Source organism: Pseudomonas sp. Arb-4-2C (assembly GCF_055755015.1).
This window is the reverse complement of sequence record NZ_CM146899.1, coordinates 2,306,775-3,229,520: the sequence shown is the minus strand read 5'-3', so window position 1 is coordinate 3,229,520 and position 922,746 is coordinate 2,306,775. Positions and strand designations below refer to the sequence as shown.

Annotated in this window: 788 protein-coding genes, 8 tRNA genes, 3 rRNA genes, 9 pseudogenes and 2 riboswitches (2 of these 810 running past the window's edge); of the genes and pseudogenes, 435 read left to right on the top strand and 373 right to left on the bottom strand. The window is 60.2% G+C overall.

Translation table 11 applies throughout. From position 1 onward, the window contains the following. Positions 1-711 carry the 3' portion of an aldose 1-epimerase family protein gene (locus tag AC0J41_RS14330; protein WP_025113477.1) on the top strand. 504 nt of this gene lie to the left of the window's left edge, so only the last 711 of its 1,215 coding nucleotides appear in the window; its start codon lies beyond the left edge, outside the window; it ends in the stop codon at positions 709-711. A gap of 181 nt (positions 712-892) precedes the next feature. Here AC0J41_RS14330 and AC0J41_RS14325 read toward each other — a convergent pair whose 3' ends face one another. The 3 genes from AC0J41_RS14325 to AC0J41_RS14315 form a co-directional block, all read right to left on the bottom strand. Then, positions 893-1,162, bottom strand: coding sequence for a hypothetical protein (locus tag AC0J41_RS14325; RefSeq protein WP_473012780.1), 270 nt, complete (start codon positions 1,160-1,162; stop codon positions 893-895). Positions 1,163-1,408: 246 nt separating this feature from the next. Continuing rightward, complete coding sequence (locus AC0J41_RS14320; protein ID WP_473012779.1) at positions 1,409-2,134, bottom strand: alpha/beta fold hydrolase; 726 nt, start codon at positions 2,132-2,134, stop codon at positions 1,409-1,411. A gap of 104 nt (positions 2,135-2,238) precedes the next feature. Continuing rightward, positions 2,239-3,162, bottom strand: coding sequence for a LysR family transcriptional regulator (locus AC0J41_RS14315; RefSeq protein WP_473012778.1), 924 nt, complete (start codon positions 3,160-3,162; stop codon positions 2,239-2,241). Between the two features lie 219 nt (positions 3,163-3,381). Between AC0J41_RS14315 and AC0J41_RS14310 the strand changes: the two genes are divergently transcribed. Next, complete coding sequence (locus tag AC0J41_RS14310) at positions 3,382-3,978, top strand: DJ-1/PfpI family protein (protein WP_025113475.1); 597 nt, start codon at positions 3,382-3,384, stop codon at positions 3,976-3,978. Between the two features lie 15 nt (positions 3,979-3,993). On the opposite strand, the gene AC0J41_RS14305 is transcribed toward AC0J41_RS14310, so the two are convergent. After that, positions 3,994-4,152, bottom strand: coding sequence for a DUF2986 domain-containing protein (locus AC0J41_RS14305; RefSeq protein ID WP_320328403.1), 159 nt, complete (start codon positions 4,150-4,152; stop codon positions 3,994-3,996). A 288-nt stretch (positions 4,153-4,440) separates the two neighbouring features. Here AC0J41_RS14305 and AC0J41_RS14300 point away from each other — a divergent pair, with 288 nt between their 5' ends. The 5 genes from AC0J41_RS14300 (at position 4,441) to AC0J41_RS14280 (ending at position 10,883) form a co-directional block, all read left to right on the top strand. Next, on the top strand, positions 4,441-4,782 hold the full coding sequence (locus AC0J41_RS14300) for a hypothetical protein (RefSeq protein ID WP_473012777.1): 342 nt from the start codon (positions 4,441-4,443) through the stop codon (positions 4,780-4,782). A gap of 98 nt (positions 4,783-4,880) precedes the next feature. After that, complete coding sequence (locus tag AC0J41_RS14295) at positions 4,881-6,137, top strand: TolC family protein (RefSeq protein ID WP_473012776.1); 1,257 nt, start codon at positions 4,881-4,883, stop codon at positions 6,135-6,137. Next, entirely contained in the window at positions 6,134-7,381 is a 1,248-nt protein-coding gene (locus AC0J41_RS14290) for an efflux RND transporter periplasmic adaptor subunit (protein WP_473012775.1), read from the top strand. Before AC0J41_RS14295 ends, AC0J41_RS14290 begins: the two co-directional genes overlap by 4 nt. Beyond that, a complete protein-coding gene (locus tag AC0J41_RS14285; RefSeq protein WP_473012774.1) occupies positions 7,378-10,536 on the top strand; it encodes an efflux RND transporter permease subunit in 3,159 nt (1,052 codons plus the stop codon). Before AC0J41_RS14290 ends, AC0J41_RS14285 begins: the two co-directional genes overlap by 4 nt. Further along, positions 10,533-10,883 carry a copper-binding protein gene (locus AC0J41_RS14280; protein ID WP_473012773.1) on the top strand — a complete coding sequence of 117 codons (351 nt, stop codon included), beginning with the start codon at positions 10,533-10,535 and terminating at the stop codon, positions 10,881-10,883. Before AC0J41_RS14285 ends, AC0J41_RS14280 begins: the two co-directional genes overlap by 4 nt. Before the next feature lie 73 nt (positions 10,884-10,956). Here the strand turns inward: AC0J41_RS14280 and AC0J41_RS14275 are convergent, their stop codons facing one another. Further along, the gene (locus AC0J41_RS14275) at positions 10,957-11,637 is read right to left on the bottom strand and encodes a phytanoyl-CoA dioxygenase family protein (protein ID WP_025113470.1); all 681 of its coding nucleotides are present in this window, start codon (positions 11,635-11,637) and stop codon (positions 10,957-10,959) included. Next, positions 11,634-12,665: an alpha/beta hydrolase family protein gene (locus tag AC0J41_RS14270; RefSeq protein ID WP_473012772.1), complete on the bottom strand. Its 1,032-nt coding sequence runs from the start codon at positions 12,663-12,665 to the stop codon at positions 11,634-11,636. The genes AC0J41_RS14275 and AC0J41_RS14270 overlap by 4 nt, the downstream gene beginning before the upstream one ends. A gap of 242 nt (positions 12,666-12,907) precedes the next feature. Between AC0J41_RS14270 and AC0J41_RS14265 the strand changes: the two genes are divergently transcribed. Next, a complete protein-coding gene (locus AC0J41_RS14265) occupies positions 12,908-13,603 on the top strand; it encodes a tRNA (adenine(22)-N(1))-methyltransferase (protein ID WP_473012771.1) in 696 nt (231 codons plus the stop codon). Here AC0J41_RS14265 and AC0J41_RS14260 read toward each other — a convergent pair. After that, positions 13,584-14,588 carry an alpha/beta hydrolase gene (locus AC0J41_RS14260; protein ID WP_473012770.1) on the bottom strand — a complete coding sequence of 335 codons (1,005 nt, stop codon included), beginning with the start codon at positions 14,586-14,588 and terminating at the stop codon, positions 13,584-13,586. The two genes, AC0J41_RS14265 and AC0J41_RS14260, sit on opposite strands and share 20 nt — an antisense overlap. A 124-nt stretch (positions 14,589-14,712) precedes the next feature. On the opposite strand from AC0J41_RS14260, the gene AC0J41_RS14255 reads away from it, so the two are divergent. Continuing rightward, positions 14,713-15,156 (top strand): MerR family transcriptional regulator, encoded by a 444-nt coding sequence (locus AC0J41_RS14255; RefSeq protein ID WP_473012769.1) that lies wholly within the window; start codon positions 14,713-14,715, stop codon positions 15,154-15,156. 84 nt (positions 15,157-15,240) lie between these two features. Then, positions 15,241-16,473 carry an NADH:flavin oxidoreductase/NADH oxidase family protein gene (locus AC0J41_RS14250; RefSeq protein WP_473012768.1) on the top strand — a complete coding sequence of 411 codons (1,233 nt, stop codon included), beginning with the start codon at positions 15,241-15,243 and terminating at the stop codon, positions 16,471-16,473. A gap of 73 nt (positions 16,474-16,546) precedes the next feature. Here AC0J41_RS14250 and AC0J41_RS14245 read toward each other — a convergent pair whose 3' ends face one another. Beyond that, complete coding sequence (locus AC0J41_RS14245) at positions 16,547-17,107, bottom strand: fasciclin domain-containing protein (RefSeq protein ID WP_025113463.1); 561 nt, start codon at positions 17,105-17,107, stop codon at positions 16,547-16,549. A gap of 608 nt (positions 17,108-17,715) precedes the next feature. Here AC0J41_RS14245 and AC0J41_RS14240 point away from each other — a divergent pair. Then, positions 17,716-18,150 (top strand): GFA family protein, encoded by a 435-nt coding sequence (locus AC0J41_RS14240; protein ID WP_473012767.1) that lies wholly within the window; start codon positions 17,716-17,718, stop codon positions 18,148-18,150. Positions 18,151-18,171: 21 nt separating this feature from the next. On the opposite strand, the gene AC0J41_RS14235 is transcribed toward AC0J41_RS14240, so the two are convergent. After that, positions 18,172-18,690, bottom strand: a complete 519-nt coding sequence (locus AC0J41_RS14235) for a DUF1993 domain-containing protein (protein ID WP_025113461.1) — start codon at positions 18,688-18,690, stop codon at positions 18,172-18,174. A gap of 85 nt (positions 18,691-18,775) precedes the next feature. Then, positions 18,776-19,693, bottom strand: coding sequence for a LysR family transcriptional regulator (locus AC0J41_RS14230; protein ID WP_025113460.1), 918 nt, complete (start codon positions 19,691-19,693; stop codon positions 18,776-18,778). A 140-nt stretch (positions 19,694-19,833) separates the two neighbouring features. Here AC0J41_RS14230 and AC0J41_RS14225 point away from each other — a divergent pair, with 140 nt between their 5' ends. The 6 genes from AC0J41_RS14225 to AC0J41_RS14200 all read left to right on the top strand — a co-directional run bounded on the left by AC0J41_RS14225 (position 19,834) and on the right by AC0J41_RS14200 (position 25,589). Further along, positions 19,834-20,592, top strand: coding sequence for a 5-oxoprolinase subunit PxpA (locus AC0J41_RS14225; RefSeq protein WP_025113459.1), 759 nt, complete (start codon positions 19,834-19,836; stop codon positions 20,590-20,592). A gap of 93 nt (positions 20,593-20,685) precedes the next feature. After that, positions 20,686-20,931, top strand: coding sequence for an acetyl-CoA carboxylase (locus AC0J41_RS14220; RefSeq protein ID WP_473012766.1), 246 nt, complete (start codon positions 20,686-20,688; stop codon positions 20,929-20,931). 10 nt (positions 20,932-20,941) lie between these two features. Next, positions 20,942-22,315 carry an acetyl-CoA carboxylase biotin carboxylase subunit gene (locus AC0J41_RS14215; RefSeq protein WP_473012765.1) on the top strand — a complete coding sequence of 458 codons (1,374 nt, stop codon included), beginning with the start codon at positions 20,942-20,944 and terminating at the stop codon, positions 22,313-22,315. Beyond that, a complete protein-coding gene (locus AC0J41_RS14210) occupies positions 22,312-23,184 on the top strand; it encodes a 5-oxoprolinase subunit B family protein (protein WP_473012764.1) in 873 nt (290 codons plus the stop codon). Before AC0J41_RS14215 ends, AC0J41_RS14210 begins: the two co-directional genes overlap by 4 nt. Further along, positions 23,181-24,155 carry a 5-oxoprolinase subunit C family protein gene (locus tag AC0J41_RS14205; RefSeq protein ID WP_473012763.1) on the top strand — a complete coding sequence of 325 codons (975 nt, stop codon included), beginning with the start codon at positions 23,181-23,183 and terminating at the stop codon, positions 24,153-24,155. Before AC0J41_RS14210 ends, AC0J41_RS14205 begins: the two co-directional genes overlap by 4 nt. Before the next feature lie 111 nt (positions 24,156-24,266). Then, positions 24,267-25,589: a purine-cytosine permease family protein gene (locus AC0J41_RS14200; protein ID WP_473012762.1), complete on the top strand. Its 1,323-nt coding sequence runs from the start codon at positions 24,267-24,269 to the stop codon at positions 25,587-25,589. A gap of 16 nt (positions 25,590-25,605) precedes the next feature. On the opposite strand, the pseudogene AC0J41_RS14195 reads toward AC0J41_RS14200, so the two are convergent. Next, positions 25,606-26,637: pseudogene (locus tag AC0J41_RS14195) on the bottom strand (NAD(P)/FAD-dependent oxidoreductase); the annotation flags it as partial. A 123-nt stretch (positions 26,638-26,760) separates the two neighbouring features. On the opposite strand from AC0J41_RS14195, the gene AC0J41_RS14190 reads away from it, so the two are divergent. The 7 genes from AC0J41_RS14190 to rrf all read left to right on the top strand — a co-directional run bounded on the left by AC0J41_RS14190 (position 26,761) and on the right by rrf (position 34,195). Continuing rightward, complete coding sequence (locus AC0J41_RS14190) at positions 26,761-27,876, top strand: saccharopine dehydrogenase family protein (protein ID WP_473012761.1); 1,116 nt, start codon at positions 26,761-26,763, stop codon at positions 27,874-27,876. Positions 27,877-27,878: 2 nt separating this feature from the next. After that, positions 27,879-28,370 carry a DUF2269 family protein gene (locus AC0J41_RS14185; protein ID WP_473012760.1) on the top strand — a complete coding sequence of 164 codons (492 nt, stop codon included), beginning with the start codon at positions 27,879-27,881 and terminating at the stop codon, positions 28,368-28,370. A 608-nt stretch (positions 28,371-28,978) separates the two neighbouring features. Continuing rightward, a 16S ribosomal RNA gene (locus AC0J41_RS14180) occupies positions 28,979-30,515 on the top strand. A 124-nt stretch (positions 30,516-30,639) separates the two neighbouring features. Continuing rightward, a tRNA-Ile gene (locus AC0J41_RS14175) sits at positions 30,640-30,716 on the top strand. Between the two features lie 9 nt (positions 30,717-30,725). After that, a tRNA-Ala gene (locus AC0J41_RS14170) sits at positions 30,726-30,801 on the top strand. A gap of 227 nt (positions 30,802-31,028) precedes the next feature. Further along, positions 31,029-33,920: ribosomal RNA gene (locus AC0J41_RS14165) — 23S ribosomal RNA — on the top strand. A 159-nt stretch (positions 33,921-34,079) separates the two neighbouring features. Next, positions 34,080-34,195 (top strand): 5S ribosomal RNA (rrf, locus tag AC0J41_RS14160). Together the 16S, 23S and 5S rRNA genes with 2 tRNA genes alongside form the textbook arrangement of a ribosomal RNA operon. A gap of 117 nt (positions 34,196-34,312) precedes the next feature. On the opposite strand, the gene AC0J41_RS14155 is transcribed toward rrf, so the two are convergent. Continuing rightward, on the bottom strand, positions 34,313-35,548 hold the full coding sequence (locus tag AC0J41_RS14155) for an MFS transporter (RefSeq protein WP_025109816.1): 1,236 nt from the start codon (positions 35,546-35,548) through the stop codon (positions 34,313-34,315). A gap of 137 nt (positions 35,549-35,685) precedes the next feature. Further along, a complete protein-coding gene (gene proP, locus AC0J41_RS14150) occupies positions 35,686-37,188 on the bottom strand; it encodes a glycine betaine/L-proline transporter ProP (protein ID WP_025109817.1) in 1,503 nt (500 codons plus the stop codon). A 237-nt stretch (positions 37,189-37,425) separates the two neighbouring features. Between proP and AC0J41_RS14145 the strand changes: the two genes are divergently transcribed. Then, positions 37,426-39,630: an OsmC domain/YcaO domain-containing protein gene (locus AC0J41_RS14145; RefSeq protein ID WP_473012759.1), complete on the top strand. Its 2,205-nt coding sequence runs from the start codon at positions 37,426-37,428 to the stop codon at positions 39,628-39,630. A 77-nt stretch (positions 39,631-39,707) separates the two neighbouring features. Further along, positions 39,708-39,878 (top strand): hypothetical protein, encoded by a 171-nt coding sequence (locus tag AC0J41_RS14140; RefSeq protein ID WP_473012758.1) that lies wholly within the window; start codon positions 39,708-39,710, stop codon positions 39,876-39,878. A 107-nt stretch (positions 39,879-39,985) separates the two neighbouring features. On the opposite strand, the gene AC0J41_RS14135 is transcribed toward AC0J41_RS14140, so the two are convergent. Both AC0J41_RS14135 and AC0J41_RS14130 read right to left on the bottom strand, forming a co-directional pair. Then, positions 39,986-40,267 carry a hypothetical protein gene (locus tag AC0J41_RS14135; RefSeq protein ID WP_473012757.1) on the bottom strand — a complete coding sequence of 94 codons (282 nt, stop codon included), beginning with the start codon at positions 40,265-40,267 and terminating at the stop codon, positions 39,986-39,988. A gap of 380 nt (positions 40,268-40,647) precedes the next feature. Further along, positions 40,648-41,559, bottom strand: a complete 912-nt coding sequence (locus AC0J41_RS14130) for a LysR family transcriptional regulator (protein WP_025109820.1) — start codon at positions 41,557-41,559, stop codon at positions 40,648-40,650. A 178-nt stretch (positions 41,560-41,737) separates the two neighbouring features. Here AC0J41_RS14130 and AC0J41_RS14125 point away from each other — a divergent pair, with 178 nt between their 5' ends. Both AC0J41_RS14125 and AC0J41_RS14120 read left to right on the top strand, forming a co-directional pair. Next, entirely contained in the window at positions 41,738-42,175 is a 438-nt protein-coding gene (locus tag AC0J41_RS14125) for a DoxX family protein (RefSeq protein ID WP_473012756.1), read from the top strand. A gap of 36 nt (positions 42,176-42,211) precedes the next feature. Then, positions 42,212-43,138, top strand: a complete 927-nt coding sequence (locus AC0J41_RS14120; protein WP_473012755.1) for an NADP-dependent oxidoreductase — start codon at positions 42,212-42,214, stop codon at positions 43,136-43,138. Between the two features lie 300 nt (positions 43,139-43,438). Here the strand turns inward: AC0J41_RS14120 and AC0J41_RS14115 are convergent, their stop codons facing one another. Beyond that, a complete protein-coding gene (locus tag AC0J41_RS14115) occupies positions 43,439-43,753 on the bottom strand; it encodes a hypothetical protein (protein WP_273539868.1) in 315 nt (104 codons plus the stop codon). Positions 43,754-43,876: 123 nt separating this feature from the next. On the opposite strand from AC0J41_RS14115, the gene AC0J41_RS14110 reads away from it, so the two are divergent. Genes AC0J41_RS14110 through AC0J41_RS14100 form a run of 3 tightly spaced genes read left to right on the top strand, consistent with a single transcriptional unit; the run spans position 43,877 to position 46,155 of the window. Then, a complete protein-coding gene (locus AC0J41_RS14110; protein ID WP_473012754.1) occupies positions 43,877-44,623 on the top strand; it encodes an STN domain-containing protein in 747 nt (248 codons plus the stop codon). Next, positions 44,620-45,171, top strand: a complete 552-nt coding sequence (locus AC0J41_RS14105) for an RNA polymerase sigma factor (RefSeq protein WP_011334580.1) — start codon at positions 44,620-44,622, stop codon at positions 45,169-45,171. Before AC0J41_RS14110 ends, AC0J41_RS14105 begins: the two co-directional genes overlap by 4 nt. A gap of 45 nt (positions 45,172-45,216) precedes the next feature. Then, positions 45,217-46,155, top strand: coding sequence for a FecR family protein (locus AC0J41_RS14100; RefSeq protein ID WP_473016004.1), 939 nt, complete (start codon positions 45,217-45,219; stop codon positions 46,153-46,155). 157 nt (positions 46,156-46,312) lie between these two features. On the opposite strand, the gene AC0J41_RS14095 is transcribed toward AC0J41_RS14100, so the two are convergent. Together AC0J41_RS14095 and gspH are read right to left on the bottom strand one after the other, a co-directional pair. Beyond that, complete coding sequence (locus AC0J41_RS14095) at positions 46,313-46,921, bottom strand: prepilin-type N-terminal cleavage/methylation domain-containing protein (protein ID WP_473012753.1); 609 nt, start codon at positions 46,919-46,921, stop codon at positions 46,313-46,315. Continuing rightward, positions 46,918-47,370, bottom strand: a complete 453-nt coding sequence (gene gspH / locus AC0J41_RS14090) for a type II secretion system minor pseudopilin GspH (RefSeq protein WP_473012752.1) — start codon at positions 47,368-47,370, stop codon at positions 46,918-46,920. The genes AC0J41_RS14095 and gspH overlap by 4 nt, the downstream gene beginning before the upstream one ends. A gap of 133 nt (positions 47,371-47,503) precedes the next feature. Between gspH and AC0J41_RS14085 the strand changes: the two genes are divergently transcribed. The 6 genes from AC0J41_RS14085 (at position 47,504) to AC0J41_RS14060 (ending at position 53,185) form a co-directional block, all read left to right on the top strand. Then, positions 47,504-47,935 carry a type II secretion system protein N gene (locus AC0J41_RS14085; protein WP_210710836.1) on the top strand — a complete coding sequence of 144 codons (432 nt, stop codon included), beginning with the start codon at positions 47,504-47,506 and terminating at the stop codon, positions 47,933-47,935. A 170-nt stretch (positions 47,936-48,105) separates the two neighbouring features. After that, complete coding sequence (locus tag AC0J41_RS14080; protein ID WP_473012751.1) at positions 48,106-50,529, top strand: AAA family ATPase; 2,424 nt, start codon at positions 48,106-48,108, stop codon at positions 50,527-50,529. 187 nt (positions 50,530-50,716) lie between these two features. Next, positions 50,717-50,962, top strand: coding sequence for a hypothetical protein (locus tag AC0J41_RS14075; RefSeq protein ID WP_473012750.1), 246 nt, complete (start codon positions 50,717-50,719; stop codon positions 50,960-50,962). A gap of 77 nt (positions 50,963-51,039) precedes the next feature. Beyond that, entirely contained in the window at positions 51,040-51,270 is a 231-nt protein-coding gene (locus AC0J41_RS14070; protein WP_473012749.1) for a DUF7706 family protein, read from the top strand. A 205-nt stretch (positions 51,271-51,475) separates the two neighbouring features. Further along, positions 51,476-52,300, top strand: coding sequence for a hypothetical protein (locus AC0J41_RS14065; RefSeq protein WP_473012748.1), 825 nt, complete (start codon positions 51,476-51,478; stop codon positions 52,298-52,300). A 597-nt stretch (positions 52,301-52,897) separates the two neighbouring features. Further along, entirely contained in the window at positions 52,898-53,185 is a 288-nt protein-coding gene (locus tag AC0J41_RS14060; RefSeq protein ID WP_473012747.1) for a hypothetical protein, read from the top strand. 86 nt (positions 53,186-53,271) lie between these two features. On the opposite strand, the gene AC0J41_RS14055 is transcribed toward AC0J41_RS14060, so the two are convergent. The 3 genes from AC0J41_RS14055 to AC0J41_RS14045 all read right to left on the bottom strand — a co-directional run bounded on the left by AC0J41_RS14055 (position 53,272) and on the right by AC0J41_RS14045 (position 55,009). Further along, positions 53,272-53,634, bottom strand: a complete 363-nt coding sequence (locus AC0J41_RS14055) for a DUF6124 family protein (protein ID WP_473012746.1) — start codon at positions 53,632-53,634, stop codon at positions 53,272-53,274. Between the two features lie 496 nt (positions 53,635-54,130). Next, the gene (locus AC0J41_RS14050) at positions 54,131-54,472 is read right to left on the bottom strand and encodes a hypothetical protein (RefSeq protein WP_473012745.1); all 342 of its coding nucleotides are present in this window, start codon (positions 54,470-54,472) and stop codon (positions 54,131-54,133) included. 123 nt (positions 54,473-54,595) lie between these two features. Continuing rightward, on the bottom strand, positions 54,596-55,009 hold the full coding sequence (locus AC0J41_RS14045; protein WP_473012744.1) for a hypothetical protein: 414 nt from the start codon (positions 55,007-55,009) through the stop codon (positions 54,596-54,598). 231 nt (positions 55,010-55,240) lie between these two features. On the opposite strand from AC0J41_RS14045, the gene AC0J41_RS14040 reads away from it, so the two are divergent. The 3 genes and pseudogenes from AC0J41_RS14040 to AC0J41_RS14030 all read left to right on the top strand — a co-directional run. Then, a complete protein-coding gene (locus AC0J41_RS14040; protein ID WP_473012743.1) occupies positions 55,241-56,566 on the top strand; it encodes a hypothetical protein in 1,326 nt (441 codons plus the stop codon). Beyond that, on the top strand, positions 56,566-56,946 hold the full coding sequence (locus AC0J41_RS14035) for a hypothetical protein (protein WP_473012742.1): 381 nt from the start codon (positions 56,566-56,568) through the stop codon (positions 56,944-56,946). Before AC0J41_RS14040 ends, AC0J41_RS14035 begins: the two co-directional genes overlap by 1 nt. Before the next feature lie 50 nt (positions 56,947-56,996). After that, a pseudogene (locus AC0J41_RS14030) lies at positions 56,997-57,209 on the top strand (DUF6124 family protein); the annotation flags it as partial. A 144-nt stretch (positions 57,210-57,353) separates the two neighbouring features. On the opposite strand, the gene AC0J41_RS14025 reads toward AC0J41_RS14030, so the two are convergent. The 3 genes from AC0J41_RS14025 to gspI all read right to left on the bottom strand — a co-directional run bounded on the left by AC0J41_RS14025 (position 57,354) and on the right by gspI (position 60,058). Next, positions 57,354-57,632 (bottom strand): hypothetical protein, encoded by a 279-nt coding sequence (locus tag AC0J41_RS14025; protein ID WP_473012741.1) that lies wholly within the window; start codon positions 57,630-57,632, stop codon positions 57,354-57,356. Between the two features lie 652 nt (positions 57,633-58,284). Then, positions 58,285-59,568 carry a hypothetical protein gene (locus AC0J41_RS14020; protein WP_473012740.1) on the bottom strand — a complete coding sequence of 428 codons (1,284 nt, stop codon included), beginning with the start codon at positions 59,566-59,568 and terminating at the stop codon, positions 58,285-58,287. A gap of 112 nt (positions 59,569-59,680) precedes the next feature. After that, complete coding sequence (gene gspI / locus AC0J41_RS14015) at positions 59,681-60,058, bottom strand: type II secretion system minor pseudopilin GspI (protein ID WP_473012739.1); 378 nt, start codon at positions 60,056-60,058, stop codon at positions 59,681-59,683. 146 nt (positions 60,059-60,204) lie between these two features. On the opposite strand from gspI, the gene gspG reads away from it, so the two are divergent. The 9 genes from gspG (at position 60,205) to AC0J41_RS13970 (ending at position 82,549) form a co-directional block, all read left to right on the top strand. Then, complete coding sequence (gspG, locus tag AC0J41_RS14010; RefSeq protein WP_085610505.1) at positions 60,205-60,663, top strand: type II secretion system major pseudopilin GspG; 459 nt, start codon at positions 60,205-60,207, stop codon at positions 60,661-60,663. An 8-nt stretch (positions 60,664-60,671) separates the two neighbouring features. After that, on the top strand, positions 60,672-61,625 hold the full coding sequence (gene gspK / locus AC0J41_RS14005) for a type II secretion system minor pseudopilin GspK (protein ID WP_473012738.1): 954 nt from the start codon (positions 60,672-60,674) through the stop codon (positions 61,623-61,625). Continuing rightward, positions 61,622-62,767, top strand: a complete 1,146-nt coding sequence (gene gspL / locus AC0J41_RS14000; RefSeq protein ID WP_473012737.1) for a type II secretion system protein GspL — start codon at positions 61,622-61,624, stop codon at positions 62,765-62,767. The genes gspK and gspL overlap by 4 nt, the downstream gene beginning before the upstream one ends. Continuing rightward, positions 62,760-63,305, top strand: a complete 546-nt coding sequence (gene gspM, locus AC0J41_RS13995) for a type II secretion system protein GspM (RefSeq protein ID WP_163975531.1) — start codon at positions 62,760-62,762, stop codon at positions 63,303-63,305. Before gspL ends, gspM begins: the two co-directional genes overlap by 8 nt. Further along, a complete protein-coding gene (gene gspD / locus AC0J41_RS13990; RefSeq protein ID WP_473012736.1) occupies positions 63,302-65,659 on the top strand; it encodes a type II secretion system secretin GspD in 2,358 nt (785 codons plus the stop codon). Before gspM ends, gspD begins: the two co-directional genes overlap by 4 nt. After that, complete coding sequence (gspE, locus tag AC0J41_RS13985) at positions 65,656-67,062, top strand: type II secretion system ATPase GspE (RefSeq protein ID WP_085646839.1); 1,407 nt, start codon at positions 65,656-65,658, stop codon at positions 67,060-67,062. Before gspD ends, gspE begins: the two co-directional genes overlap by 4 nt. After that, positions 67,062-68,273 (top strand): type II secretion system inner membrane protein GspF, encoded by a 1,212-nt coding sequence (gene gspF / locus AC0J41_RS13980; RefSeq protein WP_473015959.1) that lies wholly within the window; start codon positions 67,062-67,064, stop codon positions 68,271-68,273. Before gspE ends, gspF begins: the two co-directional genes overlap by 1 nt. Positions 68,274-68,752: 479 nt before the next feature. Next, positions 68,753-69,862 (top strand): substrate-binding domain-containing protein, encoded by a 1,110-nt coding sequence (locus AC0J41_RS13975; RefSeq protein ID WP_025109845.1) that lies wholly within the window; start codon positions 68,753-68,755, stop codon positions 69,860-69,862. 189 nt (positions 69,863-70,051) lie between these two features. Beyond that, a complete protein-coding gene (locus AC0J41_RS13970; protein ID WP_473015958.1) occupies positions 70,052-82,549 on the top strand; it encodes a filamentous haemagglutinin family protein in 12,498 nt (4,165 codons plus the stop codon). A gap of 274 nt (positions 82,550-82,823) precedes the next feature. Here AC0J41_RS13970 and AC0J41_RS13965 read toward each other — a convergent pair whose 3' ends face one another. Continuing rightward, the gene (locus AC0J41_RS13965; RefSeq protein WP_473015957.1) at positions 82,824-83,771 is read right to left on the bottom strand and encodes a SphA family protein; all 948 of its coding nucleotides are present in this window, start codon (positions 83,769-83,771) and stop codon (positions 82,824-82,826) included. Positions 83,772-83,980: 209 nt separating this feature from the next. Here AC0J41_RS13965 and AC0J41_RS13960 point away from each other — a divergent pair, with 209 nt between their 5' ends. The 11 genes from AC0J41_RS13960 to AC0J41_RS13910 all read left to right on the top strand — a co-directional run bounded on the left by AC0J41_RS13960 (position 83,981) and on the right by AC0J41_RS13910 (position 94,898). Continuing rightward, positions 83,981-85,021 (top strand): AraC family transcriptional regulator, encoded by a 1,041-nt coding sequence (locus AC0J41_RS13960; RefSeq protein WP_473015956.1) that lies wholly within the window; start codon positions 83,981-83,983, stop codon positions 85,019-85,021. Positions 85,022-85,105: 84 nt separating this feature from the next. Continuing rightward, positions 85,106-85,993, top strand: coding sequence for a Dyp-type peroxidase (locus AC0J41_RS13955; RefSeq protein ID WP_473015955.1), 888 nt, complete (start codon positions 85,106-85,108; stop codon positions 85,991-85,993). Between the two features lie 29 nt (positions 85,994-86,022). Next, a complete protein-coding gene (locus tag AC0J41_RS13950) occupies positions 86,023-86,991 on the top strand; it encodes a Gfo/Idh/MocA family protein (protein ID WP_473015954.1) in 969 nt (322 codons plus the stop codon). A gap of 573 nt (positions 86,992-87,564) precedes the next feature. Next, a complete protein-coding gene (locus AC0J41_RS13945) occupies positions 87,565-88,311 on the top strand; it encodes a GntR family transcriptional regulator (protein WP_025109851.1) in 747 nt (248 codons plus the stop codon). A gap of 2 nt (positions 88,312-88,313) precedes the next feature. Continuing rightward, positions 88,314-90,044 (top strand): fumarate reductase/succinate dehydrogenase flavoprotein subunit, encoded by a 1,731-nt coding sequence (locus AC0J41_RS13940; protein ID WP_473015953.1) that lies wholly within the window; start codon positions 88,314-88,316, stop codon positions 90,042-90,044. A gap of 27 nt (positions 90,045-90,071) precedes the next feature. After that, positions 90,072-90,317 carry a 4Fe-4S dicluster domain-containing protein gene (locus tag AC0J41_RS13935; protein ID WP_473015952.1) on the top strand — a complete coding sequence of 82 codons (246 nt, stop codon included), beginning with the start codon at positions 90,072-90,074 and terminating at the stop codon, positions 90,315-90,317. 237 nt (positions 90,318-90,554) lie between these two features. Then, a complete protein-coding gene (locus AC0J41_RS13930; protein WP_473015951.1) occupies positions 90,555-91,958 on the top strand; it encodes an ABC transporter substrate-binding protein in 1,404 nt (467 codons plus the stop codon). 75 nt (positions 91,959-92,033) lie between these two features. Continuing rightward, positions 92,034-92,816: an ABC transporter permease gene (locus tag AC0J41_RS13925; RefSeq protein ID WP_473015950.1), complete on the top strand. Its 783-nt coding sequence runs from the start codon at positions 92,034-92,036 to the stop codon at positions 92,814-92,816. Further along, positions 92,816-93,664, top strand: coding sequence for an ABC transporter ATP-binding protein (locus AC0J41_RS13920; protein WP_025109855.1), 849 nt, complete (start codon positions 92,816-92,818; stop codon positions 93,662-93,664). Before AC0J41_RS13925 ends, AC0J41_RS13920 begins: the two co-directional genes overlap by 1 nt. After that, positions 93,661-94,623 (top strand): HEAT repeat domain-containing protein, encoded by a 963-nt coding sequence (locus AC0J41_RS13915; RefSeq protein ID WP_473015949.1) that lies wholly within the window; start codon positions 93,661-93,663, stop codon positions 94,621-94,623. The genes AC0J41_RS13920 and AC0J41_RS13915 overlap by 4 nt, the downstream gene beginning before the upstream one ends. Next, positions 94,620-94,898: a DUF971 domain-containing protein gene (locus tag AC0J41_RS13910; protein ID WP_473015948.1), complete on the top strand. Its 279-nt coding sequence runs from the start codon at positions 94,620-94,622 to the stop codon at positions 94,896-94,898. The genes AC0J41_RS13915 and AC0J41_RS13910 overlap by 4 nt, the downstream gene beginning before the upstream one ends. A 129-nt stretch (positions 94,899-95,027) precedes the next feature. Here AC0J41_RS13910 and AC0J41_RS13905 read toward each other — a convergent pair whose 3' ends face one another. The 3 genes from AC0J41_RS13905 to AC0J41_RS13895 form a co-directional block, all read right to left on the bottom strand. Next, positions 95,028-96,686 (bottom strand): phosphoethanolamine transferase, encoded by a 1,659-nt coding sequence (locus AC0J41_RS13905; RefSeq protein ID WP_473015947.1) that lies wholly within the window; start codon positions 96,684-96,686, stop codon positions 95,028-95,030. Between the two features lie 215 nt (positions 96,687-96,901). Beyond that, entirely contained in the window at positions 96,902-97,639 is a 738-nt protein-coding gene (locus AC0J41_RS13900) for a TorF family putative porin (protein WP_025109859.1), read from the bottom strand. 92 nt (positions 97,640-97,731) lie between these two features. Further along, positions 97,732-99,474, bottom strand: a complete 1,743-nt coding sequence (locus AC0J41_RS13895; protein ID WP_473015946.1) for an amidohydrolase — start codon at positions 99,472-99,474, stop codon at positions 97,732-97,734. 103 nt (positions 99,475-99,577) lie between these two features. Between AC0J41_RS13895 and AC0J41_RS13890 the strand changes: the two genes are divergently transcribed. The 8 genes from AC0J41_RS13890 (at position 99,578) to AC0J41_RS13855 (ending at position 108,267) form a co-directional block, all read left to right on the top strand. Continuing rightward, positions 99,578-100,495: a LysR family transcriptional regulator gene (locus tag AC0J41_RS13890; protein ID WP_473015945.1), complete on the top strand. Its 918-nt coding sequence runs from the start codon at positions 99,578-99,580 to the stop codon at positions 100,493-100,495. Positions 100,496-100,533: 38 nt separating this feature from the next. Continuing rightward, a complete protein-coding gene (gene lexA / locus AC0J41_RS13885; protein WP_473015944.1) occupies positions 100,534-101,151 on the top strand; it encodes a transcriptional repressor LexA in 618 nt (205 codons plus the stop codon). Further along, positions 101,151-101,768, top strand: coding sequence for a translesion DNA synthesis-associated protein ImuA (gene imuA, locus AC0J41_RS13880; protein WP_025109863.1), 618 nt, complete (start codon positions 101,151-101,153; stop codon positions 101,766-101,768). The genes lexA and imuA overlap by 1 nt, the downstream gene beginning before the upstream one ends. Positions 101,769-101,775: 7 nt before the next feature. Beyond that, the gene (locus AC0J41_RS13875; RefSeq protein ID WP_473015943.1) at positions 101,776-103,191 is read left to right on the top strand and encodes a Y-family DNA polymerase; all 1,416 of its coding nucleotides are present in this window, start codon (positions 101,776-101,778) and stop codon (positions 103,189-103,191) included. Beyond that, positions 103,188-106,265, top strand: coding sequence for an error-prone DNA polymerase (locus tag AC0J41_RS13870; RefSeq protein WP_473015942.1), 3,078 nt, complete (start codon positions 103,188-103,190; stop codon positions 106,263-106,265). The genes AC0J41_RS13875 and AC0J41_RS13870 overlap by 4 nt, the downstream gene beginning before the upstream one ends. A 259-nt stretch (positions 106,266-106,524) precedes the next feature. Further along, a complete protein-coding gene (locus AC0J41_RS13865) occupies positions 106,525-107,211 on the top strand; it encodes a CsgG/HfaB family protein (protein ID WP_177327321.1) in 687 nt (228 codons plus the stop codon). 31 nt (positions 107,212-107,242) lie between these two features. Further along, entirely contained in the window at positions 107,243-107,611 is a 369-nt protein-coding gene (locus AC0J41_RS13860) for a DUF4810 domain-containing protein (protein WP_003225593.1), read from the top strand. Continuing rightward, on the top strand, positions 107,608-108,267 hold the full coding sequence (locus AC0J41_RS13855; RefSeq protein ID WP_473015941.1) for a DUF799 domain-containing protein: 660 nt from the start codon (positions 107,608-107,610) through the stop codon (positions 108,265-108,267). Before AC0J41_RS13860 ends, AC0J41_RS13855 begins: the two co-directional genes overlap by 4 nt. A gap of 131 nt (positions 108,268-108,398) precedes the next feature. On the opposite strand, the gene AC0J41_RS13850 is transcribed toward AC0J41_RS13855, so the two are convergent. The 9 genes and pseudogenes from AC0J41_RS13850 to AC0J41_RS13810 form a co-directional block, all read right to left on the bottom strand. Beyond that, entirely contained in the window at positions 108,399-109,061 is a 663-nt protein-coding gene (locus AC0J41_RS13850) for a flavin reductase family protein (RefSeq protein ID WP_025109869.1), read from the bottom strand. Between the two features lie 11 nt (positions 109,062-109,072). After that, complete coding sequence (locus tag AC0J41_RS13845) at positions 109,073-110,560, bottom strand: amidohydrolase family protein (protein ID WP_473015940.1); 1,488 nt, start codon at positions 110,558-110,560, stop codon at positions 109,073-109,075. Next, a complete protein-coding gene (locus tag AC0J41_RS13840) occupies positions 110,557-111,753 on the bottom strand; it encodes an amidohydrolase family protein (protein ID WP_473015939.1) in 1,197 nt (398 codons plus the stop codon). The genes AC0J41_RS13845 and AC0J41_RS13840 overlap by 4 nt, the downstream gene beginning before the upstream one ends. Positions 111,754-111,883: 130 nt before the next feature. After that, positions 111,884-112,015: pseudogene (locus tag AC0J41_RS13835) on the bottom strand (extracellular solute-binding protein); the annotation flags it as partial. A gap of 258 nt (positions 112,016-112,273) precedes the next feature. After that, positions 112,274-112,400: pseudogene (locus tag AC0J41_RS13830) on the bottom strand (extracellular solute-binding protein); the annotation flags it as partial. A gap of 256 nt (positions 112,401-112,656) precedes the next feature. Beyond that, complete coding sequence (locus AC0J41_RS13825) at positions 112,657-113,709, bottom strand: extracellular solute-binding protein (RefSeq protein WP_473015938.1); 1,053 nt, start codon at positions 113,707-113,709, stop codon at positions 112,657-112,659. A 15-nt stretch (positions 113,710-113,724) separates the two neighbouring features. Beyond that, on the bottom strand, positions 113,725-114,513 hold the full coding sequence (locus AC0J41_RS13820) for an ABC transporter permease (protein ID WP_025112576.1): 789 nt from the start codon (positions 114,511-114,513) through the stop codon (positions 113,725-113,727). After that, positions 114,510-115,427, bottom strand: a complete 918-nt coding sequence (locus AC0J41_RS13815) for an ABC transporter permease (RefSeq protein ID WP_025112575.1) — start codon at positions 115,425-115,427, stop codon at positions 114,510-114,512. The genes AC0J41_RS13820 and AC0J41_RS13815 overlap by 4 nt, the downstream gene beginning before the upstream one ends. 1 nt (position 115,428) lies before the next feature. After that, complete coding sequence (locus tag AC0J41_RS13810) at positions 115,429-116,514, bottom strand: ABC transporter ATP-binding protein (RefSeq protein ID WP_473015937.1); 1,086 nt, start codon at positions 116,512-116,514, stop codon at positions 115,429-115,431. A gap of 140 nt (positions 116,515-116,654) precedes the next feature. Between AC0J41_RS13810 and AC0J41_RS13805 the strand changes: the two genes are divergently transcribed. The 3 genes from AC0J41_RS13805 to AC0J41_RS13795 all read left to right on the top strand — a co-directional run bounded on the left by AC0J41_RS13805 (position 116,655) and on the right by AC0J41_RS13795 (position 122,291). Beyond that, complete coding sequence (locus tag AC0J41_RS13805; RefSeq protein ID WP_007969663.1) at positions 116,655-117,344, top strand: GntR family transcriptional regulator; 690 nt, start codon at positions 116,655-116,657, stop codon at positions 117,342-117,344. Positions 117,345-117,478: 134 nt separating this feature from the next. Next, entirely contained in the window at positions 117,479-119,590 is a 2,112-nt protein-coding gene (locus tag AC0J41_RS13800) for a hybrid sensor histidine kinase/response regulator (RefSeq protein ID WP_473015936.1), read from the top strand. Positions 119,591-119,657: 67 nt separating this feature from the next. After that, on the top strand, positions 119,658-122,291 hold the full coding sequence (locus AC0J41_RS13795; protein WP_473015935.1) for an excinuclease ABC subunit UvrA: 2,634 nt from the start codon (positions 119,658-119,660) through the stop codon (positions 122,289-122,291). A gap of 94 nt (positions 122,292-122,385) precedes the next feature. Here AC0J41_RS13795 and AC0J41_RS13790 read toward each other — a convergent pair whose 3' ends face one another. The 7 genes from AC0J41_RS13790 to AC0J41_RS13760 form a co-directional block, all read right to left on the bottom strand. Next, positions 122,386-124,329, bottom strand: coding sequence for a response regulator (locus tag AC0J41_RS13790; protein ID WP_473015934.1), 1,944 nt, complete (start codon positions 124,327-124,329; stop codon positions 122,386-122,388). Continuing rightward, the gene (locus tag AC0J41_RS13785) at positions 124,319-125,194 is read right to left on the bottom strand and encodes a sensor histidine kinase (RefSeq protein WP_025112570.1); all 876 of its coding nucleotides are present in this window, start codon (positions 125,192-125,194) and stop codon (positions 124,319-124,321) included. Before AC0J41_RS13785 ends, AC0J41_RS13790 begins: the two co-directional genes overlap by 11 nt. Continuing rightward, the gene (locus AC0J41_RS13780; protein WP_473016003.1) at positions 125,187-126,197 is read right to left on the bottom strand and encodes an ATP-binding protein; all 1,011 of its coding nucleotides are present in this window, start codon (positions 126,195-126,197) and stop codon (positions 125,187-125,189) included. Before AC0J41_RS13780 ends, AC0J41_RS13785 begins: the two co-directional genes overlap by 8 nt. After that, a complete protein-coding gene (locus AC0J41_RS13775; RefSeq protein WP_025112568.1) occupies positions 126,194-126,598 on the bottom strand; it encodes an anti-sigma regulatory factor in 405 nt (134 codons plus the stop codon). Before AC0J41_RS13775 ends, AC0J41_RS13780 begins: the two co-directional genes overlap by 4 nt. Beyond that, positions 126,595-126,957, bottom strand: coding sequence for an STAS domain-containing protein (locus AC0J41_RS13770; RefSeq protein WP_025112567.1), 363 nt, complete (start codon positions 126,955-126,957; stop codon positions 126,595-126,597). The genes AC0J41_RS13775 and AC0J41_RS13770 overlap by 4 nt, the downstream gene beginning before the upstream one ends. Positions 126,958-126,961: 4 nt before the next feature. Then, positions 126,962-127,813, bottom strand: coding sequence for an STAS domain-containing protein (locus AC0J41_RS13765; RefSeq protein WP_473015933.1), 852 nt, complete (start codon positions 127,811-127,813; stop codon positions 126,962-126,964). A 246-nt stretch (positions 127,814-128,059) separates the two neighbouring features. Next, positions 128,060-128,581, bottom strand: a complete 522-nt coding sequence (locus AC0J41_RS13760; RefSeq protein WP_025112565.1) for a DUF4142 domain-containing protein — start codon at positions 128,579-128,581, stop codon at positions 128,060-128,062. A gap of 204 nt (positions 128,582-128,785) precedes the next feature. Here AC0J41_RS13760 and AC0J41_RS13755 point away from each other — a divergent pair, with 204 nt between their 5' ends. Together AC0J41_RS13755 and AC0J41_RS13750 are read left to right on the top strand one after the other, a co-directional pair. Continuing rightward, a complete protein-coding gene (locus AC0J41_RS13755) occupies positions 128,786-129,028 on the top strand; it encodes an HP1242/YdcH family protein (RefSeq protein ID WP_003225561.1) in 243 nt (80 codons plus the stop codon). 108 nt (positions 129,029-129,136) lie between these two features. Beyond that, the gene (locus AC0J41_RS13750; protein ID WP_473015932.1) at positions 129,137-129,301 is read left to right on the top strand and encodes a hypothetical protein; all 165 of its coding nucleotides are present in this window, start codon (positions 129,137-129,139) and stop codon (positions 129,299-129,301) included. A 152-nt stretch (positions 129,302-129,453) separates the two neighbouring features. Here the strand turns inward: AC0J41_RS13750 and AC0J41_RS13745 are convergent, their stop codons facing one another. The 4 genes from AC0J41_RS13745 to AC0J41_RS13730 form a co-directional block, all read right to left on the bottom strand. Then, entirely contained in the window at positions 129,454-130,524 is a 1,071-nt protein-coding gene (locus AC0J41_RS13745; RefSeq protein ID WP_473015931.1) for an SMP-30/gluconolactonase/LRE family protein, read from the bottom strand. Next, positions 130,521-131,666, bottom strand: a complete 1,146-nt coding sequence (locus tag AC0J41_RS13740) for a sterol desaturase/SRPBCC family protein (RefSeq protein ID WP_025112563.1) — start codon at positions 131,664-131,666, stop codon at positions 130,521-130,523. The genes AC0J41_RS13745 and AC0J41_RS13740 overlap by 4 nt, the downstream gene beginning before the upstream one ends. Positions 131,667-131,778: 112 nt before the next feature. Then, positions 131,779-132,642 carry a LysR family transcriptional regulator gene (locus tag AC0J41_RS13735; RefSeq protein WP_473015930.1) on the bottom strand — a complete coding sequence of 288 codons (864 nt, stop codon included), beginning with the start codon at positions 132,640-132,642 and terminating at the stop codon, positions 131,779-131,781. Between the two features lie 577 nt (positions 132,643-133,219). Continuing rightward, complete coding sequence (locus AC0J41_RS13730; protein WP_473015929.1) at positions 133,220-134,938, bottom strand: hydrogenase maturation protein; 1,719 nt, start codon at positions 134,936-134,938, stop codon at positions 133,220-133,222. Positions 134,939-135,233: 295 nt separating this feature from the next. Between AC0J41_RS13730 and AC0J41_RS13725 the strand changes: the two genes are divergently transcribed. The 8 genes from AC0J41_RS13725 (at position 135,234) to AC0J41_RS13690 (ending at position 148,334) form a co-directional block, all read left to right on the top strand. Continuing rightward, complete coding sequence (locus AC0J41_RS13725) at positions 135,234-135,743, top strand: sigma-70 family RNA polymerase sigma factor (protein WP_473015928.1); 510 nt, start codon at positions 135,234-135,236, stop codon at positions 135,741-135,743. Beyond that, entirely contained in the window at positions 135,740-136,687 is a 948-nt protein-coding gene (locus AC0J41_RS13720) for a FecR domain-containing protein (RefSeq protein WP_473015927.1), read from the top strand. Before AC0J41_RS13725 ends, AC0J41_RS13720 begins: the two co-directional genes overlap by 4 nt. A gap of 91 nt (positions 136,688-136,778) precedes the next feature. Continuing rightward, the gene (locus AC0J41_RS13715) at positions 136,779-139,700 is read left to right on the top strand and encodes a TonB-dependent receptor (RefSeq protein WP_025112559.1); all 2,922 of its coding nucleotides are present in this window, start codon (positions 136,779-136,781) and stop codon (positions 139,698-139,700) included. Positions 139,701-140,020: 320 nt separating this feature from the next. Next, positions 140,021-142,663 carry a TonB-dependent receptor gene (locus AC0J41_RS13710; protein ID WP_473015926.1) on the top strand — a complete coding sequence of 881 codons (2,643 nt, stop codon included), beginning with the start codon at positions 140,021-140,023 and terminating at the stop codon, positions 142,661-142,663. Between the two features lie 171 nt (positions 142,664-142,834). Next, a complete protein-coding gene (locus tag AC0J41_RS13705; RefSeq protein ID WP_473015925.1) occupies positions 142,835-144,685 on the top strand; it encodes an extracellular solute-binding protein in 1,851 nt (616 codons plus the stop codon). Next, a complete protein-coding gene (locus AC0J41_RS13700; RefSeq protein WP_473015924.1) occupies positions 144,672-145,736 on the top strand; it encodes a microcin C ABC transporter permease YejB in 1,065 nt (354 codons plus the stop codon). Before AC0J41_RS13705 ends, AC0J41_RS13700 begins: the two co-directional genes overlap by 14 nt. Then, positions 145,736-146,758 carry an ABC transporter permease gene (locus AC0J41_RS13695; protein ID WP_473015923.1) on the top strand — a complete coding sequence of 341 codons (1,023 nt, stop codon included), beginning with the start codon at positions 145,736-145,738 and terminating at the stop codon, positions 146,756-146,758. Before AC0J41_RS13700 ends, AC0J41_RS13695 begins: the two co-directional genes overlap by 1 nt. Position 146,759: 1 nt before the next feature. Next, positions 146,760-148,334 carry an ABC transporter ATP-binding protein gene (locus AC0J41_RS13690; RefSeq protein WP_473015922.1) on the top strand — a complete coding sequence of 525 codons (1,575 nt, stop codon included), beginning with the start codon at positions 146,760-146,762 and terminating at the stop codon, positions 148,332-148,334. Positions 148,335-148,501: 167 nt separating this feature from the next. On the opposite strand, the gene AC0J41_RS13685 is transcribed toward AC0J41_RS13690, so the two are convergent. Next, positions 148,502-148,819 (bottom strand): SCP2 sterol-binding domain-containing protein, encoded by a 318-nt coding sequence (locus AC0J41_RS13685; RefSeq protein WP_007967870.1) that lies wholly within the window; start codon positions 148,817-148,819, stop codon positions 148,502-148,504. 64 nt (positions 148,820-148,883) lie between these two features. After that, positions 148,884-149,594, bottom strand: a complete 711-nt coding sequence (locus AC0J41_RS13680) for a histidine phosphatase family protein (RefSeq protein WP_473015921.1) — start codon at positions 149,592-149,594, stop codon at positions 148,884-148,886. 205 nt (positions 149,595-149,799) lie between these two features. On the opposite strand from AC0J41_RS13680, the gene sohB reads away from it, so the two are divergent. Further along, on the top strand, positions 149,800-150,831 hold the full coding sequence (gene sohB, locus AC0J41_RS13675) for a protease SohB (protein WP_025112551.1): 1,032 nt from the start codon (positions 149,800-149,802) through the stop codon (positions 150,829-150,831). Positions 150,832-150,896: 65 nt separating this feature from the next. Here the strand turns inward: sohB and AC0J41_RS13670 are convergent, their stop codons facing one another. Continuing rightward, positions 150,897-151,391 carry a DUF934 domain-containing protein gene (locus tag AC0J41_RS13670; RefSeq protein ID WP_025112550.1) on the bottom strand — a complete coding sequence of 165 codons (495 nt, stop codon included), beginning with the start codon at positions 151,389-151,391 and terminating at the stop codon, positions 150,897-150,899. Then, a complete protein-coding gene (locus tag AC0J41_RS13665) occupies positions 151,375-153,033 on the bottom strand; it encodes a nitrite/sulfite reductase (RefSeq protein WP_473015920.1) in 1,659 nt (552 codons plus the stop codon). The genes AC0J41_RS13670 and AC0J41_RS13665 overlap by 17 nt, the downstream gene beginning before the upstream one ends. A gap of 524 nt (positions 153,034-153,557) precedes the next feature. On the opposite strand from AC0J41_RS13665, the gene AC0J41_RS13660 reads away from it, so the two are divergent. Continuing rightward, positions 153,558-154,631, top strand: coding sequence for an ABC transporter substrate-binding protein (locus AC0J41_RS13660; protein WP_473015919.1), 1,074 nt, complete (start codon positions 153,558-153,560; stop codon positions 154,629-154,631). Positions 154,632-154,637: 6 nt separating this feature from the next. Here the strand turns inward: AC0J41_RS13660 and AC0J41_RS13655 are convergent, their stop codons facing one another. Then, positions 154,638-154,856 (bottom strand): DUF2970 domain-containing protein, encoded by a 219-nt coding sequence (locus AC0J41_RS13655; protein ID WP_025112547.1) that lies wholly within the window; start codon positions 154,854-154,856, stop codon positions 154,638-154,640. Positions 154,857-155,034: 178 nt separating this feature from the next. Here AC0J41_RS13655 and AC0J41_RS13650 point away from each other — a divergent pair, with 178 nt between their 5' ends. Further along, positions 155,035-162,093 carry an NEL-type E3 ubiquitin ligase domain-containing protein gene (locus AC0J41_RS13650; RefSeq protein ID WP_473016002.1) on the top strand — a complete coding sequence of 2,353 codons (7,059 nt, stop codon included), beginning with the start codon at positions 155,035-155,037 and terminating at the stop codon, positions 162,091-162,093. Between the two features lie 57 nt (positions 162,094-162,150). Here AC0J41_RS13650 and metH read toward each other — a convergent pair whose 3' ends face one another. Next, a complete protein-coding gene (gene metH / locus AC0J41_RS13645) occupies positions 162,151-165,861 on the bottom strand; it encodes a methionine synthase (protein ID WP_473015918.1) in 3,711 nt (1,236 codons plus the stop codon). Between the two features lie 155 nt (positions 165,862-166,016). On the opposite strand from metH, the gene AC0J41_RS13640 reads away from it, so the two are divergent. From AC0J41_RS13640 to nfuA, 3 genes are all read left to right on the top strand, one after another. Further along, positions 166,017-168,311 carry a fatty acid cis/trans isomerase gene (locus AC0J41_RS13640; protein WP_473015917.1) on the top strand — a complete coding sequence of 765 codons (2,295 nt, stop codon included), beginning with the start codon at positions 166,017-166,019 and terminating at the stop codon, positions 168,309-168,311. Positions 168,312-168,494: 183 nt separating this feature from the next. After that, positions 168,495-169,520 carry an acyltransferase family protein gene (locus AC0J41_RS13635; protein WP_025112544.1) on the top strand — a complete coding sequence of 342 codons (1,026 nt, stop codon included), beginning with the start codon at positions 168,495-168,497 and terminating at the stop codon, positions 169,518-169,520. A 57-nt stretch (positions 169,521-169,577) separates the two neighbouring features. Next, on the top strand, positions 169,578-170,162 hold the full coding sequence (nfuA, locus tag AC0J41_RS13630) for a Fe-S biogenesis protein NfuA (protein ID WP_003225494.1): 585 nt from the start codon (positions 169,578-169,580) through the stop codon (positions 170,160-170,162). A 144-nt stretch (positions 170,163-170,306) separates the two neighbouring features. Here the strand turns inward: nfuA and cobM are convergent, their stop codons facing one another. From cobM to AC0J41_RS13610, 4 genes are all read right to left on the bottom strand, one after another. After that, positions 170,307-171,053, bottom strand: a complete 747-nt coding sequence (gene cobM, locus AC0J41_RS13625; protein ID WP_473015916.1) for a precorrin-4 C(11)-methyltransferase — start codon at positions 171,051-171,053, stop codon at positions 170,307-170,309. Positions 171,054-171,134: 81 nt separating this feature from the next. After that, positions 171,135-171,548: a cobalamin biosynthesis protein gene (locus tag AC0J41_RS13620; RefSeq protein ID WP_473015915.1), complete on the bottom strand. Its 414-nt coding sequence runs from the start codon at positions 171,546-171,548 to the stop codon at positions 171,135-171,137. Next, a complete protein-coding gene (locus tag AC0J41_RS13615; RefSeq protein WP_473015914.1) occupies positions 171,545-172,246 on the bottom strand; it encodes a CbtA family protein in 702 nt (233 codons plus the stop codon). Before AC0J41_RS13615 ends, AC0J41_RS13620 begins: the two co-directional genes overlap by 4 nt. Positions 172,247-172,257: 11 nt before the next feature. Then, positions 172,258-172,455: a CbtB domain-containing protein gene (locus tag AC0J41_RS13610; RefSeq protein WP_003225486.1), complete on the bottom strand. Its 198-nt coding sequence runs from the start codon at positions 172,453-172,455 to the stop codon at positions 172,258-172,260. Positions 172,456-172,577: 122 nt separating this feature from the next. Beyond that, a riboswitch (cobalamin riboswitch) is annotated at positions 172,578-172,799 on the bottom strand. Positions 172,800-173,708: 909 nt separating this feature from the next. After that, a riboswitch (cobalamin riboswitch) is annotated at positions 173,709-173,919 on the top strand. Positions 173,920-174,017: 98 nt separating this feature from the next. Between AC0J41_RS13610 and cobW the strand changes: the two genes are divergently transcribed. From cobW to AC0J41_RS13580, 6 genes are all read left to right on the top strand, one after another. Next, positions 174,018-175,088, top strand: coding sequence for a cobalamin biosynthesis protein CobW (cobW, locus tag AC0J41_RS13605; RefSeq protein WP_025112539.1), 1,071 nt, complete (start codon positions 174,018-174,020; stop codon positions 175,086-175,088). A gap of 3 nt (positions 175,089-175,091) precedes the next feature. Next, positions 175,092-178,940, top strand: coding sequence for a cobaltochelatase subunit CobN (gene cobN / locus AC0J41_RS13600; RefSeq protein WP_473015913.1), 3,849 nt, complete (start codon positions 175,092-175,094; stop codon positions 178,938-178,940). Between the two features lie 166 nt (positions 178,941-179,106). Then, on the top strand, positions 179,107-180,105 hold the full coding sequence (locus tag AC0J41_RS13595; protein ID WP_473015912.1) for a magnesium chelatase ATPase subunit I: 999 nt from the start codon (positions 179,107-179,109) through the stop codon (positions 180,103-180,105). 23 nt (positions 180,106-180,128) lie between these two features. Continuing rightward, positions 180,129-180,764, top strand: a complete 636-nt coding sequence (locus AC0J41_RS13590) for a vWA domain-containing protein (protein ID WP_473015911.1) — start codon at positions 180,129-180,131, stop codon at positions 180,762-180,764. 172 nt (positions 180,765-180,936) lie between these two features. Continuing rightward, positions 180,937-182,583 (top strand): phospholipase D-like domain-containing protein, encoded by a 1,647-nt coding sequence (locus tag AC0J41_RS13585; RefSeq protein ID WP_473015910.1) that lies wholly within the window; start codon positions 180,937-180,939, stop codon positions 182,581-182,583. A 412-nt stretch (positions 182,584-182,995) separates the two neighbouring features. Continuing rightward, the gene (locus AC0J41_RS13580) at positions 182,996-184,555 is read left to right on the top strand and encodes a TerC family protein (RefSeq protein ID WP_473015909.1); all 1,560 of its coding nucleotides are present in this window, start codon (positions 182,996-182,998) and stop codon (positions 184,553-184,555) included. Between the two features lie 105 nt (positions 184,556-184,660). On the opposite strand, the gene AC0J41_RS13575 is transcribed toward AC0J41_RS13580, so the two are convergent. From AC0J41_RS13575 to AC0J41_RS13550, 6 genes are all read right to left on the bottom strand, one after another. After that, entirely contained in the window at positions 184,661-185,737 is a 1,077-nt protein-coding gene (locus AC0J41_RS13575) for a GGDEF domain-containing protein (RefSeq protein ID WP_473015908.1), read from the bottom strand. Continuing rightward, positions 185,721-186,599, bottom strand: coding sequence for a DUF4434 family protein (locus AC0J41_RS13570; protein ID WP_473015907.1), 879 nt, complete (start codon positions 186,597-186,599; stop codon positions 185,721-185,723). Before AC0J41_RS13570 ends, AC0J41_RS13575 begins: the two co-directional genes overlap by 17 nt. Next, the gene (locus AC0J41_RS13565) at positions 186,599-189,760 is read right to left on the bottom strand and encodes an NfrA family protein (protein ID WP_473015906.1); all 3,162 of its coding nucleotides are present in this window, start codon (positions 189,758-189,760) and stop codon (positions 186,599-186,601) included. Before AC0J41_RS13565 ends, AC0J41_RS13570 begins: the two co-directional genes overlap by 1 nt. After that, entirely contained in the window at positions 189,757-191,931 is a 2,175-nt protein-coding gene (gene nfrB, locus AC0J41_RS13560) for a cyclic di-3',5'-guanylate-activated glycosyltransferase NfrB (protein WP_473015905.1), read from the bottom strand. The genes AC0J41_RS13565 and nfrB overlap by 4 nt, the downstream gene beginning before the upstream one ends. Continuing rightward, on the bottom strand, positions 191,928-193,082 hold the full coding sequence (gene wecB / locus AC0J41_RS13555; protein ID WP_473015904.1) for a non-hydrolyzing UDP-N-acetylglucosamine 2-epimerase: 1,155 nt from the start codon (positions 193,080-193,082) through the stop codon (positions 191,928-191,930). Before wecB ends, nfrB begins: the two co-directional genes overlap by 4 nt. Before the next feature lie 176 nt (positions 193,083-193,258). Continuing rightward, on the bottom strand, positions 193,259-193,690 hold the full coding sequence (locus AC0J41_RS13550) for a thioredoxin family protein (RefSeq protein WP_473015903.1): 432 nt from the start codon (positions 193,688-193,690) through the stop codon (positions 193,259-193,261). A gap of 337 nt (positions 193,691-194,027) precedes the next feature. On the opposite strand from AC0J41_RS13550, the gene AC0J41_RS13545 reads away from it, so the two are divergent. The 8 genes from AC0J41_RS13545 to AC0J41_RS13510 all read left to right on the top strand — a co-directional run bounded on the left by AC0J41_RS13545 (position 194,028) and on the right by AC0J41_RS13510 (position 200,704). Then, complete coding sequence (locus tag AC0J41_RS13545; protein WP_329698218.1) at positions 194,028-194,876, top strand: transporter substrate-binding domain-containing protein; 849 nt, start codon at positions 194,028-194,030, stop codon at positions 194,874-194,876. Positions 194,877-194,927: 51 nt separating this feature from the next. Continuing rightward, entirely contained in the window at positions 194,928-195,590 is a 663-nt protein-coding gene (locus tag AC0J41_RS13540) for an amino acid ABC transporter permease (protein WP_003225455.1), read from the top strand. A 9-nt stretch (positions 195,591-195,599) separates the two neighbouring features. Then, on the top strand, positions 195,600-196,262 hold the full coding sequence (locus AC0J41_RS13535) for an amino acid ABC transporter permease (RefSeq protein ID WP_025112526.1): 663 nt from the start codon (positions 195,600-195,602) through the stop codon (positions 196,260-196,262). Next, the gene (locus AC0J41_RS13530; protein ID WP_025112525.1) at positions 196,259-197,056 is read left to right on the top strand and encodes an amino acid ABC transporter ATP-binding protein; all 798 of its coding nucleotides are present in this window, start codon (positions 196,259-196,261) and stop codon (positions 197,054-197,056) included. The genes AC0J41_RS13535 and AC0J41_RS13530 overlap by 4 nt, the downstream gene beginning before the upstream one ends. A 29-nt stretch (positions 197,057-197,085) precedes the next feature. Continuing rightward, positions 197,086-197,475: a RidA family protein gene (locus AC0J41_RS13525; protein ID WP_025112524.1), complete on the top strand. Its 390-nt coding sequence runs from the start codon at positions 197,086-197,088 to the stop codon at positions 197,473-197,475. Between the two features lie 146 nt (positions 197,476-197,621). Then, a complete protein-coding gene (locus AC0J41_RS13520) occupies positions 197,622-198,386 on the top strand; it encodes an IclR family transcriptional regulator (protein ID WP_025112523.1) in 765 nt (254 codons plus the stop codon). Between the two features lie 40 nt (positions 198,387-198,426). Beyond that, positions 198,427-199,641 (top strand): amino acid deaminase, encoded by a 1,215-nt coding sequence (locus tag AC0J41_RS13515; protein ID WP_473015902.1) that lies wholly within the window; start codon positions 198,427-198,429, stop codon positions 199,639-199,641. Between the two features lie 130 nt (positions 199,642-199,771). Beyond that, on the top strand, positions 199,772-200,704 hold the full coding sequence (locus AC0J41_RS13510) for a sugar kinase (RefSeq protein ID WP_473015901.1): 933 nt from the start codon (positions 199,772-199,774) through the stop codon (positions 200,702-200,704). A gap of 224 nt (positions 200,705-200,928) precedes the next feature. On the opposite strand, the gene AC0J41_RS13505 is transcribed toward AC0J41_RS13510, so the two are convergent. Continuing rightward, complete coding sequence (locus AC0J41_RS13505; RefSeq protein ID WP_003225447.1) at positions 200,929-201,204, bottom strand: peptidylprolyl isomerase; 276 nt, start codon at positions 201,202-201,204, stop codon at positions 200,929-200,931. Between the two features lie 39 nt (positions 201,205-201,243). Then, positions 201,244-203,793 carry a PAS domain-containing hybrid sensor histidine kinase/response regulator gene (locus AC0J41_RS13500; protein ID WP_473015900.1) on the bottom strand — a complete coding sequence of 850 codons (2,550 nt, stop codon included), beginning with the start codon at positions 203,791-203,793 and terminating at the stop codon, positions 201,244-201,246. A 133-nt stretch (positions 203,794-203,926) separates the two neighbouring features. Between AC0J41_RS13500 and AC0J41_RS13495 the strand changes: the two genes are divergently transcribed. Beyond that, on the top strand, positions 203,927-205,039 hold the full coding sequence (locus AC0J41_RS13495; protein ID WP_473016001.1) for a PilT/PilU family type 4a pilus ATPase: 1,113 nt from the start codon (positions 203,927-203,929) through the stop codon (positions 205,037-205,039). A 925-nt stretch (positions 205,040-205,964) separates the two neighbouring features. Here AC0J41_RS13495 and AC0J41_RS13490 read toward each other — a convergent pair. The 10 genes from AC0J41_RS13490 to AC0J41_RS13445 all read right to left on the bottom strand — a co-directional run bounded on the left by AC0J41_RS13490 (position 205,965) and on the right by AC0J41_RS13445 (position 219,037). Continuing rightward, positions 205,965-207,920, bottom strand: coding sequence for an acetoacetate--CoA ligase (locus AC0J41_RS13490; RefSeq protein WP_473015899.1), 1,956 nt, complete (start codon positions 207,918-207,920; stop codon positions 205,965-205,967). Positions 207,921-207,998: 78 nt separating this feature from the next. Then, positions 207,999-208,772 (bottom strand): 3-hydroxybutyrate dehydrogenase, encoded by a 774-nt coding sequence (gene hbdH, locus AC0J41_RS13485; protein WP_025112516.1) that lies wholly within the window; start codon positions 208,770-208,772, stop codon positions 207,999-208,001. Between the two features lie 7 nt (positions 208,773-208,779). After that, positions 208,780-210,171 (bottom strand): GntP family permease, encoded by a 1,392-nt coding sequence (locus tag AC0J41_RS13480; RefSeq protein WP_473015898.1) that lies wholly within the window; start codon positions 210,169-210,171, stop codon positions 208,780-208,782. Between the two features lie 283 nt (positions 210,172-210,454). After that, positions 210,455-211,861 (bottom strand): sigma-54 interaction domain-containing protein, encoded by a 1,407-nt coding sequence (locus tag AC0J41_RS13475; RefSeq protein WP_473015897.1) that lies wholly within the window; start codon positions 211,859-211,861, stop codon positions 210,455-210,457. A gap of 258 nt (positions 211,862-212,119) precedes the next feature. Next, the gene (locus tag AC0J41_RS13470) at positions 212,120-213,694 is read right to left on the bottom strand and encodes an ABC transporter ATP-binding protein (RefSeq protein ID WP_473015896.1); all 1,575 of its coding nucleotides are present in this window, start codon (positions 213,692-213,694) and stop codon (positions 212,120-212,122) included. Between the two features lie 9 nt (positions 213,695-213,703). Continuing rightward, complete coding sequence (locus tag AC0J41_RS13465) at positions 213,704-214,726, bottom strand: ABC transporter permease (RefSeq protein WP_473015895.1); 1,023 nt, start codon at positions 214,724-214,726, stop codon at positions 213,704-213,706. Next, positions 214,726-215,787 carry a microcin C ABC transporter permease YejB gene (locus AC0J41_RS13460; RefSeq protein WP_473015894.1) on the bottom strand — a complete coding sequence of 354 codons (1,062 nt, stop codon included), beginning with the start codon at positions 215,785-215,787 and terminating at the stop codon, positions 214,726-214,728. Before AC0J41_RS13460 ends, AC0J41_RS13465 begins: the two co-directional genes overlap by 1 nt. After that, positions 215,787-217,655: an extracellular solute-binding protein gene (locus AC0J41_RS13455; protein ID WP_473015893.1), complete on the bottom strand. Its 1,869-nt coding sequence runs from the start codon at positions 217,653-217,655 to the stop codon at positions 215,787-215,789. Before AC0J41_RS13455 ends, AC0J41_RS13460 begins: the two co-directional genes overlap by 1 nt. A 134-nt stretch (positions 217,656-217,789) precedes the next feature. Then, positions 217,790-218,071 carry a peptidylprolyl isomerase gene (locus tag AC0J41_RS13450; protein ID WP_007912303.1) on the bottom strand — a complete coding sequence of 94 codons (282 nt, stop codon included), beginning with the start codon at positions 218,069-218,071 and terminating at the stop codon, positions 217,790-217,792. Between the two features lie 96 nt (positions 218,072-218,167). Beyond that, positions 218,168-219,037 (bottom strand): esterase/lipase family protein, encoded by an 870-nt coding sequence (locus AC0J41_RS13445; protein WP_473015892.1) that lies wholly within the window; start codon positions 219,035-219,037, stop codon positions 218,168-218,170. Positions 219,038-219,374: 337 nt separating this feature from the next. Here AC0J41_RS13445 and AC0J41_RS13440 point away from each other — a divergent pair, with 337 nt between their 5' ends. After that, on the top strand, positions 219,375-220,553 hold the full coding sequence (locus AC0J41_RS13440) for a hypothetical protein (RefSeq protein ID WP_473015891.1): 1,179 nt from the start codon (positions 219,375-219,377) through the stop codon (positions 220,551-220,553). 74 nt (positions 220,554-220,627) lie between these two features. Here the strand turns inward: AC0J41_RS13440 and AC0J41_RS13435 are convergent, their stop codons facing one another. Beyond that, on the bottom strand, positions 220,628-221,704 hold the full coding sequence (locus tag AC0J41_RS13435; RefSeq protein ID WP_473015890.1) for a 3-deoxy-7-phosphoheptulonate synthase: 1,077 nt from the start codon (positions 221,702-221,704) through the stop codon (positions 220,628-220,630). 617 nt (positions 221,705-222,321) lie between these two features. Here AC0J41_RS13435 and AC0J41_RS13430 point away from each other — a divergent pair. From AC0J41_RS13430 to AC0J41_RS13395, 8 genes are all read left to right on the top strand, one after another. Next, positions 222,322-223,083, top strand: a complete 762-nt coding sequence (locus AC0J41_RS13430) for a carbon-nitrogen hydrolase family protein (protein WP_473015889.1) — start codon at positions 222,322-222,324, stop codon at positions 223,081-223,083. Continuing rightward, positions 223,080-223,523 (top strand): GNAT family N-acetyltransferase, encoded by a 444-nt coding sequence (locus AC0J41_RS13425; RefSeq protein WP_473015888.1) that lies wholly within the window; start codon positions 223,080-223,082, stop codon positions 223,521-223,523. Before AC0J41_RS13430 ends, AC0J41_RS13425 begins: the two co-directional genes overlap by 4 nt. A gap of 127 nt (positions 223,524-223,650) precedes the next feature. Further along, on the top strand, positions 223,651-224,292 hold the full coding sequence (gene gacA / locus AC0J41_RS13420; protein ID WP_024012761.1) for a response regulator transcription factor GacA: 642 nt from the start codon (positions 223,651-223,653) through the stop codon (positions 224,290-224,292). Between the two features lie 2 nt (positions 224,293-224,294). Then, positions 224,295-226,118, top strand: a complete 1,824-nt coding sequence (gene uvrC / locus AC0J41_RS13415; RefSeq protein ID WP_473015887.1) for an excinuclease ABC subunit UvrC — start codon at positions 224,295-224,297, stop codon at positions 226,116-226,118. A gap of 32 nt (positions 226,119-226,150) precedes the next feature. After that, positions 226,151-226,711 carry a CDP-diacylglycerol--glycerol-3-phosphate 3-phosphatidyltransferase gene (gene pgsA, locus AC0J41_RS13410; protein ID WP_025112503.1) on the top strand — a complete coding sequence of 187 codons (561 nt, stop codon included), beginning with the start codon at positions 226,151-226,153 and terminating at the stop codon, positions 226,709-226,711. A 60-nt stretch (positions 226,712-226,771) separates the two neighbouring features. Continuing rightward, positions 226,772-226,847 (top strand) — tRNA-Gly (locus AC0J41_RS13405). A 46-nt stretch (positions 226,848-226,893) separates the two neighbouring features. Next, a tRNA-Cys gene (locus AC0J41_RS13400) sits at positions 226,894-226,967 on the top strand. A gap of 22 nt (positions 226,968-226,989) precedes the next feature. After that, entirely contained in the window at positions 226,990-227,400 is a 411-nt protein-coding gene (locus AC0J41_RS13395) for a hypothetical protein (RefSeq protein ID WP_049828038.1), read from the top strand. A 364-nt stretch (positions 227,401-227,764) separates the two neighbouring features. Here AC0J41_RS13395 and AC0J41_RS13390 read toward each other — a convergent pair whose 3' ends face one another. Next, positions 227,765-228,856, bottom strand: coding sequence for an acyltransferase family protein (locus AC0J41_RS13390; protein ID WP_473015886.1), 1,092 nt, complete (start codon positions 228,854-228,856; stop codon positions 227,765-227,767). A gap of 587 nt (positions 228,857-229,443) precedes the next feature. On the opposite strand from AC0J41_RS13390, the gene AC0J41_RS13385 reads away from it, so the two are divergent. Further along, positions 229,444-229,530, top strand: a tRNA-Leu gene (locus AC0J41_RS13385). Between the two features lie 577 nt (positions 229,531-230,107). Next, entirely contained in the window at positions 230,108-230,548 is a 441-nt protein-coding gene (locus AC0J41_RS13380; protein ID WP_025112460.1) for a hypothetical protein, read from the top strand. 235 nt (positions 230,549-230,783) lie between these two features. On the opposite strand, the gene AC0J41_RS13375 is transcribed toward AC0J41_RS13380, so the two are convergent. Both AC0J41_RS13375 and AC0J41_RS13370 read right to left on the bottom strand, forming a co-directional pair. Further along, positions 230,784-230,945, bottom strand: coding sequence for a hypothetical protein (locus tag AC0J41_RS13375; protein WP_473015885.1), 162 nt, complete (start codon positions 230,943-230,945; stop codon positions 230,784-230,786). 145 nt (positions 230,946-231,090) lie between these two features. Continuing rightward, a complete protein-coding gene (locus AC0J41_RS13370) occupies positions 231,091-231,993 on the bottom strand; it encodes a LysR family transcriptional regulator (RefSeq protein ID WP_473015884.1) in 903 nt (300 codons plus the stop codon). 124 nt (positions 231,994-232,117) lie between these two features. Between AC0J41_RS13370 and AC0J41_RS13365 the strand changes: the two genes are divergently transcribed. After that, a complete protein-coding gene (locus AC0J41_RS13365; protein ID WP_473015883.1) occupies positions 232,118-233,548 on the top strand; it encodes an aldehyde dehydrogenase family protein in 1,431 nt (476 codons plus the stop codon). A gap of 33 nt (positions 233,549-233,581) precedes the next feature. Here the strand turns inward: AC0J41_RS13365 and msrA are convergent, their stop codons facing one another. The 12 genes from msrA to AC0J41_RS13305 form a co-directional block, all read right to left on the bottom strand. Further along, positions 233,582-234,088: a peptide-methionine (S)-S-oxide reductase MsrA gene (gene msrA / locus AC0J41_RS13360; RefSeq protein ID WP_025112457.1), complete on the bottom strand. Its 507-nt coding sequence runs from the start codon at positions 234,086-234,088 to the stop codon at positions 233,582-233,584. 340 nt (positions 234,089-234,428) lie between these two features. Beyond that, the gene (locus AC0J41_RS13355) at positions 234,429-234,995 is read right to left on the bottom strand and encodes a hypothetical protein (RefSeq protein WP_025112456.1); all 567 of its coding nucleotides are present in this window, start codon (positions 234,993-234,995) and stop codon (positions 234,429-234,431) included. A gap of 259 nt (positions 234,996-235,254) precedes the next feature. After that, positions 235,255-235,539: a hypothetical protein gene (locus AC0J41_RS13350; RefSeq protein WP_025112455.1), complete on the bottom strand. Its 285-nt coding sequence runs from the start codon at positions 235,537-235,539 to the stop codon at positions 235,255-235,257. Between the two features lie 106 nt (positions 235,540-235,645). After that, a complete protein-coding gene (locus tag AC0J41_RS13345; protein ID WP_007964939.1) occupies positions 235,646-235,876 on the bottom strand; it encodes a hypothetical protein in 231 nt (76 codons plus the stop codon). Positions 235,877-235,998: 122 nt separating this feature from the next. Next, the gene (locus AC0J41_RS13340; RefSeq protein WP_473015882.1) at positions 235,999-236,229 is read right to left on the bottom strand and encodes a hypothetical protein; all 231 of its coding nucleotides are present in this window, start codon (positions 236,227-236,229) and stop codon (positions 235,999-236,001) included. Between the two features lie 70 nt (positions 236,230-236,299). Then, entirely contained in the window at positions 236,300-237,925 is a 1,626-nt protein-coding gene (locus AC0J41_RS13335; RefSeq protein WP_473015881.1) for an ABC-F family ATP-binding cassette domain-containing protein, read from the bottom strand. Positions 237,926-238,071: 146 nt separating this feature from the next. Then, positions 238,072-239,100, bottom strand: coding sequence for a DNA topoisomerase IB (locus tag AC0J41_RS13330; RefSeq protein WP_473015880.1), 1,029 nt, complete (start codon positions 239,098-239,100; stop codon positions 238,072-238,074). Positions 239,101-239,173: 73 nt separating this feature from the next. Continuing rightward, entirely contained in the window at positions 239,174-240,253 is a 1,080-nt protein-coding gene (modC, locus tag AC0J41_RS13325) for a molybdenum ABC transporter ATP-binding protein (RefSeq protein ID WP_473015879.1), read from the bottom strand. A gap of 3 nt (positions 240,254-240,256) precedes the next feature. Beyond that, positions 240,257-240,937, bottom strand: a complete 681-nt coding sequence (modB, locus tag AC0J41_RS13320; protein WP_025112450.1) for a molybdate ABC transporter permease subunit — start codon at positions 240,935-240,937, stop codon at positions 240,257-240,259. Further along, complete coding sequence (modA, locus tag AC0J41_RS13315) at positions 240,938-241,705, bottom strand: molybdate ABC transporter substrate-binding protein (protein WP_473015878.1); 768 nt, start codon at positions 241,703-241,705, stop codon at positions 240,938-240,940. It lies immediately after the preceding gene. A gap of 169 nt (positions 241,706-241,874) precedes the next feature. Beyond that, complete coding sequence (locus AC0J41_RS13310; protein WP_473015877.1) at positions 241,875-242,939, bottom strand: NAD(P)H-dependent flavin oxidoreductase; 1,065 nt, start codon at positions 242,937-242,939, stop codon at positions 241,875-241,877. A 114-nt stretch (positions 242,940-243,053) separates the two neighbouring features. Next, positions 243,054-245,516 (bottom strand): autotransporter, encoded by a 2,463-nt coding sequence (locus AC0J41_RS13305; protein WP_473015876.1) that lies wholly within the window; start codon positions 245,514-245,516, stop codon positions 243,054-243,056. A 189-nt stretch (positions 245,517-245,705) separates the two neighbouring features. On the opposite strand from AC0J41_RS13305, the gene acuI reads away from it, so the two are divergent. Next, the gene (gene acuI / locus AC0J41_RS13300) at positions 245,706-246,689 is read left to right on the top strand and encodes an acrylyl-CoA reductase (NADPH) (RefSeq protein WP_473015875.1); all 984 of its coding nucleotides are present in this window, start codon (positions 245,706-245,708) and stop codon (positions 246,687-246,689) included. A gap of 62 nt (positions 246,690-246,751) precedes the next feature. After that, the gene (locus tag AC0J41_RS13295) at positions 246,752-247,210 is read left to right on the top strand and encodes a GyrI-like domain-containing protein (RefSeq protein ID WP_473015874.1); all 459 of its coding nucleotides are present in this window, start codon (positions 246,752-246,754) and stop codon (positions 247,208-247,210) included. On the opposite strand, the gene ada is transcribed toward AC0J41_RS13295, so the two are convergent. The 5 genes from ada to AC0J41_RS13270 form a co-directional block, all read right to left on the bottom strand. Beyond that, positions 247,207-248,274: a bifunctional DNA-binding transcriptional regulator/O6-methylguanine-DNA methyltransferase Ada gene (gene ada, locus AC0J41_RS13290; RefSeq protein ID WP_473015873.1), complete on the bottom strand. Its 1,068-nt coding sequence runs from the start codon at positions 248,272-248,274 to the stop codon at positions 247,207-247,209. The two genes, AC0J41_RS13295 and ada, sit on opposite strands and share 4 nt — an antisense overlap. An 87-nt stretch (positions 248,275-248,361) precedes the next feature. Further along, positions 248,362-249,027: a DNA oxidative demethylase AlkB gene (gene alkB / locus AC0J41_RS13285; protein ID WP_473016000.1), complete on the bottom strand. Its 666-nt coding sequence runs from the start codon at positions 249,025-249,027 to the stop codon at positions 248,362-248,364. A 5-nt stretch (positions 249,028-249,032) separates the two neighbouring features. Beyond that, on the bottom strand, positions 249,033-249,743 hold the full coding sequence (locus tag AC0J41_RS13280) for a 2OG-Fe(II) oxygenase (RefSeq protein ID WP_473015872.1): 711 nt from the start codon (positions 249,741-249,743) through the stop codon (positions 249,033-249,035). A gap of 93 nt (positions 249,744-249,836) precedes the next feature. Further along, a complete protein-coding gene (locus tag AC0J41_RS13275; protein WP_177327363.1) occupies positions 249,837-250,007 on the bottom strand; it encodes a hypothetical protein in 171 nt (56 codons plus the stop codon). 29 nt (positions 250,008-250,036) lie between these two features. Then, positions 250,037-250,339, bottom strand: a complete 303-nt coding sequence (locus AC0J41_RS13270) for a DUF1883 domain-containing protein (RefSeq protein WP_025112441.1) — start codon at positions 250,337-250,339, stop codon at positions 250,037-250,039. 212 nt (positions 250,340-250,551) lie between these two features. Between AC0J41_RS13270 and AC0J41_RS13265 the strand changes: the two genes are divergently transcribed. Continuing rightward, positions 250,552-250,908, top strand: a complete 357-nt coding sequence (locus AC0J41_RS13265; protein WP_025112440.1) for a hypothetical protein — start codon at positions 250,552-250,554, stop codon at positions 250,906-250,908. Positions 250,909-250,980: 72 nt separating this feature from the next. Further along, positions 250,981-251,211: a hypothetical protein gene (locus AC0J41_RS13260; RefSeq protein WP_003225391.1), complete on the top strand. Its 231-nt coding sequence runs from the start codon at positions 250,981-250,983 to the stop codon at positions 251,209-251,211. A 3-nt stretch (positions 251,212-251,214) separates the two neighbouring features. Here the strand turns inward: AC0J41_RS13260 and AC0J41_RS13255 are convergent, their stop codons facing one another. Then, complete coding sequence (locus tag AC0J41_RS13255; protein ID WP_081794906.1) at positions 251,215-251,502, bottom strand: hypothetical protein; 288 nt, start codon at positions 251,500-251,502, stop codon at positions 251,215-251,217. 154 nt (positions 251,503-251,656) lie between these two features. After that, entirely contained in the window at positions 251,657-251,842 is a 186-nt protein-coding gene (locus tag AC0J41_RS13250) for a hypothetical protein (RefSeq protein ID WP_016774922.1), read from the bottom strand. A 258-nt stretch (positions 251,843-252,100) separates the two neighbouring features. Between AC0J41_RS13250 and galU the strand changes: the two genes are divergently transcribed. After that, positions 252,101-252,940 (top strand): UTP--glucose-1-phosphate uridylyltransferase GalU, encoded by an 840-nt coding sequence (gene galU / locus AC0J41_RS13245; protein ID WP_007912230.1) that lies wholly within the window; start codon positions 252,101-252,103, stop codon positions 252,938-252,940. Between the two features lie 341 nt (positions 252,941-253,281). On the opposite strand, the gene AC0J41_RS13240 is transcribed toward galU, so the two are convergent. Continuing rightward, entirely contained in the window at positions 253,282-255,030 is a 1,749-nt protein-coding gene (locus tag AC0J41_RS13240) for a phosphoethanolamine transferase CptA (RefSeq protein WP_025112438.1), read from the bottom strand. A gap of 199 nt (positions 255,031-255,229) precedes the next feature. Continuing rightward, positions 255,230-255,412, bottom strand: a complete 183-nt coding sequence (locus AC0J41_RS13235; protein ID WP_003225385.1) for a DUF6026 family protein — start codon at positions 255,410-255,412, stop codon at positions 255,230-255,232. A gap of 249 nt (positions 255,413-255,661) precedes the next feature. Between AC0J41_RS13235 and gnd the strand changes: the two genes are divergently transcribed. The 3 genes from gnd to AC0J41_RS13220 are packed head-to-tail and all read left to right on the top strand — an operon-like array spanning position 255,662 to position 258,992. Next, positions 255,662-256,666 carry a phosphogluconate dehydrogenase (NAD(+)-dependent, decarboxylating) gene (gene gnd / locus AC0J41_RS13230; protein WP_473015999.1) on the top strand — a complete coding sequence of 335 codons (1,005 nt, stop codon included), beginning with the start codon at positions 255,662-255,664 and terminating at the stop codon, positions 256,664-256,666. Next, entirely contained in the window at positions 256,663-258,186 is a 1,524-nt protein-coding gene (zwf, locus tag AC0J41_RS13225) for a glucose-6-phosphate dehydrogenase (protein WP_473015871.1), read from the top strand. Before gnd ends, zwf begins: the two co-directional genes overlap by 4 nt. After that, positions 258,183-258,992, top strand: coding sequence for a Cof-type HAD-IIB family hydrolase (locus tag AC0J41_RS13220; protein WP_025112435.1), 810 nt, complete (start codon positions 258,183-258,185; stop codon positions 258,990-258,992). Before zwf ends, AC0J41_RS13220 begins: the two co-directional genes overlap by 4 nt. Before the next feature lie 1,248 nt (positions 258,993-260,240). On the opposite strand, the gene nhaB is transcribed toward AC0J41_RS13220, so the two are convergent. The 3 genes from nhaB to AC0J41_RS13205 all read right to left on the bottom strand — a co-directional run bounded on the left by nhaB (position 260,241) and on the right by AC0J41_RS13205 (position 263,646). Next, on the bottom strand, positions 260,241-261,743 hold the full coding sequence (gene nhaB / locus AC0J41_RS13215) for a sodium/proton antiporter NhaB (protein ID WP_473015870.1): 1,503 nt from the start codon (positions 261,741-261,743) through the stop codon (positions 260,241-260,243). A 67-nt stretch (positions 261,744-261,810) separates the two neighbouring features. Beyond that, a complete protein-coding gene (locus AC0J41_RS13210) occupies positions 261,811-263,100 on the bottom strand; it encodes an NHL repeat-containing protein (RefSeq protein WP_025109543.1) in 1,290 nt (429 codons plus the stop codon). Positions 263,101-263,379: 279 nt separating this feature from the next. After that, positions 263,380-263,646, bottom strand: coding sequence for a hypothetical protein (locus AC0J41_RS13205; protein ID WP_025109544.1), 267 nt, complete (start codon positions 263,644-263,646; stop codon positions 263,380-263,382). Between the two features lie 344 nt (positions 263,647-263,990). Between AC0J41_RS13205 and AC0J41_RS13200 the strand changes: the two genes are divergently transcribed. Then, positions 263,991-265,316 (top strand): sigma-54 dependent transcriptional regulator, encoded by a 1,326-nt coding sequence (locus AC0J41_RS13200; protein ID WP_473015869.1) that lies wholly within the window; start codon positions 263,991-263,993, stop codon positions 265,314-265,316. Positions 265,317-265,418: 102 nt separating this feature from the next. On the opposite strand, the gene AC0J41_RS13195 is transcribed toward AC0J41_RS13200, so the two are convergent. The 9 genes from AC0J41_RS13195 to AC0J41_RS13155 all read right to left on the bottom strand — a co-directional run bounded on the left by AC0J41_RS13195 (position 265,419) and on the right by AC0J41_RS13155 (position 273,667). Further along, complete coding sequence (locus AC0J41_RS13195) at positions 265,419-266,738, bottom strand: hypothetical protein (RefSeq protein ID WP_473015868.1); 1,320 nt, start codon at positions 266,736-266,738, stop codon at positions 265,419-265,421. A gap of 45 nt (positions 266,739-266,783) precedes the next feature. Next, positions 266,784-267,530: a hypothetical protein gene (locus AC0J41_RS13190; protein ID WP_473015867.1), complete on the bottom strand. Its 747-nt coding sequence runs from the start codon at positions 267,528-267,530 to the stop codon at positions 266,784-266,786. Positions 267,531-267,574: 44 nt separating this feature from the next. Beyond that, complete coding sequence (locus AC0J41_RS13185; RefSeq protein WP_025109548.1) at positions 267,575-268,255, bottom strand: C39 family peptidase; 681 nt, start codon at positions 268,253-268,255, stop codon at positions 267,575-267,577. A gap of 63 nt (positions 268,256-268,318) precedes the next feature. Further along, on the bottom strand, positions 268,319-269,323 hold the full coding sequence (locus AC0J41_RS13180) for a heme utilization protein (RefSeq protein ID WP_473015866.1): 1,005 nt from the start codon (positions 269,321-269,323) through the stop codon (positions 268,319-268,321). 71 nt (positions 269,324-269,394) lie between these two features. Further along, positions 269,395-269,967 (bottom strand): hypothetical protein, encoded by a 573-nt coding sequence (locus AC0J41_RS13175; RefSeq protein ID WP_025109550.1) that lies wholly within the window; start codon positions 269,965-269,967, stop codon positions 269,395-269,397. A gap of 1 nt (position 269,968) precedes the next feature. Further along, a complete protein-coding gene (locus AC0J41_RS13170; protein ID WP_025109551.1) occupies positions 269,969-270,418 on the bottom strand; it encodes a hypothetical protein in 450 nt (149 codons plus the stop codon). A 335-nt stretch (positions 270,419-270,753) separates the two neighbouring features. Beyond that, on the bottom strand, positions 270,754-271,278 hold the full coding sequence (locus tag AC0J41_RS13165; protein WP_025109552.1) for an AAA family ATPase: 525 nt from the start codon (positions 271,276-271,278) through the stop codon (positions 270,754-270,756). Beyond that, complete coding sequence (gene pnuC, locus AC0J41_RS13160) at positions 271,275-271,838, bottom strand: nicotinamide riboside transporter PnuC (protein ID WP_473015865.1); 564 nt, start codon at positions 271,836-271,838, stop codon at positions 271,275-271,277. The genes AC0J41_RS13165 and pnuC overlap by 4 nt, the downstream gene beginning before the upstream one ends. A 194-nt stretch (positions 271,839-272,032) precedes the next feature. After that, complete coding sequence (locus AC0J41_RS13155; RefSeq protein WP_473015864.1) at positions 272,033-273,667, bottom strand: methyl-accepting chemotaxis protein; 1,635 nt, start codon at positions 273,665-273,667, stop codon at positions 272,033-272,035. A gap of 305 nt (positions 273,668-273,972) precedes the next feature. Between AC0J41_RS13155 and AC0J41_RS13150 the strand changes: the two genes are divergently transcribed. Together AC0J41_RS13150 and AC0J41_RS13145 are read left to right on the top strand one after the other, a co-directional pair. Next, a complete protein-coding gene (locus AC0J41_RS13150; RefSeq protein WP_025109555.1) occupies positions 273,973-274,803 on the top strand; it encodes an undecaprenyl-diphosphate phosphatase in 831 nt (276 codons plus the stop codon). After that, on the top strand, positions 274,800-275,228 hold the full coding sequence (locus AC0J41_RS13145) for a DUF1294 domain-containing protein (protein WP_473015863.1): 429 nt from the start codon (positions 274,800-274,802) through the stop codon (positions 275,226-275,228). Before AC0J41_RS13150 ends, AC0J41_RS13145 begins: the two co-directional genes overlap by 4 nt. A gap of 114 nt (positions 275,229-275,342) precedes the next feature. On the opposite strand, the gene AC0J41_RS13140 is transcribed toward AC0J41_RS13145, so the two are convergent. Then, entirely contained in the window at positions 275,343-275,702 is a 360-nt protein-coding gene (locus AC0J41_RS13140) for an MmcQ/YjbR family DNA-binding protein (protein ID WP_473015862.1), read from the bottom strand. Then, a complete protein-coding gene (locus AC0J41_RS13135; RefSeq protein ID WP_473015861.1) occupies positions 275,699-276,607 on the bottom strand; it encodes a LysR substrate-binding domain-containing protein in 909 nt (302 codons plus the stop codon). Before AC0J41_RS13135 ends, AC0J41_RS13140 begins: the two co-directional genes overlap by 4 nt. 125 nt (positions 276,608-276,732) lie before the next feature. On the opposite strand from AC0J41_RS13135, the gene AC0J41_RS13130 reads away from it, so the two are divergent. Continuing rightward, positions 276,733-277,344: an FMN-dependent NADH-azoreductase gene (locus AC0J41_RS13130; RefSeq protein WP_025109559.1), complete on the top strand. Its 612-nt coding sequence runs from the start codon at positions 276,733-276,735 to the stop codon at positions 277,342-277,344. Positions 277,345-277,580: 236 nt separating this feature from the next. Further along, positions 277,581-278,618: an alpha/beta hydrolase family protein gene (locus tag AC0J41_RS13125; protein WP_025109560.1), complete on the top strand. Its 1,038-nt coding sequence runs from the start codon at positions 277,581-277,583 to the stop codon at positions 278,616-278,618. Between the two features lie 121 nt (positions 278,619-278,739). Here the strand turns inward: AC0J41_RS13125 and AC0J41_RS13120 are convergent, their stop codons facing one another. Next, complete coding sequence (locus AC0J41_RS13120; RefSeq protein WP_473015860.1) at positions 278,740-279,933, bottom strand: MFS transporter; 1,194 nt, start codon at positions 279,931-279,933, stop codon at positions 278,740-278,742. A 280-nt stretch (positions 279,934-280,213) separates the two neighbouring features. After that, the gene (locus tag AC0J41_RS13115; protein ID WP_025109562.1) at positions 280,214-281,800 is read right to left on the bottom strand and encodes an ABC-F family ATPase; all 1,587 of its coding nucleotides are present in this window, start codon (positions 281,798-281,800) and stop codon (positions 280,214-280,216) included. 391 nt (positions 281,801-282,191) lie between these two features. Between AC0J41_RS13115 and lpxO the strand changes: the two genes are divergently transcribed. Further along, positions 282,192-283,091, top strand: a complete 900-nt coding sequence (gene lpxO / locus AC0J41_RS13110; protein WP_473015859.1) for a lipid A hydroxylase LpxO — start codon at positions 282,192-282,194, stop codon at positions 283,089-283,091. A 154-nt stretch (positions 283,092-283,245) separates the two neighbouring features. Here the strand turns inward: lpxO and ku are convergent, their stop codons facing one another. Further along, positions 283,246-284,118: a non-homologous end joining protein Ku gene (ku, locus tag AC0J41_RS13105; protein ID WP_473015858.1), complete on the bottom strand. Its 873-nt coding sequence runs from the start codon at positions 284,116-284,118 to the stop codon at positions 283,246-283,248. A 189-nt stretch (positions 284,119-284,307) separates the two neighbouring features. On the opposite strand from ku, the gene AC0J41_RS13100 reads away from it, so the two are divergent. Then, complete coding sequence (locus AC0J41_RS13100; protein ID WP_025109565.1) at positions 284,308-284,649, top strand: hypothetical protein; 342 nt, start codon at positions 284,308-284,310, stop codon at positions 284,647-284,649. Positions 284,650-284,701: 52 nt separating this feature from the next. Then, positions 284,702-285,847: a PQQ-dependent sugar dehydrogenase gene (locus AC0J41_RS13095; protein ID WP_473015857.1), complete on the top strand. Its 1,146-nt coding sequence runs from the start codon at positions 284,702-284,704 to the stop codon at positions 285,845-285,847. Positions 285,848-285,987: 140 nt separating this feature from the next. Here the strand turns inward: AC0J41_RS13095 and rimI are convergent, their stop codons facing one another. Next, entirely contained in the window at positions 285,988-287,082 is a 1,095-nt protein-coding gene (gene rimI / locus AC0J41_RS13090; protein ID WP_473015856.1) for a ribosomal protein S18-alanine N-acetyltransferase, read from the bottom strand. Between the two features lie 92 nt (positions 287,083-287,174). Here rimI and AC0J41_RS13085 point away from each other — a divergent pair, with 92 nt between their 5' ends. Together AC0J41_RS13085 and AC0J41_RS13080 are read left to right on the top strand one after the other, a co-directional pair. Next, positions 287,175-288,749, top strand: coding sequence for a RimK family protein (locus tag AC0J41_RS13085; RefSeq protein WP_473015855.1), 1,575 nt, complete (start codon positions 287,175-287,177; stop codon positions 288,747-288,749). Between the two features lie 7 nt (positions 288,750-288,756). Then, positions 288,757-289,680 (top strand): magnesium transporter CorA family protein, encoded by a 924-nt coding sequence (locus tag AC0J41_RS13080; RefSeq protein ID WP_473015854.1) that lies wholly within the window; start codon positions 288,757-288,759, stop codon positions 289,678-289,680. Positions 289,681-289,808: 128 nt separating this feature from the next. On the opposite strand, the gene AC0J41_RS13075 is transcribed toward AC0J41_RS13080, so the two are convergent. After that, on the bottom strand, positions 289,809-290,144 hold the full coding sequence (locus tag AC0J41_RS13075; RefSeq protein WP_473015853.1) for a DUF2834 domain-containing protein: 336 nt from the start codon (positions 290,142-290,144) through the stop codon (positions 289,809-289,811). Between the two features lie 283 nt (positions 290,145-290,427). Here AC0J41_RS13075 and ilvA point away from each other — a divergent pair. Next, a pseudogene (ilvA, locus tag AC0J41_RS13070) lies at positions 290,428-291,386 on the top strand (threonine ammonia-lyase, biosynthetic); the annotation flags it as partial. A gap of 30 nt (positions 291,387-291,416) precedes the next feature. Here ilvA and AC0J41_RS13065 read toward each other — a convergent pair. Next, complete coding sequence (locus tag AC0J41_RS13065; RefSeq protein ID WP_025109572.1) at positions 291,417-291,722, bottom strand: NIPSNAP family protein; 306 nt, start codon at positions 291,720-291,722, stop codon at positions 291,417-291,419. Between the two features lie 21 nt (positions 291,723-291,743). Beyond that, positions 291,744-292,229, bottom strand: a complete 486-nt coding sequence (gene eco / locus AC0J41_RS13060) for a serine protease inhibitor ecotin (protein WP_473015852.1) — start codon at positions 292,227-292,229, stop codon at positions 291,744-291,746. Between the two features lie 370 nt (positions 292,230-292,599). Here eco and AC0J41_RS13055 point away from each other — a divergent pair, with 370 nt between their 5' ends. Beyond that, entirely contained in the window at positions 292,600-292,869 is a 270-nt protein-coding gene (locus AC0J41_RS13055) for a DUF1652 domain-containing protein (RefSeq protein WP_025109574.1), read from the top strand. On the opposite strand, the gene AC0J41_RS13050 is transcribed toward AC0J41_RS13055, so the two are convergent. Both AC0J41_RS13050 and AC0J41_RS13045 read right to left on the bottom strand, forming a co-directional pair. Further along, positions 292,866-293,264 (bottom strand): hypothetical protein, encoded by a 399-nt coding sequence (locus tag AC0J41_RS13050; RefSeq protein ID WP_025109575.1) that lies wholly within the window; start codon positions 293,262-293,264, stop codon positions 292,866-292,868. The two genes, AC0J41_RS13055 and AC0J41_RS13050, sit on opposite strands and share 4 nt — an antisense overlap. 89 nt (positions 293,265-293,353) lie before the next feature. Continuing rightward, positions 293,354-293,623, bottom strand: a complete 270-nt coding sequence (locus AC0J41_RS13045; protein WP_473015851.1) for a DUF2790 domain-containing protein — start codon at positions 293,621-293,623, stop codon at positions 293,354-293,356. A gap of 481 nt (positions 293,624-294,104) precedes the next feature. Here AC0J41_RS13045 and AC0J41_RS13040 point away from each other — a divergent pair, with 481 nt between their 5' ends. Continuing rightward, positions 294,105-294,371, top strand: coding sequence for a hypothetical protein (locus tag AC0J41_RS13040; RefSeq protein ID WP_473015850.1), 267 nt, complete (start codon positions 294,105-294,107; stop codon positions 294,369-294,371). Positions 294,372-294,473: 102 nt separating this feature from the next. Here the strand turns inward: AC0J41_RS13040 and AC0J41_RS13035 are convergent, their stop codons facing one another. Genes AC0J41_RS13035 through AC0J41_RS13020 form a run of 4 tightly spaced genes read right to left on the bottom strand, consistent with a single transcriptional unit; the run spans position 294,474 to position 300,767 of the window. Further along, a complete protein-coding gene (locus tag AC0J41_RS13035; protein WP_473015849.1) occupies positions 294,474-295,430 on the bottom strand; it encodes a hypothetical protein in 957 nt (318 codons plus the stop codon). Beyond that, positions 295,421-298,144 (bottom strand): toxin VasX, encoded by a 2,724-nt coding sequence (locus AC0J41_RS13030; protein ID WP_473015848.1) that lies wholly within the window; start codon positions 298,142-298,144, stop codon positions 295,421-295,423. The genes AC0J41_RS13035 and AC0J41_RS13030 overlap by 10 nt, the downstream gene beginning before the upstream one ends. Then, on the bottom strand, positions 298,144-298,716 hold the full coding sequence (locus tag AC0J41_RS13025) for a DUF4123 domain-containing protein (protein WP_424800296.1): 573 nt from the start codon (positions 298,714-298,716) through the stop codon (positions 298,144-298,146). Before AC0J41_RS13025 ends, AC0J41_RS13030 begins: the two co-directional genes overlap by 1 nt. Beyond that, on the bottom strand, positions 298,713-300,767 hold the full coding sequence (locus tag AC0J41_RS13020; protein ID WP_473015847.1) for a type VI secretion system Vgr family protein: 2,055 nt from the start codon (positions 300,765-300,767) through the stop codon (positions 298,713-298,715). Before AC0J41_RS13020 ends, AC0J41_RS13025 begins: the two co-directional genes overlap by 4 nt. A gap of 375 nt (positions 300,768-301,142) precedes the next feature. Between AC0J41_RS13020 and AC0J41_RS13015 the strand changes: the two genes are divergently transcribed. Beyond that, positions 301,143-302,444 carry an OprD family porin gene (locus AC0J41_RS13015; RefSeq protein ID WP_473015846.1) on the top strand — a complete coding sequence of 434 codons (1,302 nt, stop codon included), beginning with the start codon at positions 301,143-301,145 and terminating at the stop codon, positions 302,442-302,444. 145 nt (positions 302,445-302,589) lie between these two features. Here the strand turns inward: AC0J41_RS13015 and AC0J41_RS13010 are convergent, their stop codons facing one another. The 13 genes from AC0J41_RS13010 to AC0J41_RS12950 form a co-directional block, all read right to left on the bottom strand. Next, positions 302,590-303,210, bottom strand: a complete 621-nt coding sequence (locus tag AC0J41_RS13010; RefSeq protein WP_025109584.1) for a transglycosylase SLT domain-containing protein — start codon at positions 303,208-303,210, stop codon at positions 302,590-302,592. A 43-nt stretch (positions 303,211-303,253) separates the two neighbouring features. Further along, positions 303,254-304,192, bottom strand: a complete 939-nt coding sequence (locus AC0J41_RS13005) for a carbohydrate kinase family protein (RefSeq protein WP_473015845.1) — start codon at positions 304,190-304,192, stop codon at positions 303,254-303,256. Between the two features lie 13 nt (positions 304,193-304,205). After that, a complete protein-coding gene (xylB, locus tag AC0J41_RS13000) occupies positions 304,206-305,702 on the bottom strand; it encodes a xylulokinase (protein ID WP_473015844.1) in 1,497 nt (498 codons plus the stop codon). 136 nt (positions 305,703-305,838) lie between these two features. Next, positions 305,839-307,311, bottom strand: a complete 1,473-nt coding sequence (locus tag AC0J41_RS12995; RefSeq protein ID WP_473015843.1) for a mannitol dehydrogenase family protein — start codon at positions 307,309-307,311, stop codon at positions 305,839-305,841. A 17-nt stretch (positions 307,312-307,328) separates the two neighbouring features. Beyond that, positions 307,329-308,432, bottom strand: coding sequence for an ABC transporter ATP-binding protein (locus tag AC0J41_RS12990; protein WP_025109588.1), 1,104 nt, complete (start codon positions 308,430-308,432; stop codon positions 307,329-307,331). 161 nt (positions 308,433-308,593) lie between these two features. After that, entirely contained in the window at positions 308,594-309,424 is an 831-nt protein-coding gene (locus AC0J41_RS12985; protein WP_025109589.1) for a carbohydrate ABC transporter permease, read from the bottom strand. 8 nt (positions 309,425-309,432) lie between these two features. Then, on the bottom strand, positions 309,433-310,359 hold the full coding sequence (locus AC0J41_RS12980) for a carbohydrate ABC transporter permease (RefSeq protein ID WP_025109590.1): 927 nt from the start codon (positions 310,357-310,359) through the stop codon (positions 309,433-309,435). A 153-nt stretch (positions 310,360-310,512) separates the two neighbouring features. Next, positions 310,513-311,823 (bottom strand): ABC transporter substrate-binding protein, encoded by a 1,311-nt coding sequence (locus AC0J41_RS12975; RefSeq protein WP_473015842.1) that lies wholly within the window; start codon positions 311,821-311,823, stop codon positions 310,513-310,515. A gap of 332 nt (positions 311,824-312,155) precedes the next feature. After that, positions 312,156-313,061, bottom strand: a complete 906-nt coding sequence (locus AC0J41_RS12970) for an AraC family transcriptional regulator (RefSeq protein WP_473015841.1) — start codon at positions 313,059-313,061, stop codon at positions 312,156-312,158. 67 nt (positions 313,062-313,128) lie between these two features. After that, positions 313,129-313,998 carry a PI-PLC domain-containing protein gene (locus AC0J41_RS12965; RefSeq protein WP_473015840.1) on the bottom strand — a complete coding sequence of 290 codons (870 nt, stop codon included), beginning with the start codon at positions 313,996-313,998 and terminating at the stop codon, positions 313,129-313,131. 147 nt (positions 313,999-314,145) lie between these two features. Beyond that, positions 314,146-315,438: a glycosyltransferase gene (locus AC0J41_RS12960; RefSeq protein ID WP_473015839.1), complete on the bottom strand. Its 1,293-nt coding sequence runs from the start codon at positions 315,436-315,438 to the stop codon at positions 314,146-314,148. 100 nt (positions 315,439-315,538) lie between these two features. Continuing rightward, positions 315,539-319,297 (bottom strand): hypothetical protein, encoded by a 3,759-nt coding sequence (locus tag AC0J41_RS12955; RefSeq protein WP_473015838.1) that lies wholly within the window; start codon positions 319,295-319,297, stop codon positions 315,539-315,541. 165 nt (positions 319,298-319,462) lie between these two features. Beyond that, positions 319,463-319,825: a response regulator gene (locus AC0J41_RS12950; protein WP_473015837.1), complete on the bottom strand. Its 363-nt coding sequence runs from the start codon at positions 319,823-319,825 to the stop codon at positions 319,463-319,465. Positions 319,826-320,087: 262 nt separating this feature from the next. On the opposite strand from AC0J41_RS12950, the gene AC0J41_RS12945 reads away from it, so the two are divergent. From AC0J41_RS12945 to AC0J41_RS12925, 5 genes are read left to right on the top strand one after another with little or no spacing between them, the layout of a single operon-like run. After that, the gene (locus AC0J41_RS12945) at positions 320,088-323,585 is read left to right on the top strand and encodes a response regulator (RefSeq protein ID WP_473015836.1); all 3,498 of its coding nucleotides are present in this window, start codon (positions 320,088-320,090) and stop codon (positions 323,583-323,585) included. Next, complete coding sequence (locus AC0J41_RS12940; protein ID WP_473015835.1) at positions 323,585-324,418, top strand: CheR family methyltransferase; 834 nt, start codon at positions 323,585-323,587, stop codon at positions 324,416-324,418. The genes AC0J41_RS12945 and AC0J41_RS12940 overlap by 1 nt, the downstream gene beginning before the upstream one ends. Beyond that, a complete protein-coding gene (locus tag AC0J41_RS12935; RefSeq protein ID WP_025109599.1) occupies positions 324,415-325,008 on the top strand; it encodes a chemotaxis protein CheB in 594 nt (197 codons plus the stop codon). Before AC0J41_RS12940 ends, AC0J41_RS12935 begins: the two co-directional genes overlap by 4 nt. Further along, the gene (locus tag AC0J41_RS12930; RefSeq protein WP_025109600.1) at positions 325,002-326,216 is read left to right on the top strand and encodes a hybrid sensor histidine kinase/response regulator; all 1,215 of its coding nucleotides are present in this window, start codon (positions 325,002-325,004) and stop codon (positions 326,214-326,216) included. Before AC0J41_RS12935 ends, AC0J41_RS12930 begins: the two co-directional genes overlap by 7 nt. Before the next feature lie 44 nt (positions 326,217-326,260). Continuing rightward, complete coding sequence (locus tag AC0J41_RS12925) at positions 326,261-326,638, top strand: response regulator (RefSeq protein ID WP_473015998.1); 378 nt, start codon at positions 326,261-326,263, stop codon at positions 326,636-326,638. A gap of 200 nt (positions 326,639-326,838) precedes the next feature. Here AC0J41_RS12925 and AC0J41_RS12920 read toward each other — a convergent pair whose 3' ends face one another. The 9 genes from AC0J41_RS12920 to AC0J41_RS12880 form a co-directional block, all read right to left on the bottom strand. Then, on the bottom strand, positions 326,839-328,509 hold the full coding sequence (locus tag AC0J41_RS12920) for an ATP-binding protein (protein ID WP_473015834.1): 1,671 nt from the start codon (positions 328,507-328,509) through the stop codon (positions 326,839-326,841). Further along, positions 328,506-330,008, bottom strand: coding sequence for an ATPase domain-containing protein (locus AC0J41_RS12915; protein WP_473015833.1), 1,503 nt, complete (start codon positions 330,006-330,008; stop codon positions 328,506-328,508). Before AC0J41_RS12915 ends, AC0J41_RS12920 begins: the two co-directional genes overlap by 4 nt. 132 nt (positions 330,009-330,140) lie before the next feature. Further along, the gene (locus tag AC0J41_RS12910; RefSeq protein ID WP_025109604.1) at positions 330,141-331,196 is read right to left on the bottom strand and encodes a tetratricopeptide repeat protein; all 1,056 of its coding nucleotides are present in this window, start codon (positions 331,194-331,196) and stop codon (positions 330,141-330,143) included. Between the two features lie 269 nt (positions 331,197-331,465). Beyond that, the gene (locus AC0J41_RS12905; RefSeq protein WP_473015832.1) at positions 331,466-332,887 is read right to left on the bottom strand and encodes an efflux transporter outer membrane subunit; all 1,422 of its coding nucleotides are present in this window, start codon (positions 332,885-332,887) and stop codon (positions 331,466-331,468) included. Further along, the gene (locus tag AC0J41_RS12900) at positions 332,884-336,075 is read right to left on the bottom strand and encodes an efflux RND transporter permease subunit (RefSeq protein WP_473015831.1); all 3,192 of its coding nucleotides are present in this window, start codon (positions 336,073-336,075) and stop codon (positions 332,884-332,886) included. The genes AC0J41_RS12905 and AC0J41_RS12900 overlap by 4 nt, the downstream gene beginning before the upstream one ends. A 15-nt stretch (positions 336,076-336,090) precedes the next feature. Next, positions 336,091-337,344 carry a multidrug efflux RND transporter periplasmic adaptor subunit MexE gene (gene mexE, locus AC0J41_RS12895; RefSeq protein WP_025109607.1) on the bottom strand — a complete coding sequence of 418 codons (1,254 nt, stop codon included), beginning with the start codon at positions 337,342-337,344 and terminating at the stop codon, positions 336,091-336,093. 272 nt (positions 337,345-337,616) lie between these two features. Further along, positions 337,617-338,078, bottom strand: coding sequence for a DUF805 domain-containing protein (locus AC0J41_RS12890; RefSeq protein WP_473015830.1), 462 nt, complete (start codon positions 338,076-338,078; stop codon positions 337,617-337,619). A gap of 19 nt (positions 338,079-338,097) precedes the next feature. Next, entirely contained in the window at positions 338,098-338,442 is a 345-nt protein-coding gene (locus tag AC0J41_RS12885; RefSeq protein ID WP_025109609.1) for a hypothetical protein, read from the bottom strand. A gap of 178 nt (positions 338,443-338,620) precedes the next feature. Beyond that, complete coding sequence (locus AC0J41_RS12880; RefSeq protein WP_473015829.1) at positions 338,621-339,547, bottom strand: HTH-type transcriptional regulator ArgP; 927 nt, start codon at positions 339,545-339,547, stop codon at positions 338,621-338,623. Between the two features lie 242 nt (positions 339,548-339,789). On the opposite strand from AC0J41_RS12880, the gene AC0J41_RS12875 reads away from it, so the two are divergent. From AC0J41_RS12875 to AC0J41_RS12865, 3 genes are all read left to right on the top strand, one after another. Continuing rightward, positions 339,790-340,056 (top strand): hypothetical protein, encoded by a 267-nt coding sequence (locus tag AC0J41_RS12875; RefSeq protein ID WP_473015828.1) that lies wholly within the window; start codon positions 339,790-339,792, stop codon positions 340,054-340,056. 66 nt (positions 340,057-340,122) lie between these two features. Then, complete coding sequence (locus AC0J41_RS12870) at positions 340,123-340,407, top strand: hypothetical protein (RefSeq protein WP_025109612.1); 285 nt, start codon at positions 340,123-340,125, stop codon at positions 340,405-340,407. Positions 340,408-340,550: 143 nt separating this feature from the next. Further along, positions 340,551-341,729, top strand: a complete 1,179-nt coding sequence (locus AC0J41_RS12865; protein ID WP_473015827.1) for a sugar transporter — start codon at positions 340,551-340,553, stop codon at positions 341,727-341,729. Positions 341,730-341,802: 73 nt separating this feature from the next. Here the strand turns inward: AC0J41_RS12865 and AC0J41_RS12860 are convergent, their stop codons facing one another. Further along, positions 341,803-342,732 carry a LysR family transcriptional regulator gene (locus AC0J41_RS12860; protein WP_025109614.1) on the bottom strand — a complete coding sequence of 310 codons (930 nt, stop codon included), beginning with the start codon at positions 342,730-342,732 and terminating at the stop codon, positions 341,803-341,805. Between the two features lie 270 nt (positions 342,733-343,002). On the opposite strand from AC0J41_RS12860, the gene AC0J41_RS12855 reads away from it, so the two are divergent. The 4 genes from AC0J41_RS12855 (at position 343,003) to pgm (ending at position 349,239) form a co-directional block, all read left to right on the top strand. Beyond that, positions 343,003-344,025, top strand: a complete 1,023-nt coding sequence (locus AC0J41_RS12855) for a zinc-dependent alcohol dehydrogenase family protein (protein ID WP_025109615.1) — start codon at positions 343,003-343,005, stop codon at positions 344,023-344,025. A gap of 546 nt (positions 344,026-344,571) precedes the next feature. Continuing rightward, positions 344,572-346,047 carry a hypothetical protein gene (locus AC0J41_RS12850; protein WP_473015826.1) on the top strand — a complete coding sequence of 492 codons (1,476 nt, stop codon included), beginning with the start codon at positions 344,572-344,574 and terminating at the stop codon, positions 346,045-346,047. Positions 346,048-346,095: 48 nt separating this feature from the next. Beyond that, positions 346,096-347,496, top strand: a complete 1,401-nt coding sequence (locus tag AC0J41_RS12845; RefSeq protein WP_473015825.1) for an aminotransferase-like domain-containing protein — start codon at positions 346,096-346,098, stop codon at positions 347,494-347,496. 96 nt (positions 347,497-347,592) lie between these two features. Further along, positions 347,593-349,239 (top strand): phosphoglucomutase (alpha-D-glucose-1,6-bisphosphate-dependent), encoded by a 1,647-nt coding sequence (gene pgm / locus AC0J41_RS12840; RefSeq protein WP_473015824.1) that lies wholly within the window; start codon positions 347,593-347,595, stop codon positions 349,237-349,239. A gap of 85 nt (positions 349,240-349,324) precedes the next feature. Here the strand turns inward: pgm and AC0J41_RS12835 are convergent, their stop codons facing one another. Continuing rightward, complete coding sequence (locus tag AC0J41_RS12835; protein WP_473015823.1) at positions 349,325-350,020, bottom strand: pirin family protein; 696 nt, start codon at positions 350,018-350,020, stop codon at positions 349,325-349,327. A gap of 278 nt (positions 350,021-350,298) precedes the next feature. Between AC0J41_RS12835 and AC0J41_RS12830 the strand changes: the two genes are divergently transcribed. Further along, entirely contained in the window at positions 350,299-352,773 is a 2,475-nt protein-coding gene (locus AC0J41_RS12830; RefSeq protein ID WP_473015822.1) for a UvrD-helicase domain-containing protein, read from the top strand. Positions 352,774-352,831: 58 nt separating this feature from the next. Here the strand turns inward: AC0J41_RS12830 and AC0J41_RS12825 are convergent, their stop codons facing one another. Next, on the bottom strand, positions 352,832-353,104 hold the full coding sequence (locus tag AC0J41_RS12825) for a DUF1652 domain-containing protein (protein WP_025109621.1): 273 nt from the start codon (positions 353,102-353,104) through the stop codon (positions 352,832-352,834). A gap of 263 nt (positions 353,105-353,367) precedes the next feature. Here AC0J41_RS12825 and AC0J41_RS12820 point away from each other — a divergent pair, with 263 nt between their 5' ends. From AC0J41_RS12820 to AC0J41_RS12755, 14 genes are all read left to right on the top strand, one after another. Then, positions 353,368-354,183 (top strand): helix-turn-helix domain-containing protein, encoded by an 816-nt coding sequence (locus tag AC0J41_RS12820; protein WP_025109622.1) that lies wholly within the window; start codon positions 353,368-353,370, stop codon positions 354,181-354,183. A 51-nt stretch (positions 354,184-354,234) separates the two neighbouring features. Next, positions 354,235-355,641, top strand: a complete 1,407-nt coding sequence (locus AC0J41_RS12815; protein WP_473015821.1) for an NAD(P)/FAD-dependent oxidoreductase — start codon at positions 354,235-354,237, stop codon at positions 355,639-355,641. Positions 355,642-355,672: 31 nt separating this feature from the next. Further along, positions 355,673-356,017, top strand: coding sequence for a cupin domain-containing protein (locus tag AC0J41_RS12810; protein ID WP_473015820.1), 345 nt, complete (start codon positions 355,673-355,675; stop codon positions 356,015-356,017). Positions 356,018-356,091: 74 nt separating this feature from the next. Continuing rightward, the gene (locus AC0J41_RS12805) at positions 356,092-357,177 is read left to right on the top strand and encodes a polyamine ABC transporter substrate-binding protein (RefSeq protein ID WP_473015819.1); all 1,086 of its coding nucleotides are present in this window, start codon (positions 356,092-356,094) and stop codon (positions 357,175-357,177) included. 477 nt (positions 357,178-357,654) lie between these two features. Next, positions 357,655-359,118: a serralysin family metalloprotease gene (locus AC0J41_RS12800; RefSeq protein WP_025109626.1), complete on the top strand. Its 1,464-nt coding sequence runs from the start codon at positions 357,655-357,657 to the stop codon at positions 359,116-359,118. 92 nt (positions 359,119-359,210) lie between these two features. Continuing rightward, the gene (locus AC0J41_RS12795; protein WP_473015997.1) at positions 359,211-359,639 is read left to right on the top strand and encodes an AprI/Inh family metalloprotease inhibitor; all 429 of its coding nucleotides are present in this window, start codon (positions 359,211-359,213) and stop codon (positions 359,637-359,639) included. Between the two features lie 205 nt (positions 359,640-359,844). Next, positions 359,845-361,620 (top strand): type I secretion system permease/ATPase, encoded by a 1,776-nt coding sequence (locus AC0J41_RS12790; RefSeq protein ID WP_025109628.1) that lies wholly within the window; start codon positions 359,845-359,847, stop codon positions 361,618-361,620. Next, positions 361,617-362,966 (top strand): HlyD family type I secretion periplasmic adaptor subunit, encoded by a 1,350-nt coding sequence (locus AC0J41_RS12785; RefSeq protein WP_473015818.1) that lies wholly within the window; start codon positions 361,617-361,619, stop codon positions 362,964-362,966. The genes AC0J41_RS12790 and AC0J41_RS12785 overlap by 4 nt, the downstream gene beginning before the upstream one ends. 2 nt (positions 362,967-362,968) lie before the next feature. Further along, positions 362,969-364,339 (top strand): TolC family outer membrane protein, encoded by a 1,371-nt coding sequence (locus AC0J41_RS12780; protein WP_473015817.1) that lies wholly within the window; start codon positions 362,969-362,971, stop codon positions 364,337-364,339. 78 nt (positions 364,340-364,417) lie between these two features. Then, on the top strand, positions 364,418-367,369 hold the full coding sequence (gene eprS, locus AC0J41_RS12775; protein WP_473015816.1) for an autotransporter serine peptidase EprS: 2,952 nt from the start codon (positions 364,418-364,420) through the stop codon (positions 367,367-367,369). A 140-nt stretch (positions 367,370-367,509) separates the two neighbouring features. Further along, positions 367,510-370,596: an autotransporter domain-containing protein gene (locus AC0J41_RS12770; RefSeq protein ID WP_473015815.1), complete on the top strand. Its 3,087-nt coding sequence runs from the start codon at positions 367,510-367,512 to the stop codon at positions 370,594-370,596. Positions 370,597-370,653: 57 nt separating this feature from the next. Next, positions 370,654-372,342 carry a polyurethane esterase gene (locus tag AC0J41_RS12765; RefSeq protein ID WP_473015814.1) on the top strand — a complete coding sequence of 563 codons (1,689 nt, stop codon included), beginning with the start codon at positions 370,654-370,656 and terminating at the stop codon, positions 372,340-372,342. Positions 372,343-372,542: 200 nt separating this feature from the next. Beyond that, positions 372,543-374,396, top strand: coding sequence for a polyurethane esterase (locus tag AC0J41_RS12760; protein ID WP_473015813.1), 1,854 nt, complete (start codon positions 372,543-372,545; stop codon positions 374,394-374,396). Between the two features lie 239 nt (positions 374,397-374,635). After that, positions 374,636-375,010 carry a hypothetical protein gene (locus tag AC0J41_RS12755; RefSeq protein ID WP_025109635.1) on the top strand — a complete coding sequence of 125 codons (375 nt, stop codon included), beginning with the start codon at positions 374,636-374,638 and terminating at the stop codon, positions 375,008-375,010. Between the two features lie 71 nt (positions 375,011-375,081). Here AC0J41_RS12755 and AC0J41_RS12750 read toward each other — a convergent pair whose 3' ends face one another. Continuing rightward, complete coding sequence (locus tag AC0J41_RS12750; protein WP_025109636.1) at positions 375,082-375,306, bottom strand: YgdI/YgdR family lipoprotein; 225 nt, start codon at positions 375,304-375,306, stop codon at positions 375,082-375,084. A 205-nt stretch (positions 375,307-375,511) separates the two neighbouring features. Here AC0J41_RS12750 and AC0J41_RS12745 point away from each other — a divergent pair, with 205 nt between their 5' ends. The 4 genes from AC0J41_RS12745 to AC0J41_RS12730 all read left to right on the top strand — a co-directional run bounded on the left by AC0J41_RS12745 (position 375,512) and on the right by AC0J41_RS12730 (position 382,055). Then, positions 375,512-377,164, top strand: a complete 1,653-nt coding sequence (locus AC0J41_RS12745) for a VRR-NUC domain-containing protein (protein ID WP_473015812.1) — start codon at positions 375,512-375,514, stop codon at positions 377,162-377,164. Then, positions 377,161-379,446: an ATP-dependent DNA helicase gene (locus AC0J41_RS12740; RefSeq protein ID WP_473015811.1), complete on the top strand. Its 2,286-nt coding sequence runs from the start codon at positions 377,161-377,163 to the stop codon at positions 379,444-379,446. The genes AC0J41_RS12745 and AC0J41_RS12740 overlap by 4 nt, the downstream gene beginning before the upstream one ends. Before the next feature lie 72 nt (positions 379,447-379,518). Next, a complete protein-coding gene (locus AC0J41_RS12735) occupies positions 379,519-381,441 on the top strand; it encodes a hybrid sensor histidine kinase/response regulator (protein ID WP_473015810.1) in 1,923 nt (640 codons plus the stop codon). Between the two features lie 77 nt (positions 381,442-381,518). Next, a complete protein-coding gene (locus tag AC0J41_RS12730; RefSeq protein ID WP_473015809.1) occupies positions 381,519-382,055 on the top strand; it encodes a hypothetical protein in 537 nt (178 codons plus the stop codon). A 54-nt stretch (positions 382,056-382,109) separates the two neighbouring features. Here the strand turns inward: AC0J41_RS12730 and AC0J41_RS12725 are convergent, their stop codons facing one another. The 4 genes from AC0J41_RS12725 to AC0J41_RS12710 all read right to left on the bottom strand — a co-directional run bounded on the left by AC0J41_RS12725 (position 382,110) and on the right by AC0J41_RS12710 (position 386,157). Beyond that, positions 382,110-382,406 carry a hypothetical protein gene (locus tag AC0J41_RS12725; RefSeq protein WP_025109641.1) on the bottom strand — a complete coding sequence of 99 codons (297 nt, stop codon included), beginning with the start codon at positions 382,404-382,406 and terminating at the stop codon, positions 382,110-382,112. Between the two features lie 189 nt (positions 382,407-382,595). Continuing rightward, positions 382,596-383,939 carry a cation:proton antiporter gene (locus tag AC0J41_RS12720; protein ID WP_473015808.1) on the bottom strand — a complete coding sequence of 448 codons (1,344 nt, stop codon included), beginning with the start codon at positions 383,937-383,939 and terminating at the stop codon, positions 382,596-382,598. A gap of 6 nt (positions 383,940-383,945) precedes the next feature. After that, complete coding sequence (locus AC0J41_RS12715; RefSeq protein ID WP_473015807.1) at positions 383,946-384,803, bottom strand: glucose 1-dehydrogenase; 858 nt, start codon at positions 384,801-384,803, stop codon at positions 383,946-383,948. Positions 384,804-385,002: 199 nt separating this feature from the next. Beyond that, on the bottom strand, positions 385,003-386,157 hold the full coding sequence (locus AC0J41_RS12710; RefSeq protein ID WP_473015806.1) for a MalY/PatB family protein: 1,155 nt from the start codon (positions 386,155-386,157) through the stop codon (positions 385,003-385,005). Between the two features lie 310 nt (positions 386,158-386,467). Between AC0J41_RS12710 and fdnG the strand changes: the two genes are divergently transcribed. The 7 genes from fdnG to AC0J41_RS12675 all read left to right on the top strand — a co-directional run bounded on the left by fdnG (position 386,468) and on the right by AC0J41_RS12675 (position 395,695). Beyond that, positions 386,468-389,533 (top strand): formate dehydrogenase-N subunit alpha, encoded by a 3,066-nt coding sequence (gene fdnG, locus AC0J41_RS12705; protein ID WP_473015805.1) that lies wholly within the window; start codon positions 386,468-386,470, stop codon positions 389,531-389,533. Between the two features lie 14 nt (positions 389,534-389,547). After that, entirely contained in the window at positions 389,548-390,483 is a 936-nt protein-coding gene (fdxH, locus tag AC0J41_RS12700) for a formate dehydrogenase subunit beta (protein WP_473015804.1), read from the top strand. After that, a complete protein-coding gene (locus AC0J41_RS12695) occupies positions 390,480-391,145 on the top strand; it encodes a formate dehydrogenase subunit gamma (RefSeq protein WP_473015803.1) in 666 nt (221 codons plus the stop codon). The genes fdxH and AC0J41_RS12695 overlap by 4 nt, the downstream gene beginning before the upstream one ends. Before the next feature lie 3 nt (positions 391,146-391,148). Beyond that, positions 391,149-392,075, top strand: coding sequence for a formate dehydrogenase accessory protein FdhE (gene fdhE, locus AC0J41_RS12690; RefSeq protein ID WP_473015802.1), 927 nt, complete (start codon positions 391,149-391,151; stop codon positions 392,073-392,075). 191 nt (positions 392,076-392,266) lie between these two features. Then, positions 392,267-393,679 carry an L-seryl-tRNA(Sec) selenium transferase gene (gene selA / locus AC0J41_RS12685; protein WP_473015801.1) on the top strand — a complete coding sequence of 471 codons (1,413 nt, stop codon included), beginning with the start codon at positions 392,267-392,269 and terminating at the stop codon, positions 393,677-393,679. Beyond that, entirely contained in the window at positions 393,676-395,592 is a 1,917-nt protein-coding gene (gene selB, locus AC0J41_RS12680) for a selenocysteine-specific translation elongation factor (protein WP_473015996.1), read from the top strand. The genes selA and selB overlap by 4 nt, the downstream gene beginning before the upstream one ends. Before the next feature lie 7 nt (positions 395,593-395,599). Then, a tRNA-Sec gene (locus tag AC0J41_RS12675) sits at positions 395,600-395,695 on the top strand. A 126-nt stretch (positions 395,696-395,821) separates the two neighbouring features. On the opposite strand, the gene AC0J41_RS12670 is transcribed toward AC0J41_RS12675, so the two are convergent. Next, positions 395,822-397,204: an aspartate aminotransferase family protein gene (locus tag AC0J41_RS12670; RefSeq protein ID WP_473015800.1), complete on the bottom strand. Its 1,383-nt coding sequence runs from the start codon at positions 397,202-397,204 to the stop codon at positions 395,822-395,824. 156 nt (positions 397,205-397,360) lie between these two features. Here AC0J41_RS12670 and AC0J41_RS12665 point away from each other — a divergent pair, with 156 nt between their 5' ends. Next, positions 397,361-397,966 carry a TetR/AcrR family transcriptional regulator gene (locus AC0J41_RS12665; RefSeq protein ID WP_473015799.1) on the top strand — a complete coding sequence of 202 codons (606 nt, stop codon included), beginning with the start codon at positions 397,361-397,363 and terminating at the stop codon, positions 397,964-397,966. Between the two features lie 138 nt (positions 397,967-398,104). After that, positions 398,105-398,941, top strand: coding sequence for a hypothetical protein (locus tag AC0J41_RS12660; protein WP_473015798.1), 837 nt, complete (start codon positions 398,105-398,107; stop codon positions 398,939-398,941). A 57-nt stretch (positions 398,942-398,998) separates the two neighbouring features. On the opposite strand, the gene AC0J41_RS12655 is transcribed toward AC0J41_RS12660, so the two are convergent. After that, the gene (locus AC0J41_RS12655; RefSeq protein ID WP_473015797.1) at positions 398,999-399,652 is read right to left on the bottom strand and encodes an NADPH-dependent F420 reductase; all 654 of its coding nucleotides are present in this window, start codon (positions 399,650-399,652) and stop codon (positions 398,999-399,001) included. A gap of 99 nt (positions 399,653-399,751) precedes the next feature. On the opposite strand from AC0J41_RS12655, the gene AC0J41_RS12650 reads away from it, so the two are divergent. Then, entirely contained in the window at positions 399,752-400,642 is an 891-nt protein-coding gene (locus AC0J41_RS12650; RefSeq protein WP_473015796.1) for a LysR family transcriptional regulator, read from the top strand. Positions 400,643-400,656: 14 nt separating this feature from the next. Here AC0J41_RS12650 and AC0J41_RS12645 read toward each other — a convergent pair whose 3' ends face one another. Next, the gene (locus AC0J41_RS12645) at positions 400,657-401,325 is read right to left on the bottom strand and encodes a DUF3313 domain-containing protein (RefSeq protein WP_473015795.1); all 669 of its coding nucleotides are present in this window, start codon (positions 401,323-401,325) and stop codon (positions 400,657-400,659) included. A gap of 38 nt (positions 401,326-401,363) precedes the next feature. After that, a complete protein-coding gene (locus AC0J41_RS12640; protein WP_025109658.1) occupies positions 401,364-401,687 on the bottom strand; it encodes a hypothetical protein in 324 nt (107 codons plus the stop codon). A 165-nt stretch (positions 401,688-401,852) separates the two neighbouring features. On the opposite strand from AC0J41_RS12640, the gene AC0J41_RS12635 reads away from it, so the two are divergent. From AC0J41_RS12635 to AC0J41_RS12610, 6 genes are all read left to right on the top strand, one after another. Further along, positions 401,853-402,563, top strand: coding sequence for a response regulator (locus AC0J41_RS12635; protein ID WP_025109659.1), 711 nt, complete (start codon positions 401,853-401,855; stop codon positions 402,561-402,563). Then, the gene (locus AC0J41_RS12630; protein WP_473015794.1) at positions 402,560-403,888 is read left to right on the top strand and encodes an ATP-binding protein; all 1,329 of its coding nucleotides are present in this window, start codon (positions 402,560-402,562) and stop codon (positions 403,886-403,888) included. The genes AC0J41_RS12635 and AC0J41_RS12630 overlap by 4 nt, the downstream gene beginning before the upstream one ends. A gap of 62 nt (positions 403,889-403,950) precedes the next feature. Beyond that, positions 403,951-405,135 carry a DUF2252 family protein gene (locus AC0J41_RS12625; RefSeq protein ID WP_473015793.1) on the top strand — a complete coding sequence of 395 codons (1,185 nt, stop codon included), beginning with the start codon at positions 403,951-403,953 and terminating at the stop codon, positions 405,133-405,135. 93 nt (positions 405,136-405,228) lie between these two features. Continuing rightward, positions 405,229-406,518: an NAD(P)/FAD-dependent oxidoreductase gene (locus AC0J41_RS12620; protein WP_473015792.1), complete on the top strand. Its 1,290-nt coding sequence runs from the start codon at positions 405,229-405,231 to the stop codon at positions 406,516-406,518. A 25-nt stretch (positions 406,519-406,543) separates the two neighbouring features. Then, on the top strand, positions 406,544-407,101 hold the full coding sequence (locus tag AC0J41_RS12615) for a helix-turn-helix domain-containing protein (protein WP_025109663.1): 558 nt from the start codon (positions 406,544-406,546) through the stop codon (positions 407,099-407,101). Between the two features lie 23 nt (positions 407,102-407,124). Then, complete coding sequence (locus tag AC0J41_RS12610; RefSeq protein WP_473015791.1) at positions 407,125-408,471, top strand: glutamine synthetase family protein; 1,347 nt, start codon at positions 407,125-407,127, stop codon at positions 408,469-408,471. Positions 408,472-408,480: 9 nt separating this feature from the next. Here the strand turns inward: AC0J41_RS12610 and AC0J41_RS12605 are convergent, their stop codons facing one another. From AC0J41_RS12605 to AC0J41_RS12580, 6 genes are all read right to left on the bottom strand, one after another. Then, positions 408,481-410,457: a pYEATS domain-containing protein gene (locus AC0J41_RS12605; protein WP_473015790.1), complete on the bottom strand. Its 1,977-nt coding sequence runs from the start codon at positions 410,455-410,457 to the stop codon at positions 408,481-408,483. Further along, positions 410,447-411,580 (bottom strand): hypothetical protein, encoded by a 1,134-nt coding sequence (locus AC0J41_RS12600; protein ID WP_473015789.1) that lies wholly within the window; start codon positions 411,578-411,580, stop codon positions 410,447-410,449. Before AC0J41_RS12600 ends, AC0J41_RS12605 begins: the two co-directional genes overlap by 11 nt. 10 nt (positions 411,581-411,590) lie before the next feature. Then, on the bottom strand, positions 411,591-413,093 hold the full coding sequence (locus AC0J41_RS12595; protein ID WP_473015788.1) for an alpha/beta hydrolase: 1,503 nt from the start codon (positions 413,091-413,093) through the stop codon (positions 411,591-411,593). A 92-nt stretch (positions 413,094-413,185) separates the two neighbouring features. After that, positions 413,186-415,807, bottom strand: a complete 2,622-nt coding sequence (locus AC0J41_RS12590) for a bifunctional diguanylate cyclase/phosphodiesterase (RefSeq protein WP_473015787.1) — start codon at positions 415,805-415,807, stop codon at positions 413,186-413,188. 136 nt (positions 415,808-415,943) lie between these two features. Then, a complete protein-coding gene (locus AC0J41_RS12585; RefSeq protein ID WP_473015786.1) occupies positions 415,944-416,684 on the bottom strand; it encodes an anti-sigma factor family protein in 741 nt (246 codons plus the stop codon). Next, positions 416,677-417,189: a sigma-70 family RNA polymerase sigma factor gene (locus tag AC0J41_RS12580; RefSeq protein ID WP_025109667.1), complete on the bottom strand. Its 513-nt coding sequence runs from the start codon at positions 417,187-417,189 to the stop codon at positions 416,677-416,679. Before AC0J41_RS12580 ends, AC0J41_RS12585 begins: the two co-directional genes overlap by 8 nt. A 153-nt stretch (positions 417,190-417,342) precedes the next feature. Here AC0J41_RS12580 and AC0J41_RS12575 point away from each other — a divergent pair, with 153 nt between their 5' ends. From AC0J41_RS12575 to AC0J41_RS12540, 8 genes are all read left to right on the top strand, one after another. Next, positions 417,343-418,311 carry a metallophosphoesterase family protein gene (locus AC0J41_RS12575; protein ID WP_025109668.1) on the top strand — a complete coding sequence of 323 codons (969 nt, stop codon included), beginning with the start codon at positions 417,343-417,345 and terminating at the stop codon, positions 418,309-418,311. A gap of 14 nt (positions 418,312-418,325) precedes the next feature. After that, positions 418,326-418,634, top strand: a complete 309-nt coding sequence (locus AC0J41_RS12570) for a cupredoxin domain-containing protein (protein ID WP_473015785.1) — start codon at positions 418,326-418,328, stop codon at positions 418,632-418,634. Between the two features lie 249 nt (positions 418,635-418,883). Further along, on the top strand, positions 418,884-419,552 hold the full coding sequence (locus tag AC0J41_RS12565) for a GntR family transcriptional regulator (RefSeq protein ID WP_473015784.1): 669 nt from the start codon (positions 418,884-418,886) through the stop codon (positions 419,550-419,552). Between the two features lie 79 nt (positions 419,553-419,631). Beyond that, entirely contained in the window at positions 419,632-420,438 is an 807-nt protein-coding gene (locus tag AC0J41_RS12560; protein ID WP_473015783.1) for an ABC transporter substrate-binding protein, read from the top strand. A gap of 11 nt (positions 420,439-420,449) precedes the next feature. Beyond that, positions 420,450-421,226 carry an amino acid ABC transporter permease gene (locus AC0J41_RS12555; RefSeq protein ID WP_473015782.1) on the top strand — a complete coding sequence of 259 codons (777 nt, stop codon included), beginning with the start codon at positions 420,450-420,452 and terminating at the stop codon, positions 421,224-421,226. Positions 421,227-421,228: 2 nt separating this feature from the next. After that, the gene (locus tag AC0J41_RS12550; RefSeq protein ID WP_473015781.1) at positions 421,229-422,008 is read left to right on the top strand and encodes an amino acid ABC transporter ATP-binding protein; all 780 of its coding nucleotides are present in this window, start codon (positions 421,229-421,231) and stop codon (positions 422,006-422,008) included. A 20-nt stretch (positions 422,009-422,028) separates the two neighbouring features. Further along, the gene (locus AC0J41_RS12545) at positions 422,029-423,120 is read left to right on the top strand and encodes a polyamine ABC transporter substrate-binding protein (RefSeq protein WP_473015780.1); all 1,092 of its coding nucleotides are present in this window, start codon (positions 422,029-422,031) and stop codon (positions 423,118-423,120) included. Between the two features lie 25 nt (positions 423,121-423,145). After that, positions 423,146-424,756, top strand: a complete 1,611-nt coding sequence (locus AC0J41_RS12540) for a gamma-glutamyltransferase family protein (RefSeq protein ID WP_473015779.1) — start codon at positions 423,146-423,148, stop codon at positions 424,754-424,756. Positions 424,757-424,815: 59 nt separating this feature from the next. Here the strand turns inward: AC0J41_RS12540 and AC0J41_RS12535 are convergent, their stop codons facing one another. The 12 genes from AC0J41_RS12535 to AC0J41_RS12480 form a co-directional block, all read right to left on the bottom strand. After that, positions 424,816-425,571 carry an ABC transporter ATP-binding protein gene (locus AC0J41_RS12535; RefSeq protein ID WP_473015778.1) on the bottom strand — a complete coding sequence of 252 codons (756 nt, stop codon included), beginning with the start codon at positions 425,569-425,571 and terminating at the stop codon, positions 424,816-424,818. Then, positions 425,565-426,626 (bottom strand): FecCD family ABC transporter permease, encoded by a 1,062-nt coding sequence (locus tag AC0J41_RS12530; RefSeq protein ID WP_473015776.1) that lies wholly within the window; start codon positions 426,624-426,626, stop codon positions 425,565-425,567. Before AC0J41_RS12530 ends, AC0J41_RS12535 begins: the two co-directional genes overlap by 7 nt. Beyond that, a complete protein-coding gene (locus AC0J41_RS12525; protein WP_473015775.1) occupies positions 426,623-427,804 on the bottom strand; it encodes an ABC transporter substrate-binding protein in 1,182 nt (393 codons plus the stop codon). Before AC0J41_RS12525 ends, AC0J41_RS12530 begins: the two co-directional genes overlap by 4 nt. A gap of 61 nt (positions 427,805-427,865) precedes the next feature. Further along, on the bottom strand, positions 427,866-430,280 hold the full coding sequence (locus tag AC0J41_RS12520; RefSeq protein ID WP_473015774.1) for a TonB-dependent siderophore receptor: 2,415 nt from the start codon (positions 430,278-430,280) through the stop codon (positions 427,866-427,868). A 98-nt stretch (positions 430,281-430,378) separates the two neighbouring features. Continuing rightward, entirely contained in the window at positions 430,379-431,356 is a 978-nt protein-coding gene (locus AC0J41_RS12515) for a FecR domain-containing protein (RefSeq protein ID WP_473015773.1), read from the bottom strand. Next, the gene (locus tag AC0J41_RS12510; RefSeq protein ID WP_473015772.1) at positions 431,357-431,872 is read right to left on the bottom strand and encodes a sigma-70 family RNA polymerase sigma factor; all 516 of its coding nucleotides are present in this window, start codon (positions 431,870-431,872) and stop codon (positions 431,357-431,359) included. An 85-nt stretch (positions 431,873-431,957) separates the two neighbouring features. Next, positions 431,958-433,142: an aminotransferase class V-fold PLP-dependent enzyme gene (locus tag AC0J41_RS12505; protein WP_473015771.1), complete on the bottom strand. Its 1,185-nt coding sequence runs from the start codon at positions 433,140-433,142 to the stop codon at positions 431,958-431,960. Positions 433,143-433,157: 15 nt separating this feature from the next. Beyond that, entirely contained in the window at positions 433,158-434,402 is a 1,245-nt protein-coding gene (locus AC0J41_RS12500) for an MFS transporter (RefSeq protein ID WP_473015770.1), read from the bottom strand. A 13-nt stretch (positions 434,403-434,415) separates the two neighbouring features. Further along, on the bottom strand, positions 434,416-436,266 hold the full coding sequence (locus AC0J41_RS12495) for an IucA/IucC family protein (protein ID WP_473015769.1): 1,851 nt from the start codon (positions 436,264-436,266) through the stop codon (positions 434,416-434,418). 36 nt (positions 436,267-436,302) lie between these two features. Continuing rightward, positions 436,303-437,463, bottom strand: coding sequence for an NAD/NADP octopine/nopaline dehydrogenase family protein (locus AC0J41_RS12490; RefSeq protein ID WP_473015768.1), 1,161 nt, complete (start codon positions 437,461-437,463; stop codon positions 436,303-436,305). 28 nt (positions 437,464-437,491) lie between these two features. Continuing rightward, complete coding sequence (locus AC0J41_RS12485) at positions 437,492-438,535, bottom strand: PLP-dependent cysteine synthase family protein (protein ID WP_473015766.1); 1,044 nt, start codon at positions 438,533-438,535, stop codon at positions 437,492-437,494. Between the two features lie 14 nt (positions 438,536-438,549). Beyond that, positions 438,550-439,944, bottom strand: a complete 1,395-nt coding sequence (locus AC0J41_RS12480) for a Y4yA family PLP-dependent enzyme (protein ID WP_473015765.1) — start codon at positions 439,942-439,944, stop codon at positions 438,550-438,552. A gap of 613 nt (positions 439,945-440,557) precedes the next feature. Here AC0J41_RS12480 and AC0J41_RS12475 point away from each other — a divergent pair. From AC0J41_RS12475 to AC0J41_RS12460, 4 genes are all read left to right on the top strand, one after another. Continuing rightward, a complete protein-coding gene (locus AC0J41_RS12475; RefSeq protein WP_473015764.1) occupies positions 440,558-441,448 on the top strand; it encodes an HpcH/HpaI aldolase/citrate lyase family protein in 891 nt (296 codons plus the stop codon). A 25-nt stretch (positions 441,449-441,473) separates the two neighbouring features. After that, on the top strand, positions 441,474-441,875 hold the full coding sequence (locus AC0J41_RS12470; protein WP_473015763.1) for a ParB N-terminal domain-containing protein: 402 nt from the start codon (positions 441,474-441,476) through the stop codon (positions 441,873-441,875). A 110-nt stretch (positions 441,876-441,985) separates the two neighbouring features. Further along, positions 441,986-444,223, top strand: coding sequence for a TonB-dependent receptor (locus AC0J41_RS12465; protein WP_473015761.1), 2,238 nt, complete (start codon positions 441,986-441,988; stop codon positions 444,221-444,223). A 68-nt stretch (positions 444,224-444,291) separates the two neighbouring features. Continuing rightward, entirely contained in the window at positions 444,292-444,666 is a 375-nt protein-coding gene (locus AC0J41_RS12460; RefSeq protein WP_473015760.1) for a fe2+ zn2+ uptake regulation protein, read from the top strand. Between the two features lie 45 nt (positions 444,667-444,711). Here AC0J41_RS12460 and AC0J41_RS12455 read toward each other — a convergent pair whose 3' ends face one another. The 3 genes from AC0J41_RS12455 to AC0J41_RS12445 all read right to left on the bottom strand — a co-directional run bounded on the left by AC0J41_RS12455 (position 444,712) and on the right by AC0J41_RS12445 (position 447,899). After that, positions 444,712-445,776 (bottom strand): YncE family protein, encoded by a 1,065-nt coding sequence (locus AC0J41_RS12455; protein WP_473015759.1) that lies wholly within the window; start codon positions 445,774-445,776, stop codon positions 444,712-444,714. A gap of 76 nt (positions 445,777-445,852) precedes the next feature. Continuing rightward, positions 445,853-447,229, bottom strand: a complete 1,377-nt coding sequence (locus AC0J41_RS12450) for a sensor histidine kinase (RefSeq protein ID WP_025109689.1) — start codon at positions 447,227-447,229, stop codon at positions 445,853-445,855. Then, positions 447,207-447,899 carry a response regulator transcription factor gene (locus AC0J41_RS12445; RefSeq protein WP_473015758.1) on the bottom strand — a complete coding sequence of 231 codons (693 nt, stop codon included), beginning with the start codon at positions 447,897-447,899 and terminating at the stop codon, positions 447,207-447,209. Before AC0J41_RS12445 ends, AC0J41_RS12450 begins: the two co-directional genes overlap by 23 nt. 117 nt (positions 447,900-448,016) lie before the next feature. Here AC0J41_RS12445 and AC0J41_RS12440 point away from each other — a divergent pair, with 117 nt between their 5' ends. The 5 genes from AC0J41_RS12440 (at position 448,017) to AC0J41_RS12420 (ending at position 456,488) form a co-directional block, all read left to right on the top strand. Then, a complete protein-coding gene (locus AC0J41_RS12440) occupies positions 448,017-448,706 on the top strand; it encodes a response regulator transcription factor (protein WP_025109691.1) in 690 nt (229 codons plus the stop codon). Between the two features lie 125 nt (positions 448,707-448,831). Continuing rightward, positions 448,832-450,250 (top strand): efflux transporter outer membrane subunit, encoded by a 1,419-nt coding sequence (locus AC0J41_RS12435; protein WP_473015756.1) that lies wholly within the window; start codon positions 448,832-448,834, stop codon positions 450,248-450,250. Continuing rightward, positions 450,247-451,413 carry an efflux RND transporter periplasmic adaptor subunit gene (locus AC0J41_RS12430; RefSeq protein ID WP_473015755.1) on the top strand — a complete coding sequence of 389 codons (1,167 nt, stop codon included), beginning with the start codon at positions 450,247-450,249 and terminating at the stop codon, positions 451,411-451,413. Before AC0J41_RS12435 ends, AC0J41_RS12430 begins: the two co-directional genes overlap by 4 nt. Continuing rightward, positions 451,410-454,487, top strand: coding sequence for an efflux RND transporter permease subunit (locus tag AC0J41_RS12425; RefSeq protein ID WP_473015754.1), 3,078 nt, complete (start codon positions 451,410-451,412; stop codon positions 454,485-454,487). Before AC0J41_RS12430 ends, AC0J41_RS12425 begins: the two co-directional genes overlap by 4 nt. Positions 454,488-454,628: 141 nt before the next feature. Then, a complete protein-coding gene (locus AC0J41_RS12420) occupies positions 454,629-456,488 on the top strand; it encodes an ABC transporter ATP-binding protein (RefSeq protein WP_473015753.1) in 1,860 nt (619 codons plus the stop codon). 233 nt (positions 456,489-456,721) lie between these two features. On the opposite strand, the gene AC0J41_RS12415 is transcribed toward AC0J41_RS12420, so the two are convergent. The 9 genes and pseudogenes from AC0J41_RS12415 to AC0J41_RS12375 all read right to left on the bottom strand — a co-directional run bounded on the left by AC0J41_RS12415 (position 456,722) and on the right by AC0J41_RS12375 (position 468,216). Beyond that, complete coding sequence (locus AC0J41_RS12415) at positions 456,722-458,011, bottom strand: carbohydrate porin (protein ID WP_473015752.1); 1,290 nt, start codon at positions 458,009-458,011, stop codon at positions 456,722-456,724. 103 nt (positions 458,012-458,114) lie between these two features. Next, positions 458,115-460,520, bottom strand: a complete 2,406-nt coding sequence (locus tag AC0J41_RS12410; protein WP_473015751.1) for a glucose/quinate/shikimate family membrane-bound PQQ-dependent dehydrogenase — start codon at positions 460,518-460,520, stop codon at positions 458,115-458,117. A 189-nt stretch (positions 460,521-460,709) separates the two neighbouring features. Next, a complete protein-coding gene (gene tspO, locus AC0J41_RS12405) occupies positions 460,710-461,171 on the bottom strand; it encodes a tryptophan-rich sensory protein TspO (RefSeq protein WP_473015995.1) in 462 nt (153 codons plus the stop codon). A 58-nt stretch (positions 461,172-461,229) separates the two neighbouring features. Then, positions 461,230-463,419, bottom strand: coding sequence for an ATP-binding protein (locus AC0J41_RS12400; RefSeq protein WP_025109699.1), 2,190 nt, complete (start codon positions 463,417-463,419; stop codon positions 461,230-461,232). Positions 463,420-463,560: 141 nt separating this feature from the next. Continuing rightward, complete coding sequence (locus AC0J41_RS12395; RefSeq protein ID WP_473015750.1) at positions 463,561-465,099, bottom strand: cryptochrome/photolyase family protein; 1,539 nt, start codon at positions 465,097-465,099, stop codon at positions 463,561-463,563. 135 nt (positions 465,100-465,234) lie between these two features. Next, entirely contained in the window at positions 465,235-465,786 is a 552-nt protein-coding gene (locus AC0J41_RS12390) for a DUF3833 domain-containing protein (RefSeq protein WP_473015749.1), read from the bottom strand. A gap of 81 nt (positions 465,787-465,867) precedes the next feature. Then, positions 465,868-465,978, bottom strand: a pseudogene (locus AC0J41_RS12385) (GTP cyclohydrolase I FolE); the annotation flags it as partial. A gap of 333 nt (positions 465,979-466,311) precedes the next feature. Then, positions 466,312-467,436 carry an alkene reductase gene (locus AC0J41_RS12380; RefSeq protein WP_473015747.1) on the bottom strand — a complete coding sequence of 375 codons (1,125 nt, stop codon included), beginning with the start codon at positions 467,434-467,436 and terminating at the stop codon, positions 466,312-466,314. Positions 467,437-467,538: 102 nt separating this feature from the next. Beyond that, complete coding sequence (locus tag AC0J41_RS12375; RefSeq protein ID WP_473015746.1) at positions 467,539-468,216, bottom strand: type 1 glutamine amidotransferase domain-containing protein; 678 nt, start codon at positions 468,214-468,216, stop codon at positions 467,539-467,541. 198 nt (positions 468,217-468,414) lie between these two features. On the opposite strand from AC0J41_RS12375, the gene AC0J41_RS12370 reads away from it, so the two are divergent. Beyond that, positions 468,415-468,999, top strand: coding sequence for a TetR/AcrR family transcriptional regulator (locus AC0J41_RS12370; protein ID WP_473015745.1), 585 nt, complete (start codon positions 468,415-468,417; stop codon positions 468,997-468,999). A 77-nt stretch (positions 469,000-469,076) separates the two neighbouring features. Here the strand turns inward: AC0J41_RS12370 and AC0J41_RS12365 are convergent, their stop codons facing one another. Together AC0J41_RS12365 and AC0J41_RS12360 are read right to left on the bottom strand one after the other, a co-directional pair. Continuing rightward, positions 469,077-469,853 (bottom strand): molybdopterin-dependent oxidoreductase, encoded by a 777-nt coding sequence (locus tag AC0J41_RS12365; RefSeq protein WP_473015744.1) that lies wholly within the window; start codon positions 469,851-469,853, stop codon positions 469,077-469,079. Then, positions 469,850-470,479 (bottom strand): cytochrome b/b6 domain-containing protein, encoded by a 630-nt coding sequence (locus AC0J41_RS12360; protein ID WP_473015743.1) that lies wholly within the window; start codon positions 470,477-470,479, stop codon positions 469,850-469,852. Before AC0J41_RS12360 ends, AC0J41_RS12365 begins: the two co-directional genes overlap by 4 nt. Positions 470,480-470,612: 133 nt before the next feature. Between AC0J41_RS12360 and AC0J41_RS12355 the strand changes: the two genes are divergently transcribed. After that, entirely contained in the window at positions 470,613-471,485 is an 873-nt protein-coding gene (locus AC0J41_RS12355) for a patatin-like phospholipase family protein (protein ID WP_473015742.1), read from the top strand. A 118-nt stretch (positions 471,486-471,603) separates the two neighbouring features. Here the strand turns inward: AC0J41_RS12355 and AC0J41_RS12350 are convergent, their stop codons facing one another. Further along, positions 471,604-472,737: an aminotransferase class V-fold PLP-dependent enzyme gene (locus tag AC0J41_RS12350; RefSeq protein ID WP_473015741.1), complete on the bottom strand. Its 1,134-nt coding sequence runs from the start codon at positions 472,735-472,737 to the stop codon at positions 471,604-471,606. A 218-nt stretch (positions 472,738-472,955) separates the two neighbouring features. On the opposite strand from AC0J41_RS12350, the gene AC0J41_RS12345 reads away from it, so the two are divergent. Next, positions 472,956-473,567 (top strand): dTMP kinase, encoded by a 612-nt coding sequence (locus AC0J41_RS12345; protein ID WP_473015740.1) that lies wholly within the window; start codon positions 472,956-472,958, stop codon positions 473,565-473,567. On the opposite strand, the gene AC0J41_RS12340 is transcribed toward AC0J41_RS12345, so the two are convergent. Beyond that, positions 473,524-474,300, bottom strand: coding sequence for a KAP family P-loop NTPase fold protein (locus AC0J41_RS12340; protein WP_473015739.1), 777 nt, complete (start codon positions 474,298-474,300; stop codon positions 473,524-473,526). The two genes, AC0J41_RS12345 and AC0J41_RS12340, sit on opposite strands and share 44 nt — an antisense overlap. 124 nt (positions 474,301-474,424) lie before the next feature. On the opposite strand from AC0J41_RS12340, the gene AC0J41_RS12335 reads away from it, so the two are divergent. Continuing rightward, complete coding sequence (locus AC0J41_RS12335; protein ID WP_473015738.1) at positions 474,425-474,754, top strand: hypothetical protein; 330 nt, start codon at positions 474,425-474,427, stop codon at positions 474,752-474,754. A 511-nt stretch (positions 474,755-475,265) separates the two neighbouring features. Here the strand turns inward: AC0J41_RS12335 and AC0J41_RS12330 are convergent. Next, positions 475,266-475,781, bottom strand: coding sequence for a cupin domain-containing protein (locus tag AC0J41_RS12330; protein WP_473015737.1), 516 nt, complete (start codon positions 475,779-475,781; stop codon positions 475,266-475,268). Positions 475,782-475,907: 126 nt separating this feature from the next. After that, on the bottom strand, positions 475,908-476,807 hold the full coding sequence (locus AC0J41_RS12325) for a helix-turn-helix domain-containing protein (RefSeq protein ID WP_473015736.1): 900 nt from the start codon (positions 476,805-476,807) through the stop codon (positions 475,908-475,910). Between the two features lie 161 nt (positions 476,808-476,968). Between AC0J41_RS12325 and AC0J41_RS12320 the strand changes: the two genes are divergently transcribed. From AC0J41_RS12320 to AC0J41_RS12300, 5 genes are all read left to right on the top strand, one after another. Next, positions 476,969-478,327 (top strand): glutamine synthetase family protein, encoded by a 1,359-nt coding sequence (locus AC0J41_RS12320; protein ID WP_473015735.1) that lies wholly within the window; start codon positions 476,969-476,971, stop codon positions 478,325-478,327. A gap of 200 nt (positions 478,328-478,527) precedes the next feature. Continuing rightward, positions 478,528-479,616, top strand: coding sequence for a polyamine ABC transporter substrate-binding protein (locus tag AC0J41_RS12315; RefSeq protein ID WP_025109789.1), 1,089 nt, complete (start codon positions 478,528-478,530; stop codon positions 479,614-479,616). After that, entirely contained in the window at positions 479,613-480,914 is a 1,302-nt protein-coding gene (locus AC0J41_RS12310; RefSeq protein ID WP_025109790.1) for an NAD(P)/FAD-dependent oxidoreductase, read from the top strand. Before AC0J41_RS12315 ends, AC0J41_RS12310 begins: the two co-directional genes overlap by 4 nt. A 113-nt stretch (positions 480,915-481,027) precedes the next feature. Then, positions 481,028-482,683, top strand: coding sequence for a PqiB family protein (locus AC0J41_RS12305; RefSeq protein WP_025109791.1), 1,656 nt, complete (start codon positions 481,028-481,030; stop codon positions 482,681-482,683). A gap of 16 nt (positions 482,684-482,699) precedes the next feature. Further along, positions 482,700-483,251, top strand: a complete 552-nt coding sequence (locus AC0J41_RS12300) for a PqiC family protein (protein WP_473015734.1) — start codon at positions 482,700-482,702, stop codon at positions 483,249-483,251. A gap of 8 nt (positions 483,252-483,259) precedes the next feature. On the opposite strand, the gene AC0J41_RS12295 is transcribed toward AC0J41_RS12300, so the two are convergent. Further along, positions 483,260-484,522, bottom strand: coding sequence for a sensor histidine kinase (locus AC0J41_RS12295; RefSeq protein WP_473015733.1), 1,263 nt, complete (start codon positions 484,520-484,522; stop codon positions 483,260-483,262). 456 nt (positions 484,523-484,978) lie between these two features. Here AC0J41_RS12295 and pmrG point away from each other — a divergent pair, with 456 nt between their 5' ends. The 6 genes from pmrG (at position 484,979) to AC0J41_RS12265 (ending at position 492,935) form a co-directional block, all read left to right on the top strand. Further along, positions 484,979-485,521 (top strand): lipopolysaccharide core heptose(II)-phosphate phosphatase PmrG, encoded by a 543-nt coding sequence (gene pmrG / locus AC0J41_RS12290; RefSeq protein ID WP_371262558.1) that lies wholly within the window; start codon positions 484,979-484,981, stop codon positions 485,519-485,521. Positions 485,522-485,819: 298 nt separating this feature from the next. Next, positions 485,820-487,541 (top strand): lipid IV(A) 4-amino-4-deoxy-L-arabinosyltransferase, encoded by a 1,722-nt coding sequence (gene arnT / locus AC0J41_RS12285; protein WP_473015732.1) that lies wholly within the window; start codon positions 485,820-485,822, stop codon positions 487,539-487,541. Next, complete coding sequence (locus AC0J41_RS12280; RefSeq protein ID WP_473015731.1) at positions 487,538-489,055, top strand: ArnT family glycosyltransferase; 1,518 nt, start codon at positions 487,538-487,540, stop codon at positions 489,053-489,055. The genes arnT (AC0J41_RS12285) and AC0J41_RS12280 overlap by 4 nt, the downstream gene beginning before the upstream one ends. 212 nt (positions 489,056-489,267) lie before the next feature. After that, positions 489,268-490,281, top strand: coding sequence for an iron ABC transporter substrate-binding protein (locus AC0J41_RS12275; protein WP_473015730.1), 1,014 nt, complete (start codon positions 489,268-489,270; stop codon positions 490,279-490,281). A 3-nt stretch (positions 490,282-490,284) separates the two neighbouring features. Then, positions 490,285-491,880 carry an ABC transporter permease gene (locus tag AC0J41_RS12270; RefSeq protein WP_473015728.1) on the top strand — a complete coding sequence of 532 codons (1,596 nt, stop codon included), beginning with the start codon at positions 490,285-490,287 and terminating at the stop codon, positions 491,878-491,880. Further along, a complete protein-coding gene (locus AC0J41_RS12265) occupies positions 491,877-492,935 on the top strand; it encodes an ABC transporter ATP-binding protein (protein ID WP_473015727.1) in 1,059 nt (352 codons plus the stop codon). Before AC0J41_RS12270 ends, AC0J41_RS12265 begins: the two co-directional genes overlap by 4 nt. On the opposite strand, the gene AC0J41_RS12260 is transcribed toward AC0J41_RS12265, so the two are convergent. Next, on the bottom strand, positions 492,936-493,826 hold the full coding sequence (locus AC0J41_RS12260) for a site-specific integrase (protein ID WP_029977511.1): 891 nt from the start codon (positions 493,824-493,826) through the stop codon (positions 492,936-492,938). A 436-nt stretch (positions 493,827-494,262) separates the two neighbouring features. Between AC0J41_RS12260 and arnB the strand changes: the two genes are divergently transcribed. From arnB to AC0J41_RS12190, 14 genes are all read left to right on the top strand, one after another. Beyond that, on the top strand, positions 494,263-495,411 hold the full coding sequence (arnB, locus tag AC0J41_RS12255) for a UDP-4-amino-4-deoxy-L-arabinose aminotransferase (RefSeq protein WP_473015726.1): 1,149 nt from the start codon (positions 494,263-494,265) through the stop codon (positions 495,409-495,411). Continuing rightward, positions 495,408-496,439 carry an undecaprenyl-phosphate 4-deoxy-4-formamido-L-arabinose transferase gene (gene arnC / locus AC0J41_RS12250; protein WP_025109801.1) on the top strand — a complete coding sequence of 344 codons (1,032 nt, stop codon included), beginning with the start codon at positions 495,408-495,410 and terminating at the stop codon, positions 496,437-496,439. The genes arnB and arnC overlap by 4 nt, the downstream gene beginning before the upstream one ends. Beyond that, positions 496,436-498,427 (top strand): bifunctional UDP-4-amino-4-deoxy-L-arabinose formyltransferase/UDP-glucuronic acid oxidase ArnA, encoded by a 1,992-nt coding sequence (arnA, locus tag AC0J41_RS12245; RefSeq protein WP_473015725.1) that lies wholly within the window; start codon positions 496,436-496,438, stop codon positions 498,425-498,427. The genes arnC and arnA overlap by 4 nt, the downstream gene beginning before the upstream one ends. Beyond that, entirely contained in the window at positions 498,427-499,311 is an 885-nt protein-coding gene (gene arnD, locus AC0J41_RS12240) for a 4-deoxy-4-formamido-L-arabinose-phosphoundecaprenol deformylase (protein WP_025109803.1), read from the top strand. Before arnA ends, arnD begins: the two co-directional genes overlap by 1 nt. Continuing rightward, positions 499,308-500,957 carry a lipid IV(A) 4-amino-4-deoxy-L-arabinosyltransferase gene (gene arnT, locus AC0J41_RS12235; protein WP_025109804.1) on the top strand — a complete coding sequence of 550 codons (1,650 nt, stop codon included), beginning with the start codon at positions 499,308-499,310 and terminating at the stop codon, positions 500,955-500,957. Before arnD ends, arnT (AC0J41_RS12235) begins: the two co-directional genes overlap by 4 nt. Next, positions 500,954-501,298 carry a 4-amino-4-deoxy-L-arabinose-phosphoundecaprenol flippase subunit ArnE gene (gene arnE, locus AC0J41_RS12230; protein WP_025109805.1) on the top strand — a complete coding sequence of 115 codons (345 nt, stop codon included), beginning with the start codon at positions 500,954-500,956 and terminating at the stop codon, positions 501,296-501,298. The genes arnT (AC0J41_RS12235) and arnE overlap by 4 nt, the downstream gene beginning before the upstream one ends. Further along, on the top strand, positions 501,295-501,708 hold the full coding sequence (gene arnF, locus AC0J41_RS12225; protein WP_025109806.1) for a 4-amino-4-deoxy-L-arabinose-phosphoundecaprenol flippase subunit ArnF: 414 nt from the start codon (positions 501,295-501,297) through the stop codon (positions 501,706-501,708). Before arnE ends, arnF begins: the two co-directional genes overlap by 4 nt. Continuing rightward, positions 501,705-503,084, top strand: a complete 1,380-nt coding sequence (locus AC0J41_RS12220) for a UDP-glucose dehydrogenase family protein (protein ID WP_025109807.1) — start codon at positions 501,705-501,707, stop codon at positions 503,082-503,084. Before arnF ends, AC0J41_RS12220 begins: the two co-directional genes overlap by 4 nt. Further along, positions 503,081-504,679 (top strand): ArnT family glycosyltransferase, encoded by a 1,599-nt coding sequence (locus tag AC0J41_RS12215; RefSeq protein WP_473015724.1) that lies wholly within the window; start codon positions 503,081-503,083, stop codon positions 504,677-504,679. Before AC0J41_RS12220 ends, AC0J41_RS12215 begins: the two co-directional genes overlap by 4 nt. A 70-nt stretch (positions 504,680-504,749) precedes the next feature. Continuing rightward, positions 504,750-505,268, top strand: coding sequence for a GNAT family N-acetyltransferase (locus tag AC0J41_RS12210; RefSeq protein ID WP_473015723.1), 519 nt, complete (start codon positions 504,750-504,752; stop codon positions 505,266-505,268). A gap of 125 nt (positions 505,269-505,393) precedes the next feature. Beyond that, the gene (locus tag AC0J41_RS12205; RefSeq protein ID WP_025109810.1) at positions 505,394-506,572 is read left to right on the top strand and encodes an MFS transporter; all 1,179 of its coding nucleotides are present in this window, start codon (positions 505,394-505,396) and stop codon (positions 506,570-506,572) included. Positions 506,573-506,726: 154 nt separating this feature from the next. Then, positions 506,727-507,416 carry an HPP family protein gene (locus AC0J41_RS12200; RefSeq protein ID WP_473015721.1) on the top strand — a complete coding sequence of 230 codons (690 nt, stop codon included), beginning with the start codon at positions 506,727-506,729 and terminating at the stop codon, positions 507,414-507,416. Positions 507,417-507,601: 185 nt separating this feature from the next. Then, the gene (locus tag AC0J41_RS12195; protein WP_473015720.1) at positions 507,602-508,708 is read left to right on the top strand and encodes an enoyl-CoA hydratase/isomerase family protein; all 1,107 of its coding nucleotides are present in this window, start codon (positions 507,602-507,604) and stop codon (positions 508,706-508,708) included. Between the two features lie 3 nt (positions 508,709-508,711). Next, positions 508,712-509,863, top strand: coding sequence for an acyl-CoA dehydrogenase family protein (locus AC0J41_RS12190; RefSeq protein ID WP_473015719.1), 1,152 nt, complete (start codon positions 508,712-508,714; stop codon positions 509,861-509,863). A 100-nt stretch (positions 509,864-509,963) separates the two neighbouring features. Here the strand turns inward: AC0J41_RS12190 and AC0J41_RS12185 are convergent, their stop codons facing one another. The 6 genes from AC0J41_RS12185 to AC0J41_RS12160 form a co-directional block, all read right to left on the bottom strand. Next, positions 509,964-510,737 carry an enoyl-CoA hydratase gene (locus AC0J41_RS12185; RefSeq protein WP_473015718.1) on the bottom strand — a complete coding sequence of 258 codons (774 nt, stop codon included), beginning with the start codon at positions 510,735-510,737 and terminating at the stop codon, positions 509,964-509,966. Positions 510,738-510,752: 15 nt separating this feature from the next. Beyond that, entirely contained in the window at positions 510,753-511,880 is a 1,128-nt protein-coding gene (locus AC0J41_RS12180) for an acyl-CoA dehydrogenase (RefSeq protein WP_025109815.1), read from the bottom strand. Between the two features lie 144 nt (positions 511,881-512,024). Further along, entirely contained in the window at positions 512,025-513,218 is a 1,194-nt protein-coding gene (locus AC0J41_RS12175; RefSeq protein WP_473015717.1) for an acetyl-CoA C-acyltransferase, read from the bottom strand. A gap of 12 nt (positions 513,219-513,230) precedes the next feature. Beyond that, entirely contained in the window at positions 513,231-513,992 is a 762-nt protein-coding gene (locus tag AC0J41_RS12170; protein WP_473015716.1) for an SDR family NAD(P)-dependent oxidoreductase, read from the bottom strand. Positions 513,993-514,007: 15 nt separating this feature from the next. Then, positions 514,008-515,672, bottom strand: coding sequence for an AMP-binding protein (locus tag AC0J41_RS12165; protein ID WP_473015715.1), 1,665 nt, complete (start codon positions 515,670-515,672; stop codon positions 514,008-514,010). A 767-nt stretch (positions 515,673-516,439) separates the two neighbouring features. Further along, on the bottom strand, positions 516,440-517,456 hold the full coding sequence (locus tag AC0J41_RS12160; RefSeq protein ID WP_473015714.1) for an AraC family transcriptional regulator: 1,017 nt from the start codon (positions 517,454-517,456) through the stop codon (positions 516,440-516,442). A gap of 296 nt (positions 517,457-517,752) precedes the next feature. Between AC0J41_RS12160 and efeU the strand changes: the two genes are divergently transcribed. From efeU to efeO (AC0J41_RS12140), 4 genes are read left to right on the top strand one after another with little or no spacing between them, the layout of a single operon-like run. Next, a complete protein-coding gene (efeU, locus tag AC0J41_RS12155; protein WP_473015713.1) occupies positions 517,753-518,601 on the top strand; it encodes an iron uptake transporter permease EfeU in 849 nt (282 codons plus the stop codon). Between the two features lie 8 nt (positions 518,602-518,609). Beyond that, complete coding sequence (efeO, locus tag AC0J41_RS12150; protein ID WP_473015712.1) at positions 518,610-519,809, top strand: iron uptake system protein EfeO; 1,200 nt, start codon at positions 518,610-518,612, stop codon at positions 519,807-519,809. Between the two features lie 17 nt (positions 519,810-519,826). Further along, positions 519,827-521,125: an iron uptake transporter deferrochelatase/peroxidase subunit gene (efeB, locus tag AC0J41_RS12145; protein WP_025109911.1), complete on the top strand. Its 1,299-nt coding sequence runs from the start codon at positions 519,827-519,829 to the stop codon at positions 521,123-521,125. Between the two features lie 25 nt (positions 521,126-521,150). Next, complete coding sequence (gene efeO, locus AC0J41_RS12140) at positions 521,151-521,975, top strand: iron uptake system protein EfeO (protein ID WP_473015711.1); 825 nt, start codon at positions 521,151-521,153, stop codon at positions 521,973-521,975. Between the two features lie 153 nt (positions 521,976-522,128). Here the strand turns inward: efeO (AC0J41_RS12140) and pssA are convergent, their stop codons facing one another. Beyond that, on the bottom strand, positions 522,129-523,472 hold the full coding sequence (gene pssA / locus AC0J41_RS12135; protein WP_473015709.1) for a CDP-diacylglycerol--serine O-phosphatidyltransferase: 1,344 nt from the start codon (positions 523,470-523,472) through the stop codon (positions 522,129-522,131). A 214-nt stretch (positions 523,473-523,686) separates the two neighbouring features. On the opposite strand from pssA, the gene AC0J41_RS12130 reads away from it, so the two are divergent. Continuing rightward, positions 523,687-524,250 carry a TetR/AcrR family transcriptional regulator gene (locus AC0J41_RS12130; RefSeq protein WP_473015707.1) on the top strand — a complete coding sequence of 188 codons (564 nt, stop codon included), beginning with the start codon at positions 523,687-523,689 and terminating at the stop codon, positions 524,248-524,250. Positions 524,251-524,305: 55 nt separating this feature from the next. Further along, on the top strand, positions 524,306-524,785 hold the full coding sequence (locus AC0J41_RS12125; protein WP_473015706.1) for a nuclear transport factor 2 family protein: 480 nt from the start codon (positions 524,306-524,308) through the stop codon (positions 524,783-524,785). A 122-nt stretch (positions 524,786-524,907) separates the two neighbouring features. Here the strand turns inward: AC0J41_RS12125 and sfnG are convergent, their stop codons facing one another. Then, complete coding sequence (gene sfnG / locus AC0J41_RS12120; RefSeq protein ID WP_025109916.1) at positions 524,908-525,990, bottom strand: dimethylsulfone monooxygenase SfnG; 1,083 nt, start codon at positions 525,988-525,990, stop codon at positions 524,908-524,910. 322 nt (positions 525,991-526,312) lie between these two features. On the opposite strand from sfnG, the gene AC0J41_RS12115 reads away from it, so the two are divergent. Further along, the gene (locus tag AC0J41_RS12115) at positions 526,313-527,092 is read left to right on the top strand and encodes a TSUP family transporter (RefSeq protein WP_025109917.1); all 780 of its coding nucleotides are present in this window, start codon (positions 526,313-526,315) and stop codon (positions 527,090-527,092) included. Here AC0J41_RS12115 and nudC read toward each other — a convergent pair. The 3 genes from nudC to AC0J41_RS12100 all read right to left on the bottom strand — a co-directional run bounded on the left by nudC (position 527,060) and on the right by AC0J41_RS12100 (position 529,683). After that, a complete protein-coding gene (gene nudC / locus AC0J41_RS12110) occupies positions 527,060-527,890 on the bottom strand; it encodes an NAD(+) diphosphatase (RefSeq protein ID WP_473015704.1) in 831 nt (276 codons plus the stop codon). The genes AC0J41_RS12115 and nudC overlap by 33 nt on opposite strands. Positions 527,891-527,896: 6 nt before the next feature. Beyond that, positions 527,897-528,709: a crotonase/enoyl-CoA hydratase family protein gene (locus AC0J41_RS12105; RefSeq protein WP_473015702.1), complete on the bottom strand. Its 813-nt coding sequence runs from the start codon at positions 528,707-528,709 to the stop codon at positions 527,897-527,899. A 200-nt stretch (positions 528,710-528,909) separates the two neighbouring features. Next, positions 528,910-529,683: a class I SAM-dependent methyltransferase gene (locus AC0J41_RS12100; protein ID WP_473015701.1), complete on the bottom strand. Its 774-nt coding sequence runs from the start codon at positions 529,681-529,683 to the stop codon at positions 528,910-528,912. A 173-nt stretch (positions 529,684-529,856) separates the two neighbouring features. On the opposite strand from AC0J41_RS12100, the gene AC0J41_RS12095 reads away from it, so the two are divergent. The 4 genes from AC0J41_RS12095 (at position 529,857) to pncA (ending at position 532,371) form a co-directional block, all read left to right on the top strand. Beyond that, positions 529,857-530,390, top strand: a complete 534-nt coding sequence (locus tag AC0J41_RS12095; protein ID WP_473015700.1) for a tetratricopeptide repeat protein — start codon at positions 529,857-529,859, stop codon at positions 530,388-530,390. 63 nt (positions 530,391-530,453) lie between these two features. Continuing rightward, entirely contained in the window at positions 530,454-530,939 is a 486-nt protein-coding gene (locus AC0J41_RS12090) for an RNA polymerase sigma factor (RefSeq protein ID WP_371262565.1), read from the top strand. After that, a complete protein-coding gene (locus tag AC0J41_RS12085; protein ID WP_473015699.1) occupies positions 530,936-531,694 on the top strand; it encodes an anti-sigma factor family protein in 759 nt (252 codons plus the stop codon). Before AC0J41_RS12090 ends, AC0J41_RS12085 begins: the two co-directional genes overlap by 4 nt. A 50-nt stretch (positions 531,695-531,744) precedes the next feature. Then, positions 531,745-532,371, top strand: coding sequence for a bifunctional nicotinamidase/pyrazinamidase (gene pncA / locus AC0J41_RS12080; protein ID WP_473015698.1), 627 nt, complete (start codon positions 531,745-531,747; stop codon positions 532,369-532,371). Positions 532,372-532,484: 113 nt separating this feature from the next. Here pncA and AC0J41_RS12075 read toward each other — a convergent pair whose 3' ends face one another. Together AC0J41_RS12075 and AC0J41_RS12070 are read right to left on the bottom strand one after the other, a co-directional pair. Further along, positions 532,485-533,786, bottom strand: a complete 1,302-nt coding sequence (locus AC0J41_RS12075) for an ATP-binding protein (RefSeq protein WP_025109925.1) — start codon at positions 533,784-533,786, stop codon at positions 532,485-532,487. A gap of 4 nt (positions 533,787-533,790) precedes the next feature. Beyond that, the gene (locus AC0J41_RS12070; RefSeq protein ID WP_003224662.1) at positions 533,791-534,492 is read right to left on the bottom strand and encodes a response regulator; all 702 of its coding nucleotides are present in this window, start codon (positions 534,490-534,492) and stop codon (positions 533,791-533,793) included. A gap of 277 nt (positions 534,493-534,769) precedes the next feature. Between AC0J41_RS12070 and AC0J41_RS12065 the strand changes: the two genes are divergently transcribed. From AC0J41_RS12065 to AC0J41_RS12050, 4 genes are all read left to right on the top strand, one after another. After that, complete coding sequence (locus AC0J41_RS12065) at positions 534,770-535,927, top strand: efflux RND transporter periplasmic adaptor subunit (RefSeq protein ID WP_473015697.1); 1,158 nt, start codon at positions 534,770-534,772, stop codon at positions 535,925-535,927. A gap of 15 nt (positions 535,928-535,942) precedes the next feature. Continuing rightward, complete coding sequence (locus AC0J41_RS12060; protein WP_473015696.1) at positions 535,943-539,041, top strand: multidrug efflux RND transporter permease subunit; 3,099 nt, start codon at positions 535,943-535,945, stop codon at positions 539,039-539,041. Between the two features lie 177 nt (positions 539,042-539,218). Beyond that, positions 539,219-539,860, top strand: coding sequence for a DUF1345 domain-containing protein (locus AC0J41_RS12055; RefSeq protein WP_473015695.1), 642 nt, complete (start codon positions 539,219-539,221; stop codon positions 539,858-539,860). 196 nt (positions 539,861-540,056) lie between these two features. Further along, positions 540,057-540,512, top strand: a complete 456-nt coding sequence (locus AC0J41_RS12050) for a hypothetical protein (protein WP_473015694.1) — start codon at positions 540,057-540,059, stop codon at positions 540,510-540,512. Between the two features lie 64 nt (positions 540,513-540,576). Here AC0J41_RS12050 and AC0J41_RS12045 read toward each other — a convergent pair whose 3' ends face one another. The 3 genes from AC0J41_RS12045 to AC0J41_RS12035 all read right to left on the bottom strand — a co-directional run bounded on the left by AC0J41_RS12045 (position 540,577) and on the right by AC0J41_RS12035 (position 546,032). After that, a complete protein-coding gene (locus tag AC0J41_RS12045; protein ID WP_473015693.1) occupies positions 540,577-543,099 on the bottom strand; it encodes an autotransporter outer membrane beta-barrel domain-containing protein in 2,523 nt (840 codons plus the stop codon). Positions 543,100-543,108: 9 nt separating this feature from the next. Further along, a complete protein-coding gene (locus AC0J41_RS12040; protein ID WP_473015692.1) occupies positions 543,109-545,118 on the bottom strand; it encodes a hypothetical protein in 2,010 nt (669 codons plus the stop codon). A gap of 101 nt (positions 545,119-545,219) precedes the next feature. Next, positions 545,220-546,032 carry a hypothetical protein gene (locus tag AC0J41_RS12035; protein ID WP_473015691.1) on the bottom strand — a complete coding sequence of 271 codons (813 nt, stop codon included), beginning with the start codon at positions 546,030-546,032 and terminating at the stop codon, positions 545,220-545,222. Between the two features lie 241 nt (positions 546,033-546,273). Here AC0J41_RS12035 and AC0J41_RS12030 point away from each other — a divergent pair, with 241 nt between their 5' ends. The 5 genes from AC0J41_RS12030 (at position 546,274) to AC0J41_RS12010 (ending at position 551,582) form a co-directional block, all read left to right on the top strand. Then, positions 546,274-547,302: a LacI family DNA-binding transcriptional regulator gene (locus tag AC0J41_RS12030; RefSeq protein ID WP_473015690.1), complete on the top strand. Its 1,029-nt coding sequence runs from the start codon at positions 546,274-546,276 to the stop codon at positions 547,300-547,302. Between the two features lie 140 nt (positions 547,303-547,442). Further along, entirely contained in the window at positions 547,443-548,225 is a 783-nt protein-coding gene (locus AC0J41_RS12025; RefSeq protein WP_473015688.1) for a sugar phosphate isomerase/epimerase family protein, read from the top strand. After that, positions 548,218-549,249, top strand: a complete 1,032-nt coding sequence (locus AC0J41_RS12020; RefSeq protein ID WP_473015687.1) for a sugar kinase — start codon at positions 548,218-548,220, stop codon at positions 549,247-549,249. Before AC0J41_RS12025 ends, AC0J41_RS12020 begins: the two co-directional genes overlap by 8 nt. 43 nt (positions 549,250-549,292) lie before the next feature. After that, positions 549,293-550,591 carry an MFS transporter gene (locus AC0J41_RS12015; RefSeq protein WP_473015686.1) on the top strand — a complete coding sequence of 433 codons (1,299 nt, stop codon included), beginning with the start codon at positions 549,293-549,295 and terminating at the stop codon, positions 550,589-550,591. 13 nt (positions 550,592-550,604) lie between these two features. After that, on the top strand, positions 550,605-551,582 hold the full coding sequence (locus AC0J41_RS12010) for a 2-hydroxyacid dehydrogenase (RefSeq protein ID WP_473015685.1): 978 nt from the start codon (positions 550,605-550,607) through the stop codon (positions 551,580-551,582). 143 nt (positions 551,583-551,725) lie between these two features. On the opposite strand, the gene AC0J41_RS12005 is transcribed toward AC0J41_RS12010, so the two are convergent. The 4 genes from AC0J41_RS12005 to AC0J41_RS11990 all read right to left on the bottom strand — a co-directional run bounded on the left by AC0J41_RS12005 (position 551,726) and on the right by AC0J41_RS11990 (position 557,544). Further along, positions 551,726-552,913 (bottom strand): pyridoxal phosphate-dependent aminotransferase, encoded by a 1,188-nt coding sequence (locus AC0J41_RS12005; RefSeq protein ID WP_473015684.1) that lies wholly within the window; start codon positions 552,911-552,913, stop codon positions 551,726-551,728. Positions 552,914-552,954: 41 nt separating this feature from the next. Further along, a complete protein-coding gene (locus tag AC0J41_RS12000) occupies positions 552,955-554,580 on the bottom strand; it encodes a methyl-accepting chemotaxis protein (protein ID WP_473015683.1) in 1,626 nt (541 codons plus the stop codon). 246 nt (positions 554,581-554,826) lie between these two features. Further along, positions 554,827-555,969 (bottom strand): glycerate kinase, encoded by a 1,143-nt coding sequence (locus AC0J41_RS11995; protein ID WP_473015682.1) that lies wholly within the window; start codon positions 555,967-555,969, stop codon positions 554,827-554,829. Between the two features lie 456 nt (positions 555,970-556,425). Next, a complete protein-coding gene (locus AC0J41_RS11990; protein WP_025109941.1) occupies positions 556,426-557,544 on the bottom strand; it encodes a sugar diacid recognition domain-containing protein in 1,119 nt (372 codons plus the stop codon). Between the two features lie 172 nt (positions 557,545-557,716). On the opposite strand from AC0J41_RS11990, the gene AC0J41_RS11985 reads away from it, so the two are divergent. The 4 genes from AC0J41_RS11985 (at position 557,717) to rarD (ending at position 562,512) form a co-directional block, all read left to right on the top strand. Next, positions 557,717-559,027, top strand: coding sequence for an MFS transporter (locus AC0J41_RS11985; protein WP_025109942.1), 1,311 nt, complete (start codon positions 557,717-557,719; stop codon positions 559,025-559,027). 194 nt (positions 559,028-559,221) lie between these two features. Next, on the top strand, positions 559,222-560,121 hold the full coding sequence (locus AC0J41_RS11980) for a LysR family transcriptional regulator (RefSeq protein ID WP_473015681.1): 900 nt from the start codon (positions 559,222-559,224) through the stop codon (positions 560,119-560,121). 68 nt (positions 560,122-560,189) lie between these two features. Beyond that, complete coding sequence (locus AC0J41_RS11975) at positions 560,190-561,203, top strand: aldo/keto reductase (RefSeq protein WP_473015680.1); 1,014 nt, start codon at positions 560,190-560,192, stop codon at positions 561,201-561,203. 427 nt (positions 561,204-561,630) lie between these two features. Then, the gene (gene rarD, locus AC0J41_RS11970) at positions 561,631-562,512 is read left to right on the top strand and encodes an EamA family transporter RarD (RefSeq protein ID WP_025109945.1); all 882 of its coding nucleotides are present in this window, start codon (positions 561,631-561,633) and stop codon (positions 562,510-562,512) included. A gap of 127 nt (positions 562,513-562,639) precedes the next feature. Here the strand turns inward: rarD and hppD are convergent, their stop codons facing one another. Next, positions 562,640-563,716 carry a 4-hydroxyphenylpyruvate dioxygenase gene (hppD, locus tag AC0J41_RS11965; protein ID WP_025109946.1) on the bottom strand — a complete coding sequence of 359 codons (1,077 nt, stop codon included), beginning with the start codon at positions 563,714-563,716 and terminating at the stop codon, positions 562,640-562,642. Between the two features lie 245 nt (positions 563,717-563,961). Further along, positions 563,962-564,909 carry a DMT family transporter gene (locus AC0J41_RS11960; RefSeq protein WP_025109947.1) on the bottom strand — a complete coding sequence of 316 codons (948 nt, stop codon included), beginning with the start codon at positions 564,907-564,909 and terminating at the stop codon, positions 563,962-563,964. A gap of 78 nt (positions 564,910-564,987) precedes the next feature. On the opposite strand from AC0J41_RS11960, the gene AC0J41_RS11955 reads away from it, so the two are divergent. The 3 genes from AC0J41_RS11955 to AC0J41_RS11945 all read left to right on the top strand — a co-directional run bounded on the left by AC0J41_RS11955 (position 564,988) and on the right by AC0J41_RS11945 (position 568,112). Beyond that, positions 564,988-565,860: a LysR family transcriptional regulator gene (locus AC0J41_RS11955; protein WP_473015679.1), complete on the top strand. Its 873-nt coding sequence runs from the start codon at positions 564,988-564,990 to the stop codon at positions 565,858-565,860. Between the two features lie 115 nt (positions 565,861-565,975). After that, positions 565,976-567,511: an EAL domain-containing protein gene (locus tag AC0J41_RS11950; RefSeq protein ID WP_473015678.1), complete on the top strand. Its 1,536-nt coding sequence runs from the start codon at positions 565,976-565,978 to the stop codon at positions 567,509-567,511. Between the two features lie 235 nt (positions 567,512-567,746). Then, positions 567,747-568,112, top strand: a complete 366-nt coding sequence (locus tag AC0J41_RS11945; protein WP_025109950.1) for a histone-like nucleoid-structuring protein, MvaT/MvaU family — start codon at positions 567,747-567,749, stop codon at positions 568,110-568,112. Between the two features lie 218 nt (positions 568,113-568,330). On the opposite strand, the gene AC0J41_RS11940 is transcribed toward AC0J41_RS11945, so the two are convergent. Beyond that, positions 568,331-568,849, bottom strand: a complete 519-nt coding sequence (locus AC0J41_RS11940; RefSeq protein WP_025109951.1) for a DUF4946 domain-containing protein — start codon at positions 568,847-568,849, stop codon at positions 568,331-568,333. Positions 568,850-568,988: 139 nt separating this feature from the next. Here AC0J41_RS11940 and gloA point away from each other — a divergent pair, with 139 nt between their 5' ends. Further along, positions 568,989-569,510 (top strand): lactoylglutathione lyase, encoded by a 522-nt coding sequence (gene gloA, locus AC0J41_RS11935; protein ID WP_025109952.1) that lies wholly within the window; start codon positions 568,989-568,991, stop codon positions 569,508-569,510. A 105-nt stretch (positions 569,511-569,615) separates the two neighbouring features. Here gloA and ahpF read toward each other — a convergent pair whose 3' ends face one another. The 3 genes from ahpF to AC0J41_RS11920 all read right to left on the bottom strand — a co-directional run bounded on the left by ahpF (position 569,616) and on the right by AC0J41_RS11920 (position 572,941). After that, positions 569,616-571,178 carry an alkyl hydroperoxide reductase subunit F gene (gene ahpF / locus AC0J41_RS11930; RefSeq protein WP_473015677.1) on the bottom strand — a complete coding sequence of 521 codons (1,563 nt, stop codon included), beginning with the start codon at positions 571,176-571,178 and terminating at the stop codon, positions 569,616-569,618. Between the two features lie 124 nt (positions 571,179-571,302). Then, positions 571,303-571,866, bottom strand: coding sequence for an alkyl hydroperoxide reductase subunit C (gene ahpC, locus AC0J41_RS11925; RefSeq protein ID WP_003224621.1), 564 nt, complete (start codon positions 571,864-571,866; stop codon positions 571,303-571,305). Positions 571,867-572,002: 136 nt separating this feature from the next. Then, complete coding sequence (locus AC0J41_RS11920; protein ID WP_025109954.1) at positions 572,003-572,941, bottom strand: site-specific integrase; 939 nt, start codon at positions 572,939-572,941, stop codon at positions 572,003-572,005. A 177-nt stretch (positions 572,942-573,118) separates the two neighbouring features. Here AC0J41_RS11920 and AC0J41_RS11915 point away from each other — a divergent pair, with 177 nt between their 5' ends. Then, positions 573,119-574,135 (top strand): DNA-binding protein, encoded by a 1,017-nt coding sequence (locus tag AC0J41_RS11915; RefSeq protein ID WP_473015676.1) that lies wholly within the window; start codon positions 573,119-573,121, stop codon positions 574,133-574,135. On the opposite strand, the gene gorA is transcribed toward AC0J41_RS11915, so the two are convergent. Next, on the bottom strand, positions 574,132-575,490 hold the full coding sequence (gene gorA / locus AC0J41_RS11910; protein ID WP_473015675.1) for a glutathione-disulfide reductase: 1,359 nt from the start codon (positions 575,488-575,490) through the stop codon (positions 574,132-574,134). The two genes, AC0J41_RS11915 and gorA, sit on opposite strands and share 4 nt — an antisense overlap. Positions 575,491-575,687: 197 nt before the next feature. Between gorA and AC0J41_RS11905 the strand changes: the two genes are divergently transcribed. Next, entirely contained in the window at positions 575,688-577,934 is a 2,247-nt protein-coding gene (locus tag AC0J41_RS11905) for a TonB-dependent siderophore receptor (RefSeq protein WP_473015674.1), read from the top strand. A gap of 132 nt (positions 577,935-578,066) precedes the next feature. Continuing rightward, positions 578,067-578,276, top strand: a complete 210-nt coding sequence (locus AC0J41_RS11900; protein WP_025109959.1) for a hypothetical protein — start codon at positions 578,067-578,069, stop codon at positions 578,274-578,276. Between the two features lie 84 nt (positions 578,277-578,360). Here AC0J41_RS11900 and AC0J41_RS11895 read toward each other — a convergent pair whose 3' ends face one another. The 4 genes from AC0J41_RS11895 to AC0J41_RS11880 all read right to left on the bottom strand — a co-directional run bounded on the left by AC0J41_RS11895 (position 578,361) and on the right by AC0J41_RS11880 (position 582,948). Further along, entirely contained in the window at positions 578,361-578,858 is a 498-nt protein-coding gene (locus AC0J41_RS11895; RefSeq protein ID WP_473015994.1) for a GNAT family N-acetyltransferase, read from the bottom strand. A 209-nt stretch (positions 578,859-579,067) separates the two neighbouring features. Further along, complete coding sequence (gene zapE, locus AC0J41_RS11890; protein WP_473015672.1) at positions 579,068-580,183, bottom strand: cell division protein ZapE; 1,116 nt, start codon at positions 580,181-580,183, stop codon at positions 579,068-579,070. A gap of 697 nt (positions 580,184-580,880) precedes the next feature. After that, complete coding sequence (gene speB / locus AC0J41_RS11885; protein WP_473015671.1) at positions 580,881-581,840, bottom strand: agmatinase; 960 nt, start codon at positions 581,838-581,840, stop codon at positions 580,881-580,883. Positions 581,841-581,856: 16 nt separating this feature from the next. Further along, on the bottom strand, positions 581,857-582,948 hold the full coding sequence (locus AC0J41_RS11880) for a polyamine ABC transporter substrate-binding protein (RefSeq protein WP_473015670.1): 1,092 nt from the start codon (positions 582,946-582,948) through the stop codon (positions 581,857-581,859). Positions 582,949-583,047: 99 nt separating this feature from the next. On the opposite strand from AC0J41_RS11880, the gene AC0J41_RS11875 reads away from it, so the two are divergent. From AC0J41_RS11875 to AC0J41_RS11865, 3 genes are all read left to right on the top strand, one after another. Continuing rightward, positions 583,048-583,944: a LysR family transcriptional regulator gene (locus tag AC0J41_RS11875; RefSeq protein WP_473015669.1), complete on the top strand. Its 897-nt coding sequence runs from the start codon at positions 583,048-583,050 to the stop codon at positions 583,942-583,944. A gap of 200 nt (positions 583,945-584,144) precedes the next feature. Further along, positions 584,145-585,611 carry a nucleobase:cation symporter-2 family protein gene (locus AC0J41_RS11870; RefSeq protein ID WP_025109965.1) on the top strand — a complete coding sequence of 489 codons (1,467 nt, stop codon included), beginning with the start codon at positions 584,145-584,147 and terminating at the stop codon, positions 585,609-585,611. A gap of 63 nt (positions 585,612-585,674) precedes the next feature. Further along, positions 585,675-586,148: an LEA/WHy family protein gene (locus AC0J41_RS11865; protein WP_473015668.1), complete on the top strand. Its 474-nt coding sequence runs from the start codon at positions 585,675-585,677 to the stop codon at positions 586,146-586,148. Positions 586,149-586,181: 33 nt separating this feature from the next. On the opposite strand, the gene AC0J41_RS11860 is transcribed toward AC0J41_RS11865, so the two are convergent. After that, positions 586,182-587,105 carry a carbon-nitrogen hydrolase family protein gene (locus AC0J41_RS11860; protein ID WP_473015667.1) on the bottom strand — a complete coding sequence of 308 codons (924 nt, stop codon included), beginning with the start codon at positions 587,103-587,105 and terminating at the stop codon, positions 586,182-586,184. Positions 587,106-587,189: 84 nt separating this feature from the next. On the opposite strand from AC0J41_RS11860, the gene AC0J41_RS11855 reads away from it, so the two are divergent. Then, complete coding sequence (locus AC0J41_RS11855; protein ID WP_473015666.1) at positions 587,190-588,104, top strand: LysR family transcriptional regulator; 915 nt, start codon at positions 587,190-587,192, stop codon at positions 588,102-588,104. A gap of 6 nt (positions 588,105-588,110) precedes the next feature. Here AC0J41_RS11855 and AC0J41_RS11850 read toward each other — a convergent pair whose 3' ends face one another. Continuing rightward, the gene (locus tag AC0J41_RS11850; protein ID WP_008088647.1) at positions 588,111-588,365 is read right to left on the bottom strand and encodes a hypothetical protein; all 255 of its coding nucleotides are present in this window, start codon (positions 588,363-588,365) and stop codon (positions 588,111-588,113) included. Between the two features lie 153 nt (positions 588,366-588,518). Here AC0J41_RS11850 and AC0J41_RS11845 point away from each other — a divergent pair, with 153 nt between their 5' ends. Next, on the top strand, positions 588,519-588,836 hold the full coding sequence (locus AC0J41_RS11845; RefSeq protein ID WP_025109969.1) for an ElaB/YgaM/YqjD family protein: 318 nt from the start codon (positions 588,519-588,521) through the stop codon (positions 588,834-588,836). Between the two features lie 60 nt (positions 588,837-588,896). On the opposite strand, the gene AC0J41_RS11840 is transcribed toward AC0J41_RS11845, so the two are convergent. Further along, positions 588,897-589,937 (bottom strand): Ldh family oxidoreductase, encoded by a 1,041-nt coding sequence (locus AC0J41_RS11840; RefSeq protein WP_473015664.1) that lies wholly within the window; start codon positions 589,935-589,937, stop codon positions 588,897-588,899. A 235-nt stretch (positions 589,938-590,172) separates the two neighbouring features. Between AC0J41_RS11840 and AC0J41_RS11835 the strand changes: the two genes are divergently transcribed. Next, complete coding sequence (locus AC0J41_RS11835) at positions 590,173-594,996, top strand: dermonecrotic toxin domain-containing protein (protein ID WP_473015663.1); 4,824 nt, start codon at positions 590,173-590,175, stop codon at positions 594,994-594,996. Positions 594,997-595,048: 52 nt separating this feature from the next. Here the strand turns inward: AC0J41_RS11835 and AC0J41_RS11830 are convergent, their stop codons facing one another. After that, the gene (locus AC0J41_RS11830; protein ID WP_025109971.1) at positions 595,049-595,318 is read right to left on the bottom strand and encodes a PepSY domain-containing protein; all 270 of its coding nucleotides are present in this window, start codon (positions 595,316-595,318) and stop codon (positions 595,049-595,051) included. Between the two features lie 152 nt (positions 595,319-595,470). Here AC0J41_RS11830 and AC0J41_RS11825 point away from each other — a divergent pair, with 152 nt between their 5' ends. Further along, positions 595,471-596,478, top strand: a complete 1,008-nt coding sequence (locus AC0J41_RS11825; RefSeq protein ID WP_473015662.1) for a FecR family protein — start codon at positions 595,471-595,473, stop codon at positions 596,476-596,478. A gap of 73 nt (positions 596,479-596,551) precedes the next feature. Here the strand turns inward: AC0J41_RS11825 and pvdQ are convergent, their stop codons facing one another. Next, positions 596,552-598,912, bottom strand: a complete 2,361-nt coding sequence (gene pvdQ / locus AC0J41_RS11820) for a bifunctional acylase PvdQ (protein ID WP_473015660.1) — start codon at positions 598,910-598,912, stop codon at positions 596,552-596,554. A gap of 277 nt (positions 598,913-599,189) precedes the next feature. Here pvdQ and AC0J41_RS11815 point away from each other — a divergent pair, with 277 nt between their 5' ends. After that, positions 599,190-599,567, top strand: a complete 378-nt coding sequence (locus AC0J41_RS11815; protein WP_025109974.1) for a fe2+ zn2+ uptake regulation protein — start codon at positions 599,190-599,192, stop codon at positions 599,565-599,567. Positions 599,568-599,585: 18 nt separating this feature from the next. On the opposite strand, the gene AC0J41_RS11810 is transcribed toward AC0J41_RS11815, so the two are convergent. Further along, positions 599,586-599,774 carry a hypothetical protein gene (locus tag AC0J41_RS11810; protein WP_025109975.1) on the bottom strand — a complete coding sequence of 63 codons (189 nt, stop codon included), beginning with the start codon at positions 599,772-599,774 and terminating at the stop codon, positions 599,586-599,588. A gap of 157 nt (positions 599,775-599,931) precedes the next feature. On the opposite strand from AC0J41_RS11810, the gene AC0J41_RS11805 reads away from it, so the two are divergent. The 6 genes from AC0J41_RS11805 (at position 599,932) to AC0J41_RS11780 (ending at position 607,392) form a co-directional block, all read left to right on the top strand. Continuing rightward, positions 599,932-600,066 carry a hypothetical protein gene (locus AC0J41_RS11805; protein ID WP_007961861.1) on the top strand — a complete coding sequence of 45 codons (135 nt, stop codon included), beginning with the start codon at positions 599,932-599,934 and terminating at the stop codon, positions 600,064-600,066. Between the two features lie 262 nt (positions 600,067-600,328). Then, a complete protein-coding gene (locus tag AC0J41_RS11800; protein WP_473015658.1) occupies positions 600,329-601,585 on the top strand; it encodes an MFS transporter in 1,257 nt (418 codons plus the stop codon). A 9-nt stretch (positions 601,586-601,594) separates the two neighbouring features. Next, positions 601,595-602,725: a LuxE/PaaK family acyltransferase gene (locus AC0J41_RS11795; protein ID WP_473015657.1), complete on the top strand. Its 1,131-nt coding sequence runs from the start codon at positions 601,595-601,597 to the stop codon at positions 602,723-602,725. A gap of 1 nt (position 602,726) precedes the next feature. Then, on the top strand, positions 602,727-605,129 hold the full coding sequence (locus AC0J41_RS11790) for an aldehyde dehydrogenase family protein (protein ID WP_473015656.1): 2,403 nt from the start codon (positions 602,727-602,729) through the stop codon (positions 605,127-605,129). A 47-nt stretch (positions 605,130-605,176) separates the two neighbouring features. Then, complete coding sequence (locus AC0J41_RS11785; protein ID WP_473015655.1) at positions 605,177-606,466, top strand: phenylacetate--CoA ligase family protein; 1,290 nt, start codon at positions 605,177-605,179, stop codon at positions 606,464-606,466. Continuing rightward, positions 606,466-607,392, top strand: a complete 927-nt coding sequence (locus tag AC0J41_RS11780) for a GNAT family N-acetyltransferase (protein ID WP_473015993.1) — start codon at positions 606,466-606,468, stop codon at positions 607,390-607,392. The genes AC0J41_RS11785 and AC0J41_RS11780 overlap by 1 nt, the downstream gene beginning before the upstream one ends. A gap of 48 nt (positions 607,393-607,440) precedes the next feature. Here AC0J41_RS11780 and AC0J41_RS11775 read toward each other — a convergent pair whose 3' ends face one another. Further along, on the bottom strand, positions 607,441-607,968 hold the full coding sequence (locus AC0J41_RS11775; protein WP_025109981.1) for a hypothetical protein: 528 nt from the start codon (positions 607,966-607,968) through the stop codon (positions 607,441-607,443). A 381-nt stretch (positions 607,969-608,349) separates the two neighbouring features. Between AC0J41_RS11775 and AC0J41_RS11770 the strand changes: the two are divergent. From AC0J41_RS11770 to AC0J41_RS11680, 19 genes and pseudogenes are all read left to right on the top strand, one after another. Beyond that, positions 608,350-609,480: pseudogene (locus tag AC0J41_RS11770) on the top strand (HAMP domain-containing protein); the annotation flags it as partial. 333 nt (positions 609,481-609,813) lie between these two features. After that, a pseudogene (locus AC0J41_RS11765) lies at positions 609,814-610,341 on the top strand (methyl-accepting chemotaxis protein); the annotation flags it as partial. A gap of 234 nt (positions 610,342-610,575) precedes the next feature. Next, the gene (locus AC0J41_RS11760) at positions 610,576-611,022 is read left to right on the top strand and encodes a DUF411 domain-containing protein (protein ID WP_473015653.1); all 447 of its coding nucleotides are present in this window, start codon (positions 610,576-610,578) and stop codon (positions 611,020-611,022) included. Then, complete coding sequence (locus AC0J41_RS11755; protein ID WP_473015652.1) at positions 611,022-611,456, top strand: YqaA family protein; 435 nt, start codon at positions 611,022-611,024, stop codon at positions 611,454-611,456. Before AC0J41_RS11760 ends, AC0J41_RS11755 begins: the two co-directional genes overlap by 1 nt. Positions 611,457-611,542: 86 nt before the next feature. Beyond that, entirely contained in the window at positions 611,543-612,607 is a 1,065-nt protein-coding gene (locus tag AC0J41_RS11750) for an alpha/beta fold hydrolase (protein ID WP_473015651.1), read from the top strand. Positions 612,608-612,620: 13 nt separating this feature from the next. Beyond that, complete coding sequence (locus tag AC0J41_RS11745; protein WP_473015650.1) at positions 612,621-613,574, top strand: D-2-hydroxyacid dehydrogenase family protein; 954 nt, start codon at positions 612,621-612,623, stop codon at positions 613,572-613,574. A gap of 714 nt (positions 613,575-614,288) precedes the next feature. Then, on the top strand, positions 614,289-615,875 hold the full coding sequence (gene glgA, locus AC0J41_RS11740; protein WP_025109987.1) for a glycogen synthase GlgA: 1,587 nt from the start codon (positions 614,289-614,291) through the stop codon (positions 615,873-615,875). Positions 615,876-615,893: 18 nt separating this feature from the next. Continuing rightward, on the top strand, positions 615,894-617,696 hold the full coding sequence (treZ, locus tag AC0J41_RS11735; protein ID WP_473015649.1) for a malto-oligosyltrehalose trehalohydrolase: 1,803 nt from the start codon (positions 615,894-615,896) through the stop codon (positions 617,694-617,696). Continuing rightward, positions 617,693-619,771, top strand: a complete 2,079-nt coding sequence (malQ, locus tag AC0J41_RS11730; RefSeq protein WP_473015648.1) for a 4-alpha-glucanotransferase — start codon at positions 617,693-617,695, stop codon at positions 619,769-619,771. Before treZ ends, malQ begins: the two co-directional genes overlap by 4 nt. After that, positions 619,768-622,536, top strand: a complete 2,769-nt coding sequence (locus tag AC0J41_RS11725; RefSeq protein ID WP_473015647.1) for a malto-oligosyltrehalose synthase — start codon at positions 619,768-619,770, stop codon at positions 622,534-622,536. Before malQ ends, AC0J41_RS11725 begins: the two co-directional genes overlap by 4 nt. A gap of 27 nt (positions 622,537-622,563) precedes the next feature. Continuing rightward, positions 622,564-622,884 carry a DUF2934 domain-containing protein gene (locus AC0J41_RS11720; RefSeq protein WP_473015646.1) on the top strand — a complete coding sequence of 107 codons (321 nt, stop codon included), beginning with the start codon at positions 622,564-622,566 and terminating at the stop codon, positions 622,882-622,884. A 226-nt stretch (positions 622,885-623,110) separates the two neighbouring features. Next, on the top strand, positions 623,111-625,270 hold the full coding sequence (gene glgX, locus AC0J41_RS11715) for a glycogen debranching protein GlgX (RefSeq protein ID WP_473015645.1): 2,160 nt from the start codon (positions 623,111-623,113) through the stop codon (positions 625,268-625,270). Position 625,271: 1 nt separating this feature from the next. Continuing rightward, complete coding sequence (locus AC0J41_RS11710; protein ID WP_473015644.1) at positions 625,272-626,270, top strand: acyl-CoA dehydrogenase; 999 nt, start codon at positions 625,272-625,274, stop codon at positions 626,268-626,270. Further along, positions 626,267-627,037, top strand: coding sequence for a PIG-L deacetylase family protein (locus AC0J41_RS11705; RefSeq protein WP_025109994.1), 771 nt, complete (start codon positions 626,267-626,269; stop codon positions 627,035-627,037). The genes AC0J41_RS11710 and AC0J41_RS11705 overlap by 4 nt, the downstream gene beginning before the upstream one ends. Beyond that, the gene (locus tag AC0J41_RS11700) at positions 627,034-627,633 is read left to right on the top strand and encodes an SAM-dependent methyltransferase (protein ID WP_025109995.1); all 600 of its coding nucleotides are present in this window, start codon (positions 627,034-627,036) and stop codon (positions 627,631-627,633) included. Before AC0J41_RS11705 ends, AC0J41_RS11700 begins: the two co-directional genes overlap by 4 nt. Then, a complete protein-coding gene (locus tag AC0J41_RS11695) occupies positions 627,630-628,316 on the top strand; it encodes a glycosyltransferase family 2 protein (protein WP_025109996.1) in 687 nt (228 codons plus the stop codon). The genes AC0J41_RS11700 and AC0J41_RS11695 overlap by 4 nt, the downstream gene beginning before the upstream one ends. A 157-nt stretch (positions 628,317-628,473) precedes the next feature. Continuing rightward, on the top strand, positions 628,474-629,232 hold the full coding sequence (locus tag AC0J41_RS11690) for a PIG-L deacetylase family protein (protein ID WP_025109997.1): 759 nt from the start codon (positions 628,474-628,476) through the stop codon (positions 629,230-629,232). Positions 629,233-629,426: 194 nt separating this feature from the next. After that, the gene (locus tag AC0J41_RS11685; protein ID WP_025109998.1) at positions 629,427-630,209 is read left to right on the top strand and encodes an endonuclease/exonuclease/phosphatase family protein; all 783 of its coding nucleotides are present in this window, start codon (positions 629,427-629,429) and stop codon (positions 630,207-630,209) included. 194 nt (positions 630,210-630,403) lie between these two features. Continuing rightward, positions 630,404-632,992 carry an autotransporter family protein gene (locus tag AC0J41_RS11680; protein ID WP_473015643.1) on the top strand — a complete coding sequence of 863 codons (2,589 nt, stop codon included), beginning with the start codon at positions 630,404-630,406 and terminating at the stop codon, positions 632,990-632,992. A 159-nt stretch (positions 632,993-633,151) separates the two neighbouring features. Here AC0J41_RS11680 and glgB read toward each other — a convergent pair whose 3' ends face one another. The 3 genes from glgB to AC0J41_RS11665 all read right to left on the bottom strand — a co-directional run bounded on the left by glgB (position 633,152) and on the right by AC0J41_RS11665 (position 640,891). Then, positions 633,152-635,383, bottom strand: a complete 2,232-nt coding sequence (gene glgB, locus AC0J41_RS11675) for a 1,4-alpha-glucan branching protein GlgB (RefSeq protein ID WP_473015642.1) — start codon at positions 635,381-635,383, stop codon at positions 633,152-633,154. A 2-nt stretch (positions 635,384-635,385) separates the two neighbouring features. After that, positions 635,386-638,727, bottom strand: coding sequence for a maltose alpha-D-glucosyltransferase (gene treS / locus AC0J41_RS11670; protein WP_473015641.1), 3,342 nt, complete (start codon positions 638,725-638,727; stop codon positions 635,386-635,388). 169 nt (positions 638,728-638,896) lie between these two features. Then, a complete protein-coding gene (locus AC0J41_RS11665; protein ID WP_473015640.1) occupies positions 638,897-640,891 on the bottom strand; it encodes an alpha-1,4-glucan--maltose-1-phosphate maltosyltransferase in 1,995 nt (664 codons plus the stop codon). A gap of 217 nt (positions 640,892-641,108) precedes the next feature. Here AC0J41_RS11665 and AC0J41_RS11660 point away from each other — a divergent pair, with 217 nt between their 5' ends. Beyond that, on the top strand, positions 641,109-641,267 hold the full coding sequence (locus tag AC0J41_RS11660; protein ID WP_177327322.1) for a hypothetical protein: 159 nt from the start codon (positions 641,109-641,111) through the stop codon (positions 641,265-641,267). A gap of 43 nt (positions 641,268-641,310) precedes the next feature. Here the strand turns inward: AC0J41_RS11660 and AC0J41_RS11655 are convergent, their stop codons facing one another. Next, complete coding sequence (locus tag AC0J41_RS11655) at positions 641,311-641,823, bottom strand: MgtC/SapB family protein (protein ID WP_473015639.1); 513 nt, start codon at positions 641,821-641,823, stop codon at positions 641,311-641,313. A 123-nt stretch (positions 641,824-641,946) separates the two neighbouring features. On the opposite strand from AC0J41_RS11655, the gene AC0J41_RS11650 reads away from it, so the two are divergent. The 3 genes from AC0J41_RS11650 (at position 641,947) to mapR (ending at position 645,363) form a co-directional block, all read left to right on the top strand. Further along, positions 641,947-642,195, top strand: a complete 249-nt coding sequence (locus AC0J41_RS11650; RefSeq protein WP_025110004.1) for a DUF3203 family protein — start codon at positions 641,947-641,949, stop codon at positions 642,193-642,195. A 195-nt stretch (positions 642,196-642,390) separates the two neighbouring features. Beyond that, positions 642,391-643,821 carry a cytochrome c oxidase accessory protein CcoG gene (ccoG, locus tag AC0J41_RS11645; protein WP_025110005.1) on the top strand — a complete coding sequence of 477 codons (1,431 nt, stop codon included), beginning with the start codon at positions 642,391-642,393 and terminating at the stop codon, positions 643,819-643,821. A 132-nt stretch (positions 643,822-643,953) separates the two neighbouring features. Then, positions 643,954-645,363 (top strand): GntR family transcriptional regulator MpaR, encoded by a 1,410-nt coding sequence (gene mapR / locus AC0J41_RS11640; protein ID WP_008087199.1) that lies wholly within the window; start codon positions 643,954-643,956, stop codon positions 645,361-645,363. Positions 645,364-645,505: 142 nt separating this feature from the next. Here the strand turns inward: mapR and AC0J41_RS11635 are convergent, their stop codons facing one another. From AC0J41_RS11635 to AC0J41_RS11600, 8 genes are all read right to left on the bottom strand, one after another. Continuing rightward, positions 645,506-646,252: an SDR family oxidoreductase gene (locus AC0J41_RS11635; RefSeq protein ID WP_025110006.1), complete on the bottom strand. Its 747-nt coding sequence runs from the start codon at positions 646,250-646,252 to the stop codon at positions 645,506-645,508. Between the two features lie 96 nt (positions 646,253-646,348). Then, positions 646,349-648,427, bottom strand: a complete 2,079-nt coding sequence (locus AC0J41_RS11630; protein ID WP_473015638.1) for a putative bifunctional diguanylate cyclase/phosphodiesterase — start codon at positions 648,425-648,427, stop codon at positions 646,349-646,351. Positions 648,428-648,732: 305 nt separating this feature from the next. Next, positions 648,733-650,202 carry an efflux transporter outer membrane subunit gene (locus AC0J41_RS11625; RefSeq protein ID WP_025110008.1) on the bottom strand — a complete coding sequence of 490 codons (1,470 nt, stop codon included), beginning with the start codon at positions 650,200-650,202 and terminating at the stop codon, positions 648,733-648,735. After that, positions 650,199-653,306 carry an efflux RND transporter permease subunit gene (locus AC0J41_RS11620; protein ID WP_025110009.1) on the bottom strand — a complete coding sequence of 1,036 codons (3,108 nt, stop codon included), beginning with the start codon at positions 653,304-653,306 and terminating at the stop codon, positions 650,199-650,201. Before AC0J41_RS11620 ends, AC0J41_RS11625 begins: the two co-directional genes overlap by 4 nt. A gap of 142 nt (positions 653,307-653,448) precedes the next feature. Continuing rightward, on the bottom strand, positions 653,449-656,550 hold the full coding sequence (locus AC0J41_RS11615; RefSeq protein WP_473015637.1) for an MdtB/MuxB family multidrug efflux RND transporter permease subunit: 3,102 nt from the start codon (positions 656,548-656,550) through the stop codon (positions 653,449-653,451). Next, positions 656,547-657,854, bottom strand: a complete 1,308-nt coding sequence (locus tag AC0J41_RS11610) for an MdtA/MuxA family multidrug efflux RND transporter periplasmic adaptor subunit (RefSeq protein WP_473015636.1) — start codon at positions 657,852-657,854, stop codon at positions 656,547-656,549. Before AC0J41_RS11610 ends, AC0J41_RS11615 begins: the two co-directional genes overlap by 4 nt. 175 nt (positions 657,855-658,029) lie before the next feature. Beyond that, entirely contained in the window at positions 658,030-658,530 is a 501-nt protein-coding gene (gene tpx, locus AC0J41_RS11605; protein WP_025110012.1) for a thiol peroxidase, read from the bottom strand. A 241-nt stretch (positions 658,531-658,771) separates the two neighbouring features. Continuing rightward, entirely contained in the window at positions 658,772-659,215 is a 444-nt protein-coding gene (locus AC0J41_RS11600; RefSeq protein ID WP_025110013.1) for an SRPBCC family protein, read from the bottom strand. A 133-nt stretch (positions 659,216-659,348) separates the two neighbouring features. Between AC0J41_RS11600 and AC0J41_RS11595 the strand changes: the two genes are divergently transcribed. From AC0J41_RS11595 to AC0J41_RS11515, 17 genes are all read left to right on the top strand, one after another. Further along, on the top strand, positions 659,349-659,774 hold the full coding sequence (locus AC0J41_RS11595; RefSeq protein ID WP_473015634.1) for a YciI family protein: 426 nt from the start codon (positions 659,349-659,351) through the stop codon (positions 659,772-659,774). Positions 659,775-659,951: 177 nt separating this feature from the next. Beyond that, positions 659,952-660,194, top strand: coding sequence for a hypothetical protein (locus AC0J41_RS11590; RefSeq protein ID WP_473015632.1), 243 nt, complete (start codon positions 659,952-659,954; stop codon positions 660,192-660,194). Further along, the gene (locus AC0J41_RS11585; RefSeq protein ID WP_473015632.1) at positions 660,158-660,400 is read left to right on the top strand and encodes a hypothetical protein; all 243 of its coding nucleotides are present in this window, start codon (positions 660,158-660,160) and stop codon (positions 660,398-660,400) included. The genes AC0J41_RS11590 and AC0J41_RS11585 overlap by 37 nt, the downstream gene beginning before the upstream one ends. A gap of 169 nt (positions 660,401-660,569) precedes the next feature. Next, positions 660,570-660,812 (top strand): hypothetical protein, encoded by a 243-nt coding sequence (locus AC0J41_RS11580; protein WP_473015631.1) that lies wholly within the window; start codon positions 660,570-660,572, stop codon positions 660,810-660,812. Positions 660,813-661,329: 517 nt separating this feature from the next. After that, on the top strand, positions 661,330-662,118 hold the full coding sequence (locus tag AC0J41_RS11575; RefSeq protein WP_473015629.1) for a hypothetical protein: 789 nt from the start codon (positions 661,330-661,332) through the stop codon (positions 662,116-662,118). Between the two features lie 10 nt (positions 662,119-662,128). Next, positions 662,129-663,580, top strand: a complete 1,452-nt coding sequence (locus AC0J41_RS11570) for a DUF1254 domain-containing protein (RefSeq protein WP_473015628.1) — start codon at positions 662,129-662,131, stop codon at positions 663,578-663,580. 13 nt (positions 663,581-663,593) lie between these two features. Beyond that, a complete protein-coding gene (locus AC0J41_RS11565; RefSeq protein WP_473015627.1) occupies positions 663,594-664,997 on the top strand; it encodes a DUF1254 domain-containing protein in 1,404 nt (467 codons plus the stop codon). A gap of 12 nt (positions 664,998-665,009) precedes the next feature. Continuing rightward, the gene (locus AC0J41_RS11560) at positions 665,010-665,960 is read left to right on the top strand and encodes a SphA family protein (protein ID WP_473015626.1); all 951 of its coding nucleotides are present in this window, start codon (positions 665,010-665,012) and stop codon (positions 665,958-665,960) included. Between the two features lie 19 nt (positions 665,961-665,979). After that, positions 665,980-666,960, top strand: a complete 981-nt coding sequence (locus AC0J41_RS11555) for an AAA family ATPase (protein ID WP_025110020.1) — start codon at positions 665,980-665,982, stop codon at positions 666,958-666,960. A gap of 8 nt (positions 666,961-666,968) precedes the next feature. Continuing rightward, positions 666,969-667,907 carry a DUF58 domain-containing protein gene (locus AC0J41_RS11550; protein ID WP_473015624.1) on the top strand — a complete coding sequence of 313 codons (939 nt, stop codon included), beginning with the start codon at positions 666,969-666,971 and terminating at the stop codon, positions 667,905-667,907. After that, the gene (locus tag AC0J41_RS11545) at positions 667,904-668,503 is read left to right on the top strand and encodes a DUF4381 domain-containing protein (protein WP_473015623.1); all 600 of its coding nucleotides are present in this window, start codon (positions 667,904-667,906) and stop codon (positions 668,501-668,503) included. The genes AC0J41_RS11550 and AC0J41_RS11545 overlap by 4 nt, the downstream gene beginning before the upstream one ends. Continuing rightward, positions 668,490-669,482 carry a vWA domain-containing protein gene (locus tag AC0J41_RS11540; RefSeq protein ID WP_473015622.1) on the top strand — a complete coding sequence of 331 codons (993 nt, stop codon included), beginning with the start codon at positions 668,490-668,492 and terminating at the stop codon, positions 669,480-669,482. Before AC0J41_RS11545 ends, AC0J41_RS11540 begins: the two co-directional genes overlap by 14 nt. Position 669,483: 1 nt before the next feature. Beyond that, positions 669,484-671,064, top strand: coding sequence for a VWA domain-containing protein (locus tag AC0J41_RS11535; RefSeq protein WP_025110024.1), 1,581 nt, complete (start codon positions 669,484-669,486; stop codon positions 671,062-671,064). Further along, positions 671,061-672,422, top strand: coding sequence for a BatD family protein (locus tag AC0J41_RS11530; RefSeq protein ID WP_473015621.1), 1,362 nt, complete (start codon positions 671,061-671,063; stop codon positions 672,420-672,422). The genes AC0J41_RS11535 and AC0J41_RS11530 overlap by 4 nt, the downstream gene beginning before the upstream one ends. Then, entirely contained in the window at positions 672,419-673,441 is a 1,023-nt protein-coding gene (locus AC0J41_RS11525; RefSeq protein WP_473015620.1) for an HAD family hydrolase, read from the top strand. The genes AC0J41_RS11530 and AC0J41_RS11525 overlap by 4 nt, the downstream gene beginning before the upstream one ends. A gap of 72 nt (positions 673,442-673,513) precedes the next feature. Next, positions 673,514-675,103, top strand: a complete 1,590-nt coding sequence (locus tag AC0J41_RS11520; RefSeq protein ID WP_025110027.1) for an arylsulfatase — start codon at positions 673,514-673,516, stop codon at positions 675,101-675,103. A gap of 192 nt (positions 675,104-675,295) precedes the next feature. Then, entirely contained in the window at positions 675,296-677,800 is a 2,505-nt protein-coding gene (locus AC0J41_RS11515; protein ID WP_473015619.1) for a spermidine synthase, read from the top strand. A 106-nt stretch (positions 677,801-677,906) separates the two neighbouring features. Here the strand turns inward: AC0J41_RS11515 and AC0J41_RS11510 are convergent, their stop codons facing one another. Beyond that, complete coding sequence (locus AC0J41_RS11510; RefSeq protein ID WP_473015618.1) at positions 677,907-678,584, bottom strand: DUF3313 domain-containing protein; 678 nt, start codon at positions 678,582-678,584, stop codon at positions 677,907-677,909. Between the two features lie 217 nt (positions 678,585-678,801). Between AC0J41_RS11510 and AC0J41_RS11505 the strand changes: the two genes are divergently transcribed. After that, on the top strand, positions 678,802-681,159 hold the full coding sequence (locus tag AC0J41_RS11505; protein WP_473015617.1) for a tetratricopeptide repeat protein: 2,358 nt from the start codon (positions 678,802-678,804) through the stop codon (positions 681,157-681,159). A gap of 144 nt (positions 681,160-681,303) precedes the next feature. On the opposite strand, the gene AC0J41_RS11500 is transcribed toward AC0J41_RS11505, so the two are convergent. The 3 genes from AC0J41_RS11500 to AC0J41_RS11490 form a co-directional block, all read right to left on the bottom strand. Further along, the gene (locus tag AC0J41_RS11500) at positions 681,304-682,278 is read right to left on the bottom strand and encodes a hypothetical protein (protein WP_025110031.1); all 975 of its coding nucleotides are present in this window, start codon (positions 682,276-682,278) and stop codon (positions 681,304-681,306) included. Positions 682,279-682,461: 183 nt separating this feature from the next. After that, complete coding sequence (locus tag AC0J41_RS11495) at positions 682,462-682,941, bottom strand: DUF934 domain-containing protein (protein ID WP_025110032.1); 480 nt, start codon at positions 682,939-682,941, stop codon at positions 682,462-682,464. Next, a complete protein-coding gene (locus tag AC0J41_RS11490; RefSeq protein ID WP_473015616.1) occupies positions 682,938-684,611 on the bottom strand; it encodes a nitrite/sulfite reductase in 1,674 nt (557 codons plus the stop codon). The genes AC0J41_RS11495 and AC0J41_RS11490 overlap by 4 nt, the downstream gene beginning before the upstream one ends. Before the next feature lie 352 nt (positions 684,612-684,963). Between AC0J41_RS11490 and ccoN the strand changes: the two genes are divergently transcribed. Next, positions 684,964-686,391, top strand: a complete 1,428-nt coding sequence (gene ccoN / locus AC0J41_RS11485; protein ID WP_473015615.1) for a cytochrome-c oxidase, cbb3-type subunit I — start codon at positions 684,964-684,966, stop codon at positions 686,389-686,391. Positions 686,392-686,406: 15 nt separating this feature from the next. Continuing rightward, complete coding sequence (locus AC0J41_RS11480; protein WP_025110035.1) at positions 686,407-686,628, top strand: hypothetical protein; 222 nt, start codon at positions 686,407-686,409, stop codon at positions 686,626-686,628. A gap of 130 nt (positions 686,629-686,758) precedes the next feature. Here the strand turns inward: AC0J41_RS11480 and AC0J41_RS11475 are convergent, their stop codons facing one another. Continuing rightward, positions 686,759-687,250 (bottom strand): hypothetical protein, encoded by a 492-nt coding sequence (locus AC0J41_RS11475; RefSeq protein ID WP_473015614.1) that lies wholly within the window; start codon positions 687,248-687,250, stop codon positions 686,759-686,761. A 212-nt stretch (positions 687,251-687,462) separates the two neighbouring features. Between AC0J41_RS11475 and AC0J41_RS11470 the strand changes: the two genes are divergently transcribed. The 4 genes from AC0J41_RS11470 (at position 687,463) to AC0J41_RS11455 (ending at position 691,834) form a co-directional block, all read left to right on the top strand. Next, positions 687,463-688,851, top strand: a complete 1,389-nt coding sequence (locus tag AC0J41_RS11470) for a hypothetical protein (protein WP_473015613.1) — start codon at positions 687,463-687,465, stop codon at positions 688,849-688,851. Positions 688,852-688,917: 66 nt separating this feature from the next. Further along, positions 688,918-689,847: a halovibrin HvnC gene (locus tag AC0J41_RS11465; RefSeq protein ID WP_473015612.1), complete on the top strand. Its 930-nt coding sequence runs from the start codon at positions 688,918-688,920 to the stop codon at positions 689,845-689,847. A 178-nt stretch (positions 689,848-690,025) separates the two neighbouring features. Next, positions 690,026-690,994, top strand: coding sequence for a halovibrin HvnC (locus AC0J41_RS11460; protein WP_473015611.1), 969 nt, complete (start codon positions 690,026-690,028; stop codon positions 690,992-690,994). Between the two features lie 147 nt (positions 690,995-691,141). Continuing rightward, positions 691,142-691,834, top strand: coding sequence for an aspartate/glutamate racemase family protein (locus AC0J41_RS11455; protein ID WP_473015610.1), 693 nt, complete (start codon positions 691,142-691,144; stop codon positions 691,832-691,834). Between the two features lies 1 nt (position 691,835). On the opposite strand, the gene AC0J41_RS11450 is transcribed toward AC0J41_RS11455, so the two are convergent. From AC0J41_RS11450 to AC0J41_RS11380, 15 genes are all read right to left on the bottom strand, one after another. After that, complete coding sequence (locus AC0J41_RS11450) at positions 691,836-692,354, bottom strand: GNAT family N-acetyltransferase (protein ID WP_473015609.1); 519 nt, start codon at positions 692,352-692,354, stop codon at positions 691,836-691,838. 175 nt (positions 692,355-692,529) lie between these two features. Then, a complete protein-coding gene (locus AC0J41_RS11445) occupies positions 692,530-693,510 on the bottom strand; it encodes a LysR family transcriptional regulator (protein ID WP_473015608.1) in 981 nt (326 codons plus the stop codon). Between the two features lie 161 nt (positions 693,511-693,671). After that, positions 693,672-694,619, bottom strand: a complete 948-nt coding sequence (locus AC0J41_RS11440) for a peptidylprolyl isomerase (RefSeq protein WP_473015607.1) — start codon at positions 694,617-694,619, stop codon at positions 693,672-693,674. Further along, a complete protein-coding gene (locus tag AC0J41_RS11435) occupies positions 694,616-695,086 on the bottom strand; it encodes a YbjN domain-containing protein (RefSeq protein ID WP_473015606.1) in 471 nt (156 codons plus the stop codon). The genes AC0J41_RS11440 and AC0J41_RS11435 overlap by 4 nt, the downstream gene beginning before the upstream one ends. Positions 695,087-695,116: 30 nt before the next feature. Further along, positions 695,117-695,746, bottom strand: coding sequence for a DNA repair protein (locus AC0J41_RS11430; RefSeq protein ID WP_473015605.1), 630 nt, complete (start codon positions 695,744-695,746; stop codon positions 695,117-695,119). 18 nt (positions 695,747-695,764) lie between these two features. Next, complete coding sequence (locus tag AC0J41_RS11425) at positions 695,765-697,462, bottom strand: putative porin (protein WP_473015604.1); 1,698 nt, start codon at positions 697,460-697,462, stop codon at positions 695,765-695,767. Positions 697,463-697,516: 54 nt separating this feature from the next. After that, positions 697,517-698,221, bottom strand: a complete 705-nt coding sequence (locus AC0J41_RS11420; RefSeq protein WP_473015603.1) for an energy transducer TonB family protein — start codon at positions 698,219-698,221, stop codon at positions 697,517-697,519. Between the two features lie 3 nt (positions 698,222-698,224). Further along, a complete protein-coding gene (locus tag AC0J41_RS11415; protein WP_025110048.1) occupies positions 698,225-698,650 on the bottom strand; it encodes an ExbD/TolR family protein in 426 nt (141 codons plus the stop codon). Positions 698,651-698,661: 11 nt separating this feature from the next. After that, complete coding sequence (locus tag AC0J41_RS11410; RefSeq protein ID WP_473015602.1) at positions 698,662-700,461, bottom strand: DUF2341 domain-containing protein; 1,800 nt, start codon at positions 700,459-700,461, stop codon at positions 698,662-698,664. 12 nt (positions 700,462-700,473) lie between these two features. Further along, positions 700,474-702,072 carry a ShlB/FhaC/HecB family hemolysin secretion/activation protein gene (locus AC0J41_RS11405; protein WP_473015600.1) on the bottom strand — a complete coding sequence of 533 codons (1,599 nt, stop codon included), beginning with the start codon at positions 702,070-702,072 and terminating at the stop codon, positions 700,474-700,476. A gap of 73 nt (positions 702,073-702,145) precedes the next feature. Further along, entirely contained in the window at positions 702,146-702,757 is a 612-nt protein-coding gene (locus tag AC0J41_RS11400) for a transposase (protein ID WP_473015599.1), read from the bottom strand. A 290-nt stretch (positions 702,758-703,047) separates the two neighbouring features. Further along, positions 703,048-703,446, bottom strand: coding sequence for a hypothetical protein (locus AC0J41_RS11395; RefSeq protein ID WP_473015598.1), 399 nt, complete (start codon positions 703,444-703,446; stop codon positions 703,048-703,050). A gap of 177 nt (positions 703,447-703,623) precedes the next feature. Then, the gene (locus tag AC0J41_RS11390; RefSeq protein WP_473015992.1) at positions 703,624-704,832 is read right to left on the bottom strand and encodes a DSD1 family PLP-dependent enzyme; all 1,209 of its coding nucleotides are present in this window, start codon (positions 704,830-704,832) and stop codon (positions 703,624-703,626) included. 74 nt (positions 704,833-704,906) lie between these two features. Continuing rightward, on the bottom strand, positions 704,907-706,235 hold the full coding sequence (locus AC0J41_RS11385; protein ID WP_473015991.1) for a D-arabinono-1,4-lactone oxidase: 1,329 nt from the start codon (positions 706,233-706,235) through the stop codon (positions 704,907-704,909). Between the two features lie 76 nt (positions 706,236-706,311). Continuing rightward, a complete protein-coding gene (locus tag AC0J41_RS11380) occupies positions 706,312-706,665 on the bottom strand; it encodes a c-type cytochrome (RefSeq protein WP_025110055.1) in 354 nt (117 codons plus the stop codon). Between the two features lie 399 nt (positions 706,666-707,064). On the opposite strand from AC0J41_RS11380, the gene AC0J41_RS11375 reads away from it, so the two are divergent. Beyond that, positions 707,065-708,690: an NADP-dependent glyceraldehyde-3-phosphate dehydrogenase gene (locus AC0J41_RS11375; RefSeq protein ID WP_025110056.1), complete on the top strand. Its 1,626-nt coding sequence runs from the start codon at positions 707,065-707,067 to the stop codon at positions 708,688-708,690. A 46-nt stretch (positions 708,691-708,736) separates the two neighbouring features. After that, positions 708,737-709,777: an FUSC family protein gene (locus tag AC0J41_RS11370; RefSeq protein WP_473015990.1), complete on the top strand. Its 1,041-nt coding sequence runs from the start codon at positions 708,737-708,739 to the stop codon at positions 709,775-709,777. Positions 709,778-709,780: 3 nt separating this feature from the next. Here the strand turns inward: AC0J41_RS11370 and AC0J41_RS11365 are convergent, their stop codons facing one another. After that, positions 709,781-710,674, bottom strand: a complete 894-nt coding sequence (locus AC0J41_RS11365; protein ID WP_473015597.1) for a DMT family transporter — start codon at positions 710,672-710,674, stop codon at positions 709,781-709,783. 150 nt (positions 710,675-710,824) lie between these two features. On the opposite strand from AC0J41_RS11365, the gene AC0J41_RS11360 reads away from it, so the two are divergent. Next, positions 710,825-711,262: an Lrp/AsnC family transcriptional regulator gene (locus AC0J41_RS11360; protein ID WP_007915449.1), complete on the top strand. Its 438-nt coding sequence runs from the start codon at positions 710,825-710,827 to the stop codon at positions 711,260-711,262. Positions 711,263-711,320: 58 nt separating this feature from the next. Next, a complete protein-coding gene (locus AC0J41_RS11355; protein ID WP_025110059.1) occupies positions 711,321-711,647 on the top strand; it encodes a YceK/YidQ family lipoprotein in 327 nt (108 codons plus the stop codon). A 72-nt stretch (positions 711,648-711,719) separates the two neighbouring features. On the opposite strand, the gene AC0J41_RS11350 is transcribed toward AC0J41_RS11355, so the two are convergent. After that, complete coding sequence (locus tag AC0J41_RS11350) at positions 711,720-712,391, bottom strand: Bax inhibitor-1/YccA family protein (RefSeq protein WP_025110060.1); 672 nt, start codon at positions 712,389-712,391, stop codon at positions 711,720-711,722. Between the two features lie 122 nt (positions 712,392-712,513). Here AC0J41_RS11350 and AC0J41_RS11345 point away from each other — a divergent pair. The 4 genes from AC0J41_RS11345 to AC0J41_RS11330 all read left to right on the top strand — a co-directional run bounded on the left by AC0J41_RS11345 (position 712,514) and on the right by AC0J41_RS11330 (position 714,156). Then, positions 712,514-712,601, top strand: a tRNA-Ser gene (locus AC0J41_RS11345). 208 nt (positions 712,602-712,809) lie between these two features. Further along, entirely contained in the window at positions 712,810-713,019 is a 210-nt protein-coding gene (locus AC0J41_RS11340) for a hypothetical protein (protein WP_025110061.1), read from the top strand. A gap of 78 nt (positions 713,020-713,097) precedes the next feature. Beyond that, positions 713,098-713,340 (top strand): hypothetical protein, encoded by a 243-nt coding sequence (locus tag AC0J41_RS11335; protein WP_473015595.1) that lies wholly within the window; start codon positions 713,098-713,100, stop codon positions 713,338-713,340. Positions 713,341-713,475: 135 nt separating this feature from the next. Next, the gene (locus AC0J41_RS11330; RefSeq protein WP_473015594.1) at positions 713,476-714,156 is read left to right on the top strand and encodes an SOS response-associated peptidase family protein; all 681 of its coding nucleotides are present in this window, start codon (positions 713,476-713,478) and stop codon (positions 714,154-714,156) included. Here the strand turns inward: AC0J41_RS11330 and AC0J41_RS11325 are convergent, their stop codons facing one another. The 12 genes and pseudogenes from AC0J41_RS11325 to AC0J41_RS11270 all read right to left on the bottom strand — a co-directional run bounded on the left by AC0J41_RS11325 (position 714,157) and on the right by AC0J41_RS11270 (position 723,287). Further along, the gene (locus AC0J41_RS11325; protein WP_025112107.1) at positions 714,157-714,387 is read right to left on the bottom strand and encodes a hypothetical protein; all 231 of its coding nucleotides are present in this window, start codon (positions 714,385-714,387) and stop codon (positions 714,157-714,159) included. Positions 714,388-714,566: 179 nt separating this feature from the next. Further along, on the bottom strand, positions 714,567-715,073 hold the full coding sequence (locus AC0J41_RS11320) for a lysis system i-spanin subunit Rz (protein ID WP_473015989.1): 507 nt from the start codon (positions 715,071-715,073) through the stop codon (positions 714,567-714,569). Next, positions 715,073-715,495, bottom strand: coding sequence for a cell wall hydrolase (locus tag AC0J41_RS11315; protein ID WP_473015988.1), 423 nt, complete (start codon positions 715,493-715,495; stop codon positions 715,073-715,075). The genes AC0J41_RS11320 and AC0J41_RS11315 overlap by 1 nt, the downstream gene beginning before the upstream one ends. A 56-nt stretch (positions 715,496-715,551) precedes the next feature. After that, positions 715,552-716,040 (bottom strand): tail fiber assembly protein, encoded by a 489-nt coding sequence (locus AC0J41_RS11310; RefSeq protein WP_473015593.1) that lies wholly within the window; start codon positions 716,038-716,040, stop codon positions 715,552-715,554. A gap of 533 nt (positions 716,041-716,573) precedes the next feature. Further along, positions 716,574-716,873: pseudogene (locus tag AC0J41_RS11305) on the bottom strand (tail fiber domain-containing protein); the annotation flags it as partial. 21 nt (positions 716,874-716,894) lie between these two features. Further along, on the bottom strand, positions 716,895-717,581 hold the full coding sequence (locus AC0J41_RS11300; protein WP_473015592.1) for a hypothetical protein: 687 nt from the start codon (positions 717,579-717,581) through the stop codon (positions 716,895-716,897). Continuing rightward, complete coding sequence (locus tag AC0J41_RS11295) at positions 717,581-717,886, bottom strand: hypothetical protein (RefSeq protein ID WP_473015987.1); 306 nt, start codon at positions 717,884-717,886, stop codon at positions 717,581-717,583. The genes AC0J41_RS11300 and AC0J41_RS11295 overlap by 1 nt, the downstream gene beginning before the upstream one ends. Positions 717,887-717,901: 15 nt before the next feature. Beyond that, positions 717,902-721,462, bottom strand: coding sequence for a TipJ family phage tail tip protein (locus tag AC0J41_RS11290; protein ID WP_473015591.1), 3,561 nt, complete (start codon positions 721,460-721,462; stop codon positions 717,902-717,904). 58 nt (positions 721,463-721,520) lie between these two features. Next, complete coding sequence (locus AC0J41_RS11285) at positions 721,521-722,129, bottom strand: tail assembly protein (RefSeq protein ID WP_473015590.1); 609 nt, start codon at positions 722,127-722,129, stop codon at positions 721,521-721,523. 42 nt (positions 722,130-722,171) lie between these two features. Continuing rightward, entirely contained in the window at positions 722,172-722,408 is a 237-nt protein-coding gene (locus tag AC0J41_RS11280; protein ID WP_457295902.1) for a hypothetical protein, read from the bottom strand. 244 nt (positions 722,409-722,652) lie between these two features. Then, on the bottom strand, positions 722,653-722,994 hold the full coding sequence (locus AC0J41_RS11275) for a hypothetical protein (protein ID WP_262142710.1): 342 nt from the start codon (positions 722,992-722,994) through the stop codon (positions 722,653-722,655). An 11-nt stretch (positions 722,995-723,005) separates the two neighbouring features. Next, entirely contained in the window at positions 723,006-723,287 is a 282-nt protein-coding gene (locus tag AC0J41_RS11270; protein WP_473015589.1) for a hypothetical protein, read from the bottom strand. 134 nt (positions 723,288-723,421) lie between these two features. Here AC0J41_RS11270 and AC0J41_RS11265 point away from each other — a divergent pair, with 134 nt between their 5' ends. Continuing rightward, positions 723,422-723,958: a hypothetical protein gene (locus AC0J41_RS11265; protein WP_473015588.1), complete on the top strand. Its 537-nt coding sequence runs from the start codon at positions 723,422-723,424 to the stop codon at positions 723,956-723,958. Positions 723,959-724,049: 91 nt separating this feature from the next. After that, a complete protein-coding gene (locus tag AC0J41_RS11260) occupies positions 724,050-724,628 on the top strand; it encodes a hypothetical protein (protein WP_473015587.1) in 579 nt (192 codons plus the stop codon). Positions 724,629-724,634: 6 nt separating this feature from the next. Here the strand turns inward: AC0J41_RS11260 and AC0J41_RS11255 are convergent, their stop codons facing one another. The 21 genes from AC0J41_RS11255 to AC0J41_RS11155 all read right to left on the bottom strand — a co-directional run bounded on the left by AC0J41_RS11255 (position 724,635) and on the right by AC0J41_RS11155 (position 740,942). Continuing rightward, positions 724,635-725,399, bottom strand: coding sequence for a C40 family peptidase (locus AC0J41_RS11255; RefSeq protein ID WP_473015586.1), 765 nt, complete (start codon positions 725,397-725,399; stop codon positions 724,635-724,637). Position 725,400: 1 nt separating this feature from the next. Further along, complete coding sequence (locus AC0J41_RS11250; protein ID WP_473015585.1) at positions 725,401-726,150, bottom strand: phage minor tail protein L; 750 nt, start codon at positions 726,148-726,150, stop codon at positions 725,401-725,403. A 9-nt stretch (positions 726,151-726,159) separates the two neighbouring features. Beyond that, complete coding sequence (locus AC0J41_RS11245; protein WP_473015584.1) at positions 726,160-726,498, bottom strand: phage tail protein; 339 nt, start codon at positions 726,496-726,498, stop codon at positions 726,160-726,162. Beyond that, positions 726,498-729,548: a phage tail tape measure protein gene (locus AC0J41_RS11240; protein ID WP_473015583.1), complete on the bottom strand. Its 3,051-nt coding sequence runs from the start codon at positions 729,546-729,548 to the stop codon at positions 726,498-726,500. Before AC0J41_RS11240 ends, AC0J41_RS11245 begins: the two co-directional genes overlap by 1 nt. A 27-nt stretch (positions 729,549-729,575) precedes the next feature. Beyond that, positions 729,576-729,821, bottom strand: coding sequence for a DUF1799 domain-containing protein (locus AC0J41_RS11235; RefSeq protein WP_049827997.1), 246 nt, complete (start codon positions 729,819-729,821; stop codon positions 729,576-729,578). Between the two features lie 77 nt (positions 729,822-729,898). Next, positions 729,899-730,279, bottom strand: a complete 381-nt coding sequence (locus AC0J41_RS11230; protein ID WP_119428285.1) for a phage tail assembly chaperone — start codon at positions 730,277-730,279, stop codon at positions 729,899-729,901. Between the two features lie 9 nt (positions 730,280-730,288). After that, positions 730,289-730,948, bottom strand: a complete 660-nt coding sequence (locus AC0J41_RS11225; RefSeq protein ID WP_150729345.1) for a phage tail protein — start codon at positions 730,946-730,948, stop codon at positions 730,289-730,291. A 39-nt stretch (positions 730,949-730,987) separates the two neighbouring features. Further along, positions 730,988-731,416 carry a phage tail terminator-like protein gene (locus AC0J41_RS11220; protein WP_150729346.1) on the bottom strand — a complete coding sequence of 143 codons (429 nt, stop codon included), beginning with the start codon at positions 731,414-731,416 and terminating at the stop codon, positions 730,988-730,990. Continuing rightward, complete coding sequence (locus tag AC0J41_RS11215) at positions 731,413-732,009, bottom strand: hypothetical protein (protein ID WP_150729347.1); 597 nt, start codon at positions 732,007-732,009, stop codon at positions 731,413-731,415. Before AC0J41_RS11215 ends, AC0J41_RS11220 begins: the two co-directional genes overlap by 4 nt. Further along, positions 732,006-732,374, bottom strand: coding sequence for a hypothetical protein (locus AC0J41_RS11210; RefSeq protein WP_447807371.1), 369 nt, complete (start codon positions 732,372-732,374; stop codon positions 732,006-732,008). The genes AC0J41_RS11215 and AC0J41_RS11210 overlap by 4 nt, the downstream gene beginning before the upstream one ends. Before the next feature lie 25 nt (positions 732,375-732,399). Beyond that, a complete protein-coding gene (locus AC0J41_RS11205) occupies positions 732,400-732,711 on the bottom strand; it encodes a hypothetical protein (protein WP_473015582.1) in 312 nt (103 codons plus the stop codon). Between the two features lie 56 nt (positions 732,712-732,767). Continuing rightward, complete coding sequence (locus tag AC0J41_RS11200) at positions 732,768-733,271, bottom strand: DnaT-like ssDNA-binding protein (RefSeq protein WP_473015580.1); 504 nt, start codon at positions 733,269-733,271, stop codon at positions 732,768-732,770. Positions 733,272-733,328: 57 nt separating this feature from the next. After that, positions 733,329-733,919 (bottom strand): hypothetical protein, encoded by a 591-nt coding sequence (locus AC0J41_RS11195; protein WP_473015579.1) that lies wholly within the window; start codon positions 733,917-733,919, stop codon positions 733,329-733,331. A 45-nt stretch (positions 733,920-733,964) separates the two neighbouring features. Then, positions 733,965-734,927, bottom strand: coding sequence for a major capsid protein (locus tag AC0J41_RS11190; protein ID WP_473015578.1), 963 nt, complete (start codon positions 734,925-734,927; stop codon positions 733,965-733,967). 12 nt (positions 734,928-734,939) lie between these two features. Continuing rightward, positions 734,940-735,668 (bottom strand): hypothetical protein, encoded by a 729-nt coding sequence (locus AC0J41_RS11185; protein ID WP_473015577.1) that lies wholly within the window; start codon positions 735,666-735,668, stop codon positions 734,940-734,942. Positions 735,669-735,755: 87 nt separating this feature from the next. After that, positions 735,756-735,998 (bottom strand): RidA family protein, encoded by a 243-nt coding sequence (locus tag AC0J41_RS11180; protein ID WP_473015576.1) that lies wholly within the window; start codon positions 735,996-735,998, stop codon positions 735,756-735,758. Positions 735,999-736,074: 76 nt separating this feature from the next. Continuing rightward, entirely contained in the window at positions 736,075-737,160 is a 1,086-nt protein-coding gene (locus AC0J41_RS11175; RefSeq protein ID WP_473015575.1) for a minor capsid protein, read from the bottom strand. After that, positions 737,135-738,553 (bottom strand): DUF4055 domain-containing protein, encoded by a 1,419-nt coding sequence (locus tag AC0J41_RS11170; RefSeq protein ID WP_473015574.1) that lies wholly within the window; start codon positions 738,551-738,553, stop codon positions 737,135-737,137. Before AC0J41_RS11170 ends, AC0J41_RS11175 begins: the two co-directional genes overlap by 26 nt. Further along, a complete protein-coding gene (locus AC0J41_RS11165; RefSeq protein ID WP_473015573.1) occupies positions 738,550-739,851 on the bottom strand; it encodes a terminase large subunit domain-containing protein in 1,302 nt (433 codons plus the stop codon). Before AC0J41_RS11165 ends, AC0J41_RS11170 begins: the two co-directional genes overlap by 4 nt. Further along, positions 739,838-740,299, bottom strand: coding sequence for a DUF2280 domain-containing protein (locus AC0J41_RS11160; RefSeq protein ID WP_473015572.1), 462 nt, complete (start codon positions 740,297-740,299; stop codon positions 739,838-739,840). The genes AC0J41_RS11165 and AC0J41_RS11160 overlap by 14 nt, the downstream gene beginning before the upstream one ends. Before the next feature lie 31 nt (positions 740,300-740,330). Then, positions 740,331-740,942 (bottom strand): putative metallopeptidase, encoded by a 612-nt coding sequence (locus tag AC0J41_RS11155; protein WP_473015571.1) that lies wholly within the window; start codon positions 740,940-740,942, stop codon positions 740,331-740,333. Between the two features lie 392 nt (positions 740,943-741,334). Between AC0J41_RS11155 and AC0J41_RS11150 the strand changes: the two genes are divergently transcribed. Beyond that, the gene (locus tag AC0J41_RS11150) at positions 741,335-741,772 is read left to right on the top strand and encodes a hypothetical protein (protein WP_473015570.1); all 438 of its coding nucleotides are present in this window, start codon (positions 741,335-741,337) and stop codon (positions 741,770-741,772) included. Between the two features lie 43 nt (positions 741,773-741,815). Here the strand turns inward: AC0J41_RS11150 and AC0J41_RS11145 are convergent, their stop codons facing one another. The 13 genes from AC0J41_RS11145 to AC0J41_RS11085 all read right to left on the bottom strand — a co-directional run bounded on the left by AC0J41_RS11145 (position 741,816) and on the right by AC0J41_RS11085 (position 749,612). Further along, entirely contained in the window at positions 741,816-742,148 is a 333-nt protein-coding gene (locus tag AC0J41_RS11145; protein WP_085747314.1) for a phage holin, lambda family, read from the bottom strand. Between the two features lie 171 nt (positions 742,149-742,319). Continuing rightward, a complete protein-coding gene (locus AC0J41_RS11140; RefSeq protein WP_473015569.1) occupies positions 742,320-742,637 on the bottom strand; it encodes a hypothetical protein in 318 nt (105 codons plus the stop codon). 134 nt (positions 742,638-742,771) lie between these two features. Next, positions 742,772-743,602, bottom strand: coding sequence for a lipid II-degrading bacteriocin (locus tag AC0J41_RS11135; protein WP_473015567.1), 831 nt, complete (start codon positions 743,600-743,602; stop codon positions 742,772-742,774). An 8-nt stretch (positions 743,603-743,610) separates the two neighbouring features. After that, on the bottom strand, positions 743,611-743,793 hold the full coding sequence (locus tag AC0J41_RS11130) for a Com family DNA-binding transcriptional regulator (RefSeq protein WP_473015566.1): 183 nt from the start codon (positions 743,791-743,793) through the stop codon (positions 743,611-743,613). A 288-nt stretch (positions 743,794-744,081) separates the two neighbouring features. After that, the gene (locus AC0J41_RS11125) at positions 744,082-744,663 is read right to left on the bottom strand and encodes a hypothetical protein (protein WP_473015565.1); all 582 of its coding nucleotides are present in this window, start codon (positions 744,661-744,663) and stop codon (positions 744,082-744,084) included. Beyond that, positions 744,660-745,274 carry a recombination protein NinG gene (locus tag AC0J41_RS11120; RefSeq protein ID WP_473015564.1) on the bottom strand — a complete coding sequence of 205 codons (615 nt, stop codon included), beginning with the start codon at positions 745,272-745,274 and terminating at the stop codon, positions 744,660-744,662. Before AC0J41_RS11120 ends, AC0J41_RS11125 begins: the two co-directional genes overlap by 4 nt. Continuing rightward, positions 745,271-745,858: a DUF1367 family protein gene (locus AC0J41_RS11115; protein WP_473015563.1), complete on the bottom strand. Its 588-nt coding sequence runs from the start codon at positions 745,856-745,858 to the stop codon at positions 745,271-745,273. The genes AC0J41_RS11120 and AC0J41_RS11115 overlap by 4 nt, the downstream gene beginning before the upstream one ends. After that, entirely contained in the window at positions 745,851-746,330 is a 480-nt protein-coding gene (locus AC0J41_RS11110; RefSeq protein ID WP_473015562.1) for a hypothetical protein, read from the bottom strand. Before AC0J41_RS11110 ends, AC0J41_RS11115 begins: the two co-directional genes overlap by 8 nt. After that, positions 746,327-747,124: a hypothetical protein gene (locus tag AC0J41_RS11105; protein ID WP_473015560.1), complete on the bottom strand. Its 798-nt coding sequence runs from the start codon at positions 747,122-747,124 to the stop codon at positions 746,327-746,329. The genes AC0J41_RS11110 and AC0J41_RS11105 overlap by 4 nt, the downstream gene beginning before the upstream one ends. Then, positions 747,111-748,040 (bottom strand): helix-turn-helix domain-containing protein, encoded by a 930-nt coding sequence (locus AC0J41_RS11100; protein ID WP_473015559.1) that lies wholly within the window; start codon positions 748,038-748,040, stop codon positions 747,111-747,113. The genes AC0J41_RS11105 and AC0J41_RS11100 overlap by 14 nt, the downstream gene beginning before the upstream one ends. Next, positions 748,037-748,840: a Rha family transcriptional regulator gene (locus AC0J41_RS11095; RefSeq protein WP_473015558.1), complete on the bottom strand. Its 804-nt coding sequence runs from the start codon at positions 748,838-748,840 to the stop codon at positions 748,037-748,039. The genes AC0J41_RS11100 and AC0J41_RS11095 overlap by 4 nt, the downstream gene beginning before the upstream one ends. Before the next feature lie 65 nt (positions 748,841-748,905). After that, on the bottom strand, positions 748,906-749,328 hold the full coding sequence (locus AC0J41_RS11090; RefSeq protein ID WP_025110112.1) for a phage regulatory CII family protein: 423 nt from the start codon (positions 749,326-749,328) through the stop codon (positions 748,906-748,908). 80 nt (positions 749,329-749,408) lie between these two features. Beyond that, positions 749,409-749,612 carry a Cro/CI family transcriptional regulator gene (locus AC0J41_RS11085; RefSeq protein ID WP_025110113.1) on the bottom strand — a complete coding sequence of 68 codons (204 nt, stop codon included), beginning with the start codon at positions 749,610-749,612 and terminating at the stop codon, positions 749,409-749,411. Positions 749,613-749,728: 116 nt separating this feature from the next. On the opposite strand from AC0J41_RS11085, the gene AC0J41_RS11080 reads away from it, so the two are divergent. The 16 genes from AC0J41_RS11080 to AC0J41_RS11005 all read left to right on the top strand — a co-directional run bounded on the left by AC0J41_RS11080 (position 749,729) and on the right by AC0J41_RS11005 (position 761,192). Continuing rightward, positions 749,729-750,517 carry a LexA family transcriptional regulator gene (locus AC0J41_RS11080; RefSeq protein WP_025110114.1) on the top strand — a complete coding sequence of 263 codons (789 nt, stop codon included), beginning with the start codon at positions 749,729-749,731 and terminating at the stop codon, positions 750,515-750,517. A gap of 72 nt (positions 750,518-750,589) precedes the next feature. Then, a complete protein-coding gene (locus AC0J41_RS11075; RefSeq protein WP_025110115.1) occupies positions 750,590-750,931 on the top strand; it encodes a hypothetical protein in 342 nt (113 codons plus the stop codon). Positions 750,932-751,548: 617 nt separating this feature from the next. Next, positions 751,549-752,025 (top strand): hemerythrin domain-containing protein, encoded by a 477-nt coding sequence (locus AC0J41_RS11070; protein ID WP_025110116.1) that lies wholly within the window; start codon positions 751,549-751,551, stop codon positions 752,023-752,025. 275 nt (positions 752,026-752,300) lie between these two features. Further along, positions 752,301-752,720, top strand: coding sequence for a low affinity iron permease family protein (locus AC0J41_RS11065; protein WP_025110117.1), 420 nt, complete (start codon positions 752,301-752,303; stop codon positions 752,718-752,720). 244 nt (positions 752,721-752,964) lie between these two features. Continuing rightward, positions 752,965-753,234 (top strand): hypothetical protein, encoded by a 270-nt coding sequence (locus tag AC0J41_RS11060; RefSeq protein WP_025110118.1) that lies wholly within the window; start codon positions 752,965-752,967, stop codon positions 753,232-753,234. A 906-nt stretch (positions 753,235-754,140) separates the two neighbouring features. Further along, positions 754,141-754,944, top strand: coding sequence for a hypothetical protein (locus AC0J41_RS11055; RefSeq protein WP_473015556.1), 804 nt, complete (start codon positions 754,141-754,143; stop codon positions 754,942-754,944). A 36-nt stretch (positions 754,945-754,980) separates the two neighbouring features. Beyond that, positions 754,981-755,472: an HNH endonuclease gene (locus tag AC0J41_RS11050; RefSeq protein WP_473015554.1), complete on the top strand. Its 492-nt coding sequence runs from the start codon at positions 754,981-754,983 to the stop codon at positions 755,470-755,472. Between the two features lie 577 nt (positions 755,473-756,049). Next, a complete protein-coding gene (locus tag AC0J41_RS11045) occupies positions 756,050-756,241 on the top strand; it encodes a hypothetical protein (protein WP_473015553.1) in 192 nt (63 codons plus the stop codon). Between the two features lie 27 nt (positions 756,242-756,268). Next, positions 756,269-756,565 (top strand): hypothetical protein, encoded by a 297-nt coding sequence (locus AC0J41_RS11040; RefSeq protein ID WP_473015552.1) that lies wholly within the window; start codon positions 756,269-756,271, stop codon positions 756,563-756,565. A 21-nt stretch (positions 756,566-756,586) separates the two neighbouring features. Continuing rightward, positions 756,587-756,835, top strand: a complete 249-nt coding sequence (locus AC0J41_RS11035; RefSeq protein WP_473015551.1) for a hypothetical protein — start codon at positions 756,587-756,589, stop codon at positions 756,833-756,835. A gap of 3 nt (positions 756,836-756,838) precedes the next feature. Further along, positions 756,839-757,285, top strand: a complete 447-nt coding sequence (locus AC0J41_RS11030) for a hypothetical protein (protein WP_473015549.1) — start codon at positions 756,839-756,841, stop codon at positions 757,283-757,285. 256 nt (positions 757,286-757,541) lie between these two features. Continuing rightward, positions 757,542-758,429, top strand: a complete 888-nt coding sequence (recT, locus tag AC0J41_RS11025) for a recombinase RecT (protein ID WP_473015548.1) — start codon at positions 757,542-757,544, stop codon at positions 758,427-758,429. Then, the gene (locus AC0J41_RS11020) at positions 758,426-760,054 is read left to right on the top strand and encodes a YqaJ viral recombinase family protein (protein WP_473015547.1); all 1,629 of its coding nucleotides are present in this window, start codon (positions 758,426-758,428) and stop codon (positions 760,052-760,054) included. The genes recT and AC0J41_RS11020 overlap by 4 nt, the downstream gene beginning before the upstream one ends. Further along, on the top strand, positions 760,051-760,293 hold the full coding sequence (locus AC0J41_RS11015) for a hypothetical protein (RefSeq protein ID WP_473015545.1): 243 nt from the start codon (positions 760,051-760,053) through the stop codon (positions 760,291-760,293). Before AC0J41_RS11020 ends, AC0J41_RS11015 begins: the two co-directional genes overlap by 4 nt. Next, entirely contained in the window at positions 760,290-760,754 is a 465-nt protein-coding gene (locus AC0J41_RS11010) for a hypothetical protein (protein ID WP_460410401.1), read from the top strand. The genes AC0J41_RS11015 and AC0J41_RS11010 overlap by 4 nt, the downstream gene beginning before the upstream one ends. A 75-nt stretch (positions 760,755-760,829) precedes the next feature. Next, positions 760,830-761,192: a hypothetical protein gene (locus AC0J41_RS11005; protein WP_473015544.1), complete on the top strand. Its 363-nt coding sequence runs from the start codon at positions 760,830-760,832 to the stop codon at positions 761,190-761,192. Between the two features lie 3 nt (positions 761,193-761,195). Here AC0J41_RS11005 and AC0J41_RS11000 read toward each other — a convergent pair whose 3' ends face one another. Then, complete coding sequence (locus tag AC0J41_RS11000) at positions 761,196-761,930, bottom strand: DUF4145 domain-containing protein (RefSeq protein WP_473015543.1); 735 nt, start codon at positions 761,928-761,930, stop codon at positions 761,196-761,198. A 75-nt stretch (positions 761,931-762,005) separates the two neighbouring features. Between AC0J41_RS11000 and AC0J41_RS10995 the strand changes: the two genes are divergently transcribed. Continuing rightward, positions 762,006-763,301 carry a DNA-methyltransferase gene (locus AC0J41_RS10995; protein WP_473015542.1) on the top strand — a complete coding sequence of 432 codons (1,296 nt, stop codon included), beginning with the start codon at positions 762,006-762,008 and terminating at the stop codon, positions 763,299-763,301. Between the two features lie 408 nt (positions 763,302-763,709). Here AC0J41_RS10995 and AC0J41_RS10990 read toward each other — a convergent pair whose 3' ends face one another. Beyond that, complete coding sequence (locus AC0J41_RS10990; protein WP_473015541.1) at positions 763,710-764,132, bottom strand: hypothetical protein; 423 nt, start codon at positions 764,130-764,132, stop codon at positions 763,710-763,712. Between the two features lie 106 nt (positions 764,133-764,238). Here AC0J41_RS10990 and AC0J41_RS10985 point away from each other — a divergent pair, with 106 nt between their 5' ends. Then, entirely contained in the window at positions 764,239-764,787 is a 549-nt protein-coding gene (locus AC0J41_RS10985; RefSeq protein WP_473015540.1) for a hypothetical protein, read from the top strand. 18 nt (positions 764,788-764,805) lie between these two features. On the opposite strand, the gene AC0J41_RS10980 is transcribed toward AC0J41_RS10985, so the two are convergent. Then, positions 764,806-765,081 (bottom strand): hypothetical protein, encoded by a 276-nt coding sequence (locus tag AC0J41_RS10980; protein WP_226501447.1) that lies wholly within the window; start codon positions 765,079-765,081, stop codon positions 764,806-764,808. A 104-nt stretch (positions 765,082-765,185) separates the two neighbouring features. Here AC0J41_RS10980 and AC0J41_RS10975 point away from each other — a divergent pair, with 104 nt between their 5' ends. Further along, positions 765,186-765,554 (top strand): hypothetical protein, encoded by a 369-nt coding sequence (locus AC0J41_RS10975; protein WP_473015539.1) that lies wholly within the window; start codon positions 765,186-765,188, stop codon positions 765,552-765,554. 58 nt (positions 765,555-765,612) lie between these two features. Further along, the gene (locus AC0J41_RS10970) at positions 765,613-765,876 is read left to right on the top strand and encodes a hypothetical protein (protein WP_473015538.1); all 264 of its coding nucleotides are present in this window, start codon (positions 765,613-765,615) and stop codon (positions 765,874-765,876) included. On the opposite strand, the gene AC0J41_RS10965 is transcribed toward AC0J41_RS10970, so the two are convergent. Then, a complete protein-coding gene (locus tag AC0J41_RS10965) occupies positions 765,867-766,202 on the bottom strand; it encodes a hypothetical protein (protein ID WP_473015537.1) in 336 nt (111 codons plus the stop codon). The two genes, AC0J41_RS10970 and AC0J41_RS10965, sit on opposite strands and share 10 nt — an antisense overlap. A 39-nt stretch (positions 766,203-766,241) precedes the next feature. Between AC0J41_RS10965 and AC0J41_RS10960 the strand changes: the two genes are divergently transcribed. The 12 genes from AC0J41_RS10960 (at position 766,242) to AC0J41_RS10905 (ending at position 782,501) form a co-directional block, all read left to right on the top strand. Then, a complete protein-coding gene (locus AC0J41_RS10960; protein WP_473015536.1) occupies positions 766,242-766,676 on the top strand; it encodes a hypothetical protein in 435 nt (144 codons plus the stop codon). A 46-nt stretch (positions 766,677-766,722) separates the two neighbouring features. Further along, positions 766,723-766,965 carry a DUF4224 domain-containing protein gene (locus AC0J41_RS10955; protein ID WP_095135434.1) on the top strand — a complete coding sequence of 81 codons (243 nt, stop codon included), beginning with the start codon at positions 766,723-766,725 and terminating at the stop codon, positions 766,963-766,965. A gap of 1 nt (position 766,966) precedes the next feature. After that, positions 766,967-768,016 (top strand): tyrosine-type recombinase/integrase, encoded by a 1,050-nt coding sequence (locus AC0J41_RS10950; protein ID WP_103367564.1) that lies wholly within the window; start codon positions 766,967-766,969, stop codon positions 768,014-768,016. 624 nt (positions 768,017-768,640) lie between these two features. Beyond that, positions 768,641-769,456 carry an alpha/beta fold hydrolase gene (locus AC0J41_RS10945; RefSeq protein WP_473015535.1) on the top strand — a complete coding sequence of 272 codons (816 nt, stop codon included), beginning with the start codon at positions 768,641-768,643 and terminating at the stop codon, positions 769,454-769,456. Further along, positions 769,446-770,615 (top strand): PAS domain-containing sensor histidine kinase, encoded by a 1,170-nt coding sequence (locus tag AC0J41_RS10940; protein ID WP_473015534.1) that lies wholly within the window; start codon positions 769,446-769,448, stop codon positions 770,613-770,615. The genes AC0J41_RS10945 and AC0J41_RS10940 overlap by 11 nt, the downstream gene beginning before the upstream one ends. A 197-nt stretch (positions 770,616-770,812) precedes the next feature. Further along, positions 770,813-772,186, top strand: a complete 1,374-nt coding sequence (locus AC0J41_RS10935; RefSeq protein ID WP_473013512.1) for a transposase — start codon at positions 770,813-770,815, stop codon at positions 772,184-772,186. Between the two features lie 527 nt (positions 772,187-772,713). After that, on the top strand, positions 772,714-773,229 hold the full coding sequence (locus tag AC0J41_RS10930; protein ID WP_003226246.1) for an Hcp family type VI secretion system effector: 516 nt from the start codon (positions 772,714-772,716) through the stop codon (positions 773,227-773,229). Positions 773,230-773,360: 131 nt separating this feature from the next. Next, a complete protein-coding gene (locus tag AC0J41_RS10925) occupies positions 773,361-775,403 on the top strand; it encodes a type VI secretion system Vgr family protein (protein ID WP_473012965.1) in 2,043 nt (680 codons plus the stop codon). Further along, positions 775,393-776,130, top strand: coding sequence for a DUF4123 domain-containing protein (locus tag AC0J41_RS10920; protein ID WP_473012966.1), 738 nt, complete (start codon positions 775,393-775,395; stop codon positions 776,128-776,130). Before AC0J41_RS10925 ends, AC0J41_RS10920 begins: the two co-directional genes overlap by 11 nt. Next, positions 776,130-781,004 carry an RHS repeat-associated core domain-containing protein gene (locus AC0J41_RS10915; protein WP_473015532.1) on the top strand — a complete coding sequence of 1,625 codons (4,875 nt, stop codon included), beginning with the start codon at positions 776,130-776,132 and terminating at the stop codon, positions 781,002-781,004. The genes AC0J41_RS10920 and AC0J41_RS10915 overlap by 1 nt, the downstream gene beginning before the upstream one ends. A 2-nt stretch (positions 781,005-781,006) precedes the next feature. After that, positions 781,007-781,228, top strand: coding sequence for a hypothetical protein (locus AC0J41_RS10910; RefSeq protein WP_025112114.1), 222 nt, complete (start codon positions 781,007-781,009; stop codon positions 781,226-781,228). Positions 781,229-781,338: 110 nt separating this feature from the next. Next, a protein-coding gene (locus AC0J41_RS10905; protein WP_115675185.1) for an IS3 family transposase occupies positions 781,339-782,501 on the top strand; the annotation gives its coding sequence in 2 pieces (ribosomal slippage) (positions 781,339-781,594 and positions 781,594-782,501; 1,164 coding nt in all). Between the two features lie 19 nt (positions 782,502-782,520). On the opposite strand, the gene AC0J41_RS10900 is transcribed toward AC0J41_RS10905, so the two are convergent. Next, positions 782,521-783,405, bottom strand: a complete 885-nt coding sequence (locus AC0J41_RS10900; protein WP_025112111.1) for a serine hydrolase domain-containing protein — start codon at positions 783,403-783,405, stop codon at positions 782,521-782,523. Between the two features lie 189 nt (positions 783,406-783,594). Between AC0J41_RS10900 and AC0J41_RS10895 the strand changes: the two genes are divergently transcribed. After that, positions 783,595-784,968, top strand: coding sequence for a transposase (locus AC0J41_RS10895; protein WP_473013512.1), 1,374 nt, complete (start codon positions 783,595-783,597; stop codon positions 784,966-784,968). Between the two features lie 236 nt (positions 784,969-785,204). Here AC0J41_RS10895 and AC0J41_RS10890 read toward each other — a convergent pair whose 3' ends face one another. Further along, positions 785,205-785,654 carry a hypothetical protein gene (locus tag AC0J41_RS10890; protein WP_473015530.1) on the bottom strand — a complete coding sequence of 150 codons (450 nt, stop codon included), beginning with the start codon at positions 785,652-785,654 and terminating at the stop codon, positions 785,205-785,207. 243 nt (positions 785,655-785,897) lie between these two features. Here AC0J41_RS10890 and AC0J41_RS10885 point away from each other — a divergent pair, with 243 nt between their 5' ends. The 3 genes from AC0J41_RS10885 (at position 785,898) to AC0J41_RS10875 (ending at position 787,502) form a co-directional block, all read left to right on the top strand. Continuing rightward, entirely contained in the window at positions 785,898-786,326 is a 429-nt protein-coding gene (locus AC0J41_RS10885) for a hypothetical protein (protein ID WP_025112109.1), read from the top strand. A 117-nt stretch (positions 786,327-786,443) separates the two neighbouring features. Further along, the gene (locus tag AC0J41_RS10880) at positions 786,444-786,686 is read left to right on the top strand and encodes a hypothetical protein (protein WP_473015529.1); all 243 of its coding nucleotides are present in this window, start codon (positions 786,444-786,446) and stop codon (positions 786,684-786,686) included. A gap of 135 nt (positions 786,687-786,821) precedes the next feature. Further along, complete coding sequence (locus AC0J41_RS10875; protein WP_473015528.1) at positions 786,822-787,502, top strand: SOS response-associated peptidase family protein; 681 nt, start codon at positions 786,822-786,824, stop codon at positions 787,500-787,502. Here AC0J41_RS10875 and AC0J41_RS10870 read toward each other — a convergent pair whose 3' ends face one another. Next, positions 787,503-787,733: a hypothetical protein gene (locus AC0J41_RS10870; protein WP_473015986.1), complete on the bottom strand. Its 231-nt coding sequence runs from the start codon at positions 787,731-787,733 to the stop codon at positions 787,503-787,505. It abuts the gene before it with no gap. Positions 787,734-788,101: 368 nt separating this feature from the next. Between AC0J41_RS10870 and AC0J41_RS10865 the strand changes: the two genes are divergently transcribed. Then, on the top strand, positions 788,102-788,641 hold the full coding sequence (locus AC0J41_RS10865; protein WP_473015527.1) for a GAF domain-containing protein: 540 nt from the start codon (positions 788,102-788,104) through the stop codon (positions 788,639-788,641). A gap of 227 nt (positions 788,642-788,868) precedes the next feature. Here the strand turns inward: AC0J41_RS10865 and AC0J41_RS10860 are convergent, their stop codons facing one another. Further along, positions 788,869-789,090, bottom strand: a complete 222-nt coding sequence (locus AC0J41_RS10860; RefSeq protein ID WP_025112104.1) for a hypothetical protein — start codon at positions 789,088-789,090, stop codon at positions 788,869-788,871. A gap of 129 nt (positions 789,091-789,219) precedes the next feature. On the opposite strand from AC0J41_RS10860, the gene AC0J41_RS10855 reads away from it, so the two are divergent. Further along, entirely contained in the window at positions 789,220-789,798 is a 579-nt protein-coding gene (locus AC0J41_RS10855) for a DUF4337 domain-containing protein (protein ID WP_473015526.1), read from the top strand. Here the strand turns inward: AC0J41_RS10855 and AC0J41_RS10850 are convergent. Both AC0J41_RS10850 and AC0J41_RS10845 read right to left on the bottom strand, forming a co-directional pair. Continuing rightward, entirely contained in the window at positions 789,775-791,016 is a 1,242-nt protein-coding gene (locus tag AC0J41_RS10850) for an MFS transporter (RefSeq protein ID WP_473015525.1), read from the bottom strand. The genes AC0J41_RS10855 and AC0J41_RS10850 overlap by 24 nt on opposite strands. Before the next feature lie 55 nt (positions 791,017-791,071). Beyond that, positions 791,072-792,121 (bottom strand): NAD(P)-dependent alcohol dehydrogenase, encoded by a 1,050-nt coding sequence (locus AC0J41_RS10845; RefSeq protein ID WP_473015523.1) that lies wholly within the window; start codon positions 792,119-792,121, stop codon positions 791,072-791,074. Positions 792,122-792,296: 175 nt separating this feature from the next. Between AC0J41_RS10845 and AC0J41_RS10840 the strand changes: the two genes are divergently transcribed. Beyond that, entirely contained in the window at positions 792,297-793,229 is a 933-nt protein-coding gene (locus tag AC0J41_RS10840; RefSeq protein WP_473015522.1) for an AraC family transcriptional regulator, read from the top strand. Positions 793,230-793,241: 12 nt separating this feature from the next. Here AC0J41_RS10840 and AC0J41_RS10835 read toward each other — a convergent pair whose 3' ends face one another. After that, entirely contained in the window at positions 793,242-794,648 is a 1,407-nt protein-coding gene (locus tag AC0J41_RS10835) for an amino acid permease (protein WP_473015521.1), read from the bottom strand. A 205-nt stretch (positions 794,649-794,853) separates the two neighbouring features. Further along, positions 794,854-796,359 carry a sensor domain-containing diguanylate cyclase gene (locus tag AC0J41_RS10830; protein WP_473015520.1) on the bottom strand — a complete coding sequence of 502 codons (1,506 nt, stop codon included), beginning with the start codon at positions 796,357-796,359 and terminating at the stop codon, positions 794,854-794,856. A gap of 477 nt (positions 796,360-796,836) precedes the next feature. Here AC0J41_RS10830 and AC0J41_RS10825 point away from each other — a divergent pair, with 477 nt between their 5' ends. Then, positions 796,837-797,532: an SDR family NAD(P)-dependent oxidoreductase gene (locus AC0J41_RS10825; protein ID WP_025112097.1), complete on the top strand. Its 696-nt coding sequence runs from the start codon at positions 796,837-796,839 to the stop codon at positions 797,530-797,532. A gap of 90 nt (positions 797,533-797,622) precedes the next feature. Then, positions 797,623-798,642 carry an AraC family transcriptional regulator gene (locus AC0J41_RS10820; RefSeq protein ID WP_025112096.1) on the top strand — a complete coding sequence of 340 codons (1,020 nt, stop codon included), beginning with the start codon at positions 797,623-797,625 and terminating at the stop codon, positions 798,640-798,642. Between the two features lie 22 nt (positions 798,643-798,664). Here the strand turns inward: AC0J41_RS10820 and AC0J41_RS10815 are convergent, their stop codons facing one another. The 6 genes from AC0J41_RS10815 to AC0J41_RS10790 all read right to left on the bottom strand — a co-directional run bounded on the left by AC0J41_RS10815 (position 798,665) and on the right by AC0J41_RS10790 (position 804,983). After that, entirely contained in the window at positions 798,665-799,363 is a 699-nt protein-coding gene (locus AC0J41_RS10815) for an alpha/beta hydrolase (protein WP_473015519.1), read from the bottom strand. 310 nt (positions 799,364-799,673) lie between these two features. Further along, complete coding sequence (locus tag AC0J41_RS10810; protein ID WP_473015518.1) at positions 799,674-800,696, bottom strand: GlxA family transcriptional regulator; 1,023 nt, start codon at positions 800,694-800,696, stop codon at positions 799,674-799,676. Positions 800,697-800,746: 50 nt separating this feature from the next. Continuing rightward, positions 800,747-801,868: an agmatine deiminase family protein gene (locus tag AC0J41_RS10805; RefSeq protein ID WP_473015516.1), complete on the bottom strand. Its 1,122-nt coding sequence runs from the start codon at positions 801,866-801,868 to the stop codon at positions 800,747-800,749. 47 nt (positions 801,869-801,915) lie between these two features. After that, a complete protein-coding gene (locus tag AC0J41_RS10800; protein WP_473015515.1) occupies positions 801,916-803,016 on the bottom strand; it encodes an extracellular solute-binding protein in 1,101 nt (366 codons plus the stop codon). 2 nt (positions 803,017-803,018) lie between these two features. After that, the gene (gene aguB / locus AC0J41_RS10795) at positions 803,019-803,927 is read right to left on the bottom strand and encodes an N-carbamoylputrescine amidase (RefSeq protein ID WP_473015514.1); all 909 of its coding nucleotides are present in this window, start codon (positions 803,925-803,927) and stop codon (positions 803,019-803,021) included. 3 nt (positions 803,928-803,930) lie between these two features. Then, positions 803,931-804,983 carry an agmatine deiminase family protein gene (locus AC0J41_RS10790; protein ID WP_473015513.1) on the bottom strand — a complete coding sequence of 351 codons (1,053 nt, stop codon included), beginning with the start codon at positions 804,981-804,983 and terminating at the stop codon, positions 803,931-803,933. A 111-nt stretch (positions 804,984-805,094) separates the two neighbouring features. Between AC0J41_RS10790 and AC0J41_RS10785 the strand changes: the two genes are divergently transcribed. The 8 genes from AC0J41_RS10785 to AC0J41_RS10750 all read left to right on the top strand — a co-directional run bounded on the left by AC0J41_RS10785 (position 805,095) and on the right by AC0J41_RS10750 (position 813,008). Beyond that, positions 805,095-805,961, top strand: a complete 867-nt coding sequence (locus AC0J41_RS10785; protein ID WP_473015512.1) for a LysR substrate-binding domain-containing protein — start codon at positions 805,095-805,097, stop codon at positions 805,959-805,961. Positions 805,962-806,065: 104 nt separating this feature from the next. Next, complete coding sequence (locus tag AC0J41_RS10780) at positions 806,066-807,244, top strand: hypothetical protein (protein ID WP_473015511.1); 1,179 nt, start codon at positions 806,066-806,068, stop codon at positions 807,242-807,244. A gap of 233 nt (positions 807,245-807,477) precedes the next feature. Further along, on the top strand, positions 807,478-808,341 hold the full coding sequence (locus AC0J41_RS10775; protein ID WP_025113493.1) for a putative selenate ABC transporter substrate-binding protein: 864 nt from the start codon (positions 807,478-807,480) through the stop codon (positions 808,339-808,341). Beyond that, positions 808,338-809,135, top strand: coding sequence for a phosphonate ABC transporter ATP-binding protein (locus AC0J41_RS10770; protein WP_473015510.1), 798 nt, complete (start codon positions 808,338-808,340; stop codon positions 809,133-809,135). The genes AC0J41_RS10775 and AC0J41_RS10770 overlap by 4 nt, the downstream gene beginning before the upstream one ends. Then, the gene (locus tag AC0J41_RS10765) at positions 809,129-809,956 is read left to right on the top strand and encodes a PhnE/PtxC family ABC transporter permease (RefSeq protein WP_473015509.1); all 828 of its coding nucleotides are present in this window, start codon (positions 809,129-809,131) and stop codon (positions 809,954-809,956) included. Before AC0J41_RS10770 ends, AC0J41_RS10765 begins: the two co-directional genes overlap by 7 nt. Continuing rightward, on the top strand, positions 809,953-810,720 hold the full coding sequence (phnE, locus tag AC0J41_RS10760; RefSeq protein ID WP_473015508.1) for a phosphonate ABC transporter, permease protein PhnE: 768 nt from the start codon (positions 809,953-809,955) through the stop codon (positions 810,718-810,720). Before AC0J41_RS10765 ends, phnE begins: the two co-directional genes overlap by 4 nt. Before the next feature lie 192 nt (positions 810,721-810,912). Further along, entirely contained in the window at positions 810,913-812,292 is a 1,380-nt protein-coding gene (locus AC0J41_RS10755) for an AAA family ATPase (RefSeq protein WP_473015506.1), read from the top strand. Next, the gene (locus AC0J41_RS10750; RefSeq protein ID WP_424800214.1) at positions 812,289-813,008 is read left to right on the top strand and encodes a retron system putative HNH endonuclease; all 720 of its coding nucleotides are present in this window, start codon (positions 812,289-812,291) and stop codon (positions 813,006-813,008) included. Before AC0J41_RS10755 ends, AC0J41_RS10750 begins: the two co-directional genes overlap by 4 nt. 24 nt (positions 813,009-813,032) lie before the next feature. On the opposite strand, the gene AC0J41_RS10745 is transcribed toward AC0J41_RS10750, so the two are convergent. After that, positions 813,033-813,806 carry a PAS domain-containing protein gene (locus AC0J41_RS10745; protein ID WP_473015505.1) on the bottom strand — a complete coding sequence of 258 codons (774 nt, stop codon included), beginning with the start codon at positions 813,804-813,806 and terminating at the stop codon, positions 813,033-813,035. A gap of 200 nt (positions 813,807-814,006) precedes the next feature. Between AC0J41_RS10745 and AC0J41_RS10740 the strand changes: the two genes are divergently transcribed. From AC0J41_RS10740 to AC0J41_RS10715, 6 genes are all read left to right on the top strand, one after another. Then, on the top strand, positions 814,007-815,635 hold the full coding sequence (locus tag AC0J41_RS10740) for an APC family permease (protein WP_025113498.1): 1,629 nt from the start codon (positions 814,007-814,009) through the stop codon (positions 815,633-815,635). A 22-nt stretch (positions 815,636-815,657) separates the two neighbouring features. Then, positions 815,658-816,584 carry a 4-hydroxyproline epimerase gene (locus AC0J41_RS10735; protein ID WP_473015504.1) on the top strand — a complete coding sequence of 309 codons (927 nt, stop codon included), beginning with the start codon at positions 815,658-815,660 and terminating at the stop codon, positions 816,582-816,584. Between the two features lie 52 nt (positions 816,585-816,636). Continuing rightward, complete coding sequence (locus AC0J41_RS10730; protein ID WP_025113500.1) at positions 816,637-817,584, top strand: dihydrodipicolinate synthase family protein; 948 nt, start codon at positions 816,637-816,639, stop codon at positions 817,582-817,584. Positions 817,585-817,643: 59 nt separating this feature from the next. Continuing rightward, positions 817,644-819,221 (top strand): aldehyde dehydrogenase (NADP(+)), encoded by a 1,578-nt coding sequence (locus AC0J41_RS10725; protein ID WP_473015503.1) that lies wholly within the window; start codon positions 817,644-817,646, stop codon positions 819,219-819,221. Positions 819,222-819,224: 3 nt separating this feature from the next. Continuing rightward, complete coding sequence (locus AC0J41_RS10720; protein WP_473015502.1) at positions 819,225-820,490, top strand: NAD(P)/FAD-dependent oxidoreductase; 1,266 nt, start codon at positions 819,225-819,227, stop codon at positions 820,488-820,490. A gap of 68 nt (positions 820,491-820,558) precedes the next feature. Next, positions 820,559-821,527, top strand: a complete 969-nt coding sequence (locus AC0J41_RS10715; RefSeq protein WP_473015501.1) for a Dyp-type peroxidase — start codon at positions 820,559-820,561, stop codon at positions 821,525-821,527. 27 nt (positions 821,528-821,554) lie between these two features. Here AC0J41_RS10715 and AC0J41_RS10710 read toward each other — a convergent pair whose 3' ends face one another. The 11 genes from AC0J41_RS10710 to mug all read right to left on the bottom strand — a co-directional run bounded on the left by AC0J41_RS10710 (position 821,555) and on the right by mug (position 835,561). Then, positions 821,555-823,543, bottom strand: a complete 1,989-nt coding sequence (locus AC0J41_RS10710) for a peptidase U32 family protein (protein ID WP_473015500.1) — start codon at positions 823,541-823,543, stop codon at positions 821,555-821,557. 290 nt (positions 823,544-823,833) lie between these two features. Continuing rightward, a complete protein-coding gene (locus tag AC0J41_RS10705; RefSeq protein WP_025113298.1) occupies positions 823,834-824,214 on the bottom strand; it encodes a RidA family protein in 381 nt (126 codons plus the stop codon). A 171-nt stretch (positions 824,215-824,385) separates the two neighbouring features. Beyond that, positions 824,386-824,460, bottom strand: a tRNA-Gln gene (locus tag AC0J41_RS10700). A 137-nt stretch (positions 824,461-824,597) separates the two neighbouring features. Continuing rightward, the gene (locus tag AC0J41_RS10695; RefSeq protein ID WP_473015499.1) at positions 824,598-824,981 is read right to left on the bottom strand and encodes a DUF1801 domain-containing protein; all 384 of its coding nucleotides are present in this window, start codon (positions 824,979-824,981) and stop codon (positions 824,598-824,600) included. Between the two features lie 37 nt (positions 824,982-825,018). Further along, positions 825,019-825,414 carry a hypothetical protein gene (locus AC0J41_RS10690; protein ID WP_025113300.1) on the bottom strand — a complete coding sequence of 132 codons (396 nt, stop codon included), beginning with the start codon at positions 825,412-825,414 and terminating at the stop codon, positions 825,019-825,021. Between the two features lie 227 nt (positions 825,415-825,641). After that, positions 825,642-825,905: a PAAR domain-containing protein gene (locus AC0J41_RS10685; RefSeq protein WP_473015497.1), complete on the bottom strand. Its 264-nt coding sequence runs from the start codon at positions 825,903-825,905 to the stop codon at positions 825,642-825,644. Between the two features lie 136 nt (positions 825,906-826,041). Then, on the bottom strand, positions 826,042-826,470 hold the full coding sequence (locus AC0J41_RS10680) for an SMI1/KNR4 family protein (protein WP_025113302.1): 429 nt from the start codon (positions 826,468-826,470) through the stop codon (positions 826,042-826,044). 10 nt (positions 826,471-826,480) lie between these two features. Further along, the gene (locus AC0J41_RS10675) at positions 826,481-831,172 is read right to left on the bottom strand and encodes an RHS repeat-associated core domain-containing protein (protein WP_473015496.1); all 4,692 of its coding nucleotides are present in this window, start codon (positions 831,170-831,172) and stop codon (positions 826,481-826,483) included. Then, positions 831,169-834,093 (bottom strand): type VI secretion system Vgr family protein, encoded by a 2,925-nt coding sequence (locus AC0J41_RS10670; protein ID WP_473015495.1) that lies wholly within the window; start codon positions 834,091-834,093, stop codon positions 831,169-831,171. The genes AC0J41_RS10675 and AC0J41_RS10670 overlap by 4 nt, the downstream gene beginning before the upstream one ends. Before the next feature lie 127 nt (positions 834,094-834,220). Then, positions 834,221-834,736, bottom strand: a complete 516-nt coding sequence (locus AC0J41_RS10665; protein WP_008084998.1) for an Hcp family type VI secretion system effector — start codon at positions 834,734-834,736, stop codon at positions 834,221-834,223. 303 nt (positions 834,737-835,039) lie between these two features. Then, a complete protein-coding gene (mug, locus tag AC0J41_RS10660; RefSeq protein ID WP_473015494.1) occupies positions 835,040-835,561 on the bottom strand; it encodes a G/U mismatch-specific DNA glycosylase in 522 nt (173 codons plus the stop codon). A gap of 86 nt (positions 835,562-835,647) precedes the next feature. Here mug and AC0J41_RS10655 point away from each other — a divergent pair, with 86 nt between their 5' ends. Further along, the gene (locus tag AC0J41_RS10655) at positions 835,648-836,592 is read left to right on the top strand and encodes a LysR family transcriptional regulator (RefSeq protein WP_025113307.1); all 945 of its coding nucleotides are present in this window, start codon (positions 835,648-835,650) and stop codon (positions 836,590-836,592) included. Between the two features lie 44 nt (positions 836,593-836,636). Here the strand turns inward: AC0J41_RS10655 and AC0J41_RS10650 are convergent, their stop codons facing one another. Both AC0J41_RS10650 and AC0J41_RS10645 read right to left on the bottom strand, forming a co-directional pair. Continuing rightward, the gene (locus tag AC0J41_RS10650; RefSeq protein ID WP_025113308.1) at positions 836,637-836,888 is read right to left on the bottom strand and encodes a DUF2790 domain-containing protein; all 252 of its coding nucleotides are present in this window, start codon (positions 836,886-836,888) and stop codon (positions 836,637-836,639) included. A 329-nt stretch (positions 836,889-837,217) separates the two neighbouring features. Next, complete coding sequence (locus tag AC0J41_RS10645; RefSeq protein WP_025113309.1) at positions 837,218-837,670, bottom strand: Lrp/AsnC family transcriptional regulator; 453 nt, start codon at positions 837,668-837,670, stop codon at positions 837,218-837,220. 180 nt (positions 837,671-837,850) lie between these two features. Between AC0J41_RS10645 and AC0J41_RS10640 the strand changes: the two genes are divergently transcribed. Together AC0J41_RS10640 and AC0J41_RS10635 are read left to right on the top strand one after the other, a co-directional pair. Continuing rightward, a complete protein-coding gene (locus AC0J41_RS10640) occupies positions 837,851-838,468 on the top strand; it encodes a LysE family translocator (protein WP_473015493.1) in 618 nt (205 codons plus the stop codon). Positions 838,469-838,841: 373 nt separating this feature from the next. Further along, the gene (locus AC0J41_RS10635) at positions 838,842-839,813 is read left to right on the top strand and encodes an AraC family transcriptional regulator (RefSeq protein ID WP_473015492.1); all 972 of its coding nucleotides are present in this window, start codon (positions 838,842-838,844) and stop codon (positions 839,811-839,813) included. Positions 839,814-840,085: 272 nt separating this feature from the next. Here AC0J41_RS10635 and AC0J41_RS10630 read toward each other — a convergent pair whose 3' ends face one another. Together AC0J41_RS10630 and AC0J41_RS10625 are read right to left on the bottom strand one after the other, a co-directional pair. Further along, positions 840,086-842,005: a tyrosine-protein phosphatase gene (locus AC0J41_RS10630; protein ID WP_473015491.1), complete on the bottom strand. Its 1,920-nt coding sequence runs from the start codon at positions 842,003-842,005 to the stop codon at positions 840,086-840,088. A gap of 377 nt (positions 842,006-842,382) precedes the next feature. Next, positions 842,383-842,826 carry a carboxymuconolactone decarboxylase family protein gene (locus tag AC0J41_RS10625; RefSeq protein WP_473015490.1) on the bottom strand — a complete coding sequence of 148 codons (444 nt, stop codon included), beginning with the start codon at positions 842,824-842,826 and terminating at the stop codon, positions 842,383-842,385. Positions 842,827-843,137: 311 nt separating this feature from the next. On the opposite strand from AC0J41_RS10625, the gene pdxR reads away from it, so the two are divergent. Next, positions 843,138-844,571, top strand: coding sequence for a MocR-like pyridoxine biosynthesis transcription factor PdxR (gene pdxR, locus AC0J41_RS10620; protein WP_473015489.1), 1,434 nt, complete (start codon positions 843,138-843,140; stop codon positions 844,569-844,571). Positions 844,572-844,694: 123 nt separating this feature from the next. After that, complete coding sequence (locus AC0J41_RS10615) at positions 844,695-844,988, top strand: putative quinol monooxygenase (protein WP_025113315.1); 294 nt, start codon at positions 844,695-844,697, stop codon at positions 844,986-844,988. 50 nt (positions 844,989-845,038) lie between these two features. On the opposite strand, the gene AC0J41_RS10610 is transcribed toward AC0J41_RS10615, so the two are convergent. Further along, complete coding sequence (locus AC0J41_RS10610) at positions 845,039-846,001, bottom strand: IS110 family transposase (RefSeq protein ID WP_473013377.1); 963 nt, start codon at positions 845,999-846,001, stop codon at positions 845,039-845,041. Between the two features lie 345 nt (positions 846,002-846,346). Between AC0J41_RS10610 and AC0J41_RS10605 the strand changes: the two genes are divergently transcribed. Together AC0J41_RS10605 and AC0J41_RS10600 are read left to right on the top strand one after the other, a co-directional pair. Further along, positions 846,347-846,748 (top strand): cupin domain-containing protein, encoded by a 402-nt coding sequence (locus AC0J41_RS10605; protein WP_025113316.1) that lies wholly within the window; start codon positions 846,347-846,349, stop codon positions 846,746-846,748. A 241-nt stretch (positions 846,749-846,989) separates the two neighbouring features. Further along, positions 846,990-847,703: an ATPase gene (locus tag AC0J41_RS10600; protein ID WP_473015488.1), complete on the top strand. Its 714-nt coding sequence runs from the start codon at positions 846,990-846,992 to the stop codon at positions 847,701-847,703. A 149-nt stretch (positions 847,704-847,852) separates the two neighbouring features. On the opposite strand, the gene AC0J41_RS10595 is transcribed toward AC0J41_RS10600, so the two are convergent. Next, positions 847,853-852,748 carry an NAD-glutamate dehydrogenase gene (locus AC0J41_RS10595; RefSeq protein ID WP_473015487.1) on the bottom strand — a complete coding sequence of 1,632 codons (4,896 nt, stop codon included), beginning with the start codon at positions 852,746-852,748 and terminating at the stop codon, positions 847,853-847,855. 480 nt (positions 852,749-853,228) lie between these two features. Next, positions 853,229-853,747, bottom strand: a complete 519-nt coding sequence (locus AC0J41_RS10590) for a hypothetical protein (protein ID WP_473015485.1) — start codon at positions 853,745-853,747, stop codon at positions 853,229-853,231. 326 nt (positions 853,748-854,073) lie between these two features. Between AC0J41_RS10590 and AC0J41_RS10585 the strand changes: the two genes are divergently transcribed. The 15 genes from AC0J41_RS10585 (at position 854,074) to AC0J41_RS10515 (ending at position 876,062) form a co-directional block, all read left to right on the top strand. Next, complete coding sequence (locus AC0J41_RS10585) at positions 854,074-854,427, top strand: hypothetical protein (RefSeq protein ID WP_007968580.1); 354 nt, start codon at positions 854,074-854,076, stop codon at positions 854,425-854,427. Between the two features lie 271 nt (positions 854,428-854,698). Next, positions 854,699-855,658: an AAA family ATPase gene (locus tag AC0J41_RS10580; RefSeq protein WP_003218556.1), complete on the top strand. Its 960-nt coding sequence runs from the start codon at positions 854,699-854,701 to the stop codon at positions 855,656-855,658. A 5-nt stretch (positions 855,659-855,663) separates the two neighbouring features. Next, positions 855,664-856,608 carry a DUF58 domain-containing protein gene (locus tag AC0J41_RS10575; RefSeq protein WP_473015483.1) on the top strand — a complete coding sequence of 315 codons (945 nt, stop codon included), beginning with the start codon at positions 855,664-855,666 and terminating at the stop codon, positions 856,606-856,608. After that, on the top strand, positions 856,605-857,102 hold the full coding sequence (locus AC0J41_RS10570) for a DUF4381 domain-containing protein (RefSeq protein WP_473015482.1): 498 nt from the start codon (positions 856,605-856,607) through the stop codon (positions 857,100-857,102). The genes AC0J41_RS10575 and AC0J41_RS10570 overlap by 4 nt, the downstream gene beginning before the upstream one ends. After that, positions 857,095-858,174: a vWA domain-containing protein gene (locus AC0J41_RS10565; protein WP_025113321.1), complete on the top strand. Its 1,080-nt coding sequence runs from the start codon at positions 857,095-857,097 to the stop codon at positions 858,172-858,174. The genes AC0J41_RS10570 and AC0J41_RS10565 overlap by 8 nt, the downstream gene beginning before the upstream one ends. Continuing rightward, on the top strand, positions 858,171-859,907 hold the full coding sequence (locus AC0J41_RS10560) for a tetratricopeptide repeat protein (protein ID WP_473015481.1): 1,737 nt from the start codon (positions 858,171-858,173) through the stop codon (positions 859,905-859,907). Before AC0J41_RS10565 ends, AC0J41_RS10560 begins: the two co-directional genes overlap by 4 nt. Further along, entirely contained in the window at positions 859,904-861,541 is a 1,638-nt protein-coding gene (locus tag AC0J41_RS10555; RefSeq protein ID WP_473015480.1) for a BatD family protein, read from the top strand. Before AC0J41_RS10560 ends, AC0J41_RS10555 begins: the two co-directional genes overlap by 4 nt. 142 nt (positions 861,542-861,683) lie before the next feature. After that, complete coding sequence (locus AC0J41_RS10550; RefSeq protein WP_473015478.1) at positions 861,684-863,687, top strand: type VI secretion system Vgr family protein; 2,004 nt, start codon at positions 861,684-861,686, stop codon at positions 863,685-863,687. A gap of 56 nt (positions 863,688-863,743) precedes the next feature. Next, entirely contained in the window at positions 863,744-864,550 is an 807-nt protein-coding gene (locus tag AC0J41_RS10545) for a DUF4123 domain-containing protein (protein ID WP_473015476.1), read from the top strand. Next, the gene (locus AC0J41_RS10540) at positions 864,547-868,173 is read left to right on the top strand and encodes a toxin VasX (RefSeq protein WP_473015475.1); all 3,627 of its coding nucleotides are present in this window, start codon (positions 864,547-864,549) and stop codon (positions 868,171-868,173) included. The genes AC0J41_RS10545 and AC0J41_RS10540 overlap by 4 nt, the downstream gene beginning before the upstream one ends. Further along, positions 868,157-869,284, top strand: coding sequence for a hypothetical protein (locus AC0J41_RS10535; protein WP_473015474.1), 1,128 nt, complete (start codon positions 868,157-868,159; stop codon positions 869,282-869,284). The genes AC0J41_RS10540 and AC0J41_RS10535 overlap by 17 nt, the downstream gene beginning before the upstream one ends. Before the next feature lie 65 nt (positions 869,285-869,349). Continuing rightward, positions 869,350-870,477: a hypothetical protein gene (locus AC0J41_RS10530; RefSeq protein ID WP_473015473.1), complete on the top strand. Its 1,128-nt coding sequence runs from the start codon at positions 869,350-869,352 to the stop codon at positions 870,475-870,477. A gap of 121 nt (positions 870,478-870,598) precedes the next feature. Continuing rightward, positions 870,599-871,843, top strand: a complete 1,245-nt coding sequence (locus AC0J41_RS10525; RefSeq protein WP_025111655.1) for an exonuclease SbcCD subunit D C-terminal domain-containing protein — start codon at positions 870,599-870,601, stop codon at positions 871,841-871,843. Next, positions 871,840-875,481, top strand: coding sequence for an AAA family ATPase (locus tag AC0J41_RS10520; protein ID WP_473015471.1), 3,642 nt, complete (start codon positions 871,840-871,842; stop codon positions 875,479-875,481). The genes AC0J41_RS10525 and AC0J41_RS10520 overlap by 4 nt, the downstream gene beginning before the upstream one ends. Continuing rightward, positions 875,478-876,062, top strand: coding sequence for a glutathione S-transferase (locus AC0J41_RS10515; RefSeq protein WP_473015470.1), 585 nt, complete (start codon positions 875,478-875,480; stop codon positions 876,060-876,062). Before AC0J41_RS10520 ends, AC0J41_RS10515 begins: the two co-directional genes overlap by 4 nt. 71 nt (positions 876,063-876,133) lie before the next feature. Here the strand turns inward: AC0J41_RS10515 and AC0J41_RS10510 are convergent, their stop codons facing one another. The 8 genes from AC0J41_RS10510 to AC0J41_RS10475 form a co-directional block, all read right to left on the bottom strand. Further along, positions 876,134-876,391, bottom strand: coding sequence for a hypothetical protein (locus AC0J41_RS10510; RefSeq protein WP_025111652.1), 258 nt, complete (start codon positions 876,389-876,391; stop codon positions 876,134-876,136). Beyond that, positions 876,388-876,600 carry a hypothetical protein gene (locus AC0J41_RS10505; RefSeq protein ID WP_473015469.1) on the bottom strand — a complete coding sequence of 71 codons (213 nt, stop codon included), beginning with the start codon at positions 876,598-876,600 and terminating at the stop codon, positions 876,388-876,390. Before AC0J41_RS10505 ends, AC0J41_RS10510 begins: the two co-directional genes overlap by 4 nt. Before the next feature lie 250 nt (positions 876,601-876,850). Then, entirely contained in the window at positions 876,851-877,030 is a 180-nt protein-coding gene (locus AC0J41_RS10500) for a hypothetical protein (RefSeq protein ID WP_473015468.1), read from the bottom strand. Positions 877,031-877,186: 156 nt separating this feature from the next. Further along, positions 877,187-878,362, bottom strand: a complete 1,176-nt coding sequence (locus AC0J41_RS10495; protein WP_473015467.1) for a lactonase family protein — start codon at positions 878,360-878,362, stop codon at positions 877,187-877,189. Then, positions 878,349-878,639, bottom strand: coding sequence for a DUF5629 family protein (locus tag AC0J41_RS10490; RefSeq protein ID WP_473015466.1), 291 nt, complete (start codon positions 878,637-878,639; stop codon positions 878,349-878,351). Before AC0J41_RS10490 ends, AC0J41_RS10495 begins: the two co-directional genes overlap by 14 nt. Before the next feature lie 179 nt (positions 878,640-878,818). Then, positions 878,819-880,399 (bottom strand): aldehyde dehydrogenase (NADP(+)), encoded by a 1,581-nt coding sequence (locus AC0J41_RS10485; RefSeq protein WP_473015465.1) that lies wholly within the window; start codon positions 880,397-880,399, stop codon positions 878,819-878,821. Between the two features lie 9 nt (positions 880,400-880,408). Further along, positions 880,409-881,401 carry an AraD1 family protein gene (gene araD1 / locus AC0J41_RS10480; protein WP_473015464.1) on the bottom strand — a complete coding sequence of 331 codons (993 nt, stop codon included), beginning with the start codon at positions 881,399-881,401 and terminating at the stop codon, positions 880,409-880,411. A 132-nt stretch (positions 881,402-881,533) separates the two neighbouring features. After that, positions 881,534-882,841: an MFS transporter gene (locus AC0J41_RS10475; RefSeq protein WP_025111645.1), complete on the bottom strand. Its 1,308-nt coding sequence runs from the start codon at positions 882,839-882,841 to the stop codon at positions 881,534-881,536. 193 nt (positions 882,842-883,034) lie between these two features. Here AC0J41_RS10475 and AC0J41_RS10470 point away from each other — a divergent pair, with 193 nt between their 5' ends. Together AC0J41_RS10470 and AC0J41_RS10465 are read left to right on the top strand one after the other, a co-directional pair. Further along, positions 883,035-884,771 carry an IlvD/Edd family dehydratase gene (locus AC0J41_RS10470; protein ID WP_473015463.1) on the top strand — a complete coding sequence of 579 codons (1,737 nt, stop codon included), beginning with the start codon at positions 883,035-883,037 and terminating at the stop codon, positions 884,769-884,771. A 187-nt stretch (positions 884,772-884,958) separates the two neighbouring features. Next, positions 884,959-885,678 (top strand): FadR/GntR family transcriptional regulator, encoded by a 720-nt coding sequence (locus AC0J41_RS10465; protein WP_473015462.1) that lies wholly within the window; start codon positions 884,959-884,961, stop codon positions 885,676-885,678. 182 nt (positions 885,679-885,860) lie between these two features. Here AC0J41_RS10465 and AC0J41_RS10460 read toward each other — a convergent pair whose 3' ends face one another. After that, positions 885,861-888,245, bottom strand: a complete 2,385-nt coding sequence (locus AC0J41_RS10460) for an efflux RND transporter permease subunit (protein WP_029977709.1) — start codon at positions 888,243-888,245, stop codon at positions 885,861-885,863. Beyond that, positions 888,242-889,285, bottom strand: coding sequence for a WD40/YVTN/BNR-like repeat-containing protein (locus AC0J41_RS10455; protein WP_025111641.1), 1,044 nt, complete (start codon positions 889,283-889,285; stop codon positions 888,242-888,244). The genes AC0J41_RS10460 and AC0J41_RS10455 overlap by 4 nt, the downstream gene beginning before the upstream one ends. 591 nt (positions 889,286-889,876) lie before the next feature. Here AC0J41_RS10455 and AC0J41_RS10450 point away from each other — a divergent pair. The 7 genes from AC0J41_RS10450 (at position 889,877) to AC0J41_RS10420 (ending at position 895,210) form a co-directional block, all read left to right on the top strand. Further along, positions 889,877-890,467, top strand: coding sequence for an amino acid synthesis family protein (locus AC0J41_RS10450; protein WP_025111640.1), 591 nt, complete (start codon positions 889,877-889,879; stop codon positions 890,465-890,467). Between the two features lie 31 nt (positions 890,468-890,498). Further along, entirely contained in the window at positions 890,499-891,332 is an 834-nt protein-coding gene (locus tag AC0J41_RS10445; protein ID WP_025111639.1) for an alpha/beta fold hydrolase, read from the top strand. Further along, positions 891,329-892,810 carry an aldehyde dehydrogenase gene (locus AC0J41_RS10440; RefSeq protein WP_473015460.1) on the top strand — a complete coding sequence of 494 codons (1,482 nt, stop codon included), beginning with the start codon at positions 891,329-891,331 and terminating at the stop codon, positions 892,808-892,810. Before AC0J41_RS10445 ends, AC0J41_RS10440 begins: the two co-directional genes overlap by 4 nt. A gap of 12 nt (positions 892,811-892,822) precedes the next feature. Continuing rightward, positions 892,823-893,308 carry a flavin reductase family protein gene (locus tag AC0J41_RS10435; RefSeq protein ID WP_025111637.1) on the top strand — a complete coding sequence of 162 codons (486 nt, stop codon included), beginning with the start codon at positions 892,823-892,825 and terminating at the stop codon, positions 893,306-893,308. A 136-nt stretch (positions 893,309-893,444) separates the two neighbouring features. Then, the gene (locus tag AC0J41_RS10430; RefSeq protein ID WP_007968634.1) at positions 893,445-893,834 is read left to right on the top strand and encodes a carboxymuconolactone decarboxylase family protein; all 390 of its coding nucleotides are present in this window, start codon (positions 893,445-893,447) and stop codon (positions 893,832-893,834) included. 58 nt (positions 893,835-893,892) lie between these two features. Beyond that, complete coding sequence (locus AC0J41_RS10425) at positions 893,893-894,645, top strand: GntR family transcriptional regulator (RefSeq protein ID WP_011334614.1); 753 nt, start codon at positions 893,893-893,895, stop codon at positions 894,643-894,645. A 1-nt stretch (position 894,646) separates the two neighbouring features. Next, complete coding sequence (locus tag AC0J41_RS10420) at positions 894,647-895,210, top strand: NUDIX hydrolase (RefSeq protein WP_473015458.1); 564 nt, start codon at positions 894,647-894,649, stop codon at positions 895,208-895,210. A gap of 124 nt (positions 895,211-895,334) precedes the next feature. Here the strand turns inward: AC0J41_RS10420 and AC0J41_RS10415 are convergent, their stop codons facing one another. After that, on the bottom strand, positions 895,335-895,631 hold the full coding sequence (locus AC0J41_RS10415; protein ID WP_473015457.1) for a DUF1330 domain-containing protein: 297 nt from the start codon (positions 895,629-895,631) through the stop codon (positions 895,335-895,337). Positions 895,632-895,696: 65 nt separating this feature from the next. On the opposite strand from AC0J41_RS10415, the gene ribBA reads away from it, so the two are divergent. The 5 genes from ribBA (at position 895,697) to AC0J41_RS10390 (ending at position 901,084) form a co-directional block, all read left to right on the top strand. Continuing rightward, a complete protein-coding gene (gene ribBA / locus AC0J41_RS10410; RefSeq protein WP_473015456.1) occupies positions 895,697-896,806 on the top strand; it encodes a bifunctional 3,4-dihydroxy-2-butanone-4-phosphate synthase/GTP cyclohydrolase II in 1,110 nt (369 codons plus the stop codon). Between the two features lie 321 nt (positions 896,807-897,127). Next, positions 897,128-898,153 (top strand): ABC transporter substrate-binding protein, encoded by a 1,026-nt coding sequence (locus tag AC0J41_RS10405; RefSeq protein WP_473015455.1) that lies wholly within the window; start codon positions 897,128-897,130, stop codon positions 898,151-898,153. Further along, on the top strand, positions 898,150-899,097 hold the full coding sequence (locus tag AC0J41_RS10400) for an ABC transporter permease (RefSeq protein WP_473015985.1): 948 nt from the start codon (positions 898,150-898,152) through the stop codon (positions 899,095-899,097). The genes AC0J41_RS10405 and AC0J41_RS10400 overlap by 4 nt, the downstream gene beginning before the upstream one ends. 6 nt (positions 899,098-899,103) lie before the next feature. Further along, on the top strand, positions 899,104-899,913 hold the full coding sequence (locus tag AC0J41_RS10395) for an ABC transporter permease (RefSeq protein WP_473015454.1): 810 nt from the start codon (positions 899,104-899,106) through the stop codon (positions 899,911-899,913). A gap of 16 nt (positions 899,914-899,929) precedes the next feature. Further along, on the top strand, positions 899,930-901,084 hold the full coding sequence (locus AC0J41_RS10390; protein WP_473015453.1) for an ABC transporter ATP-binding protein: 1,155 nt from the start codon (positions 899,930-899,932) through the stop codon (positions 901,082-901,084). 130 nt (positions 901,085-901,214) lie between these two features. On the opposite strand, the gene map is transcribed toward AC0J41_RS10390, so the two are convergent. Together map and AC0J41_RS10380 are read right to left on the bottom strand one after the other, a co-directional pair. Continuing rightward, positions 901,215-902,006: a type I methionyl aminopeptidase gene (gene map, locus AC0J41_RS10385; protein ID WP_025111625.1), complete on the bottom strand. Its 792-nt coding sequence runs from the start codon at positions 902,004-902,006 to the stop codon at positions 901,215-901,217. Next, a complete protein-coding gene (locus AC0J41_RS10380) occupies positions 902,003-902,230 on the bottom strand; it encodes a ParD-like family protein (protein WP_025111624.1) in 228 nt (75 codons plus the stop codon). The genes map and AC0J41_RS10380 overlap by 4 nt, the downstream gene beginning before the upstream one ends. 296 nt (positions 902,231-902,526) lie before the next feature. Between AC0J41_RS10380 and AC0J41_RS10375 the strand changes: the two genes are divergently transcribed. Then, entirely contained in the window at positions 902,527-903,462 is a 936-nt protein-coding gene (locus AC0J41_RS10375) for a Ppx/GppA phosphatase family protein (protein WP_473015452.1), read from the top strand. Positions 903,463-904,290: 828 nt separating this feature from the next. Here the strand turns inward: AC0J41_RS10375 and metE are convergent. Beyond that, positions 904,291-906,579: a 5-methyltetrahydropteroyltriglutamate--homocysteine S-methyltransferase gene (gene metE, locus AC0J41_RS10370; protein WP_473015451.1), complete on the bottom strand. Its 2,289-nt coding sequence runs from the start codon at positions 906,577-906,579 to the stop codon at positions 904,291-904,293. Positions 906,580-906,991: 412 nt separating this feature from the next. Between metE and AC0J41_RS10365 the strand changes: the two genes are divergently transcribed. The 5 genes from AC0J41_RS10365 (at position 906,992) to yecR (ending at position 911,517) form a co-directional block, all read left to right on the top strand. Continuing rightward, positions 906,992-908,368: a pyridoxal-phosphate dependent enzyme gene (locus AC0J41_RS10365; RefSeq protein WP_473015449.1), complete on the top strand. Its 1,377-nt coding sequence runs from the start codon at positions 906,992-906,994 to the stop codon at positions 908,366-908,368. After that, positions 908,365-909,537, top strand: coding sequence for a cystathionine gamma-synthase (locus AC0J41_RS10360; protein WP_473015448.1), 1,173 nt, complete (start codon positions 908,365-908,367; stop codon positions 909,535-909,537). Before AC0J41_RS10365 ends, AC0J41_RS10360 begins: the two co-directional genes overlap by 4 nt. A 530-nt stretch (positions 909,538-910,067) precedes the next feature. Beyond that, entirely contained in the window at positions 910,068-910,676 is a 609-nt protein-coding gene (locus tag AC0J41_RS10355; RefSeq protein WP_473015447.1) for a phage infection protein, read from the top strand. 185 nt (positions 910,677-910,861) lie between these two features. Further along, a complete protein-coding gene (locus AC0J41_RS10350) occupies positions 910,862-911,176 on the top strand; it encodes a hypothetical protein (RefSeq protein WP_473015446.1) in 315 nt (104 codons plus the stop codon). A 32-nt stretch (positions 911,177-911,208) separates the two neighbouring features. Next, positions 911,209-911,517 carry a YecR family lipoprotein gene (gene yecR, locus AC0J41_RS10345; protein ID WP_025111617.1) on the top strand — a complete coding sequence of 103 codons (309 nt, stop codon included), beginning with the start codon at positions 911,209-911,211 and terminating at the stop codon, positions 911,515-911,517. A gap of 1 nt (position 911,518) precedes the next feature. Here the strand turns inward: yecR and AC0J41_RS10340 are convergent, their stop codons facing one another. After that, positions 911,519-913,141 (bottom strand): ATP-binding response regulator, encoded by a 1,623-nt coding sequence (locus AC0J41_RS10340; RefSeq protein WP_473015445.1) that lies wholly within the window; start codon positions 913,139-913,141, stop codon positions 911,519-911,521. Between the two features lie 114 nt (positions 913,142-913,255). Between AC0J41_RS10340 and AC0J41_RS10335 the strand changes: the two genes are divergently transcribed. Together AC0J41_RS10335 and AC0J41_RS10330 are read left to right on the top strand one after the other, a co-directional pair. Next, positions 913,256-913,870, top strand: coding sequence for a LuxR C-terminal-related transcriptional regulator (locus tag AC0J41_RS10335; RefSeq protein WP_473015443.1), 615 nt, complete (start codon positions 913,256-913,258; stop codon positions 913,868-913,870). 54 nt (positions 913,871-913,924) lie between these two features. Beyond that, positions 913,925-914,119 carry a PLDc N-terminal domain-containing protein gene (locus AC0J41_RS10330; protein ID WP_025111614.1) on the top strand — a complete coding sequence of 65 codons (195 nt, stop codon included), beginning with the start codon at positions 913,925-913,927 and terminating at the stop codon, positions 914,117-914,119. Between the two features lie 83 nt (positions 914,120-914,202). On the opposite strand, the gene AC0J41_RS10325 is transcribed toward AC0J41_RS10330, so the two are convergent. Then, positions 914,203-915,201, bottom strand: a complete 999-nt coding sequence (locus AC0J41_RS10325; protein WP_473015442.1) for a bile acid:sodium symporter family protein — start codon at positions 915,199-915,201, stop codon at positions 914,203-914,205. Positions 915,202-915,286: 85 nt separating this feature from the next. On the opposite strand from AC0J41_RS10325, the gene AC0J41_RS10320 reads away from it, so the two are divergent. The 4 genes from AC0J41_RS10320 to AC0J41_RS10305 all read left to right on the top strand — a co-directional run bounded on the left by AC0J41_RS10320 (position 915,287) and on the right by AC0J41_RS10305 (position 920,461). Continuing rightward, entirely contained in the window at positions 915,287-916,075 is a 789-nt protein-coding gene (locus AC0J41_RS10320) for an AraC family transcriptional regulator (RefSeq protein WP_025111612.1), read from the top strand. Positions 916,076-916,214: 139 nt separating this feature from the next. Continuing rightward, the gene (locus AC0J41_RS10315) at positions 916,215-917,927 is read left to right on the top strand and encodes an amidase (protein WP_473015984.1); all 1,713 of its coding nucleotides are present in this window, start codon (positions 916,215-916,217) and stop codon (positions 917,925-917,927) included. Positions 917,928-918,116: 189 nt separating this feature from the next. Next, positions 918,117-919,082 (top strand): TerC family protein, encoded by a 966-nt coding sequence (locus AC0J41_RS10310; protein WP_473015441.1) that lies wholly within the window; start codon positions 918,117-918,119, stop codon positions 919,080-919,082. 416 nt (positions 919,083-919,498) lie between these two features. Beyond that, positions 919,499-920,461: an IS110 family transposase gene (locus AC0J41_RS10305; RefSeq protein ID WP_473013377.1), complete on the top strand. Its 963-nt coding sequence runs from the start codon at positions 919,499-919,501 to the stop codon at positions 920,459-920,461. A 291-nt stretch (positions 920,462-920,752) separates the two neighbouring features. On the opposite strand, the gene AC0J41_RS10300 is transcribed toward AC0J41_RS10305, so the two are convergent. Further along, positions 920,753-921,853 (bottom strand): polyamine ABC transporter substrate-binding protein, encoded by a 1,101-nt coding sequence (locus tag AC0J41_RS10300; protein ID WP_025111609.1) that lies wholly within the window; start codon positions 921,851-921,853, stop codon positions 920,753-920,755. Between the two features lie 249 nt (positions 921,854-922,102). After that, positions 922,103-922,746, bottom strand: the end of a protein-coding gene (locus AC0J41_RS10295) for a purine-cytosine permease family protein (protein ID WP_473015439.1). 763 nt of this gene lie beyond the right edge of the window; the window shows 644 of its 1,407 coding nt (coding positions 764-1,407); its start codon lies beyond the right edge, outside the window — the gene reads right to left on this strand; its stop codon occupies positions 922,103-922,105.

Sequence of the window (922,746 nt, the reverse complement as noted above, 5' to 3'; positions counted from 1 at the left end):
GACGAACTACCACCGTACGCCATCACCCTGCGCGGCGAACTGAAAGAGCAGGCGTTCAAGAAGGTCGACTTCTCCGTCGCGACCGAACTGGTCACCGAGCCCGGCAGCGTCGTGTTCGCCCTGAATGACACCCTGACCAACAACGGTGACTATCCGAAGGAATACCAGGCGCTGTATCACAGTAACTTCAGCACCCCGTTCCTGGAGCAGGGTGCTCGTTTCGTTGCGCCGGTAAAACAGGTGTCGCCGTTCAACGACAAGGCCAAGGGCGATCTGCCCGAATGGCAAACCTACCGCGCACCGACCAAGGACTACGACGAAACGGTTTACAACATCGTGCCGTATGCCGATGCCAAGGGCGATACGTTGGCCGTGTTGCATAACAAGGCCGGCAGCCTGGGCGTTTCGGTCGGTTTCAATACGCAGACATTGCCGGTGTTTTCTCTTTGGAAAAACACCGATACCCAAGGCCAGGGTTATGTCACGGGGCTTGAGCCGGGAACAAGTTTTTCCTACAACCGCCATTATCAGCGGCCACTGAACCTGGTACCCACAATCGGGCCGAAGGAACACAAACAGTTCCGCATCAGTTACAGCTTGTTGGCGGATAAGGCGGCTGTGGCTAAGGCCTTGAAGCAGGTGAGCGAGATTCAGGCTGGGCGCGAGACTGAGGTGCGGCAGACGCCGCTGGTTGATCTGACCAAGGGTTGACAGGCCCTTGTAGTGTCCTTGCTCATCGAATGCCTGGGTTCTGGTTTACTCAGCTCTGGATACCCGGGCTTCGTGCTTTGACCTCATGTACACCCGCGAAGCGCCACAGCGCTTATGCATCGAGCAACAGGCGCTGGTGCGTGCTCACCCCACACGTCACGCACCAGGCTCGGCTGAATAGTTACCACTGGCCGCTTCCGAGACAAGCGACGATTTCCCAACCGCTGTATTCCCACCAGGAATATCGATCATCGGAGCAACTTCTGGCCAGGCTGGCCATTTGGATTGTGCCCGCTGTTTTATGGGTTCCGAATGGAGTGCCAATCGAAGCGGTCAGCTGATTGACGGTCTGGGGACTCTTGAGGGTGGTCGGATGCACGGAGGCGTTCGCGACAGTTGCGGTGAAAGCGAGCGTTGCGGATACGGCCAGAGCAGTAATGGACTTTTTCATGTTCGAATCCTTTCAGTTAGCTGACATGCGGCTTATACATTGGCCTGACCTGCCTTCATCAATGATCTGAACAGATCGGGCATTCGCGTAGTGTGACGCCATGAAAGCCTACTACCGCGTTGCCGGTCGCACAGTCGCTCACCTGTACTATTGACAAACTATTGAAATCGAGAGAACTGCCCAAGTTCGAGGTTGACCAGTCCCCGGCAGACGAGCACAGATAAGCAAGCACCCGTAGAAACTCGCTTAAAGCGCAACCCGCTCCAGAAACTTCCTGACCTCCAGCGAATACGCCCCCGGATGCGAGAACCTGAACATGTGGCCGGTGCGCGGCAGGATGACTTCCTGCGAACCCTTGATGCCCTTCAGCAGGATCCCCGCAGCCGCTTTGCCGATCAGCTTGTCTTCTTCCGGGGTCAGGATCAGTGTGGGTACGTCGATCTTCTTCAGCAGGGGCGTGTAGTCGATTTTCTCGATTGAGCGCACGCGGTTGACGTAGGCAGAGTGCGGCGTTTGCGCGATGAAGAAGGCGCGGCTCTTGGCCGTTGACCAAGAGACTTCTCCTTCCTGGTCGAACGATGAAGCCAGTTGCGCGGCGTGGAAGCGCAGGGTTGTCTGGCGGTAAAACGGCCCCGGGAAGAACGGCGCCAGCGCGGCAAGGGTCTTGAGGAGGGGCGAGGTGATCGGGTTTTTGGCAAAGCCGCCGGACAGCACCAGACCCTTGAGGCCTTTGGGCTGTCGCGTTGCAACCGCGATCGAGGCGACTGCGCCGTAGGAGTCGCCTACCAGCACGTAGCTCTGCAGGTCCTGCACCTGATCGAGGATGACGTTGGCCAGTGTTTCCAGGTCGCGCACGTCGTCGGGCAGGCGAAGGGTGCGCAGGGTGCGGCCCTGCAAGTGGGTCATTTGTTCGAGCTGCCAGGGTGCGCCTGCGAAGCAAGGGATCATGACCAGGGTGGGTTGGGTTTGCATGCGGTACTCCGGGCGGGCGGGATGAACGACATCCGCACTCTAGGAGGAGCGAGGCGTGCGATCCAATGGCATTGGCGCAGCAACTCGATGCACGAGATTGATCGTCAGTCGGCGATCAACATTTGGGTGAGCCACTCGACAGCGGGCTCGTTGGCGCGCCCCCGCGCGCGGATCACGAATACCTCCCAGGTGGGCAGCGCCAGCGGCAATTCGAAGAGGCTCAGTTGCGCGGTGTCCTGCATCTGCAAGGCGACCCGTTCGGCCAACACGGCGATCGATTGCGAAGCGCCGACCAGGAACGGCACCGCCAGAAAACCGGGGCAGGTGACGCTAATCTGGCGGCTGCGACCGAGCAGTTCCAGCGCATCGTCGACAGCGCCCCGACGGTCGCCGCGAGGCGAAACCAGAATATGCGGCAGACGGGTAAAGTCATCCAGTTCCATGTGCAGCTTCTTGCCACGTTTGACCAGTGCCGAGTGACCCTTGCGCGCGATGCCGACGAAGCGCTCCTGGTGCGCCAATTGGCAATCGAAGCGCTGCGGGACCTGGGCAAACGAGCCGGAGCCAAGCACGATGTCGATCTCGCCGGCGTCCAGCTGACGCATCGCCGATTCGCCATCCGCCGGCCCGAGCTTGAGCACCATATCCGGCGCAGCGGCCTGAATATTCGCCAGCGCCGGAGCGATGACGGTCAACACCGCGTGATCGGTGGCCGCCACCGAGAGTGTCGCTTGCAAACGCGCCGGATCAAATGGTCCCCGTGGACTGGCAACCAGCCGCACCGACTCGAGCACCGCCGCGACTCTGGGCATCAACTCGACCGCCAGCGGCGTCGGCGCCATCCCACGCGGGTTGCGAATGAACAGTTGATCGTCAAAAGCCGCCCGCAATCGGGACAGGGCGTGACTGGTGGCCGACTGGGACAAGTGCAGCCGTTGCGCGGCGCGCCCGACGTGCCTTTCCGCCCAGAGTGCCTCAAGCACTACCAACAGATTGAGGTCGAAGCGTGTCAGATCCAGGGGCTTCATGCGGTATTGCCTTTTCATTCACCGGTCGATGCCGCCACTGTCCTATAGCCATCGGCTGAAAGCTACGGATTTGGCGTGGCTACGCGTTTTTTCAGCAGCCTTTTCTTGGGCCTGGCTGGCCTGTCGATAGCGGTCAGGAATGTAGTCATGACAATTTTTTGATTGTATTGATCGGCCGATTTTACGATGCGTCACCGGCAATCTGACCCGAGGCTCATCATGCACATCGCCATCCTGACTTTTGAAGGTTTCAACGAACTGGATTCGTTCATCGCCTACAGCATCCTCAACCGGGTCAAGCAGCCCGATTGGCGGGTGTCGATCGCCGGCCCGACGCAAAAGGTGCGTTCAATGAACGGCCTGGTGGTCGAGGCACAGGTGTCATTGGAGGAGGCCTGCGAGGCGGATGCAGTTCTGGTCGGCAGCGGGAGCCTGACCCGCGACATCGTGGCCAATGCCCAACTGATGTCGCGTCTGCGGCTCGATCCGGCGCGGCAACTGCTGGGGGCGCAGTGCTCGGGCACGCTGATTCTGGAAAAGCTCGGGTTGTTGAACGGGGTTCCGGCGTGTACGGATCTGATCACCAAACCGTGGGTGGAGGAGGCTGGCGTGGCGGTGCTCAATCAACCGTTCGTGGCCAAGGGCAATGTCGCCACTGCCGGCGGGTGCCTGGCCTCACAGTATCTGGCGACCTGGTTTATCACCCGTCTTGCCGGTGAGGAGGCCGCCCGCAATGCGCTGCACTACGTGGTACCGGTTGGCGAGAAAGACCTCTACATCACGCGGGCGCTGGCAAATATTTCGCCGTTTTTATAAGGCGCGTGGAGGGGATCAGGCTTCTGTGGTTTCGACCGGCTCCAACGCCGCTTCGGCAGCGATTTTCAAACGATCAGCCTTGCTGATGTACTTGGGCTTTTTCGGCGCCAGTTTGGCGCTGGCCTTCTTGGCCTTTTCCTTGAACAACTGCTGCAGTTTCTTTTGACGGTTCATGTTTTCTACTCGGCGTGAGCGTTCTTGAGAAGGAGTCGGGGCGTGGGGAATTAAAGCCAGGTCGGCGGCGCCACCGGGTGCGGCTGCAGACGAACTGGAGACTGGTCATGATTGATCCAGCAAGAGGCGGTCATACGAGCAGTGAGTATGGTAAGCGTGAACGTCACTCGAGGCCAGTTTGTCATCGTCGTGCAACGGGCTACCCAGTAACGTTGCCTTAATCCTGACCCGTTCATATCTCGCGCACCTCATAGGCAGTCGACGATCCGCGGACTACACTCCAACACCATGAAACGCCCATTGCGGTTATTGCTCATATTCGTCATCAGCCTGGCGCTTCCCCTCAGTGGGATGGCGGGTACTCAGGTGCCGAGCGAACCGTGCCCGATGCAAGCCATGGGCATGGCGATGATGGATGGCATGGGCATGGACTGCTGCAATGATATGAAAAGCCCGGTCGAGCACGGTAAACCCTGCAAGCCCGGGCAGGAGTGCAAGACTGGGGGCATGCTTGAGGTCTCGATCATCAAGCCCGCCGTGACGCTGTTCAGCCCCGTCGTACTGATGCTTTCGGGCGATTCTTTCCCTGTCTCGACCCCGTCCGGGGTATGGCGACCGCCACGCGTTTGATTCCTGTCGCAATTTGAACCTCATCCCGGTCCATCGGGATGGCTTGGCTGTGCGCGTGTCGTTCACGCGGGCAGTGGCTCATTACAGGAATCGTAAACATGAACTCCAAGTGCTTTTGCACCGGGCGGCCGCTTGTGGCAGGCCTTGTGGCAAGCGTGTTGGCGTGGCCGGGTTTCGCCAGTGCGTTGACACTCGACGAAGCCTTGCGGCTGGCAGAAAACACGGCGCCTTCGCTGATCGCGCAAGACGCAAAAATCCACGCTGCCAGCAGCGCGGCCATTCCCGCCGGGGAATTACCTGATCCGAAACTGCTGTTAGGGGTGCAGAACTACCCCGTCAGCGGCCCGAATCGCGGCAGTCTCGACGCTGATTTCATGACCATGCAAATGGTCGGAATCCGTCAGGAAATGCCCAACGAAGCCAAACGCAAGGCGCGTGTCGAAGTGGCCAGTGCTGCTGTTGACCGCGCGGCAGCCGAACGCCGGATCGAGCGTCTGAATGTGCGCCAGTCCACGGCATTGGCGTGGATCAGCAGCTATGCGGTGGAGCGCAAAAATGCATTGTTCCAGGACTTCTACAAAGAAAACCGCCTGCTCGCCGAAACCGTCAATGCGCAGATTGCCGGTGGTCGTGCGCAACCGGCGGATGCGGTAACGCCTCGGCAAGAGGCGGCACAACTGGCGGAGCAGCAGGACGATTTGATTCGCCAGCGTGCTCAGGCACAGGCAGCGCTCAAGCGCTGGATTGGTCCGGTGGCGGATGCCACACCTCAGGGCCGACTGCCCGAATGGCCGGTGGACACCTCGGGCATCGCCCACAACCTGCAGCACCACCCAGAGTTGGCGGTATTTGCGCCAATGACTCGCGAGGCGCAGGCCAGGGTCAACGAGGCCCAGGCGCAGAAAAAGTCCGACTGGAGCTGGGAGCTGGACTATCAGCATCGTGACCGCCAGTTCGGCGACATGGTCAGCGTGCAGTTGTCCTGGGACTTGCCGTTGTTCCCCGAGACTCGACAGAACCCGGTGATCGCCGCCAGGCAAGCGCAACTCGACCAGCTGGAGGCTGAGCGCGATGCCTTGTCGCGCGAGCACACCCAGCAACTGGAAAGTGAACTGGCCGACTATGAACAGCTCGATCGGGCGATGCACCGCAGCGAGGACAGCCTCTTGCCGCTGGCCCGGGAGAAGGTCGAGTTGAGCATGGCGAGCTATCGCGCCGGCAAGGGCGATTTGAATGCGGTGGTGGCGGCCCGGCGCGAGCTGATCCAGGCGCGCCTGAAACAGGTCGATGTGCAAGCGCAACGAGCGCTGAGCAATGCGCGGCTTTATTTTGCTTACGGGGAGAGCGGCCAATGAACCTCAAGGGAAACAGGTGGGTGTTGGCGGGCATTTCGCTGTTGCTGGGCGGCGTCGGTGGTTACCGGGCGGCGCACTTGCAGATGGACGAATCAACTGAAATGGCAGCAGCGCAGAGTGCCAATGCCCCGGCCGAACGCAAGGCGCTGTATTGGTACGACCCGATGTACCCGCAGCAAAAGTTCGATAAACCGGGCAAGTCACCCTTCATGGACATGCAGTTGGTGCCGCAGTACACCAGCGGGGCGGATGACCGCGCGACGGTGAATATCGATCCGGCAGTGGCGCAAAATCTCGGCATGCGTTCGGCACCGGTCAGGCGCGGGGTCTTCAGTTCCAGCCTTGATGTCAGTGCGATTGTGGGGTTCAACGAGCGTGACGTTGCAGTGCTTCAGGCGCGCACGCCGGGTTTTGTCGAGCGCGTCTATGACCATGCGCCCGGCGATGTGCTCAAGGCCAACGCGGCGCTGGCGGACATTCTTGTGCCTGAGTGGGCGGCGGCCCAGACCGAGTTTCTGGCCATGAAACGCAGCGGTGATGCCGGTTTGTTGCGGGCTGCCCGTCAGCGACTGCGCCTCACAGGAATGCCCGATACGCTGATTGCCCGGGTTGAGCGGCAGGGCAAGGTTGCGCCTTACCTGACGCTCACTAGCCCACTGGCGGGTGTGTTGCAGGAGCTGAATGTTCGTGTGGGCATGACCGTCGCTCCAGGCGAAACACTGGCGCGGGTCAACGGCTTGAGCCGTGTCTGGCTGGCGGTGGCCGTCCCCGAATCCGCAGGCGCAGCACTCTCCGTTGGGCAAGCCGTCGAGGCCCGTCTGCCGGCGTTCCCGGGCGCCACGCTCAAGGGCCGCATCGACGCCATCTTGCCGCAGGCCAATGCAGACAGTCGGACCCTGCGTGTGCGGGTTGAGCTGCCCAATCCAGATGAACGCCTGCGGCCAGGCATGACCGCGCAGGTCAGCCTGCAGCAGACAGGCACCGCCAGCGTCTTGTGGGTGCCAAGCGAAGCGGTGATTCGCACGGGGCGCCGGGACCTGGTGATGCTGGCCGAAGCCGCCGGGCATTACCGGCCGGTGCACGTGCAAATCGGCGAGGAAAGCGCGGGCAAAACGGTGATCTTGAAGGGCCTGGAGGAAGGCCAGCAAGTGGTGACGTCGGGCCAGTTCCTGCTCGATTCGCAGGCCAGCCTCAAGGGCATCGTTGCAGGTGATGGCACGGACAGCATGGAGGCCAGGCCATGATCGCCGCGCTTATTCGCTGGTCCGTGGCCAATCGCTTGCTCGTCCTGCTGGCGACACTGTTTGTCAGTGCATGGGGCGTGTGGTCGGTACAGAATACGTCGATTGATGCACTGCCGGATCTGTCCGACGTGCAAGTGATCATTCGCACGCCTTTTGCGGGGCAGGCGCCGCAGATTGTCGAGAATCAAGTCACTTACCCGCTGGCCACGACCATGCTCTCGGTGCCGGGGGCGAAGACCGTGCGCGGTTATTCGTTCTTTGGTGACAGCTTCGTTTACGTGCTGTTCGAAGATGGCACCGACCCGTACTGGGCACGCTCGCGAGTGCTGGAATACCTGAGCCAGATCCAGAGCCGCTTGCCGGCCGCTGCCAGACCGGCGCTGGGCCCTGACGCGACAGGCGTCGGCTGGATCTTCCAGTACGCCTTGGTGGACCGCACCGCAGGACATGATCTGGCACAGCTGCGCGCACTGCAGGACTGGTTCCTCAAGTTCGAACTCAAGACCCTGCCCAACGTCGCCGAAGTGGCCACGGTGGGCGGCATGGTCAAGCAGTATCAGGTGCAGCTCGATCCGCTCAAACTGGCCGCTTCCGGCATCACCCAGGCACAGGTCGGCGAGGCGATCGGCAAGGCCAATCAGGAGACGGGCGGTGCGGTGCTGGAGATGGCGGAGACCGAGTTCATTGTGCGCGCATCAGGCTACCTGAAGACGCTGGATGACTTCCGGGCGATCCCGCTCAAACTGGGTGCCGGCGGTGCCCCGGTGACCCTGGGTGATGTGGCGACGATTCAACTGGGCCCGGAAATGCGCCGTGGTATCAGTGAACTCGATGGCGAGGGCGAGACGGTTGGCGGCGTGGTGGTGTTGCGCAGCGGCAAGAACGCTCGCCAGACCATTGCGGCGGTCAAGCGCAAACTCGATGAACTGAAAAGCAGTCTGCCGCCCGGCGTGGAAATCGTCACGACCTACGATCGCAGCACGTTGATTGATCATGCCGTGGAAAACCTCAGCCACAAACTGCTCGAGGAATTCATCGTCGTCGCGTTGGTCTGCGGGATTTTCCTGTGGCATGTACGCTCATCGCTGGTGGCGATCATCTCCCTGCCGGTGGGTGTGCTGATGGCCTTCATCGTCATGCATTATCAGGGGATCAACGCCAACATCATGTCGCTCGGTGGCATCGCCATCGCTATTGGTGCCATGGTCGATGCCGCCGTGGTGATGATCGAAAATGCCCACAAAAAGATCGAAGCGTGGCATGCGGCCAATCCCGGGCAGGCGTTGGAAGGTGAGCCGCGTTGGCGGGTCATTACGGACGCGGCGCAGGAAGTCGGGCCGGCGCTGTTTTTCTGTCTGCTGATCATCACGCTGTCGTTCATTCCGGTGTTCACCTTACAAGCTCAGGAGGGGCGACTGTTCGCTCCTCTGGCCTTTACCAAAACCTGGGCCATGGCGGCAGCGGCCGGATTGTCGGTGACGCTGGTTCCGGTGTTGATGGGGTACTGGATTCGCGGGCGCATCCCCGGTGAGCGGCAGAATCCGTTGAATCGTTGGCTGATCGGGCTGTACCAGCCCGCGCTGGATGCGGTATTGCGGTGGCCGAAGCTGACCCTGCTGGTGGCGTTGCTGGTGTTGGCCAGTGCGTTATGGCCACTCTCGCGTTTGGGGGGGGAATTTCTTCCGCCGCTGGACGAGGGCGACCTGCTCTATATGCCGTCAGCGTTGCCGGGGTTGTCGGCGCAGAAAGCCGCGCAACTGCTGCAACTCACGGACCGCCTGATCAAGACCGTTCCGGAGGTCGAACACGTCTTTGGCAAGGCGGGCCGTGCTGAAACGGCGACGGATCCGGCGCCCCTGGAAATGTTCGAGACCACCATTGCATTCAAGCCTCACGACCAGTGGCGCCCGGGAATGACCCAGGAAAAACTGGTGGAGGAGCTTGATCGCGTGGTGCGTGTACCTGGCTTGATCAACATCTGGATTCCGCCGATTCGCAATCGCATCGATATGCTCGCCACCGGTATCAAAAGCCCGGTCGGTGTAAAAGTCGCCGGCAGTCGCCTCGCGGACATCGACGCGGTGACCCAGGCGGTCGAACGGGTTGCCAGGGACGTGCCCGGCGTCAGTTCGGCGCTGGCGGAGCGGCTGACCGGAGGCCGCTACGTCGATGTCGATATCGACCGTCAGGCCGCTGCCCGTTATGGCTTGAACATCGCCGATGTGCAGTCGATCGTCAGTGGCGCCATTGGTGGCGAAAATGTCGGGGAGACCGTCGAAGGGCTGGCGCGCTTTCCGATCAATCTGCGTTATCCCCGTGAGTGGCGCGATTCGCCGCAGGCCTTGGCGCAGTTGCCGATCTACACCGCGAACGGCAGCCAGATCACCCTCGGCACCGTGGCGAAAATCAGCATCACGCAGGGACCGCCGATGCTCAAGAGCGAGAATGCGCGGTTGTCAGGCTGGGTGTACATCGATGTGCGCGGCAGGGACATTGCGGCGGTGGTCGCTGACCTGCGCGAGGCAGTCAATGCGCAGGTCAAGCTGCAGCCGGGTATGAGCCTGAGTTACTCGGGGCAGTTCGAGTTTCTCGAACGGGCCAATGCGCGACTCAAAATAGTCGTGCCGGCGACGCTGGCGATCATTTTTGTGCTGCTGTACCTGACCTTCAAGCGTTTCGATGAGGCGGCACTGATCATGACCACGTTGCCGTTCGCGTTGACGGGGGCCGCATGGTTTCTCTATTGGCTGGGGTACAACCTGTCGGTGGCCACGGGCGTCGGTTTTATCGCACTGGCCGGCGTTTCTGCCGAGTTTGGAGTCATCATGTTGCTGTACCTGAAGCAGGCATGGGCTGCCCGCAATGACCTTGGCGAGCACTCTGATCGAAGTTTGCTTGCGGCGATTGGTGAAGGCGCTGTGCAACGGGTTCGCCCAAAAGCCATGACCGTGGCCGTCATCATCGCGGGCCTGTTGCCGATTCTGCTGGGCAGCGGCGCCGGTAGCGAAGTCATGAGCCGGATCGCTGCCCCCATGGTTGGCGGCATGCTCACGGCGCCGTTGCTTTCGCTGTTTGTCATCCCGGCGGCGTATCGCCTGATGCGCCGTCGTACCCTCGATGTTGAACCCTCCACCCTTGAAGGAAAAACCCGATGAAACTGACACTCGTTGCAGTGGCCGGCAGTCTCTTCCTGTTCGCGTCTGCGAGCCACGCAGAAGATCGATCCGCAATGAAAATGGACGATATGCCAGGCATGGACATGCAGCAGCAAACGCAGCAAACCCCTGTGGCCAGTGCCGAGGGAACGATCAAGGCGATTGATCCGGCAAGCCACACGGTGACCCTCGCGCATGGCGCTGTTGCGGCGTTGCAATGGCCGCCGATGACGATGGCGTTTGCCGTGACGCCCGCTCAGTTGAACGGCCTGGTGGTGGGGGATCGTGTGACGTTTTCCTTCCGGATGGAGGGGACCAGAGCGACGATCGTGTCGATCAGCAAATAACGGCTGAGGTCATCAGCAACCGGCGCGCAGGGTTGCGTTCCGGTTGCTGCCGACCTTTGCGCACGGCGCCGGACTATGGCCTGACCTGGCGAAACTGCGCAGGATCAAATTGCTCGCGGGTGTCCATGCGAACACCTCGCAGATCTGCAGTTTCCAGATGCGTCGCCTGCAACGACTGTGCGCAGTAGCTGATCAGAATCGAACGCCGGCGGGCGCCACTTGCGTTGCGACTGCCCGCGTGCACCAGGTCGACATCAAACACCAGAATGTCGCCCGCAGCGCCTGCCAGTTGCACCGCAGCGCTCTCGTCAGTGAACTCCAGTGACGACTGTTGCGGCAAAGGCCGATGGCTGCCCGGGACGAGGCGGGTGGCACCGTTGTCGGGACCATAGTCGTCGAAGAAGGCGATGGCGTTGACCATGTCACCGGGTCTTTTGCTCGACAAATCGCGGTGCAGTTGCTGATGGCCGCCACCAGCCAGCGGCTCGCGACCTTCAACCTGGGCCAGAAAGAAGCGTTCACCAATCAACTCGCCGGCCACCGCCAGAACGGCCGGCAATCGACACACCGCTTGAACCAATGAATCCAGATCCAGCTGCGCATGTCGCCAGTCCATGCCGCGCGGAACCGGCCATTGCTGCGACGGTTTCAGATTCGCATCGAACACCGCGCGAAGCTCGGCGAGCCACTCCAAAGGGATCGCCTGGCGCAGCAGCGCGTAGCCCTCTCGATGAAGCTGCTCGCTGTCGATCATGGCTTCGGCGTCGCCAGGAAATCGCTGATCAGTGCGACCACTTGCTGCTGGATGACCTCACGCGGGCGCGCCTTGTCGCCATCGCGGCAAATGATGCCATCGCCCGGAGCATCTTCCTCAAGCATCCCGATCGCGCCCGGTTTGCAGATCGACATGAAACTGAAGTGGGTGGCGTCGCTGATCTCGACATAACGCGTGGTGGCCTGTGGCAGACGCTCAACCAGATTGGCGGACTCCAGTTGCGCGGGCAGATCTTCGGACGGGGCGCCGGCGGCGATCACCAGCGTCGGTACGTCCAGCGCCGCGAGGCTTGCGTCGGTCATGCCGCGTGACAGGCCCAGGTCCAGCGAGACGATGGCCGTGACCGCGTTGTAGCGCATGTCGGCAGCCAGTTGGGCTTTGGCTTGCGAGGTGCTGGCCGGATTCATTGTCTGGTAGACCCTGCAACTGGACAGCTTCGAATGGACCTTGCAGTCCTCGGCAAAGCGCTCGGGGTCGAAGCGTGCGCCGGCGATTTCCAGAGCCGTCCAGCCACCGAGCGAGTGGCCGACGACGGCAATGTGTTGCGGCGCAACCGCGCCAAATTGCCCCGGCTGCGCTATCACCGCATCGATCGCCCGACGCAGGTCGACCGGCCGCTGCCACAACTGCGCCGCGGCTTGCGGGCTGCGGTCGTGGGTGGTGCTGCCGGGGTGGTTGACCGCCGCGACGATGTAACCCTGATCGGCCAGGGCAGCCGCCAGCCACATCTGATTGCTCCAGTTACCCCGGTAACCGTGCGACAGCACCACCAGCGGATGCTCGCCGGCCGTCGGTGGTGCATCGCGCACCGCCGACGCACTGAGGAATACCGGACTGTCGTCGATCAATTGTGCGGGCGCGGTGGTGGTCGCCGGGTACCAGACGACCATTTCCAGCGGACGCTGCGAGTCCGCCAAGGTTGTGGTGTGGAAGCCGATGGGGTGGGTGTCAGCGAGCGCGGAGGTGGACAGGCCGATCAAAAGCAGGGCGCCGAAAGCTGTTTTCAATGTTGATTCTTCCTTGATTGCATAGGTTGTTTTCAGGCGGGCGCCGAGCAAGTCAGGGCGGCTGAGCGCAGGTTAGTAGAGCGGCTGCCAAGAAGCTAGCCGAAGCCTCTTTCCTTGCATCGACAGGTTGCATTGGCGCGACGGCCCGCTCTCGCGGATTTGAAATGCCAGCCACAGCCCGCTAGAGTCGCGCCCCTTGTCCGGCCCGCAGCGCCGGCTAATGCTGGGAAAGGGGGGGGCGGTTGAACGAACACACTTTGTCCATGCGCCTGGAGCGCGTGGCGGCGCAGGTGCCGGCAGGCGCACGGCTGGCCGATATCGGCTCGGATCACGGCTATCTGCCGGTGGCCCTGATGCGCCGTGGTGCCATCGCGGCGGCGGTGGCCGGTGAAGTGGCGTTGACGCCGTTTCAGGCGGCCGTGCGCACGGTACGCGAGAACGATCTGCAGCCGCACATTACCGTGCGCCTGGCCAGTGGCCTGGCGGCGATCGAGCCGGGTGACGGGATTACCGCAATCAGCCTGTGCGGCATGGGTGGCGAGACCATTCGCGATATCCTCGACAGTGGCAAGGCGCGCCTGAGCGGGCACGAGCGGCTGATCCTGCAACCCAACGGTGGCGAGCAACCGCTGCGCCAATGGCTGATGGAAAACCACTACCGCATCCTCGTCGAGGACGTGCTGCAGGAAAACCGCTTCTTCTACGAAATCATCGTCGCCGAGCGTTCCGGTCCGGTCGACTACAGCGCCGAACAACTGTACTTCGGCCCGCTGCTGATGCAGGCGCGCAGTCCGGCATTTATCGCCAAATGGCAGCGCCTGTTGCGCCAGAAACAGAAAACCCTGAACAGCTTCACCCAGGCGCGTCAGACCGTTCCGCAGGAAAAGCTGCAAGAGACGGCGCAGCAGATTCAGTGGATCACCGAGTTGCTGGCGTGAGCTGAGCGCAACGTTCCCCTGTTGATTCCCGAGCGCCAAGCCGAAGATTGATCCATGTCCGGCTGTGAGCCAGCACCTTGTCAGCCATGGCCATCGGGAAATGGATAAATCCATGGGCGCAAGCGGGCAGCAGGTGCACCTCAACCGCTGCCGACGCTTTCCAGCGTGCAGCCAGTTCCAGAGTGTCGTCGCGCAACGGGTCCAGTTCACCGACAAACATCAGTGCCGGGGGCATGCCGGCAAAGTCGCCGTAGAGCGGTGACAGCGGCGGCTGTTGACGTTGTGCGTCGTTCAGGTCCGGGGTCAACTGGCGCAGCGCCTCGACCATGCCGGGGCCGTCCAGCAGCAGGGTGTCGGCAGTCGCAGCGCGTACGCTGGCCGTTCCGGTCAGATCGTAGACGCCGTAATACAGCAGCGCTCCGTGGATACGCTGGAAAAATTCGGGCGATGCCTGCAGCCCCAACAACGTCGCCGCTGCCAGATGCCCGCCCGCCGATTCCCCCACAACGATCACCGGCAGGTCAGCGAATTCGTTGCAGCCGAGCAACCAGCGAGTGGCCCCCAGACAATCCTGCAACAACCCCTCCACCGGCGTGTTGACCGCCAGCCGATAATCCACCGAAACCACCGCCACGTTGCACGCAATGACCATGCCGGCGTTGAGTTCGTCGTTCATCTGCGGGTTGCCGATGACCCAGCCACCACCATGAAAATCCAGCACCACGCCTCGGGCTTTGCCTTTGGGCCTGATAATCCGTAGCGGCACCCGGACGCCGTGGGAATCAATCTCGATGTTTTCAGCTTCAAGGCCGTGTTTGCGCAGTTTGTCTGTGCCGGCCTTCTGACTGACGCGCAGCAGCGCCTGGATCAGCCGCGGCGTGACGCGATTGCGGATGCGAAACCGTGGCAGCCAGGCCAGGGTCTTGTTGAAACGCTGCATCTGCGCGATTTCGTGTTCGCCAAACTCAAGTTTTTCGGTGTCCATGCTGAGCCTTTTTTGCACATGGCCGGAAATTCGCCGGCCTCTACATGTGTATTTGTACCGATGGCCGGCGAATCAGTTCAGGTTTAAAGTCAGCTTCAAGGTTAATGCGTTTGCGGAGTGGAACATGAGAATCGGTGAACTGGCAAAAATCAGCGGGTTGGCGCCGTCTCGCATCCGCTTCTACGAAGCGAGTGGCCTGATCACCTCGGTCGGGCGCAACGCCAACGGTTATCGTGATTACGCCCCCGACACGCAGTGGATTCTGGAGCTCATTACCGGGGCGCAGGCGGCGGGATTCTCATTGGAGGAAATCCGCCAGTTGATGCCGATGAATGCGCAGGGCTGGCAACATGAACAGCTGCTCAGTGGCCTCAAGCAAAAGGTCGAGGAAATCGAAGTCCTGCAGCAAAGGCTGGCCCGGAACAAGGCGCAACTGTTGCTGGCCATCAAGGGTATCGAAGGCAAACCGGAGGGCATGGCCTGTGCGGACAATGCGCAAATGCTGATGAGCCGCTTGCGTGAAGAGGGCGTGGTGGGTTCTTCAGACCGCCGCGATGTGGCGCGCTGAACATCGAATAGCCTTAAAAAAGCTATTGACCTTAAAGTTGGCTTTAATCTTATGGTGGCCTCATCTCAGTTGAGGACTGCCCGCATGAATGTGTTCGACCCCCTGATACTTCCCAACGGTTCGACCATCAAGAACCGTATCGCCAAAGCCGCCATGGAAGAGAACATGGCCGATGCCGACCAGGCGCCCTCCGACGAGCTGATGCGGCTCTACCAGGCGTGGGCCGACGGTGGCGCCGGGCTGATCATCACCGGCAATGTCATGGTCGACGGCCGCGCCATGACCGGCCCGGGCGGCGTGGTGCTACAGGACGATCAGCAACTCGCCAGGTTCCAGCGCTGGGCGCGTATTGGGCGCTCCGGTGGCGCGCAGTTCTGGTTGCAGATCAATCACCCGGGCCGGCAGATGCAGGCCAACCTCGGGCAAAAAACCTGGGCGCCGTCAGCCGTGCCGCTGGAGCTGGGCAGCATGTCCAAGCGCTTTGCCACACCCCACGCCATGACTCCAGATGTGATTGAGGAGGTCATTCAGCGCTTTGCACGCACTGCGCGCCTTGGCGAACAGGCTGGGTTCACTGGCGTGGAAATCCACGCCGCGCATGGCTATCTGTTGAGCCAGTTCCTTTCGCCGCTGACCAACCAGCGGACGGACGAGTGGGGCGGCTGCGTGGAAAACCGCGCGCGCCTGTTGCTCGATATCGTCAGCGCGGTGAGGGCCGTGGTTTCGGCGGATTTTGCGGTGGCGGTCAAACTCAACTCCGCCGACTTCCAGCGCGGAGGCTTCACCGCCGACGAGGCGAAAAAGGTGGTTGAGCTGCTCAACGATCGGGGTGTGGATCTGGTGGAATTGTCCGGTGGCAGTTACGAAGTTCCCGCCATGCAGGGCGAGGCGCGCGATGGCCGCACTCTGGCTCGCGAGGCTTACTTCGTCGAATTTGCCCGCGACATTCAGACCGTCGCGAAAATGCCGGTGATGGTCACCGGCGGGATTCGCCGCCGCCCGGTGGCCGAACAAGTCGTTCAGAGTGGCGTGGACATGGTGGGCATCGGAACGGCAATGGCCATCGATCCACACCTGCCGCGTGACTGGCTGCAGGGCAAGGACAACGCCCCGCAGTTGCCGCCGATCACCTGGAAAAACAAAACCATCGCAGCGTTGGCGAACATGGCGGTGGTCAAGTTTCAGTTGGGTAAACTCAGTCGGGCAAAAAAGCCCGATCCAGCTGTGTCACCGCTGCGTGCGCTGATTGTGCAGCAGATCGCCATGGCGTTTCGTACACGCCAGTACCGGCGTTGGGTAGAGAAACGTTCGACGTGAGGCGCCAGGCGTTTCAACCTTGAGCTGTCAAGTCTGGCGGGCGCTCTGACGAGGGCCCGCCAGCGTCAGGCGATCAATTGGGCATCAGCACCGTATCGATCACATGAATCACACCATTGGATTGCATGACGTCTGCGATGGTAATGGCCGCCTTGCCACCTTTGGCGTCCTCCACCCACAACTTGCCATCGTGCAGCATCACGGTCAGCGATTCGCCCTGAACGGTTTTCAGCATGACTTTGCCGCCGTGCATTTTCGCTTGGTCCATCAACTGTTTGCCCGTGTGTGTGCCGGCCACCACGTGGTAAGTGAGGATCTTCGTCAGGTCAGCCTTGTGTTCGGGTTTGACCAACGTATCGACCGTGCCGGCGGGCAGTTTGGCGAAGGCTTCGTTGGTCGGGGCGAAGACGGTGAACGGCCCCTTGCTGTTGAGCGTGTCCACCAGCCCGGCAGCTTTGACCGCGGCGACGAGTGTCGTGTGATCTTTGGAGTTGACTGCGTTTTCAACGATGGTTTTGCTCGGATACATGGCCGCGCCGCCGACCATCACGGTATCGGCGGCGAAGCTGAATCCAGCTCCAAGGGCGAGCAGTGTGAAGCAAGCGACAGCGAGGCGTTTGATGAGCGAGTGCATGGTGTGTCTCCTTGATTCTTCGACCCTTCGAATGAGGGTATTGAATGTACGGAGCCGCGACTGAAACGGATGCAGCGCAGGGCGAAATAAAAGGTGTGCTGCAGTGAACTGGACCGAATGTGCTCTCAGGTATGAGTATCGTTTGAGGGAAAAATCAGTCGCAGTCGTTCGCTCACAGGATTTCCTTGTGCACGAATGCCGAGCCAGAAATGATTGTCTGCCGATGGGCGTTTTTACATCGTTGGCGCGACAGGAAATGATAGCCACGCAACACCTGACAACGATTGAAACGGTCAAGGGTGAACTACGCAAGAGCGGTTTTTCAACTCACCATAACCCGACAGAAAGCATGCAGATTCATTGCGATTTCACAGGCTAGCCTGGCCGTCTGGTTGAGACGTGTTCGAGAGGGACAAAATCATGTCAGATAGCGCTGACTCAATTGCCTTGGCCTCGGCTGTTATCGCCATGTGCGCGCCAGGATTGACGGTCTGGCAGGGCCTCGTACAACGCCGCCATGCACGATTGTCAATACAACCCCATTTTGTATTTGTCCGGAACCAGCGCCGAGGCCAAAGCCGGTGTTACTTTTTTTCAGGGAGCTCGCCATGACAACAGGGCAGTGTCTATGCACCGCTGTACGCTTCAGCCTCTCGGTTGCGCCTGGTTTTTTCTATCGCTGCCACTGCACCCTGTGCCGCAAGCAAACCGGGGTCGGCCACAACCTCGCCACGCTGGTCAGCGCTCGTGACTTTTGCTGGGAAGCAGGGCAGGAGTCGATCAGCAGTTGGGTCAAACCCAGCGGTTACCGGAACGACTTCTGTGCGCAATGCGGCTCGACCGTGCCCAACCCGCTTCGCGGATCGCCTTACGTGTGGGTTCCGCTCGGCCTGCTCGATGACGATCTGAGCATGGAGTGCGCGGGCGATTTCTGCGTTGACGATGCCATGTCGTGGGATGTGCAGCGTTCGGCCAATAACCATCACGGTTCTGTGGAGTCAGTGGCGCTTCTCGTGCAGCAACTCCGGGTCAACGGTGGTTGACGCCGGAGCCTGACCTGCTGGTTATTTCCGCAGATACGCAAACATATGCTGCACATAATCGGCCTTGCCCAGCGGTACGCCGTTGTGCCGCAGGATGTTGTACGCCGTGATCAGGTGGAAGTAGAACTGTGGCATGGCCCAGTCCATGGCGTATTCGCTGCCGGTCATGTCGAAGGCGATGCCGTTGGGCAGTTCGATGGCGATTTTCCTGTGTGCGCTGGCGTCGATCTGCGCCGGGTCCGCTGCTGCCAGTCTCTGCAAGGTGCTTTCGATCAATGCCTTGGCCGCCGCCATGTTTTCTGGCGGTGCGAGTGCGCTCAGCGGTTGTTGCGTCAATCGCAGCACGGCGTCCTGCGCCTGAGTGCAGGTGTATTGAACTTGGCGGGCGAGGTTGTGCATGTCAGGCGCAAGGCGTGCTTCGAGCAGAACCTGCGGGTCGTAGCCGCGCTCAACGGCGCAGGCTTCGCCCTTGGACAAAAGCGCTGACAATGAACGCAGCATCTGGGCGAAACGAGGAATAGTCACTGCATGGATCGACATGGTTGTTCCTTGTTTAGTGTCTCAGGGAAGTGGCAGTTGAGCGATGAGGCAGCGCTCGCGCATTTGTCGGAGAGTAACCCTGTTTTCAGCGTCGTGCGAGATGCTGCTGGGGCGCCAGAAACGCATCGTGAAAATAATTGCGAAACGCGTGCATCGCCGGGCTGAACTCCTGTGCGCGGTGCCACGCCAGGCCGACACTCATCGGCGTCACCTTGTCGGTGATCGTCAGGGTTTCGATGCGTTTGCCTTCCAGCGACCAGGGGCGGTGCACCAGATCCGAAAGAATTGCCACACCGCTGCCATTGGCGACCATGCTGCGCACGGCTTCGACAGAGCTGGTGCGAACCCGCACGTTCGGCTGCTGGCGCGCGTTTTCCCAATAGCGCATGGCGCTCTGTTCGGCCTCGTCGACGGTCAGCAGGATGAACGGCTCCTTCGCCACATCGGCCAGACTCACAGCCGAACGTTCGCACAGCGGATGGTGGCTGGGCAGCCATAACCGGCGCTCAGAGTTGAAGAGCGTCTCCGAGACAATGTCCGGATGAGTGAGATTGGCGGTGAGCACCACGGCCATGTCGAACCGGCCTTCGAGCAGGCCTTGTTCGATGGCTTGGCGCTCCTGTTCGTGAACCTCGATGGTCACATCGGGATGCCAGTGTTCCAGGCGCTGCAAATGGTGCGGCAGGAAGTAGCCGAACACCGTGTAGCTCGCCGCCAGGCGCAACACGCCACTGGCGCGGATGTCCGGCAACGGGCTGTTCAGCGCGTCATCGACACTGCGCAAAATCACATAGGCCCGGTTCAGAAAATGCCGCCCGGCGTCGGTCAGGCTCATGCCTTGCGCCGAGCGCTGGAACAACAGCGTACCGAGAATGCCTTCCAGCTCCTTGATCGCCGTGGTCACCGCCGACTGCGAAATGTTCAGATGAAGCGCGGCCTGGGAGATCTGTCCGATCTCGGCGGTGGCGACGAAATAGCGCACTTGGCGCAGGGTCAGGGACATGGACACTCCGGTCGGCGAGGAAGCTTTTTTGAGGCTATCTGTTTTTCAGAAGATGGCCTATCTGTTAATAGATCTTCCCAAGGGGTGTGCGGAAATTTAACTTGGCCTGCATGAAGTCACAAGCGTCAGGAGCAAGCGTCATGCAAGCAGTAGATTTCAACTCGGACATGGGTGAAGGCTTCGGCCCATGGACCATCGGTGATGGTGTCGACAATGAGCTGATGGGCTTCATCAGTTCGGCCAACATCGCCACCGGTTTCCATGCCGGCGACCCTGGCACCATGCGCCGCACGGTGGAGCAGGCCAAGCGTCTGGGCGTGGCCATCGGCGCGCATCCGGGGTTTCGTGACCTGGTCGGTTTTGGCCGTCGGCACATCAACGCACCGGCCCAGGAGCTGGTCGACGACATGCTCTATCAGCTGGGCGCCCTGCGTGAACTGGCCCGTGTTCAAGGCGTGGCCCTGCAACACATCAAACCCCATGGCGCGCTCTACATGCACCTGGCGCGGGACGAGGAGGCGGCCCGCCTGCTGGTAGAAAACCTGCAACGTCTGGAGCCAGAACTGTTGCTGTATTGCATGCCCGATTCGGTGATCTGGCGCGTCGCGACAGAACTCGGTCAACCGGTGATCCGTGAATTCTATGCCGACCGCGAGTACGACCTCAGCGGCTCCATCGTCTTCACCCGCAACGTGCGCGCCTACGACCCGACGCAAGTCGCCGCGCGAGTATTGCGCGCCTGTCAGCAAGGTGTGGTGCGTACCGTTGAGGGTGAAGACCTGGCAATCGCTTTCGATTCGATCTGCTTGCACAGCGATACACCGGGCGCGCTGGCGTTGGTCGAGGCCACACGCAAAGCGCTCGATAACGCCGGGATCGAGGTGCGCGCCCCGCGCTGATGAGCGGTGCAACACCTGGCCCACAGACGCCAGGGTCTGCCCAACGATTCACTTTTTGCCTGCCTTTCTACAACTATTCCAAAAGGAACAGACATGGCCGAACACACTGTAATCACCCCGTTGCCAGGGACCTTCTACCGCAAAGCCACGCCGGAGTCGACGAACTACGCCGAGGTGGGCGCGCAGGTCAGCGCCGACACGGTGATTGGCCTGATCGAAGTCATGAAGCAATTTTCCGAACTGACCGCCGGGACGGCCGGTCGCCTCAGCGCATTTCTGGTAGAAGACGGTGATCCGGTGGAGCCGGGTCAAGTCATCGCAACACTCGACGTCGAGTGAGGGCGTGATCATGACCCAAGGTATTGATAAATTGCTGATCGCCAACCGTGGCGAAATTGCGGTGCGAATCATTCGTGCCGCCAAGGCACTGGGGATTCCTACCGTTGCCGCGTGCAGTGAAGCGGACGTCGATTCCCTCGCCGCGCGCATGGCCGATGAGGTGCACGTACTCGGCCCGGCGCGCGCCGATAAAAGCTATTTGAATGTCGAAGCCTTGCTCGGCGCTTTGAAAGCCACAGGCGCCAACGCGGTGCACCCCGGGTATGGCTTTCTCTCGGAGAACGCGGATTTTGCCGAAGCAGTGGTGGCGGCCGGGGCGATTTTTGTCGGACCGAGCGCCGAGACGATCCGGCGCATGGGCGATAAGGCCGAAGCCCGGCGTACTGCGCAAGCAGCGGGGGTGCCAGTGGTGCCAGGGTCGCCGGGTGAGCTGTTTGATGTTGAATCGGCGCTCAAGGCTGCAGAAGTCGTTGGCTTCCCGCTGCTGATCAAAGCCTCGGCCGGTGGTGGCGGGCGCGGTATTCGCCTGGCGCAAGATGCTGCGCAACTGGCAGAAGAGTTTCCCCGTTCCCAGCGCGAGGCCCAGGCCGCGTTCGGCAACGGCGCGGTGTACCTGGAGCGATTTATCGGACGGGCTCGGCACATTGAAGTGCAGGTGTTGGGCGACGGTCGGCACGCGGTGCATTTGTTCGAGCGGGAGTGTTCACTGCAACGTCGCCGGCAGAAAATTTTCGAGGAAGCGCCGTCGCCGGTCCTCAGCCAGCAGCAACGCGAGAGCCTCTGCGCGAGCGCCGTGCGCCTGACCGAGTCCTTGGGCTACAAGGGCGCCGGCACTCTGGAATACCTGTATGACGAGGCGACCGGCGAATTCTTCTTTATCGAGATGAACACGCGGATTCAGGTAGAGCACCCGGTCAGCGAACTGATCACCGGCATTGATCTGGTCCAGGCGATGTTGCGCATTGCCGGCGGCGAACCGCTGGGTTTCAGACAGAGTGACATTCAACTCAACGGCGCCGCGCTGCAAATGCGCCTGAACGCCGAGGATCCGCAGCGCGACTTCTTCCCCAGTCCCGGGTTGGTCGAGGAACTGATCTGGCCGCAGGGCGAAGGCATTCGTGTCGACACTCACCTGTATCAAGGCTACCGCGTGCCGCCTTACTATGACTCGTTGCTGGCCAAGCTGATCGTGCATGGCCCTGACCGCGCCGAAGCATTGCGCCGGGCGAAAGCAGCGGTAGAACAGACCACATTGTCCGGCATGGCCAGCACCCTGACACTGCACGGCGAACTGCTCGAACAACCGTGGCTGCACAGCGCCGACTTCCACACCGGCACCCTGGAAACCTGGCTGGCCACGCGCCGCAGCGGAGGTGCAGCATGAGCACGCCGATCCGTTACAGCTTCGGCGCCGATGAGCATCTTTTTGCCGAAGTCAGCGACAGCATGTCACTTGATGCGTTCTTCAAGGGGCTGGCCGTTACCCGCGCGGTAGAGCGCCTGGCGCTGGATGGCGTGCTCGACGTGTGCCTGGCCAATGCCTCGTTCCAGATTCGTTTCGACCCGGATCGCATCGCCCCGCACACCCTGCTCGAAGCGGTGAAAGGCGCCGAAGCCGAGGCGGTTGCCGAGCGCACGCTGCAGACGCGCATCATCGAGATTCCGGTGCTGTACAACGACCCATGGACCCACGAAACCCTGATGCGTTTTCGCGACCGGCATCAGGACCCCAGCGCCACTGACCTGGAATACGCCGCACGGATCAACGACCTGGCCGACGTCGATGCGTTCATCGCCGCCCACAGCGGTGCGCCGTGGTTTGTCTCGATGGTCGGCTTCGTCGCCGGGCTGCCATTCATGTTCCAGATGGTCGAGCGCGAACGCCAGTTGCAGGTGCCAAAGTACCTGCGGCCACGCACTGACACACCGAAATTGACCCTCGGTCATGGCGGTTGCTTTGGCTGCATTTACTCGGTGCGCGGTGCCGGGGGTTATCAGATGTTCGGCGTGACGCCGGCACCGATCTACGACCCGCAGCAAAACCTCGCGTACCTCAAGGAACACATGGTGTTCTTCCGTCCGGGCGACATCGTGCAGTTCAAGCCGATCGATCGTGAGGCCTACGACCACGCGGTGGCTGAAGTGGACGCCGGGCGCTTTGATCTGCGGATTCGTCCGGTGGAGTTTTCGCTGGACGCGTTTCTCGCCGATCCGATCGGTTATCCCAAGTCGCTGCAGGAGGTGCTGGCATGATCAAGGTACTCAAACCCGGCCTGGCGACCTCGGTACAGGATCTGGGCCGCGAAGGCTATTACCACTTGGGCATCCCTCCTTCGGGTGCGCTTGATCAATACGCGCTCAGCGCCGCCAATCAACTGGTCGGCAACCCGGCAGGTCTGGCCGCGCTGGAATGCACGTTGCTCGGGCCTGAGCTGGCGTTTCAGCACGATGCGCTGGTGGCGGTCTGCGGTGCGCACATGACGCCGCGTGTCGATGGCGTGGAAATGCACCACGACACAGCCTTTGAGGTGAAGGCCGGACAAGTGCTGCGCTTCGACTTTCCGAAGGCTGGCGCCCGGGCTTATCTGGCAGTGGCGGGGGGCATCGATGTGCCGCTGGTGCTCGGCAGTCGTTCGACCTACACGCTGGGTGCGCTTGGCGGCTTTCAGGGGCGCCGATTGATCGCCGGCGACGAGTTGCCGATTGGCGCCGCGAGTGGCAAGGGTCGCGCCGGCGCCAGTCTGCCCATGGCGTTACGCCAATCGCTGGGCGGCGAAATCACCCTGCGCGTGGTGCCGGGCCTGTATTACGAGCGCCTGAGCGAGTCTGCGGCAAAGAGCTTTTTCGCCGAGCCATGGACGGTCGGTTCTGAAGCCGACCGTATCGGCTATCGCTTCAAGGGCGGCAGCGCGCTGAGCTTTCAGCCCCGCGAACAGCCGTTCGGCGCTGGTTCCGATCCATCGAACATCGTCGACAGTTGCTACCCGATCGGTTCGATCCAGGTCCCGGCCGGACTTGAGCCGATTGTCCTGCACCGTGACGCGGTGTCCGGTGGCGGCTACGCGATGATCGGCACGGTGATCAGTGCCGACCTCGATCTGATCGGCCAGATGCAACCCAATCAGAAGGCCCGCTTTGTCGCGGTGACCCTCGAAGAAGCGCTGGAAGCACGACGCTCCTATAAGAAAAAACTCAGCTGCCTGAGCAAGCTGTTCCCTTCCTGATTCTGCCCGCCGCATCGCGCGGGCCATGCCAAACGGTAAGCCAACGCCGCACTCCGGTGCGGTGACGGCTGCCCGCGCTTCAACCTTTGACTGGTTCTGGAGTTCACGCATATGGCTGCTTTATCGCAATCGAGTCAAACCGGGCAGGACCCGGCCCACCATCCCGTACCGACCGCAGCGCGCATGGGCCGACTGTCGCTGACCATGGCCTGGTGGGCGGTGTGCAGTGCGATGTTTTACATCGTGGTCGGCGCTTCACTGGCGCTGTCATTCGGTGCGCGCAACGCGTTGATCGGCATGCTGCTGTCAGTCATCAGTTATGGCCTGGTCAACAGTGTGCTCAGCCGATTCGCGATCCGCAGCGGCTTGTCGGTGGCGCTGTTTTCACGGCTGTTGTTCGGCAGCACCGGGGCGTGTCTGGCGACGCTGATCTTCTTCTCCACGGCGATCTACTACGCGGTATTCGAAGGCTCGGTGATTGCCGTGGCGCTCCATCAACTGTACCCGCAACTGATCTATCCGCTGGCGGCACTCGCAGTGGTGCTCTATAGCGTGCCGATGATTCTGGGCAGCGTGCAGCACTGGCTGGACAAGCTCAATGGCGTGCTGCTGCCGGTGTACCTTGGAGGTCTGCTGGTGGCGGTGGGGCTGTCGATCAGTCGTTATGGCTACCAGCCGCAATGGCTGGATTTCGGCCCGATGACGCCCAGCGTATTCGGCTGGTGGCACTGCTTCGTCGCTTACATGGGCGTCTGGGTGTTGATGCTGTTCACCTTCGACTACGCGCGTTTCGGCAAGCCCGAAGACGCCGAATACCATGGTCGCTGGAACTTCGGCATGCCGTTCTACGCGGTAACGTTTTTGCTCAATGGCGCGGCGGGCATCTACCTGGTCAGCAGCATTCCCCATGACGGCGCGCTGAACGAAGTGTCGGTGGTGATGGCGATCCTGCAGTTGATGGGCCTGTGGGGATTGCTGTTCGTCTGGGCCACGCAAACCCGCATCAATACCGCCAATTACTACCTGGCGACGTTGAACATGCAGGCGTTCTTCGGCCGTTTTGGTGTACGCGGTTCGTATCTGATGTGGGCGCTGGTAGTTGGGGTAATCGTTTACGGACTGATGCTGACGGATGTCTTTGCCTACCTCCTCAAGGCGTTGGCCTATCAGGGGATTTTCGTGGTGGCCTGGGTCGGCGTGGCATTGGCGCAGATTCTCTGTGGCCGTAATGATCTGGCGACACTTGAGCGGGTGGCGACTTTCAATCCTGTCGGGTTGACGGCGTGGTTCGGGGCGACAGCACTGGGACTGGCATTGATGTTTGCCGGCGACGGGCTGAGCAGTTTTTCCGCGCCGGCGACCGTGGTAATGGCGTTTGCCTTGCAGGCGGGATTGGCCCGGCGCGGTCGATGGGTGGTGCAGACGGCGGAGTAGGGGGGGCGGGTGACTGGAATCGTGCTGGCCGACAGGGCTCCAGTGCCGCTGCAGATGCGCCATCAATAATCTCCTCGGAAACCAGCCGCCCCACGACCGTCGCCAGCGTCACGCCCGGATGCATGACGCACACGTACGCACTGTTGAATTCCGGCAGATAGCCAATGATGGGAATCCTGTCGGCGGGCATGGGTCGCAGGCCAACGCTCGCCATTTGCGGCGTGATGGAAGCCACTCCGTGACGTTCGTGCTCAATGGCTTTGGCCGTTCTCAGCGCGATGGCGTGCGGTCGGTTGTACAGCGCGTCATCTATATAGTCCTCCGCAGCCAGCAACGTACCGTCGGTGTCCTGCCGGATTTCCATCTGGGGGCTGGAGATGATCGTGTTTATCCGATGAGGCTGGGTTGTGTAGCGGATGAGTAGGGCGGGTGACGCGTCGATGGGCAGGGTGACGTTCAGCTGATCTGCCAGTTGCGCGATGGCGGTGCCCGCCGCCAGCACGACAATGTCGGCAATGAGGTTGCCGGTCGCAGTGATAACGCCGGTGACAGCGCCGTTCAACGTCTGAAATCCGAGCACCGGCGTGTGCGTTAACAGCGTCGCGCCATGGGCTTGTGCGCCTGCAATCAATGCATGCGTTGCTTGCACCGCATCCAGCGCACCTTCGGCGGCGGCAAAGCAGGCCCGTTGCGGAGGGTGTTTGAGGTTGGGTTCAAGGTCGAGAATCTGCGCACTAAATATAGAAGGCGCATAAAACGGACCTTCGCCGTAAGACAGCGCACCTGTCCATTGAATGTTCAACCCTGGCAACTCGGATTCGAGCCGCCGGTATTCTGCGATGGCTGCGGCGCGTAACGGCGCAACAGGGTCTGGCCCGCCGTGTGACGTGTTGATCCATGCAAAGGAACGTCCTGTCGCGCCGCAGGCAATTTCACCAGACTCGAGCACTGTGACGTGCGCACCTTTCGCGGCGAGGTGATACGCCAGTGACGCGCCGACGATTCCCGCGCCGATCACGATGATCCGTTTGCTCACACCAACCTCCAATGTCGATGCGCTGACAGTACTCCATCCCGGCCTGTAGCGGCAGACTTGCCTGGCCCGGTGATATCAGGGAAGCTGCGCCGAGTCCGTTTTTGGGCCGGTTTTGAATCGTTCAGGGAAGCGTTGATGGCACTCAGGGTGTTGGTGGTTGGCGGGTATGGAAACTTTGGCAGTATCGTTTGTCGGCATCTGATCGATATGCCCGACGTCGAGCTTGTGATCTCGGGGCGTGATCCGCAGAAACTGGCGCACAAAGTCGCTGAGCTGGGCGCGACCTGCGAGAGCTGGTGCGGCGATGCCATGGGGGGCGGATTTTCTGCAGCCCTCTGCGCGATGAACATTCAACTGGTGATTCACACCGGCGGCCCGTTTCAAGGGCAATCCTACGCGGTGGCCGAGAGCTGCATTGAGGCGGGCGTCAACTATTGCGACCTGGCGGACTGCCGGACGTTCGTCAATGGCATCAGTGTGCTCGATGCCCGAGCGAGGCAGGCCGGGGTCGCTGTCCTCAGTGGCTGCAGTTCAGTGCCGACGCTTTCGTCAGCGATCATCGATGAGCAGCGCCACCACTTCAAGCGCATCGATTCGATCGAGCACGGTATCTCCTCGTCGGCCAAGATGCCGGGGCTGTCGACGGTCGAGGGCGTGCTCGCTTATGCCGGCAAGCCGATCCGTCAGTTGCGCAACGGTCAGGTGCATGAGGTGATGGGCTGGGAGGATCTGACCCTGCGCAAGCTGCAGGGCCTTGGCTTCCGTGCGTTGGCCAATGTGGATGTGCCGGACATGGACATCTTCGCCAACCGCTATGGCGCACAGACGTTGAGCTTCAAGGCTGGCGCGGGCCTCAAGCTCGGAGGCGTGGCCAATTATCTGTTTGCTCTGGCAATGAGGAAGGGGCTGGTGCGTGACCATGTGCCATGGGCCGCCAGGTTGCATCGTTGGGGCAGCTGGTTCGAGCGTTTCGGCGATGGCAAAAGTGCGATGTATATAGATGTGCAGGGCGTCGGCCTGAATGACCAGCCGCTGTCGATGACGGCGCAACTCACCGCGCTGAATGACAAGGGGCCGGAGATCCCGAGTTGTGCCGCCGTCGCTCTGGCCGCGAAAATCGCCCGGGGCTATGTGCCCGAGTCCGGCGCGCGTCCTTGCGTCGGCGAGATCAGCGTCAATGCGTATATGGCCGCAATCAATGACGCACAGAATCTAAGCCTGTCCGTACACTTCAGTGACGGGATGCGCTGAGCATGTTGTATCTGGGCCTTAAGTACGTACATGTCATCGCCGCGATTTTTCTGTTCGGTTTCGGCATGGGCTCCTATCTCTATCTGATCGCCGCCAGTCGCACGGCCAATCCGCAGGTGATCGCCCATGTGGCGAGAATGGTGGTGCGCTTCGACGCCTGGATCACCACGCCGGCGGGCTTCATCCAGATCGTGACGGGCTATATGTTGACAAGGCTCAGCGGGCTGCCACTGACCACGGAGTGGATGCTGACATCGTTGATCATCTTCTGTGTCGTCGGTTCGCTGTGGCTACCAGTGCTTCTGTTGCAGAAGCGCTTGCAGCAGATGGCGGCGCGCGCAGTGGAACGTGGGACAGAGCTTGATGCCGATTACCGGGCCTTTTACCTCCAGTGGTTCTGGATGGGGGTTGGCGGCTTTCTGGGGATGTTCGTGATTGTCTTGATAATGGTGACGAAGATGACGCCGGGGCAGTGGCTTGGATTAATGGTTTAGCGGGGCGCTGCCGTGCTTTCGGGCTTTTTTGACCGATATGACAGAAATGTGAAAATAGCTGTTGACGGCAGATTCTGGAGGTCTATAATTCGCCCCACTTCCGGCGCAGTCGAAACGGAAAACTCCTTGAAATTCAAAGGGTTACGCAGTTTTCGACAGCGGCTTGCTTCAGTTCATCGAAGCCTGGAAGGAGTTGAAAATGTCGGCATGTCTGGCGCTTTTAACGGTTCGATCTTCTCGGTCGAAAGCGGTGAAAAAAGGGTGTTGACAACAGCGAGTAACGCTGTAGAATTCGCCTCCCGCTAACGAGAGATAGGAAGCGCAAGTGGTTGAAGTGGTTGAAGTTGTTGAAGAAATCTTCGAAAACTTCTGAAAATAATCACTTGACAGCAAATGAGGCTGCTGTAGAATGCGCGCCTCGGTTGAGACGAAAGATCTTAACCAACCGCTCTTTAACAACTGAATCAAGCAATTCGTGTGGGTGCTTGTGGAGTCAGACTGATAGTCAACAAGATTATCAGCATCACAAGTTACTCCGCGAGAAATCAAAGATGTAACCAACGATTGCTGAGCCAAGTTTAGGGTTTCTTAAAAACCCAAAGATGTTTGAACTGAAGAGTTTGATCATGGCTCAGATTGAACGCTGGCGGCAGGCCTAACACATGCAAGTCGAGCGGATGACGGGAGCTTGCTCCTGAATTCAGCGGCGGACGGGTGAGTAATGCCTAGGAATCTGCCTGGTAGTGGGGGACAACGTTTCGAAAGGAACGCTAATACCGCATACGTCCTACGGGAGAAAGCAGGGGACCTTCGGGCCTTGCGCTATCAGATGAGCCTAGGTCGGATTAGCTAGTTGGTGAGGTAATGGCTCACCAAGGCGACGATCCGTAACTGGTCTGAGAGGATGATCAGTCACACTGGAACTGAGACACGGTCCAGACTCCTACGGGAGGCAGCAGTGGGGAATATTGGACAATGGGCGAAAGCCTGATCCAGCCATGCCGCGTGTGTGAAGAAGGTCTTCGGATTGTAAAGCACTTTAAGTTGGGAGGAAGGGCATTAACCTAATACGTTAGTGTTTTGACGTTACCGACAGAATAAGCACCGGCTAACTCTGTGCCAGCAGCCGCGGTAATACAGAGGGTGCAAGCGTTAATCGGAATTACTGGGCGTAAAGCGCGCGTAGGTGGTTCGTTAAGTTGAATGTGAAATCCCCGGGCTCAACCTGGGAACTGCATCCAAAACTGGCGAGCTAGAGTATGGTAGAGGGTGGTGGAATTTCCTGTGTAGCGGTGAAATGCGTAGATATAGGAAGGAACACCAGTGGCGAAGGCGACCACCTGGACTGATACTGACACTGAGGTGCGAAAGCGTGGGGAGCAAACAGGATTAGATACCCTGGTAGTCCACGCCGTAAACGATGTCAACTAGCCGTTGGGAGCCTTGAGCTCTTAGTGGCGCAGCTAACGCATTAAGTTGACCGCCTGGGGAGTACGGCCGCAAGGTTAAAACTCAAATGAATTGACGGGGGCCCGCACAAGCGGTGGAGCATGTGGTTTAATTCGAAGCAACGCGAAGAACCTTACCAGGCCTTGACATCCAATGAACTTTCCAGAGATGGATTGGTGCCTTCGGGAACATTGAGACAGGTGCTGCATGGCTGTCGTCAGCTCGTGTCGTGAGATGTTGGGTTAAGTCCCGTAACGAGCGCAACCCTTGTCCTTAGTTACCAGCACGTTATGGTGGGCACTCTAAGGAGACTGCCGGTGACAAACCGGAGGAAGGTGGGGATGACGTCAAGTCATCATGGCCCTTACGGCCTGGGCTACACACGTGCTACAATGGTCGGTACAGAGGGTTGCCAAGCCGCGAGGTGGAGCTAATCCCATAAAACCGATCGTAGTCCGGATCGCAGTCTGCAACTCGACTGCGTGAAGTCGGAATCGCTAGTAATCGCGAATCAGAATGTCGCGGTGAATACGTTCCCGGGCCTTGTACACACCGCCCGTCACACCATGGGAGTGGGTTGCACCAGAAGTAGCTAGTCTAACCTTCGGGAGGACGGTTACCACGGTGTGATTCATGACTGGGGTGAAGTCGTAACAAGGTAGCCGTAGGGGAACCTGCGGCTGGATCACCTCCTTAATCGACGACATCAGCTGCTCCATAAGTTCCCACACGAATTGCTTGATTCATTGAAGAAGACGATAGAAGCAGCTTTAAGCTCCAAGCTGATAGCTCTTAGCTAATCAGTTACGCGCTCGAAATTGGGTCTGTAGCTCAGTTGGTTAGAGCGCACCCCTGATAAGGGTGAGGTCGGCAGTTCGAATCTGCCCAGACCCACCAATTTTGTATGGGGCCATAGCTCAGCTGGGAGAGCGCCTGCCTTGCACGCAGGAGGTCAGCGGTTCGATCCCGCTTGGCTCCACCATTAACTGCTTCTACTTGTTAGAGTTTAGAAATGAATATTCCAGTGCGAATATTGATTTCTAGTCTTTGATTAGATCGTTCTTTAAAAATTTGGGTATGTGATAGAAAGATAGACTGGATAACACTTTCACTGGTGTTTATTCAGGCTAAGGTAAAATTTGTGAGTTTAATCGCGAATTTTCGGCGAATGTCGTCTTCACAGTATAACCAGATTGCTTGGGGTTATATGGTCAAGTGAAGAAGCGCATACGGTGGATGCCTTGGCAGTCAGAGGCGATGAAAGACGTGGTAGCCTGCGAAAAGCTTCGGGGAGTCGGCAAACAGACTTTGATCCGGAGATGTCTGAATGGGGGAACCCAGCCATCATAAGATGGTTATCTTGTACTGAATACATAGGTGCAAGAGGCGAACCAGGGGAACTGAAACATCTAAGTACCCTGAGGAAAAGAAATCAACCGAGATTCCCTTAGTAGTGGCGAGCGAACGGGGACTAGCCCTTAAGTGGCTTTGAGATTAGCGGAACGCTCTGGAAAGTGCGGCCATAGTGGGTGATAGCCCTGTACGCGAAAATCTCTTGGTCATGAAATCGAGTAGGACGGAGCACGAGAAACTTTGTCTGAATATGGGGGGACCATCCTCCAAGGCTAAATACTACTGACTGACCGATAGTGAACTAGTACCGTGAGGGAAAGGCGAAAAGAACCCCGGAGAGGGGAGTGAAATAGATCCTGAAACCGTATGCGTACAAGCAGTGGGAGCAGACTTTGTTCTGTGACTGCGTACCTTTTGTATAATGGGTCAGCGACTTATTTTCAGTGGCGAGCTTAACCGAATAGGGGAGGCGTAGCGAAAGCGAGTCTTAATAGGGCGTCTAGTCGCTGGGAATAGACCCGAAACCGGGCGATCTATCCATGGGCAGGTTGAAGGTTAGGTAACACTGACTGGAGGACCGAACCGACTACCGTTGAAAAGTTAGCGGATGACCTGTGGATCGGAGTGAAAGGCTAATCAAGCTCGGAGATAGCTGGTTCTCCTCGAAAGCTATTTAGGTAGCGCCTCATGTATCACTGTAGGGGGTAGAGCACTGTTTCGGCTAGGGGGTCATCCCGACTTACCAAACCGATGCAAACTCCGAATACCTACAAGTGCCGAGCATGGGAGACACACGGCGGGTGCTAACGTCCGTCGTGAAAAGGGAAACAACCCAGACCGTCAGCTAAGGTCCCAAAGTTATGGTTAAGTGGGAAACGATGTGGGAAGGCTTAGACAGCTAGGAGGTTGGCTTAGAAGCAGCCACCCTTTAAAGAAAGCGTAATAGCTCACTAGTCGAGTCGGCCTGCGCGGAAGATGTAACGGGGCTCAAACCATACACCGAAGCTACGGGTATCACGCAAGTGATGCGGTAGAGGAGCGTTCTGTAAGCCTGTGAAGGTGAGTTGAGAAGCTTGCTGGAGGTATCAGAAGTGCGAATGCTGACATGAGTAACGACAATGGGTGTGAAAAACACCCACGCCGAAAGACCAAGGTTTCCTGCGCAACGTTAATCGACGCAGGGTTAGTCGGTCCCTAAGGCGAGGCTGAAAAGCGTAGTCGATGGAAAACAGGTTAATATTCCTGTACTTCTGGTTATTGCGATGGAGGGACGGAGAAGGCTAGGCCAGCTTGGCGTTGGTTGTCCAAGTTTAAGGTGGTAGGCTGAGATCTTAGGTAAATCCGGGATCTTAAGGCCGAGAGCTGATGACGAGTTACCCTTTGGGTGACGAAGTGGTTGATGCCATGCTTCCAAGAAAAGCTTCTAAGCTTCAGGTAACCAGGAACCGTACCCCAAACCGACACAGGTGGTTGGGTAGAGAATACCAAGGCGCTTGAGAGAACTCGGGTGAAGGAACTAGGCAAAATGGCACCGTAACTTCGGGAGAAGGTGCGCCGGTGAGGGTGAAGGACTTGCTCCGTAAGCTCATGCCGGTCGAAGATACCAGGCCGCTGCGACTGTTTATTAAAAACACAGCACTCTGCAAACACGAAAGTGGACGTATAGGGTGTGACGCCTGCCCGGTGCCGGAAGGTTAATTGATGGGGTTAGCTAACGCGAAGCTCTTGATCGAAGCCCCGGTAAACGGCGGCCGTAACTATAACGGTCCTAAGGTAGCGAAATTCCTTGTCGGGTAAGTTCCGACCTGCACGAATGGCGTAACGATGGCGGCGCTGTCTCCACCCGAGACTCAGTGAAATTGAAATCGCTGTGAAGATGCAGTGTATCCGCGGCTAGACGGAAAGACCCCGTGAACCTTTACTATAGCTTTGCACTGGACTTTGAATTTGCTTGTGTAGGATAGGTGGGAGGCTTTGAAGCGTGGACGCCAGTTCGCGTGGAGCCATCCTTGAAATACCACCCTGGCAACTTTGAGGTTCTAACTCAGGTCCGTTATCCGGATCGAGGACAGTGTATGGTGGGTAGTTTGACTGGGGCGGTCTCCTCCTAAAGAGTAACGGAGGAGTACGAAGGTGCGCTCAGACCGGTCGGAAATCGGTCGTAGAGTATAAAGGCAAAAGCGCGCTTGACTGCGAGACAGACACGTCGAGCAGGTACGAAAGTAGGTCTTAGTGATCCGGTGGTTCTGTATGGAAGGGCCATCGCTCAACGGATAAAAGGTACTCCGGGGATAACAGGCTGATACCGCCCAAGAGTTCATATCGACGGCGGTGTTTGGCACCTCGATGTCGGCTCATCACATCCTGGGGCTGAAGCCGGTCCCAAGGGTATGGCTGTTCGCCATTTAAAGTGGTACGCGAGCTGGGTTTAGAACGTCGTGAGACAGTTCGGTCCCTATCTGCCGTGGACGTTTGAGATTTGAGAGGGGCTGCTCCTAGTACGAGAGGACCGGAGTGGACGAACCTCTGGTGTTCCGGTTGTCACGCCAGTGGCATTGCCGGGTAGCTATGTTCGGGAAAGATAACCGCTGAAAGCATCTAAGCGGGAAACTTGCCTCAAGATGAGATCTCACTGGAACCTTGAGTTCCCTGAAGGGCCGTCGAAGACTACGACGTTGATAGGTTGGGTGTGTAAGCGCTGTGAGGCGTTGAGCTAACCAATACTAATTGCCCGTGAGGCTTGACCATATAACACCCAAGCAATTTGCAGGCTTTGAGCTGAAAAGCGAAAGGTCACCAGATTGCGGTGTGTGAAGACGAAACGAACCGAAAGTTCGAGAGAAACACACAAACTATCGCATACCCAATTTGCTGAAGCGTCGAAAGACGAGTCGGCACACCGAATTTCTTGACGACCATAGAGCGTTGGAACCACCTGATCCCATCCCGAACTCAGAAGTGAAACGATGCATCGCCGATGGTAGTGTGGGGTTTCCCCATGTGAGAGTAGGTCATCGTCAAGATTAAATTCCGAAACCCCAATTGCGAAAGCAGTTGGGGTTTTGTTTTGCCTGCAGGAAAGTTTTTTACTTAGCCTGCGAACAAATTTGCACATTCCTTCCGCATCCAACAGACAACCCTCAAGTTGTAGCGATAACCGCGCGGCGTCGATCCGCCAATGTCTCCGGTATCGCCACCCACAGCAGCACAAACGCCACCCCGGCAATCATTGCCAGGGTCAGAAACGCCGCGCTATAACCGGCCTCTTGCACCACAAGTCCCGCCACGCTGCTGCTCAATGCCGCGCCAAGGCCGAACACGGTCGAGAGGGCGCCGAGACTGATGTTGAAGTGACCGGTGCCCAGTGTCAGGTCTTTCACCACTACCGGGAACAGCGCGCCGAAAACTCCAGCGCCAACGCCATCGAGCAACTGCACTGCGACCAGCCAGTAAGGATCGTCAGACAGCGTGTACAACACGCCGCGTAATGGCAGGATCAGAAAGCCTGCCAGCAGCAACGGTTTGCGCCCCCACACATCGGCTCTGGCCCCGACCAGCAACGCCACCGGCACCATTACCAATTGCGCAGCGACGATGCAGGCCGAGGTCAGTGGCGTGGCCATCTGCAAGTTCACTTGCGCCAGTTTTTGACTCACCAGCGGCAGCATCGCCGCGTTGGCCAAGTGGAACAGGGCGCAGCAGATGGCGAACATCAGCAGCGCCTTGTTGGTCAGCAGCACCGATAATCCTGAAGGTGCTTTGCTGTCTGTGGCGTCGCTCGGATCCAGGCCCCGGGCGAGATTGTGGTCGATGGCATTGGCAGGGACGAAACTCACAGCCACCACGCTGCCCAGTGCCATGACGGCCATCAGGTAGAACACCGCAACCGGGCCGAACAGGTAAGCGAAGCCTCCGGCCAGCAGCGCTGCGCAAGCGTTGCCAGCATGGTTGAACGTCTCATTGCGTCCGGTGCGCCGAGTGAATGCTCGGGGGCCGGTGATACCCAGGGTGATTGCCGAGATGGCCGGGGCGAACACCGACGCAGCAGCGGCACTCAAGGCTTGAGTGATCGCCACCAGGCTAAATGACGTGACGAAGGGCAGCACCACACAACTGCCGGTCACCAGCAGCGCGGCAATCGCGATCACCGCGCGTTTGCTGCGGGTGTTGTCGACGAGGGCTCCGGCGGGTGTCTGGGTGAGGAGGGCGGCGATGCCTGCGAGGGTCATCACCAGTCCGATGCTGGCCGGTTCCCAGTGATGCACTGCCAACAGGTAAATGGCGAGATACGGCCCGAGCCCGTCGCGCACATCGGCGAGGAAGAAGTTGAGGCTGTCCAACGAGAGATTGTGGCGACTATCGGAGTGATTGATCACGCTGGGATCTTCAATAATCGAGGTTCGGCGACATGACTCAACCTCCGCTAAAGTCAGTGACTTGTCGCCTGCGGATTTAGTTTCACACCGAGCGTAGGTGGCCATTCGAACCCGACTCGAGCGGCCACCTCATGACGTCAGTTAATGCGTGGATGCTGCTGCACCAACTCCTTGCGCTTGGCTTCCAGTTCGGCGATTTCGGCGTCAATATCTTCGATTTTCTGCTCGATGTTGTCGTGGTGCTCCTTGAGAAGTTCCTTGGCCTCCTCAAGGTCCGAGGCTGCCGGTGCGGCACCACGCAACGGTTTGTTGGCGGTCTCTTTCATGGTCACGCCGGTGATCAGGCCGACGACGGCAATCACCATCAGGTAGTAGGCCGGCATGTACAGGTTGTCGGTGCTTTCCACCAGCCAGGCCACGGCAGTCGGCGTCAAACCGGCGATCAGCACCGAGACGTTGAAGGCGGCGGCCAGTGCGCTGTAGCGAATGTGGGTGGGGAACATCGCCGGCAGGGTCGAGGCCATCACGCCGATAAAGAAGTTCAACAGCACGGCGAGGATCAGCAGGCCGGAAAAGATCAGGCCGATCTTGCCGCTGTTGATCAGCATGAACGCTGGAATCGCCAGCAGGAACAGGCCGATGCTACCGACAACGATGAAGGGTTTGCGGCCGATCTTGTCGCTGATAAAACCAATCGCCGGTTGCACGAAGAGCATGCCAACCATGATCGCGATGATGATCAGCACGCCACGGTTTTCGCTGTAGTGCAGGTTGTGCGACAGGTAGCTAGGCATGTAGGTCAGGAGCATGTAATAGGTGACATTGGTCACCGCTACCACGCCGATGCAGGTCATCAGGCTGCGCCAGTGCTTGGTCGCGACTTCTTTGAACGACACTTTCGGGCCGCCGGCCAGGCCTTCGCGATCACCTTCTTCGAGCTTCTCCACGTGCTGCTGAAACGCTGGAGTCTCTTCCAGCGCATGGCGCAGATAAAGGCCGATCATACCCAGCGGCAGCGCGAGGAAGAACGGCAGGCGCCAGCCCCATTCGAGGAATTTCTCTTCGCCGATGATCGTCGAAATCAGCACCACCACCCCGGCGCCAAGGACGAAACCTGCAATCGAACCGAAGTCCAGCCAACTGCCGAGGAAGCCGCGTTTACGGTCTGGCGCGTATTCGGCGACAAAAATCGACGCGCCGGTATACTCGCCGCCGACCGAGAAACCCTGGGCCATTTTCGCCAGCAACAACAGGATCGGCGCCCAGATGCCGATCGATTCATACGATGGAATCAAGCCGATGGCGAAGGTGCTTAGCGACATGATCACGATGGTCGCGGCCAGGACTTTCTGGCGCCCGTACTTGTCGCCCAGAGCACCGAAGAACAGGCCGCCCAGCGGGCGGATCAGAAATGGCACCGAGAAGGTCGCCAACGCTGCAATCATCTGCACGCCGGGATCGGCGCCGGGGAAGAAGATCTTGCCCAGCGCGTAGGCGACAAAGCCATAGACCCCGAAGTCAAACCACTCCATGGCATTACCCAGTGCGGCGGCGGTAATCGCCTTGCGCATCTTGGCGTCGTCGACAATGGTGATGTCTTTCAATCCGATGGGATTGACGGTGTTTTTCCTTGATTTCATGCGGGTCACTCATAGCTGAACGGATTCGATGCCATTGTTTTGCTGGCATAGGCTCTTTGCGTCAGATACAAGAAGACACGAAATAATTCACTGCTAATGGCATTTTTGTTATCCGGCTTCGCAGACGCACGGCGCGGCGCAGCGGTCCGCTCGGCCACCATTACGCAAAAGCACAAGACGTCAGGCTGAAAACCCGGATAATGGCCGCCAATTGTTTTTGCTCTCTGGTAAACCCGCATGGAAATCAAGGTCAACTTTCTCGACAACCTTCGACTTGAAGCCAAGTTCGACGACTTCACGGTGATCGCCGATCAGCCCATCCGCTACAAGGGCGATGGCTCGGCACCGGGGCCGTTCGACTACTTCCTGGCGTCGTCGGCCTTGTGCGCAGCTTACTTCGTGAAGCTGTACTGCGAAACGCGCAACATCCCGACCGACAATATTCGTCTGTCGCAGAACAATATCGTCGACCCGGAAAACCGCTACAACCAGATCTTCAAGATCCAGGTCGAATTGCCGGCAGACATCTCCGAGAAGGATCGTCTGGGCATCCTGCGTTCGATCGACCGCTGCACGGTGAAGAAGGTCGTGCAGACCGGCCCCGAGTTCGTGATCGAGGAAGTCGAGAACCTCGACGCCGATGCGCAGGCGCTGCTGATGCCGCATTCGACGTCGCAGGCAGGCACTTACATCGCCGGCAAGGATCTGCCGCTGGAGCAGACCATCGCCAACATGTCGGGGATTCTCGCCGATCTGGGCATGAAAATCGAAATCGCCTCGTGGCGCAACATCGTGCCCAACGTCTGGTCGCTGCACATCCGCGACGCGCACTCGCCGATGTGCTTCACCAACGGCAAGGGCGCGACAAAAGAGGGCGCGCTGGCCTCGGCTCTGGGCGAGTTCATCGAGCGCCTGAACTGTAACTTCTTCTACAACGACCAGTTCTGGGGCGAGGACATCGCCACCGCCGAGTTCGTGCATTACCCGAACGAGCGCTGGTTCAAGCCCGGCCCGAAAGACGAACTGCCGTCAGAGATTCTCGACGAATATTGCCTGGGCATTTACAACCGCGACGGCGAGCTAAAAGGCTCGCACCTGTACGACACCAACTCCGGCAACATCCAGCGCGGCATCTGCTCGCTGCCGTTCGTGCGGCAATCGGATGGCGAGGAGGTGTACTTCCCGTCCAACCTGATCGAAAACCTGTTTCTGAGCAACGGCATGAGCGCCGGCAATACCCTGGCCGAAGCGCAGGTGCAGTGCCTGTCGGAGATCTTCGAGCGGGCAGTCAAACGCGAGATTCTCGAAGGTGAAATGGCCTTGCCGGACGTGCCGCAAGAGGTGCTGGAAAAGTACCCGAGCATTCTCGCCGGGATCAAGGGGCTGGAAGAGCAGGGCTTCCCGGTACTGGTGAAAGATGCGTCGCTGGGCGGTGAGTTCCCGGTGATGTGCGTGACCCTCATGAACCCGCGCACCGGCGGTGTGTTCGCCTCGTTTGGCGCGCACCCAAGCCTGGAAGTAGCCCTGGAACGCAGCTTGACCGAGTTGCTGCAGGGCCGCAGTTTCGAGGGCTTGAACGACTTGCCGCAGCCGACCTTCTCCGGGCAGGCAGTGACCGAGCCTAACAACTTCGTCGAGCACTTCATCGACTCCAGTGGTGTGGTGTCGTGGCGTTTCTTCAGTGCCAAGGCCGACTTCGAATTCGTCGAGTGGGACTTCTCCGGTCAGGGCGAAAACTCCAATGCCGAAGAAGCCGCAACCCTCTTCGGCATCCTCGAAGACATGGGCAAAGAAGCGTACATGGCGGTCTACGACGACCTCGGTGCCAACGCTTGCCGGATCCTCGTGCCGGACTACTCGGAAATCTATCCGGTGGACGACCTGATCTGGGACAACACCAACAAGGCTTTGCAATTTCGCGCTGACATTCTCAACCTGCACAGTCTGAGCAAGGTTGGCCTGCGCAACCTGGCACAGGGTCTGGAAAACAGTGAGCTGGACGATTACACCGACATCACCACGCTGATCGGCATCGAGTTCGACGACAACACGCCATGGGGCAAATTGACGATTCTGGAGCTGCGTCTGCTGATCTATCTCGCCCTGCAGAAATTCGAACCGGCCAAAGACCTGGTCGAAGCCTTCCTGCAATACAACGACAACACCGTCGAACGCGGCTTGTTCTATCAGGCCGTGAATGTGTGCCTGGAAATGGAGCTGGATGAGGATCTGGAACTGGCCGATTACGAAGCCAACTTCCGCCGCATGTTCGGCGACGAGCGTATGGATGCGGCGATCGGTTCGGTCAACGGCAGCGTGCGTTTCTACGGGTTGACGCCGACCAGCATGAAGCTCGAAGGGCTGGATCGTCACCTGCGTCTGATCGACAGCTATAAGAAACTGCATGCGGCACGGGCCAATGCGGCAGGGTTGAATCGCTGATAGCAAGCCTCGTGGCGAGGGGATCTGTCCCCTCGCCGCAGTTGGTTTTGCCGCTCATGGATCATGGAGATTCAGGGATGGACGAGAAGGCAGTGAAGTCGACGCTGGTCAACTTTCTCGTGGCTGACGTTGAGATGGATTACCAAGGTGTCGGCGATTTTTACGATGCTGCCGGGGCATCGTTGCCTGCCCCGGCGCTTTCGCGAGCAGGCTCGCTCCCACAGTGGATCGTGTGTACGTCAGGATAACCTGCTCGCGAAGGGGACCTGTCAGTCGCCGTCATTCTTTTGCGAAACGAGCACCACTTGCGGAACATCGAATGGCTTGCTCAGTGAACCGATCCGACGCGCTGTGATCAACGTTTGCATTGCGCCTGCACCACTTGGCAGGTGTTCGGCGTACCTCCGGATCGGCTCGCATAACGCATGCAGTTATTCATCGATTTCTTGCGCGCCATGCTCAATGTGTCGCCCCAGGCCAAACCGCCTTCGCCGGAGGTGGGAACCGCTTTGGCGTAGCAGTTGGAGCCGTTGGTGGCGTAGCGCTTGCTTGAGCAGCCCGCTGTCAGCGCCAGGGTGGCGGCGAGCAGGGTGAGCAGGAGCCAGGACGAGCATTGGCGTGCGGTGATTACGGTCATCTGGGGTCCTCGTTAAGTCAGGCGCTTCAATTGCCTCGCTGACAGGCGTTGGCATTATCCGGCAATCGACACAAGGAAGGGGCCACTCGCAGCAAATGAAGCAATATGCGCTGTCAGTCACCCTCCTCATTGCCTGACCTGACGTACTCTCCCACATGGATCTCTGCTTGCCACCAACCCTGAGCCCACCACAGAAACCTGTAGGAGTGAGCCAGCTCGCGAAGAGGCCGTGTCAGTCGCCATCACTTTGACCGACAGATTGCCTTCGCGAGCAAGCCCGCTCCCACATTGGATCTCCGGAAGCCACCAACCCTGAGCCCACCGCAGAAACCTGTAGGAGCGGGTAGCCGCGAATGGGGTGGGTACTGTAGAAAACGTGCTTACCCATCCCCCCGTACACTCTGCTGCACAAATCGCTCGATCAACCACCGCGCCGCCGGCCCAGGTGGCAGGTCGGTGCGGTAGATAACGTCGAACGGATAAATTCCGCTCTGATACTCCGGCAGGTTCAAACGCACCAACCGACCGGACTGCAGGTCTTCCTCGACCATCGGCAACGGCATGTTCCCCCAGCCAATCCCCTCGCGCAGCAACATGTGTTTGGCCCCCAAATCCGCCAGGCGCCAGGTCCGATTACTGAGGACGGCGAAGTCGCGGTCCTTGGTCAGCAACGAACGGTCCGATAGCACCAGTTGTGTAAACTCACGCCCGGCGCCGGGGGCATTCGCCTCGCTCGCCGCCAGCGGATGATGCGGCGCTGCCACTGGAATCAACTCGACATTGCCTGCACCGATTCTCTCTATCGCCTCAATACCCTCATTCATCGGCCCACTCACGCCAATGATCGCGCCTCGATTGATCACCCGCTCAGTCACCGCCCCCAGCGCCTCCATGTGCAAGTGCAGGGCGACCGTGGGGAACGCCTCGCGAAAGGACTTCAACGCATCCACCACCCGCTGCGGCGGCAGCATCACGTCCAACACCACATGCACCTCAGCCTCCAGACCCTGCAACAAGCCTTTGACCTTGGCGCGCAAGCCGTGCACGCCGTTGGCGATGGTCCGGGCTTCAGCCAGCACCGTTCGGCCGGCCTCGGTCAGTTGCGGTTTGCGCGTGGTCTGACGATCGAACAGCGTCACCCCCAACTGCAGCTCCAGGTTGGCAATGGAATAGCTGATCACCGACGTCGCGCGGTGCAGTTTCCTCGCCGCAGCGGCAAAACTGCCCAGTTCAACCACCGTCAGAAAGACTCGCAGTTGATCCAGCGTCGGCGTGCCCGGGTCAGAAATCATGGCTGTTTCCTCGTCATATCCAGCGTACCGGTATCGTCGCTGAGGCTCATCAGCTTGTCTATTTAATAGAACAGCATGATCGAAATTAGTCGGCTATTCAGATTAGCTGGCCGAGCGCACCATTTCCTCACCTGGACGATTCATCTCGGATCGCCCCAAATTCAAAGGAAATACCGCCATGACCACTACCGCAAACATCGCTCAAGCCACCACAGAACAAAACCGCTCCGACGTCACCCAGGCCTCGGCCTCCTTGATCGGCCGCCTCTTGCTCAGCACCATCTTCATCCTCTCCGGTTTCTCCAAACTGGCGGCCCCGGCGATGATGATCGGCTACATCAGCTCTGTCGGCCTGCCATTGCCACAACTGGCGCTGGCTTTGGCAATCGTCGTTGAAATCGGTGGCGGCCTGGCGCTGATCGCCGGCTACCGCACCCGCACCGTTGCTGCTGTGCTGGCCGTGTTCAGCGTGGTTACCGCGCTGGCGTTCCACAGTGCGCTGGGCGATCAGAACCAGTTCATCCACTTCTTCAAGAACATCGCCATGGCCGGTGGCCTGTTGCAAGTGGTCGCGTTCGGCGCCGGTCGTTTCAGCCTTGACGCTCGTCGTCACTGATCACGCGCTATCCACTCCAACCGATCGAGGTCTCCCATGAAAGCCATCCGCGTGTACGAATACGGCAACCCCGAAGTGCTGCAACTGGAAGAGGTCGCCGACCCTGTGGCCGGCGCCGGTGAAGTGTTGATCGAAGTCGCCGGGGCAGGGGTCAACCCGATCGACTGGAAGGTGTTGTCCGGCGCGATGAAAGCGTTCATCCCGCTGCAGTTGCCATTTACCCCGGGCGTTGAAGTGTCCGGCAAGGTGACCGCTACCGGCCCCGGCGTGACCGAGTTCAAGATCGGCGATGAAGTGTTCGGCTTCATCAACATCGTCGGTGGCTACGCCAGCAAAGCCGTGGCCCCGGTGGCCAAACTGGCGCTGAAACCGCAATCGCTCAGCGCCTTGAAGGCGGGCGCCGTACCCGCCACCGCGCTCACTGCATGGCAGGCGTTGACCGAGCACGCCGGCGTTCAGCGTCGGCAGAAAGTGCTGATCCACGCTGCTGCCGGTGGCGTGGGCAGCATGGCGGTGCAGATCGCCAAATACCTGGGTGCCGAAGTCATCGCCACGGCATCGGCCAGCAACCACGCTTACTTGAAGCAACTTGGTGCTGATGACGTCATCGACTACACCACTCAGGCATTCGAGGAACGGGTGTCCGACGTCGACGTAGTGCTCGACCTGGTCGGCGGCGACACCCAGAACCGCTCGTTCCGCGTGTTGAAACGCGGGGGGCTGCTGGTCTCGCCGGTTAGTGCGCCGAGCATGACCCTGGCCAACGATTACGGCGTGACCCCGATCAACTTTGCCACTCGCTCCGATGGTGCGCAGTTGGCGCTGATCGCCGAACTGTTCGACCGCGGCCATCTCACGGTTGATGTCGAAGTGTTCCCGCTGAGCGAGGCGCAACGTGCGGTCGAGAAAAGCCAGAGTCGACGTGGCCGTGGCCGGTTGGTCCTTGATCCCACAAGGATCTGAGCCAGTCGCCAACCTGCGCTCATCACAAAACCCTGTGGGAGCGAGCCTGCTCGCGAAGGGGCCTTATCAGCCGACTCGCGTTGACTGGCCCACCGTTTTCGCGAGCAAGCCCGCTCCCACATTGGATCTCCGGCAGCCGCCAACCCTGAATTCACCAAAGTATCCTGGCCAACCGCCAATCCTGAGTTCAGCACATAAGCCTGTAGGAGTGAGCCTGCTCGCGAAGGGGCCAACGCAGTCGGTATCATCATCGCCTGACACACCGCTTTCGCGAGCAGGCTCGCTCCCACAGTAGGTCAGTCAGTTCGGTGGCCGCTGCGGTTTCACCGATGTGCCGAAGGTATTGCCCATCCGCGTCGCCGTGGCCGCCGGCGTCGCCAGTCCCACCTGATTCGGCGGTCGCTTGTTGACCGGCACATTCATCGCTTCCTGATTCTTCTGCGCAGCCGCCGCGCCATCGGGGTTGTTGCCCATCTGCTGGCTCAGGCAATCGTAATTCGGCGCCTTGTAACCGCCGACGGTCACCTCGACGCAACCCACTGCCTGCTCGGCATGCACGCCGCCCGACAGCGTCAACAACAGCCCGCTCAGCGCCAATGTCCACAGTGATTTCATGTGTGCCTCCTGGCCGGCCCGAAGGAGCCGCTCTAGCTCAAGAGTCTAGTGCAACGACGGCGCCGATCCCGTGATGGTTTTTTTGCAGTGGCCGTCACACCAGATTCATAAACAGCCCTCAGGATGACGGTTTTCAGGGATACATCAGCCGTGCAGCGAGGCCGTGCCAGGGAGGATGTTGTGCGCTCAGCGCTCGTGCGCCAGCTCTGTCTGGGGCTGCTGCTTGGCTTGTTTCTGAACCGCGCCAGCGCCGACCCGATGCCGGCGTCAATGCGCATGACCTTGCACATCCCGGCCCAGGAACTGGCCCGCGCCCTCGACCAGTTCAGCCGCGCCACCGGCATGGCGGTGCTGGTCGACAGTCAGTTGAGTCGCGGTCGACGCTCGTTGGCGGTGGATGGCGAATTCACCGCCGCCGAAGCGTTGCGCCGGATGCTCGGCGGCAGCGGGTTGATGGCCAAGTACAGCCGCGACGACGCGTTCACCTTGCAAGTGGCGCAGGTCGAGGAAGTGCCGTTGCCGACGGAGAAAGCGACCCCCGCCAGCGCAGCAGTCAACCGCAGTTACGCCACGGCGGTGCAGGCGGCCATCGAACGCAACCTGTGCCGCTCGCCGCTGACCCGGCCCGGCAGTTTTCGCGCGGTGTTGCAGTTGTGGATCGGACGCGACGGCGTGGTGCAGCACAACCGGTTGGTCACCTCGACCGGCGATGTTCGGCGCGATGCAGCGCTGGTAGACAGTTTTCACACGCTCAAAATCGACCGGCCGACACCCGGCGCATTGCGCCAGCCAGTCACCTTGCTGTTGTTACCCGAATCGTCAGGAAAGCGCATGGAATGCACACAATGGGAAGGAGTTTCCGGGGGATGAAAGACGCCGGACAAAGTTCGATGGTCCAGCTGTTCCTGACGTCCTACGAGGACTTTCGGGTGCGTCTGCGACGCCGTCTCGGCTCGGAGGACCTGGCCAACGACGTGCTGCACGAAACCTACCTGCGGGTCGACCGCATGGAAGCGCCGCCGAACCTGCTGCGGCCCAACGCTTACCTCTATCGCATGGCCCTGAACATCGCCGCCGACCGCCGCCAGGCCGATGCGCGGCTGCTCACCGGTAGCGAAGTCGAAGAGCTGCTGCAAGTCAGCGACGAAGCGCTGGACCCGATGCGCGTGGTCGGCGGCCAAAAGGAAATCCAGTCCCTGCTCAGCGCTCTCTACGAGCTGCCGGCCCGGCGCCGCCGGATCTTCATCGCCGCACGCCTGGAAGAAGCGCCGCACCTGGAAATCTCCCAGCGTTTCGGCATCTCCACGCGCATGGTCGAGAAGGAAATCAAGGCCGCCCTCGGACACTGCGCGGCCAAACTGGAAAGAAAAGTGTTTCAGCGGTTCGGTCGCGGGGCCGGAAAACCGTCTAGTGAATGAAGCTCCGATTTAGTGTCCCGATCAACCCGTCGAGTACCTGTGCGTTTGAACATCTTCCGTCTGACACCTGCCGAGCCCACGCCTACCGAGCGTCTGCAAAGCGAAGCCCGCGACTGGCTGATCCTGCTGACCTCCGGCCGCGCCACGGTCGCCGACGCCCGAGCGCTGCGCCAGTGGTGCGCGCAAAGCCCCGAACACGCCCGCGCCTTTGAAGAGTGCAAGGCGTTGTGGCACCTGCTGCAACCGGCGGCCGAAGCGACGCAGGCGCCACGCCGGTTTGGACGCCGGGCCTTTCTTGGCGGCGCGATTGCTGCTTCGGCCGCGTTTCTACTGGTACGCGGCACGATCCCGGGCGGGTTCTCCGGGCTCGGTGCGGATTACATCACCGAAGTCGGCCAGCAACGCCGCGTCGAACCGGCCGATGGTTTGAGCCTGGAATTGAACACCCAGACCCGCATCAACCAGCGCTCGGTGGATGAGGGCGTGCAGGGTTTTGAACTGGTCAGCGGCGAAGTCGAAGTACAGACCGCGCGGCTGCCGATGGCGATGCAGGCGGGTGGCGGATGGCTGCGGGCGAGCAGGGCGCGGTTCAACCTGCGTAACCTCGATCAACAGGTGTGCGTGACGTGCCTTGATGGCGCGGTGGATGTGGAAGTCGAAGGCCGCAGCCTGCGCCTGGAACCGGGCCAGCAACTGACCTATGACGCGCAACAGGTTGGCACGGTGCAAAGCGTCGACACGGCGGCGGTAACCAACTGGCGCCAGCAAATGCTGGTGTTCAACGGCGCGACCCTCAGCCAGATGATCGACGAGATCAACCGCTACCGCCCAGGCATGTTGCTGCTGCTCAACCGCGAACTCGGCCAGCGCAGAGTCCAGGCGCGTTTCAGCCTCGACCAACTGGCCGGCGTAGGCGCGCTGATCCGCGATGCCTACGGCGTCAAATGCACCGAACTACCGGGCGGCGTCGTAGTCCTCAGCTAACTAACACAACACTCACAAACACCCCAAAACCCTGTGGGAGCGGGCTTGCTCGCGAAAGCGTCGTGTCAGTCAATATATTCGCAGCTGATCCACCGCTTTCGCGAGCAAGTCGAATCGTCGCACCGCCGCTCCCGCAAAGGTATCGAGGTGACAGGGCTTACTCCAACGGCCCCATCACCTGCCGATACTTCTCCACCCCTTGCGGTGTCTCCCGAGTCAACCGCACCTCCAACCCCAACGGATCCTCCCGCCGATTCCCGCTCAACTGCCGCCACCCCTTATCCATCTCCCAAACCCGCACCTGCAAATCACTCACCTCACCCAAAACCGCCACCCCCGCCGTAGGCGCCGGCAACGGATACCGACTCCGCGCCGGCGCCACCGCGCGATACAACGTGTCCCCCTTGAGCCACCAGCGCACCCGCTGCAAAGCCCCCGGCTGATCCGCCGCGCTACGAATGATGTCCAGCCGAAACCCCTTGCTGTCACTGCTGCGCACCGTAAGCGCAGGCGTCGCCGTCGCCGGTTCATCCTCGGTGCCGACCTTCTTCGGCTCCGTCAGCTCGATCCCGGCGCGCATTTCCACATCCCGCTGCATCTGATTCAACGCCCGCAACAGGCTGTCGCTCTGCTCACCACTGGCCTGCAAATGACTGTCGGCGCGCGTGACACTGTCCAGCCCCTTCCAGGCAATCAGACTGACCACCGCCATCAACAAAATCGCGACCATCACCTCGATCAGCGTAAAACCTTGTTGTCTGTTCATTGCACGCTAATCCGGCCCGAGGCATCGCGCAGCACACTCAACCGATTGAGCCCGTCAGACAGCGTCAACTGCAGCGGCGGATTGATCCACTCCGCGTTGAGCACCACCTTCTGCTTTGGCTCCACCCGCACCTCCAGCTTCGGACTCTGCCAGGGACGCGGCCGCAACTGCGGGTCCCGATCGAAATGATCAAACCCCTTGCCACTGTCACTGCGCCGACTGAACCGAAACCCCTTGCCATCGCTCAACCACGCAATCGGCCGGCCATCCGCACGCGCCTCAGCCTGAGCAGTCTGCAGCAACTGCGCCACGCGCTCGGCATCCTTGCGCAGCAACTGCAACGGATCGGGCTTGATACTCAGACTGATCGCCGCACTGGCGATGCCGATGATCACCAGCACCACCATCAACTCGATCAGCGTAAAACCCTGCTGCCTGCACCGGTTCATCGAATGCGCACTCCCTTGCGTCCAGCCCCGTCCCAAAAAACCATCCTGCACGGCCAACATGTAAGGCGTGTGAAATAAAACCGTGAGAATTGCCGCGTAGTCTGGTCACCGGGACTAAAAGGAGATTCAGCCCATGAGATTCACCGCACGCTTTTCACCCCCCCAAATCATCCAGGCCGCCGCACTGTTGGCCGCCCTGGTCGGCATCGCCACCTGGTCATCCCTGCTCCTGACCACCGCCGAATCCCACACCCCGGCCGCCACCCCGCAACTGCTCGCGGCGCGTAGCGATAACCCCGCATTGCAGTGGTTTTCCAACCGCACGGCGCCGGTGGAGATCAAGGTGAGTGGCGTGATGGCGGGGAGTCGGGGGGCGGTGGCGATTTTGAGTTTGAACGATGGGCCGCCGAGGAGTTTTTTGCAGGGGGAGCGGGTGAGTCCTGGGGTGAAGTTGGTGGCGGTGGAGGGGGATGGGGTGGTGATTGAGCAGGGTGGGGAGAGGGTGAGGTTGGAGGTGGAGAGGTTGGGGGAGGGGGTGGAGATGCCTAGGTTGGTTAGGCCGTGAATTGAGGTTCTTAGGAGCTTGCCCCCGTGACAACAGACGCCCAGAACACAAGCAATTGAACGTGGCCATCAGCATTCGCCTACCGCGAGGTAGGGCTTGGCGAGAAGCAGAGGTTCGAAACACCTACTAGACTGGGGGCGATCTAAATCCACCATGGTAGGAATGGATAAATGATCGATCAGATAGATATCGTGAGTTTCGGCAGCTTTTCAGGCCTAGATTGGAAGAAAACGGTTAGAGATAGCGGAAAAAACGTTAAGACTTTTCAGCGTCTGAATATCCTCTATGGACGGAACTACTCGGGGAAGACCACCCTTTCTCGAGTGTTTCGCGCACTGGAGACACACAAACTCCCTCCTAACTATGTCGACTCATCCTTCACCATAACGGGCGACAAGGGCGCCGTCACCTGCTCAAGCCTACTGACACACAACTATGATGTGAGAGTCTACAACCGCGATTTCGTGACTGATAACCTCAGCTTCTTGGTTAATCAGGATGGCGGTGAAATTAAGACTTTCGCCATAGTCGGTGAGAAGAACAAAGAGATTGACGAGGCTATTGCTTCAATCGAGGCAAAACTTGGAAGCGTAGAGGCGAAGGCTGGCCTCCGCTTTGACCTTGAGGCAACGAGGAAAGAGCGCGATCGAACTAAATCCGAACACAATACTGCCTTCACCGCGCTGGAAGGAAAACTGCGTTCGCATGCCGCCGACAAAATCAAGAAGAACCTGCAATACGGCGTTCCCGTGTACAACATCGACCACATCAAGCGAGACATTGCCGCCTCCAGAGAGGTTGGCTTTGTCTCGCTGACGCTTCAGGAAAAGGCCGACAGACTCGCACTACTCAAGCAAGAAGCTTTACCTGACATAACGGACACGTTTGCCATAGCGCTAAAGTTTGATTCATTAATAGGCCAAGCAGAGCCAATCCTATCCAAAACTATTACGCCAACCAGGCCCATTCAAGAATTACTGAACGACAGTGTATTGCAGCTATGGGTTAAGCAAGGTATCACCCATCACCGCGATAAACGCGAAGTCTGTGCCTTCTGCCGGCAGAGTTTGCCTAATGACATTTGGCAGAGGCTAGATGAGCATTTCAGCAAGGAGTCTGGTGATCTTGAAGTCGCTCTAGATAATGCTATCAACTCAGTTAATGGCGAAATTGCGGCCGTCGCTGGATTTGTTTCGCTGAGAAATGATCAGTTTTATACTGAGGAACGCTCAGGCTTTGATACTAGTTACAAGGCGCTTACCGACGCACTGGGTATGTACAAAAAAGACACGGAAGCGCTAAGGGAAGCGCTAGAGGCACGGAAAAGTAACTTGTTTCACGCGGTCAAACTTCCACCGTCATTGCATGATTCTGAAGAAATTCAGAAGCATGTGGATGCCATCAATAACTTGATTTCGAAAAACAATGGCAAGACAAAAACTTTAGAGAACGACAAGGCAGCTGCCAGAAATGCGCTTCGACTGGCTGACGTTTTTACGTTTGCTGACACTATTACCTATGAATCGGAATCTGCCCGCATAGCAAAGCTAAAATATAGCGCTGATGCTGCCAGTACGAAATATGCGAACGCAGAGAATGAAATTCGTAACTCCGAGGCTGAAGTCCTAACGTTAAGATCTAAGCAGAAAGACGAGCGCAAAGGAGCCGATCGAGTTAACTCTCTGCTCAATAATTTCTTCGGACATGATGGCCTTAAGCTTGAGCCTCGTGATAGTGCAGACAAGGCAACTGTTAAGTTTGAGATAACACGAGACGGAAAGGCTGCGTATAATTTGAGCGAAGGTGAATGTAGTTTGATTGCCTTTTGCTATTTTATTGCCAAGTTAGATGGTCCAGAAAGTAAAGATAAAGAACTAATAATATATATTGATGACCCAATTTCAAGTCTAGATAGCAATCATATATTTTTTATGTTCAGTCTGATTGAGAGTCTGATCGCGAAACCATTTAAGAAATCCGATGGTTCAAATGGTTACCGTTATCAGCAACTTTTCATTTCAACACATAATTTGGATTTTTTGAAATACCTCAAGCGCCTATCCATACCAACGAAGAAAATACCTGCGGGTGAAGGTAAGACCAAAAATGCTTACGATCACGAGCACTTTATGATAGAGCGCAACGGGGCGCTGAGCAATATTTTGCTTATGCCCTCTTATCTCAAAGACTACATAACTGAGTTTCACTACCTGTTTCATCAAATCTATAAGTGCAAAGACCAGGCTGCTGCACAAATTAGCCATGAACCATTTTTTGGGTTTGGAAATAATTTGCGAAAATTCCTTGAGGCATTTCTTTTCTTTAAATATCCCTACCATGACGACAGAAATGATGCTTTTGAACGGATAAAAAAATTTTTTGGAGAGGAGGAAGATACCGCTATTGCTCTCGTTAATCGTCTTAATAATGAGTTCTCTCACTTGGAAGCTGTTCCTGATAGAAGTTTTAAACCAGTAGAAATTCCGGAAATTGCCAAGGTGGCGAACTACGTGCTGGATAAGATATATGCCGCTGATTCTGTCCAGTATAACGCCCTCTTGAAGAGTATTGGCGAGTCCGAACGAGTTACTTGATATATAAATTGGGGTTGGTTTAAGTTCTGTAAATAAATCAACCCCACTTTAGTCGCTAGGCGGTAACGTCACCCTGATTGAAGACGAAATGTAGTTAACGCGGAAACATCCAAAGTCCTGGCCTAAAACCGGGGCAAGGTTAGTAGAGAAGGGCGCTATTCAGCGACCGAGCCAGGAGCTACTTGATATGACTGATACCGAAACGAGCGCACCAAAAAAACCATTTGAAGATCTACCCCTGCATCACTTGCTGTTTCTCAAGCTGCGGGATGGTGGCGATGCTGCCAAGGTCGCACCCGGTGTTGCCGAGATGCATGGCATCACTTTGTATGAGCTGAAGGCTCAGTGCCGCTTGGCTGCTGAGGAGCTGATCGCCGAGCGCGGGCACTTGTTGGTATATGAAGAGCCGGTATTGGCTTGGGCCAAATCGTAAAGGGTTCTGCCCATTCGGCCCGGTTCGCCGGGCCATCAAGGAAATTCCGGTCTCTAGGACAACGCAGAGGAAGCCATATGAGCGATAACCCGGATCTTATTATAACTGCCGACAATCCACGAACCGGGGAGACGGTATATGCCGAATTTGAGCGAGCCGAAGCCTACGCTTTGGCCCGATTAGTCAGGAGTTTGAATCTGGAAGATTGTCGTTCCAAAGCCGTCAGCGACGATGATGCACACCTGATGACGGAAGGGCTTGCAAAGCTCCGGAGCTTCTTCGTTACTGCCGGTGTAGCGCCGTGGTGAGTCATCGACTGAGTGGGGTTGGATCAACAGGAAAAAAGAGATCCAGAAAATAAATTAGTCCCTAATTTGGTTGAGAGGCGGACGGTCTCGAAAGAGTGGACTGATTATTTTTTATTAAAATATATCGGTCCGTTTAAATGGGGTTGCGGTGATGCCCCAAAAGAGAATTGTTTGCAGCTTGTTATGCTGTAGAAGAGGAGGTTCAATGCCTAGGCTTTCGGTAGAGACTAAAACGTGGCGTGCTCTGTTTGCGCGCTCAGGAAATAGATGTGCTTTTCCCGGTTGTACAGCACACCTTGTAAATGAAAAAAATCAGCTCGTTGCTCAGGTTTGCCATATTGAAGCCGCAGAAATAGGAGGGGAGCGCTATAACTCTAAGCAGAGCGACGAGCAACGTAGGCACTATGATAATTTAATTATTATGTGTTATCCGCACCATGTCGAGACTAACGACGTTCTCCTCTACCCGTCCTCCAGATTGTTCGAGTTCAAATTGCGCCACGAGGCGAGTCATACGCACAGTTCTTTCAAGATCGATGAATCTTTGTTGTTTAAAGTTATGCATGAAATGGAAGGTTACTGGCGAAAAATTGATCGCGTGCATCGGGCGAATCATTTAGTCAGTGATCTTGCTATTCCAATTGATGTTAATAGCGCCTACTCGAGTCTTGCGCAAGAGGCATACGCTCTTATAAAAAGGTTGTGCGAACATTCAGTCGCCATCGAAACAGCAGATAATCAGTTGCAGATCGAAATCCCGAAATTAATAGCGCGCATCGACTTGGAGGGCTTTTCTGCTGAAGATTTTAATAGCGAGTTGTTTTTTCTCGCCAATCATAATTGGGAGCTATTGAATTTAGGGGTGAACAATGCATTGGCTGAGCTTCGAGTTAGACTTGTACAGATGGAGGTTCGGTTTATTGAAGAGTACTTAAAAACTAATGGTGCGGATAATGGATCTAGAGTTCGTTTGGATGCACTGAAGGCCGAGTTTGAAGAGATAGCAACTCAAGCTGGATACGCGGACTAATAGTCTGTCCCACCTTGAAAAGGCGAAGGCTGATTTATAGTATGAAAGTTAATCGATTCTCTTTGAATTGAATGGCCCAATTACTGGGGGTTTGCGAGATGCTACGCGGAGTTGAGAATAGTGAGCTTTTCCGGAAGTACTACGAGATCTTGTGTACTCCAGAGGTTAAACACGCATTCTTGTACATGATTGGATGGGCATCAACGCTGAAAGGCTATGAAATCTTTCCAAGCTCGCATGGACACATCAAGGACTTCCGCTTCTTGCGTGGCAACGACTGCGATTTTGCATTCATTCCGAACCAGAGGTGGATGTTGTTCTACTTTCGTAAACCATGCCTCCGGCTCCAAAAATTTTCGCGTGAGGAAATCCTTTGTAGAGTTCCTGGCGCAAAAGAAACAAATTCCGGGGAGTTTACTGTCAGGCTTGAAAATGTGATCGACGTAATGCGCTTAGCAGGCTTTATCGAATGTTAGTCTTAGGAAAAATAGGGGTCGAAAAAAATGACAACGATGGGATCTGATTTGTTTTCATAAAATATATCCGTCTCCTTTCATGCTAAAAAACGCATCAGTCTCCACCACCGGCACTAAAGGAATGAAAAAGCTTCTAATTGCATCGACCCTCGCCGTAATGACAATGTTCTATGTCGGCTATTACGAAGCCCTCGAGGACGGGGATATCGAGACCATCGTCTTCATCAAGAAGCATCCAACGTTTCAGGTGAAGTTCTACAACATCCACGCGAACGATGGAGAGATCAGGAAAGTAGCGCGCCTGACAGCAGAGGAGCGGGGGCAGATTATTTATTACTGCAGGTATCGCTTAGGAATCGACACAGACTTGAAGACTCAGGATGACGTCGAGATGTGCCGCAAAAAATAGAAATGCTCATTTGGCCGAGATCGTCAGTCACACCTGACAACCTCGGCCATTTTCTTTCCGGTTATTGAGCTACAACGCTCAGCCGCTTACGTCTTCACCTCGACATGATCCAACGCCTGATTCACAGCCAACCCCGCAACCATAACCACCTGCGCAATCCCCAGCGCTGTCTTGCGGTGGGCGGGTTCCAGGATCGCGGCGAAGTTGTTGAGCATTTCGCTGGCGGAGTCGAGGGATTCGCTGGCGTTGGCCAGGAGGGATTCGCTGTTGTAGGCGGGGTTGGCCAGGAACATGGGATCGTGCTTGGTTTGACTGCCCATGATGCGTTGTTGTGGGGTGAGGTAGTGGTCGAGGGCGCGTTCGGCGGCTTCGTTCAGGGTTCGGGAATCGGGGAATTGGTAGGGGGAAACCGGGTCGGTTTCTGGTGGGTTGGGTGTTGGTTTGATCATAGATGTAACTCCTCATGCTTCAAAAAGGGAGGCCATCCAATTTCGCTACCAAACGAAGGTGGCGGCCATGCTCAGGTTGGTAGACCGGCACATGAGGAACCCGGCGCACCCGAAGGTGCCCTGTGCATGACCACCATAAAGCCGAGACGAAACGACGCCGCGAATGGTGATGCTGTGCAACTCTCATGTGCGGGCTACCAAACCCGATCACTGTTTTTCAGTGACCCGGAAACGATAAAACCCGTACCCTGGGCGCACAAGCCGGCGGATTCTGGCGTAGTTGTAGGCAATGACGCAAGACGTTGTAGCCTTGAGGAAGTAACGATGAGTGTCTTTAAACGGAGTTAAAGAAGTCGGTTAAACGGGTGGGTCAAAAGCGACTATCACTCTGGCCCTCCCGATACGTCGGACTGTCCGGAGGGAGAGGGGACTGATCGGGCTGGCTGGCGTCATACATCGACCTGAACGACCGCAAAAAGGGAACAGGTTTCTGGCTTCAATCCTTTTCAGGACATTTGAAGTTCCAGGAATAAATCTTCATGTCTTTGACCTCTTCGCCGACCGTTCCTACACCTAAACAATCTCCGTTCTTGATGTAGTTGAAGCTGCAGTAACGGACGCCCTCCGTGCATGACTCGATTTCATTGAAGCCTTTTCTTTGGATGACGCTTTCAACCCCGAACTCCCCTGAGTAGGTCGGATTCGGCTCCCAGCCATTTTTGATCAAAGCTTTGCGGGCTTTCGAAAATGGCATTCCCTCTTTGATAGGAAGGTCTGCTGCGCTAGAAAATAAACTGACGCATCCTAAAAGGCTGATGGTTAATATTTTTAGTTTCATTTTTTGATGCTTTTCCAACTGCAGTTTTTAAGTCGCCGCCGATCAGCGGTTCGCACGTTGCGCAGGAGCTCAACGGCAATGGGAAAAGGGGACTGAATTATTTCATTCAGTCCCCTTTGTTTCTTAACCCGCGTCGCCGCTATCTGGCGCTGAAGGCGCATCCGGACATTCATCAGCCCATCGCGCAACCGCCATGTCTTTGAACTGTTCACCCATGGTGTCGACGCGCAAGCAGGCGCCTTTCTTTGAATAGAACAGGATGCAACGCGAGCTATCTAAAGAGCAGGTATCGAGTTCCAGGAAATTGCGTGCAGCCAGCTCGCGCTCGACACCGCTGTATTCGTAGCCATCGCTGGTGTGCATCCGGGTTGGCTTCCATCCTTGTTTGATCAACTTGAACCTGGCCGTCACCAAGGGCTCATTGACGACGATGCCTGCTGGCCCGTGCTTGTCATTTGTCGCTTGCGAGCCGTCGGCAAACGCCATGCTTGTACCCGTGCAATACATTGCGAGGAGCAAGAAGATCGGGGCCTTCATCTGAAATTCCTTCTGCTGACGTCCATGTACCCATCCTTCGTGCAGGATGCCTGAGGCAAAAGCTGCGCTCAACAAATCTGACAATGTCAGCCGCCATAAAACACTGATGATTTGAGCCCGGAATACGCAAGCCAGAAATCCGGATTTCCCCTACAACGAACACCGATCCATCCTGCATTCAAACCTGAGTCCGTTCGCCAAAGTCCCCCGTTTTCAGAACGGGACACGGACGTGACCAGACTCATCCCGCGAAGCGATCTACATGGTCAGCGCGACCAGATCCTCGATTCCTACCAAGCCATGGAAGACTTCCGACAGGCATTGAATCGCCCGGACGAGTTGCCCGGATTCGACGACCTGTTAAACGCCATGGGCCTGCATCGTTCGAACTACATGCACGGCGCGAATGAACGAAAATTCATCGATGCTGTGCGTAACGGTGAATGGGCACTGGTGAAGCCACGCATGGCTACAGACAACGGCGGCGCCTCCTGGAACGCCTTCACCCCCAAACCAGAGCCACCTCCCGCACAACATCTGGTGGAGGACCACGCCTACACCTTGCCGCAACCCGCTGAGTCGGGTTTTCACATTGTTCAGAAACCCATGACGCTCGAAGCGCTTGAGCGGGAGTTGTATGAAGTCAGGCCCGGCGACTCACTGCGTCGCGAATTCCGCTCACTCAATCGACATCTCGGTGAGCAGGTCAAGCCTGGGCAAATGGTCTTGTTCAGCGACTCACGCAACTACATGTGCCGGCGCGAAGAAGCACAGATGATGGCGGCTGCGGAGAAGGTGAACGAGGCGTTGAAAGATCTCTCGGATGAAGAAGCTTCATTCATGGTTGAGCATCATGAGGTTATTGAGCCGTTTCTCGAGGTGTCGGCGGGCACATTAGGCGTGGCGTCATTCATGATCGGCCATCATCTGGAAGGATTGAAAAGCACTCTCAAAGAGTTGGAGCAACTGCATCAGCAGCAATACACCCAACATCGCCATCTGCATGCCCCGGAGTTCTTTGCCAAACGCAAACGTCTGATGGCGAAACTGGATGCCAGCCTTGGACCGCTGGTACGCAAAGGCACCGGCTTGCCAGATCATCCAAAACTCAAACGTGCACTGGGATTGTCCAGCCGCCGAATTGTTCACCGGTGGGGCAAAGCAGGCGCACCGGCACAACTGCCCGGATATGCAACCAACATTGCGGGCGTTGCCAGAGCAGCGAAGTTCATGAAGGGAGGTGGCTATCTCGGCATAGGTCTGCAACTGGGCGCGTCCAGCTCAAAAATCTACGAGGTATGCGCGTCCGACCGCGAGGCGGAATGCAGGCAAGTGAGGTTTGTCGAAGGGGGGAAAATGGTCGGCGGTACCGCAGGAGCTCTTGCTGGTGGATATTTCGGCGAGAAAGTAGGTTCGGCGGTATGTGCGAAGTTGAAAGGAATGGGAAAACTTGTGTGTGTACTTGTGGTCGGTGCGGCAGGGGCCGTGGAGACAGGAACAAAGATGACGGATCTAGGAGAGTTATTGGGGCGAGAAATTCATGAGTATTCCGATTAATGGAAATCACCAGCACAGTATTCGCCTGGGCATGTGGGGTCCTGATCCTGATGGGCGTGATCAACTGCGCAATGATTTTCTACGCCGTTTACACAAAACTCGACGCTCTGGAAAACCACTTTGATGAGTGGCTTTACCTGACCACGGACTGGCGTTCTTCAGGTGGGGGTTTTCACTGGAGATCTCGTCGAATGGCCGCTGTCAGCAGGTTGATTACATCCAAGAGTATCCGGCGGCAGGAACCGTTGCTGATCGACGCCGTTCAACGCCTTCCCAGAGGACTCAAGTTCTGGGCTACGTGTCCGTTTCATGTCGGCTATTTCGTGTGCGGCGGGACGACGCTGCTTTGGCTTTATGGGAAATACAGAGGTTTTTTGTAGGAGCAGGTTTGTTTGATGGTCCGTACAGCTGCCACCTCCGTCGTTTCGCCAGCACGATGTTTATGGTCGCGCCACATACCTCCACCGAGTCCCTGCTGGCCAATGCCCGCAAATCCATGGCTTCGGCCAATGTGATGCTCGGTGATTTTGCCGGACTGCATGATACGCCTTATCTCCACACGGTGTCGGGTATTGCGCAGGTGGTGATGTTGGGGGAACTGGCGGTGAATCAGGCGTTGGATAATCTAGAATTGCAGGTTTAACGATGGCGGAGCCTTGGGGCGCTTTTGCGCCCTCATCGGGGATAAAACCCTTCGTCCAGGTTATGGTATTCATCAAGGGCAGGGTTGAGGCTACTTTGGTTACCGTAGATCTCATAGCAACAGCCCCGCTCACATCTTGTGCGTTTACGAATCTGATGGTTTCAGCACGCAAGATATACCTCTTACATTGTTTTTAAATGTAGGTGAATTATTATTAAGTGCAAGTATTTTTGCTTCATTCTCAGAGGAGGCGGTAACGGTCTCGACAGGATTGTAGCTGGGAGCTGTAGTTTTGAACGTACAGACATATTCTCCTGCCTGAACTACTGCGGAAACAAAAAAAGAGAGAAAGATTGAGCAAAATACCAAGGTTCGCTTCTTGAGGTTTTTCTCATTAGATGGTGGTGGGATATTATTTTTCATGGAAAGCTCCTTGATAGCTAGGTTGGTTTTTAATAAAGGCGATAAAGCTCTAAGGTGGGTTTTTTGCAATAAAGCTATAAAGCCTTTAAGTAATGTAGCTTTCTTTGTGTGTTAATTGACCTGTTAGAAATGACATTTTTTATAGTTATTCGAAATATAAAAACAAAAAATTTTGCCGCAAGCAGGCGTCTCTCTTTCAATAGAAAAGAATGCAGCGCGAGCGATCAAAAGAGCAGGTATCGACCTCCAGGATATTGCGCGCAGCCAGTTCGCGCTCGACACCACTGTATTCATATCTATCGCTGGTGTGGATCCAGCAAGGGCTCAGCGACGGCGATGCCTGCGGGCACGTGCTTGTCGTTTGCCGCTTGCGAGCTGTCGGCAAACGCAAAGCTTGTACCGGTGCAATACATTGGGAGGAGCTGGAGGATCGGGGCCCTGATTTGACAGTTCCTCCAGCTGATTTGTAGCACACCAAGAAGCTTGCCAGCGTCGGTATCATGTTCAGGCATCGAATGCCTTTCTCGAAACTCTATAGTCGCTTTTACGGGGCGCCAACCACTTGGCGACCGTGCGCTCTGCTCCACCCAATCGCCTTGGCGTTTCCGCTGATCGCTTAGGTTTTATTTCGATTCTTATCAAAAATGAGGATCTACTGCTTAGTCAGATCATCCGCAGCATGGTGAGCGTTCATTATTTGTTCATAGTGTGGTCGCTGCTTTATCCAGCAATCGCAAAGCAGACAATAGTTGGCAATGATAGAGAGTGTATCTACCGCTTCCTTGTAGTCGGGTTTCGGGTTTTTACCGTATTCCTCCATAAGTGTCTGGAAATCAAAATTCTTGGCGGAATCAATATTGTTTGGGTTGGATATGAAGATCCAGTCCAGAATGGCTATTTGGTGCTGAGCATTTCTCCTGAACTCATGATGGTTAGCCATCCAGGTGCGAGTTACGATTTCAGTAGGGTCGGGAGGCAGAGATTTTGCTAGTTCTTCAAATGTGCTCATTAAAAGTTGCAGCTGGTTCAATGCGTCATCTGCTGCATTATTGTGCTGCTTTACAATTTCACATACTTTAATAAAAACAGTTACCTGCTTGTCAGCAGCCGGACCATCCTCATGAAGGAATGTGGCCTTGGCTTTTGGCTCGAGAAAATATTGGCGCCATGAGGCAGTGAGATATTCGATGGAGATGTCGGTCTTGGAGGAAGTGGCCATCCTTAGGGTAACGGGGATCAAACTACCATCCGTGAAGCTGACCGTGTCAGTCAGATCCGCAATGTGCGCAGTTAATTTATGAAACATCCGGCTGAAATCAAACGCCTGCTTAACAGAAGCGGCGACATAGTTATCCAACTGGTGAGTCGAATATGCCATGGAATGGCTGATCTCATCAGTGTAATGGCTCAGTCCAATTTCGACTTCAGAGAGCGGACGTTGAATCCACTCTGGGTTTGACGTGACAAAGGTATGGATATCTGTTGGGAGAGTTTTACGGCATGGCTTTTTTGAGCAACGTAGATTGCAGTCCTGGTATACCTGCGCGACGAACTGTGAACACACAATTCCTTTGTTATCTGAAAATTTCGGTTCATTTCCTATTAAGGCAATTAGTTTGTACTTCTGGCCGTAGTAGTAATTTGCTTGTCGAACCAGATCCTGAGTCGACAACGGGTCAGCGGTTCTATGCCTGACCAACAACGAATTGGCGACGTCGTAGGAATGACTCACCTCATCCCATTGACGCAGGGTTATGCCAATGCCTGGCATTGCATCCATGATCATGTTCTGCCCGGTAACAATGGCGACATGTGAATAGCTTGATTTTTGTAACCGTGTGATCGATTGAACCACCATATTCGGCTTGGTAAACAGGCTCTTTCCTCTCAGTAGCAGGATGTCTCCAGGTTGAGGCAGGTTGTGATCAAAATCCATGAGGGTCGTCCTGATCCAAAAGGTGTCGATAAGACACGGAAAACGGAGGTCTGCATACTTTCAGAAAACAGGCCCTCAGGAAATCGATTAGACAGGCAAATCGCCATAGGCCTTAGTCCTGCGGTCTGCTCAACAACGTCTCCAGCCTAGCCAACGCCGGCGCCTCCTGGCTACGATCAAACACCTGCACCCCCACCTTCAACAACCGCCCATTCTCCGCCCCCCCAATCACCTGCTCACACCGCAACAACAACCGCCCCTGATCACACTCCATCGCCTTAACCCCCATCGGCAATCTCCCTTCCAATCGAAGTTCAGCCATCCGACTCTGCGCCGCAATCATCGCAATCGAGCGATCCCGCAGTATCCCGCTGCTCTGCGTCATCAACCCCGCCACGCGCACGGCGGCGGACATGGCGACGGCGATGATCGCCAGCGCGACGAGCACTTCAATCAGGGTGAATCCGGCTTGCGGGGAGGGGGTGCGCATCGGGGGCTCGGGCAGTCGGGCAGCCCTTGACGCTAACGCCCGTGCTTGACGGCTTGACGACGAAAACACCCGAGGATTTTCAACATCCCTGACATATCTTCTTGCAACACTGCGCGTCGAATCGAATCAAGCCAGGGAATGACGAGATGGATATCGCGCAGTTCAAACAGCCCAGTCGACCGAGCCGGATGCCCCGTGGGCAGCAGGGTTTCACGCTGATCGAGATCATGGTGGTCGTGGTGATTCTCGGGATTCTGGCGGCGATGGTGGTGCCCAAGGTGCTCGACCGGCCGGATCAGGCGCGGGCCACGGCGGCGAAGCAGGACATTGGCGGGTTGATGCAGGCGCTGAAGCTGTATCGCCTCGATCACGGCACTTACCCGAGCCAGAGTCAGGGTCTGAAAGTGCTGGTGGAGCGGCCGGCCGATGCGAAGAACACCAACTGGCGCTCGTACCTGGAGCGCCTGCCGAATGACCCGTGGGGTCGTCCTTATCAGTACCTCAATCCCGGTGCCAACGGCGAGATCGACATCTTTTCCCTCGGCGCCGACGGCCAGCCTGACGGCGATGGCGTGAATGCCGACATCGGTTCCTGGCAGTTGTAAGGCCGGTCATGAACAGCCAATCGAACCAGCAGGGGATGGCGATCATCAGTGCGCTGCTGATTGCGGCGGTGGTCGCGGTGATCGCTGCCGGCATGCTGACCCGCCAGAGCGTTTCGACCCGGGCGCTGGAAGCCGAACAACTGCGCGTGCAGGGCCGTTGGGTGCTGCACGGCGGGTTGGAGATCAGCCGGCAATTGTTGTGGGACGCGCGGCAGCGCGATCCGCTGACCCGACTCGATCAACCCTGGGCACAGCGGTTGAACACCCAGGGTTTCGAAGGGCGGCTGGAGGACGAGCAGGGCAAGTTCAACCTGCGCAATCTGGTGGCCAACGAGCGGATCGATGATGCGCAGGTGCAGGCGTTCGAGCGCTTGTGCGAGTTGATCGGTGTCAGCAGCGGCTTGAGCCGTCGCATCAGTCAGCGGGTGATCGGCTCTTATCCGCACCTGTTGAATGCCCAAATAGTGGACAAGCCTGGGACGAAAAATACCTTCGATAGTGGGCGCGCCACGTCGCCGTCCGCGTCGCGCAAACCGCAGTCGCCGACCTTGCCGATGCTGCGCACGCTTGATGATTTGCGCAGTGTCGACGGGGTCAACGATGCGGTGTTGGCGAAACTGGCGCCGTACCTGACGGTGATTCCGGCGACCACTTGGCTCAACGGCAACACGGCCACTGCGCCGGTGTTGGCGGCTTATGTGCCGGGGCTGTCGCTGGAGCGGGCGCAGGCGTTGATCAATGAACGCGACGCCGGGCGCTGGTTTATCAATCGCGGGGATTTCGTCAATCGTCTGCGACTGCCGCAACTGGAGATCACCAGCGTCAAGGTCGGCATCACCAGCGACTGGTTCCGGCTGCGCGGGCAGGCGCGGCGGGATCAGCGACGAGTGAGCCTCGATGCGTTGCTGCATCGCAGTCAGGATCGTTTGCCGCAAGTGATCTGGTCGCGGGTGGGCGTATGAGCCAGTTGCGCGTGAGTTTGCCGCCGCTGGCGGAGCTGAGTTTCGACAGTGAAGTGGAGTGTGCGTGGCTGGATCGTCAGGGGCAGGTCACTCGCCAGGAACGCGTGCGACTTGGCGCGCTGCCGAAGCAACCGCTGGTGTGTTTTCTGCACCCGTCGGACAGCCTGCTGGCGAGCATTGATCTGCCGCCGCTGCCCGCGAACAAAACCGCTGCGGCCGTGCAATGTGCGGCGCAGGCGTTGATGCTGGGTGACAGCGCCGAGATGCACATCGCCCACAGCACTCGCAATGAAAGTGGCCAGGTGCAGATCGCCTGGGTCGCACGCAAGGATTTGCAGCACCTCGGGCAATTCGGCCTGAACCTCAAAGGCCTGTACCCGGCGGCTTATAGCTTGCCGGTGATGGCGGGCGGCGTCGGCTGCCTGCAAGACGATCATCTGTTGCTGCGCCACGGCCCGAATGCGGCGCAGGTGCAGCCGATGATCGATGAAGCTTGGCTGCTGGAAACCGGTCAGCCGGCACACTGGATCGGTGACGGCGCGCCGGAAGCGGTGCAATCGACATTGGCCGACACGCAACGCTGCTCCGGCCCGTTGCCGAACTGGGGCCTGCACGGCGGCCTCCAGCAACCGGGCACCGAACATCGCGGCTGGGGCAGGGCGCTCGGTTGCTGTGCGCTGGCGCTGGCAGTGTGGGTGATCGGTTTGAACCTGTACGCCGCCCGCGAGGCCGGGCAGGGCCAGCAGCTCAAGGCGCAGATGGCGCAGCGGGTGAAGCAGGCGTTCCCCGAGTTGCCGGTGATCCTCAATCCGCTGCAACAGGCGCGTCAGCAAATCGCCGCTCGCCAGCAAGGCGCGGCGGATGCGCCGGGGCAGGATTTCACGCGACTGGTGTCGCAGGCCGGCAGCGGCATGCCGTCCATGGCCGGTACGGTGCAGCGGCTGGAGTTTGTCGACGGTGCGTTGCAACTGAGCCTGCTGCCCGAGGCCCGGCGTTCGGGGAACGACAAGGACTGGCAAGGCACGCTGGCTCAGGCGGGCATCAGCATCAGTCCGAATGATGACGGCTGGGTCCTGCGCCCGGCCGGCGAGGCGACCGCCGCCACCGACAACGACGACAGCAGCGGAGCCGAAGATGAATAGCCCATCGCTTGCGAAGTACCGCGCCGGTTGGCAGCGCTTCAATGCTCAGTTGCAGGCCCGTTGGCAGCCGTTGGCCCTGCGGGAAAAACGCATGGTCGGTGGCATGGCAGCGTTGTTGCTGGGGCTGTTCGTGTGGGTGGCATTGATTCAGCCGCCGCTGAAAAAGATCGCCGCCTCGCAAGTCGAAACCCCGAAACTGCGCGCCCAGGCCGAAGCGCTGGAAGTGCTGTTGCGCGACGTCAGCGTGCGCCCGGACGGGCAGAACCTGGAGCAGTCGCTGCAGCAAACCTTGCAGGCCAGCGGACTGGGCGGCCATTACCAATTGGCGGCCGCGTCCGCCGGCTGGCAGTTGACCTTCGACGCGGCACCCGCCGACGCCGTGCTCGACTGGCTGCTGAGCCAACCGCGGAATTTTTCACTGCAAGTGGTCGAGGCCCGTCTGCAACGCGCAGACGATGCCGCGACCGATGACACCGCCGGCACTCTGTCGGGCACCGTACGCATGGATCAGGCGCTGGGCGCTAAGGAAGCTTCATGAAGGGGTCAGGATCCAAACGCATGGCGTTGCCGATGCTGTTGATGGCATTGAGCGCGTGCAGCAACACCACGCCACCGAATCAACCGCCGCTGCTGGTGGACAGCGAACTCGGCCGGCCGCTGGCCAACACTCAGCGCAGCGGCGACGCGGTGCTCGACCGCGAGCGCGCGCAGGCTCAGGTCAAAGCGGCACCGAAGCAATTGCACAACATCACCGAACGCGCTCGCAGTGGCGGCTCGGCCCGGGGCACGACGTTGCCGGCCAATCCGTTGGGCGATCAACCGGTGACGCTGAATTTCGTCGACGCGGATATTCAAGCGGTGGTGCGGGCGTTGTCGCGCTCGACCGGCCAGCAGTTTCTGGTCGATCCACGGGTCAAGGGCAACCTGACGCTGGTCTCCGAAGGCCAGGTGCCGGCGCATCAGGCTTACGACATGTTGCTGGCGGTGCTGCGCATGCAGGGCTTCAGCGTGGTGGACGTCGGCGGCGTGGCGCACGTGGTGCCGGAGGCCGACGCCAAGTTGCTCGGCGGGCCGATCTATAGCGCCGACAAACCGGCCGGCAACGGCATGCTCACTCGCACGTTCCGCCTGCAATACGAGAACGCGGTGAACCTGATCCCGGTACTGCGCCCGATCGTCTCGCCGAACAACCCGATCAACGCCTATCCGGGCAACAACACCATCGTCGTCACCGATTACGCCGAGAACCTGACGCGGGTCGCGCAACTGATTCAGGGTATCGACACGCCGAGCGCCATCGACACCGACGTGGTGCAGATCCAGAACGGCATCGCCGCCGACATCGCGCCGATGGTTGCCGACCTGCTCGACGCGCCGGGCAATGACCCGACCCAGAAAATCGCGGTGATCGGCGACCCGCGTTCCAACACCATCATCATTCGCGCCGGTAGCCCCGAGCGCACGGAGCTGGCGCGCAACCTGATCTACAAACTCGACAACGCCCAGAGCAACCCGAGCAACCTGCACGTGGTGTACCTGCGCAACGCCCAGGCCGGAAAACTGGCCCAGGCGCTACGCGGCCTGTTGACCGGCGAGAGCGACAGCGGCACCAGCGACAGTGCGCGCTCGGTGCTCAGTGCGATGGGCAGCTCCACCAACTCGGGTGGCGGACAGAACGGCCAGAGCGGCACGCAAACCACGGGCAGCACCTCGACCACCAACAGTGGCAGCACTGGCGGCAGTTACGCTCAGGGCAGCAGCGCCACCAGTGGCAGCGGCAATGCGCAGAGCAGCGAGCAGAACGTGGCCTTCAGCGCTGGCGGCGTGACTATTCAGGCCGACGCGACCACCAACACCTTGCTGATTTCCGCGCCGGAGCCGCTGTACCGCAACCTGCGTGAAGTCATCGATTTGCTCGACCAGCGTCGCGCCCAAGTGGTGATCGAAAGCTTGATCGTCGAAGTCGGCGAGGACGATGCCAGCGAATTCGGCGTGCAATGGCAGACCGGCAATCTGGCCGGCAACGGCGTGATCGGCGGCGCCAACCTTGGCGGCTCGGGGATCAACGTCAACGGCAAGACCAGTGTCGATGTGTTGCCCAAAGGTTTGAACCTCGGCTACGTCAACGGCACCGTCGACATCCCCGGCATCGGCAAGATCCTCGACCTGAAAGTGCTGGCCCGGGCGCTGAAGAGCAAGGGCGGCACCAACGTGCTGTCGACGCCGAACCTGCTGACCCTGGACAACGAAGCGGCGAGCATTTTTGTCGGCCAGACCATCCCGTTTGTCAGTGGCAGTTACGTGACTGGCGGCGGGGGCACCAGCAACAACCCGTTCCAGACCGTGACTCGCGAAGAGGTCGGTTTGAAGCTCAACGTGCGGCCGCAGATTTCCGAGGGCGGCACGGTGAAGCTCGACATCTATCAGGAAGTCAGCAGCATCGACGAACGCGCTTCGGCCGCTTCGACCTCGGCGGGGATTGTCACTAGCAAACGTGCCATCGACACCAGCATCCTGCTGGATGACGGGCAGATCATGGTGCTCGGCGGTCTGCTGCAGGACGGCTACAGCCAGAGCAATGACGCGGTGCCGTGGTTGTCGACGATTCCCGGGATCGGCGCGCTGTTTCGCAATGAACGCCGCTCGATCACCAAGACCAACCTGATGGTGTTCCTGCGTCCGTACATCATCCGCGACAGCGCGGCGGGGCGCAGCATCACGCTCAACCGCTACGATTTCATGCGCCGCGCTCAGGGCGGTCTGCAACCGGAACGCAGCTGGGCGATGCCGGACATGCAGGCGCCGCAATTGCCGACCGCTGCGCAGGGCGTGCCGGCGTCGCTGCCGGGCACCGGCCCGCGCGCGACCATCAAAGCGGTGCCGCTGCAATGAGCGCATTGCCCTACGCCTGGGCCAAGGCGCAGCGGATTCTGCTGCGCGACGGCGTGCTGACGGTGTGCCCGTCGACGCCGGGCTGGTCGATCAGCGAGGTGCGCCGACAGTTCGGCGCGGCCAGGCTTGAGCGGGTGCGCGATGACGAACTCGACGGTTTGCTCGCCACTGCCTACGCCGATACCGGCAGTGCAGCGGCGGTTGTGGGCGCGGCGGAAAACGAAGTCGACCTCGACCGCCTGATGCAGGACATGCCGGAAATCACCGACCTGCTCGACACCCAGGACGGCGCGCCGGTGATCCGCATGATCAACGCCTTGCTCACCCAAGCGGCACGGGACGAGGCCAGCGACATTCACATCGAACCGTTCGAAACCCATTCGGTGGTGCGCTACCGCGTCGATGGCACCCTGCGCGATGTGGTCTCGCCGCGCAAGGCGTTGCACGGTGCGCTGGTGTCGCGGATCAAGATCATGGCTCAGCTCGATATCGCCGAAAAACGCCTGCCGCAGGACGGGCGCATTGCGTTGCGCGTAGCCGGGCGGCCGATCGACATTCGCGTCTCTACTGTGCCCACCGGCCATGGCGAGCGGGTGGTGATGCGTCTGCTGGACAAACAAGCCGGGCGTCTGCATCTGGAAACCCTGGGCATGGACGCGCAGGTGCTGGCCAAACTCGATCACCTGATCCGCCAGCCCCACGGCATCGTGCTGGTCACCGGCCCGACCGGTAGCGGCAAGACCACCAGCCTCTACGCCGCACTGGCGCGACTGGATGCGAGCACCAGCAACATCCTCACCGTGGAAGACCCGGTGGAATATGACTTGCCGGGCATCAGCCAGATTCAGGTCAACGCCAAGATCGACATGACCTTCGCCCTCGCGCTACGCGCCATTTTGCGGCAAGACCCGGACATCATCATGATCGGCGAGATCCGCGACCTCGAAACCGCGCAGATCGCGGTGCAGGCTTCGCTGACCGGTCACCTTGTACTCGCGACGTTGCACACCAACGACGCGGTGTCGGCGGTCAACCGTTTGGTCGACATGGGCGTCGAACCGTTTCTGCTGGCTTCGTCGATGCTCGGCGTGTTGGCCCAGCGCTTGGTGCGACGGCTGTGCAATCAGTGCAAACAGGAAGACCCGGCGACGCCCGGCACCTGGCGCCCGGTCGGTTGTGCGGCGTGCAATCACACCGGTTACAGCGGTCGAACCGGCATTCATGAATTGTTCTGCATCGATGACGACATCCGCACCCTGATTCACCAAGGGGCAGGGGAGCAGGCGTTGCGTGCAGCGGCGAGCAAGGCCGGGATGTTCAGCCTACGCGAGGACGGCGAACGCTGGATTCGCAGCGGTGCCACGGCGCCGGAAGAAATCCTTCGTGTGACACGGGACGCCTGATGAATCGCTATCGTTTTGAAGCCGCCGATGCCAGCGGCAAGATCGAATCCGGGCATCTGGAGGCGGAGAGTCAGGGCGCGGCATTTGGCGCGCTGCGCGGTCGTGGCTTGACGGCATTGTCGGTGGAGAAGGAAAGCAATGTCTCCCAGCATGGCGGCGGTGGCTTGTTCAGCGCCAGGATGTCGGACAACGATCTGGCCTGGGCGACACGGCAACTTTCGAGTTTGTTGGGTGCCAGTCTGCCGTTGGAAGCGGCGCTGAGTGCCACGGTCGAACAGGCCGAGAAAAAGCACATCGCCCACACCCTCAGCGCCGTACGTGCCGATGTGCGCAGCGGCATGCGTCTGGCCGAAGCGCTGGCGGCGCGGCCACGGGATTTTCCGGAGATTTATAGGGCGCTGATTGCGGCGGGCGAGGAGTCCGGTGATCTGGCGCAGGTCATGCAGCGGCTGGCGGATTACATCGAGGAACGCAACAACCTGCGCGGCAAGATTCTCACCGCGTTCATCTATCCGGGCGTGGTCGGGCTGGTGTCGATCGGCATCGTGATTTTCCTGCTCAGCTACGTGGTGCCGCAGGTGGTCAGCGCGTTTTCCCAGGCACGGCAGGATCTGCCGGGGCTGACGCTGGCGATGCTCAATGCCAGTGATTTCATCCGTGCGTGGGGTTGGTTGTGCGCGGGCATCATGGCCGGTGCGTTCTGGAGCTGGCGCCTGTATTTGCGCAACCCGGCGGCGCGCTTGAGTTGGCATCATCGGGTGCTGAAGTTGCCGCTGATCGGGCGGTTTGTACTGGGGCTGAACACCGCACGGTTCGCCTCGACGCTGGCGATTCTCGGCGGTGCGGGGGTGCCGTTGTTGCGCGCGCTGGAAGCAGCGCGGCAGACCTTGTCGAATGATCGCCTGAGCCTGAGCGTCAATGAGGCCACCGCCAAGGTGCGCGAGGGCGTCAACCTGGCGGCAGCGCTGAAGGTGGAGAACGTGTTTCCGCCAGTGCTGATTCACTTGATCGCCAGCGGCGAGAAAACCGGTGCATTGCCGCCGATGCTCGAACGTGCAGCGCAAACGCTGTCCCGCGACATCGAGCGCCGGGCGATGGGCATGACCGCGTTGCTGGAGCCGCTGATGATCGTGGTGATGGGCGGGGTGGTTTTGGTGATTGTGATGGCGGTGTTGTTGCCGATCATCGAGATCAATCAGTTGGTGCAGTAGCGGTGTGCCTGTTTATTTGATGTTGTTTGGGCTGGCCTTATCGCGAGCAGGCTCGCTCCCACATTGATTTGTAGCGCCCACAAAACCTGTGGGAGCGAGCCTGCTCGCGATAAGGCCAGTCAGGGCAGTAAATAATTCAGCATTTTTGCAAAGGATTCTCCTTCACCCGAGCCTCGATCCAGCCATCCTCGGGTTCTCCTTTCTGTCATCTGCAACGGCCCTTCAAGGCCTGTGGCCGATTCCCTCGAAAAGCTTGTCTTAGACCCTCCGGGTAACCCCCCGAACACCCGAGAAAATCCCGCGAAAATCACCTCGCACCTCCCGAGGTTTTTTCCTTTATCTGTCACCGGAAACTGCGAATTTCTCAGTGCGACTTAACCCCGGACCCCGCTTGCGAAGGTCAGCGGTGAGTCCTCCCAGTGTCATGCAAGTCCCCTGAAAACCTGTGTTCACAACCAACGTTGAAAAGGAGATTCTTCATGTTCAAGCGCACTCTGATCGCAGCTTCCCTGACCGTCGCTGCCCTGGCTTCCGCCCAGGCCATGGCCGCCAACGTAACCGGTGGTGGCGCGACTCTGCCTGCCGCTCTGTACAAAGGTTCTGCCAACAGCATCCTGCCAGCCAACTTCACCTACGCCGGCACCGGTAGCGGCACTGGCAAGACGGCTTTCCTGACCAACAACTCGGCGCTGTTCAGCACCACCGGTTCGGTTCACTTCGCCGGTAGCGACTCGATCCTCAGCGCCTCGGAAATCAGCACCTACAACACCAACTTCGGTGCTTCCTACGGCCCGCTGATCCAGCTGCCGTCGGTGGCCACTTCGGTTGCCATCCCTTACAAAAAAGCCGGCCAGACTGCTCTGAACCTGACCAGCGCCCAGCTCTGCAATGTGTTCTCGGGCACTTCGACCACTTGGGGTCAATTGCTGGGCAACTCTGATGCCACGCCGATCCGCGTGGTGTATCGCAGCACTTCCAGCGGCACTTCGGAAATCCTCACCCGTCACCTGAACAACGTCTGCCCGGGCAAGTTCTCGGTCAACACCACGTTCGCCAACTCGTTGCTGCCAGCCGGTACCGCGCTGCCATCGACTTTCGTCGGTGTTGCCAACACCGCTGACGTCGCTGTTGCCGTGAACGCCGTTGACGGCTCCATCGGTTATGTCGGCCCGGACGGCGTGAACGCCAGCAGCAACGCCGTGGTTTCTCGCGTCAACGGTGTGCAGCCGACTCCGGCCAACGTCACTACCGCGCTGTCTTCGGTCGCACTGCCAACCGCGCCTGCCAACCCTGCGCAATGGGCTCCAGTGGTTGCCAACCCAACCAGCGGTTACCCAATCGCTGCCTACACCAACTTCATCTTCGGCCAGTGCTACAAGGACGCCTCCGTGGCGGCTGACGTCAAGGCCTTCCTGACCACTCACTACAGCGTACCGGGCAATGCCGCTGCAACCATCGCTCACGGCTTCAGCGTGGTTCCAACCAACTGGAAAAACGCTGTGACCGCCAACTTCATCACCAACTCCACCGGCAACAACCTGAACATCAACAACGCCAGCGTTTGCAACGGCATCGGCCGTCCTCTGTAAGGTTTCACCCGCAGTCCGCCGTTCGAATGGCAGCCCCTTTTGGGGCTGCCATTTTTTTTGCCTGCGGGTGCCGTTACTCGCAAAACATGAAGTTTGTGTGACATCCGTTCGGTCGCGGCAGCCGCCAACCGCCTATGTCGTAACAGCAGGTTGTTGCTGACCTGTGGCCATCAAAAGGATCTCGTAGTGATGCTTGCTCGCCCATCCCGCCGCCGTACCGACGTTCAATCTTCCCGACGTGAAGCCGTGGACCCGGCGCTGTGGCTACTCAAGCCGCTGGCGCAGGCCGTGGCGTTGTGCCTGGTGGCGGGCAGCGCGCACGCGCAGACAGCGTTCAGTTCGGGCTGGTTTGCCGCCAAGGGTGCCGCACAGCAATCCGCCGCACGTTCGGGTTCCGGTGCGGGCGGTCTGCCGGGGATGACGCCCCCTTTGGCGCAGCAACAGAGGGCCAATCAGCAATTGCAGCGTTCGTTGCAGACACTCAACAACACGGTGGCGGCGATTGCCGCGCAGCAGGCCGCTCAGGCTGCCGGGCGCGCAGTGGCATCGGGTTCCGTCCAATGGGTGCCGGACGGTCTGGGCGAAGGCGGCTTGAAGGTCGACAACAGCCTCACCCAGGGCTGGCAGAACGCCAAGGGACCGCAGCAGACCCAGGTCGATGGCAAGACCAATGTGCGGATCGAGCAGACCGCCGACAAGGCGATCCTCAACTGGGAAACCTTCAACGTCGGACGCAACACCACGGTCGAGTTCGCCCAGCAGTCGAACTGGGCGGTGCTCAATCGGGTCAACGACCCCAACGCGCGGGCAAGCCAGATCCAGGGCCAGATAAAAGGCGACGGTACGGTGATGCTGATCAACCGTAACGGCATCGTGTTCAGTGGCACCAGTCAGGTCAACGTGCGCAACCTGGTGGCGGCGGCAGCCACTATCACCGACATCCAGTTCAGGGATCGCGGTCTGTACTTCGACAGTAGCGGCAGCCAGCCGACCTTCACGCAAGCCGCCGGCAAGGTCTGGGTGGAGCGCGGCGCTTCGATTCAGACGCATGCTCCCGCCACGTCAACCGATGCCGGCGGCTATGCCTTGTTGCTGGGCAACGAGGTGCAGAACGACGGCAGTATCAACACCGCCAAAGGCCAGACCGTGCTCGGCGCTGGCGATCGTTTCTATATCCGCAAAGGCTCGGGCACCGAGGGCAATGGTTTTTCCACCACCTTCGGCAACGAAGTCATCCCGGGCTTCAAGGCCGACAGCAGCGCCGGCAAGGTCAGCAACAATGGTTTGATCCAGGCGGCCACCGGTGACATCACCCTGACCGGCCACGATGTACAGCAGAACGGTGTGCTGCTGGCCAGCACCTCCGTGTCGACCCGCGGCACCCTTCACTTGCTCAATCCGGCCACTGATACCGGCGGCAGCGTGACGCTGGGGCAGGGCAGTGCCACGGCGATCATGCTCGACAGCAGCGACCTGACGGCACTGGACAGCCAGCACAAAGCCGCGCTGACCGGTGTCAACGCCAACAACAGGGTGCGTGGCGACCAGTCGCGCATCGATATCCAGAGTGGCGGCAGTGTCGAGTTCCAGAACGGTTCGATCACTCTGGCCACCGGCGGCCAGGTCGCCGTCACGGCAGGGCTTCGCAGCCTGGTACGCGATGGTGCGCTGATCGATGTGTCGGGGGCCATGGGCGTGAAGGTCGCCATGCAATCCAACAACATCAAGATCAACGTGCAGGGCAACGAGCAGCGCGATTCGTCGGTCAACCGCGAGAAGGGCGCGCTCAACAGCAATGATGTGTGGGTCGATGTGCGCGAACTGGTATACGTGCCGGCCGGCACCAACGGCTATGCAACCGATCGCTGGTACACCGCCGGCGGACTGCTGGAGGTCGGCGGTTATCTGGGCACCCAGGGCCACGGTGTTGGGGAGTGGATGGCGCAGGGCGGGATGGTCAGTTTTGCCGGCAACGATGTGGTGACCGAAAAAGGCTCGCTGATCAACCTGTCCGGCGGCACCCTGGATGTGCAAAGCGGAGAGATCCGCCAGAGCTGGCTGCGGGGTGCCGATGGGCATTTGTACGAAGTCTCGCGGGCACCGGGGGATGTTCTCTACACCGGGTTGTACAAAGGTTATGAAGACAGCAGCAAACGCTGGGGGCAGACCGACTATTACTTCAGCCCGCTGATTGCCCCGCCCCGTCGCCAGGAGTCGGGTTACACCGTGGGCCGCGATGCCGGGCAACTGGTGATCGCGACCCGCAATGCGCTGCTCGACGGGCAGATGCTCGGGGAGGTCTACCAAGGCGAACGCCAGACCCAGACGCCGCGCGCGGTACTCGACGGTTATGAGCAGAGCCAGACCGCGCTGGCGCGACGCGGGCAGTTGATCGTCGGCAGTTACGACCCGGCCTATGTCGCGTCGGCCGGGGGCTTGTTGTACGGCCTCAATCCATTGCTCGATCACGTGCAGATCGGTGCTGACAAACCAACCGGTGACAGCGTCCCGGATTTGCTCTCGGCAGTGTCCGAGAGCCGCAAGGGCAAGCTGTTGCTCGATGTCGATCAGCTCAATGGATGGCACCTGGGTGCATTGAAGGTTGCGGCCCGGGACCGTATCGACGTCAATCAGGCGCTGGCGGTCGATACCGGAGGCGACATCACCCTGTATGGCCCGGATGTGCAGGTCAATGCCGATCTGATCGCCCGGGGTGGCAGTCTGCACTTGGGCAACGTGCTCAATCAGTTGCAGACCAACTCCACGACCGATACCCAGATCACCGCCCCTGCGGGCCATCCGACCCGGGTGACCGTGGCCAAAGGCGTGCAACTCGATACCCGTGGCGTGTGGAGCAACCTGGCCACCAACCCGGATGACGGTGCGGGCCTGGCTTACTTGAACGGTGGTCTGATTTCGATCCGCAGCAGCGGCGATATCGATGTCCAGGCCGGCAGCCTGCTGGACGTTTCGTCCGGCGGCGCAGTGCTGGCGAACGGCAAGACCCGGGGCGGCAAGGGCGGCAGCCTGACGCTGGAGTCCAGCGCCAACACCGTTGCGGACACGGCGACACTGCGTCTTGATGGCGACTTGAGCGGTTACGGTGTGAGCGGTGGCGGCACGCTGCTGCTGCAAGCCGGCAAGGTGCTGCTCGGCAAGCCGGACGAAAAACTCGCCGATTCGACCCTGCAGTTGTCACCGAGCCTGTTCGAGAAAGGGTTTTCGGCTTACAGCATCATCGGTCTGAACGGGCTGAGCGTCGTCGACGACACACAGATCGACGTCACGATGCCGGTCTATCGTTTCGGGGCTCAGGCGGCGAGCCGGGTCAGCGGCGTCGATCCAGGCACGGCGCTGGAGTTATGGACGCCGACGTTGTTCCAGGAGAACCCGACCAAGGCTGTGTTGACTCAGCGCGGCGGCGCCAGCCTGTCGTTGCAGGCCGGATCGAGCAATCCCAATCTGCTTGATCCGGTCAAGTCCACGCTGGTTGTCGGCACCGGCGCACGGATCAGCGTCGATCCTGGCCAGCGTATCGGCTTGCGCGGGCCCGGACAGATCACCCTGGACGGTGAGCTGAATGCCTGGGGCGGCACCATCGATATTCGCCAGCAGCAGTTCGGTTCGGTGGACCCCGCCGACAGCCAGCAAGAAGCTGCGCGACAGGCGCACAACCGTTCTATCTGGATCGGCGAGCACGCCGTACTGGATGTGGCCGCGCGTGCCGCCACGGCGGTGGATGCACTGGGACGCGTCTACGGTCAGATCGGCAAGGGTGGCAGCATCGTCATCGGTGGTGAGCTTGATGCGAAGAAAGCCACAGCGACCTCTGCCGATGCTTACGTCATCGTGCGCAAGGGCGCCCGCCTGGACGCCTCCGGTGCCGCAGCGGTGCTGGATATTGCCGGGCAGGGGCCGACGGCGGTTGCCACCGATGGTGGACGGATCTCCCTGAGCTCCTACAACGGCCTGTTCCTCGACGGCCAGCTGCGGGCGGCTGCCGGTGGCACCGGCGCTGCCGGCGGTCGACTGGACATTGCCTTGGAAACCCCGTTGTACCGCATTGGTGAGGCCGCTAACGAGGTGCGTCTACCTCGGGAAATCGTGATCGGCCAGGGGCCGGTCGAGTCGCCATTGGCGGCCGGCCTGAAACCCGGAGACGCCGCACCGGGCCTGGTCTACGGACGCACACGATTGAGTGCCGACACCTTGATGAGCGGCGGTTTCGATAATCTCGGGCTGCTGAGCAACGGACTGATTTCATTCGACGGCGATGTCGACTTGCATTTCAATCAGAGCCTGAGCCTGTATGCCGGTGCCTTGTCCCTGGCCGAGCAGGCGAAAGACAATGCCCGCATCAACCTGTCCGCACCTTATCTGCGCCTGATGGGCCCCGGGGTTTATTACGGCTCCAACGCGTTCATTCGTCCAAGGGTCATGAACGCACCGACTCCGAATCTGTCGGCAGCGCAGTTGAATGCGTCGGCCAACCTGCTGGATATCGGCAACAGCCTTTCGTTCGGCACGCTGGGCTCGATTGTGCAACTCAATGCGCCTTCGGTGCAGGTCGGTCGCCGAGGTTTTGCGCAGGTGTCGCTTGCCAGCCAAGGCGACATGCGTTTTCTGGCCTCGACCACACAGCCCCTGACCGACTTGTGGGCGGCGGGCGACCTGAATTTGAGCGCGGCGCAGATCTATCCGGTGTCCGGCGCCAGAGCCAGGGTCAGGGCCGGTTTCCAGCAGGAAACGGCGCCTTCCGACGGCACGCTGCGGATCCTCGCGCAGGGCGCGGCGCCGAGTGCATTGCCTTATTCGGTGTTCGGCGAGCTGACGCTGGCCGCCAGCCGTATCGAGCAGGGCGGGGTGCTGCGTGCGCCGCTGGGTCTGATCACGCTGGGCGAGAGCACCAAGTCGGTGCTGACCCGTGAAATCCATCTGCTGCCCGGCAGCCTTACGTCCGTCAGCGGCGCCGGGCTGGTCATGCCTTACGGCGGCACCACCGACGGCATCGACTACCGCTACAACGGCAACTCCGTGTTGTTGAAAGGCATCGCCGGCCTCTCGGCCGGGGTGACCCTGCAGTCGCAATACGTGGATGTGGCACAAGGTGCGGTGGTCGATCTTTCTGGCGGTGGCGATTTGCGCGGGGCCGGGTTCATTTCGGGGCGCGGCGGCTCCACCGATGCGCGCTATAACCCGCTGGTGCGTAACGCCAGCGACGGCACGTTCAGCCTGCCGGGGCTGGCGAGCAACCCGGTCTATGCCATTGTGCCGGGCGATCAAAGCCTTTATGCGCCGGTGCTCGCGGAGGCGGGGGCGGTCGATCCCCGTGTCGGCCAACGCATCACCATCGGCGTCGGCGTACCGGGCCTGGCGGCAGGAACCTATACCTTGCTGCCATCGACGTTCGCGCTGTTGCCCGGTGCGTTCCGGGTCGAGGTCAATGGCCAGATCGCGGCGGCGCCGGGAAGCGGCGCACTGCCGATGCGCAACGGTTCATGGGCTGCCAGCGGACGGATGTCGATTGCCAATACCGGTCTGCGCGACAGCGTTGACAGTGCGCTCATCCTGACTTCGGCCGATGTCCTGCGCCGTTATTCGCAATACAACGAAACCGGCTTCAGCGCGTTCATCAAGAGCGATGCCGCACGTCGGGGCGTGCCACGGGCATTGGCGCCGATGGACGGCAAAACCCTCGATCTGCGCTTTGAAAGCGCGGCAGATCATGAGGTGGCGCTGGACTTCAACGGCCAGGTGCTGTTCAAGCCAGCGGAGGGCGGCGTGACCGGAACCGCTGTCATTCGCGCCTCGGGCGGTGCCCTCGAAGTGCTGGGGGCAGGGCGGCCACGCACGGAGGATTTCAGTGGCGTTTCGCTGTACGCCGACAGCCTCAATGGCCTGGGGGCCGGACGCTTGGCGATTGGCGCCGTGCCAACGGTGGATTATGGCTCTGGCGGCAATATCGTTTCTTTCGGCAGCAGCAATTCCACCCACATCGTCCTGCGTGAAGGCGCGGTGCTGTCCGCACCGGAGGTGTTGCTGCGAACCCAGAAGACCGACGGTGGCATCACCCTGGAGGCGGGGGCAGGCATCAACACGCTGGATCGCGGTGACGTGCCTTACGACTCCTCCGCCGGATTTGTCTATCAACCCGGGGCCGGCAGCGTGTTGCTGGTGTCCAACGGCCGGACCACGATGCTGGCGCCGGCAAAGGCGGTCGGAACCGATGGCGCGGGCAGCATCCGCATCGGTACTTGCGCGGTCGAACCGTGCACGGCTGCGACGTCGCTGTACTCCAGAGGCAGCATCACCGCAGCCACCGACAATCGCTTCGAACTGGCGGATTCAGTGGGTTTTGGTACACGGCACCTGAGCCTGGCGGTCGGCGCGGTCAATGTCGGGAACGCTCAGGCACTGTCCGACAGTGCGGGACGTGTGCCGCTCGGCCTGACACTCAGCCAGCGCGTGCTCGACCGTCTGCTTCAAGGCGATACCCGGTTCGGTGCGCCGGCACTGGAATCCCTCGGCCTGACGGCTCGGGACGCGTTCAATTTCTTTGGCAGCGTGACGCTCGATACGCTTGACCCACAGACGGGCAGCAGCAAGCTGCAGAACCTGGTGCTGACGACGCCGGCGATCTACGGCCTGGGAGAGGCTGCGGATGTGGCAACCATCCGCACCGCCAGTCTGATCTGGAACGGTGCGCCTCAGGCGCCGGGTGCGGTGGTCAGCGGCGGCGCCGGGACCGGTCGTGGCACGCTGGATATCCAGGCACAACGCATCGAATTCGGCTACGGCCCGAACCCGCAACCGAGCGGGCTGGACCAGAACGATCGTTTGGCACTGGGTTTCGCCAACGTGAATCTGACGGCCAGCGAACGCATTACTGCCAACCACAAAGGCAGCCTCGCGGTTTACCAGGAACAGGGCGCCTACGATCCACTCAAGGGATACGCCTACACCGGCGGCAACCTCAATTTGCGTACACCGCTGTTGACCGGTGAAGCGGCTTCGGTCAACTCACTCAAGGCCGGCGACAGCCTGACCCTGAAGGGCGCCGGTGTTTCCGCAGCGGCCAATGCACTGGGCGCGGAACTGACACTCGATGCCCATGACGTCGTGCTCGAAAGCCGTATCGCGCTGGCCAGCGGCAAGCTGGTAGTCAAGGCCGAAAATGACCTGACCCTGACCGCTGACGCACAACTGGATCTGGCCGGACGTACCTTGCCGTTCAACGATGTGAATAAATACAGCTGGGGCGGCGACGTGTCGCTCTTCAGCCACGGCGGCAATATTCGCCAGGCGGCGGGCTCACGGATCGATCTGTCGGCGCAGAACAACCAGGCCGGCAATCTCAGTGCGGTCGCCTTGGCCGAGAACGCTGGCGTGGTTGATCTGCAGGGGGAAATCCTCGGCGCCAGCAGCGGTTATTACGATGCTGGCGGCACGCGGGTGCCGTACAAGGCCGCGGGTGTGGATATCCGCGCCCGCAATCTGGGAGGTGACCTGAACGGACAATTCGCGGCGCTCAATCAGCGTCTGAACGCCGGGCAAGTGTTCGGCAGCCGCAGTTTCCAGTTCAAAGAGGGCAGCCTGCTGATCGGCGACGGGCTCAAGGCCGGTGAAATCAATGTCTCGGTGGACAATGGCAGCCTTTCGGTGGCCGGTCTGATCGACGCCAGTGGCGAGCGGGTCGGCAGCATCCGGCTGTCTGGCAAAAACGGTCTGACGCTTACCGGCAATGCCATGCTGGACGCCCATGGTCGGGTCCTGCGGGTCGACAGCTACGGCAAGATCATCGACGCCCCGAACCGCGCCATGGTTGAGCTCAATTCCGGCGAGGGATTGCTGACCCTGGCCTCCGGCACCCGGATCGACGTGCGCCACGGCACCGACGCGACGGTGGGCAAACTGCCGGGGCAGAACGACGGGGTGGCGCGCGGTACGCTGGAGCTCAACGCGCCGCGCCTGGGTGTCGGCGACATCGCCATCGATGCCAGCGGTGCGCTGAACATTCAGGGGGCACGCTCCATCGGTCTCAACGGCATGCGTCGTTATACCGATGCGCGTGACGGCGTCGATCCGGCGGCCAGCGGCCGTCCTTACCAAGTGATCGATCAGGCGCTGTTCGATCGCATCGATGGCGACAGCAGCACATTCATCAGTGCCGCGCTGGGTAACAACGACTTGCTGCATCGCAAACTGGCGGGGCTGAACAACGCGACCTATGCCGATGTGTTCCACCTGCGTCCCGGGGTCGAGATTGCCAGCCAAACCGCCGATGGCGATCTGGTGGTGGAAGGCGATATCGACCTGTCGCGCTACCGATATGCCAGCCTCAACCCGCACACGCAGAAAACCTCGGTCTATGGTTCCGGCGAGTCCGGCAGCCTGGTGATGCGTGCCGGTGGCAATCTCGACATTTACGGCAGCATCAACGACGGCTTCGCACCACCACCGGAAACGGTCGACGATGCCGGTTGGAAGCTGCTGCCGGGCGTGCAGCCGTTCGGCGGCGACCTGATCGTGCCGGGCACCGGGGTCACACTGGCCGAGGGCACGCGGTTCCCGGCGGGCATTGCGCTCAATTACGACTTGCCGATACAAGCCGTGACCCTGGTCAGCGGCACATTGCTGCCGACGCAGGCGACGCTGGCTGGCCCTTATTCGCTCAATGCCGGCACTGTGTTGGCCGGCGCGGTGCATGACGCATCGGGCAATCTGCTGTACGCCGCCGGCACGCTGCTCAGCGACAACGTGATCCTGCCTGCCGGCAGTCGCCTGGGGGCCGGTACCCGATTGAACGGTGCGGTTGCGTTGCAGGCCATGCTCTGGCCCAAGGGTGTGCCGTTACCGGGTACGGTCGGTGTGGACAATCAGACGGTCGGGGTGACATTGAGTGGCGCACTGGCGCTGCAGCGCGGTTCGCTGATTCCGTCCATGACCGATGTGGTACTGGCTAGCGGCACGGCATTCATCGAGCTGCGCGGTTATTCCAGCACCACGCAGCAAGGCAGTAACTGGGCCGTGGCGAGCATGCTGCCATCGGGCAGTACGTCCTGGTCGATGCGGGTGGTGGCCGGGTCTGACCTGGAAGCCGCCGACAACCGTGCAGTGAAGCCGTTGACCCGTGAAGGCAACCTGCGCCTGGCCGATACCCATTACGGTTTGAAAGTGGTGGAGAAAAAACTCGATACCACCTGGGCCGACGGCAACCCGATGGGCTATCCGGCCGGGGAGGTGGTGAGCGATGACGAACTGTACCTGTGCGACATCCTGCCGGGTGCCTGCAACGCGCCCGCCAAGTTCCTCTGGGCGGTGGACAACATCGCCGGCATGCCGCCGGGAACACCGGTCACGGATGACGAACTGTTCTGGTGTGATGCCGACCCTAACTCCTGCACACCGAACAAGGGCGGTATTAGCGTTTCACCGCACACCCAGATGTTCAGTGTGTTGCGCACCGGCACCGGTGATCTGGACCTGATGGCCGCCGGCGACCTGAGCATGGATTCGCCCTTTGGCGTCTACACCGCGGGCACTCAGTCCCGGGAGATCGACCCGCGCTTCAACCAGCGCCGGGGCGCGCTCACGGATAACGGCTCAGTGCTCGGCAGCAAAGGCGCCGACTATGAAAAGTGGGTCGATGGCGGCAGCGACAGTCTTTATCAGGCCTGGTACCCGGAACTGGGCGGTAACCTGACGATCAATGCGGGCGGCTCGGTCTCGGGGGATACCCTGGGGCGTCGCGGATTCATTCGTGATGCGAACCTGCGCGAACAGGTTTCCAGTGTCTCGGTGGGTAACTGGTTGTGGCGGCAGGGGACGGGCAGCAACGACGTACCGACGGCCTGGTGGATCAACTTCGGCAGCTATGCCACGCAGCCTTTGCCCGACCCGGACTTTGACACCGGCCCTTATCTGGTGGGGTTCACCGGATTCGGCGCACTGGGCGGTGGCAACGTCAGCCTGCGCGCCGCAGGCGATGGCGGCATGCTCAAGTCGTTGGGCGACAGCAGCCTGAATCCACGCAGTCAGGGGCTGATCGTGGCGGTTGGCAGCACCGGCAGAGTGGGCAGCGACGGCAGCCTGCAACTGACTGGTGGCGGCGACATGGACATCCGGATCGGCGGCACGTTGAACCCGTCATTACGGGCGCGGGCAGGGGAAAGCGGTACGGGCGCACCGAATCACGATCTGCAGGGGGCATTGATCAACCTGCGCGGTGCGGCGCAATTGTCGGGCGGTGCGCTGGGCGGTATCAATCTGCAATACGGTGCCTTCGCTTCCCTCCAGGACCCTCGTGAAACCCGGGCCTTCGATCCGTTCACCTCGACGCTTGGCAGTGCGTCCGGTGGCCTGGTGCTGATACCGGGTGACTCCGGCATGCGCCTGGCTACCCGTGGCGATCTTGTACTGGGCGGTGCGGTCGACCCGGGACGGGTGCGCCTGCAGAACTCCACAGCGTTCACCGATACCAGTGGCGTCGCCCATGACGGTGGCGGATTGGCAGGTTTCTCGCTGTGGACCAACCACACGGCCATCGATCTGTTCTCGGCGGGGGGCAACCTGACGCCTGGCACACAACTGGGTGAAACCGACACTCAGGGCCCATTGGCCAGCCGCAATACTTCGCCCACTGACGGACGTTTCATCTACCCATCGATCCTGCGCGCGGTGGCGGGGCAGGGCTCGATCTATGCCGGCCCGTCGGCCACCTACCGGGCAAGCGGATTTTCCGCCGCGGCGGCTTACTCGATCGTGCTGGCCCCTTCCAGCGACGGGCAACTGGAAATGCTGGCCGGACACTCGATCTATGCCGGCGGCTACGCGATCAACCAGTCTGGCGCCAGTCTGTCCGCCATCGCCACGCCGTTCGCGCCGGCGTTTACCGGTTATGCGCAATACGGTTCCAGCAGGCCGGACATGAGCAACTACAACAGCGACGGCATTGCCCCGAGTCTGAACGTGCGTTATCCGTTGTTTGCATTCGGTGCCGACAGTTACTCGGGAACCAGCGGCGTTCAGGCACCTGCCCGCTTCTACGCACTGACCGGCGATCTGGTGGGCATTCGCAGCGGCGAAACCTTGCGTTTCGGCACCTCGCTGCGCACCTGGTACGAAAGCGCTGCGCCTGTCTGGATGCTGGCCGGACGCGATATCGTGGCGTCCGGCACCAACCTGGGCCAACCGGCAACGGCGCCGTCGGAAATCGGCTGGAACAACGAAGCCATTTCATCGTCAGGCAACCTGCTGATTCACAACGATCTGCATGATGTTTCGCGGATTTCCGCCGGTCGCGACATCCTGTACAGCAGCTTCGATATCGCAGGGCCGGGGCTTCTGGATATCAACGCCGGACGCAATATCCTGATGGAGGATCGCGCCGGCATCACCAGCATCGGGCCGGTCGCCGCAGGCGATCATCGTTCCGGTGCAAGCATCGTGATGCAGGCCGGCGCAGGCGCACAGGGACCGGATTATTCACGGTTCATCGCCCGTTACCTGAGCCCGCAGAACCTCGCCGACCCGAACGCGGCCCTCAACGGCCAACCGGGCAAAGTGGTCAAGACCTACCTCGACGAACTGCAGAGCTGGCTGACTCTCGGCTACGGCTTCAGCGGCAACGCAGAACAGGCACAAGCCTTCTTCGCCGCACTGCCAGGGACCGAGCAGGCGATCTTCGCCCGCCAGGTGTACTTCGCCGAACTGCGCGCCGGCGGCCTGGAATACAACGATGCCGACGGCCCGCGCAAAGGCAGCTACCTGCGTGGCCGCAACGCCATTGCTTCGCTGTTCCCAACCACCGACGTGGCGGGCAATCCGATCCGCTACGACGGCGACATCACGCTGTACGGCGGCGCGGGGGTCAAGACCCTGTTCGGCGGCGATATCCAGATGCTCACGCCGGGCGGCGGTCAGGTGTTCGGCATCGAAGGCGCGGCGCCGCCGTCCACGGCGGGGATCATCACCCAGGGCTCGGGCAACATTCAGCTCTACTCCGAGGGCAGCATTCTGCTCGGGCAGAGCCGGATCATGACCACCTTCGGTGGCTCGATTCTCGGCTGGTCCGCCAAGGGTGACATCAACGCCGGTCGCGGCTCGAAAACCACCGTGGTCTACACCCCGCCCAAACGCGTCTACGACACCTGGGGCAACGTGACCCTGTCGCCATCGGTGCCGAGCACCGGCGCCGGTATCGCCACGCTCAACCCGATTGCCGAAGTGGCGCCGGGCGACATCGACCTGATCGCGCCGCTGGGCACCATTGATGCGGGCGAGGCGGGGATTCGCGTATCGGGCAACGTCAACATCGCCGCGCTGACCGTGGTCAATGCCGCCAACATCGCGGTGCAAGGCAAGACCAGTGGCGTCCCGATAGTGGCAGCGGTGAACACCGGGGCGATCACCTCGGCCAGTTCCGCTGCCTCTTCAGCCACGCAAGCGGCAGAAGACGTGGCACGCCAACAGCAAGCGGCGGCGCGACAGAACCAGGCGTCGGTGTTCACGGTGCAGGTGCTGAGCTTCGGCAACGAACAACTCGCCCCGTCCCGCGATGGCGCCAGCCGTGCGCCGGCCACTGGATACAACCCGAACAGCCCGGTGCAAGTGCTGGGGGCAGGGGTGCTGGATGAACAGGCCAAACAACAGTTGACCGAGGAAGAGCGCGGACAACTGACGCTGTAAAAGACTCTCGTGCAGTACTTTGGGCGGCCACTGGGTCGCCCTTTTTTTGAGCGGCGTGGGGGCCTTGGGGATACGCTTGTCGTCCATGCGCAAGGTTCCCGGCGTTGAGTGCGCGCATCTCGGCCATCAGCTGTTTGTGGGGGATGTCGGGCCAGGAACCCGCGATCGTGGTTGACGGCCTGCTCGCGAAGACGTCTGAACATTCAACACCGAGGTCGACTGAACCGGCGCATTCGCGAGCAAGCCCGCTCCCACTGGGGCATCTCGTTGCAGGTCAGAAGGCGTAGGGGATGCTGACCTTGGCCCAGAGCATGTCGCCCTCTGGCCGGTTCTCCACGTCAAATTCCCTGGCCCAGCGAATCTCCGCGCTGGCGTACTTGAGAAAGGTCAGGTGCAGCGCCGGACCTATCGCGAACACCTGGCCGCGTACGCCGTCGTCCACATCCTGCCCGGCGAACTGCACGGTGTGGCCGTACTGTTTGTCGTCGGTGGTCTGCTTGAGGTAGTAGCCGTTGAGGCCCAGCATCAGGTCGTCGGTGATCTTGAAACTGGCCGAATAATCGAAGTGGAAGATCTGCCCGGATTTGTAATCGGTGTCCTTGTTCTTCTCGTTGAAGCTGTAGGTGGTCTTCATCGACACTTCGGTCTTGTCGGTGGGCAGCCAGGTGAAGGAGAACAATGGCTTGTAGGTGTAGAAGTTGTTGCTGGTGTTGGCCAGCCGATCAACGCTGTATTCGCCGGTGGGCACGGTGACTTCGAGGGCGGCGCCGAGGGTCAGGTTTTTGCCCATGTCCCACAGGATGATCGGCGCGACGGTGGTGTCGCCCATGCCTTCGCGGGTATCGCTGAGGCCGTATACCGAGACTTCCTGCTTCAGCCAGGGCTGGGCGATGTAGCCGGCCAGACGTCCGCCGAACACTCGCACCGGGCTCAGGTAATCGAGGCGCGGGATGACCGCAGTGGACTCGATGTCGACATTCGGCACCTTGCCGCCCAACGAACTGATGTTGAGCTTCGTCGACTTGTAATGGTTGTAGTAGAGGTTGAACGCGACCATGTTCTCCGGAAGGCTGTCGACTTCCAGCGGCAGCATGAAGAAACCGTCGGTGCCGGGGCCGATGTTGTCGACGCCGGCTTCGGTGGCCAGGGCCGGAAGGGTCGCGGTGCAACCGAGCAATGTCAGTGCCAGACGCAAGGGGAGTGGGGCGCGGTTCGGGCTCATGGCTGTCCTCGTTATTATTGTGGTGGGACGTGGCGCCGCACGCAGAACGCCCGGCACCATAGAAATAAGCGCTTGGCGTGCGCCGGGGCAGGGTATTGGCGGACAGTTAGGGGGACTTCTGCGGACAGTAGGCAAACCCTGTGCTAACTTCCTTCGACATAACCGGTTACAAAAATAACAATCAAGCGTGATCCGGAATGTCAGCCCCCATGAACGTAAAAGTCCAAGACCCGACCTTCGAAATGGCGCTGGTGTCGCCGTTCCTCCTGCAAACCCTCGCCGAAGTCGTGCAGAACAAGGGCATCGACCCGGAAAGCCTGTGCCGTGGCCTGGGCTTCACGCTTGAAGATCTGCAGGATCCGGCGCAACGGATTTCCTATCGCCAGGCCGTGGCGATGATTCAGCGCGCGCTCAAAGTGTTGCCCAATCAGGGCCTCGGTCTGTGGGTGGGCGCGCAGAATGTGCTGGGTACGCTGGGGCTGCTCGGGCATGTGTTGTCGCTGTGCAAGACCTTGCGCGATGCCTTTGCCTTGGGGATTCGTCATCAGCACACCTCCGGCGGGATCGTGGTGTCGAGTGTTGATGTGGTGGGCGCTCAGGTGCACCTCGATGCCGAGTGCCGCTTGCCGTTCGCTGAAGTTCAGGTGTTCGCCGTCGAGGAGTTTTTCGCCAGCCTGCTGGTGTATGGCCGGGCACTGGCCGGCAGCGAATTCAAGCCGATCGCCGTGGAGTTCGTGCACGCCGCGCCGGACTATCTGAGCGAATACCACCGCTTGCTCGGGCCAGACGTACGCTTCGGCTGCCTGCACAACCGCATGCTGATCGATGTGCAGTGGCTGGACGTGAACCTGCCCAATCATCACTCTCTGGCGCTGCGTCAGGCTGTGGCCCTGCTGGAGCTGGAAGCGGCGCAGGTGCACCAGAAGCTCGATCTGATTCAGGCGGTGGAACGGGCGATTGCCCGGGACCTGAGCCGGGGCAGCCATATCGAGAAGATCGCCGGCGACCTGAACATGAGCAGCCGCACCTTGCGTCGCCGCCTGACCGAACACGCACTGACCTTCGAGGCTTTACTGGAACAGGTGCGTCAGGCACGGACGATGAGTCTGCTGGCCAATCCGGACATGCCGATCGAGCGCATCACCGAGGAGGTCGGCTACAGCGACGTGCGCAGTTTTCGTCGGGCGTTCAAACGCTGGACGGGAATGAGCCCGAGTGCGTGGCGCACCGAGAGCGCTGCCGCTATTTAGAGGATCAAAGGATCGCAGCCTGCTTCAACCCCACAAATCCTCCGGCTACAGGTAAACTCCCGCGCACTTTCCCAAGGAGTTCACATGAGTTACTACCAGCCGGGCATCCTCGCCACCCCAGTTCCTGCGCAAGCAAGTCACCTGTTTTTCGCCCTTGAATCGGTAGAAGCACTGCCGCAGGCGATCGACAATCTGCTGAACCTGGTGGACGGCAAGTCGGCGGTGGTCGGTTTCGGTGAGTCCCTGACCAAGGCCCTGAACGTGCAGGTTGAAGGCCTGCGCAGCTTTCCGGCCATGACCGGTGTCGGCGTGGAAAACCCGTCGACCCAGCACGCGCTGTGGGTCTGGCTGCACGGTGTCGACCGGGGTGATCTGCTCAATCGCTGCAACGCCTTCGAAGTTGCGCTGGCCCCGGCCTTGCGTCTGGTGCAGGCTCAGGAAGCCTTCCGCCACAAGGATGGCCACGACCTGACCGGCTACGAAGACGGCACCGAGAACCCGCACGACGAAGCCGCTATCGCTGCTGCACTGCAAAACGAGGGCGGTGAAGGTCTGGTCGGCGGCAGTTTCGCCGCGATTCAGCAGTGGCAGCACGATCTGAAGGGTTTCCATAAGCTGTCCGCCGGTGACAAGGACAACATCATGGGCCGTCGTCTGAGCGACAACGAAGAGATCGACGACGCGCCAGTCTCCGCCCACGTCAAACGAACCGCGCAGGAAAGCTTCGCCCCGGAAGCGTTCGTCGTGCGCCGTTCGATGCCGTGGATCGAAGGTGATCGCGCCGGCCTGATGTTCCTCGCTTTCGGCTTCTCGCTGGATGCTTTCGAAGCGCAACTGCGCCGAATGAGCGGTCTGGAAGACGGTATCACCGATGGCCTGTATCGCATCAGCCGGCCGATCACCGGCGGCTACTACTGGTGCCCTCCGCTCAAGGATGGCCACCTCGACCTGCGCGCCCTGCGTATCGGCTGAGGTTTATCAAACAAGCGGAGGGGATGACCATGGACGTGGTGCGTTGGGGCATGATCGGTTGCGGCAGCGTCGCCGAGCACAAGAGCGGGCCGGCTTTCTACAAGGCGCCCGGCTCGGCGCTGGTGGCGGTGATGGGGCGGCGCCTGGAGGCAGCGAGTGATTACGCCGCGCGCCATGGCATCGCCCGGGTTTGCACCGACGTCGATGCGCTGATCAACGACCCCGAGGTGGACGCGGTATACATCGCCACGCCACCGGACAGTCACCACGCCTACAGCCTGAAAGTCGCTGCCGCCGGCAAGCATTGCTGCGTCGAGAAACCGATGGCGCTGAACGCCGGGCAAAGCCGCGAAATGCAGCAGGCGTTTGCCGATGCCGGCCTGCATTTGTTTGTGTCCTACTATCGCCGTTCGTTGCCGCGCTTTGCACAGGTTCGGCAATGGCTGGCGCAGGGCCGCATCGGTGAGGTGCGGCACCTGAGCTGGACACTGACCAAGGCCCCCTCGGCGGCGGATCTGGACGGCAGCGCCAACTGGAGAACCGACCCGAGCGTGGCCGGTGGCGGTTACTTCGCCGACTTGGCGAGCCACGGTTTTGACCTGTTCCAGTACCTGCTTGGCGACATCGTCGAAGTCGCCGGCTTCACTGCCCGGCAAGCGGGTCTGTATGCCGCCGAAGACGCAGTCAGCGCCTGTTGGCGGTTCGCCTCTGGCGCGCTGGGCATGGGCTGCTGGAGCTTTGTTGCGGATCGGCGCGAGGATCGGGTCGAGATTATCGGCAGCCACGGGCGGATCGGCTTCTCGGTGTTTGACGAGCATCCGGTGCAGCTGTTCGCCGATGAACAGATCAGCCTGGAAATCCCGCATCACGAGCATATTCAGTGGCATCACGTGTTGGGGATGAATGCACACATTCGGGGTGATTCAAAGCATCCAGCCGTCGCCGAACAAGCCCTCAAGACCGACTGGGTCATGGACCAGATCCTCAAACGCCACTGACCCCCCAGATCACAACACCCTTTCCCTGTGGAAGGGCACCTGTATTCCCGGCAGCTCCTGCACTTTGCTCCAAGGCACCAAGCCACACACTCGACCCCTGACACACCACAAAACCCCTGTGGGAGTGGGCTTGCTCACGAAAGCGGTGTGTCATTCACCGATGATGTCGCTGACCCACCGCCTTCGGGAGCAAGCCCCCTCCCACAGGAATCTGTATTCCAGACAGCTCCTGCACTTTGCTCCGAGGCACCAAGCCACACACTCGACCCTGACACACCACAAATCCCCTGTGGGAGTGGGCTTGCTCACGAAAGCGGCATGTCATTCACCGATGATGTCTCTGACCCACCGCCTTCGGGAGCAAGCCCCTTCCCACAGGGGAACTGTATTCCAGACAGCTCCTGCACTTTGCTCCGAGGCAACAAGCCACACACTCGACCCCTGACACACCACAAAACCCCTGTGGATTTGGTGGTGTGTCCTGCATCTAAGGTTATGCCCAAACAATATTTCTCAAGCTTGTCATAACGTCTCTAAGATCACGTCATAACTCGTTATGACAAGTGATCCCTGATGACCGATAACGTACTTTCCCTGAGCAGTGTTCCGCTGCACACCCAGTTGCGCGATGTCCTGCGCGCACGCATTCTCGATGGTGAATACCCGCAAGACAGCCAGATGCCCTCCGAAAGCGAGCTCGGCGCGCTGTTCAAAGTCAGCCGCATCACCGTGCGCCAGGCGTTGGGTGATCTGCAGAAAGAAGGCTTGATCTTCAAGATCCATGGCAAGGGCACCTTCGTCGCCAAGCCGAAAACCTTCCAGAACGTCAGCAGCCTGCAAGGCCTCGCCGAGTCCATGACCGGGCGTGGCTACGAGGTGATCAACCGCCTGCGCAGCTTCAAATTCATCCCCGCCGACAAACGTGTGGCCGAGCGTCTGCAAGTCGCCGAAGGCGAGACCGTGGCGCAGATCAAACGCGTCCGGCTGATCAACCGTGAGCCGATTTCGCTGGAAATCACCTACCTGCCCAAAGCCATCGGTGAGCGACTGGAGAAGGCTGATCTGGTCACGCGCGACATCTTCCTGATCCTCGAAAACGACTGCGGCATCGCCCTCGGCCACGCCGATCTGGCCATCGACGCGGTACTCGCCGACAGCGACCTGACCCAGGCGCTGAACGTCGAGGCCGGTTCGCCGATCATGCGCATCGAACGTCTGACCCACGACGCCAACGGCCAGCCGCTGGACTTCGAACACCTGTACTACCGTGGCGATGCGTTCCAGTACCGCCTGCGGATCGACCGGCAAAAAGGGGCCTGACCATGACGCACAACACCCTGGAACAGGAATACGACATCGTCGTGATCGGCGGCGGCACCGCTGGCCCGATGGCCGCGATCAAGGCCAAGGAAAAAAACAAGGAGCTGCGCGTGCTGCTGGTGGACAAGGCCAACGTCAAACGCAGCGGCGCGATCAGCATGGGCATGGACGGCCTGAACAACGCGATCATCCCCGGCCACTCGACGCCAGAGCAGTACACCAAGGAAATCACCATCGCCAACGACGGCATCGTCAATCAGGCGGCGGTCTACGCCTACGCGACGCACAGCTTTGAAACCATCGAGCAACTGGATCGCTGGGGCGTGAAGTTCGAGAAGGACGAGACCGGCGATTATGCGGTGAAAAAAGTCCACCACATGGGCGCCTATGTGCTGCCGATGCCGGAAGGGCATGACATCAAGAAAGTCCTTTACCGCCAGTTGAAACGCGCGCGGGTGAGCATCACCAATCGCCTGGTCTGCACCCGTTTGCTGACCGACGAGGAGGGCACCGTCAACGGCGTGATGGGTTTCGATTGCCGCACCGCCGACTTCCATGTGATCAAGGCCAAGGCGGTGATCCTCGCGTGCGGCGCGGCCGGTCGCTTGGGGCTGCCGTCCTCGGGCTATCTGATGGGCACCTACGAAAACCCGACCAATGCCGGCGACGGCTACGCGATGGCGTATCACGCCGGGGCCGAGCTGGCGAACCTCGAATGCTTCCAGATCAACCCGTTGATCAAGGACTACAACGGCCCGGCCTGCGCCTACGTCACCGGTCCCTTGGGTGGCTACACCGCCAACAACAAGGGCGAACGCTTCATCGAGTGCGACTACTGGAGCGGGCAGATGATGTGGGAGTTCCATCAGGAACTGGAAAGCGGCAACGGCCCGGTGTTCCTCAAACTCGATCACCTGGCCGAGGAAACCATCCAGAACATCGAGGAAATCCTGCACAGCAACGAACGCCCGAGTCGTGGCCAGTTCCACGCCAATCGTGGCACCGATTACCGCACGCAGATGGTCGAGATGCACATCTCGGAGATCGGTTTCTGCAGCGGTCACTCGGCGTCCGGGGTGTGGGTCAACGAACGTGCCGAGACGTCGGTGAAAGGCTTGTACTCGGCGGGCGACATGGCTGCGGTGCCGCACAACTACATGCTCGGCGCATTCACCTACGGCTGGTTTGCCGGGCACAACGCGGCAGACTTCGTCGCCGGGCGCGAATTTTCTGCGCTGGACGCGGGGCAGATCGAAAAGGAAAAAGCCCGAGTCTACGCACCGCTCGATCGCGAGCACGGCCTGCCGCCGGCGCAGGTCGAATACAAGCTGCGGCGCTTCGTCAGCGACTACCTGCAACCGCCGAAAGTGACCAGGAAGATGCAGATCGGCTTGCAGCGCTTCAGCGACATCGAACGCGACCTCGATCAGATGAAGGCCAGCAACGCCCACGAACTGATGCGCGCGATGGAAACCAGCGTGATCCGCGACTGCGCCGAAATGGCCGCGCGCGCTTCGCTGTTCCGCGCCGAGAGCCGTTGGGGCCTGTACCACTATCGGGTTGATCACCCTCAGCGCAACGACAGTGAATGGTTCTGCCACTGTCACTTGAAGAAGGGTGAAGACGGCCGGATGACCAGTTTCAAGAAGCCCGTCGAGCCGTACATCATTCCGCTTGATGCCGAAGAAATGCAGGCCTACGACCGCTTGCGGGTGGGCGCTTTCGCCGCTTGATACATCAATTCTCAGAGAGCCCGAACCATGGCCTATCAAGCCCAGGAAATCTTCTTCCGCTCCAACGCCCCGGTCACCGTGGATGAGGACAAATGCATTGCCGAAAAGGGCTGCACCGTGTGCGTCAACGTCTGCCCGATGGACTTGCTGGCGATCAACCCGGCCACGCAAAAGGCCTACATGGCCTTCGACGAATGCTGGTACTGCATGCCTTGCGAAAAAGACTGCCCGACCGGTGCCGTCAAAGTCGACATCCCTTATCTATTGCGTTGACCAGTAGTCCGCTTTCGCGAGCAGGCTCGCTTCCACAGTGGATAGAAGCCAACCGCAAATAGTGAGTACACCGAAAATCCTGTGGGAGCGAGCCTGCTCGCGAAAAGGCCCACGGACAGCCCAAAAGCCATCCGGAAACACCGGACGCCGAATTCACCCGACACCCCCTCGTTTCCCACCGCGCCCTGATCGCGGCGGAGACGAACATCCAATCAACGATTCGAGGGGAAACACACCATGTTGCGTGCAGCAATCGCCGGTCTGGTACTGGCTTCATTGTCCTTGTCGGCCTGGGCCGAAACCATTCGCATCGCCATCGGCACCCAGGACACCACCATCAACTGCGCCGCTGGCGGTCTGTTGATTCGTGAACTCGGTCTGCTCGACAAATACCTGCCGCACGACGGCGCCTACAAAGATGCGAAGTACGACGTGCAGTGGAAAAACTTCACCAGTGGTGCACCGCTGACCAACGAGATGGTCGCCGGCAAACTCGACTTCGGTGCCATGGCCGATTTCCCCGGGGCGTTCAATGGTGTGGCGTTCGAGACCGCTGGCAAGCACAGCCTGTTCATCAGCGTGCTGTCGGGCAGCATCAAGGGCAGCGGCAACGGCATCGTCGTGCCGAGCGCGTCGGGCGTGCAGGCGCTGAGCGAACTCAAAGGCAAGACCATCTCGGTGCCATTCGCCTCGACAGCCCACGGCATGTTGCTGCGCGCCGTGGCCGAGCAGGGCTGGGACCCGCTCAAAGATGTGAACATCATTGCCCAGCCACCGGAAGTCGCCGGCTCGGCGTTGCAGGCCGGCAAGATCGACGCCCACGCCGATTTCGTGCCGTTTGCCGAACTGTTCCCCAGCCGTGGTTTCGCCCGCAAGATCTACGACGGCGCCCAGGCCAACGCGCCGACGTTCCACGGTGCACTGGTGGATCAGGCCTACGCGAAACAGTACCCGGAGATCGTCGTCGCCTACCTGCGGGCGAGTATCGAGGCCAATCAGTTGCTGGCCGCCGAGCCTGAGAAGTACAGCGAGTTGATCGCCAAAGTCACCGGCGTCGATGCCGAGGTCAACTACCTGTTCCACGGCGCGCTGGGCGTGCAGACCCGCGACCTGAGCTGGAAGCCGGAATACCGTCAGGCAGTGGGCACCGCCATCGACACCCTGAAGTTGCTGAAAAAAGCCGATCGCGGCCTCGACCTGAACACCTTCATCGACGATCAGTACATCCGCGCGGCGTTCAAGGCGTCGAATCTGGATTACACCGCGCAACTCGCCAACTACGCGCAGACCCCACTGAAGGCTACAGATGCCGCGACGGGCAAAGCCATCACTGATGTCAGCCACGTCGCCGAAATCTGGGTGCGCGGCGAAGACAAGGTGCGCCAGTACGCCTGCGCCGAATCGGCCTTCACCGCGCTCGCCGCTTTGAAACAGGAAGGCAAAAACATCCGCGCCGTGTATGCGCAGGCGAGTGACAGCGGGATCAAGCTGCTCGCCGATCAGGCGTGGTTTGCCAGCGATGCCAAGGGCCGCCTGAGTGCGTTCCTGCTCAAAGGCCAGGCGCAGCAGTTTGCGGCGGCGCAGGGCGGCAAGGTCTTCGACTTTACCGATGCCACCACCCAGGCTGTGGCCACGCGTTAACCCACAGAACACCTCGGTCAACTGTGGGAGGGAGCAAGCCCCTCCCACAGGGGATCTGGGTTGAGAGGAAAATTCATGTTCCGATCCATCCCACGCTGGGTTCCGAGAGCGGCGTCACTGCTGCTCTGCCTGCTGTTCTGGCAACTCGCCGCCAGCCACCACTGGAACCTCGGCCTCGTCACCTTCGCCAACGTGCCAACCCCGTTGGCCGTGGTCGAAGCCGCCCTCGGCCTCGGCGACTCCGGCAAGCTCATCCAGCACCTGACCGCCAGCCTCGGCCGCGTCTTCGCCGGCTACCTCGCCGCGCTGGTGATCGGCATCTCTTTGGGCCTGGCCATCGGCCGCTCGAAATGGGCCGAAGACCTGTTGCTGCCACCGCTGGAAGTGCTGCGGCCGATTCCGGCGGTGGCGTGGATTCCGCTGGCAATCCTGATGTTTCCGTCGTCGGAGCTGTCGATGGTGTTCATCACCTTCACCGGCGCGCTGTTCCCGATCCTGCTCAACACCGTGCACGGTGTGGAGGGCGTCGATCCACGCTTGATCGCCTCGGCGAAAAGCCTCGGGGCAGGGCGTCGGGCGATCTTGCTCGAAGTGATTTTGCCGGGGGCTGCGCCGAGCATCATCACCGGCCTCGCCATCGGCATGGGCACCTCGTGGTTCTGCCTAGTCACCGCCGAGATGATCTCCGGCCAGTTCGGCATCGGCTACTACACGTGGGAGTCCTACACCATTCAGAACTACGCCGACATCGTCGTCGGCATGCTGCTGATCGGCGTGTTGGGCATGGGCAGCAGTCTGTTGATCAAGCGTCTGGGCGGGCTGTTCACGCCTTGGCACCGACCACGAGGAAAAGCCTGATGAGCGCGATGCAAAACCCGGAAGGGCGGATCGATATTCGCCAGTTATCGATCATTCTCGGTGAAGGCCGGCAAGCGTTCGAAGCGGTACAAGGTCTGGATTGCCAGATCGAACCGGGCCAGTTCGTGTGCATTCTCGGCCCGTCCGGTTGCGGTAAATCGACCCTGCTCGGCGCACTCGCCGGACACTTGAGTGCGCACACTGGCAGCCTGAAAGTCGATGGCGGCGAGGTGTCCGGGCCGTCGCCGCAACGCGGCATGGTGTTCCAGCATCACACGCTGTTCCCGTGGCGCACGGTGCGCGACAACGTCGCCTTCGGCCTGAAGATGCGCGGCATCGGCAAAACCGCGCGTCATCGTGCTGCTGACGATCTGCTTAAACTGGTCGGCCTCGACGGCTTTGCCGAACGCTGGCCAGATCAGCTTTCCGGTGGCATGCAGCAGCGGGTGGAAATCGCCCGGGTGCTGGTCAACCGCCCGCGCCTTCTGCTGATGGACGAGCCGTTCGGCGCGCTGGATGCCTTGACCCGCCTGAACATGCAGGAACTGCTGCTGGACATCTGGACACGGATTCGCACCACGGTGGTGTTCGTCACCCACGACATCGACGAGGCGCTGTTCCTCGCCGACCGCTTGCTGGTGATGAGCGCGCGCCCGGGACGAATCATCGAAGACCTGCGCCTGGACTTCCCGCGTCCGCGCACCACTGAGCTAGTGACCAGCGCCGAGTTTTCTCGCCTCAAGCGCCATTGCCTCGACCTGCTGCGCCACGACAACGACCGACCGCTGCCGCGCCTCAATCCGCTCGGCCTGCCTCCCGAAACTCCCTTGCCGCGATTTGCCCTATGACCTCTATTTTTGCTGTGACCGATAACGATGAAATCCTCGCCCTGCAACCGCGCCTGACCGCCGACGATGCCGGCGTGCGGCGTATTGCGCTGATTGATCTGGCGGATCTGGAAGAGCCCGATGGCCTGCTCTGGCTGGTTGATCGCCTGGGCCGGGATCCCGCTGAAGACGTCCGCGCTGAAGCTGCGCGGTTGCTGGAGGCCTGGGAAGACGAATCCGTGGTTCAAGCCCTGTGTGTAGCGCTGACCGATCCATCGCCGGCCGTGCAATCGGCTGCTGCGCAAAGCCTGAGCCTGCTCAAGAGCGAAGCCGCGGGCCGGGTGATTCTGCCGTGGACCGGGCACGCTGAAGTCGCTGTGCGGATCGCCGCATTCCGCGCCTTGCGCGAGTTGCGTTTCGTCGCCGCCGCGCCTGCTGCTGTCGCGGCACTCGATGATGCCGACGCCAACGTACGCCGCGAAGCCGTCGGCGTGCTGGGTTGGCTCAAACAGCTCGACGCGTTGCCGGCATTGGCGCGGTTGGCCAGTGATGATCCGGACACCGAAGTGCGCCGCGCTGCCACCGGTGCTTTGGGCCTGGCCTCCAGCGCCGAAGTTTTGCCGGCGCTGCGCCAGGCCTTGCAGGATCTCGCCTGGCAGGTGCGCGAAGAAGCCGCGACTACTTTAGGTAAAGTCGGCCACAGCGACGCCGGCCCGGCGTTGATCGAAGCGTTGGGCGATGACTACTGGCAAGTACGCCTGCGTGCCACCCGCAGCCTGGGTCGCTTGCGCTTTGCACCGGCACTGGACGCCCTGATCGAGACCCTCGGCCACCGCATCAGCAACCTGCGCAAGGAAGCCGCGCTGGCCCTCGGTGAACTGAATGATCGCGGCGCGGTAGCGGCGTTGCAGGCGGCGCAGGACGACGGCGATCCGGAAGTGCGCAAAGCGGTGCGGATTGCCTTGAGTCAGCTGCAATGAGTCCGCTGTCGGTGGGTAACTCGCAGAGCGCGCAGACGCTGCGCCTGAGCTGGCCGGACGGGCGCGAATCGGTGCTCAACCACGCCGACCTGCGCCGCCAGTGCCCGTGCTCGCAGTGCCGCGCGTTCCGCCTGAAAGGTCTGACTCCGCGGGTCGATGACCGGGTGCGCCTGATCGAGATCAACCCGCAGGGCTACGGCGTGCAACTGGTGTTCAGCGACGGTCACCAGCGCGGGATCTACCCGTGGGCTTATCTGGCACAACTCAACCCTTGACCCAAGAAATATCCAAATGTGGGAGCGGGCTTGCTCGCGAATGCGGTGGGTCAGTCAAAATCGATGGCGACTGATGCGCCGCATTCGCGAGCAAGCCCGCTCCCACAGAGGATCTGTGCACTCTCAGGGTTATTGCGCAGCAGTCATCGGCGGTTTGCAGCCCTGGAAAATATCCAGCCCCGGCTGATACAGCGCCGTCTTCACCTCAAACAACCCCAGCACCGAATGGAACAGGTTGTCATGGCTCAGGTCTGCCTGACCGGTCTTGCCTTGCAGACAACCGCGATCAATCCCTTCATGGGCCAGCGTGGTGTCACCAAACCACATCACCATCGGCACATGGGTCTGCGCTTCGGGCGCCAGTGCATACGGCGCCGCGTGCAGGTACAGCCCATTCTCGCCCAGTGATTCGCCGTGGTCGGAGACATACACCATCGACGTATCCAGCGTGTCCTGATTGCGCTTGAGCAACTCGATCACCCTGGCGAGGAAGTGGTCGGTATAAAGGATCGTGTTGTCGTACACGTTGACCAGTTCATCGCGGCTGCAACTGCCCAACTGGTTGGTGTGGCAGATAGGTTTGAAGCGTTCCATCTCCTTGGGATAACGCTCGTAGTATTCCGGGCCGTGGCTGCCGTCGGCGTGCAGAACGATGATCGCGTGGCCCTTGAGGCTGTCGATGTAGTTCTGCAGATCGGCCAGCAGCGCCTCGTCCAGGCAGTTGTTGCCGTCGCAGAACGGCCCCGGCTGGTTCTTCGCGATGTCGCGGTGCGGCACGCGCAGGCAGGTGCCCTTGCAGTCACTGTTGTTGTCCAGCCACAGCACCTGCACGCCGGCGCGTTGCAGGATGTCGAGCAGGCCTTCGTAGGTTTTGCCTTTCTTGTCGCTGTAGTCCTCACGCGGGAACATCGAGAACATGCACGGCACCGACACCGCCGTGGACGTGCCGCAGGAGTGCACCTGGGTGAAGTTGAGGATGTCCAGCTTGCTCAGCTCGGGGTTGGTCTCGCGCGCATAACCGTTCAGCGAGAAGTGATCGGCGCGGGCGGTTTCGCCGACCACGAAGACCATCAGCGACTTCTTCTCGCGGCCTGCGGCTTTGGCGCTCATCACCGCGTCTTCACCGATGGCCTGCACCACAAAGTGCTTTTTGATGCCCAGGCGCTGTTTGGTGTACTTGCTGATGGCGTAGATGTAGTTGGTCGGATTGATGAAGTGGGTGAGCTTGTCTTCTTCACGGAAGATCGGCGCGTAGGTCGAGTAGAACGCGCCCACCGAGGCACCGATCACCAGCACGCAGGCGGCGATCACCAGCACCTTGTTGAGCAGGCCGCGAAAGAACGGTCGATAACTCACCGGCCAACGCCAGATCAGCGCCGCCGGCAGCACGCCGAGCAGCAGCACGTAGGCCAGCAGCTTGCCGTTGAACAGCGCAGCGGCTTCGTCGGGGTTGGTTTCGAACACGTTCTGGATCATCACCGTGTCGATGGTGATCCCGTATTCGTTCATGAAATACGCGGCGCAGGCCGAGAGCAGGGCGACCACGGTGAGCGCCGGTTTCAGCGTCCAGCGAAACGACACCAGGGTCAGCAACAGGCTGATGGCGGCCCACAGGAACAGTCCGAACGAAGCGAAAAACGCCAGTCTGTGCGCGCCTTGCAGGGTGATCAGCGTCCCCAGCGCCTTCCAGGTTGCCAGGTTGTACAGCGCCACCAGTGCCAGGGAAAACAGCAGCACCAGACGGGTTGAAGTGATGGACGGTAAACGCAGTCCTTTGCCCAAAGCCATTACCAACATTCCTCTACACGAATAGAAAACACATACGGTTACGCGCGTAACTGTAGAAGAACAATGGTAAAAATTTTGTAAACATCCTGTAACAAAGGCCCGACGCAGATCTAAACCTGTGGGAGCGGGCTTGCTCGCGATGGCGGTGTGTCAGCCGACTTCATTGTTGAATGACACTCCGCCATCGCGAGCAGGCTCACTCCTACAAGGGTGGGTCAGAAGGATTTACTCACGCTCGCCACCACCGTCGCCGTGCACACATCCTTGAAGCCCCAATTGCTCAGGCACTGGCTCTGCGACAGGTCGGTGTCGATGTAGCTCAGGCCCAACACCACCCCGGCCAGGTTGTGGGTCAGTTTGACCTCCCATTCGCGGTAGCTGTCCTCGCCATGCCCGGACGCCGAGTACAGGTGCGGGTCCTTGAAGTCCATGTTGCCGTAACGCAGCTTCAGCCCCGAATCGTACGGCAGCTCGGTTTCATAACCGATATAGCTGTAGAGCGAGCTCTGTTTGCTGTCGATTCCCGGCGCATCGCTGGAGTAATACGCCGCCAGCTTCACCCCGTAGACGCCGAGAATTCCGTAGACCTCGCTCTGGTTGAACTGACTTTCTTTGGGATAGGCGTACTTGATGTAGCCCAGATCGAGGCTGACATCCTCGGTCGCCTGCCACAGCCAGCCGGCGTAGTAATCGACTTCCTGACGGGTTTTCAGCCCGTCGCCGAAATCGACGTTGGAACTCCAGGCCCCCACGTACAGGCCGCTGCTGTGGGCCAGGGTCAGGCCGGCCTGCACGGCCGGGTCATTTTGAGTTTGCGAGATGCCACGGGTGCGGTAGTCGCTGGCCAGCGTCAGGTCGATCAGCATGGCGAAGTCGTCGTTCAAGGGAATTGCGTGGCCGCTCAAGGGCAGCAGGCTGAAAAAGCTCAGGGCGAACAGGGGCAAGGCTTTCATGTGAAATCCCGATGTTGTGATTATTTTTGGGCAGTACGAAAACTGTGGAGGGAATGCAATTTCTGCCACCCTCACAGGGGGGAACAATGTGGTTATTTTGTGGCGCTGTAGACCTGACGGCCACCAAACCAGGTTTGCAGGACCTGGGTGTCGTGCAGGGCTTTTTCGTCGACGCTGAACACGTCGCGATCGACCACGATGAAGTCAGCCTGTTTGCCCGGCGTCAGCGAGCCGATCTGCTGGTCCAGGCCAATGGTCCGCGCTGCGTTGACGGTGTAGGCGTAGAACATGGTCTCGCGGTCCAGACGTTCGTCGGCGTTGAGCACGCCCAGCGGGCCGACGCGGGTGATGGCCTGGGCCATGGCGTTGAACGGATTGGGCGACGACACCGGCCAGTCGCTGGCGCCGGCAATCGTCGCACCCTGTTTCAGCAACGAATGCGCCGGGTACTGATAACGGAAGGCGAGGGCGCTGACGTAGGGCTTGATCATGTCTGTGGTGTAGTCGTCGGCGCTGGCCCACAGCAGTTGCATCGACGCGATCACGTTCAGCGGCTTGAAGCGGGCGAACTCTTTCGGGTTGACCATTTGCAGGTGGGTGATCGAGTGGGTCACGCCGCTCTGCCGGTCCTTGCGCGCCTGCTCGATACCGTTCAGCGATTCACGCACCGCACGGTCGCCAATGGCGTGGATGTGCACCAGCCAGCCGCGCTGGTCGATGGCGCTGACCAGTTCGCCGAAATGCTGCGGATCGATCAGCAATTCGCCCTGTTTGTGCGAGTTGCTGTACGGATCGATCATCGCCGCGCTCTGCGCCGGGTACTCGATCACGCCGTCGGCAAAGATCTTGATCCCGGGCAGGGTCAGGTTGGGGATGCCCTGAAACTGTTGGCGCACTTTATCCAGCGTATCGAGGTCGGCGGGCACGCTTTTCGGGTTGGCCACCAGCAGCGCCGCGACGTGGACGCTCATGTCACCGCTTTGCGACAGCGCTTTGTAGGCCGGCAGCACGCCGACGGTTTTCTCGGTGGGTTTGAGGGCAAACACGGCCTCGCCCGGTGCGGCGTTGGCGGCCGGATCCATCCATGCGGTGATGCCGAGGCTGTTGTTGAAGCGCACGGCGGATTTGGCCGCGCGCAACATGTCGGCGGGGCTCGGTACCGGCATTTTCGAGGCGACCCGATCCCAACCGGCATCGACCACAAAGCCACTGGGCTCGCCGTTGGCCAGCTTGCCGACGGTGTCTTTTTCCGCGTCAGGCAGGGTTTTCAGCAGCGCGGCATCGATACCGGCGCGTTTGAGCATGACGTTATTGGCCCACGCGGTGTGGTGATCGCTGCCGATGAACACTACGGGCACGTTGGCCCATTCGCCCTGGTTGAAGGTCTTGCCCAGCGCTTCGGCCTGCGCCCAATAGGCCGAACTCATGCCGGCAATGCTCAGCACGTCGCCGTGTCTGGCCTTGCCGTCTTCACGCCAGTCGCGCAGACGCTTTTGCAGTTCATCAAGGGCGACGACTTCGTCTTCCATGTTGGCCGAGACCATTTCCAGACCGCCGAAAATCGCGTGGGAGTGGCTGTCGATCAAGCCGGGCATCAGGGTCTTGCCGCCCAGGTCGATCACCTGCGTGCCGGGTTCGATCAGTGCCTTGATCTGCGCATCCGTGCCGACTTTCAGCACCTTGCCGTTTTCCACGGCCAGCGCCTGGACCTTTGGCTGCGAGCGGTCGGCAGTGAAAATCTTGCCGTTGACCAGCACCAGATCGGTGGCGGCCATGGCTTCCATCGAGGCAAAACTTACAGCGGTAACCAACAGGCTCGGGATGAATCTTTTCATTGAAGATTTCCTTGTTATTGCGTCTGATGGCCAGATTAGTGGCTGACACTGGCCGACAGAACGCCTTCCTCACGAAAAACGTTTTTGCCTGAATGGAAAAAGCATGGACAAGCTGGGTGCACTGAAAATGTTCGTGGTCACCGCGCAACTCGGCAGTTTCAGCCGCGCGGCCGAGCAACTGGGCAAGACCCCGTCGGCCCTGACCAAAGCGGTCAATCACCTGGAGTCGGAACTGGGCGCGCGGTTGTTCGAGCGCAGTACGCGGCGGATTCTGCTGACCGAAATCGGCCGGGTGTACCTGGAAACCGCACGGCTGGTGTTGCAGCGGCTGGAGGAGGCCGGCGAGGAAATCGAGCAGTTGCAGCACGGTCTGCGCGGCAGCCTGAAAATCACCGCGCCGCTGGCCTATGGGCGGGCGTTTCTCGATCAGGTGTGCGACGGCTTTTTGCAGCAATACCCGCAGATCAGCCTGCAAGTGGACCTGTGCGACGCGTTCGTCAATCTGCTGGAAAGCGGCTACGACCTGGCCTTGCGCGAAGGGCATGACGACCTGCCGGGGCTGATCGCGCGAGTGGTCGGCAGCAATCGTCTGGCGTTGTGCGGCAGCCCGGAGTATCTGGCGCGCAAGGGTTTGCCAGTGAATCCGCACACCCTTGAGCAGCATGAATGGCTGCTCTATCAACACCCGTTGCTCAGCCGCGAGTTCTGGTGGGCCGAGCGCGACGGCCAGCGCCTGAGCCTGGCGCAACCGACGGCGCCGCTGTTGCGCAGCGACAATTATGACCTGCTGCTGGCCAGCGCCCTGGCCGGGCGTGGCTTGCTGCACACACCGCTGTGGAGCGCCGCACCGTACATTGCCGACGGGCGTCTGGTGCGGGTCATGGCCGACTACGAGATCGACCCGGACACCTTCGGCCCGCACATTCTCGCGGTGTACCCGAGCCATCGGCGGGCCACGGCCAAGGTGGTGGCATTCATCGATTACATCTCGGAGTTTCTTGCCGAACGTGGGTTGAACTGACTGGCGGTCATTGCCAGTAAAAACGCGAAAGAGTACAAATGTACTCCATGACCGATCTGACTCCCCGCCGTACCGCCATCCTGACCTTTATCCGCGAACGCATCGCCGAACACGGTCAGCCCCCAAGCCTCGCTGAAATCAGCGAGGCTTTTGGTTTTGCCTCGCGCAGCGTGGCGCGCAAACATGTGCTGGCGCTCACCGACGCCGGGTTTATCGAGGTCAATCCGCATCAGGCCCGGGGCATTCGCCTGCTCGGGCAACCGGCGCGCCCGGAGCTGCTGGATGTTCCCGTGCTCGGCCGGGTTGCCGCCGGTGCGCCGATCGGCGCCGATGCCGACATCCATGGCCGCTTGATGCTCGACCCGGCGCTGTTCTCCCGTACCCCGGATTACATGCTGCGGGTGCAGGGCGACTCGATGATCGAAGACGGCATTCTCGACGGTGATCTGGTCGGCGTGCGACGCAACCCCGAGGCGCTCAACGGCCAGATCGTGGTGGCGCGGCTCGACGGTGAAGTCACCATCAAACGCTTCGAACGGCTTGGCGATGAAGTGCGCCTGCTGCCGCGTAACCCGGCGTATCAGCCGATTGTCGTGCGCGACGATCAGGACCTGGCCATCGAAGGGGTGTTCTGCGGTCTGGTGAGGCAAGGTTGATGGGCGCCGTCGTTGCACTCGATACGCTGTTCAATGGCGGCCAGGTCTGGAAGGGCCGGCCTGCGCCCCCGGCGGCCAGCCCGCAACCCACCGGCCATGCCGCGCTCGATGCGGCATTGCCCAGCGGTGGCTGGCCGGAAGCGGCGCTGAGCGAAATTCTGCTGGCTGGCCCCGGGGTTGGTGAACTGCAATTGGTCTGGCCGACGCTGGCGCGGTTGTCGGCGGCGGGCGAACGCATCGTGCTGGTGGCGCCACCGTTCGTGCCGTACCCGCAGGCGTGGGAGAACGCCGGGATCGATCTGCGTCAGCTGTCGGTGATCCAGGCCAGCGAACGCGACGCCTTGTGGGCGGCGGAACAATGCCTGCGCTCGGGCAGTTGCGGCGCTGTGCTGTGCTGGCCGCACAAGGCTGATGACCGCGCGTTGCGGCGCTTGCAGGTGGCCGCGGAAACCGGCCAGACCCTGGCCTTTGCCTGGCGCCCGCTGAGCGAGGCGGTCAACCCGTCACCGGCGGCTTTACGGATTGCCATCGATGCCAGACCTGCCCAGTTGCGCGTGCTCAAATGCCGGGGCGGGCTGGCGCGCACGGCGCCAATTGCGTTTGCCGTGGGGCACTGAGGTCATCATGCGCTGGGTATGTATTCTGTTCCCGCAGTTGGCGCTCGACGCGGTGCTGCGTCAACGTCCCGATCCCGATGAACCGTTGGTGTTGCTCAGCGGCCCGGCCCAGCGCCGGGTGCTGCAAGCGGTGAATGCGCCGGCGCGCCAGCTCGGCCTGCGCGCCGGTCAGTCGATGACCGCTGCACAGGCCTTGAGCAAAGGCTTTGCCACCGCCGATTACGACCTCGCCGAGGTCGAGCACTGGCAGCAGTTTCTGGCGGCGTGGGCCTACCGGTTCAGCGCGCAGGTCAGCGTGCATTACCCGCGTACCGTGGTGTTCGAGATCGAATCCAGTCTGGGCCTGTTCGGTTCCTGGGCGCAGTTCGAAGCGCGGTTGCGCAAGGAACTGACTGATCTGGGCTTTCGCCATCGCATCGTCGCTGCACCGAATCCGGTGGCGGCGCGGGTGCTGGCCAATGCTTACGATGGCCTGGTGGTGCCCGACGGTGAAGCCCTGCAGCATCATCTCGGGCAGTTACCCGTCGACCGGGTGGGGCTGGAGCCGCCCGTCGCCACGGCACTGTCGCGCATGGGCCTGCGCAGTCTGAATCAGGTGCAGAGCCTGCCGCGTCAGGCCCTGGCCCGGCGTTTCGAAGCGTCGATGCTCAAACACCTCGACACGCTGTTCGGCGCGCGCCCGCTGGCCTTGGCGTTCTATCTGCCACCGGACCGGTTTGATGTGCGCATCGAACTCAATTTCGACGTGCAATCCCATCAGGCGCTGCTGTTCCCGTTGCGTCGTTTGACCGCTGACCTGTCGGCGTTCCTCTGCGGGCGTGACAGTGGCGTGCAGCGTTTCGATCTGCACCTGGAGCACGCCGGGCTGCCGGACACGGTGATCAAGGTTGGCCTGCTCAGCGCCGAGCGCGATCCGGCGATGCTCTTCGAGCTGGCCCGGGGGCGGCTGGAGCAGGTGCAGGTCGAAGCGCCGGTGCGCGGGTTTCGCCTGCGAGCCGAAGACCTGCCGAGTTTCGTGCCGCAGTTTCAGGAACTGTTCGATGACCGCCCGCAACAGACCTTGCCCTGGGAGCAATTGCGCGAACGCCTGCGCGCCCGGCTCGGCGATGACGCAGTGCAGGGCCTGCGCTTCCAGGCCGATCATCGCCCGGAATGCGCCTGGCAGAACGGCGTCGACAAGCAGCGTTGCAGCGGTTTGCCGAGCGTTCAGCGCCCGGGCTGGCTGCTCGGTGAACCGCAGAGCGTGGCCGAAGGTTCGGCGCGGATCCTCATGGGGCCGGAGCGCATCGAGTCCGGCTGGTGGGACGGTGACGACGTGCGCCGCGATTACTACCTGATCCAGAACCGCGCCGGTCAGCAGGGCTGGGCCTATCGGGCGGTGGGCGAGGGCGGTCCGTTGTGGCTGCAGGGCTGGTTTGCATGAACCACGGCTATGCCGAGCTGCATTGCCTGTCGAACTTCAGTTTCCAGCGGGGGGCCTCCAGTGCCCTTGAGCTGTTCCAGCGGGCGAAAAAACACGGTTATCAGGCGCTGGCGATCACTGACGAGTGCACGCTGGCCGGGATCGTCCGTGCCTGGCAGGCGGCGAAATCGGTTGAACTGCCGCTGATCATTGGCAGTGAAATGCGCATCGACAACGGCCCGAAACTACTGCTGTTGGTGGAGAACCTCGCGGGGTATCAGGCCTTGTGCGGCTTGATCACCCAGGCCCGGCGGCGTACGCAGAAAGGCCAGTACCGGGTGCTGCGCGAGGATTTCAGCGAGCCGCTGCCGGGGCTGCTCACGGTGTGGGTGCCGGACACCGTGGATGATATGGAGGAGGGCCGCTGGCTGAAGCAAGTCTTCGGCGAGCGTCTGTTTCTGGCGGTGCAGTTGCATCGCGGGCAGGACGACCAGCGCCGGCTGGCTGCACTGCTGAGTCTGGCGGAGCAGTTGCAGATTACCGCCGTGGCCAGCGGTGACGTGCACATGCACGCCCGTGGCCGGCGGGCCTTGCAGGACACCATGACCGCGATCCGCCATCACGTCCCGGTGGCCGAGGCCGGGTTACGCCTGCACCCCAACGGCGAGCGCCATTTGCGCAGCCTTGATGTGTTGCGCGAGCTGTATCCGCAAGCGTTGCTCGACGCCTCGGTACAGCTGGCCCGGCGCTGCACTTTCGATCTGAGCGAGTTGCGCTATCAGTATCCGAAAGAACTGGTGCCGGAGGGACATACCGGCAGTTCCTGGTTGCGCCAGTTGACTGAAGAAGGCATCGCCTGGCGCTGGCCGCAAGGGCCTCAGGCCAAAGTGCTGAAGCAGATCAATGACGAGCTGAAACTGATCGCCGAACTCGGCTACGAAAGCTACTTCCTCACCGTGCATGACGTAGTGCGTTTCGCCCGCGAGCAACAGATTCTCTGTCAGGGCCGGGGTTCGGCGGCCAACTCGGCGGTGTGTTTTGCCTTGGGCATCACCGAGATCGACCCGGATCGCACCACGCTGCTGTTCGAGCGTTTCATGTCGAAAGAGCGCAACGAGCCGCCGGACATCGACGTCGACTTCGAACACGAACGTCGCGAAGAGGTCTTGCAATACGTGTTCCGTCGTTATGGCCGTCGTCGCGCAGCGCTGACGGCAGTGGTCAGCACCTACCACGCCGCCGGCGCGATGCGCGACGTGGCCAAGGCCCTGGGCCTGCCGCCGGACCAGATCAATGCGCTGGCCGATTGCTGCGGTCACTGGAGCGATGAAACACCGCCGCTGGCGCGCTTGCTCGAAGGCGGATTCGATCCTGACAGCCCGGTGTTGCGTCGAGTGCTGAGCCTCACCGGGCAACTGATCGGCTTTCCCCGGCACCTGTCGCAGCACCCGGGCGGCTTCGTGATTTCCGAGCAGCCGCTGGACTGTCTGGTGCCGGTGGAAAACGCCGCCATGGCCGAGCGCACGATCATTCAGTGGGACAAGGACGACCTCGATGCGGTCGGGCTGCTCAAGGTCGATATTCTCGCCCTCGGCATGCTCAGCGCGATCCGTCGCTGCTTCGACCTGCTGCGCCGTCATCGCCATCAGGATCTGAGCCTGGCGACGATTCCCGCCGAAGACAAACCGACCTACGAGATGATCAGCCGCGCCGACACCGTCGGCGTGTTCCAGATCGAATCCCGGGCGCAGATGTCGATGCTGCCGCGCCTGCGCCCGGCGAACTTCTACGATCTGGTGATCGAAGTGGCGATCGTCCGCCCCGGGCCGATTCAGGGCGGCATGGTTCATCCGTACCTGCGTCGCCGGAACAAGGAAGAAGAGGAAACCTACCCCTCGCCGGAGCTGGAGGTGGTGCTCAAACGCACCCTCGGCGTGCCGCTGTTTCAGGAACAGGTGATGCAGATCGCTATCGTCGCCGCCGACTACAGCCCCGGCGAGGCCGATCAGTTGCGCCGCTCGATGGCGGCGTGGAAACGCCACGGCGGGCTGGAGCCGCACAAGGAACGGCTGGCCGCCGGCATGGAAAAAAACGGCTACACCCCGGAGTTCGCCGCGCAGATCTTCGAGCAGATCAAGGGTTTTGGCAGCTATGGTTTTCCCGAATCCCACGCTGCCAGTTTCGCCTTGCTGACCTACGCCAGTTGCTGGCTCAAGTGCCACGAACCGGCGGCGTTTGCCTGTGCGCTGATCAACAGTTGGCCCATGGGTTTCTACAGCCCGGATCAGATTCTGCAGGATGCGCGCCGCCACCAATTGCAGATCCGTCCGGTGGACGTGCGCGCCAGCGACTGGGATTGCAGCCTGGAACCGATCAGCGGCGCGCAACCGGCGATCCGCATGGGCCTGCGGATGATCAAGGGCTTTCGCGAGGACGATGCCCGGCGCATCGAAGCGGCGCGGATGCGCGGGGCGTTTGCCGATGTCGCCGACCTGGGCGAACGGGCCGCGCTCGACAGTCGGGCCCAGGCGCTGCTGGCGGATTCCGGAGCGTTGCGCGGGATGGCCGGGCATCGGCATCGCGCGCGCTGGGAAGTGGCCGGGGTGGAGAAACAACTGGGTCTGTTTGCCGGGTTGCCGAGTCAGGAAGAGCCCGATGTACTGCTGCCAAAACCCAGTGTCGGTGAGGATCTGCAGGCCGATTACGCAACGCTTGGTACTACGCTGGGGCCGCATCCGTTGGCGCTGCTGCGAGGTGAACTCAAGGCCCGGCGCTGTCGCAGTTCGCAGGAGTTGATGGAGGTCGAGCACGGGCGGCCAGTGAGCATCGCCGGGCTGGTCACCGGCCGGCAACGACCGGGCACCGCCAGCGGCGTGACCTTCGTCACCCTGGAAGACGAGTTCGGCAACGTCAACGTGGTGGTCTGGCGCGATTTGGCCGAGCGCCAGCGTCAGGTGCTGGTGGGCTCGCAACTGCTCAAGGTCGATGGCCGCTGGGAGCGCGAAGGCGAGGTGCGGCACCTGATCGCCGGACGGCTGAGCGACCTGAGCCCGCTGCTCGACGGCATCCGCGTGCAGAGCCGCGATTTTCATTAGCGCGCTGATCCCCTGTGGGAGCGGGCTTGCTCGCGAAGACGGTGTATCAGCCGACATCCCTATTGACTGACCCACCGCTTTCGCGAGCAAGCCCGCTCCCACAATTGATTTGTGTGCGGATCAAAACAGCCAATTCCTTGGCGTCAAAAAGTCCTGTCATGAGTGATGGCACTTTGTCATAATGCCGCCCCTTTTCCCGCTCCCCACCGCTTTGCCGTGCCGGGACACACCGTTTTTTCAGAAGGAATGCACAGTGAGAATGATCTCCCGGATGTTGGTCTCAGGCGTTGCGATTGCCGTGCTCGGCACTATCGCAGGCTCCCTTGCCGGCTGCGCCACCGAAAGCTCCCGCGCACTGCCGGTGGCCAAGGTCGAGAGCGCCACTCAGGTCTGGACCGGCGTTCGCGTGCCAATGGCGGTGGGCAAGTTCGATAACCGCTCCAGCTACATGCGCGGGATCTTCTCCGACGGCGTCGACCGTCTCGGCGGTCAGGCCAAGACCATCCTGATCACCCACTTGCAGCAGACCAACCGTTTCTCCGTGCTCGATCGCGACAACATGGGCGAAATCCAGCAGGAAGCGGCGATCAAAGGCCAGGCCCAGCGCCTCAAAGGTGCCGATTACGTGGTCACCGGTGACGTCACCGAGTTCGGCCGCAAGGAAACCGGCGATCACCAGCTGTTCGGTATTCTCGGCCGTGGCAAGACTCAGGTCGCCTACGCCAAGGTCAACCTGAACATCGTCAACATCAGCACCTCCGAAGTGGTGTATTCGACTCAGGGCGCCGGCGAATACGCCTTGTCCAACCGCGAAATCATCGGCTTCGGTGGTACCGCTGCGTACGACTCCACCCTCAACGGCAAAGTCCTCGATCTGGCCATGCGCGAGGCGATCAACCGCCTGGTTGATGGCATGAACGCCGGTGCCTGGAAACCGGGTAACTGATCGCTATTCATTGCAAGGAGCAATACCCCTCATGAATCTGACTTTGTCGCGGTCGCTGCTGGCCCTGACGCTGGCCGCCAGCGCCTTGCTGGCCGGTTGCAGCAGCCCGAAAACCCTGTACCAGTGGGAAGACTACCAACCGCAGGTCTACGAATACTTCAAAGGCGAAGAGCCGAAAGAAGCGCAGGCCGAAGTGCTGGAGCGTGACCTGCAGAAGATCCGTTCCACCGGCAAGGCCGTGCCGCCGGGCTACCACGCGCACCTCGGTCTGCTGTACCTGAGCATGGGCAAGGACGATCAGATGGTGCAGCAATTTCGCACCGAGAAAGCGCTGTTTCCCGAGTCCGGCCCGTACATGGATTTTCTGCTTAAAAACGCCAAGACCGGAGACGCCAAATGATCTCGCGCGCCCTGAAACTGCTGGCCGCCGGTTTGGCCCTGACCGTACTCGGCGGCTGCGTTGCGCCGAAAACCGTCGACTATTCGGCGTACAAGCAGGCACGGCCGAAGACCATTCTGGTGCTGCCGCCGCTGAACACCTCGCCAGACGTGAAAGCCTCGTACAGCCTGTTGTCGCAAGTGACGTTCCCACTGGCCGAGGCCGGTTACTACGTGCTGCCGATCGCTCTGGTGGACGAAACCTTTCGCCAGAATGGCCTGACCACGCCGGATGACATCCATCAGGCGCCGGCGAACAAGCTGAAAGAAATCTTCGGCGCCGATGCTGCGCTGTACATCACCGTGACCGAGTACGGCACGCGGTACATGGTCATCAGCAGCGAAACCGCCGTGACGGCCACCGCCAAACTGGTGGACCTGAAATCCGGCACCACGCTGTGGACCGGTTCGGCACGGGCGTCGAGCGAAGAGGGCGGCAACAACAGCGGTGGCGGCCTGGTCGGCATGCTGATCACCGCCGCAGTCAAGCAGGTGATCAACAGTTCGACCGATGCCGGCTACCCGATTGCCGGTGTGGCGAGCAATCGTCTGTTGTCGGCCGGTCAGCACGCCGGCCTGTTGTATGGCCCGCGTTCGCCGAAGTACGGCACTGACTGAGCAAGCGAAACAACCCCCTGTGGGAGCGGGCTTGCTCGCGAAAGCGGTGTATCAGACAAGTAATCTTTGAATGACCAACCGCCTTCGCGAGCAAGCCCGCTCCCACAGGGGTAATGCGTTGCGCTGTTGATTTATTTGGCTGTCGGCCAAAACCGCTCGCCACCTCCCGGCGCTTCCGTCCACGCTTGCAATGAGCGGGTCGGCAGGTCGAAGTAATCCCGGGTTCGCGCATAGCCATGGCCGCCCATCCGCCCGATCGCATCCAGCGCCAATTGATCGATGTACAGCGTTTCAGGGTCGATCAACTCATCGCGTACATGCGCCATCAGCACTTCACCAAAAATGATCTCCCGCGACTGACCGATGTTCAGCGCCATCATCCGCCGACACTCCAGTGCGACCGGTGCTTCGCCGATCCGTGGGCATTTCACCGTGGTGCCGGCAATCGCCGTCAGGCCGGCGGCGGTCAGTTCATCGAACCCGGGCGCGAACGGCACGGCGCAGACGTTCATCGCCTCCACCAGCGCATCACTGACGATGTTCACGGTGAATTCCTGATTCAACTGGATGTTGCGCGTGGTGTCCTTGGGGCTTTGATCGCCGTAGTTTTCCACGCCAAGGGCGAGAATCGGCGGGTCGGCGGACAGCGCGTTGAAGAAACTGAACGGCGCGGCATTCACCCGGCCTTCACCGTCGACGGTGGTGACCAAGGCAATCGGGCGAGGCACCACGCTGCCGATCAGAATCTTGTATTTTTCCCGGGGGCTGAGCTGGCTGAAGTCGAAGCTGTGCATGGCAGAAGTCTCTAAACACGTGGATCGATTGCGCTCAATGGCGCGTCGGCGCTGTAGTCGTCAGCGAACGGGATGGCCGGCTGGAACAGGGTTTTCCAGTCCGGTCGACCAAAGGCCCGCTCGCTGTGGCTGCGCATGAGTTTTTCGTATTGGTGTTGGGCCTGGCGTTGCAGGGCGGGGTAGTCGACGCCCGTGACCTGACCGTCGTGCATCACGCAACGGCCATCGATGTAACTGGCGATGCAGTCGTCGCCGCGCCCGGCCAACAGCAGGTTTTTCAACGGATCGAACAGCGGCCCCAGATGCAGGCCGCGCAGGCTGAATACGGTGATGTCAGCCTTGGCGCCGGGGGCCAGACGTCCGAGGTCATCGCGGCCCAAGGCCCGTGCACCGCCAAGGGTGGCGGCGTTGTACAAATCGAGGCTGCTGGTGAGCGCCGAGCCGCCCTCCATCAACCGCGCGACGTTGAGGCCGTGGCGCATGTTTTCGAGCAAGTCCGCCGGCCAGGTGTCGGTGCCGAGGGCAAAGTTGATGCCCTTGGCGCGATAGCGCCCGAACGAGTTCAGCGCCTCGCCATCGCGGGCGAACACCAACGGGCAATGCACCAGGCTGGCGCCGCCGTCGATCACCCGTTGCAGGTCGTCGTCACCACCGGTGTAGATGCCGTGGGGCAACAGGCTGCGCGGCGTCAGCAAGTCCAGCTGTTGCAGCCAGCCCAGCGGTGACGTGCCGCGCAACTGCTTGACCATCGCCACCTCGCTCTGCGCCTGACAGCAATGCAGGCGCATCGGCGCATTCAGTTCGCGGCTCAGGGCCGAGGTGCGTTGCAGCAGTGCCGGGGTGCAGGTCTGGATGCGATCCGGGAGCAGCGCGCCGCGAATCAGGCCGTCGTGTGCGCCGTCGAAGTCCTTGAAAAAGCGTTCAGCTGCATCAAGTCCGGCCAGGCCACGGGCCTCGTCCCAGTGATGGGCGAGCGTGCCGTCGGCGCGCCAGTAACTCATGCCGCTCATGTAGCAAGGGCCGAGGTAGGTCCTCAAGCCGAGTTCGCTCGCAACGCCTGCGACGGCGGCAAACTCATCGTAGGATTCGGCCCACTCGCGGTAGTACATCGAGGTGATCGGCATCGCCGTGGTGATGCCGTTGCGAATCAACTGGGTAAAGGCGTAGCGGTATTTGAAAATTTCTTCGTCAGGGCTGTAAGTCTCGTGCGGGCCGGCGGCGAGGTACTGCGATGACCACATGCGGCCCATGGCGCGCTCGTCGCCGTTATCGAGGGTCAGCACGGTGGAATCGAGGTCGCCGAGGGCATCCAGGTCAATGAAACCGGGGCTGATCAGTGCGTTGCCGTAGTCAATCCACTGATCGACCGGCCCTTGATAACCGCGTCCGACGAACTCGATGCGCGCCTCGGCGAACACCACTTCACCGTCACGCCACAGCACGTGCTGCGTGCCGTCGAAACCGACCACGCAACTGGCCTTCAGGCCGATGCGTTTCACAAACGGCTTTCCAGCAAGCGACCGCCATTGGCGACCAACTGACCGCCGCGATAGACCTGACGCACGGGGCGCGACACCACCGCCTCACCCAGCGTCTCCACCGGCATCAGCAGAAAGTCCGCTGGCCGCCCGAGGTCGATCCCGTAATCGTTGACGCCCAGCGCAACAGCGCCGTTGACCGTGGCCGCTGCAAACGCCGCCCCCAGTTCATCGTCCTTGGCCAGATCGAAGCGAAACGCCAGCAGCATCGCCCGTTCCAGCATGTCGCCATTGCCCATTGGCGACCACGCATCGCGGATGCCGTCAGAGCCCAGGCAAACGTTGACCCCGGCCGCACGCAACGCCAGAAACGGCGGCACCGCGCAGTCCGCCGGCGCTGAACTCATCAACGAAATGCCCAGGGCTGCGAGACGTTCAGCCACCGGTTGGACCTGACTCCACGGCAACATGCCCAGGCAGTAGGCATGACTGATCATCACCCGGTTCTGCAGGTTGAAGCGTTCGGTGTACTCGGCGATCCGCGCGATTTGCCACAGGCCCAGTTCACCTTTGTCGTGCAGGTGAATGTCGACGCCTCGGTCGAATTCGCTGGCCAGTTTGAACACGAAGTCGAGTTGCGCAATCGGGTCGTTGTCGATGCCGCACGGATCGAGGCCGCCAACGTTCTCCACGCCCAGGGCCATTGCTTCGCGCATCAGTTCGGCGGTGCCGGGGCGGCTGATCAGTCCGGTCTGCGGAAATACCACCAGTTGCAGGTCGATCAGGTCCTTGTAGCGTTCGCGCAACTGCTGCATCGCTTCGACATGGCGCAGGCCGAATTCAGGGTCGATGTCGACGTGGCAGCGCATCGTCAGTGAGCCACGGGCGATGCAGTTTTCCAGCAGCGCGCCGGCACGTTCGGCAATCGGCGCTGTTACCTCACGGAGAATGCGCCGCTCGTTGCTGATGTAATCCTTGAGCGTCGGGCCGGCGCTGTTCGCACGCCAGGGTTGGCCGTAGAGGGTCTTGTCGAGGTGGACATGGCTTTCCACCAGCGGGGCGGTGAGCAACTGGTTGAGGCCGTCGATGTCACTGGCGGCCAGCGGCGCACTGGAAGCCGGACGGCGTTGGCTGAAGCGGCCGTTTTCGATCAGCAGGTCCTCGGCGGGGGCGCCGTAGGGGCGGATGTTGCGGAGCCATTGTGGCTGGGTCATTTGTTTACCTCGGGTTCAGTGTTGTCTGGGCGGGCCTCTTCGCGAGCAAGCCCGCTCCCACATTGAAATGCGTTCCCCTGTGGGAGCGGGCTTGCTCGCGAAGGCCGCGCCACGGTTTCAAGTCAGATGATCAACCCTTGAGCTTCGACCAGATTCGGTCCTGCAGCTCGCGGGCCTTGTTGCTGCATTCCTTTTCCGGGCGCAGGCGCGAGGCGTATTCCTCGGGCATGTTGATGGCGTCCATGACCTTCCACTCCACATTGAAATGCATTCCCCCGTGGGAGCGGGCTTGCTCGCGAAGGCCGCGCCACGGTTTCAAGTCAGATGATCAACCCTTGAGCTTCGACCAGATTCGGTCCTGCAGCTCGCGGGCCTTGTTGCTGCATCCTTTTCCGGGCGCAGAGGCGTATTCCTCAGGCACGTTGACGGCATCCATGACCTTCCACTCCACATTGAAATGCATTCCCCTGTGGGAGCGGGCTTGCTCGCGAAGGCCGCGCCACGGTTTAAAGTCAGATGATCACCCCTTGAGCTTCGACCAGATTCGGTCTTGCAGCTCGCGGGCCTTGTTGCTGCATTCCTTTTCCGGGCGTAGAGGCGTATTCCTCAGGCACGTTGACGGCATCCATGACCTTCCACTCCACATTGAAATGCGTTCCCCTGTGGGAGCGGGCTTGCTCGCGAAGGCCGCGCCACGGTTTAAAGTCAGATCAACCCTTGAGCTTCGACCAGATCCGGTCTTGCAGCTCGCGGGCCTTGTTGCTGCATTCCTTTTCCGGGCGTAGAGGCGTATTTCTCGGGCACGTTGACGGCATCCATGACCTTCCACTCCACATTGAAATGCGTTCCCCTGTGGGAGCGGGCTTGCTCGCGAAGGCCGCGCCACGGTTTAAAGTCAGATGATCACCCCTTGAGCTTCGACCAGATCCGGTCCTGCAGCTCGCGGGCCTTGTTGCTGCATTCCTTTTCCGGGCGCAGGCGCGAGGCGTATTCCTCGGGCATGTTGATGGCGTCCATGACCTTCCATTTCGGGTCGAGCAACGCATCGCTCTGGATGCCGTTGGCGTAGGCAATGGCGTTGGACACGGCGGCGGCGTTTTCCGGTTTCATCATCCAGTCGATGAAGATCTTCGCGTTGCCCGGATGCGGCGCGCTTTTCGGCACGGCGAAGTTGTCCTGGAACATCGCCACGCCCTCACGCGGATACACGTACTTGATCGTGCTCTTCTGCAAGGTGGCCCGCGCGGTAGAGCCGTTCCAGTTCTGCATCATGATCACTTCGCCCGAGGCCATGCGGTCGACGGTGTTGTCCGAGCTGTACATTTTCAGGAACGGTTTCTGCTTCTGCAGCAGTTCGAGGATGCGCTTGGCGTCCTGCGGGTTTTCCGTGCATTCGTCGACGTTCAGGTAATGGCTGGCGGCATTGATCACGCTGCTTGAGGTATCGAGTGCGGCGAGTTGGCCTTGCAGCTCCTTGCGCGGTTCGAAGAACTCTTTCCACGAGTCATCCAGCTTGCCGCCGGGCACTCGCGCACTGTCATAGGAAAACCCGGTGGTGCCCCACAGATACGGTGCCGAGAACTTGCGCCCCGGGTCGAAGCCCGGATCGCGGAACGGGCCTTTGACGTACTGAAAATTGCTCAGGGTCGGTGTGTCGATTTCCAGCAGCAGGTCCTGTTTGATCAGGGTCTGCATGATCGACTGTGACGGCACGATCACGTCATAAGCGGCGCCGCCGGCCTGCAACTTGGCGAGCAGGGTTTCGTTGCTGTCGTAGCCGTCCATGGTGACCTTGATCCCGGTCTCCTTTTCGAACTTGGCCAGCAAATCCACCGGGTAGTAGTCGGTCCAGTTGTAGAAAAACAGCTCCTTCGGCTCGGCGGCGTGGGCGCCGAACGCGGTGAAACAACTCAGGGCCAGACCGGATATTGCCAGACGCATGTTTTTGACTTTCATGAGAACGCTCCAGATTTATGGTTGTTTACCGCGTTGGCCCAGCCAGAAGGCCAGCACCACCAGAACGATGGAAATCACCAGCATCAGGGTCGAGATTGCGTTGATCTCCGGGGTCACCCCGGCCTTGATCGCCGAGAAGATGTACACCGGCAACGTGGTCGAACCAGGTCCTGCGACGAAGAACGTCATGATGAAATCGTCGAGGCTGACCACGAACGCCAGCACTGAGCCGGACAGCACCGCCGGCCACAGCAACGGCAGCGTCACGCGGCGGAACACCTGCCACGGATTGGCGTACAGATCGTTGGCCGCTTCCAGCAGGCTCTTGTCCAGGTCGTTGAGGCGGGCACGGATCGGCAGGTAGGCGAAGGGAATGCAGAAACCGATGTGCGCGACGATCACCGTGAGCAAACCGAGCTTGATGCCCAGCGCCATGAACAGAAGCAATGTCGCCACGGCGGTGACGATCTCCGGCAGGATCAGCGGCAGATTGATCCCGCCCTCGACCATTTTCTGTCCGTAGAACGGTCGGTACGTGGCCAGCGCCGCGAGCAGCGCAATCGCTGTGGCGCAGACCGTGGCGATGGTCGCGACAATGATCGAGTTCAGCGCTGCGGTCTGGATCGACGGGTTGGCCAGAATCCGTCCGTACCAGGCGAAGGAGAACTCCGTCCACACCGTCGCCGAGCGGTTGGCGTTGAAGCTGTAGACGATCAGCACGAGGATCGGCAGGTACAGATAGGCGAGGATCAGCAGGCTGATTTCCCGGGTCGCCGGAAGTTTTTTCAGGTGCAGAGAGATCATGCTTTCGCTCCCCGGTTAAGGGTTTTCGCCGCGCTGCGGCTGTAGAGGGCGTAGAGCACCAGCGACACCAGCAGGATCCCCAGCAACAGGAACGACAGCGAACTGCCCAGCGGCCAGTTGCGTGCGGTGCCGAACTGCTGCTGGATCAGATTGCCGATCATCAGCGTCTTGCCGCCACCGAGAATCGCCGGGGTGATGAACGCGCCGAGGCTCGGCACAAACACTAGTAGCGCGCCGGCAATCACCCCGGGCATCGACAGCGGCAGGATGATCCGGCGCAGCGCGTGCCAGCGATTCGCACCGAGGTCGTAAGCGGCCTCCACCAGACGCCAGTCGAGTTTTTCCAGGGTCGAATAGATCGGCAAAATCATGAACGGCAGAAAGCTGTAGACCAGCCCGACGCTGACGGCAAAGTCGTTGTAGAGCAGGGTGATGCCGCCCGCACTGGGGAGTAGCGCGTTAAGGCTTTGGGCGACCCAGCCCTGTTCGCGGAGGATGATCAGCCACGCGTAATTGCGGATCAGCAGGTTGGTCCAGAACGGTATGGTGATGAGCAGTACCATCAGGTTGCGTCGGCGCGGGGTCAGGCTCGACATCCACAGCGCCACTGGAAAGCCGAACAGGAAACACAACACCGTGGTGCCGCCGGCCTGCAACACCGAGCGCAATAGCGCCTGAGCGTAGACCCAGTTCAGTTCCAGTTCGCCGTCGAAACCTTCCTGGAAAAACAGCTGCACGTAACTGTGCAGTTGCCATTGCGCCTGCCAGTCGACGCCGCCGTAGGTGTTGCGCGGCAGCAGGCTGATGTAGCCCATGATGCCCAGCGGGATGGCGATCAGAGCGAGCAGGGTCAACACCACCGGGCTGAGCAACAGCGCCCGGTTCAGAGCGGGGGAAGTGCTGCTGACGCTCATCTCAGGCCTCCATCAACAGACAGGCGTGGGGTGGCAGGTGCACGGCAACGCGTTCGCCCACGGCACGGCCACGGTTCAGGCCTTCGTTGTTTTCGCGCAGCATGACTTTGATGTCGTTGTTCAACCGGCACTGATAGAGCGTGGCGGTGCCAACGTAGAGCACCGCTTCGATCACCCCGCGCAGATGATGCGGCTCGCTGGCCTCGACCAGTTGCGAACGCTCAGGACGGAACGCCAGTTGCACGCTGCCGCCGTCGAAACCTTGTGGCTGGCAGGCAATCTCCACCGGCATGCCGTTGGGCACGAAGAGCTTTTCGTTGTGCGCGCCGTGCTTGAGCTGGCCGGGGAGGAAGTTGATGTCGCCAATGAACTGCGCGACGAAACGGTGCTTCGGGTGTTCGTAGATGTCGGTCGGGGTGCCGATCTGCAGGATCTTGCCGGCGGACATCACCGCGATGCGATCGGACAGGGTCAGGGCTTCTTCCTGATCGTGGGTGACGAAAATGAAGGTGATCCCGGCCTCTTTCTGCACGCGCTTGAGTTCGACCTGCATTTCCTTGCGCAGCTTCAAGTCCAGCGCCGACAGCGGTTCATCCAGCAGCAAGACTTTCGGTTTCGGCGCCAGTGCCCGGGCCAGAGCCACGCGCTGCTGCTGACCGCCGGACAGTTCGGCCGGTTTGCGTCCTGCCAGATGCTCCATTTGCACCAACGCGAGCATCTCGTTGAGCCGATCTGGAATCAACTTGCGCTCCAGACCCTGCATCTCGAGGCCGAAGGCGATATTCTGCGCCACACTCATGTGCGGAAACAGCGCATAACTCTGGAACACCGTGTTGACCCGGCGCTTGAATGGCGGCAAGTCATTGACCGGCTCCCCGGCCAGGCGAATCTCGCCTTCGCTGACGTGCTCGAAACCGGCAATGGTGCGCAGAAGGGTGGTTTTGCCGCAGCCGGAAGGGCCGAGCAGGGTGAAGAATTCGTTGTCGGCAATATTGACCGAAACATTGTCGAGGGCCGGCGCGAGGCCAGGGTCATCAGAGTACCGTTTGGAGACGTTACGCACTTCAATTGCTATTGGTTGACCCATAATGGTGCAATCCTCTAATTATTGTATGCAATATCTGAATGCAATTTAGAAATACCCGGATTAATCTGCGTGTGCAACCCCCTTTTTTCCATGGCTAGCCATCGCCAGGGGCCGGTTGCCGACGCCAAAGGAGTGTTCCAATGACCGAGAAGAAACTGGAAACCACGGTCGACCGCGTCTACCAAGGGGTTTACGAGGCGATCAGCAAGCGTTCGCTGCGTCCGGGGATGAAGCTGGGCGAGGCCTCGCTGGCCGAACTGTTCAATGTCAGCCGCACGTCGGTGCGCGCTGCGCTCAAGCAATTGGAGGCCGACGGACTGGTCACCACCGAGCCCAATAAAGGTGCGTCGGTGTCGCTGCCGAGCAACGAAGAGATTCGTTCACTGTTCGAAACACGGCGGCTGATCGAGATCGGCATCGTCACGGAACTGTGTCGGCGCAAGGACACCGCCGCGATGCAGGACCTGCGTGAGCATCTGCTGCTGGAAGATGAGGCCCACGCGGCGGGCGACCACGAGCGGCTGATCCACCTGCTCGGCGAGTTCCACATCAAACTGGCGCGCAGCCTGAACAATCCGGTACTGCTCGACTGGTTCCAGAAGCTGATTTCCCGCGCCTCGCTGTACGCCGCCGCGCTGGATGACGACAGCCACGAAGCCTGCCGCGACGACGAGCATCTGCGGCTGATCGAGTACATCGAAGCGGGTAACCAGAGCGCTGCCATCGAGTTGACCTGCATGCATTTGAACGGCATCGAAAAGGCGATTCTGGACGTCGCGGCGAAGATGAAAACTGGCTACCATCCGCTCAAACACCTGATCGGCGTTTAAACCCGAACCAGATGTGAAATCGGCTATACCTCTTATGAAACCAATGCGGCCGGCGGCGCTCGAAACAGACGGGCGTCGCGGCGTTTTGGCGTCGCGATGTATCGGGCAAACACCACAGGACACCGAGTCAATCGATGCAGTTTTTATCCGATAGCCACGGTTGTGACGGCTGGAAAGGCGAGATGGCCGGGCGCATTTGCGCGTTCGACTGGCGCCAGACCGAGCTCGGCCCACTCGACACCTGGCCTGCCAGCCTGTGTAGCGCCGTGCAATTGATGCTGGCTTCACCGTTGCCGATGGTCATGCTCTGGGGGCGCGCCGGGCACATGATCTACAACGACGCCTATTCGCAGTTTGCCGGTGGCCGCCACCCGTATCTGCTGGGGGTGCCGGTGGAGCTGGGCTGGCCGGAAGTCGCCGAATTCAACCGGCACGTGGTCGACACCTGCCTGGCAGGCGGCACCTTGTCCTACCGCAACAAGGAACTGGTGCTGCTGCGCGACGGCGTGCCTGAAGACGTCTGGATGGATTTGTATTACAGCCCGGTGGCCGACGATGAAGGCGTGCCTGCCGGGGTGATGGCAATGGTGGTCGAGACCACCGAGTTCATGCGCTCCGAGCGCCTGCGTCAGGCAGCCGAGAACGCCTACCGCGCCGATAACGAGCGCGTGCGTCTGGCGCTGAATGCCGGGGCCTTGCTCGGTTCGTTTGTCTGGGACGTGAAGAACAATGTGCTGTCGGCGGACGAGCGTTTTGCCCGGACGTTTTCGTATCCGCCGGATCAGGACCTGAGCAATCTGGCGCAAGAAATCGCCGAGTCGCGCATCCACCCTGATGACTTCGCCTGGGTGCAGGAACGGGTTGCCCGTTGCGTGCAGACCGGCGAACCATACAACGCCGAATATCGCGTGTTGCGCGCGGACGGCAGTTATCTGTGGGTTCTCGCCAGTGGCGCGTGCGAGTTCGATGAACACGGTGCGCCGTTTCGTTTCCCCGGGGTGTTGATCGACATCCATGAACGCAAGAACGCCGAAGAATCCTTGCTCAAATTCACCCGCAATCTTGAACAACGGGTGGCCGATGAAGTGGGGGCGCGGCTGGCCGCTGAAGAGCAATTGCGCCAGTCGCAGAAGCTCGAAGCCATCGGCGGACTCACTGGCGGCGTAGCCCACGACTTCAACAACCTGCTGCAGGTGATCGCCGGCAATCTGCATTTGCTGGCGCGGCATGAACCGGGCAATGCCAACGTGCAACGCCGGGTCAGCGCCTCGCTGGCAGCGGTTGAACGTGGCGCCAAGCTGTCGTCGCAATTGCTCGCCTTCGCCCGCCGTCAGCCGTTGTCACCGGCGGTGTGCGATCCGCGGCAGATCTTCGATGGCGTCGGTGAGCTGCTGCAGCGCGCGCTGGGCGAAACCATTCAGATCGACGTGCAACTGCCGCCAGAGCCGTGGCACATCAATGTCGACCGCAACCAACTGGAAAACGCCATTCTCAACCTGGCGATCAACGCCCGGGATGCGATGAAGGGTGAGGGCACCATTGTCCTGAGCGCCCTCAATACTCAACTGGACAGCAGCTTTTGTGCGGGCAAAGGCATCGTCGCCGGCGATTTCGTGCGAGTGATGGTCAGCGATACCGGCACCGGCATTGCGCCGCAAATGCTTGAGCAGGTGTTCGAACCATTTTTTACCACCAAGGCTGACGGCCGAGGCACCGGGCTCGGTTTGAGCATGGTGTTCGGCTTCGTCAAGCAAAGCGGCGGGCATGTCGAGATCGACAGCATCGTGGGCGAAGGCACGCGTGTGCAGTTGTACTTTCCGCGCAGCCTGCGCCCGGTTCTCGCGCAGCCACCGAGTGTCGGCAAGCAGCTGGGTGGCGGCCACGAAACCATTCTGGTGGTCGAGGACAACGAGGCGGTGCGAGCCTCGGCGGTGGAGTTGCTGCGCGAAGAGGGCTACCGCGTGCTGACCGCCGGCAATGGCGACGCGGCGATGCAGATACTGCTGGAAGGCACGAAAGTGGATCTGATTTTTACCGATGTGGTCATGCCGGGGTTGATCAAAAGTTCGGATCTGGCGGCATGGGCCAAGGTCCAGACCCCAGCGGTGGCCGTGCTGTTCACCTCCGGCCACACCCGCGACATCATCTCGCGCAACCACCAGTTGAGCCCGGACACGCACTTGTTGGGCAAACCGTACAGTCCGCAGGCATTGTTGCAGATGATTCGGTCGGTGCTGTGCGCCTGATCACTTTCGCCACTGAGGTCTTCAGGATGACCGAGGTGGTGTCTCCAATTTCTGACAAGGCCCGCCAATGACTGCCAAACGCACCTCCAGAGCACCCGCCGGCATGGTTCGGGTGCGTGGCGCCCGCGAACACAATCTGAAGAACGTCGACGTCGACATTCCTCGCGATGCGCTGGTGGTGTTCACCGGGGTGTCCGGTTCGGGCAAGTCGTCGCTGGCGTTCTCGACCTTGTACGCCGAGGCTCAACGACGTTACTTCGAATCCGTGGCGCCGTATGCGCGGCGGCTGATCGATCAGGTTGGCGTGCCGGATGTCGACTCCATCGAAGGTCTGCCACCCGCCGTGGCCCTGCAACAGCAGCGTGGCACGCCGAGCACGCGTTCTTCGGTGGGCAGCGTGACCACATTGTCGAGCCTGATCCGCATGCTTTATTCGCGCGCCGGCAGTTATCCGCCGGGGCAGGCGATGCTGTACGCCGAGGACTTCTCGCCGAACTCGCCGCAAGGTGCCTGCCCTGAGTGCCACGGCCTGGGACGGGTCTATGAGGTGACCGAGGCGCTGATGGTGCCCGATCCGAATCTGACCATTCGCCAGCGCGCCGTGGCGTCCTGGCCACTGGCGTGGCAGGGGCAGAACCTGCGCGATATTCTGGTAACCATGGGCATCGACGTCGATATTCCCTGGAAGAAGCTGCCGAAAAAACAGCGCGACTGGATCCTGTTCACCGAAGAAACCCCGACCGTGCCGGTGTATGCCGGGCTGACACCGGAAGAAACCCGGGTCGCCCTCAAGCGCAAACTGGAACCGAGTTACCAAGGCACTTTCACGGGGGTTCGACGCTACATCCTGCACACGTTCACCCATTCGCAAAGCGCCTTGATGAAGAAGCGTGTTTCGCAGTTCATGCTCGGCAGCCCGTGCCCGTTGTGTGACGGCAAGCGCCTCAAGCGCGAGGCGTTATCGGTGACGTTCGCCGGTTACGACATCGGAGAGCTGTCGCAGATGCCGTTGCTGCAAGTGGCCGAAGTATTGAAGCCCGTGGCCGCGGCCACGTATCTGGAACACGCCGAAGAAACTGGCGAAACCCTGAGCCATGCGCAAACCCGCGAGGCCCGTCAGCAACGGGTGGCCCACGGTGCCAGCGGCCACGCCAGCGCGCCGGATGTGCGCCATACGCCGAACCTGTCGCTGGAAAAACGTCTGGCAGCGCAGCGCATTGCCGAGGATCTGCTGGAACGGGTCAGCACCCTGACCGACCTGGGCCTCGGTTATCTGGCACTGGAGCGCAGCACCCCGACGCTGTCTTCCGGCGAGTTGCAGCGATTGCGTCTGGCGACGCAACTGGGCTCGCAACTGTTCGGCGTGATCTACGTGCTCGACGAACCGTCCGCCGGCCTGCATCCGGCGGATGGCGAGGCGCTGTTCGAGGCTTTGCAGCGGTTGAAGGCTGACGGCAATACGCTGTTTGTGGTCGAGCATGATCTGGAGACCATGCGCCGTGCCGACTGGCTGATCGATGTCGGGCCGGCGGCGGGCGAGAAGGGCGGTCGGGTGTTGTACAGCGGTCCGCCGGCGGGGCTGGCCGAGATCGATGAATCGCAGACCCGCGCTTATCTGTTTGCCGAAACCCAAGGCACTTCGCGCACCGCGCGCAAGGCGCACGGCTGGCTGAAACTCGAGGGCATCACTCGCAACAACCTGAACCACCTCAGCGCCGAATTTCCCTTGGGCTGCTTCACCTCGGTGACCGGTGTTTCCGGCTCCGGCAAGTCGAGCCTGGTCAGTCAGGCGCTGCTGGAGCTGGTGGGCGCGCAGTTGGGGCGTCCAGTGGTTGAACCGGAGCCAGAAGAACTCAGCCTTGAAGATGACGCGCCGCAGGTCAGCAGCGGCCAGGTGACGGCGGGGCTGGAGTCGATCAAGCGGCTGGTGCAGGTCGATCAGAAACCGATTGGCCGCACGCCGCGTTCGAACCTGGCGACCTATACCGGGCTGTTCGACAACGTGCGCAAACTGTTCGCCGCCACCCCTCAGGCGCGGGCGGCTGGGTACGACGCCGGGCAGTTTTCCTTCAACGTCGCCAAGGGCCGTTGTCCGACCTGCGAAGGCGAGGGATTTGTCAGTGTTGAATTGCTGTTCATGCCCAGCGTGTACGCGCCGTGCCCGACTTGCCATGGCGCGCGATACAACCCGCAGACTTTGGCGATTTTGTGGCAAGGCTTGAGCATTGCGCAGGTGTTGCAACTGACGGTGGATGAGGCGGTTGAGGTGTTCGCCGAACAGCCGGGGATTCGCCGTTCGCTGGAGGTGCTGCGTGACATCGGCCTGGGTTATTTAAGGCTCGGGCAACCCGCCACCGAGCTGTCCGGTGGCGAGGCGCAGCGAATCAAACTGGCCACCGAGCTGCAACGCAATCAACGCGGCGAGACCCTGTACGTGCTGGACGAACCGACCACCGGGTTGCACCCGCGAGACGTTGACCGGCTGTTGGAGCAACTGGATAATCTGGTCACGGCGGGCCACACGGTGATCGTGGTCGAGCATGAAATGCGCGTGGTGGCGCAGAGCGACTGGGTGATCGACATTGGCCCGGGGGCCGGGGATCAGGGCGGCAGGATTGTCGCGGCCGGCACGCCGCAGAAAGTCGCGGCGAGCAAGAAGAGCCGGACTGCGCCGTTTCTGGCGCGGGCCTTGAGCCAATAACCGCGTTACCGCGCCGGCCCCTTCGCGAGCAGGCTCGCTCCTACAGGGGGTGTGCGTCTACCTGTGGGAGCCAGCCTGCTCGCGATGACGGTTGTCAGGTGCCATCAAGCGTGCGCCGGACCTTGTCCAGCAGTTCGCTGATCTGGAATGGCTTGACCAGCATTTCCATGCCGCTGCCCAGAAACACCTGGCGATTGATCGCGGTCTCGGCGTAACCGGTCATGAACAGAATCGGCAAACCATCACGCCAGCCCCGCGCCACGTCTGCCAGCTCGCGCCCACTCATGCGTGGCAGGCCGACATCGGTCAGCAGCAGGTTGATCGTCGGATCATTCTGCAAACGTTCCAGCGCAGTTTCGATATCCGCCGCCTGGGTGCAACGATAACCCGCGTCCTCCAGCACCTCGGTGACAAACATGCGCACCGACGGCATGTCCTCGACAATCAGCACGTGCTCACCGGCGCCTTGCGGGTCAACAACCGGCGGTGCGACATCAACCCCCGTCGGATCGCTGCTGGCCGGCAGCATGATGGTCACTTCCGTACCGCGCCGTGCGACGCTGCGGATATGTGCATCGCCACCGGACTGACGAGCGAAGCCGTAGATCGTCGACAACCCCAGCCCGGTCCCTTGGCCCAAGGGTTTGGTGGTGAAGAACGGATCGAACACCTTGTCGATCACGTTGTGCTCGATGCCGGTGCCGTCGTCGCGTACCGACAGTGCGACATACGCACCGTCAGCCAGGTTCGGATCGCCATGGGAGTACGCCGCGTAGGTGTTGACCCAGATATTGCCGCCCTTGGGCAATGCGTCCCGGGCATTGATCACCAGGTTCAGTACCGCGCTTTCCAGTTGCACCGGGTTGACCAACGCAATCGCCGGCTTGTTGGTCAGTTCGAGTTTGAGGGTAATGCGCTCACCGATGGTGCGTACCAGTAATTCTTCCAGCGAGCGCACATGCTCGTTGATGTCCACCGGCCGCGTATCCAGCGGCTGCTGACGGGCGAAGGCCAGCAGGCGATGGGTGAGGGCGGCCGCACTCATGGCTGAATTCAACGCCGCTTCGGCGTAGAACTGCACCTTGTCCGGCCGCGCATCGGCCATGCGTTTCTGAATCAGTTCGAGACTGGTGATGATGCCGGTCAGCAGGTTGTTGAAGTCGTGGGCAATGCCGCCGGTGAGCTTGCCCAGCGCGTCCATCTTCTGCACTTGCAGCAGCTGCGATTCGGCGCGCACGCGTTCGGCGACTTCCTTGGCCAGTTGCGTGGTGGTGTCGTCCAGCCGGGCCAGGTGCGAGCGCTCGCGGTGGCGGTGTTCGGTGACGTCTTCGACGAACACCAGGCTTGACTGCGGCGTGCGATACGGTGAAATCTGCCACTCGGTTTCGCGGATCTCACCCTGCACGCGCATGTTCAGCGTGCCTTTCCAGCGCTCGCCATCGACCAGACGCAAGCGCAGCTCGTTGAGGATCGCGCCCTGGTTGTCGTCAAAGCATTCGCTGAGGGTTTCCGGGGTCCGGTTGTCCTGGATCAGCTGCGCGAAGGCGTGGTTGCACTCATGCACTTTGAGGTTGGCATCCAGCACTGCGATCGGCGCCGAGACGTTGACGAAAATCTCGCGGAAACGTGCCTCGCTCTCACGCAGCGCATTTTCCGTGTCGCGCACGCGCAGCAGGGTGCGCAGCGTCGCCAGCAGTACGTCCGCGTCCACCGGGTGTATCAGGTAGGCGTCGGCACCGGCGTCGAGACCCGTGATGATGTCCCCGGTCTGGATCGAGGCGGCAGACACGTGAATCACCGGCAACAACGCGGTGCGTACGTCGGCGCGCAGAATGCGCACGATGTCGAAACCGCTCATGTCCGGCAGATTGACGTCGAGAATCAGCGCATCAAGCAGTTCGCTCTCGATCAGCGCCAGGCCCTCGCTGCCGGTGCCGGCCTCCAGCACTTCGTAGCCATGGCGCTCCAAGCGCCGGCGCAAGGCGTAGCGGGTGGCAACGTTGTCGTCGACGATCAACAGACGGATGTCACGTTTCATCGACGTTCTCCAGGGCGAGCGCCAGTGGAATGATCACGAAAAAGGTCGAGCCGACCCCGGGTGTACTGTCCATCCCGACTTCGCCACCGAGCAGCGCAGCAAAGCGCTTGCACAGCGACAGGCCGAGACCGGTGCCGCGCAGGCGTTTCTGCAACGGCGAGTCAACTTGGGAGAAGTCTTCGAACAATGCGCCATGTAGCTCTGGCGCGATACCGATTCCGGTGTCGCTGACGGCGAAGCGCACGCGATCCAGCCCCTCCAGACGCGCCGAGATTCGCACTTCGCCTCGGGTTGTGAACTTCAGCGAGTTGGAAATGAAGTTGCGCAGGATCTGCGCGAGTTTCTTGTCGTCGGTGTACAGGCGCGGCAGGCCGACCGGCTCTTCGAAGATCAGGTCCACCGCCGACGCATCGACGATTGGCCGGAACATGCCGCGCAGCGCGGAAAACAGGTCGAACATGTCGAACCACGCTGGGGAGATGGTGATCCGCCCGGCTTCGATTTTCGCCAGATCGAGCAAATCATCGACCATGTCGCTGAGTTCGCGGGCGGCGTTGCTGACGAACGCCACCTGTTTGTGTTGCTCGGGACTCAGCGGGCCGTCGAGCTCATCGGCCAGCAGGCTGTTGATGCTCAGGATCGAACCCAGCGGGGTGCGGAATTCGTGGCTCATGTACGACAGAAAGCGGCTTTTCAGGTCCGACGCCTGCCTCAGCTCTTCCGCCTGGGTGTCGAGTTCGGCGTAGAGCGCAAGCACACCCTGGTTGGTCTCGTCGAGCTCCTCGCGCAGGGCTGCAGTCTCGCTCTGCAACTGGGCGATCAGTGCGGCCTGCTCGGCGGGATTGATTGTTGGCGACTCAGCCATGGACGGCCTCCAGGGCAACGACCAGCACCGTTACATCGTCGCGCCCGCGACAGAAGTCGCGGTGCAGGACGCTGGCTATCACGGCGGGATGGCGGTGCACCAGACCGGGGTAGTCTTGAAGATTCCAACGGGACTGCAAGCCGTCGCTGTACATGATCAATAGATGTCCGTTCACGTGAGCATAGTCAAAGGGCTGGGCTTTTCGGTATTGGCCGCCGACGATGCCCGGGTGCGAGGCCAGGCCCCGCGATTTGTCGGGGGCGATCAGGCTGGCGCCGATGTTGCCGACGCCGGTAAAGGTCAGGCCGTCGCGAGCAGCATGGAACTGCGCAAAGGCTGCCGCGCCGCCGCGGGTGCCGATCATGTCGCGGTGCATATCCTCCATCAGCAGCACCGGACTGGCGAACGGGGTCCGGGCGAAGGCCCGTTCGCCCGCCCTGGCCGCGCGTTCGGCATCCTCGCCGTGGCCGAGACCATCGATCAGCAGTGCACTGACGTTGGCGCCGTTGTACGCCAGATGCCAGGTGTCACCGCAGGCCGGATCGTTGTGCAACGAGTGCTGGCTGACGCCGTAACGCAAGTCGGGCTGCCGGTCGCCACGTGGGTACAAACGCGCCAGCAGCACCGCGCCACGGGCATCGGCGTGCACGTCGAACACTTCGGTCTGGCGTGCCACGGCGCCAAGACCGATGCCTTGGGTACCGCCGGTGGAAAAACCATCGGTGAGGCAGGCGTCCAGGTCGAAACCCTGAGCACGATCGACCGCGAGCATCTCGATGCCAGACCCGTTGGCCCGTGGCAACAGCCGCAGGTGAAATTCGCCGCGACTGGCGTGCTTGAGTACGTTGCTCGCCAGCTCGGTGGCGACCAGTGCCACGCGTCCGGCATCGGTCTCATCGAAACCCTGTTGCTCGGCAAGCCGTTGCGCAGTACGCCGTGCGTGGCCGATCTGGCTGCTGTCTTCAATCAGCAAGACCTGGGTCAGCGACCCGCTGATATTCATGTCCATCGGGTAATCGTTATACGAGTGCCCTTGCCGGGCTCGGTGTCCAGTTCAAACTCATCGACCAGTCGCTTGGCGCCGGTCAGCCCCAGCCCCAGGCCGCTGCCGGAGGTCCAGCCGTCGGTCATCGCCAGTTTGAGGTCGGCGATGCCCGGGCCTTCGTCGCGGAAGGTCAGGCGCAGGCCGGTCTTGCTGTTCTCGTCGAGGATCTGCCAGTCCATGTCGCCGCCACCGCCATAGACCATGGTGTTGCGCGCCAGCTCGCTGACGGCGGTCACCAGTTTGGTCAGGTCGATCAGGCGCATGCCGCATTCGGTGGCCAGTTTGCGCGCCGTCTGCCGGGCGAGCACCACGTCCTGCTCGATGTTGATCGGTTGAGTACCGCTACTGCGCACGGTCATTGTTGGCGTACTCGTTCCTGCAGCAGTTTCATCCCGCGCTCGACGTTCAGCGCGGTACTGACGCCCGGCAACGTCAGGCCAAGCTCGACCAGGGTGATCGCCACCGCCGGCTGCATGCCCACCAGCATGGTTTCGGCGTCCATGATTTTCGACAGGCCGGAGATGGTGCCGATCATCCGGCCAATGAACGAATCGACCATGTCCAGCGCCGAGATGTCGATCAACACCCCGCGCGCCGATGTCTTGCTGATGCGCTCGGACAAATCGTCCTGCAGGGTCAGGGCCAATTGGTCATGCATGTCGACCTGGATGGTGACGAGCAGAAAATCGCCCATTTGTAGGATCGGGATACGTTCCATCGGCTCAGACCGCTTTGCCGAGGCTGATGCCCAGGCGGGTGAGGGCGAGCTTCAGTGCATCAGCCAGGTTGGCTTTGGTCACCACGCCTTGCAGGTCGAGACCCAGGTGCACGATGGTCTGGGCAATTTGCGGACGCACGCCGCTGATGATGCAGTCCGCACCCATCAGGCGAATCGCGGTGACGGTTTTCAGCAGATGCTGAGCGACCAATGTGTCGACGGTCGGCACGCCTGTGATGTCGATGATGGCGATTTCCGAACCGGTGTCGACGATGCGTTGCAGCAGCGACTCCATGACCACTTGGGTGCGTTGCGAATCGAGGGTGCCGATCATCGGCAGTGCGAGTACGCCATCCCACAGCTTGACCACTGGGGTGGAGAGTTCCAGCAGTTCTTCCTGCTGGCGCTTGATTACCGCCTCACGGGATTTCTGGAAGGTGCGAATGGTGTGCATGCCGAACGCGTCGAGCAGTTCGGAGATTTCCCAGAGCTGTTCGGCGAGTAGTGCCGGTTGTTCGCGGTAGTGATTTTGCAGCAGGGCAAACAGGGGGCCCTTGAGGGAAAAAATGAAGCTGGCGGTCTGTTGCGAATCCTGCCCGAGCAGGGCGCGGCTGTGGGACAGTTTTTCGAGGAATTGGCGAGTGGTTTCCCAGCCCGCTGCATTGATGTTGTTGCTGTTGTCGTTTTCCAGACCATTGACCACCAGTTGCAGAAATTCAGCAGTCTGCTGCTGCACGTCATGGTCTTTGAGGTTGCGGGTGGCACCGATGGCTTCCAGGCCGTTGATCCATTCGCTCAGCAGTTGTGGTTGTTTGTTCTTCATCGCATCGAGTGTGCTGTTCTGCAGTGCTGCCATGTGCCTGTTGCTCCGTAACGAATCAGGGGCCGGTTCTGCAAAAAATGACCGGCGTGAAGTCAGTGACCTTTGGCGTTCGAAATAGTTGTTCGTGGCCAAAAGGATATTTTTGATCTGGCGCAAGGAGCGCCCGAATAACTCTAGTCGGCATGGCTGCAGTTCGCGTTTTTTTGCGGGCGCAGCTTTGGCCTGGCAATAAAAAAGCCGCATCCGAGGGATGCGGCTTTGCGGCGGCTGGCGGCAGGTTTATTTGCTGGGGTGTTTGGCCTGCAGCTCTTTGGCAGCGGCCAGGTGTTTTTCCAGCGCCGGGAGCATTTTCTGCGCAAAGGCTTTCAGCTCCGTGGCGCCTTTGACCTGGTCGTCGGTGACGGTGTTGGCTTCTTTCTTGAACAGTTCGATGGTTTCTTCGTGGGCCTTGACCTGGTTGTTGGCGTAGGCTGCATCGAAGGACTCATCGCGCATGTCGAGGATCTTTTCCTTGGCCTGCTTGACCAGGGTGGTGGTGTCCGGGACCTTGATGTCATTGGCCTTGGCAATGCCGGCCAGCTCATCGTTGGCCTTGCCGTGATCGCTGATCATCATGTTGGCGAATGCCTTGATGTCGGCCGACTGGCTTTTTTCCAGGGCGAGGCGACTGGTCTCGATCTCCGAGATGCCACCGGCTGCAGCGTTGTCGACGAAATTGTTCGAGGTGGCGGCGAAGGCACTGCCCATGCCGCTGCTCAAAGCGACAGCCAACACGAGATGACGCAGGTTGAATCCGTCCATTGGTGTTTCTCCACGCAGGTTTTTGTTGACGTTACTCAATGGAGGGAACGGAGCGGGCAAAGGTTTGATCGCGTTTACGACAGGGCGACGAACGGCCACCGCTGGTCTGACAGGTGGTCGACAGAACGGCTCAACCAAGGCCATTCTGATACTGGCTGACGCAATCGGTCGCGTCGGCTGCCGATCAACTGACGGAGGTGTTCCATGCCGGTGACCCATGACCTGTATCAGGACTTGAAACTTACGAAGGAAGAGATCCAGCAAAAACGCACCGAGGATCCATTTCTGGACGCACTGATCAACAAGTATTCCCAGGCGGACGCCGAAGTAGTCAAGGCCGAGACGGCGACCTCGGATGCGCCCAGCGATGACACATTGAAGAAACTCAAAGAAAAACGCCTGCAGGTCAAAGACAAGATCGTCGCGCAGTTGCAGGCTCGATCCTGACCGTCAGTCGCGCCGCCGCCTCTGGGGGTGAAACGACGGGAACGACGACCACGAACGGCACCTCGAATGTTCAGAGTCTTCATTTAGCGACTCTTTGCGAGGTGCCTTATGAACCAACCCAGATTCCCCAGTGAAGAGCAGGGCGCATTCGACCCGGTTCCAACACATCCGGAGCCCAACAGCCCGGCGCACACCACGACCGTGCCTGAAGAGCCGGACAAGGATCTTCCAGAAGACGAAGAACCCGACAAGTTCGACAGATCCGGCAACTGACACACCGCCTTCGCGAGCAGGCTCGCTCCCACAGTTGAAATGCGCTGCCTCTGTGGGAGCGGGCTTGCTCGCGAAGAGGCCAACCCGGTCGATATCATCATCGCCTGACACAGCGCTTTCGCGAGCAAGCTCGCTCGCACCTTTGCCAAGTATTACTTAAGCGCCTCAGCCAACGGCAACCGCGCCATGTGCGAAGCCTTCAGCGACCCCAGGTACAACCAGTCCCCATACTCGCGCGCCGTGGTGATCGGCGAGTAATTGCCGCTGCTGGCGTCCTGCAGGTTGGCGATCACCTTGCCCTGCAGATCCAGCCCCAGCACGAACCCGCGTTTCTCTACTGGCTTGGGCAGCACGGTGAGTGCCCGCACGATCATCTTGCGCACCAGCGGATACCCGGCGGTGCCATCGAGCAAGGCGTTGCGCGGCGCGTAGAGCGCGACCCAGAAGCGGTTGCTGCCATTGAAGGCGAGGTTGTCCGGCAGGCCCGGCAGGTTGTCGATGAACAGGTCGTGAGTCCCCGCCTTGGGGCCGCTCAGCCAGTAACGGCTGATGCGATAGGCGCCGGTTTCATTGACCAGCACATAGGCGTCATCCGGGCCGAGGGTCACGCCGTTGGCGAATTCCAGCTTGTCGAGCAGCACGCTGGTCTTGCCAGTCTGAAAGTCGTAACGCAGCAAACGCCCATCGCCACCGTGTTCGATGATTGCCTCACCGTCATGACCATAGCCCCAGCGACTGCTGGCATCGCTGAAGTAGGCGTAATGCCCGGCCTTGTCGATGGCCACATCGTCGGTGAAGCCGAACGGCAGGCCGTTGGCCTCAGTGGTCAGGGCAATCAGCCGGCCTTGGGCGTCGAGTGACAGCAAGCCCTTGACCCCGTCGGCGATCACCAGCAAGCCGTTGGGATGCCGCGCCAGGCCCAGAGGACGGCCGCCGGTGTCGCTGAGGACTTGGCGCGACTTGCCATCGAGGCTGGTGCGGATCAGCCTTCCGTCATGCAGGCCGGTGATCAGGAAATCGCCTTCCAGCAGCAGGGCTTCCGGGCCATCGATGTCGCCGGGGCCGACCTGTTCGGCGGCTTTGAGCCGCTGGTTTTCGGCGTATGGCCCCTCGCTCAGTGAGGGTGCCGCTGGCGGCTTCCAGGCCACCGGCTGAACCTTGGTTGGCATCAACAGCACAAAGGCGATGACGAGGATGACCAGCAGCAACAGCAGTCGCTTCATGAATGATGCCCCGTCAGCGCCAGGTGCTTGAGTGCCATGTCACGCAGGGCCTGCATCGACGTAGCCGATTCGCGCTCGATGCGCCGCTTCAACAGCAACAGATTGGCAACGCGCATGCCTAATCCGTCGAACCGATAATCCAGGGTGCGCACAAACCGCGTGCCGGCGGCTTCGGCGGTGCATTCATAGGTCAGCAGCAGCGATAAACCGTGATCGCCCCGCGCCCGTGCGCACCAGCGCCGCCCGGGCAGGTATTCGCTGACTTCCCAGCTCAAGTGACCGGCGCGCCCGCCGGCATGGATGTCTTCTTCAAAGCGCGCCCCGGCATGCAACGGGCCTTGCGGGCCGTCGATTTTCAGCGACGACGGGTGCCATTCGGGCCAGTGATGGACGCTGGCGGCGTAACGAAGCACGGCGATCGGCTCGCCAGCGATGTCGATCTGATGCTGCATGCGGGTCATGGGCGGTCTCGAATAACGCAGCGGGGCGGGTTGCGGCTCCCAGTACAGGGTGCCGAACAGGTAATCCATCAACGGCAACACGATGTTGAAATTGCGCTCCTGCATGCGCTCGCGGCGGTGATGCAGTTCATGCAGATGACGCATCTGGCGGATCCACGGCAGGCGGGTCAGCGGATTATTCGGCGGCAGATGCTCGCAGGCGTGAAACACCTCGTAGGTCAGGTAGCCCAGCACCATGCAGCCGCCGAACAGCCCGGCGACGTTGGCGTTGACCTGTGCAAACAGCCACCACAGCGGCAGCGTGATGATCAGCGTATGCACCACGATCAGCCAGGCCGGAAACAGGATCACTCGCCAGTCGCGGGCGCCGTCATAGGTCATGTGCCCGGGCGTGAAAAAGCTGTGGTGGTCACCGGCATGCCGCGCATAAAACAGTTTGGCGAACGTTTTTTTGTGATGGCCGAGATGGCGATGGACCATGTACACGCCAAAGTTGAAGAACAGCAGGGTCAGCGGCACGGTCAGCCATTCCAGCGCTCGTACCTGCTGTACGCTGCTCCAGAACGCGCCGATCGCCAGTACGCCGAACAGCAGCACGAAGGCGCCGTGCAGCCACGGGTTGTACAGCGGATGGATGGCCGCACGGTAGCGGCTGCGGAATGCCTCGGTGGTCTGCCTCAATGCGTTCACCTGTGGGTATTGTTGTTATACCCGGCAGATTAGCCGATCCGGCTGCTTGTGCAGGCCGGACCTTGAGGTCAGTTGCGCCATGCTCCGGTGTAAAGCGGCCGATTCAGCTCAACGGGTTCCAGCGCTGCGACCAGTCGTCATCGGTCTCGATCACCTGACGCAGCAGATCGAAGGCCTGCTGCAGAGTGGCTGAGTCGCGTTCGCGGGCGTACACCAGATAGGTCGGGTAGCCGAATTCCGGGGCCTTGGTCACCGCTTCCAGCGCACCGCTTTCCAGATAGCTGCGCACCACGCGGGTGCGGAAGTAGCCGCTGCCACCGTGTTCGAGGATGTATTGCAGGGCCAGCGGGCCGAGGTTGAAGCTCAGCGCCGCCTTGGCTTTGTCCGGCAGGGCGGCGTCGTGCTGCCGGCGAAAGTCCGGCCCCCAGTCGATGTAGACGTAGGGATCCGGGCGATTCGGGGCACGTACCAGAATGAGTTTTTCCTCCAACACCTGCTCGACTTGCAGGCCGGGCCAGTATTCCGGCTGATAGACCAGTGCGGCATCGAGCACGCCGAGTTCGAGTTGGCGCAGCAGGTTTTCGCCGTCGCGGATTTCCATGCGCAGCGCATGCCCGGGGATTTTCGCGCGCAGTTCAGCCGCCCAACTGAGCATCAACGGGTTGCACAGGCTGACTTCGCCGCCGATGTGCAGCACATTGTGATAACCGTCCAGCAGCGGCAGGTCACGCCGCGCTGCCTCCCAGGTTTGCACCAGTTGGTTGGCGTAAACCACGAAGGCCTCGCCGTTGGCCGTCAACTTTGCGCCGGCGCGGTTGCGCACGAACAGCGTACTGCCCAGTTGGCTTTCGAGCTTCTGCACCCGGGCGGTGATCGCCGTTTGCGTGACGAACAACTTCTGCGCCGCGGCGGCCAGGCTGCCGTGGCGGACGATTTCCAGAAAGGTGCGGGCGAGGTCGATGTCCATGGGCGGGCCGGTGTCTGAGGTGCAGGCATTGTAAGTGCCGGCTCGACACCGCGTCATCGTTCATCGCGAGCAGGCTCACTCCCACAGGGAGCTGCGGTGGCCATGGATTTTATGACCGACACAACCCCCTGTAGGAGTGAGCCTGCTCGCGATGGCGGTCTGTCTGTCAAACCAACATTGACTGACCCATCGCTTTCGCGAGCAAGCCCGGCTCCCACAGGGATCGGTGGTGGCCATGGATTTTGTGACCGACACAAACCCCTGTAGGAGTGAGCCTGCTCGCGATGGCGGTCTGTCTGTCAAACCAACATTGACTGACCCACCGCTTTCGCGGGCAAGCCCGGCTCCCACAGGGAGCTGCGGTGGCCATGGAATTTATGACCGACACAACCCCCTGTAGGAGTGAGCCTGCTCGCGATGGCGGTCTGTCTGTCAAACCAACATTGACTGACCCACCGCTTTCGCGGGTAAGCCCGGCTCCCACAGGGATCGCTGGTGGCCATGGATTTTGTGAGCGATGCAGAAACCTGTGGGAGCCGGGCTTGCCCGCGAAGAGGCCCGCCCGGTCACCGCATTATCAACCCGCCAATTCGACCTTGCGCACTCGCGCCCAGTCCGCGACCAATCGCGCCGGGGTGCCGCAGGCTTTGCGCTTGTAAACGAAATGACTGCACTTCTCGGCGAACTGGTTGCGGTTGTAGAGCATGTCTTCCTGCATTTCCTGCAGCTCGCTTTCCCGGCATTGCTCGATCAGCACCTGATCAGCGCGCAACTTGCGTTCACGCACGGCGGCATAGGTCGGATCGGTCAGCGCCGCGTTGGCCCGTTGCAGCAGCCACAGCGAGAACTCGTCCGGGCAGCGCGGGCCGATTTCCTGGACCATGCCCAGTTGCAGCGCCTGCGTGGCGCTGACCGGCAGACAGGCCTGGGTCAGTTGTTCGGCCATCGTCGGGCCGACCGCGCGGGGCAGGCTGTAGGTCCAGTACTCCGAGCCATACAGGCCCATGCTTTTGTAGTGCGGATTGAGCACGATGTCAGCCCGGGCAAACACAATGTCGGCCGCCAGTGCCAGCATCACGCCGCCGGCCCCGGCATTGCCGGTCACGCCACTGACCACCAGTTGCGGTGCGCTGAGCAGTTCGGCGCATACATCGTCGATCGCCTGAATATTCGCCCAGGCCTCGGCGCCCGGGTCCTGCGCGGCCTGAATCACGTTCAGGTGCACACCGTTGGAAAAGCTGCCGCGCCCGCCTTTGATCAACAGCACCCGGGTGTCACGGGACTTGGCCCAGCGCAGCGCCTCGACCATACGCTGACACTGTTCGGTGCTCATCGCGCCGTTGTAGAACTCGAAGGTCAGCTCACCGACGTGCCCGGACTCGCGGTAGCGGATTGGCTGATACGCCTCCTCGTTGAACGGCTGGTTGGCGATCGACCAGTCGAGGGTTGGCACACCGGCCAACTGCCCCGCCAGCACGTGCCGTGCCGGTTGTTTGAAGGTTTCTTCGCCTGGCAATGGTTTGCGCCGCAGCGAGCCGATCCACAGGCTGTGGTCACCGGTAGCGACGAGCACCGCGTCGTCATGCACCGCGAGGATCTTGCCGGGAATGCCGGTGCGCTGATCAAGGTGCGCGTCGTACACGTAATACTGCCCGCCGGCCAGACTCGCCAGTACCCCGGGCTGGCCGTCGGCGGCGTCGATGCAGCGTTTGATGAAGCGCGAGCAGTCGTGCCAACTGAAGGTGCGATCGTCCTGCTTCATGTTCGGTTGCAAGCGGCCACGGACTTTCGGGTCGGCGTAATCCAGCGCGACCGGAGTGAAGCCGTCGATGAATTTCTCGACCACTTCGCGAATGCACAGAATGGCCGCATCGCTGACGCGACCGTTGTACAGCTCGGACTTGCGCAAACCCGACGGCAGGTTGAATTCGCAGGTGGCCCAGACCGGGCCGGCGTCCATTTCTTCCACCGCTTGCAGGGCGGTCACGCCCCAACGGGTCAGCTCGTTGCTGATCGCCCAGTCCAGCGCACTGGCACCACGATCGCCGACGATGCCCGGGTGGATGATCACCACCGGACGTCGCGCATTGCTCCAGAGTGCGTGCGGCACGCGGTCCTTGAGAAACGGGCAGATCACCAGATCGGCGCCGCTGTGTTCGATCTGTTCGCACACCGATGCTTCGTCGGTGAACACCACGACGCTGGGCGAATGCCCGGCCTGACGCAGTTCCAGCCAGGCGCGTTGGGTCAGGCCGTTGAATGCCGAGGACAGCAGAATAATCTTCAGTGATCGCATGGTTTTCTTCCTTGAAGGGACAGCCGCGGGCTCTCGGTGAGCCGTCCTTGGCTTTCGATGGAGCGCGCAGATTAGTGAGTGCTTCAGGGCGTCCCACTGACCGGGGTCAACGTTGTGTCAGTCAATATTTTTGCGGCGACGGCGCGTCTTATTCTTAATAGTTTGATTATCCTGATTTTTAATTACTTCAAATGTAAGCAGTGCTATTGCACAGTCGCCCCTGATTCAGAGCCGGACGATCCCGGCAGAACGATGGTTTTTCGCAGCGGGTGGGACCCGTTTCAGGGAGCAAGGCATGGGTGATGTTCAGAACCCGCATTACCGGATGATTGGGCAAATGTTCCAAAAGGACTATCGCTGGCTGTGCGCTGCCGTTGGCCGCACGCTGGGTTGCCCACACAATGCACAAGACATCGCATCGGAAACGTTTCTTCGGGTGTTGGCCCTGCCGGACCCGACCGCCATTCGTGAACCAAGGGCACTGTTGACCACCATCGCCCGGCGCCTGGTCTATGAGGGCTGGCGCCGCCAGGACCTCGAACGCGCCTATCTGGAAAGCCTGGCGCTGGCGCCCGAACCGGTGCATCCATCGCCGGAAGAACGGGCGCTGGTGATCGAGGTGCTGCTGGCGGTCGATCGCTTGCTCAACGGTTTGTCGGCCAAGGCCAAGGCCGCGTTTCTCTACCATCAACTGGACGGATTGACCTACAGCGAAATCGGCGAACGCCTCGGCGTTTCAACCAGCCGCGTGCAGCAATACATGGTTGAGGCTTTCAAGCGTTGCTATCAGGCGATGCAGACATGAGGCCGGACGAAGCGGTGATCGATGAGGCGGCGCAATGGATGGCGCTGTTGCAGTCCGGCGAAGCCAGCGCCGGTGAATGCGCGGCGTTCGAGGCATGGCGAGCGGCTGACCCACAGCATCAGCGGATCATCGAACAAATGGGCGGCGGCCTTAGCCTGTTGCGCCATCCGACCCTTCGCGGGTTGCCGCGCAACAGTCTGCTGCACAGCCTGAATGCGCCATCGAGCCGGCGACGTTTTCTCAGCGGCAGCCTGAGTGTGCTCGGCGTCGCCGTGTTGGCCGGGTTGCTCGGACGTCGTTACGGCTGGCTGCCGGAGGCCGGAGAACTGGCGACTGGCACCGGTGAACGACGCAGTTTCACTCTGGAGGATGGCAGTGCGCTGAGTCTGAATGCGCGGACGCGGGTGGTGGCGCAATTCGATCCGCAGCAGCGCCTGTTGGCGTTGCGCAGTGGCGAGTTGCTGGTGGACGTGGCCAAGGATCCTTCGCGACCGTTTGTGGTCGCGACCGAACACGGCCGGATGCGTGCGCTCGGAACGAAATTTCTCGTGCAACAGAGCGATGATTTTACCCGGCTGGTGATGCTGCATTCACAGGTTGAAGTGGTCACGGCTGGCGGTGTGCGGCAAGTGGTGGAGGCGGGGGAGAGTCTGTCGTTCAACGCGCAGGGCATTCTGGCTCTGGAACGCAGCAACGGTCAGGAAGGCGCCTGGGTGCAAGGTCGCCTGGAAGTGCGTGACCGGCCGCTGAGTGAAGTGATCGACAGCCTGCGCCGCTACCGCCGGGGCATCCTGCACCTGAGTCCCGAGGTGGCCGATTTGCGCCTGAGCGGCCTTTATCCGCTCGACGACAGTGACCGCACCCTGCAACTGCTGGAGCGTTCGCTGCCGGTCCGCGTTACCTGGCACAACCCGTACTGGGTCAGCATCGGCGCGCGGTTATAGCCTCATAACTTCTTGGCCTAATCGCCACCCTATAAAAAGCGCCGGCCCGCTGCTCATTCCCTGCAGACGCCTTCAACAGGGAAGCCCCTCGATGCTCTCACTCAAACAACAATTACCTTGCCTGACCCTCGCCGCCGCATTGGCGTTGGGGCTTGGGCCGATCGCGGTTTACGCGCAGGATTCTGCGACCCAGGTTTTCACTTTCGACATTGCCAGCGGGCCGCTCGATGAGGTGCTGCTGGACATTTCGCGCCAGACCGGCGTCCCCATTTCCTTCAGCCAGAACCTGGTGCAAGGCAAGCGCAGCAGTGCGGTGCGCGGTGCGTTGGGCGGACGCCAGGCGGTGGAGAAAGCGCTGCTCGGCAGCGGCCTGCAAGTCGAGCAAAGCGCTCAAGGCCTGAGCGTGCGCGAAGGCGAGGCGCGCACGCCGGTAGCGGCGAAAGTCAGCGCCGTGGCACCGGCCACCAGTGCCGATTACCGCATGGAAAAAGTCACCGTCACCGGCTCGCGAATCGCCCGGGCGCAGAGCGATGGCGCGACCCCGGTCAACGTCATCACCCATGAAGAGATGGAAGCGCGCGGCTACAAGAACGTCTACGACGCGTTGGCCACACAAACGCAAAACACCGGCATGACCCAGGGCGAGGATTACGGCAACACCTGGCAACCGGCGGCCAGCGCGATCAACCTGCGCGGCCTCGGGCCCAACCACACACTGGTGTTGATCAACGGCCGGCGCGTTGCCGATTACCCGACGCCGTACGACGGCAAGGTCAACTTCACCAACCTGGCGAACATTCCATCGGCGGTCATCGACCGTATCGAAATCCTCAGCAGCGGGGCCTCGGCGATCTACGGTTCGGACGCGATTGCCGGGGTGGTCAACATCATCCTCAAGAAGCAGATCAATGGCATCGACGTCAATCTCAAGGGCGGCACCAGCGAGCGCGGCGGTGGCGACAACCAGCGTCTGCAAATCAGCGGTGGCGGCAGTTGGGGCGATTTTGACGGCTTGTTCGGCGTGGAACTGACCAACCGCGATCCGATCTGGGCCGACGACCGTGGCTTCATGCAGAGCGGGCCGCTGGCGGACGTCGGCTACCGCCGCGACCTGAGCAACAACCGCTACCTCGGCCCCGGTTGCGGCGCTTATCAAGGCACCTTCGACAACAAGCTGCTGAACAACGCTGGCCGCTGCCGCACCGATCAGATGTACAACGATTACTGGACCATTCAAACGCAAAAGGAAAACTACGACGGCTACACCCGCGGTACCTGGCACTTCAGTGACAGCGGCCAGGTGTTTGCCGACCTGATGTATGGACTCGATCACATCCAGAACAACACGCGGGGTCCGACCTTCACCTCGCCGGATTTCATCAACCAGAACAGCGGCAATCTGGAGCGCTGGTATCGGCGTTATGGCGAAGAGGAAATCGGTGGTCGCACCAGCAACAACAGCAAGTGGACCGACACGTCATGGACCGGCACCCTCGGCCTCTCGGACAAGATTGCCGACACCGGCTGGCGTTACGATCTGGCGGCCAACCGCTCGGAATACCGCAGCGTCAGGACCACGCGCTACACGCCGCTGGCCTCGATTCAGGACTTCTACCTCGGCCCGCAACTGGGCACGCGTGACGGCTACCCGGTGTTCGCCCCCGATGCTTCACGCCTCGACCGGCCGCTGACGCCTCAGGAATGGGAGCAGTTTCGCAGTAACCTGACCCAGCGCAGCAAGTCGGTCTCGACCAGTTACAACGCTTCGATCAACGGCGATCTGTTTGACTTGCCGGCCGGCCCGGTGGGGTTTGCCGGCGTGCTGGAGGCGGGCAAACAGGAATATCGCGTCGACCCGGATGACGGCCTGAATGACGGCACATTCTATGGCGTGAGCCCGGCGCAAAGTTCCGGTGGTTCGCGCAAGCGTTATGCCGCCGGTGGCGAGTTCAGCATTCCGGTGACCGACACTGTGCTGGCAACAGCCGCTGGGCGTTGGGATCAATACAAGTTCAGCGATCGCAGCGAACAGCAGAAGACCTACAACCTGGGCCTGGAATGGCGCCCGATCAGCAGCCTGTTGCTGCGTGGCAGCTATGGCACCAGTTTCCGTGCACCGGATTTGAACTACATCTACCAATCCGACAGCAACGGCTACTACCCGGCGCAAATCGATTATTACGGTTGCAGCCAGGGTGTGCAGGGCGCGTGTGATCGCGGGCGGGTCGATTACACCCAGAGCGGCACGCCAGACCTTGAGTCCGAGCGCGGCAAATCCTGGACCTACGGTTTTGTCTGGTCGCCGTCGCGCAATTTCGATTTCTCCACGGATTTCTGGCGAGTCGAGATCGACGACCTGCTGACCACCGTCGACGAAAACCGTCTGTTGCAGCAAGAGAACGAATGCCGCAACGGCACCCAGGACATCAACTCGGCCAACTGCCAATCCACCTTGGCACGCATCGACCGCAACCCGGGTAATGCCGCCATCGACCCCAACCAGTTGCAACGGGTGCGGGTCAACGCGATCAACGCCGCCAGCGAGCGGGTCAGCGGCCTGGACTTCAAGAGCAACATCCGCTGGGGCGCGGGCCAGTACGGCGCGTTCAGTTCGGCGCTGGGCTATACGCTGGTGCTGTCGCATTTCTACAAGGAGTCGGACGAGGCACCGACCCAGGACTTGCGCACTTCGCGCACCAACTACGACTGGCGCAGCAAGGTCAACGCCAGCCTGACCTGGGATTATCAGAAGGCCACGGCGACGCTGATGGGCATTCGCTACGGCTCGGTCACCAACGGCGCGGGTGACGGGCGGCTGTCGCCATGGACGGTGTTCAACGCCAGTGCACGCTACAAGCTCAATGAGCGCGCCAGCGTCGGGTTGACGGTGAACAACGTACTCAACCAGATCAAGCACGATGACTCGGCCGGCTGGCCGTATTACCCGACCGGCAACTACGACCCCTACGGGCGGCAGTGGTGGCTGGATGTGAGTTATCACTTCGGTAGTTGAGCACGCAGTTAACGTATTACCGGCAAGTCTGTCAGAACCGTACGGCGACTGCTGAAGGAAGGAAAAGCGGTACGGCTTTACCCGATGCGGAGCGTCGTCGCTTACCAGTACGCGTTGGTGGTGCTGGAGATGGCAGCTCGCGCCTTGGGGGGCAGTCTCGGGCCGAGGATACGCGGTTGCTGAGGGACATCGCATTGGCTTGATGTGTCCTTGCCATTTTTTTGCATAACCTCATCACCCATCGGTCTAAACCGGCCTCTATAAAACACTCCTGTCCATTGCACATCCCTGCATAAACCAAAACGCAGGGATGGCTGTTCATGATCCATTTTTTACCCGTTAGATCCCGTTTGAGCCTGGCCTTGCTGCTGGCAATCAATAGCTTGCCGACAGTCGCTGCCGACGAGCCCACTACTCAGTTGCAACGCGTCGAGGTCACCGGCACGGCGATTCGCCGGGTCGATGCTGAAACGGCAGTGCCGGTCACTATCCTGCGAGTTGAAGAACTGCGCGAGCAGGGGGTGAGCACCACGGAAGAACTGGTGAGCCGGATTTCCGCCAACCAGTCCTCGGTCGGCTCCGGTCGTTCGGTGGGTTCGAGCAGCGGCGGGGCGTCGTATGCCGATTTGCGTGGCATCGGCCCGAACAAAACCCTGGTGCTGCTCAACGGACGGCGGCTGAGCAACAACGCAACCAATGCGATCAATGGTTCCGGCGTTGACCTGAATACCATTCCGTTCGCCGCCATCGACCGCGTGGAGGTCCTGCGTGACGGCGCGTCGGCGTTGTACGGGACCGATGCGATTGGTGGGGTGATCAACTTCATCACCAAGACCAGCCTCACCGAAGGCCAACTGAGTACCAACTACGACACACCAACCCATGCCGGCGGCGGTGAAAGCCGTAATTTCAGCGGCAGCTGGGGCTTCGGTGATTTGCAGGATGACCGCTTCAACGTGTTCGGTGTGGTCAGTTATGACAAGCAGCAACGGCTGGCCGCCGAAGATCGCGGCTACACCTACAACTATCAGCCCGGGCGTGGCCTCGATTACACCTCCGGCACCGCATCGCCGGCCAACTGGAGCCAGGGCAGCAACGCCACCAACCCATTGGCCGGTTCCGGTTGCAACGCGCCCGGCCTGCTGTCGCGCAATGGCATCTGCCGCCAGAGCCTGTGGAACTATCTCGATCTGGTGCCGGAAACCGAAAAGACCTCGGCGTTCGCCAAAGCCACCGGCAAGCTCTCGGACGATCACAACGTCAGCCTCGAATACTTCTGGGCACGCAACGAAAACCGTACGCAGATCGGTCCCGGTACGCTGATGGGCAACCAGGTCAACCCCGGCACGACGTTCTATCCCGGTAACGGCATTACTCCAGGCCCCAACGGTTTTGTCCTCGACCCGACGCAACCGGTGGATGTGAACTGGCGCGAAACCGCGGTCGGCGCTCGCCAACATGAAGACGACAATACCGGCCAGCGTTTGCTGTTGAGCTTCGACGGCAACGTGGTTGGCTGGGATTACAACGTCGGCGCGTCGTACAACCAGAACAAAGTGGTCAATGCCATCGAGGCTGGCTACGTCAACGACCACGCTGTGAGCGCCGGAATTGCCAGCGGCATCATCAACCCGTTTGGCGCGCAGACGGCTGCCGGGCAGGCGTTGCTGGCAGCCAACGCGGTGGATGGCGATTACTCGACGGCGGTCGGACGGGTCAAGGCGATTGACGGGCGAGTCAGCCGCGAGATTGGCGACTGGTTCGGTGCCGGCCCGTCGGCACTGGCGCTGGGCGGCGAGTATCGCAAGGAGGATTTCCATCAGGACTTCGCGCAGTTCGCCGCCGATGTGCAAAGCCTGGGTGTCGATCCGAATGCCAGTGTTGCCGGCGATCGCAGCGTCTCGGCGCAATACGCCGAGGTCAACGTGCCGGTGCTCGACAGCCTCGAATTGTCCGCCGCCGTGCGGCATGACAAGTACAGCGATTTCGGCAGCACCACCAACCCGAAATATTCGTTCCGCTTCCAGCCATTCAAGGAGCTGGTGGTGCGTGGCGCGTACAGCGAAGGTTTCCGCGCGCCGTCGCTGTATGAGTTGTACAACCCAAATTTCACTACCTTCACTGTCGCCAACTACAACGATCCACGGCTGTGCGCCGGTGGCAACCCGAGCAACGGCGGAATCGCCAACCGCGACTGCGCCCAGCAGTTCTACAGTCGCACTGGCGGTAACACTGACCTCAGTCCGGAAACCGCGCGCAACGTCACCCTCGGTTTCGTCTATCAACCGTTCGAGCGCCTGACTACCGGGCTGGATTTCTGGTGGATCAACATTGCCAATCAGATCGCCGAGTTCCCGGAGTCGGCGGTGTTCGAGAACCCCGAACTGTACCCGGATCGCCTGATCCGCAAGCCTGACGGCTCCATCGATCACATCGTCACTGGCCTGGCCAACCTCGGCAAGATCAAGACCAACGGCGTCGATGTCAGCTTCGATTACCGCTTGCCGAGCACTCCATACGGCAATTTCGGCATTGGCCTGCAAGGCACGTACGTCAGTCGTTACGAGTATCAACAGCAACTCAAGGGCGACTACATCGACAAGCTTGGCGATTTCCGTGGCGGCGATTTCGCCTCGGCCGGTGCCGTAGCCCGCTGGCGTCACAGCCTGACCGGCAGCTGGAATTACGGCCCTTACGGCGTTGCCCTGACCAACCGCTACACCAGCGGTTACCACGACTCCGACCGCGAGACTCACGATTACGTCGGCTCATACAACGTCTGGGACCTGGCTGGCACTTACACCTGGCGCAAGACCCTCAGCGTAACCCTCGGCGCGAAGAACCTGTTCGACCGCGAGCCACCGTTCAGCAACCAGACCTACACATTCCAGAGCGGCTACGACCCGAAATACGGCGATCCGTTTGGGCGGACGCTGTACACGCGGGTCAGCTACAAGTTCTGAATCCGCTCAGTGCGGGCGGATTTTAGTCACTTATTGATCTAAGTCCGCCCTATAAAAGTCGCCGACCTGTTGCACATCACAGGTAGGCAGGATGTTTGGTGACTGTGCCGACGCCTTCGCGAGCAAGCCCGCCAAGAGGCCAGTCGCAGCACCGCGTAAAAGGATCTGCCAATGTTCTCCAGGCTCATTTTATTCAGCGCTGTTTCGCTTTTAACCTCATTCGGCTGGGCCACCCCGCAACCAGCGCTGACGGTCTACGGCGAAGCGCCCAAGTACGCCCCCGACTTCCAGCACCTGGCCTACACCAACCCCAACGCCCCCAAGGGCGGTACGCTGCGGCGCTCGTCGCTGGAAAGCGGCCCGTTCGATCACTTGATTCCCTACATCGACAAAGGCACTGGTGTGGCCGAAGTCGACGGCTGGCTCTACGCACCGTTGGCCTATCGCAGCAAGGATGAACCCTACAGCGTCTATGGTCTGGTGGCGCAGCAGATGGAGCTGGATGAGGATCGCCGCTGGCTGCGTTTCTACCTCAATCCCGAGGCCAGGTTTGACGACGGCACGCCGATCACCGCCGAAGACGTGCGCTACACCTTCGAACTGCTCACCACTCAGGGCAGCCTGAAATACCGTCAGCAGTTTCGTGATGTCGCCGAGGTGCAGGTCGAATCGCCGACGCAAGTGCGCTTCCTGTTCAAGAACAACGACAGCCGCACCTTGCCGCTGGATCTGGCGACGCTGCCAGTGCTGCCCGAGCACTGGTGGCGCACGCGCAACTTCGCCGAGGGTGCCGGTTTCGAGATCCCGCCGGGCAGCGGCCCGTACCGCATCAGCACGGTGGATGCCGGGCGCAGCGTGAAATTTCAGCGCGTTGTCGACTGGTGGGCCAAGGACCTGCCGATCACTCGCGGGCTGTACAACTTCGATCACATGAGCGTGGAGTTCTTCGCCGACACCGATGTTTCCCGGCAAGTATTGAAGGCCGGCGGCTTCGACTACAACCGCGAGTTTTCCGCGACCAGCTACACCATCGGTTATGCCGGGGCGGCGCTGGAGCAGGGCAAGCTGCTCCGTGAACACCTGGCACCGGGGGCCGCGCAGGGTTCGCAAGGTTTCGTGTTCAATCTGCAAAAACCGCTGTTTCAGGATCGCCGGGTGCGTCAGGCCATCGCCATGCTCTGGGACTTCGAGTGGAGCAATCGGCAGATGATGCGCGGCATGTACCTGCGCCAGCGCAGTTACTTCTCGCACAGTGCGTTGGCGGCCACCGCGTTGCCGGATGCCGAGGAGCTGAAAATCCTCGAACCGTGGCGTGGCCAGATTCCTGATGAGGTGTTCACTCAAGTGTTCGAAGCGCCAAAAACCGACGGCAGCGGCAATGTCCGCGCCGAGCAGTTGCAGGCGTTGAAACTGCTGGAAGCGGCCGGCTGGAAACCCCATGGTGATCAGTTGGTCAACGCCGATGGCGAGCCGCTGCAGTTCACCTTCCTCAACGGCCAGAAAGGTTTCGAGCGCTTGCTGTTGCCGTTCAAGCGCAACCTGGCGCAGATCGGTATCGGCTTCGATATTCGCCAGGTCGACACCGCGCAATACACCAACCGTGTGCGCAATCGCGACTACGACATGATCGTGGTCGGCTATCCGGTGAGTCAGGCGCCGGGGCGCGAGATGTTCAATTACTTCGGTGCCGACGGTGCGGACGATCCTGGCTCCAACAACTACATGGTGCTGCGTGATCCCGTGGTCGATACGTTGCTCGAAGGGCTGGTGCAGGCCGACAACCGCGACAGCCTGTTGCGTCATGCCCACGCTTTGGATCGGGTGTTGCAGTGGGGCTACTACTGGATTCCCAACTACTACCCGCCGGGGATTTCCACCGTGTGGTGGAACCGTTTCGGCCGCCCGGCAACGGCACCGCTGTACGACGCCGGCCTCGACACCTGGTGGGAAATCAGCCCGACCGCGCTGACGGCCACGCAAATGCAGCAACAGCAAAAGGATTACGCCCATGTGGGGTTATAGCCTGCGGCGTCTGCTGCTGATTGTGCCGACCTTGCTCGCCATTCTATTGGTCAATTTCGTCATCGTGCAGGCGGCGCCGGGTGGCCCGGTAGAGCAGGCGATTGCGCGCTTGCAGGGCATCGGCGTCGGTGCTGTGGTGGGCGGTGGTCATGTGGAAACCATCGGCGGCGAATCCCGCGCGACCCGTGGCCTCGATCCGAAACTGGTGGCTGACATCGAGCGCCAGTACGGCTTCGACAAACCGGCCGGTGAGCGCCTGTGGCTGATGCTTGAAAGCTACGCGCAGCTGGATTTCGGCCAGAGCTTTTTCCGCGGAGCCAGCGTCACCGAACTGATCTGGCAGAAACTGCCGGTGACCTTGTCGCTGGGCCTGTGGGCGACGCTGATCACCTATCTGGTGTCGATTCCGCTGGGCATTCGCAAAGCGGTGCACAACGGCTCGGCGTTCGATGTCTGGAGCAGCGTGGCGATCATCATTGGCTACGCGATGCCGGGTTTTCTGTTTGCGCTGCTGCTGATCATCGTATTTGCCGGTGGCAGTGCACTGGACTGGTTCCCGGTGCGCGGACTGGTCTCGGACAACTTTGCCGAGCTGACGCCGTGGGCCAAGGTCGCGGACTACTTCTGGCATCTGGTGTTGCCGGTCACCGCGCTGGTCATCGGCGGGTTCGCCACGCTGACCATCCTGACCAAGAACAGTTTTCTCAACGAGATCTCGAGGCTGTACGTGGTGACGGCGCGGGCCAAGGGGCTGAGTGAGCGTCAGGTGTTGTACGGCCATGTGTTTCGCAACGCGATGCTGCTGGTGGTTGCCGGTCTGCCCCAGGCGCTGGTGACGGTGTTTTTCGGTGGTTCGCTGTTGATCGAAGTGATCTTCTCCCTCGATGGCCTCGGCCGTCTCAGCTACGAAGCGGCGGTGTCGCGCGACTACCCGGTGGTGTTCGGTTCGCTGTTCATCTTCACCCTGTTCGGCCTGCTGATAAAACTGCTCGGTGACCTGTGCTACAGGCTGGTCGACCCGCGCATCGACTTCACCGCGAGGACTGCCTGATGCTGACTCTATCTCCCATCGGACAGCGCCGCTGGGCGCGGTTCAAGGCGCATCGACGTGGCTGGTGGTCGTTGTGGCTGTTTCTGCTGTTGTTCGGCCTGAGCCTGGGCGGCGAATTGATCGGCAATGACAAACCGTTGCTGGTCGAGTATCAGGGCCAGTGGTACTTCCCGGCGTTCAAGCGCTACACCGAGCAGGATTTCGGCGGTGAGCTGGCGTTTCAGCCGGACTACCGCAGTGCGCAGGTGCGGCAGCTGATCGAGGGGCAGGGCGGGCGTCTGTGGTTTGCGCCGATTCCGTTCGGTTTCGACACGGTGAATTACGACCTGACCGAGCCGGCGCCGAGTCCACCGAGCCTGAGCAACTTGCTCGGGACTGACGATCAGGCGCGGGATGTACTGGCGCGGGTGATCTTCGGGACGCGGGTGTCGTTGCTGTTTGCGCTGGCGCTGACCGCCGCGAGTGCGCTGATCGGCATCGTCGCCGGCGCTTTGCAGGGCTATTACGGTGGCTGGGTTGATCTGCTCGGGCAGCGGTTGTTGGAGGTGTGGTCGGGGCTGCCGGTGTTGTATCTGCTGATCATCCTGTCCGGCTTCGTCGAGCCGAACTTCTGGTGGCTGCTGGGGATCATGGTGCTGTTTTCCTGGCTGAGCCTGGTTGACGTGGTGCGCGCCGAGTTCCTGCGCAGTCGTGGCCTGGAGTACGTGAAAGCCGCGCGGGCGCTGGGGGTTGGCGATGCGCAGGTGATCAGCCGCCACATTCTGCCCAATGCGATGAGCGCGACCCTGACGTACCTGCCGTTCATTCTCACCGGGGCGATTGCCACGCTGTCGGCGCTGGATTTCCTCGGTTTCGGCATGCCCGCTGGCAGCGCTTCGCTGGGCGAGCTGATCGGTCAGGGCAAGAGCAATCTGCAAGCACCGTGGTTGGGGCTGACCGCGTTTTTTGCGTTGGCGCTGATTCTTTCTCTGTTGGTATTTATCGGCGAAGCCTGCCGAGATGCGTTTGACCCCAGGACTTGATATGTCTGAACACTTGATCGAAATACGCGACCTTCGCGTTGCTTTCAACGGCCAGCCAGTGGTGCACGGCATCGACCTCGACATCCGCCCGGGCGAGAGCCTGGCGCTGGTCGGCGAGTCCGGCTCGGGCAAATCGGTGACCGCTCACAGCATCCTGCAGCTGCTCGACCCGAACATCACGCAGATCGACGGCAGCATTCGTTACGACGGCGAGGAACTGCTCGGCGTGCATGAGCGTTATCTGCGCCGGTTGCGCGGCAACCGCATCGCGATGATTTTTCAGGAGCCGATGAGTTCGCTGAATCCGCTGCACACGATCGAACGGCAACTCGGCGAGAGCCTGGCGCTGCACAAAGGCCTGGCGGGCGCGCAAGCCCGTGAGCGCATTCTGGAGTTGCTGGAGCTGGTCGGCATCCACAAGCCTCGGGAGCGGCTCAAGGCCTATCCGCATCAGCTCTCCGGCGGCCAGCGCCAGCGGGTGATGATTGCCATGGCGCTGGCCTGTGAACCGCAGTTGCTGATTGCCGACGAGCCAACCACCGCGCTGGACGTGACCGTGCAGCGCAGGATTCTGTTGTTGCTCAAGGCGCTGCAGCAGCGGCTCGGCATGGCGCTGCTGATCATCAGCCACGATTTGAATCTGGTGCGCACGATCGCCCAGCGGGTGGCGGTGATGCGTGGTGGCGTGATCGTCGAGCAGGCATCGTGCGAACAGCTGTTCCGTGCGCCGCAGCATCCTTACAGCATCGAGTTGCTGAATGCCGAACCTGGCGGGCATGCCTTATGTCTCGACGCGACCGAAGAGTTGTTGCAGGTGCGCGATCTGAATGTGCGTTTTCGTCTGGGCGGCGGTGGGTGGCGGCCGAAGACTTACCTGCAGGCGGTCAAGGGTATTGATCTGAGCCTGCAGCGTGGCAAGACCCTGGGCATTGTCGGCGAGTCAGGTTCGGGCAAGTCGACATTGGGTCAGGCGATTTTGCGGCTGATCGACGCCGAGGGCAGCATTCGCTTTGCCGGTGAGGCGCTGGAGCAGTTGAGCGGCAAGCAACTGAGGCCGCTGCGCAAACGCCTGCAAGTGGTGTTTCAGGACCCGTTCGGCAGCCTCAGCCCACGCCTGTGCGTCGAGCAGATCATCGCCGAAGGATTGCAGGTACACAGCGACTTGAATGCCACGCAGCGTGAGCAGGCGGTCATTGATGTGTTGCTCGAAGTGGGTCTCGATCCGGCAACGCGGCATCGTTATCCCCACGAGTTTTCAGGGGGGCAGCGGCAACGCATCGCCATTGCCCGGGCGCTGGTGCTCAAGCCGGACTTGATCCTGCTCGATGAGCCAACCTCGGCACTGGATCGCACGGTACAAAAACAGATCGTCGCGCTGCTGCGGCGCTTGCAGCAAGAGCATGGTCTGACCTACCTGTTCATCAGCCATGACTTGGCGGTGGTGCGGGCGCTGGCTCATGATCTGATCGTGATGAAGGAAGGTCAGGTGGTGGAGCGCGGGGAGACCGGCAGTCTTTTCAGCGCGGCTAAGCACCCCTATACGCAGGAGCTGCTGGCCGCGTCATTTGCCGGTTGATGAGCTATTGCCAGAGCTGACGCTTTCGCGAGCAAGCCCGCTCCCACCGGATCCATTGTGGGAGCGGGCTTGCTCGCGAAGGCAGTCGTTGCTTCAGCGAAATCCTTGATGCCTGAACGCAAAAATCCCGCCACCAGGGCGGGATTTTCTGCAAACCGAGCGACGTCTTACGACGGGAACAGTTCGGACAGTTTCATCGACAGCATCATGTCGCCTTCAACGCGCAGCTTGCCGCCCATGAACGCCTGCATGCCGTCGGTTTCACCGCTGACGATGTCTTTCAGGGTTGCACTGTCCAGCACCAGGGTGCAGTTGGCGTCGGCGTTTTCACCTTCCTGAATGTCGCAAGTACCGTCTTTGACGATCAGCGCGTAGTGCTTGTCTTCGTCGGTGATGTTGAAACCGAAGACCAGATCCAGACCAGCAGCAGCGGCTGGGTTGAACTTGGCTTGCATTGCTTTTACGGCATCAGCTACGGAGGTCATGGTTCGATCCTTTCTTGGGTAATGGGAGCTGGGTGATTACAGCAAGGTTCACAGTAATCCGGACTCAGCGGAAAGTGATGAGTTCCGGAGCCTTCAGCAGCTGCAGATGCGCATGACTGTTGAAGGAGGCCAAAGCCACCTCGCGACCGCGGAACTTCAGCTGGTTGAGCGAGGTGTTGACGATTTGCCAATTCAGTTCGAATGCCTGTCTGGCTGGCATTTGGGTAATCAGGTGGAGCAGGGCGGTGATGGTGCCGCCGGAGGTGAACACGGCGATTTTCTGGTTGCCGTCGGCCTGTTCGAGGATGCGCTGCAGCCCGCCCTGAACCCGCTCGACGAACCCCAGCCAGCTTTCCAGGCCCGGCGTGTCGTAGGTGCCATCCAGCCAGCGCTCGATGACCAGAGCGAAGATGCGCTGGAACTCGGCGCGGTTCTGCGCGGCGTTGCGCAGGATGTCGATGGCTTCCGGTTCGTCCGCGAGCATGGCGGGAATGAGCGCGCGGATAACCGCTTCGGCATCGAACTCGTTGAATGCAGCGTCTGTTTCCAGGGGCGGTACCGCCAGGCCTTTGGCGGTCAATTGCTCCAGCGCGCTGGTGGCCGTGTGCTGCTGACGGCGCAGGTCGCCAGACAGGCAGCGATCGAAGCTGATGCCCAGCTCGGCCAGGTGCTGGCCGAGGATTTCTGCCTGGCGCACACCGATCGGCGACAGGACGTCATAGTCGTCTGCACCGAAGGAGGCCTGGCCATGTCGAATCAGATAGATGCTGCCCACGTCCGCGTCATCCCGGTACGTTGAAGGTTTGGCGAGGTTATGAGGATGACGGAGTGCTGTCAATGAAAAAACATACGCTTGTTTGAAATGCTTGTTACAGGCCTGTTGCCAGAGGTTTCACGGCTGGCCGACAAGGCGGCGCATGGGTATGCTGGAACCATCCCGCGCGTGTTTTTGCATCCGCGCATTGTTTTAAGGAGTCTCTGTGGAGTTTTTCACCGAATACGCCAGCTTCCTGGCCAAGACCGTAACCCTGGTGGTCGCCATTCTGGTGGTGCTGGCCAGTTTTGCTGCATTGCGCAGCAAGGGCCGGCGCAAGTCGGCGGGGCAGTTGCAGGTCAGCAAGCTCAACGATTTCTACAAAGGCCTGCGTGAGCGGCTGGAGCAGACCTTGCTCGACAAGGATCAGCTCAAGGCGCTGCGCAAGGGCCAGGCCAAATCGGAAAAGACCGAGAAGAAGCAGAAGAACAAACCCGATGCCAAATCCCGGGTGTTCGTGCTGGATTTCGACGGCGATATCAAGGCCTCGGCCACCGAGAGCCTGCGCCACGAAATCACCGCATTGCTGACCCTCGCCACACCAAAAGACGAAGTGGTGCTGCGTCTGGAAAGCGGCGGTGGCATGGTCCACAGCTACGGCCTGGCGTCGTCACAACTGGCGCGCATCCGCGAGGCCGGCGTGCCGTTGACCGTGTGCATCGACAAAGTCGCAGCCAGCGGCGGCTACATGATGGCGTGCATTGGCGAGAAGATCATCAGCGCGCCGTTCGCGATTCTCGGCTCCATCGGCGTGGTCGCGCAGTTGCCCAACGTCAACCGTCTGCTGAAGAAGCACGATATCGATTTCGAAGTGCTGACCGCCGGTGAGTACAAACGCACCCTGACCGTGTTTGGCGAAAACACCGAAAAGGGCCGGGAGAAGTTCCAGGAAGACCTGGACATCACCCATCAGTTGTTCAAGAACTTCGTCGCCCGCTATCGCCCGCAACTGGCTATCGACGAAGTGGCCACCGGTGAAGTCTGGCTCGGCGTTGCAGCGCTGGACAAACAACTGGTCGATGAACTCAAGACCAGCGACGAATACCTGGCTGACCGGGCGAAGAAAGCCGAGGTTTACCACCTGCATTACGCCGAACGCAAAAGCCTGCAGGAGCGCATCGGCATGGCGGCCAGCGGTTCGGTCGATCGCGTGCTGCTGAGCTGGTGGAGTCGCCTGACGCAACAGCGTTTCTGGTAAACAGTCAGCCACAAAAAACGCCGGTCAATGACCGGCGTTTTTGTGTGCGCAGTAAACCTGACAGTTTAGCGGCGACGGAACAGTGGTAGCGGTTCGTCGGTGGCGGCCTGATAGGTCACCGAAAAGTCCTTGAGACCTTCCAGGGCTTCGTACGGGTCTTTGTCCGCGCGGATGGCAAAGGCGTCAAACCCGCAGCGATGCAGGTAGAACAATTGATCGCGCAGCACGTCGCCAATCGCCCGCAGCTCGCCCTTGAAACCGTAACGGTCACGCAGCAGGCGGGCGTTGGAGTAGTTACGGCCATCGGTGAATGCCGGGAAGTTCAAGGCAATCACCTGGAACTGCGCAACGTCGTCACCAATTTCCTCGGCCTCTTCATCGGCGTCGAGCCACACACCCAGACCGCCGTCGCGGGCTTTCAGGGCATGAGCATGATCACGCCACAAGGCCAGCGGCACGATCAGGTCGTCGCAGTTGGAAATACCGTCGAGGGTCGCGTCCTTGGGCAGCAAGTGCCAGGTTTCGTCGACAACCTCGTTGTTCTTAATGATTCGCTGCATAGACGCGTTCCTTGAAGAGGTCGATGCCAATACGCTGGTAGGTGTCGATGAAGCGCTCGTCTTCGGTACGTTGTTCGACGTACACGTCGATCAGCTTCGAGATCACGTCAGGCATGGCTTCCTGGGCGAAGGACGGGCCGAGGATCTTGCCCAGGCTCGCATCACGGCTGGCGCTGCCGCCGAGGGAGACCTGGTAGAACTCTTCACCTTTCTTGTCCACCCCGAGGATGCCGATATGGCCGACGTGGTGGTGACCACAGGCATTCATGCAACCGGAGATGTTCAGGTCCAGCTCACCGATGTCGAACAGGTAGTCGAGGTCGTCGAAGCGACGCTGGATCGATTCGGCGATCGGGATCGACTTGGCGTTCGCCAGCGAGCAGAAATCACCGCCAGGGCAGCAGATGATGTCGGTCAGCAGGCCGATGTTCGGCGTGGCGAAACCGCCTTCGCGCAACTCGCCCCACAGGGTGAACAGTTGGCTTTGCTCGACGTCGGCCAGAATGATGTTCTGCTCGTGGGAGGTGCGCAGTTGACCGAAGCTGTAGCGGTCGGCCAGATCGGCGACGGCATCGAGCTGCTTGTCGGTGATGTCGCCCGGGGCAACGCCGGTCGGCTTCAGCGACAGGGTCACGGCGACATAGCCCGGCTTCTTGTGCGCCAGGGTGTTGCGGCTGCGCCAGCGGGCGAAGCCCGGATGTTCTTTGTCGAGTTCGGCCAGGGCGGCAGTCTGGTTGTCCAGCGCCTTGTAGTCCGGGTCGACGAAGTGCTTGGCCACGCGCTGCAGTTCGGCGTCGGTCAGGGTAGTCTGGCCACCGCGCAGGTGCTCCATTTCCGCATCGACTTTCTGCGCAAACACTTCAGGCGTCAGGGCCTTGACGAGGATCTTGATCCGCGCCTTGTATTTGTTGTCACGACGGCCGTAGCGGTTGTAGACCCGCAGGATGGCGTCGAGATAGCTCAGCAGGTCCTGCCACGGCAGGAACTCGTTGATGAACGCGCCGACCACCGGGGTACGGCCCAGGCCGCCGCCGACCAGCACGCGGAAACCCAGTTCACCGGCTTCGTTGCGTACCGGCTCAAGGCCGATGTCGTGGACTTCGATGGCCGCACGGTCAGCGGTCGAACCGTTGACGGCGATCTTGAATTTGCGCGGCAGGTAGGCAAATTCCGGGTGGAAGGTTGTCCACTGACGGACGATTTCGCACCACGGACGCGGGTCGATCAATTCGTCGGCCGCGACACCGGCGAACTGGTCGGTGGTGACGTTGCGCAGGCAGTTGCCGCTGGTCTGGATCGCGTGCATCTGCACAGTAGCCAGTTCCGCGAGGATGTCGGGGATGTCTTCCACCGCCGGCCAGTTGAACTGCACGTTCTGCCGGGTACTGATGTGGGCGTAGCCCTTGTCGTAGTCACGGGCAATCTTGGCCATCATGCGCGTCTGACGCGAAGTCAGCTGGCCGTACGGCACCGCCACGCGCAGCATCGGCGCGAAACGCTGGATATACAGGCCATTTTGCAGGCGCAGGGGGCGGAATTCTTCTTCGCTCAGCTCACCTGCCAGATAGCGTCGGGTCTGATCACGGAACTGCTTGACGCGGTCCTCGATGATCCGCTGATCGTACTCGTCGTATACGTACATATAAGTCCTGTTCTCAGGCTTTGGGCTACTCGGAAAACGCTGCGTTTTCGCTTGCTGGAGTCCGATGGTGCCTCTGCAATTACGCGCGCACGGCCGCGCACTCCCTAACGGAGCCGGGGCAATATACCCGTTTGCAGTTATGCGCAAAAGTGATGTTTGAGTATATGTAAAGAACCAAATCGCCTAACGAGAATGGTTGTTGATTAACCCACATTTGTCGCGGGGACAATCATCGTCTTAACTGTGATCGAGTCTTTCTGCAATCACCGATAAAACCGACAAGAGGCGATGCAATGAGCAATCCGACCAAGGCAAGAAAGAGCGATAGCAGTGTCGATGCGTGGGCCATTCTGTTCCTGATCATTCTCGTTGTAGGGACAGCGGTATTCTGGGTCAGTCATCAATAAACGACCGATCCGGGTCCGCTTCCGACGATTGTCGGACAAAAAACGGGATCAGGCGTCAATAGCCGCTGGTTCGAGGGCTATAATGCGCGGCCATTTTTCCTTGGGCCCGGATCATTCATGTTGAAGTTTGTCCGCCTCAGCCTTCTGCTGTTCGGCGCGGTTTTCGGATCCGCGGCACAAGCGGAGTCGGTGCTGTTCCTCAATCCGGGTTCGACTCAGGAAGCCTTCTGGGTCAGCTATTCGCAATTCATGCAGGCGGCTGCTCGAGACCTGGGCATCGATTTGCAGATTCTCTATTCCCGGCGCCAGCCTGAACTCACCGTGGCCCAGGCCAGGATTGCCCTGCAGGGACCGAATCGTCCCGACTACCTGATGTTCGTCAACGAACAGTACGTTGCACCGCAGATCCTGCGGCTGGCAGAAGGCAGCGGAGTCAAGCTGTTCATGGTCAACGCGGTGCTGACCCCCAATCAGCAGGCACTGGTTGGCGAGCGGGCCGATCGCATTGGCAGTCTGGTGCCCAATGACGAGGAGGGCGGCTACCTGATGATGAAAGAGCTGATTCGCCTGCATCCCGCTGTGGCCCGCGGCGAGCCGATCGAGGCGCTGGCGTTCTCCGGTCTGAAGATCACGCCGTCGGCGCAGTTGCGCGAACGTGGCATGCAGCGCGCCCTGGCCGAACATCCGCAGGTGCGGTTGCGGCAACTGGTGTACAGCGGCTGGACACAACAACGCGCTTACGAACAGGCCCGACAACTGCTCAGGCGCTATCCGAACGTATCGCTGGTGTGGTCAGCCAATGATGAGATGGCATTCGGTGCGATGCGTGCGTTTGCCGAAGTTGGCAAGGTGCCGGGCAAGGATGCTCTGTTCAGTGCGGTCAATACCTCGCACGAGGCGTTGCAAGCGGTGGTCGATGGCCGCTTGAGCGCGCTGGTGGGAGGGCATTTCACCCTTGGCGGCTGGGCGCTGGTGGAGTTGCATGATTATCAACAGGGCGTCGATCTGGACCGCTATGGCGGTCGCGACCGACAGTTGCCGCTGTTGCAATTGATCGACAAAAACCGTGCCCGGCAGATGCTGGCCATGGGTTCACCGGCAGGCTATGGGGTAAATTTTCGCAAACTGTCAGCCAAGGGTCATCCCGCTTCCTATCGCTATCCGTTCGACCTGCAGACCCTGATGCACTGAACGCCGTCAGACACCGGCGAAATGCAGCACCAGCTTGACGATGGCAAACAGTGTCAGGGCGAACACGGCGGTGAAGCCGATCCCCAGGATCACGAAATGGCTGGGCTTGCCATGCGTGAAGTCCCTTGCCCGATTCTTCCCGCTCTGCACCCCGAACGCCGCCGCCATCACGCTGTGCAGCATCTGCCAGAAGCTCGGCGGTTTGTTGTCGACTGGATCGTCCATAAATCCCCCGTCTGTGTAGGTTCCCCTGAGAGCATAGCCAACCTGTCGGATTGTGCTGTTGCCACCGTCTCACTGTAGACGCAGTCGGTAACAACTCGTGGCCAATGCGATAACTATCTACCGCAGTCAACCGAGGCGGAAATGGTGTTCTGTCGTTCCATTTTTCAGGAGCGACAGAATGTCGATTCATCCCCCGACGCAGCCGGCAGCGGCGAAGAATTCCCGCAGCTCGTTGCCTGTTGAAAAGAAGGTCTTGGCCAGCGCGAGTATTCACGGCAAACGCCTTGAGCAGGTGGTACCCGGCTGGCTGGTCGACGCCAGCGCCGAACGTCGTGCCCATATCAGACGTGTCGGCACGCAGTTGCCGGAGTGGTATCAGCAGTTGTCTGCAGAGCAATTACGCGACTTGCAGGCGCGCACCACTGAAGGCTTTCTTGCCCAGTCACGGCTGGACAAGACGATGGCGGCACTTGAGAGCAGCGAAGCATTTGCCGAGGCTCAACTGATAAAGGCGCTTAAAGATCAATTCAACGTCGAGTTCGACGTCAACAAAACCCAGGTGTGTCTCAGGCACGCTCTGGAAGTCAGTGCGCTGGACATCGAAGTGTCCAGTTTTGAAGTCTTGAAACTCTCACTGGTGCAGGCAGCCCTGCATAATTTCGAAGCATCGGAATGTGAAGAAGGGGCCTTCCATCGCGAATCCGGATTCGTCGTAGAAACGTCGGCTCCCGGTACATTCCAGGCCGTGACGGCTGCTATCACCGTCAGCGAGTTTCTGTCGCTGTGTCGTACGCTGAATATTGGCGCCCGATACCAGGCTCGCGTGAAAGCGTTTTTTCAGTCGACCGGCGCATTGCGCGAGCAATTCATCAGCAGCCAGAAAACCGCATTGCGCGCAGCCGCAGAGCTGGCCCTGTCGAAGAAAGACATCGAACCGGCCGACTATAGAATGCTGCTGTCGGTCGTTGACGGCGAGGTCCATCCACGCCTGGGCGAAAAGGCCGTGTGGTTTCGCGACCTGAGCCTGATGAAGCACAGAATGACCGGTTGCGTGGTATTCAGCATCAGCGAACGCTATCGCTACACCAACGAGTTCATTGTCTATATCCCGCATGACCCGGAGCATCCGCTCAAACGCTATACCTCAGCGCAGATGCGCGAAGTATTCAAACGCAAATTCACGGCGCAAGACGCTGTGCCATCGAATGAAGCGTCGACTGCCTATCAGCGCTTTTTCAGTCAGTTCGTGGCCTATGCCGACCGCCCTTACTACTTCAGCCAATTCACCCGGCCTTCGGCGGATGCCCCAGTGGACCCGATGCGTTCGATCTGGGTGAAAGTCATCCAGATGATTTCACCGATTTCGGTTTTCACACAGATCAAGGAGCTGCCGCCCGAGCGTCCGGGCAAACGTGAACCGGAGGAGGATCCCTATCTCGACCCGTACGGCATTGTCCGCAAAGGCGTGGCGGGTCTCTGGGCAGCCAATACTGATCTGTGGCAGTACCTCTATGAGCAGCACTACGACAAGTTCATCACCGATGCGCGTGCTCACGCCGTACCAACGGCTGATGTCGATGCGAATGTCCGCGCGAAAAGGCTCAATCATCTGCTCGAATTCGGCATGCTCGCGCTGAACATGGTGTCGATGTTCGTACCGGTGCTGGGCGAAATCATGATGACGGTCATGGCCGGTCAATTGCTGTATGAGTCGCTCGAGGGGGCTGTCGAATGGACTGAAGGTGACCGTCAGGCCGCCAAGGCGCACCTCATCGATGTGGCGGAAAACCTCGCGCTGATCGGGGTCATGGCCGGTGTCGGAAAAGGCCTTGGCAGACTGATCGCGGCCAAGCCGGTCGCGGTGATCGAGAGGGCTGAACTGATTGAGCGCCCCGATGGCGCATTGCGTTTATGGACCCCCGACCTGGCGTCCTATGAAAGCCCCGTCGAGCTGAATCCAGCGTCTGTCCCTGATGCGCAAGGCCTGCATCGATTGAATGGCAAGACGTACATTCGTCAGCAGGGCAAGGTCTACCAGACGCAATTTGACCAACAGTTGAAGCAATGGCGCATTCTGCATCCGACCGATGCCTCCGCCTATCGCCCCATCCTCGAACACAATCGTCTGGGCGCCTGGCGGCATACGCTGGAGCGTCCGCTGACCTGGGATCGATTGACTCTGCTGCGCCGCATGGGCCATTGCACCGAAGCCTTTTCCGATGAGCAATTGCTCAACATCGCGGATGTCAGCGGGGTCAGTGATGACGCGCTGCGCCAGATGCACAGGGATCATCTGCCTGCGCCTCTGGCATTGGCCGATACGTTGCGCCTGTTCGAGGCTGACCAAGGCGTGAGCCGGATCATCGACCAGATCGAGCAAGGCTCCAGCCTCGACGCCCCGTTCCTGCTGACATTGCCACTGCTGCCGCAAATGCCTCGATGGCCTGTCGGGCGCGTATTTGAGATTTTCGACGGGCCGCAGTTGTCCGGAGCAAGCGTCAAGCATGGCGCTGAGTCGTTATTGCCGGGTGCCAGTGTCAAGGCACCGATCCGGATCACTCGCGCCGATGTCCTGAGTGGGCACATGCCTGCGCGTATTCTGGATGCGCTGGATGAAGCGGAGATTATCCGGTTGCTGGGGGCTGAAGCGGCCCGCGTCAGTGAACACCGACCAGCCGAATTCAGAAAGCAGTGGGCGGATTTCCTGAAGAGCCGCCAGCCGGCGATGTTCGAGCAGCTCTATGCCGAACCGCATCTGCATGATCCGCGGATTGCCAGACTGCAACGAGCGACACCCGGGTTGGGCCGCCCGGCAGCCATCAGGGTGTTGCTGCAGGCTGATGCCGAGGAGCTGGCGCGTCTGGACAGCGGCGGGCGCGTACCTTTGAGGTTGCTGGAGGCATCGCGAGGTTATGCGCAGCGCACGCGCTTCGATCATGCCATCGCCGGCTTGCACATGGAAAACCTGGCGTCGGCCGAGAGCCAGTGGCTGGCTCTGCGGGTGCTGGAAAGATTGCCTGGCTGGTCGCCCGATGTACGTCTGGAGGTGCGCGAGGGCAGTACCCACGGGCGGTTGATCGATAGTCTCGGCGATGAGAACTCCCGCCAGCTCAAATACCTGGTCAAACGTGGCCCTTCCTATCAGGCCTTCAACGAACGTGCAGAGGAACTCAACGGTATTGCTCGGCAGGGCGATAACTTTTTCGCCTCGGTCATGCATGCCCTGCCTGACAAATCGCGTCAGGCCCTGGGGCTGGCCGACGTCAGTCAGAGTGCCTCCCTGCGTCGACTGGTGATTGACCATGTCCATCTACATCGCGCTGAACTGGCCCGGTTGGCCGGCAAGCGCCATGGCGTCAGCACATCCTTCAAGCCCCCGCTGCGCGTGCCGGGGCATGGCCTCGGTTACTACGCCAGCGGACGCGGGCAGGGCGTTAATCCGCTGCTGGTGACACGGGTGCAGAATGTCTATCCAGCCCTCACCGATCAGCAGGCGGGCGGGTTCATTCTTCAGCAGTTGGCGTCGGGCAAGAGCGATGCACAAATCTATGAGCTACTGCAAAGGCGTACCCGCGAATGGCAGGCGCTTGAGGCGACACTGGCCGAATGGGAGGGTGAGCCGACACCGGAACCGACGCTGCAATCGATGATCGGTGGCAAGTCCAGCACCGTGCGCAACATCAAGCAGAGCTGGCGCACCTCACCGCTGGCGCAGATTCATCCACGCTTCGCACAGCTGGATCTGGTTTGTGATGAGGCGCTACCGCTTCTGACAGCAGACTTTTCTCACATACGGGAGCTGAATGTTCGCGGTCGCTGCATCACCGATACGAATGCCGACGCGCTGCTGGGCGTTTTTCCGCAACTGGAAAAACTGACCATCAATGCGACCAGCGAAACGTTCAGCAATCTACCGCAAGCCTTACAGGGAATGGACCGACTGACCCATCTGACGCTTTATGGCGCGATCCCGTTTGCCGCTGACATGCCGGCACGGTTGGGCAGGCTGACCCAGCTCGAAGAGCTGACAGTCTGTTCGTCGGGTTACCAGCCGATTGCCTTCGACGTCAGCCAACTGCACAAACTGCGAAAACTCGAGATCGCTGCCTATTCCTTGCTCGAATGGCCGGCCGGGGTACTTGAATTGCCTGATCTCGAACGTCTGAACCTCAAGGACACCGGGATCAACACCTTGCCCGCAGGGCTGCTCGAAGGGCACGAAAAGTTGTGGTCGGGGTTGTCACTTGACTGGTCGAAGTTCTCCCGCGAAAACTTCAAGGTCGCCTATGAGTACGTCAAGACACATCCCGAGCATCTTATTGACCGCGAAGCGATGGTCAGGGACTACTGCAAAGGTGAGTTGAACCGTCTGGGCGAAGGCTTGAGCACACCGCCGCAGAGCATCTTCGACCGTTTCTTTGAGCAATGGCCTGACGAGCAGCAACGATTCACAGCCATCGAAGCCTTGAGTGAGCAGTTTGCAACCCTCGACAGGCAGCTTATTGACTGGCTGCAAACGGGCATGGTCTCGCAAGAGTCACTCAGGGAAATAATCGGACGCTCCAACGCGACGCATGCCATCAGAAACAGTTGGCGCAAGGGACTTTTCAAACGCTACGGTGCGACGGTTTCCGCCTCGACGCTGGATTTGTCAGGGTTGATGCTCAGCGAGCTTCCGCAATTATCTGCCGATGCGTTCTCACATGTACGCACCTTGCTGCTTTTGGGCCAGCGAGTAGATGCCCTGCAACTGCGCGACTTCCTGGCGGCTTTTCGGGAGGTGCAGACGCTCGACCTGAGTGACAACGCCCTGCATGAATTGCCCATTGTGCCGGGTAGCCTGACGAGGCTGTCGCGCCTGGATCTCTGCGACAATCTGTTGACTGACACGCCCCGGTTGCAGGAGGGCCTGGAGTCATTGCCGGCCCTCGAATATCTGGATCTGCATAACAATCCTTTGACCGGATTGAGCGTCGCTGGCCTGACGCGCTTGAAGGCGCTGAATTTACGAGGCACCGATCTGCAAACCTGGCCCGCGGGGGCTGAGGCGCTCAGCCAACTGACTTGGGTGGACTTGCGTAGCAGCAAGATCACCACGTTGCCTCCAGCGTTTCTGGACAGCCATGCCGTGATCAACAGCAATCTGACCGGTAACCCTTTGACACCAGCCACGGCGGCAGCGCTGCGGGCTGTGCAACAGCGGATCGAGTTTGAAACGGGACTGCCCGAGGGCGCACTCGAAGCCTTTGCCAACGAACCGGTACCGCTGACCTTTCCTCCAGCAGAGAACGGTTTTTCGGTTGCCAGGTATTTGTTGCCACTTCCCCACGCGGCGACAGGCGAAGGTGAGACGTTGATGATCAACAGTCTGCAGCGCATGCAGCCGGCCTTCAGTGGCGAACAAGCGGCGCAGTTGATTGAGCAGATGCGCGGCAGCGGAGCGACGAATGCTGAAACAGGTGGTCGGATCAGCACCTGGAACCAGACGTTTGATACGCTGGTGCGCCAATTGAATGGCTGGCTGTACACTCGCGAGACCCATGGAACAGGCTGGGTCATCTCTTCGCAGACCCGCAGTCTGGCGGCCTGGCGAATCCTCACCTGTTGGCGGGCAAGGTTGCCCAACCTGCAAGGTGTGACGCAAGCCGTGCTGGATCTGAACGGTTTGCAACTGGGAGATATTCCGGCACTACCGGAAGATTTTGCGCATGTCCGCACGCTCAATCTGACGGGTACCAGACTGAGCACCGAGGGGGCCAACGGTTTCCTCAACGCCTTCACGCAGGTGCGAACGCTGGCGCTTGGCGGTAATGAGTTGGAGGCTGTACCGCAATCGGTGCGCAACATGTCTGAACTGGAGCAGCTGGAGCTATCCAGTAACCGATTCTACGATCCCGAGCACTTGTACGAGTCCCTTTCCGGCCTGGAACATCTGACTTCGCTGGATGTGAGCTACAACAACCTGGAGTCGTTCGATGTCAATTATTTCGGGCGACTGGAAGCGCTCGATCTGCGCAACAACAATTTGCTGGCCTGGCCGGAAGGTGCGCTGCAGGCGGAGCATCTGCGCATGCTCAATCTGAGCCGTAACGACATCACTACGCTGCCAGAGGAGGCACTTGACGGTACGCACGAGCAATTGATGAACGGTACTGACTTGACCGACAACTATAATTTGTCCGAGGAAAGCCTTGAGCGGCTCCGGGCGTATCAGGTAGCGGGGGAACGTCACCGGGTATTGGGTTTCTCACGCGCTGATCTTGAAGAGCTGATTGACGACAGCGCGGGCGGGTTGACCGAAACGACTGACAGCATTGAATCCGACGAGATCGTGTCGATTGACCCATCGCAGGCGCAATACAAAGCCCCATGGCTGGCCAATTTCGCTACGGCACAATTGGCGGATCGCGATGCGTTGTGGGAACAACTGGCTGCAGAGCCGGACAGCGCGGCGTTCTTCCATCTGCTGGAGCGACTGCAGGACACGCGCGAATTCAGGGTGGCCAATGCTGACCTGACGCGACGGGTCTGGACCGTCATGGAAGCCGCCGCAGCCGACACCGAGCTCAGGGAAGTCATCTTTGCCAGCTCATCCACCCACGGCACCTGCGTTGACGGGCGGATCCTGACCTTCAGCGGTCTGGAAACCAAGGTGTTCACTCATAACGCGTTGCTTGATTTGCCGTCCGATCTATCAGGCGCAAAAGGTGAAGTGTTGTTGAATCTGTCGCGGCGATTGTTTCGCCTCGACCAGGTCGACGAACTGGCGAAAGCGGCGGCAACACGCAGTGGTTTCGATGAGGCCGAGATGCGCCTGGGGTATCGAATCGGTTTGACCGCCGGCTGGGAGGACGGCCTGGAGCTGCCAGGACAGCCAAAAAACATGACCTATGCCTCGGGCATCGGCCCGCAACAACTGGTCGAGGCGCGAACGGAAGTCAGCAATGCCGAGCGGTCCGACAAATTTCTGGAAGATCTGATTCAGCGCGATTACTGGATGCAATACCTTCAGGAGAAATACCCCGAGGTCTTCAGGAAACTGGACGAGCTGCAATTGCTTGAGGACGGGGAAGATGACGGGCTGAGCGCCGACGATCCAGAATACTTGAACCGGTTGTTCGATCGTACGGCCGAACGTAACGTGAAAATGATCGAGCTTTCGCAGCAGGAAATCGATGCAATCAATGCTGTAAAAGCGCCTGTCCCGGGCTCTTCACGGCATCTGTCCAACGTCTGAAACTGAAAGCACAGTGCCCGGCGCCGGTTAAACCGGCACCGGGATCAACCCGTTTGATCAGTTGTCGTAGCCGAGGTTTGGTGCCAGCCAGCGCTCGGTGACGCTCAGGTCCTGACCCTTGCGCGAGGTGTAGCTCTGCACCTGGTCCTTGTCGACCTTGCCCACGGCAAAGTATTGCGCCTGCGGATGGGCAAAGTACCAGCCGCTGACCGCTGCAGCCGGGAACATCGCGTAATGTTCGGTGAGGAACACACCGCTGCGGCCAGCGCGCATTTCGGCCGCTTCCGGGTCGAGCAACGCAAACAGTGCGGCCTTCTCAGTGTGATCCGGGCAAGCCGGATAGCCCGGGGCAGGGCGGATGCCTGAGTACTGCTCTTTGATCAGTGCTTCGTTGTCCAGCTGTTCATCCTTGGCATAGCCCCAGTGTTCTTTACGCACCTGCTGGTGCAGCCATTCGGCGCAGGCTTCGGCCAGACGGTCGGCCAGGGCCTTGACCATGATCGAGTTGTAATCGTCGCCAGCGTCCTGATAAGCCTTGGCGACTTCTTCGGCACCGATGCCGGCGGTGGTGATGAAACCACCGACGTAGTCGGTCACTTCGCTGTCCTTCGGTGCAACGAAGTCGGCCAGCGAGAAGTTCGGTTTGCCGTCGGTCTTGATGATCTGTTGACGCAGGTGATGCAGGCGCGCCATTGGCTTGCCGTCATCGCCGTACAGTTCGATGTCGTCGTCATGCACCTGATTGGCCGGCCAGAAGCCGAACACCGCACGGGCGCTGATCAACTTTTCGTCGATCAGTTTGCTGAGCATCTCGCGAGCATCTTTGTACAGCGAGGTGGCGGCTTCACCGACCACTTCGTCTTCAAGGATGCGCGGGAACTTGCCGGCCAAGTCCCAGGAAATGAAGAACGGCGTCCAGTCGATGTACTCGGCCAGAACGTTGAGGTCGATGTTGTCCAGCATCCGGGTGCCGGTGAACGTCGGTTTGACCGGGGTGTAACCGGCCCAGTCGAACTGTGGTTTCTTGGCGATGGCTGCTGCATAGCTCAGGCGTTCGGTGCGGGCGCTGCGGTTGGCGGTGCGCTCGCGCACATCGACGTAATCGGCGCGGGTCTTCTCGACGAAACCGGCTTTGAGCTCCTTGGACAACAACTGGGTCGCCACGCCCACGGCGCGCGAGGCGTCGGTGACGTAGACCACGGCATCGTTACTGTACTTCGGCTCGATTTTCACCGCCGTGTGCGCCTTGGAGGTGGTCGCGCCACCGATCATCAGCGGCAGGTGGAAATCCTGACGCTGCATTTCGCGGGCGACGTGGACCATCTCGTCCAGCGACGGGGTGATCAGGCCGGACAGGCCGATGATGTCGCATTTCTGCTCTTTGGCTACCTGCAGAATCTTCTCTGCCGGGACCATCACGCCGAGGTCGACGATGTCGTAGCCGTTACAGCCCAGCACCACGCCGACGATGTTCTTGCCGATGTCGTGCACGTCACCCTTGACGGTGGCCATGAGGATCTTGCCCTTGGCTTCGGGCTTGTCGCCTTTTTCCAGCTCGATGAACGGGATCAGGTGTGCCACCGCCTGTTTCATTACGCGGGCGGATTTCACCACCTGCGGCAGGAACATTTTGCCGGCGCCGAACAGGTCGCCGACGATGTTCATGCCGGACATCAGCGGCCCTTCGATCACTTCGATCGGACGGGCGAACGACTGGCGCGATTCTTCGGTGTCTTCAACGATGTGGGTAGTGATGCCCTTGACCAGCGCATGCTCCAGACGCTTGTTGACGTCCCAGCCGCGCCACTCTTCGGTCTCGGCTTCCTTGACACTGCCGTCGCCCTTGTACTTGTCGGCAATGGCGAGGAGGGCATCGGTGCCTTCCGGCGTGCGGTTGAGGATCACGTCTTCGACGGCGTCGCGCAGTTCCTGCGGGATCTGGTCGTAGATCTCCAGCTGACCGGCGTTGACGATACCCATGGTCAGGCCGGCGCGGATCGCGTACAGCAGGAACACCGAGTGGATCGCCTCACGCACCGGGTTGTTGCCACGGAACGAGAACGACACGTTGGACACGCCACCGGAGCTCAGGGCATACGGCAGCTCGTCGCGGATGTAGGCGCAGGCGTTGATGAAGTCCACAGCGTAGTTGTTGTGTTCTTCGATGCCGGTGGCCACGGCGAAGATGTTCGGGTCGAAAATGATGTCTTCCGGCGGGAAGCCGACTTCGTTGACCAGAATGTCGTAGGAGCGTTTGCAGATTTCTTTCTTGCGCGCTTCGGTGTCGGCCTGGCCGGCTTCGTCGAACGCCATCACCACCACCGCGGCGCCGTAGCGCTTGCACAGTTTGGCGTGGTGGATGAACTGCTCGACGCCTTCTTTCATGCTGATCGAGTTGACGATGCCCTTGCCCTGAATGCACTTGAGGCCGGCTTCGATCACTTCCCATTTCGAGGAGTCGATCATGATCGGTACGCGGGAGATGTCCGGCTCACCGGCGATCAGATTGAGGAAGGTCACCATGGCCTTCTTCGAATCGAGCATCCCTTCGTCCATGTTGATGTCGATCACCTGCGCGCCGGCCTCGACCTGCTGCAGGGCGACTTCCAGGGCTTCGGTGTAGTTGTCTTCACGGATCAGGCGGGCGAATTTGGCGGAGCCGGTGATGTTGGTGCGCTCGCCGACGTTAACGAACAGCGAGCTGCGATCGATGGTGAACGGCTCCAGACCCGACAGGCGGCACGCCTTGGGAATGTCCGGAATCTGCCGCGGTGCGTAACCGGCCACGGCTTTGGCGATGGCTTCGATGTGGCCCGGGGTGGTGCCGCAGCAACCGCCGACAATGTTGAGGAAACCGCTCTGGGCGAATTCTTCGATGACTTTGGCGGTGTCCACCGGCAACTCGTCGTACTCGCCGAATTCATTCGGCAGGCCGGCGTTCGGGTGCGCCGACACGTGGGTGCTGGCCTTGTCCGACAGCTCTTCCAGGTACGGACGCAACTCACGCGCGCCGAGGGCGCAGTTCAGGCCGACGGAAATCGGTTTGGCGTGCGCCACCGAGTTCCAGAACGCTTCGGTGGTCTGGCCCGACAGGGTACGGCCGGAGGCGTCGGTGATGGTCCCGGAAATCATGATCGGCAGCTCGAAGCCCAGCTCTTCGAACACCCCTTGCACGGCGAAGATCGCCGCTTTGGCATTGAGGGTGTCGAAAATGGTTTCGATCAGGATCAGGTCGGCGCCGCCCTCGATCAGACCTTTGGTAGCCTCGGTGTAGTTTTCCACCAGCTCATCAAAGGTAACGTTGCGGTAGCCCGGGTTGTTGACGTCAGGCGACAGCGAGCAGGTGCGGCTGGTCGGGCCGAGCACGCCGGCGACGAAGCGCGGCTTGGCCGGGTTCTCGGCGGTCTTGGCGTCGGCGACCTTGCGGGCCAAGCGCGCGCCTTCTACGTTTAATTCGAAGGCCAGCGCTTCCATGCCGTAGTCGGCCATGGAAATGCGCGTGGCGTTGAAGGTGTTGGTTTCCAGAATGTCGGCGCCGGCATCCAGGTAGGCTTTCTCGATGCCGCCGATCACGTCCGGACGGGTGATCACCAAGAGGTCGTTGTTGCCCTTGACGTCACTCGGCCAGTCAGCGAAGCGTTTGCCGCGATAATCCTGCTCTTCGAGCTTGTAGCTCTGGATCATCGTGCCCATGCCGCCGTCGAGAATCAGGATGCGCTCTTTGAGGGCTTGCTTGAGAGCTTGAAGGCGGACGCTGCGATCGGACATTTGGACTACTCGAAAAGACCATTACGAAGGGCCGGGATCATAACAAACCTGTGCGGTTTTAGAGCATGTCACGCTTTTGCATGAATATCGTTCATGTTGGTACGGGCGTCATACTGTAGAATTGCGGCGTTTTTTTCAGGATCGGGATCAAGGGCATGTCGTACCGCGTCATCAGCATTTTCTTGCTGTTCTCAAGCTTTGGCGCGGTGGCGCAGGAGCCCTCGATTTCGCCTTCCATTTCATATACCCGTGACATTCAACCGATCTTCACCGAGAAGTGCGTGGCCTGCCACGCGTGCTACGACTCCGCCTGTCAGCTCAATCTGGGCAGCGGCGAAGGCGCTGGGCGTGGCGCGAGCAAGATGCCGGTCTACGACGGTGAACGGACCCAGGCCGCGCCGACCACTCGACTGTTCTATGACGCCTTCGGCAAACGCGCCTGGCAGCAGAAGGGCTTCTATTCGGTGCTCGACGCCCAGGGCAGTCAGGCGGCGCTGATGGCGCGGATGCTGGAACTGGGGCACAAAACCCCGCTGACTCCCAATGCCAAACTGCCGGAAGACATCGTGCTTGGCCTGCAGCGAGAAAACATGTGCGCGATGCCCGCCGAGTTTGAAGGCTACGCCGGCGCCCACCCGAAAGAAGGCATGCCGCTGGCGGTGACCGGCCTGACCGATCAGCAATACCAGACGTTGCAGCGCTGGCTGGCGTCTGGTGCGCCGATTGACGAGCAAGGCCTGGCGCCGAGCGCCCGAGAAGCGCTGCAAATCGTCCAGTGGGAAAACCTGCTCAACACCCCGGGAGCGCGGCAGAGTCTGGTCGGGCGCTGGTTGTTCGAGCACTGGTTCCTGGCGCACATCTATTTCAAGGACGGCGAGCCGGGGCACTACTTCCAGTGGGTGCGTTCGCGCACGCCGAGCGGCCAGCCGATCGACCTGATCGCTACCCGTCGCCCGAACGATGACCCGGGCACTCAGGTGTATTACCGCCTGTGGCCGGTGCAAGGGGTGATCGTGCACAAGACCCACATCACCTATCCGCTGAGCGCGGCGAAGATGGCGCGGGTCAAGAGCCTGTTCTACAGCGGAAACTGGCAGGTCAATGCGCTGCCGGGTTACGGCCCGCAGAGCCGCGCCAACCCGTTCGCCACCTTCGAGGCGATTCCGGCCCAGGCGCGTTATCAGTTCATGCTCGATAACGCCGAATACTTCGTGCGTACGTTCATTCGCGGGCCAGTGTGCCGCGGGCAGATCGCGACTGATGTGATTCGCGACAACTTCTGGGCGCTGTTCCAGGCCCCGGAGCATGACCTGTACATCACCGACCCCAACTATCGCGGGCAGGCCACGCCATTGCTGGCGATGCCCGGGCAGAATGACGACGTCGGCAGTGTCCTGAGCCTGTGGCACAACTACCGCAACAAACGTAATGAATACGAGGCCCTGCGCCGCGACAGCTACGCCGATCAACCGCCGCCGAGTTGGTCGACCTTGTGGGCCGGCAACGACAACGCGCTGCTGAGCATCTTCCGCCACTTCGACAGCGCCTCGGTGACCAAAGGCTTGATCGGCGAAGTGCCACAGACTCTGTGGCTGTTCGACTATCCGTTGCTGGAGCGCACCTATTACCAGTTGGCGGTCAACTTCGATGTGTTCGGCAACGTCTCGCATCAGGCGCAGACCCGTCTGTATTTCGACCTGATCCGCAACGGCGCCGAGCAGAACTTCCTGCGTCTGATGCCGGCCGATTCCCGCGAGGATTACCTCGACGATTGGTACCAGAGCAGCGGCCAGTTCAAGATGTGGCTCGATTACGAGGCCATTGACGACGACAAGCCGACTGCACTGAAACTCGATTCGAAGGACCCGAAATACGATTTCGCCATGCAGTTGCTGGCGCGTTACGGCGACCTCAATGCGCGGCCCGACCCGATCAATCGCTGTGCTGGCGCCTACTGCTCGCGGCCGAATATCGACCCGGCGCTGCAAAATGCCGAGCAGGCCCTCAGTCGCCTGACCTCGCGTCCAGCGGCCGGTCTGAAAGTGATCGATCAATTGCCCGAAGCCACCATGCTGCGCATCGAAACCCGCAGCGGCAAACGTGAGGTGTACAGCCTGCTGCGCAACCGTGCGCACAGCAACGTGGCGTTCCTGCTGGGTGAATCGCTGCGCTATCAACCGGGACTCGACACTTTGACGATTTATCCGGGCGTGCTCAGCAGTTATCCGAACTTCATATTCAACATTCCGGCCGAGCAAGTACCGGAGTTTGTCGATGCAATGGAAAACGCCAAGGATGCCGAGCGCTTCGAGAAAATCGTCGAACGCTGGGGGATTCGCCGCAGTCATCCGCAATTCTGGTTCTATTTCCACGACCTGAGCCAATACATCCACGAAACCGACCCGGTGGAAGAGGGCGTGCTGGACATGAACCGCTACGAGAATCTTTGATCGTTTGAGACGGACCTGCTGTCCCAATTCTTGGCAACACCGCAAATCTCAACTGTGGAGCGGTTTCGCTCGCGAAGGTGTCAGCTCATTCGAAATGGATGTCGCCTGACACAGCGCATTCGCGAGCAAGCCCGCTCCCACAGGGGGCAGTGGTGTTTCAGGAATCGTGGACAGGAGCGCTCAATGTTGATTTCAGTGCAGGCCCTGCGGGCGCTTGCCGCGTGGACGGTGGTCTGTCACCACTTCATGCAGATTTTCTTCGACTTCAAGGCGCGCGGCCCGATTGGCCAGTTGTTCATCGACAAAGGCGCAGTCGGGGTCGACATCTTTTTTGTCATCAGCGGCCTGGTGATTTTCTTGTCCACCGAGGACAAGCGCCTGCGGCCGGGGCAATTTCTGCTGTACCGCCTGTCGCGCATCGTGCCGGCGTACTGGCTTTACACGTTGCTGATGGCGCTGCTGGTGCTGGTCGCCGGACAGGTGTTGCCGGATCAGAGGCTGGACGTCGGGCATCTGCTGCTGTCGCTGTTGTTCATCCCGGCGCAGAACCCCGGCGGGTACGGGATCTACCCGACCCTGAATGTCGGCTGGACCCTCAATTACGAAATCCTGTTCTACGTGCTGTTCGCCTGTGCGCTGGTGTTCCGTTGGCAGGTGCGTCTGCTGGTGGTCGCAGCGTTGCTGTTTGCTACTTGCCAGGCGTTTGGCTGGGTCAGCGAGTTCTATCGTTCGGACATCGTTTACGAGTTCTTGCTGGGGATCGGCATCGGCATCCTGTACCGCCGGGGCTGGATTGGCCCGGGCCTGTGGTTGCCGTTGCTGGGAATTGGCGCCGCGTTGATGGCAATCTATTGCCTGACGCCGGCGCCACGACTGTTGAACTGGGGGCTGGCGAGTGCGGTGCTGGTGATGGCCTGCATGGCGCTGGAACGTTATGTCGAGCGCAATCGGCTACTCAAGCTGCTGGGCGATTGTTCGTATTCGGTGTATCTGATGCACGTGCTGGTGCTGTCGGCCGGTGGTTTTATCGCGCGACATTATGGAATCAGTCCGTACCTGATGTTCGTCGTCTGCGCTGTGGCCATTGGCGCAGGGTCTTGGTTGAGCTACGAATGGGTGGAAAAACGCAGCTATCAGTGGCTTAAAGCGCGGATCGATGGCGAACCTGTTGCTCAATCGGATTCCCAGCTTTCCCGACAAAAATACTAGGACTTTGTGCGGCGCGATGATTGGCGTAAACTGCGCCCAAGCCTGCGAGGAGTTTCCATGACCGCTATTACCATTACCGACGCCGCCCACGATTACCTGGCCGATCTGCTCTCCAAGCAGAACACCCCGGGCATCGGCATCCGCGTCTTCATCACCCAGCCTGGCACCCAGTACGCCGAAACCTGCATTGCCTACTGCAAGCCGGGCGAAGAAAAACCTGAAGATACCGCGCTGGGGCTGAAAAGCTTCACCGCCTACATCGACTCGTTCAGCGAAGCGTTCCTTGACGATGCCGTCGTCGACTACGCCACCGACCGCATGGGTGGTCAACTGACCATCAAGGCGCCAAACGCCAAAGTGCCGATGGTCAACGCCGACAGCCCGGTCAACGAGCGCATCAACTACTACCTGCAAACCGAGATCAACCCGGGGCTGGCCAGCCACGGCGGTCAGGTCAGCCTGATCGATGTGGTCGAGGACGGCATCGCCGTGCTGCAGTTCGGCGGTGGATGCCAAGGCTGCGGCCAGGCCGACGTGACCCTGAAGGAAGGTATCGAGCGCACTCTGCTCGAGCGTATTCCTGAACTAAAGGGTGTGCGCGACGTGACCGACCACACGCAGAAAGAAAACGCCTACTACTAAGGTGTTCGCTGCGGACATGAAAAACGGCGCCCCGTGAGCGCCGTTTTTTTTGCGTGAAATTCAATGACGCCTTCGCGAGCCAGCCCGCCCCCCACAGGTGATCGCATTGCAAATGTGGGGGCGGGCTGGCTTGCGAAAGGACCGTCATGGGCGATAAAGATGCGCATGCCCCGCGCGATACAGCGATGACTCGCTGAACACCTCACTGCCCAGCACTCGTCCAACCAGAATCAACGCCGTGCGCCGAAACCCCTTGGCCTGCACCTTCGCGGCAATATCCTCCAGTGTCCCCACCACCCAGTCCTGATCCGGCCATGTCGCGCGGTGAATCACTGCAATCGGGCAATCCGCGCCGTAATGCGGCAGCAGTTCGGCGATGATTTTCTCCAGGTGGTTGACCCCCAGATGAATCGCCATGGTCGCGCCATGCTGCGCCAGACTCCCCAGTTCTTCGCCGGCCGGCATTGCGGTCTTGTCGGCGTAGCGGGTCAGAATCACGCTTTGCGAGATGTCCGGAAGGGTCAGTTCTGCGCCCAGCAGTGCCGCGCACGCCGCCGTTGCGGTAACGCCAGGGATGATTTCGAACGCAATATTCAACTCACGCAAATAGCGAATCTGCTCGCCAATCGCGCCATACAGGCTCGGATCGCCGGAGTGCACCCGTGCCACATCCTGCCCCTTGGCGTGGGCGGATTTGATCAATTCGATGATCTGCTCCAAGTGCAATTCGGCGCTGTTGACCACGATTTCGGCCTGATGCCCCTCCAGCACAGCGGTCGGGACCAGCGAGCCTGCGTAGATGATCACAGGGCAGCTGCGAATCAGTCGCTGGCCTTTGACAGTGATCAATTCCGGGTCGCCGGGGCCGGCGCCGATGAAGTAGACGGTCATGAAGAAATCCTGTGAAAAACGGGGCAGGGCAAGGCTTCAGATGAAGATTGCTCATGATCAAAGAGGGGGATTATCGGGATTTTACGCAGCGCCGGCCAATGCCAACGTGGCCTGGGCGTATTTTTGCCGGGAAATCAGCAGTTTTGCCGGCGCCTGAATCAGCTGTTCGGCGAGGGCCAGCGCAGCACTTTCGGCAACGCCGTAGCATCCGGTACGTTCGTAGGCGATCTGTGAATGATGGCTCAGACGCTGCTGATAACTCGCCAGTTCTACGCTGCTGAAATACAACAGCGGCAGTGCCAGTTGGGCGGCGAGTTCCTGTAAACCGGGCTCATCACGCTTCAAGTCGATACTGGCCAGGGCCTTGACCGCTAAAAGGTCGATGCGATGCGCCTGCAAGGCCTGGTCGAGCAACGCGCGCAGCGTGCTGGCCGGGCAGCCGCGCTGGCAGCCCAGGCCGACGACGAAGGTCGGCGCTGCGCTGTCATCGGTCATGCGTGGTACTGACCATCGCTTTTGCGGCGGAACAACCAGGCGCTGATCAGGCCCAAAGCCAGCCAGAACGCCACGTTGGTCAACTGCGAAGCGATTTTGAACTGAGCTTCCAGCGCCTCGGGTGCCAGCATCGAATGCACCTCCGGCGGCGGGGCGCCGATCACATGCGGTACGGCCAGGATTGCCACGCCCAGCAGCTTCATCAGCCAGTGACGGCTGAACACGATCAGGGCCAGGCCGACAGCGGTCGAGGCGGCCGTGCCGATCCACCACATCTGGCGCGAAGCCAGATCGGCTGCAGCGGTACCCGGCAGTTCAGGCGGCAGGCCGAGGGTCGGTGCAAGCACGAAGGTCGCGTAACCGGCCAGGCCCCAGAGCAGGCCTTGCGAGGTTTTGGTCGGTGCACGCAGGGTGTAAAGGCCCGCGAGCATCAGGGCGAAACCGACGGCCACCACCAGATTGCCTCCGGTGGTCGAGACTACGCGCTGCCAGCCGTCTTCCGGCTCCCAGGCTTGTGCGTCGTGGGTGTGCCCGGCCATGGCGCCTTCGGCATGTTCATGAACGGCGACAGGTTCGGCTTTTTCGAAGGTTTCCGCCTGCAGAATCAACGGCGAGACCCAGAAACTTTGCAACAGGGTGAGGAGCAGGGCAGCCAGCAGGCCGGTGAACCCTGCGGTTTGCGCAATTCGCTTGATCATGTCGAAAGGTCTCAGTGGCACGGAAACGCGGCGCTGTGGCGGGTATCGTGGGCGGCGTTGTGCACCGCTTCGATGTGCGAGAAACCGGCGAAGTAGACGAGGCTGGCACCCAGGATCGAGGCAAAGATCGCCGCAGTCAGGCGTTGGCTCAACGTGGCGGTGCTGGAGATTTTATCGGTGTTGCTGCCGGTGCTGCTGATGATCGACATGGCGCTTCCCTCTGGAGTGTCAGCGGGTGAATAGAGCGCATGAAGACCCCTGCGAGTCGGGCACGCAGAGGTTCGAACAGCGCCCGCCCACCGCGGGTTTGTTATGTTCAGCGACGCACAATGCGCACTGTGTGTTGCGGGCCGGTCTCCGGGCTCACGAGGGGTTGGCGTCAGGCCGACCTGCAAGCATCACCTTCCCATGCCGTACTGGCACAGTGGATCTGACGCTTCGCTCGCTTACCGTTGCGGGGGCAGCACCGGACTGACATGGGCTTGAGTAAAGCACATGATTCACCGGTTTCCCGTTTCACCCTGTGAAGGGCACCCGTAACAAGTTGTGTAGGAGACCATGGGTTGGGGAATTTAGTCAATTTTGTGGGTGGATCCGGTGCTGCGGTAACGGCTGCTTAGGGTTCCACCCTGACGGCGGGTCACTTTTGGCAAACGCCCCAAAAGTAACCAAAAGGTCTATGCCCTGACGTTCGGCCCTCGCCTAGGCTCGGGTTCCTTCGCTCCGGGATTGATCCGGGCGCAGCGCCTCCGGTTTGCTTCGCTGCACCTCCTCTCGATGTGTTTGGCTGCGCCAAACGGTCGCTGCGCTCCCACCCCCGGATCAATCCCTCCACTCAGCCTGCCGACGGGCTTTGAGATCAAAATCTTTACTCGAGCTAACGCTCATCGTGTTGAGTGGGGCGGCTTCGCCGCATGGGGGGCACGAATTAAAATTGTGGGAGCTGGCCTGCCAGCGATGGCGGCCTCACGGCCGACCAATCTTTAACTGAGCACACCCGATCCCACTGTGGGAGCGGGCTTGCTCGCGAAGGCGGTCCGCCAACCAACTAACTCCAACTGAACACACCTAATCCCCTGTGGGAACTGCCGAAGGCTGTGATCTTTTGATCTGGATCTGGATCTGGCTTTTGATGTTGCCTTTGATCTCAAAGCCCCTTCGGCAGGCCGAGCGAAGGTGTTCATCTGGGGGTAGGCGCGCAGCGCCGTGCGGCGAAGCCGCATACATCGAGAGGAGGTGCAGCGAAGCAAACCGTAGGCGATGCCCCCTGATGGACACCGTAGCGAGGGAACACTGAGCCTCAGCGAAGTGCCGTACGCCGGGGCAAAGCCTTTTGGTTCCTTTTTGGCGTTTGAAAAAGGGACTCGCTGTAAGAGCGAAACCGCCAGCGGCAGCACCCGAAGCAACGGATATGCCCCCAATCCCAAAATCCACCAACCATTGACCCATCCCAATACCCTGCGTAGCCTTGCGCTTTCGAGGTTCTTCGGCCCACGCCGAAGCTAAGAAGGGAACGCGGTCCAAGCCGCGGCTGCCCCCGCAACTGTGAACGGTGCTGTTCGCTGCCACGCCACTGCCAACTCAATCCAGAGCCAGCGGGAAGGCGCAGCGAATGCCAGGCCCAAAGCCTGAACACCGTCAGCCAGGAGACCTGCCTCGTGACAGATTTCTCACTACAACCGGGCGGGGTGATCCGGTGGCGAATTCTTCCGCGCGCTCGGTCGCAGCGGATCTCGTCCCGTATGCCCGCCACCTTGCCAAAGGGCATCCGATGAAAACACTGGCCAAACTCCCTGTCACCATCGTCACCGGTTTCCTCGGCTCGGGCAAAACCACCTTGCTGCGACACATGCTCGACAACGCTCAGGGCCGCCGCATCGCGGTGATCGTCAACGAGTTCGGCGAACTGGGCATCGACGGTGAAATCCTCAAGCAATGCACCATCGGCTGCACCGAAGAAGAAGCCACCGGCCGCGTCTACGAACTGGCCAACGGCTGCTTGTGCTGCACGGTGCAGGAAGAATTCTTCCCGGTGATGCGCGAGCTGGTCGCCCGTCGCGGTGATCTCGACCACATCCTGATCGAAACCTCCGGTCTGGCCCTGCCGAAACCGCTGGTCCAAGCTTTCCAGTGGCCGGAAATCCGCAGTGCCTGCACCGTTGACGCGGTGATTACCGTGGTCGACAGCCCGGCGGTGGCTGCCGGCACCTTCGCCGCGTTTCCGGATCAGGTCGATGCCCAGCGCAAACTCGACCCGAACCTCGATCACGAGTCGCCGCTGCACGAACTGTTCGCCGACCAACTGGCCAGCGCCGATCTGGTGATCCTTAACAAGGCCGACCAGACCAGCCCTGAAGACCTCGCTCGCGTACGTCTGGAAGTCGCTGAAGAGCTGCCGCCAGCGGTGAAAATCATCGAAGCCAGCAACGGCCGTCTGCCACTGGACGTGTTGATTGGCCTTGGCGCGGGTTCCGAAGAGCACATCGACAGCCGCCACAGCCATCACGATCACCACCACGACGGTGATGACGACCACGATGACCACGATCATGACGCTTTCGATTCGATCTCCATCGAACTGCCGCAAGCCGATGAAAGCTTGCTGCTCGACGCACTGACGCAACTGGTGGTTCAGCACGGCATTCTGCGCGTCAAAGGCTTCGCGGCGATCCCGAACAAGCCGATGCGCCTGCTGATTCAAGGCGTGGGCACGCGTTTCGACAAGCACTTCGACCGTCAGTGGGGCACCGATGAAGCGCGCGTCACGCGCCTGGTGCTGATCGGCCAGGAACTCGACGCCGCGCAACTCGAAGCGCAACTGCGCGCCGCGCTCAGCGTTTAAGCCATGCACCTGCTCAGGACCCAGCCCGGCGGTTTCGTGTCGGATGACAACATTGCCGACCTTGGACAAACCCCCGCCGAGCTGGTGATCCTGTGCAGCGGCGATTCCAGCCTGGCGCTGCTCGCCGAAGCTGCGCAGCAATTGCCCGAGGATTACCCGAGTCTGCGCCTGGCCAATCCCATGCAGGTGCAGAATCACGCTTCGGTCGATCTGTATGTCGATGAGGTGCTGCGTCACGCCAAGGTGATCCTGATTTCGTTGCACGGCGGCATTGCCTATTGGCGTTATGGCGTCGAGCGGCTGGTGGAGCTGGCTGAGCGCGGTGTGCAGGTGATTCTGGTGCCTGGCGATGACCGTCCCGACCCTGAACTCAGCGACTTGAGCACCGTGCCCGCCGAGGATCGCGACCGCCTCTGGCAGTTCCTGCGTCAGGGCGGCATGGGCAATGCGCTGGACTTCTTCCATTGCCTGGCCAACCGCTGGCTGGCGCGGGACTACGCCTGGGACGAGCCGCAAGCGCTGCCGCGTACGGCGATTTACCAGCCACAGAAAAACTCCGCCGCACTGAGCGACTGGCAAGCCGAATGGCTGCCCGGTCAACCGGTCGCGGCGGTGTTGTTTTATCGCTCGCATTTGCAGGCGGCCAACACGGCGTTCATCGATGTGTTCTGCCAGCGCTTGCAGGCGGCGGGGCTCAATCCGCTGCCAATCGCGGTTGCCAGCCTGAAAGAGCCGGGCTGCCTGAGCGTGGTCGAGGATTGGCTGGACGAGGTCGAGGCGGCGGTGATTCTCAACACCACCGGGTTCGCGCAATCCAGCCCGGAAGCCCCACATCTGCGGCCGTTCCGGCGCAATATTCCGGTGATTCAGGCGATCTGCGCGCAGGACAACGAGCCTGGCTGGCGCGACAGCGAGCAAGGCCTCGGCCCGCGCGATCTGGCGATGCACATCGCCTTGCCGGAACTCGACGGGCGCATCATCAGCCGGCCGATCAGCTTCAAGGATCTGGCCTGGCGCAGTGAGCGCAGTCAGTCCGACGTGGTCTGCTACCGGGCGCAACCGGAGCGCATGGATTTCGTCGCCGAACTGGCCCGGCGCTGGAGCGATCTGGCGCGGGTACCGAATGCCGAGAAACGCATTGCGCTGATCCTCGCCAACTACCCGACCCGCGACGGTCGTATCGGCAACGGTGTCGGCCTCGACACCCCGGCCGCGGCTTTGAATATCTTGCGTGCGTTGCAGGCTGAAGGCTTTCCGCTGACGGCTCAGTTGCCGGACAGCGGCACTGCGCTGATCCAGCAATTGCTCGGTGGCGTCAGCAACGACCTCGACAGCATCGATTTGCGCCCGTGCCAGCAAAGCCTGGCGATGGACGCTTATCTGGCGATGTTCAATGCACTGCCGCAAGCCAATCGTGCGGCAGTGCTGGAACGTTGGGGCGCTCCGCAAGACGATCCGATGTGCCGTGACGGGCGGATGATGATCGCCGGTCTGCGCTTTGGCCTGACCTTTGTCGGCATTCAACCGGCGCGCGGTTATCAGGTCGATCCGAGTGCGGTGTATCACGACCCGGATCTGGTGCCGCCCCACGGCTATCTGGCGTTCTACTTCTGGCTGCGCAACACCTACGGCGCGCACGCGGTGATTCACGTCGGCAAGCACGGTAACCTCGAATGGCTGCCGGGCAAGGGCGTCGGCCTTTCGCAAAACTGCTGGCCGGACGTGCTGCTCGGGCCGCTGCCGAACATCTATCCGTTTATCGTCAATGACCCGGGTGAGGGCGCACAGGCCAAACGACGCACGCAAGCGGTGATCATCGACCACCTGATGCCGCCGCTGACCCGTGCCGAAACCTACGGCCCGCTGCGCAATCTGGAACTGTTGGCCGACGAATATTACGAAGCCCAACTGCTCGACCCGCGCCGCGCCCGCGAGCTGCAGCGCGACATCCTGCAACTGGTGCGCGAGACGCAGATCGACCGTGAACTGCAACTCGACGCCGGCCTGGACAGCGACGCCGACGCAGCGATCTGGCTACCGCGGCTGGACACCTATCTGTGTGACCTCAAGGAATCGCAGATTCGCGATGGCCTGCACATTTTCGGTGAGTCACCGACCGGACGTTTGCGCATCGACACGTTGCTGGCGCTGCTGCGCATTCCGCGTGGCGACGGCAAGGGCGCACAGTCGAGTTTGCTGCGGGCTGTGGCGAAAGCCTTTGAGCTGGGGTTTGATCCGCTGGATTGTGCGTTGGCCGAGCCGTGGAATGGCCCGCGTCCGCAGGCGCTGCAAAACGTCAGCGATGAAATCTGGCGCAGCGCCGGCGATACCCGCGAACGCCTCGAACTGTTCGCCACCCAACTGATCACCCAGGCACTCCAAATCCCCTGTGGGAGCGAGCCTGCTCGCGAAAGCGGTGTTTCAGCCGACATTGATTTACCTGACCCACCGCCATCGCGAGCAGGCTCACTCCGACAGGATCCGCGTTGGGCTGAAGTCAGCGTAATCATTGAGAACCTGCGCGAAGTCGTCGCCCCGCGTCTCGACGCCTGCGGTCCCGCCGAAATGCGTGGCTTGCTCGATGCGCTGAACGGCCGCTTCGTCCCTGCCGGCCCAAGCGGCGCGCCGAGCCGTGGCCGTCTCGACGTGCTGCCCACCGGGCGCAACTTCTACTCGGTGGACGTGCGCAACCTGCCGACCACCACCGCGTGGCGCATCGGTTTTCAGTCCGCCACGCTGATTCTCGAACGGCACCTGCAGGATCACGGCGATCACCTGCGCCAGCTCGGCCTGTCGGTGTGGGGCACCGCGACCATGCGCACCGGCGGCGACGACATCGCCCAGGCCATGGCGCTGATGGGCGTGCGTCCGGTGTGGGCTACCGGCAGTCAGCGCGTTGATGACTTTGAAATTCTGCCGCTGAGTCTGCTGGACCGGCCACGGGTCGATGTGACGTTGCGGGTCTCCGGGTTCTTCCGCGATGCCTTTGCCAACCTGATCCGCCTGTTCGACGCGGCCGTGCAAGCGGTGGCAGCACTGGACGAACCCGACGATCTCAACCCGCTGGCGGCGAAAGTGCGTGCCGAGCGCGAGGCTCTGCTGCAATCGGGGCTGGATGAAGACGCGGCGCGGCGCCAGGCCGGTTGGCGGATCTTCGGCGCTAAACCCGGAGCGTACGGCGCGGGTGTGCAGGGCGCCATCGATGGACGTCTGTGGCAGAGCCGCGAGGATCTGGCCGAGGTCTATCTGAATTGGGGCGCCTACGCATACGGTGGGTCCGACGAGGGCACCGCCGCCCGCGAGCAGTTCGTCCAGCGCCTGAGCCAGGTGCAGGCTGTGCTGCAAAACCAGGACAATCGCGAGCATGACTTGCTCGATTCCAACGACTATTACCAGTTCCAGGGCGGCATGCTCGCGGCGGTGGAAACCCTGCGCGGGGAAGCGGCGGCCAGTTATCACGGCGATCACAGCCAGCCGGATCTGCCGAAAATCCGCACCCTGAAAGAAGAACTGAATCGGGTGATCCGCTCGCGGGCGGCCAATCCGAAATGGATCGACGGGGTCAAGCGCCACGGCTATAAAGGCGCGTTCGAACTGGCAGCGACGGTCGATAACCTGTTCGCCTTCGATGCCACCACGCAACTGATCGACGATCATCAGTATGCGTTGCTGGCCGACGCCTATTTGCTCGATCCGGCGACCCGCGACTTTGTCCGCGAGCACAATCCGCATGCGCTGCGCGACATGACCGAGCGCATGCTGGAAGCGCAACAGCGCGGAATGTGGCAGGAACCCGGCGCCTATAAAGAGGCCCTCGAAAACCTGCTGCTGGATATAGAAGAAGACACCTGATGCGCTGTAAATCAACTGTGGGAGCGGGCTTGCTCGCGAAGGCGTCGTGTCAGTGGATATACCTTTTACGGATACCCCGCTTTCGCGAGCAAGCCCGCTCCCACAGGGGATCAGGTTAGCGCCCAATGTTTTTCGATAGATCACCGACCATGACTGAGTATTGAAGATGACCGACACCCCGCATTTCCCGCTCTCCGCTGTGGTCGGCGCCGATGACCTGAAACTCGCTCTGTGCCTCACCGCCATCGACCCGAAAATCGGTGGCGTGCTGATCGAAGGTCCGCGTGGCATGGCCAAATCGACCCTGGCCCGTGGTCTGGCCGATCTGCTGGCGAGCGGTCAGTTCGTCACGCTGCCGCTGGGCGCCACCGAAGAGCGTCTGGTCGGCACGCTCGATCTTGACGCCGCGTTGAGTGAAGGGCGCGCGCAGTTTTCCCCCGGTGTGCTGGCCAAGGCCGATGGCGGCGTGTTGTACGTCGATGAAGTGAACCTGCTGCCCGACCATCTGGTGGATCTGCTGCTCGATGTGGCGGCCAGCGGCACCAACCTGATTGAACGCGATGGTATTTCTCATCGGCATTCGGCCCGATTCGTGTTGATTGGCACAATGAACCCGGAAGAGGGCGAATTGCGTCCGCAACTGCTCGACCGTTTCGGCCTGAACGTCGCTCTCAGCGGTCACACGGTACCGGCCGAACGCGGGCAGATCATTCGTCGCCGACTGGATTTCGACAGCGATCCACAAGCGTTCTGCGCGCAGTGGGAAACGCAGCAGCAAACCCTGCGTGAGCGTTGCGAACACGCGCGCAGTGCCTTGTCGGGCATTCCCCTGGACGACGACGCCTTGGCGCTGATCACCGAACGTTGCTTTGCTGCTGGTGTTGATGGCTTGCGTGCCGATCTGGTCTGGCTGCGTGCTGCCCGGGCCCACGCGGCGTGGCGCGGTGCTGACGCGATTGCCGAGCAGGACATCGACGCGGTGGCGGAATTCGCGCTGCGTCATCGCCGTCGTGAATCGCCTTCGTCCAGCCCTCAGCCCCCTGCGCAGCACTCGACCCATGCGCAGGCCGGGCCGAGCGAAGGGCAGGGGCAGTGGGGCGACATGCCTGCCCCGGCACTGGCCACCGGTGCGCGCCGTGAAGTGCCGAGCTGGCCAAAAAAGTAACCGGCATTCGTCCCCGATCCGACGTGGGGGCGAATGCCAGACCCCGCGCCGGACGACTCGACCACGGACGCCAGGGCCAACGCCACGCCGCGCGCAGCGGCTCGGTGAACTGGCCGGGTACGTTGCTCAGCGGTCGGCCGCAGACACGGGAAGATCTGCAGTTCCAGTTACGCACCCGTTCGGCCCATGAGCTGTGGCTGGTGATCGTCGATGCGTCGGCCTCGACTCGTCGTCATCAGGCACTGAGCGATGCCAAGGGCTTGCTCGCGCAATTGTTCGATGATGCCTATCGACAGCGCGCCCGTCTGGCATTACTGACTGCCAGCGGCAGTGCGCCGAAATGGCAGGTACAGGGCTTGAAGGCGTCGAGTGGCTTGCGCACCTGGCTGGAAGCGCTGGGGGCGGGCGGCGGCACGCCGTTGCTGGCTGCGTTGACGCAGGCGCAGCAATGGCTGGCGCAGCGGAAAAAGCGTTTTCCTGCCGAGCAGCAGCGATTGCTGCTGGTCACGGACGGGCGCCTGAAAGCCTTGCCGCCGCTGCTGCCGCTGGAGTGCCCGGGGTTGTTGATCGACATTGAGCGTGGGCCGATCCGCTTGGCCCGAGCGCGGCAAATTGCGGCGGCGCTGAATGCGCAGTATCGGCATATCGATGATCTGTGATGCCTGAACGGGCCTCTTCGCGAGCAGGCTCGCTCCCACAAGGTTGCTGAACACCGCTTCCGCTGTGGGAGCGAGCCTGCTCGCGAAGAGGTTCACTCGGTTGCTGATCTGCCAACCACAATTCGCAGCGCTGCTCTATGCTCCACTCCAGCCCAATCACAAGGAGTGAATCATGCGGGTACTGGTCGCCAATCCTCAGGACGATTTTCGCGTCAAAGCCTACGCCGGCACCAACGGCGTGTTGCTCGCCATGGATCTGGCCGAGCCCCGACGCAAAGGTTTGCTCGGCTTTGCCATCGAGAAGCAGCAGGGCGACAAGCCGTGGCAGTTCCTGTTCAACAGCCTGACGTTTCCCGGCATGGCCCACACTTTTCCCCAATATCACGCCACGCCCAGCGATAAAGCGCCGCTGCAGAAATTTCGCTGGGCCGATTACGCAGTCAACCCAGGCACAACCTTGCACTATCGCGTGCACTTGGCCTACGGCACGGCGGACGCGCCGCAATTGGGCGAGTCGCTGGAGCTGAGCATCACGTCCGACGATGGCCACCCGGCCAACCAGAGCGTGATCTTCAATCGTGCCGTGGCCGCCAGCCAGGCCTTCCAGCGCAAGTTCCCCGACCTCGACGCGCAAATCAGCGCCAACAAGAACCTGCCCATTGAAGCGTGGCCCGACGCAGCGCGCCTGTGGCTGGAGAACGGGCTGCTGGAGCGTTTGCTGGGTTACATCGAGCGTGCGGTGGACGCTCAGTGGGCGCTGGATATCGCGATCTACGAGTACCAGTTGCAGGCGATCATCGATGCGGTGAACGCGGCGTTCGCCCGAGGCGTTCGAGTGCGTGTGCTGTATCACGCCCGACCGGATGACGCCGATACGGCACTGAACGAAACCAACCTGGCGAAATTGCCGGCGGCGAACAAGCGCGGTCGAATCACCCACGAGATCTTCCACGACAAGTTCATTGTCCTCAGCCGCGTCGATGCTGCCGGGCAGCGTCAACCGCAGGCCGTGTTGTGCGGCAGCACCAATTTCACCGTCAATGGTGTGTATCGCCAGGCCAACGTGGTGCACACCCTCGATGACGTGACGATCGCCGCGCGTTATCTGCAAACGTTCGAAGAGGTCTGGGCGAATCCCGCCGATGTCGGCGCGACGCGCACCTGGATCACTGCCAACAACCCCATTGACCCCACGCAACCGTTGTTCGCCGGGTTCTCGCCACGCAGCGGTGGCGCCGACCTGCGCGAATTCGTCGAGATCATCGAGGCGGCTAAAAAGGACGTATTGTTCGTCACTGCGTTTACCTTGCCGGACGCGATTCTCAACGCGCTGCTCGGCAAGCCCCATGACGATATCCTGCGTTACGGCCTGCAAAACACCGCGAGCAGCATCACGGGGTTTCACGCGGACCGTACGGCCGAATTCGCCGCCACGGCTTTGCTCAACACCGGGCTGGAAGGCTGGCTGAAGGAAAACATGAAAGGCCAGAAGGGCAACCTGCTGGTGCACACCAAAGCCGTGATTACCGACTTCACCACAGACGCGCCGACCATCATCAGCGGCAGCCACAACCTCAGCACCTCGGCCAGCAATGGCAATGACGAGAACTTCCTTATCATTCGTGGCGACACTGATCTGGCCGACCGCTATGGTCTGGAATTGCTGCGGTTCTACGAGCATTACCGCTTTCGCTATTTCGCGAAAAAACTGGAGCTGAAGCAGGTTAGTCCGCTGGCGGTGGATGACAGCTGGACCAACGATTACTACGTCGAGGGGGATTTGCGGCAGTTGTCGCGGTTGCGTTTTGCCGGGCGTTGATGTTGCGCGTTTGATGGCCTCTTCGCGAGCAAGCCCGCTCCCACATTGGATCTTCAGTGAACCCGGAACCGGTGTCCGACAAATAATCCCTGTGAGAGCGGGCTTGCTCGCGAGAGGGCCATCAGGAAACGCTTTTTTGTGTTCTTACAGATTTTGAAATGATTTGCCGCTGTAGAAAATGTGCCTTGAGCCTGTACGCTCCAAGGCCATTTTTCATTCAGGATTTACATGAACACCCTCTCGGAGCCTCCCAGTCGTACCTTCTCCTCGCGCCATCGCGCGGTCTTGACTCACTCGCAGCATCCGGTCTTCCGACTCCCGACTATCGTTGTCAACGCGGCTTCAGAGCCTTCGCGTTGCGCTTTGCCGTGTCCGGCAGCCTGAATTCACTGAAGAGAGATCGAGACATTTTATGGAATGGTTAGCGGATCCCACGGCCTGGTTAGGCTTGTTGACCCTGATTGTGCTGGAACTGGTGCTGGGTATCGACAACCTGGTGTTCATCGCGATTCTGGCGGACAAACTGCCGCCGCATCAGCGCGACCGCGCGCGGATCATCGGCTTGTCGCTGGCCTTGATCATGCGCCTGGGCCTGTTGGCGAGTATTTCCTGGCTGGTGACCCTCACGCAGCCGTTGTTCGAGGTGTTCGGCAAGAGCTTCTCCGGTCGAGACCTGATCATGCTGTTCGGTGGTGTGTTCCTGTTGTTCAAGGCCACCATGGAGCTGCACGAACGGCTTGAGGGCCACGTCGGCCAGCGCTCGAACAACGCCGCTTATGCGCTGTTCTGGCCAATCGTGGCGCAGATCGTGGTGCTCGACGCCGTGTTTTCGCTGGACGCGGTGATCACGGCGGTCGGCATGGTTGATGAACTGGCGGTGATGATGATCGCGGTGATCATTTCCATCGGCCTGATGATCGTCGCAAGCAAGCCGCTGACTCGCTTCGTCAATGCGCACCCGACGGTGATCATGTTGTGTCTGGGCTTCCTGATGATGATCGGTTTCGCGTTGACGGCCGAAGGCCTGGGCTTCCACATCCCGAAAGGCTATCTGTACGCGGCGATTGGTTTCTCGATTCTGATCGAAGTGTTCAACCAGATCGCGCGAGCCCGTCGCAAGCGCTCGATGCAGGGCTTGCGCCCGATGCGTGAGCGCACGGCCCATGCGGTGATGCGCTTGTTGGGTGGCCGCAAGTTGGCGGTGGAAGAAGTCGGCGAGGAGATTTCCGACTTGCTGGACGATGGTCAAGCGCCAGGCGCGGAGCTGTTCGACCGTCGCGAGCGGGTGATGATCAGCGGCGTGCTGCAACTGGCCGAGCGCCCGATTCGCAACCTGATGACCGTGCGCGCCGACGTCGACACCATTGATCTGGCGGACGACGCCGAAGCGATTCGCACGCGCCTGATGCATTCGTCCTACTCGCGCTTGCCGTTGATTCGCCACGGCGCGGTGGATGAACCGCTGGGCTTCGTGCACAAGAAGGAGCTGCTCAAGGAGTATCTGGCCGGCAATGAGCCGAACCTGGAACACCTGGCGCGCAAGACCATCAACCTGCTCGACAGCTATTCGATCCTCAATGCGCTGGAACAGATGCGCGCGGCCTCGACCCACATCGCCTTCGTGGTCAATGAGTTTGGTGACTTTGTCGGCGTGTTGACCATGACCGACATCCTCGAGTCGATTGCTGGCGAATTACCCGATGCCAGCGAAATCGAAGGCCCGGACGTGATCGAAGAGCAAGGCGGGTTCGTGGTCAGCGGCGCGCTGAACCTGATGCGTGTGCGGGAACGCACGGGGTTTGGTGCGCAGCCGACCGAGGACTACCAGACCCTGGCCGGGTTGGTGATGAGCCTGCTGGACCGCTTGCCGATGAAGGGCGATCGCCTGCAGTACGAAGGCTGGCAGATGACGGTGGTGGCGGTGGAAGAACGGCGGGTGACGCGGGTGTTGCTGGTGCGCGACGCCGTGTAATCCGTGTGCGCCCCCTTCGCGAGCAGGCTCGCCCCCACAGGTGCAACGCACGCCAGTGTGGGAGCGAGCCTGCTCGCGAATGCAATCTGTCCGGCGCTGCAAAAATCACTGATGGAAAGTAAAGCGATCCTTCCCCGCGTGCTTTGACTCATACAGCGCGTCATCCGCCTTGACCAGGGCCTGATTCAACGTATCGCCATCCTCCACCCGCGTCACACCGATGCTGATCGTGACCGGGTGCTGCGTCGGTTGGTCGCGAACCACCCGGCACAATTCACCCGCCAGTGCTTCGACATCCTCGCGCCGCACGCCCGCCAAATAAATCGCGAATTCCTCGCCACCCAGCCGCGCGAATTCGTGCTGCACCATCACCGTTTTTATGTCCGCTGCCACGCGTTTCAGCACTTCATCGCCGATGTCGTGACCGTACACATCATTCACCTTCTTGAAGTTATCGATGTCGATCATCGCCAGATAATGGTCGTGCTCGCGAGGGACGGCTTGCAGGTGTTTTTGCGCCACCGTCATGAATGATCGACGGTTGGGGATTTCGGTCAGCGTGTCGTTGTAGGCCTGATCCAGCAACAGTCTGGACATGATGTAGTTGTAGAGCTTGGCCTCGCGCAGTTTGAGAAAGGTGTAGATGGTCAGTGAGCAGAGAAACACGCTGTAGCAAATGGTCATCACCCCTTTGAGCTCGAACAGATCGACTCCGGTATGGATGAACGGATTGAGTACCAGCCAAGTGATTGCCTGTGCGGCGAAAAACGACCAGCGACTCAGTGGCAGCACCGAAGCGCTGTACAGCGTGCTGGCGGCGGCCAGCACCAGCCAGACGCCATGGAAAGTTGGCGGCAGCCCGTCGACTATCAGGCGAATGCCCAATGTGATGGTCGCGACAAACAACAGGTTCAACACGTTGAAGTGCCTCGCCTTGCGGGTGAACAGCAGCACCAGCGTCAGAATCGCGAATGCCGTCATGAACACCATCGACAGCCAGGTAAAGCCCTGGCCTGCGAGGAAACTGACGATCAGGTCGAACGCCACCCAGACACTAATGCTGGCGATATAGATCAGTACGCAGAACGAGTGCAACCGTTCGAACTCATGCTGGATGAACTCGTTCCATACGGCGGCGGGCGCGGTTTTCTTCAGCACTTGCTCTTCAATGGTTTTGTACATCGCCAACCTGATGCCTGTGCTGGTTGTCGAGAATCACCCGGCCCCAAGGGCGGTAACGCAGGGAAAACACAGCGCTGTTGTGACAGCCGGCAGGCGTCGCATCGGGCTGCGCAGGCTCGGCACGAAACGGCTGGCCCTCGGCACTGACCTGCCGGAACGCCTCGCGCACGATACCCACGGAGCAGGGCAGGGCACTCGCATAACCATTGCGCACCAGTGGCGACAACTTGCCCGTGCCTGCGCCATCCTGCCACCACACCTGAATGCCCGCAGCGCTCAGTTCGCCCAGCCATTGCCCATTGACGCTGGGGGCAAGTTTGCCGGCGCTGAAGGCACTGATGTGCAACGGTGCATCAAGCTTGCTGGCAAAATCCTTGAGCTGACGCTGCAGCGTGGCTCGGCGGTCTGCCGCGAGGAAATGGAAGTCATCCAGTTCCAGCGGCAGGTACCAGCCACTGACCGGCAGTTTCCAGTCCTTGCGCAACTTTTGCTGCTGACCCAGCGCTTGTCCCAGTTGCGCCTGCCAGTAAGTGCCGAGGCCGGCGCTGTCCAGTTCATCGATGCGCTGGTAGTAAGCCGGATCCATCCTCAGCCCCAGGACCAGTTGCAGGCCGTGTTGTTGCGCCAGTTTCAGGCTGTTGGCGAGCCAGCCGTCGGCGCCGCCAAAGTCCGAATCTCCGTAAGCCGTCCACTGCACGATCAGCGTCCGGGTGCCTTGTCGGGCGGTGTCCCGCCAGATCTGCTGCCACTGCGCCTGAGTGAGACTGGCGTCGACATTCAGCGGTTGATAGAACACGCGCTCGTCGGCACGTACGACGACGGCGCCCAGCAACAGGCAGAAAAACATTATCCAGCGCGCCATCAGAAGTTCCACTCCACGCCCAGCAGCACACCGTTGCCGCCTTCATACAGATTGCCGCCCAGCGACTGCTGGTATTCGGTGCGCACCGTCAACTTCGAGCGGTAAGCGTTGTAGCGATCCTCGTCGTACCACCATTGCCAGCGCAGGCCGATCCCGGTGCGCAGGTCCTGGCGCCAGTCGTTGCTCGGGTCCTGACTGACAAATTCGAGGAAGCCGTATGGCATGATCGTCTGCGCGGCGTTGGACGGCAGCTTCCACGCATGACCTTGCTGGAAACGCGACAGCCACTGGTGATCGCCGGCCTTGGTCCACCACGCGGCATCCAGATAGAGGAAGCGTTCGTCCCAGTCGCTTTCATCCACCCGCCAGTCGTTGCGGTACTTGCCCTGATCGAGGAACGAGGCCGTGGCGCGCAGCAGGTAGTCGGTGGTGGTGTGGCCGTCCTGGCGATGATCGTCGAGCTGGTCCGAGAGTTTGTGCGGGTTGATCATCTGCCCCAGGCTCAAACCATGGTTGTCCTGATCATCGAACTGGCTCTGCTTGTAGATCTCGGCGTAAAGGTTGATGTTCTGCGTACCCCACGGTTTGTACCGCAGGCCGACGCCTGCCGCAGCGGATTCAGCGTAGCTGGAGCGACTTTGACCACCGAGCAGCACCCGCCCGTAGACCGACAGCGTACTGCCGGCGCGGCTCGGTTCTTCACCCAGGGCGTGATCCCACATCGCCACCTGCACGTTCTGCGAGTTGGCGCTGCGACGCGAGTCTTTGCTGTCGTCGTCGCGCAGGAAATCGTTGGTGGACACCCCTGCAGGCGACCAGGTACTGGCAATGGTGAAGCTGTCACGCCGGGACAAGGTTTCGTGGGCTCGACGCTGACGGTAGCGCCGGGCTTCCATGCTGCCGTCTTCGTCGTCGGCGGCCACCGGATTCTGTTCCAGATCAATGACCCGACGCAGTTCCTTGCGTGCCGAGGCGCTGTCTTCGACTTCGTCATAGCGCCAGGCGAGGGTTTCGCCCAGACGATAGTCCTCGGGGAAATCCCGGGTGGCTTGCTGCAGATACGCAATGGCGCGGGCGCGCTCCTCGCGAGTGGGCGCGCCGGACAGGCGCATGCCGTAATCAGCGCGGTAACGCGGGTTATTCGGATCGCGGCGTACCGCCTCCGCCAGCCAGACGTTGCTCTGCGCCAGGTCGCCGGCCTTTTGCGCAGTGACGGAAGCGGCATAGAAATGTCCGGCGTCCGGCGCTTGTTGCAACGCTTGACGCTGGCGTTGCAAGGCCTGGGCATGATCGCCACGGGCATCGGCAATGGCCGCGCCGAGCGCCCATTCGTTGGCGCCGCGGGTTGTGCTTTGTTGCCAATAGCGTTCGGCGGTCTGGCTGTCACCGGCATTCAGCGCGCTGCGGCTGGCAGTCAGTCGAGCGTTGTCGCTGAGCTCGGCAGCAGGGAGGCTGCGCCAGATCGCCAAGGCCCCCGCGGAGTCACCTGCCGCTTCCAGGGCATAGGCCAGTGGCAAGCGGCTGCTTCGGTCACCGAGTTTTTCCGCTTGCTGGTAATAAACCACCGCTTCACCGGGACGATCCGGCATGGCACACCGACCCAGCGCACGATAGTCCCCAGCGGCTTGCGGATGGCTGCCAATCGCTTGTTGAACAGCTTCGCACTGGCCGTTTTCCGCCAGTTGCGCAAGCAGCTGGCCACGAGTGGCGCCGTCGATATGGCTGATCAGTGACGCCATCCGCCGCTGTTGTGCGGGTGTCGTATCTTTGGCTGACGCGTAGAGGCCGGCCAGGCGCTGAAGCGCTGTGGCAGGCAGGCGCCCGCCGACGCGGTCATAGGCGTTTTCCAGCAGTTCCTGTGCGTGCGCACGATCGCCGCTGTTGAGCGCCAGGAAACTGGCCTGATTCAGCGACGCCAGATCGCCGGTCTGACGGTAGTGGTATTCCCACAGTGTCTGTTCTTCGGTGTGGCGGCCCATGGACTGGGCGAGTTGCGCGCGGCGTTTGACTACCGCCGGGGTCTGCTGTTGCCCCGCGAGCCAGACCATGACTTTGCTGCTCTGACCCTGCTCCTGCCAGACGTCGAGCAGTTGTGCCTGTCGACGGCTTTCCCACGGCGGCGGCAAGGTTGTGCTTTGCAGCAGGTCGGTAGCTTGCAGGCGCTGGGCGAGTACCAGCCACGCTTGGGGATCATCACTTGGTTGGCAGCCGCGCAGTTGTTTCAACGCTGCTTCCGGATCGTGACGCGACAACCAGTCGACGGTTTCCAGGCAGGGGCGCTGCAGGTCGTTGCTCAGGCGTTGCACGCTGGGTACATCGTCGGTCTGGCGTGCCAGTTCCCACAGCCGCTGGCGCTGGGCCGGATCTGCCAGATCTTCTGCAGGCAGTGACTGCAGCCAGCGCTGAGCCTGTTGATCGTGTCCCATGGCGATGGCGCGATCGACCATCGCCAGACGCACCTTGCGTGCGGCGTCAGGACTGGGCGCCTGTTGCAGCAGTTGCTGCAGCGGCCTTTCGTCCAGGCGCTGCACATAGGCATTGGCCAGGCGTTGCCAGCCCTCGGCATCCAGTTGCTTGCGCGCCGCGAGCGGGGCCAGTTGGTCGATGGTGCCGCTCCAGTCACGCAATTGCTCGGACCAGTTGGCGCGGGCCAGACGCAAGATATTGTCATCGCCCTTGGGGGCCAGTTGTGCCAGCCAGTCGTGGGCCTTGGCCGCACCGCCGAACTTGGCCAGGCTCAGACTGTAGGCCTGCCACAGGCGCACGCGGTCATTGAGGTCGCTGCCCGCCATCCACTGTTCAACCTGAGTGCTGCTCGGCGGATCCTGTTCGATCCAGGTCAAGCGCAAGTCCAGCGTGGCTTCGCTGTCGTTGGCCGGCAAGGCTTCGACGGCGTCCTTGTAACGTCGTTGCTTGGCCAGGGATTCCACCAGCAAAGCCCGTGCTTCATCGTTCTTCGGAACCTTTTCCAGCAGGTGGCGCATCAGCCGCTCGACTTCTTTCCAGTTGCCTTTTTTCGCCTCGCGGTAGCTGCGGTCCATGTACGGATAGCTGCGGAACTGTTCAAAGTCGCTCAGCGGCGCAGCTTGCAGCGGGTAGGCGGTGCTCAGGCCGAGTAGCAGGCTGCCCATCAACAAGGTATGACGATGTACAGGTTTCATGCGACCTCCCGGACGATGCGGTAAGCCGCTTGTTGTTCGCTGGCCTGATCGGCCAGGGCTTGCTGGAGCACTTGCTGAGTGATCATGCCGCGGGAAATCAGGTGCTCGCCGAGGGACATCCGTTCCGCATCGAAATCGATCAGTGCCTGATTGAACAGGGGCGGCGGCACCATGCCGCGCACTTGCAGCAGGTTGCCGAGCAGTACCTGATGGCGGCTGACGCGTTCCAGCAGGGCCTCATCGTCCTGATGACGCTCGAGCACTTGCAGCATATGTCGCACTTCCTCACTTTGCCGGGGGCTGGCGTACCAGTAGCGAATCCCCAATGTCACGCGGCCTTGCGGTGCCAGTCGGCAACGCACCGGGCGTTTCAGCTGGCGACTGATCGCGCCGAGCGATACCTGACTGACCGGGCCTTCGGAGGCCAGCACCAACGTGTCGCCTTCCTCGGCAACCGGTAGCACGCCGTAGTGCGAAGCGACCCGGCGCGGCACTGCGTCGATCAGGCGCTTGTCGAGCTTGAACGGATTAAGCGGAGCCCATTCCAGCTCCAGTTGTTCGGCCAGTTCCTGTACGAGTTGGGTACTGTTGATGTACTCACGCAGTAGCAGTTCGCGACCCAGGCGCCGACGCACCGGGCTGGTGATCGCCGCTTCCAGCTGATCTTCGGTAAGCAGGCCTTTTTCCACCAGACGGTGGCCCAGCGGCGTCCGTTGCGCCTTGGTCAATGCTGGAAATTCATGGGTGGTCTTGTCCCATGCCACGCGCCGCGAGTCGCCCATCTCCATGACCTGGCGCAGCGCGCGCAGGTTGGCGAAGAAGTTGACGAAGTTGCTCCACATCATGCGGGGTGCCGAGAGCAGGCCTTCCACCAGACCGTAATAGCGGGTGACGAACCAGCCACGCTGGAACAGCCGGTTGAGCAGCATGAAGCCGTTGAGCCAGAGCAGAACCGAGAGCAGCGAGCTGTCAGAGAGGATCGATGGATAACGCCACGATTCGGGCGAAATCACCGTGACCAGCCACATCGCGATGAGAACCACGAACAGCAGGTTGACGAGGAAACTCAGCATGTAGGCGATCAAGCCGCGCCGGTCACGCCACAGGAAGTAGTTGAGCAAGCCCTTGCGGCTCCAGCCAAGGTTCTTGGTGCCCTGGAATACGATGCCGACGATCCAGCGTGATTTCTGGCGGATCGCGTGTTGCAAGTCGCGAGGAAAGTGCTCGCGCACGCAGATCACCTGGGAGAACTCGCGGTTCATGCCGAACACCCAAGGCTGCTCCAGTGCCAGTTTCGGATCGCTGACCGAATAGCGGGCAAAGATGCATTTCATGCCTTTCTGCTTGAGACGGAAACCGATGTCGTAATCTTCGGTGAGACTCTGCACATCGAAGGCGATGCCATCGCCGTCTTCGAGCAGGGCGCTGATGGCCTTGCGACTGAAGCAGGTGCCGACACCGGCGCTCGGCACCTGGCCGGTCAGCGCTTCGCGCACGATAACGTCCTTGCCGTGGTTCTCGGCGAACTCGTCGACATAGTGCCCGGCGGTGAAGCCTTTCCACTCCGGCGCATAGGGGTAGACCGGAATCTGGATCAGATCCTTGTTCGGCAGCAGGTAGTTGTAGAGGCGCAACTCCATCGGCGAAATCACGTCCTCGGCGTCATGCAGGATGAAACCGGCAAACTGGATTTTCGCCTCGCTTTCAAAGCGCAGGATCGCGTCGATGATGTTGTTCAGGCAGTCGGCCTTGCTGGTCGGGCCAGGGCGGGCGCAGACCACTTTGTGCACGTTGGGGTAGTGCTGACAGACCGCGTCGACGTCAGCCTGGGTTTCGGCGTCGTTGGGGTAGGTGCCGACGAAAATCTGATAGTTCTCGTAATCGATGGTCGAGGCGGCCAGACGGGCCATTTCGCCGACCACACCGACTTCATTCCACGCCGGCACCATGATCGCCAGTGGCTTCTCGGGAATGCTGTAGAGGCGCTCTTCGTCGGCGCGCTCGAATTTCTCGTAGATCCGCCAGCGCCGGATCAGTTTGCGGAACCAGTAGACCAGGTCGATGAACAGGTCATCGAGGCCGAGGATGAACATCAACAGGGCGAGAGCAATCGCCACATATTTAAGAGCAAACAGCACGTACGCAAAGAAGTCGACCCAACCCAGACTCATACCCCGGTACCCGCCGCCGAGCGTGCGCTCAACCAGGCGTGGAGGCGGGTGGCAATCAATTCGCTGGCGTGGCCGTCGCCATAAGGGAAGTGCACGCGGCTCATACGGGTGTAGGTGTCTGCGTCATCCAGCAGCCGGCTGGACTCCTCGACAATACGCGCCTTGTCGGTTCCCACCAGCAGCATGGTGCCACTCTCCAGCACGGACGGCCGCTCCGTGACGTCACGCAGCACCAGCAGCGGTTTGCCGATGGCCGGCGCTTCTTCCTGCACGCCCCCGGAATCGGTGAGGATGAAATGCGCACGGCTCATCAGCCACACGAAGTTAGGGTAGTCCTGCGGGGCGATCAGATAGATGTTGGGTTTGTCCGAAAGAGTGCCGTACACCACCTCCTGCACCAGCGGGTTGAGGTGTACCGGGTAAACGAACTGGACGTCGGGATAACGCTCGGCCAGTTCGGCCAGCGCCTGACAGATGTTGCGGAAGCCATCGCCGATGTTTTCCCGGCGATGGCTGGTGATCAAAATCATCCGGCGCTGTTCATCGAGGGCTGCCAATGGTGAATCAGCTGCTGGCTGCCAAGCGGTTTTCTGCTGATGATCACGCATCCACAGCAAGGCATCGATCACGGTGTTGCCGGTGATTTCGATGTTGTCCTCGGGGACACCTTCGCGCAGTAGATTGGCGGCTGTTTTGGATGTGGGAGCGAAATGCAGGTCGGCGATCACTCCGGTGAGGCGCCGATTGGCCTCTTCCGGCCAGGGCGCGCGCAAGTTGCCGGTGCGCAACCCGGCTTCGACGTGACCGATCGGCAATTGACGATTGAACGCGGCGAGGGCGGCGATGAAGCTGGTGGTGGTGTCGCCGTGTACCAGCACGATATCCGGTTTGACCCGGTCATAGGCCTGGTCGAGTTGTGCCAGCAGATGTTGCGAGAGGCCGTTGATGGTCTGGCCCTGAGTCATCACTTGCAGGTCTTCGTCGACCGCCAGTTCGAAGGCATCGAGCACCTGGGTGAGCATCTCCCGATGCTGGCCGGTGGAGCAGATGTTCAGTTGGATGTCAGGCCACTGACGCAGAACCCGGGCTAACGGGGCCATTTTGATGGCCTCCGGACGAGTACCGAAAACCATCATGACTTTAAACGACATTGACCCCTCCTGGGACATGGCAACGCTTGGGCGCAACTGCCGCGAGCGTGTGTTCTCTTACTGAGAAATAAAGAAAAGCAGCCAGATGGGAGCTTGTCCAATCCGGCCTGAGGCTTGTGTGTTACTGATGATTTGGAACGAAAGTGCCATCGGTTGATGGCTCTTAGGTGGCACTTTCAGCAAAAGTTCCGCTGACGTGTGCGAGGGAGGGTGCAGAGTGTGCACAGGGTGCGGCGTAACCAGGCCAGATCGTGCCGTGGCTGGCGGGTGGCGGCCGGCGCCTTGGTCTTGCCGATGTGCCTGGCGAAATCATCACTTAATGTTTCTGGCGTGCCGATGCCTTTGAGCTTCTTGATCAGCTTGCCGTTCTTGTAGAACAACACCGTGGGCGTGCCGGTGACCAGCGGATGGCGCGGTGACTGGCGCGTGTCGAGCATGTAAATGTTCGCCCGCAGCCGATACGGCTCGGCAACCTCACGAAACACCGGTCCGGCCCACTCGCAGGCGGGGCAGTATTCGTTGGCGAAGTACAGGATCACCGGGCGCCAGGTTTTCAGGGCTTTGCGGTAGGTGGGCGGAAGGTCTGAAAGGCGAGATGTCGAACGCATGGGAACCTCCTTGAAAAGCGCAGTACGCGTTGCTGACGCTAATCCCATGGGTGACTTTCCTCTACTGTCAGAGTTGACAGTAGACCGTGCGCCTTTTCGGTGAACGCGCACTCAAATGTGGCCCGAGTACTCGAGCGGTGTAGCCCTCGGTAGCGCTTGAAAAAACTCACCGCGGGTTACACCCGTCCAACATTGTTGGGCATCTTGTTGATTCCAAAAACATTTCAAACCACTACAGATTCCACCTGATTCCTGTGGCACACTTTCTGCTGTCTATTCCGTAGTAACAAACCGTGTTCCGGTATAGCGGAATAAACATCATCCTGGAGTGCTTGCCATGCATCGCCGTCCTTCGTTGTTCAAAGCGTGTGTTTTTGTTCTTGCGGCTTCGTCCGCTGTCATGGGCATGGCCCAGGCAGCCGACAGCAAACTCGACAGTGTTCTGGCCCGTGGGAAGCTGATTGTGGGTACCGGCAGCACCAATGCGCCTTGGCACTTTCAGGGCGCTGACGGCAAGTTGCAGGGTTTTGATATCGACATCGCCAGGATGGTGGCCAAAGGTCTGTTCAATGATCCGAACAAAGTCGAGTTCGTGGTGCAGTCGTCCGATGCGCGAATTCCCAATCTGCTGACCGACAAGGTTGACATGAGCTGCCAGTTCATCACCGTCACCGCGAGCCGTGCGCAGCAAGTGGCGTTCACCTTGCCGTACTACCGCGAAGGCGTCGGCCTGCTGCTGCCGGCCAACAGCAAGTACAAGGAAATCGAAGACCTGCAGGCCGCCGGCGACAGCGTCACCGTGGCCGTGCTGCAAAACGTCTATGCCGAAGAACTGGTGCACCAGGCGCTGCCCAAGGCCAAGGTCGATCAGTACGACAGTGTCGACCTGATGTACCAGGCGGTGAACTCCGGCCGCGCCGATACCGCTGCCACTGATCAGTCGTCGGTCAAGTACCTGATGGTGCAGAACCCTGGCCGCTACCGCAGCCCGACCTACGCCTGGAGCCCGCAGACCTATGCCTGCGCAGTCAAACGCGGCGATCAGGACTGGCTGAACTTCGTCAACACCACCCTGCATGAGGCCATGACCGGCGTCGAGTTTCCGACCTACGCGGCCTCGTTCAAGCAATGGTTCGGTGTCGATCTGCCGTCGCCGGCGATCGGTTTCCCTGTCGAATTCAAATGATCCCGTGAGAGTGGGGCGACTCGAATCGCCCCGCTCAAGGTACTGCTGACCATGAACTATCAGTTGAACTTTGCCGCCGTATGGCGCGATTTCGACACCTTGCTGGCGGGGCTCGGTCTGGGCCTTGAACTGGCGCTGGTGTCGATCGCCATCGGTTGTGTGATCGGCCTGCTGATGGCGTTTGCCTTGCTGTCGAAGCATCGCGCCTTGCGGGTGCTGGCCTCGGTGTACGTCACGGTGGTCCGTAACACGCCGATTCTGGTGTTGATTCTGTTGATCTACTTTGCCTTGCCGAGTCTGGGGATCCGTCTGGACAAGATCCCGTCGTTCATCATCACGTTGTCACTGTATGCCGGGGCCTATCTGACCGAAGTGTTCCGTGGCGGCTTGCTGAGCATCCCCAAGGGCCAGCGTGAAGCGGGGCTGGCGATCGGTCTTGGTGAATGGCAGGTCAAGGCCTATGTCACGGTGCCGGTGATGTTGCGCAACGTGTTGCCGGCGCTGTCGAACAACTTCATCTCGCTGTTCAAGGACACCTCGCTGGCTGCCGCGATTGCGGTGCCGGAACTGACCTATTACGCGCGCAAGATCAACGTCGAGAGCTACCGGGTGATCGAAACCTGGCTGGTGACCACGGCGTTGTATGTCGCGGCCTGTTACCTCATTGCCATGCTGCTGCGTTACCTCGAGCAGCGTCTGGCGATCCGCCGATAGGAGGCTGTGATGTACCAATCCCCCAGTTGGTTGCATGAGTTGTGGGTGGCACGCGAGACGTTGCTGCAAGGGTTTCTGACCAGTGTGCAGGTGTCGGCGCTGGCGATTCTGTTTGGCACGTTGCTGGGTGTTGTCACCGGTCTGGTGCTGACGTACGGCAAGTTCTGGATGCGCGCGCCGTTCCGCTTTTACGTCGATCTGATTCGCGGCACACCAGTGTTTGTGCTGGTGCTGGCGTGCTTCTATATGGCGCCGGCGCTGGGCTGGCAGATCAGCGCGTTTCAGGCCGGTGCGTTGGGCCTGACGCTGTTCTGCGGCTCGCACGTTGCCGAGATTGTGCGCGGAGCCCTGCAGGCACTGCCGCGCGGGCAGATGGAGGCAAGCAAGGCGATCGGCCTGACGTTTTATCAATCCCTTGGCTACGTGCTGCTGCCACAAGCGTTGCGGCAGATCCTGCCGACCTGGGTCAACTCGTCCACCGAAATCGTCAAGGCCTCGACCTTGCTCTCGGTGATCGGCGTGGCCGAATTGCTGCTCAGTACGCAACAGATCATCGCCCGGACCTTCATGACTCTGGAGTTCTATCTGTTCGCCGGTTTTCTGTTTTTTGTCATCAACTACGGCATCGAATTACTCGGCCGGCACATTGAAAAGCGGGTGGCCCTGCCATGACTCAAGCTCAAGTTTCCACCGTTGAAAACGGCCAGCCACTGCTGGACATTCGTGGCCTGCACAAACAATACGGCGCGGTCGAAGTGCTCAAGGGCGTCGACCTGAGCATGCAGCGCGGCAATGTCGTGACGCTGATCGGCTCCAGCGGCTCGGGCAAAACCACGCTGCTGCGCTGCGTGAACATGCTCGAAGAGTTCCAGGGCGGGCAGATCCTGCTCGACGGCGAATCCATCGGTTATGACGAAGTCGGTGGCAAGCGCCTGCGCCACGCGGAAAAAGTCATCGCCCGCCATCGCGCAATGACCGGCATGGCCTTCCAGCAATTCAATCTGTTTCCGCACCTGACGGCGTTGCAGAACGTCACCCTGGGCCTGCTCAAGGTGAAGAAAATGCACAAGGACGAAGCCGTGGTGCTGGCCGAAAAATGGCTGGAGCGGGTCGGCCTGCTGGAACGGCGCAATCACTTTCCCGGTCAGTTGTCCGGTGGTCAGCAACAGCGGGTGGCGATCGCCCGGGCGATCGCGATGAACCCGAGCCTGATGCTCTTCGATGAGGTCACCTCGGCCCTCGACCCGGAACTGGTCGGCGAAGTGCTGAACGTGATCAAGGGCCTGGCCGAGGACGGCATGACCATGTTGCTGGTGACCCACGAGATGCGATTCGCCTTCGAGGTCTCGGACAAGATCGTTTTCATGAATCAGGGGCGGATCGAAGAGCAAGGGCCTCCCAAGCAGCTGTTCGAACGCCCGCAATCACCGCGGCTGGCTGAGTTTCTCAAGAGCACGCGGTTTTAACTTCAGGTTTGTAATCAGGAGAAGTACCCATGAGCATTACCCGTTTTGGCACCGGCAGCACCGCCGCTGGTGGCCAGCCACGCCCATTCGCCCGCGCCGTTGAAGCGGATGGCTGGCTGCACGTGTCCGGTCAGGTGCCGGCAGTGGATGGCGAGATAATCGCTGGCGGCATCGTCGAACAGACCCACCAGACCATGAAGAACCTGATCGCGATTCTCGAAGAGGCGGGTTATGGCCTGGAAGATGTGGTGCGCGCCGGGGTGTGGCTGGACGATCCGCGGGATTTCAGCAGTTTCAACAAGGTCTTCGGCGAGTACTTCAAGCCTGAGCACGCACCGGCGCGAGCCTGCGTGCAGGCGAGCATGATGGTCGACTGCAAGGTCGAGATCGACTGCATCGCGTACAAGAAGAAGGCCTGAGATTTGCGCCGAATTCTTCGCGAGCAGGCTCGCTCCCACAGGGGATTGCATTCCAGATGTGGGGGCGAGCCTGCTCGCGAAAGCGATCTAACCGTCGACACCGCACTCTCGGTAAACTCCCGGCACATTCATTGGGAACTGAAGACATGACCGAAGACACCATCAAACGCCGGGCCCGCGGTCTGGACCGGGCGTTCGATATCCTCGATTTCCTCAAGGAAATCGGCCAGCCGTTGCGTCCGAACGACATCGCCAATGGCATCGGCGGTCCGAAATCCACGGTCTACGAGCTGGTTGCCTCGCTGCTCGAACGGCGGATTCTGGAGCCGGTGGGCAAGGACGGTCACGTCTATCTCGGTCGCCAGTTGTATTTCCTCGGGCAGGCGCACTTGCGCCATTTCGACCTCAGTCGCGAGGCCGATCAGGCCTTGCAGGAAATCGTCAGCCAGACCCGGGAGACCGCGCAGATGTGCCTGCTCAACGGGCGCAAATACACGGTGGCGTTGATGAAGGAGGGAGAGCGGCATTTTCGTATTTCTTCTGACATTGGCGAAAACGCGCCGATCCCGTGGACGGCCTCGGGGCGCCTGCTGCTGGCGCACCTGAGTGACCAGCAGATCATCGACCTGATCGACGAAGACGACTACATCCTGCCCGACGGCGAACGCCTGCCGCTGGAACGCTTTCTGGCGGAAATCCGTCAGGCCGGCATCGATGGCTTCTTCTCCTTCGACAGTGTTGCCGACACCTTCACCCATTGTTTCGCCGCCCCGGTCAAAGACCCCGGCGGCGTGGCCATCTGCACCCTGTGCATCGTTGCCCCACGGGCTGATGCGAAGAACAATTACAACGACTATCGCCGGGTTCTGATCGAGAGCGCCAACAGCCTCGCCCGGCGGATCAACGAATAACCGCGGCTGCCTGCCGGCCGCGACAGTGAGGAGTTCGACCATGACGACTGCCATCAATTCTGCTGTGGAAAAGGGCGATGCCGCCATCGGCGCGCATCTGGTGCGAGACGTCAGCCTGCCAGCGCTGGTGCTGCACCGCGAAGCGCTGGAGCACAACATTCGCTGGATGCAGAAGTTCGTCAGTGACAGCGGCGCAGAGCTCGCGCCGCACGGCAAGACCAGCATGACCCCGGCCCTGTTCAAGCGTCAGCTCGGCGCCGGTGCGTGGGGCATCACCCTCGCCAGCGCGACGCAGACTCGCGCTGCGTATGCCCACGGCGTACGCCGGGTACTGATGGCCAACCAACTGGTCGGCACGCCGAACATGGCGCTGATTGCCGATCTGCTGGCAGACCCTGCCTTCGATTTCTACTGCATGGTCGATCACCCGGACAACGTCGCCGATCTGGGTGCCTACTTCGCCTCGCGCAGGGTCAAGCTGAACGTGATGATCGAGTACGGCGTGGTCGGCGGCCGTTGCGGTTGCCGCAGCGAGCAGGAAGTCATCGAACTGGCCAAGGCGATCAGTGCGCAGCCGGCGTTGGCCCTGACCGGGATCGAAGGCTACGAAGGCGTGATCCACGGCGATCACGCGGTCAGCGGCATTCGCGAATTTGCTGCGTCGCTGGTGCGCCTGGCGGTGCAACTGCAGGACAGCGGCGCGTTTGCCATTGCCAAGCCGATCATCACGGCCTCGGGTTCGGCATGGTATGACCTGATCGCCGAGTCGTTCGAAGCGCAGAATGCGGGCGGACGTTTCCTCAGCGTGCTGCGTCCGGGCAGCTATGTGGCCCACGATCATGGCATCTACAAGGAAGCGCAGTGCTGCGTGCTTGATCGTCGCAGCGATCTGGATGAAGGCCTGCGCCCGGCGCTGGAAATCTGGGCCCATGTGCAATCGATGCCGGAACCGGGCTTTGCGGTGATAGCCCTCGGCAAACGCGATGTGGCATTCGATGCCGGGCTGCCGGTGCCGTTGCTGCGCTACAAGGCCGGTGGGGTGCCGGCGGTGGGCGACGATGTCGGAGCGTGCAAGGTGACGGCGGTGATGGATCAGCATGCGTTCATGACTGTGGCGCCGGGCGTTGAACTGCGGGTGGGTGACATCATTTCCTTCGGCACTTCGCACCCGTGCCTGACGTTCGACAAGTGGCGGGTGGGGTTGCTGGTGGATGAACAGTTGGCGGTGGTCGAGAGCATGGAGACCTGTTTCTAAGGCCTGAAACCGAGGTGCAGCCATTCGCGAGCAAGCCCGCTCCCACATTTGGAATGCATTTCCCTGTGGGAGCGAGCCTGCTCGCGAAGGCGCCAGACCAGACACCATCGAGCAACTGGAGACCCACCCAATGACCACCCTCAGCCCCCTGGGCCCGAACACCCCGCGCATCGCCCTGATCGGTGAGTGCATGATCGAACTCCAGCACCGCGCCGACGGCAGCCTGCAGCAAAGCTTCGGCGGTGACACCTTGAACACGGCGGTGTACCTGTCCCGCGCCCTCGGCGATAAAGCTCAGGTCGATTACGTCACGGCGCTGGGTGACGACAGCTTCAGCGACGCCATGTGCCAGAGCTGGGCCGAAGAAGGCATTGGCCTGCAAAGGGTGCAGCGTCTGCCCGGTCGCTTGCCGGGACTGTATTGCATCCAGACCGACGCCAACGGCGAGCGTCGTTTTCTCTACTGGCGCAATGAAGCGGCGGTGCGCGACTGCTTCACTACACCGGCCGCCGAGCCGATTCTGGCCGCGCTGGCGGATTACGACGTGTTGTATTTCAGCGGTATCACCCTCGCAGTGCTGGGCGCCAAGGGCCGCGAACGATTGATCCAGACCCTGATCGAGGCCCGGCAGCGCGATGCGCGGATTGTCTTCGATAACAACTATCGACCACGCTTGTGGGCCTCGCAGGAAGAGGCTCGGGCGGCGTATCGCAGTGTGTTGCCGCATGTCGATCTGGCATTGCTGACCGTGGATGACGAGCAGGCGCTGTTCCATTTTGCTGATTGCGATGCCGTGTTCGAGGCTTATGCGCAGGTCGGCACACCGGAAGTGGTGCTCAAGCGTGGCGCCGAGGCGTGTCTGATTCGCTGTGATGGCGAAGCGTTCGAAGTGCCGGCGCAGAAGGTCGAGAAGGTCGTGGACACCACGGCGGCGGGGGATTCGTTCAGTGCGGCGTATCTGGCGAGCCGCTTGCTGGGGGGCAGCCCGGCTGAGGCGGCCGAGGCGGGGCATTTGCTGGCGAGTCGGGTGATTCAGGTGCCAGGGGCGTTGATCCCCAAGTAAGCGGTGAATGGCCGTTTGCTGCGCAATCGGTTCGCGAGCAAGCCCGCTCCCACAATGACGCATTCCAACTGTGGGAGCGAGCCTGCTCGCGAAGAGGCCCTGGAGCCAAACACTCAACCGCGAAAAAACACCTGCACCAAGTGATAACCGAACGAGCTCCCACAGTGACGCATTCCAAACTGTGGGAGCGGGCTTGCTCGCGAAGAGGCCCTAAGGCCAAACACTCAATCGCGGAAAAATACCTGGACCAGGTGATAACCGAACTTGCTCTTGATCGGTCCATGCACCGTGCGCAACGGCTTCTTGAAGATCACCGCGTCAATCGCGCCGACCATCTGCCCCGGCCGCACTTCACCCAGATCGCCGCCGCGTTTGCCGGACGGGCAGGTCGAATATTTCTTCGCCAGCACATCGAACGCTTCGCCCTTGGCAATGCGTTGTTTGAGCTGTTCGGCCTCTTCGGCGGTTTTCACCAGAATGTGGCGGGCTTGGGCTTTCATCGTGCGATACCTGTAACGGGGTGACGGCGGGGCGCGGGATTATGCCTCAAGTGACGGCGTTTGGTGGATCATCGTGCGGATCTTGTTCGCCAGCACGTCAAGCGAAAACGGTTTGGCGACCATGTCCATGCCATCCTCCAGAAAGCCTTGGCGCTCGGCGGCTTTCTGCGCATAACCGGTCATGAACAGGACTTTCAGGCCAGGGCGATGCTGACGGGCGATTTCCGCCAATTGGCGGCCGTTCATGCCCGGCAGGCCGACGTCGGTTACCAGCAAGTCCACGCGCAGATCCGACTCCAGCAGCGGCAGGGCGGCGCTGGCGTCGGCGGCTTCGTGGGCGAGGTAACCCAGCTCCTTGAGCAAGTCGAGGACCAGCATGCGCACCGCCGGGTCATCCTCGACCACCACCACGGTTTCCCCGGACCTGGCAGCCGGCGCGGTGCTGAGGGTTTCCACGATTGGCCGCTCGGGCTCCAGCAGATTCAGGCGCGGCAGGTACAGGCGCACGCAGGTGCCCTGATCGGGCAGGCTGTCGAGGCTGACATGGCCGCCCGACTGCTGGGCGAAGCCATAGATCATCGACAGGCCCAGCCCGGTGCCCTGGCCGATCGGTTTGGTGGTGAAGAATGGATCGAACGCCTTGGCCCGCACCGACGGGGTCATGCCGGTGCCGTTATCGCTGACCGCCAGCATCAGATAGTCGCCGGCCTTGACCGGTTCGAGGGTGGTGATGTCGCTGCCGTCGAGGTAGACGTTGGCGGTTTCGATCAGCAGTTCGCCGCCATTGGGCATCGCGTCCCGGGCGTTGATCACCAGGTTGAGCAGGGCGTTTTCCAACTGACTGACATCGGTGCTGATCGCCCATACATTGGCGGCCAAGTGCAGTGTGAGGTCGATCGGATCGCCCTTGGTGCGGCGGATCAAGTCCTCCAGCGAATGAATCAGCTCGTTGACGTTGAGGGGCTTGCGGTCCAGCGACTGTCGGCGGGAGAACGCCAGCAAGCGATGAGTCAGGGCGGCGGCACGGTTGGCCGACGACACCGCCGCCTCGGTGAAACGTCCGATCTCATCGGCGCGGCCATCGGCGATGTAGCGTTGCATCAGGTCGAGACTGCCGATGATCCCGGTCAGCATATTGTTGAAGTCGTGGGCGATACCGCCGGTGAGCTGGCCGACCGCTTCCATCTTTTGCGCATGGCGCAAGGCATCTTCGGCGCGCTCGCGTTCGAACATCTCGTTTTGCAGTCGCTGATTGGCCTGGGCCAGTTGTTCGGTGCGGGCGCTGACCCGCTCCTCCAGGGTTTCATTGAGATTGCGCAGGGCTTCTTCGGTCTTTTTGCGTTCGGTCTCGTCGATCACGAAAATGTAGAAACCGTTGACCGCGCCATCGGCACCGTGGCGCGGCAGGTAGTTCATCAGCGCATGGCGGTTGCTGCCGTCACGGTGGGGGGTGTACAGACTGAACGAGCAGGATCGCCCGGCCAGCGCTTCGGCGATGTACGGCGCGCGCAAAAAGTAGGCTTCTTCGCCGATCACGTCGCGAATGGTACGGCCATACAGCTCCTGCGGGGTGAGACCGTACCAGTCCAGATAAGCAGCATTGTTCAGGCGAAAGCGCTCTTCATGGTCAACGTAACTGATGAGGATCGGCATCGCGTTGATGATCAACTGCAACTCCGTCTGGCTTTGGCGCAGCGCCTGCTCGGTGTGTTTACGCTCGGTCAGGTCGAGTGCGGCCCCGAGGAACCGTACCGGGCGCCCGTGGTGATCCTTGTAGCAGCGGCCTCGGGCAAACACCCAGCGCAGTTCGCCGTCGGCGCGCAGCAGGCGATATTCCTCGGCGTATTCGGTGCCATGGGTGATGCAGTGCTTGATGCTGCGGGCGATCAGGGCGCGGTCTTCGGGATGCACGCCTTGCAGGTAATCGCTGATCGGCAATTGGCTGGCCAGCGCCGGATCGATGCCATGCAACTGGGCGAAATGGGCGTCGGCGATGAAGCGGTCTTCGCCGATGTCCCAGTCCCAGGTGCCGACGGCATCGGTGGCGGCCAGCGCGAGCTGCAGGCGTTCTTCAGTGTTGCGCTGGGCTTTGAGGCTTTCTTCGGAACGGCGTTGCAGTTCGAGCGCGATGCGTCGGCGTTCGTTGGTTTCAATGGCGGTCACCAGAATGCCGGCCACTTGCGCATTCTCGTCCCGGATCGGGCTGTAGGTCAGGTCCAGCCAGAAGTCGGATTCCTTCCCTTCGCGTTGCAGGGTAAATCGCCGCTCGCTGTAGGTGCGCACCTGGCCTTGTAGGACGGCTCGATAAATCGGGTCGGTAAAGTCTTGAAGTTCCGGCCATATAAGGTGTGCCGGCTGTCCGAAAGCGTGCGGATGCTTGCTCCCGGCGAGCATCGCGAAGCCGTTGTTGTAGATCTGTGTGAGCTGCGCGCCCCACAACAGCAGCATCGGCATCGGCGAGTGAATCACGATGTCCACCGCGGTGCGCAGGCTTTGTGGCCAAGTGCCGGCCGCGCCCAAAGGCGTACGACTCCAGTCGGTACGGGCGATCAAGGCTTGGGCGTCGTCGGGGGAAGGGGCTGCGTTCATCACATCTATCCTGAGCGTCGGTCAGTGCGTAGGCGTCTACTATTCTTGCACTTGCGGTAGACGCTGTATGACCCATTACGTCACGACACTGGGTTATTTCTGTTCATTGAATGCTTCGCGGGTGCTTTTTGCCATGGAAATCGATGCACTGTTGATCCGCCTGTCGAGCCAGCACGGCTCTGACCTTTTCCTCTCCACCGGCGCGCCGCCCAGCGCCCGCATCGACGGCGTGCTGACGCCGTTCAGCGAGCGGCCGTTCAAACCGGGTGAGGTCCAGGCCATCGCCAACTCCTTGATGGACGCCGAGCAGCGGCGCGAGTTCGATCGGGAACTGGAAATGAACCTGGCGATTTCACGCACCGGTGTCGGGCGTTTTCGCCTGAACATCTTCAAACAGCGCAACGACGTGTCAATCGTGATCCGCAACGTCAAACTCGATATCCCGCGCTTCGAAGACCTCAAGCTGCCTCCGGTGCTGCTGGAAACAGTGATGCTCAAGCAAGGGCTGATTCTGTTCGTCGGCGCCACCGACTCCGGCAAGTCCACCTCGCTGGCCGCGCTGATCGATCACCGCAACCGGCACAGCAGCGGGCACATCATCACCATCGAAGACCCGGTGGAGTATATCCATCGGCACAAGCGCTCGATCATCAACCAGCGCGAAGTCGGGGTCGATACCCGCAGTTTCCAGGCCGCGCTGAAAAACACCCTGCGCCAAGCGCCGGATGTGGTGCTGATCGGCGAAATCCGCGACCGCGAAACCATGGAGCATGCCCTGACGTTCGCGGACACCGGGCACCTGGTGCTGTCGACACTGCACGCGCACAACGCCAATCAGGCGCTGGACCGTATCGTCAATCTGTTCCCCGAAGAACGCCGCCCGCAGTTGCTGCATGCGCTGGGCAACAATCTCAAGGCGTTTGTCTCGCAACGACTGGTGCGCACCCTCGACGGGCAGCGGCGGGCGGCGGTCGAAGTCATGTTGGGCACCCCGACCATTGCCGACCTGATCCGCCGCAACGAGTTGGGCGAGCTCAAGGGCATCATGGACAAATCTGCCGAAGTCGGCATGCAGACCTTCGACGCTGCGCTGTATGCGCTGGTGGTGGAAGGGGTGATCAGCGAAGACGAGGCGCTCAAGCATGCCGACTCACAAAACAATCTGCGCCTGCGCCTGAAGCTGCATGCCGAAGCAGCACCGACGCCGGCACCACCGGCATCGGGGGATTGGGGCCTGATGGATTAACCCTTGCCCCTGTGGGAGCGGGCTTGCTCGCGAAGGCGCCGGTTCAGCCGCCATCTTCACCGAATGACCCACCGCCTTCGTGAGCAAGCCCACTCCCACCCTAGATCCCGGATAGCCCCGAATTCTCCATCCACCGACGCCCCCCCTGTGGGAGCGGGCTTGCCCGCGAAGGCGCCGGTTCAGCCGCCATCATTCACCGAATGACACACCGCCTTCGTGAGCAAGCCCACTCCCACCTTAGATCCCGGATAGCCCCGAATTCTCCATCCACCGACGACCCCCTGTGGGAGCGGGCTTGCTCGCGAAGGCGCCGGTTCAGCCGCCATCTTCACCGAATGACACACCGCCTTCGTGAGCAAGCCCACTCCCACCCTAGATCCCGACCAGCCGCAGATCCACCATCCACCGACGACCCCCTGTGGGAGCGGGCTTGCTCGCGAAAGCGCCGGTTCAGCCGCCATCTTCACCGAATGACCCACCGCCTTCGTGAGCAAGCCCACTCCCACCCTAGATCCCGGATAGCCCCGAATTCTCCATCCACCGACGCCCCCCCTGTGGGAGCGGGCTTGCTCGCGAAAGCGCCTGTTCAGCCGCCATCTTCACCGAATGACACACCGCCTTCGTGAGCAAGCCCACTCCCACCCTAGACTCCGGATAGCCCCGAATTCTCCATCCACCGACGACCCCCTGTGGGAGCGGGCTTGCTCGCGAAAGCGCCGGTTCAGCCGCCATCTTCACCGGATGACCCACCGCCTTCGTGAGCAAGCCCACTCCCACCCTTGATCCCGACCAGCCGCAGATCCACCATCCACCGACGACCCTCTGTGGGAGCGGGCTTGCTCGCGAAAGCGGTGTGTCAGTCACATTGTTATCAACTGACAGATTGCCTTCGTGAGCAAGCCCGCTCCCACAAGGGGATGGCGTGCTAATCCGATAACTCCGGGCGATGGCGAAACTGCTCCAGCGCCTCGGGATTGGCCAGCGCATCGGTGTTTTTCACCGGCTCACCGTGCACCACATTGCGCACGGCAAGTTCGACCACTTTGCCGCTGATGGTGCGCGGGATGTCAGTGACGGCAACGATCTTCGCCGGCACATGGCGCGGTGTGGTGTTGGCGCGAATCACCTGGCGGATCTGTTGTTGCAGGTTGTGATTCAGCGCCACGTCATCCTGCAGGCGCACGAACAACACCACGCGCACATCGTCCTGCCATTGCTGACCGATGGCCACGCAGTCCAGCACCTGCGGGACTTTCTCCACCTGACGATAGATTTCCGCCGTGCCGATGCGTACGCCGCCGGGGTTGAGCACCGCGTCGGAGCGGCCGTGGATCAGCATCCCGCCGTGGGGCAATTGCTCAGCGTAATCGCCCTGGGCCCAGACCCCGGGGAACAGGCTGAAATAGGATTTGCGCAGCTTTTCGCCATCGGCATCGTGCCAGAGCCCGACGGGCATGGCCGGAAAGTGCCGGGTGCAGACCAGTTCACCTTTCTCGCCGATGACGGCGACGCCCGCGTCGTTCCACACTTCAACCGCCATGCCCAGGCTCTTGCCCATGATCTCGCCACGGCGCACCGCGGACATCGGATTGCCGTTGACGAAGCAGGACACCACATCGGTGCCGCCCGACATCGACGCCAGGCACACGTCGTACTTGAAGTCGCGGTAGACGAAGTCATAGCTCTGCGGCGACAGCGCCGAGCCGGTGCAGAGCAAGGTCTTGAGGCTACCCAGGTCATGGCTGGCGGCCGGTTTGACGCCGCTGCTTTCCAGCGTCGCCAGAAACTTGGGGCTGGTACCGAACACGCTAATGCGCTCATCGTCGATCAGGTCGAGCAGGCGTTGGTTATCCGGATGAAACGGCGAGCCGTCATACAGCACCACCGCGCTTCCGACCGCGAGGGCCGAGACCAGCCAGTTCCACATCATCCAGCCGCAGGTGGTGTAGTAGAACAATCGGTCGCCGGGACCGAGATCTACGTGCAGGCCGTGCTCCTTGGCATGCTGCAACAGCACTCCCCCGGTACTGTGCACGATGCATTTGGGCACGCCGGTGGTGCCGCTGGAATACAGCACGTAAAGCGGGTGATTGAAGGGCACCGGGACGAATCGCGGCTCGCCGCCGGGTTGGTAGAAGTCGTCCCACAACGTCACGTTGGCGTGGGTGTGGTAGTCCCCGATGCAGGCCTGCGGGCGGGCATAGGGCACGATGATCAACTGTTGCAGCGACGGCAACTGCGCGAGGATTTCGTTGACTTTGGTGGTCTGGTCGATGTCTTTGCCGGCGTAACGGTAGCCAGCGCAGGTGATCAGCACTTTGGGTTCGATCTGGCCGAAACGGTCGATCACCCCGTGGGTGCCGAAGTCCGGCGACGAGCAGGACCAGATTGCGCCCAGGCTGGTGGTCGCGAGCATCGCCACCAGCGTCTGCCAGGTATTCGGCATGCACGCAGCCACGCGGTCGCCGAGGCCGACACCGGCGGCCTTCAGGCTGGCCTGAACACCGGCAACCTGCTCGGCCAGTTCGGCCCAGGTCAGTTGTTCGCGCTGACCGTTTTCCGCCACGGCAATCACCGCTACGGCATCGTCGCGCCGGCGAAGCAGGTGTTCGGCAAAATTCAGGGTCGCGCCGGGGAACCACTCGGCGCTGGGCATGTGCGCGCCTTCACGCAGGACGGCGTCGGGCTGGGTGTGAAAACGGATGTCGAAGCAGTCGACAATCGCCTGCCAGAACGCCTCGCGATGTTCGACGCTCCAGCGGTGCAGGTCGTTATAGCTGCTCAGGGCCAGGCCATGACGCTGATTGATGTCGCGGCGAAAGTGATCCATGCGCGAGTGGGCGATACGCTCGGCATCGGGTTGCCAGAGGATGTCGGACATTGGTTTGCCTCTTGTTTTGTTGTTCATGCACACGCCAGGGTGACGCATCACCCACAAGGGGAATTTCTGTGCGAAAAGTTACTGCGCCAACCACCCCCCATCAATATTCCACGCCGCGCCCCGCACCTGGCTGCCAGCCTCGCTGCACAAAAACAGCACCAGCTCCCCCAGATGCTGCGGCGTGACGAACGCCAGTGACGGTTGTTTCTCGGCCAGCAGATCATGCTGCGCCTGCTGCGGATCGACACCCTTGGCCGCCCGGTCGTCGATCTGTTTTTGCACCAACGGTGTCAGCACCCAGCCCGGGCAGATCGCGTTGCAAGTGACATTACTGGTCGCAGTCTCCAGCCCAACCACTTTGGTCAGACCGATCACCCCGTGTTTGGCCGCGACATAAGCAGCCTTGCCGGTCGAACCGACCTGACCGTGCACCGAGGCAATGTTGACGATCCGCCCCCAGCCTTTGGCGCGCATCCCCGGCAGGCTCAGGCGGGTACTGTGAAACACCGACGACAGGTTGATCGCGATGATCGAGTCCCAGCGCTCCACCGGGAACTCTTCCACGGCCGCCACATGCTGGATCCCGGCGTTGTTGACCAGAATGTCGACGCCGCCAAACTCGCGCTCGGCGTAGGCGATCATGTCGGCAATCTGCACTGGATCGCTGACATCTGCAGGGTGGTGACCGACCTTGCCACCGAACTGGCGGACTTCGGCGATGACGCTCGACGCATCACCGAAACCGTTGAGAATCAGGTTGGCGCCGGCCTTGGCCAGGCTCAGGGCGATGCCCAGGCCAATGCCGCTGGTGGAACCGGTAACCAGTGCGGTCTTGCCCGAAAGAGTGGTCATGAATACCTCACACAATGCCAGTGGCGTAGAAAGTGCCGATCACTACGAAGACCGCCAGGGTCTTGATCAGCGTAATACAGAAAATGTCTTTATAGGCTTCGCGGTGGGTCAGGCCGGTAACGGCCAGCAGGGTGATCACCGCGCCGTTGTGCGGCAGGGTGTCCATGCCGCCGCTGGCCATTGCCGCCACGCGGTGCAGCACTTCCAGCGGAATATTCGCCGCGTGGGCCGCCGTGATGAACTGCTCGGACATCGCCGCCAGCGCAATGCTCATGCCGCCCGACGCCGAGCCGGTGATGCCGGCCAGCAGGGTGACGGTGATCGCTTCGTTGACCAGCGGGTTGGGGATTTGCTTGAGCCAGTCGGCCAGCACCAGGAAGCCCGGCAACGAGGCGATCACCGCGCCGAAACCGTATTCGGAGGCGGTATTCATCGCCGCCAGCAACGCACCGCTGACCGCACTTTTGCTGCCTTCGGCGAGTTTGCTGCGGATCGCTTTGAAGCCGAACGCCAGCACCATCAGGATGCCGATCAGCAAGGCTGCTTGCACCGCCCAGATTGCGGTGAGCTTGGCGATTTCCGTGGTTACCGGCGTGGCCATGCCCGGCAATGCGAGGCTGTGGGTTTTGCCGTACCACTGCGGAATCCATTGGGTGAACAGCAAGTTCATGATGCCCACGGCCAACAGCGGCGACAGGGCGACCCACGGGTTTGGCAATTTCAGGTCTTCAGCCGTTTCCGGTTCGTTACGCAACTCGGTGCCATAGCCTTCGCCGGCGCGCTGGGCCTTGTTGCGTTGGCGCTGCAGGAACAGCATGCCGGCGCAGAACACGAAAATCGTGCCGATCAGGCCCAGCCACGGCGCCGCCCAGGCAGTGGTGTTGAAGAAGGTGCTGGGGATGATGTTCTGGATCTGCGGGGTGCCGGGCAGGGCGTCCATGGTGAACGAGAACGCGCCGAGGGCGATGGTCGCCGGGATCAGGCGTTTGGGGATATTGCTCTGACGGAACATCTCCGCCGCGAACGGATAAACCGCAAACACTACGACGAATAGCGACACGCCGCCATAGGTGAGGAGGGCGCAGACCAGCACGATCACCAGCATCGCCTGCCGGGTGCCCAGCAGGCGAATGGCCGCGGCCACGATTGAACGGGAGAACCCCGACAACTCGATCAACTTGCCGAACACGGCACCGAGCAGGAATACCGGGAAATACAGTTTGATGAAACCGACCATTTTCTCCATGAACACCCCGGTGAATGCTGGGGCGACGGCGGACGGATCAGTGAGCAGGACAGCGCCGAGGGCGGCGATCGGGGCGAAGAGGATAACGCTGTAGCCACGGTAGGCAGCAAGCATCAGCAGCGCGAGGGCTGCCAAGGCAATGATCACACTCATGGTGTGTCTCCAGGGATTGTTATTTTTGTGGGTGAAACGGGTGCGGATGAGGCTTTAGCGAGATCTGTGCCAGATATTCAAGCTATTGAAATTTAAAGGTTTTATTTTTCTTGTGAGCACGGTTTAGAAGTTTTGTCTCTTTTCTGAGATATTTTTTGAATGTACGACGTCTTCGCGAGCAAGCCCGCTCCCACACTTGGAATGCATTTCCCTGTGGGAGCGCGCTTGCTCGCGAAGCTTTGGCTGTTGTCCTTTTATTGAGACTTGAGTCTCTTTATTGAGACTAAGCGATGCCCAAGGCCAGCATCTTCTTGTACAGCGTCGACCTTCCCAGCCCCAGCCGAGCCGCCGCCTCTGGCACCTTGCCCGCGCATTGCGCGAGGGCTGACTCGATCAGTTGCCGATCAAAACGCTGGCGCGCCTGGACGAATGTTTCGTCTGCCAAGGACTCCACCATCGGCGCCGAGGTACGTTCAACCGGGGTGAAGGTACCGATGGCGGCGCGAATATCCTCTGCGCTCAGGATCAGCTCATCACCGAGCAGCGCCGCGCGCTCCAGCACATTACGCAACTCACGGATATTCCCCGGCCACGCATGCTGGCCGAGCAACTCCAGCGCTGCACGGCTCAGTTCATGCTGACTGCGCAGCTCTTCAAGGATCGCTTCGCTGAGCGCCGGCAAATCGTCGAGACGCTCGCGCAGCGGCGGGACATGAATCGGCAGCACGTTGAGGCGGTAATACAGGTCGGCGCGAAACTCGCCACGCTTGATCGCCGCTTGCAGGTCGGTCGAAGTCGCTGCGATCACCCGCACATCGCTCTGGATCACTTCATTGGAGCCGACCGGTTCGAACTCCTTTTCCTGCAGCACCCGCAGCAGTTTGCTTTGCAAAGGCAGCGGCATGTCGCCGATCTCGTCGAGAAACAGCGTGCCGCCCTGGGCGATCTGCAACTTGCCGGTGCGCCCCTTGCGGTCAGCCCCGGTAAACGCGCCGGGTGCGGTGCCGAAAAATTCGGCTTCCAGCAACGCCTCGGGAATTGCCGCGCTGTTGATGCTGACGAAGGCTTTGTGCGCGCGTGGCGAGGCACTGTGAATCGCCTGGGCCAGCAGCTCCTTGCCGGTGCCGGTTTCGCCGAGCAGCAACACCGCCGACTCGGCGCTGGCACTGCGTCGGGCGCGGCGTTTGACCTCAAGGCTGGCGGCGCTGGTGCCGATGAAATGGGCGAAGTTGTATTTGGTCTGTCGCGCCCGCAGCAGGGAGCGGGTCGAGGCCAGTTCCTCCTGCATGCTCAGGTAGCGCTTGAGCATCGGCGACAGCGTGCGCAACTCATCGAACAGGGCAAAACCGATCGCCCCGATCACTGCGCCGGCGTCGTCGTGGATCGGCAGGCGCATCACCACCAGCGGCTCTTTGGGCGTGTCCTGCATGTCCAGCAGGATCGGCCGGCCGGTGCGCACCACTTCGCGCAGTAAACTACCGGGGATCACGCTTTCGCAGGGCTTGCCGATGGCCTGTTTCGCCGACTCAAGACCAAAGCGCCGGGCATAGCGCTCGTTCATCCAGACGATATTGGCATCACGATCGACAATCACCGTGCCTTCGCTGGACTGCTCGATGATCTCGAACAGCGAGCGGATCGCCAGCGTGCGAACGCGTTGGTAGTCCTTGAGGCTTTCGGTGGTGTTCATGGGTGGGCTGATCCGGAATTTAGGTTGTGTGTGAGGGCCTCTTCGCGAGCAAGCCCGCTCCCACATTTTGAAGTGCATTCTCCTGTGGGAGCGGGCTTGCTCGCGAAGGCCGCGACCCGGTTTCAAGGCAAGCGCTGATCATGCCTACCCCGGATGCGCCGCCGCCAACAGCTCCCACATTTTGAAATGCATTCTCCTGTGGGAGCGGGCTTGCTCGCGAAGGCCGCGACCCGGTTTCAAGGCAAGCGCTGATCATGCCTACCCCGGATGCGCCGCCGCCAACAGCTCCTTCGTGTACGGATGCTGCGGCGAATCGAACACATCATGGCTGGCTCCCCGCTCGACCACCTTGCCATCCTTGATCACGATCATGTCGTGCGCCAGGGCCCGCACCACCGCCAGGTCATGGCTGATGAACAGGTAGGTCAGGCCGTGTTTTTCCTGTAGATCGCGGAGCAGGGCGACCACTTGCTTCTGCACTGTACGGTCGAGGGCCGAGGTCGGCTCGTCGAGCAGGATCAATGCCGGTTTCAGCACCAGTGCACGGGCGATGGCGATGCGCTGGCGCTGACCGCCGGAAAACTCGTGCGGGTAGCGATGGCGGCTCTGCGGGTCGAGGCTGACTTCCTTGAGTACGCGGATCACCTGTTCATCGCACTCATCAGCGCTGGACTGACAATGCACCTCCAGCCCTTCGCTGATGATTTGCGCCACTGACATCCGTGGGCTGAGGCTGCCGAACGGGTCCTGAAACACCACCTGCATCTGCCGCCGCCACGGTCGCAATTGCTTCTGATCGAGGCCGTCGAGGGCGGTGCCCTGGAAGCGGATACTGCCCTCGGAATCGAGCAGTCGCAGAATCGCCTGACCCAAGGTCGATTTGCCCGAACCGGACTCACCGACAATGCCCAGGGTTTTGCCACGCTGGATATTCAGGCTGATGCCGTCCACTGCCCGCAGGTATTGCTTGCGCTGGAACAGCCCGCCACCGACGACGAACTCGACTCGCAGATCATCGACTTCCAGCACGTTTTCGCGCTCGTCCCGAGGTAATGCCTCGCCTTCCGGTTCGGCGTTGAGCAGCACACAGCTATAAGGATGCTTCGGCGCGGTAAACAGGGTTTCACACGGCGCCTGCTCGACGATCTCGCCAGACTTCATCACGCATACCCGTTGCGCGATGCTGCGCACCAGATTGAGGTCATGGCTGATCAGCAACAGCGACATGCCCAGGCGCTGCTGCAAGGATTTGAGCAGCAGCAGGATCTTGCGCTGCACGGTCACATCGAGCGCGGTGGTTGGCTCGTCGGCAATCAGCAGTTCCGGCTCGCAGGCCAGCGCCATGGCAATCATCACCCGTTGCCGCTGACCGCCGGACAGTTGGTGCGGATAGGCCTTGAGGCGCTCCTTGGGTTTCTGAATGCCCACCAGTTCCAGCAGTTCGAGAATGCGCTGTTGCGCCGCTTTACCGCCCAGGCCCCGATGCACCAGCAGGGTTTCGCCGATCTGCTTTTCGATGCTGTGCAGGGGATTGAGCGAGGTCATCGGCTCCTGGAAGATCATCGCGATACGGTTGCCGCGCAGTTCGCGCAGCACCTTGGGCTCGGCGCCGACCAGCTCCTGGCCGCGATAGCGAATGCTGCCAGTGGTTTGCGCATCGCCTTCGGGGAGCAACTGCAGGATCGAATGTGCGGTTACCGACTTGCCCGAGCCCGACTCGCCGACCAGCGCCAGGCATTCACCGGGACGAATGTCCAGGCACAGGTTGCGCACCGCTGGCTGGCCATGGAAGGCGACGTTGAGGTCACGAATTTCGATCAGATTATCAGTCATGGTTGCACTTCAGGATCGTGGATCGAACGCGTCGCGTAACGCTTCGCCAATAAACACCAGCAGGGAAAGAATCAGCGCCAGCGTGAAAAACGCCGTCAGTCCGAGCCACGGCGCTTGCAGGTTCTGTTTGCCCTGACCGATCAACTCGCCCAGCGAGGCACTGCCAGCGGGCATGCCGAAGCCGAGGAAGTCGAGGGCGGTGAGGGTGGAAATCGCCCCGGTCAGAATGAACGGCAAGTAACTCAACGTCGCGTTCATGGCGTTGGGCAGGATGTGTCGGAAAATCACCTTGCGGTCGCTCAGGCCTAGCGCACGAGCTGCTTTGACGTATTCCAGGTTGCGCCCGCGCAGGAACTCGGCGCGCACCACGTCCACCAGGGCCAGCCACGAAAACAGCGCCATGATCCCCAGTAGCCACCAGAAGTTTGGCTCGACGAAACCGGACAGGATGATCAGCAGGTACAACACTGGCAATCCGCTCCAGACCTCCAGCAGGCGTTGCCCGAGCAGATCGACCCAGCCGCCGTAATAGCCTTGCAGAGCGCCGGCGGCAATGCCGATCAGCGCGCTGACGGCGGTCAGCATCAAGGCAAACAGGATCGATACCCGAGCACCGAAAATCACCCGCGCCAACACGTCGCGCGCCTGATCGTCAGTGCCCAGCCAGTTGACCGTCGAAGGTGGGCTCGGCGCGGGCTGATTGAGGTCGTAGTTGGGCGTGTCATCGCTGAATGGAATCGGCGGAAACACCAGCCAGCCACCGTCCTTGCGGATCAGCTTCTGCACATAATCACTGCGGTAGTCGGCCTGGAACGGCAGTTGCCCGCCAAACGCCTGCTCGGTGTAACGCTTGAACACCGGGAAGTAGAACTGGCCCTGATAACTGACGACCAGCGGTTTGTCGTTGGCGATCAGTTCACCGCCCAGCGTCACGATGAACAGTCCGATGAACAGCCACAGCGACCACCAGCCACGGCGGTTTTTCTTGAATCGCGTGAAACGGCGACGGCCCAGAGGCGAGAGCTTGAACATCAGGCGTTCCTCGCGGCGAAGTCGATGCGTGGATCGACCAGGGTGTAGCACAGGTCGCCGATCAGTTTTATCAATAGACCGAACAGCGTGAAGATGAACAGCGATCCAAACACCACCGGGTAGTCCCGGGAAACCGCAGCCTCGTAACTCATGCGGCCGAGACCGTCGAGGGAGAAGATCACTTCGATCAGCAACGAGCCGGCAAAGAACACGCTGATGAACGCCTGTGGAATCCCCGACACCACCAGCAGCATTGCGTTGCGGAACACATGGCCGTAGAGCACACGGCGTTCGCTCAGACCTTTGGCGCGGGCGGTGACCACATACTGGCGGGTGATTTCATTGAGGAACGAGTTTTTGGTGAGGATCGTCAACGTGGCGAAGCCGCCGATCACCAGCGCCGTCACTGGCAACACCAGATGCCAGAAGTAGTCGGCGATCTTGCCCAGGGTCGACAGCGATTCGAAATTGTCGGAGACCAGCCCGCGCACCGGGAACCAGTTCAGCGAGGTGCCACCGGCAAACACCACGATCAGAAACATCGCGAACAGAAACGCCGGCATCGCGTAGCCGATGATGATCGCGGTGCTGCTCCAGATGTCGAAATGGCTGCCATGATGCACCGCCTTGCGAATGCCCAGCGGGATCGACACCAGATAGGTGATCAGCGTCGCCCACAGACCGAGGGAGATGGTCACCGGCATTTTTTCGAGGATCAGGTCAGTCACCGTGGCACCGCGGAAAAAGCTTTTGCCGAAATCCAGCTGCGCATAGTTCTTGAGCATCAGCCACAGGCGTTCATGCGCCGGCTTGTCGAAACCGTACTGTTTTTCGATGTCCTTGATCAGTTGCGGATCGAGGCCACGGCTGGCGCGCGAGGTGCTGCTCATGGTTTCGCTGGCACTGCCGCCGACGCCGGCGCCGCCAATCCCCTGCAAATGGGCGATGGCCTGTTCGACCGGGCCGCCGGGAGCCGCCTGAATGATCACGAAATTGACCAGCAGGATGATCACCAGCGTCGGGATGATCAGCAACAGTCGCCGCAGAATGTATGCCCACATCAGTGCGGTCCTCCAGGTCTGCCACGGCCGATTTTCTCGGCGGTCATCTGCTGGTTGGTCAGCGGCGTGCTACTGATCTCCCACCAGCTCTCGATGGCTTCGTCATTGCTGGCCTGTATCGCCGGCATACCGAAACGGTTCCACCAGACGGTGGAAGTGCCCGGCGGGTAATAGTTGGGGATCCAGTAGTAGTTCCACTGCAGCACGCGGTCCAGCGCATGGGCGTAATGCAGCATGTCGCTCTGGGTCGAGGCGCGGATCAGGCCGTTGATCAAGCTGTCGACCGCCGGATTCTTCAGCACCATGTAGTTGTTGGCGCCGGGGTCGTTGGCCGAAATCGAACCGAAGTAGTTGAGCAACTCGCCACCCGGTGACGTGGTGACCGGGTAGCCGGTGACGATCATGTCGTAGTCGCGGCTCATCAGGCGGTTGACGTATTGCGAGGAGTCGATGCGCCGGATATTGAGGTCGATGCCGATCTGCTTCAGCGTGCGTTTATATGGCAGGAGCAGGCGGTCCATGCCGTTCTGGCTGACCAGAAAGGTGAAGCTCAACGGTTCGCCCTCGGCGTTGACCAGTTGGTCGCCATCAGGTTTCCAGCCGGCCTGTTCGAGCAACTGCAGGGCTTGCAACTGTTTGTCGCGGATCAAGCCGCTGCCATCGGTTTTCGGTGCTTCGAAGACCTGGGTGAAGACTTCGTCGGGAATCTGCCCGCGCAACGATTCAAGGATCTTCAGTTCTGCGGCATCCGGCAATTGGCGGGCGGCCAGCGCGGAGTTGGAGAAGTAACTCTGCTGGCGGATGTACATGTTGCGCATCATCTGCCGGTTGCTCCACTCGAAATCCCAGAGCATCGCCAGCGCTTGGCGCACCCGGCGATCCTGGAACATCGGTTTTTGCAGATTGAACACGAAACCCTGGGCCGACTGCGGGGCTTCGGTGGCGAGGTGCGCTTTCTGCAAGCGGCCGTCGCTCAGCGCCGGGCTGTCGTAGCCGATCGAGTAGCCGGTCGCGGAAAACTCGCGGTTGTAGTCATAGGCGCCGCCGCGCAGCACCTGGCGGGCAACATCGGTGTCGCCGAAGTACTCGATGCTGAAGTGATCGAAGTTGTACAGGCCGCGACTGACCGGCAGGTCCTTGCCCCACCAGTCGGGGTTGCGCTCAAAAGTGATGCTGCGGCCGGAGTCAACCTTGCCCACCCGGTACGGGCCGCTGCCCAGTGGCGGCTCATAGCCGCCGCCACCAGCGAAGTCGCGGGTTTTCCACCAATGTTCGGGAAACACCGGCAGGGTGGCGATGTCCAGCGGCAAGGTACGATTCTCATTGCTCTTGAAGTCGAAACGCACGGTCAGTGGCGCTTCCACTTCGACGCCTTTGACGTCGGCGAATTGCGTGCGATAGCGCAGGCTGCCCTGGGTCATCAACAAGTCATAGGTGTAGCGCACGTCTTCGGCGGTGATCGGTGTGCCATCGGCGAAGCGCGCTTTGGGGTTGATAAAGAAGCGCAGGGACAACCCGTCTTCAGCGCGCTCCATCTTTTGCGCCACCAGGCCGTAGACGGTGTACGGCTCGTCCATCGAACGCTGGGCCAGCGGCGAATAAAGCATGCCGTCAATCTGCGTGACGCCGATGCCTTTGTCGATGTACGGAAGGATGTGATCGAAGTGACCGATCTCTATCGCCGAACGGCGCAGGGTGCCGCCCTTGGGCGCCTGCGGATTGGTGTAGTCGAAGTGGCTGAAACCGGCCGGGTATTTGGCAGGTTCGCCATAGACGGTCAACGCGTGTTGCGGGGTGGCGTCCACACCAGCGGCGCCCAACAGCAGGGCCACGGCAGTGAACAGCAGAGAAGGGAAAGCCAGTCGCATTGTCAGCCTTAAAGCCGGGTGATCGATAAGCGCAATTTGTACGCGAGCGGTGCGTCAGCCGCCAGCCGTATCCTGTAACCGAAACACAACGGCCCACCAAAAGGCGGGCCGTTGGACAGCAATCAGGCGACGGATCAGTCCTGGCGGCTGGTGACTTCGAGCAGGTGATAACCGAACTGGGTCTTCACCGGGCCTTGCACGACGTTGATCGGCGCGCTGAATACCACGGTGTCGAATTCCTTGACCATCTGGCCAGGACCGAACGAACCCAGGTCGCCGCCCTGACGGCTGGACGGGCAGGTGGAGTTGGCTTTGGCGACTTCGGCGAAATCAGCACCGCCTTCGATCTGGGCCTTGAGTTCGTTGCACTTGTCTTCGCTGGAAACCAGGATGTGGCGGGCAGTGGCTTTGGCCATGGGGAAACTCTCCAATCTATTTCAGTAAAGTGTGGAGCCTACCGGATTCAGTAAGCGATTTCTCGGCAAAGTTCCGCTCGGTACATTGGCACGTGCCTACAGCTGTGCAGCCTTCAGGCGCATCGTGTGCTCGACATACAGTTCGACCGGATCATCGTCGCGTTTTCGCAGACCGCGGGGGTGACCCAGGCTGGCGAGGTGATCGAAAGGGTAGTCGGAGCGGATGACCGTGCCCAGATGCGAGCTGTAACGACCGACGAAACCGTCGTTCTGCCCGGCTTCCATCGCAAAATGTCCCGACAATGCCCGGCAGACGGCATTCACCGGATCGAGTGTCTGTAGCACATCGCCTTGCAGCGTGCCGCTCCAGGAATAGTAGTGGACGCCATTGACGCATTCCGCGCCGTGACCACCCAAAGTCGAGGGCAGGCCTTGAGGGTATTTGCGATTGAATTCGCCGACGCCCGCAGTTGTCAGGGCGTTGAGTGCCGCCACGGCGTTGCGTGGCATCGCCGGTTGACCGCTGAGCAACGAGAGAAAGTCAGCGAATTGCGTTGCAACCTGCTCTGCCACCTGCTCCGGCAGGCTTCCCGGAATCAGCGCCATGCGTAAAGCGTCAGCCAGTTCCGAACCGTGGTTGGGGCCGCTGACGGATGTCACTGAGGCCACGTTCTCCGGCATCAGGGCAGCGGCGTAGCGGCAGGCCAGCGCGCCTTGGCTATGCCCGATCAGGTTGACCTTGCCGGCACCGGTGCCTTGCAGCACGCGTTCGATCTGCCAGATTAATTGCTGGCCGCGTACTTCGTTGTCATGGGTAGCAGACAGCTGTGGCACGAACACCTGGCCGCCAGCTTCCCGCAGTGCTTGCTTGACATCATGAAAAAGCTCGAAATGACCGATACGGTCAAAGCCGAACAGGCCATGGACCAAAAGGATGGGGTAGCGTGTTGTCGCATTCCGTTGCATGTTCCTGCCTCTTTTGCAGATGTTTGTCAGTGGTTGATGCGTGCCACTGTAAAACAGGCCTACGGGCGGGCGATGTCTGAAAAGTCCGCCTGTTCGTGAGGAAACTGGACAAAAAACTGTGCGATTTTTCGATTCTGCTTGAGGGGGGAGTCGGAACATTTGGCAATCTTTTGCCCTGTTTCTACCAAAACGCTGCCGGATGCCTACGTCATGCGGTGTGTTTACCCCCGGTTCGCAAGGCTCAGGGCTGACTTCGAGGATTCGCTGGATGATGTTCAATGGGTTTCGTTCGACGCGGCCTTGATGGCGGCGTTCTATCCAAGGAATGGAGCCACGAATGTCTATGTACGAAGCCAATGACGACTCTTCTGTAAAGCCGATAGCCAATACATCTCCCTTGTCGATTGATAGCGATGGCTGTGGTCATCTGAATTTTAAGGTGGACGGAGGTAGCCTCGAATTCAGCTATCACTCCACCTGCGTAGCTGCGCCAACTTCGAACTTGTGCCTGCCTGCTCCGATGCTTGAGGTCCTGGAGCAGGGAATGCTTGATCCTTCGCTGGGCAACGCATTCGTCCGGGTTGCGCCTTACCCGAACATGATGAGCGGCGACAGACTGGTATTGAGTTGGCACGGGATCGATGACGAAGGATTGCCCTATCGGCATGAGGCCTCGCGCTCTGTCAGCGATGGGCAAGTGGGCAAGGAAATCGTGTTTGCCATAAAAGGCGTACACGTCGCAGCGCTGGAGCGCGGTTCGCTGGAGCTTTACTGGACGCTATATAGCGTGGCCCTTTCCGAACCGGTGTCATCCTGTCGCCTGCAACTGAATGTAGGCGATCCAGAACCTGAGTTGCTTGCACCGATCATTGAAGAAACGGTAGGCGGTACACTTGATCCCGTTCGTGTGCCGCACGGCACGAGCGTCACCGTGCGACCTTATGCGCGCATGGCCGCGAGTGATCGGGTCACGCTGTCCTGGCAAGGCGCCGCACCAGAGTCGGTGTTCAAAGATGTGGTGACTGTGGAGCAGTTTGCTGTCGGTGAGGCGCTGTCTTTCTGGATTGCTGCCGACTGCATCGCAGCCTGTTCCACTCAATCGGTAATGGTCAGCTATCAGATCAAGTCAATGGACGGACAGGTGAGGGACTCCGCAACTTCCCGAATTCTGATCGCACCGTTGATTCGTGGCGATCTGCCGGCGCCGCAGGTGCTGGAAGCGCAAGGCGGCGAACTGGGCGCAGAAAATGCTGTGGACGGCGTGACCGTGGTGATCACTGATCCGCATGCAGAGGAAGGGGAGTTGGTGTATCTCAAGTGCGACGGGGAGTATTTCGGTCATCGCGATGATCGCGATATCACTCGGGAAACTGCCGGTCAGCCACTGGTATTCATCGTGCCTCACCGATTCTGGCGAGAGCATCGGGAAACCGTGGTGCAGGTGTCCTACTCGGTGGAGCGGCTGGATGACGTCAGCCAGGCTTCCGGCGTTACCCGTATCCGGGTGCGGGCGTAAGCCTGGGTTGAAGTTCCGAGTGACAGTTCAGCCTTTGCGGGATGCTGGCTCGCCCGCAAAGGTCGTTCAGAGCATCAGGCCTGAGGGCGTGCCCGAAGACGTTCGGCTGCGCTCGACAGCAACTGTTCCGTTGCGCTGAATCCCAGACAGCCGTCGGTGACCGATACGCCATAGCGCAGGGCAGGGCTCAAAGGTTGGCAACCCTCGAACAGATGGGACTCGATCATCATGCCGATCAAGGAGCGATCACCTTGCAAGCGTTGCTCGAGCACCTCGTTGAATACGTGGGGCTGGCGCAGTGGATCCTTGCCGCTGTTGGCGTGACTGCAGTCGACCATGATCCGGCCTGGAATCTTCAGGCGGGTCAAGTCGGCATGTACCCGGGCCACGCTTTCGCGATCATAGTTCGGCCCATGATGACCACCGCGCAGTACCAGGTGAGTGTCGGGGTTGCCCGGGGTCTGGATGATCGCCGGGTGGCCTTGGCTGTCGACGCCGAAGTGCCGATGTGGATGGGCAGCCGAACGCATGGCGTCGACGGCTACGGTCACGCCACCGTCGGTGCCGTTCTTGAAACCTACGGGCATGCTCAGACCACTGGCCATTTCCCGGTGGATCTGCGATTCGGTCGTACGTGCGCCGATGGCAACCCAGCCAAGCAGGTCGTCGAAGTAGCCGGCAGCCATTGGCTGCAGCAGTTCGGTGGCGATGGGAAGTCCCAGACGGACCATCTCGAGCATCAATTCGCGCGACAGGGTCAGACCGGCGGCCATGTCATCGCTGCCGTCCAGACGTGGGTCATAAGCCAAGCCTTTCCAGCCGACCGTGGTGCGTGGTTTTTCGACATAGGCACGCATGACCAGCAGCATTTCGTCGCTGACGTCCTGTGCCAACCGGGCAAGTTTTTCGGCATATTCCAGCGCGGAGCGCGGGTCGTGAATCGAGCATGGGCCGACGACAATCAGCAGGCGCTGGTCTTCACCATCGAGAATCGCGCGGATCGCCTGGCGGTGGGCGGCGACTTGCTGGGCGAGAGCATTGTTCAGCGGCAATTGCTGCTTGAGCTGCAGCGAGCTGGGCAGGCGCAGGGTCAGCGCTTCGTTGGCAGAATTGAGGGTGGACAGTGGCAGAGCAGAAACAGAAGAGTTCATATTCGGGATTCCTGGGCTGGTGGCGGGTGCTGCCCGCTCACTCGGCCCTACTGGGGTGTTCGACAATTGGCCGTATTGGCTACGTGTGTGTGCTTGCCACCTGTGGGTGACCGATCGGAGGCGGCAGGCTGTCCCGAGCGGAGGCTGGTAAATCGCCAGGCGGTAAAACTGTCGTAACGGTAATAAGTGGCGTAGTTCATGGCGTAAATCCTCAAAGTGTCTGGTGTGTTGCTGAAAAAGTGTGGGCCTGAAAAAACAAAACCCCCGGTCGGGAGGCCGACCGGGGGTTGAGAATTCTCTGGTAGGCGACCCGTTTACATGGGCGCCGTGTGGGTATCAGGCGCGCCAGTGGCTAAACCAATACCCAAAATAAAAGCTGGCTGGAGCGCAAGCGTCATTCACCCGGGCAGCCGCAACCGAGCGCGGGGCGCTGTCGGCACGAAGCTGTGAGAGGGCGTTGAACATGGTCTGTCTCCGATGAATGCGCCGAGCTTACTAGAGGCCCGTACGCCTGAGCAATCAGAAATTGCTATCGCTCATTCAGCGTGTGACCTATCGCTTGAGTGCTGCAGGCGTTGTGACACACTGGATGTTTTGTCAGAGTCCAAGGAAGAGTCATGTCGGTTTTCACTGTCGCAGCAGCCCAATCGTTTTCCGTTGCCGGTGATCTGGCCGCGAACATCACCGCTCATTTGCGCTTCATGGCCGCAGCGGCGGAGCAGGGTGTCGAGCTTCTGGTGTTCCCGGAACTGTCCCTGACAGGCTACGAAGGCCAGCTTGCCGCAGACATGGCGATCGATCCGCTGGACGCGGTGCTGCAACCCCTGCGCGATTTCGCCCGAGAACTGGGCATCAGTGCTGTCGTCGGTATGCCGATTCGTCTGAAGGGCAGTTCGCAGGTATTGATTGGTGCGTTGACATTAGCGAAGGACGGCTCTCTTGAGGTTTACAGCAAACAGCATCTGCACGCGGGCGAAGAGCGTTTCTTTGCACCTGGCACCGGTGGATCGACCCTTCGAATAGGCCGCGATACCGTGTCACTGGCGGTCTGTGCTGATTTTTCCCACGCCAGTCACGCGGCAGCGGCTGCTGGTTTTGGTGCTGACCTGTACGCCGCAGGTGTGCTGATTGGGGAAAGCGGCTATGGCGCGGACAGCGCGCTGCTACAGGGCTATGCGGAAAAGCACTCGATGGCGGTGCTGATGGCCAATCATGCCGGGCTCACGGGTGGGTGGCAGTCAGCAGGGCGCAGCGCGTTCTGGTCTGAAATCGGGGCGTTGATCGTTGCCGCACCCGGGCCTGGAGAGTTGTTGGTGGTCGCTCGGCGTGACGCCGGTGGATGGCAGGGGCAGGTGGTGCCAGTGACGATCGCGCAATGAGCTACAGTTTGCGTCGCGCGCAACCGAATGACACGGCATTTGCCCGTGACTTGGCGTGTCGGAACATGCTGCGCTATTACATTGATCACGACCTGCTTTGGCAGGACGAAGCGTTTGATGTCGCCTGGTCCGGGCGTGACAACTGGTTGATCATGCGTGCTGAAATCGCCGTGGGATTCTTCAGTCTCAGTCGGGATCGCCGGGCACTGTACATACGCGAGTTGCAAGTGATTGAAGCCTTTCGCGGTCAGGGTGCAGGATCCTGGGCGCTTGATCAGGTTATCGTGATGGCCCGCACTGAAGGGTTCCCGGCGTTGCGTTTGACCGTATTCAAAAATAATCCGGCGCAAAGCCTGTATAAGAGAAAAGGCTTGAAGGTGTGCGGCGAGGACGAGTGTTTCCTGAGGATGCAGCTCGAATTCGGTACACCTGTGCTCTGAAACCCACGGCTGGCAAGCCCTCGATGATGAATTGAAACTTTTTAAATGCTGCTTGCCGCTAGGTCTGTCTGGCACTTTTTGCTAAGGTGTCGGGCATCCCAATAAGACCATTTCGCGAGGTGTCTGCTTGATTAGGGTGCTAGTGGTCGATGACCATGATCTCGTTCGTACAGGCATTACACGTATGCTGGCCGATATCGATGGCTTGCAGGTGGTTGGCCAGGCCGAATCCGGGGAAGAATCCCTGATCAAGGCCCGTGAGTTGAAACCCGATGTAGTCCTGATGGACGTCAAGATGCCCGGTATCGGTGGTCTTGAGGCGACGCGCAAGCTGTTGCGCAGCCATCCGGACATCAAGGTCGTCGCCGTCACGGTATGTGAGGAAGATCCGTTTCCTACACGCCTGTTGCAGGCCGGTGCCGCCGGTTACCTGACCAAGGGCGCCGGGTTGCCGGAAATGGTCCAGGCCATTCGGCTGGTATTTGCCGGGCAGCGTTACATCAGCCCGCAGATCGCCCAGCAACTGGCGATCAAGTCGTTTCAGCCGACCAACGATTCGCCGTTCGATGCTCTGTCCGAACGGGAAATCCAGATCGCATTGATGATTGTCGGCTGCCAGAAGGTGCAGATCATTTCCGACAAACTTTGCCTGTCGCCGAAAACGGTGAACACCTATCGCTATCGGATCTTCGAAAAGCTGTCGATCAGCAGTGATGTCGAGTTGACGTTGCTGGCTGTGCGCCACGGCATGGTTGATGCCAGCGCCTGATCATGACTGAAACATTCGATTCCGGCGCCTTCCTGGCGACTGTCAGTGGGCGTCCCGGCGTCTATCGCATGTTCGACAGCGAGGCGCGCCTGCTGTACGTCGGCAAGGCCAAGAATCTCAAGAAGCGCCTTGCCAGCTACTTCCGCAAGACCGGACTGGCGCCGAAGACTGCTGCGCTTGTCGGGCGTATCGCGCAGGTCGAAACGACCATCACCGCCAACGAAACCGAAGCGTTGCTGCTTGAGCAGACCCTGATCAAGGAGTGGCGCCCGCCGTACAACATTCTGTTGCGCGACGATAAGTCCTACCCCTATGTGTTTCTTTCCGACGGTCAATTTCCGCGGCTGAGCATCCACCGCGGTGCAAAGAAAGCCAAGGGCAAGTATTTCGGCCCATACCCGAGCGCCGGGGCCATCCGCGAAAGCCTCAGCCTGTTGCAAAAAACCTTTTTCGTCCGTCAGTGCGAAGACAGTTACTACAAGAACCGCACACGCCCGTGTCTGCAATATCAGATCAAGCGCTGCAAAGCGCCTTGTGTCGGCCTGGTCGAACCTGAGGTGTATGCCGAGGATGTTCGCCATTCGGTGATGTTTCTTGAGGGCCGCAGTCACGCACTGACCAATGAGCTTTCTACGGCGATGGAAGAGGCAGCAATCAATCTGGAGTTCGAGCGTGCTGCCGAGTTGCGCGACCAGATTGCCTTGCTGCGCAGGGTTCAGGATCAGCAAAGCATGGAGGGCGGCACCGGCGACATCGACGTCATTGCTGCCTTCGTCAACCCGGGCGGCGCCTGCGTTCATTTGATCAGTGTGCGCGGCGGGCGTGTGCTGGGCAGCAAGAACTTCTTTCCGCAGGTGGGTATTGAGGAAGACGTTGCTGAAGTCATGGCCGCGTTCCTTGGCCAGTACTTCATCAGCAGTCCGGAGCGCGACTTGCCGAGCGAGTTGATCGTCAACGTGGTTCCAGAAGACGCAACGGCGTTGATCGAAGCCATCCACGAGTTACGCGGTCGAGAATTGACCATCAGTCTTCGGGTACGTGGCACGCGGGCGCGCTGGCAGCAATTGGCGGTCACCAATGCCGAGCAGGCGCTGGGCGCGCGCCTGGCCAACCGCCAACACACGGCCGCGCGCTTCGATGCGCTCGCCGAAGTGCTGAACCTGGATGAACCACCACAGCGCCTGGAGTGCTATGACATCAGTCATTCCAGTGGTGAAGCAACCGTCGCTTCCTGTGTGGTGTTCGGCCCGGAAGGCGCGATCAAGTCCGATTACCGTCGCTACAACATTGAAGGCGTCACTGCAGGCGATGACTATGCCGCCATGCACCAGGCATTGACCCGCCGCTTCAGTAAACTGAAGGACGGGGAGGGCAAATTGCCGGACATCCTGTTAGTGGACGGCGGCAAGGGGCAGCTGTCGATGGCGCGTGACGTGCTGAATGAGCTGGCAGTGCCTGATCTCATTCTCTTGGGTGTGGCGAAAGGAGCAACACGTAAGGCTGGTTTCGAGACTTTGTATCTTAATGATGCTGCGCACGAGTTCACTCTGCGGGGCGACTCGCCGGCACTGCATCTGATCCAGCAGATTCGCGACGAAGCCCACCGGTTCGCGATTACCGGACACCGCGCGCGCCGCGGTAAAACCCGCCGCACGTCGACACTTGAAGGCGTTGCAGGCGTCGGGCCTACCCGGCGCCGCGACTTGTTGAAACATTTTGGTGGATTGCAGGAGCTATCTCGTGCAAGCATCGAAGAGATCGCCAAAGCACCGGGGATCAGTAAAAAGCTCGCAGAGTCGATTTATGCAAACCTGCATAGCGAGTAGAATGCCAACTCACCTCGTAGCCAGTTGTGCCGATGAATATCCCTAATCTGATTACCGTTCTCCGCGTCCTGCTCATCCCGATCTTCATTTTGCTGTTTTACCTGCCTTACCAGTGGAGTTACATGGCTTCCGCCTCGGTATTCGCCTTTGCGGCGGCGACTGACTGGCTGGATGGCTATCTGGCCCGTCGCCTGGAACAAAGCACGCCGTTCGGTGCGTTCCTCGATCCGGTCGCCGACAAGCTGATGGTGGCAGTGGCTTTGGTGCTGCTGGTACAGGAACACGGCAACCTGTGGCTGACACTTCCTGCTGCCGTCATCATCGGCCGCGAGATTGTCGTATCGGCCTTGCGTGAATGGATGGCCGAACTCGGTGCCCGCGCTCATGTGGCGGTGTCCAATCTCGGCAAGTGGAAAACCGCTGCCCAGATGCTGGCGCTGGTGATCCTGCTGGCCAACCCTCGTGACTTCAGCTTCTGGGTCTTCCTGGGTTACGCCTTGTTGCTGATCTCGGCAGGCCTGACATTGTGGTCGATGGTTCAATACTTGCGGGCTGCCTGGCCGCATCTGAAAACCGACGTTGAAAAGAAATAAAACTTTTTTGAATCAAAGGGTTGACGGGGCTTCTGAAATCTATAGAATGCGCCACACCAAGCGGGAATAGCTCAGTTGGTAGAGCACGACCTTGCCAAGGTCGGGGTCGCGAGTTCGAGTCTCGTTTCCCGCTCCAAGTTTGTACGCGGTTGTTGTTGTGCTACTAAACAGCGATCGTTTGAGGCCGAGTAGCAAAATGGTTATGCAGTGGATTGCAAATCCACCTACGCCGGTTCGATTCCGACCTCGGCCTCCACTCTTAAAAACCCCGTAGATCAATGATCTACGGGGTTTTTTATTGCCTGCAAGAAAGTCGGGTGTTCCGCAATTTTTCTCATATGCTCCGCAACTTGGCAGGCATGCTGATGTGGATTCCGATCTCGATGATCGGTGGTGGTCGCAAACGTGGCAATTTGATGTCGTTTTCGGTACGATTTGTATTCAAATTGAGGTTGAGTGAGGGGGCGGTGGTGATATCTGATCGTGAAATTGCGTTGGAGCAGGCGCTTGTCGCAGCGTTTGGCGCGGCTGCCGAGCTTGGTATTGATCACGATACTTTGTGTGACGCTTCCAGAGAGCTTATTCAGCGCTACAGTAAATATGTAAAACTGAATTACCCCCACGTCGACAGCGCTCAGAAAGAGTTGATGGGGGCTTGGGAGCAGTTCAAGGCTATAGAGGGGAAATAACCTTGCGGCCTTGGTCCTGTGTCGCTTCTGCGTGGACTCTAAAGTGCTTGATGTGCCTCAAGCGCATGAGTGTTTAAAGTCGGGTTGCGTAGCTCCTCGTTTATTTCCTCAATGGCGTTCCAGACAGGCATCGCCATTTCCTTGCGTCGGATTTCATCCTCTCTGCGCCGCATTATAGAAGGCATCGGGCTCTGGCTTTTTTTAATGCGTGTGCGGCTGGCTTCAGCTCATGGGGGCATGGCTGGTCGTGCAGGATGCAGAGAAAAGATCGCGCAGTGCTCGTCTAGACGCTTTTGAATTTGATGTGATAGTGGCATGGGGAAGGAGTTGCTAATGCTCCTTCCTTTCGCCTTGGTGGGCGTTTCTATGTTGCAACTCTTGAAATGACTTGATTCAGAGTATTCAATTCTTTTGCGTTGTTTGTTTTCGAGATTATCAAGCGAATTCTCTCGATTGGAATGTCCACTGCATAATTGGCGATAAAGGCAAACAAGAAAGTGCCGATTAGGGAGACAACTGATTTATCCAATTCGCCTTCGTAGTAATGCAGTACCACGGACATTACGACAAAATGTCCGAGGTATACCGGGTACGCGAGCTGGCCGGTAATCCTGTCGATCTTTGATTTTTTTGTAAGCTCAAACAAGAAGGGCGTGCAGACAAAAACAGTCAAGTAAAACAACCAGGAGAGCGGAGCGTCCTGATCGCCGCTTGTCCAGAGTTGAGGGGTGACTATGAAAACAATTAAAGCTAATGCAGAAATCTTTCCGGCCATTATGACCCAGGATTTGTTTTTGGCTTCGATATGCAACCTGTAGGCCAATACGCCGAGCATGAAGAAGGCTATCGACGATGGGAAGAAGAAATATCTCCAAGGGACGACGGGGAAATCCAGGGCGTAAAGGGTGATTCTCAGTACTACTCCTGCCATCGTCAAGGCGAGTATTGTTTTGAGCGATCTGGTAACAATGAATGGTGCAAGGACGTAAAAATACAGTTCCAGGCTGAGGGACCATACAGGGCCGATGACATAGTTCCAGTTCTCCGGTGTGGAGAAGGGAATGAGTTCGGCGCCAAAGAAAAAGGCATTACAAAAAAGAGCAACCGGCATGAGCCACTCTTTTCCTGGTTCGGTGTCGAAAATCAGAAATGATTTTTCACCCGTTGAGAGTATCAGCCATGCAAAGAGTATAAGCATCAGCCAGTTGACAGGATAAAGTCTTAGAGCCCGGTTAAGGTAAAACTTACCGGCGCCATTGCTTAGCTTTGAGTATTTCTCTGTGATCACCATTGAAATGTAAAAGCCAGACAAAATAAAAAATGCAAAAACTGCGTGCCCTGACCAAATGAAAATGTTTGTACTTTGGTGGGTTACTGAAATCTCTCGTCCTAGAATTTCATGTGCGTGGTCGATGAATACTGCCAATGCCAGTATTAGTCGGAAGAATCCCATCATCCAGTTCCTTGTTGTTGTTTTTTGCGCGGCATGGTACAGATTTGTATAAAAAATGTAACTGGATTGTTACGGAATTTTTTTGGATTTGTGATGTCTCGCTGAAAATTGTTAAGTCGCCCTCCAGCGCACGGTGGATTCAAGGGGTGAGGGAGGTCGCGATTGATACCAATCAGTAAGGTTTTTACGTGCTGGTTTGTTGACTTGCGATGCGCTGCTGCCGACAAGCCTTTGACGTGCGCTCAGAACGGCAAGCCGTGGGATCAACCTGGCGTGAAGGGGCCTTAAAAATCAGTAGCTTGCGAGCGACGAATAGTGCTAACCTATTGAAATTCCGAGCTTTATAGGTGAACTGCAAATCTACTTGCAGCAGTTCGATACCAACCTCGAGCTCCACCGCAAACAAGCTCTGTAGATCTATGATTTACCCAGCTTTTTTATTTTCAGTGCGCTGCAAGATTTAGTCTTGAAATGAGCCACTGTGAACTTGCTTCACCGGGAACTGATGTATATATTTCCCGCTCTGCTTCATACGGCTCAACAGTGTCAGGTTCGTTGAACGACTGATATGAGCGCCGTACCGCGCTACCGCCCGAATGGCGAAACTGGTAGACGCATGGGACTTAAAATCCCCCGCTCGTAAGGGCGTGCCGGTTCGATTCCGGCTTCGGGCACCATCTTAAATCAAGGGTTTGCGGGCGAAAGCTGATGCAAACCCTTGTTTGTTTCCGGGTCGCCATTCTGACAGTGGTTCGCAATTCATTGTGCAGGCACGATCTTGTTGCCATTGTATTTGCGGATGGATTGTTCGGTCATCCTCTCAGTGGGGCTTAAGGCTCATTGAATCGGGCGGCCAACCGGCCGCGCGGCCTGGAATCCACTCCATCGTCTGCGTGTTTTTCCTTCTCTGATTTCCTCAAACGCTTGGGCCGACTGGCATTCCCAGCGCAGACACAGAACATCGCTCGGTTTGGGACGTGTGAAGTGATGAGTTCTGATCCAGACCATCGGGTCCTAAAACCGTTGGTCAGCTCTCAATGCAATCCGCCAGGCAAGGGGCTACTTTTGTGGCTGGGTCGAAAAAGTCGTGGCAGATGCCAGAAGTCATTGCAGCGATAATGGAGCAGGCCCTCCACGACGTCGATGTCAGGATGGATCTTGATCAAGGCGCGGTGCATCGCTCAGGCGATGGGTAGCAGACGTTGAGTCTGTAACGCGAAATCCGCCACCTTAAACGTGTTAAGGAGAACACAGATGGCTATCAGTCAAACACTTGCAACCTCAGATAAAACAGCGCTCGTCAAAGCCGAGGTGTACCGTTGGTACAACCTCTTTTTCCCGTGGTCACGCGGTGTGTCTTCCCAATCGGAAGGTGCGATCAAACCCTTGTACGATGCGCTGTCCAGCGAGTTCCGAGTGGTGCTCACCGACGGTCAGATCATGAGTCGGGCGGACTATTGGGAGCGACTTTGGGGGCTGTACGGCAAGCGTGCCGGAAGCCCGGAATCGCACATCACCAATCTCTCGATCACACCGCTTCCAGGGGATTTCTTCCTCGCAGTCTTCGATCTGGTCAAGGATGGAATCACCAAGAAGAAGGTTGACTCAGCGCTTATGCGCGTCGACCACGCATCTCCATCGGGCATCTCGTGGATTTACGTTCACGAGAGCGAGCACGAGCGGTCGCTCGCATAGGCTGCTCGCCGAGATTCCTGTGTGAAGCCTGCGACATTGAGGCAATGATGAGGTGTTGTGATCTGCGACGATCTTCGCCATCGACGAGGCGTGGGCTGTTGGCGTCTCGAGGTGCACCTCTTCGGCCGTCGTACAAAAAAAACTGAGCCCAGCCCTGCGCTGGGCTTTTTCGTTTCCGCGCCTCCAGGCAGGAAACAAAAAGCCCGGATTTGTCCGGGCCCGTCAGGATAAACGTTCAGCGCGAATCGGCTTCATTGCAAATCCGGGTGGATGATCTTTCCCGGCGCCTGCGAATCCAACTGAAAAGTGCGTGAACCGGATGTAGAAAGGCCGCAAGCACGCACAGCAGCATGATGATGAAAATGGCAATCAGCGGGATGCTTTCGTGCGAGAACATGGTGGGGTACTCCTGTAGTCACTATGTTGGAACCCGCAGGCTAGACGCATTGAGCCCTGCTTGCGATGAACGTATGTTCATCCTCGAAGGTTTGAACTGTGCTAAGGCGACGCTCTGTTTTCGAACACAAAATATGCGTTCTGGATCAAGCCACGCCGGGCCGCAATTCATGCACCAGAGCAATCAACGCGCGCAATCGCGCCGGTACGAAGCGGTGCCCCGAGTAATAAAGCCGCAGTCCGTCAAACGAAGGACACCAAGGCATCAGCACCGGCACAAGTGCGCCACTGGCCAGTTCTTGCTGGATGAACCATTCGGAAATGAAGCCGATGCCAAGGCCCGACACCACGGCCTGTTTAATCGCGAGCAACTCGTTGAATGCAAAGCGCACCGGCAGATCCATTTGCAGTTTTTCGCCGTCGCGCTGCAGTTCCCAGTGATAGAGGCCGCCATGAGCCATACGCATGCCGATGCTCTGGTGAGTCAGCAGGTCTCGCGGATGCTCAGGCACGCCGTGGCGCTCGAGGTACTCAGGCGTCGCTACCACGAGCATGCGGATATCGTCTGACAGCGCCACGGCAATCATGTCTTGGGGCACGGACTCCGCCAGACGAATCCCGGCGTCGAAGCCACCGGCGACGATGTCGATCATGCTGGCTTCACTGACGATGTCGATGCGTACCTCGGGATAGCGCTGCGCGTATTGTTTGAACAGCGGCTCAAGCAGCAGGTAGGCCGCGCCATAGGGCGCATTGATGCGCAGGGTGCCACTGGGTTGATCGAGGCCGACGCTGGCTTCTTCGCCGGCACTTTTGATCTGCGCCAAGGCGGGAGCAATGCGCTCTACATATCGTTGCCCGATATCGGTGAGGGCGACGCTGCGCGTGGAGCGATTGAACAGGCGCACCTTCAGGCGCGCTTCGAGGCCAGCCACTGCGCTGCTCACAGCGGTGGTGGACATGCCCAGTTCCTGCGCTGCGCCACGAAAACTGTTGCGGCGCGCAACGGCCAGAACCACTTCCAGCTCGGTCATTCCTGTCTTGTGCATGGATTGTCCTGAAAATGCGGATGCTTCATCAATCAATGGATGGCTTATCGGAATAATAAACCCTTCTTAGACTTCGGTTCACAGAGGCTCGATTCAGCCGAGTCAATTTGAGTGAGGAGTCGTCATGCAGCGCATTGAACACATCTACATCAACGGCGAATACGTCGTTCCCCACGGTCAGGAGTGGTTCGACCTGCATAATCCGAGCACCGAAGAGGTTATCGGCCAGGTTCGACTGGGCGACTCGGTGGACGCTCAGCATGCAATTGCCGCTGCCAAGGCCGCATTCCCGGCCTGGTCTCGTACCACTCGGGACGAGCGCATTGGCGCATTGCAACGCATGCACCGGGCCGTGGCGGCAAGGGAGGAGGAGTTGCTGGAAGCCATCCTTCTGGAATATGGATCGCCTGCGGTTCGCGGGCGCTGGATGGCAACCTATCCGGCGGATGTGATTGCGCAGGCAATCGATGCACTGCAGACGTTCGAGTTCGAGGAGCAGGTCGGCATGGCACGGGTCATTCTGACACCTGTGGGTGTTACCGGTCTGATCACGCCGTGGAACAGCAATGCCGGCTTCATCTGCAACAAACTGGCGACGGCGCTGGCCGCAGGTTGCACTGCTGTCATCAAGCCCAGCGAGATGAGTGCGCTGCAAACGCAGGTTGTACTCAAGGCGCTGCACGAAGCGCAGTTGCCACCGGGCGTATTCAATATCGTCAACGGACGAGGCGATGTGGTGGGCGAGGAAATCGCCCGTCATCCCGACGTTGCCAAAATCTCGTTTACGGGGTCGTCCGCAGTCGGTCAGCACCTGGTAAGAACCGGTGCTGACACCATGAAACGCGTGACGCTCGAGCTTGGCGGCAAGTCGCCCACCGTGGTGCTCGACGACGCTGATTTTCAAGCGGTCATGCCGCTGGTGCTACAGGCCGGGTTTCTCAACAGCGGCCAGGCTTGCATCGCGGGCACACGCATCCTGGTGCCGCGCAGCCGGTTGGCAGAGTTCGAAGGTGTGGCGAAAGAGGCGGTCGCCCAGATTCGTTCGGGTGATCCGCGCAACGCCGATACCGACATCGGTCCGATGGTGAGCCAGAAGCAATGGGAGCGGGTACAGCGTTACATCCGTATTGGCCAGGAAGAGGGTGCGCGGTTGCTGGCAGGTGGCGAAGGGCGCCCGCTAGGCTTGCACGCCGGGTGGTTCGTGAAGCCCACGATCTTCACCGATGCGCACAACGGGATGCGCATTGCGCGTGACGAAATCTTCGGCCCGGTACTGACGATCATTCCTTACGAGGATGACGCCGATGCGCTCGGCATTGCCAACGATACCGACTATGGACTGAGTGCCCTGGTGCTGGGAAAAAGCCGCGAACGCTGTGTGAATATCGCTCGGCAGATCGACTCGGGACGTGTGCTCATCAACACCCTGGCCCACGAGCCTCGCGCGCCGTTCGGCGGGTTCAAGCATTCAGGCCTTGGGCGCGAAATGGGCAAGTGGGGGATGAGTGCTTTTCTGGAGCCGAAGACCCTGCTCACGGCTGTCCTGTCGGACTGACTTGAGCCTCTGCCGAAGTCGACCGACAGGTCCTCAGCCGCGCTTGGGCAGCTTCCAGTTCGGACGGATGAAGTGGCAGGTGTAGCCATTCGGGATCCGCTCCAGGTAGTCCTGATGCTCGGGCTCCGCTTCCCAGAATGGTCCCGCCGGCTCGATTTCGGTGACCACACGGCCAGGCCACAATTTTGAGGCATCGACATCGGCAGCGGTATCTTCGGCGATATCGCGTTGCTGCTCGTTGAGGTAATAGATTGCCGAACGATAGCTGGGACCGCGGTCGTTGCCCTGACGGTTGGGCGTGCTCGGGTCATGAATCTGGAAGAAGAACTCGAGGATCTGCCGGTAGCTGATCACGGCCGGATCGAACACGATTTCGATGGCTTCGGCGTGGTTGCCGTGATTGCGGTAGGTGGCATTCGCTACGTCTCCGCCGGTGTATCCGACTCGGGTCTGCAGCACGCCGGGATAGCGACGCAGCAGATCCTGCATCCCCCAGAAGCAGCCGCCGGCGAGAATGGCGGTTTCGGTTTGTCCGGTCATGATTTTTGCTTCCTCTCGGTGGCAGTGCGTATAGCCATTGTTATGCGGGCGTGTTGGCTGATTCCAAGGTCCACCGGTCTGCGAACCTGGCCGACGCTTAACCTATTTCGTTTAAACGCTTTTCGGCAGTCACGATGCAGGCGGAGGCAGCGTGAGCAGAAAGGCTGAGGGTGAACATCGCAGCCGATACAGCAAATCTTTGTGCGCGCACGAGGTGTCGTCCTTGAAAGTACGGTCAAACTTTAACATTCGAGCTGGCGTTGCACAGGCGCAATAAAAAGCCCCGGCGGTTGAGGCCGGGGCTTTTTTTGACTCGGACCGTTAGTCCAGGTCAGTTACTTCACGCTCGGGTGAACGTACCAAAACCACTGCCATAGAACTGGCCGTTGATGTTGGCGGCATATTGCGATGGATGGACCAGTACGGCTAACAACCGGTTTCCTTCCAGGATGGCAAGTGAGAGTGCCCCTTGATTGATCGACAGTTGCAGTGTCAGCTGGATGCCGATCAGATTCTCCGCATCAGGCACTGTGCCCTGCAGATAGGCGTTGGAAATATTGAGGCTGGTGCCGGTTCCTGTCGCTTGGCCGATGAACCGGACACTTGTCCCTTGCTGGGGCGCTTCAGGACCGATATTGCAAAGAGATGAGCTGATCTGGATCGTCTCGGTCTGAGGGCCGCAGCCACATCCGCACCCTGAAAAGTTGAAGTAGCCGCAGATGTTCTGCTGACAGCCGCAACCGCACAGCGTTTGTGGATGCACATTCTGGTGGAGAACCTCACGAAGTGCCGGTTGTGCAGCGACGACATCCTGTCGGCGTTTGATTTCAGCGTCGAATGCAACTTGTGACTGCTTCTTGAACGCTTCGATCTGGTCGGGCTTGAGATCTTGCAAAGACAAAGTCATAGCTAAAATCCTTTTAGTTGTTTCCGGGCACACCTGGAGACAATCCGCCTCTGTTGGCCGGCGCCTTCCTGGCGCGATAAACCACGGAATCCGATCTCGTGGCTCACTGTTTAAAGCACAGGTTATGGGCACTTTCAAATCGGCGTTGAATAAAAGAGATGGCCGGTGGGGCAGGAGAATCGAGGAAAGGTGCTTTTAAAAAATATGGAAGGCGTCTCAAGCCAATGGGCCGATCAGGTCGGCCCATTTTTAGTCGGATCTAGACAAACGCCTGCCCGTGAAAGCCTCGTGGCAGACGCTGCGGCCCGGCCAGTGCGGTCAATCGTTCGATCCATTCCGAGCGCCAGTTCGACGCACCGTGATCGGTTTTGGCAAGACGGGCTGCGCGGCGTGCAGCATTGCGCTGGGTTTTGCGCGCCTCTTTGAAGGCATCGGTATTGCGGCAGCTACGGCATTTGACGCGATTGAGTTCCAGGCTCGAGGCAAGGTTGTTGCCCTTGTGACCACAAGCCAGATGTCCGTCTGTTTTGAAATGGATAACCATGACCAGTCTCCTGGGTGACGTGTACAGGTTATGACATCCCACGACCCAGGGCGTTCGTTGCATCGGCCAAATGGTACGACGAGTACTGTCGTTTATCGCTGTGCAATCATCTGAAGCGCGGCAATGGTCGTTCGACAGGTTGCAGCGAAGACAGGGTGCTGCGGATCAGCGGCGTGTCTTTTTCGATGTCGTTCAGGCGATCACGGATGCGCAGGGCGGTCGGATGCCCGCCTTGATGATCAACCCAGTCGGCGATCTCCTTGCAGGCTGCAGCAAGGCGCGCCTGACGGGAGTCGAGCAGGGTGAGGAGGGTGGTGATGGACTCTTTTTCAGACATGAAACACCTCCGTTCAGAAAACCGTTGAGAGGCAGCAAAAAGCCCGCAGAGCTGCGAGCTCTCTGCCGTTGGGGCGCTGGTCCGTCAGCTGAATTGAGTATAGACCCCGCCTGTCAATTGCATCAGCCAGCCGACTGGCGCGCCGGCAGTGGCGCGCTGGCGGCATTGAGACGACGGCATTCGCGTCGGGCATCGTCCTCGAGGTCGTAGCCATCGCCGATGAAGCCGCCGGTGCGGGTGTCGTTGATTCGATACCAACTGCTGGCCTCGGCGGGCTCATGCAGGCTTTCCCCGGCGCGGCGGCCGTGAATGATGATCTTGTTGCAGCGCTTCACGACAAATATGTCTTCCATGGCGTCACCACAGCAATTAGGTGTCAGATCAACTATAGAAGCCTTGGCCAATCGTGCAAAAAATAGACAGTCAGTTCGTCGGTTGCAATCGCCATCCCTCGTGATGCCAATCCAGGCGATGCGTCGGTTTCAACGCCAGTAGAAAATCCGGGTCGTGGGAAACCGCGACGATTGCGCCGGGAAACGTCTGCAATGCCTGTTCGAAAGCCTGTACCGAGGCCAGGTCCAGATGATTGCTCGGCTCATCGAGCAGCAACAATTGCGCGGGGATCTTGCGCCACAAGGCCACGGCTAACGCGGCTTTCAAGCGCTCGCCGCCGCTCAGCGACCCGCTTGGGCGGGTGACCCGTTGTGCGTCCAGGTGCAAGTGCGCCAGATGGCTGCGCAGTTCGCTTTCACTCCATGGGCTCTGCAGCGCGCTCAGTTGTTCAATGACGCTGAGGCGATCGTCCAGCAGCGCGAGATGCTGGTCCAGATAGGCCACTGAAACATGAAGGGTGCATTCGCCGCTGACGGGGTGCAGTTCTTCGGCAAGCAGTCTGAGCAAGGTCGATTTGCCGCAGCCATTGGGGCCGTTGACGGCGACGCGTGCCGGGCCGCTAAGCGTCAGGTTGAGCGTGTGTGCCGGCAGCCATGGCAGGCGGGCGTCAATCAATGTGCAGACCCTGCGCGAGGAGGGCACTGCGCTGCCTGGAATGTTCATCAGTACCACATCGTCCGCGAGCACTTTGGCGTAGGCGTCGCGCACTCGGGCGTCCAGTTGTGATTTGCGTTGCTGATGGTCGTAACGCACATGCCCCATGATCTGTCGCGCGGCACCTTTGAGGCTGGCGCGTTCGAAGCCAGAAACATTGGCGGTTCTGGCATTGCGCAACGAGCGCGCGGCATGGCGCTGAATGGTGTCGTGCTCGCTTTGCAGGCGTTGCTGCTCACGCCGGCGTTCGGTCCGGCTTTGATCGAGCGTTGCTTGCGCCGCCGCTTTGTGGATCTGCCGCTGGTGTTGATACGTGCAAAAGTTGCCGCCGAACACCGTGGCGCCCAATGGCGTCAGCTCGACGATACGCTGCATGCGCTCAAGTAACTGCCGGTCGTGGCTGACGACGATCAGGGCGCCGCGCCAGCGTTGCAGCTCACTCATCAACCAGTGCCGGCCGGCGGCGTCCAGATGGTTGGTCGGCTCATCCAGCACCAGCAGGCGCGCCGGGCTCAGGAAGGCGCCGATCAACGCCAGTCGTGCTTGCTGACCGCCGCTCAAAGACTGGGTCAAATCCGTCGGTGCAACGTCCGGCAGACCGGCATCATCCAGCCATTGGCGCAGACGTTCGGGCAAGTCCCAGCGTTCGCCGAGGATGTCGAAATCTTCCGCCGTCGCCTCGCTGCGCTGCAGACGCTCCAGCGCTTGAAGGGCGGCAGCGCTGCCCGTGGCGTCGGCCACGGTCTGCCCCGGCTCGGCGAGGAATGTCTGCGCGACATAGGCCGTGGCAACCGTGCAGGTAACGCTGCCGGCAGTTGGTTGCAGACGTCCGGCAATCAGCCGTGCGAGGACGCTTTTACCGACGCCATTGCGTCCGACGATCGCGGTGTGGGTGTGATCGAATTGCAGATTCAGGTCGTTGAAAATCGTCTCGCCATTGGCGAACTGAAAAGTCGTTTGATTCAGGGAGACGAGGGCAGGCGTACGCGAGACGTGAGTCATCGGCACCTCCGAAAAATGTCGTGAACACTGACAGGCGCGATTCAGCGCGTGTCGCGATTACATTTTCAGAAGGCTTGATTGTTCACTTTCTGCGGTTGTCCTGAAGAGGGGAAAGGTGGCTAGCCTAGTCCAGCTGTGCGTCTCGATCAAGGCACATCCAGCATTTGCTCCAGAAACATCGCCAGGGCCACTTCCTCAGAGCGCAGGCCCTTGCGCACTCTTGGACGCGGCAGTTCGGCCAGCGCACCCAGCAGGAACCGCTCGACCACCGCTGGATGGATGTAGCACTTGCGGCACACCGCGGGGGTGTTGCCCAGTTGCTTGGACACGCTCTTGACCATGTCCACCACGTGTCGTTTCGCCTCGGCTTCCGACTCCCATTGCAGCTCGCGCAACACCGCCAGAGCCAGCGCGCTGCCGGCCCAGGTGCGGTAGTCCTTGGCGGTGAAGTCGGCGCCGGTGAGGGTCTGCAGGTAAGTATTGACGTCCTGCGAGCTGACGGTGTGCCGCTCGCCGTTGTCGTCCAGGTACTGGAACAGATTTTGCCCGGGAATCTCCAGGCAACGCTTGATGATACGCGCCAGGCGCCGATCCTTGACGGTGATCTGGTGCTCGATGCCGCTCTTGCCGCGAAACTGGAACAGGATCGCGCTGCCATTGACCTCGACATGCCGGCTGCGCAGGGTGGTCAGGCCGTAGGAACGGTTGTCCCGCGCGTATTGAGTGTTGCCGACGCGGATCAGCGTGGCGTCGAGCAACGTGATGACTGTGGCCATGACCTTGTCGCGGCTGAAACCGGGCGCGGCCAGTAAGGTTTCGAGTTGTTTACGCAACTTTGGCAGTGCCAGGCCGAACTCACGCAGGCGCGAGTACTTGTCGGCGTCGCGCACTTCACGCCAGCGTGGGTGATACCGATATTGCTTGCGGCCGCGGGCATCGCGGCCGGTGGCCTGCAAATGGCCGCGCGGGTCGGCGCAGATCCACACGTCGGTGTAGGCCGGTGGCACCGCCAGTGCGTTGATCCGGCGGATCTCGTCAGAGTCGCTGATGCGCTGTCCGGTCGGATCGAAATAGGCGAATTTGCCACGCAGCTTCTTGCGGGTCAGGCCGGGTTGGGTGTCGTCGACGTAATGCAGATCGGGTGGCAGCAGGTCGGCTGGCGCAGTGTCGGGCATGGCGGAGGTCCTTGGCGGCGAATCGCTCTGTTACAGCGATTGACCGCGCGCCATGGCCGTCGTGCCAACGAATTCAGGCCAGTACCGCGACAGCCTTGATCTGCGCCCACAAATGCTGGCCCGGATGGATGCCCAACTGATCCCGGGAGAACCGGGTAATCCGCGCCAACAGCGGCGTGCCACCGGCATCCAGCCGAATCAATACATGCGCGGTGTTGTCCGCCGCCTGCTCGCTGACCACGGTGACCGGCAACCGATTGAGAATGCTGCTGGCTTCGCTGTCGTGCAGGCTCAGGCTGATGTCGCGCGCGTGCACCTTGGCGCGCAAGGCCTGGCCCACGGTCATGGGCGCGTGGGTCACGCGGATGTTCATCTCGGTGGCCGGCAGTTGCAGGCTGAGCAGCTGATAATCGGCGTCGTAGGCGCTGACCTGGCCTTCGATGATCACGCCAGCGTCATCGCCCATCGCCATTGGCAGGTCCAGACGGGCGAGGGTCTCGCCGATCGGGCCGCTGGCCAGCGCCTTGCCGTCGCTGAGCAGCACCAAATGATCGGCAAGGCGCGCGACCTCATCCTGAGCGTGGCTGACGTACAGCACCGGAATGTCCAGTTCATCGTGCAGGCGTTGCAGGTACGGCAGGATTTCGTTTTTGCGCTGGCTATCGAGGGCGGCCAATGGCTCGTCCATCAGCAGCAGTTTCGGGCTGGTCAGCAGTGCGCGGGCGATGCCGACACGCTGGCGTTCGCCGCCGGACAGGTGCTGCGGATGGCGTTCCAGCAAATGACCGATGCCCAGCAGTTCGGTAGCTTGCGCCATGTCGACCCGACGCTGGGCCTTGGCGATGCGCTTGAGGCCGAACTGCAGGTTGGCCAGCACTGACAAGTGCGGGAACAGACTGGCCTCCTGGAACACATAACCCAGTGCACGTTTGTGCGGCGGGACAAAAATGCGCCGTTCGCTGTCCTGCCAGACTTCGTCGTTGACCTGGATAAAACCCTGTTCGGCCCGCTCAAGACCGGCGATACAGCGCAGGCAGGTGGTTTTGCCCGAACCGGAATGACCGTACAGCGCGGTCACTCCACGCCCCGGCAAGTGCAGATCGACATCCAGGCTGAAGCCTGAATAGGCGATTTTCAGACGTGCATCAATCATCAATCAGCTCCAGCCCGCACGGGTCTTGCGGCTGGAGTACAGCGCCAACAACACCAGAAACGAAAACACCAGCATTGCTCCGGCCAGCCAATGGGCCTGAGCGTATTCCATGGCCTCGACATGGTCGTAGATCTGCACCGAGACCACCCGGGTCTTGTCGGGAATGTTGCCGCCGATCATCAGCACCACGCCGAATTCGCCGACGGTATGCGCGAAACCGAGGATCGCCGCCGTCACGAATCCGGGGCGGGCCAATGGCAGTATCACGCTGAAAAAGGTGTCCCAGGGATTGGCGCGCAAGGTCGCGGCCACTTCCAGTGGGCGAGTGCCTATCGCCGAGAAGGCGTTTTGCAGCGGTTGCACCACAAACGGCATGGAATAGATCACCGAACCGATCACCAGCCCGGTGAAGCTGAAGGTCAGGGTGCCCAGGCCCAGCCATTGGGTGAAATGCCCGAGAAAACCATTGGGGCCCATCATCAGCAACAGATAGAAACCGATCACGGTCGGTGGCAGCACGAGGGGCAAGGCGACGATCGCCCCGATCGGGCCGCGCAGCCAGGAACGGCTGCGCGACAACCACAAGGCAATCGGAGTGCCGACGACCAGCAAGATCGCGGTGGTCAGGGACGCCAGTTTAAGGGTCAGCCAGATCGCCGCAAAGTCGGCACTCGAGAGCGCCATTTAGAGCTGGTAGCCGTAGGACTTGATGACCGCAGCAGCTTTCGGGCCTTTGAGGTATTCAACCAGTGCCTTGGCGGCGGCGCTGTCCTTGCCTTTGTTCAGGATGACTGCGTCCTGTTTGATCGGGTCGTGCATGCTGGCTGGAACGATCCACGCCGAACCGCTGGTGACCTTGCCGTCCTTGTAGATCTGCGACAGTGCGACGAAGCCCAGTTCGGCGTTACCGGTGGAGACAAACTGGTAAGCCTGGGTAATATTCTGGCCTTCGACGATCTTGGCTTTGGTCGCTTCAGTCAGTTTGAGTTTTTCCAGTACCTGAGTGGCCGCCAGGCCATACGGCGCGGCTTTCGGGTTGGCGATGGACAGGTGCTGGTACTCGTTATTCTTCAGTACGTCACCTTTGGCGTCGACGTAACCTTCTTTCGCCGACCACAGTGCCAGGGTGCCGATGGCGTAGGTGAAGCGCGAGCCTTTGACGGTGTCGCCTTCTTTTTCCAGTTTTTCCGGGGTGGTGTCATCGGCCGAGAGGAACACTTCGAACGGCGCGCCGTTCTTGATCTGGGTGTAGAACTGGCCGGTGGCGCCGTAGGCAGCCACCAGTTTGTGCCCGGTGTCTTTTTCGAAATCGGCAGCGATCGCCTGGATTGGTGCGGTGAAGTTAGCGGCAACTGCCACCTGCACTTCATCAGCCTGAGCGGCGCCAAAGGCGAATACCGCCAGCAAAGTGGCCAGGCAAGTTGGGGCAAAACGTGAGGCACGAATGGTCATGTAACAGCTCCGTTATTGGCGAGTGCAGAGGGCAGTTATTGTTGGGGGTGGACTGCACCGATGCGAGGGGGTGAAACGCTATATAGCGAAATATATAGCGAAATGCCGCTAAACAGGAAGTGCTTATAAACACGGGGTGAGGCTGTGCCGTTCCTCACCCCGTGCCGGATCATCGGCGCGCCAGTTTTGCCAGGGCGCCTTCAGCCAGTTGCCGGGTCAGTTCGGCGCTGCTCCGCTCCTCGCCCAATGGAAAGGCCTGACCGGCCCAGAGATTACTGAATTGCGCTTCGTTTTTGGCGCGCAACGGCATCAATGCTCCGCCGGCCAGCGGGAACGCCGGCGCCTTGGGCGACATCGGGCCGATCTCGCGCATCACCCGATTGAAAATCCCCCGAGCGGGGCGCCCGGTGAACAGGTTGGTCAGGGCGGTTTCGCTTTCCTTGGCGCTGCGCAGCGCCTGGTGGTGGGACGCACTGACCTTGGCTTCCGGCGTGAACAGGTAGGCGGTGCCGACCTGGACTGCCGATGCGCCCAGCATCAATGCCGCCGCCACACCTCGGCCGTCGGCGATGCCGCCGGCAGCAATGACCGGGACCTTGACCGCGTCAGCAATCTGCGGCACCAGGGCAAAGGTGCCGACCTGGCTGCTCAAGTCATCACTGAGAAACATCCCGCGGTGTCCACCCGCCTCGTAACCCATCGCGATGATCGCATCGCAGCCGTGTTGTTCAAGCCATAACGCTTCATCGACGGTGGTCGCGGAAGAGAGGATTTTCGCGCCAGTGGCCTTGACCCGATCCAGCAGGGATTTCTCCGGCAGGCCAAAGTGAAAACTTACCACTGGCGGGCGAAACTCTTCCAGCACGGCGCACGCCGCCGCATCGAATGGCGCCCGATTGGAAACCGGTGTCGGCGCATCGAAATCGACGCCCAGCTCGCGGTAATAAGGCTCCAGCAGATTTTTCCAGTCGCGTGCCCGTTGTTCATCGGCGGTCGGTGGCTGATGACAGAAAAAATTGACGTTGAACGGATTGCGGGTGTGCTCGCGAATGGTCTGCAGATCTTCACGCAGTTGCTCGATGCTCAGCATGGCGGCAGGCATCGAACCCAACCCGCCCGCGTTGCACACAGCGATCACCATGGCCGGAGTCGTGGCGCCGGCCATGGGAGCCTGGATGATCGGCAGTTCGATGCCGAGAAGGTCAAGCAAGCGGGTGTCAGGCCATTGACTCATGGAAGCAGTTCTCCGAACGATGAAACGGGGCAGGGACGGCAGAGCCGGTTTTTTAACAGCAAAACCGGCCTCAGGGCCAGCCCGGATTTTCAGGGCAGGGGCAATCGTCCCCTGTCAGCGTCGATGAAGTCCGCCACCACCGCCGCCTCCAAAGGAGCGATTCATGTTTTGCGAAGAGTTGTGAAAGTTATTGGTGCGCTGGTTGCCGAAGTTGCGCGCCGCCGATTCGCGATTGAGGTTTTGCAACTGGGCATTGTTGTTGACCGGTGCCGTGCGTGTCGGACTGCCCTTGACCATTGATTGCCAACCGTTGTCGGTCTTCTTGTAGACATTGCCGTCGTGCCCGGCATACACGTTGTCGCCGACCCGTGCGGCACCGCCGTTGCGTCCCTTCACGCCGCCATATTGCGTGGTCTTGTCGGTGTTGGGGTTGTAGACCGCGCCACGATTGGCGGTGACCTGAGTGCCATTGCGTGCGTTGCCCGCCGTCACCCGGCCGCCGGCAATGGCGCCACCGTTCGGCCCGACCACTTCGCCGCTGCGTCCGGCCGCGTAGTTGCCGTTGTAGACATTGTGTACGGCCCCGCGCTGACCCGCCGCGGCAATGCCGGTGCGCGAGTTATAGGACGAGCCGACCTGACCCGCCCAGCGATTGCCGGTCCAGGCGTTGTAGCCAGCGCCATAGCGACTCACGGTCGCGCGGTCACCCCATTGACGATAGATATTGCCGGTGGTGCCGGCCCAGCCGCCAGGGCCCCAGGCCACGGCACCACCTCGATAACCGTAAGCGGCGCCGCCCCAGGCCAGCGGCGCCGGGTACAAGTGCGGCCCCCAGGCGTAACCCCAGCCATAATTGCCCCACCACGGGTAAGCGCCCCAGCCCCAGCCCATCGCCACGGTGTTGCCGCCCCAGCTCCAGCCGAAGCCGAAACCGAAGGTCCAGCCGGTCCACGGCGTGTAGCGAATCGCGACGCCGAAACCGTACGTCACCGGTGGCCCGTACCAGACGTTGCCGACCCATGGCGTGTACGGATAACCGGTGCCGTAGACCACCACACCCGTGGTCGGGTCCAGGTTCGAACCCTGATAACCCGGGGTGTAGCCGACGACCACGGTATCGCCGCTGGACTCATAGACCTTGACGTAAGTGAGGTAATGCATCGGTGAGCTTGGCGGAATCGAGTAGATCACCGCCGGTACCGAACTGGCGACGACCCACGGCCCGTTCACTGATGTCGCGGTGAACCAGATACCGTTTTCCACCGCATACCAGTTGTCATTGTCGACGCGAATGATCGGTGTGGCGCTGTTGACCACGTACTGCAGCGATGTGTTGTTGATCGCCTTGAGTTGCGGCTCGCCGTCGAACTGCGGCGCGGTCATTTTCACTGCGCTTTTCTTGATCGCCGAGGTTTGCGGAATGGTCGCGGCGATCGCGGCTTCCTTGGCCTGTGGCGTGCCGGCGACGGAGGCCTTGACGTTTTCTTTTGGGCTGTCGTCGGGAATGTTGGCAAAGTCTGCCGGCAGTTTGTCCGCCGGGGTAAACGTCCAGGGACCGCTCATGTCGGCGGCACGGAACCAGCGGCCGGAGATCAGCACGTAACTGTTCTGATCGCCGATTTCCTTGAAAATGTGGCCGGTGGTATTGCTTACGTACAACAGGCTGGTGCCTTGAATCGGCGACCACTGTGGCGGCCCGTCGGTGACGATCAGTTCGGTGGGGGTGGTGGCGATGAAGATTCTCGGCTGTGGCGCCTTGGCCAGGCTGGGGGCCTTGTCTTTCGGATCACTCTGGCCGGTCAGCAGATCGACCTGACGGCTCTGAATCGCTGCCTGCCTGGCTTTCTCCAGATCGGCCGGGGGTGTGGTCAGGCGCGTGTACTCGCCGCTGAGACTGTCGGCAACCATCCAGCCATCAAACACGTGCAGGTAGTGCTTGCCCTCAGCGTCCTTGAGCAGCAGCGGGCGGGTGTTGATCACCCGTTGCAACGCGGTGCCATCGACGGCGCGGTAGGCCGCGTCACCATCGATGTAGACGAGCAGGGCGGGGCCGTCGGTGCTGATGATCGCCGGCGGGGTGTTTTCCAGCGGTGCGCTGTCGGCTTTCTGCTCGGCCGACAGCACGCCGACGGCGGCTTCGAGTTGATCGAGGGAAATGGTTTTCTTGCGGCTTTCGGCATCCTTTTGCAGCGCTGCGAGCCACACATCGGTCTGGCTGGCATCAGCGGGGAAGTCGGCCTTGATGATCCTGTATTGATCCAGCGCGACCCAGCGTGTGGCCTTGTTGACCAGGGTGTGTGCGCTGAACTGGACAATTCCGTAGGTGGGTTTGCCATCGGCGCCGGTGGCTTCGACCGCCGCCCGGGCATTTAGGGTGTAGCCGTCCCAACTGTCGAGTTGCGGCTGGTACACGGTCAGTTTGGCCTTGCCGCTGGTGATCACTTGCGGCCATGTCGGCGCGCTGGGCGCGGCATCGGCTGCGGCAGGTGTGGTGGCAGTGGCCGGGGCTGCCCAAGTGGTGCCAACGGTCAGCAGGCACAGCAATAACATCGCAAGCAATGAACGCGGGTAAGACATTGTCAGCTCCATCGACAGGGTCACTTTCGGGAGGGAGGGCAGCGAAAGCATGACCGTCGAAAAAGCATAGCCGCCCGCTCTGGAATTACTTTGCAGATTTGCGAATTGGCGCAAAGTCGGGTGGGGCAATGTGTTGCTTTGTGTTATTTCAAGGCGCGAGGATTTGAATCCATTGATTGCGAGGCAGCCATGTTCAACGGCATTTTGATCGACAAAGACGACAACGGTTACCACGCCAGTCTGCAGCAGATCAGCGAGGCGCAGTTGCCTGATGGTGACGTGACGGTGAAGGTTGCGTACAGCACGCTGAATTTCAAGGACGGTCTGGCGATTACCGGCAGCAGTCCGGTGGTGCGCAAGTTCCCGATGGTTCCGGGTATCGATCTGGCAGGAACGGTCGAGGTCAGTTCGCACCCCGACTACAAGGCCGGTGACTCAGTGCTGCTCAATGGCTGGGGCGTGGGCGAGAATCATTGGGGCGGGCTGGCGCAAAAGGCGCGACTCAATGGCGACTGGCTGATTCCTTTGCCCAAAGCATTCAGCACCGCGCAAGCGATGGCCATCGGCACCGCCGGCTACACGGCGATGCTGTGCATTCTGGCGCTGGAACGTAACGGCGTGACCGCGACTCAGGGCGAGGTGCTGGTGACTGGCGCGAATGGCGGGGTGGGCAGCTTCGCTATCGCCTTGCTCGGCAAACTGGGTTATCGGGTAGTGGCGTCAACCGGCCGGGTGTCCGAGCATGAATATCTGAAGCAACTGGGCGCCAGCGAAATCATAGATCGCGCGACCCTGTCGCAGCCGGGTAAACCACTGGCCAAGGAGCGCTGGGCAGCGGTGATCGATTCGGTCGGCAGCCATACGTTGGCCAACGCCTGTGCCAGCACCCGTGCCGAAGGAACGGTGGCGGCCTGCGGTCTGGCTCAGGGCATGGATTTCCCGGCGTCGGTGGCGCCGTTCATTTTGCGCGGGGTAACTCTGGCCGGGATCAATAGCGTGACCCAACCCAAGGCACGCCGGATCGAAGCCTGGGAACGTCTGGCCAGCGATCTGGACTGCGCCCTGTTGCCATTGATCAGCCACGAAATCGCGCTGAGCGAAGCCATTGATGCGACGCCAAAACTGCTCGCCGGGCAGTTGCGCGGCAGGGTTGTGGTCGACGTCAATCGCTGACAAAGTAAGCCTCATTGCGGCCCTCTGTGGCCGCACTTCTATAACAGGGAGCCGCAATTTCGATGGACTTGAAACGACAGCAAATCGACGCCTTTACCGTTGCCGGCCTGCGCGTACGTACCACCAACGCCGCAGAGCACCAGCCCGCGACCGCAAAAATCGGTCCGATGTGGGGGCGGTTTTTCAGCGAAGAACTGGCCGAGAGCATTCCTGCCAAGACCGCCAACTCGCCAATTTATGGTGTGTACTCGGCTTACGAGTCCGATGCCTCGGGTGCGTTCGATGTCACCGCTGGCGTCGCCGTGAGTGCGCGCACCAAGGACTACCAAGCGGTGCCGATTGAAGCGGGTGAGTATCTGGTGTTTGAAGCACAGGGCACGCTGCCTGACGCGGTCATTGCGACCTGGGGGCGGATCTGGACGTTCTTTGCAGACAATCCGCAGATTCAGCGCCGTTACGCCACCGACTTCGAGGCCTATACCGGCCCCGAGTCAGTGGCGGTCTACATCGGCATCCATTAAGGCTGCGTTTCGCGCTCCAGCAGTTGGCGCTTGCGCTCCACGCCCCAGCGATACCCTGAGAGATTGCCATCGCTGCGCACCACGCGATGGCAGGGGATCGCCACGGCCAGGCGATTGGCGCCGCAAGCCTGGGCGACGGCGCGCATGGAGGTCGGCGCACCAATACGCTGGGCGATCTCGGCGTAACTGGCGGTGCGCCCAACCGGGATTTCCCGTAGCGCCTGCCACACTCGCTCCTGAAAAGCCGTGCCGCGCACGTCCAGAGGCAAATCGAGGCCCAGTGCTGGCGCCTCGATGAAGCCGACCACTTGGGCAATCAACTGCTCGAAGCCGGTATCGGCGCCAATCAGGTTGGCCTGACGGAACTGATCCTGCAGATCACACACCAGTTGATGCGGATCATCGCCCAACAGAATCGCGCACACTCCGCGCTCACTCTGTGCCACCAGAATCGCCCCGAGTGAGCATTGGCCGACGGCAAAGTGAATGTCGTTGTTGCGCCCGGCCGCGCGGTAGTCGCCAGGCTTCATGCCCAGCACTTTGTCGGCCGATTCGTAGAAGCGGCTGTTGGAGTTGAAGCCTGCGTCGTACAGCGCATCGGTCACCGAACCACCGTCCGCCAGTCGTTCACGCACCCGGCGTGAGCGATGCGCCGCCGCGTAACCCTTGGGCGTAAGGCCGGTTGCAGCCTTGAACACACGGTGAAAATGAAACGGGCTGAGTCCGGCCGCCTCGGCGAGTTCGTTGAGCGCGGGCGGCGTTTCGCAGATTTCGATCTGCCGGCAGGCCAGCGCCACGGTCGCGGCGTGTTGGGTGGCGACGTCAGTCTGATCCTTGCTGGTGCGTTTGCTCGGACGATAACCCGCCGCCTCGGCGGCTTCGGCGCTGTCGAAGAACTCGACGTTCTGTGGCTTGGGCAAGCGCGAAAGACTGCTCGGGCGGCAATAGACCCCGGTGGTTTTCACTGCATAGACAAACTGCCCGTCGGCCCGCGGGTCCCGCGCAACGACGGCGGCCCAGCGTGGATCGGTTTCAACGTTGATGATGGGCGAAAGCTTTTTCATGGCGAGTAGTCCGTTGACCTGTTTGATTCAGGTTAATCAGCGGCGATGTCAGTAACACTCCGCGCCTTGCGGTCAAATTTTTCAGGCTCATCCGGCAACGCGAAAAGTCAGGTTGATCCGGCGTTCGCCCAAGCGTGGATGCCGCCCTGGCTTGATCGGCAGCACGCCGTGAAAACGCAGGCGATCGACGCCGCCCCAGACCACCATGTCGCCGTGCAGCAGGGGAATGCGCTGGCTCTTGTCGCTCCGGGCAAAACCACCGAACAGGAACATTGCCGGCAAGCCCAGTGACAACGAAACGATTGGCGCCGCGTAGGCATGTTCGTCTTTGTCCTGGTGCAAAGACATCTTGGCGCCGGGGATATATTGGTTGATCAGGCAGGAATCCGCGTGAAAGTCGGCAAATCCTGCGCGTTGCGCGGCTGTTTGCGCCAGTTCGAACAGCACCAGTGGCATCGCCGGCCATGGCCTGCCGCTCAGCGGGTCGACGGCGCTGTAACGATAGCCGCTGCGATCGGTGATCCAGCCCAGCGCCCCGCAACTGCTGGTGCCCACCGACATGCTGAAACCTCCCGGTGTGACCATGTGGCGCAACGGCGCGGCAGCGAGCAGGGCATCCAGCGCCGACAACACCTGATCGACAATCGGCAGCGCGAAGCCGCGCAACACCCATGACTGTTCACCGATTTGCTCGGCACGCGGTTGTTGCGCAGGTTCGTGGTCGGCGAACAGGTCGAAGGTGGTCGGTTGCATGCTGCTCATGTTGCGTCGTGGAAAATGATGCCTAGGGTATGCCGATTTCCACTGTGCAGGCGACTGACGCCATGCCGCAGGGTCACCTTATAGTCGCCGCGTGTGCCTCTGACCGGACGCTGGTTGACCGCAAAGATCACCGCATCACCTTGTTGCAGATCCACCACATGCGGGCGCGATTGCATGCGCGGCCGCTGCTCGGTCATGACGAACTCGCCGCCGGTAAAGTCTTGCCCCGGTGCTGACAGAAGAATCGCAACTTGCAGTGGGAAAACCAGCTCCCCGTAGAGGTCCTGATGCAGGCAGTTGTAGTCCTGCGGGCCGTACTGCAGCAACAGCGGCGTTGGCCGCAACTGACCGGCGGCGTGGCAGCGCTGAAGAAATTCGGCATGGGCGACAGGGAAACGTGCGGGCAAACCCATGCGGTCGTTCCAGCGGTTGGCCAGCGGCACCAGGCGCGGATAAAGCGCGTTGCGCAGGCGCTCGACCGTGGTCGGCAGGGGATAGCGAAAATATTTGTATTGCCCGCGACCGAAACCGTGACGGGCCATGACGACCTGCGAGCGAAACGGTTCGGTCTGCGGATACAGGACACTCAGGCGCTCGCAGGTGTGGGCCGAAAGCAGCGCACGGATGATGGCGTATCCTTGCTCATCCAGTTGCTGTTCCAGGGCTGCCCAATCGAGCGCATCCAGCCGTGAGGGGGACATTGACATGCTGACTCCTGAACGCGTGGTCTGGGCGCTCAGTCTGGGCAGGTCCCGGCGGCAGAACACTCCGCCGCTTGCGGTCGAATCCGATGTGTTGCGTTACAGGGCTTTGCTGACGGCGATATCGCTGATCACATCTTCAGTGGTGCCGTGGATCGCGTCCAGCGCCGCCTTGGCCTCTTCCACAGTGCCGTGTTCCAGTTGCGCGAACTCGAAGCGGCGCTCACCGTTGAGCTTGTATTTGATGACGTATTTGGTCGTTTGGGCCACGGTCGTGCTTACCTTGCGTTGGGGGCGACTCAGCTGAGTTTGGTGCTGGAGCGGCGGATGATTTTGATCGAGTGGGTCAGGGTCGGTTTGCGCGTGACGCTGATGGCGCGACGGTTGACGGTGTCGATGGTGATGTTCCAGAAACCGGTGCTCGGCGCGGTGATGCGCGCAGGAAACGTGTCGAAAGCGCCGCCGTGGTAGGTGTGGCGTCCGCCGTTCTTGAACGCGCGGAAGTTGGCGTCGTTCATCAAACGGATGTTGCAGGTTTGCGAGCATTGGATGACGACGATGTCGTCTTCGTTGAGGTGCTCGCGCTGGTGAATGAATTTCATGGGCGCCTCCAAAAGGGCTTTTTCTACTAAATCAAAACGATAGCATGTGCGATTGGCGCAGTTTATCAGCCCGAACGGGTTATTATCCCGCCGTCGAGCGCCGCTTTGACAATTAAAAACAGTTATTCGCGATTCGATGCGGGTTTAATGGAGTGAGCCTCGGAGAAAAATGGCATTACTGCTGTCCGACGGTCTTTATGGGAGGTGTTTGTATGAAGTGGGGTGTGGTGTGTCTGCCGTTGATGTTGGCCGTGGGTGGTTGCGCGAGCGTTTCCGAAATCAATGAGACGTTGCCGACCATGAGCGTGATTTCCGGCAAGAAACCCCATGAGTATGCTCAGTGCCTGGCGCAAAAGCTTGCCAGCAGCCGTGGCGCGTTGCAGATGGAACCGCACAAGGATGGCGTTCGAGTGATTGTTCCCGGGAAGTTTTCGACCGGTGCGGCTGCCGTGTTTGATATCGACGATCGCTCCGGCGGCAGCAGCATCAAGCTGCACGAGCGCATGTCCAATGTGCCGGTTCGTCCGCGTGACGTGCAAAACGCTGCCAATGCCTGTATTTCCGGCTGATAGACTGATAGTCATCAGCACCAATGCCGTCACAGCCATGCTGTGACGGCATTTTCATTTCTGGAGTCGCGAATGAAGCGAGAGCAAGTACGGGAGCGCCACGCAGAAGGCCTGATTTCTGCCACGCATGTCATTCAGAACCCGGCCAATCCGGGCGAGTGGATCGTGTTTTTCAAGAAGAGCGCCGGGCGCAGCTATTTTCTGGTGGACGATAACGATGAAGTCGAATCCTTTGCCCGGCTCGATGACTTGATCGAGATCGTACGCGGGCTCGGAATCAAATTCGCCGAGATTCACATGTAGGGTCTATTTGCAGACCACCACCACACTGCGGTTCTTGTAGTTGCCGACATCGACCCCCAGGGTCTTGTCGCTTTCCTTCGGCGCCGGCGTGCCATCGGTACCAACGATGCGATACCCGGTGCCGGCGCAGGAGGCATCAGCCTTTTCGTAGCAGGTGGCCCAGGAGTTGGCCTCGCCGGAGCAGTCGATGGTCAAGCCCTGTTCGCCGTTGTTCAGGTAAGTGGTTTGCGAAGTGGCACAGCCACCGAGGGCCAATACCGCGAGCAGCGGCAGCAATCTGTTCATGTTCATAGGAGTGTCGTCTTCAGCGAGGGAGGGGCTAAACGCTCTGACAGCGCCGCAGTGAAAAGGTTATAGCGATAGGCCACTTGTTTCATTGATCTTTCCGGTGGCCACAAAAAAGCCCTGCGCAAGGGCAGGGCTCGGCATCATGTGTCGCAGCCGATCAGTCTTGATCTTTGCCACGACGCTTGGACGATGCCGGGGTGTCTGTGAACACCGACGCTACATCCGTCGCCATCTGCTCACTGTCGAACGGCCCGGCGATGTGTTCGCCATTGGTCGTGGTCAGCGTCCACTTGCCGTCTTTCTTGTCGATCACATACCCGTTGATGATTTTTACCGCGGCCATCTATCTGTCTCGTTCGCTGGTTCAAAGGCGCCATGATACCGACAAATGCTCACATTGGGGGGCGATCGGCGTATGGTGGTGCAGCGCAGCTGCGTCTTTGAGCTACTCTGTTTTCGCCGCCAAAAGGCGCCAACGGAACTATCGGCGAGAATATTTCTCTATGTTGGCATCGGTTACCCAGTGCGGGGCATTGTAAGGTGCACGCCGCCTGATTAGACTGCGCCGAAACTCGTACACACAGCCCTTTCAAGGACTTATATGATCAAGAAATGCTTGTTCCCAGCAGCCGGTTACGGTACTCGCTTCCTGCCAGCGACTAAAGCCATGCCCAAAGAAATGCTGCCGGTGGTAAACAAGCCACTGATCCAGTACGGCGTTGAAGAAGCTCTGGACGCTGGCCTGACAGAAATCTCCATCGTGACCGGTCGTGGCAAGCGTGCTCTGGAAGACCACTTCGACATCAGCTATGAGCTGGAAAACCAGATCAAAGGTACCGACAAGGAGAAATACCTGGTCGGCATCCGCAAACTGCTGGATGAGTGCTCGTTCTCCTACACCCGTCAGACCGAAATGAAAGGCCTGGGCCACGCGATCCTGACCGGTCGCCCGCTGATCGGTGACGAACCGTTCGCCGTGGTATTGGCGGACGACCTGTGCGTCAACCTCGAAGGCGACGGCGTACTGACCCAGATGGTCAAGCTGTACAAGCAGTTCCGCTGCTCGATCATCGCCATCCAGGAAGTCGATCCGCAGGAGACCAGCAAGTACGGCGTGATCGCCGGTGAGATGATCCGCGACGACATCTACCGCGTACACAGCATGGTCGAGAAGCCAAAGCCTGAAGATGCACCGTCGAACCTGGCCATCATCGGCCGCTACATCCTGACTCCGGATATCTTCGACCTGATCGAACAGACCGAGCCAGGCAAGGGCGGTGAAATCCAGATCACTGACGCCCTGATGAAACAAGCCCAGAACGGCTGCGTCATGGCCTACAAGTTCAAAGGCAAGCGTTTCGACTGCGGTGGTGCGGAAGGCTACATCGAAGCAACCAACTTTTGCTTCGAGAACTTCTACAAGACCGGCAAAGCTTACTGATAACGCCGGATCTGCAGCGCCAGAGTGTGAGAGTACTCTGGCGCAAGCACTCACAAACGCCCCGACTTGTTCGGGGCGTTTGTTTTTGTGCGGTGAAAAAGTACCGAGTGCATCAAGGACGTTAACTGGCGCCCTCTGAGCGCGCAGGCTGCCTGTTCAAGGGGAGAGGGGCTGAGAGGGTGCAGTTGCGCCCATTTTCTCTCAGGCGTCACGACAGGGGCTTTTATGCGCGGGCGCTACAGTCGACCACAACGAAAAAAGCTCCGTATCTTGCGATACGGAGCTTTTTCTTTATGCGTTACGCCGATTGTGATCTCTCGAAACCGGCGTCTTTTACACGGTTACTGCTGAACGACATTTGCGGCGGTCGGCTCGACTTTCTTCGGCTTCATCAGGCTGAAATCAATCAGCGCCCGCTGCTCACGCTCGTAAGGGTTGCCGATCATCAGCGGACGCGGTTTGAAGCTGTCGCTGACCAGGCTCTTGCTGCGGTCCAGCTCATCGAAACTCAAACCGGCCATGTCCGCCCAGGTGTGTATCAGGTGCGAGCTGCTGTACGGCCGCCCCAGATCGGCGGCGAAGTTCCAGTTATGGTTCTCGCGCCATTTCGGCGAAGCCCAGGCCATGAACGGAATGGTGTACATCGGCGCCGTCGGTTTGTTCTCGTTGCGGCCCAGGGTGCTGTGGCCGGCCGAATCGAACACGTCTTCACCGTGGTCGGAGAGGTACAGCAGGAAACCGTTCGGGTCGGACTTGGCGTAGTCCTTGATCAGGCTGGACACCACGAAGTCGTTGTACAGCACGGCGTTGTCGTAGCTGTTGTAGGTCGGCACCTGATCGTCACGCACGCCGGCTGGCACACCGGTACGGTCCTGGAACTGGTCGAAGCTCGGCGGATAGCGGTACTGGTAGCTCATGTGAGTACCGAGCAGGTGCACGACGATCAACTTGCGCTGCGCCGGGTCGGTCAACGCCTTGTTGAATGGCTCGATCACGTCGCCGTCGTACTGAGCGGCGTTCTGGTTGCGGTTGTTGTTCAGGTACACCTGCTCATCGGCCTGTTCGGAGAACGTCGTGAGCATGGTGTTGCGCTTGGTCATGGTCTGCTGGTTGGTGATCCAGAACGTCTTGTAGCCGGCCTGTTTCATCATGCTGACCAGCGACGGCGTGGACAGGTACAGATCCGGATGCTCTTCGTCGGCGAAGGTCAGGACCTGCTGCAGCGCTTCAATGGTGTAAGGACGCGGGGTGATGACGTTGTCGAACACCGCGAGCTGATCCTTGAGCTTGTCCAGTTCCGGCGTGGTCTTGCGTCCATAGCCGTACAGGCTCATGCGCTGACGGTTGGTCGATTCGCCGATCACCAGCACCAGGGTCGAAGGTTTATCGGCGTCTGCTGCCTTGAGGTTATGCAGTGGCGGAACCTTGCTCGTGCTGTGCAGCATGTCTTGCATGCCGGCCAGAGTATCGAGGTAACGGTGGTAAGCCACGGCCATTTGCCAAGGCACGGCAGGCTCGATGCGGTCTTCGAACTTCTCGAAGCCCCCGGCGAAACTGCCGGTGCGCTGGGTCTGCTTGATCAGCGGGTAGCCGACCACGGCAATCAGGATCGCCATGGCGGCGACGAAAGCGCGGCCACGGGGCATGTACACCGGACGCAGGCGAGTCCACAGGAAGTAGGCGAAAGCGGTATGCGCGAGGAACGCCGGAATCATCCACCAGGCAAAGTACTGGGTCATGTACTCGCCGGCTTCAGAAATGTTCGACTCGAACATGATGAAGATGACGCTTTGCGAGAATTCCTGCTGATAGATGAAGAAGTAGCCCAGGCTGGCCATCGAGCAGGCCCACAAGACGATGCCGATCAATGCGGCCAGCAGCTTGGTGCGCTTGGGGAAGAGCAGCATCGGTGCGAGCCAGACCGCGCTCATCACAAAGGCCTGACGGAATCCGCTGAAGCCGGAGGTGCCGGTCAGCTGGATCAACAGTTGGGTAATACCCGAGAAATACCAGAAAAACGCGAAAAGCCAGAGAACCCCGGCCCAGTCGAAACCTGTCGCAGTCGTTTTGCTGCGTTTGAACAATGCCATTCAGCACTCCAGCTCATCGTCACTAACCACCGCCGGAACGCTTCATGAAACCGACGAACGGAGGCCGCGCGCAAACGCACGGCCAGAATGCGCCGGAGTATCACGAACGGAATGTGAAAACTTCGTTAGTTGCTGATCAGGGGCAGAAGAGGATCATGTCGGGAACGACAGGCGCCGCTCCCGAAGCTGGCGGGGCAGGTCAGGCGTGCGGGTTGCGCTGGACAACCGGCAAAGGTTTGGGCTGAGCGCCCTGGGTCAGCGAGCGCAGCTGCGCCAGCTCCTGTTTCAATTGGTCGCGCTCGTCTTTCAACTGACGCAATTCATCGCGACGGATCGTGACGTACAGGGTTTGTGGCGGCATTGCTGTGTGTACTGTGCCCATTGCTCACCTCGCAAATGGCGTGTCTCAACTGCAAATCGTCCCGGTTTCGGGGTACTGATCTGCTATCGGCGCCAATTTTGATTTCTTTCGCTCATGAATGGAACTTTTTTATTTTTCATGGTCGGTGTGTCTTCGGCATGATTCGGGGCGTTATCAGTCTGGATCGGGCACAATGCCCGGAAACTTCCGCCGGACGCTCTGGACTAACCTCCATTAGTCGCGTTGGGCTATAACCAATGTCACACATTTATTTGTAGTAAGGAGCATCAGCACATGCAACTCGGGATTATTGGACTGGGCCGCATGGGCGGCAATATTGCGCGGCGCCTGATGCTCAACGGGCACACTACCGTTGTTTACGACCGCAATACCGCCTTTGTCGACACCCTGGCCGCCGAGGGCGCCACGGGCGTCGCCGACCTGCCGGCACTGGTCGCAGGCCTGGCCAAGCCACGCGCAGTGTGGGTCATGCTGCCGGCCGGCGCGCCGACCGAAGACACCATCAACACTCTGAGCAATTTGCTCGAAGCCGGCGACACCATCATCGACGGCGGCAACACCAACTACAAAGATGATATCCGCCGGGCCAAGACCCTGTCTGAAAAGGGCCTGCACTACATCGACGTCGGCACCTCCGGTGGCGTCTGGGGCCTGGAACGCGGTTACTGCATGATGATCGGCGGTGACGCCGAGACCGTTTCGCGTCTGGATCCGCTGTTCGCCGCACTGGCGCCGGGCATGGGCGAGATTCCGCGCACCAAGGATCGCAAGTCCGAGGACCACCGTGCCGAGCACGGCTACATCCACGCCGGTCCTGCCGGTGCCGGGCACTTCGTGAAGATGATTCACAACGGTATCGAGTACGGCATGATGGCCGCATTCGCCGAAGGCTTTGACATCCTCAAGACCAAGTCCAGCGAGCGCCTGCCGGAAGATCAGCGTTTCGACCTGAACGTTGCCGACATCGCTGAAGTGTGGCGTCGTGGCAGCGTGGTGTCGTCCTGGCTGCTCGATCTGACCGCCGATGCGCTGGCGAGCGATCCGAAGCTCGACGGTTTCTCTGGTTCGGTGGCTGACAGCGGCGAAGGTCAATGGACCATCGAAGCGGCCATGGAGCAAGCGGTGCCGGTACCGGTGTTGTCGAACTCGCTGTTCTCGCGCTACCGCTCCCGCGGCCAGGGCACCTTTGGCGACAAGATTCTTTCGGCCCAGCGCTTCGGCTTCGGCGGCCACGTGGAGACACCGAAGAAATGACCCATACGATCCGCAGAAAATCCAAGGCAGAACCCGCACCACCGACCACGCTGTTTTTGTTCGGTGCCCACGGCGACCTGGTCAAGCGCTTGCTGATGCCGGCGCTGTACAACCTCAGTCGCGACGGCTTGCTTGACGACAATCTGCGGATCGTCGGCGTTGATCACAACGCCATTACCGATGAAGCCTTCGCGCAAAAACTCGAAGACTTCATCCGTACCGAAGTGGCGGCGAAGGTCGGCAAGGGCGATCAGATGCTTGATCCGGCCTTGTGGGCCAAGCTCGCCAAAGGTATCAGCTACGTTCAGGGCGACTTCCTGGACGACAGCACTTATTCTGCGCTGGCGGCGAAAATCGCCGACAGCGGCACTGGCAATGCAGTGTTCTACCTGGCCACCGCGCCGCGTTTCTTCAGTGAAGTGGTGCGCCGTCTGGGCGCCGCCAAACTGCTGGAAGAAACGCCCGAAGCGTTCAGAAGGGTGGTCATCGAAAAACCGTTCGGCTCCGATCTGCAGACCGCCGAGGCGTTGAACGCCTGCCTGCTCAAGGTGATGTCGGAAAAGCAGATCTACCGGATCGATCACTATCTGGGCAAGGAAACCGTGCAGAACATTCTGGTCAGCCGGTTCTCCAACAGCCTGTTCGAAGCGTTCTGGAACAACCACTACATCGACCACGTGCAGATCACCGCCGCCGAAACCGTCGGCGTCGAAACCCGTGGCAGTTTTTACGAGCACACCGGTGCACTGCGCGACATGGTGCCCAATCACCTGTTCCAGCTGCTGGCGATGGTTGCCATGGAGCCGCCGGCCGCGTTCGGCGCCGATGCGGTGCGTGGCGAGAAGGCCAAGGTGGTCGGCGCGATTCGCCCATGGACCGTTGAAGAGGCGCGGGCCAACTCGGTGCGTGGCCAGTATAGCGCCGGCGAGATCGATGGCAAGCCGCTGGCCGGTTATCGCCAGGAGGCCAACGTGTCGCCCGACAGCAACACCGAAACCTACGTCGCCCTGAAAGTCATGATCGACAATTGGCGCTGGGTCGGCGTGCCGTTCTACCTGCGCACCGGCAAGCGCATGAGCGTGCGCGACACCGAAATTGTCATCTGCTTCAAGCCGGCGCCATACGCGCAGTTCCGTGACACCGAGGTCGATGAATTGCAGCCGACCTATCTGCGCATCCAGATCCAGCCCAACGAAGGCATGTGGTTCGACCTGCTGGCCAAACGGCCGGGGCCGGCGCTGAACATGGCCAACATCGAGCTGGGTTTCGCGTACAAAGACTTTTTCGAGATGCAGCCGTCCACCGGCTACGAAACCCTGATCTACGACTGCCTGACCGGTGACCAGACGCTGTTCCAGCGCGCCGACAACATCGAGAACGGCTGGCGCGCAGTGCAACCGTTCCTCGACGCCTGGCAGCAGGACGCGAGCGTACAGACTTACGCTGCCGGCGAAGACGGCCCGCAAGCTGCCAACGATCTACTGAGTCGCGATGGTCGCGTCTGGCATGGCCTGGGATGAGTGATGCGATCCGTTTTTTACTCAGCGATATGGACGGCACGCTGTTGCTGCCTGATCACAGCCTGAGTCAGCGCACCATCGACGCCGTTCGTTCACTGCGCGAGGCTGGCGTGTTGTTCAGCCTGGCGACCGGCCGCCCACCCAAAGCCATGCTGCAGCAGATCGAAGCCCTGGGTGTTGATCTGCCGACGGCGGCGTTCAATGGCGGCACCATTGTCAACCCGGATGGCAGCTTGCTGGTCGCGCATTACCTGCCCGCTGCGACAGCGTTAATTGCATTGGCGACCTTCGCGGATCAACCGGATGTCGAAATCTGGGTGTTCAGCGGTGGTGACTGGTTGCTCAAGGATCCGCACGGGCCGATGGTGCCACGCGAACAGCACGGCCTCGGTTATCCGCCGGTGGTGGTCGAGAGTTTCGAGCCGTACCTGGAGCGGATCGACAAGATCGTCGCCACCAGCAACAACACGGATTTGCTGATCGAGCTTGAAGCGCGCCTGTTGCCCAAGGTCAACGGCATGGCCCAGGTCTCGCGCTCGCAACCGGTTTACCTTGACGTGACGGCGCTGGAAGCCAACAAGGGTAGCGCGCTGGCGACCATTGCCGCGCACCTCGGCGTCCCGCTGGAGCAGACGGCGGCGATTGGCGATGGCGGCAACGACCCGGCGATGTTCCACTGCGCGGGGTTATCGATTGCCATGGGGCAGGCCGAAGAGGCGGTGAAGCGTCAGGCCGATGTAATCACCGGCACAAACACCGAAGATGGCGTAGCGCAGGCCATCGAGAAGTACATCCTGCCGCGCTGAATCACCCAGGAACAAAAAGAATGAGTGGGTGTTGAAGAGCTATTGGCTCAGCGCATACCAATGTAGGAGTGAGCCTGCTCGCGAAGGCGGTGTGCCAGTCACCACATGAAGTGCCTGACACGACCTCTTCGCGAGCAAGCCCGCTCCCACAGTTTTAATCTCGGGTTGCCAGGGCTATTGGCTCAGCGCATACCAATGTAGGAGTGAGCCTGCTCGCGAAGGCGGTGTGCCCGTCAACACATGAAGTGCCTGACACGACCTCTTCGCGAGCAGGCTCGCTCCCACAGTTTTAATCTCGGGTTGCCAGGGCTATTGGCTCACCGCATACCAAAGTGGGAGCGGGCTTGCTCGCGAAGGCGGTGTGCCAGGCAACACATGAAGTGCCTGACACGACCTCTTCGCGAGCAAGCCCGCTCCCACAGTTTTAATCTCGGGTTGTCAGGGCTATTGGCTCAGCGCATACCAATGTAGGAGTGAGCCTGCTCGCGAAGGCGGTGTACCCGTCAACACATGAAGTGCCTGACACGACCTCTTCGCGAGCAGGCTCGCTCCCACAGTTTTAATCTTGGGGTGTCAGGGCTATTGGCTCAGCGCATACCAATGTAGGAGTGAGCCTGCTCGCGAAGGCGGTGTACCCGTCAACACATGAAGTGCCTGACACGACCTCTTCGCGAGCAGGCTCGCTCCCACAGTTTTAATCTCGGGTTGTCAGGGTTATTGGCTCAGCGCATACCCAAGTGGGAGTGAGCCTGCTCGCGAAGGCGGTGTGCCGGTCAACACGTGCGGTGCCTGACACGACCTCTTCGCGAGCAAGCCCGCTCCCACAGTTTTAATCTCGGGTTGCCAGGGCTATTGGCTCACCGCATACCAAAGTGGGAGCGGGCTTGCTCGCGAAGGCGGTGTGCCAGGCAACACATGAAGTGCCTGACACGACCTCTTCGCGAGCAGGCTCGCTCCCACACTTTTAATCTTGGGTTGCCAGGGCTATTGGCTCAGCGCATACCCAAGTGGGAGTGAGCCTGCTCGCGAAGGCGGTGTGCCAGGCAACACATGAAGTGCCTGACACGACCTCTTCGCGAGCAGGCTCGTTCCCACAGTTTTAATCTCGGGTTGCCAGGGCTATTGGCTCAGCGCATACCAATGTAGGAGTGAGCCTGCTCGCGAAGGCGGTGTGCCAGGCAACACATGAAGTGCCTGACACGACCTCTTCGCGAGCAGGCTCGCTTCCACAGTTTTAAGCGGGTGTTGTCAGAGCCAGTAGCTCACCGCGTACCAGCCCAGCAGCCCCATCACCACGGTGTATGGCAACGCCATCCACACCATCCGGCCGTATGACAGGCGCACCAGCGGCGCAATCGCCGAGGTCAGCAGGAACAGGAACGCCGCCTGACCATTCGGGGTCGCCACGCTTGGCAGGTTGGTGCCGGTGTTGATCGCGATCGCCAGAGTTTCGAAATGCTCGCGGCTCATGTGCCCGGAGAGGAAGGCCTGTTTCACTTCGGTGATGTAGATCGTGGCGACGAACACGTTGTCGCTGATTGCCGAGAGCAGGCCGTTGGCAATGAACAACATGCCCGGTTGTTGATCCGCTGGCAGCGCGAGCACCCACTGGATCAGCGGGGCAAACAGCTGTTGATCGTGAATCACCGCGACCACGGCAAAAAACACCACCAGCAACGCGGTGAACGGCATGGCATCGCGGAACGCATTGCCCAGGCGGTGTTCGTCGGTAATGCCGGTAAAGGCGGTGATCAACACGATCACCATCAGGCCGATCAAGCCCACTTCAGCAACGTGAAACGCCAGACAGCCAATCAGAATCAACGCCGCAGCACCTTGCACCAGCAGGGCGGCACGTTGACGCGGTGTGCGTTCGGCATTGTCTTCAGCGGCGTAGTTGGCCAGCACGGCACGCACGTTGTCCGGCAGCAGAGTGCCGTAGCCAAACCAGCGCAGTTTCTCCAGCAACACGCAGGTCACCAGACCCGCGACCAGCACCGGCAGCGAGACCGGCGCGACTTTCTGGAAGAACTCGCCGAAGTGCCAGCCCATTTCATGGCCGATCAACAGGTTCTGTGGCTCGCCCACCAGTGTGCAAACCCCGCCGAGTGCGGTGCCGACCGCGCCGTGCATCAGCAAGCTGCGCAGGAAAGCACGAAACTGTTCCAGATCATCATGGTGCAGGGCCGGCAGGTGCTGGTCGTCGCTGAACTCGCTGTCCTGACGCGGATCGTTGCCCGAGGCCACCCGGTGGTAGACCGAATAGAAGCCGACGGCCGCGCTGATGATCACCGCCGTCACGGTCAAGGCATCGAGAAACGCCGACAGAAATGCCGACAGAAAGCAGAACATCAGCGCCAGAATCGCCTTGGAGCGCACGCCCAGCAGGAGCCGTGAGAACAGAAACAGCAGCAGGTCCTTCATGAAGAAGATGCCCGCGACCATGAACATCAGCAGCAGGATCACCGGGAAGTTGTGCACCAGCTCATCGTAGAGGGCTTGCGGGGTGGTCATCTTCAGCAGCAGGGCTTCAATCAGCAACAAGCCACCGGGCATCAGCGGATAGCACTTGAGGGCCATCGCCAGGGTGAAAATGAATTCGATCACCAGCAGCCAGCCGGCGGCGACCGGGCCAACCGTGAACAGCACCACGGCATTGAGGATCAGGAACCCGACGATGCTCGCCTTGTACCAGCGGGGCGAGTGCCCGAGGAAATTGTGCGCGAACGCCTGGGCCAGTGAACCGGACATCGGTTGCTCCTTGTATTAAGAAGCGCGCAAGTTGCCGCAAGTGCCCGGCAAGTTCAAGTCTTGGGTATTACTGATTCAGATAACGCGCGACCATGGCCCGGTAGTTACCGTCCAGTGAATAGCCGCCGACCAGAATGTGTCCGTCCGCCTGCAACGCCAATGAGTTGGCGGTATCCAGGCTGCGTCCCAGACGTGTGCGCAGCCAACCGTGGCCGTTGCCGAACTGTGCGTCGAGTTGCCCGTCGGGCAAATAGCGCGCCACGATGAAATCCGCCTCGATACCGCCAATCGTCGCGCCCACCGCGATAATTCGTCCGTCGGCCATGCACTGGGCAGCGCTCCACTGGCAGCCACTGGGGCCGATTTCCAGCAGATGCGGGTGGCCTGCGTTGTTACGCAGTTCCGGACGTCCGTTGGGGTGCAGGCTCAACGCCAGGCAGCGGATCGGATCGCGACTGCTGCCAAAGCAGTGCAGATGCTCCATTGATTCGATGATCTGGCTGACCATCGCGCTTTGCCCGTGAGCCTTGAAGGCGAGGAAACCGTCTACCGCGAAGCGCTCGTCCAGGCGCCCGTCAGGCAGATAGCGCGCAACCAGGCCCTCCTGAGGGAAATCAATGGAGCCAGCGACAACGACGCGCCCATCCTTCTGCAGCAGAAGGCTGCTGAGCCAGGTATTGAGCAACAGATGGCGAATCATCACAAAGCCGCGACCATTGAAGCTTGCGTCGAGCGCGCCGTTGGGCGTAAGGCGGATCAGCATGCCGGCATGGTCGGCCAGTTCGAAGTGGTGATTGGCGATCAGCAGAATGTGCCCGTCGTCCTGAACGGCAATGTCGCAGGCTTCCGCACCGGATATACCGGGCGGTAGCCAGATATCGCGCGAACCGATGGACAAATCGCCCGGCAGGCGCACGACTTGTCGGCCGTTGTCGCCAAACGAAGTGTCAGGTGAACCGTCAGTGTTGAACAGGGCGAGGGCGGGCAAGGTGCGATGAGCATTTTCATAGTGCAAGCCGGCCAGCAGGATTCGCCCGTCCGCCAGTACCTGCACTTTTGCGCCCATGGCTTCGAAACCGGGAGCGAATTCGCCGATCACGCTGCCTTGAACACCGAAGCCCAGGTCGGCAGAACCGTCGGCAAGCATCCGCGCGAGCCCGAAACGGCTGCCATCGGCAGTGCCGACCTTGGCGGCCACCAGCACCCGACCTTGCGGGTCCACGGCCAAACCCTGGGTCATGCTGGATACGCTGTCAGCGAAATACACTTGAGCAATGCCGGAGTGGGCAAAATGTCTGTCGAGTTGCCCGGCGTCATTCAGTGGTGTCGGGAGCGCAAAGGCGTTCTCGGTGGTCATGCATGCCTCTCCTTGCGAGTTGACCAGGCCCGATAGGGCGGGTAACTGCATGAGCGAAACATTCAATCCCTGAATACATCGAAGTACAACTGACATAACTAACAGGTGGAGGGTCGCACTGTGCCAGAACAGTGTCTTTTTGAACCAAATGAAAGCGTGACAAGCAATGGCGCCTGACGCTTTAAAAGAAGTTGTACAAAAGTACCGAAGATAAAAAGTAACGGATAACTAAAGATGCAGAGGGCGGATGACGCCAACGTCATCCGCATTGCCCTCTTGTCAGTCAGGCATCGACCACGATTGCAGCAGGTAACCTTCTTCGCTCAGTTCGGCGCGTGCCTGTTGCAGCAGTTGCTCCAGTTGCGCCGGATCGGAGTAGGCGCTGCTCGGAATCTGCTTGCGGCCGATGTGCGAGTTGGTACGGTCGATGACGGTCAGGTTCAGTTCGCCGTTGCCGTCTTGTGGGGCCCAGGCCACGCACTGGAAGGGTTTAAATGCGTGGTTGGCAATCAAAAGAGCTTCGTTGATACGGAGCGGGGCGGTCATGGGGTCTTCTCTCTGTCGTGCCCAATCAAGTGATGTGCCGTCGGTTGGGCTTACCGTTCGGCTGGTTACTTGTACTGATGCACGCAACCCCGTGGCAGGTCACACATGACACAAAGAAATTTCAACTTTATTGCTTATGCTCAGGCAGCAGACCGTTTTTGAAAGCTGATTGAAAGATTCAACTCGATAGCTGACTAATAAACTTGCTTCTTATAACTCGTTACCTTGTACATCTATAAGCAATCGATACAAGGCCCTGTCAATTTCTTGCTAATGTTACAGTCGGGTCTGCCAAATGACTGTTTTTACAATAATTTCCTTAAATTTGGCGCCAAGGAACAGTCATGATCGAAGTGCCAGCGTTACGACGTTTATTGGTAGTCGACCCCTGTGACGACTGTCATCGCCTGTTACCCGGTTTGCGTGCCGTGGGCTGGGATGTCGACAGTTGTACCCTGGAAAACGCCGCCGATCGGACATGCGATGTCGGACTGCTGCGACTGCAGCCTTTTCACCTCGAACGCCCCGAAGCGGTCAAGGAACTGATCAGCCGCAGCGGCACCGAGTGGATCGCGGTGCTGAATCAGGAAGTTCTACGGCTGCAGAACGTCGGCGACTTCGTCTGCGAATGGTTTTTCGATTTCCATACTTTGCCGTTCGATGTCTCACGGGTCCAGGTCACGCTTGGCCGGGCGTTTGGCATGGCGCGCTTGCGCGGGCAGGGGACGATTCACATCGATCAACCTGAGCATGAGTTGCTCGGCGACAGCAAGCCGATTCGCGAGCTGCGCAAGTTGTTGAGCAAACTGGCGCCGACCGAGTCGCCGGTCCTGATTCGTGGTGAAAGCGGCACCGGTAAAGAACTGGTCGCCCGCACCTTGCATCGCCAGTCCCAGCGCCACAGCAAGCCGTTTGTGGCGATCAATTGCGGGGCGATTCCCGAGCACTTGATCCAGTCCGAACTGTTCGGCCACGAGAAAGGCGCCTTTACCGGTGCGCATCAGCGCAAGGTCGGGCGTATCGAGGCGGCCAATGGTGGCACGCTGTTCCTGGATGAAATCGGCGATCTGCCGCTAGAGTTGCAGGCCAACCTGCTGCGGTTTCTTCAGGAAAAACACATTGAACGCGTCGGCGGCAGTCAGCCGATCCCGGTTGATGTACGCGTCCTGGCAGCCACCCACGTCGACCTTGAAGCGGCCATCGAGAAAAAGCGTTTTCGTGAGGACCTGTATTACCGGCTCAATGTGCTGCAAGTGGTGACCGCACCGTTGCGCGAACGCCACGGTGATCTGTCGATGCTGGCCAACCATTTTTCCCACTTCTACAGCCACGAGACCGGTCGCCGTCCACGCAGCTTCAGTGAAGACGCGTTGATCGCCATGGGCAAACACGATTGGCCGGGCAACGTTCGCGAGCTGGCCAACCGCGTGCGAAGGGGGCTGGTACTGGCGGAGGGACGGCAGATCGAGGCCCGTGATCTGGGATTGATCAGCCAGCATTCGATAACCACGCCCATGGGCACACTCGAAGACTACAAGACCCGCGCCGAACGCCAGGCGCTGTGCGACGTGTTGAACCGGCACAGTGACAATCTCAGTGTGGCGGCAAAGGTGCTGGGGGTGTCGCGGCCGACGTTTTATCGCCTGCTGCACAAACATCAGATCCGCTAAAAAGAACGCCGTGGGTGCGGCGCCTGTGCAGTGAAGCGGCAGGCGCTGTGACCACGGCGTTCTTTTTGCATGAAAGCCCCGCATCGGCGGGGCTTTCCTGCGTCAGAAGTAGTACGGGAATTTCAAGCTGAAGGAGAAGTCCGGGGCGTCGTCGGTCATGCCGATCGACAGGTTGGGCACGATGGTCAGGTTATCCGTGGCGGCAATGGTCATGCCGACGTTGAAGTAACCGGCGTTGGCGTCACTGGACACCACCGATTGCCAATCGCCGCCATCCTGTTTCAGCTTGCTCTTGCGTTGCACCAGGTCAGACACCGAGAACGACATACTCATCTTCTCGTTCAGAGCGAACGCAATACCGGCGCCGATCTGGAAGCTGTCACCGATACGGACCTTGCCCGGGGTTTTCTGGTTGACGGTCGAACTGATGTCGTCGAACGACTCCTCCAGGTTGTGGGTGTAGGACAAGCTGCCGAACAGCACAGCCGGGTCGAACGTCTTGACCAGCGAGACGCCGGGGGTAATCGACCAGACGCCGTTACCGGTGGGCAAGGTGTCAGGCACGAACAGGTTGGAGTTGGCGTCGGTCTGACGCAGCTTGATCCCGAACGGGTCCTTGCCGGTGGGCGCCTTGACCCGCAGGGTGACTACGGCATCCGGGGTGTTGACCGACTCGTCGAGGAACTTGTATGCGATGCCGAAGTTGACGTCGCCGATGGTTGGGTCACGCGAAACATCCTGTTCCGTGGTCACGTTGGACGCCCCGCCATTGCCGCCGCCGGACTGGTAGGTCGAATCGCGGTAAACCACCGGCACGTTGACGTCGAACTGCCAGCGGTTGTCGAAGTTGTAGCGGCCGGTCAGGTCCAGCGTCCAGGTGTCGGCCTTGATCCGGTCGAGGTTGATGTTGCCCAGGAAGATCGAGTCCAGGGCCAGGAAGCCGTTGAGGATCAGTTGGCGTGTGTCGTAACGCGAGTAGGTCACGCCGGTTTCGAAGCTGAATTTACCGCCACCGAAGAAGCCGCTGGCTTCGTCATAGAGGTTGGACACACTCTGCGCCGGTTGCGAATCGTCGGCCAGTGATTGCCCGTAGGAAGCACCACTGCCCCCGGCTGCGCCCCCCGACGCTGCTGCCGCGCCAACGCCGGGAGCCCCGGTGGTGGCGACTTTTGGATTGCCTTTCATGTCGGCTGGCGACTTGGCCAGACGCTTGGGTTGCGGGGCCGCCGGTTGGTCTTCGACCTGGCGGACCCGTTGTTCGAGCACCGCCAGGGCTTTTTGTTGTACATCGTAGCGTTGCTTCAGCTCCAGAAGCTCCTGTTTCAGGGCTTCTACGTCGGCGTCCGGTGCCGCTTGCAGCATGGCTGCGGGTAGAAGAGTACTCAAACATACAGCGGCACGCAGTGATACTGATCGATACATGAATAAGCCGTCCCTTTAAGCCCAATGATCGAGACTCAGCGTAGTTCAATATCCGATATTGCGTAGTGCCCTGAGTTGAGTCAGGTTGCAGTCCAGTGCGCCGGGGCTGATGCCGTTATTGTTAAGCACAACATTGAGTTGGGTCATATTGTTGACCACATTGGCGCTGCCCAGCAGGCGAGTGTTCTGCAGCAGGCCGCCCTGGGCGACTTGTTGCAGGGCCGTGCCTTGATTCCCCGAGGCTTGAATAGCCATCTGCACGCCACTGCTGGTGGCCGAAACGGCGACGCTGCCGGCGGCATTGCTGGCTCCGATCGTCTGCCCGGCCATCAGTGCCTGACCTTGTGCAGGTACCAGAGGAGGAGGGGTATTGGCTTCCTGAACATTGATCGCCACATTGTTGTTGGCGGTGTTGCCGTCGCCGGCGGCGCGTACGCTTTGGGTCACGCCCTGGCTGCTGTCGAGCCCCGAACCACCGATGACATTGCCAGTGCCCGGAGTCGGGGTGCTGCCATTGCCCTGTTGCTTGATGGTCGTGACATAGAATTCCGGTTTGATGGTGGCGGCCTGAATCTGCATCGAAGTCGCAGCCCCGATCAGATCACCGCTGGCATTGCGCCAGGTACTGCTCATGACAATGCCGAAGCTGATGATCCGCCCCGGCATGACATAACGACCGCGTAGCTCGGCGAGCTCCTGGTCCTGGATTTCGATAGGTTTGAACCCTGCATTGGCATAGCCTGACGCGCTCGCTGCCAGGCAGGCGGCGGCCAGCCAGTATGAGGTTTTCATCTGCTGCTCCCGGGACATCCAGTCCCATTCTTTATAATCGGCGATTAAAAGAAGTCGCTCTGTATGAAACCGAAGTCCATCAATTCAGCATCTTTGACAGGGTTGAAAGTATCGAGCTTGTTCTTGGCGGTCAGCGGTGCCGGAGGACTGCGTAGTGCATTGGTTTTGTCGTATCCGGGGCCGACGATGGCGAAGACAATGCCGTTCCAGCCTTTGACAAAGTCATCATGGGAGTAGCGTTTGTGGCCTAGAACCGGGTCTCCGATGTAAACCCAATCCTTGTCCGAACGCTGCAGCACCACGAAATGCTTGTAGCCGCGAATTTCCATCAGTACCACCACCGGGATCGTGACTGCGTCGAGCTTCTCCGGCGGTATCTTGTAACCCCTGGCGCGCATGCCGATGCTTTCTATGTAGCGCTTCATGTCCAGCATGGAAAAACCTTGAGTGCGAACAAGGTCCTGGTCAGCGTTGACCAGCATGCCTTTGATGATGTGCTCCTCATCGACGTCGAGCCAATAGGCCTGGCGCAGTACCGTGGCCAGTGCGGCAGCGCCGCAGCTGAAATCGGTTTTCTGTTCGACGATGTCGGCAAACTTGCGTTCACGGATGCTTTGCACGTTCTTGTAGACGAGTACGCCGCCGGGCAGGGCAGCGACGGGCATCTGGGCAGCCTGGGTCAGGCCGGACAGGCAAAGCAGGGCGATAAAGGCAGTCTTACGCATGATCGATACGCCTTTGCGGACTGAGGAAAAGCCCCGTTTCCGGGGCTTTCGTTTCGATCGCGATTACATGCAGGCTTTGCAACCTGCAGCGATGGACAGCGAGTTGCTTTGTTGGTTGCCAACACCGGAGGCGTTGTTGAAGCCACCGTTACCCGACCAGTTGTTGCCTACGTTGGTCATGCTGGCAGTGTTGGTGACAGGGTTTTTCCAGCCGTCTGGAGTCAGCACTTGTTGAGTGGTTACACCAGCCAGACCGAAGGCACCCACAGCTTCGAAGGTAGCTTTTTGATCTTTGCCACCACCATTGCCGCCATGACCTTTGTCGTCGTTGCCATAACCGCCACCGCCGTGACCGTGATCGTCATCTTTGATGGTGGCTGTGCCAACTGCGCCGAATACGCCGACGGCGGCGACAGTGCCAGTGAGGGTGTCTTTCTTGAAGGTCTGAGTGCCGTTGTTGCCGACTTGCAGACCGGTAGTGCTTTGGTTGGCCGCTGCTGCAGCTTGCGCTACACGACCACCGGACACGGCGATTGCCAGGTTGTTTTTCTGTTGGTTGAAGTTGCCGGCAGCGTTGTTCACGCCGATGTTGCCCGAGCCACTGTTGCCGACATTGTTCATGGCGGCGTTGTTAGTGCTGGAGTAGTTGCCAACGGTGTTGTTGCTGTTCACCTGAGTAGCGCTGGAAGCAGACACCGCAGAGCCGAAGATGAAGCTTTCGTCAGCGGTTGCCAGAGCAGCGGCGTTGTCTTGTTGGTTGCCGTCGCCGGCCACGTTGTTTGCACCGATGTTGCCGTTGGCGCCGTTGAGCGAGCCACTGATGCCGGCGTTGTTCTGGGTGCCCTGGTTCAGGACGGTGTTACCGCCGTTGTTTTGCACGTCGAGCACTGCGGCGCCGGCACCTGCGCCGATTTGCAGCAGCTCTTCCAGGGTTGGACCTTTTGGTGGAGGAGGGTTGTGACCGTGACCACCATTGTTACCATGATCGTTGCCGCCTGCTTGAGCCGCCATTGCCATTACTGCTGCAAGAGCGAAAACCAGTGGTTTGAGAGCCATTGTAGTTTTCATGGTGTTTCTCCGTCGTGCTTATTAGTTGGTTAAGTGTTGGTACTTTCTAATTGCACTGCTTCTTGTTTGGGTCAGTCAGCGACCCGGATGCTCAGGGTGTTAGCCATACGGTTCCCCACCCCGGCACTCTGGTTCACCTGAATCACCCCTCGGCTGCCGGTGAAGGCCTGATCACTTGTCGTGACCTGGCGACTGCCGGGTGAGGTGCCAGTTGCTCCTGAGCTCGGTAAAAGCGCCACGTTCTGTTGCGACAGGGCGCTGTCGTCAACGCTTTGCGGGGCAGCACTGATGCTGACGCGCGTCACGTTGGCCATCTGGTTGTTGGCCCCGGCGCCCTGGTTCACGCCCAGGATCCCGTTGCCATTACTGAAAGAGTTACCGCCAATGGTGGCGCTGGCGTTCATCGACGGATTGGCAGGTGTATCGAGCTTTTGCCTGACGATGGTTGAGGCGCTGGCGTTGGTGCCGATAGCGATTGCCTTGGTATTGGTCTGTTGCATCTGGTCGCCGGCTGCCTGGTTGACGTTGAAGTTGCCGCGGTACTGCACACCGGTGTCCTGAATGTCTGCGTTGTTCACTGAACTGGGATCGGCCATCACACTGGCGCAGCCGAAGAGGGCAAGCAGCAGAAGGGAACGATTCATCTCATTGGCCTCCAGCCATGCGGGTCAGCGGTGCCAGACCGGTGCTCAACGAGCGATTGATCGTGTTGGAGATCGTGCCGCCACCCCCGCCACCGTGACCGGCACTCATGCCTGGCAGGCCGTTAGGGTTGGTCAGAACGTTCATGCCGGGCATGTCCGAGTTCGGTGTGATGATGTTGCTGCGGATCGAGGACCCGCTGGCTACACTGGCGAAGTCACCGTCATTGAGTTCGGTGCTGTTCATCGCTTGATTGATTCGATCGGAAGGATTGGCATTGACCGTGGTCGGGTAGGGGTCTTTGCCGCCGCTGCGTCCGATGGGAATGGGCTGGACGTCGCGGTTGAGAACGATCACGCCATTGCCTTCGGCCTGAACGTTGAAACTGATGAATGTGCTGGCTGCTGATCCGATCAGCAGAAGGCAGGTCAGGCCTTTATTGAAGTTCCCCACGGCGGCAATTCCTTCTTCAGTGGGCTGGCTCTTGTCAGCGTTGGGAAGGAGAGAGCGAAAGCTGTGCCGGTTTTGAGTTGTTGTTGATTTTCAACGGGTTGGCGATGAGCCGTGTGGCGCTGATACACAAGCTGTTTCAGCGCTGAAACAGTCACGCCGACAGCCACCCGGTCAATGGCGGCGCAAAGCTCTGGAACAAGGGTTTGCCGGGGACTGTTTCACCCGCGTAACAGATATTCTGACAAAACGATGAAGGCCATTGAAATGGCTGCTTTGCGCTGGAGTGGGTGTTTCAGGAATGGACACTTGTGCCCCGAAAGGGGCTGTTCGCCGGGTCAATCAGCCAATAAATCAGCGACCGCCTCGAAAGCCTGCGCGCGGCGCTCATCCCAGTTGCCCTGAATGATCTGCAGCGTTTGCCCATGCTGTTCAAGCCAGTCGCGGGTGGCTTGAAAGAACGCCATGCGCTCGCTGAGTTGCGGTTGGCAACGCTGGCCATCGTCGGTCCAGTCGATCTGCTCCGGCGACAACACCAGGTGCAGGTCGTAATGCCGCGCCAGCAGTTCGGGTTCCAGCCATGCCGGGCAGGCGCCAAACAGGGTCTGGCTCCAGAGGATATTGCTCAGCAGGTGGGTGTCGAGAATCAGTAGTTCGGGGCGCTGCGCCCGGGCCTGATCTTCCCACTGCAACTGCCCTCGGGCGATGTCGGGGATGTCGTTGAGGCAGGTATCGCGCGGATTCTGTTCGATGAACCAGCGCACGTATTCATCCACCCGCAAACCACCAAAGTGTGCCTGAAGGCCGGCCGCCAGCCAGCTCTTGCCCGTGGACTCCGGGCCGGTCAGGACCACGACCTTCATGGCTGCAACGCCGGATCGGCGCGCCATTCACGCCAGCCTTGCAGCGCAATCAGGGTGAACAGGGCATACAGCGCGGCGGTGAGGTAAAGCCCCTTATAAAGAAACAGACCGACGAAAATCACGTCCAGCACGAACCACAGCGCCCAGCATTGCAGGCGCTTCTGCGCCATCCACAATTGCGCGACGAGGCTGAACGCCGTCAGTGCGGCATCGAGCCACGGCTGTGCGGCGTCGGTCCAGTGCGCCATGGCCGCGCCGAGCAGCAGACTGCCGAGGGCGCCCGCGCTCAGGCCGAGCAGGATCGAGCGCCGGTCCAGACGCGTGACGTCGCGCCCGTCGTGCATTGTTCCGGCACGGGTCCATTGCCACCAGCCGTAAACTTGCAGTGCGGCGTAGATCACTTGCAGCAACATGTCCGAATACAGCTTCACGTCATAGAAGATCCAGCTGTACAGCAACACCATGACCAGGCCGATCGGCCAGCACCACGGATTCTGTTTGACCGTCAGCCAGACGGCGATCACGCCGAGGGCGGCGGCAAACAGTTCAAGCCCGGACATGTGGCTTCCTTGGAGGGAGTTGAGGAGGGAGCGGATTGTACCCAAAAACCTGTGGGAACGAGCCTGTTACCGATTTTGACGGAACCGATTAACCATGAAGGCGCGAGCCTGCTCGCGAAAGCGGTGTATCAGTCACCTGATTCACTGACTGACACGACGCCTTCGCGAGCAGGCTCGCTCCCACAGGTTACGGCTTAGACGCGGAACTGGCGCAACAACTGGTTCAACTGCTCACTCAACTGCCCAAGCTTGACGCTCGCTGCACTCGACTGCTCCGCCGCCAGCGCTGTGCTGTGGGACAGGCCGGCCGCCTGGGTGACGTTCTGGTTGATGTCCTCGACCACATGCGCCTGTTGCAGCGTGGCGCTGGCAATCGAGGCGTTCAGGCCGTTGAGATTGCGCAGCGCCTGGCCGATGGCATTCAGGCTGGCGCCCGCGAGGCCGGCCTGTTCGATGGTCAGTTGCGAAGCCTTGCTGCTGTCGCCGATGACCTTGACCGCCGCTTCGGAGTGATTCTGCAGGCGTTCGATCATGGCCTGGATTTCCGCCGTCGACTTTTGCGTGCGCTGTGCCAACAGGCGAACCTCGTCGGCCACCACCGCAAAACCCCGACCCTGTTCACCGGCGCGCGCCGCTTCGATGGCTGCGTTGAGCGCCAGCAGGTTGGTTTGCTCGGCAATCGAACGAATCACTTCCAGCACACTGCCGATCTGCGTGCTTTCCGCCGCCAGCGTGCGAATCACTTCGACCGCCTGATCAATGGTTCCGGACAACTTGTCGATCTGTTGCAGGCTGCCGTCGATGTTGATCTGGCCCTGTTGCGCCTGAGCTTCGGCATCGCGCATTTCAGCGGCGGCGTGCTCGGCATTCTTCGCTACATCCTGCACGCCGTAGGTCACTTCATTGATCGCGGTCGCCACCAGCTCCATCTGCTGCGATTGCTGCTGGCTGCGTTGCTGGGCCTGGGTGGCATCGTTGCCCAGTTCGCTGGACGACTGGCCCAGTGCGCTGGCCGAGACCTGCAAGTCACCGATGACCCGGCGCAATTTGGCGGTAAAGGCATTGAAGTGATGGGCCAGTTGCGTGACTTCGTCCTGGCCGTGAGTGTCGAGGCTGCGGGTCAGGTCGCTTTCGCCGCTGGCGATGTTGGCCATGGCGTTCACGGTTTCCTGCAGCGGGCGCACGATACTGCGGGCAATCAAAATCACCAGCAGGGCCATGATCACGGCAATCGCCAGACCGATCACCGTCGCCTTGATCACCTGGCCGCGAAACTCGCTCTGCACATCATCGATATAGACGCCGGACCCGAGCACCCAGCCCCACGGTTCGAACAGTTTGACGTAGGAGGTCTTCGCCACCGGCTCGCTGGCGCCGGGCTTGGGCCAACGGTAATCGACCATGCCTGCGCCCTGGCTTTTGGCGATCGCAACCATTTCGTTGAACACCGCGAAACCGTCCGGATCGCGGATCGCCGAGAGGTTCTGGCCCTCAAGCTTGGGATTGGTCGGGTGCATGACCATCACGGGCGTGAGGTCGTTGATCCAGAAGTAGTCGCTCTGGTCGTAGCGCAGGCCACGGATGGCGGTCAGCGCCTGCTTCTGCGCGGCGTCGCGGGTGAGGGTGCCGGTGGTTTCCAGGTCGTGGTAGTAGGTCAGCAGGCCGCTGGCGGTCTGCACCACATGCTGGGTTTTCTGCGCCTTGGCGTGGTACAGGTCATCGTGGATCTGCTTGAGCATCAACACACCCAAGGTCAACAGCATGACCACGGCCACAACCAAGATGAGCCACAAGCGTCGGCTGATCGACACACTGCGCAAGCTGTTCATAACGCTGTCACTCCGATTTTTTTTTCTTGTAATAAATCAACGCCAGCATCCAACCACGTTTCGGTGGTCGGGCATACGCGACCCAAGTCGTATAACGCCGCAGCACTATTAAGGCTTGTCTGTTAGGATTTCGGCCCCGCGCATGAAAACCTGAATCCAAGTTGATATTTCACGGAATTTTGACCGTTTCGTGTGGATCCTGTGCGCGCGGAATCGGTACAGCAACAAACAGCTACGCTGAACGCAGTGAACGTTAGAAAAATATTATCGGGGCATGCCGGCGTGCATCGCTCTTTGGGGGATTGATGGATCTTTGGACCGCCTTGCAGGCACTGATTCTTGGAGTTGTAGAGGGGCTGACGGAGTTTTTGCCCATTTCCAGTACCGGACACCAGATCATTGTTGCCGACCTGCTCGACTTCGGCGGCGAACGGGCCATGGCGTTCAACATCATCATCCAGCTCGGCGCGATCCTGGCGGTGGTCTGGGAATTTCGTCGCAAGATTCTCGACGTGGTGATGGGCTTGCCGACCCAGCCGAGTGCGCGGCGCTTCACTGCCAATCTGCTGATCGCCTTTCTGCCGGCAGTGGTGTTGGGGGTGATATTTGCCGATCTGATCCACCAATACCTGTTCAACCCGATCACCGTTGCGACCGCGCTGGTAATCGGCGGGGTGATCATGTTGTGGGCCGAACGCCGGCAGCATGAGGTACATGCCGAAACCGTGGACGAGATCACCTGGAAGGACGCGCTGAAAGTCGGGTTCGCCCAGTGCCTGGCGATGATTCCTGGCACCTCGCGCTCCGGCTCGACGATCATCGGTGGTCTGCTGTTCGGCCTGTCGCGCAAGACTGCGACCGAGTTCTCGTTCTTCCTGGCCATGCCGACCATGGTCGGTGCGGCGGTGTATTCCGGTTACAAATATCGTCATCTGTTCGTGCCGGCAGACTTCCCGGTGTTCGCCATCGGTTTCATCACCGCGTTCATCTTCGCGATGATCGCCGTGCGCGGTCTGCTCAAGTTCATTGCCAGCCACAGCTACGCAGCGTTCGCCTGGTACCGGATTGTCTTCGGACTGGTGATTCTGGCGACCTGGCAGTTCGGCTGGGTGGACTGGTCGGCGGCCAAGGCATGAGTGATTCACGCGCGCGTCGCCCGGACGGACGCCCGTCCGGTGGCGGCATTCAGCATTTGAAACTGAAACTGGCGGTGTTGCTGATCGTCTGCGCATTGCCGGCATTCGGCTCGCTGTCGATGTGGCTGCGCGGGATCTCGCTGGTGCCACTGACCGCCTACGGTGTGGTCAGCGTCTTGACGTTCTTCATGTACTGGGCGGACAAGCGCAAGGCGCGCGCCGATGCATGGCGCACCCCGGAGAACATCCTGCACGCACTGGAACTGGCGGGCGACTGGCCCGGCGCGCTGATCGCCCAACAGGTGTTCCGGCACAAGACGCGCAAGGTGTCATTTCAGATTCTGTTCTGGGCGATCGTGGCATTGCACCAGGTGTTCTGGATCGATCAGCTGTTTATCGGCTCGAACCTGCTTTCACTGTTCTAAAGCACCACAAATCCCCTGCAGGAGTGAGCCTGCTCGCGATAGCGGTGTATCAGTCGACATCTCTTTGACAGATACGACGCCATCGCGAGCAGGCTCACTCCTACAGAGATGGTGTCAAAGCAGTAATCCAACCTGGGTTTTCTTTGGCAGCTTGCTCACCACCAACTGATGCGATCGCGTCAGCAATCCTTGCAGCTCCTCGGCGCCCAGCGGGTAGGGCGGATGCATGATGATCCACTGCGCCCGCGCCAGATAAGGCGCCGGTTGAATGCCCGGGCGATCGCAATGGCCGAGAAACAGATCCTTGTCGACCTTGAATGCCAACGAATCCCCGCGCAGCCCCTGCAAGGCGAACATCTTGTTGCCGGCGATCGAAAACACCCGCACGCCCCCCCATTTGTAATCCTCCTGCGCGCCCGGCAAGGCCAGGCAGAAGGCGGCGACATCCGCTTCGTTCATTTTTCCCTTGGTCATAACAGTCGCTCCCCACACGCATTGAACGATTCGACCAGATGGTCGATCCACGCCCGCACCGCCGGCATCACCCCGCGCCGATGCGGATACACCGCCTGCAACCAGCCGCCAGGCAACGACCACTCGGGCAGCAATTGCACCAGCGCGCCACTTTCGAGATCGGCTTCGCAATACATCATCGGCAGCAGGGTAAAGCCCTGGCCGGCCAGCACACAGGCCTTGCGTACGATGAAGTCATCGATGCCCAGCCGCGCTTCCATGTTCAGTTCGACACTGTTGCCCTGTTGATCGAGCAAGCGTACGTGCACCATACGGTCGGCTTCCAGCGCGCCGAGCACTGGCAGGTTCTTCAGGTCCTGCGGGTGGCTGATTGTTTTGCTTTCGACAAATGTCGGGCTGGCAACCACCACCATTTGCGCCTGCCGCAGACGACGGGTTACCAGCAACGGATCTTCATCGCCGAGTTCCCGCACGCGCAGTGCCACGTCGAACCCTTCAGCGACCAGATCCACCCGGCGATTGAGCAGCACCACCTCCAGTTGCACCTGAGGGAATTTGCCGAGGAATTCGCTGATCACCCATGGCAACATTTCTCGCGCCAGGCCGGTCGGGCACGACACACGCAAGCGGCCGCGCGGTTCGCTGGACATGCTCGCGACTGCTTCGTCGGCCATTTCCGCTTCAAGCAACATCGCCTGACAGTGACGCAGGTAACGCTCACCGACAGCGGTCAGGTTCAGTTGGCGGGTGGTGCGTTGCAGCAGGCGGGCGCCCAGACGCTCTTCGAGTTCGGCAATGCGCCGTGACAAGCGTGATTTGGGAATGCCCAGCAAACGCCCGGCCGCCGCGAAGCCACCGGCCTCGACGACCTTGGCGAAATAGTAGAGATCGTTGAGATCCTGCATGAAAAGTCCACCGTTCTATCAGTGGGACGAACTATCGCATTGTCGGCGGCTAATCAGCTATTGGTTTCTTCCGTAGGATTGTCTCCATTCCGTCGCCGCCGGCGATTCTTTCCAGGAGATTCCACATGAAACTGCTGCACATCGATTCGAGCATTCTGGGCGACAACTCGGCTTCCCGTCAGTTGAGCAGTCAAGTCGTCAAAGCCTGGCAAGCCGCCGAGCCTGCCGCCGTCGTGACCTATCGCGACCTGGCCGCCGACGCCATCAGCCACTTCTCGTCGACCACCCTGGTCGCCGCCGGCACCACTGCTGAGCTGCGCAACGCCGCACAACAGCATGAAGCTGAACTGAGCGCTTCGACCCTGGCTGAATTCATCGCTGCTGATGCCGTCGTTATTGCCGCACCGATGTACAACTTCACCGTACCGACCCAGCTCAAAGCCTGGATCGACCGCGTGGCCGTTGCCGGCCAGACTTTCCGCTACACCGAAGCCGGGCCTGAAGGCCTGTGCGGTGGCAAGAAAGTGGTCATCGTCTCCACCTCCGGCGGCATCCACGCCGGTCAGGCGAGCGGCATCGCTCACGAAGAGTACCTGAAGCTGGTTCTGGGCTTCCTCGGCATCACCGACATCGAAATCGTCCGTGCCGAAGGCCTCGCTTACGGTGATGAAGTGCGCAACAACGCGATGAGCGCTGCTCAGGCGAAGATCAGCGAGCAACTGTTCGCTGCTGCGTAAGCATTGCGTAAAGACCAGCTGCCGTTCAGGTAGCCTCCCAAAAAACTCTGTATTCTGGTTCTGCAAGGGCCAGATGCGGAGTTTTTTGTTTCTGACTGTTGCATAATCTGGCCCGGGTTATGCAGTCAAACGATCAACGTCTGAGTGCAACGCCGCGCCGGATCACCGAACCACGGGGTTTCGGGCGTCGGAACACGAAGGATCTTTCGATTGAGTAACACAGGGTGGGCCATCCGATGATGCGTCTTTGTGCAACGTTACTGATTTGCCTGCTCGGCAGCCTCGGTTCAGTGCATGCCGCGCCCGGGCGTCACCCTGTCTGGAGCGTCGGATATCACGAGATGACGTTCCTCGATCCTCTGGATCTGCAGCCGATGCGCGCCATCGCCTTTTATCCCTCCAGCGACCGCGAACACACCAGCCTGCTTGAGGGCTACACCGTCGAGGCCGGCGCCGACACCAAGGTCGCCATTGGCCGCTTCCCGATGCTGATGTTGTCCCACGGCAACACCGGCACCCCCATCGCGCTGCATGACCTCGCCACTTCGCTGGCACGCAAGGGCTTTGTGGTGGTGGCGGTGATTCATCCCGGCGACAACTCCAAGGATCACAGCCGGCTCGGCACCCTGAGCAATCTGTATGGACGGCCGATCCAGATTTCCGAAGCGATCACCGCCACCCTCGGCGACCCGATGCTGTCGCCGTTCGTCAACGCCGATCAGGTCGGAGTGATCGGTTATTCGGCCGGCGGCGAGACCGCGTTGATCCTTTCCGGCGCGCAGCCGGACCTGGATCGTTTGCGCCGTTACTGCCAGGAACGCCCGGACGACCGCGATGCCTGCAACACCCAGGGCGAGCTGATCGTCGATCGGGATGACTTACAGCCCGTAGCCGATCCGCGCGTGCATGCGTTGTTGCTGATGGCACCGCTGAGCCTGAAGTTCGGTCGTCACACCCTGGCGGATGTGCATGTGCCGGTGCTGCTGTACAGCGGCGATGGCGACAAACTGGTGGCCTTCGACAAGAATGCTGCGGCGCTGGCGCGCAAGCTGCCGACTGCGCCGGACTTCAAATTGCTTGCCGGGGCAGGGCACTTCGTGTTCATGGCGCCGTGCAACGAAGAGCAGATCCGCGCCATGCCGGCGCTGTGTACCGACGCCGACGGTGTGGATCGCGAAGACATCCATCGCAACCTGATTTCCGAAGCCGGACAGTTCTTTTCGCGTACGCTTGGCAAACCGAGCCGGGCGGGGATGCAGACCGCCGATCAGTGAACGACTCAATTCCCCCCTGTGGGAGCGGGCTTGCTCGCGAAAGCGCCGTGTCAGTCAGTGCATCAGGTGACTGATACACCGCTTTCGCGAGCAAGCCCGCTCCCACAAGGGACAATGTATTTCAGTCTTGAAAACTTGCCCGGCGCTTGAGCAACAAGGTCAATCCCAGCCCGATCACCGACAACAGCGCCGCGCTGAAGAAAATCCACGAATACCCCAGGTTCAACGCCACCGCGCCCATCAGCGGCCCGGCAATCGCGAGCGCCAGATCGAAGAACACCGCATACGCCCCCAGCCCCGAACCCCGGCTGGAATTGGGTACCTGCTTGATCGCCTCAACCCCCAGCGCCGGATACACCAGCGACAGGCCGAAACCGGCCAATCCCGCACCGAGCAACGCGAACGCGGTGGACGGCGCCAGCCACAACAGCACCAGGCCGACGGTTTCAATGGTCATGCAGGCGATGGCTGAGTTGAACCCGCCAAAGCGGCTGATGGCTGAAATGAACAGCAACCGCGAGAGGATGAAGCACACGCCAAACACCGTCAGGCAGTACGCGGCGCCGCTCCAGCCCCGATTGAGGTAATAGAGGGTGATGAAGGTGGTCAGCGTGCCGTAGCCGATGGATGCCAGGCTCAGACTGGCGCCAAACGGTGCAATGCGCCCGAACACCGCCCAAAAAGGCAGCCGCTCGCCGCGGACCACCGGCACCGAGGGTTTATTGCGGATCAGCACCAGAGCGCCCGCCGCCAATACCGACAGAGCGACGCCGAGGCTGGCAAAACCGTAATCGGCAACCATCACCACACCCAATGGCGCGCCGATCGCAATCGCGCCATAGGAAGCAATACCGTTCCAGCCGATCGACCTCGCCGTGTGTTCGGCGCCGAGTTGGCCCATGCACCAACTGATGGTGCCGACCCCGATCAAGCCCTGCGCGACTCCGAGCAACAGCCGCCCGGCGATCAGAATCAGCAGGCTCGGTAACGGGAAGTCCTGCAGCAGCGTCGACAGCAGCGTCAGCAGCCCACTGAGCACGATCCCCGACAACCCGTAAACAATCGCGCGCTTGGTGCCGATGGTGTCCGACATGCGCCCGGCCATTGGTCGGCTGAGCAGGGTGGCCAGGTACTGTGAGCCGATCACCAGTCCCGCAATGATCGCGCTGAACCCCAGTTGTTCGTGCACATAGCCGGGCAACACGGCAATCGGCAGGCCGATGCACAAGAAGGCAACAAAGGTATAGAAAACGATGGAAACGATCTGCAGGGTGATCGCCATGGAGCTTTGCGGGGGCTGTTGCTGCGCAGACATGAGGGCTCGTTCGCGGGCGGCGGTAGGAGAGCCGGCATCATCGCTTGGCGCTGGAATAAAAGGAAGCAGGCTAACTATTTTTCCTGGCGCTGGAGGTGTATTCGAGGGCCTCTTCGCGAGCAAGCCCGCTCCCACATTTGGAGTGTGGTCCCCTGTGGGAGCGGGCTTGCTCGCGAAGGCGGTCGCACCGACAAATCGTTCGCCCCTGAAATGCAAAAAGCCCCGTCACACAGACAGGGCTTTTCAATGCCAGCTTGCAGCTAAAGGTGTGTAGCGACCTTTAGAAAACAACACCCTGACTACGCAGGTAGTCATCGTAGGTGCCGCTGAAGTCAGTCACACCATCCGGGCTCAGCTCGATGATGCGCGTGGCCAGGGACGATACGAACTCACGGTCGTGGCTGACGAAAATCAGCGTGCCCGGGTAGTTTTCCAGCGCCAGGTTCAGCGCCTCGATCGATTCCATGTCCAAGTGGTTGGTCGGTTCGTCCATGATCAACACGTTCGGCTTCTGCAGGATCAGCTTGCCGAACAGCATGCGACCTTGCTCACCACCGGAAATCACTTTGACCGACTTGAGGATCTCGTCGTTGGAGAACAGCATGCGGCCCAAAGTACCGCGAATCATCTGCTCACCCTGCGTCCACTGACCCATCCAGTCGAACAGCGTCACATCGTCTTCGAAGTCGTGAGCGTGATCCTGAGCGTAGTAGCCCAGTTCTGCGGCGTCGGTCCACTTGACGCTACCGGCATCCGGCGTCAGTTCGTTGACCAGCGTGCGCAGCAGGGTGGTCTTGCCGATACCGTTCGGGCCGATGATCGCCACGCGCTCGCCAGCTTCAACCTGGAAGCTGAAGTCTTTGAACAGTGGCTTGCCGTCGAAACCTTTGGCCATCTTTTCGACCATGACGGCCTGACGGTGCAGCTTTTTGTTCTGCTCGAACCGGATGAACGGGCTGACACGGCTGGAAGGCTTGACCTCGGCCAGCTGGATCTTGTCGATCGCCTTGGCACGGGAAGTGGCCTGCTTGGCTTTCGAGGCGTTGGCCGAGAAGCGGCTGACGAACGATTGCAGCTCGGAAATCTGCGCTTTCTTCTTGGCGTTGTCCGACAGCAGTTGCTCGCGGGACTGGGTCGCCACGGTCATGTACTCGTCGTAGTTGCCCGGGAACAGACGCAGCTCGCCGTAATCCAGGTCAGCCATGTGTGTGCACACGCTGTTCAGGAAGTGACGGTCGTGAGAGATGATGATCATCAGGCTGTTACGCTGGGTCAGGACGTTTTCCAGCCAGCGAATAGTGTTGATGTCCAGGTGGTTGGTCGGTTCGTCGAGCAGCAGCACTTCCGGATCGGAGAACAGTGCCTGAGCCAGCAATACGCGCAGCTTCCAGCCTGGCGAAACTTCGCTCATCGGGCCGAAATGTTGCTCGATGCCGATACCCAGGCCCAGCAGCAGCTCACCGGCGCGGGATTCGGCGGTGTAGCCGTCCATCTCGGCGAACTCGGTTTCCAGCTCGGCCACGGCCATGCCGTCTTCTTCCGACATTTCCGCCAGCGAGTAGATGCGGTCGCGTTCTGCCTTGACCTTCCACAGCTCTTCGTGACCCATGATCACGGTGTCGATCACGGTGAATTCTTCGTAGGCGAACTGGTCCTGACGCAGCTTGCCCAGGCGCACGTTCGGCTCGAGCATGACCTGACCGCCGGACGGATCGAGATCGCCGCCGAGGATTTTCATGAAGGTCGACTTGCCGCAACCGTTGGCGCCGATCAGACCGTAGCGGTTGCCCGCGCCGAATTTGACCGAAACGTTTTCGAACAGCGGCTTGGCGCCGAACTGCATCGTGATGTTAGCTGTAGAAATCAAGAGTTTTTCCTGCGAAGCATTCTGAGTAGCGAGGGTGCGGCCGGAGCGCTTGGCCCGAGTCAAAGTGCGCTGAGGCGGGGAGAGTCCCGGCATCAACCAAGGGGGGCGCGTAAAGTTTGGCGGCGATTGTACTGGTCTGGCGCTTTAAACGATAGGGCGATGACGCCGCGACTGCCGTTTGGCAGATTCAGCGGACAGTTTTTCACAGATGAGGTTCACCATTGGTTACAAAGTATGGCTAAAATGCCATCCGATAACCCAAGAGCCGCTAACGGCATGGGCTCAAGGAAGTGCCACCGGGACAGTATTTGTATTCATGCCACTGCATCAGACCCTGGGCCTCCGGCCGGCAGGCGCGCAGTTTGTTCACTTTTGACGTGTGACGATTTCCGTGAAACTCATCATTGCCGCTATTTATGTCATTTCGATTGCATACGTTCACCTTCGTGGTCGTGTGCGTCACAAATTGGGCCGTCAACTGAGCGATCACTCGACGTTTCTGGCTCCGATCAACTGCTTCCTCTACCTGTTTTCGAAGAAGCCGAACAAGCCGTACCTCGATCCATCGGAGTTTCCGGACCTGAGCCCGTTGCAGGCGCACTGGGAAGAAATTCGCCAGGAGGGTCAGGATCTGCTGCGCGCCGGTGAGATCAAGCGCTCGAATCAGTACGATGACGTCGGTTTCAACTCGTTCTTCAAAAGTGGCTGGAAACGTTTCTACCTCAAGTGGTACGGCGAGAGCCATCCGTCGGCGATGAAGCTGTGCCCGCGGACCACCGAGCTGGTGCAGAGCATCGGGTCGATCAAGGCTGCAATGTTCGCCGAGCTGCCGCCGGGTTCGAAACTGGTGCGTCACCGTGACCCGTATGCCGGCTCCTATCGCTACCACCTGGGGCTGGACACGCCGGACGACGCCGGTTGCTACATCAATGTCGACGGCGAGAGCTATCACTGGCGCGACGGCGAAGCGGTGATGTTCGATGAGACCTACATCCACTACGCCGAAAACACCACCGACAAGAACCGCATCATCCTGTTCTGCGACATCGAGCGCCCGATGAAATACCGCTGGGCGGCGGCGTTCAACGCTTGGTTCAGCCGCACCGTGATGTCGGCGGCCGGTGCGCCAAACGATGCGGGCGACCGTACCGGCGGGATCAACCGGCTGTTCACCAGGATCTACAAAGTCCGCCTGCGTGGCAAAGAGCTGAAAAAACGTAATCGCGCCCGCTATTACATGGAAAAGTGGGCGATCTTCGGCGGTTTGCTGGCGATCTTCATTCTGATCTGACCGCATCGCCAACAGGCTGGCTTCCACAGCGGATGATTAATCCTGAGGGTTACATTCCCTCAGAAAGAAATGCATTCCAAATGTGCGAGCGAGCCTGCTCGCGAAGAGTGTCTCAAAGCCAACCTGTCCACTTCCTGACAGGAACCGCATCTGACTATTCCCCAGAAGCTTTTTTGGTCTTTCTCGCCGGTGCAGCCTTGCTGGCCGGCTTGGCTTTCGCCCGGGTCTTGGCCGGCGCTTTGCCGCCCAGGCTACGTTTGAGCAACTCGGTCAAATCGATGACATCCGCCGTTTTGCGCTCTTCCTCGCCACCCACCGTCTCGACATCTTCGATCTTGCCTTCATGGGCCTTTTTCTCGACCAGGGCCATGATCTTGTCTTCGAATTCGTCCTTGTAGTCCTCGGGACTCCAGTCTCCGCTCATGTCTTGCACCAGGCGCTTGGCCATATCCAGCTCGCCCTTGGCCAGTTGCGGCTTGGTCACCTCGCTGCCCAGCTCCAGTTCATCCAGACCGCGCACTTCCTGCGGCCAGCGCAATTTGACCAGCACCAGCGCCGATTCCAGCGGCATCAGTGCAGCCAGATATTGCCGGGTGTGCAGAACGACACGGGCAAGGGCGACCTTGTTGGTTTTGCTCAGGGTTTCACGCAGCAGCGCGTAGACCTTGCCGCCGCGTTTGTCCGGGGCGAGGTAGTAGGGCGTGTCGATGTTCTGTAGCGGGATCTGCTCGGCATCGACGAACGAAAAGATGTCGATGGTCTGGGTCGATACCGGATGTGCTGAACGGATTTCTTCCTCGCTGAGCACCACGTAGCGACCTTTTTCATAGGCCACGCCTTTGACGATGTGCTCCTTGGTGACTTCCTTGCCGGTCACCTTGTTGACCCGCTTATAGCCCACCGGATCCATGCTGCGGCTGTCCAGCCAGTCAAAGTCGACACCGTGCGAGGACGTTGCCGACACCAGCGCGACGGGGATGTGTACCAGTCCGAAGCTGATCGCGCCTTTCCAGATTGCCCGAGCCATGGTCAGTTCTCCGAGTGATGATCAGGTGACCTGCGGCGCGCGGCGAAAGTTTCCAGTGATTGCGTGGGCCCCAAGGGTTCTGGTCAAGCCGTGTTACATGTTGTTTAAAGGCCATGGGTTAACAAATCCGAACCGGCGGCGTAGCGTGGACTCGAAGGCTCTATCCCCTGTGCATCGTGAGGCTGACCCATGAACCGAATTCCGCTAGGCATCATCGTTCTGCTTTTTGGGGCAGGTCTGGCGCATGCTGATGTCGGGGCACCGTCCGCGCCGCTGTTGCTGGCGCAAAGTCCCACGGGCACCAACAACAATCCCTACAACAGCCCGATCCGCCGGGCCAATCCCAACAGCATGCAGGGCACACAGCCCAGTGCGCCGGTGATTCGCGGGCCCGGCACGGTGCCGGTGCCGAGCACGCCAACGGTCGGCAACGGCGGCATCGGCAATGGCCAGCAGCAACGTTCAGTACCGAGTACGCCGCCGAAATTCATTCCCAACCCACCTCCACGAGACGGAGACAGCAACCGTTGAACGCCAGGCCTGAGCGCCTGCAAGCCTTTCAGACGAACAAAAGGAATCGTGCATGTTGCGTAAAACCCTTCTAGCCACGCTGTGCGCCGGCGCGCTGGTCAGCGCTCCGGTGTTCGCCACTGCTCCCAAAGAGCTGCAAAGCGAACAGGGCACCCTTGAGGTCACGACCATTACCCAGGGTCTCGAACATCCCTGGGCACTGGCGTTTCTGCCCGATCGCCAAGGCATGCTGGTAACCGAGCGTCCGGGCGCCCTACGGGTGATTGGTGCCGACGGCAAACGTTCGGAGCCTATCATCGGCGTGCCCAAGGTCTGGGCCAAGGGGCAGGGTGGTTTACTCGATGTGGTGCTGTCGCCGGACTTCAAGCAGGATCGGCTGGTCTACCTGTCGTACGCCGAGGGCGGTGGCGCCGGGGACAAGGCCGGAACGGCGGTGGGCCGTGGACGGCTCTCGGACGACCTGCGCACCTTGAACGACTTCAAGGTGATCTTCCGTCAGGAGCCGAAACTGTCGACCGGCAATCACTTTGGTTCACGGCTGGTGTTCGACCGCGACGGTTACCTGTTCATCACCCTGGGCGAAAACAACGACCGGCCTACCGCGCAGGATCTCGACAAACTGCAGGGCAAGGTGGTGCGCATCTTCCCCGATGGCAAGGTGCCGGATGACAACCCGTTCGTGGGGCAGTCCGGCGTGCGTCCGGAAATCTGGTCATACGGTCATCGCAACCCGCAAGGCGCGGCGCTCAATCCATGGAACGGAACACTCTGGGAGAACGAACACGGTCCCCGTGGTGGCGATGAGGTGAACATCATCGAACGCGGCAAGAACTACGGCTGGCCGCTGGCGACCCACGGCATCAACTACTCCCTGCAACCGATTCCGGAAGCCAAGGGCAAGAGTGTCGAGGGTGCCGTTGATCCGCACCATGTCTGGGAGAAGTCACCCGGCGTTACCGGCATGGCGTTCTACGATGCCGATCGCTTCAAGCCTTGGCAGCAGAATCTGTTTATCGGCGCGCTGGTCAGTCAGGAATTGATCCGGTTGCAGTTTGAAGGAGACAAGGTGGTGCACGAGGAGCGCTTGCTGGGCGATCTGAAGCAGCGAATTCGTGACGTGCGGCAGGGGCCGGATGGCTATCTGTATGTGCTGACGGATGAGGACAATGGCTCGTTGTACAAGGTCGGCCTGAAGTAACCCTCGTCCTGGCAGGCGGATAATCCTGTGGTGAGGGGGCTTGCCCCCGTTCGCCTGTGAAGCAGGCCTGGTTAAAACATGGGCCGCTCCGCGACCCAGCGGGGCAGGCCCCCTCGCCACGGGTTTCTGAGCGCGAAGACTTATCGAGGTGACAAGACCACCGCCGCGCGCAATTTCCCTCGCCCAAACCGGCTCATCTTCTCAAACTCCCCATGGCTGACCGGCACGTGCTGGCAATCCATGGGCTGACGATGCTGGCTGTGATCGACGTCGGGGTCATGCAGGTACACAAAATCTTCGTCGCAATCGGTAACCACCACCCAGTGCGGTGACTTGGAGCGGGTCAGGCGATAGCTGCTGATCAGCACCAGAGGCTGACCGCCAGTCCCCAGCAGGCGCGGCAGATCGAGATGGGCGCCAATCATCCGTTCGATGTCGGTCTCCTGCAGTTGCGCGCTGAACTCCTCATGCACCAGGCGCATGACGTCTTTTTTATGCTCATCGCGCACGCCGTCGAGAAACAACGGCCCGGCCATACTCAACTGCAAACGTACGCGAAAGCCCCGGCGCCATGCCGCCAGCGCCAGACCCTGCGGGCTGCAGCCGCCGTGACCCGAGGTCATGAACACGGTGGTCGCTTCTCGCCAGAGTTGCAGTTCTTCACGCCGCTCCAGCAAACGCCCGGGTTGCAGCGCGCCCATGGCCATCAACAGGCATGCCGGGCCACAGGTGAACTCGGTGGTTTGCGGGTAGTAGGGCACCTTGATGCCGAGTGAATCACGGTGCTGCACGATGCGCTTTTCCAGACGCAGCGCGTCGGCATGGTCTTCGTAGTAATCGTGAATCAGCGCAAAGCGCCGATAGCCGTTGCGCTCGTACAGGGCAATCGCGGCGGGGTTGTCGATGCGCACTTCCAGGCGCAAGTACGCACAATCGTGCTCCACCGCGCAGGCCTCGATACGTTGCAGCAACTGTTTGCCCAAACCGATGCCCCGCGCTTCGCTGGCAATGGCGATGGAGTACAGCCTCGCCAGCGACGTGCCGCGATGAAACAGCACCAGCGCGTAGCCGAGCAATTGCCCCTCATGTTCGGCCACCAGCAACTGCGCATGGGCGCGGGTGATCATCCACTGGAAGCTGCGGCTGGTCAGCCGATCGGTGGTGAAACATTGCATTTCCAGAGCCAGCAGCGCCGGCAGATCTTCAACTACCGCCAAACGAAAAACAGCCTTCATATGACCACCGTAAAAGTTGCGTAACGAAACGGGACTTTCGAAAAACTTCGTGCTTAATAGAAATGGTCTTGTTCTCCAACGGATCAATCTCTATGTCAGCGGTACAGGGTCATTGGCGCGAAGTATCCGAGCAAAGTTTGCCGGCGGCAACTTTTTTAAATTCAGTCATCAGAACTTCCAGTCAAGTGTTGATCATCGTCGAACGCAAGGAAGACTGGGCCTCATACTTTCCTAGCGAGGACATCGTCACCGCGCAGGAATACCTTGAGCAAACCCGTGACAGTGAGCCGGGCAAGCGCGTGCAGGTGATCAATCTGTGCCGCAGTTACAAGTACCTGGGGCACGGTTACTACTGCTCGCTGCTGGCGGAAGCCCGTGGGCACAAGGTGATTCCCTCGGTACGCACCATCAGCGAACTGACCAGAAAATCACTGTACGGGCTGGCGTTGGATGACCTGGATAAAACCCTGGAAAAAGCGCTCAGTCATCATCTGTACAGTGATACCGAAGGTTTCACCCTGACACTTTATTTCGGCAACACGCATATCGAGCCGCTGCAGGATCTGGCCCGTCAGTTGTTTGAAGTGTTCCCGTGTCCGATTTTGTTAGTTGAGTTTCGTCGAACTAACGGTTGGCACATCGAAGGCATAAAGTCTGGCGCCTTGCACAAGTTGCGTGACGATCAGGAAGATCAGTTCGCCAATGCACTGGACGGTTTCAGCCGTAAAGTCTGGCGGGTGCCGCGCTCGCCACAAGTAGCGCGTTATGACCTGGCGATCCTGCACGATCCGCAGGAAGCGCTGCCGCCGTCAAACCCCAAGGCACTGGAGAATTTCGTGCGAGTCGGCAAGCGCATGGGCATCGATGTCGAGCTGATCGAGCGCAAGGACTATGCGCGGCTCGCCGAGTACGACGGCTTGCTGATTCGCGAGACCACCAGCGTCGACAACCACACCTATCGCTTCGCCAAGAAGGCTGAAAGCGAAGGGCTGGTGGTGATGGACGATCCGACGTCGATTCTGCGCTGTACCAACAAGGTTTATCTGACCGACCTGCTCAACAGCCATCAACTGGGCATGCCTGCCACCGAAATCCTCTACAAGGAACGACCGGAAGATTTCGAACGGGTCGGCGAGCGCCTCGGCTTTCCGCTGGTGCTGAAGATTCCCGACGGCTGTTTTTCCCGTGGGGTGATCAAGGTTGAAAGCCAGCAGGCGCTGCTTGAGGCCACCGCAGAACTGTTTGAACACTCGGTGTTGCTGCTGGCCCAGGAGTTTTTCTACACCGAGTACGACTGGCGCATCGGCGTGCTTAACCGCAAGCCGATCTTTGCCTGCCAATACTTCATGTCCAAGGGTCACTGGCAAATCTACAACCACAAGGCCAAGGGCCAGGACATCAACGGCGAGTGCCGCACTATGGCCGTTCATGAAGCGCCGCGTGCGGTGGTGGAGTTGGCGGTGAAGACCGCGAACCTGATTGGCGACGGCCTCTACGGCGTGGATCTTAAACAGGCTGGCGACAAGGTGGTGGTGATCGAGGTCAACGACAACCCGAACCTCGACGCCGGCATCGAAGACGCTTATTTGCAGGACGATCTGTATTCACTGGTACTGGAAGAGTTTGTGCGACGGCTGGAGCTCAAACGTCGCGGCCAGGCCTGGTGAAGCGCCGATGATCAGCAGTTTTGCATTGAGTCATGGCGCGTTGCAGCGGGTCGAGCGGCTGGACGCCGAGGTGATGCTGTTCAGTCAGCCCGATGCTGCCGAGCGCGACTTGCTCCACAGTCACTACAAGGTCGATGAACACGCGCTGGCCTCGGCGCTGGACCCGGATGAAGTCTCGCGAATCGAGTTTCACCCCGATCACTTGTTCCTGATCTGGAAACGCCCGGAAAACTATTCCGGCGGTGGCAGCCTGGCATTTGAAGTGTCGTCCTGCGGCTTGCTGTTTTCACCTGGGCAACTGCTGGTAATCGCCACCGACGACACGCCGCTGCACGGCATCGGCACGCGCCAGCCGTTCAACGCGCCGCTGGATGTGTTGCTCGATTTGCTGTTCAACAACATTCACCACTACCTCGGCCATCTGAAGGTAATCAAACTGGTGGCCCGCGAACTTCAACAGAAGTTCAACGCCTCGATGCAGAACCAGCATCTGGTGCAGATGTTCAACCTCAGCGAAAGCCTGATCTATTACATCAACGCCCTGCACAGCAACGGCGCGGTGCTGACGCGGCTGCGTAATCATGCCGACAAACAGCATTTCGGTAGCGAGGCGATCGGGCTGATCGACGACCTGATCATCGAAAACAACCAGTGCTACAAGCAGGCAGAGATCTACTCCACGGTGTTTTCCGGGCTGATCGATGCGCGTGGCAACCTGATGAACAACAGCATGAACAACCTGCTGCGCAAACTGACGTTGATCAACGTGGTGTTTCTGCCGTTGAACCTGATTGCGAGCATCGGCGGGATGTCGGAGTTCAGCATGATGACGGCAGGCACGCCGTGGTGGATTTCGTACCCGGTGTTTCTGCTGGTGATGCTGTTGGGGGCAGGGGGGATGTTGTTTGGGCTGCGGCGGTTGGCCAAGTGATTGATCGGTGCCTGAGCTGACGCCTTCGCGAGCAAGCCCGCTCCCACATTGGATCTGAGTCTGACGCATAACCCCTGTGGGAGCGGGCTTGCTCGCGAAAGCTATTTCAGCAGCACTGGAGCTCGGGATCAGCTCGCTGGATCCGCCGCAACCACCTTCCTGCGTTCCCGAACCCCACGCACCACCAGATACAACAACGGCCCAACCGACACAAACACCGCCGTCAGCAGCAAATACGGCACCACCGACCACACAGACATCCCCCGCGCCCGCGCATCCTTGACCATCCACACCCCGGCCAGCGTCGCCAGCAAATACAGATCAATCACCACCTGCGCGGTATCCGGACGCGACATCAGACTGATGCCGAAGTCGATCAACGACTGTTCAGCCTGGAGCATCACCGACACGGTGTAGCCAGTAAACGCAATCAACGCAGTGAGGGGCAGGGCGACAGACATCATGCATTCCTTCCTTGGGGTGATGAGCAGAATCGCCAGCCTATAGCGCCGGCGCCAAATAAGCCATTGACGCGCGCACCGCCGTCGGGCTAATTTCAGGTTCATGACTTCCACCGTATTGCGCTGCCAGCCAAGCATTATTACCGCCATTCCTCATTTGGCGGGCTAGCTCACGACTGCAGCACCCAACCCGCCCTAGAGGCGGGTTTTTACTTTCTGTCTCCGGGGTTCTGATCAAAACGTCAGGAGACGATCATGCCGCACAGCCCCGACCAGCAAGCCCTGCTTGAGCAGTACGTGAAAAAAATCCTGGCCGCGCCGGTCTACGACATTGCCGTGCGCACGCCGTTACAGGCGGCGCCCGCACTGTCCGGGGCGCTGGGCAATCGGATCCTGCTCAAGCGCGAAGACCTGCAACCGACGTTTTCCTTCAAGATCCGTGGTGCCTACAACAGGCTGGTCCAGTTGAGCGATGCGCAGAAAGCACGCGGGGTGATCACCGCCTCGGCGGGCAATCATGCCCAGGGCGTGGCGCTGGCGGCGCGGGAATTGGGGATCGCGGCGACCATCGTCATGCCCTCGACCACACCCGAACTCAAGGTGCTTGGGGTGCGAAATCGTGGTGCCGATGCGCTGCTGCACGGCGAGAGTTTTCCGTTTGCCCTGGCCCATGCGCTGCAACTGGCCGAGCAGACCGGGCGCACCTTTGTTTCGCCGTTCGACGACCCGGACGTGATCGCCGGCCAGGGCACGGTGGCCATGGAAATCCTGCGTCAGCATCAGGGGCCGCTGGACGCGATCTTCGTTCCGGTCGGTGGCGGCGGCCTGATCGCCGGCATCGCGGCGTACGTCAAATACCTGCGGCCGGAGGTGCGCATCATCGGTGTCGAGTCGGAGCACTCGGCCTGCCTGAAGGCTGCGCTGCAAGCGGATGAGCGGGTGGTGTTGCCCAGTGTCGGGACATTCGCCGATGGTGTGGCGGTGGCGCAGATCGGTGCTTATGGTTTTGAAGTGTGCCGGTTTTGCGTGGACGAGGTGGTGACCGTCAGCAACGACGACCTCTGCACGGCGATCAAGAACATCTACGACGATACTCGCTCGATCACCGAGCCTTCCGGCGCACTGGCGGTGGCCGGAATCAAACAGTACGTGGCCCGCAGTGGTATTCGCGAGCAGACTTTCGTCGCGATCGACTCTGGCGCCAACATCAACTTCGACAGCTTGCGCCACGTCGCCGAGCGCGCCGCGGTGTGCGGCGCCCCGGCGTGATAGCGGCTACGGCAGCAGTGGGCGCAGGAAACTGCGCTCGTAGCTGATGATGAACTTCTTCTGCACCAGTGATTCCACCAGCGCCGTACTTTCCGGGTCGGTCAGCGCGATGTGCCGGTAGCTTTCGTAATCGGCCAGCGATGGAAAACTGAACAGGCAATAAGCGATGTTGCTCGCGCCCTCGGAGGGCAGGAAATAGCCGTGATGAGTGCCGCCCAACCGCTCGACGATGCCCAGCCAGGCCTTGGCGTAGGCCTCGAATTCGGTCAGTTGGTATGGATCGATCACGTATCGCACATGGCAGGTAATCACGTTTGAAGCTCCTTGTTCAGGTCATTGCGCGATGGCAGTACCGACCTTGTCCGACGCCGACCAGATGCGGTAACGCACCTCGACATCCTTCGGGGCGTAGATCACCAGCGGCAGCTTGCTGTTGTAGCGCAGCATGAAGCCGTCACCGACCACCGGGACAAAGGCGCGCTTCTTCTGGCTGCCGGGCGGGCAGGCCATCAGAGTGCTCATCGGGCCGATGACTTTTTCCAGGCGGTAGAACGGGTAACCCCAGCCTTCGAGGTTTTTTTCGTCCAGAGCACCGCCCAGACGCTGGCGATTGCAGTCGACTTCCAGGGTCTTGCCGGCGAGCACTTCGACCTGGAGGTTTTCTTCCTGATCCTGCTTGGGCAAGTAGATAACCTGACGGGTAAAGCCGTTTTCCGCCTTGGGATACGGCGCGACGTCTTCGAGCTTGGCCGCGTGGGCGAGGGTGGACAGGCCGGCTACGAACAGACCGATTGTCGCGCGAGCGCGTAAAGAACCCATGAAAGCCTCCTGGCGGGTGTAGGGTGGATGACGGGCATTCTCACTGTCATCAGCGGTGAATGCAAACCGGCGTCGACTTGCAAATTGCAGTGCCGAAGTGGGCCTATCTTGCATTTTGCAACTGGCTAACTAATGGCCACGGCGCCAAGTGCTTGATTTATCGAGGGTCAAAATGACCCGATGAAAGGCATGCTTTATGCGTCTATTTGGTGCGGCGCACCGGGTTCGGGCGCCTACAATCCAAGAGGCATTTCGCAGTACAACCGTTTGCCGCACCAGGGAATCAGCGGGGACACACCCGTGCAGGCGCAGCAAAAGCGGTCAACGTGAAGAGTTGATTGGCAGTTTCATCAATAAGGAGAGGTTCACCATGTTTCTGTCTGCCTTGGAACTACGCAATATCATTGAAAGCAGTTTTCTGCCTAAACGCTGCCAGTGCACGCTGTCGCCAGACTTGTCGATGACCGTCAAGGTATTCGGCGATCACCAGACTGACCAGGTTGATCTACATGTCAGCGGTATCGACGCCAGCCATTTGAATGGCTGTCGCGAAATCAATGAGTTGATCGCCGGGTTGCGCTCGGATCTGACCAAACAGACCACGAGCACGCATTACAGCCCTCGATCCAGAGCGGTTTAACTCACCGTTTCACCCAGTTCGACCGTCACGCGCCGGGCCTGCACAAAGCCAAGGCCCAGCGCGAACTCGACCAGCACCGCGAGCAGAATCCCGGGGCCGGCATGGCCGTTTAGCCATTCGCCAAAACCCAGCACCGCCAAACCAAAACAACCGACGATAAACCCGTTGCTCAGGGCGTTGCGCCCCAGCGACGGCGGCGCGTTGCGCACCAGATAGAACATCACCCCCAACGCTGCAAACAGCACCGCACTGCGCCGCGCAACAAACCCGGCAGCGCTCGAATACTCAATGCTCCAGATCGCCAGCAACACCTCCGGGAAAAAGCCCCAGGCCAGCGCCAGTACAAAACACAACGAAGAAGTGATGATCGACAACGTGCGAAACGACAACTGCATGGCGAGTCCCTGCGGCAGTGAGGAGAGGCCCGAGCATAACCCGCGAACCCTCCAGCGCCTACCGCAAAGCCGCAAATCAGAGCCTTCTGTCAGTTCTGGTCGCTACAGGCATCAGACATTTTCCGGTAGGTGATTTCCTCCGGCTTGCCGGCATTGTCGATGTACTTCATGTCAGCGGTCACGACCTTGCACTGGCGAGTGGGCTGCTCGGTCATGGAAATCACTTTGTTGACGTGCAACGGCATGCCGTACTGGTAAGGAACGGGCTTGGTGGCCGCGGTGGTGTCATTGGCCTGAGCCAGACCGGCGAACGCGGTGCAGGCGAGGGCGGAGGTAAGCAACAGCGTGCGAATGTTCATGAATCGGACTCCCGTGCGACGGAATGAGCGTTCGGCGCAATACGGCCAAACCTGCCGCACTCGGCGCCAGCCAAGGGCTGAGGTGTGCGGTTCAGTACAGTCTTGGACTGCGGCGTTAAGCGATGGTTAACCTGGCTGAACGCCGGCTGTCAGGCAGAGGGATGATTTCTCTGGGATGCGGGGCCGATTCCTACAAGGGCAGATGCCTTGTCTGCTTTCGGCGGGGGGAACGGGGCGGTTATGGTTTGGCGTCGCTGCAAAATCAGCGGCTCGGGTTTGGTCACCTGAAAATTCGACACTTGTGTGCCATCATTGCGCAGCGGACATCTATGTCTTCGTAGTGCATTGCTGTGGCGGCTGTGTGCAGGATCGCTTTCGAGCGAGCTGATCGGGTTTTCAGTTGACCAAACTTGCATACAGTCCGCCTCCCCATCGTTGGTCACGGTGGCGGCGGGTTACCGAACCCGATCGAGTAATAAAAATGCCAATACTGAATCCGCTTCCAAACCGCTATCACCCGCTCAACAGCGGCGTCACCGACAGCGCTCCAATGGTCATCGACACCCAAGCCAACCCCCAAGACATCCTCGAAGCCGCCGTCCAGCGCATCCGCGCCTGCAGCGACCTGCTCGAAACCCTGCATTGCGTGTGCTTCCGGCATGGCGATGTTCAGGACATTCCACACATTACCCATGCGCTGTACCTGCTGGCGCAGGACGGCAATGATTTGCTGCAGGTGGCGCAGTAGCAGATGCTGGATTGGAAGGCGCCGGTTTGATTCGCAATTGACAGACGTAGACGCGGGTAGGGAGTGAGACTCGCCCGTGTTCAACGTAGCAAAGCCTCAGACTCAAACGGAAAGGCCGCGCTTGCGCTCTAAATCAATCAGTCTCGTGGTGGGGCCATCAGATCGTAGTCTTTCGGTAACAATTTCAGGCCAGCGATTACGTGAACGACGCTTTGCCCTCTCATATACAAATTCCTGGATCTTATTGGAAGGGTAAAAAATGATGTTGCTTATTAGCATTAGTGCGTCAGTGCCGGTAAGGAAATTTTTTCCGCCACTAGCTTCTTTTTTGTTTTTGATTATTTTTCGCCAGGCACTTAAATTTTCAGACTGCTTTAGATTTAATGCTAATTGGCTTTTCACAAACTCATCCGACTCGCTATGTTCTCCATTGTGGTCGAACCAAGGCCCATTGTTCATGTAGGAGCGAATGTATTCCCAGAATCCTTTTTGCATGTTTAATGATTTGCCTGCTGGGGTGCCTAGGCTGACCATGATTGAGTTTTCAGGCTCTCCCAGTCGTTTCATCAATACTTCGAGTGAAGCGTGTCGAATGTTACCAGAGTAGATACCTACAATCTCAAACTCGCAGGCAACGGCTTCTATTCCTCGCCATGGTGTGTGGTAAAGTTCGCCATCGTTATCGAAGTAAACTTCTTTCGTTCTTCGGTTGAAGATCACAGGAAGCGGCAGTGCTCGTCTCGCTTCAATAACAAACGGCACTATGAATAAAGGTATGCCTAGGATTAACATCCAAGCAACACCATCCCACTTGCCGAGCAGCGCCATCCACACTCCAATTATAAGTGCAATTAAGGCTGAAACTCCTCCAAGGAGTCCGCTGAGTAAGCCGCGGTTTTGGTCTGGGCCAGTTTTTAGCGATAAATAATTTTCTGTGTGTTCATCAGTTATAAAAAGTTCTAGAGGCTTCTGCCCTGTCGGCGTGTGTTCATTGAGAGTCTCCGCAGGGGCGTTGCCATATTTGGCGATTATTTTTTGCATTGCTTCTTTTAGAACCATGCTAGTTCCTTGATTTCGATGGGCGGTAACGTCATGCCTTCTAATGGGGAGTAAAAAAGCTGTCCATTAATATTGTTGATGGCTCTACCTTCGCGATCCAGGTGATACACGCGTCTATATGTTGCAACCCCTGGTTCTGTACTGACTCGCGTGCCAGTGTGTTTGTCAAAGCTACTACCAGTCCAGGAAACTTTCTCTCTTTTGCTTCCAAGTCCGAAAATGCCGCCCCAGACTTCTTCGCCTTCGAATCTAATAGTTGAGTCTTCGATTGCAGTTTTACCCGGCATTCTGAGGATTAAATACGTACTTTCTACCATCCCTTTGTATGGATTAAGTTCGCTCAAACGATAGGCGTCAAAACTGATAGGAAAAAGAATTTTATAGAGCTGAATCATGGTGTCTTTATAGCTGGTGGCCCAAGTGTCTGGGTTTACTCCGAAGCTAGTACCTTTCACCCATTTTTCCAAAGGTGTGTCTTGTGTGTACAGGCGTGCGATTACACCGCCGACAATAAGAATTGTCACGCCAAGAGCTTTGAATGCAAGGTGTGGGGCTTGACTCACCCCGCGTCCTATTGTTGCTGCATCACCCACAATAACAGCGGCCCGAGCAGCCCTGAGTACCCGGAACGTTTTTACGTATATTGAAAGGTTTGCTGCGGAAGCAACACTGAGTCCAGCATTTATTGCGGCTGTATCATAATCTGTAGCGGTATAAGCCTCGAATGCTTCAATGCCGTAAACTGCGATGTCAAAAGACGACACAATTGCCTGTAGAAGCGTTGTTTTCGTTGCTTGGCCTACGGCCTGCGTGAGTAATAATCGGGAGTTGACTGAGTCTGGTGCAGCTTCTTTTAAAAGGGACTCCCAATTAAGCTCCGCAATTTTTTGTGTGACGGCACTTGCTGCAGAAATTACTCCTGTTCCACCTCCAATTACATTTAATCCTGACTTTGCACTCGGTGTGCTTATAAAGTCTTTTACAGCCCATCCGAAGTTTATTGCTGCTGTCAATGTGACGAGGCACTTGATTGGAGCTTTTTTTAGTGTCGTCTTGTTGATGCTAAGTAAATTTTTTGGTTCGTTTTCTGGACTAACTAAATGTGCGATTGAGCCTAACCTTTCAGAAGGTTTTGCAGTGGAGGCAGGCGATAGTGAAAAGAAAGGTAATTTGTTTTCTAGTTCAGTGGGGAGGGCGGGTGGCTTATTAGGCTTGCTTGTTGGTGAGTCGCCTTCCATAAGAGTGGTAAGCCATTCTCCTATTTGACGATGACTTGCCTCTGTGACTTTCAAACTCTGACCGCTACGCCCCAGTGCGGAGGCCGCAAATAGTTTGCCTGCATCATCGATGTTGTTGGCTCCAGCATGAAAACTTGGGGCAATCGCTGGTGCTAATGCGATAAATAGTGCTTCTTTTACCTGCTCTGGATTTAATGCAGACAAATTTTCTGCAGTTTTATTGATTATTGTTGCAAGTGCAAGTGCGCGGCCGAATTTTGCAGCTTCTTTACTAATAGGGCCTGCATTGTCTTTTATGCCATCCCCGAGGTCGACCAGCGACTTCATGTCTGCGACTGCCATTCGTCTACCGAGACCCAGCATTGCCCAAATGAGCCAAGGTTGACCCGCTTCCTGCTTGTTTGGGTCTAGTGCTTTCGCTAATGCTTTAGCACTGAGGCTGCAACTGGATGGACCGAGGCAGGCCGCTGCAAAATGCGCCTCCAAATCTCCGCGAGCAATTCGGTCCTTGATTTCAAATTGACCGGCAGCAGTATCCAGCGTGGAGGGGCCCTTTCGTTGAAACGTATTCATCCAGTCGTTCCAGAGAAGCGAAAGAATACGTCGTGATTTAGAGTATTCTTCTTCCTCTTTATCTAATTCGGCCCAAGCCGTTTTAAGATCTCTGTACCGAGTAATCGTGGGCAGAAGGCTTTTTATCTGTGGATCATTGTCCGAGAGTGATTTGAGAACTCCTGCTACGGACCAATCATGCGCTCTAACTTTACGGCGAGTTTCGTATTCATCGTGTTGGATTCGAATCAAGCCCGCCAGGTCAATCCAAACGCCCCACGGATCATCGGTAATAACATACGCTTGTTGTTCGCAGCGTTTCATTTCGTCTAACATCGACGACCAATTAGGTTTGTTTTTTGTTTCAGGTGCGCAACTCCAATTGAAGCCGATAGGCTCCATATAGTCACCGATACTTTCGTGAATGCTGGCCGCTTTTCCGCTAGCGGGCGCGGCACCAGGCGTGAAGTTGCGCATGACCCTAGTGCGCACTTTGGCTTCGCCTTTCGCAGCAGAAAACTGGTTGTCGCTCCATTTGGAGGGGGACCACGAGATCATCGCGGGTGTTCCAGAGGGCAACATCAGGTAAGGCTTGGAAGATGCATCGAGTACTTTTCCGCCGCGAGCGGTCTCCTGCAGCATCGCTGATTTGACACTGAACTCAATCAGCTTTTCAGGAGATGACTGCCAAACGTACAGCCAACCATCGCGTAGTAGCCGCGCTGTGTAGTTCAGCGCCTTGTCGCGGGTGACTTCGTTTTTTTCTCCCAGTTCTGGAAATTTTCCATTCAGGGGAGGCAAATCGAACGCGCTAACGTCAATAGCGTGAGAAGGCCCAATCGCATAACGCAACGGCACAACGGCTGTAATCAAAGGGCACGCTGCGGGCTTCATGGCGAGTTTTTCTGTCGCTGCTTGAGTCATTACACCGCCTCCTGCGGAGTGTCTGTTTCTGTTGCCAGCGCTTGTAACAAAGGCCAGTCAAGTACGATCTGAGCGTCGATCCCGGTATCAGCGGGAGCCCCGTCAAGATCAGGGAAGTCATTGCACCATGCACGCTGCACGGTACCCTCATGGCGTATCCAGATGCTTTCTACTCCGAACCAAAAACCGGGCGGCCAGCTTGCTCCAGATAACCATGCCTGACGCAGTGGGAGGCCGTCCCCCAACCGTAACCAATATTCTTGGCGATCAGGAGAGTAGATTCGGATACGGCGCTGGAGGATTTTGAAAATTTCAACCATAGGTCTTTGGGTTTGTAGCCAGACCCCGTCATTAAGGTTCGGGTCGCCTTGCATCCAGTCGTTCCGAAGGACGCTATCCGCAGGAGCGTCAACGAGAATGGGGCCTGCTTCGGCTATCGGTGCGTAGGGTGTGGCCTGCAACAGTGGAGTGAAGCGGTGGCCGGGATACTTTTTTGGCACCCATTTCAACGCGTCATCAAACCTTGCGCCATCAATCAGAAGGAATCCTTGAGTGATAGAAGAAGCAGTCATTGTGCCGCTCCTTTGGCTGCTTTAGCTGCCTCACAAACCTCACATACACCAGAGCGGGTGCGACGGAACAAGATGTTTTGTTTTATCAATGCCAGAAGTGGCAACCCAGGTTTGTCTACATCAGCGATTTTCAGTATTCCCGGTAATAGCGGGGCCGCAGGCGTACCGACGCCAGGCGCCCCACCGGTATTGATCTTCACCTCAGCCCCGCTGATGGTCACCCCACCCGCATCCACTTTCACAAAGCTCCCACCAGCCTTGGCCGTGAGTTCCATACCTCCCTCAACCACCACCTTGTCACCCGCGTGATAGTGAATCTCGGTCCCAGCCTCGACAAATTGCGCCGTACCGACCTTCACATGCTGCGTCACGCCCACCGTCAGGTGATCATCTGCGCGCATCTCGCTGATGCGATCCAGATGGGTAATCCGGTGTTCCTCGACCTTGAATTCGCTCAGGGTGTTGGCCTCAACCGTGTCATGCCGCTCATTGCCCACGCGGATCTTCTGGTCGTGCTCGATGTTCTCGTCCCAGTCGCGCTGAGCGTGGATGTAGATCTGCTCGACGCCCTTTTTGTCTTCGATGCGGAACTCGTTGTAGCCCTTGCCGCCCGGTGAGCTCAGGGTCTTGAAGGTGCTGCGGGTCTTGTTGGCCGGCAGGTCGTAGGGGACGACGTTTTCCTTGTGGTACAGGCAGCCGGTGACGAGTGGCTGGTCGGGGTCGCCTTCGAGGAAGGTGACGAGGACTTCCATGCCGATGCGCGGGATGGCGATGCCGCCGTAGGCGGCGCCGGCCCAGCCGCTGGCGACGCGCAGCCAGCAGGTGGTTTTGTCGTCGGCCTGACCGTCGCGGTCCCAGTGGAACTGGACCTTGATGCGGCCGTACTGGTCGCAGTGGATTTCTTCACCTTTAGGGCCGGTGACGACGGCGGTCTGGCTGCCGAGGACTTTGGGTTTCGGGTGTTCAAGGGCAGGGCGGTAGTGCGCGTCCCATGGGGTGGCGAGGAAGCTGTTGCGGTAGCCCTGGTGGAAATCGCTTTTGTTGTCGGTGACGTCGCTGGTGACGTTTTCGCCGAGTACCTGCGGTTGTTTGCCTTCGTGGAATACTTCCAGCAGCAGCCACAAGTCGTTCCATTCGCCGCGCGGGTGTTCGGCCAGGGTCAGGAAGTGGCCGCTGGTCAGGGTCGGTTCATCACCTTTGCCTTCGGCGAGTTTGTAGTCGCTGCGATGGCGTTCGAGGGCGCGGGTCGAGAGGAATTTACCGCGCTCGCGGGTGGTGAAGCGGCCGGGGTAATCGTAGTCTTCGAGGTCCGGGGCGAACTCGGACTTGACCGCGCCTTCGGGCAGGATCTTCGGTTTTTCGAAGTCGTAATCACGGCGGCTGACGCGGGTGGTGCGGGTTTCCAGGCGCAGGTTGAAGCGTTTGATCACCGGTTTGTCGGCGCTCATGCCGGAGTCTTGCTGGTAGCTCACGGCCTTGAGTTTGCGGAACACCGTCTGATCGTCGCCGAACACCAGTTTGTGGCCGCTGCTGCTGTGCTGGAAATGGAAGTGGATGCCTTCCTCTTCGCACAGGCGCTGGATGAAGTGCAGGTCGGACTCGTCGTACTGCACGCAGTAATCGCGTTGCGGGTACTCGGCGCCAAGCTGGAAGCTGTAGGCGTCGGCCAGAATGCCGCGATCCTCCAGCACCTGGGCGATGATCTTCGGTACGGTGAGATTCTGGAAAATCTGCTGGTCATGGTTGTGCTGCAGATAAGCCAGCTGCGGTACCAGACTGATGCTGTAACGGGTCAGGGTCTTGCCGGAATCGCCTTGCTCGATGCGGTACACCAGGCCGTGGATCTTGCCTTCGCCGGTGGCGCCAAAAGTCAGTACGCCGGGCTTGTGCAGCAGCTCTTCGAGTTTGAGGTCGGGGCGGGCGCTGACCAGTTCGAGGTCGAAACGGAAGGGCTCATTGAGGGCTTCGCGACCGGTGAAGCTCAGCACTTGCAGGTCGGCGGAGGCGCCTTCGAGCGTAAGGGTAATGTGGGTAGCGTTGGCGTCCAGCATGCCTTGAATTCCGTCCGTTGAATAAGCAGGTGACGGATGATGGAGGATTAAACCGCCTCGTTCAAGGCGCAAATGCCGTAGGCACGGGCTCCGCGGCGCATGGGGGAAACCCTTAGGCAGGTGGTTTGGCCTAATGAAACCGGGCACTTCGCCGTCTCGAACCACTGGTTGACGCGCGGCTTGAGCCCATCTCGGGCTGAAGAATAGCCGGTCAGTTTCAGACTAAAGTCGCCTTCAACCCGTCAAAGCCATCTGCCATCATTGCCCCTCACCCCTGCGTGTCCACTTCTTCCCGGCTCTTTATTGACCCGGGACGGGAGCTATTTTTCTGGCTAACTGCGCCCCGGCGCAAACGCTGTACTGTTGGAGTTTTTCATGCGTCCCCCATTTCCCCTCATCACCCCGCGCCAGTCGTTTGGCTTCGGAGCCGTTGTGCTGTGCGCAGGTTTTGCCGCACAGGCTCAGGCCAGTGGTTTTCTCGAAGACACCACGGCGAAAATCGAATCGCGCACGGTGTATTTCAACCGCGATTTCCGTGATGGGCACACCGCCAGCGATCAGGGCGCTTCCAAGCGTGAAGAGTCGGCGCAGGGTTTCATTCTCAATCTGCAATCGGGCTACACCGAAGGCACGGTCGGCTTCGGTCTCGATGCGCTGGGCATGCTCGGTTTTCAACTCGATTCCAGCCCCGATCGCAGCAACAGTGGCTTGCTGCCGTCCAGCGGCGAGAACCCGCGCGGCTCCAAGGGCCAGTACGCGAAAATGGGCCTGACCGCCAAGGTCAAGGTCTCGGACACGGTGTTGAAGTACGGTGCGCTGCTGCCGGATCTGCCGCTGCTCAAGTACAACGACGGTCGTCTGCTGCCGACCATGTTCAACGGCGCCATGCTGACCTCCAAAGAGGTCAAGGACCTGACCTTCATGGCGGCGCGCCTGGACAAGTACACCGCGCGCGATTCCACTGATTCGCAAGACATCCGCGTGCACTGCAAGAACAAGCGCTACGCCTGCAACACCACCGCCGACCATTTCGACATGTACGGCTTCGACTACAAGATCAACGATCGCCTGACCGCGCAGTATCACTACGCGGAACTGGAAGACATCTACCGCCAGCACTTCATTGGTGTGCTCGGCAATCAGCCGTTGGGCGACGGTGTGCTGAAGGCCGATCTGCGCGTGATCAAGAGTGCCGACAGCGGCGCCGAGCGAGCCGGTTCGATCGACAACCGTGCGTTGAGCGGCATGCTTTCGTACGGCATCAGCGGCCACACCTTCAGCGCCGGCTGGCAGCGCATGAACGGCGATAATTCGATGCCGTACCTCGATGGCAGCAATCCGTATCTGGTCAACTACGTGCAGGTCAACGACTTCGCGGCGGCGCAGGAGCGCTCCTGGCAACTGCGTTACGACTATGACTTCAAGGCCATCGGCATCAATGGCCTGAGTTTCCTGACCCGCTATGTGAACGGTGACCATATCAAGGTCCCGGGCAGCGATCAGGCAGGCAAAGAGTGGGAACGCGACAGCGAGCTGAAGTACGTGATCCAGACGGGCACGTTCAAGGATGTCAGCCTGCGCCTGCGCAACGCGACTTACCGCACCAACTATGAGAAGTTTGCGCGGGATGTGGATGAGACCCGGTTGATTGTGAGTTACAACTTTTCGGTGTTGTAACCCATAGAACTGTGGCGCCAGATCAATTACTTTCGCGAGCAGGCTCGCTCCCACAGGGGGACCTTCAGTGGACACAGGCTATGTGTCCGACGCAGATCTCAATGTGGGAGCGAGCCTGCTCGCGAAGGCGTCTTTGCAGTCAGCGCTACAACCAATGCCAGAACCGGCTCCAGAAGCCGCGATTCAGGTCTTCCTTGCACCCGGCATACTGCCGCGCATACACGTCGGACCGCGCCTGCACCTTGCGTGCAGTAGGCATCAGCCAGGCCTTGCCGGCGTAGGTCTTGTTGCGGAAACCACCCCAGCCTTCGTGGTAGTTGAGGTACTGGTTATAGGCGTCGTATTTGTACACGCCGTTGATCGAGGTGGTCTTGTCCATGTACCAGCCAACGAAGTCGATAGCGTCGTCGAAGTCTTCGCGGTCGGCACCGTGTCGGCCGGTGCTTTTCTGGTAATCGGACCACACTTCATCCTTGGCCTGCGCGTATCCCGATGCCGTTGTAACCCGACCCCACGGGATCACCCACAACAGGTATTTGCGTGGCGTCTTGGCGTCGTAACGATAGCCGGACTCTTGATACATGATCGCGAAGGGTACCTGGATCGGGACGCCCCAGCGCTTCTGCGTGACTTGTGCCGCGTCGTACCAATCGCTTTTCTCGCGGAAGATTTCGCAGATGTCTTCAGGCGAGCGGGGCGGCGAGGTGCCGCAGCCGCTGAGTAATCCCGCCAGTATCAAAAGTCCCGCCGTGCGCCCCGAAATCAAACCGTCATCCCCATGCGTGCAAAAAGGGCGACAGTCTACGCGCTCAGTTCAACTGGTGACGATAGGGCAAATCCGGACCGGTCTTGCTGCACGTAAGGGCGGCCGCCTGTACGGCAAACCTGAGCATCGCGTCGATCTGCTCGCGGCTGAGTTGTTGCACACCCTCAACCGAGTCCAGCCCTTGCTCGGTCAGCCAAGTGATCAATGCCGCCTGGAAGGTATCGCCAGCACCGACGGTATCGGCGATCTTCACTGAACACGCTGGCACCGACCACGAACCATGCGCGCGGCTGAATGCGGTCGCGCCTTCACCGCCACGGGTCAGGAACACCACCTGGCAGCGATGCTGCAGCCAGCCTTCGATGACCCGCTGTGGGTCTTGCTCGGGGTACAGCAGGCTCAGGTCTTCATCGCTGACCTTGATCATGTCGGCCAGTTGCACCACGGCCGCCACGCGCTCGCGCCACAGGTCGATGTTCGGCTCGGGGTTGAGGCGCACGTTAGGGTCGAGGGTGATCAGGCGCTTGCCGCTTTCGCGCTGCACCAGGGTCAACAGGGTGTCGGCAATCGGCTGCACCACCAGCGAGAACGAGCCGATGTGCAGACCGCGCACTTGCGCGTCCAACTGTGGCAGATGCGCAACACTCAACTGGCGATCAGCGCAGCCTTCACCGCGAAAGCTGTAGTGCGGCGAGCCATTGGCGCCGACCGCGACCATCGCCAGGGTGGTGGGCGCGGCGAAGTCCACCAGGTAGTCCGGGCGCACACCTTCTTCGCGCAACACTTGCTGCAAACGCCGGCCCAGATAATCCGTGGACAGCCCGGCAAACAGCGCTGAATCCACACCCAAGCGGCGCAGACCGACGGCGACGTTGAACGGCGAGCCGCCGGCAATCGCCTTGAAATTCACTTTTGAGGCCAGACCGCTGGCATCGTCTTCGCTGAAGAAATCGAACAGGGCTTCGCCACACACCAAATACATAATTGTTTGCTCTTTATAGGGTTGCGACATGCTGTTGATAGCGTTCATAGGCCTGCTGGAACGCCGCGACATTGGCGGCAATCGGCAGGGTTTCACTGCTCAGATCAAGCTTCACGCAGCGTTCGCACAGGGTCGAAAGGGTGTCTTCGTGGCCGTTCGACCATGACTTGCACCATGCTGCCTGAATCGCGGCGCCAAGGGCTGCAGCTTCGCTTTGTTCGGTGCAGATCACTGGGGTGTTCATGATGTCGGCGACGATCTGCCGCCACACCGCGCTGTTGGAGCCGCCGCCGATCAGGCAAATGCTGCGGCTTTGTAAACCATTGTGGCGCAACAGATCCAGTCCATAACGCAAACCGAACGTGGTGCCTTCGACCACGGCGCGACACAAGTTGGCCTGGGTCAGGTTGCTCAGGGTCAGGCCGTGCAGGCTGCCGGTGGCATGGGGCAGGGCGGGGACACGCTCGCCATTGAAGAACGGCAGCATGCTCACGCCTTCGGCGCCGATGGGCGCTTGGGCGACGAGGTCGTTGAACTGTTCGAGATCAAGTTCGAACAGTTCGCGGATCGCACCGGTGGCGTTGGTCAGGTTCATGGTACAGATCAAAGGCAGCCAGCCACCGCTGGAGGAGCAGAACGTCGCGACCGAGGCGTCCGGGCTGACCTTCGGTGTCTCGGCGTAGGCATACACCGTGCCGGAGGAGCCGAGGCTCATGGTGATCGCTCCCGGCTGGATGTTGCCGGTGCCGATTGCGCCCATCATGTTGTCGCCACCGCCGCTGGCGACCAATGCATTCGGGTTGAGGCCGAGCTGTTCGGCAATCGCCGGTAGCAGGGTGCCGACCGCCTGATGCGCATCGATCAGCTCCGGCAACGCAGCTTGCAGGCGCCCCGTGGCGTCGATGTCGCGCAATAGTTGCAGGTCCCACTGACGGCTGCGCACGTTGAAATAACCGGTGCCAGAGGCGTCGCCGTACTCGCTGCAGGCGCGGCCGGTGAGCCAGAAGTTCAGATAGTCGTGGGGCAGCAGGATGCGTGCGATTCGCGAGAACAGCGCCGGGTGTTGTTCCTTGGTCCACAGCAGTTTGGACACGGTGTAGCCCGGCGCGATGACCACGCCGAGGCGCTCCAGCGAACCTTTTTCGCCGCCCAGGTGTTTGAGCAATCGGTCGTTCTCGTCAGCGGTTTCGGTGTCGCACCACAGCTTGGCCGGGCGCAGCACCTGGCCCTGTTCGTCGAGCAGGACCAGACCGTGTTGCTGGCCTGAGACGCCGATGCCGAGGATCGCCTGACCGTCGACATGGGCCGCGAGCAAGGCGCGGTGAGTGGCGAGCGCGAAGGCGTCCAGCCACTGTTGAGTGTCTTGTTCGCGGCGGCCGTTGGCGCTGCTGATCATCGTGTGCGCAGCGGCGCCCTGGCCGAGCACCTCGCCGCTGATGGCATCGAGGATGATCGCCTTGGTGCCCTGGGTGCCGCAGTCGATGCCGAGGAAGAGTTGTCGGGTTGTCACAGTGAGGTCCTCAGGGTGTCAGGTCTGCCAATATGAGGCCGCCATTCGCGAGCAGGCTCGCTCCCAACAATTTGCAATGCGTTCCCCTGTGGGAGCGGGCTTGCTCGCGAAGGCGTCAGTCGTCTCAGCGCTGGACTCAGGCCAACACCCGCTCCAAAGTGCGCGTCACACCCACCTCCCGCAAGCTGTTGCAGCACCACTCGAACGCCGCAACAAACTCCGCCGAACGTGGAATCGCCGTGCCGAAAATCTCCTCAACCGCCAGCAAACGCTGGGTGATCAACGCATCATCAGCCACCAGCCCCTGACAAAACGCCGCGCGTGGATCGGGAATCGCATAGGCGTCGCCATTCTCGTCCACACCTTTGAGGTACAACGCCCAAGCCGCCACCACCAGCGCCGCGCGTTTGGTCTCACGGCCATCGGCAATCAAGCGATTGATCGTCGGAATAGTGAACTTGGGAAACTTCGACGAGCCGTCCGAACACACCCGTTCCAGTTGATCGGCAATCGCCTGATTGGAGAAACGCGCCACCAACGTGTCTTTGTAGTCGGTCAGGTCGATGCCTGGCACCGGCGCCAGTTGCGGGGTGACGTCGAGGTCCATATAGGCGCGCATGTAGCGCACGAACAGCGGGTCGTTCATGGTTTCGTGGACGAAACGATAGCCCTTCAGAAAGCCCAGGTAGGTCAGCGCCAGGTGGCTGCCGTTGAGCAATTTGATCTTCATTTCTTCGTACGGCGAAACGTCATCGGTGAACTGCACGCCGACCTGTTCCCAGGCCGGGCGACCGTTGACGAATTTGTCTTCCAGCACCCACTGCACAAACGGCTCGCAGACCACCGGCCAGGCATCGTCCACCGCGTGTTTGTCGGCCAGTTGCAGGCGATGCGCGGTGCTGGTCATCGGCGTGATGCGGTCGACCATGGCGTTGGGGAAGCTGACGTTCTGCTCGATCCAGTCGCGCAACCCCGCGTTGCGCAGGGTGGCGAAGGCCAGCAGCGCCTTGCGGGTCACTGCGCCGTTGTGCGGCAGGTTATCGCAGGACATGATCGTGAACGCCGGAGTGCCTGCGCCACGGCGCTTTTCCAGCGCTGCGCAGAGAAAGCCGAACACGGTTGTCGGTGTGTCCGGGTGCCTGAGGTCGTGCTGGATTTGCGGCAGGTGCGCCATGAACTCGCCGTTGCTGTCGTCGATGCAGTAACCGCCCTCGGTGATGGTCAGCGAGACGATGCGGACCTGCGGATCGGCGAGTTTGTCGATCAACGCCTGTGCGCCGTCTTCGGCCAGGAGCATGTTGCGAATCGCGCCGATCACGCGGACTTCGGTGTTATCGCTGTCGCCGAGTTCGAACAGGGTGAACAGGTAGTCCTGCTCCTTGAGGTCGTCGCGGGCGCGACGGTCTTCAGCGCGCAGGCCAACTCCGCAAATCGCCCAGTCCAGTGCCTGGCCGGTATTCATCAGCGCATCGGTGTAATACGCCTGATGCGCGCGGTGGAAGCCGCCGACGCCAATGTGTGCAATGCCTTGGCGGGTATCGCCGAGGCTATAAGCCGGCAGTTGCACCTCGGGAGCGAGGCGGTGCAGGTTGTGTCTGTTCAGTTTCATCGGGCAAGTCTCGCAATTCAGGCCGCGGCGCGCAGCGGGCGGGTCAGCGCCACGCCGTCAGCGTCGAACAGGTGGCAATGGCTGGCGTCCAGGTGCAGGTTCAGTTGTTCGCCGTAGCGGCTCGCCAGATCCCCGCGCACGCGCATGGTCAAGGCTTCGCCGGCGTTGGTGGTGACGTGGCAGAAGGTGTCGCTGCCCAGCCGTTCGCTGACGTCGGCGGTGACTTGCAGGGTGCAGTCGCCCGGTTGAGCCAGTTCCAGATGTTCCGGGCGAATGCCCAGGGTCACGGCGCTGCCAACGCTAAGGTTTGCCGCGTTGAACGGCAGGGTGATGCGCGTTCCGGCATCCAGCGAGACTTCGCAGCTCTGGCCATCGACACGAGCGATCTGACCCTTGAGGAAACCCATTTTCGGTGTGCCGAGGAACCCGGCGACGAACAGGTTGGCCGGGTTGTGATAGAGGTCCAGCGGCGAGCCGACCTGTTCGATCTTGCCGCCATTGAGCACCACGACCTTGTCGGCCATGGTCATCGCTTCCACCTGGTCGTGGGTCACGTAGATCATGGTCGCCTGCAGGTCCTTGTGCAGGCGCAGCAGCTCCAGACGCATCTGTACCCGTAACGCGGCGTCGAGGTTGGACAGCGGTTCGTCGAACAGGAAGATCTTCGGATTGCGCACGATCGCCCGGCCGATGGCGACACGCTGGCGCTGCCCTCCGGACAATTGCTTTGGCTTGCGCTCCAGCATCGGCCCGAGTTCGAGAATGCGCGCCGCTTCGCCGACTTTTTTCTCGACTTCGGCTTTCGGCACGCCCGCCAGATCAAGAGCGAACGACATGTTTTTCTTCACGGTCATGTGCGGGTACAGCGCGTAGGTCTGGAACACCATCGCCAGATCGCGCTTGGCAGGGCTGACCTCGGTAATGTCGCGGCCATCGAGTTCGATGGTGCCGCCGCTGACTTCTTCCAGGCCGGCAATCAAGCGCAGCAGGGTAGATTTGCCACAGCCCGATGGACCGACGAAGACCACGAATTCCTTGTCGTTCACCTCAAGGTCGATGCCCTTGATGATGGAGAAGCCTTCGAAGCCTTTTTGCAGATTCTTGATTTTCAGGTTGGCCATGAGGGGCCTCCGCTTAAGTTATTTCAATTGCGCCGGGCAGGTTTTTGGCGGGAGCGGGCGTGCTCGCGAAGGGGCCGTGTCAGTCACCAGTATTGTTGGATGACACTCCGTTTTCGCGAGCAAGCCCGTTCCCACAGGGGAGAGTGTTGAATGGGCGATTTTCATTTCACGGCGCCGAAGGAGAGGCCGCGCACCAGCTGTTTCTGGCTGATCCAGCCAAAGATCAGGATCGGCGCGCAGGCCAGGGTCGAAACCGCCGACAACTTGGCCCAGAACAAGCCTTCGGGGCTTGAGTAGGAGGCGATCAGTGCGGTCAGTGGCGCCGCCTTCGAGGAGGTCAGGTTCAGCGACCAGAACGCCTCGTTCCAGCACAGGATCAGCGACAGCAGTACGGTCGAGGCCAAGCCACCCTTGGCGATTGGCAACAGCACGCGAACCATTTCCTGCCACAGGGTGGCGCCGTCCAGGCGTGCGGCTTCGAGGATGTCCTTGGGGATGTCCTTGAAGTAGGTGTAAACCATCCAGACCACGATCGGCAGGTTGATCAGGGTGTAGATCACGATCAGCGCGATGCGTGTATCGAGCAGGCCAAAGCTTTTCGCCAGCAGATAGATCGGCATCAGCACGCCCACCGGCGGCAGCATCTTGGTCGAGAGCATCCACAGCAGCGTGCCTTTGGTGCGCTGGGTTTCGTAGAACGCCATCGAGTAGGCGGCGGGCACCGCGATCAGCAGGCACAGCGCTGTAGCGCTGAACGAAATCACCACCGAGTTCCAGGCAAAACTGAAGTAGTCGCTGCGCTCGTTGATGTGCAGGTAATTCTCCAGCGTTGGCGTGAAGATGAACTGCGGCGGCGTGGCGAACGCATCGATTTCGGTCTTGAAACTGGTCATCACCATCCAGAAGATCGGGAAGAAAATGATGATCGCGATAGCCCAGGCCAGGGTGCCGAGCAGCAGGCTTTGCAGCCGGCGGGATTGTTGAAGAGTCATGGCGGGCCTCAGGCTTTGTCAGTCAGGTTTTTGCCGATCATCCGCACCAGAATGATCGCGGCGATGTTGGCGATGACCACGGCTATCAGGCCACCGGCCGAGGCCATGCCGACGTCGAACTGCACCAGCGCCTGGTTGTAGATCAGGTAGGCGAGGTTGGTCGAGGCGTAACCGGGGCCGCCGTTGGTGGTGGTGAAAATCTCGGCGAACACCGACAGCAGGAAGATCGTTTCGATCATCACCACCACGGCAATTGGCCGCGCCAGGTGCGGCAGGGTCAGGTGCCAGAAGATCGCAACGGGGCCGGCGCCGTCCAGGCGGGCGGCTTCTTTCTGTTCCTGATCGAGGGACTGCATGGCGGTCATCAGAATCAGGATCGCGAAGGGCAGCCATTGCCACGAGACAATGATGATGATCGACAGCAGCGGGTAATGCGCGAGCCAGTCCACCGGCTCGGCGCCGAACAGCCGCCAGACGTAGGCGAGGATTCCCGAGACCGGATGGAAAATCAGGTTCTTCCAGATCAACGCTCCCACCGTGGGCATGATGAAGAACGGCGAGATCAGCATCACCCGCACGATGCCGCGGCCGAGAAACTCACTGGCCTCAAGCAACGCACTGATCAGCACGCCGAACACCACGCTGATCAGCAGCACGCTGCCGACCAGCAGCAAGGTGTTGGTGGCGCCGGGCAGGAAGCCGGAGTCGGTAAGGAAGTAGGTGAAGTTCTCCAGCCCGACGAATTCGTTCACCCCCGGATCGAGCAGGTTGTAGCGAATCATCGAGAAGTAGATGGTCATGCCCAGCGGTACGATCATCCACAGCAGCAACAGGGCCACCGAAGGGCTGACCAGAAACCAGCCCGGGTTGGCCACACGGCTTTTGCGCTGGGGCCGGGACAGGTCGATGTGGGCTTTGGCAGTTGAAGTATTCATGGCAATCACAACCGAGTCATACAGACCTATGGAGATCCCCTGTGGGAGCGGGCTTGCTCGCGAAAGCGGTGGGTCAGTGTCATGTGTATTGGCTGACACGACGCCTTCGCGAGCAAGCCCGTTCCCACAGAAGTCAGGAACGAGCTTTGCGGGTTACTTGGGATAACCGGCGCGCTTCATCTCGCGTTCGGTGGTTTGCTGTGCGGCAGCCAGGGCTTGATCGACTGTGGTCTGGCCGATCAGCGCCGCCGAGAACAGCTTGCCGACCTGGGTACCCACGCCCTGGAACTCGGGAATGGTCACCAGTTGAATGCCGATGTAAGGCACCGGTTTCAGCGTCGGCTTGCTCGGGTCGGCCGCTTTCAGCGATTCCAGCGTGACCTTGGCGAACGGCGCGGCCGTCATGTAGGCATCGCTGTAGGTCGAGGCGCGAGTGCCTGGTGGCACGTTGGCGATGCCGTCAGTCTTGGCCACCAGTGCGCCGTATTCTCTGGACGTGGCCCAGGCGCTGAATGCTTTCGCGGCGTCTTTGGCTTTGGAGCTGGTCGGAATCGCCAAAGCCCACGAATACAGCCACGCTGAACCTTTATCGGTGACCTGATGGGGTGCAAAAGTGAAGCCGACATGATCGGCGACTTTGCTCTGGGTCTTGTCGGTCACGAACGAACCGGCGACGCTGGCGTCGACCCAGATTGCACACTTGCCGCTGTTGAACAGGGCGAGGTTTTCATTGAAGCCGTTGCTCGATGCGCCCGGCGGGCCGGATTTCTTCATGGTGTCGACGTAGAAGTTCAGCGCGTTTTTCCATTCGGGTCCGTTGAATTCCGGCTGCCATTTCTCATCGAACCAGCGCGCGCCATAGGCGTTGGCGACGGTGGTGATCAGCGCCATGTTCTCGCCCCAACCGGCCTTGCCGCGCAGGCAGATGCCGTACTGCTCTTTATCCTTGTCAGTGAGCTTCTCGGCGAACCCGGCGATCTGCTCCCACGTCGGGCGCTCGGGCATGGTCAGCCCGGCATCCTTGAACAGGTCGGTGCGGTAGTAGGTGATCGAGCTTTCGGCGTAGAACGGCAACGCATACAGCGAGCCCTTGACCGAGAGGCCTTCGCGCACCGAAGGGAACACATCATCAAGCGCGTAGCTGGCGGGCAGATCCTTCATCGGTTCCAGCCAGCCCTTGGCACCCCAGAGTGCCGCTTCGTACATGCCGATGGTCAACACGTCGAATTGACCGCCCTGGGTGGCGATATCGGTGGTCAGGCGCTGGCGCAGGACGTTTTCTTCCAGCACCACCCAATTGAGCTTGATGTCCGGATGCTCGGTCTCGAAGGTTTTCGAGAGCTTTTGCATGCGGATCATGTCGCTGTTGTTGACGGTGGCGATGGTCAGGGTCTGGGCGCCAAGGCTGACGCTGCTGAGGGTCATGCAGGTGAGGGCAAGCAGAGCTTTTGCAGTGGGTTGCATCGTGCACTCCTTTTCTGCACCCGGCGGGTGGCAGAAGGACAGTTATTGTTTTTGTGTCTTCCGAATGCAGGAAGAATCTGTGCTGATTACAGCCCTCAATCGACAGACTGACAAATCATCCGTCGCACTCAAATCAATACTTTTTTGCACTGGGGATTGCTGGGGTTAACGCAGGGAAGGGCTTTTCAGCGGGGAAAGGTTGGCGAATGTGTACAGGTTTCATCCAAGACTGTAGGAGTGAGCCTGCTCGCGAATACGGTGTGTCAGCGACATATTTGCCAACTGATCCTCCGCCTTCGCGAGCAGGCTCGCTCCCACAGGGGAATTGTGCGTCAACCGAGGTTCTGTTCGGTCAGGCGTTGTACGGCGAGGCGCCGATAGTGCGACGGCGTCATGCCCTTGAGCTGCTGAAAGCGTCGATTGAAATTGGAAATGTTGTTGAACCCCGACTCGAAACACACGTCGGTCACCGGTTTGTCGCCATCGGCCAACAGTTCACAGGATTTGCTGATGCGCAGGCGATTGACGAACTCGATGAAGTTACGTCCAGTGGCCTGCTTGAACACGCGACTGAAATAGGTCGGCTTCATCCCCAGATGCTCGGCGACTTCTTCCAGCGTCAACTCGCGGGCGTAGTGAGTGAAGATGAAGTCGACGGCGCGGTTGGTGCGGTCAATGTTGTGTTCGTCGGCCAGTTGCGTATTGGTAGCGCCGGACAGCAGTTGATAGTCGTCAGTCGCCGCCAGCAGTTCCATCAGAATGAAAAAGTGCCCCAGGCGGGTGATGCCACGGGTGTCGGCAATTTGCTGCATCAGGGCCATGGCCTGACGGATTGTGTCTTTGTCACGAAATTCGATCCCGTACTGCGCACGCTCCAGCAGCGGCGTCAGGCTCTTCAGTTCGGCAAACACCTGATGACCGCTGTCGAACAACTCGTCGGTGAAGTTCACCAGCATGTCGCGCTTTTCCACCACCTCGTCTTCGGCCACCTGGCTGATCCAGTTGTGCGGCAGATTGGGGCCGGTAAGAAACAGCGTTTGCGGATAGAAGTTGCCGATGTAATCGCCGATGAACACTTTGCCGGAGCTGGCGACAATCAGGTGCAACTCGTATTCCTTATGGAAATGCCAGCGCACCAGCGGGCACGGGAAACCGTGCTGACGGTAGATGATGGACAACCCGTTATGGTCGTCCATCAGCTCGTAGGAGGGGTCCGTGATTCTGGTTGCCCGAGTCATGTCCGATGCGTTCTGTTGTTATGTCGGGTGTTCATCATGCACGCCCGCCACCGACAGTTCCAGCGCCTCAGCCGCGGGCTTTCCTCAGCCCTTTGGCGTGGTTGATCTGCTGGCAATAGTCGGGCAGCCGAGTGGCACCGACGAAGTCGGCATTGATAATGCTGCACTTCGGTGCCCATCCCGATTCCGGGCCAAACCATTGATTGAGCTCGTTGGTAATGCGCTTGACGCCGGCCAGTTCGCCGTAGCTGGTGGCCGATAATGACCACAGGCTGCCGGGTACCGGAGGGTTGGCCAGGGTTCGCGTGATGTGTTGCTGCAGTTGCTGGGGAGAAGTGATGTCTGTGCCGCTCCAGTGATGGCGGATCTTCGGCCAGTACAGCGGCGAATTGAACTCGGGATGCCAATCACTTGCCAGCACCACTCGTTGTAACGGACTGGCTCTTTTAAGTTGTTCAAGTGTCAGGTGACGGTTGTGTTCGGGGATCAGCCGCGGCGCCAGTTCAGTCATGATGGCTTCATGGAAACCCTTGTAGTCAAAGGGTTGATCGTCGACACCCTTGAGTTCATGAATGTCGAGGATGATGAACTCGTCTCGATGTTCAGTGAGGAATACGTCCAGGCTTCTGAACAGTTCACTGAGGGCGCGCCCGCGGAACAGTTTAAGGCCATGGAAGGTATGAAACTTTTTTACCCCCAGCCAATGTTCATCCGAATGCAGGCGCAAGTCGAAAGCGCGGATGCCTTCGCTGAGTTGCTGAATGAAAGGACCCTCCTGACAGACAAACCAGTGAGTGGCGAGCTGGAGGTAGGCGGGATAGGAAAAATCGTGATCCAGCCCGGAGTTATGGGCTCCGGGCCAAACCACTTCGCCGATTGTCAGTTGGCTGATAGCCGGCGAAGTTGTCATCCAGTTTTTGTAAGGGTAGTTGTTCATGGCGCATTCCGTTGCAGATAAGTTGAGTTGTCGCTGATCAGTTAAATAATGAGATCAGATCGAAAGCATTCTTGGCTGCAGTCGGAATAAGTACAAGGCAATACTGTTTTCAATGTATTGGCAATGTACGATTGCAATTATAAATAATTAGTTTGTCTGGTTTTTCGCTTCGATCCATTGCGACATGTACTGCGTGCTTTTATGCAAGTGATGGCGCAACATGCCGCCGGTAAAGTTGTTGCGTCGCAACGCTGACAAGTTGTCGCGGCAATCCTGTAAACGTCCGATCAATGCCGGCCCATGGTCGCGCTGCCGGTATCGCTCGTTCAACAAAGTGACGCCGGCCTGTTGCGCACCCGTCCAGTGCAACTTGTCTTCGTGCAGTTTGACTGCCGCATCGGCCAGCGCCTGGGCCGACAGTGCCACGTCACCGGGCCATGGCAGCGCTCCGCTCATGCCTTCTGCGCCGATGGGTGTGGTGACGTTGGGGGTGCCACAGAGCATGGCGTCGACGATTTTGCCCTTGATTCCCGCGCCGAAACGCAAGGGCGCCAGGCAAACCCGAGCCTGCGACATCACTTGCAGCGCATCTTCAGCCCAGTTCATCACGTGAAAGCCCTGCGCCGCATTGTGCAAGGCGGTGGCCTTGGGGGGCGTGTAGGCGCCGTAGACATGCAGTTGGGCACCGGGCAATTGCTGACGGATAAGCGGCCAGACAGCGGTCTTCATCCATAGCACCGCGTCCCAGTTCGGCGCGTGGCGGAAATTGCCGATGCTCAGAAAGTGCGCCCGGTCCTCGAATGGCACAAAGGTGCCACGCGGCGGTTCGAGCATCAGCGGGCACCAGTGCAGCAGATCGCGGGGCATCCGGAACTGCTCGATCAATAGCTGGATTTCCACTTCGGAAATCATCAGGTTGAGGTCGCAACGATACAGTGCAGCGATTTCCCGCTTGGCCAGGTCGGTGTCGGCCATCAACGCGAACTCTTCAGCTAGCGCCGGGGCGAACAGCGCCGTGAAGTCCTGATTGTCCGGATCGTCCTTCAACCGCTCCTTGAGCCGCTGGTGACGGGCGTGTCGCAGGCTTTGCAGGTCGGATGTCTCCAATACCCGCAAAGCGTTCGGGCAATGTTTCTCAACGCGCCAGCCGAACTGTTCTTCCATCATGAACTGATCGAACAAGACGATATCCGGGGCCAGTTCACTGACGAAAGCGTCGAAGCTGCTGCTATTGAGTTCTATAGGCACTTCGCGGATGCCCAACTCGGCCAGGTCGGCCTTGTGTTCGCCGGGGCCGGCGGGACTGCTGAAGGTGATCTCCCAGCCTTGCTGCAGGAAGGTCTCGAGGATCTGCATGACATGGCCGCTGGCCGCCGAGGACTTGGGTTCCGGCCACACGTAGCCGATGACCAGAACTTTGGTGGCAGGGAGCTGACTCATGATGTGGATCCTTGATGCGCGGGCGCGGGGCCTGGAAAAAAGCGCAATTAAACCACACCGCTTGCCGGTGCCGCGCAAGGATCGCGGCACCGGCAATGGGTCAAACCGGGTTTAGGTGCACCAGCACCTCCCAGCCGATGCGCTGGTTGGTTTTTTGTTCGATTGCCTTTTTCATCACTGTGATGTTCTGTAAATACATGTCCTTGTCATGGGGCAGTTGGTTGAGCAATGAGGTGGTCAGCATGAATGACTCGGCATTGTCGAAAGGGCTCGCCGGTTGGAGCGTGTCGAGGTCTTTGATATGTCCCGCTGCCAAGTCGAGCAACTCTCTGACATCCAGCCGTTGATAGTTGCCCTGGCGACCGGATGCCGGGGTACGGGCGTAGGCATGGTCCATGGTGTCGGGCGCTCCGTGAAAAAGCTCATGTATCAGATCGTCCGCCAGCACATCGTGACTGTAACCCTCTTCTCGGAACTGGCTGTGGAACTCGTCCGTATAGATATTCATGAATTTTTTCTTGCTCGCTTCACCCGGCGGTAAAGCCACCCACTCTTTGTAATAAATCTGATTCAGTGAGGCGAGGGACGATCCTTTGGCCTTGGCGATGGAAAAATTATCGGGCGTGACCTTCGAAAAATCACTTTTGACGTTCTGAAGATGACCGAGAAGTCTGGCTCTGGCGTTTGCCGAGTTATCGCCCATGAGCAGTTTCACCGCGTGGCCCGAATCTGTTGTAAAGCTCGGATCCGTCAGCGCTCGGATTGCAGTGTCAATTTTGTTTCGGGAAACCGGCAGAGCGTCCTTGAGCAGCTTCCGGGTGTAGCTGGCCGGCATCAACCTATCCAGGTTGAACAGGTGCCATAGCTTGTGCGGCTTGAAGTGGTGGAGCCTCGGCCCCCAAGGTTTACCTTGGCGACTGAGTGCATACCATTGTCCGTTGTGGCGAATGCCCCAGATGCTGAAAAGGTCTGCCGAGGCAGGCGTCTGACGCCATTTGCCAAGCCGAACCAGTTCAGGATCGACCACCGTGCGCAGGCCACCATACGGTGCGCTCCCGGTCAGTTTGCGCAAATCAGAAACAGCGGTTAACAGTGTGGTGTTGTGGTGAAAACGGTGGACGCCCCGGTAAAGCAGCTTGGCGCCCCCCCGCAGTAAATCAGGCACGCCGTCAGCGGGATTGAACAAGCCGTTGAGCAACAATATGCCCGCTTTCGCCATACGGGCGGCCTTTGCAGCAGTCGTTCCAGCCTTGGCGGCAATCAGCGCGATTCTGGCCACCACCCCGACCACCAGCACGAGCGTCATGGCAGCTTCGATCACGCACATGCCCAAGCCATCGCGTCGCCGATCCGGATCGTCAGAGCTGAGGTCTTCAATGCAGGATTTGAAAGGCACGACGATGTTGAGAAACGTATCGAATTGCTCTTCGCGGTCCTGACGGCGTTTCTCTAGCCGGGTCTGGCCCCAGCATTCCTTGACCAGTTCATCGTAGGTGGCGATGGGTCGATGTTTCAGCACAAGGTTGGCCAGCCGATCAAACTCACCGGCGTAGAAGCACTCGTAACAGCCTTTGTTTTTGAGGTCCGCAGCACCGGTAACGGCGGGAAGTACCGTGAGCTTTTCAATAACCCCCCAACTGGACGAAACCAGACCTGGAGGGACACCGTGGGTATAGCACTCCAGATCGGTGGGCAGTTGATAGACAGGCTGCGGGGTAAAGTTACGGGACAGACTGTCGAAGAAATGCTCACGCGCCGGCAGTTTCAAAAGACCTTTGTCCTTGATCAGCTCCGCCAGTTGTGGATTTTCACGGCATTCCCCGTGCAACGTGAACAACTCGTAGCAATAAAGCCGGTTTTCGTACTCGCTGCACATCCCCACGCCATAGCGCCCTGTTGCGGCGTCCTTGTCTTTCTGGTTTTCAAGAAAAATCAGGTCACGCAGATCGCCGGGTGGGGAGATGATCGTCGCAATAGGGTCCGGCAGCCCGGGTGAGGCGACTGATGGACGTAAGGTGAAGCAACTCACCTTGCCCCGCAGCAGCCGCGTGCGATCAACCAGCGGCAGGGACGACAGCGTCAGTTTCAACTGCGTTGCCATTGAGTCGGTGTAAGTGACATAGGCCCGGTTGAACTGCAGACGAAAGACCTCATCCGGTGGTGCGAGGCGCGATTTCAGGTGCGTAAATTGAGCGTAGACACTGCCTGCGCGTTTCAAGTCCCAGTCGCCCGTCGCCAGGTCGTTGGACATGTGCAGGTCAACCAGAGACATCGCCAATGGTTCGGCATTGACGTCCTGATAGGAAAAATTTCTTTTTTGATAGAGCACGTCCTCGTCCAGATAATCACAATCCGGCGCGGCAAACTCCAGGATGCTCCGCGCGACGGCTTTGCGCGTTGGCAGTGGCACGGACAAGGCTTGCGCCGTTTCAGCGGCTTGCTGCGAGTGGCGTTTGTAGGCGGCCAACGCGGCTTCCAGGGCCTGCTGGGTGGACGCGTTGACCTCGTCCATCGTGACAATGCTGTTGAGTAACGCCCAGTCGATAACAGGGTCCACTGCGGCCAGTGCATTGAGGGTCTGTTGCGGTTCGCTGACCGAGTTGTACTTCATCAATTGCTGGAGTCGGGCATACGTCAGGGTGCGCGATGATCCGGGGGCGTTGAGCTCGACGACGGACACGGCGCAGCAGAAATCCACCCATTGTGGTGTACCCAGCAACAGGTCGGCAGGCAGATCCCTCACCAGAAACTCAGGTGCCGTGCCTGCGAGCAGCAAGTGCGCGGCCAGCGCCACGTTCTGCTCAGAGACGCGATGGTGTCTGACCAGATGCTTTTCCAACCAGGTCTGCACGGAGGCAAAGGATTGTTCGATATGGTCGGCCGTGTAGAGATTGAAGCCCAGAACGTGGTTGCGCGGTTCCGGCTCGCCAACGCTCGGGTGCAGGTCCAGCAGCACTGCCGTCAACAGCACCTGATGCAGTTGCTCATCGGCCATCGGCTCATTCTCATGGACGCCGTACCAGTCCAGATCCTTGATGTACCCCCTGGCCCAGATAACGCCGATCGGACTCGAGACGATCTTTTGCAGAACATCACTCGCTTCTGTGCGCTGAAATGGGAAGTTGCGCCCGCCGACCACGGCGCCCGACAGCATCTCCAACAAGGACTCACCACCCGTGTAGCGTTTGGTCAGTGCGCGGATCTGCGAACACTGTTCCGGGGTCAACAGGGCCGTACTGTCGGCGGTTGCCAAGAGCATTTCCCGGTAATTACCGCTCGGCGGACTTGCCGGGTATTCAAGTTGCAGGAAGCCAAGGAGCGTTTGTGCATCTGCAGCGGTCTGCGGAATGCTGTAACGATGAAACTTCAACCATTGCACCAGTTCGATGCGCTCACTCGAAGTAATCGTACCGCCGGTCAAAGTTGCCATCTCGATCAATACGACAGCGTCCTCAATCAAATCGGCATTGGGCAGGGCCGTATGACTGAAAGTTTGACGACGCCCTGCAGTTTCAATAATGATTTCGCCTTGCCCGGTCATGTGTAGTACCGAGTGGCCGGTCAGCCTGAGTTTGGCCAGAAACGCCTGAAAGTCGGGTTTTTTTTCAAACTTTTTCAGGCTGGCGATACCCGGCTGGAGCGCACGCTCAAGTGACGAACCGGATTCAAGCGTGAGGCTCGAGCCCTCAAGGTTTACCGGGTCTTGAGGCGCTATGTGGGCCGTGCGTTGCTGTAAGTTGTAAATGACTTCCAGGCGTTCGCGATGGTCGCCGGTATGGCGTGTATCTTTGTAAGGAATGGCCGTGAACGGCCGGGACAGCAACCTGTGAAAGTTGTTTTTAAAGTTCGCATCACTCATATCAAATCCATTTGAGGCTTGGTTTAAAGTGATGCGAATCTAGGTGAGGTGTTTTTAAACAACAACGTATAGAGTGTGTGGGGCTGTTGCTCTTGTGGCTCAGTTGTCACTGCGCAGTGAGGCTTGAATTCGTGGTGGTTGGGCGCTGTTGCGTTACAGCGATTATTAGTTGCCCAGAACCTGTTTTACTTTGTCACGTAGTTGATCAATGGAAAACGGCTTGCCAATGACGTGCATGTCGGCAGGCACATCAATATTTTCGGCATAACCGCTGGCAAACAGAATGGGCAGGGTGGGTCGCAGTGCCCGCGCCTGATTCGCCAGTTCACGACCATCAATGTCCGGCAGGCCGAAATCGGTCATCATCAAATCGATCGTGCGGCTTTCGTCCTTGAGCGTCTCAAGCGCCTGCTCGCCGTCGGCCGCCTCCAGCACAGTGAATTCCAGCTCCTCCAGCACATCGACGATGAGCATGCGCACGATGTCGTCGTCTTCTACTACAAGGATGGTGGGCGCTGGGGTGGACATAGTGAAAGCTCTCAAGAAGTGAATTCGGGGACGGCGACCGGTCGAAAATGCCGGGCTCTTGCATGAGTAAGTGGCGCATAGCCACAAGTTCCCGATTCGATAGAAAAAAGATTAGCTGCAATCCGGGCGGCAAGGATAACTGTTGGCTGATCGGGAAGCGCAGCAAAAGTAGGAAATTGCCGGAAAACCTGTGAGAAAAATGGATCCATGCCGTCGTTTTGGGGCAAACTCCCGGGTTTCGACCGTTCGACAAGGCCGCCCCATGTCCACTCCGTCTACAGTAGATGAAACACGGTTTCGCAAACTCCTGACCCGCAACATCGCGCTGCCATTGGGCGTTGGTGCGATCAGTGCCGTGTTTTTCGTGGCGCTGATCACTTATCTGCTGTCCGTGATTCAGTGGGTGGAGCACACCGACCGGGTGATCAATAACGCCAATGAGGCGGTGAAACTCACCGTGGATCTGGAAACCGGCATGCGCGGCTTTCTGCTCAGCGGTGACGAGCACTTCCTCGACCCGTATGAAACCGCCAAACCTCGGATCAACGTAGCACTCAATACCTTGCTCGAACTGACCGCCGACAACCCGGTGCAGACCGACCGTTTGCGGCGTTTGCAGGCGTTGCAGACCGAGTGGAGCAACTATGCGCAATCGATGATCGATCTGCAGCGCTCCAGCGGTGACTATAAAGCCGCAGTCAAGGCCGGACGCGGCAAGCGCCTGACTGATGAAATCCGCAAACAGTTCGAAGATGTGATCGACATGGAGCAGCAGTTGCGCACCACGCGTAACGAAGATGTGCGCCGTACCACGATCTGGAGCATTTCTCTTTATCTGCTGTTTATTGCCGGCATCAGCGGTTTGCTGGCGTATATCGGGCGGCGTGATCTGGTCAGTCTGTCTGACAGCTACAGCGCCAACCTGGCCGCGCAGCAAGCCAGCGCCGAGCGTCTGGAGCGTCAGGCATGGATGCGCAGCGGTCAGACCGAATTGGCGGAACAGGTGCTGGGGCAACTGACGCTCAATCTGCTGGGGCGCAACATCTTGCAGTTCTGCGCGCAGTACCTGGGCACCGCAGTGGCGGCGCTGTATGTGCGCGAAGAGCACGGTGGCCTGAAGCGGGTGGCGTCTTACGGATTTTCCCGCGAGCAGGAAGAACAGGATCAGTCGATCTACAGCGGCGAAGGCATTGTCGGTCAGGTGGTTCAGCAGGGCCGTCTGATTCGTCTGGATTCGGTGCCGTCGGACTACTTCAAGGTCAGCTCCGGTCTGGGCGAAGGCCTGCCGCACAGTGTGCTGGTGGTGCCGACCAGTGATGACGAGCGGGTCAACGGCGTGATCGAACTGGGCTTCCTGCGCCCGCTGACTCAGCGCGACGTTGAATTGCTCGAGCTGATTGCCGGCAACATCGGCACCTCGATCGAGGCGGCGCGCTATCGCCAGCGTCTGCAGGAAGTGCTGGCCGAAACCCAGCAGCTCAACGAAGAGTTGCAGGTGCAGCAGGAAGAACTCAAGACCGCCAACGAAGAGCTGGAAGAGCAGTCGCGAATTCTCAAGGAGTCCCAGGCGCATCTGGAAACTCAGCAGGTCGAGCTGGAACAGACCAACGAGCAACTGGCGGAACAGGCGCAGACCCTGGCCGAGCAACGCGACGCCATGGACCTGAAGAACACCGAGCTCAATCAGGTGCAGGTGCAGCTCGAGGAGCGCGCCGAAGAGCTGCAGCGTTCGAGCAAGTACAAGTCCGAGTTCCTCGCCAACATGTCCCACGAACTGCGCACGCCGTTGAACAGTTCGCTGATCCTGGCCAAGTTGCTGGCGGAGAACCCGCAGGACAATTTGAGCGCCGAGCAGGTCAAGTTCGCCGAATCGATCTATTCCGCCGGCAACGACCTGCTGAACCTGATCAACGACATTCTCGACATTTCCAAGGTCGAGGCCGGCAAGCTCGAAGTAATCCCGGAAAACACCAGCGTCGCGCGCCTGGCGGACGGCCTGCGCAGCGTGTTCGAACCGCTGGCGGCGGACAAGCAACTGACGTTCAGCGTCGATCTGCAACCGGGTGCGCCGGCCATGCTGTTCACCGATCGCCAACGTCTGGAACAGGTGATCAAGAACCTGCTGTCCAACGCCGTGAAGTTCACCGAGAAAGGTACGGTCAGCCTGACCATCAGCGGTCAGCCGAACGAGCAGATCGCCTTCATTGTGCGCGACTCGGGCATCGGCATCGCGGCGGACCAGCAGGAAAGCATCTTCGAAGCGTTCCGTCAGGCCGATGGCACCACCAACCGCAAATACGGCGGCACAGGGTTGGGCCTGTCGATCTCGCGGGATCTGGCAGCCTTGCTCGGCGGCTCGATCAGTGTCAGCAGCACGCCGGGGCAGGGCAGCGTGTTCACTCTGGTGTTGCCGCAGCAATACAGCGAACAGGGTGATGCGCCGCGCGCACCGCTGACCTTTACGCCGCCGGCATCGTCCCCGGCACCGCTTGTGACGCCTTCGATCGCCGTGTCGCCAATGGCGCCGGTGCATATCCCGCGCTTCGCCGATGACCGTGGCAAGGCACCGTTCGCCACCCGCTGCATTCTGGTGGTGGAAGACGAGCCGAACTTCGCGCACATTCTTTACGACCTGGCCCACGAGTTGGGCTATCAGTGCCTGGTCGCCCACGGCGCGGATGAAGGCTATGACCTGGCCCGCGAGTTCGTTCCGGACGCGATCCTGCTCGACATGCGCCTGCCGGACCATTCCGGTTTGACCGTGTTGCAGCGTCTGAAGGAACACGCCGAAACCCGGCACATTCCGGTGCACGTGATTTCCGTTGAAGATCGCGTCGAAGCGGCCATGCACATGGGCGCCATCGGCTATGCGGTCAAACCGACCACGCGCGAAGAACTGAAGGATGTATTCGCCCGTCTGGAGGCCAAGCTGACCCAGAAGGTCAAGCGCGTGCTGCTGGTCGAGGATGACGATCTGCAGCGCGAAAGCATTGCCCGCCTGATCGGTGACGACGACATCGAGATCACCGCCGTGGGCTTGGCGCAGGAGGCGCTGGAGAAACTGCGCACGACGATTTATGACTGCATGGTGATCGACCTGAAATTGCCGGACATGCTCGGCAACGATCTGCTCAAGCGCATGTCTACCGAGGATATCTGCTCGTTCCCGCCGGTCATCGTCTACACCGGACGCAACCTGACCCGTGATGAAGAAGCCGAGCTGCGCAAGTATTCGCGCTCGATCATCATCAAGGGCGCGCGCTCACCGGAACGCTTGCTCGATGAGGTGACACTCTTTCTGCACAAAGTCGAATCGCAGTTGTCCCATGAACGGCAGAAGATGCTCAAGACCGCCCGCAGCCGCGACAAGGTCTTCGAAGGCCGCAAGGTGCTGCTGGTGGACGACGATGTGCGCAACATCTTTGCCCTGACCAGTGCGCTGGAGACAAAAGGCGCAGTCGTGGTGATCGGTCGAAATGGCCGTGAGGCGATTGAGAAGTTGAATGAAGTCGAGGACATCGATCTGGTGCTGATGGACGTGATGATGCCGGAGATGGATGGTTTTGAAGCCACCATCGAAATCCGCAAGGATCCGCGCTGGCGCAAACTGCCGATCATTGCGGTGACGGCCAAGGCCATGAAGGACGATCAGGAGCGCTGCCTGCAGGCGGGTGCCAACGATTACCTGGCCAAGCCCATTGACCTGGATCGCCTGTTCTCGTTGATTCGCGTGTGGTTACCGAAGATGGAACGCATTTAGTGGAAAGCAGTCACTCCCTGGAGCGCAACAGCGAAATCGAATTGCGGTTGCTGATCGAGGCTATCTACCTCAAGTACAGCTACGATTTTCGCGATTACTCGGGCGCTTCGATCAAGCGCCGGGTGCAGCACGCCTTGAGCCAGTTCGAATGCGCGACGATTTCGGCGTTGCAGGAGAAAGTCCTGCACGACCCGACCGCGTTCATGCAGTTGCTGCAGTTGCTGACGATTCCGGTCAGCGAGATGTTTCGCGATCCGTCGCACTTCTTGGCGATCCGCAAGGAAGTGGTGCCGCTGCTGCGTACCTATCCGTCGCTGAAGATCTGGATCGCCGGCTGCAGCACCGGTGAGGAGGTCTATTCGATGGCGATTCTGCTACGCGAAGAAGGCCTGCTCGACCGCACAATCATCTACGCCACCGACATCAATCCGCGCTCGCTGGACAAGGCCAAACAGGGGATCTTCTCGATGGAGAACGTTCGTGCCTACACCGCCAATTACCAGCAGGCCGGCGGCCAGCGCTCGTTTGCCGACTACTACACAGCAGCATACGGTTATGCGATTTTCGACAAGAGCCTGTGCGAGAACGTGACCTTCGCCGACCACAGTCTGGCGACTGACAGTGTGTTCTCCGAAACGCAGCTGATTTCCTGCCGCAACGTACTGATCTACTTCAACAAGAAACTTCAGGACCGTGCCTTCGGTCTGTTTCACGAATCGCTGTGCCACCGTGGTTTTCTGGTGCTGGGCAGCAAGGAAACGCTGGATTTTTCCGGCTACTCGAATCAGTTCGAACCGTTGGTCAAACAAGAACGGATCTACCGCAAATTATGAACCATGCCGTGGATTTGCCTCGCGTCGAGGCCATCGTGGTCGGTGCGTCGGCCGGTGGGGTCGAGGCCCTGCTGACGCTGCTCGCGCCGCTGCGCCAGGGTTACGTGCTGCCGATCATTGTCGTGTTGCACCTGCCGGAGGAGCGCCGCAGCCAGTTGGCCGAGGTGTTTGCCCGGCGCCTGATGCTGCCGGTGGAGGAGGCGACGGACAAACAGGACATCGCCCCCGGCACGGTTTATTTCGCCACACCCGGTTATCACCTGTCGGTGGAGCAGGATCGCAGTCTGTCGCTGAGTCTTGAAGACCGCGTGCACCACTCTCGTCCGTCCATCGACTACCTGTTCGAATCCGCCGCTGACGCCTATGGCGAGTCTCTGGCCGCGGTGTTGCTGACCGGGGCCAATCACGATGGCGCTCGGGGCCTGGCGCAAGTCAAGCGGCGCGGCGGACTGACCATCGTTCAGGACCCACAAGATGCACAGGTCGCTACCATGCCTCAGGCTGCGCTGAAAATTCAGCAGCCCGACCATGTCCTACCCATTCACGGCATCGGCCGTCTGCTTGTCGAGCTGGAACGAATCGCATGCTGAGTAATATCCAGGCCAAATTGCTGATCGTCGACGATCTGCCGGAGAACCTGCTGGCTCTCGAAGCACTGATCAAGCGCGAAGACCGCACCGTCTACAAGGCGCTGTCGGCGGACGAAGCACTGTCGCTGTTGTTGCAACACGAGTTCGCCATGGCCATCCTCGACGTACAGATGCCGGGGATGAATGGCTTCGAGCTCGCCGAGTTGATGCGTGGCACCGAAAAAACCAAGAACATCCCGATCATTTTCGTCAGCGCCGCCGGCCGTGAACTGAACTACGCGTTCAAGGGCTACGAGAGCGGGGCGGTGGACTTCCTGCACAAACCGCTGGATATCCACGCGGTGAAGAGCAAGGTCAATGTGTTCGTCGACCTGTACCGCCAGAGCAAGGCCATGAAGCAACAGGTCGAAGCACTGGAGCAGGCCCGCCGCGAGCAGGAAGCGCTGCTGCAGCAATTGCAGAGCACGCAGTTGGAGCTGGAGCAGGCCGTGCGGATGCGCGATGACTTCATGTCAATCGTCGCCCACGAAGTGCGCACGCCGCTCAATGGCCTGATACTCGAAACCCAGTTGCGCAAGATGCACCTGGCGCGGGACAACGCCGCCGCGTTCACCCTCGACAAGATGCACGCGATGGTCGACCGTGATGAGCGCCAGATCAAAAGCCTGATCCGTCTGATCGAAGACATGCTCGACGTCTCGCGGATTCGCACCGGCAAGCTGTCGATCCGGCCGAATCGTTTCGATCTGTCGCAACTGGTGGGCAATCTGCTGCAAAACTTTGCCCAGCAAATCGAAGCGGCCGAGACCGAGGTCAGCTTCACCGCGCCGGAGCCGGTGGAGGGGCATTGGGACGAGTTCCGCATCGAGCAGGTGGTGTCCAATCTGTTGACCAACGCCTTGCGTTACGGTGGTCGCAGCCCGATCCAGGTGCGTGTGTACCGTGAGGGCGACGAGGCGCGGGTCGAGGTTCAGGACCGTGGCATCGGCATCAGTGAAGAGAATCAGAAACGTATTTTTCAGCAGTTCGAGCGGGTTTCCGCCAAGACGGTAGTGGCCGGTCTCGGACTGGGTCTGTTCATTTCCGAGCAGATCGTCGCCGCCCATGGCGGTTCCATCGTCGTCGAGAGTCAAATCAACGAAGGCGCCCTGTTTCGCGTTTGTCTGCCAATCCAGGAAAACGGCACATCCGACGCAACCTCTGAGTGACCGCACGGTCGTATCAGCAGCTATTGACCGAACAAAGGCTTCCCATGAGCGTAGATGCACAAGATGTAGTACTCGTCGTCGAGGACGAACCGGTTATCTTGATGGTCCTGACCGATTATTTGTCAGGGCAGGGGTATCGCGTGCTGCAGGCCGAAAACGGCGAGCAGGCGTTCGAGATTCTCGCGAGCAAGCCGCATCTGGACATGTTGATCACCGATTTTCGCTTGCCGGGCGGTATCTCCGGCGTGCAGATCGCCGAACCGGCGGTCAAGCTGCGCCCCGACCTGAAGGTGATTTTCATCAGCGGCTATCCGCAGGAAATCCGCGAGACCGGCAGCCCGATCACGCAGAGGGCGCCGATCCTGGAAAAACCGTTCGATCTGGACGTTTTGCAGGAAAAGATTCAGGAGCTGCTAGCCTGATAACGCTGTCATGGGATCAACTGATTCAGTGATAGAGCGGATGGACGCCGCAGGATCACGCATTTCATTGTCTGTGCTCCCCCAGTGAGATTCGCCCCGGATAACGGGGCGATGTACCTTCAGGAGATTAAGCGCTGACTTGCGTTGCTAAATAGCTGTCAGAGTTGACAGATAACTGCGTCGGATTTGGCCAGTAAATGTCATGCACGGATCATTTCGCGCACTTTCGCCGTCAGCAGATCGAACGTGAACGGCTTGGTGATCATCTGCATCCCCGGGTCGAGAAACCCACCGCGTACCGCTGCGTGCTCGGCATAACCGGTGATGAACAGTACTTTCAGCCCCGGTCGGTATTGCCGGCCGATTTCTGCCAGTTGGCGGCCGTTCATGCCGGGCAGGCCGACGTCACTGATCAGCAGATCAATGCGCTGCGCCGAGTTGAGGATTGGCACCGCGCCGTCGGCATCGCTGGCCTCGACAAACGCATAACCCAACTCGCTGAGCACCGCGCTGACCAGTACGCGCACGGCGGGATCGTCTTCGACAATCAGCACGGTTTCGCCATCCAGCGCGTCCGGGGCCTGCTGGATATCGGATACCGGATGGTCCAGTTCTTCGCCACGAAAACGTGGCAGGTACAGTTTGACCGTGGTGCCCTGATCAATTTCGCTGTCGATCGAGACATGGCCACGGGACTGTTTGCTGAAGCCATAAATCATCGACAAGCCCAGCCCGGTGCCCTGGCCGATCGGCTTGGTGGTGAAAAACGGATCGAACGCGCGGTTGATCACGCTCTGCGGCATGCCACTGCCGTTATCAGTGACGCTGAGCATCACATAATCGCCGGGTTCGAGGTTGCTGTAGGCCTCGGTGAACTCCGGTGCAAGCACATGGTTACTGGTCTCGACCACCAGTTTGCCGCCATCGGGCATCGCGTCGCGGGCGTTGAGCACTAGGTTGAGCAAGGCACTTTCCAGTTGATTGGGGTCGGCTTCGGCTACCCACAGTTTGTCGTTCAGGCGCATGTCCAACTGGATGCTTTCGTTGAGGCTGCGTTGCAGCAACTCGCCCATCGACAGCACTAGCGTGTTCATCTGCACGGCTTTGGAATCCAGCGATTGCCGGCGGGAAAAGGCCAGCAAACGGTGAGTCAGACCGGCAGCGCGGTTGGCTGAGGTCACGCCCAGATCAATCAGGCTGTCGAGGTCTTCGGTGCGTCCGCGAGCCAGCCGGCGGCGCAGCAGTTCGAGGCTGCCGATGATCCCGGTCAGCATGTTGTTGAAGTCGTGGGCGATGCCGCCGGTGAGCTGGCCGACCGCTTCCATTTTCTGCGACTGGCGCAACGCTTCTTCATTGTGCCGAAGCTGCGCGGTGCGTTCCTCGACCTGTTGTTCAAGGGTTTCCAGGGTCGATTGCAGGCGACGTTCGCTTTCACTCAGATCGATCAGGCGGTCACGCGCCTCGTACTGTCGTCGTCGCCCGCGCAGTGCGGTGGAGACCAGGCTGATCAGAGTCGCGGGGTGAAACGGCCGCTCAAGGAAAGTGACATTGCCCAGCAATTTGCTCAGGCGCGAGGAGGGGCCTTGTTCCGGCCCTCCGTGGTGGGTCAGCAGGACGATCGGCAGATCCGACCAGGCCGGCTGCTGTTCCAGATACAACAACAGCGTTTCCAGTTCCGGTCCGCGCAGGGCTTCCGCAGCAATCAGCAGGAGGCCCGCACCGGGCTCCAGTTCGGTGCACAGGGCACCGAGATCAGCGGCGATCACCCCACCAAAACCCGCTTCATTGAGAATCATCAGGGCCACCTGGCTGTCACGACCCATGGGCGCCAGAATCAGCGCCCGTTCCGACAGCGGTACGGTGACCGTCACAAGGTTTCTTCCCGCAACAGTGGATTGCTCGCACCGAGATAGGTGGGTACGCCACGCAACACGCCCTGGAAGGCTTCCAGCGGTTCTCCGATCGTCATTCCCTGGCTCGAAATGCGGTATTCACGGATCGTCGATTCGTGGCTGCCGGTGCGTTTCTTGATGATGGAAATGGCCCGGCGAACCTTGCCGATGGCTTCGAAATAGCGCAGCAGGATCACCGTGTCGGCCAGGTAAGTGATATCGACCGGCGCTTGCATGTCGCCCACCAGTCCGTGCTGGGCGACGGTCATGAAGGTCGCCGCACCTTTACGGTTGAGGTACAGCAGCAGCTCGTGCATGTGCAGCACCAGCGCGTTCTCTTCCGGCATCGCGGCCTGATAGCCGTTGATACTGTCGATCACCACGGTCTTGATGTTGCCTTCGTCGACGCAGCGGCGCACCCGGTGGGAGAACTCGCCCGGGGACAGCTCGGCGGCGTCCACTTGTTCGATCAGCAGGTTGCCGGTGGCTTGCAGGGCCTTGAGGTCGATGCCGATGTTTTTCATGCGTTCGAACAGCAAACCCAGTTCTTCATCGAAGATAAACAGCGCGGCTTTTTCACCTCGAGCCACGGCGGCAGCGGCGAAGATCATCGAGATCAGCGATTTCCCGGTCCCCGCCGGGCCGAGAATCAGCGTGCTGGAGCCGGTCTCGATACCGCCGCCGAGCAGGGCATCCATTTCCTTGATTCCGCTGCTAAGTTGCAGACGCGGATAGTCGCTGCGATGTTCGGCGGCCACCAGGCGCGGGAACACATGCACGCCGTCGCCCATGATGGTGAAGTCGTGGAAGCCACCGCGATACTTCTGGCCGCGATACTTGATCACCCGGATGCGTCTGCGCTCGGCGCCATAGTTAGGCGTCAGTTCTTCGAGACGGATCACCCCGTGGGCCACGCTGTGCACGGTTTTGTCGAGGGACTCGGTGGTCAGGTCGTCGAGCAGCACGACGGTGGCGTCATAACGCACGAAGTAATGTTTGATCGCCAGAATCTGCCGACGATAACGCAGCGAGCTCTGCGCCAGCAGGCGAATCTCCGACAGGCTGTCAAGCACCACGCGGGTCGGCTTGAAGCGCTCGACCACTTCGAAAATCTGCTTGGTGGCTTCGCCCAGCTCCAGATCGGAGGAGTACAGCAGGCTTTGCTGATGCTCGGCGTTGAGCAGACTTTCCGGCGGGGTCAGCTCGAAGATTTCGATGTTTTCGTTCAGTTCCCAACCGTGGGACCGTGCGCCCTGGCGCAGCTCACGCTCGGTTTCCGACAGCGTGATGTACAGACAGCGTTCACCGGCACGGGCGCCGGCCAACAGAAAATGCAACGCGACGGTGGTCTTGCCTGTGCCGGGTTCACCCTCGAGCAAAAACACATGGCCCCGGGACAGTCCGCCGGCGAGGATGTCATCCAGGCCGGTGATGCCGGTGGCGGCTTTTGCACTGATCAACTCGTTGGACGTAGACAAAGAATGCCCTCTCATGACTAGGGGAATCGAGGCCGCTGACTGAATTGAACGACCTGAATTACTTGACCCCATGCCTTGATGGCGGTTCCGCTTTTTCTTGCTGGCGAGAGGAAAATCCTCTCGCCAGGGGTTTTAGAGTCCTTGTTGCAAAGCCGGGTCATCGGGGTTCATCTGTTCCAGTTGCGCCAGCAAAACCTGCACGTTCTGCAACTGGCCGCTTTCTTTCCAGTAATTGATCAGCAGCACCCGGGCCTTGCGGTCGGCGGGGTGGCGCTGCACGACTTCCTGCAATTGCTTTTGCGCCGCTTCCAGTTCTTCGGCGGCGTGCAGGGTGGTCGCAAGGTCGTAGCGGTAGTCCTTGTTGTCAGGCTCAAGCTCGACCGCTTTGGACAAACCGAGCAGGGCGAACTCGCGCTGGCCGTGGTGCAGCAGCCACAGACCCAGTGCGTGCTGCAGGTAGGCGGAATCCGGCTGGGCCTGCAACTGTTTCGCGAGCAGCTGGCGGGCAGCGTCGCTCTGGCCCTGGCGATCGAGGACATCGATCTGCATCACCAGCGCCGGCAGGTTGCCCGGCTCCAGACGCAAGGTGTTGTCGAGCGCTTGCTGGGCCTGTTTGAGTTCGGCGTTGTGCAGATACAGACGCGCCAGTTGCGCGTAGGTGGCGGCGCTTTCCGGTTGGCCAGTGAGCACCTGCTCCCAGCCATCGATCGCTTGCTGCAGGGGGGCGAAATACAGGCCGAGCTCGTCCGGCGTCAGACCCAGCAGGGCGTTGATCGCGGCAAAACGCACGGTTTGATCTTCATCCTCCAGCATCGGCCCGAGCAACAGACTGCGTTGTCCGCCGGGCACCAGTCCCACCACACTCTGAATCGCTGCCAGGCGCACCTCGGGTGCCTCGTTTTGCAGGTGCGCGTCGGCCAGTTTCAGCGCCTGCGGGCTCGGGTAGTTGGGCAACTCGGCCAGCAGCCAGACGCTGCGCTTGACCGACAAGTCCGGGCGCGCCAATTGTTGATAGAGCTGACGCGCCGCCCCCGGTTGACCGGAGCGGGCCGCCGTGAGGGCTTCGCTGTAGCCGCGCTTGATCGCCTCGGGCACCACCGGGGTGGTGGAGCGCAGGGACAACCAGGCCACGACGATGAGCAGTACAAGGCCAAGGCTGATAAGCAGGTAGCGGCGGGACTGAGGCATGCGATTTCCGTGAACGGGTGTTCTTTAGCAGAGGGGCAAGCTTCGGTCAGCTTGGCCGTTGAGTCAAATTCGCCAGTTGATCAATTGTGGGGACGCGTCTGCTCGCGAATACGGTATGCCCGTGCGTCTGGATATCGACTGATCCGGCGCTATCGCGTGCAGGCTCGCTTCTACAAGGGAAGCAGGCACAAAAAAGCCCCGCGACCGAATGATACGCGGGGCAAAAAATTGGTTGGTTGCGGCCAACCAAAGGAGCGCTTGAAAAATGCTTACTTGCTGGCGACCGTCTCTGGCTGCCAGCCACCCCCCAGGGCCTTGTAGATCGCGACGATGCCGCGATACAGATCGACTTCGGCCTGGGCCTGGCTGTCTTCGGCGTTCAGGCGTTCGCGCTGAGCGTCGAGCAGTACCAGGAAGTCAGTGGTGCCTTCGCGGTAGCGGATTTCCGCGAGATCGGCAGCCTTGCGGCTCGATTCACTCTGACGGATCAGCGAGATCAGACGTTGCTGACGTTTGCCGTAATCGCTGAAGGCGTTTTCCGATTCTTCCAGGGCCAGCAGCACTTGTTGCTCGTAGGTCGCCAGTGCGCCTTCGGCATCGGCATCGGCGCCGCGCAGGCGGGCACGCACGCTGCCAAGGTCGAACGCCGCCCAGGTGATACTCGGGCCGAGCGCCCAGGCGTTGGCCGCCGAGGAGCCGATCTGCGAACCGCGCCCGGCCGTCCAGCCGAGGAAACCGCTGAGGCTGACCCGCGGGAACAGGTCGGCCTTGGCCACACCGATCCGCGCAGTGGCCGAAGCCAGCTTGCGCTCGGCGCTGAGAATGTCCGGACGACGTTGCAGCAGTTCGCCCGGGTCGCCGATCGGCAAGGCTTTGGCAATGGCCGGCAAATCTTTCGGGCTCAGGTCCACGGTCAGTTTGTCCGGACGCTCACCCAGCAGGGTGGCGATACGGTTCTTCTGTCGAACCTGTTCGGCCTGGAGTTGCGGCACGCTGGCTTCGACCGAGGCCAGACGCGCATCGGCGCGTTCGACGTCGAGCTGATCGCCCACCCCGGCATCACGCAGGCTGATGGTGATCTTGCGCGACTCCTGCTGGTTTTCCAGGTTGGCCACCGCGATCTTCTCGCGCAGTTGCGCACCACGCAATTGGCCGTAGGCATCGACCAGTTCGGCAATCATGGTGACTTGCAGTTGGTACAGATCGGCTTCGGCTGCTTGCTGGTCAGCATCGCTGGCTTCCAGATTGCGCTGAATTCGGCCGAACAGGTCGATTTCCCACGCCATGTCCAGTCCCAAATCGTAGCGCTCACTGTTGACCCGTTTGGTGGTCTGGCCGGGGATTTGTCCCTTGGCCAGATCGCTGCTGGCGCGGCTGGTGATGGTCGGCATTGCATCGTTGCTGACGTCATCACGGATCGCCCGGGCGGCTTTCCAGCGAGCGAAAGCCACACGCAGTTGGCGGTTGCCTTGCAGCGATTGGGTCACCAACTGGTTGAGGGTCGGATCGTCGAACTGCTGCCACCAAATGCCTTCGAATTTCGATCGGTCGAAGTTCTTTTGCCCGGCTGCGCCGTCGGTGGCGGTCGTGATATTGGCCGCCTCCGTGGCTGGGGTCTTGTAGTCAGGGCCGACGGCGCAGGCGCTCAGCGCCAGCACCAGCAGACTCGGCAGGAAGACTTTCAGACTCATTGTTGCGCCTCCAGTGGCTTTTGAAGATTGTGCGCCTTGGCCGCTTTGCGGGCTTCGCCGCGCTCGACGAAATTACGAATCAGCACATAGAACACTGGCGTCAGCAGCAGACCAAAGAAGGTCACCCCGAGCATCCCGGAGAACACCGCCACACCCATCGCATGACGCATCTCGGCACCGGCACCGCTGGAGAACACCAGTGGCACCACACCCATGATGAACGCGAAGGAGGTCATCAGGATCGGCCGCAGACGCAGACGGCAGGCTTCCAGTACCGCAGCCAGCGGATCGAGGCCTTCCAGCTGTTTATCCTTGGCGAACTCGACGATCAGAATCGCGTTCTTACAGGCCAGGCCCACCAGTACGATCAGACCGATCTGGGTGAAGATGTTGTTGTCGCCGCCAGAGATGATCACCCCGGTAATGGCCGACAGCAGGGTCATCGGTACGATCAGGATCACCGCCAGTGGCAGGCTCCAGCTTTCGTACTGAGCGGCGAGCACCAGGAACGCCAGCAATACGCAGAGCGGGAACACGAACAGCGCGGTGTTGCCGGACAGAATCTGCTGGTAGGTCAGGTCGGTCCACTCGTAGGTCATGCCGTTCGGCAGTTCATCCTTGAGCAGTTTCTCGATGGCTTTTTCGGCCTGGCCGGAGCTGTAGCCGGGCGCAGCGGCACCGTTGATTTCAGCAGTGATGAAGCCGTTGTAGTGCATCACGCGATCCGGACCCGAGGTGTCGCTGACCTTGATGAAGGTCGCCAGCGGGATCATTTCGCCCTTGTTGTTACGCACTTTCAGCTGACCGATCTGGTCGGATTCGAGGCGGAACTGTTGCTCAGCCTGAACGTTGACCTGATAGGTGCGCCCGAAGCGGTTGAAGTCGTTGGCATACAGCGAACCCAGGTAAATCTGCAGGGTGTCGAAGATGTCGCTGACGGCTACGCCGTGGGTCTTGGCTTTTTCGCGGTCGATGGCGGCATCGACCTGTGGCACGTTCACGGTGTAGCTGGTGAACAACCCGGCCAGTTCCGGCACGCTGCGGCTCTTGGCGATGATGTTCATGGTTTCTTTGTACAGCTCGTCGTAACCCAGGTTGCCCCGGTCTTCGATTTGCAGGCGGAAACCACCAATGGTGCCCAGACCTTGTACCGGCGGTGGCGGGAAGATCGCCATGTACGCTTCCTGAATGTTCGCGTACTGGCCGTTCAGGGCGCCGGCGATTGCACCGGCAGACATGCTCGGATCTTTACGCTCGTCAAACGGTTTCAGGGTCACGAACACGATGCCGGCGTTCGGGCTGTTGGTGAAGCCGTTGATCGACAGGCCCGGGAACGCTACGGCGCTTTCCACGCCTGGCTGTTTCAGCGCCAGGTCGGACATACGCTTGATCACGTCTTCGGTGCGATCCAGGCTTGCGGCGTCCGGCAATTGCGCGAAAGCCACCAGGTATTGCTTGTCCTGGCCCGGAACGAAACCGGTCGGGGTGCTGGAGAAACCGAAGAACGTCAGCACCATCAGGCCTGCGTACAACAGCAGGGCGATACCGCTGCCACGGATGACCCGACGCACAGTACCGACGTAGCCATGGCTGGCCTTGTCAAAGAAGCGGTTGAACGGACGGAACAACCAGCCACCGAAGATCTTGTCGAGGATTTTCGAGAAGCGGTCTTTCGGCGCGTCATGCCCTTTGAGCAACACGGCGGCCAGTGCTGGCGACAGGGTCAGCGAGTTGAACGCGGAGATCACGGTCGAGATCGCAATGGTCAGCGCGAACTGCTTGTAGAACTGCCCGGTAAGGCCGGAGATGAACGCCGCCGGTACAAACACCGCACACAACACCAGCGCTGTCGCAATGATCGGGCCGGTCACTTCACGCATGGCGCGCTTGGTCGCTTCGACCGGCGTCAGTCCCAGCTCGATGTTCCGTTCGACGTTCTCCACCACCACGATGGCATCGTCCACCACGATACCGATCGCCAGTACCAGGCCGAACAGGGACAGGGCGTTGAGCGAGAAGCCGAACAGGTGCATCACCGCAAACGTACCGATCAACGATACCGGCACCGCCACCAACGGAATGATCGAGGCGCGCCACGTCTGCAGGAACAGAATCACCACCAGCACCACAAGGATCAGTGCTTCGAAGAGGGTGTGAACCACTGCCTCGATCGAACCGCGCACGAAGATCGTCGGGTCATAGACGATGCTGTAGTCCATGCCTTGCGGGAAGCTTTTCTTCAGCTCTTCCATCTTGCCGCGAACTTCGTTCGAGATCTGGATGGCGTTGGAGCCTGGACGCTGGAAGATCGGGATCGCTACCGCCGGCTGATTGTTCAGCAACGAACGCAGGGCGTATTGGCTGGAACCCAGTTCGACGCGAGCGATGTCCTTGAGGCGCGTGATCTCACCGTTATCGCCTGCGCGAATGATGATGTTCTCGAACTCTTCCTCGGAGACCAGACGGCCTTGCGTGTTGACCGACAGCTGGAAGCTCTGGGCATTCGGGGCAGGGGGCGCGCCCAACTGACCGGCAGCGACCTGACGGTTCTGTTCACGAATCGCCGTCACCACATCGGTGGCGGTCAGGTTGCGCGAAGCGGTCTTGTTCGGATCGAGCCAGACCCGCAGCGAGTAGTCGCCCATACCGAACAGTTGCACGTCACCGACACCGCCCAGACGCGCCAACTCATCCTTGATATTGAGGATTGCGTAGTTGGACAGGTAGAGCATGTCGTAGCGTTTGTCCGGCGAGGTCAAGTGCACAACCATGGTCAGGTCGGGCGACGCCTTGTCGACGGTGATACCGATGCGCGTCACTTCTTCGGGAAGTTTCGGCTCGGTACGGGTCACCCGGTTCTGCACCTGCACCTGCGCGTTGTCCAGGTCGGTGCCCAGAGCGAAGGTGATGGTCAGGGTTATCTTGCCGTCAGCGGTGGACTGCGAGGACATGTACAGCATGTTCTCGACGCCGGTGATGGCTTGCTCCAGCGGAGCGGCCACGGTTTCACCGATGACTTTTGGGTTGGCGCCCGGGAAGTTGGCACGCACCACCACAGTGGGTGGCACGACTTCCGGGTATTCGCTGATCGGCAGCTGGAACAGCGAGATCGCACCGGCGATCAGGATCAACAGCGACAGCACCGCTGCGAAGATCGGCCGTGAAATGAAGAATTGGGAAAAATTCATCGGAGTTATCGTCCCTTAACCGCGTGGGGTCGCAGCGGCAAGCTTCACAACCGATCCCGGCGCGCCTTTGGCAGGTGCGACTTTGGGCAGGTTGCTGGCTTCCAGCGCTTGTCGTTGTTGGGCCAGGGCGGCAATGGTCTGCTCGCTGGCCATCGGGATCACTTCAGGGGTCACCGGCGAACCCGGACGTACCCGCTGCAGGCCCTTGACGATGATCGTGTCGTCCTTGTTCAGCCCGGTGCGCACGATGCGCAGGCCTTCGATCTTCGGACCGAGTTCAACGGCGCGGTATGCGGTCTTGTTGTCCGCATCCATTACCAGCACGAACTTCTTGCCCAGGTCGGTACCGACCGCTTCGTCGTTGATCAGCATGGCGTTGTAGGTGCCGCTGCCGACCAGTTTCAGTCGTGCATACAGACCCGGGGTGTAGGTGCCGTCGCTGTTGTCGAACACGGCGCGACCACGGATGGTGCCGGTCTTCGGGTTGACCTGGTTGTCGACGAAGTTCATCTGCCCCAGGTGCGGGTTGCCGTCTTCGTTCGACAGCCCCATGTACACCGGAGTGGTGGCGCCGCGTTGGCCGTTGCGGGCGAGTTGAGTGTATTTGAGGAACACCCGCTCATCCGCGTCGAAGTAGGCATAGACCTTGTCGGTGGAAACCACGCTGGTCAGTGGTGTGGTGTCGGCGGTCACCAGGTTGCCGGCGGTGATTTCGGCACGGCTGACGCGGCCGCTGATTGGCGCGGTGACACGGGTGAAGCTCAGGTTCAGCTTGGCCAGATCCAGTTGCGCTTGCAGGGCACCGACGGCGGCGCGCGCCTCTTGTGCAGCGCTGGTGCGCGAGTCGGCCAGTTCGGCGGAGATGGCGTTGCTGGCACGCAGGCGTTCACCGCGGCCGGCTTCGTTTTCACTGCGGGTGGCGTTGGCGCGCGATTGTGCGACCAGGGCTTCGAGGCGGCGCACCTCAGCCTGGAATGGACGCGGGTCGATCTGGAACAGCAGGTCGCCTTTCTTCACCAGTGCACCTTCGGTGAAAGCTACCTCGTCGATCTGGCCGGAGACCCGTGGACGAATTTCAACGGTTTCCGGCGCTTCGAGGCGCCCGGTGAATTCGTCCCACTCGTTGACCGGTTGTTCCAGCACCTTGGCCACGCTGACTTTGGCAGCGGGCATAGTGGCGGCAGTCTCCGGAGTCTTGCCGCAAGCGCTCATCACCAGCACGGCCAACAGGGCCAACGGGAAGCGCAAATGTTTGAGTGACTGTTCCATGGAATCATCCGCCAATGTATTGAAGATGGGCGGATGATGCTCGGCGGGCTGTGATGGCACGAATCGAATGAAGCAAAGGTAACTATCATTCGGAATGATATAAGACCGATTCGAGCCCTCTAGCATGCACTTTTCGTTAGGGTGCTATCAATCTGTTTGATGACAAATGTGTGTTGCGTGGCGGGTAAAAGTGCAGCGGCCTTTTCAGCGGTGGGTAGCACAAACAAAGAGACGGCCATGAAGGCCGTCTCGATCAACAGTTACAGGCTGACTCAGTTGATACCTTTACGGTTCGGCCCGAAACGGTTTGGACCTGGCTGGCTGTCTTGCACCAGAAATACCAGGTTGACGATTGGCAACAGCAACCACCAGCCACTGCGGTCGGTGTCATGCATGCGGCGAGCGCCGACGGCAATGCTCGGCAGCAACATCGCCAGGCTGTAGAGGTTGTAAAGGACGCCCTTGGTATTGAGCATGGCATCGAGAACGCCCATGACAATGCAGATACCCAGGTTGATCAGCACGAACATCCAGTACTCGCGGCGAGTCGCGCGGCCTTTGAATTCTGCGTAGTTCTTCAGCGCTTCCATGTATGGGTTACCCGTCGTGATGGCGGGGCCGCTTGCATAAGTCTGTTGAGTCTGTTGAGTTGCCTGAGGCGCGCCGCACTGTGGGCATGCCACGGCCAGACTACTAATTTCCTTGGCGCAACCGCGGCAGAAAACCATGCTCATATTCTTTCCCTAAAATTATTCAAATCGATAGACAGGACAAAACGAACGCGGCAAGGCCTGACAAAATGATGCCGGCGATCGCGAGGTTTCTTCCTGGGTGGTGTTGGTTGATACAGACGATGCCGCAAGTGAGGCCCGCAAGGCTGAGGATGCCCACACCGACAATCGAGTCCCTGTCCCATTCGGAATCATCAAACAGGGTGAGTGCGCTGATAATTCCGAGGATCAACGAAACGATGGCCAGCCAGGGTATTTCGGCTTGCGTTTGCGGCACGGTGGCCTGTTGGGCAGCCCCGCATTGGGGGCAGGTGAGCGCCGTTTCGTGTAGCTCCTTGGCGCAAGCACGACAATAGACCATTGCCATCGTTTTCCTTAACTGAGTGCGATTGCCCGACCCTCCATCGGTCGGGGCGGCGGTAAGTTAAACTTTATTGCCGGATTTGTCATTATCACTTTGCCATCATGATGGCTGTAGATTTGCCGACACAGTTTTGCGCAGGGCTGTGCGGAATCGCCAGTAAGCACTTGAATCCGCCACGCAACTACTTCCTCGGCATGGTCGAGCGTTTTACCGGCCCCTTGCTGCTCAAAATACGCCGCGCGGCATGTACCGCGCGCTCGGAGAGCGTTTCCATGCGCGGTGATTGCAGTTCCCAGGCGTGCCAATAAAGCTCTACATCCGTGAAATGCCCCGGCGCGACATCCACCAGGTCGCGGCTTTTCAGCAAATCACTGACCTGCATATGCGGCACCATCCCGTAGCCGAGGCCACGGCGTATGGCTTTCAGGCGCGCCTCTGGAAGTGACAGGTAGTGCGTGGGGTAAGCGTCGGCGGTCAGACCGAAGCGCGATTGCATGAAATCCGACTGCAAGGTGTCCTTGCGCGAATAGGCAAATACTGGCGCCTTGCGCGCAGCCGTGCGGCTCAGGCCCTTGGCAAACCAGCGCTGCTGAAACGAGGGCGATGCCACCCATTGGTAACGCATCGAGCCCAGCAACTCAGCAAAACAGCCGCGCATGGGCTGGGAGCGCGTGCCAATGCAACCGATGACCTGGCCACTTTCCAGCAGGGCATAGGTGTGGTCCTGATCGTCGACCACGACGTCGAGCAGAATATTCTCGCTGACGAATATCTCGGCCAGTGCCGGGAAGAACCAGGTCGCCAGCGTGTCGCCATTGACCGCAATCACCACGCGCAGGTGATCGTGTTCATCGCCGGTCAGATCGTTCAGCAGTTCCTCTTCGAGCACGGTTGCACGGCGCAGATAGAGCATCAGTTTCCTTCCCGCCTGAGTCGGCTCGCACGGGCGCCCGCGCACAACCACCGAGCTGCCCAGACGCACTTCAAGCGCGTGTATGCGTTGCGACACCGCCGACGGCGTTACGTTGAGACGTTCCGCAGCCTTCTCGAAACTGCCGCTGTCGACCACGGCGAGGAACGCCTGCATCTGTTTTGCGTCGAGTTGCATGGTCGCCACTCTCGTTAAGTATTTCTAATGGAGACTGAAAGATACTTCGTTTTTCTTCACCTCGATATGCAACTGCCCAATCATTACCCCAAGGCGACGTGCAGTGGCGTTGATCGGCACGGCACGCCGCACCAAGCGTCATCGAATCTTCGGATGACAGGATTGAAGCGTTGTTGACCCCGCAGGGTGAGCGTGATGAAGAATGAAATGTCCAGCGTCCGATACTTGCCATGAAGCTCAATATGATTATCGCGCTGAGCGCCATTGCATTGGTCGGCAACTATGTCTGGCAGTCCCACGACCTGAAACTCGGCCCTTACGAGTACCAGGTTGCGGCCAAAACACTGCAGTCCCGACACACTCACTCCGAGGCCCGTCGGCTGGCTCTGAACGGCGCCGAGAAAAAGTGCGCATCGCTCGGCAAGCAGGTCGATGTGTTCGATGTGCAATCGCGCGTGCCGCTCGATCCAGTGAATGAAGTGACCCATGTGACGTTCGTCTGCAAGTGATTTCCATCCCGGCAATGCCAGTCATCCAGGCGCATTGCGAGTTTTAATTTATCGGCGGTACACACCATGAAGTTATTGGCTATTGCGTTGCTTGCTACGTTGTTGAGTGCCTGTGTGACCTCAGTTCATGACTGGTCCAGGCCGGGCGCAGGCGCGGCTGAAATCCAGCACGATAAAGCTGAGTGCCAGTACCAGGCCAAAGCGGCAACTGCCAGCTATCACTCAACCCCTGCTGCAAACGACAAAACCCACGGCATGGGCAGTGCCGTAGGGGACGGGATCGTTATTGCGGAAAAACAGATCGACCTGACGAATGATTGCATGCGCGTCAAAGGCTATGCAGGCCAATGAAAAAGGCAGTCGAATCTTTCGTCGCTGGTTGTGAAGCACCCCTGCAACCGCTTAACGTTGCGCCAGCGCAGAACGTTACAATACACCCACTGATGGACACAGATCGAGTGCGCGCGATCATCGAAGAGTAAAACGACGTTTAAATGAGTGATTCTACGGCGACAAACAACGGCAACTGGTACGCGGTGATTGCACTGGCACTGGCTGCATTTGTGTTCAATACCACCGAATTTGTACCTGTGGGTCTGCTGAGTTCGATCGGCAGCAGCTTCGACATGTCGACGGCGCAGGTCGGCCTGATGCTGACCATCTATGCGTGGGTGGTGTCGCTGACGTCATTGCCGATCATGCTGCTGACGCGCAACGTCGAACGACGACGACTGCTGATTGTGCTGTTCGGGATGTTTATCGCCAGCCACATCCTGTCGAGTCTGGCGACCAGCTTCGGTGTGTTGCTGGTGAGCCGGATTGGCGTGGCGTTGTCGCATGCGCTGTTCTGGTCAATCACCGCGTCTCTGGCCGTGCGCCTGGCGCCCCCGGGCAAGCAGGTTCAAGCCCTGGGCTTGCTGGCAACCGGTACTTCGCTGGCGATGGTGCTGGGGATTCCCCTCGGCCGCTTGTTGGGCGAGGCCATGGGCTGGCGCACCACGTTCATCGTGATTGCAGGCTTTGCGGCGGCGCTGGTGTTCTGCCTGGCGAAGGTTCTGCCGTTGCTGCCCAGCCAGAATTCGGGTTCGCTTAAAAGTCTGCCGGTGTTGTTGAAACGACCTGCGCTGGTGGCGATTTATGTTCTGACGGCGTTGGTCGTGACTTCACAGTTCACCGCCTACAGCTACATCGAACCGTTCGTACTGACGGTGGCCAACATGAGCGGCGATGTGGTGACGCTACTCCTGCTGTTATTCGGTGGCGCCGGTATTTTCGGCTCGCTGCTGTTCAGCTACCTGCACAGCTATAACCCGCAGCGCTTTCTGATCATCTGCGTATCGGTGCTCGCCCTGTGCCTGGCTTTGCTGTTGCCTTTGAGTGGCAACGTCTCGTACCTCGGCGTACTGAGTGTGTTCTGGGGCATGGCGATCATGGGCTTCGGGCTGGCATTGCAGTCGAAAGTCCTGGTGCTGGCGCCGGATGCCACCGATGTAGCGATGGCACTGTTTTCAGGCATCTACAACATCGGCATCGGCGGTGGGGCACTGGTGGGCAGCTGGGTGGGCAGCCAGTTCGGCTTTGCTTACATCGGGGTGGTTGGCGGTACGTTGGCGGCAGCGGCGCTGTCGTTTTACTGCCTGTCGATGTATCGCAACAGCCGGCCCGTGGCTTGAGTTTGAGCGGGAAGATTCGCCGCTGGGGGGATTTTTAGTTCGAATGCTTGGCCTGTCTCTCTTTGCAGCCTGCTTAATGCGCAGGCAGCTCAAGACTGTCTGGATCGCCAAAAAACATCTGAATCCGCGACCGCAACCAACGCTCGCCCGGATCGTTATCCTGCGACCCGCGCCACGCCATGTGCAGCTCAAACGTGCGCGTCGGCAACGGCGGATCTTCCGCGCGTACGCCACCCGCAGCCGTCAATGCGTCGGCGGTGTAGTCCGGCACGGTCGCGACGATGTCAGTGCCCGCGAGCAAGGTGCTCAAGCCATTGAACTGCGGCACGGCCAGCACTACGTGCCGCTTGCGGCCGAGTTTCTCCAGTTCTTCATCAATAAAGCCACTCAGGTCGCCAGCGAACGACACCAGCGCATGCGGACGCGCGCAATAGTCGTCCAGGCTCAGCGGGCCCGGTACGGTGTCGGCGCGCAACAGTTTCGGCTGGCTGCGGCGCAAGACCTTTCGCTTGGCGTTGGCCGGCAGGTCGGTGGTATAGCTGACGCCGATGGAGATTTCGCCCGAAGCCAGCAGGCCCGGCATCAATATGTAGTTGACGCGGCGCACCACCAGCACGATCCCCGGTGATTCGGCGCGAAGGCGTTTGAGCAGCATCGGCAGCAGGGCGAATTCGACGTCATCGGACAGGCCGATGCGGAACACCGAGGTGCTGGTGGCCGGGTCGAACTCTGCCGCACGGCTGACTGCTGTGGAAATGGAGTCGAGGGCAGGCGAGAGCAGGGCGAAGATTTCCACCGCGCGGGCGGACGGTTCCATGCTGCGTCCGGTGCGCACGAACAGGGGGTCATCGAACAGGCTGCGCAGGCGCGAGAGCGCCGCACTGATCGCCGGCTGACCGAGAAAAAGCTTTTCGGCGGCGCGGGTCACACTGCGTTCGTGCATCAATGTTTCGAACACGATCAGCAGGTTCAGGTCGACACGACGCAGGTCATTACGATTCATCTGGAGTCCTGGCAGAGTCATCAAGCTTGACGAGAGCGGCCATATGAGAACAATGGCCGGCATGAATATTACGGGGAAAGGCTGGTACTCTGCACCGCTAAATTCAGGTTTGCCGGGTCGGTGGCAGCATTTTTTTCATCGATTTTGCCCATGCGGTCCATACTGCGGAATCAATGACAGGCATGTCGACTATTAATAGCCACTGATAGTCTTGGGTCAAAAGCCCAGATAGAGTTCAGGGCATTAGAGGTTACTTTGACGAGGTTTGCGATGTCCCGCACGATCCGTTTTCACAAGTTTGGTCCGGCCGAGGTGCTCAAATGCGAAGAGCATGCGGCCGCTCAGCCAGGTCCTGGCGAAGTGCAGGTGCGTGTCGAAGCGATCGGCATCAGCTGGTACGACATACTCTGGCGTCAGAACCTGGCGTCGTCCCAGGCACGTCTGCCTTCTGGCCTCGGCCATGAAATGGCCGGTGTGGTGACTGCCGTCGGCGAAGGCATCGACGATCTGTCGGTTGGCGACAAAGTCGCCAGTTTTCCGGCCCAGAGCCCGAACGACTATCCGGTGTACGGTGAGCAGATTGTTCTGCCACGTACAGCGGTGACCCGTTATCCGGATGTGCTCAGCCCGATCGAAGCCAGCGTGCATTACACACCGCTGTTGATCGCCTATTTTGCCTACGCCGATCTGGCGCGGGTCAAACCGGGGCAGTTTGCCCTGGTCACTGATGCCAGCCACTGCGCCGGTCCGTCCTTCGTGCAGTTAGGCAAGGCGCTGGGTGTACGGGTGATTGCGGCGACCAAGACTGCCGACGAGCGTGAGTACCTTTTGTCCCTGGGCGCCGAGAAAGTCATCGTCACCGAGGAAGAAGACCTGTTGATGCGAATCAACAAGATCACTGACAACCGCGGCGTCGACGTGGTGTTCGACGGTCTTGGCGGCCCGCAGATGTCGTTGCTCGGCGATGTGCTCGCACCGCGTGGCAGCCTGGTCCTGTATGGCCTGCAGGGCGGCAACCAGACACCGTTTCCGGCCTGCGCGGCGTTTCAGAAGAACATTCAGTTCTTCGTGCACTGCATCGGCAATTTCACCGGCAAGCCCGAGCTGGGCATTACTCAGGACCATGTCGCGGTGCAACGCGCATTGCGAGACATCAACCAGCTGACCGCTGACCGCGTGTTACTGCCACTCAAGACGCGGGTCTTCCCGTTCAGTGAGTTCGTTGAAGCACACCGCTACATGGACGAATGCCCGTGCCGCGAACGGGTTGCCCTCCAGGTCGAACCCGCGTAACTCCTTCCGATCAGAGTCCGTGGCCCCACGGACTCTTGCGTTGTACTCCCTGCAAATGACGATACATGCCAGGCCCGGCGCCTGGCTTTTGTGTATCTGAACCGGTTTTTGCCCGCTATCTGTATCTTCTAATCGTCTTGTAAGCCCTGATAATTGAATGATTACTTTCATCTCAAGGAATGAGCCATGTCTGTGCATTCTGTTTTTCTAGCGCTGTTTAAAGAAAGCTTCAATGAGCGGAACACCTATTTCTGTTTAAGGGTTGTAGGGGGTTTCCTATTTACGTTCTGCTTTTCTTGTACTCAATGTTCGTGGGACGTTGTAAGAAGTTTCCTCAGATATTTTTATAGAAGAAAAATATCAATAAAAACAGATGGATGCGGAGATATTGTGGGCGGAGCTGTCAGCTTCTTTGTGCCATGTGTTTCAAATGACTTCAAAAACATAAGTGTTAGTATTTGATCGTCTATTACTTATTGATGAATTTATTGCGCCTGCCTCACCGCTGGAGCGCGATATGAATTTTTTACGCCGGGTAAAGTACTGATGAGCACGATCCATGATCAGGCAATGAATTATGTCTACCAGCAAGTATTGCAACGATTGCTGAGTTTTTTTTCCAGAGCCGAGCGCACAGCGCTGCAGTTGCTGATTCAGCGGCTGGTGGTCGCCGCCGGCGGAATGGAACGCATCGGTGACTACAAGGTAATGGTGACACCGTCCGGCACTCGTGACAGTTGCTATACGCTGGCATTGTTGCGAGCCGCGCAACTGAGTATTGCCGGTCGGGCGCCCGCTACTTTCCATTTACGTGTCGCCACGCTGCGCTGGAGTGGAATGGGACCGGCGACGCTGGACAATCTGCACCGCAGCTTCGGTGCGCTGTTCCTTTACGACGATCCCAGGGTCGAGTTGCTGATGGTGGATCATCGTCAGGTACTGCCGTTCAATCACCTGGCTCCTCTCGACAAGGAGAACACTGATGCCAACCGCACCGACGTTCTGATGATGGGGCACCGCCGGGCGAGGGACGAGGCCTTTGTGTTGTGGGATGACGCCTGCCTGGCATGGGCCGGTTTTTACGGCCAGATTGCCCGCTGGGGCAATGGTGTCGATGCATGGGTTGCCAGCGAGTCACTGCATCGCCAAAAGCAATTCATCGACAGTCTGGACCGTGCCGTACTGAAAGCCGGAATCGGTGCGCTGGCGGCCAATGCCGGAACTTTCGATGAATTGTTCGCCTTGCTTGACGGACTGGGAGGTGACTTGTATCGCGGCTTCTACAGCGAATCCGAGCGGCTGTGCTGGCGCCCCGAAGACGGATTCGAGTCCTGCCGCCGGACAACATTCGTCGACATCCATGACATGGTGGTGGGCAAACTGGAAGAACGCTGGCCGTTGCTCAGCGAGTTCCTTGGGTTTCAGTCAGAGGAGTGGGCGTTCAGTCAAGGAATGGGGGAGTACGCAGACCCTCTGATCGAGGCTCATTTGTGTGGCCTGACGGCAGAATTCATTGACGGCCGCAGCTATGAAAGCGGCTTTTCGGAACATGTCCAGCGCACATTGGCGCAGATGCAGCACAAACAGTTGCCGGAGCCGGCCTGCGAACAAATGATCACAAGGTTCGGCCATCTGCAGGCGCTTGATGACCTGCGCGAGCAAGCGGCGAGCAGTCTGTACAGAACTTACGGCTTGAATGAAGCGCAATCGGTCTGCCTGTTGTTCACGCCATTCATTGAGCGGGGAGCCGGTCTCGAACGATTCCTGCGCAGCTGTCATCCCGGCATGCTGGTGGCAATGCCCGATTTGCATCGAGCCATGCAAGGGCTGCACGGTCCGGAACAAGTGCTGCAATGGATGGTGGATGTCAGTGGGTTGCCGGTCAGACTGATAAGCCGACTCTATTCCATGGAACCCTTGCCAATGTGTGGGACTGCCGCGCGCGCATTGGAACCTGCACTCGACACGGCGGGTCTCGATGGCCTGAATGCCGGCCTGGGTGATCGGTCAGCGGAACGTTGAGGTGAGTGATCGATCCTTCGGTGCATCTCTATCCACGGTAGCCGGTTCATGAAAGCTGCAGGGGAACCGGGTTTTGCTTACCAGGCTGTCTATCGCTACCTGATGCGATTGATGGCGGAGCCGGCCGGCGACGGCAATCTCAGACTGCCTTCGTTGCGTCAGTTGGCAGATCGTCTGAACGTATCGATCTCGACCATCCAATACGCTTATTCGTTGCTGGAGAAGGAAGGGCGGATCTACTCGGTTGCCAAGTCCGGCTACTACGTCCGGGCCGTTGTAGGGTTGACGCCCCCAGCCGTTGGCAATGATCTGCTCGAAACGGTCTACGTCAATGCGCGGCGCCCGGGGATGCGCTTACTGAGCGCCGAAGATCCGGTTTCGGTGCAATCGCTGGACAGCCCCTTGCTGCTGTTGGAGCGCGAATTGTTGCGTCAGTACCCGCGCCAGCCATCGTTGCTCGATCAGCCCTGCGGTGAACTGGAATTGCGCACCGTACTGGCGGCCCGTTACACCACCTCGCCGAGCCAATGCTGGCACGCCGAAGATGTCTACATCGGTGCGGACTTGCGTGGGGTACTGGAAATCCTGGTTGCCGTTCTACAACTCAGGCACGCAACCGTTCTGGTCGAGTCGCCCTGCGACTGGGTGATACTGCGGTTGCTGCAGGCTGCAGAGGTGCGCGTGATCGAGCTGCCGTTGCAGGCCTGCGGCGGCCTGGAGCCGCAATGGCTGGAAACACAGCTCAATACCGGGAATGTGCGGCTGGTGCTGCTGTCTTCGGGCTTGTGCATGCCGCGCGGTACGCAGGTTCCGGCGGATAACCGCATCACCATCGCCAGACTGCTGCGCGAGCATGGCACCTGGGTTCTGGAGAACGATTGTTACGGCGAACTTGGCGAAACAATGGATGGCGAGCGCTTGCGTGATCGGCTCGATCCCGACCGGCTGTTGGTCTTCTCCACATTCGAGAAAATCATTGGTATCGAAGCGCCTTACGGCTTCGTCTTGTCGCGACAATGGAAGAGCGAGATGCTGCGGCATTTTCTGATGCGATCATTCCGACTGTCGCCCATCCGCCAGAAGGCTATCGCCCGACTGTACCGAAATGGTCGGATCGACCAGCACCTGCAGGTACTTCGTCGGCTTCTGAAGGAGCGACGAACGCCAATGATCCACTTGCTGCGCGAACGCTTGGGCGATGCGTTGCAGGTTGTCGAACCGCAAGGCGGGGCGACTGTCTGGGTGCGTTCAGTGCGTCCGGTGGACATGCGCGATGTGTTTCAGCGCATGCTCAGGCAGCAGGTCCTGATTGCGCCGGGTGAACTGTTCAGCCTGCAGGGATTACACGGCCATCATCTGCGTTTGAGCCTGCTGGAGCAGGGTGAACACGGCCTGGTCGGGATCATCGGAATGCTGGGGGATGCGTTGCGCTTGGCGCCTCTGGAATGAACGTTGAAATCTGTCGGATAGATCCCGTCGCGCTGCGGTCAAACTGCCAGTAAACTGCGCTGTATTTCCTGGACCACTCTATCTCAGAGGTTTTGCATGACTATCAGTCCTTTTGCGGGCAAACCGGCACCGGCAGAATTGTTGGTCGATATCCCGCGACTGGTAACGGCTTATTACACCGGCCAACCGGATGCTTCGATTTCCACCCAACGCGTGGCGTTTGGTACGTCCGGGCACCGCGGCAGCTCCTTCGACTTGAGTTTCAATGAGTGGCACGTTCTGGCGATCAGCCAGGCGATCTGCTTGTATCGCGAGGCACAGGGCATCACTGGCCCGCTGTTCGTCGGCATCGATACCCATGCGCTGTCGACCCCGGCCGGGGCGAGCGCACTGGAAGTGCTGGCAGCCAATGGCGTGACCGTGATGATCGCCGAAGGTGACGAGTACACACCGACGCCGGCGATCTCGCACGCGATCCTCTGCTACAACCGTGGCCGCACCTCGGGGCTGGCCGATGGCATCGTCATCACGCCGTCGCACAACCCGCCGCAAAGCGGTGGCTACAAATACAACCCTACCAATGGCGGCCCGGCCGACACCCACATCACCAAGTGGATCGAAGCCAAGGCCAACGAACTGCTCGCCAAAAAACTGGCCGGCGTCAAGCGCGTCAGCTACGAGCAGGCGCTCAAGGCCAGCACCACCCACCGTCACGACTACCTCAACACTTACGTTGCTGACCTGATCAACGTGATCGACTTCGATGCCATCCGTGATGCCAAACTGCGTCTGGGTGTCGATCCACTGGGTGGAGCAGGGGTGCGCTACTGGTCGGCCATTGCCGAGCACTACCGTCTTGATCTGGAAGTGGTGAATAAACAGGTCGATTCGACCTTCCGCTTCATGACGGTCGATTGGGACGGTCAGATTCGTATGGACCCATCGTCAAGCCATGCCATGCAAGGTTTGATCGGCCTCAAGGAACGTTTCGACGTGGCTTTCGCCTGCGATCCGGACCACGACCGCCACGGCATCGTTACTCCTTCGGGCGGTCTGCTGGCACCGAACAACTACCTTGCGGTGTCCATCGACTATCTGTTCCAGAACCGCCCACAATGGCGCGTCGATGCTGCCGTGGGTAAAACCGTGGTCAGCAGCGGCCTGATCGATCGCGTGGCCAAACGTCTGGGACGTCGTCTGTACGAAGTGCCGGTCGGCTTCAAATGGTTTGCCGATGGCCTGTTCGACGGTTCGCTGGGTTTCGGCGGTGAGGAGAGTGCGGGTGCGTCGTTCCTGCGCAAGGACGGCGGCGTGTGGAGCACCGACAAGGACGGTTTGATTCCAGCTCTGCTGGCGGCCGAAATGACCGCCCGCACCGGCCGTGATCCAAGCCAGGCTTATCGCGCACTGACCGATGAACTGGGCGAACCGTTCTCGGTACGCGTTGATGCCAAGGCCAACCCGGAGCAGAAGGCCCTGCTGAGCAAGCTGTCGCCGGCGCAAGTGACATCGACCGAACTGGCAGGCGAGAAGATTCAGAGCATTCTCAGCCATGCCCCGGGCAACGATCAGGCCATTGGCGGCTTGAAAGTGATGACCGAAAACGGCTGGTTCGCTGCGCGTCCTTCGGGCACCGAAGACATCTACAAAATTTACGCCGAAAGCTTCATTGGCGACGACCACCTCAAGCAACTGGTGGCCGAAGCGCAGACCCTGGTGGATGGCGCTATTTCCACGAAATAGTGGCAATTACCTCGCCACAAGGTCGGCAAGGTCAATGTTAAAAAAGGGGTGATCCAATGGATCACCCCTTTTTCATGCCCGCAACTTAAGCCAGATCCACCAATACGATCTCGCTGTCCTCAATCGCGGTCACTGTCAGCACTTGCTCATGCGCCACCGCTACACCGTCTCGAGCTTGCGCGCGCAAGCCGTTGACTTCAATCACTCCGGTAGCCGGTACCAGATACGCCCGTCGCCCCGCATCCAGACGATACTCCGCCGTTTCGCCAGCCTTGATATTCGCCGCCACCAATCGTGCATCGGCGCGAATTCGCAGGCTCTGGTCGTCGCCGTCCTTGCCGCTGGCAAGCGTTACAAAACCTTCGCGCTGACCTTTTGGAAATGGTTTTGCACCCCAGGATGGCGGCGCGCCAGTTTCAGTCGGCAGAATCCAGATCTGAAAAATCCGGGTTTCGTGTGCTTCCAGGTTGTACTCGCTGTGCGCGATACCCGAACCAGCGCTCATGACCTGCACATCACCAGCCTCGGTGCGGCCCTTGTTGCCAAGATTGTCCTGGTGAGTAATTGCACCTTCACGCACGTAAGTGATGATTTCCATGTCACGGTGCGGGTGCTGCGGGAAGCCAGTGCCAGCGGCAATCACGTCATCGTTCCACACCCGCAGATTGCCCCAGTTCATGCGCTGCGGATCGTAGTACTCGGCGAACGAAAAGTGGTGATGGGCGTCCAGCCAGCCGTGATGAGCGCCGCCCAGCGTGTTGAAAGGTCTGAGTTCAAGCATGATCGTCTCCTCAAAAGGCTCGTCATGGGGCGCAGCGCCTGAGCCACGAAGCGAGACCGTCGGTTAATGAGGGGCATCATCCATCAGTCAACAATCGAGAAAAAGCGTAAAAAGTGCGGCATTCTCATCGAATCCACTGATGAAAAACCGGTTCGAAACGATCTCATCCGACTTTCAGTTCATCGCCTAAACCAATGACCTGTAAGCATTTAGCTAGAACTCATTGGCAAATACCGCCACCATAGCCCCAACAGCCTCACACACTGGAGTCCCTCAGCGTGGCGCAACACACTCCCGATCTTCCTCCCGAACTCCGTCCCCTGGCCGACATGCCTTGGTTCAAGCGTCTGGCCGCGCGCTTCTTCGGCCATGGCCTGACTCGTTTACGCGCGCAGCACCGCGCTTCATGGCTGCATGGCCAGGCCGACGGTTTTCGCAGTGGCCATACCGCTGGTGTCGAGTACGGTTTCAAAGAAGGCAAACTCGAAGGTCTGGAGGAAGGCCGGCAGGTCCTGTTGATCCGTGACAGTCGCAGCACCGAGCATCGTCCGCCGAGCGTCGATAACTATCTGTTCGACGACTGGCGTCTGCCACTCAGTGCCGAGCTGAAGAAGCGCATGAAGGCCGATGTTGCACGCCTTTTGCCCGAGCATGCCCAGCCAAGTGCTGCGCAATGGAAAATGATCTTCAGTGATACACCTTCAACGTCCGTGATCGCCGGTGCCGGTGCTGGCAAGTCGACGACGCTGGTGCTGCGCATTCTGTTGCTCACGCACTACCTGGGTTTTGAGCTGGATTCGATGACGGTGGTGACCTTCACCCGCGAGTCGCGCAAGGACTTCATCAACAAGCTGATCGAGTTGTTCGCGCTCTGGGGCCAGACGTTGAGCCTCAAGCAGGCGCGGGAACTGGTGCGCACCTTCCACTCGCGAATTTTGCCGATGGTTCGCAGCCTGCCGGGATTCGAGCGCTTGCAAGCATTCGAGAACCTCAATGATCGGCCACAAGGCGCTGACGAAAAGGTCGACAGCAGCCCCTTCGATCTGCGGATCAACGACGCTCAGCGTCGGCAACTCAATGCCTGCTATCACCGCTTGTTTAATGAAGACGAGCGTTTCCGCCAGTTGATTCAACCGTTGGCCAAGGCTGGTTTGCAGCTCAGGGAGCTGGAGCGCGATCACCCGGATGTGCAAAAGCGCATGGCGGTGACCGAATTGGCAGCCAAACGCGATGAAGAACTGTGCGACGCCATCGAAGACTTGTGGTTTCGCGCCGCAGCGTGGCCGATCAAAGGCATTGAGCCGAACCGGCAGACCTTCGAGATCAACGGTTCGACCTTTCATTGCCATGGCTACATTCCCAGCCTTGATGCCTGGGTGGTACTCGGCTTCGATCCCCGGGAAAACCCGCAGATTTGCCGGCCCAATGCCAAGCTCAGTGTGCGCGCCGAGTGGGCGGTAAAGCGCACACTGTTTCAAGCTTTCTGTCGTAAGCCATTGATTTGGATAGATAATTACGAATCCTCAAAGCGGGTTCTGGCGACGCTGGCGGCTGACGCCAGCGCCGGTCCAGGCTTCGATTACAAGGTCAAGGGCGAGCTGGCGTCGGCGCCATTGCTGGATTGTTTTGTCACGGCGGCAGGTTTCATCGAAAACCTCGGGCTGGATGTGCCGGAGGCGGTCGGGCGCATGAGTTTTGCCAAGGACGACCCGGACCGGTTCTTCTTTGAGGCGCTGAGTCTGTTCTGGCGTGCGCTGGAGGATCATCTGCTCGATCAGAAACCGCCGGTGATGACTTACAACCGGATGTTTGCCCTGTTCAGCGAGCATTCGCCGGAGAACCTCAAGCTGTTGGGCGACGAATTGCTGCGGCCCATGGCGCATTTGATGATCGACGAATTTCAAGACGTCTCGCCACAGATCGTCTCGTGGATCCGGGCCAGTCTCGGGGAAATCCGTAGTCGCGGACCGGCCATGCACGTCGGGCGGGGTGCCCAGCGCTCGTCGTTGCTGTGTGTGGGTGACGACTGGCAGTCGATCTACGGCTGGCGTGGCAGTTCGCCGAGTTACTTCATGGAGTTCAACAAGGAATTCCCGTCACCGAGCACCACGCGGGTGATGCTCAGCGATAACTACCGCAGCCATCAGTACATCATCGATGCGGCCGAACACATTGTGCGCGCCGCGCCGGCGATCCCCGGCAAGAAAGCCAAGGCCAGCGGTGCAGCCAGGCCGGTGCAACCGGTAAACGTGCTGGAACGCGATGATCAGGCCATGGGGCAACGCCTCGCCGAGCACTACAATCGCGGCGATTCAATCTTGATGCTTTATCGAAAAAGTAGCGATAAGTCATTGATAGAACAACATATTCAGCCTGTTCTTAATGTTGATTCAAACTTGCCGTACGAAGCGCGGCGCCTGAAACAGCTGACTTACCACAGCGCCAAAGGCCTGCAGGCGGATGCCGTGTTCCTGCTCGGCGACTGCCAGCACTTGACCAGTTCGCCTTACAAGAATCAGGTGTACCGCATGGCCGGCCTGGGCAAGGCTGGCGACAACGAGCCGTACGACACCGCGCAAAAGGACGAAATTCTGCGCCTGGCCTACGTTGGGATTACCCGGGCGGTCAGCCATTGTTATTGGTACGTCGAGCCGCAGGACGCCCAGGCGGTGAACATGCCGAGGGCGTCTGACAGGGTTGTCCAAGGCAAGGCGTTCTTTGCCGATCACCGCGTCAAAGTGCCAGTCGCGTAACTGTCACGCACAAAAAAGCCCGCCATCATTGGCGGGCTTTTTCATATAAAACAACAGCTTATGCGTAACTCTTGAGAGACTCTGGAGGAATGAAAGCCTCCAGTTCGTCTTCCACGGCTTCGATAATTCGTTCGACATCGGCCGCGTTCATCACCGTGGCACAAGGAATGCCGGCAATGGCGATCATGGTTTCACCGCTGGCACGATCGAACAGACGGGCAATCATGCTGCCCGGCGCATCCATCGTCGCTTCGAAACCCATGGGGTGAAAGTGCCAGCGCATCAACTGGCACGCGTTGGGGAACGTGACTTTACTGGAACCTTTATTCATGTGTAGCCCGCCTTCATCATCGAGCGCTTCCTTTTGCTCATGCTAGGTGGGAAGAGCCTTCATTGGCTCAACCGGTCAGTGACGTTAAAAGTAGCATCCGGATGTGAATTTTCCGTGAGATTTTTCAGTTCATTTTGCGATTGCTGCGCATTTTTTGATGTAAGTCACGCCCGTGCCCGTCATCGCCAAAAGGCCAGCATGGTTTAGCCGTTGATCGAGATGCCGAACTTGGGCAAGCTCGGTTCTTTTGCGCCGAGCCCTTTATGCACGCCGACGATGACGGCCCCGAACAGACCCCGGCCACGGCCGCCACGGTCATGCGCTATCACCTGAGCTGGAAACACCGCGATCTGGACAGCGTCATGGCGTTGTATCACCCGCACGTCCAGTACAACGATTTCTTTCAGAACCGCGTGCTCGGCCTCGACGAGTTGCGCGAGTACGTGCGCGTCAGCATGCCGCGAGAATCCGACGAAGCGCTGGAGCATTGCGACCGGATCCGCGTAGACGGCAACACGGCGTTCATTCAGTACGAAGTGACCCTGCGCGGTGGCGACGGGCTGGTGTCTTTCCGTTCCAGTGAGGCCATAACGGTCAAGGACGGTTTGATCTGGCGGGTCAACGAGTACGCCTCACTGGTGCGCGCGCAAACCCAGGGAGCCGCCGCTCCCAGTCAGCGCCCGGCAGTCAGTCGCCTGGGGTTATCACCCCGCCAGTTGAGCTTCATGGCTGAAGACCTGCAGCAATACTTCGAGCGGCAGCAGCCGTACCTCGATCCGGAGCTGGACCTGCAACGGGTGGCGAAGGAGTGCGGGTACAGCCGCAATCAGATTTCCTACTTGCTCAATCAGGTGTTGGGCCAGAGCTTCTACCGCTACGTCAACCAGGCCCGCCTGCAACATTTGCTCAAGTCGCTGGACCTCGCCACGCCGCCCCTACGCATCGACGAGCTGGCATTCGCGGCGGGATTCAACTCGCTGTCGGCGTTCTACAGCTGTTTCCGCCAGCACACCGGCCAGTCACCCAAGGCCTACGCCAAACAAATTTCTTTGCGGGCACGCGCGCAAGACATCCGCTGAAGTCACGCACTAGGATCGACGCCATCGAAGTTTTCAGTGGCGGAGTCTTGCATGCCGGCGTGGCGCACTATCAGTTTGTGGATGGATCAACTCGACGAGCCGCTCACCGCGCGGCCGGCGCTGGAACAGGATCTGGATGTCGACGTGGCGATCATCGGCGCCGGTTACACGGGGCTGTGGACCGCGTACTACCTGAAAAAACTCGCGCCGGGGCTGGATATTGCCATCGTCGAGGCGCAGATCGCCGGTTTTGGTGCCTCCGGGCGCAATGGCGGCTGGCTGATGGGCAATTTGCTGGGCGAGGATCGCCTGCTCGCCGGGCTCTCGCCGCAGCAGCGTCGTGCTTCGTTTGATCTGCTGCACGGCATTCCCGATGAGGTGGAAGTCGTTCTCGAACGTGAGGGTATCGACTGCGATTACCGCAAAGGTGGAGTGCTGTACTGCGCCGCCCGCTACCCGGAGCAGGAAGCCAGCCTGCGCGAATACCTCGACAAATTGCACGCCCAAGGCCTGACCGAAGACGATTACCGCTGGCTGAGCCCCGAGCAACTGGCGCAGCAGATTCGCGTCGCCAAGCCCTATGGCGGGATCTACGCGCCGCACGTGGCGACCATTCATCCGGCGAAGCTGGTGCGCAGTCTGGCGCGTACCGTGCAGAACATGGGCGTGAAAATCTACGAAAACAGCCCGGTCACGCACTGGCAGTCCGGCAGTTTGCGCACGGCCAAGGCCCGCGTGCGCAGTCGCTGGATCGTGCCCGCTGTCGAAGGCTATTCAGTCACGCTGCCGCCGTTGGGTCGCTATCAGTTACCGGTGCAAAGCCTGATTGTTGCCACTGAGCCACTGTCGGCCGCCACCTGGGATGAAATCGGCCTCAACCGTGGCCAGGCCTTCAGCGAGTTCAGCCGTCAGGTCACCTATGGCCAGCGCAGTGCCGACAATCGCCTGATCTTCGGTGCCCGCGGTGGTTATCAGTTTGCCGGCAAGCTGCGCCACAACTTCGATCTGACCCGCGATGAAGTAGAACTGCGCCGCTATCTGTTCGGCGAACTGTTCCCACAACTGAAAAACGTGCAGATCACGCACGCCTGGGGCGGCAACCTCGGCATGTCCCGGCACTTCAAGCCGCACATGCTCTGCGATCGCGCCAACGGTATTGCGTTGTCCGGTGGTTATGGCGGGGAGGGTGTAGGTGCCAGCAACCTGGGCGGTCGCACACTGGCCGATCTGATTCTGGAGCGCGATACCGAGCTGGTTCAGCAGCCGTGGGTGCTGCCGGACGGCGGTATTCATGCGCTGCGCGCCTGGGAGCCGGAGCCGTGTCGCTGGCTTGGCTACAACGCGATCATCAAAAGCTTCGTCCATGAAGACCAGACCCTGGCCAACCCGGCCACCGCACCGTGGCGGCGCAAGCTTGCCAGTCAGGTGGCGGGCTTCATGGAAGGTTTCATGCACTAACCGCCGTTTTCTTCAAAAGACAGGTCCCACCATGAGCATTACACAGTTCAAGAACACCGCCACCCTGCAACTGGACGAATCCAGCCCGGTGGCCGTGCCACTCGGCGAGCCGGTCGCCATTGCCTCGACCACCAGTGTCGAGCGCGACGACGGCGTCGAAACCGGCGTCTGGGAATGCACCCCGGGGCGCTGGCGCCGGCAGATCACCGCGCAGGAGTTCTGTCACTTCATCTCCGGCCGTTGCACGTTCACCCCGGACAACGGCGGCGAAACCCTGCACATACAAGGTGGCGACGCATTGATGTTGCCGGCCAACACGCTCGGCATCTGGGACATCCAGGAGACCGTGCGCAAGACCTACGTCCTGATTTTCTGACGCTTTGATCCTTTGATCCTTTGATCCTTTGATTGCCTGCCAACAAAAAAAACAGCCCACACAGGAATCGACCCATGATCCGAAAGACCCTCGCACTGGCACCCTTGATGTTCGCCGTCTCCCTTGCTCAGGCCGCGGATACGGTGAAGATTTACAACTGGTCAGACTACATCGCGCCGGACACCACGAAAAACTTCGAGAAAGACATCGGCATCGGCGTCACCTATGACGTCTACGACAGCAACGAAACCCTCGACGGCAAGTTGATGACCGGCAAATCCGGTTACGACGTGGTGTTCCCGTCCAACCACTTCATGGCCCGACAGATCCAGGGCGGGGCGTTGAAGAAGCTCGACAAGAGCCAGTTGCCGAACTGGAAGAACCTCAACCCGGTGTTGCTCAAGGCTTTGCAGGTCAACGACCCGAACAACGAGCACGGCTTCCCGTACCTGTGGGGCAGCACCGGGATCGGCTACAACATCGCCAAAGTCAAAGCGGTGCTGGGTGACAACGCCCCGGTGGACTCGTGGGACCTGATCTTCAAGCCCGAATACATGGAGAAACTGCAGAAGTGCGGCGTAGCCATCCTCGACAATGGCCCGGAACTGCTGCCGGCGGCGCTCAATTATCTGGGCTTGCCGCCACACAGCAAGAACCCCGAGGACTACAAGAAGGCTGAGGCGCTGCTGATGAAAGTGCGGCCGTATGTCAGCTACTTCCACTCCTCGAAGTACACCAGCGATCTGGCCAACGGTGATATCTGCGTCGCTGTCGGTTTTTCCGGCGACATCCTGCAGGCGGAAAACCGCGCCAAGGAAGCGAAGAACGGCATCGACATCGGTTACGCGATTCCCAAGGAGGGTGCGGCGATCTGGTTCGACATGGTCGCCATGCCGGCCGATGCGCCGGACGAGAAGGCCGGTTACGCGTTCATGAACTATCTGTTGCGCCCAGACGTGATGGCCGGCGTCAGCAATTACGTGCACTACGCCAACGGCAATCAGCAGGCTGACGGCCTGATCGACCCGGCGATCAAGGGCGACACCAAGGTCTACCCGAGCCCGGAGATGATGGGCAAGCTGTTTGCGCTGGAAGCGATGCCGCTAAACATCGACCGGATTCGTACGCGGGTGTGGAACAAGATCCGGACCGGCAGCTGAAATTTTCAACACACACAAAACCCGTGGGAGCGAGCCTGCTCGCGAAGCGTTCAGCCATTCAACAGGTTGTTGTCTGGGCGGACGACTTCGCGAACAGGCTCGCTCCCACATGAGTCATGCAGTCGTCCGAAATTACTTTAATTGATTGATATCAATACACTGGCATTGCACTAATAGAGTGCAGGAAAGTGAGACGCGTCTAACAAAAAACAACTTACCGATATTTAATATTTAAATAGAAAATCGTCAGACAATTGGACCCGACGTAACCCGCTTAAACATTCTTTCGCCCCCGCAGGCTTTGTTTACGGCAGTTTGCCGGAACAGTTCAATTTGACCTCAAAAAAACGCTAGACGACAGATTTCAAATTGTGTCAGGTTTCTGATGCCTTCATTGGGCGAGTGATAGGACGATCTCGCCAGGGATTGTCGCTATCTGACAAAAACTGTTCCATTGCTAAACAAGGAAGTGTGTTTATGTCGAAAGTAAAAGCTAACGCTATTGATATCACCGCAGACACATTCGTGCCTGTCGGCGCAGTGCAATCTCTGGCTGCAACCAGCTCCGCCTGGAACCAGATCAATAGCTTCAGCCATCAGTACGACCGTGGCGGCAACCTCACGGTCAATGGCAAACCCTCCTTCTCGGTGGATCAAGCCGCCACACAACTGTTGCGAGACGGTGCTTCCTGGCACGATCTCGACAACAGCGGCAAGATCGAACTGACCTACACCTTTCTGACCGCCAAAACCGCAAACTTCAGCGGCCTGGGTGTCACCGGTTTCAGTCAGTTCAGTGCCCTGCAAAAAGCCCAGTCTGTGCTTGCCATGCAATCCTGGGCTGATGTTGCCAACGTTACGTTCACCGAAGCTGCCCGCGGCGGCGATGGCCACATGACGTTCGGTAACTACAGCGGCGGCCAGGAAGGCGCAGCGGCGTTTGCTTTCCTGCCAGGCACCGAGCCAGGCTATGACGGTCAGTCCTGGTACCTGACCGGCAGTGGATACGACGTCAACAAAACCCCGGGGCTGAACAACTACGGACGTCAAACCCTGACGCACGAAATCGGTCACACCCTGGGCCTGTCACACCCTGGTGACTACAACGCCGGCGAAGGCAACCCGACCTACAAGGATGCTTCCTACGGGCAAGACACCCGCGGTTACAGCCTTATGAGTTACTGGAGCGAAAGCAATACCAGCCAGAACTTCAGCAAGGGCGGCGTGGAAGCCTATTCCTCTGGCCCGCTGATGGATGACATCGCTGCCATCCAGAAGCTCTACGGCGCCAACATGAACACCCGTACCGGTGACACCACCTACGGCTTCAACTCCAACGCCGGTCGCGATTTCCTCAGCGCCTCGTCGTCGAGCGACAAGCTGGTGTTCTCGGTGTGGGATGCGGGCGGCAAGGACACCTTCGACTTCTCGGGTTTCACCCAGAACCAGAAGATCAACCTCAATGAAGCCTCGTTCTCTGACGTTGGCGGCATGATCGGCAACGTGTCCATCGCCAAGGGCGTCACCATCGAAAACGCCATCGGCGGCTCGGGCAATGACCTGCTGATTGGCAACAGTGCGTCCAACGAGCTGAAAGGCGGTGCCGGCAACGACATCATCTATGGCGCCGGTGGTGCGGACAAACTGTGGGGCGGCTCGGGTTCGGACACGTTTGTGTTCGCGGCCAGTTCCGACTCCAAGCCGGGTGCGATCGATCAGATCCTCGATTTCGTCAGCGGTCTGGACAAAATCGACCTGAGCGCCATCACCAACGGTGCAGGCCTGCACTTCGTCAACAGCTTCACCGGTGCAGCCGGTGACGCGATCCTGACGTCGTCGGGCGGCAACAGCCTGTTGTCGGTGGACTTCTCCGGGCATGGCGTGGCGGACTTCCAGGTCAGCACCGTTGGCCAGGCAGTCACCAGCGACATCGTGGCGTGATGTGAACAGGAAAGCGGCGCTTGATGCGCCGCTTTCTTTACTTGCATCCATTTGGCCGCTGGGCAAGGCTACGTGCCGGAGCGAATTTTCTCATGATCTGCAAAGCTTTTACCTACAAGGCAATGGCGTGGCTTTCGGCGGCGTTCATCACGATTTCTGGAGAAACAACCATGGCAAGCAGCCTCAGACTCGAAGATCCATCGGTTTTTGCCGGGCAGTGGCAGGCCGTTCTGACCGCACCTGACGACGTCCCGCAAGCGCAGTCCTTGCAGGACAAGCCATCGAATACGTGTCTGATCGATCTCGAACCCAACCAGACGCTGGGCAAAGGCGCTGAATGCCTGGGGGCGTGGCTGGAGCAAACGCCGATCGGCTGGTTTCCCGACCCGGACGGCCTGTCGATTACTGGCAAGGAAGGTTCAAGAATCCAGTTTTTCAGCCGACAACGTGACGGGCTTTATCTGAGTACTTTGAAGTCGGGCCTGGTGATTACGCTCGAGCGCAACGCGCACAAGCCGTGAGTATCAGCAACGACTGACAGTTGAATATAAGGTGCCACGTTGCAGTTATAAGCGTCACGCCAATACAACGAATAACCGGTTGTATAACGGAAGTTGTGATTGAAGTGCCAATGCAAAGTTGCAAGCGATATTCCGGCATGCGCACGGATAATTAATAGAAGCGCCTCGCCAAAGAATGGCGGGGAAATTATTTCAGGAATAATCAATGAAGATGGCGAAGGCCCCAGCCACCGCTCCCTTATTCAAGGCTTTGGGTGACTATAAAAGCATTCTGATCAGCGTCGGGTGCTTTACCGCACTGATTAACGTGCTGATGCTGGTGCCCTCCATTTATATGCTGCAGGTCTACGACCGCGTGCTGTCTTCGCAGAACGAAACCACCTTGGCGATGCTGTCCTTGATGGTGGTCGGGTTCTTTGCGTTCATCGGCATGCTGGAAGTGATCCGCAGCTTCATCGTGATCCGCATCGGCAGCCAGTTGGAGCGCCGCTTCAACCTGCGGGTCTATCAGGCGGCGTTCGAGCGCAACCTGTTCAAGGGTGAGGGCAACGCCGGGCAGTCGCTGGGCGACCTGACCCACATCCGCCAGTTTGTCACCGGGCCAGCGCTGTTCGCGTTTTTCGATGCGCCGTGGTTCCCGGTCTATCTGTTCGTCATCTACCTGTTCAACGTCTGGCTGGGTGTGCTGGCCACGGCCGGTGCGCTGTTGCTGATTGCGCTGGCGTGCCTCAACGAATACATGACCAAGAAGCCGCTGGGCGAAGCCGCCGGTTTCTCGCAGAAATCCAGTCAACTGGCGACCAGCCACCTGCACAACGCCGAAACCATTCAGGCCATGGGCATGCTGGGTGCGCTGCGCAAGCGCTGGTTTGGTGTGCACTCGCGGTTTCTCGGCCTGCAGAACCAGGCCAGCGACACCGGTGCGGTGATCAGTTCGATCAGTAAAACCCTGCGTCTGTGCCTGCAATCTCTGGTGCTGGGCCTGGGTGCCTTGTTGGTGATCAAGGGCGACATGACCGCCGGCATGATGATTGCCGGCTCGATCCTGATGGGCCGCGTGCTGAGCCCGATCGACCAGTTGATCGCAGTGTGGAAACAGTGGAGCGGGGCGAAGCTGGCCTACCGTCGTCTGGACTCCTTGCTGCAGGCGTTCCCGCCGAGTGACGACGCCATGGCGTTGCCGGCGCCGAAAGGCCAGATCACCTTTGAGCAGGTCAGTGCCGGCCCTCCGGGTCAGCGCGCGGCAACCTTGCAGATGATCAATTTCAATCTCGGCGCCGGCGAAGTGCTCGGCGTGCTCGGTGCCTCCGGTTCCGGCAAGTCGACCCTGGCCCGCGTGCTGGTCGGCGTGTGGCCGACCTTCGGTGGCACGGTGCGCCTGGACGGCGCCGACATCCATCGCTGGAACCGCGACGAGCTCGGCCCGTATGTTGGCTACCTGCCACAAGACATCGAACTGTTCAGCGGCAGCATCGCCGAGAACATTGCCCGCTTCAGCGAGGCCAATCCGGAAAAAGTCGTGGCCGCCGCGCAACAGGCCGGCGTACACGAAATGATTCTGCGCTTGCCGCAGGGCTACGACACGCAACTGGGCGAGGACGGCAGCGGCCTGTCTGGCGGTCAGAAACAGCGTGTGGCCCTGGCCCGCGCGATGTATGGCGATCCAAGCCTGGTGGTGCTCGATGAGCCGAACTCCAACCTCGACACCGTTGGTGAAGCGGCATTGGCCAGCGCCATCGCCCAACTCAAGGCCAAAGGCACCACGGTGGTGCTGGTGACACATCGCTCTTCGGTATTGGCCCAGGCTGACAAGCTGCTGGTGCTCAACGACGGGCGTTTGCAGGCGTTCGGCGCCAGTCAGGAAGTCCTCAAGGCGCTGTCTGGCGCCCAGGAACAGCAACGGGAAAAATCTGCGCAGGCACCCGGCGGGCTCAGCATGAGCCGGCAGTACCAGCCCACGACAAGGAATTCGGGTGTATGAGCAGCGCCAGCATGAATACTGAAAACGAAGCGAGCATGGAACACGCGTATGTCACCGAGCGCCCGGAGCGCGATGCGAAATTTTTCGCACGCATGGGCTGGATTCTGGCCATCGTCGGCGCCGGCAGCTTTTTCACCTGGGCCGCACTGGCGCCACTGGATCAGGGCATTCCGGTGCAGGGCACTGTGGTGGTGTCGGGCAAACGCAAAGCCGTGCAATCGATGAGCAGTGGTGTGGTCAGCCGGATCCTGGTGCGCGAAGGCGAGATCGTCAAACAGGGCCAACCGCTGTTCCGTCTCGACCAGACGCAAGTGGCTGCCGATGTACAATCGCTGCAGGCGCAATACCGCATGGCCTGGGCCAGCCTCGCGCGCTGGCAGGCCGAGCGCGACAACCTCAAAGAGATCACCTTTCCCGCCGAACTGAGCAACGATCCGGATCCGCGTCTGGCCCTGGTGCTTGAAGGCCAGCGCCAACTATTCAGCAGCCGCCGCGAAGCGTTCTACCGCGAACAGGCCGGCCTGCGTGCAAGCATCGAAGGCGCCACGTCGCAACTGGCCGGCATGCGTCGCGCACGCACCGACCTCAATGCCCAGGCCGATTCCCTGCAACAGCAACTGAGCAACCTGCAGCCGCTGGCGGACAACGGCTACATCCCGCGCAACCGCTTGATGGAGTACCAGCGTCAGCTCTCGCAAGTGCAGCAGCAACTGGCGGAAAACACCGGTGAAAGCGGCCGTGTGGAGCAGGGCATTCTCGAATCGCGCCTGAAGCTGCAACAGCATGGCGAGGAGTACCAGAAGGAAGTGCGCACGCAACTGGCCGACGCGCAGCTCAAAAGTGTGACCCTGTCCGAGCAACTGACTTCGGCCGGTTTCGACCTGCAGCACAGCGAGATCGTCGCTACCGCCGACGGCGTGGCGGTCAACCTCGGCGTGCACACCGAAGGCGCTGTGGTGCGGCAGGGCGAAACCCTGCTGGAGATTGTCCCGCAAGGCACCACGCTGGAAGTGGAAGGGCATTTGCCGATCAACCTGATCGACAAGGTCGGCACGCATTTGCCGGTGGACATCCTCTTTACCGCGTTCAACCAGAGCAAGACCCCGCGCGTGCCGGGTGAGGTCAGCCTGATTTCCGCCGACCAGATGGTCGACGAGAAAACCGGCGTGCCGTACTACGTGCTGCGCAGCAGCGTCAGTGATCAGGCGATGGAGAAACTCCACGGCCTGGTGATCAAGCCCGGTATGCCGGCGGAGATGTTCGTGCGCACTGGCGAACGTTCGCTGCTCAACTACCTGTTCAAACCGTTGCTCGATCGGGCCGGCTCCGCGTTGACCGAAGAATAAGGATGTTCGGCTGTATGAATAAGCTTTCGATGTTGGGAGCAGCGTTCGCGCTGCTCGCAGGAAACAGCGCGCTGGCGGCCATGGGGCCATTCGAGATCTACGAGCAGGCATTGCGCAACGACCCGGTGTTCCTTGGCGCAATCAAGGAGCGCGACGCGGGTCTGGAAAACCGCATCATCGGCCGCGCCGGGTTGTTGCCGAAGCTGGGTTACAACTACAACCGCGGTCACAACACCTCGAAGGCCACGCAACTGACCAAACGCGGCAACCTGACCGAAGACCGTAACTACAACAGCTACGGTTCGTCCCTGACCCTGCAGCAACCGCTGCTCGACTACGAAGCCTACGCGGCGTATCGCAAAGGCGTGGCGCAGTCGTTGTTTGCCGACGAGGCGTTTCGCGGCAAGAGTCAGGAGCTGCTGGTGCGGGTGTTGGATAACTACACCAAGGCCTTGTTCGCGCAGGATCAGATCGACATCGCTCAGGCCAAGAAGAAAGCCTATGAGCAGCAGTTCCAGCAGAACGAGCACATGTTCAAGCAGGGTGAGGGCACGCGCACCGACATTCTCGAAGCCGAGTCGCGCTATGAACTGGCGACGGCCGAGGAAATCGAGGCGCGCAACGAACAGGACGCCGCGCTGCGTGAGCTGGGTGCGCTGGTGGGTGTGCCGACGGTGGACATCAGTGAGCTGGCGCCGCTGGATCAGAACTTCCAGACCTTAGCGCTGATGCCGGCCAACTACGACACCTGGCACGAACTGGCGATCAGCAACAACCCGAACCTGGCTTCGCAACGTCAGGCGGTGGAAGTGGCGCGCTACGAAGTGGAGCGCAACCGCGCCGGGCACCTGCCGAAAGTCAGTGCCTACGCCTCGATTCGCCAGACTGAATCGGACAGCGGCAACACCTATAACCAGCGGTACGACACCAACACCATTGGCTTTGAAGTCAACGTGCCGCTGTATGCCGGTGGCGGGGTCTCGGCCTCGACCCGTCAGGCCAGCCGCACCATGGAGCAGGCCGAATACGAACTCGACGGCAAGACCCGCGAGACCTTGATCGAGCTGCGCCGCCAGTTCAGCGCCTGCCTGTCGGGCGTCAACAAACTGCGTGCTTATCAGAAGGCACTGACCTCGGCTGAAGCGCTGGTGGTGTCGACCAAGCAAAGCATTCTTGGCGGTGAGCGGACCAATCTGGATGCACTGAACGCCGAACAACAACTGTTCACCACCCGCCGCGATCTGGCACAGGCACGCTACGACTACTTGATGGCCTGGACCAAGCTGCATTACTACGCGGGGACGTTGAACGAACAGGACCTGGCGCGGGTGGATGAGGCCTTCGGACAAGGCCCGAAAAGCAACACGAACTAAGGTCTTGCACTGACCTGTGTTGATTCCTGGGTGATCGGCTTAACAACTCTAAAAAAACAAAGAAAGTGAGTGGTGAACATGGACGTACGCATCAAGCCGGCAGCGGTCGGCACCCTGTTGCTCGTAGTTTCTATCGCGCAAGCTAATGCGCAGTACCTTGAAACCGGCAAACCCGGCGATCCCGCCAGTTGGCGCAGCGCCGAATTCCAGCGTGACTGGGGCCTTGCGCGGATGCAGGCCGATCAGGCCTATGCCGCCGGGATCACCGGCAAAGGCGTGAAGATCGGCGCCCTCGACTCCGGCTTCGATGCCGCCCACCCCGAGTTCGCCACCGACCGCTATCACCCGGTGCTGGCGTCAGGCAGTTACGTCGACGGTTCGCTGTTCAGCGTCAACGGCACCCTCAACCCCAACAACGACTCCCACGGCACCCACGTGGTCGGCACCATGGGCGCGAGCCGTGACGGCAACGGCATGCACGGTGTGGCGTACAACGCGCAGATCTTCGTCGGCAACACCAACAAGAACGACAGCTTCCTGTTCGGCCCCAAACCCGATCCGCGTTATTTCAAAGCGGCGTACGACGCCCTGGCCGATGCCGGCGTGCGCGCAATCAACAACAGTTGGGGCAGCCAGCCGCCGGATGTCAGCTATCGCACCCTGGCTGATCTGCACGCAGCCTATGCCCAGCACTGGAATCAGGGCACCTGGCTCGATGCGGCGGCGGATGTCTCGCGACGCGGCGTGATCAACGTGTTCAGCGCCGGCAACAGCGGTTACCCGAACGCCAGCGTGCGCTCGGCGTTGCCGTACTTTCAGCCGGATCTTGAGGGCCATTGGCTGGCGGTCTCGGGACTGGATCAAAGCAATCAGCAGAAGTACAACCAGTGCGGCATCGCCAAATACTGGTGCATCACCACGCCGGGCGCGAAGATCGACAGCACCATCCCCGGTGGCGATTACGCGATCAAGTCCGGCACCTCGATGGCCGCGCCGCACGCCACCGGGGCACTGGCGCTGGTGATGGAGCGCTACCCGTACATGAACAATCAGCAGGCCCTCGAAGTGCTGCTGACCACCGCCACGCAACTCGACGGCTCGATCACCGCAGCGCCAACCGACCGGGTCGGCTGGGGCGTGGCCAACCTGAACCGGGCGATGCACGGGCCGGGACAATTGTTGGGGGCATTCAATGCCAATCTGGCCGCCGGGCAAAGCGATGTGTGGAGCAATGACATCTCCGACAAGGCCTTGCTCCAGCGTCAGGGCGAAGACCTCGCCGAACACCGTGCCTGGCAGCAAACCCTGCAGGACAAAGGCTGGCAGAACGGCGTTGCGGCCGGCGCCAGTCAGCAGGATCAGACTGACTACGCGGTGGGCATGGCCCGTGATGCCGCAGCGGCGACGCGGGTCTATCAGGGCAGCCTGATCAAGTCCGGAGCAGGACGCCTGCTGCTGACCGGCGACAACACCTTCCGTGGGCCGACCACGGTCAATGGCGGCTTGCTCAGCGTCAACGGTTCGCTGGCCTCGGCGGTGACAGTCAATGACAGCGGCACAGTGGGCGGGTCCGGGCGGATCGGCTCGCTGACTGCCAACAGCGGTGGCCGCGTGGCTCCGGGCAATTCGATCGGCACCTTGAATGTGGCCGGTGACGTGACCTTTGCCCCGGGCGCTACGTACGCGGTCGAGTTGTCGCCGACCAGCAGCGACCGCATCGTTGCCGGCGGCAGCGCGAGCATCAGCGGCGCTACCGTCAGTCTGTCGCTGGAAAACAGTCCGACCCTGCTCAGCACCACCCAGGCCCGAAGCCTGCTTGGCCACTCGTACGACATTTTGCAAGCGGCCGGTGGTATTCAGGGCCAGTTCGGCGCGGTGCTGCCCGACTACCTGTTCATCGGTGGCAACCTCGACTACACGGCCAACGCGATGGAGCTCGACATCCAGCGCAACGCCACCTCGTTCGCCAGCGTCGGACAAACCCCGAATCAGCGCGCGGTGGCGGTGGCCGTCGAGGGGCTGGGCGCCGGCAATTCGGTGTACGAAAGCCTGCTGCTGTCGGCAGATGCCGCCTCCGCGCAACAGGCATTCCAGCAACTGAGCGGGGAAATCTACCCGGCGCTCGGCTCGATGCTGATCAATGACAGCCGCCAGTTGCGCGATACCGTCGGCGAACGTCTGCGCGATGCAAGCACCACGCAAGGCAACGGCTGGGTCAAGGCACTCGGCGCCTGGGGCTCGACTGACTCCGGTTCTGATACCTCGCGCTACAGCACCTCGATCGGCGGCTTGCTGGCCGGCGTCGATGGCGCGCTGGACGAGCAGACCCGCATCGGTCTGGTTACCGGTTACAGCGACAGTTCGCTGAACATGGGCTCGGGCACGCATTCGTCGGCTTCGGTCGACAGCTATCACCTGGGCGCTTACGCCGGTCACGACATTGGCGCTTGGCGCCTGAGCACCGGCGCGGCCTACAGCTGGCATCGCGCCGACGTCAAACGCGATCTGCAATACGGCGACGTCAGTGCGAAACAGAAAGCCAAGGTCGATGCAGCCACCACTCAGGTCTTCGGTGAAGCGGCTTATCGCCTGAATCTGCAACCGGTCGCACTGGAGCCGTTCGCCAACCTCGCTTATGTGCATGTGGATACTGACGGCTTCACCGAAAAGGGCGACGCAGCGGCGCTGAAAAGCTCTGGCGAGCAGCGGGATGCGGTGCTCAGCACCCTCGGCGTGCGTGCGGTGAAGACGTTCAATCTGTCGACGCAACAATCACTGGACGTCAGCGGCCACCTGGGCTGGCAGCACAGCTTGAGCGACATCGACGCCGAACAGCATCTGCGTTTTGCCAGCGGCAGCACACCGTACGCGATAGAGAGTTCGGCGCTGGTACGCGACGCCGCACTGGTCGGCGTGCAGGCCAGCCTGGCGTTGAGCAAGGACGTGCGGGTCAACCTCGATTACAACGGCCAACTGGCCAATCGCGAGAAGAGCCATGGCGTGGGTCTGAGCCTGAACTGGCAGTTCTGAACAATCCCGGCAGGCCCCGTGAACGCATACACACATTTGTGGTGAGGCGGTTTATCCCCTCGCCACAAGAGTTGAATCCCAGGCCCAGGTGAGGGGCTGGTAGACGGATTTTTCGCAATAACACTAAGGAAGGTCGCTGGATGAATAAGAATAATACCCCCGCGCAAACGGGTGGTCGCTTCGCCATGAAAACCCTCAACGGCGCCATGCTCTGCGCGCTGGCTACCTGGGGCACTGCATACGCTGCGCCTTACGTGGAGAACGGCCGCACGGGCGATCCCGCCAGTTGGCGCAGCGCCGAGTTCAAGGCGGAATGGGGCCTGGGCGCGATTGGTGCCGATTACGCCTACGCCGCCGGCTACACCGGTAAAGGCGTGAAGCTCGGGATCTTTGACCAGCCGGTGTACGCCGCGCACCCGGAATTCTCCGGTAGCAACAAGGTCATCACCTTGGTCACCAGCGGGATCCGCGAGTACACCGACCCGTACATTCCGGTCAAAGCCGGCGATGCGTTTCGTTATGACGGTTCACCCTCGGTCGGCTCCGACGGCAAGCTCGGTGCCCACGGCACCCACGTCGGTGGTATCGCGGCCGGCAGCCGTGACGGCGGGCCGATGCACGGTGTGGCGTTCGGTGCGCAGATCATCAGTGCCGACAACGGTGACCCAGGCCCGGAAGACGGCATCGTCCGTGGCAACGACGGCGCGGTGTACAAGGCCGGTTGGGATGCGCTGATCGCCAGCGGTGCGCGGATCATCAACAACAGCTGGGGCATCGGCATCACTGACCGCTTCGACCTCGGTGGCCGCGACCCGGCGCATCCGCACTTCACCGTCAACGACGCGCAATTGCAGTTCAACGAAATCCGCACCTTGCTCGGCACCAAGCCCGGCGGTGCCTACGACGGCGCCATCGCCGCCGCCCGCAGCGGCATCGTGACGATTTTCGCCGCCGGCAACGATTACAACCTGAACAACCCGGACGCCATCGCCGGCCTCGGTTACTTCGTCCCGGACATCGCGCCGAACTGGATCACTGTCGCCGCGTTGCAGAAGAACCCGGATCAGGCCAGCGCCAACCCGTACATCATGAGTACGTTCTCGTCACGTTGCGGCTATACCGCGAGTTTCTGCGTCTCGGCGCCGGGCACGCAGATCTACAGCTCGATCATCAGCGGCACCAACGCCGACAACCTGACCACCGGCTACAAAAACTACAATGGCACCTCGATGGCCGCGCCGCATGTGGCCGGCTCGATGGCGGTGCTGATGGAGCGCTTCCCGTACATGACCGGCGATCAGGTCGCCACGGTACTGCGCACCACGGCCACCGACCTCGGCGCACCGGGCATCGACGCCTTGTATGGCTGGGGCATGATCAACCTGCGCAAGGGCATTGATGGCCCGGCGATGTTCGTCACCGAGAAAGACATCCCGCAAGAGTTCCGCATCCAGGGCGCCTACGGCTCCGGGCAATTTGTCGCCGACTTGCCGGGTATCGGCGCGATCATCGACAAGGGCAAGCCCACCGAACGCGTGTGCAACGACATCACCTGCGGTCTCGACACCTGGCGCAACGACATTTCCGGTCACGGCGGCCTGACCAAACAGGGCATCGGCACACTGGTGATGACCGGCAACAACACCTACAGCGGCCCGACCCTGGTCAATCAGGGACGTCTGGCGATCAACGGTTCGCTGGCCTCGGCGGTCACCGTGAATGAGAGCGGCATCCTCGGCGGTAACGGCCATATTGGCGCACTGACCGCGAAAAGCGGCGGTACTGTCGCGCCGGGCAACTCCATCGGTACGTTGAACGTGGCCGGGGATGTGACCTTCGAGCAGGGTTCGACCTACGCGGTGGAAGTGTCGCCGACCAGCAGCGACAAAATCGTGGCCGGTGGCAAAGCGGTGATTGATGGCGCGACCGTCAGCCTGTCGCTGGAAAACAGCCCGACGTTGCTGACCACCACCGAAGTGAAAAGCCTGCAGGGCGCTCAGTTCAACATTCTGCAAGCGGCCGGTGGCATTCAAGGCCAGTTCGGGCAAGTGTTGCCGAACTACGCGTTTCTCGGCGGCACCTTGGCGTACTCGGCGAACGGCGTGCAACTGGACGTGGGGCGCAACGGTGCATCGTTCGCCAGTGTCGGCCTGACGCCGAACCAGCGTGCGGTCGGCGCGGCTGCCGAGCGTCTGGGCGCGGGCAATGCGTTGTTCGAAACTCTGCTGCTGTCGCCGAATGCGGCCTCGGCGCAACAAGCCTTCCAGCAACTGTCCGGTGAAATCCACCCGGCCATTGGCACCCTGCTGATCAACGACAGCCGCTACCTGCGTGAAGCGGTGGGCGAGCGTTTGCGCGAGCGTGATCTGTTCAATGCCAACGCGCCGACCGACGATCGCAGCAACGCCTGGGTCAAGGTCCTCGGTTCGTGGGGCAAGAGCGATGGCGGGCATGAAAATGCCGACTCCAACAGCTCTATTGGCGGCTTGCTGGCCGGTGTCGACGGCTTGATTGCTGAAGATACTCGTCTGGGTTTCGTTACTGGTTATAGCGACAGCTCGTTGAACATGGGGGGCGGCACGCATTCGTCGGCCTCGGTCGACAGCTACCACCTGGGTGCATACCTGGGGCATCAGATCGATGCATTGCGCTTGACTGCGGGTGCGGCTTACAGCTGGCATCGCGTGGACGTGAAACGTGATCTGCAGTTCGCTGGCGTCAGTGGCAAGGAGAAAACCAAGCACGATGCCGCAACCACCCAGCTGTTCACTGAAGCGGCTTACGATCTGCGCCTGCAACCGATGAATCTGGAGCCGTTCGCCAATCTGTCGTACGTGCACCTGAACACCGAAAGCTTCACCGAGAAGGGTGATGCGGCGGCGCTCAAGGGCGGTGAAGACAACCGCGATGTGGTGCTGTCGACCCTTGGCGTACGCGCCAAACGCACCTTTGCGCTGTCGGAAAAACATCAGCTGGAACTGGGGGCCACCCTCGGCTGGCAGCACAATCTGAGCAGCGTCGATGCTGACAGCCACCTGGCTTTCGCCAATGGCAACAGCGCGTTCAATGTGCAGAGCGTGTCGATGGATCGTGATGCCGCAGTGGTCGGTGTGCGCGCCGGGCTGGCGCTCAATCGCGATGTCCGGGTAAACCTGGATTACAACGGACTGATCGGTAACAACGAGAAGGACCACGGTGTGGGTCTGACCCTCGACTGGCAGTTCTAAGGGAGTACTGGCAGCCCCGCAGGGGGCTGCCGTTTTTGAAGGAAGAGAGAGCACAACATGGGATTGTTCGATTACAAAAATGCCGATGGCAAAGCGTTGTACAGCGACGCCATTGCGCTGACGCTGTATGCCTATACCCCGACGGGCCAACCCTTGCCGGCGACCGCATGGAAGCCGGTTGCCGCGACGGCGCTGGGCTACCAGGGCAAGGTCGGGGCGCAAGGCACGTTCTTCGGCGAGAAGGACGGTTTCACCAGCGCCGAGGCTGAAGTGCTCGGCAAGTACGATGCGGCCGGCAAGCTGGTCGGTATCGGTGTGGCTTTTCGTGGCACCGGCGGGCTGGGCTACAGCGACACCTTCGGCGACATGAAGAACAACCTGCTGGCCGCCATCGGACCGTCGGATTACGCGAGTCAGTACGCGAAAAACGCCTTCGACAACCTGCTCAAGGCTGTCGCTGCGTTCGCCATTGCCAATGGCATCGCGGCCAAGGACGTGCTGTTCAGCGGTCATAGCCTCGGTGGTCTCGGGGTCAACAGCGTGGCCGAGTTGAGCAGCAGCAATTGGGGAGGCTTCTTCAAGGACGCCAATTACATTGCGTTCGCCTCACCTACCCAGAGCAGCACCGGCAACAACGTGCTGAACATCGGTTACGAAAACGATCCGGTGTTCCGTGCGCTGGACGGCACCACCTTCAGCAGCGGTTCGCTGGGCAAGCACGACGGACCGCACGAGTCGACCACCGACAACATCGTCAACTTCAACGACAACTACGCGTCCACCGCGCAGAATCTGGTGCCGTTCAGTATCGTCAATCCGCTGAACTGGTCGGCCCATGGCTCATTGGGCTATGCCGATGGCCTGAACCGGGTGATCGATTCGACGTTCTACAACCTGACGCACAAGGACTCGACCATCATCGTCTCCAACCTGGAGCAAGCGTCCCGGGGCAAGACCTGGGTCGAGGATCTGGGGCGCAGCGGCGAGCCGCACACCGGCAGCACCTTCATCATTGGCACCAACAGCAACGACTGGCTCAAGGGTGGGGCGGGCAATGACTTCCTCGAAGGGCTGGGCGGCGATGACCGCTTCCGCGATGACGGCGGTTTCAACATCCTGCTCGGTGGCCAGGGCCACAACACGTTCGAACTGCAGAAACCGCTGCAGAACTTCAGTTTTGCCAACGACGGTGACGGCACCCTGTACGTGCGCGACGCCTACGGCGGCATCAGCATGACCCGCGACATCGGCGCGCTGGTGAGCAAGGAGTCGGGTTCGTGGTGGGGCAGCAAGGAAATCACCTGGGGCGTCACTGCCAAAGGCCTGACCAATGGCAGCGTACTGACTCAGTACACCCATTCGCTCAACGGCGATGCGTACGGCAACGCGCTGCACGCCAGCGCTGACGGTGACTGGCTGTTCGGTCTGGGCGGTGATGACAAACTGATCAGCGACAAGGGCCACGTGACCTTCGTCGGTGGCGCCGGCAACGACGTGATGACCGCCGTGGGTGGCAACAACACCTTCCTGTTCAGCGGCGCGTTCGGCTTCGACGCGATCAATGGCTACCAGGGCAGCGACAAACTGGTGTTCATGGGGGTCGAAGGTGCGGGGCAGGGCTATGACTACAAGCAGCATGCTGCGCAGTCCGGCGCTGATACCGTGCTGAAGATTGGCGAGTATGCCGTGACCCTGGTCGGGGTTGGAGTGGCTAACCTGTCGGACGCGTCTTTCGTCTTCGCCTAAGCAACAAATGTGGGAGCGAGTCTGCTCGCAAGTGCGGTGTGTCAGTTGAAGTATTCGTACCTGATACACCGCCTTCGCGAGCAGGCTCGCTCCCACAGGTTTGACGTGTAAGTAGTGAAAATGCTCCGGGGCGTGCCCGTGAGGGGCGCCCTGGCTGTGAGCTATCTCTGACAATTCCAACAAAGAGAGAGGCAATAGCAATGGGTGTGTATGACTACAAGAACTTCGGCACAGCCGATTCCAAGGCATTGTTCAGCGATGCCATGGCGATCACGCTGTATTCCTACCACAACCTCGATAATGGCTTTGCCGCCGGATATCAGCACAACGGTTTCGGTATCGGCCTGCCCGCCACGCTGGTCACGGCGCTGCTCGGCGGCACCGATTCGCAAGGGGTGATTCCCGGTATTCCATGGAACCCCGACTCGGAAAAACTCGCCCTCGATGCGGTGAAAAAGGCGGGCTGGACACCCATCACTGCTTCGCAGCTGGGTTACGACGGCAAGACTGACGCCCGGGGAACCTTCTTCGGCGAGAAGGCCGGTTACACCACCGCGCAGGTCGAAATCCTCGGCAAGTACGACGCCCAGGGGCATCTCACGGAAATCGGCGTGGCCTTTCGTGGCACCAGCGGCCCGCGGGAAAACCTCATCCTCGACTCCATTGGCGACGTGATCAACGACCTGCTGGCAGCCTTCGGCCCCAAGGATTACGCCAAGAACTACGTCGGTGAAGCGTTCGGCAATCTGCTCAACGATGTGGTGGCGTTCGCCAAGGCCAGCGGCCTCACCGGCAAGGACGTGCTCGTCAGCGGCCACAGCCTCGGCGGGCTGGCGGTCAACAGCATGGCCGACCTGAGTGGCGGCAAGTGGGGCGGGTTCTTCGCCGATTCCAACTACATCGCCTACGCCTCGCCCACCCAGAGCAGCACCGACAAAGTGCTCAACGTCGGTTACGAAAACGATCCGGTATTCCGCGCCCTCGACGGCTCGACCTTCACCGGCGCCTCGGTCGGCGTGCACGATGCACCCAAAGAGTCGGCCACCGACAACATCGTCAGCTTCAACGATCACTACGCCTCGACGGCGTGGAATCTGCTGCCGTTCTCGATTATCAACATCCCCACCTGGATCTCGCACCTGCCCACCGCGTACGGCGACGGCATGAACCGGATCATCGAGTCGAAGTTCTATGACCTCACCAGCAAGGACTCGACGATCATTGTCGCCAACCTGTCGGACCCGGCGCGGGCGAACACCTGGGTGCAGGACCTGAACCGTAACGCCGAAACCCACAAGGGCAGCACCTTCATCATCGGCAGCGACAGCAATGACCTGATCCAGGGCGGCAGCGGCAACGACTACCTCGAAGGTCGCGCCGGCAACGACACCTTCCGTGACGGTGGCGGCTACAACGTCATCCTCGGCGGCGCCGGCAACAACACCCTCGACTTGCAGCAATCGGTGAACAAGTTCGACTTCGCCAACGACGGTGCCGGCAATCTGTACATCCGCGACGCCAACGGCGGGATCAGCATCACCCGCGACATCGGCAGCATCGTTACCAAGGAGCCCGGCTTCCTCTGGGGCCTGTTCAAGGACGACGTGACCCATAGCGTGACGGCCAGCGGCCTGAAGGTCGGTAACAACGTCACGCAGTACGAGTCCAGCGTGAAGGGCACCAGCGGCGCCGACACGCTCAAGGCGCATGCCGGGGGTGACTGGCTATTTGGTCTGGAGGGCAATGACCACTTGATCGGCGGCGCCGGCAACGATGTGTTTGTCGGTGGCGCCGGTAATGACTTGATGGAGTCGGGGGGCGGGGCGGATACGTTCCTGTTCAATGGCGCATTCGGTCAGGACCGGGTGGTCGGTTTTACGTCCAACGACAAACTGGTGTTCCTCGGCGTGCAGGGCGTGTTGCCGAACGACGATTTCCGCGCCCATGCCGCGACGGTTGGACAGGACACGGTACTGACGTTTGGCAATGACTCGGTGACGCTGGTCGGGGTGGCACTCAACAGTCTGCACGCCGATGGCATTGTGATCGCCTGAGGTTGAGGTGGCGCCGGTAAGGGCCTCTTCGCGAGCAGGCTCGCTCCCACACTGGATCTGTGTCGTTGACATAGACCCTGGGGAAGCGAGCCTGCTCGCGGAGAATTTAACTCGGTATTAGAAGTGACTCGACAGCCACTCCCTGACTCAAAAGCTCTGCAAACAGCAGAAGCGGCCTAAAGCCAGCACGTGCACACACGTTCTATAGCTAGCTGCCATTGAGTACAGGAGATGCACACGTGAGAAGGTTCAAGGGGTATGTCGGGATTGTCGGACTGGCGCTGTTATCGGCCAATGCCTGGGCCGATCTGCCGCCGACCTCGATTCTGAGCCGTTACGGGATCAGCAGCGATCAACTGCCCAAGCCGGCGAAGACCGAAGCGGTCGAGCCGGTCGAAGAGAAAAGCCTGTTTCAGATCCAGCCCGAACAGCCATTCGTGACGTTTCGCCGGGGTGACGACAAACAAGCGCAAGCCACCGGCAACCTGAGCATCGACCGCATGACCCAACAGGATCTGGAGCGCTGCCGACGTCTGCAAACAGAACTGGCGCGCCGGGGCGAACAGTATTTCAGCTGCGATAACAGCATCGTTGGCCTGCCTGCTTTCGATTAACACCCACAATGCTTGTCGGATAACGCTCCCCTGTAGGAACCTTCGGCAACTCCTACAGGGTTATCGGGTGGTCAGTCTTCCTTGCGCACCGTTGCCACTTCATCGGAACGGACCTTCACTTTAGCCCCGGAAATATCCTCGAACTCGTAGAAACCGTCCTTGTTCTTGGTTTTCGGCATGTCCTTGGTCAAATACTGAGTGCCGTTCTGCAAGGTCACGACGGTCGGCGTCGAGCAGCCGGCCAATGCCAGCAGGGCCGCTACCGCCAGGGGAAGACCCAGAGTCTTGATGTTCATACCCACCTCAAATACCTCATTGCATATGAATTGACCGTCTTTGGTCTCTAACGCGGTTGGTGCCATCCAGCCGGGAAAAGTTCGATGGCACCCTGAAAAAATTCCGATTGCCGCTGCCATTGATCTTTTTCCGTTTGCACGCGACGGGGCAGAGCTGGTATCTGTACGCATAACCAGTACTCGCTCGCCATGGCCCTGAATTCCCGTGACTGCCAACCCCCTCGACGATCCGTTCTATTACCTCAACAACTTTCGCCAAGTGCTTGATTGGCTTGAGCTTCGCTATGCCGATGTGATGAGTGAATCCGAGCACGGGTTTATCCGCGACTTCAAGACACTGGCACGTCCCTCACAGGGTTTGCTGGTGCGCATGGTCATGCGCAAGGGCGTGCATTTTCGCCTCGGCAAGCTCGACTACCCGGAAATCGGTGACATCAACGACGCCGCGCAACCGTTACTGAGTCACGGCTGGCTCGACGATCAGGCGTTGTTAACGGTGGCCGAGGTGTTCGACGTGCTGCTCAAGGCCGAACTCCTGCAGGCCTTCGGTAGCCTCATCGAGCAACCCAAGGGGCGCAAGGATGACTGGCTGTCGATACTGACCGAGCAGTTCAACGAACCGCGCAGTCTGTGCGACTGGGCGCCGACGCTCGGCGAGCGCTTGTTCAGCCTGTCCATCATGGACCTGTGCGACCGCCTGCGTCTGATGTTCTTCGGCAACCTGTATCAGGACTGGTCGGAGTTCGTGCTTGCCGATCTCGGCATTTTCACCTATGAGAAAGTCGAGTTCTGCGCTGACTCCCGCGGCCTGCGCAGTCGCGAAGACGTTGACGCCTGCCTGTTCCTGCATCACTGCCAGTTGCGCTTCGAGGCCGGCGAACCGCTGGAAACCATCGTCGAACAGGTCACTGCGCTGCAGTTTGCCAACCCGTGGCTGCAACGCCGGCGCGGCAAGGTATTGTTCCAGATCGGCCAGTACTGCGAACGCATCAGCGAATTTGCCCTGGCCCTGAGCATTTACCGCGAATGCGCGTACCCCGGTGCCCGGCAGCGAATGATCCGGGTGCTGGAGCGTTGCGGCGAATACGCACTGGCGCTGGAACTCGCCACCCTCGCCGAGCAGGCACCGCAAAGCGCCGCCGAGCAGCAGAGCCTGCAACGGATGCTGCCGCGACTGCGGCGCAAACTCGGCGGGCCGCCGCTCAAACGGGCAGCACCGCGACCGGTTGAGCGCCTCGACCTGCAACTGTCGCGCACCGACCCGGGGCTGTCGGTGGAGTACTACGTGCAGGCGCATCTGCACGAAGACGCCGGCCCGGTGCACTACGTGGAAAACAGCCTGATCAACTCGCTGTTTGGCCTGCTGTGCTGGCCGGCGATCTTCGCGCCGCTGCCGGGGGCGTTCTTTCATCCGTTTCAACGCGGGCCGGTGGACCTGCTCAATGAGGACTTCCAGCAACGCCGCGCCGATCTGTTCCGGGCCTGTCTCGACGAACTCGACGACGGCCGTTATGCCGCGACCATTCGTGAGCGCTTCGTGGCCAAATGGGGCGTGCAGTCGCCATTCGTGTTCTGGGGCGCGTTGAACGAAGAGCTGCTTGAGCAAGCGCTGGCCTGTCTGCCGGCCGAACACCTCAAGCACTGGTTCAATCGCCTGCTGCTCGACATCAAGGCCAACCGCGCCGGCATGCCGGACCTGATCCAGTTCTGGCCGCAACACAAGACCTACCGGATGATCGAGGTCAAAGGTCCCGGTGACCGCTTGCAGGACAATCAGATGCGCTGGCTGGAGTTCTGTCACGAACACCAGATGCCGGTCGCTGTGTGTTACGTGCAATGGGCGGAGCAGAGCGCTTGAGCTACAGCATTGCGGTGCGCGCGCTGTGTGAGTTCACCGCCAAGACCGGCGACCTCGACTTGCGCTTTACCCCCTCGCCGACAGCGCTCGAAGGCATGCTCGGGCACCGCACCGTAGCCTCGCGGCGCAGCGACAAATACCAGAGTGAAGTGGCGCTGGAAGGCGAGTTCCTGCAACTGAAGGTCAAGGGCAGGGCGGACGGCTATGACCCGGCGCAAAACTGCCTGGAAGAAGTCAAAACCTATCGCGGCGACCTGAGCAAACAGCCGGCCAACCATCGCCTGCTGCACTGGGCACAGGCGAAAATCTACGGCTGGTTGATGTGCCGCACGCTTGCGCTTGAGCAGATCAACCTGGCGCTGGTGTATTTCGACATCGTCAGCGAAAAGGAAACCTGCCTGGTCGAGGCCTTCAGCGCGTCCGCCTTGCAGGGCTTTTTCGAGCAACAGTGCCGGTTGTTCCTCGACTGGGCCGAACAGGAAATGGCCCATCGCGAGGCGCGGAATCTGGCCGCGCAGACATTGGCTTTTCCCCACGCGGACTTTCGCCCGGGTCAGCGGCATCTGGCCGAATCAGTGTTCAAGGCCGTCAGCACCGGCCGCTGCTTGATGGCCCAGGCGCCCACCGGAATCGGCAAGACCCTCGGCACGCTGTTCCCGCTGCTCAAGGCGCTGGCGCCGCAGCAACTGGACAAGGTATTCTTCCTGACCGCCAAGACCCCGGGACGCAAGCTGGCGCTGGATGCCAGCCAGGTGTTGTTCGATCAGGGTGAAAACTTGCCCTTGCGGGTGCTGGAGATGGTCGCCCGGGACAAGGCCTGCGAGCATCCGGACAAAGCCTGTCACGGCGATTCCTGCCCGTTGGCCCAAGGCTTTTATGATCGACTGCCCGCCGCCCGGGAGGCGGCCAGCCGGGTCCGTCTGCTCGATCAGGCAGCGATGCGCGATGTTGCCCGTCAGCACAGCGTGTGCCCGTATTACCTGAGCCAGGAAATGGCCCGTTGGGCCGACGTGGTGGTCGCGGACTACAATTATTACTTCGATTTCAGTGCACTGCTGTTCGGTCTCGCCCAGCTCAATCAGTGGAAAGTTGCGGTACTGGCCGACGAAGCGCACAACCTGGTCGAACGTGGGCGGTCGATGTACAGCGCCAGTCTCGATCAGGCCGCGCTGGCCAGCGTGCGCAAATCGGCTCCCGAAGCCCTGAAGAAATCCCTGCAACGGGTCAACCGTGAATGGAACGCACTGCATCAGCCACAACTGGCCCCGTATCAGGCCTACGACAAGGCCCCGGAGAAACTGCTGCAAGCGGTTTCCCTGTGCAGCGCGGCCATTGGCGATTACCTCAACGATCATCCGCAGGGACTCGACAGCGCCCTGCAGACCTTCTATTTCGACATGCTGCAGTTCGGCCGGGTGGCGGAGCTGTTCGACGAGCATTACCTGTTCGATATCAGCAAGCGCGACCTCGACCGTAAACGGCCGTTGTCACAGCTGTGCCTGCGCAATGTGGTGCCGGCCGCGCTCATCGGCCCGCGCCTGAAAGCGGCGCGCAGCAGCGTGCTGTTCTCCGCGACGCTGAGCCCGCGGCACTATTACGCCGACTTGCTCGGCACGCCCGCCGATACGGTATGGATTGACGTTGAGTCACCGTTCAGTGCCGAACAGTTACAGGTGCAGATCGTCAGCCGGATTTCCACGCGCTTCAACCACCGCCAGGCGTCGCTGGAGCCGATCGTCGAACTGATCGCCCGCCAGTTCAGTGAGCGCCCGGGCAATTACCTGGCGTTCTTCAGCAGCTTCGATTACCTGCAACAGGTGCTGACACTGCTCGCCGAACGCCATCCGCAGATCAACCTGTGGCAACAGTCCAGGGGCATGGCCGAAGGGCAGCGTCAGGCGTTTCTCGACCAATTCACAGCCGAGAGTCAGGGTATCGGGTTCGCTGTGTTGGGGGGGGCATTCGGCGAGGGTATCGACTTGCCCGGGGCACGTCTGATCGGAGCGTTCATTGCCACCTTGGGCCTGGCCCAGCTCAACCCGGTCAACGAGCAGTTGAAGCGGCGCATGGCGGCGATTTTCGGCAGCGGTTACGACTACACCTATCTGTATCCGGGCGTACAGAAAGTGGTGCAGGCTGCCGGCCGGGTGATTCGCACGCGCCAGGATCGCGGTGTGGTGATGCTGATTGACGACCGGTTTGCCGAACCGCGTATCCAGCAATTGTTGCCGCGCTGGTGGTGCCTCGGCGCGGACTCTTCCTTGGATCACGCCGTGAATTGAAGCGCGTTTGCACCTTCCCAACGCGCCGGATTGCCGCATACTTGTACCAGGAAAAAAACAGCGGTGAACCTGATGAGTGAGAACCCGAGCAAAACCGCCGCGATCGAGGAGATGCGTTTTCGTCTGCTGATCGATGCGGTGGTCGATTATGCGATTTACATGATCGACCCGGACGGCATCATCACCAGTTGGAACTCCGGCGCCAAACGCTTCAAGGGCTACGAAAGGCAAGAGATTCTCGGCGAGCATTTCTCACGTTTCTACACCGAACAGGATCGCGCGGCCGGCTTGCCGCAACGGGCGCTGGACACGGCAATCGGCGAAGGGCGATTCGAAGGCGAGGGCTGGCGGGTACGCAAGGACGGCACACACTTCTGGTGCCATGTGGTGATCGATCCGATCATCGAACCGGACGGGACGCTACTGGGTTTTGCCAAGATCACCCGCGACCTGACCGACCGCAAGATGGCCGAAGAAACCCTCAAGCGAAGCGAGCAGCAGTTCCGTCTGCTGGTACAGGGGGTGACTGACTACGCCCTGTACATGCTCAGCCCTGACGGTCGGGTGTCGAACTGGAATCAGGGCGCGCAGCGGATCAAGGGGTATCTGCCGGAAGAAATCATCGGCGAGCATTTCTCGATCTTCTACACCGCGCAGGACCGTGAGCGCGGCGAACCGCAACGGGCGCTGGAAATCGCAGCCCGCGAAGGTCGTTTCGAAAACGAGAGCTGGCGGGTACGCAAGGATGGCAGCCGGTTTCTAGCGCATGTGGTGATCGATGCCATCCGCGGCGACACCGGGACCCTGCTCGGTTTCGCCAAGATTACCCGCGACGTGACGGAGGCTCATCAGTCGCAACAGGCACTGGAAAAAACCCGCGAAGCATTGTTCCAGGCGCAGAAGATGCAGGCCATCGGCCAACTCAGTGGCGGCATCGCCCATGACTTCAACAACCTGTTGACCGTGATCCTCGGCAATCTTGAAATTGTGAGCAAGCGCGTTGGTGATGACCCGAAACTCAAGCGCCTGCTGGAAAACGCCACCCAAGGTGCCTTGCGTGGCGTGTCGCTGACCCAACGCATGCTGGCCTTTGCCCGGCGTCAGGAGCTGAAGACCGAGCCGGTCGATGTCGCGCAACTGGTGCAAGGCATTACCGGGCTGTTGCGCAGCTCACTGGGGCCGGGGATCAAAATCGAAACCTCCATGCCCGCCGACCTGGAGCCGGTGCTGGCCGATACCAATCAGCTGGAACTGGCAGTGCTCAACCTGGCGACCAATGCCCGGGACGCCATGCCCGAGGGTGGCAGCGTGGTGATCAGCGCACGACCGGAGGTGGTTCTTGAACAAAGCCATTCGCCGATGGCGGCGGGGCGTTATGTCTGCCTGAGTCTGATCGACACGGGCGAGGGCATGGATGAATTGACCCTGGCATCGGCCCGGGATCCGTTTTTCACCACCAAAGGCCTGGGCAAGGGCACCGGGCTGGGGTTATCGATGGTGCATGGATTCATCGAGCAACTCGGCGGCCGCTTCATTCTCAAGAGCCAAAAAGGTCATGGCACTGCGGCAGAGCTCTGGCTGCCGGTGGCGGCGGGCGGTGTGAGCACGCCATTGGTGTATACGAATGCTGAACCGGTGGCGGTGCCACGGCTCAGTGTACTGGTGGTGGACGATGACTCGTTGGTGTTGACCAGCACCACGTTGTTGCTTGAAGACCTCGGCCATCGGGTGGTCAGTGCAACCTCCGGAGCCAAGGCTCTGCAATTGTTCGATCAAGGCGAGGTCATCGACCTGTTGATCACGGACATGGCCATGCCGCAGATGAGCGGCGCGCAACTGGCCCACGCGGTGCGTTTGCTCAAACCGGATCTGCCGATCATCCTGGCCACCGGATACGCCGAACGCCTGGAAGGCTTTGCGGCTCAGCTGCCGCGTCTGCCCAAGCCGTTCACCCAACTCAATCTGGTGGAGATCATCGCCCAGTCGATGAAATGAACGGGCCACACATCCGGCTGAACTAGTGCGTGACGGGGTGCTTCTAAACACTTTCCCTGCCCCGGAGCATGCGTCCCTTGCCTCGCATCCTGACCCAGCCCACTGCCGAAGACGTACTGACCGAACACAACGCGAAAATGTTCGGCTCCCCCAAGGAACGGCTGGATTTCTATCGCAAGGAAATCCAGTACGAAACCAGCATTCTGGCCAACCGCACCGACGCCTATCTGGCGGCGCAATCGTTTCTGGTGATTGCCTTTGCGTCGTGCATGGCCAATCTCAACCCGGAATGGGGCAAGCTGTTCACCCTCGTCGTGCCGCCGTTTCTGGCGCTGCTCGGGCTGCTCAGTTCGCTGAATGCCTGGCCGGGGATACGCGCGGCCTACGACATCATCGACCACTGGCACTACAAGCAAAGCGAGCTGTTGCGCAGCGAGCCGATCATGGGCCTGGCCTACGACGAGTCGCCGCTGTTCAGTGAAATGGAGTCGAGCCACAAGGGCTATCGCAAATCGCTGTTGTTTTCGGTGCGCACACCGTGGATTTTTGCCACGTTCTGGATGCTGCTCGGGATTTATGCGGTGTTCATTCAGGTGACCAACCCCGGAGGCTGATCGCCGGCCAAAGAAAAAGCCCGGACTTTGCAGCTGGGCTTTTTCGTGTGCGGTTTATTCGACGGTTTCAAGCTGCCGACGCAATTCCTGCGAATGATGCGGCGACATTGGAATCGGCGGAAAGTCCTCGTTGAGAACGCACAAATGGTCGATAGCTTCCTCGAACTTCGCATCGGCTTTGCGGCGCAGCGCTCGATAGCGCTCAAATTGCTCGATATCCAGATTGTCCGCCTCCAACAGCTCGTGAGCCGTTCGGTTGAGGGTATGGGCGTCTTCGAACAATTGACGATTGCGTTCCAGGGCCAAAGCCCTGCAAGCCTTGATTTGTGCAGGAGTCGAGCATTCTTTCATGACCGTAACCTTGATATTTTCAAAGATTCCTTTGCATGGGCTGCAAGCCGCAGGGGAACCGAACCTGCCGGACCCCGCCGAGTGCATCCAGCGAGGGGTTATGGTTGTGACTGCCGGAATCTGCAGAGGGATCCATTTATTTTTAGAAGAAAGTTCGATGGGTTACCCCAACAACATGCGCTGGAAAAATCAGGTTTTTCGTTTTTGCCGTTGTTCGTAGCGGGCGAGGATTGGCTGAGTACTGATGCCGTGCAGCAAAATGCTCAGCGCCACCACCGACAGCGTGATGTCGGTGCACAGCGTGGTGAGCGGGGCGCTGAGGCCATGGTTCAAGGCATAAAACAGGTAGAACAGACTGCCGATCCCGCGAATGCCGAACCAGCCGATCAACAGCCGCTGACGCGCGTCGAGCAGCGCGCCCCACGGCATCAGCGCAACGCAGGCCGGACGCACCACACAAAACAGCACCGCGCCTACCAGCAGCGCCCGCCAGTCCCAATGTGCCACCAGCACCACGCCGAGCAGGGTCACCAGAAACACTTCCATCGCCCGTTCCACCAGACTGCCGAACGACAGCATGTCGCCCATCATGATCCCGGCGGCGACCTGACTGCTTTCCAGTCGTTCGGTATCACCGTGTACAGCGTGCTGCGGTTCGATGTTCTGATGGCCCACTACCGGCTGCACCAGATGTTCGGCAGGCGGCTGGCTGGCGCCCGTGGACTTCACTTCTTCCTGACGCAAGCCCAGGCCCGCGGCAAACACCGCCAGAAACCCATAACCGCCGATGGCGTCCGCGCCGACGTAGGCCAGGGCAATCAGCGACAGTGCCAGGTAATCATTCGGGCTCAGCGTACTGTCGTCGTTACGAATGCGCAGCGAGAGTGTCACCCGACCAATGCCGCGTCCCATCCAGTACCCGGTCAGCAGTCCCGCGGGAACCGCCCATAACACACTGCGCAACACCCAGTCCTGCCACTCGCCGGGGCTGCCTTCGCCATGAATCAGCAACAGCCCGAGAATCACGAACGGAAAGGCAATCCCGTCGTTCAATCCGGCTTCACCGGAAAGGCCAAAACGCACGCTGTCGACGTCCCGCGCATCGTTGACCTGCACCAGCGCGGCGAGCACCGGATCGGTCGGTGCCAGGATCGCGCCGATCAGCAGCGACGGCCCCCAAGCCCATTGCAGGCCCCAATGCAGTAACAGGCTGACCCCGGCGATGGTCAACACCATCACCGGCCCCGCCAGCCCGAATGCGATCCGCCAGCGTTTATCGCGCAGCGGCAGACGCAGCTTGAGTCCGCAGACGAACAGCGAAAACAGTACCGCGACTTCCGTCAGGTGCTCCATCCACACAGCAGCGTTTTCCACCGACAGTTTCAGCAGATCGAGGCCGCTGGGGCCAATGCCGATCCCCAGCAACAGGCACACAGCCGAGGTGGTGACCGGCATCCAGCGCAGGTACGAAGAGGTCAGCGCGAGGGTCAGCAATACGGCACCGAGCACCGCGACCCAGATGACAAAGCTCATGGTTGATCACAGCATCGGCTTGCCACCCGTCACGCCGTAGCGCTGACCGGTGATGTAACTGGCTTCATCCGAGGCCAGCAGCACATAGATCGGCGCCACTTCCACCGGTTGCCCGGGGCGGCCGAGCGGGGTATTGCCGCCAAAATTCTGCACTTCTTCATCCGGCATGGTCGAGACGATCAATGGCGTCCAGATCGGCCCGGGAGCCACGCAGTTCACGCGGATTTCCTGCGGCCCGAGCAACTGCGCCAGTCCGCCGGTGAAGTTGGCAATCGCGCCTTTGGTGGTGGCGTAGGCCAGCAGTGTAGGTTTGGGCAGGTCGGAGTTGATCGAGCTGGTGTTGATGATCGACGCGCCGGGGCGCATGTGTTTGAGCGCCGCCTGGCACAGACGGAAAATTGCGGTGATGTTGACGTCGAAGGTCATCACCCATTCTTCGTCGGGAATTTCTTCGAAGGTTTCGTGGGTCATCTGGAATGCAGCGTTGTTGACCAGCACGTCGATGCGCCCGAAGCGTTCGACGGTCTTGTCGACCAGCGCCTGGCAATGGGCCTTTTGCGCAATGTCGCCGGGCAGCAGCAGGCACTGGCGGCCCGCCTGTTCAACCCAGCGCGCGGTCTCTCTGGCGTCGTCATGTTCGTTGAGGTATGCCACGGCGACGTCTGCACCTTCGCGGGCGAAGGCAATCGCCACGGCGCGACCGATGCCGCTGTCGGCGCCGGTGATCAGCGCAATCTTGCCAGCCAGTCGCCCGGAACCGACGTAGCTTTGTTCGCCGCAATCGGGGGACGGCTGCATTTTGCTTTGCGAACCGGGCACCGCTTGGGCCTGGGCGGGAAAGGGTGGTTTTGGATAGTCGGTCATCGCGGGTCTCCGAGGTCTCAGGGCTGGTATGGGCGGTTGACCCGGACGGTTTGCCGTGAGTTCGATCGGATGTTGGATGACCGCAACACCAATGTGGGAGCGGGCTTGCTCGCGAAGGCGGTGTGTCAGTAAACGATGATGTCGCCTGACACACTGCTTTCGCGAGCAAGCGCGCTCCCACAAGGGATTATCTGAGGGGTCAGCTATTGCGGTGAATCAGGGCACGCTCCATGCGGGTAATGCCTTCTTCGAGCAGCGAGCGCGGGCAGCCGAAGTTCAGGCGCACGAATTGCTGGTGTTGATCGCCGAAGTCGAGACCGGCGCTGAGGCCGACCTTGCCCTGTTCGAGGAAGAACTGCTGCGGGTTTTCCAGCTCCAGCGCCGAGCAATCGAGCCAAGCCAGGTACGTGCCCTGCGGCACATTGATGGTCACGCCCGGCAAGCGGCTGCGCACCGCATTCACCAGCCAGTCACGGTTGGCTTGCAGATAGGTTTTCAGCTCGGCGAGCCACGGTGCGCCTTCGCTGTAGGCGACTCGGGTCGCTTCCATGCCCAGCGGGTTGACGCTGTCGACCATGCCGCAACGGGCGTGGTTGACGCGTTCACGCAGGGCAGCGTCCTGGATGATCATGAACGAGGTCTTGAGGCCGGCAATGTTGTAAGCCTTGCTGGCCGACATCAGGGTGATCGTGCGCTTGGCGATTTCCGGGCTCAGGGAGGCGGTCGGAATGTGCACGCGGCCGTCGAAGCACAGCTCGGCGTGGATTTCGTCGGAGATGATCCAGGCGTCCTGTGCCGCGCAGATATCGGCCACGGCTTGCAGCTCTTCACGGCCGAACACCTTGCCGATCGGGTTGTGCGGGTTGCTCAGGAGCAGGGCGCCGCCACCGTTCAGCGCGTCGCGCAGGCTCTCCAGCGGGGTGGCGCAGGTGCCGTCGGCCTGGGCGACGAATTCCAGTTCGACCTTGTTCAGTCCCCAGTGGCCCGGCGCATGCCGCAGCGGCGGGTAGTTCGGCACTTGCACCACGACGTTCTGCTGCGGCTGCACCAGCGCTTTCAAAGCCATGTTGAAACCGGACTCAACGCCTGGCAGGAAGATCAACTCCTGCGGTTTGACCTTCCAGGCGAACTTGTTCCATAGGTCGGCGACGATGGCCTCACGCAGGTTGTCCTGAGCCACGCTGTAACCCACCAGCGGGTGCAGCAAACGCTGCTGCAGAGCCTCTATGATCACCGGCGGCGCAGCGAAATCCATGTCAGCGACCCACATTGGCAACACATCGGCCGGGTAGCGGCTCCACTTGGTGCTGCCAGTGTTGTGGCGGTCGAATACCTGATCAAAATCGAAAGTCATGCGCGGTCTCGTGAAGGCGGGTTGTTCATGGCCGCCATGATAAGCCGCAACCCCTGCAGGAGCGAGCCTGCTCGCGATTGCGGTTTTAAATTCAACATTTGAGCAAGCTGACCCACCGCTATCGCAAGCAGGCTCATGCCTGCAACGAGCGGTGTGAATACAGTTCCGACAAACGGCCGACGGTCGGTTTTCACACAGAGTGTGTGGTCTTTGTCTACAGTGAAAAAGTCGGCAGCCTTTCTGCCGTCACCGTGTTTGTCCAGAAAAAACCCGGCACCAGTACCGGGTTCCACCTGATCAGGAGTGCACGATGGATCTCAGCCGTCGTCAATTCTTCAAGGTCGCCGGTATCGGCCTTGCAGGCTCTAGCCTGGGCGCGTTGGGCATGGCCCCGACGCTGGCCTTCGCCGAGCAGGTGCGTCACTTCAAGCTCGCCCACACCCATGAAACCCGCAACACCTGCCCGTATTGCTCGGTCGGTTGCGGATTGATCATGTACAGCCAGGGCGATGCCGCGAAGAACGTCGCGCAAAATATCATCCACATCGAGGGCGACGCCGACCACCCGGTCAACCGCGGCACCCTGTGCCCGAAAGGCGCCGGCCTGCTGGACTTCATTCATAGCCCGGGCCGCCTGCAATACCCGCAGGTGCGCAAGCCCGGCAGCAGCGAATGGACCCGCGTCAGTTGGGACGAAGCGCTGGATCGCATCGCCGACCTGATGAAGGCCGACCGCGACGCCAACTTCATCGAAAAGAACGCTACCGGGCAAACGGTGAACCGCTGGCTCACCACCGGGTTCCTCGCAGCGTCGGCAGCGTCCAACGAAGCGGGTTACATCACCCAGAAGGTGATTCGCAGTCTCGGCATGCTGGGGTTCGATAACCAGGCGCGTGTCTGACACGGCCCGACGGTGGCAAGTCTTGCCCCGACGTACGGCCGTGGTGCCATGACCAATACCTGGACCGATATCGCCAACGCGAATCTGATCCTGGTGATGGGTGGCAACGCAGCAGAAGCGCATCCGTGCGGTTTCAAATGGGTGACCGAGGCCAAGGCGCACAACGCTGCCCGGCTGATCGTGGTCGACCCGCGTTTTACCCGGACCGCTTCGGTGGCCGACTATTACGCGCCGATCCGCACCGGCACCGACATCGCCTTCATGGGCGGGCTGATCAATTACCTGCTGACCGAGGACAAGATCCAGCACGAATACGTGCGCAATTACACCGACGTCTCGTTCATCGTCAAGGCCGGCTATGGCTTTGAAGACGGTATTTTCAGCGGCTACGACGCGGCCAAGCGCACCTATACCGATAAGTCCGGCTGGGGTTACGAGCTGGGTGAGGATGGTTTTGCCAAGGTCGACCCGACCCTGCAGGACCCGCGCTGCGTCTATCAACTGATGAAGCAGCATTACAGCCGTTACAACATTGATCTGGCGAGCCAGATCTGCGGCATGCCGGTCGATGCCATGCAGAAAATCTGGGATGAGATTGCCACGTGCTCCACGCCCGGCAAGACCATGACCATTCTCTATGCCCTGGGCTGGACGCAACACTCGATCGGCGCGCAGATCATTCGCAGCGCGGCGATGGTGCAATTGCTGCTGGGCAACGTCGGCATGCCGGGCGGCGGCGTCAACGCCTTGCGCGGGCACTCGAACATTCAGGGCCTGACCGACCTCGGGTTGTTGTCGAACTCGCTGCCGGGTTATCTGACCCTGGGCAGCGATGCCGAGCAGGACTACAACGGCTTCATCAAAAAACGCACGCAGATGCCGTTGCGTCCGGGGCAATTGTCCTACTGGCAGAACTACAGCAAATTCCACGTCAGCCTGATGAAGTCGTGGTACGGCGCCAACGCCACGCTTGAGAACAACTGGAATTACGATTATCTGCCGAAGCTCGACATCCCCAACTACGACGTCCTGAAGATGTTCGACCTGATGAGCCAGGGCAAGGTCAACGGCTACATGTGCCAAGGGTTTAACCCGATCGCCGCGCTGCCGGACAAGAACCGGGTGATGGGCGCACTGGCCAAACTCAAATGGCTGGTGGTGATGGACCCGCTGGCCACCGAAACCTCGGAGTTCTGGCAAAACGTCGGGCCGTACAACGACGTGAAAAGCGCCGAGATTCAGACTGAAGTCATTCGGCTGCCGACCACCTGCTTTGCCGAGGAGGACGGCTCGCTGGTCAACAGCAGCCGCTGGCTGCAATGGCACTGGAAAGGTGCCGACGGCCCGGGCGAAGCGCAGACCGACATCCGCATCATGAGCGAGCTGTTCCTGCGCCTGCGCAAACGTTATCAGGCCGAGGGCGGAAAATTCGCCGATCCGCTGCTGAAACTGTCGTGGCCGTACAAGATTCCGGATGAGCCATCGCCGGAGGAGCTGGCCAAGGAAATCAACGGCAGCGCCATGGTCGACTTCACCGACGCCAGCGGTGTGGCGGTCAAGGCCGGCTCGCAACTGGCGGCGTTCGCGCAGCTCAAGGACGATGGCAGCACCGCGTCCGGTTGCTGGATCTTCGCCGGCAGCTGGACCGAGGCCGGCAACCAGATGGCCCGACGCGACAACGCCGACCCGTACGGCATGCACCAGCACCTGGGCTGGGCCTGGGCGTGGCCGGCCAATCGGCGGATCCTCTACAACCGTGCATCGGCGGATGTCTCGGGCAAACCGTGGGATCCGAAAAAACGCCTCGTATGGTGGAACGGCAAGGCCTGGGGCGGCACCGACGTGCCGGACTACAAGGCCGATGTGCCGCCGGAAGCCGGGATGAACCCGTTCATCATGAACCCCGAAGGCGTGGCGCGGTTCTTCGCCGTCGACAAGATGAACGAAGGGCCATTCCCCGAACATTACGAGCCGTTTGAAACGCCGATCGGCATCAACCCACTGCACCCGCAAAACAAGAAAGCCACCAGCAACCCGGCGGCGCGGATCTTCGATTCGGTCTGGGAAAGCCTCGGCGAAGCCAAGGACTTCCCGTACGCCGGCACCAGTTACCGGCTGACCGAGCACTTCCACTTCTGGAGCAAGCATTGCAAGTTGAATGCGATTGCCCAGCCGGAGCAGTTCGTCGAGATCGGCGAAGTGCTGGCGAAGGAGAAGGGCATTGCGGCCGGGGATCGGGTACGGGTCAGCTGCAAGCGCGGGTTCATCGAGGCGGTCGCGGTGGTGACCAAACGCATCCGACCGCTGCAGGTCAACGGCCAGGTGGTGCATCAGATCGGCATCCCGTTGCACTGGGGGTTCACCGGTCAGACGCGACACGGTTACCTGACCAACACCTTGGTGCCGTTTCTCGGCGATGGCAACACACAGACGCCGGAATCCAAGTCATTCCTGGTCAACGTGGAGAAGCTCTGATGGAGAATCTATAGATGGCCAGCCAAGACATCATTGCCCGCTCGGCCACCACCACGGTGCCGCCCTCGGTGAGGAATCAGCAGGAAGTCGCCAAGCTGATCGATACCACCAAATGCATCGGTTGCAAGGCCTGCCAGGTCGCCTGCTCGGAATGGAACGAGCTGCGCGACGAGGTCGGCCACAACCATGGCACCTACGACAACCCGCAGGACCTGAGCGCAGAAACCTGGACCTTGATGCGCTTCACCGAACACGAAACCGACGCCGGCAATCTGGAGTGGCTGATCCGCAAGGACGGCTGCATGCATTGCGCCGAGCCGGGTTGCCTGGCGGCCTGCCCCAGTCCCGGGGCGATCATCAAGCACGCCAATGGCATCGTCGATTTCGATCAGGACCACTGCATCGGCTGCGGCTATTGCATCACCGGTTGCCCGTTCAACATTCCGCGGATTTCGCAGAAGGATCACAAGGCCTACAAGTGCACCTTGTGTTCGGACCGGGTGGCGGTGGGGCTGGAACCGGCTTGCGTGAAAACCTGCCCCACCGGGGCGATTGTCTTCGGCAGCAAGGAAGACATGAAGGAACACGCCGCCGAACGCATCGTCGACCTGAAAAGCCGCGGCTTCGACAACGCCGGTCTGTACGACCCGGCAGGCGTCGGCGGCACCCATGTGATGTACGTGTTGCACCACGCCGACACGCCGAAGATCTACGCCAACCTGCCGCAGGACCCGAGCATCAGCCCGTTGGTGGGCTTGTGGAAAGGCATCAGCAAACCGCTGGGCCTGCTGGCGATGGGCGCGGCGGTGCTGGCCGGATTCTTCCACTACGTGCGGATCGGGCCGAACCGCACCGAAGAAGATGACCATCCCGCGCCGCCGGACACTTCGGTGCACGTTGTTGATCCGGCGGTGCACACCTTCGATCCACGCGGGGAGGACCGGCCATGAGCAACAAGACGATTCTGCGTTACACCGCCAACCAGCGCACCAATCACTGGCTGGTGGCGATTCTGTTCTTCATGGCCGGGCTGTCGGGGCTGGCGTTGTTTCATCCGTCGATGTTCTGGCTGACCAACCTGTTCGGCGGCGGGCCGTGGACGCGGATTCTGCACCCGTTCATGGGCGTGCTGATGTTTGTGCTGTTCCTTGGCCTGGTCTTCCGCTTCTGGCGCTCGAATTTCTTTATCGACAACGACTGGAAGTGGATGCGCCGCATTGATCGGGTGTTGGTCAACGATGAAGAAAGCGTGCCGCCGGTGGGTAAGTACAACGCCGGGCAGAAGATGCTGTTCTGGACTTTACTGCTGTGCATGCTCGGGTTGCTGTTGACCGGGCTGGTGATCTGGCGCGCGTATTTCAGTGCGTATTTCGGCATCACCGTGATCCGTTGGGCGATGCTTCTGCATGCGCTGGCCGGGTTTGTGCTGATCCTCAGCATCATCGTTCACATCTACGCCGGCCTGTGGATCAAGGGCTCGGTGGACGCGATGCTGCATGGCTGGGTCAGCCGTGCCTGGGCGAAGAAACACCACGAACTCTGGTACCGCGAAATCACCCGCGATGAACGCAATCCGGATGTGCCGCAGCGACCGATCACCAAAAAGGGCTGACCTTTGGCAACCATTCTTGAACCCGGGGAAATCGAAGCGGCGGCCAGTTCGCCGCCGTTTCTGCACTTGCCACCGCACAACCTGTTCACCTTGCGCGCGCAACGTCTGGAGCAATTGGCCCAAGGGCATGCGCTGGCCGACTACCTGCGTCTGATCGCCGGGTTGTGCCGGGTGCAGCAGCAGGTTTTCGACGATCCACCGCTGACGGTGCCGTTTGATCAGCAAAGGATTGAAGCCTGTCAGCAACATGGCTTGCCGCCGTTCGCCGCTGATACGCTGGTGCGCGAAGAGGGTTGGCAGGCTTATCTCGGCGCTTTGCTAAAACGCTATGAGCCGGTTGAACAGCCCGCCGTTGTTGAGGCGGTGAATACGCTGCAGGGCGCAAGTTCGGGCCAGTTGCGCGCATGGGCGGTGGCCTTGGTCAGCGGCCAGTACTCGATGGTGCCGGCGCAACTGGTGCCGTTTCTCGGCGCCGGGCTGCAAGTGGCCTGGAGTCACTGGCTGCTCAGCGCACCCAACCTGCAACTGAAACCCGGTGACAGCCTCAGCCAATGCCCGGGTTGTGGTTCACCGGCGATGGCCGGGGTGATCCGCCATCGCGGCAAACACAACGGCCTGCGTTATCTGGTGTGTTCGCTGTGCGCCTGCGAATGGCACGTGGTGAGGGTCAAGTGCGTGTATTGCGAGTCGAGCAAAGGCCTCGATTACCTGAGCCTTGAGGATGATCGGCATGCAGCCAATCAGGCGCCGATTCGGGCGGAGGTCTGCCCAGGCTGTAACAGTTATCTGAAACTGCTGTATCTGGAAAACGATGCCGACGGCGAAGCACTGTCGGCGGACCTCACCAGCCTGCTGCTCGACATGCGTCTGACGCAGGATGGATATCAGCGTCTGGCACCGAATCTGTTACTGGCGCCGGGAGACGAATGACCAGAACGTCTACACTCCTGAAAACTTGTGGGAGGGGGCTTGCTCCCGAAGGGGCCGTGTGAGTCAGATCATTTGTAGCTGACTCACCGCATTCGCGAGCCCCCCCCTCCCACAATGGGGGGCCGGTGTGCTGTGTCTGAACGCGTTGCGTCAGGTCATGCCGGAAAGTCTTTTGTTTTCGGGAGTGGCTGATGTCCGCAAGTGTTGCCCCGCGTTTACCGTCCATTGATGGTTTGTTGCGTCACCCGGCCTGTGTGCCGTTGGCCGAGCGTTATGGGCGTGAGTCGTTGCTGGCCAGTTTGCGCCAGTTGCTCGATGAGTTGCGCTCTAGCGTGTTGAACGGGCAATTATCAGCCGTCGAAATCAGCCCAGACGTGCTCGCCGGGCGCGTCGGCGAGCGCCTGGCGCAACAACAGCGCAGCCACGTGCGGCGGGTGTTCAACCTGACCGGCACGGTGCTGCACACCAATCTTGGCCGGGCGCTGTTGCCGGATGAAGCCATCGAAGCAGTGCAGATGGCCGCGCGATATCCGCTCAATCTCGAATTCGATCTGGCCAGCGGCAAGCGCGGTGATCGCGACGATTTGATCGAAGGCCTGATCCGCGAGTTGACCGGCGCCGAAGCGGTCACCGTGGTCAACAATAATGCCGCTGCGGTGCTGCTGACCCTGAACAGCCTCGGCGCGCGCAAGGAAGGCATCATTTCACGCGGTGAGCTGATCGAAATCGGCGGTGCGTTCCGCATCCCCGACATCATGGCTCGCGCCGGCGTGCGCCTGCACGAAGTCGGCACCACCAATCGCACACATGCCAAAGACTACGAAGCGGCGATCAGCCCGCGCAGCGGTTTGATCATGCGCGTGCATGCAAGCAACTACAGCATCGAAGGCTTTACCGCCCGCGTGCCCACCGCCGAACTGGCCGAGCTGGCCCATCGGCATGGTTTGCCATTGCTGGAAGATCTGGGCAGCGGCAGCCTGCTGGACCTGACCCGTTGGGGCTTGCCGGCTGAGCCGACGGTGCGTCAGGCGCTGCTCGATGGCGCGGATATCGTTACGTTCAGCGGCGATAAATTGCTCGGTGGGCCGCAGGCCGGATTGATCGTCGGGCGCAAAGAGCTGATCGCGAAGATCAAGAAGAACCCGCTGAAACGCGCGCTGCGGGTGGACAAATTGACCTTGGCGGCGCTGGAAGCGGTGCTCGGCTTGTATCGCGATCCGGATCGCCTCGCGGAACGTCTGCCGAGTTTGCGGCTGTTGACTCGCTCGCAAGCCGACATTTTCGCCCAAGCTTCGCGTTTACAACCGGCGATGGCTGAGGCCTTGAGCGAATCCTGGCAGGTCAGCGCCGTTCAGGCCTTGGGCATGATCGGCAGCGGCAGCCAACCGGTGGCGCGATTGCCGAGTGCGGCGCTGTGTTGTCGCCCGCAGGTTTCAAAGCGTTTGCGTGGGCGTTGTCTGCTGAATCTGGAAGCGGCGCTGCGCGGTTTGCCGATCCCGGTGCTCGGGCGCATTGACGACGATGCGCTGTGGCTCGATCTACGTCAGCTCGACGATGAAACAGCGTGGCTGGCGCAATTGCCGCAGTTGCAGGTCGAATCGTGATCGTCGGCACTGCCGGGCACATCGACCACGGCAAGACCTCGTTGCTGCAGGCCCTGACCGGGCAAACCGGCGACCGCCGCCCGCAGGAACGCGAACGCGGGATGACCATCGACCTCGGTTATCTCTACGCGCAGCTAAAGCCCGGTGCCGGGCTGACCGGGTTCATCGATGTGCCGGGCCACGAGAAATTCACCCACAACATGCTCGCCGGGGCGCAGGGCATCGATCTGGTGTTGCTGGCGGTGGCAGCGGACGACGGGGTGATGCCGCAGACCCGCGAGCATCTGGCGATCGTCCAGTTGCTGGGCATTCCCCGGGCGCTGGTGGCGATCACCAAGTGTGACCGGGTCGAACCGGGCAGGTTGAAAGAGGTTGAACGCCAGGTTCTCGATTTGCTGGAAACCGGGCCGTTTGCCGATGCGTCGACGCTGGCGGTGTCGAGCGTAACCGGGCAGGGCGTCGATGAGTTGCGTCAGCGTTTGTTGCAAACCCAGGGCGAAGTGCATGAGCGCAGCCGCGAAGGTGGATTCCGTCTGGCCATCGACCGCGCCTTCAGCGTGGCCGGCGCGGGCATCGTGGTCACCGGGACGGCGTTGTCGGGTACGGTTAGCGTCGGGGACAAACTGGCGCTCGGGCCGTCCGGAAAATCGGTCAGGGTGCGTGGCTTGCATGCGCAGAATCAACCTGCCGAACAGGCCTTCGCCGGGCAACGCGTTGCACTGAATATCAGCGGTGATCGGCTCACGCTGGAGCAGATCCATCGCGGCCAATGGTTGTTGGCCGAATGGCTGCACGCACCGACGCAACGGGTCGATATCGAGTTTCAGCTGCTGCCCGGCGAGCGCACGTTCGAACACTTTCACCCGGTGCATGTGCACCTCGGTACCCAGGACGTGATCGCTCGCGTGGCTTTGCTCGAAGGCCCGCGCTTGAACTCCGGCCAGCGCATGTTCGCGCAACTGCTGATCAACGCCCCGGTGCATGCGGTGAAGGGCGATCGGGTGATCCTGCGTGACCCGAGCGCGCAACGCACCCTCGGCGGTGGCCAGGTGCTCGACCCGTTCGCCCCGGCCCGACAACGCCGCAGCCCGGAACGGTTGGCGCAACTGCAAGCCTTGGTGCGCAGCGACAGTCTTGAGCAAGCGCTGCCGGTGTTGCTCAACCACAGCGCCGGTGGCCTGGATCCGCAGCGGCTGGAGCGTCAGTTCAATCGTCAACGTGCAGACTGGTCACTACCGTCCAACGTGCGCCTGATCGACACCCGCCAAGGCCCGGTGCTGTTCAACGTGCAGCGTTGGGGACAACTGAAGTTCACCGTGCTGGAGCAACTGGCAAAACTCCATGAGCTGGAACCCGACCAGATGGGCCCGGATCGCGACCGTCTGCGGCGCTTCAGCGGTCTGGCGCTGGAGCGTTCGACCTTTGCCAGCCTGCTGGACGAATTGCGTGCCGCCGGATCGATCAACGCCAGTGGGCCGTGGCTGCACCTGCCGGATCATCAGGTACGTTTGAATGCCGAAGACGAAACCCTGTGGCTGCGCCTGCAGCCGCTGTTCGAACAGGCCGGATACGATCCGCCGTGGGTGCGCGATGTCGCAAAAATACTCGGTGAGGACGACGCGGCAGTGCGCCTGTTGCTGCGCAAACTGGCGCGCCTGGGGCTGATGTACCAAGTGGTGCGTGACCTGTTTCTGCCTGACGTGCAACTGCGGCGCATGGCCAGCGTGCTGCTGCAACTGGAACAGGAAAATCCACAGATCCAGGTGACAACGTTCCGGGATGCGCTAGGCTTGGGACGCAAACGCTGTATTCAGTATCTGGAGTATTTCGACCGCCTTGGCCTGACCCGACGCATCGGCGAATCCCGCGTGATCCGCCACGACAACGCGCTGGCCAGTGCCGACGCACCCTGAGTTCAATGGAAGGCAATCGCGCCCGGTGGCGCGGCCGGGCTTCAAACCCGGTTGGGGACGGCATCCGTTCCCGGGCAGGTTCGACTCCGGCTGCCTTCCGCCAATTACGCACTATTCAAAAAGCCTCTGTGGGATCGGGCTTGCTCGCGGATGCGGTGTGTCATTCAACATCTGTGTTGAATTATCGGCCGCCTTCGCGAGCAAGCCCGCTCCCACAATGGATGTCGGTTTACAGGCAGCCATACTCGCGGGCCGTGCGATCGACGGCGATGCGGGTTTTGTCGACCAATTCATCCAGCTCCGCCCGCGTGGCAATCAGCGCCGGGGCCATGATCATTCGTCCCAGAGTAGAGCGGATGATCAAGCCTTCTTCAAAGCCAATGGTGCGGCAACGCCAGGCGATGTCGTTCTCGTTGGCGAAACGCTTGCGGGTGGCTTTGTCTTCGGCGAACTGCAACGCGGCAACCAAACCAACGCCCTGAATTTCACCCACCAGCGGATGGTTGCCGAACACTTCGCGCAGGCAGTTCTGCAGATAAGGCCCGGTATCGTTTTTCACTTGGGTGACCACGCCTTCATCGCGCAACGCCTTGAGGTTGGCAATCGCCACCGCTGCGGCCACTGGGTGCCCGGAGTAGGTCAGGCCGTGGGCGAACACGCCGCCTTTTTCCACCAGCGCTTCAGCCATGCGCCGCGACAGGATCAGGCCGCCCATGGGGATGTAGCCGGAGGTCAGGCCCTTGGCGATCGACAGGGTGTCGGGCTCGAAACCGAAGGCCTGATGCGCAAACCATTCGCCGGTACGGCCGAAACCGCCGATGACTTCGTCGGCGCACAGCAGCACGTCGTACTTTCGGCAGATGCGCTGGATTTCCGGCCAGTAAGTGGCAGGCGGGATGATCATGCCGCCGGCGCCCTGGAACGGTTCAGCGACGAACGCGGCAACCTTGTCGGCGCCCAGTTCGAGAATCTTGTCTTCCAGTTGTTTCGCTGCGCGCAGGCCGAATTCTTCGGGGCTGAGGTCACCTTCGTGGGCGAACCAGTACGGTTCATCAATGTGCGCCACGTCGGGGATGGTGCCGCCCATTTCGTGCATGAACCTCATGCCGCCCAGCGCCGTCGCGGCCAGGGTCGAGCCGTGGTAGCCGTTCCAGCGGCCGATCATGATTTTCTTTTCGGGTTGGCCCATCACCTGCCAGAACTTGCGCACGGTGCGGATCAGCACTTCGTTGGCTTCGGAGCCGGAGTTGGTGTAGATCGCGTGGCTGTAGTGCTTGGGCAACAGGCTGAACAGCAGTTCCGACAACTCGATCACCTGCGGGTGAGTGGTGTGGAAGAACATGTTGTAGTAGGGCAGTTGTTGCAGCTGTGCAGTCGCGGCGGCGGCCAGGTCCTTGCGCCCGTAACCGAGGTTGGTGCACCACAGGCCAGACATGCCGTCGAGATAACGATTGCCGTCGTTGTCCCACAACGCCAGGCGATCACCGCTGACCATCACCCGCGGGCCTTCCTCGTTGAGTGCTTTCTGGTCGACGAACGCATGAATGTGGTGGGCGGCGTCGGCGGCCTGGTAATCGCGGGTACTGCGGGTCGGATCGAATTCGGTGGACATGGCTGATCTCCAGAGAATGGGGCGGGTGAGTGCGTTCATTCCAGCGCTGCACGGCTAATATTTGTCACTTTAAAATATTTTTGTAAAGAAAATATTTGTCGGTGAAAAAAGATATCCGTAGGCTGATCGCCATTGGCAAGGATCATCAGAGGCAACATGAGCGGACTCAGAGAGCGGCAGAAGGAACAGCGCCGGCAAGTGATTGCCGAAGCGGCACTTGAGCTGTTCAAGACCAACGGCTTTGCAGCCACCACACTGGACCAGATTGCGGTGCAGGCCGGGGTGTCCGCGCCGACGGTGGTGAATTACTTCGGCGGCAAGCAGGAGATTCTGCTGGCGTTGCTCAAGCAGCCCGACGAGCAGGCCATGCGTGATGCGCGGGCCAATCTGGATGACGACAGCGATCCATTGGAGGCGCTGTGCGAGTTCGAAGGGCTGATGACCGATTACCAGCTGCAGGCAATGCCGGCCTCACTGTGGCGCGAACTGGCGCCGTTCCTGCTGACCGGTGAACTGGCCCAGGCCTTGAGCCCGTGGAATGTGGCAGTGATTGAAGAGACCAAGGCGTTGCTTGGGCATTTTCAGGCGCAGGGCAAGGTGCGTGCATCGGTCGATCTGGAGGTGGCCGCGACGCTGTTCAACCAGTACGCGAACATGGCGTTCATTCGTCTGGCGACCCAGGAAGTGCCGGACCGACCAGCGCATGCCTTGCACATGCGCGGGGTGCTGACGCTGTTGTGTCACGGCATGCTGGAGAGGTGAACCTGGCGTGCAGAGCTTGCGCGCAGCAGCCGGACGGTAGAGGTACCTGTCAACTCTGACAGTTATGTCGGCGGCCAAAGCGACTTACGCTCCTGCTCTCCCTTGTGTCCGGGAGATAACCCAAAGGGGAGCCGCGCAATGAAACCTGAAAAACTGCACAACACCCGTGGCAATGTCCAGGCAACGATTGAGGACAGAGACGGCAAACTGGCATTCATCGCTAGAACAGAACTGGAAATAAGGGAGACTGCAGAACAGTTCAGGATCAGCGCCACTATGAGGCACGACGTCCAGACTTTCAGGGTGATTGAACTCTGGTTTCCCAATACCCTTGCAAATGACGGCACGGAAAACCGGTTTTCGCTGAAACCCTCGCCCGACAGCAAAACACAAGGGCGCTATTCATACTTTCCAGAAGGCGTTTCCCTGGGGTCATACGAGGGCGTGCTTACAGTGCACTACGACTGGAAAACCGCGCGCATGTGGGGTTCGTTCGATTACAGCGTTCACTCCGGCCCGGACGAGATTATTTCCGTGAGCTCAGGCATCTTCGATCTCACCGGCATTACCGTTGCACACCTGGCAGGTAAAGGGACATTCGAGGGGACGGTCGACAAGGAAAACTTCAATGCCGTTGAAGTCGGTATTCAACGCAAGGAAGTCGACGGTAAACCTTATCTTGAGGTCGTTGGCCGCACTCATCCGCCCATTGGCGCAGAACATATCACCCTGATCATCGATGCTGATTTGCAGGGACTGACGCACCCACTGGGAAGGTCAGACAGCAAGGTTCAAGCGCTTTACTTTCACTCTCCATTCGGATTCTTTTACGCAAGAAGCGGCGAAGTGACCTTTGCCTCCTTGCCCACGCATACCCACGCAAAAGGCACGCTAACCGGCGCCTTCCAACAAAACGAAGAACCGCCCCGCAAGGTCAACTGCACGTTCGATATCACCGAAACCCCAACCCGATAATCCCCGCCCCCGAACACCGGCCGCCCCGCAGGCAGCCGGTTTGCGGCTTCCGTGGCGTTACCAGCGGCGCGGCAATTCGACGTTGCGCTCGGCTGCTGCCAAGGCGTGGATCAGGCCGGCCTTGTCGAATGCAATGCAATAGGCCGGTTTGGCCCGCTCGAATCGCCAGCTCTCATCCAGGTTTCCTGCGTCGACCGCATCAAAACCGATTTCATCCAGAAGCCGACTGACGAGTGCCTTGGCCTGCGCATCATCAGCTGCAATTGGCAACGCCCGGCGCTCGTTCGAATGCGCCGGCCGTGCGTCCTTGAGCAGATCACCGGCAAGGATGGCATTGAACACCTTGACCACCGTTGCCCCGGTCAGGTGCTGCGCGAGCAACCGGCTGGTGGTGCTTTGATGATTATCAAGGGCCGCGATATGGCCGTCTCGATCGGGGTAATAGTTGTTGGCGTCCAGCACGGTTTTGCCCACAAACCATGCGCTTGGCAGGCTGGGGTAGTGCTCGAACGGAATCGCCACCAGCACCACATCAGCAAACTGCACCGCTTGTTCGGCGCTGCCGATCTGGCAGCCGGCGATACCGCTGAGCACGCTGCTCATGGTTTGCGGCCCGCGCGAGTTACTCAGCATTGCTTCATGCCCGGCGGCAATCAGCAATTGCGCCACGGCGCGCCCTATGAATCCGGCTCCAACAATTCCAATACGCATCACGTGCTCCTTGATCGGGTTTGAAGGGCCTATGATGATTGCTAACCAGATGCTGATAAATTGCGGTTTGTTACTTGCTTTCGATAACGGGAGTTTCGAATGGATCGTCTTGGCAGCATGGCGGCTTTTGTAATGGCTGCCGAAGCAGGCTCTTACGCCAGTGCCGCTCAACGCTTGGGCATGTCGGCGCAGATGGTCGCCAAGCATGTCGCGGCGCTTGAACACAGGCTGGGTGCGCGGCTGCTTAATCGCACCACGCGCCGGCAGAGTCTGACCGAACTGGGCAGTGCGTATTACGAGCGTTGCAAGCACATTGTGGCTGAAGCCGAGGCCGCCGATTCACTGGCGCAAATCATGAGCGACACACCGCGTGGAAAACTCAAGGTCAGTGCGCCCGTGACCTTTGGTTCCTATAGCCTGATGCCCTTCGTGACCGGGTTTCTACGGGAGTTTCCCGAAGTGGAAATCGACCTGCATCTGACCGACCGCGCCGTGGATCTGGTGGAAGAGGGCTTTGAGGTGGCTTTCCGGATCGGTCCTCTTGCCACCTCCAGCCTGACGGCCAGACCCTTGGCCCCCTATCGACTGATGGTCTGCGCGTCACCCGCGTATCTGGCGGCGCGCGGGACACCGCGTGTGCCGGAGGATTTGCAGGCACACGAGTGCCTCGGTTACGCCTATTGGTCGCGGCCGGCTGATCGTGAGTGGCAGTTTTTCAAGGGGTCGCAGGCGTATAGCGTGCCGGTGACCAGCCGTTTGCACGTCAACGAGAGCAAAGCCTTGCTGTCGGCGGCGGTGGATGGTTTCGGCATCGTGCTGGGGCCGGCGGATTTTCTTCAGCCGGCCTTGCGTGCGGGAGCGTTGGTTCAGTTACTTGAGGGTTTCGAGACGCCCAGCCGAGCGATGCATCTGCTGTACACGGCGAACCGGCAGAAAACGGCCAAGGTTCGCAGTTTTATCGATGCGGCCGTGAAGCACTTTGCGCAGTGAAGCAGGACATGGGGTTAGCGACGAATCGTCGCGTATGACTTGCCCAGATCACTGGCCCAACCGTCCAGCACGCCTTTGACGTCATCGGCGGTCAGCACTTGCTTGTCGTTTTCCAGTGCCAGGCCAGTGCCCTTGCGTACGACTTCGGCGACCACTTCGCCGGTGGAGCCGTCTTCGAACGAGACTTCGGTGGCGATTTCACTGTCCTGGTCACGAATGCCGGTGGCGGTGCTCACGCCGGCGGCGACCAGGGTCACCGGTAGCCATTCATAGAAGCGCAGGCTCTGCGTGCTGGCGGACACGCGGGTGATTGCGGGTCTGACGGTCAGGGTATTCGGGCCGGGTCTGGACACCAGGTGCATGACCTTGCCCAGTTCGAGCCTGAGGGCCGCGTCGTAGTACTCGGTGACGCCCGACAACGTGCTCAGCGGAATCCGCTGCGTCGGCTCGACGCTGGGGTAGAACTGACTCGGCGCCAGATAGACCTGGGTGTAACGGCCGCGGGCCAGCGCAGGGCTGACCCAACCCAGAACCGGCAGGCCTGATGGCGACTTGTGTTCGCTGAGCACGCTGTAATCATGCAGGAAACCGCTGTATTTCTCCGGTTCGACGGTTTTGCTGCTGCAGCCCGACAGGCTCAGAGACGCTGTACACAACAGTGTCATCAAGCAATGGCTTCTCATCATGCGAATCCTTGTTTTGCGCTTTGCACCCGCGTCGTTCAAGCGCGGGCGGTGGTTGGGGAGGAGAGCGGCGGGGTGTTGTCCGAGCACTCGATGCGCAGTTGACCGTGGGTCATGATCCAGTGGATGAGATCGGCGGTCGGGATCGAATGCACGTACTCCACCCATTGCGCCTGGGAAGGCCCGTATTGTTCGAAATAGCGGCGCAAGACGATGCGGCTTTGATCATCTGACAGGCCCAGGCAGAACTCCTGGAACAGCAGCGGCGTATCGTGCTCAGGCGCCGTGGTGCGTTGGCTGAGAATCAACGGATAACGGGCGTCGTGTCCCTCGGCGGTATACCTGCTGTGCAAAGCCTTCATGAAATGCCCCCTGTTTTGGAAGGCGTGCAGGGTGGCAGAGGGTTTTTGCCGCACAATGTCCGCTTGATGTCCGGGACGACGGAATGTTGCACGATTGAAATAAATGACCCGGGCGCCGGAATAGTTTTAGATGCGTTCTTTTTTTGGCCTTGGGATCCTGTGAACGTGAGCAGACTGCTGATCGTCGACGATGACGTGGAAATTCTCGCCTTGCTGAAGAAGTTCTTCGTCCAGCACGCCTACGAAGTCGATGTGGCCGTCGACGGCGCGGCAATGTGGGCGGCGATTGCGCAACAGCGCCCGGACACGATCATTCTCGACCTGATGATGCCCGGCGAGGGTGGCTTGAGCCTGTGCCAGAAAGTGCGGGCGCAGATGGGCATTCCGATCATCATGCTGACCGCCATGGGCGAGTTGAGTGACCGCATCGTCGGCCTCGAACTGGGTGCGGATGACTACGTGACCAAACCGTTTGCCCCGCGTGAACTGCTGGCCCGCTTGCGCGCCGTGCAACGCCGCGCCGGTGAGCAGGTCGGCCCCGCGAGCGAGCCGTCACGGCCGGTAGTCGCTTTCGCCGGTTGGCACCTGGACATCACCTGCCGCGAACTGCGCTCGCCGCAAAACGTGATGATTCCGCTATCCGGTGGCGAGTTTGACCTGCTGGTGGTGTTTCTCGAGCACCCGCAGCGCATCCTTACCCGCGAACAACTGATCGACCTGTCTCGCGGCCAGGGCCATGACGCCTTTGATCGCAGCATCGACGTGCAGGTCAGCCGCCTGCGGCGCAAGATCGAACCGGACAGCAAACGCCCTGACCTGATCCGCACTGTGCGCAACGGCGGTTATATGTTCACGGCCAAGGTCACTCGTTCATGATTCGCCGCTTCTTGCGCCGTGATCCGCTGAGTCGGCGTATCGCCCTGACCATCGTCGCGGCCATGCTTGCTTCGCTGGCGCTCAATTTCCTGTTCGTGGAGGTGGCGGGAACCTGGGCGCGCCCGCCCATCGAACGCACCGGGTTGCTGGAGCAGATTGCCGCCACCGTGAAGTTGATCGAGGCCGCACCGGCACCTTTACGCCGGCAACTGGCGCAAGCGGCAAACGGCCTGACACAAGAGGTGATGTGGAGTGCGCAACGCGACGACCTCGGATTGCCCTCGGGTGGTACGCCACTCACGGCAGGCAAGACATCGGTGTTGCATCAGTTGTTGGGCGATGATCGACAGATTCGGGTGTTCAACCCCGCTGACTGGCCGAGCGGCAGCCCGCTGGGGCGCTATGCGGCGCTGATTCAACTGCCCGATGCCAGCTGGTTGCTGTTCTCTTCGCGCGAGCGCTCCTGGGGACTGGACATCGGCACACGCATCGCGATCATCATCGCCCTCGGCCTGATCGCCACGGTGCTGGTGGCCTGGCTTGCCACACGGCAACTGGCCCAGCCGCTGCAGCGTTTCGCCAGCGCTGCCCGCCGTTTTGGCGGCGATCTGCGTGCGCCGCCGATCAAGATCGAAGGCCCGGACGAGATCCGTCAGGCGATCATCGCCTTCAACACCATGCAGGCGCAGATTCAGCATTACATCAGCGAGCGCACGCACATGCTCGCGTCGATCTCCCACGATTTGCGCGCTCCGCTGACCCGGATGCGCCTGCGCAGCGAGTTCATGGAAGATTTTGATCATCAGGACAAACTGATCCGCGACATTGAAGAGATGCAATCGATGATCAACGCCGCGCTGGCGTTCTTCCGTGAAGACACCCAACCGGAGCAAACCACCGCGTTCGACCTCTCGGAGTTGCTGCAGACGATCATCGACGACTACCGCGACCAGAATATCGCCATCGGTTTCAGCGGCCCGGCACATCTGGTGTATGAGGGACGCCCGCTGGGGATCAAACGGGTAATCGTCAACCTGCTGGAGAACGCCGAGAAGTATGCGCAGCAGCCATGCATTGCGCTGAGCAGTGACGGTTACAGCATCTGTATCGACGTCAGTGACGAGGGGCCGGGAATTCCCGAAGCATCGCTGCAACGGGTATTCGATCCGTTTTTCCGCCTGGAAACCTCGCGTAACCGTGAAACCGGTGGCGTCGGGCTTGGCTTGTCGTCGGCGCGGGCCATTGTCCGCGAGCAGGGCGGGGAGCTGACGTTGAGTAATCGCAACGGTGGTGGCTTGTTGGCTCGGGTCGAGCTGCCTTTGTAATACTTTGAAACATTCAGCCATGGCGAGCGGTCAACAGGACACATTCACTGCAAGAAGCGTCCATGAAAACCCCACGGCCCTCCGCACGCCTTGAACCGCTGTCACAACTTCGCAATCTGAAAATGGCCCGCTCCGCGCACGCTTATGTGCGCGGCAGTACGGTGCAGTTTTACGAGTGGCTGCATAGCCAGCCGGGACGCCGCCTGCCGCAAGGGCCGGCAGTGTGGATCTGTGGCGATTGTCACGCCGGGAACCTGGGGCCGACGGGCGACTTGAAAGGGCGCATCGATATCCACATCCGCGACCTCGACCAAACCGTTATCGGCAATCCTGCGCATGATCTGGTCCGTCTGGCCTTGTCCCTGGCCACCGCCGCCCGTGGCTCGGATCTGCCCGGCGTGGCGACTGCGCGGATGCTCGAAGAAATGATGCGCGGCTACGAGCAGGCGTTTGAAGACGACGTCGATAAAGAACCGCCACGCCCCGCGCAAGTGAAAGCCGGGATGCGCAGCGCGGTGCAGCGCACCTGGAAGCATTTGGCCCAGGAGCGCATCGAAAACACCAAGCCGACTATTCCGCTGGGCAAGCATTTCTGGTCGTTGTCGCGCGAGGAGCGCAGCGCGTTGAAGACGTTGTGCGCCACGCCAGATCTGCACACGTTGGTGACGTCACTGAAGGGCCGCTCGAAGGATGATCGAGTGAAAATGCTCGACTCGGCCTATTGGGTCAAAGGCTGCAGTTCGCTGGGGCTCAAGCGCTATGCGGTTTTACTCGGGGTGGGCGATGGCGATGACGAAGAGTATTGCTTGCTCGACATCAAGGAAGCAGTCGCCGCTGCGGCCCCGCGGGTGGCCCGGGCGGCAATGCCCAGAGACAACGGCAAACGGGTCGTCGAAGGTGCGCGGTTTCTCTCGCCGGGCCTTGGCAATCGGATGATTGCGGCCCGGGTGCTCGACCATGGTTTCTTCATTCGTGAGCTGCTGCCTCAAGACATGAAACTGGAGCTGGATCAGTTGAGTCAGACCGATGCGATGTTGGCCGCCGGGTATCTGGCCCGCGTCGTGGGACTGGCGCATGCCCGGCAGATGGACCTGAGCACACGGGCCTCGTGGATGCGCGAACTGCAAGCGTGTCGCTCAAAGACCCTGGATGCACCGTCGTGGTTGTGGTCGAGTGTCGTGCAGTTGGTGGGCAGGCATGAGAAAGGCTATCTGGAGCACTGCCGGCGTTATGCGCTGGAGCACTGATCCCGCTGGAGGACTCAGTTGTCTGTTGCCGATATGAAGTTTGTTCTGTAGATTTTCATGAAATTACAAGAACAGAATTTCACGAGGCCGCGAATGTTTCAGCAATCCCAGCGCCATGTCGACAGCTACTACGCCCACAGTTGCGCCGATATCCTCACCCAGCGACCGGTGCTCGAAGGCGCGCAGGACAGCGATGTGGTGATCATCGGCGCGGGGTTCAGTGGCTTGCACACGGCGTTGCGCCTGGCCCTGGCGGGCAAGCGCGTCACCGTGCTGGAGGCCAGTCGCGTGGCGTGGGCCGCATCCGGGCGCAACGGCGGGCAGGCGATTCTGGGCTGGTCGTGCGACATGCCACCGCTGGAAGCAGCGCTGGGGTATGAACGGGCAAGGCGCCTGTGGGACGGCATGCGCTGGGCCGCGCAGGAGTTGCGCGCACTGCCCGGGCGTCACGGCTTCGATTGCGACTATCGCCCGGGGCATTTGTGGACGTCGGTGATGCCGCGTCGGGTCAGCCTGCTGACCGAATGGCAACACGAAGCCAGTCACAAGTGGGGTCACGACGGCCTGCAATTCATTCCCCGTGAAGATCTGCCGCAATGGGTCGCCAGCGAGCGCTATCAGGCCGGGCTCTACGATGCTGAAGGCGCACACCTCAATCCGCTGAAACTGGCCCTCGGGCTGGCCACCGCCCTCGAGCGTGCCGGCGGGCGCATCTACGAGCAAAGCAAAGCGTTGAGCTATCAGCCTGAGGGCGATGGTTTCCGGGTCAACAGCGCATGTGGTTCGGTGAAGGCCGACGTGCTGGTGCTGGCCTGCAACGCCTATCTCGATGAACTCGACCCGCAACTCGCCAGCTGCATTCTGCCGGTCGGCACCTATCAGGTGGCCACCGCGCCGCTGAAACCGGAGCAAGCCACGGCGCTGCTGCCGAGCAACGTCTGCGTGACCGACAACCAGTTTGTCCTCGATTACTTCCGCCGCACGCCCGACAACCGCTTGTTGTTCGGGGGCGGCTGCACCTATCTGGGCGGCATGCCCAAGGACATCGCGGCGGCGACCCGGCCGTTTCTCGAGCGCGTATTCCCGCAGCTCAAAGGCGTCGGACTGCAATTTGCCTGGGGCGGGCACATCGACCTGACGATCAAGCGCACCCCGGACATTGGTCGCGACGGCCACCGCTATTGGCTGCAGGGTTACTCCGGCCACGGTGTGCTGCCGACACTGGCCGCCGCCCGCGCAGTGTCGGACGCGATTCTCGGTAAAGACGATGAGTTGGCGTTGTATCAGGGCCTGAGCAATGGCAGCTTTCCCGGCGGTAAATACCTCGCCGCACCGCTGGAAGCCATCGGCAAGGCCTGGTATCGACTGCGCGACAGCATTTGATGAAAAATTTTCTGGAACCCCGGCCATGAACAAGCAAGAAGAAATCGCTGCGCTGGCGATCCTGATCCACGACCTGCGCAAGCACAAGAAATACACCCTGAAAGAACTGGCCGACAAAATCGGCCGTTCGGTGGGCTTTCTCTCGCAGGTCGAACGCGGTCTGTCGCGGCCGACGGTGGCCGACCTGACCGCGATCAGCGAAACCCTGGGCGTGCCGACCACCTATTTCTACAGCCTGCCCAAACCCAAACAGGTGCCTTGGGTCACCCGCCCCGACGAGCGCCGCACGCTGTATTACGCCAACGGCATTACCGACATTCTGGTGTCGCCGCAGATGCGCGCTTCGTTTTCCATGCTCGAAAGTCATCTGGAACCGGGCGCGAGCAGCGGCGACCGGCACCTGAGCGACAGTTCGGAGCAGGGCGGCTATGTCCTCGAAGGCGAACTGACCTTGTGGCTGGGCGATGACGAGGACCCGGTCGCGCTACGTGCCGGCGACAGCTTTCAATTCGACAGCCACACCCGTTGCCGCTACGGCAACCTCACCCAGCAGCTCACGCGCGTGCTCTGGGTCTACACCTGACAATAACAAAAGGAACACCGACGATGGACGCTGTCTGCTCTGACCTGCTCGCTGAAGTGCGTGCTTTTCGCCAACGCTACCCCGAGGTGCGTTATGTCGACCTGATTTCCCTGGACATTCCCGGGCATTTCTACGGCAAGCGTTATCCGGTGGACATGCTCGAAAAAGTCGCTGCAGGCAGCGCGCTCAAACTGCCGCAAAACTGCGTGTTGCTGGGCGTGCAGGGCGGCCTGTTCAAGATCGGCGATTACTGCTTCAACGACGGCGACCCGGACGCCGCGCGCCGCCTCGTCCCGGGCACACTCAAACCGGTGACCTGGGAATCACAGCCGCTGGGGCAGATGCTGATCACCTCCGATGGCACCGCCAAGCCGATCGAGTTCGAACCCCGTGAAGTGCTCGCACAGGTGCTCGATCGCCTCGCGCGCAAAGGTATTCATCCGGTGGTGGCGTTCGAGCTGGAGTTCTACCTGTTCGACAAGAAGCTGCGCGACGGCCTGCCGCAATTCCCTCGCGACGAGCTGAGCGACGATGCCGATGATCAGCCAAACATGCACATCGAGCGCCTGTCGCGTTTCGCCCCGGTGCTGGATGAGATGGTCGAAGCCGCGCGGACCCAAGGCATCGACGCCACGGTAATTACCGCGGAGCTGGGGCCGGGACAGTTCGAGATCAATTTTGGGCATCTGGACGACGGTCTGCGTGCCGCCGACTGGGCGGCGCTGTTCTGTCGCAGCACCCGTGGTGTTGCGCTCAAACATGGCTACCGCGCCAGTTTCATGGCCAAGCCGTACGTCGAGCATCCGGGCAGCGGCATGCACGTGCACGTCAGCCTGTATGACACGGCAGGCAATAACCTGCTGGCCGCCAATCACCAACAGCCGCTGCGCCATGCGGTGGCCGGGTGCCTGGACTTGCTGCCGCACAGCATGCCGATTTTCGCGCCGAACCAGAATGCCATGCGTCGCTTGAGCGGCACGGTGAACACCGCGACCAAGGCGAGTTGGGGTTACGAGGACCGTGACGCGTGCCTGCGCATTCCCGAGTCGGACTCAAAAAACCTGCGCATCGAATACCGTCTGGCCGGCGCCGACGCCAACCCGTATCTGGTGCTCGCGGCGATTCTGGTGGGCCTGGAACACGGGCTGGAAACCGGCAAGGAACCGATCCCGCCACTCAACGACGACCGCAACAGCGGCATCGCTTTCCCCAGCGAAATCCTCGATGCCGTGCGCGCCCTGCAGAATCAACCGCAATTGCGCGCGGGACTGGGCGCCGAGTTCGTCGACGTGTATTGCGAGAACAAGCGCCAGGATCACCTGGCGTTCATGCAGGAGATCAGTGCGCGGGAGTATCGCTGGTACTTGTGAAGGCCAGGATCAGCGCTCCTGAACGATTCGAGGTGCGGTCTGGAGCGCTGCAAGATTGAGTTCCAGCTCTATTTCTGGCCCGGGAATCCAGACCCCCACAGTAAAACCACCCCAGGCCGAAACCAGGAGTTTAGCGACACCTTTTTTGAATCGGCGTTTGACAGACGGCGGTTTGAAGCTGTCGTGGAGGTGAAATTCGACTTCCTCACCATCCTCTCCCGGCCCTTCCACCAGCAGTTTGATACGAACCCAGTTTTTGGAGCGGCCCTCTGAAAAGTCCGCTGAAACCCTGAACCCTGCAAGGCTGGCCTTGCCACCGAACCGGCCTCTTTGCAGATCATCGCGGTACATCACCCGTCGCTTCAGCGCGGGGGCGGTCTCGATGGGTCTGAGGCTAGCGCAATCCTCCTGTTCTTCCTTTGATGCGTTGGTCACGGCCGCATCAAGCATTTTACTGAACCTGTCCAGCCGGCTGGTCAGTTGCCGCGCGGGCAGGCCAAGTGAGACTGCCAGATCTGTGATGCCAACAGTATCCATGGGGCGGTGGTCTGTGTTGTTGATGAGATTAAGTGCCCGCAGGGCCGTTTCTTGAATATCCGAACTCCAGAGCTTCATTTTATCGGCCATACGATTGATGCTCGCATTACCGGTTACCGTTTCAAGTTTTGCTACAACTTGATCAAGCAGCGATGGCAAGTCCTCAGTCGCGGAAGTTCGGCGCAGCCGCGCTTTACTGGCAGATAATTGCCAGCACAACCAGGCGGCGGTGCCTCCTGAAGAGCGGGTAGCGGCTGCCACAAGCGCGGTACCGCGCACAGCGGTGGGGCGGGCGATACTCTCCTCGATTGCCCAGCGCCAGGCGCAATCGAGCATCGGCGGACTTTCAATACGCTTGGGAAGGATTCTGAAGCGGTCCGGGTTGATTGCCTGCGGTATGGCTCGCGCCAATTCCCAATGCGCTGCGAGCGCGTCTGCCGGTATGCCTGGCTGGGCGGGGTTTGGAATCCAGTCGAGGATTCGCCTGCCCCATCGTTGCAAAACGTCTGCACCCGATCCGACAGACGCGCTTTCATCTGGTGCTTGCAAGCTTTCACCCCGCTTGAGGGTTGAAAGTGCAACCAGCGCTCCATAGAACCTGAGCAAGGGGTCGGTTTTCGGGTTATCAAGAACAGACACGACATCGTGTGTGAGTGAGTTTGTTCCATTGGCGAGATCGTAAATCAGCAACTGCGCAAGGCGCATTCGCTCACGCATGCGATAGGTTTCTTCATCGCCACGCACAGTGACGATTACCGTCTCGGCAGGATCGATACCAACGCTATCCTCTGCCACGAACCGTTCGACGTCAGGGACAATCAACCGCGTACGCGTGACCTTTAGAAAAACCACCGTTTTGCGGCCAGCCAGCGACGGAACGATCAGTCCAAGCCGCTCATTGAGGATGGATCGGAAACCGACATGGAAACGGCCAGGTTTGACCTGGTATATGTAGCCTTTTTCATTGGAAAGCAGATCTAGATTCAGCGCCTGGGCAGAGTCTCTTCGCATTGCAACATCGTTTCGGTCGTATAGGCGAATACGCAGGTCTGCCACATTTTCGAGCAGATGGCGCTCACCCGTGACAATCACGACGATTGAAGAGTCCTGTGTTCGTTCGGAGGGTGTCAAAGCATCGCTGACCGCATCAATCAGCGCATGAGTTTGCGGCTTGCTACTTTGTCCTGATATGTCGGACTCCATCTCGCTGGGGTCAAACTTCAACTGCGTTTCTTCCTGACGGCCATCCAGGCGCACCATCGATTCCGACTGATGACCGGCAGAATTCCAGCGCACCAGATACAGCCCTTCGGGCAACCAGGTAGCAAGTTGCCCGGAGCCGCGCGCGATCTCGCTCAGGCTGGAATCCAGCAATCTGATGGCAATGCCCGGCCGGGTAACCAGAGACAACTTGTACAGTGACCGAGAAGTGCCGGACTCATGGGACATGGATGTTCTCCCGAGTGGGTTGCACAAACATTCTGTGGCGCCCCGAGCCGTCATCGATTTCGATCACATAAAGGCTCTCCGGCAGGGGAGGCAATGACAGGGTCGGTCCGGTGACGACGAAGGCAGGCATATCTGCGACGGGTTTATTGTCGCCACCTTTGAGAATCAGCCTGGTTCCGGTTGCCAATGTCGAGACATTCAGAACCGGACCATTGGGAAGGCCCGCCGGCCCCGTCACAATCAATGGTCCGTGCGGATCAGGTCGATACGAGAGATGGGGTACCTGATCATTGTCGGTATAGCTTTTGATATTGGAATGGATGAAGTCTCGAAGCGGAGCCGCGTATAGCTCACCTGCGCTGCCTGGGCGATGCGTGCGTAAACCATCCATCAAGGCTTTGGTAAAGGCACCCCGACACGGCTCCGTGCGCGTTTCGTACGCGGGTTGACCCTCTTGGGCCGCGAATGCCATTCCCCAAGGCGCTATTGGATCACCGTCAAAATCAGAAACCGGCTGTACTTGGGTCATTAATCGTGATGCCTCTGACCTACAGCAATCAGCGAACAAAATGGCTTCGTTGAAGCGTTCGTGGAGTAAGGCCTTGCGAAAGCTCTCGCAAGGCACCAAACCTGCCGCGAGTTCGCTGGATTTCGGATGAAAGTCACCTGCCATAAAGCAGGTTTCATCCTGCCCGCGACCATATATTCGAGCCCGAATGCCATGGCCGGCGAGAAAGACATACACGCGTCTGGCTTCTTCATCATTGTCAACAAATGCGGTGGAGTACGCACCGCGTCCGACAGTTTCAATAGTGGATGTAATTTCCGTCGCCTTGGGTGCGCGCCCATTATCAGGAGGTTGCCAATCGCTATCCTTTTTGTCATCAGGGATGAACCAGTTCGGCAACTCGCCTTCCAGATAACTTTTGAGCCGCCCCGCAGATAACGCGGCAGGCCAGGGATACGTCCAGAAAAAAAGCCTTTCAGCCGGTACGTTGCCACCCAGAGGATCCAGTACCCAATCGGCAAAATCACATGCATCGGCGACAGCGCCTTCCAACGGTTTCTGCGCGGCTCGCCGGTGATAGACATTGATGCCTACAACAATCGCCCAACTCTTCATTGATTGGACCTCAGAACAGCTTGCGGGCTGTGGCCAGAGTCAAGAGTTCTTCATCAAACGCCCCGTGGCTGTCAGCCATCGACAGCGCTGGCGTGGGCGAATAAATGATGCTGCAGTCGTCCTGCTCGAAAAACGCCGAAATGCGTTTCTCTATCGCGCTCTCTACTTGCGTCAGGCCTGACAGTCGCGAGAAGCGCTGCATCCCCAGAAGTGGGGCATCGGTGTAGGCTTCGTGCGTTTGCTCTTCGAAGAGTCCGGAGACCAGATACAGTAGGGAGCTTGGATAGATATACCCCTTGTCGTGTCCCAGTACAGCGTCGCGGCGTTCCAGTTCATCGGTCATGGTTATCATGCGACACCGGGAGACAAGATCACCGGCACGATCAAGCGTTGCAGCAAAAACATCCTTGCGCACAGCAGGCGCGAGCAGGAACAGTTTGACCTTTCCCGGAACGCTTTCGGCCTTCATGTGTTGCAGCAAATGCGCTGCCCAGATGGAGCCAGCGCTGTGGGCGGTCACCACGAAGTCCTGCGTTTGGTGTGTTTTAAGCATTGTCAGTAGCGCACTGCCGAATTTACCGCTACCGAAGTGATCAGCGGCGTCGTTAACCATCATTCCCCACACTTTCGCGCCGATCAGATCACCGTACAGTTCCCGACAGATTTCCTCGACTACGGTTGCGTGGAAACCATGATCCCGACCGCTGTTGAATCGGTTGAAACATCTGAGCGCGATTTTGGCAGCGTGCTTGAGCAGGAACGCTGCAACAGTGACCAACCCGCGTGGCTGCCCCGTGATTGCCGCAGGTGGCTCCAGCTGTTCCTGGATATTTTCGTCCAGGCGTTCCAGCATTTTTCTGCCTGATACAGGATTCGCCCCCGCCGAGGCTGCCCGGGCGCCACTGGGGACGTTGATGGCCTCGTCAATATCTGCAAGAGCTTGCTGGAACCCTGTATCACTCTGAAGTTCTTTCTTGAACTCCAGGGCCAGATCAGCTTCAGATTGCCCGGCGAATATCGCTGCACGCTGGCCTGCCGTTTGACCGGCCGGCAAATGTGAATCGACGTCGTCGAAAGGTCGAGGTCCCTGTTTGCCAGTAATGCGTTGTTGTATCTGCGCTTCGGAAAGTACGACCGGTGGGGCCCCACGAGCTCCGGGGATCGATACCCCGAGTTTGCGGGCGACAAAAGCCAATAACTTGCGCTGAATGGTTTGATAGAGACGATCATCGTGGACAAGCTCGGTCCAGTTGGTCTGGATGGTTTCAAGCGCACCTGTTCGCCACACGACATAGACTTGCGTCCAGTCATCACCGAGGTTCCAGCTGCCTGGTTCATTGCCGGAGAGTCGTTTGGCATTGGCTATTGCCGCAGCTTCATCAGTCAAGCCGCCGTGAAGGTGCAACAACAACTTCGCATCAGGTTTGTTGAGGGCTTGTGCCAGATCCGCCAGCAACTTCTCCTGGCCTTTATCCGCGACTCCATCTCTTGTCAGCACTATATAAGTGGCCATTCTTCGTCCTACCCTGAGCATGGGTTCGATCGTCGCTACCTAGAAGCGTCGATTGTCCAGATACGATAGTTGAAGTTCCGTGAGCGGGTCGGCTATATGACGCGGCCTTTCTTCGGCGGCGAATGATCGGCCGGCTCGGCTCTGGCACTGTTCAGCAACTGCGCGAACGCCGCCTTGTCGATCGGCCGACTCATGAAATACCCCTGAACCTCGTTGCATTGGTCCTTGCCGAGAATGTCCAGTTGTTCTTCGGTTTCCACGCCTTCAGCTGTGACGGTCAGGCCCATGGCCTTGCCGAGACCGATGATTGCCTGCACCACGGCGCGATCGTTGGCGCCGTGGCTGATCGAGGCGATGAAGCGCTTGTCGATCTTGATCCCGTCGAACGGATAGGCACGCAGGTAACCGAGGGATGAGTAGCCGGTGCCAAAGTCGTCCATGTTCAGGCGCACGCCCAGTTGCTTGAGTGCATTCATGGTGGCCAGCGCGCCGTCGGTGTCGACCAGCATCACGTTCTCGGTGATTTCCAGTTCCAGGCGACTGGCCGGAAAACGCGTCTGCACCAGTGCTTCGCGCACGTCTTCGACGACATCGCTGAGGGCGAACTGCGCCGGCGACAGGTTGACCGACAGCAGGATGTCCGACGGCCAGGTGAGGGCGGTTTCACAGGCTTCGCGTAACACCCAGCGGCCCAGTGGCACGATCAGGTCGGTCTGCTCAGCCAGCCCGATGAACAGGTCCGGCCCGAGCAGCCCCTTGGTCGGATGCTGCCAGCGCACCAGGGCTTCGACCGAGACGATGTGCTTGCCGTCGACCGTGTAGCGCGGCTGGTAGTGCAGGACGAATTCGTCGTTCTTCAGCGCGCCGCGCAAGTCGCTTTCCATCTGCCGGCGCGTCTGGATCTGGTCGCTCATGTGTGCTTCGAAATAGCACCAGGTATTCTTGCCTTCGGACTTGGCCTGATACAGCGCGATGTCGGCGCAGCGAATCAGCTCACTGGGCACAAAGCCCTGACGCCGGCTCAGGGCAATGCCGATGCTCGCGCCCACGTGCAGCGGATGATGTTCGAAGATCAGCGGTTGGTGCAGGCTTTCGACCAGCCGCGTGCAGAACCGGTCGACCTCCAGACGGCTGTCCATGCCATTGAGGACCACGACGAATTCGTCGCCACCCAGACGCGCGACAATATCGTGCTCGCGGGTGCATTCACGCAGGCGATTGGCAACCTCCTGCAACACCGCATCACCGGCCGGGTGGCCCAGTGAATCGTTGATCGGTTTGAAATTGTCCAGGTCGATCATCAGCAACGACAGCGGTGGCGCGTGTTCCTTGAGCAGCAGCGCGTCATCCAGATAGCGCGCCAACTGGTTGCGATTGGGCAGGCCGGTGAGGGCATCGTGCATCGACAGGTGCTGGATTTGCGCATGGGCGGCGACTTCGTCGGTGATGTCACTGGCAGTACCGCGATAGCCGCTCACGGCGTGCTTGTCGATGATCGGCCGCGCCGACAATCGGCAGTGACGCTGCTGCCCGGCGTGATCGCGGTAGGTGCAACGCAGGTCGCTGGCATTGCTGTCTTCGCTGAGCTTCTTCAGCCACAGCTCCAGCGGCGTGGTGTCGCACGAGACCAATTGTCCGATGCCTTGCCCCAGCCACTGGGCTTGCGGGTAACCGGTCACCTCGCTGAAGCGCGCCGAAAGATAGGTCAGGCACAAATGGTTATCGACTTCCCAGATCCAGTCCGACGCCGCTTCGGCCACCGCGCGAAAACGTTCTTCACTGGCTTCCAGCGCATGATTGGCCGCTTCCAGTGCCTGATTCGAGGCCTGCAGCGTGCTGAAACTCTGGTCGACATAGGTTGAGGAGCGCAACGCGTGGCGCAAGAAGTACGCGGTCAACAGCATCAGCACCACCAGCACGCCGCCGAGCGTCGGCAGCAACGACCACAACAGTTGCTGGCCGGGGCGTTCGAGGTCCGCGCTCAGGCTGTAACCGATGTTGCCCAGCGGCACCCGAGGCTGTTCGTCAGCGAGTGTGTCAGCCTGTGTGAGGGCCAGGTTCTGCAGGCCGTAGGCGGTGCTGATCGCCTGGAGTTTGGCGGGTGTCAGTTTGTCGACAAATACCAGCACCGAGGTCTGCTTCGGATCGCCCAGCGGGCGCTCGTCGTTGGGCAGGATCGCGGCGGCCGTGACCAGTGCCGGCCAGCCGTCGAACAGCGAGTAGGTGTTGATCGGCACAGTCAGGTCGGCCTGACTTTGCACCTGATCAATCAGCGATGCGGCAGACACCTGGAGCAGACCGCTGATGTCCACGTCCTCGAGTTGTCCTTGCACGACGGCGTATCTGGTTCGGTCCCGATCCAGCACAAACACACCGTCATAGCCGTCGCTGGTGAACAGGGTCTTGCCGATGTTCTGCTGGGTGTAGGCCCAGTCGGTGTCGACTTTGCTGTGCAAGTGTTCGTAGGCCGTGGTCCAGTCGGCGTAGCTGGTGATGTAGCTTTTGGACGCGGCGATGCGGTTTTCCAGCGCACGGGCCGTGTAGAAGCGGGTTTGCTCGACATCCTCACGGTCCAGGCGAGCGGCAATCCCGATCAAGGTGCCGATGGCGGCCATCACCCCGACGATAAACAGCGCGCCGACTGCAAACGCCAGGCGGCGGGTGATTGCACTTTGCTGAGGCGGAACAGGCGCAGCGGGCGTGAAGATATCCATAGGCTCGTCCTTGATTCGCTATCTGAATCATCTGGAACAGCGGCCAGCGCGAAATGTTCAAGGTTTTTGTGATGATTGCGCCGAGGCGAGTTCTCCAAGCGTAGTGAATGCCTGGGGATTTTGCCTTGAAGCAACGCTATTGCGCCCTGAGCAACTGCCCTAACGCCTCCAGCTCAGCTTTCTCCACATCCGACACCAACACGAAACGCATGTGAGCGGCCTGCCACGACACCACGTTGAACCCACGAATGCTTTGGCTTTGCACGGCTTTGTCGGCCTCGGTCGTGGGCAGGATGAATACGTTGATGATGTGCTTGGCATGCCCGTAGCTCAGGGCGGCGGTGGTCTGGTGTTGCAGATAATCCAGACGCCCGCCGAGCAAGGGAAAGCCTTGCGCCGTGTAGTCGAACACCGGGGGTGAAAAGTCGAGCTTGCCCGTAAACCACGGTTTGACCGTGTGGCGGTCGGAGGACACCACGTCATTCAAGTGTTCGCCCATCAACGAGCGCACATGGCTGGAGACGGCCTCGTCGATCAAGGGTTGCTCGCTGCCCGGGGTGGCGACATACAACACCATCGCCAGGGCCAGCGCTGTGGCGGAAAACGCCGGGGCCAACCAGTTTCGCCAACGCTGCATCAAGCCGGGCGCGAGTTTGTCGGCGGCGAATACGCTGGCCGCCAGTGAGGCCGGGGCCGGGTAATGCGTTGCATGGCGCTTCACACTGATCTTGAGCAATTTCGCCTCATCATGCAGCCGCGTGCATTCGGCGCAACTGCTCAAGTGTGCTGCCACCCGCGCAGTCGTGGCCGGATCCAGTTCCTGATCCAGATAGCCGTGCAACTGTGTCTGGCAAACCGTGCAGTCGAGTTCATTCATGATCGTGCAACTTCAGTAGTTCGAGCTTGAGCAGGGCACGCGCCCGGGCCAGTCTGGACATGACGGTGCCGATGGGAATATCGACCACCAGGGCGATGTCCTTGTAGGGCAGGTCTTCAAGTTCCTTGAGCACAATCACCTCACGAAACGCCGGTGGCAGGGCGCACAGCGCTTGCTGCAGCAACGCGGCATTTTCCGTGTGAATGGCCAGCAGTTCCGGGGTCTGGCTGTGGCTCAGGGGACCTTCGCCAGCCGCCATCTCGTCATCGATGGCGACCCAGCGATGCCCGGCCGAGGCCTTGAGCCAGCTGTAGCTTTCGTTGCGCACAATGGTCAGAAACCACGCCTTGGCGTTGCCATCGGCAAAGCGCTGCAAAAACCGGAAGGCGCGCAGGGCACTTTCCTGCACGACATCGCGCGCAGCGCTGTCGTTGCCGGTAAGCCAGCGCGCAAGGTTGTAGGCCGCGTCCAGATGCGGCGCAATCAGTTCCTCAAATCGCTTCATGGTGGGTTCCGCACCGTCACACCCCTATAACCGTGCCGCGGCGGGTTTTATTCGCGCAAAAAGATTTATTTTTTGACGTGGAATAAAGCATCGCGCCGCAAGGTTTACCTCGTGTCAGCTACCTCACTGTAGTTCGCCCGCGAGGACACACCGATGGACATTCAAGCAAAACACCCACTGCGCACCGACGGCCCACTCGATCCGGACCGGCGAACCCTGCTCAAATGCTCGGCGTGGGCCGGGGCCGGGGTGCTCTGGGCCCTGAGCGGCGGCATTCCCAAAGCCTTTGCGCTGGATGAATCGGGCAACGTCAGCGATCCCAAGGCGTTGGCCAGCACCTTTCACTTCGTGCAGATCAGCGACTCGCATATCGGCTTCAACAAGGAAGCCAACCCGGAGCCGGTCAAGACCTTGCAGGTGGCGATCGACAAGGTCATCGCGCTGCCCAAGCGGCCTTCGTTGATCCTGCACACTGGCGACATCACCCACCTGTCCAAAGCCGAGGAGTTCGACACTGCCGCGCAGTTGCTCAAAGGTCTGCCGTCCACCGTGCATTACATACCGGGCGAGCACGACACCCTCGACGAGGGCGGCGGCAAGCTTTATCTGGAACGCTACGGCAAGGGCACCAAAGGCAACGGCTGGTACAGCTTCGATGACCACGGCGTGCACTTCATCGCGCTGATCAATGTCTTCAATTTCCAGGCCGGCCATGAAGCCACCCTCGGCGCTGATCAACTGGCCTGGCTGGCCGATGATTTGCGCGCGGTGAGCACCAGTACCCCCGTCGTCGTGTTCACCCACATCCCGCTTTGGACGATTTATCAGCCGTGGGGCTGGGGCACAGAGGATGGCGATCAGGCGATCGCAATGCTGCGCAAGTACGGCTCGGTAACGGTGCTCAACGGCCACATTCACCAGGTCATCCAGAAAGTCGAAGGCAACATCACCTTCCACACCGCCCGTGGCACGGCGTATCCGCAACCCGCACCGGGTGCGGCGCCGTCACCGGGGCCGATGACCGTGGCGGCAGATCAACTGCGCAATTACCTGGGGATCACCGAGGTGCGCGCGACCCAGGGCGATCACCCGCTGGCGTTGATTGATTCGACACTGGTTTAACGGAGGGCGGACCGATGAAAAGACGACTGTTGGCGCTGATGGGCCTGATGCTGACAATGCCGGTGTGGGCGGCAGAAGTAAAGATCGACATCAAGGAATTCATGTTCGGCCCCAAATACCTGACCGTGGCCGTCGGCACCAAGGTGACGTGGGTCAATGACGATCAGATTCCGCACACGGTGGCCGAAACCCACAAGGTGTTTCGCTCGGGGGCACTGGACACCAATGACAGTTTTTCCTGGGTGTTCGATACGCCGGGGGAGTTTGAATATTTTTGTGTGTTGCATCCGCAGATGATCGGGAAGGTGGTGGTGACGCAATGAAACGTACCGCAAGGGTGCCGATCAGTTGAGTGTTACTCAGCTACCGTTCTGCACCTTTGCGGGGCTCCCCGTGAGCCATCGGGTAGCACATCTCAAGTCTTGAACGGCAGTGACGGAGCGCTGTGCACGCCGAAATTTTTCGTTAGATCATTCAAATCAAGCGCTTGGCACGGTGCAGAGAAATCTGGCATGCATCGTGCTTTTTTGTATCCGTGGATAATTGGATACAAAAATACAAAAGGTGCTGCCATGCAATTCGCTCCCGCCTATGACCAGCGTCAACCGATGACCGCCGAAGAAGAGGCCTACAACTTTCTGTTGGAGGGCATCTGTGGCGGTCGTTATCGCAAGGGCGACCGGCTGATTGCCGAGGACATTGCCAGCGAAATCGGCATGAGCCGTATGCCCGTGCGGGAAGCCTTCCGCAGGCTCGATGCGCAAGGGCTGGTGACGCTGAGGCCTAACCGTGGCGCCGTGGTCAGCGGTCTGGATGTCGAAGAAATGCACGAAGTCTTCGAGATGCGCAGCGCGCTGGAAGGGCTGGCGATGCGCATCGCGGTGCCCAGGATCAGCGAGCGTCAGTTGACGGCGCTGGAGCGGCTTCTCGATGAAATGGATGACTACCGCGAGGAAAGCGCGGCGTGGGTCAGCCGCCACCGCAAGTTCCATGAATACCTGTGCAGCCTCAGTGGCCGCCCTCGGCTGGTCAAGCAGATCAGCGCGCTGTACTCGCTGATCGAAGCCCCCATGCGCCTTTGGCTGCAACACATCGAAAAGCCCCTGAGTGCACGCCAGGAACACCAGATGATCCTCGATGCGATTCGCGCCGGCGACGCCAACAAGGCCGAGGCCGTGGTGCGCGAACACATCGAAGGCACGGTGCCCGAGCTGATCAGGTTTCTGCAAACAGAGAATTAACCACAGAGCGGAACACCAGTCCGCCGATGTTTTGACTTTGAGTACTGCCCCGTTACTAACCGAACTGGAGTGTCTGGTCATGCATATGCCTCGCCTGTTACTGGCTGCAATTTCCCTGGGACTCTGTACGCAGTGGGCGGTCGCCGCGCCCACCGTGCCGGAGCGCCTGGTCAAGGTCGACAAACTCACCTATTGCTCGGGCATGGATTCACCGCCGCTGGTGTCCTTCGATCAAGCGCAAAAACCTACGGGCCTGACCGTCGACCTAGGGCTGGAAATCGCCAGGCGTCTGGGGGACAAAAAGGTCGATTGGCGGGTGATTCCGTTTTCCGGATTGCTCCCGGCGTTGCTGGCCAAACAGTGCGACATGATCGTCGACCAGTTGTTCGACAAACCCGAGCGCCGTGAGGTGATCGACATCGTCAACTACATGTATTCCAGTCAGGCGGTCGTTGTGCCGAAGGGCAATCCGAAGGCGCTCAAGGCGCTGGCCGACCTCAGCGGGCACAAGATCGCAGTGCTCAACGGTTCGACCATCAAGACCCTGCTCGACAGCGAAAATGAAAACCTGGTCAAGGCCGGCAAGCCACCGATGAAACTGGTGGTCTACAACACCGACACCGATGCCTTCCAGGCCTTGCGCATCAATCAGGTCGACGCTTACGGCACCACGGTAGAAACCGCTGGTTACTACGCCGCCATGGCCCCGGACCTGTTCGAGGAGGGGGTGCCGGCCTTTAGCCGGATCCTCACGGGTTTAGGTATTCGCAAGGACGATGCGCAATTGAGTGCCGCCGTGCAGCAGATCATCACCGACATGCGCAGCGACGGCAGCTACAACCAGCTCCTGAGTAAGTGGCACGTTTCCAGCGACACACTCGATTGAGGTAAGCGTTGATGAACTTCAATTGGGATGTGTTCTGGCAATACCTGCTGCAACCCAGCGGGGTGTACCTCAACGGGCTCTGGCTGACGTGTCTGATCAGTGTGTTGGCGATGGTGCTGGGCTGTGCTCTGGGCCTGGCCGCCGCGCTGTTGCGCCTGTCGAAGAATCCGTTGTTGCACCTGCCGGTGCGCTTTTATGTATGGCTGATGCGGGGCACGCCGTTGCTGGTGCAGATCGTCTTTCTCTACACGGCGCTGGCGGCGGGCGGGATTTTTCGCTTCGAAGACATTGAACTGTTCGGGCTGGTGATTCCCGGCAACATCCAGGCCGCGATCATCGCCCTGGGCCTCAACGAAGGTGCGTACATGGCCGAGATCATTCGTGCCGGTATCGGCGCCGTGGACAAGGGCCAGTATGAGGCCGGCCGATCACTGGGCATGACCTTCGCCAAATTGATGCGCCGCATCGTGCTGCCGCAAGCGTTCCGGGTGATCGTGCCGCCGCTGGGCAACGAGTTCAACGTGATGCTGAAAAACACCACGCTGGTCAGCGTGATCGGGGTGCAGGAGCTGTTGCTCAGTACGCAGATGGTCACCTCGGCGACCTTTCGGGTGTTCGAGCTGTACCTGGTGGTGGCGATCTATTTCCTGTTGCTCACCACCTTGTGGGGTTTCTTTCAGCGTTGGCTGGAGAGCCGTTTCGGTCAGTCGGACAGACCTTCTGCGCCACCGCCGGCCTCCAGCCGAATGTTCGGTCGCAGCACGCTGAAATTGCTGAGGGGGCGTTAATCATGGCGCAGCAAAGTGACGAACTGATCATCGAGGCGCTGAACATTCACAAGGCCTTCGGCGATCTGCAGATTCTCAAGGGCATTTCCCTGCAAGTGCGGCGCGGTGAAGTGGTAGTGCTGATCGGTGCGTCGGGGTCGGGCAAAACCACGTTTATTCGCTGTATCAATCTGCTCGAAGACATTCAGTCCGGGGAGATTCGCGTCAGCGGCCGGCCGATGGGCTATCGCACCCGGGCGGACGGCAGTCTGGTGCGCGATTCGGAGCGCAACATCGCTCGCCAGCGCCGGGACATCGGCATGGTGTTCCAGCGCTTCAACCTGTTCCCGCACATGACCGCACTGGAAAACATCATCGAAGCGCCGATCCAGGTATTGGGTGTGCCGCGCCAGATCGCGCTGGAACAGGCGCAAGCATTGCTCAAGCGAGTTGGCCTGGCGGACAAGGCCAGTCATTACCCCTCCATGCTCTCTGGTGGCCAGCAGCAACGGGTGGCGATCGCCCGGGCACTGGCGATGAAGCCCCAGGCGATGCTGTTCGACGAGCCGACCAGCGCCCTCGACCCGGAAACCGTCGGCGAGGTCTTGCAGGTCATGAAGGAGCTGGCCGAGGAGGGCATGACCATGGTCGTGGTCACCCATGAAATGGGTTTTGCCCGCGAGGTGGCTGACCGGGTGGTGGTTCTCGACCAGGGCGAGCTGATCGAACAAGGCCCGCCGGAACAGATTTTCAGCCGTCCCACTCATCCCCGTACCCAAGCTTTTCTCAGCCGCGTGCTGTGAACTTCACAAGGAAATCGACGATGCGTTTATCGAGTGTGTTCGCGGCGCTGTGCTGCGTCGCCGTGGTGCCCATGCTTCAGGCTGCCGATGCGGTGGTGAAGGTTTACAACTGGTCCGATTACATCGGCCCCGACACGCTGAAGAACTTCGAGAAAGACAACGCGATCAAGGTTCAGTACGACATCTTCGACACCAATGAAATGCTCGAGGCCAAGTTGCTCTCGGGGCACTCGGGCTATGACGTGGTGGTGCCGTCCAGCCAGTTTCTGTCCAAGCAGATTCGCGCCGGCGCCTATCAGCCGCTGCAACGCGAATTGCTGGATAACTGGAGGCACCTTGATCCGCGTCTGATGCAGCGCCTGCAAGCCGCCGACCCAGGCAATAAATACGCGGTGCCTTACATGTGGGGCACCGTGGGCATCGGCTATAACGAAGAGAAAGTCCGCGCGGTACTCGGCAAGGATGCGCCGCTGGATTCGTGGTCGATGGTGTTCGATCCGCAAAACCTCGCCAAGCTCAAAAACTGTGGCGTGGCGTTTCTCGATGCGCCAGTGAAGATCATTCCTCAGGCCTTGCTGTATCTCGGGCTGGATCCCAACAGCGTCAAGCCTGACGATTACAAGCAGGCGTCTAAACTGCTGATGACCTTGCGGCCCTCGGTGACGTATTTCAATTCATCGAAGTACACCGCTGACTTGGCCAACGGCGATATCTGCGTGGCGATCGGCTATTCCGGCGACGTGATGCAGGCCCGGACCCGGGCGCGCGAGGCGGGGAAAAACATCGACATCCGCTACCTGATTCCCAAGGAGGGGGTGAACCTCTGGTTCGACATGCTGGCGATCCCCAAGGACGCCGGCAACGTCGCCAACGCCCACGCGTTCATCAACTACCTGCTGCGTCCTGAGGTGATTGCGCCGATCAGCGACTACGTCGGGTACGCCAACCCGAACAAGGACGCCACGGCGCTGATGGATGCAAAAGTCAGCGCTAATCCGGGGATCTACCCGACGGACGAGGTGATCAACCATGCCTTCGTCTCGGCCGATCTGCCGGAAAACATCCAGCGCCTGATCACCCGCGAATGGAACCGGATCAAGTCCGGCCAATGAATTGCTGATTTGAAGAGTCTTTGCCATGTTGAAATTCTCTGCTCACGAGTATCCCTATCCATCGCAACGCCAAAGCGTGTTTGCCCGTCGCGGCATGGTCGCGGCGTCCCAGCCGCTGGCCGCTCAGGCCGGTATCGAAATGATGCAAAAGGGGGGCAATGCGATCGACGCCGCCATCGCCACGGCTGCGGCGTTGACCGTAGTCGAGCCAACAGGCTGCGGCCTGGGTGGCGATGCGTTTGCTCTGGTCTGGTTCAAGGATCAGTTGCATGGGCTCAACGCCAACGGCCATGCCCCGGCCAGCTTGAGTATTGAAGCGGTCAAGGCGGCCGGCCATGAACAGATGCCGCTGTATGGCTGGACGTCGGTGACGGTGCCCGGTTGTCCATCGGCCTGGGCCGAGCTGTCGCAACGCTTTGGCGTGCTGCCGTTCGCCGATTTGCTGCAACCGGCCATTAGCCTGGCCAGGGACGGTTTTCCGCTGTCGCCGGTGGTTGCCCATCAGTGGCAGATCGCGCTGGAAGAGTTCGGCCCCCATCGCGATGAGGTGCTGGATGCCTGGTTCGACACGTTCCTGATTGACGGTCGCGCGCCCAAGGCTGGGGAGTTGTTCCGCAACCCGGCGCAGGCGCGCACCCTTGAAGAACTGGCGGCGAGTGGCTGTGAAAGCTTGTATCGCGGCGCCCTGGCACAACGCCTGGATGCGCATTCGCGGGCAACTGGCGGCTATCTGCGCGCCACGGATCTTGAGCATTTCCGTGCGCAATGGGTGGAGCCGATCCACGTCAATTACCGGGGCGTGGATGTCTGGGAAATCCCGCCGAGCGGGCAGGGACTGGTTGCGCTGATGGCGCTGAAGATTCTCGAGGGCTTCGATTTCGATCACCGTGACAGCCAACACACCTGGCACCGTCAACTGGAGGCGATGAAACTGGCCTACAGCGATGGCCTGCACTACATCACCGATCCACTGCACATGCGCGTGGCCGTGGCCGATCTGTTGAGTGATGGCTACAGCGCTCGCCGCCGCGCGCAGATTGGCGAGCAGGCCCAGCCACCGAAGCCTGGAGACCCTCACGCCAGCGGCACGGTGTATCTGGCCACGGCCGACGGGCAAGGCAATATGGTTTCGTTCATCCAGAGCAATTACCACGGCTTTGGCTCGGGCGTGGTACTGCCTGACAGCGGCATTGCCCTGCAAAATCGCGGGCAGGAATTCAGCCTTGATCCCGAGCACGCCAACGCGCTGGCGCCGGGCAAGAAGACCTTCCACACGATCATTCCCGGCTTCCTCACCAAGGACGGCCAGGCGCTTGGGCCGTTCGGCGTGATGGGCGGCTACATGCAGCCGCAAGGGCATGTGCAGATGGTCATGAACCTGGTGGATTTCGGCTTGAACCCGCAATCGGCACTGGACGCTCCTCGTTGGCAATGGCTGGGCGGTATCAAGGTTGGCATCGAGCAGGGCGCTTCAAGGGATCTGGCCAATGCGTTGGCCCGTCGAGGGCATGAGGTGCAGATCGCCAGCGACCTGACGGATTATGGGAGAGGGCAGATCATTCTGCGTGACCCGGTGACTGGCGTGCTGTGTGGTGGGACTGAGCCAAGGGCCGATTCGCATATTGCGGTGTGGTGAGCGCCGATAGGCCTCTGGCTCGTACTGGTTGCAACAGTGGACATTCACTTTGCCGGAGCTCAAACAACACCGTCGATGAGAATATGCGGCATCCCGCGGCTGCACTGCTCGATTCTCGCCTGAACCTTGTACACCTCGCGCAGCATCCCTTGCGTAATGACTTCACCGCTGGGGCCGCTGCCTTGTGTGGTGCCGCCAGCGATGACGAGCACCTGATCGGCAAAGCGCAGTGCCTGGTTCAGGTCATGGATGGCGATGAACACGATGACCTCGCGGCGCCGGGCCAGCGTGCGCATGAAGTCCAGGACCTGCACCTGGCGGTGCATGTCCAGAGCGCTGGTCGGTTCGTCCATCAGCAGAACCTCCGGCTCGCGCACCAGCGTCTGCGCAATGGACACCAGTTGTTGTTGCCCGCCGCTGAGTTCGCCGAGGTTGCGAAAGGACAGGTCGCTGATGCCCAGTGCCGCGAGAATCTCGTCGACCAGTTTCAACTCGTCATCGTTCACCGCCCACCCCGGGGTCAGTTGCTTGCGGGCCAGCAACACTGACTCATAGACCGTCAGGCGCGCACTGGCATTGAGCCCCTGCGGCATATAGCTGATGCCTGCCGGACCTTTTTTCGAGTCCTGCAGAATCACTTGCCCGGGGCCGTCGATCAGCCCGGCCATGCGTTTGAACAGCGTCGATTTTCCCGCAGCGTTCGGCCCCACCACGGCCACTACCTGACCGCCGAAAAACATCGCCGTCGACACCTCGCGAATGATTTCGCGCTGGCCGTAACGGGCGCCGATATTGTCCAGTTGCAGCTTCACCATGAGTTTTTCTTCCCGCCCAGAATCAGAGATATGAAGAACGGCACGCCGATCAACGAAGTGACCACGCCAATGGGAAAAATCGCGCCGGGGATCAGGGTTTTGCTGACCACGGAGCTGGCCGACAGAATCAGTGCGCCAGTCAGCAGTGAGGCGGGCAGGAAGAACCGTTGGTCTTCACCGATCAGCATGCGCGCGATGTGTGGCCCGACCAGCCCGATGAAGCCGATGGTGCCGACGAAGGCCACGGGGAACGAGGCGAGCAGGCTGACCATGATCAGCGTCTGAAAACGCAGGCTGCGTACGTTGATGCCGAAACTGGCGGCCTTGTCGTCGCCAAGACGCAGGGCCGTCAAGGCCCACGCGCGTTTGGCGAAGATCGGCAGGGTGATCAGGATTACCACGCAGATCACCCCCAGTTTTGGCCAGGTGGCTTTGGTCAGGCTGCCCATGGTCCAGAACACCACGGCGGCCACGGCTTGCTCAGTGGCGAAGAATTGCACCAGTGCCAACAACGCATTGAAGGTGAACACCAGCGCAATGCCGAGCAACACGATGGTTTCGGCAGTGACGCCACGACGCATGCTCAGGAAGTGGATCAATAACGCCGAAAGCATGGCCATGATGAACGCATTGAGCGGCACCATGAATTGCGCCGCCAGCGGAAACAGCGCGACACCGAACGCCAGGCCCAGTGCCGCGCCGAAACCGGCGGCAGCGGAAATGCCCAAAGTGAACGGGCTGGCCAGCGGGTTATTGAGGATGGTCTGCATCTGCGCACCCGCCAGTGACAGCGCCGCACCCACGGCCACCGCCATCAGCGCGACGGGCAGACGAATGTCCCACATCACCACACGCACCTGCGGCGAGGCGCTGTCCGGTGAAATCAGGGCACCGAGGACTTCACCGAGGCTGTAACTCGCCGGCCCCAATGCCAGGTCGAGCAGCACACTGCACAGCAACAAGAACACCAGTGCTGCGAGGATCAGCCGTTTGCGCAGCACCAGCCGACGATAGGCTTCGCGCTGTACGACCACCGCGTCAGTCAATGAGCTCATGGCTTGACCTCAGGCGCACGCAGGCTGACAAAGTAGCCAGACTCATAAGGCACCGGCAGGAAGCGCTCATGCAGTTCGCGAAATGACGCGTCGGGATCGAGATCGGCAAACAGTTCGGGGTGAAACCATTTCGCCAATTGCTGGATGGCGACGAACTGATACGGGCTGTTGTAGAACTGATGCCAGATGGCGTGAAAGGCTTGCGTGTCTTGCGCCTTGATACCGGCATACGCTGGCCGTTGGGTGTACCAGGCCAGTTTCTTGCGCGCCTCGGCCATGTCGGCACCCGGGCCGACGCCGACCCAATGACCGCCAGGAGCAAACGCTTCCCAGTTGGCGGTGGTGACCACCACGTGGGCCGGATTGGCGACGATCACTTGCTCGGGATTCAACTGGCCGAACGTGGTCGCAATGATGCGCCGGGCGATGTTGTTGCCGCCGGCCATATCGACGAACAGGCCGAAGTTCTCGTTGCCGAAACTCAGGCAGCAATCGTCGGTGTAACCGCCGATGCGCTCGATGAACACGCTGGGCCGGGCCGGGTGTTGTTTTTCGATGACGTCGGTAACGCGGTGAATCTGCTGGTTGCGAAAGTCAATGAACGCTTGCGCGCGTTGTTCTTTGCCAAACAGTTGGCCGAACAGGCGCATGGTCGGTTCGGTGTTCTGCATCGGGTTGTTGCGAAAGTCGACGTACACCACCGGAATCCCCAGTGCGTCGAGTTTTTCGATATAGCGCGCATCCTCGGTGGCGTGCTGCGCCTCGACATTGAGGATGATCACGTCCGGGCGCTGCGAGATCGCCTGCTCGATGTCGAAGGTGCCGTCTTCAAAGCCGCCGAAGGTAGGGATTTTGGCAATGTCGGGAAACTTGCGCAGGTAGGCGTTGTAGGTGTCCGGGTCCGACTGAATCAGGTCCTTGCGCCAGCCGACGATGCGTTCGACGGGATTTTGCGTGTCGAGGGCGGCGACCAGATACAACTGCCGTCCTTCGCCAAGAATGACGCGTCTGACCGGCAGGCGAACCTTGACCTTGCGCCCCAGCAGGTCGGTCACCTCGGTGCGTGCCGCATCTGCTTCGGCGGCGTGCGCCGTGCGCGGCACCAGAGAAAACAGAGCCAGCAGTCCTGCCATCAGCAGCGCCGCCAGCGCGTAGCTGCGTCGATTGAAAATCACCATGCTCAAAGCCTTTGCAAAGTCAGTTCGGCCAACGGTTCACACCGCCACCGGACTGAACGTTTCAGAAATCGACTGTTGCCGACAGTAATAAAGTGCGCGGTGAGCCTTGGGAGAACGCGCCATAGGAGGCGACGCCCGACCAGTACTCGTGATCGAACACGTTCTGCACGGTGGCGCGAAACGTGGTCGGTCGTTCGTCGATGCGCGTGGTGTAGCGCGCGCCGACGTCGAAGCGGGTCCAGTCATCGAGTTTCTGCGTGTTGGCCTGGTTGACGTACTGACTGCCGGTATGGATCGCACCACCGGTGAGCGTCAGCCCTTCGAGCCACGAGGTGTCCCATTCGGCCCACAGGTTGGCTTGCACCTCGGGTACGCCCACGGGTTTGTTGCCACGGTTGCCGGCCACCGAGGTTTTGGTCAGTTGTGCATCGAGCAGGGTCACGCCACCGAGCAGTCGCGTGCCCGGCACGACTTCGCCGAACACATTCAGCTCAAGCCCGCGATTGCGTTGCTCGCCCTGCACCGAAAACACCCCGGAAGCCAGTTCGCCGCTGGGTTTGGTGATCTGGAACAGGGAGAGGGTGGACGTGAAGGTGCCGTAATCGGCCTTGACCCCGAGTTCGTGCTGGCGGGAGATGTAGGGGGCAAAGATTTCGCCGGCGTTCGATGCCGTGGAGGGGGCAATGTCGCCCTTGCTCAGGCCTTCGATGTAGTTGTAGTAAAACGAAACGTGGTCCCAGGGTTTCACCACCGCGCCATAGAGCGGCGTGGCCCGGCCGTCGTCATAGGACGTGGTGACAACCCCGGCGGCGTTGTAGTTGTCGGACTTGATGTTCTGCTGGCGTACGCCGACGGTCAGTTGCACCCGGTCTTCGAGTACCGACAGGGTGTCGGCCAGTGCCACGCCTGTCAGTTCGCTCTCGGAGACTTTCGGTGTGTCCGGCTTGGGGATGTAGGGTTTCGGGCGCTCTACCGGGTGATAGATATTCGACAGGATCGGTGCGCCGGAAATGATCCCGCGCGACAGCACATCACGATAACGGCTGACCTGCAGCGATGCGCGGTGACTGATCGGCCCGGTGTCGAATCGCAGGCGCGCACCGGCGTCCACGGTGTAGCGCTCGACTTCGAACTTGTAATAGCCGGGAGTCGAGGAGGTATCGCCGGCAGCGTTGATGATGGTCGGGGTCTGGTCGGACATCCGCGCGACATCCGACTTGCCGCCGCCGGCGTGGGCGAACACCGTGAGGGCGTCGCTCAGGTCGTATTCGCCACTGAGCAGGGCGGATTGGTCACGGGTTCGCGACCAGCCCCAGTCCTGGCTGACATTGATGCGGCCATTGGCTGCCGAAGGAATGTCCACGCCGGGGGCGATCAAAAAGGGCCGAGAAGCGGCGTCGAAGCGTTCTTCCTGATTGAGCCAGTCGAAGCTGGTGCGCAGGCGTTCGCCTTGATAATCAAGGGACAGCGCGCCGATATCGACATGCCGCGATTGATCGTCGATGGCCGTGTCGCCCAGTTGCGTGCTGCCATTGAGTCGCACGCCGAACCGACGCTCCTCGCCGAAACGCCGGCTGACGTCGAGGTGGCCGCCCAACTGCGAGTTCATGGCGTAGCTGGCGGTGAAACGGGTCAGGTCTTCATCGAGGGAACGCTTGGGCACCACGTTGATCACGCCGCCGACCGCGTTGTTCGGCGACATGCCGTAGAGCAAGGCGCCGGGGCCCTTGACCAGCTCGATACGCTCGGCGTACTCGGTAAACACTCGGTAGTTGGGTGCCACACCGTAAACGCCGTCGAATGCCAGTTCACCGAGGTTGCCCTCACCGACGGGAAAACCACGGATGAAAAACGAGTCGACGATGCCCCCGGTCTGGCCTGTGGAGCGCACCGAAGAATCGCGCTCCAGCACATCCCCCACGGTGACCGCCTGTTGGTCCTTGATCAGCGTTGAGGTGTAGGTGCTGACGCTGAATGGCGCGTCCATCACATCGGTATTGCCGAGGATCCCCAGGCGCCCGCCATTGGCCACCTGCCCGCCGGCGTACACCGGAGGCAAGGCATCGGTGGTTTTTTCGCTGCCGATCACCGCGGTTTCGTCCAGCGTCAGTCGGCGCTGTACCAGGGTGTAGCTGCCGTCGCTGCGTAACACCATGTCCAGACCGCTGCCCTCGAGCAAGCGATTGACCGCGTCCCGGGTAGAGAACTGGCCGATCAGCGCAGGGCTGTTCAGGCCTTCGGTCAACGATGGCTGAAACGACAGGGCGATACCGGCCTCCACGGCAAAACTCGACAGGGTCGCGCCCAGCGGCCCTGCGGGAATGTTGTAGGCACGCACCGCAACAGTGTCCAGTTGCACTGGCACAGCCGCCACCACCAGCGGGCTGACGGCCGCGATCAGGACAAGGCTGAGCAACGCACTGCGAACAACTGGTTTGAACTGACGATCCGGACGCAGATGGCGTGCAGCGAGCATGAATGGATGGACCTATAAACAGGACGGTAGAGTGCTTCTCCCTACTAGCCAGTCGAGATCAGAAAAAGTATCACCGGATCGGTAAATATTTTTTTGATTCAGGCGGGGGAAAGCATGACCCAGAAGCCATTCAAATGGCCGCTGACAAGGATCGGGTAGGTTTGCGCGAGCATGTTCAAGGTGCGCTGGGTGTCGCTGATGGGGTAGGCACCGGACACACGCAGATCGGCAATCGCCGGGTCGAGGCGCACAAACCCACGGCGATAGCGAGTCAGCTCGTCGACGAAGTCTGCCAGGCGCATCTTGTCGGCCATCAACATGCCCTGCGCCCAGGCGCCGACGTAGCGGTCGGCGATGCTGACCTGGCCGAAGGTATGCGCCGAAAATTCGGTACGTTGCCCGGCATTGACGATCAGTGGTGTCCCCTGACGATTTTCCGCCAGCTCGACTTTTACCGCGCCCTCGAGCACCGCAAGGTGAGTGCGCGACTCCAGCTCTCGAACGGTGAAGCGCGTGCCCAGCGCCTGCATGCGGCCTTGCCGGGTGCTGACTAGAAATGGACGGGGCATCGGCGAGTTGTCCGTTGCGGTCTGCACCAGTATTTCGCCTTCGCGCAGATGAACGAGCCGTTGATTGGCATCGAACAGGACGTCGATGGCGGTGGCGGTATTCAGGGTGATTTTCGAGCCGTCGGCCAGGGTCAGTTCGCGTTGCTGGCCGACAGCAGTGCGATAGTCGGCCGACCATTGCTGAGACTCTGCCAGCTTCCAGCTGCCCCAGCCGGCCGGCAGGATCGCCAGGATCATCGCCAGTTTGCCCAGTGCCGCACGGCGCTCGGGACTGCTCGGACGATCTAGCGACGACATCGCCAACGACGGCGGCAACCCACCGAGTTTGCTTTGCAGCAACTGCGCCCGCGCCCAGGCGCGACTGCGTTCGGGGGTGCTGGTTTTCCAGTATTCCCATTCGGCTTGCTCAGTGTCGCTGAGCTCGCCTTCACTCAAGCGGATCAGCCAGTCGGCCGCTTCCTCTAGGGCTTGTTGATCGGGATGAGGCTGACTGCGCAGGGTGAGCATTCACTCCACCAGCAGCAGGCATTGCACGAAGGCTTGCTTCATGTAGCGTTTGATGGTGATCAGCGACACGCCCAACTCTTCGGCGATGTCGTCGTATTTCAGGCCGCTGATCTGCGAGAGCAGGAACGCACGCTTGACCAGTGGCGGCAGCGCGTCGAGCATCGCGTCGATTTCATGCAGGGTCTCCAGCACCATGAAGCGCAATTCCGGCGAAGGTACTTCCTGCGCAGGCACGTGGGCGAGAGCGTCCAGATAGGCGCGCTCCAGCGCCTTGCGCTGATACCAGTTGACCAGAATGCCCTTGGCCACGCAGCTCAGATAGGCCCGCGGTTGCTCGATGACAGTGACTTGCGAGGCCAGGATGCGCGTGAAGGTGTCTTGCGCCAGATCCGCCGCATCCATGGCGTTACCCATTTTTTTTCTCAGCGTTGCGTACAGCCAGCCGTGATGGCCGCTGTACAAGGCTTCGATCGCGCGCAGGTGATTGTCGTTGTTCGCGGGAAGGGTTTGGCTCATGGCTGCAGGCATTCATGCAATTGAGAAGTATTCCCAATGCTAGTTTACAAACTGGCTGTGACGCAAGCGCCGATTGGTGTCCGGTTCAGACTGATGGCAGTTGGCGCAGAGCCGCGATCATGGTGTCGATTTCCGCCTCGGTGTTGTACGCGTGCAGTGACGCGCGACTGACTTCCAGCAAGTCTCTGTGCTGCATGTCGAGCAGTGTCGAACGGCAGGTCGACGTTGTGACGTTGATGCGCTTGCCCTGAGCGGCCAGCCACTGCTGAATCTGCGCGGCGCTGCTATCGCGATGAGTGAAGGTGACGATGCCAGACTTGATCGCGCCAAGGTCTCGCGGAGTGACGCCCGGAATCTCCGTCAGTTGCTGGCGCAGGTACTCCGCCAGGTGTTGAATTCGTAACCACATCGGTTCGATACCTTGCGCCAACGCGTATTCCACCGCTGCACCAAGGCCCAGTTTGGCCGGGACGTTGCATTCCCAATTTTCGAAACGTCGCGCGTCCGGGCGAATGGTGAAACTGTCAGCGGTTTGCAAAGAGGCCGCATGCAAATCGAGGAAGGCCGGTTCAAGGTTCTGACACAACCCGCGTTCGACATACAGAAATCCCATGCCACGCGGCCCGCGCAAGTATTTGCGACTGGTGGCGGCGAGCATGTGGCAACCGATCTTCTGCACATCGATCGGCATCTGCCCGACGCCCTGGCAGGCATCGAGCAAATACAGCACGCCGGCCGCACGGGCGAGGGCACCGATCTGTTCGATAGGTTGCACCGGCCCGCCATTGGTGGCGATCACGGGCAGGGAAATCAGGGCAACCCGATCATCGTCGAGCATGTCCTTGAGCGACGATAACGAGACCTGGCCGTGTTCATCGTTGGGCATGATGCGAATCTCGATGCCCCGCTGCTGTTGCAATTGCAGGTATGGAATGTAGTTGCCGGCGTACTCGGTGGTCGAGGTCAGCACCACATCGCCCGGTCGCAAGGGCAACGAATAGAACGCCATGTCCCAGGCGCGCGTCGCGTTTTCGGTGACTGCGATTTCATCGGCTTGCGCGTTGATCAAGCGGCCAATGGCGCCATAGACACTTTCCACCTCGGCTGAGCACTGCCCGGCGGCCTCGTATCCGCCAAGATTCGCTTCAAGCTGAATGTGCCGGGTCATGGTTTCGATCACCGGCGCGGGCATCAGCGCTGCGCCGGCATTGTTGAAATGGATCAGGTGCGCGACAGCGGGTGTGTCGGCACGCAGTTGTTCAATGTTCAAAAGCAGACTCCTTGATCAGTCCCCCGGTGGGGCTGCACTCGGTTGCATCACCGCGGGCCAGTAGCGCAGGGCGATAATCGGGATCAGCGCCACCACGTAGGCCAGGCAAACGAACAGATAGGTGTATTGCAAGCCGTAGACCTGACTGAGCAGGCCACCGGCGGAAATCCCGGCGATCGAGGCAAACTGCGCGGTGCCCTGAGCGATGCCCAGCACATGACCCTGCTGTGAGCTGTCAGCGGTTTTCGAAATCAAGGCCATCAGCACGGGAGTGGTAGCCCCCAGCAATACGCCCCAGATGAAGTAGGCGACCACAAATACCAGCGGATTACGCGTGACGCCTGCCACAGCAGTGAGCGCGATGCAGCCGATGACGATGTAAGTGATGCGGTGCAGGGTGTCCTGCTGGCTCCGGTGTTCGAAGTAACGCGACCAGGCTGTGGCCGACAGAATAAACCCCAGTGCCAGCAAGCCGTAGCACAGGCCGACCACCGAGTTGCTGACCTCGAACACCGAGCTGACATACAGCGAGAACGAGGTCTGCGGCAGCATCCGCGCCAACAGCAGAATGCCCATTACCCCGAGCAACGACAGCAATGGCGAACCTTGCCAGAGACTGCCGGAACGACGCGCAGGGGCGGCGTTGTCCGCGACCTGCGTTTTCTTCACCGGCGGTACGTCCGGCAAGGTCACGGCAGCGATCACCGTGCACACGGCGCACAGTACCGAGGCAATGATGTTGATCCAGAAGAACGTCGCGTAATCGAGGATCAACCCGCCGACCACCGCGCCGAGCAACGAGCCGACGTTGGTGGAGATTTGCAGGATGGCGAACAGTCGCGCTCGCCGCGAAGGGGCCTCGATGCTGACTCCGTAAGCCTGTGCCGGGGCAATGTAGCCGGCGAAGGCTCCCTGCAGAAAACGCAGAATCAGAATGACCCAGATATCACTGAAGAGGGCCAGCCCAAGCTGGGTCAACGACAAGCCGGCGAGGGCGCGGATCATCATCAACTTGTGGCCGTAGCGATCGCCGATACGGCCCCAGAATGCACTGGTCAGAATAATGCCCAGCATCGGCCCGACATACACGGCGATGCTGGCGAAGCTGAAAACCGACTCCGACGTCGTCAGCCCACGCAGGTGGACAGGCCAGAACGGCCCGCTCATTTCCATCGCGCCCATCGACACTAACTGGATCGCGAATAGAAGATAAATCAGGATTCTTACTCTCGAACCCTGGATGACACCTGCATGGGACATGAGTCTGCCTCGGTTAAACGCTAGCGAGCGGGTTGGTCAGGGTGTGCTGCAAACGATAGTTGCTGTACTGCATCATGTGCATGCGCAACAACGAGCGGGTTGGCCATGGATCTTCGACGAACGCCTTGTGCTCGACTTCCCACAGCGCTGGCGCGACACGATCGCGCACAGCCTCGAAGGCCAGGTCGGTTTCCTCGCGCAATACCTGCCACAACCGGGTGTTGTCCAAGCCGTATTCCTTGGTCAGCCACAGGGCCATTTCGTGCAGATGCGTGAGGAACGCCGCATCCAGGACGAACATGCGCACCGGCTCGATGTCGCCCGAGAATACAGTCGGCAGAATGCCCGGCTGCACATGCGGTTGCAGGCTGTAGCCACGTTCTTCAAGCAGCGGCGCGTAAGTGCGGCCATCGCCGAAATCGCGGATCAGCAGACTACGTGCTTTGCCGTCAGGGGAAAACAGCACCATGGTGTTCTGCTGGTGGGCTTCGAGGGCCACGCCGTACATCAGATAGATCGCCACCACCGGGTGAGTGACCACTTTCGCGTACTCGCGGAACCAGCTCTCGACTTGTGCAACGTTGGCCCGCACGCCATCACGCTCGATGAGATCGGTGAACAACGGACGACCACTGCCCGGTAAACGGGTGAACAGCGACGCTACGGTAATTGGCAGGCAATCGTCGCGTCGCTCGAACGCAGGGGCACTGGCGCGATACACCACGGACAAGTGCCGGCCCGGATGATCGTCCTGAGTGACTGCGTTTTTGTAACGCACGCCGATTTCTTCCGGGAAGATTTCCAGGCGCTGATCAAAGCCGTTTTCAACCTCAAGAATCTTGCTGATCACGGTGCTGATACGCGGCCCCATGTGAATCGATTTGGCTTGCAGGCTGCGCAACTCACTGGTCATCCACACGGCAATCGGCAGCTTGATCAGCGGCGCGCATTCATCCAGCACGGGCATCATCGTGCGGTACGACATGGTCGGTAGCGTTGGAAGGTCGGGGCCGTCGGTAATCAGAATGCCGTCGGCGATTTCTTGCGCGAAATTCTGCAGCACGTAGGCCTGCAAATGCCAACCGTGGATTGGCAATGGCAACCAGTGATTTTCGTCCAGCCCCTTGTTGTTCAGCGAGGCTTTCCATTGCTCCCATTGCGCCGGGAAGTTTTCTGCGAACCAGGCGCGGTAATCGATCACGTGCGGCATGCTTTCGCTTTTCGCGTTGTCGGCGCGCAGCGCGGCGATGCGTAGCGGTACTTGTGCATTGAACTCGGGTGACAGTTGTTCGACTTCTTTATCGGTCAGGCCCGGGCGGGCTTTCCAGGTCGGGTAATACGGGTGACCTTCCAGCGAACCCCACTGGTCCAGAAGAATGGCAGCGTCCTTGGTACTGGCGTGCTGGCGCAGGTAGTCGGTGAAGCTGTCTAGCCCGGCATCCTTGGCAGCCTGCTCCAATCGGGCGTTCCAGCGCTGGCGATGCTGACGGGCGTGAGCGTCGTTGGTCAGGCTGTTTTCCATGTCGGCCTTGAGCCCGGCCAAGCCTTCGTCAGTCGGTTCGAAGTCGAAGCTGTCGCGCAGCACATCGAGCATGTCCTGATGGCTGGTGATGACCTGGCGTACGCCTTCATCCGTCACCAGCACCACGTCACCGTCGTTGACCACCGTGTCGGCCGGGCCTTTGGCGATATCGGCAAAGGCCAGATGAGCGCGGCCGCCCTTGAGCGGGTAAGTGGCCTGGTTGCCTTCGGCGCAAAAGCTCAGTGCCGAACGCTCGAGGATGTTTTCCGCAAAAAGGCAGCGAATCAAGCGGCGCATGGCGTTTTTACGGGAGTAGGCGATCAGTGTCTTGAAGTCATCCATATCAGCGGTCTGCTCGTCGAAAATTGAATAAAGAGATCACGCGGCGGCGCTTGTCGTGCGAGGCCAGTGGCTGGGGAAATAGTCGAGTGCCGAGTCGCGCAGGCCCTGCATGTAGCCAACGCTCCAGTGCAAGACTTCTTCGATGTAGGGCACCTTGAGGTCGAAACGCTTGGCCATCTCCACCAACAGCACCAGGCCGTAGGCAACGTCTTCGTTGAAGGCACGGCTCTCGCGTTCGATCACGTAACCGGCGCGGTTGTCGGCGGCGGGCACCATGGGTGCAAGGATGTCGTTGTAGGCCTGATTGGTGCGCAGAATCGACAACATGCTGCTCTGGTCACGGATCTGTTCGCCGTAGGCCTCGACGATTTCCTGTTTCAGTGACTTGACCGAGGACAGGTCAACGCCCATGCGCTGGCTGATGACCGCACACAACGCCTGGCTTTCCTGGTCCATGCGCTCGAGGAAGTAGGCTCCCAGTTCCGGGCACTCGGTCCACCAGCACATACGCTGCGGAAAAATCTTGCGATGCCACTGGCCGTAGGGGCCGATCAGTCCGTAGATCACCGAGCTGTGCATGATCGGGTTGCCCGGCGTCAGGGTGATCTCCAGGTAATTGTCCAGCATCGTCACGCAGGGGCCGTACAGCCTGGTGAGTATCTTCTCCAGCTGTCGGCGGGCGGTTTGCGGCTCCCGGGCGTGAGTCGCAACATACAGTTGGCTTTTGCCGCCGCCCATTTTGATCGAACGGCCCGGCGTCAACTCGAACGCGGTGTGCGGAACATCCTTCATGCCCCAGATCACCAGGTTCGGGCGGTCGGGGAGGGTGGCTTCGGCCAGCCAGTCGAAACCGCAGAAACCGGGAATCGCACCGATGTACACCGGTTTGCTCGCGTTCAGATGCGGGGCGATGTCCTTCAGGGTTTGCGCGCGGGCATGGGCCGGTACGGTGATGATGACGATGTCGGCATCCTCGACGGCAGCTCTGGCATCGGTGGTCACCCGATCCAGTCGGGCACTCAGGGTCGAACCGTCAGGCAGCAGCGCCTGCATTGGCGTCTGACGGGCGTGTTGTTCGATGATCTCCAGGTTGCTGGTAAGCATCGAAACCTGAACATCGGGCAGCTGTTTGAACAGGATGGCGTTGAGGTGACCGGTCCTGCCACCACCGCAAATGGCGACTTTCAACAGATTCATCGAGAGGCGTTCCTGTGTGAAGGGTGGGTCATGCGACGCTCAGTTGCAGCGGCGCGGAAACGGATTCCAGCCATTGGGTCTTGCCCAGCCAGGCGTCCAGTTGCGGGGCGATGCTTGCGTCGATCAGGTCGCGTTCCTGCAGCCATGTGTCATCGAACACGGTGTGCAGATATTTTTCGCCACCGTCGGCAATCGGCACGACAACGTTGCCGCTCAGCACGCCTTTGTGGATGAGCTCCAGCGCCTTGAAAATCGCACCGCCGGTCGAACCGCCCACCAACAACGCGAAATTGCGCGCGATGTAACGGGCCGTTTCAAACGCTTGAGAGTCGGTGACCTGCACACCCAGATCGATGCAGCTGTAATCGAGCACCAGGCCCACGGTGTCGCCAGCTGGCGTGCCGGTGCCCGATTGATAATAGGGATAGCCGGGATGGCCGAAGACGATCGAACCGGCGGGTTCCACCGCGACGGTGACGGTGTCCGGGTTGTGCACTTTCAAACCGCGAGCGATTCCGGTCATCGAGCCGCCGGTGCCGACACAGCCGACATAAGCACCGATAGCGCCTTCAGCCTGAGCGACGGTTTCGCGGACGAAATCGCTGTAGCCGCCGGCGTTGGCTGCGTTGTCGGACTGGTTCATGAACACGGCACCGGGAATCTCGGTCGCCAGTTGCGCGGCCATCTGTTGGCGCTCGACCACCGCGACTTCGTCCTCGCGATAGGTGCCTTTGACGAAGCGAATGTCGGCACCGAGGGCTTTCATCACGGCAATCTTGTCTTGCGCGGCGTGATGATCGACCACCGCAATGAAATGCAGACCGAACTCGACCGCTGCCATCGCCAGACCGATCCCGGTATTGCCGGACGACGACTCGACAACCACGCCGCCGGGTTTCAAACGACCGGACTTGAGAGCGGCCAGCACCATGTTGCGCGCCATGCGGTCTTTGATGCTGCCGCCGGGGTTGTTCTTTTCAATCTTCAATAACAAGCGGGCGTTGGTGTCCGGAACATCTATGCCCAACATCGGTGTATTACCGATAAGGTCCGATACTTTATTCAATATCATTTCAATTGTTCCCTTTAGTAGTCAGGTGAAAACACATAGTTACCTTCCGTACAGCAGGTCGCCGTCAACCGCCGGGGCAAGGGGTGGCGATGAAACTCGTTCTCCAGCAGGTCCATCTGATAACCGGCAGTATTGACGTAGATCAATAAGTCTCCGGCCTTGGGGGCAGTGGCAAAGTTGATCAGGCGATGGGTTATTACGTCATCGTCCAGGCAACTATGGCCGGCGATATAGGCTTGGGTGGGTGTGCCGGGTAGTTGTTCGGCACTGATCAGTATTGGGTCGACCAGGTATTCAGAGGCGAACCATGTTTCACAGGCACTGAAACTGCTGCCCTCGACAAACAGAACGGTTTTGTTATCGGCCAATTGTTTGCTTCGGGTGACGCGAAATATCGAAATGGCCGCTTGATCGACGAGGCTACGGCCTGGTTCGAGGGCCAGGGTTATATCATGAAGCTTCAAGTAACCGGCGATGGACAAACCCTGTGAATGCTCGGTTTCGAGCAATAATGCCAGCCATTGTGGCGCCGTCAATTCACTGCCATAGGGATAATAAGTGGTCGGAACTTTCTGGCTGTAATAGTTGCCGGAGTTATTGTCGTTCTGCAGAAACCGGGCATAGGCCTGCGGCTCGACATAGCGGATCGGCAAGCCTCCGCCAATATCGATCATCTGCGGATTCAGGCCCATTTCTCTGGCGGCTTCGACGAAGCCGGTCACCTCACGAAAGGCTTGTGCACGGGATTCGTATCCATAGCCGCCGAGATGGAAGTGGAAACCTTCGAAATGGAAAAACGTGGGCTGCCCGGTCAGGCGTTGCAGGCATTCAAGCACGTCTTCCGCGCCCATTCCAAATCGGCTCTCCTGACTGCTTTTCGGCCGGTAACGCAGTAAAAACCTGGCCTTCATCGTCGTTGCCTGTGAGGCGAGCACACGGGTCAGGTGATCGAATTCTTCCAGCGAGTCCACGCAAATCAACGAGCCGGCGCTGACCAGCGCCTGGTGAAACGCAACGGTTTTGGCCGGTCCCGTGGCGCAGATTTTGCCTGGCGACGTACCGGCCCGCAGTGCGGCGTGCAACTCGTGGATGCTCGATACATCGACGCCGATGCCCGAATTCACCGCCGCGCCGAGCAGGCTCTGGGACTTGTTGGCCTTGGCTCCGTAGAAGAGCGCGTGCGCCACGTTGTATTGCTGTAATACCGCCAACAACGCGTGTGCATTCAATTCAAATGCGTGGGGCCAGACCACATTCAGCGGCGAACCGTGTTGTTTAACCAGGTTCTCAAGCTTGCTCGGAAAGTCATTGATAAATGTGGAAATAAACGGGTCAATCAACGGCTTTAACAGTTCCGGATGATGAACTTTATTTCGCTGTTCAACAGGTGCTGCATTTGTTGTAGGCATAGTTGGCCCCTGGCGTCGAAAATAATCTCGCCATTGATGTTTCGATAACCGATCGTTATCGATGAGTGTCGTATTTGTTACTCGTCAGCTGCGAGTATTTAAATGCGATACTGGCGGCGGCCAGATAAAAAATGAAGATAAATTCGCAGCATCGATCGTAATAAATGGTTCACCAAACAATTGCATGAGAACCCCATTCCCTAAGGCTTGTACGGATGTGCTAATTGACCGCTAGTTGTCGGTCAATTCCGGTTTTTGAACAGTAACTGACATTCAAATGACATCACTGACATGTACTTCCCGTGACGCTGACTATCTGCTTTGGAACGAGGATAGTTCCTCTTGGCGGCGTGAACAATATTGCGAACAGGAACGATTATCAAGTAAGGTTTTCAAATATTTTTGAATAAAGACCTGCGAAAGGCGAATCAATGAACGTGTATTTACACGCTCAAGGACACGTTCGCCCTGAGATAAAAAAGCCCCTCGATTCCTTGATCAACAAGGCGTTGAGGGTTGTTGCGAGAAGCCCTGGCAGCGCCTCGAAAATCGCTGTCGGCAGGGCCTGAAATTTTTCAGAAATCATGACTGGTTCACGCCAAGGAGCAACGCCATGCAATCCGATCGACTCAGCCGCAAAACCCCACCCGCGATCAGCTACCTGTTCGTACCGGGCAACCGCTCCGAGCGGTTTTCCAAAGCCGTCGAGGCTGGCCCGGACGCGATCATTCTCGACCTCGAGGATGCCGTTCACCCCGACAGCAAAGCCGCCGCTCGCGCCGCGATCCGCGCATGGCAGGAGAACACGCCGAAGGTTGCCTGCGAGCGATACATTCGCCTGAACAGCGTCAGCAGCACGCTGTTTCGCCAGGACCTGGCCTGGCTCGGCGACATGCGCCACCCCGAACGATGCGACGGGATATTCCTGCCCAAGGCCGAATGCCCCGAAACCCTGGCGCGGGTGGTTGAACACTTGCTGGAGTGGCAGCCACGACTGCAGATCGTGGCGATCATCGAGACCGCCAAAGGCCTGCAGCAGGTCGAGGCGATTGCCGCGATTGCGGGCCTGGCGCGGCTGGCGTTCGGTTCGCTGGATTTCTCGCTGGATATCGACTGCAGCCAGACTCCCGAAGCATTTCTGTTCGCCCGCAACCGCATAGTGCTGGCTTCGCGGACAGCGGATTTGCCGTCACCGATCGACGGCGTTACTCCCGCCATCAGCGACCTGGCGGTGGTCACTCAAGACTCGCAGTACGCACGCTCGCTGGGGTTCGGCGCCAAGCTGTGCATCCATCCCGCGCAACTGGTGTCGGTACAGCGCGCCTTCCTGCCGGATTCGCATCAACTGGCCTGGGCCGGTCGGGTGATGAGCGCGGTCGCCACGGGCAGCCACGCGGTGCAAGTGGATGGTGAGATGGTCGACTTGCCGCTGATCGAGCACGCCCAGCGGCTGCTCGATGTGGCCAGCCAATACGCGCCGGTTCCCCGCGCCGACGCCTGCTGAAACCCGCTCAATCAGGAGATCCACCATGGAACACGGTTATCAGATTGCGTTGCGGCCGCTGTGTGACGTGCAGCAGTCGGAGCAGGTCGATCCGGCCAATGTGACGATGCTGCGCGAGTCGATTGTCCGCGCCGGCCATTGGCTGGAACCGATCATCGTCGAGCGCTCGCAAGGCATCGTCATGGACGGCAATCACCGCTTCAACGCGGCGTTGCAATTGGGCCTGAAGCGCGTGCCGTGCATCCAGCTCGATTACGCCGATCCGCGGGTGTGTGTGCGGCACTGGCAGACCGGGCAAGCGTTCGAAGTCGCGCGGATTTTCAGCACCATCGCCCGTGGCGAGATCTTCCCGTACAAGACCACCCGACACGCGTTTGACCCCGCGCTACCGGTGGTCGCGATCCCTTTGGAACGCCTCTACGACTGACCCGGACCGGATCAAAACCAAAAAACTTTGACTGCAGGTGATACTTTTTCGCAGATCGACTGGCAATAGGAGTGATTACCATTTTCTCTCGATGAAAGGATCCTCTCGTCATGCCTGTTGTCAGTCGTCCTAGCGGTGAGCGGGTGTTAACACTCGCCGTGCGTACCGCCATGTTGAATTTCGTTCTGGTCGCAGGAAGCGCCAACGCCTGGGCCGCCAGCCCCGAGCAACAAGACGTTGCCGCCGATAAAACCTCGAACGCGCCAGTCTCTCTGGCCGACGACAGCACGGACGCGCTGACCCTCGACACCACCAACGTCAACGCCCGTTACAACGGCGCCACGGCCTTGCCGGAAACCCTCGCCGGTGGCCAGGTTGCACGGGGTGCGCGGCTGGGCATGATGGGCAACAAAGACGTGATGGACACACCGTTCAGCGTCACCAGTTACACCGCCAAAACCCTCGCCGATCTGCAAACCGTCACGGTCGCGGACGCGCTGGAGCGTGATCCCTCGGTGCGCTCCACCGGCCAGACGGGCGGCATCGTCGACTCGTTTTTCATCCGTGGCTTCCCGATTGGCGAAGGCAACCTGGGAGAGCTGGCGTTCGACGACGTGTATGGCGTCGCGCCCAATTACCGGGTGTTCACCGAGTACGCCGAACGGGTCGAAGTGCTCAAGGGGCCGGGTGCGCTGATGTACGGCATCTCACCGAACAGTGGCGTAGGCGGGGTGATCAACATCGTTCCCAAGCGTCCACTGGACGAAGACCTGACACGGGTCACTACCACCTACGCGTCGGATTCCCAGGTCGGCGGTCATCTGGATCTCAGCCGTCGTTTCGGCTCGGAAAACCAGTTTGGCGTGCGCTTCAACGGCAACCTGCAAGGCGGCGACACGGCCATCGATGATCAGCGCCGTGATTTGGGTATCGGTGCCATCGCCCTGGATTATCGCGGTGAGCGCTTGCGCCTGAACCTGGACTACATCAGCCAGAAAGAAAGCTGGGAGGGCGCTTCGCGACCTTTCACCATCGCAGCGGGCGTCGCTGTACCGTCCGCGCCGAATGGCCGCACCAACCTGTCGCAGGATTGGGGCTGGTCGGACACCAAAGAGCAGTCGGCGTTGCTCGGCGGCGAATATGACCTGAGCGATACGGTCACCGTATTTGCCCATGCCGGTGGCGGCAAGTCGGACGTCAAGCGCATGTCCGACCAGGTGCCACGCATCCTCAACGAGGCGGGGGATACCAGCAACATCCCCGGCTACTACAAATTCAACGTTGATCGTTCCACCGCCGATGTCGGCATTCGTGGCGTGTTCGCCACCGGGCCGATCACCCACACCACCACATTGATGGCGACCCAGTACCAGGACGAGTTGTCCCGCGGCATCAACAACGGCACGGAAATCCGTTCGAACATCTATCACCCGGTCGATGTGCCCAAGCAATACATCAGCTCGCCGAAGGTGCTGCGTGTTTCCGAATCGGATCTGTCCGGCGTTGCGTTCACCGACACGCTGTCGATGCTCGACGACCGCTTCCAGTTGACGCTCGGCGTGCGCCGTCAGGACATCGAGTCGCGCAACTACAATGCGTCGGGCTCCGTCAGTTCGAAGTACAACGACAGCGCGACGACGCCACTGGTGGGGGTAGTCGTCAAGCCCTGGGACGACGTTTCCCTCTACTACAACTATGTCGAAGGCTTGAGTAAAGGCGACATTGCTCCCGGCACAGCGGCCAACGCTGGCGAGACATTCGCCCCTTATGAATCCAAGCAGCATGAACTGGGTGTGAAGTACGAGCACGGTACGTTCATGACCTCCCTGGCGTTGTTCCAGATCGAGAAACCAAGCGGTGAAGTCGGCGCCGACAACGTGTTCTCGGTGCAAGCCGAACAACGCAATCGCGGGATCGAATTGAGCATGTTCGGCGAAGTGGCACCGGGCACGCGCTTGATGGGCGGCGTGACGGTGCTGGATGGCAAGTTGACCGATTCAGCGACAGCGGCCAACAAAGGTAACAAGCCAGTGGGTGTGCCAGACGTGCAGGCCAATCTTTGGGCTGAATGGGATACGCCATGGCTGGAGGGTTTCACCCTGACGGGCGGGGCCATTTACACCGACAGTCAATACGTCAACCAGGCCAACACCCAGGAACTGGATTCCTGGACCCGTTTCGATGCCGGCGCACGCTACGCAACGAAAATCGAAGGCCGGCCGACGACCTTCCGCGCTACGGTGCAGAACGTGTTTGATCGTGAGTACTGGTCGGGCGTTGCTTCTTACGGCGCGTTCTCGCCGGGCTATCCGCGCACCTTGCAGCTGTCGGCTACGGTCGATTTCTGATGCGTGAGGGCAGGCACAGCCGGTTGGCTGCTGTCTGCCATTTTCAATGGGCGGGCAGGAGTACTCGCATGCTGGAAAATCCGGGATTTACCTCGACAATCAAGTGTCGCCCGATTCAAGTCACGACTCACCAACTCCCCCTCGAATTTGATTGCAGCGGCAATCGCCACATCCGTGAGATGTTGCGGGTTTACGGACTGCGCACCAGCCTCTTTCGGTTGAAGGTGATCAACGCCCTGATCCTCGCTGCGCAAGAGGGACGCCTGATCGGCGTGCCCGGCGTGCATGCCTATATAGAAGCGTCTTTTCCCCAACTGCCGATTGTCAGCGTGCGCGAAGTACTCAAACGTCTTGCCGAGGTGGACGTGATCACCGCTCAATCGGACAGAAGCTACCGCTTTACTCCCCAGGCGCAGGACATGCTCAAACCGTATCTGGGATAACGCGCCTGAACCGTCGGATCCCGACGACTGCGCCGTACCGTTGCCTCAATTCGCCTGCAATGTCAGCACCGTAAACGTGTCCGGATGGAACACCGGGTCCGGTCTGGGTTGATCCTGACTCGGGGCCGGCTGCGTGAAATCGGCACTGAACAGGTAGGCTTGCCCGCGCTTGGCATCCAGTACCATGTTGTGTGCCCAAGGCCGTGTGCCGATCGAACCAAGCAAACGATAGCTGCCCTGAGCGCTGCGCTGAATCACTGCCAGACTCGCATCGGCGCCGCTGGGAGCCAGCAGTTGGTCGCGTTGATGGTCGTAGGCCAGCGTGTTGACCGCGTGCCCGATGGGCAGGGTATCCAGTAACTTTCCGGTCGCGAGATCTGCGATGACCAAGCGAGGCTTGTCACCCCGGCAGGCCACGAACAAACGCTGATGCACCTGATCGGCGGCGATCGCGCCGGGCTTGCTACAGCCTTCGAAGGTCCAGAATTGCTGCTGCGCCAGCGTTGCACCGGACAGCACGGCCACTTGGTCTTCATCCCGCATGGGGACTAAAAAGGTGCCGTTATCCAGCACCAGTGGGCCATCGAGCTTTTGTGCCGGGACATCGACCGAGCCCGTCAGCCGGTCGCTTTTCGGATCGATCAGGTAGAGCGTCGAATGATCCCCACGGCGACCGCTGGTGACAATCACCCGGTCGCGACTTGCGTCGTAGAGCAGATTGTTCAGGTTGCCTGAGTCCAGTTCCAGCCGCTGCAGCACCTGCAGCCGATCCAGCGCCACGATGCTCAGCGAGCCGTCCATGTTCGCCACATACAGGCGGTTATGCCGAGGCACGAAGGTGACGGCATTGGCGCCGGCGGAATTGTCGAGTGTTTTCAGCAACCGTTGCCGCTCGACGTCGAACACCGACAGCCCGTTTTCCCGGCGTGCAATGAACAAGTAAGGCCGTTGCGGATCAAGTGCGCCAAAGCCCCAACTGTGGCCTTCACCCGCCAAGGCCTGGGTGGCGCTGACGGTGTACAGCAACGGTTCGCTGGCCTGGGTCATCTGGACGCTGAGCAGGCAGGTAGCAAGGCTCGCAAGGGCCAGCAGGTTTTTTCGCAACGGCATCAATGTTCTTCACATTCCAAAGGTGTCTGGAGGTCTGGGCGCGGCCCGGGGGGCAAAACGGGGAGCATCATAGCAATCACGCGAGGGCGTTTGCTCCGGTCTTGCCGAGCAGATCGATCCGGCAGCCCGGAGACGCATCGCTGACGCTGAGTTTCATATCATGCAGGCGTGCAACGGCCGCTACCATGCTCAGCCCCAGGCCGTTGCCCGGTGTATGACGGCTTGATTCGGCCCGGTAAAGTCGGCGCAACACCGCTTCACGTTCCGCCGGCGCAATTCCCGGGCCGTTGTCCGCTACCTGAATGCCTGTCGACTCCTGATCAGCGATAACGCTCAGGCGTACCTGGCTATGGTCCGGGCTGAACTTGATGGCGTTATCCAGCAAGTTGCAGACCGCATCGAACAACAGTTGCGCATCGCCGGCGATCATCGCCGGAAGCCGGCTTTCAGTCAGCGTCAGGCTGATACCGCGCTCTTCGGCCAACGGCTCATAGAGCTCGGCGGCGTCGGCGCAGATCAGGTTCAGGTCCAGCGTCGCGAAGTGGCTGCGGCGTGCACTGTTTTCGATTTCCGAGATACGCAGCAGCGCCTTGAACGTCAGCAGCAGCGCCTTGGCTTCAGTCAAAGCGGCGTTGATGCTGGCAGCGTATTGCGCTTCATCCAGTCCGCGCCGCTGGGCACGTTCAAGCCCGGCGATCAGCCGGGTCAGCGGTGTACGCAAATCGTGAGCAATGTCGTCGCACACGCCTTTGACTTCGCTCATCAGGCGTTCCAGCTCATCCAGCATGCCGTTGACCACATCAGCGAGACGGTCGATATCGTCGTTGGTCCCTTGAATGGGCAGCCGTCCGGTGAGATCGCCTTCGATGATGCCCTTGATCGAACGACTGACTTTGTCCAGGCGCCGGTGAGCCGAATACCCCAGGGCGACTGCTCCGCACAGACCGACAACCAGTAACAGCACACCGCCGGAAATCAGCGCATTGATCAGCAGTTCATCGAACTCGCGGATGTCATGAACATCTTGCGCCACCATCAGGAGCTTGCCGTCGGCCTGACGGTGCACGATGAACCGCACAGGGCGGTGGTGACCGTTGGCCTTGAGCCAGCGAAACTCCTGCGGTTTGTCAAAAGCGGAGTAGGGCGGCAGTTCCTGTATGGCACCGGCGATGAACTTGCCCTGCGCATCGAACAGGCTATGCGGCAAACGCGCTTCGGCATCCTGCACGGCATGTTTGCGGATTTCCTGGAGCTGCAACTCGGGGGGCTGCGCACTGCGGTTTTCCACCTGGCGATACAACGCCGTATCGGCTTCGGTTTTCAGGTAGAACGCGGTTTGCCAATAGATGTAGCCGAACAACGCCAGGAACGAGGCGCCGAACAGGCCGAGAAACAACAGCCCGGTGCGAAAGCTGATGGTGCGCGGAATTTCACTCAGGTGAACGTAAAACATAACCGGCTCCCCGAATGGTATGGATCATCGGCAGCTCGCCTTCACCGTCGATCTTGCGGCGCAGACGACTCATGTGAACTTCAATCACGTTGGTACGTTCGTCGTAGCTGTAATTCCACACGGCCTCGAACAGCATGGTGCGCGTGACGACCTGACCGGCGTTGCGGATCAAGTGTTCGAGCAGGGCGTACTCGCGCGGGACCAGATCGATGACCCGCTCACCGCGTCGCACGGTCCGGCTCAGCAGGTCGACTTCCAGGCTGGCAACCCGCAGACGGGTTTCGCGGGCCTGCGTCGGCACTTCGTTGCGGCGACGATTCAAGGCATCCAGGCGAGCGGTCAACTCGATGAACTCGAACGGTTTGGTCAGGTAATCGTCACCACCGGCGCGCAGGCCACGGACTCGCTCATCGAGCGCACTGAGGGCGCTGAGAATCAGCACCGGCGTGGTCACACTCGCGGCGCGCAAGGACGTCAGCACGCCCAGGCCGTCGAGGCCACCGGGCAACATCCGGTCAAGCACGATCAGATCGAACGGTTCACTCAAGGCCTTGAGCAAGCCATCGCGCCCATTGTTGACGCAACTCACCGTAAATCCGTGATCAGACAGCGCCGCTTCGATTTCACGGCAGGTAGGCAAGTCGTCCTCGACGACCAGAACATGGGTCATGGCAGTTGAACCGCTCACATTGTCAGACTGAGATGGCATAGTGTGGCAAAGCTTGGCGGGGCGCCACGTTCCCACCAGGTAAATAAAAGTTCAGGTTCGATCGATGGAGAGTTTTCCTTGCGCATTCTAGTGGTTGAAGACGACGCTCAGACGGCGGCTTATCTGGAGCGCGGATTGAGTGAAAGTGGCCACGTGGTGGATATCGCCAGCGATGGCAACAGCGGTCTGGACATGGCCCTGGAGCGGATTCATGACGCCTTGATTGTCGATCGGCGCCTACCCGGTCTGGATGGCATTGGCCTGATCAAAGCCATCCGTGCACAACAGTTGCGCGTGCCGATCCTGATGCTCAGCGCGCAGTCGACCACTGCGCAAAAGGTTGAAGGGCTGCAAGCCGGGTGCGATGACTATCTGGGCAAACCCTATGCGTTCGCCGAAGTGCTGGCGCGTCTGGATGCCTTGTTGCGTGGTCGCGATCAAGTCAGCGGTCCGGCGCGGCAACTGGCGGTTGGCGAACTGCAACTGGACTGCGCCACGCGTACCGCCGTGCGCGGCGGGCGGGTCATTGCCCTGCAGCACCGAGAAGCCTTGTTGCTGGAAAAACTGATGCGCCACAGCGGGCAGGTGGTAACGCGCGACATGTTGCTCGACAGTGCCTGGAACTACGATTTCGACCCCAACGACAACGTCATCGATAAACACATCCACCGCTTGCGCCGCAAACTTGATGAGGGCTTCGCGTACTCGCTGATCAGGACGGTACCAGGCGCCGGGTACAGTTTTCAGGTCGCGCCGGTCGAGGAGTGAAGCCCGCGTTCGGGGCAGTTAAATAAAAGTTTATCTGCCGGCGAACGCTCTGGCAGGCGCCCCTCGCTATCTTCCCCGCATTCGTGGCGCAGGCCACAGAGGCTCAAGCGGGGGATAGCTTGCCCATGTCAGTTACAACCTTGCCGACGCGCCGTGTACTCCGGGCGTTGCATTTATCTGTGATGTTAGTGCTTGCCGGCGCGATGACGATCGGCGGATGCTCGATGGTGCCTGAATACCGGCAACCGGATTTACCACTGGCTCGGCAATGGGACGGCGTTGCTGACTCGTCTTCAGCGGGAGGAGGGCAGTGGTGGCTGCAGTTTCACAGCGCTGAATTGGACGCGTTGATCGCCCGGGGCCTGACATCCAATTACACCCTCAAAGCGGCGGCCAGCCGCATCGACGAAGCGCGAGCATCGGCGCAGGTGGTCGGTGCCGGGCAATACCCGGCGCTGAACCTGGGCGGCAACTTCCAACGCCAGAACAATTACGGCACCACACAAAAACGCAGTGTATTTGCCGAGGCCACTTATGAAGTGGACTTCTGGGGCAAGCAGCGCGCTGCCGCCGATTCTGCGGATGCCCTGACCAAAGCGACGGTATTTGATGCCCATACTTTGCGCATGAGCCTGGGCGCGAGTATCGCCGACAGTTACTTTCAGGTGCTGTCCCTGGAAGATCGGCTGCGGTTGGCGCAGTCGATTGCCGACGATGCCCGGCAGGTTCTGCAACTGGTGGAAGTCCAGGCTAGCCAGGGCGCCGTGTCGAACCTCGAAGTCGAGCAGCAGCGCAACGCCATGCAGACGTTCGAAGCCGCCATGCCTGCGTTGCGTCAGCAGCGCGATCTGGCCCTGTATCAATTGGCGGTGCTGGTAGGCGCGCAGCCTCAGGGTTTCCATGTGCAAGGTAACGGTCTGGGCGCTCTGCAAGTGCCGCACCCGGCATCGGGGCTGCCGATCGGTCTGCTGCGCCAGCGTCCGGACATTCAAGCTGCCGAGGCGCGGCTGGTGTCGGCCAATTTCGATGTCGGGGTGGCTCGCGCGGCGTTTCTGCCCAATCTGTCGCTGGACTTGCTGGGCGGTATCGACACGATCACCGGTGGAAAAATCTGGAGCGCCATCGGCACCCTCAGCCAGCCGGTATTCGCCGGTGGCCAGCTCAATGGACAACTGCATTTTGATCAGGCGCATGTCGAGGAGCTGACTGCCAGTTACCGCGAGTCGATCATCGAAGCCTTGCAAGACGTCGAAACCCAGCTCAGCGCCGCGCGCGAACTGGATAAAAGCTACGCGCTGAACCAGTCGGCGGTGGCGTCGGCGCGCGAAGCGGCGCGGTTGGCGCAAGTGCGTTATCGACTGGGGGCAACCGATTTCCAGACTCTGCTGATCGTCGAACGCACTCAATATCAGGCCGAAGACACGCTGTTGCAGGTACACCTGCAACACCTGCAAGCCGCCGTCGGACTGTTCCGCGCGCTGGGCGGGGACTTCGCGCCGAACACCCTCGCTTCTCTCTCTCCTGCCCAGGTGGCTTACCCATGAATGTTTCCCGCTTACGTCGTCCGATTGTGTTGGGCAGTCTGCTGTTGGTCGTGCTGGCCACTGTCCTCGGTACTGCGCAATGGGTCCGCCGTGCCCAGGCCACACCGGTAAACACCGAGGCAGGCGCGGTGCCGGTTCAAATGGCTCGGGTCAGCGTCGAGGACTTGCCGATCTGGATCAGTGCCATCGGCAATGTGCAGGCACTCAACAGCGTCAATGTGCGGGTGAGGGTCGACGGCGAGCTGCAGAAAGTGCTGTTCGCCGAAGGGCAGACAGTCAATGCCGGCAGCCTGCTGGCGGTGATCGACCCGCGCGTCTATCAAGCCCAGGTGGCTCAGGCCCAGGCGCTGGTCGCCAAGGATCAGGCCCAGTTGGCCAACCTGCGAGTCAATCTCGAACGCGCCGGGAAACTTGCCGCCGCCAAGGCCGGGCCGACTCAGGACGTCGACACGTATCGCGCGGAGTTGGCGGCCCAGCAGGCCACGGTACAGGCCGATCAGGCGGCGCTGGATACTGCGCGCCTGCAGTTGGAGTTCACTCAGGTCAAGGCTCCGCTGACCGGCCGAACCGGCCAGCGCCTGCTGGATGTCGGCGCGATAGCTCATGGTGCGGAAGCTTCCGGGCTGGTAACGATCACGCAGATGAATCCGATCTCCGTGGCGTTTGCCGTGTCGCAAGACGACCTTGCAGAGATCCTCGAAGAAAACGCCAAGGGCGCGTTACAAGTGGTTGCGATGAGCCGCGACGGTCAACAGGAAATCGCCCGTGGTCAACTGAGTTTCATCGACAGCCAGGTGACCGCCGCCAGTGGTCAGATCCAGCTCAAGGCCCAGTTCGACAACAGCGCTGCAAAACTCTGGCCCGGTGAACTGGTAAGTGCGCGCCTGCTGGTACAAACCCGGCGCAATGTGGCGGTCGTGCCGGCTGAAGCCGTGCAGTTGGGACGTCAGGGCCATTTCGTTTACGTGGTCGATGCGCAGCAACGCGTGCAACCGCGACAGGTGGATGCAGCGACCGTGGTCGGCGGCAAACAATGGATACGCCAGGGACTGACGGCTGGCGAAACGGTGGTTGTGCAGGGTCAATCCCGCGTTGCGCCGGGACTGAAAGTCGTGCCGGTCAAAACGGATGCCAATGCTGATCTGGCGCAGGTGAATCCATGAACGCCCTGGCCGGTTTGATTCAACGACGGGTAGGCCTGAGCCTGTTGGCACTGGGCGTGATGCTGCTCGGTGCTTTTGCCTATTTTCAATTGCCGGTGGCGCCCTTGCCGACGGTGGATTTCCCGACCATTCAGGTCACGGCCAAGCTCTCCGGCGCCAGTGCAGAAACCATGGCGTCGTCGGTTGCCACGCCGCTGGAGCGCGCGTTTGCCGCTGTGCCGCAAGTCGCCTCAATGACCTCTTCGAGCGCCGCCGGCAAGACCCAGATCGTGCTGCAATTCGATCTGTCCCGAGACATCGATGGCGCTGCGCAGGACGTGCAGACGGCGATCAACACCGCCACCCCCAACCTGCCCAAGACCATGTCCAGCTTGCCGACCTTCAACAAGGTCAACCCGGCCGAAGGCACTGTGTTGTCACTGGCGGTCACTTCGCCAACGCGCACCTTGCCGGAGCTCGATCGCTTCGCCGACAACTACATCGCCCAGCGTCTGTCGCAGATGCCCGGGGTGGGCCTGGTGGATTTCCATGGCGAACAGAAACCGGCGGTGCGCGTACAGATTGATCCTGATGCACTCGCTGCCCGGGGGCTGACCCTTGAAGACGTGCGCAGCGTCATTGGCGTCAGCACTCTGGATCAGCCCAAGGGCAGCCTCGATGGCCCAAGCCGTTCGATCACGCTGGGTGCAACCGATCAGTTGCTGGACCCGCAGCATTATCGCGATCAGGTCATCGCCTACAAGAACGGCATGCCGATCAAACTGGGCGATCTCGGCAGGGTCATCGCCGGGGCCGAGGACACCCAGCAGGCGGCGCAATTGGGGGCCGACCCGACCGTCATCGTCGACATTCACAAGCAACCGGGTTTCAACCTGCTGTCGACCATTGCCACGATCAAGGCCAAATTGCCCGAGTTGACAGCCTCGCTGCCGCGCGATGTGCAAGTGCAGGTGGTGGGTGATCGCACCCAGACCATCGAAGCGTCAGTCAATGACATGCAGTTCACGTTGCTGTTGTCCATCGCCCTGGTGGTCGTGGTGATCTTTGTCTTCCTGCGCAAAGCCACGGCGACACTGATTCCGAGCCTGACCATTCCGCTGTCGCTGGTGGCCACGTTCGGCGTCATGTACCTGCTGGGCTACAGCCTCGACAATCTGTCGATCATGGGCCTGGCGATTGCCGTCGGGTTCGTGGTGGACGACGCCATCGTGGTCATGGAGAACATTGTCCGGCATCTGGAAATGGGTAAATCCCGACTGCAGTCGGCCGTTGACGGGATGCGGGAAGTGGCCTTCACCATTGTTTCGATGACGGTGTCGCTGATTGCGGTATTCCTGCCGATCCTGCTGATGTCGGGAATTGTCGGGCGCCTGATGCGTGAGTTTGCGGTCACGGTCAGTGTGGCAATCAGCATGTCGTGCATCGTCTCCCTGACCCTTACGCCCATGCTTTGTGCCTGGTTGCTCAAGCCTCATGACGACCAAGTGGAAGGACGTTTTGCCCAGGCCTGCGAACGAGGGTTCGCACGCGTGCACAACGGCTATCGCCGCAGTCTGGACTGGGTACTCGATCATCAGCGCACGACCCTGGCCGTGGCCATCGCGACCGTAGTCGCGACGGCAATCCTGTATGTCGGCATCCCCAAGGGCTTCTTTCCACAACAGGACAACGGCTTGATTCAGGGCGTGGCCGAAGCAGCGGCGGACATTTCTCCGCTCGCCATGCGCGCGCAGGTCAATCGCGCCGCGCAAGTGATCGGTGAAGATCCGGCGGTCGCCCGAGTGTACTTCTGGATCGGCCCGAATCCGACCGTGAGCCAGGGCAAGGTGATGATCAACCTCAAGCCGTTCAGCGAGCGCACCGTCAGCGCCGCTGAAGTCATCCGGCGCCTGCAACCGGCGCTCGACGCGTTGTCCGGGATCAAGGTGTACATGCAGGCCAATCAGGATATCCAGATTGGCGGCCGGGCCAGTAAAACCCAGTATCAATACACCTTGCAGGATCCGGACAGCGCCGAGCTTGATCATTGGAGCGCGGTGCTGCTGGCCAAACTCAAGAGCCTGCCTCAGTTGCAACATGTGACGTCCGACCAGCAGCAGGCCATTGCACAATCGACCCTGGTCATCGACCGACCGACGGCGGCACGCCTGGGGGTGACGGTACAAGCCATCGACGATGTGCTATATGACGCGTTCGGTCAGCGGCAGATTGCGACGATGTTCACGCAACTGGATCAGAACCACGTGATTCTGGAACTCGATCCAGCCTGGCAGACATCCACTGCGACGCTTGCGCATCTGTTCGTCCGCGCCGGTTCCGGAGCGCTGGTGCCGCTGAATCTGCTGGCCAGCGTCAAGACCGAGCAGGTGCCGATCATCATCAACCATCAGGGCGTATTCCCGGCCATTACCCTGTCGTTCGATCTCGCCCCCGGTCATGCCTTGAGTGACGCAGTCAGCGCAATCAACCAGGCATCCCTGGCGGTCGCGCTGCCCGATACGGTGACGGGCAGTTTCCAGGGCACAGCCCAGGCGTTTCAGGACTCGCTCAAGTCGCAACCCTGGCTGATTCTGGCGGCGATCCTGACGGTCTACATCGTGCTTGGCGTGCTGTATGAAAATGCCATCCACCCGCTGACGATCATCTCCACGCTGCCTTCCGCCGGGTTTGGCGCGCTGCTGGCACTGATGCTCTGTGGCCAGGATCTCTCGGTATTGGGCATGATCGGGATCATTTTGCTGATTGGCATCGTCAAGAAAAACGCGATCATGATCGTCGACTTCACGTTGCAGGCGCAGCAGCAAGGTCTGTCAGCCCGCGACGCCGTCAGAGAAGCCTGCCTGCTGCGCCTGCGGCCGATTCTGATGACGTCACTTGCTGCACTTCTCGGGGCTGTTCCTCTCGCGTTCGGGCATGGCGCCGGGTCGGAACTGAGACAGCCATTGGGTATCGCGATCGTCGGTGGCCTGACGGTTTCGCAGGTGCTGACGTTGTACACGACACCTGTGGTCTATCTCTGGTTCGAACGCCGGCGTCGCGTAACCGGGCTCGACAGCGAAGGTATTGCGGTCTGAGCATGACAGCGGAGCCATACAGGAGGCGGGGGTTCAAACTGTTCGCAGGACTGGACTGATGAACGTCCACCATCGTGCAAAACACCCCTGACATCCATTCAATGGCAGAATCTCCCTGACTTGATTGTTTTGGAGAACACCATGCTTCGTGTGTTTGAACGAAGACTCGACCCTTTCCCGCCTGACGAGGTACCACCGCCGCCCAATGGCCTGGCAAAATTTCTCTGGGCCTGCACCCGGGGTGCCCGCGGTTACATCCTGGCGCTGGCGCTGCTCAGTGCCGGCGTGTCGATTTATGAGGCGTGGCTGTTTTCCTTCCTCGGCCAGGTCGTTGACCTGCTTTCGACGTGGCAGGCCGGCGGTGAAGCGGCGGTGCAGGAAAGTCGCGTGTTGTGGGGCATGGGCATCGTCATGGTGTTCAGCGTCGGGCTGGTGGCGTTGCGCACCATGGTCCAGCATCAGGTGTTGGCGATTAACCTGCCGCTGCGCCTGCGCTGGGATTTCCATCGGTTGATGCTGCGGCAGAGCCTTTCGTTTTTTTCCGATGAGTTTTCCGGCCGGGTCACGACCAAGGTGATGCAGACCGCGCTGGCGGTGCGCGACGTGCTGTTTACCATGATCGAGATTTTGCCGGGGATCGGCGTTTATTTCATTGCGATCATTGCGCTGGCCGGCGGCTTTGCGCTGAAACTGATGCTGCCGTTCCTGGCCTGGGTCGTGTTGTTCGGTCTGGCCATGTGGTACTTCGTGCCGCGCCTGGGGAAGGTCGGGCAGGAGCAGGCCAACGCGCGCTCGATGATGACTGGGCGTATCGCCGACGCCTACACCAACATCACCACGGTGAAGCTATTCTCCCACTCCAATCGGGAAGCGCATTTCGCACGGGCCGCGATGGAGGATTTCAAGCAAACCGGCTTTCGCCAGATGCGTCTGGTCAGTCTGTTCGAAATCGTCAATCAGGCACTGGTGGTGGGGTTGATCATGTCGGCCGGGGGCTATGCCCTTTGGCTGTGGCACCAGGGGGATGTCGGCGCCGGCGCCGTGGCGGCGATCACCGCCATGGCGTTGCGGATCAATGGCATGTCGAACTGGATCATGTGGCAAATGACTTCGCTGTTCGAAAGCATCGGCACTGTCCAGGACGGCATGGCGACGCTAACCCAAGGCACCAAAGTGCAGGACGCGCCTGATGCCGGTGAACTGGTGACCTCCGGTGGCGCAGTCATCTTCGACAAGGTGCGTTTCAACTACGGCGGCGAACGCCAGGTGCTCGATGGCCTGAGCCTGAGTATCCGCCCGGGCGAAAAAATCGGTCTGGTGGGCCGCTCGGGTGCGGGCAAGTCCACGCTGATCAACTTGTTGCTGCGCTTTTATGACGTCGACAGCGGGGAGATTCGCATCGACGGGCAAAATATCGCGCACGTGACGCAAGACAGCCTGCGGAGCGCCATCGGCATGGTCACGCAGGACACTTCGTTGCTGCACCGTTCCATTCGCGACAACATCGCCTACGGCCGACCCGATGCAACCGACGCGCAGATCCGCCGCGCGGCGGCCAATGCTCAGGCCGACGAGTTCATCAGCCAACTCAGCGATCGGCAAGGCCATACAGGCTACGACACGCTGGTGGGTGAGCGGGGGATCAAGCTCTCGGGCGGCCAGCGCCAACGTGTCGCGATTGCCCGGGTCATGCTCAAGAACGCGCCGATCCTGCTGCTCGACGAGGCCACCAGCGCGCTGGACTCGGAAGTCGAAGTGGCGATTCAGGAAAGCCTCGACGAGATGATGCAGGGCAAGACCGTGATCGCGATCGCCCACCGCTTGTCGACGATTGCCGCCATGGACCGGCTCATCGTCATGGACGACGGACGCATCATCGAACAGGGCACTCACTCCGAACTGCTTGAGAAGAACGGCGTCTATGCGCGGCTGTGGCAGCATCAGAGCGGCGGGTTCCTGGGGGAGGACAAGGGCGTGGTGGAGGCCTTGGATCAGGCGTAATCATCGCGCACAAAAAAACCGGCCTTGCGCCGAATGCCGATCAGTCAAGCGCGGCCCCTTTGTGGGAGCGGGCTTGCTCGCGAAAGCGTTGGGGCAGTCAACGTCAATGTTTGCTGGGCCGACGTCTTCGCGAGCAAGCCGGCGCCCACAATTGATCTTCGTTGCTTTGAGCATTGAGTTCACTTGACTGATCGGCATTAGGCCTTGCGCCGGTTTTTTTTGCTTCGCATGCCTCAGAGCGCCGCTTTCACCTGCAATCCCAGCACCAGTGCATTGTCGATGTCTTGCCCGGAAAACGCGCCCGGTTCGATGATGTATTGGATGTTCGGGCGCAGTGTCAGCCAAGGCGTGGCCTGATAGCCGTAGCCGAGTTCGATCAATTGCTCGCCACTGTCCAGGTTCGGGAACGCTGCGCCATTGGCCAGCGCGGCGTCCTGCTGCACGTCGCGGCTGCGCGGGTTGGGCACGGCGCGACCGTAGCCCAGCGCGACGGTGTCACGCGGGCGACCTTCGAACGGCTTGTACAGAACCAGACCGGTGCCATACCACTTGCTGAACGGCGAAGCCGCTTCACTGGCCGCCGAATACTGGCCGAAGGCGTGCAGGCTGCGGCCTTCGGAGGATTGCGAACTCCACACAGCCTGATCGATCAGCAGGTAATGGCCGCCACGGCCGGATACTTCCTTATCGCTGCCGATGCGTTTCACGTCGGAGCTGTCGTAGTAGTAACCGACCTTGTATTCGCCGGGCAACGGGCCCGCGTGCTTGTACACCAGCTCGATCGGCACCACGGTGCCGGTAGTGTGTTTCGGGCCCAGATGCCAGGCACGGCTGGAGTTGCCGTTGCTCTCGGGATCGACATTGAATGCGGCCACACGCAGTTGCCAGGACGGCGACAGGTCGTACTTGACGCGCACACCCAAGTGGGCGTTGGGGTAGTTGGTCCAGCCGCTGCCGCCGGACATGTTCAGCGGATGGCCGCAGAAACCGGCGTTCATGAAGTTGCAGAGAATGCCGCTGTCCAGGCCGCCGAGGTCGTTGCCCATGGCCATATAGCCCAGCTTCACGTTGAGCGCCGGGGTGAACAGGCTGCGCTCGTAACTCAGTTCGGTCAGGCGGGTGTAGAGCCCACCGTAGTTTTCCTGGATTGGCAGACGGTTGCCGACCAGGTCTTCGGAGGCGCTGTTGCCGCGTCGGTCGTTGATGGTCAACTGAACCTTGCCCGCGTTGTCCACGCCGTACAGTTTGCTCAGGTCGAACTGCACGCCGAGCTTGATGTTCTGCGAGTAGCGCGCCGAACGGTGCAGGCCACCCTCGGCGTTGTAGGCGGTTTCGCCGCTGTAGTCGCCGGTGAACTTGATGCCGTCCTCGTCCATCTGGTGACGCAGGCCGCCCCAGTCGCCAGTCAGGGTATTACGGGTCAACAGGTTTGAATCGGTATCCGCGAAGGCGGGCAGGGCGGCACTGCAGGTCAGGCCCAACAGCACACCGTTGACCCAGGCCGATTGAGTAAAACGAAACATGGAGATCTTCCTGCGCAAATCTATAGCGATATCGGAAAGCGGCGCCGCACCCGCAGGTGCCGCGCACAGAGAGCATGCCCGCCAGCGAGGCGGGCACTGCGGCTTACGGCAAGGCGTAAGCCATCACGTAGTCGCCGCGATCGGTCGACTGGCGCGCACCACCGGCGGTGATGACGATGTACTGCTTGCCGGTTTTCGGCGAAACATAAGTCATCGGGCCGCCCTGACTGCCCACTGGCAGACGTGCCTTCCAGACTTCTTCACCGTTGCCGCTGTTGAAGGCGCGCAGGTAGAAGTCCTGAGTACCGGCGATGAAGATCAAGCCACCTTGCGTTGACAGGGTGCCACCGAGGGTCGGCAGGCCGATCTTGATTGGCAGGTGCATGCGGATACCCAGAGGACCGGTGTCTTCAACGGTGCCGACCGGAACCTGCCAGGCGATTTTCTGCGTCTTCATGTCGATGGCGGTCAACGTGCCGAACGGCGGAGCCTGGCAAGGAATGCCGGCGACCGACAGGAAGCGGTTCTTGTTCACCGCATACGGCGTGCCTTTGAGCGGCACGGCGCCCATGCCGGTGTTCAGCGCTTCGCCACCGGAAGAGGCCTGAGCCTTGTTCTGCGACGGGATCATCTGAATCCACAGGCCCAGGCGCATGTCATTGACGAAGATGAAACCGTGGACCGGGTCAGTCGAGAGACTGCCCCAATTCATGCCGCCCAGCGAACCCGGGAAACTCAGCGATTTGTCGGTGCCCGGCGCGGTGTACAGGCCGTCATAACGCATCGATTTGAAATCGATCCGGCACAGCAGCTGGTCGTACGGCGTTGCGCCCCACATGTCGGATTCGGTCAGGTGCTGAGCACCGATCTGCGGCATGCCCAGCGATTTCGGCTGGGTTGGCGAGTAGGGCTCGCCAGGGATGTTCGCGGCTTTGACCGGCACTTCTTTAACGTCGGTCAGCGGTTTGCCAGTGGCACGATCCAACACATAGATCTGCCCGGCCTTGGTGCCGATGACCACTGCCGGTACGGTTTTGCCGTCCTTGTCGAAGTCGATCAGACTCGGCTGCATCGGCAGGTCGAAGTCCCAGAGGTCGTTGTGCACGGTCTGGAACACCCAGCGTTCATCGCCAGTGGTGGCGTCCAGCGCGAGAATCGAGGCGCCGTAGGTGTGATCGAGTTTGCTGCGCTCGACACCGTAGATATCGGTGGACGAGCTGCCCATCGGCAGGAACACGGTGTTGGTCGCCGGGTCGTAGGACATCGGCGCCCAGCTGTTCGGCGTGCTGCGCACATAGGTGCTGCCGTCGGCCGGGGCCTTTTTATCCTGCGGGTTGCCCGGGTCGAAGGCCCAGCGCATGGCACCGGTAATCACGTCGAAACCACGGATCACGCCGCCCGGCATGTCGGTTTGCACGTTGTCGGCCACGCGACCGCCAACCACCACGGTGGTACCGGCCATCAGCGGCGCGGAGGAGAGCTGATAGTAGCTGTCCGGAACATCCCCCAGACCGGCCTTCAGATCAACCTGGCCGTTGGTGCCGAAACCCTGGCAGAACTCACCGGTATCGGCATCGACCGCAATCAGACGCGCATCGATGGTGTTGGTCAGCAAACGGCGCTGGCAGTTGGCGGCCGGCGCGGGTTTGGCTTCGATGATGCTCGAATTGCTGGGTTGGGCGATGGTTTTAGTGGCATCAAAATAAGCCATGCCACGGCAGCGCTGCCAGACTTTCGACTGGGCGTTGATCGGGTTTTTCCAGAGTTCTTTGCCGGTGTCGGCATCCAGCGCAATCAGGTTGTTGTGCGGGGTGCAGATGAACACCTTGTTGCCGATCTGCAGCGGGGTGAGCTGGTCTTCAGCGCCGTTGCCATCGCTCTCGGCGATGTCGCCGGTGTGGTAGGTCCACGCCACTTTCAGCTTATCGACGTTATTGCGGTTGATCTGATCCAGCGCAGCAAAGCGGCTGCCGCCTTCGGTATTACCGTAGTGCGCCCAGTCTTTTTGCGCGTTTTCCGGCTCAACCGGAGTCAGGCCCGGGCCTGTGCCTGTGGCGGCGACAGTCGGGTGCGCGACGAACATGTTGCCGGCCGCGACAGCCACACCGATAGTGAGCACAGCGGCCAGCGCATAAGCGCCGCGCCCTGGAACACCGCCGTTGGCACGCTTGAGCAATGGATACACCAGCGCCACGACCACGCCGATGGCACTGAACATGAACAGGCGCGAGAACACCGGCCAGAACACCAGCCCGGCGTCGCTCACCGCCCAGATCGCCGTTGCGACCAGGAACCCTGCGAACAACCACGCACCGGCCGGCTTGAAGCGCGCAATCAGCAGGCCGGAAACGGCCATCGCCAAGCCACCCAGCAGGAAGTACCACGAGCCTCCCAGGCTGACCAATTTCACGCCACCAGCAGCGAGTGCCAGACCGAGCAGGGCGATGACTACGCCCAGCCCGACCAGAATGAATGTTGATATGCCCGAGAGGCGTTGACTCTGCTTCACGTTGAATGTCCCGTTGAAATGAGACGCGCATTATATAGATAGGTAACTACCTAGTTAAATCACTAATTCAGCAATGAACTGTTGTTCATTGCGAAATCCCCTTCCTGAGCGGGGACTTGCGCTTTCAACGGGCTGCAAAGACATTTTTGAAAACCTGCCAAAGAGAATTTTTGTCAGGAAAAATGTGATTTATGACAGCTGGCGTTCCGTGCCACGGTTATTGCGCAGAATCGAGAAATTCAACGCCGCAGCCACACACAGCCAGGCCAGGTAAGGAAACAGCAACAACCCGGTGATCACGTCCAGGCGCAATGCCAGAACCACCATCACCGCAACAACCAGCCACAGCAGCACAAGAATGATCATCGCCGCGACAATCCGCTGCGCACCGAAGAACACCGGCGTCCACAGCGTGTTCAGGGCGATCTGCGCCGCCCACAACGCCAGCACCTGTTGTCCGCCGGGAATGAGCGTCAAGCGGTAGCCCACCCACGCCAGCAGCAGATAGATCGTCGTCCAGGCCACCGGAAACACCCAGTTGGGCGGGGTGAACGCGGGTTTGTTGAGCCCTGCGTACCATTGCCCGGGTTTGAAGATCATCCCGGTGGTTGCCGCCGCACCGCAGGCGATCAGAAAGATCAGAAAATTCACCATGTGTCGCTCCTTGGCCGCAGCCAGTCTGCTTGGGTTGCACCGCCGCAACGGCTGTTCATTCGGTTTTCGACGACATCAGATCACTGACTCGCGACACCAGCGTGTCGACGGCAAAGGGCTTTGTCAGCACTTGCATGCCCGGGCCGAGCTGCCCGGCGCCGATCACTGCGTTCTCCGCATACCCGGTAATGAACAGGGTCTTGAGGTTCGAACGGACTTCCCGACCAGCGTCGGCCAGTTGCCGACCGTTCATGCCGCCCGGCAAGCCCACATCAGTGATCAGCAAGTCAATGTGCACATCGGATCGCAACAGTTTCAGCCCGACAACACTGTCGGCGGCTTCAATCAGGGTAAAGCCCAGATCACCGAGCACTTCGGTCAGCAGCGCGCGCACCGTCGGTTCGTCATCCACCACCAGGATCGTCTCGCCGGCCTTGGGCAATGCCGCCGGCGCGGTGTTTTTGTCATCTTGATTTTGCAGCGGCTCCCCAAAGTAACGAGGCAGGTAGATGCACATCTCGGTGCCCCGACCGACCTGCGAATGCACGCGCACCTGACCGCCGGACTGTTTGGCGAAGCCGTAGATCATCGACAGCCCCAACCCGGTGCCCTGGCCCAGCGGTTTGGTGGTGAAGAACGGATCAAAGGCCTTGGCGATCACATCGGCGGTCATGCCAGTGCCGGTGTCGGTCACGCACAGGCAAAGATATTCGCCCTCGGGCATGTCCAGCGTGTGGGCAGTCTCGGCATCCAGCGTACGATTGGCCGTCTCGATGGTGATGCGTCCGCCATCGGGCATGGCATCGCGGGCGTTGATGCACAGATTGAGCAAGGCGTTTTCCAACTGGCTGGCATCGACCAGCGTCGGCCAGAGCCCGTGAGCGCCACGGGTTTCCAGGAGAATGCTCGGGCCGACCGTGCGCTGGATCAGTTCGGTCATGCCGATCATCAGCATGTTGACATCGGTGGGCCGTGGATCGAGGGTCTGGCGTCTGGAGAACGCCAGCAGGCGGTGGGTCAGGGCAGCGGCACGTTTGACCGCGCCCTGTGCGGTCACCATGTATTTGTCGACTTCACTCAGCCGGCCCTGGTGGATGCGCGCGTCCATCAACTCCAGTGCGCCGGAAATACCGGCCAACAGATTATTGAAATCATGCGCGAGGCCACCGGTGAGCTGGCCGACGGCTTCCATCTTTTGTGACTGACGCAGTTTTTCCTCGGCTTGCATCAGCTCCGCCGTGCGCGATGACACGCGCTGCTCCAGGGTGTCGTTGAGCGCACGCAATGCAGCGATAGCACGGTCACGCTCGGCTTCGACATTGCGCCGCTCCTCGACATCGATCAGCACGCCGGGAAAGCGTAGCGGCGTTCCATCCTCCGCACAGTCAACCCGTCCGTTGGCCTCGATCCACTGGTATTTGCCGTCCGTACGGCGCACGCGGTACTGGTGCGAATAGGCGCCACCGCGGCCAATGGCTTCGTTGATCGCGGCAGTCAGGCCGTCGCGATCATCGGGGTGCACGGTGGTGATCACTTGTTCGAGGCTCAGCCCTTCGCGGCCCAACGCCGGGGCAAGATCAAACACCCGGGCGAAGGCTTCGTCCACGGCAAAGCGATCGGTGGGCAGGTCCCAGTGCCAAGTGCCGATAATGGCGCCGGCCGCGAGGGCCAGTTGCACGCGCTCCACGTTTTCCCGGGCAATCGCCTCGCTGGCCCGCAAGCGCTCTTCGGCGTCGCGGCGCTCGGTGACGTCGTTGAAAAGGATCGCGATCTGCCGGTCGGCCGGATCGCCGACACGCACCGCGCGCACGTCGAACCAGCGCTCGAAGGTATTGGCGTAATTCTCGAAATTTGCTGGTTCGCCGGTCTTGGCCACATGGCCGTAGGTTTCGAACCAGAAGCTTTCCAGATTGGGTGCGAACTCGGTTACCCACTTGCCACGCAAGTTGACTCCGCACTGGTGTTCGAACGCCGGGTTGGCCTCGACGAAGTAGTAGTCGACGGGCTTGTCGTCGGCGTCGAATTTGACTTTGACGATGGCAAACGCCGATTCGATGGTTTCCAGAATGGTGCTGAAGCGAGCCTCACTGCGGGCGAGCGCATCCCGACTGGCCTGCAGTTGCGCCGCCATATCGCGCTCGATGTCGATCGCCCGTGTGGCGACCTGAGCATTCTCGAGTGCCGCGCGTAATCGCCTGGCCTCTGACTCAAGCGCTGCGCGATCAAGATGTTTGAGGCTGTCCATCACACCTGCTTTTCCAGTTTTTTTGGGAGTTGGTCTCATGGCGCGCACCGAGGGGTTGTTCACGCCGTTCATCCGTTGACCGGGTGGGTCATCGTTAAGTTTCACCGCCAGCGCACAACGCTTGCAGGCGCAGGTTCAAATTCAAATCGACTGCCCGCTATCGAGCCGGGCCAACAGGTCTTGCCCGCGCTGCCACAGCGCCTGCTGTTTGCTCTGCGGCATGCGATCGAGGTTCTTGTACATCATCGCCATGCGCTGATTGCCGCGCAGCAGCTCACCGTGGCGCATCAGGAAATGCCAGTACAGCGCGTTGAACGGGCAGGCGTTGTCCGCCGTGCTTTCGCTGACTTTATAAGCGCAGCCACGGCAGTAATCAGACATGCGATTGATGTATTGGCCACTGGCGCAATAGGGTTTGGAGCCGAGATAACCACCATCGGCATGCATGACCATGCCCAGCGTATTGGGCAGCTCCACCCAGTCGAAGGCGTCCATGTAGATTGCCAGATACCACTCGCAGATCTGGCTCGGCGCGATGCCGGCGAGCAAGGCGAAATTACCGGTGACCATCAGTCGCTGAATGTGGTGCGCGTAGGCGTGCTGCAGACTCTGCCCGATGGCCTGACGCATACAGTTCATCTGCGTATCGCCGTTCCAGTAGAACTCGGGCAGCGCCCGGCTATTGCCGAAGGAATTGCCCAGCGCATAGTCAGGCATTTTCAGCCAGTACACGCCCCGCACATATTCGCGCCAGCCAATCAGTTGCCGAATGAAACCTTCGGCGGCATTCAGTGGCACGCTCCCGGCCCAATACGCCGACTCCACGTCGCTGCACAGTTGCCGCAAATCCAGCAAACCAATGTTGAGCGCAGCGCTGATGCGCGCATGAAACAGGAACGGCTCATCACTGGCCATGGCGTCCTGATAATCGCCAAACCCCGCCAGGCCATAATCCAGAAAATACGCCCACAGCGCTTGCGCATCGGCGTGGGTGACCGGGTAATTGAAATCGTCGAGCGCGCCGTAGTGATGGCTGAAGCGCGCCTTGACCAGCGCCAACACCTCAAGGGTGATGTCGTCATTGTGGAAGCGGGCCGGGTAGGGGGCTTTCACGCCTTTGGTCAACGCCTTGCGATTCTCGGCATCGAAATTCCACGCGCCGCCCACCGGCGAGCCGTCGCCATTGAGCAACAAGCGGCTCTTGCGACGCATCTCGCGGTAGAAGAACTCCATGCGCAGCTGCTTTTTACCTTCAGCCCACGCGGCGAACTCCGCGCGACTGCACAGAAAACGCGTGTCTACATGCCAGTGGATCGGCAAGCCACAGTCATTGATCGACTGCTCCAGCCGCCAGTCCCCGCATTCGGTGACGTGCACTTCTTCGGCCTGCAACAGCGCTTGCCAGCGCTGCAATTCACCCGGCACCGAACCGCTGTTGTGCGGATCGTCCAGGGTGACGTATTCGACGTGCACACCACGCTCTTGCAGTGCCTTGGCGAAATGGCGCATGGCACTGAAGATCAGGGCAATCTTTTGCGGGTGGTGCGGCACATGGCTGGCTTCTTCCATGACCTCGACCAACAGCACCGTGTCGCGCTCGGCATCGAGCGCCTGCAACGAACGCAGGTCAAAGGACAGCTGATCGCCCAGCACCAGGCACAAACGGGGAATAACGTTCATTCAGTAAAACTCGGCCTCTGGTCAATCAAGGTCAGTAACGGGTCAGCGGCAACGCCTGCCGGACGGGCGCACCATTGGCGCCGATCACCAGCGCGTGATATCCGTCGCCGAGAGAAGTCATGCCCAACGAGGGATTCATTGACGTGCTCCGGCAGCCTGACGACGGAAGAACAACGTCACCTGGCCAACCTCTACGCCGAGCTTGGACATGCGGGTGCGGTTGATCAGCGTGTCCTCGTCCATCAAGTACATCAAGTACATCCAGTCGTCCATGCTCATTTCGTAGGTCGAGTCATCGACCGGCAGGTTCAGGCGATAACGCCAGTGCAGCGTGTTGCCCGCGAGCTGGCCCTGGGCGACTCCCACCACATCATCCGCGCGACCGCTCCAGCGTCCTCCGCCCTCGGGTGTCAGGGTCCAGACGCGGCGTTGGCGAGTGCCGTCGCTGTACAGGAAGCGCTCGTCGAGAATCAGGTCGTTGCCCTCACGACGGCTGACGATGTTGACCTCGAACCGCTTGACCACCTCACCGCTGCGCTTCTGAAACATCCCCCAGGCTTTGACGGGCTGGCTGAAAAAACGCTGTAAATCGAATGCCGGTTGCTGGTCCGCATAACGGGCGACATCCACGCTGCCGCAGCTCGCAACACTGAGTACCAGCGCCAGTAACAGCAAAAGTCGGGGCATTGCCTTACTCCCTGAGTGCAAAGCTGATGAGGGTGAAATGCCGAATTCCGGTCTTGTACAGTGAGCAAGCCCTGTACATGTTTATCGTCGACCATTGCGCGGCAGAAACGCCTGACGCGCCGTCGAGCTGTTGCGAAAGGCACCCAGCATCACCGAGGGCGTCATGATCGAATTCCGCTTCTCTACGCCGCGCTTCGACGAATCCAAAAGCGCCTTCGCGCTCAGGACTCCGGCCAACACCGACGAGAATTTCACGGTAATGGCAGGCAAGTAGCGGGTTCATTCCGGGTTCTCGCGGCGGTGCCGTGCGTGAAGACCAATCCATAGCTCAAGAGTTATACGTACTTTTGCATCTTGTATAGGTTTTACTCAAGATAGGCTGAAAGAAACCACCTGACAATGAATCGGCAATCTTTTTTGTGCAGATGCGAAAACCTCGCAGCGCGGCGCGCGAGGTTGTTGGTGTAGCGGGGAGGAAAGGGTGCGCTCCCGAGGAAGTGGGAGCGCGGGTGTGCGTCGGGGGATTTATTCGCCGTAGATCGGGTAATCCACATAGCCTTCGGCATTGCCGCCGTAGACCGTGGCCGGGTTCAGGGGATTGAGTGGCCAGTCATTGGCGATGCGCGCCGGCAGGTCCGGGTTGGCCATGAACGGCCGGCCGAACGCCACCAGATCCGCCAGACCCGATTCAAGCAATTGCGCGCCGGACTCGGCGTTGTAGCGCCCGGCATAGATGATCGCGCCACTGAACGTATCCCGCACGGCGCGACGGAAAGTGTGTGGCATCGCCGGCGCATCGTCCCAGTCGGCTTCGGCAATCGAAAGGTAAGCAATGCCCACGTCCTCAAGCACTTTGATCGCTTCAATGTAGGTGGTGTGCGGGTCTTCTTCGACCAGGCCCAGATAGGTGCGCGCTTCGTCTGTGGTGGTGAACAGCGGGGCGAAACGTACGCCAACTTTTTCCTTGCCGATGCACTCGGCGACGCCAGCCACCACTTCACGCAGAAACCGCAGGCGATTGTGCAGAGAGCCACCGTACTGATCGGTTCGCACATTGCTGTGAGCGGAAATGAACTGGTTCACCAGATACCCGTTGGCACAGTGCAATTCGATGCCGTCGAAGCCGGCGTCCATGGCATTGCGCGCCGCTTGAATGTAGAGCTGAACCAGTTCCTGAACTTCATCGGTGCTCAGCGCTCGCGGGGTTGATGGCGCAACCAGCTCGCCGGCACCCGGAGCGGTTTCGATAAAAACGCTGACTCGATCGGTGGCGATAGCGGAAGCCGACACCGGCGCCGCGCCATTGGGTTGCAGCGCAATGTGGGATACGCGGCCTACGTGCCACAGCTGAGCGAAAATCACCCCGCCCTCGGCATGCACGGCCTCAGTGACCTGGCGCCAACCGGCAATTTGTTCAGCGGTGTGAATGCCTGGAGTCCAGGCGTAGCCCTGGCCGCGTGGCTCAATCTGCGTGCCTTCAGTGACAAGCAGCCCGGCGCCGGCGCGTTGCTGGTAATACTCGGCCATCAATGCATTGGCAATATTGCCCGGTTGCGAACTGCGCTGGCGGGTGAGGGGAGGCAAGACGATGCGGTTCTTCAAGGTGTGCAGGCCCAAGGTGACGGGGGTGAAGAAAGGGCTGTTTTTCATGTGATTCCTGTTCTGGCTTTATTAGACCAGTCGACTATTAATGCGGTAAAAAAAACACCGTGCAGGACGTGCACGGTGCATGGGACGTTGATTCGCTAGCCGTCAGGCGAGCATTTTCAGCAATTTTTCGGCGACGGCCGCCGAACTCGCAGGGTTTTGACCGGTTACCAGTTGCCCATCAGCGACGACATGAACCTGCCAGTCCGCCACTTTCGAGTAGCGACCGCCGAGACGTTGGAATTCATCCTCGATCAAGAACGGCACGACATCCGTCAGGCCGACTGCCGCTTCTTCAGCATTGGTGAAACCGGTCACGTCTCGGCCCTGAATCAGCGGCTTGCCATTGGCGGCAACCACGTGACGCAGCACGCCCGGCGCGTGGCAGACGAAACCATGAGGCTTGTTGCTGCGGTCGAAGGCTTCGATCAAGGCGATCGAATGCTGGTCTTCGGCCAGATCCCACAACGGGCCATGACCACCCGGGTAGAACACAGCATCAAAATCGTCAGCGCTGACCTCTGCCAAAAGCCCGGTATTGGCCAGTGCCTGTTGGGCCGCAGGGTCGTTGCGAAACCGATCGGTTTCGGCGGTTTGCGCACCGGGCTCATCACTTTTCGGATCGAGCGGTGGCTGGCCACCAGCGGGGGAAACCAGAGTGATCTGCGCGCCGGCATACTTGAAGGCGTAGTAGGGGGCTGCGAACTCTTCGAGCCAGAAGCCGGTTTTCTTGCCGGTGTTACCGAGCTGATCGTGGGAAGTCAGAACCATCAAGATTTTCATAGCGCACCCTGGGTTGGTGTGGTGTCGGGAAACTGTTCACGTTCGACACCGTCGGAAGGATTGACGGGGCACAGCATAGAATCCAATTAGACCGGTCGTCTAGTAAATTTTTTCGACCGTGTTTCCGAATGCTCGCTGTGGCAAACTCCTGCCCATCAGAAATATACGACGAGTCTATTGTTTGGTATTTTGCGCCCCATGAAACCGACCTACGACGACACTCGCCAACACCTGCTCGATACCGGCCACCGGATGATGGCCGAGAGGGGCTTCACCAGCGTTGGCCTGAGCGACATCCTGCAAACCGCCGGCGTGCCCAAGGGCTCGTTCTATCACTACTTCAAATCCAAGGAACTCTACGGCCAGGCGCTGCTCGAGGACTACTTTGTCGGCTACCTTGCCGACATGGAGCGCCGCCTGACACTGCCCGGTCTCAGCGCTTATGAGCGGCTGATGGATTACTGGCAGGGCTGGCAGAACCGCTGCACCCTGGAAGGCCATGGCGATGAATGCCTGGTGGTGAAGTTGAGTGCAGAAGTGGCCGACCTGTCCGAATCGATGCGCCTCACCTTGCGCGACGGCGCCGAACGCATCGTTGCGCGGATCACGACGTGCCTGGAAGAAGGGCAGCTGGATAAAAGTTTGCCGAAGACCGATGCGCGCGAACTGGCCGAAACCCTTTATCAGCTTTGGTTGGGGGCCAGTTTGTTGAACAAGTTGCAGCGCACGGGGCAGTCGCTGCAGACGTCGATGGTGATGACGAAGCGGCTTTTGCAAAGCTGAGCGCACCCACTTCATCGACCCGGATGGCTATGAGCAGGCCGTGTGATCAGCGTCTTCGTGATGTCTAGCCGCTTGCATCAGCTACCGCCAAACCAGTTATAGCCCTGATCTTCCCAGTAGCCACCGGGATAGGTATTGGTGACGAAAATCGCCTGAATGTGTTTCGGGTTCTTGTAGCCCAGCTTGGTCGGCATGCGCAGCTTCATCGGGAAGCCATATTGACGCGGCAGTACGGCGCCGTCGTAAGTCAGCGTGAGTAGCGTTTGCGCATGCAGGGCGGTGGGCATGTCGATACTGGTGTAGTAATCGTCGGCGCATTTGAAGCCGACGTACTTGGCATCGGTGTCGGCGCCAACGCGTTTGAGGAAATCACTGAAGCGTACGCCGCCCCAGCGGCCGATGGCGCTCCAGCCCTCGACGCAAATGTGCCGGGTGATCTGCTCGGTCTGCGCCATCGCCCGCAGCTCCTCGAGCCGCCAACTGTGCTTGTCAGCAACCAGGCCGGTAACTTCCAGACGGTAGGTGTCTTCATCGACGACCGGCGCCTCGTCGATGCCGTAAAAGGCATTGAACGGAAATGGCCGCGTAATCATCGACTCAGGGTAAGTGGGGGCCATGGCGTTGGGGTTGAACAGCCAGCCCTGGACCCTGTCATTGAAGCGCGACATGGACGACAGGGCCGTTTCAACCTGATCGTTATCGGAGATGTTGCAGCCGGATAACATGGCCACGCCGCCGAGGGTCAAACTACGCAACAGGAAGGCGCGTCTTGAGTGATCTTCGATTTGCCGCGAAATGATGTTCCGTGCGTCCTGCAGAATGGCCGATTTATCCAACGCTGGGCGCTTGCTCATACACGCTCCTTGTGGCCGACAATCATGGCCCATAACGTCTTTGGCACCAGCGCGACCATCAGCAGATGCACGGCGATGAACGCCACCAACAGAGACATGGCAATGAAGTGCACGTGCCGCGCACTGTCGTAGCCGCCGAGCAGTTCGCGCAGCAACGGAAACTGCACTGACTTCCACAAGACCAACCCGGAAATCACCAGCACCGTCACGTCGAGTATCACGAACAGATACGCCACACGCTGCACGTGGTTGTAATGGCTAATATCGTCATGCCCCAGCCGGCCATGCAGCGCAGACCAAAGGTCATGAAAAAAGCCTTTGGGTGATACAGGAAAAAATCGTCGTGACAACCGACCGCTAAAAACATTGAAAAGCAGGTAGAGAAGGCTGACGACGACCAGCAGCCACATCGCCGTGAAATGCCATTGCAACGCGCCGCCCAGCCAGCCGCCCAAGGTGATCGAATTGGGAAAATCGAAGCCATAAAGAGGAGAGGCGTTGTAGATGCGCCATCCACTGGTGACCATGACCACTATCGCCAAAGCATTCAGCCAATGGGCGAGCCTCAACCAGGCAGGATGGCTGTTCTGCGTATCGGAACGGGTAGTTTCAGGTGCAGATGACATTGGAGGAGGCTCCAAATCCGAACAACGGCATAACCTACTGTCCAGTGTAGACGCTAACCCGAACCACCATGCCTCCCTGCAATGCCATCTCCAGCTAGGCTTGTGAGCTGAGGCACGAGGTGAGGAGGTGGTTATGCCAATGGCGAAAACAGCGCTTGTCCTGGCCGGTGGTGGCAGCCTGGGCGCGGTTCAGGTCGGGATGTTACAGGCGCTGGTTGAGGCTGACGTCGTATTCGACCTGGTGGTTGGCGCGTCGGTCGGCGCCATTAACGGTGCCTACTTCGCCGCCAGACCGAATGCCAAAGGCGTGAGCGAACTTGCGGACTTCTGGCGCAGCCTGCGCAAGTCGGATGTGTTCCCGTTCTCTGCGCTCGACACCCTCAAGGGCATTCTGAATCGTCGCGGGCACTTGCTGAGTGCATCCGCCTTGCACCGTTTAGTGAGCAGATCACTGCCGGTCAAACGGATCGAAGACACCGAGTTACCACTTTATATCGTCACCACCAATCTGCTCAGCGGTGCCGAGGAGCTATTGTCCAGTGGCAGCGCCGAACAGGCACTGCTCGCCAGCGCGGCGATTCCGCTGGTGTTTCCCAGCGTACGAGTCGGAGAAAAATTTTTGGTCGACGGCGGCGTCAGCAGCAACACACCGATCGCCAGTGCGGTGGCATTGGGCGCAACACGGGTTCTGGTGCTGCCCACCGGGTTCGGTTGTGCCTGCCCCTGTCCGCCCACTGGACTCGTTGCGCTGGCCTTGCACACGCTCAACTTGATGAGCATGCGTCAACTGGTGCGTGACATCGAGCTGTACCGTGCACGTGCAGCCATCCATGTGGTCCCGCCGCTGTGCCCACTGGACGCTTCAGTGTTCGACTTCAACCAGACAGACCAACTGCTGCAACGGGCTTATCAGTCAACTCAGACCTGGATAGAGGAGGGCGGATTGATCCGCGACGGAATACCCGATTCGCTGCTGGCGCATACTCATCATTTTGCTGATGAGTGATCTCGGAATCACCCAGCGACCGTCGTCGCGAGGTGTTCGCCAATAAAGAGGCGTTGGCTGCTGATGACTGCATTCCCGTCGGGAATGCAGTACATGAAATCGACCGAGGCAAGATGAGTTAGTCAGCCATCACTTCGTCGAGTGCCTGCTCAAGCAGGCTGACCGTACGTTCGATATTCTGCAGCTTCTCGAGTCCGAACAGCCCGATGCGGAAGGTCTGGAAGTCGGCCGGCTCGTCACATTGCAATGGTACTCCGGCGGCGATCTGCAGGCCGTGCTCGGCAAATTTCTTGCCGTTCTTGATGTCGCCATCCTCGGTGTAGCTCACCACGACGCCGGGAGCCTGAAAACCGGCAGCAGCCACGCTTTTGAAGCCTTTGCCGGTCAACAGGGCGCGTACCTGATCACCCAGCGCCTGTTGTTCGTCGCGGATCTTGTCGAAACCGTAGGCTTGCGTCTCTTTCATCACATCGTTGAACCGCGCCAGGGAATCGCTGGGCATGGTCGCGTGGTAGGCATGGCCGCCCTGTTCGTAGGCCTGCATGATCTGCAGCCACTTTTTCAGGTCGCAGGCGAAGCTGCTGCTTTGCGTCTGTTCGATGCGTTCGAGGGCCCGCGCACTGAACATCACCAGGGCGCAGCAAGGGGAGGCGCTCCAGCCTTTCTGCGGCGCGCTGATCAGCAGGTCGATTGCGCATTTGTGCATATCAACCCAAATCGTGCCCGAGGCGATGCAGTCCAGCACAAACAGACCGCCCACCGCATGCACGGCGTCGCCGACCGCCCGCAAGTACTCGTCGGGCAGGATGATCCCGGATGATGTTTCAACGTGGGGCGCGAAGACTATCTGAGGCTTATGTGCCGCAATGGCTGCCAGCACTTCGTCCAGAGGAGGCGGGGCGTAGGCAGCGTGGCGGTCGGTGTCGACCGGTCGCGCCTTGAGCACCGTGGTGGCCGCCGGAATGTTGCCCATCTCAAGGATCTGGCTCCAGCGATAACTGAACCAGCCGTTACGTATCACCAGGCATGGCTGGCCGGTGGCGAACTGCCGCGCCACCGCTTCCATGCCGAAAGTGCCGCTGCCCGGGACCACCGCAACCGCTTCGGCGTTGTAGACCTGTTTCAGGGTCTTGGAAATGTTCTTCATCACGCCTTGGAAGGATTGCGACATGTGGTTGAGCGAGCGGTCGGTGTAGACCACCGAGTACTCGACCAGTCCCTCAGGATCGATACCGGGATAGAGCTTTGACATGGCGGAACTCCTTTGGCAGAGATGTAGTGGTATCGACCCTGCCTCAAGCCGTGGCAAATGACAAGGTTGCCCGGCTTGTCAGCACTTGCGTTCAATCACAGCGGCACAAGACGAGGAGGGAACAGTGATGCACAATCATTCTCCAGCCGGATCAATGTGTTTATCGACTTTCTGATCGAGACGCTCGGTCCGGCGGCCACAACCAAGCGATGTGAACAATGAATCGTCCGCTGTTTGTTTCTCTCGATGGGCCCAAGGGCACCGGTAAAACCACACTGTTGGAGGCGGTTACAAAGACACTGAGGGCAGCCAACAAGAAAGTCATAAGGCTTTGCGAGAGAAAAAGCGATCCTTTTCGGGGTGAAACCATGGCCCTGATAAACACGCTTGCCAGAAATCCTTCGGCGGATCTGGAATGGGCTGTGTGCCAGCGCCTGGCTGATAGCCGTCGCTGGATCTCCCGACACGTACTGACGAAGCAACCGTTGGACAGCATTGTCCTGATCGATCGCTGGTATCCGTCTGATGCCGCGTTTCGCCAAACCATCCCGTTTGCCGAGATTCTCCAGTTGAACCTGGATCGAGACGTGCGAGTGCCGGACCTGCATGTCGGCGTCGTGACTGATCCGGATATTTCATGGGCAAGGGCTGCGGCGCGATCTCGAGGATTAGGCGGCACCGTGATCCAGCAGCATGCAGAACATGTGGCGTGTACGGTGATGTTCGAGCGAGCGGTCAAGGAACATGGTTGGGTTCTATGCCGTAACGAGGGAACGATTGAAGACGCTACGATGCAGGTGGTTTCTGATATCTACAGGGTGCTGGTGTGATCGTTGGAATGGAGGCAAGTGTTGATGCAAGAGGCGCGTAGCGTAATACATGATTTAACATAATATACATTACACGTAGCTTGGGCAGGCATCGATCAAGGTCATCAACGATGACCACCAGTTGGTCAATGTCCGCGGCCGTCAGAAGCTCTTCGAACTCGGCCCGGAACTTGTGCATGTGCTCGGGGAGCTGCTCAGACTCCTTCTCAGCATCCTTGATGAAGCCACCGGCCGTCTCAGCAAGGCCGGTGAGGCTTTCTATGCTGAGATGGTCGCCCGGGTTACGCACGAAGGCCGAAATGGACTCCACTGCCCCTTTGAGCTGGTCAATGCTGGGGATGCCGGACAATGCGGTGAACCCGAGACCTCCGGCATGCTTCGCCAGCTTGAACCAATCAACACGTAGCAAGACCTTCTTCGCGGCGTCGGCGATCTTCTTGGAGCCCGGCCGTGCCCGCTGCAATTCATCTACAATGGTCTGGATAACGACAGTTTTCGCGTCCTCAAATCCTTCGAATGTCCAGCCGTTGAACCAGATACAGCAGACGCGCTCATCAGCGTTGAGTAGTTGCTGAGTCATCTTCAAGACGCTGGATTTACCCGCCCCCCAGTCGCCGTGCACACCAATAGTGACCGGGGTTCCCCGAGATTCATCAAGTAGGCGCTTTACCGTTTTGGCAATGGGGGCGTAATACAGCAGGTCAGTGGCTGTTTCCTGGTCATTCAGGAACATGTAAAGAACTCCTTTTCTAGCATTTGAGATCCAACCACGGGGGTGACCATCGGACAGCCGCCGCTCTCACGTTAGGCTATGGGCATCAATAGGTGTCCGCGAGTAGGCCAAAGTCGGCGCATTGATGTCAATACGCCATTTTAGGGGAGGTGAACTGCCCGACTTAAGCGCGAGTTGGCTGGAGCCACTAAAGGGCGCGTTTTCAAGAGACGGTAGCGGCGTCGCGGGCAAGGTTGAATTTCAGTACAACCGCCTGCGCAAGATCAAGGATTTTGTCTTGCCCACTCAGTACTACAGCTATTGGGACATCGGCAAAGTCTGGAGCGAGGAACCTCGCTACGTCGGTTCGGAAAATCTGTCGTCGGCCGGCGTCGGGGCGCATTTCCAGGTGCTCAAGCATCTGCTCATCTCCCCCGAAGTGGCCTTTCCACTGACTGATTCCGTAAGTGCGTAAGACCTGGAGGGCGACAATGGCAAGGCGCCGCGCCTCCATATCAATTTCCTCTAATTGTTCTAGGGGCGAATAACTTTAGTAGGACGCTGGAGACAAGTCGCTCACAAGCCGCAATGTACAACCACGGGCCAAGAGCTTTAACCCATTGTTGGGAGGTCAGTTGGGGCTGCATTGTCATGTCGGGGAGCGACCGGCTAGGAGCGACTCGGCGAAGAGACAAAGGTAGCGATGAACCGCAACAGAATCACTTTTAGCTGTGCTCTTGCATGTGACAGCACATCGAAAAATGTTGCGTATAAATTGAATTACTCAGGCAACAAACATTCAATTTTTGGTTGTGCAACTACAAAATACCGAGCGCGCACTTAGTTGCTTGAAACTTATAATAAATACTGCAGCAACAGTCTCCGGCTATACCTATTTTCAGCGACAAGATGTTTCGCGATCAGCCCGGTTGCACGCCAGATTTCAATCCAGAGCCTTTGCTCGTGAGCCTCGCTTTTCCCAAGCCTCAATCATCATCCCGCGTCAGTTTTTCAATCAGCGTTCGATGCTGCGAAAATTGCGCTGTGAGTTTCTTGCGGTCACCCATTTGCATGTCCGCAAAATCAAATCCTGGCGATACCGCTTCGCTGATCAATCCAAATCCATGTTCACCGTCGAGTAGCCGCGAAGCTTTCCAGATTCCACCAGGCACGTGCATTTGCAAATGCTGACCTGCCAGAACGTCGTTGCCCATTATCAGCGTCTGCAGCGAACCGTCAGCGTGGATCATGTTGTACTCGATGGGATCTCCCAGATGAAAAAAATGCAGGATTTCCGACTGATTGAAATGAAACTGGCCCACCGGCGAATCCTCGGTCAGCAAGTAATAAATCGCAGTCATCAGGTAACGGGGTCCATTGGTGGTTTGCAGCATGGCGCGCTCATCAGCTTGAAACGTCCTGCGAAAATAGCCGCCTTCGACGTGAGGCTGCGGATCCAGCGCCGCAATCACCTCCTTAACGCCTGATCTCCCTGGGTTCATGGTCTGCTCCGTTGATTTGAAGGTAGATTCTCCGATAGCTCAACTAAACGGATATTTAGTGTAGTTAGCCGACGATAGCTGCACGTTTTCAGATTTTATGCGCACACACCATAAAGGCGCGATCGATCAACAACGCTTGAGCGTCTCACTTGGCAACTCATTGAACAGCGCCCGATAGCTGCTGGAAAACCGCCCCAGATGCCAGAAAGACCAGTTCATCGCCACTTCGGCCACTGTGGTTTCCGTCGGCGCGCGCATGAGCAGCTCACGATGCGCGCTGTTCAATCGCCGCAGGCGCAACCAGTGGCTTGGCGTCATGCCGGTGAAGTTCTTGAACGCATGCTGCAACTGCCGTAGCGAGACGCCCGCCACCTGCGCCAGTTCCAGCAGATTGACCGTCTCTTCCGGCGAATCGGCCGCCCACTCCCCTACTCGCTTCATGATCGTCCGTTCCTCGCTACGGCGCTGCAGGCCGCCGCGATCAAGACGCGCACGGGCGTTGTCGAGGATGAACAGACAGTCTTCCAGCAACTGTTGAGTCAGGGCTTCTTTGCTTGGTTGATCAAGGGTTTGCGACAACTTCGTGAGTGTCGAGCTTAACCAGCGACTGAACAAGGCGTTCTGCCCGCAATTCAACGGCGCCATGAACAGGCCTTCAAGTCGGGACACGTCCAGACCGTGTTGCCGGACGAATTCCGGGCCAAAAACCACGGCAATTTCCTGGTAGTTCTCCGGAGTGATCCAGATGTTGCGGCTCTCTTCGTTGAGCAGATACAGCGCGTTGTCGCTGCGATCGAAACAAAACGCCAAGGCACCCGCTGGGGCGCTGAAATTCTGTTCGACGCGGGTGTTCATCTGTTCTTCGTAAACCTGCACGCCCTGCAAATCCAGATAGCGAATCTGCCCGGCGAAATGTCCGGGAGACATCTGCTGGTAATGCTGAACCCAACCCGGCGTGGCACGGATTTGCTCGGAGACATCAGCGGTATTGAAAGCCTGAACCTGTAGCGGATTGCACGTTGTCATGGGAGACCTTGCGCACTCTTTTGGTGCGCTTTGGTGCTGCTTAAAGTGGATAGATGGAACTGCAAGGCACGCCCAAGATAGTCGTCAACGCGCCACAGGGGAAGGGGCGGAAGATGAAACCCGCCCTCCCCGGCGTCTATAAAACCAATAACGAGGTCTTTATGAATGCCCCTTTCGATCAGCTGTTCACTTGGCTGAAAGATCACAAGATTACCGAAGTTGAATGTGTGGTCAGTGACCTGACCGGCATCGCCCGCGGCAAGATCGCACCGACCAACAAGTTCCTGCATGAACGAGGCATGCGCCTGCCGGAAAGTGTGCTGCTGCAAACGGTAACCGGGGATTTTGTCGACGACGATATCTACTACGACCTGCTCGACCCTGCCGACATCGACATGGTCTGCAAGCCGGTAGCCGACGCCGTGTATGTGATTCCGTGGGCGATCGAGCCGACCGCCATCGTCATCCACGACACCTTTGATAAGTTCGGCAACCCGATCGAACTGTCGCCGCGCAACGTGCTGAAGAAAGTCCTGCAGCTGTACACCGACAAAGGCTGGAAGCCAATTGTGGCGCCGGAAATGGAGTTCTACCTGACCCAGCGCTGTGAAGATCCGGACTTGCCGCTCAAGGCGCCGCTCGGTCGTTCGGGCCGCGCGGAAAGTGGTCGTCAGTCGTTCTCGATCGACGCCGCCAACGAATTCGATCCGTTGTTCGAAGACGTCTACGACTGGTGCGAGCTGCAAGGTCTGGACCTGGACACGCTGATTCACGAAGACGGTCCGGCGCAGATGGAAATCAACTTCCGTCACGGCGACGCACTGGATCTGGCTGACCAGATCACCGTATTCAAACGCACCCTGCGCGAGGCGGCGCTCAAGCACAACGTCACCGCGACGTTCATGGCCAAACCGATTGGCGACGAACCCGGCAGCGCCATGCACCTGCACCAGAGCGTGGTGGAAATCGCCACCGGCAAGCCTATCTTCGCCAATGCCGACGGCACGATGAGCGAGCTGTTCCGCCATCACATCGGCGGGCTGCAGAAATACATCCCGAAAGTGCTGCCGATGTTCGCGCCCAACGTCAACTCGTTCCGCCGCTTCCTGCCGGACACTTCGGCACCGGTGAACGTCGAATGGGGCGAAGAAAACCGTACCGTCGGCCTGCGTGTGCCGACCTCCGGCCCGGAATCCATGCGCGTGGAAAACCGCTTGCCGGGCGCCGACGCCAACCCGTATCTGGCCATTGCCGCGAGCCTTTTGTGTGGCTACATCGGCATGATCGAAGGCATCGAGCCGAGCGCCGCCGTTGAAGGTCGGGCCTACGAGCGCCGCAATTTGCGCCTGCCGATCACTATCGAAGAAGCGCTGACGCAAATGGAAGAGTGCGACACCGTTGCCGAGTACCTGGGCACCAAGTTCGTACGCGGCTACGTCGCCGTCAAACGCGCCGAGCACGAAAACTTCAAGCGCGTGATCAGTTCGTGGGAACGCGAGTTCCTGCTGCTCAGCGTCTAAGCCAATCCGCAAAGCCCCTTCGCCCCCTTGCGGGAGGGGCTTTTGTGGGAGGGGTTTGCTCCCGAAAGCGGTGTATCAGTCAACAGAATGCTGAACGTGCTGGCCTCTTCGCGAGCAAGCCCCCGCCCACAGAGGAACAATGAGCGACCTGAAAATCCAGAACCACCTGAAAAAATCCAATAACTTCAAGAGGTGTCGATATGCGTCTACTGAAATCCATGGTCCCTGCCGCTCTGGCGCTGGTGTGCAGCACTGCAGCGCTGGCTCAGCCACAGGTCAGCGTTTACAACTGGACCGACTACATCGGTGAAACCACCCTCGCCGACTTCCAGACCAAGACCGGGATCAAGGTGATCTACGACGTTTTCGATTCCAACGAAACCCTGGAGGGCAAGCTCCTCGCCGGTCGTACCGGTTACGACGTGGTAGTGCCGTCCAACCACTTTCTTGCCCGTCAGGTAAAGGCCGGTGCCTTCCTCAAACTGGATCGCGAGCAGTTGCCGAACTGGAAAAATCTCGACCCGAAACTGCTCGCGCTGCTGGAGAAAAACGACCCGCAAAACGCGCACTCGGTGCCGTACCTCTGGGGCACCAACGGCATCGGTTACAACGTCGACAAGGTCAAGCAAGTGCTGGGCATCGATCACATCGATTCCTGGGCCGTGCTGTTCGAACCGGAAAACATCAAGAAGTTGTCGCAGTGCGGCGTGTCGATGATGGACTCGGCCGACGAAGTGTTCCCGGCGATCCTCAACTACATGGGCATGGACCCACGCAGCGAAAACCCGGAAGACTTCAAAAAAGCTGAAGCCAAACTGCTGAGCATCCGCCCGTACATCACCTACTTCCACTCCTCCAAATACGTCTCGGACCTGGCCAACGGTGATATCTGCGTGGCCTTCGGTTATTCCGGCGACGTGTTCCAGGCCGCCAATCGCGCCAAGGAAGCCAAGAACGGCGTGAACATCGCGTACGCCATTCCCAAGGAAGGCGCCAACCTGTGGTTCGACCTGCTGGCAGTTCCGGCCGACGCCGCCAATCCGAAAGAAGCCCACGCCTTCATTAATTACCTGCTCGACCCGCAGGTGATCGCCAAGGTCAGCGCCTCGGTCGGTTATGCCAACCCGAATCCACCCGCCAAACAGTACATGGACGTCGCGCTGGTGAATAACCCAGAGGTTTATCCGCCGCAGGAAGTCCTCGACAAACTGTACATTTCCACCACCCCACCCCAGTCGATCATGCGTCTGATGACCCGTTCCTGGAGCAAAGTGAAGTCGAACAAATGAATCAGTACACCCAGGAACACGCCCGCTCCTATTACGCAGCCTCGGCGCGGGCAAGCACGCCATACCCCAAGCTGGACGGCGATCTGAACGTTGATGTCTGCGTCATCGGCGGTGGTTTCACCGGGGTCAACACCGCCATCGAACTCGCTCAGCGCGGCCTGTCGGTGGTGTTGCTCGAAGCCCGGCGCATCGGCTGGGGTGCCAGCGGGCGCAACGGCGGCCAGTTGATCCGCGGCATTGGCCATGAAGTCGAAGGCTTTGCCCGCTATGTCGGCAATGACGGCGTGCGTTACTTGCAACGCGCCGGGATCGATTCGGTGGAGCTGGTACGCCAGCGCATCACTGACAACCACATCGAGTGCGACTTGCATTGGGGCTTCTGTGAGTTGGCCAACACCCCCGCACAATTCGCGGCATTCAAGGACGAGCAAGTCAGCCTTGCCGAGCTTGGCTACAGCCATGAAACCCGGCTGGTAGGCCCCGAGCAGATCCGTCAACAAGTGGTCAACGCCGAGGTCTACGCCGGTGGTCTGGTGGACATGGGCTCCGGCCACCTGCATCCGCTGGATCTGGTGCAAGGCGAGGCACGTCTGGCGGCGTCCCTCGGCGTGCGGATCTTCGAGCAGAGCCCGGTGCAGCAGATCATTCATGGCGAAACCGTTCAGGTGCGTTGCGCCCACGGCACCGTGCGTGCTGGCAGTCTGGTGCTCGGTTGCAACGCCCACCTGGATGAACTCGAACAGCAGCTCAGCGGCAAGGTGCTGCCGGCCGGCAGCTACATCATCGCCACCGAGCCGTTGTCCGAGGAGCGCGCCGCGCAATTGATCCCGCACAATCTTGCACTGTGCGACCAGAAAGTCGGCCTCGATTACTACCGGCTCTCGGCGGATCGACGCCTGTTGTTCGGCGGCGCATGCCACTATTCCGGACGCGATCCTGCCGACATCGCGGCCTACATGCGACCGAAGATGCTCAAGGTCTTCCCGCAACTGGCAGACGTGCGCATCGATTATCAGTGGGGCGGCAAGATCGGCATCACCGCCAACCGCTTCCCCCAGGTTGGCCGACTCAAGCAGCAGCCGAACGTGTACTACGCTCAGGGGTATTCCGGCCATGGCCTGAACGTCACGCACTGGTGCGCCAAACTGCTGGGCGAGGCGATTCATGCCGGGCACAGTCAGGGCATGGACGTGTTCAGCGCAGTGCCGCACATGACCTTTCCCGGCGGCCCGGCACTGCGTTCGCCGCTGCTGGCACTGGGCATGTTCTGGTATCGGCTGCGTGAGCTGGTGGGCTGACGGCGCTCGGGCAATTAATCCTTTCGGTTTGCTCTATCGCAAGGCACTTCTATATTGATGAAGTGCTTTTGCGTTCCTGACGCTCAGTGCCCAACAAACCGAGGAGGACATGGATGAAGTCGTCAGCCGCCGATGAGCCGCGAGCACCGGGGCAAGCCCCGATCAAGACCCGACGCTTCAGTATTTCACTGGTGTGGATCGTCCCGATCGTCGCGGTGCTGGTCGGCATTTCGCTGGTGGTGCACAACCTGATGCAGGAAGGCCCGACGATCATCGTCAACTTCAAGACCGGCAGCGGTCTGACCGCCAACAAGACCGAGGTCAAATACCGCAACGTGGTGATCGGTCAGGTGACTGACGTCGAGCTGAGCGGCGACCAGAAGAGCGTCGACGCCACCATCAAACTGTCCAAACAGGCCGAAACGTTCACTCGCGAAGACTCGCAATTCTGGGTCGTGCGCCCACGCATCGGCGCCGGCGGTGTTTCGGGCATCGACACCCTGCTCTCCGGCGACTACATCGGCGCCGACATCGGCCAGGCCGATGGCCGTGCGAAACACTTCAAAGGCCTGGAAAACCCGCCGCCGATTACCTACGGCGAACCGGGCAAGCGCTTCATGCTGCACGCCTCCGATCTGGGCTCGCTGGACATCGGCTCACCGGTGTATTTCCGCAAGATCCCGGTCGGCCAGGTCGTCACCTACACCCTCGACCCCGATGGCAAAGGGGTCGACATCGAAGTATTCATTCACTCGCCGAACGATGCGTTTGTCACCGAGAACACCCGGTTCTGGAATGCCAGCGGCATCGACGTCAACTTTGGCGCCAACGGGTTTGCGGTGAAAACCGAATCGCTTTCGACTTTGCTGGTGGGCGGCATCGCCTTCCGCGCTCCGGACTACAGCCCCAACGACGTGGCCGCAGGCGAAGACAAGGACTTCGAGCTGTTCGCCGACCAACAGACCGCTCTCGCCCCCCCCAACGGCAAGGCGCAATACATGGTGCTGCGTTTCGACCAGTCGCTGCGCGGACTCAAGGTCGATGCGCCGGTCGAGTTCCTCGGCATGGAGATCGGTCGGGTGGTGGGCATCAACCTGGATTTCGATGCGAAAAAGCGCACCTTCCCGCTTAATGTCGGGATCGTCATTTACCCGCAGCGTCTGGGTCAGGCCTACAAAAAGATGCTGACCGAATTCAAGCATGATCCCAACGACGAAGCCGCCGGCATTCGTCTGCTCGGCACCTTTGTCGATAATGGCCTGCGCGCCCAGGCCCGCAGCGGCAACCTGCTGACCGGGCAACTGTACATCGCGCTGGATTTCTTCCCGAAAGCCGAGAAGGTTGCGTTCGATCCGACCGTTCGGCCTGTGATCCTGCCGACCGTTCCCGGCAGCCTCGAACAGCTGCAGGAAAAGCTCGAAGCGATGGTCGACAAACTCAACAAACTGCCGGTCGAACGGATTGCCGGCAACCTCGACAGCAATCTCGTCGAGCTGCGCAAAGGCCTGACCCAGTTCAACGCGAAAACCCTGCCGGGTGTGCAGGCCACCCTGGCCGACGTCAGCAAGACCTTGCAGTCCGCCAGCTCGACATTGGCCGAAGACTCGCCGCAGCGTGAAAAACTGACGCAGACCCTCGACGAGCTCGGGCGCATGTCGCGTTCGCTGCGTGAGCTGTCGGATTATCTGGGACGGCATCCGGAGTCGCTGATACGTGGCCGCCCGGACAACGCCGCGCCATTGGATCTGAAAGGACCGCCGCGCAATTGAGCACAGGAGCTACCCCATGGCTTTACCGCTGAAGATCACCCTGCTCGCTGCGTTCCTGCTCCTTGGGGCCTGCCGCAGCGACCCGATCAGCTTTCACACGCTGACGCCGGTGCAGTTGCCCAACACCCGGGCCGGGGCGCAGATTCCCATTGAGGGAATCACCGTGCCCCCGCAAGTCGACCGCCCGCAAATTGTCATCCGCCAAGGCAGCAGTGGCCTGGCGATTCTGGAAACCCAATGGTGGGGAGCGAGTCTGGCGGATGAGTTACGCAGTGCACTGAACGATCAACTGAGCAATACCGGCACTCGCGGCAATGTCTCTGTGCGCATCGACGTGCAGCGTTTTGATTCGATCCCCGGCCAGTACGGACTGATTGACGTCAAATGGCGTCTGCGCCCCAGTGGCGCGGCGGAAAACAGCTTGCTGACGTGCCGCTCCACGTTGCAAACGGCGTCAGGCCCGGGGATTGATGATCTGGTGGCCGCGCAACAGAACAACGTCAGGCGCCTGGCGGCGTTGATCAGTCAGGCGGCGGGCAACCCGCGTAGCTGTCCATCGGCGTCCTGAGCCATCGGCTACAGCGTGACGGTGAAGCGACAACCGTTGGGTTCGCGCGTCACCAGTTGCACCTGCCACTGTTGATGGCTGCAGATTCGCTGCACCAGCGACAGCCCCAGTCCAAGGCCCTCCCCGCGCTGTTCGTCCCCGCGAACGAACGGCTGAAACATGGCGTGGCGTTTCTCTTCAGGGATCCCGATGCCGCTGTCCTCGACCACAAAACTGTCATTGAGCAGGGTCAGACGCACAAAGCCCTGATCGGTGTAGTGCCAGGCATTGCGCAGCAGGTTGCCCATGACCGACTGCAGGAAGGTCAGGTCATATCGCCCCGTGCCGGCCTGCTTCGACTCATAGATGAACGCCAGACCCTTCTCGCGAATCAATCGCCCCCAGACTTCGACCTGGGCATCGGCAACCTCTTCGAGCGTGCAGGTGGAGGCGGTTCCGAGCTCTTCGGGCTTGCGCGCGAGCAGCAAAAAAGTCTCGACCAGTTGGCGCATTTCACTGCTGGCCCGGGCTATCCGTCTGACGTGCTCGGTGGAGCGCGGTTCAAGCGAGGGGTTGGCCAGCAACAGTTCGCAGGAGCTGGCCAGAATCATCAACGGCGTGCGCAGCTCATGGCTCACGTCACTGGTGAAGAGTTTTTCCCGATTCAGGGTGTCTCGCAAGCGGCCAAGAGTCTGGTCAAAAGACAGTGCCAGGGCCCCGACTTCATCGTCGGCGTAGTCAGGGTGCAGTGCCGGCGCCAACGCAATCAATTGATCACGATGGCGAACCTGTCGTGCCAGGCGGATCACCGGTGCCATGACCTGCCGTGCCAACAGCCTGCCGAGCGTGACAGCCAAAATGACGCTGAGGATGAAACCGACGATCACCACGACAAATAGCAGATGCTCTCGCTGTTCAAAGCTTTCCTGATTGCGCAGCAGCACATATTTGCGTCCGCCAACCGCGTCGACCATGGCGTAGAAGTCATCACCATTCAACGTTATCTCCTGGAAACCCAGGGGCAGGCTCGCCAGTGGTTCGGTCAGCGCCATGGGACCGGGACCGTTTTCGAAGAAAAACAATTCGCTTTTTTCCGGCTCATGCCGCCATTGGCTGATGTCGTCCATTGCCAGCAAGCGGCGCAAACCACCGTTCAGGGCGGTCATGGTCAACTTGTGCTCGACGACATGCACGGTGGCGACAATGCCCATCGCGAACACACCCGCAACCAGAGCGCTCATCAAGGCGAACACAATCACGATCCGATTGGCGAGGCTTTGCTTGAGGTCCATCCGGTTTCATGACTCCAGTGCTGATTTCAGAACAACAGACAAGGTAGCGCGCGATGCCACGGGCCCAAGGGGCGCAGCTTCGCCTCCACGGCCGTCGTTGTTAAGTAGCGCCGATAAACAAAACGAGTATTTGAGTTTGTTTATCAAATAGCCGTTTTAGTTAAAACAGGTTGGCCCTCGCAAATTTTTCACAAGTTCTTCACTGCTCCGACACGCGTCTGACCGTAGTGTTCAGCAGCCATTCAAGCAAACCACCGTAAAGTAACTAACCTTCTCGAGCTCACGTTGCACTGTGTGTGTACTGAATGGAACTCGGGAATGACAAGGGGCAACGTTTTGGTTGAATTAGTACAAGTACAATCAGCGTCCAAGCGATGGGACCTGTCTCGTCCGCGCACCTGGGCAATCATTGCTGTCGGTTTGCTGCTCATCGCACTGATTTGCGGCTTCGTCTGGATGCAACGCTCGCCCGCCAACCTGCGCTATGCCAGTGCATCTGCCACCCAGGAATGGGTGAGCGCCTGGCAGGCCGGCGAAGTCGTCGCACTGGTGCGTCATACCGAGCGTTGCGACCGCTCGACCAATACCTGCCTGGGGCCGGCGGACGGTATCACTCAGGTGGGCAGCATTGCTGCAGCCGGCGTCGGCCAAGGCTTCATGCAATTGGGCCTGCAGAAAACCCAGGTCTTCAGCAGCCCGCTGACGCGCACCATGCAGACTGCACATTACATGCTCGGTCACGATGCGGTGCCCCAGGAATGGCTGGAAACCTGTGGCCCGACACTGCGCAATGAGGTGGTGGCGCACAAGACGCCCGGGCAGAACATGATTCTGGTGACGCACAGCGGCTGCATCGCCGATTTTGAAAGGCAAACCGGTTATCCCCGAGCAGTCGCTGCCGAATATGGCAGCGCTGTTTTAGTGCGGATCGACGCGCAAGGCGAGCTTAAAGTCATTGGCCTCATGAATCCCGAAGGCTGGCAACGCATGAACAAATAACAGGCAGGCGTGTTGTACAACTTTTCGGTATTGCGCAAACACGCCTCTGGCTCGCGCGTTGCACCCGCCAATTTGTAATAATAAATGTTTTTAAGTTTCGAAAACTGGACATATTCCGTTTTAAAGCTTGTCTTTCCAGAGAGAACTTAGAGCTGGAAGCACGCCAGTTCTCTGAATGCAGGAAACGTCCACCGGACGTGCTTGCGCCTGCATTCATCCAACCCGGTGTCACGCCTGCTACGGAAATCGCCAGGCGCGTCATTGAAACGCACACTTTGTACTGCACCAAGGTCCAGTCATGACGTCTGAGAACAAACCGCTGCACCATGCGGCTTTGAATTTGCCTCGCCTCCAACCGAGCACCGTGATCGAGCGTTTTGCGATCCCCGGTCTGGTACTGGCGTTCGTAGTGTTTTATCTGCTGCCACTGATGACCCACGGCCTGTGGATTCCCGATGAAACCCGTTATGGCCAGATCAGCCAGGAAATGCTGCAGAGTGGCAATTGGGTAGCGCCGCACTTCATGGGCATTCGCTATTTTGAGAAACCGATTGCCGGCTACTGGATGATCGCCATCGGTCAGGCGATTTTCGGCGAGAACCTCTTCGGCGTGCGCATCGCTTCCGCGCTGAGCACCGGCGTAAGTGTATGGCTGGCCTATCTGCTGGCCCGCCGTCTGTGGAACAACCCGCGCATCAGCGCGGCTTGCGCCCTCCTTTATATGAGCTTCGGTCTGATCGCCGGCCAGGCTGGTTATGCCAACCTCGATCCGCAGTTCACCTTGTGGGTCAACCTGAGCCTGGTGGCGATCTGGTTTGCCATCGACAGCAATACCCCGCGCGGTCGGCTGGGTGGTTGGGCATTGTTGGGGCTCGCCTGCGGCATGGGCTTGATGACCAAAGGCTTTCTTGCCCTGATGCTGCCGGTACTGATCGCCCTGCCCTACATGATCTGGCAGCGTCGCTTTGGCGAACTGGTGCGTTATGGGCTGGTTGCCGTTGCGGTGGCCGCACTGGTCAGCGTGCCGTGGGCACTGGCCGTGCATGCGCGTGAACCGGACTTCTGGCGCTTCTTCTTCTGGCACGAACACATCCGCCGCTTTGCCGCCGGTGAAGATGCCCAGCATGCGCGCCCATGGTGGTTCTATCTGCCGCTGCTGTTTGCATCCACCTTGCCGTGGGCGCTGCTGTTGCCTTCGACATTGCTGCGCACCTGGCGCGAAAAACGCGACCCGAAAATCGGCTTCCTGGCCTTGTGGTTCGTGCTGCCGCTGGCATTTTTCAGCGCGAGCAGCGGCAAGCTGCCGACTTACATCATGCCGTGCCTGCTGCCATTGGCGTTGCTGATGGGTTACACCGTGATGGGCTGGCTTGATCGCCAGGACGGTCGCGTGTTGCGTAGCAACGGCGTAGTCAACGTGGTGTTGGCCATTGCCGCGCTGGTCGCGCTGATCTATCTGCAAGCGACCCGCGAAATTTACGAACACACCGAAATGTTCAGCCTGTCGCTGGCCTATATCGTGCTGCTGGGCTGGCTCATCGCCGGCTCGCTGCAAACATTGCGACCGCTGACGTTGTGGGCGACACCGGCGCTGGGCATTGGCCTGCTCATCGCGTTGCTGCCGGCCGCCATGCCGGCAACCATCGTCAACAGCAAAATGCCGGATCAGTTCATTGCCGAGCACCAGCAGGAACTGAGCGAAACCACCTCGTTGCTGAGTAACGACCTGGGCGCAGCATCTGCGTTGTCCTGGCGTCTGCGTCGTCCGCAGGTGGATCTGTTCAACACCGTCGGCGAACTCAAGTACGGTCTCGATGACCCGGCCATGGCCTCGCGCAAAGTCAGTCTGGAAGACGTTGGCCAGTGGATGACCGAAGCCCGCAAAAAAGGCTCGGTCGGCGTGGTAATGCGAGTCAACAGCACATCGGACGCTCAGCAACTTGAGCTGCTGCCCATCGACGGCAAGCATTACCGCCGTGGCCAACTGGAAATCCTCATCTTCAACCAGAGCCAGCCATGACCCGGAATACGTCTGAACGGGGGCCACTGCTGCTCCTGCTGGCCGCGACTGCCCTGATGCTGCTGCTCGGCCTGGGCAGCCGCGAATTGTGGGGCGCGGAAACCCGCTGGGCCAATATCGCCCTGCAGATGCTGCAAAGTGGCGACTATTTTGACCCGTACCTCAAGGGCACGCCCTATTACGACAAACCGTTGCTGTCCTACTGGCTGATAACCGGCACCGCCTGGTTGACCGGTGGCCTGGGCCACTGGTCGCTGCGCCTGTCTTCGGTGATTTCCGCCTGGTTCAGCGTCTGGCTGGTGTATCTGCTGGGCGAGCAACTGTTTCGCAAAGGCACCGGACTGATCGCCGGCTGGATGCTGGCGACAACCTTCTATTTCGTGTTCTGGGCGCGGGTCGCCACGGCCGACATCCTCACCGTCTGCGGGATTCTGGCGGCGGTCTGGTGGTACTGGCGCGGACCGGAGGACACGCGATTTTCGCGTTATCTGGTGTTCTTCGGGCTGTTGTCGCTGACCTCACTGTTCAAAGGCCTGATCGGCTTCATCCTGCCCGGGCTGGTGCTGTTGCCGCATCTGCTCGGCGAACACCGCTGGAAGCGCCACCTGAACCTGCGCCTGTGCGCCGCCCTGCTGATTGCCGGCGCCTTCTATATGGTGCCGTTCCTGCTGTCGCACCTCTACGGCGCGCCGAACTATGGCGAAAGCGGCCTGGGCCTGGTTCTGCGGGAAAACGTCGTGCGGTTTTTCCAGCCGTTCGATCAATTCGGGCCGATCTACACCTACCTGATCTATCTGCCGGTCTACACCCTGCCCTGGGCGCCGTGCTGGATCATTGCGTTGTGGGTGGCGATCCGCAACTGGCGTGACATCGAGCCAGACACCCGCTGGCTGATCCTCGGCCTCGGCTTGCTGATGCTGTTTTTCACCGCCAGCGGCAGCCGTCGCAGCTATTACGTGCTGCCACTGGTGCCGTTCGCGCAACTGCTCGGCGCCTGGTGGATCACCCGGCGCATGGCGCAGCGCAATTCCGAAGGCCGTGGCTGGAAAATCGGCTTCGGCGTTGCCACCGTCGCCCTGGTCGCCATTCTCGGCGTCCTCTATCCGTGGACCAACAGCGGCGGCGGCGCGATTCCGTTTGGCGACTCGGTACGTCAGCAGGCCAGCCAGCAGGCGCCGCTCAACCAGTGGCGCATGGTCATGGTCGAGGTCGACAACAAAGTGCCGATGTACCTGCAAACCGGCGGTGCACCGTTCTATTACGTGCAAGAAGGTCAGGACTTTCCGCGCACGGGTGACACCGCAGCGCTGATGACCTGGCTGGAACGCACCAGCGGCCAGCACTGGGATCCGCAACGCACGATCGTTGTCGCCCAATACCGCACCGGCGATACACCGCCGCTGAATTATCTGAGCAGCGATCATCAGGTCATCACCACCACGCCTACCCGCGGCGAGCAGATGTTTCACGGCCGTGAAGACCAGAGCGTCGCTTACGTTCCAAACCCTTCCTGAAAAAAACACGTCATCGGGCGCACAGCAATCGTGCGCCCGATGACGTCGTCGCCTAATCTGAATGACAATGACAAGTATTAACGGTTTGTTTGACGTTTTTTTCTCATTTGCCCCCCTAAATTGCCCTGCGACTTAACACTTGCAAATCATTCGCATTGCATCACGCTGCGAAGGCTTGCTCATAACGTCTTATAAACAGGAGCTCACTGGTCATGCACCCACGTATTGCATCGTTTTTCAAACCCGCTCTGCTGACGACCGCCCTGCTCGTTGCCGGCCACGCAGTGGCTGCCGACGCCGTTGGTATCGTGGTCTATAACGCGCAGCACGAAAGCCTGACCAAAGCCTGGGTTGACGGGTTCACCCAGGAAACCGGCATTCCGGTCACCCTCCGCAATGGTGACGACACTGAGATGGGCAACCAGCTCGTACAGGAAGGCTCGGCCTCGCCGGCTGACGTGTTCCTCACGGAAAACTCTCCAGCCATGGTGCTGGTCGATAACGCCAAGCTGTTCGCCCCGGTAGCGCCGACGACGCTTGAGCAAGTGGATTCAGCTTACCGCCCGGCCCACGGCCAATGGGTCGGCATCGCTGCCCGCTCGACGGTGTTCGTCTACAACCCGGCCAAACTGACTGAGAAAGACCTGCCAAAATCCCTGCTCGATCTGGCCAAACCTGACTGGAAAGGCCGCTGGGCCGCCTCGCCTGCCGGTGCCGACTTCCAGGCGATCGTCGCCGCCGTACTTGAGCAGAAAGGCGAAGCCGCCACGCTGGACTGGCTCAAAGGCATGAAAACCAACGCAACGATCTATCGCGGCAACAGCGCCGTGCTCAAAGCGGTGAATGCCGGCCAGATCGACAGCGGCGTGATCTACCACTATTACAGCTTCGTCGATCAGTCCAAGACCGGTGAAAACAGCAAAAACACCCAACTGCACTACTTCAAACATCAGGACCCGGGCGCATTCGTGAGCATTTCCGGTGCGGGCGTGCTGGCTTCCAGCAAGCATCAGGACGAAGCTCAACAATTCCTCAAATACATCACCGGCAAACAGGGCCAGGAAGTCCTGCACACCGGCAATTCGTTTGAGTACGCCGTCGGCAAGGGCGCTCAGTCCAACCCGAAACTGGTGCCACTCAAAGATCTCGATGCGCCGAAGGTCGATGCCTCGAAACTTGACAGTAAAAAAGCCGTCGAGCTGATGACTCAGGCCGGACTGCTGTAAGTGATGCCTGAAACCCTGCCGGCGGGGGTTGCTTCGGCATCCCTCGCCCAGCGCTCACGTGCCACCCGCGCCCTCACTGGTCGAGGGGGATCGTGGGTGGTCGTTCTGGCGATTATCGTTTCCTTGCTGTCGCTGCTGCCGATCGGATTCGTGATCGGCGTGTCGTGGTACACCGGCTGGGCAACCATCGAAGCCATGGTGTTTCGCCCACGCGTGGCCGAATTACTGATCAACACCGTTCTGCTGGTGCTGATCACCCTGCCCATCTGCGTGGTGCTCGGCACGGCGCTGGCCTGGTTGACCGAACGCAGCAATCTGCCCGGGCGACGCCTCTGGTCATTGCTTGCGGTAGCGCCGCTGGCGGTCCCGGCGTTCGTCCACAGCTATGCGTGGGTCAGCCTGATGCCTTCGATTCACGGATTGCCGGCCGGGGTGCTGGTGTCGGTGATTGCGTACTTTCCGTTTCTCTATCTGCCGGTGGCCGCGACGTTGCGTCGTCTCGATCCAGCCATTGAAGACGTTGCCGAATCACTCGGACTCAAACCCCGGGCGGTGTTCTTGCGCGTGGTATTGCCGCAACTGCGGCTGGCAATCTGCGGTGGTGCGTTGCTGGTCGGCCTGCACTTGCTGGCCGAATACGGCCTGTACGCGATGATCCGTTTCGACACCTTCACCACGGCCATCTTCGACCAGTTCAAATCGACCTTCAACGGCCCGGCCGCGAACATGCTCGCCGGAGTCTTGGCACTTTGCTGCCTGGCAATGCTGAGCGCCGAGTCCGCTGCCCGTGGCAAGGCGCGCTACGCCCGGGTCGGTTCGGGCAGCGCCCGTGAGCAGCGCACGGTGCGCTTGAGTCGCGGTGCGATGGTCTTTGGCCTCGGCTTGCAAATCGTCACCTGCCTGCTGGCCCTCGGCGTGCCGCTGCTGACGCTGGGCCGCTGGCTGATTGCCGGTGGCGTAGAGGTCTGGGAAGGTGGCGAGTGGCTGCCGGCGCTGCTTCAAACGTTGGCATTGGGTGTCGCTGGCGCGCTATTGACCACTGTGGCGGCGATCCCGATAGCCTGGCTGTCGATCCGTGCTCCCGGCCGATTGCAGCGCTTGCTCGAAGGCTGCAATTACATCACCAGTTCGCTGCCCGGCATTGTTGTGGCGCTGGCTTTGGTGACGGTCACCATTCACTTTGCGCGGCCGATCTACCAGACCACCCTTACCGTGCTGCTGGCGTACTTGCTGATGTTCCTGCCGCGCGCGCTGGTCAGCCTGCGCGCCGGTTTCGCACAGGCACCGGTAGAGCTGGAAAACATCGCCCAAAGCCTCGGCCGATCCCCCGTGCGCGCCCTGTGGCTGATCACCCTGCGCCTGGCTGCGCCGGGAGCGGCTGCCGGCGCGGCACTGGTGTTTCTGGCGATCACCAATGAATTGACCGCCACCCTGCTGCTCGCGCCTAACGGCACGCGCACCCTGGCCACCGGTTTCTGGGCCATGACCAGCGAAATCGACTACGCCGCCGCAGCGCCTTACGCCCTGCTGATGATCGTGCTCTCGCTGCCGTTGACGGCCATTCTCTATCACCAATCAAGACGTACGGCTGGCCGATGAACGCTCTCGAAATCACCTCCCTCAGCAAAGCCTTCGGCGCGCAGACCGCGCTGGATGATATCTGCCTCTCAGTGCCTTCGGGCAGCCGTACGGTCATCGTCGGGCCGTCCGGGTCCGGCAAAACCACCTTGTTGCGGATGATTGCCGGGTTCGAGTTTCCCGATGCCGGCAGCCTGTCGCTCAACGGCGAAGTGCTGGTCGACAGCACTCACGCGGTGCCAGCCTATCAACGCCAGATCGGCTATGTGCCGCAGGACGGCGCGCTGTTCCCGCACATGACCGTTGCCGCCAACATCGGCTTCGGCCTGACCCAGACCGGCACCGAGAGAAACCAGCGCATCCTTGAGTTGATGGACAGCGTAGCGCTGGACGCCAACATGGCGACGCGCTGGCCTCACGAATTGTCCGGCGGCCAGCAGCAACGTGTTTCGCTGGCGCGGGCCTTGGCCCAACAACCTCGCCTGATGCTGCTCGACGAGCCGTTTTCAGCGCTCGACACCGGTTTGCGCGGGGCCATGCGCAAAATGGTGGCACGGCTGCTGGAGAACGCCGGGGTGACCACCATTCTGGTTACCCATGATCAAAGCGAAGCGTTGTCGTTCGCCGACCAGTTGGCGGTGATGCGCGGCGGTCGCCTGGTGCAATCCGGGCATCCGATGGACCTTTATCGCTATCCGAGCGACGAGCAGACGGCGCACTTCCTCGGCGAAGCCGTGGTCATGCCAGCGCGGATCGAGTCCGGCTGGGCGCATTGCGATCTCGGGCGTGTGGCCGTCAACACCAACGGTTTTGCCGGCAGCGCGCAGATCATGCTGCGGCCCGAGCAACTGCAGATTTGCGAGGTTCCTGCCGAGACCCAAGGCTGCCATGCGGTCGTGACCGAGCGGGATTTCGGGGGCAACACCTGCACCCTGACCGTCGAACTGCGCCCGCAGGCCGCTCAGGACATCGGGCGTTCGCTGTTGGTGCGCAGTACCGGCATGCATGCGCCACCGGCCGGTAGCGCCGTGCAGTTGTCGATTCTCGGTGCAGCGCACGTTTTTGACATGCGCTGATCACAGGTCGAAGCGGTCCACCGCCCGCCGCCGTTCGTTGTCATCACGGACATCGTAATTGGCGGTCGTTTGAATGTTGCTGTGGTGAGCAAGTTTCTGCGCGATCGACAGATCGTGCTCCTCGATCACCCGGGTGATGAACGAGCGACGGAAGTCGTGAGGCATGATCTTCACCCCCACCTGCGTGCCGCGCTGACGGGCGATGTAATAGATCGCGTGTTTGGTGATGCGCTCGCGGGTGATGTGGCTGCCACGGCGAATGCGGTTGAACAGGAAAGCATCGTCGCTCTCGCCTTCCTTGAGCTGCGAACGGCGCAACTCAAGCCAGGCATCGAGTTTGGCGAAGGCCCAGGCCGGGGCGTACTTGATCAACTGCTTGTTGCCCTTGGCGGTGACGCACAGGCTGCGCTCGCTGAAATCGACCTGGTTCAGGTCCAGATCCACTGACTCCGACTTGCGCATGCCGGTGCCGTACAGCAGTGCAATCACTGCGGCATCGCGCAGGCCCTGCGGGCGCGGGTCGGCGGCGCAGACTTCCATCAATTCGTGAATCAGCGTGCGTTTCAGATTACGCCCCTGCGACAACCGGGTGCCGGCGATGCCTTTTACCGAACGCATCTTCAGCAGGTGTTCCTGAGTAATCAGGCTCATGCGCCACGCTTCGTTCATTACCCCACGCACCGCATTTACATAGAGTGACGAGGTATTGGGCGCGTAGTTGTCTTCGCGCAAAGCAGCGACTAACGCCACGACATCTTCCGGTTGCAACGCGTGCCACGGGATCTCTTCGACATTCATGTCTTCGAACCCCAGACGGTCGGCAGCGTCTTGTAAAACGTAACGCATGGTGAGTTGGCTGGAAGGGGCCAAACGAGCCAGATACAAGGACATAGGGTTGGTTTTCGGGGTAACGGCAGGTAAAGCGGGTAAGTCAATCAAACGAAAGGCCTTGATTAAAAACTGTTCAACACAACAACTAACAACTGCAATCTACTTAATATAAAACACGCGTGACTCTGTCGGACTTAGCAAAAAAGCGCCGCGATAAACGCTGCAAGCCTGAACAGTGGCTGTATGAAGGGGAGATAAATGATTCACCGACCGGTTTTTCATATTCCTTTCACAAAATCGGGAATAACCTTGGGCCCGACTGATCCTCAGCCGATATCGCCCAACCTGCCGGGCAACGCCTGAAAAGTCAACCAGCTCCCGACGTCCTGTCTTTTAGGCAAACGCTTGATGCAAAACCTTTTTTTGCGTCTACTCTGGAATTGGATCCGATGAAAATCAGAGGGATCTGTCCATCATTATCCGTTACGAGGTGCCCATGTCTCAGGCGTTTCTCCCCTTCTCCCGCCCTAGTATCGGCGAAGAAGAAATTGCAGCTGTCGAGCAGGTTTTACGCTCAGGCTGGATCACGACCGGGCCAAAAAATCAGGCACTCGAAGAACAATTCGCGCAATACGTAGGCAGCAAACATGCCGTGGCACTGTCTTCGGCCACCGGCGGGATGCACATCACCCTGCTGGCGTTGGGCATCGGCCCGGGCGATGAAGTCATCACCCCGTCGCAGACCTGGGTGTCGACCGCCAACATGATTTCCCTGCTCGGCGCCAAACCGGTGTTCGTCGATGTCGACCGCGATACGCTGATGACCGACGCTGCGCGCATCGAAGCGGCCATCACCCCGCGCACCAAGGCGATCATCCCGGTGCACTACGCCGGCGCCGCATTCGATCTCGATCCGCTGTATGCCCTGGCCGACAAGCATGGCATCCCGGTCATCGAAGATGCCGCTCATGCTGCGGGCACCCGCTACAAGGGGCGTCACGTCGGCTCGCAAGGCACCGCGATCTTCTCGTTCCACGCGATCAAGAACATGACCTGCGCCGAAGGCGCGATGTTCGTCACCGACGACGAAGCGCTGGCCAGCCGCGTGCGCATGCTCAAATTCCACGGCCTGGGCGTCGATGCCTACGACCGTCTGACCGGTGGCCGCAAGCCGCAGGCGCAAGTGATGGAGCCGGGGTTCAAATACAACCTGGCCGACATCAACGCCGCGATTGCCCTGGTGCAGCTGCAACGCCTGGACGAAATCAACGCCCGTCGCACCGAACTGGCCACCCACTACCTGCAAAGGTTCGAAGGCCTGCCGGTGCAACCGCTGGCCCTGCCCGCCTACGCCCAGCAACACGCCTGGCACCTGTTCATCCTGCGCATCGACAGCGAGCGCTGTGGCATGGACCGCGAAGCCTTCATGAAAGCTTTGCAGGATCAGGGCATCGGCACCGGTATCCATTTCATTGCCACCCACCTGCACACCTGGTATCGCCAGCGTGACCCAGACCTGTACCTGCCCAATACCGAATGGAACTCGGCGCGGCTGTGCTCGATCCCGCTGTTCCCCGACATGACCGGTCAAGACCTTGACCGCGTGGTCGGTGCCATCGAACAAATCATGGAAAAACGCCTGTGAAACCTTATCCAATCCGCAGTGTGTCGATCGTCATCCCGGTCTACAACGAACAGGAAAGCCTGCCGGAACTGCTGCGCCGTACCGAAGCGGCCTGCCGTCAGCTGAATCACGATTTTGAAATCGTGCTGGTCGACGACGGTAGCCGTGACGAATCGGCGAACATGCTCGAAGAAGCCGCCGGCCGTGAAAACAGCCCGTTCGTGGCGGTCATTCTCAACCGCAACTATGGTCAGCACGCGGCGATCATGGCCGGTTTCGAACAGTGCAAGGGCGACGTGGTGATTACCCTCGACGCCGACCTGCAGAACCCGCCAGAAGAAATTCCACGACTGGTGGCCGAGGCCGAAAAAGGTTACGACGTGGTCGGCACCGTGCGTGGTAACCGTCAGGATTCGGCCCTGCGCCGTTATCCGTCGAAGCTCATCAACCTTGCCGTGCAACGCTCCACCGGCGTGGCCATGAGCGACTACGGCTGCATGCTGCGCGCCTACCGCCGCACCATCATCGACGCGATGCTCGCCTGCCGCGAACGCAGCACGTTCATCCCGATACTGGCCAACAGCTTCGCCCGTCACACCACCGAAATCGTCGTGGCCCACGCCGAGCGTGAACACGGCGACTCGAAATACAGCCCGATGCGCCTGATCAACCTGATGTTCGATCTGGTCACCTGCATGACCACCACCCCGCTGCGCCTGCTGAGCATCGTCGGCTTTGCCATGGCCGGCCTGGGTGTGTTGTTCGCCGTTGCACTGATCATTCTGCGTCTGGCCTTCGGTGCCGGTTGGGCCGGCGACGGTACCTTCGTGCTGTTCGCCGTGCTGTTCGTGTTTACCGGTGGTCAATTCATCGGCATGGGGCTTTTGGGTGAATACCTGGGCCGTATGTACAGCGATGTGCGTGCCCGCCCACGTTTCTTCATCGAAAAGGTGTTGCGCAGCCAGCCGGCCGATCCGGCCCCTGCCGTCACCGTTGATGGTCTTTCTTCTACCGCTACTTCTTCCACTTCCGATCAGGTTCTCTCATGAGTGCAAAAACTGTTGTCTTCGCCTACCACGATATTGGCTGCGCCGGCATTGAAGCCCTGCTCAACAGCGGCTATGACATTGCAGCAGTGTTCACTCACGCCGATGATCCGAAAGAAAATGCTTTCTATGCATCGGTTGCACAACTGTGCGCCAGCAAAGGCATCCCGGTGCACGCGCCGGAAGACGCCAACCACCCACTGTGGATCGAGCGCATCGCCAAGCTGGACCCGGAGTACATTTTCTCCTTCTACTATCGCAACCTGCTGAGCGAGCCACTGCTGGCCCTGGCCAAAAAAGGCGCGTTCAACCTGCACGGCTCGCTGCTGCCACGCTACCGTGGCCGCGCTCCGGCGAACTGGGTGCTGGTCAACGGCGAAACCGAAACCGGCGTCACCCTGCACCGCATGGTCAAACGTGCTGATGCCGGCGCCATCGTCGCCCAGCAGCGCGTTGCCATCGAGCGCAGCGACACCGGCCTGACCCTGCACGCCAAACTGCGCACGGCCGCCAGCGACCTGCTGCGCGACACCCTGCCGAACATGCTGCAAGGCAAGATCACCGAAACCCCGCAGGACGAATCCAAGGCCACCGTATTTGGCCGTCGTACCCCGGCAGACGGCAAACTGGTCTGGGCCAAACCGGCCGAAGAACTGTTCAACCTGGTTCGCGCCGTCACCCGTCCTTACCCGGGCGCCTTCTGCGCTGTGGGCGAGCATAAACTGATCGTCTGGAGCGCCGAAGTCGTCAAAGGCAACGAAGGCCAGGCACCCGGCCGCGTGATCAGCGTCGATCCGCTGCGCATTGCCTGCGGTCAAGACTCGCTGGTGATCAACGCCGGTCAGCGCAACGACAACGGTCTGTACCTCAGCGGCCCGCAACTGGCCAACGAACTGGGTCTGGTTGACGGTTCGCTGCTGCGCGGTGCCGAGTCCGGTCGTGCACCACGTCGCACCCGCGTGCTGATCCTCGGTGTCAACGGCTTCATCGGTAACCACTTGTCCGAGCGTCTGCTGCGTGACGACCGCTACGAAGTCTATGGTCTGGACATCGGTTCCGACGCTATCGAGCGTCTGCGCAGCCACCCCAACTTTCACTTCGTTGAAGGCGACATCAGCATTCACTCCGAGTGGATCGAGTACCACATCAAGAAATGCGACGTGGTCCTGCCGCTGGTGGCCATCGCCACCCCGATCGAATACACCCGCAACCCGCTGCGCGTATTCGAACTGGACTTCGAAGAGAACCTGAAACTGGTTCGCTACTGCGTCAAGTACAACAAGCGCGTGATCTTCCCGTCGACTTCGGAAGTCTATGGCATGTGCCAGGACAAGAACTTCGACGAAGACAGCTCGAACCTGATCGTCGGTCCGATCAACAAGCAGCGCTGGATCTACTCGGTCTCCAAGCAACTGCTGGACCGCGTGATCTGGGCTTACGGCGCCAAAGGCCTGAACTTCACCCTGTTCCGTCCGTTCAACTGGATGGGCCCGCGCCTGGACCGTCTGGATTCGGCCCGTATCGGCAGCTCCCGCGCCATCACCCAGTTGATCCTCAACCTGGTCGAAGGCACGCCAATCCGTCTGTTCGACGGTGGCGAGCAGAAGCGCTGCTTCACCGACATCGCTGATGGCGTCGAGGCACTGGCCCGCATCATCGATAACGACAACGATGTCTGCAACGGCCAGATCATCAACATCGGCAACCCGGACAACGAAGCCAGCATCCGCCAGTTGGGCGAAGAGCTGCTGCGTCAGTTCGAAGCGCACCCGCTGCGTCACAATTTCCCTCCGTTCGCCGGTTTCCGCGACGTGGAAAGCAAGGCGTTCTACGGTGCCGGTTACCAGGACGTGGAACACCGCAAGCCAAGCATTGCCAACGCCAAGCGCCTGCTGAACTGGGAGCCGAGCGTGGAAATGCGCGAGACCATCGGCAATACCCTGGACTTCTTCCTGCGTGAAGCCATGCTCGAAATCGCGGACAAGAAGTAATGCAGGCAGGTCTTCGTATCGATGTCGACACCTACCGTGGCACCCGTGAAGGTGTGCCGCGACTGTTGGAGATGCTCGACGAGGCTCAGGTCAAGGCAACGTTTTTCTTCAGTGTCGGCCCGGACAACATGGGCCGGCATCTGTGGCGCCTGATCCGCCCGCAGTTCCTCTGGAAAATGCTCCGTTCCAACGCTGCCGGCCTGTACGGCTGGGACATTCTGCTGGCCGGCACTGCCTGGCCAGGCAAACCGATTGGTCGCGATCTCGGGCACCTGATGCGTCAGGCCCGGGACGCCGGTCACGAAGTCGGCCTGCACGCCTGGGATCACCATGGCTGGCAGGCCAACGCCGGGCGCTGGAGCGAGGCGCAACTGATCGAACAGATCCGTCGGGGTGTCGACACCCTCAGCGATATTCTCGGGGAAAAGATCCAGTGTTCGGCCTCCGCCGGTTGGCGTGCGGACGAACGCGTGATCCAGGCCAAGCAAACCTTCGGCTTTCGCTACAACAGCGATTGCCGCGGGCAGAGCCTGTTCCGTCCGCTGCTGGCTGATGGCACACCGGGCGCGCCGCAAATCCCGGTGGACATGCCGACCTTCGATGAAGTCGTCGGTCCGACCGTGGCTGCCAAGGACTTCAACGCCTTCATCCTCGACCGGTTCCGTCAGCAAGCACTCAACGTCTACACCATTCATGCCGAAGTAGAAGGGATTCTGATGGCTCAGGACTTTCGTCAATTGCTGGCCGCTGCACGCCAGCGCAGTATTGACTTCAAACCACTGGGCGACTTGTTGCCCGAGTTTTTCAACACCTTGCCCGTGGGCCACGTACAACGCGGCGCACTTGAAGGCCGTGAAGGCTGGCTGGGAGTGCAAGGCGCATGAGTAAACGCTGGGCATTGCCGTTGCTGGTAGTACTTTGCCTGCTGGCGTATCTGCTGCCGCTGGGCACCCATGGTTTGTGGATTCCCGATGAAACCCGTTACGCGCAAATCAGCCAGAGCATGCTGCTGAGCGGGGACTGGGTTTCGCCACACTTCATGGGGCTGCGTTACTTCGAAAAACCGATTGCCGGCTACTGGATGATCGCCATCGGTCAGGAACTGTTCGGACAGAACCTGTTCGGCGTGCGTTTCGCTTCGGCGCTGAGCACCGGTTTGAGCGTTTTGCTGGGTTACCTGATCGCTCGCCGGTTATGGAACGACCCACGCAAGAGCTTTGTCTGCGCCCTGCTCTACATGAGCTTCACCATTGTTGCCGGCCAGGCCGGTTACGCCAACCTCGATCCGCAATTCACCTTCTGGGTCAACCTGAGCCTCGTCGCGCTGTGGTTTGCGCTGGACAGCCGCTCTGGCGGGCAACGCTTCGCAGCGTGGGCGGTACTGGGCCTGGCGTGCGGCATGGGGTTCATGACCAAGGGTTTTCTCGCCTGGGCGCTGCCGGTACTGATCGCCCTGCCGTGGATGCTCTGGCAAAAGCGCTGGCGTGAGCTGCTGGTCTTCGGTCCGGTGGCGATCGTAGTGGCGATTGCGGTCAGCCTGCCGTGGGCACTGGCGGTTCATTCCCATGAACCGGACTACTGGCGGTTCTTCTTCTGGCATGAACACATTCGCCGTTTTGCCGGCGACGATGCCCAGCATGATTCGCCGTGGTGGTTCTATCTGCCGTTGCTGGTGGCGTTCAGCTTGCCGTGGGTCGGTCTGTTGCCGACCAGCTTCAAGCAAGCCTGGCAAACCCGCGCTCAACCGGCCATTGCGTTCCTGCTGTTGTGGTTGCTGATGCCACTGCTGTTTTTCAGCCTGAGCAACGGCAAGCTGCCGACCTACATCCTGCCTTGCCTGCTGCCGATGGCGTTGCTGCTGGGCAATGCGCTGGCGGACCGGTTGCGCCTTGAACAGGGCCGTGCCTTGAGCATCAACGGCCTGCTCAATCTGCTGCTGGGCATTGTGCTGCTGATTGCGCTGGTTTATCTGCAACTGAAAAAGCCCGTGTATGACCACGAACTGCACAGCATGGTGCTGGTGTTCATTGCACTGATCGGCTGGATCATCGCCAACCTGGCGCAAGCGTTCCTGCCGTTGCAATGCTGGGCGGCACCGGCGCTGGGCAGCCTGCTGCTGATCGGTGTCCTGCCGGCGGCATTGCCCAAGTCCGTGGTGTCCAACAAGACTCCGGACCAGTTCATCCTGCATCACCTGGACGAGTTGTCCGGCACCACTCACTTGTTGAGCAACGACCTGGGCGCGGCCTCGGCGCTGGCCTGGCGTCTGCAGCGGCCAAACGTCGCGTTGTACAACACCGTGGGCGAGTTGAAGTACGGCTTGTCCTACCCGGAAGGCGCCGAACAGCGGATCACCACCGACAAGGTGCAAGCCTGGATGCGTGATGCCCGTCGTACCGGTTCGGTCGGCGTGGTCATGCGGGTCAAGGGCGATGACGAGCTGCACGAAGTCGACCTGTTGCCCAAGGACGGTACCCGCTACGAGCAAGGCAATCTGGTGATCATGGTTCTGCCCAAGGACCCGTCATGAGCTGGATCTTGCTGCTGACGGCATGCCTGCTGACCTGCCTGGGTCAGGTTGCGCAGAAATACGCGGTTGAGAGCTGGCGCGGGGTCGACTCATCCTGGGCGGACAAACTGCGTTCGCCCTGGCTGTGGCTGGCACTTGTGGCGCTGGGCAGCGGCTTGCTGGTCTGGCTGCTGGTCCTGCAACGGCTGGAAGTCGGCATCGCTTACCCGATGCTCAGCCTCAACTTTGTACTGATCACGCTGATCGCACGGTTTGTCTTCCGTGAACCGGTCGACCGCCGCCATTGGCTGGGCGTCGCCCTGGTGATCGGCGGTGTGGTGCTGTTGGGGCAACACTCATGAGTCAGGGACGTGGAATCGCTTTTGCTCTGGGCAGCGTGCTGTTGGTCAGCGGTGCCCAGTTGGGCATGCGCTGGAGCATGACGCGCCTGCCGCAGCCGGAACAATGGTGGTCGGCGCTCACTGCCGGCAGCGTCGACCTTGTCGCGCTGGGCGTGGTGTTCGTGGCCATTCTGGCTTACGCGCTGTCGATGCTCTGCTGGCTCGCCGCCCTGCGCGATCTGCCGCTGGGTCGGGCTTATTCGCTGCTGAGCATCAGTTACGCGCTGGTTTATCTGCTGGCGGCCAGTCTGCCGCTGTTCAACGAATCATTCAGTCTCACTAAATCACTGGGCGTGGCACTGGTCATGCTCGGGGTCATCACTATTAACACTCGTCCGTCTCGTGCGCCCGAATTCAGGAGTGCTCCATGAAAATCACAGTATTTGGTAGCGGTTATGTCGGTCTGGTGCAGGCCGCCGTGTTGGCCGAAGTCGGTCACGACGTCGTGTGCATGGACATCGACCAGAAGAAAGTCGAACTGCTGCGCCAGGGTCACGTCAGCATCTTTGAACCGGGGCTTTCGAGCCTGGTACGCGAAGGCCTGGACTCCAGCCGCCTGCATTTCACCTCCGATGAAAAACTCGCTGTGCAACACGGTCGCGTTGCGTTCATTGCGGTCGGTACGCCGTCCAGCGAAGACGGCTCGGCCGATCTGAAGTACGTGCTGTCGGTGGGTGACGCCGTGTCGCGTCATCGTGAGCAGCCGCTGATTCTGGTGGAGAAATCCACCGTACCGGTCGGCACCGGCGATACCCTGCGCGCGCACATCCAGGCCGCGCTGGACAAGGCTGGCCGTCAACTGCAGTTCGATATCGTCTCCAACCCGGAATTCCTCAAGGAAGGTTCGGCGGTGTCCGACTGCCGTCGTCCGGACCGCATCGTCATCGGCTGTGAAGGTGACGAAGTGCGCGACGTGATGCGCGACCTGTACTCGCCGTTCAACCGCAACCATGACCGCATCATGTTCATGGACCTGCGCAGCGCCGAACTGACCAAATACGCCGCCAACTGCATGCTGGCGACCAAGATCAGCTTCATCAACCAGATCGCCGAACTGGCCGAACACCTGGGCGCCGACATCGAGTCGGTCCGTCAGGGCATCGGTGCCGACACCCGCATCGGTTATCACTTCATCTACCCGGGCTGCGGTTACGGCGGCTCGTGCTTCCCCAAAGACATGCGCGCCCTGATCCACAGCGCCGAGCAGGCCCATTGCTCCAGCGACCTGCTGCAAGCGGTCGAGGCGATCAACGAGCGGCAGAAGCACAAGCTGTTCGACCGCATCAACGCGTTCTACAAGGGCGACCTGCGCGGCAAGACCTTCGCCCTGTGGGGCCTGGCGTTCAAGCCGAACACCGATGACATGCGCGATGCGCCAAGCCGTGTATTGCTCGACTCGCTGTTCGCCGCTGGCGCCAGCGTGCGCGCGTTCGACCCGGAAGCGATGCAGGAAACCCAGCATCTGTACCCGAACGAAGAAAAACTGATGCTGATGGGCACCCCGGAATCGGTGCTGTCGGGCTCCGATGCGCTGATCATCTGCACCGAATGGCAGCAGTTCAAGGCGCCGGATTTCGACCTGATCGAGCAACGTCTGAAAGCCCCGGTGATCTTCGACGGCCGCAACCTGTACGACGCCGAACGTCTGGCGCGCAACGGCTTCAAGTACTTCCCGATCGGCCGTGGTGATTCGCGCAAATTGCCGATCCCGCTGCAACAGTGGCCTAACTCCGTGGACGTCGCTTGATCACGTTGTCGCCTGTCATCCGCCGGCAGTCCCTGATCGCAGGGCTGCTGGCACTGTTGCTGTTTATAGCCGGGGTTTACGGACAGGCTCCCATTGGCTTCGATTCACGCTTCGTACTGTTTGCCCAAGAGATGTTGAGACACGGGCCTACGGTATTCCCGACCACCTACGGCCAGCCATACGCCGATTATTCGGCGGTTTCGACGCTGTTCATCTGGTTGTTGTCGCTGCCCTTCGGCGCGGTCAACACGTTGACAGCATGGCTGCCCAGCGCGATTGCCGGCGCGGTGATCGTGACTTTGATGTACCGCTTGCTGGCGGTGCATTCGCAGCGTTGGGCGTTGATCAGCATTGCGCTGTTGATGCTCACCAGCACCTTCATCACCGAAGTGCGCGCCGTATCGCAGGACCTGATGCTCGCCGCCGTGGCCCTGTCGGTGTTTTACCTGGGCTACGCGCACGACCATTTCGGCTCCCGCCGCCGCTCGCCGCTGATCTTTGTTCTGCTGTTGCTGGGCTTTGGTATTCGCGGGCCAATCGGCCTCGTGGTGCCGACCGGCATGCTCTGCAGCTACTTTCTGCTCAACCGTGAGTGGAAACGCCTGTTGGTGTTCGGTGTGCTCGCCTCGATCCTGCTCGCCGCGTGCGTCGGCCTGCTGTTGTGGCTGGCAAAGCTCAGCGGTGGCGAAGCCTTCTTGCAGGACGTGATTCGCATGCAGTTCATGGGGCGCATGGATGGCAGTGAAGGCGTCAGCGGCTCGCTGTATTACTTCACCAGTTCCATGGGCAACTACGCGCTGGCGTATCCGTTGGCGATCCTCGCGTTGGCCGCGACCTGGCTGAGCAAACCGCATCAACGTGGTCCGGCGTTGCGCCTGGTTCAATACTGCGCGGCCGCCGGGCTGATCGTGATGGTCGGCCTATCGATTCCGCAGGCGAAGAAGGCGCGTTACCTGCTGCCGATGCTGCCAATGGCAGCGATCATCGCAGCCTACCCGTTCCAGGTACTGCACGGGCGGGTGTTCCGGGTATTGCGCGGCTTGATTCAGGGGCTGTGGCTGCTGACGCCGGGTTTGCTGATGGTGGTTCTGCTGGTGGCCAAGCGGCGGTTTCCCGAGCAACTGAACGGCCTCACCCTGATACTGGTCGTGCTGGGCGTCCTGCAATTGCTCGCGCTTTCGCGTTTACTGTTCCCGCGCTGGCGTGCCGAAGTGTTGGCACTGTGCTCGGTTCTCGCGTTGTGGACGGTGTATGCCGCGGTGTTCGAGCCGGTGGAGCGGCGTCTGTATGACACGCAGACGTTCAGTCGCGCCGCGTTCGCTCAAGTCCAGGCCAACCCGGCACCGCTGGTGCTGCACGGCATGGGCAAAGACGCCAAGGCGATCAAGTTCATGGTCAACGTCGAGCACGACCTGCAGCCGCAGTTCACCGAGACGGTGCAGCAACTCGAAACCATCAAGGGCCCGGCGTGGCTGATGATGGACAGCAAGGACCTGCAAACACTGCAAGGCACCGCGCTGGCCGGCCTGCAACCGGTGGTGACGGGTAGCTTCGACAAGAACGATTACGTGCTGTTGTACATCAACCCCTTGTAGCGGTTGGCGAAGGCTGCGATCTTCTGGTCTTTTTCAAGATCAAACGATCGCAGCCATCGGCACCGCTTACATGACCCTCACGATTCGCCCCGCACGGGCTACTGACGCATCCGCCCTCCCCGCCATCGAACGCTCGGCCGCCGAGCTGTTTCGCGTCGATCCGACCCTTGCCTGGCTCGCCGACAGTGACGTGGCGAGCGCCGTACAACATCGCCAGGCCATCGAGCAGGCCCACGTCTGGGTTGCCGAAAGCGCCACTGCGCAACTCGCAGGATTTATCCGCGCGCTGGACGTCGGCGACCAACTGCACATTGAAGAAGTGTCGGTCAGCCAGGCGTTTCAGGGACAAGGCGCGGGTCGTCAACTGGTGATGGCCGCGATTGAGCATGCGCGCCACCGGCAGATGCGTGCCGTGACCCTGACCACCTTTCGCGATGTGCCGTGGAATGCGCCTTTTTATCAGCGGATGGGCTTTGTCATCGCCGCGCCGGATGAGCTTGAGGCGCACTTGCTCGAGGCGCTGCACAAGGAAGTCGAACATGGCTTTGCCGCCGAGCGACGCTGCGCCATGCACCTGATATTGCCCTGAGCCGACAAATCCCTTGTCGGCGTGAGCCTGCTCGCGATAGCGTCCTCTCGATCAACTGTGTTGGCGCCTGAAACCCGGCACTCGCGAGCAGGCTCGCTCCCAAAAATAAGGACATTTGCACAGCCGTGGCCACTTACTCCCGCCTGATCCGCCGCCTGATGGTCACCTCGTTGACCATCGTCATCAGCCGTGCGCTGATCAGTCCGCTACTGACCCTGTTCCTCAGCAACAAACTGGGCCTCAACCCGCAGGACGTCGGCTTGTTGCTGGGTATCGCGGTGTTCAGCGCCACGCTGTTCTCGCTGTACGGCGGTTACATCATCGATCGGCTCGACAAGCGCCGGCTGTTGATCCTGACCATGCTCTCCAGCGGCATTGGCCTGATCCTGCTGACCTTCGCGCAAAATCTGTATCTGGTCACGCTGGTGCTGATCATCAGTGAAACGGCTTCAGCGCTGTTCCTGATCTGCTCCAAGGCGATCCTCAGTGAAAATCTGCCGGTGGGCCAGCGGGTCAAGGCGTTTTCGCTGAACTACACACTGACCAATATTGGTTACGCCATTGGCCCGATGATTGGCGTAGTGATTGCCGGGATCTGGCCCTCGGCGCCGTTCATCGTCGCGGGCCTGATTGCCTGTGGCAGCATTCTCCTGTTGTTGGGCGTCTCCCGTGAGGTGAACCCTCTGGCGTCGGCCAGCCAACCGCAAAGCTTCGTGAAAACCCTGATCATCCTGAAAAACGACCGCACGATGATCCTGTTTACCCTCGGTTGCCTGCTCAGTACGCTGGTGCACGGGCGCTTCACCCTGTACCTGTCGCAATACCTGCTGGCGACCCACACCCAACAACAGACGCTCGACACCATGGCCGCCCTGCTCGCCTGCAACGCGATCACAGTGATCCTGCTGCAATACCAGATCGGCCGTTTTCTCAAGCGCGAGCACCTGCGCTTCTGGATTGCCGGCGGCACCGCGTTGTTCATCGTCGGTCTGATCGGCTTCAGCCTGGCGGACAGCCTCGTTGGCTGGTGCGTGGCGATGTTCATCTTCACCCTCGGCGAGATGATCATCTACCCGGCGGATTTCCTTTTTGTCGACACTCTCGCTCCAGAAGAACTGCGCGGCAGTTACTACGGTGCACAGAACCTCGCCGCGCTGGGCGGCGCGGTGAGCCCGGTGATGTGTGGGTTCCTGCTGATGCACACGCCGGCGCCAAGCATGTTCTACGCTTTGAGCGCTTTGGCGGCGCTGGGTGGGTATTTGTGTTTTGTCAGTGGGCGGCGTGTGGCGACAATTCAAAAATAATGCACTGAAGCAGCATTTATATGAATTTGTCAGCATCGAGTTTGCACGGCACACTGTGCGCGTTCCTCCCCCAATAGTTGGAACGCTTCGAGGACTTTCCGAAACGGACAAGTCCTTTTTTTTGCCCCGAATTTAGCGCAAGGACCCGATTCACATGCTCGCTCGCTGGTTGCCCGCCGCCATCAACACCCGCCCCACCGAATGGAGCCGCGCCGCCATTGGCATGGCGTTGGGCACGCTGTTCAGCGTCTGGGCGTGCGGTCAGGTGTTCGGCTATGAAGTCGCCTATCACCTGATCGGGCCACTGGGCGCATCGGCGGTGTTGCTGTTCGCTGTGTCTTCCGGCGCGCTCGCGCAACCGTGGTCGATCATCGGCGGCTACCTGTGCGCCAGTGTTGTCGCGCTACTGGTGGCCCACGTGCTGGGTCGAACCTTGGGCAGCGCGTGTCTGGCGGCAGGCATGGCGCTGATCCTGATGTGCTGGCTGCGCTGCCTGCACCCACCGGCCGGTGCGCTCGCGCTGACGCTGGTACTGGCCGATCCGGCAACCGTCGCCCTGGACTGGAAAGCCATGGAGCCGGTGATGCTGGCCGCTGCGTGCATGCTGCTCAGCGCTCTGGTCTACAACAACCTGACGCGCATCCGCTACCCGAAACGCCCGACCGAGCCCGCGCCATTGATGACGCCGATCGACAACCAGGCCATCACCGCCGCTGACTTGAAACTGGCACTGGCGGATATGCAAGCGTTTATCGACGTCACGCCCGAGGATCTCGAACAACTGATTCACGCCAGCGAGCTGCACGCCAAACGCCGCAGCATTGGCGAAGTTTTCACCCGATAAACACCTGAATCATTGTGGCGAGGGAGCAAGCTCCCTCGCCACAATGACTAGCCGTGCGCTGCTGCAAAAACGCAAACTCCCCCTGCACATATCCCCGTTGTACACGGCAAATTTGCACTGTTACGATCCGTTAACGCTCGCGCGCGAGCTTCTCGAATAAAGACAATAAAAGCAGGGAGTTAGTGATGACTGCTCAGGCTTCATCCCCCCGGACCCCGTCCATGGATGCCACGCAAAACGAAGTGCTGGCCGAGGTTCGCAATCACATCGGTCACCTGACCCTCAACCGCCCCGCCGGTCTCAACGCCATCACCCTCGACATGGTTCGCCAGTTGCAGCAGCAACTCGACGTTTGGGCCACTGACCCCAGTGTGCTTGCCGTAGTGTTTCGCGGTGCCGGGGAAAAGGCTTTCTGCGCCGGTGGCGATATCCGTTCCCTGTACGACAGTTTCAAAAGCGGCGACACGCTGCACGAAGATTTCTTCGTCGAGGAATACGCCCTCGACCTGACGATTCATCACTACCGCAAACCGGTGCTGGCCCTGATGGACGGCTTTGTCCTCGGCGGCGGCATGGGCCTGGTGCAAGGTGCGGATTTGCGGGTGGTTACCGAAAAGAGCCGCCTGGCGATGCCGGAAGTGGCCATCGGTTATTTTCCGGATGTCGGCGGCAGCTATTTCCTCTCGCGGATTCCCGGTGAACTGGGGGTCTATCTGGGCGTCAGCGGCGTGCAGATTCGCGCGGCCGATGCGCTGTATTGCGGGCTGGCCGACTGGTACGTCGACAGCAGCAAACTGCCGAGCCTGGACGAGCAACTCGATCAACTGGAGTGGCACGACACGCCGCTCAAGGACCTGCAAAGCCTGCTCGCCAAAAATGGCGTGCAGACCCTGGCCGATGCACCGTTGCAACAGCTGCGCCCGGCCATCGACCACTTCTTCGCCCTGCCGGACGTGCCGAGCATCGTCGAGCAACTGCGTGCGGTGACGGTCGCCGACAGTCACGCCTGGGCCACCGCCACTGCTGACCTGCTGGAGACCCGCTCACCGTTGGCAATGGCCGTGACCCTGGAGATGCTCCGGCGCGGCCGGCAACTGAGCCTGGAACACTGCTTCGCCCTCGAACTGCATCTGGATCGCCAGTGGTTCGAACGCGGCGACCTGATCGAAGGCGTGCGCGCCCTGCTGATCGACAAAGACAAGACACCACGCTGGAACCCGCCGACCCTCGCTGCGCTGGACGCCGGGCACGTCGCGAGTTTTTTCCACGGGTTTACTGAGAGCGGGAGCTGAGCCATGCACGATCTCGAACTGACTGAAGAACAAGTGATGATCCGCGACATGGCCCGGGACTTTGCCCGTGGCGAAATCGCGCCCCATGCGCAAGCCTGGGAAAAGGCCGGCTGGATCGACGACGCGCTGGTGGCGAAGATGGGCGAACTGGGCCTGCTGGGTATGGTGGTGCCCGAGGAATGGGGCGGCACTTACGTCGATTACGTGGCATACGCCTTGGCCGTGGAAGAAATCTCTGCCGGCGACGGCGCGACCGGCGCGTTCATGAGCATCCACAACTCGGTGGGCTGCGGGCCGGTCATGAATTACGGCAGCGAAGAGCAGAAACAGTCCTGGCTGGCCGACCTCGCCAGCGGTCAGACCATCGGCTGCTTCTGCCTGACTGAACCGCAAGCCGGCTCCGAGGCGCACAACCTGCGCACCCGCGCCGAACTGCGTGACGGCCAGTGGGTGATCAACGGCGCCAAGCAATTCGTCAGCAACGGCAAACGGGCGAAACTGGCAATCGTATTTGCGGTGACTGATCCGGATCTGGGCAAGAAAGGCATCTCCGCGTTTCTGGTGCCCACCGATACCCCGGGCTTCATCGTCAACCGTACCGAACACAAGATGGGCATCCGCGCCTCCGACACCTGCGCCGTGACGCTCAACAACTGCAGCATTCCCCAAGCTAACCTGCTCGGCGAGCGTGGCAAGGGCCTGGCGATTGCCCTGTCCAACCTCGAAGGCGGACGCATCGGCATCGCCGCACAAGCCCTGGGCATTGCCCGGGCCGCGTTTGAAGCAGCGCTGGTTTACTCGCGTGAACGCATCCAGTTCGGCAAGCCGATCAACGAACACCAGAGCATCGCCAACCTGCTGGCCGACATGCACATGCAAATCAACGCGGCACGCTTGATGATCCTGCACGCGGCGCGTCTGCGCACGGCGGGTAAACCGTGCCTGTCGGAAGCTTCACAGGCCAAGCTGTTCGCGTCCGAGATGGCCGAGAAGGTCTGCTCCTCGGCGATTCAGATTCATGGCGGGTATGGGTACCTGGAGGATTATCCGGTCGAGAAATACTACCGCGACGCGCGGATTACTCAGATCTACGAAGGCTCGAGCGAGATTCAGCGCATGGTGATTGCGCGTGAACTGAAGAACTACCAGCTCTAGAAGCATCGCGAGCAGGCTCACGCCTACAGGGACTTTGCGTACGACGCAGATCCACTGTGGGAGCGGGCTTGCTCGCGAAGGCGTCAGTCAGGTCAACGCATTATTTGCCCTGAAATTCCGGCGCCCGTTTGGCCACAAACGCCGCCATGCCTTCCTTCTGATCCTGGGTGGCAAACGCCGCATGGAACACCCGGCGCTCGAAGCGCACGCCTTCGGTCAGGTTGACCTCAAAAGCACGGTTGACGCTTTCCTTGACCATCATCGCAATCGGCAGCGATTTGCTGGCGATCACTGCAGCGACTTTCAGCGCTTCGTCCAGCAACTCATCGCTCGGCACGATCCGCGCGACAATGCCGCAACGCTCGGCTTCGACTGCATCGATCAAACGTCCGCTCAGGCACATTTCCATGGCCTTGGCCTTGCCCACGGCACGGGTCAGGCGCTGGGTGCCGCCCATGCCCGGGAGCACGCCGAGGTTGATTTCCGGCTGGCCGAACTTTGCATTGTCGCCGGCCAGAATGAAGTCGCACATCAGCGCCAGTTCACAGCCGCCACCGAGGGCGAAGCCGTTGACTGCCGCGATGATCGGCTTGCGTCGGTTGGCCACGCGATCGCTGTCGCTGAACAGATCATCCATGTAGATCTGCGGGTAGGTCAGCTCGGCCATTTCCTTGATATCGGCACCGGCGGCGAACGCTTTTTTCGAGCCGGTGATGACGATACAGCCGATATTCGCATCCACTTCGAGGCCATCGAGGGCGTGGTTCACTTCGCTGACCAGTTGCGCATTCAGGGCGTTGAGCGCCTGCGGGCGGTTCAGGGTGATCAGACCGACGCGGCCGTGGTTTTCCAGCAGAATTGTTTCGTAAGTCATGGGCAAGATTCCTTGTCAGAGATTGCGCGAAATAACCATGCGCTGAATGTCGCTGGTGCCTTCGTAGATCTGGCAGACACGCACATCGCGGTAGATGCGTTCCAGCGGGAAGTCGTTGAGGTAACCGTAACCGCCCAGCGTCTGCAGCGCCATCGAGCAGACCTTCTCGGCCATTTCCGAGGCGAACAGTTTCGCCATCGAGGCTTCGACCAGGGCTGGCTGACCACTGTCACGCAGGGCGGCAGCGTAATGCACCATTTGCCGGGCGACAGCGATCTGCGTGGCCATGTCGGCGAGGCGGAAGGCCACGGCCTGGTGCTCGATGATCGGTTTGCCAAAGGTGTCGCGCTCACGGGCGTAATCGCGGGCCGCTTCGAACGCGGCGCGGGCCATGCCCACCGATTGCGAAGCGATGCCGACGCGTCCGCCTTCAAGGTTGGCCAGGGCGATCTTGTAGCCTTCGCCCTCTTCGCCCAAGCGGTTGGCAACCGGCACTTTCACGTCTTCAAAGAGAATCTGGCAGGTGTCCGAGGCGTGCTGGCCGAGCTTGTCTTCGACCCGGGCGACTTTGTAGCCAGGCGAATCAGTGGGCACGATGAACGCACTGATGCCCCGTTTACCGGCGCTCGGGTCGGTCACGGCAAACACGATCACGATCCCGGCGTTCTGCCCGGAGGTGATGAATTGTTTGCAGCCGTTGAGTACGTAGTGATCGCCTTCAAGGCGTGCGCGGGTTTTCAGGCTGCTGGCATCGGAACCGGCTTGTGGTTCAGTCAGCGCGAAGGCACCAAGCATGGCGCCGCTGGCCAGCGGTTTGAGGAAACGTTCGCGCTGGTCGTCGTTGCCAAATTTGAGGATCGGCACGCAGCCCACCGAGTTGTGCACGCTCATGATGGTCGAGCAGGCACCGTCGCCGGCGGCGATTTCTTCCAGGGCCATGGCGTAAGCCAGATAGCCCGTGTCACAGCCGCCCCACTGCTCCGGCACCAGCATGCCGAAAAAGCCCAGTTCGGCCATCTCGCCGATGGCTTCCTTGGGGAAACGGTGCTCGCGATCCCACTCGGCGGCGAACGGTTTCAGCCGTTCCTCGGCGAACTGCCGGGCCATGTCGCGGATCTGGGTCTGGTCTTCGTTGGGAATCATGGTGAGTCCTTAATTCTAGTCAAACCCCCTATTCATTATGGGAGGAGGCTAGCTCCCGAAGAGGCCGTGTCAGTCAAATAATCTCTGAATGACACACCGCCTTCGGGAGCAAGCCCCCTCCCACAATCGGGATGGGTGTTGATCTTAGTAAACGCATTCCACGGCCATCGCCGTGGCTTCACCGCCGCCGATGCAGATTGCCGCAATCCCGCGTTTCAAGCCTTTCTGGCGCAGGGCCGAGAGCAAGGTCACCAGAATCCGCGCACCTGACGCACCGATCGGATGGCCCAGGGCGCAGGCGCCGCCATGCACGTTGAGTTTGTCGTGGGGGATTTCCAGATGGGTCATCGCCGCCATCGCGACCACGGCGAACGCTTCGTTGATTTCGAACAGATCGACCTCGTTCAACGCCCAACCGGTCTTCTTCACCAGCTTCTTGATCGCACCAATCGGCGCCACTGGGAACAGCCCCGGGGTGTCGGCAAACGCCGAGTGACCGTGAATCACTGCCAGTGGTTTCAGACCGAGTTTCTGCGCCTGCGACTGGCGCATCAGCACCAGTGCCGCCGCGCCATCGGAGATCGAACTGGAGTTGGCCGCCGTCACTGTGCCGCCTTCACGAAACGCCGGTTTCAGCGAGGCGACCTTGTCCAGCTTGGCTTTTGGCGGCTGCTCGTCGTTGCTGATCAGGACCTGTTCCTTGCCAACAGTTACGCTCAGCGGCACGATTTCCGCCTTGAAACTGCCATCCTTGATCGCCTGCTGGGCGCGGGTGGTCGAGGCGATGGCAAAAGCGTCCTGCGCTTCGCGGCTGAAGTCGTTGGTTTCGGCGCAATCTTCGGCGAAGGTGCCCATCAGGCGACCCTTGTCATAGGCGTCTTCGAGGCCGTCGAGGAACATCGAGTCGAGCACCCGGCCATGGCCCATGCGGTAACCGGCGCGGGCACGGTCCAGCAGGTAAGGCGAGTTGGACATGCTTTCCATGCCGCCGGCAATCACCACATCGGCGCTGCCAGCGATCAGCATGTCGTGAGCGAGAATGGTGGTTTCCATGCCCGAGCCGCACATCTTGTTGACCGTGGTGCAACGGGTGAATTTATCCAGTCCGGCACCCAGTGCAGCTTGGCGTGCAGGCGCCTGGCCGAGGCCGGCCGGCAATACGCAACCGAACAGCACTTCGTCGACCGCGTCGCTGGCAACCCCGGCGCGTTCCACTGCAGCCTTGATCGCGGCAGCGCCGAGTTGTGGGGCGGTGAGGCTTTTCAGTTCGCCCTGAAAACCGCCCATCGGGGTGCGGACGGCGCTGACGATAACAATCGGATCGTTGGAAATAGTCATGACAAATCCTCCTTACTTGGCGGCCATGCGCAAGGCGCCGTCGAGACGGATCACCTCACCATTGAGCATGCTGTTTTCGATGATATGCCGAACCAGTGCGGCGTACTCGGCCGGTTTGCCCAGGCGCGGCGGGAACGGTACGCCAGCGGCCAGCGACTCACGGACTTCCGGGGTCATGCCGGCCATCATCGGGGTTTCGAAAATGCCCGGGGCGATGGTCATCACGCGGATGCCGAAGCGCGCCAGTTCACGGGCAGCCGGCAGGGTCAGGCTGGCGATCGCGCCTTTGGAGGCCGAGTACGCCGCCTGGCCGATCTGGCCGTCAAACGCCGCCACCGACGCGGTGTTGATGATCACCCCGCGCTCGCCGTCGGCGTTGGCTTCGCTCTCGGCGATGGCCGCTGCCGCCAGGCGCAGCATGTTGAAGCTGCCGATCAGGTTGACGTTGATCACCTGGGCAAAACTGGACAGCGTGTGCGGGCCGTTCTTGCCGAGGATCTTCTCGCCCCGGACGATGCCGGCGCAGTTGACCAGGCCGTTGAGGTTGCCAAAGGCTTTGACGGTCGCCTGCACGGCGGCCTCGGCGGCGGCTTCGTTGCTGATATCGGCGACAACACTTTGCGCGCCGAGGCGTTGGGCCTGCGCGGCAAGCGCTTCGGCGTTCATGTCCACCAGCATCACTTTGGCGCCGGCGTTGACCAGCCATTCAGCGGTGGCCGCGCCCAGGCCGGACGCGCCGCCAGTGACGATAAAAACCTTGTTCTCGATCTGCATGACTGACTTCCTGATTCAAGCTGAAACGTTGTGCGCCGCGGCCTCTTGAGCCTTGGCGATTTCCTGGTTGCGCAAGATAAAGCGCTGCAATTTGCCGCTTGGGGTTTTCGGCAATTCGCTGACAAATTCGATTTCACGCGGATACGAATGCGTGGCCAGACGCTTGCGCACGTGTTGGCGCAACTCTTCAGCCAGCGCGGGTTCCGCGCGGTATTGCGGGTTGAGCACGACGAAGGCTTTGACCAGTTCGGTGCGCTCCGGGTCCGGCTTGCCGACCACTGCCGCCTCGACCACTGCCGGGTGCTCGATCAATGCGCTTTCGACGTCGAACGGCCCCACGCGGTAACCCGAGGTGGTGATCACGTCATCGCTGCGCCCGACAAAGCTGATGCTGCCGTCCGGGTTCCATTCCACGGTGTCGCCGCTCAGGTAATAGTTGCCGACGAAGGCTTTGGTCGGCACGCCTTCGTAGCCGCCGAACCAGCACATCGGCGATTGAGTACGGTCGATGGCGAGAATGCCAGGCTGGCCGACGCCGAGTTCGCTGTACCGCTCGTCGAGCACCACGATGCGATGGCCCGGCGAGGCGAAACCAGCGGCGCCGAGGTGGATCGGGTGTTCCAGGCCATGGTGGTTGCACAGGACCATGCCCAGTTCGGTCTGGCCGTAATGGTCGTGAATGACCACGCCGAGGTTGTCGGCGAACCAGCGGATCACTTCCGGGTTCAGCGGCTCGCCGGCGCTGCTGACGATGCGCAGCCTGCCCTTGATCGACTTGGCGAACTCGTTGCCGCCGGCAATCAACAGGCGATACGCCGTCGGCGAGCCGGTGAGGTTGGTGATGCCATATTTGTTGATCACCCGGCAGGTACTTTCGAGGGTGAACGGACCGTCGTAAAAAGTGATCGGATGCCCCATCGACATCGGGCCGGTGACGCCGAAATAGATGCCGTAGGCCCAGCCCGGGTCGGCGACGTTCCAGAACGAGTCTTCGGGGCGCAGATCCACCGCATCGCGGGTGTAGCTCTGGAATGCGACGATGGCCTTGAGCGGCACTGACAGCGCTTTCGACGGGCCAGTGGTGCCTGAAGTGAACATCAGCAGGAACGGGTCTTCGCCTGTCAGCAGGACCGGTTCGCAGACGCTGGAATAGTTGGCCAGTTCGGCCCAGAAACTGAAATCACCGCGGACGATGCCCTCGCCTTTGGCGCCGCCGACAGTGACCACGGTCGGACAAGCGGCGACTTCAGCGAGTTTCGGCCGATTGATGGCGTCGGTGACTACCACTTTGGCGCCGGAACTGTTCAGGCGATGTTCGATGGCTTTGGGGCCGAAGGCAGTAAACAGAGGTTGATACACCGCGCCAATGCGCCAGGTGGCGAACACGGTGATGAGCAATTCGATATTGCGCGGCAGCAGGCCGGCGACCTTGTCGCCCTTCTGCACGCCCTGGGCGAGAAGGAAATTGGCGAAACGTGCGGCTTTGTCCTGCAGATCGCTGAAGGTGTACGTGGCGCTTGCACCGTCGCGCCCCTCCCAGAACAGTGCAATGCGCCCCGGCAAGGCGTGGCGGTCGCAGCATTCGACGCAGGCGTTGAGCGCCTCCAGCGAGCCGCTGAGCGCAGCGTCCACAGTGTGTTGATAGTTGAACTGTTCGGTGGCAGACAAGTAATCGCGCATTGCCAGAATCCCTCTGTGTTTTTATTAGGCTGGGAACCGTAAACAACAGAGGGATAGTCGCGCTGCAGCGCGGATGCGGCAATGGTCAAAGCCATCAAGTTGGATGACTGGTTTGGCCAAGGTTGCGCAGATGTGTCGCCGGGACTGGCCCCTTCGGGAGCAAGCCCCCTCCCACAGGGAATTGCATTTCAAAGGGGGGATCATCTGTGACTGCCGAGCAAGCTGCAATGACAGGGAGGATGCATTTCAAAGGGAGGATCACCTGTGGTTGCCGGGCAAGCTGCAATCACATGGAGCATGCATTTCAAAGGGGTATCATCTGTGACTGCCAGGCAAGCTGAAATCACAGGGAGCATGCATTTCAAATGGAGGGATCACCAGTGATTGCCGGGCAAGGTGCAATCACAGGGAGGATGCATTTCAAAGGGAGGATCACCTGTGACTGTCAGGCAAGGTGCAATCACAGGGAGCATGCATTTCAAAGGGGGATCACCTGTGATTGCCGAGCAAGCTGCAATGACAGGGAGCATGCATTTCAAAGGGGGATCACCTGTGATTGCCGAGCAAGCTGCAATGACAGGGAGCATGCATTTCAAAGGGGGATCACCTGTGATTGCCAGGCAAGCTGAAATCACAGGGAGGATGCATTTCAAAGGGAGGATCACCTGTGATTGCCAGGCAAGCTGCAATCACAGGGAGCATGCATTTTCAAAGGTGGGAGGGGGCTTGCTCCCGAAGGGGGCTGGTCAGGCGGCAAGCAATCCGGATCAGACTGCTTCGTTCAGGATCAGCGTACGGTAATGCCCCGGATTCGATCCCGACCACTTGCGAAACGCCTTGTAGAACGAACTCGCATCGGCAAACCCCAGCCGCGTCGCGATCTCGACAAAACTGATCGAAGGCTCCGCCAGCCAGGTGATCGCCAGTTCCTTGCGCACGCTGTCCTTGAGACCTTGATAGGTCTGCCCCTCCTCCGCCAAACGCCGACGCAAGGTAGAGGCGGACATGCACAGCTGTTGCGCCAGAGTCTCGGTTTCCGGCCACTGCTCGGCGGGCAACTGCCGCAGGTCCTGCTTGATCCGGCTGGCGAGGCTCTCCGGGTCGCGGTACTTCACCAGAATGTTCGCCGGCGCATGGGCCAGAAAGCGCTTCAGTTCCTCGGCGGTGCGCTTGATCGGCAGATCAAGGCAGTCAGCGGCGAAGATCATCCGCGTACGCGGACGATCGAAACGCAGGTTTTCCGAGAACATCACCCGATAGTCGTCGCAGAACTCCGGCTCGGCGCAGCGCAACTCGATCGCCAGAATCGGGATCCGCCGCCCCGCCAGCCAGCAGGCCACGCCATGAACGATCATCCAATAAGTGAAATACGTGAACGCCCGTCGTGGTTCGGGATCATCTTCAAGCAGGACGATTTCCGCCAGGCTCTGCTGGTGCAGCAGTTGCGCCGGCATTTTTTCCAGCATCAGCGAAAGGAAATTCAGCCCTGTGCTCAAGCCAGCGGCCAGGGTCGGTTGCGCCATGGCGCTGCGACAGAGAAATTCGAGGCTGCCGGACTTGAGCTGACGCGGATCCATGCCGAAGAACTCGTCATCGCCGCGCCGCGCCAGCAAACGCCATAGTTTCGCGTATTGCGAAGCGGGCACCCTGCCCTCTGTGCTCAGCAGCTTCGCCGGATCAATCCCGACCTTGTTCAAGACGTCTTCCGTGGCCACGCCCGGAGCACAACTTTGCAGCAGCGCTTCACGCACCAGTTGAACGGCGATGGTGTCTTTTTCCGACATGGAGCGAGGCAAACCTTGTTGTTTTTCAGTGACGGGCATCTTAACGCAGCCATCCTCGGCACAACACAGATCCCTGTAGGAGTGAGCCTGCTCGCGAAAGCGGTGGGTCAGTAAAAACTGTGCCGAATGACAGGAGGCCTTCGCGAGCAGGCTCGCTCCCACAAGGTTGAACAGTGGCTGACTAAAAAACGTGCCGTTCAGCGAATGTTCAGGTAAATGTCAACCATCCCCATTTGGGAATGAGTGTCATTATGTTACAACTTAGCCACCTATCTAAATCACTCATGGTTGCCGCAATGCTCGTTCCCTTTCTGATCATGCTGCGCGAAGGCATTGAAGCCGCCCTGATCGTTGGCATCATCGCCAGTTACCTGCAACAGACCGGCCGTGGCCTATGGATGCCGGCAGTGTGGATCGGCGTGTTTCTCGCCGCTGCGCTGGCGCTGCTGGTCGGGGGTGGCCTGGAGCTGGTCAGCGCCGAGTTCCCGCAAAAACAACAGGAACTGTTCGAGGGCGTGGTCGGGCTGGTCGCCGTCGGCATTCTCAGTTCCATGGTGTTCTGGATGCGCAAGGTCGCGCGTTCGATCAAGCATTCGCTGCAGGCGTCGCTGGATCACGCCCTGACGTCTTCAAAGCATCAGGTGATCGCGCTGATCGCCATGGTGTTCTTCGCCGTGGCCCGCGAAGGACTGGAAACCGTGTTCTTTCTGCTTGCCGTGTTCCAGCAGAGCGAAGGCCCGGGAGCACCGATCGGTGCCCTGCTCGGCCTGGTGCTGGCGATCATCGTCGGCTTCCTGATCTACAGCGGCAGCATGCGCTTGAACCTGTCGGCGTTTTTCAAGTGGACCGGGCTGTTCATCCTCGTGGTCGCCGCCGGGATTCTGGCCAACTCGGTGCAGGCCCTGCATGAAGCGGGCCTCTGGAATCACCTGCAAACCGTGCTGTTCGACTTCAGCGCGACGCTGCCGATGGATGGCCCGTTGGGCTCGGTGCTGGCCGGCATGTTCGGCTATCAGGATGCGCCGACCGTCAGCACCCTCGGCGCGTATCTGCTCTATCTGGTGGTGGCGCTGGTGATGTTTTTCTACCCTGCCGCGCCTGCTGCGCCCAAACCTGCCAATTCGTCTTCCGCTTCCAGCCAATAAGGGCACCCATGTCAAAGCCTAATACTCCTCAGGCCTCCCCTCCCCGCGCGCTGCGCTGGGCGGTGGCCGGTTCGGTGGTCGTGATGATCGCCGCCGGTGGCTTGTTCTACTACGCCTCGAAAATGGCGGCGGCCAAGCGTCAGCACAACCATGACGAAGTGGTGGTCAACATCAACGCCCACAGTTGCGATCCGAACGAACTGAGCGTACCGGCCGGACGCGCCAGTTTCCGTATCGTCAACCGCTCCGATCGGGCGGTGGAATGGGAAATCCTCGACGGCGTGCTGGTGATCGAAGAGCGCGAGAACATCGCCCCGGGCCTCAGCCAGGTGATCAACGCCAACCTGCAACCCGGCGACTACGCCATCACTTGCGGGCTCTTGAGCAACCCGCGTGGCGTGCTGCACGTGACGCCGACGGCGGCTTCCGATGCTGCTGCGAAGGCCAAGCCGTCGATGGTCGCTTTCGTCGGACCACTGTCAGAGTTTCGTGTGTACCTCGCCAGCCAGGGCAGCGCGCTGATCAAAGCGGTGACTGCGTTGAATCAGGCGATTGAAAGCGGCGACTTGGCCCAGGCACAGGCTTTGTACCTGCCGGCGCGTGCCGCTTACCAGCGCCTGGCTCCGGCCGCGCAACGCCTGGCCGAACTGGACAACAGCATCAATGCCCGCGCCGACTATTTCGAAAAACGCGAACAGGATCCGGCCTTCGTCGGCTTCCACCGAGTCGAATATGCGCTGTTCCAACAGCGCAAAATCGATGGTTTGAACCCGGTCGCCGAGCGCCTGCTGACAGACGTCACCACGCTCAGACAGCAACTGCTGGCCCAGTCCCTGCCGCCGGAGCAGTTGGTCAACATCGTGGTGCGCAACCTCAACACCCTGGCCGACGTGCGCGCCGCCAGCGGCGAAGAGGAGCGCTACAGCCACGGCGACCTGAACGGTTTCGCCGGCAACCTGGAAACCGCACACAAGGTGGTCGAGTTGCTGCGGCCAATGCTGAGCAAATCGGCGCCGGAGCTGCTGCCGAAAATCGACGCGGCGCTGAGTGATTTCGACAACGAATTGAACAGTTTCAAGGTCAAGGACGGCTACGCCACTTACGACACGGTCAGTGGCGAACAACGCAAACAGATCGCCGACAAGGCTCAGGCCCTGGCTGACGCTCTGGATGGCATCGACCCCGCCCTCGGCCTTTCCGGCCTGTAAGCAGAAGACGAATACCGATGAAAGATTTAGAAAACCTCGATCTGCAACGTCGCCGCGTCCTGATGGGCATGGGGGTTGCGGGGGTCGCGCTGGCCGGTTCGGCCCTCAGTTGCCCGGCCATGGCTGCGGCCCCGGCACAAGTCACCGAAGCCCCGAGCAGCGACAAGACCGAAGACCGTCACGACTTCCACGGTGTGCACCAGACCGGCATTGTCACCCCGCGTCCGGCGTCCGGCATGTTCGTTTCGTTCGATGTGCTGGCCAGTGATCGCGAAGATCTGGAGCGGCTGTTCCGCACCCTCAACGAGCGCATTGCGTTCCTGATGAAGGGCGGCCCCGTGGCACAGATCGACCCGAAACTGCCACCACCGGATTCGGGCATCCTCGGCCCGGTCGTGACCCCGGACAACCTGACCATCACCGTGTCGGTGGGCGAGTCGCTGTTCGATGAGCGCTTTGGTCTGGCCGACGCCAAACCGAAGCGCCTGCAACGCATGGTCGGCTTCCCCAACGATGCGCTGGAGGCCGATTGCTGCCACGGCGACCTGAGCCTGCAGTTCTGCTCGAACACTGCCGACACCAACATCCACGCCCTGCGCGACATCGTCAAGAACCTGCCGGACCTGCTCTTGGTTCGCTGGAAACAAGAAGGCAGCGTGCCACCGCAAGCTCCGGCGAAACCGGGTGTGCCGGCGCAATCGGCGCGCAATTTCCTGGGTTTCCGTGATGGCTCGGCCAACCCGGATTCCAACGATGCCAACGCGATGGACAAGATCGTCTGGGTGCAACCGGGCCACGATGAGCCGGCCTGGGCGGCGCACGGCAGCTATCAAGCGGTACGGATCATCCGCAACTTCGTCGAGCGCTGGGACCGTACGCCGTTGCAAGAGCAGGAAAGCATCATTGGTCGGGTCAAGACCACCGGCGCACCGATGGGCGCCAACCATGAGACCGAGGTTCCGGACTACAGCAAGGATCCGGAGGGCAAGCTGACTAAGCTCGACGCGCACATCCGTCTCGCCAACCCGCGCACCGCTGCGAGTCAGGCCAATCTGATCCTGCGCCGCCCGTTCAACTACTCCAACGGCGTGAACAAGAACGGCCAGCTCGACATGGGCCTGCTGTTCATCTGCTACCAGGCCGACCTGGAAAAAGGCTTCATTGCCGTACAGACCCGGCTCAACGGCGAGCCGCTTGAGGAATACCTCAAACCGGTCGGCGGCGGCTACTTCTTCACCTTGCCGGGTGTCACGAGCGACAAGGACTTCATCGGTCGCTCACTGCTTAATGCCACACAACCCAAAACAGCTGCATAACCATAAAAGCCCTCGGAGCCGCTCCATGAAAAAGTCGCCACTCGCGTTATTGCTGACCCTCGGTTTGCTCAACACCCCGTTTTCGGCTTTCGCCGCGACGGCGCCTCTGGATCTGGTCGGGCCAGTCTCGGACTACAAGATCTATGTGACTGAGCAACTGGATGAGCTGGGCAGCCACACCAGACAATTCACCGACGCTGTGAAAAAAGGTGATCTGGCCACCGCGCAAAAGCTCTACGCACCGACTCGCGTTTACTACGAGTCGATCGAGCCGATCGCCGAGCTGTTCAGTGACCTCGATGCGTCCATCGACTCCCGTGTCGACGACCACGAAAAAGGTGTGAAAGCCGAAGACTTCACCGGCTTCCACCGCATCGAATACTCGTTGTTCTCGGAAAAGACCACTGAAGGCCTGGGCACTCTGGCAGACAAGCTCGACAGCGACGTGAAAGACCTGCAGACCCGCGTCGCCGGCCTGACCTTCCCGCCGGAAAAAGTCGTCGGTGGCGCTGCTGCACTGCTGGAAGAAGTCGCCGCGACCAAGATCTCCGGTGAAGAAGACCGCTACAGCCACACGGATCTGTACGACTTCCAGGGCAACATCGACGGCGCGAAGAAAATCGTCGACCTGTTCCGTCCTCAGATCGAGAAGCAGGACAAGGCATTTGTCGCCAAAGTGGACAAGAACTTTGCCACCGTGGACAAGATCCTTGCCAAGTACAAGACCAAGGACGGTGGTTTCGAGACTTACGACAAAGTGAAGGATAACGACCGCAAGGCGCTGGTCGGGCCGGTCAATACTTTGGCTGAAGACCTGTCCACATTGCGTGGCAAGTTGGGGCTGAACTGAGTTTTTGTAACGCCTGAACCAGCCCTTCGCGAGCAAGCCCGCTCCCACAGTAGATCTGTGTCGATCACCTTGTTTGTGGTCGCCATAGCCCCCCCTTGTGGGAGCGGGCTTGCTCGCGAAGGCATTGTCAGCCGCACGACATGATTTGAAGGGTTACAAAATCCGGTAGAGCAACCGCTCGATCCGCACCCGACTCACTCGCTTCAAAAACTTCGCTACCCCCGCCGGGTACTCCGGCAAGGTCTCCAGGTTCTGGAAGCTGGCAATCCGCGTGGTATTGCGGAAAATCTCTGCCTGCTCCTGCGCCCGTGGCTGCAGCCACTCGCCTTGCGGATCATCGATCAGCAACGCGTTTTCCAGGTCCAGACGAAATGCCCGTGGATTGAGGTTGTTGCCGGTCAGCAGCGTATAGCGCTGGTCGACCCACATGCCCTTGAGGTGATAGCTGTTGTCGCCGTCACGCCACAGGTGCAGGTTCAACTGCCCGCTGTCGATGTTGCGCTGATGACGCTTGGCGAAGCGGCGCAGGCTGATTTCGTACAGGTACGGCAGCGCCGCAATCACCTTGAACGGCTCGCTTGGCGGAATGTAGAAATCGTTGGCGGTCTTGTCGCCGACCACGATGTCGATCTTCACCCCTCGGGCCAGCGCACGGTTGACCTCGCGGATGATCGGCAGCGGCAGATTGAAGTACGGCGTGCAGATGGTCAGTTGCTGTTGCGCACTGGCGATCAGCTCGACAATCACCCGGTTCAACGGGTTGTTCTTGCCCACGCCTAACAGCGGACTCACCGACAGGCCGGTGTGTGCAGTACTGCCGGCACTGGTGTCGTACGCCGCGTATTTGAGACGGCTGCGCAGGTCGCCGATGTCGTTGCGCAGGCTGCGGGTGGTCGGCAGGTTCGGCAGATCGAGGCGATGCACGGCCTTGGATTCGATCAGGCCGTGCTTGACCAGATGGTGCATCGAGTCCGCCAGTTCGCGGCTGTGCAGCACGTGATAACGGTCGAAACGGTACTTGTCGAACTTGTGCAGGTACACGTTGTTCAGGCTCGCACCGCTGTAGACCACGCAATCGTCGATCACGAAGCCTTTCAAGTGCAGGACGCCGAACAGCTCGCGGGTCTGCACCGGTACGCCGTAGACCGGCACTTCACTCTGGTGAGTGCGGGTCATTTCCTGGTACCACGCTGCGTTGCCCGGTTGTTTACCGGCACCGATCAGCCCGCGCTGGGCGCGCAGCCAGTCGACCACCACGACAATTTCCAGCGTCGGGCGCTTGAGCTTGGCGGCGTGCAAGGCATCGAGGATTTCCTGACCGGCCTCGTCGTGCTGCAGATACAGCGCGACGATGTAGATGCGCTGGGTCGCCTCGGCGATTTTCTCCAGCAGGCAGCGACGGAACTCGGCGGCGCCGGACAGAATGGTCACAGCCTCGGCAGTCAGCGGAAAGCTGCGCAGTTTGGGCAGCAAAGAGCGTTTGAAAAGCAACGGCATAGGGCTCGCAATGGGTCGAATCCGAAGAACCCGAGAGCTTACACCATCGCTCGGTTCGGGTCTTGTAACTGTCTGTGATGATGCCTTCGCGAGCAGGCTCACGCCTGCAGTTGAAAGGCGATCCCGGTGGGCGCGAGCCTGCTCGCGAAAGCGGTATGGCAAACACCAAAATATCCACTTGACCAAGGAGAACGATCGTTCTACTGTTCGCCGCATGAACGAAATAACCAGCAATGAAACCCGCGACATCATTCTGGATGTCACCGAAAAGCTGATCTACAAAAGTGGCATCGCGGCCACTGGCATGGATCTGCTGGTGAAGACCGCCGGCGTCTCCAGAAAAAGCATCTACCGCTACTTCGCCAACAAGGAGGAGTTGACTGTCGCCGCTCTGCAACGCCGCGACGTGCGCTGGATGCACTGGTATCGCAGCGCGGTCGATCAGGCCGAAACCCCGGCCGATCGCCTGCTCAACCTGTTTACCGTGCTCAAGGGCTGGTTCGCCTCGGAAGGCTTCCGCGGCTGCGCCTTCATCAATACCAGTGGCGAAACCGGTGACCCGCAAGACCCGGTGCGTCAGGTCGCCAAAGACCACAAACAGAAGCTGCTTGACTACCTGTGCGAGCTGTGTACCGAACATGGCACCGAAGATCCGCAAATGCTCGCCAGACAGTTGCTGATCCTGATTGACGGCGCCATTACCGTAGCGCTTGTGATGGGTGATCACAGTGCCGCTGATAATGCGCAATGCATGGCGCGTAAGTTATTGGACCTGTAACGCCTTAAATAAGCCTGACCGTTGTTTAATCGTTAATTAGATCGGGAGACTGAAAATGTCGACTGCTGCCCAAGTGCGTCCGCCTTTACCGCCGTTCAACCGTGAATCGGCCATTGAAAAAGTGCGTCTGGCCGAAGACGGCTGGAACTCCCGCGATCCCGAAAAGGTGTCGCTGGCCTATACCCTGGACACCCAATGGCGTAACCGCGCCGAGTTCGCCCACAACCGCGAAGAAGCCAAGGCCTTCCTGACCCGTAAATGGGCCAGGGAGCTGGATTACCGCTTGATCAAGGAACTCTGGGCCTATTCGGACACACGCATCGCTGTGCGTTATGCCTATGAGTGGCACGACGATTCGGGCAACTGGTTCCGCTCTTATGGCAATGAAAACTGGGAGTTCGACGAGCACGGCCTGATGTTCCAGCGCTATGCCTGCATCAACGACATGCCGATCAAGGAAAGCGAGCGCAAATTCCACTGGCCGCTGGGGCGGCGCCCGGATGATCACCCGGGGCTGTCCGAACTCGGTCTGTAATTTCACATAAGTCAAACATGTGGGAGCGGGCTTGCTCGCGAACGCGCCGTGTCAGCCAACATCCATGTCGCTGACACACCGCCTTCGTGAGCAAGCCCGCTCCCCTTAGGGGGTTGTGGTGTTCAGGCGACTGCAGCAGTCTTTTCAGCCTCAAGCTCCCGCACCAACGGCAACACTCGTTTGCCGAAATACTCCACCTCCTCCTGAAAGTGCAGGAACCCCGCCAGCACCAGATCCACCCCCACCGCCTTCAGCGCCACAATCCGCTCGGCAATCTGCAACGGCGTACCGATCAGGTTGGTCTTGAAGCCATCGTTGTATTGCACCAGATCCTCGAACGTCGATTTCGCCCAGTTGCCCTCACCCTCTGGCGATGCCCTGCCCGCCTGCTTCGCGGCGTCGCCAAAAGCATTCACCGCGTCCGGATCGGCCTGCTCGATGATCTGCGCCAACACCGCGCGCGCCTCTTCTTCGGTGTCGCGGGCGATGACGAAGGCGTTGACACCGATTTTCACCGAATGATTGTTCGCCGCCGCTTTGGCGCGGATGTCATCGACTTGCGCCTTGATCCCTTCGACGCTGTTGCCATTGGTGAAATACCAGTCCGACACCCGCGCCGCCATGTCTCGGGCGGCACGTGAGCTGCCGCCCTGGAAAATCTCCGGACGCCCCAGCGGTTTGGGTTTGAGGCTGTAATTGTCGAACCGGTAGAAGTCGCCGCGAAAGCTGAAGTTGTCCTGACTCCAGACCCCGCGCAGCGAACGAATGAACTCCTCGGAACGCCGATAGCGCTCGTCGTGTTCCAGCCAATGCTCGCCGATCGCCTGAAACTCGCCCTTGAACCAGCCACTGACAATGTTCACCGCGATCCGGCCGTTGGTGAGTTGATCGATGGTTGCCAATTGCTTGGCCGCCAGCGCCGGTTGCCACGGCCCCGGCAGGATCGCCGCGATCACTTTGAGCTGGCTGGTGGCGGCCAGCAGTGCGTGACTGAATGCGACCGACTCATGCTGGAATTCGGCACCGTAGCCGGCGGTGAAACGGATCTGCGTCAGGGCGTACTCAAACCCCGCCGCCTCGGCGAGCTGCGCCAGTTTGCGGTTGTAGTCGATGCCCCAATCAGTGCGCTGCTCGATCTTGCTGACCACCAGACCACCACTGACGTTCGGCACCCAGTAGGCGAATTTCACGGCTTGCTTGCTCATTGGCGTGTCCTCGGGACATTGGGAAGGTCAATGAGTCAGAGCAGCAAGCGTGCCAGGGTGCAGTGATCCGTTTTTATTGGGCTTGAGGCTGATGGAGTTGCATTGTTGGAGGGTGATTTGTTGTCGAGGTGTTGGGTGGGCAACAGTTGAATAGTCAGTGCCTGAGCTGGCCTCTTCGCGAGCAAGCCCGCTCCCACAGATGCAACATGTGGGAGTGGGCTTGCTCGCGAAGGCGTCCGACGGGTCGCCGCAACAGCCGGATACAGGTAACATGGCCGACCTCCCCGCAGCCCTTCTGCGCCCTGCCGAATAAGCCGATTCCATGCCTTTCGAACTCAGCGTTGACCTCACTACCCTGGCCGTTCTGGCCCTCGTCGCATTCATTGCCGGTTTCATCGACGCCATCGCCGGCGGTGGCGGTCTGCTGACCACCCCGGCGCTGCTCACCGCTGGCCTGCCGCCACACCTGGTGCTGGGCACCAACAAGTTGAGTTCGACCTTCGGTTCGGCCACCGCCAGTTTCACCTTCTACCGGCGCAAGCTGTTCCACCCTCGGCAGTGGACGCACGCGATCATCGGTACTCTGGTCGGCGCGCTGACCGGCGCCATCGTCGCCCACTACCTGCCGGCAGAATGGCTGAACAAGATGCTGCCGGTGATCGTCTTCGCCTGCGGCGTGTATCTGTTGTTCGGCGGCACGCCCAAGGCGCCGCTGGACAGCGATGCGCCGATCAAGAAGAAATGGCAATCGAGTCAGGGCTTCAGCCTCGGTTTCTACGACGGCGTGGCCGGCCCCGGCACAGGCGCGTTCTGGACTGTCAGCAGTCTGCTGCTCTACCCGATTGATCTGGTCAAGGCCAGCGGCGTGGCGCGCAGCATGAACTTCGTCAGCAATATTGCAGCGCTGTCGGTGTTCGTGTTTTCCGGGCAGGTGGACTGGATCATCGGCCTGAGCATGGGCCTGTCGGTGATGGTCGGCGCGTTCTTCGGAGCGCGCACCGCGATCAGCGGCGGCGCCAAGTTCATTCGCCCGGTGTTCATCACCGTGGTGTTGGGGCTGACCGTGCGGTTAGCCTGGCAGCACTGGTTCAGCGTGGCCTAAGCGCCGCGCCACGTAGACGTCGATCAGGTAACGGGCAATCGATTTTGACGCTGGCAACGGCGGCAGATCGTGCACGTTGAACCACTGGGCGTCTTCGATCTCGTCTTCCTGACAGATGATCTCGCCCCCGGCGTATTCGGCGTGGAAGCCGAGCATCATCGAATGCGGGAACGGCCAGCACTGGCTGCCCATGTACTGGATGTTCTTCACCTCGATACTGACTTCCTCGCGCACTTCGCGAACCAGGCAGTCTTCCGCCGACTCGCCCGGCTCGGCAAAACCGGCCAGCGTGCTGTAAACCCCGCTGACAAAGCGCGGAGAGCGCGCCAGCAAAATCTCGTCACCGCGCGTGATCAGCACAATCATGCTCGGTGAAATGCGCGGATAACTGCGCAGGTCGCACGGCTGGCAATACATCGCCCGCTCGCCCGGCACCTGCGCCATCGCCTGCCCGCAGTTGCCACAAAAGCGATGTTCGCGCGCCCAGGTGCCGATCTGAGCGGCATAACCCAGCACCTTGTAAACGGTGTGATCGCCTTCGAGCATGAACGCCCGCAAGCCTTTCCAGCTGCAGCCCGGCACTTCGCCGGAACTGCGCAACTCCAGCAGATACACCGGCTCGCCGTCGAGATGGCCGATGCCGTGTTCGACGAGGACTGACAAGTCCTGACACTTGAGCCATTCCCGGGGGAACAGCGCGCCGTTGTCATCGAACAGAAAGCCTTCGGGGCTGTGCGCCACGGCCCAGCCGCCGGGTTGATCGGTGTCCAGTACTGCAGTGGTCCAGCGAGCTGTCATGGTTTCTCAATCCAGAAATTCGGGTTTCTGTTTACTCATATGGGCGGCCATGGCCACGCGCAAGTCGGTGGATTGCAACATGGCGGCGTTCCAGGTGGCAACGTATTCGAGACCGTCGTCGATGCGATGGTCGCGCATGTAGCTGATCATTTCCTTGGTGCCGATGACCGCGATCGGCGACTTGCCGGCGATGTCGCGGGCAATGTCCATCACGCCTTCGAGCAGCAGTTCCTTGTCACTGTACACGCGATTGACCAAACCGATGCTGCGCGCCTCTTCGGCGCCAAAGGTCCGTGCGGTGTAAGCCAGCTCACGCAGCATGCCGTCGCCGATGATGCGTGGCAACCGTTGCAAAGTGCCAACATCGGCGGCCATGCCGATGTCGATTTCCTTGATCGAGAATTGCGCGTCTTCAGCGGCGTAACGCATGTCGCAGGCGGCGATCAGGTCGATCGCGCCGCCCAGACAGTAGCCCTGAATCGCGGCCAGCACCGGCTTGCGGCAATTGTCGACGGCGTTGAACGAGGCTTGCAGGGTGAGGATCTTGCGCCGCAGCAGGCGCGCATTACGGCCGACGTCCTTGCCCAGCTCATTGGCGACGCCGGCGAGCATCATCAGGTCGATGCCGGAGGAAAAGTGTTTGCCGTTGCCGCTGAGCACCACCACCCGCACTTCGTCGGTGTCATCGATCCACTGGAAAATCTCGACGATCTCGCTCCAGAACGCGGCGTTCATCGAGTTGATCTTTTCCGGTCGATTGATCTGCACATGAGCGATGTTGTCGGCCAGTTCGACGCTGAAGGCGGTGTATTGAGACATGGCAGTGATCCTTTACCGGGCAGAAAATGAGGCCCGAACTATAACAAGGCATCACGATGGCGGTTCGGCCAAATGCGGGACTGGGTCGGCCTCTTCGTGAGCAGGCTCGCTGCCACGTTGATCTTCAGTGAACAGCGATTCTGCCGTCACCCACTGCCCCTGTGGGAGCGAGCCTGCTCGCGAAAAGCTGCACCACCGATCTAGCTGCCCTTCACCGCCACATACGCCGCCGTCTCATAAGGCACCGTCAGCACATGCCGACCGCGTAACGCCGGCTCCGAGGCAATCAATGCGCGGATCTGTTCATCGACCTTGTCGCGCTGCGCCTGAGGCAGTGCAGCAATGAAACTGGTGGAGCGCACCCGATTGAAAATCACGTCTTCGGGCGATCCGGTGTGCCCATGGTGAAACTGCTGCAATTGCAGGGCACCGAACGCCGGATGCGGAAACGCCTCACGCCATTGGCCGGTGTAGTAGCGCGGCGTATCACCCTCCAGGGCGTTGACGATCGCATCAAGTTTCGGCACCCAGCTGACGTGTGTGTCGCGCAGGTTCCAGATCAGGCCGAGCTTGCCGCCGGGCTTGAGTACCCGGGCAATCTCCGTCAAGGCCTCGGGGGTGGCGAACCAGTGAAACGCCTGTGCGCAGACCACCACGTCCACCGATGCATCGGGCAATGGCAGATCCGTCGCGGTGCCGCTCACGGCCAGCACCTCAGGCCAGGCGGCGGACAACTTTTCCAGCATCTGCGGCACCGGTTCCACGGCGATCACCTGAGCATCAGTCGCCGCCAGCCGCCCGGTGAACTTGCCGGTGCCGGCGCCCAGATCGATGACGGTCTTGTGACTGTCCAGGCCCAATGTTTGCGTCAGCCACTGACTGACCTGCGGCGGATAGTCGGGGCGGCCTTTGACGTAGGTATCGGCGGCGGTCTTGTAGCCGGCAGCAGCGGAGTGATGGACCTGATCTTTCATGGCAGTTCCTCGTGGGGCAGCGTTGCGGGCGGGCAACGCTGGATGGACGGCTGGCGTTCCTGAGGATAACGCCACAATTTGCGCGTACCTTGAACAGACCCTGACAAAGCAATGAATAAATTGCCGTCCTGCGGTGTTCAAAGTGAAACATGACCCACTGTGGAGCCTTGCCCATGACTATCCGTTCCGTTATGTTCGCCGCCCCGTTGCTACTGGTGACCGCGTTGTCCGCATCGATGGCGTTTGCCAACGGTGATGAAAGCGCGCCCGTGCAGAAACCCAACTGCCCCAAAGGCCAGGTCTGGGACAGCAAATCGAAGCAATGCGTGATGCAGACCAGCAGCGCCGTGCCGGATGCCGACCGTACCGACTACGCCTACAGATTGGCCAAGGACGGTCGATACGAAGAGGCCCTGGCGCTGCTCGACACCCTGAAACAACCGAACACCGCCAAGGCCCTCAACTACCGTGGTTACGCCACGCGGAAACTGGGGCGCACCGATGAAGGCATCCGCTATTACCTGCAATCGGTAAAACTCGATCCGCAGTACGCGCAAGTGCGTGAATACCTCGGCGAGGCCTATGTGATCAAAGGCCGCGTCGACCTCGCGCAGGAACAGTTGCAGCGGATCAAATCGATCTGCGGCACCTCTTGCGAGGAATACCAGGACCTGGCTGAAGCCATCAACGATTCATCGAAAACCTGAAATAGATAAAGGAACGCCATCATCGTCAGCGATCAGGCATTCAGAGCAGAACTCGGACAGCACCTGGCACGCCTGTGGCGCTACGGTCTGCTGCTGTCACGCAATCGGCACGTGGCCGAGGATCTGGTGCAGGCGACCTGTGTGCGGGCACTGGAGCGCGCCAGTCAGTATGTGGCTGGCACGCGCATGGATCGCTGGTTGCTGAGCATTCTGCATTCGATCTGGCTCAACGAAGTGCGCGCACGCCGGGTCCGTCAGGGCGCGGGTCAGGTCGATGCCGACGGTCAACTGGCCTTCGACGGCGAATACGCCGCGCAGACTCACGTCATGGCGGCGCAAGTCATCCGTCGGGTCGACGCCTTGCCCGAAGCCCAGCGCGAAACCGTGTACCTGGCCTATGTCGAAGGTTTGTCCTACCGCGAAGTTGCCGAAATACTGCAAGTGCCGATCGGCACGGTCATGAGTCGCCTGGCCACCGCGCGCCTGAAACTGGCGCAATACCCGCCCCTGCAAGCCGTGCCGAAAACCACCGGAGGTGACCACCCATGAACAAGCCCTCCGACGAACAACTGACGGCGTACCTCGATGATGAACTGGACCCGGCCTATCGCAGCCAGCTCGACAGCGCGATTGCCGACGACCCGTTGCTCAGCCTGCGTGTGCAATGGCTCGACCGCAGCAGCCTGCCGTACAAGCAAGCCTATGACGAACTGGCGCAACAGGCGCCACTGGAGCGTTTGCAGGCACGCCTCGATGCCATCACCGCGCCCCAGCGGGCGGGCCTGAGCCGGCGCTGGTTTATCGGTGCAACCGCCGCAGGCCTGCTGGTTGGCGGCGTGTTGGCCGATCGCCTGTTTATCGCCTGGCAGGCGCAGCAAGCGCATAACTGGCGCGCGCTGGTGGGCGACTACATGGCGCTCTATGTGCCACAGACCCTCGACCACCTGCCGAGCGACGAAGCCAGTCAACGTGCGCAACTGCGCACGGTGGACGCACGGTTGGGGCTGAATCTGTCACCGGCACTGGTGAAGTTGCCAGGCGCCGAACTCAAGCGTGCGCAAATGCTCGAGTACGACGGCGTACCGATTGCACAACTGACGTATCTGGATGCCAGGCATGGCCCGCTGGCACTGTGCGTGACCCGTTCCAACAGCGGCAGTCGGCCACTCGCTCACGAACGGCGGCATGAAATGAACGTGGTGTACTGGACCGAAGGTGAACATGCCTGGATGTTGATCGGGCACAACCCGGCATCAGCGCTGGAAGACCTGGCACAACACTTGATCGACAAGCTGAGCGCGTAATGACCGCTGCCACTATGCTGAGCGGGTGATTATCCAAGGAGGAAGCACCGATGCAGATTTCACCTCGCACCGCCCTGCTGGTCATTGACGTGCAGAACGACTTCACCCCCGGCGGCCAATTGGCCGTGCCCGAAGGCGATCTGATCGTGCCGCTGATCAATCGCCTCGGCGGCCTGTTCAAACAGGTGGTCATTGCCCAGGACTGGCACCCAACCGGCCACGCCTCGTTTGCCTCAAGTCACCCCGGGCGCAATCCTTACGATGTGATTCAGTTGCCCTACGGCGAACAGACACTCTGGCCGGAACATTGCGTGCAAGGCACGGCCGGCGCCGAGTTTCATCCGAAACTGGATCTGCCCCACGCGCAACTGATCATCCGCAAGGGCTGTAATCCGGATATCGACAGTTACTCGGCGTTTCTCGAAGCGGACCGACGGACCACCACAGGGCTGGCCGGTTATCTGAAGGAGCGCGGTATCGACACGGTGTACATGGTCGGTCTGGCACTGGATTTCTGCGTGATGTTTTCCGCGCTGGATGCGCGGGCGGCCGGGTTCAATACGTTTGTGCTGCTGGATGCCTGTCGCGCCATTGATAGGGACGGATCACTGGCGGCGGCCATGGAGCGGATGCAGACCGCCGGAGTTGGCCTGATTCAATCGAACCAATTGATCTGACCCAAGCGTGCCCCTTGTGGAAGCGGGCTTGCTGGCGAATGCGGTGTATCAGCAATGAACATGTCAGCTGACAGGACGCCTTCGCGAGCAAGCCCGCTCCCACAGATTTCGGTTCAAGCCATGTCAGGCAACCACAACCGGAACCGCGCCCCACCCAACGGCGAGCTCTCCACCGTCAACGTCCCACCCTGCGCCTCCAGCGCCCGACGGCTGATGGCCAACCCGAGACCAAATCCCCCGGTGGCCCGGTCGCGGCTGCGGTCAAGCCGATAAAACGGCTCGAAAATTCGCTCACGCTCGTCATCCGGAATGCCGATGCCATCGTCGTCGACCCAGATCCCGCAGCCATCGGGGCTGACCTGCACGCCAATCTGAATGCGTTTCTCGCAATAGCGCATGGCATTGCGCAGCAGGTTCTGGATGGCCCGCGCGGTCAGGCGCGGGTCCAGCGAAAAGCGTTCTAGCTGACCGTGCAGCAGCACATCAATGACGATGTCCGGTGAATCCAGCTCTTCATCGACACTGCCCAGAATGCTGTCGATGAACTCGTCCAGCGAGACCTCGACCTGCTCGGGCAATTGCGCTGGATTTTGCAGGCGGCTGTAGGACAACAGCTCCAGCACCAGCTCATCCAGTTCGCGAATGTGCGCAACCAGCCCCTGCAGGCGCTCGCGGCTGGTCGCCGGCAAGTCGTCGGACAGCGCCAGCGCCAGACCGAAATCGAGCCGGGTCAGTGGCGTGCGCAATTCGTGGGACACCGCGTTGAGCAGGTCGCGCTGCTGGTTGAGCAGGTTCTCGATGTCGCCGGCCATGGTGTCGAAGACATTCGCCAGGCTGCCGATGTTGGAGCTGCCGGGGATCTGCGTACGTTCACTCAGATGCCCCTTGCCGAAGCGCTCGGCAGCGCCTTTGAGACGCTCCAGGTCGCGCCAGTGCGGGCGAATCCACAGCAGCAGGCAGGCAAGCATGCTCGCGCCGATCAGCACGTTGATGCTCCAGTACAACAGATTGACGTCCATCGGATCCGGCGGGACCACCATTTGCACCGCAACGTCATCGTTCAGCGGCGTGACCGCCAACGTACGCCAACCCCAGTCGCCAATGCGCACCACGTTGTCCCCGCGACGCAAACGCGCCTGCTCGGCGGTGGTGAATTCGGCATCGTCGATGCGCGCCAGAGCAATGTGCAGCGGCTGGAAATCCTTGTCCATCGACTGTGCCAGCGCCGGCCATTGATCATGCGGCACGGCATGAAACTGGCGGGTGATCAGCGATTGCAGGCCGCGCGAATAGTCGAGATTGTAGGTAATGAAGCGATCCCGGAACGCCATGATCACCAGATCCGGCACCAGGTAGATCGCCGCGCTATAGGAAACAATCGTCACCAGGTACAGGCGAAACAGGATTCTGAACATCAGCTCAGCATTCCCATTCGGAACGGCTGAACAGGTAACCCTTGCCCCAGACGGTCTTGATCTTGCGCGCCTCGCCAGCGTGGTCGTCGAATTTGCGCCGCAACTTGGAAATCGCCACGTCCACCGAGCGGTCAGTGCCGTTGAACTCGATGCCGCGCAGGCGTTGCAGGATCTGATCGCGGCTCAGCACTTCGCCGGCATGCCGGGCCAGCACCACCAGCAAATTGTATTCGCCACTGGACAGCTCCACCGGTTGTTCGCGCCAGGTCACGGTGCGCTCGGACAGGTCGATGCACAGGTTGCCCATGACGATCCGGTCATTGACGGTCATCGGTTCGCCGAGGCTGCTGCGGCGCAGCAAGGTCCGCACGCGTGCCAGCAACACCCGTGGCTCGCACGGTTTGGTGACGTAATCGTCGGCGCCCATTTCCAGGCCCAGCACCTGATCGTGGCTGTCATCGCGGGCGGTGAGCATCAGGATCGGCAGCGTCGCCGAATCCGCGCGCAACAGGCGGCAGACCTGCAGGCCGTCGAGGCCGGGCAGCATCAGGTCGAGGATCACCAGGTCCGGCGGATTGATCCGTGCCCGTTCGCGCACGTGGTCGCCACGCCCGATCACGCTGACGGAATAGCCGTTGCGCTCCAGGTAGCTGGAAATCAGTTCGGCGAGGGCGGTGTCGTCTTCGACCAGGAGAATGTTGGGCATGGGGGTGTTCCAGATATTGCTGTGGTGGATGTCAGACCCTCTTCGCGAGCAGGCTCGCTGCCACAGTGATTTTGCGTCGATCACAAAACCCATGTGGGAGCGAGCCTGCTCGCGAAAGCGGTCCAACCGTCACAAAAGAATTCAAGGCGTAAAGGATATACGCGCTCACCCGTCCCTGAGTAAAACCCTTACACAATTTCACACAGCGCCTACAAAGCTTCACCGCTACCCTCGGCGTCTGGCCGTAGGATGCGGGCTTCAATATTGGGGGTGGTACATGTCGAAAAATCTTCTGGCCGGGCTCGGCCTGATCGCAATCGCACTGTCGCTGAGTGCCTGTGATTCGTCCTCTAAGGCCGAAGAGGAAGCGCCACCGGCCACCGTGCGCATCGAAACCATCGAGGCCCGCCCCCTGTCGATCAGCAGCGAACTGAGCGGACGCATTGCCGCGCCACGCATCGCCGAAGTGCGCGCGCGGGTGGCCGGTGTGGTGCTGCAGCGCACCTTCCGCGAAGGCAGCGACGTGAAAAAGGGCGATGTGCTATTTCGCATCGACCCGGCGCCGTTCAAGGCTGACCTCGACAGCGCCGAAGCCGCGCTGCGCAAGGCCGAGGCCAACGCGTTCCAGGCGAAGCTGCAGGAGCAGCGTTACGCGCAGTTGATCGACGACAAGGCGATCAGTGCCCAGGACTACGACAATGCACGCGCCAATGCCCGGCAAACGGCTGCCGACGTAGCCGGCAACAAGGCTGCGGTGGAGCGCGCGAAACTGAACCTGGGCTATGCCACCGTCACTGCGCCGATCTCAGGACGCGTCGGGCGTGCACTGGTCACCGAAGGTGCACTGGTCGGGCAGAACGAAACCACGCCACTGGCGCTGATTCAGCAGCTCAACCCGATCCACGCCGACCTCACCCAATCGACCCGTGAACTGAATGAACTGCGCCGCGCCTTCCGTTCCGGACAGTTGCAGGAAGTCGGTCAGGATCAGGTCAAGGCCACGCTGATTCAGGATGACGGCAGCCTCTATCCATTGCCGGGCAAGCTGCTGTTCAGCGACATCACGGTCGACCCGGGCACCGGCCAGATCATTCTGCGCAGCGAGTTCCCGAATCCGGACCTCGACCTGCTGCCGGGCAGCTTCATCCGCGTACGCCTGCAACAAGCGACCCTTGCGCACGGCATTACCGTGCCGCAACGTGCGGTGCAGCGTGACAGCGCGGGTATTGCTCAGGTGCTGACCGTTGATGAGCAAATGCGTGTGGCCCAGCAGCCGGTGCAACTGGGCGCCGTGCAGAACGACCGCTGGATCGTCACCGGCGGCCTCAAACCCGGCGACCGCATTGTCATCGAAGGCCTGCAACACGCCCGTCCGGGCGAAGTGGTGCAGATCGACGACACCCCTCTTCCACTTGCCCAGACCTCTGGTCAGTAAGCAGGACGCTCTTCTATGCCGCAGTTCTTTATCGACCGCCCGGTGTTTGCCTGGGTCGTCGCGTTGTTCATCCTGTTGGCCGGTGCGCTGGCCATCCCGCAATTACCGGTGGCGCAGTACCCCGACGTCGCGCCGCCGCAGATCGAAATCTATGCCGTGTACCCGGGCGCCTCGGCGCAGACCGTCGATGAAAGCGTGGTCAGCCTGATCGAGGAAGAGCTGAACGGCGCCGATCACCTGCTGTACTTCGAATCGCAGAGCAGCCTCGGCAGTGCCACGATCAAGGCCACTTTCCAGCCGGGGACCAACCCGGAACTGGCCCAGGTCGACGTGCAGAACCGCCTCAAAGTGGTCGAGTCGCGCCTGCCGCAAGCGGTCAACCAGCAAGGCTTGCAGGTGGAGAAAGTCTCCGCCGGTTTCCTGCTGCTGATCACTCTCACCTCCAGCGACGGCAAACTCGATGACGTGGCGCTCAGCGACTATCTGGCGCGCAACGTGATGAACGAGATCAAGCGCATCGACGGCGTCGGCAAGGCGCAGCTGTACGGCGCCGAACGGGCGATGCGGATCTGGATCGATCCGCAGAAGCTGATTGGTTTCAACCTGACGCCGGCCGACGTCAACGCCGCCATCGTCGCGCAGAATGCTCAGGTGTCGGCCGGCAGCATTGGCGATCTGCCGAACCCTGGCAGTCAGGAAATCACCGCGACGATTCTGGTCAAGGGACAACTGTCGACACCGGAAGAGTTCGCCGACATCGTGCTCAAGGCCAATCCGGACGGTTCCACTGTGCGCATCAAGGATGTGGCGCGGGTCGAGATCGGCAGTCAGGAATACCAGTTCGGCACACGGCTGAATGGCAAGCCGTCGACCGCCGTAGGCGTACAGTTGGCGCCGGGGGCCAATGCTCTGGCGACCGCGACGTTGATCCGGGCGAAAATGGACGAGCTGTCGCGCTACTTCCCGGCCGGCGTGGAATACAAGATCCCCTACGACACTTCGCCGTTCGTGAAGGTCTCGATCACCAAAGTGGTCTACACCCTCGGCGAAGCCATGCTGCTGGTGTTCGCGGTGATGTTCCTGTTCCTGCAGAACATCCGCTACACGCTGATCCCGACGCTGGTGGTGCCGGTGGCGCTGATGGGCACCTTCGCGACGATGCTCGCGCTGGGTTTCTCGATCAACGTGCTGACCATGTTCGGCATGGTGCTGGCGATCGGTATTCTGGTGGACGACGCCATCGTGGTGGTGGAGAACGTCGAGCGGATCATGGCTACCGAAGGTTTGTCGCCGAAAGAGGCGACGCGCAAGGCCATGAAGCAGATCACCGGGGCGATCATCGGTATTACGCTGGTGCTGGTGGCGGTGTTCATCCCGATGGCGTTCATGCAGGGCTCGGTGGGTGTGATCTACCGGCAGTTCTCGCTGTCGATGGCGACCTCGATCCTGTTCTCGGCGTTTCTCGCCCTGACCTTGACCCCGGCGCTGTGCGCAACGCTGCTCAAGCCGATTGCCAAGGGTGAACATCACGAGAAGAGCGGCTTCTTCGGCTGGTTCAACCGCCGCTTCGAACAACTGACCGACCGTTATCAAGGCTGGGTCGGTTACGCCTTGAAGCGTAGCGGGCGTTATCTGCTGATCTACGGCGTGCTGCTGATCGGCATGGGGTTGTGCTTTGCGCGACTGCCCTCCTCGTTCCTGCCGGTGGAGGATCAGGGTTACACCATCACCGATATTCAACTGCCGCCGGGTGCGAGCAAGAACCGTACGGTGCAGGTGGTCGAACAGATCGAAGCGCACAACGCCAGCGAACCCGGGGTCGGCGACAGCACGGTAATTCTCGGCTTCAGCTTCTCCGGCAGCGGGCAGAACGCCGCGCTGGCGTTCACCACCCTCAAGGACTGGTCGCATCGCGGCAGCGATGACTCGGCGAGTTCCATTGCCGACCGCGCCAACATTGCCCTGAGCCAGATCAAGGACGCGGTAGCGTTCGCTGTTCTGCCGCCACCGGTGGATGGCCTCGGTACGTCGAGCGGTTTCGAGTTCCGTCTGCAGGATCGTGGTGGCCTCGGTCACGCGACGTTGATGCAGGCGCGCAGTGAACTGCTCGCCGCTGCGGAAAAAAGCCCGGTACTGATGAACGTGCGTGAAAGCGCACTGGCCGAGGCGCCGCAGGTGCAACTGGAAGTGGACCGCAAGCAGGCCAACGCGCTGGGGGTGTCGTTCGCCGACATCGGTAACGTCCTGTCCACCGCCGTGGGTTCTTCCTACATCAACGACTTCCCCAATCAGGGACGCATGCAACGGGTGGTGGTGCAGGCCGAAGGCGATCAGCGCAGTCAGGTCGATGACCTGCTGAAAATGCACGTGCGCAACAATGCCGGGCACATGGTGCCACTGTCGGCGTTCGTTCAGGCGAAATGGACGCAGGGCCCGGCGCAACTGACCCGTTACAACGGTTACCCGGCGATTGCGATTTCCGGCGAACCGTCGCCAGGCCACAGCACCGGCGAAGCCATGGCGGAAATCGAACGTCTGGTGGCTCAGGGGCCAAAAGGTCTGGGTCAGGAATGGACCGGTCTGTCGTTGCAGGAACGCTTGTCCGGCAGCCAGGCGCCGATCCTGCTCGGTCTGTCGTTGCTGATCGTCTTCCTGTGTCTGGCGGCGTTGTACGAGAGCTGGTCGATTCCGACCTCGGTGCTGCTGGTGGTGCCGCTGGGTGTGCTCGGCGCGGTATTGGCTGTGACCTTGCGCGGAATGCCCAACGACGTGTTCTTCAAGGTCGGCCTGATCACCATCATTGGTCTGTCGGCGAAGAACGCGATCCTGATCATCGAGTTCGCCAAGAGCCTGTATGACGAAGGCCACGACCTGATCGATGCCACGTTGCAGGCAGCACGCCTGCGTCTGCGCCCGATCGTGATGACCTCGCTGGCGTTCATCCTTGGCGTGGTGCCGTTGGCCATCGCCACCGGCGCCAGTTCAGCGAGCCAGCAAGCGATCGGCACCGGAGTGATCGGTGGGATGATCACGGCAACGCTGGCGGTGATCTTTGTGCCGTTGTTTTTTGTGGTGGTGATGAAGCTGGTACAGCGCTTCAGCAAACACCACTAACCCCTGTGGGAGCGGGCTTGCTCGCGAAGGCGGATTTTCAGGCGATTGGACATCGACTGACACGACGCTTTCGCGAGCAAGCCCGCTCCCACAGTGTCCTTCGAACAGCCAACCCTATAGTCATCCCGGACGTCGCTGGGCTAATGTGTCTGAATCATCCTGGCCCATCGAGTTCCCATGCGTTTCCTCGCCCGTACCCACCCTCGCCTTTCCGCCGCTGCCCTGGTTGGCCTTGCCACCGGTCTTCTGATGCCTGCCGAATCCATCGTCGGCAAAATCCTCATCGGCTGGAACGCCGGCGTCTGGACCTACCTGATCCTGATGTTCTGGCTGACCGTGCGCGCCAAGGCACCGGACGTTAAACGCATCGCCGTCGTCGAGGACGAAAACGCCGGGCTGGTGCTGTTCGTGGTGTGTATCGCGGCGTTGGCGAGCCTGGCCGCCATCACGTTGGAACTGGCCGGTACCAAGGATCTGGATACCCATCGCAAACTTCTGCATTACGCGTTCACCGCCCTCACGGTCGTGGGCTCATGGCTGCTGATCGGGGTGATCTTCTGTGTGCACTACGCGCGCCTGTTTTACACCTGGGACGGCAAGGAACCGGCCCTGCGTTTTGCCGAAGGCCTGACCACGCCCAACTATTGGGACTTCCTGTATTTTTCGTTCACCATCGGTGTGGCGGTGCAGACTGCGGATGTCGGCGTCGCAACCCGCGATATTCGCAAGATCGTATTGGCGCAGTCGCTGATCGGCTTCGTGTTCAATACGGCGATTCTGGGATTTTCGATCAATATTGCAGCAGGACTGTTTGGATGATCGGTGTGCGCACAGGCCAGCCAGACACTACCGCAGTGACGCCATGAGTCATTACGGAGAACATAAAAAAACAACGTTGTATACCTGTTATACCTGACAGTATACAAAGCCTCGGCACTGGCCTTATATGAGTTATCCGTGCACTCATCCCTCAAGATAGCCCGGACTTCCGCCCTACCCTATGGAGAACTAACTCATGAGCAGTGCAGCCTTGAAAGAAATTTGCCCTTTTATCGATCCTACAGAACGTTTTGTAGCAAACCTTGAAGATGGCTCGGCCTTTTCCGCAACACTGACTGAACTAAGAGGCTCTTCTACACCTGGTCGAGGAGAGATCTATGTGGTTATTGCAACTTCCTTCCATGGTGGACATGCCATGACGTTCACTATTACCTTCGCAAAAGACGCGTTAGACACAATTACGAGCATCACCGATGAAGATAACAGCGCCACCCTTTTTTTGAATAACTACAAGAACCCCGACAATCCGACCCTGCAAAAGGCAAAAGCGGGCACTATCCAGTACGCGCTGGATCTGCCAACCCTGAAATTCAGCGGAAAGTTCAACGCGCCCATTGAAAAAGCTGATGGCAGTGGCACTTATCTGTGCAATGGTGAGTTCGACACAATCCTTAGTCAATCTCCAGAATAAATAAAAAAAACCCCGGCATCGTCCGGGGTTTTTCATGGTCACCTGAAGAGACTTGGCGTTCGCTCTACCATTTAAACTGCAGCCCCACGGTGCCGCCGATCGGCATCTCGATGTTTTTCCCGTTCATATATTCGACTTCTGCATGCGCTTGCCAGCGATCCGACAAATTTACAGCAATACCCGCCCCCAACTCTGCGCGAGAACCGGAAAGATCATTATTGAACACGGTGTTGTTGACGTTGACTTCATTGCTTTTTGAAAATTCATGAGCCAATGCTGCACGGACATACGGCTGGACCATTGCACCGCTCTCCAGCTGCAGGGTTCGCCCTGCCGTTAAACCGGCCTTGCCCAGCAGCGACCGGGTACGATCTCCCTCAGCTCGCAGGCCATTGTCGAGGTTGTAATCCTTGCCTTGAATCACCACAGCAGACCATTGAGTGAACGGCTCGATGAAATAATCCTTTTCCAGTTTGATATGACGACCGAACTCGACCGAACCACCGAGCGCGCTGTTATCGTAATCGCCTTTCGAGCGAGTGCCATCACTCATGCCGACTTTGGCTTCATTCTGGAAGCGGTTGAGTTTGAGCACGCTATCGACATAGTAACCACTGATGTCATCCATCCATGTCAGATAGGAGCCAACGTAGTAACTCTTGATGGTGCCACTGCTGCCATTGTGCAAATCCAGGTCGGAGGTGCTATGACCCGCCATCACACCGAGCAGCCACTGGCCGTCACCGACCGGTAATGGGGCGTCCGCACCCAATGTGAATCCCTGCTGAGTCTGCCGATAGCCATCACCGAATGCGTCGGCAACGTTGTACTTGTTGCCATAGACCCTGCCCCAAGCCCCGGATTTCTGCTGATTGAAGCGCAGCTCTCCCATGCGACTGCGCAATGAGGTCAGCTCGCCATACCATACCGTCGGCGCGGTGTTGAACAGAGCTGTAACTGCACGGGTAGAAGGGCTGACCGTGCGCTCTGCGGGATCCAGGAACCAGTTTTTGCCGCTCTCGTCGGGCTTCAAACCATAGGAAAACGTACCGAGATCGACCTTGCCTTCTGCGTTGGCCAGGGAGAATTTTGCATCGCCACCAGCAGTGTGCACCACAGTGATTGGCTGACCGCTGGCCGGATCGATGCCGGTGCTGGTGATCAGCAGTTGATGATCGCCTGTTGCAGTCCCCGTGACATTGAGCACGTCGGTTTGGTTGGTTGCGAAATCGGTTCCCATCGCAAACAGGCCATGACCGGAAAGGTTATGCACGTTCAATTGATAGAAAACGTTATCCGGACCGAATTTGACTGTACCGCCCGTTAGATTCAGATCGCCGACCTGGCTGTTGCCGGTCAATTCCCAACGAGATTGCCCATCGATATTGACAGTCGCAACGTTATTCAAGGTGCCGGTCAATTGTGAGCCTTGCTGCAAGTTGACGGAAACGTTACTGCCTGATTCACCTGTCACGTTCCCGTTTAATGAGCCCTGCACAAAATTCAACGCTGCCACACTGCTATCGTGCACCTGAACATTGCCCGACAGGTTGCTGCGCGCAACGTTCATCTGCACATCGGCAGCGCCGCGGACTTCGAGAATCGTCCCATTGCCCCCGGTCAGGGACGACCCGTTCAGAACGGCAATTCGTGAGACAGGAGCGGACACTCCGGCATGATCGACCAGAATGGCCGACCCTGTCTTGCCTTCGACACTCGAACGATCGAGCTGCAACTGACTGGCCGGAAGTCCAGCGCCTTCAATTCCCAGGGTCATACCGTTTTGTCCCCCGACAATACGGGTGCCATTGCTGGCAGAGGCCGTAGCACTCAACAGAGCCACGCCGGAACTGGTTGCAGCGGAACCTTCGATTATCGAGTTGGACATCGTCAGGGTACTGAAGGCCGTTGCGCGAGCACCGCCTGTTACGCCTGAAATCGTGCTGTCCGAAACTGTTGCACTGGAACCGGAGCTGGTTTTGACGTCACGCGCCACTTGCAGGCCCAGCCGATTGGCGTTGATGGTGCTGCCGGTGATGGTCGCAGCACTGTTGATCAGCTCCAGTCCTGAGCGCGCATTACCGCCGTTTATCGTCGAGTTGACGACACTGAGGGTTGAGCCCTGCGAGGCGGAAATCTGCCGGGTCGTCGCACCATTGGTATTCAATGTCGACTGAAAAACCGCGACATCGAGTGTTTGAGCTCCGTTGACATTCAACGTGGCGCCTTGGGAAAGCGTCCATTGCTCAACAGGCGCACCGGCGCTGATTGTCTGACTGCCTCCCACCAGCCCTCCCGCCTTTACAGAAGGAGATATCAGCAGGAAGAAACACAGAGAAGAGCTGCCCCACCAGACTTTTGTGAAGGATTCAGCGCCGTGAGGAGTATTTGACCACATGAAAACGCACCCACGTTGTTCACCGAAAAATGGTGATTTGGATTGCAGGCGATACGACCTCGCCCGGAAGGGTTGGCACACTACCGTGCGATAAAAAACAGGTATGTAGGAATAATCTTCAATTCGCGAGGATTTATTACCTAATGCCGTCAGGAAAATGCCGGGAGGACACACACTCCCGGCAGTCATATCCCACACTCAAATATTCGGAGTGCCCTCGCAGTAGTTATTGCTTTCATTGAGTAAAGACACTTGATTCAGGAAAGGCCGCGACGGAGTGACCGTCCCGAGAATCGTGACTTCGTACCAGACTTTTATGTAGCCCCGTGGCAGACCCGAACTTGCCGGTGGCTGAATAGGTTTCAACTTGGTCAAGTATGGCTGAATGTTTTTTACGAAAACCCCGCCTGTTTCCGAGCCGGTGATTGAGTAGGTGCCGCTATATTCCGTCCCGGAAATTTCGTTTTGTCCCGCCGCATCTGTGGTGCCCACCGACCTGAGCGTGACAACGGTATTTGTTGGCATGTGAATCTGATCGATGGTTACCGTCACTGGTAATTCAAAGTCCGGAATCGTCAGATACCTGCAGGATACAAAACCATTGAAAAGACGCACTGAAGGTGGCGGAAGATCGACCCGAATATTATCAATGATCACCTTTTGATCAGGCGATTTCATGACATTCACGCCGCCGGTTTCTTCAATTGTCCACCAGGCAACAGTTACAGGGGCCGCCGCATCAATCGTCGCAGAGTCCATGGTGGCCGTCAGTGGTGATACCACCCCGGCGGTTAATAATTCAGTATGGACTACAGAACCGTTGAACCAGAGTTTTGCTGTCTCGTCCCCCAACGGTACCCATGTCGTCGGAGCGGTAATCATTGGCGTACTGATCTCCACGTCCTTGCCCCGGTCGTCGGCGGTGATATGGTTAGGCGTTGACGAAGCACCGAGCACGGTGACCTTGGTCATGTCGGGATTTTCCAGGTCGGGGAAAACCGGATTTACAGGGCCACGGTAGGTAAAGTCCAGCGCAGAAGGTGTGTCAACGGCTGGTACCAGTGGCTCTACCCCGCGAGAAAACTTGTAATTGGCAACAATCGGCACTTCTGCCGTTGCGTTATTCCACAATGCCAACAACCGGCTGATCGAGATCGGAAACTGAAGTGTTTTCGTCGAGTCTGAACCCAACGCTTGATTGCCCAAATTGACCGACAATGCCGCAGAAGTAACGCTTGGAAGGATTCGATCATTCTCCTGGCCATTGGTGGTATAGGGCACATTGACAAAAACCGGGCCTTCCAGATCTTTCAGATCGACAACATCCGGCAAAATGCCTTTCGGAATGACACAAGGTATCAGCGATGGAGGGGGACGGCGCTGGACATTGAACGAGCTCGAGAGTGACTGCTCACTTTCATTGCCTACCACATCGCGAAATACACACCAAAAATAGTAAAGCGAATCCAGCTTCGGTAAGACATCACGCGGAACCGCTATACTGGCCGAGGTCAATCGCTGACTGTAAACCGGTGAGCCCACACCATAGTTTTGACCAATGTAAACATCTACAGTGTCATCCGGGCGATACCATTCATACCCGATATTCACTATCAAATTCAGAAACGGGTTATTCGCCAGCCATTCATCATCAATGGTGCCGCGGGCTGGCAAGTTCGTAAAAACCGCTGCTTCTGGCTTGAATTTACGCCCCGAGGTCTTATCCTGCTCAGGTGCGGTACGGTCGATTTCCGCAGTCACCCAAGCCAAGGCATCCGGGTTGCCGTCAGCCCCCCTGTAAAAGATGAACTGGTACTGATACGTCGTTGAAGCTTTCGCCAGATCGTCATCCAGCAATGGAGCGGTGGGCACGTCGATGTCCAGGAACTGCGGGCGTGTTGCGATGGGACCGAATGCGTCTTCCTTGATCAAAACCAGGCTACCGTTTATTCCCTTGCGCTGGTAGAGCGCCCATTCATCACCATCATGCGGTGCAATGATCGTGGTCGTATCGAAACGAACGATCATGGGGCCCGGGTCCAGAATGGCTTTTGGAATCAAGTCATCGACAATCTTCCCGATTATGACCGGAGGCTGCGCCAGAATGCTGACATTGAGTGAAGAAGTCCTCAATGCCAAACGCGAGTTCTCGGCAATTTCCTGTGCCGTCAGTTTTTTTCCTTTACCGATTTTTTCCTGGATAGTCATTTTTTTCTCCAATCAATTTGATCATGCCGATCTATAAGGCAAGCATTTAAAGTTGAGACAACTGCATTCAAGTCATACCTAACGCACAACCACATCGTTATCTACGCTCTCCCTCCGCAGGGCACTGTTTCCCCCGGAATAATTCGGTCAATCTTTACCAAAGCAACACCAGACTTCGCCCGCGGAACACCACTGCGCACCAACGTATACATCGCAGTTCCAGAATGTTTATCAAACATCGGTCGAACATAGGGATCAAAGGGGATATCCAGAACAAATCCTTGCCTGACATCAACTTCATTTAATGTCTTACTGAATATATGCAGCGGCGTCAGCGCCGGCGGACTGCCATTTAATGAAGCAAACCCCTGCCATTGGAGTTCACAGACATCAAGTGTTTGAAACAGCGTTTCAGGCTTTACTTCTATACGGATCTTTTCCCAAATGGGTGGCAGCGTTTTGCAGTTCAAATTGCCCCAGAAGTCAGCGTCAGGAAAACCGGGTTTCTGAAGATCTGGGTGTACCGTGTGATCAATCGTCAATTTCCGGGAGGGTGAGGGATCTAGATTCCCGTCGTAACCTTCGAGTACGTAACGGATGAAGGCGCTGCCATCGTCTTCCAACATTGCCGGGGTCAGTGCGTACTTAAACTCCGGTTGGTCGTCAATGAAGGTATAGCGTTTGCGATACAGTTCTTTCTCGACACCATTCTGCAACCAATAAATATATAGATCCGTATAGGGTTCGACCGGATCGCCGGGTTGTTGCGGCCCTGGAAATCTCACCCATCGGGGAATGATGACCGAGGTTCCATTGATTAACTTGTCCAATGGAATTCGGCCATCCGGATCCAGATCACTGACCCCCTCGACCCTGAGTGGCGCGGCGGTAATTTGCTCTTTGGGCTGCGACATTGTGGATGCGTCTCCAGATGATCTACGTCTCAAGCACAGATTTCTTCGGTTCACACTGGGAGTGATTGAGCGCTGTTTTCCCACAACTGCCTACTGTCATATCTGACAGGTAAAGCTACCGCTCGTCGCCGGACTTCTGGATCTGCCCTGTGTCCAGACTTGACGGCATAGCGTTATTGTTGTCTTCTGAAACCGGTTTCATAACCATTGAAATGTATAACTCCAATAAAAGGTTCAAACCTTGAACGACTTCTCCGCCGCCCAGCGCAGCCGCGTCACCATGCTCGATGTCGCCGAGCGCGCTGGCGTGTCAAAGGCCAGCGTCTCGCGTTTTATCGGCGATGACCGTGCCCTGCTCTCCGATGCCATTGCCCAGCGCATCGAACAGGCGATTGCCGAACTCGGCTACCGCCCCAATCAAATGGCCCGAGGTCTGAAACGCGGGCGTACCCGCCTGATCGGCATGCTGGTGGCCGATATCCGCAACCCTTATTCGATTGCGGTGATGCACGGGGTGGAAACCGCCTGCCGTGCGCACGGCTACAGCCTGGTGGTGTGCAACACCGACCGCGATGACGAGCAGGAACGCCAGCACCTGGCGCTCCTGCGCTCGTACAACATCGAAGGGCTGATCGTGAACACCCTCGGTCATCACCGGGATGAGCTGGATGAGTTGAAGCGGGAAATGCCGCTGGTGCTGGTGGATCGCAAGGTTGAAGGCCTGGACAGCGACATGGTCGGGCTGGACAACCCGCAGGCCATCGAGATGGCGCTCGAACACCTTCAGCAGCGCAGCTATCGCGATGTACTGCTGGTGACTGAACCCTATGACGGCACCAGTTCGCGGATCGAGCGGGTCAGCAGCTTTCAGCAGCAGATTGGCCAGCGCGAAGACATGCATGGCGCGGTGCTGGAGACCGGCCCAAGCCTTGCGAACGATCTTCAAACCTTTTTGAACACACCTGATTCGGGCCCGAAAGCCCTGTTCTGCGCCAATGGCGTGGCGGCGCTGACCTGCACGCTGGCCTTGCGCGAAGTTGGCTGTCGGTTGTTCGAGGATGTCGGGCTGATCGCGCTGGATGATCTGGATTGGTATCCGTTGGTGGGCAGCGGGATTACTGCCCTCGCCCAGCCTACAGAGGAGATTGGCGCGCGAGCTTTTGAGTGTTTGCTCAAGCGTTTGCGGGGGGATGATGAAGCGGCACGAATGCTGGATTTTGCGCCGGTGCTCATAGAGCGCGGTTCGACCCGTGGATTTTGCGGTGACTGATACGGCCTCTTCGCGGGCAAGCCCGCTCCCACAGGTTCTGAGCTTTCCAGTGACATTGCGGGAACTGGCTTGCCAGCGATGAAGTTCGAGAGAACGATTTTTTTGAACAAAAATGAAACCGGTTTCAGAGGTAGATAAGAATGAATAAACCTGCCGTTTCCATCAGCCTGTCCAGCTACGGCGCCGAACTGGTACGCCAGCGCGGGCAGGACTTCTTCATCGATGTGTTGGCCGCTGCCGGCGCCGATCGTATTGAATGGCGTGAAGAGCTGCTGACCCGTGAAGTGCCCGAGCAACTGCGGGCCGCCACTCAGGCGCAGGGTCTGCAAAGCATCTATTCGTCGCCGACCGAACTATGGCTCGCCGGCCAGGCGCGGCCCAATCCCGAATTGATCAGCGCTCTGCAACACGCCCAGGCGTTCGGCTCGAAATGGCTGAAAGTCTCGCTCGGCTATTTCACCGATAACTGTGATCTGCAGGCGTTGCAGCAACTGCTCGGCAACAGCCCGGTGCAGGTACTGGTGGAGAATGACCAAACCCTGCACGGCGGCCGTATCGAACCGTTCCAGCGCTTTTTCGCCGCCGTCGAGCAGCACAACCTGCCGGTCAAAATGACCTTCGACATCGGCAACTGGCAGTGGCAGGACCAATCGGCCGCCAACGCCGCACGCTTGCTCGGGCGGCATGTCGGCTACGTACATTGCAAAGCCGTGGCTCGGCGTGCCGACGGCAAGCTGGTGGCGGTGCCGCCGGCCGTCAGCGACCTGCATCTTTGGGAACAACTGCTGCGGCACATGGCCCAAGGCGTTATGCGCGCCGCCGAATATCCGTTGCAGGGCGATGACCTGGTGCAACTCACCACCGAACACGTCGCCGCCCTCGCCCGCCTCGGCCAATCGCGCCTGGAGCCTGCTCATGTCTGAGATCGATATCCTGTCGTTCGGCGAAACCATGGCCATGTTTGTCGCCGAACAGAGCGGTGATCTGGCATTCGTCGACCAGTTCCACAGGCGGATTGCCGGGGCGGACAGCAACGTCGCCATCGGACTGTCTCGGCTGGGCTTCAAGGTCGCTTGGCTGAGCCGCGTCGGTGCTGATTCACTGGGACGATTTGTTGTTGAAACATTGGCCCGCGAGGGCCTGGATTGCGGCCATGTCGAAGTCGACAACGCGTACCCGACCGGTTTCCAGTTCAAGTCCCGCAACGATGATGGCAGCGACCCAACGGTCGAGTACTTCCGTCGCGGCTCGGCAGCCAGTCATCTGTCACCGCAGTCGATCACTCCGATGCTGCTCAGTGCCCGTCACCTGCACGCCACCGGGATTCCACCGGCGCTGTCGGCCACCGCGCGGGAAATGTCTTTCGAGCTGATGACCCGCATGCGCCAGGCCGGGCGCAGCGTGTCGTTCGACCCGAACCTGCGTCCGAGCCTGTGGGCCAGCGAGCAGGAAATGATCCGCGAGATAAATCGTCTCGCTGCCCTCGCCCACTGGGTGTTGCCGGGGTTGAGTGAGGGCCGTTTGCTCACCGGGTTTGAAGACCCGGCGGACATTGCCGCGTTTTATCTCGATCAAGGCGCTGAAGCGGTGGCGATCAAGCTGGGGCCTCAGGGCGCCTATTACCGCACGCAACTGGATCAGGGCTTTGTCGCCGGAGTACCGGTGACCAACGTGGTTGATACCGTCGGCGCGGGTGACGGGTTTGCCGTCGGCATGATCAGCGCCCTGCTGGAACACCAGAGTTTTGCCGAGGCAGTGCAGCGTGCGAACTGGATTGGCAGTCGGGCGGTGCAGAGTCGCGGGGATATGGAGGGTTTGCCGACCCGATCCGAACTCATCGCTGAATTCGAGTCCGCCTTCGCGAGCAGGCTCACGCCCACATTTGAAACGCATTCCCCTGGGGGAGCGAACCTGCTCGCGAAGAGGCCCGCCCAGACAAACCATTAATTGAACCTGCTGCGACAAAAACAACAAGCTCAGGAGCAAGACCATGAAAACTGCAACCCTCGCCACCCGCCGCTGGTGGTACATCATGCCGATCGTCTTCATCACCTACAGCCTGGCGTATCTGGACCGGGCCAACTACGGCTTCGCCGCTGCCTCGGGCATGGCCGCCGACCTGATGATCACCCCGGGCCTGTCTTCATTGCTCGGGGCGCTGTTCTTCCTCGGCTACTTTTTCTTCCAGGTGCCCGGCGCGATCTACGCGCAAAAGCACAGCGTGAAAAAGCTGATCTTCTTCAGCCTGATTTTCTGGGGCGGCCTCGCCACCCTCACCGGGGTCGTTTCCAACGCCTACTGGCTGATCGTGATTCGCTTCATGCTCGGCGTGGTCGAAGCGGCAGTGATGCCGGCGATGCTGGTTTACCTGTGCCACTGGTTCACCCGTGCCGAACGCTCGCGCGCCAACACTTTCCTGATCCTCGGCAACCCGGTAACGATGCTCTGGATGTCGGTGGTTTCGGGCTATCTGGTGCAGCATTTCAGCTGGCGCTGGATGTTCATCATCGAGGGCTTGCCGGCGGTGATCTGGGCGTTTATCTGGTGGAAGCTGGCCGATGATCGCCCCGCTCAGGCCAAGTGGCTGAGCGAACAGGAAAAGCATGACCTGGAAAGCGCCCTCGCCGCCGAACAGGTCGGCATCAAGGCAGTGAAGAACTACGCCGAGGCGTTCCGTTCGCCGAAGGTGATCATTCTGGCGCTGCAATTCTTCTGCTGGAGCATCGGCGTCTACGGTTTCGTGCTGTGGCTGCCGTCGATTCTCAAGGCCGGCGCGCAAATGGACATGATCGAAGCCGGCTGGCTGTCGGCGCTGCCGTACCTCGCGGCGGTGATCGGCATGCTCGCTGTGTCGTGGGGCTCGGACAAACTGCAAAAGCGCAAACGCTTCGTCTGGCCGCCACTGCTGATCGCGTCTATTGCGTTCTACGGGTCCTACGCCCTGGGCGCGGAACACTTCTGGTGGTCGTACACCTTGCTGGTAATTGCCGGCGCCTGCATGTACGCGCCTTACGGGCCGTTCTTCGCCATCGTGCCGGAGATCCTGCCGGCCAACGTCGCCGGTGGCGCCATGGCGCTGATCAACAGCATGGGCGCGCTCGGTTCGTTCGGCGGCTCGTACCTGGTCGGTTACCTGAACAGCTCCACCGGCTCGCCCGGTGCCTCGTACCTGCTGATGAGTGGCGCGTTGCTGCTGTCGGTGGTGCTGACGATTTTTCTCAAGCCCGGTGCCAGTGACCGCGTCGTGGCCAAAGCCGTTGCCACGCGTCCCGTGCCAGCGCATTCCTGAAGAGATTCTGCCCATGAAAAAAACAGTCGTGCTTTACAAGAAACTCTCGCCGGCGCTGATGACGCGCCTGCAACAACACTGTGACGTGACGCTGATCGAAAGCCTCGATGCCGACGGCCTGATGAAGCTGCGCGACGCCCTGCCCGGCGCGCACGGTTTGCTCGGCGCCAGCCTGAAACTCGACGCGGCGCTGCTCGACCTGGCGCCGCAACTGCAGGCCATCGCCAGCGTTTCGGTGGGCGTCGACAACTACGACATCGACTACCTGACCCGGCGCAAGATCCTGCTGAGCAACACCCCGGACGTGCTCACCGAAACCACCGCCGACACCGGTTTCGCGCTGATCCTCGCCACGGCCCGGCGCGTGGTGGAACTGGCGAACATGGTGCGCAGCGGCCAATGGCACCGCAACATCGGCCCGGCGCATTTCGGCACCGATGTGCATGGCAAGACCCTGGGCATCATCGGCATGGGCCGTATCGGCGAGGCCCTGGCCCAGCGTGGGCATTTCGGTTTTGGCATGCCGGTGCTTTATCACAGCCAATCGCGTAAGCCCGCGGTCGAGGCACGTTTCGATGCGCAGTACCGCAGCCTCGAAGCGCTGCTGCAAGAGGCGGATTTCATTTGCCTGACCTTGCCGCTGACCGCACAGACCGAAGGCCTGATAGGTGCCGAGCAGTTTGCGCTGATGCGCCCGGAGAGCATCTTCATCAATATTTCGCGGGGCAAAGTCGTGGATGAGACGGCGCTGATCGACGCGCTGCACCATCAGCGGATTCGTGCGGCGGGGCTGGATGTGTTCGAGCGTGAGCCGTTGAATCATGACTCGCCGCTGTTGCAGCTGAACAATGTGGTGGCGACCCCGCACATGGGCTCGGCGACGCATGAGACGCGCGAAGCGATGGCGCGCTGTGCGGTGGAGAACCTGCTTGCTGCGCTGGCTGGGGAGAAGCCGGCGAATCTGGTCAACCCGGTAGCTTGGCAGGGCTGAAAATGCGCTGAATGGCAGACTGCATTCGTGAGCAAGCCCGCTCCCACAGGGGGCCAGTGTGTACAGAAAATGTTTTGTACACGTCCATCTACTGTGGGAGCGGGCTTGCTCGCGAAGAGGCCGGTTCAAACCACACACATCTCTCAGGCACTGCGCGCCTGCAACAGCTGCGCCGCACACAACGCAATCCGCGCGCAGGCATCGCCCAGTTTCACCCGGTCCAGCACCAGCCCGATGCGAATATGCCCCGCCGCGCTAGGCCCAAACGCCTCCCCAGCCAGCACCGACACCCCGTAACCCTCCAGCAACCGCTCGGCAAACGCCTGCGCGCCAAACCCGGTCTGACGCACATCGACCATCACGAACATCCCGCCATCCGGACGAATCGGCTGCAACCCCGGACAACCGCGCAACCGCTCGCACACCAGATCCCGGCGCAAACGGTATTCCTCACGCATCAGCGCCACTTCCGGCAGATCGCTTTCCAGCGCGACTTCCGCAGCTTTCTGCACGAAATCCGGCAAGCCGAACAGCATGCTCAACGACAGGTTCACCAAATGCTCGGCCAGCACTTTCGGGCCGATCGACCAGCCAACCCGCCAACCGCTCATGGCGTGGGATTTGGACAGGCTGTTGATGGTCGCGGTGCGTTCGGCCATGCCCGGCAGGCTCGCCGGGCTGACGTGCTCGCCCTCATAGAGCAGATCGCTGTAGACCTCGTCGCTGATCAGCCACAAGTCGTGGCGCACGCAGAGCGCCGCCAGTTCCTGCCAGATCATTAGGGAAAGGCTCGCGCCGGACGGATTGTTGGGGCTGTTAAGCAACAGGGCGCGGGTTTTCGGTGTAATCCGCGCCGCGACATCGGCCGGGTCAACGCGAAAACCGTTCTGCGGCCGCACCGGAACCGGCACCACCGTCGCGCCGCACGCCCCGAATACGCCCTCATAGGTCACGTACATCGGTTCGGCGACGATCACTTCATCGCCCGGATCCAGCAGGCATTGAGCTACCGAATACACCGCGCATTGCGCGCCGGGCAGCACGATCACGTGCTCGGCATCCACCACCTGACCGCTGCGGCGCTGATGACGAGCAGCGATCAGCTTGCGCAGCGCCAAACGGCCACGCACCTCGGAATAATGCGTATCACCCGCCAACAGGCTATCGATGGCGCCGTGGATGATCGGCAGCGGCGTATCGAAATCCGGATCACCCACGCTCAGCAGCAGGATATCGACACCCTCGGCGCGCAACTCCAGCGCTCGGTCATGAATCTGCCAGGCCGCTGCTCCCTCCCCGGCGATTCGTTGGGTCAAGGCTGAATAGCGCATGTACGTCTCCTGATTGCGCGGTCTCCAGCCTTCACCCTATCTCAAATCACAAAACGCGCCACCATGGCGTTCAAATCCACCGCCAGACGCGACAGCTCATGGGTCGCAGCGCTGGTCTGATTGGCCCCGGCAGCCGATTGCGTGGCCAGATCGCGGATATTGACCAGATTGCGGTCGACTTCGCGAGACACCTGCGCCTGTTCTTCCGAGGCACTGGCGATCACCAGGTTGCGTTCGTTGATCTGATGGATCGACTGGGTGATCTGCTCCAGCGCCACACCGGCGGCGCGGGCCATTTCCAGGGTGGTCTGAGTGCGCTGGTTGCTTTGCTGCATCGACGACACCGCTTCACCGGTGCCGTTCTGAATGCCGGCGACCATTTTCTCGATTTCCTGGGTCGACTGCGCGGTGCGATGGGCCAAGGCGCGCACCTCGTCCGCCACCACCGCAAACCCACGCCCGGCCTCACCGGCACGTGCCGCTTCAATGGCGGCGTTGAGGGCCAGCAGGTTGGTCTGTTCGGCGATGGCGCGGATCACGTCGAGCACCTTGCCGATGTCGCGGCCCTGCGCGGCCAGGCCTTCGATCATCTGCGCGGTGTTCTGCACGTCGCGGGTCATGATCTGGATCGCGTCGACTGTCTTCACCACTTGATCGCGACCTTCGCGGGCGGCGTGGGTCGACTGGTTCGAGGCCTCGGAGGTCGATACGGCGTTCCGCGCCACTTCTTCCACGGCGGCGGTCATTTCGTTGACGGCCGTCGCAGCCTGTTCGATCTCGTCGTTCTGCTGTTGCAAGCCACGCGAGGCTTCTTCGGTGACCGCGCTGAGTTCTTCGGCGGCGGCGCCCAACTGGGTGGCGGAGCCCGCGATCTGCTCGATGGTTTTACGCAGGTTGGTTTGCATCGTGGCCAGCGCCTGCAGCAACTGCGTGGCTTCGTCCTTGCCATCGACTTCGATGGTTTTGCTCAGGTTGCCACCGGCGATGGTTTGCGCCGCCAGTACTGCACGGTTCAACGGGGTGACGATGCTGCGGGTCAGCAGCAAGGCCAGCAGCACGGTAGCCAGTGCCGCGACAACGGCAACAATGACGATACCGGTAATGGCGCTGTCGTAATGTTCGCCGGCCTGAGCGGAGGCGTCTTTCGCATCCGAAGCGTTGATCGCGATCAGTTTGTTGAGCTGCTCGCCCATCTGATCGGTGCCGTCCTTGATCCGTGTATTGATCAGGGTGCGCATCTCTTCGACCTTGTCCTGGCGCGACAGCTCCATCATCTGGTTTTGCGCTTGCAAGTAGTTGTCGAGCGTCGCGGCGAAGACCTTGTATTGCGCCAGTTCCTCCCCTCCGGCCGGCAACGCGGCATAAGCGGCCTGGGCGCTGCGCACCTTGTCCACCAGTTCGTTGATGCGGGTCTGGGCATCCTGCAACGCCGCCGGCTCTCGGTTGACCAATACGCGGAACGACAGAATGCGCAGGCGCAGAACGTTTTCCGTGACCTTGCCCAGGTACGCGACGCTGGGCAGTTGATTGGTTTCCATATCGACAGAGGCCTGGCGAATGGTCGACATGCGATTGACGGCGAACACGCCAAGGACGATCACCAGCAAGGCGATAAAGGCAAAACCGAGGAAGGCACGGGGCGCGATATTCAGGTTACGCAAGGACATGGTTGGACTCTCGGATAGAGGTAACTGCGAGCGTCCTTGCCGTCATCACTGGCCCTTGGGCGGGTTCAGTCCGGCGTCACTGTTCGAGGGAATCTGTGTGCGCCTGATCTCTGTATCGGCCGGGCTTTAGGAAGGTTTCGTGTAAAGCGGAAATATTTTTCAAGGTGTTTCAGAGCTGAAACACCTTTGCAGCTTGCCCCCCTGTGGTGAGGGGATTCATCCCCTCTCCACAATGTTTTCAGTGCGTCAGATATTGAGTTTGGCCATCTGCCAGACCCGGGCAATATCCGTCGCCCGTTCGCGCAACAAGCGCGGCGCCTCGGCGCAGGCTTGTTCCAGGGTCATCGGGCCGCTGGTCACGGCGAATGCCGCATCGATGCCGTGCTCGTAGAGTTCCTGATAACCCTCGCCCAGCGTGCCCGCAATGACGATCACCGGCACACCGTGCTGTTTGGCGACCCGCGCCACACCGAACGGGGTCTTGCCGCGCAAGGTCTGCGCGTCGAAGCGGCCTTCGCCGGTGATCAGCAGATCGGCACCGTTGACGGCGTCGGCCAGGCCCACCAGTTCCGCCACCACTTCAACCCCGGCCTGGAATTGCGCGCCGAGAAATGCCTTGGCGGCAAAGCCCAATCCACCCGCAGCACCGCTTCCCGGTTCATCGCGAACGTCCTTGCCCAGCGCTTGCGCACAAAGTTCGGCGAAGTGCCCCAGTGCCTGATCCAGTTGCTGCACCTGGGTCGGTGACGCGCCTTTTTGCGGGCCGAAAATTGCCGAGGCACCGTGCGGGCCGCACAGCGGGTTGTTGACGTCGGCGGCGATGTCGAAGCGTACCTGGGCCAGACGTGGGTCAAGTGCGCTCAGGTCCAGACGCGCCAGTTGCGCCAACGCAAGACCGCCCGGCACCAGAGCCTGACCTTGCGCATCGAGCAACTTGACCCCGAGCGCCTGCATGGCCCCTGCGCCGCCATCGTTGGTCGCGCTGCCACCAATCGCCAAAATCACCCGTTGCGCGCCGGCATCAAGCGCGGCGCGAATCAGTTCACCGGTGCCGAACGTGCTGCTGATGCACGCATCACGCTGCCCCGGCGGCACCAGTTGCAAGCCACTGGCTTCGGCCATTTCGATGATCGCGGTGTGGTTATGCGGCAACCAGCCCCACGCAGCGTCGACCGGCGCGCCCAGCGGGCCACGCACCCGGGTGCGGTGCAACTCGCCCTCGCAGGCGGCAAGAATCGACTCCACCGTCCCCTCGCCGCCGTCGGCCATCGGGCATTTGACCAGTGTGGCGTGCGGCCAGACCTGCGCCAGGCCCAGTGCAATGGCCTCGGCAACGCCTTGGGCACTCAGGCTGTCCTTGAACGAATCGGGGGCGATGACGATCTTCATGCGAATTCTCCAGTTCCAATGCTTCTCATGCTGCCAGTCGGCATGCGCATTGACGCCTGTCCGCTGCACAAGCGGGGTGGGCGTTTATTGTTCATTTCCACAAAAGCTCAGCGAGAGATGTGTTGTATGTACCTGCCTCTTCGCGAGCAAGCCCGCTCCCACAGGACGAGTGAACTCCAAAAGGTGGAAGCAAGCTCTCACAGGAGAAATGCATTCCAAAGGTTGAAGCAAGTTCTCACAGGAGGAATGCATTCCAAAAGGTGGAAGCAAGTTCTCACAGGAGGAATGCATTCCAAAAGGTGGGAGCAAGTTCTCACAGGAGGAATGCATTCCAAAGGTGGAAGCAAGTTCTCACAGGAGAAATGCATTCCAAAGGTGAAGCAAGTTCTCACAGGAGGAATGCATTCCAAAGGTGGGAGCGGGCTTGCTCGCGAAGGCGTCTTTGAAAACACCCGATCAGCCTGGATCAGTCTGCGGCAACAACTGCACCCCAAGGTACAACGCCAACATCCCATCCAGACGCAGCGGATCCACCCCGCTGATCTCGGCAATCCGCTCCATCCGGTAACGCAAACTGTTGCGATGAATGCCCAGTGCATCGGCACACGCCTGGCTCTGTCCGTCGTGCTCGCACCAACTGCGCAGGGTCGCGAGCAGTTGGCCGTTGCCGTCTTTGGCGATGACTTTACGCAACGGTTTGAGCAACTCGTCCAGCGCATCATCGTTGCGATGGCGCCAGAGCATCACCGGCAAGCGATAGCGATTGAGGGTCAGCAAGCGCGAGTGCGGTAACACGTCCCGGCCATAGGCAAGCAGATCGCCGACCCGCCGATAACAACGACGCAACCCGGCCAGCCCGTCCGCCTGCCCACCGACAGCAATGCGCAGAATGTTCCAGCCGAGGCCGTCAAGCTTTTCCAGCAAACGATCATGCTCAACGTTCTGAGCCGCCGGGCGACACCACAGCAGCGATGACTTGGCCGAACTCACGCACCAGCTGTCCGGATAACGCGAGGTCAACCAGGCGCTCAACGCCTCGACGGTTTGCCCCGGGCCATGTTCCAGGCCCAGTTCGAACAGATACGGCACCCGGGTCAATTGCGGCTTGAGCCCCAGTTGCTGCGCCTCATCGACCAGGCGCGGCGAGTCCCCGGCTTCGCTCAACAGCAACGCTAGCAGGTCATCGCAACGCTGGCGCCGCCATTGCTGTTCGGCTTGCTGATTGCGCTGGCCGACCAGCATTTCCGCGGTCATGCGCACCAGTTCGGCGTAGGTGCGCAGTTGTTCCGGCTCACCGGTAATGCCGAGCACGCCGATCAAACGTTGATCGAGTAACAGCGGCAAGTTGATCCCCGGTTGCACACCTTTCAGATGCACCGCCGTCTGCGCGTCGATCTCGACCACACGACCGTTGGCCAGCACCAGTTGTGCGCCTTCGTGGCGAGTATTGATGCGCTCCGGCTCGCCACTGCCGAGGATCAAGCCCTGGCTGTCCATGACGTTGACGTTGTAGGGCAAAATGGCCATGGCCCGGTCGACGATATCCTGAGCAAGGTCGTGATCGAGTTCGAACATGATCGGCAAAATCCTCAAGCAGCGGCGGCGGACGGTTGTTCACCCGCACAGGGTCTGACGGCAAACCCTGTGCTCAGGCACAAAGACAATCCGGCCACAGGTGGCCGAGACTCTCAGAGCGATCAACGTTAACCTGTGCATCGCAAAAAATCATAATAAAGAGAGAGCCGCTATGTCGCAGAGCGCCGCAGCTACCCAGACCATCGATGACGGTAAAAACGCCGTCTACAAACGCATCACCCTGCGTTTGATCCCCTTCATCTTCATCTGCTACCTGTTCAACTACCTCGACCGGGTCAACGTTGGATTTGCCAAACTGCAGATGCTCGACGCGCTGAAGTTCAGCGAAACCGTGTATGGCCTCGGTGCCGGTATCTTCTTCATCGGCTACGTGTTGTGCGGCGTACCGAGCAACCTGGCGCTGACCAAATTCGGCCCACGACGCTGGATCGCGCTGATGATGATCACCTGGGGCACGCTGTCGACTTGCCTGTTGTTCGTCACCACGCCGACCCAGTTCTACACCCTGCGCCTGTTTACCGGCGCGGCCGAAGCCGGGTTCTTCCCGGGCGTGGTGCTGTACCTCTCGCAGTGGTTCCCGACGTTCCGCCGTGGGCGGATCATGGCGCTGTTCATGTCGGCGATCCCAGTCTCGGGCCTGCTCGGCAGTCCGTTCTCCGGCTGGATCCTCAATCACTTCGCCGCCGGGCAAGGTGGTCTGGCCGGCTGGCAGTGGATGTTCCTGCTGCAAGGCATCCCGACCGTGATCCTCGGCGTGCTCGCGTACTTCCTGCTCAGCGACAGCTTCGCCAACGCCAAGTGGCTGACCGCACATGAGCGCTCCGTCCTTGAAGCTGATCAGGCCGAAGACCTGGCGAACAAACCAAAGACCACGTCCGACTCGCTGCTCGCGGTGTTCAAGAACCCGGCGATCTGGGCCTTCGGCTTGATCTACTTCTGCATCCAGAGCGGCGTGTACGCGATCAACTTCTGGCTGCCGTCGATCATCAAGAACCTTGGCTTCAGCGACAACCTGGTGATCGGTTGGCTGAGCGCGATTCCGTACTTGCTGGCGGCGGTGTTCATGTTGCTGGTCGGGCGTTCGGCGGATTTGCGCAAAGAACGCCGCTGGCACTTGGTGGTGCCGATGCTGATGGGCGCCATCGGCCTGGTCATCGCGGTGAACTTCGCCGCCAACCCGGCCATCGCCATCCTCGGCCTGACCCTTGCGACCATGGGCGCGTTGACCGGTCTGCCGATGTTCTGGCCGGTACCGACCGCCATGTTGAGCGCGGGTGCTGCTGCCGGTGGCCTGGCGTTGATCAATTCGATGGGGCAGATGGCGGGTTTCCTCAGCCCGTACCTGGTCGGCTGGGTCAAGGACAGCACCGGTTCGACCGATGCGGCGTTGTACCTGCTGGCGGGTGTGATCGTCGGCGGCAGCTTGCTGGCGTTGCGCATGACGCGCACGTTACGCGCGTAATAACGCTTTAAATCAAAAGATCGCAGCCTGCGGCAGCCCCTACAGAAAACACGTATTTCTATGTAGGAGCTTCCGCAAGCTGCGATCTTTTTGCTTTCAGGCAAAAGCGTGCAGCTCACTGATTGCAGCAGCTGGGCTTGCCAATCACGGAAAAATCCCGCAAAAGCGCAAAGATCTTTAAAGGATTTTTACCAATGAGCTCGATTCTCGATCTGGAGATCTTCGTCCGCGTGGCCGATTCCGGCAGTATCTCTGCCGCTGCCCGTGCCTTGGAACTGACGCCCGCCGCTGCCAGCATTGCGCTAAAGAGGCTGGAAACCCGGCTCGGTATCCGCCTGCTCGCCCGCTCGACTCGCAGCATGCGCCTGACCGAAGAAGGTCGGCGTTATCTCGACAGCGTGCGCATCGCCCTCGGTGCGCTGGCCGAAGGTGAACAAGCGCTCAAGCAACACGGCGAAGGCCTGAGCGGAGTGCTGCAACTCGCGGCGCCGTCGGACTTCGGGCGCAACGTGTTGCTGCCGTGGCTGGACGACTTCAAGCGCGAACATCCGAATATCCAGCTGCAGTTGCTGCTCAACGATCGCCAGGCCGACCTGTTTCGCGAAACCGTGGACGTCGCCCTGCGCTACGGCGTGCCCAGCGATTCGACGCTGGTGGCGTTGCCGATTCTGCCGGCGCATCGGCGGGTTGCCTGCGCCAGCCCCGACTATCTGTCCAGCCATGGCACACCGCAACATCCCGGCGAATTGAGCGAGCACAGCGCCCTGCTCTACCTGCGCAAGGGGCGGCCTTACAACACCTGGCGTTTTAGTCGCGAGGACGAAACGCTGGAAGTCGAAGTCCACGGCGACTACTTAAGCGATGACGGCGAAGTTGCACGGCGCTGGGCGCTGGCCGGGCATGGCATCGCCTACAAGGCCTGGCTGGACGTCGCCGAAGACGTGCACGCCGGGCGACTGGTGACGCTGTTCAATGACTGGCAAGGCGAGAGCGTGCCGTTCAACCTGCTGTGCCCGCATCGGGTGCAGGTGTCCGAGCGAGTCCGGGTACTGCAGACGTTTTTGCAGGCGCGTTGTGCGTTACTCAGCCGATAATTCACTTTGCCGCATCGGACGCTTCTGGTATTTGATTGGAGTTTTCCCACCGACAAAAGGATTTCGGCATGAGCTATCGCACACTGGGGCACTCGGGGTTGCAGGTGTCTACCCTCACCCTCGGCACGATGATGTTTGGCGAGCAGACCAGCGCAGAGGATTCGCTGCGCATCATCGACAAGGCCTGGGATCAAGGCATCAATTTCATCGACACTGCCGACGTTTATACCAATGGCCGCTCCGAAGAGATCGTCGGCGAGGCGATTGCCCGCCACCGGCATGATTGGGTGTTGGCGACCAAGGTCGGTTTCGGCCCGGTGGACGGTGTGCCGAACCGCAGCGGTTTGAGCCGCAAGCATATTTTCAACGGGCTGGAGGCCAGCCTGACGCGTCTCGGCACCGACTACCTCGACCTCTATTACCTGCACCGCGAAGACCACAACACCCCGCTGGAAGTCACCGTATCGGCGATTGGCGATCTGATTCGCCAGGGCAAGATCCGTTACTGGGGCCTGTCGAACTATCGTGGCTGGCGGATTGCCGAGGTGATTCGCATCGCGGACAAGCTCGGTGTCGACCGCCCGGTGATCAGCCAGCCGCTGTACAACATCGTCAACCGCCAGGCCGAGACCGAGCAGATCACCGCCGCGCAAACCTATGGCCTCGGTGTGGTGCCTTACAGCCCGCTGGCCCGTGGCGTACTCAGCGGCAAATACGCGCCGGACGTAACCCCGGACGCCAACAGCCGCGCCGGGCGTCAGGACAAACGCATTCTGGAAACCGAATGGCGCGTGGAATCGCTGCGCATTGCCCAACAGATTCAGCAATACACCCAAGGCCGCGGGGTTGGCATCGTCGAATTCGCGATTGCCTGGGTGCTGAACAACAGCGCGGTGACGTCGGCGATCGTCGGGCCACGCACCGAACAACAGTGGGACGCCTACACCAAGGCGCAGGCGGTGAAGATCACGGCTGAGGATGAGGCGTTCATCGACTCTCTGGTAACACCGGGGCATGCGTCGACACCGGGGTTCAATGATGTGAGCCATTTTGTGTCGGGCCGTAAACCGCGTCAGGCATAAAAGCTTCGCGAGCAAGCCCGCTCCCACAGGGGATTGAGGTTTGAGTCGGGATGGGTGCCTTGCCGCAGACCCCATTGTGGGAGCGGGCTTGCTCGCGAAAGCGGTGGATCAGGCAGCACTATTGTTGAATAGGCGGACGCCTTCGCGATTCAGCCCGCTCCCACACGGGATTGCGGGCTGGATCGGGATGGGTGGCTCGCCGCAGACCCCATTGTGGGAGCGGGCTTGCTCGCGAAAGCGGTGGATCAGTCTCTGAAGATGTCAGGTTTGCTTCCCTCTCGCGAGCAGACCGAATCGTCGTAGCGTCGCTCCCACAGGATTTGTGCTTATCTTCAAGATGTGGGGAATATTGATCACTTGGCCAATATTCAACACAAAAACCACGTATCCTGCGCGCCCTGTTTGATCACCCACCCGCGAGGACAGTTTGTCTAAAGGTATCGCTTTATCGGTTTCAGCCTCGGTGCTGTTTGCCGTCATGTATTACTACACCTCGCTGCTCACCCCGTTGAGCGGCGTGGAAATCTTTGGCTGGCGAATGCTGCTGACCGTGCCGTGCATGACGGTGTTCATGCTGGTCTCCGGAGAATGGCGGCGGGTGCTGGAATTGCTGCGGCGTGTGGCCGGTTTTCCGAAGCTGATCGGTGGCCTGCTCGTTTCGGCAGCGTTGCTCGGCGTGCAGCTGTGGCTGTTCATGTGGGCGCCGCTCAACGGCTACAGCCTCGACGTGTCGCTGGGCTATTTCCTGCTGCCACTGGCGATGGTGCTGACCGGGCGCATCGTATACGGCGACAGCCTGTCGTATCTGCAAAAAATCGCGGTGTTCTTTGCAACCCTGGGCGTGGCGAACGAGCTGTATCAGGTCGGCGGTTTTTCCTGGGCGACGCTGGTGGTCGTGGTTGGCTACCCGCTGTACTTCGTGCTGCGCAAACGCCTGAAGACCGATCACCTCGGCGGCTTGTGGGTCGACATGACGCTGATGCTGCCGGTGGCGTACTGGTTTGTGCGCGGTGGCGAGCAAGGCTTTGGTGTGTTCGATCAGTATCCGGGCCTGCTGTGGCTGATTCCGCTGCTCGGTCTGATCAGCGCTTCGGCACTGGTGGTGTACATCATTGCGAGCCGCTTGCTGCCGTTCAGCCTGTTCGGCCTGCTCAGCTATGTAGAGCCGGTGTTGCTGCTCGGTGTGGCGCTGTTGCTGGGCGAAAGCATCAAGGCTGGCGAATGGCTGACCTACATTCCGATCTGGATGGCGGTGGTGGTGCTGGTGTTTGAAGGGTTCAAGCACCTGATGCGGCAACGCCGACCTTAAAAACAGCACAAAACAACTGTGGGAGCGAGCCTGCTCGCGAAAGCGTCAACTCAGTCAACTTTGATGTTGAATGAAGGACCGCATTCGCGAGCAGGCTCGCTCCCACAATTTGTAGCAGTGTCGAAAATTACTCGGTGGTCAGTACACCACGACGCACCTGGTCACGCTCGATCGACTCGAACAGGGCCTTGAAGTTACCCTCGCCGAAACCGTCATCGCCCTTGCGCTGGATGAATTCGAAGAACACCGGACCCATCAGGGTTTCCGAGAAGATCTGCAGCAGCAGGCGCTTGTCGTCCGGGTTCGACGAGCCGTCGAGCAGGATGCCGCGCGATTGCAGTTGATCCACCGGCTCGCCGTGGTTCGGCAGACGGCCTTCGAGCATTTCATAGTAGGTGTCCGGCGGCGCGGTCATGAAGCGCATGCCGATCTTCTTCAACTGATCCCAGGTCTTGATCAGGTCGTCGGTGAGGAACGCCACGTGCTGGATGCCTTCGCCGTTGAACTGCATCAGGAACTCTTCGATCTGCCCGGCGCCCTTGGACGATTCCTCGTTCAGCGGGATGCGGATCATGCCGTCCGGCGCGGTCATCGCTTTCGAGGTCAGGCCGGTGTATTCGCCCTTGATGTCGAAGTAGCGGATCTCGCGGAAGTTGAACAGCTTCTCGTAGAAGTTGGCCCAGTAGGCCATGCGCCCGCGGTAAACGTTGTGGGTCAGGTGGTCGATGATCTTCAGACCGGCTCCAACCGGGTTGCGGTCAACGCCTTCGATGAACACGAAATCGATGTCGTAGATCGAGCTGCCTTCGCCGAAACGGTCGATCAGGTAAAGCGGAGCGCCGCCAATGCCTTTGATCGCCGGCAGGTTCAACTCCATCGGCCCGGTTTCGATGTGGATGGGCTGGGCGCCAAGTTCCAGGGCACGGTTGTAGGCTTTCTGCGAGTCCTTGACGCGGAACGCCATGCCACACACCGACGGGCCATGCTCGGCCGCGAAGTACGATGCGACGCTGTTGGGTTCGTTGTTGAGGATCAGGTTGATCGCGCCCTGACGATACAGGTGCACGTTCTTGGAACGGTGGGTCGCGACCTTGGTGAAGCCCATGATCTCGAAGATCGGCTCCAGGGTGCCAGGAGTCGGCGATGCGAACTCGATGAACTCAAAGCCCATCAGGCCCATTGGGTTTTCGTATAAATCGGTCATGGTGACGCCTCATCATTCTTATCAATTAACCAGAGTTATTTGTCAGTAATGCTGAGACCGGCGGGAGGTGCGCAGGAGATGCCTCGCACACTGCGGGCGAGGAAGTCGCCATAGATCAGTTGAAACCCGAATATCTTCATTGTCGACCCAAGGCTCTTGCGGGCGAGGCTTCTGCTGCCAGAAGACGATTATTATTGTATGCGTAACCCGATTCTACACAGCGTAAATAGGGTTGTCTGCCCTCTCTATAAAATCCGCCTTTTTGGCGCGGGCGCAAGGGGTTTGTTGCACAGGTAAATCCCCGCCAGTACCAAGCCGCCGCCCAGGCACAGGGTCAATGTCAGCTGTTCGCCGAGCAACAGCGCACCGAGCACCACCGCCGTCAACGGATTCAGCGCAATGAACACTCCGGAACGGGTCGCCCCGATTTTGCGGATGCCGTCGTAATAGCCGATGTAAGCCAGCGCCGAGCCGAGCACGCCGAGGTAGATCAGGCTCAGCCACTGTGGCGTGCCGAGGCTGATCAAGGCTGCCCCGCTCACTTCGCCGCGCATTACCGCCAGCCCCCATAGCATCACGGTGCCGATCAAAACCGAGAACGTCACGGTCTGCAGTGGGCCGAGGGACCGGTTCAGACCTTGGGAAAACAGCGAGTAGACACCCCACCCCACTACGCAGCCGAGAATCAATAGATCGCCGATCCACGCGTCAGGTGTCGTCGCAAGCAATTGCGGATTGCGGCTGACAATCACCAGACTGGCGCCGGCGATGCACAGCGCGATGCCAGCGACTTTCACCCGCCCCAGGCGTTCTTTGAACAGCAACCATGAGGCGAGGCCGATCACTGCCGGATTCAAAGCAACAATCAACGAAGCACGCGAGGCGTTGATGTAGTGCAAGCCATAAAAGAAGCACAGGTTGTAGAAGAAAATTCCGAAGAACCCCAGCAGCGTCAGTTGCAGCCATTGCCGGGGCGTTGGCCGCGCCAGCGGGATTCGCGCGATCCACAGAAACCCCAGCAGCGCCGCACTGGCGAGCAGGAAACGCAGGCTGGCAGCGAACAGCGGGCTGAGGCTGCCTGCCAGAAAACGCCCGGCGACAAAGGTCCCGCCCCAAATCATGGTGACCGCTGCAAGGGTTAGATAAACCGGGCGGTCGGAGGCTGTTGTGTGGGTTTGCTCAACGTTACGCATGAGGCTCCAAACGAAGAAAGCTGAAGGATGGCGTATCATTCACCTCATTCCTTGTCATCGTAAAATGAGCAAACACTCATGACCCTCACTCAATTGGAGATTTTCTCGCTGGTCGCGCAACTGCGCGGTTTCACCCTCGCCGCCCATCGTCTGGGAATTTCGCAGTCGGCCGTGTCGCATGCGCTGAAGTCGCTGGAGCAGGAACTGGGCGTCGAACTGTTACGCCGGCATCAGTCGCAGGTCGAACTCACCGACATCGGCGAGCAATTGCTGCAGCGCGCGCGGGCCATGCTTGGCCTGGCCAACACCTTGCGCCAGGAAGCGGCCGATGCGCGCGGCATGAAAAGCGGCACGTTGCGCATCGGCTCGTTCGGCCCCACCTCGTCGATCAAGTTGCTCCCGCCGATTCTCCGCCACTATCGCCAAGCGCATCCGGGCATCGAAGTGCACATTGATGAAGGGCCGGATCGGCAGATTGTCCAGTGGCTGGAAGAACGGCGAATCGACATCGGTTTTGTGGTGCTGCCCGAGGAACGTTTCGATACCTTCGCCCTGGCCGCAGACCAGATGGTCGCACTGCTGCCGGTCAATCATCCATTGGCCGCGTCCCCCGCACTGAGCCTCAAGGACTTGTGCGCCGATCCGTTTGTGCTGACCGAGGCTGGCTCCTCGGAGCTGGTTTCACGCTTGTTCAATGCCGCGCGCCTGCAACCGAACATCCGCTATCGTTGCTCGCAACTGCTCAGCACGCTGGATGTCGTTGGGCGTGGCGAGGCGATCACTATCGTCGCCGAAGGCTCCTTACCGGACGTTGCAACGCAGCGCTATGTAAAGAAGCCACTGTTGCCCACCGTGCAGCGCCAGATCGGCCTTGCCGTCCTCGATCAGCGCCAGGCATCTCCGGCCACGCTGGCCTTTATCGAACTGGCGACACAGATCCATCAACCGTGAGCAGCACAAGCGTCAACGGCCATCTATCATCCCTTCTGACTCCGCTGATTTTCACAGGCGCGCCGTTGCCAGGCCTGCATTCGAGAGTTTCACCCTATCGCATCAGGATGCGCCCATGCCCTTGACCGTCAGACCCCGCCGCAAACGTAGCGTGCGCATCATTGTGACCTCGCTTTGTGGTCTGCTGCCCGTCCTGTTGGGCAGCGCGATTCTGTATATGCAGGCCCAGCGGACCCTGCAACAGAGCACGCAAAACACCGCCGACGAAGCGCTGCGTCAGTTCGAATTGATGCTCGACAACACCGCCCAGGCCGCCAGTGATCTACTGCCCTTGGCCGGCCAGCCCTGCGAGAGCGTAAAACTGGCATTACGCGAACAGGTGACCCGTCGACCCTTCGTGCGCTCGACCAATCTGGTGTGGGACAACAACCTTTATTGCAGCTCGTTGTTCGGTGAGTTCAAGGAAGCCGTGAACCCGGGCGACTACACCCAGGGCAAACTGTGGTTGATGAACGGCAACCCCGTCACCCCGAACACCGCGCTGTTGGTGTATCGGCTCAGCGAAGGTCGCGGCGGCGCACTGACCACGCTCGATGGCTACCACCTGAGCAACGTGCTGCGCCTGATTGGTCGGCAGACGCTGTTGTTGCTGCAGGTCGGCGACAATTGGCTGTCGGCCGATGGCAAGGTGCATCAGGGTGCGCTGCCAGCATTGCCGGTGGCGCAGAGCATGCTGGCGTCTTCGCGCTACGCCTTCAGTGTCAGCGCCGGTTTCCCGCCAGGCGAGACCTGGCGCTACATGGCCGACGAGTACCCGCCGTTGTTCAGCCTGCTGATATTTTTCGGGGTGATTTCGGGCGCTATCGGCCATGTCCTGCAACGACGTTCCACCTCGCCCAGCCATGAAATGCTCCGTGCACTGGAGGCCGGCGAGTTCATCCCGTACTTCCAGCCGGTGGTGCATGGCGACAGCAAGAAGTGGTCCGGCGCTGAAGTGCTGATGCGCTGGAAGCACCCCAAGGAAGGTCTGGTGCGCCCGGACCTGTTCATCCCGTTCGCCGAACATTCGGGCCTGATCGTGCCCATGACCCGCGCGCTGATGCAGCAGACCGCCGCCCTGCTCGGCCCGCTGTCCCCGGACTTCGACAAGCCCTTCCACATCGGCATCAACATCACTGCCAGTCACTGTCAGGACCTGCAACTGGTCGACGACTGCCGCGAGTTTCTCGCTGCATTTGCGCCCGCCAGCGTCAGCCTGGTACTGGAGTTGACCGAGCGCGAACTGATCGAGCCAACCGACATTACGCACCAGTTGTTCGAGCAGTTGCATACGCTGGGTGTGATGATCGCCATTGACGACTTCGGTACCGGGCACTCGAGCCTGGGCTACCTGCGAACATTCAACGTCGACTTTCTCAAGATCGACCAAAGCTTCGTCGCGATGATCGGAATTGATGCGCTGTCACGGCATATTCTGGACACGATTATCGAACTTTCGGCCAAGCTCGATCTGGGTATTGTTGCCGAAGGTGTAGAAACTCAGGCACAGGCCGATTATCTGACTGCACACCACGTCAACTTCCTGCAGGGCTATCTGTTCGGGAAACCCATGCCCGGCGCCGACTTCATCGCGGCATTAAGTGACCATTAACTAAAATGAATTAACCCCGGGCGCTGCGAGCCGACGCACCAAATTGATACAAAACACCACTGTTGTTACATGACGACAACAACAGGATTTACTCTTGGCGCATTAACTACTACAATTTTTTCAGCCTGTGCAAGATTGGCAGGTGAGCCATTTATCACCGAGTCGCTTCAAGGCTCTTGGCTTATAGCTTTGTTTGCGGTTGGTATCAGCCAAACACACTATTGGAGTAAAGATATTGTCCAGACTCGCTGAATTTCGTGCAGCTGAAAAGGCCCTTCAGGAACAGCTCAAGCAGTTGGAATCGCTGAAGAACGATGCCGGGCTCAAGAAAGAAATCGAATTCGAAGAAAAGCTCCAGGGGCTGATGAAAACCTACGGCAAAGGCCTGAAAGACATCATCGCCATCCTCGATCCGAACCCGGGCAAATCCGGCCTGCAAGTGTCTGCCGCACCGAAAACCCGCCGCGCTCGCGTGGTCAAGGTCTATCAGAACCCGCACACCGGTGAACTGATCGAAACCAAGGGCGGCAACCACCGTGGCCTGAAAGCCTGGAAGGAACAGTACGGTGCAGCCACCGTTGATTCCTGGTTGCGCGGTTGATCTTGCGTCAACAAACAAGCCCTGCATTATGCAGGGCTTTTTTTTGGACAATATCTAACAAAAGCAACGATTTCCCTAGGGCTAGTTATGAAGCGGCTTTAACAGCCACAAGACGCGCGGCTAAACATTTTGCGCCGGGATGTTACCAGCGTAACCTGCGCTAACTTTGTGCTTAATGCCTTCGGGTATCTAACGCCCACCGATCAGCGAACAGAGGCTTAAAGTTTCAAGCTGTTTCTCGCGGCGACTATTTCGTCAGCGCTGGCCTTATAAACCTCAGCCTGACCGGCGTAAGAAAGTACATAAGCCTTATCCGCTTCGACCGCAGCGACCAATGTTTGCGACAACACATGACGGCCGTTTTCGGTGATCGTGCAGGTGGTCTCCAGTGCATCGAGAGCGCCGAGTTTTGCCGGGTGCACCTTGTTGCAAACACTCTGATAACCGCCCTGGAAGAAGTCTTTCTGAATCGACTTGCGCATCTCCAGCAGAACGCCCGGCACATTGACCTGATGGCCAGCCTCGACCTGGGTCATGGTCAACTCCATCACCATGACCTGATTGCCGTCGGCGTCGTTTTTCACCGCACGCTGGCGGGACACTTGCGGCGGTGTGTCGGGCAATGCCTGGACCTCCCAACCGGCAGGCCAGGTGATACTCGGCTGATCCGCCAGTGCCGGAACGGCCAGCAGCGACGAGAAAAGGACAACGAACAGCGCTTTGAACGGTCGGATCATTACCAGAGGCACTCGCAGATTGAGCAGTAAAGTCTGAGGCCGGCCCGTTCACAGAGCAAGCCGCGCATTCGGTTTGGCGATGCCGGCCCGCATGCGTATCATTGCGCCCATTCACTCGCCCCATTGTTACGGAGGGCCTATGAGCCTGCACGAACTGAACACTTTCCCCGGCGTTACCGCCACCCCGGACAGCGCAACCCGCAACTTCGTCTTCAACCACACCATGCTGCGTGTGAAAGACATCACTCAGTCGTTGGACTTCTACACCCGTGTACTGGGTTTCTCACTGGTCGAGAAGCGTGACTTTCCGGAAGCCGAATTCAGCCTGTACTTCCTCGCTCTGGTCGACAAGGCGCAGATCCCGGCCGACGCCGCTGCCCGCACCGAGTGGATGAAGTCGATTCCCGGCATCCTCGAACTGACCCACAACCACGGCACCGAAAACGACGCCGAATTCGCCTACCACAACGGCAACACCGACCCGCGTGGTTTCGGCCACATCTGCATCTCGGTGCCGGACATCGTTGCTGCGTGTGCACGTTTTGAAGAGCTGGGTTGTGATTTCCAGAAGCGCCTGACTGACGGCCGCATGAAAAGCCTGGCGTTCATCAAGGACCCGGATGGCTACTGGGTTGAAATCATTCAGCCTGCGCCGCTGTAACTGACTACATCAATCTCCTGCAGGCTCACTCCTGCAATTGAATATGTGTCAGGCATAAAAAAACCCATGATCGCTCATGGGTTTTTTCGTTTCAGCGACTGGCGTTTACGCCGGAGCCGACGTGCGGATCAAGTGATCGAACGCGCTGAGGGAAGCCTTGGCGCCCTCGCCCACCGCAATCACGATCTGCTTGTACGGCACGGTAGTCACGTCACCGGCAGCGAAGATGCCCGGGATCGACGTCTCGCCACGGTTGTCGACGATGATTTCGCCGCGCGGCGACAGCTCGATGGTGCCTTTGAGCCAGTCGGTGTTGGGCAGCAGACCGATCTGCACGAAGATCCCCTCCAGCTCGACGGTGCGCAGTTCATCACTGTTGCGATCCTTGTAGCGCAGGCCATTGACCTTCTCGCCGTTCCCGGTGACTTCAGTGGTTTGCGCACTGGTGATCACGGTGACGTTCGGCAGGCTGTGCAGTTTGCGTTGCAGTACCGCGTCGGCGCGCAGTTGCACGTCGAACTCCAGCAGCGTCACGTGCGCCACGATCCCGGCCAGGTCGATGGCCGCCTCAACGCCGGAGTTACCGCCGCCGATCACCGCCACGCGCTTGCCTTTGAACAGCGGGCCGTCGCAGTGCGGGCAGTACGCCACGCCTTTGTTGCGGTATTGCTGCTCACCTGGCACGTTCATTTCACGCCAGCGCGCACCGGTCGCCAGAATCACGCTCTTGGCTTTGAGGGTCGCGCCGCTGGCGAAGTGGACTTCGTGCAGCTCGCCGTTCTTGCCCGGGATGAGCTTATCGGCACGTTGCAGGTTCATGATGTCAACGTCGTATTGCTTGACGTGTTCTTCCAGCGCCGTGGCCAGTTTCGAGCCTTCGGTTTCCTGCACGGAAATGAAGTTCTCGATGGCCATGGTGTCCAGCACCTGACCACCGAAACGCTCAGCCGCGACACCGGTGCGAATGCCTTTACGCGCAGCATAGATCGCTGCCGAAGCACCGGCCGGGCCACCACCAACCACCAGCACATCAAACGCTTGCTTGGCACTGATTTTCTCGGCCTGACGCTCAATGGCGCCGGTGTCGAGTTTGGCGAGGATCTCTTCCAGGCCCATACGGCCCTGACCAAAGTTCTCCCCATTAAGGTAGATGCTCGGCACGGCCATGATCTTGCGATCGTTGACTTCGTCCTGGAACAGCGCGCCGTCGATGGCAACGTGACGGATGTTCGGATTCAGCACAGCCATCAGGTTCAGCGCCTGGACCACATCCGGGCAGTTCTGGCACGACAGCGAGAAGTAGGTTTCGAAGGTGAATTCACCTTTGAGCGAACGGATCTGCTCGATCACTTCGGCACTGGCTTTCGATGGGTGGCCGCCGACTTGCAGCAGGGCCAGCACCAGGGAAGTGAATTCGTGGCCCATCGGGATGCCGGCGAAACGCAGGCTGATGTCGGCCCCCGGGCGATTGATCGAGAACGATGGCTTGCGTGCATCGTCACCGTTGTCGATCAAGGTAATCTGGCTCGAAAGACTGGCAACGTCTTTCAGCAGTTCCAGCATTTCACGGGATTTCGCACCGTCGTCGAGGGAGGCAACGATCTCGATCGGCTGGGTGACCCGTTCCAGGTACGATTTCAACTGGGCTTTAAGATTGGCGTCCAACATACGGGCGATTTCCTTTATTTGAGGCGAAAAAAAGCCCGAGCGAATCTCGCCCGGGCATTTTTATTGGGCGGTGCAGCGTACTTAAGAAGGTGCGGCGTACCGCCCTGAGTTGCGTGTCACAGACTTAGATCTTGCCGACCAGGTCCAGGGACGGTGCCAGAGTGGCCTCGCCTTCTTTCCACTTGGCTGGGCAAACTTCGCCTGGGTGAGCAGCAACGTACTGAGCAGCCTTGATCTTGCGCAGCAGTTCGGAAGCGTCACGGCCAACGCCGCCATCGTTCAGTTCAACGATTTTGATCTGGCCTTCAGGGTTGATCACGAAGGTGCCACGGTCAGCCAGACCGGCTTCTTCGATCAGCACGTCGAAGTTGCGGGAGATGACGTGGGTCGGGTCGCCGATCATGGTGTATTCGATTTTGCCGATGGCTGGCGAAGTGTTGTGCCAGGCAGCGTGGGCAAAGTGGGTGTCGGTCGAAACGCTGTAGATTTCCACGCCCAGTTTCTGGAACGCAGCGTAGTTGTCGGCCAGGTCTTCCAGTTCGGTTGGGCAAACGAAGGTGAAGTCGGCTGGGTAGAAGAACACTACGGACCATTTGCCTTTCAGGTCAGCGTCCGAGACTTGTACGAAGTCGCCGTTTTTGAACGCGGTAGCTTTGAACGGTTTTACTTGGCTGTTGATGATAGGCATTGATGACTCTCCGTCAGGGTTGTGAATTCGATGGGTGAATCCTACCCACTCACTCGACGGATGGCTCATTGGCAAACCTGATGCTGCTGATTTGTTTTCGCTATTAGCTGACTGTATTAATAGAAGAAAACGATATCTACGACGTAAGCGGTTTATCCGTAATCCGAGCCATCCCGTGAAAGGGGCTGGCTTCAACATAGCGCATGGCTGACTTCATATCCTTCCAGCCGACGTAACTCATCAACGACTTCAGATCCCAGCCGCTTTGATGCGCCCACGTGGCAAAGCCGCGGCGCAGGGAGTGGCTGGTGTAGCGTTCGGCTGAAATCCCGGCGCGCTCCAGCGCCTGGCGCAGCAATGGAATCACGCTGTTGGCGTGCAAGCCCTCCTCGCTCAAATGGCCCCAACGGTCGATCCCGCGAAACACCGGGCCGCGCACCAACGCCGCTTCGGTGATCCAGTCAATATAAGCCTGCACCGGGCACAGCTTCAGCAGCGCCGGCGCCTGATAGGTCTGCCCGAGGTTTTCGCGATCGCCCTTGCTGCGCGGCAGATACAAGGTGATGCCGCTACCGGCGTGCGCCTGCACATGCTCGATCTGCAGCCGGCACAGCTCATCACTGCGAAAGCCGCGCCAGAAGCCGAGCAGAATCAGCGCCCGGTCGCGATAGGCCTTGAGCAGTTGCGGGCGATCCTGCTGCTGTCGGGCACTGCTGGCTTCCTGCTCCAGCCAATCGACCACGTGCTGCAGATCGTGCAGTTGCAGCGGCTCGGCCTGTTTCTCCTGCGCCGGATGCAGCGCGCGAATGCCTTTGAACACCTTGCGCACCACCGGCGCCTTGGTCGGATCGGCAAAGCCCTGGCTGTTATGCCATTGCGCCAGTGCCGACAGGCGCAGCTTCAGCGTATTGATCGACAGCACCCCGGCATGCTCGACCAGGTAACGCGCAACGCTGTCGGCCGTCGCCGGCAGGAAGCCACCCCACTTCACTTCAAAGTGCTCGATTGCCGAGCGATAGCTGCGGCGGGTGTTGTCACGGGTGGCGGCTTGCAGATAGCGATCGATATCGCTCATGGGCTGTGTTCTCGCAGACGTACTGATTCAGGGCGCAAAAAAGCCATTTAAGCACCTGACATTGGGTAATACCAGTATATCCCGCCTCTTTATAATCAATCATTTAACTTTATTTTCAGCGTGGTACACTGCGTACTTTGGTGGCATGTACCACAGTACGAAATGGTAGGAGTTCACATGGCCCGTGGCGGCGTAAATAAAGCGGTGGTTCAGATAGCGCGCACAGCGATTCTGGCCCGAGGCGAACACCCGAGCATCGATGCAGTACGCATCGAACTGGGCAATACCGGTTCGAAAACCACGATCCATCGCTATCTGAAAGAGCTGGACGACGGCAGTCAGCCGGTCGAAGCGCCCGCAGAACCGATCAATGACGAGCTGACGGCACTGGTCTCGCGCCTCGCCCAGCGCCTCAAAGAACAGGCGCAAGAGCCCATCGAACAAGCCCGCGAGCAGTTCGAAGAACAGCGCGAAACGCTGGAAGCGCAATTGAAGCAAGTGCGCCAGGCACTCGAGCAACTGGAACAGCAGCACGATATTCAAGGCGCCGCGCTGGCCAGGGAATCCGAGGCGCTGAACGACACCCGCTCGATGCTGCAGACCGAGCAAACGCGCAACGCCGGGCTGAACCAGGCACTGGCCGACTTCGAGTTGCGCTTGCAGGACAAGGACGAGCAGATCCGCTCGCTGGAAGAAAAACACCTGCACGCCCGCGATGCGCTGGAGCACTACCGCAACGCCACCAAAGAGCAGCGCGAGCAGGAACAGGCTCGTCACGAAGGGCAGATCCAGCAGTTGCAGATGGAGCTGCGTCAGGCGCAACAAAGTGCGCTGGTGCGTCAGGACGAGATCACCCAGTTGCACCGTGACAACGAACGCTTGCTTACCGAGAACCGTGGCACCCAGCGCGAACTGAGCCTGATGCAGGATCAGCTCAAGCACAGCAATCAGCGCCAGGATCAACTGCTCGAACAGGCCAACCGTGTCGACAGCGAACGCACCCTCCTCCAGGAACGCCTGCGCGTGGCCCTGCTGGAAAGTCAGACGCTGAAACAGAACGTCGACGAACAGCTGCTGCTCAATCAGTCACTGGAAAAAGAGTTGACCAAGACTCAGGCGAGCCTCGAAGACAGCCTGCGTCTGGCGGCTACCGTTGCGGCAGCGCCAGACACGGCCAAACCGAAGGACGCTTAAGCGCCGACCGGCGTTCGCATGGTAACGAACTCTTCGGCGGCCGTCGGGTGAACCCCGATTGTGTCGTCGAAGTCACGTTTGGTGGCGCCGGCCTTCAGCGCGATCGCCAGGCCTTGGACGATCTCACCCGCATCAGGGCCGACCATGTGGCAGCCCAGCACTTTGTCGGTCTTGGCATCCACCACCAGCTTCATCAGGGTTTTCTCCTGACATTCGGTCAGGGTCAACTTCATCGGACGGAAGCGGCTCTCGAAAATCACTACTTCGTGACCCGCGTCCCGCGCCTCTTCTTCGGTCAGGCCGACAGTGCCGATGTTGGGCAGGCTGAACACCGCCGTCGGGATCATCTTGTAATCCACCGGACGGTATTGCTCAGGCTTGAACAGTCGCCGCGCCACCGCCATGCCTTCGGCCAGTGCCACCGGCGTCAGCTGCACGCGACCGATCACATCGCCCAGCGCGAGAATCGACGGCTCGCCTGTCTGGTATTGCTCGTCGACCTTGATGAAGCCCTTGTCGGTGAGCTGCACATCAGTATTTTCCAGGCCCAGGTTGTCCAGCATCGGACGACGACCCGTGGCGTAGAACACGCAATCGGCTTCCAGCACGCGACCATCCTTGAGGGTCGCTTTCAAGCTGCCGTCAGATTGTTTGTCGATGCGCGCGATGTCGGCATTGAATTGCAGATCCATGCCGCGCTTGGTCAGCTCTTCCTGCAGGTGCTTGCGCACTGAGCCATCGAAACCGCGCAGGAACAGATCACCGCGATACAGCAGCGTGGTATTCGCGCCCAGACCGTGGAAGATCCCGGCGAACTCGACCGCGATGTAACCGCCACCGACCACCAGCACACGTTTCGGCAGCTCTTTGAGGAAGAACGCCTGATTGGAGCTGATCGCGTGTTCGTGCCCCGGAATCTCCGGGATCTGCGGCCAGCCGCCAGTGGCGATCAGGATGTTTTTCGCGGTGAAGCGCTCACCATTGACCTCGACCTCGTGCGGGCCGACGATCTTCGCGTGCGCCTCGTGCAGGGTCACGCCGCTGTTGACCAGCAGATTGCGATAAATGCCGTTGAGGCGATTGATCTCGCGATCCTTGTTGGCGATCAATGTCGCCCAATCGAAATTCGCTTCGCCAAGACTCCACCCGAAACCGGAAGCCTGCTCGAAGTCTTCGGCGAAATGCGCGCCGTACACCAACAACTTTTTCGGCACGCAACCGACGTTGACGCAAGTGCCGCCCAGATAGCGGCTCTCGGCCACCGCCACTTTTGCGCCGAAACCGGCGGCAAAACGCGCTGCGCGTACACCGCCGGAACCGGCACCAATCACATAAAGGTCAAAATCGTAGGCCATTTCTATCTCCTCGGCAGGCCATCAGCATACCCGCAGCGCTCCATTGGGCAAGCGCTGTGCGCAGCTTTTCACCTTGGGCGGCCAAGTCGGACAACCTCTCCAAATAATAATATTTCTCGTTTGTTACTAAATCGCCGGGCTGCACCTCGTCTCTGAACCAACGGATTTTTTCTCTCGAAGACAAGGAGTCGGCTGCGATGTTCGCGCCCATCACCCGTTCCATGACCCTCACTTTCGGCCTGTGCAGTGCCGCGTTGAGTCCCGATCTGCTGGCTGACGCTGCCCCGGAAACACCGGCGCAATCCGCCGCCCAGGCACTGGAGCTGGCAGCCACCAGCGTCAGCGCCGAGGGCCTGGGCATCAACACCGAAAACACTCACGCCTACACCACCGGCGCGATGAGCACCGCAACGCGGATGAACCTGTCAATCAAGGAAACCCCGCAATCGGTGTCGGTGGTCACGCGTCAGCAGATGGACGATTTCAAACTCGGTACATTGTCCGACGCCATGAGCCAGACCACCGGCATCGTCGTGCAGCACAACGACTCGGATCGGGTCAGCTACTCGGCGCGCGGTTACTCGATCGACAATTTCCAGATCGACGGGATGCTGAACACCTTCAGCTACATGAAGTCCGACGCCGACACCATCATCTACGACCGGATTGAAGTGGTGCGCGGCGCAACCGGACTCACCACCGGCGCCGGCGATCCCTCGGCAACCATCAACATGGTGCGCAAACGTCCGACTGCCCAACTGCAAGCGCTGGCAGGCGTCAGCGGCGGCAGCTATGACGACTACTACAGCTACGTCGATGTCGGCGGCCCGCTGGCGTTCGATGGTCGCTTGCGCGGGCGCACGGTACTGGCCTATCGCGACAGCCAGTCGTTCCGCGACAAGTACGCGCTGCAACGTGAAGTCGGCTACGGCATCCTCGAAGCCGACCTGACCGACTCCACCGTATTGGCAGTCGGTTATGACTATCAGGACAAACAGGTTCAGGGCACCTCGTGGGGCACCGTGCCCTACTGGAATGCCGAGGGCGGCAAGGCCGGGCTGGGGCGCTCGACCAACATGGCCACCTCCTGGAGTTCCTGGCCGCTGCGCGACAAGACCGCGTTCGCCAACCTCGACCAGCAAATGGCCGGCGGCTGGCACTTGAAAGCCGCCTACACCCATCGTAAAAGCGACACCGACGGCAAGATCTACTACGGCGGTGGCGGCTTCCCCGAAGCCGACCGCAGCGGCATGTCCGCCAACACCAGCCACATGGCCGGCAACCAAACCATGAAGGCGTATGACTTCAACGTCTCCGGCCCCTACTCGCTGCTCGGACGCGAGCACGAAATGATGTTCGGCTACGGCGAAGCCGAACGCCGCTCCGATGACCCGTACACCATCGCCGGTGCGCTGCCGGCCGGTTACGACACCATCCGTGACTGGAAGTACATGGGCGACATCGGCAAATTCCCGGACACCGTGACCGGACTGAGCGGCTTCAAGGATTACACCCGGCAAAAGGCCGGTTACCTGGCAACGCGCCTGAGCTTCACCGATGAACTGCATGCGGTGCTCGGCAGTCGTTACGGCAGTTGGAAGACAGCCAGCACCACCAACGCCTACGACGATAACCTGCACCTGAGCGGCGTCGACAAAAGCAGCCAGCAACACAACGACATGTGGACGCCTTACGCCGGTCTGCTGTACGACCTGACGCCGGAATACACCGCCTACGTCAGCTATACCGACATTTTCAAACCACAGACCAAACGCGACGCCAATCGCAAATACATCGAGCCGGTGGTCGGCAGCAACTACGAGGTGGGCCTCAAGGGCAGCCTGCTCGATGAGCGCCTGAACCTGTCCACGGCGTTGTTCTGGAGCAAGCAGGACAACGTCGCCGAACTGGACGATTCAGTGGTGCCGGACCCGGTGACCGGCGAGCAGTTCTACAAGTCCGGCGGCAAGGGCAACAAGGTCAATGGCTTTGAAGCGGAGGTCTCCGGGGAGGTTCTCGACGGCTGGAACATGACCGCCGGCTACACCTACACCCACTCGGTCAACGGCGAAAAACAGCGCACCAACACCAATGAGCCGCTGAACATGTTGCGCCTGTCCACGGCCTATCGCCTGCCGGGCAACTGGCACGCTCTGACCGTAGGGGGCGCCGTGAACTGGCAGAGCGATGTCTATGGTGCATCCAACCGTCCGGTCGGTCGTGGTGCCAATGGCCGGCTCATCACCGAACGCGCGCAAATCAGTCAGGGCGCCTACACCGTGGTCAAGCTGATGTCGCGTTATGAGTTCGACAGGCACCTGTCGGCATCGCTCAACGTCGATAACCTGTTCGACAAGAAGTATTACGACAACGTCGGCTTCTACAACGGCGTGTACTGGGGCGACCCGCGCACGGTGACCCTGAGCCTGGACTGGAAGCTCTGATCCAGCGCATCGCGCCATTACAGGGCAATCCCTGGCGAAGTGTTAACCCCGAGTTAATTCACGCTGGGGACACTGTGCCCCGAGATCTGCTTCATGGACGAACGGCTCCCACGTTTTTCAGTAGGAGGCACCATGAACACCAGCACCGTAATCCTTGCCGGGCTACTCGCCCTCGGTTCCGCCAGCGCCTTTGCCGAGGGCGGCGCCGAACGCATGCGGCATTACTACGACAACTTCCCGGTCCACCACGCGCAAAGCGAGCAGCAGAGCGCATCCAAAACGGTGGAACTGAAGGTTCCAGACGATCAGACCGCACAAGTCACCGAGTCTTATCGCGACTGATTCAACGAGCAACCGATGGACCTCCGATGGCTCCGCTCTGGCCTCGGAGACGACAGTTGGGCGCCCTGTTCGGGGCGCCTTTTTTTATGCCTGCAGATCCTTGATCCAGAACAGCATGCGACCATGCTCGGGGTCGAACATCCCCGGGGCAAAACCGAACTTGCGATAAGAGTTCTGCGCCACGGCGTTGCCTTCGAGTACTTCCAGGGTGATTTTGCAGCAACCGCGCTGGCGGGAAATATCCTCGACCTTGCGCAGCATTTTCTGACTCAGCCCGAGGCCGCGAAATTTCGCCACCACCGCCACGTCATGAACATTGACCAGCGGTTTGCAGGCAAACGTCGAGAAGCCTTCGAAGCAGTTCACCAGCCCTGCCGGTTCACCGCCGACAAAAGCCAGCACGCTGAAAGCATGGGGTCTGCGCGCCAGCTCTTCGGGCACGCGACGCAGCAGTTCGGGGGCAAGCGAATGACCGCCACCCATGGGATCTTCTGCGTAGTGATTGAGCACGATGCCGATGGCTTCGGCGTGCAGTGGGTTGGTGTAGCTGGCTTGAAGCACAAGAACTTCTGCGGAATCCATTTCCATCCCCGATCATGACCCCGGCGTGCAAGGCGCGCACCTGAAAGGCTGTTCGACCATAACGCGAGGCTGATTCAACCTACAACCTCTAAAGATGAAAATCGTCGGCGAGGAATGTTACCGGCTGTTCAATGTCCCCCACGCGTTCTGGTAAGCCATGGTCAGTAAGTGATGGGACAGCGGTTGGCTCATGCTTGCGCCCTCTTCGCTCATTCGGCAAAACGCTGCAGTTGCATCTCCTGCAAGCGGCTGAGGGTGCGGCGGAACGGGAACTCCAGATACCCCTCGGTGTACAGCGCCTCCATCGGTACCTGAGCCTCGATGTACAGAGGGACTTTACGGTCGTAACACTCGTCGACCAACGCGATGAAGCGGCGCACACCGTCGTCGTGAACCGACAATTGCGGCAACTCGCGGTCACCGGCCACCACCTGCGCCGAGCCGTCTTCCGTACCGCGAGCGATACGCCCCTCGCGTTTTTGTGCACTGAGGTTCGGCACTTCGCTCAACAGAATAGATCGATAGCTATCGCACAGGGTAATGAAGTCCATGGCAGCGAACGGTTGCTCGCAGAGATCGGCATAGCGACACCAGAGCACCGCCGCACTGGCCTGCACCACGTTCAGTACCCGGTGTCCCACAGGGACCGGCTCCGCGCTGGCAGGTTGCCCGGCGTTGAGCGACTGGAAGACTGGCTCCAGCGCACTGCCTTGCCCAGGCTCTGCGACAAAATATCGCTGCCGGGCGGTGCCCGGGTGCAGGCGATGATCCTCGGCACCGTTCACCGCAACGACTTGCATGTGGGCCTTGATCGCGGCAATTGCCGGGACAAACCGGTCGCGGTTGAAACCATCGGCATACAGCTCATCCGGCGGCAGGTTGGAGGTGCAGACCACCACCACGCCTTCGTCGAACATCACCTGGAACAGCCGCCCGAGGATAATCGCGTCGCCGATATCGTTGACGAACAGCTCGTCAAAACACAGCACCCGCACTTCAGCCGCCAGTTCCCTGGCCAGTGCCCGCAGCGGGTCAGCAATCCCGGTCAACTGGAATGAGCGCTGATGCACCCAGCCCATGAAGTGATGAAAATGTTGACGCCGGGCCGGCACCCGCAGGCTTTGATAGAACTGATCCATCAACCAGGTCTTGCCACGCCCGACCGGGCCCCACAAGTACACGCCGGTGACCGAACGAGCACCGGCGTGCAAGGCTTCATGGCATTTTTGCAACGCCCAGACCGCGTGCTCCTGGGCTTCATCCTGGATGAAACCCTTGTGCTGGATCGCGTGTTGCCAGGCGCTTAAGGGAGAGTCGAAAGTCATGCGCGGCAGTATGCCACGATGTCCCTGAAAAACAGGTGGACTTTTGTGGGAGCGGGCTGCTCCGAAGATCCCTGCGGGAGGGGGCTTGCTCCCGAAGGCGGTGGGGCAGCCAACATCATCGGTGAATGACACTCCGCCTTCGTGAGCAAGCCCACTCCCACAGAGGATTTGTGGTGTGTCAGAGGTCGAGTGTGTGTCTTGGTGCCTCGGAGCACAGTGCAGCAACTGCCTGGAAGACAGATTCCTGTAGGAGTGAGCCTGCTCGCGATGGCGGTGTCAGCCAACATCTTCGGTGAATGACACTCCGCCTTCGGGAGCAAGCCCACTCCCACAGGGGATTTGTGGTGTGTCAGAGGTCGAGTGTGTGTCTTGTTGCCTCGGAGCACAGTACAACAACTGCCTGGAATAGAGATTCTCTGTGGGAGGGGGCTTGCTCCCGAAGGCTGTGGGGCAGCCAGCATCATCGGTGAATGACACTCCGCCTTCGTGAGCAAGCCCACTCCCACAGGGGATTTGTGGTGTGTCAGAGGTCGAGTGTGTGTCTTGTTGCCTCGGAGCACAGTGCTAGAACTGCCTGTAATAGAGATTCTCTGTGGGAGGGGGCTTGCTCCCGAAGGCGGTGGGGCAGCCAGCATCATCGGTGAATGACACACCGCTTTCGTGAGCAAGCCCACTCCCACAGGTTTTTTGTGGTGTTTCAGAGGTCGACTTTGTGTCGGGCGGCATACAGGCAGAGCATTTCCATGGCGAGGGTCGCCGCCGCCAGCGACGTCACCTCCGCATGGTCATAGGCCGGCGCCACTTCCACCACGTCCATCCCCACCAGGTTGATCCCGCGCAAACCGCCGAGTATTTCCAGCGCCTGCGCCGTGCTTAATCCGCCGCACACCGGAGTGCCAGTGCCCGGTGCGAATGCCGGGTCGAGGCAGTCGATATCAAAGGTCAGGTACACCGGGTTGTCACCGACTCGCGCACGAATCGCCTCGACAATCGCCTCACAGCCCCGCCGATGCACCTGGCGTGCGTCGAGTACGGCAAAACCCTGATGATCGTCATTGGTGGTGCGCAATCCGATCTGCACCGAGCGCGATGGATCCACCAGCCCTTCTTTGGCGGCGTGCCAGAACATGGTGCCGTGATCGACGCGCTTGCCGTCCTCGTCCGGCCAGGTGTCGCTGTGCGCGTCGAAGTGGATCAACGACAGCGCACCGTGTTTACGTGCATGGGCCTTGAGCAGCGGATACGTGATGAAGTGGTCGCCGCCAAACGTCAGCATCGCACTGCCGGCATCGAGAATCCGCTCGGCGTGAGCCTCGATGCTTTCCGGGATGGTGTGCGCCGAGCCGTAATCGAAGTCGCAGTCGCCGTAGTCGATCACCGCCAGATGATCGAACGGGTCGAACGCCCACGGCCAGTGCCGTTCCCAGGCAATCGCGGTGGACGCTGCGCGAATCCCCCGTGGCCCGAAACGCGCGCCCGGGCGGTTGCTGGTGGCGGTGTCGAACGGTACGCCGCTGACCGCTACGTCGACGCCGCGCAAATCACGGCTGTAGCGGCGACGCATGAAACTGGTGATCCCGGCGTAGGTGCTTTCGGCGCAAGTGCCGTACAGGCTGTCACGGGTCATGGCTTGGTCGTTGAGCATCGGCACGTCCATTGGTGTGCTCCTCTGGTTATTGATGGCTACGGAAAGTGGTCCACAGGCGCGTACGCTGACGCATGTCCTTGAGGCTCATGCTGCGATCGGCGTACAAGCGGTCGCGCACTTCGGCGGGCGGGTAAATGTCCGGATCGTTGCGCACCGCTTCATCCACCAGCGGCGTCGCGGCCTGGTTGGCGGTGGCGAAAAACAGTGTGTTGGTCAGCTCGGCCACAGACTCGGGGCGCAGCATGAACTCGATGAACGCCCGCGCCGCTTGCGGGTTTGGCGCGTCCTTGGGAATGGCCAGGTTGTCCTGCCAGATCAACGTACCTTCGCGTGGAATTCGGTAAGCGACCTCATAAGGTTTGTTGGCCTTGTGCGCCTGATCGGCAGCCATGCTCACGTCACCGTTGTAGGTCAGCGCCAGGCACACGCTGCCGTTCGCCAGATCGCTGATCTGCCGGCCAGTGGCGACGTACAGCACCGAGGGCTGGAGTTTGTGCAACAACGCTTCAACAGCGGCCAGATCAGTCTTGTCGGTGCTGTAGGGATCTTTGCCCAGATAGTGCAGTGCCAGGCCAATGACCTCCTGCGGCGAGTCGAGCACGGCAATCGCGCAGTCCTTGAGTTTGCTCGCGTACTCGTGCTTGAACAGCAGATCCAGGCTGTTGAGCGGCACGTCCGGCAGGCGACTTTTCACTGCCTCGACGTTAATGCCCAAGCCCAGCGTGCCCCAGGTGTAGGGCACGGCGTAGCGATTGCCGGGATCGACTGCCGTGAGTTTCTGCAGCAGATCGGGATCAAGATTGGTGTAACCCTTGAGGCCTTCATGGGGGATTTCCTTCAGCGCGCCAGCGGCCAACCCTCGGGCCAGAACGCTGGAGGACGGCACGACCACGTCATAGCCGCTGCCACCGGTCAGCAGTTTGGTTTCCAGCACCTCGGACGTGTCAAAGGTGTCGTAACGCACATGAATACCGGTTTCCTGCTCGAAGCGCTGCAGGGTTTGCGCCGGCACGTAATCGGCCCAGCTGTAGAGGTTGAGGGTTTTGTCCTCGGCCTGGGCATGCAGGGCCACGGATAACAACAGCGCGGGAAAACACAGCTTGAACACGGGAGCCATGACGAACACCTGACCGGAGGAAGTGGTTGCAGGATGCGGGCTCGGATACATTGCGGGAATATCAAGTTTGTTAACCTGACTTTATCCAGAGGTAATGTAATGCTCGGTCAACTCCACGATATCGACCTGCAGTTGCTGCGCCTGTTTGTGCAGGTCGTGGAATGTGGCGGCTTCAGTGCCGCACAAGGTGAACTGGGCCTGAGTCAGTCGAGCATCAGCCAGCAAATGGCCAAACTCGAAACGCGCCTCGGCTATCGCCTGTGCAGCCGTGGCAAGGGCGGCTTCAGCGTCACGCCCAAGGGCGAGCAGTTGCTGATTGCGATCCGTACGTTGTTCGAATCCATCGAAACCTTCCGCCATCAATCCAACGGCGTCGCCGGACGGTTGATCGGTGAAGTGCGCCTGGGCTTGTCGGAAGCGCTCGATCAGTCGGTACTGCTGCGGGTCGCGGAGGCAATCCGGCGCTTTCGCGGGCGCGATGAGTCGGTGCGCATCGAGTTGATCAGCGCGATGCCTGGGGAGATGGAGCGCCTGCTGCTGCAACAGCGACTGGACCTGGCCATCGGTTATTTCTCACAAGTACAGAGCGCTTTCGATTACCACGAGCTGTTCAGGGAAACCCAGCATTTGTACTGCGCGCAGGGCCATCCGCTGTTTACCGTCGATACGCCGGACGATGCGGCGCTGCAGGCCTGCGACCGGGTCGATCATCCGTACCGCTTCATGCGCACGGGCGAGCCGTTCGCGGACAAGCGCTTTTCCGCGCGTTCGGAACAGGTCGAGGGCACCCTCGCCTTCATTCTTTCCGGCAAGCACGTCGATTATCTGCCCGATCACTATGCACGGGTCTGGGAGGATAAGGGCCTGCTGCGGGCACTGCGGCCAGGAGCATTGAGCTTCGAGGTGGCATTTCATCTGGCCCGACATCGGGCGCAGGTGCCAGGGGATGCACAGAAGGCGTTTGAAGAGGATTTGCTCAGTGCATTTAATTTATGAGCCAGACTGCTACTTGTGGCGAGGCGGACTTGCTGGCTCACCAGGGCTTTACTTGCATTTGCGATTTTATGCCCAAACCCCTCTCGCCCAATAAAACCTGACCTTTCAGGCAATTTTTGCTCGTTGCCCTCGCCGCCCTCTTCCGGCATCCTGCGCCTCCATTTTCTGACCCGGCCCCGCCTCACGGCGCGCAAAACACCATGACCGCCTCTGAAAAAGTCCCGCGCAACAACGATCTGATCTACGGCCTCAACGACCGTCCACACCTGACTGCCACCGTATTCGCCGCACTGCAGCACGTGCTGGCCAGCTTCGTCGGCATCATCACCCCGACCCTGATCATGGGCGGCGCCCTGGGCCTGCAAAGTGAAATACCGTATCTGATCAGCATGGCGCTGTTCGTCTCGGGGCTGGGCACGTTTGTTCAGGCGCGGCGTTTCGGTCCGGTCGGCTCAGGCTTGTTATGCCTGCAAGGCACCAGTTTTTCCTTCATCAGTGTGATTCTCAGCGCCGGTTTCATGGTCAAGGCCCGGGGCGGCGGCACCGATGAAATCCTCTCGACGATTTTCGGCGTGTGCTTTTTCGCCGCATTCATCGAAGTGGTGTTGAGCCAGTTCATTGGCAAACTGCGCATGCTGATCACCCCGGTGGTCACTGGCACCATCATCACCCTGATGGGCCTGTCGCTGATCAAAGTGGCGATGACCGACATCGCCGGTGGCTTCGGCGCTGCCGATCTGGGCGCGGCCAGCCATGTGTTCCTGGCGGCGCTGGTGCTGGGCACCATCGTTGTGCTGAACCGGGTCGATGTGCCGTTTCTGCGCCTGGGCGCCATCGTCATCGGCCTGACCCTTGGCTATGTGGTCGCGTGGCTGATGGGCACGGTGGATTTCGCCAACCTGCCCGAGGTGCCGCTGGTCAGCGTGCCGGTACCGTTCAAGTACGGTTTCAACTTCGACTGGGTGGCATTCGTGCCGGTGGCGGTGATTTTCCTGGTCTCGCCGCTGGAAGCGGCCGGTGACCTGACCGCCAACTCGATGATCTCGCGGCAACCGGTCAAAGGCCCGCTGTACATCCGCCGGATCAAGTCCGGCCTGCTCGCCGACGGCCTCAACTCGGCCATGGCAGCCGTGTTCAACAGCATGCCGATGGTGACGTTTGCGCAGAACAACGGCGTGATCCAGTTGACCGGCGTTGCCAGCCGCTACGTGGCGTTCTTCATCGCCGGCCTGTTGGTGCTGCTGGGCCTGTTCCCGATGATCGGCGCGGTACTGCAACTGATGCCCAAACCGGTGCTTGGCGGTGCTGAGTTGGTGATGTTCGGCACTGTAGCCGTGGCCGGGATCAAGATTCTCGCCGAGGCTGGGCTGCATCGGCGCAACATGCTGATCGTGGCGATTTCTATCGGCATGGGCTTGGGCATCGCGGCTGTGCCTGAAGTGTTGCGCGAGTTGCCGCAGGCGCTGCGCAACATCTTCGAATCGCCGATCACCGTCGGTGCGTTGTGCGCTATCGTGCTGAATATCTTCCTGCCGGAAGAGTTCATGGAGCTTGAGGAAGACGATTTCGATCCGGAAGCGTCGATTCTGCAGGTCATGGAAAATCCCGATCTGCCGGCCAAAGCTGAACCTGCAACCGCCGCGGCGGTCGCACAGTTGAACCGCTGACGCTGCGCCTTGAACAAAGGGCTGAGCCGGCAACGGTTCGGCCCTTTTTTTGAGAGACTGTTTATGCGCCGCTTCCACGCCGTCATCCTGTCCCTGCTGCTGTTGTCCCTGAGCGCCTGCGCGCTGTTTCCCAACCGAGATCCGGTGAACATCAACGTGGTCGGCCTCGAACCGTTGCCGAGCCAGGATCTGGAAGTGCGCTTCGCGATCAAGTTGCGGGTGCAGAACCCCAACGAAACCGCCATCGATTACACCGGCATCGCCCTCGACCTTGAGGTCAACGGCCATCCTTTGGCCTCGGGCGTGAGTGATCAGGTCGGCTCGATCCCGCGTTTCTCGGAAACCGTGGTCAGCGTGCCGGTCAGTGTTTCCGCGTTCTCGGTGCTGCGCCAGACGCTGGGCCTGAGCCAGACGCAAACCCTCGATAACCTGCCCTACGTGCTGCGCGGCAAACTGGCCGGTGGCTTGTTCGGCACCATGCGATTTGTCGACAGCGGCAAGCTCAGCCTGCCGAGAGCCACTGCTGCGACGTGGTAATCAATTGCACACACATTCCCTGTGGGAGCGGGCTTATGCGGTGAAGCGTACGCCGGGTTTGGCGCGTTCATCGACACTCAACTCAAACACATCAGGCCGCGCATAGTGGCCAACCACGTCATAGTCATATCGCGCCCGAACCAGTTCATCGGTATCGATTTGCGCCGTCAGCAATCCCGCCTCGCCGCGCAAAGGCCCTGCCAGCACATCGCCCATCGGCCCGACAATTACGCTGCCGCCGGCAATCAACGGTCGATCCGCCGGCCAGTTGGCAATCTCCACGCCCAGCGCCTTCGGCGAAGCCTGGACCTGACAGGCGCTGACCACAAAGCAGCGGCCCTCATGGGCGATATGGCGCATGCTGACCTGCCACATCTCACGCTCATCCACCGTCGGCGCGCACCAGACCTCAATGCCCTTGGCGTACATCGCCGTGCGTAGCAGCGGCATCATGTTTTCCCAGCACACCACAGCCCCAAGGCGTCCGACCTGGCTGTCGAGCACCGGCAGCGTCGAGCCATCGCCGTTGCCCCAGATCAGCCGTTCGGTGCCCGTCGGCATCAGTTTGCGGTGCTTGGCCACCAGCCCCGCTTGCGGATCGAAATACAGCGCCGTGCAATACAGTGTGCTGCCGGCGCGCTCGATCACGCCGATTACCAGATTGGCCCCGGTACGCGCCGACAAGCCGGCCAACGCCTCGGTTTCAGCCCCCGGCACATCGATGGCGTTGGCGAAGTAGCGGGCATAGGCCTCGCGCCCCTCGGGCAAGCGATAACCCAGTTGTGTGCCAAAACCTTCGCCTTTCGGGTAGCCGCCCAGCAGCGCTTCAGGCATTACCACCAACGCCGCGCCGGACTCGCTGATCGCGTCTTCCCAACGCAGAATCTGTTCCAGGGTTTCACCTTTGCCACCGGGCAAGGCGCCAATCTGCAGGGCGGCAACAATTGATTTGGGCATCGCGGTCACTCCATCGGGTTCAAGTGTTGCCGATTCTGCGGCGGCGCGGGATCATGAATAAAGACCGATTCACTGCTGAATGATATGAGCCTTATGAATATCGCGACCGTTGACCTCAACCTGCTGAAAGTCTTCGAAGCCCTGCATGAAGAGTCCGGCGCCAGTCGTGCGGCGCTGCGGCTGGGCGTGACGCAATCGGCGGTCAGCGCGGCGTTGCGCCGGTTGCGCGAGGTGTATGGCGATCAGTTGTTCGTGCGCACCGGTCGCGGACTGGCGCCGACGCTCAAGGCCAATCAACTGAAACCGGTGGTCAGCGAGGCCTTGAATAAATGCCGCCAGAGCCTGGCGATGGTCGACCCGGCGGCGCATCAGTACGAGGGCCGCTCGGTGACGGTGGGCCTGTCGGATGATTTTGAAATCGCTTATGGCCGACGCCTGATCGAAGAAATTGCCCGCAGCGCGCCGAAGCTGCGGCTGATCTTCCGCCAGACCCACAGTCAGATCGTCGCCCGCGCGCTGATGGAACGCAGCATCGACCTGGCGATCACCGCCGGCGGGTTTGCCGAACGCCTGCTCAGCCGCCAGGTGTTGGGCGAAGGGGATTATGCGTGCCTGGTCGACCCGGGCAGCCTGGCCGCCGGGCAACAATCGATCGATCTACAGGCGTTTGTTGCCCGCGAACACATTCTGGTGTCCTCGGGCGGCTTTATCGGCATCACCGATGAGGGCTTGGCAACACTGGGCCTGAGCCGCCGGGTCTGCGCCTCGACCACGCACTTTGCCGCGTTGCCGCATCTGCTCAAGGGCAGCAGCGCGGTGGCAACCATCCCGACGCATGCCGCCCAGGCCATCGCGGCCCTCAGCGGACTGGTCTTGCTGCCCTGCCCGCTGGCCTTGCCGCGTTACCCGATCGAACTGGGCTGGCGCACCAGCACGCAGGTCGATCCGCTGGTGATCAAGGTGCGTGAGGCCATTGTGGCGGCGTTTAGCACGCCGTAAGTGCGTTTACTTGTTGGCCGCCATCAGCCGGTTGACTTCACTGCGCACCATATTGGCAAATTCCGGCGGCGACATGCCGTCGAGTTCCGAGCGCACCCACTCGGCCCATTTGCCCTTGCGCTTGCCGCGCTCGCCGAACAACCGCGCGGCTTCGCCTTTGGCTTTGCCCAGATTGTTCTGCCAGAGTTCGAACAGACGGGATTTCTCGTCTTCCAGCGCAGCGCGCTCGGCAAGGGATTTGTCGGCCAAATTGAAACTCATGGGGAAATACCTGCTGCGTAAAATGGCGACATCTTACACGCTCGACAGAAATCTCCTGCGCAGGTTTTTGTTCCGTACCTAAAATCAGTGCAACTTTTCAGACAACGCCACACTCCATTGTTCACTGTCCATTCACCTGCAAGGAGTCACCCAATGGCCCGCAAATCCACCGTGCAAGCCGCCGAAGACCAAATCAAGGATCAGGCATTCAGCGAACTTCAGGCTCTGATCGAAGAGTCCGACAAACTGCTCAAGAGCAGCGCCTCACTGGTCGGCGAAGAAGCGGAGACCCTGCGCGGGCAAATCGCCCTGAAGCTGCAACAGGCGCTGGATTCGGTTTCCAGCGTACGCGACCGCACCAAACCGGCAGTGGATGCCACCGAAAACTACATCGGCGGCCATCCTTGGCAAACCGTCGCGATCTCCGCGGGTTTTGGCCTGGTGGTCGGTTTGTTGCTCGGTCGCCGCTGAAGTCGTTACGCACAAAAAAGGCGAGCCACCCGGCTCGCCTTTTTCATGTCCTGCATAAACTCAGCCGGCGGCCAGTTCGCGCAACTGGCCCAGCGTCTGTTCATCGAGCACGATCCCCTCTGCCAGCGATCTGGCCCGCTGCAAGTGTCGGCGATCGCCCGGCAAACGCTTGAGTCCGACGCCGTGCATCTGGCGCACCAGCTCCTGACTGCGCTCGGCAAAACTCTGCCCGGCGGCCTTGCTCGGGTCGATGACAATCAGCAATTGCCCGGTCCACGGGGTCTTGGCGCCGGGATGATTCGACCAGTCGAACTCAAAGGAAAAATTGCCACCCGTGAGCGCAGCGGCCAACAGTTCGACCATCATCGACAGCGCCGAGCCCTTATGCCCGCCGAACGGCAACAGCGCGCCGCCCTCAAGGATGGCTTTCGGGTCCTGCGTTGCCTGGCCGAGGCTGTCCACGCCCATTCCGGCTGCCAGCCGTTCGCCCTTGCGCGCCGCAATCTGCACGTCGCCGTGGGCAATGGCGCTGGTCGCCAGATCGAACACAATCGGCGCGCCACCGAGCCGAGGGGCGGCGAAGGCAATCGGGTTGGTGCCGAACAACGGCCGGTCGGCGCCGTGGGGCACCACGCAGGTCATGCTGTTGACCACGCTCAACGCCACCAGCCCTTCATCGGCGAAGGGTTCGACGTCCGGCCACAAAGCGGCGAAGTGATGAGAATTACGGATCGCCAGCACGGCAATCCCGGCGTTACGAGCTTTCTCCACCAACAACGACCGGGCGGCTGCCAGCGCTGGCTGGGCGAAACCGTTGCCGGCATCGACGCGCACAAATCCGGGGGCCACATCTTCTACCTGTGGCACCGCCTGACCGTTGACCCAGCCACTGTTGAGGGTCGACACATACCCGGGAATCCGGAACACACCATGGCTGTGCGCACCGTCACGTTCGGCTCCGGCACAGTTGGCGGCGAGTGAGCGGGCGACCTCGGCGGAGGTGCCATGACGCAGAAAAATCGTTTCGAGCAGTTGCGTCAACGCCTCGAGTGACAACGATGGCGAGACAGCAGAAGACACATGATCGTGTGGCGCAGACATCTGAAGCTCCAGACTAATTATTGGAGGGAACAACAGCGTGTGAACGACTTGCCCGTCGATTAACCACGTCAGGCCCGGGTGCTGTCAACCGTTGCGGTGATCGCGCGCCGTTGCACAGACACACTGCGACGCTTTGCGTGCGGTAACTATGTACCACCCTTGCGCCTCTTCCGGTTCTTAGTCTGTCGTCTCCATCCACCGGCGAGTTCGTCCGCGCCCTGACAGAGACCCGAAAATGTCTGTGCCCGTCCCCCCACTGCTGTTCCCACAAATCCTCGATGCGCCCGGATTGTGGAGGTCGCTTGGCAACATCCACGGTCTGTCGATCAAGGATTTTGACTGGCTGGCCCATGTGCGACTCGCAACCGCAGCACTGCGTCACCAGCAAACGCCGCCGCTGGTTGCCCACCGCGTGTTGCTGAACACCGAAGAACCCCTGGCCATAATCCTGGCGGGTAGCTTCATTCTCAGCAGCACCCCTGATGACCGGGCGTTTCTGCTCTACACACCCTTCGACGGGCTGAAGAAGTTCGACAGCCTCGCCACGTTGACCCGCCACCTGGAGCAGCGGCTTGAGGACGCGGATGAAGACGACCGGCTGCTGGCATTGCTTGCAGTCTCGCAACGCAAACATCTGCTGGAGAAACGCGGCATCCGCGTGACCTTCCAATTCATCGAGGGCGACATATTCGACGATCAGAAAGCCGCCATCGAGCACTGCCGGCAACTCAACGTCCAGGCCATGCTCGACGAGTTGGTGCAGCTGCCCGAACTCGACATATTGCTCGGGGAGATTCTCAATGATCAGCTCATCGGGGCCATGCCCGGGGTCAATCAGGCCCTGACCAGGGTCGGTTTCTATGCTGCATTGGCACCAGACGATGAACTGGCACAAGCCAGCCGTCCGGGACGCTGGCTCGATGCAATGACGTTGGGCAATGCGGTGCTGCTGCACTATCGACATTCCGGCTGGCCGGGCGCGCAGTCGCGCGTCTACTCCCACCCGCGCAAGCCTTCGCTGGCCGGTGACCAGGATCATTGGGACGCGGCAGTAAAAACCGTGTCTGGCCAGTTGCTCGTGCGGCTATACGAACGAATGGAGACCTATTGGAATGCGGTATGCGCCGACGGCACCTCACGGCGGGAGTTTTTCTGTCGGGTGCTGCGCGAACAGGCCCTGGCCGACATCCTGCTCAAACGTGAAGCCCGGATCATCGACGCCGACAAATGCGACAACGTGCTGGCCTGGATCGACCCGCACGGCACCTCCGGACGACGAGGCGCTCTAGGAGCCGTACACCTGTGGCAATACCCGCCCAACCACGTCGAACTGGCCGGCTCGCTGATGCTCAATCACACCGATGCCTGCCTGTACACACCCTCTCAGGGGTTGCAGGTACTCGAGGACTACAAGGACCTCAAGGACACGCTGCTGAGCAAATTCCACACGACCGGCCACGACGATGAACTGTACGGCCTGTTGAGCCTTGAAGAGCGCCAGCGATTCATCGGGTTCGATCAACCGCATGTCTCGGGCGAACCGCTCGGCGGCGAGATCTTCAAGGGGCTGATGGAGGCCATCATCACCAAGCAACGCAAGAACATCGAGTATGTCCTGCAGGTGTTCCGCCACAGCGACGGAGCAATCAATATCGCCGCCCTGTTCGACAAGGCACTGGATATTCGTTCGATGCTCCACGAACAACTCCTCAAACTCGATACCGGGGGGCGCTGGAGTACCCGGCTGGCAATCACTGGCAGCCAGCTACCCTCAATGCTGCTGGCGGATGTCGCTGCCACGCAAATCAGGTTGTTCAACAGCGTGCTGCCGCCGATCGCCGAAGAGTTCGCGGCGCAGCCAATCACCAGCGCGGTGCAACAGCGCAGCCATCTGCAAGGTATCCTGGCCAAACTGGCGCATTCGTTTTATGTGGGTGTTACGGGTGAAGCGCGACTGCGTGTCCTCGGCGGCAGCCAGCGGCTTGCCGAACAAGCGATCGTCGACACGGTATTCAACGCCAATCGACCGGACCAGCAGCGCCGTAACGGGCTCAACGGCTTCCGGCCAGATGCCTGGTCTCTGACTGTGCAGACCACGGGACAGGACGCCGAACTACCGTTGGCCAACTGCGTCCTGTTGACAGAGCGCGGCGGACTGGATGCACAGCACTCAGGGCGCACAGTGTTGTGGTCGCCAGCCATGGGGCTGGAAGTATTCGCTTCCATCGACAGCGCCCGGCAGGTGTTGAACCAGCGCCTGTGCCAGCCTGACAAGCGCCTGGCACTGTTGGAAAACCTCTCACCGTTGATCGACGGATTTCATCAGCGGTACACGTTGGGGCCTCTGCACCTGATCAACGACAACGTACTGCAAAACCGCACGCAATCGGCCATCGAGCACTTTCTCCAGCGTTGCGAGCGGGTGCGCAACCTGAAGCTCACAACACCCCGCGAGGAACAAGCCCTCAGAGCGCTGAGCGGACAACTGATCAACGTCAATCTGCGGCGAGCGATCGCTCTGGCCAGGGCACTCAACACGCAGCAGACGCTGCCCACCTGGCTAGGCATGGCCACACTCGACGAACAGCAATTGCACCTTGAACTGCTCGAGCAATGGCGCCACAGCGCCAGCGATGGCAAGGATTACCTGCATGGCTTGCCGACCTTGCGCGAGTACATCCATCGCCGACTCAAGAGCCTGCTGAGCAGCCGTTTCCAGGCCCCGGAACTTGACCCGGAACACATCGAAATCACCCCGCTGCGGGCCCTCGCCGGCCCGGCCGTGAACCTGGTCGACTTCGCTCTGATCCATCCCCATATCGCTGAGCAAACCCGCTTCAAGATCACCTCGGGCAGCGCGCAGATGCTGCCGGCCGGACTCGACCAGCAGGCGATACGCAGCCTGCTGCTGTCTCTGGATATTGGCGCTTTCGCCGATGCGATTTACACCACCTTGACCCACAATGACGCCAACGCTGCGCAGCGCAAGCAACGATTCATCCGCCAGTTACCCTGGCAACTGCTGCAACATGCCCATCAGCTCAAACTGCAACAGCATCTTTCGAGCAAGGCTTTCGATCTGTTGACCCAGGTGCTGGACATGCCCGATGCGCTCGCCCGTGCGACAGTGGCGGGCGCGAACGCCATGATCAGACCGGTAAAGTTGATCAAGACCGCAGGCGCTGCTGCGATCAAGGCGCTTGGGCTGTATCTGATCGGCCCGGCGTCCGGACATGCCGGGCCACAGGTGCTTTATTCGCCGTATCACGGTGAACGCGTGTTCAGCGAATTCGAGAACGATGCTGCCGTCATCGCCGCCTTCAACCTGCCAGGTGCCTTGCAAGACTCGCTGCTGCGGCGCTTGCCGCAGAATCAACAATCGAGCTTTGCAGCGCTGTTCAAGGCCAGCGCCGGCCAGACGAGCGAAATGACGCTGGCCTCCTCTGCATTCACTGGCAATGCGCTTGAATACCTTTTCAATGAAAGCCTGCCGCTGCTGAAACGATTGCTCGGCAGTCATGCGATACCTTCGGCCCATGCGGACTGGGAGGCGGTGAAAACCCTGTTCAGTCAAGGCATCCAGCTGATCCGCGGACTGCTCCCGGGCAAACTGGCCTATGCGCAGTTTCTCTGGCAAAGCTACAAGGACTTCCTCGACTCTGCCGAAGCGCTGCAGGACCATCACTGGACGCGCGCGCTGGCAACCTTCATCGCCGGCGGCGTAGAGATGATCTCGCTGGGGCGCTTGTCACTGGAGTCAAAGCTGGTGCCGCAGGTTGCACCTGAGCAAACACCGCTTGCGCCTCCTGTCAGTGCTCCTCACTGGACCGAGATCCAACCAACGGCCCCAGCCCGGACGATATTGCAGACGTTCGAAACGCCGACAATTGCCTTGCAGGACCTGACCCCGAATCCGGCCGATGGCACTTATCAGGACGTGGCGAATAACACCCGCTACGCCGCCGTCGCCGGCAAAGTCTATCCGGTGGAGCGGCCCGGTGCGGTCTGGCGTATCAAGGGGGCCGATCAGGCCGGGCCGGTGTTGCAGCACACTGCGTCTGGGCTACTGGTTCTCGACCCGGATCAGCATACGGTCCATTTCGGCAAGGCGCTGTCGACTATGCACAACCGCCTTGCCAACGACCGGGAAACCAGGCTCTGGTTGAACATCGAAGCCCAAGGCATGACCGAAATTCGCGCCCGGCACCCGGAAAAGGCCCGTGCCCTGGAGCAGGCAGTCGATCTGGCCCGCTACTACGCCTTTAACAGTCTGCACAACCTGGCCCAACTGAAGAACCATGCCCCCGGCACTCGGCTGGATAGCTTCCTCAAGGGGTTTTTTGACGTATCGCGAATCGACGCCAATGTGCTTGCGAAAATAAAACAGGCCATCGTGCCCATCTGCAAAGCCTTGGTAGATCCGACTGAAGACCTGATGAACACCGAACGCTTCGTCGTCGGTTCGAACAAACACCGACAGACCCGCCTGATCGCCTTTGTGCTGGATGACGACTCACGCCGCAAAGTGCATTTCACCGAGAACTTCTTCAATCAAGGACTCGACTGGTACAGCGACGGTCTGACCGAGCCGTTCAATGTTCAGGGCCACGCCCAGGCGTTGACGCTGATCCACGAGTTCGCGCATCAGTTTGGCAAGGCAGTGGACATTGCTTCGCTGGAGGCCCGGCGTCCGTTTACCGATCTGATTGCAACGGTGACCGGTTACGGTGCAGCCATGAAAGAAAGCCAGAAACGCTTTCAACGTGAAGCACTGTCGCTCGCAACCCCCCGCGAAGAACTGTTCGCAGTCTGGAGCCACGCACTGCGCGAATGGATGAGCGTGGACTCGATTCCCGGGTTGTCTCACGTCGGCAAGGAAATCCTCAAGGCCACCGCCAGCACGACCATGGAGGAGGCGCGAAGGGCATTCCTGAACCCGCGCAACGCTGACGCACGCATCGACACGATCTTGCGCAATGCCGACTCGATTGCTTTCCTGATCTGTGAAATGGGTCGACAACTCGACCCGCTCACTCAGCCTGTTGAAGAGCTCAGTTGAGCAAAAAAACGCAGGCCCATGGGCCTGCGCATGCGCCTGCTACGTGTCAGCGTCAGTCTTTCTGATCGCGCAATACGTTGCCGGAAGCACCATCGATGCGGAATTCGTAGACGACGCCATCCGCCTTGCGGCCCTCGCCTTTCCAGTAGCCATTGTTGTCTGCCTCGATCTCATACACTTCGACATAACCGGCCTTGGTCTTGACGATCTCGATAGCCTTCTCGATGGTCACCCAGCCTGCGCCTGGCCGGTCGGCCATGGCGGCACCCGCGCTGAACAAGGCGGCGGTGGCGATAACAGCGGCAAAGGTTCTTTTGATCATTTTTTCACTCCATTTGTGGATGATGTTCCTCGGATGTCCTGTTTTTGGGCGCCAGACGGAAAAATAAGTTCCACTTTGATGGGCAATTGCCATGACGGTTGTTCTCGGCACTTGGCCCGCAAGGTTAGAATGCAGCAAACCAGGACGAGTCAATGACCCAAGAATCCCTCTCGGAAGCCGAATACGATGCGATCACCGATGCCGCCGCGCACTGGTGCATGCGTCTGCACGCTGTCGATTGTTCCGCCGAGGAGCGTCTGGCTTTCGAGCAATGGCGCGACGCCCATCCGCTGCACGCCTTCGAATATGAAGCGATGCTGGAAATCTGGGGCGTCGCTGAGCATTTGCCACGCCCGCAACCGACCCTGAATGTGCCACTGAACAAACCCGCCCTTGCCTGGCGGCGCTACGCAATCGCCGCCAGCATCTGCGCCCTGGCGTTGCCACTGGCCGCCTACAGCGGCTGGAACCTTGGCTGGCTGCCCAACAGCTACCAGCACTTCGCCGCCACCGACAATGTCCGTCAGGTCACGTTGAACGATGGCAGCCAGGTCGAACTCAACCTCAACAGCGAACTGACCTTCAGCAATTACAAGGACGAACGTCGGGTCACCCTGAAAAAAGGTGAAGCGTTTTTCGAGGTCAGTCACGACCTCACCCACCCCTTCGTGGTTCGGGCCGCCGAGGGCAAGATCCGCGTGACCGGCACCCGCTTCAATGTCTGGCTCTATGAAGACCAGGTGCGGGTCAATCTGATCGAAGGCTCGGTGCTGGTAACCAGCAACGCAGCACTGCCCGGCGACGGCTTGCGTCTGGGGCCGGCCATGCAGGCGCAGTACCGGCATGGCGACTACATGCCACAGATCAGCCAGACCTATCCCAACGACAACGCGCTGGCCTGGCGCAGCGGCAAACTGGTGCTGGACAACCTGGCACTGAACGAAGCCCTGCCACTGATCAATCGATACCTGAGCAAGCCGCTGAAGCTCGCTGACGCCAGTACTGGAGCGATCCGCGTCGGCGGCGTCTACAACATCAAAGAGCTCGGCGGACTGGTCAACACCTTGCCCAAGGTGCTGCCGGTCTACCTGACCCGCAACACCGAGGGTGACCCGGTGATCAACTCGATGCCCCGCCAGCCACCAAAACCTGAAGCATGAAACCTGACAACAAAAAAGCCGCTGCTCCTCTTCAGGGGGCAGCGGCTTTTTCGTTCAGGCCTCAATCAATCGCTTACTGCTCGGCCACCTTGGCCGGCTGAACCGCAGCCTCACGAATGGCCTGCACCTGATACTGCGGGTCAGCCTTGATCTGCGCTTCGGTGAAGGGCATGACGCTCCACTGCTTCTTCGAAAACGCTTCGGTCTGGTCCCGGGAGTATTTCGACGCCGGGTCACTGGACAGGGAAAACGCCAGCAGCCCCTGCGCCTGCGGGCCTTTGTCGTCGAATGTCACAACTTGCAGATAGCTGGTGCCGCTGACCACTTCGAGCTTGCCGTCTTCACGCGGCACACTCTGGATCGCGTTGTAAATGCCCAGCGTCCCCGGTCCACCGTGAATTGCCGTTTGCCGGGCACCGCTGCTCACCACCTGAATATCACCCCAGCGGGTGTCAGGCTTGAGCCCCGTTTTCTCAGTGGTAGCGACCGACGCCAGCATCGCTTCACGCAGCGCCTTGCTCACCGCCGGTTGTTCGATTGCCAGCCCGCGCGGCGTGTGCTGCGGGTCTTTCGGATCGAACGGCACCCGCCAGATAGCCGGTGACTCGAGCAACGCCTGCATGATGTTCTGGAAATGCACCAGCCCGATGCCCGAATCCAGATTCGCCCGGCCGTCCCAACCCTTGAGGCCGGCGCAAACCGGCTTCAGTGCGGCCGCGTCGGCAGCCAGATCGGCAGCGCAGAACTTCAACAGATCGGGCAGCACCTGCGTCGCCAGATACACGTTGTCATCCATCACCATCTGTTGCAGATCCTTGACCGCCACCGGCCCTTGCTTGCCCAGCGTGCTCAGACGATCCAGAGCAAATCGCGCACGCAGGCCCAGTGGCTGGCCGTCCTGGCTGATCAGCGGCGAGAAACCGGTCAGCGGTTGCGCCGGGTTCGCCAGCCACGCCGAATCATTGGAATGCTGGACGAAATCCTTGCGCAGCAGCTGCGGCAGCTGGTTGGCGGCATAGATGCCCGGCTGCGCGGCTTGTGGGTCGATATCCCACGCGCAGGCGCTGTGCGAACCGTCCAGCACAATCATCTGCAAACCCGCACGCGGATCACTGCACCGGGCGAGTTTGTCAGCGCTGACGTTGGGTACCACCGACAGGTTCATGTACAGCGTCTGGCCCTTGTCATCCACCGCCAGGGTGTTGACCCACGGGATGCCCTGGATCTTGTGCACCGAATCCTGCAAATCCTTGAGGTTTTCGGCCTGATTCATCGCGTACCACTGGGTCAGCACGCGATCGTTGCCCAGGTTGGCATCGCGCAGACTGTAGGCGTACTGATGGTCCCAGTCGAGCTTGCCCGGCCATTGCACGATCGGGCCGAACTGCGAGCTGTAGACATCGCGCGCTACCGGCACAACCTGACCGTCCGCCTGTTTGACCTGCACGGTCACGGTCTGCTTGCTCATCGGCAGCGATTTGCCGTCGAGCAGGTAGCGAGTCGGGTCTTTCGGATCAAGTTGCAGGCGGTACAGGGTGAAGTGCTTGGATGAATCGACCGTGTGGGTCCAGGCCAGATGCTGGTTGAAGCCGATGTTGATCATCGGCAACCCCGGCAATGCTGCGCCCATGACGTCGAGTTTGCCGGGAATGGTCAGGTGCATCTGGTAAAAACGCATGCCGCCGACCCACGGAAAATGCGGATTGGCCAGCAGCATGCCGCGACCGTTGAACGAGCGCTCGCTGCCGACCGCCACGGCGTTGCTGCCGCGATCCAGGGCGAAGCGCTGCATGCGCGCGTCCGCGACCTGATAGGCGTGTGCATTGCTGTCGATCTGTGCCGACGCCTGCGGCGGTGTTGCGCCGGCCAACGCCTCGGCGAACTGCCCGACCCCGCCCTCGACCAGCAGCCGACGCGTGAGTTTCACCAGGTCCTCGGCGGCGATCTCGCGCACCCATTCACCTTGGCACTGCTGCGGCAAACCCTGCTGGCGACGCTCGGCGAGGTAGCGGTTGTAGCCTGCGGCATAGCCTTCTACCAGCTCGCGCACTTGCGTGGGTTGTGCCTGCCAGAACGCGGCGACTGCCTGCGGGGTATTGAGCCAGGCGAAGAACACATCGCTGACGCGGTTTTCGCGTTCCTCGACGGTGAACTGGTCCGGGCCGAAATAACGCGAGCGCTGACCATTGACCGTGACGATCTCGTTGGCCAGCAGGCACAGGTTGTCCTGGGCGTAGGCGTAACCGATACCGAAGCCCAGGCCCCGCTCGTTTTCTGCCCGGATGTGCGGCACGCCAAACCCGGTGCGGCGAATCTCGGCGCTGGCCTGAGCAGCACTGGCCTGAGTGGCGGGACTGAACGCATGGGCCGACAGACTGAGCCCGAGGAACGCGCCGGCAAAGGCCAGCCCGGTTAACTGTCTGGAAATAATCACACACGCTCCTGATCGATAGGACAAGGATCGACGCGTGCGCCGGATCCAGTCTGAAGTTGACGCATGCGCCTGGGCGCAAGGTGGCTGATCAGGAAACGAATCCGGGGGAAAAAATTTAGGCCGCGCGCCCACCGGACAATCCAGTGGTTACGGGAAAACAACGAATAAGCGACAAAATTTCTACATATTTCCTTTCATGATTCGCCGTGCTGAAACGTCTTGTTCAGTGAGAGCTGCCAAAACGTTTCCTGATCAGGCTCTGAAAAGGAGTAACCCCATGTACAACTCGCAACTACCAACGGACGGTAGCCAGGCGTCACAAGGAGCTTCCATGAGCCCCCGCGCGAGCAGTTTCGCACCCAGCCCCGAGCGACAGGGCAATGAGCGCATTCGCCTGCTGCTCAAAAGCTTTGGCCTGCGTACCAGCCTGATTCGTCTTAAAGTCATCGACGCCCTGCTGGTCGCCGCGCAAAGCGATCGACGCCTTGGCGTGCGCGGCGTGCACAGCCAACTGCTGGACCTGGACGTCCCGCTGTCGTTTCTCAGTGTGCGCGAAGTATTGAAGCGTCTGTGCGCCGAAGGTGTCGTCACCTTCAACCCGGACAAGAGTTACAGCCTGCATCCACAGGCTGCTGCAGTGCTCAATCACGATTGAAGCGTCCCGCGATCGCCGTCAGGGTTTGACCTTGCGGCGCATCACCCCGTTGATCACCACCACGACCACCGCCACGCCGATGGCGATGTACTGGAACATCTTCTCGCTGATCATCCCGGCGTTCTGCAGCCAGGACAGGCCGAGCATGATCGCCAGCACCGACAGGGCGATCAGTATCGAGTATTTCAAACGTTGCTTCTGGGTCATTGCGGGTTCCTGAAACTTTCAAATGTATCCGGTTTGTATCCGATTGCATGCCATGCACATACCGTGTCACGGGGATGGGCCGGGGCAAACGCGGTCTCATGTTACAGCCGATGAAGAGTTTTGGCTTCATGACGGCGTAACCATGAGGATCTTTGAAATGTTCCGTCGAATCACCTGGCTGATTCCCGTCCTTGCCGTACTGACCTTGAGTGGCTGCATCATTTTTCCCCACGGAGGCTGGCATGACGATCACCATCGCTACCAGGAAGGCCCCGGTTATTACCATCGATAGAACAGGATTGTTCGCCTGCCGATACGCCTGAAGTACCGGCCGAGAAACACCACAAGTCTTTTCAGCAACCACCATGCCCGCCGCCCGGCGGGCATTTTTTTGCGCGCGCCACCCCCGGAAAAGCACCGATACCCGACGGGCACCGAGTCACTTAAATACGTTGTAAGTATTTGAAATTTCATGTCGCAGCAAAGCATTAGAGGCTGCGACGACTCCGCCTCTAGTCTCTGCGGACTTTCTCGATCAATGGAACAGGGATGTCATGCAGAGAACTTTGATCGTAATGAGACCGGTGCAGATAATTGGATTCTGCCTGGCCATTACCGCTTTTGAATTGATCACGTACATGGCGAGCGACATGATCATGCCCGCCATGCTGACGGTGACCGACGAATTCAACGCCGATGCCCGGCATGTACCCAACGCCTTCAATTTGTACCTGATCGGCGGCGTCTGCCTGCAGTGGCTGATCGGCCCTCTCTCCGACCGTTATGGCAGACGGCGCTTGTTGTTGCTCGGCTGTGCGCTGTTCGGCCTGGCGTGCGGCGCTGCGGTCATGACGCAGCGCATTGAAGCGTTCAACGCGTTGCGCCTGATTCAAGGCATGGGCCTGGGCTTCGTGGTTGCCGTCAGCTATCCGACGTTGCAGGAGGTGTTCTGCGAAGCCGACGCGGTGCGGCTCATGGCCTTGTTGGGCAACGTGGCGCTGTTGTCGCCACTGCTCGGGCCGTTGCTCGGCAGCTTGTTGCTCGAATGGCTGAACTGGCGGCAGCTGTTTCTCGGCCTGGGGGCGGCGAGTGCCGTGGTCTGGCTCGGTCTGTTGGTCTGGATGCCGGAAACCATCGGTGTGGTGCGGCGCGACGGGCAGCAACAGGCACCTGCAACATTCTCGTTCAGGCAACTCCGCCACCGCTACCTCGTACTGCTGCGCAACCGCCGATTCGTCGGCAGCAGCCTGGCGCTGGGCTTGATGAGTTTGCCCCTGATTGCCTGGATCGGGCTGGCCCCGGTGCTGCTGATGCAGCGCCTGGAATTGTCTGCGCTGGAATATGGCCTGTGGCAGATCCCGGTGTTCTCGGCGGTGATCATCGGCAATCTGCTGCTGGATCGATTGCTGACCACGCACACGCTATTGCGGGTGATCGGCCTGTCGTTATGGCCGTTCTGCTTCGGCTTGCTGATGCTGATCGCCGCAGCCCTGTTATCAGCGTCTCTGGTATGGGCAGTTGCCGGTCTTGCTGCGTACGCGCTCGGGCTGGGCATGAGCAACGCTGCGCTGTACCGGCTGGCACTGTTTTCCAGCGATGAAGGCAAAGGTCTGGTCTCGGCGATGATCGGCATGCTGTCGATTGCCGTGATGGGGGCCGGCGGATCATCGATTGCGCTCATTGGCGGCGGCGAGAGCCTCCAGTCCTTCTCCCTGTGGGCGGCCCTCGGCGGTCTGCTGTGCCTGCCCCTGCTCCACTGCTTGCTGCGCAACAACCCTGCGGCGCCCGCCGCGCCAAACACCCATCAATAAGGATATTCGATGACTCGATTCCCCCACAGCGATGCGTTATGCGCGTTGCCGCAACCCTATTGCCCGGCTTCCGTACCCGCGGGGCTGTTCAATCAGGCCATGGCTGAAATCACTCGGTTCCATGCGAGCCATACGCCCGGTTACGGCCATTGGTTGAGCGCCCACTCCATCGATATCGATGCGCTGGACACACTGGACGACTGGGCGCAACTGCCACCGATTTTCGCCAGCTTCTTCAAGCAGCACTTGTTGCTAAGCCCCACGGGTGAAGACGCACTGGAACTGACCTCCTCTGGCACCAGCGGGCAGAAGAGCCGCATGCGCTACGACTCGCGCAGCCTCGGGGCCGCGCAGTACATGGTCGGACGAATTTTCGCGCAGTACGGCTGGATCACTCCGCACACGCCTTGCAATTACCTGCTACTAAGCTACGAACCAGAGCAAACAATCACCTTGGGCACCTCCTTCACCGATCAATTCCTGTGTCGCTTTGCCCCCGTCAATCGGCTGGTGTATGCGCTGCGCACCAATGGCGACGGGCATCAGTTTGATCTGTTCGGTGTGATCTCAGCCTTGCAGGCGTTTGCCGAAGAAGGCCTGCCGGTACGCATATTCGGCTTCCCGGCGTTTCTCTGGGAAACCCTGCAACGCATGCGCGCCACCGGTGTGGCGGATCTGCAACTGCCGGCGGGCTCACTGGCATTTTTCGGCGGTGGCTGGAAAACCCGTGCCACCGAGGAGGTTCCCAAACAACAGCTGTACGCGCGGATCCAGCAACAACTGGGCATCGACGCCCAAGACTGTCGCGATGGCTATGGTGCGGTCGAGCATGCGGTGCCTTACATCGAATGCGCTCACCACCACTTTCACGTGCCGGTCTATTCAAAAGTCTACGTGCGCAGCGCGCTGGATTTTTCCGTCTTGCCCTATGGACAGCGGGGTTTGCTGAGTCTGGTCTCACCGTACATATCCTCAAGTCCGGCGCACGCCGTGGTCATGAACGACCTTGCTACGCTGCACCCCGGCACACGTTGTGACTGCGGACTGCTCAGCGACTGGTTCGAACTGCATGGCCGCGCCGGCACTACAGCCGCCAGGAGTTGCGCCATGGCTGCCTCCGAACTGCTGGGGAGGCACTGACATGTTCTTGATCAATGGACAACTGCGCAGCGACGGCAACCTCGACAGCGTTTTGCAGCAACTGCACCTGGAACTACCCCAGCGGCTGCAAACACCGCTTGAAACCAGCACGCTGCTGGCGGCCACCGAAGCCTTCGCCGAACGCCTGCAGCATCAGACGTCGGTGTCGGCGCTCGATGCGGGGCAACGTCAGGCACTGATCGATTTCTGCCAGCCTGCCGCGCTGCAGGCCAAGCTTGATCGCGAGCTCGGTCGGCAACCCGATTCGCTACGCCGCATCGACTATCGCCAGTCACGCTTCGAGCGCTGGAGCCCGCTGGGTCTGGTGGTGCACATCACCCCGGCCAATGCTCCATTGCTGGCGTTTTGTGCGGTGTTGGAGAGCCTGTTGAGCGGTAACGTCAACTGGTTGCGCCCCAGCAGCAGCGACGGCGGCTTCACCGCGCAATTGCTCCAGGCGCTGCTCGAATGCGATCCGAGCGGGCAACTCGCCGGCTACGTGGCGGTGCTGCCGACGACCACCGGACAAATCGGCCAACTGTGCAAACACGCCAACGGTGTCGCCGCCTGGGGTGGCGAACGTGCATTGCACGCGATCCGCCAGCAGCTTGCGCCAGGCTGCCGCTGGATCGATTGGGGCCACCGTATCAGTTTCGCCTATCTGACCCCGGATACGCTTTCGCCGGCAGTGCTTGATGCCATCGTCGATGAGGTTTGTCGCCTTGATCAGCAAGCCTGTTCCAGTCCGCAATGGCTGCTGGTGGACAGTGACGAGCCGGCCGTTATGGAAGGCATTGGCACGCAACTGGCCGAGGCGTTCGAACGCCGCGCCGGACAATGGCCGGCCCTCACCCCGACGCCTGAGGAAGCTTCGCAGATCATCACCAGTATGGCGATGGCGCGGCTGGCGCAGAGTTTTACCGGGCAAACCGGCCGGGTCTGGAATGCGCGGGGCTGGCGAGTGATCTGGAGCCACGACCGCCAGCTTGAACCCTCTGCGCTGTTTCGCAGCCTGCTGCTCAAGCCCGTCCCCCGCGAACTGCTTGCCGGCACGCTGCTGCCCTGGCGCAACGTGTTGCAGAGCTGTGCCTTGGTGTGTGCACCGACGCAGGTCGGCGAACTGGCACAAACGCTGATTGCCGCCGGTGTCACCCGCATTGCCCCGATCGGCGCGATCCACGATGGCTACGACGGCGAACCGCATGACGGTGTCTACGCCCTGCAACGCCTGAGCCGAAGGGTATCGGTCAGTCTGCCACCGGGCATGCTGTCGAGCCATGCCACGCTTGATCGCCAGCCTGCGCCGCCTGCGCTTTGCGACGTATCGATCATGGACAAGCAAACCTTTGCCGATCAGCCGCCCGATCCGACGGCGCAGCTGTATTTTCGTTCCGGGGGCAGCAGCGGCGCACCGGTCCTTTCGGGCTTCAGCCACGACGATTTCCAGCGCCAGATGCGTGCCGCTGCCGACGGCCTGTTTGCAGCAGGCCTGGACCCGGCGCGGGACAGGGTCATGAACCTGTTCTTCAGCGGTGGGCTATACGGCGGTTTTTCCAGTTTCAGCAAAGTGCTGGAACAACTCGAGGCCAGGCATTGGCCGATGGGCGCACCGGCGGATGACGATTACCGCGAGATTGCGCAAATCATCGTCGAACAGCAGATCACCGTGCTGATCGGCATGCCCGGCACCCTGCACCGACTGTTCCTCAACGAGCAACCGACACTGCGCCGCTACGGCGCCATCAGCAAAGTCTTTCTCGGCGGCGAACACCTGAGTGAGCATACCCGAGAGTTGCTGCAAAGCTGCGGCGTCGGCCTGATTCGTTCAGCGCTTTACGGCAGCGTCGATGCAGGCCCTCTGGGTCACGCCTGTCACGCCACGCCTGATGGCGTCTTTCACCTGATGAGCGACATCCAGCACTTGGAAATCGTCGACTTTGATCATGACAGCCCCGTCAGTGATGGCGAATCCGGTCGTTTGCTGGTGACTTCTCGGGCACGTCAGGGCCACTCCGTGCGGCGTTATGACCTCGGCGACAGCGGGCGCTGGCTGCCTGGCCTGTGTGAATGCGGCCTGCCTTCGCCGCGTTTCGAACTGCTGGAGCGTCACGGCAAGTTGCTGCGCATCGGCACCGACTTCATTTCGTTGACGACGCTGGCGCAGCACCTGCAAGCGCCCTTTCAACTGATCCTCGATCACGGACCCGAGGGCCTGGAGCGCATGCGTTTGCGCAGCCCTCAGGCACCGCAAGAGACCGATCGACAACTGCAGGCGTATCCGAAGCTGACATCGTTGGTGCAGATCGGCCTGCTCACCGTGGACGTCGAGCAATGTGCCGTCGAGCAGTTCTCCCGCAACAGGCACAGCGGCAAGACACCGCTGCTGATTGACCAGCGCCGCTGACCGCAGGTACCTGCACGCGGCCCTCCGCCCTTTTATAAGAAACGATCATGAACACAACCGTTGAATTGACCACCCTGCTCAACTTCGCCCGCCAGCATTCCGATTATTGGCGCGAGCACTTCCAGCACGTCGCAACACCCATCAGCGCATTGGCCGAACTGCCCGTGATCGACCCTGCGCATTACTGGCGCGACAGCCAGCGCCCAGACCAATGGCCGGTACTGACCGGCCCCCTGCACGATGCGCTGATCTTCAAGACCGGGGGCACCACCGGCGCCGGCAAACTGTCGCTATTCACCCGCGCGGAATGGCAAACCCTGGTGCGCGATTTCGGCCGCCACCTCACGGCACAACTGAACCCCGGCGACCGGGTTGCCAATCTGTTTTTCGTCGGCGACCTGTATGCGAGTTTCATCTTCGTCCACGATGCGCTGGCCCATGTCGAGACACCCGTCTGCGAGTTTCCGTTCACCGGGGAGGTCAACAGCGGTGTACTGGCCGACTCGATCGTTGCCTATCGCATCAACGCACTGGCGGGCGTACCCGCCCAACTGCTGACGTTCGCCGCCTGGCTTGAGCGTCAGTCACGGACACTGGAGGTTGTCGAAACGCTGCTCTATGGCGGTGAAAGCCTGTTCCCCGCGCAACTGCAATTGCTCGGCCGGGTGTTCCCGAACGCCCGCATCGCCTCCATCGGCTACGCCAGCGTCGATGCAGGGCTGATCGGCATCAGCACCCGCGATTGCCTCCTGGGCGAACACCGAATGCTGGCAACCCACAGTGTGCTGGAGATCATCGATGAAGTGACCGGGGAGATCATCGAAGAGTGCAATCGCAATGGCCGACTGGTGCTGACCAACCTGACGCGGCGTCTGATGCCAGTGATTCGCTACCCGGTCGGCGACCTGGCCTGCTGGCGCGAACCCGCCGGGACACCCCTGCGCAAATTTGCCCTGGCGGGCCGCAGCATGCACAGCCAGCGTGTGCGGGTAGGCGTTTTGAGTCTGGACACGGGGGATATCGACGAGTTGGTCCGTGCCCACGGTGCCAGTGATGACTGGCAACTGCTCATCGAACAACAGGGAAAGAAAGACCTGCTGAGTCTGCGTTGGGTACCGGGCACGCAAACGTCTGATATCGCCCTGACGACCACAAGGCTGCGCAGCGCACTGATTGACCAATACCCTTTGATCGAGCAGATGCACGCCGAACATCTGCTCGACCTGCACGTGATCGACTGCGCTAACGACGAACTGGCGTGTCATCCGCGCTCCGGCAAGCGACAGCGGGTCGTCGACCGGCGCGAATATGGCACCCCGTGCCTGAGGCAAGAATGATGGATGCGGTAACCTTGCGCCGCTATCGGATCGACGATGCAGCGGCGGTCAATTGCCTGTTCCGGGAAGTCTATGGCGACCATTATGTGCAACCGCACGTCTATCTGCCCTGGATGATCAGCCAAAACCACCGCGAAGGTCGCTGGCACTCGTTAGTGGCGCTGATGAGCGACAAAATCTGCGGGCACGCCACGTTGTTTCGCCAGGCGGCCAGCCATTCACTGACGGCAGAACTGGCGTTGAGCGTGGTACACCCCGAGACTCGCGGACAGAACATCGCCACACTATTAGGCCAGCAGTTGCTGATTCATGCTCAGGCACTTGATTGCCGGGGCGTCACGATCAAACAGGTGACGCAGCACCCGTACACGCAGCGCATGGCCGCCGGTCTCGGCTTTCACAGTTGCGGCTTGTTACCGGACTACGTGGCCACGCCCTTTGGAGGGCCGGGACGGGAGACGATCATTGTCGGCCACTGCTGCATCGACGGCTATCGACGTCCATTGCCGAAGCTGGTCTGGCCAGAGGCCTGTCGCGAGTTGATGCTGCACCTGGAGACAGCGTTTGGCACCACAGACAACGCTGCACCCTGGAAAGGCCCGAAGGTGCATTTTGAATATGCATCGGGGCGTTATGACATGGTGTTGAAGGCACTCGAGGACGACCTGTTTCAGCAGTTGGATCAACTGCCGGCGCAGTGGCTGATTTCGCTTCGGCTCAGACTCGCCGAGGGGTTTGCCAGTGCATTGCACAAACTGGCTGCCGTGGGTTTCATCTTCACCGGGATCGCCCCGGATGACCGTACCGAAGGCTGGCTGGCACTGTTTCATCGCGGCTATCAGCAACCCGCGCTGACGTTGCATTGCTCACACATGCAACGCCTGCAGGAACAAATCCGACAGACCAGTGAAATCAAACCGCAGTAGACATGAAAACGGCCCGTCCACAGAGTGGACGGGCCGCAGAGGGTCGGCTTAAGCCTTGGCCTTGACGCCTTGATCCACAGGCTTGGGCGCGTTGCCTTCACCGTAGGTTTTCAGGTTCTGCAGCACGTAGATCGCCTTCTTGTACTCGGGGATCAGATTCTTGCCGTAAGCGTTGCCATTGAGGCCATTGCTCTGGATGGCGTCGAGCTGGGTCGCGAAGTACTCCAGCGCGTTGAATTTGGCATCAACGTCTTTGGTCACGCCGAACCGGTCGAACTTGTCGCCAGCATTGAGCAACGTGAAGGAGGTGATTTCAGAGATCAGCCCACGGCCACGCAGGAACGCACTCAGGTTGCCCAATTGCTTTACAGAGGTGTTCGCCGGATCGAAACCCTTGAGATTCTTGCGCAGACCCTGCTTGTCCATTTCTGCAGTGTTCAGCGCGTTCGGATCGTTGCCGACCAGAGACAGCATCTGCTGCACCTTGACGCTCTGAGCCACCTGCTTTTTCGCGCCCGTATTGCGAACCAGCACCCCTGCCTTGCTCTCCCAGCCGCCGACAATGCCGATCGTCATGAGAAGACTCCCTGTGAAAAAACCATGAAATGTCCTTGATGGACCACTCGAATGCCGTGAAGTATCTACCGGCCAACTAGTGGCACCAACCCTTTTAGTGCAGTCGCTTACAATTTTTGTACATTCTAGATACAAATCGCCACAGATGCGCTATCTCGGGCGTTTCTCCCGGTTGGGCGAACCTCGTCGATGGTTTTTTGCGCGCTTGCACACGGCGCTCAACTTATTTGTATCAAGGCCGATACGCACCTTTGGCCTGCCTTGTGCGTTCTTGTACGAAAGTACCTAAAGCTTCCCCGCTCGCCGACGATACGCTGGTGTACCCCCGCCGTTTTTCCCCCGACGCCACAATAAAAAATCGCAGATCAAGGACCGGTATCCATGCCCGCATTTCGCACCATTCAGGCTCGCTACACGCTATTTCTGGTTCTGTTCATCCTGCTGCTGTCGGTATTGACCGTGGCTGGAATCAGCCAACTGGTCGCGCCCAAGCTGCGCCATACCGAAGAGCAGGTCGTGCTCAATCGCATCGCCGAAGTTGCCGAGCAGATTCAGGGCGAACTGAACAAAGTGCAGGCGCAGCAACGCAGCATCACCCAGACCATTCCCCTGCTCGACAGCGCGGCCATCGACACCGTGTTGCCGGGACTTGTCGACCAGTACGGCGAGCTGAAAGTGTTTGGTGGCGGGATCTGGCCGTTGCCGGGCCAGCGTGAGGCCGGACGCAACAAATTCAGTACCTTCTGGCACCGCGATGCCTCGGGCAAACTGGCGGTGAACACCTTCTGGAACAGCGACGCCGCGCCCAATTACTACGACCAGAGCTGGTACAAGGGCGGCATGCAGACCCCGCGCGGCCAGTGCGCCTGGGCTGCCGCCTATAAAGACGACGCCAGCGCCGAACCGCGCACCAACTGCGCCATGGCAATCCAGAAAAACGGCGCGGCCTGGGGCGTATCGACCATCGACGTCACCCTGGGCTTCTTCAACGACCTGGTGGCGCGCAAGGAAAAAGACCTGAACGCCGAAATGCTGATCGTCGAGGCCGACGGCAAGATCATCAGCAACAGCTCGCGCATCAGCGGGCCGATCGTGCTCAAGAATATCAACGAACTGGCCGCCGGCTCGACCTTTGCCAGCCAGGTCAAGGCCGGCCTGCAGAATCGGGATCAGGCGCAACGTGTGGAGTTCGACAATAACGGCGAGGCCAGCACCTTCTTCATGCGCCCGATCGAAGGTACGCCGTGGTTCCTCGCCACGGCCCTGCCGACCAAAATGCTCACCGCCCAGCGCGACGATGTGCTCAGCAGCCTGAGCCTGTTGCAGATTCCGCTGGTGATCCTGCTGGTGCTGTTGCAGGTCTACGCGATCCGCCAACTGGTTTCGCGGATGAAAGCGCTGAAAGCCAACATCGACTTGCTGTCCAGTGGCGATGCCGACCTGACCCGGCGCATCACCATCCGTGCCGAAGATGAGCTTGGGGCCATCGGCCATTCGGTCAACACCTTCATCGCCTACCTGCAAAACATGATCGGTGAAGTGACCCAGGCCACCGGCGCCATGGCCACGAGCCTCGACGACCTGCAGCGGACGTCGGCGCACACCAGCCAGATCCTGTTGCGCCATGCTTCGGAAACCGATCAGACCGTTACCGCCATCACCGAAATGAGCTCGACCGCCGACAGCGTGGCGCAGAACGCCGCCGAAACCGCTGCCTTCACCCAACGTGCCAACGAAAACGCCGACCGCTCGCGGGTGGTGGTGGGCGAAGCGACCAACAGCGTGGTGGCCTTGATCGATGAAGTGGCCAGTGCCACTCAGAAAGTCGAAAACATGCAGCAGGACGCGCAGCGCATCACCGAGATTCTCGGGGTGATCGGCGCAATCGCCGGGCAAACCAACCTGCTGGCGCTCAACGCTGCCATTGAAGCCGCCCGTGCCGGTGAACAGGGGCGCGGTTTTGCGGTGGTTGCCGATGAAGTGCGCGCCCTCGCCGCCCGCACCCAGGCCAGCACCTCGGAGATCAACGAAATGCTCACCCGCCTGACCCAAGGCGTGAGTTCGTCGGTCAGCGCCATGGAAAATACCCAGGCCAGTTGCCAGTCCGCCGCCGACGCCACAGCGCGCGTCAACTCGGGGCTGGACGAAATGGCCGGTTCGGTCAGCCACATCAACAGCCTCAGCACCCAGATCGCCACCGCCGCCGAACAGCAAAGTGCGGTGACCGAAGAGATCAACCGCAGCATGGTGCAGATCCGCCACATGGTGGAAGAACTGGTGCACAGCGGCCAGGCCAGCGAACTCAACACCCGCCAGTTGCTGGAAGCCAACAGCCGGGTCAGCGCGATCATGGGGCGGTTCAAGGTACGTTGATTCCTGCGTCCCACATTGGTTTTCTGCCAATCAGATTACCAATGTGGGAGCGAGCCTGCGCGCGGCAGCGGTGTGTCAGTCGACAAACGTGTTGGCTGCAAGACCGCATTCGCGAGCAGGCTCGCGCCCACAGGGGGTGCTTTGTATCAACTTGAAACACTCCGTTGATGCCGGGCAGGATAAACCGGTCAAAATGCATTCCTTTTTGACCCTCATTCCAGCCGAGACCTCATCATGCGAACCTCCTTGCGACTGGCCGCCCTGAGCGCCCTGCTCCTGTCCTCCCTGGCCCAGGCTGCCGATCTGATCCCGATCGAAGTGCATCGTGATGCCAATTGTGGCTGCTGCAAAAAGTGGATCAGCCACCTCGAAGCCAACGGCTTCAAAGTCCAGAACCACGTTGAATCCGACATGAGCAGCTTCAAGCAGCAACACGGCGTGCCTCCGCGCCTGGGTTCGTGCCATACCGCGCTGATCAACGGCAAGTTCGTCGAGGGCCATGTGCCGGCGGAACAAGTGCTGGCCCTGAGCAAGCGGGACGACCTGCTGGGCGTGGCTGCACCGGGCATGCCGATGGGCTCGCCGGGTATGGAAATGGACGGCATGAGCGATGCCTACCAAGTGATCGGCCTGAAGAAGGACGGCACGGATGTGGTGGTGGCGGACTACCCGGCCCACTGATGGGCGCCGGTTACGTCGGACTGTTCGCGGCGGCGTTCGGTGCCGCAACACTACTGCCACTACAGTCCGAAGCGCTGCTGGTCGGCCTGATCGCCAGCGACCGCTACTGGCTGTGGGGGCTGCTGGGCGTGGCGACGCTGGGCAACGTGCTGGGTTCGCTGGTCAACTGGTGGCTGGGACGCGGCATTGAACGCTTTCAGGATCGACGCTGGTTCCCTGTCAGCCCCAAGCACATGGCCACTGCGCGCAAACACTACGAGCGATATGGGCATTGGTCGCTGTTACTGAGCTGGGTGCCGGTCATTGGCGATCCGCTGACCCTGATCGCCGGGGTCATGCGTGAGCCGCCGGGGCGCTTTCTGTTGATCGTCACCTTTGCCAAGGGCGCGCGTTACGCCGTGGTGGCGATGCTGACACTGGGCTGGCTCAGTTGAACATTCCGCCGTTGCCGTTGCCTGTGGTTAACGTCGCCCTAATCCAGGCGTTCCAGCATCGGCCGATTTCAATGGAGTTTGCCCTCATGTCCGTCACGCTATCCCGCTGGCTGCCCGGCCTGTTCCTGACTGCTGCGCTGCCGCTGTTTGCCCATGCCGCCGAACCCACTGAAGCAGCGCCCGGTGCAGCCGCTAACGATGGCCCGACCTATGGCCCGCAGTTGCAAGGCTTTCAATACCCCTACACGCTCAAACACTTTGCCTTTCAGTCCCAGGGTAACTCCTTGCAGATGGGTTACATGGACGTCGCCGCCCACGGCAAGGCCAACGGCCGCACCGTGGTGTTGATGCACGGCAAGAATTTTTGTGCCGCCACCTGGGACAGTTCGATCAAGGCCCTGAGCGAGGCAGGTTACCGGGTCGTCGCACCGGATCAGATCGGCTTCTGCACCTCCAGCAAACCCGAGCACTATCAGTACAGCTTCCAGCAACTGGCGACCAACACCCAGCAATTGCTCAAGGCACTGGGCATTCAGAAAGCCACCCTGCTCGGCCACTCCACCGGCGGCATGCTCGCCACCCGCTACGCCTTGCTGTTCCCGGATCAGGTCGAACAACTGGCACTGGTCAACCCGATCGGCCTGGAAGACTGGAAGGCGCTCGGCGTGCCCTACCGCACCGTCGACCAGTGGTATCAACGCGAACTCAAAGTCACTGCCCAAGGCATTCGCGACTACGAACGCAACACCTATTACGACGGCCGCTGGAAACCGGAATTCGACCGTTGGGTCGACATGCTCGCCGGCCTGAGCAATGGCCCGGGCAAAACCCAGGTGGCGTGGAACTCGGCACTGATCTACGACATGATCTTCACCCAGCCGGTGTACTACGAGTTCAAGGACCTGAAGATGCCGACCCTGTTGCTGATCGGCACGTCCGACACCACCGCCATCGGCAAGGACCTCGCCTCTCCAGAGGTCAAGGCGAAAATCGGCCACTATGACGTACTCGGCAAGCAGGTCGCCAAGCTGATCCCCCGGTCGACGCTGGTGGAATTCCCCGGCATGGGCCACGCGCCGCAAATGGAAGAGCCGGCAAAGTTTCACCAAGCCTTGCTGGGCTGGCTGAACAATACCAATCCCGTTCGTTGATGAGGTAAGGCAGATGGCGGTGCAGATTGCAGTGATTGATGACTGGCAGGATGTGGCACGGGATGTGGCCGACTGGTCGGTGCTCGACAGCATTGGCGACGTGACGTTTGAGCATGATTACCCGGCAGACAACGCCACCCTGGCCGAGCGCCTGGGCCGGTACCAGGTGATCTGCGTGATGCGCGAGCGCACACGCTTCGACCAAGACCTGCTCCAGCGCCTGCCCAATCTGAAGCTGCTGGTCACCGGCGGCATGCGCAATGCGGCTCTGGACCTGCAGGCGGCCGCCAGCCTCGGGATCAAGGTCTGTGGCACTGACAGCTACAAGCACGCAGCGCCGGAATTGACCTGGGCGCTGATCATGGCCGCCACGCGCAATCTGGTGAACGAAGCCAACTCACTGCGCGCCGGTGGCTGGCAGCAAGGGCTGGGCGGTGACCTGCACGGCAGGACGCTGGGCATCCTCGGCCTTGGCAGCATCGGCCAGAAGGTCGCGCAATTCGGCCAGGTGTTCGGCATGCGCGTGATCGCCTGGAGCGAGAACCTTACCGCCGAGCGCGCGCAGCAGGCCGGCGTGATTTACGTCAGCAAGCAGGCATTGTTCGAACAGGCTGATGTGCTGTCGGTGCATCTGGTGCTCAGCGAGCGCAGTCGCGGGCTGGTCGATGCGCAGGCGCTGGGCTGGATGAAGCCAACGGCGCTGCTGGTCAACACCGCCCGCGGGCCGATTGTCGATGAAGCGGCCCTGATCAAGGCCCTGCAGAAACAACTCATCGCCGGGGCCGCGCTGGATGTGTTCGATCAGGAACCGTTGCCGGCGCTACACCCGTTTCGCACTCTGGACAACGTGCTGGCCACGCCGCATGTGGGCTATGTCAGCCGACAGAACTACGCGCAGTTCTTTTCGCAGATGATCGAGGATATTCAGGGCTGGGCGGCGGGGAGCCCGGTTCGCCTGTTGAACTGATCGCCATTTTTGGAGGGCGGTGAACCGACTGACGCCTTCGCGAGCAAGCCCGCTCCCACCTTTTGGACTGCATCCTCCTGTGAGAGCCTGCTCCCACCTTTTTGGAATGCATCCTCCTGTGAGAGCCTGCTCCCACCTTTTTGGAATGCATTGCTCCTGTGGGAGCCCGCACCCACATTTGATCGGTGTACGCCGTTCCCTGTGGGAGCGAGCCTGCTCGCGAAGAGTCCCTCACAAACACCCCATCAACAAACTGCCCGCACCACAACAGTGCATCCTTCCTTCTCGCTAGCACAAAAGCGTGACCGACCAGTCACCGTTTTGGCCCTCTCCAGCAAAAAAACCTGCACTTCGTCGGTGCGTGCGCCCCGGCGCGCCACGACTTTCGCTGCCTGCAAACCGATTGTCGAACAATTTACCCATTTGCTCTGGCCCGCTCTAGGATCTGGCCTAGACTGATTTTCGCGGGGCTCGACCTGCCGGTCACAGTGCGGAAAAAAAGTCGAAACTTTTGCGCGAAGCGACGGGTCATCTGAAACACAGGGGCAACGCGACTGGTGCAATCCTTGCAACGCCCCCTCCACCCATTCTGCTTGCGCGTGTTGGGTAGCGTTTGCTCACCGATGCGTGGCGCGTTTGCGCCCGGCCACAGGACTTGGCCAAGGACATCGCTTGTTCAAGACAAGAATCAGATCAACGAGACGGGAGATTCATATGATCAGTGCGGCATTGGATATTCAGGGAGAGCGTGCTCAGCAGGCCGTTGGCGAATCGAGCAGCGTGAGCCTTCCCGGCAGCCGGTCGATCAACGTCCCGGGCACCAAAACGCTGACGCCGGTCGCCAGCCAGAATCCCAACAAAAAGAAAGTGTTGTTCGTGACCTCGGAAATCGCCGACCTGGTGAAGACCGGCGGTCTGGGTGACGTTTCCGCCGCCCTGCCCCGCGCCATGGCACATCTGCACGATGTGCGGGTATTGATCCCCGGTTACCCGCAGGTGATGCACAGCGAAAACCCGATCCACATCATCGGCGAACTCGGTGGGCACGCCGCGCTGCCACCGTGCAAGATCGGCCGCATGGACATGCCGGACGGGCTGGTGATCTACGTGCTGATCTGCCCTGAACTGTATGAGCGGGAAGGCTCGCCTTACGGCGCCAACAACGGTCGCGACTGGCCGGACAACCATATTCGTTTCGCCCGTCTGGGTCTGGCGGCTGCCGACATCGCCGCCAACCTGGCGCAAATTCACTGGTGCCCGGATCTGGTGCACGCCCACGACTGGCCGGCGGGCCTGGCGCCGGCCTATATGCACTGGCGCGGGCAGCGCACGCCAACCCTGTTCACCATTCACAACCTCGCTTATCAAGGCGTGACCAGCCTCGGTTCGTGCCCGGAACTGGGTATCCCGACCCACGCCCTGCAACAGGAAGGCATGGAGTTCTACGGCAAGATGTCGTTCCTCAAGGCCGGCATGGCCTATTCGAGCCACATCACCACGGTCAGCGCGACCTATGCGCAGGAAATCACCACCCCGGATTTCGGCTGCGGCCTCGACGGTTTTCTCGCCGCCAAGACCCAGCAAGGCTTGCTCAGTGGCATCCCCAACGGTATCGACGAGAGCTGGGACGCGGCCACCGACCCGCACCTGTTCGCGCCATTCGCCATTGGCGACTGGGAAGGCAAAGCGATCAACGCGGCCCACGTGCGTGAACTGTTCGGCTTGAAGGACTCGCAAGGCCCGCTGTTCGCCGTGGTCTCACGTCTGGTCTATCAAAAGGGTCTGGACCTGACGCAGGCAGTGTCCGAGTACATCGTGCAGAACGGCGGCCAGATCGCAATCATCGGTCGCGGCGAGCCGGAAGAAGAACAGGCCATGCGTGAGCTGGCGCTGCGCTTCCCGGGGCAGATCGGCGTGCGCATCGGCTTCAATGAAACCGACGCCCGGCGCATGTTTGCCGGCAGCGATTTTCTGCTGATGCCGTCGCGTTATGAACCATGCGGCTTGAGCCAGATGTACGCGCAGCGCTTCGGTTCGCTGCCGGTGGCGCGCAACACCGGCGGGCTGGCCGACACCATCGAGAACGGCGTCACAGGCTTCCTCTTCAACGAGTCCACCGCCGACAGCTACCGCGAAGCCCTGAGCCGTGCGTTCAAGGTGTTTGCCTTCCCCGAACTGCTCAATGCCATGCGTTGCCGCGCGATGGCCGCGCCGTTCAACTGGTGCAAAGCGGTCGAACCCTACGCCGAACTCTACGAACAACTGGTCGCCAAGGCGCTGGGTAAAGCCGGCCACAAATAACTCAGGGAGTTTTCCACGATGCCGTTACGGACCCAAGAAAACTGGCCCCACGGCGCGATCATGCAGGACGCCGAACACACTCAATTTGCGCTGTGGGCGCCGGATGCGTTTTACGTCAGTGTCGAGCTCGAAAACGGCCAGTCCCTGCCGATGTTGCCGCAGGGCGATGGCTGGTTCGTGATCAAGACCCGGTGCCCGGCGGGCACTCGCTACCGCTACAACATCGACGGCGAACTGGAGGTGCCCGACCCGGCCTCCCGCGCCCAGGACGGTGACATTGACCGCCCCAGCGTGGTGGTCGATCCACTGGCGTACCGCTGGCGCCACACCGCCTGGCAAGGTCGGCCGTGGAGCGAAGCGGTGATTTACGAGCTGCACGTTGGCGCACTCGGCGGCTTTGCTGAAGTCGAGCAGCACCTGTCGCGCTTGGTCGAACTGGGGATTACCGCCGTCGAGCTGATGCCGCTGGCGCAGTTTCCCGGCAGTCGAAACTGGGGCTACGACGGCGTATTGCCCTTCGCACCGCAAGCATCCTATGGCACGCCGGAACAACTCAAACATCTGATCGACAGCGCCCACGGCCATGGTCTGGCGGTGATTCTCGACGTGGTCTACAACCACTTCGGCCCCGACGGCAATTACCTCAACCGTTACGCCAAGGGTTTCTTTCGCGAAGACAAACACACGCCGTGGGGCGCCGCCATCGACTTCCGCCAGCGTGAAGTGCGGGATTTCTTCATCGAAAACGCGCTGATGTGGTTGCTGGAATACCGCTTCGATGGGCTGCGTCTGGACGCGGTTCACGCAATTGAAAGCCCGGATTTCCTGCCGGAACTGGCGCAGCGCATCCGCCAGCAGATCGATCCGACCCGTCACGTCTGGCTGACCGTGGAAAACGAACTCAACCAGTCCAGCCTTCTGGAATACGACTACGACGCGCAGTGGAACGATGACGGGCACAACGCCCTGCACGTGCTGCTGACCGGCGAAACCGATGCCTATTACGCCGACTATGCCGCCCAACCCACCGAACAACTGGTCCGTTGCCTGAGCCAGGGTTTCGTGTTCCAGGGCCATATCACCCGCCACGGTGAACCGCGCGGCGAGCCCAGCGAACATCTGCCCTCGACCGCGTTCGTGCTGTTCCTGCAAAACCACGACCAGATCGGCAACCGGGCTTTCGGCGAGCGCCTGCATCAACTGGCCGACCCGCGTGCCTTGCAGGCAGCAACCGTGCTGTTGCTGCTGTCTCCGATGATTCCGCTGATGTTCATGGGTGACGAGTACGCGGCTGAACAGCCTTTCCTGTTTTTCACCAGCCATCACGGCGAACTGGCGGAACAGGTGCGAGAAGGCCGGCGCAATGAATTCGCGGCGTTCAGCGCGTTCACCGATCCGCACAAGCGTGAGCAGATTCCCGACCCCAACGCCGAACAGACCTTTCACGCCTCACAGCCGCGGTTGATTGGCAACGGCAGTGCGAAACAGCAACAAACCCTCGCGCTGTACCGGCAACTGCTGCAACTGCGCCATCGCTACATCATCCCGAATCTGTCCGGCACCCAGGCGCTCGGCGCGCATCTGCTCGGCCATGGCGCGGTCAGTGCGCGCTGGCGCCTGGGCGATGGCAGTGAGCTGCGAATTGACCTGAACCTCAGCGACACGCCAGTGGTCAACCCTGCACAGACCGACGCCGTGTGGCTGTTTCAGCAGCCGCCGGCCGTTGCCCTGTCGGAACCGGGCCAACTGCCCGCGTATTGCGCGCTTGTCAGCCTCACGGCCGCAACCCCTTTGCAACCTCTGGATGGAGAGCGCCTATGAGCGATGCGCAACTGGAAATTCTGGCCAGCAGAGCCGGCCTCGCCGTCGACTGGATCGACGCCAATGGCCGCCCGCAGAAAGTCGCCCCTGCGGTGCTGCGCAATGTCCTCACCGGGCTGGGCCATCCGGCCAATACCGCTCAGGAAATCGACGCCAGCCTGCTGCAACTGCAACAAGTGCAGCAGGACCGCCACTTGCCGCCGCTGCTGACTGCAGACGTGGGCGTCGGCGTGGACCTGGCGCGCTATTTCGAAGCGCAAACCCCGTGCGAAATCCACCTCGAAGACGGCTCACGGCTGAACCTCAAACTCGATGCCGAGGCGGTACTGCCCGGGCTGATCCCGGTCGGCTATCAACAGGTGCACATCGGCGATCAATATTTCACCCTGGCCGTGGCGCCGCAGCGTTGCTTCAGCGTTGGTGATGCCGTGGACAACCCGATCCCCCGCGTCTGGGGCCTGAGCGTGCAACTGTATGGTCTGCGCCGCCCCGGCGATGGCGGTTTCGGCGACACTCAAGCGCTGGAAGAACTGGCGCGGGTCGCCGGTGAGCGCGGTGCCGAAGCGCTGGCGATCAGCCCGCTGCACGCGATGTTCAGTGCCGACACCGGGCGCTACAGCCCTTATTCGCCGTCCAGCCGTCTGTTCCTCAACTCCCTGTATGCCGCCCCTGGGGCAATCCTCGGTGAACGGGCGCTGCGTGATGCGATCGAGTCCAGTGGTCTGGCCGAGCAATTCCGGCAGCTGGAAGACCTTAAACTCATCGATTGGCCGACGGCGGCCGACACCAAACAGAAACTGCTGCAAGCCTTGTACGACGGTTTCGTCGCCGGCGAGCATCCGTTGCATCCGGACTTCGCCAGTTTCCGCCACAGCGGCGGCGAAGCACTGGAAAACCACTGCCGCTTCGAGGCGATTCAGGAGATGCGCGCCGCCCGTGGCGAGAGCCTTGACTGGCGCGAGTGGCCCGAACACTGGCACGACCCGCGCGGCGCCGCCCTCGAAGCGTTTGCCGAGGAGTACGCCGAGCGCATCGGTTACTTCGCCTTCTGCCAATGGCTGATCCACCGTTGTCTGGAGCGTGCGCAAACCGCCGCACGCAGCGCCGGCATGGGCATCGGCCTGATCGCCGACCTCGCTGTCGGTGCTGACGGTGCCGGCAGTCAGGCCTGGAGTTTTCAAGACGAGTTGCTCGCCTCGCTCACCGTCGGCGCGCCACCGGACATTCTCAACCGCTCCGGTCAGGGCTGGGGGATTTCCGCGTTTTCTCCCGAAGGCCTGATCCGCAACGGCTTTCGCGCCTTCATCGACATGCTCCGGGCCAACTTCGCCCATGCCGGCGGGCTGCGCATCGACCACGTGATGGGCCTGCAGCGCCTGTGGGTGATCCCCAACGGCGCCGCACCGGCGGACGGCGCGTACCTGTATTACCCGGTGGACGATCTGCTGCGGTTGCTGACCCTCGAATCCCATCGCCATCAGGCCATCGTCCTCGGCGAAGACCTCGGCACCGTGCCCGACGGCCTGCGGGAAAAGCTCAGCGCCCGCTCGATACTCGGCATGCGCGTGCTGCTGTTCGAACAGGACAACACCCGTTTCAAACCGATTCTCGACTGGCCGGACAACGCCCTGGCGACCACCAGCACCCACGACCTGCCAACGCTCAACGGCTGGTGGCATGGTCGCGACATCGACTGGAATTCGCGTTTGGGTTTCGTCGACGGCAACGGTGAAATCGAATGGCGCCGTTATCGCCAACGTGAGCGCGAAGGCTTGCGCAGCGCACTGAGCCAGGACCCGCAGAACTTTCGCGAAGAGTCCCACGAAGCCGATCAGGTGGTGGACGCCAGCGTGCGTTTCCTCGGCCATACCCGCGCGCCGTTGGTGTTGCTGCCGCTGGAAGATGCGTTGGGCATCGATGAACAGGCCAACCTGCCCGGCACCATCGACAGCCACCCGAACTGGTCACGACGATTGCCCGGCAACAGCGAAGCCTTGCTCGATGGCGTCGATGCGGCCCGTCGCCTGGAACTGCTGGCCTGCGCCCGCCTGCAGGCTGCCGAGCGTGACCAATGAACCAGACGCTCATCCAGCCATTGCGCGCGACTCTGCGCCTGCAATTTCACAAGGGCTTCACTTTGGAGCAGGCGGTGCCACTGGTGCCGTACTTTGCCAGTCTCGGCATCAGCCACCTCTACGCCTCGCCTCTGCTCGCGGCCCGGGCCGGCTCGATGCACGGTTACGACGTGGTCGATCCGACTCAGGTCAACCCGGAACTCGGCGGCGAGCCGGCGCTGCGGCGGCTGGTCAGCACCCTGCGCGAACACGGCATGGGGCTGATCCTTGACATCGTTTCCAACCACATGGCGGTCGGCGGCGGTGACAATCCGTGGTGGCTCGACCTGCTGGAGTGGGGTCGGCTAAGCCCTTATGGCGAGTTCTTCGACATCCAGTGGCACTCGCCGGACCCGTTGATGGAGGGCCAATTGCTGCTGCCGTTTCTCGGCAGCGATTACGGCATCGCCCTGCAGGAAGGCACGTTGAAACTGCACTTCGATGCGCAGCAAGGGCGCTTTCACGTCGAGCACTACGAGCATCACTTCCCGATCTGCCCGAATGACTACGGTGAGTTGCTCAAACCGGTCGAAGCACTGAAATCCCTGGCCGATCGTTTCAGTACCCTCAGTTACCAGACCGACGCCCACTCGCTGGCGATGCCGCTCAAGGCAGAATTGCGCGAGCTGGCAAGCGACCCGCAGATCCTCCAAGCCATCGAACACAACCTGACGCACTACGACTCCACCACCGAGGCAGGCTTTCACAAGCTGCATCAGTTGCTGGAACGCCAGAGCTACCGTCTGGCCAGTTGGCGCACCGCTGCCGATGACATCAACTGGCGGCGTTTTTTCGACATCAACGAACTCGGTGGCCTGCGTGTCGAACGCCCGGCCGTGTTCGAAGCGACCCACGGCAAGATCTTCCAGTTGATCGCCGAAGGCCTGGTCGACGGTTTGCGCATCGACCACATTGACGGCCTCGCCGACCCGCGCGGTTACTGCCGCAAGCTGCGTCGGCGCCTTGACCTGCTCGCACCGGGCCGGCATCTGCCGATCTACGTCGAGAAGATTCTCGGCGCCGGCGAAACCCTGCGCCGCGATTGGGCGGTGGATGGCAGCACCGGCTACGAATTCATGAATCAACTGGCACTGCTGCAACACGATCCCGACGGCGAATACGTGCTCGGCGACCTGTGGCAGCGGCGCACCGAGCGCCCGGCAGCGTTCATCGAAGAAGCACAACTGGCGCGCCAGCAGATCCTCAACGGCTCGCTGGCCAGCGATTGCGAAAGCGTCGCCCAGGCATTGCTGCAAGTGGCGCGGGACGACTTGATGACCCGCGACCTGACCCTCGGCGCGATCCGCCGGGTGTTGCAGGCGCTGATCGTGCACTTCCCGGTCTATCGCACTTACATCAGCGCGCTGGGCCGCTCGGCGCAGGATGAACGGTTTTTCCAGCAGGCCATGGACGGTGCCCGTCAGACGTTGGGCGAAGGCGACTGGCCGGTGCTCGACTGCGTGGCGGCCTGGCTCGGTGGCACGCCGTGGCGCAACAAACCGCACGGGCGCTCGCGCAAGATCCTCAAGCACGCCTGCGTACGCTTCCAGCAACTGACCTCACCGGCAGCGGCCAAAGCTGTGGAAGACACCGCGCTGTATCGCTCGGCGGTGCTGCTGTCGCGCAATGACGTCGGCTACAACACCGAGCAGTTCAGCGCACCGGTCAGTGATTTTCATGCCGTCAATCAACAACGACTGGAGACGTTCCCCGACAACCTGCTGGCGACTGCCACCCACGACCACAAACGCGGCGAGGACACCCGGGCGCGGCTGGCGGTACTCAGCGAACGCAGCCATTGGTACGCCGAACAGGTCGAGTTGTGGCGCGCCCTCGCCCGGCCGCTGCGTGACGATGACCAGGTGCCGTCGTCCGGTGATGAACTGATCCTCTATCAGGCACTGCTCGGCAGTTGGCCGCTGCAGTTGCGCGATGATGATCGCCAGGGTTTCGCCGACTACGCCGAGCGCATCGGGCAGTGGCAGCAGAAAGCCCTGCGCGAAGCCAAGTTGCAAAGCAGTTGGAGCGCGCCCAACGAAGCCTATGAAAACGCCGCACAGACGTTCACCCAGCGTCTGCTCACCGGTGAAGAGGGCGAACTGCTGCGCGCCGCACTGAGCAAGACCGTCAACAGCATCGCCGCTGCCGGCGCGCTCAACGGCTTGGCGCAAACCTTGCTGCGCATGACCGTGCCGGGGGTGCCGGATCTGTATCAGGGCAACGAGTTCTGGGATTTCAGCCTGGTCGATCCGGACAACCGCCGGCCGGTGGATTACGCCGCACGCGAGCAAGCCTTGCACCGGCAGCCGCCGTTGGAGGACTTGCTGGCGAACTGGCGTGACGGGCGTATCAAACAAGCGTTGATCGCTCAGGTATTGCGCCTGCGCGCCGAACACGCCGAGCTGTTTCGGCGAGGCACGTACCAGGCCCTGGAGGTGCTGGGCAGCCAGGCGCACAACGTGCTCGCGTTTGCCCGTGAACACGCGGGGACGTACGCCATCGTGATCGCGCCGATCCGCTGCGCGACGCTGCTGGAAAACAGTGCCGTGCCGCAAGTCGATGCGCTGCGCTGGGGCGATACGCGGGTGGTTTTACCGTTCGCCGCCTCTGAGACAAACCTGAAGGGACTTTTTCAAAGCCGCGCAGTCACAAAAAACAGGGAGCTGAACGTCAGCGCCGCGCTGGGGGATATCCCGGTCAATCTCTTTATCCAACACTTTACGTAACGACGAGTTCAGTTCAGGAGCATTGCGATGAGTACCGACGATAAACGCATCCGCGAGTTCGCCTATCAGATCTGGGAATCGGAAGGTAAACCTGAAGGTCATGAAGCGCGGCACTGGGAGATGGCGCGCAAACTGGCTGAAGCCGAGGCCCTGGCGCCGAAGAAATCACCGAAAGCGGCGGGCAGCAAGACCGCCGGCAAAGGCACTGACAGCAAGGCCCCGGCGGCCACGCCCAAGGCTCCGGCGGCAGCCAAAACCAAGCCGGCCAGTGCCGCCAAAGTCGTACCACCGGGTGAAAAGGCCACCGAGAAAAAGCCCCGGGCCCCACGCAAGCCCCCGGCCAACTGACACACCCGGAATATTGAACTGAATGACCGTGTGGCGGGCTCACTCGCCACCGAGGGCCAACTCGTCCTCAAGAAACACACAACCTCCCTGTAGGAGTGAGCCTGCTCGCGATATAGCGATATATCAGGCGAAATCCGGATTGAATGTCAGACCGCTATCGCGAGCAGGCTCACTCCTACAAGGTTTTGTATCAGCCGAGAATTTCCCCGTTTTTGCAGGAGCAATCATGACCCGTCCAAAGCAAGCCGAGCCCGCAGCGCACGCCGAGCCCTCGAGAATCCGTGAAGGCCTGCCCTTCCCGCTGGGTGCGACCTGGGATGGTCTGGGGGTGAACTTTGCGCTGTTTTCCGCCAACGCCACCAAGGTTGAACTGTGCATTTTCGACGATGCCGGCGAAGTCGAACTCGAACGCATCGAACTGCCGGAATACACCGATGAGATTTTCCACGGTTACCTGCCCGATGCCCACCCGGGGCTGATCTACGGCTATCGCGTGTATGGGCCTTATGACCCGGCCAATGGTCATCGTTTCAATCACAACAAATTGCTCATCGACCCCTATGCCAAACAACTGGTAGGCCAGTTGAAATGGTCCGAGGCGCTGTTCGGCTACACCATCGGCCACCCGGATGCCGACCTCAGTTTCGACGAACGCGACAGCGCGCCATTCGTGCCCAAGTGCAAGGTCATTGATCCGGCGCATACCTGGGGCAACGACCACCGCGTCAGCGTGCCGTGGGACAAGACGATCATTTATGAAACCCACGTGCGCGGCATCAGCATGCGTCACCCGGCAGTGCCGGAGAACGTGCGTGGCACGTTTGCCGGGTTGATGGTAGACGATGTGCTCGAACACATTCGCAAGCTCGGCGTATCAAGTGTGGAATTGCTGCCGATCCATGCTTTCGTCAACGACCAGCACCTGCTGCACAAGGGCATGACCAACTACTGGGGCTACAACAGCATCGCCTTCTTTGCCCCGGACCCGCGCTACCTGGCCAGCGGCAAGATCGCCGAGTTCAAGGAGATGGTGGCGCACCTGCACGAGGCCAATCTGGAGGTGATCCTCGACGTGGTCTACAACCACACCGCCGAGGGCAACGAGCAAGGCCCGACCCTGTCGATGCGCGGCATCGACAATGCCTCGTACTACCGGCTGATGCCTGACGACAAGCGCTTCTACATCAACGATTCCGGCACCGGCAACACCCTCGACCTGAGCCACCCATGCGTTCTGCAAATGGTCACCGATTCGCTGCGCTACTGGGCCAGCGAGATGCATGTCGACGGTTTCCGCTTCGATCTGGCGACCATTCTCGGACGTTATCACGACGGTTTCGACGAGCGTCACAGCTTCCTCGTTGCCTGCCGTCAGGACCCGGTGCTGCGTCAGGTGAAAATGATCGCCGAGCCGTGGGACTGCGGTCCTGGTGGTTATCAGGTGGGTAACTTTCCGCCGGGCTGGGTCGAGTGGAACGACAAGTTCCGCGACACCGTGCGCGCGTTCTGGAAAGGTGACGACGGCCAGGTCGCCGACTTCGCCAGCCGCATGACCGCGTCGGGCGAGATGTTCAACCAGCGCGGGCGGCGGCCGTACTCGTCGGTGAACTTCATCACCGCCCACGACGGTTTCACCCTCAATGACCTGGTGTCGTACAACGACAAGCACAACGAGGCCAACGACGAGAACAATCAGGACGGCAGCAACAACAACCTGTCGTGGAACCACGGCGTCGAAGGCCCGACCGACGATCCCGAAATCAATGCGCTGCGCCACCGGCAGATGCGCAACTTTTTCGCCACCCTGCTGCTGTCCCAGGGCACACCGATGATCGTCGCCGGCGACGAATTCGCCCGCACCCAGGACGGCAACAACAACGCCTATTGCCAGGACAGCGAGATCGGTTGGGTCAACTGGGACCTGAGCGAGGACGGCAAGGCACTGCTCAAGTTCGTCAAGCGCCTGATCAAGTTGCGCATGGCTTATCCGATCCTGCGACGCGGACGCTTTCTGGTCGGCGAGTACAACGAGGATATCGGCGTCAAGGACGTGACCTGGCTCGCACCGGACGGCACCGAGATGACCACCGAACACTGGCACGACGCGCATAACCGTTGCCTGGGCATGCTCCTCGATGGCCGCGCCCAGGAAACCGGGATCCGCCGCAAGGGGGGCGATGCGACATTGCTGCTGGTGGTCAACGCGCATCACGACATCGTCAACTTCACGCTGCCGGAAGTGCCTGAAGGCAGTTTCTGGACGTGCATGATCGACACCAATCAACCGGCGGTTCGCGGTCAGGAGCGCTTCGACTTCGGCCATGAATATTCCGTCACCGGCCGTTCACTGCTGCTGTTCGAGCTGCAACGCGAAGAAGAAGACTGACATGGACCTGCACTGCTATCTGGCGCGTCGCCCGCCGCACTATCCCGACAGCGAATCCCTCGGCCAGTGCCTGCGGGCGATGGTCGAGGCCGGGCTGGATCAACTGCCACTACCCGGCAGTGGCCGTACGCTGGAGCGCTTTCAGCGCCTGGCGGAAGTCGGCGGACACGATCTGGGTTTGTGCAAACTGTATGAAGGCCACACCGACGCGCTGGCGATCATCGAACAACTCGGCGGTTCGCCCACTCCGGGCAGCACCTGGGGCATGTGGGCGGCCGAACCGCCGCAGGCGCGGGTGCAAGTAACGCCGACCGGGCACATGGTTCGCCTCGACGGGCGCAAGGCCTGGTGCTCCGGCGCGGCAGTACTCAGCCATGCGCTGCTGACCGCGTGGGACGCTGATGAACGTCAGCAACTGGTCGCGGTGGCGCTTGATCAACCGGGCGTGACCATTACCGATCAGGGTTGGCAAGCCGTCGGCATGGGGGCCACCGCCAGCGTTGAAGTAGAGTTCAACGGCGCCGAAGCGCAAGCCATCGGCAATCCCGGCGATTACCTGCAGCGCCCCGGTTTCTGGCAAGGCGGGATCGGTATCGCCGCGTGCTGGTACGGCGCGGCGCGGCAGATCGCCGAGGCACTGCGCCAACACTGTGCAAAACGCCAAGAGCCGCACGCCCTCGCCCACCTCGGCGCGGTCGATTCGGCGTTGTACGCGGCGGCCAGCGTGCTGCGCTTCAGTGCGCTGCACATCGACACGCACCCCGAGGCCAATGCTCGATTGCTGGCCCGGCGTGCTCGCGCCGTGGTCGAACAAACCGCCGAGCAAGTACTGCGCGAAGTCGGGCGAGCGCTCGGCGCCGGTCCTTTCTGCAAGGATCGGCACTTCGCCCGGTTGAGCGCCGACCTGCCCGTATTCCTGCGCCAAAGCCACGCCGAGCGCGACCTGGCTGCCCTCGGCCAACAGATTGCCGAACACTCCGAGGAGGCCTGGACACTATGAACGCTGCCAGCAAACCCAACCCGATCGTCGGCCAAGGCACTTCCCTGGACCAATGGCAACACTCCCGGCAACTGGCTGCGCTGGACAGCATCGATGTCCTTAGTCTGGTACCACCCGGTGCCCGCGCCGTGATCGTCGCTCCGCACCCGGACGATGAAGTCCTCGGTTGCGGGGGGCTGTTGCAACTGCTCGCTGCGGCTGCCCGGCCCTTGCAACTGATCTCGGTCACCGACGGCAGCGCCAGCCACCCGGGCTCCGAGCGCTGGCCGGTCGAGCGCTTGAGCGTGGTGCGTCCACAGGAATCGGCTGAAGCCCTGCGGCGCCTCGGTGTGCCGCTGCACCGGATGAAATGGCTGCGCGGCGGTTTCACCGATACCCAAGTCGCCGCTCAGGAGCCGGCGCTCGTCGAGTTTATCGAACGCCACCTGCACCCCGGCGACGTGGTGTTCAGTACCTGGGCCGAGGATGGCCATTGCGACCACGAAGCCGTCGGCCGCGCCAGCATCGAGGCTGCCCGGCGCGTTGGCGCCAGCTGTCACGAACTGCCGGTGTGGACCTGGCACTGGGCCGATCCCGAAGATGCCTCGGTGCCGTGGCATCGAGCGCGCAAGATTGCGTTATCCACCGAGCAAGTCGCGCGCAAACGCCACGCGGTGCATGCATTCGCCAGTCAACTGGAAGGCGATCCGCAGGCCGGACTGCCGCCAGTGCTGGCGCCCTACGTGCTGGAGCGGCTGCTGCAACCTTTCGAAGTGGTGTTCCTATGAGCGTCGATGATCGCTACTTCGACGGCCTGTTCAGCGCCAACGATGATCCCTGGGCCTTTCGCGAACGCTGGTACGAGCAGCGCAAACGCGCGATCACTCTCGCTGCGCTGCCCCGCGCGCACTACCGGGCAATCTTCGAACCCGGTTGCGCCAATGGCGAACTCAGCGCCGAACTTGCCAGCCGTTGCGACCGTCTGCTGTGCTGCGACACCGCCAGTGCGGCGGTGAGTCTGGCGCGTACCCGATTGAGTCTTTTTGACCACGCGCAAGTGCGCCAAAGTCGCTTGCCCGGCGACTGGCCGGAGGAAAAATTCGACCTGATTGTATTTAGCGAAATCGGCTACTACCTCGATGCCCGGGATCTGACAGAAGTGATCCGGCGCATCAGTGATTGCCTGACCGCCGACGGGCAATTGCTGGCCTGTCACTGGCGCCCGCCAATCGAGGGGTGCCCGCTCAATGCACGTCAGGTTCACGACCTGATCCACGAACATTTGCCGCTGCCGCGCCTGGCGCTGCACCAGGAAGCCGACTTCATTCTCGAAGTCTGGAGCCGCGAGCCGCGCTCGGTGGCAGCGCTGGAGGGCCTGAGATGATCGGCATTCTGATTCCTGCACACAACGAGGAAGACCTGCTGGGGCAATGCCTCACCGCTGCGCTGCGCGCCAGCAAGCACGGGCTGTTGGCCGGCGAACCGGTGGAAGTGCTGGTGGTGCTCGACAGCTGCACCGACCGCTCGGCGCAGATCGTCAGCGGCTTTCCCGTGCTGAGCCTGCACATCGACGCGCGCAATGTCGGTCAGGCCCGGGCCGCCGGTGCGCAAGTCCTGCTGGAGCGCGGTGCGCGGTGGATTTCCTGCTCCGACGCCGACAGCCGGGTGGCCGATGACTGGCTGGTGGCGCAACTGGGGCTGGGGGCCGACGCGGTGTGCGGCACCGTGACCGTCGAGCATTGGGATCAATCGTTCGACGAGGCCGCGCAGATCCGCTATCACCGCCACTATCAGGCGCGTGACGGGCATCGGCACATCCACGGCGCCAACTTGGGAATCAGCGCCGACGCCTACCGCTGGGCTGGCGGCTTCGAACCGCTGGCCTGCGATGAAGACGTGCAACTGGTGCGGCAATTGGAACTGTCCGGCGCCGACATCGCCTGGAGCCATCGCCCGCAAGTGCACACCAGCGCCCGACTGGACAGTCGTGCACGCGGTGGATTCGGTGATTATCTGCGACATTTGGCACAGCTCGATCAAAAAAAAGCGGATCAGATTGATCTGTGACGCGACGAACCGGCCGTCATGAGCAATACTCTGCTGCGCGGCAATCCAGGGTTCGGAGCGTCGCACGGCAATCCATCAGCCTTCACGGGTCGCGCGCGCCTGATTTTCCACGGCGTCTGTACGACTGAGGGCCAGACACGACAAGGACGTAACACCCATGAAACCGTTATCCCTCAGCGACAATCCGCTGCCGGCGCAGATATGGAACAGCGCCCCGCAGCTGGACAACATTCCCGTCATCAACACCCACAGTCTGGTGCCCCCCGGTGCCCGAGCGGTGGTGGTCGCACCGCATCCTGGTGATGAAGTGGTGACCTGCGGCGGCCTCCTGCAATTACTTTCCAGCCTCGGCCACCCCCTGCAATTGCTCTCGATCACTGACGGCAGCGCGAGCCACCCCGGCTCGCGACAATGGTCGGAAAAACGCCTGAGCGTATTCCGCCCGCAAGAAAGCGTCGAGGCCCTGCGCCGCCTCGGTCTGCCGATGCACAGCCTGAAATGGGTACGCGGCGGGTTCACCGACAATGCGTTGCTGGAGCGCGAAGCCGACCTCACCGACTTCATCGCGCGCTACCTGCGCCCCGGAGATGTGGTCTTCAGTACCTGGGCCGGCGACGGCAGTGACGACCACGAGGCGGTCGGAAATGCCAGCGCCAAAGCGGCAGCGCAGGTCGGAGCAACCTTTCATGACGTGCCGGTCTGGGCCTGGCACTGGCCGGAACGCGATCAGCACCTGATCCCCTGGGAACGTGCGCGCAAATTGCGGCTCGACACCTGGACTGTCGCGCGCAAGAGCCACGCCACCCATGCCTATGCCAGCCAGCTCAAGGGCGAACCGGCCATCGGCATCGCGCCCCTGCTGCCGCGGGTGATCCTGGAGCGCATGCGCCTGCCCTACGAAATAGTCTTCGTCTGAAGCATACAACCCTGTGGGAGCGGGCTTGCTCGCGAACAGGTCGTCACCTGCAACATCACAGGTGTCTGACCCGCCGTCTTCGCGAGCAAGCCCGCTCCCATAGTTTTTTGCCTGCGCTCATACAGCATCTACAAGGAACTGCCGCCCCACTGCATCAGTCGCATAAGAAGGAAGCCGTTTTCAGAGGAGTGAACGTGTCCAGCGATCCCAAGCGTCACGCCGTCGACGCCCCCGTCATCCAGCGCCTGCGCGTGCTGACGGTCAATACCCACAAGGGCTTCACCGCCCTCAACCGGCGCTTCATCCTGCCGGAACTGCGCGAAGCAGTGCGCAGCACCTGCGCCGATCTGGTGTTTCTGCAGGAAGTGGTCGGTGAACACGAACGCCATTCCAATCGCTACAACGAATGGCCGCAAACCTCGCAATACGAATTTCTCGCCGACAGTATGTGGAGCGACTTCGCCTACGGGCGCAATGCCGTCTACCCCGATGGTCACCACGGCAATGCCCTGCTGTCGAAGTACCCGATCCGCGAATACCGCAACCTCGACGTGTCGATCACCGGCCCCGAACGCCGAGGCTTGCTGCATTGTGTGCTGGACGTACCGGGGCACGCCGAAGTGCATGCGATCTGCGTGCATTTGAGTTTGCTGGAAAGCCATCGGCAACTGCAGTTGCAACTGCTCTGCCAGTTGCTCGAATCACTGCCCGACGATGCACCGGTGATCATTGCCGGTGACTTCAACGACTGGCAGTTGCAGGGCAACCTGACCCTCGCCCGCCGCGATGACTTGCACGAAGCGTTCGAGCGCCACCACGGTCGTCCGGCCAAGACCTATCCGGCACGTTTTCCATTGTTGCGCCTGGACCGGGTCTACCTGCGTAATGCCAGCAGCCACGACCCGCAAATACTGGGCAACAGGCCGTGGACACACCTGTCGGATCACTTGCCGCTGGCGGTTGAAGTGCATTTGTAAACGCAGTTCTGACATGACCGTTGGTCAGCCCTGCTTGATCGACGGGCAAAACCTTCTACACCTAAAACAGCTCAAGGAGTAGCGCATTCAATTCGTTAGAGCATGGTTCTCACGTTGTGCCTCAGTTGTATCGGGAGGCCGAGCCAAGGCTCGCTCAAGGATGGATTTCCCGAATTCAGCCGAAGGGAATTGCCATGACGCGCTACGCCAGACACCTGCGGGCACTGCCGCAGGCTTTGCTCCTGCCTGCTTCACTCCTGTTGCTCAACAGCCCACCCGCCTCTGCTGCCTGTTCGCTGATTGCAGGTCCCGGCAACGACGCCTTCACCTGTGACAGCGGCAGCAGCGGGTCGCTGACTGATCTTGCCGGCAACAACAGCCTGACCTTCCCCGCCAACGGCACCGGCCAGATCAATGGCAGCGTGACCTTTGGCGCCGGCGCCGACCGGGTGAACATGCAATCGGGGGTGATTACCGGCGCGGTCAGCCAGGGTGCCGGCATCGACGACTTCGTCATGAGCGGCGGTTCCATTGGCTCGCTGGCACAGGGCGACGGCCGCGATACCTTTCTGATGACCGGTGGCACCATCGTCGGTGCCTTCGAGGACGGCGACGTTGCGCGCATGACCGGCGGCACCATCGGCCGCGTCGACATGAAACTCGACAACAACATCTTCGATCTGTCCGGCGGGCAGATCCTCGGCAATCTGGTGACCGGCTTCGGCACCGACACCATTATCGTTTCCGGCGGGCGCATCGGCGGCAACATCAGCGTCAGTGGTGGCAACGACAGCATCACCGTGACCGGCGGTGAAATTGGCGGTGAGATTCGCGCCAGCGCCGGTGACGACAGCTTGCTGTGGAGCGGCGGGATCATCCGCTCGGCAATTCTTATGGGCGACGGCAACGACAACGCAACGCTGCGCAATCTGGATGACAGCCTGCTCACGCTGACACCGAGCGTGGATGGCGGCGCCGGCAACGATGTGCTGACCTTCGACAATACCCGCACCGCACTGCCGGCGCGCTTCAGCCATTGGGAAACAGTGAACCTGAACAACGCCTCGCAACTGGAACTGGGCTCGGGCACCTTGCTGCTGGGCGATGCCGTCAGTGGCACGGGTACGCTGAACGTCGACGCCAGCAGCAGCGTGTACTCGACCCAGGGCGCCGTGTCACCTGCCGTGGCCGGGCAAGCGGTGACTTTCAATAACGCCGGGGTCATTGACCTGACCCGCAACAACAGTCGCACCGATGACACACTGACGGTCAATGGCAACTATGTCGGCAATGGCGGGCAGTTGCTGTTGCAAAGCGTGCTCGATGGCGACGGCGCACCCAGTGACAAACTGGTGGTCAACAACGGCAGCCTGAGCGGCATGACCGCCATCACCGTCAGCAATCTCGGCGGGCTGGGTGGGCTGACGCTGGAAAACGGCATTCAACTGGTACAGGCCCAAGGTACTGCCGTGAGCAACAATTCCGCGTTCGTCCTCAACGGCCCGATTTCAGCCGGTGCCTACGATTACTACCTGTTCAAGGGCGGTGTCACCGCCGGCAGCGAAAACAGCTGGTATCTGCGCTCGGCGGTGGTCGCGCCTCAGGTGGTGAGCGTGCCCAATCCCGATCCGACGCTGCCGCCGATTCTTGTGCCAGTGGTGCCTGTACCGGTCGCGGCCGCCATCATCCCGGCCCCTGTGATCGCGCCCTCGCCTCCCGGGCAACCGGCTTCGCCGACAACCCCGGCATCGCCCCCGGCTGCGCCTGTTGCGGCATTGGCTGTGCAGCCGGTACTGCCCGTCGCCGTGGCAGGCGCCGCACCGATCCCGATCTACCGTCCCGAGGTGCCAACCTGGTCAGTGCTGCCGCCCGCCGCCGCACAATTGACCCTCAGCGCCCTCGGCACTTTCCACGACCGTCAGGGCGAACAGCGCCTGCTCAGCGAGACCGGTGCGTTTGGCGCCGGTTGGGGTCGGGTCTACGGCAAGAACCTCGACCACACCTGGGCCGGGACTGTCACGCCGCGCCTGGACGGCTCGCTCAACGGCTTCCAGGTCGGCAACGATCTGTACAGCTCGCCGACCTCTGGCGGTCAGACCCAACGCATCGGTCTGTTTGTCGGCCATAGCCGGATTCAAGGCGATGTCGACGGTTTCAACGAAGGCTTCGAACACAACAGTGCGGGCAAGATCAAGCTGGAGGGCGACAGCTATGGCCTGTACTGGACGCTGACCGATCCCTGCGGCTGGTACATCGATACGGTGGCGATGGGCACGCGATTCGACGGCGACAACCGCTCCGACCGCGGCCTTAAACTGGACAACCGCGGCCACGCGCTCACGCTCTCCGCCGAGGCCGGTTATCCGTTCGCCCTCAACGACACCTGGCTGGTCGAGCCGCAAGTGCAAGTGATCCACCAGAACATCTCCCTCGACAGCCAGGATGATGGCATCTCCCGGGTATCGTTCGACTCCGACGGCGCCTGGACCGGGCGTCTTGGCGCACGGCTCAAGGGCCGTTATCAGGTCAACGGGATGCCGCTGGAACCCTACCTGCGGGCCAATCTGTGGCACACCTTTTCCGGCACCGATTCAGTGACATTCGACGGCACCGACACCATCGACAGCGAACAGAAGTCTTCGACTGCGGATGTCGGACTCGGCGTCGTGCTGACCCTCGACCGCGCCGTGAGTGTCTACGCCAGCACCGATTACAGTAGCAATATTGATAGCAATGACCTGCGTGGCCTGGCCGGAAATCTGGGTGTTCGCATCAGTTGGTAGACCAATAGCCGGGCGCGCTTTTCGCGCTGTATGCGATCACTGAGGGCCGGGGCCTGCGGTGTCATGACCGACGCCTTCGCGAGCACGCTCGCTCCCACAGGTCTTGCATCGTACTTGTGGGAGCGGGCTTGCTCGCGAAAGGATCGACGTGGTGCCGGATCAGCCCTCAGGCTTGAGAATCAACACCGCCAACGGCGGCAGATTCAACTCCAGCGACAGAGACTGCCCGTGGCTCGCCACCTCGTCGGTGAACGCGCCACCGCCATTGCCGTAATTGGACCCGGCATAGGTGTCGGCATCGCTGTTGAGCAGCTCGGTCCAGCGCCCGGCAAACGGTACGCCCACGCGATAGGACTGACGCGGCACCGGGGTGAAGTTGGCCACCACCAGCACCGGTTTGCCGTCCTTGCTCCAGCGCAGCCACGCATACACGCTGTTGATCGCATCATCGCCGATCAGCCACTGGAAGCCCTGCGGCGCATCGTCCTGATCGTGCAGCGCCGGTTCGTCGCGGTACAAGCGGTTGAGGTCACCAACCAGTTTCTGCACGCCTTTGTGCTCGGAATACTGCAGCAGATACCAATCGAGTTGCTGATCGTGATTCCACTCACGCCACTGGCCGAACTCACAGCCCATGAACAACAGCTTCTTGCCCGGGTGGGTCCACATGAAGCTCAGATAGGCGCGCAGGTTGGCGAACTTCTGCCAGCGATCGCCGGGCATCTTGTCGATCAGCGAGTGCTTGCCGTGCACCACTTCGTCGTGGGAAATCGGCAGGATGAAGCGCTCGGACCAGGCGTAGACCAGACCAAAGCTCAGTTCGTTGTGATGATGCGCGCGGTACACCGGGTCCTGTTGGATGTAGTGCAGCGAGTCGTGCATCCAGCCCATGTTCCATTTGTAGGCAAAACCGAGGCCGCCCTGCTGGGTGCTCTGGCTGACGCCTGGCCATGCGGTGGATTCTTCGGCGATCACCAGCGCACCCGGGGCTTCCAGCTCGACCACGTCATTCAAGTGCCGGAGGAAATCGATGGCTTCCAGATTTTCCCGTCCGCCATGGCGGTTCGGCACCCATTCGCCAGCCTTGCGCGAATAGTCGCGATAGAGCATCGAGGCCACCGCGTCGACCCGCAAGCCATCGACATGAAAATGCTTCAACCAGTGCAGCGCCGAAGCCAGCATGTAACCGTGCACCTCGGTACGCCCCAGGTTGTAGATCAACGTGTCCCAGTCCTGATGGAAGCCTTCCAGCGGGTTGCCGTATTCGTACAGCGCCGTGCCGTCGAACTGCGCCAGACCGTGGGTGTCGGTGGGAAAATGCGCCGGCACCCAGTCGAGAATCACGCCGATACCGGCCTGGTGACAGGCGTTGACGAAATCGCCGAACTGCTCCGGTGTGCCGTATCGCGCGCTCGGGGCGAATTGCGAGAGCAACTGATAGCCCCACGAACCGCCGAACGGGTGCTCCATGATCGGCATCAGTTCGATATGGGTGAAGCCCAGTTCCTTGACGTAAGGAATCAACCGCTCGGCCAGCTCCGGCCAAGTGTATTGGCGGGCGACTTCACCCAGATCGTCCAGTTCGCACTGCCACGATCCAGCGTGCAGCTCGTAGATCGACAGTGGCTGCGAATGCTGTTGCCGCTGGCGACGGCCGCTCATCCACTCCTGATCCTGCCAGTTGATCTGCAGCGGCGCGGCGACTTTCGACGCGGTGTCCGGTGGCAGGCTGGTGGCCAGCGCCATCGGGTCGGCCTTCAGCGGCAGAATGCCGTGGGCGCCGAGTATTTCGTACTTGTACAACTCGCCCGCTTGCAGGCGCGGAATGAACAGCTCCCAGACCCCGGACGGATGCCGCAGACGCATCGGGTGCCGGCGCCCGTCCCACACGTTGAAATCGCCCACCACCGACACGCGCCGGGCGTTCGGCGCCCAGACGGCAAAGCGCACGCCCTCCACGCCCTCGACGGTGGTCAGTTGCGCACCGAGGCAACTGCTCAGGTCGCGGTGATTGCCTTCGGCAAACAGATATAAATCCATTTCACCGAGCAACTGGCCAAAGCTGTAGGGATCTTCCGCTACCTGCTCGCCCCCGGCCCAGCGCGTGCGCAGCCGATACGGCCGGGCCTGCGCAAAGTGCCCGACAAACAGCCCCGGGGTTTCGGTGGCCGTCAGTTCGCCGCGCTCTTCGCCGCTGTCCCTGTCCAATACTTCAACTTTCAACGCACCGGGCAGATAAGCCCGGATGAATTGCCCGCCGGCACCATCGCCGTGGGGGCCAAGAATGGAAAACGGGTCGTGGTGTTCGGCGCGCACCAAGGCATCGATGTCCTGCGCCGCCGGCAATAACGCTTCTTTAGCGTGACCCTGTTCCTTGTTCGAGAAACTCATGACTACTCTCCACCAAGATCGGAAAAGGGTTTAAGCCCCGTCAATAACCCATACAAACCGTGCAACGGCACGGGCAGCCACGTGGGGCGATTTTCGGCTTCATAGGCCACTTCATAGGCCGCCTTCTCCAGGCCGAACAGCGCAAGCGCAGCGTCGGCACCTGCAGGATCCTGCCAGGCATGATCAAGACTAGCTGCCGCCCGGCGATATGCCTGCACAAATGCCTCGCGGGCCTCGCGCAAGTAGCGCTCGGCGACGCGATGACGCGCCGCTTCGGATTCAGGACTGTGATCGACGTTGTGTACGTTGATGGTCATTGCTGCGGCGTAATCGAACGAGCGCAGCACTCCGCTGACATCCTTGTACGGGCTATGTTTGCCACGACGCTCGTGCAGCGGCCGTGCCGGTTCACCCTCGAAATCGATCAGGTAGGCATCACCCTTGATCACCAGCACCTGGCCCAGATGCAGATCGCCGTGGACGCGAATGCGCAACCCGCCGACCGCTTGTTTCGCCAGATCCTGCACGTGCGTGAGGATGGTTTTCTTTTCGTCGATCAGATGTTTGACCAGTTTCTGATCCGCCGCGCCCAACTGGCCCTGATGCTGTTTGAGCAGCTTCAACGCATGCTCCACTTGCGCCGCAACGTCCTTGCCGATGGTTTGTGCATCCTTGGCACTGGTGGTCTGCGGGGCGAAATCCGGGTTGTCGCTCGGCGCCGCCAGCACCTGGTGCATCTCGCCCAGACGCTGGCCGAGCATGGCGGCGAAGTCCTTCAGCTCACCCAGGGCGTTGTAATGCTGCTCCTGCTCGGACATGGCGTCGGCCAGTTCATCGCGCAGCGCCCGCTCAAGGTTGTTCTGAGTCCATTCCCAGGCATCGCCCTGATTGCTCAGATAGCCTTGTGCAATCATCAGCAGATTGTCTTCGCCGTTGGCATCACGGCGGACCACCGAACCCAGCAGCGGCGAAATGTTCTCGAAACCGGCCTCGGTCAGGCAGGCACTCATTTCCAGTTCCGGGTGCACCCCGGAGGCGACCTTGCGGATCAGTTTCAACACCAGACTGTTGCCGATCACCACCGAACTGTTCGATTGTTCAGCCGACAGATAACGCACTTCCGACTCGGCGCCGAGGCCAAGTTTTGCAAGCTGTGCAGTCGGGGCGAAACGAATCTCGCCCTCTTCGCAATTGAGCACCGTGTTGTTCTGCATGCCTTGCAGCACCGCGCGAATGAACGCTTCGAGGCTGAACGCATCGGTGATCAGCCCGACCTGACGTCCGCGCCGTACCCGCGACAACGCCAGCTGCTGCGGCAGCGCCGGGCCGACCTGATCCTCCGCGATGAAACCAAACGGCAATTGATAGCGGCTGGTCTGCCCGCCGCTGGTCACTTCAATCTCGCTCAGCAGCACTGGATGCTGCGCATCGCCAAAGCGTACGCCGTAGGCCAGATGCACCTGCTCAATGGCCGCATCCTTACCGGCAAACCAGCGGCGGTTCTGCAACCAGCTCGGCAAGATGCCCTGCTCCAGGGTGTTGCGGGTTGGCGCTTCGAGCAGCTCTTCCATGCGTTTTTTCAGCACCAGCGTAGTGAAGTCCGGCAGGCTCTGCGCCGGCTCCACATGCCAGCTCGGCATCTGGTTTTCCGTGGCCAGGGCGAACCAGTAGAAGCCGTACGGCGCCAGGGTCAGGAGGAAATTCAACTGGCCGATTGGTGGGAAGGCGTTACCGCCGAGCATCTCCACCGGGACCATGCCGACGTAGGCCGACAGATCCAGCTCCGCCGCCTGCGCGCTGCGCGACACGTTGGCCACGCAGAGGATGATTTCATGCTTGCCGTCGGCGTCGGTGAATTCTCGGGTGTAGGCCAGAATCCGCCGGTTGCTCGGCGACAGCATCTTCAACGTGCCGCGCCCGAAGGCCTTGGACTGCTTGCGCACGGCGAGCATGCGTCGCGTCCAGTTGAGCAGCGAATGCGGGTCGCCAGCCTGGGTTTCGACGTTCACCGACAGGTAGCCGTACTGCGGGTCCATGATCGGCGGCAGCACCAGGCTTGCCGGGTCGGCGCGGGAGAAACCACCGTTGCGGTCGATCGACCATTGCATCGGGGTACGCACGCCGTCGCGGTCACCAAGATAGATGTTGTCGCCCATGCCGATTTCATCGCCGTAATACAAGGTCGGCGTGCCCGGCATCGACAACAGCAGGCTATTGAGCAGTTCGACGCGGCGGCGATCACGCTCCATCAACGGCGCCAGACGCCGGCGAATGCCAAGGTTGATTCGCGCGCGACGGTCAGCAGCGTAGTAATTCCACAGGTAATCGCGCTCCTTGTCGGTGACCATCTCCAGCGTCAGCTCATCGTGGTTACGCAGGAAGATTGCCCACTGGCAGTTGGCGGGAATTTCCGGGGTCTGGCGCAGAATATCGGTGATCGGAAAGCGATCTTCCTGGGCCAGCGCCATGTACATGCGCGGCATCAGCGGGAAGTGAAACGCCATGTGGCATTCGTCACCATTGACGCCCGCCGCATCGGTGTCGCCGAAGTACAACTGGGTGTCTTCCGGCCATTGATTGGCCTCGGCCAGCAGCATGCGGTCGGGGTAATTGGCGTCAATCTCGGCGCGAATCTGCTTGAGGACGTCGTGGGTCTCCGGCAGGTTTTCGTTATTGGTGCCGTCGCGTTCGATCAGGTACGGAATGGCGTCGAGACGCAAACCATCGATGCCCATGTCCAGCCAGTAACGCATTACCGATAACACCGCTTTCATCACCTGCGGGTTGTCAAAGTTCAGGTCCGGTTGGTGCGAATAGAAGCGATGCCAGAAGTACTGACCGGCAACCGGGTCCCAGGTCCAGTTGGACTTTTCGGTGTCGAGGAAGATGATCCGCGTGCCGTCGTATTTTTGATCGTCATCCGACCACACGTAAAAGTCCCGCGCCGCAGAACCTGGTTTGGCCTTGCGCGCGCGCTGGAACCACGGATGCTGGTCGGAGGTGTGGTTGATGACCAGCTCGGTGATCACCCGCAAACCGCGTTTGTGCGCCTCGGCGATAAAACGCTTGGCGTCGGCCATGGTCCCGTAGTCGCTGTGTACGCCACGGTATTCGGCGATATCGTAACCGTCGTCGCGTCGTGGTGAAGGGTAGAACGGTAGCAGCCAGATGGTGTTGACGCCGAGTTCGGCGATGTAGTCGAGTTTGGCGATCAGGCCGGGAAAGTCGCCGATCCCGTCATTGTTGGAGTCGAAAAACGATTTGACATGTACTTGATAGATCACCGCGTCCTTGTACCAGAGCGGGTCTTTGATGAAGGTAGCTGCTTTGGGTTTCTTCGCCATGTGAAACTCCTGTTCAATTCTAGAAAAACCGTGAGCCGATCACCTGACTCAAACACGACGAGCAACCTGTAGGAGTGAGCCTGCTCGCGATTGCGGTTTGATATTCAACAAAATAGTTACCTGCAAGATTGCTATCGCGAGCAGGCTCACTCCTACAATGGGTCGGTGCTCAGGTGGTAATCCGCCAGATCCCGAACGGCTGATACGCCGGATCAATGCGCATGAACTGGTATTTGCCATGCCAGTCCCAGCGATGCCCATTCATCAAGTCCTCACCGTGAGTCGTGGCGTCGTCCGGCAACCCCATCTCCCACAACGGCAGCTCGAAATTGGCCTCCTGCACGTGGTGCGGATCGAGGCTCACCGCCACCAGAATGAAGTTGCTGCCATCGAAGCTACGCTTGCCGAAATACAGAATGTTGTCGTTCCAGGCGTTGTAGACCTTCAAGCCCAAGTGCGTGTGCAGCGCCGGGTTTTGCCGGCGGATGCGATTGAGCTGGGCAATTTCGGCAATGATGTTGCCCGGCGCGTTGAAGTCGCGGACACGGATCTCGTATTTCTCCGAATCGAGGTATTCCTCCTTGCCCGGCACGGGGGCCGACTCGCACAGTTCATACCCCGAATACATGCCCCACAGACCCGAGCCCATGGTCGCCAGCGCCGCGCGGATGAGAAACCCCGGGCGTCCGGACTCATGCAGGAACGCCGGGTTGATGTCCGGCGTGTTGACGAAGAAATTCGGCCGGTAGCACTCGCGCCACGGCGATTGATTGAGTTCGGTGAAATAGCTCGCCAGCTCGGCCTTGGTGTTGCGCCAGGTGAAATAGGTGTAGCTCTGGGTGTAACCGACCTTGCCGAGGCGCGCCATCATCGCCGGCGTGGTGAAGGCTTCGGCGAGGAAGATCACCTCTGGGTGCAGCGCCCGCACATCGGCAATCAACCACTGCCAGAACGGCAGCGGTTTGGTGTGCGGGTTGTCGACGCGGAAGATCTTCACGCCCTCGTGAACCCAGCCGACCACGATGTCGCGCAACTCGACCCACAGGCTGGGGATCGCCTCTGGCGCATAGAAGTCGACGTTGACGATGTCCTGATATTTCTTCGGCGGGTTCTCCGCGTATTTGATCGTGCCGTCCGGCCGCCAGTTGAACCAGCCTGGATGTTGCTTGAGCCACGGGTGGTCCTGGGAACACTGGATGGCGAAATCGAGAGCAATCTCCAGGCCGTGCCCGGCGGCAGCAGCCACCAGCCGGCGGAAGTCCTCGCGGCTGCCGAGTTGCGAGTGAATTGCCTCGTGGCCACCCTCCTCGCTGCCGATCGCATAAGGGCTGCCCGGATCATCCGGCCCGGCGGTCAGGGAGTTATTGCGGCCCTTGCGGTGCGCGCGGCCGATTGGATGGATCGGGGTGAAATAGAGCACGTCGAAGCCCATGTCCTGAATCATCGGCAAACGCGCGTGTACATCATTAAAGGTGCCGTGACGGTTGGGATCGTCGGTGATCGAGCGGGGAAACAGCTCATACCAACTGGCGAACTCGGCCAGTTCACGCTCGACGTCCATCGGGAATTCGGCGCTCAGGCTCAGGTAGGCGCGGTGATCGGCCTGCGCCATCAGTTGCGCACTGCGCGGGTGCAGAAACAGCGCCACCTGCTCGGTTTCGAGCAGGCCGGACAATTCGTGGTGCAGTGCCGCGAGTTGTTCGCTGAGCGGCCCTTCGCTGCGTTCGGCGGCCTGTTGCACCATGCTTCGGCCTTCCTGCAACTCCAGTGAAACCGGGACGGCGGCGTGGTGTTTTTTCTCCAGTTCGTACTGAAAACTGGCGAAGTGGTCGATCCATGCCTCGACACAAAACACAAAGCGCCCTTGATGCTCGGGACGAAAGCGCCCTTCCCAGCTGTTGTTGCCCAGGTCGGTCATGACCTCGCTCTGCCAGGTCTGTGTGCCTTCTTCGTGCCAACGGATACGCACCGCGAGCTTGTCGTGCCCGTCGGCAAACACTTTGCTGGTGACGACAACGTCACGCCCGGCAATCGACTTGACGGCAAACTGCCCGCCATCGAGGGTCGGCATGGTATTTTCGATCACGATGCGCGGCAGCAGCAGCGCCTGCGACAGCGGCATGTGCGGGTTGTAGCTCAGCTCTGAAGGTTTTTCAGCAGTCATCGAGCATCTCTCCTTAACGCCCCAAGGACGCTCTTGTGCCGGATCAGTATTCACGACGAGGCACCGGCCCCGACTTGAACTCACTTAGGTTCCGAGCGACCGGCGCGGGGAAAAGTTCACAGGGATTTGCCTGGACAAAAAAGCGGATCGAAATCGCCACGAGGTGGTCAATCCACTTAAGCACTTCTCACGCCATGTGCCACACGGAGGTCTATAGATGAACATCCCGATTCCGGCCGAAACACCTGATCCGAACATCGACAAACCCACCCTGCCCGAGACCGAACCACAACCGATTCCGGAGCAGGAACCACCCGGCACCACGCCACCAGCCAAGGAAGAACCGCCGACAACAATGCCGCCGGTGATCGTCTGAGGTTCATTGGATTGCTCCCACACCCTGCGTGGGAGCAATCGGGTCAGAGGTGATCATTCTTCTGCGGGTCTTTTTCAAAGAGTTTCACGATGTGCGGCATCACGCTGAAGATCACCAGCGCCAGAAAGGTGCTGAGCAGCGCCGTCGCCTCTTTGCCCAGGCCGGCAGCCACGCCAATGGCGGCGGTCATCCACAGCCCGGCGGCGGTGGTCAGCCCTTTGACATGGCTTTCATCACCTTCGTGATTCTTCAGGATAGTCCCGGCACCAAGAAAACCGATCCCGGCTATCACGCCCTGCAACACCCTGCTCATGGCGTCCGATTCGGCCCCGGACGTCTGCGGCACCAGCACAAACAGCGCCGCCCCGAGTGCCACCAGCATGTGCGTGCGCACACCGGCAGCCTTGCCCTTGTGTTCACGCTCAAACCCGAGAATTCCGCCGAGCACGGCCGCCATCAGCAGGCGCACGGTGATCCGTGTCAATTGCGAGGCGTCGCCAATGTCGGCGAACTCCGCTTGCAGGGTTTCCCACACTTCATGCCACCACGCGTTCATCCGGCAGTCCTTGTAAAGGGGCGATAGAGGATGGACAGCGGCGACCATTAATCAGTTGCGCAGAACGATCATCGACGCCTGCGCCCTAATCTTTCAGACACCCCTGAAAAAAGGACTGCCCCCATGCCCCTTCGAGTCGATGAAAGCAATCCCGAGCAAAAAGTGTGTTTTTTCACTGTCGAGAATGGCGAGGAAATTCGCATTTGCGACACCCTGGAGGTCAGGACCGATAGCGAGAAAGCCATGTCGTTCGTTGAAATAGAAGGTCGGCGCATTTACATCACCGAAGCAGAAGCCGACGCATTGACCGTCGCAGGCGCCAAGGACGGTCGCAAGCACCTGAAGGCTGACGAGAGTGATTCGGTGATTTGACTGACCCTGATCAACACCCGGTGCAAACGTCTGCGATAGGCGTTTGCGCCTTTGTCGGCGGGCTGCTTCAAGTTGTCGCAGGCAAGCTTGAAAAGCGCATCTGATCCGCTTTTTATTCAAATAGCTGAGTCTGTTATGCAAACAGATCGACGCTCATAGTTCATTCGCCTGATGGAGGCTGATGAGCGAATGACCATGAGCGAACAAATCCCCGTCCGAACCGTAGAAGCAACGCCAACCATAAAAAGTGTGCCTGGTCGCCCAATGAAGGCGAAGGCCGGCTCCACCGACAATCACATTCACACCCGCAGTTTCACCGGACTGTTCCGCACCCTGCGCATGAGCGGCGCGGGGTTTCTGTTTTTGCTGTTCTTCGGCACCGTGTGGCTCAACTGGGGCGGCCGTCAGGCGGTGTTGTGGGACCTTGCCGAAAGCAAGTTCCACATCTTCGGCGCGACTTTTTGGCCACAGGATTTCATTCTGCTCTCGGCACTGCTGATCATTGCCGCGTTCGGTCTGTTCGCCATCACCGTGTTCGCCGGCCGGGTCTGGTGCGGCTATACCTGCCCGCAGAGTTCCTGGACGTGGATCTTCATGTGGTGCGAGAAAATCACCGAAGGCGAACGCAATCAGCGGATCAAGCTGCAAGCGGCGCCGTGGGGCCTGAACAAACTGGCCCGGCGTGCGGCCAAGCACACCCTGTGGTTGGCAATCAGCGTGATGACCGGGCTGACCTTCGTCGGTTATTTCACGCCGATCCGCCCGCTGGCCGAAGAGCTGTTCACCCTGCAAATCGGCGGGGTCAGCCTGTTCTGGGTACTGTTTTTCACCGCCGCCACCTACATCAATGCCGGCTGGCTGCGCGAAGCCGTGTGCATGCACATGTGCCCGTATGCGCGGTTCCAGAGCGTGATGTTCGACAAAGACACTCTGGCGATTTCCTATGACGTGGCCCGGGGCGAAAACCGTGGCCCGCGCAAACGCGACGTAAAGCCTGCCGAAGCCGGCCTGGGCGACTGCATCGACTGCCAGTTGTGCGTGCAGGTCTGCCCGACCGGCATTGATATCCGCGACGGCCTGCAGATGGAATGCATCGGTTGCGCAGCGTGCATCGACGCCTGCGACTCGATCATGGACAAAATGAACTACCCGCGCGGCCTGATCCGCTACAGTTCCGAACGCGAATTGCAGGGTGGCAAGACCCATCTGCTGCGACCACGACTGGTGGGTTACGTCGTCGTGCTGGTGGCGATGATCGGTGCACTCGCGCTGGCCTTGGTCGAACGGCCGATGGTCTCGCTGGACGTGACCAAGGACCGTGGGCTGTTCCGCGAGAACGGTCAGGGCCAGATCGAGAACATCTACACCCTCAAGGTGATCAACAAGACCCAACAGCGTCAGGACTACAACCTGAGCCTGGTCGATGGCGACGGCTTCCAGTTGCAGGGCAAGACCGAACTGAGCCTGGCACCGGGGGAGATTGTCGATGTGCCGGTGTCGGTGGCAATGACCACGGAACGCCCGGCCAGCAGCTCGCAGACCTTGAGTTTCAAGATTGCCGACAGCGACGAACCTGCGATTTATAGCGTAGCGAAAAGCAGGTTTGTGGCGCCGATGAATCGCTGATCCCTTAGACTGCGGCGCGGCCATTCGCGAGCAGGCTCGCTCCCACAGGTGAGCATATTCCAATGTGGGAGCGAGCCTGCTCGCGAATGAAGGCGACGCGGTCTTCCAGAATGAACCCAACCCGGACCCATGATGAAACGCTACGAAAAATTCGCCGACGACATCGCTGAACTGATCCGCTCTGGCGTCCTCGGCCCCGGGCAACGGGTGCCATCGGTGCGCTATGCCAGCCAGACTTACGGGGTCAGTCCGTCCACGGTGTTCCAGGCCTATTACCTGCTGGAACGTCGCGGTCTGATCCGCGCCCGGCCGCGCTCCGGCTACTTCGTCAACACCCATGCACCGAGCCCGTTTTCGGAGCCGGTGATCAGCAGCCACGTCAACGACTCCACTGAAGTCGACGTCAGCGAACTGGTGTTCTCGGTGCTGGAATCGATCAAGGACCCGAGCACCGTGCCGTTCGGCTCGGCGTTCCCCAGCCCGACCCTGTTCCCGCTGCAGCGCCTGTCGCGCTCACTGGCCAGTGCGGCGCGGGAGATGGACCCGCGCATGGTGGTCACCGACATGTCGCCGGGCAACCCGCAACTGCGTCGGCAAATCGCCCTGCGCTACATGGTCGGCGGGCTGATGCTGCCGATGGAAGAGCTGCTGATCACCAACGGTGCCCTTGAAGCGCTGAACCTGTGCCTGCAAGCGGTGACGGAGCCGGGTGATCTGGTGGCCATCGAAGCCCCGGCGTTCTACGCCAGCCTGCAAGTGCTGGAGCGTTTGAAACTCAAGGCCGTGGAAATCCCCGTGCACCCGCGTGACGGCATCGACCTCGGCGTCCTCGCGCAGACCCTGGAACGCCATCCGATCAAGGCCTGCTGGTGCATGACCAGTTTCCAGAACCCGATGGGCGCAACCATGCCCGAGGCGAAGAAACAGGAATTGGTCGAACTGCTGCGCCGGCATCAGGTGCCGCTGATCGAAGACGATGTCTACGCCGAACTCTATTACGGCCAGCAAGCACCGAAACCGGCCAAAGCCTTCGACACCGAAGGGCTGGTGATGCACTGCGGCTCGTTTGCCAAGAGCCTGGCCCCCGGCTACCGCATTGGCTGGGTTGCCGCAGGGCGCTACGCGCAGAAAATCGAACGACTGAAACTGATGACCTCGCTGTGCGCCTCGATGCCGGCGCAAGCGGCGATCGCCGACTACCTGCAACACGGCGGCTACGATCGCCACCTGCGCAAATTGCGCTACGCCCTGGAAGAACAGCAAAGCGCGATGCTCGCAGCGATCGCCCGCTATTTCCCGGCGCAGACGCGGGTCAGCCAGCCGGCGGGCGGCTACTTTTTGTGGCTGGAATTGCCGCCGCAGATGGATTCGCTGAAGTTGTTTCAAATGGCATTGGCGCAGGGGATCAGCATTGCCCCGGGGCCGATTTTCTCGCCGACCCAGCGCTTCAGGAACTGCATTCGCTTGAATTACGGCAGCCCGTGGACCGAGGACTCGGAAAAGGCGATGGAGACGTTGGGGCGGATCGTGCGGTCGTTCTGACCGTTCGATGTTCCCACTAATGACGCCTTCGCGAGCAAGCCCGCTCCCACAGTAGACCGCATTCCATCTTGAAAAACTCGGTGGACTGTGGGAGCGGGCTTGCTCGCGAAGAGGCCGGATCAGGCAATACAACTACCGAAGATCAACGACCACCTCCCAGATCAACAAACGTCCCCGTCGCATAAGAAGCCTTGTCCGACAACAACCAGACAATCGCCTCCGCCACCTCATCCGGCCGCCCGCCACGGGCCATCGGAATCGCCGACTCCAATTTGCTGACCCGATCCGGATCGCCGCTCAAAGCGTGGAAATCGGTGTAGATGTAGCCCGGACGCACCGCGTTGACCCGAATCCCCTCGCCCGCCACTTCCTTGGACAGACCGATGGTGAAGCTGTCGAGCGCGCCTTTGGACGCCGCGTAATCGACATACTCATTCGGTGAGCCCAGGCGTGACGCCACCGACGACACGTTGACGATGCTGCCGCCCTGCCCGCCGTGCTTGGGCGACATGCGCAGGATCGCGTGCTTGGCACAGAGGATCGGCGCCAGGACATTGGTTTTCATGATTTTGAGAATGCGGAATTCGGACATTTCATCGACCCGCGATTTGTGCCCGACGGTGCCGGCGTTGTTCACCAGCGCGGTGACCCGCCCCAACTCGGTGTCGACCCGGTGAAACAGTGCGATCACTTCGTCTTCGATGCTGACATCGGCGCGCACCGCAATGGCGTGCGCCCCCAGCGCCCGCACTTGCTCCAGCACGCTTTGCGCGGCCTGCTCGTCTTGCTGGTAGTTGATGCAAATCCGATAGCCTTGCTCGGCAGCCAACAACGCCGTAGCCGCGCCGATTCCGCGCCCGCCACCGGTGATCACAATGACTTTATCCATGCTGGCCCTTCCCCCAAATGCACACGTAACAGTCGGGGGGAAGAATAACCGCCATTGGATGGTTTTGCATGGGGTCTGATCATCGCCACATCGATATCAGAGCGCCGCCTGCTGCGCACTGACGATGCTCTGCATGAAGCGATCCGCCGGCATCGGATGCCCCAGCAGATAGCCCTGCAACGAATCACAGCCCAGTTTCGTGAGGAAATCCTGCTGCACACCGGTCTCCACGCCTTCGGCGACGATCCGCAAACCCAGCGCCTGACCCAACGCGACAATCGCCGAGACAATCGCCGCGTCATCACTGTCATGCTCAAGATCGCGGACAAAACCGCGGTCGATCTTCAACTCGTTGGCCGGCAGGCGCTTGAGGTACATCAAACTCGAATAGCCGGTGCCGAAATCGTCGATCGACAGATCAACGCCCATGTCCGACAGCTCCTGCAACACCGTCATGCTCGCATCGGCGTCGCTCATGGCCGTGGTTTCGGTGATTTCCAGGGTCAAGCTGTTGGCCGGCAAATGGTGCGTCGCCAGCGCCTTCGCCACGCTCTGCACCAGCCCCGCGTGGCAAAACTGCAACGCCGAGAGGTTCACCGCGATACGCCAATCGGTGTAACCCAGCACGTACCATTCGCGCATCTGCCGGCAGGCCTCGTTGAGCACCCACTCACCGATGGCGATGATCACGCCGGTCTTCTCCGCCAGATCGATGAACTTGTCCGGCAGCAACATCCCTTGGGTCGGGTGCTGCCAGCGCAGCAACGCTTCGGCGCCGACCGGACGGCCATTGGCGGCATCGAACTTGGGCTGGTAATGCAGGCTGAACTGATTGTGCTCCAGCGCGGCGCGCAGATCCTGCAACAGTTGCAGTTGCTTGCGGGCGTTGTTGTTCATCGAGGCGTCGAAGAAGCTGTAGCCGTTTTTGCCGCCACCCTTGGCGTGATACATCGCTGCGTCGGCATTCATCAACAGTTCCTGGGCGTTGTGACCATTGCCCGGGTACAGGGCAATGCCGACGCTGGCGGAAATCTGCAGGTCATGGTCGGCCACGCGGAACGACCGGGCGATCAAGCCGACCTGGCGGGCCGCCAGGCTCAGGGCATCGTTGGGCTCGGTCAGGCGCACCAGCAGGACGAACTCGTCGCCACCGATCCGCGCCAGCGTGTCCTGGCTGCGCAAGTCTTCGCGCAGACGCACCCCGACTTCGCGCAGCAACTGGTCACCCATGTGGTGGCCAAACGCATCGTTGACCGGTTTGAAACCATCCAGATCGATGAACATCAGCGCAAAACACCCGCCCTGCTCTTCGACCTTTTTCATCGCCTGATTGATCCGGTCGTCCAGCAGCATGCGGTTCGGCAGGCCGGTCAGGGTGTCGTGCAGCGCCAGTTGCGTCAGCTCGCGGTTGGCCAGGGTCAGCGAATGCGCCAGATCGGCAGTGCGCGCTTCGAGGCGGGCATCGAGAATCGAGGTCAGCAAGGCAATCGACAGCACCGCCAGCGTGGTGATCAGCACCAGACTGTCGAGGCCGTTGCCCTTGAGCCCGTTGAGCGTCGCGCCACAAAAACTGCCATCGGGAAACTGCGCGGCGGCCATGCCGGTGTAATGCATGCCGACAATCGCAATGCCCATGATCACCGCCGCGCCGCCACGGATCAGGCGCACATAAGGCGAGTGCTGGCGCAGGCGAAAGGCGATCCATAACGCCGCTGCCGAAGCACCGACCGCGATCAGCAATGAGGCGCCGAACAGCGTCGGGTCGTAATCGATCCCCGGGGTCATGCGCAGCGCTGCCATGCCGGTGTAATGCATGGCACTGATCCCGGCGCCCATGATCAACGCACCGAAAGCCAGTTGCAGAACCGGCAGTTTCGGCTGGCTGACCAGCCACAAGGCAAACCCGCAGGACAGCACTGCAATCAGCAGCGACAGTGCAGTAATCGTGATGTCGTAGCCCAGGTCGATCGGCAGCTTGAACGCGAGCATGCCGATGAAATGCATCGACCACACGCCGACGCCCATCGCCAGCGCGCCGCCCGCCGTCCAGAAATGCACCGCGCGCCCACGGGCGGTGGCGATGCGCCCGGTCAGATCGAGCGCTGTATACGACGCCAGAATCGCCACGCACAGCGAAATGAAAACCAGAGTGAAGGAATAATTACCGATGAGCATGGGGATTCTCGCGACCACCCGCGCCGTACTGCGTCCATTCTCGGCCGGGCAAATGCGGCGATTGTACTGATTGCGCAGAAGAACGCACTGACAAAGTAAGCATTTTGCCATCAACCCGATGAAACGCTTGTTTGATCGTTCTGCAAGGCTCTGGCCCGGGCCTTGTCCCGACGATTTGTGCAAGCTGCAAGATCAATGTGGGAGCCAGCCTGTTCGCGAAAAAGCCGTCAGGTTCAACGCAGATGTCGACTGAACTGACGCCTTCGCGAGCAGGTTCGCTCCCACAGATATTGCGTTACCGCAGATCAGCGATTGTCGCTGACGTCGAGTTGTCCATCCCAGCCACCGCCCAGCGCGGCAATCAATTGCACGCTGGCAATCAAGCGGCTCTGCAGAATATTGAGCACCGTGCGTTCGTTGTTCAGCGCAGTGGCTTGTACCACCACCACATCGATGTAGGCGATCAATCCGGCCTTGTACTGGTTCTGGGTCAGGCGCAACGAATCGCGCGCGGCATCCAGCGCTTCCTGACGCACCGCCGCTTCGTCTTCATACACCTTCAATTGCACCAGATAGTTTTCCACCTCGCGGAAGCCGTCGAGCACAGTCTGGCGGTACTTGGCGACAGTCTGGTCATACACCGCTTCGGTGCGATCGACTTCGGCCGAGCGAATACCTCCGTCGAAGATCGGCAAGTCCAGTTTCGGACCGACCGACCAGAAGCGGTTGGGCAGGCTGAACAGGTCTTTCGAGGTACTGCTGCTGTAGCCGCCGCTCATGCTCAGGGTCAAGTCCGGGTAGTACGCAGCCTTCGCCACGCCAATATTGGCGTTGGCGGCGATCACCGAGCGCTCGGCCGAGGCGATGTCCGGACGCCGCTCCAGCAGTTGCGACGGCAAGCTCAGGGGAATCTGCGGCAGGTTCGGAATGTTCTGCGTCTCAGCGATGCTGAACTCGGCCGGCGCCTGTCCGGTCAGTACCGCGATAGCGTTTTCGAATTGCGCGCGCTGCCAGATCAGATCGACCAGATCGCCTTGAGTACTTTTCAACTGGGTCTGCGCCTGGGCCACCGCATCACGCCCGGAGATCCCGGCGCGGTACTGGTTCTGGGTCATTTGCAGCGATTTCTCGTACGCCGCCACCGTCGATTCAAGCAAGCGCTTCTGTTGATCGATGACGCGCAACTGCAGGTAGTTCTGCACCAGGTCCGATTGCTGGCTCAGGCGCATCGCCGCCAGATCGGCAAAGCTTGCCTGGGCGCTGGCTTCGTTGGCTTCAAGCCCACGGCGCAGCTTGCCCCAGACGTCCGCTTCCCAACTGACGCCCAATTGCGCGTTATAGGTGTCGCGAATCCCGCTGGAGGAGCTGCTCAGGCTGGAACTGCTGCTGCCGGTGCCCTGGCTGGAGCGGGTCTTGCCCACACTCAGGTCGACATTCGGGTAGAACGCCCCGCGGGCACTGCGCACCAGGGCCTGGGCCTGGCGGTACTGGGCTTCGGACTGGGCGACGGTCTGGTTGGCGTTGTTGAGCCTCGCGACCAGAGCGTTGAGTTGCTGATCACCATACAGCTCCCACCAGGCGCCGCGGGCCAGTGAGTCACTGGGGTTGGCCTGACGCCAGCCCTTGGCTTCCTTGTATTGCGCGACGTCAGCGGTCTGCGGACGCTGATAGTCCGGGCCGACAGCGCAGGCACTGAGCATCGCCACGCACAGCGACAGGCTCAACAAACGCGAGCCCCGGACAGTGGCCAGATTGATAAGCGAACGGTCAGTCATAGCGGAGTTTCCAGAGCGGCGTCAGTACGCACGCCACGCCACTTGTTGAAGCGGTGGCGCAGCTTGTCGAGATAGAGGTAAACCACCGGGGTGGTGTAAAGGGTCAACACCTGGCTGAAGATCAGCCCGCCGATGATGGTCAGGCCCAGCGGCTGACGCATTTCCGCGCCCTCGGCGCGACTGAGCAGCAACGGCAAGGCGCCGAGGATCGCCGCCAGGGTGGTCATCAGAATCGGTCGCAGCCGTTGCAGACAGGCGCTGCGGATCGACTCCAGCGGCGACAGGCCCTGATGACGCTCCAGTTGCAGCGCCAGGTCGATCATCAGGATCGCGTTTTTCTTCACCACCCCGATCAACAGGAACAACCCGAGCAACGAGATCAGGCTGAACTCGCCGCCCAGTGCATAGATCGACAGCAGCGCGCCGACCCCGGCCGACGGCAACGTCGACAGAATCGTCAGCGGGTGAATGTAGCTTTCATACAGCACCCCAAGCACCAGATACACCGCCAACAGCGCACCGAGGATCATGAACGGCTGGCTCTTCTGGGTCGCGGCAAAGGCGTCGGCGGTACCGGCCATTTTCGCGATCACGTCTTCCGGCAAACCAACCTTGGCAATCGCCCGCTCGATCGCCGCGCTGCCCTGCTCCACCGTCACCCCTTCGGCCATGTCGAAGGCAATGCTTTCGGAGGCGAACTGGCCTTCGTGGCTGACCCGGTCGTCTTCCAGGCTGTTTTCGTAGTGGGCGATGGTCGACAACGGAATCCGTGCACCGTCAGCGGTAATCACGTGCACCTGGTTGAGGGTCACCGGATCCTGCGCGTACTTCGGATTGACCTCCATCACCACCTGATACTGGTTGAGGCTGTCGTAGATGGTCGAGATCTGCCGCTGGCTGTAGGCGTTGTTCAGCACTGCCGTGACCATGTTCATGTCGACCCCGAGGCGCTTGGCCTGATCGCGGTCGACAATCAGCGTCACCTGCTGCGCACCGCGCCCTTCACGGGCATCGATGGCCGTCAGCTCAGGCAGTGCGCGCAATGCAGCGACGACTTTCGGGTACCACTCGCGCAACGCCCCCAGATCACCGCTTTGCAGGATGTAGCTGTATTGCGAGGTGGTCTGCTCGCGACCACCGCCGAACTGCAGGTCCTGGTCTGCCATCAGCATCAGTTGAGCACCGGGAACCTTGGGCATTTCCTTGCGCAGACGCTCGATGACCTTCTGTGCCGAGAGGTTGCGTTCCTTGATCGGTTTCAGGCGTACCAGCATGAAGGCATTGTTGGTGCCGTTGGTGCCACCGATGAACCCGGCCACGCTCTCGACCGCTTCGTCCTTGAGCACGGCGCGGCGGAAGGTTTCCATTTTCGGCTGCATCACGCTGAACGACAGGCCGTCGTCGCCGCGCACGAAACCGATCAACTGGCCGGTGTCCTGCTGCGGCATGAATGTCTTGGGCACCACCACGTACAGCGCGACGTTGACCCCGACCGTGATGATCAGGCTGAGCAAGGTCAGACGCCGATGGCGCAACACCCAGTCGAGGCTGGTGGCGTACTTGCCGACCATCCAGTCATTGGTCTTGCGACTCCAGCGTTGCAGGCGGTTTTCCTGCCCGGGCGTGTGCGGCTTGAGCCAGCGTGCGCAGAGCATCGGCGTCAGGGTCAGCGAGACCACCAGCGACACCACGATCGCCGCCGCCAGGGTGATGGAGAATTCGCGGAACAGGCTCTCGACAATCCCGCCCATGAACAGAATCGAGAGGAACACCGCCACCAGCGACACGTTCATCGACAGCAAGGTGAAACCGACTTCCTTGGCCCCGAGATACGCAGCCTTCATCGGTTTGATGCCGTCGTCGATGTGCCGGGAGATGTTCTCCAGCACCACAATGGCATCGTCCACCACCAGTCCGGTGGCCAGAATCAGCGCCATCAGCGACAGGTTGTTCAGCGAAAAGCCATACAGGTACATCACCGCGAAGGTGCCGACCAGCGACACCGGCACTGCCAGCGTCGGAATCAGCGAAGCACGGAAGTTACCGAGAAACAGGAACACCACCAGAATCACCAGCGCCACGGCGATCAGCAGAGTCATTTCCGCCTCGTGCAGGGTGGCCTTGATCACCGGCGAACGGTCCATCGCCAGATTCAGCTTCACGCTGGCCGGCAGCACCGCTTGCAGGGCTGGCAACTGCGCCTTGATCTCGTTGACCGTCTCGATGATGTTGGCGCCGGCCTGGCGGTTGATCACCAGCAGCACCGCCGCGTCATCGTTGAAGAAGCCGCTGTTGTAACGGTCCTCGACGCCGTCGCTGACCTTGGCCACGTCCTTCAGACGCAGGGCCGCGCCGTTGTTGTAGTGGATGATCAGCGATTCGTAATCCTTGGCCTTCTCCAACTGGTCGTTGGCCTGGATCTGCCACAGGCGCTCGCCGTCTTCGACCGAGCCCTTGGGCCGGCGCACGTTGGCCCCGGCGATGGTCTTGCGCACATCGTCGAGGGCCACGCCGTACTGATTCAGCGCCTGCGGTTCGAGTTCGATACGTACCGCCGGCAGCGAACTGCCACCGATCTGCACTTCACCCACGCCCTGCACCTGGGACAGGCTCTGGGACAGAATGGTCGAAGCCAGATCATAGAGCTGGCCTTTTTCCAGCACATCCGAAGTCAGCGACAGCACCATGATCGGCGCCTGCGACGGGTTGACCTTCTTGTAGGTCGGCATGCTGCGCATCCCGCTCGGCAACAGGTTACGCGAAGCGTTGATCGCCGCCTGCACCTCGCGCGCGGCGCCGTTGATGTCGCGGTCGAGGTCGAATTGCAGAATGACCCGGGTCGAACCCTGGCTGGAGCGGCTGCTCATGGTGTTGACGCCGGCAATCGCACCGAACGAGCGTTCCAGCGGCGTGGCCACCGTGGACGCCATTACCTCGGGACTGGCGCCGGGCAGACTGGCCTGAACCACGATCACCGGGAAATCCATTTGTGGCAGCGGTGACACTGGCAACAGACCGAAGCTGACGCCACCCAGCAGCATGATCGCCAGGCTCAGGAGCATCGTCGCGACCGGGCGCTTGATGAAAGGACCGGAGAGGTTCATTGACCGCAATCCCCAGCATCACACCGACCCAATGTGGGAGCGGGCTTGCTCGCGAATGCAATGTGACATTCAACATTGATAGCGACTGATCCAGCGCGTTCGCGAGCAAGTCCGCTCCCACAAGGGGTATGGGTCCAGACAGTCATACCGCCACCTCATCAGGGTCGGCATTGGTCTTGCCAAAACGCCGGCCCAGGCGGTCGAAATACAGGTAGATCACCGGTGTGGTGAACAGGGTCAACACCTGGCTCACCAGCAAACCGCCGACCATCACCAGACCCAGTGGCTGTCGCAACTCAGCCCCGGAACCGGTGGCGAGCATCAACGGCACCGCGCCGAACAGCGCGGCCAGAGTAGTCATCAGGATCGGCCGGAAGCGCAGCAGCGCCGCCTGATAGATCGCCTGTTCCGGCGCCATGCCCTGGGTGCGTTCGGCGTCGAGGGCGAAGTCGATCATCATGATCGCGTTCTTCTTGACGATACCGATCAGCAGGATGATGCCGATGATCGCGATCATGCCCAGGTCATTACCGCTGAGCAGCAAGGCGAGCAAGGCGCCGACCGCCGCCGACGGCAAGGTCGACAGGATGGTGATCGGGTGAATGTAACTCTCGTAGAGCACGCCGAGCACGATGTACATGGTCACCACCGCCGCCAGAATCAGCAGCAAGGTGCTCGACAGCGAGGCCTGGAACGCTTCGGCTGCGCCCTGGAACTGGGTCTGCACGCCAATCGGCATGCCGATGTCCTTCTGCACCTGATCGATGATGTCCACCGCGTGCCCCAACGCCACACCGGGTGCGAGGTTGAACGACATCATCACCGCCGGGAACTGGCCGATGTGGGTGATCGCCAGTTGCGCCTGACGCTCCTCGACGTGGGCCAGACTCGACAGGCGAACCTGTGCGCCGTCAGTGGTCTTGACATGAATCTGGTCCAGCGCCGCCGGCCCGATCGTCTCCCCGGCCTGCGCCTGCAGCACCACACGGTACTGGCTGGCCTGGGTGTAAATGGTCGAGATCTGTCGCTGACCGAAGGCGTCGTACAGCGCGTCGGTGATGTTCTGCACCGAAACGCCGAGGCGCGAGGCCGCATCGCGATCGATCACCAGATAGACCTGCAGGCCCTTGTCCTGCAAGTCGCTGGCGACGTCGGTCAGTTCCGCACGCTGGGCCAACGCCTCGACCAGACGCCCGCTCCCCTGGCTGAGCAGTTCGGCATCCGGTGACGACATGCTGAACTGGTACTGGGTACGGCTGACTCGGTCTTCGATGGTCAAGTCCTGCACCGGCTGCATGAACAGGCGGATGCCGACCAGTTTGTCCAGTTGTGGCTGCAGACGCGCGATCACCTGGGTAGCGCTCAGGTCACGCTGGCCGTGGGGCTTGAGATTGATCAGCAGGCGGCCGCTGTTGAGCGTGGCATTGTCGCCATCGACGCCGATGTAGGACGAAAGGCTCTCCACTGCCGGATCCTGCAGAATCACTTTGGCCAGCGCCTGCTGACGCTCGCCCATGGCGGCAAAGGAGATCGACTGCGGTGCCTCGGATATGCCCTGGATCACCCCGGTGTCCTGCACGGGGAAGAAGCCCTTGGGCACCACCATGTACAGGAACACAGTCAGCGCCAGCGTGCCGATGGCCACCAGCAGGGTCAGCGGCTGGTGCTTGAGTACCCACTGCAGCTTGCGCCCGTAAGCGGCGATCATCCAGTCGATGAAGGCACCGCTGGCCCGGTAGAAACGACCCTGTTCGTGGGCTTCCGGCTCACGCTTGAGCAGTCGCGCGCACATCATCGGGGTCAACGTCAGCGAGACCACCAGGGAAATCAGGATCGCCACCGCCAGCGTGATGGCGAACTCGCGGAACAGCCGCCCGACCACGTCGGCCATGAACAGCAGCGGAATCAGTACCGCGATCAGCGACAGAGTCAGGGAAATCAGGGTGAAGCCGATCTGCTTGGCGCCCTTGAGCGCGGCCTGCATCGGGCTGTCGCCCTCTTCGATGAAGCGCGCGATGTTTTCCAGCATCACGATCGCGTCATCGACCACGAAACCGGTGGCGATGGTCAGCGCCATCAGGGTCAGGTTGTTGACCGAGAACCCGGCCAGGTACATCACGCCAAAGGTACCGATCAGCGACAGCGGCACCGCCACGGACGGAATGATCGTGGCACTGGCGCGACGCAGGAACAGGAACGTCACCATCACCACCAGCGCGATGGCGATCAGCAGTTCGTGCTGCACGTCGGTGACCGAGGCGCGGATGGTCTGGGTACGGTCGGTGAGCACGGTGACGTCGAGGCCGGCCGGCAGGTTGTCAGTGATGCTCGGCAAAAGCGCCTTGATCCGGTCGACCACTTCAATCACGTTGGCGCCTGGCTGCCGCTGGATGTTCAGCAGCACCGCCTGATTTTCGTTGGCCCAGGCGGCCAGACGCTCGTTTTCGGCGCCGTCGACGATTTGCGCCACATCCTTGAGCCGCAACGGCGCGCCGTTCTTGTAGGCGAGGATCAGGTTGGCGTAGTCCTTGGGCGAGGTCAGCTGGTCGTTGGCATCGAGCATCGAGACCCGGGTCGGGCCGTCGAAGTTACCCTTGGGCTGATTGACGTTGGACGCGCCGATCAGGGTGCGCACGTCTTCCAGGTTCAGGCTGTTGGCCGCCAGCGCCTCAGGGTTGACCTTGATTCGCACCGCCTGACGCTGGCCGCCGGCAATGCTGACCATGCCGACGCCACTGATCTGGGCGATTTTCTGCGCCATGCGCGTGTCGACCAGGTCATTGAGCTTGGGCAGCAACATGGTTTTCGAGGTGATCGCCAGGGTCAGCACCGGGGTGTCCGCCGGGTTGACCTTGTTGTACACCGGCGGCGCCGGCAAGTCGGTCGGCAACAGGTTGGTCGCGGCATTGATCGCGGCCTGCACCTGCTGTTCGGCGACGTCCATGTTGATGTCGAGGCTGAAACGCAGGGTCAGTACCGAAGCACCGCCGGAACTGGTCGAAGCCATTTGCGTCAGGCCCGGCATCTGCCCGAACTGGCGTTCGAGCGGTGCGGTCACGGCGCTGGTCATTACGTCCGGGCTGGCGCCGGGGTACAGGGTCATGACGCGGATGGTCGGGTAATCGACCTGCGGCAATGCCGATACCGGCAGCAGCCGATAGGCAATCAGGCCGGCCAGGACAATGGCCAGCATGCTCAGGGTGGTGGCTACCGGACGGAGGATGAACAGCCGCGAAATGTTCATGCGCCCTTCTTGGCCTTGTCAGTCGCAGCGGCGTCCGGCACGTTGGCAGCGGGTTTGCCCTGCAGGTGCCCGGTTGGAGTGGTTGGCACGTCATTGCTGTCGTTGACCACTTCCACCTCACTGCCCTCTTTCAGGCGGTCGGTACCTTCGAGCACCACGCGGTCGCCCGCCGCGAGGCCTTCGGTAATCACGGTGTTATTGCCGTCACTCGCACCGATTTTCAGCTGGCGGATGGTGACCTTCTTGTCGCCGTCCAGCGCGTAGACGAAAGTGCCGTTGGTGCCGAACTGAATCGCCGCCGACGGCGCCAGCACGACACTTTTCAGCGTGTCAGCCAGCAGGTGGACGTTGACGAACTGGTTGGGAAACAGCGATTGATCGCGGTTGTCGTAACGGGCCTTGAATTTCAGGGTGCCGGTGGCAACGTCGATCTGGTTGTCGAGGCTTTGCAGCACGCCGCTGGCCTGGATTTTGGTATCGCCGCGATCCCATGCCTCGGCCGGCAGTTTGGCGCCGCTGTGGTAGCGGGCGAGCACGGTTTCGAGGCTGTTTTCCGGCAGGGTGAAGACCACGCTGATCGGTTGGGTCTGCGTGATCACCGCAAGGAACGTGGTGTCGTTGGCGGCGACCAGGTTGCCGACATCAAGCTGACGCAGGCCGACGCGACCGGCAATCGGGGCGCGGATCCTGGTGAATTCGAGATTGAGCTTGGCGTCGTTGACCGCCGCCTGATTGGTCTTGACCGTGCCCAGATACTGGCCGACCAGCGCTTCGGCGGTGTCCAGCGTCTGCTTGGCGATGCTGTCTTCCTTGTACAGGCCGCGATAACGCTCGACATCGACCTGAGCGTTTTTCAGCTGTGCCTGATTCTGCAGCAAGGTGCCCTCGGCCTGCAGCAAGGCGTTCTGGTACGGACGTGGATCGATCTCTGCCAGCAGGTCGCCAGCCTTGACCATCTGCCCTTCCTCGAAATTGATCTTCACCAGTTCGCCGCCCACCCGGCTGCGCACGTTGATGGTGTTGAGCGCAGTCACCGTGCCCAGTGCCTTGTAATACAGCGGGAAGTCACCCGTGACTGCCGGGGCCACGCGCACCGGAATCGGCCCGGTGCCGCCACCGAAGCCTGGGCGCATCATCCCCGAACGTCCGGCATGGCCGTTCGCAGCCTTCTCACCGCCCTCCTTGTGGGCCGAACCGGCGGGCCAGAATTTCCAGCAGAGCACGGCGATGACCAACAGGACGAGCAGGCTGATCAGCCAGCGACGGGAGTTGCGAGGGGACGATTGCATGGAGTGATTAACCATTGGGCGCGTGGGCTTCTTTTACGGGAGGCTGAACGATAAGCACTGGCAGGGAATTAGCAAAGCAGCTTTACCGGCAATTTACCTTCAACTTACGTTTCAAGGTGTGAGGCAAAACACTGATACACAAATGAAAACGGCCTGGACAGGGCCAGGCCGTTAACAATTGTAAAAACGCTTATTTCAGTACGGCGAGTGCTGCTTCGTAGTTTGGCTCTTCAGCGATTTCCTTGACCAGTTCGCTGTGCAGCACGTTGTCGTTTTCGTCCAGCACAACGACCGCACGGGCGGTCAGGCCTTTCAGCGGACCGTCAGCGATGGCTACGCCGTAGTTCTGGATGAACTCGGTGCCGCGCAGGGTCGACAGGTTCTGCACGTTTTCCAGACCTTCGGCGCCGCAGAAGCGAGCCTGGGCAAACGGCAGGTCAGCCGAAATGCACAGCACCACGGTGTTGGCGATGTCGTTGGCCTGAGCGTTGAACTTGCGCACCGAAGTGGCGCAGGTCGGGGTGTCGACGCTTGGGAAGATGTTCAGCACTTTGCGCTTGCCGGCAAAGTCTTTCAGGGTGACGTCGGACAGATTACCGGCAACCAGGGAAAAGGCTGGCGCCTTGGAACCGGCTTGTGGCAACTGGCCGTTGACTTGAACCGGGTTGCCCTTGAGGGTGACTTGAGCCATGACTTTAGTCCTTCTGAACGTGGTTATTGAGCATGCAAGAGGCAGAAGTTAACCACGAAATTGTCCGACGACCTATGCCCCGATTGAAATTGTTGGGTGCTCGCACAAAAAATTGTATACAACCCGCAGGAATCCCCTTGTAGGCGTGAGCCTGCTCGCGATGGCCGCTCATCAGCCAACAATTCGGTGACTGACTTGACGCAATCGCGAGCAGGCTCACGCCTACAGGGGATTTGCGTTGTCATTTGAGCAATTGCAGCATGTTGCGGTGCCGCGCCTCGAAGATTCGCCGCATGTATGCGTCCACCAGCAGACGCTCGCTGAACCGACCGCCAAGCGCTGCATATGTCACCCGATCGGTATAAAGAGTACCGCCCTCACCCGCGGCCACCCGATGTTCATGACGAAAAGCACGCAGCGGCCCCTTGAGCATCTCATCGACAAAATGGCTGTTACCGACTTCGCGAATCACCACCGTCCAGTTTGATGGAATCAGGTTGAACATCCAGTGCCGAAAGCGAAACTGCCGCCCAGCCTCGATCCGCAGTTGATCCGGATCGATATCACCCAGTGGGGTGATGCGCTCAGGGAAGATCTTTGGAAAATTCTCCCCTTCAAGACAAAAGTCCAGCACCTGCGCCGGAGTACGATCGGGGATCAGCGTGGTCAGTTCCAGAACAGGCATCGCGGACACATTCCGTAGTGAGTAGGTACTTGTTAAAACGCCGGGCTGCATCTTTTATTTAACGACCCTGTCGATTCAAGCCTAGCCCGTTCGACTATGCAGTGAATCCCCCCAATACCCTGGAGCAACCGCCATGCGATTCATGATCCTTGTCAAAGCCAGCGCCGATTCCGAAGCCGGCATCATGCCCAGCGAAGAGTTGATCACCGCCATGGGCAATTTCAACGAAGAACTGGTCAAGGCCGGCATCCTCATCGACGCCGACGGCCTGCACCCCAGCAACAAAGGCGCTCGCGTACGCTTCTCCGGCGACAAGCGCACCGTCATCGACGGGCCGTTCATTGAGACCAAGGAGTTGGTGGCCGGTTATTGGATCTGGGAAGTGAAATCCAGGGAAGAAGCCATCGAATGGGTCAAACGCTGCCCGAACCCGATGCCGGGCGAGTCTGAAATCGAGATTCGGCAGATATTTTCCGCCGAAGACTTCGGCGCCGAGTTCACCCCGCAAGCGCGCGAACAAGAAGAACGCACCCGCGAACAGGCCAAGAAAAACGTTTGAATCCACAAACACTTGCTGAATTTGAGATCGCCATCGCGGGCAAGCCACGCTCCCACAGGTCACCGATTTGTGGGCAGCCCTCAGTCCTGTGGGAGCGGGCTTGCTCGCGAAGGCGGCGGATCAAACAACTGATGAGTTGAATGACACACTGCCTTCGCGAGCAAGCCCGCTCCCACAATGGATTGCATTCAGTCAGCCAATCAATCGTCGCTGATGGTGATCGATCTCTACACCGGACGGATTCTGGAAATGGATGGCGGGTTGCGCATCCAGCAGCGTCACCATAAAACCACTGTGGGAGCAGGCTTGCTCGCGAAGGCGGCGGATCAAACAACTGATGAGTTGAATGACACACCGCCTTCGCGAGCAAGCCCGCTCCCACAATGGATTGCATTCAGTCAGCCAATCAATCGTCGCTGATGGTGATCGATCTCTACACCGGACGGATTCTGGAAATGGATGGCGGGTTGCGCATCCAGCAGCGTCACCACAAAACCACTGTGGGAGCAGGCTTGCTCGCGAAGGCGGCGGATCAAACAACTGATGAGTTGAATGACACACCGCCTTCGCGAGCAAGCCCGCTCCCACAATGGATTGCATTCAGTCAGCCAATCAATCGTCGCTGATGGTGATCGATCACTACACCGGGCGGATTCTGGAGATGGATGGCGGGTTGCGCATCCAGCAGCGTCACCACAAAACAACTGTGGGAGCGGGCTTGCTCGCGAAGGCGGCGGATCAAATAACTGATGAGTTGAATGACACACCGCCTTCGCGAGCAAGCCCGCTCCCACAATGGATTGCATTCAGTCAGCCAATCAATCGTCGCTGATGGTGATCGATCACTACACCGGGCGGATTCTGGAAATGGATGGCGGGTTGCCCATCCAGCAGCGTCACCACAAAACCACTGTGGGAGCGGGCTTGCTCGCGAAGGCGGCGGATCAAACAACTGATGAGTTGAATGACACACCGCTTTCGCGAGCAAGCCCGCTCCCACAATGGATTGCATTCAGTCAGCCAATCAATCGTCGCTGATGGTGATCGGTCTCTACACCGGGCGGATTCTGGAAACGGATGGCGGGTTGCGCATCCAGCAGCGTCACCACAAAACCACTGTGGGAGCGGGCTTGCTCGCGAAGGCGGCGGATCAAACAACTGATGAGTTGAATGACACACCGCCTTCGCGAGCAAGCCCGCTCCCACAACGGGTTGCATTCAGTCAGCCAATCAATCGTCGCTGATGGTGATCGATCTCTACACCGGGCGGATTCTGGAAATGGATGGCGGGTTACGCATCCAGCAGCGTCACCACAAAACAACTGTGGGAGCGGGCTTGCCCGCGAAGGCGCCATCTCTGGCGAAACACTTAACCCTTAGCACACAACACAAGTGTGATTCTGTATACAAAACCGAAGAATTAATCCATTCGACTGGCTAACTCCCCATAAGCTGCTAGCGTCAATCGGACTGTCCTACAGGCTTGATAAAAAAGAAATTACGACCAAACGGCCGACAAGTGCCGAGCTGTCTATAAGCCACCAGGGAATCGGGGATGAAGTTCAATCGAGTGGGGAAGACTCTCTTTCTGGCCGGGTCGCTGGCCGCTACGTGCGCCCAGGCGGATAACGCCGAAGAGGCCAATAAAAGCAACAACCCGTTGAACATTGCTCCGGGCGCGAACCTGCAGGATTCCTACACTCCCCGACTCTATGACTCCAACGCGCATACCAACGACGTGTTGCTGCGCGGCACCTTGCCGATAGCGCCCAACGATTTCATCGGCGTACCACAACTGGTGCGCGCAACATTGCCGATCAGCACCCGCCCCGATCCGCACAATGGCTACAGCACCGGCATCGGTGATCTGAACCTGTTCGATATCTTCATCCTGAAAACCGAAGGCATACAGCTCGGCATCGGGCCGCTGATCACCGCACCGACCGCCGAACAGAATGAACTGGGCACCGGCAAATGGCAGGGCGGCCTGGCCGCGGTGGCCATCGATTCTTCGCCACGCGGCCTGCTCGGCGCACTGGTGCAGTACCAGAGCTCGTTTGCCGGCGACAGCGCCCGCGCCCATGTCGAAAGCGCCACGCTGCAGCCGTTCATCATCCATAACCTGGAAAAGGGCTGGTACCTGCGCTCCACCGGCACCTGGACCTTCGACCTGAAAAACAACACTCACTACATCCCTGTCGGGCTGGGCCTGGGCAAGGTCTGGAAGTCGGGCAGCAACATCCTCAACGCGTTCGTCGAGCCGCAGTGGACCGCAGACCGCAAGGGCGACGGCCTGCCGCAGTTCACCCTGTACACAGGCATCAACGTGACATTCGGAAAATAAGGATATTGCGATGCACATTGCACTGCGCGCAGCCGGTTTCAGCCTCATGACATTATTCGCCAGTTGCGGCGTCGGTGCGCAGGACCTGGATACTCGCATCGGCAAGATTGCCATGGACGGCGAGTTACCGGCCCATGATTCGATCGCCAGCCTGTACGCCGAACTCGATTTCCAGCAGGCCACCCAGAGTTATCTGTGGGCCTTGCCGCTGGTGTCCTACGCCCAGTGGCAGGAAGAGTTTCGCGACAAACTCGGCGCACGCAGCGGCGATCTGATGGTCCTCGACAGCTATGAAGACAAGCTCGGCGTGATCACTGCCAACGCCACCACGCCCTACATTCTGGGTTTCGTCGACTTGAGTGAAACCGGGCCTCTGGTGATCGAGTTGCCGCCGGGGCCAACCGCCGGCGGTATCGGTGATTTCTGGCAGCGGGCAATTATCGACATGGGCCAGACCGGTCCCGACAAGGGCGAGGGCGGCAAGTATCTGGTGCTGCCTCCAGGCGCCGAGCCACCAGCGGATGCCGGCCAGTATTACCTGGCCAAATCGGAAACCATGAACGTGCTGGTGGGGTTTCGCGTACTTGATCCAGATCCGGCCAAAGGCAAGGCGCTGGTCGAGAATTTCAAGATGTACCCGTACGCGCAACGCAGCGCCCCCGGCAAAACCCGCCTGCTCTCACCGCAAGGCAGACCGTGGTCCGGCACGCAGCCCCGGGGCATTGCCTATTGGCAGCGCCTGCATCAGATCATCCAGAAAGAACCGGTCAACGAACGTGACCGCTTCTACATGGCGATGCTTGCCAGCCTTGGCATCGAGAAGGACAAACCGTTCAATCCCAATACCCGGCAACGCAAGGCACTGGAACAAGGGGTACAGGTCGGCGAATTGATCGCCAAGGCCAACACCTTCGCCAAGCGCTTTCCCGACGCCCAGTACTGGCCCGACCGGCATTGGGACAAGGTGCTGAACATCGCCGAGCCGTCGCAACGCGTGGCCTATTACGACCAGTTGTGGGAACGCAGCGCGTGGTTCTACGAGGCAGTCACCAACACCAAAGGCATGATTTCCCGGACGCCCGGACTGGGCCAGACCTACCTCGGCGCCTACTCCGACGCCAAGGGTGACTGGCTCGACGGCGGCAAGCGTTATCGCCTGCACCTCGGCGCCAATCCGCCGGCCAAGCAGTTCTGGTCGATGACCGTGTACGACATCGCCAGCCGCTGCCTGATCGACAACCCGCAGCGCAAGGCTGATCTGTCTTCGCGTCAGGACTTGAAGAAAAACGCCGACGGTTCGGTGGACCTGTACTTCGGCCCTACCGCCCCCAAAGGGTTCGAGAACAACTGGGTACAAACCCTGCCTGGCAAGCACTGGTTCAGTTATTTCCGTCTGTACGCGCCGACCGAAGCGTATTTCGACAAGAGCTGGAAACTCGACGACATCACGCTCGCGCCATAAACAAGGACGCACCATGCACACACGCAGTCTGTTGCTGACCGGCCTCGCCCTTACCCTGAGCACCAACGTCTGGGCCGATTTCAGCGCCACCCCTGAAGAGGCCCGGGGTATTGCCAAAGAGGCCTACCTGTACGGTTTCCCGGTGGTGGAAATGTACAAGACCCTCTACACCCAGGCAGTCGATCGCAAGAGCCCGAACTACAAGGCGCCGTTCAATCAGATCGGCAACACCGCCAAGGCCTTCACCGCCAAGGACACCGCCTTCGTCACGCCGAACGCCGACACGCCCTACTCGTTCGTCTGGATGGACCTGCGCACCGAGCCGCTGATCCTGACCCTGCCGCCCATCGAGGAGCACCGCTACTACTCGGTGCAACTGATTGACGCCTACACGCAGAACTTCGCTTATCTGGGCACGCGCAGCACCGGCAATAACGGCGGCCATTTCATGATTGCCGGACCACAGTGGCAGGGTCAGCAACCGGTCAATATCGACCGCCTGCTGCGCAGCGAAAGCAACATCACCTACGCGCTGTACCGCACGCAACTGTTCGATGAAAAGGATCTGGGCAAGGTCCGGCAGATCCAGAAAGGCTACAAGGTCGAAACCCTCAGCCATTACCTGAAACAGAAAGCCCCGGCGCCGGCGCCAAAAATCAGTTGGCCGGCACCCACGCCAACCATGAGCGAAACTCCGGACCTGTTCCGTTACCTGAACTTCATGCTCGCCTTCACCCCGCCGCAAGATGTCGAGAAAGACCTGCTCGAGCGCTTCGCCAAAATCGGCATCGGCGCTGGCCAGCCGTTTGATCCGGGCAAACTCACTGCCGAGCAGCGCAAGGCACTGGAGGACGGCATCAGCGACGCCAAGGCTGAATTCGCCGCGTTCAAGAAAGACAAGGTCGATACCCACGAGATCAGCAGCGGCGACCTGTTCGGCACCCGCGATCACCTCAAGGGCAATTACCTCTATCGCTACGCCGGCGCCAACATGGGCATCTTCGGCAACTCGGCCGAGGAGGCGAACTACTTCGGCTACTTCGTCGACAAGGACGGCCAACCGGCCGACGCCTCGAAACACGATTACACCCTGCATTTCGCCAAGGGCGCCCTGCCCCCCGCCGACGCGTTCTGGTCGCTGACGATGTACGACGGCAAAAGCAAATGGCTGGTCGCCAATCCGCTCAATCGCTACCTGATCAATTCACGGATGCTGCCGGACCTGAAACTCGATGCCGACGGCGGACTGACCCTGTATGTGCAGCACAAGAACCCGGGTAAAGCCCGACAGGCCAATTGGCTGCCGGCACCGAACGGGCCGTTCTACGCAGTATTGCGCCTATATCTGCCGAAGCCGGAAGTGGCCAGCGGCGAATGGAAAATACCGCAGCTCAACCCCGTCAACTCAAAACAATAAGCGGAGTCAGTGATGGTCAAGCCTTACGTTGTGCGTCCCTTATTGGCGCTGTGCATGATCGGCAGTCCGCTGCTGTATGCCGCCGAGGGTGGTGTGGGTCAACCGATCACCGGTCAGCAGGTGTTTTCCAATGCCGGGATCGTACCGCCGGAACCCGGGTGGGTCGTTTCGGTGACCAGCATCTGGTACGACGGCTCGCTCAAGGGCAGCCGTGGTGCGCCGATTTCCGGCGAAATCAGCGCCGGGATCGACATGAAAGTCTCTTACACCATGACCAACCTGACCCACGTCTGGGACACCGGCAAAGGCCCGTGGAACTTTGCCTCGGCGGTCGGCATTCCGTTGCAGTACACCGACGTTGACGCAGCCATCACCGGCCCGCGCGGACGGACCCTCGGCACCAGCGATTACGGCACTCAATTTGCCGATGCACTGGTGACGCCGATTGCCGCCGGCTACCACTTCGATGAACTGAACCACATCGCGTTCTCCCTGCCGATCTACGTGCCGACCGGTGCCTATAACGAGAACCGTCTGGCCAACCCGGGCCAGAACAATTACACGTTCATGCCGACCGTGGCCTTCACCCACCTGGATGGCAAGGGTGGCGAGTTCACCCTGTCCAGCGGTCTGGAGTTCTATACCGAAAACACCACCACTGATTATCGCAACGGCAACATCTTCACCCTCGATGCGCTGTGGACCCACGGTTTTGGCAGTGGCTGGAGCGCCGGTCTGGCGGCCGGTTATATCCAGCAGGTCACTGACGACAAGGGCCAGACCGCCGACGCACTGAATGGCTTCCGTGGCCGCTCGGTCGGTGCCGGCCCGGTGATCGGCTGGGCCGGCAAGTTCGCCGATGCCCAGGCCAGCATCAGCGCGCGCTGGGTGCCCGAGTTCGATACCAAGAACCGCCCGGAAGGCAATGGTTTCGCCATCAACATGACCCTGGCGTTCTTCTAGACCTGCAAAGGACTGTCTCATGACTGCACTCACCGACCTCAACGCCCTGCAAGCCAGCATCGCCGAAGCGGTACTCGGCCAGGATCAAGTCATTCGGCAGATCCTTCTCGGTCTGTTGGCCAACGGGCACCTGCTGCTGGAAAGTCTGCCGGGGCTGGCCAAGACCCGCACGGTCAAGGCGCTGGCCAAGCACCTGGATGCGAAAATGAGCCGGATCCAGTTCACGCCCGACCTGCTGCCCTCGGACATCACCGGCGCCGAGGTGCTGCATCAGGTCGAGGGCAAACACGAGATCCGCTTCCAGCCCGGTCCCTTGTTCGGCAACCTGATCCTCGCCGACGAGATCAACCGCGCGCCGGCCAAGGTCCAGGCGGCGCTGCTGGAAGCCATGGAGGAACGGCAGATCACCGTGGCCGGCAACAGCCATGCACTGCCGGAATTGTTCATTGTGGTCGCGACGCAGAACCCGATCGAGCAGGAAGGCACTTACCCGCTGCCGGAAGCGCAGATGGACCGTTTTCTGATGAAAGTCCTGCTGGATTACCCCAGCGCCGAAAACGAAAGCCAGGTGCTGCGCCTGCTGCGCAACGAAGAGTTCAGTCAAGGGGCGAACACCGCGCCGGCCAAGGGTTTCAGCCTGGCGCAGGAGGTGATCTTCGCCGCGCGCAAAGAGGTCAGTGCGGTGCATGTCTCGCCGGCCATCGACACCTACCTGATCGACCTGATCAACGCCACCCGCCACCCCGCCGATTACGACGAAGACCTCGCCCGCTGGATCGCCATTGGTGCCAGCCCTCGCGGCGGTATCGGTCTGGACCGCTGCGCCCGCGCCGATGCGTGGTTGCAGGGGCAGGACTTTGTCTCGCCGGACAACGTGCGCGCGGTGGTGCACCCGGTGCTGCGCCATCGCCTGCAACTGAGCTACGACGCGGTGGCTGATGGCGTGACGGCAGATCAAGTGCTGGACCGGATCCTCGACAAAGTGGCGATTCCTGCCTGAGGTTGAATATGCAAAGCAGCGACGGGCTGGTCTATGTCTCTCTGGCGCAATTGATGGCGCTGGAGTTCAAGGCCCGTGACCTGAGTTTTCTGGCGCGCCAGCCGCAGGGCAGCATCCTTGCCGGCAACCATGCCTCGCGCCTGCGCGGGCGCGGCCTGAACTTCGATGAGCTGCGCCGCTATCAGCCCGGAGACGACCTGCGTCATCTGGACTGGCGTGCCTCGCTGCGCACCGGCAAACCGGTGGTGCGCACCTTCACCGAAGAGCGTGATCGCCCGGCGCTGATCGTGGTCGATCAGCGCATGTCGATGTTCTTCGGTTCGCAGCGCAGCTTCAAATCTGCGCTGGCTGCCGAGCTCGCGGCGCTGACGGCATGGATGGTGTTCAACGCCGGTGACCGGGTCGGCGGGCTGGTGTTCAACGATCAGCGTATCGACAGCATCGCGCCGTTGCGCAGCCGCAAACGGGTTGAAGCGCTGCTCAGTCGCGTCGTCGAACACAATCAGGCGCTGAACGCTGCCAACCCCGATGCCGAAGACGAAGACCAACTGGATAAAGCCTTGCAACGCTGCCTGGCACTGGCCGGGCATGACCATTTGATGTGCATTGTCAGTGACTTTGCCGGGGCCGGCGAGCGCACCTTGCAATTGATGCGACAACTGTCGGCGCACAACGACGTGATCGCTCTGCAAGTCTACGATCCGCTCGCCTTGAAGCTGCCAGGCGACGGCCGGCTGCTGGTCACCCAGGGCCAGTTGCAAGTGGAACTGGCCGTTGAAAAGCGCAACGTGCATCAACCGTTGGGCGATTACCTCGGCGGCCGGCTCAAGGATGTCGCCACCCTGCTGCGCCGCAGTCAGGTGCCGCTGATGATGTTCAGCACCGCCGAAGAAGCGCATGAGCAATTGCGCGCCGAACTCGGTAAGAGTGCCGGGGCACGGCGATGACGCCGAACATCCCGAGCATCGACCAGCTCCAGGAGCTGGGCTTGTCCGCACCCGTCAGCTATGCACCGCAGACCTGGGGCTGGTGGGTGTTGCTCGCGATACTGCTGTTGAGCGCGATGCTGATGGGGCTGCGCCGTTATCGCCAATGGCGACGGGATCAGTATCGGCGTGAGGCGCTGCAGCGCCTGGCGCAGTTGCGCGGGCGCAGTGATGACCTCAGCGCCCTGCGCGAACTGCCGGAGCTGTTAAAACGCGTGGCCCTCTCAATACCCGCACATTACCGGCACTGGAACGCCCGCCCTGTGGGAGCGAGCCTGCTTGCGAAAAGATCGGCAAATCGAACATCCATGTCGCCTGGCACACTGCTTTCGCGAGTAAGCCCGCTCCCGCAGGGTCTTGCGGCGCTTGGAGGACTGGATTGGCAACGTTACTTGCAGCAGCACTGTAAAAAAGCGCTGCCCGCCGATTTCAGCGCCCAACTCGCCCTACTCGCCTACGCCCCGGACGCCACTCTGCGCGCCCTCCCCGCCGAACAGCGCCAGGCGTTGTTCGACACCTGCCAGCATTGGGTGGAGCAGCACCATGTGGCAGCTTGATTACCCGTGGCTGTTGCTGGTGTTGCCGCTAGCCTGGCTCGCTTACCGCTACTTGCCTGCCTACAACGAAGCCCGCAGCGCGGTGCGCGTACCGTTTTTTGCTGCCATGAGCCGCGCGATCGGGCAAACACCGAGCAGCGTCGGCAACCGGCGCAATCGCTGGCAACTGCTATTGAATCTGCTGATCTGGGCGCTGGTCCTGTTGGCCGCTGCCCGCCCGGTGTTCGTCGAAAAACCCATCGAGCGCCAACAACCGGTGCGCGACCTGATGCTCGCCATCGATCTCTCGCAATCGATGGAAACCGAAGACTTCACCAATGCTGGCGGGGAGAAAATCAATCGCCTGGCGGCCGTCAAAGAGGTGGTGCAAGGTTTCATCGACAAGCGCAAGGATGATCGCATCGGCCTGATCGTGTTCGGCAGCGGTGCCTATCCGCAAGCGCCGCTGACCCTCGATCACCCCAGCCTGTCGCTGTTGTTGGCCGACACCGGCATCGGCATGGCCGGGCCGAACACCGCCATCGGCGACGCCATCGGCTTGAGCCTGAAGCTGCTGGACCAGGCCCACGAGCAGGAAAAAGTGCTGATCCTGCTCACCGACGGCAACGACACCAGCAGTGCTATCACCCCGGACCATGCCGCCGAAATGGCTGCCAACAAAGGCGTGGTGATCCACACCATCGGCATCGGCGATCCGAGCGCTGCAGGCGAGGCGAAGGTCAATCTGCAGGGCCTGGAACAAATCGCCCAGACCACCGGTGGGCAGTTCTTCCGTGCCGAAGACCGCAGCGCGCTGGATCAGGTCTACAGCACCCTCGACCGCCTCACTCCGCATCAGGTGAAAACCCTCAGCCACCAGCCACAGCGCGAGTTGTTCTACTGGCCGCTGGGCGCCGCGCTGGCCTTGTTGGCCTTGTATCACCTGGGCGCCATGCTGCGCCCACGGCTGTCACTTGCCCGCCAGCGACAGGAGGCCTGAGATGGACATCAACCTCAGTGACCTGCATTTCCTGCGTCCGCTGTGGCTGTTGCTGGCTTTGTTTGCGGCACTGCTGCCGCTGATCTGGCGCCGCAGCCGCGACCTGCAGCGGCGGCTGCGCGGCAACATCGCCGAACACCTGCTACCGCACCTGCTGGTCACCCCGCAGGATCACCAACGCCTGCGCCCCGTGCATTGGTTGTGCGCGCTGCTGATACTCGGCGCCATCGCGACGGCCGGGCCGACCTGGGAGCAGGATCGCCCGGACTTCCTGGAGAACCGCGCACCGCTGATCGTGGCCGTCGATCTGTCACCGTCAATGGACGCCAGTGACGTGCAACCGACACGCCTGGAAGCGGCCAAGCACACACTCCACAACCTGATCCAGCGCCGCGCCGGCGCCCGCACCGCGTTGATCGCCTACGCCGGCAGCGCGCATCTGGTACTGCCGCCGACTGACGATCCGACGCTGCTCGACAGCTTTATCCAGGCCCTGGGCACCGGGCTGATCGATAAACCCGGCAAGGACGTCAGTGCCGTCATCAAGCAAGCCAGACGCCTGCTCAGCGCCGAAAAAACGCCCGGCACGCTGCTGCTGATCACCGACGGCGCCGACGCGGCGCAACTCGATGGACTCGACCAGCAATTGCGCGGCAGCGCTTTGCAAGTGCTGGTGCTCGCGGTCGGCAACGAGGACGGCGGGGTCATTCAGGGCGCCAATGGCCAGCCGAAAACCGACAGCAACGGGCGCCCGGTGCTCGGCAGTTTCGATCAGGCGGCGCTCAAGCAATTGGCGTCCGCCGTCGACGCGCCGCTGGGCAGCCTGACTCTCAACGACGATGATCTGGACTGGATCGAATTGCACGCCCAACAGCACTTCCAGAGTGCCAGCGCCGAACAGCAGGAGTTGCACTGGAAGGACGCCGGTTACTGGCTGTGCTGGCCGCTGTTGTTGCTGGCACTGGTCGGCGTGCGCAAGGGCTGGAGCGTCAACTGGGTGCCAGCGCTGCTATTGGCCGCAGGCCTTGGCTGGCCGGCCGCACCAGCGCAGGCCAACGCGCTGACCGATGCATTCTTCACCCGCGATCAGCAAGGACGCTGGGCCTTCGAACATGAGCACTGGCCGCAAGCGGCGGCGCTGTTTGTCGATCCGTACTGGAAAGGCGTGGCGGCGTATCACGCCTCTGACTACGACCTCGCACTGGCGACCTTTGCCCGGCTGGACACGCCGCAGGCCTACTTCTACCTGGGCAACATCTACGTGCGGCGCTTCAAGTTCGATCAGGCAATTGCCGCCTACACCCAGGCCTTGAAACTGCAACCGCAGTTCCCCGAAGCCACGGCCAATCTGGCGTTGGCGCAGGCCTTGCTCAAGGACACCGACAGCGCCGGCAAAAACGCCCCCGAGACCAAGCCGGATGAGGTGAAGTTCGACAAGGCGCCGGGCAAGGGCCACAGCAAAAAAGTCGAGACCGAACAAGCGGCATCCGATGCGCTGTGGCTACAGAACCTGAGCACCTCGCCGGCGAAATTCCTCAAGCAGAAGTTCAGCTTGCAGGATCAGGCGGGAGGCAAGCCATGAACCCGACCCACAGTGGGAGCGAGCCTGCTCGCGAAGAGGCCAGATCAGTAGCCGCAAAAATCAGCAGTCTGCTGCTGACCAGCCTGCTCAGCCTGAATGCCTTTGCCGCCACCCCCCAACTCAAAGTCCAGGCCCACCTGCAACCCGCCGAAGGCGCCATGGTCGGCGGCCTGGTCGAGCTGCAAGTCGACGTACTCACTGACACCTGGTTTACCAGCGCCGCCACCCTGCCCGACTTGAAACTCGACGGCGCGCTGGTGATGCCGCCCGACAGCCAGGCGCAGCACCTGAACCAGATCATCGACGGTCAGTCCTTCAGCGGCATGCGCTACAGCTACCTGATCACCCCGAATGTCGCGCAGCGCTACGAGATTCCGGCGCTGACCGTCAGCGCAACGCCGGGGCAGGCCGCCACTGCAATCAGCGCGCAAAGCCAACCGCTGCAGTTCAGCGCCGCCCAGCCGCCCGGATTCAAACCCGGAGAACCGCCGCTGGTGGCCAACGGCGTGCGCTTTACCCAAAGCGTGATCAACTCGGCAACGCCATTGAAAGTCGGCGACAGCATCACTCGCCAACTGACCTTGCAGGCCGACGGCGCACTGGCGATGGCCCTGCCCGTGCCGACGATGGGTGATGTCGCCGGCCTCAGTCGCTATGCGAAAACCCCGCAAGTGAGCAACCTCGATGACGGCCGCGGCGCCTTGCTCGGCGGCCAGCGTATCGACAGCGTCACCTACCGCATCGACAAGGCCGGCACGCACACCCTGCCCGCCATCGAGGTGAAATGGTGGGACGCCAAAACCCGACAATCGCGCACCACGCAGGTGCCGGCGGTGACATTCGAAGCGGCGGCCACCAGTGCCGAAAAGCAGGTGTTTTCGATCACCGAAGACCTCAAGCAACTGGACCGCAACAGGCTGTATTTCTCCACGGCATGGCTGCTGTGGCTGGCGCTGCTCGCGGCCGTCATTGGCGCCGGTTATTGGCTACGCCCGGCCATCCTGCATGCGCACCGGAATTGGCAGGCACGCCAGCGTGCGCGGCAACTGGCCTGGGAGCAATCAGCGGCTTTCACCTGGCAGCAAATCGAGCCACAACTGCAAGCACAACCGGCGCAAATGACTGCGCTGTACCTGTGGCTGCGACGCAGTCGGCTGGGGCTGAAGCTGGTCGATGCCGGCCCGCGCCTGCAAGGCCTGTTGCGCGGTCTTTACGGTCGCGAACCGACACCCGGACAAACACTCGTTCAACTGCGCCAATCGTTGACTACGCTTCACAGTCAGGCCGAACAACAGCAGCACAAACCAGTCCCGGCCCTGCGCCCGCTCAACCCCGTCCACGAAAGGGATTTCCCATGACGAACCCGCCACAGCACCGTCAACGTTTCAGCCTTGCGCTGTGGTTTGCGCTGGCATTGCCACTGCTGGCCCAGGCCACGGAACCGCTGCCGTCATGGAACGACGGACCGGCCAAAAACAGCATCATCGAATTCGTGCGAGCGGTCACCGACCAGTCCGGCAAGGACTTCGTCAAACCCGCCGAGAGGATTGCCGTTTTCGACAACGACGGCACCCTGTGGAGCGAGCAGCCGATGTATTTCGAGCTGCTGTTCGCCCTCGATGAAGTCAAACGCAATGCGCCGCAACACCCGGAATGGAAAACCACCCAGCCGTTCAAGGCGGTGCTGGAAAACGACCACAAGGCACTCGCGGCTGCCGGTATGGACGGCATTCTGAAGATTTTCGGCGCTACCCACACCGGCATGACCACCGAGGCCTTCGATGACTACGCCAAGACCTGGCTAAGTCAGGCGCGCCACCCGAAGACCGGCAAGCCCTACACCGAAATGATCTTCCAGCCGATGCTGGAAATGCTCGACTACCTGCGCAGCCAGGACTTCAAGACCTATATCGTTTCCGGCGGCGACACCGCGTTCATGCGGGCCTTCGCCGAAAAGGTCTACGGCATCCCGCCGGAACAGGTGATTGGCACCACGTTCGTCACCGCGTTCCAGCTCAAGGACGGCAAAGCCTCGATCCTGCGCACACCAAAACTGGCGCACAACGACGATGGCCCGGGCAAACCGGAAAGTATCGATGCGGTGATCGGCAAGCGGCCGATCCTCGCCTTCGGCAATTCCGACGGCGACCTGCAGATGCTGCAGTGGACCGCCGCCGGGCCGGGCAAGCGCTTCATGGGCCTGGTGCACCACACCGACGCCAAGCGCGAGTGGGCCTACGACCGCAAATCAGACATTGGCCGGCTCGACAAGGCCCTCGACGAAGCGAATTCCCGCGGCTGGACCGTGGTGGACATGGCAGCCGAATGGCGCCGGATCTATCCGTTCGATCCACCGGCAAACGAGCAGGTGCAATAAGAAAAAGCGTGATGCAGGACTGCAGGAAACGTAAGTCGCAATAAACGACCCCCACAAAAAGGAGCAAGTCAGATGACTCGCATACGCAAGTGGCTACCGAAATTCGCCCTGGTGGCAACCTCGGTGATGGCGCTGTCGGCAACCGCCACAGCGGCCGAAAAACCCAACATACTGGTGATCTTTGGCGATGACATCGGCCAGACCAACATCAGTGCCTATTCCATGGGCGTGGTGGGCTACAAGACCCCGAACATCGACCGGATTGCCAAAGAAGGCATGATGTTCACCGACTACTACGCAGAGAACAGCTGCACGGCCGGACGCTCCTCCTTCATCACCGGGCAGACGCCATTGCGTACCGGTCTGTCGAAAGTCGGTATCCCCGGCGCACCGGTGGGCCTGCAAAAACGTGACATCACCATTGCCCAGGCGCTCAAGGGCCTGGGTTATGCCACCGGCCAGTTCGGCAAGAACCACTTGGGCGACAAGGATGAATACCTGCCAACCAACCACGGTTTCGACGAATTCTTCGGCAACCTGTATCACCTCAATGCCGAGGAAGAGCCTGAGCGTCCGTACTGGCCCAAAGACGACGCCGATTTCGTCAAGGCCAACACCCCGCGGGGCGTGATCCACAGCTTCGCCGACGGCAAGATCGAAGACACCGGCGCCCTGACCACCAAGCGCATGGAAACCATCGACGACGAAACCACCGCCGCCGCGCAGGCGTTCATCGAGAAACAAGCCAAGGCTGACAAGCCGTTCTTCGTCTGGATGAACACCACCCGCATGCACGTGTTCACCCATGTGCGTGATTCGATGAAGGGCCAGAGCGGCATGCCCGGCAACGAGTATGCGGACGGCATGCTGGAACACGATGCCGACGTCGGCAAGCTGCTGAAAACCATCGATGACCTGAAAATCGCCGACAACACCATCGTCGTCTACACCACCGACAACGGCCCGAACCAGTTCTCCTGGCCGGACGCGGCGACCACGCCGTTCCGCAACGAGAAAAACTCCAACTGGGAAGGTGCGTATCGCGTACCGGCCATGATTCGCTGGCCGGGCAAGATCAAGCCGGGAGAAGTGTCCAACGAGCTGTTCTCGGGCATGGACTGGTTTCCGACCCTGCTTGCAGCGGCAGGCGATGCCGACGTAAAAAACAAACTGCTCAAGGGTTGGGCGCCGACTGCCGGTGGCACCAACTTCAAAGTGCATCTGGACGGTTTCAACCAACTGCCGTACCTGACCGGACAGCAACCTGCCGGCGAGCGCAAGGAGTTCTACTACTTCAACGATGACGGTGTGCTGGTATCGATGCGCTTCGGCAACTGGAAAGTGGTGTTCTGCGAGCAACGTCAACCGGGTGGTTTCAGAGTCTGGAGCGAACCCTTCGTGTGCCTGCGCGTACCGAAGATCCTCAACCTGAGAATGGACCCGTACGAGCGCGCCGACGTAGTTTCCGATCAGTACTACGATTGGCAGACCAAAAACGTTTACCTGGCGGCGCAAGCGGTACAGAAGGCGGCGGGCTTCCTGCAGACCTTCATCGACTACCCGCCAAGCCAAAAACCGGCCAGCTTCAGCATCGACCAGATCCGTGCTGCGGTAGACGCCAAGATTGCCGAGAAGATGAAAGCGGCACCGGCTGCACAGTAAACCGCTGGACTGTCGTCCGCCCTTAGCGGCGGACGACCATGTTTTGACTTGGGACCGTGTCGGCCTCATTCGCGACCAGGCTCGCTCCCACAGGGGATTCAGGGGGAACCCAAGTCCAGTGTGGGAGCGGGCTTGCTCGCGAAGAGGCCAGCACCGTCACCGCCATTTCCGAATTGAAATAAGGCAATCCGCATGCCCTCACGTATCGCCAGCAAGCCGTCGGCCATACCCGCCCCGCAAGTCGCCAGCGCAGCGTTGCTGTTTCCCGCCCTGCTGCTGTGCGTCTCCGGCGCCGCGGCCCTGGTGTATCAAGTGCTGTGGATCAAGCAACTGTCGCTGGTGGTCGGAGTCGAGGTCTACGCCATCACCACCGGCATCAGCGCGTTTTTCGCAGGACTGGCCATCGGTGGCTGGTGGTTCGGGCGCTGGGCGGATCGCCTGCAGCAACCGGTGCTGCTCTACGCCGGGCTGGAAGTGCTGGTGGCAATACTGGGCGTCGGCGCGACGTTTGCCTTGAGTGTTTCCGCCAGCGGGTTTGCCTGGCTGCAAGGTCACGTCGGTTTGCTCGCCTGGCTGTTGCCGTTTGCGCTGGTCGGCCTCCCCGCCGTATTGATGGGCGGCACCCTGCCGGTGCTGGTGCGCTCGCTGACGACTGATCCGGGCAAGGCCGGCGGTCAGTTGTACGCCGCCAACACCTTGGGCGCGATTGTCGGCACGTTGCTCGCCGCATTCGTGCTGATCGCCACCCTCGGCGTGCGCGGCAGCGCGCTGTTTGCCGCGATGCTCAATCTGCTCGCCGCCGCCGGTGCGCTGTGGCTGCAGCGTCAGCACCCGACAGCGGTGGCAGCGCTGGTCAAACATCACAACGAAAAAGCTGCAGACCGCACCGCGCTGTGGCTGTATTCGATCGCCGGTGGCGTGGCGCTGGGCTATGAAGTGGTCTGGTCGCAATCGATCGTGCAGTTCATGAGCACCCGCACCTATGCGTTTGCTGTGGTTCTGGCCACTTACCTCACCGGACTGTTCCTCGGCAGCGCCCTGCTTGCCCGTCGCGTCGAGCGCATTCGTGACCCGTGGGGAGTCTTCGGTTTGTTGATTGCCGGTGCCGGGTTGGTCGCGTTGGTGGAAATTGCCGTGCTCGGTCGCTGGCTGATCCTCGCGCAGACTCAGACCGAGATGTGGTTGCTGAGCCTGGGTGCCAGCGAACTGGTCGGCATGAGCGCACGTTTTGCCGTGGCGGCGCTGAGCATTGTGTTCGTGCCGACCTTGTTGCTGGGCGCAGCTTTCCCGCTGGCACTGCGGCTGAGCGTCGGCCACGGGCATGTCGGTCGTGATGTGGGCGCCGTCGTGGCGTTCAACACCCTGGGCGGGATCGTCGGGGTGATGCTCTGCGGTTTCCTGCTGATCCCGTTGCTGGGGTTGGTGCGCACGCTGGGTCTGCTGGCGATCATCGCGGCGGCGGTCGGTTACGTTGCGGTGCGCAAAGGCCATCACGTCAAGAAAGGCCGACGTCAGGCCGTGGTCGCACTGGGGCTGGTGTCGGTCGCGCTGGCCGTGCTGACGCCAGTCGACAAACTCGCCAGCCTGCTGCCCGGGGCGCGTAACGGCGCGCTGACATTCTATGAAGAAGGCCGAGGCGGTACGGTGGCGGTAGTCGCGCAGGGCCGTGGCGAAAACGCGTTCCACCGTTTGTACATTCAAGGCGTGTCCAACACCGGCGATGCCATGCCGTCGCTGCGCTACATGCGCATTCAGGCGCTGTTGCCGCTGCTGATTCACAACGGCGAGCCGCGTTCGACACTGGTGATCGGCTTCGGCACCGGCATCACCGCCGGCGCCATGCTGCGCTATCCGGGGCTGGAACATCGAGTAGTCGCCGAGCTGTTGCCGTCAGTGGTCAAAGCTGCTCCGCTGTTCAAAGGCAATTTCAATGCGGCCAGCGATCCTGCAGTGGATGTGCGCCTGCGCGACGGCCGCCAGGAACTGCTGCGCAGCGAACAGACGTACGACCTGATCACCCTCGAACCGCCACCGCCGTCGGCGGCTGGTGTGGTCAACCTGTACTCGCGGGATTTCTATCAGTTGGCGGCCAGCCGCTTGCAGCATCAAGGCATCGTCGCGCAATGGCTGCCGCTGCCGACGCAGAACATTGATGACTCACGCTCACTGGTGCGCAGCTTCCTCGACGTGTTCCCGTATGCCTCGCTGTGGACCAGCGAGTTCCACGAGATGCTGCTGGTCGGCTCGTTGCAACCGATGGAACTGGACGCGGCGAAAATCACCGAGCGCTTCCAGCAGGACACTGTGCGCAGCACCTTGCAGGATGTCGGGATCGGCTCGGCCGCCGCGTTGCTCGCGACCTGGGTCACCGACCGCGCGGGCCTTGAGCGCTTCGCCGCGAATGCCCCGGCAGTGACGGACGATCAGCCACGTATCGAATACGCGCCGTGGGTACGCAGCAAGGAAATCACCCGGGTACTGCCGGCGCTGCTGGACCTCTATCAGCCGCCGCCACTGGTCAATGCCGATGCCGGATTCAGTGAACGGATGCAAACGCACCGTCAGCGTCTGATGCAGTTTTACCGCGCGAGCCTGCATGCGTATGACGGAGATCGGGATGCGTGGGGGCGGGATATGCGTGAAGTGATGCGATGGGATGGCGGGAATCCGTACTTCCGTTGGTTTACCGGACAATAACCCGGTGCCTGATAGAGCGCTTTCGCGAGCAGGCTCGCTCCCACACTGAACTGTGCCGTGCACAAAGCCAATGTGGGAGCGAGCCTGCTCGCGAAGCTTTCAGCCGTTATTTGGAGTTGGCCTTGAGCTTCAAATACATCTGATGCATGTCATTGGCCCAGCCATCGATCACCGGTTTGACGTCGGAGGCCTTCATCGCCTGCGTGTCATTTTCCAGCGGTTTGCCGGTGCCTTTGCGCACCACTTGCGCCACGACCTTGTTGGTCGCGCCATCCAGGAACACCGCTTCCGTGGCCAGAGTGGTTTCCTGATCGCGGATACCGCTGGCAGTGCTGACCGCTGCGGCCACCAGGGCAATCGGGATCACTTCATATGCGTGCAGGCCTTCATTCTTGCTGCTGACCGCGGTGATCGCCGCACGTACCACAATCACCCCCGGCCCGGGGCCGGTGGCCAACGGCAGGTCTTTGCCAATTTCACGCTTGAGCGCCTGATCGTAGTAGGAGGTGATGCCGTTGAGGGTCTGCTGGGAAATCTTCGCGGTCGGTTGGGGTTTCGGATAGAGCTGAGTCGGCTCGATGTAGGCACTGGTGAACTTGTTGATGTCGACCTTGGGGTCGATCCAGCGCATCACTTCGGCACCGGACGGGGATTTGGCCTCCTTGAGTTGGCTGTAGTCCTTGAGGAAGCCGGAATATTCGTCGGGAGCGACGGTGCTGCTGGAGCAACCCACCACGCCGAGAGTGGCAATGCAGAGGGTGCCCATCATTACTGCTAGCTTCATGCTGTAACTCCTGTCAGAAGGCCAGAAACTTTTTGGATTGGGGGGGAGTTACAGGTATAGCTAAAACCCCGGCAATTGCGATTCGAAAGCACAAAATTCAACTCAGGCTGCGCGGCTGATCACAACCGTCATTTGACAGGAGCCGAGCATCCGGCAAAGCTGCATCGAGCTTGAACGCACGCCAGATGGCAAATGCACCTGGACCATGGAAGTCGTAATGCCCAAGCATAAAAATAAAATCGTACAGCCTGATCCTGATTCGTCCCGACCGTCCCTTTCCCGTTACCTGTTTCCCGTCACCATCGGCGTACTGCTGGCAGCCGTGGCCGCTATCGGCTGGTTTCTGTTCAGCCCCGCGCCGGCCCCGCTCAAAGCCTTGCCGGTCAGCGCGCCGGCAGCTGTTGTCGCCAAACCACCGCCGGTGGCGCGCAAACCCGCGAGCCTGGTCGACGAGCAACCATGCCAGGGCTGCCACACCGAGCAGGTCAAGGACTGGCAAGGCTCGCACCACCAATTGGCGATGCAGGCCGCCCATGCCGACAGCGTGCTCGGCGACTTCAATAACATCACCTTCAAGGCCGAGAACGAGACCACCCGTTTCTCGCGCAAGGGCGACGAATTCTGGGTCAACACGCCCGGCATCGACGGCAAGAACGCCGACTTCAAAGTCGCCTACACCTTCGGTATCGCGCCCCTGCAGCAGTACCTGATCGAGGTCGGCCAAGGCCGCTTGCAGGCGCTCGGCGTGGCGTGGGATACCGAGCAGCACCGCTGGTTTCATCTCTACCCCGGCCAGGGCGTGAACTTCAAGAATCCGCTGCACTGGAGCAAGCCGAGCCAGAACGCCAACTTCATGTGCGTCGAGTGCCACACCACTGGTTTCAAACGCAATTTCGATGCGGCCAGCAACACCTTCAATAGTCAGTGGAACAGCCTTGGCGTCGGCTGCCAGGCCTGCCACGGTCCGGCGTCGAATCACCTGGAATGGGCGCAGAACAAGGACGACCTGATCCACAGGGGTTTTGCCGTCGACCTCAAGGACAAGAACGCCACCGTCGAGATCGAGACCTGCGCGCGTTGCCATGCGCGCCGTGCGCCGTTGGGCGATGGTTACACCGTCGGCAAGCGCTTGATGGACGACTACCTGCCGAGCACCCTCACCCGCGAACTGTATTCGCTGGACGGCAAGATCAAGGATGAAGTGTTCGAACACGGCTCGTTCCTGCAAAGCAAAATGTTCGACAAGGGCGTGCGTTGCAGCAATTGCCACAACCCGCACAGCACCGAACTCAAGGCCCCGGGCAACGCGGTGTGCCTGCAATGCCACAACAGCGCTGGCAAGACCGCCGTCGAGGGCGTCGACGGCCATGGCCTGCAGGCGAAGCAGTACGACTCCGTCGAACACACCCGCCACGCGATGGGCCAGCCCGGCTCACAGTGCGTCGATTGCCACATGCCCGGCAAGTTCTACATGGGCAACGACTTGCGCCACGACCACAGTTTCAGCATTCCCAACCCCGAGCGTGCGCAAAAGCTCGGCACCCCGGACGCCTGCCTGACGTGTCACCAGGGCAAGGCCGGCGACAGGATTACCGCGCAGTTCAAGCTGTGGAGCGCTTCCGCCGCCCCGCAGGCACCGCGTTATGACGAAAGCCTGTGGCTGATCCGCAATGGCCAGCCCGGCGCCGCCAACGCGCTGTACGAGCAATTGCAGCGCAGCCACCTGCCGGCGATCCAGCGTGCGACGCTGCTGGCGGAACTGCCGCTGTACCCGAGTGAACACGCATTGAAACTGGCGACTCAGGACCTGAAAAACCCCGAGCCGCAGGTGCGTGAAAGTGCGGTGCGGGCGATCAGTGCCTTCCTGCCGCCACCGGAGCGCGCACCGCTGCTGACGCCGCTGTTGAATGACCCGGTCAAAGCGGTGCGCATCGTCGTCGCCCGGGACCTGCTGAGCGTGGCCCGCAACAACGGCCTTGGCACCGCACAAGCCCATTGGGACGCGGCGATTGCCGAGTACGAGGCAGTGCAGAAGAGCCTGCTGGAACGTGCCGAAGCCAACCTGAATCTGGCGATGCTCTATCAGGCCAGTGGTCGCAGTGGTGAAGTCGAAGGCTTGCTGCGCAGCGCACTGCAACGTGATCCGGATTTCTACCCGGCGCTGGTGACACTGGTGCAATGGCTGGAGGCCAGTGGCCGTGGGCAGGAAGCACAGATACTGCTGGATGACAGCCTCAAGGCGCACCCGGATGCGGCACTGTTGCAACACACCCGTGGCCTGTCACTGATTCGCGCTGGCAAGACCACCGAGGCCATGAGCGCACTGCACAAAGCCGTGCAGCTGGAACCGCAGAACGCGCAGTACGGTTATGTGCTGGCGGTGGCGTTGCACGACAGCGGCAAGGTCGATGAAGCGTGTGAAGTGCTGGAGCGTCTGCTCAAGGTACAACCGGCAAACCGCAATGCGCGGCTGTCGCTGATCCAGTACTACCTGGAGAACGGCCATGAGCCGAAGGCGCAGGTGCTGTTGCAGGGCTGGAAGAAGATGAACATGGGCGATCCGGCGCTGAAGTGACCGATCAGAACCCACCGCCCCCCCTTGTGGGAGCGAGCCCGCTCGCGAATGCGGTACATCAGTCGCCAGGGATGTTGGCTGAATGATCGCCTTCGCGAGCAGGCTCGCTCCCACAAGGTCAGCGTGAGTCTGATACTGCGCGGACTACCACGAAGACGTCGCCCCGCTCTTCAACGCCATCTCCCGCCGGCTGTTGGCGCGCATCGCCTTGATCAGCGACACCGAGCCCACCAGCAGGATCGCCGCGCCAAACAGGAAGTCGATGTTGTACAACTGGAAGTCCTGCACCGGCCCCACCAGCACCACGCGCACCACGGCAATCGCGACCAGGGTGGCGAGGAAGTCGATCCCCGGCTCATCGCGATAGAACACGTGCAGCAATGGCAGGCACAGCACCAACAGCAACAACAGCACCACGACCTTGAACGAGCCTTTGCGCTCGACGCTGAACGCGCATTCGTGCGGGCCGTAGGCCTTGTAGTCCTCGTCGCGGATCATCGAGTTTTTCTCGTTGATGTACTCGACGCGGTTGTACTTCTGGATGGGCGTGAAGGTGTTGGACATCTCCATCAGCGTGGTGATGTTCTTGAAGCGCAGGTCGATGCGCTCGCTGCCCTTGAGGTAATACAGCACCGGCTTGTAGCCGTAGCGATAGGTGTCGAAGGGGAATTCGGTGACCTGACCCTGTACGCCGATCGGCCGCGGCTCAAGCTCGGCATAAGCGCTCTTGGTCGGCGAAGCGAGGTTGCGGCTCAGCGGTTGGACCTTGACCTGTTCAAGGAAGATCGGCGTGACGCCGTACGACCACTGCAAGGGTTCCAGACGCAGGCGCAGTTCGTTGCGGCCCAGGTCATAGCGGTTGAAGGTGCGTTCGGAGACCACCAGCGAGCCACTGAGCATGAACTCGCCGCGCAGGTTGTTGGTCACGCGCAAGGTCAGTTGATCCTTGCCCAACAGCGCCGCTTCGGTGGACGGCGGCGTGCCGCACCACGCGGTGCTTTCACCGGCGCCGCCCAACTGGCCGTCGCGGTTTTCCTTGATCACATAGAAGTAACTGGCCCACAGCGTCAGCATCAACAGCAACGCCGTGAGGCCCAAAATCTTTTTGCCCGCGCTCACTACCCTGACTCCCTTCTTCGTTCCATCGTCCAGCCGAAAACCCGCTGGCGACGGGGACTCTACCAAAAGGCCAGCATCGACCCAAGGGAAAATCCGGGAATAGCGCAGGATCTAAGGGTTTCCCCTGTGCGCGCAATGCCAAACACCTGTGGCGAGGGCGCGTGTTCCCTCGCCACAGAATCTTCAGCGTCTGCGGAACAGCGGACGTGGTTCGATCACCGAGCGCCCATACAGCACACTCATTCCGGCCAGCCCTTTCAACGCATCTTCAGCCGACTTGTCCTCACGCACCGCAAAGCTGTCGAACCCGCACTGGCGCATGTGGCTGAGCTGATCACGCAACACATCACCAATCGCGCGCAACTCCCCGGCCCAGCCAAAACGGCTGCGCAACAGATACGCCTGACTATAAGCGCGACCGTCGCGAAAGCTCGGGAAGTCCAGGGCAATCAATGGCAGCGAGGCCAGCCACGGCACCACACTTTCAACCTCATCGTCCGGCCCCAGCCACACCGCGTGGGTCGAGGGCGATTGCAGCCAGTGCGCCAGCGGCAGTACCAGCAACCCTTGCGGCCGGTCTTGCTCCGGCTCGCGGACCAGCGTCCACGGATCGTCCTCGACCCGCCGCGCGACACCCTGCTCCAACCGCAGCAGATTGTTCATGCCGTCACCTCCAGCGCTTTCGGGTAGACCCGCTCCTTGAACGGCTCCAGGCCAATGCGCGCCACGGTGTCGACAAACAGCTCCTCGCTTTCGCGGTAACGCACGAAGGTGCCGATGATCCGCTCGATCACCTGCGGTACTTCGGCGGCGCTGAACGACGGGCCGATGACTTTGCCCAGTGCGCTGTGCTTGCCCTGCGCACCGCCAAGGGTGATCTGGTACCACTCGCTGCCATTCTTGTCGACGCCGAGGATGCCGATATTGCCGATGTGGTGATGGCCGCAGGCGTTCATGCAGCCGGAGATGTTCAGGCTGATGTCGCCCAGATCGTGCAGGTAATCGAGGTTGTCGAATCGCGCCTGAATCGCCTGGGCTATCGGGATCGACTTGGCGTTGGCCAGCGCACAGAAATCGCCGCCCGGGCAGGCGATGATGTCGGTCAGCAGGCCGACGTTGGCACTGCCCAGACCGCGCTCGCAGGCCAGTTGCCAGAGTTGATACAGGTCAGACTTTTGCACATCGGGCAGGACGATGTTCTGCTCATGGGCAATGCGGATCTCGCCAAAACCGAAGCGCTCCGACCAGTCGGCGACGGCCAGCATCTGCAACCCGGTAACATCGCCCGGTGGCGCGGCCAGACCCGGTTTGGTCGACAGCACCACGCTGGTGTAGCCGGGTTTCTTGTGCGGCTGCACGTTGCGCGCGACCCAGCGTGCGAACGCCGGGCTCTCGGCCAGGCGCGTGCCGAAATCCAGATCGGTGTCGGCCAGGGTGTGGTAGATCGGCGGCACGAACGCACTGGCGACGCGCTCGTACTCAGCGTCGGTCAACTGCGCCGGGCCGTCCTTGAGGTGTTGCCATTCCTCTTCGACTTCCCGGGCGAACGCCTCGATGCCCAACGCCTTGACCAGAATCTTGATCCGCGCCTTGTACTTGTTGTCACGCCGACCGTGGCGGTTGTAGACCCGCAGGATCGCCTCGACGTAGGACAGCAGATGCTGCCACGGCAAGCCTTCGCGAATCTGCAGCCCCAGGATCGGCGTGCGCCCCAACCCGCCGCCAACGATCACCCGCAGGAGCATCTGCCCCTCGCGCCCCGGGTAAAGGTACAGGCCGATGTCATGCATCATGATTGCCGCGCGATCCTGCCTGGCCGAGCAGATGGCGATCTTGAACTTGCGCGGCAGGAAGAGGAATTCCGGGTTGATCGTCGACCACTGCCGAAGGATTTCTGCCAGCGGACGCGGGTCGATCATTTCGTCCGCTGCGACCCCGGCGAAGGCCTCGGTGGTGATGTTGCGCACGCAGTTGCCGGAGGTCTGGATCGCGTGCATGTTGACCTGCGCCAGGCGTTCGAGAATGTTCGGCACTTCGCTCAGTTCGATCCAGTTGAATTGCAGGTTCTGCCGGGTGGTGAAGTGGCCGTAACCGCGATCGTAATCGGCGGCGATGCTCGCCAGGGTGCGCATCTGCTCAGCACTCAGGGTGCCGTAGGGAATGGCGACTCGCAGCATGTACGCGTGCTTTTGCATGTACAGGCCATTCTGCAGACGCAGCGGCAGGAACTCCTCCTCGCTCAACTCCCCGGCCATGAAGCGCTCGACCTGATCGCGAAACTGCGCAACGCGCTCGAACACCAGCGCCCGGTCGTAATCATCGTATTGATACATGCAGCTGCCACCCCATCAGGTTTGAACGCGTACTCAAACTGTGGGAGCGGGCTTGCTCGCGAAAGCGGTGTGTCAGGCAACTGAATTGTTGGCTGACACACCGCTTTCGCGAGCAAGCCCGCTCCCACAGGATTTTTCCTGACTATGGACGAACGGCGCAGCACGCAACAGATTCACCTGAAACGATAAAAACCGTATCAGGGCGCGGCAGATGGCCGCAGGCAGCACTTCAATCTGATCCGTACAAATGAAAGATTCCTGAGCCTGTTTTGTTTCTGACGGTATTCCTACAGTGCAGTGCATGCCAGACCGGGTGGCCTGGCAAGACTTTGCAACCGTGGATGAACTGACCATGAGCACAGCAACAATCGGACAGGCTTATAACTACAAGGTCGTCCGCCAATTCGTTATCGCGACGGTTTTCTGGGGTGTCGTGGGCATGGCGATGGGGGTATGGATCGCCTCGCAACTGGTGTGGCCGGACATGAATCTCGACCTGCCCTGGACCACCTTCGGCCGTTTGCGGCCACTGCACACCAGCCTGGTGATTTTCGGCTTTGCCGGCAGCGCGCAATTCGCCGCCAGTTACTACGCGGTGCAGCGTACCTGCCAGGTGCGGCTGTACTCGGACAAGCTCGCAGCCTTCACCTTCTGGGGCTGGCAGTCGGTGATCGTGGTCATGCTGATCACCCTGCCGATGGGCTACACCACCACCAAGGAATACGCCGAGATCGAATTCTCCGGTGCGGTGTGGATGGCAGTGGTCTGGGTCGCCTACGCCATCGTGTTTTTCACCACCGTGGTGCAGCGCAAAACCAAACATATCTACGTCGGCAACTGGTTCTTTGGCGCATTCATTCTGGTGATCGCCATGCTGCACCTGGTCAATCACCTGTCGATCCCGGTGGACTGGTTCAAGTCCTATCCGGTGTATTCCGGGGCGACCGACGCCATGGTGCAGTGGTGGTACGGGCACAACGCGGTGGGATTCTTCCTGACCACCGGGTTCCTCGGGATGATGTATTACTTCGTGCCCAAACAGGTCAACCGTCCTGTGTATTCGTACCGGTTGTCGATCGTGCACTTCTGGGCGCTGATCACCCTGTACATCTGGGCCGGCCCGCACCATCTGCACTACACCGCGCTGCCGGACTGGGCACAGTCACTCGGCATGGCGATGTCGCTGATCCTCCTGGCCCCGAGCTGGGGCGGGATGATCAACGGCATGATGACCTTGTCCGGCGCCTGGCATAAGTTGCGCACCGACCCGATCCTGCGCTTTCTGGTGCTGTCGCTGGCGTTCTACGGCATGTCGACCTTCGAAGGCCCGATGATGGCGATCAAGACCGTCAACGCCCTCTCCCACTACACCGACTGGACCATCGGCCACGTCCACGCCGGGGCGCTGGGCTGGGTGGCGATGATCACCTTCGGCGCGACCTATCACATGGTGCCGAAAGTCTTTGGTCGCGAGCAGATGTTCAGCACGCCGCTGATCAACCTGCACTTCTGGCTGGCGACCATCGGCACGGTGTTGTACATCGCGTCGATGTGGGTCAACGGCATCACCCAGGGCCTGATGTGGCGTGCGATCAACGAGGACGGCACGCTGACCTATTCGTTCGTCGAAGCGCTGCAGGCCAGTCATCCGGGGTTCATCGTGCGCTTTGCCGGCGGGGTGTTCTTCCTCACCGGGATGCTGTTGATGGCCTACAACGTGTGGCGCACGGTGCGGGTAGCCGACGTGTCGCTGGCGCGCAGCCAGGCGCAGATCGCCTGAGTCAGGGAGCTGATGATGTTCGAAATTTTCTTGAATGTGCTGGGGGTGGTGTTTCTGTGGCTGGCGGTGGAGTACTGCCTGCGCCATCAGACTTCAGAGAGCCTGGATGATGCGAGCATGGTGCCGTTTGCCGATGATCCGGAGGTGGCGCGGCGGGTGGAGCTGGCGACCGGCAAGACCGTGAAAGCGGTGGCACCGGAAGAGGCGAAACCAGGCTGGATCAACCTGCAAATGTAGAACTGCCATCTGCCCCTGTGGGAGCGGGCTTGCTCGCGAAAGCGTCTGATCAGTCACCGAAATGTTGAATGACACACCGCCTTCGCGAGCAAGCCCGCTCCCACCAGGGGAATTTGCAAGTCCTTGAAGTCTAGTTACGGTCGCGCGGGATCAGGCTCTGCAGCTGCTGTGCGAGGAAATCCGCATCGAACACGAACGTGTCCGGATCCTTCAAGCCGTTGGTCTTGCGCCACTGCCACTCGCCGCTCGGCAGCCCCACCAGCGAAATGCTGCCATAGCGCGCCGCCGTCAGGCCCATCACCGCCAGGGAAATCTGCCCGGCGCTGCCCATCACGTCCGGCACGAATTCCACCGGTTTGCCGGCAATCACGATGCTCAGTTTCTCGGTCTTGAAGGTCGAGGTCTCCACCGGCGTACTCGGTCCGAACGCGACGTAAGCCTCGCGGCTCACCTCCAGCAGATTCGGTGCCTGCACCGGTTCCAGCCATTGCTGAATATGGCCGAACAGCTCGCTGATCCGGGCCGACCACGCCTGCGACTGGGTTTCGAACAGTTGCTTCTTGTGCGCTTCACTCTCGGCATAGTGACGAAGCATTTCGCCCAGTTGTTGTACGTCGTTCATCGGTACGTTCCTCGGGGTGAGCCTGCGAAACCCATAGTGACAGATCAACACGCCAGTGCGCGTAAAACCTCGAATGCCAGCCGGTCTCAACTCAGGCTGGCGCGACGGACGGTGGGTCTTTTATGCGGTCACCTGTCAGATCTGACAGTAGGCAAGCCGTACGCGAAGGTTTTAGATGAATCCAGTGAGCAAACCTTTGCGGAGCGGACGAAATGGCCAACCAAAACAACGACAATCAACTGCTGACGATCGACCCGGTACTCATTCCGGGATGGGTTTCACCGATCCAGCATCCGCTGAATCCGCACGGCGGGATTCCGCTCGCGCTGGTCACCAATGGACTTATCCGGGTTCTCGTTGATCCCTGGATCAACCAGAGCCTGGATGACAGTGCTCAACTACTGCTCAACGAGTCGCAAACCATTATTGCCGCACAAACCATCACGCGGACGGAGCTGAATCAACGGTTCAGCATGAGTTTTAATGCGTCCTTGCTGAGGGATGGAATCAACCTGCTGTTCCTGCGGGTGACGCGGATCGCGCAACCGATGCCCGAAACTTCAGTGGAGTTACGTGTGCTCTTCCATACGCCACGCCCCGGCGGAGAGATCGCCGGGGGCGGCATTAATCCGAACTTGCTGATGACCCTGCCGGCCGATGTCATCGCCAATGGCATCGATGCAGCACGTGCGGCGCAAGGCGTTGACGTTACGCTGCGCTATGTCTATATGCGGGCGGGGGACGTCATCACTGTCGATCTTGACGGGCACCATATCCAGCAAACCGTGACCGCGGCGCAGGTTCTAGCCGGTCAAGTGGTGATCAAGCTGACCACCAATGACTTCTGGCAGGATAATAAGCGGTTCCCCTTGAGTTTTCGCGTCACCGACCTGCTCGGCAACTCCTCGGGGCCGCAGGCGATCTGGTCGGCGACCACCTTCGTCGATGTGCATATTCGTCAACCGGTGCTGGATCTGCTTGCCCCCACAGTGCTCGAAGCCAGAGAGGACAACGGCAACAGGCTGAATTTTGTTCGAGACTTCTATGAAGCGCAGTATGCGACCATCGTTGTGTCCTACATCGGCTCGGCACCGGGGCAATCGGTCAAGGCTTATTGGAAAGGTCGCAATTCCACTTATGTCAGCGAGATGCAAACCGTCACGTCTGTCGGCCAGACGTTGCAGTTTTTGGTGCCACGCGCAGAAGTGGTCGACACCGTTGGCAGCGGCGCCGAGGCGTCCTTCACCGTCCGGTTACCGGACACCACGGTTGATCTCCTATCCAAGCGGCGGAACATAACCATTACCGGACAAAAGCATCACCTGCCGGAACCGACGCTGAGTGCAGCCAAGGACAACCTGAGGGCCTACTACCCGACGCTGGACGGTGCTTACAAAGTAAGAATATCGCTGACCGTTGGAGCGACTCGCTACGACAGCGAGGAATTCAACATCACCCAGCCGTCCTATACCAACGTCGCTGTCCCGTCGAGCTGGATCACGCCGAACAAGGGAAAACTCGGTCTGTTCAATTACACCCTCAGAAAGACGGGCACGGGCGAACCCATCATTTTTTCCTGGTACCTGCGAGTGACGCTGTAAAGGGCTTGCAGTCGACTTGCAAATTATTCAAGCGAATCCGCCGCTGTCCGCGGCGAGGATCTGCACATGCGTAAATTGGCAGCGTCACTGTTCATTACGTTACTGCTGGGATGCTCACACACAGCCGTTCAACCGCCAGCGGTCATCGGTACACGCGATGCTCAGGCGCTCAACGGCCCACAAATCGCCTCGCATCTCAACACGCTGTATGGGCGGCAGTTTCCCAATTGCAACAAGAGCGAATCGCAGCCAGCGTTTCTCTGTTCCGGAGTCACCTTGCGAGTCACCGTCAGGGATCCGGCAGGCCAATACAAGGTCTGGGATCCGAGTCCGGCCTCGGTGAAAAGTGGCGGCATTTCCTACTCCTATTTGCGCCAGGATGCCAATTTCGGGCGCCTGGCCTGGGGTTACGGCAATGGCTACATCCTCTATCCATTCCTTGAGCAGCCCCCTGGCAAACTGCATCTGAAGGTGTTGTGCTCCTACCCCATGGATGCCTGGACCTGGAGTCGCAGCGCGACCTCCGTCTGTGGTCCGGCGCCCCAATACCCGAATGTCAGCCAGGCCTGTCATCTGGCGGGGGTCTTCACCGGTGAACAGGCCAAGACGGCATGGGACGTCTCCTACGAAAACAAAAATCTGCGGCAATGCGGGTTCGATGTCAGGGATGAACGAAATCACCTCGCCGGCCCGGCATTCTATCAATCGCTCAGAGCCAAGACCTTGCTGGGCGCCACCGGGTTTGGTCAACAAAATGAAATCGTCATTCGCAGCTGGGCTGCCGGGCAGGCCAACGCTCTGCCGATCATGGCGTTCTTTTTCATCGCCGGCGGCACCAATGCCGGCCTGGCGGACGCGCAATACAACCAGCGCGACTTCTATAACTCGACCAACCCGAAAATCGTCGTCCCCATTATTCGCCTGACGCCTGCAGCCAGCGCCGCAGCACCGGCGACTTTTACCTACTCGGCAGCAGATCAGGCGGTGGCTCAATGAGCTTGCAACAGCAACAAAAAGGGCGAGAAAGATCAGATTCCACCTTGATTGCCTTGCTCAATCTCTGCATGGCGCTGCCCCCGCAATCTGTCGAGCCGTTGCCCGAACCTGTGCCGTAACGCTTGACCAAGTTTTTCAACTGACAAACGCAATCCCCATTTCAGGCAAGGGTTTGATCATGAGAACAATCGCCGCAGCGCTTTTTATTGCATTACTGATGGGTTGCACGCAGACCTCCACCCAACCGCCGGTGGCCATCGGCGTCAGTGGTGTTGAGGTGCTCAACGGCCCGGCCATCGCCACTCAGCTCAATACGCTTTACGGGCGAAAATTTCCCAACTGCAACAAGAGCGACTCCCAACCAGCGTTCCTGTGCTCCGGTGTGACCCTGAGGGTGACAGTCAAGGATCCCTCCAACAAATACAAGGTTTGGGACCCAAGCCCGACATCTGTGACCAGTGGAGGCGTGTCATTTTCCTACCTGCGCCAGGATGCCGACTTCGGCCGACTCGCCTGGGGCAATGGCAACGGCTACATTGTTTATCCGATCTTTGAGTCCCCCCAAGACAAGCTCGACCTCGATTATCTGTGTGCCTATCCCTACGATGCCTGGACCTGGACACGGCGGACTGACGCCGTGTGCGCTGCCCACCCGAGCTATCCGGTGCAAAGTCAGCTCTGCCAGAACGCCGGTGTCACCACCGCAGAGCAATGGTACGCGGTCTGGACGATAGCGGGAGGCAACCCGAACCAGCGCCAATGTGGCTTTGACGTCAGCGACGAGCGCAATCATCTGGCGGGCCCGGCGTTCTATCAATCCGTGCGCGCCAGGGCGTTTGCGAATGTCACTGGCTACAATGAACACAATGAGTTGCTGATAAAAACCTGGTGCGATCCGGTCTCCTCCGACCCGGCAAAATCATGTGCTTCGAGTTTTCCTCCCAACCGATTTCCCATCATGGCGTTTTTCTATGTTTACGGAGGCGCCAACGCCGGCCTGGCGGACGCGCAATACAACCAGCGCGACTTCTACAACTCGACCAATCCGAAAATTCTCGTGCCCATCATTCGGTTGACACCCTCTGCCAGTAACGGGGGATCGGCGAGCTTTACGTTCGCGCCAGCGGATCAAGTGGTTACCCAATGAACAGCGGCGGTTTATGGCAAACGGCACCGTTACACCTGGCAGAAGGATTGGCGGTACAGCTGATTTGCGCTGGCGTCCTTCGATGAACAAATGGACACTCTGTGCAGACCTGGTTGTTCGTTCCAGGTCCAAGCCAGAGGAATTTCAATGCGCACCATCGGCCTGATCGGCGGCATGAGCTGGGAGTCCAGCGCCGAATATTATCGCCTCATCAATCAACAGGTCCGCGATCGCCTCGGCCCGCTGCGTTCGGCGCAACTGCTGATGCACAGCGTCGACTTCGGCCCGGTCGAACAGGCCCAGCATGCCGGGCGCTGGGACGATGCGGCGGCGATTCTGGTGGATGCCGCGCGCAGGCTGGAGGCCGGCGGCGCGCAATGCGTGGTGCTGTGTACCAACACCATGCACAAGGTGGCGGAACAAATTCAGGCGGCGATCAGCATCCCGTTCCTGCACATCGCCGAACCGGCAGCGCAGGCGGCGCTGGACATCGATGCGCACACGGTCGGTTTGCTCGGCACCGCGTTCACCATGGAGCAGACGTTTCTCAAGCAGCGTCTGATTGCCAAGGGGTTGACGGTGCTGGTGCCGGATGACGCCGAGCGAAAGGAGGTGCACCGGATCATCTACGACGAGTTGTGCGTCGGGGTGATCAGTGACGAGTCGCGCAAGATCTATCAACGGGTGATCGAATCACTGACCGCGCGCGGCGCCCAGGCGATCATCCTCGGCTGCACGGAAATCGGCCTGCTGGTCAAACCCCAGCACAGCGCCCTGCCCCTGCTCGACACCACCGAGCTGCATGCGCAGTCGGCGGTAGCGTTCGCCCTGGACGACTGAGTCAGACTTGGCCGCGCGTGCGCAGGCGGGCCATGCTCAGGGTGTCGACCCATTGCCCGTCGCGCACGGCGTAGTCACGGAACAGGCCTTCGTTCTCGAAACCGAACTTGCGGTACAGACCGATGGCCGCCTCATTGTCGGCGTAGACCGAGAGTTCGACCCGGTGCAAATTCATCCAGTTGTCGGCGACGTCCAGCGCCGCCGCCAGCAGTTTCGAACCGACACCCTTGCCCTGCCACGCCACAGCGACCGCCATGCCGACACTGCCGGCGTGCGCACGGCGAATCCGCGAATAGTTTTCCAGCCCGAGATGACCGACCACCGCGCCCTGATGCAGCGCCACTAGTTTGAGCATCCGCTCGTTCTCCGCCAGCAACCGCTGACGCCAGATCTCAGTGGATTGAAACGGCATCTGCAACACCTGGCGGGTCACGGCCGGATCGTTGTACAGCGCGGTGACAGACTCCAGGTGCGATTCGTTGAAGCGTTCGAGGGTGATGGCGGGGTTGTAGTCGGGCATGGCGGATCCTTCCTGGATCGATGTGTGGCCAGACACTCTAAACTGCCGGTCATCTATTTGGCGAGGTCCCAGACTGTGGGAGCGGGCTTGCTCGCGAAGGGGCCGTGTCAGACACCTTACCGTTGAATGAAACACCGCATTCGCGAGCAAGCCCGCTCCCACAGGGGTTATGTGTTCAGCTCTGGAACCATTCGTGGCGTTCGTTGAAGGTGCGCTGGATCAGTTCGACCAGGGTCTGCACTTCGGCGACGTCTCGCGATTCAACGTTGACCGCCAGCCATGCCTGCAACTGCATCGGCTCGTCAAACAGCCCCGGCAGCGCAATCAGCCCGCGATCGAAGCGGCTCATGTACGCCGGCAGCAAACCGATGCAGGCACTGCAGCGGATCATTTCCAGCATCAGCTCATAGGACTGCATCTGCACCACGCCGGCCAGGCGCTGTTCGACCAGCTCATTCCACGGCCGGAAGCTGTCGATCTGCCGGTCGTGTTGCCATTGCACCAGCATGAAATCGCTCAGGTCGTCGGCACTGGCCGGGCGCGCGGTGACGCGCGAATAACGTTTGGCGATGTGCGGCAGGTAATCCAGCCGCGCCAGTGCCTGTGGCTGACTGGTGGCGAAGGTCGGGCCGGGATTGGGGGTTTCACCGTGGGCCAGCCACAGCACCACATCAGCGCTGACCGCGCGCAGTGCCAGTTCGCTGTCCAGCGCAATGATTTCCAGGCGCACGCTGGCGTTGCGGCGCAACAGCGCGATCAGGTCGCGACCGAGGATGTCATGCAGGATTGACTCGGCGACGGCCAGACGCACCAGCGGCTGCTCGACCACCGGCAGTTTGCGCTCGTGAGCCAGCGCCACCAGTTGCGCCTGAAGTTGCAGGCCCTCGCGGGTCAGGCTCAGGGCACTGCCCTGAAAGCTGAACAGCGAGTGCTGCAGTTCTTGTTCAAGCTGCGCCAGTTGCTTGCGCAGCAAGGTCGAACGCACGTTGAGGCTGCGCGCCGCCTGCATGAAGCAGCCACAGCGAGCGCTGACCAGAAAATATTGCGCGACGTCGGCATCGATGGTCGCAGCTTGCGCCAGCCAAGGCTCGCGCTCGCCCTGTGCCCAGCGATAATCGGGGCTACCCTGTCGTCCTGCGGGTTCGGTGAATGACATCGATGACTCCCTGTCGATCTTTGTATTTTGAAAAACACCACGGTTCTACTGTGGGAGCGGGCTTGCTCGCGAAGGGGCCATGCCTGCCAGCGTGTCCGTTGAATGCCACACCGCTTTCGCGAGCAAGCCCGCTCCCACCCGGGTTCTGCGGTGAATCACGATCAGCGTTTCTCTTCCAGGACCTTGTTCAGCTCAGCCCCGTCGATACTCAGCGTCGCCGTGTTGAGCATGCCGTCCAGATACGCCTGGGCGATCTGCTCCTGACGCTGGGCACGCAAGGCCTGAGTCAGTTGGTCACGCAATTCGTCGAGGGTCGCGGTGCGCGCCGGTTGCTGTTCGGTGAGTTTGATCACGTGGAATCCGGCGGCGCTCTGCAGCGGCTCGGACACCGCGCCGACCTTGAGCCGCGCCACCGCGCCACGTACCTGCGGCACCAACTGCTGCAACGGTTGCAACCCGGTGTCGCCGCCGCGCTCGGCGGTCAGCCGGTCCTGCGAATACTGGCTCGCCAGCGCAGCAAAATCCCCGGGCGTGGCCTGAGCCTTTTTGCTCAGCTCCGTCGCCTGTTTGCGCACTGCTTCGAGGTTCTGCGGGTCATTCACGGCGAGAAAAATCTGGCTCACCCGATACAACGCCGGGGTTTGCCATTCAGCCTTGCCGGCGTCGTAGGCCTGCTGCAGCTCGGCCGCACTCGGGTAGTCCGCCGGCACTTCGCTGACCGAGCGCAGGTAATCACGGAAGACAATTTGCTCGGTCGCCGCCCGGGTTTGCCGCACCACGTCCGGACGCTGCGCCCAGCCCTGGGCGTCGGCCTGTTCGAGCACGGCTTTCTCCGCCAGACGCGTGCGCAGCCAGCGCTCCAGCGCCTCACGGTTACCGCGCAGTTGCTCGCGAGTCGTTGGCGGGACGGTCGCCAGCAACGCCTGCAATTCCTGCGGCGTCACCTGCTGATTGCCCAACCGCGCCACTGCCGGCCCGGCTGCAACCGCCGCCAAAGGCGACGATTGCTGCGCGGCGACCGGGTCTGTACCCGGTCGCAGCACCAGCGCCACGGCTACCACCAACAGCGCCACTGCCCCGGCGCCGATCACCATGGCAGGCTTTTTCACAGCGCGACTTCCTCTTGCTCGGCAACGGCGACTTTGGCCGTCGAAGTTTGCGCGGCCTGGCTGAAATCACGCAGATAGACGATGAACTCCTGCAACAGGCGATCCCACAATTCGAGGTTGCCACGCAGGTGGTCGTTGCTCACGCCAGCAGCGACCACCACGTCCATTTCCATCACCAGAAACTCACCCTGCAACGACAACCGCGCAAACCGGCGGCTGGCGTTCCACTGTTCGGCCACACCCTGTGGCAACTCTCCTTGCACCCGCAGCGCGCAACTGAAGGTGAAATCGACGTAGCTGCCCTGCTCAACCGCCGGGTTGCCGAAACGCACGGCATAACCGATGCCCTGGCTGGCACTGAGCAATTGCACGATGCCGTTCTGTTCGGTCTGGTTGACGCGATAACCGGCGGCCTGCAGGACTTCAGTCAGGGATTGTGGCGATACGTGAGTGATCAATTGAGTCATTGTTTCTTCCTTGTTTATCAGTCTTTTAAATCAGTGTGCGAGCGCGGCTTGCGGCGCGTCGAATTGAGTCTTGTAAAGCTCGTCACCGAACCCCTGAGCCAGTTCATCGAACTTGACCCGGGCGCTGCCCGCAAAGGGCTGGCGGATCTTCATCACCTCGGCCACATCGATGTTTTCGTAGGCGGTGAGGATCTGCTTGGCGACGCCGTACATCTGCTGATTCTTGACTGAACATTGCTGCACTTGTGTGTCACGTTCAGCCAATTGCGCCTGAAGCTTAGACCGTTCTGCCTCTTTGGCACGGGCCATGACCAACAACTCGTCGTAGGCCTTCTTGAACTTGCCGACCTGCTCGTTACTCGCCGCGACTTGCGCCTGGGCCTGGCTGTGCAGGTTCTGCTGCTGGTCGGCCAACTGCTCGGCAACGCCTTTGGCCTTGGCCAGCTCGGCGGTCAATTGCTTGATCTGCGCCTGCGCGGCCTTGGCCTCGTTCTGCGCCGCCAGTTGCGCGGCGCTGGCCTGGGCCTGCTGGCTTTGCAGGGCCTGCAATTGCTGGGTGGTGCTGCGCAACTGGGTGCGCAGACGCTCCTCCATGCCTTCGGCATTGGCCCCTTGAGCGATGAAAAAACTCAGCCCCAACAGTAAAACTCGTGCGTGCATGACCGTACTCCCGGCGCCTTAGAAGCGCGTGTTGATCTCAAGCTGCAAGACGTCGATATCAAACGGCGCGCCGTACACCGTCTCGGTGCTCATCCAGCGGCCGGTGGCATAGACGTTCTTCGCCAGACCGTAGTTGCCACCGAGGAAATAGCCCTTGGCGTTGGTGCCGCCGAGGTGGAACGACGAATCGTTGAAGCCGTCAGGCAAGGCGTCCGGCTGGATGTACTTGTAGCCGGCGAACAGATTCCAGTCGCCCTGTCGTTTCAGGTCCAGCGCGTTGCCGAGGGTGAACTGCACCATCCACGCATTGGCGCCGCTTTCGATGTCGCCGCTGCTGTTGAGGTTGTTGACGATCTGCCCCTCGGAGCGCTTGCGCATGTCGCCCTCGTCGTAACCGAGGTTGTGGATGTAGTTGCCCTGGCTACGCAACTTGAAGTCCTGCGGCAGATCGGCGTCCCACACCAGATTCAGGTCAAGCAGGTTGAACTCCGACGCCAGACCGACGAATTGCGGTTGCGGTGTGGTCGTAGGGTTGGCCGGGTTTGGCGTGATGTCACGCAGCAGGAACACGCTGTTGCCCTTCTGCATGAATGCCACCCGTGAGCCGTCGGTGTCGCAGCCAGGGGCGCCGGCCCACGGTGCGCAAGGGCTGGAGCGCTGGCCCTGAATGTCGTCGAAACGGTAGTAGGCCAAGGCCCCCTTGAGACGGTTGTTGCTGTTGATCGCCCACTTGGCGCCGATCTGCGCGCCGTACAGCCACTTGTTGTCGCTTTCTTCCTTGTCGAAGCCGTTGCTGGTGCTGGTGTCGTTGGTGTAGTCCACCGGGAACGCGCCGACGGTGCCGAACACGCCCCAGTCGCGGTTAAGTTTGTGGTCGAAAATCGCTGCCACGCCGTCGAAATTGAGGTCGTTGGAGTACAGCATGTCGGTGGACATGAACGGGTTGGCAAAGCGGCCACCGGTCACCGTCAACTCATCCGTCGGCTTCCAGTTCAGGTAACCCTGATCGAGCCAGATGTCTTTCTTGGCGAAACCGCCGCCCAGGCTCTGGGTGGTCGACACCGGGTTGTTGTCGGAGCCAGTGCCAAGGCGAATGCCGGCGGTCCATTGCGGCGCGATCTCGGCCTTCATGCCCAGACGTGCGCGAATGCGAAACTGATTGGTGCGGTCTTCGCGGGTGTTGAGCAACGGCGGCAGATTGGTGCTGCTGTTTGGATTCACATCGTACGGGCCGTTGTTGTTGAGCTTGGCAAAGTCGACGATCTCGTTGCTGTTACTGTCCGAGTAGTAGCGCGATTCGTCACGCAGACGGATGTCGCCATCGAAGCTGATGCGTGAGGTCCACTCCGGGAAGGTGTTGGGCGCGGCCCAGTTTTCCTGCTTGGCGGTGGCCATGACTTCGGCCTTGACCTGATCGCGGATCTGATCGCGCACGGCGGCCGGCACGTACTGCACGCGCACATCGCCCGGTGCGGCCACCGGGCCTGCTGCCACCGCTGTGGAGGCTGCCGCCTGTTTGGCCTGGACGGCTTCGTTCTGTGCCTGGGCGATCAGCGCGTCGGCCTTGTCCTGTTTCAAAATGCCCTGCTCGACCAGCAAGCGGATCAGATTGATCGTGGCGTTCTCCGAAGGCGCGGGCGCTGCCGCGGCCTGACCGACCAGGGTCGCGATGACCATGCCGATCGCCAGGGACAATCGATTCACATTGGAAATCATCTGCACACAACTCCTTTTGGCAAAGCTTGAATGCTTGGCAATAAATAGGTTCGGTTAACCCGGACGCCGCCCTTGCAGGGACAGGCGCACGGGCAAAGTCATGGAGGCCGGTGGCCGTTCGCTCAGGTGCGGCGCATTGCGCAGCGCCGCCAGCACCTGTGTGTCGATTTCGGGGTTGCCACTGGACTTGATCAGCTCGACGCGGGTGATCTCGCCGACGCTGCTCAGCCACACATCGGCCTGCAGCGAAAACGCGAGGTTGCGCAGGTCCGGGTTCTCGCGCAGCAGCTTCTGAAACGTGAACGCGAGGAACTGGCTGTAGGTGCCGGTGCCCAGCCGCCCGCCCCCGGCACCGGCCATGCCGCCGCCCTTGCCCGCACCGATGTTGAACGCGTCGCTGCCGCTCTGGGCATCGCCGTCCATTTGCATCGGGTTGGCCAGATCGTCGGCAGGCGATGGCGGTGCTTGCTCTTCGGGCTTGACCTCTTGCGGCTCGGGCGTCGGCTCGGGCTCGACGATTTTCTCTTCCACTGGAGTTTCCGGCTCCGGCGGTTTCTCCGGGGGCGGCGGCGGTGGTGGTGGCAACGGAATGATCGTCGGCACCTTCGGTGCTTCACGGCGGATGCCGCTCATGTCGTTGGCCCACTGCCAAAGGAACCAAGCGGCGAGCGCACCGATGACCAGCCCCACGCCCCACTTCGCATAACGTAGCGCAGGCGTTTTAACCGGTAACGGCTCGATCGGGATTTGTGCGGTCATGACTCAGCCCTGACTCGGTTTGCCGGTCACCAGACCGACCTGGGACAGTTCGAGCCGGCGCAGCAGATCCAGCACTTCGATGACCTTCTGGTACTGCACCGTGGCGTCGCCGCGCACGATCACCGGGAAGTCCGGGTTCTGCGCTTTCTCGATGCGCAGGCGTTCTTCCAGCTCGGCGAGCGTCACCGGATAGGCATCGAGGAACACCTGGCCGCCGTCATTGACCGAAATCGCCTTGGTCTTGGCTTCCGACAGTGAAACCGCAGCACTGGCCTTGGGCAGGTTGATCTGAATCCCCGAAACCTGCGCGGTGGCAGTAAGGATGAACATCACCAACACCACCATCAGCACGTCGACCAGCGGGGTGATGTTGATGCTGTCGACCGCTGCATCTTCGTCATCGTCGTGGGAGGCATTTACAGACGCCATGTCAGTGCTCCTCAGGCCGGTACGGAGTGGTTGGCGTGATGGCCGCGCGGGTGCGACGCCTCACTGATCTGGCTCTCGCCATGTAACTCTGCCAGACGGGTGATGAACTCATCGACGAACACGCGCATGTCGGCGCTGACCTCCTTGTTACGGGTGATCAGGCGGTTGTAGCCAAACAGCGCCGGGATCGCGACGAACAGGCCCATGGCGGTGGCGAGCAACGCAGCGGCCATGCCCGGGGCGATGGCGTTGATGTTGACGTCGCCGGCCATTGCGGTGCCGAGGAACACCACCATGATCCCCAGCACGGTCCCGAGCAGGCCGATGTACGGGCCGCCGGCGATGGCGTTGGACAGGGTTGAGAGTTTCGAGCTGAGCGCCTGGTTCTCGCGGGTACGCACGCCGTCCATCGAGCAGCGGATGGCTTCGATGGTTGCGGCAGACACCGAGGAGGTATCGGCGCCCTGCTCGCGACGGGTGCGGATCTCCTTGACCGCCACCGAGTACAGGCGCCACAGCGGCGAATGCTGCAGGCGCTGGGCCAGTTGCGCGTCGTCGGCGAACATTTCCAGGCGTGTGCCGACCTTGGCGAACTGTACGCGGAAGTCTTCGTTGGCCGCCGTGACGCGGCTCAGAGTGCGGTTCTTGCGCAGCATGATGATCCACGACTGGAAAATCATCAGCACCAGCACGGCGATAATCACCCAGGCGTCTACCGGCACCGCGTTGAGCAGAAAACCGAGGCTGCCGAAACCGAAACCGGACTGTTCCTCGTCGACGCCATAGGCCACCAGTTTCGACTCGGCGCCTTGCGAGCTCGCGTCAGCCAGCAACAGCGGCGCCGGGCGAGCGACTTTCGACAGGCGCAGTTCGTCGATGGCGCCCACGAACGGTTGGTAAGGCCCTTCGTGCAGATCGGCGCCAATGGCCATGACCGAATTGAACGCCGGCATGGCCTGGGCCAGTGCCGCACCTTCACGACCGTTGAGGTAGAGCGTCACTTTCGAGCCTTCGGCGGTCACCGTGACGTGCTGCCATTGGCCAGGATTCAGCGGTTGAGTGGCGACGGCGCGCTGGCCGTCGATCTCCACGAACGGCACGCCCTGATTCACACCGACCAGCAGGCTGTTGGTGCCTTCGCGGCGGGCCAGGATCAATTGCTCGCCATTGGCCTGATCCAGTCGCAGCCAGGCACTGAAGGTGAACGCGCTGCCGGCGTTGTGCTGCAGCGACGGACTGGCCGGCAGCAGCAATGGCTGACCGCTGAACTGCAAGGCGCGCCCTACTACGCCGTCAATCGCGGCGCCGGTCGCGCTCTGCGCGGTGTTGCCGTAAGCAGTGGTGTCTTTCGCCGGGGTGCCAGTGGCGCCCTCGAAGTGATAAAGCGCGGTGTAATTCGGATCGAATGTCAGTTGGCCGTTGCCGGTGGCCGGCGCTTTCTGGTTGCCGTAGTACATCCAGATGTCCTGGCGCTGGCCGCCCTCGACATTCGGCACGTCGACCCAGATCAGCGCCATGCCCATCAGCGCATCGAAGCTTTCGATCTGATGGTTGAGCACGGTCTTGTCATCGGCGGCGACGAAGCGCAGATCCGAGCCGTCTTCTTTCACGCCATCAAACGTGAAGTTGCCAGTGTGCAGGCGCACCAGCAGCGCGGTGCGGCCCAGCGCCTGATTGATCCCGGCGCCCTGCGGCGTGGTATCGACGGCAATCTGTTTGCGGTAGTGCCAGTCGTCCTGCCACCAGGCCTGAGCCGTGGCCGGGAGCACGAAGCCCAGGCAGATCAACAACGAAAGAATGAGGCGCTGCATGAACGTGCTCCTTTAGAAAGTGGCTTGAAGGTTGAAGTGCAGGCGCGATTCCTGTTTCGAGGTGTTCGGCCCTTCGAGTAGCGGATAGCCCCAGTCGAGGCTGCCGGACAGCCATTTGCTGAGGCTGGCGCGGGTGCCCAGGCCGACGCTGGCCAAGGCGTAACTGGCGTCCTGGTCCGGCAGTTCGTCGCGCAGATACAGTTGCGCGCCTTCGGCAAAGGCGTAGAAACGCCATTCCTGCATCCAGCTGCCGGCGTACTTGGCCAGCGACGGCGTGCGCAGTTCCTGGCTCAGCAGCACGCCGTCATCAGCGGTGCGTTCAGCCGCCAGGTAGCCGCGCACCGAGGTCGCGCCGCCGGCGGAGAATTGTTCGTTGGAAACCAGTGGCCCCGACGCCAACTGGAACGCGCCTTTGCTCGCGCTCTGCCAATCGTTGTCGAAGGTCCAGGTGAAGTTGCTGTCGCCTTTGAGCACGGCGAAACTCGGCTTGGCGCGGTAGCGTTTGTAATCGAAATCTTCGTCGGAGCTGCCGTAGCCGAAAAGGCTGCGCGTGGCCGCCACCAGACTCAGACCGAGGCCCAGCTGGCTCTTTTCGGTGTAGCGAAAGCCGTTGTAAGCGAAGGTGAACGGCGCGTATTTGAGCGGCACCTTGTCGCTCTCGCCGGACAGGGTCAGGCGCTCGTCGAAGTTCTTGAAGTCGATGCCCGCCGACAGCGAGTTCGACCAACTGCCGCTGGACGGCAGCGTGTAGATCGCCGACACGCCGTAGGAATGGCCCTTGCCCAACACGTTGCTGCCGCCGATGGTGGCGACGTTACTGTCGGACTGGTAACCAGAAAACTGCACGCTCCAGCGATCGGTCAGTGGCGCGGTGTAGGACCCCGACCAGACCTTGGCGTTGTCGGTGTCCTGCGGCGCGGTGAAGTACGTCAGGTTGATGCTGTGACCAAGCTGCCAGAGGTTGTTGTAGCCAAGGCTGGTCACGGCGCGCAGTTTTTCGGTGTCGGCGCTGTAGTCGTTGTTGAGGCCGACACTGGCAATCCACGGTTTCTGGTCTTCGACCTGCAAATCCACGTCCATGGTGCCGGGGCGCTGACCTTCACGCACCAGCGGCATGACCTGACGGCCCGGGGTCTTGTTCAGTTGCGCCAGCTCGCCCTGGACCTTGGCGAAGTCCGGCACCTCGCCTTCCTTCAGCGCCGGGACGTTGTCGCGAATGTCCAGCGGCGAATAGTGTTTGGCGCCGACCACACGCACCCGGCCAACCTTGGTTTCGCTGACTTGCAGGTAGACGATGCCATCCGCCACCGCTTGCTCCGGCAGTTCGACGAACACCGATTGGTAGCCGCGCTCCTGGTAGGCCTTCTGCAACGCATCACGGGCGCCTTCAATATCGCTCATACCCTTTTGCGGGCCGAGAAACGGGTACACCGCCTCTTCAATCGCTCGGGCGTCGAGCACGGTGTTGCCGCGCACGAAGTATTCGTTGACGTCCACCAGGCGCTGCGGCGCGGCGTTTTCGGCAGCCTCGTCGGCGAACGCCGGATGAGCGCCGGCCGTCACCAGCAGCCAGCCCCACAGCGCCAGCCGTGACGTGAAAATCTGATCCACACTACCCCCTGAATTCGCGATGTCCTGTTGGCGCAGCTGCGCGCCTTGTGTGTTGCGTCAATGGCTGGTGCGGCTAATTGCTGACGTGCGAGGCACCGCTGTGCTTGCCGAGCCAGGTGTGCAGCAGCGCGAAGTTCAAGGAGAACTCGGGCATTTGCAGCAAGGCTCCGCAGAACACTTCGCCGATGATTTTTTGAATGAGCAGCACCGCACGGGGCTCATTGAGCAGTGTGGCGATGTCGCGACTGAGGACGTTGAAGCTCCAGACTTTCTGGTTCAGGCCGAGGCCGACGAACCAGCGGAACAGCAGGTTGTAATTGAGCTGTTCATACAGTTGCTGCTCGCTGGGCACCGAATACAGCAGCTGCAGGAGCAGGATGTGCATGACCGTTTGCGCGGGGATCAGCATGCCGGGCTCGGCATTGAGGTCGTGCAGAAGGCCTTGGTGGGCATCGAGCATGTCGTCGATCTGCGGGCGCAGCAACACCAGCGAATGGCCCGGCGGAATGTAGCTGGAGACCTCTTTCAAGGCGCTCTGCCAATCATCCTGCGACACGATCCAGACCCACGGCGCACCGTAGCGATACACCGAAACCGGCTTCTTGCGCGCCGCTTCGACGATCTTCGACAGGCGCTGATCAAGCTCCTGCATGCCCACTTTCGAGTAGCGTTCCATAGTCCCCATTGCCTCACTCCCGGCGTCCCGCCTCGGCTTGTGAAAAGCGCCCTGTTGGGCCCCTCAAGCGCGTTACATAGGCATGACCGGACTGGCTATGTGCTACCGAACTTTTGTCATAAAAGCTTCATTACAGGGGAGGAGCCAAAAGCAAAAGATCGCAGCCTTCGGCAACTCCTAGAGGGATACTTGATCTCTGTAGGAGTTGCCGAAGGCTGCGATCTTTTGATCTTTTGCGTGATCAGCTCAATTCGCGAGCCAACCTGCCTCGCCCTTATACTTTTTCGCGAATAAAACAATCATTCGTTAATGAGAGAAAACAATCCAGTAACCGTTATTCTATGAGGATAACCTTGTTCTTCATTCTGCCCCATTTCAAAAGTAAACACCCCGTTAATTGCCCCACCTCTTGCGTACCAAACAGTCAGCTTCCCCGACAACGGCAAATAATTCACCAAGTAAGAATCCGATAAACTCGAAAATCTCACTGAAGACAACTTGTCGGCATCAAACACTGCGAACTTATCGAATTTTGGAAACGTCAGCTCCATGTTTGTCCACCCCCTTCCGGCGTTGCCAATTTTCTCACGCACTCTCACCTTGTAGGCCCCCTCAGAAGGAGACAACTCAATTTCAGAGGGTTTAAGCGCCCCAAAAGGAGAATCCGCTACTACTTCAAATGTACCTGTCGTGCTCATGATTAATTTCTCACTTTATCAAGTTTCAAAAAAGTCGACTGACTGATCGTCCAGTTCACAAAGAAGAACGTCGTCAGGCTTTAGTAATAAACCGCGAGAAAAAGAGTGTCTACTGTCAAACTTGACAGTAGACAAAACACTAAAATCACCATCCGACAACAATCAACAACCCTTAACTCAGGAATAAACAGACCAGCTATCGACGATCCTGCCGCCACGCACCGCCAGCAAATCACCGAATTGCAGGAGCACCGCTTCAGTCTGAGTCGGGCGCAGGAAGACCTGGTCTTCTATGGTCAGGCCAACAGCACTGGAGCCATTGACCATCTCCTGATTCGAACTGCGGCCGTAGACACTGTTGCTTTTTAATCCGGGCGGCGATTCGAACTCGGCCATCCAGTTGCCGCCGTAAATGAAGAAAGTCTGGCGCTGGTTGGTGTCCCACCATGAGAACAGCCTGGATTTATCGTCGAGCGCCGGGATGTTCACCGCACCGGTGCTTTTCAATACTGGCGTGGCGATGTAAACCGCGGGCTCATGTTCGACCAGCGACGGCAAATCGTAGTGCGTCGGCTTGAGCATCGCCGTGCCTACCGAAACCTCGGTGCTCAGCGTCTCGTTTTCGTGGATGCGGTAGCTCGGACTGCCAGCGGTGTTCAGGCACAGGTGGTCATTCCACAACGCCGGAAACTGCTGGCGGGTGAAATCGACGTAGCGCTGATAAATCACCATCACCTTGGCGAACAGCTCTTCAGGCGAGCCGAGAATCCCCGGCACGCCCATGCCCACGAACGGGTCGTAGCCCATGAACCCGGCGAACTGCAGATGCTGCGCATTGGCACTGATCAGCGTGAGCATCTGCCCCAACACCTTCACATCACTGACCCCGCCACGATGCAAGCCGACATCCAGTTCGATGTTGATGCGCATCCGTGTGCCCAGCCCCTGCGCCAATGCGAGGTATTGCTGCAAGCGTTCCGGCCCGTCCAGCAGCCATTGCAGTTGCCGGGAAGGATCGAACGGGCCTTTGTGGATTTGATAGAACAGCTCGGCCGAACGCACCGGCAACGGCTTGCCGAGCAGGATGTCGGACTGGGGAAATGTGACCGCATCGTGATTGAGAAACGGCTGGTGAAAGGACATGAGTTTTTGCGTTCCGGCCCGTTGCGCGATGTAGTTCAAGAGGCCCGGTGATGGCAGGGATTTTTCCACCAGCCGCAGTTGCTTGCCGCCGCGTCTGACCGACTGCATCACCACGTCGATGTTGTGGTCCAGGCGATCCAGATCTATCAGCAACACCGGGCGCATCGGGCCGTTGTCCTTCAACTCTTTATTCAGCGCGCGGTAATACTCGCTGTACGGCCCGCCACGATCACCCGGTCGCAGCGAGGCCCCCACACCCACCAGCAAAGCGCCGACACCCAGCGTGCCGAGCAGAAAATTGCGTCGGTTGACCGCCATCAGCTCACCCCCAGAATCGACGACAGATGTGCGTTGAGAAACCTTCCGCTCGGATCAAGCGCCTGACGCACCTCGACGAACTCGCGCCAGCGCGGGTACAACGGCTGCAAGGTTCGCGCATTGAGCGTATGCAACTTGCCCCAGTGCGGGCGGCCGTTGTACTTCCAGAAGATCGGCTCGACCGCCGCAAAGAAGTTGTGATGATCCATCTGGTAATGCTGGTGCACCGAGATCGAACAGCTGTCGCGGCCCTCGAACATGCTCAGCGCAATGTCGTCGGCCTTGACGTAGCGGTACTCGATGGGAAACCAGGTGCGCAGGTCCTTGTCCTGGATCAGCTTGAGGATTTCACGCAGGCAGGCCGGGCCGTGCTCAGCAGGCACCGAGTATTCCATCTCGTTGAAACGCACGGTGCGCACGTTGGCGTAGATGTCGAACGAGTCGCCCACCCGATCATCGAAACTCGCCAGATGGCGCAGACTGTTGAGCAGCGTGCGACGCAGGTCGGGGAAGTCGCTGCCGTACTTGTCGATCTTCTCGATCAGGGTCACGAACTCGTTACCACCCTCCTCTTCAGGCGGAATCGGCGGCGTGGCCGGGTCGCTGGTTTCGTTGAGGGCGATGGACAACGCGTAGTCGGAATGGGTGACCACCAGCATTTCCCAGTGCTGGTTCTCGCGGGTGTTCTTGTCGAGGTCTTCCAGCAATTCTTCGGTCTTGGCGATCCACTGACGTTCGCGCAGGCGATAGGCCGGACGGTTTTGCAGGCGGATTTTCGTCGCCACACCCAATGCGCCAAGCGACACCCGCGCAGCATTGAACACCTCAGGATGGCGTTGGCTGTCGCAGTCCAGCACGTCGCCACTGGCCGTCACCAACTGCATGCCGCAGACATGCGCCGAGTACGACTGAAAGGTTTTGCCGGTGCCATGGGTCGAAGTGGCAATCGCCCCGGCGAGGGTCTGATAATCGATGTCGGCCATGTTCTGCAATGCCTGCCCGATGTCCTTCAACGGCAGGCCCATGCGCGACATCGGCGTACCCGCGGCAAATTCGGCCTGCAGGGTTTTCGGGTCGTGATCCAGCAGGCCGGTGAAGTAACTCAGCGACAACAGCGTACCGTCGGTGGGTACCAGCGCACTGAACGAATGCGCCGAGCCGACCGGACGGATCTTGCCCTGAGCCTGACGAATCGCCGAGGTCAATTCATCGAGATTTTTCGGTGCCAGCCGCGCTGCCGGCAGGCAACTCTGCCCGCCCGACCAGTTACGCCAGGGGATCAATCGCGGGGCGCGCATCAACTGCCCCAGTGCGGGGTTGGCCGCCAGCGCACTGAACGCACCGACGATACTTGCCCGTTGCAACAACTGACGCCGGGTCAGGTCCATGGTCATGCGCGCGCCCTTATTGTGGGAGGGGCTGGTCGGCCATGAAGCCGATCAGTTGCAGGAATTGTTCTTCGGTGCACTCGACGCACTGGCCCATCGGCGGCATGCCGTTGTAGCCATTTATCGCATGGTCAAGCAGCGTGTCGACACCTTGCTGAATGCGTGGCGCCCAGGCTTTGCGATCACCGGTGAGCGGCGCGTTGGCCGCTGGGTTGGCGTGGCACAGCTGGCAGCTGTTGGTGTAGATCTGCGCCAGCGCCGGGTCCTGGGGAATGGCAGTGTTGTGGGTGGCCGGGGGTTTGGGCTCCTCGCCGCAACCGGGCAGCACCATGGCCAGTGCCAGCAATAAAGAGAGTCGGATGGCCCGCATAACAATCCTCGCGTGAGTGCCGCTTATTGTTGTGATCACACCTTAAGGCAGCGACGTCAGCGGGTTGAGGGCATTGCAGGACAACGAAGGGGGCTTCGTGGGCCAGCCGCTCGCACACTGGATCGGTGGCGCACGCAAAACGTGTGTTCACCGCGATTGACACTGTGGGAGCGGGCTTGCTCGCGAAGAGGCTTCCAGTCAACAACTGCATTGAATGACCCAGCGCACTCGCGAGCACACCGCCACGCCCACGATAGATGTCGCGTGCCTCTTAGAGCTCTGTTCTGCGCCTTGCGTGACATTCGCGTGACATTGGCGGGTTTAAATTTCGGCGTATTCAGGCGTATAACCTGTAAAGACTTTTTGATTGGTATGCGGACATCAACACGGGGTAGCGACATGACCACAGCAAACATCCTTGGCAATCTGTTCCCTTCTGTCAGCGACATCCCGGAAAAATACCGTCTCGACGGTCAGGTCGAGCAACGCGAATACTTAGTTGATGGCCAACTGCGGCGCTGGGACGGCCCGCTCGCCCAAGTGCGCAGCCCGGTCTATCTGCATGGCGAAAATGGCGACGAACAAGTGATTCTGGGCAGCACGCCGCTGCTCGACGCCGACACCGCCCTCACCGCTCTCGACGCCGCTGTACGGGCATACGACCGTGGTCAGGGCCTGTGGCCGACCATGCGCGTGGCCGAACGTATCCAGCACGTCGAAGCTTTCCTGGGGCGCATGCGCCAACAGCGCGATGCAGTGGTGAAGCTGCTGATGTGGGAGATTGGCAAGAACCTCAAGGACTCGGAAAAAGAGTTCGACCGCACCTGCGACTACATCGTCGACACCATCAATGCCCTGAAAGAACTCGACCGCCGCTCCAGCCGATTCGAACTGGAACAGGACACCCTCGGCCAGATCCGCCGCGTACCGCTCGGCGTGGCGCTGTGCATGGGGCCGTACAACTATCCGTTGAACGAAACCTTCACCACGCTGATTCCGGCACTGATCATGGGCAACACCGTGGTGTTCAAGCCGGCCAAGCTTGGCGTGCTACTGATCCGTCCGCTGCTCGAAGCATTCCGTGACAGCTTCCCCACCGGTGTGATCAACGTGATCTACGGCAGCGGCCGCGAGACCGTCAGTGCGCTGATGGCCAGCGGCAAGATCGACATCTTCGCCTTCATCGGCACCAACAAGGCCGCCAGCGACCTGAAGAAACTGCACCCCAAACCGCACCGTCTGCGCGCGGCACTGGGCCTGGACGCGAAGAACCCCGGGATCGTGCTGCCGGAAGTCGATCTGGACAATGCGGTCAATGAAGCGGTGACCGGTTCGCTGTCGTTCAACGGCCAGCGCTGCACGGCACTGAAAATCCTCTTCGTGCATGAAGATGTGGTCGACAGCTTTATCGAGAAATTCAACGCCAAACTGGCCACGCTGAAACCGGGCATGCCGTGGGACAGTGGTGTGTCACTGACGCCGCTGCCGGAATCGGGCAAGGTCGATTACCTGCACGGTCTGGTGGCCGACGCGCAGAGCAAAGGCGCAAAAGTGGTCAACCCGAATGGCGGCGAGAGCCGGGAGTCGTTCTTTTACCCGGCCGTGCTCTACCCGGTGACGCCACAGATGCGCGTGTACAACGAGGAGCAGTTCGGTCCGGTGGTGCCGATCGTGCCGTACCGTCATCTCGATACGGTGATCGATTACGTGCTGGAATCGGATTTCGGTCAGCAGTTGAGCCTGTTCGGCACCAACCCGGTGGCGATCGGTCGACTGGTTGATACGTTCGCCAACCAGGTCGGGCGGATCAACCTCAACGCCCAGTGCCAGCGCGGGCCGGACACTTACCCGTTCAACGGGCGCAAGAACTCCGCCGAGGGCACGTTGTCGGTACACGATGCCTTGCGGGTGTTTTCGATCCGCACGCTGGTGGCGACCAAGTTCCAGGACAGCAACAAGGATCTGATCAGCGAGATTATTCGCGGCCGCGATTCAAGCTTTCTGACCACCGACTACATTTTCTGACGAGGACATCGCACTGAGTACATTCAGCACCCACCGACTGCCACCGCTGTTGCGGCGAATCCTGCGTCCGTTGCTGGACCCGTATCGCCGTTACCAGCACGCCCGACTGATCCATGCGGTGCGGGTGGCACTGGGATTGCTGGCGACCATCCTGCTGACCACCGGCATCAACCTGCCCCACGGCGAGTGGGCCTCGGTGACCATGCTGGTGGTGATCGGCGGCTTGCAACACCACGGCAACATCGGCAAGAAAGCCGCCGAACGCGCCATCGGCACGCTGATCGGTGCCGGCGTCGGTCTGGTGCTGGTGGCGCAACAGGCATGGCTGGGCCTGCCGTGGCTGACGTACTTTGCCATGGCAGTGGTGTGCGGGTTTTTCTCCTATCACGCGATTGGCAAGGGCGGTTACACCGCCCTGCTCTCGGCAATCACCGTATTCATTGTCGCCGGGCATGGCGACAACCCGATTACCGACGGCTTGTGGCGCGGGGTCGATATCCTGATCGGTATTGCCCTGGCCCTGGCGTTTTCCTTCGCCCTGCCGCTGTACGCGGTGTATTCGTGGCGCTACAACCTGGCCGATGCCTTGCGCGACTGCGCCACGTTGTACGGGCGAATCATCAGTGGCCAACCGGTCAGCGCCGATGACCACCTGAAGCTGATGGGCCGGGTGACCTCGGTCATGGTGCAACTGCGTTCGCTGATGCCTTCGGTGTCCAAGGAAGTGAAGATTTCCATGACCGAACTGGATGCGATTCAACGCAACCTGCGCATGTGCGTCAGCACCCTGGAAATCCTCGGCAACACCCGACCGGATGCCAACGATCCCGACGCCATGGCCCATCTGCAATCGGCGCTGCGGGCCGAGCACCGCTTGATCCGGGTGCAACTGATCGGCATGGCGCGCGCCTTGAAATCCGGTGCGGCGCAACGTCTGGAGCGCCCGCTTGAACTGCCCGACGCCAGCCTCGACACGCCGGTCTACAGCGCGTTGGACGGTTACCGTTTGCTGACCCGACAACTGGCGGCCAACATCGGTGAACTGCGCCAGCGTCTGGCCAAAACCGCGCCGCGCTGGAATATCTGAACGCTACTGGGTAACCAGCGGGCGACGCTTCAGGCCCCAGCCCTGCTGCATGCCGGCGGCGGCCAGCAGAATCGCCGCCACACCGAGCCATTGCAGAGGCTGCAGGCGATGGCCGAAGGCGAACCAGTCGACGAAAATCGCCGCTATCGGGTAGATGAAGGACAGCGCACCGGTCAGGGCCGTCGGCAGTTTCTGGATTGCGCCGTACAGCAGCACATACATCAGGCCGGTGTGGACGATGCCCAACGTCACCAGGCTGGCCCACGCGCCAGTGGTTTGCGGCAGGCCGTTGAAATGCGCGAACGGCGCGAGCAGCAGCACCCCGGTGCAGACCTGAATCAGCGCGATCAGATGCGGCGGCGTGCCCGTCAGACGCTTGATGATCAGCGCCGCTATCGCGTAGAGCAGCGCCGCCCCCAGCGCCAGCGCAATCCCCAGCAGATAGTCGCCACCGCTCTCACCCTGCCCGCCATGGGCGCTGACGATCGCCAACATGCCGAGAAAGGAAATCGCCAGCCAGAACAGTTTCTGCGCGGTGATTTTTTCGCCGAGGAACAGCGCGGCCAGGCCCACCAGCATGAACGGCTGCACGTTGTAGACCGCCGTGCCGATGGCAATCGAGGCCCGCGAATACGAGCCGAACAACAACACCCAGTTGCCGACAATCGCAACGCCGCTGAACACCGCCAACAGGAACGTGCTACGGGTCAGGATGCCTGGACGCAAGAAGCCGAACGCGGCGCAGATCAGCAGCAAGGTGCCGGAGCCGAATACGCAGCGCCAGAACACCACGTCCAGCACCGGTTGCCCGGACACCAGCACGAACCAGCCGATGGTTCCGGAAATCAGCATGGCAGCGGTCATTTCGAACGAGCCGCGCCGGATTGTGTTGTCCATCATCGATCTCCCTTGGCATTTGACGAAAGCGTGGCAAAAGTATGCCAAGCCGACACCGCGCCTCTCCAGCGCAAAAAGCAGGCTAAACTCGGTTTCTGCCTTTTTTATCGCGGGTGGTTTCCTTCAAATGCCTGATTGCGGAGTTGCCTTATGACCGACGACATCGACCAGATCCTCATCAGCGCCTTGATGGAAGACTCGCGCCGCTCGCTCAAGGCGTTGGCGCAGATCAGCGGCCTGTCGTCGCCAAGCGTGGCCGAACGCCTGCGCCGATTGGAGGAACGTGGCGTGCTCAAGGGCTACACCGTCGAGATCGATCCCAAATGCTTCGGTTATCAATTGCAGGCCATCGTCCGGGTACGACCGCTGCCTGGGCAATTGCAGGAAGTGGAGCGGCAGATCCTGTCGATCCCGGAGTTCACCGAGTGCGACAAGGTCACGGGCGAAGACTGCTTCATCGCCCGTCTGCACGTGCGCTCGATGGAACAACTGGACACCCTGCTCGACCGGCTCAATACGCTGGCCGAAACCAACACCGCGATCGTCAAGAAAACTCCGGTCAAACGCCGGTTACCGCCAATGGCATGAGTGTGTTTCGCGCCTGTTTGGCGTAGATTAAGGTTTTTCCGGCGAAGGACTGGCGGTGATGAAAATTCAGGCAGTGATGCTGGCGGCAATGGTGCTTACCGGCTGCGGGACGGTGCAGACGGTTGTGAGCAGTGATCACAAGACGGCAGAGCGACTCAGGAAAGAGAAAACCTACTGTGGCGCCGTCCCACGGATCTACAGTGGCGTGACGTATGATTTCTGTCTGATGAACGCAGAGCTGAAGGATGGCGTTGATGCATTCGACTACAAGAATGCCAATCCCGGCGTGCTGATCGATGCTGCAGCGTCCGGTGTACTCGACACCTTGCTCCTGCCCTACACCATCTACAAACAGCAGGTCGATGGCAGCATCGTGATCAATTGATCTCACTTGTACTTTTTCGCAGACAACAAAAAACCCGCCTAGGCGGGTTTCTTGTTGATTCAGCAGCAGCGATCAATCGTCGCGGCTCATGATGCCGAAGATCTGCAACAAGCTGATGAACAGGTTGTAGATCGATACATACAGGCTGATGGTCGCCATGATGTAGTTACGCTCGCCGCCCTGGATGATGGCGCTGGTCTGGAACAGGATGCACACCGAGGAGAACAGCACGAAACCTGCGCTGATCGCCAGTTGCAGACCACTGATCTGGAAGAACATGCTCGCCAGCGTCGCACCCAGCAGGACGAAGAAACCGGCGGTGATGAAGCCACCGAGGAAGCTCATGTCCTTGCGGGTGATCAGCACGTAGGCCGACAAACCGCCGAACACCAGCGCGGTCATCGCGAATGCGGAGCTGACCACTTCAGCGCCGCCCTGCATGCCCAGGTAACGGTTGAGGATCGGGCCGAGCAGGAAACCCATGAAACCGGTCAGCGCAAATGCAGACACCAGGCCCCAGGCCGAATCACGGAGTTTGTTGGTGAGGAAGAACAGCCCGTAGAAGCCGATCAGCACCACGAAAATGTTCGGGTAGCCGACACGCATCTGCTGGGCCACGAAAGCCATCACACCGCTGAAAGCGAGGGTGAGCGCCAGCAAGCCGTATGTGTTGCGCAGGACGCGGCTAACCTCTAGCTGCTCAGCCTGCACGCTGTTGTGAACTGCGTAATCCTGTTCGCGCATGGCGACACTCCTGTTGGTTTGAAACGTTCAGTCGCAAAGATCATAACAGACGCTCTGTAACAAGCCATGCACAGAGTTTGACAGTGTGTTTCATTCAGGTATTATGGCGCCCGCAACGCAACGGAGGTGTGGCCGAGTGGTTTAAGGCAACGGTCTTGAAAACCGTCGACTGTAACAGGTCCATGAGTTCGAATCCCATCGCCTCCGCCATATTTGATACGACAAAGCCCTGATTATTCAGGGCTTTGTCGTTTCTGGGGCTCACGAAAATTTCCGCTTTTCAGAATGTGTTCCATAACTTTTGTGGACGCGTTCCATAACTCAAGCGGTTTCCCCCCTTTCCCCGGCGTCCTGCAGATCGTTAAATACTCTTCATGTAACATGGTGCTACGCTGGGCTCTTTCACGGAGGAACGCCTATGCCAAATTCCGACCTGCTCCCTTCCCTACTCTTCAAGATCAACGAAAACCAGCTCGCCCTCGAAGCCGCCATCATGGAACTGTCCAACTGGGTCGAGCAACGCGGATCGGCCGACGTAGCCGAGAACGTCCGCGGCGCACTCTGGACGATCGATAAGAACGAGGAGTTCATCAAAATGACCTTGGCGGTTTTGATGGCGCCCGACTGACAGCTCGTCGCCTACCGCTCGCCCGGGCACCGCGGCTCAATTACTGTATATCCAAACAGTACAAAGCAAGGCGCCTTCGTGGAACCATCCGATATCGAAAACACCGACGACTGGCTCGGCTGCCCGACACCGCTCGAAACTTGCCGGCAGCAGCTCGCCCTTTACGAAAATGAGTTCGAGGAACTGAACCTGCAACTGCGCCAAGCCAGAGAGCGAATATTCAAGCTGGTCGAGATGAACGATGAATTGTCTGCTGGCAAAGCCAAAGCAGAAGCCGTACTTAAGAAATCCTCCGCTGATGCTGCGCGACTCCAAAGCTAACGAGGAGAGCTACTCGGACAGGTTGTGTCCGATCAGCGTGACCACCTCTTCCTTGAGAATCAGCGCCTACTGAGGGAAGCTCGCGAGAGGAACAGCTGAGGGCTAGGCTCAGGGTTCACTTTGAGGAATCAGTCGATGTGCGGACGACTCTCCCAGTACAGCGGCATTCACGACTTCGTGGCGGCGCTGAGCATGCCGAACGCCTTGGTCAATTCGACAGGAGAGCAACCCATCGAGCGGTACAACGCCGCGCCAACCACTCAACTTGCACTCTTCCACCAGGACGGCCAGTTTCTGCACGCCGACATGGTCCGGTGGGGATGGCGACCACACTGGGCCAAGGATCGCGCCGCACCGATCAATGCCAGGGTCGAGAAAGTCGCCCATGGCCCGTTCTTCCGCGCGATCTGGCCGCACCGGGCGATCATTGCGATCAACAACTGGTTCGAGTGGGTCGACGAAGGAGGATCGAAAAAGCAGCCCTACTTGATCAGGCATCGGGACCAGACGCCAATTCTCTGCGCCGCCATCGGCCAATACCCGAACGGGGAGCACGCGTCAAGCGAGCATGACGGCTTTGTGATCATCACCGCGGACAGCGCCGGCGGCATGGTCGATATTCACGATCGCCGGCCCGTGGTGCTAACGCCCGAGCTTGCCCGGGAATGGTTGGACCCGGCCACCCCGAAAGAACGCGCCGAACAGATGGTGCTGCACCAAGGCGAGCCGACAGAGACGTTCGAATGGTTCAAGGTTGACCGGGCCGTGGGGAACGTCCGCAACCAAGGCCCGGAGCTGATCAAACCGGTCGATTGATCAGCGCTTCGACAGAGTTTTAAGACGCTCCACCAGCGCGGCTTCAAAAATGGTGTACAGCTTTTCAGCATCGTCGGCACGCAAAGCACCACCGGTTTCCAGTCCAAGCACGAAGCCATCCGCCCGTGCTCCTGCCTTCACAGCGATGATCATCGAGTCGGCCCGGACAATTTGCGCCAGCAGTCGATCCGCTTCCCGCTGCATTTTTTCGCTCAGCACTACGCCTTCCACATTCGCCACCTTTAACTTCAGCGTGACATCCAATACATAACCGCAACCACGACCGTGACCCAGGTGAGCGTTATCAAAAAAGAGAGTCCAGCCAGTCGCTTATCCATGCAGATCACATCAACATTCAAACAAGAATGATGGTTCACGACTGATTGTCTCGCAAGAATGGCTCGGTGCCATTAGCGCTGCAACTCCCGTACATAGTCTTGGCAGGCCTGCAGCGCGATCAGTCCGCGATCGCCGGTGTCGGTGATGGCGATAATTCGTTGAGCATGCGCCGGGTCAAGTCGGGCTCGTACGGCTGCATGATCCACGCCGCCGGCGCCGGCAGTGGCTGGCATACCACAGCCTTTGGCAGTGTCGGTTGCGTCGAGGAGGACTGACAGCCGCAAATCAGAAGTGGCAAGGCGATCGCGCAGGCGATCTTGGTCACGTTGGGCATCGGTCATTTTCCTGAAGTGGGTTTGCTCACTGGCCGCCAGCCGCTGCTCGAGCGCGAGACGCTTGCCCTGCTCGACCTGCTGCGCGGTGGTTGCGGCTTGGGTCAGTTCATTGAGGGTTTCGGCGTGCTGCCGCGCCTGCTCGGCCAGTTGGCGGCCGTAGCGCCAGTCCTGAAACTGCCAGGCGCTGCCGGCACCGAGCAGCACCAGCACAACCGCGCAGACCATCTTCCAAGGAACGACCATCACGGCACATCCTTGAAGAAGACGTGCCCGCCCAATTTCAGGGTCTGCTTTGCCTTCGCCGCCCAAGCCGGCGCCTTGATGCTGGCCGCGTAGTAGTGCGTGGCGCCACCAGTGGGATCCGGTACCGCGCCATCGATGACCTTGTCAGCGGCGATCCGGCATTGCGCCAGTTCGCGGAACGGGATCTCCTTTACGCCGATCAGGAACTGATAGTTCGGGTCGGTCTTGTTCCAGCAACTGAACTGGTACGGCTTTTGGCACACGCCGGCGTAGCCCTCGCCCCACCACGAATTGGTCTTTCCATCGAACACGCGATTGCGGATCGCCCAGGCCGCGGCGATCTGACCGGCCGTGCCTTCGCCGCGCGCCTCTCCCCACAGCGTACGTGCCAGGACGTCGCGGTCTTTCTCGGTTGCAGTCATCACTTTCTCCAAGCAATAAAAAACCGCCTCGCGGGCGGTGTTGGTGGACAGCCAGGTCAGGCAGGCGGACTTGGCCAAGTCACCTCGGTAGGCCAGCCGGGCTGCTTATCAATGCGGTTGAGGTCGACCATGTACTTTTTCCACTCATTCAGCTGAGCGGCTTCGGCCTCTTCGGCGATGTCCAGATCGACGGCGTATTGCAGCGGTGCGATGGCGGCCAGCGCTACGCTTCTGAGCTCAGCCCGCATCTGGTACTGGCGCTCGGCAGTGATCAAGGGCGGCGCCCCTGTTTCTACCCAGTCGCCAGCGGACCACTCGCCATTGCTGTCCCGTGACGCGCCTTGATACTGGGCCTTAAAAAAGCCATCTCCGACGAGCGTCCGTGTCCAGTGCTCTGGCAGCACCGTTTTGCGGCGAATAACTGCGACGGACTCGCCATCGACGATCTCAACTTCCGGTGTGTCGACGAGATAAATCGAGGTTGTGCCGACGATCACATCGCCGATATAGAAGCCGGCAGCGTCAAGCTTATTGATTTTGATCATGAGAGAGGAATCCAAAAGCTGCCGGCAATTGAACCGGCAATATTGCTGGTAGTGACGCTCCCGTCCGCCGCCAAAAAGATGCTCGGCGAAGCCTGGCCACTCACAGGAATCGATCTGACCGGCACCACCACGGGCGCTGCCGGCCTGTAACCGACTGGCATGGTCCAAAGAAGCGTGCCGTTGGCGGTGGTGCCGCCGCTGATGTAGAACTGGCACTCAATGTGCCCCAGCACAATCCTGTAGACCGCCCGGTAACCAGCTACTACCGACCAGCCATTCTGCAAGGTGGCAGGAATCCACGGCGTTGTTCCCACGGTGTACTCCGTGTAGAGCTGGCCAAGATCCGTTGAATCGACCGCCGCCCGCAGGAAGCCTCCCGTGGTCCAGCCAATCTTCACCTGATTACCAGTCTGGCCGGGACCGGTGCCCATCTGCACCGGGGCGTACCCCGCGTTTGCCAGCACGACGAGGTTCGCAACCGAGGAGGCGCCAGCCAGATCGGTCAATTTTCCGGAGAGAGGCTGCTTGTTGGGAATGGACGCAATCAGATCGCCGAAGTTGTTCACCAGCGCCCTGAGCGCATCCGCCGAGTCCTTCACGTAGCCTTGCATCGGTGCGAGCGCGTAACTGCCACCGGCAGCGGTCGCGCCCTTGTAAGGCGGTGAAATGGACAGCGCTGTATCGCTGGCAATGTTGGTGACCTCATACCAACCACCGTCCGGGCCGCGAAACGCATCGCCGACTCGGCCATTGGAAATAAAGGCAGTGCCGGCACCGATCACCGCGTTGGAATTTTGGGTGACAGAGACCGTTCCCGATTTATACCAGGGCATATTCTTTTCCTAAGGATGATATTAGGCAGCGATTTTCGCAAACAGCGCGGGAAGCCAAAAGGCGTAAGGATTGGAGAAACCAATAGTCACTGCATATAAAATTTTATTGGGAAAATCCCACCACGTATAAAGAGACCGCCCGATACCATCATCATTGGTCATACGCATATTGAATGAATTACCTAGAATATATTCATTCTCAGGAAACTCGAATTTCACAGTATAGTAATTCACATACTCACCCTGCGGCTTTCGGCTGGTTGTAACATAAGTCCAGTTCTGAAATGCTCGGGTAAAAAGGACATTTGGCGTGCCAGAGTCGAATATGACTTCACCTGACGCCGAAAACAATCTTAGGCCGTAATCGGCTACAGGTTGAGCGCTGAAGGAAGCCACGATATATCTGCCGTGAGGGTAGAACCCCACCTGATCGTACATCCCGGTTAGAAATCCCGTCCAATTGCCTGGAGTACCCTGAACAGACGCGGCCACCCCCATTTTCAGTATACCGTTGACAGTATCCGGCCTAATAAATATTAAAGGAGGCTCCTGAGTTGTTATCGGTGCAGGAAATGTGACTAGCGCTCCAAAATTTCCGGGACCAAAGTTCGGAGCATAACGCCCGCTATAAATAACGCAAAGCCTTGCATACTCTGAATCAAGAATAACAACACCATCATTATTAGAAAAACTTAGTCCATAATCCATCATCGAAACCTTGATACAAAAAGACGCATCGTTCCACTAGCGGTGTAGCTGGCGTCGAATGTGCGCGTGTAATTATAGACTCTGGCAACCCCATCCAACATTTCCGTCTCAAACTGACGCTGTCCGGAAGTTACAGGTCCCGCAGGCAGAACAAATGCAATAGAGTTGCTCGGATTACAACCGGGTACCAAAAAGTCCTGTATCCCTTTTACGGAATTGAAAGTCACCAAAGTAGACAAGACGAGCCTGAGCGTGAACGAGTTTTCATCAAGCTGGAGCTCCCCATCGGCGCCCCAGATTCGCATCCCATAAGCCATTGATTACCCCAGATAGCCGAGACGGACACGCAACACATTGTTGGCGTCGTAGACAGAGACGTTGAGAGAGTTGATCACCAACCGCCCCTGCCCTGGCACAATGCCGTTGATCTCGAGTGTGCCGTCTTTGTTGAGAATCCAGCCTTGCTGGCCGGCAATGTAGTTGGTGGAGCTGATGTAACTGCCGATCTTGGCGTTGGTGATTGTTCCGTCGAGGATGAACGCGGACTGCAAAAAGGCTTGGCCGTTCTGAACCGCAAACGGAACGGACAAATTGCCGTTGATTCCATTTACGATGGCGAAACGATCAGCGCTCACCAAGAATTGGCTTTGAAGCCCTGCCCCAGTGTTCTCGATCCCTAAGCCGATGCCAGCCGCGACGTACTGTCCCTGGGCATTTACCTGCATCTTCACCGACCACATCGTGGACAGTTTCCCTGCCGTGTCCGCATAGGCGGTCGAGGTCTGCTGAATCTGCGCGGTGGTCTGCCCAACGGAGGCGGTTAACTGATCGATCTTCGTCGACGTCGCCGAGTTGGTGGTGGTGACCACGCGATCAAGCTCGGTGATGGTCGCCTCGTTGCGCCCAACTCGCGCGTCCAGCGTCACCTGGCGCTGTGCCATCGCTTCATTATCAGACGCCCGCACCTTGCTTTCTGCTGCGATCGCAGCGGTGCTATACCAACCCTTCAAAGCATCAGCAAGGTCGCCTTCCCCGCTATCGTCCCGAGAAGATGCCCGCAGCGCCTCGAATGACGTTGCTGTGGCCGTTACGGCGCCGTCGAGTTCGGTGATATCGACGGTATTGGTCGCCACCTGCTGGGCAAGGCCGTTTGCCGTTTCCACGGTCTGGCCAACATCGAGCCAGTAGGCAGAATTCGGCGGTGGCGTCTCTTTCGGTACCGGGCCAGTGGCCTGATAGACCCGCTTGCCAACGACTACAAGGTCGTATTCCTCGTAGGTGTCGTCCGGGTTGTAAGTCTTCAGACCATCGAGCGCATCGATCTGCGCCTGCAGGCCTGGAATCTTCTCGATTTCCTTGAGCAGATCCTCGCCGAGCTCCGTCTCGGTGATCTTGCCGGCGATCATTTCCAGAATGTCCCCAGCGTTCGAGCTGGACTGACCTTGTACGCCCAAGCCGATCGGATACCACGGCCCGATGTTGCCGATCTTGTCGACGATCCGCCCCCAAAAGTAGAACGTCACGCCAGCAGCAAGACCAAGCATTGAGAAATCGCTTTGTGGATAGGCCAGGTCGGTCAGCTTGGTGGCAGCCTCAAGACTGGTGGTCGGGCCATACCAGATTTCAGTCCGCTGGCTGTCTCCAGCGCCAGCGGGGAAACCCCACTTCAGGTAGATGCCGAACAGCAGCGGTGTGGCCGTCAGGTAGCTGAGCGCCGGCGGCAGACCTTCCTTCCCTTTCAGGTTGGTCAGGATCGAGTTACGCCATTGCGACGAGATGTCGAACGCACTTACCGCACGCACCCGGGCCACGTAGGCGCCAGCGTAGATACCGACCACGTCCACGTTGGTCATGCCGGTGCGCTGCACCTTGATCCAGTTGCCGCTGTCCTTGCGCCATTCGACGTCATAGCCCACAGCACCATCCACCGCGGGCCAACTGATGGTCATGGTGGCCACGGCCAAGCCCTGCACCACCGACGACGTCGATGTGAGGGACACGCTTGCCGGCGCCGGAACCACGGTGATCGGGATCACGCTGATCGGCCGTTCTTCCAGACGAGCGCCGGTGTCAATGTGCGCGAACTTGCTCGGCTCGAACTGCAGCGCACTGATTTCGAAGTCGCCCTCGGTGGTGCGCTTGGTGCGCAGCACGCGATACAGCGGGATCGCCAGATCATCGGCGTCGAGCGCCCATTGCAGCTGCGCGACTGGTGGCTCGCTGTATGCGACAGTCACTGTCACGGCGCGACCATTGACGCTCTGCACGGTGCGGCCCTCGGCACGGCCGCCAGGCAGGTTGATGATCAACCGATCACCCGCCTTGGCCTGGGTGTCGCGATCGATCGTGACGACTCGGCCAACCGCTGACGAGATCCGCCCGCCGACCTCCCGCCCAGCCAGCAGCGAGTCAGCCACAGGAATGATATGGCCCGGCAGCGGAATCACGCCCTCCATGCCGGTCTTGAACGATACGGTGCGGTCTTGGTTGTTGCTGAGGATCGCCCACTTGCCACGGCGCTGGGCCTCGGAGGCGCGGGTGCAGCCGATGGCGCTCAGCTCGGTCGGCCGGTCGCCGTAGCGGCGTTGCAGGTCCAGGTCAGCGAACGGAATGACGTCGGTGTCGTAGTTGTTCGCCGGGTTGTCGTAGCTGACCAGTGCCCGGGTGTACCGGGTCTTCGCCGAGGCGCTACCGTAGGAGAATTTTCCGTCGATGACGTTGGCCCGGGTGAAGACGTAGTCGAAGTCCTGCGCGCGCGGCATGTCGGCCTGCATCACCAGCTGGCCCTGCGCCCAGTAGGTCATGCCCCGGTAAATCGCCGAGATATCGCGCAGCAGCGACCAGGCGTCTGCCTTGCCCTGAAGGTTCATATCGCAGAGGAAGCGCGGCTCCTGACCGCCAAGCCCGTTCGGCACCAGCTGGTCGCAATACTGGGCAATTCGGTAAAGCTCCCACTTGTCGACCATGAACGGCTTGATGCGCTTGCCCAGGCCGAAACGGTCTTCGGTGCAGATGCCGTAGGTGATCCATGCCGGGTTGTTGGTCCAGGCCGATTTCATCGAGCCGTCCCACGTCCCGGTGTAGGTCCGGGAGATCGGGTCATAGTTACTCGGCACCATCCAGCGCCGGGCCTTGCACTTCACGGTCACCGCCGGGATGTTGGTGAACTGCTCGGCGTCGAACTCAATGTAGAGCAGCGCAGTGTTCGGGTAGCGCAGCTTGGCGTCGATCACTTCCGTGTAGCCGGCCACCAGCATGGTGTCGGCAACCTTGTTGCTGTTCTGGTTCGGCGTCAGACGGCGCACGCGGATCTGCCAGCCCGTGGTGGCAGCCGGCAGGTCGATGCGGCGCGAGCGCTCGTAGCGCGTGGTGGTCTTGCCGTCGACAGCGTCCACCAGCACCTGCTGATAGGCACCGCCATCGGTGGCAACGTCAATTGCGTATTCGATGCGGTAGCCGCCGACGTTGCCCTCATCGTCCGAACGCTGCAAGGCCGGCCACGCCAGGCGCATGCGCACGGCCGATAGCTGGGTGTTGCTGATCGAGCGCACCCACGGCGAATCGCTGCGCAGCTCGATGTTCAAGGAGGTCTCATTCTCCACGGACGGAATGCCCGGGATGTAGGTCTGATCCACCGAGCCCGGGCGCCAGTCCCACTTCACGTTCGGGAAATTGTAGTTTCCGCTGGCATCTCGGATCGGCGTGTTGTCCAGGTAGATGTTGTAGTCGGTCGGCACACCGTCGAACTCGCCTTCGCCCACGGCGATCAGCAGTTTCGCAAGGTTCGTCGAGCGCAAGCTGTCGCTGGCTTCGACCGGCGACTTCGGCTTGCTGCTGCCGCCCTTCTCGCCGTGGATCTCGATCTTTTCCGCTGCGCCCATGCTTTCCTCCAGGCATAAAAAAACCGCCTCACGGGCGGTTGGTGTGTTGCTGTCCTGCTTACACTTTGTCTTCAGCCAGGACCGAGGCCGAGATGATCATCCCGCCCCACCGGCGTTCGCCGATACAGATCGGCACCGGGTTGCCGCTGGCCGTGGTGTTCTTGGCACTGCCGAAGGCGTAGGACGGGGCGTTTTCGGGGGATGCGCTCTGTTTCAGGCCTGAGGCTTGAGGGCTGAGCATTTGGATAACACCTCCGATCGCCATGGACGCACCGGCCGCGTACAAAAACGGTGACGCGGCCGCAAACGGTGTGAACGACATCACATACGCTGCAGCGATCATGACTGTACCGACGATGGTCTGTAATCCACCGGCACGCTTGCTGCCACCGATCACTGGAACAATGCGAATTTCCCGTGTGCCGCCGAGATCGAATCCGTCCATCCCAATGTTCGCGCGGTTCCGGAAAATCGCAAACTTTAGCCCAAGGCGCTCCAGCCGCTTAATTTCCTTAGCGAAGCCATCAATCGTCGCATTGAGCGCGCGGAAAACCTCCCCGGCGGACCCGCCGTCGAGAAGGAATTGCTTGCTTCGAAAGAACTTCTTGGCGAGCGAGCCGGACAGCATCACTTTCGTCATCGGAGTGTAGGTAATTGCTGAGCACATGCCATTCTCCAGGCAATAAAAAACCGCCCGGAGGCGGTCTGTTCAAAGGGTCGTGGGCAGAATGTCGATCTGCCCATCGCCCCCGGTAAAAACTCGATATTTCTTGATCGCGCCGTCTTTCACGATCGCTTCCCGCTCCACTCTCGCAGCCCCCATGGAGCAGATGCCAGAGCCGGTGTAAGCCGCGCCGACTGAAACCGAATCAGGCGGCAGATAGAACGATGCCTTCTGGCCCGGCTCGAGCTTTGCGGCCTGTTTACCATCGATAAAAACAGCCATCGCGCAAAGGCTCCCGGTCTGCCCAGAGTCACGGATCACTTGCAGTGTCCCATATGCCCCTGTTGGCTTGGCCTGGAACGCCGAAAGCTGACTAGTCGGCGCCTGTTTGGCCTCACTGGAAGGCGTTGGTGAAGTCGCACACCCCGCCAACAGTGCTACCGCTAACGCTCCTATGAAAATCCGCATGTTTGCTCCCTATGAATTTGGCCGTCGGCCGGTCATGCCGAATTAGTGCCTCAGCAGTTTAACGCTGGTCGATCTCAATTTTCTGAGTTGGGTCGGGGCTGTATTTCTGGCGCTTCAACTGAGGATCGCCAGCAGCCAGGCAGAAGAAATAGATCTCGGCTTCACCACAGCCACCGTGCAGCGCACACTCACTCGCCTGCATGTGATCGAGGAGTATTTCGCGTCCCTGTGAGGCGCAAAACACATTCGCCTCCTTGAGTGCCTGCCCTTTCGCAGAGGCAGGGCCGCCGAAAGGCACCCGGGTCGAAATCGTGTAGGTATCAGGCCCAACCTTTATCGGTCCGCTATCAGAGCAACCCGCCAATAGCGCAAATGCCAGCGCTCCTACGATCAATTTCATGCAGGTCACTCCTATTTAAAGCTGGCTGGGATGGTTGGCACTTCGACAACCTTACCGTCGACCATTCTGAATGAGATCACACGACTCGCCCCGGTCATGCCGTTCGCATGACTCCAGACCCACATTTGACCATCGGCCCGAGACACCACGGAGTACGGAGGTCCCATAATCTGGGTTACCTCTTCTTCGGTCATTCCGACCTTCACTTTTCTGGCTTCGTCGTACGAAAAATTCGTCCCGGCGCAGCCTGAAAGCGAAAACGCCAATACAGCAGCGGCGGCGAACTTGATCATCCTCATGGCTCGTCCTCATCCTTAAAGCACGGACTTTAACACCGGTTTCAGCCTGTACGAATCCCCAGTAACGCCCTGCTCGCGTTAAGTAGTAGCGTTTCGCCTTCAAGTGAATTTGCCAGGAAGGCTTGCGGATGGATCTCGCTACTGATTTGCCTAGTTATAAAGATTTGTATCTCCCTGTTCTGGTTGCGTTGGCATTTTGGGGGTTCAAAAAAGCTTTCATTCCAATTCAGCGCTCAGCTGGCCGAGCTCTCCGGAGGTCTCGATATAAGGAATTGAGGAAGGCGAAGGGAATTCGCGCGAATACATTTGCGGTGCACCGGCAACTACTGAAGGAAAGCGCACTATTCGGTGCCTTTTTGGTCTCCGCCATGGTCGCGCTGGGGACCATGCTGATTCTCGCCCAAGGCCCAATTACCCCAGCTCGGATAATCTATATATTTATCTACATGCTTCCCCCGCTCGGGTTCGAAGTCTGGTGGCTTCTCCAAAAAGCTTTCATTGATACACTGCTTCAAGAAACAAGTCGCCTCAGGTGTGGATTTACAAGAGAAATCCCGTCGCGATTTAAGTCGCCGAAGCGCGCACAGGATCGTGAAGCCCGACAGGAAAGAATCAGGATTGCGAAGAAGACAGCGACCACTTGGAAACAAGTGAAGCAATGTTGAGAAAAAGGATCTCCCAGTCCTTTGCCTGCAAGCCCAAGGACTGGGATTGCGCCAACTTCGGCGCGTTTATGACCTGGAGGTCAGTGTGTCGATGAGTCAAGCAGCACCGGTAAACACCGACATGAAAAAGGTCGATGACTCTACAAGTTACAAGATCTGGCCTTTTCAGTCGGCCGATGTCTCAGTAAATGGGGACCGCAACAACGGCGGGATCAATCTGATAGAAAACCCGGAGCTGATCGATGTCATTCACGAAGCTACGGCAGAAAACGGCTTAAAAGAGCTGCTTATCTCGATGAACGCACCAAACCGGGCATTCATGACGCTGGGTTGTCTTACCGGGGAAGTGGATGGGGCCTACTACTCCTACGTTGAGTTCACTCCTCGAGATCATCTGCTCGCTCAGAACGAAGAGTTGATTAAAGGCATTTACCGCTTGTGGCTGGAATGGTCGACAGAACATTGCTCCGCCCATCCTGGCCTTGCCGACGCACTTCATCAAAATGTGAAATGGGAGTATCGGGAGTTTTGGTTCCGCGGAAGCGATCCGCAATATCTGATAACGATATTTCCCCGCGCTCAATCCGCGCAGGATCACGGCTCTCTACTTTCATGGGTACACAACTTCCTTTGCAGTGTTGATCCAGCCACTCTCCGACATGTCCTGTAGGCAGGCTTAGTAGGCAGAGTGGGCATCTTTGTGCCTGAGAATCAGGCGCGTACGGTCGAGCCACGGCCCGCCGAAGACAATGACTTCAGATGGCCTGCCGTACAGGTGGTGCAGCAGGAACGGACCCGGCCCGAACGTCGCCGCATCCTCCCCTGGCAGCGCCGGGTCAGCGCCGAGAAAAATCCCGGCGTGGTTCGTGTAAACCGTCCGTCCCACCTCCATCACAATCATGTCGCCGCGCTGCGGCTGGTCGACCCGGTAGAAGCCGGCTGCCTCGTAGTTCGCCTCGTACAGGCTGGCGTTGTCCTTGCTTTCCCACCAACCATCAGTGCGCTGGAAGGCTTCGAACTCCAGCCCCCACTCGCGTTTGTACCAATCGGCGCAGACCTGCCAGCAGTCCCAAGCCCCGTGCACAAATGACCGCTTCAGCAGCGGCACCTCGCCGGACGGTGTGATGGTTCGCAGATCGCCCTCGGGCCAACTGAGGATGTGCCACGGCATGGCCGTCGCCTCGCACATGGCCAGGTCGCGCGGTGACGGGCGACTGGTGGCATCCGGATGCGAATGCACCACGCCGATCACCTCGCCGATGTCTTCGGCAGCTGCGTACTCCTCGGGATCGATCCGGAACTCCTCGTTCGGCTCGGTCGAGACGTTGTTGCACGGGTAATACTGCTGTTTGCGGCCCACGGCCAGCAGCAGCCCGCAGCACTCTTTCGGGTACTCGGCAGCTGCATGCGCCTGGATCGCGTTCAAAATGTGTTTACGCATATCAGCTCCGTGCGATCAGCGAGACGGCCGGGAAGCCGCCGAAAGGCAGCGGGTTGCCCTCGCCGAAGCGCGGGATGCAGCCCCTGCCCAGTGTGGCGTCGCACTCGTCCAGTTCCGGGTTGTCAGTAACGACGCCGTCCTTGGTCACGTACGGGCCGGTGTAGCCACAGTTCGCCTCCCTATAACCGCCGGTGAGGCACCAGTGGCAAAGCGTCGTGGCCTGCCGCCCGATCGACTCGTTGCCGACATCGCCCGGGCTGGCAAGCTCCCAACTGACGTTTTCTCCGTCCTCGTTCGTTTTCTGGTCGATGTACCAGACCTCGATCGTCTCTTGGGTTGGGTCTGCCTTTGGGTTGCCGGCCGGGAAGTTCGCCGCGTCCAAGTAGGTGCCCAACGTGTGACGCATCGTCAGCTTGAACTCGAGCAGATCCTCGAACGCCAGACAGAGCGCGGTGATGCGTCCGTTGACGTTGCCGACCGACAGCGTGGGCCGTACCGCTGTGCCGTCGCCGTTCGCCTCAATGCCGTCGATCTGCATCGGCCAAGCGCTGTACTCGTTGCCCTGCCAGTAGATGGCCTTCGCCGGCAATTGATCGGCGTTATCGCCGGCGGCTATCAGTTCGGCCGCCGTGTGCGGAATCGCGTGCCCGTGGAAGCGCAGAACGTCCGCGCCATAGTCCGTGCCGTCCAATTCAAAGAGCAGCACTTCGCTGCCAGGCTCAAGCACCTGGATATCACTGATCAGCGGCATGATTGCCCCTTATGGTTGGAATGCCCGCTCGAACGTGGCGGTGAGTTTGAAGACTCCGCCGCCCATTGGTGTGGGAGCGGGTTTTTTGCAGGTGAACAGCCCGAGCTCGCCGAGCGGCGTTGTCCAGAGAAACGCCTTTGCCCCGGCGTGTCGGTCGAGAAACGCCATGATCTGCAACACCTTGGCCTTCTGGCCGACGCAGGTAACTGGATAGGAGTCCTCTTTGTTGTTCGGGCCGTCGCCGACGTTCTGCGCGTAGCCGTTACCAAACTTCGAGGTGCGCACCCGATAATTGATATCGGGTGTTTCCCCGCGCTCGGTTGGCCAGGTGAATTTCTCGATGGCCATCAGGCCCTCCCATTTGCGCGTCGGAAGCTGGCTCCACCAGGCTGCCAAGAGTCGGCCACGACTCTTTCCGCAACGGCGCGCATTTGTGTTTGGAGATTTTTCGAAAGGGCTTGCTGGTCAATCTGCATGCCTTCGGAGCCTCGATCCTGGGTCACCACCGTGACCGGAGCGCTGATGCTGATTGCAGTCCCGGAGCCACCGCCGGCGGCGAGAACACCCAGCTTGCCGCTGGAAGTCCGGGTCAGCGGCATGATCGCCTCCGGCCCCGCCTCCCCCATGACCCCCGCCCGGCCGCCGGCCATCCCGAAGGCGGTCGGCGTGCTGACGATGCTGTTGGTGAAGGCGCCGCCATTGGCGAACATCTGCACACCGGATGACCAGGCGCCGCCGAGCGCTTGCGGGAAGTAGTTGCTGGAGTAACCAGCCGAGGACGCCCCGAGATTCGACGACGTCGCACCTGCTGATCCAGCCGCCAGCCCATTCCCGCCACCACCGCCCGTGAAGTAACTGGTGGCAGCGCCGACGAGGCTGCTCAACAACGCAGAGCTGGCCTGTCGGGTCGCGATCCGCGCCATGTCCGCCAGAATGGACTTGGTGAAGTCGGCGAACGATAGCTTCCCGGTCATGGCAAAGTTGACGACCGCGTCCTCCATCGAGCTGAAGGCGTTGCCGAACAGGGTTTTCGTCTGGCCGGCAATGTTGCTCGCCGAGTCCAGGTAGTTGGCCCAGGCCGATGTCGCGCCTTTGGTCCAATCACCCTGCGCTGCCTCCACATCCGCGTAGTTCTGGCGGATTTGGTCGGTGGCCGCCTTGTTCGCGTCGGCGAGAGCCTGCGACTTACGCCTGAACTCCTCCTCGGACATATTCCGCGACGGATCGGACTTCTGGTTTGCGAGCTCTAGCGACTGCTGAGCGAACCGGTCTTGCTGGCTGTTCAGCTCATTGTTGAGCGCGTTCTGACGATCACCCTGCCCGACGCCGAGAACGGCTCGCTGCCCTGCCAGTTCCAGCGCTCGCTGCTGTTGAGCCAGCGCCTGAACGTAGGTCGTGATCGCACGCTCTTGTCGGGCGAGACGGCCGGTCTCGTTCGAGGCAAGAACCTCGAGCTGGCTGTCCGCATCCTTCTGCGCTTTGACCATGCCAGCGCGCGCGTCGGCGATCTTCTGATCCAGCTGAATGCTTTGCGCGGCAGAGGTGGTCTTTTTAGCCTTTGCGGCTTCCAGTGCGGCGATCTCTGCCTCGTAGGCCGCAGTCACCTCGTCGCGCTCGTTGCCGATCAGCGCTTCGCGTTTCAGGGCGTAGTCGGCTTGCGAAACGAGCCCGGCCTTCTGCGCTGCGTCCAGTTCTTTCTGGGCGTTTTTGTACTCTTCGCTGATGGCTGCCAGGTTGTTCTTGGCATTGTCGAAGCCGGTCAGATCGACCTGAGTACCTGCCGTTTTCGCATCCTTGAACTGGTCGTTGATGTTCGCCAGATTCTTGTCGATCGCGGCCTGATTCAGGCGCGGGTCGTTGGGGGCGACCTTGCGAATATCTTCGAGCTGCCGCTTGTACTCCTTGATCGCCTCGGTGCGCTTCTGTTCATTCGTCCACGCCGACTTGGTGAGTGCGTCGATCTTGCCCATGGCGGTAACAGCTTCGCCCTGGGCTTTTGCCTGTTCCCCTTCCCATTTGGCGATATCGGCTTCAGCTGCTTTTTGATCTTCAAGCATGTTGAGACGATTCTGGTAGAGATCGATCATCTCCTGCTTGTTCTGGAACAGACCAACATTGCCCGACTGGGCAGATTCCAGGTTGCGGCGCGCCTGTTCGATATCGGCGTTGATATCCGGTCGGCCAAGGTTCTTCAAATTATCCGCGGCACGCGCAACAGCGTTGTAGCCTTTCTCCCAGAAACTCAGGTTCTCCAGGATTCGCGGGGTGCGCTCGTTGATCGCATCAGCGTACTGCTCTGTCGCCAGCTTCACAGCACCGGCATGGTCGCCCTGCTTCTCCAGCGCGGCGATCTGCGAGTAAACCGATGCGGTCAGGTAGTGGTATTGCTGATTCAGCGCAGCAGACGCCTTGACCGGGTCGTCAGCGAGCTTGGCGAACTCGGCCACGGTCTCGCTTACGGCCTTGCCAGTTGCCTCCTGCATCGACACGGCAGACTGGGTTATTCCGGTGAAGCTTTCGCCGGCGATCTTGCCGTTGTCGGCCAGCAGAGCGAGCACAGCTGCGGCTTGACCAGCGGTGCCAACGGTTGCGCTGACCTGGCGGGCCATGTCGCCCAATTGCCCGGCGCTCACACCGGCGTAGTTGCCGGTCAGGATCAGCGCTTTGTTGTAACTGTCCTGTTCCTCGCTCCCCTTGTAGAAAGCGTACGCCAGACCACCTACGGCAGCGGTGGCAAGCGCGAGCGGTCCGAGAATGGCGAGCAGTCCCGCAGCGCCCGCGCCTGCACCGGCGCCCAATTGCGCAACCGCACGTACGCCACTTCCCCAGTCCCCCGAGGACAGTGCATTGCCCAATTGAACGACGTTTTCCTGTGCCTGACGCGTGCCGAGGCGCAGCTTGTCGAAACCGGTGGTGGTTTTGTTGAGCTTGTCGTAATCCTTGTCGATCTTGCTCAGGGCGGTGTTGTACTCGTCCAGGCTGATCCGGCCGGCATCCAGATGCTTGCCCAGTTGCTCGACCTGGGTGTCCAGCTTCGCCAGTGCGGCGCGGGCCGGGTCAATGGCGCCCAGTAGGCTGTTCAGCGCCTTCTGTTCATCCATGGTCGACTTGGCCAGCGCTATCTGCTGCTTGTCGAGGTGCGCCGAGATCTTCGCGGCCTCAGCCTCGCCATAGGCGCCGGTTTTGGTCAGCTTCGCCAGCGCATCGCGCTGTTTGGCAAGGTCCTGCGTGGTCTTGGCGCTGGTAGAAAGCGACTTCTCCAGCGCCTGCATTTCGTTCATCAGCGAAATGGCGGACTGCTCGGCCCGGGCGCCGGCCTTCGCCATCTCATCCAGGCTCGTTTTGGCCTCAATCGCATCGGCCGAGTCGATCTTGACGCCGAGTTCTGCAATGTTCATCGACTCACCTTGAATAAGTGCCCGTGACTACGGGCTGTTTTCCCTTTCCTCCGCCATGACGCGCAGGGCTTCGCCTTCCAGCACCTGCAGGTCAGGAAAGATTTCAGCGAGTTTCTTTTTCTTGATGCCGAGGAAGCCGGCTACGTCGCGAATGCAGTTGTAATCGAGGCCGATGGCGCCACCGGAGCCGACCCGCCACTGCGTGGACATTCGGTTGAACAAGAGGAAGGCTGGCCAGTTGCATGGCCAGACCTCTACATCGTCACCCGACATATCGGCAGCCGTCAGCCCGAGGATGGCCAACTGCTCAGCAGAGGGCCCGCTTTCGTACAACGCCGCGGCTGCTTCCCTCAGTTTCCCAAGCGGGCCTGATTGAACGCGCTCTGATAGGCATTCACTACCGCTTCGGCGGTCCCCTGACACGACTTCACAAGGGCAAGGATGCTCTTGTCGTCGAACTTGTCATCGAAGCCCCATCCAGCGACCAAGTCCTTGACCTGCTGAACTTGATATTCGGTTTCGGCAGCAACGACATCCGACAATGTGGTGCCATCCCCGAACCCCTCGCGCATTTCCTTCGCCTTCAAGTTCCACTCGTCAAACAGCGCGGCGAGTGCCGGGCGATCGCGATACTTGAAGGTGAACTCGATTGCCTCGGGCTCGCACCCGACGATGGGTATGTGGACGAGAGCCTTGAACGTAGGGTTCTGGGCGATCCTGATCTTTGCCATGGGAAGTCCTTATGCGCCGGCCAAATAGCGGAGCGAGCGAGCCGAAAGCCCGATGCTGATGGTGCGCGTCATTACGTTGTTGCGCTCCATCGTTGGATCGGGGGTGATGCTCACATAGCCTGGGTAGAGGATTTGATCGCCATTGCGCAACTTCATGCGCACGACGGCCAGCTCTTTGGTGTCATCGAAGCCTTCGACAGTCTCGACGTATTGAGCGGTCGGCTGATCCTCAACCACGATGGTGATCGTGGTCGGGTTGCGGTTGGTTGGAAACTGCTTGTCGTCGTCATCTTCCAGGTAGCCGACAGTTTGGTATTGCTGCTCGCCGCCGGAGGATGTGAAGGACGTAACTTTCGAGATCTGCGTCCATCCGGACACCGGGATCACTGAGCCGGTACCCGCGCCCACAGTGAACTTGTCGGTGTTGGTGGTATTGAGGCCGGCCAGCGCAAATGCATCAGCGGTAACGCCGGACGCCTTTACTGCGCGGTCATTTATCAGCGCCCAGCCGGAGTTGATCAACAGAACGTCGCCGTTTTCAATGTCGTGCCCTACAGAGGCGGCGACCGGCGGTTTTGCATTGGTCAAAGCAGTGAAAGCGACGGCGGATCCCATAATGCTGGCGATCTCCAGCACAGCGCCGTTCGGCAGCGGGAAGCGTGCGGCCATGGTGTGTTTCCTCTTGAGTGCCCGCCTGACGGCGGTAGGTTATGCCCCAGCGGGCGGTTGGTCTGCGACACCTGCGTAGGTGAAACTGGCCGGGACCGTGTAGGTCGCCGACTCTGTGATTGTTGGCCCTTGATCCACTGGTTCCGTGATGAGGCCATCAAACCCGTTGCGGGCCAGTGGCGTGTCTACGCGAAAGAGTTGGGTCAGCTCTTCAACAAGCGTCTCTGCGGTGGCCATGGCTTGGGCAGATGGACAAACGATGCTGATCTGATAGACGCCGGTGTACTCGTACGCGTCCCCGCCGAGGTAACGGCAAGTGGTACTGGCTGGAAGCTGGAAAGCTCGCAGATAGGTTTCAGATGGATTTGGCGTGAAAGGCTGATTTGAGTAGGCCACTCGTATTGGACGCGCAGCCGACCATGCGGCCAGCTTCGTTTCGATGGCCTGACGGGCGCGTGCGTGACTCATACCTGATTGTTCCTGATGGCCTCCTGCACGATCTGCTGGAAGCGGGCCACGGTTACCCGAACCATTCCGCCGGGGGCCTGAGTGGAATGGCCGAACTCCAGAGGAATCGCATAGGGCAAGTTGTTGATGATGTACGCCATCTGGCCGGCAGTGAAATCGCTCATCGCGGCGACCAGCGCGGCGGTAGTTTCGGCGCCGCTCGGGTCAACCTCGTCGAAGGTGACGCTTTCGACCACACCGAGGGAAATGTGCCAGTTCGCGCGGAACCGGCCGCCGACGTAGCCTTCAGGCGCCTTGATGTCCATGCCGTCGTTGAGCTTGCGGCCCTTCTTCAGTCTGCCGCCCTTCGTGAGGTTGGCAGGGTCACTGCGCAAAGCGCTGTTGTGGTCGTCTACAGCCTTGTTGTACTGGGTCGCTACAGCATTCTGCGCCCAGATCTCCGGGTTACCCACTGGAGACATGCGGATCAGGCTACTGCCGACCTCGATGATGATCTCGCGCACACTGGCGTCGATCGCTTCACTGGTTTGAGCCGCGAACTCGGCCAGGCTCAGGGCGAAGCTGCCGGACTGCCCGGCGCCAGCCCTACTCATGACCTCACCTGCAGCTCATACAGGATCGGTGTTCCGGCGGGATTCACCTCTTTCAACGGCGGCACGATGGACCAGGTACGACCCTGAATGATCACTTTGTTCAGCAAGTCCGGTACCCACTCCAGGCCCTGCGCGGCGATCTTGAGCTTCTTGTCGCCCTGCTTGATGAGGCTGTTGTTCTGGAATTCCTGACCGGTGAAGTCGAGCAGGATGCCTTGGGCGGTCTGTTCAATGGTGGCGCCCGGTGAATCGCCACCTGTTTCAGGATCGTACTCGCCCGGCTGCGTCTTGCTAATGGTCACGGGCTGGCCGAACTCTGTGATCATCTCCAGAGCCATCACGGCCATTTCATCGTAGAAGGCCATGAGGGCTCCAGATCAGGTTCTAGTTTTAGGGGGCGGCTTCGAAATCTGCCCCTGAAGTCAGGTATGCAATGCCTATTGCGGGAATGGACACGCCCAATAGCAAGATCAGCAGATCCACTTGGCGATCATCGTGAAGGAAGTACAAAAGCAAAATTGATGCGATGGCCATCAAGGCGATAAGTCCTTGAGGAACGAGCGGCCCGAGAGTTCGCCGGACAGAATTTAACAATCGCTGTCGCCCAAATGCGCAAATCACTCCAAGGTAGAACCATTCGAAAATGGTGACCATGAAAATTGCCAAAGCCAATAAGTTCGCAAGCAACCCAGAACCAATCATGTCAAAGCCATCCTTAGCCTATTTGGTGAATTATTGTTTTGGCTAGGATAGTTACGCTATGCCCGGACGGCAAATAGCCCGCGCTTCTGTAGGTAGTCAGCAAACTGTGTCGCGCTCGGGCGATCCGGCGCCGCCGGCAACAGTCGGCCGCTGGTGTTCGGGATCGTCGCGTACTCGCGAGTTACCGCGCCCTCGACACGCTCGAGCGTGACCGCGCCTTTGCGCTTCTCGATCGGGTCGACGTCGTCGGTGTGAATCTCCGCAGCCAGCGCCATCTGTCCGTACTGGATCCGCGCCGGCAGGTAGTTGTCGGGCTTGATCTCGCGGTCCAGCTCAACGCCCCGACGCGGCCAGGATAGGGCCTGCTCGCTATTAGACTTTCGCCCTTTCCACGTCATACCGTCCATTGCCAGAGCGGCCCGGCGCAGCAGCGCTTCCTGCGCTGGCATCTCCGCCGGGATGGTCACGCCGAACTTCATGGCGTACATGGCCAGGTCTTCGGCGGACGCGTAGCTTTCGGCGTCGGGCTTGCCGGTGCCGTCCTCGATGATGAGAGTCATGAATCAGCTCGCTATCGTGTTCTGGATCGGATGCCACGTTACCGGGCACCCGGATTCTTACGCCTGCTGCAGGTTAGCAACTGCCTTTTCCAGCGATTCTACCGAAGCATTCGCCCGATACGTCACGTTGGCGGAGTCGAGCTTCGCTTTGAGGCCAGCGATCTTTTCGGCATTGTCGACTGGCTCTGCAGCAGCCTTCAGGCGCGCGACTTCAGCCCGGAGCGATTCAACCTCGCCCGCCAAGTTGTCACGTTCACCCGTGAGGGTTTCGAAACCTTCATGAATGGCCTCCAGCGCACCGAACAAGCGGATTGGCAATTCGCCGGCGCCCGGGTGTTCCAGATCCGATTGCCCCTCGGCGGCGTCGATCAGTCGCAGAATGCCGTCACGCTCGGCGCGCAGCGTGGCGTTGTCCTGTTCCAGGCCGGCAATGGCGCCAGCATTACCCGAATCAACCGGGTGGCTGATCAAAGGCTCCAGCACCGAAACCTCCACGCCCAGCGCTTCATAGGCATCGACTACCTTCGGCCAGTCGCCAATCACAACTGCATGAGTCACACCCGCTTCAGGCCGATCAAAGTGCGCTGGATTGCGGTAACGCTTTTCCGGATCGAAGTCCGAGTTCTGAGTGGAGTAAACCAGTTCCATAAAAGTCTCCGTAGCGGCCATTGCTGGCCGCTGTCAGGGCCATTATCAGCCGCCGGCTGGTGGCGTGGTGGTCAGGGTGATCAGCACGCCAGCAGTCACCTTGTTGCTGTTGGAATGCTTGACCCAGTTCGCAGCCGAACCCACGGCGGCAAGCGTTGGGTTCACGCCGCCAGCGGCTTCCTTCCAGCTGTAGCCGAGCACATCGATGTTGACGGTGCCTTCAGCGCGGTAGCCGATACCCAGGTTCTCTTCGTCATTCACCGCGTAGGAGCGGAAGCCAGGCGCTTGCGATTCAGTGATCACCACAGCGTTTGGCAGCAGGCCGAAGATCACATCTGCGGGCGCGGTGTCGGTGACCAGCACCGGCTTGCCGAGGGTGCCTGGCAGTCCGCCGTAGATTACGACACCGGCTTCTTCGTAGACCTTGTTCGCGATCGCCTCGTCGACGATGTCGAAGTAAGCACTGGAGTGCATGACCCACAGCGCGATACGGCCGAACTTGTCGCCGAACTTGCGCATGCCACGGGTCAGGGTCTTCTTGCCGTCGGACTCGATGTTGGCCGAAACCACCATCTCAGCGTTGGAGCTGATCGATGCGCGCAAAGCAGCAGTGGCGTACTGGATGAAGCCTTCCAGTGTGGCGTCAGCAACGTCGGCGCCGATGATTTGGGAGAACTCGTCGACCGGACGACCGCGGCGCTTGAACGCCTCTTCGGTGGTCTGGTACGGACCGTACTTCCACGGCGCCTTGACGCCAACGGCTTCGCCCGCGCCGATCTTCTTCGCGGTCACCTTGCCGGTGGAGTTGACGTCGCGATGCTCCAGCGAGCCGCCGATCTTGTAGAACGAGCGCTTGCGGAAGTCACCTTCGATCAGCTCGTTATCGAGCACGATCGCCCCATTGGACGATGCGTTGAACACATCGAGGTTGTCCTGGACACGCTCCAGGTATGCGGTTTGCGCCTCATCGTTGTAGATGATCAGGTCGCTGTTCACAGTCGTTGCCATGGGTGAATCCCCTTACTTGGGCAATTGCAGATATGCGGTTTGGCCGTGCTTGCGCTGGTAGTCGCGCTTTTGCTCGGCAGTCATTTCGGAGCGCTTGAATGCAGCCTGGCCGCCACCCCCGCCCGGGGCTTGTGTCCCTGAAGCCCTTGGCCACAGATGAGGTGCGCTTTCGCGCAAGGATTCCGCCCATTCGAGCGGAGTCAGAGGGGTCTTGCCGTCTTTACCGAGGATCACCTGGCCGGATTCATCAACGGCGACCGCTTCGCCCTCTTCGTTCAGCGAGAACACGCCTTTGGCGCGCAAGATGATGTCGTCGGTTGCTTCAGGAAGTGCGCCGGCCTTGAGTGCTGCCCCGCGTACCGAGTCGCCCAGGACTTTGCCCTGAAACTTGGCGGCGAATGCTTCGGCCTTCTCGGCCCGCGCGGTGAGCGCCTTCAACTGCTTATCGTTGTCGGCGCGCAAGCGCTCGGTGCGACGATTGAACACCTCGTCCACCTTGCCCTCAGTCAGCAGCTTGGTTTCCTCGTCTTGGCCGGCGCGGCTGAGCAGGCCTTTGACGGCGTCAATGTCGATGCCTTCGAATTGGGTTTCGAACTGGGTCAGCTTGCCGGTGGTTTCCTTCAGCTTGCCCAGCAGTTCGGAGTTTTTGGTTTTCAGACCAGAAACAGAGGTCTCAACGGCAGTCGCGATAGCGGCCTTAACTGCCGGATTGTCCAGGTCGATTTCGTTTTCTTCTGCCACGTTGATGCACCCCTTGGGTATGTGTTACCCGCTTTGCAGGCATAAAAAACCCCAGCTAATGCCAGGGCTGTTGATTCAGCGGGAGGGTTATGGAGTGATGCCAGAGCAACGAATCCTTCCCCCCGTCGTTAGCGTGAGTTCAACCCACGGGTAGCTTCCCTGCAGCCGTTTTTTCACCAGCTGGTAGATTTCTTCTTTGCGATCAACTGGCCCTTCAATCGGAAAATCATCAAAGCCGCCCGTTCCACTTGGGTAGCTAGCCAGTAGCTTGAAAAAAGACTCAATCAGATCACCAGTCACCCTTACACCCTGTTCGAACTTCATACCCATGTAGCACCTCACTGCTGATTCAGGTGCCATGGTAAGGGCATTTTCAAGGGTCAAAACTTGGTGGTTTGCATGGTGTCTAGAGCCCTGCTCGCTCAAATGCCAGCGGCTCAAGTCCCTTCATCTGCGCTAGGGTCAGCGGCGCGAAATTGCGATCTAGCTGTAGTTCGGCAAAGCGCTCGACGCTCAGTCCCCCCTCGCGGAACAGCTTGGCCCGCACCGGCCCAAGCGCCACGTCCTGAAACGACGCCGGCTGCTGCTGTAGCCAGTGGTAATAATCGAGGCTCGCACTGACCTGCCCCGCTCCACCTGCGCCCACCGCCGCCCGCGTGGCGCCCTTGGCGAACATCTCGCTGAGCTTGGTCAGCAGGATGAACGTAGTACGGCAATTCGGGTGAAACGGTGGACGCGGCCCGGAATCGACCGGGAATCGTCGCTTATCCATCGACCGACACTGCTGGCTGGTCTTGCTGTCCAGCGTGGCGACCATCTCGACTTCGGACACGATGTCCGTATTGGCCTTGGCCACCTCCATGCGCGCCTGAGACGACACATGCTGAATCGCAGTGTGCACAACCGTGCTGGCATTGCGGTTGGTGGTAGCAAGAATGCCGTCCTTGTAGCCGGATGCCTTGGTGCCGCGAATGTTGCGGATGATCTGGAAGTTCGTTTGACCTTCGAAAAATCCCTGCCGAATCGTGCCGGTGACGCGCTCGCGCTCGGCACTGGTCCAGCCCTTGATGAACGACTTCAGCAGCTTGCCGCCACCGGTGCCGCGCACGCTGAGGGGATTGGTCAGCACCGCGGTGCGGATAGCCGCTGCCATCGGAACGACCACATCCAGCGAGACGCCAACCGGCGCTGACCGGCCCAGGCTCGACGCCTCAAATTCAGCCTCGTAGTTGGCGATGTCGATCAGGTCGAGGTTCAGTTGCGCGCTGTAGCGGTCGAAGATGCCCAGCAGCAGGCTGTCCACCTCTTTCAGCAGCGCCTCCAGCCGCTTCACGTTGTACTCGGTCAGATCCGACTGGGTGAGCCTGTCGCGAATCGAGCGGTCGATCTCCTTAAGGAAGGGAGCGAACTTACCGACCTCCCCAGCCTTCAGCTTTTCGAGGAAGACCGCGTGCCGAATCGTGGCGTCAAGGAATGCTTGGTTTGCCGCCATCTACTTTGTCCTCGTCGTCCAGACCCAAGCCGTCGCCCTGCTCTGCCAGCTCACCGTCGATTTGCTGGTCTGTGCGTTCCGGCGCGATCAGGCCCAACTTGCGCAGGTACGCCCGAAGATCCGCTTTGGCGAAACCGCCGTTCTGCCAGAGACCGACCAGTGCGGTGATCATTTGCGGATCAGCCGTCAGCTCCACGAATTCCTGGTTGATCTGGTAGGCAACCTTCGCGTCGTCGACGCCCATGTAGGTGCAGCACCACATGATCGCCCGGGTGTAAGCCTCGCTGACGTTGGCCACACAGCCGGCGAGCACCGATGTCGATGCCGACTGATCGCCACGGGCTTCGGTCGCCGTCTTGGATGAGAGAGAAGCCACGACCATTCGGGCGCCCAGTTCGATCATCATCTGGTTCTTGTCAGCCATAGCCTCCTTGACAAGCGTATTAGGCAATGGCTGCGCGTAACCGAAGGCTCCGCCTGCCGGCAGCATCATCGGCGCGCGGGAGCCGACGTAAACGCCGTTCTTCTCCATCCAGTCGCGCCACTGCTCATCCAATCCGGAAATCCAAGGCTGAGCCTGTCCACACCAGAAGACGCTGTCCTCGTAGTCGGCGCTGTTCCGATAGTGGCCCAGGTTGATCATGGCGATGTCGTAAAGCGGTGACTCGTCGATACTCGGGTCGTTGTTCTGCGCGCCGACGAAGGTGAACGGGATCTCCTTCAGGCGGCCGGCGGCACCGGTGGGCTTGAACTCCTCAACAACAGCCAGCGGCCCGCCGCCTTTCGGCCCGGATCGGCGCCAAACGCGGCAGACAAAGCCACCATCCTCGAGAGCCAGTTCCCGGTACTGCTCGATCACCTTGAAGCCGAAGCCGTCTTCGATTTCCGGCGATTCGCGCAGCACCACCAGGGTCAGCACGCAGTGTCCGTTCACCATGCCCGTACGCCAGTTGATGATGTCTTCGGCGCAGTACGACAGGATCACCGAGTGCCCACCGGTGCCGGCGTCTTGGTGATAGTCGACGTAAAGACCATGCCGCCCAGCCTCAAGCACCTTTTCGAGTGTGCCTTGCGAGTGCTGGTAGATGCTCACGCCGGAGCCGTTGGCGTTGTCCTGCAAGTACTCCATCTTCTTGGCAACTGTCAGCGTCGGGTCTTTGTGAAACGCCAAACCGAGCAAGCCATTGCGCGTGTGACCGGTGGCGTTCTTGAACACCGCCCGTTCGCGATAGGCCTTGTTTCGGTCTACGTTCTCCGGCGACTTGTCGTGAGCATTGATGTACGGCAGTCGGTCAACAACGCGGTGCTGACCGGCGCAAACATCGCGCACGGTTGCCCAGCGATCCAGCACTTCGATGTAGTCCGCCCGCTTGAAGGAGACGTCGTTGCTCATCGGGCGTATCCCATTTTGATAGCGGTGACCGGTTTGATGATCGGGTACTCGCGGTGAATGAAGTAACCGCCGCCGTCGTTGGCGTGGTCGTTTCCTTGGCTCTTGTCTGGCTCGCCGTTAGGCGCCCAGATCTGTTGTTCGAGGCCGTCGGCGTATGTCGGGCATGTAAACGGGTTGACCAGGTACCGACGTTCGCCCTGCGCGTTGCAGAACATGGCATTCATGGCGTTGATCCGATCCTTCACCGGCGGGTTGGCCGCTGGCGCGATGACCGTGAAGCCTGCCTGCTTCAGCATGGCGATATCGGTGAGGCTGGCATTGACCGACTTGCGCGAATCGCCGGAGGCGTCCGGGTAGATCCGGATCTCGCAGGTCTTCTTGTAGTCGTTGCCGGTGTGTTCCCAGTACCGCTCTTTGATCCTACGGATCATGTCCGGTGTGTCATAGCCATCCATCAACTCGTCCACGGCGCGCGGCAGGCCCTGGTCACGCTTGACGTGGGTGATCGCCGCCATCTTGCCGACGTTGAAGTCCATGCCGATGAATAGCGGCTCGCCGGGCTGGACCGTGTCGAAGCACTGGTTCAGCTTGCGATCGTAAGCGTGATAGATCGATCCGGATGTCAGGTTGACGAACTGGCCGTTCAGGTAAGCGCGGATCAACTGTTCGGGGTACGACTCCATCAGCGAGGCGATGTAGTCGTCAGGCAGGTTCAACTCGTTGTCGAAGGTGCTGGCCTGGATCAGCCCATACATCTCCTTCAGCGCAGGCTTGTCGCGCAATTGCTTCACGAACTGGAGAAAGACGAACTTGAAGCCTTCCGGCGTCGTGGTCACGTCCACGCCGTTTTTCAGGCCGGGGATGTTGTAACGCATCCGGGCAATAATCTTGCGCCACGCCTGCTGCGCCTTGATCGACGTCAACACGTCCAGCTCGTCGACCAGTGCGTGACCGATCTTGAAGCCGACGATGGTCTGCGGCTTTTCCATCGACCGGCAAATCACAGTGCCGCGGTATTGCCGGCTGCTGTAGATGTGAACCTCATGGTTCGCTTGGTTGATCTTGGTCTTCAGCCCCCAGTCGTAGGCCACCTCCTCCATCGTGGGATAGAAGATGTCGCGGATCTGCGGGTAAGTCGGAGCGAAGTAACCGGCGTTGACGCCGGGCCACTCCATGAAATGCTTGCTGAGCGCTGAGCATCCGACCCAGGTTTTCCCAGAGCCGAAGCCAGCAACGAAAGCGCGAAACTTGTGGGGCAACAGAAGGAACTGCGACTGCGGAACGTTAAGGCTCGGCATTCGGCTTCCTCGCATCCACTACGTCGACCTGAATGCGCGTCGGGATTGCCGGCTCATCGTCCGGCTCATCCTTCCGGTGCCGGTTGACGTAGACGTCACCGACTTCCTTCGCCGCCTGCTCGAGGATCTGCATAGCCAGGCCGATGTTCTTCATCGTCTCGGCCTTCTCAACGAACCGGTTCATCGCTCGGAGGCGATAGGCGCGGTTGGCGATCGGGATCTCGGCGGTTTCTTCACGGAAGCGCTTGCGGGCATCTTCAAACATCGTCACCCAGCGCTTGGCCAGGCCTTTCCCTGATGTCTTTGTGGGGTCGTGTGTCTCAACCTGCTGGCGAGTCACCGTGATCCCGTATTCCTTTTGGACGGCTTCAACAACCTGTGAAGGCGTGTCGAAGCACGCCAAGGCCTGAACGATAAAGGCCTTCACGTCGTTTTGAAGGGCTGCCATAGATTCTCATCCGTCCAGAGCCTGTCCAGAATCAGGCCGACTTGAGCAGACAGGTTCCGCAGGCCCTCGCAATGTTCATTTTTCCTACCTCAGCAGGCTTGTTTGCAGCGTCCACCAACTCTTGAACCGCCGGGCTTGCACCATACCGACGCACCACACCGAAGAACTCTTCAACGTCGTGTCCGCGCATCTCAAGCTTGGGCAATCCTTCATGGGTGAACTTGGGTGCGCCGTACTGATCAGTCGCTTGGGCGATGTGGTACAGCTCATGCTCGACCAATGCGCAGAAGTCAGCGTCGGAACACTGAGAGCAGTAGTCGGCAGCCAAGGTGATGATGAAGTCCGGCACATCGCCGAACCAATCCAGCATCTGTTGTTCCATCCGAGCCTTCTGCCAACCGCCGGCGCGGAACGCGACCTGTTCGGCCTGGCCCACCACCGTGCGCCCCTTCTTCGTGAAGGCTGCAGACGCCCACATCACACGGATGTCCGCATCGATCAGATGGGCATGGTCTTCGTTGTGGATGCTGCCGGTCTCCGCGAGGATTTCGGACTGGAGCCACTCCCACACGTCAGGAGCTGGAATCAGCGATATAGCTGCTGACTGAAGCAGATCGGGAGGCGGGATCGGTCGTCGGGTCATTTATCCCTCCCCCTTGAGAGGGGCAAATTGAGTCAAAAAAGAATCTTTCGACGTGGTTCACTCGAAGCTCACCACTTCGAGTAATCCTATGAAGCGCGTCATCGTCATTGCCTTGGTAATAGCCGCACTTGGCTATTTGGTCGATCCGGAATGTTACGACGGTAGAGGGGTAATAGCTTGCCTTGCAGCCAAACCCTGAGCACCTCCCCCCTAGCGCAACTTGACTTGGTAGATTCCACTACAACGGTCATTTGCCTTCGAGGATTTCCGCTATACGTATCCGCTAGACCCAGTCCACTGCTTGGAATGCTTGAAAAGCAAAAAACCTGCCTTCACTACTGCTTGTAACGCCGGCTCATTATGTCGACGCCTACCACTTTAAGGACTTATCAATGCCGATCGCTGTCACGGACCAAAATCGACTCCCCCTTAATACCATCTCACCTGGAATTACGAGTGCTGATGAAGAAGTTATCCTGATCCTTGAAGCCAGCAAGGCGAATCAGGTTGCGGAGGATCACTACAAAGACGATTTTTGGGATGGCCCCGACCTGTTTAAGCTCAATGCTTGCCTGAGATTCTTGAAGCAATCTCCCCCAGAACCGCTGGAGCTTCCCATCATCTACTACAACGTGCATCCGCATGTTCGATTCTGCGATGGCAGGCATAGAACAACCGCTCTAGTCGACATGGGTTTGAAGACAGTTCCAGTCCTCACCAGTCAAAAAATTGCAAATGGGCTAGAACATCTTTGGGGGAACAAGCAAACCGCACTGGCTGAATACGATTTCACCAACTGCACCACAAAGACAATTCTAGGGACGGCATGAGAATGTCGCGACACAGTTTGCTATTTCGCAAGACGTGTCGCGACTACTCGGCCTTGCGGCTGGGCAACTTGAAGTCAGTCACCCGATCCGCGATGTTCCGGATCTTCTCCACACCCAGGAAGCCAACCCAGCCACCGGCAAAGGTGGCCATGCTCTGTGGCAGGCCGAAGAAGTCCAGGCCGCTGATGATGGTCAGTGTTAGGCCGCCGCAGATAGCGCCTTCCACCAGCATCTGGCGACGAGTGCCTCCACCGTAAGTGATCCGCAAGACGGCCATCGCGCAGGACAGCGCAGCCGCATAGAGGATCGGCGAATGCTGGCTCAACCACGCAAGCGCTATCGCCCATGTGTCTGGTTTGTCTGGCATGTTTGGCATCTCTGTTCCTCCCCGTCAGGGAGTGATGGTCAATTGGCAGGGACTTTCCCGCGGATTTGGATCAGCTCCGTCTGCACTCCCAGCTCGGAGAAATGGGTGTATGAAGCCGAAAACGAAAAAGCCCCGACAGACGTCGAGGCTCGAATTTGATGCGACGCATAACCGCGAGCGTTATGCGTTTCTCAACGCCAAATAGAACTGGCGAATAAGAACTGCTGAAGCTCCCCAATACGAAACGGCCGCTGCGAAAGCGAGCCCTGTATTATTGACACCAATTGCAGCGCTCAAAGCACCAGCAGCGAGTGCGAATAAAACCACAGGCAAGCAAATGACTAGCGCTAGAATCCTTGTCCATTGTGCGTTTTTGCCTAGCATTAGAAGCCCAGAAGCGGTCAACTGAAGCAATGAAAAACCAATAGAAAAATAAAGCGCATATATGACGATAAAAAATTCTGGCGGGCTTTTGTCACCCACATTGACTGCAGCCATGGAGCCATGCAGCGAGTACCAAAGAAGAAAAGCCCCCCCAAGAGTTAGCGCCGTCGGTGTAAATATTCCTCGAAAAACTCTCATATTCCCCTGCTAGAAGGTGCCCCAAGAAATAGGGCACCTACCCCAACTAATTAACGATTAATCGAAAAGCCAAGCGAACCTTCGATTGCGATCTGGTATGGCTGAGCATGCATGTATTCCTGCACGGCAGCAAGTACCGAGGTCGCGCTTTCGCCGATCACGCTGCGGAAATTGCTAGGGTTGGCGTCATAAATATCATTGTATGCCCGAGCAGTACCATTGAAGGAGATTCGCCCGTTCGCATCCTTGTTGACGACGCCTTCGATTTTCAAAGTGATATGACCAAGCCAAGAAGCTGTCAACCATGAATCGTCAGAGGTGTTGTATGGCACCTTGTCTAGGAAAACTGGGGAGCTTCCTACCTGTGCTGCCGCAAAAGCCGCCTCTAGCATTGGAATCGGAGTGGCGGAAAGGTTAAGCCCCAGATTGTTGATGTTGGTTTTGGCCGTTGCGCCTTTACCCATAACAAAATGACTCAGCGCCGCTGTAGGACTCAATGTACCGCCGGAGAATTCAGTGTTGTTATCAAAAACCGCTTTTTTGCCCACTTGAATGCCGACATAGGTCAAAGCTTGCGCAGGACTTTGGCCGGGATTTTTACAGGAGAATGTGTCAGCCCATGCCATCGTACCCATGTCCGCGGCCATGGCAGCCGTCAGAGAAGGGACCTTTCCATTTCTCATGTAAAATGCCTGCTCATTGCAAATTTTCATGAGCATTTCACGCCAGTAACCTTGAGCATAAAAAGTATTACGCTCCTGTTGCTGTTGAAGCATGACGAGCGCAGGGTTAGGGCCTGGGAAAGGTTGGCCGCCGCTAGGACTCGAGTAGCCTGGCTGTGTAGCTGTGACATAAATTGGTGGTAGTTCGATTGCGCTCATTTTCTTTCCTACGATGATTTAAATTTCGCAGCGCTTGCTGCACTTGAGTCGCTCGTAGGCGATCGCTCGAGGCTCGTGGCCTTCTCATGATTCAACGTCCCGCATCGGGAACATTTGATCTGGAGCTCGGTAAACTCACCCACCCGGGCGAGAAGTCTGTTGCATTTTCCACATCTGCATTCTTTCAACATCTGCAAGTCCGTTTGATTTTCTGCTAGGCTCCGTCCCGCTCGCGCGAGCAGTGAGGGCCTTGGCTGGCTTGCAGGCACTATCTGCGATCTGGCGTCTCCCTTGGGTGTTACAGCACCCTTTGGAGTCGCCCTCTCTTTTTCTCCGCGCATAAAAAAGCCCCGAACTTGTCGGGGCTTTTTGCTTTCTGGCGGGCATAAAAAAACCGGTTTTAAAACCGGTTTTTTAAGTAAGTTGCCGAAGGCAAAATACTAACTATGGGGAAATCATGCCCTCAGCCGTGCGGGAAGTCAAGCGGCCTCTTTCATTTTATAAATCACCCCGCCAATTGGACTCAATGCGCGCGCGTCGATGTCGTAACAGGCATCGAAGCAAAGCTGCACGAATGGCTCCCAATCACGGCCCCAAGCTGCGGATGGCAGCTCGACGTCGTACACCCCTTTCATCCAGGCTCTAAACAACTCGGGCTTTATCAGAGGATCGGCGTTGGCCGATTGTCCGCCTTGGTGCATGTAGCGGTAACGACGAAAAACGCCCTTGGCAACGTACTCGGCCCGCTCCCGCTTGCTGGCGGTCATGCGTGCTGCTCGCGAACATGCAAGATTGAAAACCGCAGCTTCGGCCTCCTCCCGATCGTCATCTGTCGGCTCAGCCGCATACATTGCATTGCCGAAAGCCCGCAATTGAAAGTGAAGCCGTGCGATAGCCGACTGAATGTGACCGGCCAGCACCGCGTGCATCGCAGGGTTCGCCGTCGGGCCTCGCTCAGTGCTCTGTACTACTACACCCAGTTCGGCAGCGTCGGAAGTCTGGCCCGGGGCCGGGTTGTAGTTGCAGTCGTGCCATGCCTGGCGCGCCGAATTGATTTTCATGCTGCGTGCCCCTTCTTCAGTTCTCTGTTCTTTGCCCGATATTCGGCCTTGATGGTTTTGATTTCTTCGACGGTGTACTTGCGGGACTCATGAGGCCCTTCAAGCCATTCGACTTTTTCGGCGCCGATTCCCTGTAGGAGTGAGATTCGGTAATTCACCAAATTGCCTGACAGGTGTGTATTGCACGGGGCGCACTGTTTCCAGCCATTGAGCGGCTCGAATCGCAATTCAGGGTTCGCTCCTACGGATCGGTAGTGCCCGGCGTGGTATTGGCCGTCGTGGTGGCGGCCGCAACTGATACAAGGGCGATCGGCGTCACGCAGGCGAACCCACTCGTTGAATGCCGCCTGGGCTTCGCGCAGGTGATCCGCCCTGCTCTTCAGCTTCTCCTTGCGGACTTTGATCTCGCGGCGACCTACTTCGGCCAAGGCCTTTCCGGCTATTGCGCGCCCCCTCTCCGACTGCCCATAAGCAATGGCGCACTTGATCTCTCCGCATACGGTTTGGCCATTCCGCGCAGGTACGAACATCATCCGGCACTCTGGGCAGCGCTTTCGCCGTGGAGCGCCAGACCTGAGCGGCGTTTTGCGCTGTAGTGGTGTGCGCTTCATGCGTAGCTCCCGATCTGCTCAGCAGCACTCAGGGCGGCATCTTCGGTCTCAAAGTGCGCTGACAGGACGAGGCGCCAGCAGGCGTTGAACACGTCGCGGTAAAGCGGCTCAAAGGCCGTGTCGTCCATATTTGCCCAACTGATCGACTTGGCCTCCTTGCGAACACCGTCAGGAGTTCGCACCAGGTGGAAATGACCGGCCTCGATCGTCACCCATTCCCGGAAAGCTTCGCGAGACTTGTCCACGGTCGGGAAACGTTCGGCCCGCTCGGTTTCGAGGTGGGCAATGTAGGAATCCACGGCATGCGACAACTGACCGGGCTTGCCGCTGGCAGCCTCGAAGAACTTGGCCAGACCACGGATGCCACGCATTTCCTGACGCGGGACCAGGCCGCCAACCGGCTCCCAGTACTCCCACGCCAGATCCAGCATCGAGAAGAACTTGCCGTGAAACTTGGCGTTGCGCATCTTCGTGAATTTGCCGTGGATGACCTGACCGAGCTTCCACTTTTGGGTTACTTCACGGTCGGCCTCAGTGGCTGGAACCAAGCCTTGCGCGGTGCGGATAAGGGCGAGCTCAGCCATGCTCCACCCCCTTGATCACAGTTTTCCCGTTGCATAAAATATGCTCACCAGCCTCATGCGCGCGCGAACCTTTCGGAAGTCTGAGCGAAAGCGAGAGGCTGGATTCTGTTCCTTCCCCGCCCGCTCGACTGCCAGGGGAATGCTCAAGCTCTCCAACCACTTCGCACGCTATGGCAAACGCTGGCTCGCCCAAGCGAGTCGATTGCATGATGCGGGTCATGCCTTCGAGCAAAGCGTCGTTCTGTTCCTGCAACTGGCCAGCGCCCCGCTGCAAAGCGTCAACCTGCCCGCGCAGCGCGACGTTCTCCGCGTTGACGTGGCTGAACTGCGAGGCGATGTGTTCTTCCAGCGACACCTGATCACGCTGCCAGTCGATCTCATCGTGGAAATAGCCAAAGCGCTTGCAAAGGCGGCGGTGGAAGTTTTTGAAGCTGGCCTCAGCTTGCTGTTTCTGGTCATTGATATCGGTCATTGAGCCGCGCTCCCTGCTTTCAATTGTTCGGCCTGCTGAATGAGCAGCGCCCGGCGATCCGCCAGCTCGTTGGCTGCCAGAATTCGCAGTTCTGTTTTTTTCTCGGTCGATGCTTTGCGCATGGCGAGCATCGAGTCCTTCACCGCGGCGAGCTTTTCGCGCAGCGTTGGCGAAGGCCGCGCGACCTCACCGGTGAGCAGCGCAACGACGGCTCTACCGTCTTCAGTGACCGGCGCGACACTCAAGTCGGCCAGGTACTGCTGAGCGCGCTCCTGTGGGATCCGTTGCATCTGCACGGCTTTGGTGATCGCCTGTGTGCGGCGGTTGGCGTCGAATCCGACCGACACGTGCCAATTGACGTTTTTGTTGTCCTCCCGAGCCTGCCCCACCAAGCGCTCGTAAGCGCTGTTGAACGCCATACGCGCACCAACCTTGTCGCCGGCGTCGAGGACAGGTTTCGCAGCAGCCAGCGCAAGCTGAATCTCGTCGGTCAGCACCACGGTTTCAAACTCGTCATTCGTGGTCATGGCGATTGCCCATGCTTCGTCCTTGCCCGGGCGACCATCAGCAACCTGGACGCGCTGGAGGATGTCAGCCATGGCCAACTTGCCTTTCACTTCGAAGCGGCAAGCCTTCAGCGCGGCCTTAACCACCGGCACCGGGTAAGCACAGAGATCTTCGGCCATGATCGCCGCGGTACCTGGGTTCATTTCCTGACCCATGGCCTCGGCGGTGGCGCAGATCGCAGCAGCGAGCCCGGCAACCTGTTGATCGTTCATTTCAAAGGTACTCATTGCGCTCTCCCGCTTGGCGCTTGGCCAAGACCATTTGCGCGGCCTGTTCGGCGGCGGAGACGTTCGCCTCGGTACGCTCCATCTGGCGTGCAGTTGCCCCGTTGATGCGCTGACCGGTCACCCACTGGGTGTGGTAGCTCTCGGCGTTGGCCAGCAGCTCGTTGAGGCTGTGGCACTTGCGGAGAACGGCGGCATCGCTGGTTTTCAGGAAGTGTGCGGCGACGTGGTGGGCAACATCGGCGCCGAGGCGGTCGACCAGTTGGCCGAGCTGACCGCCGACCTTGGCGTTCCACACCGGCCAAGCACCGTGGTAGCGCTTGCGGTAGGCCATGGCGTAGTTCGCCCAGACTTTGAAGGTTTTGCAGGACTGGTCTTTTGGGCCCGGCATGTCAGCGGGAATCTCAACCCGTGGCGTATCGGTGCGATCAACCACCAGCACCAAGTTGCGGGACTGAGCCGGCACAACCTCGGCGGAAGCCGGGGGTGCAATTGGTTCAATGACCGGTTCATTGACTGGTTCAGAAGAGTGACTGGTTCTGGGTGCAGCTCCTGCACTACCCCCTAGTGCAGGAGATTCACTAGGGGGTGAACCTGCTGCACCACCCTGGTGAATCTGCTGCACTACCCCTGGTGCAGGAGGTGCACCACCATCAAGGGTCAGGAAGTAAACGTTCGACGAGTTGCCCTTCGGCCCACCCTTCCTAATTTCCTTGCGCAGTAGCCCTGACTCACACAGCGCGGTGATGTGGTTCATAACGGAACGCTTGCTAATCTCGCACTGATCGGCGATGTGTTGATAGGACGGCCAGCACTCCCCCATATCGCTGGCATTGTCTGCGAGTTTGATGAGTACCAGCTTGCGCAGGGGATTGCCGACGCGAAGTTTCATTGCGGCAACCATCAGGCCCATGCTCATGCCGCACCGCGCAGAGCTTTGTCGTGCGTGAACAGCCCGTTCCAGTTCTTCTTCATGGGCAGTTCGCCGGCCAGGTACAGGTCGTAGAGGCGCACGGCGCCCTTCTTGAGCAGAACTGGCGTGAAGGAAACGAACGGCTCTTTGCCGTGGGGAGTGACTTCGTGCTGATGCTCGGTCATGTACTTGTCGCGGGCGTAGGACGCCACACGGAAACGCAGGCCGGATTTGCTCTCGTTGTAGAGCCAGCTGCGGCCCTCGAGGAATTTGCCCACCTGCATGACGTTGACCCCATTGAGGCCCTTGCAGAATTGGGTGTGGGTCATCCCCTCCTTGAAGAGGTTTTCCATAGAGTGGATTTTCGAGGCTTGGGCTTCTACTTGGATGGTCAACTGCAGGCGCTGCTGCTCAGCCTCGAATGCGATCTGGATAAGATCCATGCGGGACAGTTCGCGCGGCTGAGATAGAGCATTGATCTTGGACACGACCGAGCGGCGAACTGCTTTCGATTCGCGCATGGAGATCAGGAGGCACTGATCCTTGGTCAGCATCAACGCCTCAGAGGCTGGCCCGCGCTGATTCCTTACTACGAAAGTTTCGTAGTATTCGCCGTCCAGCTCATCGCGGCACCGCGCGGTGAAATCATTGCGACGAACTTCGCTTTCGCCAAACTCCTTGCGCGCCGCGTTGACCAGGTCGAGCAAGTCGAAGCTGCTCATTTTTTCCCGCGACACGTTTTCAGCGTTGCCAAATTGTGTCGCGACACTGTTGGGGGTATTGCTTGAGATGGGTTGGCTATGCATAATCGGCCTCATCAAGTGTTAATGAATTAGCCGGGGCGCAATCCCGGCTTTTTTGTGCCCGGGATTCAGGCGGCCTTCACCGAGGCATCCATCACGTCTAGGCTCCGCCGAACGTGGTTGATCTCCTGGCGGATCAAGTTTTTCTCAAAAGAACTGACGTGGTTGTCATCTAGCGCCTGGTGAACCGCGATGGTCAGATCGGCGACCTCTTTGCCGACGTTGATCAGTGATTTGGTCAACGCTTGCGGCTCCGGCGCAGCTTTCGCAACGAGGTCGAAACCAAATTCACTCGCCAGTGCAGCCAGAGGGCGCATGTCGCCGGTGTGCAACAGAATCCCGAACAAATGCTCCACGGTCAGGTGGTGTGCGTCGTTGTCCGGATTGGCGCGCTGAAGCAGGCCAACGTGAGGAACGCCCATCTTTGCAGCAAGGGTCTTAGCTTCGTTATCGAGGACAGCGCTCTGGCAGGCCCGCAGAAAATCTTCCATTCGTAAAATCTCAAATTTGTTTCCGTGGCGCCCTGCCGGTGCGTGGGCGATTATTCGTTCGGGCAGTAGCAATGACTGCCTCAGGCTGCTGTGCGCTTTGGGCGCGCCGGGATCGGACGAATCTCATTCGCCTCAATACGGCCGTCGTCATAAAGGGTGATTTCGATGCTTCTGCCGGCTCGAACCATTTGCGAGATCGCGCTCTGGTTCACGCCGAGAGCAGCAGCAAGCGCGGCTTGAGTGCCGTGCTCTTCTAGGTATTTGCTCAAAGGGATCTTTTTCATGGAATTTCCACGGCCTGATATCTGCCATGGATAGTAGCAGCGCTGCTTTTTATCAGCAACAAAATACTAGCAGCGCTGTTTGCTTAAATATCAGCTCTGCTAATACTCTTGTTCTTATGAAAATACGTCGCCCCCTCACCCCCGAAGAAGTCGCCGAGAGCGCCAGGCTCAAAGCTATCTACGAACAGCGGAAATCAGCTGCTAAAGCGGCCGGGCGCAGCCTGACGCAGGCGGACGTTGCCGAAGCATGCGGATGGTCCGGGCAAAGCGCATTCAGCCAATACGCAACCGGCAAGGTGCCACTAAATGTTGAAGCGCTGCTGAAGCTAGCGAAGGCGCTCAACTTCGATGCAAGCGAGGTCAGCTCTCGACTGTTATCCACTGTCGCTAGCGTGCAGCAGGACCGCATACAGCCAAGCGTAAAATTAGGAAGCATCGAGACTTGGGACGACGAAACCCCGCTCGATGACGATGAGGTCTACGTCCCCTTCCTTCATGAAGTCGAACTGGCGGCCGGATCTGGCAGATTTGCGATTGAGGAAAGTACCAACTCACGTCTACGCTTCAATAAGAAGGATCTGCGCCACAATGGCGTCCAGTTCAGCAACGCGAAGTGCGTGAAGGTTGGCGGGAACAGCATGATGCCCGTGTTGCGCGACGGCGCCACTGTAGGCGTGAACGTGGGGAAAAACTCCCTGAGCGATATCGTCGACGGCGAGATGTACGCCATCAACCACAATGGCCAGCTTCGCGTGAAGCAGGTCTACCGCATACCGACCGGACTTCGCCTGCGCAGCTTCAACCGTGATGAACATCCAGACGAGGACTACACGTTCCAGCAGATCCAGGAACAGCAGATCTCGATCCTGGGGCATGTGTTCTGGTGGGCAATGTATTCCAGATAAGCTGAGCACCTCTGTTACAGCCACCGGGACGTCGGGCAAGGAACTTTTATCAGCATTGCAAAGGAGAGCGATATGCCGGTGGTGGCCGTTTTGAATGATGAGTCAGATTTAGATCGGATTGTCAGCATTTTAAAGGCTTACGGATGTGTGGTGGCTAACCATCACAATCGCCCTGGGGCTTCAATCCTCACAAAGTCACTTCGAATTGCACTGGGTCCGAGATCAGATGAGGATGCTCTGCAGTGCCACGAGCTTCCCCTCCTGATCGACGGAGAGCCTTGGTGGACTAGCGTATTAATCATGCCTCCGCGCTATGACTTCGACCATTATGAAACCACGGCACTTGCAGCTCGAGCTCTGATGGCTTCAAACGAAGCCGACGAGGAAGGTGTGTTTCTGTACCACGCTTCATAGCCGCTGCTACCAGGTCATGCGGCAGGCTGCGACATCAACATCGCAATCCAGCTTTCAAGCGCGGGAATGGGTTTCTTTCGAATAATTATTTCCATAAGCAAAAGCTGAGCGCAGCCTGAGCCAAGAAGCAGAATAGTCTCGCGCAGTACCTTCCAGCTCATGCACAGATCGGCGAACCGCCGGCTTATTCATGCTGGCCTGAATATTACGCGCCGCTCTCAAGCTCCTCGACCAGAGCCCATCACCCTCTCTAACGGCGCCACCCATCATCACCGTTGACGCGCCGGCTCCTGAAACGGAAGAATTCCGCGGCAGTTCCTGTGCCGCACGCAAATAGCTTCCCGTCGGCTATTCTCAAAATTCCTCATGACTTGATAGCCCACCTCCCCCTTGGCGGGCTTTTTTTGCACGCGATGACCGTCTTCTGCAAGGCGGATAAATAGGTATCCGTGCAGACTGCATGCCCTCACCTCGCCATCAGTTCTCCGAAATGGTTGAAATCGTTGAGTCTTCTGCCATTGGGCACTTGGCACAGAAAATGCCCTAACTAGTGGGAGAACGTGAACCGCAGTCGGAGAGCTGCTGACGCAAACCTGTGATAGTTGAGGCATACAAAAATGAACGCAATTGACCTTCTCAAAGCCGACCACGAAAAAGTAAAAAACATCCTGAGCCAGCTGAGCGAATCCACTGACCGCGCTCTAAAAAAACGCGTCGACCTGCTCGATAAGCTGGAGATGGAGATCACCATCCATACCCAGCTGGAAGAGCAGATCCTCTACCCCGCATTCAAAGAGGCCGGTGGTAAGGAGCAAGACGAGATGTACTACGAGGCGAAGGAGGAGCATCGCACAGTGGACTCCCTGGTGCTCCCAGATCTGAAAAGCACTGACCCTTCAACACCGGAGTTTGCCGGTCGCGTAAAAGTCGTTAAAGAGCTTCTGGAGCACCACATAGAAGAAGAGGAAACTGAAATGTTCCCTCAAGCCAAAAAGCTTTTGGGTAAGGCGAAGCTCAATGAGCTGGGAGAGCAGATGGAAGTGATGAAGGCTTCACTGAAGAAAAGCTTGAGCAAAGGGAACTTGGCGGCTTGAAGATGTCGCTTGCTCTATTTGCCAAAGGAGCCCGGCCCAGAGCCGGGCTTCTTGTATCTGCCCGACTGCCTTCCGCCCTCGAGTCCTTCACTCGCATTTGCTAAGTTCTTTCCTCCCCTCATTAAAAGCTAACTGCCCTGAGCAGCAATGACGAATGGAGCTCTTTGCACATCGTAAAATGAAGATTTCTTCATCATCGGTCAAAGCTGCTTTTGATCGAGAATTAAAGCACGGCAAATGTGTCTATTTGTTACAAACAACAAGGACTTGCCGCAATGAAATTTTCAAAACTCTGCCAAACGCTGTGTAATTGGTCGGGAAGCCCACGAACCTTCCTTGCTGCGGTGGTATTGATACTGATTTGGGCAAGCACCGGCCCGATGTTCCACTACAACGACACTTGGCAACTGATCATCAACACGTCAACAACGATCATCACGTTCCTGATGGTCTTTCTTATTCAAAACACCCAAAACCGCGACAATGACATCCTTCATCTTAAAATTGACGAGCTCATCCGCGCCAACAAGGAGGCCCAGAACGCGGCACTGAATCTTGAGGCGATGGGAAATAAGGAGCTAAGAGATCTGAGGAAGGAATACACGACGATTGGGGAGAGCGAGACGATGTGCGTACAGCCGCTTCCTCTTCAAGACGCTACCGGGAACAGTTCACCTCCAACCATAACCCCTTGATCGTGGTTCGAGAGGGCAAGTGGATCCCCGCAATTCCTTTGTGGGTTCGCTTGACCCCCTCGGAGCCTGACCTACACTCTCCCCGCCGGCAGTAGGATAGTAGGTGTTTTCCGAACGCCCAATTCTGCAGTAAGGAGGGACATTCGGATGACGAATTACGAAATGGATTCCGGAAACCATTGAATAAACGGGGCGAACTCCGAAAAGCCAGACGAGTAGGAACTTAAATATGGAGATTTAATTCATGACTGCTCAAGAACATCTTGTTGGTGGATGGACTCCCTATCACAAACTGACCCCTAAGGATCAGGAAGTCTTCAAAGAAGCTTTGGCGGGTTTTGTAGGTGTGAACTACACCCCCGAGGAAGTTTCGAGCCAAGTAGTCAATGGCACGAACTATCGCTATAAGTCGAAGGCGACGTTGCCGGGCTCACCAAGCAGCTGGCAAGCGATTGTGGAAATCTATGCGCCTATCAATGGCAAGCCGCACATCACCCAGATTCACAGGATCTAAAAGCACCTTCGGGCGTTTACATTTGTAAGCGCCCGAAGTCTTTTATGCTCCCCATCAGGGCCATCGATTGCTCTCGCGTAGAAAACTCCCGCTTCCGACACCATCTCCCACCAGTCATCACCGTCAAAAAAGCCAGCGCGCAAGCTTCAGCAGTTCCAAGTCTGCGGAAACCGAGGGGAAAATTTCCCAAGACGATATGGAAGGTATGCGCAAGGTCCTCGCCATGACAATGTGAAATCAGGCGCCCCTTACCTAGCCCGCCAAATGCGGGTTTTTTTACGCCTAGAAAAAATATTATTAGCAGCGCTATTTACTTTAAATAGCAGCACTGCTACTTTTATTCGCAAGTCAGGTAGCACTGGCCCAGCAGCGAAAGCCGCGCCGCTCTTTAACAACCCGCGCCATAAACGATTACCCGGCTCATGCTGGGAGGTCAGCCCCGGCCACACCTGTGGGGCGAGATGAAGTCAGGTGAACAAAATCGCGCCGCCACTACTGGCGACCGGCGATCCGATAGCCCCGAAAGGCTACCAACGCGCAGAACTGCGACGGCGGACGAGGTGTTGACCGAACTGGCGAATGACCTGGTAGGAGGCGCGATAACAGATTCAACAATTAGCGGACCCGATAGCCTCGGCTGGGACCGCCGGACCTCATGCACCCTGCCCCACTCAATCAGGGCATTCAGAGCTGTAGCGTGCATGTTGTAAGGACCTGTGATCCAAGGCGAACAGATGCTGTTTGACGCCGTGGGGAGGAAGCTCGACGCCCACACCGACGTAGATAGGCCAGCCCTGCAATCAGCTGCGGGTAACTGGCCAACATCGCTGACGCAACAAACCCGACCTGTCGCCAGTAGCGAGGCCGGGGGCTTTTGGAAAGTTTCACTGATGCACCTGGTGACGGGTGCATTGGGAAAACAACCGATCAAGCACGGAGCATCAAATGAGCGAACAAACACTTCAAGCGCTGCTCGCCGAGCGCGTCACTGCTTTTGCAAACAGCGATAAGCCAGTCGAAATCATCGACGAGCACGTCAAGAAGATGTTCACGAACGTGGTCGACAATTGCTTCGGCCGTTATGGCGACATGGGCAAGCAGGTTGAAGAGGCAATCAAGGCCGCACTGCCAGCCAATTTGACCGAAATCTTTGAGCTGACTCGCTACAACGCAATGATCGCTGCTGCTTTGAAGGAAAAGTGGGAAAACAGCGGCGTCGAAGCCGACATGGTGCGCCTGGCGCAGAAACAGATCGACGAAGTGCTGAACAAAGATGCAATGCCGGAAGTGATCAGCTTGCAGGCGCTGCTGGAGGCCTTCGTCGAAGACCACAAAGAGTCAGCAGCCGAAGAGCACTGGGAAGCTCCGGACATTCGTTTCCAGCCATCCGACTACGGCGGCATGCACATCTACTTCGACAAGGAACCGAAGGATCACGGGGCTTCGACCTACTCCCGACGCTCCGAGCGCAGTGAATACATGCTCGGCAACGCGATCCACATCAGTTTCGACCGTTACGGGAAGGACCGAAACGAAAAGGGTCATGAGGTCGGATCGGTATATGCCGCCAAAATCGACAACGAGAAGATCAGCCAAACCCTGAAATTCCGCTCTCCATTCGAAAAGATGGTTGCTGCACTTTACTTCGGTAAATCCAAAATCATCGTCGATTGCGATGAGGACGAGTTCAGCTACGGCATCTACGACTGACCAACCAGCGCCACGACAGCCTGATAGGAGGTGCGAGTGAAAGACGTTCCAGTAGAGAAAATAGCTGAGCTTCTGAACTACGCCCCTGATACCGGGCTTTTCGTGAGGAAGCGTTACATCGTCGGCGGTGACAGCGCCGTGAAGCAGCGCCTCGACCACGATGGATACCTCCGTATAAACGTGGCGAAAGGAACATTCAAAGCTCACAGACTGGCGTGGGCGCTGTATCACGGTAGGTGGCCAGCCGGCGATGTCGACCATATCAACTGTGACCGCGCTGATAACCGAATCGCTAATCTTCGGGAGTGCAACAGAAGCCAGAACTGCCATAACAGCTCTTTACGCCGCAACAACAAGTCAGGGGTAAAGGGCGTTTCGTGGTCTGGTCGCCGAAAGAAATGGCACGTTCAGGTCGCAGTCAACAGAAAGATCCACAACGGCGGTATGTATGCAGATATCGCCGAGGCGGAAGCAGTTGCCATTGCTTTAAGGGCTCGTCTCCATGGCGAGTTCTCGAATCACGGTTAACTGCCCGATCCTCTCTATGAGAGCGCATCGGACTGCTCTCCACCTTTCACGGCAGGCTTGAGATCGTTCAAGAACCTCCACCGGAAGCCTGAGAGCAGTCCGATGCGGACGAAACTGCGGCCTATAACCGCCGACCTGCATCAATCCCAGAATCGGTTGTCATCGAGCGCTGGCGAACTGAACACGGCCGTGGAACTCGGCGCCGGAGACGTAACCGGCAACATATTGAGACCGGCGAGCGCCCGCCAAGATGCCAACGGCGCGCACTGGAGGATGACCATCATGAAATAGATGACCTGACCCACCTGCGCGGCTCGGCAAGCCTGAAGGCCGGCGCCCATCACCTATACAGGCAGCGGACAGTAGGCCGTCGATGTCACCGCGCATCGGCCGAATGAGGTAGGCCACCCCAGCGCACGAAGACAACTTGACGCTGCAAACCCGGTCTGTCGCCAGCAGCGAGACCGGGCCACCCTTCCCGACCAATCCCGAATGCACTCCCCTCCGCGCCCAACGGCAACCAGCGGAGCGAACGAGTGCATCCGAGTTTTGTTGGATCAACCACATGGAGCAAATCATGGCCGAGCAACGAGCGCCGTATCCAAGGTCGGCGGACAACGCCAATCAGATGAACCTGCCCGAGGGCAAGACCTGCGGCGACTGCGTGCACTGCAAGCGCTGCACCGCGATGTTCGGCCATATCCCGGCCGACGAGTCTTGCGACTGGAGCCCATCGCGGTTTCGTGAATCAGTCATCGCTACCGCCTAACCGGTGAACCAACGAATGGAGAGAGTCATGGCCAAGAAGGTTGGCGTGAAAACCCGGAGCGCCCAAATCGGCGTTCGAATAAGTCCGCGCGTTAAGTACATGCTTGACGTAATGGGTCGCATCCAGCGCAGAACCATGAGTGGAGTTATCGAGTCGGCTCTTTTGGCTTATGCCAAATGCGACGAAGAACGCTTAGCCGACCAGACATGGTCAACGGATGAAAACGAACGGCTGCTCAACCTTTACCTAGCGGCGCCTCACCTTCTGTCATTCGACGAAGAGATAGAGGCCAAGCAGCTAATTGCAGCCAAAGCCGCCGCCTAACATCACACTCTGGAGGCGCCCATGCACCCAAGCGTTCAGCTCGGCAAAGAAGTGCGCGCAGCACTGCGCATTCGTTCTCGCATCGCTACGGAAGACCTCTACTCACTGCTCGGCCGGCCATTACCGGTAAAGATGCCTCGCTTCGTTGTGAAGCCGGCAGGTGTTGCATTCTTCCATGTTGTGGATGCCCGCACCGGCAAAGCTCGTGGCTTCCGTCGCGATCACAACGCGGCCTGCGCATTGGCGCGCAAGCTTGAATCTCTGGAGTAGACCATGACCGATTTCCTCGACACCGTTGAAGGGCCGGACTGGCTCCATGACGCAATCAATTCGCTGATCTGCGGTGACAACGTCACGGCGCCGCGAGCTCACGGCAAGACGGTTGCTTTGGTAACTCCGCAATCGCTTTGGGAGGCACTGGCCGAACACTTGGGCGCACAAGAACATATTGCCCCGCTGCTCACGGATAACCGCGAGTATCCGATTGAGCGAATGATTTGCGAGATTATCGCTGACGGTCGCCGGGCTCACGGCACCGTCTATGACCTCGCCATCTCTGCGCTGGGCCAGCCGAAAGGCGACCACCCGACAGCGCTGCATGACGTCGCTGAAGCACTGATTCGGCCGCACGCCAACGAATATGGCCGGGCTCGTACTGAAGAACTGGAGGCGGAGCGCGCCGCTGACCTAGCGGAACAGCGCAAGGCGGATGCGGCATGAGCGAAGTAGCAGAAATGTATGAGGGCATCAAAGAGCACAAGAAGCGGCTGCGCGCGAAGTACGGCGTTCCTTGCCCGGAATGCACAACGCTCCTCCCAAGAGCCAACCCTTCAATCCTCTTGCCTCAACAGTCGTGTCGAATTCACCGACACAAAGATCCGCGTCCTGAATTATCGGACGAGCAATACAGCAACGTCTGACCACTTCGATCCCATCTAATTTTCATTCGCTGCGCACCGCGCGGCAAGGAACAGTCATGTCCGCTCAAAGCGTTGCGCCGGTGGCGCACGACCGAAACCTCCATGTCCTTCCGCATGCAGCAACCAGCACCAGCGCTCTGGTGCTGGACGGCGATAGTCTGGACAAGATGATGCGCCTCGCCGAGGTCATGGCCACCGGCCGCGCCACACTGCCAAAGCACTTCAACGGCAACCCGGCGGATTGTCTGGCGGTCATCATGCAGTCAATGCAGTGGAAGATGAACCCGTTCGCCGTGGCGCAGAAAACGCATTTGGTGAACGGCGTGCTGGGCTACGAAGCGCAGCTGGTAAATGCGGTGATCACTACCTGCGCACCGGTGGTGGATCGCCTGCACTACGAGTGGTACGGCGCCTGGGAAAAGGTGATCGGCAAATTCACCATCAAGAACGGTGACAAAGGCGAGTACCGCGTCCCGGGCTGGAAGCTTGAGGACGAGGAAGGTCTGGGCGTAAAGGTCTGGGCGACCTTCCGAGGCGAAGACGAGCCGCGAGTCCTTGAGTTGCTGCTGGCCCAGGCTCGCACCCGCAACAGCACACTTTGGGCTGATGACCCTCGCCAGCAACTGGCGTACCTCGCCACCAAGCGCTGGTCGCGCCTCTACTGCCCGGACGTGATCCTCGGCGTGTACAGCCCGGACGAGCTGGAAGAAACCGCGCCCACCATTCGCGACGTATCACCGGCGCGTAGCGCGGCACCAGCTGAACTTCCGCCCTACCCCGACGAGAAGCTCGCGGAAAACCTGCCCAAATGGCAAATCGCGGTCGACGCCGGACGCTCCGCCCCTGATCACCTGATCGCAACCGTCAGCAGCAAATTCACCCTGAGCGAAGAGCAGATCGCCAAGATCAAAGCGCTCGCGCCGATTGAAGGAGACCACGAATGAAAATCCACAATGTCGCTCAGGGTTCCGAAGCCTGGCATGCGCTCCGCGCCAACTACTTCACCGCCTCCGAAGCGCCGGCAATGATGGGTGCATCGAAACAGATGAAGCGCACCGAGCTGCTGCACGCGAAGAAGACCGGTCTCGACCGAGACGTATCGTGGTGGGTGCAGAAAAACCTGTTCGATAAAGGCCACGAAGCGGAAGCTCTGGCCCGCCCAATACTCGAAGCGCGGATCGGCGAAGACCTGTTTCCAGTGGTCGGCACCGAAGGTGATCTGCTCGCATCCCTCGATGGCTGCACGATCCTTGGCGACGTGCTTTTCGAACACAAGATGTGGAATGAGCAGCTCGCTGCTGACGTTCGCGCCGGCAGCCTCGACCCGCACTACTACTGGCAGCTCGAACAGCAACTGCTGGTGAGCGGCGCCGAGAAAGTGATCTTCGTCTGCTCCGACGGCACCGAGGAAAACTTCGTGTCGATGGAATACGCGCCGGTGCCAGGCCGCGCCGCAACGCTCGTCGCAGGTTGGAAACAGTTCCAGGCTGACCTGCTAGATTTCACTCCGGCCGAGGTGGTGCCGGAAGCCGTTGGCAAAACCCCGGAGTCATTGCCAGCGCTGCGCATCGAAGTGACCGGCATGGTCACCGCCAGCAACCTGGAGCAGTTCAAAGCCCACTCGTTGGCTGTCTTTGGCTCGATCAACACCGAGCTGGAAACGGATCAGCACTTCGCCGATGCCGAGAAAGCGGTCAAGTGGTGCGGCGAGGTCGAAGAGCGCCTGGAAGCTGCCAAGCAGCACGCCCTGAGCCAAACCGAAAGCATTGACGCACTGTTCCGCACCATCGACGAGATCAGCGCTGAAGCCCGCGCCAAGCGCCTGATGCTCGACAAGCTGGTGAAGGCCCGCAAGCTGAGCATCCGTGAAGACATCGTCATGGATGCAGCTAAGGCGCTGCAGGTCCACATCGACCAGATTAACGCTTCACTTGGCGGTAAAGCGCGTATGCCAGCTGTGCCTGCAGATTTCGCCGGAGCCATCAAAGGCAAAAAGACGATCAGCAGCCTGCGCGACTCTGCCGATTCCGAGCTGGCCCGGGCGAAGATCGCCGCCAGCCAGATCGGTGACAGCATCCGGAGCAACTTGGCCAGCTTGGCTGAGCTCGCAACCGACTACATGTTCCTGTTCAACGATGTGCAGCAGCTGGTGATGAAAGCGAACGACGACTTGGTCGCCCTGATCAAGGTGCGGATATCCGAACACCAGAAGGCCGAGGAGCAGAAAGCCGAGGCGCAACGCGAGCAGATCCGCCAGCAGGAACTGAAGCGAATCGATGACGAGGCGAAAGCCAAGGCGCCGGTCGAGCCTGCACCGGTCGCCAGTCCAGCACCTGTGAAAGCCTCCGTGCCGGTTCAGCCCGCCTCGAAGCCAGCAACCACAACCTCGGCACCGGTGAACGTGCAGGCCGAAGTGTTCGATCTGGAAGAGCTGATCAAAGCAGTTGCCTACGGCCAAGCGCCTATCTCGGTGCTGACAGTGAGCTGGGAAAACCTCGACGCACTTGTCGCCGATCAGGGCAGCAAATTCAGCATGGCCGGCGTGAGGCTGGTGAAGGTGGCAGCATGATCAGTAACCACCTCAACGACGTCGAGCAGCACCGACCGGACGCCGAATCGATCTCTGAACGAATCGCGCAGTACCTGGCCGCCGGCGGGCGGATCGATCAACTGAAAAGCCCACCGCGCAATCCGCTGCCGCCACCGCGCTCGAACAAAATAGACCCTGAAACGGTACTCAAGCGGCGCCCGAAGCCGATATCTGCAGCCGACCGCAAGGCTCTGCGCAAAATGGCGGACTCGCTATGAAGTCAAAACGCAAACCCAACAACGGCTTCGCCCGGGCTGAACGCAGTTGCCGGGCGCTGCTGCGCACCAACCACGTCGCGGTGGTGAACATCGACCCCAGCGGCAGCCAGATAATGGCGAACTGGAAGAGCTGCAAGCAGATCCGCAGTCTGGCGATCGCCAACGCGATCTTCGATTTCTCGTATCGCTGGACGATCTACATCGGCGCCATGTGTCGCGATGAGCGCGGCGCCGAGTACATCAAGTCGGTCGAGATCTCGCCGGAGGGCATCTACAAGGTCGAGCGCCTCACGGATGCGATTGAGCATTACTACCTGGAGTTGCGTAACAGCGCGAACCCGGCTCATCTGGTCGCATCAGGATGGATCGCCATCCCGGACGAAGTTTCGATGGATGAAGCCGAAGCCGCGAAGCTGTTCTACGCCGCCGGCGCCTGGCATCAGGTGAAGGTAGCTGCGTGAGACGTTCAAGACCCCAGCAACGCAAACGACAGACCTGGCTGGACTTGCCGGCCAGCGGAATTGAAGAGGTAGGCCATGGCCGAAGTACAAGAGCCGACGAAGGAAGCCATCAAGCAGAAGAAAAAGCGCGAGAAGGCTGCAGCAAAGGACGCTGCATTGGGCGTCGAGAAGTTTACGGTTGAGGTCGCCGGGGTGTTCAAGCCTGACCTCAAGCGGGTCATGGCAGCGCACGGCTTCAACAACCAGCAGGAGATTTATCAGAACCTGCTGCGGAACCTGATCGCCGCCGACTTCGAAACGCAGGCCCAGATGCTGAATTGTGTCACGACACCTTTTGTTGTTTCTGAAAAGGTGTCGTGCATCATTCGGGCGGCTGGCATTAAATCGCTTGCCGACGATCCGCCTGAGCCTGACGACGATGTCGCCATCCCGGAGTGATTGTTACGCGGCTGGTTCGCTATCGGGTGCGACTGGAGCAGAAATTTTTTTAGGCTCAATATGCTTGAACACCTTTTTTGCGCGATACGGAATTATGTATGTACCGATCAGTATGTGTTCGATGACCTCAAGCGCTAACAGCAGCTGGCTTTTTGAGTGAGCCGTTCCTCGATGCGCAGCGTTATTCCCCAATACACGAATCTGGTGAAGTGTTTGAACACCTTCTTTAGTCACTAAAGATCGCTCATGTAGATCGTCGATCTTTTGTTCGAGGTTTCGACCTTTGGCTTTCACATCAGAGCAGATGGTGTCCAGTATGGCTCTTATACCGATGCCGCTAATGATCAGGAGGTCGCTATCTAGCGCGCTCCGCGCCTCTTGATAGATCTCCCCGATGTCTAATGGCAGGGAGGTGTGATCTATTATCTTGGAGCCCACGACGCGACCAGGGTAATAGGTAATCGCCGAGATCCAATAGGTATTACCATCTTCATCATGATCCCAATCTTCAGAGTTTGACGACTCAACTCTGAAAGAGATTTCTTCGCACCCCAAGCACTGGATTATCTGATTGGCAGAAGTCCAATCAAACGTATTACCGCCGCCGCAATCCTCAGAACCTCTTTCAGTGTAAGTCGCCACCACCTTGTGGTTTGACTCAAGGCAGCACTTTTTGCACGGAAATTTTTGAATCGACTCGTCGAGCGTCATTTCAAATTTTTTCGTAATGGGCGGCATCTGCGTTCCCTCGCTGTATTTGAAACACACAAATACCCCACTTCTACGAATCACGCCAGCCGGCGAGGATCCCCTATGCCACCTTCTCACCAGGTCCTGGTCGGCGACTGCATTGAAATGATGCGCACCCTGCCAGATAACAGCATCGACAGCGTGGTGACGGATCCGCCCTACGGGATCCGCTTCATGGGCAAAAGCTGGGACGGCAAGGATATCGAAGACCGCGCCGCCTACCGGGCCAGTATGCCTTCGCACGCCAGCGCCTGCGGGCCGAACGGCGGTCACCGCTCGATCGCGGCCGAAGCCGGCAAGTACGATCTGACGCCCGACGGCATGCGCGCCTTTCAGGCTTTCACGCTGGAATGGGCCATCGAGTGCCTGCGTGTACTCAAGCCCGGCGGCCACCTGCTTTCGTTCGCCGCGGCCCGCACCTATCACCACATGGCGGTCGGCATCGAGATGGCTGGCTTCGAGATCCGCGACCAGATCATGTGGGTGTTCGGCTCAGGCTTCCCGAAGTCGCACAACCTCAAGGGCGAGCACGAAGGCAAGGGCACCGCGCTGAAGCCTGCGCATGAGCCCATCTGCATGGCCCGCAAGCCGTTTACCGGGACTGTTGCGGACAATGTCGCCGTACACGGCACCGGAGCGCTGAACATCGACGCATGCCGGATCGGCGTGGTCGACGCGGCCTACGCCCGAAACTGCTCGGGCGATCGCGGCCATGACGGCACTCGATCGAACGAGGAAAAAGGCGCGACCGACCTTCGCGCCGGTGGTGGCACTGCTGCATCTGGGCGTTGGCCCGCCAATCTCATCCACGATGGCAGCGCCGAAGTCGTCGCTCTGTTCCCCGCTCAGGCGGGCGCGTCGGCGCCGGTAACAGGCAACGAACCCACGGCCAACGGCTTCAGCGGCGCAGTCAAGTACAGCGGCATGCGCGAGCGCGTGGCCGGCGCCTTCCACGGTGACAGTGGCAGCGCAGCCCGGTTTTTCTACTGCGCCAAGACCAGTCGTACCGATCGGCACGAGGGCCTGACCAATCCCGGCCCGCAGTTCACCCGCGGCACCACCCTGCGCAAGGTCGAGAACACCCCGACGACGGGGAACATCCACCCGACCGTCAAGCCGACTGATCTGATGGCGTACCTGCTGCGCCTGGTGACCCCGGCCTGCGGCGTAGCGCTCGATCCATTCATGGGTAGCGGCAGCACCGGCAAAGCCGCGATACGCGAAGGCTTCAGGTTCATCGGCTGTGAGATCGACGAGCAATACGCGGCGATCGCCCGGGCGCGGATCGAACACGAAGTAACCCGCCAGCAAGATCAACAAGCCGCATCTGTTCAGCTCGATCTGTTCGGTACCGCCTGACCTAACCAAGGGAAGATACTGCTTCTGCAGCCGCCGGCGCATTCAGCTATGAAGCAATCAGCTGATTCCTTTCCGCATCAAAGCTCGAAATTATTGGCGAAGCAGTTGCTGCCTTGTTCATTGCAATCCATGTCCTTGTTCGGGCTACGTCAAACGACTGCTTGAGGCCTGCCATCGTGTCCACCAGAGTCCTTGATACTCGATAGCGTCCGCAGCCCGAGCAGTTTCGCTCATGCCAATCGCCGCCAGATTCGTAAGTCTCGGCAGCGCCTTTGCAGATTAAGCAGGTCATTTCTCGATCCTCCTTGTGAATGACCATTCAACTGTAGCTGATCCCACACCACCCTCCACCGCCCGGGCATGCCCCGGCATAGGACGGCTAGCCGAGAGAGTTAAGTCGCGCACTGGTTACTTAAATGCAGAGATCAGGCCGGCAACTGACCCAATTAGGCCCACAGCTATAGCAAACCAGTAACTGACTCGGTCTCGACGATGTTTTTCTTCCTCCCTTATAGCTGCACGAATCGCTCGCAAACCGTCATCGGTGAGATACCGTGGCTCCAAAACATCCTTATCCCATTCGACACGAGCATACATTTTCGGATCTTCGAATGAAGGCATGGGCACTAGAAGCCGATCGGCTTTGCTGCGGTAGTAATCTGTCTGAATCAGGCGTTTCCACTCGTACAAATCGTCGGACTCGTTGATGTAACTTGCCATCTCGCCGGACTCATTGGCCTGGACAGAGTTGGGAGGCCGGCGCTTTTCAAGTTCAAGCTCGGCCTTTGCAATTTTCCGTAGCGCGATTTTGTAGTTCAGGTAACTAAGCACGAATTCAACTCCAATCCATTTCTGGCGACTATAGCCGCGAGGTACCCCCATGCCCATAGAAAACAAACCGGCAACACCAGCTACAGCGGCAGAAGAACTCGACTCAGTGCTGCACTGGCGTAACAAGCATGCGATTGTGATCAAAGAACGTGACGCCCTGCAGCAGCGCCTGAACGCAGCGGATCAGCTGATCTGCGAGCAGCGAGTCGCGCTGATGCGGATCCACGACCGCGCTGAAGCCTTTGCCGAAGACGGTCGCAGCATGCTGGTCGCCTCCGTTGACATGATCAGGGATATCGCGGCGAAGGCGCTCGGCATGGATGGCAAGCCGCCTTCCTACAAGCCAGGTCTCTATGCCGTGCGGCACATCGACAACTGGGATGGCGAGCGCGATGTTGTACTGACGTTCGCCATGCTCGACGCCGGCGGCAAGTGGACTGACAAAGAAACCGGTGAGCCTTTGCTGACGTACAAAGGGGACAAGGTTCTCCGGGCGTGGCCGCTGGATTGCTCCGATGCACCGGACACGCAGATTATCGGCGTGCCGCGCAACTGGCTGGAAGACTGGGCGCTCGAACTTATCGAAGCCGCGCAGGACGGCGGGCAGATGTCCAACCAAGTCGAGCACCTCCTCGAAATTCACGCCAAGCCTTAACCCCCTCCCCCTTCAAAGTCAGCCAAATATCAGGAAGCGAACATTCAGCCCGACGATAAGTAACGCAGTCCAGGGAGCGGGTGTGCGCATCACGCCGAACAGGAGAAAAATAAAAGGGTTCATCATGCCACCCACAACAAAAATGAGAGACACGCCTTTTGGCTTACTTGGATCAAATAGCTGCCAGACTGCTAACCCCATCCAAACTGCCCAAAAGAAGTACATCGCCACGCCATCGACGCGGAAGAACGCACGCTTGAACGTCTCTCCAACCTTATCTGTCTCGTTGAGCATCTGGGCCACCGCAATAACTGACTCATATCGATAGTAGCCGTAGCTTCAAAAACCTCTACTCCCTCCCCTTCAAAGTCAGCCGCTATAGCGGCAAGGACGAAGTCATGCCTGAAGAAAAGTTTTCGATCATCCAGCCATTACCCGTCGAGCGCGATGAGTACGGCTGGTGGTCGCACCCGGACTATCTCTCGGAATACGACGATGAGCTCACTGAGGCGCAGTTTCAGGAATGGTGCCTGCGCCACCAGGTTGAAACGAAAATCTCCTACATGGAAAGCGACGTTTCTTTCGAAGTTTTCGATGCCTACATGAATGACGGCCAGTGCGATTGTTCTGCGTGGGAAATCCAGCATCCGGCCGAGCCCGGCTGGTTCATCCTGACGGTCCACGATCATGAAGATGGCCCGGTGTGCGTTTGGGGTCGCCGGGCAGTGCCGGTGCCGAAACTGCCTGGTTCGCAGGTGACGCCATGATCTTCGCCCCGCTCGACATGGCCTACCTGATCTACAGGGGGCCGTGGCGATGACACAGATGAGCGAAATCTTTCCGGAAATGACGGTGGAGCAGGAAAAGCAGTGGTTCGCCGAGCAACAAGAAGCGCTCCGTCTGGATCTGGAGCGCGAGAAGATTGAAATTGCTCAGCGAAAAGCCGTCGACCACTATATCCGGTGCCGCGACTGCGGTGCATTCGTCCAGAAATGGCGATGGGTTCGGAAGGATCATCCCCAAGCAATTAGCCAAGGATGGAGGCCCATGTGTGGCTCTTGCTTCGATAACTACGACAATTATCCATGAGCCGCGTGGTCAGCGTCCGCACCGAGGAACTGACCGGCCCGGCGCTGGACTGGGCAATCAACGAGATCGAGGGTGATCAGTAGCCGGACACCGGTCAGCTGCAACTCTTCGCCCTGCCCGACGCCGAGCAACTGATCACGAAGTACGGCGTCTGGGTCGATGTTGGCCACCGGCACCCATGGCTGGCCGATCTTACCAACGAGCCGTTCAACCGCCAGAGCGGCGAAACCCGAACCATCGCCGTGTTCCGCGCCGTGGTCTTTGCCAAGCGCGGCGCCACGGTGAAAGTCCCCGCCGAACTGTTCCAGCAGTAACCCCTCCCCCAACTCAACAGCCTGCCGGTATACGGCGGGCGAGGAATTCGCATGTCTGAGAAAAATATCAAAGCCATCATGGAACAGGCCCAAGTGTTCGCCAGTAGCTGGTCAATGGTCGGCGGGCCGTTCGCCGCAGATGATCAGCTCGAACGTGCCGAAGAAGAGAAAGCGGAACTGAAGAAGCTGGTCACCGGCGCGCTTAAGGGATCGGTCAACGCCCCGCAGGACATCGGCGAAATGATCCAGTCGTTACTGGCTTGGCACAAGCGGCATGCCGACCAGGTAAAGATGATGAGCGACAACGCAAAGGAAGGCGTGACGCTTCAGCTCGGCATCGAAGACCCCGTCGAAATAGTCCTGACAAAGGACATGGCAAAGGGATTGCGGATCGGCCTTGTGCTCGCCCTCGAACGCCTCGGGAAACTGCCGATCAGCGTCAGCCAAGACGGCGAAGACGACCTCGATCTGGATGACGACGAATAACCCATCACCACCTTCTGCCGCCACGCGCGGCATGGAGCAATACCTCATGGAAACCGAAATCCTCTCTGACGAGGAGCTGGCCGAACTCACCGGCTACAAGGCCCGCGCATACCAGCGCCGCTGGCTGATTGATCGCCAGTGGGTGTTTGTCGAAAGCCGCGGTAAGCGCCCGCTGGTGGGGCGGATGTACGCCCGCATGAAGCTGGGCATGATCAGCCCCACCATCGCCGATCCGAACCCGCCGCCGGCCGCACCGGTATGGACACCTGATTATTCGCGAGTGAATTGATATGCGCCCCCGCAAGACCGAGCACCAGCACCTGCCCCCTCGAATGTACAAGCGATCCCGAAAGCGCAAAAACGGTAGTACCTGGACCGCGTATTACTACCGCGACCTGCTCGGCAATGACATCCCCCTGGGCAAGGATCTCGATAAGGCCAGACTGAAGTGGGCCGAACTCGAAGCCAAGGAAAAACCGCTCGACCTGCGCACCATGAAGGGAATCTTCGATCGGTACATTCGCGATGTGGTGCCGAAGAAAGCACCGCGCACGCAGAAGGACAACCTGGCGGAGATCAAGCAGCTTCGGCCGATGTTCGATAGCGCCCCGATCGACTCGATCACGCCAGCAACGATTGCTGGCTACCGAGACGCGCGATCGGCAAAGGTCCGGGCCAACCGCGAGATCGCTACCCTCTCCCATATTTTCAACATTGCCCGGGAGTGGGGCCTGACAACAAAGGAAAACCCCTGCCAGGGGGTGCGCAAGAACAAGGAAACGCCGAGGGACTACTACGCAAATGATGTCGTTTGGGAGGCGGTATACAAGAAGGCAGCTCAGGAGCTTAAGGAAGCGATGGACCTGGCCTATCTGACCGGGCAAAGGCCGGCAGACGTGCTGGTAATGCGGAAGGATGATGTTGAAGGCGGATATCTGACTGTTCAGCAGAACAAGACGCACAAGAAGCTGCGCATTCAGATGACGACCGCCGGAGAGGCGAACAGCCTGGGCATTCTGATCGCTGCGATCACAGAGCGGAACGCTGCGCACGTTTCGAGCTACCTGATCATCAACCGGAGCGGTAAACGGATGACGGCGACGATGCTGAGGAAGCGATGGGATGCCGCGCGGGAGAAGGCAAAGCTGGAAGCTCTTGAGCAGGGAGACGAGCTGCTGGCAAAGAGGATCGGTGAATTCCAGTTCCGGGACATTCGACCGAAGGCGGCATCGGAGATCAGTGATGTGGGTGACGCCAGCCTGCTGCTCGGGCACACGAAAGGTGACATTACCGAGCGGGTTTACCGTCGCGTTGGTGCCATCGCGAAACCCTCAAAATAGGCCGAAAAAGAGTTCCATAACCCGAAAGGCGCCCCTTGTAGAATGCGGTCTGTAGAGGTGCTGCAAAACAGAAGTATTGGAACGAAAAAGCGTCTGAGGCCGCGTATTCAGCGGCTTTCCGTAGCGGTCTTGAAAACCGTCGACTGTAACAGGTCCATGAGTTCGAATCCCATCGCCTCCGCCATATTTGATACGACAAAGCCCTGATTATTCAGGGCTTTGTCGTTTCTGGCATTTGGGAATTTTGCTCGTCTCACTATGGATCGTTTCCGCATCTTTTCGGCCATTTCCGCAACCCTACCTTTCAGACCGCCCTCCTCCCGTCAGTTTCAACTGCAGATTTGATGTGACGGACGAGCTTGGAGTGTAGCGATAGGCTGCTTTCGGCCAACAGCAGCAAGTCACGAAAGGCTGCTCTCGACTAACAGTGCACCTTCTTGAGGGCAGCTACGGGCCACAAGCGCACAAATATCGTCATCATCTGGGCGCCAGAATCAAAACGTTTGCTCGAGGTAAATTCGACCTCATCAAGGCGTCATAATCCTATACCGCGTGACGCGATCCCCTTGACTATCTAAACTGCCGCAGAAGCCAAAAACCTTTGCTGCGACCGGGGCAACATCCATGGACCTTCAACATCGCAACAATGTAAAAGTCATGGGCGATGGTCCTTCAACGCTGATCTTTTCTCATGGTTTCGGCTGTGATCAGACGATGTGGCGTTATCTCGCCGAAGGCTTCAACGATCGCTTTACAGTTGTGCTGTACGACCTGGTTGGCGCGGGCCAGTCGGACATCGAAGCCTATGATCGGGAAAAATATAACTCGCTGGACGGTTACGCCCGGGACCTGAATGAAATCATTGACCAGTATGCCCGCGGCCCCGTGATCGTTGTCGGCCATTCCGTCAGCAGCATGATCGGTGCACTGGCCGATCGTCAGGCGCCCGGAAGCGTTGCCGCCCATATAATGATCGGCCCCTCCCCCTGCTACATCGACACCGACGACTATGTGGGTGGTTTCAAGTTGGAGGACATCCACTCGCTGCTCGACACGCTAGACAGCAACTACCTGGGCTGGTCCAGCACCATGGCTCCGGTGATTATGGGCGCGCCTGGGCAACCGGCGCTGGGCGAGGAGTTGACCAACAGTTTTTGCCGCACCGAACCCGATATCGCCAAGCAATTCGCGCGAGTGACGTTCATGTCCGACAACCGCCAGGACATCGCAGGGCTGGCAACACCCACGCTGATCCTGCAATCCACCGACGACCTGATCGCACCCACCGCCGTTGGCGACTACCTGCACGCTGTGCTGCCCAACAGCAAGCTCTGCCTGATAGCTAACGTCGGCCATTGCCCCCATATGAGCGCGCCCAGTGCATGCTCGGAGGCCATGGAGAACTTCCTGTCACCCTGGATGGGCGAACATGTCGAATGACCATCAGTGGCCGCCTGATAATCAGACGCTATTCGATGAAGCCCCCTGCGGATTGGTGGTGACGAAAGAAGACGGCACGATTCTTCGTAGCAACAAGACGTTCAGCCATTCGATCGGCCTGGACGCACAGGCGATCATCGGGCGGCGTTTCCAGGACCTACTGACCATGGGCGGTCGCATTTTCCATCAAACGCATTGGTCGCCACTGATGCAGATGCTAGGCTCCGTCGCGGAGGTAAAGCTCGATCTGGTTCACCATGACAAACACATTGTGACCATGTTGCTCAATGGCGTCCGACGCGAGCACTCCAGCGGTGTGTTTTATGAGCTGGCGCTCTTTGGCACCAAAGATCGTGACAAGTACGAGCGTGAGTTGGTCAACGCACGCAAGGCAGCCGAAAACCTGCTGCGCGAAAAAGCCGCCGCCGAAACGGCCCTCAGGCAGGCCCAGGCCGAGCTGAAAAGCGCCTACGAAAAGGCCCAGCTTCGCGCCACGTTCGCAGAGCAAATGGTCGCCATCGTCAGCCACGATCTCAAAAATCCGCTGACGGCTATCAAAATGGCCTCTGACATCTTGGCCCGAGGTGAACGCACCGCCCGGGAAACCAAAATGCTCGGCCACATTAGTCAGTCGGCCGATCGTGCTGAACGCATGATTGCCGACCTGCTGGACCTGGCGCTAGCCAGAGTTGGGCAAGGCATTTCGATCAGTCCTTCGACGGTGGACTTGCATGCCTTCGTGGGCGCCAGCGTCGATGAATTGCGTATGGCGTTCCCCGAAGCCACGTTGATACATCGGTGCGTGGGGACAGGCAGCGCCCGTCTGGATGAGGACCGGGTGCAGCAAATTATTGGCAATCTCGTGGCTAACAGTGTGGCTTATGGTGATTTACAACAGCCGATCACGATCACTTCATGCGTCGAGCAGGATCACACCCTTGTATCGGTACAAAACCAGGGGGCTGCCATTCCCGAGTCGTTGATGGGCGTTTTGTTTGAGCCAATGATTCGGGGGACAGAGACAGGTAGCGATGCGCGAAGTGTGGGGCTCGGACTTTTTATCGTTCGAGAGATCGTCAGGGCGCACGACGGTTTCGTATCGGTGAATTCAACACCGGAGAGTGGCACCACCTTCACGGCAAAGTTTCCAACGCTTTGATACAAACTCATCCGCCTCAATTTCTCCCTCTATCTCCGCTAGTTTTCACGGTCGTTTCCAGTTCGTCGCGACAGACAGAAAACGGCCATAAGCGGTCAGCCCTGGCCGTCTGCTTTTGGCCGATTCTGTTGAAAAAGTAGCTCCCCTGTCTGGCCTGCGGCAAAATCTCTGCATTGGCCAGCAGGGAAGCACGCAGCATGATGGGACAGTTATCGAGTGGGCAGGAGCGGCTGTTTTACTCGTTCAACCTTGAAGATCACATTCCAGCCAATCACCTTCTGCGCAGCATTGATCGGTGTCTTGATCTGAGCGACCTGCGCCATTACCTCGCCGATTTCTATAGCCCGATTGGGCGTCCGTCGATTGATCCTGAACTGATGATCCGCATGCTGATCGTCGGCTACTGCTATGGCATCCGCTCCGAACGGCGGTTGTGCGAAGAGGCCCATTTGAACCTGGCGTATCGCTGGTTCTGCCGGTTGAGCCTTGAAGATGAAGTCCCCAACCACTCGACCTTTTCCAAAAATCGACACGGCCGTTTTCGGGACAGTGATCTGTTTCGCTGGTTGTTCAATGAAGTGCTGCGTCGCTGCATGGACGCAGGCCTGGTTAAAGGCGAAGGATTTGCCGTGGACGCCAGCATCATCAAAGCGGATGCGAGTCGGCAGCGCGGCGTACCGGGTGATGAACAGGTCAACTGGAGCGATCCGGCCCTGAGCACCCGCGCCGTGCGTGAGTACCTTGAAGGCCTCGATGAAGAGGCTTTGGCCGAAACGCTACCGAAGCGCCTGTCGCTGACGGATCCTCAAGCCCGCTGGACAGCTGCTCCAGGCGGACCAGCGTTCTACGCTTACTCCACGAATTATCTGATCGATACCGAGCACGGCGTCATCATGGATGTGGAACCCACACCGGCTCATCGAACCGCCGAAGTCGAGAGCACCAAGACGATGATCGATCGGGTCGAAGCGCAGTTCGACATCAAGCCAGAGCGCCTCATTGGCGACACCGCTTACGGTACTGCGCCGATGCTGGCCTGGATGGTGGAGGAAAAAGACATCGAACCGCATGTGCCGGTGTGGGACAAAACCGAGCGCAAGAACGACAGCTTTTCGAGTAACGATTTCCACTGGAATGAAGAGGCTGAGGAATACCGCTGCCCAGCCGGCAACGTATTACGCAGTGAATGGCGAGCCTTCAAGAGCGAGCGTTCGCACGTCACAAAAGCCAACACCATCATCTTCCGATCCAGACAGACCGACTGCGCGACATGTCCGATGAAAGCCAAGTGCTGCCCGAACACTTCGATTCGCAAGATCGTCCGCAGCGTCCATGAAGCCGCTCGTGATGTGGCTCGACGCATCGCAGCGACGCCGGAGTACGTGCGCTCTCGCCACGAACGTAAGAAGGTCGAAATGTTGTTTGCCCACCTCAAACGCATCCTGAAACTGGATCGCTTGCGACTACGTGGCATGAGTGGCGCGTCCGATGAGTTCACGCTGGCGGCCGCGGTACAGAACCTGCGACGTCTGGCCAAACTTGCATCTCAAGGGCCACCTTCTACGGGATAGGTGCGCCTGCACGAAGCAAAAAACCTCAAACCAACCCACTAACAGAGCAGCAAAGATCAACGAAGGGCCGAGAAACCACTCAATGTGGTGAGTGGGTTCTCCGGTGGTAGCCATGCCTGAGCTCTGGCGAGCTGAAAATCCGACTTTTTCAACAGAATCGGCCGATAGCTGCCAGCTTCCTCCTCACGTTCAGATGCTGTAAGACACATCGGTGCGACTGGCATATCGCCATACTGCGCAATTTCTTGCGCACTTGTTTGGCGAAAAAGACCACCCATCACGCTACAGGCCTTGATTGGCGTGACTCGCAGCCAAGTGCGCAACTTCTTGCGCAGTACTGCGCAAGAAGTTGCGCACTTTCGACCTCGATTCAGTGAAAAACATCGCTCCAACCGCAGACTAGAGCCACTTCACCCCCGGCTTCCGGGACCTTCAGCAAACCTGGCACGCTCCTTGATAACAGTCAGGCACCCACCGGGCGATTCCGCCCCGGGCACCCTAAATTTATTCCGCAAGGAGAGCACCCCATGGCAACACCAGCGTACATGTCGGTTACCGGCGAAAAACAAGGCCTGATCACTGCCGGCGCCTTCACCGCCGACTCCGTTGGCAACACCTACCAGGAAGGCCACGAAGACCAGGTCATGGTTCAGGCTTTCAGCCACGACGTGATCATCCCGCGTGACCCACAATCCGGTCAGCCAACCGGTCAGCGCGTTCACAAGCCAGTGATCATCACCAAGGTCTACGACAAGGCTTCGCCTCTGCTGCAAGCCGCTCTGACCTCCGGCGAGCGCATGAGCGAAATCGTTATCCAGTGGTACCGTACTTCTGCTCAAGGTACTCAAGAGCACTACTACACCACCAAACTGGAAGACGCGATCATCGTCGCCATCAACAACAAAATGCACAACTGCCAGGATCCAGGCAACTCGCACTTCACCCACCTGGAAGAAGTGCAGTTCACCTACCGCAAAATCACCTGGACCCACGAAGTATCCGGTACTTCGGGTTCCGATGACTGGCGTGCTCCAGTCGTTTAATTACGGCTGATCGTTACAAGCATCGACCAGCCCTGCTGGTCGATGTTGTTTACGCCCCTCCAGAATTTCGCGTGCGTTGATCCGCCTGGCGGTAGTCGACGAACGCCGCTGTACAGCACGAGGAACAAGGGATGTTCGCGCCGGCCAATGAAACCCACTTTGCCCTGACCATCGAAGGGCTCTCCGCCGATTTTCAGGTATTCACCCTGACCGGCCGGGAAGCCATCAGCCAGCCTTTTGTGTTTGAGGTGGAGCTGGTCAGTGAGCAGCCGTCGCTGGACCTCGAAACCCTGCTGCACAAACCGGCCTTCCTGCAGCTGTCGCCCGATGGCAGCGGCATCCACGGCCAGATCTATCGCGCCGCGCAAGGTGACTCGGGCAAACGCCTGACCCGTTATTCGGTGACCCTGCGCCCGCAATTGTCGTACCTGGCGCACCGCGTCAACCAACGCATCTTCCAGAACCTCACGGTGCCGAAAATCATCGGCATGGTTCTCGAAGAGCACGGCATCCAGAGCAACGCCTACGAATTCAAGACCGGTTCGATCTATCCCGAGCGCATCTACTGCGTGCAATACGATGAATCGGACCTGCATTTCATCCAGCGTCTGTGCGAGGAAGAAGGTATCCACTACCACTTCCAGCACAGCGCCACGGCGCACAAGCTGGTGTTCGGCGATGACCAGACGGTGTTCCCGAAACTCAAGCCTGTGGCCTACCAGCAAGACTCCGGCATGGTCGCCAGCAACCCGGTGATCAAGCGTTTCGACCTGCGCCTGGAAACCCGCACCAGCCGCACCACGCGCCGCGACTACGACTTCGAAAAACCACGCCTGACGCTGGAAAGCGAAAACCGTGGCGACGCCCTGCCCGACCTCGAAGACTACGATTACCCGGGTCGCTTCATCGACCGCGAGCGCGGCAAGCACCTGGCCAAACGCGCCCTCGAACGCCACCGCAGCGATTTCCAGCTCGCCGAAGGCAAGAGCGACCAGCCGCTGCTGGTCAGCGGCCATTTCCTCGCCCTGACCGAGCACCCGAAGGCCAAGTGGAACGACCTGTGGCTGCTCACCGAAGTCCTGCACGAAGGCAAACAGCCGCAAGTGCTCGAAGAGTCGGTGACCAGCGACACCACCGCATTGAAAGACGACTTCCATCAGGGCTATCGCAACCGCTTTCAGGCCACCCCGTGGGACGTGCCAAACCGTCCACCGCTGCGCCACCCGAAACCGCGCATCCTCGGCAGCCAGAGCGCCGTGGTTACCGGCCCCAAAGGCGAAGAGATCCACTGCGACCAGTACGGCCGCGTCAAAGTGCAATTTCACTGGGATCGCGAAGGCCAGGCCGACGACAAGACCAGTTGCTGGCTGCGCGTCTCTTCCGCCTGGGCCGGCGCCCAATACGGCGGCATCGCCATCCCGCGCATCGGCATGGAAGTGCTGGTCACCTTCCTTGAAGGCGACCCCGATCGACCACTGATCAGCGGCTGCCTGTACCACAAGGAAAACACCGTCCCGTACGCACTGCCGGCGAACAAGACCCGCAGCACCTTCAAGACCCTGAGCTCGATGGGCGGCGGCGGTTACAACGAACTGCGCGTCGAAGACAAGAAAGGTCAGGAGCAGATCTACCTGCACGCCCAGCGCGACTGGGATGAGAACATCGAGCACGATCAGAAAATCCGCGTCGGCAACGAACGCCACGACACCGTCGAGCAAAACAGCTACACGGAATTCAAGGCCGAAGAACACCACACCGTCTACGCCGACCGCAAAGTCGAAGCCCGCGCCAACGACCACCTGACCGTGGGCGTCAACCAGCACATCAAGATCGGCACTGGGCAATTCATCGACGCCGGCCAGGAAATCCACCTGAGCAGCGGCATGAAAGTCGTGCTCGAAGCCGGCGCCGAGTTGACCCTGATCGGCGGCGGCAGCTTCATCAAGATCGACGCCGGCGGCGTGACCATGAGCGGCCCGGTGATCAACATGAACTCCGGCGGCAGCCCCGGCAGCGGCACCGGCGCCGCCCCGCTGATGCCCGGCATCCTCAAACAGGCCGACGCCGACAAGGCCGGCCAGGTCCTGACCCCGGCCCAGATCAACACCCTCAAACGTAACGCGCCGTTCTGCGAAGAATGCGAAAAATGCAAGGCAGGTGCCTGTGCCATCTGATCGAATTACGCCCAAGGACTGGCTGGCACAACAGCCGCTGCAGACTGGCGAGCGTTTGTATCTGGTCATCAGTGCGGCGAGTGATGCCGACGCGCTGAAAACCCTGTACCTGACCGAACCCACCGCCCGGCTCCTGCCGATCTGGGGCGGCACGCCCTACTCCACCTGGCAACCGGTGATGCCCTACGTTACCGAGCTGACTTCCAACTCGCCATTCTTGCCATGGATCGCCGAAACCGACGCCCTCGACTGGGGTTGGCTTGCAGTATCACGCGCCGAACCGAATGGTGTATTTGAGCATCTGCGCAGCCTGACGCAGGTGAAGATGCCGGACGGGACTGAGGTGTTTTTCCGGTTCTGGGATGGCAGGCATATCTACCCGATTCTGAAGGGGCTTGGGGAGAAGGCTGGGGAAGTACTGCCGGTGTTTGAGCGGTATCTGATTAACGGGCAAACGCTGGAGGTTGGGACACGGGTTTTGCCGAAGGTGCGGGATTGGCCGTGGTGGGAAGTGCCGAAGCCGTTGCTGGACAGTTTGACCAAGGAAAACCCTTCGACACTGATTGGCAATCTCCTGCAATGGCTCGAAGAAGAACGTCCGGACCTTTACAACGCTTGGCCAGAGAACAACCTGAAGCTGAAAGTCAGCCGTTTCGTGCGCCGCCCGGATGCGCCGAAAAACCTTAAAGAAGCACTGTTAAACCACCTGATTCTGGAGCAAGGCTGATGGATCGCGTTGCCACTATCGAAACCCAATTGGACTCCTTCAAAAACAGCCTCAAGCTGTACCGCGAGGAAACCAAGAGCTGGTACGCACAGCTTGCTGACAAAGCCAGCCGAGCTGCAGACATGCCCTCCCTTCTTGGTATGGAGCGCGTGATCAAGGCCGGTGACTCCAGCAAATCTGTCAGCATGACTGATGGAGATTTTTCATACGTCGCCAAGTGCCCGCTTGTAGGACCACTGCTGATTGAGAGCAAATTCGAATCGGTTTTCGACATCCCTATCGGCGATATCAAGGTCGATATCATTGCCGTGGATGGAGGCGCCAAGTCGACGATTACCTTGGATAAACAGGGTAAAGGCAGTTTTCAGGGACAGCCTGGAAAATCCTACAAGATCCACGTCCACGATCAAGTGACGCCTGCGCAGATCGACACGCTCTTCAAATCCTACGACGGCTTAGCTGCCGATCTAGAAGGATTCCTGCGCAAAGAATGGGCAGGCTTCAAACCGCAGTGGTCGAATCAGAGTGCGTCAGCCAAAGCGATGGCAATTGGGGTCGGCATTCTCGAAGGTGGATGGGAAGCTATCAAAGGCGTTTGGGATGGCATCTCAAAGGCCTTGGACATCCTTCAAAACCCTAAAAAGTTCGCAGAGGATTTAGGGGCCGGTGCAGAGGAACTGATCAAGCTGGCCAAAGAGGCGCCAGATGTGATGAAACAGGCCATGTTGCTTGCCAGCGACGAGGCCGCGCTGTTCTTGATGGTGCATTGCGCTTCAATCTGGGTTTCAGCATTGCCACCGACGCAGGCGGCTGGCCAAACGGCGAAGATGACATCTGCAGCCGTCATCGGAATTCTCATCGACATCGTGATTTCGGTCGTATTGACCGTAGCAGCCGAAGGCGCCGGGCTATTTTATCTGGCCGCACGTTTAGCGAAGTACGGCCAGATCATCGTCAAAGCTGTCACCGGATTCGTGAAGTCGTTATTCAGCATCATCAAGGGCTTCATGGGTTACGTCGGTAAATACGTCGCTGTCGCAGCTCGTGGAGTGGCGACTCGTGTAGAGAAAGGAGTCGCGCAGCTACGCTTTGATGGCAAACGTAATGCGACAGTTGAGCACGGCAAGCGTCCCGATGACGCCTCGAAACAATCGAAGAATCCTGACGACAAGAGTGCGGCGCCGGCGCAAGACACTTGCACCAACGGCTGCCCTGTCTCGATGGTCACGGGCGAAGAATTACTGACTCTTACCGATGGTCAACTCGATGGTCTGCTTCCGTTTGAGTGGACGCGCCTCTATCGCACCAGTGCGGTCGAGATCGACAGCCGCCTTGGGTTTGGTTGGAGCCACGCACTTTCTCACCGACTGGATCTGGATGATGAAGGCGTCCTGTGGACGGATAACGAAAACCGAACCACTCGTTTTCCGATGCCGACACAGCAACGCCCCGCCATCATCAACAGCCTGTCGAAAGCGGCCATCTACCTGGGATCGACACCAGGCGAACTCATCCTGACGCAGGCCGGGCAGAATCCGCGCTTTTATCATTTCCGTGCGGGACGCTTGATCACCATCAGTGACGCGTACAACAACCAGTTACAGCTAAGTTACGACTTCGCTGACCGAATCCAGCGTATCGACAACAACGCCGGACGCTCCCTGTTAGTCCGCCACGAAGATCGTCACATCGTTGCCGTGGATTATCAGCAGCGCCGTGCTGAGTACACGGAGCAGGGTCAACGGCAGGAGCCATGGATCACCGTTCAAACGCTAGTGACCTATCGGTATAACGCACAGGGCCAGCTCATCAGCGCCACCAATGCTGCCGGTGAAACTGAACACTATCGTTACAACGACCAACACGTCATTTTGGAACGACAACTGGCCGGTGGTGCGAGCTTTTTCTGGGAGTGGGAAAACGAAGGCAAATCGTCACGCAGCATCCGTCACTGGGCCAGCTTTTCGCAGATGGACTCGCAATACGCTTGGGACGATGCCGGCAAGGTTACCGTTACAAACGCGGATGGGAGCGAGCAGGTTTATGTGCATGACGAAAATGCTCGACTCATCAGCGAGATCGCTGCGGACGGCGCTGAGACTCAAAAGGCTTATGACGACAAAGGTCGGCTGATTGCAGAAAAGGACCCTCTCGGAGCAATTACCGAATACCGTTACAACGATGCCGGCCTGCTTGCCGTTGTTATTCCTCCTGAAGATGCGCCGACGTTCTACGAATATCGACATGGCTTTGTGAGTGAGATTCACCGAGGTAAAGCGAGCTGGAAATACCAGCGAAATAGCCAAGGCGATATCACCCGCCAGACAGATCCTGACGGCAACGAAACACACTACAGCTACGATGCCCAAGGTCGTGTGCTGGAGATCGTTCATCCAGACGGCGGACGGCATCAGCTCGCCTGGAATGGACTGGGTCAATTGCTCGAAGAAGCATTGCCCGATGGTGGTCGTCGTAAATACCGCTACGACGCACTGGGTCGTCAAATCACCCGCCAGGACGAACACGGCTCGATCACCCATTACCAATGGGATGCGGCTGGCCGTTTGACGCAGACCACACAGCCTGGCGGTGCGACCCGCACTTATACCTATAACGCCTACGGCAAGGTCACAGCCGAGCGCGATGAACTAGGCCGTATCACACGCTACGAATACGCCGACAATCTGCAACTTGTCAGCCGCCGCATCAACCCGGACGGCAGTGAGCTGCGCTATCGCTACGACAACTCACGCCTGCTGCTGACTGAGATCGAAAACGAGCGCGGCGAACATTATCAGCTCAACTATTACTCAAACGGGCTCATACAGCAGGAAACTGGATTTGATGGTCGCCGTACTGCCTACGAATATGACCTGAATGGCAACCTGCTGAAAAGAACTGAGTACGGCGACGACGGTAGCGAGCTGGTCACTGAATACCAACGTGACTCCGCTGGCCGCTTGCTTGTGAAGAAATTGGCCGATGGTGAGGAAGTTCACTACAGCTATGACGCACTCGGTCGCTTGGTCAATGTTGATGACGGTCATTGGCCACTGGCTTATGAATACGACTCCCAAGATCGGCTGATTACCGAGCACCAGGGTTGGGGCACCCTGCGCTACGAGTACGACAACGTAGGCCAACTAAAGCATTGCCGTCTACCGGACGGTAGCAAGCTCGACTATCGCCGGTTACCCGGCGGCAATCTCAGCAGCATTGACCTCAACGGTTCTCGCCTGACATCTCACCAGTTCAAAGCTGGTCGTGAACAGCAACGTCAGCAAGGCTTGCTGTTGAGTCAGTATCAATACGACGATCAGGGGCGCTTGCAGGCTCACAGCGTTAGCCAACGCGACAGCATCGTGCTGCAGCGCCGATATAACTACGACGCGGCAGGTAACCTCGCAGGCATCAATGACAGCCTAAAGGGTGCCCGTAACTTCCACTACGATCCGCTTGATCGCTTGATCAGTGTTCGGGGAGCAACACCGGAGAGCTTCGCGCACGACCCAGCTGGCAATCTGCTGGGCCAGAACAACGAAGGCACCGCCAACCTTGCCAACGTCAAAGGCAACCGCCTGCTGATGCAGGGTGACCGCCACTACGACTACGACGCCTACGGAAATCTGATTCGCGAGCGCCGCGGTACCGGGCAGAAGCTCGTCACTGAATACCGCTATGACTGCCAGCATCGCTTGATCGGCGTCAGCCTACCCGGCGGCAGTATCGCGACCTACAAGTACGACGCCTTCGGTCGACGTATCGAGAAAACAGTCGATGGCCACACCACCGAATTCCTCTGGCAAGGCGAACGGCTGATTGTAGAGAGCGGTGAAAGTCGGTATCGCACCTATGTCTATGAGCCAGACAGCTTCCGCCCCTTGACGATGCTCGACGGTGAAGGCCCTTTGAAAGCCACGCCGTTTTATTACCAGCTCGATCACTTGGGCACGCCGCAGGAGCTCACCGATTACAGCGGCGCAATTATGTGGTCGGCCAAGTATCGAGCCTACGGCAACCTGGCTACGCTGGATGTCGCGGAGATCGACAACCCGCTACGGTTTCAAGGCCAGTATTTCGACGCAGAGAGCGGACTTCATTACAACCGCCATCGGTACTACAGCCCGAGCACAGGACGATTTCTAACCCCCGACCCGGTAAAGCTTGCAGGTGGCCTAAACAATTACCAGTACGCCCCCAACCCTACCGGCTGGGTAGACCCGCTCGGACTAATGTTCAGGGCGATTACTAAAGCGATTTCTGGTGTTGCGAAAAAAGCACCACTGAAGCCCGCTGCGAACTGCCCCAAGCCTGGAGGATCATCTTCTCCGAACACTACCCCTACTCCTGCAGACTCCAGCGTAAAGACTGGAGACGTCACTCCACCGGCGGTCGTCGAGTCGAAGCCAGATTTTTACGTTGGCCCATCCGGACCGGACTCGACATTACCTTCGACGGCATATCGATACATGGGCTACAAAAACGCTGACGGAACAGTAAACACTCACGCGCAGAACACGATCAACACCGGCGACGCACGACTATCCTATTTTGGGTTCGACAAATTTGAGACTGGAGACGCTGCTACAGAAGCATTGCAGATGCGAGCGCCAAAGCATGTCACTCCTGCTGATCCCGACCCGGCGTGGAGTGATGGTCGCCTGCGATTGAAGTTCGACACACTGCAGCTCTATAAGGATGGCGAGCCAACCGTTACAGTGCCGTATGAGCTCGGTGGTAAGGGTCCGAATCTGGAACCGTTCACCAAAGCGTACCCTGACTACGGTACGGGTGGTGCGCGACAACTCATTCCGAAACCGGGTACCACCACCATCATTAAAGCGGATGAAGTCACCATCTTGCCGGAGAAGTAACAGTGCTGACCGATCTAGAGGCGCGCATAGCGCTCAAAGAACTGATTGAAAAATACCTCAAGGGAAGAGATCCGGATTACGACCGCCTGATCGAAATTGTACAGGACCCTTCGCGGCAAGTTCCGATCAGAGGTGTGCTCGAGGACATTAGACGGTACAACAAGGTCCAGTACACAAAGCAGGAGCTTGAGCTGATCGACGACCTTTTGTACATGTATGGATGAAGCACCCTCCGCCCTGAGGACTGCCGTCCAGGAAGGAGGTTCTGTTTGTAGTGGTCTAATGAAACCGGACACCCATTTAGGCGAGAATGCTCGCCAGATAGAGGTGTCTGATGACCAAACAACGTCGTTCCTTTTCCGCTGAATTCAAACGCGAGGCCGCAGGCCTCGTGCTCGATCAAGGCTATAGCCATACCGAAGCCAGCCGTTCGCTTGGAGTGGTCGAGTCCGCGTTGCGTCGCTGGGTTAACCAACTCCAGCAGGAGCGCAGCGGCGTTACTCCGCAGAGCAAAGCGCTGACGCCTGAGCAGCAGAAAGTCCAAGAACTGGAAGCGCGTATTGCTCGTCTTGAGCGGGAGAAATCCATTTTAAAAAAGGCTACCGCGCTCTTGATGTCGGAAGAGCACGAGCGCACACGCTGATTGATCAGTTAAGTACCCAAGAGCCGGTCGATTGGCTTTGCGCAGTCTTTGATGTCACTCGTTCGTGTTACTACGCCCACCGCCTCAGGCGCCGAAATCCCGACGTTGAGCGGCTTCGTTTGCGCAGTCGGGTCAACGAACTTTTCACGCAAAGTCGAAGCGCTGCCGGTAGCCGCAGTATCGTGTCGATGATGCAGGAAGACGGCGAGCAGATCGGGCGGTTTAAGGTGCGAGGCCTGATGCGGGCACTGGCGCTAGTCAGCAAACAACCTGGATCACATGCCTACAAACAAGCGACGGTCGAGCGGCCTGACATTCCGAATATCTTGAATCGAGAGTTTGATGTTCCGGCACCCAACCAGGTCTGGTGTGGCGACATCACCTACATCTGGGCTCAAGGGAAATGGCATTACCTGGCAGTCGTTCTGGATCTCTACGCACGCCGGATTGTGGGCTGGGCGCTGTCAAACAAGCCGGATGCGGATCTGGTCATCAAGGCGTTGGACATGGCTTACGAGCAGCGTGGCAGGCCTCAAGGGCTAATGTTTCACTCGCATCAGGGCTCGCAATATGGCAGCCGTCAGTTTCGCCAACGGCTCTGGCGTTACCGCATGCGCCAAAGCATGAGCCGTCGTGGAAACTGTTGGGATAATGCGCCGATGGAGCGTGTGTTTCGCAGCTTGAAAACTGAATGGATACCGACCGTGGGCTACATGACAGCTCAAGAAGCGCACCGCGACATCAGTCATTACCTGATGCATCGGTACAACTGGATTAGACCGCACCAATTCAACAACGGACTGGCCCCAGCTCAGGCTGAGAAAAAACTTAACGTCGTGTCCGGGATTAGTTGACCACTACAGATGCCTTCTTTCAGCCACTCTGCAAAGCTTGCATCAGCTGTCCAACAACTTTGGTTTCGACTGCGCCATCACTGGCGTCCGTCTCGAAAACAGCGCAACAAGCCGATGCGTCTCCATCGCAAATACGGTAGACAGCAATTACACTGTTTGGCCCGCAGCCCGTGTGCCCGCAGAGGGTAAATCCGCCGTCAATCGCTCCCTGCATCACACCAAGGCCGTAACCCGGCGTGATCCATGGGCGCCCGGGAATCGGGCCGCCTAATATTCGCGCTACCTGCATTTCCTGCAGCAAGCCTGTAGGAAGCAGGTCTGCGCAGAGGAGTCGATCCAGAAATAGCGCTGCTTGCGAAATTGGGCCGATCAGCAGGCCGTGATAAACCCAAGCAGGGTCATAATTTGAGGCGTCTCCAAGATGGGTCGTTTGAAAGTCTGCTCGCGTTTTAGCAAAGCGAACGTTCGAAAGGCCAAGTGGGGAAAGTGTTCGTTGAATCACTGCTTCATCAAACGTCAGATCAGTTAGCCGTTCAATTAGCCTGCCGATGAGCAAGTAGCCAACATTCGAGTAATGCCAACCGGCTCCGGGACAGTATCGAAGTCTGGTGCCGTCAAGGCGCCGCATCATGTCATCTACCGACCAGGCCGACACATTATTCCTGACAGCGGCGTGATACTCCGCAAGTTCGCCGTAATCGGCCAGACCCGCCTCATGCCGCAGTAATTGACGTAACGTGAAAAGCTGTTCAGGAATTTGCTCGTCCAGCCCGATGAGTCCATCACGAACCAACGACAGGGCTGTTGCAGCCAATACTGTTTTCGTAAAACTCCACCAAGGGATCATCAGTTCTAATCGGTCAGTCGTTTGTGGCTGACCATTTGATATGAGTGAACTGAGCATTGGCTTCCTTGGAGTGCTGAGCGAATAGGCAGCTCGACAAGATAACTCAACCACGCGTTTTTCCAGAGTATAAAGTCAGGCGTCTGTACCGACCTGAACGACTGCTATTGGCAGATTCTGTTGAAAAAGTAGCTCCCCTGTCTGGCCTGCGGCAAAATCTCTGCATTGGCCAGCAGGGAAGCACGCAGCATGATGGGACAGTTATCGAGTGGGCAGGAGCGGCTGTTTTACTCGTTCAACCTTGAAGATCACATTCCAGCCAATCACCTTCTGCGCAGCATTGATCGGTGTCTTGATCTGAGCGACCTGCGCCATTACCTCGCCGATTTCTATAGCCCGATTGGGCGTCCGTCGATTGATCCTGAACTGATGATCCGCATGCTGATCGTCGGCTACTGCTATGGCATCCGCTCCGAACGGCGGTTGTGCGAAGAGGCCCATTTGAACCTGGCGTATCGCTGGTTCTGCCGGTTGAGCCTTGAAGATGAAGTCCCCAACCACTCGACCTTTTCCAAAAATCGACACGGCCGTTTTCGGGACAGTGATCTGTTTCGCTGGTTGTTCAATGAAGTGCTGCGTCGCTGCATGGACGCAGGCCTGGTTAAAGGCGAAGGATTTGCCGTGGACGCCAGCATCATCAAAGCGGATGCGAGTCGGCAGCGCGGCGTACCGGGTGATGAACAGGTCAACTGGAGCGATCCGGCCCTGAGCACCCGCGCCGTGCGTGAGTACCTTGAAGGCCTCGATGAAGAGGCTTTGGCCGAAACGCTACCGAAGCGCCTGTCGCTGACGGATCCTCAAGCCCGCTGGACAGCTGCTCCAGGCGGACCAGCGTTCTACGCTTACTCCACGAATTATCTGATCGATACCGAGCACGGCGTCATCATGGATGTGGAACCCACACCGGCTCATCGAACCGCCGAAGTCGAGAGCACCAAGACGATGATCGATCGGGTCGAAGCGCAGTTCGACATCAAGCCAGAGCGCCTCATTGGCGACACCGCTTACGGTACTGCGCCGATGCTGGCCTGGATGGTGGAGGAAAAAGACATCGAACCGCATGTGCCGGTGTGGGACAAAACCGAGCGCAAGAACGACAGCTTTTCGAGTAACGATTTCCACTGGAATGAAGAGGCTGAGGAATACCGCTGCCCAGCCGGCAACGTATTACGCAGTGAATGGCGAGCCTTCAAGAGCGAGCGTTCGCACGTCACAAAAGCCAACACCATCATCTTCCGATCCAGACAGACCGACTGCGCGACATGTCCGATGAAAGCCAAGTGCTGCCCGAACACTTCGATTCGCAAGATCGTCCGCAGCGTCCATGAAGCCGCTCGTGATGTGGCTCGACGCATCGCAGCGACGCCGGAGTACGTGCGCTCTCGCCACGAACGTAAGAAGGTCGAAATGTTGTTTGCCCACCTCAAACGCATCCTGAAACTGGATCGCTTGCGACTACGTGGCATGAGTGGCGCGTCCGATGAGTTCACGCTGGCGGCCGCGGTACAGAACCTGCGACGTCTGGCCAAACTTGCATCTCAAGGGCCACCTTCTACGGGATAGGTGCGCCTGCACGAAGCAAAAAACCTCAAACCAACCCACTAACAGAGCAGCAAAGATCAACGAAGGGCCGAGAAACCACTCAATGTGGTGAGTGGGTTCTCCGGTGGTAGCCATGCCTGAGCTCTGGCGAGCTGAAAATCCGACTTTTTCAACAGAATCGGCAGTTTTCTGCCTGTCGCGACTGGCACCAGTAGGTCAACATTGGCTTCCTGACCTGTTTCGAAGCGAACGGTGGTTCACCACCAAGATGGAGCGTGTGGTGAAATCTTGAAATTAAGGGCCTCTAAGTTAACGAGTAGAGAGCTATCCTTAATTAAGATAACTCCTTCGTGGAATATAACGCCTACTTCCCATTCGACCTTGTCGGGGTGATAAACGCACAAGCTGTCACACTCGCCAATAAAATCACTTTCATTAAGGGCAATAATTTTAATTAAGTCATCGGTGATTTGAAGTCGCTGAGTGCATCTACCGACAATGTGGCTCGGGTAAGTTGTAACCGGCAAAGCATTGACTGTGGTTGGAGAGTCGGCGTGAAAGCCAATTATACTTTCGGCGCTCGATTCTGGGTAAAGCCAAATCACTAGTTCAAGTCGCGCTTTACTCGTCAGCTTCGAAAGCAATAGGATTTTCCTAGTAAAGCTGCTCTCTGTGATGTAAAGCATCGCATCTATTTTACCTGTCATTTTTTGGCGCGCCCCTTTTTCAACCCATGTGTCGAGCGTAGACCGTAATCAAAAGCTACTTCTTGAGGAATAAAAATATTTCTGATTTGCGGGACACATCTGTACGACTGGAATTACCCGCGAGGGGCACGTCCGCTCCTGGCCGATTTCAGCCTTTCGCGAGAAGTAGAAAACGTCGCAAAAAAGCTTAGTATTCCCTTGCTGAAAACCCCTCCTGGCTCTGGCCTTAAGGTGATAGGAAAAATGCAAAACGTCACATCCTCAATCTGGTGCATCGCTCCCGAGTTGGGTACTCCTGAATCACCCGCGATACTGGCAGCGTCAGCTAGCCTCTGGGTGGCATACTTCCGGCCGGGAAACGAAACGCTTGCCGTTGTGAGGTTTACGGGGCTTATAGACCATCGTCTGGCCCCCATCAATGATCAGGGCTTGGGGCGCCATCGCTACGTGGCGAGCGGCTTGCAGCCGTACTCTTTCAACGAACTGACAGGCACTGAAGAAACGAACTACTGGCGGACATTGGGCGCGAGGCATTGGGTGGTTACGTTCCAGGATACAACCTTGGATGTCATTGCTCGTGGCGGCGACGTTGTATCCTCAGAGTTAACAGAAGCATCGCCACTCGAAGCTTTAATTTCGCAGTTGCGGAAAAGCAGCCACTGCGAACGGTGACACTTATCAGCTCGCAAATGTCAGCTTCTGGCCGAAAGCAGCCGCTCATTACAGCTCGTTGCATAACCCTAGCCCGCTTTTGCTGCCTCGATCACCGTATAAGAGCAAGGCGCTTCTGTGGATCCCTCCGACATCGAAAACACCGACGACTGGCTCGGCTGCCCGACGCCGCTCGAAACCTGCCCGCAGCAGCTCGCCCTTTACGAAAATGAGTTCGAGGAACTGAACCTGCAACTGCGCCAAGCCAGAGAGCGCATATTCAAGCTGGTCGAGATGAACGATGAACTGTCTGCTGGCAAAGCCAAAGCAGAAGTCGCACTCAAGAAATCCTTCGCTGATGCTGCGCGACTCCAAAGCTAACGAGCAGAGCTACTCGGACAGGTTGTGTCCGATCAGCGTGACCACCTCTTCCTTGAGAATCAGCGCCTACTGAGGGAAGCTCGCGAGAGGAACAGCTGAGGGCTAGGCTCAGGGTTCACTTTGAGGAATCAGTCGATGTGCGGACGACTCTCCCAGTACAGCGGCATTCACGACTTCGTGGCGGCGCTGAGCATGCCGAATGCACTTGTCAACTCGACCGGGGATCAGCCCATCGAGCAGTACAACGCCGCGCCGACCACTCAACTTGCGCTCTTCCACCAGGACGGCCAGTTTCTTCACGCCGACATGGTCCGGTGGGGATGGCGACCACACTGGGCCAAGGATCGCGCCGCGCCGATCAATGCCAGGGTCGAGAAAGTCGCCCATGGCCCGTTCTTCCGCGCGATCTGGCCGCACCGGACGGTCATCGCGATCAACAACTGGTTCGAGTGGGTCGACGAAGGAGAACCGAGAAAGCAGCCCTACCTGATCAGGCATCGGGACCAGTCGCCGATTCTCTGCGCCGCCATCGGCCAATACCCGAACGAGGAGCACGCGCCAAGCGAGCATGACGGCTTTGTGATCATCACCGCGGACAGCGCCGGCGGCATGGTCGATATTCACGATCGCCGGCCCGTGGTGCTATCGCCCGAGCTCGCCCGGGAATGGTTGGACCCGGCCACCCCGAAAGAGCGCGCCGAACAGATGGTGCTGCACCAGGGCGAGCCGACAGAGACGTTCGAATGGTACAAGGTTGACCGGGCCGTGGGGAACGTCCGGAATCAAGGCCCGGAGCTGATCAAGCCGGTCGATTGATCAGCGCTTCGACAGAGTTTTAAGACGCTCCACCAGCGCGGCTTCAAAAATGGTGTACAGCTTTTCAGCATCGCCGGCACGCAAAGCACCGCCGGTTTCCAGTCCAAGCACGAAGCCATCCGCCCGAGCACCTGCCTTCACAGCGATGATCATCGAGTCGGCCCGGACAATTTGCGCCAGCAGTCGATCTGCTTCTCGCTGCATCTTTTCGCTCAGCACTACGCCTTCCACATTTGCCACCCATCACCTTAATGCGATATCCAATAAATCACCGTAAACACAAGCGCGATCCAGACGAAGGACGAAAGAACCTCCAATCCTGCAAACGTTTTGTTCATGGGGCTCAAAGTCTGAAAATTAAATACATCCGATTGAGGATGGAAAATCAAGACTGCCGATCAGCTTCCTGCCAGTCAGACAGAACGGCGGGAATGCGCTGGCTGAATGGCACCCTGAGATTCGCGCAAATCATCTTTTCCTATCACAGCCATTAGAAACCGACCTATTGAACGATTCAAACTTGATTAGAATCATAACGCTAACTTTTAGTACGCAAAACAATGGCTGCTTGGCAATTTTTATCACCGGGAGAAGAACGTATGCCTCTTAGCGACACGATTCACAGAGCAGCGCTCAGCGCGGAGGAGCGCTCCTCCATCGCTGAAATCGAGGCGACCACAAATATTCTGCAACTCGTCACTCGGATGACGGGGACGCGTTTTGCCGCAATCGCAAAATTCACCGAAGCAGAATGGATAGTTTGCTCCGCCTACGATCCGCTGGGCCTAGGGATAAGCGCCGGGGATACCTTGGAGTTGGAAACGACGCTTTGCAGCGAATTCCGAAGGGATCCTCAAGTACTTTTCATTCCCCAGGTCAGTCAAAATGACAGATTTTCTGCGCGATTAGTTGTGAAGCAATATTTGATTGAAAGTTACGCAGGAGCACCTATTTTCCTTCCCGATGGACAACTGTGGGGAGCGCTATGTGCTTTGGATTCTCGGGCAGTCTTGTTTGATGACCCGGATCTTGCGGACACATTAGGCCTATTCGCGAGACTTATCGGGTGCATTTTTTACGCGAACCTGACGGGTGCGGGGAGCGGCTACGGTAAGGCCGGAACAAGCGTCACGGAGTAATGAGGGTTCTTATAACGCTCGGCCCCCCTGCAACACGCTCAACCCTTGATCGCCGGTTTCGGTGATGGCAGTAATTCGATGAGCATGCACCGACTCAAGATGGGTTCGTACGGCTGCATGATCCACGCCACCGGCCGACGCCACCCGAATGCACTCCCCTTCGCGCCCAACGGCACCATCGGATGAAACCGACGATGCCCAAGTGCACCGTCACTCGCAGAGCCCACTCACGAAAGCCCGTCGAACCAACCCAAAACACGCAGCACCTTCGCATACGTCTTTTCATTCGAAAGCAGCACTAGCAGCATCAGAACGCTCCCCATGACAGTGAAAAGAACACCGCCTGTTCCCTCGATGGCAATCAAAAATATCCCCAACACCAGGAACGCTGCTCCAAGTGCCCCAAATACTCTTCGGCTCTCCTTCTGTTCGGGATATTTGTTGAACATTCACGTTCTCCACATCCGGTAGCGCACGCGTCAACTGTAGACCAGACCCGAGCACTCACCTGTGTCTAAATAACCAGCCACCACTCATAATGCCGCCCCTCCCGACTCCCTCATCAAAGTTCGACAGCCATGCCTGAAGAGTTCGAAGTACCAAGCCCTCACGAACAACATATTGAACACACTACCCACCATGCCCATGCACAAGGCGATCGCTTTGCCAGCAAGATCGCAGTCATGACGGCGATCATGGCGACTGTCGGTGCCTTGATGAGCTATCAGGCCGGCTCGACGGAAAGTGAGGCGGCGATGGACAAGAACAACGCCGCCATCCAGAAGACCGAAGCCGCCAACGAATGGAGTTACTACCAGGCCAAGTCCAGCCGGCAGAACCTGTCGGAGCTGGCCAGCCATCTGCCGGGGCTGGACTCCGCCCATTATGTTGCCGAGGTGCAGCGCTACGGAGAGCAGAAAGAGCAAGCGCGCAAGAAGGCCGAAGCCCTTGAACAACAGGCGCACGAATGGGATGAGAAATCGGAGCAGATGCTGCATCAGCACCACCGCTGGGCCCAGGCGATGACCGCGATTCAGATCGCCATTTCACTGGCGGCCATCACCTTGCTGACGCGCAAGGAATGGCTCAGACGCGTGTCTTTTGGGGCTGCGGGTTTGGGGGTCATGTTGGGTTCACTGGCCTGGCTGCATATTTGATCGTTGAGTCTGACCCTGCTCGGCAGGGTTGATGCGGTGGGCATGACCGGCATCTCTTTGCGCAGTGCGCCCCGCCAGCCAGGCAAGCACAGACGCAACAACCAGCACCGCTGCGCTAAGCTCGAATGTGGCTTTGTAACCACTCAGATCAAATGCCAGGCCACCAACGATTGCGCCTGCGGCGATCGCCAGTTGCACGATGGCCACCAGCAACCCTCCGCCGGCTTCAGCATCTTGCGCAAGCGTCTGCGCCAGCCATGTCCACCAGCCGACCGGTGCCGCCGTAGCGACCAGTCCCCAGAGGCCGAGCAGCGCTGCAGTGAGCAATGGCGAGGCGCCGACGTTCACCAGCGCCAGTGCGATGATCGCCATAATCAGCGGGATCACCGTCAGCGTGCGATAGAGGCCTTTGGCGATGAATCGTTCGATCAGGAAAGTGCCGATGAAACCGGCAAGGCCCAGTCCCAGCAGCATCAAGGACAACGTCGAAACGCCGACGCCAGTGACCCCCTCAAGAAATGGGCGCAGGTAGGTGAACAGCATGAACTGCCCCATGAAAAATACGCTGACGGCGATCATGCCCAATGCGACTGGCAAGCGCTTCATCAGACGCAGGACATTGCCGCTCCCCGCCTGGCGCTCGTTCTTGAAAGATGGAAGGCTTATCAGCAGCCACACGGCCGCAATCGCCGCAACGGGAACCACACAGAAAAATGCTCCGCGCCAGCCTATCAGCGAGCCGAGGAAGCTACCCGCCGGCGCGGCGATGACTGTCGCCAGCGCGTTACCGCCATTGACGATGGCCAGCGCCCGGGACACCTGATCGGGCGGCACCAGACGCATGGCGGTCGCCGCCGACAATGACCAGAAACCGCCGATGGCGATGCCGATCAAGGCCCGTCCAAACATGAATGACGGGTAGCCCGGCGCAAACGCGACCACCGTGCCAGACACGATCATCAGCAAGGTCAGGCACAGCAGCAGCTTCTTGCGCTCAACGCGCGCGGCGACCGCGGCAATCGCCAGGCTGGTGAACAAGGCGAAGGCACCGGAGACGGCAATCCCCTGCCCGGCCTGGCCTTCGCTGATGTGCAGTTCTGCGGCAATGGGCGTCAGCAGGCTGACGGGCATGAATTCCGAGGCGACCAGGGCGAATGCGGCCAACGACATGGCCAGCACAGCGCTCCAGCCGCGCTTTTCTGTGGAAAGAGAGGTCATTGGAACTACCTGGGGTACGAGAGGCGTCCGGGCGATTGCCCGGACGCGCTGTTTTTCACTGCGCCAGCGTCGCGTTGTCGATCACGAACCGGTATTTGACGTCACCTTTGAGCATGCGCTCGTATGCCTCATTGATCTGCTCGGCACGGATCAACTCGATATCCGAAACGATGCCGTGTTCGGCGCAGAAATCGAGCATCTCCTGGGTTTGCGGGATGCCGCCGATCATCGATCCGGCCAGGGTGCGACGCTTCATGATCAGATTGAACACGTTGGGCGATGGGTGCGGCGAAGCCGGCGCGCCCACCAGAGTCATCACGCCGTCACGCTTGAGCAGGACCAGCAAAGCGTCGAGGTCGTGCGGGGCAGCGACGGTATTGATGATCAGGTCAAAGCTTTTCAGGTGCGCGGCCATTTGCTGCGCATCGCTTGAGACCACCACTTCATCGGCACCCAGGCTTTTCGCTGCTTCACGCTTCGATTCCGAGGTGGTGAACGCCACCACATGCGCGCCCAGCGCATGTGCCAGTTTGATGCCCATGTGACCGAGGCCACCGACGCCCACCACGCCGACTTTCTTGCCGGGGCCAGCGTTCCAGTGCCGCAGCGGCGACCAGGTGGTGATGCCCGCGCACAGCAGCGGCGCCACGGCAGCCAACTGCGCTTCGGGATGACGAATACGCAGTGCGTAGCGCTGGTGCACAACGATCGCCTGCGAGTAGCCACCGAGGGTCCAGCCCGGGGCATCCGGGGTCGGGAAATTGTAGGTGCCGATCATGCCGTCGCAGTAGTTCTCGAGGCCTTCGGCACACTCTTCGCAATGCTTGCAGCTGTCGACGATGCAGCCCACGCCGACCAGATCGCCCGGGGCGAACCCGCTGACCTTTTGGCCTACCGCCGTGACACGACCGACGATTTCATGGCCGGGCACACAAGGGTATTGCGTACCCTCCCATTCGGCGCGCACCTGGTGCAGATCCGAGTGGCAGATACCGCAGTAGGCAATCTCGATCTGTACATCTTCCGGGCCGGGATCGCGACGCGTGATGCGCAGAGGTTCAAGCGGTTTATCGCCGGCATGGGCGCCATAAGCGAAGACTTGCATAGGGACTCTCCTATAAGGGCTTTCCTGTAACAGCCCGACACATTCTCCCGGTCGATCCGCCTCTGCCCTAGTGCATTCCTCTTGAATGCTTGCCTGATCCTCTGAGGATGCAGGGCGATGGATAGGAAACGCCTCGGCAGCGGATTAGAGTTCGATCAACAGGAGTGACCCCCACATGATCGATAGCCCCCTGCGCCATGAATCACCGTTGGCGTTGAACATTGACCCGCGCGTGAGCGTGCCGGGTGACTTCGCCACAGCCATACCCGGGCTGTCGCTGTTTCGTCGCGATCAGCCGGCGCCCCCGGCAGTGTGTATGGTCGAGCCGAGCCTGATTCTGGTGGGCCGTGGTGAAAAACGCTTGTGGGTCGGTGGCGAGGGCTACAGCTACGACCCGTCGCGGTTTCTGGTCACCTCACTGGACTTGCCCGCCAACTCCGAGGTGATGCTTGCCAGTCCAGATCAGCCCTGTGTCGGGCTGGTGCTGAAACTGGATGTCGGCATGCTCGCCGAGGCCCTCAGCAAGGGCGGTTTGCCCGCCAGGCGCCATCCTTCGATGAGCACAGGCGCGGGCATTGGCAGCCTCTCGCCCGCCCTCGAAGACGCCCTTGATCGCCTGCTGACATTGCTCGATGAGCCCGAGGCGATCCCGGTGCTGGCGCCGTTGATCCTGCGGGAAATCCACTATCGACTGCTCAATACCGATCAAGGCGCGCGGCTGCGACAAATCATTGCCGTGGATGGCCAGGGTTATCGCATCGCCAAAGCCATCGACTGGCTCAAGGTCAACTACACCGAGGTGCTGCGCATCGAAGAGCTGGCGGCGCGGGTGCAGATGAGCACGCCGACCTTCCACCATCATTTCCGCCAACTCACCGGCATGAGCCCTTTGCAATATCAGAAATGGCTGCGGCTGAACGAGGCCCGTCGGCTGATGCTGACCGAGCAACTGGACGTCTCGCGGGCAGCGTTTGCGGTCGGCTACGAAAGCCCTTCGCAATTCAGCCGTGAATATGGCCGCCTGTTCGGCACCGCGCCGAGTCGCGACATTGCCCTGTTACGCGGGCAGCCATTTGAGGCAGAAGCGCCCGGTGCAGTCGCGAACTGAACGAGTCAATGGCTAGACTTCCCCCACCGCCAGCCCTGGCCTGGACGCGCCATGCTGGCGTGCAGCGATCAGCCCGATAAAGGAAATCAGCAACGCCAGGCCAATGGTCGAGGTCACCTCGAGCCGGTGTTCGGGTGTGAACATCATCACCGCCAGGGCGGCGCAGATAAACGCGATGACCAGATAGGTCAGCCAGGGAAACAGCCACATCCGGAAGGCCAATTGGACATTGCGACGGAGAAGCATCCGGCGCATGCGTAACTGCGATATCGCGATCACCAGATACACCAGCAACGCGATGGCGCCGGAGCTGGCGAGCAGGAACTGAAACAGTCCGGCGGGCATGAAGTAGCTGAACAGCGTCACCCCGGCGCCGATGACGGTACTGGCGACCACGGCGGCCCTTGGCACCCCTGCCGGCGATGTCACTTTCAAAGCGCGCGGCGCATCACCACGGCGCCCCAGCGAGAACAGCATCCGTGACGAGATGTAGATCGACGAGTTCATGCAACTGGCAACCGCGATCAGCACGACGACATCGACCATGGATTTCGCGTGAGGAATGCTCATCAGCTCCAGCGCGCGCTGGTAGGAGCCAACGGACGCCAGCAAAGGGTCGTTCCAGGGCACAACGGAAATGACCACGAAAATCGACAACAGGTAGAACACGCTGATGCGCCAGATCACCGAGCGCGTGGCCTTGGCGATGTTCTGTGCGGGATTGCTCGATTCCGCCGCCGCGATGGTCACCGCTTCCGTACCGATGAAACTGAACATGATGGTGATGAAGGCCCCGACCACCGCGGACAAGCCATTGGGTGCAAACCCGCCGTGTTGCTCCATCAGTTGGCTCACCCCACTGGCTTGATGCTCAGGCAACCAGCCCATCAGTACCGCGAAGCCAAGACCGATGAAGCCGATGATCGCCACGACCTTGGCCAGCGCGAACCAGAATTCGAATTCGCCGTACTTGGACACACTGAACAGGTTGGTAATCACCAGCAGCACGATCGACAACAACGCGAACAGCCAGGCATCGACCTGGGGAAACCACTGGTTGAGGATGTGGCCTGCAGCAAGCGCCTCGATGGGGATGACCAACACCCAGAACCACCAGTAGAGCCAGCCGATGGTGAACCCGGCCCAGCGACCGATCGCCTGGTCAGCATAGGTGGAAAAAGACCCGGTATCCGGGTGCGCCACGGCCATTTCGCCGAGCATGCGCATGACCAGTACCACCAGCAGACCAGAACACAGATAGGCCAGCATGACGGCCGGACCCGCCGCGGCGATGGCGTGTCCGGAGCCTACGAACAATCCTGCGCCGATGATCCCGGCAATTGACAACATGGTGACGTGGCGCGGCTTGAAACCCTGCGCCAGCTGACCGTTCGAGTCCTTCGAGTTCAAGCTATTCATTGTTTTTGTTGTTCTCTGGTGATCGACGTTCGGGCGTACTGACTGAGGGTGGCGACGAAACGATGTGTCACCTTACGTGGCAGGCGCTGATCGAAAATGGCCCGTGAGCGGCATCGTCGTGCCTGATTTCGACATGCTGCGCTGCGCTCAATCCTGCGCAGGACAGCTGACTTGACGCTGCGCCGGGGTTCGCCGGAAACGCAGGTCAGCCATTCCCCCGCACAAACCGGTCACGTCCCTGCGCCTTGGCGTTGTACAGCGCCTGATCAGCCACCTCGATCAACCCTTGCAGACGATCCAGTTGCGGGCCTGTGCCCGTCGCGATCCCGATACTCACACTCAGCCGTCCGAACGGACTGGCGTTGTGCGCAATGTTCTCTTGCTTCAGGCGGTCGAGAATGAGCTGCGCCACCACTGCGGCGCCGCCACTGTCGGTGTCCGGCATGATGACGCCCATCTCCTCGCCACCGTAACGAGCGAGCAGATCTGACGGTCGCCGCACACACGCCTCAAGGATTCTGCCAATGGTCTGCAGACAGGTATCGCCGGCAACATGTCCGAACGAATCGTTGTACAGCTTGAAGTAGTCGATATCGATCATCAGCAAGGCCAGCGTCGTACCATCCCTTTGTGCACGCCGTGCCTCCATGGCGAGGCTCTGGTCAAAGCAGCGCCGATTCGCCAGCCCCGTCAGGGCGTCCTTCATCGCCAGCAACTCAAGCTGGCGATTGGATGACAGCAACTGCTGCTGCGTCCCGCGCAACTGATCTTCCGCCCTGGTGCGCCGACGGATATCCAGGATCAGGAACCAGCCGATCAGGCCGGTCAGCCCCAGCAGCCCCGTCACCACCACGGCCGACAGCCATGCCTCCATGCGCCAGGCAGCGAGGGCCTCACGCTTGCCGAGTGCGACAGTGGTTATCAGCGGCAGCCGATCACTCTTGCGGAAGGCGTAGAGCCGCTCAACACCATCCAGGCTGGAGGTAAACGATGCCGTACCGACGGATCGATCGACGAGATACTTTGCATAAATCGGCGATCTGGAAAAGTTGCGCCCCATGTCCTGCTCTCGAAACGGATAGCGCACCAGCAACGTGCCATCGGTATAGGACAAGCCGATGGCGCCGTCCTGCCCAACGTCGATCTTGCCAAACAGGCGCAGGAAGTTCTCGACGCCCAAAGTCACCGCGACCACGCCGGCAAACGCGCCGTGAGCATCGTTGAAACGGCGGCTGACGGTAATCACCCACTCCTGATTGGAGCGGCTCTGAATCGGCGGACCGATAAAGGTCTCACGGGATGGATCGTCGCGATGATGGATGAAATAGACGCGATCGCGGCTGCTCGCCCCGGCGGGAATCGGCCGATTGGAAGACATCAGCCAGCGTCCCTGATTATCGTAGATGGTGACGCCACTGAGCTGGGGCATCAACGGCTGTTGGCGGTCGACCAAGGCGCTCAGCCGCTCGATCTGTGCCTGGCCACTGCCTTCGGTTTCCAGGCGTTCGACGAGTCCGAGCAACAGCAGTGAACTCTGGCGGACGATACCTTCGGAGTAAGTCGCAAGCGCCTGGGTCAGGTTCAAGCCATGAACATCGACTTCTTCCAGTGCCCGTTCTCGAGAGGCCAACACCTTCCACACCGTCAATGACGCCAGGGAGCAACCGATCACCAACAACAAAAGCACCACGAGGCGGGTATCACGCTTCACATTACTACCTATTGGAAAGTCCGGTTTTCCGTTCCAGCGACTGGTGGATCGACTCAAAGGCGGCAGCCGCCTGTCCTTGTCGTGAACAAGGATACAAGCAGCAACGGATTATGCAGCGTATTTCTGCTTTGCAACGCCTGGCCCGCACGAGCCGAGTCCTGGATTTCAAGCGCGCAGTTTCGCTCTCGGCGCAACGGTGACAAGCATGCCAGAGCAAACCATCATCAGGCTTTCAACATCAGACTGGAGCTGAAATCGACAATCGGCGGATTCCGCTCATACGCGATGAAACGGCACTTTCCGAGGTCTGCGCCCCCGCCCACAGCCAACTTTCTGACGCCTGTTTCACGACCTTTTACGCGGGTTTCTCCAAGCCTGAAATTTTGGCACTTTTGCACAACAAGTTGACATCCAAAAGCATGCCATGGGCGACCGATATCATTAGAGTATGCGCCCTTAAAAAGGAAAGGACTCTCGATGACTCAGTCACTCTCACGGCGCGTTGTGGCGATTACCGGCGCCCTGGGGAATCTCGGCGAGACCCTGGCGGACATGGCGGCGGCCCAGGGCGCGGATCTGGTGCTGATCGATCAGGCGACGATTGCGCTGCCCAGTTCGCACAATCGACTGGTCCTGTCCGGCATTGATCTGGCGTCTCTCGCCGATTGCCAGGAGGTCGCCCGGCAGATCAACCGCTATTTCGGCCGACTCGATGCGCTGGTCAATGGCGCCGGCGGCTATGCGTGGGAGCCGTTGCTCGGCGGGGCGATAGACGCCTGGGATCGGCTCTACACGCTGAACCTTCGAACCGCATTGAACGCCAGCAAGGCCCTGCTGCCGTTGCTGCTGCAGTCCTCGGCGGGGCGCATCGTCAATATCGGTGCGAGCATGGCCGCGAAAGCCGGGCTGGGCATGGGCGCCTACGCCGCGTCGAAATCCAGCGTACTGCGTCTGACCGAAAGCCTGGCCGAAGAGCTCAAGGACATGAGCATCACCGTCAATGCCGTGCTGCCCAGCATCCTCGACACCCCGCAAAATCGTGAGGCCATGCCCGACGCCGAGCATCAGCGCTGGGTCACCCCGGCCCAACTGGCGGCGGTCATTCTGTTTCTGATCTCGGAACAAGCTTCGGCGGTCACCGGTACCGGCATCCCGGTGATCGGGCGCATGTAGGGTCTACTGACGCCGCGCGCCTTGGCGACGTCGCTTCCTTCACCTTTCGGAAAAGCAAGATCACCGGATTACCGGACTTCCCCTCCCCCCATGCGACCCGCCACCTCCAGCGCTGCCTTCGTCAACCACGTCCTTGATGTCGCCGAACAACACGGCTGCGATGGCGATTGGCTGTTGCACCAGACCGGACTCTCACGCGAGCAGTTGTCCGACTCCATCGTGCGCATTCCCATGAAGCAGCTGCGTGCCCTGCTGGAACTGGCGGCGCGCAGCAGCAACCTGACGCATTTCGGCCTGCTGGTCGGCGCGGCCGTACGCCCCGGCACCTACGGCGTGCTGGGTTATGTGCTGATGACCAGCGCGACACTGGGTGAGTCGCTGAACATGATTTTGCGCTTCGGCAAGATCGTCTACGACAGCCCTTCCAGTCAGACCCGGATCGTCATCGGCGACGGCCGCGTGACCCTCGAAGATCAGCGCACCAATGAACTGGAACCTTATTGCGCCCTGCATCAGGAAGCCCTGATGGTTGGCTGGGCGGCGTTCGGCCGCTGGTTGATCGCCAGCAACCAACCGATGCTGGAGGTGCGAATGATGCATGCCGCTGTCGGCGAACCGGCGTTGTATGAGCATTTTTTTGGCTGCCCGGTGCAATTCGAGGCCGGGAGCAACGCGCTGGTGTTTGCCGAGTCGACACTCTCGGCGCGGATCCAGGGCGCCGACCCGCGCATGCATCGCAGCATGCTGCTGGAAGCCGACTGGCAGTTGTGTCTGTCATACCCGGCGTTTTCCGTGACCGACCGTTTGCGTGCCCTGCTCACCGAACAGTTGCCGACCGGCGATTTCAGCCTGAAAAGCCTGGCCCGGCAGTTGGCGATTTCGCCGCGTACTTTGCAGCGCAAACTCGCGGCGGAAGGCGAAAACTTCAATCAGGTACTGGAAACCATGCGCATGGAACTGGCCGACCATTACCTGCGTCGCACCGAGACCAGCATCATGAACATCGCCCTGATGCTGGGCTACTCGCAGGCCAGCTCGTTCAGTCATTCCTTCCGCCAGGCCCGCGGGATCTCGCCGGTGGATTACCGTAAGTTGCTGCGGGCCAGATAAGCCGCTTACGTGCTCCGCGACCTCAGGCGCTCGACGCTGACGTCGCCGCCTCATCGATCAACGCCGCCACCTCGGCCGCGCGTGACGCCAGCGAAGCATGGCTGGCATCCAGCGTGATGACTTTCTTCGCACCGAGGCGCGCCGACATCATCTTCTGGTTGTCCGGGTGGATCATGTGATCCTGACTGGAGATCTGATACCAGCTCGGCTTGTTTTTCCACGCAGGGTTGCTGATCGGATCGCCAAAGGTGCTGGCCACCGGCGCTTTCTGGGTGACCGCCATGACCAGCGCTTCATCGGCCGGCAGGTCCTGGCAGAAGCTTTCATGAAACTTGTCAGCCTTGAGCCACAGAAAACCGTCGCTGTCCGGTTCCAGATTCGGCGCAGCTTGCGGCAGATGTTGCTGAGTCAGGCCGCCCGGGCTTTCACCGGCATCCGGGGCGAACGCGGCGATGTACACCAGACCGACAACGTTGGGCTGATTACCGGCCTCGGTGATCACCGCCCCACCGTAGGAGTGCCCGACCAGCAGCACCGGCCCGGGCTGTTGCGCAATCATCTTGCGGGTGCGCTCGGCATCGTCGGCCAGCGAAGTCAGTGGCATCTCCACCGCCCGGATATCCGTGTAGCCCTTGCGCGTCAGCTCGACAATGACGTGGCCCCAATGCGCCGCGCCCCCCCAGAAACCGTGTACCAGCACGATCGTCGGTTTATTGCTCATGGCCTTGCTCCTGTCAGGATCGAAGATGTTTGCCAAACCGCCGCAGGAGTATGGAACCGATTCACGAGTTGGGCCACCAAGGACTTGAGCACGACACAACCATAGGCCGGCGCGGCGCCAGAGGCCCTGACACCACCCAATCAAAATTGTGGGAGCGGGCTTGCTCGCGAAGAGGCCATATCAGCCACCTCATATGCTGACTGACACACCGCTTTCGCGAGCAGGCTCGCTCCCACATGGGGATGCGCTGGGCCTGTGGTTCTGACCACATGGGGAGGCGTCTTTGGCTGGAGACGAACAACGGCTCGGCCTATTTGACCAGGCGCTTTTCCTTGGACGGTCGATAGCCGAAAAACGCGCTGTAGCATTTGCTGAAATGGCTCGGCGACACAAAACCACACGCCACCAGCACTTCCATCTGCGACAGCTCGGTGTGCTGCAACAGCCGGCGAGCTTCGGTGATGCGCAGTTCCAGGTAGTAGCGCTGCGGCGTGGTGCCCAGTTGCTCCTTGAACAAACGCTCCAACTGCCGTCGCGAGCGGCCGGCATACACCGCCAGTTGCTCAAGCTCCAGCGGCTCTTCGAGGTTGGCGTCCATCAGTTTGACCACCTCGCGCAACGGTGCGCTGACGCAGAGGTTTTCATCCGGCTTGATCCGCCGATACCGCGACTCCTCGAATGCCAGAATGTCTTCGATCCCTTCAACCAATGCCTTGCCGTGCAGGCCCTTGATCCAGTCCAGCGCCATGTGGAAAGCCCCCGACGGGCTGGACGCCGTGAGCCGGTCGCGATCGATCACATAAGGTTCGCTGCTGACCTGAGTCGACTTGGAAATTTCCGTGAGCGCAGGCCGGTGTTCCGGGTGAATCGCGCAACGATAACCATCGAGCAACCCGGCCCGCCCGAGGAACCACGCACCGTTCCACAAACCGGCCAGGCTGACACCGCGTTCCGCCGCCGCGCGCAACAGGCTGATCAACTCCTCACTGGCTTTCAGTTCCGTGCGATAACCGCCGCACACCACCAACAGATCCAGCTCGGCAAGGCTGGCCGGGTCAATGCGTGCATCGGGGCGAATCACCAGGCCCAGATCACTGATCACCTCGCCTTCACCCAGACCGAACGTGCGCGAAGCGAACAGCCCGGCACGCAACAGGTTGGCGGTAATGATCGTATCCAGGGCCTGGGTGAAGGCCGGCAGCGAAAAGTGTTCCAGCAGCAGGAAACCGGTGCGGGTGAGGCAGAAGTCAGCAGATTGTTCATTCAGATAGCGGAGATTTTTGCCCTTCATGCCTCCGCTGAATTGACGTCGTTCGATCAAGGTCTGGCCCATCGGTCATGTTGTTATCCGCCGATAGTTGGCTCGATGGGCCAAAGAGTCAATCACGCTTGCGGCTGATGACTGGTCACACAGTGAATCCCGCCGCCGCCGGCAGCAATCGCATCGATGTTCAGCAGCTCGACTTTGCGCTCCGGGTATAGCTTCGACAGCAGCTCGTAAGCCTTCTGATCGGCCGCCTTGTCACCGAATTCCGGGGCGATAATCGCACCGTTAATCACGAAGTAGTTGATGTAACCGGCGGCGAAATCCGGGTTGTTCTTGCTGAATTTGCTCTTGCGTGGATTGAGCGGCGGCGAAACGGTGTGGATCTGTAGCGGCCGGCCGTCAGCGTCGGTGGCCTTCTTGAGAATCTCCAGGTGCGCCAACGTGACCTGGTGATCGTAGGATTGCGGGTCGGTATCGAGGTTGGCGATGACCACGCCGGGCTTGATGAACCGCGCGTAGAAATCGACGTGGGCGTCGGTGATGTCCTTGCCCTTGATCCCCGGCAGCCAGATGATTTTGCGCAAGCCCAGCCGCGCCTTCAGTTCGGCCTCGACGTCAGCCTTGCTCCAGCCCGGATTGCGGTTGCTGTTGATCCAGCTGCTTTCGGTCATGATCCCGGTGCCGTGACCGTCGACTTCGATGCCGCCGCCCTCGCCCACCAGCTCGCTGCGCAGGTAAGTCGCTTGCGCATCATGGGCCACTGTCGCGGCGATTTTCGCATCCTTGCTGTGCTGCTGTTTGTCGCCCCAACCATTGAAGTTGAAGTCCACCGCACCGAGACCGCCCTTGTCGTCGATGACGAAGTTGGCGCCGATGTCACGCATCCAGATGTCGTCGAGCGCCGCAGTCACGTAAGTGACATTGCTCGTGCCGCAATACTCTTCGGCCAGGCTGCGCTCGCCTTTGCGACAGAACACCGTCACCGGCTCATACCGGGCAATGGCGCGGGCGATGCGGCCCAGCGCGGCCTGCACGTCAGCGGTGAAGTCTTCCCAGATCGCGTCCTGCGCACCGAACGCGATGAACGCGCGTTCGTGCTGGTCGCCCTCGTCCGGCATGAACCAATCCGGCGCGCTGGCTGCCAGCAGTTTGCCCGGCGACAGGCCAAGGCCCATGAACGCGGCGCTGACACCGGCGGCGACCGATACTTGTTTGATGAACTCACGACGAGTCGACATGTTGGCTTTCCTGAAAAATGGCCGGCGACCAGGCGCCGGCGGTTGCGTCACGGGGTGGCGGTTTTGAACTTTGTCCAGGTACGCATGCGGGCGCGCATGTCGGCCTGGGGAATGTCCTTGCCCGGGATCAATCGAGCATAGGTCGCGTCGTCGAGGTAGATGTCCGGGTTGTCGCGCATGGCGGCATCGACACTGGCTCGCGCCTTGGCGTTGGAGGTCGGGTAGCCGGTGAAGTTACTGATCGCGGCCATGTTCTGCGGGCGCATCACGAAGTTGATGAATGCGTAGGCGTACTCCGGGTGTTTGGCATCGACCGGAATCGCCATGGTGTCCATCCACACCGTAGTACCCTCGCGGGGAATGCGGTACTGGAATTTCGTGATCTTGCCAGCGCTGTCCGAGGTGCGTTGAGCCTGGGTCATGTCGCCGCTGTAACCCAGCGACAGGCACAGGTTGCCGTTGACCAGATCGGTCACCGGCTGCGACTGGAACTTGCGAATGTACGGGCGCAGTTTCATCAGCAAGTCACTGGCCGCCGCCAGATCTGCCGGTTTGGCGCTGCGCGGGTCGCGTCCCAGATAATTGAGCACCACTGCCAGCACCTCATCCGGCGAGTCGATCATCGAGATCCCGCAATCAGCAAATTTCGCCGCCAGTTCCGGTTTGAACAGCAGATCCAGGCTGTTGACCGGCGCATCGGCCATACGCTGCTGGATCTGCGCGGCGTTATACGTCAGGCCGATGGTGCCCCAAGTGTAGGGCACGGTGGCCTGGCTGGAATGTTCGTAATGGCTGCGCAATTTCTGCAGGCCGGGTTCGATGTCGGCCAGTGCTGTGAGCTTCGATTGATCCAGCGGCATCAGGCTGCCGGCACGCATCAGGCGCTCGGCCACGGTGTCACCGGGGAAGATCAGATCGTAGCCGCTGCCACCGGAGAGCATCTTGGCTTCGAGGGTTTCGCTGCCGTCCATGACGTCGTAGATCACCTTGATCCCGGTTTCGACGGTGAACCGGCTCAGGGTGTCTTCGGCAAAATAATCGGCCCAGTTGTACAGCCGCAGGGTTTTGTCCTCGGCATGCAGCGACGGGATCACGCAAGTCAGCGCCAGACCCAGCGCGCCGAGCAGTCGTTTGTGGTGCGTAGCCATGTTCAAACCCCTTGAGTATTCCAGCGTGCATGCAGGTGGCGACCGTCATGACTGAGCAGTGCGCCATACATGTCCGGCCGGCGATCACGGTAGATGCCCCAGCTCAGGCGCTCCTCGCGCATGGCGTCGAGATCGAGGCTGCGCACCAGCACGCCGGTGCTGTCGCGGTCGGCCTCGGCGAGCAACTTGCCCTTGTGGTCGCTGATGAACGACGAGCCGTAGAAGCGCATGTGCAGCGCCGGATCGGTGGTCGCGACCTCGCCCCCGACACGGTTGGAAGCCACCACCGGCAACAGATTGGCGGCCGCATGACCACGCATGGTCATCTGCCAGTGGTCGCGAGAATCCAGCGCCGCACAGCCAGGCTCAGAGCCGATGGCGGTGGGAAACAGCAGCACTTCAGCGCCCATCAACGCCAGACAACGCGCCGTTTCGGGGAACCACTGATCCCAGCAGATGCCCACGCCGAGGCGGCCGAACGCGGTGTCCCAGACTTTGAAGCCGCTGTCGCCGGGGCTGAAATATTCCTTCTCCTGATAACCAATGGCGTTGGGGATGTGGGTCTTGCGATACACCCCCGACAGGCGCCCGTCGGCATCGGCGACAGTCAGCGAATTGAAATACGCATTGCCGGCCTTCTCGAACCAGCTCAACGGCAGCACCACGCCCAGCTCTTTCGCCAGTGCGGCGAAGCGCTGGAGCATGCGGCTGTCGCGAAACTCCTCGGCCAGCGCCAAGTGTTTGTGGCTTTGCTCGATGCAGAAGTACGGCGTGGCGAACAGCTCCTGCAACAGGATTACCTGCGCGCCCTTCGCGGCCGCCTCGCGAACCAGTTGCTCGGCCTGATCGAGGTTGTGCTGCAGGTCCCAGGTGCACGGCATTTGGGTAGTGGCGATGGTCAGATGGCTCATCGATCAACCCTCCAGCGGCCAGGCAGGTTGCTGCTGGGTGATGCAATGCACGCCCCCGCCGCCATGGGCCAGGTGATTGATGCGCACCGGTACCACTTCACGTCCGGGGAACGCCTGTTCGAGTACTTTGGCAGCGACCTGGTCAGCCTCGATGCCGTAGGCCGGCATGATGATCGCGCCGTTGGCGATGTAGAAATTGGTGTACGAGGCACAGAACACTTCGGCTTCAGCGTCCACCGCTTCGCTGGCTTCGTAGAGTTCGATCAGCTCGAATTTACGGCCTTGTGCATCGGTCGCCAGCTCCAGTGCGCGGCGATTCTCGCGCGCCACTTCGGCGTACACCGAGTTCTGGTCGTGGGTCGCATCCACCAACAACACGCCGGGCCGGGCGAACGCACACACGCCATCGACGTGGCCGTCAGTCATGTCGCCTGTGACGTAATCCGGATCGCCCGGCAACCAGATGGTTTTCTTCACCCCCAGCAAGCGGCTGAAAATCTCTTCCATCTCGGCCTTGCCGATGCCCGGGTTGCGATTGGGGTTGAGCAGCACCGACTCGGTGGTGATCAGCGTGCCCTCGCCGTCAACGTGAATCGCCCCACCCTCGTTACTCAGCGGCGTGCCGAAGCATTCCAGGCCAAGATGATTGAGTGCGCGGCGTGCCAGGCTTTCGTCCAGATCGTGCGCCGACTTACCGCCCCACGCATTGAAGCGCCAGCTCACACCCGCCAGCCCTTGCTGCGGATGGCAAATGAAGCTCGGGCCGGAGTCGCGGCACCAACTGTCATTGACCGCCAGCGGGAGCAATTCGATGTTCGGCCCGCACAGTGCCTTGGCACTGGCGATGGCTGACGGATCGACCACCAGTTTCACCGGCTCGAAACGGGCGATGGCATTGGCCACCCGGGCGAAGTCTTCCTGCACCTGCGCCAGGGTCACGCGCCAACCCGACTCCCACAAGGCCTGGTTATGCGGCCAGACCATCCATGTGGCGGCGTGGGTGACCCATTCCGCCGGCATCATCCAGGCGCTGTTTTTATTGTCATTGTGCTGCATGATAAGCCTCGTTAGTTAAGCCAATGTGTTCACGACGACCATGCTACGGACGCATAAACAGGCAAACAAACGATGGATTTAGCGGATAACTGATTAGAGGAACTTATCGATATGCTCAAACACTGGCCGCCACTCAGCTCCCTGCGCGGCTTTGAAGCCGCTGCCCGCCTTGGCAGTTTTCACAAGGCCGCTGAAGAGTTGAGCCTCACTCAATCTGCGATCAGCCAGCAGATCCGCAGCCTCGAGGCGTACCTCGAACAACCGCTGTTCTTTCGCAGCGGGCGCAGCGTGGCGCTGACCGACGCCGGCCACGATCTGCTCAGCACCACGCAGGCGATGCTCCAGCAATTGGCGGTTGGCATCCGTCGCCTCGGGCAATATCAGAAGCCCAATCAACTGGTGCTCAACACCACACCGGCATTCGCCCGACACTGGTTGTTGCCGCGTCTGGCGGATTTTCGCGCTCGGCATCCAGAGGTGGATCTGTGGATCTACAGCACCGATGAAGTGCCGGACATGGCCACACAAACCATCGATATTGCCGTGCGTGACGACATCAGTTCCCAGGCCGAATGCAGTTTCAAGGTGCTGCACGCCGACCGCCTCTACCCGGCCTGTCATCCGAACGTATTGGCGCAACCCGCTGCGCAGCGCACCACGTTGCACGGCGAACGGGAAATGGACTGGAGCCATTGGGCGGTCGAGGCCGGGATCGACGTCGGGCAGCAGGATCAGGGGCTGAATTTCTCCGATCCGGGCCTGCTGCTGGATGCTGCGTGTTCCGGCCTGGGGATTGCGCTGGTCAGTCAGTTGCTCAGCCGTCAGGCGCAGGCCAGCGGGCTGTTGCAGCCGCTGGTTGAGCAAACCATTCGCGGCCCGAACTGGGCGCTGCTGACCCACCGCGACAGCGAGAACGACCCGATGGCGCGATGCTTCAGCGAGTGGTTGTTTAGAGAAATGACGCAAGCCCCATCTTGAAGCACCGCTTTCCTGAAACTTCAGCGTTTACGCTTGCAACCGCTTGCCGGGTTCAAGGACGATGGTGGCCAACCGCCTCAATTCAGTGTTATGGATGACAACGTATGAAAATTTTCCACTTTGACGGACCAAGCTGGGCCTTTCTGACCCCCGAACAAATGTACGGTGAACAGGGAAAGCTTCGTCTGGCTCACAAACACTATCAAGATGCCAACATCTACTTTCTCTCGATCATGAACGTCTGTCGGTTCAACCCGAAGAAGACCAGAGTTACTCTAAATGGCGACCTTCAGTGTGAAGTGGAAATCGGCGACCCCGAAAACAGGACATTCCGCTATTTGCAGTGCTCCTTCCCCTTGGTCGATATGCTGCACTCTCTGCCTGGATTCTTGAGCAAGTTTCCCGAGCGGGACACGTTCCTCCGATACCTTCTACTGGAGCGCTACCTTCCCCAAAAAAAGGTCAAGCGACAGCTTTATCTGGCGACGATACGCGCGCATGCCAAGAAATGGCTCAGTGAACGCTTTGCGCTGAAAATCCTGCTTGGCATTTATTCCCGGGAAGTCGAATTCGATCACGACACACGTTACGAGATAAAAATCTTCGATCCTTTTTGGGATGCCGTCACAGACGATAAAAAAGCCATTGATTCGAGGAAAAACCATCCTGACTTTCACGCCTTGAACAATGCCATGTGGGACACCACAAAAACCGAAAAGGTGGATTACAGCCTGTTACCCGGGGCCGAAGGCCGGGCAAACCGCCGGCTGACCATTGATCAGATTGCCAACCACTTTGATCTTGATGTGGGCAATCAGCGCATCGCCTACATCGGAAAAACGGAGCAAGAGCCATTTGATAGGCTGTTTCCCCATACCAGGCTGAACGAGCTGAATAGCGAACTCGCCAGAAACGAATATGAGTCGCTCATCATTCACTTGCTTGGGTTCAGGATGCGAGGCCTCGATCTCACTTCGAACAAAGAGTTGAAAACGCTTACAAAGTCCGAAGCGATCACCATTACCGAAGCGGAACTGATCAATTACTTTAAACCGTTGAAAAACGTCGATTACGTCAAGAATGACGGGAAACCCAAGTGGGAGCACATCAAGCTTCTGCTGAACAAAAAATACAAAAGCATCCGGGGACTGTTGGAGATTGATGGGCGCTACGCGAAGTTCTATACAGCGCAGGTGGGTGATCAGAAGCTCAATAAGCATGAAATAGATGTCGATCTGAGTGCCTATCGACCCGTCTCGAAAACGGGTGCAGCCAAGTCCTGAGTTCTTCCATCTTGGTCATTCAAGAAGCAGAACCGCCGACACTGCCAGCGTGGGAAAAGGCTGACAGCGAATCAGGAAGATACACTTCTCCCGCAGGCCAACCATGTCGACTCTGGCGCATACGCCTGCGGCTGCGTATAACCTCGCCGTTTCGTCTAACCTGATTGAGCGCCCGGCCGCGACACCGCGTCCCGCGGCGCTTAGAATGCGACGCTCATGAAACGGAGATTTCCATGCTCAAACGCACCCTCGCACTGACCGCTGGCCTGGCCCTGACTTTTTCCACTCTGGTGGCGCATGCCGCCGATGTGCTGCGGGTCAGCGCGATTCCCGATGAAGCCCCGACCGAATTGCTGCGCAAGTTCGAGCCGCTGGGGGCTTATCTGGAGCAGCAGTTGGGCATGAAAGTGCAGTTCGTCCCCGTGGCCGACTACCCGGCAGTGGTCGAAGCACTGGCAACCGATCGTCTCGACATGGCCTGGCTGGGCGGTTTCACCTTTGTTCAGGCGCGCCTGAAGACGGACGCCACCACTCCGGTGATCCCACTGGTGCAGCGCGAGCAGGATGCGCAGTTCACCAGCAAGTTCATCACCGCCGACCCGAACGTGAAGAGCCTCGCCGACCTCAAGGGCAAAACCTTTGCCTTCGGCTCGGTGTCGTCCACCTCCGGCAGTCTGATGCCGCGTTACTTCATGCTGAAGAACGACAACATCAAACCTGAAGCCTATTTCAGTCGCGTCGCCTACTCCGGCGCCCACGACGCCACGGTTGCCTGGGTCCAGGCCGGCAAGGTCGACGCCGGTGTATTGAACGCCAGCGTCTGGCAGAAACTGGTGGACGCCGGCAAGGTCGATACCAGCAAGGTTCATGTGTTCGCCACCACCCCGGCCTACTTCGATTACAACTGGACTGTGCGCGGCACGCTCGACCCGGCACTGGCGGCGAAGATCAAAAAAGCCTTCCTGGACCTCGACCCGGCCAATCCGGAGCAGAAGAAGATTCTTGATCTTCAGGCAGCCAGCCGTTTCATCGACACCAAGCCCGAGAACTACAAGGGCATCGAGGAAGCTGCTCGCGCCGCCGATCTGTTGAAATGACCCTGAGCCTCAAACAAGGCCGCCTGCACCACGCCAACGGGGTCGACGCGCTACGCGGCGTCGACCTGCAGATTGGCGCCGGTGAACAGGTGGCGATCATCGGCCCGTCCGGGGCCGGCAAGTCGAGTCTGTTGAACCTGCTGGCCACGGCTTTGCGTCCCAGCAGCGGCGAAATCGAGATCCTGGGCGAACGTCCCTGGCACCTTTCCACTCACCAACGCCAACGCTTGCGTGCGCGCATCGGTCTGGTCCATCAGGCACCACCGCTGCCGCCGCGCCAACGCGTGGTGACGGCGGTGCTGGCCGGCAAGCTCGGGCAATGGAGCCTGGGCAAGAGCCTGTTGAATCTGCTGCATCCGCTGGACATTGCCGGTGCCCGTGCGGCACTCGCACGGCTGGATCTGGACGACAAGCTGTTCGCTCACTGCCAGCAATTGTCTGGCGGCCAATTGCAGCGTGTGGGCATTGCTCGGGTGCTGTATCAGGCACCGGACATTCTGCTGGCGGACGAACCCGTCTCCGCAATGGACCCGGTACTGGCCGGGCACACCCTGTCGATCCTCTCGCAACATGCCCGGGCGCATCACGTCACGCTGGTGGCGAGCCTGCACGCGGTGGAACTGGCGCTGGCGCATTTTCCGCGCATCATCGGTTTGCGCGACGGCCAGATCCTGTTCGACAGCCCTGCCGAACAGGTCAGCCGCGACATGCTCGACACGCTCTACGCCAACGAACAATTACAAAGCCCGACGACGCCGAGTGCGCCGCTGATCGTGCAGATCCCGCGATGCTGAAGGTCGATACACGAGACCCGGCGACCGCGCCGCGACTGCTGCTGACCTTGCTGGCGATCGTCTTGTTGTGGCCGGGCATCCAGCTCAGCGAACTGGATCTGGGGGTGCTGCTGCACACCGACAGCCAGACCGAAATGGGCCGTTTCATCGCGGGCTTCTGGCCGCCGGCGCACGACGCCGATTTCCTCCAACTTCTGTTCAAAGCCACCCTGCAAACCCTGGCCATCGCCACCGCCGGTATGGCGTTGGCTTTGCTGCTGGCGGTGCCGGCCAGTTTGCTTGCCAGCCGTGCGCTGTCGCTGTCTGCAGCCTCACGGAGTGGTGTTCCAAGCCGGGCCGGGCGCTTGCTGCGCTGGCCGGTGCGCGGGCTGCTGATCTTCCTGCGCAGCGTGCCGGAAATCGTCTGGGCGCTGCTGTTCGTGCGCGCCGTGGGCCTCGGCCCGGCGGCGGGTGTGCTGGCGATCGCCATCACCTACAGCGGCATGCTCGGCAAGGTTTATGCGGAAATTTTCGAGTCCACCGATCAGCGTCCGGCGCATGCCTTGATGCAGGCCGGCAGCGGGCGGCTCGCAGGTTTTGCTTACGGGATTCTGCCAAATGTCGCGGCGGAGCTGCTGTCGTACACGGTCTATCGCTGGGAGTGCGCGATTCGGGCGTCGGTGGTGATGGGGTTTGTCGGTGCCGGTGGCCTGGGGCAGCAGATCGACCTGTCGCTGCGCATGTTCGCCAGTGGTGAAGTGGCGAGCATGTTGCTGACCTTCCTGATCCTGGTGCTCGGCGCCGATCAACTCAGCCGCCTGCTGCGCTGGAGGCTGACATGAATCGCCTGATCAATCTGTTGCTGATCGTCGGCATTGGTGTCGCGGTTATCGCCTCATTCGGTTATCTCGAACTCGACCTCGGTGAACTGGCCAGCAGCACCAGCCTCAAGCAGATGGGCGCCTACGCGCAGCGTTTTCTCAGCCCGGATATGAGCGCCACGCACTTGCAGGCGATCCTCAAAGGGGCAATGGAAACCCTCGCCATGTCGGCCCTCGGCACCCTGCTCGCGGCGGTGTTCGGCATCCTGCTCGCGCTACCCGCTGCCGGGCGTTTCGGCTGGCCGCTGCAAAGCGCCTCGCGCCTGTTGCTCAACGGTCTGCGGGCAATTCCGGAACTGGTGTGGGCGGCGCTGATGGTGCTCGCCGCCGGCCTCGGCCCGAACGCCGGCACCCTGGCGCTGGCCCTGCACACCACCGGCGTACTCGGCCGGTTGTTCGCCGAAGCGCTGGGAAACACCCCACCCGAACCGGCCGAAGCGATCCGCTTGCAGGGCGGCAACCCGGTGCTCGCCTTCTGCTACGGCACCCTGCCCAACCTCGCCCCGCAGTTACTCGCCTATTGCCTGTACCGCTGGGAAAACAACATCCGCATGGCCAGCGTGCTGGGCTTCGTCGGCGCCGGCGGGCTGGGGCAGATGCTGTATGTCAGCCTGAGCCTGTTTCAGGAAGCGCAGGCGAGCACGGTGATTCTGGCGATGCTGATTCTGGTGCTGGGCGTGGATTCGCTGAGTGCCTGGAGCCGGCAGCGTTGGGTCAAGGCCTGACTATTACAATGCTCGTCAGAATTTGTACTGCTAACATTGCTGCCTGTTTCGGATAGTCATGCCCGTTCATGGACGCTCAAGGTTCAACATGCAAGCGCACAGAAACATTAGTACTAGCAATCAGCTCTGCCCTGGATGCAACTTTAATTTCCCCAATCTATCGATCACAGTAGACGGATCGGAGGGTGCCCTTTGAGACTCGGTAACATTCGCCTGAAAAACTACCGAGGTTTCGAAAAATTTAATCTCAAATTACACCCCGATCTGACAGTCATTGTGGGTGTGAACGGTTGCGGCAAAACGACGTTGATGAGCGCTTTGAGGCTGCTACTTTGGTCCTATGTTCGCAACTATGGGAACGATGTCAGACCAGGATCACCACCTCGAATCGACATCGACGATGTACATCGCATCCAGACTGCAAACGGTGTCATTGCGTTGCAGTTTCCGTGCTCGGTTGAAGGGAAGTTTGTCTTTCCTGAAGACTGGGACTCGGACGCCTTTGATGAGGATGACGAGGACGATCTCTTTGAGAGTCTTTCTCTCAATAAAACTGGCTGTGCGCTAAAGACTGAAAAAGCCAGACTTCAATGGTTACGCGGTAGTTTTGTCGACGTGCGTGCAGCCGAAAAGGCAATGGATGCTGTATCTGAAGATCTTGATCTTCTTTTGGGAGAAAATGTACGGGCTACTGATCTACCGGTTATCGCCTGTTACGGAACAAATCGCCTTTGGAAAAGAAGTGCAGGTCTTAAAGCAACTAGTCGTTCTACTCTCAGATTTGTGGGATACGACGGTGCAACGAGCGTTAAATCGAGCTTCATGAGGTTCGAATGGTTCGTTATGTTTCTATTTTCTTCAGCGAACAGTGGATTACTTAATCGTGAGTCAATTGCTCTACTGTGGAAGGGGGTGGGTAATGCGATCTGCACCGTCACTGGCTGGCAGGTTCAACTCCCGAAGCCTGGCGAAAAGGATCTGCTTTTCAAGCATGGCTCCGAGGAGCTGAAGCTCTCTCAACTGGGCGATGGTGTTCGCTGCATGATTGAACTGGTCGGTGATCTTGCCTGCCGCTGCGCGCTGTTGAATTACTATTATAAAAAAGACGCCGTGAAGAAAACCTCTGGCGTTGTGCTTATTGACGAGATCGATATGCACCTGCACCCCGGATGGCAACAAACAATCCTGAAGCAACTGCAGGACGCCTTCCCAAAAATACAGTTCATTGTCACGACGCACAGTCCTCAAGTACTAAGTACGGTGCGCCGGGAAAACATTCGGGTAGTCGACCGCAATGCCGATGGTCAAATCGTGGCAAGTGAACCCCTTGTCCACACTTATGGCGAATCTAGCGGTGACGTACTGCAAAGTGTAATGGAGGTGGATCCACTGCCGCCCGTACCAGAGAAAACCGACCTGAAGCGACTCACCGCACTCGTTGACCAAGGGTTCCATGAAGCCCCTGAAAGTGTTCTGTTAATGGAGCAATTGATTGCCACGTTGGGTGAATTGCACCCACAACTGCTTAGGCTCAAACGGGACATTCAGCGACAAAAGGCGCTGAGCAGATGAAATATATCCGTGAGCGGGTAAACGCGGAAAAATACCTGAAAAAAGAACCACCTCAGACATCTCGACATGCATCACTCAAATGGAACTATTTCAAGCACAGACAGAAAATTTTGAACATCATGCTCTCCGAGCAATGCTTTCTGTGCTGCTACAGCGAATTACGCGCTGATCAGTATCAACTGGGATATCACATTGAGCATCTAGAGAACAAAAGCCAGAGCCCTCAGCGTACTTTCGACAGTAGCAATATAGCGGCGAGCGCCTTACGCAGCGACGAGATCGGTTCCTTTAAAGCAGCTCAGCCTGTCAAACATCCCAAGATGATATTCGGTGGTCATGCTCCTAAAAAACAGAAAGCTGTCGACATGCAACGTTTTGTTTCACCTCGCCAGGCTGATTGCGCTCGCTATTTCTGGTATCTACCGGACGGAAGCGTCGTTCCTGCTGAAGGGTTGAATCAAAAAGATAAAGACTGTGCGCTATACACCATCGATGTGCTCAACCTGGACAGCCCCTTCTTACGCACAGAACGACGGAAATGGAGACATGAATTGAATGAGTTCTATGAAAAATACAAAAACGATGAGAGCGCTCTTCAACGTCTCGCCAGCAATGAACTACTACCTCAAAATGGGAAACTCAGTTCCTTTTTCAGCCTGACCCGGCAGTTCTACAAACGTATTGCGGAAGACATACTTCAAAAGGGAAGCGACTGAACCCCTTAGATCCCCGGCGCGCCCCTAGCTCCCCGTCGCCAACCGATACTGACGGGGGGTAAACCCGGTCGACGCCTTGAACTGCCGAGTAAACGCGCTGTGGTCGGTATAACCGCACTGCAGCGCCACTTCAGTGATCGGCAAGTCGCCGTGCAACAGCCGGTGCGCATGCTCAAGGCGTACTTTCTGGATCATCTGCCGCGGTGTCAGGTGGAACACCCGTTTGCAGTAACGCTCCAGTTGCGCCACTGAAATTCCGGCGATGCGCGTCAGTTCGCCGAGGCTGACGCGGCGATTGAAGTTCGCCCGGATGTACTCGTCCACCGCCGCCAGGCGTTGATAGGCCGGATGGGTTTCGCTGGCGGTTTGCAGATCGACGGAAATCCCTGCCAGGCCGATGATCTGATTGTTGCGGTCGTACAGCGGACGTTTGTGGGTCAGGCACCAGCCGGGTTCGCGACTGCCGTACAGATGCAGTTCCAGTTGATCCTCCAGCACAAATCCCTCTTCCAGCACCCGCCGGTCCTGCTCGGTATAGCCCGGGCCCAGTTGCGCCGGAAACACCTCGGCACTGGTCTTGCCGAGCAACGGGCGCAGGTCTTTCAAACCACAGCGCTGCACCAGCGTGCGGTTGGCCATGACGTAGCGCGCCTGCAAATCCTTGATGAAGATCGCCGCGTTGGGAATCACGTCCAGCATCGGTAACAGCAGCGCCATGCCCGCCAGCAGATCGTCGAGGGTCTCTGGCCGGCTCGCCTCGTTCTGTTGGCTCAGGATCGCAAACGCATTCTGCATCATGCCCCTCACTCCCCACGTTGCGCATTTACCTGCGCGCAGATTGCCCCAAGGCTGACAGCCTGTCGAGCCGGGGCTTTCGCGTGAGCGACTGTGCTGAATTCGTCATCGCTTCCAGCAAAAAACATCAATCGCGCCACGCTTGATGAGTTCACTGTAGCGCCACTGCACGCCCCTCCAACAACCAACAAGAAGGCGACGCTATGACAGGCCAAGGCAAGTTCAAAAAACAACTTTCATTGATAGACCTCACGTTCATCGGACTGGGGGCGATCTTCGGTTCAGGCTGGTTGTTCGCGGCCAGTCACGTGTCCGCCATTGCCGGTCCGGCAGGCATTTTTTCCTGGCTGCTCGGCGGGTTCGCCGTGTTGCTGCTGGGCATCGTCTACTGCGAACTGGGCGCCGCGTTGCCCCGCGCCGGCGGCGTGGTGCGCTACCCGGTTTACTCCCACGGGCCGCTGCTCGGCTACCTGATGGGCTTCATCACCTTGATCGCGTTTTCCAGCCTGGTGGCGATCGAAGTCGTCGCCTCACGGCAATATGCGGCGGCGTGGTTTCCCGAACTGACCAAGGCCGGTTCCAGCGACCCGACCGTGCTCGGCTGGTTTGTGCAATTGGGTCTGTTGTGCCTGTTTTTCCTGCTCAACTACCGCAGCGTGAAAACCTTCGCCATGGCCAACAATCTGGTCAGCGTGTTCAAGTTCATCGTGCCGCTGCTGGTCATTGGCGTGCTGTTTACCTTCTTCAAACCGGCCAATTTCGAGGTGCATGGCTTTGCCCCGTTCGGCCTGTCCGGGATCGAAATGGCAGTGTCGGCCGGCGGTGTGATCTTCGCTTATCTGGGCCTGACGCCGATCATTTCGGTGGCCAGCGAAGTGAAGAATCCGCAACGCACGATTCCGATTGCGCTGATCCTTTCGGTGCTGCTCTCCACCGCTATCTACGTACTGCTGCAAACCGCGTTCCTCGGCGGCATCCCGACCGAAATGCTCGCCAATGGCTGGGCCGGCGTCGCCAAGGAACTGGCCCTGCCGTATCGCGATATCGCCTTGGCGCTGGGCGTCGGCTGGCTGGCGTACCTGGTGGTGGCGGACGCGGTGATTTCCCCCAGCGGCTGCGGCAACATCTACATGAACGCCACCCCACGGGTGATCTACGGTTGGGCGCAGACCGGGACCTTCTTCAAGATCTTCACCCGCATCGACGAGAAGTCCGGCATCCCGCGTCCGGCGCTGTGGCTGACCTTCGGCCTGTCAGTGTTCTGGACCCTGCCGTTCCCGTCGTGGGAAGCGCTGATCAACGTGGTCTCCGCCGCGCTGGTATTGAGCTACGCCGTGGCCCCGGTGACAGTTGCCGCACTGCGCCGCAGTGCACCGGACATGCCGCGTCCGTTCCGGGTCAAGGGCATGAGCGTGCTCGGGCCGCTGTCGTTCATCATCGCCGCGCTGATCGTCTACTGGTCGGGCTGGGGCACCGTGTCGTGGTTGCTCGGCCTGCAAATCCTGATGTTCGTCATCTACCTGCTGTGTGGCCGCATGGTGCCGACCGCGCACCTCAACCTGGGCCAGCAAGTGCGCTCGTCGGCATGGCTGATCGGCTTCTACGCCGTGACCATCGTCCTCTCCAAACTCGGCAGCTTCGGTGGTATCGGCGTGCTCAGCCATCCGTTCGACACGGTGATCGTCGCGGTCTGCGCGCTGGGCATCTACTACTGGGGCGCCGCCACCGGCGTACCGGCGCACCTGATTCGCCTGGAAACCGAGGACGACGAAAGCGAAGCCGCTGAATCCTCCGCCAGCACCGCCACCGGCCAACGCCCGGCTCACGCCTAACTTTCACGCAAGGGACGAGTTCATGAAACGAATACACATCATCGATTCCCACACCGGCGGTGAACCCACGCGCCTGGTGATGCAAGGCTTCCCCGACGTGCACGGCAACAGCATGGCCGAAAAGCGCGACAGCCTGCGCACCCAGCATGACCAATGGCGCCGTGCCTGCCTGCTGGAGCCGCGTGGCAACGACGTGCTGGTCGGCGCGCTGTACTGCGAGCCGGTCTCGCCGGATGCGACCTGCGGGGTGATCTTCTTCAACAATGCCGGTTACCTCGGCATGTGCGGCCACGGCACCATCGGCCTGATCAACTCGCTGCATCACCTGGGGCGCATCGAACCGGGCGTGCACCAGATCGACACCCCGGTCGGCCCGGTCAGCGCGACTTTGCACGAGGACGGCGCGGTGACCCTGCGCAATGTGCCCGCCTACCGCTACCGCAAACAGGTGCCGGTGGAAGTGCCGGGTTACGGTCGCGTGTTCGGCGACATCGCCTGGGGCGGCAATTGGTTTTTCCTTGTCTCCGAGCACGGCCACGACCTGCAGATGAGCAACGTCGAAGCCCTGACCGATTACACCTGGGCGATGCTCAAGGCCCTGGAAGCCCAAGGTATCCACGGCGAGGACGGCGCCTTGATCGATCACGTCGAACTGTTCGCCGCCGACGACCAGGCTGACAGCCGCAACTTCGTCATGTGCCCGGGCAAGGCCTACGATCGCTCGCCGTGCGGCACCGGCACCAGCGCCAAACTCGCCTGCCTGGCCGCCGACGGCAAACTCGCCGCAGGCCAGGTCTGGACCCAGGCGAGCATCACCGGTAGCCAGTTCGAAGGCCGCTTCGAATGGGAAGGCGAGCGCGTGCGCCCGTTCATCACCGGGCGCGCCTACATGACCGCCGACGCCACCCTGTTGATCGACGAACAAGACCCTTTCGCCTGGGGCATCTGACCTGCCCCGCTTTTTTTACCGATCTGAATGAATGTCCCGAGGAGCTACAACAATGAGCGATAACATCTTCACTGGCTGCATTCCGGCCCTGATGACTCCGTGCACCGCCGCGCGCAAACCTGACTTCGACGCCCTGGTCGCCAAGGGCCGCGAGTTGATCGATATCGGCATGAGCGCGGTGGTTTACTGCGGTTCGATGGGCGACTGGCCGCTGCTGACCGAGGCCGAGCGTCAGGAAGGCGTGGCGCGTCTGGTGGCTGCCGGCGTACCGACCATCGTCGGCACCGGCGCGGTCAACAGCCGTGAAGCGATATCTCACGCCGCCCACGCCGCGAAAGTCGGCGCCCATGGCCTGATGGTGATTCCACGGGTGCTGTCCCGTGGCGCCTCCGCGACCGCGCAAAAAGCCCATTTCGCCGCCATTCTCCAAGCCGCACCGAACCTGCCGGCGGTGATCTACAACAGCCCCTACTATGGCTTCGCCACCCGCGCCGACCTGTTCTTCGAACTGCGCCGCGAATACCCGAACCTGATCGGCTTCAAGGAGTTCGGTGGCGGCGCCGACTTGCGCTACGCCGCCGAGAACATCACCTCGCAGGACGATGCCGTGACCCTGATGGTCGGCGTCGACACCCAGGTGGTGCACGGTTTCGTCAACTGCAACGCCACCGGCGCCATCACCGGCATCGGCAACGCCCTGCCCCGCGAAGTCCTGCAACTGGTGGCCCTGAGCAAGCAAGCGGCCAAGGGTGACGCCAAGGCGCGGCGCCTGGCCCGTGAGCTGGAAGCAGCGCTGGCGGTGCTGTCGTCGTTCGATGAAGGCTGCGACCTGGTGCTGTATTACAAGCACCTGATGGTGCTCAACGGCGATCGCGAATACGCCCTGCACTTCAACGAAACCGACGCCCTGAGCGACGCCCAGCGCCGCTACGCCGAGACCCAGTACGCGCTGTTCCGCCAGTGGTACAAAAACTGGTCCGCCGAACAGAACCTCGCCTGACCGCTGTCTCTGCCCCGGCGTTTCGCCGGGGCTTCACCCCCCAGATATCAGGAAGCGTCATGACTCTGACAGGCCACATGCTGATCGGCGGCCAAGCCATTGCCGGCAGCCGTGAAGCGATCCGCGCGATCAACCCCGCCACCAACGCCGTGCTGGAACCGGCCTACGCCGGCGGCAGCGCTGAGCATGTCGAACAGGCCTGCGCCCTGGCGTGGCAAGCGTTTGACCGTTATCGCGAGACCTCCCTGAGCGTTCGCGCCGAATTTCTCGAAAGCATTGCCGATGAGATTGAAGCCCTCGGCGATGCGCTGATTGACCGTGCGGTGGCCGAAAGCGGTCTGCCGCGTGCACGTATTCAAAGCGAGCGCGGGCGCACCTGCGGGCAACTGCGCACCTTCGCCCGCACCGTGCGTGCCGGCGAGTGGCTGGACGTGCGGGTCGATCACTCGCAACCCCAACGCCAGCCACTGCCCCGTTCTGATTTGCGCCAGCGGCAGATCGCGCTGGGGCCGGTAGCCGTGTTCGGCGCCAGCAACTTTCCCCTGGCGTTCTCAGTGGCGGGCGGCGACACCGCCTCGGCACTGGCCGCCGGTTGCCCGGTGATTGTCAAGGCACACAGCGCGCATCCCGGCACCAGCGAGCTGGTCGGCCAGGCGCTGACTCGCGCAGTGAAAAAATCGGGCTTGCCCGAGGGCGTGTTCTCGCTGCTGTTCGGTTCCGGCAACGAAGCAGGCATTGCGCTGGTCAGCGACTGGCGCATCAAGGCCGTGGGCTTCACCGGTTCGCGCAGTGGCGGCCTCGCTCTGAGCAAAGCGGCGCAGGCGCGGCCCGAGCCGATTCCGGTGTACGCAGAAATGAGTTCGATCAATCCGGTGCTGTTGTTTCCGGCGGCGCTCGCGGCGCGGGGCGAAGCGCTGGCGCAAGGCTTCGTCGCCTCGCTGACCCAGGGCGCTGGGCAGTTCTGCACCAACCCCGGGCTGGTGATTGCTCACCAAGGGCCGGCACTGGACCGTTTCATCGCAACGGCCGCCGAGCTGGTCCAGCGCAGTCCGGCGCAGACCATGCTCACACCGGGAATTTTCCGCGCCTATACAACCGGCGTCGGCGCGCTGGCCGAACATCCGCAAGCGCAGCGCGTAGCCAGTGGTCTCGCCGCTGAAGGGCCGAACCAGTGCCAGGCACAATTGTTCGTCACACAGGCTCAGGACTTCCTCACCGACGCACGTCTGCAAGGGGAAATTTTCGGCGCAGCGTCACTGATCGTGCAGTGCACCAACGACGATGAAATCCATCAGGTTTGCGAGCACCTGGAAGGCCAGTTGACCGCCACCCTGCAACTGGATGACGCCGATCTGGACCGCGCCCGGGCCTTGTTGCCGACGCTGGAGCGCAAGGCCGGACGCCTGCTGGTCAACGGCTGGCCGACCGGGGTCGAAGTGTGCGATGCGATGGTCCACGGCGGGCCGTTCCCGGCCACGTCGGACTCGCGCAGCACCTCGGTGGGCACCGCGGCGATCCTGCGGTTCCTGCGCCCGGTGTGCTATCAGGACTTCCCCGACAGCCTGCTGCCGTCAGCGTTGCAAAAAGCCAACCCGCTGCACTTGCGGCGTTTGCTCGACGGTCAGAGGGAAGCCTGAAACATGTCCGATAACTTCACAGCGGACAACGCCGACATCGCGGTGATCGGCGCCGGCATCATCGGCGTCGCCTGCGCCCTGCAACTGGCGCGTCAGGGCCGGCGGGTGGTGGTCATCGACCGTCAGCCGCCAGGCCACGGCGCCTCGTTCGGCAATGCGGGACATCTGGCCACCGAGCAGGTGTTTCCGATTGCCGACGCGTCGATCCTCAAGCGTTTACCGGCGATGCTCATGGACCCCATGGGACCGCTGCGCCTCGACTGGAAGTACATGCCGCGCGCCGTGCCGTGGTTCACCCGTTTGTTGCTGAACCTGCGCCCGGCGCCGTTCCAGCGCACGATCGCTGGCCTGCGTGCGCTCAACGAGAGCAGCTTCGCGGCGTGGAATCGCTTGCTGCAGAGCATCGGCCAAACCGATCTGCTCAAGGAGGACGGCTCGCTGCTGGTGTTCGAACGCGCCGAATCGCGACAAGCCATCGAAGCCTTGCAGGCGCGCATGCGTCAGCAACAGGTACCGGTGGATTTCTGGTCGGCCAATACTGTGCAGAACAGCGCGCCGCAACTCAGCGCGCAGATTCAGGGCGGCTTGTTCTTTCCGCGCACCGGGCACTTTCTCGACCCGTATCGAGTGGTGTGTGAACTGGTGAACGCCGCGAAAACGGCCGGCGTGCAGTTTCTCGAACAAGAGGTGCTGGGCGGCCAGTTGCAGGAACATTGCGTGGCGTTGAACACCACTCAAGGCCGCTTCACCGCGCGCCAGGTGCTGATCGCCTGTGGCGCGCACTCGGCCAGACTCACTGCTGAGTTGACCGGCAAACAGGTGCCGCTGGACACCGAGCGCGGCTATCACCTGATGCTGCCGCATGAGCACGGGCGCCTGCCGTTCGCCGTCACCTCGCTGGAGCGCAAGTTCATCATGACCCCGATGGCGGGCGGCCTGCGGCTGGCCGGTACGGTGGAGTTCGCCGGCCTTGAGCGCCCGCCGTTCATGGAGCGCGCCTGGCAGTTGCACCGTTTGAGCAAGGGTTTGTTCCGCGGCGACTTGAACGCTGAAGACGCGACACCGTGGATGGGCTTTCGCCCGTCGCTGCCGGACTCGCTGCCGATCATCGACAAGGTCTGCGACGGCAAGGTGCTGCTCGCGTTCGGTCATCAGCACCTGGGGCTGACGCAAGCGGCGGTAACGGCGGAGCTGGTCGCGCAACTGGTCTCCTCGGGAACACATTCCGACTTGCCGGCACTGGATGCCTATCGGCTGGATCGCTTCTGAGATATCGATGAAACGTTTTTGGTTTCATAATGAGCGCCGACCTTAGCCCCGCGCACATGGAACCGACTATGACCTCATCAATGGATAACCAGACACCCGAGCCGCAAGCCATCTGCAACCCGATCACCAGCAGCGCGATTTTCATCGTCGCCACGCTGATGCCCGGCAGCGGCGCCGCCAGCCAGGTGCGCGGCTGGTGCGGCGACATCGCCGCCCTCACCCGTTCGGTCGGCAAACGCGTGCCCAACGGCAACCTGTCGTGTGTCTGCGGTTTCAGCGCCAGCGCCTGGGATGCCCTGTTCGGCAGCCCGCGCCCGGCATCGCTGCATCCGTTCCGTGAGTTCGGCGTGGAAGGCCGCCGCGCGGTGGCGACGCCGGGGGACATCCTGCTGCACATCCGTGCCGACCAGATGGACCTGTGTTTCGAACTGGCGACGCAGTTGTGCAGCGCACTCAATGGCGCGATCACGGTGGTGGATGAGGTGCAGGGTTTTCGCTACTTCGACATGCGCAGCATCATCGGTTTCGTCGACGGCACCGAGAACCCGGTGGGGCGCAAGGCTGACCACTTCACCCTGATCGGCAATGAAGACCCGGCGTTCGAATCCGGCAGCTACGTGCTGGTGCAGAAGTACCTGCACAAGATGGAGGCGTGGAATGCGCTGAGCGTCGAAGCTCAGGAAAAGGTGATCGGCCGCACCAAGCTGGCCGACATCGAACTCGGTGAAGAAGTGAAACCGAGCAATTCCCACAGCGCCCTGACCACCATCACCAAGGACGGCCAGGAGCAGAAGATTCTGCGTGACAACATGCCGTTCGGCCGCCCGGGGGCTGGCGAGTTCGGCACCTTCTTCATCGGCTACGCGCGCTCGCCCGAACCGATCGAGCAGATGCTGGAGAACATGTTTGTCGGCAAACCCGTCGGCAACTATGACCGTTTGCTGGACTTCAGCACGGCGGTCACCGGGGGCCTGTTTTTCGTGCCTTCAGCCGACTTGCTCGAAGAACTGGCGGATCGAGAGCCCGCGCAGGCGTGACACCGTAGCGCCACGCCCGCCCGTCACTCAGTGTGGCGCGCGCGGGATGGTTTTCAGCAGGTCTTCGGGGCTGATGTGACCCACCACGCTGCCCGGTTGAGGCATGTTGAGGATGTGGCCTTTCATCTTGCCGATGATGTGCATCTCGCACGGCTTGCAGTCGAATTTCAGGGTCAGCACTTCGTCGCCGTGAATCAACTGCATCGGCGCAACCTTGGTGCGCACACCAGTCACACCCTTGGCCTGTTTCGGGCACAGGTTGAACGAGAAACGCAGGCAGTGCTTGGTGATCATCACCGGCACTTCGCCGGCCTCTTCGTGGGCCTCGTACGCCGCATCGATCAGCTTCACACCGTGGCGGTGATAGAAGTCCCGCGCCTTCTGGTTGTAGACGTTGGCGAGGAACGACAGGTGCGACTCCGGGTACACCGGCGGCGGCGTGGTTTCGGCCTTGCGGCCACCCCGCGGGTGCGCCGCGACGCGGGCGGCGGTCAGCGCTTCGATCACTTCGCGGCGCAAGGCCTTGAGCTGCGAGTTAGGAATGAAGAACGCCTGCGGTGCATCCAGCTTCACGTCGATCGCGTGGTACTGGGTGGTGCCGAGCTGGCCGAGCAGGTCTTGCAGTTGCTCCATCGCCTGCTCCGGCTTGTTGGCCACACCGAACGGACCGTTCAGGGTCACGCTGGCACTGATGCCCTCTTCACTGGTGGCGGTCACTTCCAGCTGTTCTTCACGCAGACGCGCAACCCAGCTCAGGGCCACGCGGCGCTCGGCGGACGTCTTCTGCAGTGCCTGTTGCCAGTTGTGGTCGAGGTTGCGGTTCAGCGGATGGTTCGGGCGCAGCTTGTACAGGCCGTCCGGCATCTCGTTCGGCTCGACGCGGTAGCGATAGCGCTTCTCGCCGTCTTCTTCGAACTCGCCCTTGGGCTCGGCGATGTTGGCGCGGAAACCCACGACTTCACGCTTGACCAGTACGTTGAGGCCATCGCCGTTGGACAGCGGCTCCTGGGTCACCACCTGCATGTCACGCTTGCCGACTTTCTCGACCGTGCCCACTGGCAGGCCGGTGAAGGTCGGCGAATCGAACGCGCCGATGTCGATCTTGCGATCGGTGACGAAGTAGTCGGTGCTGCCACGGTGGAAAGTTTTTTCCGGGTCCGGCAGGAAGAAATGCGCTGTACGGCCGCTGGAGGCGCGGGCCAGGTCCGGGCGGTCTTCGAGCACGTCGTCGAGGCGTTGGCGGTAATAGGCGGTGATGTTCTTCACATAGCCCATGTCCTTGTAGCGACCTTCGATCTTGAACGAGCGCACACCGGCCTCCACCAGCGCGCGGATGTTGGCGCTCTGGTTGTTGTCCTTCATCGACAGCAGGTGTTTTTCGTAGGCGATCACCCCACCCTTTTCGTCTTTCAGGGTGTACGGCAAGCGGCACGCCTGGGAGCAGTCGCCACGGTTGGCGCTGCGGCCGGTTTGCGCATGGGAGATGTTGCACTGCCCGGAGAACGCCACGCACAGGGCGCCGTGGATGAAGAACTCGATGGCGGCATCGGTTTCATCGGCGATGGCGCGGATTTCTTTCAGGTTCAGCTCACGGGCCAGCACCAGTTGCGAGAAACCGGCCTGATCGAGGAACTTTGCCCGCTCAAGTGTACGGATGTCGGTCTGGGTACTGGCATGCAGTTCGATCGGCGGAATGTCCAGTTCCATCACGCCCAGGTCCTGGACGATCAGCGCGTCGACACCGGCGTCGTACAACTGGTGGATCAGCTTGCGTGCTGGCTCCAGTTCGTTGTCGTGCAGGATGGTGTTGATGGTGGTAAAGATGCGCGCGTGATAACGGCGGGCAAACTCCACCAGCTCGGCGATTTCGCTCACCTCGTTGCAGGCGTTATGGCGTGCGCCGAAGCTCGGGCCACCGATGTACACGGCGTCGGCGCCGTGCAGGATGGCTTCACGGGCAATGGCCACGTCACGGGCGGGGCTGAGCAGTTCCAGGTGATGCTTGGGCAAGGACATAGTTTTTTTAGTCAGGCTGTCACGGTTAAGGCGCGCATTGTAGCTGCGAAACGCCTGGCCGGCACGCCTGTGCTGCCAAGTGGCAGGCCTTGTGCCAGGGAATCTGCGGCAGGTTGAAGGTATTTTTGGCAGATAGGCTGGCTGACGCCCACAGGGAACTGCGGTGGCCCGCTATAGGCGGGTTCGCACAAATCAATGTGGGAGCGAACCTGCTCGCGAAAGCAATTTGTCAGTCAGAGATGTTTTGTCTGACAGGCGTTTTCGCGAGCAGGCTCGCTCCCACAAGGCAATCAGGCCTTGGCGGCCATTGCTGTGACTTCCACGCGCATACCCTCAACCGCCAGCGACGCCACGCCAACAGCAGCGCGCACCGGCCATGGCTTGGCGAAGAAGCGCTTGTAGACTTCGTTGAATGCCGCGCGATCAGCCATATCGGTGAGGTAGATGGTCAGGTGCATGACCCGATCCATCGAACTGCCCGCCCGCTCCAGCGCCACCTTCAGCGCCTGCAAGGTGCATTCGCTTTGCAGGGTGATGTCGCCCAGCTCCAGGCTGCCGTCGGCGCGGGTCGGGATCTGGGTCGAAACCAGGATGCCGTTGAAGCCGACAACGTCGGAGGAAATCGAATCCGCATCCGGATCAGGGGTGAAGCTGAGGTCATGATTAGCCATGTAAGTCTCTTGTCTGGAGAGAGTGAGGGTCGCCGACAAACAACCTGCCGGGACTTTTCGCGGGGGAGTTTACAACAGTCAATCGCTCCGGCTCAGGCAACTGTCTAGGCCAGACACAAATCGCGCGCATAAAAAAACGCCAGCCCTTTCGGACTGGCGTTTTTCTGAATATGGCAGGGGCGGCTGGATTCGAACCAACGCATGGCAGGATCAAAACCTGCTGCCTTACCGCTTGGCGACGCCCCTGTATCTCAAGCTCTGTAACAAGCTCTGCGAGAATGGGCCGCAATTTACCAACCTTTTTCTGATCTGGGAAGCCCTGCGTGCAAAAAAATTTGTTTTAAAACAGCCAGTTATTCCTGAACCAAGACAAACGCCGCGATTCACTTCGACAAATTCAACGCAATCGCCTCGCGAATCAGCGCTTTCAAGGCCTGCGCATCGACCTGGTCGCCCTCGTGAAAATCAATCGCCCGCCGGGTGTTGCCCTCAAGGCTGGCGTTGAACAACCCCGCAGGATCGGCCAGCGCCGCGCCCTTGGCGAAGGTCATCTTCACCGCCGCCTTGTAGGTCTCCCCGGTGCAAATGATGCCGCCCCGCGACCACACCGGAACACCCCGCCACTTCCACTCCTCCACCACCTCGGGGTCAGCCTGGTGAATGACCTTGCGAATCTCGCCGAGGATGGCACCACGCCAATCGACCAGTTCAGCGATTCGAGCGTCGATGAGTGCCGAGGCGTCGGTGAGCGGTTTTTCGGGTTTCATGGCGAGGTTCTCCTCGGTGTCGTTTGAATCGTTTCGATTACAAGCCGATTTGCTTGAGCCCCTCACGCATCCCTTGATCCGCTTGCTCGCACCATTGCTTGAGGTTCAGATCCGGCGGCAGGTTGCCTTCCAGGCTCTTGTATTGACCGTCGGCCAACACTTCGCCTTTGCGACCGAAACCTTCGCTCTTGTCGCCATCGGCCTTGTCGAACTCGCCCGGCATATTCGCAACGAACGCCACCATTTTATTGGCGTTTTCAGTGCTGTCCGCTTTCAGGTAGCCCTTGTCGACGCAATGCTTGATCAGGCCCGACATGTTACGGCCGCTGTCGTACATGCCTTTCAGGGTAGCGGGATCTGGCGCTTCTGCGTGGGCCAGACCAGAGAGGCCGACAGTGGCGGCGATAGCGAGAAACAAAGAAGTGGCTTTCATATTTATTCCTTTAACATCCAGAGAGTTTTGAGTTCCATCGTTACTTCAATTACCGGCTTACTCGAACAGCCTGACGTTGATCCAGCCTGTAAAACCCTCGGCTTGTTGGTTGGCATCAATATTCAGGCGATGCAGTAGAACGACTTCATTCATGCTTCAAGTACCCTTCAAACAGGCGGCAGGAACCCACCGCCCTGCAAAAGGCAATCGATGCACAAAATATGGATTCAGCTGATCACAGCCCCTTTCGGCCCACTGGCAATCAACGCCGCACCGCAGGCGGTCTTCATGCCGTCGAGTGCGATGGGTACGCCATCGACGGTGTAGGTGCTGCTGCCCTCGGCAATCGGGAAAATCCCTTTGCACAACGGGCAACTGACCTTGTGACCGAGCCCGGCAATCGGCTTGCCGTTGAGGTCGGTCCGAGAAAAGGCTTCGAGGACCTTGCCACCGTGGGTGGTGGAGTCGCCCAAGCGAATGGCGTCTTTCATGTTGTCACTCCTTTGACTCTGAGCTGGATGGCGTTACTCCGTCATCCAGCTGCCTTCAAACCCTTCGGGGTCGAGCATCAATTTCGCACCTGTGAGCAGGCTGCGACTACTCATGACTAGCGCCAGCATCAAAACATCAGCCTGGCCGCCCCGGCATGACAAGAAATGCGGCAAAACTTTCCGCTACCTGGTCAATTTCACCGGTTTCGTGAGACCACAAGACCACGACCGGCTCTCCTGTCTGCCCCGTTACCGCATAGTTGAAGCAGTAATAATCCCCCGTGCCAAACTCGGCGAACGGCAGAAGTCCTGAAAAGTCGGTAGAGGTATCGGAAAAATTCTCCAACCAGTCCTGCCAGTCCTTCTTAAAGTGATGATCGATCGATTCCCAGGTCTTCCTTGGGTCACGAGCGTCCAGAACGGGGAAAATCGTTAACGCCCCCAGTGACTTCCCGTTATTTGAAAGAAGCCAATCGGAAAAGGACTTGGGCAGTGTTCGGCCCAGTTTCTTTTCTTCTTCCTGAATAGCGTCTGTCGTTGTACCAATCACACGTGTCTTAGACATAAATCCTCGCTTATGGAAGCGCCCCTCGTTTAGGCAGACTTAACTTACCCGTTCCCGGAAAACCCGATTTAGGCATTCTCGCAGTCCAGCATCCGCCGCGTTTTCGCCAGTAACGGTGTTGAATGCCACGGTGATCGGCTGCCAGCATCGGGTCGGCGTGAGAATAGTCATACCCTGAGTCATTCTCGAACCGTGGACGGTGTGCCAACTCATAGCCTGGCGGTGCCTTGATATTGGCTTGCTTGCCGGCATCTACTCGGCTTGCCTGATTTTTGATCCAGCCGCGCATTGAAGACGGCGTATTCGGATCTTCCATGACCTGGCGCCAGCGCGCGTCCTGGTTGACGTAAGGCTCACCACAGCAACAGGTTTTTGCCAGCCCGAGCGGATCGATCCAGCCGGTAGGATTGGGTGCATAACTGTAAAGATTCAATCCACCGACGTAGCTGATCGGGTCCTGCCCGATAAATCGGCCGGTATCGGGATCGTAATAGCGGTGTCGATTGTAATGAAGTCCGGTTTCGTGGTCATGGTACTGCCCCTGGAACCGTAGCGGATTGGTTACACCCTCTCGCCGTGCACCCGAAGAGCGCTGTTCCTGAACCGAGCCCCAAGCCTTGTATTCGGCACTCCAGGCGATCTCACCCTGCGCATCGGTCAACTCTCGCGGCGTTCCCAGATGGTCGCATTGATACCAGTTCAATACGTCAACAGGTTGAATGGCAACTTTATGGTTCCATAACGGATCATCTTCCAGACTGTAATCACCACTGGAATCAGGCAATCCCGTCAGGTCGATGGCTCTATGGATCAGCGCCTGGGCAACCGGAACAAAAGTGCCGGGTTCAAAGATGTAATGCACGGTGCGCCCCGTGCCGACGTCCTGTTGGGACGGACTGCTTTCCCAGGCAAGATTGTCACCGTCCCATCCATACAATGTGAAACCGCAGCCAGACTCCCGCTGTTTTCGAGCATATTCACTTTGATTCCACAGCGAACCCGCTTCCGGGCGCTGTTTGAAATGCACGTTGGAGTTTTTATACAGACGTCGGCCCAGAGCATCGTAAGCAAAATCCACGGCCAGGCGAGCGTCGTCAAAATGCACCAGTCGATCGAAAAGATCCCAGCGCATCTCGCGGCGGCTACCGTTATGCCAACGCACCGTCTCATTGCCGCGCTCGTCGTATTCGTAATGGGTACCTGCATAGTGGCGCAGCAAGTTATCGATCAGTTTGCTGCGTAGCGGCGTCTGTTCCAGCGGTCGGCGGATCTGCGTGGTCTGGTTGTCCAGAAGATTACCGGCCGGATCGAAGTCGAAGGTTTCCACTCCCTGTCGAGTGGTGGCTGCAAGCAAGCGTCCCACCGGGTCATAACGGTAGGACGACAAACCATGAAAACTGTCGTCCAGATCCGTCAGTTCACCCACGGCATCGTATTTGTACTCACGCTTCAATACGGCTGTTTTGCTGTCGCCGTGTATGAGCAGTTGCTGTTGCAACTTCCCGGCCGGATCCCATTTTTGGGTTTGCAGCAGGCGATTACCCTGATGACGAACCACCTCTCGATGCAAATCGTCGCGCTCATAGCCGACCAGTTCGTGCTCGTCCAGCCGTAGCCCCAACAAATGGCCGCTGCCATACGTGAGCCAACTGACCCGATGACCATCAGGACGCGTCGTTGCGACACGCTGATTGAGTACGTCGTACTCGTGCTGCCAGACCGCAACCAGTGGCTTTTCCAGGCCAAGATAGTGTTGGTGCTCACGCAGCAGGTTCCCGGCAGGGTCATGGAACCATTGCAGTCGGCTGTCAGCATTGCTCGCCATGACCAGGTTTCCATTGCCGTCATAGGCGAAGGTCTCGCTTTGCTGTTGATTGCCCAGACTGGCGCGACGCTCCGTTATGCGGCCCATCGGATCGTAGCTCAGAGCAATGCTGCGCTCTGCGGTACGGGTGCCCACCAGCCGACCTGAGACGGAGTCGTACTGATAGCGTGTCGTTCGACCGTCGAAGCCGGTCTCCATCAGGAGACGTCCCACCGGGTCGTAGTGGAACTGCGCACTGCTCTCGTTTTCGTTTTCCAGATTCGTCAATCTTCCGAGCCGATCCCAGCGATAACGCAAGGTCTGTTCGGCTGCATCGACTCGTTCGGAAATCAATCCGGCGGCGGTGTAGCTCCAGGTGGTGCAACGATCCAGTCCATCGGTGTAAGCCAGCAACCGCCCCTCGGCATCGCGCTGAAAGCGCTCCTCGGTCTTGTCCGGGTGTTTGATCAATACCAGGTGCCCAGCCTTGTATTGATATTCAGTGCTGTTCCCGAGCGCATCGGTGAAGCAAACCATCTGGCCCGGTTCGTTGTATTCCCAGGCGCTGGTCTTGCCCGAGCAATCGACATACTCCACCAATTGTCCGGCATTGTTGTAGGCCAGCGTTTTCTCGTTGCCGTTGGCGTCCTTGATCGCGGTCGGCCGGCCAGTCTTGTCGTAGGCGTATTCCGTCTTGTTGCCCAACGGATCGACAGTTTCGACGAGATTCCCCTGATTATCGTAGGCACGAAGCCATTGACCGCCCTCCGCGTCACTTATCTTGATCAGCAAGTCCTGATCGTTGTAAGCGAAATGCACTACCGTGTGATCAGCCTGGATGTGTTCGAGACGGTTGCCGCGCTCATCGTAGCGATACTGATCCGTGCTGCCATCGGCATGTACATGACGAATCACGTTCTTGGCTTCATCTCGGAACAACCATTCCGAACGCTCATCCGGGTATCGAATGCGGTACGTGTAACCAAGAATGTCGTAGTAATGCCAAGTCTCGCCGCCATGCGCGTCGGTGACATAAGTCAGGCGAATGTTTTCGTCCCACTCAAGGCGTGTATCGAAGCTGCCATCGTCTGCCCATTCACGAATGGCTCTGGCATCGGCACCTGTACCCTGCCACTGCAGATTCATTGCGCGGTGGGTACGGTCGGTGTAACGGGTAATCAAGTGATGCTGGAACTCATACGTCCATGCCGCACCATTCTCGTCTTGCGCCTGAATCAGATCGCCAAAATCGTCGTAGCGGTAAGCGCAGAGTTGGCGCAGCGGTGCGCCATTGCAAATTTCCCAAAGGCCTGTGAGGCGCCCGTGATGATCGATCAGGGTGCCGAGGTGCAAGTGGACTTTGCTGATGTCGTTTTCCTGATAGGTAATCAGGTCTGAGAGCACCGCTCGCTCGCCGTGACGATGCTCGTAATGCAGCATGATCCCGGCGCCATTGCGCAACACGATGCCGGTCAACACATAGGTTTGGCCACGCCGGACGTAGGTTTCCTTGCGTTCGAAGCCACGGCACAGCAACAACTGATCGTCGCTGGCCCGAATCAGGGTGGTGTTTTCGATGGCGTCGTAATGGGACAAGCCTGCCTTGGGCAGAGGGTACGAATGGCTGCGACCGTCGGCATCGTGGAACGACAGGCCATCGTCAACGCAATCAAAGCGCGTGGTGAACTCACTGATCCAGCGAGCGCCAATTTCGCCCTGATCATAAGCCCCGAGGCGTGAGTGGTAGGTTCGCGTCCACTCGACCGGAAACGGCCCAGGCAAACTGAAATCGGTATGACTGAGGGTTTCCGAACCCAATGCAAAATTAATGCTGTTACAGGTGCTGCTGCAGGTGCCGTTTTTCTGCGGGTCCGGTGCGTGAGTTGCCGGAGCCTGTTGACTGGTGGACTCCAGGCGACCCTCTCCCGCACGATGTTGAGACTTCGAGGTAGTTCCCGGTTTGACGCTTGCGCCTTGCCCATGTGATCGGCGCTTGCGCCAGGTCACGACAGCGCCCGCCAACATCTGCAGCAACCAACCGATGGAGTGCTGCACGCCCGGATCACCGAGCTTTTTCATCTGCGTTTTAAGTTCCACACCCAAGGTACGCAGCATCCCGGTGTTGCTGAGCACAAGTGCCTTGGCGTCTTCCGGCAGCAAATGCTTCGCAGCACTGTTGGCGACACCTTTCCCCGCCGCCTTGTAGGCACTGTATGTAGCCTCAAGAAAGTTACCGATTGATGCTTTGGGGTCATGCCAGAACTGGTTGCCCGCGGCACTCATTTTGGCACCCGCCGCCTTGAGGTCACCCTTGGCGTCGAGTTTGCCGTTAACCACGGTTTCCAGACCCTTGGCGATCTCGTTCACCGCCTTCTGACCTAGCTCTCCCGCATCATCGAGGATGCTTGCCAGCTTGGGCTTGGCTTGCTCCACAAAGTCATCGATCGTACCAACGATGGTGGCATTCAAATGCCCGATCAACACCTCGATCAAAGAGTCGCCCAACAACATCTTCGCGCTGTTGCGCAGTTCCTGACGAACCAGTGATAACGTCGGACGCAAGGTCATCCGCGCCGACGCCATGGTCGGCGGTGCCGGCAGTACGCCGATCAGGTTGATACCCAGGCTGACCCAATCCAGCAATTGACGCTGCTTGCTCTTCGCCAGGGTGACTATGTCTCCGAGGGCGTCAACCAGAGCCATGATATTGCCCACTACCGGCAGCGCGCCGGCAACGTTCTTGACTCGTTCAAGCGTGACCACGCCACCGCTGATCGACTGCAGCCACGCATCGAACCTGGCAGCCCCACGCCCGACGTCCTTGATATCGATAGTGTTGAGCGGCACGACCGCGACTTGCGGCTCGCGTTTTTTCACAACAGGTGTTGGTGCAGTCATGACAACTTCTCATCGGGCAGCAGAGTGGAAGCGAAACTCAAATCCGGGGTTTTCAAGGAAGGCTTCGGTAGCGACGGCGCCGGCAGCCCCGGTAACTTGCCGCTCTTGCTCGCCGCCCCCAAAATCCCCGAAGCACTCGGCAGCGCCGCACTCGCCAGTTTCGGCAACCCGGCCGCTCCGCCCTGCACCACCCCTTTCACTTGCTGCGCCGTTTGCATTGCGCCTTGGGCAGTCTGCATGGCGCCCATCCCTGTCTGCGCCAGTTCCTTGCCCTTCTCCAACATGTTCCAGTTCTTGCTCGGCAGCGCCTGCGCAACCATCGCCTGCACCTGGCTCGGAATGTCTTCGGCTCCTGGTGGATTCAACGGCCATTCCGGTTTGCCGATGTAGCTGCCGTCGCTCCAGGTGTCCGCCGGGTCCTTGCCGAACAGCACCCGCGCCGGCCCCGGCGCTGCACCCGCGACGCTGGCAAAACCCTTGCCGTCGAGTTTGCCCTTGATGCTTTTGCCCAAGGCGTCGATGACTTCGTAATCGCCGTCCTTGATGCCCTGACGCCCGGCGTACTGGTTGAACAATTCCAGATTGCCCTTGCCCGGTTTCGGCGGTTCCGGGAACACCCCCGCCAGACTTTTCGCCCCGGTGTAGGCGAAGTTTGCCGCGTGTGCGGTGTACGGGCCGCTGGTGGCGTGGGTGATGCCGCCGGCGTTGTAGGTGGTGGCGCTGCCGCCGCCCTGAATCACCAGTTCGGTCTTGGCGGTGATGGTGATGCGGTCAGCGTTGGCAGTGATGTTGAGTTTGGCCAGCAGGTTGATGCTGTCCTTGAGTGCCTTGACGTCGATGTCGCCGGAGGCCGCGACCAGGCGCCAGCCCATGCTCTGCACAAATAGGCGCATGCCACGGCTGGCACTGGCCAGCAGGCGTTTGCCGATGGAAAAACTGGTGTGGCCGGTGCTGCTCAGCGCCAGGTGTTCGCCGGTGGCGATGTGGCTGGAGCGCGGTGTGGTCAGGGCGATGCCGGCCGGGCTCGCGAGCACCAGATGCGGCTCGGTGAATTCCGGAAATTCGTTGGCGGTCATGTTCGCCGGGCCACTGCCAAGCACACCTTGATGCTGCGCGTGCAGGGCTTTGGCGACGTCGTCCTGATCGCCAGCCTCTTGGGCCTGAAGCTCTTTGGCCTGGGTGGCGAAGCCGTCCTGCTGATCGCTGGCGGTGGCGAGGCGTTCGGCTGTTTCCGGCAAATCCTTGTGATGCTTGGATTCGTTCGGACGTGGTTCAGTGGTGATCAGCAGACCGGCCCCGGCACGCACGGCGCCATGGCGGTCGGTGCGTAACTCGAAACCTTCGCCACGCGGCTGTCCGCCGCTCGGGCGCGGATGGGTCAGATAACCGAGATTGATCGCGCTCGCGCCGTGGTCACTGCGCAGCGCGATGCTGATTTCGCTGGTGGTGTCGTCAATGCGCAGTTCGTTGGCGCGGCTGCCCTTGTATTCCTTGCTCTTGACCGTGGCCAGGGTCTTGAAGTCCGGCAGTTTGTACGGCGGCAGGTTGGCGCCGTGGTACAGGCAACCGGTGATCAGCGGCTGATCGGGATCACCTTCGAGGAAGGTGATCAACACCTCCATGCCGACTCGCGGAATGTTGATCGCACCAAAGGTTTCGGCGGCCCAGCTCGACGCGACACGCATCCAGCAACTGGTCATGTCGTCGTGCTCGCCTTCGCGGTCCCAGAAGAACTGCACCTTCACCCGGCCGTACTGGTCGCAGTAGATCTCTTCGCCCTCGGGGCCACAGACCACCGCGCTCTGGGTGCCGAGCACCTTCGGTTTCGGGTGATCGAGCGGCGGACGGTACGGCACGTCCCACGGGATCGCGTTGAAGCGGTTGCGATACCCTTGGTGGAAATCGTCCTTGTTGTCGGTGGTGTCGCTGGTCACCGACTCTTCCAGCACTTGCGGCTGTTTGCCTTCGTGGAAGATCTCGGTCAGCAGCCACAGATCGTTCCACGTCGGGTTGGCGTGTTCGGTCAGGGCGAGGAAATGCCCGCTGACCAGAATCGGCTGATCGCTGTTGCCTTCAGCCAGTCGATAGTCGCTGCGATGGCGTTCCAGTGCGCGATTGGCGAGGTGCTTGCCACGCTCGCGATCGACGAAACGGCCCGGGTAATCGTAGTCTTCCAGATCCGGCTGGGCGCTGCTCTTGGCATCGCTTTCCAGCTCGATTTTCGGTTTGACGAAGTCGTAATCGCGCCGCGTGGTGCGGCTGGTGCGGGTGGCCAGACGCAGGCCGAAACGCTTGACCACCGGTTTGTCGGCGACCAGTCCGGAGTCCTGCTGATAGGCCACCGGCGCGAGTTTCGGGAACACCGTCTGGTCATCGCCGAACATCAGTTTGTGGCCGCTGGACGTGTGCTGGAAGTGGTAGTGAATCCCCTCCTCCTCGCACAGACGCTGGACGAAATGCAGGTCGCTTTCGTCGTACTGCACGCAGTAGATGCGCTCCGGGTAAATCGCGCTCAGCTGGAAGTGATAGTCGCTGGCGAGGATGCCGTGTTCTTCCAGCACCTTGCTGATGATCTGCTGCACGGTCATCTGCTGGAAGATGCGCTGGTTGACTCGATGCGCGAGGTACGACAGCTGCGGGCGCAGGGAGATTTTGTAGCGGGTCAGGCGCTTGCCGGCCTCACCCTGGGCGATGCTGTAGATCAGCCCGTGAATCCCCGTGCCGCTGGGTGACAACTGCAGGAACGCGAGTTTGTGCAGCAGGCTTTCGAGGTTGATCGAGGCTTTCTCACTGACCAGTTCCAGCTCGAACTCGAAGGGGGTGTTGAGCGCCTCTTTCCCGGTGAACGATAGCACCTGGAAATCGCTGTCCGCGCCATCGATGGTCAGATTGAAATGAGGCTGGTTGGCCGGTGAGAACATCCCTTGTTCCTCGCGCAATGCTGCGACGGGCGCCCGTCCGTGAAGCGTGGCGCACGCAAAAAAATCTGTAGGTCAAAGCCGCCCCGGCCAGCCGCACTGGCCGGGGCAGTACAACAATCAGCCGTAATTAAACGACTGGAGCACGCCAGTCATCGGAACCCGAAGTACCGGATACTTCGTGGGTCCAGGTGATTTTGCGGTAGGTGAACTGCACTTCTTCCAGGTGGGTGAAGTGCGCGTTGCCTGGGTCCTGGCAGTTGTGCATTTTGTTGTTGATGGCGACGATGATCGCGTCTTCCAGTTTGGTGGTGTAGTAGTGCTCTTGGGTACCTTGAGCCGAAGTGCGGTACCACTGGATAACGATTTCGCTCATGCGCTCGCCGGAGGTCAGAGCCGCTTGCAGCAGAGGCGAAGCCTTGTCGTAGACCTTGGTGATCACAACTGGCTTGTGAACGCGCTGACCGGTTGGCTGACCGGATTGCGGGTCACGCGGGATGATCACGTCGTGGGTGAATGCCTGAACCATGACCTGGTCTTCGTGACCTTCCTGGAAGGTGTTGCCCACGGAGTCGGCAGTGAAAGCGCCGGCAGTGATCAGACCTTGTTTTTCGCCAGTGACGGACATGTACGCTGGTGTTGCCATGGGGATGCTCTCCTTGCTTGAAAACACAAACCGACAGGCACCATTGCCTGTCCGGGTGCCTGTTCAGTTATCAAGTTCCGTGCCAGCCATCATCTAGCCATTACGGATCAAGGGTTTGGCGACGATGCCTTCACGTTTTGGTGTTTTAAACTTCGATAAACAGAAAAAAGTGCGCAAGAAGTTGCGCAGTACTGTGCAACTTCTTGCGCACTTGACTGAAAGGCACGGTTTATAAGGGTTTGAAGGGCGTTAGCGGGTGAAATCGGCGAAGCAGGTGCGCAACTTTTTGCGCAGTTGCGATGCTTATGTTTTCGGCGTAGACGACGCCACTTGCAGTAGACGATAAGCGTCCACCAGTTGCTGAAGATTGAACGCGAGGTTCCTGCCGCTGGGATTGGGCAACACCCACACCCGTGCGCCGCCAAAGGTCTTTGCCTGCGCCCCCCACGCCACGACTTTCTGCTCCGACAACGCGGCATACGCAGGCTTGCCGAGAAACGCCACATAGCGCGGCGCATAGCGGGTGATCTTCTGCTCAAAGCCCATGGCCGCTGCGGCAAACTCTTCCACTGCCACCTGATCCGCCCGCGCCGTCGGCCGCTCGACCACCGCTGTCAATCCGCAACCGAATTGCACAAGCCTGCGATCATCCTCCGCCTGCAGTTCATGCGGGGTGAACCCGGCCAGGTGCAAGGTGCGCCAGAAGCGATTACTGCGCCCGGCAAAATGATGCCCCTGCGCCGCCGCGAGCAACCCCGGATTGATCCCGCAAAACACCACCGAAAGCCCCGGCGCCAGAATGTCCTCAAGCCCTTCACCCGCCATACGCCTGCCCCTCGTTCGCAAACATTTGCAACACCACCCACGGCAAACCCTAGAATGGCTGCCCCATCCACAGAGACAACAACACGATGGACGTTATTCAGACTCTGCGCTGTTTCGTCGCCGTCGCCCAGAGCGGCAGCTTCACCGCTGCAGCCGACGTGCTCGACACCACCACGACCAACGTGTCCAAAGCCGTCTCCAGCCTCGAAGCCCGGCTGCACACGCGCCTGATCAACCGCACCACCCGCCGCCTCGCCCTGACCGAAGCCGGCGTGCGCTACTTGCAGCGCGCCGAAAAAATCCTCGATGACCTGCGCGAAGCTGATGAAGAAGCCGCAACCGCCCAGACCCTGCCGGTCGGGCGTCTGAAGATCCACGCCATGGCCGCCATCGGCAACCACTACGTGATCAACGCCATCGCCCGCTACCGCGAGATTCACCCCTCGGTGATGTTCGACCTGACCCTGAGCAATCGCCTGCCCGACCTGCTCGAAGAAAGCTACGACATGTCGATCGTCCTCGCCCGCGACCTGCCGGATTCCGGCTTCGTCGCGCAACGCCTGGGCACCACCTACAGCATCCTCTGCGCCTCGCCGTCGTACCTCACCAAACGCGGCCACCCCGCAACGCCCGCCGACCTCGCCGCGCATGACTGCCTGCGCATCGTCAACACGGTGATGCCCGCAGAAAACTGGGTATTCGAAGGGCCACAAGGCATGGAAACGCAGAATATCCCCGACTCGCCCTTCCACATCAACACCGCCGACGGCATGGCCACCGCGATCAGAAATGGCATGGGCATTGGCATTCAACCGCTGGCATCGGCCGTCGAAGGATTGGTGGGAGGCACGTTGGTGCGGGTGCTGCCGGAGTACCGCCTGGAGGAATACAACCTGTTCGCGATCTACCCGTCGCGCAAATTCGTCGACGCCAAAATCAAGACCTGGGTGGAGTTCCTGAAAACGGCCATCCCGCAACTGCTGGCGTCCGATGAAGACATGGCCGGGGCCAAAGAACTCGCTGATGCTTAGTGCCGCAGACCTGGAGTGTCGACCCTCCAACGCCTGCACCGACATCAACCGTTAGAACAACCGCTGCCCATCACCTGGTATTGCACGACATGCCGCGCACCGGTCGAGTCGTCATAAGTCATCTGCACCGGCACCGCACCGCACTGGTTAGCCGCATCGGAGATCGACACCACGTGCGCGATGTCCGGTTGAGCGGCAGCGTTGTAGGCCTCGACTTGCGCGGTTTCGTCCGCCGCAAAGGCTTGCGCGCCGATACCGCCGAGGACTAGCAGAAGAACGATTTTTGAAAGCTTCATGATGTTCACCGTCTCGTGGGGAACCGTGTTTGTTCACGGAGTGGAGACGATGTTAGGGGTTGAAGCGGGCGGCAAAAATCGGTCGGCTGGACAAACACTGTGTCCAGAATGGTGATGAATAAAACCTGAGTATCGTGGATGCCCCATTCGCGAGCAGGCTCGCTCCCACAGGTTTTGCGTCTGCCGTAGCGTTCGCGAACACTGCAAAACCCATGTGGGAGCGAGCCTGCTCGCGAAAGCGTCAGCCCAGTCACCGAATAACCCGAAGCTGCCGCAGGCTGCAGAACCGACCCCGCAGTTGCCTATTCAACTTGCTGATACAGCCTCTCTCACAACGGTAACGGCCGATCCTGCACTACGCGCTTCATCACCAGCGTCGAGGTCAGCCGCTGCACATTCGGCAATGTCGAGAGGTACTCGTCATACAGGCGCTGAAACGCCGGCAGATCCTGGGTGATGACGTGCAGCAAATAGTCCGGTTCGCCGAACAACCGTTGTGCATCCACCACCTGAGGTATCTCCACCAGCGCCGCCTCGAACGCGTCCACCGCTTGCCGGTCACCCTCACGCAACGTGGCGAAGACCATCGCCGAGAAGTTCAGCCCCAGCGCGACGGGGTCGAGTTTTGCGCGGTAGCCGAGCAAAACTCCGGACTCTTCCAGCGCCCGCACACGGCGGTGGCATGGCGAAAGGCTCAGGCCCACGCGATCAGCCAGCTCAGTGACCGACAGCCGACCATCCTTTTGCAGCTCAGCAAGAATCTTCCGATCAATTCTGTCCATGCAGTAGAACCTTCCAATCTGTAGCGCCAAGGCGAGTATCTTTGAAAAAATATTCTAGCCTGGTTTGCATATTCTTCCCTCAACCAAAAGTAACCGCGCCGCTGCAACCGGCGCGACACCTGATTGATGGGAAACCAATATGAGCAAAGCAACGCCACATCAACGGCCATGGGTGACGCCATGACCTTCAGCGTATTCGCTGCCTTCTGGGCGGTATCGATTCTGTTTGTGATCACTCCCGGCGCCGATTGGGCCTACGCGATTTCCGCAGGCCTGAAGCACCGCGTCGTGCTCCCCGCCGTGGGCGGTCTGCTCTCCGGGCACTTGCTCGCCACGCTGATCGTCGCGGCCGGGGTCGGCACGCTGCTCGCCGGGCATCCGCTGGCCCTGACGGTGCTGACCATGGCTGGCGCGATTTACCTGCTGTGGCTGGGCGCCAACCTGTTCGCCTGCCCTTCCACTCCGCATGCCGGCGCCAGCCAGACCAGCGACTCATGGACGCGTTGGGCCTTAAAGGGCCTATGCGTCAGCGGGCTGAATCCGAAAGTGTTCCTGTTGTTTCTCGCCCTGCTGCCGCAGTTCACCGACGCCGCCGCGCCGTGGCCCGTGCCGATGCAAATGGTCGCGCTCGGCCTGGTGCATACCGCCAGTTGCGCGGTGATCTACCTGATGGTCGGGTTTGGCTCACAAGCGGTACTGCGCGCCAGGCCTGCAGCGGCGCGCAGGGTCAGCCGTGCTTCGGGGCTGATCATGATTCTGATCGCCCTGGCGCTGCTGATCGAGCAATGGCGAGCCTAACTGCAGCAATCGAATCCGCCAAAATCCATTCCACCTTGCGAGAGTGCCCACAGTATTTCTCTATAGGGGCGAAGTCGGGGCCTGTGCCGAAGTCGAGCTGGAAAGCCTGGAGTTTCGCCTAGCCTGAACTTTTCAATGACTACGGCGAGCTCCAACGCTCTGCAAACAAGTTTCGGGAACGCAGAAAGGGGAAAGATCTATCTTGCGCATCCCCTCCTGGTCGAAAACCGCCATCGACTGCGCTCTTTTTCTGGTCGAAGCGGACCCAACACCCGCGACTCGATTCCCCGTCACAAATCTGTCATCCCCAAACTGCTAACCTCCCCCCACCGCCCCCTTACCCAAGAGCCCCTGACCCAAGGTACCCCCCAAGGTGTCCCCAACCCCACCCCGCCAGAAAATCATCCTGCGCTCCGAAAACCTCCATTCCGAAGACTTCGGCGCCCTCTTCTCCCGTCTCTTTGGCAACCGCCACGCCGACACCCCGCCGATTCCCTCCAACATCATCATCGGCGGCGTCTACGGCAGACACGACGGCGTGAGTTTCCGTCGCATGCATTACCACGGCGATTTCACCGTCACCTTTCCCGACCCGCAGGATGAGATCACTTTCGTGATTCCCACGGCGGGCAAGATTGTGTTCAACCACAGCACGGAATCCGTCGGTGTGGCCCAGGTGGGATTAGCGATCGATAAGGCGGATATCCGCTCAATGCGGTTTCTCGACAATCATGCGCAGCACGGGATTTCGGTGAATCGGGGGCAGTTGACTGAGCGGTTGTCGGCGTTGTTGGGGCGGCCGATTGTGCAGAAGCTTGTGTTTGAGCCGGTGGTGGATCTGCACACGGCGGCGTTTCAGGGGATCAAGGCGTTGATCGATCTGGCGACGGGGACGGAGTTTGATCTGTTGCTCAACAGCGGCACGCTGATGCCGTCGCGGTTACGCGAGATGTTGATTGATGCGGTGCTGGAGGCGTGGCCGCACAATTTTACCGAGGCGTTGCGCCAGCCGGCCCCGAGGGTCGCGCCGCGGCATGTGAAGTTGGCGGTGGAGTTTATTCAGGCGCATCCGGAGCAATTGGTGAGTGGCGTTGAGTTGGCGCGGTTGAGCAATGTCAGTCAGCGGGCGTTGCAGGAGGGGTTTCGGCGGTTTGTCGGGACGTCGATTGTCGCGTATCAGCGTCAGGTGCGGCTGGAGCGGGCTTTCGAGGTGCTGGGGCAACGGCATTCGGCGTCAGTGACGGAGGTTGCGTTGCGCTTTGGGTTCAGTAATGTCGGGCGGTTTTGTCAGTATTTTCAGCAGGCTTATGGGGTGAGTCCGGCGGAGTTGAGGGGACGGGGTTGATGGGTTCATAGGCGGGGATGCCTGTTGAGCTTGCGAAAGCGGGGAGTCAGTTGATGGTGAGGTTGGATGAGATGGCGCCTTCGCGAGCAAGCCCGCTCCCACAAGGAGATTGCATTTCAACTGTGGGAGCGGGCTTGCTCGCGAAAGCGGTGGGTCGGTTGATGGTGAGGTTGGATGAGATGGCACCTTCGCGAGCAAGCCCGCTCCCACAGGGTTTATCTGGTGCTTTGTGAATGGCGGTCGTCCTTGACCTTGCGGTTTTATTCGTACTTTTAGAACGCGTAACTGGCCTTTAGGCTGCCACTGAAACCATGGCTGTCACCACCACCGCTGGCACCGACTTCCGCGCCGACGCTGACGGGGCCGAGGCTGGCCATCAGGTTGACGCCACCAGTAAACTGGTCACGGTTGTCGAACGCGGCGCGTTGTTCGATGTCGAGGCCCAACAAGTGGCCCTGGCTGTTGACGTCGTTGTTGCCCAAGGTGCGCTCGTATCCGACTTGCACGCCCGGTACCAATTGCCAGGCGCCCATCGCCACCGGGGCGAACGCCACGTTAAGGTTGGCGACGGCGCTGCGGCGGGTGGCGGTGTTGTCGTCGACGTCGAGTGACAGTTCGCTGCCCTTCTCTTTGAAGCCCTTCAGGTCGAGGTGGCTGACCCGGAAGCCGAGGCTTGGTTCGAGGATCATGCCGTTGACCGGGGCGCGGTAACCCAGCGCCAGGGTGGCACCGGTGAGGTTGCCGTGGGTGTCGCCCTTGGCCGTGCCGAGGCCGCCACCGAGCTCACGCTTGCTGTCGTAGTCGACGTAACCGGCGCTGGCGTTGGCATCGACGAACAGGCCGCGTTCCAGGCTGATGAAGCCGTAGCGGGCGCCGAGGTTGAAGAAGGTGAAGTCGGTATCAGCCTCGCCACCCGCGCCGCCGACAGTGCCTTTGCTGTAGCCGAATCCGCCGCGCGCGCTGAGTTGTTCGGAAAAGCGCTGGGTGATGCCGACCATCAGGCCCTGGCTGTGTTCATTACTGCTCTCGGCGTGAGACGAGCCGTCGGTGCCGAGGTAACCGGCGAGCGCCGTGGTCCACAGCCGGTATTGGCCGACCGTCAGGTCGGAGCCGCTGGCGTACGGTGCGGCGGCTTGTTCGATCAGCGCGTTCTGGCGCAGCAGGTAGCTGGCGGCGTCAGCGTGAACCTGGCCGCCGACCTGCGATTCGACACCGCCGAGGGTGCCGGCGTCGATGGCCGATTGCAGGTAATAGTTGTAGGCGCTGTAAGTGCCGGACAGGTTGGTGTTCTGCAACTCGCGCAGCAATTCGGCACCGGCGGCCGCGTTGCCGATCAACCCGGCCTGCCCCGGCAGGCTGTTGTACTCGACCAGTTTGCCGCGCAGGACGTAGAGGGTTTCTTGCGACAGGCCGAGGCCTTGTTTGAGGTAGTTGTCCATGCTGCCGTATTCGGCGGTGACTTCATCAAGACCGGCCTGCAAGTAGCTGGCCTGCACGCCGAGCAACGGCGCATAGATCGAGGCCATGCTCGGCGGCAGCGCCTTGAGGGTCGCGGCGACGCGGGCGGCGGTGTAGTCGTTGGTCGCGAGATAGTTGGCCATGATGGTCGCATTGTCGACCCCGGCGATGCTCTGCAACACGGCGGCGGTCCAGCCGGTGCGGTCCTTGCCGGCGGTGCAGTGGAACAGTTGTGCGCCGTCGGTGGTGGCCAGTTCGTTGAACAGCTTGCCGAACTGACCGCGCATCCCCGCGTCGTTGACGAAGGCGCGGTTGGTCTGTTCCATCATGGCGATGGCGTCGGCGGCGCTTTTGAACGATACGGTGGTGATGTTCGCGCCCGAAGTGGTGCTGCCGATGATGTCGATGTTCTGGTAGGTCGCGCCGGTCAGCAAGGTGTCCGGCGTGCCGGCGATTTCGCTCGGGGTGCGCAGGTCGTAGACAGCTTTGATGCCGAGGCTGTTGAGGGTCGCCAGATCCGCTGCCGACGGCGTGATCGCGTTGGAACGGTAGAACACGCCGCCGCGCATCGTGCCGTCGTGGGCCGTGGAATACGCGGTAGTGAGGCCGGCGACATCACGGAAGTTGTCGATGCTTTTCAGCCGTGGCGTGTCGAGCGCGACAGGCTCGGCAGCGTGGGCAGCAGCGATGGACAGGCTCAGAACGGACAGCGAACACACAAGACGTTGAAACACAGTGCAGCCTCATTGGAATTAGCGTTGGGCTGGCTACTATCTGCAATCAAGTGATACCGAATATGACAGAACGACTGCCGAAGGAAATGGCTGCGCGATTGGGCCGTAGGCCGCGCTTTTTGTCCATAAGGAATCAGGTTGCTGCATAAACTTCAGGCCCCCTCTCATCAACCTGTGGGAGCGAGCCTGCTCGCGAAAGCGGTGGACCGGTCAACGCGATGTCGGCTGATGATGTCCCTTCGCGAGCAGACTCACTCCTGCAGGGTTATGTGCTGAATTCAGGGTTGGCGGCTGCTGGAGATCCAGTGTGGGCTTTGCACAGACAAACCGCCCTCGCCAGCAGGCTAGCTCCCACAGGATTTTTTAGTTGGCATTGATCAATGGTCTGCGGGGATCTGGCGAAAACTCACCGCCAGGCGATTCCAGCTGTTGATGGTGCTGACGGCCATGGTCAGGTCCACCAGTTCGGCTTCGTTGAACTGCTCCCGCGCCTGTTGGTAGACGTCGTCCGGCACATGACTTTCCGCCAGCAGCGTCACCGCCTCGGCCCAGGCCAGTGCGGCCCGCTCGCGCAGGTTGAAGAAGCCGCTGTCGCGCCAGACTGCGATGGCGTAAAGACGTCGATCCGTCTCCCCGGCCCGCCGCGCATCCACCGAGTGCATGTCGGTGCAGAACGCACAGCCGTTGAGTTGCGAGGCGCGGATCTTGATCAGGTGCAGCAGCGGCGCCTCGATGCTCAGGCTGCTGGTCAGTGCTTCCAGGGCGATCATCGCTTTCATGGCTTTGGGTGAAGCGCTGTAGTAATCCAGACGCGGGGACATGGGTGAGTCTCGGGCAGCAGAAGAGTGATTTCACGGTAAGCGCTGGTTCGGCAACGTTACAGCCCCAATTCCACGGAAAACCGGTACACCACTGAACTACGGATACACACTGAACCTGTGGGAGCGGGCTTGCTCGCGAAGGCGGTGGGCCAGTCGATTTTTAGTTGCCTGACACGACGCCTTCGCGAGCAAGCCCGCTCCCACAAGTGACGGTGACCAATTCAAGGTATTTGTCGTGCGCAACTACTTCCCGATCAGCAACAGCGGTAATCTGGCCGACACTTCAATCGCCCCCCAGGAGCCCCGTCAGTATGGAACTGCATGTCGTGATCAACGGCCGCAAGGATCTGGCCGGTCAGTTGTATCAGCAACTGCGCGGCGCCATTGAATCCGGGCGCCTGGCCGCGGGCACGCAGTTGCCGCCCAGCCGCCTGCTGGCCGAGCAACTGGGGATTTCGCGCAAGACCATTTCCGACACTTACGCGCAGCTGACGTACGAAAACTTCCTCACCGGCGTCATCGGCAAAGGCACTTACGTCAATGCGCGCTCGACGCCGGTGCAGCGCAAGCAAAGCCATTCCGAACTGGCCAGTTCCGAGGTGATCGAGAGCTGGTGCAACCTGCCGGTATTTCTGCGCCATCCGACGCTGGAAGGCTCGCTGCGCTACGACTTCATCGGCGGCGCCACCAGCAAGGGCCAGTTCCCCCACGATGACTGGCGCCGCTGCGTGTCCCATGCGATGCGGCAGATGGCGGGCTCCAAGGGTTTCTACAGCGTGGCGGAAGGCTTGCCGGCGCTGCGCAATGCGATTGCCCGGCACATCGCGTTTTCCCGTGGAGTGAACTGCCAGGACGAAGACATCGTGGTGTGCAACGGCGCGCAACAGGCGCTGGACCTGATCGCCCGGGTGCTGCTGCGCCCCGGCAGTCTGGTGGCGATGGAAGATCCGGGTTATCCGCCGGCACGGCTGCTGTTCGGCACTCATGGCGCCACCGTGGTCGGGGTGCCGGTGGATGCGGAAGGGATTCAGGTCGAGCACATTCCCGACGGCACGCGGCTGATCTACGTGACACCGTCGCACCAGTTCCCGCTGGGCATGCCGATGAGCCATGCGCGGCGCGAGGCGTTGCTGGCCCGGGCTTACGAACTCGGCGCGATCATCATCGAGGACGACTATGACAGCGAGTTCCGCTACGAGGGCCGGCCGACGGACTCGCTGCACAACCTCGATCAGCGCGGCATCGTCGCTTACGTCGGGACCTTCTCCAAGACCCTGCTGCCGGAGTTACGACTCGGCTACGCGATCCTGCCCCCGGCGATCCTCGAAGCGGTGATCCGCGCCAAGCAACTCACCGACCTGCACGCCTCCACCCTGCCGCAATGGGCGCTGGCCAAGTTCATCGCCGAGGGTTGCCTGCTCAAGCACATCCGCCGCTGCCACACTATTTATGCCCAGCGCCGGGAGCGGATTCTGGCGCGCATGGCGACCGATCTGTCGCCCTGGCTCGACGCGGTGCCGGCCAGCGCGGGTTTTCACATGGCGGTGTTTTGCAAAGTGCCGATCGATCTGCCGCTGGTGATCGACCTGGCGAAAAAGGTCGAGGTCGGGTTGTATTCGATCAATGGTTTCTATCACCAGCAACCGGCGAAAAACGGCCTGTACTTCGGCTTCGGTGCCATCGAGACGCTGGACATCGACATCGCTCTGGATCGCTTGCGCGACATTCTGCAACAAGTCGCGTGAATGATTGGTCTGGGCGATTAACCGCCGATTGGTTATTGGTGATCACGGGGTGCAGGCCTATTCTGCACTGGCGTTATCCCTCAATGAGCAGGATTCGTCCGGCCTGATTCAGGAGTGTGAGCAATGTCCAACGAAGTGATCAACACCGTTGAGGTGCGGGCTGCAGCCGGGCGTTCGGAAGAACTCGGCCGGCAGTTGCAGAAGATTGTCGAAACCCTGCGCGAAACCCCTGGCTGCGATTCCTATATGGTCGACCGCTGCCCCGACGACAGCCACCGCTGGACGGTCAGTGCCCACTGGCAGTCGGAAGCGGCAATGCAGGCGCACTTCAATCGGCCTGAGGCCCAGGGGTTTATCGACTTGATTGACAGTCGGCTGGCCAATAGTGTGGATTTCAACAGTTTCCCTATCGTCTGAACTAACGCCATCGCGAGCAGGCTCGCTCCCACATTTGAATGTGGGAGATTCTATGTTGCAGGGGAACCCTGCAACCTCACATTCGGTTGGTATTCGCTCTGATTTTTCATGAGAGCGAATGCCACTCGGCAGAGCTTGCGGGCGAGGATGACCAAGGCTTGAGTTCTGGCCAGACCTCTTGCCAAGTAGGACTCATAGAACGGTTTCCAAACAGGAGACCGGCAGGCAGCCATTGCGGCATTGTGCGCAAGACGCCTTAACTCTCCATCACCTTTTTTGCTCAGGTGGCGAGGACTGTGCTTTTTCCCTGAGTCCTTTGCCCTCAAGTCCATCCCCAAAAAGGCTATAAAAGCGTCGGCGCTGGCGAAATCACCACGCATAAAAGTGGTAGCCAAGCCCGTGGCCGTCAACTCACCGATCCCTTCAATCGCCTTACAGCGCCGGATATTTTCGGTGATGCCCGCCTCCTCGCTGATTTCGCGCAGCAATTTCTGAATCACCTGTTCAGAGCGTTTGAAGTGTTCCCGCTCTTGGACCGAGAGTTCTTTCAAAAGAGGTTCGCTTGACCAGCTCAGCATGAGGCCAGCGTGGTTTTTTACCAGCTGTGCACGCTTATTAAGCAGGCTTTTCAGCACGGTATAGAGCTGAGGAGGTGGACTCCAGACCCGCAGTCGTTGCTGCTCGCTGGAAAGATAACGCGCCAGCAGGCGCGCATCGCAGGGGTCAGTTTTTGCTCTCTGACCAACACCTTCGCGGTAATGGCTCACCCGGTAAGGGTCCACAATATAAACACGGTGCCCCATGCCGTGAGCCAGCTCAGCCGTATCGAGGTGGTAAAGGCTCGTGGCCTCCAGGGCAATCGAGCTATGAGCAGGTAGGGTCTTGAGCCAGCGGCCAATCGATGCGCGATCGTTGCTGATGAACTGGATATTTTTCAAGTCTTCGCGGTAAACGACGATTTCGGCCTTGGCGACATCGATACCAACTACCGTTGGCGAGGTAAGGATTGTCATGACGAATCCTCGGAGCTAGGGTTTAGGTGCTTGTTGGGGTCTACCGTAGCGCTGGCTTGCCTCTATCGTCGGTTCTACCGATGAATTCTTTATCGGCGCTTTAGGTAGAAGGGGCGGAACGAGAAGTCTCCCACGGTCCGTACTGGCTAGAGTCGGAATCGAGCTTTTAGTCCCGCCCACCCCTTCAAGTCTAAACATACAAGCGAGCCTGCTCGCGATGGCGTATTTGAATGCGCTGATATCCCCCAGATTGGTCACCCGAACTTCCCCAATATTGGCCGTTTGAATGCCTCACTCCGCGGACTACTGTGAAGACCGATTCCTCCACTTCACAGGTGACCCGCCATGAAACTCCTGCACGGCTTCGCCGCCGCCCTCGCCCTCAGCCTTTCCGTTCCAGCCCTGGCTCACGATGCCTCGGAAAAGGTCTCGGTCCTGCAGGACCAGATGCTGAAAAACGTCCCCGGCAAAAAAGCCATGATGATCGAAGTCGACTACAAACCCGGCCAGTCCTCCATCGCCCACAAACACGATGGCACGGCCATGGCGTATGTGCTCGAAGGCGAAGTGACTTCCCAGGTCAAGGGCGAACAAGCGATCACCTACAAGAAGGGTCAGTTCTGGTACGAACCGGCCGGCTCCGAACATCTGGTGTCGAAAAACGCCAGCAAAACCAGGCCAGCGAAGTTGTTGGTGTTCATGGTGCTGTCGCCTGACGAGCAAGTGCTGATCCCATTGAAAAACTGATGGTTGTTTAACCAGCCATAAATAAAAGGCGCAAATCATTGATTCGCGCCTTTTTTATTTCCTGCGGCAATTAATCAATAACGCTTACAGCCAATAAAACTATTGCATGACAGTCATTCAGCAAATTGTCAGGTTGTTTTCAGTTTGGCGGGAGTAGTCTGAGGCCACTGTCGCCGGTTTTATTTAATCAACCCCGACACCTCTGACTTTCCGACTGAAGTTGCTTCACAGGAGACTCACCATGAAACTTGCATTTGCCAGTACATTGGCGATATCGGTTTTAGCCTTGTCCGCCTGTTCTGTTCCTACCGCCCCGACAGCGGTTTCCTCACTCGACACGTTGTTCACCCAGCCGGTCGGCCGCAGCAGCGCCGCCCAGGCCAAAAGCGGTCCCGGTGTCTCACTGGGCGTGGTCTACAGCCCAAGCACCCAGACCAACCGCGAATACCTGCGCGACTATCAGGCCAACGCTGGCACCGGTTTCGGCCAGAGTTTGCTGGTGCAACCGATCCATGACGCCTATGTCGCCACCTCAAAACCGGACATGGCCGTGGATTGGGTGAAAGCCTCGCTGCAACGCCAGTTCGGCTCGGTGACGGTGTACCCGGACATGCAGAGCCTGCGTGCGGCCAACCCGGATGTGGTGGCGATCGTCGACACTCACAGTCAGTTGATGACCTCGCGCAGTTCCGACATCAAGGCGGATGTGAGTGCGGATTTTTATGACGGTGAGTTTAACTATATCGGGACGGCCAAGGGGGCTGAGGCGAAAGAGTTGACGCCGGTGTGGGCGGACTTCAAGCGTTCAGAGGAAATTGTTGCGGATATTAATCAGCAGCAGGAAGTTCAGGTTCGGGCATTGCAGAAGTTTGACCAGTCGCTCAGTAATTTGTTGACCAGGCCGACAGATAAAGTGTCGATGCTCGATACTAAACAAGGTCTTAATGTGCGGTGATAGTTGACCGCTGCCCTCACCCTAACCCTCTCCCCCTTGGGGGAGAGGGCTGGGGTGAGGGGGTAAGATTTAACGGACACAAATAAATCAGCAGAAATAAAAAAGCCCCCGCATCTCACAATGCAGGGGCTTTTTCATTCAACGGCTACTCAAGCAAGCTCAAGCTCCGTAGTCGCTGCAGCAGCAGGCACAACCGCCTGACCGCTCAGCGCCACGTCGTTCAGCTCACGGTTGGCCACCGCGTACATGGCGTAGTCGGTGCCGCTGGCGGCACGGATTTCCACCAGCATGGCGCGCCAACGTTCGATCATGGCTTCGTGCTGACCCATCCACAGCGCCAGACGTGCTTCCACGTCCAGATCGCCGTTACCCGCTTGCAGGACAGCGATGGTGATCGCGCGTTGCTGCCAGTCGACGTCATCACGGAACGCTTCACGGGCCAGGGCCTGCCAGTTGTTTTCAACCGGCAAGGCGCTGATCTGCGAGATGTACCAGGTGATGTCCAGCGCGCTGCCCACGGCGAAATACGCCTTGGCCACTTCGGCTGGATCCTGACCGGTTACATCGGCAGCCTCGATGATCGGCAGCAGCGTGTAGAGGTGGGAAGTCCCCGCCACCATACGCGCCAGCAGTTCCGGTACACCGGCTGCGACGTAAGCCTGATAACGCGCCTGCCAGTTTTCGCGGATTTCGCCGCTCAGCAGTTCGTCCAGCTTCAGACCCAGCTCCTTCAGATGCGGGCCGAAATGCGCGACGTCACGGGCAGCGTTCTGCTCGTTGCGACGGGCACGCAGGAACCAGCGCGTAGCGCGACGGCCCAGACGCATCAGCTCATCCATCAGCTCCAGTTGCACGTCAGCGGAGACCTGATAGTCCAGCGCTTCGATCTGACGGAACCAGTGTGGGAGGTGGAAAATGTCACGCACGATCACGTAAGCGCCCGCCACGTTCGCCGGGGTCATGCCGGTGGACTCTTTGAGTCGCTGAACGAAGGTGATGCCCATGTGGTTGACCAGATCGTTGGCGATCTGGGTGCTGACGATCTCGCGCTTCAGACGGTGACGGCGCATGGCATCGGCGAACTTGCTGACCAGGCTCGGTGGAAACGCGGTTTCCATGTCGCGGGTCAGGTAGTCGTCGTCCGGCACCAGCGAGTCCAGCAGCTGCTGCTTGAGGTCGATCTTGCTGTACGAGATCAGCACCGACAGTTCTGGACGCGTCAGGCCCTTGCCAGTCGCGGCGCGCTCGGTGAGCTGCTCCTCGGTCGGCAGGTACTCGATGGCGCGGTCCAGCTTGCCACGGCCTTCCAGATCGCTCATCAGGCGTTTGTACTCGGCGGCACGCTCGTAGGCACGGCGGGCAGCCAGGGACAGGGCCTGAGTCTGCTTGTAGTTGTTGCCCAGCACCAGACCACCGACTTCGTCGGTCATGCTTGCCAGCAACTGATCGCGTTGCTTGCCCGTCATGTCGCCGGCCTGAACCACTTCGTTCAGCAGGATCTTGATGTTCACTTCGTGGTCGGAGCAGTCCACGCCACCGGCGTTGTCGATGAAGTCGGTGTTGGAACCGCCGCCATTGAGACCGAATTCCACACGACCCAGTTGGGTCATGCCGAGGTTACCGCCCTCGCCCACCACTTTGCAGCGCAGTTCGTTGCCGTTCACGCGCAGTGCATCGTTGGCCTTGTCGCCGACATCGGCGTGGCTTTCGGTGCTGGCCTTGACATAAGTACCGATACCGCCGTTCCACAGCAGATCCACCGGCGCCTTGAGCAAGGCGTTCAGCAGTTCGGTCGGGGTCAGTTTGTCGGCCTTGATGTCGAAGCGTTCCTGCATCTGCGGGGAGATGGCAATGCTCTTCGCGCTGCGCGAGAAGATACCGCCACCTTCGGACATGATGCTGGTGTCGTAGTCGGTCCAGGCCGAACGCGGCAGGTCGAACATGCGCTGACGCTCGACGAAGCTGGTCGCCGGGTTCGGGTTTGGATCGATGAAGATGTGCATGTGGTTGAAAGCCGCGACCAGTTGCAGCTTGTCGGACATCAACAGGCCGTTACCGAACACGTCACCGGCCATGTCACCCACGCCGACCACGGTGATGCTGTCTTCCTGGACATTGATGCCGCGCTCGCGGAAGTGGCGCTGTACGCCAACCCACGCGCCTTTGGCGGTGATGCCCATTTTCTTGTGGTCGTAACCGGCCGAACCACCGGACGCGAATGCGTCACCCAGCCAGAAGCCGTAGTCGATGGCGATGCCGTTGGCGATGTCGGAGAAGGTCGCAGTGCCCTTGTCCGCGGCGACTACCAGGTACGGGTCATCGTCGTCATGACGCACGACGTTGGCCGGCGGCACCAGGGCGCCGTCTTTCAGGTTGTCGGTGATGTCCAGCAGACCCGAAATGAAGATGCGGTAGCAGGCGATGCCCTCGGCCGCGATCTCGTCACGGCTGCCGCCCAATGGCAGGCGACGCGGCAGGAAGCCGCCCTTCGCGCCCACTGGCACGATGACCGAGTTCTTCACTTGCTGGGCTTTTACCAGGCCGAGGACTTCGGTGCGGAAGTCTTCTTCACGATCGGACCAGCGCAGACCACCGCGAGCGACGTTGCCGAAGCGCAGGTGCACGCCTTCGACGCGTGGCGAGTACACAAAGATTTCGAACTTCGGAACCGGCTTCGGCAGCTCAGGGATTGCGTGCGGGTTGAACTTGAAGCTGAAGTACGACTTGTTCTGGCCGTTGGCATCAGTCTGATAGAAGTTGGTACGCAGGGTGGCTTTGATCAGGTCCAGGTAACGACGCAGGATGCGGTCTTCGTTGAGCACCTGAACATCGTCCAGTGCGGTCAGAATCGCTTGTTCCAGACGCTGTTGCTTGTCTTCCAGATCATCGCTGCCCAGCTTGCGCGCCAGGTAGAAACGGGTCTTGAACAACCGGGTCAACTCGCGAGCGATGTCGGTGTGGTTGTTCAGGGTGCTGGCGATGTAACCCAGGTCGAAGCCCAGACGAATCTGCTTCAGGTAACGGGCGTAAGCGCGCAGCAGCGCGACGTCGCGCCATGGCAGACCGGCAGTCAGCACCAGACGGTTGAACGCATCGTTCTCGGCATCGCCACGGACGATGTGGACGAACGCGTCCTGCAGGGTGTCGTTGAGCTGCTGGATGTCGAGGTCCAGGCCTTCGGCAGCGGTGAACGCAAAGTCGTGGATCCAGAACTCGCGGCCGTTGGTGTGACGCAGGCGGTACGGGAATTCACCCAGCACGCGCAGGCCGAGGTTTTCCAGGATCGGCAATACGTCGGACAGCGCCAGCGGGGTGTCGGCGTGGTACAGCTTGCAATGCAACTCGCGCTGACCGGACACCTGACCCAGCGGCTGATAGAAGCTCATCACCAGCGGATTTTTTTCGTTCAGGCTCAGCAAATGCTGCATGTTGACCACGGCCGAATGCGCAGCGAAACGCTCGCGGTAGCCGGCCGGGAAGCCTTTCGGGAAATCCGCCAGCACGTTGGTGCCGTGGGCTTCACCGAAGCTTTCGACGGTCAGTGCAGCGTAGTCGTCCTGCCAGCTGCGGCAGGCCTGTACCACTTCTTTTTCCAGCAGCAGCGGGTCGATGTCGAGGCGGTTCTTCGGATCGACGCGCAGGATCAGCTGTACGCGGGCCAGCACGGACTCGGAGAAGAACGTCCAGAATTCGCAGTCGGTAGCCTTCAGGCGCTCCATCAGGACTTGCTGGATCTTCTGGCGCACTTCGGTGGAATAAATGTCACGCGGCACGTAGGCCAGGCAGTAGCAGAAGCGACCGTACGGGTCTTTGCGCAGGAACACGCGGATCTTGTTGCGTTCCTGGATCTGCACGATCGACATCACGGTGCTGAACAGCTCGTCGACCGGGGTCTGAAACAGGTCGTCACGCGGCAGTACTTCCAGAACCTGCGCCAGTTCCTTGCCCAGGTGAGCCTTGGACTGGAAGCCGGAACGGCGTTCGATTTCTTCGACCTTGCGGCGAATGAACGGGATAACCCGCACGCTCTCGCCATACACCGAGGAGGTGTACAGGCCCATGAAGCGGTGTTCCTTGATGACGTGGCCGTCAGCATCGATTTCGCGGATCGACACGTAGTCCGGGTAAGCCGGACGGTGCACGCGGCTCGGGTGCGCAGCCTTGGCGAACGACAGCAGGGTCGGTTCGCGCAGGTAGTTCACGGCGTAGTCTTCGATGTGACGGTCTTCGTTGGTCAGACCGGTGCGCAGCAGTTTGGTCAGACCGAGGAAGGAGTTCTGGTCGTATTCGATGTGGCCGCCATCGGCCTGATCGACAACGGTGAACTCTTCGTAGCCGAGGAAGGTGAAGTGGTTACCCACCAGCCATTCCAGGAAGCTCTTGATTTCGGTCTTTTCGTCGGCATCGACGGCGAATGCGCTGTTATCGAGCTTGGTGAGGATTTCCTGCACCTTGGCCTTCATCGGCTCGAAATCGGCAACCGCGACGCGCACTTCACCAAGCACCTGTTCCAGCTCTTTGCTCAGCACGTTCAGTTCGGCCGCGTTGGCGCAGCGGTCGATTTCCAGGTACATCAGCGATTCATGTTGCACGCCTTCGCCGGTGCTGCCTTTTGGCAGGATTTCCAGCAACTCGCCCTTGCTGCCACGACGCACGCTGAGCACGGTGGTTTGCAGGGTGTGGATGCTGTAGCCGCGGCGGTTCAGCTCGGTGCGGACCGAGTCGACCAGAAATGGCAGGTCATGGTGCAGGACTTCGACCGCGGTGTGGGTCGACTGCCAGCCATGACGCTCGTAATCGGGGTTGTAGACGCGCACTTGCGGTTGCGCGTGATCGAAGCGCTCAAGCAGGCGCCACGCGGAAAGAGTACAGCCAGCGAGGTCGGAGAGGCGACGTTGGGTCAGCTCGTCCAGGGAAATGATGCCGAAGAATTGTTCAGCGAACAGCGCCACTTGTGGCAGTGCCTGTTCACTGATGTGCTGCGCCAGTGCCGCTTGCAGTTGGTGCTGGAAGTCGGCTTTGCTGGCTGCGGTGAAGAACGCCATCTGTGGTACTCCGCTTAAGCTTGTTATTGATGGAAAGCGTCGCGTGCAACACCCCTTTCGGGGCTTGTGTCGCCCTGTTCCTGATTCTCGGGCAGAGGAAACAGGGGGACAGGTGGGTGAAGCTGGACGAGACACTCAGGTCACATTCACCTTCCATTGAATGGGCATCTGCAAAAACGACTGTCGGGGCTGCCGACAATGTCTTTACGGGTGCTCATCCGTTGCGCAGCTTAATGGGTGCGACAATGTGTCTGCTTGCGGTGCTGCGACATATTCGGTCATTGGCACGTAAACCAAGGCTTTGGCAACGGTAAACACTAGCAGCCACGGCGGAAAATGCTGGTCTGAATGCCCGGCTTTACGGCACATTCGTGCCAGAAACGGCCTTCGCGACGCTACATATCCAGAAACGAAAACGCCCAGGGACGTTTTATCGGCCCTGAGCGTGACATTGGGTTCAGCGCCAGCGTTTGACGCGGATCAGTCCGGCAACTCTTCGTAGGCTCTGAATTTGCTGATCGTGGAGCAGTCGTAGCACGTCGTCCGCAAGATCTGTTTGTTCATGCTGACGTCGATATTGGGAGAGTCGCACTCCCGGCAAAACACCTGCGAAAGATCGGACAAGCGCTCAGCCTGAGCCGCGGTTTTCTGCTCGCGCTCACTCATGCACGCGCTGCATGTACACGGCGCACGCCGCCGAGGGCCGAGTGGCTGATATTGATGTTCGCAACTGACACATTGATAGGGTTTGCGCGATGAGACCGGCGTACCTTTGGCCTGTTGACGAACCCACATGGGCAGGCGGCAGTAGGGACACGTCAACTCCCGACTGACAATCGGCGGCAGCACCTTCAGCAAACTGCGAACGGTCGCGGGAATCTGGAACTCGGCCATCAGGTTGGCACTTTTCTCGCCACTCAGATAGCGCTTATAGATCTGCTCGATCTGTGCCTCGGAAAGATGCCGGATTTCGTCGGCCAACTCGAAATACTGATTCAATTGAAAACTCCTTGCTTTCAGGTTTTGTCTGCGCACGCCTTTGCGTTCGAATGTAAAAATAGTTGTAAAAATGCCGCGAAAACAAGCGATACCCCCTAAATAGGGGTGAAATATGATCCAGATTCCGCGCACCTACAAAGGTGTCGGATATTTCAGGCAAAAGAAGCAGAAAACGCCCTCAGCCTCCTCCTGTTTCAGTCGCTCTCTCGTTCATCCACCACCGGGCGTTGTTAGATAGCGGCCAAGATCTAGCAGCAGAAATCTTCTCGGGCTGGCAGAATCGCGCCCAATTGCGACCAACACGCCCGCCGAGGCAGGAATTCCCCATGCAAATGACCACCGCCCTACTGATCGTCAATCCGTGCGACGACGAAGAAGACAACATGGCCATGCTCTGCTGCCACAGCGACAAGGGCGATATGTTTCTGATGAGCCGCTACCCGGACGAGGACGAACTGGAAATCACCCTGGATGGCGAACCTTCGACCCTCGACGGCGTAAAGGTCACCCTGAGCAAGACGCTGCTGAAAATCGAAATCGCGGCGGCGGATGCCGATGCGTTGAATGGGGATGATGTGCTGGAAATCACCTTCAACCCGGATATGGTGGATCTGGATGAGGTTGAGGAAACCCTGAAGAACATTCTGGATGGCACCGGGACTTACATCAGCCAGATTTGATGTTGGCCTCACGGGCCCTTTCGCGAGCAGGCTCGCTCCCACTCTGACCGGTGTACGCCGTTCAAATGTGGGAGCGAGCCTGCTCGCGAAGAGGCCTTGAAGAACACCGCACCTCTCCCCCCGCTACAAAAATCCAACAATTACCCCGGTCATTTCCTGCACTTTGCGCAAAATGCCGTTAGTCGCCACCCCCCTCGATGGATTAAAGTAACGCCCCCAGCCCCGGCGTTATCCGAACGCCTGGGGCCACCCTTTCCAGGAACAGTCACCGATGGAACATCGTGAAGCGCTGCTAGCGCTGCGAACCTTTCTTTCAACGCAGATTCTCGGCCAGGAAAAACTCATCGAGCGCTTGCTCATCGCCCTGCTCGCCGACGGCCACATGCTGGTCGAGGGCGCTCCGGGTCTGGCCAAGACCAAAGCGATCAAAGAACTCGCCGAGGGCATCGAAGCCCAGTTCCATCGCATCCAGTTCACCCCCGACCTGCTGCCGGCCGACATTACCGGCACCGAGATCTATCGCCCGGAAACCGGCAGTTTTGTGTTCCAGCAGGGGCCGATCTTCCACAACCTGGTGCTGGCGGACGAAATCAACCGTGCCCCGGCCAAGGTGCAATCGGCGCTGCTCGAAGCCATGGCCGAACGTCAGGTCAGCGTCGGGCGCAGCACGTACGAACTGTCGCCACTGTTCCTGGTGATGGCCACGCAGAACCCGATCGAGCAGGAAGGCACCTACCCGCTGCCGGAAGCGCAGCTCGACCGCTTCCTGATGCACGTGAAAATCGGCTTCCCGGACGCCGCCGTCGAACGCCGGATTCTGCAACAGGCCCGTGGCGAAGCGCTGAACGGCGAAACCAAGCCTGAACGCCGGGTCAGCCAGCAGGCGATCTTCGCCGCGCGCAAGGAAATCCTCGGTCTGTACATGGCCGACGCCGTGGAGGAATACCTGGTGCAACTGGTCATGGCCACCCGCACCCCGGCCAAATTCGACCCGGAAATGGCCGAGTGGATCGCCTATGGCGCCAGCCCGCGCGGCTCCATCGCCCTTGACCGCTGCGCCCGTGCCCACGCCTGGCTGGCCGGACGCGACTTCGTCAGCCCCGAAGACATTCAGGCGGTGCTGTTCGACGTGTTGCGTCACCGCATCATTCTGTCGTTTGAAGCCGAAGCCGCCGGCATCGATCAGGATCGGGTGGTGCAGCGGATTCTCGACGTCGTAGCCGTCGCTTGACCCCCATGAGCGCCCCCCTGCCGTCCGAACCGGGCATCCGCATCAGCCTCACCGACCTGATCGAGATGCGTCACCGTGTGCGCGAAGTGCAGCTGTTTTCCACGCCGAGCCAGCGCAGCCCGCTGATCGGCCTGCATCACTCGAAATTCCGCGGTCGCGGGGTCGACTTCGATCAAGTGCGGGTCTATCAGGCCGGCGACGACGTGCGCACCATCGACTGGCGCGTGACGGCGCGCACCCAGGAGCCGCACACCAAGCTGTTCCATGAAGAGCGCGAGCGGCCGATCTTCATCATGGTCGAGCAGAGTACCCGGCTGTTTTTCGGTTCCGGGCTGATGTTCAAGTCGGTGCTCGCGGCGCAAGCGGCGGCACTGATCGGCTGGGCCGCGCTGGGCCACAACGACCGGGTCGGCGGGCTGGTGTTCGGTGACAACGAGCATTACGAAATCAAACCGCGCCGCAGCAAGCAGAGCCTGTTGCAGTTGCTCAATCGCCTGGTGAAGGTCAATCAGTCGCTGCACAGCGAACGCGAGCCGGACCGCGACGCCCTCGGCGTGGCGCTGCGCCGGGCCCGCGAGGTGTTGCGCCCGGGCAGCCTGGTGATCGTGATCTGCGATGAGCGTGCGCTGTCTGACAGCGCCGAACAGCAACTGAGCCTGCTGTCGCGCCATTGCGACCTGCTGATGCTGCCGCTGTCCGATCCGCTGGACCACGCCCTGCCCGCCGCCGGGCTTTTGAGGTTCGCGGAAAGAGGCGCGCAACTGGAACTCGACACGCTCAATTTCGACCTGCGCCAGACTTATCGCGCTCAGGCCGAAGCCCGCATCGCGCGCTGGGAATTGCTCGCGCAGAAACTGCGGGTGCTGCTGATGCCGTTGAGCACGCAAAGTGAAATGGTCGAGCAGATGCGTGAATTCCTCAATCCGCAGCGCCCGGGGAGCAGTCGATGAACGGCCTCGAGCAACTGCAACCCCTGATCTCCCCGCCCCCGATCGACTTCTGGCCGCCGGCGCCAGGTTGGTGGTTGCTGCTTTTATTGTTGCCGCTGCTGGGTTTCGCGGCGTGGCGCCTGCGCCGGTTCATACCGACCAGGAAACGCCCGATCGTACGCGCCGAGCAACCACTGGACCCGGTGCGCATCGCCGCACTGGCCGAACTGGCACAAATGCCCAAACCCTACGACGGCGCGCCGGCCGGGGCGTGGCTGCAGCAACTCAACGGCTTGCTCAAGCGCCTGTGCCGCAACCATTACCCCTACAGCCAGAGCCACACCCTCAATGGCCGCAAATGGCTGGCGTTTCTCGACAACCGTTGCCCGGCCGCCGGCCTGACACGCTGGATGGTGCTGGTCGAAGGCGCCTACAAACCCGAATGCAAACTCGACGACAAAGCCATCGCCGGCCTGACGCAAGCCGTCGACACCTGGATTCGCAAGCATGTTTGAGTTCGCCTGGCCGTGGATCTTCGTGCTGCTGCCGCTGCCGTGGCTGATGCGCCTGGTGCTGCCGGTGGCCGACAGCGGCGAGCCGGCGCTGCGCGTGAGTTTTTTGTCCGACCTCGAAGGCCTGGCGCGTCGACGTGCCCGCGCCAACCTGCCGGCGTGGCGCCAACAAGCGCCGTTCCTGCTGCTGTGGCTATTGCTGCTGAGCGCCGCCGCGCGTCCGCAATGGCTCGGCGAACCGTTGCCGATTGCCGCCAGCGGTCGTGATCTGCTGGTGGCGGTGGATGTGTCCGGCTCGATGGATTTTCCCGACATGCAGTGGCAGGACGAAGACGTCAGCCGCTTGTCGCTGGTCCAGCATTTGCTCGGCGACTTTCTCGAAAGCCGTGACGGCGACCGGGTCGGTCTGATCCTGTTCGGCAGTCAGGCGTACCTGCAGGCACCGCTGACTTTCGACCGCCACACCGTGCGCGTCTGGCTCGATGAGGCGCGCATCGGTATTGCCGGCAAGAACACCGCCATCGGCGATGCGATCGGCCTGGCGCTGAAGCGCCTGCGCATGCGTCCGGCACAAAGCCGGGTACTGATTCTGGTGACCGACGGGGCCAACAACGGCGGCGAAATCGATCCGCTGACCGCGGCAAAACTGGCCGCCAGCGAGGGGGTGAAAATCTACCCGATCGGCATCGGGGCCGACCCGCAAGACAGTGGCAGCACCGGCCTGCTCGGGGTCAACCCGAGCCTGGACCTCGACGAACCGGCACTCAAGGCCATCGCCGCCGCCACCGGCGGTCAGTACTTCCGAGCCCGCGACGGCAAGGAGCTGCAAGCGATCAAGGAGACCCTCGATCAACTCGAACCGGTAACCCAGCAGCCGACGCAGGCGCGCCCGGCACAAGCCTTGTATCAGTGGCCATTGGCGTTTGCCTTGCTGCTGAGCCTGTTGCTGGTCGCCCGTGAATTGTGGCCGGACAACCCGCTGCAACGCCTGTTCACCAAGGAGCTGTATCTGCAAAGTCCGTTGCCTGACTGGCGCGCGCGCCTCAAACGCCTGCGTCTGCGGAGGCGCCGATGATCGCGCTCTGGCCGCACTGGTTCCGCCCCTGGTGGCTGCTGTTGTTTCCGCTGCTGGGCTGGCTGCTCTGGCAACTCTGGCACCGGCAGAAGCGCGCCGGGCGCTGGCAGATGATTCTGCCGCCGGCGTTCCACGCCACCCTGCTCAGCGGTGGCAGCGGACGCGACAGCAAACTGCCGTGGGTTGCCCTCGGGGTGGCTTGGCTGCTGACCCTTGTCGCGCTGCTCGGGCCCAGTTGGGAGCGGGTCGAACAGAACAGCCAGAAGCCTGCCGATCCGCTGGTGGTGGTGCTTGAACTGACCCCGGAAATGCTCGCCACCGACTCACCGCCCACGCGTCTGGAACAGGCCCGGCGCAAGCTGTTCGACCTGTTGCAGGCCCGCAGCGATGCGCAAACGGCGATCGTCGTCTACGCCGGCAGCGCGCATACGCTGGTGCCGCTGTCGGATGACCTGGCGACCAGTCGCAATCTGCTCGACGCGCTCAAGCCGTCGTTGATGCCGGAAAGCGGCCACCGCGCCGACCTTGGCGTGAGCAAGGCACTGGCATTGCTCAAGCAAGGCGCGCTCGGTCAGGGGCGGATTCTGCTGATCGGCTCCTCGCTGACAGAAGAAGAACGCCAAGGCATTCGCCGCGCCCTCGGTAAACAATCGGCGCAACTGCTGATGCTCGGCATCGGCACCGCCGAAGGCGCACCGATTGCCCAGGAGGACGGCAGCTTCCTCAAGGACGAACAAGGCGCGATCCGCGTGCCGCAACTCGACAGCCCGAGCCTCGGCGCTTTTCTCGCCAGCGTCGGCGGCGAATACCACAGCGCGCGGCTGGACGAGACCGACTTGCACGCCCTCGGCCTGCTCGACGGCCCCCGCAGCCTGCGCAACGATGGCCAGACCGTGCGCCTCGACACCTGGGCCGATCAGGGCTACTGGCTGTTGTTGCCGCTGTTGCTGCTGGCTGCCTGCGCCGGGCGACGTGGCTGGCTGTTCTGCCTGCCACTGCTGTTGTGCCTGCCGCAGCCAAGCTACGCTTTCGACTTCGAAGACCTGTGGCTGCGTCCCGACCAACAGGGCCTGCACCTGCTCAAGCAGAAGCGCCCGGCCGACGCCGCCGAGCACTTTGAAGATCACCAGTGGCAAGGACTGGCGTTGTATGAGGCCGGCGATTACAGTGGCGCCGCTCAGCGTTTCGCCGAAGGCAGCGATGCCCGCGCCCACTACAATCGTGGCAACGCCCTGGCGAAAAGCGGCGAGCTGGAAGCAGCCATCGACGCCTATGAGCAAGCGCTGGAACTGCAACCGGATTTGCGCCCGGCACTGACCAACAAGGCGCTGGTGGAAAACCTGCTCAAGCAGAAGCAGACTCCGCCGCCGGCAGAACCGCAGACGCCACCGGCCCAGCCGAACCTGCCCGGCGATGAGCCACCGCCGGCGACCGCGCCGCCAGCGGCAGTCAAAAGCGAGACCCCGAGCGAGGCGCAACCCGGCGAATCGACCAGTGAACCGCCGCCGACCACGCCGCCGCAGCCAGGCCCCAACGAAGTGCCGGGCATTGATGAAGCGGAAGAAACGAACACCGTGCCGACGCTGCGTCCAAGCGAGGACAACCTCGAAGGTGAGCAACGTCAGGCCCTGGAACAATGGCTGGGCAAAATCCCCGACGACCCGGGCGAACTGCTACGACGCAAATTCTGGTACGAACAGCAACAACATCAGGATCAGGAAAAAACTCGATGACCCGTTTCACCGCTCTCTTGCTGCCCCTGCTGATCTGCACGGCCACAGCCCAGGCGGCCGAGTTGACGGCCAGCGTGGATCGCAGTCGCCTGAACTCCGGCGAGACGGTCGAACTCACCCTCGAAACCAGTGATGTCACGCAGTTCGGCAAACCTGACCTGACGCCGCTGGAGCCGTTGTTCGAGGTGCGCGGTACGCGCCAGGTCAACCAGTTGAACACCCTCAGCGGCGACAACCGCGCCACCACCCGTTGGATCATCACCCTACTGCCGAAAGAGAACGGCAGCGTGGTCATTCCGCCGCTGCAACTGGGTGATGTGCAGAGCCAGCCGATCACCGTGCAAGTGGTCGAGAGCGACACCCGCGAAGAAAAAAGCAATCCGGCTCCGGTGTTCATCGAGGCCAGTCTCGACCAGTCCAGCGTGTATGTGCAGGCGCAGGCGATCCTGACGTTGCGTATTTACCACTCGGTGTCGCTGTACGACGACAGCAGCCTGACCCCGCTGCAGATCGCCGATGCACGGATCGAGCAACTGGGCGACACACGCACCTACGAAAAAGACATCGACGGCGTGCGCCATGGCGTGATCGAGATGCGCTACGCGATCTACCCGCAGCACAGCGGCTTGCTGCTCATCGCCCCGCAGACGTTCAGCGCCACGCTGGTCGACACCCAGCCCAGTCAGGACGCCACCGCGCAAGGACCGAAACCGGGCAAGCTGCTGCGCGTCAATTCCGCCGAGATTGCGCTGACGGTCAAACCGAAACCGCTGACCTATCCGGCCGATGCGCCATGGCTGCCCGCACGCAGCCTGAGCCTGAGCGAAAGCTGGAACCCGGAGCCGGAGCACATTCAGGTCGGTGACTCCCTGACCCGCAGCCTGACCCTGAAAGCCGAAGGCCTGGCCAGTTCACAGTTGCCGGCCCTGCCCGCCACCGACGCCAACGGCCTGCGTCGCTACCCGGATCAACCGGTGCTGAGCAACCAGAGCGGCGAGCGCGGCCTGATCGGCAGCCGTGAAGAACGCGAAGCGCTGGTGCCCAGCCGCAGCGGCGCCATCGAACTGCCGACCGTGGACGTGATCTGGTGGAACACCTTCGAGGATCACCTGGAACACACCAGCCTGCCGGCGCGCACTCTACAAGTGGCGAACAACCCAAGCCTGCAGGTCGACACCCCGGCCGGCACCCTGCAATCGGCCAGCGTCGACAGCGACACCCTGTGGTGGTGGAAACTCAGCACGCTGATCCTCGCCTGCACCACCCTGCTGGGCTTCGGTCTGTGGTGGCGTGCGCGCTGGCAACCGGCGGTGCACCGCGCCGCACAAACCGGCCCGAGCCCGCGCACCTTGATGGACGACATCAAACGGGCGAGCCAGGCGAACGATCCGCAAGCGACGCGACAGGCGCTGGATGCGTGGGCGCGGCAGCAGCCGGAAACGCTAGCGGACATGGCAGCGCGGTTTGTGCCGTTGTCGGATGCGCTCGACGGCCTCAACGGTGCGCTGTACAGCGAGACCGGTCAGCACTGGCAGGGTGAGGATTTGTGGCGGGCGATCCGCACGATTCCGGCGGCGGAGCGAGTGCAGGATCCGGTGGGTGACAGCGGCTTGCCGCCGCTTTATCCGAAGTGATTTCTGTAGGATTTATAGCCTGACAGCAAGCCGCTCAGCCCAACCGGAAAGGCCCTACGTCAAACGCCGATTTATCTGACTTCACCGATGTGCCCATCTTCCCCCACAGTCCTGTGCCTTACACAGACACAGGGAAATGTGGATGCTTACCGCCGACCAATCCGTCGTTTTCAGACTCGATATCAAGGACGTTCCCCACGACTTTCAGGTATACGAGTTCTGCGCCATTGAGGCGCTCAACCAAACCTACAGGGTCGAACTCGAACTGGTCAGCGAGCATCGCGACCTTGATCTCGAGTCCTTGCTGCACCGTCCAGCGTTTCTCTCATTCTGTGCCAACGGCGATGGCCTGCATGGTCAGATTTATCGAATCGCCCAAGGTGACTCCGGTGCTCGCCTGACGCACTACCAGATTGTTCTGGTGCCGTATCTGGCTTACCTCGCCCACCGCCACAATCAGCGGATCTTTCAACAGCAAAGCGTTCCGCAAATCATCGCCACCCTCTTGAGCGACCATGGTCTGCAGCCCGATGCCTGGCGTTTTCAACTCGGTGCCGATTACCCGCCACGCCTGTACTGTGTGCAGTTCGACGAGACAGATCTGCACTTCATCCAGCGCTTGTGCGAGGAAGAAGGCCTGCACTTTCATTTCCAGCACAGCAGCGATGGGCATCTGCTGGTGTTTGGCGACGACCAGACCGTCTTCCCCAGACCTGACGCGCCAACCGCTTATGCGCAAGGCAGGGGCATGGTGGCCGACAAGTCGGTGATCGACCGCTTCAACGTGCGCCTGGAAACTCGTACCAGCCACGTCAGTCGCCGCGACTATCACTTCGAAAAACCCACGGTGCAACTGGACGCGGAAGTCAAAGAGCAACGGTTGCCGGCGCTTGAGGATTACCGTTTTCCGGGGCAGTTCACTCATCGTGATCAGGGTAAGCATTTGAGTCGGCGCGCGCTTGAGCGGCACCGCGCCGATTACCGTCAGAGTCAGGGGCGCAGTTATCAAAGCCTGATGCGCAGCGGCAGTTTCGTCGATGTGAGTGAACACCCACGCGCCGACTGCAATGGCTTGTGGCTGCTGACCCGTGTTGAACACGTCGGCCGACAACCGCAAGTGCTTGAGGAAGCATCAGCCGCCCCGACTACGGACGATGGCTTCAGTCAGGGCTATCGCAATACCTTCGTCGCGACGCCTTGGGAAGTGATTTTCCGTCCCGCACTGCAACACCCAAAACCACGAATGACCGGCCACCAGCACGCCGTGGTGACCGGGCCGGCCGGCGAAGAAATCTACTGCGACGCCTATGGACGAGTAAAAGTCCAACTGCTGTGGGATCGCGAAGGCCAGCTCAACGAGCAATCCAGTTGCTGGTTGCGCGTCGCCACTGGCTGGGCCCATGACCGATACGGCAGCGTGCAGATTCCGCGCGTTGGCATGGAAGTACTGGTCGGGTTCACCGAAGGCGATCCGGACAAGCCGTTTGTGACAGGTTGCCTGCCCAATGCGACGACGCCGCTACCGCTGGATCTGCCGGCCGAACGCACGCGCAGCATTTGGCGTAGCCAGAGCAGCCCCGGCGGTAGCGGCTATAACGAACTGCGCATCGAGGACAGAAAGGGCGTTGAAGAAATCGCCATTCGCGCCCAGCGTGACTTGGCTCAGTGGGTGCTCAATGACCAACGGGTGCAGGTCGACAACTCGCACACCATGGTCGTCGGCGGCGTTTGCAGTCTTGACCTGCGCAGTGATGAGCATCATCTGACCCACGGCAATCGCCTCACCGAACTCAAGCGGGACGACCATCTTTGGGTGCAGGGCGACCGCCATATTCGGGTCGCCAGCCAACGGCTCAGTGCCAGCGAGCAAATTCACCTCGGCGCTGGCCAGCAAGTGGTCATCGATGGCGGCACCCATGTAACGATCAAGGCGGGCGGGCATTGGCTGACGCTGGGGCCTGAGGGCCTATGCAGCAGCGTGCCGATTGTCCAGGGGGGCGCGCCTGCGGTTGGGCAGCCCGCAGAACCGTTGGTAGCGGGCGCGTTGCCGTTGTTGAAGCTGACGGTAGATCCGCTTCAGCAACGCATCAATCTGCTTTCAAACAGCACATCACGCTGCCTGATTTGCGAGGCGAGCCCAGCATGAACTTCTCGCCTTTACTGCCCACAGACCTGCCGTGGAATGAGCAACTCGCTTTTGTATTGCTGGACGGCGCGACCCAGACAAACCTGTTGGAGCGCTTGAAACAGCATGACCCCGGCGTCAGCTCTATCGCCCTGTTCGACGGCACGCCCTTCACCGAGCTACGGGACATCTCACCGCTGTTGGTGACGATTGAACACCCTGAGGCGGCCATTTTTCAGTTCTATTGCGAGCATGCCCAAGAGGAATGGGGGGTGCTGCTGTTCAGCCCTGAGCCTGCCCATGCCGTGGCACAGCATTTGCGAAAACTGCTGGCCGTTGAAATCACGGAGGACCTGCCAGTCATGCTGCGACTGGCCGATGCTGCCGTGGCGAACGTGCTGTTTGGCAGCGACGATCAACGACTGTTTGGCCCGCTGTCCTGTGTCCTGACGGCTGATTGCGTTGCTGCGAATTGGCATCGACACCAGCCTCGTCTGCCTGAGCGCCTCGACCTGCCGACGCCCTATCGCCTGAGTGCTGAGCAAAATTCAGCACTGGACCAGGCGGATCACCGCCGCGCGCTGATCGAACTCGACGCCCATCTGCTCAGCTACTTCCCGGCCCACCATGACGGTAAAACCCTGGCCCAGCGCTGGCCACGGCTCGAACAGCTACGGGAGCAGGCCCGTGCGCTGGATTTGAGCAGCAAGTCCGAACTGTTCTTCTACGCCAACGTCATGGCCTCAATGGAGGGCGCGACGCCCGAACAGCATTCGCACATTCATCAATTGCTGCAGACGTCATCACTGCAACCGCCCGATGAGCGCGTTGCGCTGGCTGCAGAGCTTGCTCATCAGTGGGCCATTCAACGGGGCCAATCATGACATCACTCGCCAACCTCGCCGCGGCTGCGGCCTCCAAAACGCCGATTGGCTCGCTGGGCGCCTGCCCCTTGCGCAAAACCCACGTGCAGCTTCTGCCTTTGCGCTACGGCCTGGTGGAAAAAATCGTCGCCCCCGGCGCCTCGCTGAAACTGCCCTACGCTCTGCAGACCCGACAACTGGGCATCCGCAGGCTGCGCGATGGCTGGTTATATGTGATCGATAGCGTGACCGGCCACTTGCATGAGTACCGGGTTCTCGATGGATCGATCAGCGCCTTGCTGCACAAAGGCGCCAAGGTCGACAGTGACCAGCGCACAGCGATCGAAGAGCGCCCGGCACTGGTGTTTTCCCGGCGCAGCCTGTTGCATGTGTGCTTTGCCGAAGTCCAGTGGGCCGCGGCCAAATGCGCGCAAGTGACCGACAACCCCAAGGAGCGCGAGTACTTCATGCAGGCCATCGATCTCGGCCCGGTGAATTGCGAAACCGGTGGCGAGCACCTGTTGACGGTCACACAGGCGAGGACATGGATGGCAGAGATCGCGACCGTGCCGGCCAAGCAGGCACAGGCTGAAGAAAATCGCGCCATGCTGAAAAAAGCTTCGCCAGCAGACGCGGTTCTAATGCCCGAAGTTGAGGTCTACAGCGCCCCCGAGCACGAACGCGAACCTTATCTGTGGGAGCAGCCTCGACGCTTTCGCGACGCGCATATCGGTGAGTTTCTCGGGCGGGTGCGCCCGGCTTATCAGGACGACACGCTGTTTCTCGTGATTGAGGACGATCTCGGGGTGCTGCGTGACCTCGCCAACTATCAAGATACAGTGGCCGGTTGGCTCGACCACTGGAGCAATACCTACAACAACGAGCGTGATTATCTACTGGCCTGCTATATCGAGTCCCTGAGCCAGCTCAGTCCGGCAGATGTCGGCAACCTGAACAAGGCCAGCGATGACCCGGCGGTCAACGCCCTGCTGGGCGATCTGCAACAGTTGCCTGAGCCCACTCAGGGACGCACGCGCGAAGCCTTGCTTAACTACCTGAACAAGGGCGGCAAGGTCGAGGTGGACGGTGTTCCCGTCCCGCCCGAACTCGAGCAATTGCGCAGCGCGGCGGCGGCTGAAGCAAAGAAGATGCTTATGCTTCAGGGCGCAGCGCCAGACCTCAATGCGCACCGGCGCGCCATTGAAGACGCCGACCGCACCTACTACACCCGCCAACACTTTGCGATGGCACCTCTCGACTTCGTTGAGCGGCATCTCGCAACGCTGATCAAACTCGGCAGGGAGCAAAACAACCGTATTGAGGACGTGCTTGAAGGCTCCCGTCTTTCCGGCAAACGCGGGATCAACGATTTCATTGATCGCCCGGCCATGGACGAGACGCTGTTTCAACACCGCGCCGACCTCAAGCGCTGGAACCGCTTGCTCGAACGCATCACCGCCGACCGCACGGACCTTGTATGTGCCGGGCGTTTCCATCGCTCGGCCTGGTATTACGATGCGCACCACCCGCAGCAACTGGCCGAGGCCTTCGCGGCCGAATACGCCTGCATCAAAGACATCTGCCGCAGCGACCACGCCAGTGAAAAAATGCTGGGGTTTCTGGAAGAACACCCGCAGATGACGCGGTCGCCGTTCTATACCTTGCCGCTACGGGTCAGACCTGACCTGCTGGTGCAATACAGCCTGCTGTCGAATGCCGGAGCCGGCCTGTTCAACAACCTTCCCGATTGGCTGGAAACCCTGCGCAACATCGAGCATCCGCACCTGCCGGCCCTCGATGATTTACCCGAACATACCCGAGCCCTCGCCGACGCGGTGCAACACAGTTACAGCCCGGCGTTGAATCTGGGGCTGAGCCGCGCACTGGAAGGCTTCGACCTGGCGCAAGGGAAAATCCCCGACCTTGACGAACTGTTCCGCCATCTGCCCAAGGCATTGCCGGCACGCATCCTCGATGCGGCGAAAAGCACCGGAGTGACCTTCACCGTCGCCACCCCGGCCGAACACAAGGCGCTGCAAACCGACATCAAGGACCTGCTCCGCGAACGTGCCGACCTCAAGTTACTCAACAATGAGCGCAACCGGCTTACCCACAATAAAAATCTCGCGGGCCACAAGACTGCACGTGCGATGGAGTTGCAGACCGAGATCGTTCGGGTGCGTGCCGGGTTGACTCAACTTGAAGGCAGGCTCGCGGGCGCGCTGAGCCCGATTGCCGAATTGCCGGATGCATCGGTGCGCCTGTACGGCGCCGCCCCCGCCCGGGCGGGAGTGACGGTGGTGTTCGCTGCGGCGCAACAGCAGGAGGTGAGGAGTTTGCTGAAGAACATTCGGCTGGGGGTTCAGAGTGTGCCGAGGGCAGATTTGATCAAGAGTGAAGGGGTTGGGTTGTTGGTGTTTTTGGCGCAGGCGGTGAATTTGGTGGGGGTTTTGAAAGAGACAGTCAAGCAATCACGAAACGAAAGAACTATTGGACCGTTGTTGAATGCAGCAGCGGCAACAGGTGCCGCAGGATTTTCCGCAGCACAAAGCCTGGCAGATACCGCTTTGAAAACGCAGAGCGATAGGCTGGTCCGATCAGCTCAACATCACGCGTTAGAGAACGTGCATGTGCAGATGGGGAAAATGCATTTGGGACTTGGTTTTGCTACCTACGGGTTTGGGATCATAGCTTCATCGGCCAGTCTTAATACTCAGCTACAGAACTGGCAGAGCGCGACGCGAAGCGGAAATCACGCGGCCCAGGGGAGTGCTGCTCTTGCCACAATTGGCGCAGCCGGCATGACAAGCGTCAATGCCTATGGCTTTGGTCAAACTTTGCAAGCGGGTTACACATTACTGATCGCTAGAAGTTCCGCAGCAAGAACAGCCGCGTGGGCTGCCGCCGGCACACGGCTGTCTACCGTATTTTTCCGGGTCAATCTGGCCGGTGCATTGTTCACCGTACTGGAGCTGGGTGGCACCTGGCTGTACAACCGCTACAACATCAGCACCCACGACAAGTGGCTGAGAACCACACCCTGGAGCCTGGACAGTGATGAACGCGGTAACTACACCCTGGATGAGTACCAGCGTTACCTTGGCGACCTGATTCATGCACCCTTTGCACTACTCGGCCCCGAAAAGCATGACTCACTGCTGAAGAACCTGTTTTTGCGCGCCAAGCCCAGTGATATTCATCTGGAGTTGCCGGGCGTACAACTCAGTGACTTCCAGCCACCGTTAAGCGGTAAAGCGTCCCACCGCCTGGGCATCGGCGCCCATCGGTTGTTTCGCCCGCTCGACAGCCGCGGGGTCGCGCGGGAACGCAAGGATGAGATCAGCAATGAAGTGGCGGACAGCCTGCAGATCGTGCAAACAAATCCGCTGATCCTGTGCCTGCAATATCCGCTTAATCGTGAGGCGCCGCTGACCCCCGCGGTCGAGACACTCGAGTTGGGCGTGTGCGTGCAAAAGCTCAACGGCAAAGGCGAGTGGATCTCTCGCACGCACTTCATTCATCTCAACCCTCGAGGCGAAGGTCATTACCCTTCTTTACCGCCCAAATCCGTCACCGAGCCCCCGCCCCTGTTACTGGTTGAAACCCATTTGCTGGAGCTGGTCAACCATGCCCAAAAGCCTTGATCCCGTGCCGACAACGCACCTCGAGCAACCTCGCAAAGCCGGAGATATCGAGCCTTTTCCCAGCGGGAAGATCACCTATCTCGCGCCGTTGCCGCTGCCCACTCAGCTGCAACCTCGTAGCCCCCATATTGGAGAGTTGAACCAGGTTTACATGGACTTCGGGTTGGGATCGCCTCAAGTCTTTATGTGGCAGGTGACATTGGGCGGGCCGTTAACCTTAGCCTTTATGTTTAGTGCCCTTTTCCCATTGTTCTGCTTTTTTTTCGCTCTCGTTTTGGGGTACGAGTGGGATTACTCTTGGGAGTTTACGACCGATGTTTTTTTTGAAGCGTCAAAACTCGGGCTACTAACAGCCTTTATCAGCCTCTTCATCGGCCTCTGCGTCTGGCTCCACAATCACAACAAACGCGCTGAAATCATCCCCACCCGCTTCAACCGCCAACGCCGTGAAGTCTGTTTCATGCCCGAGGACGCCACCGAACCGCTCTTCGTCCCGTGGGAGTCGCTCTCGGCCTGGGTCATCGAAGCCCAGAGCGCCACCCAGTACGGCATCCGCCGCCAATACGGCATGGGCATCGGCTTCCAGCATGGCGAAGTCCTCACCAGCGTCGAATTCCCTTGCACCGGCCTACCCATCGCCATCAGCCATTGGGAAGCCATCCGCGGCTACATGGAGTTCGAAGTCAACGACCTCAAATCGATTCAGTACCAGCAAGACCTGCAAGGCCCCGACGATCCGCCCCACGAAGGCCTGCACACATTCCATAACGCCCGCGCGCGCATGCATCAGCAGATCCGTGATGGCGAGCGCGGTCGGGTGTCGGGGTTCTTCTGGTACCTGTATCACGTCATGACCTTCTGGACGCTGCCCAATCATTTGGTCGAATGGGAAATCCGCCGCATCAAGGCCATGGGCCAACACGTGTTGCCCGAAGTCATGCGCGAGTGGTCAGAGCCGCTGCCACAGCAGAAATGGGCGAAACCCAGCGAAGAACTGCTGCGAATGAGCGCCCAGGTCAGGACACTACAAAAACGTCTGCCACACCGGGCGATCACCGCGATATTTGCTGAAGTGCAGCGAATGGACAGCAGCACCACACATCGCGCATGAAGCGAACGCAAGGAGATGATCCACCGTGTTACTGGTTGAAACCCATTTGCTGGAGCTGGTCGACCATGCCCAAAAGCCTTGATCCCGTGCCGGCACCGCACCTCGAGCAACCTCGCAAGGCAGGCGATGTCGAGCCTTTTCCCAGCGGGAAGATCACCTATCTCGCGCCGTTGCCGCTGCCGACACTACTGCCACCTCGTGGCCCGCATATTGGGGAGTTAAATGAGGTGTACATGGACTTCGGGTTGGGATCGCCGCAAGTGTTCTCATGGCAAATTATTTTAGGGGGTCCCTTTACCCTCGTATTCATGATTACTCTTCTGTTCCCGCTGTTTACGGGATTTCTTGGGGTCGTTTTTGGTTATGGAGGAGAAGCTATTTGGGACTCAATGATCGGGGTATTCCACGAAGGTTATGGAAACGCGCCAATAGCCGGCTTCGGCACCCTCTTCATCGGCCTCTGCGTCTGGCTCCACAATCACAACAAACGCGCTGAAACCATCCCCACCCGCTTCAACCGCCAACGCCGTGAGGTCTGCTTCATGCCCGAGGACGCCACCGAACCGCTCTTCGTCCCGTGGGAATCGCTCTCGGCCTGGGTCATCGAAGCCCAGAGCGCCACCCAGTACGGCACCCGCCGCCAATACGGCATGGGCATCGGCTTCCAGCATGGCGATATCCTCACCAGCGTCGAATTCCCCTGCACCGGCCTGCCCATCGCCATCAGCCATTGGGAAGCCATCCGCGGCTACATGGAGTTCGAGGTCAACGACCTCAAATCGATTCAGTACCAGCAAGACCTGCAAGGCCCCGACGATCCGCCCCACGAAGGCCTGCACACATTCCATAACGCCCGCACGCGCATGCATCAGCAGATCCGTGATGGCGAGCGCGGCCGGGTGTCGGGGTTCTTCTGGTACCTGTATCACGTCATGACCTTCTGGACGCTGCCCAATCATTTGGTCGAATGGGAAATCCGCCGCATCAAGGCCATGGGCCAACACGTATTGCCCGAAGTCATGCGCCAGTGGTCAGAGCCGTTGCCACAGCAGAAATGGGCGAAACCCAGCGAAGAACTGCTGCGAATGAGCGCCCAGGTCAGGACACTACAAAAACGCCTGCCACACCGGGCGATCACCGCGATATTTGCTGAAGTACAGCGCCAGCATACCGACCGTAAAGTGAGCGGTTGATATCGCGCGATTCATCAAGGCTTTGGGCACGCCCACGCATTTGCCAGTAAACTCTCCCCCTCTTTCGCCGCCCCCTCATTTCCCTGCGGCCATCACCTCTTTAACTGTTGCGGAGTCCGCCTTGCGTCTGTTTCACACCTCCGACTGGCACCTTGGGCAAAACCTGCACGGCCAGGAGCGCGATTTCGAGCATGCGTGCTTTCTCGAATGGCTGCTGCGCCAACTGCAACTGGCGCAGCCGGATGTGCTGCTGATTGCCGGTGACATCTTCGACACGGTCAATCCGCCGGTCAAAGCCCAGGAACGCCTCTACGATTTCATCGTCAGCGCCCACGAGCAGCAACCATTGCTGACCATCGTGATGATCGCCGGCAACCACGACTCCGGCTCGCGCATCGAACTGCCGGCGCCGCTGATGCGCCGTTTGCGCACCCATGCGCTGGGGCGGGTGTTGTGGCTGGATGACGGTCAGCTCGATGCCGAACGGCTGTTGCTGCCGCTGCCGAATGCCCAAGGCGAAATCGCCGCGTGGTGCCTGGCGCTGCCGTTCCTGCGCCCGGCCGAAGTCACCGGTGCGCACTTGGGTGACAACTACTTGCGCGGCATCGGTCAGGTGCATGAATGGCTGATCGAAGCGGCCAACGCCAAGCGCCAACCGGGTCAGGCGCTGGTCGCGATCAGCCACGCGCACATGGCCGGCGGCTCGGTCTCGGAAGACTCCGAGCGCAGCCTGATCATCGGCAACGCCGAAGCGCTGCCCGCCAGCCTGTTCGGGCCGAGCATCAGCTACGTCGCCCTCGGCCATTTGCACAAGCCGCAGAAAGTGAACGGTGAAGAACGCATTCGCTACAGCGGTTCGCCGATTCCGCTGTCGTTCTCGGAGATCGGCTATCAGCACCAGATTCTCGACATCACCCTCGACGGCGAAACCCTGGTCAGCGTTGAACCGAAACTGATCCCAAGATCGGTCAACCTGCAACGCATAGGCCCGGCGCCGCTGGCGGAGATCCTGCTGCAACTGGCAGACCTGCCGAACATTGATCTGCTCGCCGAAACCCAGCGCCAACCGTGGCTCGAAGTGCGCGTGACCCTCGACGAGCCGCAGCCGGATCTGCGCCATCAGGTGGAAAGCGCCCTGCAAGGCAAAGCCGTGCGTCTGGTGCGGATCGCTGCCGAATATGCCGGCAACCGCGGTGCTGACGGTGCCGAAGACGGCAGCGCATTGATCGAACTCGATCAGCTCACCCCGCAGGAACTGTTCAGCCGCGCCTGGCTCGACAACTACGGCAACGAGGTCGACGAACAGACCCTCAAGGACTTCGCCGAACTGCTGCAGGACGTACAACTGGAGGGCGAGCAGCCATGAAGATTCTCGCCATTCGCTTGAAGAACCTCGCCTCGCTGGCCGGGCCGTTCGAAATCGATTTCACCGCCGAACCGCTGGCCAGTGCCGGGCTGTTCGCGATCACCGGGCCGACCGGTGCCGGCAAAAGCACCCTGCTCGATGCCCTGTGCCTGGCGCTGTTCGGCGCCGTGCCGCGCCTGAACAACACTGGCCGTGACGCCAAAGTCCCGGATGCCGACGGTGAAATCGCCACCGGCGACCCGCGCACCTTGCTGCGGCGCGGCACCGGTGAAGGTTATGCCGAAGTGGATTTTGTCGGCGTCGATGGCCGCCGCTATCGCGCCCGCTGGGAAGCCAACCGGGCTCGCGAGAAGGCGGGCGGCAAGCTGCAGGCCAGCCGTCAGAGCCTGCGCGACATCGATCAGGATCAACTGCTCGCCAGCCAGAAAGGCGAATACAAGACCCAGCTGGAAGCCGCGCTCGGCCTCAACTTCGAACAGTTCACCCGCGCCGTGCTGCTGGCGCAGAGCGAGTTCAGCGCGTTCCTCAAGGCCGACGACAACGACCGCAGCGAACTGCTGGAAAAGCTCACCGACACCGCGCTTTACACCCGCCTCGGCCGTCGCGCGTTCGACAAGACCAAAGAAGCCCGCGAAGCGCACAAGCTGCTGCAAGATCAGGCCACCGGCGTCACCCCGCTGGCGCCTGAGGCTCGAGCGCAGCTGGACGAGCGTTTCAACGCCGCCCAACAACAGTTGAAGTTGCAGCAGGCGCAGCTCAAGCAGCTCGAGCAACAGCACAGCTGGCTCAAGGATTTGCGTGTGTTGCAGGACGCGCAGCAAGCCGCCGCCGAACAACTGCACAGCGCCCAGCAGACGTCGGAAGGCCTGGCCGGCGAACGCATGAAGTTGACGCGTCTGGAACAGCTCGGCCCGCAACGGCATCAGTTCGCGCGTAAAACCGAACTCGATGCCCTGCTGACGCCACTGGCCGCGCAAATAGCCGCGCACACGCAGCAACACGCCGAGCTGAGCGAGCGCCAGACACAACTGGAGCAGGACCTCGAAGCAGCGAAAGTCGCTTTGAGCGAAGCGCAGCATCGGCAAACCGCAAACGCGCCGCTGTTGCGTCAGGCGTTTGAAGAACAAAGCACCCTCGCCCGTCTGGTCAAGGATGTCGCCCACAGCGCCGACGCCAGACTCAATGCGCAACAGGCGTGCACCGAGGGCCAGAACGCCCTTCACGCCTTGTTGGAAAAACAGACCCAAGTCGCCGAGCGCCTGCAACGCATCGCCGCCGAACTTGAGCAGAGCGCTCATCTGGCGCCGCTGAGTGATGCGTGGAATGCCTACCGCGATCGCCTGCAACAGCTGATGCTGATCGGCAACCGCTTGAACAAAGGCCAGGCGGAACTGGCGAGCCTCGAAGAAAACGCCACCCGCAGCGCCGCCGAGCTGACCTCGCAGAAGCAGCAACTTGAAGTGTTGTTCAAAGAGGCCGGCGCCGAACCCGATGCCGTCGCCGAACAGATCGGCATCCTCGGCACGCTACTGCAGGACAACCGCAAACAACTGCGCGCCTTCGAAGACCTGTCACGCCTGTGGGCCACGCAGCAGGATCTCGACAAGCGCAGCAGCGAGCTGCAACAACGCCAGCTCAGCGCCCAGCAGGAACGCGAACGCCTGACTCAGGACGGGGTAAAAACCAAAGCCAAGCTGACCGTCGCCGAGCAGACTCTCAACGTCACCCGCGAACTGCTTGAACGCCAGCGTCTAGCGCGCAGTGCCAGTGTCGAAGAGTTGCGCGCGCAGTTGCAGGACGATCAGCCGTGCCCGGTCTGCGGCAGCAACGAGCATCCGTATCACCAACCGGAAGCGCTGCTGCAAAGTTTCGGTCGCCACGATGAAAGCGAGCAGGCCAACGCCCAGCAGGTGGTCGATCAGCTCAAGGAAAAGCTCATCGAGTTGCGCGCCGAAGTCGGTGGCGTCATTGCTCAGCAAAAAGAACTGCTGCAACAACAGGAACACCTGGCCACCCAGCAACAAGCGCTGGCGCCGAGCCTCGACGCGCATCCGCTGGCCGCGCAGTTGCTCAATCAGGACGCTGACAAACGCGATGCCTGGCTCGCCCGACAAAACGACCAGTTGAACCAGAGCATCACTCAGGACGAACAACGCCAGAGCGCCCTGCTCACCCTGCAACAGGATGCCGCGCGTCTGACCCAGCAATTGCGTCAGACCGAAACTGCGCATCAACAAGCGACGCAGCACCTGAGCAATCAGCAGCGAGAGCTGAGCAGCGACCGTCAGCGTCTCGACGAAGAACTCACAGCGTTCGGCAATCTGCTGCCAGCGGACACCCTGGAGGCTTTGCGTCAGGAGCCCGCAGCGACGTTCATGCAGCTCGACCGGCAGATCGCCGAGCGCCTGGCGCAGGTCGATCAGCAGAAGGAAGAACAGGCCGAACAGCAACAGCGTCAGCAGACGCTGGAGAAAGAACAGGATCGTCAGCAGACCCGTGCACAGCAGTTGCTCAGCGCCGAACAGCAATTCACTGCGCTGACCGAACAGCAACGCACCTGCCAGGAAAAACTCGCGCAACTGCTCGGCGAGCACAGCAGCGCCGAGCACTGGCAACAGCAACTCGAGCACGCGGTTGAACAGGCGCGCAAGGCCGAAACCGGCACCGCACAGGACCTGCAAAACCTGCGCACGCAACTCGTGCAGATCGCCGCCGAACTCAAGGCGCAGCAAGAGCGTTTGCAAGCGCTGCACAGCGAAGATCAGGATCTGACCGGCAAGATCGCCGACTGGCGCGCACGTCATCCGGAGCTGGATGACGGCGGTCTCGAAGACCTGCTGCGCGTCGATGACGCTGAGGTCGGCGAACTGCGCCAGCGCTTGCAGCACAACGAAAAAGCCATCGAGCAGGCCAAAGTGCTGCTGCAGGAACGTGATCGCTTGTTGCTCGATCATCAGGCGCAACACAACGGCAACCTCGATGCCGAACAACTCGCCACCGCCCTCGCCGACCTGCAGGACCAGTTCACCGTCAGCGAACAGCAATGCGCCGAATTGCGTGCCGAACAGGTCGAGGATCAGCGCCGGCAAAACGCCAATCAGGCACTGGCGCAGCAGATCGCTGACACCTACGCCGAGTATCAGCGTTGGGCGCGGCTCAATGCGTTGATCGGCTCGGCCACCGGCGACACCTTCCGCAAGATCGCCCAGGCCTACAACCTCGACCTGCTGGTGCATCACGCCAACGTGCAGCTGCGCCAACTGGTCAAGCGCTATCGCCTGAAACGCGGCGGCAGCATGCTCGGTCTGCTGGTGATGGACACCGAGATGGGCGATGAATTGCGCTCGGTGCATTCGCTGTCCGGTGGCGAGACGTTCCTGGTGTCGCTGGCCCTTGCGCTGGGCTTGGCGTCGATGGCCTCAAGCACGCTGAAGATCGAATCGCTGTTTATCGACGAGGGCTTCGGCAGCCTCGACCCGGAATCCCTGCAACTGGCGATGGACGCCCTCGACGGCTTGCAGGCCCAGGGGCGCAAAGTCGCGGTGATTTCCCACGTGCAGGAAATGCACGAACGGATTCCGGTGCAGATTCAGGTACAGCGCCAAGGCAATGGCCTGAGCACCCTGGAGGTGAAATGAACACGCTGTACTCGTTCCGCCGCTGCCCGTACGCGATGCGCGCGCGGATGGCTCTGCGTTACTCGGGCGCGCCGGTAGACATCATCGAAGTCAGCCTCAAGGCCAAACCGGCCGCGATGCTGGCGATCTCGCCCAAGGGCACGGTGCCGGTGCTGGACGCCGATGGCCGGGTGATCGACGAGAGCCTGGAGATCATGCATTGGGCCTTGGCGCAGCATGATCCGCAGGGCTGGTTATTGGGAGGTGATGCACGAATTGCCGAGTTGATCGAAGCCAACGATCAAGGGTTCAAGGTGCAGTTGAATCGCTACAAGTACGCCGAGCGCTACCCCGAGCAGCCGATGGAGGTTTATCGGGCTGAGGGCGCCTTGTTCTTGCAGCGGCTGGATGAGTTGCTGACGGATCGCGATTACTTGCTGGCCGAGCACTTGAGCCTGGCGGATGTGGCGCTGCTGCCGTTCGTGCGGCAGTTCGCGCATGTCGACCGCGAGTGGTTTGCGCAGACACCTTACGTGCGGTTGCAGGCGTGGTTGCAGCGTTTGCTCGAATCCGGGCTGTTTACGGCGATCATGAAGAAGTAACCCCGAATTTCTGCTACCGAACACTTTGTGGCGAGGGGATTCATCCCCTCGCCACAAGGTGTTCGCTCAGTCTAAGCCAGTGCGTCACACATCCCCAGTGCCGAGCAATCCACTTCAAACGGCCCAAGAAAATCGACTTCGGCCTTGATCGGCGGGTTACCGGCCAGCAGCCCCTGCGAGTTGGCCCGTTCGATGTTGTGCGCGATGGTGTGATTGGCCTCTATGGCCCGTGCCAGCGCGCCGACCGAGCCCTGACCGAAGCCCAGTAGTGCCGCACCATTGGTCATCAGTGCCAGGGCGGCGATGACCCAGAGTCTGTAGCCTTTCATGCTGCGCCCACTCCTGCGAGTCCCGCCCGATCGACCAGCACGCCTTGCGCGCGGTGTTCGAACTGGATGCCGGGGTGTGCGACCTCGATCGGTGCGTCAAAGCTGTGTTGAGTGTGCGAGGCGACGCTGACGAACAGCACCAGGACCAGGTAAAGACCGATGGCCAGGTAGGCGCCGCGCTTGGCTGAGGTGATGATTGAACTGGCCATGATATTCTCCGTGGGCATGTTTCAGTGCCGTCAGGATCAATCAAAAAAGCCGTAGCAACCACTCAGGGTTTGCCATAGTAAATATCAGCTTCATTGATCATTAAGCCGATCTATAGGGATATTACAGAATATTTATGGGAACCGAAAATGCGATATGCAGGAGCGACATCACATCTCTGGCCGCCGATCGTGACAACGATCATCGACACAAGTGACTTCGCTCCTGCATATCGGATGCAGCGCGGGACGTTCAGTGTTGGACTTTGTGATCCAGAGCAGCGTAGAAGTTGGCGCTCTGTTGCAGGTATTTCTGGGTGTAGCTCTGGGTGTGAGCTTTTTTGCTGTTGATTTCAACGTTGGCACTGGCTGGCAGCGCAACGGTGGCGGAGATGGCGGAAGCGGCGATGACAGAGAAGAGATTGAAGTTCATGGCGGTAACCCTCGTGTTCGGTTGGCTTGCTTGCCCGGTTGGGCCGTGAAGCAAACTTAACGCTCGAAGGCTGATCGCTTGAAATGCTTTGTAGCATTACCGGATATCAGCGCGATTAATACAAAGAGACAGGCCCCGTAAACCGGGGCCTGTGGCTTATTGTCGCACCAGGAACTTGAGGTCGCTCGGGGCGTCCATTGGCAGTTTCTGCACGGTTTTGCCGAGCAGACCGGTCTTGGCATCGCGTTCGACGACGACAATTTCGTTGCTCTTCTGGTTGGCGATCAGCAGGAATTTGCCACTCGGATCGAGGCTGAATTCGCGCGGGTGATCACCTTCCACCGAACGCTTTTGCAGTTCTTTGAGCTGAGCGGTCGCCGGGTCAATGCTGAATACCACCAGTTGATTGGCGGTGCCGCGATTGCTGACGTAGAGGAACTTGCCATCGGCCGAGGCGTGCAGCGCTGCACCGGCCTTGTCCGAAGTCGGCTGACCGGCGGCCAGATCGACCAGTTGAGTTTGCGTCAGCACGCCGTCGTTGTAGTCGAACACCGCGACCTGCGCGCTCATTTCCATGGTCAGCCAGGCGTGCTTGCCGTCCGCGCTGAACAGCAGATGACGCGGGCCGCTGCCGGCAGGCATGGACACCGAAACGGTTTTCGCCGGAGTCAGCGGCAGGTCCGGGTTGGCTTTCGGGTCGAATTTGTAGATGAAGACCTTGTCCGCGCCCAGGTCGTTGGAGAACACGTAGCGGCCATCCGGCGAGGACACCGTCGAGTGCACGTGGTTGGACGCCTGACGCTCCGGGTTGACCCGGCTCGCCGGGTGCGCGCTCATCTGCACCACCGGTTTGAGCTTGCCGTCAGCGCCGACCGGCAACACCGCGAGGGTGCCGCCCGGGTCTTCCATCACCGAGTAGTTGCTGACGAACAGGTGGCTGGCATCGCCGCTCAGGCTCGAATGGGTCGGCTCATTGCCCAGGCTCTGCACCTGATTGATCAGGCTCAGGACGTGGGTCTTGGGGTCGATCGAATAGCTGCTGACGCGGCCAACCGGGTCTTTCTGGCCGGGGCCGTTTTCATTGACCACGAACAGCCGATGCTGGTCCTTGGACAGGGTCAGCCACGACGGATTTTCGCTCTTCACCACTTGCAGCGGCTTGGCGGCGATCAGGCCGGTGGCACTGTCGAAATTCATTCGATAGATGCCTTGGCTGGTGCCGGCGGTGTACGAGCCGACCAGCAATTGATAGTTCTCGGCGCTGGCACTGGACAGGCCCATCGCGCCGACGCTGCCGGCCATCAGCAGCGGCCAGAATTTACGCATGTTCATCGGTTTCGTCCTCGTCATCGCTGCCGCCGAAGGCCTCGCTGCAGACCAGGCGGTGCTCGCCGGAATCACCAACGATCAACCAGCTCTGCAGGTCGTTATCAAAAGTTGCTGCTGCAACCTGCGCCGGCGTGAACTCCCAATGCTTGGCCGCTCGGCCATCCATGCATTCGATGTGCAGGTTGTCATCTTCGTCGAGGGCGAATTCGAAGGCGTGCAAGCCATCGATTTCGACCATATCGCTGTGTTCGAGGACGTCGAGAAGGGTTTGGGCAGTCATGGCAAACAGTCTTTCTTAGGGGGAAAGGGCCAATGATAGCTCAATGTGATCCAGAGGCCTTGCTGGAACCCCTGTGGGAGCGAGCCTGCTCGCGAATGCGGTGTGTCAGACCATGAAAGGCTGACTGGCAGAATGCATTCGCGAGCTGGCTCGCTCCCACATGGAATGCTGGCTATCAGTTACAACGCGTCGCGCGAGGGTTTGCCGTCGACCAGACGCTGGATGCGCAACGGGTTGGCGTTTTTCAGCGGTTCGGGGAGCAGGAAATCCGGGTAGTTCTGGAAGCACACCGGGCGCAGGAAACGGTCGATCGCCAGGGTCCCGACCGATGTGCCGCGTGCATCCGACGTTGCCGGATACGGCCCGCCGTGGACCATCGAATCACACACTTCGACCCCGGTTGGATATCCATTGAGCAAGATCCGCCCGACTTTCTGCTCCAGCAATGGCGTCAGTTCCGGGAAGCGTTCGAAGTCCGCCTGCTCGCCGATGATCGTTGCGGTGAGTTGTCCATGCAGCCCTTGCAACGCCGCGCTGAGCTGGGCCTTGTCCGCCACTTCGACGATCACCGTGGTCGGGCCGAATACTTCTTCCTGCAGCACTTCATCGCCCCCGATCAACAGGCTGACATCCGCTTTGAACAATTGCGGTTGAGCTTGATTGCCCTGCTGCGGGCTGCCTGCCAGACGTTCGATCCCGGAATGCGCCAAGAGCTTGTGCAAGCCGTTGCCGTAGCTGCCGAGGGTGCCGGCGTTGAGCATGGTTTGCGCCGGTTGATCGCCGATCAGCCCGGCGACTTGCTGCACGAAGGCGCTGAATTGCGCTGAGCGGATACCGATCACCAGACCGGGATTGGTGCAGAACTGACCGCAGCCTTGCACCACCGACGCGGTCAAATCGCGGGCGATCGATTCCGAACGCGCGGCCAGCGCCTGCGGCAGGACGATCACCGGGTTGATGCTCGACATCTCGGCGAACACCGGAATCGGTTGCGGTCGCGCCGCCGCCATATCGCACAACGCCCGACCGCCCTTGAGCGAACCGGTGAAGCCCACCGCCTGAATCGCCGGATGTTTGACCAGCCATTCGCCGACGCCCCCGCCGTAGATCATGTTGAACACCCCGGCCGGCATCGCGGTTTTTTCCGCCGCGCGAATCAGTGCATCAGCGACCCGTTCTGCTGTAGCCATGTGGCCGCTGTGGGCCTTGAACACCACCGGACAGCCAGCCGCCAGCGCCGCCGCCGTATCGCCGCCAGCGGTGGAAAACGCCAGCGGAAAGTTGCTCGCACCGAACACCGCCACCGGGCCGAGGCCGATGCGGTACTGGCGCAGGTCCGGGCGCGGCAACGGCTGGCGATCCGGCAGCGGCAGGTCGATTCGTGCGCCGTAGAAATCACCGCGACGCAGGACTTTGGCGAACAGGCGCATCTGACCGCTGGTACGACCGCGCTCACCCTGAATTCGCGCCGCGGGCAACGCGGTCTCACGGCAAACCACGGCAATGAAGTCATCGCCCAGCGCATCCAGTTCATCGGCAATTGCGTCGAGAAACTGCGCGCGGCGTTCGGCGCTGAGGCTGCGATACGCCGGGTACGCGGTAGCAGCTGCCTTGGCGGCAGCGTCGACTTCTTCAACTGTGGCCTGGATGAAATCGTAAGGCAGGTGTTCGCCAGTGGTCGCGTCGACGCTCTGCAGTTTGACGTCGCCCGCCGCACTGCGCTGACCGCCGATGTAGTTGTGGCCGAGAATCTGAGTCATGGGAGCTCCTTAAAGGGTGCCGATGCTGTCGGGCTGAAAAGCCGCTACTGCGGGGGCGATGCCGTTGACCAGCGGTGCGCCGAATTCGGCCTGGGTGATTTCAAACACATCGCCCGGTTGCGTGCGGATGCCATCGGCGAACGACAGGGTCGCGGTGCCGAAGAAGTGAATGTGCACGTCGCCCGGGCGCAGGAACTGGCTGTACTTGAAGTGGTGATATTCGAGGTTGGCGAGGCTGTGGCACATGTTGGCTTCGCCGCTGAGGAATTCGTTCTGCCACAGCACTTCGCCGTTGCGCAGGATGCGGCTGCTGCCGGCCAGATGTTGCGGCAGCTCACCGGTGCGCAGCTCCGGGCCGTAGCTGCAACTGCGCAGTTTCGAGTGGGCCAGATACAGGTAGTTCTTGCGCTCCATGACGTGGTCGGAGAACTCGTTGCCCACCGCGAAACCGAGACGATACGGTTTGCCGTCACGGCCGATGACGTAGAGACCGGCCATTTCCGGTTCCTCACCGGCGTCTTCAGCGAACGGTGGCAGCGGGAACGCCTCGCCCGGGCGCACGACGATGCTGCCGTCGCCCTTGTAGAACCATTCCGGCTGCACACCCGCCTGCCCGGCTGCCGGTTTTCCGCCCTCCACGCCCCATTTGAAGATGCGCATGGTGTCAGTCATTTGCGCTTCGTCAGCGGCGTGCTGGTGCATTTTGTCGCGAGCCGAAGCACTGCCCAAGTGCGTCAGGCCGGTGCCGCTGACCAGCAGGTGCGCCGGGTCCGGATGATCCAATGGCGGCAGGATGCGTCGCGTGCCCAGCAGTTCGGCGTAGTCATGGCTGATGCCGAGGCCGAGGGTTTGCACTTGCTGCTCCAGAGTGCCACCGGCTTCGATGGCGGCCAGGGCCAGGTCACGCACGCTGCGAGCGTCCTGCACTTCGCGCACCAGACCGTGGTCGACCACGCCGACGCGGCGCTCGCCGTTAATCAATTCGAATTGAACCAGATGCATGTTTTTCTCCTATTCCTTCAAAACACCGCCGTTCCCCTGTGGGAGCGAGCCTGCTCGCGAAAGCGGTGTGTCAGTCAGCGAAAAAATTGAATGTGCCGGCCTCTTCGCGAGCAGGCTCGCTCCCACATTGGATTAGCGTGCACTGGCGGCAAATTGGTCTACCGGCAGCACATGCTTGCGCTCAAGCACGCGGTAAACCACGCCGGTCAACACCAGCCCGAACACCATCACCCCGCTGAGGAAATACAAACCCGAAGCCAGATTCCCGGTGTACTCCTTCAGCGCACCGATCACGAACGGCCCGATGTAGCCGCCGAGGTTGCCCACCGAGTTGATCAAGGCGATCCCCGCCGCCGCACTGGCACCGGCAAAGAACCGCCCGGGCAAGGTCCAGAACACCGCCGTGCAGGAAAACAGCGCGAACGCCACCAGGCACAGCGCCGCCAACTGCGCCACCGGCAACGACAGCCAGGCACTCATGAACAGGCCAATCGCGCCCAGCACATACAGCACCGCCAGGTGCCCATAACGATCATTCATGCGATCGGAACTGCGCGGCACGATCAGCAGGCCGACGATGCCGAAGACATACGGCACCGACGATACGAAACCGGTGACCAAATCACTGCCGCCGAACTGTTTGATCAGCGTCGGCAGCCACAGGCCGAGGCCATAAATGCTCAGGGTCACCGGCAGATAAAACAGCGCCAGCAGCAACACACGTTTGTCCTTGAGTGCATGCAACGGGTTGCCGTGACGGGTCTGGCCGTATTCCTGCAAGTCTTTTTTCAGCTCGCCGGTCAGCCAGTCTTTCTCGCTCTGATCCATCCACTTTACTTGCTGCGGGCCGTCCGGCAGCCAGCGCAACACCGGCCAGGTCAACAGGATCGCCGGGGTGCCGATGACGATGAACAGCCACTGCCAGCCGTGCAGGCCAAGGATCCCGTCCATGCCCAGCAAGCCGCCGGACACGGGACCGGTGATCATCATCGCGATCGGTTGAGAGAGGATGAACAGGCCGAGGATCTTGCCGCGATGGCGCACCGGGAACCATTGAGTGATGTAGTACAGAACACCGGGAAAGAACCCCGCCTCCGCCGCGCCGAGCAGAAAGCGCATCACGTAGAAACTGTGCGGGCCCTGGACGAACGCCATGCCGATGGTGATCGCGCCCCAAGTGATCATGATCCGCGCGAACCAGCGCCGCGCGCCGAAGCGTTCAAGCATCAGGTTGCTGGGGATTTCCAGCAGAAAATAGCCGATGAAAAACAGCCCGGCACCGAGGCCATAGGCCGCATCACCGATGCCGATGTCGGCGCCCATGTGCAGTTTGGCGAAGCCGACGGCGGAGCGATCCACATAGGCGATCAGGTACAGCAGGATCAGGAAAGGAATCAGTTTCAGCGTGATGCGGCGAATAAGCCGCAGTTCCTGGCTCATGGGATCGGTCTCCGATTGTTGTTTTTATAGAACCTCGGGGGACGCCTCTCGCGGAAACCGCCAGGGCCGATCCCTCCGTCGAAAACGACTATATAGTAATACTAATTGCTCAACAACACTTCCAAATCGCCGATTTTGAGCTTATGTTTAGCCGTGACTCGCAAACAATAGTCTTACAATAAGAGAATCGATCATGTCTGAGAAGAAACCCACTCTGCGCTCGGCCCAATGGTTTGGCACTGCCGACAAAAACGGCTTTATGTACCGCAGCTGGATGAAGAATCAGGGCATCGCCGACCACCAGTTCCAGGGCAAGCCGATCATCGGCATCTGCAACACCTGGTCGGAACTGACCCCATGCAACGCGCATTTCCGCCAGATCGCGGAGCACGTCAAACGCGGGGTGATCGAGGCCGGTGGCTTCCCGGTGGAATTCCCGGTGTTCTCCAATGGCGAATCGAACCTGCGCCCCACCGCCATGCTCACCCGCAACCTGGCGAGCATGGACGTTGAAGAGGCGATTCGTGGCAACCCGATTGACGGCGTGGTCTTGCTCACCGGTTGCGACAAAACCACTCCGGCGCTGCTGATGGGCGCGGCCAGTTGCGATGTGCCAGCGATCGTCGTCACCGGCGGGCCGATGCTTAACGGCAAGCACAAGGGCAAGGACATCGGTTCCGGCACGGTGGTCTGGCAGCTCAGCGAGCAGGTCAAGGCTGGCACCATCACCCTCGACGACTTCCTCGCGGCCGAGGGCGGCATGTCGCGCTCGGCGGGCACCTGCAACACCATGGGCACCGCGTTGACCATGGCTTGCATGGCCGAAGCACTGGGCACGTCCTTGCCGCACAACGCGGCGATTCCGGCGGTGGATGCGCGGCGTTATGTGCTGGCGCACATGTCCGGCATGCGTGCGGTGGAGATGGTTCGCGAGGATTTGAAACTGTCGAAAATTTTGACCAAAGCAGCCTTCGAGAACGCTATCCGGGTGAACGCCGCCATCGGCGGTTCGACCAACGCGGTGATTCACCTGAAAGCCATCGCCGGTCGCATCGGCGTCGAACTGGATCTGGATGACTGGACGCGCATCGGGCGCGGCATGCCGACCATCGTCGACCTGCAACCGTCCGGGCGTTTTCTGATGGAAGAGTTCTATTACGCCGGTGGTTTGCCGGCGGTGCTGCGCCGTCTCGGCGAGGCCAATCTGCTTCCCAATCCGAATGCGCTGACGGTGAACGGCAAAACGCTGGGCGAGAACACCAGGGACGCGCCGATCTATGGCGAAGATGAGGTGATCCGCACCCTCGATAACCCGATCCGCGCGGACGGCGGCATCTGCGTATTGCGCGGCAATCTGGCGCCGCTCGGTGCTGTGCTCAAGCCCTCCGCTGCGACCCCGGAACTGATGCAGCATCGTGGGCGTGCGGTGGTGTTCGAGAACTTCGACATGTACAAGGCGCGGATCAACGATCCGGAGCTGGACGTGGATGCCAACTCGATTCTGGTGATGAAGAACTGCGGGCCGAAGGGGTATCCGGGCATGGCCGAGGTAGGCAACATGGGCTTGCCGGCCAAACTGCTGGCGCAGGGGGTGACCGACATGGTGCGCATTTCCGATGCGCGGATGAGCGGCACCGCGTACGGCACCGTCGTTTTGCACGTGGCGCCGGAAGCCGCTGCCGGCGGGCCTTTGGCGGCGGTGCAGGAAGGCGACTGGATCGAACTCGATTGCGCCAGTGGGCGGCTGCATCTGGACATTCCGGAGGCCGAACTGGCGGCGCGCATGGCGGATCTGCAGCCACCGCAACAGTTGCTCGTGGGTGGCTATCGTCAGCTGTACATCGACCATGTGCTGCAGGCGGATCAGGGCTGTGACTTTGACTTCCTGGTCGGTTGCCGAGGCGCTGAAGTCCCGCGCCATTCCCACTAATCCGCCATTCCCCCTGTGGGAGCGGGCTTGCTCGCGAATTCGGTGTGCCAGTCGAAATATGCATGACTGACACACCGAATTCGCGAGCAAGCCCGCTCCCACATTTGGCGTGTGTATCTGCCTCAAGATTGTGCCGTGCCTGCTATGATGCGCGGCATCTCCATCGCTCAGGATCGCGCCGTTCCCCATGGATTACCGCAAACCTTCCGACCGCAAAAGCATGCACTCGCGCATCGTCCAGGAACTGGGCATGCAGATCGTCTCCGGACGCTTTCTGCCCGACGACAAGCTGCCCGCCGAAGCCTTGTTGTGCGAGGAGTACGCGGTCAGCCGGCCGGTGTTGCGCGAAGCCACGCGGGTGCTGGTGGCCAAGGGGTTGGTGTATTCCAGGCCACGGGTCGGCACGGTGGTCAAACCGCGCCGGGAATGGCACATGCTCGATCCGGACGTGCTGCACTGGCTGATGCAAAGCAGCCCGCAGAATGAATTCTTCAATGTGCTGACCAGCGTGCGCAGCATCATCGAACCGGCCGCTGCCGCCCTCGCCGCCCAGCATGCGACCGAGGCCGATATTGCGGCCATCGGCGAAGCCTATCAACGCATGGAAGCAGCTCCGACCCCGGAAGCCTTGCTGCAGCCGGATCTGGATTTCCACAGCCGCATCGCCGATGCGACCCACAACGATTTGCTGGCGAACCTGTGCAACATGCTCTCGGTAGCGATCGCCGAGGCGTTGAAGCATTCGAACCAGCGACCGAACCTGCATGAGCTGGCGCTGCCACGGCACAAGGCGATTCTCACCGCTATCGAGAATCGGGATGCCCTTGGCGCCCGCCACGCGACGCTCGTGCAACTGGACGATGCGCGCAGTGCTCTCAGTGCAGTGCTCGGCACTGAACTCTCCTGACACACCGCAATTCCCCTTGTAGGAGTGAGCCTGCTCGCGATAGCGGTCTATCAGGTAGAGAATCACTGACTGACACACCGCTATCGCGAGCAGGCTCACTCCTACAATGGATTGTGTGAAGTTCGCGGGATAAAAAAAGCCGCAACCCGAGGGTTGCGGCTTTGTCGTTTCAGGCCTGCCGATCAGTGGGCAAACAGCGAATTGCCCTTCTGCCCCGCCAGTTTCTCCGGCTTGATCAGGAACTTGGCCAGCGCTGGCAACAGCCACAGCGCACCGAACATGTTCCACAGCAGCATGAAGGTCAGCATCAGGCCCATGTCGGCCTGGAACTTGATCGCCGAGAAGATCCACGTGCACACGCCGATGGCCAGGCACAGACCGGTGAACAGCACCGCTTTACCGGTGGACTTCAAGGTCTGGTAATAGGCCTCCTGCAACGGCAGCCCCGCGCGCAGGAAACTTTCCAGGCGGCTGTAGATGTAGATGCCGTAGTCCACGCCGATCCCCACGCCCAGCGCCACCACCGGCAGGGTCGCGACTTTGACGCCGATGCCCATGAACGCCATCAGCGCGTTGCCCAGCACCGAGGTCAGCACCAGTGGCAGGACGATGCACAGGGTCGCCGCCCACGAGCGGAAGGTGATCATGCACATCACCGCAACACAGATGTACACCAGGATCAGGATGGTCAGTTCGGCCTGCTTGATCACCTCGTTGGTGGCTGCCTCGATCCCGGCGTTACCGGCAGCGAGGATGAATTCCAGACCGTCCTTGTTGTTGGCCTTGGCGAATTCCTGCACCGCATGCACTGCACGGTCGAGGGTTTCGGCCTTGTGATCATTGAGGAAGATCAACACCGGCGCCAGCGAACAGCTGTTGTTGTACAGGCCGTCGGCGCGGGCAATCGAGTTGTTCAGTACGTCCGGGTTGCGCGACAGGGTCTCCCATTTCAGGTTGCCTTCGTTCATGCCCTTGATCATCTGCTTGGACACGGTCACCAGCGAGATCGCCGACTGCACGCCCTCGGTGTTCTGCATCTTCCACATCAGTTCGTCGATCGGCGCCATCGCTTCGTAGCGCGAGCAGCCTTCGGTGGCGGTCTTGACCATCACCACCAGCACGTCGGAACTGGTGGAATAGTTGTTGATGATGAAGTTGTTGTCCTTGTTGTAGCGCGAGTCCGGACGCAGCTCCGGCGCGCCCTGGTCGAGGTCGCCGATTTTCAGGTTCTGGCTGTACCAGAGGCCGCCGCCGAAAGCGATCAGCGCCAGAGCAATCGAGATCGGTGCGACTTTCGGGCTGGCGAAGTTCGACAGCATGCGCCAGAACGGGTGTTCGCGATTCGCGTCCTTCTTGCTCTTGGCAATCGCACGCTTGCTGATGCCGACATAGGAAATCGCCACCGGCAGCAGGATCAGGTTGGTGAACACGATCACCGCCACGCCGATGGACGCGCCAATCGCCAATTCGCGGATCACCCCGATGTCGATGATCAGCAAAGTGATGAAGCCCACGGCGTCGGCAAGAATCGCGATCATCCCCGGCAGGAACAATTGCCGGAACGTGCGCCGCGCGGCGGTCAGGGCGTTGTCCGCCTCACTCGATTGCAGGGCGATACCGTTGATCTTTTGCACCCCGTGGGAAATGCCGATGGCGAAGATCAGGAACGGTACCAGCATCGAATACGGATCCAGCCCGAAGCCGAAAAAGTGCATCAGCCCGAGTTGCCAGACCACCGCCACCAGCGTGGTGCTCAACACCGCGATGGTGCTGCGCAGGCAGTTGGTGAACCACAGCAGCAGGATCAGGGTGATGACGAAAGCGATGCCGAAGAACATCACCACCATCACCAGACCGTCGATCAGGTCACCGACCTTCTTGGCGAAGCCGACGATGTGGATCTTGACGTTAGGGTTCTGCGCTTCGAACTTGTTGCGGATCTTGTCTTCCAGTTCGTGGGAGAACTGGCGATAGTCCAGCGCCAGCAGCTTGCCCTGGTCCTGCGGGTCCGGGTAGGACTCCAGCAGCGGGATGTCGACGATGCTCGACTTGAAATCGTTGGACACCAGCCGCCCGACCTGCCCGGATTTGAGGACGTTGTTGCGCAGCATGTCGAGGCTGTCCGGCGAGCCGTCGTAGCTCTGCGGGATCACTTCACCGCCGGCGAAGCCTTCCTCGGTCACTTCGGTCCAGCGCACGCTCGGACTCCACAGCGACTTCAGCCCGGAGCGGTCGACGCCGGAGATGTAGAACACCTCGTCGTTGATCTGACGCAGGGTCTCCATGTACTCCTTGGAGAAAATGTCGCCGTCTTTGGCTTCCACCGAAATGCGCACGGTGTTGCCCAGGTTCGCCAGATCGTTGCGGTGCTCCATCATCTTCTCGATGAATGGATGCTTGAGCGGGATCATTTTTTCGAAACTGGTGGACGGCCGGATCAGCGTGGCCTGCCAGAACAGGAAGACGCTGACCACCAGGCAGATCAGGATCACTGCCGGGCGATTGTTGAAAATCAGACGTTCAAGAAACGTCGCCTTGTCCTGATGATGAGTGCTCAAGGAAGTCATAGCCCCGCCTTCTTATTATTGATCTCGGCGCCGTTTGGCTGCGTGGTATGAACGCCACCCTGCCCGGTCAGAATCAGATTGCCGTCGCCGGCGGCCGTCACCGAAGACAGCGAAATGCGGTCCGGGCGATTGAAGACGCTGAATGTTTCGCCGTTGTCGCTGCTGCTGATCACCGAACCGCCGTTGCCAACGATCACGATCGAGCCGTCCGCGAGCAGTGTTGCGCCGGACAGGCCGAACTCCAGCGCGCCGCGCGCGGCCTTCAGTTCGACCTGCTGCCAAGTACTGCCAAAGTCGGTGGAGCGATAGAGGTTGCCGCGCAGGCCGTAGGCCAACAGGGTGTGTGCTTGCGCGGTGCCGATCACGCCGAACAGCGAGCCCTGATACGGGCCCTGGAGTTTTTCCCAGGTCTGGCCCCAGTCGGGAGAGCGAAACATGCTGCCCTGCTCGCCGACGATGAACAGGCCAGCGTCCTTGACCGCAGCGATGGCGTTGAGGTGGAACTGGTCCTGGTTGTCGAGGCGGTCGCTGACGTCCTGCCAGTTTTTGCCGCCATCGGTGGTTTCCAGCAAGGCCCCGTAGGCGCCCACGGCAACGCCATGATTGACGTCCTGGAACCAGACATCGAGCAGCGGTGCTTCGCGTTTGAGGTCTTCGAATTGTTTGCTCCAGGTCAGGCCGCCATCTTCGCTCGCAAGCACCTGCGCGTCGTGCCCCACTGCCCAGCCGTGCTTGTCATCGACAAAATACACCGCCGTCAGCAGTTGCCGGGTTGGCACCTTGGCCTGGGTCCAGGTCTTGCCCTGGTCGTCGGAATAGAGAATGTGCCCACGATCACCGACCGCCACCAACCGGGTGCCGGCGTGGACGACATCGAGCATCAGGCTTTTTGCGGCTTTGGCCGATTCGGTGGAATACACCCCGTCAGCTGGCGCTTCGGCGGCCAGTACGGGTGCCGACAAGGCAGCACAGCCCAGCAGAGTGAGTGCTGTGGCCAGCAACGCGGTGTTGCGTAACGCCGGCGGGCGGCAACGACTCATAGACCTTCCCCTATTTATTATTGTTAGGCCGTTCGGCCTTAGGGCGCCGCAAGGGGGCTCGTGGTGACTGATGGGTCACAAGCATAGCCGTGAAACCCGCAGTCCAGAGCGCCTTGGGAAGCTGACTCATCCTATCGGGCTTTGGAAACGTCTGACAATCGGCGCCACGTTATCTTTTGTTAACCGGATGAAGCCTGTGTAGCCGCTGAATTCCAATGTGGGAGCGGGCTTGCTCGCGAAGGCGCTGTGTCAGCCACCCTATATGTCAACTGACCCACCGCTTTCGGGAGCAATCCCCCTCCCACATTTGTTAACCGGAAGAAGCCTGTGTAGCCGCTGAATTCCATTGTGGGAGCAGGCTTGCTCGCGAAGGCGTCGTGTCAGCCAGCATAAATGTCGACTGATGCGCCGCTTTCGGGAGCAAGCCCCCTCCCACAGGGTGTAGTGGTGTCTGTGGGATTTGTGGTGGCGGATCAATACACCGCCATTCGCCGGGTCGATGGGCAAATCTTGCAAGGGGGACTTGCACGATCGGTATTATGGTATACCATCAGACGCACAGACACTCTCAATTCCCCTACGGAGCAGCTCATGAGTTTCGAAATTCGCAAGATCGTCAGCTATGTCGAAGAAACCTTCATCGAAGGCGGCAAGGCGACTGACAAGCCGGTGACCATGGTCGGCCTGGCCGTGGTGATGAAGAACCCTTGGGTAGGCAACGGCTTTGTCGAGGACCTGAAACCGCAGATCCGCGCCAACTGCTCCGACCTCGGCGCGATGATGGTCGAGCGTCTGGTGGGCATCATCGGCGGCGCCGAGAAGATCGAGGCCTACGGCAAGGCAGCAGTGGTCGGTGCCGACGGCGAAATCGAACACGCCTCGGCGGTGATCCACACCCTGCGCTTTGGCAACCACTACCGCGAAGCGGTCAAGGCCAAGAGCTACCTGAGCTTCACCAACAAGCGCGGCGGCCCGGGCACCTCGATTCAGATCCCGATGATGCACAAGGACGACGAAGGTCAGCGTTCGCACTACATCACCCTGGAAATGCAGATCGAAGACGCGCCGCGTGCCGACGAAATCGTCGTGGTGCTCGGTTGCGCCGACGGTGGTCGCCTGCACCCGCGCATCGGTAACCGTTACATCGATCTGGAAGAACTGGCCGCCGAAAAAGCCCAGTAATCACAATAAAAAGGCATTGCAGGAGCGCTCCATGATTCGGCTCACCGCTGAACTCACCCCGGCTGGCACCAGTTACCTGGCGACCGGCCAAGGCCAGCCCGTGGTCTTGATCCACGGCGTGGGCCTGAATAAAGAAATGTGGGGCGGGCAGATTGTCGGCCTCGCCAGCCAATACCGGGTGATCGCCTACGACATGCTCGGCCATGGCGCCAGCCCGCGACCGGCCAACGGCACCGACCTGCTCGGTTACGCCGATCAGTTGCTGGAGCTGCTCGACCACCTGAAACTGCCGCAGGCAGCGGTGATCGGTTTCTCCATGGGCGGTCTGGTCGCACGAGCGTTTGCCCTGCATTACCCGGAGCGCCTGCAAAGCCTGGTGGTGTTGAACAGCGTGTTCAACCGCAGCGAAGAACAGCGCGCCGGGGTCATCGCTCGTACCGCGCAAGCGGCCGAACACGGCCCCGACGCCAACGCTGAAGCGGCGCTGTCACGCTGGTTCAGCCGCGAGTATCAGGCAGCCAATCCGGCGCAGATCGCCGCGATTCGCCAGACCCTGGCCGGCAATGATCCGCAAGGCTATCTGACGACCTATGAATTGTTCGCCACCCAGGACATGTACCGCGCAGACGACCTGAGCAGCATTCAGGCGCCGACGCTGATCGCCACTGGCGAGCTCGACCCCGGTTCCACTCCGCAAATGGCCGAGCAACTGGCCCGGCGCATCCCCGGTGCGAAGGTTGCGGTGCTGCCCGAGCAACGGCATATGATGCCGGTAGAGTCGCCGCGCCTGGTCAACCAGACGCTGCTGGAATTTCTCGAATTCGCACACTCCCGACAAAACTCTATAAAGGGGATCGTTGCATGACACTCGCACGCTTCCAGATGTGCATCGGCGGAGAATGGGTCGACGCCCTCTCCGGCAAGACCTTCGAAAGCCTCAACCCGGCTTGCGCACAAGCCTGGGCCGAACTGCCTGACGCCGATGAAGCTGACGTCGAACGTGCCGTGCAAGCGGCCCAAACCGCCTTCGACAGCCCGGCCTGGCGTGGCCTGACCGCCACCGCACGCGGCAAACTGCTGCGCCGCCTTGGTGACCTGATCGCCGAAAACAAGGAGCAATTGGCGCAGCTGGAAAGCCGCGACAACGGCAAGCTGATCCGCGAAACCCGTGGTCAGGTCGGTTATCTGCCGGAGTTCTTCCACTACACCGCAGGCCTGGCCGACAAGCTTGAAGGCGGCACCCTGCCGCTGGACAAACCCGACCTGTTTGCCTACACCGTGCACGAAGCCATGGGTGTGGTCGCCGCTATCATTCCATGGAACAGCCCGCTGTACCTGACCGCGATCAAACTCGCCCCGGCCCTCGCCGCCGGCAATACCATCGTGATCAAGCCGTCCGAGCACGCTTCGGCCACCATTCTGGAGCTGGCGCGCCTGGCCCTCGAAGCCGGGATTCCGCCGGGCGTGGTCAACGTCGTCACCGGTTACGGCCCGAGTACCGGCGCCGCCCTCACCCGCCATCCGCTGATCCGCAAGATCGCCTTCACCGGCGGCGCGGCCACGGCCCGGCATGTGGTGCGCAGCAGCGCCGAGAACTTCGCCAAGTTGTCGCTGGAACTGGGCGGCAAGTCGCCGAACATCATCTTTGCCGACGCCGATCTGGACAGCGCGATCAACGGTGCGATTGCCGGGATCTATGCTGCGTCGGGTCAGAGCTGCGTGTCCGGCTCACGGCTGCTGGTGCAGGACGACATCTACGACGAGTTCGTCAATCGACTGGTCGAGCGCGCCCAACGCATTCGCATCGGCAACCCGCAGGAAGACAGCAGCGAGATGGGCCCGATGGCCACCGCGCAGCAACTGGCGGTGGTCGAAGGACTGGTGGCCGATGCCATCGCCGAAGGAGCGCGGTTGCGCACCGGCGGCAAGCGTCCGAGCGGTCTCGGTGAAGGCTGGTTCTACGAGCCGACGCTGTTCGAATGCGACCGCAATTCGATGAAGATCATGCAGGAAGAAGTCTTTGGCCCGGTGGCCTCGGTGATTCGCTTTAAAGATGAAGCCGAAGCGCTGGCCATCGCCAACGACTCGCAGTTCGGCCTCGCCGCCGGCATCTGGACCCGCGACCTGGGCCGTGCCCATCGCCTGGCGCGCGACGTACGCTCGGGGATCATCTGGGTCAACACCTACCGCGCCGTATCGGCCATGGCGCCGATCGGCGGTTTCAAGAACAGTGGCTATGGACGCGAAAGCGGCATCGACTCGGTGCTGGCCTACACCGAACTGAAAACGGTGTGGATCAACCTCTCCCAGGCGCCAATGCCTGATCCGTTTGTGATGCGCTAGGAGTCCTGCGACATGATCGAACCCGGCATTTACAAAGATGTGATGAGCTCGTTTCCGTCCGGGGTCACGGTGGTCACCACCCTCGACCCGGCGGGCGCTATTGTCGGCATCACGGCCAGTGCCTTCAGTGCGCTGTCGATTGATCCGGCGCTGGTGCTGTTCTGCCCCAACTACGCCTCCGACACCTACCCGGTACTGCGCGACAGCAAGAAGTTCGCGATCCATTTGCTGTCCGCCGACCAGACCGCCGAGGCCTATGCGTTCGCTGGTAAAGGCAAGGACAAGGCCAGGAATATCGAGTGGCATTTGAGCGAACTCGGTAATCCGATCCTCGCCAAGGCCACGGCGATCATCGAATGCGAGTTGTGGCGCGAATATGACGGCGGCGATCACGCGATCATTGTTGGCGCAGTGAAAAACCTGATTCTGCCGGCGCAACCGGTGACGCCGATGATTTATCACAAGGGCAAGCTCGGGCCGTTGCCGACCCTGGCCTGAAAGATTCACACAAATCCCAGTGTGGGAGCGGGCTTGCTCGCGAAGGCGTCGTGTCAGTCGACCTCTATGCTGAATGAGCTACCGCATTCGCGAGCAAGCCCGCTCCCACAAGGGAATTGTGGTGACTGGAGGATTTATGAGTAACGAGAAGTACGAAAAGGGCCTGAAGATCCGCACTCAGGTGCTGGGCGAAGCCTATGTGCAGCGCTCGATCGAGAACGCCGACGACTTCACCCGTCCGTTGCAGGAAATGGTCACCGAATACTGCTGGGGCCATGTCTGGGGACGCGAAGGCCTGTCGCTCAAGGAGCGCAGCATGATCAACCTGGCGATGATCTCCGCGTTGAACCGCCCGCATGAACTCAAGCTGCATGTGCGCGGCGCCTTGCGTAACGGCCTGAGTCGTGAGCAAATACGCGAAATTCTGCTTCAGGTCGGTATTTATTGCGGCGTCCCGGCAGCCGTGGACAGTTTCCGGCTCGCCCGTGAAGCCTTCGCCGAAGCCGACGCCGAGGCCTCCAGTTAACCCCTCGGCTGTTTGAATGCCCGTCTGGCATGGACAGCCAACTTAAAGAGCGGACCCCATGAAACGCCTGCCACTCGACGACAGCTTCAAGGTCAATCGCAACCCCGTTACCCTGCGCGAAATCGTGCTGGATAAACTGCGAAGCGCCATCATGAACTTCCAGCTTCTGCCAGGCGATCGTCTGGTCGAACGCGATCTGTGCGATCGTCTGGGCGTGAGCCGCACTTCCGTTCGCGAAGCCTTGCGTCACCTGGAATCCGAAGGCCTGGTGGAGTTCGCCGACGCCAAGGGCCCGCGCGTGGCGATCATCACCCTCGCCGACGCGGTCGACATCTATGAGCTGCGCTGCGTACTCGAAGGCCTGATCGTCCAGTTGTTCACCCTGCGCGCCAAGGCCAAAGACATCAAGGCCCTGGAAAAAGCCCTCGACGAGAACCGCAAGGCGCTCAAGGACGGCGAGCTGCAACAGGTGATCGATTCGGTTCAGGGTTTCTACGACGTACTGCTCGAAGGCTCCGGCAACCATGTCGCGGCGACTCAACTGCGTCAGTTGCAGGCGCGCATCAGCTACCTGCGGGCGACGTCGGTGTCCCAGGAAAACCGTCGCGGCGCGAGCAACCAGGAAATGGAAAAAATGGTCGAGGCGATCAAGAGCGGCGATCCGCTGGCGGCGCATCAGGCCTGTGTCGATCACGTGCGCGCTGCCGCGGCCGTGGCCCTCGATTACCTCAAGCGCAAACAGGAAGAGACCGGAGCAACGCCACCGATCACCCTGCCCATCGCGCTGAAAGAACCACGCATAGGTCACTGACATGTTCAGCCCGAGCTTTTGCCCGAAATGCGGTGGCGCCGACCTCGGTCAGCAAGTGCCGCCGGGCGATACGCACGAGCGCCTGATGTGCCGTGGCTGCGGCTACATTCACTATGTGAACCCGAAGATCATCGCCGGCTGCATCATCGAGCAGGACGGCAAATACCTTTTGTGCCAACGGGCGATTCCCCCGCGCCCGGGCACCTGGACCTTGCCGGCCGGCTTCATGGAAAGCGGCGAAACCACCGAACAGGCCGCCCTGCGCGAAGTCTGGGAAGAAAGCGGCGTACGCGCGGAAATCGTCTCGCCGTACTCGATCTTCAGCGTGCCGAAGATCAGCGAGGTCTACATCATCTTCCGCGCCCTCGCGCTGGAAATCACCGGCCAGTTCGGCCCCGAGACCCTGGACTACAAGTTCTTCGCCCCCGAGGACATTCCGTGGGAGCAGATCTACTACCCGGCGATCCGGCAAATCCTCGAACGCTACATCGAGGAACGCCAGGCCGGGGTGTATGGGATCTACATGGGCAATGACGACAGCGGCAAGATTCATTTCATGCGCTGAGCATCAGCTCTACCCCTGTGGGAGCGGGCTTGCTCGCGAAGGCGTCGTGTCAGTCGTTGGAAATGTTGAATGACTGACCGCATTCGCGAGCAAGCCCGCTCCCACAAGGGATTTGTAGTGTGGCTTAAAGCGGGGCGATGCCTTCGACGATGATGATCTCCGCCCTCGCCCACTCCTCGCGGTAGCTCTTCGCTTCCTGATACGCCGCCGAGTGGTAGCACGCCACTGCCTGCTCGTAGCTGTCGAATTCAATCACCACGCTGCGCTGCGGCGTCGCCCGCCCTTCCATTGCTTCGCTGCGCCCGCCTCTGGCTAAAAACTTCGCGCCGAACTCGGCGAACGCTTTCGGCGCGCGCTGGGTGTATTGGCTGTAGTGCTCGGCATCCGCGACATCCACGTGGGCAATCCAGTACGCCTTCATAGTGACCTCTTGGTTGAATTTGTATTATGGTATACCACAAATTTCATCCACATCGAGAGTCCAGCATGGCCTTCAACAGCATCGAAGAAATCATCGAAGATTATCGCCTCGGCAAAATGGTGCTGCTGGTCGATGACGAAGACCGGGAAAACGAAGGCGACCTGTTGCTGGCCGCCGACCGTTGCACGCCCGAGGCGATCAGTTTCATGGCCCGTGAGGCCCGGGGGCTGATTTGCCTGACGTTGACTGACGATCATTGCCAGCGACTGGGGCTGGAGCAAATGGTGCCGAGCAATGGCAGCGTGTTCAGTACCGCGTTCACGGTTTCCATCGAGGCGGCGGTCGGCGTGACCACCGGCATCTCCGCCGCCGATCGCGCCTGCACCGTTGCTGCTGCTGTGGCGCCAAATGCCCGCGCTGAGGATTTGGTGCAGCCCGGCCATATCTTTCCGTTGCGCGCCAAGGAAGGTGGCGTACTGACCCGTGCCGGTCACACCGAGGCCGGTTGCGACTTGGCGCGGCTGGCGGGCTTCACGCCGGCCTCGGTGATCGTCGAGGTGATGAACGACGACGGCACCATGGCCCGCCGCCCGGACCTGGAAGTGTTCGCGCGCAAGCACGGGATCAAGATCGGCACCATCGCCGACCTGATCCACTATCGCCTGAGCACCGAACACACCATCGAACGCATCGGCGAGCGGGAGCTGCCGACAGTGCATGGCACCTTTCGCTTGATCACCTTCGAAGATCGCATTGAGGGTGGCGTGCACATGGCGATGGTCATGGGCGATCTGCGCCGTGAAGAGCCGACGCTGGTGCGCGTGCATGTGATCGATCCGCTGCGCGATCTGGTGGGCGCCGAGTACAGCGGGCCGACGAACTGGACGTTGTGGGCCGCATTGCAACGGGTCGCGGCCGAAGGGCATGGCGTGGTCGTGGTGCTGGCCAATCATGAATCTTCCCAGGCGCTGCTGGAGCGCATTCCGCAGCTGACTCAGCCGCCGCGTCAGTTCAGCCGCTCGCAATCGCGAATCTATTCAGAGGTGGGCACCGGGGCGCAGATTCTGCAGAACCTTGGGGTAGGCAAGCTTCGGCACCTCGGCCCGCCGCTCAAGTATGCAGGGTTGACCGGGTATGACCTGAAAGTGGTCGAGAGCATCCCGTTCACTGAATAACCGAAGCCAAACACAATTCCAACTGTGGGAGGGGGCTTGCTCCCGAAGGCTCCGTATCAGTCGACATCAATGTTGAATGATCAAGCGCATTCGGGAGCAAGCCCCCTCCCACAAGTGTTTTGCATTTCAGATCGGCATCTCACAACCCCAAAAAAGCACATTCGCCAGATAGCCGGTAAGGCAAAGTGCTTGCACAAAGTTTGGAATACCATAATATGATATTCCATAGACCGGACGACCTGAAAAACCGTCCAGCTACTGCTCCCGACAGGCGGGCAACAACGCAAGCCCGCTCAAAAACACAACAATGAGGGCGTAAAAATGGTGTTGAACAAAGCTGCAACCGCAATCCTTTTTGCGGGACTGCTGAGCGTGACCGGCCAGGCCGCGATGGCCGCCGAGAGTGTGAACTTTGTCAGCTGGGGCGGTAGCACCCAGGATGCGCAGAAACAGGCCTGGGCCGATCCATTCAGCAAGGCCAGCGGCATCACCGTGGTGCAGGACGGCCCGACCGACTACGGCAAACTCAAAGCCATGGTCGAAAGCGGCAACGTGCAGTGGGACGTGGTTGATGTCGAAGCCGACTTCGCCCTGCGCGCCGCGGCCGAAGGCCTGCTCGAACCCCTCGATTTCAAAGTCATCCAGCGCGATAAGATCGACCCGCGTTTCGTCAGCGACTACGGCGTCGGCTCATTCTTCTTCTCCTTCGTCCTCGGCTACAACGAGGGCAAGCTCGGCGCCAACAAGCCGCAGGACTGGAGCGCGCTGTTCGACACCAAGACCTTCCCCGGCAAACGCGCCCTGTACAAATGGCCAAGCCCCGGCGTGCTGGAACTGGCGCTGCTGGCTGACGGCGTGCCGGCCGACAAGCTCTACCCGTTGGACCTGGATCGCGCCTTCAAGAAACTCGACACCATCAAGAAAGACATCGTCTGGTGGGGCGGCGGCGCGCAGTCGCAGCAACTGCTGGCGTCCGGCGAAGCGAGCATGGGCCAGTTCTGGAACGGCCGGATTCACGCCCTGCAGGAAGACGGCGCACCGGTGGGCGTGAGCTGGAAACAGAACCTGGTCATGGCCGACATTCTGGTGATTCCAAAGGGCTCGAAAAACAAGGACGCGGCGATGAAGTTCCTGGCCAACGCCAGCAGCGCCAAAGGCCAGGCCGACTTCTCCAACCTGACCGCCTACGCCCCGGTCAACGTCGACAGTGTGGCGCGCCTGGACTCGGTACTGGCCCCGAACCTGCCGACTGCCTACGCTAAGGATCAGATCACTCTTGATTTCGCGTACTGGGCCAAGAACGGTCAAGCCATCGCGACACGGTGGAACGAATGGCTGGTCAAATGAAAATGGCGGCCACTGCGTCCCGTCCCTCCTCTGTCGCCGGGAGCGCTACCAGCGCTGCCGGTTCAGCCCACGCAAAACAGGCGGTTGCGATGCAGCAAGCCCCGTCCCTCAGACAACGCTGGCGCGGCGCCGGCAACCTCGCACCGGCGCTGTTGTTCCTCGGCCTGTTCTTTCTCGCGCCGTTGATTGGCTTGCTGTTGCGTGGCGTGCTGGAACCGACCCCGGGCCTTGGCAACTATGAACAATTGTTCGCCAACTCAGCGTATGCCCGCGTCCTGCTCAACACCTTTTCGGTGGCCGGGCTGGTGACGCTGTTCAGCCTGCTGCTGGGCTTTCCGCTGGCCTGGGCAATCACGCTGGTGCCACGCGGCTGGGGACGCTGGATCCTCAACATCGTGTTGCTGTCGATGTGGACCAGCCTGCTCGCCCGCACCTATTCGTGGCTGGTATTGCTGCAAGCGTCCGGTGTGATCAACAAGGCGCTGATGGCCTTGGGCATTATCGATCAGCCGCTGGAAATGGTGCACAACCTGACCGGCGTGGTGATCGGCATGAGCTACATCATGATCCCGTTCATCGTGCTGCCGTTACAGGCGACGATGCAGGCCATCGACCCGATGATCCTGCAGGCTGGCTCGATCTGTGGCGCAAGTCCGTGGACCAACTTCTTCCGGGTGTTCCTGCCGCTGTGCCGGCCGGGTCTGGCGTCCGGCGGGTTGATGGTGTTCGTGATGTCGCTCGGTTACTACGTCACCCCGGCGCTGCTGGGCGGAGCGCAGAACATGATGCTGCCGGAGTTCATCATTCAGCAGGTGCAATCGTTCCTCAACTGGGGCCTGGCCAGTGCCGGGGCCGCGTTGCTGATCGCGATCACGCTGGTGCTGTTCTACTTCTACCTGAAGCTTCAGCCGGAATCCCCGGTTGGCGCCAGCAACGCGAGGTAAGCCGAGATGCTCCTGACTCCCAATGCCATGAGCCGGCGGATGCGCTTCGGCCTCTACGCCACCACCGGGCTGATCGGTCTGTTCCTGCTGTTGCCGATCGTGTTCATCGTCCTGCTGTCGTTCGGCTCATCCCAGTGGCTGGTGTTCCCGCCGCCGGGCTGGACGCTGAAATGGTACGGCCAGTTCTTCTCCAATGCCGACTGGATGAACGCTGCAGCGGCCAGCCTCAAGGTCGCCGTATTGACCACGATCTGCGCCGTGGCCCTCGGTTTGCCGACTGCCTTTGCGCTGGTGCGCGGACGCTTCCCCGGCCGGGAAATACTCTACGGCCTGTTCACCCTGCCGATGATCGTGCCGCTGGTGATCATCGCCGTGGCGGTGTACGCGCTGTTCCTCAAGCTCGGTTATACCGGGACGATGTTCGCCTTCGTCGTCAGCCATGTGATCGTCGCGCTGCCGTTCACCATCATCTCGATCATCAACTCGCTGAAACTGTTCGATCAGTCGATTGAGGATGCGGCGGTGATCTGCGGCGCCTCGCGCCTGCAAGCGGTGTTCAAGGTGACCTTCCCGGCGATTCGCCCGGGCATGGTCGCCGGCGCCCTCTTCGCCTTTCTGGTTTCGTGGGACGAAGTGGTGCTCAGCGTGATGATGGCCAGCCCGACCCTGCAAACCCTTCCCGTGAAAATGTGGACCACCCTGCGCCAGGACCTGACACCGGTGATCGCCGTCGCTTCGACGCTGCTGATCGGCTTGTCTGTTTTGGTCATGGTGATCGCCGCCGCATTGCGCCGGCGCAACGAAATCAGCGCTTGAGCGCCAGGAGTACGACATGAGTGCCGTGATCAAAGACGCATCCCAGCAGAACGACAAACCCCTGGTCAGCCTGCGCAACCTGAACAAGCACTACGGCGACTTTGCCGCCGTCGACAATATCTCGCTGGACATCAAGGACGGCGAGTTCCTGACGTTCCTCGGCTCCAGCGGCTCGGGCAAGAGCACCACGCTGTCGATGCTCGCCGGATTCGAAACGCCAAGCAGCGGCGAGATCCTGGTCAACGGTCAGTCGCTGGTCAATGTGCCACCGCACAAGCGCGACATCGGCATGGTGTTCCAGCGTTACTCGCTGTTTCCGCATCTGTCGGTGCGCGACAACATCGCCTTCCCGCTGGCGATCCGCAAACTCGCCGCCGCCGAACGGGACAAGCGCGTCGACGCCATGTTGAAACTGGTGCAACTGGAACAGTTCGCTCACCGCCGTCCTTCGCAACTCTCTGGCGGCCAGCAGCAACGGGTTGCCATTGCCCGGGCGCTGGTTTACGAGCCACGCATTCTATTGATGGACGAACCGCTGGGAGCGTTGGACAAAAAGCTGCGGGAAGATCTGCAGGACGAACTGCGCCAGCTGCATCGACGCCTGGGCATCACCATCGTCTACGTGACCCACGATCAGGAAGAAGCCATGCGTCTGTCACAGCGCATCGCGATTTTCAGTCACGGCAAGATTGTCGGTCTGGGCAGCGGTTATGACTTGTACCAGAACCCGCCGAATGCGTTTGTCGCATCGTTTCTCGGCAACTCGAACTTCCTCAAGCTCAAGGCGCAGGGCAACGCAGCGGCGAGCTTTGAGGGGCAGTCGCTGTCGATTCGACTGACTGCCGGGTTGCACACCGATCAGGATGTGCTGCTGATGGTGCGCCCGGAAAAGGCCCTGGCGCTGAGCGTGCAACAGGCAAATGATGAGCCGTTGGCAGCGGGTTGGAATGAAGTGTCGGCGAAGGTCGTGGAAGTGCTGTTCCTGGGAGAAAGCCAGACTTGCAGCGTGGTCACCTCGGGCGGGACTTCGATGACGGTGAAGGCGCTGTCGGCGGCGGGCATGCCGCTCAAGGCCGCAGATGCGGTGCGAGTGCGCTGGGCGACCGCCGATGCCTGCGTGTACACCGAGTGGACTGAAAGCGACCTCAACAAAGCGGCCGGCGCTCACTGAGGGTCTCAATAACACCACAAATCCCCTTGTGGGAGCGGGCTTGCTCGCGAATGCGCTGTGTCATTCGCATCAACAGTGACTGACGCACCGCATTCGCGAGCAAGCCCGCTCCCACCGTTCTTTGGGGCACTCAGCTAATCGGGGTGAAACCTTCAATGTCGTCCGGCCATGCCGTCAGCACTTCGAAGCCCGTCTCCGTCACCGCTACCATGTGCTCCCACTGCGCCGACAACGAGCCGTCCTTGGTCAGCACGGTCCAGCCGTCCGGCATGTTCTTCACATGGCGTTTGCCGGCATTGAGCATCGGCTCGACAGTGAAGATCATCCCCGCCTTGAGCTTCATGCCCTGATTGGGAAAACCGTAATGCAGGATCTGCGGTTCATCGTGATAGACCTTGCCAATGCCATGGCCGCAGTACTCGCGCACCACGCTGAAACCTTCCTTCTCCGCCAGGCTCTGGATCGCATGGCCGATGTCACCCAGCGTCGCGCCCGGGCGCACCATGCGAATGCCGGCGCACATCGCCTCGTAAGTGGTCTTGATCAGGTGCTGCGCCTCAGGCGTCGTCTCACCCACCACGTACATGCGACTGGTGTCGCCGAACCAGCCGTCCTTGATCACCGCGATGTCGAGGTTGACGATGTCGCCGTCCTGCAACGGTGTGCCCGAGGGAATGCCATGGCACACCACATCGTTGACCGATGCACAGACGGTTTTCGGGAAGCCGTGATAACCGACGTTGGCCGCAATCGCCTTCTGCACATTGACGATGTAATCGTTGCACAACCGATCCAGCTCATCGGTAGTCACCCCGGCCTTGACGTGCGGCACCAGCATCGCCAGTACTTCGGCGGCCAGCTTGCCGGCAGCGCGCGACTGGGCGATTTCGGCAGGGGTGTTGATCTTGATCTGGTTTCTCATGCGCTGACGGCTTCCTGAGTCAGTTGATGCAGATCCAGCCCGCCGTTCTGTTCGGCGCGGATCAGCAAGCGGCAAATGGCGCTGTGGTCGAGGTTGGGGTGCAGTTCGGCGAGCATGCCGATGCGCATCCAGTGCTCAGCCTGCGCGTTGATCGAGCGGCTGAGTGCGGTGCTGGAGATGCGCAGGTTCTCGTGCATGTCTTCTGAAATCTTTACGATGCCCATATCCGAATCCGATACGAAATGTATATGGATCGTATATTAGCCAAGTGCCGTCGGCGATTGCAACCTTGCGCAGGGATTGGCAAATCGCAGGCAAAAAAAAGCTGCCAAAAGAGGCAGCAAAAACTTTAAGAACACGCGATTGATTGGGCTCAGCATAGACGCCGGATAATGACAGTGTCGTGACAACCGCAAATTCATTGAACCGCCCCTGCCCCGTCATCAGGATGTCATCAAGACAGCGGCAGAATCCTCGCAAACCGTCTTGCGCCTTCGACGGACGTTTTGCAAGGACTCCCATGAAATCAGACGCCTCGCTGTTTGCCGCCATCGACCTGGGTTCGAACGCGTTTCGAATGATGATCGGCCAGTCGGTTCGCAGCCGAAAGGGCTTCGTGATTCAGGAGGTGAAAACCTTGCGCGAGCCGGTAAGGCTGGCCGAGGGCTTCGAAGGCGGTGCACTGGACACGATGGCCCTGGATCGTGGCTGGCAGGCGCTGGCACGGTTTGGCAAAAAACTGCGCGGCTTTGAAGCGGGTCGGGTTCGAGCGGTGGCGACCAGCGCCGTACGCGAGGCCGACAATGCGCAATTGTTTCTCGCCAGCGCCGAGCGGCATCTGGGTTTTCCCATTGACGTCATTTGCGGCCATGAAGAGGCGCGCCTGGTGTACGCCGGCGTGACCCACACGCTGGCAGGCGCCGAAGACTTGCGGCTGGTGGTCGACATCGGTGGTGGTTCCACCGAGCTGATTCTGGGCCAGGGTACGCAACCGCTGCTCACTGAAAGCATCGCCATTGGTAGCGGCACGCTGGGTTCACGCTATTTTCCCGACGGACGTATCGCTCCCGGCGCGCTGCAAGAAGCCGAGCGTGTCGCCATCCTGCAATTCGAGAAAGTCGCCCGGCGCTACCGCGCACAGGGCTGGCAGCAGACCATCGGCTCGTCAGGCACCGCACGCATGCTGGCAAAAGTGCTCAAGGCCAATCGGCTCAACGACTTCGGCCAGGACGGCATCACCTATGGCGGCCTGTTGCGCCTGTCGCTCCTTCTGCTGAAAGTGCAGGACGTCCAGCAATTGAAGCTTGCCGGCTTGCAGCCGCATCGCCAGAGCATCCTCCCGGGCGGGCTGGTGCTGATGCTGGCGGCGTTCAAGGTGTTCGGCATTTCGCAGATGGTGCCGTCGGAACCCGGGCTGCGCCTAGGCGTACTTCACGGGTTGATGAGCCGCCACTGACACGGTGTGAGCCCGCCTCCCCAATTGCCAAACTGCACAACTCCCTGTGGGAGCGGGCTTGCTCGCGAAAGCGTCCGATCAGCCAACACCCGTGCTGAATCAACCGACCCTTCGTGAGCAAGCCCACTCCCACCCTTGATCCCGGCCAGCCGCAGATCCGCCATCCACCAACTATCCCCTGTGGGAGCGAGCCTGCTCGCGAAAGCGTCCGATCAGCCAACACCCGTGCTGAATCAACCGCCCCCTTCGTGAGCAAGCCCACTCCCACCCTTGATCCCGGCCAGCCGCAGATCCGCCATCCACCAACTATCCCCAGTGGGAGCGGACTTGCTAGCGAAGGCGTCCGATCAGCCAACACCCGTGCTGAATCAACCGGCCCCTTCGTGAGCAAGCCCACTCCCACCCTTGATCCCGGCCAGCCGCAGATCCGCCATCCACCAACTATCCCCTGTGGGAGCGAGCCTGCTCGCGAAAGCGTCCGATCAGCCAACACCCGCGCTGAATCAAACGGCCCCTTCGTGAGCAAGCCCACTCCCACCCTTGATCCCGGCCAGCCGCAGATCCGCCATCCACCAACTATCCCCAGTGGGAGCGGACTTGCTAGCGAAGGCGTCCGATCAGCCAACACCCGTGCTGAATCAACCGGCCCCTTCGTGAGCAAGCCCACTCCCACCCTTGATCCCGGCCAGCCGCAGATCCGCCATCCACCGACTGTCCCCTGTGGGAGCGGGCTTGCTCGCGAAGGCGAAGTGTCAGTCGACACATCCTTGGCTGATGCACCGTGTTCGCCAGCAGGTTCGCTCCCACAGGGGGATTGTGCTCCGGGCTTCAGGCCAGTTCTTTGCGTAGTTGGCGAGCGGCCGTGACCATGTGCACCAGCGCCGCTTCAGTCTCCGGCCAGCCACGGGTTTTCAGGCCGCAGTCCGGGTTGACCCACAGCCGCTCTGCCGGAATCCGCTGGGCGGCCTTGCGCAGCAGGTTGGCCATTTCCGAGGCATCCGGGACGCGTGGCGAGTGGATGTCGTAGACGCCCGGGCCGATCTCGTTCGGGTAGGCGAAGGCTTCGAAAGCATCGAGCAGTTCCATGTCCGAGCGCGAGGTTTCGATGGTGATCACGTCGGCGTCCATCGCGGCGATGGACTCGATCACATCGTTGAACTCGCTGTAGCACATGTGAGTGTGGATCTGGGTTTCGTCACGCACGCCGCAAGCGCACAGGCGGAATACTTCGGTGGCCCAGTCCAGATAGTGCTGCCACTGCGCCCGACGCAATGGCAAACCTTCGCGGAACGCGGCTTCGTCGATCTGCACGATCTTGATCCCGGCGGCTTCCAGATCCACCACCTCATCGCGGATCGCCAACGCCAGTTGGCGAGCCTGGACTTCACGGGACACGTCTTCGCGGGGAAACGACCACATCAGCATGGTCACGGGGCCGGTCAGCATGCCTTTCATGACCTTGTTGGTCAGGCCTTGGGCGTAGCGGATCCACTCCACAGTCATGGCCTTCGGACGACTCAGATCGCCAAAGATCACCGCCGGTTTGACGCAGCGCGAACCGTAGCTCTGCACCCAGCCGAAACGAGTGAACACGTAGCCGTCCAGTTGCTCGGCGAAGTACTCGACCATGTCGTTGCGTTCGGCTTCACCATGCACCAGTACATCGAGCCCCAGTTGCTCCTGGATTTCCACGGCGTGGCGGATTTCGCTGTACATGGCTTCGGTGTATTCGGCTTCGCTCAGCTTGCCCTGCTTGAATGACTGGCGCGCCAGACGAATCGAAGCGGTCTGCGGAAACGAACCGATGGTGGTCGTCGGGAACAATGGCAAGTCGAGCCTGGCGCGTTGTTTGCCGATGCGCCGGGTAAACGGCGACTGGCGCTGGCTGTCTTTGCCTGTGATCGCGGCAACACGCGCCTCGACGGCAGGTTTGTGAATACGGGGGGAAGCGGCGCGAGCCGCCTGAACCGAGCGGCTTTGAGTCAATGCGCGCAGCACGTTGGGTGCTTCCGGCTGGTTGACCGCTTGCGTCAGAACAGCCACCTCTTCGCACTTTTGTACGGCGAACGCCAGCCAGCTTTTCAGTTCGGCATCGAGTTGGTCTTCGCGGCCAAGGTCCACCGGGCTGTGCAGCAGCGAGCACGATGGCGCGACCCACAGACGATCACCCAGACGCTCATGCGCATGCTGCAAGGTAACGAGGGCACTTTCCAGATCGCAGCGCCAGACGTTACGACCATTGACCACACCCAGCGACAACACTTTATAGGCCGGCAGACGATCAAGGATGGTCGGGTACTGTTCCGGTGCGCGCACCAGATCAATGTGCAGGCCATCGACCGGCAAATTGGCGGCCAGACCGAGGTTTTCTTCCAGACCACCGAAGTAGGTGGCAACCAGCTTCTTCAGCGGATCACGCTGAATCTGGTTGTAGGCGCGCTCGAAGGCGTTCTTCCAGTCCTGCGGCAGATCGAGTACCAGAATCGGCTCGTTGACCTGTACCCACTCAACACCGAGTGCGGCTAGCCGGGCGAAGATCTGCCCGTACAGCGGCAGCAAACGATCCAGCAATTCCAGCTTGTCGAATTCGGCGCCTTTGGCCTTGCCCAGCCACAGGTAAGTCAGCGGCCCGATGATCACTGGCTTGACGTTGTGACCCAGTGCCCGGGCCTCTTCGACTTCTTCGAACAACTGTTCCCAGCCAAGCTGAAACTGCTGATCGGCGCTGAATTCCGGGACCAGGTAGTGGTAGTTGGTGTCGAACCACTTGGTCATTTCCTGAGCGTGGGCACCGCCGCAGCAACTGTCGCTGACGCCACGGGCCATGCCGAACAGGGTTTGCAGCGCGGCCTTGCCGTCGTGCGGTCGGAAGCGCTCGGGGATCACGCCGAACATCAGCGAGTGGGTGAGCACCTGGTCGTACCAGGCGAAATCGCCCACCGGCAGCAGTTCGATGCCGGCGTTTTTCTGCAGGTCCCAGTGGGCCTTGCGCAGCTCACGACCCACCTCACGCAGGCCGGCCTCGTTCAGTTCTCCTTTCCAGAACGCCTCTTGCGCCTTCTTCAGTTCGCGGTCGCGACCGATGCGCGGAAATCCGAGGGAATGGGCCAGTGCCATAACAAAAAACTCCAATGTCTTGTTGATGGTGGCCATTGTCGAGATCAAGCCTTGGTGAGACAAACTCATTTTAATCTTGATGATCACAAGTTTCCCTCATATTCGAATGATCGCGACTTATCGCCTCGCAACGATCCCGTTCACGCCTCACCCAGGGGTGTGCACTGCAGGATATTGATCAGCAGATCAAGCCGTTGATGATCGATACGACGCCCTTTGAATACTCAATGGCGCCTCGATATAAACCCGCCATAACCGGCCCCTTGCAGGCTTCGATTTTGTTCTATGGTTAGATCGAAATGGCTGAATTCACGACTGACTAAAGGTTGCGACAGATCATGTCTGAGCCTATGTTGCACGCGAGCTTTTCCCCGCGAATGGAACGCGATCAACACCACTAAGAGGTGAAGAAATGTCAAAGGAATCACGCCCTGCCGTACTTGGGCTGATCGGCAATACTCCGCTGGTTCAAGTCACTCGCTTCGATACCGGACCGTGCACACTGTTTCTCAAACTCGAATCACAGAACCCTGGCGGCTCGATCAAGGATCGCGTCGGCCTGGCGATGATCGACGCCGCTGAACGCGATGGCCGCCTGCAACCGGGTGGCACCATCGTCGAAGCCACCGCTGGCAACACTGGCCTGGGCCTGGCGCTGGTTGGCCGCGCCAAAGGCTACCGCGTGGTGCTGGTGGTGCCGGACAAAATGTCCACCGAGAAAGTCCTGCACTTGAAAGCCATGGGCGCCGAGGTGCACATCACCCGCTCGGATGTCGGCAAGGGCCACCCCGAATACTACCAGGACGTCGCCGCACGCCTGGCCAAAGACATTCCCGGCGCCTTCTTCGCCGACCAGTTCAACAACCCCGCCAACCCGCTGGCCCACGAGTGCAGTACCGCACCGGAAATCTGGGCGCAGACCGAGCATGACCTGGATGCGATCGTGGTCGGCGTCGGTTCCGCCGGCACCCTGACCGGCCTCAGCCGCTTCTTCAAGCGTGTACAGCCGGATCTGGAAATGGTCCTGGCCGATCCGGTCGGTTCGGTGATGGCGCAATACAGCCGCGACGGCACGATGCCCAAACCCGGATCGTGGGCAGTGGAAGGCATCGGCGAGGATTTCATTCCGTCGATCACCGATCTGACCAGCGTGCGCCATGCTTACTCGATCAGCGACGAAGAAAGCTTCGATCATGCCCGCCAGTTGCTGCGCGCCGAAGGCATTCTCGGTGGCTCGTCGACCGGCACCCTGCTCGCCGCCGCGCTGCGTTATTGCCGCGAACAGACCGAGCCCAAACGCGTGGTCAGCTTCGTCTGCGACACCGGCACGCGCTATCTGTCGAAGGTCTACAACGATCAGTGGATGACCGATCAGGGCCTGTTGCAACGCAAGGGTTATGGCGACCTGCGCGACCTGATCGCCCGCCGCTTCGAAGACGGTCGAGTGATCAGCGTCGGCCCCGACGACACCCTGCTGACCGCGTTCCAGCGCATGCGCCTGGCAGACGTCTCGCAACTACCGGTGCTGGTTGAAGGCAAACAGCTGGTCGGCGTGATCGACGAATCCGACATCCTGCTGGCGGTGCACGAAGACGCCGCACGCTTCAGTCAATCGGTGTCCAGCGTGATGACCGACAAGCTGCAAACCCTCGCGCCCGACGCCCACCTCGCCGAGCTGGAATCGGTGCTCAGTCGCGGCCTCGTGGCGATCATCGCCGACGCCTCGGGCTTCCATGGCCTGATTACGCGCACCGACATGCTCAACCAATTACGGAGATCCCTCGCATGAGTCAGCACGACGATAAATCCCAAGGCTTCGCGACCCGGGTGATCCACGCCGGGCAAACGCCGGACCCGACCACTGGCGCGCTGATGCCGCCGATCTACGCCAATTCGACGTACCTGCAGGACAGCCCCGGCGTGCACAAGGGCTTCGACTACGGGCGCTCGCACAACCCGACGCGTTTCGCTCTGGAGCGTTGCGTGGCGGATCTGGAGGGCGGCACCCGCGCGTTCGCCTTCGCATCCGGGCTGGCGACGATTTCCACCGTGCTCGAACTGATCGATGCCGGTTCGCACGTCATCTCCGGTAATGACCTGTACGGCGGCACGTTCCGCCTGTTCGACAAGGTGCGCCAGCGCAGTGCCGGGCATCGTTTCAGCTACGTCGATCTGACTGACCTGGCGGCGTTCGAAGCGGCGCTGCAGGACGACACACGCCTGGTCATCGTCGAGTCACCGACCAACCCATTGCTGAGCCTGTCGGACCTCGCCGCTATCGCCCGTATCTGCCGCGCACGCGGGATCATCAGCGTGGCCGACAACACCTTCGCCAGCCCGTATATCCAGCGGCCGCTGGAGTTGGGTTTCGATATCGTGCTGCATTCGACCACCAAGTACCTGAACGGGCACTCGGACGTGATCGGCGGCATTGCGGTGGTTGGGCAGAATGCCGAACTGGCGGACAAACTCGGCTTCCTGCAAAACGCCGTCGGCGCGATTTCCGGGCCGTTCGACGCGTTCCTGACATTGCGCGGGGTGAAAACCCTGGCGCTGCGCATGGAGCGTCATTGCAGCAACGCGCTGGAACTGGCCAAGTGGCTGGAACAGCAACCGCAGGTCAAACGCGTCTACTATCCGGGCCTGCCGTCGCACCCGCAGCATGAGTTGGCCAAACGGCAGATGCACGGTTTTGGCGGGATGATCTCGGTGGATCTGAACAGTGATCTGGAGGGCGCACGGCGCTTTCTGGAAAACGTGAAGATCTTTGCGCTGGCCGAAAGCCTGGGTGGCGTCGAAAGTCTGATCGAGCATCCGGCGATCATGACCCACGCGACCATTCCAGCTGAAACACGCGCGAAACTGGGCATCGGCGATGGCCTGGTACGTCTGTCGGTGGGTGTCGAAGACCTCGAAGACCTGCGCGCCGATCTGGCACACGCGCTGTCGAAAATCTGATCCTGCAACAACGACAAAGCCCGCAGCAATGCGGGCTTTGGTGTTCGAGTAGGCGGCCAGTGCTGGTCTCTGGCTTACAAGGTTTATCGGGCCTCTCACAGTACAAAGCAACCATGGAAAAAGAGCGGCGCTTTGCTGCCTCACACGGCATAAGGGCTGGATCTCAGCGCGGAGATCTTTCTAACCGTGTACCCTTCGGAACGCGCCCCACGTCCCCTTGCTATCCGCTTGCGCATCAGTCTGCGTCTTCGCCTACACCTTTGAGGCTAGCAAAAGCCTCGTAGCCATGGGCGCCTGTTTTTAGACTGATTTCCTTCAAGCAGTCTTGTGCAAGGAAGTTAACCGACTATCGCTTCCTCGCGCCCGCCACCGGTGCCGCCGTTTTACCGATCTATACTTTTCAGTTCGCTATCGCGGTTTCATGCAATACGTCGACACCCGTGCGCTTTGCAGTGCGCCCGTGCCAATCGCCAATCTGGTCAACCCCGGGCCAACGAATGCTGTGTGGCTGATGGGTCGTGGAGAAAATCATGAAACACACGCTTTTGTCTGGCGCCATTCTTGCGGTCGCAGCGACCGTCATGCTGCCAACGGCCTGGGCTGCACAGCCGCAGGCGGTGGCTTCCGATGGCGCAGACCATGTGAAGGCTGGGGCGGTCGCCTCCGATGGATCTGATCATGTAGGCGCTGGAGCGGTTGCCTCCGATGGTTCCGATCATGTCGGCGCTGGTGCAGTCGCTTCCGACGGTTCCGATCATGTCGGCGCTGGTGCAGTCGCTTCCGACGGTTCCGATCACGTCGGCGCTGGTGCAGTCGCTTCCGACGGTTCCGATCATGTCGGCGCTGGTGCAGTCGCTTCCGACGGTTCCGATCACGTCGGCGCTGGTGCAGTCGCTTCCGACGGTTCCGATCATGTCGGCGCTGGTGCAGTCGCTTCCGACGGTTCCGATCATGTCGGCGCTGGAGCGGTCGCTTCCGATGGCTCCGATCATGTCGGCGCCAATACCCTGGCCTCCGACGGGACCGACAAGGTCGGCGCCAACCGTTATGCCTATTCGCGCGTTGGGGTCGGCTCCGATCGCGTTGCCTCGGCGCTGATGACCGGCAGCTATTCCGACCAGTTCAACAGCCCGCAATAATCGGCATGAGGCGACCCGCCCGGGTCGCCTCACCCACCGCCGCACTAGCACATTTGTGCTAATCGACCGCCCCGCCGCCCGGCGTTATATTCCCTCGCACCCCCCGATGCTCCCCAACATTGCTGCTGTGCAGTGCGCGGGATCGTTGTGCCTGGAAATCAGAACAACACCAAGGAAGAAGCACCATGAAACTGCCTGCAAACCTGTACAAAGTCGCCATCGTCGGCGCCGTGCTGGTCGGCGCCAGCGGTTGCCAGACCGCCAAGCCCACCGAAGCCAGCATGAAAGAACGCGCCCAGACCGTCATCGGCAAACCGGTGTCGAAAATCGACAACATCCGCAGCGACAGCACCCTCACCTACTACACCGCCTACACCCCGGCCGGCGAGTACAACTGCGAGTTACCCAGCGGCGCCATTGTCGCGGTGGCGAGCATGGGCATCATGAGCCCGCCGCTGTCCTGCCTGCCGAAAGGCGCCTCACCACTGCCAGTTCAGTAATTCATTTTCCCGGAAAAGGACGCCGTCCCATCATGAAAACCCTGATCGCAACTCTCACCCTCACCGCCTTCGCCCTGACGGGCTGCGCCACGCCCAAACAGTGGGAAGCCACTGGTGGCAGCAAGAACGACGGCGTCGTTCAGGTCTCCTATGAACTGGGCCAGTTTGAAAGCGGCCAGACCAGCGCCGCGCAAGGCCTGACGGTCGCGATGGAGCGCTGCAAGACCTGGGGCTACAAGAATGCCGAGGTGACCGGCTCGGAGAAAAACATCTGCCGCACCATGGGCCAGTACAACTGCCTGCAAACCACCATCACTCAGGACTACCTCTGCAAGCGTTGATTCAGACCTCGACCGGTTCGGTTTGCCGGTCGCGCAGGGCCCGCAAGGTCGCGCGCAGCTCGGCCGGGCGTACCGGTTTGGACAGGATGGCAATTTGGCGGTCGTGCAAGGCCGCCTGTATTTTTTCAATGTCATGGCCGGTGATGATCATGGCCGGCACCGCGAAGCCGCGCTGACGCCGCACGGCGTCGATGCACTCGATACCGTTGCTGTGCGGGCCGAGGTCATAGTCGGCGACGATGATCTCGCAGTCCGTCAGCAGATCAACGCCCGTCAGCTCCGCCTGCACCACGCAGCCCCAACGCTCGAGCAGCGCCGAGGTTGCCAGCAGCACGTTGCGGTCATCCTCCACCAGACACACCTTCAAACCGGTCAACAGACCGACCTGCCGCGCGTCATCACGACCGGTCGACAACGGCGGCTGCGCAGCGACAGGCAACCCGAACAAGGTCACCGCCGTTCCCCGCCCAAGCTGCGAGCGCAGCGCGACATCGACACCCACCAACTGCCCCAGACGCTTGACGATCGACAGCCCGAGACCCACGCCTTCGACGTCCTTGTCACGCACCTGGCGCACCCGGTAGAACTCTTCGAAAACCTTGGGCAAATGCTCTTCGGCGATCCCGTTGCCCTGGTCATAAATCACGATCGCGAGCCCGGTTCCACGCCGACGGACACCCATCAGCACCGGACGATGTGCCCCGTATTTGAAGCAATTGGAGAGCACGTTCTGCACCATGGTCGCGAGCAGCGCCGGATCAGTTCGCACCCAGTAGGGGCAAGGTCGCAAGCGCAGTTCCACGCCTGCCCAACGCGCCGCTTCGGTATTCTGCCGGACCAGATCAGCGAGCCACTCGCCCAGATTGAACACCTGCAGCTTGGGCAGGACGCGTCCGTTGTCGAGGGTGTACAGATCGAGAATCGAGCGGAACAACTGCGAAACGTTGAGCAACGAACGGTCGATGTTGTCGACCAGTTGCCGCTCGTCCGCACCCAGCGGCGACTCGCGCAGGCACGCGGTAAACAGGCCGATAGAGTGAATCGGCTGGCGCAGATCGTGACTGGCCTGAGCCAGAAACCGCGACTTTTCCAGATTAGCCGCGACGGCCTCTTCGGACGCCTTGCGCGTACGCTCCAGTAGCAAGTGCGCGTAGAACGGGATCACCGTGCTGGTGAGCATCAGCATCAACACCATGTACGGTTGCGCCTGCCACACCGGCGTCAGCCGATAAACCGCCATCAACGCCACCAGCGCCAGCCCCGTGGCAATCGCCAGATAGCGCGAGCCGTAGCGCATGCCGTTGCCCAGGTTGACCCAGATGATCACCGCATACAGCGGCAACGCCGCTTCGCCACCGATCACCAGGCCAAAGCAGGTGCCGGTGTAATCGTGGACCATGCCGAAAATCCGCCGCGCCGGATAATGCCCGGGCCAACGCACGATGGCCTGGCGCAGGCCGATCGACGCCAGCAGAAACAGGGCGATGTAAACCACCACCGGCACATAGGTGTCGAAGCGCTGACCTGGCAAGACACCGAGCGCGCAGATATACACCATGGCAATGCTGGCGATGATAATCCGCAGATTGGCCTGATCCAGCTCGGTGTTTTTCTCGAACTTCATGGGCAACGTCCTTGTGCAACCGTCGTCAGATTCAGCACCCGGCGACAGGCAAACTGCGTCGGCGGTGCTAAGGTGCATGCCGTGAACAACGCCTGATCCAGGGAGGGTCACGCCATGACATGCCGAATCATCATAGCCGACGATCACCCACTGTTTCGCGAAGCCATGCGGCGCACCGTGCAGCGCCTGCTGCCCGAGGCGACGCTCGAGGAAGCCGGAGATCTCGACGCCGTGCAGGCCTTGCTGCCCGGCGGCAGCGAGCCGGACACGCTGATTCTCGACCTGCGTTTCCCCGGCCTGACGTGCATCAGCCAACTCGCCGACCTGCGCCGAAAGTTGCCGCGCACCACATTGATCGTGGTGTCGATGGTGGACGACGAAGCCCTGATCGGTGAAGTGATGGCGGCCGGCATCGACGGTTTCATCGGCAAGAACATCGCCCCGGACGAAATCGGTGAGGCGATCCTGGCGATCCGGGAAGGCGAAGTGCTGGTGAGGTTCGCACCTTCAGGGCTATTACCGCTGGAGACTGGCACCGCCCTCACCCCGCGTCAGCAGGACGTGTTGCGGCTGATCGCCCAAGGCAAGACCAACAAGGAAATCGCCCGGGCGCTGGATATCTCGCCGTTCACCGTGCGCATCCATGTGTCGTCGTTGTTGCGCGCGCTGAACGTGCCGTCGCGGGCAGCCGCCGCCGTGAAGTATTCGGGAGGCAGCGGGACAATTTAAATGAACCCTGCGCGCCGAGGCTCACCTAACTGAGAGACCATCAGGAGGTAGCCCATGCAAATTGAACCCGTCTGGATCGTACTCGCCGTCGTTCTTGTGATCATAGAATTGTGGGCGATCAACAGGGTGCGCAAGAGCGCAGACAAAGGCAGCAACAAGGGCGTGTGGATCATCGCCATCGTCTTCCTGCCGTTGTTTGGCCTGATTGCCTGGGCCTTGGCCGGCCCGAAACATGTAACTCAGGACTGAAAGGCTGTTTCTTGACCATGCCCTGCGCGGTCAACTGTGGGAGCGAGCCTGCTCGCGAAGGCTGACCGCCGGGCAACACAGCATTACGGATCGACCTGCGCCATCAACTCCGGCACCGATTCCGGCCGTTTTGCATAACGCTGCGCCAACACCGCGCAGACCATCAATTGAATCTGATGGAACAGCATCAGCGGCAGAATCAACACGCCAATCGTGCTGCCGGCAAACAGCACCTGCGCCATCGGCACGCCGGTGGCCAGGCTCTTCTTCGAACCGCAGAACAGAATGGTGATGCGGTCTTCCTGGCTGAAGCCGAACACCTTGCCCAGCAGCGTCGAGGCCAGCAGCACCAGCGCCAGCAGAATGCAGCAGACCACCACCAGACCCAGCAGATCGACGACCGGAATCTGATGCCAGATGCCCTCGTTGACCGCCTCGCTGAACGCGCCGTAGACCACCAGCAGAATCGAGCCCTGATCGACGAATTTCAGCCAGCTTTTGTTGCGCCCGACCCATGCGCCGATCCAGCGGCGGGCGATCTGCCCGGCAATGAATGGGAGCAGCAATTGCACGCTGATCTTCAGGATCGCATCCAGTGTCGAGCCGCCATCACCGTGCACGTTCAACAGCAGCGTCACCAGCAACGGCGTGAGGAAAATCCCGAACAGGCTCGACGCCGCCGCACTGCAGATCGCCGCCGGAATATTGCCCCGGGCGAGTGAGGTGAAGGCAATCGCCGACTGCACGGTGGCGGGCAACGCGCAGAGGTAGAGCATGCCCATGTACAGCTTGTCGCCGATCAGCGGTGACAGCAGCGGTTTCAACGCCAGCCCGAGGATCGGGAACAGCACAAAGGTCAGGCCGAACACCAACAGGTGCAAGCGCCAGTGGCCGGCACCGGCGATGATCGATTCGCGCGACAGCTTGGCGCCGTGCAGGAAGAACAGCAGTGCGATGGCGATGTTGGTCAGCCAGCCGAACCCGACCGCGACCTGACCGCTGGCCGGCAGAAAACTGGCGAGCAGCACGACGCCGATCAGGGTCAGGGTGAAGTTGTCGGGCAGGAATCTTGGGCGGGTCATGGGTTTGTTCATCCGGGGGTTGCCAGTACGTGACTGCGACTCTAACGTGAGCAGAAATTACCGACTAACGCCGAAGAGCCAGTAGATGCCGCCTAAAGGACACGAGAAAAGCTTCCGGCGCAGCATTCCCGGGCTACCCAGCCTGCCGCGTCCGCTGTACGGGCGCACCGAATCGTTGCCTAATCGCGCACTGACCCGGCGTCACAGTCACCCGTGGGTGCAATTGTCGTACGCGATTCAGGGTGTGCTCGAAGTGCAGACCAGCGCCGGGCGTTTCGTCGCACCACCGGAGCGCGCGGTGTGGATTCCGGCAGGCGTTCCGCATCGTGTGTTCAGCTCGCCGCACACCGAAATGCGCAGCTTGTACATCGATTGCAGCGTGGCCGGCTGGGCGCTTGAACGCTGTCATGTGCTCGGCGTCAGCGACCTGTTGCGCGAGCTGATTCGCGCGTTCAGTCGGGTGCCGGTGGAATACGACCAGAACGGTGCGCATGGCCGGCTGGCCCAGGTGATCCTCGATCAATTGGCCGAGGCGCCGCAGATCGACCTGATGTTGCCACTGCCGCAGGACAGTCGTCTGCGGCAGATCTATCAAAGCCTGGAGCAACATCCGGAACAGCAGACCACACTGCAGCACTGGAGCGAACAATTCGGCATCACCGAAAAAACCCTCAGCCGTTTGTTTTTACGCGACACCGGTCTGACCTTCCGCGCCTGGCGCCAACGCCTGCGCCTGTTGGGCGCGTTAACCCCGCTGGAGCGCGGCGAACGCGTCACCGATGTGGCTCTGGCCTGCGGTTATGACTCGACATCGGCGTTCATCGCTGCCTTCCGGCAGCAGTTTGGCGAGACGCCGGGAGAGTTTTTTCGTTGAGTTTTGTCGATATTTATCGAATTAGCACATGCCATTCGGCAAAGTTCAGGGTAGAGTTTCGCCCATACGGAATTCTTTACACGTTTCGACGATAACCATAATGACCCACCCCTTTAGCGAACCTGTCGGCGGTAACAGCATGATCGAAGTCACTGAAGTCTCCATTGCTCAATTACGCGCGGCGCTCGACGCCGGCCGGACCACCGCGGTTGAACTGGTGCAGGCCTATCTGGCCCGGATCGACGCCTACGACGGCCCGAACACCGCCACAGCGCTGAATGCCGTGGTGGTGCGCAACCCCGAGGCACTGGCCGAAGCCCAGGCCTCAGACGCGCGCCGGGCCAAGGGCGAAACCCTGGGCCCGCTCGACGGTATCCCTTACACCGCCAAGGACAGCTACCTGGTCAAGGGGCTGACCGCTGCTTCCGGCAGCCCGGCGTTTGCCGATCTGGTGGCGCATCGCGACGCGTTCACCATCGAACGCCTGCGCGCCGCCGGGGCAATCTGCCTGGGCAAGACCAACATGCCGCCGATGGCCAATGGCGGCATGCAGCGTGGTGTCTATGGCCGGGCCGAAAGCCCGTACAACGCCGCCTACCTGACGGCGCCGTTCGCCTCCGGTTCGTCCAACGGTGCCGGCACCGCCACCGCCGCGAGCTTCTCGGCCTTCGGTCTGGCGGAAGAAACCTGGTCGAGCGGGCGCGGCCCGGCTTCGAACAACGGTTTGTGCGCCTACACGCCGTCGCGCGGAGTGATTTCGGTGCGCGGCAACTGGCCGCTGACGCCAACCATGGACGTGGTTGTGCCGTACGCGCGAACCATGGCCGACCTGCTCGAAGTGCTCGATGTGGTGGTCGCGCAAGACCCCGACACCCGTGGCGATCTGTGGCGCCTGCAGCCGTGGGTGCCGATTCCGAGCGTCGACTCGGTGCGCCCCGCCTCCTACGCCGAACTGGCAGTGAAGCCTGCTGCACTGGCCGGCAAACGCCTCGGCGTGCCAAAGATGTACATCAACGCCGACCCTGAAGCTGGCACCAGTGAAGCCCCGGGCATCGGTGGCCCGACCGGGCAACGCATCAACACCCGCCCATCGGTGATCGACCTGTGGAAACAGGCCCGCGCCGCTCTGGAAGCGGCCGGCGCCGAAGTCATCGAAGTGGATTTCCCACTGGTCTCCAACTGCGAAGGCGACCGCCCCGGCGCACCGACCGTGTTCAATCGCGGCATCGTCTCCAAGGAGTTTCTGCACCACGAGCTGTGGGACCTGTCGGCCTGGGCCTTCGACGATTTCCTGCGCGCCAATGGCGATCCGAAGCTCAACCGTCTGGCCGACGTCGACGGGCCGAAGATCTTCCCGCACGACCCCGGCACCCTGCCCAACCGTGAAGGCGATCTGGCCGCCGGTATGGACGAATACGTGCGCATGGCCGAGCGCGGCATCACCCCGTGGGACCAGATCCCGACCCTGCCGGACGGCCTGCGCGGCCTGGAAAAGACCCGCAAGCTCGACCTGGAAGACTGGATGGACACGCTCACACTCGACGCGGTGCTGTTCCCGACCAACGCCGACGTTGGCCCGGCGGATGCCGATATCAATCCGGAATCGGCGGACATTGCCTGGAGCAACGGCATCTGGGTCGCCAACGGCAACCTGGCGATCCGTCACCTGGGCGTACCGACCGTCACCGTGCCGATGGGCATCATGGCGGACATCGGCATGCCGGTCGGCCTGACCTTCGCCGGTCGCGCCTATGATGACTCGAATCTGCTGCGCCTGGCCTCCGCATTTGAAGCCACCGGCTCGAAGCGTCAGGTACCGCCGCGCACGCCGGCGCTGACTTCCGGCAAGTAACAACACAGGACGGGATTGGGGCCGCAAAGGTCTCGATCCCGTCCTCTAACGCACTTCCCGCCTGCGCTCACCTCCAACACTTCGTTTTTCCCGAACTGATGCTCAGGAATAAGCGATTTTTCTTGCGCACAATCTCCCCGCTAGCATGGCCTCGTCTACTCCCAAACCCGCTCGGACAAGGAGAACGCCATGTCGCCCCTGAATATCGGCGAACCGTGGATGTGGGGCACCTTTATCGTCTTCGTCCTCGCCATGCTTGCACTGGACCTGTTCGTCTTCGGCGGACGCAAGGCGCATCGAGTGTCGGTGCGGGAAGCATCATGCTGGGTGATCGCCTGGTGCGCGCTGGCCATGGCGTTCGCTGGATTGCTCTGGTGGTACTTGAACGGCGAGTTCGGCGCCGAAATCGCTCAGCGCAAGACCCTGGAATTCCTCACCGGGTATCTGATCGAGCAATCGCTGTCGATCGACAACATGTTCGTCTTCGTGATGATCTTCAGCTACTTCGCCGTGCCGCCGGAACTGCAACGCCGGGTGCTGCTGTACGGCGTGCTTGGGGCGATTGTGATGCGTGCGGCGATGATCTTCGCCGGCGTGTGGCTGGTGTCGCAGTTCGAATGGTTGCTGTATGCCTTCGGGGTGTTCTTGATCATCACCGGGATCAAGATGCTGATGTTCGCCGAGCAGCAACCGGACCTCGACAACAACCCGTTGCTGCGCTGGGTGCGTGGGCATTTGCGGATCACCAAGGGCTTTCATGGCGAACGCTTTTTCGTCCGGCAGAACGGCGTGCGCTGGGCGACGCCGATGTTCCTGGTGCTGGTACTGATCGAGGCCAGCGACCTGATGTTCGCGGTCGACAGCATCCCGGCGATCTTCGCCGTCACCACCGACCCGTTCATTGTCTTCACCTCGAACATCTTCGCGATCATGGGCCTGCGGGCGCTGTACTTTCTGTTGGCGGACATGGCCGACCGCTTTCATCTGCTCAAGTACGGACTGGCGATCGTACTGGTGTTCATCGGCGGCAAGATGACATTGATGCCCTGGATTCACATGCCGGTGGAATGGTCACTGGCGGTGGTGGGCGGGGTGATTCTGGGATCGGTGGTGTTGAGCCTGATCGTCACCCGCAAGGAAAACGTCCAACTCTAGGAGCGAGCCTGCTCGCGATGGCGGTGTGTCATCCGCTGAAGATGTCGGCTGAACCGGCGCCTTCGCGAGCAAGCCCGCTCCCACAGGGGGATAGTCGGTGGATGGAGAATTCGGGGCTATCCGGGATCAAGGGTGGGAGTGGGCTTGCTCACGAAGGCGGTGTGTCATTTGGTGAAGATGGTGGCTGATCCGGCGCCTTCGCGAGCAAGCCCGCTTGTATGTTTAGACTTGAAGGGGTGGGCGGGACTAAAAGCTCGATTCCGACTCTAGCCAGTACGGACCGTGGGAGACTTCTCGTTCCGCCCCTTCTACCTAAAGCGCCGATAAAGAATTCATCGGTAGAACCGACGATAGAGGCAAGCCAGCGCTACGGTAGACCCCAACAAGCACCTAAACCCTAGCTCCGAGGATTCGTCATGACAATCCTTACCTCGCCAACGGTAGTTGGTATCGATGTCGCCAAGGCCGAAATCGTCGTTTACCGCGAAGACTTGAAAAATATCCAGTTCATCAGCAACGATCGCGCATCGATTGGCCGCTGGCTCAAGACCCTACCTGCTCATAGCTCGATTGCCCTGGAGGCCACGAGCCTTTACCACCTCGATACGGCTGAGCTGGCTCACGGCATGGGGCACCGTGTTTATATTGTGGACCCTTACCGGGTGAGCCATTACCGCGAAGGTGTTGGTCAGAGAGCAAAAACTGACCCCTGCGATGCGCGCCTGCTGGCGCGTTATCTTTCCAGCGAGCAGCAACGACTGCGGGTCTGGAGTCCACCTCCTCAGCTCTATACCGTGCTGAAAAGCCTGCTTAATAAGCGTGCACAGCTGGTAAAAAACCACGCTGGCCTCATGCTGAGCTGGTCAAGCGAACCTCTTTTGAAAGAACTCTCGGTCCAAGAGCGGGAACACTTCAAACGCTCTGAACAGGTGATTCAGAAATTGCTGCGCGAAATCAGCGAGGAGGCGGGCATCACCGAAAATATCCGGCGCTGTAAGGCGATTGAAGGGATCGGTGAGTTGACGGCCACGGGCTTGGCTACCACTTTTATGCGTGGTGATTTCGCCAGCGCCGACGCTTTTATAGCCTTTTTGGGGATGGACTTGAGGGCAAAGGACTCAGGGAAAAAGCACAGTCCTCGCCACCTGAGCAAAAAAGGTGATGGAGAGTTAAGGCGTCTTGCGCACAATGCCGCAATGGCTGCCTGCCGGTCTCCTGTTTGGAAACCGTTCTATGAGTCCTACTTGGCAAGAGGTCTGGCCAGAACTCAAGCCTTGGTCATCCTCGCCCGCAAGCTCTGCCGAGTGGCATTCGCTCTCATGAAAAATCAGAGCGAATACCAACCGAATGTGAGGTTGCAGGGTTCCCCTGCAACATAGAATCTCCCACAGGGGGTCGTCGGTGGAGGGAGAATTCGGGGCTATCCGGGATCAAGGGTGGGAGTGGGCTTGCTCACGAAGGCGGTGTGTCATTTGGTGAAGATGGTGGCTGATCGGGCGCCTTCGCGAGCAGGCTCACTCCTACAGGGGATTGGCGGTGGATGGAGAATTCGGGGCTATCCGGGATCAAGGGTGGGAGTGGGCTTGCTCACGAAGGCGGTGTGTCATCCGCTGAAGATGTCGGCTGATCCGGCGCCTTCGCGAGCAGGCTCATTCCTGCAGGGGAACGGTTTACTTGTCGGATTTGATGCTGGTCCACACCCGGGTGCGTACGCGTTCGAGCTTCTGCGGTAGTGGCTGGACGACGTACAGGGTTTTCAGCGCTTCGCTGGTCGGCGTCAGGTTCGGGTTGCCGGTGATGTCCTTGTTGACCAGCGACATCGAGTCCTTGTTCACGTTCGGGTAACCGAGGAAGTCGCTGATTGGCGCAATCACTTTCGGGTCAAGCAGCGTGTTGAGGAATTCATGCGCCTCTTCGACATTCTTCGCGCTCTTTGGAATCGCGAAAGTATCGAACCAGATTGGCGCGCCCTCCTTCGGCAGACGCCAGTCGACCACCACGCCGTTGCCCGCCTCTTTGGCGCGATTGCCGAACTGATAGAAGCTGCCGGAGTAACCAATGGCCACGCAAATGTCGCCGTTGGCGATGTCGGTCATGTACTTGGCCGAGTTGAAGTAGGTGACATAAGGGCGAATCTTCAGCATCAGATCCTTGGCCTTTTCATAGTCGGCAGGGTTCTGGCTGTTCGGGTCGAGGCCGAGGTAATGCAGGGCCAGCGGCAGAATCTCCGACGGCGAATCGAGCATCGCCACGCCGCAGGATTTGAGTTTCTCCATGTTCTGCGGCTTGAACACCAGATCCCAACTGTCCACCGGTGCGTTGTCGCCCAATGCAGCCTTGACCTTGGCCGGGTTGAAGCCGATCAGCACGGTGCCGTACATGTAGGGCACGCCATACTGGTTACCGGGGTCGTTGGCATCCAGCAGCTTGAGCAGCGCCGGGTCCTGGTGGCTCCAGTTCGGCAGTTTCGACTTGTCGAGTTTCTGGAACACGCCAGCCTTGATCTGGGTGTCGATGAACTGGTTCGACGGCACCACCAGGTCGTAGCCGGAGTTGCCGGTGAGCAACTTGGCTTCCAGCGATTCGTTGGTGTCGAAGGTGTCCCAGGTCACTTTGATGCCGGTCTTCGTGGCGAAATCCTTGGGCACGGACGGCAGGATGTAATCCGCCCAGTTGTACACCCGCAGCTCGCGCTGTTCGGCGTGCACCGCGCTGGCCAGCAGCGTCAGCCCACACACGGTGGCACCCAGAATGCGTTTGATCGTGACCATGGTTGTTTCCCCGGATTGCGACGTGAGATCGATGGTTTTTATGTTCTGTACACGGCAGTGGCTGTAAAGGTAGCCAAGGGCAAGGAAGGTTCAGCGTTTCGTTGTAGCGTTGATTCTTGCCGACAGCGGGGTCGCGGCACAGTGGGTGATGGGCCAAAAGGGGATCGAAATGGCCAATTTGAATGACCGCCGGAATGCGGAAACTAAAATGCCCGGCGCAGTGCCGGGCATTTCAAAGGGGAGACGAACTCAGTCGGTGTAACCCAACCGCGCCGCCCTGCTCCGTTGAGTCTGCCCACGAGTGGCGAGGCAGTAATACAGCGGCACCGTCACCACCAGGCCGAACAGCCACGACAGGTCCGCACCGTCCACCAGGTTGGCGTATGGCCCGACGTACAACGAGGTATTGGCGAATGGCAGCTGCACGATGATGCCGATGAAATAGGCAATGATCGCGTGCAGGTTGAAGCGCCCGTAAATCCCGCCGTCAGCACGGAAGATCGAAGTGATGTCATACACGCCGCGCTTGATCAGGTAGAAGTCGATCAGGTTGATCGACGCCCACGGCACCAGCACCAGCAGCAACGCAAGAATCAGCCCTATGAACTGCGAAATGAAATCCGCCGAGGCCCCCAGCGCGACCACACAGCAACCCGCCAACACCACGCTCGACAGCAGCACGCGCACCTTGATGCTTGGCGTCCACTGGCTGGCAAACGTCTGGATCGAGGTGATGATCGACAGCACCGCGCCGTACAGATTCAAGGCGTTATGGCTGATGATATTGAGCAGGAACAGCACCATCAGAATCGGCCCCAACCACCCGGTGGACTGCCTGACCGCCGCCATCGCCTCGGTGCCTTCAGGCGTTGCCAGCACCGCCACGGCGCCGA

Bases quoted from the DNA above. Each gene is read 5' to 3' on its own strand.
- AC0J41_RS14325 (WP_473012780.1), bottom strand. From the start codon at position 1,162: ATGAAAAAGTCCATTACTGCTCTGGCCGTATCCGCAACGCTCGCTTTC.
- AC0J41_RS14320 (WP_473012779.1), bottom strand. From the start codon at position 2,134: ATGCAAACCCAACCCACCCTGGTCATGATCCCTTGCTTCGCAGGCGCA.
- AC0J41_RS14315 (WP_473012778.1), bottom strand. From the start codon at position 3,162: ATGAAGCCCCTGGATCTGACACGCTTCGACCTCAATCTGTTGGTAGTG.
- AC0J41_RS14310 (WP_025113475.1), top strand. From the start codon at position 3,382: ATGCACATCGCCATCCTGACTTTTGAAGGTTTCAACGAACTGGATTCG.
- AC0J41_RS14305 (WP_320328403.1), bottom strand. From the start codon at position 4,152: ATGAACCGTCAAAAGAAACTGCAGCAGTTGTTCAAGGAAAAGGCCAAG.
- AC0J41_RS14300 (WP_473012777.1), top strand. From the start codon at position 4,441: ATGAAACGCCCATTGCGGTTATTGCTCATATTCGTCATCAGCCTGGCG.
- AC0J41_RS14295 (WP_473012776.1), top strand. From the start codon at position 4,881: ATGAACTCCAAGTGCTTTTGCACCGGGCGGCCGCTTGTGGCAGGCCTT.
- AC0J41_RS14290 (WP_473012775.1), top strand. From the start codon at position 6,134: ATGAACCTCAAGGGAAACAGGTGGGTGTTGGCGGGCATTTCGCTGTTG.
- AC0J41_RS14285 (WP_473012774.1), top strand. From the start codon at position 7,378: ATGATCGCCGCGCTTATTCGCTGGTCCGTGGCCAATCGCTTGCTCGTC.
- AC0J41_RS14280 (WP_473012773.1), top strand. From the start codon at position 10,533: ATGAAACTGACACTCGTTGCAGTGGCCGGCAGTCTCTTCCTGTTCGCG.
- AC0J41_RS14275 (WP_025113470.1), bottom strand. From the start codon at position 11,637: ATGATCGACAGCGAGCAGCTTCATCGAGAGGGCTACGCGCTGCTGCGC.
- AC0J41_RS14260 (WP_473012770.1), bottom strand. From the start codon at position 14,588: ATGGACACCGAAAAACTTGAGTTTGGCGAACACGAAATCGCGCAGATG.
- AC0J41_RS14255 (WP_473012769.1), top strand. From the start codon at position 14,713: ATGAGAATCGGTGAACTGGCAAAAATCAGCGGGTTGGCGCCGTCTCGC.
- AC0J41_RS14250 (WP_473012768.1), top strand. From the start codon at position 15,241: ATGAATGTGTTCGACCCCCTGATACTTCCCAACGGTTCGACCATCAAG.
- AC0J41_RS14245 (WP_025113463.1), bottom strand. From the start codon at position 17,107: ATGCACTCGCTCATCAAACGCCTCGCTGTCGCTTGCTTCACACTGCTC.
- AC0J41_RS14240 (WP_473012767.1), top strand. From the start codon at position 17,716: ATGACAACAGGGCAGTGTCTATGCACCGCTGTACGCTTCAGCCTCTCG.
- AC0J41_RS14235 (WP_025113461.1), bottom strand. From the start codon at position 18,690: ATGTCGATCCATGCAGTGACTATTCCTCGTTTCGCCCAGATGCTGCGT.
- AC0J41_RS14230 (WP_025113460.1), bottom strand. From the start codon at position 19,693: ATGTCCCTGACCCTGCGCCAAGTGCGCTATTTCGTCGCCACCGCCGAG.
- AC0J41_RS14225 (WP_025113459.1), top strand. From the start codon at position 19,834: ATGCAAGCAGTAGATTTCAACTCGGACATGGGTGAAGGCTTCGGCCCA.
- AC0J41_RS14220 (WP_473012766.1), top strand. From the start codon at position 20,686: ATGGCCGAACACACTGTAATCACCCCGTTGCCAGGGACCTTCTACCGC.
- AC0J41_RS14215 (WP_473012765.1), top strand. From the start codon at position 20,942: ATGACCCAAGGTATTGATAAATTGCTGATCGCCAACCGTGGCGAAATT.
- AC0J41_RS14210 (WP_473012764.1), top strand. From the start codon at position 22,312: ATGAGCACGCCGATCCGTTACAGCTTCGGCGCCGATGAGCATCTTTTT.
- AC0J41_RS14205 (WP_473012763.1), top strand. From the start codon at position 23,181: ATGATCAAGGTACTCAAACCCGGCCTGGCGACCTCGGTACAGGATCTG.
- AC0J41_RS14200 (WP_473012762.1), top strand. From the start codon at position 24,267: ATGGCTGCTTTATCGCAATCGAGTCAAACCGGGCAGGACCCGGCCCAC.
- AC0J41_RS14190 (WP_473012761.1), top strand. From the start codon at position 26,761: ATGGCACTCAGGGTGTTGGTGGTTGGCGGGTATGGAAACTTTGGCAGT.
- AC0J41_RS14185 (WP_473012760.1), top strand. From the start codon at position 27,879: ATGTTGTATCTGGGCCTTAAGTACGTACATGTCATCGCCGCGATTTTT.
- proP (WP_025109817.1), bottom strand. From the start codon at position 37,188: ATGAAATCAAGGAAAAACACCGTCAATCCCATCGGATTGAAAGACATC.
- AC0J41_RS14145 (WP_473012759.1), top strand. From the start codon at position 37,426: ATGGAAATCAAGGTCAACTTTCTCGACAACCTTCGACTTGAAGCCAAG.
- AC0J41_RS14140 (WP_473012758.1), top strand. From the start codon at position 39,708: ATGGACGAGAAGGCAGTGAAGTCGACGCTGGTCAACTTTCTCGTGGCT.
- AC0J41_RS14135 (WP_473012757.1), bottom strand. From the start codon at position 40,267: ATGACCGTAATCACCGCACGCCAATGCTCGTCCTGGCTCCTGCTCACC.
- AC0J41_RS14130 (WP_025109820.1), bottom strand. From the start codon at position 41,559: ATGATTTCTGACCCGGGCACGCCGACGCTGGATCAACTGCGAGTCTTT.
- AC0J41_RS14125 (WP_473012756.1), top strand. From the start codon at position 41,738: ATGACCACTACCGCAAACATCGCTCAAGCCACCACAGAACAAAACCGC.
- AC0J41_RS14120 (WP_473012755.1), top strand. From the start codon at position 42,212: ATGAAAGCCATCCGCGTGTACGAATACGGCAACCCCGAAGTGCTGCAA.
- AC0J41_RS14115 (WP_273539868.1), bottom strand. From the start codon at position 43,753: ATGAAATCACTGTGGACATTGGCGCTGAGCGGGCTGTTGTTGACGCTG.
- AC0J41_RS14110 (WP_473012754.1), top strand. From the start codon at position 43,877: ATGACGGTTTTCAGGGATACATCAGCCGTGCAGCGAGGCCGTGCCAGG.
- AC0J41_RS14105 (WP_011334580.1), top strand. From the start codon at position 44,620: ATGAAAGACGCCGGACAAAGTTCGATGGTCCAGCTGTTCCTGACGTCC.
- AC0J41_RS14095 (WP_473012753.1), bottom strand. From the start codon at position 46,921: ATGAACAGACAACAAGGTTTTACGCTGATCGAGGTGATGGTCGCGATT.
- gspH (WP_473012752.1), bottom strand. From the start codon at position 47,370: ATGAACCGGTGCAGGCAGCAGGGTTTTACGCTGATCGAGTTGATGGTG.
- AC0J41_RS14085 (WP_210710836.1), top strand. From the start codon at position 47,504: ATGAGATTCACCGCACGCTTTTCACCCCCCCAAATCATCCAGGCCGCC.
- AC0J41_RS14080 (WP_473012751.1), top strand. From the start codon at position 48,106: ATGATCGATCAGATAGATATCGTGAGTTTCGGCAGCTTTTCAGGCCTA.
- AC0J41_RS14075 (WP_473012750.1), top strand. From the start codon at position 50,717: ATGACTGATACCGAAACGAGCGCACCAAAAAAACCATTTGAAGATCTA.
- AC0J41_RS14070 (WP_473012749.1), top strand. From the start codon at position 51,040: ATGAGCGATAACCCGGATCTTATTATAACTGCCGACAATCCACGAACC.
- AC0J41_RS14065 (WP_473012748.1), top strand. From the start codon at position 51,476: ATGCCTAGGCTTTCGGTAGAGACTAAAACGTGGCGTGCTCTGTTTGCG.
- AC0J41_RS14060 (WP_473012747.1), top strand. From the start codon at position 52,898: ATGAAAAAGCTTCTAATTGCATCGACCCTCGCCGTAATGACAATGTTC.
- AC0J41_RS14055 (WP_473012746.1), bottom strand. From the start codon at position 53,634: ATGATCAAACCAACACCCAACCCACCAGAAACCGACCCGGTTTCCCCC.
- AC0J41_RS14050 (WP_473012745.1), bottom strand. From the start codon at position 54,472: ATGAAACTAAAAATATTAACCATCAGCCTTTTAGGATGCGTCAGTTTA.
- AC0J41_RS14045 (WP_473012744.1), bottom strand. From the start codon at position 55,009: ATGAAGGCCCCGATCTTCTTGCTCCTCGCAATGTATTGCACGGGTACA.
- AC0J41_RS14035 (WP_473012742.1), top strand. From the start codon at position 56,566: ATGGAAATCACCAGCACAGTATTCGCCTGGGCATGTGGGGTCCTGATC.
- AC0J41_RS14025 (WP_473012741.1), bottom strand. From the start codon at position 57,632: ATGAAAAATAATATCCCACCACCATCTAATGAGAAAAACCTCAAGAAG.
- AC0J41_RS14020 (WP_473012740.1), bottom strand. From the start codon at position 59,568: ATGGATTTTGATCACAACCTGCCTCAACCTGGAGACATCCTGCTACTG.
- gspI (WP_473012739.1), bottom strand. From the start codon at position 60,058: ATGCGCACCCCCTCCCCGCAAGCCGGATTCACCCTGATTGAAGTGCTC.
- gspG (WP_085610505.1), top strand. From the start codon at position 60,205: ATGGATATCGCGCAGTTCAAACAGCCCAGTCGACCGAGCCGGATGCCC.
- gspK (WP_473012738.1), top strand. From the start codon at position 60,672: ATGAACAGCCAATCGAACCAGCAGGGGATGGCGATCATCAGTGCGCTG.
- gspL (WP_473012737.1), top strand. From the start codon at position 61,622: ATGAGCCAGTTGCGCGTGAGTTTGCCGCCGCTGGCGGAGCTGAGTTTC.
- gspM (WP_163975531.1), top strand. From the start codon at position 62,760: ATGAATAGCCCATCGCTTGCGAAGTACCGCGCCGGTTGGCAGCGCTTC.
- gspD (WP_473012736.1), top strand. From the start codon at position 63,302: ATGAAGGGGTCAGGATCCAAACGCATGGCGTTGCCGATGCTGTTGATG.
- gspE (WP_085646839.1), top strand. From the start codon at position 65,656: ATGAGCGCATTGCCCTACGCCTGGGCCAAGGCGCAGCGGATTCTGCTG.
- gspF (WP_473015959.1), top strand. From the start codon at position 67,062: ATGAATCGCTATCGTTTTGAAGCCGCCGATGCCAGCGGCAAGATCGAA.
- AC0J41_RS13975 (WP_025109845.1), top strand. From the start codon at position 68,753: ATGTTCAAGCGCACTCTGATCGCAGCTTCCCTGACCGTCGCTGCCCTG.
- AC0J41_RS13970 (WP_473015958.1), top strand. From the start codon at position 70,052: ATGCTTGCTCGCCCATCCCGCCGCCGTACCGACGTTCAATCTTCCCGA.
- AC0J41_RS13965 (WP_473015957.1), bottom strand. From the start codon at position 83,771: ATGAGCCCGAACCGCGCCCCACTCCCCTTGCGTCTGGCACTGACATTG.
- AC0J41_RS13960 (WP_473015956.1), top strand. From the start codon at position 83,981: ATGAACGTAAAAGTCCAAGACCCGACCTTCGAAATGGCGCTGGTGTCG.
- AC0J41_RS13955 (WP_473015955.1), top strand. From the start codon at position 85,106: ATGAGTTACTACCAGCCGGGCATCCTCGCCACCCCAGTTCCTGCGCAA.
- AC0J41_RS13950 (WP_473015954.1), top strand. From the start codon at position 86,023: ATGGACGTGGTGCGTTGGGGCATGATCGGTTGCGGCAGCGTCGCCGAG.
- AC0J41_RS13945 (WP_025109851.1), top strand. From the start codon at position 87,565: ATGACCGATAACGTACTTTCCCTGAGCAGTGTTCCGCTGCACACCCAG.
- AC0J41_RS13940 (WP_473015953.1), top strand. From the start codon at position 88,314: ATGACGCACAACACCCTGGAACAGGAATACGACATCGTCGTGATCGGC.
- AC0J41_RS13935 (WP_473015952.1), top strand. From the start codon at position 90,072: ATGGCCTATCAAGCCCAGGAAATCTTCTTCCGCTCCAACGCCCCGGTC.
- AC0J41_RS13930 (WP_473015951.1), top strand. From the start codon at position 90,555: ATGTTGCGTGCAGCAATCGCCGGTCTGGTACTGGCTTCATTGTCCTTG.
- AC0J41_RS13925 (WP_473015950.1), top strand. From the start codon at position 92,034: ATGTTCCGATCCATCCCACGCTGGGTTCCGAGAGCGGCGTCACTGCTG.
- AC0J41_RS13920 (WP_025109855.1), top strand. From the start codon at position 92,816: ATGAGCGCGATGCAAAACCCGGAAGGGCGGATCGATATTCGCCAGTTA.
- AC0J41_RS13915 (WP_473015949.1), top strand. From the start codon at position 93,661: ATGACCTCTATTTTTGCTGTGACCGATAACGATGAAATCCTCGCCCTG.
- AC0J41_RS13910 (WP_473015948.1), top strand. From the start codon at position 94,620: ATGAGTCCGCTGTCGGTGGGTAACTCGCAGAGCGCGCAGACGCTGCGC.
- AC0J41_RS13905 (WP_473015947.1), bottom strand. From the start codon at position 96,686: ATGGCTTTGGGCAAAGGACTGCGTTTACCGTCCATCACTTCAACCCGT.
- AC0J41_RS13900 (WP_025109859.1), bottom strand. From the start codon at position 97,639: ATGAAAGCCTTGCCCCTGTTCGCCCTGAGCTTTTTCAGCCTGCTGCCC.
- AC0J41_RS13895 (WP_473015946.1), bottom strand. From the start codon at position 99,474: ATGAAAAGATTCATCCCGAGCCTGTTGGTTACCGCTGTAAGTTTTGCC.
- AC0J41_RS13890 (WP_473015945.1), top strand. From the start codon at position 99,578: ATGGACAAGCTGGGTGCACTGAAAATGTTCGTGGTCACCGCGCAACTC.
- lexA (WP_473015944.1), top strand. From the start codon at position 100,534: ATGTACTCCATGACCGATCTGACTCCCCGCCGTACCGCCATCCTGACC.
- imuA (WP_025109863.1), top strand. From the start codon at position 101,151: ATGGGCGCCGTCGTTGCACTCGATACGCTGTTCAATGGCGGCCAGGTC.
- AC0J41_RS13875 (WP_473015943.1), top strand. From the start codon at position 101,776: ATGCGCTGGGTATGTATTCTGTTCCCGCAGTTGGCGCTCGACGCGGTG.
- AC0J41_RS13870 (WP_473015942.1), top strand. From the start codon at position 103,188: ATGAACCACGGCTATGCCGAGCTGCATTGCCTGTCGAACTTCAGTTTC.
- AC0J41_RS13865 (WP_177327321.1), top strand. From the start codon at position 106,525: ATGATCTCCCGGATGTTGGTCTCAGGCGTTGCGATTGCCGTGCTCGGC.
- AC0J41_RS13860 (WP_003225593.1), top strand. From the start codon at position 107,243: ATGAATCTGACTTTGTCGCGGTCGCTGCTGGCCCTGACGCTGGCCGCC.
- AC0J41_RS13855 (WP_473015941.1), top strand. From the start codon at position 107,608: ATGATCTCGCGCGCCCTGAAACTGCTGGCCGCCGGTTTGGCCCTGACC.
- AC0J41_RS13850 (WP_025109869.1), bottom strand. From the start codon at position 109,061: ATGCACAGCTTCGACTTCAGCCAGCTCAGCCCCCGGGAAAAATACAAG.
- AC0J41_RS13840 (WP_473015939.1), bottom strand. From the start codon at position 111,753: ATGACCCAGCCACAATGGCTCCGCAACATCCGCCCCTACGGCGCCCCC.
- AC0J41_RS13825 (WP_473015938.1), bottom strand. From the start codon at position 113,709: ATGAAAGTCAAAAACATGCGTCTGGCAATATCCGGTCTGGCCCTGAGT.
- AC0J41_RS13820 (WP_025112576.1), bottom strand. From the start codon at position 114,513: ATGATCTCTCTGCACCTGAAAAAACTTCCGGCGACCCGGGAAATCAGC.
- AC0J41_RS13815 (WP_025112575.1), bottom strand. From the start codon at position 115,427: ATGAGCGTCAGCAGCACTTCCCCCGCTCTGAACCGGGCGCTGTTGCTC.
- AC0J41_RS13810 (WP_473015937.1), bottom strand. From the start codon at position 116,514: ATGGGTCAACCAATAGCAATTGAAGTGCGTAACGTCTCCAAACGGTAC.
- AC0J41_RS13805 (WP_007969663.1), top strand. From the start codon at position 116,655: ATGACCGAGAAGAAACTGGAAACCACGGTCGACCGCGTCTACCAAGGG.
- AC0J41_RS13800 (WP_473015936.1), top strand. From the start codon at position 117,479: ATGCAGTTTTTATCCGATAGCCACGGTTGTGACGGCTGGAAAGGCGAG.
- AC0J41_RS13795 (WP_473015935.1), top strand. From the start codon at position 119,658: ATGACTGCCAAACGCACCTCCAGAGCACCCGCCGGCATGGTTCGGGTG.
- AC0J41_RS13790 (WP_473015934.1), bottom strand. From the start codon at position 124,329: ATGAAACGTGACATCCGTCTGTTGATCGTCGACGACAACGTTGCCACC.
- AC0J41_RS13785 (WP_025112570.1), bottom strand. From the start codon at position 125,194: ATGGCTGAGTCGCCAACAATCAATCCCGCCGAGCAGGCCGCACTGATC.
- AC0J41_RS13780 (WP_473016003.1), bottom strand. From the start codon at position 126,197: ATGAATATCAGCGGGTCGCTGACCCAGGTCTTGCTGATTGAAGACAGC.
- AC0J41_RS13775 (WP_025112568.1), bottom strand. From the start codon at position 126,598: ATGACCGTGCGCAGTAGCGGTACTCAACCGATCAACATCGAGCAGGAC.
- AC0J41_RS13770 (WP_025112567.1), bottom strand. From the start codon at position 126,957: ATGGAACGTATCCCGATCCTACAAATGGGCGATTTTCTGCTCGTCACC.
- AC0J41_RS13765 (WP_473015933.1), bottom strand. From the start codon at position 127,813: ATGGCAGCACTGCAGAACAGCACACTCGATGCGATGAAGAACAAACAA.
- AC0J41_RS13760 (WP_025112565.1), bottom strand. From the start codon at position 128,581: ATGGACGGATTCAACCTGCGTCATCTCGTGTTGGCTGTCGCTTTGAGC.
- AC0J41_RS13755 (WP_003225561.1), top strand. From the start codon at position 128,786: ATGCCGGTGACCCATGACCTGTATCAGGACTTGAAACTTACGAAGGAA.
- AC0J41_RS13750 (WP_473015932.1), top strand. From the start codon at position 129,137: ATGAACCAACCCAGATTCCCCAGTGAAGAGCAGGGCGCATTCGACCCG.
- AC0J41_RS13745 (WP_473015931.1), bottom strand. From the start codon at position 130,524: ATGAAGCGACTGCTGTTGCTGCTGGTCATCCTCGTCATCGCCTTTGTG.
- AC0J41_RS13735 (WP_473015930.1), bottom strand. From the start codon at position 132,642: ATGGACATCGACCTCGCCCGCACCTTTCTGGAAATCGTCCGCCACGGC.
- AC0J41_RS13730 (WP_473015929.1), bottom strand. From the start codon at position 134,938: ATGCGATCACTGAAGATTATTCTGCTGTCCTCGGCATTCAACGGCCTG.
- AC0J41_RS13725 (WP_473015928.1), top strand. From the start codon at position 135,234: ATGGGTGATGTTCAGAACCCGCATTACCGGATGATTGGGCAAATGTTC.
- AC0J41_RS13720 (WP_473015927.1), top strand. From the start codon at position 135,740: ATGAGGCCGGACGAAGCGGTGATCGATGAGGCGGCGCAATGGATGGCG.
- AC0J41_RS13715 (WP_025112559.1), top strand. From the start codon at position 136,779: ATGCTCTCACTCAAACAACAATTACCTTGCCTGACCCTCGCCGCCGCA.
- AC0J41_RS13710 (WP_473015926.1), top strand. From the start codon at position 140,021: ATGATCCATTTTTTACCCGTTAGATCCCGTTTGAGCCTGGCCTTGCTG.
- AC0J41_RS13705 (WP_473015925.1), top strand. From the start codon at position 142,835: ATGTTCTCCAGGCTCATTTTATTCAGCGCTGTTTCGCTTTTAACCTCA.
- AC0J41_RS13700 (WP_473015924.1), top strand. From the start codon at position 144,672: ATGTGGGGTTATAGCCTGCGGCGTCTGCTGCTGATTGTGCCGACCTTG.
- AC0J41_RS13695 (WP_473015923.1), top strand. From the start codon at position 145,736: ATGCTGACTCTATCTCCCATCGGACAGCGCCGCTGGGCGCGGTTCAAG.
- AC0J41_RS13690 (WP_473015922.1), top strand. From the start codon at position 146,760: ATGTCTGAACACTTGATCGAAATACGCGACCTTCGCGTTGCTTTCAAC.
- AC0J41_RS13685 (WP_007967870.1), bottom strand. From the start codon at position 148,819: ATGACCTCCGTAGCTGATGCCGTAAAAGCAATGCAAGCCAAGTTCAAC.
- AC0J41_RS13670 (WP_025112550.1), bottom strand. From the start codon at position 151,391: ATGCAGCGAATCATTAAGAACAACGAGGTTGTCGACGAAACCTGGCAC.
- AC0J41_RS13665 (WP_473015920.1), bottom strand. From the start codon at position 153,033: ATGTACGTATACGACGAGTACGATCAGCGGATCATCGAGGACCGCGTC.
- AC0J41_RS13660 (WP_473015919.1), top strand. From the start codon at position 153,558: ATGTTGAAGTTTGTCCGCCTCAGCCTTCTGCTGTTCGGCGCGGTTTTC.
- AC0J41_RS13655 (WP_025112547.1), bottom strand. From the start codon at position 154,856: ATGGACGATCCAGTCGACAACAAACCGCCGAGCTTCTGGCAGATGCTG.
- AC0J41_RS13650 (WP_473016002.1), top strand. From the start codon at position 155,035: ATGTCGATTCATCCCCCGACGCAGCCGGCAGCGGCGAAGAATTCCCGC.
- metH (WP_473015918.1), bottom strand. From the start codon at position 165,861: ATGTCCGATCGCAGCGTCCGCCTTCAAGCTCTCAAGCAAGCCCTCAAA.
- AC0J41_RS13640 (WP_473015917.1), top strand. From the start codon at position 166,017: ATGTCGTACCGCGTCATCAGCATTTTCTTGCTGTTCTCAAGCTTTGGC.
- AC0J41_RS13635 (WP_025112544.1), top strand. From the start codon at position 168,495: ATGTTGATTTCAGTGCAGGCCCTGCGGGCGCTTGCCGCGTGGACGGTG.
- nfuA (WP_003225494.1), top strand. From the start codon at position 169,578: ATGACCGCTATTACCATTACCGACGCCGCCCACGATTACCTGGCCGAT.
- cobM (WP_473015916.1), bottom strand. From the start codon at position 171,053: ATGACCGTCTACTTCATCGGCGCCGGCCCCGGCGACCCGGAATTGATC.
- AC0J41_RS13620 (WP_473015915.1), bottom strand. From the start codon at position 171,548: ATGACCGATGACAGCGCAGCGCCGACCTTCGTCGTCGGCCTGGGCTGC.
- AC0J41_RS13615 (WP_473015914.1), bottom strand. From the start codon at position 172,246: ATGATCAAGCGAATTGCGCAAACCGCAGGGTTCACCGGCCTGCTGGCT.
- AC0J41_RS13610 (WP_003225486.1), bottom strand. From the start codon at position 172,455: ATGTCGATCATCAGCAGCACCGGCAGCAACACCGATAAAATCTCCAGC.
- cobW (WP_025112539.1), top strand. From the start codon at position 174,018: ATGAAAACACTGGCCAAACTCCCTGTCACCATCGTCACCGGTTTCCTC.
- cobN (WP_473015913.1), top strand. From the start codon at position 175,092: ATGCACCTGCTCAGGACCCAGCCCGGCGGTTTCGTGTCGGATGACAAC.
- AC0J41_RS13595 (WP_473015912.1), top strand. From the start codon at position 179,107: ATGACCGACACCCCGCATTTCCCGCTCTCCGCTGTGGTCGGCGCCGAT.
- AC0J41_RS13585 (WP_473015910.1), top strand. From the start codon at position 180,937: ATGCGGGTACTGGTCGCCAATCCTCAGGACGATTTTCGCGTCAAAGCC.
- AC0J41_RS13580 (WP_473015909.1), top strand. From the start codon at position 182,996: ATGGAATGGTTAGCGGATCCCACGGCCTGGTTAGGCTTGTTGACCCTG.
- AC0J41_RS13575 (WP_473015908.1), bottom strand. From the start codon at position 185,737: ATGTACAAAACCATTGAAGAGCAAGTGCTGAAGAAAACCGCGCCCGCC.
- AC0J41_RS13570 (WP_473015907.1), bottom strand. From the start codon at position 186,599: ATGGCGCGCTGGATAATGTTTTTCTGCCTGTTGCTGGGCGCCGTCGTC.
- AC0J41_RS13565 (WP_473015906.1), bottom strand. From the start codon at position 189,760: ATGAAACCTGTACATCGTCATACCTTGTTGATGGGCAGCCTGCTACTC.
- nfrB (WP_473015905.1), bottom strand. From the start codon at position 191,931: ATGAGTCTGGGTTGGGTCGACTTCTTTGCGTACGTGCTGTTTGCTCTT.
- wecB (WP_473015904.1), bottom strand. From the start codon at position 193,082: ATGTCGTTTAAAGTCATGATGGTTTTCGGTACTCGTCCGGAGGCCATC.
- AC0J41_RS13550 (WP_473015903.1), bottom strand. From the start codon at position 193,690: ATGCGTTCGACATCTCGCCTTTCAGACCTTCCGCCCACCTACCGCAAA.
- AC0J41_RS13545 (WP_329698218.1), top strand. From the start codon at position 194,028: ATGCATCGCCGTCCTTCGTTGTTCAAAGCGTGTGTTTTTGTTCTTGCG.
- AC0J41_RS13540 (WP_003225455.1), top strand. From the start codon at position 194,928: ATGAACTATCAGTTGAACTTTGCCGCCGTATGGCGCGATTTCGACACC.
- AC0J41_RS13535 (WP_025112526.1), top strand. From the start codon at position 195,600: ATGTACCAATCCCCCAGTTGGTTGCATGAGTTGTGGGTGGCACGCGAG.
- AC0J41_RS13530 (WP_025112525.1), top strand. From the start codon at position 196,259: ATGACTCAAGCTCAAGTTTCCACCGTTGAAAACGGCCAGCCACTGCTG.
- AC0J41_RS13525 (WP_025112524.1), top strand. From the start codon at position 197,086: ATGAGCATTACCCGTTTTGGCACCGGCAGCACCGCCGCTGGTGGCCAG.
- AC0J41_RS13520 (WP_025112523.1), top strand. From the start codon at position 197,622: ATGACCGAAGACACCATCAAACGCCGGGCCCGCGGTCTGGACCGGGCG.
- AC0J41_RS13515 (WP_473015902.1), top strand. From the start codon at position 198,427: ATGACGACTGCCATCAATTCTGCTGTGGAAAAGGGCGATGCCGCCATC.
- AC0J41_RS13510 (WP_473015901.1), top strand. From the start codon at position 199,772: ATGACCACCCTCAGCCCCCTGGGCCCGAACACCCCGCGCATCGCCCTG.
- AC0J41_RS13505 (WP_003225447.1), bottom strand. From the start codon at position 201,204: ATGAAAGCCCAAGCCCGCCACATTCTGGTGAAAACCGCCGAAGAGGCC.
- AC0J41_RS13500 (WP_473015900.1), bottom strand. From the start codon at position 203,793: ATGAACGCAGCCCCTTCCCCCGACGACGCCCAAGCCTTGATCGCCCGT.
- AC0J41_RS13495 (WP_473016001.1), top strand. From the start codon at position 203,927: ATGGAAATCGATGCACTGTTGATCCGCCTGTCGAGCCAGCACGGCTCT.
- AC0J41_RS13490 (WP_473015899.1), bottom strand. From the start codon at position 207,920: ATGTCCGACATCCTCTGGCAACCCGATGCCGAGCGTATCGCCCACTCG.
- hbdH (WP_025112516.1), bottom strand. From the start codon at position 208,772: ATGACCACTCTTTCGGGCAAGACCGCACTGGTTACCGGTTCCACCAGC.
- AC0J41_RS13480 (WP_473015898.1), bottom strand. From the start codon at position 210,171: ATGAGTGTGATCATTGCCTTGGCAGCCCTCGCGCTGCTGATGCTTGCT.
- AC0J41_RS13475 (WP_473015897.1), bottom strand. From the start codon at position 211,861: ATGAACACCACCGAAAGCCTCAAGGACTACCAACGCGTTCGCACGCTG.
- AC0J41_RS13470 (WP_473015896.1), bottom strand. From the start codon at position 213,694: ATGACTGATAATCTGATCGAAATTCGTGACCTCAACGTCGCCTTCCAT.
- AC0J41_RS13465 (WP_473015895.1), bottom strand. From the start codon at position 214,726: ATGTTCAAGCTCTCGCCTCTGGGCCGTCGCCGTTTCACGCGATTCAAG.
- AC0J41_RS13460 (WP_473015894.1), bottom strand. From the start codon at position 215,787: ATGTGGGCATACATTCTGCGGCGACTGTTGCTGATCATCCCGACGCTG.
- AC0J41_RS13455 (WP_473015893.1), bottom strand. From the start codon at position 217,655: ATGCGACTGGCTTTCCCTTCTCTGCTGTTCACTGCCGTGGCCCTGCTG.
- AC0J41_RS13450 (WP_007912303.1), bottom strand. From the start codon at position 218,071: ATGGCCAAAGCCACTGCCCGCCACATCCTGGTTTCCAGCGAAGACAAG.
- AC0J41_RS13445 (WP_473015892.1), bottom strand. From the start codon at position 219,037: ATGCAACGGAATGCGACAACACGCTACCCCATCCTTTTGGTCCATGGC.
- AC0J41_RS13440 (WP_473015891.1), top strand. From the start codon at position 219,375: ATGTCTATGTACGAAGCCAATGACGACTCTTCTGTAAAGCCGATAGCC.
- AC0J41_RS13435 (WP_473015890.1), bottom strand. From the start codon at position 221,704: ATGAACTCTTCTGTTTCTGCTCTGCCACTGTCCACCCTCAATTCTGCC.
- AC0J41_RS13430 (WP_473015889.1), top strand. From the start codon at position 222,322: ATGTCGGTTTTCACTGTCGCAGCAGCCCAATCGTTTTCCGTTGCCGGT.
- AC0J41_RS13425 (WP_473015888.1), top strand. From the start codon at position 223,080: ATGAGCTACAGTTTGCGTCGCGCGCAACCGAATGACACGGCATTTGCC.
- uvrC (WP_473015887.1), top strand. From the start codon at position 224,295: ATGACTGAAACATTCGATTCCGGCGCCTTCCTGGCGACTGTCAGTGGG.
- pgsA (WP_025112503.1), top strand. From the start codon at position 226,151: ATGAATATCCCTAATCTGATTACCGTTCTCCGCGTCCTGCTCATCCCG.
- AC0J41_RS13395 (WP_049828038.1), top strand. From the start codon at position 226,990: ATGATCTACGGGGTTTTTTATTGCCTGCAAGAAAGTCGGGTGTTCCGC.
- AC0J41_RS13390 (WP_473015886.1), bottom strand. From the start codon at position 228,856: ATGATGGGATTCTTCCGACTAATACTGGCATTGGCAGTATTCATCGAC.
- AC0J41_RS13380 (WP_025112460.1), top strand. From the start codon at position 230,108: ATGGCTATCAGTCAAACACTTGCAACCTCAGATAAAACAGCGCTCGTC.
- AC0J41_RS13375 (WP_473015885.1), bottom strand. From the start codon at position 230,945: ATGTTCTCGCACGAAAGCATCCCGCTGATTGCCATTTTCATCATCATG.
- AC0J41_RS13370 (WP_473015884.1), bottom strand. From the start codon at position 231,993: ATGCACAAGACAGGAATGACCGAGCTGGAAGTGGTTCTGGCCGTTGCG.
- AC0J41_RS13365 (WP_473015883.1), top strand. From the start codon at position 232,118: ATGCAGCGCATTGAACACATCTACATCAACGGCGAATACGTCGTTCCC.
- msrA (WP_025112457.1), bottom strand. From the start codon at position 234,088: ATGACCGGACAAACCGAAACCGCCATTCTCGCCGGCGGCTGCTTCTGG.
- AC0J41_RS13355 (WP_025112456.1), bottom strand. From the start codon at position 234,995: ATGACTTTGTCTTTGCAAGATCTCAAGCCCGACCAGATCGAAGCGTTC.
- AC0J41_RS13350 (WP_025112455.1), bottom strand. From the start codon at position 235,539: ATGGTTATCCATTTCAAAACAGACGGACATCTGGCTTGTGGTCACAAG.
- AC0J41_RS13345 (WP_007964939.1), bottom strand. From the start codon at position 235,876: ATGTCTGAAAAAGAGTCCATCACCACCCTCCTCACCCTGCTCGACTCC.
- AC0J41_RS13340 (WP_473015882.1), bottom strand. From the start codon at position 236,229: ATGGAAGACATATTTGTCGTGAAGCGCTGCAACAAGATCATCATTCAC.
- AC0J41_RS13335 (WP_473015881.1), bottom strand. From the start codon at position 237,925: ATGACTCACGTCTCGCGTACGCCTGCCCTCGTCTCCCTGAATCAAACG.
- AC0J41_RS13330 (WP_473015880.1), bottom strand. From the start codon at position 239,100: ATGCCCGACACTGCGCCAGCCGACCTGCTGCCACCCGATCTGCATTAC.
- modC (WP_473015879.1), bottom strand. From the start codon at position 240,253: ATGATTGATGCACGTCTGAAAATCGCCTATTCAGGCTTCAGCCTGGAT.
- modB (WP_025112450.1), bottom strand. From the start codon at position 240,937: ATGGCGCTCTCGAGTGCCGACTTTGCGGCGATCTGGCTGACCCTTAAA.
- modA (WP_473015878.1), bottom strand. From the start codon at position 241,705: ATGACCATTCGTGCCTCACGTTTTGCCCCAACTTGCCTGGCCACTTTG.
- AC0J41_RS13310 (WP_473015877.1), bottom strand. From the start codon at position 242,939: ATGAGTCAATGGCCTGACACCCGCTTGCTTGACCTTCTCGGCATCGAA.
- AC0J41_RS13305 (WP_473015876.1), bottom strand. From the start codon at position 245,516: ATGTCTTACCCGCGTTCATTGCTTGCGATGTTATTGCTGTGCCTGCTG.
- acuI (WP_473015875.1), top strand. From the start codon at position 245,706: ATGTTCAACGGCATTTTGATCGACAAAGACGACAACGGTTACCACGCC.
- AC0J41_RS13295 (WP_473015874.1), top strand. From the start codon at position 246,752: ATGGACTTGAAACGACAGCAAATCGACGCCTTTACCGTTGCCGGCCTG.
- ada (WP_473015873.1), bottom strand. From the start codon at position 248,274: ATGAAAAAGCTTTCGCCCATCATCAACGTTGAAACCGATCCACGCTGG.
- alkB (WP_473016000.1), bottom strand. From the start codon at position 249,027: ATGCAACCGACCACCTTCGACCTGTTCGCCGACCACGAACCTGCGCAA.
- AC0J41_RS13280 (WP_473015872.1), bottom strand. From the start codon at position 249,743: ATGTCAATGTCCCCCTCACGGCTGGATGCGCTCGATTGGGCAGCCCTG.
- AC0J41_RS13270 (WP_025112441.1), bottom strand. From the start codon at position 250,339: ATGAAATTCATTCACCAGCGCGAGCACCTCAACGAAGACGACATCGTC.
- AC0J41_RS13265 (WP_025112440.1), top strand. From the start codon at position 250,552: ATGAAGTGGGGTGTGGTGTGTCTGCCGTTGATGTTGGCCGTGGGTGGT.
- AC0J41_RS13260 (WP_003225391.1), top strand. From the start codon at position 250,981: ATGAAGCGAGAGCAAGTACGGGAGCGCCACGCAGAAGGCCTGATTTCT.
- AC0J41_RS13255 (WP_081794906.1), bottom strand. From the start codon at position 251,502: ATGAACATGAACAGATTGCTGCCGCTGCTCGCGGTATTGGCCCTCGGT.
- AC0J41_RS13250 (WP_016774922.1), bottom strand. From the start codon at position 251,842: ATGGCCGCGGTAAAAATCATCAACGGGTATGTGATCGACAAGAAAGAC.
- galU (WP_007912230.1), top strand. From the start codon at position 252,101: ATGATCAAGAAATGCTTGTTCCCAGCAGCCGGTTACGGTACTCGCTTC.
- AC0J41_RS13240 (WP_025112438.1), bottom strand. From the start codon at position 255,030: ATGGCATTGTTCAAACGCAGCAAAACGACTGCGACAGGTTTCGACTGG.
- AC0J41_RS13235 (WP_003225385.1), bottom strand. From the start codon at position 255,412: ATGGGCACAGTACACACAGCAATGCCGCCACAAACCCTGTACGTCACG.
- zwf (WP_473015871.1), top strand. From the start codon at position 256,663: ATGACCCATACGATCCGCAGAAAATCCAAGGCAGAACCCGCACCACCG.
- AC0J41_RS13220 (WP_025112435.1), top strand. From the start codon at position 258,183: ATGAGTGATGCGATCCGTTTTTTACTCAGCGATATGGACGGCACGCTG.
- nhaB (WP_473015870.1), bottom strand. From the start codon at position 261,743: ATGTCCGGTTCACTGGCCCAGGCGTTCGCGCACAATTTCCTCGGGCAC.
- AC0J41_RS13210 (WP_025109543.1), bottom strand. From the start codon at position 263,100: ATGACCACCGAGAACGCCTTTGCGCTCCCGACACCACTGAATGACGCC.
- AC0J41_RS13205 (WP_025109544.1), bottom strand. From the start codon at position 263,646: ATGACCGCCCCGCTCCGTATCAACGAAGCTCTTTTGATTGCCAACCAC.
- AC0J41_RS13200 (WP_473015869.1), top strand. From the start codon at position 263,991: ATGATCGAAGTGCCAGCGTTACGACGTTTATTGGTAGTCGACCCCTGT.
- AC0J41_RS13195 (WP_473015868.1), bottom strand. From the start codon at position 266,738: ATGTATCGATCAGTATCACTGCGTGCCGCTGTATGTTTGAGTACTCTT.
- AC0J41_RS13190 (WP_473015867.1), bottom strand. From the start codon at position 267,530: ATGAAAACCTCATACTGGCTGGCCGCCGCCTGCCTGGCAGCGAGCGCG.
- AC0J41_RS13185 (WP_025109548.1), bottom strand. From the start codon at position 268,255: ATGCGTAAGACTGCCTTTATCGCCCTGCTTTGCCTGTCCGGCCTGACC.
- AC0J41_RS13180 (WP_473015866.1), bottom strand. From the start codon at position 269,323: ATGAAAACTACAATGGCTCTCAAACCACTGGTTTTCGCTCTTGCAGCA.
- AC0J41_RS13175 (WP_025109550.1), bottom strand. From the start codon at position 269,967: ATGAATCGTTCCCTTCTGCTGCTTGCCCTCTTCGGCTGCGCCAGTGTG.
- AC0J41_RS13165 (WP_025109552.1), bottom strand. From the start codon at position 271,278: ATGAAGGTCGTGGTCCTGACCGGCCCGGAGTCCACGGGCAAGAGCTGG.
- pnuC (WP_473015865.1), bottom strand. From the start codon at position 271,838: ATGTCCGGGCTTGAACTGTTTGCCGCCGCCCTCGGCGTGATCGCCGTC.
- AC0J41_RS13155 (WP_473015864.1), bottom strand. From the start codon at position 273,667: ATGAACAGCTTGCGCAGTGTGTCGATCAGCCGACGCTTGTGGCTCATC.
- AC0J41_RS13150 (WP_025109555.1), top strand. From the start codon at position 273,973: ATGGATCTTTGGACCGCCTTGCAGGCACTGATTCTTGGAGTTGTAGAG.
- AC0J41_RS13145 (WP_473015863.1), top strand. From the start codon at position 274,800: ATGAGTGATTCACGCGCGCGTCGCCCGGACGGACGCCCGTCCGGTGGC.
- AC0J41_RS13140 (WP_473015862.1), bottom strand. From the start codon at position 275,702: ATGACCAAGGGAAAAATGAACGAAGCGGATGTCGCCGCCTTCTGCCTG.
- AC0J41_RS13135 (WP_473015861.1), bottom strand. From the start codon at position 276,607: ATGCAGGATCTCAACGATCTCTACTATTTCGCCAAGGTCGTCGAGGCC.
- AC0J41_RS13130 (WP_025109559.1), top strand. From the start codon at position 276,733: ATGAAACTGCTGCACATCGATTCGAGCATTCTGGGCGACAACTCGGCT.
- AC0J41_RS13125 (WP_025109560.1), top strand. From the start codon at position 277,581: ATGATGCGTCTTTGTGCAACGTTACTGATTTGCCTGCTCGGCAGCCTC.
- AC0J41_RS13120 (WP_473015860.1), bottom strand. From the start codon at position 279,933: ATGTCTGCGCAGCAACAGCCCCCGCAAAGCTCCATGGCGATCACCCTG.
- ku (WP_473015858.1), bottom strand. From the start codon at position 284,118: ATGGCTCGGGCAATCTGGAAAGGCGCGATCAGCTTCGGACTGGTACAC.
- AC0J41_RS13100 (WP_025109565.1), top strand. From the start codon at position 284,308: ATGAACCGAATTCCGCTAGGCATCATCGTTCTGCTTTTTGGGGCAGGT.
- AC0J41_RS13095 (WP_473015857.1), top strand. From the start codon at position 284,702: ATGTTGCGTAAAACCCTTCTAGCCACGCTGTGCGCCGGCGCGCTGGTC.
- rimI (WP_473015856.1), bottom strand. From the start codon at position 287,082: ATGAAGGCTGTTTTTCGTTTGGCGGTAGTTGAAGATCTGCCGGCGCTG.
- AC0J41_RS13085 (WP_473015855.1), top strand. From the start codon at position 287,175: ATGTCAGCGGTACAGGGTCATTGGCGCGAAGTATCCGAGCAAAGTTTG.
- AC0J41_RS13080 (WP_473015854.1), top strand. From the start codon at position 288,757: ATGATCAGCAGTTTTGCATTGAGTCATGGCGCGTTGCAGCGGGTCGAG.
- AC0J41_RS13075 (WP_473015853.1), bottom strand. From the start codon at position 290,144: ATGATGTCTGTCGCCCTGCCCCTCACTGCGTTGATTGCGTTTACTGGC.
- eco (WP_473015852.1), bottom strand. From the start codon at position 292,229: ATGGGTTCTTTACGCGCTCGCGCGACAATCGGTCTGTTCGTAGCCGGC.
- AC0J41_RS13055 (WP_025109574.1), top strand. From the start codon at position 292,600: ATGTTTCTGTCTGCCTTGGAACTACGCAATATCATTGAAAGCAGTTTT.
- AC0J41_RS13050 (WP_025109575.1), bottom strand. From the start codon at position 293,264: ATGCAGTTGTCGTTTCGCACGTTGTCGATCATCACTTCTTCGTTGTGT.
- AC0J41_RS13045 (WP_473015851.1), bottom strand. From the start codon at position 293,623: ATGAACATTCGCACGCTGTTGCTTACCTCCGCCCTCGCCTGCACCGCG.
- AC0J41_RS13040 (WP_473015850.1), top strand. From the start codon at position 294,105: ATGCCAATACTGAATCCGCTTCCAAACCGCTATCACCCGCTCAACAGC.
- AC0J41_RS13035 (WP_473015849.1), bottom strand. From the start codon at position 295,430: ATGGTTCTAAAAGAAGCAATGCAAAAAATAATCGCCAAATATGGCAAC.
- AC0J41_RS13030 (WP_473015848.1), bottom strand. From the start codon at position 298,144: ATGACTCAAGCAGCGACAGAAAAACTCGCCATGAAGCCCGCAGCGTGC.
- AC0J41_RS13025 (WP_424800296.1), bottom strand. From the start codon at position 298,716: ATGACTGCTTCTTCTATCACTCAAGGATTCCTTCTGATTGATGGCGCA.
- AC0J41_RS13020 (WP_473015847.1), bottom strand. From the start codon at position 300,767: ATGCTGGACGCCAACGCTACCCACATTACCCTTACGCTCGAAGGCGCC.
- AC0J41_RS13015 (WP_473015846.1), top strand. From the start codon at position 301,143: ATGCGTCCCCCATTTCCCCTCATCACCCCGCGCCAGTCGTTTGGCTTC.
- AC0J41_RS13005 (WP_473015845.1), bottom strand. From the start codon at position 304,192: ATGTATTTGGTGTGTGGCGAAGCCCTGTTCGATTTCTTCAGCGAAGAC.
- AC0J41_RS12995 (WP_473015843.1), bottom strand. From the start codon at position 307,311: ATGAAACTGAACAGACACAACCTGCACCGCCTCGCTCCCGAGGTGCAA.
- AC0J41_RS12990 (WP_025109588.1), bottom strand. From the start codon at position 308,432: ATGGCCAACCTGAAAATCAAGAATCTGCAAAAAGGCTTCGAAGGCTTC.
- AC0J41_RS12985 (WP_025109589.1), bottom strand. From the start codon at position 309,424: ATGACTCTTCAACAATCCCGCCGGCTGCAAAGCCTGCTGCTCGGCACC.
- AC0J41_RS12980 (WP_025109590.1), bottom strand. From the start codon at position 310,359: ATGAATACTTCAACTGCCAAAGCCCACATCGACCTGTCCCGGCCCCAG.
- AC0J41_RS12975 (WP_473015842.1), bottom strand. From the start codon at position 311,823: ATGCAACCCACTGCAAAAGCTCTGCTTGCCCTCACCTGCATGACCCTC.
- AC0J41_RS12970 (WP_473015841.1), bottom strand. From the start codon at position 313,061: ATGACTCGGGCAACCAGAATCACGGACCCCTCCTACGAGCTGATGGAC.
- AC0J41_RS12965 (WP_473015840.1), bottom strand. From the start codon at position 313,998: ATGAACAACTACCCTTACAAAAACTGGATGACAACTTCGCCGGCTATC.
- AC0J41_RS12960 (WP_473015839.1), bottom strand. From the start codon at position 315,438: ATGAGTCAGCTCCCTGCCACCAAAGTTCTGGTCATCGGCTACGTGTGG.
- AC0J41_RS12955 (WP_473015838.1), bottom strand. From the start codon at position 319,297: ATGAGTGATGCGAACTTTAAAAACAACTTTCACAGGTTGCTGTCCCGG.
- AC0J41_RS12950 (WP_473015837.1), bottom strand. From the start codon at position 319,825: ATGTCCACCCCAGCGCCCACCATCCTTGTAGTAGAAGACGACGACATC.
- AC0J41_RS12945 (WP_473015836.1), top strand. From the start codon at position 320,088: ATGTCCACTCCGTCTACAGTAGATGAAACACGGTTTCGCAAACTCCTG.
- AC0J41_RS12935 (WP_025109599.1), top strand. From the start codon at position 324,415: ATGAACCATGCCGTGGATTTGCCTCGCGTCGAGGCCATCGTGGTCGGT.
- AC0J41_RS12930 (WP_025109600.1), top strand. From the start codon at position 325,002: ATGCTGAGTAATATCCAGGCCAAATTGCTGATCGTCGACGATCTGCCG.
- AC0J41_RS12925 (WP_473015998.1), top strand. From the start codon at position 326,261: ATGAGCGTAGATGCACAAGATGTAGTACTCGTCGTCGAGGACGAACCG.
- AC0J41_RS12910 (WP_025109604.1), bottom strand. From the start codon at position 331,196: ATGCCTCAGTCCCGCCGCTACCTGCTTATCAGCCTTGGCCTTGTACTG.
- AC0J41_RS12905 (WP_473015832.1), bottom strand. From the start codon at position 332,887: ATGAGTCTGAAAGTCTTCCTGCCGAGTCTGCTGGTGCTGGCGCTGAGC.
- AC0J41_RS12900 (WP_473015831.1), bottom strand. From the start codon at position 336,075: ATGAATTTTTCCCAATTCTTCATTTCACGGCCGATCTTCGCAGCGGTG.
- mexE (WP_025109607.1), bottom strand. From the start codon at position 337,344: ATGGAACAGTCACTCAAACATTTGCGCTTCCCGTTGGCCCTGTTGGCC.
- AC0J41_RS12890 (WP_473015830.1), bottom strand. From the start codon at position 338,078: ATGAGCATGGTTTTCTGCCGCGGTTGCGCCAAGGAAATTAGTAGTCTG.
- AC0J41_RS12885 (WP_025109609.1), bottom strand. From the start codon at position 338,442: ATGGCAATGGTCTATTGTCGTGCTTGCGCCAAGGAGCTACACGAAACG.
- AC0J41_RS12880 (WP_473015829.1), bottom strand. From the start codon at position 339,547: ATGCAACTCGACGCAAAACAGATGCAGGCGTTCCTCGCCGTGGTCGAC.
- AC0J41_RS12875 (WP_473015828.1), top strand. From the start codon at position 339,790: ATGATTATCGCGCTGAGCGCCATTGCATTGGTCGGCAACTATGTCTGG.
- AC0J41_RS12870 (WP_025109612.1), top strand. From the start codon at position 340,123: ATGAAGTTATTGGCTATTGCGTTGCTTGCTACGTTGTTGAGTGCCTGT.
- AC0J41_RS12865 (WP_473015827.1), top strand. From the start codon at position 340,551: ATGAGTGATTCTACGGCGACAAACAACGGCAACTGGTACGCGGTGATT.
- AC0J41_RS12860 (WP_025109614.1), bottom strand. From the start codon at position 342,732: ATGAATCGTAATGACCTGCGTCGTGTCGACCTGAACCTGCTGATCGTG.
- AC0J41_RS12855 (WP_025109615.1), top strand. From the start codon at position 343,003: ATGTCCCGCACGATCCGTTTTCACAAGTTTGGTCCGGCCGAGGTGCTC.
- AC0J41_RS12850 (WP_473015826.1), top strand. From the start codon at position 344,572: ATGAGCACGATCCATGATCAGGCAATGAATTATGTCTACCAGCAAGTA.
- AC0J41_RS12845 (WP_473015825.1), top strand. From the start codon at position 346,096: ATGAAAGCTGCAGGGGAACCGGGTTTTGCTTACCAGGCTGTCTATCGC.
- pgm (WP_473015824.1), top strand. From the start codon at position 347,593: ATGACTATCAGTCCTTTTGCGGGCAAACCGGCACCGGCAGAATTGTTG.
- AC0J41_RS12835 (WP_473015823.1), bottom strand. From the start codon at position 350,020: ATGCTTGAACTCAGACCTTTCAACACGCTGGGCGGCGCTCATCACGGC.
- AC0J41_RS12825 (WP_025109621.1), bottom strand. From the start codon at position 353,104: ATGAATAAAGGTTCCAGTAAAGTCACGTTCCCCAACGCGTGCCAGTTG.
- AC0J41_RS12820 (WP_025109622.1), top strand. From the start codon at position 353,368: ATGCACGCCGACGATGACGGCCCCGAACAGACCCCGGCCACGGCCGCC.
- AC0J41_RS12815 (WP_473015821.1), top strand. From the start codon at position 354,235: ATGCCGGCGTGGCGCACTATCAGTTTGTGGATGGATCAACTCGACGAG.
- AC0J41_RS12810 (WP_473015820.1), top strand. From the start codon at position 355,673: ATGAGCATTACACAGTTCAAGAACACCGCCACCCTGCAACTGGACGAA.
- AC0J41_RS12805 (WP_473015819.1), top strand. From the start codon at position 356,092: ATGATCCGAAAGACCCTCGCACTGGCACCCTTGATGTTCGCCGTCTCC.
- AC0J41_RS12800 (WP_025109626.1), top strand. From the start codon at position 357,655: ATGTCGAAAGTAAAAGCTAACGCTATTGATATCACCGCAGACACATTC.
- AC0J41_RS12795 (WP_473015997.1), top strand. From the start codon at position 359,211: ATGATCTGCAAAGCTTTTACCTACAAGGCAATGGCGTGGCTTTCGGCG.
- AC0J41_RS12790 (WP_025109628.1), top strand. From the start codon at position 359,845: ATGAAGATGGCGAAGGCCCCAGCCACCGCTCCCTTATTCAAGGCTTTG.
- AC0J41_RS12785 (WP_473015818.1), top strand. From the start codon at position 361,617: ATGAGCAGCGCCAGCATGAATACTGAAAACGAAGCGAGCATGGAACAC.
- AC0J41_RS12780 (WP_473015817.1), top strand. From the start codon at position 362,969: ATGTTCGGCTGTATGAATAAGCTTTCGATGTTGGGAGCAGCGTTCGCG.
- eprS (WP_473015816.1), top strand. From the start codon at position 364,418: ATGGACGTACGCATCAAGCCGGCAGCGGTCGGCACCCTGTTGCTCGTA.
- AC0J41_RS12770 (WP_473015815.1), top strand. From the start codon at position 367,510: ATGAATAAGAATAATACCCCCGCGCAAACGGGTGGTCGCTTCGCCATG.
- AC0J41_RS12765 (WP_473015814.1), top strand. From the start codon at position 370,654: ATGGGATTGTTCGATTACAAAAATGCCGATGGCAAAGCGTTGTACAGC.
- AC0J41_RS12760 (WP_473015813.1), top strand. From the start codon at position 372,543: ATGGGTGTGTATGACTACAAGAACTTCGGCACAGCCGATTCCAAGGCA.
- AC0J41_RS12750 (WP_025109636.1), bottom strand. From the start codon at position 375,306: ATGAACATCAAGACTCTGGGTCTTCCCCTGGCGGTAGCGGCCCTGCTG.
- AC0J41_RS12735 (WP_473015810.1), top strand. From the start codon at position 379,519: ATGAGTGAGAACCCGAGCAAAACCGCCGCGATCGAGGAGATGCGTTTT.
- AC0J41_RS12725 (WP_025109641.1), bottom strand. From the start codon at position 382,406: ATGAAAGAATGCTCGACTCCTGCACAAATCAAGGCTTGCAGGGCTTTG.
- AC0J41_RS12720 (WP_473015808.1), bottom strand. From the start codon at position 383,939: ATGAGCTTTGTCATCTGGGTCGCGGTGCTCGGTGCCGTATTGCTGACC.
- AC0J41_RS12715 (WP_473015807.1), bottom strand. From the start codon at position 384,803: ATGACCGACTATCCAAAACCACCCTTTCCCGCCCAGGCCCAAGCGGTG.
- AC0J41_RS12710 (WP_473015806.1), bottom strand. From the start codon at position 386,157: ATGACTTTCGATTTTGATCAGGTATTCGACCGCCACAACACTGGCAGC.
- fdxH (WP_473015804.1), top strand. From the start codon at position 389,548: ATGGCCAGCCAAGACATCATTGCCCGCTCGGCCACCACCACGGTGCCG.
- AC0J41_RS12695 (WP_473015803.1), top strand. From the start codon at position 390,480: ATGAGCAACAAGACGATTCTGCGTTACACCGCCAACCAGCGCACCAAT.
- selA (WP_473015801.1), top strand. From the start codon at position 392,267: ATGTCCGCAAGTGTTGCCCCGCGTTTACCGTCCATTGATGGTTTGTTG.
- AC0J41_RS12670 (WP_473015800.1), bottom strand. From the start codon at position 397,204: ATGTCCACCGAATTCGATCCGACCCGCAGTACCCGCGATTACCAGGCC.
- AC0J41_RS12665 (WP_473015799.1), top strand. From the start codon at position 397,361: ATGAGCGGACTCAGAGAGCGGCAGAAGGAACAGCGCCGGCAAGTGATT.
- AC0J41_RS12660 (WP_473015798.1), top strand. From the start codon at position 398,105: ATGAAACCTGAAAAACTGCACAACACCCGTGGCAATGTCCAGGCAACG.
- AC0J41_RS12655 (WP_473015797.1), bottom strand. From the start codon at position 399,652: ATGCGTATTGGAATTGTTGGAGCCGGATTCATAGGGCGCGCCGTGGCG.
- AC0J41_RS12650 (WP_473015796.1), top strand. From the start codon at position 399,752: ATGGATCGTCTTGGCAGCATGGCGGCTTTTGTAATGGCTGCCGAAGCA.
- AC0J41_RS12645 (WP_473015795.1), bottom strand. From the start codon at position 401,325: ATGAGAAGCCATTGCTTGATGACACTGTTGTGTACAGCGTCTCTGAGC.
- AC0J41_RS12640 (WP_025109658.1), bottom strand. From the start codon at position 401,687: ATGAAGGCTTTGCACAGCAGGTATACCGCCGAGGGACACGACGCCCGT.
- AC0J41_RS12630 (WP_473015794.1), top strand. From the start codon at position 402,560: ATGATTCGCCGCTTCTTGCGCCGTGATCCGCTGAGTCGGCGTATCGCC.
- AC0J41_RS12625 (WP_473015793.1), top strand. From the start codon at position 403,951: ATGAAAACCCCACGGCCCTCCGCACGCCTTGAACCGCTGTCACAACTT.
- AC0J41_RS12620 (WP_473015792.1), top strand. From the start codon at position 405,229: ATGTTTCAGCAATCCCAGCGCCATGTCGACAGCTACTACGCCCACAGT.
- AC0J41_RS12615 (WP_025109663.1), top strand. From the start codon at position 406,544: ATGAACAAGCAAGAAGAAATCGCTGCGCTGGCGATCCTGATCCACGAC.
- AC0J41_RS12610 (WP_473015791.1), top strand. From the start codon at position 407,125: ATGGACGCTGTCTGCTCTGACCTGCTCGCTGAAGTGCGTGCTTTTCGC.
- AC0J41_RS12605 (WP_473015790.1), bottom strand. From the start codon at position 410,457: ATGTCCCATGAGTCCGGCACTTCTCGGTCACTGTACAAGTTGTCTCTG.
- AC0J41_RS12600 (WP_473015789.1), bottom strand. From the start codon at position 411,580: ATGAAGAGTTGGGCGATTGTTGTAGGCATCAATGTCTATCACCGGCGA.
- AC0J41_RS12595 (WP_473015788.1), bottom strand. From the start codon at position 413,093: ATGGCCACTTATATAGTGCTGACAAGAGATGGAGTCGCGGATAAAGGC.
- AC0J41_RS12590 (WP_473015787.1), bottom strand. From the start codon at position 415,807: ATGGATATCTTCACGCCCGCTGCGCCTGTTCCGCCTCAGCAAAGTGCA.
- AC0J41_RS12585 (WP_473015786.1), bottom strand. From the start codon at position 416,684: ATGAATGAACTCGACTGCACGGTTTGCCAGACACAGTTGCACGGCTAT.
- AC0J41_RS12580 (WP_025109667.1), bottom strand. From the start codon at position 417,189: ATGAAGCGATTTGAGGAACTGATTGCGCCGCATCTGGACGCGGCCTAC.
- AC0J41_RS12575 (WP_025109668.1), top strand. From the start codon at position 417,343: ATGGACATTCAAGCAAAACACCCACTGCGCACCGACGGCCCACTCGAT.
- AC0J41_RS12570 (WP_473015785.1), top strand. From the start codon at position 418,326: ATGAAAAGACGACTGTTGGCGCTGATGGGCCTGATGCTGACAATGCCG.
- AC0J41_RS12565 (WP_473015784.1), top strand. From the start codon at position 418,884: ATGCAATTCGCTCCCGCCTATGACCAGCGTCAACCGATGACCGCCGAA.
- AC0J41_RS12560 (WP_473015783.1), top strand. From the start codon at position 419,632: ATGCATATGCCTCGCCTGTTACTGGCTGCAATTTCCCTGGGACTCTGT.
- AC0J41_RS12555 (WP_473015782.1), top strand. From the start codon at position 420,450: ATGAACTTCAATTGGGATGTGTTCTGGCAATACCTGCTGCAACCCAGC.
- AC0J41_RS12550 (WP_473015781.1), top strand. From the start codon at position 421,229: ATGGCGCAGCAAAGTGACGAACTGATCATCGAGGCGCTGAACATTCAC.
- AC0J41_RS12545 (WP_473015780.1), top strand. From the start codon at position 422,029: ATGCGTTTATCGAGTGTGTTCGCGGCGCTGTGCTGCGTCGCCGTGGTG.
- AC0J41_RS12540 (WP_473015779.1), top strand. From the start codon at position 423,146: ATGTTGAAATTCTCTGCTCACGAGTATCCCTATCCATCGCAACGCCAA.
- AC0J41_RS12535 (WP_473015778.1), bottom strand. From the start codon at position 425,571: ATGGTGAAGCTGCAACTGGACAATATCGGCGCCCGTTACGGCCAGCGC.
- AC0J41_RS12530 (WP_473015776.1), bottom strand. From the start codon at position 426,626: ATGAGCTCATTGACTGACGCGGTGGTCGTACAGCGCGAAGCCTATCGT.
- AC0J41_RS12525 (WP_473015775.1), bottom strand. From the start codon at position 427,804: ATGGTGATTTTCAATCGACGCAGCTACGCGCTGGCGGCGCTGCTGATG.
- AC0J41_RS12520 (WP_473015774.1), bottom strand. From the start codon at position 430,280: ATGCTCGCTGCACGCCATCTGCGTCCGGATCGTCAGTTCAAACCAGTT.
- AC0J41_RS12515 (WP_473015773.1), bottom strand. From the start codon at position 431,356: ATGCTCACCCTGCGCAGTCAGCCTCATCCCGATCAACAAGCCCTAGAG.
- AC0J41_RS12510 (WP_473015772.1), bottom strand. From the start codon at position 431,872: ATGAGCCAAACCCTTCCCGCGAACAACGACAATCACCTGCGCGCGATC.
- AC0J41_RS12500 (WP_473015770.1), bottom strand. From the start codon at position 434,402: ATGTCCCATGCAGGTGTCATCCAGGGTTCGAGAGTAAGAATCCTGATT.
- AC0J41_RS12495 (WP_473015769.1), bottom strand. From the start codon at position 436,266: ATGGATGACTTCAAGACACTGATCGCCTACTCCCGTAAAAACGCCATG.
- AC0J41_RS12490 (WP_473015768.1), bottom strand. From the start codon at position 437,463: ATGAATCTGTTGAAAGTCGCCATTTGCGGTGGTGGCAGGACCGGTCAC.
- AC0J41_RS12485 (WP_473015766.1), bottom strand. From the start codon at position 438,535: ATGATATTGAATAAAGTATCGGACCTTATCGGTAATACACCGATGTTG.
- AC0J41_RS12480 (WP_473015765.1), bottom strand. From the start codon at position 439,944: ATGCCTACAACAAATGCAGCACCTGTTGAACAGCGAAATAAAGTTCAT.
- AC0J41_RS12475 (WP_473015764.1), top strand. From the start codon at position 440,558: ATGCAATCCGATCGACTCAGCCGCAAAACCCCACCCGCGATCAGCTAC.
- AC0J41_RS12470 (WP_473015763.1), top strand. From the start codon at position 441,474: ATGGAACACGGTTATCAGATTGCGTTGCGGCCGCTGTGTGACGTGCAG.
- AC0J41_RS12465 (WP_473015761.1), top strand. From the start codon at position 441,986: ATGCCTGTTGTCAGTCGTCCTAGCGGTGAGCGGGTGTTAACACTCGCC.
- AC0J41_RS12460 (WP_473015760.1), top strand. From the start codon at position 444,292: ATGCTGGAAAATCCGGGATTTACCTCGACAATCAAGTGTCGCCCGATT.
- AC0J41_RS12455 (WP_473015759.1), bottom strand. From the start codon at position 445,776: ATGCCGTTGCGAAAAAACCTGCTGGCCCTTGCGAGCCTTGCTACCTGC.
- AC0J41_RS12450 (WP_025109689.1), bottom strand. From the start codon at position 447,229: ATGTTTTACGTTCACCTGAGTGAAATTCCGCGCACCATCAGCTTTCGC.
- AC0J41_RS12445 (WP_473015758.1), bottom strand. From the start codon at position 447,899: ATGACCCATGTTCTGGTCGTCGAGGACGACTTGCCTACCTGCCGTGAA.
- AC0J41_RS12435 (WP_473015756.1), top strand. From the start codon at position 448,832: ATGTCAGTTACAACCTTGCCGACGCGCCGTGTACTCCGGGCGTTGCAT.
- AC0J41_RS12430 (WP_473015755.1), top strand. From the start codon at position 450,247: ATGAATGTTTCCCGCTTACGTCGTCCGATTGTGTTGGGCAGTCTGCTG.
- AC0J41_RS12425 (WP_473015754.1), top strand. From the start codon at position 451,410: ATGAACGCCCTGGCCGGTTTGATTCAACGACGGGTAGGCCTGAGCCTG.
- AC0J41_RS12420 (WP_473015753.1), top strand. From the start codon at position 454,629: ATGCTTCGTGTGTTTGAACGAAGACTCGACCCTTTCCCGCCTGACGAG.
- AC0J41_RS12415 (WP_473015752.1), bottom strand. From the start codon at position 458,011: ATGTTTCGTTTTACTCAATCGGCCTGGGTCAACGGTGTGCTGTTGGGC.
- AC0J41_RS12400 (WP_025109699.1), bottom strand. From the start codon at position 463,419: ATGGACAGCCTCAAACATCTTGATCGCGCAGCGCTTGAGTCAGAGGCC.
- AC0J41_RS12395 (WP_473015750.1), bottom strand. From the start codon at position 465,099: ATGAACGTTATTCCCCGTTTGTGCCTGGTGCTGGGCGATCAGCTGTCC.
- AC0J41_RS12390 (WP_473015749.1), bottom strand. From the start codon at position 465,786: ATGCCCCGACTTTTGCTGTTACTGGCGCTGGTACTCAGTGTTGCGAGC.
- AC0J41_RS12380 (WP_473015747.1), bottom strand. From the start codon at position 467,436: ATGAAAAACAGCCCTTTCTTCACCCCCGTCACCTTGGGCCTGCACACC.
- AC0J41_RS12375 (WP_473015746.1), bottom strand. From the start codon at position 468,216: ATGAAAATCTTGATGGTTCTGACTTCCCACGATCAGCTCGGTAACACC.
- AC0J41_RS12370 (WP_473015745.1), top strand. From the start codon at position 468,415: ATGAAACCGACCTACGACGACACTCGCCAACACCTGCTCGATACCGGC.
- AC0J41_RS12365 (WP_473015744.1), bottom strand. From the start codon at position 469,853: ATGAGCAAGCGCCCAGCGTTGGATAAATCGGCCATTCTGCAGGACGCA.
- AC0J41_RS12360 (WP_473015743.1), bottom strand. From the start codon at position 470,479: ATGTCATCTGCACCTGAAACTACCCGTTCCGATACGCAGAACAGCCAT.
- AC0J41_RS12355 (WP_473015742.1), top strand. From the start codon at position 470,613: ATGCCAATGGCGAAAACAGCGCTTGTCCTGGCCGGTGGTGGCAGCCTG.
- AC0J41_RS12350 (WP_473015741.1), bottom strand. From the start codon at position 472,737: ATGTCAAAGCTCTATCCCGGTATCGATCCTGAGGGACTGGTCGAGTAC.
- AC0J41_RS12345 (WP_473015740.1), top strand. From the start codon at position 472,956: ATGAATCGTCCGCTGTTTGTTTCTCTCGATGGGCCCAAGGGCACCGGT.
- AC0J41_RS12340 (WP_473015739.1), bottom strand. From the start codon at position 474,300: ATGTTCCTGAATGACCAGGAAACAGCCACTGACCTGCTGTATTACGCC.
- AC0J41_RS12335 (WP_473015738.1), top strand. From the start codon at position 474,425: ATGTCAATACGCCATTTTAGGGGAGGTGAACTGCCCGACTTAAGCGCG.
- AC0J41_RS12330 (WP_473015737.1), bottom strand. From the start codon at position 475,781: ATGAACCCAGGGAGATCAGGCGTTAAGGAGGTGATTGCGGCGCTGGAT.
- AC0J41_RS12325 (WP_473015736.1), bottom strand. From the start codon at position 476,807: ATGACAACGTGCAATCCGCTACAGGTTCAGGCTTTCAATACCGCTGAT.
- AC0J41_RS12320 (WP_473015735.1), top strand. From the start codon at position 476,969: ATGAATGCCCCTTTCGATCAGCTGTTCACTTGGCTGAAAGATCACAAG.
- AC0J41_RS12315 (WP_025109789.1), top strand. From the start codon at position 478,528: ATGCGTCTACTGAAATCCATGGTCCCTGCCGCTCTGGCGCTGGTGTGC.
- AC0J41_RS12310 (WP_025109790.1), top strand. From the start codon at position 479,613: ATGAATCAGTACACCCAGGAACACGCCCGCTCCTATTACGCAGCCTCG.
- AC0J41_RS12305 (WP_025109791.1), top strand. From the start codon at position 481,028: ATGAAGTCGTCAGCCGCCGATGAGCCGCGAGCACCGGGGCAAGCCCCG.
- AC0J41_RS12300 (WP_473015734.1), top strand. From the start codon at position 482,700: ATGGCTTTACCGCTGAAGATCACCCTGCTCGCTGCGTTCCTGCTCCTT.
- AC0J41_RS12295 (WP_473015733.1), bottom strand. From the start codon at position 484,522: ATGGACCTCAAGCAAAGCCTCGCCAATCGGATCGTGATTGTGTTCGCC.
- pmrG (WP_371262558.1), top strand. From the start codon at position 484,979: ATGCAACGCTCGCCCGCCAACCTGCGCTATGCCAGTGCATCTGCCACC.
- arnT (WP_473015732.1), top strand. From the start codon at position 485,820: ATGACGTCTGAGAACAAACCGCTGCACCATGCGGCTTTGAATTTGCCT.
- AC0J41_RS12280 (WP_473015731.1), top strand. From the start codon at position 487,538: ATGACCCGGAATACGTCTGAACGGGGGCCACTGCTGCTCCTGCTGGCC.
- AC0J41_RS12275 (WP_473015730.1), top strand. From the start codon at position 489,268: ATGCACCCACGTATTGCATCGTTTTTCAAACCCGCTCTGCTGACGACC.
- AC0J41_RS12270 (WP_473015728.1), top strand. From the start codon at position 490,285: ATGCCTGAAACCCTGCCGGCGGGGGTTGCTTCGGCATCCCTCGCCCAG.
- AC0J41_RS12265 (WP_473015727.1), top strand. From the start codon at position 491,877: ATGAACGCTCTCGAAATCACCTCCCTCAGCAAAGCCTTCGGCGCGCAG.
- AC0J41_RS12260 (WP_029977511.1), bottom strand. From the start codon at position 493,826: ATGTCCTTGTATCTGGCTCGTTTGGCCCCTTCCAGCCAACTCACCATG.
- arnB (WP_473015726.1), top strand. From the start codon at position 494,263: ATGTCTCAGGCGTTTCTCCCCTTCTCCCGCCCTAGTATCGGCGAAGAA.
- arnA (WP_473015725.1), top strand. From the start codon at position 496,436: ATGAGTGCAAAAACTGTTGTCTTCGCCTACCACGATATTGGCTGCGCC.
- arnD (WP_025109803.1), top strand. From the start codon at position 498,427: ATGCAGGCAGGTCTTCGTATCGATGTCGACACCTACCGTGGCACCCGT.
- arnT (WP_025109804.1), top strand. From the start codon at position 499,308: ATGAGTAAACGCTGGGCATTGCCGTTGCTGGTAGTACTTTGCCTGCTG.
- arnE (WP_025109805.1), top strand. From the start codon at position 500,954: ATGAGCTGGATCTTGCTGCTGACGGCATGCCTGCTGACCTGCCTGGGT.
- arnF (WP_025109806.1), top strand. From the start codon at position 501,295: ATGAGTCAGGGACGTGGAATCGCTTTTGCTCTGGGCAGCGTGCTGTTG.
- AC0J41_RS12220 (WP_025109807.1), top strand. From the start codon at position 501,705: ATGAAAATCACAGTATTTGGTAGCGGTTATGTCGGTCTGGTGCAGGCC.
- AC0J41_RS12210 (WP_473015723.1), top strand. From the start codon at position 504,750: ATGACCCTCACGATTCGCCCCGCACGGGCTACTGACGCATCCGCCCTC.
- AC0J41_RS12200 (WP_473015721.1), top strand. From the start codon at position 506,727: ATGCTCGCTCGCTGGTTGCCCGCCGCCATCAACACCCGCCCCACCGAA.
- AC0J41_RS12195 (WP_473015720.1), top strand. From the start codon at position 507,602: ATGACTGCTCAGGCTTCATCCCCCCGGACCCCGTCCATGGATGCCACG.
- AC0J41_RS12190 (WP_473015719.1), top strand. From the start codon at position 508,712: ATGCACGATCTCGAACTGACTGAAGAACAAGTGATGATCCGCGACATG.
- AC0J41_RS12185 (WP_473015718.1), bottom strand. From the start codon at position 510,737: ATGACTTACGAAACAATTCTGCTGGAAAACCACGGCCGCGTCGGTCTG.
- AC0J41_RS12180 (WP_025109815.1), bottom strand. From the start codon at position 511,880: ATGATTCCCAACGAAGACCAGACCCAGATCCGCGACATGGCCCGGCAG.
- AC0J41_RS12175 (WP_473015717.1), bottom strand. From the start codon at position 513,218: ATGACTATTTCCAACGATCCGATTGTTATCGTCAGCGCCGTCCGCACC.
- AC0J41_RS12170 (WP_473015716.1), bottom strand. From the start codon at position 513,992: ATGCAGATCGAGAACAAGGTTTTTATCGTCACTGGCGGCGCGTCCGGC.
- AC0J41_RS12165 (WP_473015715.1), bottom strand. From the start codon at position 515,672: ATGCGCGATTACTTGTCTGCCACCGAACAGTTCAACTATCAACACACT.
- AC0J41_RS12160 (WP_473015714.1), bottom strand. From the start codon at position 517,456: ATGTCGGAAAAAGACACCATCGCCGTTCAACTGGTGCGTGAAGCGCTG.
- efeU (WP_473015713.1), top strand. From the start codon at position 517,753: ATGCTCGTTCCCTTTCTGATCATGCTGCGCGAAGGCATTGAAGCCGCC.
- efeO (WP_473015712.1), top strand. From the start codon at position 518,610: ATGTCAAAGCCTAATACTCCTCAGGCCTCCCCTCCCCGCGCGCTGCGC.
- efeB (WP_025109911.1), top strand. From the start codon at position 519,827: ATGAAAGATTTAGAAAACCTCGATCTGCAACGTCGCCGCGTCCTGATG.
- efeO (WP_473015711.1), top strand. From the start codon at position 521,151: ATGAAAAAGTCGCCACTCGCGTTATTGCTGACCCTCGGTTTGCTCAAC.
- pssA (WP_473015709.1), bottom strand. From the start codon at position 523,472: ATGCCGTTGCTTTTCAAACGCTCTTTGCTGCCCAAACTGCGCAGCTTT.
- AC0J41_RS12130 (WP_473015707.1), top strand. From the start codon at position 523,687: ATGAACGAAATAACCAGCAATGAAACCCGCGACATCATTCTGGATGTC.
- AC0J41_RS12125 (WP_473015706.1), top strand. From the start codon at position 524,306: ATGTCGACTGCTGCCCAAGTGCGTCCGCCTTTACCGCCGTTCAACCGT.
- sfnG (WP_025109916.1), bottom strand. From the start codon at position 525,990: ATGAGCAAGCAAGCCGTGAAATTCGCCTACTGGGTGCCGAACGTCAGT.
- AC0J41_RS12115 (WP_025109917.1), top strand. From the start codon at position 526,313: ATGCCTTTCGAACTCAGCGTTGACCTCACTACCCTGGCCGTTCTGGCC.
- nudC (WP_473015704.1), bottom strand. From the start codon at position 527,890: ATGACAGCTCGCTGGACCACTGCAGTACTGGACACCGATCAACCCGGC.
- AC0J41_RS12105 (WP_473015702.1), bottom strand. From the start codon at position 528,709: ATGTCTCAATACACCGCCTTCAGCGTCGAACTGGCCGACAACATCGCT.
- AC0J41_RS12100 (WP_473015701.1), bottom strand. From the start codon at position 529,683: ATGAAAGATCAGGTCCATCACTCCGCTGCTGCCGGCTACAAGACCGCC.
- AC0J41_RS12095 (WP_473015700.1), top strand. From the start codon at position 529,857: ATGACTATCCGTTCCGTTATGTTCGCCGCCCCGTTGCTACTGGTGACC.
- AC0J41_RS12085 (WP_473015699.1), top strand. From the start codon at position 530,936: ATGAACAAGCCCTCCGACGAACAACTGACGGCGTACCTCGATGATGAA.
- pncA (WP_473015698.1), top strand. From the start codon at position 531,745: ATGCAGATTTCACCTCGCACCGCCCTGCTGGTCATTGACGTGCAGAAC.
- AC0J41_RS12075 (WP_025109925.1), bottom strand. From the start codon at position 533,786: ATGTTCAGAATCCTGTTTCGCCTGTACCTGGTGACGATTGTTTCCTAT.
- AC0J41_RS12070 (WP_003224662.1), bottom strand. From the start codon at position 534,492: ATGCCCAACATTCTCCTGGTCGAAGACGACACCGCCCTCGCCGAACTG.
- AC0J41_RS12065 (WP_473015697.1), top strand. From the start codon at position 534,770: ATGTCGAAAAATCTTCTGGCCGGGCTCGGCCTGATCGCAATCGCACTG.
- AC0J41_RS12060 (WP_473015696.1), top strand. From the start codon at position 535,943: ATGCCGCAGTTCTTTATCGACCGCCCGGTGTTTGCCTGGGTCGTCGCG.
- AC0J41_RS12055 (WP_473015695.1), top strand. From the start codon at position 539,219: ATGCGTTTCCTCGCCCGTACCCACCCTCGCCTTTCCGCCGCTGCCCTG.
- AC0J41_RS12050 (WP_473015694.1), top strand. From the start codon at position 540,057: ATGAGCAGTGCAGCCTTGAAAGAAATTTGCCCTTTTATCGATCCTACA.
- AC0J41_RS12045 (WP_473015693.1), bottom strand. From the start codon at position 543,099: ATGACTGCCGGGAGTGTGTGTCCTCCCGGCATTTTCCTGACGGCATTA.
- AC0J41_RS12040 (WP_473015692.1), bottom strand. From the start codon at position 545,118: ATGACTATCCAGGAAAAAATCGGTAAAGGAAAAAAACTGACGGCACAG.
- AC0J41_RS12035 (WP_473015691.1), bottom strand. From the start codon at position 546,032: ATGTCGCAGCCCAAAGAGCAAATTACCGCCGCGCCACTCAGGGTCGAG.
- AC0J41_RS12025 (WP_473015688.1), top strand. From the start codon at position 547,443: ATGAATAAACCTGCCGTTTCCATCAGCCTGTCCAGCTACGGCGCCGAA.
- AC0J41_RS12020 (WP_473015687.1), top strand. From the start codon at position 548,218: ATGTCTGAGATCGATATCCTGTCGTTCGGCGAAACCATGGCCATGTTT.
- AC0J41_RS12015 (WP_473015686.1), top strand. From the start codon at position 549,293: ATGAAAACTGCAACCCTCGCCACCCGCCGCTGGTGGTACATCATGCCG.
- AC0J41_RS12010 (WP_473015685.1), top strand. From the start codon at position 550,605: ATGAAAAAAACAGTCGTGCTTTACAAGAAACTCTCGCCGGCGCTGATG.
- AC0J41_RS12005 (WP_473015684.1), bottom strand. From the start codon at position 552,913: ATGCGCTATTCAGCCTTGACCCAACGAATCGCCGGGGAGGGAGCAGCG.
- AC0J41_RS12000 (WP_473015683.1), bottom strand. From the start codon at position 554,580: ATGTCCTTGCGTAACCTGAATATCGCGCCCCGTGCCTTCCTCGGTTTT.
- AC0J41_RS11995 (WP_473015682.1), bottom strand. From the start codon at position 555,969: ATGAAGATCGTCATCGCCCCCGATTCGTTCAAGGACAGCCTGAGTGCC.
- AC0J41_RS11990 (WP_025109941.1), bottom strand. From the start codon at position 557,544: ATGTTCGAACTCGATCACGACCTTGCTCAGGATATCGTCGACCGGGCC.
- AC0J41_RS11985 (WP_025109942.1), top strand. From the start codon at position 557,717: ATGTCGCAGAGCGCCGCAGCTACCCAGACCATCGATGACGGTAAAAAC.
- AC0J41_RS11980 (WP_473015681.1), top strand. From the start codon at position 559,222: ATGAGCTCGATTCTCGATCTGGAGATCTTCGTCCGCGTGGCCGATTCC.
- AC0J41_RS11975 (WP_473015680.1), top strand. From the start codon at position 560,190: ATGAGCTATCGCACACTGGGGCACTCGGGGTTGCAGGTGTCTACCCTC.
- hppD (WP_025109946.1), bottom strand. From the start codon at position 563,716: ATGACCGATTTATACGAAAACCCAATGGGCCTGATGGGCTTTGAGTTC.
- AC0J41_RS11960 (WP_025109947.1), bottom strand. From the start codon at position 564,909: ATGCGTAACGTTGAGCAAACCCACACAACAGCCTCCGACCGCCCGGTT.
- AC0J41_RS11955 (WP_473015679.1), top strand. From the start codon at position 564,988: ATGACCCTCACTCAATTGGAGATTTTCTCGCTGGTCGCGCAACTGCGC.
- AC0J41_RS11950 (WP_473015678.1), top strand. From the start codon at position 565,976: ATGCCCTTGACCGTCAGACCCCGCCGCAAACGTAGCGTGCGCATCATT.
- AC0J41_RS11940 (WP_025109951.1), bottom strand. From the start codon at position 568,849: ATGATCCGACCGTTCAAAGCGCTGTTCGTTGTCCTTTTCTCGTCGCTG.
- gloA (WP_025109952.1), top strand. From the start codon at position 568,989: ATGAGCCTGCACGAACTGAACACTTTCCCCGGCGTTACCGCCACCCCG.
- ahpF (WP_473015677.1), bottom strand. From the start codon at position 571,178: ATGTTGGACGCCAATCTTAAAGCCCAGTTGAAATCGTACCTGGAACGG.
- ahpC (WP_003224621.1), bottom strand. From the start codon at position 571,866: ATGCCTATCATCAACAGCCAAGTAAAACCGTTCAAAGCTACCGCGTTC.
- AC0J41_RS11920 (WP_025109954.1), bottom strand. From the start codon at position 572,941: ATGAGCGATATCGATCGCTATCTGCAAGCCGCCACCCGTGACAACACC.
- AC0J41_RS11915 (WP_473015676.1), top strand. From the start codon at position 573,119: ATGGCCCGTGGCGGCGTAAATAAAGCGGTGGTTCAGATAGCGCGCACA.
- gorA (WP_473015675.1), bottom strand. From the start codon at position 575,490: ATGGCCTACGATTTTGACCTTTATGTGATTGGTGCCGGTTCCGGCGGT.
- AC0J41_RS11905 (WP_473015674.1), top strand. From the start codon at position 575,688: ATGTTCGCGCCCATCACCCGTTCCATGACCCTCACTTTCGGCCTGTGC.
- AC0J41_RS11900 (WP_025109959.1), top strand. From the start codon at position 578,067: ATGAACACCAGCACCGTAATCCTTGCCGGGCTACTCGCCCTCGGTTCC.
- AC0J41_RS11895 (WP_473015994.1), bottom strand. From the start codon at position 578,858: ATGGATTCCGCAGAAGTTCTTGTGCTTCAAGCCAGCTACACCAACCCA.
- zapE (WP_473015672.1), bottom strand. From the start codon at position 580,183: ATGACTTTCGACTCTCCCTTAAGCGCCTGGCAACACGCGATCCAGCAC.
- speB (WP_473015671.1), bottom strand. From the start codon at position 581,840: ATGGACGTGCCGATGCTCAACGACCAAGCCATGACCCGTGACAGCCTG.
- AC0J41_RS11880 (WP_473015670.1), bottom strand. From the start codon at position 582,948: ATGGCTCCCGTGTTCAAGCTGTGTTTTCCCGCGCTGTTGTTATCCGTG.
- AC0J41_RS11875 (WP_473015669.1), top strand. From the start codon at position 583,048: ATGCTCGGTCAACTCCACGATATCGACCTGCAGTTGCTGCGCCTGTTT.
- AC0J41_RS11870 (WP_025109965.1), top strand. From the start codon at position 584,145: ATGACCGCCTCTGAAAAAGTCCCGCGCAACAACGATCTGATCTACGGC.
- AC0J41_RS11865 (WP_473015668.1), top strand. From the start codon at position 585,675: ATGCGCCGCTTCCACGCCGTCATCCTGTCCCTGCTGCTGTTGTCCCTG.
- AC0J41_RS11860 (WP_473015667.1), bottom strand. From the start codon at position 587,105: ATGCCCAAATCAATTGTTGCCGCCCTGCAGATTGGCGCCTTGCCCGGT.
- AC0J41_RS11855 (WP_473015666.1), top strand. From the start codon at position 587,190: ATGAGCCTTATGAATATCGCGACCGTTGACCTCAACCTGCTGAAAGTC.
- AC0J41_RS11850 (WP_008088647.1), bottom strand. From the start codon at position 588,365: ATGAGTTTCAATTTGGCCGACAAATCCCTTGCCGAGCGCGCTGCGCTG.
- AC0J41_RS11845 (WP_025109969.1), top strand. From the start codon at position 588,519: ATGGCCCGCAAATCCACCGTGCAAGCCGCCGAAGACCAAATCAAGGAT.
- AC0J41_RS11840 (WP_473015664.1), bottom strand. From the start codon at position 589,937: ATGTCTGCGCCACACGATCATGTGTCTTCTGCTGTCTCGCCATCGTTG.
- AC0J41_RS11835 (WP_473015663.1), top strand. From the start codon at position 590,173: ATGTCTGTGCCCGTCCCCCCACTGCTGTTCCCACAAATCCTCGATGCG.
- AC0J41_RS11830 (WP_025109971.1), bottom strand. From the start codon at position 595,318: ATGATCAAAAGAACCTTTGCCGCTGTTATCGCCACCGCCGCCTTGTTC.
- AC0J41_RS11825 (WP_473015662.1), top strand. From the start codon at position 595,471: ATGACCCAAGAATCCCTCTCGGAAGCCGAATACGATGCGATCACCGAT.
- AC0J41_RS11815 (WP_025109974.1), top strand. From the start codon at position 599,190: ATGTACAACTCGCAACTACCAACGGACGGTAGCCAGGCGTCACAAGGA.
- AC0J41_RS11810 (WP_025109975.1), bottom strand. From the start codon at position 599,774: ATGACCCAGAAGCAACGTTTGAAATACTCGATACTGATCGCCCTGTCG.
- AC0J41_RS11805 (WP_007961861.1), top strand. From the start codon at position 599,932: ATGTTCCGTCGAATCACCTGGCTGATTCCCGTCCTTGCCGTACTGACC.
- AC0J41_RS11800 (WP_473015658.1), top strand. From the start codon at position 600,329: ATGCAGAGAACTTTGATCGTAATGAGACCGGTGCAGATAATTGGATTC.
- AC0J41_RS11795 (WP_473015657.1), top strand. From the start codon at position 601,595: ATGACTCGATTCCCCCACAGCGATGCGTTATGCGCGTTGCCGCAACCC.
- AC0J41_RS11790 (WP_473015656.1), top strand. From the start codon at position 602,727: ATGTTCTTGATCAATGGACAACTGCGCAGCGACGGCAACCTCGACAGC.
- AC0J41_RS11785 (WP_473015655.1), top strand. From the start codon at position 605,177: ATGAACACAACCGTTGAATTGACCACCCTGCTCAACTTCGCCCGCCAG.
- AC0J41_RS11780 (WP_473015993.1), top strand. From the start codon at position 606,466: ATGGATGCGGTAACCTTGCGCCGCTATCGGATCGACGATGCAGCGGCG.
- AC0J41_RS11775 (WP_025109981.1), bottom strand. From the start codon at position 607,968: ATGACGATCGGCATTGTCGGCGGCTGGGAGAGCAAGGCAGGGGTGCTG.
- AC0J41_RS11760 (WP_473015653.1), top strand. From the start codon at position 610,576: ATGCGAACCTCCTTGCGACTGGCCGCCCTGAGCGCCCTGCTCCTGTCC.
- AC0J41_RS11755 (WP_473015652.1), top strand. From the start codon at position 611,022: ATGGGCGCCGGTTACGTCGGACTGTTCGCGGCGGCGTTCGGTGCCGCA.
- AC0J41_RS11750 (WP_473015651.1), top strand. From the start codon at position 611,543: ATGTCCGTCACGCTATCCCGCTGGCTGCCCGGCCTGTTCCTGACTGCT.
- AC0J41_RS11745 (WP_473015650.1), top strand. From the start codon at position 612,621: ATGGCGGTGCAGATTGCAGTGATTGATGACTGGCAGGATGTGGCACGG.
- glgA (WP_025109987.1), top strand. From the start codon at position 614,289: ATGATCAGTGCGGCATTGGATATTCAGGGAGAGCGTGCTCAGCAGGCC.
- treZ (WP_473015649.1), top strand. From the start codon at position 615,894: ATGCCGTTACGGACCCAAGAAAACTGGCCCCACGGCGCGATCATGCAG.
- malQ (WP_473015648.1), top strand. From the start codon at position 617,693: ATGAGCGATGCGCAACTGGAAATTCTGGCCAGCAGAGCCGGCCTCGCC.
- AC0J41_RS11725 (WP_473015647.1), top strand. From the start codon at position 619,768: ATGAACCAGACGCTCATCCAGCCATTGCGCGCGACTCTGCGCCTGCAA.
- AC0J41_RS11720 (WP_473015646.1), top strand. From the start codon at position 622,564: ATGAGTACCGACGATAAACGCATCCGCGAGTTCGCCTATCAGATCTGG.
- glgX (WP_473015645.1), top strand. From the start codon at position 623,111: ATGACCCGTCCAAAGCAAGCCGAGCCCGCAGCGCACGCCGAGCCCTCG.
- AC0J41_RS11710 (WP_473015644.1), top strand. From the start codon at position 625,272: ATGGACCTGCACTGCTATCTGGCGCGTCGCCCGCCGCACTATCCCGAC.
- AC0J41_RS11705 (WP_025109994.1), top strand. From the start codon at position 626,267: ATGAACGCTGCCAGCAAACCCAACCCGATCGTCGGCCAAGGCACTTCC.
- AC0J41_RS11700 (WP_025109995.1), top strand. From the start codon at position 627,034: ATGAGCGTCGATGATCGCTACTTCGACGGCCTGTTCAGCGCCAACGAT.
- AC0J41_RS11695 (WP_025109996.1), top strand. From the start codon at position 627,630: ATGATCGGCATTCTGATTCCTGCACACAACGAGGAAGACCTGCTGGGG.
- AC0J41_RS11690 (WP_025109997.1), top strand. From the start codon at position 628,474: ATGAAACCGTTATCCCTCAGCGACAATCCGCTGCCGGCGCAGATATGG.
- AC0J41_RS11680 (WP_473015643.1), top strand. From the start codon at position 630,404: ATGACGCGCTACGCCAGACACCTGCGGGCACTGCCGCAGGCTTTGCTC.
- glgB (WP_473015642.1), bottom strand. From the start codon at position 635,383: ATGAGTTTCTCGAACAAGGAACAGGGTCACGCTAAAGAAGCGTTATTG.
- treS (WP_473015641.1), bottom strand. From the start codon at position 638,727: ATGGCGAAGAAACCCAAAGCAGCTACCTTCATCAAAGACCCGCTCTGG.
- AC0J41_RS11665 (WP_473015640.1), bottom strand. From the start codon at position 640,891: ATGACTGCTGAAAAACCTTCAGAGCTGAGCTACAACCCGCACATGCCG.
- AC0J41_RS11660 (WP_177327322.1), top strand. From the start codon at position 641,109: ATGAACATCCCGATTCCGGCCGAAACACCTGATCCGAACATCGACAAA.
- AC0J41_RS11655 (WP_473015639.1), bottom strand. From the start codon at position 641,823: ATGAACGCGTGGTGGCATGAAGTGTGGGAAACCCTGCAAGCGGAGTTC.
- AC0J41_RS11650 (WP_025110004.1), top strand. From the start codon at position 641,947: ATGCCCCTTCGAGTCGATGAAAGCAATCCCGAGCAAAAAGTGTGTTTT.
- ccoG (WP_025110005.1), top strand. From the start codon at position 642,391: ATGAGCGAACAAATCCCCGTCCGAACCGTAGAAGCAACGCCAACCATA.
- mapR (WP_008087199.1), top strand. From the start codon at position 643,954: ATGAAACGCTACGAAAAATTCGCCGACGACATCGCTGAACTGATCCGC.
- AC0J41_RS11635 (WP_025110006.1), bottom strand. From the start codon at position 646,252: ATGGATAAAGTCATTGTGATCACCGGTGGCGGGCGCGGAATCGGCGCG.
- AC0J41_RS11630 (WP_473015638.1), bottom strand. From the start codon at position 648,427: ATGCTCATCGGTAATTATTCCTTCACTCTGGTTTTCATTTCGCTGTGC.
- AC0J41_RS11625 (WP_025110008.1), bottom strand. From the start codon at position 650,202: ATGACTGACCGTTCGCTTATCAATCTGGCCACTGTCCGGGGCTCGCGT.
- AC0J41_RS11620 (WP_025110009.1), bottom strand. From the start codon at position 653,306: ATGAACCTCTCCGGTCCTTTCATCAAGCGCCCGGTCGCGACGATGCTC.
- AC0J41_RS11615 (WP_473015637.1), bottom strand. From the start codon at position 656,550: ATGAACATTTCGCGGCTGTTCATCCTCCGTCCGGTAGCCACCACCCTG.
- AC0J41_RS11610 (WP_473015636.1), bottom strand. From the start codon at position 657,854: ATGGTTAATCACTCCATGCAATCGTCCCCTCGCAACTCCCGTCGCTGG.
- tpx (WP_025110012.1), bottom strand. From the start codon at position 658,530: ATGGCTCAAGTCACCCTCAAGGGCAACCCGGTTCAAGTCAACGGCCAG.
- AC0J41_RS11600 (WP_025110013.1), bottom strand. From the start codon at position 659,215: ATGCCTGTTCTGGAACTGACCACGCTGATCCCCGATCGTACTCCGGCG.
- AC0J41_RS11595 (WP_473015634.1), top strand. From the start codon at position 659,349: ATGCGATTCATGATCCTTGTCAAAGCCAGCGCCGATTCCGAAGCCGGC.
- AC0J41_RS11590 (WP_473015632.1), top strand. From the start codon at position 659,952: ATGGATTGCATTCAGTCAGCCAATCAATCGTCGCTGATGGTGATCGAT.
- AC0J41_RS11585 (WP_473015632.1), top strand. From the start codon at position 660,158: ATGGATTGCATTCAGTCAGCCAATCAATCGTCGCTGATGGTGATCGAT.
- AC0J41_RS11580 (WP_473015631.1), top strand. From the start codon at position 660,570: ATGGATTGCATTCAGTCAGCCAATCAATCGTCGCTGATGGTGATCGAT.
- AC0J41_RS11575 (WP_473015629.1), top strand. From the start codon at position 661,330: ATGAAGTTCAATCGAGTGGGGAAGACTCTCTTTCTGGCCGGGTCGCTG.
- AC0J41_RS11570 (WP_473015628.1), top strand. From the start codon at position 662,129: ATGCACATTGCACTGCGCGCAGCCGGTTTCAGCCTCATGACATTATTC.
- AC0J41_RS11565 (WP_473015627.1), top strand. From the start codon at position 663,594: ATGCACACACGCAGTCTGTTGCTGACCGGCCTCGCCCTTACCCTGAGC.
- AC0J41_RS11560 (WP_473015626.1), top strand. From the start codon at position 665,010: ATGGTCAAGCCTTACGTTGTGCGTCCCTTATTGGCGCTGTGCATGATC.
- AC0J41_RS11555 (WP_025110020.1), top strand. From the start codon at position 665,980: ATGACTGCACTCACCGACCTCAACGCCCTGCAAGCCAGCATCGCCGAA.
- AC0J41_RS11550 (WP_473015624.1), top strand. From the start codon at position 666,969: ATGCAAAGCAGCGACGGGCTGGTCTATGTCTCTCTGGCGCAATTGATG.
- AC0J41_RS11545 (WP_473015623.1), top strand. From the start codon at position 667,904: ATGACGCCGAACATCCCGAGCATCGACCAGCTCCAGGAGCTGGGCTTG.
- AC0J41_RS11540 (WP_473015622.1), top strand. From the start codon at position 668,490: ATGTGGCAGCTTGATTACCCGTGGCTGTTGCTGGTGTTGCCGCTAGCC.
- AC0J41_RS11535 (WP_025110024.1), top strand. From the start codon at position 669,484: ATGGACATCAACCTCAGTGACCTGCATTTCCTGCGTCCGCTGTGGCTG.
- AC0J41_RS11530 (WP_473015621.1), top strand. From the start codon at position 671,061: ATGAACCCGACCCACAGTGGGAGCGAGCCTGCTCGCGAAGAGGCCAGA.
- AC0J41_RS11525 (WP_473015620.1), top strand. From the start codon at position 672,419: ATGACGAACCCGCCACAGCACCGTCAACGTTTCAGCCTTGCGCTGTGG.
- AC0J41_RS11520 (WP_025110027.1), top strand. From the start codon at position 673,514: ATGACTCGCATACGCAAGTGGCTACCGAAATTCGCCCTGGTGGCAACC.
- AC0J41_RS11515 (WP_473015619.1), top strand. From the start codon at position 675,296: ATGCCCTCACGTATCGCCAGCAAGCCGTCGGCCATACCCGCCCCGCAA.
- AC0J41_RS11510 (WP_473015618.1), bottom strand. From the start codon at position 678,584: ATGAAGCTAGCAGTAATGATGGGCACCCTCTGCATTGCCACTCTCGGC.
- AC0J41_RS11505 (WP_473015617.1), top strand. From the start codon at position 678,802: ATGCCCAAGCATAAAAATAAAATCGTACAGCCTGATCCTGATTCGTCC.
- AC0J41_RS11495 (WP_025110032.1), bottom strand. From the start codon at position 682,941: ATGAACAATCTGCTGCGGTTGGAGCAGGGTGTCGCGCGGCGGGTCGAG.
- AC0J41_RS11490 (WP_473015616.1), bottom strand. From the start codon at position 684,611: ATGTATCAATACGATGATTACGACCGGGCGCTGGTGTTCGAGCGCGTT.
- ccoN (WP_473015615.1), top strand. From the start codon at position 684,964: ATGAGCACAGCAACAATCGGACAGGCTTATAACTACAAGGTCGTCCGC.
- AC0J41_RS11480 (WP_025110035.1), top strand. From the start codon at position 686,407: ATGTTCGAAATTTTCTTGAATGTGCTGGGGGTGGTGTTTCTGTGGCTG.
- AC0J41_RS11475 (WP_473015614.1), bottom strand. From the start codon at position 687,250: ATGAACGACGTACAACAACTGGGCGAAATGCTTCGTCACTATGCCGAG.
- AC0J41_RS11470 (WP_473015613.1), top strand. From the start codon at position 687,463: ATGGCCAACCAAAACAACGACAATCAACTGCTGACGATCGACCCGGTA.
- AC0J41_RS11465 (WP_473015612.1), top strand. From the start codon at position 688,918: ATGCGTAAATTGGCAGCGTCACTGTTCATTACGTTACTGCTGGGATGC.
- AC0J41_RS11460 (WP_473015611.1), top strand. From the start codon at position 690,026: ATGAGAACAATCGCCGCAGCGCTTTTTATTGCATTACTGATGGGTTGC.
- AC0J41_RS11455 (WP_473015610.1), top strand. From the start codon at position 691,142: ATGCGCACCATCGGCCTGATCGGCGGCATGAGCTGGGAGTCCAGCGCC.
- AC0J41_RS11450 (WP_473015609.1), bottom strand. From the start codon at position 692,354: ATGCCCGACTACAACCCCGCCATCACCCTCGAACGCTTCAACGAATCG.
- AC0J41_RS11445 (WP_473015608.1), bottom strand. From the start codon at position 693,510: ATGTCATTCACCGAACCCGCAGGACGACAGGGTAGCCCCGATTATCGC.
- AC0J41_RS11435 (WP_473015606.1), bottom strand. From the start codon at position 695,086: ATGACTCAATTGATCACTCACGTATCGCCACAATCCCTGACTGAAGTC.
- AC0J41_RS11430 (WP_473015605.1), bottom strand. From the start codon at position 695,746: ATGCACGCACGAGTTTTACTGTTGGGGCTGAGTTTTTTCATCGCTCAA.
- AC0J41_RS11425 (WP_473015604.1), bottom strand. From the start codon at position 697,462: ATGATTTCCAATGTGAATCGATTGTCCCTGGCGATCGGCATGGTCATC.
- AC0J41_RS11420 (WP_473015603.1), bottom strand. From the start codon at position 698,221: ATGACCGCACAAATCCCGATCGAGCCGTTACCGGTTAAAACGCCTGCG.
- AC0J41_RS11415 (WP_025110048.1), bottom strand. From the start codon at position 698,650: ATGGCGTCTGTAAATGCCTCCCACGACGATGACGAAGATGCAGCGGTC.
- AC0J41_RS11410 (WP_473015602.1), bottom strand. From the start codon at position 700,461: ATGCAGCGCCTCATTCTTTCGTTGTTGATCTGCCTGGGCTTCGTGCTC.
- AC0J41_RS11400 (WP_473015599.1), bottom strand. From the start codon at position 702,757: ATGGGGACTATGGAACGCTACTCGAAAGTGGGCATGCAGGAGCTTGAT.
- AC0J41_RS11395 (WP_473015598.1), bottom strand. From the start codon at position 703,446: ATGAGCACGACAGGTACATTTGAAGTAGTAGCGGATTCTCCTTTTGGG.
- AC0J41_RS11380 (WP_025110055.1), bottom strand. From the start codon at position 706,665: ATGCGGGCCATCCGACTCTCTTTATTGCTGGCACTGGCCATGGTGCTG.
- AC0J41_RS11375 (WP_025110056.1), top strand. From the start codon at position 707,065: ATGACCACAGCAAACATCCTTGGCAATCTGTTCCCTTCTGTCAGCGAC.
- AC0J41_RS11365 (WP_473015597.1), bottom strand. From the start codon at position 710,674: ATGGACAACACAATCCGGCGCGGCTCGTTCGAAATGACCGCTGCCATG.
- AC0J41_RS11360 (WP_007915449.1), top strand. From the start codon at position 710,825: ATGACCGACGACATCGACCAGATCCTCATCAGCGCCTTGATGGAAGAC.
- AC0J41_RS11355 (WP_025110059.1), top strand. From the start codon at position 711,321: ATGAAAATTCAGGCAGTGATGCTGGCGGCAATGGTGCTTACCGGCTGC.
- AC0J41_RS11350 (WP_025110060.1), bottom strand. From the start codon at position 712,391: ATGCGCGAACAGGATTACGCAGTTCACAACAGCGTGCAGGCTGAGCAG.
- AC0J41_RS11340 (WP_025110061.1), top strand. From the start codon at position 712,810: ATGCCAAATTCCGACCTGCTCCCTTCCCTACTCTTCAAGATCAACGAA.
- AC0J41_RS11330 (WP_473015594.1), top strand. From the start codon at position 713,476: ATGTGCGGACGACTCTCCCAGTACAGCGGCATTCACGACTTCGTGGCG.
- AC0J41_RS11320 (WP_473015989.1), bottom strand. From the start codon at position 715,073: ATGGTCGTTCCTTGGAAGATGGTCTGCGCGGTTGTGCTGGTGCTGCTC.
- AC0J41_RS11315 (WP_473015988.1), bottom strand. From the start codon at position 715,495: ATGACTGCAACCGAGAAAGACCGCGACGTCCTGGCACGTACGCTGTGG.
- AC0J41_RS11310 (WP_473015593.1), bottom strand. From the start codon at position 716,040: ATGATCAAAATCAATAAGCTTGACGCTGCCGGCTTCTATATCGGCGAT.
- AC0J41_RS11300 (WP_473015592.1), bottom strand. From the start codon at position 717,581: ATGGATTATGGACTAAGTTTTTCTAATAATGATGGTGTTGTTATTCTT.
- AC0J41_RS11295 (WP_473015987.1), bottom strand. From the start codon at position 717,886: ATGCGAATCTGGGGCGCCGATGGGGAGCTCCAGCTTGATGAAAACTCG.
- AC0J41_RS11290 (WP_473015591.1), bottom strand. From the start codon at position 721,462: ATGGGCGCAGCGGAAAAGATCGAGATCCACGGCGAGAAGGGCGGCAGC.
- AC0J41_RS11285 (WP_473015590.1), bottom strand. From the start codon at position 722,129: ATGTGCTCAGCAATTACCTACACTCCGATGACGAAAGTGATGCTGTCC.
- AC0J41_RS11280 (WP_457295902.1), bottom strand. From the start codon at position 722,408: ATGGCTGTTTTTATCGATGGTAAACAGGCCGCAAAGCTCGAGCCGGGC.
- AC0J41_RS11275 (WP_262142710.1), bottom strand. From the start codon at position 722,994: ATGAAATTGATCGTAGGAGCGCTGGCATTTGCGCTATTGGCGGGTTGC.
- AC0J41_RS11270 (WP_473015589.1), bottom strand. From the start codon at position 723,287: ATGATCAAGTTCGCCGCCGCTGCTGTATTGGCGTTTTCGCTTTCAGGC.
- AC0J41_RS11265 (WP_473015588.1), top strand. From the start codon at position 723,422: ATGGATCTCGCTACTGATTTGCCTAGTTATAAAGATTTGTATCTCCCT.
- AC0J41_RS11260 (WP_473015587.1), top strand. From the start codon at position 724,050: ATGAGTCAAGCAGCACCGGTAAACACCGACATGAAAAAGGTCGATGAC.
- AC0J41_RS11255 (WP_473015586.1), bottom strand. From the start codon at position 725,399: ATGCGTAAACACATTTTGAACGCGATCCAGGCGCATGCAGCTGCCGAG.
- AC0J41_RS11250 (WP_473015585.1), bottom strand. From the start codon at position 726,150: ATGCCGCTGATCAGTGATATCCAGGTGCTTGAGCCTGGCAGCGAAGTG.
- AC0J41_RS11245 (WP_473015584.1), bottom strand. From the start codon at position 726,498: ATGGCCATCGAGAAATTCACCTGGCCAACCGAGCGCGGGGAAACACCC.
- AC0J41_RS11240 (WP_473015583.1), bottom strand. From the start codon at position 729,548: ATGAACATTGCAGAACTCGGCGTCAAGATCGACTCGGCCGATGCGATT.
- AC0J41_RS11235 (WP_049827997.1), bottom strand. From the start codon at position 729,821: ATGTCGGGTGACGATGTAGAGGTCTGGCCATGCAACTGGCCAGCCTTC.
- AC0J41_RS11230 (WP_119428285.1), bottom strand. From the start codon at position 730,279: ATGGCAAAGATCAGGATCGCCCAGAACCCTACGTTCAAGGCTCTCGTC.
- AC0J41_RS11225 (WP_150729345.1), bottom strand. From the start codon at position 730,948: ATGGCCGCACGCTTCCCGCTGCCGAACGGCGCTGTGCTGGAGATCGCC.
- AC0J41_RS11220 (WP_150729346.1), bottom strand. From the start codon at position 731,416: ATGAGTCACGCACGCGCCCGTCAGGCCATCGAAACGAAGCTGGCCGCA.
- AC0J41_RS11215 (WP_150729347.1), bottom strand. From the start codon at position 732,009: ATGAGTAGGGCTGGCGCCGGGCAGTCCGGCAGCTTCGCCCTGAGCCTG.
- AC0J41_RS11210 (WP_447807371.1), bottom strand. From the start codon at position 732,374: ATGGCCTTCTACGATGAAATGGCCGTGATGGCTCTGGAGATGATCACA.
- AC0J41_RS11205 (WP_473015582.1), bottom strand. From the start codon at position 732,711: ATGATTGGTTCTGGGTTGCTTGCGAACTTATTGGCTTTGGCAATTTTC.
- AC0J41_RS11200 (WP_473015580.1), bottom strand. From the start codon at position 733,271: ATGACTCTCATCATCGAGGACGGCACCGGCAAGCCCGACGCCGAAAGC.
- AC0J41_RS11195 (WP_473015579.1), bottom strand. From the start codon at position 733,919: ATGGAACTGGTTTACTCCACTCAGAACTCGGACTTCGATCCGGAAAAG.
- AC0J41_RS11190 (WP_473015578.1), bottom strand. From the start codon at position 734,927: ATGGCAACGACTGTGAACAGCGACCTGATCATCTACAACGATGAGGCG.
- AC0J41_RS11180 (WP_473015576.1), bottom strand. From the start codon at position 735,998: ATGGGTATGAAGTTCGAACAGGGTGTAAGGGTGACTGGTGATCTGATT.
- AC0J41_RS11175 (WP_473015575.1), bottom strand. From the start codon at position 737,160: ATGGCGGCAAACCAAGCATTCCTTGACGCCACGATTCGGCACGCGGTC.
- AC0J41_RS11170 (WP_473015574.1), bottom strand. From the start codon at position 738,553: ATGAGCAACGACGTCTCCTTCAAGCGGGCGGACTACATCGAAGTGCTG.
- AC0J41_RS11165 (WP_473015573.1), bottom strand. From the start codon at position 739,851: ATGCCGAGCCTTAACGTTCCGCAGTCGCAGTTCCTTCTGTTGCCCCAC.
- AC0J41_RS11160 (WP_473015572.1), bottom strand. From the start codon at position 740,299: ATGGCAGCCCTTCAAAACGACGTGAAGGCCTTTATCGTTCAGGCCTTG.
- AC0J41_RS11155 (WP_473015571.1), bottom strand. From the start codon at position 740,942: ATGACCCGACGACCGATCCCGCCTCCCGATCTGCTTCAGTCAGCAGCT.
- AC0J41_RS11150 (WP_473015570.1), top strand. From the start codon at position 741,335: ATGCCGATCGCTGTCACGGACCAAAATCGACTCCCCCTTAATACCATC.
- AC0J41_RS11145 (WP_085747314.1), bottom strand. From the start codon at position 742,148: ATGCCAAACATGCCAGACAAACCAGACACATGGGCGATAGCGCTTGCG.
- AC0J41_RS11140 (WP_473015569.1), bottom strand. From the start codon at position 742,637: ATGGCTGCAGTCAATGTGGGTGACAAAAGCCCGCCAGAATTTTTTATC.
- AC0J41_RS11135 (WP_473015567.1), bottom strand. From the start codon at position 743,602: ATGAGCGCAATCGAACTACCACCAATTTATGTCACAGCTACACAGCCA.
- AC0J41_RS11130 (WP_473015566.1), bottom strand. From the start codon at position 743,793: ATGTTGAAAGAATGCAGATGTGGAAAATGCAACAGACTTCTCGCCCGG.
- AC0J41_RS11125 (WP_473015565.1), bottom strand. From the start codon at position 744,663: ATGAAAATCAATTCGGCGCGCCAGGCATGGCACGACTGCAACTACAAC.
- AC0J41_RS11120 (WP_473015564.1), bottom strand. From the start codon at position 745,274: ATGAAGCGCACACCACTACAGCGCAAAACGCCGCTCAGGTCTGGCGCT.
- AC0J41_RS11115 (WP_473015563.1), bottom strand. From the start codon at position 745,858: ATGGCTGAGCTCGCCCTTATCCGCACCGCGCAAGGCTTGGTTCCAGCC.
- AC0J41_RS11110 (WP_473015562.1), bottom strand. From the start codon at position 746,330: ATGACCGATATCAATGACCAGAAACAGCAAGCTGAGGCCAGCTTCAAA.
- AC0J41_RS11105 (WP_473015560.1), bottom strand. From the start codon at position 747,124: ATGAGTACCTTTGAAATGAACGATCAACAGGTTGCCGGGCTCGCTGCT.
- AC0J41_RS11100 (WP_473015559.1), bottom strand. From the start codon at position 748,040: ATGAGCATGGGCCTGATGGTTGCCGCAATGAAACTTCGCGTCGGCAAT.
- AC0J41_RS11095 (WP_473015558.1), bottom strand. From the start codon at position 748,840: ATGCATAGCCAACCCATCTCAAGCAATACCCCCAACAGTGTCGCGACA.
- AC0J41_RS11090 (WP_025110112.1), bottom strand. From the start codon at position 749,328: ATGGAAGATTTTCTGCGGGCCTGCCAGAGCGCTGTCCTCGATAACGAA.
- AC0J41_RS11085 (WP_025110113.1), bottom strand. From the start codon at position 749,612: ATGAAAAAGATCCCTTTGAGCAAATACCTAGAAGAGCACGGCACTCAA.
- AC0J41_RS11080 (WP_025110114.1), top strand. From the start codon at position 749,729: ATGAAAATACGTCGCCCCCTCACCCCCGAAGAAGTCGCCGAGAGCGCC.
- AC0J41_RS11075 (WP_025110115.1), top strand. From the start codon at position 750,590: ATGCCGGTGGTGGCCGTTTTGAATGATGAGTCAGATTTAGATCGGATT.
- AC0J41_RS11070 (WP_025110116.1), top strand. From the start codon at position 751,549: ATGAACGCAATTGACCTTCTCAAAGCCGACCACGAAAAAGTAAAAAAC.
- AC0J41_RS11065 (WP_025110117.1), top strand. From the start codon at position 752,301: ATGAAATTTTCAAAACTCTGCCAAACGCTGTGTAATTGGTCGGGAAGC.
- AC0J41_RS11060 (WP_025110118.1), top strand. From the start codon at position 752,965: ATGACTGCTCAAGAACATCTTGTTGGTGGATGGACTCCCTATCACAAA.
- AC0J41_RS11045 (WP_473015553.1), top strand. From the start codon at position 756,050: ATGGCCGAGCAACGAGCGCCGTATCCAAGGTCGGCGGACAACGCCAAT.
- AC0J41_RS11040 (WP_473015552.1), top strand. From the start codon at position 756,269: ATGGCCAAGAAGGTTGGCGTGAAAACCCGGAGCGCCCAAATCGGCGTT.
- AC0J41_RS11035 (WP_473015551.1), top strand. From the start codon at position 756,587: ATGCACCCAAGCGTTCAGCTCGGCAAAGAAGTGCGCGCAGCACTGCGC.
- AC0J41_RS11030 (WP_473015549.1), top strand. From the start codon at position 756,839: ATGACCGATTTCCTCGACACCGTTGAAGGGCCGGACTGGCTCCATGAC.
- recT (WP_473015548.1), top strand. From the start codon at position 757,542: ATGTCCGCTCAAAGCGTTGCGCCGGTGGCGCACGACCGAAACCTCCAT.
- AC0J41_RS11020 (WP_473015547.1), top strand. From the start codon at position 758,426: ATGAAAATCCACAATGTCGCTCAGGGTTCCGAAGCCTGGCATGCGCTC.
- AC0J41_RS11015 (WP_473015545.1), top strand. From the start codon at position 760,051: ATGATCAGTAACCACCTCAACGACGTCGAGCAGCACCGACCGGACGCC.
- AC0J41_RS11010 (WP_460410401.1), top strand. From the start codon at position 760,290: ATGAAGTCAAAACGCAAACCCAACAACGGCTTCGCCCGGGCTGAACGC.
- AC0J41_RS11005 (WP_473015544.1), top strand. From the start codon at position 760,830: ATGGCCGAAGTACAAGAGCCGACGAAGGAAGCCATCAAGCAGAAGAAA.
- AC0J41_RS11000 (WP_473015543.1), bottom strand. From the start codon at position 761,930: ATGCCGCCCATTACGAAAAAATTTGAAATGACGCTCGACGAGTCGATT.
- AC0J41_RS10995 (WP_473015542.1), top strand. From the start codon at position 762,006: ATGCCACCTTCTCACCAGGTCCTGGTCGGCGACTGCATTGAAATGATG.
- AC0J41_RS10980 (WP_226501447.1), bottom strand. From the start codon at position 765,081: ATGCTCAACGAGACAGATAAGGTTGGAGAGACGTTCAAGCGTGCGTTC.
- AC0J41_RS10975 (WP_473015539.1), top strand. From the start codon at position 765,186: ATGCCTGAAGAAAAGTTTTCGATCATCCAGCCATTACCCGTCGAGCGC.
- AC0J41_RS10970 (WP_473015538.1), top strand. From the start codon at position 765,613: ATGAGCGAAATCTTTCCGGAAATGACGGTGGAGCAGGAAAAGCAGTGG.
- AC0J41_RS10960 (WP_473015536.1), top strand. From the start codon at position 766,242: ATGTCTGAGAAAAATATCAAAGCCATCATGGAACAGGCCCAAGTGTTC.
- AC0J41_RS10955 (WP_095135434.1), top strand. From the start codon at position 766,723: ATGGAAACCGAAATCCTCTCTGACGAGGAGCTGGCCGAACTCACCGGC.
- AC0J41_RS10950 (WP_103367564.1), top strand. From the start codon at position 766,967: ATGCGCCCCCGCAAGACCGAGCACCAGCACCTGCCCCCTCGAATGTAC.
- AC0J41_RS10945 (WP_473015535.1), top strand. From the start codon at position 768,641: ATGGACCTTCAACATCGCAACAATGTAAAAGTCATGGGCGATGGTCCT.
- AC0J41_RS10940 (WP_473015534.1), top strand. From the start codon at position 769,446: ATGTCGAATGACCATCAGTGGCCGCCTGATAATCAGACGCTATTCGAT.
- AC0J41_RS10935 (WP_473013512.1), top strand. From the start codon at position 770,813: ATGATGGGACAGTTATCGAGTGGGCAGGAGCGGCTGTTTTACTCGTTC.
- AC0J41_RS10930 (WP_003226246.1), top strand. From the start codon at position 772,714: ATGGCAACACCAGCGTACATGTCGGTTACCGGCGAAAAACAAGGCCTG.
- AC0J41_RS10925 (WP_473012965.1), top strand. From the start codon at position 773,361: ATGTTCGCGCCGGCCAATGAAACCCACTTTGCCCTGACCATCGAAGGG.
- AC0J41_RS10915 (WP_473015532.1), top strand. From the start codon at position 776,130: ATGGATCGCGTTGCCACTATCGAAACCCAATTGGACTCCTTCAAAAAC.
- AC0J41_RS10900 (WP_025112111.1), bottom strand. From the start codon at position 783,405: ATGCTCAGTTCACTCATATCAAATGGTCAGCCACAAACGACTGACCGA.
- AC0J41_RS10895 (WP_473013512.1), top strand. From the start codon at position 783,595: ATGATGGGACAGTTATCGAGTGGGCAGGAGCGGCTGTTTTACTCGTTC.
- AC0J41_RS10890 (WP_473015530.1), bottom strand. From the start codon at position 785,654: ATGACAGGTAAAATAGATGCGATGCTTTACATCACAGAGAGCAGCTTT.
- AC0J41_RS10885 (WP_025112109.1), top strand. From the start codon at position 785,898: ATGCAAAACGTCACATCCTCAATCTGGTGCATCGCTCCCGAGTTGGGT.
- AC0J41_RS10875 (WP_473015528.1), top strand. From the start codon at position 786,822: ATGTGCGGACGACTCTCCCAGTACAGCGGCATTCACGACTTCGTGGCG.
- AC0J41_RS10865 (WP_473015527.1), top strand. From the start codon at position 788,102: ATGCCTCTTAGCGACACGATTCACAGAGCAGCGCTCAGCGCGGAGGAG.
- AC0J41_RS10860 (WP_025112104.1), bottom strand. From the start codon at position 789,090: ATGTTCAACAAATATCCCGAACAGAAGGAGAGCCGAAGAGTATTTGGG.
- AC0J41_RS10855 (WP_473015526.1), top strand. From the start codon at position 789,220: ATGCCTGAAGAGTTCGAAGTACCAAGCCCTCACGAACAACATATTGAA.
- AC0J41_RS10850 (WP_473015525.1), bottom strand. From the start codon at position 791,016: ATGACCTCTCTTTCCACAGAAAAGCGCGGCTGGAGCGCTGTGCTGGCC.
- AC0J41_RS10845 (WP_473015523.1), bottom strand. From the start codon at position 792,121: ATGCAAGTCTTCGCTTATGGCGCCCATGCCGGCGATAAACCGCTTGAA.
- AC0J41_RS10840 (WP_473015522.1), top strand. From the start codon at position 792,297: ATGATCGATAGCCCCCTGCGCCATGAATCACCGTTGGCGTTGAACATT.
- AC0J41_RS10835 (WP_473015521.1), bottom strand. From the start codon at position 794,648: ATGAATAGCTTGAACTCGAAGGACTCGAACGGTCAGCTGGCGCAGGGT.
- AC0J41_RS10825 (WP_025112097.1), top strand. From the start codon at position 796,837: ATGACTCAGTCACTCTCACGGCGCGTTGTGGCGATTACCGGCGCCCTG.
- AC0J41_RS10820 (WP_025112096.1), top strand. From the start codon at position 797,623: ATGCGACCCGCCACCTCCAGCGCTGCCTTCGTCAACCACGTCCTTGAT.
- AC0J41_RS10815 (WP_473015519.1), bottom strand. From the start codon at position 799,363: ATGAGCAATAAACCGACGATCGTGCTGGTACACGGTTTCTGGGGGGGC.
- AC0J41_RS10810 (WP_473015518.1), bottom strand. From the start codon at position 800,696: ATGGGCCAGACCTTGATCGAACGACGTCAATTCAGCGGAGGCATGAAG.
- AC0J41_RS10805 (WP_473015516.1), bottom strand. From the start codon at position 801,868: ATGTCGACTCGTCGTGAGTTCATCAAACAAGTATCGGTCGCCGCCGGT.
- AC0J41_RS10800 (WP_473015515.1), bottom strand. From the start codon at position 803,016: ATGGCTACGCACCACAAACGACTGCTCGGCGCGCTGGGTCTGGCGCTG.
- aguB (WP_473015514.1), bottom strand. From the start codon at position 803,927: ATGAGCCATCTGACCATCGCCACTACCCAAATGCCGTGCACCTGGGAC.
- AC0J41_RS10790 (WP_473015513.1), bottom strand. From the start codon at position 804,983: ATGCAGCACAATGACAATAAAAACAGCGCCTGGATGATGCCGGCGGAA.
- AC0J41_RS10785 (WP_473015512.1), top strand. From the start codon at position 805,095: ATGCTCAAACACTGGCCGCCACTCAGCTCCCTGCGCGGCTTTGAAGCC.
- AC0J41_RS10780 (WP_473015511.1), top strand. From the start codon at position 806,066: ATGAAAATTTTCCACTTTGACGGACCAAGCTGGGCCTTTCTGACCCCC.
- AC0J41_RS10775 (WP_025113493.1), top strand. From the start codon at position 807,478: ATGCTCAAACGCACCCTCGCACTGACCGCTGGCCTGGCCCTGACTTTT.
- AC0J41_RS10770 (WP_473015510.1), top strand. From the start codon at position 808,338: ATGACCCTGAGCCTCAAACAAGGCCGCCTGCACCACGCCAACGGGGTC.
- AC0J41_RS10765 (WP_473015509.1), top strand. From the start codon at position 809,129: ATGCTGAAGGTCGATACACGAGACCCGGCGACCGCGCCGCGACTGCTG.
- phnE (WP_473015508.1), top strand. From the start codon at position 809,953: ATGAATCGCCTGATCAATCTGTTGCTGATCGTCGGCATTGGTGTCGCG.
- AC0J41_RS10750 (WP_424800214.1), top strand. From the start codon at position 812,289: ATGAAATATATCCGTGAGCGGGTAAACGCGGAAAAATACCTGAAAAAA.
- AC0J41_RS10745 (WP_473015505.1), bottom strand. From the start codon at position 813,806: ATGATGCAGAATGCGTTTGCGATCCTGAGCCAACAGAACGAGGCGAGC.
- AC0J41_RS10740 (WP_025113498.1), top strand. From the start codon at position 814,007: ATGACAGGCCAAGGCAAGTTCAAAAAACAACTTTCATTGATAGACCTC.
- AC0J41_RS10735 (WP_473015504.1), top strand. From the start codon at position 815,658: ATGAAACGAATACACATCATCGATTCCCACACCGGCGGTGAACCCACG.
- AC0J41_RS10730 (WP_025113500.1), top strand. From the start codon at position 816,637: ATGAGCGATAACATCTTCACTGGCTGCATTCCGGCCCTGATGACTCCG.
- AC0J41_RS10725 (WP_473015503.1), top strand. From the start codon at position 817,644: ATGACTCTGACAGGCCACATGCTGATCGGCGGCCAAGCCATTGCCGGC.
- AC0J41_RS10720 (WP_473015502.1), top strand. From the start codon at position 819,225: ATGTCCGATAACTTCACAGCGGACAACGCCGACATCGCGGTGATCGGC.
- AC0J41_RS10715 (WP_473015501.1), top strand. From the start codon at position 820,559: ATGACCTCATCAATGGATAACCAGACACCCGAGCCGCAAGCCATCTGC.
- AC0J41_RS10710 (WP_473015500.1), bottom strand. From the start codon at position 823,543: ATGTCCTTGCCCAAGCATCACCTGGAACTGCTCAGCCCCGCCCGTGAC.
- AC0J41_RS10705 (WP_025113298.1), bottom strand. From the start codon at position 824,214: ATGGCTAATCATGACCTCAGCTTCACCCCTGATCCGGATGCGGATTCG.
- AC0J41_RS10695 (WP_473015499.1), bottom strand. From the start codon at position 824,981: ATGAAACCCGAAAAACCGCTCACCGACGCCTCGGCACTCATCGACGCT.
- AC0J41_RS10690 (WP_025113300.1), bottom strand. From the start codon at position 825,414: ATGAAAGCCACTTCTTTGTTTCTCGCTATCGCCGCCACTGTCGGCCTC.
- AC0J41_RS10685 (WP_473015497.1), bottom strand. From the start codon at position 825,905: ATGAAAGACGCCATTCGCTTGGGCGACTCCACCACCCACGGTGGCAAG.
- AC0J41_RS10680 (WP_025113302.1), bottom strand. From the start codon at position 826,470: ATGTCTAAGACACGTGTGATTGGTACAACGACAGACGCTATTCAGGAA.
- AC0J41_RS10675 (WP_473015496.1), bottom strand. From the start codon at position 831,172: ATGACTGCACCAACACCTGTTGTGAAAAAACGCGAGCCGCAAGTCGCG.
- AC0J41_RS10670 (WP_473015495.1), bottom strand. From the start codon at position 834,093: ATGTTCTCACCGGCCAACCAGCCTCATTTCAATCTGACCATCGATGGC.
- AC0J41_RS10665 (WP_008084998.1), bottom strand. From the start codon at position 834,736: ATGGCAACACCAGCGTACATGTCCGTCACTGGCGAAAAACAAGGTCTG.
- mug (WP_473015494.1), bottom strand. From the start codon at position 835,561: ATGGCGGGTGAAGGGCTTGAGGACATTCTGGCGCCGGGGCTTTCGGTG.
- AC0J41_RS10655 (WP_025113307.1), top strand. From the start codon at position 835,648: ATGGACGTTATTCAGACTCTGCGCTGTTTCGTCGCCGTCGCCCAGAGC.
- AC0J41_RS10650 (WP_025113308.1), bottom strand. From the start codon at position 836,888: ATGAAGCTTTCAAAAATCGTTCTTCTGCTAGTCCTCGGCGGTATCGGC.
- AC0J41_RS10645 (WP_025113309.1), bottom strand. From the start codon at position 837,670: ATGGACAGAATTGATCGGAAGATTCTTGCTGAGCTGCAAAAGGATGGT.
- AC0J41_RS10640 (WP_473015493.1), top strand. From the start codon at position 837,851: ATGACCTTCAGCGTATTCGCTGCCTTCTGGGCGGTATCGATTCTGTTT.
- AC0J41_RS10625 (WP_473015490.1), bottom strand. From the start codon at position 842,826: ATGTCCCCGCGTCTGGATTACTACAGCGCTTCACCCAAAGCCATGAAA.
- pdxR (WP_473015489.1), top strand. From the start codon at position 843,138: ATGGAACTGCATGTCGTGATCAACGGCCGCAAGGATCTGGCCGGTCAG.
- AC0J41_RS10615 (WP_025113315.1), top strand. From the start codon at position 844,695: ATGTCCAACGAAGTGATCAACACCGTTGAGGTGCGGGCTGCAGCCGGG.
- AC0J41_RS10610 (WP_473013377.1), bottom strand. From the start codon at position 846,001: ATGACAATCCTTACCTCGCCAACGGTAGTTGGTATCGATGTCGCCAAG.
- AC0J41_RS10605 (WP_025113316.1), top strand. From the start codon at position 846,347: ATGAAACTCCTGCACGGCTTCGCCGCCGCCCTCGCCCTCAGCCTTTCC.
- AC0J41_RS10600 (WP_473015488.1), top strand. From the start codon at position 846,990: ATGAAACTTGCATTTGCCAGTACATTGGCGATATCGGTTTTAGCCTTG.
- AC0J41_RS10595 (WP_473015487.1), bottom strand. From the start codon at position 852,748: ATGGCGTTCTTCACCGCAGCCAGCAAAGCCGACTTCCAGCACCAACTG.
- AC0J41_RS10585 (WP_007968580.1), top strand. From the start codon at position 854,074: ATGCAAATGACCACCGCCCTACTGATCGTCAATCCGTGCGACGACGAA.
- AC0J41_RS10580 (WP_003218556.1), top strand. From the start codon at position 854,699: ATGGAACATCGTGAAGCGCTGCTAGCGCTGCGAACCTTTCTTTCAACG.
- AC0J41_RS10575 (WP_473015483.1), top strand. From the start codon at position 855,664: ATGAGCGCCCCCCTGCCGTCCGAACCGGGCATCCGCATCAGCCTCACC.
- AC0J41_RS10570 (WP_473015482.1), top strand. From the start codon at position 856,605: ATGAACGGCCTCGAGCAACTGCAACCCCTGATCTCCCCGCCCCCGATC.
- AC0J41_RS10565 (WP_025113321.1), top strand. From the start codon at position 857,095: ATGTTTGAGTTCGCCTGGCCGTGGATCTTCGTGCTGCTGCCGCTGCCG.
- AC0J41_RS10560 (WP_473015481.1), top strand. From the start codon at position 858,171: ATGATCGCGCTCTGGCCGCACTGGTTCCGCCCCTGGTGGCTGCTGTTG.
- AC0J41_RS10555 (WP_473015480.1), top strand. From the start codon at position 859,904: ATGACCCGTTTCACCGCTCTCTTGCTGCCCCTGCTGATCTGCACGGCC.
- AC0J41_RS10550 (WP_473015478.1), top strand. From the start codon at position 861,684: ATGCTTACCGCCGACCAATCCGTCGTTTTCAGACTCGATATCAAGGAC.
- AC0J41_RS10540 (WP_473015475.1), top strand. From the start codon at position 864,547: ATGACATCACTCGCCAACCTCGCCGCGGCTGCGGCCTCCAAAACGCCG.
- AC0J41_RS10535 (WP_473015474.1), top strand. From the start codon at position 868,157: ATGCCCAAAAGCCTTGATCCCGTGCCGACAACGCACCTCGAGCAACCT.
- AC0J41_RS10530 (WP_473015473.1), top strand. From the start codon at position 869,350: ATGCCCAAAAGCCTTGATCCCGTGCCGGCACCGCACCTCGAGCAACCT.
- AC0J41_RS10520 (WP_473015471.1), top strand. From the start codon at position 871,840: ATGAAGATTCTCGCCATTCGCTTGAAGAACCTCGCCTCGCTGGCCGGG.
- AC0J41_RS10515 (WP_473015470.1), top strand. From the start codon at position 875,478: ATGAACACGCTGTACTCGTTCCGCCGCTGCCCGTACGCGATGCGCGCG.
- AC0J41_RS10510 (WP_025111652.1), bottom strand. From the start codon at position 876,391: ATGAAAGGCTACAGACTCTGGGTCATCGCCGCCCTGGCACTGATGACC.
- AC0J41_RS10505 (WP_473015469.1), bottom strand. From the start codon at position 876,600: ATGGCCAGTTCAATCATCACCTCAGCCAAGCGCGGCGCCTACCTGGCC.
- AC0J41_RS10500 (WP_473015468.1), bottom strand. From the start codon at position 877,030: ATGAACTTCAATCTCTTCTCTGTCATCGCCGCTTCCGCCATCTCCGCC.
- AC0J41_RS10495 (WP_473015467.1), bottom strand. From the start codon at position 878,362: ATGAACATGCGTAAATTCTGGCCGCTGCTGATGGCCGGCAGCGTCGGC.
- AC0J41_RS10490 (WP_473015466.1), bottom strand. From the start codon at position 878,639: ATGACTGCCCAAACCCTTCTCGACGTCCTCGAACACAGCGATATGGTC.
- AC0J41_RS10485 (WP_473015465.1), bottom strand. From the start codon at position 880,399: ATGACTCAGATTCTCGGCCACAACTACATCGGCGGTCAGCGCAGTGCG.
- araD1 (WP_473015464.1), bottom strand. From the start codon at position 881,401: ATGCATCTGGTTCAATTCGAATTGATTAACGGCGAGCGCCGCGTCGGC.
- AC0J41_RS10475 (WP_025111645.1), bottom strand. From the start codon at position 882,841: ATGAGCCAGGAACTGCGGCTTATTCGCCGCATCACGCTGAAACTGATT.
- AC0J41_RS10470 (WP_473015463.1), top strand. From the start codon at position 883,035: ATGTCTGAGAAGAAACCCACTCTGCGCTCGGCCCAATGGTTTGGCACT.
- AC0J41_RS10465 (WP_473015462.1), top strand. From the start codon at position 884,959: ATGGATTACCGCAAACCTTCCGACCGCAAAAGCATGCACTCGCGCATC.
- AC0J41_RS10460 (WP_029977709.1), bottom strand. From the start codon at position 888,245: ATGACTTCCTTGAGCACTCATCATCAGGACAAGGCGACGTTTCTTGAA.
- AC0J41_RS10455 (WP_025111641.1), bottom strand. From the start codon at position 889,285: ATGAGTCGTTGCCGCCCGCCGGCGTTACGCAACACCGCGTTGCTGGCC.
- AC0J41_RS10450 (WP_025111640.1), top strand. From the start codon at position 889,877: ATGAGTTTCGAAATTCGCAAGATCGTCAGCTATGTCGAAGAAACCTTC.
- AC0J41_RS10445 (WP_025111639.1), top strand. From the start codon at position 890,499: ATGATTCGGCTCACCGCTGAACTCACCCCGGCTGGCACCAGTTACCTG.
- AC0J41_RS10440 (WP_473015460.1), top strand. From the start codon at position 891,329: ATGACACTCGCACGCTTCCAGATGTGCATCGGCGGAGAATGGGTCGAC.
- AC0J41_RS10435 (WP_025111637.1), top strand. From the start codon at position 892,823: ATGATCGAACCCGGCATTTACAAAGATGTGATGAGCTCGTTTCCGTCC.
- AC0J41_RS10430 (WP_007968634.1), top strand. From the start codon at position 893,445: ATGAGTAACGAGAAGTACGAAAAGGGCCTGAAGATCCGCACTCAGGTG.
- AC0J41_RS10425 (WP_011334614.1), top strand. From the start codon at position 893,893: ATGAAACGCCTGCCACTCGACGACAGCTTCAAGGTCAATCGCAACCCC.
- AC0J41_RS10420 (WP_473015458.1), top strand. From the start codon at position 894,647: ATGTTCAGCCCGAGCTTTTGCCCGAAATGCGGTGGCGCCGACCTCGGT.
- AC0J41_RS10415 (WP_473015457.1), bottom strand. From the start codon at position 895,631: ATGAAGGCGTACTGGATTGCCCACGTGGATGTCGCGGATGCCGAGCAC.
- ribBA (WP_473015456.1), top strand. From the start codon at position 895,697: ATGGCCTTCAACAGCATCGAAGAAATCATCGAAGATTATCGCCTCGGC.
- AC0J41_RS10405 (WP_473015455.1), top strand. From the start codon at position 897,128: ATGGTGTTGAACAAAGCTGCAACCGCAATCCTTTTTGCGGGACTGCTG.
- AC0J41_RS10400 (WP_473015985.1), top strand. From the start codon at position 898,150: ATGAAAATGGCGGCCACTGCGTCCCGTCCCTCCTCTGTCGCCGGGAGC.
- AC0J41_RS10395 (WP_473015454.1), top strand. From the start codon at position 899,104: ATGCTCCTGACTCCCAATGCCATGAGCCGGCGGATGCGCTTCGGCCTC.
- AC0J41_RS10390 (WP_473015453.1), top strand. From the start codon at position 899,930: ATGAGTGCCGTGATCAAAGACGCATCCCAGCAGAACGACAAACCCCTG.
- map (WP_025111625.1), bottom strand. From the start codon at position 902,006: ATGAGAAACCAGATCAAGATCAACACCCCTGCCGAAATCGCCCAGTCG.
- AC0J41_RS10380 (WP_025111624.1), bottom strand. From the start codon at position 902,230: ATGGGCATCGTAAAGATTTCAGAAGACATGCACGAGAACCTGCGCATC.
- AC0J41_RS10375 (WP_473015452.1), top strand. From the start codon at position 902,527: ATGAAATCAGACGCCTCGCTGTTTGCCGCCATCGACCTGGGTTCGAAC.
- metE (WP_473015451.1), bottom strand. From the start codon at position 906,579: ATGGCACTGGCCCATTCCCTCGGATTTCCGCGCATCGGTCGCGACCGC.
- AC0J41_RS10365 (WP_473015449.1), top strand. From the start codon at position 906,992: ATGTCAAAGGAATCACGCCCTGCCGTACTTGGGCTGATCGGCAATACT.
- AC0J41_RS10360 (WP_473015448.1), top strand. From the start codon at position 908,365: ATGAGTCAGCACGACGATAAATCCCAAGGCTTCGCGACCCGGGTGATC.
- AC0J41_RS10355 (WP_473015447.1), top strand. From the start codon at position 910,068: ATGAAACACACGCTTTTGTCTGGCGCCATTCTTGCGGTCGCAGCGACC.
- AC0J41_RS10350 (WP_473015446.1), top strand. From the start codon at position 910,862: ATGAAACTGCCTGCAAACCTGTACAAAGTCGCCATCGTCGGCGCCGTG.
- yecR (WP_025111617.1), top strand. From the start codon at position 911,209: ATGAAAACCCTGATCGCAACTCTCACCCTCACCGCCTTCGCCCTGACG.
- AC0J41_RS10340 (WP_473015445.1), bottom strand. From the start codon at position 913,141: ATGAAGTTCGAGAAAAACACCGAGCTGGATCAGGCCAATCTGCGGATT.
- AC0J41_RS10335 (WP_473015443.1), top strand. From the start codon at position 913,256: ATGACATGCCGAATCATCATAGCCGACGATCACCCACTGTTTCGCGAA.
- AC0J41_RS10330 (WP_025111614.1), top strand. From the start codon at position 913,925: ATGCAAATTGAACCCGTCTGGATCGTACTCGCCGTCGTTCTTGTGATC.
- AC0J41_RS10325 (WP_473015442.1), bottom strand. From the start codon at position 915,201: ATGACCCGCCCAAGATTCCTGCCCGACAACTTCACCCTGACCCTGATC.
- AC0J41_RS10320 (WP_025111612.1), top strand. From the start codon at position 915,287: ATGCCGCCTAAAGGACACGAGAAAAGCTTCCGGCGCAGCATTCCCGGG.
- AC0J41_RS10315 (WP_473015984.1), top strand. From the start codon at position 916,215: ATGATCGAAGTCACTGAAGTCTCCATTGCTCAATTACGCGCGGCGCTC.
- AC0J41_RS10310 (WP_473015441.1), top strand. From the start codon at position 918,117: ATGTCGCCCCTGAATATCGGCGAACCGTGGATGTGGGGCACCTTTATC.
- AC0J41_RS10305 (WP_473013377.1), top strand. From the start codon at position 919,499: ATGACAATCCTTACCTCGCCAACGGTAGTTGGTATCGATGTCGCCAAG.
- AC0J41_RS10300 (WP_025111609.1), bottom strand. From the start codon at position 921,853: ATGGTCACGATCAAACGCATTCTGGGTGCCACCGTGTGTGGGCTGACG.